The 903,774-nt window shown below is 70.5% G+C and carries 842 protein-coding genes, 14 tRNA genes, 1 other RNA gene and 7 pseudogenes (2 of these 864 only partly in view); 503 read left to right on the top strand and 361 right to left on the bottom strand.

The window, feature by feature from the left end:
* The 9 genes from QNO14_RS13815 to QNO14_RS13775 all read left to right on the top strand — a co-directional run.
* Nucleotides 1–330: the 3' portion of a carbohydrate ABC transporter permease gene (locus QNO14_RS13815; protein WP_257506534.1), read on the top strand. 555 nt of this gene lie to the left of the window's left edge; only the last 330 of its 885 coding nucleotides appear in the window; the start codon falls outside the window, past its left edge; the stop codon is at nucleotides 328–330.
* Complete coding sequence (locus tag QNO14_RS13810; RefSeq protein WP_257506535.1) at nucleotides 327–1,154, top strand: carbohydrate ABC transporter permease; 828 nt, start codon at nucleotides 327–329, stop codon at nucleotides 1,152–1,154. The genes QNO14_RS13815 and QNO14_RS13810 overlap by 4 nt, the downstream gene beginning before the upstream one ends.
* Before the next feature lies 1 nt (nucleotide 1,155).
* On the top strand, nucleotides 1,156–2,559 hold the full coding sequence (locus tag QNO14_RS13805) for a glycoside hydrolase family 3 N-terminal domain-containing protein (protein ID WP_257506536.1): 1,404 nt from the start codon (nucleotides 1,156–1,158) through the stop codon (nucleotides 2,557–2,559).
* On the top strand, nucleotides 2,556–3,743 hold the full coding sequence (locus QNO14_RS13800) for an anhydro-N-acetylmuramic acid kinase (RefSeq protein ID WP_257494349.1): 1,188 nt from the start codon (nucleotides 2,556–2,558) through the stop codon (nucleotides 3,741–3,743). The genes QNO14_RS13805 and QNO14_RS13800 overlap by 4 nt, the downstream gene beginning before the upstream one ends.
* On the top strand, nucleotides 3,740–4,621 hold the full coding sequence (locus QNO14_RS13795; RefSeq protein ID WP_257506537.1) for an N-acetylglucosamine kinase: 882 nt from the start codon (nucleotides 3,740–3,742) through the stop codon (nucleotides 4,619–4,621). Before QNO14_RS13800 ends, QNO14_RS13795 begins: the two co-directional genes overlap by 4 nt.
* The gene (gene murQ / locus QNO14_RS13790) at nucleotides 4,614–5,546 is read left to right on the top strand and encodes an N-acetylmuramic acid 6-phosphate etherase (protein WP_257494347.1); all 933 of its coding nucleotides are present in this window, start codon (nucleotides 4,614–4,616) and stop codon (nucleotides 5,544–5,546) included. The genes QNO14_RS13795 and murQ overlap by 8 nt, the downstream gene beginning before the upstream one ends.
* A complete protein-coding gene (locus QNO14_RS13785) occupies nucleotides 5,546–6,427 on the top strand; it encodes a MurR/RpiR family transcriptional regulator (RefSeq protein WP_257494346.1) in 882 nt (293 codons plus the stop codon). The genes murQ and QNO14_RS13785 overlap by 1 nt, the downstream gene beginning before the upstream one ends.
* 138 nt (nucleotides 6,428–6,565) lie before the next feature.
* Nucleotides 6,566–6,805, top strand: coding sequence for a hypothetical protein (locus QNO14_RS13780; protein WP_257506538.1), 240 nt, complete (start codon nucleotides 6,566–6,568; stop codon nucleotides 6,803–6,805).
* Nucleotides 6,806–6,843: 38 nt separating this feature from the next.
* Nucleotides 6,844–7,257, top strand: a complete 414-nt coding sequence (locus tag QNO14_RS13775; RefSeq protein WP_257506539.1) for a hypothetical protein — start codon at nucleotides 6,844–6,846, stop codon at nucleotides 7,255–7,257.
* Nucleotides 7,258–7,370: 113 nt separating this feature from the next.
* Here the strand turns inward: QNO14_RS13775 and QNO14_RS13770 are convergent, their stop codons facing one another.
* Nucleotides 7,371–8,516, bottom strand: a complete 1,146-nt coding sequence (locus tag QNO14_RS13770) for an acyl-CoA dehydrogenase family protein (protein WP_257494343.1) — start codon at nucleotides 8,514–8,516, stop codon at nucleotides 7,371–7,373.
* A 104-nt stretch (nucleotides 8,517–8,620) separates the two neighbouring features.
* Between QNO14_RS13770 and QNO14_RS13765 the strand changes: the two genes are divergently transcribed.
* Genes QNO14_RS13765 through QNO14_RS13750 form a run of 4 tightly spaced genes read left to right on the top strand, consistent with a single transcriptional unit; the run spans nucleotide 8,621 to nucleotide 12,480 of the window.
* Nucleotides 8,621–9,616, top strand: a complete 996-nt coding sequence (locus tag QNO14_RS13765) for an NAD(P)H-dependent flavin oxidoreductase (RefSeq protein ID WP_257506540.1) — start codon at nucleotides 8,621–8,623, stop codon at nucleotides 9,614–9,616.
* A 60-nt stretch (nucleotides 9,617–9,676) separates the two neighbouring features.
* A complete protein-coding gene (locus QNO14_RS13760) occupies nucleotides 9,677–10,432 on the top strand; it encodes an SDR family NAD(P)-dependent oxidoreductase (protein WP_257506541.1) in 756 nt (251 codons plus the stop codon).
* Between the two features lie 49 nt (nucleotides 10,433–10,481).
* Nucleotides 10,482–11,288 (top strand): enoyl-CoA hydratase/isomerase family protein, encoded by an 807-nt coding sequence (locus QNO14_RS13755; protein ID WP_257494340.1) that lies wholly within the window; start codon nucleotides 10,482–10,484, stop codon nucleotides 11,286–11,288.
* 1 nt (nucleotide 11,289) lies between these two features.
* Nucleotides 11,290–12,480, top strand: a complete 1,191-nt coding sequence (locus QNO14_RS13750) for a thiolase family protein (RefSeq protein WP_257506542.1) — start codon at nucleotides 11,290–11,292, stop codon at nucleotides 12,478–12,480.
* Between the two features lie 29 nt (nucleotides 12,481–12,509).
* Here QNO14_RS13750 and QNO14_RS13745 read toward each other — a convergent pair whose 3' ends face one another.
* Nucleotides 12,510–13,301, bottom strand: a complete 792-nt coding sequence (locus QNO14_RS13745) for an enoyl-CoA hydratase/isomerase family protein (RefSeq protein ID WP_257494338.1) — start codon at nucleotides 13,299–13,301, stop codon at nucleotides 12,510–12,512.
* Between the two features lie 81 nt (nucleotides 13,302–13,382).
* Between QNO14_RS13745 and QNO14_RS13740 the strand changes: the two genes are divergently transcribed.
* From QNO14_RS13740 to QNO14_RS13720, 5 genes and pseudogenes are all read left to right on the top strand, one after another.
* Nucleotides 13,383–13,751 carry a DUF4286 family protein gene (locus QNO14_RS13740; RefSeq protein ID WP_257506543.1) on the top strand — a complete coding sequence of 123 codons (369 nt, stop codon included), beginning with the start codon at nucleotides 13,383–13,385 and terminating at the stop codon, nucleotides 13,749–13,751.
* Nucleotides 13,712–14,517: pseudogene (locus tag QNO14_RS15335) on the top strand (enoyl-CoA hydratase-related protein). Before QNO14_RS13740 ends, QNO14_RS15335 begins: the two are co-directional and overlap by 40 nt.
* Before the next feature lie 68 nt (nucleotides 14,518–14,585).
* On the top strand, nucleotides 14,586–15,740 hold the full coding sequence (locus tag QNO14_RS13730) for an acyl-CoA dehydrogenase family protein (RefSeq protein WP_257494335.1): 1,155 nt from the start codon (nucleotides 14,586–14,588) through the stop codon (nucleotides 15,738–15,740).
* The gene (locus tag QNO14_RS13725) at nucleotides 15,737–16,687 is read left to right on the top strand and encodes an acyl-CoA dehydrogenase family protein (protein WP_257506545.1); all 951 of its coding nucleotides are present in this window, start codon (nucleotides 15,737–15,739) and stop codon (nucleotides 16,685–16,687) included. Before QNO14_RS13730 ends, QNO14_RS13725 begins: the two co-directional genes overlap by 4 nt.
* A 59-nt stretch (nucleotides 16,688–16,746) precedes the next feature.
* Nucleotides 16,747–17,556, top strand: a complete 810-nt coding sequence (locus tag QNO14_RS13720; RefSeq protein WP_257494333.1) for a FadR/GntR family transcriptional regulator — start codon at nucleotides 16,747–16,749, stop codon at nucleotides 17,554–17,556.
* An 18-nt stretch (nucleotides 17,557–17,574) separates the two neighbouring features.
* On the opposite strand, the gene QNO14_RS13715 is transcribed toward QNO14_RS13720, so the two are convergent.
* Together QNO14_RS13715 and QNO14_RS13710 are read right to left on the bottom strand one after the other, a co-directional pair.
* The gene (locus tag QNO14_RS13715) at nucleotides 17,575–18,747 is read right to left on the bottom strand and encodes a CaiB/BaiF CoA transferase family protein (RefSeq protein ID WP_257506546.1); all 1,173 of its coding nucleotides are present in this window, start codon (nucleotides 18,745–18,747) and stop codon (nucleotides 17,575–17,577) included.
* A 71-nt stretch (nucleotides 18,748–18,818) separates the two neighbouring features.
* Nucleotides 18,819–20,045, bottom strand: a complete 1,227-nt coding sequence (locus tag QNO14_RS13710) for an acetyl-CoA hydrolase/transferase family protein (protein WP_257506547.1) — start codon at nucleotides 20,043–20,045, stop codon at nucleotides 18,819–18,821.
* A 99-nt stretch (nucleotides 20,046–20,144) separates the two neighbouring features.
* Between QNO14_RS13710 and QNO14_RS13705 the strand changes: the two genes are divergently transcribed.
* Entirely contained in the window at nucleotides 20,145–21,311 is a 1,167-nt protein-coding gene (locus QNO14_RS13705) for an acyl-CoA dehydrogenase family protein (RefSeq protein ID WP_374113990.1), read from the top strand.
* Between the two features lie 26 nt (nucleotides 21,312–21,337).
* Nucleotides 21,338–22,267: a hydroxymethylglutaryl-CoA lyase gene (locus tag QNO14_RS13700; RefSeq protein ID WP_257494329.1), complete on the top strand. Its 930-nt coding sequence runs from the start codon at nucleotides 21,338–21,340 to the stop codon at nucleotides 22,265–22,267.
* 115 nt (nucleotides 22,268–22,382) lie between these two features.
* On the opposite strand, the gene QNO14_RS13695 is transcribed toward QNO14_RS13700, so the two are convergent.
* Both QNO14_RS13695 and QNO14_RS13690 read right to left on the bottom strand, forming a co-directional pair.
* Entirely contained in the window at nucleotides 22,383–23,423 is a 1,041-nt protein-coding gene (locus tag QNO14_RS13695; RefSeq protein ID WP_257494324.1) for an ABC transporter substrate-binding protein, read from the bottom strand.
* 216 nt (nucleotides 23,424–23,639) lie between these two features.
* On the bottom strand, nucleotides 23,640–25,400 hold the full coding sequence (locus tag QNO14_RS13690; RefSeq protein WP_257494328.1) for an ABC transporter permease: 1,761 nt from the start codon (nucleotides 25,398–25,400) through the stop codon (nucleotides 23,640–23,642).
* Nucleotides 25,401–25,605: 205 nt separating this feature from the next.
* Here QNO14_RS13690 and QNO14_RS13685 point away from each other — a divergent pair, with 205 nt between their 5' ends.
* Together QNO14_RS13685 and QNO14_RS13680 are read left to right on the top strand one after the other, a co-directional pair.
* The gene (locus QNO14_RS13685; RefSeq protein ID WP_257506553.1) at nucleotides 25,606–26,436 is read left to right on the top strand and encodes an alpha/beta fold hydrolase; all 831 of its coding nucleotides are present in this window, start codon (nucleotides 25,606–25,608) and stop codon (nucleotides 26,434–26,436) included.
* Nucleotides 26,430–27,521: an ABC transporter ATP-binding protein gene (locus tag QNO14_RS13680; RefSeq protein WP_257506554.1), complete on the top strand. Its 1,092-nt coding sequence runs from the start codon at nucleotides 26,430–26,432 to the stop codon at nucleotides 27,519–27,521. The genes QNO14_RS13685 and QNO14_RS13680 overlap by 7 nt, the downstream gene beginning before the upstream one ends.
* 22 nt (nucleotides 27,522–27,543) lie before the next feature.
* Here the strand turns inward: QNO14_RS13680 and QNO14_RS13675 are convergent, their stop codons facing one another.
* Genes QNO14_RS13675 through QNO14_RS13665 form a run of 3 tightly spaced genes read right to left on the bottom strand, consistent with a single transcriptional unit; the run spans nucleotide 27,544 to nucleotide 30,390 of the window.
* Nucleotides 27,544–28,032: a MaoC family dehydratase gene (locus tag QNO14_RS13675; RefSeq protein WP_257506555.1), complete on the bottom strand. Its 489-nt coding sequence runs from the start codon at nucleotides 28,030–28,032 to the stop codon at nucleotides 27,544–27,546.
* 32 nt (nucleotides 28,033–28,064) lie between these two features.
* The gene (locus tag QNO14_RS13670; RefSeq protein WP_257506556.1) at nucleotides 28,065–29,192 is read right to left on the bottom strand and encodes an acyl-CoA dehydrogenase family protein; all 1,128 of its coding nucleotides are present in this window, start codon (nucleotides 29,190–29,192) and stop codon (nucleotides 28,065–28,067) included.
* A 4-nt stretch (nucleotides 29,193–29,196) separates the two neighbouring features.
* Nucleotides 29,197–30,390: an acyl-CoA dehydrogenase family protein gene (locus tag QNO14_RS13665; RefSeq protein WP_257494318.1), complete on the bottom strand. Its 1,194-nt coding sequence runs from the start codon at nucleotides 30,388–30,390 to the stop codon at nucleotides 29,197–29,199.
* Nucleotides 30,391–30,568: 178 nt separating this feature from the next.
* Between QNO14_RS13665 and QNO14_RS13660 the strand changes: the two genes are divergently transcribed.
* The 5 genes from QNO14_RS13660 to QNO14_RS13640 are packed head-to-tail and all read left to right on the top strand — an operon-like array spanning nucleotide 30,569 to nucleotide 35,717.
* A complete protein-coding gene (locus QNO14_RS13660; protein WP_257494317.1) occupies nucleotides 30,569–31,654 on the top strand; it encodes an LLM class flavin-dependent oxidoreductase in 1,086 nt (361 codons plus the stop codon).
* Between the two features lie 43 nt (nucleotides 31,655–31,697).
* On the top strand, nucleotides 31,698–32,441 hold the full coding sequence (locus QNO14_RS13655; RefSeq protein WP_257494316.1) for an enoyl-CoA hydratase/isomerase family protein: 744 nt from the start codon (nucleotides 31,698–31,700) through the stop codon (nucleotides 32,439–32,441).
* 50 nt (nucleotides 32,442–32,491) lie between these two features.
* On the top strand, nucleotides 32,492–34,018 hold the full coding sequence (locus tag QNO14_RS13650; protein ID WP_257494327.1) for an AMP-binding protein: 1,527 nt from the start codon (nucleotides 32,492–32,494) through the stop codon (nucleotides 34,016–34,018).
* A gap of 1 nt (nucleotide 34,019) precedes the next feature.
* On the top strand, nucleotides 34,020–34,814 hold the full coding sequence (locus tag QNO14_RS13645; protein WP_257494315.1) for an SDR family NAD(P)-dependent oxidoreductase: 795 nt from the start codon (nucleotides 34,020–34,022) through the stop codon (nucleotides 34,812–34,814).
* Nucleotides 34,815–34,871: 57 nt separating this feature from the next.
* Nucleotides 34,872–35,717: an alpha/beta fold hydrolase gene (locus tag QNO14_RS13640; RefSeq protein WP_257494314.1), complete on the top strand. Its 846-nt coding sequence runs from the start codon at nucleotides 34,872–34,874 to the stop codon at nucleotides 35,715–35,717.
* On the opposite strand, the gene QNO14_RS13635 is transcribed toward QNO14_RS13640, so the two are convergent.
* Nucleotides 35,665–36,816, bottom strand: coding sequence for a flavin reductase (locus QNO14_RS13635; protein WP_257494313.1), 1,152 nt, complete (start codon nucleotides 36,814–36,816; stop codon nucleotides 35,665–35,667). The two genes, QNO14_RS13640 and QNO14_RS13635, sit on opposite strands and share 53 nt — an antisense overlap.
* Nucleotides 36,817–36,934: 118 nt before the next feature.
* Between QNO14_RS13635 and QNO14_RS13630 the strand changes: the two genes are divergently transcribed.
* Complete coding sequence (locus tag QNO14_RS13630) at nucleotides 36,935–37,438, top strand: MaoC family dehydratase (protein WP_350338821.1); 504 nt, start codon at nucleotides 36,935–36,937, stop codon at nucleotides 37,436–37,438.
* A gap of 39 nt (nucleotides 37,439–37,477) precedes the next feature.
* Here the strand turns inward: QNO14_RS13630 and QNO14_RS13625 are convergent, their stop codons facing one another.
* From QNO14_RS13625 to QNO14_RS13610, 4 genes are all read right to left on the bottom strand, one after another.
* Nucleotides 37,478–39,046, bottom strand: a complete 1,569-nt coding sequence (locus tag QNO14_RS13625; protein WP_257494312.1) for an AMP-binding protein — start codon at nucleotides 39,044–39,046, stop codon at nucleotides 37,478–37,480.
* Nucleotides 39,047–39,117: 71 nt separating this feature from the next.
* Entirely contained in the window at nucleotides 39,118–40,614 is a 1,497-nt protein-coding gene (locus QNO14_RS13620) for a TRAP transporter large permease (RefSeq protein WP_257494311.1), read from the bottom strand.
* A complete protein-coding gene (locus tag QNO14_RS13615) occupies nucleotides 40,611–41,186 on the bottom strand; it encodes a TRAP transporter small permease subunit (protein ID WP_257494310.1) in 576 nt (191 codons plus the stop codon). The genes QNO14_RS13620 and QNO14_RS13615 overlap by 4 nt, the downstream gene beginning before the upstream one ends.
* Before the next feature lie 64 nt (nucleotides 41,187–41,250).
* On the bottom strand, nucleotides 41,251–42,471 hold the full coding sequence (locus QNO14_RS13610; protein WP_257494309.1) for a C4-dicarboxylate TRAP transporter substrate-binding protein: 1,221 nt from the start codon (nucleotides 42,469–42,471) through the stop codon (nucleotides 41,251–41,253).
* A 241-nt stretch (nucleotides 42,472–42,712) separates the two neighbouring features.
* Here QNO14_RS13610 and QNO14_RS13605 point away from each other — a divergent pair, with 241 nt between their 5' ends.
* Nucleotides 42,713–44,380, top strand: coding sequence for a thiamine pyrophosphate-binding protein (locus tag QNO14_RS13605; protein ID WP_257494308.1), 1,668 nt, complete (start codon nucleotides 42,713–42,715; stop codon nucleotides 44,378–44,380).
* Nucleotides 44,381–44,422: 42 nt separating this feature from the next.
* On the opposite strand, the gene QNO14_RS13600 is transcribed toward QNO14_RS13605, so the two are convergent.
* Nucleotides 44,423–45,238 carry an SDR family NAD(P)-dependent oxidoreductase gene (locus QNO14_RS13600; RefSeq protein ID WP_257506557.1) on the bottom strand — a complete coding sequence of 272 codons (816 nt, stop codon included), beginning with the start codon at nucleotides 45,236–45,238 and terminating at the stop codon, nucleotides 44,423–44,425.
* 252 nt (nucleotides 45,239–45,490) lie between these two features.
* On the opposite strand from QNO14_RS13600, the gene pulA reads away from it, so the two are divergent.
* From pulA to QNO14_RS13560, 8 genes are all read left to right on the top strand, one after another.
* On the top strand, nucleotides 45,491–51,505 hold the full coding sequence (gene pulA, locus QNO14_RS13595) for a pullulanase-type alpha-1,6-glucosidase (RefSeq protein ID WP_257506565.1): 6,015 nt from the start codon (nucleotides 45,491–45,493) through the stop codon (nucleotides 51,503–51,505).
* A gap of 90 nt (nucleotides 51,506–51,595) precedes the next feature.
* Complete coding sequence (locus QNO14_RS13590) at nucleotides 51,596–52,372, top strand: electron transfer flavoprotein subunit beta/FixA family protein (RefSeq protein WP_257506558.1); 777 nt, start codon at nucleotides 51,596–51,598, stop codon at nucleotides 52,370–52,372.
* Between the two features lie 14 nt (nucleotides 52,373–52,386).
* Nucleotides 52,387–53,379: an electron transfer flavoprotein subunit alpha/FixB family protein gene (locus tag QNO14_RS13585; protein WP_257506559.1), complete on the top strand. Its 993-nt coding sequence runs from the start codon at nucleotides 52,387–52,389 to the stop codon at nucleotides 53,377–53,379.
* 101 nt (nucleotides 53,380–53,480) lie between these two features.
* Complete coding sequence (locus QNO14_RS13580; RefSeq protein WP_308211038.1) at nucleotides 53,481–55,205, top strand: cytochrome b/b6 domain-containing protein; 1,725 nt, start codon at nucleotides 53,481–53,483, stop codon at nucleotides 55,203–55,205.
* A 6-nt stretch (nucleotides 55,206–55,211) separates the two neighbouring features.
* Nucleotides 55,212–56,036 carry an MBL fold metallo-hydrolase gene (locus tag QNO14_RS13575; protein WP_257506561.1) on the top strand — a complete coding sequence of 275 codons (825 nt, stop codon included), beginning with the start codon at nucleotides 55,212–55,214 and terminating at the stop codon, nucleotides 56,034–56,036.
* Nucleotides 56,037–56,264: 228 nt separating this feature from the next.
* The gene (locus tag QNO14_RS13570; RefSeq protein ID WP_257506562.1) at nucleotides 56,265–57,437 is read left to right on the top strand and encodes an acyl-CoA dehydrogenase family protein; all 1,173 of its coding nucleotides are present in this window, start codon (nucleotides 56,265–56,267) and stop codon (nucleotides 57,435–57,437) included.
* A gap of 4 nt (nucleotides 57,438–57,441) precedes the next feature.
* Complete coding sequence (locus QNO14_RS13565; RefSeq protein WP_257494300.1) at nucleotides 57,442–58,218, top strand: enoyl-CoA hydratase-related protein; 777 nt, start codon at nucleotides 57,442–57,444, stop codon at nucleotides 58,216–58,218.
* Between the two features lie 27 nt (nucleotides 58,219–58,245).
* Nucleotides 58,246–59,157, top strand: coding sequence for an alpha/beta fold hydrolase (locus QNO14_RS13560; RefSeq protein WP_257506563.1), 912 nt, complete (start codon nucleotides 58,246–58,248; stop codon nucleotides 59,155–59,157).
* On the opposite strand, the gene QNO14_RS13555 is transcribed toward QNO14_RS13560, so the two are convergent.
* The 7 genes from QNO14_RS13555 to QNO14_RS13525 all read right to left on the bottom strand — a co-directional run bounded on the left by QNO14_RS13555 (nucleotide 59,123) and on the right by QNO14_RS13525 (nucleotide 64,026).
* Complete coding sequence (locus QNO14_RS13555) at nucleotides 59,123–59,932, bottom strand: glycosyltransferase family 2 protein (protein WP_257494298.1); 810 nt, start codon at nucleotides 59,930–59,932, stop codon at nucleotides 59,123–59,125. The genes QNO14_RS13560 and QNO14_RS13555 overlap by 35 nt on opposite strands.
* A gap of 259 nt (nucleotides 59,933–60,191) precedes the next feature.
* Nucleotides 60,192–60,953, bottom strand: a complete 762-nt coding sequence (locus tag QNO14_RS13550) for an ABC transporter permease (RefSeq protein WP_257494297.1) — start codon at nucleotides 60,951–60,953, stop codon at nucleotides 60,192–60,194.
* Nucleotides 60,950–61,753 (bottom strand): ABC transporter ATP-binding protein, encoded by an 804-nt coding sequence (locus QNO14_RS13545; RefSeq protein ID WP_257494296.1) that lies wholly within the window; start codon nucleotides 61,751–61,753, stop codon nucleotides 60,950–60,952. Before QNO14_RS13545 ends, QNO14_RS13550 begins: the two co-directional genes overlap by 4 nt.
* On the bottom strand, nucleotides 61,750–62,133 hold the full coding sequence (locus QNO14_RS13540) for a DUF1048 domain-containing protein (protein ID WP_257506566.1): 384 nt from the start codon (nucleotides 62,131–62,133) through the stop codon (nucleotides 61,750–61,752). Before QNO14_RS13540 ends, QNO14_RS13545 begins: the two co-directional genes overlap by 4 nt.
* Nucleotides 62,134–62,135: 2 nt before the next feature.
* The gene (locus QNO14_RS13535) at nucleotides 62,136–62,465 is read right to left on the bottom strand and encodes a PadR family transcriptional regulator (RefSeq protein ID WP_257506564.1); all 330 of its coding nucleotides are present in this window, start codon (nucleotides 62,463–62,465) and stop codon (nucleotides 62,136–62,138) included.
* A 276-nt stretch (nucleotides 62,466–62,741) separates the two neighbouring features.
* Nucleotides 62,742–63,515, bottom strand: a complete 774-nt coding sequence (locus tag QNO14_RS13530; RefSeq protein ID WP_257505719.1) for a coenzyme F420-0:L-glutamate ligase — start codon at nucleotides 63,513–63,515, stop codon at nucleotides 62,742–62,744.
* 4 nt (nucleotides 63,516–63,519) lie between these two features.
* Nucleotides 63,520–64,026 (bottom strand): GNAT family N-acetyltransferase, encoded by a 507-nt coding sequence (locus tag QNO14_RS13525; RefSeq protein ID WP_257494073.1) that lies wholly within the window; start codon nucleotides 64,024–64,026, stop codon nucleotides 63,520–63,522.
* 214 nt (nucleotides 64,027–64,240) lie between these two features.
* Between QNO14_RS13525 and QNO14_RS13520 the strand changes: the two genes are divergently transcribed.
* From QNO14_RS13520 to QNO14_RS13470, 11 genes are all read left to right on the top strand, one after another.
* Entirely contained in the window at nucleotides 64,241–65,689 is a 1,449-nt protein-coding gene (locus tag QNO14_RS13520) for an HNH endonuclease signature motif containing protein (protein ID WP_257505718.1), read from the top strand.
* Between the two features lie 66 nt (nucleotides 65,690–65,755).
* Nucleotides 65,756–66,316 carry a thioesterase family protein gene (locus tag QNO14_RS13515; protein WP_257505717.1) on the top strand — a complete coding sequence of 187 codons (561 nt, stop codon included), beginning with the start codon at nucleotides 65,756–65,758 and terminating at the stop codon, nucleotides 66,314–66,316.
* Between the two features lie 86 nt (nucleotides 66,317–66,402).
* Nucleotides 66,403–70,146, top strand: coding sequence for a bifunctional proline dehydrogenase/L-glutamate gamma-semialdehyde dehydrogenase (locus QNO14_RS13510; protein ID WP_257505716.1), 3,744 nt, complete (start codon nucleotides 66,403–66,405; stop codon nucleotides 70,144–70,146).
* Between the two features lie 58 nt (nucleotides 70,147–70,204).
* The gene (locus QNO14_RS13505; RefSeq protein ID WP_257505715.1) at nucleotides 70,205–70,675 is read left to right on the top strand and encodes a hypothetical protein; all 471 of its coding nucleotides are present in this window, start codon (nucleotides 70,205–70,207) and stop codon (nucleotides 70,673–70,675) included.
* Nucleotides 70,675–70,899: a helix-turn-helix transcriptional regulator gene (locus QNO14_RS13500; RefSeq protein WP_257494067.1), complete on the top strand. Its 225-nt coding sequence runs from the start codon at nucleotides 70,675–70,677 to the stop codon at nucleotides 70,897–70,899. The genes QNO14_RS13505 and QNO14_RS13500 overlap by 1 nt, the downstream gene beginning before the upstream one ends.
* Nucleotides 70,896–71,909 (top strand): NAD(P)-dependent alcohol dehydrogenase, encoded by a 1,014-nt coding sequence (locus QNO14_RS13495; RefSeq protein WP_257505714.1) that lies wholly within the window; start codon nucleotides 70,896–70,898, stop codon nucleotides 71,907–71,909. The genes QNO14_RS13500 and QNO14_RS13495 overlap by 4 nt, the downstream gene beginning before the upstream one ends.
* 152 nt (nucleotides 71,910–72,061) lie before the next feature.
* Nucleotides 72,062–72,949, top strand: a complete 888-nt coding sequence (gene ddaH, locus QNO14_RS13490; protein ID WP_350338820.1) for a dimethylargininase — start codon at nucleotides 72,062–72,064, stop codon at nucleotides 72,947–72,949.
* 1 nt (nucleotide 72,950) lies between these two features.
* On the top strand, nucleotides 72,951–74,174 hold the full coding sequence (rocD, locus tag QNO14_RS13485) for an ornithine--oxo-acid transaminase (protein ID WP_257494065.1): 1,224 nt from the start codon (nucleotides 72,951–72,953) through the stop codon (nucleotides 74,172–74,174).
* A 249-nt stretch (nucleotides 74,175–74,423) separates the two neighbouring features.
* A complete protein-coding gene (locus QNO14_RS13480; protein WP_257494064.1) occupies nucleotides 74,424–76,151 on the top strand; it encodes a circularly permuted type 2 ATP-grasp protein in 1,728 nt (575 codons plus the stop codon).
* Complete coding sequence (locus QNO14_RS13475; RefSeq protein WP_257494063.1) at nucleotides 76,132–77,067, top strand: alpha-E domain-containing protein; 936 nt, start codon at nucleotides 76,132–76,134, stop codon at nucleotides 77,065–77,067. The genes QNO14_RS13480 and QNO14_RS13475 overlap by 20 nt, the downstream gene beginning before the upstream one ends.
* Complete coding sequence (locus QNO14_RS13470) at nucleotides 77,064–77,909, top strand: transglutaminase family protein (RefSeq protein ID WP_257494062.1); 846 nt, start codon at nucleotides 77,064–77,066, stop codon at nucleotides 77,907–77,909. The genes QNO14_RS13475 and QNO14_RS13470 overlap by 4 nt, the downstream gene beginning before the upstream one ends.
* A 164-nt stretch (nucleotides 77,910–78,073) precedes the next feature.
* On the opposite strand, the gene QNO14_RS13465 is transcribed toward QNO14_RS13470, so the two are convergent.
* Nucleotides 78,074–79,084 (bottom strand): LacI family DNA-binding transcriptional regulator, encoded by a 1,011-nt coding sequence (locus QNO14_RS13465; protein WP_257494287.1) that lies wholly within the window; start codon nucleotides 79,082–79,084, stop codon nucleotides 78,074–78,076.
* A gap of 151 nt (nucleotides 79,085–79,235) precedes the next feature.
* Here QNO14_RS13465 and QNO14_RS13460 point away from each other — a divergent pair, with 151 nt between their 5' ends.
* The 4 genes from QNO14_RS13460 (at nucleotide 79,236) to rhaS (ending at nucleotide 84,077) form a co-directional block, all read left to right on the top strand.
* Entirely contained in the window at nucleotides 79,236–80,765 is a 1,530-nt protein-coding gene (locus QNO14_RS13460) for a sugar ABC transporter ATP-binding protein (RefSeq protein ID WP_257505711.1), read from the top strand.
* Nucleotides 80,762–81,799 (top strand): ABC transporter permease, encoded by a 1,038-nt coding sequence (locus QNO14_RS13455; RefSeq protein ID WP_257505694.1) that lies wholly within the window; start codon nucleotides 80,762–80,764, stop codon nucleotides 81,797–81,799. The genes QNO14_RS13460 and QNO14_RS13455 overlap by 4 nt, the downstream gene beginning before the upstream one ends.
* Nucleotides 81,796–82,884 (top strand): ABC transporter permease, encoded by a 1,089-nt coding sequence (locus tag QNO14_RS13450; protein ID WP_257505692.1) that lies wholly within the window; start codon nucleotides 81,796–81,798, stop codon nucleotides 82,882–82,884. Before QNO14_RS13455 ends, QNO14_RS13450 begins: the two co-directional genes overlap by 4 nt.
* A gap of 146 nt (nucleotides 82,885–83,030) precedes the next feature.
* Nucleotides 83,031–84,077: a rhamnose ABC transporter substrate-binding protein gene (rhaS, locus tag QNO14_RS13445; RefSeq protein WP_257494058.1), complete on the top strand. Its 1,047-nt coding sequence runs from the start codon at nucleotides 83,031–83,033 to the stop codon at nucleotides 84,075–84,077.
* A 63-nt stretch (nucleotides 84,078–84,140) separates the two neighbouring features.
* Here rhaS and QNO14_RS13440 read toward each other — a convergent pair whose 3' ends face one another.
* Nucleotides 84,141–84,290 carry a hypothetical protein gene (locus QNO14_RS13440; protein ID WP_257494057.1) on the bottom strand — a complete coding sequence of 50 codons (150 nt, stop codon included), beginning with the start codon at nucleotides 84,288–84,290 and terminating at the stop codon, nucleotides 84,141–84,143.
* A gap of 177 nt (nucleotides 84,291–84,467) precedes the next feature.
* On the bottom strand, nucleotides 84,468–85,472 hold the full coding sequence (locus QNO14_RS13435; RefSeq protein ID WP_257494056.1) for a LacI family DNA-binding transcriptional regulator: 1,005 nt from the start codon (nucleotides 85,470–85,472) through the stop codon (nucleotides 84,468–84,470).
* A 174-nt stretch (nucleotides 85,473–85,646) separates the two neighbouring features.
* On the opposite strand from QNO14_RS13435, the gene QNO14_RS13430 reads away from it, so the two are divergent.
* Nucleotides 85,647–87,044, top strand: a complete 1,398-nt coding sequence (locus QNO14_RS13430) for a glycoside hydrolase family 5 protein (protein ID WP_257505691.1) — start codon at nucleotides 85,647–85,649, stop codon at nucleotides 87,042–87,044.
* Between the two features lie 137 nt (nucleotides 87,045–87,181).
* Here the strand turns inward: QNO14_RS13430 and QNO14_RS13425 are convergent, their stop codons facing one another.
* Both QNO14_RS13425 and QNO14_RS13420 read right to left on the bottom strand, forming a co-directional pair.
* The gene (locus QNO14_RS13425; protein WP_257505689.1) at nucleotides 87,182–88,822 is read right to left on the bottom strand and encodes an MGH1-like glycoside hydrolase domain-containing protein; all 1,641 of its coding nucleotides are present in this window, start codon (nucleotides 88,820–88,822) and stop codon (nucleotides 87,182–87,184) included.
* A gap of 70 nt (nucleotides 88,823–88,892) precedes the next feature.
* Nucleotides 88,893–90,212: an ABC transporter substrate-binding protein gene (locus QNO14_RS13420; RefSeq protein WP_257494053.1), complete on the bottom strand. Its 1,320-nt coding sequence runs from the start codon at nucleotides 90,210–90,212 to the stop codon at nucleotides 88,893–88,895.
* Between the two features lie 303 nt (nucleotides 90,213–90,515).
* Here QNO14_RS13420 and QNO14_RS13415 point away from each other — a divergent pair, with 303 nt between their 5' ends.
* The 16 genes from QNO14_RS13415 (at nucleotide 90,516) to QNO14_RS13340 (ending at nucleotide 106,715) form a co-directional block, all read left to right on the top strand.
* Nucleotides 90,516–91,463: a carbohydrate ABC transporter permease gene (locus QNO14_RS13415; protein ID WP_257494052.1), complete on the top strand. Its 948-nt coding sequence runs from the start codon at nucleotides 90,516–90,518 to the stop codon at nucleotides 91,461–91,463.
* Nucleotides 91,464–91,509: 46 nt separating this feature from the next.
* A complete protein-coding gene (locus QNO14_RS13410; protein ID WP_257494051.1) occupies nucleotides 91,510–92,415 on the top strand; it encodes a carbohydrate ABC transporter permease in 906 nt (301 codons plus the stop codon).
* Nucleotides 92,416–92,426: 11 nt separating this feature from the next.
* A complete protein-coding gene (locus QNO14_RS13405) occupies nucleotides 92,427–93,773 on the top strand; it encodes a Gfo/Idh/MocA family protein (protein ID WP_257505688.1) in 1,347 nt (448 codons plus the stop codon).
* A gap of 192 nt (nucleotides 93,774–93,965) precedes the next feature.
* A complete protein-coding gene (locus QNO14_RS13400) occupies nucleotides 93,966–95,120 on the top strand; it encodes a PASTA domain-containing protein (RefSeq protein ID WP_257505687.1) in 1,155 nt (384 codons plus the stop codon).
* Nucleotides 95,121–95,422: 302 nt separating this feature from the next.
* On the top strand, nucleotides 95,423–96,085 hold the full coding sequence (locus QNO14_RS13395; RefSeq protein WP_257494048.1) for a hypothetical protein: 663 nt from the start codon (nucleotides 95,423–95,425) through the stop codon (nucleotides 96,083–96,085).
* A complete protein-coding gene (locus QNO14_RS13390; protein WP_257505686.1) occupies nucleotides 96,069–96,791 on the top strand; it encodes a hypothetical protein in 723 nt (240 codons plus the stop codon). The genes QNO14_RS13395 and QNO14_RS13390 overlap by 17 nt, the downstream gene beginning before the upstream one ends.
* 24 nt (nucleotides 96,792–96,815) lie before the next feature.
* Nucleotides 96,816–98,129: a phage tail sheath family protein gene (locus QNO14_RS13385; protein WP_257505685.1), complete on the top strand. Its 1,314-nt coding sequence runs from the start codon at nucleotides 96,816–96,818 to the stop codon at nucleotides 98,127–98,129.
* Nucleotides 98,126–98,623, top strand: coding sequence for a phage tail protein (locus QNO14_RS13380; protein WP_257505684.1), 498 nt, complete (start codon nucleotides 98,126–98,128; stop codon nucleotides 98,621–98,623). The genes QNO14_RS13385 and QNO14_RS13380 overlap by 4 nt, the downstream gene beginning before the upstream one ends.
* On the top strand, nucleotides 98,616–99,728 hold the full coding sequence (locus QNO14_RS13375) for a hypothetical protein (RefSeq protein WP_257505683.1): 1,113 nt from the start codon (nucleotides 98,616–98,618) through the stop codon (nucleotides 99,726–99,728). Before QNO14_RS13380 ends, QNO14_RS13375 begins: the two co-directional genes overlap by 8 nt.
* Entirely contained in the window at nucleotides 99,728–100,585 is an 858-nt protein-coding gene (locus QNO14_RS13370; RefSeq protein WP_257505682.1) for a hypothetical protein, read from the top strand. Before QNO14_RS13375 ends, QNO14_RS13370 begins: the two co-directional genes overlap by 1 nt.
* A complete protein-coding gene (locus QNO14_RS13365) occupies nucleotides 100,582–102,129 on the top strand; it encodes a phage baseplate assembly protein V (protein ID WP_285184268.1) in 1,548 nt (515 codons plus the stop codon). The genes QNO14_RS13370 and QNO14_RS13365 overlap by 4 nt, the downstream gene beginning before the upstream one ends.
* Nucleotide 102,130: 1 nt before the next feature.
* The gene (locus QNO14_RS13360) at nucleotides 102,131–102,475 is read left to right on the top strand and encodes a hypothetical protein (protein WP_257494039.1); all 345 of its coding nucleotides are present in this window, start codon (nucleotides 102,131–102,133) and stop codon (nucleotides 102,473–102,475) included.
* Nucleotides 102,472–102,918 (top strand): GPW/gp25 family protein, encoded by a 447-nt coding sequence (locus QNO14_RS13355; protein WP_257505678.1) that lies wholly within the window; start codon nucleotides 102,472–102,474, stop codon nucleotides 102,916–102,918. Before QNO14_RS13360 ends, QNO14_RS13355 begins: the two co-directional genes overlap by 4 nt.
* Nucleotides 102,919–102,920: 2 nt before the next feature.
* The gene (locus QNO14_RS13350; protein ID WP_257505677.1) at nucleotides 102,921–105,485 is read left to right on the top strand and encodes a putative baseplate assembly protein; all 2,565 of its coding nucleotides are present in this window, start codon (nucleotides 102,921–102,923) and stop codon (nucleotides 105,483–105,485) included.
* Complete coding sequence (locus QNO14_RS13345; RefSeq protein WP_257494036.1) at nucleotides 105,475–106,266, top strand: phage tail protein; 792 nt, start codon at nucleotides 105,475–105,477, stop codon at nucleotides 106,264–106,266. Before QNO14_RS13350 ends, QNO14_RS13345 begins: the two co-directional genes overlap by 11 nt.
* Nucleotides 106,263–106,715 (top strand): hypothetical protein, encoded by a 453-nt coding sequence (locus QNO14_RS13340; RefSeq protein WP_257505676.1) that lies wholly within the window; start codon nucleotides 106,263–106,265, stop codon nucleotides 106,713–106,715. The genes QNO14_RS13345 and QNO14_RS13340 overlap by 4 nt, the downstream gene beginning before the upstream one ends.
* Here QNO14_RS13340 and QNO14_RS13335 read toward each other — a convergent pair.
* The 7 genes from QNO14_RS13335 to QNO14_RS13305 all read right to left on the bottom strand — a co-directional run bounded on the left by QNO14_RS13335 (nucleotide 106,712) and on the right by QNO14_RS13305 (nucleotide 114,465).
* Nucleotides 106,712–107,572, bottom strand: coding sequence for a hypothetical protein (locus QNO14_RS13335; protein ID WP_257505675.1), 861 nt, complete (start codon nucleotides 107,570–107,572; stop codon nucleotides 106,712–106,714). The genes QNO14_RS13340 and QNO14_RS13335 overlap by 4 nt on opposite strands.
* A gap of 53 nt (nucleotides 107,573–107,625) precedes the next feature.
* Nucleotides 107,626–107,925, bottom strand: a complete 300-nt coding sequence (locus QNO14_RS13330; protein ID WP_257505674.1) for a hypothetical protein — start codon at nucleotides 107,923–107,925, stop codon at nucleotides 107,626–107,628.
* 58 nt (nucleotides 107,926–107,983) lie between these two features.
* Complete coding sequence (locus QNO14_RS13325) at nucleotides 107,984–108,961, bottom strand: serine hydrolase domain-containing protein (RefSeq protein ID WP_257505673.1); 978 nt, start codon at nucleotides 108,959–108,961, stop codon at nucleotides 107,984–107,986.
* Nucleotides 108,962–109,040: 79 nt separating this feature from the next.
* Complete coding sequence (locus QNO14_RS13320) at nucleotides 109,041–110,498, bottom strand: rhamnulokinase (RefSeq protein ID WP_257505672.1); 1,458 nt, start codon at nucleotides 110,496–110,498, stop codon at nucleotides 109,041–109,043.
* Nucleotides 110,495–112,531 carry a bifunctional aldolase/short-chain dehydrogenase gene (locus tag QNO14_RS13315; protein WP_257505671.1) on the bottom strand — a complete coding sequence of 679 codons (2,037 nt, stop codon included), beginning with the start codon at nucleotides 112,529–112,531 and terminating at the stop codon, nucleotides 110,495–110,497. The genes QNO14_RS13320 and QNO14_RS13315 overlap by 4 nt, the downstream gene beginning before the upstream one ends.
* 68 nt (nucleotides 112,532–112,599) lie before the next feature.
* Nucleotides 112,600–113,358: a DeoR/GlpR family DNA-binding transcription regulator gene (locus tag QNO14_RS13310; protein WP_257505669.1), complete on the bottom strand. Its 759-nt coding sequence runs from the start codon at nucleotides 113,356–113,358 to the stop codon at nucleotides 112,600–112,602.
* Nucleotides 113,359–113,421: 63 nt separating this feature from the next.
* Nucleotides 113,422–114,465 (bottom strand): LacI family DNA-binding transcriptional regulator, encoded by a 1,044-nt coding sequence (locus QNO14_RS13305; protein WP_257505667.1) that lies wholly within the window; start codon nucleotides 114,463–114,465, stop codon nucleotides 113,422–113,424.
* 202 nt (nucleotides 114,466–114,667) lie between these two features.
* Here QNO14_RS13305 and QNO14_RS13300 point away from each other — a divergent pair, with 202 nt between their 5' ends.
* The 8 genes from QNO14_RS13300 to QNO14_RS13265 all read left to right on the top strand — a co-directional run bounded on the left by QNO14_RS13300 (nucleotide 114,668) and on the right by QNO14_RS13265 (nucleotide 122,964).
* Entirely contained in the window at nucleotides 114,668–115,714 is a 1,047-nt protein-coding gene (locus tag QNO14_RS13300; protein WP_257505666.1) for an autoinducer 2 ABC transporter substrate-binding protein, read from the top strand.
* Nucleotides 115,715–115,795: 81 nt separating this feature from the next.
* The gene (locus QNO14_RS13295; RefSeq protein ID WP_257505665.1) at nucleotides 115,796–117,310 is read left to right on the top strand and encodes a sugar ABC transporter ATP-binding protein; all 1,515 of its coding nucleotides are present in this window, start codon (nucleotides 115,796–115,798) and stop codon (nucleotides 117,308–117,310) included.
* Between the two features lies 1 nt (nucleotide 117,311).
* Nucleotides 117,312–118,322 carry an ABC transporter permease gene (locus QNO14_RS13290; protein WP_257505664.1) on the top strand — a complete coding sequence of 337 codons (1,011 nt, stop codon included), beginning with the start codon at nucleotides 117,312–117,314 and terminating at the stop codon, nucleotides 118,320–118,322.
* A gap of 70 nt (nucleotides 118,323–118,392) precedes the next feature.
* Nucleotides 118,393–119,376, top strand: coding sequence for an ABC transporter permease (locus QNO14_RS13285; RefSeq protein ID WP_257505663.1), 984 nt, complete (start codon nucleotides 118,393–118,395; stop codon nucleotides 119,374–119,376).
* Nucleotides 119,373–119,936: an RpiB/LacA/LacB family sugar-phosphate isomerase gene (locus tag QNO14_RS13280; RefSeq protein ID WP_257505662.1), complete on the top strand. Its 564-nt coding sequence runs from the start codon at nucleotides 119,373–119,375 to the stop codon at nucleotides 119,934–119,936. The genes QNO14_RS13285 and QNO14_RS13280 overlap by 4 nt, the downstream gene beginning before the upstream one ends.
* 25 nt (nucleotides 119,937–119,961) lie before the next feature.
* Nucleotides 119,962–120,711, top strand: a complete 750-nt coding sequence (locus QNO14_RS13275; protein ID WP_257505661.1) for a glutamine amidotransferase — start codon at nucleotides 119,962–119,964, stop codon at nucleotides 120,709–120,711.
* Nucleotides 120,712–120,721: 10 nt separating this feature from the next.
* The gene (locus tag QNO14_RS13270) at nucleotides 120,722–122,140 is read left to right on the top strand and encodes a rhamnulokinase (RefSeq protein WP_257505660.1); all 1,419 of its coding nucleotides are present in this window, start codon (nucleotides 120,722–120,724) and stop codon (nucleotides 122,138–122,140) included.
* Nucleotides 122,141–122,187: 47 nt separating this feature from the next.
* Nucleotides 122,188–122,964, top strand: coding sequence for a class II aldolase/adducin family protein (locus tag QNO14_RS13265; RefSeq protein WP_257505659.1), 777 nt, complete (start codon nucleotides 122,188–122,190; stop codon nucleotides 122,962–122,964).
* Between the two features lie 28 nt (nucleotides 122,965–122,992).
* Here the strand turns inward: QNO14_RS13265 and QNO14_RS13260 are convergent, their stop codons facing one another.
* Genes QNO14_RS13260 through QNO14_RS13250 form a run of 3 tightly spaced genes read right to left on the bottom strand, consistent with a single transcriptional unit; the run spans nucleotide 122,993 to nucleotide 125,408 of the window.
* Nucleotides 122,993–123,859 (bottom strand): alpha/beta hydrolase fold domain-containing protein, encoded by an 867-nt coding sequence (locus QNO14_RS13260; RefSeq protein ID WP_257505658.1) that lies wholly within the window; start codon nucleotides 123,857–123,859, stop codon nucleotides 122,993–122,995.
* On the bottom strand, nucleotides 123,859–125,025 hold the full coding sequence (rhaI, locus tag QNO14_RS13255) for an L-rhamnose isomerase (RefSeq protein WP_257494028.1): 1,167 nt from the start codon (nucleotides 125,023–125,025) through the stop codon (nucleotides 123,859–123,861). Before rhaI ends, QNO14_RS13260 begins: the two co-directional genes overlap by 1 nt.
* Nucleotides 125,025–125,408 carry an L-rhamnose mutarotase gene (locus QNO14_RS13250; RefSeq protein ID WP_257494027.1) on the bottom strand — a complete coding sequence of 128 codons (384 nt, stop codon included), beginning with the start codon at nucleotides 125,406–125,408 and terminating at the stop codon, nucleotides 125,025–125,027. The genes rhaI and QNO14_RS13250 overlap by 1 nt, the downstream gene beginning before the upstream one ends.
* Nucleotides 125,409–125,517: 109 nt before the next feature.
* Between QNO14_RS13250 and QNO14_RS13245 the strand changes: the two genes are divergently transcribed.
* The 4 genes from QNO14_RS13245 (at nucleotide 125,518) to QNO14_RS13230 (ending at nucleotide 129,861) form a co-directional block, all read left to right on the top strand.
* Complete coding sequence (locus QNO14_RS13245; RefSeq protein ID WP_257494026.1) at nucleotides 125,518–126,540, top strand: LacI family DNA-binding transcriptional regulator; 1,023 nt, start codon at nucleotides 125,518–125,520, stop codon at nucleotides 126,538–126,540.
* A 41-nt stretch (nucleotides 126,541–126,581) separates the two neighbouring features.
* Nucleotides 126,582–127,541: an aldo/keto reductase gene (locus QNO14_RS13240; protein ID WP_257505657.1), complete on the top strand. Its 960-nt coding sequence runs from the start codon at nucleotides 126,582–126,584 to the stop codon at nucleotides 127,539–127,541.
* Entirely contained in the window at nucleotides 127,538–128,464 is a 927-nt protein-coding gene (locus tag QNO14_RS13235; RefSeq protein WP_257505656.1) for an LLM class flavin-dependent oxidoreductase, read from the top strand. The genes QNO14_RS13240 and QNO14_RS13235 overlap by 4 nt, the downstream gene beginning before the upstream one ends.
* Before the next feature lie 146 nt (nucleotides 128,465–128,610).
* Entirely contained in the window at nucleotides 128,611–129,861 is a 1,251-nt protein-coding gene (locus QNO14_RS13230) for an FAD-binding protein (protein ID WP_257505655.1), read from the top strand.
* A 39-nt stretch (nucleotides 129,862–129,900) separates the two neighbouring features.
* On the opposite strand, the gene QNO14_RS13225 is transcribed toward QNO14_RS13230, so the two are convergent.
* Nucleotides 129,901–131,271 (bottom strand): MFS transporter, encoded by a 1,371-nt coding sequence (locus tag QNO14_RS13225; protein ID WP_257505729.1) that lies wholly within the window; start codon nucleotides 131,269–131,271, stop codon nucleotides 129,901–129,903.
* Nucleotides 131,272–131,276: 5 nt separating this feature from the next.
* A complete protein-coding gene (locus QNO14_RS13220) occupies nucleotides 131,277–131,729 on the bottom strand; it encodes a MarR family winged helix-turn-helix transcriptional regulator (protein ID WP_257505654.1) in 453 nt (150 codons plus the stop codon).
* A 138-nt stretch (nucleotides 131,730–131,867) separates the two neighbouring features.
* On the opposite strand from QNO14_RS13220, the gene QNO14_RS13215 reads away from it, so the two are divergent.
* Nucleotides 131,868–134,792 carry a rhamnogalacturonan lyase family protein gene (locus QNO14_RS13215; protein WP_306814723.1) on the top strand — a complete coding sequence of 975 codons (2,925 nt, stop codon included), beginning with the start codon at nucleotides 131,868–131,870 and terminating at the stop codon, nucleotides 134,790–134,792.
* Between the two features lie 34 nt (nucleotides 134,793–134,826).
* Nucleotides 134,827–135,690 (top strand): lysophospholipase, encoded by an 864-nt coding sequence (locus tag QNO14_RS13205; RefSeq protein ID WP_257505653.1) that lies wholly within the window; start codon nucleotides 134,827–134,829, stop codon nucleotides 135,688–135,690.
* 159 nt (nucleotides 135,691–135,849) lie between these two features.
* Here the strand turns inward: QNO14_RS13205 and QNO14_RS13200 are convergent, their stop codons facing one another.
* Nucleotides 135,850–137,367, bottom strand: a complete 1,518-nt coding sequence (locus QNO14_RS13200) for a DEAD/DEAH box helicase (protein ID WP_257505652.1) — start codon at nucleotides 137,365–137,367, stop codon at nucleotides 135,850–135,852.
* Nucleotides 137,368–137,556: 189 nt separating this feature from the next.
* Here QNO14_RS13200 and lplAB point away from each other — a divergent pair, with 189 nt between their 5' ends.
* Genes lplAB through QNO14_RS13185 form a run of 3 tightly spaced genes read left to right on the top strand, consistent with a single transcriptional unit; the run spans nucleotide 137,557 to nucleotide 140,566 of the window.
* Nucleotides 137,557–138,606, top strand: coding sequence for a lipoate-protein ligase LplAB (gene lplAB / locus QNO14_RS13195; protein ID WP_257494018.1), 1,050 nt, complete (start codon nucleotides 137,557–137,559; stop codon nucleotides 138,604–138,606).
* Nucleotides 138,603–139,541, top strand: a complete 939-nt coding sequence (locus QNO14_RS13190; protein ID WP_374113937.1) for a DNA-methyltransferase — start codon at nucleotides 138,603–138,605, stop codon at nucleotides 139,539–139,541. The genes lplAB and QNO14_RS13190 overlap by 4 nt, the downstream gene beginning before the upstream one ends.
* Before the next feature lie 38 nt (nucleotides 139,542–139,579).
* Nucleotides 139,580–140,566 (top strand): LLM class F420-dependent oxidoreductase, encoded by a 987-nt coding sequence (locus QNO14_RS13185; RefSeq protein WP_257494017.1) that lies wholly within the window; start codon nucleotides 139,580–139,582, stop codon nucleotides 140,564–140,566.
* Here the strand turns inward: QNO14_RS13185 and QNO14_RS13180 are convergent.
* Nucleotides 140,559–142,052, bottom strand: coding sequence for a carboxylesterase/lipase family protein (locus QNO14_RS13180; RefSeq protein WP_257494016.1), 1,494 nt, complete (start codon nucleotides 142,050–142,052; stop codon nucleotides 140,559–140,561). The two genes, QNO14_RS13185 and QNO14_RS13180, sit on opposite strands and share 8 nt — an antisense overlap.
* A 57-nt stretch (nucleotides 142,053–142,109) precedes the next feature.
* On the opposite strand from QNO14_RS13180, the gene QNO14_RS13175 reads away from it, so the two are divergent.
* Nucleotides 142,110–144,389 (top strand): glycoside hydrolase family 3 C-terminal domain-containing protein, encoded by a 2,280-nt coding sequence (locus QNO14_RS13175; protein ID WP_257494015.1) that lies wholly within the window; start codon nucleotides 142,110–142,112, stop codon nucleotides 144,387–144,389.
* Nucleotides 144,390–144,444: 55 nt separating this feature from the next.
* On the opposite strand, the gene QNO14_RS13170 is transcribed toward QNO14_RS13175, so the two are convergent.
* Nucleotides 144,445–145,506 carry an SDR family NAD(P)-dependent oxidoreductase gene (locus QNO14_RS13170; protein WP_257505651.1) on the bottom strand — a complete coding sequence of 354 codons (1,062 nt, stop codon included), beginning with the start codon at nucleotides 145,504–145,506 and terminating at the stop codon, nucleotides 144,445–144,447.
* Between the two features lie 49 nt (nucleotides 145,507–145,555).
* Between QNO14_RS13170 and QNO14_RS13165 the strand changes: the two genes are divergently transcribed.
* Both QNO14_RS13165 and QNO14_RS13160 read left to right on the top strand, forming a co-directional pair.
* Nucleotides 145,556–146,122, top strand: coding sequence for a TetR family transcriptional regulator (locus QNO14_RS13165; RefSeq protein ID WP_257494013.1), 567 nt, complete (start codon nucleotides 145,556–145,558; stop codon nucleotides 146,120–146,122).
* A gap of 82 nt (nucleotides 146,123–146,204) precedes the next feature.
* Nucleotides 146,205–147,545 carry an APC family permease gene (locus QNO14_RS13160; RefSeq protein ID WP_257505650.1) on the top strand — a complete coding sequence of 447 codons (1,341 nt, stop codon included), beginning with the start codon at nucleotides 146,205–146,207 and terminating at the stop codon, nucleotides 147,543–147,545.
* Between the two features lie 11 nt (nucleotides 147,546–147,556).
* Here the strand turns inward: QNO14_RS13160 and QNO14_RS13155 are convergent, their stop codons facing one another.
* From QNO14_RS13155 to galT, 3 genes are all read right to left on the bottom strand, one after another.
* Nucleotides 147,557–148,393: an alpha/beta fold hydrolase gene (locus QNO14_RS13155; RefSeq protein WP_257505649.1), complete on the bottom strand. Its 837-nt coding sequence runs from the start codon at nucleotides 148,391–148,393 to the stop codon at nucleotides 147,557–147,559.
* 107 nt (nucleotides 148,394–148,500) lie between these two features.
* Complete coding sequence (gene galK / locus QNO14_RS13150; protein WP_257494010.1) at nucleotides 148,501–149,694, bottom strand: galactokinase; 1,194 nt, start codon at nucleotides 149,692–149,694, stop codon at nucleotides 148,501–148,503.
* A complete protein-coding gene (gene galT / locus QNO14_RS13145; RefSeq protein WP_257494284.1) occupies nucleotides 149,691–150,794 on the bottom strand; it encodes a galactose-1-phosphate uridylyltransferase in 1,104 nt (367 codons plus the stop codon). Before galT ends, galK begins: the two co-directional genes overlap by 4 nt.
* Nucleotides 150,795–151,028: 234 nt before the next feature.
* On the opposite strand from galT, the gene QNO14_RS13140 reads away from it, so the two are divergent.
* A complete protein-coding gene (locus QNO14_RS13140; RefSeq protein ID WP_257505725.1) occupies nucleotides 151,029–151,994 on the top strand; it encodes a LacI family DNA-binding transcriptional regulator in 966 nt (321 codons plus the stop codon).
* Here QNO14_RS13140 and galE read toward each other — a convergent pair.
* The 8 genes from galE to QNO14_RS13100 all read right to left on the bottom strand — a co-directional run bounded on the left by galE (nucleotide 151,991) and on the right by QNO14_RS13100 (nucleotide 161,731).
* Entirely contained in the window at nucleotides 151,991–152,971 is a 981-nt protein-coding gene (gene galE / locus QNO14_RS13135) for a UDP-glucose 4-epimerase GalE (RefSeq protein WP_257505648.1), read from the bottom strand. The genes QNO14_RS13140 and galE overlap by 4 nt on opposite strands.
* 40 nt (nucleotides 152,972–153,011) lie before the next feature.
* Complete coding sequence (locus tag QNO14_RS13130; protein ID WP_257505647.1) at nucleotides 153,012–154,769, bottom strand: glycoside hydrolase family 35 protein; 1,758 nt, start codon at nucleotides 154,767–154,769, stop codon at nucleotides 153,012–153,014.
* Between the two features lie 158 nt (nucleotides 154,770–154,927).
* On the bottom strand, nucleotides 154,928–156,370 hold the full coding sequence (locus QNO14_RS13125; RefSeq protein WP_257505646.1) for an aldehyde dehydrogenase (NADP(+)): 1,443 nt from the start codon (nucleotides 156,368–156,370) through the stop codon (nucleotides 154,928–154,930).
* Nucleotides 156,371–156,401: 31 nt separating this feature from the next.
* Nucleotides 156,402–157,490 (bottom strand): mandelate racemase/muconate lactonizing enzyme family protein, encoded by a 1,089-nt coding sequence (locus QNO14_RS13120; RefSeq protein WP_257505645.1) that lies wholly within the window; start codon nucleotides 157,488–157,490, stop codon nucleotides 156,402–156,404.
* Nucleotides 157,487–158,386 (bottom strand): 5-dehydro-4-deoxyglucarate dehydratase, encoded by a 900-nt coding sequence (locus tag QNO14_RS13115; RefSeq protein ID WP_257505643.1) that lies wholly within the window; start codon nucleotides 158,384–158,386, stop codon nucleotides 157,487–157,489. The genes QNO14_RS13120 and QNO14_RS13115 overlap by 4 nt, the downstream gene beginning before the upstream one ends.
* Nucleotides 158,383–159,309, bottom strand: a complete 927-nt coding sequence (locus QNO14_RS13110) for an NAD-dependent epimerase/dehydratase family protein (RefSeq protein WP_257505642.1) — start codon at nucleotides 159,307–159,309, stop codon at nucleotides 158,383–158,385. The genes QNO14_RS13115 and QNO14_RS13110 overlap by 4 nt, the downstream gene beginning before the upstream one ends.
* Nucleotides 159,306–160,643: a Gfo/Idh/MocA family protein gene (locus tag QNO14_RS13105; protein ID WP_257505641.1), complete on the bottom strand. Its 1,338-nt coding sequence runs from the start codon at nucleotides 160,641–160,643 to the stop codon at nucleotides 159,306–159,308. The genes QNO14_RS13110 and QNO14_RS13105 overlap by 4 nt, the downstream gene beginning before the upstream one ends.
* Before the next feature lie 86 nt (nucleotides 160,644–160,729).
* Nucleotides 160,730–161,731 (bottom strand): LacI family DNA-binding transcriptional regulator, encoded by a 1,002-nt coding sequence (locus QNO14_RS13100; RefSeq protein WP_257505640.1) that lies wholly within the window; start codon nucleotides 161,729–161,731, stop codon nucleotides 160,730–160,732.
* 73 nt (nucleotides 161,732–161,804) lie between these two features.
* Between QNO14_RS13100 and QNO14_RS13095 the strand changes: the two genes are divergently transcribed.
* A complete protein-coding gene (locus QNO14_RS13095) occupies nucleotides 161,805–162,848 on the top strand; it encodes a M24 family metallopeptidase (protein ID WP_257505639.1) in 1,044 nt (347 codons plus the stop codon).
* On the opposite strand, the gene QNO14_RS13090 is transcribed toward QNO14_RS13095, so the two are convergent.
* Complete coding sequence (locus tag QNO14_RS13090; protein ID WP_257505638.1) at nucleotides 162,841–163,512, bottom strand: rhamnogalacturonan acetylesterase; 672 nt, start codon at nucleotides 163,510–163,512, stop codon at nucleotides 162,841–162,843. The two genes, QNO14_RS13095 and QNO14_RS13090, sit on opposite strands and share 8 nt — an antisense overlap.
* Before the next feature lie 66 nt (nucleotides 163,513–163,578).
* Between QNO14_RS13090 and QNO14_RS13085 the strand changes: the two genes are divergently transcribed.
* From QNO14_RS13085 to QNO14_RS13070, 4 genes are read left to right on the top strand one after another with little or no spacing between them, the layout of a single operon-like run.
* Nucleotides 163,579–165,354 carry an ABC transporter ATP-binding protein gene (locus QNO14_RS13085; protein WP_257505637.1) on the top strand — a complete coding sequence of 592 codons (1,776 nt, stop codon included), beginning with the start codon at nucleotides 163,579–163,581 and terminating at the stop codon, nucleotides 165,352–165,354.
* Nucleotides 165,355–165,401: 47 nt separating this feature from the next.
* Entirely contained in the window at nucleotides 165,402–166,526 is a 1,125-nt protein-coding gene (locus QNO14_RS13080; RefSeq protein ID WP_257505636.1) for a Gfo/Idh/MocA family protein, read from the top strand.
* Nucleotides 166,523–167,437: a DUF6807 domain-containing protein gene (locus tag QNO14_RS13075; protein ID WP_257493997.1), complete on the top strand. Its 915-nt coding sequence runs from the start codon at nucleotides 166,523–166,525 to the stop codon at nucleotides 167,435–167,437. Before QNO14_RS13080 ends, QNO14_RS13075 begins: the two co-directional genes overlap by 4 nt.
* On the top strand, nucleotides 167,434–168,150 hold the full coding sequence (locus QNO14_RS13070) for a cupin domain-containing protein (RefSeq protein ID WP_257505635.1): 717 nt from the start codon (nucleotides 167,434–167,436) through the stop codon (nucleotides 168,148–168,150). Before QNO14_RS13075 ends, QNO14_RS13070 begins: the two co-directional genes overlap by 4 nt.
* 3 nt (nucleotides 168,151–168,153) lie before the next feature.
* On the opposite strand, the gene QNO14_RS13065 is transcribed toward QNO14_RS13070, so the two are convergent.
* The gene (locus tag QNO14_RS13065; RefSeq protein WP_257505634.1) at nucleotides 168,154–168,996 is read right to left on the bottom strand and encodes a DUF1295 domain-containing protein; all 843 of its coding nucleotides are present in this window, start codon (nucleotides 168,994–168,996) and stop codon (nucleotides 168,154–168,156) included.
* A 94-nt stretch (nucleotides 168,997–169,090) separates the two neighbouring features.
* Here QNO14_RS13065 and QNO14_RS13060 point away from each other — a divergent pair, with 94 nt between their 5' ends.
* On the top strand, nucleotides 169,091–170,185 hold the full coding sequence (locus QNO14_RS13060; protein ID WP_257505633.1) for a Gfo/Idh/MocA family protein: 1,095 nt from the start codon (nucleotides 169,091–169,093) through the stop codon (nucleotides 170,183–170,185).
* Nucleotides 170,182–171,144, top strand: a complete 963-nt coding sequence (locus tag QNO14_RS13055) for a family 43 glycosylhydrolase (RefSeq protein ID WP_257505632.1) — start codon at nucleotides 170,182–170,184, stop codon at nucleotides 171,142–171,144. Before QNO14_RS13060 ends, QNO14_RS13055 begins: the two co-directional genes overlap by 4 nt.
* Here QNO14_RS13055 and QNO14_RS13050 read toward each other — a convergent pair.
* Complete coding sequence (locus QNO14_RS13050) at nucleotides 171,117–171,857, bottom strand: alpha/beta fold hydrolase (RefSeq protein ID WP_257505631.1); 741 nt, start codon at nucleotides 171,855–171,857, stop codon at nucleotides 171,117–171,119. The two genes, QNO14_RS13055 and QNO14_RS13050, sit on opposite strands and share 28 nt — an antisense overlap.
* A gap of 73 nt (nucleotides 171,858–171,930) precedes the next feature.
* On the opposite strand from QNO14_RS13050, the gene QNO14_RS13045 reads away from it, so the two are divergent.
* On the top strand, nucleotides 171,931–172,629 hold the full coding sequence (locus QNO14_RS13045; RefSeq protein WP_257505630.1) for a helix-turn-helix transcriptional regulator: 699 nt from the start codon (nucleotides 171,931–171,933) through the stop codon (nucleotides 172,627–172,629).
* 6 nt (nucleotides 172,630–172,635) lie between these two features.
* Here QNO14_RS13045 and QNO14_RS13040 read toward each other — a convergent pair whose 3' ends face one another.
* From QNO14_RS13040 to QNO14_RS13010, 7 genes are all read right to left on the bottom strand, one after another.
* On the bottom strand, nucleotides 172,636–174,066 hold the full coding sequence (locus QNO14_RS13040; protein ID WP_257505629.1) for an HNH endonuclease signature motif containing protein: 1,431 nt from the start codon (nucleotides 174,064–174,066) through the stop codon (nucleotides 172,636–172,638).
* A 141-nt stretch (nucleotides 174,067–174,207) separates the two neighbouring features.
* Complete coding sequence (locus tag QNO14_RS13035; protein ID WP_257505628.1) at nucleotides 174,208–176,862, bottom strand: exo-rhamnogalacturonan lyase family protein; 2,655 nt, start codon at nucleotides 176,860–176,862, stop codon at nucleotides 174,208–174,210.
* Nucleotides 176,859–177,509: a DUF1961 family protein gene (locus QNO14_RS13030; protein ID WP_257505627.1), complete on the bottom strand. Its 651-nt coding sequence runs from the start codon at nucleotides 177,507–177,509 to the stop codon at nucleotides 176,859–176,861. Before QNO14_RS13030 ends, QNO14_RS13035 begins: the two co-directional genes overlap by 4 nt.
* Nucleotides 177,506–178,387 carry a carbohydrate ABC transporter permease gene (locus tag QNO14_RS13025; protein ID WP_257493986.1) on the bottom strand — a complete coding sequence of 294 codons (882 nt, stop codon included), beginning with the start codon at nucleotides 178,385–178,387 and terminating at the stop codon, nucleotides 177,506–177,508. Before QNO14_RS13025 ends, QNO14_RS13030 begins: the two co-directional genes overlap by 4 nt.
* Nucleotides 178,387–179,355, bottom strand: a complete 969-nt coding sequence (locus QNO14_RS13020; RefSeq protein WP_257505626.1) for an ABC transporter permease — start codon at nucleotides 179,353–179,355, stop codon at nucleotides 178,387–178,389. Before QNO14_RS13020 ends, QNO14_RS13025 begins: the two co-directional genes overlap by 1 nt.
* A 56-nt stretch (nucleotides 179,356–179,411) precedes the next feature.
* Nucleotides 179,412–180,944, bottom strand: coding sequence for an extracellular solute-binding protein (locus tag QNO14_RS13015; protein ID WP_257505625.1), 1,533 nt, complete (start codon nucleotides 180,942–180,944; stop codon nucleotides 179,412–179,414).
* Nucleotides 180,945–180,992: 48 nt separating this feature from the next.
* Nucleotides 180,993–181,664, bottom strand: a complete 672-nt coding sequence (locus tag QNO14_RS13010) for a YesL family protein (protein ID WP_257505624.1) — start codon at nucleotides 181,662–181,664, stop codon at nucleotides 180,993–180,995.
* A gap of 431 nt (nucleotides 181,665–182,095) precedes the next feature.
* On the opposite strand from QNO14_RS13010, the gene QNO14_RS13005 reads away from it, so the two are divergent.
* The 10 genes from QNO14_RS13005 to QNO14_RS12960 all read left to right on the top strand — a co-directional run bounded on the left by QNO14_RS13005 (nucleotide 182,096) and on the right by QNO14_RS12960 (nucleotide 193,185).
* Entirely contained in the window at nucleotides 182,096–183,391 is a 1,296-nt protein-coding gene (locus QNO14_RS13005; protein WP_257493982.1) for an ABC transporter substrate-binding protein, read from the top strand.
* Between the two features lie 79 nt (nucleotides 183,392–183,470).
* Entirely contained in the window at nucleotides 183,471–184,466 is a 996-nt protein-coding gene (locus tag QNO14_RS13000) for a carbohydrate ABC transporter permease (RefSeq protein ID WP_257493981.1), read from the top strand.
* The gene (locus QNO14_RS12995; RefSeq protein WP_257493980.1) at nucleotides 184,463–185,389 is read left to right on the top strand and encodes a carbohydrate ABC transporter permease; all 927 of its coding nucleotides are present in this window, start codon (nucleotides 184,463–184,465) and stop codon (nucleotides 185,387–185,389) included. The genes QNO14_RS13000 and QNO14_RS12995 overlap by 4 nt, the downstream gene beginning before the upstream one ends.
* A 14-nt stretch (nucleotides 185,390–185,403) precedes the next feature.
* Nucleotides 185,404–186,057, top strand: a complete 654-nt coding sequence (locus QNO14_RS12990; protein WP_257493979.1) for a hypothetical protein — start codon at nucleotides 185,404–185,406, stop codon at nucleotides 186,055–186,057.
* Between the two features lie 49 nt (nucleotides 186,058–186,106).
* Nucleotides 186,107–187,630, top strand: coding sequence for an arabinosylfuranosidase ArfA (arfA, locus tag QNO14_RS12985; RefSeq protein ID WP_257505623.1), 1,524 nt, complete (start codon nucleotides 186,107–186,109; stop codon nucleotides 187,628–187,630).
* Between the two features lie 210 nt (nucleotides 187,631–187,840).
* The gene (locus QNO14_RS12980) at nucleotides 187,841–188,968 is read left to right on the top strand and encodes a Gfo/Idh/MocA family protein (protein WP_257494282.1); all 1,128 of its coding nucleotides are present in this window, start codon (nucleotides 187,841–187,843) and stop codon (nucleotides 188,966–188,968) included.
* 2 nt (nucleotides 188,969–188,970) lie between these two features.
* A complete protein-coding gene (locus QNO14_RS12975) occupies nucleotides 188,971–190,170 on the top strand; it encodes a dihydrodipicolinate synthase family protein (RefSeq protein ID WP_257505621.1) in 1,200 nt (399 codons plus the stop codon).
* Entirely contained in the window at nucleotides 190,167–191,054 is an 888-nt protein-coding gene (locus QNO14_RS12970; RefSeq protein ID WP_257493975.1) for a sugar phosphate isomerase/epimerase family protein, read from the top strand. Before QNO14_RS12975 ends, QNO14_RS12970 begins: the two co-directional genes overlap by 4 nt.
* On the top strand, nucleotides 191,051–192,082 hold the full coding sequence (locus tag QNO14_RS12965; RefSeq protein WP_257493974.1) for a LacI family DNA-binding transcriptional regulator: 1,032 nt from the start codon (nucleotides 191,051–191,053) through the stop codon (nucleotides 192,080–192,082). The genes QNO14_RS12970 and QNO14_RS12965 overlap by 4 nt, the downstream gene beginning before the upstream one ends.
* Nucleotides 192,079–193,185, top strand: a complete 1,107-nt coding sequence (locus tag QNO14_RS12960; protein ID WP_257505620.1) for a glycerate kinase — start codon at nucleotides 192,079–192,081, stop codon at nucleotides 193,183–193,185. The genes QNO14_RS12965 and QNO14_RS12960 overlap by 4 nt, the downstream gene beginning before the upstream one ends.
* Nucleotides 193,186–193,200: 15 nt before the next feature.
* Here the strand turns inward: QNO14_RS12960 and QNO14_RS12955 are convergent, their stop codons facing one another.
* Together QNO14_RS12955 and pgm are read right to left on the bottom strand one after the other, a co-directional pair.
* Nucleotides 193,201–194,199, bottom strand: a complete 999-nt coding sequence (locus QNO14_RS12955) for a magnesium and cobalt transport protein CorA (RefSeq protein WP_257505619.1) — start codon at nucleotides 194,197–194,199, stop codon at nucleotides 193,201–193,203.
* Nucleotides 194,200–194,340: 141 nt separating this feature from the next.
* Nucleotides 194,341–195,981, bottom strand: a complete 1,641-nt coding sequence (gene pgm, locus QNO14_RS12950; RefSeq protein ID WP_257493971.1) for a phosphoglucomutase (alpha-D-glucose-1,6-bisphosphate-dependent) — start codon at nucleotides 195,979–195,981, stop codon at nucleotides 194,341–194,343.
* Nucleotides 195,982–196,101: 120 nt separating this feature from the next.
* Here pgm and pheA point away from each other — a divergent pair, with 120 nt between their 5' ends.
* Nucleotides 196,102–197,061, top strand: a complete 960-nt coding sequence (gene pheA / locus QNO14_RS12945; protein WP_257493970.1) for a prephenate dehydratase — start codon at nucleotides 196,102–196,104, stop codon at nucleotides 197,059–197,061.
* 6 nt (nucleotides 197,062–197,067) lie between these two features.
* Here pheA and QNO14_RS12940 read toward each other — a convergent pair whose 3' ends face one another.
* The 3 genes from QNO14_RS12940 to QNO14_RS12930 are packed head-to-tail and all read right to left on the bottom strand — an operon-like array spanning nucleotide 197,068 to nucleotide 200,600.
* On the bottom strand, nucleotides 197,068–198,120 hold the full coding sequence (locus QNO14_RS12940; RefSeq protein WP_257505618.1) for an LLM class flavin-dependent oxidoreductase: 1,053 nt from the start codon (nucleotides 198,118–198,120) through the stop codon (nucleotides 197,068–197,070).
* A gap of 49 nt (nucleotides 198,121–198,169) precedes the next feature.
* Nucleotides 198,170–199,513, bottom strand: coding sequence for a cryptochrome/photolyase family protein (locus QNO14_RS12935; RefSeq protein ID WP_257505617.1), 1,344 nt, complete (start codon nucleotides 199,511–199,513; stop codon nucleotides 198,170–198,172).
* Between the two features lie 55 nt (nucleotides 199,514–199,568).
* Nucleotides 199,569–200,600: a diacylglycerol/lipid kinase family protein gene (locus QNO14_RS12930; RefSeq protein WP_257505616.1), complete on the bottom strand. Its 1,032-nt coding sequence runs from the start codon at nucleotides 200,598–200,600 to the stop codon at nucleotides 199,569–199,571.
* Between the two features lie 50 nt (nucleotides 200,601–200,650).
* Here QNO14_RS12930 and serS point away from each other — a divergent pair, with 50 nt between their 5' ends.
* The 10 genes from serS to QNO14_RS12880 all read left to right on the top strand — a co-directional run bounded on the left by serS (nucleotide 200,651) and on the right by QNO14_RS12880 (nucleotide 209,926).
* Complete coding sequence (gene serS, locus QNO14_RS12925) at nucleotides 200,651–201,916, top strand: serine--tRNA ligase (protein WP_257493966.1); 1,266 nt, start codon at nucleotides 200,651–200,653, stop codon at nucleotides 201,914–201,916.
* Nucleotides 201,913–202,821 (top strand): HAD family hydrolase, encoded by a 909-nt coding sequence (locus QNO14_RS12920; RefSeq protein WP_257505615.1) that lies wholly within the window; start codon nucleotides 201,913–201,915, stop codon nucleotides 202,819–202,821. Before serS ends, QNO14_RS12920 begins: the two co-directional genes overlap by 4 nt.
* A gap of 130 nt (nucleotides 202,822–202,951) precedes the next feature.
* Nucleotides 202,952–203,039: transfer RNA gene (locus QNO14_RS12915), tRNA-Ser, on the top strand.
* Between the two features lie 49 nt (nucleotides 203,040–203,088).
* Nucleotides 203,089–204,387 carry an LCP family protein gene (locus tag QNO14_RS12910; RefSeq protein ID WP_308211005.1) on the top strand — a complete coding sequence of 433 codons (1,299 nt, stop codon included), beginning with the start codon at nucleotides 203,089–203,091 and terminating at the stop codon, nucleotides 204,385–204,387.
* Nucleotides 204,384–205,679 (top strand): LCP family protein, encoded by a 1,296-nt coding sequence (locus QNO14_RS12905; RefSeq protein ID WP_257505614.1) that lies wholly within the window; start codon nucleotides 204,384–204,386, stop codon nucleotides 205,677–205,679. Before QNO14_RS12910 ends, QNO14_RS12905 begins: the two co-directional genes overlap by 4 nt.
* Before the next feature lie 71 nt (nucleotides 205,680–205,750).
* Nucleotides 205,751–205,839, top strand: a tRNA-Ser gene (locus QNO14_RS12900).
* 154 nt (nucleotides 205,840–205,993) lie between these two features.
* Nucleotides 205,994–207,136 (top strand): sensor histidine kinase, encoded by a 1,143-nt coding sequence (locus QNO14_RS12895; RefSeq protein ID WP_257505613.1) that lies wholly within the window; start codon nucleotides 205,994–205,996, stop codon nucleotides 207,134–207,136.
* Entirely contained in the window at nucleotides 207,133–207,810 is a 678-nt protein-coding gene (locus QNO14_RS12890; protein WP_257505612.1) for a response regulator, read from the top strand. Before QNO14_RS12895 ends, QNO14_RS12890 begins: the two co-directional genes overlap by 4 nt.
* Before the next feature lie 91 nt (nucleotides 207,811–207,901).
* Nucleotides 207,902–208,786 (top strand): CPBP family intramembrane glutamic endopeptidase, encoded by an 885-nt coding sequence (locus QNO14_RS12885; RefSeq protein ID WP_257505611.1) that lies wholly within the window; start codon nucleotides 207,902–207,904, stop codon nucleotides 208,784–208,786.
* Nucleotides 208,787–209,164: 378 nt separating this feature from the next.
* Complete coding sequence (locus QNO14_RS12880) at nucleotides 209,165–209,926, top strand: SDR family NAD(P)-dependent oxidoreductase (protein ID WP_257493949.1); 762 nt, start codon at nucleotides 209,165–209,167, stop codon at nucleotides 209,924–209,926.
* A gap of 33 nt (nucleotides 209,927–209,959) precedes the next feature.
* Here QNO14_RS12880 and QNO14_RS12875 read toward each other — a convergent pair whose 3' ends face one another.
* The gene (locus tag QNO14_RS12875) at nucleotides 209,960–211,501 is read right to left on the bottom strand and encodes an alpha/beta fold hydrolase (protein WP_257505610.1); all 1,542 of its coding nucleotides are present in this window, start codon (nucleotides 211,499–211,501) and stop codon (nucleotides 209,960–209,962) included.
* 199 nt (nucleotides 211,502–211,700) lie between these two features.
* Here QNO14_RS12875 and QNO14_RS12870 point away from each other — a divergent pair, with 199 nt between their 5' ends.
* Entirely contained in the window at nucleotides 211,701–212,543 is an 843-nt protein-coding gene (locus QNO14_RS12870; protein WP_257493947.1) for an alpha/beta fold hydrolase, read from the top strand.
* A gap of 274 nt (nucleotides 212,544–212,817) precedes the next feature.
* Here the strand turns inward: QNO14_RS12870 and QNO14_RS12865 are convergent, their stop codons facing one another.
* Both QNO14_RS12865 and QNO14_RS12860 read right to left on the bottom strand, forming a co-directional pair.
* On the bottom strand, nucleotides 212,818–213,522 hold the full coding sequence (locus tag QNO14_RS12865; protein WP_257493946.1) for an alpha/beta fold hydrolase: 705 nt from the start codon (nucleotides 213,520–213,522) through the stop codon (nucleotides 212,818–212,820).
* Between the two features lie 46 nt (nucleotides 213,523–213,568).
* Nucleotides 213,569–214,294, bottom strand: coding sequence for an alpha/beta fold hydrolase (locus tag QNO14_RS12860; protein WP_257505609.1), 726 nt, complete (start codon nucleotides 214,292–214,294; stop codon nucleotides 213,569–213,571).
* Nucleotides 214,295–214,461: 167 nt separating this feature from the next.
* On the opposite strand from QNO14_RS12860, the gene QNO14_RS12855 reads away from it, so the two are divergent.
* Nucleotides 214,462–216,552 carry a helix-turn-helix transcriptional regulator gene (locus QNO14_RS12855; protein ID WP_257493944.1) on the top strand — a complete coding sequence of 697 codons (2,091 nt, stop codon included), beginning with the start codon at nucleotides 214,462–214,464 and terminating at the stop codon, nucleotides 216,550–216,552.
* 13 nt (nucleotides 216,553–216,565) lie between these two features.
* Here the strand turns inward: QNO14_RS12855 and QNO14_RS12850 are convergent, their stop codons facing one another.
* Together QNO14_RS12850 and QNO14_RS12845 are read right to left on the bottom strand one after the other, a co-directional pair.
* The gene (locus QNO14_RS12850) at nucleotides 216,566–217,318 is read right to left on the bottom strand and encodes a hypothetical protein (RefSeq protein WP_257505608.1); all 753 of its coding nucleotides are present in this window, start codon (nucleotides 217,316–217,318) and stop codon (nucleotides 216,566–216,568) included.
* A 109-nt stretch (nucleotides 217,319–217,427) separates the two neighbouring features.
* Nucleotides 217,428–218,186: an EI24 domain-containing protein gene (locus tag QNO14_RS12845; RefSeq protein ID WP_257493942.1), complete on the bottom strand. Its 759-nt coding sequence runs from the start codon at nucleotides 218,184–218,186 to the stop codon at nucleotides 217,428–217,430.
* Between the two features lie 387 nt (nucleotides 218,187–218,573).
* On the opposite strand from QNO14_RS12845, the gene QNO14_RS12840 reads away from it, so the two are divergent.
* Entirely contained in the window at nucleotides 218,574–219,590 is a 1,017-nt protein-coding gene (locus QNO14_RS12840; RefSeq protein ID WP_257505607.1) for a helix-turn-helix domain-containing protein, read from the top strand.
* On the opposite strand, the gene QNO14_RS12835 is transcribed toward QNO14_RS12840, so the two are convergent.
* On the bottom strand, nucleotides 219,574–220,779 hold the full coding sequence (locus QNO14_RS12835) for an NAD(P)/FAD-dependent oxidoreductase (protein WP_257493940.1): 1,206 nt from the start codon (nucleotides 220,777–220,779) through the stop codon (nucleotides 219,574–219,576). The genes QNO14_RS12840 and QNO14_RS12835 overlap by 17 nt on opposite strands.
* A gap of 196 nt (nucleotides 220,780–220,975) precedes the next feature.
* Here QNO14_RS12835 and QNO14_RS12830 point away from each other — a divergent pair, with 196 nt between their 5' ends.
* The gene (locus tag QNO14_RS12830; RefSeq protein ID WP_257493939.1) at nucleotides 220,976–222,031 is read left to right on the top strand and encodes a YihY/virulence factor BrkB family protein; all 1,056 of its coding nucleotides are present in this window, start codon (nucleotides 220,976–220,978) and stop codon (nucleotides 222,029–222,031) included.
* A gap of 250 nt (nucleotides 222,032–222,281) precedes the next feature.
* A complete protein-coding gene (locus tag QNO14_RS12825; RefSeq protein WP_257493938.1) occupies nucleotides 222,282–222,659 on the top strand; it encodes a DUF7882 family protein in 378 nt (125 codons plus the stop codon).
* Here QNO14_RS12825 and QNO14_RS12820 read toward each other — a convergent pair.
* Nucleotides 222,623–224,137, bottom strand: coding sequence for a beta-N-acetylhexosaminidase (locus QNO14_RS12820; protein WP_257505606.1), 1,515 nt, complete (start codon nucleotides 224,135–224,137; stop codon nucleotides 222,623–222,625). The two genes, QNO14_RS12825 and QNO14_RS12820, sit on opposite strands and share 37 nt — an antisense overlap.
* A 90-nt stretch (nucleotides 224,138–224,227) precedes the next feature.
* Here QNO14_RS12820 and QNO14_RS12815 point away from each other — a divergent pair, with 90 nt between their 5' ends.
* The 3 genes from QNO14_RS12815 (at nucleotide 224,228) to QNO14_RS12805 (ending at nucleotide 227,635) form a co-directional block, all read left to right on the top strand.
* Nucleotides 224,228–225,667: an ABC transporter substrate-binding protein gene (locus tag QNO14_RS12815; RefSeq protein WP_257505604.1), complete on the top strand. Its 1,440-nt coding sequence runs from the start codon at nucleotides 224,228–224,230 to the stop codon at nucleotides 225,665–225,667.
* 85 nt (nucleotides 225,668–225,752) lie between these two features.
* On the top strand, nucleotides 225,753–226,739 hold the full coding sequence (locus QNO14_RS12810; RefSeq protein ID WP_257493935.1) for a carbohydrate ABC transporter permease: 987 nt from the start codon (nucleotides 225,753–225,755) through the stop codon (nucleotides 226,737–226,739).
* Entirely contained in the window at nucleotides 226,736–227,635 is a 900-nt protein-coding gene (locus tag QNO14_RS12805) for a carbohydrate ABC transporter permease (protein WP_257493934.1), read from the top strand. Before QNO14_RS12810 ends, QNO14_RS12805 begins: the two co-directional genes overlap by 4 nt.
* 62 nt (nucleotides 227,636–227,697) lie before the next feature.
* Here QNO14_RS12805 and QNO14_RS12800 read toward each other — a convergent pair whose 3' ends face one another.
* Entirely contained in the window at nucleotides 227,698–229,461 is a 1,764-nt protein-coding gene (locus tag QNO14_RS12800; protein WP_257505603.1) for a glycoside hydrolase family 35 protein, read from the bottom strand.
* Nucleotides 229,462–229,603: 142 nt separating this feature from the next.
* On the opposite strand from QNO14_RS12800, the gene QNO14_RS12795 reads away from it, so the two are divergent.
* The 6 genes from QNO14_RS12795 to QNO14_RS12770 all read left to right on the top strand — a co-directional run bounded on the left by QNO14_RS12795 (nucleotide 229,604) and on the right by QNO14_RS12770 (nucleotide 235,184).
* The gene (locus QNO14_RS12795) at nucleotides 229,604–230,629 is read left to right on the top strand and encodes a LacI family DNA-binding transcriptional regulator (protein ID WP_257493932.1); all 1,026 of its coding nucleotides are present in this window, start codon (nucleotides 229,604–229,606) and stop codon (nucleotides 230,627–230,629) included.
* A 134-nt stretch (nucleotides 230,630–230,763) separates the two neighbouring features.
* Nucleotides 230,764–231,651: an SIS domain-containing protein gene (locus QNO14_RS12790; RefSeq protein WP_257493931.1), complete on the top strand. Its 888-nt coding sequence runs from the start codon at nucleotides 230,764–230,766 to the stop codon at nucleotides 231,649–231,651.
* Complete coding sequence (locus tag QNO14_RS12785; protein WP_257505602.1) at nucleotides 231,648–232,592, top strand: ROK family protein; 945 nt, start codon at nucleotides 231,648–231,650, stop codon at nucleotides 232,590–232,592. Before QNO14_RS12790 ends, QNO14_RS12785 begins: the two co-directional genes overlap by 4 nt.
* Nucleotides 232,589–233,551, top strand: a complete 963-nt coding sequence (locus QNO14_RS12780; RefSeq protein WP_257505600.1) for a 1-phosphofructokinase family hexose kinase — start codon at nucleotides 232,589–232,591, stop codon at nucleotides 233,549–233,551. The genes QNO14_RS12785 and QNO14_RS12780 overlap by 4 nt, the downstream gene beginning before the upstream one ends.
* The gene (locus QNO14_RS12775; RefSeq protein ID WP_257493927.1) at nucleotides 233,548–234,396 is read left to right on the top strand and encodes a class II fructose-bisphosphate aldolase; all 849 of its coding nucleotides are present in this window, start codon (nucleotides 233,548–233,550) and stop codon (nucleotides 234,394–234,396) included. The genes QNO14_RS12780 and QNO14_RS12775 overlap by 4 nt, the downstream gene beginning before the upstream one ends.
* Entirely contained in the window at nucleotides 234,393–235,184 is a 792-nt protein-coding gene (locus QNO14_RS12770; protein WP_257505599.1) for a DeoR/GlpR family DNA-binding transcription regulator, read from the top strand. Before QNO14_RS12775 ends, QNO14_RS12770 begins: the two co-directional genes overlap by 4 nt.
* A 139-nt stretch (nucleotides 235,185–235,323) precedes the next feature.
* Here QNO14_RS12770 and QNO14_RS12765 read toward each other — a convergent pair whose 3' ends face one another.
* Nucleotides 235,324–235,671 carry a DUF7882 family protein gene (locus QNO14_RS12765; RefSeq protein ID WP_257493925.1) on the bottom strand — a complete coding sequence of 116 codons (348 nt, stop codon included), beginning with the start codon at nucleotides 235,669–235,671 and terminating at the stop codon, nucleotides 235,324–235,326.
* A gap of 166 nt (nucleotides 235,672–235,837) precedes the next feature.
* Here QNO14_RS12765 and QNO14_RS12760 point away from each other — a divergent pair, with 166 nt between their 5' ends.
* The gene (locus QNO14_RS12760; protein WP_257493924.1) at nucleotides 235,838–236,059 is read left to right on the top strand and encodes a hypothetical protein; all 222 of its coding nucleotides are present in this window, start codon (nucleotides 235,838–235,840) and stop codon (nucleotides 236,057–236,059) included.
* A gap of 19 nt (nucleotides 236,060–236,078) precedes the next feature.
* Entirely contained in the window at nucleotides 236,079–236,612 is a 534-nt protein-coding gene (locus QNO14_RS12755) for a MarR family winged helix-turn-helix transcriptional regulator (RefSeq protein WP_257493923.1), read from the top strand.
* Between the two features lie 3 nt (nucleotides 236,613–236,615).
* On the opposite strand, the gene surE is transcribed toward QNO14_RS12755, so the two are convergent.
* The 9 genes from surE to QNO14_RS12710 all read right to left on the bottom strand — a co-directional run bounded on the left by surE (nucleotide 236,616) and on the right by QNO14_RS12710 (nucleotide 242,702).
* Nucleotides 236,616–237,356, bottom strand: a complete 741-nt coding sequence (gene surE / locus QNO14_RS12750; RefSeq protein ID WP_257493922.1) for a 5'/3'-nucleotidase SurE — start codon at nucleotides 237,354–237,356, stop codon at nucleotides 236,616–236,618.
* On the bottom strand, nucleotides 237,353–238,360 hold the full coding sequence (locus QNO14_RS12745; RefSeq protein WP_257493921.1) for a 1-phosphofructokinase family hexose kinase: 1,008 nt from the start codon (nucleotides 238,358–238,360) through the stop codon (nucleotides 237,353–237,355). Before QNO14_RS12745 ends, surE begins: the two co-directional genes overlap by 4 nt.
* 58 nt (nucleotides 238,361–238,418) lie before the next feature.
* Complete coding sequence (locus QNO14_RS12740) at nucleotides 238,419–239,516, bottom strand: fatty acid desaturase family protein (RefSeq protein ID WP_257505598.1); 1,098 nt, start codon at nucleotides 239,514–239,516, stop codon at nucleotides 238,419–238,421.
* 216 nt (nucleotides 239,517–239,732) lie between these two features.
* Nucleotides 239,733–239,936 (bottom strand): cold-shock protein, encoded by a 204-nt coding sequence (locus tag QNO14_RS12735; protein WP_191718937.1) that lies wholly within the window; start codon nucleotides 239,934–239,936, stop codon nucleotides 239,733–239,735.
* A gap of 448 nt (nucleotides 239,937–240,384) precedes the next feature.
* Nucleotides 240,385–240,837, bottom strand: coding sequence for a CinA family protein (locus QNO14_RS12730; protein WP_257505723.1), 453 nt, complete (start codon nucleotides 240,835–240,837; stop codon nucleotides 240,385–240,387).
* Nucleotides 240,838–240,839: 2 nt separating this feature from the next.
* On the bottom strand, nucleotides 240,840–241,043 hold the full coding sequence (locus QNO14_RS12725) for a hypothetical protein (protein WP_257493919.1): 204 nt from the start codon (nucleotides 241,041–241,043) through the stop codon (nucleotides 240,840–240,842).
* Between the two features lie 86 nt (nucleotides 241,044–241,129).
* Entirely contained in the window at nucleotides 241,130–241,450 is a 321-nt protein-coding gene (locus QNO14_RS12720) for a DUF7882 family protein (RefSeq protein ID WP_257493918.1), read from the bottom strand.
* Between the two features lie 60 nt (nucleotides 241,451–241,510).
* Complete coding sequence (locus tag QNO14_RS12715) at nucleotides 241,511–241,804, bottom strand: hypothetical protein (protein ID WP_257493917.1); 294 nt, start codon at nucleotides 241,802–241,804, stop codon at nucleotides 241,511–241,513.
* 178 nt (nucleotides 241,805–241,982) lie between these two features.
* Nucleotides 241,983–242,702 carry an L-ribulose-5-phosphate 4-epimerase gene (locus QNO14_RS12710; protein WP_257505597.1) on the bottom strand — a complete coding sequence of 240 codons (720 nt, stop codon included), beginning with the start codon at nucleotides 242,700–242,702 and terminating at the stop codon, nucleotides 241,983–241,985.
* Nucleotides 242,703–242,947: 245 nt separating this feature from the next.
* Here QNO14_RS12710 and QNO14_RS12705 point away from each other — a divergent pair, with 245 nt between their 5' ends.
* From QNO14_RS12705 to QNO14_RS12675, 7 genes are read left to right on the top strand one after another with little or no spacing between them, the layout of a single operon-like run.
* A complete protein-coding gene (locus QNO14_RS12705) occupies nucleotides 242,948–244,603 on the top strand; it encodes a TIGR04028 family ABC transporter substrate-binding protein (RefSeq protein ID WP_257505596.1) in 1,656 nt (551 codons plus the stop codon).
* Nucleotides 244,603–245,550 (top strand): ABC transporter permease, encoded by a 948-nt coding sequence (locus QNO14_RS12700; RefSeq protein WP_257505595.1) that lies wholly within the window; start codon nucleotides 244,603–244,605, stop codon nucleotides 245,548–245,550. The genes QNO14_RS12705 and QNO14_RS12700 overlap by 1 nt, the downstream gene beginning before the upstream one ends.
* Nucleotides 245,547–246,461 (top strand): ABC transporter permease, encoded by a 915-nt coding sequence (locus QNO14_RS12695; protein WP_257505594.1) that lies wholly within the window; start codon nucleotides 245,547–245,549, stop codon nucleotides 246,459–246,461. Before QNO14_RS12700 ends, QNO14_RS12695 begins: the two co-directional genes overlap by 4 nt.
* Entirely contained in the window at nucleotides 246,461–248,125 is a 1,665-nt protein-coding gene (locus tag QNO14_RS12690; RefSeq protein ID WP_257505593.1) for a dipeptide ABC transporter ATP-binding protein, read from the top strand. The genes QNO14_RS12695 and QNO14_RS12690 overlap by 1 nt, the downstream gene beginning before the upstream one ends.
* Nucleotides 248,122–249,150 carry a putative FMN-dependent luciferase-like monooxygenase gene (locus tag QNO14_RS12685; protein ID WP_257505592.1) on the top strand — a complete coding sequence of 343 codons (1,029 nt, stop codon included), beginning with the start codon at nucleotides 248,122–248,124 and terminating at the stop codon, nucleotides 249,148–249,150. Before QNO14_RS12690 ends, QNO14_RS12685 begins: the two co-directional genes overlap by 4 nt.
* Nucleotides 249,147–249,749 carry a CMD domain protein gene (locus tag QNO14_RS12680; protein ID WP_257505591.1) on the top strand — a complete coding sequence of 201 codons (603 nt, stop codon included), beginning with the start codon at nucleotides 249,147–249,149 and terminating at the stop codon, nucleotides 249,747–249,749. Before QNO14_RS12685 ends, QNO14_RS12680 begins: the two co-directional genes overlap by 4 nt.
* Nucleotides 249,746–250,339: an alkylhydroperoxidase domain protein gene (locus tag QNO14_RS12675; RefSeq protein WP_257505590.1), complete on the top strand. Its 594-nt coding sequence runs from the start codon at nucleotides 249,746–249,748 to the stop codon at nucleotides 250,337–250,339. Before QNO14_RS12680 ends, QNO14_RS12675 begins: the two co-directional genes overlap by 4 nt.
* Nucleotides 250,340–250,466: 127 nt before the next feature.
* Here the strand turns inward: QNO14_RS12675 and QNO14_RS12670 are convergent, their stop codons facing one another.
* On the bottom strand, nucleotides 250,467–252,716 hold the full coding sequence (locus QNO14_RS12670) for an LLM class flavin-dependent oxidoreductase (protein ID WP_257505589.1): 2,250 nt from the start codon (nucleotides 252,714–252,716) through the stop codon (nucleotides 250,467–250,469).
* A gap of 150 nt (nucleotides 252,717–252,866) precedes the next feature.
* Here QNO14_RS12670 and QNO14_RS12665 point away from each other — a divergent pair, with 150 nt between their 5' ends.
* Genes QNO14_RS12665 through msuE form a run of 3 tightly spaced genes read left to right on the top strand, consistent with a single transcriptional unit; the run spans nucleotide 252,867 to nucleotide 255,297 of the window.
* Nucleotides 252,867–253,715 carry a sulfurtransferase gene (locus QNO14_RS12665; RefSeq protein ID WP_257505587.1) on the top strand — a complete coding sequence of 283 codons (849 nt, stop codon included), beginning with the start codon at nucleotides 252,867–252,869 and terminating at the stop codon, nucleotides 253,713–253,715.
* On the top strand, nucleotides 253,712–254,710 hold the full coding sequence (locus QNO14_RS12660; RefSeq protein WP_257493903.1) for a ketopantoate reductase family protein: 999 nt from the start codon (nucleotides 253,712–253,714) through the stop codon (nucleotides 254,708–254,710). The genes QNO14_RS12665 and QNO14_RS12660 overlap by 4 nt, the downstream gene beginning before the upstream one ends.
* Nucleotides 254,707–255,297, top strand: a complete 591-nt coding sequence (gene msuE, locus QNO14_RS12655; RefSeq protein ID WP_257493902.1) for an FMN reductase — start codon at nucleotides 254,707–254,709, stop codon at nucleotides 255,295–255,297. Before QNO14_RS12660 ends, msuE begins: the two co-directional genes overlap by 4 nt.
* A 28-nt stretch (nucleotides 255,298–255,325) precedes the next feature.
* Here msuE and QNO14_RS12650 read toward each other — a convergent pair whose 3' ends face one another.
* Nucleotides 255,326–255,868: a ribonuclease H family protein gene (locus QNO14_RS12650; protein WP_257493901.1), complete on the bottom strand. Its 543-nt coding sequence runs from the start codon at nucleotides 255,866–255,868 to the stop codon at nucleotides 255,326–255,328.
* 131 nt (nucleotides 255,869–255,999) lie between these two features.
* Nucleotides 256,000–256,620, bottom strand: a complete 621-nt coding sequence (locus QNO14_RS12645) for a DnaJ family domain-containing protein (RefSeq protein ID WP_257505586.1) — start codon at nucleotides 256,618–256,620, stop codon at nucleotides 256,000–256,002.
* A 210-nt stretch (nucleotides 256,621–256,830) separates the two neighbouring features.
* Between QNO14_RS12645 and QNO14_RS12640 the strand changes: the two genes are divergently transcribed.
* The 9 genes from QNO14_RS12640 (at nucleotide 256,831) to QNO14_RS12600 (ending at nucleotide 267,608) form a co-directional block, all read left to right on the top strand.
* Complete coding sequence (locus QNO14_RS12640; protein WP_257505585.1) at nucleotides 256,831–257,445, top strand: PadR family transcriptional regulator; 615 nt, start codon at nucleotides 256,831–256,833, stop codon at nucleotides 257,443–257,445.
* Entirely contained in the window at nucleotides 257,442–258,173 is a 732-nt protein-coding gene (locus tag QNO14_RS12635) for an ABC transporter ATP-binding protein (RefSeq protein ID WP_257505584.1), read from the top strand. The genes QNO14_RS12640 and QNO14_RS12635 overlap by 4 nt, the downstream gene beginning before the upstream one ends.
* Entirely contained in the window at nucleotides 258,170–261,040 is a 2,871-nt protein-coding gene (locus QNO14_RS12630) for an FtsX-like permease family protein (RefSeq protein WP_257505583.1), read from the top strand. Before QNO14_RS12635 ends, QNO14_RS12630 begins: the two co-directional genes overlap by 4 nt.
* 50 nt (nucleotides 261,041–261,090) lie before the next feature.
* The gene (locus QNO14_RS12625) at nucleotides 261,091–261,612 is read left to right on the top strand and encodes a P-loop nucleotide/nucleoside kinase family protein (protein WP_257493896.1); all 522 of its coding nucleotides are present in this window, start codon (nucleotides 261,091–261,093) and stop codon (nucleotides 261,610–261,612) included.
* Nucleotides 261,613–261,772: 160 nt separating this feature from the next.
* Entirely contained in the window at nucleotides 261,773–262,768 is a 996-nt protein-coding gene (locus tag QNO14_RS12620; protein WP_257493895.1) for an ABC transporter substrate-binding protein, read from the top strand.
* 84 nt (nucleotides 262,769–262,852) lie between these two features.
* Nucleotides 262,853–264,433, top strand: a complete 1,581-nt coding sequence (locus QNO14_RS12615) for a sugar ABC transporter ATP-binding protein (RefSeq protein WP_257505582.1) — start codon at nucleotides 262,853–262,855, stop codon at nucleotides 264,431–264,433.
* Nucleotides 264,430–265,476, top strand: a complete 1,047-nt coding sequence (locus QNO14_RS12610; RefSeq protein WP_257493893.1) for an ABC transporter permease — start codon at nucleotides 264,430–264,432, stop codon at nucleotides 265,474–265,476. The genes QNO14_RS12615 and QNO14_RS12610 overlap by 4 nt, the downstream gene beginning before the upstream one ends.
* The gene (yjfF, locus tag QNO14_RS12605) at nucleotides 265,473–266,501 is read left to right on the top strand and encodes a galactofuranose ABC transporter, permease protein YjfF (RefSeq protein WP_257505581.1); all 1,029 of its coding nucleotides are present in this window, start codon (nucleotides 265,473–265,475) and stop codon (nucleotides 266,499–266,501) included. Before QNO14_RS12610 ends, yjfF begins: the two co-directional genes overlap by 4 nt.
* Before the next feature lie 87 nt (nucleotides 266,502–266,588).
* Entirely contained in the window at nucleotides 266,589–267,608 is a 1,020-nt protein-coding gene (locus QNO14_RS12600) for a LacI family DNA-binding transcriptional regulator (RefSeq protein ID WP_257493891.1), read from the top strand.
* Between the two features lie 52 nt (nucleotides 267,609–267,660).
* Here the strand turns inward: QNO14_RS12600 and QNO14_RS12595 are convergent, their stop codons facing one another.
* Both QNO14_RS12595 and QNO14_RS12590 read right to left on the bottom strand, forming a co-directional pair.
* Nucleotides 267,661–269,076, bottom strand: coding sequence for an HNH endonuclease signature motif containing protein (locus QNO14_RS12595; RefSeq protein WP_257505580.1), 1,416 nt, complete (start codon nucleotides 269,074–269,076; stop codon nucleotides 267,661–267,663).
* Nucleotides 269,077–269,410: 334 nt separating this feature from the next.
* Nucleotides 269,411–270,436, bottom strand: coding sequence for a LacI family DNA-binding transcriptional regulator (locus QNO14_RS12590; protein WP_257505579.1), 1,026 nt, complete (start codon nucleotides 270,434–270,436; stop codon nucleotides 269,411–269,413).
* Between the two features lie 168 nt (nucleotides 270,437–270,604).
* Here QNO14_RS12590 and QNO14_RS12585 point away from each other — a divergent pair, with 168 nt between their 5' ends.
* From QNO14_RS12585 to QNO14_RS12540, 10 genes are all read left to right on the top strand, one after another.
* Entirely contained in the window at nucleotides 270,605–272,704 is a 2,100-nt protein-coding gene (locus tag QNO14_RS12585) for a beta-galactosidase (RefSeq protein ID WP_257505577.1), read from the top strand.
* A 42-nt stretch (nucleotides 272,705–272,746) separates the two neighbouring features.
* Nucleotides 272,747–274,102, top strand: a complete 1,356-nt coding sequence (locus QNO14_RS12580; protein ID WP_257505575.1) for an ABC transporter substrate-binding protein — start codon at nucleotides 272,747–272,749, stop codon at nucleotides 274,100–274,102.
* A 65-nt stretch (nucleotides 274,103–274,167) separates the two neighbouring features.
* Nucleotides 274,168–275,157, top strand: a complete 990-nt coding sequence (locus tag QNO14_RS12575; RefSeq protein WP_257505574.1) for a carbohydrate ABC transporter permease — start codon at nucleotides 274,168–274,170, stop codon at nucleotides 275,155–275,157.
* Nucleotides 275,157–276,080 carry a carbohydrate ABC transporter permease gene (locus tag QNO14_RS12570; RefSeq protein ID WP_257493885.1) on the top strand — a complete coding sequence of 308 codons (924 nt, stop codon included), beginning with the start codon at nucleotides 275,157–275,159 and terminating at the stop codon, nucleotides 276,078–276,080. Before QNO14_RS12575 ends, QNO14_RS12570 begins: the two co-directional genes overlap by 1 nt.
* Nucleotides 276,077–277,066, top strand: a complete 990-nt coding sequence (locus QNO14_RS12565; protein ID WP_257505573.1) for a LacI family DNA-binding transcriptional regulator — start codon at nucleotides 276,077–276,079, stop codon at nucleotides 277,064–277,066. The genes QNO14_RS12570 and QNO14_RS12565 overlap by 4 nt, the downstream gene beginning before the upstream one ends.
* A gap of 117 nt (nucleotides 277,067–277,183) precedes the next feature.
* Nucleotides 277,184–278,752, top strand: coding sequence for a xylulokinase (locus QNO14_RS12560; protein WP_257505722.1), 1,569 nt, complete (start codon nucleotides 277,184–277,186; stop codon nucleotides 278,750–278,752).
* A gap of 21 nt (nucleotides 278,753–278,773) precedes the next feature.
* Nucleotides 278,774–280,276: an L-arabinose isomerase gene (gene araA, locus QNO14_RS12555; RefSeq protein ID WP_257505572.1), complete on the top strand. Its 1,503-nt coding sequence runs from the start codon at nucleotides 278,774–278,776 to the stop codon at nucleotides 280,274–280,276.
* A gap of 2 nt (nucleotides 280,277–280,278) precedes the next feature.
* A complete protein-coding gene (locus QNO14_RS12550) occupies nucleotides 280,279–281,217 on the top strand; it encodes an aldose 1-epimerase family protein (protein ID WP_257505570.1) in 939 nt (312 codons plus the stop codon).
* Between the two features lie 116 nt (nucleotides 281,218–281,333).
* Entirely contained in the window at nucleotides 281,334–281,948 is a 615-nt protein-coding gene (locus QNO14_RS12545) for an asparagine synthase (protein WP_257493881.1), read from the top strand.
* A gap of 79 nt (nucleotides 281,949–282,027) precedes the next feature.
* A tRNA-Arg gene (locus tag QNO14_RS12540) sits at nucleotides 282,028–282,100 on the top strand.
* 188 nt (nucleotides 282,101–282,288) lie between these two features.
* Here QNO14_RS12540 and QNO14_RS12535 read toward each other — a convergent pair.
* Nucleotides 282,289–283,308, bottom strand: a complete 1,020-nt coding sequence (locus QNO14_RS12535) for a putative endonuclease domain-containing protein (RefSeq protein ID WP_257505569.1) — start codon at nucleotides 283,306–283,308, stop codon at nucleotides 282,289–282,291.
* Nucleotides 283,309–283,629: 321 nt separating this feature from the next.
* Between QNO14_RS12535 and QNO14_RS12530 the strand changes: the two genes are divergently transcribed.
* The 7 genes from QNO14_RS12530 (at nucleotide 283,630) to QNO14_RS12500 (ending at nucleotide 291,382) form a co-directional block, all read left to right on the top strand.
* Nucleotides 283,630–284,088, top strand: coding sequence for an Hsp20/alpha crystallin family protein (locus QNO14_RS12530; RefSeq protein ID WP_257493879.1), 459 nt, complete (start codon nucleotides 283,630–283,632; stop codon nucleotides 284,086–284,088).
* A gap of 60 nt (nucleotides 284,089–284,148) precedes the next feature.
* Nucleotides 284,149–285,639, top strand: coding sequence for an L-serine ammonia-lyase, iron-sulfur-dependent, subunit alpha (locus tag QNO14_RS12525; protein ID WP_257505568.1), 1,491 nt, complete (start codon nucleotides 284,149–284,151; stop codon nucleotides 285,637–285,639).
* 87 nt (nucleotides 285,640–285,726) lie between these two features.
* Entirely contained in the window at nucleotides 285,727–287,043 is a 1,317-nt protein-coding gene (locus QNO14_RS12520; RefSeq protein ID WP_257493877.1) for an MFS transporter, read from the top strand.
* A complete protein-coding gene (locus tag QNO14_RS12515) occupies nucleotides 287,040–288,863 on the top strand; it encodes a glycoside hydrolase family 2 protein (RefSeq protein ID WP_257493876.1) in 1,824 nt (607 codons plus the stop codon). The genes QNO14_RS12520 and QNO14_RS12515 overlap by 4 nt, the downstream gene beginning before the upstream one ends.
* Nucleotides 288,860–289,861 carry a DUF2804 domain-containing protein gene (locus tag QNO14_RS12510; protein WP_257493875.1) on the top strand — a complete coding sequence of 334 codons (1,002 nt, stop codon included), beginning with the start codon at nucleotides 288,860–288,862 and terminating at the stop codon, nucleotides 289,859–289,861. Before QNO14_RS12515 ends, QNO14_RS12510 begins: the two co-directional genes overlap by 4 nt.
* 52 nt (nucleotides 289,862–289,913) lie before the next feature.
* Nucleotides 289,914–290,651 (top strand): ABC transporter ATP-binding protein, encoded by a 738-nt coding sequence (locus QNO14_RS12505; RefSeq protein WP_257493874.1) that lies wholly within the window; start codon nucleotides 289,914–289,916, stop codon nucleotides 290,649–290,651.
* Nucleotides 290,648–291,382: an ABC transporter permease gene (locus tag QNO14_RS12500; RefSeq protein ID WP_257493873.1), complete on the top strand. Its 735-nt coding sequence runs from the start codon at nucleotides 290,648–290,650 to the stop codon at nucleotides 291,380–291,382. Before QNO14_RS12505 ends, QNO14_RS12500 begins: the two co-directional genes overlap by 4 nt.
* Nucleotides 291,383–291,397: 15 nt before the next feature.
* Here QNO14_RS12500 and QNO14_RS12495 read toward each other — a convergent pair whose 3' ends face one another.
* Together QNO14_RS12495 and QNO14_RS12490 are read right to left on the bottom strand one after the other, a co-directional pair.
* A complete protein-coding gene (locus QNO14_RS12495; RefSeq protein ID WP_257493872.1) occupies nucleotides 291,398–291,823 on the bottom strand; it encodes a MarR family winged helix-turn-helix transcriptional regulator in 426 nt (141 codons plus the stop codon).
* A gap of 71 nt (nucleotides 291,824–291,894) precedes the next feature.
* Nucleotides 291,895–295,671, bottom strand: coding sequence for a rhamnogalacturonan lyase family protein (locus QNO14_RS12490; RefSeq protein ID WP_257505567.1), 3,777 nt, complete (start codon nucleotides 295,669–295,671; stop codon nucleotides 291,895–291,897).
* A gap of 159 nt (nucleotides 295,672–295,830) precedes the next feature.
* Between QNO14_RS12490 and QNO14_RS12485 the strand changes: the two genes are divergently transcribed.
* Nucleotides 295,831–297,660, top strand: a complete 1,830-nt coding sequence (locus QNO14_RS12485) for a DUF2207 domain-containing protein (protein ID WP_257505565.1) — start codon at nucleotides 295,831–295,833, stop codon at nucleotides 297,658–297,660.
* A 104-nt stretch (nucleotides 297,661–297,764) separates the two neighbouring features.
* Entirely contained in the window at nucleotides 297,765–297,986 is a 222-nt protein-coding gene (locus QNO14_RS12480) for a hypothetical protein (RefSeq protein ID WP_257505564.1), read from the top strand.
* On the opposite strand, the gene QNO14_RS12475 is transcribed toward QNO14_RS12480, so the two are convergent.
* Nucleotides 297,983–299,284 (bottom strand): HNH endonuclease signature motif containing protein, encoded by a 1,302-nt coding sequence (locus QNO14_RS12475; protein WP_257505563.1) that lies wholly within the window; start codon nucleotides 299,282–299,284, stop codon nucleotides 297,983–297,985. The two genes, QNO14_RS12480 and QNO14_RS12475, sit on opposite strands and share 4 nt — an antisense overlap.
* Before the next feature lie 413 nt (nucleotides 299,285–299,697).
* On the opposite strand from QNO14_RS12475, the gene QNO14_RS12470 reads away from it, so the two are divergent.
* Nucleotides 299,698–300,087 (top strand): nuclear transport factor 2 family protein, encoded by a 390-nt coding sequence (locus QNO14_RS12470; RefSeq protein WP_257505562.1) that lies wholly within the window; start codon nucleotides 299,698–299,700, stop codon nucleotides 300,085–300,087.
* A gap of 401 nt (nucleotides 300,088–300,488) precedes the next feature.
* Here the strand turns inward: QNO14_RS12470 and zapE are convergent, their stop codons facing one another.
* Both zapE and QNO14_RS12460 read right to left on the bottom strand, forming a co-directional pair.
* On the bottom strand, nucleotides 300,489–301,511 hold the full coding sequence (gene zapE / locus QNO14_RS12465) for a cell division protein ZapE (protein ID WP_257505560.1): 1,023 nt from the start codon (nucleotides 301,509–301,511) through the stop codon (nucleotides 300,489–300,491).
* A 69-nt stretch (nucleotides 301,512–301,580) separates the two neighbouring features.
* Complete coding sequence (locus QNO14_RS12460; RefSeq protein ID WP_257505559.1) at nucleotides 301,581–302,801, bottom strand: MFS transporter; 1,221 nt, start codon at nucleotides 302,799–302,801, stop codon at nucleotides 301,581–301,583.
* 124 nt (nucleotides 302,802–302,925) lie between these two features.
* Here QNO14_RS12460 and QNO14_RS12455 point away from each other — a divergent pair, with 124 nt between their 5' ends.
* The 3 genes from QNO14_RS12455 to QNO14_RS12445 are packed head-to-tail and all read left to right on the top strand — an operon-like array spanning nucleotide 302,926 to nucleotide 304,507.
* A complete protein-coding gene (locus QNO14_RS12455) occupies nucleotides 302,926–303,390 on the top strand; it encodes a MarR family winged helix-turn-helix transcriptional regulator (protein ID WP_374113933.1) in 465 nt (154 codons plus the stop codon).
* 51 nt (nucleotides 303,391–303,441) lie between these two features.
* Nucleotides 303,442–303,864, top strand: coding sequence for an organic hydroperoxide resistance protein (locus tag QNO14_RS12450; protein WP_257493864.1), 423 nt, complete (start codon nucleotides 303,442–303,444; stop codon nucleotides 303,862–303,864).
* A 58-nt stretch (nucleotides 303,865–303,922) separates the two neighbouring features.
* Complete coding sequence (locus QNO14_RS12445; protein WP_257505557.1) at nucleotides 303,923–304,507, top strand: P-loop NTPase family protein; 585 nt, start codon at nucleotides 303,923–303,925, stop codon at nucleotides 304,505–304,507.
* Nucleotides 304,508–304,526: 19 nt separating this feature from the next.
* Here QNO14_RS12445 and QNO14_RS12440 read toward each other — a convergent pair whose 3' ends face one another.
* The 4 genes from QNO14_RS12440 to QNO14_RS12425 all read right to left on the bottom strand — a co-directional run bounded on the left by QNO14_RS12440 (nucleotide 304,527) and on the right by QNO14_RS12425 (nucleotide 308,677).
* Entirely contained in the window at nucleotides 304,527–305,096 is a 570-nt protein-coding gene (locus QNO14_RS12440; RefSeq protein ID WP_257493862.1) for a dihydrofolate reductase family protein, read from the bottom strand.
* Between the two features lie 74 nt (nucleotides 305,097–305,170).
* Nucleotides 305,171–306,898: an acyl-CoA dehydrogenase family protein gene (locus QNO14_RS12435; RefSeq protein WP_257505556.1), complete on the bottom strand. Its 1,728-nt coding sequence runs from the start codon at nucleotides 306,896–306,898 to the stop codon at nucleotides 305,171–305,173.
* A 130-nt stretch (nucleotides 306,899–307,028) separates the two neighbouring features.
* The gene (locus QNO14_RS12430) at nucleotides 307,029–307,823 is read right to left on the bottom strand and encodes a hypothetical protein (RefSeq protein WP_257505555.1); all 795 of its coding nucleotides are present in this window, start codon (nucleotides 307,821–307,823) and stop codon (nucleotides 307,029–307,031) included.
* A gap of 182 nt (nucleotides 307,824–308,005) precedes the next feature.
* Nucleotides 308,006–308,677, bottom strand: coding sequence for a LuxR C-terminal-related transcriptional regulator (locus QNO14_RS12425; protein WP_257505553.1), 672 nt, complete (start codon nucleotides 308,675–308,677; stop codon nucleotides 308,006–308,008).
* 141 nt (nucleotides 308,678–308,818) lie between these two features.
* Between QNO14_RS12425 and QNO14_RS12420 the strand changes: the two genes are divergently transcribed.
* On the top strand, nucleotides 308,819–309,103 hold the full coding sequence (locus tag QNO14_RS12420) for a GlsB/YeaQ/YmgE family stress response membrane protein (RefSeq protein WP_257493858.1): 285 nt from the start codon (nucleotides 308,819–308,821) through the stop codon (nucleotides 309,101–309,103).
* A gap of 80 nt (nucleotides 309,104–309,183) precedes the next feature.
* Here the strand turns inward: QNO14_RS12420 and QNO14_RS12415 are convergent, their stop codons facing one another.
* A complete protein-coding gene (locus QNO14_RS12415) occupies nucleotides 309,184–309,912 on the bottom strand; it encodes a helix-turn-helix transcriptional regulator (RefSeq protein ID WP_257493857.1) in 729 nt (242 codons plus the stop codon).
* Nucleotides 309,913–310,090: 178 nt separating this feature from the next.
* Here QNO14_RS12415 and QNO14_RS12410 point away from each other — a divergent pair, with 178 nt between their 5' ends.
* Both QNO14_RS12410 and QNO14_RS12405 read left to right on the top strand, forming a co-directional pair.
* Nucleotides 310,091–310,765 (top strand): hypothetical protein, encoded by a 675-nt coding sequence (locus QNO14_RS12410; protein WP_257505551.1) that lies wholly within the window; start codon nucleotides 310,091–310,093, stop codon nucleotides 310,763–310,765.
* Between the two features lie 101 nt (nucleotides 310,766–310,866).
* Nucleotides 310,867–311,721 (top strand): DUF72 domain-containing protein, encoded by an 855-nt coding sequence (locus tag QNO14_RS12405; RefSeq protein ID WP_257505549.1) that lies wholly within the window; start codon nucleotides 310,867–310,869, stop codon nucleotides 311,719–311,721.
* 82 nt (nucleotides 311,722–311,803) lie between these two features.
* Here QNO14_RS12405 and QNO14_RS12400 read toward each other — a convergent pair whose 3' ends face one another.
* Entirely contained in the window at nucleotides 311,804–313,288 is a 1,485-nt protein-coding gene (locus tag QNO14_RS12400) for a lipase maturation factor family protein (protein ID WP_257505547.1), read from the bottom strand.
* A 180-nt stretch (nucleotides 313,289–313,468) separates the two neighbouring features.
* On the opposite strand from QNO14_RS12400, the gene QNO14_RS12395 reads away from it, so the two are divergent.
* Nucleotides 313,469–313,816, top strand: a complete 348-nt coding sequence (locus QNO14_RS12395; RefSeq protein WP_257493852.1) for a hypothetical protein — start codon at nucleotides 313,469–313,471, stop codon at nucleotides 313,814–313,816.
* Nucleotides 313,817–313,884: 68 nt separating this feature from the next.
* Here the strand turns inward: QNO14_RS12395 and QNO14_RS12390 are convergent, their stop codons facing one another.
* Genes QNO14_RS12390 through QNO14_RS12380 form a run of 3 tightly spaced genes read right to left on the bottom strand, consistent with a single transcriptional unit; the run spans nucleotide 313,885 to nucleotide 316,355 of the window.
* The gene (locus QNO14_RS12390) at nucleotides 313,885–314,196 is read right to left on the bottom strand and encodes a hypothetical protein (protein ID WP_257493851.1); all 312 of its coding nucleotides are present in this window, start codon (nucleotides 314,194–314,196) and stop codon (nucleotides 313,885–313,887) included.
* 30 nt (nucleotides 314,197–314,226) lie between these two features.
* Complete coding sequence (locus QNO14_RS12385; RefSeq protein WP_257505546.1) at nucleotides 314,227–315,615, bottom strand: FtsX-like permease family protein; 1,389 nt, start codon at nucleotides 315,613–315,615, stop codon at nucleotides 314,227–314,229.
* Nucleotides 315,612–316,355, bottom strand: coding sequence for an ABC transporter ATP-binding protein (locus tag QNO14_RS12380; protein ID WP_257505545.1), 744 nt, complete (start codon nucleotides 316,353–316,355; stop codon nucleotides 315,612–315,614). The genes QNO14_RS12385 and QNO14_RS12380 overlap by 4 nt, the downstream gene beginning before the upstream one ends.
* 191 nt (nucleotides 316,356–316,546) lie before the next feature.
* Here QNO14_RS12380 and QNO14_RS12375 point away from each other — a divergent pair, with 191 nt between their 5' ends.
* Nucleotides 316,547–318,565 (top strand): glucose PTS transporter subunit IIA, encoded by a 2,019-nt coding sequence (locus tag QNO14_RS12375; protein ID WP_257505544.1) that lies wholly within the window; start codon nucleotides 316,547–316,549, stop codon nucleotides 318,563–318,565.
* Here QNO14_RS12375 and QNO14_RS12370 read toward each other — a convergent pair.
* Complete coding sequence (locus QNO14_RS12370; protein WP_257505543.1) at nucleotides 318,562–319,881, bottom strand: MFS transporter; 1,320 nt, start codon at nucleotides 319,879–319,881, stop codon at nucleotides 318,562–318,564. The two genes, QNO14_RS12375 and QNO14_RS12370, sit on opposite strands and share 4 nt — an antisense overlap.
* 85 nt (nucleotides 319,882–319,966) lie before the next feature.
* On the opposite strand from QNO14_RS12370, the gene QNO14_RS12365 reads away from it, so the two are divergent.
* Complete coding sequence (locus QNO14_RS12365; protein WP_257505542.1) at nucleotides 319,967–320,548, top strand: winged helix-turn-helix domain-containing protein; 582 nt, start codon at nucleotides 319,967–319,969, stop codon at nucleotides 320,546–320,548.
* A gap of 28 nt (nucleotides 320,549–320,576) precedes the next feature.
* Here QNO14_RS12365 and QNO14_RS12360 read toward each other — a convergent pair whose 3' ends face one another.
* On the bottom strand, nucleotides 320,577–321,269 hold the full coding sequence (locus tag QNO14_RS12360) for a DsbA family protein (RefSeq protein WP_257505541.1): 693 nt from the start codon (nucleotides 321,267–321,269) through the stop codon (nucleotides 320,577–320,579).
* 185 nt (nucleotides 321,270–321,454) lie between these two features.
* Between QNO14_RS12360 and QNO14_RS12355 the strand changes: the two genes are divergently transcribed.
* A complete protein-coding gene (locus QNO14_RS12355; protein WP_257505540.1) occupies nucleotides 321,455–323,566 on the top strand; it encodes a S9 family peptidase in 2,112 nt (703 codons plus the stop codon).
* A 282-nt stretch (nucleotides 323,567–323,848) separates the two neighbouring features.
* Here the strand turns inward: QNO14_RS12355 and pgi are convergent, their stop codons facing one another.
* The 4 genes from pgi to QNO14_RS12335 form a co-directional block, all read right to left on the bottom strand.
* Nucleotides 323,849–325,531 (bottom strand): glucose-6-phosphate isomerase, encoded by a 1,683-nt coding sequence (pgi, locus tag QNO14_RS12350; protein WP_257505539.1) that lies wholly within the window; start codon nucleotides 325,529–325,531, stop codon nucleotides 323,849–323,851.
* 124 nt (nucleotides 325,532–325,655) lie between these two features.
* Nucleotides 325,656–326,519, bottom strand: a complete 864-nt coding sequence (locus QNO14_RS12345) for a hypothetical protein (protein ID WP_257505537.1) — start codon at nucleotides 326,517–326,519, stop codon at nucleotides 325,656–325,658.
* Entirely contained in the window at nucleotides 326,516–327,193 is a 678-nt protein-coding gene (locus tag QNO14_RS12340; protein WP_257493841.1) for a response regulator transcription factor, read from the bottom strand. The genes QNO14_RS12345 and QNO14_RS12340 overlap by 4 nt, the downstream gene beginning before the upstream one ends.
* Nucleotides 327,181–328,455, bottom strand: a complete 1,275-nt coding sequence (locus QNO14_RS12335) for a sensor histidine kinase (RefSeq protein ID WP_257505535.1) — start codon at nucleotides 328,453–328,455, stop codon at nucleotides 327,181–327,183. Before QNO14_RS12335 ends, QNO14_RS12340 begins: the two co-directional genes overlap by 13 nt.
* A 114-nt stretch (nucleotides 328,456–328,569) precedes the next feature.
* Here QNO14_RS12335 and QNO14_RS12330 point away from each other — a divergent pair, with 114 nt between their 5' ends.
* Nucleotides 328,570–329,397 (top strand): Cof-type HAD-IIB family hydrolase, encoded by an 828-nt coding sequence (locus QNO14_RS12330; protein ID WP_257505534.1) that lies wholly within the window; start codon nucleotides 328,570–328,572, stop codon nucleotides 329,395–329,397.
* Nucleotides 329,398–329,423: 26 nt separating this feature from the next.
* Nucleotides 329,424–330,254 (top strand): aldo/keto reductase, encoded by an 831-nt coding sequence (locus tag QNO14_RS12325; protein ID WP_257505533.1) that lies wholly within the window; start codon nucleotides 329,424–329,426, stop codon nucleotides 330,252–330,254.
* 30 nt (nucleotides 330,255–330,284) lie between these two features.
* Here QNO14_RS12325 and QNO14_RS12320 read toward each other — a convergent pair whose 3' ends face one another.
* Nucleotides 330,285–331,025, bottom strand: coding sequence for an SDR family oxidoreductase (locus QNO14_RS12320; protein WP_257505532.1), 741 nt, complete (start codon nucleotides 331,023–331,025; stop codon nucleotides 330,285–330,287).
* A gap of 311 nt (nucleotides 331,026–331,336) precedes the next feature.
* Here QNO14_RS12320 and QNO14_RS12315 point away from each other — a divergent pair, with 311 nt between their 5' ends.
* On the top strand, nucleotides 331,337–332,197 hold the full coding sequence (locus QNO14_RS12315; RefSeq protein ID WP_257505531.1) for an aggregation-promoting factor C-terminal-like domain-containing protein: 861 nt from the start codon (nucleotides 331,337–331,339) through the stop codon (nucleotides 332,195–332,197).
* A 6-nt stretch (nucleotides 332,198–332,203) separates the two neighbouring features.
* On the opposite strand, the gene QNO14_RS12310 is transcribed toward QNO14_RS12315, so the two are convergent.
* Complete coding sequence (locus QNO14_RS12310; RefSeq protein ID WP_257505530.1) at nucleotides 332,204–332,989, bottom strand: siderophore-interacting protein; 786 nt, start codon at nucleotides 332,987–332,989, stop codon at nucleotides 332,204–332,206.
* A gap of 142 nt (nucleotides 332,990–333,131) precedes the next feature.
* Here QNO14_RS12310 and QNO14_RS12305 point away from each other — a divergent pair, with 142 nt between their 5' ends.
* From QNO14_RS12305 to QNO14_RS12290, 4 genes are read left to right on the top strand one after another with little or no spacing between them, the layout of a single operon-like run.
* Complete coding sequence (locus QNO14_RS12305; protein ID WP_257505529.1) at nucleotides 333,132–334,151, top strand: siderophore ABC transporter substrate-binding protein; 1,020 nt, start codon at nucleotides 333,132–333,134, stop codon at nucleotides 334,149–334,151.
* Nucleotides 334,152–334,177: 26 nt separating this feature from the next.
* The gene (locus tag QNO14_RS12300) at nucleotides 334,178–335,197 is read left to right on the top strand and encodes an ABC transporter permease (RefSeq protein ID WP_257505528.1); all 1,020 of its coding nucleotides are present in this window, start codon (nucleotides 334,178–334,180) and stop codon (nucleotides 335,195–335,197) included.
* A complete protein-coding gene (locus QNO14_RS12295; RefSeq protein WP_257505527.1) occupies nucleotides 335,187–336,221 on the top strand; it encodes an iron chelate uptake ABC transporter family permease subunit in 1,035 nt (344 codons plus the stop codon). Before QNO14_RS12300 ends, QNO14_RS12295 begins: the two co-directional genes overlap by 11 nt.
* A complete protein-coding gene (locus tag QNO14_RS12290; protein WP_257493831.1) occupies nucleotides 336,218–336,976 on the top strand; it encodes an iron ABC transporter ATP-binding protein in 759 nt (252 codons plus the stop codon). The genes QNO14_RS12295 and QNO14_RS12290 overlap by 4 nt, the downstream gene beginning before the upstream one ends.
* A 34-nt stretch (nucleotides 336,977–337,010) precedes the next feature.
* Here the strand turns inward: QNO14_RS12290 and QNO14_RS12285 are convergent, their stop codons facing one another.
* From QNO14_RS12285 to QNO14_RS12270, 4 genes are all read right to left on the bottom strand, one after another.
* Nucleotides 337,011–337,241 carry a hypothetical protein gene (locus QNO14_RS12285; RefSeq protein ID WP_257493830.1) on the bottom strand — a complete coding sequence of 77 codons (231 nt, stop codon included), beginning with the start codon at nucleotides 337,239–337,241 and terminating at the stop codon, nucleotides 337,011–337,013.
* An 84-nt stretch (nucleotides 337,242–337,325) separates the two neighbouring features.
* Nucleotides 337,326–337,739, bottom strand: a complete 414-nt coding sequence (locus tag QNO14_RS12280; protein WP_257505526.1) for a VOC family protein — start codon at nucleotides 337,737–337,739, stop codon at nucleotides 337,326–337,328.
* 88 nt (nucleotides 337,740–337,827) lie between these two features.
* Nucleotides 337,828–338,817, bottom strand: a complete 990-nt coding sequence (locus QNO14_RS12275; RefSeq protein WP_257505525.1) for a DNA-3-methyladenine glycosylase family protein — start codon at nucleotides 338,815–338,817, stop codon at nucleotides 337,828–337,830.
* A 304-nt stretch (nucleotides 338,818–339,121) separates the two neighbouring features.
* On the bottom strand, nucleotides 339,122–339,877 hold the full coding sequence (locus tag QNO14_RS12270) for a winged helix-turn-helix domain-containing protein (protein WP_257505524.1): 756 nt from the start codon (nucleotides 339,875–339,877) through the stop codon (nucleotides 339,122–339,124).
* A 464-nt stretch (nucleotides 339,878–340,341) separates the two neighbouring features.
* Between QNO14_RS12270 and QNO14_RS12265 the strand changes: the two genes are divergently transcribed.
* The 3 genes from QNO14_RS12265 (at nucleotide 340,342) to QNO14_RS12255 (ending at nucleotide 341,467) form a co-directional block, all read left to right on the top strand.
* The gene (locus QNO14_RS12265) at nucleotides 340,342–340,641 is read left to right on the top strand and encodes a GNAT family N-acetyltransferase (protein WP_257505523.1); all 300 of its coding nucleotides are present in this window, start codon (nucleotides 340,342–340,344) and stop codon (nucleotides 340,639–340,641) included.
* 98 nt (nucleotides 340,642–340,739) lie between these two features.
* Nucleotides 340,740–340,955: a hypothetical protein gene (locus QNO14_RS12260; protein ID WP_257493825.1), complete on the top strand. Its 216-nt coding sequence runs from the start codon at nucleotides 340,740–340,742 to the stop codon at nucleotides 340,953–340,955.
* Nucleotides 340,952–341,467 carry a hypothetical protein gene (locus tag QNO14_RS12255; protein WP_257493824.1) on the top strand — a complete coding sequence of 172 codons (516 nt, stop codon included), beginning with the start codon at nucleotides 340,952–340,954 and terminating at the stop codon, nucleotides 341,465–341,467. The genes QNO14_RS12260 and QNO14_RS12255 overlap by 4 nt, the downstream gene beginning before the upstream one ends.
* Here the strand turns inward: QNO14_RS12255 and QNO14_RS12250 are convergent.
* Nucleotides 341,449–342,225, bottom strand: coding sequence for an alpha/beta fold hydrolase (locus tag QNO14_RS12250; protein WP_257505522.1), 777 nt, complete (start codon nucleotides 342,223–342,225; stop codon nucleotides 341,449–341,451). The genes QNO14_RS12255 and QNO14_RS12250 overlap by 19 nt on opposite strands.
* Before the next feature lie 52 nt (nucleotides 342,226–342,277).
* Here QNO14_RS12250 and QNO14_RS12245 point away from each other — a divergent pair, with 52 nt between their 5' ends.
* Nucleotides 342,278–342,562: a DUF2277 domain-containing protein gene (locus tag QNO14_RS12245; protein ID WP_257493822.1), complete on the top strand. Its 285-nt coding sequence runs from the start codon at nucleotides 342,278–342,280 to the stop codon at nucleotides 342,560–342,562.
* Here the strand turns inward: QNO14_RS12245 and QNO14_RS12240 are convergent.
* Entirely contained in the window at nucleotides 342,541–343,884 is a 1,344-nt protein-coding gene (locus tag QNO14_RS12240) for an MFS transporter (RefSeq protein ID WP_257505521.1), read from the bottom strand. The two genes, QNO14_RS12245 and QNO14_RS12240, sit on opposite strands and share 22 nt — an antisense overlap.
* Before the next feature lie 64 nt (nucleotides 343,885–343,948).
* Between QNO14_RS12240 and QNO14_RS12235 the strand changes: the two genes are divergently transcribed.
* The 5 genes from QNO14_RS12235 to QNO14_RS12215 all read left to right on the top strand — a co-directional run bounded on the left by QNO14_RS12235 (nucleotide 343,949) and on the right by QNO14_RS12215 (nucleotide 349,110).
* Nucleotides 343,949–345,100 carry an exonuclease SbcCD subunit D gene (locus QNO14_RS12235; protein WP_257505520.1) on the top strand — a complete coding sequence of 384 codons (1,152 nt, stop codon included), beginning with the start codon at nucleotides 343,949–343,951 and terminating at the stop codon, nucleotides 345,098–345,100.
* The gene (locus QNO14_RS12230) at nucleotides 345,097–348,090 is read left to right on the top strand and encodes an AAA family ATPase (RefSeq protein WP_257505519.1); all 2,994 of its coding nucleotides are present in this window, start codon (nucleotides 345,097–345,099) and stop codon (nucleotides 348,088–348,090) included. The genes QNO14_RS12235 and QNO14_RS12230 overlap by 4 nt, the downstream gene beginning before the upstream one ends.
* A 9-nt stretch (nucleotides 348,091–348,099) precedes the next feature.
* Nucleotides 348,100–348,285 carry a hypothetical protein gene (locus tag QNO14_RS12225; RefSeq protein ID WP_257493817.1) on the top strand — a complete coding sequence of 62 codons (186 nt, stop codon included), beginning with the start codon at nucleotides 348,100–348,102 and terminating at the stop codon, nucleotides 348,283–348,285.
* A 7-nt stretch (nucleotides 348,286–348,292) separates the two neighbouring features.
* Nucleotides 348,293–348,424, top strand: coding sequence for a hypothetical protein (locus QNO14_RS12220; protein WP_257493816.1), 132 nt, complete (start codon nucleotides 348,293–348,295; stop codon nucleotides 348,422–348,424).
* A gap of 107 nt (nucleotides 348,425–348,531) precedes the next feature.
* On the top strand, nucleotides 348,532–349,110 hold the full coding sequence (locus tag QNO14_RS12215) for a hypothetical protein (RefSeq protein WP_257493815.1): 579 nt from the start codon (nucleotides 348,532–348,534) through the stop codon (nucleotides 349,108–349,110).
* Between the two features lie 461 nt (nucleotides 349,111–349,571).
* Here the strand turns inward: QNO14_RS12215 and QNO14_RS12210 are convergent, their stop codons facing one another.
* Nucleotides 349,572–351,650, bottom strand: a complete 2,079-nt coding sequence (locus tag QNO14_RS12210) for an NAD(+) synthase (RefSeq protein ID WP_257505518.1) — start codon at nucleotides 351,648–351,650, stop codon at nucleotides 349,572–349,574.
* A 77-nt stretch (nucleotides 351,651–351,727) separates the two neighbouring features.
* Here QNO14_RS12210 and QNO14_RS12205 point away from each other — a divergent pair, with 77 nt between their 5' ends.
* The 3 genes from QNO14_RS12205 (at nucleotide 351,728) to QNO14_RS12195 (ending at nucleotide 356,489) form a co-directional block, all read left to right on the top strand.
* Nucleotides 351,728–352,570 (top strand): hypothetical protein, encoded by an 843-nt coding sequence (locus tag QNO14_RS12205; protein WP_257505517.1) that lies wholly within the window; start codon nucleotides 351,728–351,730, stop codon nucleotides 352,568–352,570.
* The gene (locus tag QNO14_RS12200) at nucleotides 352,570–352,872 is read left to right on the top strand and encodes a transcriptional regulator (RefSeq protein ID WP_257505516.1); all 303 of its coding nucleotides are present in this window, start codon (nucleotides 352,570–352,572) and stop codon (nucleotides 352,870–352,872) included. Before QNO14_RS12205 ends, QNO14_RS12200 begins: the two co-directional genes overlap by 1 nt.
* A gap of 68 nt (nucleotides 352,873–352,940) precedes the next feature.
* Entirely contained in the window at nucleotides 352,941–356,489 is a 3,549-nt protein-coding gene (locus QNO14_RS12195; RefSeq protein ID WP_257505515.1) for a TM0106 family RecB-like putative nuclease, read from the top strand.
* 161 nt (nucleotides 356,490–356,650) lie between these two features.
* On the opposite strand, the gene upp is transcribed toward QNO14_RS12195, so the two are convergent.
* Nucleotides 356,651–357,283 carry a uracil phosphoribosyltransferase gene (gene upp, locus QNO14_RS12190; protein WP_257493810.1) on the bottom strand — a complete coding sequence of 211 codons (633 nt, stop codon included), beginning with the start codon at nucleotides 357,281–357,283 and terminating at the stop codon, nucleotides 356,651–356,653.
* 137 nt (nucleotides 357,284–357,420) lie between these two features.
* On the opposite strand from upp, the gene QNO14_RS12185 reads away from it, so the two are divergent.
* Entirely contained in the window at nucleotides 357,421–357,858 is a 438-nt protein-coding gene (locus QNO14_RS12185; RefSeq protein WP_257505720.1) for a nucleoside deaminase, read from the top strand.
* Nucleotides 357,859–358,026: 168 nt separating this feature from the next.
* Here QNO14_RS12185 and QNO14_RS12180 read toward each other — a convergent pair whose 3' ends face one another.
* Nucleotides 358,027–359,142 (bottom strand): alpha/beta fold hydrolase, encoded by a 1,116-nt coding sequence (locus QNO14_RS12180; RefSeq protein WP_257505514.1) that lies wholly within the window; start codon nucleotides 359,140–359,142, stop codon nucleotides 358,027–358,029.
* 146 nt (nucleotides 359,143–359,288) lie between these two features.
* Here QNO14_RS12180 and proC point away from each other — a divergent pair, with 146 nt between their 5' ends.
* On the top strand, nucleotides 359,289–360,122 hold the full coding sequence (proC, locus tag QNO14_RS12175) for a pyrroline-5-carboxylate reductase (RefSeq protein WP_257505513.1): 834 nt from the start codon (nucleotides 359,289–359,291) through the stop codon (nucleotides 360,120–360,122).
* A gap of 18 nt (nucleotides 360,123–360,140) precedes the next feature.
* Here proC and QNO14_RS12170 read toward each other — a convergent pair whose 3' ends face one another.
* The gene (locus tag QNO14_RS12170) at nucleotides 360,141–360,812 is read right to left on the bottom strand and encodes a potassium channel family protein (protein ID WP_257493807.1); all 672 of its coding nucleotides are present in this window, start codon (nucleotides 360,810–360,812) and stop codon (nucleotides 360,141–360,143) included.
* Nucleotides 360,805–362,247 (bottom strand): TrkH family potassium uptake protein, encoded by a 1,443-nt coding sequence (locus tag QNO14_RS12165; protein WP_257493806.1) that lies wholly within the window; start codon nucleotides 362,245–362,247, stop codon nucleotides 360,805–360,807. The genes QNO14_RS12170 and QNO14_RS12165 overlap by 8 nt, the downstream gene beginning before the upstream one ends.
* 67 nt (nucleotides 362,248–362,314) lie before the next feature.
* On the opposite strand from QNO14_RS12165, the gene QNO14_RS12160 reads away from it, so the two are divergent.
* From QNO14_RS12160 to QNO14_RS12135, 6 genes are all read left to right on the top strand, one after another.
* A complete protein-coding gene (locus QNO14_RS12160) occupies nucleotides 362,315–362,716 on the top strand; it encodes an ArsR/SmtB family transcription factor (protein WP_257493805.1) in 402 nt (133 codons plus the stop codon).
* 89 nt (nucleotides 362,717–362,805) lie between these two features.
* The gene (locus tag QNO14_RS12155; protein ID WP_257493804.1) at nucleotides 362,806–362,997 is read left to right on the top strand and encodes a helix-turn-helix domain-containing protein; all 192 of its coding nucleotides are present in this window, start codon (nucleotides 362,806–362,808) and stop codon (nucleotides 362,995–362,997) included.
* Between the two features lie 83 nt (nucleotides 362,998–363,080).
* The gene (locus tag QNO14_RS12150; RefSeq protein ID WP_003792170.1) at nucleotides 363,081–363,179 is read left to right on the top strand and encodes a 30S ribosomal protein bS22; all 99 of its coding nucleotides are present in this window, start codon (nucleotides 363,081–363,083) and stop codon (nucleotides 363,177–363,179) included.
* A 71-nt stretch (nucleotides 363,180–363,250) separates the two neighbouring features.
* Nucleotides 363,251–363,544: a rhodanese-like domain-containing protein gene (locus tag QNO14_RS12145; protein ID WP_257493803.1), complete on the top strand. Its 294-nt coding sequence runs from the start codon at nucleotides 363,251–363,253 to the stop codon at nucleotides 363,542–363,544.
* A gap of 1 nt (nucleotide 363,545) precedes the next feature.
* A complete protein-coding gene (locus QNO14_RS12140) occupies nucleotides 363,546–363,803 on the top strand; it encodes a glutaredoxin family protein (protein ID WP_257493801.1) in 258 nt (85 codons plus the stop codon).
* Nucleotides 363,800–364,099, top strand: a complete 300-nt coding sequence (locus tag QNO14_RS12135) for a Dabb family protein (RefSeq protein WP_257493800.1) — start codon at nucleotides 363,800–363,802, stop codon at nucleotides 364,097–364,099. The genes QNO14_RS12140 and QNO14_RS12135 overlap by 4 nt, the downstream gene beginning before the upstream one ends.
* 6 nt (nucleotides 364,100–364,105) lie before the next feature.
* Here the strand turns inward: QNO14_RS12135 and QNO14_RS12130 are convergent, their stop codons facing one another.
* Together QNO14_RS12130 and QNO14_RS12125 are read right to left on the bottom strand one after the other, a co-directional pair.
* The gene (locus tag QNO14_RS12130) at nucleotides 364,106–364,906 is read right to left on the bottom strand and encodes a tyrosine-protein phosphatase (protein ID WP_257505512.1); all 801 of its coding nucleotides are present in this window, start codon (nucleotides 364,904–364,906) and stop codon (nucleotides 364,106–364,108) included.
* Between the two features lie 73 nt (nucleotides 364,907–364,979).
* Entirely contained in the window at nucleotides 364,980–366,416 is a 1,437-nt protein-coding gene (locus QNO14_RS12125; RefSeq protein ID WP_257505511.1) for an MFS transporter, read from the bottom strand.
* 183 nt (nucleotides 366,417–366,599) lie between these two features.
* On the opposite strand from QNO14_RS12125, the gene QNO14_RS12120 reads away from it, so the two are divergent.
* The 3 genes from QNO14_RS12120 (at nucleotide 366,600) to QNO14_RS12110 (ending at nucleotide 371,082) form a co-directional block, all read left to right on the top strand.
* Nucleotides 366,600–367,079 carry a fluoride efflux transporter FluC gene (locus QNO14_RS12120; protein ID WP_257505510.1) on the top strand — a complete coding sequence of 160 codons (480 nt, stop codon included), beginning with the start codon at nucleotides 366,600–366,602 and terminating at the stop codon, nucleotides 367,077–367,079.
* Nucleotides 367,076–367,453: a fluoride efflux transporter FluC gene (locus QNO14_RS12115; RefSeq protein ID WP_257493796.1), complete on the top strand. Its 378-nt coding sequence runs from the start codon at nucleotides 367,076–367,078 to the stop codon at nucleotides 367,451–367,453. The genes QNO14_RS12120 and QNO14_RS12115 overlap by 4 nt, the downstream gene beginning before the upstream one ends.
* 143 nt (nucleotides 367,454–367,596) lie before the next feature.
* A complete protein-coding gene (locus tag QNO14_RS12110; protein ID WP_257505509.1) occupies nucleotides 367,597–371,082 on the top strand; it encodes an FUSC family protein in 3,486 nt (1,161 codons plus the stop codon).
* Nucleotides 371,083–371,089: 7 nt separating this feature from the next.
* Here QNO14_RS12110 and QNO14_RS12105 read toward each other — a convergent pair whose 3' ends face one another.
* Nucleotides 371,090–372,490: an MFS transporter gene (locus tag QNO14_RS12105; protein ID WP_257493794.1), complete on the bottom strand. Its 1,401-nt coding sequence runs from the start codon at nucleotides 372,488–372,490 to the stop codon at nucleotides 371,090–371,092.
* A gap of 200 nt (nucleotides 372,491–372,690) precedes the next feature.
* Between QNO14_RS12105 and QNO14_RS12100 the strand changes: the two genes are divergently transcribed.
* The 9 genes from QNO14_RS12100 (at nucleotide 372,691) to QNO14_RS12060 (ending at nucleotide 380,041) form a co-directional block, all read left to right on the top strand.
* A complete protein-coding gene (locus tag QNO14_RS12100) occupies nucleotides 372,691–372,996 on the top strand; it encodes an urease subunit gamma (RefSeq protein ID WP_257493792.1) in 306 nt (101 codons plus the stop codon).
* Between the two features lie 4 nt (nucleotides 372,997–373,000).
* The gene (locus QNO14_RS12095) at nucleotides 373,001–373,885 is read left to right on the top strand and encodes a sirohydrochlorin chelatase family protein (RefSeq protein ID WP_257505508.1); all 885 of its coding nucleotides are present in this window, start codon (nucleotides 373,001–373,003) and stop codon (nucleotides 373,883–373,885) included.
* A 21-nt stretch (nucleotides 373,886–373,906) separates the two neighbouring features.
* Nucleotides 373,907–374,380: an urease subunit beta gene (locus QNO14_RS12090; protein ID WP_257505507.1), complete on the top strand. Its 474-nt coding sequence runs from the start codon at nucleotides 373,907–373,909 to the stop codon at nucleotides 374,378–374,380.
* 2 nt (nucleotides 374,381–374,382) lie between these two features.
* Nucleotides 374,383–376,107 carry an urease subunit alpha gene (gene ureC / locus QNO14_RS12085; protein WP_257493789.1) on the top strand — a complete coding sequence of 575 codons (1,725 nt, stop codon included), beginning with the start codon at nucleotides 374,383–374,385 and terminating at the stop codon, nucleotides 376,105–376,107.
* Between the two features lie 10 nt (nucleotides 376,108–376,117).
* On the top strand, nucleotides 376,118–376,843 hold the full coding sequence (locus tag QNO14_RS12080; protein WP_257505506.1) for an urease accessory protein UreF: 726 nt from the start codon (nucleotides 376,118–376,120) through the stop codon (nucleotides 376,841–376,843).
* A 31-nt stretch (nucleotides 376,844–376,874) separates the two neighbouring features.
* Nucleotides 376,875–377,510 carry an urease accessory protein UreG gene (gene ureG, locus QNO14_RS12075; protein WP_257493787.1) on the top strand — a complete coding sequence of 212 codons (636 nt, stop codon included), beginning with the start codon at nucleotides 376,875–376,877 and terminating at the stop codon, nucleotides 377,508–377,510.
* Complete coding sequence (locus tag QNO14_RS12070; RefSeq protein ID WP_257505505.1) at nucleotides 377,507–378,535, top strand: urease accessory protein UreD; 1,029 nt, start codon at nucleotides 377,507–377,509, stop codon at nucleotides 378,533–378,535. The genes ureG and QNO14_RS12070 overlap by 4 nt, the downstream gene beginning before the upstream one ends.
* A 22-nt stretch (nucleotides 378,536–378,557) precedes the next feature.
* Nucleotides 378,558–379,481: an urea transporter gene (locus QNO14_RS12065; RefSeq protein ID WP_257505504.1), complete on the top strand. Its 924-nt coding sequence runs from the start codon at nucleotides 378,558–378,560 to the stop codon at nucleotides 379,479–379,481.
* Nucleotides 379,482–379,549: 68 nt separating this feature from the next.
* On the top strand, nucleotides 379,550–380,041 hold the full coding sequence (locus QNO14_RS12060) for a Fur family transcriptional regulator (RefSeq protein ID WP_257505503.1): 492 nt from the start codon (nucleotides 379,550–379,552) through the stop codon (nucleotides 380,039–380,041).
* Nucleotides 380,042–380,134: 93 nt separating this feature from the next.
* Here the strand turns inward: QNO14_RS12060 and aspS are convergent, their stop codons facing one another.
* Nucleotides 380,135–381,487, bottom strand: a complete 1,353-nt coding sequence (gene aspS, locus QNO14_RS12055) for an aspartate--tRNA(Asn) ligase (RefSeq protein WP_257493783.1) — start codon at nucleotides 381,485–381,487, stop codon at nucleotides 380,135–380,137.
* A 97-nt stretch (nucleotides 381,488–381,584) separates the two neighbouring features.
* Between aspS and QNO14_RS12050 the strand changes: the two genes are divergently transcribed.
* The 5 genes from QNO14_RS12050 to resB are packed head-to-tail and all read left to right on the top strand — an operon-like array spanning nucleotide 381,585 to nucleotide 386,042.
* The gene (locus QNO14_RS12050; protein ID WP_257493782.1) at nucleotides 381,585–382,280 is read left to right on the top strand and encodes a DedA family protein; all 696 of its coding nucleotides are present in this window, start codon (nucleotides 381,585–381,587) and stop codon (nucleotides 382,278–382,280) included.
* Nucleotides 382,281–382,329: 49 nt separating this feature from the next.
* Nucleotides 382,330–382,962 (top strand): histidine phosphatase family protein, encoded by a 633-nt coding sequence (locus QNO14_RS12045; RefSeq protein ID WP_257493781.1) that lies wholly within the window; start codon nucleotides 382,330–382,332, stop codon nucleotides 382,960–382,962.
* The gene (locus QNO14_RS12040; RefSeq protein WP_257493780.1) at nucleotides 382,962–383,591 is read left to right on the top strand and encodes a TlpA family protein disulfide reductase; all 630 of its coding nucleotides are present in this window, start codon (nucleotides 382,962–382,964) and stop codon (nucleotides 383,589–383,591) included. Before QNO14_RS12045 ends, QNO14_RS12040 begins: the two co-directional genes overlap by 1 nt.
* Nucleotides 383,588–384,337 (top strand): cytochrome c biogenesis CcdA family protein, encoded by a 750-nt coding sequence (locus tag QNO14_RS12035; protein WP_257493778.1) that lies wholly within the window; start codon nucleotides 383,588–383,590, stop codon nucleotides 384,335–384,337. The genes QNO14_RS12040 and QNO14_RS12035 overlap by 4 nt, the downstream gene beginning before the upstream one ends.
* Nucleotides 384,318–386,042: a cytochrome c biogenesis protein ResB gene (resB, locus tag QNO14_RS12030; protein WP_257505502.1), complete on the top strand. Its 1,725-nt coding sequence runs from the start codon at nucleotides 384,318–384,320 to the stop codon at nucleotides 386,040–386,042. The genes QNO14_RS12035 and resB overlap by 20 nt, the downstream gene beginning before the upstream one ends.
* On the opposite strand, the gene QNO14_RS12025 is transcribed toward resB, so the two are convergent.
* The 4 genes from QNO14_RS12025 to QNO14_RS12010 all read right to left on the bottom strand — a co-directional run bounded on the left by QNO14_RS12025 (nucleotide 386,030) and on the right by QNO14_RS12010 (nucleotide 387,322).
* The gene (locus QNO14_RS12025) at nucleotides 386,030–386,368 is read right to left on the bottom strand and encodes a hypothetical protein (RefSeq protein ID WP_257505501.1); all 339 of its coding nucleotides are present in this window, start codon (nucleotides 386,366–386,368) and stop codon (nucleotides 386,030–386,032) included. The genes resB and QNO14_RS12025 overlap by 13 nt on opposite strands.
* A gap of 91 nt (nucleotides 386,369–386,459) precedes the next feature.
* The gene (locus QNO14_RS12020) at nucleotides 386,460–386,672 is read right to left on the bottom strand and encodes a hypothetical protein (RefSeq protein ID WP_257505500.1); all 213 of its coding nucleotides are present in this window, start codon (nucleotides 386,670–386,672) and stop codon (nucleotides 386,460–386,462) included.
* A complete protein-coding gene (locus QNO14_RS12015; RefSeq protein ID WP_257493774.1) occupies nucleotides 386,669–386,998 on the bottom strand; it encodes a DUF7882 family protein in 330 nt (109 codons plus the stop codon). Before QNO14_RS12015 ends, QNO14_RS12020 begins: the two co-directional genes overlap by 4 nt.
* 9 nt (nucleotides 386,999–387,007) lie before the next feature.
* Nucleotides 387,008–387,322 (bottom strand): DUF7882 family protein, encoded by a 315-nt coding sequence (locus QNO14_RS12010; RefSeq protein WP_257493773.1) that lies wholly within the window; start codon nucleotides 387,320–387,322, stop codon nucleotides 387,008–387,010.
* A gap of 203 nt (nucleotides 387,323–387,525) precedes the next feature.
* On the opposite strand from QNO14_RS12010, the gene ccsB reads away from it, so the two are divergent.
* A complete protein-coding gene (gene ccsB / locus QNO14_RS12005; protein WP_257505499.1) occupies nucleotides 387,526–388,575 on the top strand; it encodes a c-type cytochrome biogenesis protein CcsB in 1,050 nt (349 codons plus the stop codon).
* Between the two features lie 36 nt (nucleotides 388,576–388,611).
* Here the strand turns inward: ccsB and QNO14_RS12000 are convergent, their stop codons facing one another.
* Both QNO14_RS12000 and QNO14_RS11995 read right to left on the bottom strand, forming a co-directional pair.
* Nucleotides 388,612–390,663, bottom strand: coding sequence for a YhgE/Pip domain-containing protein (locus QNO14_RS12000; protein WP_257505498.1), 2,052 nt, complete (start codon nucleotides 390,661–390,663; stop codon nucleotides 388,612–388,614).
* Nucleotides 390,660–393,518 (bottom strand): MMPL family transporter, encoded by a 2,859-nt coding sequence (locus QNO14_RS11995; protein ID WP_257505497.1) that lies wholly within the window; start codon nucleotides 393,516–393,518, stop codon nucleotides 390,660–390,662. Before QNO14_RS11995 ends, QNO14_RS12000 begins: the two co-directional genes overlap by 4 nt.
* Before the next feature lie 114 nt (nucleotides 393,519–393,632).
* Between QNO14_RS11995 and QNO14_RS11990 the strand changes: the two genes are divergently transcribed.
* A complete protein-coding gene (locus QNO14_RS11990; RefSeq protein WP_257505496.1) occupies nucleotides 393,633–394,262 on the top strand; it encodes a TetR/AcrR family transcriptional regulator in 630 nt (209 codons plus the stop codon).
* Here the strand turns inward: QNO14_RS11990 and QNO14_RS11985 are convergent.
* Complete coding sequence (locus tag QNO14_RS11985; protein WP_257505495.1) at nucleotides 394,255–395,247, bottom strand: o-succinylbenzoate synthase; 993 nt, start codon at nucleotides 395,245–395,247, stop codon at nucleotides 394,255–394,257. The genes QNO14_RS11990 and QNO14_RS11985 overlap by 8 nt on opposite strands.
* Nucleotides 395,248–395,501: 254 nt before the next feature.
* On the opposite strand from QNO14_RS11985, the gene QNO14_RS11980 reads away from it, so the two are divergent.
* The 7 genes from QNO14_RS11980 to QNO14_RS11950 are packed head-to-tail and all read left to right on the top strand — an operon-like array spanning nucleotide 395,502 to nucleotide 401,762.
* Nucleotides 395,502–395,837 carry a PadR family transcriptional regulator gene (locus QNO14_RS11980; RefSeq protein ID WP_257494079.1) on the top strand — a complete coding sequence of 112 codons (336 nt, stop codon included), beginning with the start codon at nucleotides 395,502–395,504 and terminating at the stop codon, nucleotides 395,835–395,837.
* 1 nt (nucleotide 395,838) lies between these two features.
* Entirely contained in the window at nucleotides 395,839–396,807 is a 969-nt protein-coding gene (locus QNO14_RS11975) for a permease prefix domain 1-containing protein (protein WP_257505494.1), read from the top strand.
* A gap of 29 nt (nucleotides 396,808–396,836) precedes the next feature.
* Complete coding sequence (locus QNO14_RS11970) at nucleotides 396,837–397,823, top strand: hypothetical protein (RefSeq protein WP_257505493.1); 987 nt, start codon at nucleotides 396,837–396,839, stop codon at nucleotides 397,821–397,823.
* Between the two features lie 10 nt (nucleotides 397,824–397,833).
* Nucleotides 397,834–398,631: an LLM class F420-dependent oxidoreductase gene (locus tag QNO14_RS11965; protein WP_257505492.1), complete on the top strand. Its 798-nt coding sequence runs from the start codon at nucleotides 397,834–397,836 to the stop codon at nucleotides 398,629–398,631.
* 40 nt (nucleotides 398,632–398,671) lie between these two features.
* Nucleotides 398,672–399,571, top strand: a complete 900-nt coding sequence (locus tag QNO14_RS11960; protein ID WP_257505491.1) for a 1,4-dihydroxy-2-naphthoyl-CoA synthase — start codon at nucleotides 398,672–398,674, stop codon at nucleotides 399,569–399,571.
* A 7-nt stretch (nucleotides 399,572–399,578) separates the two neighbouring features.
* Nucleotides 399,579–400,739, top strand: coding sequence for an AMP-binding protein (locus tag QNO14_RS11955; RefSeq protein ID WP_257505490.1), 1,161 nt, complete (start codon nucleotides 399,579–399,581; stop codon nucleotides 400,737–400,739).
* Between the two features lie 45 nt (nucleotides 400,740–400,784).
* Nucleotides 400,785–401,762, top strand: coding sequence for a 1,4-dihydroxy-2-naphthoate polyprenyltransferase (locus QNO14_RS11950; RefSeq protein ID WP_257505489.1), 978 nt, complete (start codon nucleotides 400,785–400,787; stop codon nucleotides 401,760–401,762).
* A 16-nt stretch (nucleotides 401,763–401,778) separates the two neighbouring features.
* On the opposite strand, the gene QNO14_RS11945 is transcribed toward QNO14_RS11950, so the two are convergent.
* Nucleotides 401,779–402,066, bottom strand: coding sequence for a DUF4229 domain-containing protein (locus QNO14_RS11945; protein ID WP_257494086.1), 288 nt, complete (start codon nucleotides 402,064–402,066; stop codon nucleotides 401,779–401,781).
* Nucleotides 402,067–402,151: 85 nt separating this feature from the next.
* On the opposite strand from QNO14_RS11945, the gene QNO14_RS11940 reads away from it, so the two are divergent.
* From QNO14_RS11940 to QNO14_RS11930, 3 genes are read left to right on the top strand one after another with little or no spacing between them, the layout of a single operon-like run.
* Nucleotides 402,152–402,538, top strand: a complete 387-nt coding sequence (locus QNO14_RS11940) for a PLD nuclease N-terminal domain-containing protein (protein ID WP_257494087.1) — start codon at nucleotides 402,152–402,154, stop codon at nucleotides 402,536–402,538.
* Nucleotides 402,535–404,373: a thiamine pyrophosphate-binding protein gene (locus tag QNO14_RS11935; RefSeq protein WP_257505488.1), complete on the top strand. Its 1,839-nt coding sequence runs from the start codon at nucleotides 402,535–402,537 to the stop codon at nucleotides 404,371–404,373. The genes QNO14_RS11940 and QNO14_RS11935 overlap by 4 nt, the downstream gene beginning before the upstream one ends.
* 48 nt (nucleotides 404,374–404,421) lie before the next feature.
* A complete protein-coding gene (locus QNO14_RS11930; RefSeq protein WP_257494090.1) occupies nucleotides 404,422–405,285 on the top strand; it encodes a PPK2 family polyphosphate kinase in 864 nt (287 codons plus the stop codon).
* Nucleotides 405,286–405,426: 141 nt separating this feature from the next.
* Here QNO14_RS11930 and QNO14_RS11925 read toward each other — a convergent pair whose 3' ends face one another.
* Nucleotides 405,427–406,716 carry an isochorismate synthase gene (locus QNO14_RS11925; RefSeq protein WP_306814716.1) on the bottom strand — a complete coding sequence of 430 codons (1,290 nt, stop codon included), beginning with the start codon at nucleotides 406,714–406,716 and terminating at the stop codon, nucleotides 405,427–405,429.
* Between the two features lie 28 nt (nucleotides 406,717–406,744).
* Between QNO14_RS11925 and QNO14_RS11920 the strand changes: the two genes are divergently transcribed.
* The 4 genes from QNO14_RS11920 to QNO14_RS11905 are packed head-to-tail and all read left to right on the top strand — an operon-like array spanning nucleotide 406,745 to nucleotide 410,583.
* A complete protein-coding gene (locus tag QNO14_RS11920) occupies nucleotides 406,745–407,311 on the top strand; it encodes a DUF402 domain-containing protein (RefSeq protein WP_257505486.1) in 567 nt (188 codons plus the stop codon).
* 9 nt (nucleotides 407,312–407,320) lie between these two features.
* Nucleotides 407,321–408,046: a demethylmenaquinone methyltransferase gene (locus tag QNO14_RS11915; protein ID WP_257505485.1), complete on the top strand. Its 726-nt coding sequence runs from the start codon at nucleotides 407,321–407,323 to the stop codon at nucleotides 408,044–408,046.
* A 42-nt stretch (nucleotides 408,047–408,088) separates the two neighbouring features.
* On the top strand, nucleotides 408,089–409,150 hold the full coding sequence (locus tag QNO14_RS11910) for a polyprenyl synthetase family protein (RefSeq protein ID WP_257494094.1): 1,062 nt from the start codon (nucleotides 408,089–408,091) through the stop codon (nucleotides 409,148–409,150).
* Nucleotides 409,151–409,209: 59 nt separating this feature from the next.
* Nucleotides 409,210–410,583 (top strand): FAD-dependent oxidoreductase, encoded by a 1,374-nt coding sequence (locus QNO14_RS11905; protein ID WP_257494095.1) that lies wholly within the window; start codon nucleotides 409,210–409,212, stop codon nucleotides 410,581–410,583.
* Between the two features lie 295 nt (nucleotides 410,584–410,878).
* On the opposite strand, the gene QNO14_RS11900 is transcribed toward QNO14_RS11905, so the two are convergent.
* Nucleotides 410,879–411,847 carry a hypothetical protein gene (locus tag QNO14_RS11900; RefSeq protein ID WP_257505484.1) on the bottom strand — a complete coding sequence of 323 codons (969 nt, stop codon included), beginning with the start codon at nucleotides 411,845–411,847 and terminating at the stop codon, nucleotides 410,879–410,881.
* A 91-nt stretch (nucleotides 411,848–411,938) separates the two neighbouring features.
* Here QNO14_RS11900 and QNO14_RS11895 point away from each other — a divergent pair, with 91 nt between their 5' ends.
* The 6 genes from QNO14_RS11895 (at nucleotide 411,939) to arfB (ending at nucleotide 418,222) form a co-directional block, all read left to right on the top strand.
* Nucleotides 411,939–412,925, top strand: a complete 987-nt coding sequence (locus QNO14_RS11895; protein ID WP_257505483.1) for an alpha/beta hydrolase — start codon at nucleotides 411,939–411,941, stop codon at nucleotides 412,923–412,925.
* Between the two features lie 386 nt (nucleotides 412,926–413,311).
* On the top strand, nucleotides 413,312–414,454 hold the full coding sequence (locus tag QNO14_RS11890) for an ABC transporter permease (RefSeq protein ID WP_257505481.1): 1,143 nt from the start codon (nucleotides 413,312–413,314) through the stop codon (nucleotides 414,452–414,454).
* Nucleotides 414,451–415,137 carry an ABC transporter ATP-binding protein gene (locus QNO14_RS11885; RefSeq protein WP_257505480.1) on the top strand — a complete coding sequence of 229 codons (687 nt, stop codon included), beginning with the start codon at nucleotides 414,451–414,453 and terminating at the stop codon, nucleotides 415,135–415,137. Before QNO14_RS11890 ends, QNO14_RS11885 begins: the two co-directional genes overlap by 4 nt.
* A 123-nt stretch (nucleotides 415,138–415,260) precedes the next feature.
* Nucleotides 415,261–415,839: a TetR/AcrR family transcriptional regulator gene (locus QNO14_RS11880; RefSeq protein WP_257505479.1), complete on the top strand. Its 579-nt coding sequence runs from the start codon at nucleotides 415,261–415,263 to the stop codon at nucleotides 415,837–415,839.
* Nucleotides 415,840–416,272: 433 nt separating this feature from the next.
* Entirely contained in the window at nucleotides 416,273–417,736 is a 1,464-nt protein-coding gene (locus QNO14_RS11875) for a protein adenylyltransferase SelO (RefSeq protein WP_257505478.1), read from the top strand.
* Nucleotides 417,737–417,784: 48 nt separating this feature from the next.
* Entirely contained in the window at nucleotides 417,785–418,222 is a 438-nt protein-coding gene (arfB, locus tag QNO14_RS11870; RefSeq protein ID WP_257505477.1) for an alternative ribosome rescue aminoacyl-tRNA hydrolase ArfB, read from the top strand.
* Between the two features lie 40 nt (nucleotides 418,223–418,262).
* Here arfB and QNO14_RS11865 read toward each other — a convergent pair whose 3' ends face one another.
* On the bottom strand, nucleotides 418,263–418,751 hold the full coding sequence (locus tag QNO14_RS11865) for a YajQ family cyclic di-GMP-binding protein (RefSeq protein ID WP_257494105.1): 489 nt from the start codon (nucleotides 418,749–418,751) through the stop codon (nucleotides 418,263–418,265).
* Nucleotides 418,752–418,792: 41 nt separating this feature from the next.
* Between QNO14_RS11865 and QNO14_RS11860 the strand changes: the two genes are divergently transcribed.
* The 4 genes from QNO14_RS11860 (at nucleotide 418,793) to QNO14_RS11845 (ending at nucleotide 420,915) form a co-directional block, all read left to right on the top strand.
* Complete coding sequence (locus QNO14_RS11860) at nucleotides 418,793–419,695, top strand: bile acid:sodium symporter family protein (RefSeq protein WP_257494106.1); 903 nt, start codon at nucleotides 418,793–418,795, stop codon at nucleotides 419,693–419,695.
* Nucleotides 419,696–419,705: 10 nt separating this feature from the next.
* Nucleotides 419,706–420,197 carry an FBP domain-containing protein gene (locus QNO14_RS11855; RefSeq protein WP_257494108.1) on the top strand — a complete coding sequence of 164 codons (492 nt, stop codon included), beginning with the start codon at nucleotides 419,706–419,708 and terminating at the stop codon, nucleotides 420,195–420,197.
* 84 nt (nucleotides 420,198–420,281) lie between these two features.
* A tRNA-Tyr gene (locus tag QNO14_RS11850) sits at nucleotides 420,282–420,363 on the top strand.
* A 171-nt stretch (nucleotides 420,364–420,534) separates the two neighbouring features.
* A complete protein-coding gene (locus QNO14_RS11845; RefSeq protein WP_257505475.1) occupies nucleotides 420,535–420,915 on the top strand; it encodes a hypothetical protein in 381 nt (126 codons plus the stop codon).
* 20 nt (nucleotides 420,916–420,935) lie between these two features.
* On the opposite strand, the gene QNO14_RS11840 is transcribed toward QNO14_RS11845, so the two are convergent.
* Nucleotides 420,936–421,823 carry a ribokinase gene (locus QNO14_RS11840; RefSeq protein ID WP_257505473.1) on the bottom strand — a complete coding sequence of 296 codons (888 nt, stop codon included), beginning with the start codon at nucleotides 421,821–421,823 and terminating at the stop codon, nucleotides 420,936–420,938.
* A gap of 87 nt (nucleotides 421,824–421,910) precedes the next feature.
* The gene (locus QNO14_RS11835) at nucleotides 421,911–422,903 is read right to left on the bottom strand and encodes an NAD-dependent epimerase/dehydratase family protein (RefSeq protein WP_257505472.1); all 993 of its coding nucleotides are present in this window, start codon (nucleotides 422,901–422,903) and stop codon (nucleotides 421,911–421,913) included.
* A 223-nt stretch (nucleotides 422,904–423,126) separates the two neighbouring features.
* On the opposite strand from QNO14_RS11835, the gene QNO14_RS11830 reads away from it, so the two are divergent.
* The 5 genes from QNO14_RS11830 (at nucleotide 423,127) to QNO14_RS11810 (ending at nucleotide 426,951) form a co-directional block, all read left to right on the top strand.
* Complete coding sequence (locus QNO14_RS11830) at nucleotides 423,127–424,227, top strand: hypothetical protein (protein WP_257505471.1); 1,101 nt, start codon at nucleotides 423,127–423,129, stop codon at nucleotides 424,225–424,227.
* 83 nt (nucleotides 424,228–424,310) lie between these two features.
* The gene (locus QNO14_RS11825; RefSeq protein WP_257505470.1) at nucleotides 424,311–425,144 is read left to right on the top strand and encodes an inositol monophosphatase family protein; all 834 of its coding nucleotides are present in this window, start codon (nucleotides 424,311–424,313) and stop codon (nucleotides 425,142–425,144) included.
* 139 nt (nucleotides 425,145–425,283) lie between these two features.
* On the top strand, nucleotides 425,284–426,717 hold the full coding sequence (locus QNO14_RS11820) for a M23 family metallopeptidase (RefSeq protein WP_257505469.1): 1,434 nt from the start codon (nucleotides 425,284–425,286) through the stop codon (nucleotides 426,715–426,717).
* A 65-nt stretch (nucleotides 426,718–426,782) separates the two neighbouring features.
* Nucleotides 426,783–426,854, top strand: a tRNA-Thr gene (locus tag QNO14_RS11815).
* A 23-nt stretch (nucleotides 426,855–426,877) separates the two neighbouring features.
* Nucleotides 426,878–426,951: transfer RNA gene (locus tag QNO14_RS11810), tRNA-Met, on the top strand.
* Between the two features lie 93 nt (nucleotides 426,952–427,044).
* Here QNO14_RS11810 and QNO14_RS11805 read toward each other — a convergent pair.
* Together QNO14_RS11805 and QNO14_RS11800 are read right to left on the bottom strand one after the other, a co-directional pair.
* On the bottom strand, nucleotides 427,045–428,388 hold the full coding sequence (locus QNO14_RS11805; protein ID WP_257505468.1) for an HNH endonuclease: 1,344 nt from the start codon (nucleotides 428,386–428,388) through the stop codon (nucleotides 427,045–427,047).
* Between the two features lie 123 nt (nucleotides 428,389–428,511).
* A complete protein-coding gene (locus QNO14_RS11800) occupies nucleotides 428,512–429,567 on the bottom strand; it encodes a zinc-dependent alcohol dehydrogenase family protein (RefSeq protein WP_257505467.1) in 1,056 nt (351 codons plus the stop codon).
* Between the two features lie 193 nt (nucleotides 429,568–429,760).
* On the opposite strand from QNO14_RS11800, the gene QNO14_RS11795 reads away from it, so the two are divergent.
* From QNO14_RS11795 to QNO14_RS11770, 6 genes are all read left to right on the top strand, one after another.
* A complete protein-coding gene (locus tag QNO14_RS11795) occupies nucleotides 429,761–430,291 on the top strand; it encodes a DUF1269 domain-containing protein (RefSeq protein ID WP_257494120.1) in 531 nt (176 codons plus the stop codon).
* An 85-nt stretch (nucleotides 430,292–430,376) separates the two neighbouring features.
* The gene (locus QNO14_RS11790; RefSeq protein WP_257505458.1) at nucleotides 430,377–431,129 is read left to right on the top strand and encodes a histidine phosphatase family protein; all 753 of its coding nucleotides are present in this window, start codon (nucleotides 430,377–430,379) and stop codon (nucleotides 431,127–431,129) included.
* A complete protein-coding gene (locus QNO14_RS11785) occupies nucleotides 431,126–431,986 on the top strand; it encodes an NAD(P)H-hydrate dehydratase (protein WP_257505457.1) in 861 nt (286 codons plus the stop codon). Before QNO14_RS11790 ends, QNO14_RS11785 begins: the two co-directional genes overlap by 4 nt.
* A gap of 57 nt (nucleotides 431,987–432,043) precedes the next feature.
* Nucleotides 432,044–433,582, top strand: a complete 1,539-nt coding sequence (locus tag QNO14_RS11780) for a right-handed parallel beta-helix repeat-containing protein (RefSeq protein WP_257505456.1) — start codon at nucleotides 432,044–432,046, stop codon at nucleotides 433,580–433,582.
* Between the two features lie 123 nt (nucleotides 433,583–433,705).
* The gene (locus QNO14_RS11775; RefSeq protein WP_257505455.1) at nucleotides 433,706–434,938 is read left to right on the top strand and encodes a hypothetical protein; all 1,233 of its coding nucleotides are present in this window, start codon (nucleotides 433,706–433,708) and stop codon (nucleotides 434,936–434,938) included.
* A gap of 132 nt (nucleotides 434,939–435,070) precedes the next feature.
* Nucleotides 435,071–435,427 (top strand): MerR family transcriptional regulator, encoded by a 357-nt coding sequence (locus tag QNO14_RS11770; protein WP_257494289.1) that lies wholly within the window; start codon nucleotides 435,071–435,073, stop codon nucleotides 435,425–435,427.
* Nucleotides 435,428–435,484: 57 nt separating this feature from the next.
* Here the strand turns inward: QNO14_RS11770 and QNO14_RS11765 are convergent, their stop codons facing one another.
* Complete coding sequence (locus tag QNO14_RS11765; RefSeq protein ID WP_257494125.1) at nucleotides 435,485–435,649, bottom strand: hypothetical protein; 165 nt, start codon at nucleotides 435,647–435,649, stop codon at nucleotides 435,485–435,487.
* 244 nt (nucleotides 435,650–435,893) lie between these two features.
* Between QNO14_RS11765 and QNO14_RS11760 the strand changes: the two genes are divergently transcribed.
* The 3 genes from QNO14_RS11760 (at nucleotide 435,894) to QNO14_RS11750 (ending at nucleotide 439,002) form a co-directional block, all read left to right on the top strand.
* The gene (locus QNO14_RS11760; protein ID WP_257505454.1) at nucleotides 435,894–437,201 is read left to right on the top strand and encodes an extracellular solute-binding protein; all 1,308 of its coding nucleotides are present in this window, start codon (nucleotides 435,894–435,896) and stop codon (nucleotides 437,199–437,201) included.
* A gap of 104 nt (nucleotides 437,202–437,305) precedes the next feature.
* Nucleotides 437,306–438,178, top strand: coding sequence for a carbohydrate ABC transporter permease (locus tag QNO14_RS11755; RefSeq protein ID WP_257494127.1), 873 nt, complete (start codon nucleotides 437,306–437,308; stop codon nucleotides 438,176–438,178).
* The gene (locus tag QNO14_RS11750; protein WP_257494128.1) at nucleotides 438,175–439,002 is read left to right on the top strand and encodes a carbohydrate ABC transporter permease; all 828 of its coding nucleotides are present in this window, start codon (nucleotides 438,175–438,177) and stop codon (nucleotides 439,000–439,002) included. The genes QNO14_RS11755 and QNO14_RS11750 overlap by 4 nt, the downstream gene beginning before the upstream one ends.
* Nucleotides 439,003–439,054: 52 nt before the next feature.
* Here QNO14_RS11750 and QNO14_RS11745 read toward each other — a convergent pair whose 3' ends face one another.
* The 4 genes from QNO14_RS11745 to QNO14_RS11730 all read right to left on the bottom strand — a co-directional run bounded on the left by QNO14_RS11745 (nucleotide 439,055) and on the right by QNO14_RS11730 (nucleotide 442,836).
* Nucleotides 439,055–439,996, bottom strand: coding sequence for a carbohydrate ABC transporter permease (locus tag QNO14_RS11745; RefSeq protein ID WP_257505453.1), 942 nt, complete (start codon nucleotides 439,994–439,996; stop codon nucleotides 439,055–439,057).
* Nucleotides 439,993–440,952: a carbohydrate ABC transporter permease gene (locus QNO14_RS11740; protein WP_257505452.1), complete on the bottom strand. Its 960-nt coding sequence runs from the start codon at nucleotides 440,950–440,952 to the stop codon at nucleotides 439,993–439,995. Before QNO14_RS11740 ends, QNO14_RS11745 begins: the two co-directional genes overlap by 4 nt.
* On the bottom strand, nucleotides 440,952–442,337 hold the full coding sequence (locus tag QNO14_RS11735) for an ABC transporter substrate-binding protein (protein WP_257505450.1): 1,386 nt from the start codon (nucleotides 442,335–442,337) through the stop codon (nucleotides 440,952–440,954). Before QNO14_RS11735 ends, QNO14_RS11740 begins: the two co-directional genes overlap by 1 nt.
* Nucleotides 442,338–442,479: 142 nt before the next feature.
* Nucleotides 442,480–442,836 carry a DUF7882 family protein gene (locus QNO14_RS11730; protein WP_257494133.1) on the bottom strand — a complete coding sequence of 119 codons (357 nt, stop codon included), beginning with the start codon at nucleotides 442,834–442,836 and terminating at the stop codon, nucleotides 442,480–442,482.
* 137 nt (nucleotides 442,837–442,973) lie between these two features.
* On the opposite strand from QNO14_RS11730, the gene QNO14_RS11725 reads away from it, so the two are divergent.
* The 7 genes from QNO14_RS11725 to QNO14_RS11695 all read left to right on the top strand — a co-directional run bounded on the left by QNO14_RS11725 (nucleotide 442,974) and on the right by QNO14_RS11695 (nucleotide 447,774).
* On the top strand, nucleotides 442,974–443,135 hold the full coding sequence (locus tag QNO14_RS11725; RefSeq protein ID WP_257505449.1) for a hypothetical protein: 162 nt from the start codon (nucleotides 442,974–442,976) through the stop codon (nucleotides 443,133–443,135).
* Nucleotides 443,136–443,185: 50 nt separating this feature from the next.
* On the top strand, nucleotides 443,186–444,016 hold the full coding sequence (locus tag QNO14_RS11720) for an aldo/keto reductase (protein ID WP_257494135.1): 831 nt from the start codon (nucleotides 443,186–443,188) through the stop codon (nucleotides 444,014–444,016).
* Nucleotides 444,017–444,091: 75 nt separating this feature from the next.
* Nucleotides 444,092–444,946, top strand: coding sequence for a DUF2510 domain-containing protein (locus QNO14_RS11715; RefSeq protein WP_257505448.1), 855 nt, complete (start codon nucleotides 444,092–444,094; stop codon nucleotides 444,944–444,946).
* Nucleotides 444,947–444,948: 2 nt separating this feature from the next.
* Nucleotides 444,949–445,746 carry a sulfite exporter TauE/SafE family protein gene (locus QNO14_RS11710; RefSeq protein WP_257494137.1) on the top strand — a complete coding sequence of 266 codons (798 nt, stop codon included), beginning with the start codon at nucleotides 444,949–444,951 and terminating at the stop codon, nucleotides 445,744–445,746.
* A gap of 39 nt (nucleotides 445,747–445,785) precedes the next feature.
* Nucleotides 445,786–446,235, top strand: coding sequence for an FAS1-like dehydratase domain-containing protein (locus QNO14_RS11705; RefSeq protein ID WP_257505447.1), 450 nt, complete (start codon nucleotides 445,786–445,788; stop codon nucleotides 446,233–446,235).
* A complete protein-coding gene (locus QNO14_RS11700; RefSeq protein ID WP_257505445.1) occupies nucleotides 446,232–446,633 on the top strand; it encodes a MaoC/PaaZ C-terminal domain-containing protein in 402 nt (133 codons plus the stop codon). The genes QNO14_RS11705 and QNO14_RS11700 overlap by 4 nt, the downstream gene beginning before the upstream one ends.
* Before the next feature lies 1 nt (nucleotide 446,634).
* Nucleotides 446,635–447,774 carry a UDP-N-acetylmuramate dehydrogenase gene (locus tag QNO14_RS11695; RefSeq protein WP_257505443.1) on the top strand — a complete coding sequence of 380 codons (1,140 nt, stop codon included), beginning with the start codon at nucleotides 446,635–446,637 and terminating at the stop codon, nucleotides 447,772–447,774.
* Nucleotides 447,775–448,037: 263 nt separating this feature from the next.
* On the opposite strand, the gene QNO14_RS11690 is transcribed toward QNO14_RS11695, so the two are convergent.
* Complete coding sequence (locus tag QNO14_RS11690; protein ID WP_257505442.1) at nucleotides 448,038–449,237, bottom strand: pyridoxal phosphate-dependent aminotransferase; 1,200 nt, start codon at nucleotides 449,235–449,237, stop codon at nucleotides 448,038–448,040.
* Between the two features lie 322 nt (nucleotides 449,238–449,559).
* Between QNO14_RS11690 and QNO14_RS11685 the strand changes: the two genes are divergently transcribed.
* Nucleotides 449,560–450,486 (top strand): ABC transporter ATP-binding protein, encoded by a 927-nt coding sequence (locus tag QNO14_RS11685; protein WP_257505441.1) that lies wholly within the window; start codon nucleotides 449,560–449,562, stop codon nucleotides 450,484–450,486.
* Between the two features lie 2 nt (nucleotides 450,487–450,488).
* Nucleotides 450,489–451,292: an ABC transporter permease gene (locus QNO14_RS11680; protein ID WP_257505465.1), complete on the top strand. Its 804-nt coding sequence runs from the start codon at nucleotides 450,489–450,491 to the stop codon at nucleotides 451,290–451,292.
* 24 nt (nucleotides 451,293–451,316) lie between these two features.
* Here QNO14_RS11680 and QNO14_RS11675 read toward each other — a convergent pair whose 3' ends face one another.
* The 3 genes from QNO14_RS11675 to aceB form a co-directional block, all read right to left on the bottom strand.
* On the bottom strand, nucleotides 451,317–451,652 hold the full coding sequence (locus QNO14_RS11675; RefSeq protein ID WP_257505440.1) for a YciI family protein: 336 nt from the start codon (nucleotides 451,650–451,652) through the stop codon (nucleotides 451,317–451,319).
* Nucleotides 451,653–451,843: 191 nt separating this feature from the next.
* Nucleotides 451,844–453,439 carry an isocitrate lyase gene (locus QNO14_RS11670; RefSeq protein WP_257505439.1) on the bottom strand — a complete coding sequence of 532 codons (1,596 nt, stop codon included), beginning with the start codon at nucleotides 453,437–453,439 and terminating at the stop codon, nucleotides 451,844–451,846.
* A 32-nt stretch (nucleotides 453,440–453,471) separates the two neighbouring features.
* The gene (gene aceB, locus QNO14_RS11665; RefSeq protein ID WP_374113930.1) at nucleotides 453,472–455,136 is read right to left on the bottom strand and encodes a malate synthase A; all 1,665 of its coding nucleotides are present in this window, start codon (nucleotides 455,134–455,136) and stop codon (nucleotides 453,472–453,474) included.
* Nucleotides 455,137–455,341: 205 nt separating this feature from the next.
* On the opposite strand from aceB, the gene QNO14_RS11660 reads away from it, so the two are divergent.
* The 7 genes from QNO14_RS11660 to nusG all read left to right on the top strand — a co-directional run bounded on the left by QNO14_RS11660 (nucleotide 455,342) and on the right by nusG (nucleotide 461,941).
* Nucleotides 455,342–456,820 (top strand): helix-turn-helix domain-containing protein, encoded by a 1,479-nt coding sequence (locus QNO14_RS11660; RefSeq protein WP_374113929.1) that lies wholly within the window; start codon nucleotides 455,342–455,344, stop codon nucleotides 456,818–456,820.
* Between the two features lie 56 nt (nucleotides 456,821–456,876).
* A complete protein-coding gene (gene gabT, locus QNO14_RS11655) occupies nucleotides 456,877–458,235 on the top strand; it encodes a 4-aminobutyrate--2-oxoglutarate transaminase (RefSeq protein WP_257505438.1) in 1,359 nt (452 codons plus the stop codon).
* Between the two features lie 123 nt (nucleotides 458,236–458,358).
* Nucleotides 458,359–459,732 carry an NAD-dependent succinate-semialdehyde dehydrogenase gene (locus tag QNO14_RS11650; protein ID WP_257505437.1) on the top strand — a complete coding sequence of 458 codons (1,374 nt, stop codon included), beginning with the start codon at nucleotides 458,359–458,361 and terminating at the stop codon, nucleotides 459,730–459,732.
* A 40-nt stretch (nucleotides 459,733–459,772) separates the two neighbouring features.
* Nucleotides 459,773–460,210, top strand: coding sequence for a pyridoxamine 5'-phosphate oxidase family protein (locus tag QNO14_RS11645; protein WP_257494150.1), 438 nt, complete (start codon nucleotides 459,773–459,775; stop codon nucleotides 460,208–460,210).
* A 175-nt stretch (nucleotides 460,211–460,385) separates the two neighbouring features.
* Nucleotides 460,386–460,458, top strand: a tRNA-Trp gene (locus tag QNO14_RS11640).
* 46 nt (nucleotides 460,459–460,504) lie between these two features.
* Nucleotides 460,505–460,765: a preprotein translocase subunit SecE gene (gene secE / locus QNO14_RS11635; protein WP_257494151.1), complete on the top strand. Its 261-nt coding sequence runs from the start codon at nucleotides 460,505–460,507 to the stop codon at nucleotides 460,763–460,765.
* Nucleotides 460,766–460,834: 69 nt separating this feature from the next.
* Nucleotides 460,835–461,941: a transcription termination/antitermination protein NusG gene (gene nusG, locus QNO14_RS11630; RefSeq protein WP_257505436.1), complete on the top strand. Its 1,107-nt coding sequence runs from the start codon at nucleotides 460,835–460,837 to the stop codon at nucleotides 461,939–461,941.
* Between the two features lie 57 nt (nucleotides 461,942–461,998).
* Here nusG and QNO14_RS11625 read toward each other — a convergent pair whose 3' ends face one another.
* A complete protein-coding gene (locus tag QNO14_RS11625; RefSeq protein ID WP_257494153.1) occupies nucleotides 461,999–462,397 on the bottom strand; it encodes a VOC family protein in 399 nt (132 codons plus the stop codon).
* 235 nt (nucleotides 462,398–462,632) lie between these two features.
* Here QNO14_RS11625 and rplK point away from each other — a divergent pair, with 235 nt between their 5' ends.
* Both rplK and rplA read left to right on the top strand, forming a co-directional pair.
* Nucleotides 462,633–463,064, top strand: coding sequence for a 50S ribosomal protein L11 (gene rplK, locus QNO14_RS11620; protein ID WP_257494154.1), 432 nt, complete (start codon nucleotides 462,633–462,635; stop codon nucleotides 463,062–463,064).
* Between the two features lie 14 nt (nucleotides 463,065–463,078).
* Nucleotides 463,079–463,765: a 50S ribosomal protein L1 gene (gene rplA, locus QNO14_RS11615; protein ID WP_257494155.1), complete on the top strand. Its 687-nt coding sequence runs from the start codon at nucleotides 463,079–463,081 to the stop codon at nucleotides 463,763–463,765.
* Nucleotides 463,766–463,982: 217 nt separating this feature from the next.
* Here rplA and QNO14_RS11610 read toward each other — a convergent pair whose 3' ends face one another.
* Nucleotides 463,983–464,258 carry an acylphosphatase gene (locus QNO14_RS11610; protein WP_257505434.1) on the bottom strand — a complete coding sequence of 92 codons (276 nt, stop codon included), beginning with the start codon at nucleotides 464,256–464,258 and terminating at the stop codon, nucleotides 463,983–463,985.
* A gap of 41 nt (nucleotides 464,259–464,299) precedes the next feature.
* Nucleotides 464,300–464,977 (bottom strand): LysE/ArgO family amino acid transporter, encoded by a 678-nt coding sequence (locus tag QNO14_RS11605; RefSeq protein ID WP_257505433.1) that lies wholly within the window; start codon nucleotides 464,975–464,977, stop codon nucleotides 464,300–464,302.
* Nucleotides 464,978–465,045: 68 nt separating this feature from the next.
* Here QNO14_RS11605 and QNO14_RS11600 point away from each other — a divergent pair, with 68 nt between their 5' ends.
* Entirely contained in the window at nucleotides 465,046–465,933 is an 888-nt protein-coding gene (locus QNO14_RS11600) for a LysR family transcriptional regulator ArgP (RefSeq protein ID WP_257505432.1), read from the top strand.
* A gap of 2 nt (nucleotides 465,934–465,935) precedes the next feature.
* On the opposite strand, the gene QNO14_RS11595 is transcribed toward QNO14_RS11600, so the two are convergent.
* Both QNO14_RS11595 and QNO14_RS11590 read right to left on the bottom strand, forming a co-directional pair.
* A complete protein-coding gene (locus tag QNO14_RS11595) occupies nucleotides 465,936–466,967 on the bottom strand; it encodes an NADP-dependent oxidoreductase (RefSeq protein ID WP_257505431.1) in 1,032 nt (343 codons plus the stop codon).
* A gap of 175 nt (nucleotides 466,968–467,142) precedes the next feature.
* Nucleotides 467,143–468,333, bottom strand: coding sequence for an ROK family transcriptional regulator (locus QNO14_RS11590; protein ID WP_257505430.1), 1,191 nt, complete (start codon nucleotides 468,331–468,333; stop codon nucleotides 467,143–467,145).
* Between the two features lie 112 nt (nucleotides 468,334–468,445).
* On the opposite strand from QNO14_RS11590, the gene QNO14_RS11585 reads away from it, so the two are divergent.
* From QNO14_RS11585 to QNO14_RS11555, 7 genes are read left to right on the top strand one after another with little or no spacing between them, the layout of a single operon-like run.
* Nucleotides 468,446–469,552 carry a Gfo/Idh/MocA family protein gene (locus tag QNO14_RS11585; protein ID WP_257505429.1) on the top strand — a complete coding sequence of 369 codons (1,107 nt, stop codon included), beginning with the start codon at nucleotides 468,446–468,448 and terminating at the stop codon, nucleotides 469,550–469,552.
* Complete coding sequence (locus QNO14_RS11580; protein WP_257505428.1) at nucleotides 469,549–471,153, top strand: sugar ABC transporter ATP-binding protein; 1,605 nt, start codon at nucleotides 469,549–469,551, stop codon at nucleotides 471,151–471,153. The genes QNO14_RS11585 and QNO14_RS11580 overlap by 4 nt, the downstream gene beginning before the upstream one ends.
* Nucleotides 471,150–472,274 carry an ABC transporter permease gene (locus tag QNO14_RS11575; RefSeq protein ID WP_257505427.1) on the top strand — a complete coding sequence of 375 codons (1,125 nt, stop codon included), beginning with the start codon at nucleotides 471,150–471,152 and terminating at the stop codon, nucleotides 472,272–472,274. Before QNO14_RS11580 ends, QNO14_RS11575 begins: the two co-directional genes overlap by 4 nt.
* Nucleotides 472,271–473,347 carry an ABC transporter permease gene (locus tag QNO14_RS11570; protein ID WP_257505425.1) on the top strand — a complete coding sequence of 359 codons (1,077 nt, stop codon included), beginning with the start codon at nucleotides 472,271–472,273 and terminating at the stop codon, nucleotides 473,345–473,347. Before QNO14_RS11575 ends, QNO14_RS11570 begins: the two co-directional genes overlap by 4 nt.
* Before the next feature lie 3 nt (nucleotides 473,348–473,350).
* Nucleotides 473,351–474,565: a substrate-binding domain-containing protein gene (locus QNO14_RS11565; RefSeq protein ID WP_257494165.1), complete on the top strand. Its 1,215-nt coding sequence runs from the start codon at nucleotides 473,351–473,353 to the stop codon at nucleotides 474,563–474,565.
* A gap of 3 nt (nucleotides 474,566–474,568) precedes the next feature.
* Nucleotides 474,569–475,489, top strand: a complete 921-nt coding sequence (locus QNO14_RS11560; RefSeq protein ID WP_257505424.1) for a sugar phosphate isomerase/epimerase family protein — start codon at nucleotides 474,569–474,571, stop codon at nucleotides 475,487–475,489.
* Nucleotides 475,471–476,478: a sugar phosphate isomerase/epimerase family protein gene (locus QNO14_RS11555; RefSeq protein ID WP_257505423.1), complete on the top strand. Its 1,008-nt coding sequence runs from the start codon at nucleotides 475,471–475,473 to the stop codon at nucleotides 476,476–476,478. The genes QNO14_RS11560 and QNO14_RS11555 overlap by 19 nt, the downstream gene beginning before the upstream one ends.
* Nucleotides 476,479–476,514: 36 nt before the next feature.
* Here the strand turns inward: QNO14_RS11555 and QNO14_RS11550 are convergent, their stop codons facing one another.
* From QNO14_RS11550 to QNO14_RS11540, 3 genes are all read right to left on the bottom strand, one after another.
* Entirely contained in the window at nucleotides 476,515–476,976 is a 462-nt protein-coding gene (locus QNO14_RS11550) for a MarR family winged helix-turn-helix transcriptional regulator (protein ID WP_257505421.1), read from the bottom strand.
* Between the two features lie 86 nt (nucleotides 476,977–477,062).
* Complete coding sequence (locus tag QNO14_RS11545) at nucleotides 477,063–477,713, bottom strand: YqaJ viral recombinase family protein (RefSeq protein WP_257494170.1); 651 nt, start codon at nucleotides 477,711–477,713, stop codon at nucleotides 477,063–477,065.
* Between the two features lie 78 nt (nucleotides 477,714–477,791).
* Nucleotides 477,792–478,496: a hypothetical protein gene (locus QNO14_RS11540; protein WP_257505420.1), complete on the bottom strand. Its 705-nt coding sequence runs from the start codon at nucleotides 478,494–478,496 to the stop codon at nucleotides 477,792–477,794.
* A gap of 379 nt (nucleotides 478,497–478,875) precedes the next feature.
* Here QNO14_RS11540 and rplJ point away from each other — a divergent pair, with 379 nt between their 5' ends.
* Together rplJ and rplL are read left to right on the top strand one after the other, a co-directional pair.
* Entirely contained in the window at nucleotides 478,876–479,364 is a 489-nt protein-coding gene (rplJ, locus tag QNO14_RS11535; RefSeq protein WP_257494171.1) for a 50S ribosomal protein L10, read from the top strand.
* Nucleotides 479,365–479,414: 50 nt separating this feature from the next.
* On the top strand, nucleotides 479,415–479,795 hold the full coding sequence (gene rplL / locus QNO14_RS11530; RefSeq protein WP_257494172.1) for a 50S ribosomal protein L7/L12: 381 nt from the start codon (nucleotides 479,415–479,417) through the stop codon (nucleotides 479,793–479,795).
* A 51-nt stretch (nucleotides 479,796–479,846) separates the two neighbouring features.
* Here the strand turns inward: rplL and QNO14_RS11525 are convergent, their stop codons facing one another.
* The gene (locus QNO14_RS11525) at nucleotides 479,847–480,887 is read right to left on the bottom strand and encodes a LacI family DNA-binding transcriptional regulator (RefSeq protein WP_257505418.1); all 1,041 of its coding nucleotides are present in this window, start codon (nucleotides 480,885–480,887) and stop codon (nucleotides 479,847–479,849) included.
* 290 nt (nucleotides 480,888–481,177) lie between these two features.
* On the opposite strand from QNO14_RS11525, the gene QNO14_RS11520 reads away from it, so the two are divergent.
* The 3 genes from QNO14_RS11520 (at nucleotide 481,178) to QNO14_RS11510 (ending at nucleotide 484,696) form a co-directional block, all read left to right on the top strand.
* Nucleotides 481,178–482,509, top strand: a complete 1,332-nt coding sequence (locus QNO14_RS11520) for an ABC transporter substrate-binding protein (RefSeq protein WP_257494174.1) — start codon at nucleotides 481,178–481,180, stop codon at nucleotides 482,507–482,509.
* Nucleotides 482,510–482,594: 85 nt separating this feature from the next.
* Complete coding sequence (locus tag QNO14_RS11515; RefSeq protein ID WP_257505417.1) at nucleotides 482,595–483,728, top strand: carbohydrate ABC transporter permease; 1,134 nt, start codon at nucleotides 482,595–482,597, stop codon at nucleotides 483,726–483,728.
* On the top strand, nucleotides 483,725–484,696 hold the full coding sequence (locus QNO14_RS11510) for a carbohydrate ABC transporter permease (protein WP_257494176.1): 972 nt from the start codon (nucleotides 483,725–483,727) through the stop codon (nucleotides 484,694–484,696). The genes QNO14_RS11515 and QNO14_RS11510 overlap by 4 nt, the downstream gene beginning before the upstream one ends.
* A gap of 101 nt (nucleotides 484,697–484,797) precedes the next feature.
* On the opposite strand, the gene QNO14_RS11505 is transcribed toward QNO14_RS11510, so the two are convergent.
* Together QNO14_RS11505 and QNO14_RS11500 are read right to left on the bottom strand one after the other, a co-directional pair.
* Nucleotides 484,798–485,460: a DUF305 domain-containing protein gene (locus QNO14_RS11505; protein WP_257505416.1), complete on the bottom strand. Its 663-nt coding sequence runs from the start codon at nucleotides 485,458–485,460 to the stop codon at nucleotides 484,798–484,800.
* Nucleotides 485,457–486,176 (bottom strand): thioredoxin-like domain-containing protein, encoded by a 720-nt coding sequence (locus QNO14_RS11500; RefSeq protein WP_257505415.1) that lies wholly within the window; start codon nucleotides 486,174–486,176, stop codon nucleotides 485,457–485,459. Before QNO14_RS11500 ends, QNO14_RS11505 begins: the two co-directional genes overlap by 4 nt.
* Before the next feature lie 143 nt (nucleotides 486,177–486,319).
* Here QNO14_RS11500 and QNO14_RS11495 point away from each other — a divergent pair, with 143 nt between their 5' ends.
* Entirely contained in the window at nucleotides 486,320–487,699 is a 1,380-nt protein-coding gene (locus QNO14_RS11495) for a multidrug effflux MFS transporter (RefSeq protein WP_374113928.1), read from the top strand.
* A 141-nt stretch (nucleotides 487,700–487,840) separates the two neighbouring features.
* Complete coding sequence (locus QNO14_RS11490; RefSeq protein WP_257505414.1) at nucleotides 487,841–488,494, top strand: phosphatase PAP2 family protein; 654 nt, start codon at nucleotides 487,841–487,843, stop codon at nucleotides 488,492–488,494.
* 153 nt (nucleotides 488,495–488,647) lie between these two features.
* On the opposite strand, the gene QNO14_RS11485 is transcribed toward QNO14_RS11490, so the two are convergent.
* Nucleotides 488,648–490,132: an MFS transporter gene (locus tag QNO14_RS11485; RefSeq protein ID WP_257505413.1), complete on the bottom strand. Its 1,485-nt coding sequence runs from the start codon at nucleotides 490,130–490,132 to the stop codon at nucleotides 488,648–488,650.
* Nucleotides 490,133–490,424: 292 nt separating this feature from the next.
* On the opposite strand from QNO14_RS11485, the gene QNO14_RS11480 reads away from it, so the two are divergent.
* On the top strand, nucleotides 490,425–491,984 hold the full coding sequence (locus QNO14_RS11480) for an SDR family oxidoreductase (RefSeq protein WP_257505412.1): 1,560 nt from the start codon (nucleotides 490,425–490,427) through the stop codon (nucleotides 491,982–491,984).
* A 60-nt stretch (nucleotides 491,985–492,044) separates the two neighbouring features.
* Here QNO14_RS11480 and QNO14_RS11475 read toward each other — a convergent pair whose 3' ends face one another.
* A complete protein-coding gene (locus QNO14_RS11475) occupies nucleotides 492,045–492,320 on the bottom strand; it encodes a DUF6457 domain-containing protein (RefSeq protein WP_257494182.1) in 276 nt (91 codons plus the stop codon).
* 107 nt (nucleotides 492,321–492,427) lie between these two features.
* Between QNO14_RS11475 and QNO14_RS11470 the strand changes: the two genes are divergently transcribed.
* Both QNO14_RS11470 and QNO14_RS11465 read left to right on the top strand, forming a co-directional pair.
* The gene (locus QNO14_RS11470; RefSeq protein ID WP_257505411.1) at nucleotides 492,428–493,024 is read left to right on the top strand and encodes a GNAT family N-acetyltransferase; all 597 of its coding nucleotides are present in this window, start codon (nucleotides 492,428–492,430) and stop codon (nucleotides 493,022–493,024) included.
* Nucleotides 493,025–493,110: 86 nt separating this feature from the next.
* The gene (locus QNO14_RS11465) at nucleotides 493,111–493,896 is read left to right on the top strand and encodes a DUF4190 domain-containing protein (protein ID WP_257505410.1); all 786 of its coding nucleotides are present in this window, start codon (nucleotides 493,111–493,113) and stop codon (nucleotides 493,894–493,896) included.
* 7 nt (nucleotides 493,897–493,903) lie between these two features.
* On the opposite strand, the gene cydC is transcribed toward QNO14_RS11465, so the two are convergent.
* The 5 genes from cydC to QNO14_RS11440 form a co-directional block, all read right to left on the bottom strand.
* On the bottom strand, nucleotides 493,904–495,586 hold the full coding sequence (cydC, locus tag QNO14_RS11460) for a thiol reductant ABC exporter subunit CydC (protein ID WP_257505409.1): 1,683 nt from the start codon (nucleotides 495,584–495,586) through the stop codon (nucleotides 493,904–493,906).
* Nucleotides 495,583–497,286 carry a thiol reductant ABC exporter subunit CydD gene (gene cydD / locus QNO14_RS11455; RefSeq protein WP_257505408.1) on the bottom strand — a complete coding sequence of 568 codons (1,704 nt, stop codon included), beginning with the start codon at nucleotides 497,284–497,286 and terminating at the stop codon, nucleotides 495,583–495,585. The genes cydC and cydD overlap by 4 nt, the downstream gene beginning before the upstream one ends.
* Nucleotides 497,287–497,393: 107 nt before the next feature.
* On the bottom strand, nucleotides 497,394–498,425 hold the full coding sequence (cydB, locus tag QNO14_RS11450; protein ID WP_257494187.1) for a cytochrome d ubiquinol oxidase subunit II: 1,032 nt from the start codon (nucleotides 498,423–498,425) through the stop codon (nucleotides 497,394–497,396).
* A 9-nt stretch (nucleotides 498,426–498,434) separates the two neighbouring features.
* Nucleotides 498,435–499,862 (bottom strand): cytochrome ubiquinol oxidase subunit I, encoded by a 1,428-nt coding sequence (locus QNO14_RS11445; protein WP_257505406.1) that lies wholly within the window; start codon nucleotides 499,860–499,862, stop codon nucleotides 498,435–498,437.
* A 222-nt stretch (nucleotides 499,863–500,084) separates the two neighbouring features.
* Nucleotides 500,085–500,699, bottom strand: coding sequence for a helix-turn-helix transcriptional regulator (locus QNO14_RS11440; RefSeq protein ID WP_257494189.1), 615 nt, complete (start codon nucleotides 500,697–500,699; stop codon nucleotides 500,085–500,087).
* Nucleotides 500,700–500,831: 132 nt separating this feature from the next.
* Between QNO14_RS11440 and QNO14_RS11435 the strand changes: the two genes are divergently transcribed.
* Nucleotides 500,832–501,752 carry a diacylglycerol/lipid kinase family protein gene (locus QNO14_RS11435; RefSeq protein ID WP_257494190.1) on the top strand — a complete coding sequence of 307 codons (921 nt, stop codon included), beginning with the start codon at nucleotides 500,832–500,834 and terminating at the stop codon, nucleotides 501,750–501,752.
* 172 nt (nucleotides 501,753–501,924) lie between these two features.
* On the opposite strand, the gene QNO14_RS11430 is transcribed toward QNO14_RS11435, so the two are convergent.
* Nucleotides 501,925–503,583, bottom strand: a complete 1,659-nt coding sequence (locus QNO14_RS11430; RefSeq protein WP_257494191.1) for a catalase — start codon at nucleotides 503,581–503,583, stop codon at nucleotides 501,925–501,927.
* 129 nt (nucleotides 503,584–503,712) lie between these two features.
* On the opposite strand from QNO14_RS11430, the gene QNO14_RS11425 reads away from it, so the two are divergent.
* Nucleotides 503,713–504,174, top strand: coding sequence for an ASCH domain-containing protein (locus QNO14_RS11425; RefSeq protein ID WP_257494192.1), 462 nt, complete (start codon nucleotides 503,713–503,715; stop codon nucleotides 504,172–504,174).
* Nucleotides 504,175–504,193: 19 nt separating this feature from the next.
* Here the strand turns inward: QNO14_RS11425 and QNO14_RS11420 are convergent.
* From QNO14_RS11420 to QNO14_RS11395, 6 genes and pseudogenes are all read right to left on the bottom strand, one after another.
* Nucleotides 504,194–504,382, bottom strand: a pseudogene (locus QNO14_RS11420) (GNAT family N-acetyltransferase); the annotation flags it as partial.
* Between the two features lie 6 nt (nucleotides 504,383–504,388).
* On the bottom strand, nucleotides 504,389–505,216 hold the full coding sequence (locus tag QNO14_RS11415) for an alpha/beta fold hydrolase (RefSeq protein WP_257505404.1): 828 nt from the start codon (nucleotides 505,214–505,216) through the stop codon (nucleotides 504,389–504,391).
* 9 nt (nucleotides 505,217–505,225) lie between these two features.
* Nucleotides 505,226–505,537 (bottom strand): hypothetical protein, encoded by a 312-nt coding sequence (locus tag QNO14_RS11410; RefSeq protein ID WP_257505403.1) that lies wholly within the window; start codon nucleotides 505,535–505,537, stop codon nucleotides 505,226–505,228.
* Nucleotides 505,538–505,560: 23 nt separating this feature from the next.
* Nucleotides 505,561–506,613: an LLM class flavin-dependent oxidoreductase gene (locus QNO14_RS11405; RefSeq protein WP_257505402.1), complete on the bottom strand. Its 1,053-nt coding sequence runs from the start codon at nucleotides 506,611–506,613 to the stop codon at nucleotides 505,561–505,563.
* Nucleotides 506,614–506,744: 131 nt separating this feature from the next.
* Nucleotides 506,745–507,155 carry a DUF3054 domain-containing protein gene (locus QNO14_RS11400; protein WP_257505401.1) on the bottom strand — a complete coding sequence of 137 codons (411 nt, stop codon included), beginning with the start codon at nucleotides 507,153–507,155 and terminating at the stop codon, nucleotides 506,745–506,747.
* A 27-nt stretch (nucleotides 507,156–507,182) separates the two neighbouring features.
* Nucleotides 507,183–507,611, bottom strand: coding sequence for an HNH endonuclease (locus QNO14_RS11395; protein ID WP_257505400.1), 429 nt, complete (start codon nucleotides 507,609–507,611; stop codon nucleotides 507,183–507,185).
* A gap of 139 nt (nucleotides 507,612–507,750) precedes the next feature.
* Between QNO14_RS11395 and QNO14_RS11390 the strand changes: the two genes are divergently transcribed.
* The 4 genes from QNO14_RS11390 to QNO14_RS11375 all read left to right on the top strand — a co-directional run bounded on the left by QNO14_RS11390 (nucleotide 507,751) and on the right by QNO14_RS11375 (nucleotide 512,012).
* Complete coding sequence (locus QNO14_RS11390) at nucleotides 507,751–508,530, top strand: isocitrate lyase/PEP mutase family protein (RefSeq protein WP_257494199.1); 780 nt, start codon at nucleotides 507,751–507,753, stop codon at nucleotides 508,528–508,530.
* An 86-nt stretch (nucleotides 508,531–508,616) separates the two neighbouring features.
* A complete protein-coding gene (locus QNO14_RS11385) occupies nucleotides 508,617–509,171 on the top strand; it encodes an NYN domain-containing protein (RefSeq protein ID WP_257494200.1) in 555 nt (184 codons plus the stop codon).
* Between the two features lie 117 nt (nucleotides 509,172–509,288).
* Nucleotides 509,289–511,082, top strand: coding sequence for a glycoside hydrolase family 15 protein (locus QNO14_RS11380; protein WP_257505399.1), 1,794 nt, complete (start codon nucleotides 509,289–509,291; stop codon nucleotides 511,080–511,082).
* A gap of 33 nt (nucleotides 511,083–511,115) precedes the next feature.
* Complete coding sequence (locus tag QNO14_RS11375; RefSeq protein ID WP_257505392.1) at nucleotides 511,116–512,012, top strand: SDR family oxidoreductase; 897 nt, start codon at nucleotides 511,116–511,118, stop codon at nucleotides 512,010–512,012.
* Nucleotides 512,013–512,081: 69 nt separating this feature from the next.
* Here the strand turns inward: QNO14_RS11375 and QNO14_RS11370 are convergent, their stop codons facing one another.
* Nucleotides 512,082–512,654: a Dps family protein gene (locus tag QNO14_RS11370; protein ID WP_257505391.1), complete on the bottom strand. Its 573-nt coding sequence runs from the start codon at nucleotides 512,652–512,654 to the stop codon at nucleotides 512,082–512,084.
* A gap of 119 nt (nucleotides 512,655–512,773) precedes the next feature.
* On the opposite strand from QNO14_RS11370, the gene QNO14_RS11365 reads away from it, so the two are divergent.
* Nucleotides 512,774–513,667 carry a hypothetical protein gene (locus QNO14_RS11365; protein ID WP_257505390.1) on the top strand — a complete coding sequence of 298 codons (894 nt, stop codon included), beginning with the start codon at nucleotides 512,774–512,776 and terminating at the stop codon, nucleotides 513,665–513,667.
* On the opposite strand, the gene QNO14_RS11360 is transcribed toward QNO14_RS11365, so the two are convergent.
* Nucleotides 513,639–515,303 (bottom strand): SulP family inorganic anion transporter, encoded by a 1,665-nt coding sequence (locus tag QNO14_RS11360; protein WP_374113926.1) that lies wholly within the window; start codon nucleotides 515,301–515,303, stop codon nucleotides 513,639–513,641. The genes QNO14_RS11365 and QNO14_RS11360 overlap by 29 nt on opposite strands.
* The gene (locus QNO14_RS11355; RefSeq protein WP_257505387.1) at nucleotides 515,287–516,306 is read right to left on the bottom strand and encodes a serine hydrolase domain-containing protein; all 1,020 of its coding nucleotides are present in this window, start codon (nucleotides 516,304–516,306) and stop codon (nucleotides 515,287–515,289) included. Before QNO14_RS11355 ends, QNO14_RS11360 begins: the two co-directional genes overlap by 17 nt.
* Nucleotides 516,307–516,387: 81 nt before the next feature.
* Between QNO14_RS11355 and QNO14_RS11350 the strand changes: the two genes are divergently transcribed.
* The 5 genes from QNO14_RS11350 to QNO14_RS11330 all read left to right on the top strand — a co-directional run bounded on the left by QNO14_RS11350 (nucleotide 516,388) and on the right by QNO14_RS11330 (nucleotide 520,851).
* A complete protein-coding gene (locus tag QNO14_RS11350) occupies nucleotides 516,388–516,906 on the top strand; it encodes a GNAT family N-acetyltransferase (protein ID WP_257505385.1) in 519 nt (172 codons plus the stop codon).
* Nucleotides 516,907–516,995: 89 nt separating this feature from the next.
* Nucleotides 516,996–517,448, top strand: a complete 453-nt coding sequence (locus QNO14_RS11345; protein ID WP_257494209.1) for an SRPBCC family protein — start codon at nucleotides 516,996–516,998, stop codon at nucleotides 517,446–517,448.
* Between the two features lie 461 nt (nucleotides 517,449–517,909).
* Nucleotides 517,910–518,671, top strand: a complete 762-nt coding sequence (locus QNO14_RS11340; protein ID WP_257505384.1) for a sulfurtransferase — start codon at nucleotides 517,910–517,912, stop codon at nucleotides 518,669–518,671.
* Nucleotides 518,672–518,681: 10 nt separating this feature from the next.
* Nucleotides 518,682–519,386, top strand: a complete 705-nt coding sequence (locus tag QNO14_RS11335; protein ID WP_257505382.1) for an NAD-dependent deacylase — start codon at nucleotides 518,682–518,684, stop codon at nucleotides 519,384–519,386.
* A 151-nt stretch (nucleotides 519,387–519,537) separates the two neighbouring features.
* Nucleotides 519,538–520,851, top strand: a complete 1,314-nt coding sequence (locus QNO14_RS11330) for an MFS transporter (protein ID WP_257505381.1) — start codon at nucleotides 519,538–519,540, stop codon at nucleotides 520,849–520,851.
* Nucleotides 520,852–520,906: 55 nt separating this feature from the next.
* Here the strand turns inward: QNO14_RS11330 and QNO14_RS11325 are convergent, their stop codons facing one another.
* From QNO14_RS11325 to QNO14_RS11300, 6 genes are all read right to left on the bottom strand, one after another.
* Nucleotides 520,907–521,515 carry a flavodoxin family protein gene (locus QNO14_RS11325; RefSeq protein WP_257505380.1) on the bottom strand — a complete coding sequence of 203 codons (609 nt, stop codon included), beginning with the start codon at nucleotides 521,513–521,515 and terminating at the stop codon, nucleotides 520,907–520,909.
* A 163-nt stretch (nucleotides 521,516–521,678) separates the two neighbouring features.
* Complete coding sequence (locus tag QNO14_RS11320) at nucleotides 521,679–522,560, bottom strand: metallophosphoesterase (RefSeq protein ID WP_257505379.1); 882 nt, start codon at nucleotides 522,558–522,560, stop codon at nucleotides 521,679–521,681.
* A gap of 82 nt (nucleotides 522,561–522,642) precedes the next feature.
* Nucleotides 522,643–523,665: a LacI family DNA-binding transcriptional regulator gene (locus tag QNO14_RS11315; RefSeq protein ID WP_257505378.1), complete on the bottom strand. Its 1,023-nt coding sequence runs from the start codon at nucleotides 523,663–523,665 to the stop codon at nucleotides 522,643–522,645.
* Nucleotides 523,662–525,494: an ABC transporter permease gene (locus QNO14_RS11310; protein WP_306814693.1), complete on the bottom strand. Its 1,833-nt coding sequence runs from the start codon at nucleotides 525,492–525,494 to the stop codon at nucleotides 523,662–523,664. Before QNO14_RS11310 ends, QNO14_RS11315 begins: the two co-directional genes overlap by 4 nt.
* 1 nt (nucleotide 525,495) lies before the next feature.
* Nucleotides 525,496–526,557, bottom strand: a complete 1,062-nt coding sequence (locus QNO14_RS11305) for an ABC transporter ATP-binding protein (protein WP_257494216.1) — start codon at nucleotides 526,555–526,557, stop codon at nucleotides 525,496–525,498.
* Between the two features lie 20 nt (nucleotides 526,558–526,577).
* A complete protein-coding gene (locus tag QNO14_RS11300) occupies nucleotides 526,578–527,657 on the bottom strand; it encodes an extracellular solute-binding protein (RefSeq protein WP_257505377.1) in 1,080 nt (359 codons plus the stop codon).
* Between the two features lie 283 nt (nucleotides 527,658–527,940).
* Here QNO14_RS11300 and QNO14_RS11295 point away from each other — a divergent pair, with 283 nt between their 5' ends.
* The 3 genes from QNO14_RS11295 (at nucleotide 527,941) to QNO14_RS11285 (ending at nucleotide 530,277) form a co-directional block, all read left to right on the top strand.
* Nucleotides 527,941–528,435 (top strand): metallophosphoesterase family protein, encoded by a 495-nt coding sequence (locus tag QNO14_RS11295; RefSeq protein ID WP_257494218.1) that lies wholly within the window; start codon nucleotides 527,941–527,943, stop codon nucleotides 528,433–528,435.
* 94 nt (nucleotides 528,436–528,529) lie between these two features.
* Nucleotides 528,530–529,672 (top strand): zinc-dependent alcohol dehydrogenase, encoded by a 1,143-nt coding sequence (locus QNO14_RS11290; RefSeq protein ID WP_257505376.1) that lies wholly within the window; start codon nucleotides 528,530–528,532, stop codon nucleotides 529,670–529,672.
* Nucleotides 529,673–529,695: 23 nt separating this feature from the next.
* On the top strand, nucleotides 529,696–530,277 hold the full coding sequence (locus tag QNO14_RS11285) for a hypothetical protein (RefSeq protein WP_257494220.1): 582 nt from the start codon (nucleotides 529,696–529,698) through the stop codon (nucleotides 530,275–530,277).
* Here QNO14_RS11285 and QNO14_RS11280 read toward each other — a convergent pair.
* The 9 genes from QNO14_RS11280 to QNO14_RS11240 all read right to left on the bottom strand — a co-directional run bounded on the left by QNO14_RS11280 (nucleotide 530,228) and on the right by QNO14_RS11240 (nucleotide 536,658).
* On the bottom strand, nucleotides 530,228–531,034 hold the full coding sequence (locus QNO14_RS11280) for a cytochrome c oxidase assembly protein (protein WP_257505373.1): 807 nt from the start codon (nucleotides 531,032–531,034) through the stop codon (nucleotides 530,228–530,230). The genes QNO14_RS11285 and QNO14_RS11280 overlap by 50 nt on opposite strands.
* A gap of 12 nt (nucleotides 531,035–531,046) precedes the next feature.
* Nucleotides 531,047–531,529, bottom strand: coding sequence for a DUF2243 domain-containing protein (locus tag QNO14_RS11275; protein WP_257505371.1), 483 nt, complete (start codon nucleotides 531,527–531,529; stop codon nucleotides 531,047–531,049).
* Nucleotides 531,526–531,663, bottom strand: coding sequence for a hypothetical protein (locus QNO14_RS11270; protein ID WP_257494223.1), 138 nt, complete (start codon nucleotides 531,661–531,663; stop codon nucleotides 531,526–531,528). The genes QNO14_RS11275 and QNO14_RS11270 overlap by 4 nt, the downstream gene beginning before the upstream one ends.
* Nucleotides 531,664–531,776: 113 nt before the next feature.
* On the bottom strand, nucleotides 531,777–532,355 hold the full coding sequence (locus QNO14_RS11265; RefSeq protein WP_257505370.1) for a DUF2238 domain-containing protein: 579 nt from the start codon (nucleotides 532,353–532,355) through the stop codon (nucleotides 531,777–531,779).
* Entirely contained in the window at nucleotides 532,352–533,197 is an 846-nt protein-coding gene (locus tag QNO14_RS11260) for an endonuclease/exonuclease/phosphatase family protein (protein ID WP_257505369.1), read from the bottom strand. The genes QNO14_RS11265 and QNO14_RS11260 overlap by 4 nt, the downstream gene beginning before the upstream one ends.
* Entirely contained in the window at nucleotides 533,194–533,994 is an 801-nt protein-coding gene (locus QNO14_RS11255; RefSeq protein ID WP_257505368.1) for a glycosyltransferase family 2 protein, read from the bottom strand. The genes QNO14_RS11260 and QNO14_RS11255 overlap by 4 nt, the downstream gene beginning before the upstream one ends.
* 181 nt (nucleotides 533,995–534,175) lie before the next feature.
* On the bottom strand, nucleotides 534,176–534,865 hold the full coding sequence (locus tag QNO14_RS11250; RefSeq protein ID WP_257505367.1) for a hypothetical protein: 690 nt from the start codon (nucleotides 534,863–534,865) through the stop codon (nucleotides 534,176–534,178).
* A gap of 84 nt (nucleotides 534,866–534,949) precedes the next feature.
* Nucleotides 534,950–535,957 (bottom strand): sensor histidine kinase, encoded by a 1,008-nt coding sequence (locus QNO14_RS11245; RefSeq protein WP_257505366.1) that lies wholly within the window; start codon nucleotides 535,955–535,957, stop codon nucleotides 534,950–534,952.
* Entirely contained in the window at nucleotides 535,954–536,658 is a 705-nt protein-coding gene (locus tag QNO14_RS11240) for a response regulator transcription factor (RefSeq protein ID WP_257505365.1), read from the bottom strand. The genes QNO14_RS11245 and QNO14_RS11240 overlap by 4 nt, the downstream gene beginning before the upstream one ends.
* Before the next feature lie 105 nt (nucleotides 536,659–536,763).
* Here QNO14_RS11240 and QNO14_RS11235 point away from each other — a divergent pair, with 105 nt between their 5' ends.
* The 3 genes from QNO14_RS11235 (at nucleotide 536,764) to QNO14_RS11225 (ending at nucleotide 538,584) form a co-directional block, all read left to right on the top strand.
* Nucleotides 536,764–537,153 (top strand): nuclear transport factor 2 family protein, encoded by a 390-nt coding sequence (locus tag QNO14_RS11235; RefSeq protein WP_257505364.1) that lies wholly within the window; start codon nucleotides 536,764–536,766, stop codon nucleotides 537,151–537,153.
* Nucleotides 537,154–537,260: 107 nt separating this feature from the next.
* The gene (locus QNO14_RS11230) at nucleotides 537,261–537,740 is read left to right on the top strand and encodes a pyridoxamine 5'-phosphate oxidase family protein (protein ID WP_257494232.1); all 480 of its coding nucleotides are present in this window, start codon (nucleotides 537,261–537,263) and stop codon (nucleotides 537,738–537,740) included.
* Complete coding sequence (locus QNO14_RS11225; protein ID WP_257494294.1) at nucleotides 537,733–538,584, top strand: SDR family NAD(P)-dependent oxidoreductase; 852 nt, start codon at nucleotides 537,733–537,735, stop codon at nucleotides 538,582–538,584. Before QNO14_RS11230 ends, QNO14_RS11225 begins: the two co-directional genes overlap by 8 nt.
* A 46-nt stretch (nucleotides 538,585–538,630) precedes the next feature.
* On the opposite strand, the gene QNO14_RS11220 is transcribed toward QNO14_RS11225, so the two are convergent.
* The 3 genes from QNO14_RS11220 to QNO14_RS11210 all read right to left on the bottom strand — a co-directional run bounded on the left by QNO14_RS11220 (nucleotide 538,631) and on the right by QNO14_RS11210 (nucleotide 540,948).
* Nucleotides 538,631–538,963: a hypothetical protein gene (locus QNO14_RS11220; RefSeq protein ID WP_257494233.1), complete on the bottom strand. Its 333-nt coding sequence runs from the start codon at nucleotides 538,961–538,963 to the stop codon at nucleotides 538,631–538,633.
* 111 nt (nucleotides 538,964–539,074) lie between these two features.
* On the bottom strand, nucleotides 539,075–539,629 hold the full coding sequence (msrA, locus tag QNO14_RS11215; RefSeq protein WP_257505363.1) for a peptide-methionine (S)-S-oxide reductase MsrA: 555 nt from the start codon (nucleotides 539,627–539,629) through the stop codon (nucleotides 539,075–539,077).
* A 182-nt stretch (nucleotides 539,630–539,811) separates the two neighbouring features.
* Nucleotides 539,812–540,948 carry a helix-turn-helix transcriptional regulator gene (locus QNO14_RS11210; RefSeq protein WP_257505362.1) on the bottom strand — a complete coding sequence of 379 codons (1,137 nt, stop codon included), beginning with the start codon at nucleotides 540,946–540,948 and terminating at the stop codon, nucleotides 539,812–539,814.
* A gap of 147 nt (nucleotides 540,949–541,095) precedes the next feature.
* Here QNO14_RS11210 and QNO14_RS11205 point away from each other — a divergent pair, with 147 nt between their 5' ends.
* From QNO14_RS11205 to QNO14_RS11195, 3 genes are all read left to right on the top strand, one after another.
* Nucleotides 541,096–542,469 carry an FAD-binding oxidoreductase gene (locus QNO14_RS11205; protein WP_257505361.1) on the top strand — a complete coding sequence of 458 codons (1,374 nt, stop codon included), beginning with the start codon at nucleotides 541,096–541,098 and terminating at the stop codon, nucleotides 542,467–542,469.
* Nucleotides 542,470–542,656: 187 nt separating this feature from the next.
* Nucleotides 542,657–543,040: a PPOX class F420-dependent oxidoreductase gene (locus tag QNO14_RS11200; protein ID WP_257494238.1), complete on the top strand. Its 384-nt coding sequence runs from the start codon at nucleotides 542,657–542,659 to the stop codon at nucleotides 543,038–543,040.
* Nucleotides 543,041–543,193: 153 nt separating this feature from the next.
* The gene (locus QNO14_RS11195) at nucleotides 543,194–544,480 is read left to right on the top strand and encodes a M18 family aminopeptidase (protein ID WP_257505360.1); all 1,287 of its coding nucleotides are present in this window, start codon (nucleotides 543,194–543,196) and stop codon (nucleotides 544,478–544,480) included.
* A gap of 62 nt (nucleotides 544,481–544,542) precedes the next feature.
* Here QNO14_RS11195 and QNO14_RS11190 read toward each other — a convergent pair whose 3' ends face one another.
* Genes QNO14_RS11190 through QNO14_RS11180 form a run of 3 tightly spaced genes read right to left on the bottom strand, consistent with a single transcriptional unit; the run spans nucleotide 544,543 to nucleotide 546,244 of the window.
* Nucleotides 544,543–545,076, bottom strand: coding sequence for a GNAT family N-acetyltransferase (locus QNO14_RS11190; RefSeq protein WP_257494240.1), 534 nt, complete (start codon nucleotides 545,074–545,076; stop codon nucleotides 544,543–544,545).
* 30 nt (nucleotides 545,077–545,106) lie between these two features.
* Nucleotides 545,107–545,592, bottom strand: coding sequence for a tetratricopeptide repeat protein (locus QNO14_RS11185; RefSeq protein ID WP_257505359.1), 486 nt, complete (start codon nucleotides 545,590–545,592; stop codon nucleotides 545,107–545,109).
* A 43-nt stretch (nucleotides 545,593–545,635) separates the two neighbouring features.
* Nucleotides 545,636–546,244 carry a putative glycolipid-binding domain-containing protein gene (locus QNO14_RS11180; protein WP_257505358.1) on the bottom strand — a complete coding sequence of 203 codons (609 nt, stop codon included), beginning with the start codon at nucleotides 546,242–546,244 and terminating at the stop codon, nucleotides 545,636–545,638.
* Between the two features lie 168 nt (nucleotides 546,245–546,412).
* Here QNO14_RS11180 and QNO14_RS11175 point away from each other — a divergent pair, with 168 nt between their 5' ends.
* Nucleotides 546,413–547,045 carry a PadR family transcriptional regulator gene (locus QNO14_RS11175; RefSeq protein ID WP_257494243.1) on the top strand — a complete coding sequence of 211 codons (633 nt, stop codon included), beginning with the start codon at nucleotides 546,413–546,415 and terminating at the stop codon, nucleotides 547,043–547,045.
* Nucleotides 547,046–547,071: 26 nt separating this feature from the next.
* Nucleotides 547,072–548,793, top strand: a complete 1,722-nt coding sequence (locus tag QNO14_RS11170; protein WP_257505357.1) for an ABC1 kinase family protein — start codon at nucleotides 547,072–547,074, stop codon at nucleotides 548,791–548,793.
* A 44-nt stretch (nucleotides 548,794–548,837) separates the two neighbouring features.
* Here the strand turns inward: QNO14_RS11170 and QNO14_RS11165 are convergent, their stop codons facing one another.
* Entirely contained in the window at nucleotides 548,838–549,197 is a 360-nt protein-coding gene (locus QNO14_RS11165) for a nuclear transport factor 2 family protein (protein WP_257505356.1), read from the bottom strand.
* A 155-nt stretch (nucleotides 549,198–549,352) separates the two neighbouring features.
* Nucleotides 549,353–550,702: an HNH endonuclease gene (locus QNO14_RS11160; protein WP_257505355.1), complete on the bottom strand. Its 1,350-nt coding sequence runs from the start codon at nucleotides 550,700–550,702 to the stop codon at nucleotides 549,353–549,355.
* Between the two features lie 136 nt (nucleotides 550,703–550,838).
* Here QNO14_RS11160 and QNO14_RS11155 point away from each other — a divergent pair, with 136 nt between their 5' ends.
* On the top strand, nucleotides 550,839–551,654 hold the full coding sequence (locus QNO14_RS11155) for a MerR family transcriptional regulator (protein WP_257505354.1): 816 nt from the start codon (nucleotides 550,839–550,841) through the stop codon (nucleotides 551,652–551,654).
* Nucleotides 551,655–551,740: 86 nt separating this feature from the next.
* On the opposite strand, the gene QNO14_RS11150 is transcribed toward QNO14_RS11155, so the two are convergent.
* From QNO14_RS11150 to QNO14_RS11140, 3 genes are all read right to left on the bottom strand, one after another.
* Nucleotides 551,741–552,103, bottom strand: coding sequence for a nuclear transport factor 2 family protein (locus QNO14_RS11150; RefSeq protein ID WP_257505353.1), 363 nt, complete (start codon nucleotides 552,101–552,103; stop codon nucleotides 551,741–551,743).
* 92 nt (nucleotides 552,104–552,195) lie between these two features.
* Complete coding sequence (locus tag QNO14_RS11145; protein WP_257505352.1) at nucleotides 552,196–553,197, bottom strand: aggregation-promoting factor C-terminal-like domain-containing protein; 1,002 nt, start codon at nucleotides 553,195–553,197, stop codon at nucleotides 552,196–552,198.
* Nucleotides 553,198–553,408: 211 nt separating this feature from the next.
* Nucleotides 553,409–554,446, bottom strand: coding sequence for a lactonase family protein (locus QNO14_RS11140; protein ID WP_257505351.1), 1,038 nt, complete (start codon nucleotides 554,444–554,446; stop codon nucleotides 553,409–553,411).
* 257 nt (nucleotides 554,447–554,703) lie between these two features.
* Here QNO14_RS11140 and QNO14_RS11135 point away from each other — a divergent pair, with 257 nt between their 5' ends.
* The 3 genes from QNO14_RS11135 to QNO14_RS11125 all read left to right on the top strand — a co-directional run bounded on the left by QNO14_RS11135 (nucleotide 554,704) and on the right by QNO14_RS11125 (nucleotide 557,024).
* Nucleotides 554,704–555,447: an NUDIX hydrolase gene (locus QNO14_RS11135; protein ID WP_257505350.1), complete on the top strand. Its 744-nt coding sequence runs from the start codon at nucleotides 554,704–554,706 to the stop codon at nucleotides 555,445–555,447.
* Nucleotides 555,448–555,552: 105 nt separating this feature from the next.
* Nucleotides 555,553–555,714: a hypothetical protein gene (locus QNO14_RS11130; RefSeq protein WP_257505349.1), complete on the top strand. Its 162-nt coding sequence runs from the start codon at nucleotides 555,553–555,555 to the stop codon at nucleotides 555,712–555,714.
* Nucleotides 555,715–556,061: 347 nt separating this feature from the next.
* Entirely contained in the window at nucleotides 556,062–557,024 is a 963-nt protein-coding gene (locus QNO14_RS11125; RefSeq protein ID WP_257505348.1) for a sugar phosphate isomerase/epimerase family protein, read from the top strand.
* An 82-nt stretch (nucleotides 557,025–557,106) separates the two neighbouring features.
* On the opposite strand, the gene QNO14_RS11120 is transcribed toward QNO14_RS11125, so the two are convergent.
* The gene (locus QNO14_RS11120; RefSeq protein ID WP_257505347.1) at nucleotides 557,107–557,730 is read right to left on the bottom strand and encodes an LON peptidase substrate-binding domain-containing protein; all 624 of its coding nucleotides are present in this window, start codon (nucleotides 557,728–557,730) and stop codon (nucleotides 557,107–557,109) included.
* A 73-nt stretch (nucleotides 557,731–557,803) separates the two neighbouring features.
* Between QNO14_RS11120 and QNO14_RS11115 the strand changes: the two genes are divergently transcribed.
* Both QNO14_RS11115 and QNO14_RS11110 read left to right on the top strand, forming a co-directional pair.
* Nucleotides 557,804–558,301 carry a DUF427 domain-containing protein gene (locus tag QNO14_RS11115; protein WP_257505345.1) on the top strand — a complete coding sequence of 166 codons (498 nt, stop codon included), beginning with the start codon at nucleotides 557,804–557,806 and terminating at the stop codon, nucleotides 558,299–558,301.
* A 182-nt stretch (nucleotides 558,302–558,483) separates the two neighbouring features.
* Entirely contained in the window at nucleotides 558,484–558,882 is a 399-nt protein-coding gene (locus QNO14_RS11110) for a PIN domain-containing protein (RefSeq protein ID WP_257494258.1), read from the top strand.
* Between the two features lie 46 nt (nucleotides 558,883–558,928).
* Here the strand turns inward: QNO14_RS11110 and QNO14_RS11105 are convergent, their stop codons facing one another.
* Entirely contained in the window at nucleotides 558,929–559,483 is a 555-nt protein-coding gene (locus QNO14_RS11105; protein WP_257505344.1) for a DUF1697 domain-containing protein, read from the bottom strand.
* A 47-nt stretch (nucleotides 559,484–559,530) separates the two neighbouring features.
* Nucleotides 559,531–560,043, bottom strand: a complete 513-nt coding sequence (locus QNO14_RS11100; protein WP_257494260.1) for an O-acetyl-ADP-ribose deacetylase — start codon at nucleotides 560,041–560,043, stop codon at nucleotides 559,531–559,533.
* A 99-nt stretch (nucleotides 560,044–560,142) separates the two neighbouring features.
* Here QNO14_RS11100 and QNO14_RS11095 point away from each other — a divergent pair, with 99 nt between their 5' ends.
* Complete coding sequence (locus QNO14_RS11095; protein ID WP_257505343.1) at nucleotides 560,143–561,078, top strand: SDR family oxidoreductase; 936 nt, start codon at nucleotides 560,143–560,145, stop codon at nucleotides 561,076–561,078.
* Nucleotides 561,079–561,088: 10 nt separating this feature from the next.
* Nucleotides 561,089–562,171 carry a DNA glycosylase AlkZ-like family protein gene (locus QNO14_RS11090; RefSeq protein WP_257505342.1) on the top strand — a complete coding sequence of 361 codons (1,083 nt, stop codon included), beginning with the start codon at nucleotides 561,089–561,091 and terminating at the stop codon, nucleotides 562,169–562,171.
* A 46-nt stretch (nucleotides 562,172–562,217) separates the two neighbouring features.
* On the opposite strand, the gene ligD is transcribed toward QNO14_RS11090, so the two are convergent.
* Nucleotides 562,218–563,450, bottom strand: a complete 1,233-nt coding sequence (gene ligD / locus QNO14_RS11085) for a non-homologous end-joining DNA ligase (RefSeq protein ID WP_257505341.1) — start codon at nucleotides 563,448–563,450, stop codon at nucleotides 562,218–562,220.
* A gap of 153 nt (nucleotides 563,451–563,603) precedes the next feature.
* Here ligD and QNO14_RS11080 point away from each other — a divergent pair, with 153 nt between their 5' ends.
* Both QNO14_RS11080 and QNO14_RS11075 read left to right on the top strand, forming a co-directional pair.
* The gene (locus tag QNO14_RS11080; protein WP_257494264.1) at nucleotides 563,604–564,095 is read left to right on the top strand and encodes a bifunctional nuclease family protein; all 492 of its coding nucleotides are present in this window, start codon (nucleotides 563,604–563,606) and stop codon (nucleotides 564,093–564,095) included.
* A gap of 40 nt (nucleotides 564,096–564,135) precedes the next feature.
* Nucleotides 564,136–564,438, top strand: a complete 303-nt coding sequence (locus tag QNO14_RS11075) for a putative quinol monooxygenase (protein ID WP_257494265.1) — start codon at nucleotides 564,136–564,138, stop codon at nucleotides 564,436–564,438.
* A 17-nt stretch (nucleotides 564,439–564,455) separates the two neighbouring features.
* Here the strand turns inward: QNO14_RS11075 and QNO14_RS11070 are convergent.
* From QNO14_RS11070 to QNO14_RS11055, 4 genes are all read right to left on the bottom strand, one after another.
* Nucleotides 564,456–564,540: transfer RNA gene (locus tag QNO14_RS11070), tRNA-Ser, on the bottom strand.
* 85 nt (nucleotides 564,541–564,625) lie between these two features.
* The gene (locus QNO14_RS11065; protein WP_257505340.1) at nucleotides 564,626–566,971 is read right to left on the bottom strand and encodes a transglutaminase TgpA family protein; all 2,346 of its coding nucleotides are present in this window, start codon (nucleotides 566,969–566,971) and stop codon (nucleotides 564,626–564,628) included.
* Nucleotides 566,958–568,328 (bottom strand): DUF58 domain-containing protein, encoded by a 1,371-nt coding sequence (locus QNO14_RS11060; RefSeq protein ID WP_257505339.1) that lies wholly within the window; start codon nucleotides 568,326–568,328, stop codon nucleotides 566,958–566,960. Before QNO14_RS11060 ends, QNO14_RS11065 begins: the two co-directional genes overlap by 14 nt.
* A gap of 7 nt (nucleotides 568,329–568,335) precedes the next feature.
* Nucleotides 568,336–569,328: an AAA family ATPase gene (locus QNO14_RS11055; protein WP_257505337.1), complete on the bottom strand. Its 993-nt coding sequence runs from the start codon at nucleotides 569,326–569,328 to the stop codon at nucleotides 568,336–568,338.
* Nucleotides 569,329–569,429: 101 nt separating this feature from the next.
* On the opposite strand from QNO14_RS11055, the gene ffs reads away from it, so the two are divergent.
* From ffs to QNO14_RS11030, 5 genes are all read left to right on the top strand, one after another.
* Nucleotides 569,430–569,526: signal recognition particle sRNA small type (gene ffs, locus QNO14_RS11050), an RNA gene on the top strand.
* 96 nt (nucleotides 569,527–569,622) lie between these two features.
* A complete protein-coding gene (gene pta, locus QNO14_RS11045) occupies nucleotides 569,623–571,755 on the top strand; it encodes a phosphate acetyltransferase (RefSeq protein ID WP_257494269.1) in 2,133 nt (710 codons plus the stop codon).
* Nucleotides 571,752–572,984: an acetate/propionate family kinase gene (locus QNO14_RS11040; RefSeq protein WP_257505336.1), complete on the top strand. Its 1,233-nt coding sequence runs from the start codon at nucleotides 571,752–571,754 to the stop codon at nucleotides 572,982–572,984. The genes pta and QNO14_RS11040 overlap by 4 nt, the downstream gene beginning before the upstream one ends.
* 81 nt (nucleotides 572,985–573,065) lie before the next feature.
* Nucleotides 573,066–573,797 (top strand): HAD family hydrolase, encoded by a 732-nt coding sequence (locus QNO14_RS11035; protein ID WP_257494271.1) that lies wholly within the window; start codon nucleotides 573,066–573,068, stop codon nucleotides 573,795–573,797.
* Nucleotides 573,798–573,843: 46 nt separating this feature from the next.
* Nucleotides 573,844–576,402 (top strand): glycoside hydrolase family 65 protein, encoded by a 2,559-nt coding sequence (locus QNO14_RS11030; RefSeq protein ID WP_257505335.1) that lies wholly within the window; start codon nucleotides 573,844–573,846, stop codon nucleotides 576,400–576,402.
* Between the two features lie 9 nt (nucleotides 576,403–576,411).
* On the opposite strand, the gene QNO14_RS11025 is transcribed toward QNO14_RS11030, so the two are convergent.
* Entirely contained in the window at nucleotides 576,412–577,212 is an 801-nt protein-coding gene (locus QNO14_RS11025; RefSeq protein WP_257505334.1) for a hypothetical protein, read from the bottom strand.
* Between the two features lie 109 nt (nucleotides 577,213–577,321).
* Between QNO14_RS11025 and QNO14_RS11020 the strand changes: the two genes are divergently transcribed.
* A complete protein-coding gene (locus QNO14_RS11020) occupies nucleotides 577,322–579,631 on the top strand; it encodes a DNA polymerase III subunit gamma and tau (RefSeq protein WP_257505333.1) in 2,310 nt (769 codons plus the stop codon).
* Nucleotides 579,632–579,634: 3 nt separating this feature from the next.
* Nucleotides 579,635–580,228, top strand: coding sequence for a recombination mediator RecR (gene recR, locus QNO14_RS11015; RefSeq protein ID WP_257495438.1), 594 nt, complete (start codon nucleotides 579,635–579,637; stop codon nucleotides 580,226–580,228).
* 38 nt (nucleotides 580,229–580,266) lie between these two features.
* Here the strand turns inward: recR and QNO14_RS11010 are convergent, their stop codons facing one another.
* Nucleotides 580,267–581,664 carry a threonine/serine exporter family protein gene (locus QNO14_RS11010; protein WP_257505332.1) on the bottom strand — a complete coding sequence of 466 codons (1,398 nt, stop codon included), beginning with the start codon at nucleotides 581,662–581,664 and terminating at the stop codon, nucleotides 580,267–580,269.
* Nucleotides 581,665–581,806: 142 nt separating this feature from the next.
* Here QNO14_RS11010 and QNO14_RS11005 point away from each other — a divergent pair, with 142 nt between their 5' ends.
* The 4 genes from QNO14_RS11005 (at nucleotide 581,807) to QNO14_RS10990 (ending at nucleotide 586,449) form a co-directional block, all read left to right on the top strand.
* The gene (locus QNO14_RS11005; protein ID WP_257495440.1) at nucleotides 581,807–583,093 is read left to right on the top strand and encodes an aspartate kinase; all 1,287 of its coding nucleotides are present in this window, start codon (nucleotides 581,807–581,809) and stop codon (nucleotides 583,091–583,093) included.
* 256 nt (nucleotides 583,094–583,349) lie between these two features.
* Nucleotides 583,350–584,420: an aspartate-semialdehyde dehydrogenase gene (locus QNO14_RS11000; protein ID WP_257505331.1), complete on the top strand. Its 1,071-nt coding sequence runs from the start codon at nucleotides 583,350–583,352 to the stop codon at nucleotides 584,418–584,420.
* A 116-nt stretch (nucleotides 584,421–584,536) separates the two neighbouring features.
* On the top strand, nucleotides 584,537–586,009 hold the full coding sequence (locus QNO14_RS10995; RefSeq protein WP_257495442.1) for a malate:quinone oxidoreductase: 1,473 nt from the start codon (nucleotides 584,537–584,539) through the stop codon (nucleotides 586,007–586,009).
* A gap of 11 nt (nucleotides 586,010–586,020) precedes the next feature.
* Nucleotides 586,021–586,449, top strand: coding sequence for a pyrimidine dimer DNA glycosylase/endonuclease V (locus QNO14_RS10990; RefSeq protein ID WP_257505330.1), 429 nt, complete (start codon nucleotides 586,021–586,023; stop codon nucleotides 586,447–586,449).
* Between the two features lie 323 nt (nucleotides 586,450–586,772).
* Here QNO14_RS10990 and QNO14_RS10985 read toward each other — a convergent pair whose 3' ends face one another.
* On the bottom strand, nucleotides 586,773–588,008 hold the full coding sequence (locus QNO14_RS10985; RefSeq protein ID WP_257505329.1) for an RNA polymerase sigma factor: 1,236 nt from the start codon (nucleotides 588,006–588,008) through the stop codon (nucleotides 586,773–586,775).
* The gene (locus QNO14_RS10980) at nucleotides 588,005–588,433 is read right to left on the bottom strand and encodes a YciI family protein (RefSeq protein ID WP_257505461.1); all 429 of its coding nucleotides are present in this window, start codon (nucleotides 588,431–588,433) and stop codon (nucleotides 588,005–588,007) included. Before QNO14_RS10980 ends, QNO14_RS10985 begins: the two co-directional genes overlap by 4 nt.
* Before the next feature lie 102 nt (nucleotides 588,434–588,535).
* On the opposite strand from QNO14_RS10980, the gene QNO14_RS10975 reads away from it, so the two are divergent.
* From QNO14_RS10975 to QNO14_RS10965, 3 genes are all read left to right on the top strand, one after another.
* Nucleotides 588,536–589,177: a thymidine kinase gene (locus QNO14_RS10975; RefSeq protein ID WP_257495446.1), complete on the top strand. Its 642-nt coding sequence runs from the start codon at nucleotides 588,536–588,538 to the stop codon at nucleotides 589,175–589,177.
* A gap of 66 nt (nucleotides 589,178–589,243) precedes the next feature.
* Nucleotides 589,244–589,942: a FadR/GntR family transcriptional regulator gene (locus QNO14_RS10970; RefSeq protein ID WP_257505328.1), complete on the top strand. Its 699-nt coding sequence runs from the start codon at nucleotides 589,244–589,246 to the stop codon at nucleotides 589,940–589,942.
* Between the two features lie 16 nt (nucleotides 589,943–589,958).
* A complete protein-coding gene (locus QNO14_RS10965; RefSeq protein WP_257505327.1) occupies nucleotides 589,959–591,236 on the top strand; it encodes an alpha-hydroxy acid oxidase in 1,278 nt (425 codons plus the stop codon).
* Between the two features lie 125 nt (nucleotides 591,237–591,361).
* Here QNO14_RS10965 and QNO14_RS10960 read toward each other — a convergent pair whose 3' ends face one another.
* From QNO14_RS10960 to QNO14_RS10945, 4 genes are all read right to left on the bottom strand, one after another.
* On the bottom strand, nucleotides 591,362–592,129 hold the full coding sequence (locus QNO14_RS10960) for an HAD-IIB family hydrolase (protein ID WP_257495449.1): 768 nt from the start codon (nucleotides 592,127–592,129) through the stop codon (nucleotides 591,362–591,364).
* 69 nt (nucleotides 592,130–592,198) lie between these two features.
* A tRNA-Pro gene (locus tag QNO14_RS10955) sits at nucleotides 592,199–592,275 on the bottom strand.
* A gap of 48 nt (nucleotides 592,276–592,323) precedes the next feature.
* Nucleotides 592,324–593,256 (bottom strand): metallophosphoesterase, encoded by a 933-nt coding sequence (locus tag QNO14_RS10950; protein ID WP_257505326.1) that lies wholly within the window; start codon nucleotides 593,254–593,256, stop codon nucleotides 592,324–592,326.
* On the bottom strand, nucleotides 593,249–595,807 hold the full coding sequence (locus tag QNO14_RS10945; RefSeq protein WP_257495451.1) for a transglycosylase domain-containing protein: 2,559 nt from the start codon (nucleotides 595,805–595,807) through the stop codon (nucleotides 593,249–593,251). The genes QNO14_RS10950 and QNO14_RS10945 overlap by 8 nt, the downstream gene beginning before the upstream one ends.
* A 107-nt stretch (nucleotides 595,808–595,914) precedes the next feature.
* Here QNO14_RS10945 and sp36 point away from each other — a divergent pair, with 107 nt between their 5' ends.
* Together sp36 and QNO14_RS10935 are read left to right on the top strand one after the other, a co-directional pair.
* Entirely contained in the window at nucleotides 595,915–596,130 is a 216-nt protein-coding gene (gene sp36 / locus QNO14_RS10940; RefSeq protein ID WP_257495452.1) for a Sp36 family protein, read from the top strand.
* 2 nt (nucleotides 596,131–596,132) lie between these two features.
* On the top strand, nucleotides 596,133–596,600 hold the full coding sequence (locus tag QNO14_RS10935; RefSeq protein ID WP_257505324.1) for a RidA family protein: 468 nt from the start codon (nucleotides 596,133–596,135) through the stop codon (nucleotides 596,598–596,600).
* A 249-nt stretch (nucleotides 596,601–596,849) separates the two neighbouring features.
* On the opposite strand, the gene acs is transcribed toward QNO14_RS10935, so the two are convergent.
* On the bottom strand, nucleotides 596,850–598,820 hold the full coding sequence (gene acs, locus QNO14_RS10930) for an acetate--CoA ligase (RefSeq protein ID WP_257495454.1): 1,971 nt from the start codon (nucleotides 598,818–598,820) through the stop codon (nucleotides 596,850–596,852).
* A gap of 380 nt (nucleotides 598,821–599,200) precedes the next feature.
* Here acs and QNO14_RS10925 point away from each other — a divergent pair, with 380 nt between their 5' ends.
* From QNO14_RS10925 to tmk, 10 genes are all read left to right on the top strand, one after another.
* Nucleotides 599,201–600,460 carry a TadA family conjugal transfer-associated ATPase gene (locus QNO14_RS10925; RefSeq protein WP_306814691.1) on the top strand — a complete coding sequence of 420 codons (1,260 nt, stop codon included), beginning with the start codon at nucleotides 599,201–599,203 and terminating at the stop codon, nucleotides 600,458–600,460.
* Nucleotides 600,457–601,395 carry a type II secretion system F family protein gene (locus tag QNO14_RS10920; protein ID WP_308210999.1) on the top strand — a complete coding sequence of 313 codons (939 nt, stop codon included), beginning with the start codon at nucleotides 600,457–600,459 and terminating at the stop codon, nucleotides 601,393–601,395. The genes QNO14_RS10925 and QNO14_RS10920 overlap by 4 nt, the downstream gene beginning before the upstream one ends.
* Before the next feature lie 34 nt (nucleotides 601,396–601,429).
* Nucleotides 601,430–601,642: a DUF4244 domain-containing protein gene (locus QNO14_RS10915; RefSeq protein WP_257495455.1), complete on the top strand. Its 213-nt coding sequence runs from the start codon at nucleotides 601,430–601,432 to the stop codon at nucleotides 601,640–601,642.
* On the top strand, nucleotides 601,642–601,983 hold the full coding sequence (locus tag QNO14_RS10910; protein ID WP_257495456.1) for a TadE family type IV pilus minor pilin: 342 nt from the start codon (nucleotides 601,642–601,644) through the stop codon (nucleotides 601,981–601,983). Before QNO14_RS10915 ends, QNO14_RS10910 begins: the two co-directional genes overlap by 1 nt.
* Nucleotides 601,983–602,330, top strand: coding sequence for an Rv3654c family TadE-like protein (locus tag QNO14_RS10905; RefSeq protein ID WP_257505323.1), 348 nt, complete (start codon nucleotides 601,983–601,985; stop codon nucleotides 602,328–602,330). The genes QNO14_RS10910 and QNO14_RS10905 overlap by 1 nt, the downstream gene beginning before the upstream one ends.
* Before the next feature lie 417 nt (nucleotides 602,331–602,747).
* A complete protein-coding gene (locus tag QNO14_RS10900; protein ID WP_257505322.1) occupies nucleotides 602,748–604,982 on the top strand; it encodes a thioester domain-containing protein in 2,235 nt (744 codons plus the stop codon).
* Nucleotides 604,983–605,202: 220 nt separating this feature from the next.
* Nucleotides 605,203–607,068 (top strand): thioester domain-containing protein, encoded by a 1,866-nt coding sequence (locus QNO14_RS10895; RefSeq protein WP_257505304.1) that lies wholly within the window; start codon nucleotides 605,203–605,205, stop codon nucleotides 607,066–607,068.
* 143 nt (nucleotides 607,069–607,211) lie between these two features.
* Entirely contained in the window at nucleotides 607,212–609,050 is a 1,839-nt protein-coding gene (locus QNO14_RS10890; protein WP_257505303.1) for a thioester domain-containing protein, read from the top strand.
* A gap of 140 nt (nucleotides 609,051–609,190) precedes the next feature.
* Nucleotides 609,191–611,911, top strand: a complete 2,721-nt coding sequence (topA, locus tag QNO14_RS10885; RefSeq protein ID WP_257495463.1) for a type I DNA topoisomerase — start codon at nucleotides 609,191–609,193, stop codon at nucleotides 611,909–611,911.
* Nucleotides 611,908–612,585 carry a dTMP kinase gene (gene tmk / locus QNO14_RS10880; RefSeq protein WP_257505301.1) on the top strand — a complete coding sequence of 226 codons (678 nt, stop codon included), beginning with the start codon at nucleotides 611,908–611,910 and terminating at the stop codon, nucleotides 612,583–612,585. Before topA ends, tmk begins: the two co-directional genes overlap by 4 nt.
* A 45-nt stretch (nucleotides 612,586–612,630) precedes the next feature.
* Here the strand turns inward: tmk and QNO14_RS10875 are convergent, their stop codons facing one another.
* The 4 genes from QNO14_RS10875 to QNO14_RS10860 form a co-directional block, all read right to left on the bottom strand.
* Nucleotides 612,631–613,314, bottom strand: a complete 684-nt coding sequence (locus QNO14_RS10875) for a response regulator transcription factor (RefSeq protein ID WP_257505299.1) — start codon at nucleotides 613,312–613,314, stop codon at nucleotides 612,631–612,633.
* A 20-nt stretch (nucleotides 613,315–613,334) separates the two neighbouring features.
* A complete protein-coding gene (locus QNO14_RS10870; RefSeq protein ID WP_257505298.1) occupies nucleotides 613,335–614,486 on the bottom strand; it encodes a sensor histidine kinase in 1,152 nt (383 codons plus the stop codon).
* A gap of 100 nt (nucleotides 614,487–614,586) precedes the next feature.
* A complete protein-coding gene (locus QNO14_RS10865; protein WP_257505297.1) occupies nucleotides 614,587–615,432 on the bottom strand; it encodes a hypothetical protein in 846 nt (281 codons plus the stop codon).
* Nucleotides 615,429–616,358: an ABC transporter ATP-binding protein gene (locus QNO14_RS10860; protein WP_257505296.1), complete on the bottom strand. Its 930-nt coding sequence runs from the start codon at nucleotides 616,356–616,358 to the stop codon at nucleotides 615,429–615,431. Before QNO14_RS10860 ends, QNO14_RS10865 begins: the two co-directional genes overlap by 4 nt.
* Nucleotides 616,359–616,525: 167 nt before the next feature.
* Here QNO14_RS10860 and QNO14_RS10855 point away from each other — a divergent pair, with 167 nt between their 5' ends.
* From QNO14_RS10855 to QNO14_RS10825, 7 genes are all read left to right on the top strand, one after another.
* Nucleotides 616,526–617,689 (top strand): DNA polymerase III subunit delta', encoded by a 1,164-nt coding sequence (locus tag QNO14_RS10855; RefSeq protein WP_257495469.1) that lies wholly within the window; start codon nucleotides 616,526–616,528, stop codon nucleotides 617,687–617,689.
* Nucleotides 617,686–619,239 (top strand): alpha/beta hydrolase, encoded by a 1,554-nt coding sequence (locus QNO14_RS10850; RefSeq protein WP_257505295.1) that lies wholly within the window; start codon nucleotides 617,686–617,688, stop codon nucleotides 619,237–619,239. The genes QNO14_RS10855 and QNO14_RS10850 overlap by 4 nt, the downstream gene beginning before the upstream one ends.
* 73 nt (nucleotides 619,240–619,312) lie before the next feature.
* Nucleotides 619,313–619,385 (top strand) — tRNA-Thr (locus QNO14_RS10845).
* 62 nt (nucleotides 619,386–619,447) lie between these two features.
* Nucleotides 619,448–619,840, top strand: coding sequence for a hypothetical protein (locus QNO14_RS10840; protein WP_257505294.1), 393 nt, complete (start codon nucleotides 619,448–619,450; stop codon nucleotides 619,838–619,840).
* A 44-nt stretch (nucleotides 619,841–619,884) separates the two neighbouring features.
* The gene (locus tag QNO14_RS10835; protein ID WP_257505293.1) at nucleotides 619,885–622,251 is read left to right on the top strand and encodes an MMPL family transporter; all 2,367 of its coding nucleotides are present in this window, start codon (nucleotides 619,885–619,887) and stop codon (nucleotides 622,249–622,251) included.
* A gap of 264 nt (nucleotides 622,252–622,515) precedes the next feature.
* Nucleotides 622,516–623,097, top strand: a complete 582-nt coding sequence (locus tag QNO14_RS10830) for an isochorismatase family protein (protein WP_257505292.1) — start codon at nucleotides 622,516–622,518, stop codon at nucleotides 623,095–623,097.
* A gap of 132 nt (nucleotides 623,098–623,229) precedes the next feature.
* On the top strand, nucleotides 623,230–624,606 hold the full coding sequence (locus QNO14_RS10825; protein WP_257505291.1) for a D-alanyl-D-alanine carboxypeptidase family protein: 1,377 nt from the start codon (nucleotides 623,230–623,232) through the stop codon (nucleotides 624,604–624,606).
* On the opposite strand, the gene QNO14_RS10820 is transcribed toward QNO14_RS10825, so the two are convergent.
* Both QNO14_RS10820 and QNO14_RS10815 read right to left on the bottom strand, forming a co-directional pair.
* Nucleotides 624,603–625,436, bottom strand: a complete 834-nt coding sequence (locus tag QNO14_RS10820) for an LLM class flavin-dependent oxidoreductase (RefSeq protein WP_257505290.1) — start codon at nucleotides 625,434–625,436, stop codon at nucleotides 624,603–624,605. The genes QNO14_RS10825 and QNO14_RS10820 overlap by 4 nt on opposite strands.
* Nucleotides 625,437–625,481: 45 nt before the next feature.
* Nucleotides 625,482–626,336: a helix-turn-helix domain-containing protein gene (locus tag QNO14_RS10815; protein ID WP_257505287.1), complete on the bottom strand. Its 855-nt coding sequence runs from the start codon at nucleotides 626,334–626,336 to the stop codon at nucleotides 625,482–625,484.
* Nucleotides 626,337–626,483: 147 nt separating this feature from the next.
* On the opposite strand from QNO14_RS10815, the gene QNO14_RS10810 reads away from it, so the two are divergent.
* Nucleotides 626,484–627,170, top strand: a complete 687-nt coding sequence (locus QNO14_RS10810; protein WP_257505286.1) for an SDR family NAD(P)-dependent oxidoreductase — start codon at nucleotides 626,484–626,486, stop codon at nucleotides 627,168–627,170.
* 19 nt (nucleotides 627,171–627,189) lie between these two features.
* On the opposite strand, the gene QNO14_RS10805 is transcribed toward QNO14_RS10810, so the two are convergent.
* Nucleotides 627,190–627,759, bottom strand: coding sequence for a DUF2510 domain-containing protein (locus QNO14_RS10805; RefSeq protein ID WP_257505285.1), 570 nt, complete (start codon nucleotides 627,757–627,759; stop codon nucleotides 627,190–627,192).
* A gap of 389 nt (nucleotides 627,760–628,148) precedes the next feature.
* Complete coding sequence (locus QNO14_RS10800; protein WP_257495480.1) at nucleotides 628,149–628,349, bottom strand: hypothetical protein; 201 nt, start codon at nucleotides 628,347–628,349, stop codon at nucleotides 628,149–628,151.
* A 333-nt stretch (nucleotides 628,350–628,682) separates the two neighbouring features.
* On the opposite strand from QNO14_RS10800, the gene QNO14_RS10795 reads away from it, so the two are divergent.
* The 7 genes from QNO14_RS10795 (at nucleotide 628,683) to QNO14_RS10765 (ending at nucleotide 637,204) form a co-directional block, all read left to right on the top strand.
* On the top strand, nucleotides 628,683–628,772 hold the full coding sequence (locus QNO14_RS10795) for a potassium-transporting ATPase subunit F (protein WP_257495481.1): 90 nt from the start codon (nucleotides 628,683–628,685) through the stop codon (nucleotides 628,770–628,772).
* The gene (gene kdpA / locus QNO14_RS10790; protein ID WP_257505284.1) at nucleotides 628,772–630,445 is read left to right on the top strand and encodes a potassium-transporting ATPase subunit KdpA; all 1,674 of its coding nucleotides are present in this window, start codon (nucleotides 628,772–628,774) and stop codon (nucleotides 630,443–630,445) included. Before QNO14_RS10795 ends, kdpA begins: the two co-directional genes overlap by 1 nt.
* Entirely contained in the window at nucleotides 630,445–632,595 is a 2,151-nt protein-coding gene (gene kdpB / locus QNO14_RS10785; protein WP_257505283.1) for a potassium-transporting ATPase subunit KdpB, read from the top strand. Before kdpA ends, kdpB begins: the two co-directional genes overlap by 1 nt.
* A 19-nt stretch (nucleotides 632,596–632,614) precedes the next feature.
* Entirely contained in the window at nucleotides 632,615–633,229 is a 615-nt protein-coding gene (gene kdpC / locus QNO14_RS10780; RefSeq protein WP_257505282.1) for a K(+)-transporting ATPase subunit C, read from the top strand.
* Between the two features lie 2 nt (nucleotides 633,230–633,231).
* Complete coding sequence (locus tag QNO14_RS10775; protein ID WP_257505281.1) at nucleotides 633,232–635,769, top strand: DUF4118 domain-containing protein; 2,538 nt, start codon at nucleotides 633,232–633,234, stop codon at nucleotides 635,767–635,769.
* On the top strand, nucleotides 635,766–636,458 hold the full coding sequence (locus QNO14_RS10770) for a response regulator transcription factor (protein WP_257505280.1): 693 nt from the start codon (nucleotides 635,766–635,768) through the stop codon (nucleotides 636,456–636,458). The genes QNO14_RS10775 and QNO14_RS10770 overlap by 4 nt, the downstream gene beginning before the upstream one ends.
* 236 nt (nucleotides 636,459–636,694) lie before the next feature.
* Entirely contained in the window at nucleotides 636,695–637,204 is a 510-nt protein-coding gene (locus QNO14_RS10765) for a hypothetical protein (protein WP_285184259.1), read from the top strand.
* Nucleotides 637,205–637,255: 51 nt separating this feature from the next.
* Here QNO14_RS10765 and QNO14_RS10760 read toward each other — a convergent pair whose 3' ends face one another.
* Both QNO14_RS10760 and QNO14_RS10755 read right to left on the bottom strand, forming a co-directional pair.
* A complete protein-coding gene (locus QNO14_RS10760) occupies nucleotides 637,256–637,519 on the bottom strand; it encodes a hypothetical protein (RefSeq protein WP_257495488.1) in 264 nt (87 codons plus the stop codon).
* 59 nt (nucleotides 637,520–637,578) lie between these two features.
* The gene (locus tag QNO14_RS10755) at nucleotides 637,579–638,031 is read right to left on the bottom strand and encodes a MerR family transcriptional regulator (protein WP_257505278.1); all 453 of its coding nucleotides are present in this window, start codon (nucleotides 638,029–638,031) and stop codon (nucleotides 637,579–637,581) included.
* A 125-nt stretch (nucleotides 638,032–638,156) separates the two neighbouring features.
* Here QNO14_RS10755 and QNO14_RS10750 point away from each other — a divergent pair, with 125 nt between their 5' ends.
* Nucleotides 638,157–638,876, top strand: coding sequence for an SDR family oxidoreductase (locus QNO14_RS10750; protein WP_257505277.1), 720 nt, complete (start codon nucleotides 638,157–638,159; stop codon nucleotides 638,874–638,876).
* A 583-nt stretch (nucleotides 638,877–639,459) separates the two neighbouring features.
* Here the strand turns inward: QNO14_RS10750 and QNO14_RS10745 are convergent.
* Nucleotides 639,460–639,699, bottom strand: a pseudogene (locus tag QNO14_RS10745) (recombinase family protein); the annotation flags it as partial.
* Nucleotides 639,700–640,556: 857 nt separating this feature from the next.
* Nucleotides 640,557–640,784: a hypothetical protein gene (locus QNO14_RS10740; RefSeq protein ID WP_257505276.1), complete on the bottom strand. Its 228-nt coding sequence runs from the start codon at nucleotides 640,782–640,784 to the stop codon at nucleotides 640,557–640,559.
* Between the two features lie 111 nt (nucleotides 640,785–640,895).
* On the opposite strand from QNO14_RS10740, the gene QNO14_RS10735 reads away from it, so the two are divergent.
* Nucleotides 640,896–641,441, top strand: a complete 546-nt coding sequence (locus QNO14_RS10735; RefSeq protein ID WP_257505275.1) for a uracil-DNA glycosylase family protein — start codon at nucleotides 640,896–640,898, stop codon at nucleotides 641,439–641,441.
* Between the two features lie 199 nt (nucleotides 641,442–641,640).
* On the opposite strand, the gene QNO14_RS10730 is transcribed toward QNO14_RS10735, so the two are convergent.
* From QNO14_RS10730 to QNO14_RS10710, 5 genes are all read right to left on the bottom strand, one after another.
* Nucleotides 641,641–642,066 (bottom strand): hypothetical protein, encoded by a 426-nt coding sequence (locus QNO14_RS10730; RefSeq protein ID WP_257505274.1) that lies wholly within the window; start codon nucleotides 642,064–642,066, stop codon nucleotides 641,641–641,643.
* A gap of 1,198 nt (nucleotides 642,067–643,264) precedes the next feature.
* A complete protein-coding gene (locus QNO14_RS10725; RefSeq protein WP_257505273.1) occupies nucleotides 643,265–643,696 on the bottom strand; it encodes a hypothetical protein in 432 nt (143 codons plus the stop codon).
* Nucleotides 643,697–644,037: 341 nt separating this feature from the next.
* A tRNA-Lys gene (locus QNO14_RS10720) sits at nucleotides 644,038–644,110 on the bottom strand.
* A gap of 23 nt (nucleotides 644,111–644,133) precedes the next feature.
* Complete coding sequence (locus QNO14_RS10715; protein WP_257505272.1) at nucleotides 644,134–645,684, bottom strand: serine/threonine-protein kinase; 1,551 nt, start codon at nucleotides 645,682–645,684, stop codon at nucleotides 644,134–644,136.
* Nucleotides 645,685–645,873: 189 nt separating this feature from the next.
* Complete coding sequence (locus tag QNO14_RS10710; RefSeq protein ID WP_257505271.1) at nucleotides 645,874–646,527, bottom strand: fasciclin domain-containing protein; 654 nt, start codon at nucleotides 646,525–646,527, stop codon at nucleotides 645,874–645,876.
* A gap of 129 nt (nucleotides 646,528–646,656) precedes the next feature.
* Here QNO14_RS10710 and QNO14_RS10705 point away from each other — a divergent pair, with 129 nt between their 5' ends.
* From QNO14_RS10705 to QNO14_RS10685, 5 genes are all read left to right on the top strand, one after another.
* Complete coding sequence (locus QNO14_RS10705) at nucleotides 646,657–648,375, top strand: cytochrome c biogenesis protein CcdA (RefSeq protein ID WP_257505270.1); 1,719 nt, start codon at nucleotides 646,657–646,659, stop codon at nucleotides 648,373–648,375.
* Nucleotides 648,376–648,409: 34 nt separating this feature from the next.
* Nucleotides 648,410–649,009 carry an ECF RNA polymerase sigma factor SigK gene (gene sigK / locus QNO14_RS10700; RefSeq protein ID WP_257495503.1) on the top strand — a complete coding sequence of 200 codons (600 nt, stop codon included), beginning with the start codon at nucleotides 648,410–648,412 and terminating at the stop codon, nucleotides 649,007–649,009.
* A complete protein-coding gene (locus tag QNO14_RS10695) occupies nucleotides 649,006–650,301 on the top strand; it encodes an anti-sigma factor (RefSeq protein WP_257505269.1) in 1,296 nt (431 codons plus the stop codon). The genes sigK and QNO14_RS10695 overlap by 4 nt, the downstream gene beginning before the upstream one ends.
* A gap of 47 nt (nucleotides 650,302–650,348) precedes the next feature.
* On the top strand, nucleotides 650,349–650,990 hold the full coding sequence (locus QNO14_RS10690) for a DNA-directed RNA polymerase subunit beta (protein WP_257495504.1): 642 nt from the start codon (nucleotides 650,349–650,351) through the stop codon (nucleotides 650,988–650,990).
* A 242-nt stretch (nucleotides 650,991–651,232) separates the two neighbouring features.
* Complete coding sequence (locus QNO14_RS10685) at nucleotides 651,233–652,117, top strand: aminodeoxychorismate lyase (RefSeq protein ID WP_257505268.1); 885 nt, start codon at nucleotides 651,233–651,235, stop codon at nucleotides 652,115–652,117.
* A 22-nt stretch (nucleotides 652,118–652,139) separates the two neighbouring features.
* On the opposite strand, the gene pstB is transcribed toward QNO14_RS10685, so the two are convergent.
* The 7 genes from pstB to QNO14_RS10650 all read right to left on the bottom strand — a co-directional run bounded on the left by pstB (nucleotide 652,140) and on the right by QNO14_RS10650 (nucleotide 660,309).
* The gene (gene pstB, locus QNO14_RS10680) at nucleotides 652,140–652,919 is read right to left on the bottom strand and encodes a phosphate ABC transporter ATP-binding protein PstB (protein WP_257505267.1); all 780 of its coding nucleotides are present in this window, start codon (nucleotides 652,917–652,919) and stop codon (nucleotides 652,140–652,142) included.
* A gap of 39 nt (nucleotides 652,920–652,958) precedes the next feature.
* Complete coding sequence (gene pstA, locus QNO14_RS10675; RefSeq protein WP_257505266.1) at nucleotides 652,959–654,071, bottom strand: phosphate ABC transporter permease PstA; 1,113 nt, start codon at nucleotides 654,069–654,071, stop codon at nucleotides 652,959–652,961.
* Nucleotides 654,071–655,027, bottom strand: coding sequence for a phosphate ABC transporter permease subunit PstC (gene pstC, locus QNO14_RS10670; protein WP_257505265.1), 957 nt, complete (start codon nucleotides 655,025–655,027; stop codon nucleotides 654,071–654,073). Before pstC ends, pstA begins: the two co-directional genes overlap by 1 nt.
* A 73-nt stretch (nucleotides 655,028–655,100) precedes the next feature.
* Nucleotides 655,101–656,201 (bottom strand): phosphate ABC transporter substrate-binding protein PstS, encoded by a 1,101-nt coding sequence (gene pstS, locus QNO14_RS10665; protein WP_257505264.1) that lies wholly within the window; start codon nucleotides 656,199–656,201, stop codon nucleotides 655,101–655,103.
* Between the two features lie 243 nt (nucleotides 656,202–656,444).
* Complete coding sequence (locus QNO14_RS10660) at nucleotides 656,445–657,389, bottom strand: NUDIX hydrolase (RefSeq protein ID WP_257505263.1); 945 nt, start codon at nucleotides 657,387–657,389, stop codon at nucleotides 656,445–656,447.
* Nucleotides 657,386–659,554, bottom strand: a complete 2,169-nt coding sequence (locus tag QNO14_RS10655; RefSeq protein WP_257495511.1) for an RNA degradosome polyphosphate kinase — start codon at nucleotides 659,552–659,554, stop codon at nucleotides 657,386–657,388. Before QNO14_RS10655 ends, QNO14_RS10660 begins: the two co-directional genes overlap by 4 nt.
* A 53-nt stretch (nucleotides 659,555–659,607) precedes the next feature.
* On the bottom strand, nucleotides 659,608–660,309 hold the full coding sequence (locus QNO14_RS10650) for a response regulator transcription factor (RefSeq protein WP_257495512.1): 702 nt from the start codon (nucleotides 660,307–660,309) through the stop codon (nucleotides 659,608–659,610).
* Between the two features lie 115 nt (nucleotides 660,310–660,424).
* Here QNO14_RS10650 and QNO14_RS10645 point away from each other — a divergent pair, with 115 nt between their 5' ends.
* From QNO14_RS10645 to ygfZ, 3 genes are all read left to right on the top strand, one after another.
* Nucleotides 660,425–660,715 (top strand): hypothetical protein, encoded by a 291-nt coding sequence (locus tag QNO14_RS10645; RefSeq protein WP_257495513.1) that lies wholly within the window; start codon nucleotides 660,425–660,427, stop codon nucleotides 660,713–660,715.
* Nucleotides 660,716–660,849: 134 nt separating this feature from the next.
* On the top strand, nucleotides 660,850–661,449 hold the full coding sequence (locus tag QNO14_RS10640; protein ID WP_257505262.1) for a nitrobindin family protein: 600 nt from the start codon (nucleotides 660,850–660,852) through the stop codon (nucleotides 661,447–661,449).
* The gene (gene ygfZ, locus QNO14_RS10635; RefSeq protein ID WP_257505261.1) at nucleotides 661,449–662,534 is read left to right on the top strand and encodes a CAF17-like 4Fe-4S cluster assembly/insertion protein YgfZ; all 1,086 of its coding nucleotides are present in this window, start codon (nucleotides 661,449–661,451) and stop codon (nucleotides 662,532–662,534) included. The genes QNO14_RS10640 and ygfZ overlap by 1 nt, the downstream gene beginning before the upstream one ends.
* A 53-nt stretch (nucleotides 662,535–662,587) precedes the next feature.
* On the opposite strand, the gene QNO14_RS10630 is transcribed toward ygfZ, so the two are convergent.
* On the bottom strand, nucleotides 662,588–663,403 hold the full coding sequence (locus QNO14_RS10630; protein ID WP_257505260.1) for a class I SAM-dependent methyltransferase: 816 nt from the start codon (nucleotides 663,401–663,403) through the stop codon (nucleotides 662,588–662,590).
* Between the two features lie 51 nt (nucleotides 663,404–663,454).
* On the opposite strand from QNO14_RS10630, the gene QNO14_RS10625 reads away from it, so the two are divergent.
* Nucleotides 663,455–664,204 (top strand): phosphoglyceromutase, encoded by a 750-nt coding sequence (locus QNO14_RS10625; protein WP_257495517.1) that lies wholly within the window; start codon nucleotides 663,455–663,457, stop codon nucleotides 664,202–664,204.
* A 61-nt stretch (nucleotides 664,205–664,265) separates the two neighbouring features.
* Here the strand turns inward: QNO14_RS10625 and phoU are convergent, their stop codons facing one another.
* Nucleotides 664,266–664,946, bottom strand: a complete 681-nt coding sequence (gene phoU / locus QNO14_RS10620) for a phosphate signaling complex protein PhoU (protein ID WP_257505259.1) — start codon at nucleotides 664,944–664,946, stop codon at nucleotides 664,266–664,268.
* Nucleotides 664,947–665,133: 187 nt separating this feature from the next.
* On the opposite strand from phoU, the gene QNO14_RS10615 reads away from it, so the two are divergent.
* Together QNO14_RS10615 and QNO14_RS10610 are read left to right on the top strand one after the other, a co-directional pair.
* On the top strand, nucleotides 665,134–666,360 hold the full coding sequence (locus tag QNO14_RS10615) for a sensor histidine kinase (RefSeq protein ID WP_257505258.1): 1,227 nt from the start codon (nucleotides 665,134–665,136) through the stop codon (nucleotides 666,358–666,360).
* A complete protein-coding gene (locus tag QNO14_RS10610; protein WP_257495520.1) occupies nucleotides 666,357–667,040 on the top strand; it encodes a response regulator in 684 nt (227 codons plus the stop codon). The genes QNO14_RS10615 and QNO14_RS10610 overlap by 4 nt, the downstream gene beginning before the upstream one ends.
* A 408-nt stretch (nucleotides 667,041–667,448) precedes the next feature.
* Here the strand turns inward: QNO14_RS10610 and QNO14_RS15365 are convergent.
* Nucleotides 667,449–667,553, bottom strand: a pseudogene (locus tag QNO14_RS15365) (DNA modification methylase); the annotation flags it as partial.
* Between the two features lie 157 nt (nucleotides 667,554–667,710).
* Here QNO14_RS15365 and QNO14_RS10600 point away from each other — a divergent pair.
* Together QNO14_RS10600 and ispD are read left to right on the top strand one after the other, a co-directional pair.
* Nucleotides 667,711–668,193, top strand: a complete 483-nt coding sequence (locus QNO14_RS10600) for a CarD family transcriptional regulator (protein ID WP_257495522.1) — start codon at nucleotides 667,711–667,713, stop codon at nucleotides 668,191–668,193.
* Nucleotides 668,194–668,228: 35 nt separating this feature from the next.
* On the top strand, nucleotides 668,229–669,428 hold the full coding sequence (gene ispD / locus QNO14_RS10595; RefSeq protein ID WP_257505254.1) for a 2-C-methyl-D-erythritol 4-phosphate cytidylyltransferase: 1,200 nt from the start codon (nucleotides 668,229–668,231) through the stop codon (nucleotides 669,426–669,428).
* Nucleotides 669,429–669,485: 57 nt separating this feature from the next.
* Here the strand turns inward: ispD and QNO14_RS10590 are convergent, their stop codons facing one another.
* Nucleotides 669,486–669,953 (bottom strand): GNAT family N-acetyltransferase, encoded by a 468-nt coding sequence (locus tag QNO14_RS10590; RefSeq protein ID WP_257505253.1) that lies wholly within the window; start codon nucleotides 669,951–669,953, stop codon nucleotides 669,486–669,488.
* 8 nt (nucleotides 669,954–669,961) lie between these two features.
* Nucleotides 669,962–670,912, bottom strand: coding sequence for a DMT family transporter (locus QNO14_RS10585; RefSeq protein ID WP_257505251.1), 951 nt, complete (start codon nucleotides 670,910–670,912; stop codon nucleotides 669,962–669,964).
* A gap of 142 nt (nucleotides 670,913–671,054) precedes the next feature.
* Here QNO14_RS10585 and cysS point away from each other — a divergent pair, with 142 nt between their 5' ends.
* The 3 genes from cysS to QNO14_RS10570 are packed head-to-tail and all read left to right on the top strand — an operon-like array spanning nucleotide 671,055 to nucleotide 674,099.
* Nucleotides 671,055–672,473 carry a cysteine--tRNA ligase gene (cysS, locus tag QNO14_RS10580; protein ID WP_257505250.1) on the top strand — a complete coding sequence of 473 codons (1,419 nt, stop codon included), beginning with the start codon at nucleotides 671,055–671,057 and terminating at the stop codon, nucleotides 672,471–672,473.
* The gene (rlmB, locus tag QNO14_RS10575) at nucleotides 672,466–673,452 is read left to right on the top strand and encodes a 23S rRNA (guanosine(2251)-2'-O)-methyltransferase RlmB (RefSeq protein ID WP_257495527.1); all 987 of its coding nucleotides are present in this window, start codon (nucleotides 672,466–672,468) and stop codon (nucleotides 673,450–673,452) included. The genes cysS and rlmB overlap by 8 nt, the downstream gene beginning before the upstream one ends.
* A gap of 8 nt (nucleotides 673,453–673,460) precedes the next feature.
* On the top strand, nucleotides 673,461–674,099 hold the full coding sequence (locus QNO14_RS10570; protein ID WP_257505249.1) for an NAD(P)-dependent oxidoreductase: 639 nt from the start codon (nucleotides 673,461–673,463) through the stop codon (nucleotides 674,097–674,099).
* A 7-nt stretch (nucleotides 674,100–674,106) separates the two neighbouring features.
* Here the strand turns inward: QNO14_RS10570 and QNO14_RS10565 are convergent, their stop codons facing one another.
* Together QNO14_RS10565 and QNO14_RS10560 are read right to left on the bottom strand one after the other, a co-directional pair.
* The gene (locus tag QNO14_RS10565; RefSeq protein WP_257495529.1) at nucleotides 674,107–675,417 is read right to left on the bottom strand and encodes a DUF4032 domain-containing protein; all 1,311 of its coding nucleotides are present in this window, start codon (nucleotides 675,415–675,417) and stop codon (nucleotides 674,107–674,109) included.
* Between the two features lie 71 nt (nucleotides 675,418–675,488).
* The gene (locus QNO14_RS10560; RefSeq protein ID WP_257495530.1) at nucleotides 675,489–676,592 is read right to left on the bottom strand and encodes an ABC transporter ATP-binding protein; all 1,104 of its coding nucleotides are present in this window, start codon (nucleotides 676,590–676,592) and stop codon (nucleotides 675,489–675,491) included.
* A gap of 201 nt (nucleotides 676,593–676,793) precedes the next feature.
* Between QNO14_RS10560 and QNO14_RS10555 the strand changes: the two genes are divergently transcribed.
* Together QNO14_RS10555 and QNO14_RS10550 are read left to right on the top strand one after the other, a co-directional pair.
* The gene (locus QNO14_RS10555; protein WP_257495531.1) at nucleotides 676,794–677,753 is read left to right on the top strand and encodes a DsbA family protein; all 960 of its coding nucleotides are present in this window, start codon (nucleotides 676,794–676,796) and stop codon (nucleotides 677,751–677,753) included.
* A gap of 104 nt (nucleotides 677,754–677,857) precedes the next feature.
* Nucleotides 677,858–677,933: transfer RNA gene (locus tag QNO14_RS10550), tRNA-Thr, on the top strand.
* Nucleotides 677,934–677,964: 31 nt separating this feature from the next.
* Here QNO14_RS10550 and QNO14_RS10545 read toward each other — a convergent pair.
* Both QNO14_RS10545 and QNO14_RS10540 read right to left on the bottom strand, forming a co-directional pair.
* Nucleotides 677,965–678,276: a transcriptional regulator gene (locus tag QNO14_RS10545; RefSeq protein ID WP_257495532.1), complete on the bottom strand. Its 312-nt coding sequence runs from the start codon at nucleotides 678,274–678,276 to the stop codon at nucleotides 677,965–677,967.
* Nucleotides 678,273–678,758, bottom strand: a complete 486-nt coding sequence (locus QNO14_RS10540; RefSeq protein WP_257495533.1) for a hypothetical protein — start codon at nucleotides 678,756–678,758, stop codon at nucleotides 678,273–678,275. The genes QNO14_RS10545 and QNO14_RS10540 overlap by 4 nt, the downstream gene beginning before the upstream one ends.
* Between QNO14_RS10540 and QNO14_RS10535 the strand changes: the two genes are divergently transcribed.
* Nucleotides 678,757–679,107 (top strand): hypothetical protein, encoded by a 351-nt coding sequence (locus QNO14_RS10535; protein WP_257495534.1) that lies wholly within the window; start codon nucleotides 678,757–678,759, stop codon nucleotides 679,105–679,107. The genes QNO14_RS10540 and QNO14_RS10535 overlap by 2 nt on opposite strands.
* A 43-nt stretch (nucleotides 679,108–679,150) precedes the next feature.
* Here the strand turns inward: QNO14_RS10535 and QNO14_RS10530 are convergent, their stop codons facing one another.
* Entirely contained in the window at nucleotides 679,151–679,354 is a 204-nt protein-coding gene (locus QNO14_RS10530) for a hypothetical protein (RefSeq protein WP_257505248.1), read from the bottom strand.
* A gap of 154 nt (nucleotides 679,355–679,508) precedes the next feature.
* Between QNO14_RS10530 and QNO14_RS10525 the strand changes: the two genes are divergently transcribed.
* The 5 genes from QNO14_RS10525 to QNO14_RS10505 all read left to right on the top strand — a co-directional run bounded on the left by QNO14_RS10525 (nucleotide 679,509) and on the right by QNO14_RS10505 (nucleotide 682,899).
* Complete coding sequence (locus QNO14_RS10525; RefSeq protein WP_257505247.1) at nucleotides 679,509–679,937, top strand: hypothetical protein; 429 nt, start codon at nucleotides 679,509–679,511, stop codon at nucleotides 679,935–679,937.
* A gap of 87 nt (nucleotides 679,938–680,024) precedes the next feature.
* Entirely contained in the window at nucleotides 680,025–681,128 is a 1,104-nt protein-coding gene (arsB, locus tag QNO14_RS10520; protein WP_257505246.1) for an ACR3 family arsenite efflux transporter, read from the top strand.
* A 51-nt stretch (nucleotides 681,129–681,179) separates the two neighbouring features.
* Complete coding sequence (locus QNO14_RS10515; protein ID WP_257505245.1) at nucleotides 681,180–681,584, top strand: arsenate reductase ArsC; 405 nt, start codon at nucleotides 681,180–681,182, stop codon at nucleotides 681,582–681,584.
* A gap of 402 nt (nucleotides 681,585–681,986) precedes the next feature.
* Nucleotides 681,987–682,664, top strand: a complete 678-nt coding sequence (locus tag QNO14_RS10510; RefSeq protein WP_257505244.1) for a hypothetical protein — start codon at nucleotides 681,987–681,989, stop codon at nucleotides 682,662–682,664.
* Nucleotides 682,651–682,899 carry a helix-turn-helix domain-containing protein gene (locus tag QNO14_RS10505; RefSeq protein ID WP_257505243.1) on the top strand — a complete coding sequence of 83 codons (249 nt, stop codon included), beginning with the start codon at nucleotides 682,651–682,653 and terminating at the stop codon, nucleotides 682,897–682,899. The genes QNO14_RS10510 and QNO14_RS10505 overlap by 14 nt, the downstream gene beginning before the upstream one ends.
* 306 nt (nucleotides 682,900–683,205) lie before the next feature.
* Here the strand turns inward: QNO14_RS10505 and QNO14_RS10500 are convergent, their stop codons facing one another.
* The gene (locus QNO14_RS10500) at nucleotides 683,206–683,499 is read right to left on the bottom strand and encodes a hypothetical protein (protein ID WP_257495540.1); all 294 of its coding nucleotides are present in this window, start codon (nucleotides 683,497–683,499) and stop codon (nucleotides 683,206–683,208) included.
* Between the two features lie 97 nt (nucleotides 683,500–683,596).
* On the opposite strand from QNO14_RS10500, the gene QNO14_RS10495 reads away from it, so the two are divergent.
* Nucleotides 683,597–683,833, top strand: a complete 237-nt coding sequence (locus QNO14_RS10495; protein ID WP_257505242.1) for a hypothetical protein — start codon at nucleotides 683,597–683,599, stop codon at nucleotides 683,831–683,833.
* 24 nt (nucleotides 683,834–683,857) lie between these two features.
* Here the strand turns inward: QNO14_RS10495 and QNO14_RS10490 are convergent, their stop codons facing one another.
* Nucleotides 683,858–684,382, bottom strand: a complete 525-nt coding sequence (locus QNO14_RS10490; RefSeq protein WP_257505241.1) for a TetR/AcrR family transcriptional regulator — start codon at nucleotides 684,380–684,382, stop codon at nucleotides 683,858–683,860.
* A gap of 96 nt (nucleotides 684,383–684,478) precedes the next feature.
* Between QNO14_RS10490 and QNO14_RS10485 the strand changes: the two genes are divergently transcribed.
* Nucleotides 684,479–685,195 (top strand): MBL fold metallo-hydrolase, encoded by a 717-nt coding sequence (locus tag QNO14_RS10485; RefSeq protein WP_257505240.1) that lies wholly within the window; start codon nucleotides 684,479–684,481, stop codon nucleotides 685,193–685,195.
* A gap of 3 nt (nucleotides 685,196–685,198) precedes the next feature.
* Here QNO14_RS10485 and QNO14_RS10480 read toward each other — a convergent pair whose 3' ends face one another.
* A complete protein-coding gene (locus QNO14_RS10480; protein ID WP_257505238.1) occupies nucleotides 685,199–686,191 on the bottom strand; it encodes an SDR family oxidoreductase in 993 nt (330 codons plus the stop codon).
* A 31-nt stretch (nucleotides 686,192–686,222) separates the two neighbouring features.
* A complete protein-coding gene (locus QNO14_RS10475; protein ID WP_257495545.1) occupies nucleotides 686,223–686,576 on the bottom strand; it encodes a UBP-type zinc finger domain-containing protein in 354 nt (117 codons plus the stop codon).
* A 199-nt stretch (nucleotides 686,577–686,775) separates the two neighbouring features.
* Between QNO14_RS10475 and nhaA the strand changes: the two genes are divergently transcribed.
* Together nhaA and QNO14_RS10465 are read left to right on the top strand one after the other, a co-directional pair.
* Complete coding sequence (gene nhaA / locus QNO14_RS10470; RefSeq protein ID WP_257505236.1) at nucleotides 686,776–688,575, top strand: Na+/H+ antiporter NhaA; 1,800 nt, start codon at nucleotides 686,776–686,778, stop codon at nucleotides 688,573–688,575.
* 11 nt (nucleotides 688,576–688,586) lie between these two features.
* Nucleotides 688,587–690,218 carry an FAD-dependent oxidoreductase gene (locus QNO14_RS10465; RefSeq protein WP_257505235.1) on the top strand — a complete coding sequence of 544 codons (1,632 nt, stop codon included), beginning with the start codon at nucleotides 688,587–688,589 and terminating at the stop codon, nucleotides 690,216–690,218.
* A 16-nt stretch (nucleotides 690,219–690,234) separates the two neighbouring features.
* On the opposite strand, the gene QNO14_RS10460 is transcribed toward QNO14_RS10465, so the two are convergent.
* Genes QNO14_RS10460 through QNO14_RS10435 form a run of 6 tightly spaced genes read right to left on the bottom strand, consistent with a single transcriptional unit; the run spans nucleotide 690,235 to nucleotide 696,041 of the window.
* Nucleotides 690,235–690,864, bottom strand: coding sequence for an isochorismatase family protein (locus tag QNO14_RS10460; protein WP_257505234.1), 630 nt, complete (start codon nucleotides 690,862–690,864; stop codon nucleotides 690,235–690,237).
* Between the two features lie 22 nt (nucleotides 690,865–690,886).
* Nucleotides 690,887–692,053, bottom strand: a complete 1,167-nt coding sequence (locus tag QNO14_RS10455; protein ID WP_257505232.1) for an MFS transporter — start codon at nucleotides 692,051–692,053, stop codon at nucleotides 690,887–690,889.
* Nucleotides 692,053–693,066 carry an asparaginase gene (locus QNO14_RS10450; RefSeq protein WP_257505231.1) on the bottom strand — a complete coding sequence of 338 codons (1,014 nt, stop codon included), beginning with the start codon at nucleotides 693,064–693,066 and terminating at the stop codon, nucleotides 692,053–692,055. Before QNO14_RS10450 ends, QNO14_RS10455 begins: the two co-directional genes overlap by 1 nt.
* A gap of 35 nt (nucleotides 693,067–693,101) precedes the next feature.
* A complete protein-coding gene (locus QNO14_RS10445) occupies nucleotides 693,102–694,397 on the bottom strand; it encodes a TRAP transporter large permease (RefSeq protein WP_257505230.1) in 1,296 nt (431 codons plus the stop codon).
* Nucleotides 694,398–694,410: 13 nt separating this feature from the next.
* Nucleotides 694,411–694,911, bottom strand: coding sequence for a TRAP transporter small permease (locus tag QNO14_RS10440; protein ID WP_257505228.1), 501 nt, complete (start codon nucleotides 694,909–694,911; stop codon nucleotides 694,411–694,413).
* 29 nt (nucleotides 694,912–694,940) lie between these two features.
* Nucleotides 694,941–696,041: a type 2 periplasmic-binding domain-containing protein gene (locus QNO14_RS10435; protein WP_257495554.1), complete on the bottom strand. Its 1,101-nt coding sequence runs from the start codon at nucleotides 696,039–696,041 to the stop codon at nucleotides 694,941–694,943.
* Between the two features lie 206 nt (nucleotides 696,042–696,247).
* Between QNO14_RS10435 and QNO14_RS10430 the strand changes: the two genes are divergently transcribed.
* Entirely contained in the window at nucleotides 696,248–696,889 is a 642-nt protein-coding gene (locus QNO14_RS10430; RefSeq protein ID WP_257505226.1) for a GntR family transcriptional regulator, read from the top strand.
* Nucleotides 696,890–696,981: 92 nt separating this feature from the next.
* Nucleotides 696,982–697,932: a DMT family transporter gene (locus QNO14_RS10425; RefSeq protein WP_257505224.1), complete on the top strand. Its 951-nt coding sequence runs from the start codon at nucleotides 696,982–696,984 to the stop codon at nucleotides 697,930–697,932.
* 5 nt (nucleotides 697,933–697,937) lie between these two features.
* Here QNO14_RS10425 and QNO14_RS10420 read toward each other — a convergent pair whose 3' ends face one another.
* A complete protein-coding gene (locus tag QNO14_RS10420) occupies nucleotides 697,938–698,474 on the bottom strand; it encodes a nitroreductase family protein (protein ID WP_257495662.1) in 537 nt (178 codons plus the stop codon).
* 14 nt (nucleotides 698,475–698,488) lie between these two features.
* On the bottom strand, nucleotides 698,489–698,896 hold the full coding sequence (gene msrB, locus QNO14_RS10415) for a peptide-methionine (R)-S-oxide reductase MsrB (RefSeq protein ID WP_257495557.1): 408 nt from the start codon (nucleotides 698,894–698,896) through the stop codon (nucleotides 698,489–698,491).
* A 68-nt stretch (nucleotides 698,897–698,964) separates the two neighbouring features.
* Between msrB and QNO14_RS10410 the strand changes: the two genes are divergently transcribed.
* From QNO14_RS10410 to groL, 5 genes are all read left to right on the top strand, one after another.
* A complete protein-coding gene (locus QNO14_RS10410) occupies nucleotides 698,965–699,975 on the top strand; it encodes a DUF2332 domain-containing protein (RefSeq protein ID WP_257505223.1) in 1,011 nt (336 codons plus the stop codon).
* Nucleotides 699,976–699,984: 9 nt separating this feature from the next.
* Nucleotides 699,985–700,245 carry a DUF3263 domain-containing protein gene (locus QNO14_RS10405; RefSeq protein ID WP_257495559.1) on the top strand — a complete coding sequence of 87 codons (261 nt, stop codon included), beginning with the start codon at nucleotides 699,985–699,987 and terminating at the stop codon, nucleotides 700,243–700,245.
* A gap of 9 nt (nucleotides 700,246–700,254) precedes the next feature.
* Complete coding sequence (locus QNO14_RS10400; protein WP_257505221.1) at nucleotides 700,255–700,821, top strand: LytR C-terminal domain-containing protein; 567 nt, start codon at nucleotides 700,255–700,257, stop codon at nucleotides 700,819–700,821.
* 604 nt (nucleotides 700,822–701,425) lie between these two features.
* Nucleotides 701,426–701,626: a cold-shock protein gene (locus tag QNO14_RS10395; RefSeq protein ID WP_257505219.1), complete on the top strand. Its 201-nt coding sequence runs from the start codon at nucleotides 701,426–701,428 to the stop codon at nucleotides 701,624–701,626.
* A gap of 182 nt (nucleotides 701,627–701,808) precedes the next feature.
* Nucleotides 701,809–703,428 carry a chaperonin GroEL gene (gene groL, locus QNO14_RS10390; protein WP_257505217.1) on the top strand — a complete coding sequence of 540 codons (1,620 nt, stop codon included), beginning with the start codon at nucleotides 701,809–701,811 and terminating at the stop codon, nucleotides 703,426–703,428.
* 68 nt (nucleotides 703,429–703,496) lie between these two features.
* On the opposite strand, the gene QNO14_RS10385 is transcribed toward groL, so the two are convergent.
* From QNO14_RS10385 to QNO14_RS10370, 4 genes are all read right to left on the bottom strand, one after another.
* Complete coding sequence (locus QNO14_RS10385; protein WP_257495563.1) at nucleotides 703,497–703,784, bottom strand: WXG100 family type VII secretion target; 288 nt, start codon at nucleotides 703,782–703,784, stop codon at nucleotides 703,497–703,499.
* A gap of 122 nt (nucleotides 703,785–703,906) precedes the next feature.
* Nucleotides 703,907–705,676 (bottom strand): sensor histidine kinase, encoded by a 1,770-nt coding sequence (locus QNO14_RS10380; RefSeq protein ID WP_257505215.1) that lies wholly within the window; start codon nucleotides 705,674–705,676, stop codon nucleotides 703,907–703,909.
* Between the two features lie 4 nt (nucleotides 705,677–705,680).
* The gene (locus QNO14_RS10375; RefSeq protein ID WP_257495566.1) at nucleotides 705,681–706,373 is read right to left on the bottom strand and encodes a response regulator transcription factor; all 693 of its coding nucleotides are present in this window, start codon (nucleotides 706,371–706,373) and stop codon (nucleotides 705,681–705,683) included.
* Between the two features lie 80 nt (nucleotides 706,374–706,453).
* Nucleotides 706,454–706,990, bottom strand: a complete 537-nt coding sequence (locus QNO14_RS10370; protein WP_257505213.1) for a TetR/AcrR family transcriptional regulator — start codon at nucleotides 706,988–706,990, stop codon at nucleotides 706,454–706,456.
* A gap of 111 nt (nucleotides 706,991–707,101) precedes the next feature.
* Between QNO14_RS10370 and QNO14_RS10365 the strand changes: the two genes are divergently transcribed.
* Nucleotides 707,102–708,010, top strand: a complete 909-nt coding sequence (locus tag QNO14_RS10365) for an alpha/beta fold hydrolase (protein WP_257505211.1) — start codon at nucleotides 707,102–707,104, stop codon at nucleotides 708,008–708,010.
* 242 nt (nucleotides 708,011–708,252) lie between these two features.
* On the opposite strand, the gene QNO14_RS10360 is transcribed toward QNO14_RS10365, so the two are convergent.
* From QNO14_RS10360 to QNO14_RS10350, 3 genes are all read right to left on the bottom strand, one after another.
* Nucleotides 708,253–709,926, bottom strand: coding sequence for a DNA repair helicase XPB (locus QNO14_RS10360; protein ID WP_257495569.1), 1,674 nt, complete (start codon nucleotides 709,924–709,926; stop codon nucleotides 708,253–708,255).
* Nucleotides 709,927–710,016: 90 nt separating this feature from the next.
* Nucleotides 710,017–711,723 carry a helicase-associated domain-containing protein gene (locus QNO14_RS10355; RefSeq protein WP_257505209.1) on the bottom strand — a complete coding sequence of 569 codons (1,707 nt, stop codon included), beginning with the start codon at nucleotides 711,721–711,723 and terminating at the stop codon, nucleotides 710,017–710,019.
* Between the two features lies 1 nt (nucleotide 711,724).
* The gene (locus QNO14_RS10350; protein ID WP_257495571.1) at nucleotides 711,725–711,991 is read right to left on the bottom strand and encodes a multidrug ABC transporter ATPase; all 267 of its coding nucleotides are present in this window, start codon (nucleotides 711,989–711,991) and stop codon (nucleotides 711,725–711,727) included.
* A 101-nt stretch (nucleotides 711,992–712,092) separates the two neighbouring features.
* Between QNO14_RS10350 and QNO14_RS10345 the strand changes: the two genes are divergently transcribed.
* Nucleotides 712,093–712,476, top strand: coding sequence for a cold-shock protein (locus QNO14_RS10345; RefSeq protein WP_257495572.1), 384 nt, complete (start codon nucleotides 712,093–712,095; stop codon nucleotides 712,474–712,476).
* A complete protein-coding gene (locus QNO14_RS10340; RefSeq protein WP_257505207.1) occupies nucleotides 712,460–713,119 on the top strand; it encodes a DUF3027 domain-containing protein in 660 nt (219 codons plus the stop codon). Before QNO14_RS10345 ends, QNO14_RS10340 begins: the two co-directional genes overlap by 17 nt.
* Before the next feature lie 136 nt (nucleotides 713,120–713,255).
* On the opposite strand, the gene QNO14_RS10335 is transcribed toward QNO14_RS10340, so the two are convergent.
* The 6 genes from QNO14_RS10335 to QNO14_RS10310 form a co-directional block, all read right to left on the bottom strand.
* The gene (locus QNO14_RS10335; RefSeq protein WP_257505205.1) at nucleotides 713,256–715,553 is read right to left on the bottom strand and encodes an exo-beta-d-1,3/1,6-glucosidase; all 2,298 of its coding nucleotides are present in this window, start codon (nucleotides 715,551–715,553) and stop codon (nucleotides 713,256–713,258) included.
* Nucleotides 715,550–716,602 carry an ABC transporter permease gene (locus QNO14_RS10330; RefSeq protein ID WP_257505203.1) on the bottom strand — a complete coding sequence of 351 codons (1,053 nt, stop codon included), beginning with the start codon at nucleotides 716,600–716,602 and terminating at the stop codon, nucleotides 715,550–715,552. The genes QNO14_RS10335 and QNO14_RS10330 overlap by 4 nt, the downstream gene beginning before the upstream one ends.
* A 1-nt stretch (nucleotide 716,603) precedes the next feature.
* Nucleotides 716,604–717,587: an ABC transporter permease gene (locus QNO14_RS10325; RefSeq protein ID WP_257505201.1), complete on the bottom strand. Its 984-nt coding sequence runs from the start codon at nucleotides 717,585–717,587 to the stop codon at nucleotides 716,604–716,606.
* A complete protein-coding gene (locus tag QNO14_RS10320) occupies nucleotides 717,584–718,387 on the bottom strand; it encodes an ABC transporter ATP-binding protein (RefSeq protein ID WP_257505200.1) in 804 nt (267 codons plus the stop codon). The genes QNO14_RS10325 and QNO14_RS10320 overlap by 4 nt, the downstream gene beginning before the upstream one ends.
* Nucleotides 718,384–719,250 (bottom strand): ABC transporter ATP-binding protein, encoded by an 867-nt coding sequence (locus QNO14_RS10315; RefSeq protein ID WP_257505198.1) that lies wholly within the window; start codon nucleotides 719,248–719,250, stop codon nucleotides 718,384–718,386. Before QNO14_RS10315 ends, QNO14_RS10320 begins: the two co-directional genes overlap by 4 nt.
* Nucleotides 719,251–719,324: 74 nt before the next feature.
* A complete protein-coding gene (locus QNO14_RS10310) occupies nucleotides 719,325–720,980 on the bottom strand; it encodes an ABC transporter substrate-binding protein (protein WP_257505197.1) in 1,656 nt (551 codons plus the stop codon).
* 165 nt (nucleotides 720,981–721,145) lie between these two features.
* On the opposite strand from QNO14_RS10310, the gene QNO14_RS10305 reads away from it, so the two are divergent.
* On the top strand, nucleotides 721,146–721,778 hold the full coding sequence (locus QNO14_RS10305) for a TetR/AcrR family transcriptional regulator (protein WP_257505196.1): 633 nt from the start codon (nucleotides 721,146–721,148) through the stop codon (nucleotides 721,776–721,778).
* 12 nt (nucleotides 721,779–721,790) lie between these two features.
* On the opposite strand, the gene serC is transcribed toward QNO14_RS10305, so the two are convergent.
* Nucleotides 721,791–722,903 carry a phosphoserine transaminase gene (gene serC / locus QNO14_RS10300; protein WP_257505194.1) on the bottom strand — a complete coding sequence of 371 codons (1,113 nt, stop codon included), beginning with the start codon at nucleotides 722,901–722,903 and terminating at the stop codon, nucleotides 721,791–721,793.
* 108 nt (nucleotides 722,904–723,011) lie between these two features.
* Here serC and QNO14_RS10295 point away from each other — a divergent pair, with 108 nt between their 5' ends.
* The 6 genes from QNO14_RS10295 to QNO14_RS10270 all read left to right on the top strand — a co-directional run bounded on the left by QNO14_RS10295 (nucleotide 723,012) and on the right by QNO14_RS10270 (nucleotide 731,856).
* Nucleotides 723,012–723,713, top strand: coding sequence for an iron-dependent transcriptional repressor DtxR (locus QNO14_RS10295; RefSeq protein WP_257495575.1), 702 nt, complete (start codon nucleotides 723,012–723,014; stop codon nucleotides 723,711–723,713).
* 337 nt (nucleotides 723,714–724,050) lie between these two features.
* A complete protein-coding gene (locus tag QNO14_RS10290; RefSeq protein ID WP_257505192.1) occupies nucleotides 724,051–724,854 on the top strand; it encodes a M23 family metallopeptidase in 804 nt (267 codons plus the stop codon).
* A gap of 362 nt (nucleotides 724,855–725,216) precedes the next feature.
* A complete protein-coding gene (locus QNO14_RS10285; protein ID WP_257495577.1) occupies nucleotides 725,217–725,714 on the top strand; it encodes an HNH endonuclease in 498 nt (165 codons plus the stop codon).
* A gap of 380 nt (nucleotides 725,715–726,094) precedes the next feature.
* A complete protein-coding gene (imuA', locus tag QNO14_RS10280; RefSeq protein ID WP_257505191.1) occupies nucleotides 726,095–726,799 on the top strand; it encodes a DnaE2-dependent mutagenesis accessory factor ImuA' in 705 nt (234 codons plus the stop codon).
* Entirely contained in the window at nucleotides 726,796–728,331 is a 1,536-nt protein-coding gene (locus QNO14_RS10275) for a DNA polymerase Y family protein (protein ID WP_257505190.1), read from the top strand. Before imuA' ends, QNO14_RS10275 begins: the two co-directional genes overlap by 4 nt.
* Nucleotides 728,332–728,361: 30 nt before the next feature.
* Complete coding sequence (locus QNO14_RS10270; RefSeq protein WP_257505189.1) at nucleotides 728,362–731,856, top strand: error-prone DNA polymerase; 3,495 nt, start codon at nucleotides 728,362–728,364, stop codon at nucleotides 731,854–731,856.
* Between the two features lie 36 nt (nucleotides 731,857–731,892).
* On the opposite strand, the gene QNO14_RS10265 is transcribed toward QNO14_RS10270, so the two are convergent.
* A complete protein-coding gene (locus tag QNO14_RS10265) occupies nucleotides 731,893–732,663 on the bottom strand; it encodes an EcsC family protein (RefSeq protein WP_257505188.1) in 771 nt (256 codons plus the stop codon).
* A gap of 72 nt (nucleotides 732,664–732,735) precedes the next feature.
* On the opposite strand from QNO14_RS10265, the gene QNO14_RS10260 reads away from it, so the two are divergent.
* Both QNO14_RS10260 and QNO14_RS15360 read left to right on the top strand, forming a co-directional pair.
* On the top strand, nucleotides 732,736–733,314 hold the full coding sequence (locus QNO14_RS10260) for a hypothetical protein (RefSeq protein ID WP_257505187.1): 579 nt from the start codon (nucleotides 732,736–732,738) through the stop codon (nucleotides 733,312–733,314).
* Between the two features lie 99 nt (nucleotides 733,315–733,413).
* Nucleotides 733,414–733,598: pseudogene (locus QNO14_RS15360) on the top strand (hypothetical protein); the annotation flags it as partial.
* Between the two features lie 64 nt (nucleotides 733,599–733,662).
* On the opposite strand, the gene QNO14_RS10255 reads toward QNO14_RS15360, so the two are convergent.
* The gene (locus QNO14_RS10255) at nucleotides 733,663–733,944 is read right to left on the bottom strand and encodes a Fe-S cluster assembly protein HesB (RefSeq protein ID WP_257505185.1); all 282 of its coding nucleotides are present in this window, start codon (nucleotides 733,942–733,944) and stop codon (nucleotides 733,663–733,665) included.
* 167 nt (nucleotides 733,945–734,111) lie between these two features.
* Between QNO14_RS10255 and QNO14_RS10250 the strand changes: the two genes are divergently transcribed.
* Nucleotides 734,112–734,186 (top strand) — tRNA-Arg (locus tag QNO14_RS10250).
* A 536-nt stretch (nucleotides 734,187–734,722) separates the two neighbouring features.
* Here the strand turns inward: QNO14_RS10250 and QNO14_RS10245 are convergent.
* Nucleotides 734,723–735,976: a restriction endonuclease gene (locus tag QNO14_RS10245; protein ID WP_257505184.1), complete on the bottom strand. Its 1,254-nt coding sequence runs from the start codon at nucleotides 735,974–735,976 to the stop codon at nucleotides 734,723–734,725.
* Between the two features lie 395 nt (nucleotides 735,977–736,371).
* Here QNO14_RS10245 and QNO14_RS10240 point away from each other — a divergent pair, with 395 nt between their 5' ends.
* The 8 genes from QNO14_RS10240 (at nucleotide 736,372) to brxL (ending at nucleotide 751,478) form a co-directional block, all read left to right on the top strand.
* Nucleotides 736,372–737,499, top strand: coding sequence for an HIRAN domain-containing protein (locus QNO14_RS10240; protein WP_257505183.1), 1,128 nt, complete (start codon nucleotides 736,372–736,374; stop codon nucleotides 737,497–737,499).
* A gap of 27 nt (nucleotides 737,500–737,526) precedes the next feature.
* A complete protein-coding gene (locus QNO14_RS10235; RefSeq protein ID WP_257505182.1) occupies nucleotides 737,527–737,811 on the top strand; it encodes a helix-turn-helix domain-containing protein in 285 nt (94 codons plus the stop codon).
* Between the two features lie 828 nt (nucleotides 737,812–738,639).
* Nucleotides 738,640–739,251 (top strand): DUF1819 family protein, encoded by a 612-nt coding sequence (locus tag QNO14_RS10230; protein ID WP_257505181.1) that lies wholly within the window; start codon nucleotides 738,640–738,642, stop codon nucleotides 739,249–739,251.
* Nucleotides 739,248–739,850, top strand: a complete 603-nt coding sequence (locus tag QNO14_RS10225; RefSeq protein ID WP_257505180.1) for a DUF1788 domain-containing protein — start codon at nucleotides 739,248–739,250, stop codon at nucleotides 739,848–739,850. Before QNO14_RS10230 ends, QNO14_RS10225 begins: the two co-directional genes overlap by 4 nt.
* Nucleotides 739,851–739,855: 5 nt before the next feature.
* On the top strand, nucleotides 739,856–743,344 hold the full coding sequence (gene brxC, locus QNO14_RS10220) for a BREX system P-loop protein BrxC (RefSeq protein WP_257505179.1): 3,489 nt from the start codon (nucleotides 739,856–739,858) through the stop codon (nucleotides 743,342–743,344).
* Complete coding sequence (pglX, locus tag QNO14_RS10215; RefSeq protein ID WP_257505178.1) at nucleotides 743,344–746,832, top strand: BREX-1 system adenine-specific DNA-methyltransferase PglX; 3,489 nt, start codon at nucleotides 743,344–743,346, stop codon at nucleotides 746,830–746,832. The genes brxC and pglX overlap by 1 nt, the downstream gene beginning before the upstream one ends.
* The gene (pglZ, locus tag QNO14_RS10210; RefSeq protein WP_257505176.1) at nucleotides 746,825–749,320 is read left to right on the top strand and encodes a BREX-1 system phosphatase PglZ type A; all 2,496 of its coding nucleotides are present in this window, start codon (nucleotides 746,825–746,827) and stop codon (nucleotides 749,318–749,320) included. Before pglX ends, pglZ begins: the two co-directional genes overlap by 8 nt.
* Nucleotides 749,321–749,330: 10 nt before the next feature.
* Complete coding sequence (gene brxL / locus QNO14_RS10205; RefSeq protein ID WP_257505175.1) at nucleotides 749,331–751,478, top strand: BREX system Lon protease-like protein BrxL; 2,148 nt, start codon at nucleotides 749,331–749,333, stop codon at nucleotides 751,476–751,478.
* 376 nt (nucleotides 751,479–751,854) lie between these two features.
* Here brxL and QNO14_RS10200 read toward each other — a convergent pair whose 3' ends face one another.
* Together QNO14_RS10200 and QNO14_RS10195 are read right to left on the bottom strand one after the other, a co-directional pair.
* Complete coding sequence (locus QNO14_RS10200; RefSeq protein ID WP_257505174.1) at nucleotides 751,855–752,640, bottom strand: GNAT family N-acetyltransferase; 786 nt, start codon at nucleotides 752,638–752,640, stop codon at nucleotides 751,855–751,857.
* Nucleotides 752,641–752,832: 192 nt separating this feature from the next.
* Entirely contained in the window at nucleotides 752,833–753,063 is a 231-nt protein-coding gene (locus QNO14_RS10195; protein WP_257505173.1) for an integrase core domain-containing protein, read from the bottom strand.
* Between the two features lie 72 nt (nucleotides 753,064–753,135).
* Here QNO14_RS10195 and QNO14_RS10190 point away from each other — a divergent pair, with 72 nt between their 5' ends.
* The 4 genes from QNO14_RS10190 to QNO14_RS15355 all read left to right on the top strand — a co-directional run bounded on the left by QNO14_RS10190 (nucleotide 753,136) and on the right by QNO14_RS15355 (nucleotide 758,048).
* The gene (locus QNO14_RS10190) at nucleotides 753,136–753,363 is read left to right on the top strand and encodes a hypothetical protein (RefSeq protein WP_257505172.1); all 228 of its coding nucleotides are present in this window, start codon (nucleotides 753,136–753,138) and stop codon (nucleotides 753,361–753,363) included.
* 690 nt (nucleotides 753,364–754,053) lie between these two features.
* Nucleotides 754,054–756,243, top strand: a complete 2,190-nt coding sequence (locus tag QNO14_RS10185; RefSeq protein WP_285184258.1) for an AAA family ATPase — start codon at nucleotides 754,054–754,056, stop codon at nucleotides 756,241–756,243.
* 8 nt (nucleotides 756,244–756,251) lie between these two features.
* Nucleotides 756,252–757,454 (top strand): McrC family protein, encoded by a 1,203-nt coding sequence (locus tag QNO14_RS10180; protein WP_257505170.1) that lies wholly within the window; start codon nucleotides 756,252–756,254, stop codon nucleotides 757,452–757,454.
* 27 nt (nucleotides 757,455–757,481) lie between these two features.
* Nucleotides 757,482–758,048: a DUF6998 domain-containing protein gene (locus QNO14_RS15355; RefSeq protein ID WP_374113919.1), complete on the top strand. Its 567-nt coding sequence runs from the start codon at nucleotides 757,482–757,484 to the stop codon at nucleotides 758,046–758,048.
* Between the two features lie 9 nt (nucleotides 758,049–758,057).
* Here the strand turns inward: QNO14_RS15355 and QNO14_RS10170 are convergent, their stop codons facing one another.
* From QNO14_RS10170 to QNO14_RS10160, 3 genes are all read right to left on the bottom strand, one after another.
* Nucleotides 758,058–758,465, bottom strand: a complete 408-nt coding sequence (locus tag QNO14_RS10170) for a ScoMcrA-related endonuclease (protein ID WP_257505168.1) — start codon at nucleotides 758,463–758,465, stop codon at nucleotides 758,058–758,060.
* Nucleotides 758,466–758,677: 212 nt separating this feature from the next.
* Nucleotides 758,678–759,436: a DUF3626 domain-containing protein gene (locus tag QNO14_RS10165; RefSeq protein WP_257505167.1), complete on the bottom strand. Its 759-nt coding sequence runs from the start codon at nucleotides 759,434–759,436 to the stop codon at nucleotides 758,678–758,680.
* Between the two features lie 54 nt (nucleotides 759,437–759,490).
* Nucleotides 759,491–760,498, bottom strand: a complete 1,008-nt coding sequence (locus QNO14_RS10160) for a helix-turn-helix transcriptional regulator (protein WP_257505166.1) — start codon at nucleotides 760,496–760,498, stop codon at nucleotides 759,491–759,493.
* Between the two features lie 100 nt (nucleotides 760,499–760,598).
* On the opposite strand from QNO14_RS10160, the gene QNO14_RS10155 reads away from it, so the two are divergent.
* Entirely contained in the window at nucleotides 760,599–761,066 is a 468-nt protein-coding gene (locus QNO14_RS10155) for a VOC family protein (protein WP_257505165.1), read from the top strand.
* 139 nt (nucleotides 761,067–761,205) lie between these two features.
* A complete protein-coding gene (locus QNO14_RS10150; RefSeq protein WP_257505164.1) occupies nucleotides 761,206–761,877 on the top strand; it encodes a VOC family protein in 672 nt (223 codons plus the stop codon).
* 7 nt (nucleotides 761,878–761,884) lie between these two features.
* Here QNO14_RS10150 and QNO14_RS10145 read toward each other — a convergent pair whose 3' ends face one another.
* On the bottom strand, nucleotides 761,885–762,046 hold the full coding sequence (locus tag QNO14_RS10145) for a helix-hairpin-helix domain-containing protein (protein WP_257505163.1): 162 nt from the start codon (nucleotides 762,044–762,046) through the stop codon (nucleotides 761,885–761,887).
* Between the two features lie 296 nt (nucleotides 762,047–762,342).
* On the opposite strand from QNO14_RS10145, the gene QNO14_RS10140 reads away from it, so the two are divergent.
* Nucleotides 762,343–762,678 carry a hypothetical protein gene (locus QNO14_RS10140; RefSeq protein WP_257505162.1) on the top strand — a complete coding sequence of 112 codons (336 nt, stop codon included), beginning with the start codon at nucleotides 762,343–762,345 and terminating at the stop codon, nucleotides 762,676–762,678.
* A gap of 108 nt (nucleotides 762,679–762,786) precedes the next feature.
* Here QNO14_RS10140 and QNO14_RS10135 read toward each other — a convergent pair whose 3' ends face one another.
* The gene (locus tag QNO14_RS10135; protein WP_257505161.1) at nucleotides 762,787–763,803 is read right to left on the bottom strand and encodes a zinc-dependent alcohol dehydrogenase; all 1,017 of its coding nucleotides are present in this window, start codon (nucleotides 763,801–763,803) and stop codon (nucleotides 762,787–762,789) included.
* Between the two features lie 94 nt (nucleotides 763,804–763,897).
* Between QNO14_RS10135 and QNO14_RS10130 the strand changes: the two genes are divergently transcribed.
* The 5 genes from QNO14_RS10130 (at nucleotide 763,898) to QNO14_RS10110 (ending at nucleotide 768,094) form a co-directional block, all read left to right on the top strand.
* Complete coding sequence (locus QNO14_RS10130) at nucleotides 763,898–764,509, top strand: TetR/AcrR family transcriptional regulator (protein WP_257505160.1); 612 nt, start codon at nucleotides 763,898–763,900, stop codon at nucleotides 764,507–764,509.
* Between the two features lie 43 nt (nucleotides 764,510–764,552).
* Nucleotides 764,553–764,945, top strand: a complete 393-nt coding sequence (locus tag QNO14_RS10125) for an ester cyclase (RefSeq protein WP_257505159.1) — start codon at nucleotides 764,553–764,555, stop codon at nucleotides 764,943–764,945.
* Nucleotides 764,946–765,013: 68 nt separating this feature from the next.
* Nucleotides 765,014–765,973 (top strand): aldo/keto reductase, encoded by a 960-nt coding sequence (locus QNO14_RS10120; protein ID WP_257505321.1) that lies wholly within the window; start codon nucleotides 765,014–765,016, stop codon nucleotides 765,971–765,973.
* A gap of 47 nt (nucleotides 765,974–766,020) precedes the next feature.
* The gene (locus QNO14_RS10115) at nucleotides 766,021–767,025 is read left to right on the top strand and encodes a LacI family DNA-binding transcriptional regulator (protein WP_257505158.1); all 1,005 of its coding nucleotides are present in this window, start codon (nucleotides 766,021–766,023) and stop codon (nucleotides 767,023–767,025) included.
* Nucleotides 767,026–767,128: 103 nt separating this feature from the next.
* Nucleotides 767,129–768,094, top strand: coding sequence for an aldo/keto reductase (locus QNO14_RS10110; protein WP_257505157.1), 966 nt, complete (start codon nucleotides 767,129–767,131; stop codon nucleotides 768,092–768,094).
* A 38-nt stretch (nucleotides 768,095–768,132) separates the two neighbouring features.
* Here the strand turns inward: QNO14_RS10110 and QNO14_RS10105 are convergent, their stop codons facing one another.
* A complete protein-coding gene (locus QNO14_RS10105) occupies nucleotides 768,133–769,119 on the bottom strand; it encodes a hypothetical protein (RefSeq protein WP_257505156.1) in 987 nt (328 codons plus the stop codon).
* Nucleotides 769,120–769,281: 162 nt separating this feature from the next.
* The gene (locus tag QNO14_RS10100) at nucleotides 769,282–770,208 is read right to left on the bottom strand and encodes a CPBP family intramembrane glutamic endopeptidase (protein ID WP_257505155.1); all 927 of its coding nucleotides are present in this window, start codon (nucleotides 770,206–770,208) and stop codon (nucleotides 769,282–769,284) included.
* A gap of 332 nt (nucleotides 770,209–770,540) precedes the next feature.
* Between QNO14_RS10100 and QNO14_RS10095 the strand changes: the two genes are divergently transcribed.
* On the top strand, nucleotides 770,541–772,688 hold the full coding sequence (locus tag QNO14_RS10095; RefSeq protein WP_257505154.1) for a CE1 family esterase: 2,148 nt from the start codon (nucleotides 770,541–770,543) through the stop codon (nucleotides 772,686–772,688).
* 103 nt (nucleotides 772,689–772,791) lie between these two features.
* Here QNO14_RS10095 and QNO14_RS10090 read toward each other — a convergent pair whose 3' ends face one another.
* From QNO14_RS10090 to QNO14_RS10065, 6 genes are all read right to left on the bottom strand, one after another.
* Complete coding sequence (locus QNO14_RS10090) at nucleotides 772,792–773,181, bottom strand: GNAT family N-acetyltransferase (protein WP_257505152.1); 390 nt, start codon at nucleotides 773,179–773,181, stop codon at nucleotides 772,792–772,794.
* A 49-nt stretch (nucleotides 773,182–773,230) separates the two neighbouring features.
* Nucleotides 773,231–774,103 (bottom strand): ABC transporter permease subunit, encoded by an 873-nt coding sequence (locus tag QNO14_RS10085; protein ID WP_257505151.1) that lies wholly within the window; start codon nucleotides 774,101–774,103, stop codon nucleotides 773,231–773,233.
* On the bottom strand, nucleotides 774,100–775,014 hold the full coding sequence (locus tag QNO14_RS10080) for an ABC transporter ATP-binding protein (RefSeq protein WP_257495618.1): 915 nt from the start codon (nucleotides 775,012–775,014) through the stop codon (nucleotides 774,100–774,102). Before QNO14_RS10080 ends, QNO14_RS10085 begins: the two co-directional genes overlap by 4 nt.
* A 94-nt stretch (nucleotides 775,015–775,108) precedes the next feature.
* On the bottom strand, nucleotides 775,109–776,335 hold the full coding sequence (locus QNO14_RS10075) for a glutaminase (protein ID WP_257505150.1): 1,227 nt from the start codon (nucleotides 776,333–776,335) through the stop codon (nucleotides 775,109–775,111).
* Entirely contained in the window at nucleotides 776,335–777,006 is a 672-nt protein-coding gene (locus tag QNO14_RS10070; protein WP_257505149.1) for an NAD(P)H-binding protein, read from the bottom strand. The genes QNO14_RS10075 and QNO14_RS10070 overlap by 1 nt, the downstream gene beginning before the upstream one ends.
* Before the next feature lie 86 nt (nucleotides 777,007–777,092).
* Nucleotides 777,093–779,846, bottom strand: coding sequence for a helix-turn-helix transcriptional regulator (locus tag QNO14_RS10065; protein WP_257505148.1), 2,754 nt, complete (start codon nucleotides 779,844–779,846; stop codon nucleotides 777,093–777,095).
* Between the two features lie 160 nt (nucleotides 779,847–780,006).
* On the opposite strand from QNO14_RS10065, the gene QNO14_RS10060 reads away from it, so the two are divergent.
* The 6 genes from QNO14_RS10060 (at nucleotide 780,007) to QNO14_RS10035 (ending at nucleotide 782,994) form a co-directional block, all read left to right on the top strand.
* Entirely contained in the window at nucleotides 780,007–780,252 is a 246-nt protein-coding gene (locus QNO14_RS10060; RefSeq protein WP_257505147.1) for a hypothetical protein, read from the top strand.
* Between the two features lie 9 nt (nucleotides 780,253–780,261).
* Nucleotides 780,262–781,050, top strand: a complete 789-nt coding sequence (locus QNO14_RS10055; protein ID WP_257505146.1) for a MerR family transcriptional regulator — start codon at nucleotides 780,262–780,264, stop codon at nucleotides 781,048–781,050.
* Nucleotides 781,051–781,108: 58 nt separating this feature from the next.
* Nucleotides 781,109–781,693: a small multidrug efflux protein gene (locus QNO14_RS10050; protein ID WP_257505145.1), complete on the top strand. Its 585-nt coding sequence runs from the start codon at nucleotides 781,109–781,111 to the stop codon at nucleotides 781,691–781,693.
* 43 nt (nucleotides 781,694–781,736) lie between these two features.
* Nucleotides 781,737–782,396, top strand: coding sequence for a hypothetical protein (locus tag QNO14_RS10045; protein ID WP_257505143.1), 660 nt, complete (start codon nucleotides 781,737–781,739; stop codon nucleotides 782,394–782,396).
* Nucleotides 782,383–782,598, top strand: a complete 216-nt coding sequence (locus QNO14_RS10040; RefSeq protein ID WP_257505142.1) for a hypothetical protein — start codon at nucleotides 782,383–782,385, stop codon at nucleotides 782,596–782,598. The genes QNO14_RS10045 and QNO14_RS10040 overlap by 14 nt, the downstream gene beginning before the upstream one ends.
* A gap of 93 nt (nucleotides 782,599–782,691) precedes the next feature.
* The gene (locus QNO14_RS10035) at nucleotides 782,692–782,994 is read left to right on the top strand and encodes a putative quinol monooxygenase (protein WP_257505141.1); all 303 of its coding nucleotides are present in this window, start codon (nucleotides 782,692–782,694) and stop codon (nucleotides 782,992–782,994) included.
* Here QNO14_RS10035 and QNO14_RS10030 read toward each other — a convergent pair.
* Nucleotides 782,949–783,563, bottom strand: a complete 615-nt coding sequence (locus QNO14_RS10030; protein ID WP_257505140.1) for a hypothetical protein — start codon at nucleotides 783,561–783,563, stop codon at nucleotides 782,949–782,951. The two genes, QNO14_RS10035 and QNO14_RS10030, sit on opposite strands and share 46 nt — an antisense overlap.
* Before the next feature lie 147 nt (nucleotides 783,564–783,710).
* Between QNO14_RS10030 and QNO14_RS10025 the strand changes: the two genes are divergently transcribed.
* Nucleotides 783,711–784,370 carry a DUF6226 family protein gene (locus QNO14_RS10025; RefSeq protein ID WP_257505139.1) on the top strand — a complete coding sequence of 220 codons (660 nt, stop codon included), beginning with the start codon at nucleotides 783,711–783,713 and terminating at the stop codon, nucleotides 784,368–784,370.
* Nucleotides 784,371–784,475: 105 nt separating this feature from the next.
* Entirely contained in the window at nucleotides 784,476–784,769 is a 294-nt protein-coding gene (locus tag QNO14_RS10020) for a metal-sensitive transcriptional regulator (RefSeq protein ID WP_257505138.1), read from the top strand.
* Nucleotides 784,770–784,777: 8 nt separating this feature from the next.
* Here the strand turns inward: QNO14_RS10020 and QNO14_RS10015 are convergent, their stop codons facing one another.
* The 5 genes from QNO14_RS10015 to QNO14_RS09995 all read right to left on the bottom strand — a co-directional run bounded on the left by QNO14_RS10015 (nucleotide 784,778) and on the right by QNO14_RS09995 (nucleotide 793,020).
* Nucleotides 784,778–785,752 (bottom strand): NAD-dependent epimerase/dehydratase family protein, encoded by a 975-nt coding sequence (locus QNO14_RS10015; RefSeq protein WP_257495636.1) that lies wholly within the window; start codon nucleotides 785,750–785,752, stop codon nucleotides 784,778–784,780.
* Entirely contained in the window at nucleotides 785,749–788,391 is a 2,643-nt protein-coding gene (locus QNO14_RS10010; protein ID WP_257505137.1) for an alpha/beta fold hydrolase, read from the bottom strand. Before QNO14_RS10010 ends, QNO14_RS10015 begins: the two co-directional genes overlap by 4 nt.
* Nucleotides 788,388–789,410: a 3-oxoacyl-ACP synthase III gene (locus QNO14_RS10005; protein ID WP_374113917.1), complete on the bottom strand. Its 1,023-nt coding sequence runs from the start codon at nucleotides 789,408–789,410 to the stop codon at nucleotides 788,388–788,390. Before QNO14_RS10005 ends, QNO14_RS10010 begins: the two co-directional genes overlap by 4 nt.
* 232 nt (nucleotides 789,411–789,642) lie before the next feature.
* Nucleotides 789,643–790,395: a phosphotransferase gene (locus QNO14_RS10000; protein ID WP_257505320.1), complete on the bottom strand. Its 753-nt coding sequence runs from the start codon at nucleotides 790,393–790,395 to the stop codon at nucleotides 789,643–789,645.
* 246 nt (nucleotides 790,396–790,641) lie between these two features.
* On the bottom strand, nucleotides 790,642–793,020 hold the full coding sequence (locus QNO14_RS09995; protein ID WP_257505135.1) for an HAD-IC family P-type ATPase: 2,379 nt from the start codon (nucleotides 793,018–793,020) through the stop codon (nucleotides 790,642–790,644).
* Nucleotides 793,021–793,322: 302 nt separating this feature from the next.
* Here QNO14_RS09995 and QNO14_RS09990 point away from each other — a divergent pair, with 302 nt between their 5' ends.
* Genes QNO14_RS09990 through QNO14_RS09980 form a run of 3 tightly spaced genes read left to right on the top strand, consistent with a single transcriptional unit; the run spans nucleotide 793,323 to nucleotide 796,418 of the window.
* Nucleotides 793,323–794,534: an ABC transporter substrate-binding protein gene (locus QNO14_RS09990; protein ID WP_285184257.1), complete on the top strand. Its 1,212-nt coding sequence runs from the start codon at nucleotides 793,323–793,325 to the stop codon at nucleotides 794,532–794,534.
* Between the two features lie 22 nt (nucleotides 794,535–794,556).
* A complete protein-coding gene (locus QNO14_RS09985; RefSeq protein WP_257505133.1) occupies nucleotides 794,557–795,498 on the top strand; it encodes a carbohydrate ABC transporter permease in 942 nt (313 codons plus the stop codon).
* Nucleotides 795,498–796,418, top strand: a complete 921-nt coding sequence (locus QNO14_RS09980) for a carbohydrate ABC transporter permease (protein ID WP_257495644.1) — start codon at nucleotides 795,498–795,500, stop codon at nucleotides 796,416–796,418. Before QNO14_RS09985 ends, QNO14_RS09980 begins: the two co-directional genes overlap by 1 nt.
* Before the next feature lie 24 nt (nucleotides 796,419–796,442).
* On the opposite strand, the pseudogene QNO14_RS15350 reads toward QNO14_RS09980, so the two are convergent.
* From QNO14_RS15350 to QNO14_RS09960, 4 genes and pseudogenes are all read right to left on the bottom strand, one after another.
* A pseudogene (locus tag QNO14_RS15350) lies at nucleotides 796,443–796,535 on the bottom strand (alpha/beta hydrolase); the annotation flags it as partial.
* 569 nt (nucleotides 796,536–797,104) lie between these two features.
* Nucleotides 797,105–797,818, bottom strand: coding sequence for an alpha/beta fold hydrolase (locus QNO14_RS09970; protein ID WP_257505132.1), 714 nt, complete (start codon nucleotides 797,816–797,818; stop codon nucleotides 797,105–797,107).
* 71 nt (nucleotides 797,819–797,889) lie between these two features.
* Nucleotides 797,890–798,246 (bottom strand): histone-like nucleoid-structuring protein Lsr2, encoded by a 357-nt coding sequence (locus QNO14_RS09965; RefSeq protein ID WP_257495646.1) that lies wholly within the window; start codon nucleotides 798,244–798,246, stop codon nucleotides 797,890–797,892.
* Between the two features lie 67 nt (nucleotides 798,247–798,313).
* A complete protein-coding gene (locus QNO14_RS09960; RefSeq protein WP_257505130.1) occupies nucleotides 798,314–799,171 on the bottom strand; it encodes a helix-turn-helix transcriptional regulator in 858 nt (285 codons plus the stop codon).
* A 176-nt stretch (nucleotides 799,172–799,347) separates the two neighbouring features.
* On the opposite strand from QNO14_RS09960, the gene QNO14_RS09955 reads away from it, so the two are divergent.
* Both QNO14_RS09955 and QNO14_RS09950 read left to right on the top strand, forming a co-directional pair.
* Nucleotides 799,348–799,698, top strand: coding sequence for a DUF485 domain-containing protein (locus tag QNO14_RS09955; protein ID WP_257495648.1), 351 nt, complete (start codon nucleotides 799,348–799,350; stop codon nucleotides 799,696–799,698).
* A complete protein-coding gene (locus tag QNO14_RS09950; protein ID WP_257505129.1) occupies nucleotides 799,695–801,311 on the top strand; it encodes a monocarboxylic acid transporter in 1,617 nt (538 codons plus the stop codon). Before QNO14_RS09955 ends, QNO14_RS09950 begins: the two co-directional genes overlap by 4 nt.
* Before the next feature lie 61 nt (nucleotides 801,312–801,372).
* Here the strand turns inward: QNO14_RS09950 and QNO14_RS09945 are convergent, their stop codons facing one another.
* A complete protein-coding gene (locus tag QNO14_RS09945) occupies nucleotides 801,373–801,882 on the bottom strand; it encodes a methylated-DNA--[protein]-cysteine S-methyltransferase (RefSeq protein WP_257505128.1) in 510 nt (169 codons plus the stop codon).
* A 166-nt stretch (nucleotides 801,883–802,048) separates the two neighbouring features.
* Here QNO14_RS09945 and QNO14_RS09940 point away from each other — a divergent pair, with 166 nt between their 5' ends.
* Both QNO14_RS09940 and QNO14_RS09935 read left to right on the top strand, forming a co-directional pair.
* Entirely contained in the window at nucleotides 802,049–805,789 is a 3,741-nt protein-coding gene (locus tag QNO14_RS09940) for a DEAD/DEAH box helicase (protein WP_374113925.1), read from the top strand.
* Entirely contained in the window at nucleotides 805,776–805,973 is a 198-nt protein-coding gene (locus QNO14_RS09935; RefSeq protein WP_257495652.1) for a hypothetical protein, read from the top strand. Before QNO14_RS09940 ends, QNO14_RS09935 begins: the two co-directional genes overlap by 14 nt.
* A gap of 25 nt (nucleotides 805,974–805,998) precedes the next feature.
* Here the strand turns inward: QNO14_RS09935 and mscL are convergent, their stop codons facing one another.
* The 3 genes from mscL to QNO14_RS09920 are packed head-to-tail and all read right to left on the bottom strand — an operon-like array spanning nucleotide 805,999 to nucleotide 807,383.
* Nucleotides 805,999–806,418, bottom strand: coding sequence for a large conductance mechanosensitive channel protein MscL (mscL, locus tag QNO14_RS09930; protein ID WP_257505318.1), 420 nt, complete (start codon nucleotides 806,416–806,418; stop codon nucleotides 805,999–806,001).
* Between the two features lie 32 nt (nucleotides 806,419–806,450).
* A complete protein-coding gene (locus tag QNO14_RS09925) occupies nucleotides 806,451–806,765 on the bottom strand; it encodes an FmdB family zinc ribbon protein (protein WP_257505126.1) in 315 nt (104 codons plus the stop codon).
* A gap of 21 nt (nucleotides 806,766–806,786) precedes the next feature.
* Nucleotides 806,787–807,383 (bottom strand): 5-formyltetrahydrofolate cyclo-ligase, encoded by a 597-nt coding sequence (locus QNO14_RS09920; protein ID WP_257505125.1) that lies wholly within the window; start codon nucleotides 807,381–807,383, stop codon nucleotides 806,787–806,789.
* A gap of 66 nt (nucleotides 807,384–807,449) precedes the next feature.
* Between QNO14_RS09920 and galU the strand changes: the two genes are divergently transcribed.
* From galU to QNO14_RS09900, 4 genes are all read left to right on the top strand, one after another.
* Nucleotides 807,450–808,334: a UTP--glucose-1-phosphate uridylyltransferase GalU gene (gene galU / locus QNO14_RS09915; RefSeq protein ID WP_257495657.1), complete on the top strand. Its 885-nt coding sequence runs from the start codon at nucleotides 807,450–807,452 to the stop codon at nucleotides 808,332–808,334.
* 21 nt (nucleotides 808,335–808,355) lie between these two features.
* Nucleotides 808,356–808,982 carry a GNAT family N-acetyltransferase gene (locus QNO14_RS09910; protein WP_257505124.1) on the top strand — a complete coding sequence of 209 codons (627 nt, stop codon included), beginning with the start codon at nucleotides 808,356–808,358 and terminating at the stop codon, nucleotides 808,980–808,982.
* A gap of 85 nt (nucleotides 808,983–809,067) precedes the next feature.
* A complete protein-coding gene (locus tag QNO14_RS09905) occupies nucleotides 809,068–810,126 on the top strand; it encodes a SepX/GlpR family protein (RefSeq protein WP_257505123.1) in 1,059 nt (352 codons plus the stop codon).
* A 247-nt stretch (nucleotides 810,127–810,373) separates the two neighbouring features.
* A tRNA-Ala gene (locus QNO14_RS09900) sits at nucleotides 810,374–810,446 on the top strand.
* A gap of 53 nt (nucleotides 810,447–810,499) precedes the next feature.
* Here the strand turns inward: QNO14_RS09900 and QNO14_RS09895 are convergent.
* Together QNO14_RS09895 and QNO14_RS09890 are read right to left on the bottom strand one after the other, a co-directional pair.
* Nucleotides 810,500–811,810 (bottom strand): cellulase-like family protein, encoded by a 1,311-nt coding sequence (locus QNO14_RS09895; RefSeq protein WP_257505122.1) that lies wholly within the window; start codon nucleotides 811,808–811,810, stop codon nucleotides 810,500–810,502.
* Nucleotides 811,807–815,067: a DUF5107 domain-containing protein gene (locus QNO14_RS09890; RefSeq protein WP_257505121.1), complete on the bottom strand. Its 3,261-nt coding sequence runs from the start codon at nucleotides 815,065–815,067 to the stop codon at nucleotides 811,807–811,809. The genes QNO14_RS09895 and QNO14_RS09890 overlap by 4 nt, the downstream gene beginning before the upstream one ends.
* Before the next feature lie 94 nt (nucleotides 815,068–815,161).
* Between QNO14_RS09890 and QNO14_RS09885 the strand changes: the two genes are divergently transcribed.
* A complete protein-coding gene (locus QNO14_RS09885) occupies nucleotides 815,162–816,025 on the top strand; it encodes an AraC family transcriptional regulator (RefSeq protein ID WP_257505120.1) in 864 nt (287 codons plus the stop codon).
* 13 nt (nucleotides 816,026–816,038) lie between these two features.
* Here the strand turns inward: QNO14_RS09885 and QNO14_RS09880 are convergent, their stop codons facing one another.
* The 3 genes from QNO14_RS09880 to QNO14_RS09870 form a co-directional block, all read right to left on the bottom strand.
* The gene (locus QNO14_RS09880; RefSeq protein WP_257505119.1) at nucleotides 816,039–816,905 is read right to left on the bottom strand and encodes a carbohydrate ABC transporter permease; all 867 of its coding nucleotides are present in this window, start codon (nucleotides 816,903–816,905) and stop codon (nucleotides 816,039–816,041) included.
* Nucleotides 816,899–817,813 (bottom strand): carbohydrate ABC transporter permease, encoded by a 915-nt coding sequence (locus QNO14_RS09875; protein WP_257505118.1) that lies wholly within the window; start codon nucleotides 817,811–817,813, stop codon nucleotides 816,899–816,901. The genes QNO14_RS09880 and QNO14_RS09875 overlap by 7 nt, the downstream gene beginning before the upstream one ends.
* A gap of 64 nt (nucleotides 817,814–817,877) precedes the next feature.
* Nucleotides 817,878–819,194, bottom strand: coding sequence for an ABC transporter substrate-binding protein (locus QNO14_RS09870; protein ID WP_257496181.1), 1,317 nt, complete (start codon nucleotides 819,192–819,194; stop codon nucleotides 817,878–817,880).
* A gap of 186 nt (nucleotides 819,195–819,380) precedes the next feature.
* Between QNO14_RS09870 and QNO14_RS09865 the strand changes: the two genes are divergently transcribed.
* Nucleotides 819,381–821,501 (top strand): beta-galactosidase, encoded by a 2,121-nt coding sequence (locus QNO14_RS09865; protein WP_257496180.1) that lies wholly within the window; start codon nucleotides 819,381–819,383, stop codon nucleotides 821,499–821,501.
* Nucleotides 821,502–821,906: 405 nt separating this feature from the next.
* Here the strand turns inward: QNO14_RS09865 and QNO14_RS09860 are convergent, their stop codons facing one another.
* The 3 genes from QNO14_RS09860 to QNO14_RS09850 form a co-directional block, all read right to left on the bottom strand.
* Nucleotides 821,907–822,632: a VIT1/CCC1 transporter family protein gene (locus QNO14_RS09860; RefSeq protein ID WP_257505117.1), complete on the bottom strand. Its 726-nt coding sequence runs from the start codon at nucleotides 822,630–822,632 to the stop codon at nucleotides 821,907–821,909.
* A 48-nt stretch (nucleotides 822,633–822,680) separates the two neighbouring features.
* Nucleotides 822,681–823,754, bottom strand: a complete 1,074-nt coding sequence (locus tag QNO14_RS09855; protein WP_257505116.1) for a Glu/Leu/Phe/Val dehydrogenase family protein — start codon at nucleotides 823,752–823,754, stop codon at nucleotides 822,681–822,683.
* A gap of 107 nt (nucleotides 823,755–823,861) precedes the next feature.
* Complete coding sequence (locus tag QNO14_RS09850; protein ID WP_257505115.1) at nucleotides 823,862–824,305, bottom strand: pyridoxamine 5'-phosphate oxidase family protein; 444 nt, start codon at nucleotides 824,303–824,305, stop codon at nucleotides 823,862–823,864.
* 50 nt (nucleotides 824,306–824,355) lie between these two features.
* On the opposite strand from QNO14_RS09850, the gene QNO14_RS09845 reads away from it, so the two are divergent.
* The gene (locus QNO14_RS09845) at nucleotides 824,356–824,805 is read left to right on the top strand and encodes a YbaK/EbsC family protein (protein ID WP_306814665.1); all 450 of its coding nucleotides are present in this window, start codon (nucleotides 824,356–824,358) and stop codon (nucleotides 824,803–824,805) included.
* Between the two features lie 208 nt (nucleotides 824,806–825,013).
* On the opposite strand, the gene QNO14_RS09840 is transcribed toward QNO14_RS09845, so the two are convergent.
* The 5 genes from QNO14_RS09840 to QNO14_RS09820 are packed head-to-tail and all read right to left on the bottom strand — an operon-like array spanning nucleotide 825,014 to nucleotide 829,062.
* The gene (locus QNO14_RS09840; protein WP_306814627.1) at nucleotides 825,014–825,511 is read right to left on the bottom strand and encodes a SixA phosphatase family protein; all 498 of its coding nucleotides are present in this window, start codon (nucleotides 825,509–825,511) and stop codon (nucleotides 825,014–825,016) included.
* Entirely contained in the window at nucleotides 825,484–825,834 is a 351-nt protein-coding gene (locus QNO14_RS09835; RefSeq protein WP_257505113.1) for a gamma-glutamylcyclotransferase family protein, read from the bottom strand. The genes QNO14_RS09840 and QNO14_RS09835 overlap by 28 nt, the downstream gene beginning before the upstream one ends.
* A 13-nt stretch (nucleotides 825,835–825,847) precedes the next feature.
* Complete coding sequence (locus QNO14_RS09830; protein WP_257496172.1) at nucleotides 825,848–827,119, bottom strand: DUF445 domain-containing protein; 1,272 nt, start codon at nucleotides 827,117–827,119, stop codon at nucleotides 825,848–825,850.
* A gap of 21 nt (nucleotides 827,120–827,140) precedes the next feature.
* Nucleotides 827,141–828,310, bottom strand: coding sequence for an acyl-CoA dehydrogenase family protein (locus tag QNO14_RS09825; RefSeq protein ID WP_257505112.1), 1,170 nt, complete (start codon nucleotides 828,308–828,310; stop codon nucleotides 827,141–827,143).
* Nucleotides 828,307–829,062 (bottom strand): alpha/beta fold hydrolase, encoded by a 756-nt coding sequence (locus QNO14_RS09820; RefSeq protein ID WP_257505111.1) that lies wholly within the window; start codon nucleotides 829,060–829,062, stop codon nucleotides 828,307–828,309. The genes QNO14_RS09825 and QNO14_RS09820 overlap by 4 nt, the downstream gene beginning before the upstream one ends.
* An 85-nt stretch (nucleotides 829,063–829,147) precedes the next feature.
* Here QNO14_RS09820 and QNO14_RS09815 point away from each other — a divergent pair, with 85 nt between their 5' ends.
* Nucleotides 829,148–829,555, top strand: a complete 408-nt coding sequence (locus QNO14_RS09815) for a pilus assembly protein CpaE (RefSeq protein ID WP_257505110.1) — start codon at nucleotides 829,148–829,150, stop codon at nucleotides 829,553–829,555.
* A 19-nt stretch (nucleotides 829,556–829,574) separates the two neighbouring features.
* On the opposite strand, the gene QNO14_RS09810 is transcribed toward QNO14_RS09815, so the two are convergent.
* Nucleotides 829,575–830,780, bottom strand: a complete 1,206-nt coding sequence (locus QNO14_RS09810; protein WP_257496168.1) for an MFS transporter — start codon at nucleotides 830,778–830,780, stop codon at nucleotides 829,575–829,577.
* A gap of 343 nt (nucleotides 830,781–831,123) precedes the next feature.
* Here QNO14_RS09810 and nrdH point away from each other — a divergent pair, with 343 nt between their 5' ends.
* The 4 genes from nrdH to nrdF are packed head-to-tail and all read left to right on the top strand — an operon-like array spanning nucleotide 831,124 to nucleotide 834,993.
* Nucleotides 831,124–831,357 (top strand): glutaredoxin-like protein NrdH, encoded by a 234-nt coding sequence (gene nrdH / locus QNO14_RS09805; protein WP_257496167.1) that lies wholly within the window; start codon nucleotides 831,124–831,126, stop codon nucleotides 831,355–831,357.
* A 48-nt stretch (nucleotides 831,358–831,405) separates the two neighbouring features.
* Complete coding sequence (nrdI, locus tag QNO14_RS09800; protein WP_257505109.1) at nucleotides 831,406–831,837, top strand: class Ib ribonucleoside-diphosphate reductase assembly flavoprotein NrdI; 432 nt, start codon at nucleotides 831,406–831,408, stop codon at nucleotides 831,835–831,837.
* A gap of 5 nt (nucleotides 831,838–831,842) precedes the next feature.
* Nucleotides 831,843–833,975 carry a class 1b ribonucleoside-diphosphate reductase subunit alpha gene (nrdE, locus tag QNO14_RS09795; protein WP_374113924.1) on the top strand — a complete coding sequence of 711 codons (2,133 nt, stop codon included), beginning with the start codon at nucleotides 831,843–831,845 and terminating at the stop codon, nucleotides 833,973–833,975.
* Nucleotides 833,976–834,018: 43 nt separating this feature from the next.
* A complete protein-coding gene (gene nrdF / locus QNO14_RS09790) occupies nucleotides 834,019–834,993 on the top strand; it encodes a class 1b ribonucleoside-diphosphate reductase subunit beta (RefSeq protein ID WP_257496164.1) in 975 nt (324 codons plus the stop codon).
* 204 nt (nucleotides 834,994–835,197) lie between these two features.
* On the opposite strand, the gene QNO14_RS09785 is transcribed toward nrdF, so the two are convergent.
* Nucleotides 835,198–835,572, bottom strand: coding sequence for a hypothetical protein (locus tag QNO14_RS09785; RefSeq protein WP_257505107.1), 375 nt, complete (start codon nucleotides 835,570–835,572; stop codon nucleotides 835,198–835,200).
* On the bottom strand, nucleotides 835,569–835,877 hold the full coding sequence (locus QNO14_RS09780) for a transposase (protein ID WP_257496156.1): 309 nt from the start codon (nucleotides 835,875–835,877) through the stop codon (nucleotides 835,569–835,571). Before QNO14_RS09780 ends, QNO14_RS09785 begins: the two co-directional genes overlap by 4 nt.
* A gap of 110 nt (nucleotides 835,878–835,987) precedes the next feature.
* Here QNO14_RS09780 and QNO14_RS09775 point away from each other — a divergent pair, with 110 nt between their 5' ends.
* The 4 genes from QNO14_RS09775 to QNO14_RS09760 all read left to right on the top strand — a co-directional run bounded on the left by QNO14_RS09775 (nucleotide 835,988) and on the right by QNO14_RS09760 (nucleotide 839,764).
* Nucleotides 835,988–837,331 (top strand): 3-phosphoshikimate 1-carboxyvinyltransferase, encoded by a 1,344-nt coding sequence (locus QNO14_RS09775; RefSeq protein ID WP_257505106.1) that lies wholly within the window; start codon nucleotides 835,988–835,990, stop codon nucleotides 837,329–837,331.
* Between the two features lie 122 nt (nucleotides 837,332–837,453).
* Nucleotides 837,454–838,974 (top strand): ATP-dependent DNA ligase, encoded by a 1,521-nt coding sequence (locus QNO14_RS09770; protein ID WP_257505105.1) that lies wholly within the window; start codon nucleotides 837,454–837,456, stop codon nucleotides 838,972–838,974.
* Between the two features lie 105 nt (nucleotides 838,975–839,079).
* Nucleotides 839,080–839,463: a cupin domain-containing protein gene (locus tag QNO14_RS09765; RefSeq protein WP_257505104.1), complete on the top strand. Its 384-nt coding sequence runs from the start codon at nucleotides 839,080–839,082 to the stop codon at nucleotides 839,461–839,463.
* A gap of 10 nt (nucleotides 839,464–839,473) precedes the next feature.
* The gene (locus QNO14_RS09760; RefSeq protein ID WP_257505103.1) at nucleotides 839,474–839,764 is read left to right on the top strand and encodes a DUF4287 domain-containing protein; all 291 of its coding nucleotides are present in this window, start codon (nucleotides 839,474–839,476) and stop codon (nucleotides 839,762–839,764) included.
* 72 nt (nucleotides 839,765–839,836) lie between these two features.
* On the opposite strand, the gene QNO14_RS09755 is transcribed toward QNO14_RS09760, so the two are convergent.
* A complete protein-coding gene (locus QNO14_RS09755; protein ID WP_257505102.1) occupies nucleotides 839,837–840,847 on the bottom strand; it encodes a LacI family DNA-binding transcriptional regulator in 1,011 nt (336 codons plus the stop codon).
* Between the two features lie 232 nt (nucleotides 840,848–841,079).
* On the opposite strand from QNO14_RS09755, the gene QNO14_RS09750 reads away from it, so the two are divergent.
* From QNO14_RS09750 to QNO14_RS09735, 4 genes are read left to right on the top strand one after another with little or no spacing between them, the layout of a single operon-like run.
* Nucleotides 841,080–842,333: an extracellular solute-binding protein gene (locus QNO14_RS09750; RefSeq protein ID WP_257505101.1), complete on the top strand. Its 1,254-nt coding sequence runs from the start codon at nucleotides 841,080–841,082 to the stop codon at nucleotides 842,331–842,333.
* Between the two features lie 60 nt (nucleotides 842,334–842,393).
* Complete coding sequence (locus tag QNO14_RS09745; RefSeq protein WP_257505100.1) at nucleotides 842,394–843,377, top strand: carbohydrate ABC transporter permease; 984 nt, start codon at nucleotides 842,394–842,396, stop codon at nucleotides 843,375–843,377.
* Nucleotides 843,374–844,189 carry a carbohydrate ABC transporter permease gene (locus QNO14_RS09740; protein ID WP_257505099.1) on the top strand — a complete coding sequence of 272 codons (816 nt, stop codon included), beginning with the start codon at nucleotides 843,374–843,376 and terminating at the stop codon, nucleotides 844,187–844,189. Before QNO14_RS09745 ends, QNO14_RS09740 begins: the two co-directional genes overlap by 4 nt.
* Nucleotides 844,190–844,192: 3 nt before the next feature.
* A complete protein-coding gene (locus tag QNO14_RS09735; RefSeq protein WP_257505098.1) occupies nucleotides 844,193–846,616 on the top strand; it encodes a glycoside hydrolase family 31 protein in 2,424 nt (807 codons plus the stop codon).
* Between the two features lie 27 nt (nucleotides 846,617–846,643).
* Here the strand turns inward: QNO14_RS09735 and QNO14_RS09730 are convergent.
* Nucleotides 846,644–846,760, bottom strand: a pseudogene (locus QNO14_RS09730) (SDR family oxidoreductase); the annotation flags it as partial.
* 251 nt (nucleotides 846,761–847,011) lie between these two features.
* Here QNO14_RS09730 and QNO14_RS09725 point away from each other — a divergent pair.
* Both QNO14_RS09725 and QNO14_RS09720 read left to right on the top strand, forming a co-directional pair.
* A complete protein-coding gene (locus QNO14_RS09725) occupies nucleotides 847,012–847,281 on the top strand; it encodes a hypothetical protein (RefSeq protein WP_257496163.1) in 270 nt (89 codons plus the stop codon).
* Between the two features lie 95 nt (nucleotides 847,282–847,376).
* On the top strand, nucleotides 847,377–847,709 hold the full coding sequence (locus QNO14_RS09720) for a DUF7882 family protein (protein WP_257505097.1): 333 nt from the start codon (nucleotides 847,377–847,379) through the stop codon (nucleotides 847,707–847,709).
* Between the two features lie 108 nt (nucleotides 847,710–847,817).
* Here the strand turns inward: QNO14_RS09720 and QNO14_RS09715 are convergent, their stop codons facing one another.
* On the bottom strand, nucleotides 847,818–848,327 hold the full coding sequence (locus QNO14_RS09715) for a hypothetical protein (RefSeq protein WP_257496143.1): 510 nt from the start codon (nucleotides 848,325–848,327) through the stop codon (nucleotides 847,818–847,820).
* A 116-nt stretch (nucleotides 848,328–848,443) separates the two neighbouring features.
* On the opposite strand from QNO14_RS09715, the gene QNO14_RS09710 reads away from it, so the two are divergent.
* From QNO14_RS09710 to QNO14_RS09660, 11 genes are all read left to right on the top strand, one after another.
* Nucleotides 848,444–848,593 (top strand): hypothetical protein, encoded by a 150-nt coding sequence (locus QNO14_RS09710; protein WP_257496142.1) that lies wholly within the window; start codon nucleotides 848,444–848,446, stop codon nucleotides 848,591–848,593.
* 75 nt (nucleotides 848,594–848,668) lie between these two features.
* Nucleotides 848,669–849,109 carry a MarR family winged helix-turn-helix transcriptional regulator gene (locus tag QNO14_RS09705; RefSeq protein WP_257496141.1) on the top strand — a complete coding sequence of 147 codons (441 nt, stop codon included), beginning with the start codon at nucleotides 848,669–848,671 and terminating at the stop codon, nucleotides 849,107–849,109.
* Nucleotides 849,110–849,118: 9 nt separating this feature from the next.
* Nucleotides 849,119–849,577 (top strand): DUF3817 domain-containing protein, encoded by a 459-nt coding sequence (locus tag QNO14_RS09700; protein ID WP_257505095.1) that lies wholly within the window; start codon nucleotides 849,119–849,121, stop codon nucleotides 849,575–849,577.
* A 31-nt stretch (nucleotides 849,578–849,608) separates the two neighbouring features.
* A complete protein-coding gene (locus tag QNO14_RS09695) occupies nucleotides 849,609–850,016 on the top strand; it encodes a DoxX family protein (protein WP_257496139.1) in 408 nt (135 codons plus the stop codon).
* Nucleotide 850,017: 1 nt separating this feature from the next.
* Complete coding sequence (locus tag QNO14_RS09690; RefSeq protein ID WP_257505093.1) at nucleotides 850,018–850,785, top strand: LLM class flavin-dependent oxidoreductase; 768 nt, start codon at nucleotides 850,018–850,020, stop codon at nucleotides 850,783–850,785.
* 81 nt (nucleotides 850,786–850,866) lie between these two features.
* On the top strand, nucleotides 850,867–851,616 hold the full coding sequence (locus tag QNO14_RS09685) for a DUF1684 domain-containing protein (RefSeq protein WP_257505091.1): 750 nt from the start codon (nucleotides 850,867–850,869) through the stop codon (nucleotides 851,614–851,616).
* 60 nt (nucleotides 851,617–851,676) lie between these two features.
* Nucleotides 851,677–853,191, top strand: a complete 1,515-nt coding sequence (locus QNO14_RS09680) for an ABC transporter substrate-binding protein (protein WP_257505089.1) — start codon at nucleotides 851,677–851,679, stop codon at nucleotides 853,189–853,191.
* 59 nt (nucleotides 853,192–853,250) lie between these two features.
* A complete protein-coding gene (locus QNO14_RS09675; RefSeq protein WP_308210982.1) occupies nucleotides 853,251–854,171 on the top strand; it encodes an ABC transporter permease in 921 nt (306 codons plus the stop codon).
* Nucleotides 854,168–855,043, top strand: coding sequence for an ABC transporter permease (locus tag QNO14_RS09670; protein WP_257505088.1), 876 nt, complete (start codon nucleotides 854,168–854,170; stop codon nucleotides 855,041–855,043). Before QNO14_RS09675 ends, QNO14_RS09670 begins: the two co-directional genes overlap by 4 nt.
* A complete protein-coding gene (locus QNO14_RS09665) occupies nucleotides 855,040–855,867 on the top strand; it encodes an ATP-binding cassette domain-containing protein (RefSeq protein WP_257505087.1) in 828 nt (275 codons plus the stop codon). The genes QNO14_RS09670 and QNO14_RS09665 overlap by 4 nt, the downstream gene beginning before the upstream one ends.
* On the top strand, nucleotides 855,864–856,646 hold the full coding sequence (locus tag QNO14_RS09660) for an ABC transporter ATP-binding protein (RefSeq protein WP_257505086.1): 783 nt from the start codon (nucleotides 855,864–855,866) through the stop codon (nucleotides 856,644–856,646). Before QNO14_RS09665 ends, QNO14_RS09660 begins: the two co-directional genes overlap by 4 nt.
* Nucleotides 856,647–856,955: 309 nt before the next feature.
* Here QNO14_RS09660 and QNO14_RS09655 read toward each other — a convergent pair whose 3' ends face one another.
* A complete protein-coding gene (locus QNO14_RS09655) occupies nucleotides 856,956–858,077 on the bottom strand; it encodes a class I SAM-dependent methyltransferase (RefSeq protein ID WP_257505085.1) in 1,122 nt (373 codons plus the stop codon).
* Nucleotides 858,074–859,369 carry a DUF4921 family protein gene (locus QNO14_RS09650; RefSeq protein WP_257505083.1) on the bottom strand — a complete coding sequence of 432 codons (1,296 nt, stop codon included), beginning with the start codon at nucleotides 859,367–859,369 and terminating at the stop codon, nucleotides 858,074–858,076. The genes QNO14_RS09655 and QNO14_RS09650 overlap by 4 nt, the downstream gene beginning before the upstream one ends.
* A gap of 68 nt (nucleotides 859,370–859,437) precedes the next feature.
* Here QNO14_RS09650 and QNO14_RS09645 point away from each other — a divergent pair, with 68 nt between their 5' ends.
* Nucleotides 859,438–859,827: a DoxX family protein gene (locus QNO14_RS09645; protein WP_257505082.1), complete on the top strand. Its 390-nt coding sequence runs from the start codon at nucleotides 859,438–859,440 to the stop codon at nucleotides 859,825–859,827.
* A 63-nt stretch (nucleotides 859,828–859,890) separates the two neighbouring features.
* Here QNO14_RS09645 and QNO14_RS09640 read toward each other — a convergent pair whose 3' ends face one another.
* Genes QNO14_RS09640 through QNO14_RS09630 form a run of 3 tightly spaced genes read right to left on the bottom strand, consistent with a single transcriptional unit; the run spans nucleotide 859,891 to nucleotide 862,408 of the window.
* The gene (locus QNO14_RS09640) at nucleotides 859,891–860,760 is read right to left on the bottom strand and encodes an NYN domain-containing protein (protein WP_257496129.1); all 870 of its coding nucleotides are present in this window, start codon (nucleotides 860,758–860,760) and stop codon (nucleotides 859,891–859,893) included.
* Nucleotides 860,761–860,762: 2 nt separating this feature from the next.
* Nucleotides 860,763–861,746, bottom strand: coding sequence for a Gfo/Idh/MocA family protein (locus QNO14_RS09635; RefSeq protein WP_257505081.1), 984 nt, complete (start codon nucleotides 861,744–861,746; stop codon nucleotides 860,763–860,765).
* Nucleotides 861,743–862,408, bottom strand: a complete 666-nt coding sequence (locus QNO14_RS09630) for a hypothetical protein (RefSeq protein WP_257505080.1) — start codon at nucleotides 862,406–862,408, stop codon at nucleotides 861,743–861,745. The genes QNO14_RS09635 and QNO14_RS09630 overlap by 4 nt, the downstream gene beginning before the upstream one ends.
* 215 nt (nucleotides 862,409–862,623) lie before the next feature.
* Between QNO14_RS09630 and QNO14_RS09625 the strand changes: the two genes are divergently transcribed.
* The 5 genes from QNO14_RS09625 to mmsB all read left to right on the top strand — a co-directional run bounded on the left by QNO14_RS09625 (nucleotide 862,624) and on the right by mmsB (nucleotide 868,611).
* Nucleotides 862,624–863,640 carry a LacI family DNA-binding transcriptional regulator gene (locus QNO14_RS09625; RefSeq protein WP_257496125.1) on the top strand — a complete coding sequence of 339 codons (1,017 nt, stop codon included), beginning with the start codon at nucleotides 862,624–862,626 and terminating at the stop codon, nucleotides 863,638–863,640.
* Nucleotides 863,641–863,837: 197 nt separating this feature from the next.
* Complete coding sequence (locus QNO14_RS09620; RefSeq protein WP_257505316.1) at nucleotides 863,838–864,530, top strand: L-ribulose-5-phosphate 4-epimerase; 693 nt, start codon at nucleotides 863,838–863,840, stop codon at nucleotides 864,528–864,530.
* A 67-nt stretch (nucleotides 864,531–864,597) separates the two neighbouring features.
* The gene (gene chvE, locus QNO14_RS09615; RefSeq protein WP_285184256.1) at nucleotides 864,598–865,728 is read left to right on the top strand and encodes a multiple monosaccharide ABC transporter substrate-binding protein; all 1,131 of its coding nucleotides are present in this window, start codon (nucleotides 864,598–864,600) and stop codon (nucleotides 865,726–865,728) included.
* Nucleotides 865,729–865,814: 86 nt separating this feature from the next.
* Nucleotides 865,815–867,341, top strand: coding sequence for a multiple monosaccharide ABC transporter ATP-binding protein (mmsA, locus tag QNO14_RS09610; RefSeq protein ID WP_257496124.1), 1,527 nt, complete (start codon nucleotides 865,815–865,817; stop codon nucleotides 867,339–867,341).
* Between the two features lie 22 nt (nucleotides 867,342–867,363).
* Nucleotides 867,364–868,611 (top strand): multiple monosaccharide ABC transporter permease, encoded by a 1,248-nt coding sequence (mmsB, locus tag QNO14_RS09605; protein ID WP_257496123.1) that lies wholly within the window; start codon nucleotides 867,364–867,366, stop codon nucleotides 868,609–868,611.
* 49 nt (nucleotides 868,612–868,660) lie between these two features.
* Here the strand turns inward: mmsB and QNO14_RS09600 are convergent, their stop codons facing one another.
* From QNO14_RS09600 to QNO14_RS09500, 21 genes are all read right to left on the bottom strand, one after another.
* Nucleotides 868,661–869,971 (bottom strand): O-acetylhomoserine aminocarboxypropyltransferase/cysteine synthase family protein, encoded by a 1,311-nt coding sequence (locus QNO14_RS09600; RefSeq protein WP_257505079.1) that lies wholly within the window; start codon nucleotides 869,969–869,971, stop codon nucleotides 868,661–868,663.
* A gap of 130 nt (nucleotides 869,972–870,101) precedes the next feature.
* Complete coding sequence (locus QNO14_RS09595; RefSeq protein ID WP_257505078.1) at nucleotides 870,102–871,049, bottom strand: quinone oxidoreductase family protein; 948 nt, start codon at nucleotides 871,047–871,049, stop codon at nucleotides 870,102–870,104.
* Nucleotides 871,050–871,077: 28 nt separating this feature from the next.
* Complete coding sequence (gene hrpA, locus QNO14_RS09590; RefSeq protein WP_257505076.1) at nucleotides 871,078–875,112, bottom strand: ATP-dependent RNA helicase HrpA; 4,035 nt, start codon at nucleotides 875,110–875,112, stop codon at nucleotides 871,078–871,080.
* 206 nt (nucleotides 875,113–875,318) lie between these two features.
* Complete coding sequence (locus tag QNO14_RS09585) at nucleotides 875,319–875,945, bottom strand: hypothetical protein (RefSeq protein WP_257505075.1); 627 nt, start codon at nucleotides 875,943–875,945, stop codon at nucleotides 875,319–875,321.
* Nucleotides 875,942–876,427, bottom strand: coding sequence for a hypothetical protein (locus QNO14_RS09580; RefSeq protein WP_257505074.1), 486 nt, complete (start codon nucleotides 876,425–876,427; stop codon nucleotides 875,942–875,944). The genes QNO14_RS09585 and QNO14_RS09580 overlap by 4 nt, the downstream gene beginning before the upstream one ends.
* Nucleotides 876,424–878,052 (bottom strand): alpha/beta hydrolase family protein, encoded by a 1,629-nt coding sequence (locus QNO14_RS09575; protein WP_257505073.1) that lies wholly within the window; start codon nucleotides 878,050–878,052, stop codon nucleotides 876,424–876,426. The genes QNO14_RS09580 and QNO14_RS09575 overlap by 4 nt, the downstream gene beginning before the upstream one ends.
* A complete protein-coding gene (locus QNO14_RS09570; protein ID WP_257505072.1) occupies nucleotides 878,049–878,357 on the bottom strand; it encodes a hypothetical protein in 309 nt (102 codons plus the stop codon). The genes QNO14_RS09575 and QNO14_RS09570 overlap by 4 nt, the downstream gene beginning before the upstream one ends.
* A gap of 72 nt (nucleotides 878,358–878,429) precedes the next feature.
* Entirely contained in the window at nucleotides 878,430–878,723 is a 294-nt protein-coding gene (locus tag QNO14_RS09565) for a WXG100 family type VII secretion target (protein ID WP_257495991.1), read from the bottom strand.
* A gap of 52 nt (nucleotides 878,724–878,775) precedes the next feature.
* Nucleotides 878,776–883,293: a type VII secretion EssC family protein gene (locus QNO14_RS09560; RefSeq protein ID WP_257505071.1), complete on the bottom strand. Its 4,518-nt coding sequence runs from the start codon at nucleotides 883,291–883,293 to the stop codon at nucleotides 878,776–878,778.
* On the bottom strand, nucleotides 883,290–884,036 hold the full coding sequence (locus QNO14_RS09555) for an FHA domain-containing protein (protein WP_257495993.1): 747 nt from the start codon (nucleotides 884,034–884,036) through the stop codon (nucleotides 883,290–883,292). The genes QNO14_RS09560 and QNO14_RS09555 overlap by 4 nt, the downstream gene beginning before the upstream one ends.
* A 20-nt stretch (nucleotides 884,037–884,056) precedes the next feature.
* On the bottom strand, nucleotides 884,057–885,658 hold the full coding sequence (locus QNO14_RS09550; protein WP_257505070.1) for a serine/threonine-protein kinase: 1,602 nt from the start codon (nucleotides 885,656–885,658) through the stop codon (nucleotides 884,057–884,059).
* Nucleotides 885,655–886,797 carry an FHA domain-containing protein gene (locus QNO14_RS09545; protein WP_257505068.1) on the bottom strand — a complete coding sequence of 381 codons (1,143 nt, stop codon included), beginning with the start codon at nucleotides 886,795–886,797 and terminating at the stop codon, nucleotides 885,655–885,657. Before QNO14_RS09545 ends, QNO14_RS09550 begins: the two co-directional genes overlap by 4 nt.
* The gene (locus QNO14_RS09540; protein WP_257505067.1) at nucleotides 886,790–887,650 is read right to left on the bottom strand and encodes a PP2C family protein-serine/threonine phosphatase; all 861 of its coding nucleotides are present in this window, start codon (nucleotides 887,648–887,650) and stop codon (nucleotides 886,790–886,792) included. Before QNO14_RS09540 ends, QNO14_RS09545 begins: the two co-directional genes overlap by 8 nt.
* Entirely contained in the window at nucleotides 887,650–888,990 is a 1,341-nt protein-coding gene (locus tag QNO14_RS09535; RefSeq protein WP_257505066.1) for an FHA domain-containing protein, read from the bottom strand. The genes QNO14_RS09540 and QNO14_RS09535 overlap by 1 nt, the downstream gene beginning before the upstream one ends.
* Nucleotides 888,991–889,056: 66 nt before the next feature.
* Nucleotides 889,057–891,585, bottom strand: a complete 2,529-nt coding sequence (locus tag QNO14_RS09530; protein WP_257505065.1) for a DUF3488 domain-containing protein — start codon at nucleotides 891,583–891,585, stop codon at nucleotides 889,057–889,059.
* Entirely contained in the window at nucleotides 891,582–892,937 is a 1,356-nt protein-coding gene (locus QNO14_RS09525; protein WP_257505064.1) for a DUF58 domain-containing protein, read from the bottom strand. The genes QNO14_RS09530 and QNO14_RS09525 overlap by 4 nt, the downstream gene beginning before the upstream one ends.
* On the bottom strand, nucleotides 892,934–893,899 hold the full coding sequence (locus tag QNO14_RS09520; protein ID WP_257496000.1) for an AAA family ATPase: 966 nt from the start codon (nucleotides 893,897–893,899) through the stop codon (nucleotides 892,934–892,936). The genes QNO14_RS09525 and QNO14_RS09520 overlap by 4 nt, the downstream gene beginning before the upstream one ends.
* Nucleotides 893,900–893,933: 34 nt before the next feature.
* On the bottom strand, nucleotides 893,934–899,933 hold the full coding sequence (locus QNO14_RS09515; protein WP_285184255.1) for an Ig-like domain-containing protein: 6,000 nt from the start codon (nucleotides 899,931–899,933) through the stop codon (nucleotides 893,934–893,936).
* A gap of 1 nt (nucleotide 899,934) precedes the next feature.
* Nucleotides 899,935–901,050, bottom strand: a complete 1,116-nt coding sequence (locus QNO14_RS09510) for a serine/threonine-protein kinase (protein ID WP_257496001.1) — start codon at nucleotides 901,048–901,050, stop codon at nucleotides 899,935–899,937.
* Nucleotides 901,051–901,201: 151 nt separating this feature from the next.
* A complete protein-coding gene (locus tag QNO14_RS09505; protein WP_257496002.1) occupies nucleotides 901,202–902,182 on the bottom strand; it encodes an FHA domain-containing protein in 981 nt (326 codons plus the stop codon).
* Between the two features lie 59 nt (nucleotides 902,183–902,241).
* On the bottom strand, nucleotides 902,242–903,774 hold the 3' portion of the coding sequence (locus QNO14_RS09500) for a dolichyl-phosphate-mannose--protein mannosyltransferase (protein WP_257505063.1). 51 nt of this gene lie beyond the right edge of the window; 1,533 of the gene's 1,584 nt are visible here — the last part of the coding sequence; the start codon falls outside the window, past its right edge; the stop codon is at nucleotides 902,242–902,244.

The raw sequence follows: 903,774 nt of genomic DNA, 5'->3' as shown, positions 1-903,774 counted from the left end.
AAGGAGACGCTCGAGGCCGCCTCGCTCGACGGCGCGAACGCCTGGCGGCGGTTCTGGAACATCACCGTCCCGCAGCTCAGCCAGGTCTTCGCCGTCGTGATCATCCTGTCGACGATCTGGGACTTCAAGGTGTTCTCGCAGGTGTACCTGATGCCGGGAGGCGGCGGCACCAACCGTGAAGTGCTCAACCTCGGCGTGTGGTCGTACGTCGAGTCCTTCGGTCAGAACCGCTACGGGTTCGGTTCGGCCATCGCGGTGCTGCTCACCGTGCTGCTGCTCATCGTCAGCGTCGTCTATGTGCGACGCCTGCTCAAGGAAGACGAACTGTGAGGCGCCGCTCGCGCGCGCGGCAGCTGCTGAAGGGCGTCCTGGTGGCGCTGCTGCTGCTGTTCACGCTCTTCCCCACGTACTGGATGCTGGTGAGCGCCTTCGACGCGACGCCCTCCGGCGGGGTCGAAGCGTTCCCCCAGGACCTCACGGTCGACAACTTCACCTATGTGCTCACCGACGGCGGCTTCCTCGGGTTCCTCCGCAACTCCCTGGTCGTCGCGCTGGTGGTGGTGGTCGTCTCCGGACTGCTGTCGCTGCTGGCATCCGTGGCCGTCGCCCGCTTCCGGTTCCGGCTGCGCACGCAGCTGGTGATGATGATCCTCATCGTGCAGATGGTCCCGCTCGAGGCGCTGGTCATCCCGCTGTTTGTGCAGGTGCGCGATCTGCAGATGCTCGGCACGCTGCTCGGGCTCATGGTCGTGTACACCGCCCTCGCGCTGCCGTTCGGCATCTGGATGCTGCGGGGGTTCGTCGCGGCCGTGCCGGTGGAGCTGGAGGAGGCGGCCTACCTCGACGGCGCATCGTGGTGGCGGATGTTCCGCTCGGTGCTGCTGCCCCTCGTCGCCCCGGGGCTCGTGGCCACGAGCGTGTTCGCCTTCATCACGGCATGGAACGAGTTCATCTTCGCGATGACGCTGCTGGGCGGTTCGACCGAGAACTACACGGTCGCCATCGGTCTGCGCCAGTTCTTCGGCCAGCACTCCAACGACTGGGGAGCGGTGATGGCCGCCTCGACACTCATCACGGTGCCGGTGATGATCTTCTTCATCATCGTGCAGCGCCGCCTGTCCAGCGGGCTCGTCGCTGGAGCGGTGAAGGGCTGAGATGCGCGACATCGACCTGATCCCGGGTGTGCTGCTGCCGGGATTCGCCGGCCGCGCCGTGCCCGAGTGGCTGCGCGCCGAGCTTCACCACGGGCTCGCGGGGGTCTGCCTGTTCGCGGGTAACATCGACCCCGATGACCCCGCCGGCACCGCCCGGCTGGCCGAGCGGCTGCGCGGGGAGCGCGCCGGTGTGCTCATCGCGGCCGACGAGGAAGGCGGCGCCGTCACCCGGCTGGAGTCGGTGACGGGGTCGACCCTGCCGTCCCCGGCGCAGCTCGGCCTGGTCCCCGCCGACGTCGCCGAGCGCGCCGGGAGCGTGCTGGGCGCGCGGGTGCGCCGGGCGGGGATGAACGTCGTGCTGGCACCGGTGGCCGACGTCAACGACAACCCGGCGAACCCCGTGATCGGACCCCGCTCGTTCGGCGCGGACCCGCACCAGGTCGCCGCGCGCGTGGCCGCCCAGGTCGCCGGCATCCAGACGGCCGGCGTGGCGGCGTGCCCCAAGCACTGGCCGGGTCACGGCGACACCGACGTCGACTCCCACCGGGGTCTGCCGACGGTCTCCGAGGCCACGGCGTCTCGGCACGCCCCACCCTTCGTCGCCGCGATCGAGGCCGGAGCGCGCGTGATCATGACCGCTCACCTCGTGGTGCCGGAGTGGGGCGACCTGCCGGTGACGGTGAACCCCGCCGCGATCGCGCGGCTGCGCGCGCTCGGGTTCAATGGAGTGGTCGTGACCGATGCCGTCGAGATGGCCGCCATCGCCGCCGCGTACGGCGCGGGCGGCGGCGCCGTCCGCGCGCTCGCCGCCGGAGCGGACCTGATCTGCATCGGCAACCCCGAGCATGCGGGCGTCGACGATGAAGCGCAGTACCGGGAGGTGGCGGATGCCGTGGCCCGAGCGCTCGCCGACGGAAGCCTCGAGGCGGCGCGGCTGCGCGAGGCCCATGACAGGGTGTCGCGCTTCGCCGCGCACGTGGCCTCCGACCGACGGCCCGATGCCGCGGAGCCGGGTGGGCCGACCCTCGCGGCATCCGATGCCGGGCTCATCGACGCAGCCTGGCGCGCCCGTGCGGAATCCGGCGCGGTCGCCGCGCTGCGCGATCTGGGCGACGTCGTCGACGCGCGCGACCACGCCACTCAGGCTGTCGCATCGCGGGCTGTGCCGGTTGTCGATCTGCTGCGGGGCCTCTGCCGACCAGGCAGCGCGGTGACGGCCGTCGTGACCGATCGCGCTACCCCGGCTCAGCGCGCGGCCGTCGCCGCGGCGGCCGCGCGGGGCCAGACGATCGTCGTGCACGTCGGGGCGCTCCCGGCCGCGTGGGACGCTCCGACCGTCGCGGTCGGAGCGGACTCCGCGTTCTCCGCGGCGATGCTGCGCCGGTGGATCGAGGGGGGCGAGTGAGGATCCTCGCGCTGCAGTCGGGCACGAGCGCCGACGCGATCGATGCCGGCATCGTAGAGGTGCGCGCGCACGGCGACGAGCTGGACGTCGGGCTCATCGCCTACGCCGAGACCCCGTGGACGGCGGAGGAACGTGCGCTTCTGCTGCCCGCCCTGGGCGGCGACCCCCTCAGCCCGCAGCACTGGACGCGCCTGACCACCCTGGTCGGGCAGGCGTTCGCGCGTGCGGCGGGCAACCTGATCGACGCCCATGGCGACGTCGACGTCGTCTGCTCGCACGGGCAGACCGTCTTCCACGGGGTGGACGGCGGGCGGGTCTGGGGGACGCTGCAAATCGGCGAGCCGGCGTGGATCGCCGAGCGCACCCGGCGTCCCGTGGTGTTCAACCTCCGCGTGGCGGACGTCGCGGCGGGGGGCCAGGGCGCTCCGCTCATGGCCGTCTTCGACGGACTCTGGCTGCGCGCCGCCGCCGAACGCGCGAAAGCGCCCGTCGCCTCTTTGAACCTCGGCGGCATCGCGAACATCCAGGTCGTCACCGAGCAGGGCGGGGTCACCGCCTTCGACGTCGGCCCCGCGAACGCTCTGATCGACGCCGTCGTCGCGCGGGGGACCGATGGTGCGGAGGCGTACGATCGCGACGGCTCCCGCGCCGCCTGCGGGGCGGTGGACGCGGACCTGCTCGAACGCCTGCGCCGGCATCCCCATTTCACCGCCGACGTCCCGAAGACCACCGGCCGCGAGACCTTCACGCTGCACACGGTCGATGACGCGCTCGACGGGCGCACCGTGGCGCTCGACGACCTGTGCGCCACCCTGGCCGAGCTCACCGCGACGACCATCGCCGACGCCCTGCGCCGTCACGCCGGCGATGCCGCCGTTGTCGTCGCCTCGGGCGGCGGCGTGCGCAACCCGGTGCTGATGACCCGGCTGCGCGCACTGCTGCCGGCGCGGGTCGACACCAGCGACGAGTGGGGACTGCCCGCGGCGGCGCGGGAGACGGTCATGTTCGCCGTGCTCGCATGGCTGTCGGCGGCGCGCGTGCCGCTGTCGCTTCCCGGGACGCCGGCCGGCCGCGCCGCGGTGGCGGGACAGTGGGATCTCTCGGCGCAGGCGGTCCCCGAGATCGCGCGCGCAACAGCGCCGCGGGTGCTGCGCATGCACGTGGACCACGGAGGGAGGGCATGAGCGTCGCGGCGGTCGACCTGGGCAAGACCGGCTGCCGGGTGCGCGTCGGCACGGCCTCTGCGGCGGGCGTGGGCTTTCCCGGCCTGGCCGACGCCGACGGGGCCGGCCAGGCACTGGCGGCCGTCGCCGCCGCGTTCGACCGCCTGCCCGACGACGTTCGCGAGGGCGTCACCGCGATCGGAGTGGGAGCGGCAGGAGCCGAGGCCGCCCGCTCCGGAGCTGCGGCACTGGCGACGGCGCTGGCGGGGCGCCTGTGCGTGCCCGCGGCCGTCGCGAGCGACGCTGTCACGGCGCATGCGGGAGCCTTCGCCGGCTCGCCCGGCACGATCGTCATCGTCGGCACCGGCACCGTGCTGATCACCCTGCGCGATGGTGCGCTCGTGAGGGTCGACGGGTGGGGGCCGTGGCTCGGCGACGAGGGGAGCGGACGATGGATCGGGCAGGAGGGTCTGCGGGCGGTGCTCGCCGCGCATGACGGCCGCGGACCGCGCACGACGCTGAGCGAGCACGCGCGGGCGGTTGCCGGACCGCCATCGGCGCTCCCCGCCTGGGTCTCCGGCAGCGGCGCCCCTGCTCGGCAGCTCGCGCGATTCGCCCCCTCGGTGCTCAGCGAGGCCGGTGACGGCGACCCCATCGCTCAGGACATCGTCGCGCGCGCCGCCCGGGCGGTGGCCCATGCGTGCACGGCGACCACCGGACCGTACTGTCTGCTCGGCGGCATCGCGGGCGCCCCCGCGTTCCGTTCACCGGTGACGGCTCTCCTCACGGCCCAGGGCGCAGAACTCGTCGATCCCCGCGGAGATGCATGCGACGGTGCGGAATTCATCGCGCGCCGACGGGGATCGGCCTACGAAGGAAGCGTGGTACGCCATGACTGATGTGGATGCCCTGGGTCGGGAACTGTCGGGGCTGGTCACGGAGGGCGTCGACCCGCAGTTCGCGGCGCTCGATCTGATGTCGACGCCGGAGCTCGTCGCCGCCATGATCTCGCACACCCGCGACGTGACGGCGGCGCTCGACGTCGCCGCGGATGCCATCGGGCGGGCCGTCGACCTCGCCGCCGAGCGCATGGCTCGCGGCGGGCGCCTGCTTTACGTCGGTGCGGGCACCCCGGGCCGTCTCGGCATCCTCGACGCGAGCGAGATCCCTCCCACGTTCGGCGAGCCGGCGGACCGCGTCGTCGGCATCATCGCGGGCGGGCCCGCCGCAGTGACCACCGCCGTCGAGAACGCCGAGGACGACGCCCCGGCCGGTGCCGCCGACCTCGAAGCCGCCGCGGTCGGGCCGGACGACTGCGTGATCGGGGTAAGCGCCTCGGGGCGCACGCCTTACGTCGTGGGCGCGCTCGGCCGCGCGAGGGAGCGCGGCGCAGCGACCGTTGGGGTCAGCTGCAACGCCGGATCACCGGTCGGCGCGGCATCCGACATCGCCATCGACGTCGTCGTCGGACCCGAGCTCATCGCCGGCTCCACCCGCCTGAAGGCGGGGACCGCGCAGAAGATCGTGCTCAACACCGTCTCGACGCTCGTCATGGTGCGGCTGGGCAAGACCTACGGCAACCGCATGGTCGACGTGCGCGCGACCAACGCCAAGCTGCGCGCCCGCGCGCTGCGCACCGTGATGACGGTCGCCGACGTGCCCGCCGGTGACGCCCGCCGCGCGCTCGACGCGACGGCGTGGGCCGCGAAGCCCGCGATACTGATATGCATGACGGGGACCACGGCCGAGGCCGCGCAGGCGGCGCTCGCCGCCGCCGGCGGCAGCCTGCGCACGGCGCTGCGTGAGATGACCGAGGTGTCCTGATGGATGTGCTCCTGCGGGTGCGGCAGGCGCTCGATCGGCTGAGCGCATCGGAACGGCGGGTCGCCGAGACGGTGCTGGCCGACCCCGACGCACTGCGGACATCGACGATCATGGGGCTCGCGCAGGCCAGTGGGGCCTCTCAGTCCACGGTCGCGCGGTTCTGCCAGAGCCTCGGCTACCCCGGCTTCCGCGAATTCCGGCTCGAGGTGGCGACCGCACTCAGCCGCGATGAAGCGCAGCTCGTGCGCTTCGACATCGCCGGAGGAGAGATCACCCCCGGCGACACGGTCACCGACATCATCGCGAAGATCGCTTTCCAGGAGGTGCAGGCGATCGAGGATACCGCTCAGTTCCTCGACACCGAGGCCGTCACGCGTGCTGTGGAGGCCATTCGGCGCGCGACGCGCATCGAGCTGTACGGGGCCGGCTCCTCGTCGCTGACCGCGCAGGACCTGCACCAGAAGCTCAGCCGCATCGGGAAGCCCGCAGGTGTGGCTGTCGACGTCCACCTGGCGCTCGTGCAGGCTGCGCTGCTGGGCGAGGGGTCGGTGGCGATCGGCGTCTCCTTCCGCGGCGAGACGCGCGAGACCCTGGACTTCCTCGCCGCGGCGCGGGACGCCGGGGCCGTCACGGTGGGCATCACCAACGCCGCGGCGTCATCGCTGGACGACGTGTGCGACATCGTGCTGCGCACGAGCGTGCGGGAGAGCCGCTACCGTAGCGGCGCGATGGCGAGCCGCATCGCGCAGCTCGCGCTCGTCGACATGCTCTTCGTGCTGGTTCTGCAGCAGGACTTCCCGCAGATGACCGAGCGGCTGCGGCGCACCTACGACGCGGTCAGCTCCCGTCGTCCCGGTCGGTCGGCGGGCGAGCACGGCTGACGCGCTCAGCTCACCGGGGCACGGCGCGCTGCAGCGTGGCGACCGCCTCGCGCAGCGCCTTCACCATGACGGGCGCGGCTTCGAGCGTCACCCGCACTTCGGGGCCCGAGACCGGCGAACACCCTCAAGGTCGGCATCATGGACGAGGAGCGGCGCACCACCCTCAACCTGCGCGCGGCGATCGCCGAGGCGGCGGACCGCATCGTTTTCATCAACACCGGGTTCCTCGACCGCACCGGCGACGAGATCCACACCTCGCTGCACGCCGGCCCGGTGGCGCCCAAGGCCGCCATCAAGGCGCAGCCGTTCCTCGGCGCGTACGAGGACGCCAACGTGGCGTCGCGGAGCGGCCCCCGCGCGGCATCGACGACATCCTGATCCCGCCGCTGCAGACCGAGCCGCTCGGCCGTGACGCGGTGCCGGCCGAGGTCGACAACAACGTGCAGTCGATCCTCGGGTACGTGGTGCGGTGGATCGACCAGGGCGTCGGATGCTCGAAGGTCCCCGACATCAACGGCATCGCGCTGATGGAGGACCGGGCCACGCTCCGCATCTCGAGCCAGCTGCTCGCCAACTGGCTCGCGCACGACGTCATCGACACCGATGACGTCGACCGCAGCCTCGAGAAGCTCGCGTCGGTCGTCGACGCGCGGAACGCCGGCGACCCCGACTGCGAGCCCCTGCTCGACGGCGAGGCACGGGGTCGCGGCATCGCCTTCGAGTCCGCCCGCCGCCTGATCGTCGAGGGCGCCGCGCAGCCTAACGGCTACACCGAGCCGATCCTGCACGACATGCGCCGCCGCAAGAAGGCCGACCGCGCCCGCGAGTGAGTATTCGCGCCCCCGAGTGAGTATTCGACGTCGCGAGTGAGTATTGCGGTCGCGACCGGCGGTGACAGTGGTCCGAATCGCGTCGGCGCAGGTGAGATCCGTATTCCGCGCACTCACGCCCGGCGCAGATGACGCGCGATCACCAGGCGCTGGATCTGATTCGTGCCCTCGAAGATCTGCATGACCTTCGCCTCCCGCATGTAGCGCTCGGCGGGGAAGTCGCGGGTGTACCCAGCGCCGCCCAGCACCTGCACGGCGTCGACGGCGACCTTCATGGCGTTGTCGGTCGCGACCAGTTTCGCGATGGACGCGTCGTGGCTGAACGCCTGCCCCCGGTCCTTCAGCCGCGCGGCGGCCAGATACATCGCGCGAGCGGAGGAGACGGCGGCATCCATGTCGGCGAGCAAGAACCCGAGCCCGTCGTGGTCGATGATCGGCTTGCCGAAGGTCTCCCGCGTGCGGGCGTACTCGACCGAGAGGTCCAGCGCCGCCTGTCCTAGCCCAGTGGCCACGGCCGCGATGCCCAAGCGGCCGGAATCCAGTGCCGCGAACGCGATCGCCAGTCCTTGCCCCTCCTCGCCGATGCGGTTCTCGGCGGGTATGCGCACGTCATCGAAGTTCATGGTCGCCGTCGTCGATCCGGTGAGACCCATCTTCTGTTCGGGGGAGGCTGCCGACAGTCCCGGGGTGTCTGCGGGGACGAAGAAGCAGGAGATGCCCTTCCCGCCGTTCTCGGACGTACGTGCCATCACGGTGTAGAAGTCGGCGTGCCCACCGTGCGTGGTCCAGGCCTTCGCCCCGCGGATGACGTAGTGGTCGGCGTCGCGCACCGCCTTGGTGCGCATGGCAGACGGGTCGGAGCCGGCGTGGGGCTCGCTCAGGCAGTAGGCACCGAGTCGCTCGCCGGAGAGCATGTCGGGCAGCCAGCGCTGCTTCTGCGCCTCCGTGCCGTAGTTCACCATCGGGAAGCACGCGAGGGCATGCACGCTCACCCCGACGCCGATACTCGCCCACGCGGCGCCGATCTGCTCGAACACCTGCAGATACGTCTCGGCGGGCTGGGCGGCGCCCCCGTATTCCTCCGGGTAGGGCAGGCTCAGCAGCCCGGCGCGGCCCAGGGCGAGGAAGACATCCCTGGGGAACTTTCCGTCGCGCTCGGCCGCGGCCGCCCGCGGCACGAGTTCGCGGCGGGCGATGGAGTCGGTCAGTTCGAAGAGGGCATCCGCGGTGTCGTCGAGGCTGAGGCGGCGAGCCGACATGCTTCCCCTCTCGGTGCGCTAATGAGCCAATACTATGCAATCTTTACACAAATAAGTACAGTGATCACATCCACGGCCAACGCCCCTCAACGAAAGAGCCGCGCATGATCCGAACTCCGTTCACCGACACATTCGGCGTCGAGCACCCCATCCTCTGCGGTGGGATGACAGGCTTGGGTACGGCAGAACTCATCTCGGCGGTGGCGAACGCCGGGGCCCTCGGGTTCCTCACGGCGCTGACCCAGCCGACGCCTGAGGCGCTCGCCGCCGAGATCGCCCGCACCCGCGATCTCACAGACAAGCCATTCGGCGTCAACCTCACGATTCTGCCCACGATCAACCCGGTCCCGTACGACGAGTACCGCGCCGCCATCATCGAATCCGGCGTGCGTATCGTCGAGACAGCCGGATCCAGCCCCGCGCCCCACATGCCGGATTTCGACGCCGCTGGGGTGCAGGTCATCCACAAGGCCACCAGCGTGCGTCATGCCCTGTCCGCCGCCAAGAACGGAGTCGCGGCCGTCAGTATCGACGGTTTCGAGTGTGCGGGGCACCCCGGTGAAGACGACGTTCCCGGCCTCGTCCTCATTCCTGCAGCTGTTCGGGCGCTCGATATCCCCGTCATCGCCAGCGGCGGGATCGCGACCGGCAGCGGCCTCGCGGCCGCGCTCGCGCTTGGGGCGTGCGCCGTGAACATGGGAACGCGTTTCGTCGCCACGACGGAAGCTCCCGTCCACGACAACGTCAAGCGGCAGATCGTCGCCAACACCGAGCGCGATACCGTCCTCGTCTTCCGCGCGTTCCACAACTCCGCGCGCGTGGCGCGCAACTCGATCTCCGAGCAGATCGTGCAGCTCGAGAAGCGCCCCGGCTCAAGTTTCGCCGACGTGGCGGCCTTAGCCTCCGGGGCTCGGGGTCGCGAGCGGGTCCTCGGCAACGGGCAGATGGAGGATGGGCTGTGGTGGGCCGGACAGACCCAGGGGCTCATCCACGAGATCGACACCGTCGCCAACGTCGTGGGCGGCATCGTGCGCGAGGCGGAGGAGATCATCCGGCACCGTCTGGCCGGGCTCGTTGCGGCGGCCCCCTCCCTGGCGTGACCTGATCGCCGGGAAGAACGACGCATCACCGCCTGCCACTGGCCTTGGAAAGGAACACGCATGAAGGTCGACGCGATCACCGCCGTCGTCACCGGAGCCGCCTCCGGCCTTGGAGCCGCCACCGCCGACGCGCTCGTCACGCGAGGTGCGGAGGTCCTGGGGCTGGATCTCCCGTCGCAGATCGAGAAGGCGCGCCCGCGCGAGGGCGTCCGTCTCGTCGCCGCGGACGTCACAAGTGAGCAAGAGGTGGCTGACGCGCTTGCCTCCGTGCCCTCCGGACGCCCCCTGCGCGTCGTGGTGAACTGCGCCGGAATCGCTCCAGCGCGCCGCATTCTCTCGTCCAAGGGCGCGCATGAGCTGGACCTGTTCCGCCGCGCCCTGGAGATCAACACCCTCGGCACCTTCAACGTCATGCGTTTGGCGGCAGAGGTGATCGCCCGCACTGCGCCAGACGAGCACGGGCAACGCGGCGTAATCATCAACACGGCCTCGGTCGCCGCGTACGAGGGTCAGATCGGGCAGATCGCGTACTCGGCTTCGAAGGGTGCGGTGGTCGGCATGACGGTTCCCGCCGCGCGAGACCTTGCCCGTTCCGGTATCCGCGTCAACACGATCGCGCCGGGCATCGTCGACACGCCCATGCTCGCCTCCCTCGGCCCTGAGGTGGGCGCATCGCTCGCCGCCGGCATCCCATTCCCGCAGCGACTGGCTCGCCCCGACGAGTTCGCCCAGCTCGCGCTGATGCTCATCGATCACGACTATCTCAACGGCGAAGTCGTCCGCATGGACGGCGCTTTGCGGATGCAGCCCCAGTGACCGGCCGCGTTCGCTCAGAAGCGCGAGCCGTGCGGGTGGTGCGCTGACCGTGTCGGGGGCCGTGGGGCGCGTGCGCTCCTTCCACGACGGAGACATCTTCCGAGTCACGCTGAACCGTCCGGAGGCGGGCAACGCCGTTGACATCGATATGGCGCTCGCCCTGCAGGATGCGGTCGCGGCGGGCGAGGCATCCGGCGCCGCGGTGATGGTGTTGGATGCCGCGGGTGGGGTGTTCTGCGCCGGTGGCGACGTCGCCGCCATGGCGCGTGCGTCCGATCCTGGGCGCTTCCTCGAACGCCTGGCCGGCGCGATGCACGCCGCCCTCGAGTCCATGGCGCGATCGCCACTATTCGTGGTGGCGGCGGTCGACGGCGCGGCCGCCGGCGGAGGGTTCGGGCTCGCGCTCACGGCGGACTACCTCATCGCGACGCCGCGGGCGCGCTTCCTCACGGCGTATGCGGCCGTCGGCCTGACGCCGGACAGCGGGGTTTCGTCGCTGCTGGCACGCAGCGTGGGGATGCATCGCGCGCTGGCGCTCGCCGCCACGGGACGCGTGCTAGCGGCAGAAGAGGCACGAGACTGGGGGATCGTGTCCGAGATCGTCGCGTCCGAAGACCTCACGGAGGTGGCCGCGAGGCGCGCCGGTGGTCTCGCGCGCACCGCCGGGCCTGCGCTTGGGGAGACCAAGCGGCTCATCCGTGAGGCGGCCGAAACGATGTACTCGGTGCAGCTCGTCGAGGAGCAGCGCACGATCGGCCGTGCGGCCGACACGGTACACGCCCAGGAGCGCCTCCGTGGGTTCTTGAACCGCGATGCTCTTGCCCGGGCAGCACCGACGAGCGAACAGGGAGTCTGACATGGAGAACGCCGTCCTCGTAGACGCGATCCGCACACCCTCGGGAAGGGGTAAGCCGGGAGGAGCGCTGTCGGGTATCCACCCGGCCGACCTGCTCGCCGAGCTGCTCGTGACACTGCGGGAGCGCAACGGCCTCGACTCCGCCCAGGTCGACGACGTGCTCGTGGGCTGCGTGAGTCAGGTCGGCGACCAGAGCACGAACATCGCCCGGGGCGCCGTGCTGTCGGCCGGCTTCGATGTGACCGTCCCTGCCACGACGATCGACCGCCAGTGCGGCTCGAGTCAGCAGGCGGCGACCTTCGCAGCGCAGGGCATCATGGCCGGCGGATACGACATCGTCATCGCTGCCGGCGTCGAGTCGATGAGCCGCGTGCCCCTGGGAGCCGCGGCACGGGGCGGCTCGCCGGCCGGAAGCCGTCTCACGAGCCGATTCCCCGACGGGCTGGTCAACCAGGGCGTCTCAGCCGAGCTGATAGCGAAGAAGTGGGGCCTGAGCCGTGACGTGCTGGACCGGTTCGCCGCCGAGTCGCACCGCCGCGCCGCGGCGGCGACGGAGACGGGGGCCTTCGCTGCGGAGATTCTGCCGATCATGGTGGCTGGGCCCGACGGCGACCGCATCCTCGATCGCGACGAGACGGTGCGGGCATCCACGACGGCCGAGGGCCTGGCGGCGCTGCAACCGTCCTTCCGCACCGAGGAGATGGAGCGGCGTTTCCCCGACCTCGAATGGGCCATACATCCGGGCAACTCCTCGCCGCTCACGGACGGGGCTTCTGCAGTGCTCATCATGAGCGAGAGTGCCGCGCAGCGCCTGGGTGTGCGCCCGCGTGCCCGGTTCCACAGCTTCGCGGTGGTGGGAGACGACCCCTTGTACATGCTCACCGGCCCGATCCCTGCAACGCACCGCATCCTCGAGCGGTCGGGCCTGGCCATCGGCGACATCGACGCATTCGAGGTCAACGAGGCTTTCGCGTCGGTCCCGCTTGCCTGGGCGGCCGAGTTCGACGTCGACCCGTCGAGGCTCAACCCCCGCGGCGGCGCGATCGCCCTGGGGCATCCGCTGGGGGCGTCGGGTACGCGCCTGCTGACGACGATGCTCCACCATCTGGAGGCGACGGGCGGTCGCTTCGGGCTGCAGACCATGTGCGAGGGCGGCGGGATGGCCAACGCGACCATCATCGAACGCCTCTGACGGCGCGCAGTCCGGGCGGCCCTGCGGGCTCAGTCCACCCAGTGCGGTTCGCGCTTCTGCTGGAAGGCCGCCGGACCCTCCTTCGAGTCAGGGTGCGTCCAATGCCGCTGCACCAGCTCCCACCCCAGGTCGCGGTGACCGCGGACGGAGTCGGCGAGATAGGCGCGGATGACGCGCCGCGTGTGCCGGACGGCTGCCGGCGACCCGCTGCACACTTTTCTGGCGAGGTCGAGGGCGTGCGCGAGCAGATCGTCGGCCGCAAGCACCTCGGAGATCAACCCGCTGTCCCGGGCCGTCAGTGCGTCTACGACTTCGTGTCGCCCCAGCAGGGCCATGCGCACGGCCCGATCGCGCCGCATCAGCGTCATGAGTTCGACCGGTTCGATGCCGCTGACCTGGCCCACGCTCACATGCGGGTCGATGAACCGGGCCCCGTCTGAAGCGATCGCGATGTCCGCGTCCGCGACGAAGTGCAACCCGCCGCCTGCGCAGGTGCCGTTGACGGCGACGATGACCGGGACGTCGACCACGCCGCCGGGCAGGAAGGACAACTCCTCGTCGGCGTCCTTGCCGACGTCGGTGCGATCCGACGCGAGCAGGCTCACGTCCGCCCCTGCACAGAAGTGACGACCGGCGCCCGTGAGGACGACGCAGCGGATGCTGCGGTCAGCCGCGACCGTGCGCCACAGATCGCCGAGGTCTCGGATGAGGTGCTCGTCGAGGGCGTTGGCGCTGGCCGGCCGGTTCAGTGTGACGAGGGCGATGTGGTCGTCGACGCGCAGGTCCACGACCTCGCTGCGGAAGTCTGTCGTACGGGTCATCGCGTCTCCTGGGGGTCGATCTCGGACGGATACATCTATAACATTTAAACGATTATTCTACAGCCGGACGGAAGAGAAGACATGGCCACATCGATCTTGGTGGTGCACTCGCGGCCCGTCGAGGGCAGCGAAGACCAATTCAATGCGTGGTACTCCGACGTGCACCTCCCCGAGGTGCTCCAGGTCGAGGGCTTCGTCGCCGCCCGGCGTTTCCGGTTCGTGCCGGCAGCGGGCGAACAGCCGCCCGGGGGCTTGCCCTACCTTGCGATCTACGAGGTCGCCGAGGGGCGGCTCGAGCAAGCTCGCGCGGCCCTCGCGGCGGCCCTCGACCGCTCGCGTCGGGCCGTATCGGAAGGGCGCGCTCCCGAGCTCGCCGTGAGCAGGACGCTCGACCGTGGGTTCTGGACCGCGTGGTACGAACCCGCAGAGGCCGGCCGGGTGGGCGGGTGATCCCTCCCGGCGTCGACCTCCGCGCGGATCGGCATGACGCGACCGTGGTCGTCGCGTTCGATCGGCCCGCAGCGCGCAACGCGCTGAATGGCCGCACGCGCATCGCGCTTGTGGACCTGCTTGCTCGCCTCGATGCCGACCCGGACGTGCGTGTGGTGGTGCTCACCGGGACCGATCCGGCGTTCAGCAGCGGAGTCGACGTCAAGGAGCTGCTGGCCGAGGGCGCGTACGACCCACCCCCGACGGACCCGGCCAGGTGCCTGCGCGCGATGCGCACGCCCGTGATCGCCGCCGTGAACGGCGCATGCGTGTCAGGGGGCTGGAGATCGCGCTGGCGTGCGGGTTCATCGTCGCGTCGGATCGGGCGGCCTTCGCCGATACGCACGCCGTACTCGGGCTAACCCCGGGGTGGGGGTTGAGCGCGGAACTGCTTGCCGTCGTCGGTGTGGCACGCGCACGGCAGATGACACTCACGGGCGCGTCCGTCGACGCGCGCACGGCTCTGTCCTGGGGGTTGGTCAACGAGGTCGTCCGGCACCTTCGGCTCATGGACCGGGTCCTCGGCCTTGCCGCAGCCATTGCCGCGGCCCCTGCCGCCTCTGTCGCCAACGCGCTCGGGCTTTACCGTGCGGGGCAGGACGACCGCACGGCCCCTGCTGTCGCGCGGGAGCGCAGGGTTCTGCGTGACGGGCGACCCGCGAAGGGTGACGCACGTCATCGGTTCGATCAGCGCGGCGATGATGTCTTGCGCGACCGCGGCCTTTAATAAATAATGCTTAATAAGATTACTATGGACCGGGGGTCAAGCCGCCTGGGGGCCGCCGAGGAGGGGCAATGACGCTCGACTACGGTGAACCGAGCAACGTCACCGCGCTGCGCGCCGAGTTGCAGGACCTCGTCTCGCAGCACATACCGGCCGGGTTCCTGGGCGCGTTCACGCGCGACCCCGCAGATCTGGCCGTCACGGAGCGCTTCAGTCGTGAGCTCGGTGCACGCCGCCTGCTGACTCTGGCATGGCCGACCGAGCACGGGGGGCGCTCCGCCGACGTGCTGTCGCAGACGGCGATGCGTGAGGAGATGTGGGCGGCGCACGAGCCGCGGGGTGCGCAATACATGGGGCTGAACTGGGTGGGTCCGGTGATCATGCGGCACGGCACGGCGCAGCAGCGCGCTGAGCACCTGCCCCGCATCGCCTCCGGGGAGGTCATCTGGTGCCAGGGGTTCAGCGAGCCCGGTGCCGGTTCCGACCTTCCCGCGCTGCGGACCCGCGCCACCCGCGTCGAAGGTGGTTGGCGCATCTCGGGGCAGAAGGTCTGGACCTCTTACGCGAGCATGGCCCAGTGGTGTTTCCTCCTCGCGCGCACGGGGAACGCGGCCGATCGGAAACAGGGCATCACGGTGTTCCTGCTGGACATGGACCAGCCCGGCGTCGAGGTGCGCCCGATCAGCGCGATGCTGGGCCCCCACCACCTCAACGAGGTCTACTTCGACGAGGCCTGGGTGCCGGAGGACGCGGTGCTCGGAGACGTGGACGGCGGGTGGGGTGTCGTCATGGACGTGCTGAGTTTCGAGCGGATCGGCATCGCCCGGTACGCGCGCTGCGAGAGCCTGCTGCGCGCGGCTCCCGACGCGCTGGGCGCTGCGTGGGAGAAGCTCCCCGCGTCCCTGCGGGAGCGTTGGGCGGCCGTGATGGTGCGCACCCGTCAGGTGCGGCTGCTCGCCTACCGCCTGCTGCTCACTGCGCAGGCCGATGCGCCGCCGATCGGCGACACCGCGCTTTACCGCGTCGCCGTCACATCCCTGGACCAGGAGGTTGCCGAGGTGCTCATGGAGATCGTCGAGAACGCGGGGCTCGGCACGAGCGACCCCGACGCCGCATTCGCCCGGGAGGTGGAGGATCACTGGCGCTACGCCCAGGCATCGACCGTCGCGTCCGGCACCCTTGAGATCAACAAGAACGCTGCTGCGCGGCAGCTGGTGCGCCCGTGAACGTCACGCTCTCCGGGGAGGCGCAAGAAGTCGGGGCGATGGTGCGCGACCGCGTCGAGCGTGAGGGGGGCGTCGACCTGCTGCGCGGGGCTGTCGGCGACCCCGGGCGGCGCGACAGGATCGGCGAAATGCTCGGCGAACTCGGGATCTGGGACATCGACCCGGCCGAGGGTGCGACGGAGCTGGAGGTGGCGGCCGAGGTGTGCCGCGTGGCGGGCCGCTTCGCGTTGCCGTACCCGGTCGTGGAGCGGTTGGGGCGATCGGGTGCGGATGCCACGGCCCTCGTCTCTCGCCGCGGGAACCGCGTCGTGCCGCACCTCGACCTCGCGCTCTCGTGGAACGGCATTGATCTCGAAGGCGCCCGCCATCGCCTGCAGCCTCGTGGCTCGGGCTTGGTGCTGGGCACCCAGCTCGCGCCCTTCGGCGTGGAGGCCGATGCCGCCCCCGAGGAGGGGGACGGTCGTCGTGCCGCCGCCCTGCTCATCTCGCTGGAGTCGTGGTGGTTGCTCGGGCTGCTCGAGAGCGCTGTCGAGGACACCGCCCGCTACACCCGGGAGCGGGAGCAGTTCGGTCGTCCGCTGGCGCACTTTCAGTCGGTGGCATTCCAGCTGGCGGACATGTCCCTGGAGGCGGTCGCCTCCGCGGAGTTGGCCAAATACACTCTGTGGGTCCTCGCGTGCGGCGCGGATGCGGACGAGGCACTCATCGAGGCGCTGGGTCTGCGCGTCGCGCTCCAGCGAGCCGCCGGTTGCGTGCTGCGGGGGGCGCATCAGCTCCACGGAGCGATGGGGTTCACCGACGAGGTCGATGTGTCGTGGTTGTCCCGCGCAAGTCAGGCCGCGCGTCGGCTCCCCGAGGATGCGCATCGCACGACGGGCGTTCTCCTGGAGATGCTCGAGCGCGTAGGATACCCGCAGCTCGGCCGGACCGCGCGTCGGACACCGTAAGACTTTTAAGCTTATAGTTGATTCGTTCCCAGCCCGCAGACCATTCGAAGGATCGTGTCTTGGCCGACGAGAATCACAGAGCATCCGGCCTTCGGGCCGGGATGACGCCGCGCATCGCCGAGGCGATCGCCGCCGACCTGCGCCAGCGCATCCTGCAGAGTGATCAGACCGATGTTCCACTGCCCCGCCAGGACGACCTCGTGAAGCAGTACGGGGTCAGCGGGCCGTCGGTGCGCGAGGCGTTGCGAATCCTCGAGGCTGAGGGTCTCATCACCGTCCGCCGCGGAAAGTTCGGTGGCGCATTCGTCCACAAGCCGGACTGGTCCTCCGCAGCCTTTGCCGTCGCTCTGTCCATGCAGGGGCAAGGGGTGCGACTGTCCGACCTGGCCGAGTCCCTGGTGGCCCTGGAGCCCCTGTGCGTGGCAGAGTGCGCGGCGCGAGCGGATCGCCACGCCGAGATCATCCCGGCTCTCCGTCAGAATCTGGCTGAGAACGAATCGCTCATCGGCATCGGGGACCAGTTCTCCGCCAGGGCCCGCGTCTTTCACGAAATCATCGTCGGCGGACTGCAGAACCAGAGCCTGCGCCTTCTCGTGCGCACCCTGTCCGCGGTGTGGTCCATCCAGGAGCAGACGTGGGCGCAGACGGTGAAGGCCGCGGCGCAATATCCCGGTGAGGATCAGCAGCGCGAGTCGCTGCGCACGCACGAGGTCCTGACGAAGCTCATCGACGAGGGCGATGCCGAAGGCGCACGCCGGCTCGCGGAGAAGCACCTGCGCGCCACGCAGCAGATCGTGCTGGATCGTCACGGTGACGAGGTCGTGGACTCGTCGTCCCTTCTGGCCGTGCAGGCGTTCAAGAGTCTCTGAGCCCGCGCGGCGCGACGCTCATCCGTCGAACTCGGTGCGCAGGCTGTCGGCGTGCGCACCGAGGACGGGCGCGGGGAAGAGTTCCGGAGCGCCGCTGCGGCCGAAGCGGAAGGGCGCGCGTGCCTGTCGCAGCCGGCCGAGGACGGGGTGCTCGACAGTGTCGAAGAAGTCCGTGTCCCGCAGGTGCGGATCGTCGAACAGGCCCTCGATCGTGTTGACACGCATGGCCGGAACGCGTCGGCGGTGCAGCGCCTCCAGAAGTTCCTGGGTCGGGTGCTGGGCAACCTGCGCGGCCAGCCAGGCGTAAAGCTCGTCGATGTTCGCCGTGCGCTGGGTGATGTCGGCGAAGCGCTTGTCCTGCGCGAGCGCTTCGGAGCCGAGCACACGGAACAGTGAGGCCCAATGCGCATCCGTGCTGGCCAGGATGCCGATCAGGCCGTCCGCGGTGCGGTACGGGTGCCGGTGGGGCGAATTCGTGCGCGCATACCCGGCCGGCCCGCGCGGCGGATCGAAGATCTGAGCGCCCTGCTGCTCCACGAGGAGGAACCGCACCATGGTCTCGTACATCGGCACTTCGATGAGCTGCCCGGTCCCCGACTGCTCGCGCTCGTAGAGGGCGGCCGAGATCGCGCCCGCTGCCAGCATCCCCGTGATCTTGTCTGTGAGGGGTGTGCGGATGTACTGCGGCTCGCCGGTGCCGGTCTGATGGGCTGCGAGGCCCGACGCCGACTGGATGACGTCGTCGTACGCGGGGAGCGGACCGTACGGGCCGTCGGCGCCGAAGCCGAACATGCCGCACACGATGATGCGCGGGTTGACGGCGGCGAGGGTGTCGTAGTCGAGCCCGAGGCGCGCATCCGACCCAGGTGGCCGATTGTGCGTGACGACGTCGGCGGCCGCCACGAAGCGGTCGAAGAGGGCGCGGTCGTCGGCGTCGCGCAGATCCAGCGCGATCGATTCTTTTCCGCGATTGAGATTGAGGTACACCGGCCCGAGGAGGTTCTGCTCCCGATCGTCGATTCCACGCGCGATGTCGCCCTCGAGTGGCTCGATCTTGATGATGCGCGCGCCCATCTCACGCAGGATCGCGGTGCAGTACGGTCCCATCAGCATCGACGTGGTGTCGACGATCGTCACTCCGGCCAGCGGGCCGCTGGACGTTGTGTGCTGCTCGCCGTGACGTGATGCCATGCGCGGGGGTCCTTCCGTGTGCGTTCGAGGGGTGGAGCGAGCGACGCCGGCGTTAGGGCGCGACGCCGGCGTCAGGGCGAGGCGCGGAGCGCTTCGCGGTGCTCGGGGGTGGCGATGGCTATGAGGGCGTCCCGGCGTTCTCGCACGCTGGCGCCTCGCAGGTCGGCGAGGCCGTGCTCGGTGGCCACGACGTCGACGCTGTGGTGCGCGGCTGTGACGACGTCCTCGCGCCCGTGGTGGGCGACGATCGTCGATGCCCCCGTCCGGGTGGTGGAGCTCAGCGCGATGATGCGCATGCCGCCCGGGGACAGGTGGGCGCCTTCGGCGAAGTCGGCGCTGCCGCCCACGCCGGCGATGACCGCTCCCGCGACCGACTCGGCGACGACCTGTCCGCGCACGTCGACGGCGATGGCGGAGTTGATCGAGATCAGGTTCGGTACGCGCGCAAGGTGCAGCGGGTTGTGCAGCTCCTGCGAATCGGCCATCTGGAGGACCGGATTGTCGTGCGCCCAGCGCAGGAGCGCGTCGCTGCCGATGAGCTCGAGGGCGCGCACGCGGCCCCCGGCGCGGGCGATGCGGTCGATCAGCGGGCGCATCGCATCGGTCACGAGTCCGAGAAGGCCCGGTGGGTCGGTGGCGTCGTCCTCCGCCAGGGCAGCGGCGATCGCGTCGGGCACTTTTCCTATGCCCAGTTGCACCGTTGCCCCTGGCGGCAGCAGGGGCACCACGAGCGCCGCAAGGGCGCGGCCCGTGGCGTCTGGGCGGTCGGGGGCCTGGGTGGGTAGCGGGGTGGCAGAGCGCACGAACCGGTCGATGCGGGAGACGTGGACGAGGCTGTCGCCGTGAGTGCGCGGCATGTGCTCGGTGACCTCGGCGATCACGAGTGGCACCGACTCCGTCGCCTGCCGCGCGTAGCTGGTCGACGGGCCGAGCGAGCACCAGCCGTCGGCATCAGGCGGCCCCACCCGCACGAGCGCGACGTCGGACACCGCGAGCACGCGCTCGGGGATGTCGAGGAGACGCACCGGCGTGTATTCGACGAGACCTTCGCGGTAAAGGCGACGCATCGTTGCGGGAACGTGCCAGCTGCGGACGGTCAGGCAGCCCGCGCGCACGGCCGTCTCGAGGTTCACGTCGCCCAGCAGCAGTCCGCAGCGCAACGTCAGACCGCCCACGCGAAGGGCATGCGCGGCGAGAGCCGCAAGCAGGGTGTGCGGCGTACCGGACGCGTTGCCGGCGACGAAGCGGGTGCCGGACGGGAGGTCCGCGAACGCGGCCTCACATTCCATCCAGTCCATGAGTGCCTCTTCCGATCAGCCAACGCTGCAAATATAGTAAAGATTAATAGTTATTGTCCATGCTCGACGGTCCGTGCGAGCCGAATCCGGGAGCATCCTTTGGAATTCGAAGAACCCGACCACCTTCGCGCGATCCGCGAGGCGATTCGTGAGTTGTGCAGGGGATTCGGCGACGAATACTGGCGCCGGCACGACCGGGAGCACGAGTTTCCCTGGGGGTTCTACGATGCGATGGCCGAGGCCGGCTGGGTAGGTGTCGCCATCCCCGAGGAGTACGGCGGCGGCGGCGGCGGGATCACCGAGGCCTCGATCGTGCTCGAGGAGGTCGCGGCGTCCGGGGCTGCGATGAATGGGGCCAGCGCCGTGCACATCTCGATCTTCGGCATGAACCCCGTGGTCAAGCATGGGACCGAGGAGATGAAGCGCCGCTATCTGCCCGCAGTCGCCGACGGGAGCCTTCACGTGGCTTTCGGTGTCACCGAACCCGACGCCGGGTTGGACACGCCGTCCATCGCGACGCGCGCCGTGCGCGACGGGGATCACTACGTCGTGCATGGGCAGAAGGTGTGGACGACGAAGGCCCACATCGCCCAGAAGGTGCTGCTGCTCTGTCGCACAACGCCCTTGGCGGAGGTCTCCCGCCGCACCGACGGCATGACGCTTCTGCTCGGTGACCTCCAGGTTCCCGCTGTCGACATCCGCCTCATCGACAAGATCGGCCGCAACGCCGTCGGTTCCTGCGAGACCCGCTACGACGGACTCCGGGTCGACGTCGAGGACCGGGTGGGCGACGAGGGGGCGGGCTTCCGGTACATCCTCGACGGGCTCAACCCCGAGCGGATCCTGATCGCCGGCGAGGCCATCGGCATCGGGCGGGCGGCCCTGCGCAAGGCGACGCAGTACGCCCGGGAGCGCCGCGTGTTCGGTCGGTCCATCGGCAAGAACCAGGGCATCGCCTTTCCGCTGGCCGAGGCGCACATGCGTCTGCGGGCGGCCGAGCTCGCCGTTCGGGAGGCATCCTGGCGCTACGACAACGGGATGCCGTGCGCCGAGCAGGCCAACACCGCCAAGTACCTGGCCTCGGAAGCAGCATTCTTCGCCGCCGACCGCGCGATGCAGACACTGGGGGGTTACGCCTACGCCGACGAGTACGACGTGGGCCGCTACTGGGTCGAATCGCGGCTCATGAAGAGCGCACCCGTGCCGCAGGAGATGGTCCTGAACTTCATCGCCGAGCACGTTCTCGGCCTCGAGCGGTCGTACTGAGTACTGGGTGCCGAGAGGAGCACACGATGAGATATCCCCAGCGGGCGCCGCAAGCAGGGCTGCCCGAGTATGTCACGGTCTACGAGGTGGGTCCACGGGACGGGCTGCAGAACGAGTCCGCGCTCGTGCCCACCGCCGCCAAGGTCGAGTTCGTCCGCCGGCTCATCGCCGCCGGGCTCACGACGATCGAGGCGACCAGTTTCGTCCACCCCGGCTGGGTGCCTCAACTGGCCGATGCGGGCGAGCTGCTCGAGGCGCTCGACCTCACCGGTCCGGTGGCGTTGCCGGTGCTCGTCCCCAACGAGCGAGGGCTGGACCGGGCATTGGAGGCGGGCGTAGGCACGATAGCGATCTTCGGCAGTGCGACCGACACCTTCGCGCGCAAGAACCTGAACCGGTCGTTCGATGAACAGTTCGCGATGTTCGAGCCGACGGTCAAGCGGGCCCGCGCGCACGGCCTGGAGGTGCGCGCATACGTCTCGATGTGCTTCGGCGACCCGTGGGAGGGGGACGTGCCGGTGGCGCAGGTGGTCCAGGCGGGTCGGAGGCTGCTCGACCTCGGGGCGTCGCAGCTGTCCATCGGCGACTCGATAGGGGTGGGCACTCCCGGCCACGTCAAGGAACTGCTGGCGGCATTTGTCGACGCCGGGACCGCTCTCGATGCGCTCGCCGTGCACTTTCACGACACCTACGGTCAGGCCCTCGCGAATGCCTATGCCGCGCTGGAGGCCGGCGTGCGCACCTTCGACGCCTCTGCCGGCGGTCTGGGTGGGTGCCCTTACGCGCCCGGTGCGACGGGGAATCTCGCCACCGAGGACCTCGTGTGGATGCTGCACGGCCTGGGTATCGACACCGGAGTGGACCTGGACTCACTCATCGAGACGAGCGTCTGGATGGCGCAGGTGCTCGGGCGCCCGGCGCCGTCGGGGGTGGTGCGGGCGCTCGCGCCCCGCTGACTTGGGAGCGTCTGTCCGTCACGAGAGGGGGGGGGGGGGGGGCGGCCCCCCCCCCCCCCCCGCGGGGGGGGGGGGGGGGGGGGGGCACCCCCCTCTCGTCTTTGCCGTCGGCGGGTTATTCGTAGATGGCCTTCCAGTCCGCCAGGTATGCGGTGTACCAGTCCTGATCGAGTACGCGGTCCACGTCGGTGAGAACGACCTCGCTGTCGCCGGCGAGCGTCTCGACCGAGGAAAGCGGGCTGAAGGCATTCTTCGCCGCGATCGCCTGTCCCTCTTCCGACAGGAAGAAGTCCATGAACACCTGGGCGGCGTTTTGGTTCTTACCCGAGGCGGGGATGAAGAACATGTTCCCGATCGCCATCGCCGGGTCCGGCACGGCGAACTCCACGGGTGCACCCTTGCTCTTCAATCCGACCATGTCGGCCGCCGACACGAAAGCTCCCACGGCGACCTCGCCCGCGGCGAGGGCCTCCTGGAGTGCGAAAGCACTGGGATACAGCGCCGGCTCTTGTTCGGCCAGTTCCGCCACGTAGTCGGAATTGTGGGATGCCTCCACGAACGCCCAGTGGTCGGCGTGGATCGCCGGTTCCGGACGCGCGGTGCCGAGCGCCCCGTCGCCCAGGTCGGACACGAGCAGGTCATCGTACGATTCGACCGTCCCGCTGTACAGGGACGTGTTCCATCCGAGCACCATCAGACCCAGGCCGGCGTTGGCGACCTGACCGTTGATGATGTAGTCGCCCCACTCGTCGAGTTCGGCCGCCGGGCCTTCGAGGTCGCTGATCCAGTCCTGCTCGGACTTGTCGAGGATCCAGCCGTAGTCGACCGACGTGACGACGTCCGCGCCCTCGGCGCCCGTGTCATGCTCGGCCTCGAGGGCGGCGTTCATGTCCGCCGTGCCCATGGTGAGGATTTCGAGGGTGATCTCCGGGTACTTCGCCTCGAACGCGGCCTTCAGGCCCTCGCGCACCTCGGCCGGAGCGACGGAGTACCAGGTGACCTGGCCCTCCTCCTTCGCGGCGTCGACCACGCTCTGCCATTCGCTGTCCCCGCTCACTGCGGGTGCGGGCTGCTCTGCCTCGTCGTCGGCGCTCGCGCAGCCGGTCGCGACGAGTGAGAGCGCGAGCAGCGAGCTCGCGACGGCCCTCTTGCGCATGGATTGCCTCTTCACGGTGTTCCCTTCGGCTGGACACGGGACGAGCGGTCGCCGCGTGCGGTGTGCAAAGTGCTGCGATGCCGCTGCCGGCGATCCATTCGGCAGGTTGGATGGCGAGGACCACTTCGTCCCGCGCCGCGCTGCCTACCGCAAGCGAAGCCGCATCACATATTTGTAATCTTTATGATAGTTACTATCTGGTGGCTACGCTAGGGGTCAGAGGGAGTCGAGGGTGTTGCGCCCCCCCAAGCGCACCGCCACCACGAGTCCCACAGCCGTCACCACCGACATGATGATGCTGACCGCGGCGACCATCGGGTAGGACCCGTGCGTCCATTCCTGGTACAGCAGGGTGCCCAACACCTGAGTGCGGGCGGAGCGGACGAACATGGATGCCGCGAACTCGTGGGTCAGGATCACGAACGCCAGCACCGCCGCTCCGGCGAGTGCGCCGCGCATCATCGGGATGACGACCGTCAGGTGGGCGCGCAGCAGGCCGGCCCCGCTTGCCCGTGCGGCATCCTCGTGGGAATTGCCCACGCCCATGCGGGCGGCGAGCTGCATTCTGACGGTGAAGGGCAGGACGATGACCACGTAGGTGAGCACGATGAGTGCCGGCGTTCCGTAAAGGGTGAACGGGTTGCCGGTGTAGACGAACAGCAGGCCCACTCCGAACACGACAGCCGGCACTCCGAGGGGCAACTGCACGAGGACATCGATGATGCCGCGCGCGACGGCGTTGCCCCGTCGGCGGTACAGGATGTCGGTGAGCAGGTAGCTCAGGGGGAGCGCGATGAGGATGGCGCCGACGGAGGTTCCGACGCTGTTGACGAGCGCGTCGAGGATCGCAGGCGTGGTGAGCGCACGGGTGAAGTTGTCGATCGTGAACGTCGTGATCGTCGAGGTCCAGTAGGGCACGAGCGAAACGAGGATGATCGCGCCGAATGGCAGGACGATCGTGATGACGCCGTAGAGGGCGATGAACGGAGCGGACCAGCGGGATGGCCTGCCCGGGCGCGATGCGCCTTTCGCGCCGGAGCTCACGAATCGGAAGTCTCGGCGAAGCAGCAGCCGCTGCACGAGGATGAACAGGATGCCCGCGATCAGGAGCGGGGAGGCGACCGCCGCCGCGAGGGCGAAGTCGGTCGGCGCGGTGCCGCCGAAGCGGTACACCTCGGTGGCGAGCACGCGGATGCCGTCGCGTGCCCCGAGGAACTGCGGCGCGGTGAGCTGGCCAAGGCCCAGGAGCATCGCGAAGGCAGCCGAGTAGACCAGCGCGGGGCGCATGAGCGGAAGCACCACGGTGAAGAAGGCGCGCACCGAGCCGGCCCCGGAAACCGACGCTGCTTCAATCGTCTCGAAGTTGAGCTGCTTCAGGCTGCCTTGCAGGAAGAGGAACACCAGTGGGGTCAGCTGCAGGCCCGTGACGATGACGATGCCCGGGACGCTGTAGATGTTGAGCGGTCCGCTGGGCAGCCCGACGGCGGGTGCGACGACGTCCACGAAGGGGAGCGCGCGCAGTGCGACGTTGATGAAGCCGACCTGGGGGGAGAGTAGGAAGGCCCAGCCCACCACGACCGCGACGGCCGGGAGCACGATCGGGAGGATCGGGATGATCGACATCCAGGCGTGCCGGCGCGGGAGGCGGAGCGAGAACCACGCGAGAGCGGTGCCCAGGACGAGCGAGATGACGAGCGATCCCAGCCCCAGGGCCGCTGTCGTGAGCAGCGTGGTGGCAAGCTCCGGGAGGGCGAATGCTTCGCGGTACGCGCGCGCCCCGTCCTCGAGGGCAAGCACCTGCAACCGGAGCAGGGGGTACAGCACGAGGAAGAGAAGGATGAGGGTCAGACCCGTGGTGAGGCCGTGCCGGCGGGCCCAATCCGCCGCAACGTGGCGCCGAATGGGCGGAGCAGGGGCAGATCCGGGCAGGGCGGATGCCGGCGACGTGCGGTGTGCCGGCGGGGTGGCGGTGCGCATCTGCGGCACGTGCTCCTCCTGAATCGCGTCGTTGCGACGCGCGCCCCGACGGCGCGCTAACTATTAATCTTTACATCTTTAACGTACAGCGGATGATCCACATGCGACCACTATCTCAGCGATTAGATGTAATCATTATAAATATCCACGGTTCGTCGTACACTCGCTGTTGAGACGGTTCCGTCCCATCGATCGAAGGAGATCAGTGCACACGATTGAGAAGCACGCGCTGTCCGCGCTGTCGACCACCGTCAAGCGTATGGGTAGCGGCCCGGCTCTCCTGATGATTCAAGGCCTGGGCACCGACCACCGGGCGTGGGGCCCGGCCATGGAACGCCTAGCCCCGCATCTTGAGTGCATCTCGTTCGACAACCGTGGCGTGGGCGCGGCGTCCGATGTCGGACCCGAGACCACCATGGAGGACCTCGCCGACGACGCCGCAGAGCTGATCGATGCCCTCGGCATCGGGCCCGTCCACGTGTGCGGCGTCTCGATGGGTGGGGCCATCGCGATGCGAGTCGCGTCGCGGCATCCGCATCTGGTCCGCAGCCTTGCTCTGCACTCCACCGCGGCGCGGCCGGACCCCAGGCTCCGCGCCATCCTCGACTTCCGGCAGAAGATCGTCGACACCGGCCATGCCGGAGAACTGCTCCGCCCCTTCGTGGAGATCACTGCCTTCAGCCCGACGCACATCTCGCAGACACTCCCGGTCGGCGCCACCGAGATAGACAAGATCAACGCCGAGGAGTACGCGGCGCACTTGCGGGTCGCGACCGAACAGTGGATGACCGACGAAGAACTCGCCAAGATCACCGCGCCGACCCTCGTGACGGTGGGGACCGAGGACATCCTCACGACACCCGACAACGCCCGCGATCTGTACCGCGGCATCGCCGGTGCCGAACTGCTCGTCGTCGAGGGAGGCGGTCACGCTTATTACGCGGAGTCTGCGGACCTCTTCGCCTCGGTGCAACTCGGATGGACGCTGCGACACGCGGCGCTTGGACTGACGGAACGGAGCGCGGAGCGATGGTAGCGGGTATCACCGTCTCGAACCTCACGAAGGGGTTCGGCAGCACCACGGTCGTCGACGGGCTCGATCTGGAGGTCGAGCAGGGCGAGATCCTTGTGCTGCTGGGGCCCAGCGGCTGCGGCAAGACGACGACTCTGCGGTGCCTTGCGGGGCTGGAGACCCCCAGTGAGGGAAGCATCCGGTTCGATGGGACCCCCGTCTTCGACGATGGAACGCGGGTGAATGTGCCCATCAACAAGCGCAACATCGGCATGGTCTTCCAGTCGTACGCCTTGTGGCCGCATATGACCGTGCGGCAGAACATCGCCTACCCCCTCAAGGTGCGCCGTATGAAGAAGGCGATCGCCGAGGGCTGGGTCGAGCGTGCCGCTGACATGGTCCACTGCGGCAACCTGCTGGATCGCTACCCCGCGCAGTTGAGCGGCGGCCAGCAGCAGCGGATCGCCCTGGCGCGTGGGCTGGTCTCCCAGCCGTCGGTCGTCCTGCTGGATGAGCCGCTCAGCAACTTGGACGCGAAACTGCGCGACCAGGTGCGCACCGAGATCCGCGAGCTGCATCAGCAGCTGCGGTTCACGGCGGTGCTGGTGACGCATGACCAGGAGGAGGCGCTAGCTCTGGGCGACCGCGTCGCGATCATGAAGGACGGCCGGATCGAGCAGCTCGACACCCCGGAGGCGCTGTTCCTCGCACCGGCGACCGAGTACGTCGCCGGGTTCGTCGGTATGTCCAACCGTCTCGAGTGGACGCGCTCCGACGGCACGTGGGCCGGGCCCGCCGGGCTGCGGGTGCCGGCACCCGTCCTCGGCGTGGACGGCGACCGTGCGGTGTCGCTCATCCGGCCCGACGATCTCACCCTGCATCCGGCCAAACCGGGTGCTGCCGACGACGCGCTCCTCTTGGACGCAACGCTTGTGACCGCGGAGTACGGTGGGCGGCACGTGGACGTGACCCTGACGCTCGGCGACGCATCGCGACTGCACGCCCGCACCGGCACGGGTGCCTCGGAGGCATGGATCCGCACTCTGCAGCCGGGCGCGCCCGTTGCGGTGAGCGTCCCGCACCGGAGTCTGCACTCCTACCGCGGCTGACTCGTCCTCGCGGCGGGGCCAGTCAGTCGGCAGGGTGGGGTGCGCTGTGGCCTGCGGAGCCGTCGGGACGCGACAGGTCGAACAAGCAGGTCGCGACGATCGCCGGCCGCTCCTCGTTCTTCCGCTCGATGGTCATGTCGATCTGCAGGCGGCAGCCGCGGGCGGTCGTGAGTACATCGGCGATCTTGGCCTGCATCCGGATGCCGCTGCCGCTGAGTACGGGAGCAGTGAACCGCACCCGTTCGAAGCCGTAGTTGACCATGAGTGGCGCGTCGGTGACCCACAGAAGACCCGGCCACAGGGCGCTGATCATCGCCAGGGTCAGGTAGCCGTGCGCGATCGTCGTTCCGAACGGTCCGTCTGCCGATTTCTCGGTGTCCACATGCAGCCAGTAGTGATCGTCGGTGAGATCGGCGAACGCCTGGATGTCGTCCTGGGTGATCGTGCGATATTCCGACGGGCCCAGGACGGCCCCCTTCATCCCCTGCAGCTGGTCGTACGTGACATCCATGTCATTCCTCCGTTGGCAGGCCGATGGTGAGGTCAGCGGCGCCCAGCGCGCAGCGCGTCGGTGATGCGACGGCGGTGCCAGCGCCGATCGCCGAAGAGCTGCTCCGCGAGCTGGGCGCGCTTGAAGTAGATGTGCATCTCGTGCTCCCACGTGTAGCCGATGCCGCCGTGCAGCTGCATCCCGCGCCCCGCCACCCACGTCGCGGCGGAGCATGCGAGATCCTTCGCCATGGAAGTCAGCTGTGCGGCGTCCGGCCGGCTTTCGTCCACCGCCGTGGACGCCTCATCCACGAGGGCCCGCGCCATCTCTGTGCGCACGAGCATGTCGGCCGCCTGATGCTTGACGGCCTGGAATGAGCCGATCGCGCGATCGAACTGCTCGCGTTGGGTCGCATAGGCGGTCGTGAGTTCGAGCACGCGGGTCGCGATGCCCAGCGAATCCGCAGCCACGAGGAGCGACATCCGCTGTGCGACGGCCTCCGCGGCAGCATCTGCGGCGTCGCCGCGGGCGATCACCGCATCCGCCCCGATTCTCACCGCGGACAGCTCCAATCGGCCGATACTGCGCGTGAGATCGAGCACCTCTTGCCGCGCGACGGTGGACCCCGCCACATCCGTGGGGACGATGGCGAACAGGGACTGCCCGGCCGAGTCCGTCGCCCGTACCACGACCACGGCTGCGCCGGGAAGGTCGATGATGTGCGAGGCGCGACCGTCGAGCACGATGTCCCCTCCGTCCTCGCGCGCGTCGAAGCCGTCACTCCCGCCCCGCCCGAAGACGCCGGTGAGGGCGACGGTCGCAGCGACCGACCCGTCGGCGACGGACCCGATGAGTGCCCTGGCCGCGGGCGAATCGGAGGCAGCCAGAACGCCGGTCGTCGCCGCCGTGCCGAGGATCCGAGTGGTGCCCGCCGCCCAACCGCAGCCCTCCGCGACCTGTCGCAGGTGTGTGAAGGTGCCGCCGCCGCCGCCGAGGTCCTCCGGGACGTCGACGCCGAACATGCCGAGTTCGGCCAGCGCGGCGTCAAGGTCAGGGTCCTGCGCGGTCCCGCCGTCCACGATCCGGTGGACGTGGGCTGCGGGGGAGCGCTGTGCGAGGAGGTCCCACACCATCTCCCGCAGCGCCGAGAGCTCCGGGTCGATGCTCAAGATCGTGGTCATGCCGTCACCTCGGTTCCCGGGGCAGGCCGAGGCCGCGCTCCCCGATGATGGTCCGTTGAATCTCGCTCGTCCCGCCCGGAATCGTCCACTCCCAAGAGGAGATGTGATCGAGGAGCCAGACTCCCGATTCCCAGCCGCCGCTGGCCACCCGCGGCATGCGCAACTGACCGTCCAGGCCTGCGAGAGACGTACCGAAGCCGGTCATGTTCTGCAGTAGCTCGCTGTAGAGGAGCTTGGTGACCGAAGCCAGTACCCCGGCGTTGTGCGGAGCGATGTCGTCGGCGAGGCCACGGGCGACGAGCAGCCGTAGCGCCTCGAGTTCCGTCGCGTAGCCGGCGAGCTGATCGGCCACATACGCGTCGTCGCCGGACAGCAGATCCGCATCCCGCGTCGGATCGTGCAGCTCGTCCCACAACCAGGAGAACCCCACCTTGAGACGCTCGCTCAACTCCACCATGGTCGCGCCGCGTTCGGCGTTCAGCGTGGATTGCGCGACCCGCCAGCCGTCGTTCTCGGGGCCGATCACGTTCGCCGCGGGAATGCGCACGTCCGTGAGGAAGATCTCGCAGAAGTGCTCCTCGCCGGTCGCCTTCTTGATCGGGCGCACCTCGACGCCGGGTGAGCGCATGTCCATGAGCATGTAGGAGATGCCGCGACGTTTGGGTGCGTCGGGGTCGGTGCGTACGAGCAGCAGGCACCAGTCGGCGTACATCGCCAGGCTCGCCCAGATCTTCTGGCCGTTGACGATGAAGTCGTCGCCGTCCCGGACGGCCTTGGTGGCCAGGGCCGCCAGATCCGAACCCGCCCCGGGCTCGGAGAAACCCTGACACCACACCTCGCCCGCTCGGATCGCCGGGAGGTGACGCGCCCGCTGCTCCTCGGTTCCGGCGTGCAGCAGCGTCGACGCGGCGTGGTGCAGGGAGATGAAGTGCAGCACGAGGCGCGGTGCTTCGGCGCGAGCGAGTTCTTCGTAGATGACGCTCTGCTCGGCGAGGCTGTACCCGCCCCCCCATTCGGTCGGCCAGTGCGGCACGGCCCATCCGGCTTCGTCGAGGCGGCGCAGCCAGTCGTTCTGGAATGCGACGAAGTCATCGCGTGAGGCATCGGCCTCCGTGTGCCGCCAGCCTTCGGGGATCGACGTGCGGCACCATTCCCGCACGTCGGCTCGCAGCTCGTCGATGGTCCTGGAGGGTGGCACCGGGCACTCCTTCACGCTGCTCTGCGGCGGGAGCTGCCGATACACCTCCCGTAGAATCCAAATCATTACATATAAAAGCCAATCGAGTTGTTAATCATCGCAATATATGTAAGTATTCCTCTTGTGCCTGGCGTCGATGCCCGGCCACGGCAGTGTCGCCTCCAGAAGGGAACAGCACGTGAAGTTCGGCCTCTTCCAGACTCCGTTCACCCGCCCCGAGCGTTCGCCCCGCCAGGTGTTCGACTGGGCCGTCGACCAGGCGGTGGCCGCAGAACAGGCCGGCCTCGAGGAGTTCTGGGTCGGCCAGCATTTCACCCTCGGCTGGGAGGCGATCCCCAACCCCGAGCTCGTGCTCGCCGCTGCGGCGCGCGAGACCGAACGGATCATCCTGGCGCCTGGCGCCCATCTTCTGCCTTACCAGCACCCGGCTCATCTGGCGTCGCAGACGTCGTGGATGAGCCACATCACCGAGGGGCGCTACATCCTCGGCGTCGCGACGGGGGTCAACCCCATCGATGCGAAGTTCCACGGGTTCACGTCGCAGGCCGAGAACCTCGAGATGTCGATCGAGTCGCTCGCGCTGATGCGACAGATCTGGGCCGGCGGCCCGGTGCAGTTCGAAGGGAAGTACTGGACCTCGCAACTGCCCGCGGGCGATCACGGTGGGCACCGCCTGCGCGACATGCGCCCCTATGGGGGCACGATGACGATCGCGATGGCGGGGGCCAGCCCGAATTCCACCTCGATCGCCTACGCGGGCAACCAGGGCTTCATTCCGCTGTCCTTCGGCGGCAGCCCGGAACTCGTGCGCAACCACTGGGAGACGTACCTGCAGGGGGCGCGCGAGGGGGGGATCGACGAGTCGACGCTCAGTCGCGCGTCGCATCACGTCGGTCGGGAGATCTTCGTGGCCGACACCGATGCCGAAGCTGAGCGCCTCGTCGTGGAGGGTCCGATCGGTCACGCGTGGCGTGAGCACCTCATCCCGAACGAGCAGCGCCGCGCCGCGCGCATCGGGGTGCAGCCGCTGTGGGACGACAAGAGCGACATGATCGACCTCGTCCGCAACAGCATGATCGTGGGCAGTCCGGACACCGTCGTGGCGAAGCTCAACGAGCTCATGGATGCCAGTGGAGGCTGGGGAACGACCCTCATCTTCGGGCACGACTTCATCGACGATCCGGCGCCCTGGAACTACAGCCTGCAGCTGCTCCACAGCGAAGTGGCGCCGCGCGTCGCCAGCGTGGAGCTGACCGTCTCGTGAGTCAGCCCGCCGCCGTCACCGACCTGCGACAGAGGAGAATCCCGTGACCGACGACAAGGTCTCGAGCAGCACCGCCGACGGCGTGATGCGCATCGTCATCGACCGGCCGGAGGCGAAGAATGCGTTGACCAAGCGCATGTACGCCCAGATCCGCGATGCGTACCGTCGGGCCTATCGTGACCCGGAGGTGCGCGCGGTCGTGCTGGAGGGCAGCCAGGGCTCGTTCGCGGTGGGCGGCGACCTCAAGGAAATGCTCGCCGCGCTGGAGGATGAGGGCGGCATCGACGTGTTCGGATACGACGAGAGCGTGCCGTTCGAAGCGATCCGCAGCCTCCCCAAGCCGACGATCGCCGCGGTCGACGGGCTGTGCCTCGGTGGGGGCCTGACCCTCGCACTGGTCAGCGACATCGTCATCGCCACCGAGGGCTCGAAGTTCGCGATGCCGGAGTCTCGCGTCGGGGTGGTCGACGGGCACATGCCGCGCTTGCTGCGCGATCGTGTGCCGCCGGCGTGGCTGCGTTACTGGCTCTACTCGGGCACGACGTTCTCGGCCGAGGACGCCTTCCGTGCCGGCCTGGTCACCAAGCTGGTGCCCGCCGGGGGGCTCGAGGATGCCGTGGAAGAGGTACTCGCTGAGCTCGGCAAGGCATCGCCGGACGCGATCCGGCTGTACAAGAAGATCCTGAACGAGACACGACCGCTGTCCTCCATGGAAGACGCTTACGAGACGATGCTCGGCAGCGACGCTCGTGCGAGGCTCATGGCGTTCTCATCGCGCTCGAAGTAGCCGCACCCATCAACACCGACGCACGCCCGGAGGCGATACACGTGACGGCGATGGCGCAGTTCCTGAACGCGCAGGCACATCACTACTCGGACGAGGAGATGCTCCGCGTCGACGGGGTGGGCCGCACTTACGTCGATCTGCTCCACGACTCCCGCTCTCTGGCCGCTGGTCTGGCGTCCTTCGGCGTCGGTGCGGGCAGCAGAGTCGGACTTCTCATGGATACCTCCCATCAGGCCGTCGACGTGTGGTTCGCGTTGTCGATGCTCGGGGCGGTGGATGCTCCTTTCAACTGCAATTACCGGGGCTCGCTCCTGCTGCACCTCATCGAAGACAGTGAGGTGTCGTTCATCGTGTGCGATGCGCAGCACCTGGCCGAAGTGGAACGCATGGCCGCACAGGCGAGTCGTCCCCTGGCGATCGTGGTGAACGGCCAGGTGCCGCCCGGAGGAACGAGTCTCCAGGAGCTCTACCTGGACCCGGAGGATCGGGACGTGTTCGGCGGCGACGCCGGAGAGGTGATCCTGTACACCTCCGGGACGACCGGACCCTCCAAGGGTGTCGTGCACAGCCAGCGTGGGTGCATCCTCCTCGCGCAGTACGTCGCAGAGGTCTGCGGTTACCGCCCAGGAGACCGCCTGCTGAACTTCTTCCCGCTTTACCACCAGAACGCGCGCTACACCGGGGTGCTGGCGGCGATCGCCGCCGGGGCGGCGATCGACCTGGAAAGCCGCTTCACGAGCAGCGGATTCTGGCGCCTGTGCCGTGACCGCGGAATCACGGCCTTCAACTACCTCGGTTCGGTGCTGACGATGATCATCGCCGGCGCCGAGCAGGACCCTGACGGCGCACGCGGACACTCGGTGCGCGTCGGCTGGGGCGCAGGGGCCTCCGAGCGTGACCGTCTCGTTCTGCGTGAGCGCTTCGGCGTCGAACTCGTGGAAGTCTATGGACTCACGGAGGCACCGATGGCGACCGTGAACCTGCCCGGGAGCGGGTGCCCCTCCGGTTCGGCCGGTCGCGCCAGCGACTTCTTCGAGGTTCGGATCCTCGCCGACCACGGCGGTGCCGCGGAAGTCGGCGAGGCGGGCGGCATCCAATTGCGGCCGCGCATTCCCGACGTCTTCACCCGCGGCTACCACGGAAACGATAGCGCCACCGTCGCCGCCACGCGCGACCTCTGGTTCGACACGGGGGACCGCGGCTATCTCACGGCAGAAGGTGACCTGTTCTTCGCGGAGAGAGCCAAGGACTCCCTGCGCCGGCGCGGGGAGAACATCTCGGCGTGGGAGGTCGAAAGCGTGCTCGTCTCGGACGCGCGCGTCGTGGAGGCAGCCGTGTACGGCGTTCCCGTCGACGGCGACGAGGAGGTCATGGCCGCTCTGCTGCTCGACTCGGCCGAACACGACCCACGCCGCATCATCGCCGACATCGCAGGGAACCTGCCGCGTTATGCGGTCCCTCGCTTCGTGCGCGTCGTCGCCGATATGCCACGCACTCCCACCATGAAGGTGCAGAAGAACGAACTCAAGAAGGAGGGCGTCACCAGCGACACCCTCGACCTCGTATTGGAGAGATGACATGGACCTCGGACTTGACGAGCGGGTTGTGATCGTGACCGGCGCGAGCGCGGGCATCGGCCGCGCGAGCGCGGAGATCCTCGTGCAGGAGGGGGCGTGTGTCGTGGCGGTCGCGCGCTCCGTCGACAAGCTGGAGGCCCTCGCCGCGACGCTGCGCTCCGCGGGTGGCGAGGTCGCGACCGTCGCCGCCGACGTGGCGGACGAGAGCTCGAGCGAACGGATCCGCGATGCGGCGCTCGAGGCGTTCGGTCGCATCGACGGCGTGATCAATGCGGCGGGGGTCTCGAGCGGCGAGCATCTGCGGGCCTTCTCGGACGAATCGTGGGCGGAGGCGTACCGCGTGAACACCCTCAGCGCCGTACGGCTGTCTCTGGTCTGCATTCCCACGATGCAGGGCGCCGGGTGGGGCCGGATCATCACGATCGCCTCCACCGCCGGGCGGGACCCCGATCCGCGGTTCGCGTCCTACGGGGCCGCCAAGGCCGCACTCATGCACGCTACCCGTGCGATCTCCCGGTCCTATGCGAAGTACGGCATCACCGCCAACTGCGTCCTGCCAGGACTCACCCGCAGCGAGAGCGTGCTCTCGGGATACGCCTCCGCAGCCGAGCACATGGGGGTCTCGGTCGAAGACGTGGAGAAACGGATGCTGCAGTTGCAGCCCATCGCGATGGGTCGCACGGGCGCCCCCGAAGAGGTCGCGAAAACGGTGGTCTTCCTGTGCTCGGAGGCATCGAGCTGGACGACAGGCGTGGCGATCGCCGTCGACGGTGGCACGATCCGCGACCTCCCCTGAGCACGCACCGGCGCGGGCCGGCGTCGCGACGACACCCGGGCGAGAGGGGCTGGTGACGTGGACAATATCATCGAGACGATTCACACGCCGCGGTTCACGACGGAAATCGTGCGCCGGGGAGCGGGGTCGACGCTGCTGATGATCATGGGCGGCGGCACCGGCAAGGGAGCGTGGAATGCGCTCATCGACGAACTCGCGCCGCACGTGACCTGTGTGGCGTACGACAACCGCGGGACGGGGGCCGCCTCAGACGTTGATGACGAGTCCCTCACGGTCGAGGACCTGGCCCAGGATGCCGCCGCGCTCATCGAGGCACTCGGTGAAGGCCCTGTACACGTCTGCGGCGTCTCCATGGGAGGGTTCATCGCCATGCGGTTGGCGGCCATGCGGCCCGATCTGATTCGCACGCTCACGCTGCATGCGACTGCGGCGAAGCTGGATCAGCGCACGGTGGAGACGGGTCGGTTCCGGCTGCAGCTCCTCGAATCCGGTCTCGCAGACGCCCCCGAGTACATTCGGTCCTTCCTGCGGCTGTGGGCGGCGGGCTCGGCCGGTTTGCAGGCGCCGCTGCCCGGCGACGTGGTCAACCACGCGCGGGGGTTCTCGAAGCGGAACTATCTCGGCCACGTCCATGCCATCTGGGGGCACGACATGTCGCCGGACGACCTGGCCGCCATCACTGCCCCGACCCTGATCACAGCGGGCGCTGAGGACATCATGACGACCGCGGAGAACGCCCGGCATCTCCACCGCAGCATCGAAGGATCCCGGCTGGTGGTCATCGGAGGCGCCGGGCACGTGTACTACTTCGAAGACCCGGTGCTCACCGCATCCCTGCAGTACGGCTGGATCAGTTCATACGAGAAGCAACCGGCGGGCGCTGACCGCCCAGCGCGGTCGTGACGCGGGCGCATGCCGCCAGCAGTTCGTCGCGCAGGTTATGGATCCGCTCCAGCGTCGCGCCCGCGGGGATGCCCGTCAGTGACAGCTTGAGGACGACGTCACCGTTGGGCCCGAAGACCGGAGCCATTACCGCCTGAACGCTGCCGGCCGTGTCCTCCGTGACGTCGGCAGGCGTGCTGTGACGTTCGAGGTGTGAGATGACCTCCGCGACGTGGCGGACGAGGGAGGGCGTCTGGCCCACCTCCCCGATGCGGCCGATCGTGTGCCACAGATCGTCCATGCGCTCCGAAGAGAACGCGGGCGTCCACCCATGCTCGCGTACCGCGTCGAGTTCCTCGTCGAGCGCACGGCGCTCCTCGGCCGTGAGCGGCTCGTGGCTCCGCTGGTACCACTGCTCGATCCGCTCCCGTCCTGCCCAGGCGACGAACACGCGCCCCGCGGGCGGAGCCATGGGCATCGAAACCCCGATGCGGTGAGGCGACGGCGTGCCGTCGGGGGACGCGGATGCCACCAGAACGAACGCATCGTCGGCCGGGGCCAGGGCGAGCACCTCGACGCCGGTGCGGGCGGCCAGAGACTCCATCTCGTCGCGAGCACGGTCGGCACGCACGATGTGCTCGGTCAGGCCCGGGCGGGCGCCGATCACAAGCGAGCCGAGGGAGAACGCGCCGTATCCGCCCTGGAAGAACAGGAGTGGGAGCGTGGGGTTCTCCACGGCCAGATCGGTCACGCGGCCGACGCAGATGAAATGATCGCCGGCTTCGTGCAGGGTGTCGGGCCGGCAGTCGATCCACGCCACGACCCCGTCGAGGATCGGGGCGCCGGACGGGGCGGGACGCCATCCGACGGTCGCGAACTTGTCGGCCCCGCGCGAGGCGAAAGTCCGACACACCGGCTCCTGATCGGCGGAGAGTACGTTCACGCAGAACGACGCCGCCTCGCGGATGCGGGGAAATGTCGTCGAGGACCGGTCGGGGAGGAAGGCGACGAGCGGCGGATCGAGGGAGACGGAAGTGAAGGACCCGACGGCCATTCCCACGGGGGTCCCGTCCGCGTCCACTGCAGTGACGACGCACACGCCCGTCGGAAAATGTCCCATCACGGATCGGAATCGGCGGGCGTCCTCTGGGCTGACCACTGTGTCGCTCATAATGTAATAGATTATACAGATAACCATCCCCGCGCCAGGGGTTCACAGACGTTGAGGAGGACGGCGGGTGAGTGCCACCAGGATCGAGCAGCGCGGCCTGTACTTCGACGAGATGGAGGAAGGTGTCGTGTACGTGCACAGCCCTGCACGCACTGTGACCGAGACCGACAACGTGCTCTTCACGACTCTGACCATGAACACCCAGGCGCTGCATCTCGACGCTGACTGGTCTGCAGGGACGGAGTTCGGGGAGCGCCTCGTGAACAGCATGTTCACCCTTTCGACCATGGTCGGCCTCTCGGTGTCGCAGCTGACTGCCGGCACGATCGTCGCCAACCTGGGGTTCTCCGAGATCGCCTTTCCCGCGCCCGTGCGCCACGGCGACACCCTCGCCGCGGAGACCCTCGTGGAGTCCAAGCGGCGGTCGGCGTCGCGGCCGGGCCAGGGGGTCGTCCAGTTCCGTCACACGATGCGCAATCAGTTCGGCGTGGTCGTCGCGACCGCGTGCCGTCAGACGCTCGTGCACGTTTCGCCCGCCGCGTTGAAGGCCGAGGCGGCCGCGAGCCGGTGACCTGCGGACCATCACCGCGATCGCCGATGCGGTCGCGTGTCAGTCGTCGTCAGGGAAGAGTGCGAGAGCTGCCCGCTTGTCCACCTTGCCCGTACTGGTCGAGGGGATCTCCGCCACGATCACGAGGTGCTCGGGCTGCTTCTGTTTCGCCGCGCCCAGCGCCGTCACGAACGCGCCGAGCTCCGCGAGGGTGAGGTCCGGTCGTGGGGAGACGACGAGAGCGCCGATCCGCTCGCCCAGTCGCCCTCCCGGTACGGCGACGATTGCGACCGCCTCTACATCGGGATGCCGCGACACGAGATCCTCGATCTCCCTCGAGCTGAACTTCTCGCCGCCTCGATTGATGATGTCCTTCGTCCGCCCGCTGACGCGGACATATCCGTCCTGGCCGATCCATCCCACGTCGCCGGTGTCGAGCCATCCGCCGTCGCCGATGACCGCACGGGTCAGGTCCTCCCGTAGGTAGCCGACCATCATCTCCGGTGCGCGCAGGTGTAGGGCACCGACCTCACCGGTGGGCAGCTCCGCTCCCTCGTCGTCGAGCACACGCAGTTCGACGCCGGGTGCGAGCCGCCCATCCGTGTCCGCCCGTGCGTCGAGCGAATCCAGTTCACTGGACAGGGTGGCAGTGGGCAGCTCGGTCATTCCCCAAGCGCGGTACGCCGTCACGCCGAGGGCGTCGGCATCGCGGATCAGGTGCGGGGGGACCGCCGCGCCGCCGCAGCAATACTGGACGAGGGCCGAGGAATCCCGACCCGAGGCGGCATAAGCCTGAAGCAGCTCTCGCAGGAAAGGTGTGGCTCCTGCCATGTAGGTGGCGCGATGGCGTTCGATGAGCGTCACCGCCTCCGCGGCATCCCACCTGTCCATCAGGATCGCCGCGCCACCCACGCGCGCCGGGATGAGGAAGCCCTGGAGGAGCCCTGTGATGTGGGTCATGGGGGATGCCATGAACATGCGGTCACGAAACGTCACCCCCCACTCGCCGATGCATGCCCGCACCTCGTGCGTGAGGCCCGCGCCGGTGTGGACGACGCCCTTGGGGCTGGATTCGCTCCCCGAGGTGAACAGGATCAGTGACGGATCCCCGGGCGCGCCGGGCTCGACGCGTTCCGGGAGGCTGCCCGGGCCCTCTGCATCGGCGCTGCCCCACCCCGCCGCGCCCCCGCGCACCAGGAGCCGCGTCGCCGGGGAGTGCCCGATGGTGTCCAGTGCGCTATCGAGCTCGCCCGGGAGGTCCCGCCCGCGGATCTGGGCGTTCGTGATGATCGCCGCGGGGCGCAGCTGGTCGAGGACGACCGTCACTTCGAGAGGGCCCCAGATCGGCACGAGCGGCGCGCTGACGGCGCCGATCCGCCAGATGGCCGATGCTACGGCGATCGCCTCCGGCGTCGTCGGCAGCATCCAGGCCACCACGTCGCCGGCGCGCACGCCCCGCGCGACGAGGGTACGCGCGACAGCGGCCGCGAGACGTTGCAGCTCCGCGTAGGTCCAGTGCCCGCCCGCGGTGATGGCCGCGGTGCGGTGCGGCCAGGAGTCGGCGCGCCGTTCGAGCGTCCAACCGATGCGCTCTCCGGTCCAGTACCCGGCGCCGTGCCACCGTGCCACTGTCTGGGGTCCGAAGTGATCGAGGGGGTCGCAGGCGGGCAGCCGAGTGGACGCGCTGTGTCTATCGCGACTCATCGTGCCGAGCTCAGCTGCGGAAGCCACGTGACCAGGTCCGGTACGAAGATGATCAGCAGTACCAGCAGCAGCGCTGTGCCGGCGAACCAGATCACGCCCTTGAAGACGGCGGTGAGGGGGATGTCCCGTCCGAGGTTGACGGCCGGATCCGAGGCGATGCGATGGACGATGAAGGGCAGGATCCCGAGCGGCGGCATGAGCATTCCGATCTCGGCCATGAGGACGAGGAAGACTCCGAACCAGATGGGGTCGACGCCGGCCTGCTGAACCGGCCCGATAAGGATCGGGATCGTCAGGAGCATCATGGCCAGTTCATCCATGAACATGCCGAGGATGAGGTAGAAGACGATGAGGAGCAGGAGGAGCTCGACGCGCCCGAGCTCGAGGTCCACGATCAGCTGGGCGAGCGAGCTCGCGACCTGGCTGAGGGCGAGGGTGCGGGTCAGGACCTCGATCCCCAGGATCAACAGGAAGATCGACCCGGTGCTCGCCAGCGTCGGGATCACCGAGTCCTTCACCATGCGACCCACCGCGCGCCAGGACTTCTCGCGCATCAGCACGTTCACGGCTCCGAACGTGAGGGCGGCGAGGGCGCCGATCGCGGCGGATTCGGTCGCCGTGAATACACCGAACAGGAGGCCACCCACGACGATCGCCACGACGGCGGCGATGGGAACGATGCCGCCCAGGGACCGAACCCGGGTCGCCCACGTCACATCGCGGAGGTCTGCCCGCGGGGCCAAGGTGGGCGAGATCGCGGCCCGAGCGGCGATCATGATGGCGAACATCACGGCGAGGATGATGCCCGGCACGATACCCGCGAGAAGCTGCGGTCCGGCGGGTACCGACGCCGCTCCGGCGTAGATCACCAGGAGCAGGCTGGGGGGGATGATCTGGCCGAGTGCGCCGGCTGCGGCCACGGTGCCCACTGCGAGCGACGGGCGGTAACCAGCCCGCATCATCTCCGGGATGGCGACCCGCCCCAGCGCGAAGGTGATGCCGATTGTGCTTCCGCTTCCCGCAGCGAGTCCCGCTCCGGCGAAGTTCGTGGCGACTGCCAGGCCGCCCGGCACGTTGCCGAGCCACTGACGTGCCGCCTCGAAGGCGCTCGCGGTGAGGCCGGACTTCCACAGCAGCGTCCCCATCAGCACGAAGAGGGGGATGACGCTGTAGGACCAGGAGTCGGCGGAACCGAACGCCGCCTGCTGCATCGTCGAGGTGACGACGCGCGGGCCGCCGATCGCCCACAGGCCGATGAGAGCCGACCCGAGCATGGCCATCCCCACGGGTAGCCCGACCAGCGTGAGGGTGATGCCCAGCACGACGACCAGGACTCCGAGGGTGGTGTTGGGGAGGTCGGCGAAGAGGACCAGCGCCGTGCACAGGACGGTGACCGCGACGCTGATGCCGAAGCCGATCCCGCCGCCGCGGTGGTCGCGGAACGGGGACGGCGTGCGTGTGGCGCGCGTGCTGAGGGGGACGGGCGCGCTCACAGGACGTCCGCCTCGGTCAGGAGCGCGTCCCGCCGTGGGAGCCGGCCGCTGAAGAATCGGAACGAGGTGGCGGCGCTTTGCAGTGCGAGCAGCGCGATGCCTGCGACGGCGACGAACTTGAAGGGCCACACGGCGATCGGGGGGTTGGAGTTGGTGGTCTGCCCCAGGGCTGCGCTGGCAAGCGCATCCTGCAGGGTGAAGACGGCCAGGGCTGCCAGCAGTGCGGCAACGAGAGCGGCAATCGTCCCCTCGACGATGCGCCGGACCGGCAGGGGGAGGGCCTCCAAGACCATGGTGACCTTGATGTGCTCCTGCAATCGCTCAGCGTAGGGGAAGGACAACAGCACGAGTCCCGGCATCCACCAGTACGTGGTGAGCTCGAGCGTGCCGGCCAGCGGACGGCCGAAGAGGGTGCGCGCGACGACGTCGACGATCACGTTGAGGGTGAGCAGGGCGAGGGCGATCGCCGCACCGGTGCCGGCGATATCGCTCAGCCGGTCGACCACCCTGATCGCCAACGGCAGCCGCCGCGTCTCGACGTCGGCTGCGCTGCCCGCGTCTGTGTCGCTCATGCGCGCACTCCTTCGTGGAAGGGGAGCCCCGGCGGTCCCGCGGGACACACCGGGGCTCCTGAGGTCACTTCAGCTGGGACTGAACGAACTCGCTCTCGAACTTCTCGTAGTACCCGCTGAGGTCGACGTCGCGCAGGCCCGCGAAGGCTTCGAGGATGGCGTCGGGGTCACGGGCGGTCACCTCGTAGCCCTCCTCGGTGAGTGCGTCGGTCCAGTACTGGACCCGCTCGCGGTACTCGTCGATGACAGCCTGCGGATCAGAGACGGCCGCGGGGGCCGACTCGGCCATGCCCTCCAGTGCCTTCGCGCGCTGCGCGGCGGCCATGTCCTCGAGCTCGGACACGTCGTGGGTCCGCACTTCCTCGCCCGCGGCGATGACTTCGCCGGCCCCCGCCTCGATGTCGAGGTAGCCCTGCCAAATCTTGTACGCCGTCCTGGCGGACTCTTCCGTGATGAAGTCCTGCAGCTCCGGCGGGAAGCTCTCCCATACGTCGAGGTTGATCACCCACGTCGAGGCCTGCAGCTGCGCGAACGTGACGGGTACGTACTCGGGGGCGACGTCCTTGAGGATGAGACCGCTGACGTACTGGTTCGGGTTGATGATCATGCAGTCGATCACCCCCCGCTGGAGGCCCTCGTACGCCTCGTTGAACGGCAGGCTCACCGTTGTCATCCCGAGCGCCTCCGCCGTGTTCGTCCAGACTTCGCCGGACGAGCGGGTGAGGGCGCCCGCGGCGTCCGCGAGGCTGTCGATGGGCTTCGTGCACAGCAGGTTGTATGCGGGTGTCGACGTCGACTGCAGGATTTTGAGGTTGTTCGCTGCGTACTCATCGGTGAGAGCATCGAAGGTCCACGAATTCTCGAGCGATGCGGCACCGCCGGCCGCCACATCGTGCACGGTCGAACCGCTGAGTGCCCCGCCGAGCCCGCTGAGCCACGTCCCGACCGGAAGTTCCTGGGGGTAGGTGGTTGCGATGATCAGTCCGATGTCGGCAACGCCGTCACGTACGCCGGGGAGGGTGTCGGTGGCGTTCAGCAGCGAGCTGGACCAGTAGTTCTCGAACGTGATCTTTCCGTCCGTGAACTCTGTGATCGCCTCTTCCCACTCGACCATGGCCGCGCCGAAGTTGGCGGTCTGGTCACCGGAGAAGTCCGCGAGCTTGAGCACGCGCGGCTCGAGTTCGTCCAGCCAGGCCTCCGCCGAGCCGACTTCTTCTCCGCCCCCCGATGTCCCCGCACACGCCGTCAGTGCGCCGACGGCGACGATGGCCGTGACGCCGGTCAAAATGCGCCGGTGCCGGCGCGTGGAGCTAAACCGCATTGGTGTCCCTTTCCGCGATCGATGGTGGGTGCCGCGGCACCGTGACCGCCTCGGCGATCGGGCGACCTTGCCCCCTGGGTCTCGCAGGCTGTCGCGACGTCGCGCATGTGCCTGAGGGCTAATATATGCAAAGATTCCAAAGATAGCCATGCTGAGGTTTGCGGGACGGGGTGCCTACCGCCTGCGCGATCGTGGGGAGGGCGACGTGGAAGTCCACGATGCGGTGGCGGCGACGCTCCGCGAGCACGGCGTCTCGACCGTCTTCGGATTGGTGGGCGATGCCAACGTCTACATGATGGAGAGCTTCCGCCGCCGCGGGGGCGTCTTCGTTCCCGTCGCGCATGAGGGCTCGGCCCTGCTCGCGGCGCTGGGCCACGCCGCCGTCACCGGCGGTGTGGGCGTCGCATCGGTCACGCAAGGCCCGGGGCTCGCCAACACGATCCACTCGCTCTATGAAGCGGTCAAGCGCCGCGCGCCGACCGTGCTGATCGTGGGGGACACGCCTCGGGCCGACTCAGACAACTTCCAGGACATCGATCAGGCCGCCGTCGTGACCGCGACCGGCGCTCTCTTCCATCCGGTCCGAACGCCCGACTCCGCCGCGCGTGATCTTGCTGCTGCGATGCACCTTGCCGTCTCTCGACGTCTCCCCGTCGTCTTCGATGTACCTGCCGAGTTCCAGTGGGCCGCCACGGCGGGGCACGTCGCCGAGGCGCTCGCCGTGGAAACCGGGGTCGTCGTCCCCGCGGCGGCGGCGCTGGAACAGGCTGTCGGCGCGCTCGCGTCGGCACGGCGGCCAGTCGTCCTCGCCGGCCGTGGAGCGGTGCAGGCGCGGGACGAGGTGCTGGATCTGGCGAAGGCGATCGGTGCGCCCGTGGCTACGACGGTGCAGGCCCGGCAGCTTTTCAGGGGACACCCCCTTGATCTCGGGATCTTCGGCGGACTGTCGCGCGCCGCCACTGCCGAGATTCTGGCCGAAGCGGACGCCGTGGTCGCCGTCGGTGCGAGCCTGAACAGGTGGACCACCGCCCATGGCTCGCTCCTGCACGGACGCGTGCTCGTGCAGATCGACTCCGATCCGGTGGCCTTGGGCCGGCACCTGATCCCCACCGTCGCGGTCCACGGGGACAGTGCCGCAACCACTCGGGCGCTGACGGCATTGTGGCGGCAGGCCGATCTGCCCGCGTCGTCCCTCGCCGGTGCCCCGATGCGCGAGCGCCTCGCGAGCGCCCGAGTGGCACACGAGGAGACCCGTCGCCTGGCGAAGGAGCGTGAGCTGGCGCGCGAACGCAGCGGAGATCGGCCGCCGGGCACGCTCGACCTGGGCGTGGCGATGGACCTCGTCGAGCAGGGATTCCCTGCCGAACGCACGCTTGTGATCGACGCGGGGCGCCAATGCGTGACGGCGCTCGGCGTGCTGACGGTGCCCCATCCGCGTGACTACGTCCACACCATCCACTTCGGGTCGATCGGCGTGGGGGTGCCCTACGCGATCGGAGCGGCGGTGGCTTCGGCCGGCCGGCCGACGCTGCTGGCCTGCGGTGACGGGGGTTTCATGCTGGGCGGGGTGAATGAGTTCCGTATGGCGGTGGCGCAGCAGCTGGACCTTCTCGTGGTCGTCTTCAACGACGGCTCTTTCGGGGCGGAACACGTGCTCATGGTGCGCAAAGGGCTGGACCCGTCGCTGTCCCTGTTCGATTGGCCGGATCTCGGTGCGCTCGCCGAGGTCCTGGGTGGGCGGGGACGCACCGTGCGGACGGTCGCCGAGTTGGAAGCGGCGCTCGACGCGGCGCGCGGATGGCGCGGCCCTGGCCTGATCAACGTCCTCTTGGATGCCGCGGAGATCAGCGCCGACCCGCAGCGCAACCCCTGACGGCGTCGTCCCGTCACGCGATCGGCCCGCGTTTCATGCGGTTCAGAGCGTTTCGCCGCCGTCCACGCCGATCATCTGGCCCGTGATGAATGACGCCCGTTCGCCGGCCAGAAATGTCGCCAGAGCGCCCAGCTCGCGAATGTCCCCGGGGTGCCCCATGGGGATGCGCTCGCGCAGCCAGGCCTGGCCTTCGGGGCTGTCGTGCAGCGCCTTGGACATGTCTGTGCGGAAGTGCCCCGGGCTGATCGCATTGACGGTTACCCCATGGGGCGCCCATTCCTTCGCGAGGGCGGCGGTGTAGTGCATGAGCGCGCCCTTGGCGACCTTGTAGGGCCCGGACAGATTGGGCGCGCGTCCCACAGCGCTTGAGCCGATGTTGATCACGCGGCCCCACCCCCGAGCGAGCATCCCAGGGCCGAAGAGCCGGACGAGGTGCAGGGAAGCGCGCACGTGCGTGTCGAAGATGGCATCCCACTCCGCGTCGGTCATTCCGACCGACGCGGGCCCGGAGCCCGGCTGTCCCACCGTGGCGCCGGGGGGAACCGGAAGGGGAACGAACGGCCGCTTCGCGTTGATGCCCGCATTGTTCACGAGGATGTCCACGTCGCCCGCCTCCCCGTGTATTCGCGTCCAGGCGGCCTCGACTGCGGCAGGGTCGCGGAGATCCGCAACGCACGCGACCGCTTTGCCCCCGCGTGCACGGATGGTGTTGACAGCGTCATCGACCTGGTCGGCGTGGCGGGCCAGGATCACCGCGGTCGCGCCGGCATCGGCGAGGGCATCGGCGATAGCCCGGCCGATGCCTCGGCCTGAGCCCGAGACGACGGCGGTGCGTCCCGCCAGCGATGTGCCGTGCATGGCATGCTCCTTACCGGTGATCCGAGCTGGGCTCGTTGGCTGAACGATGGATCGCCTATCGGGCATCATCTTAATCTTTCAGAGCGTATGTGATGCGGCATCACATGAGCGGACTCTCATGTCCGCAGCCCGGAAACCGCCCGAAACGCGTCAGTACCCGCTGCTAGCGTCGGGGATCCCCCCCCGGTACATCGCCGTACCCGCTTCCCAGGAGTGACCGTGCCACAGACGTCCCCCTCCCGCGCCCGCCGCATGCTGGCATCCCTCGCCGCAGCGGCACTGGTCCTCACCGGATCCGCCGTCGCCACCGCGGCGCCGGCGCTCGCCGCCGACCGCACGTTCGCCCTCGTCGGCAGCCTGCAGAACGAGCTGGGCTGCTCCGACGACTGGCAGCCCGACTGCGGGGCGACCGAGCTCGCGGCCACCGACGAGGCGGGCGTCTTCGCGGCCGAGTTCGAGGTGCCCGCCGGCAGCTACGAGTACAAGGTCGCCGTCAACGACACCTGGGATGAGGCGTACGGACTCGACGGGGGCGCCGACAACATCCCGCTGACCATCGACGGCCCGGCGACTCTGCGCTTCGTCTTCGACGACACCACCCACCGTGTGGGCCTCGAGGCGCTCAGCGTCCGCGGCGACTACGACGGCGACGCCGATGCGGACCTCGTCGCTCCGCCGGTGCGTCAGCCCGGCGCCGCCGAGCAGTTCTACTTCGTCATGACCGACCGCTTCGCCAACGGCGACCCCGGCAACGACACCGGCGGCATCGAGGGCGACCGCTTCGCGCACGGCTTCGACCCGACCGACAAGGGCTTCTACAACGGCGGCGATATCGCCGGCCTGCGCTCCCAACTCGACTACATCGCCGGCCTCGGCACCACGGCCATCTGGCTCACCCCGAGCTTCGCCAACCGGCCGGTGCAGGGTGAAGGGACGGACGCCAGTGCCGGCTACCACGGCTACTGGATCACCGACTTCACGCAGATCGACCCGCACCTGGGCACCAACGCCGAACTCGAGGCCCTCATCGCCGAGGCGCACGCGCAGGACATCAAGGTCTACTTCGACATCATCACCAACCACACCGCCGACGTCATCGGCTACGAAGAGGGCGTCTACGACTATGTCGACTCGGCCACCGAGCCGTACCGCGACGCCGCAGGCAGCGCCTTCGACCCCGCCGATTACGCCGGTACCGGCGACTTCCCCGCGCTCGACGCCGCGACGAGCTTCCCGCACACCCCGGTCGTGGACCCCGCCCTGCAGGACGCGAAGACCCCCGCGTGGCTGAACGACCCGACGCTGTACCACAACCGCGGAAACACGGTCTGGGAGGGCGAGTCGGTGACGCTCGGCGACTTCGACGGGCTCGACGACCTCATGACCGAGCACCCCACGGTCGTCGAGGGCTTCGTCGACGTCTACCAGGACTGGATCGACCTCGGCATCGACGGCTTCCGCATCGACACCGTCAAGCACGTGAACCCGGAGTTCTGGGAGCAGTGGTCCACCGAGGTGCTGGACTACGCCCGCGATGTCGCAGGCAAGCCCGACTTCTTCATGTTCGGCGAGGTGTACGACGCCGACCCCGCCAAGCTCGCGCCCTACGTGCGCGACACCGACATGAACTCGGTGCTCGACTTCGCGTTCCAGTCCGCGGCGGTCGGCTACGCCGCTGGCAACAGTGCGCGCGGACTGCAGTCCCTGTACGCCGGCGACGACCGCTACACGACCCCGGATTCCTCTGCCACCGCCCTCCCCACCTTCCTCGGCAATCACGACATGGGCCGCGTCGGCTACCTGCTGCAGTCGGCCCCCGATGCGCTGCAGCGCGACCTGCTCGCCCACGAGCTGATGTTCTTCGGCCGCGGGCAGCCGGTCGTCTATTACGGCGACGAGCAGGGCTTCGCCGGTCCCGGCGGCGACAAGGACGCCCGCCAGACCCTCTTCGCCAGCGCCGTGCCCGAGTACCGCGACCAGAACCTGATCACCGGTGAGGCCGCCGGATCGGTCGACCGCTACGACACCGACGCGCCGGTCTACACGCACATCGCCGCCCTCGCGCAGCTGCGCGAGGACCACCCCGCCCTCGTCGCCGGCGCGCAGATCGAGCGCCACGCCGACAACGGCGCCGGGGTGTACGCGTTCTCCCGCGTCGACCGCGACGAGAAGGTCGAATACCTCGTCGCGCTGAACAACACCGGCGCACCCGCGACGGCCCAGATCCCGACACTCACCGCCGACGCCGGGTTCGCCCCGGTGTACGGCGCCGACACCGCCGTCGCGACGGGCGCCGATGCCGTGGCCGAGGTCACCGTGCCCGCGCTGTCCGCCGTCGTCTACCGCGCCGACGCCCCCGTCACCGACCCCTCCGGCGCTCCCGGCATCAGCGTCTCGGTTCCGACGCCCGGCGCCGCACTGAGCGGATCGGTCGCCGTCGCAGCCGACGTCGACGACACCACGTGGCAGGAGACGAGCTTCGCCTGGCGCGTGGTCGGCTCCGACGAGTGGCAGCCGCTCGGCACCGCCGAGAGCACGAGCCCGCGTGTCTTCCACGACATCCGCGACCTCGCCGCGGGCACCCTCGTGGAGTACCGCGCCGTGACGACGGATGCCGGCGGCGACCGCGCCGCGGCATCCACCTACGCGTCCGTCGGCAACGCCGTCTCGCTCGAGGTCCCCGAAGAGCCCGAGCAGCCGATCGACATGGTGACCATCGCCGGCAGCCTCAACTCCGAGCTCGGCTGCCCGGGCGACTGGACGCCCGGCTGCGAGGCGGCGAACCTCACGCTGGGTGCCGATGGCATCTGGGCCCGCACGTTCGACCTGCCCGCCGGCGACTACGAGTACAAGGCCGCACTCAACGGCTCGTGGGACATCAACTACGGCGCCGGCGGCGTGGCGAACGGCGCGAACATCGCGATCTCGCACCCCGGCGGCGCCATCTCGTTCTACTTCGACCCGCGCAGCAACATCGTGCAGTCCAGCGCCGAGGGCCCCATCGTCACCCTCCCCGGCTCGGTGCAGAGCGAGCTCGGCTGCGCCGGCGACTGGATGCCGGACTGCCTCGCGACCCTCATGGCCGACGCCGACCGCGACGGGGTGTACGAGTTCACCACCGACGCGATCCCCGCCGGCGCCTACGAGATCAAGGTCGCGCACGGCCTCAGCTGGGACGAGAACTACGGTGTCGGCGGCGCGCCGGGCGGCGCGAACTACGCGTTCACCGTCGCCGAAGGCACCATCGTCGTCTTCCGCTACACCCTGGCGACCCACGTGCTCGAGATCGACGTCGCCGACCCGCCGCTGGGCGGAGTCGGCCAGTCGCGCGCGCACTGGATCGACGCCGAGACCGTCGCGTGGCCGACCGACCTGGGCGCCGACCCGGCGGATGCCACCTGGCAGGTGCACGCCGCGGCCGACGCGTCGCTGGCCGTCACCGACGACGGCGTCACCGGGGGCGAGAGCTTCGACCTCGAGCGCGTCGACGGCGGCCTCACCGAGGCCCAGCGCGAGCGCTTCCCGGCGCTCGCCGGTTTCGTCGCGCTGCGGGTCCCCGATGCGGATGCCGCCGGCGAGCTGCTGCGCGGCCAGCTGATGGTGTCGCAGCGTGGCGGCGACGGCATGCTCGCCGCCGCGACCGGCGTGCAGATCCCGGGCGTGCTCGACGACCTCTACGCCGACGCGGCCGCCGACGCCGACCTCGGCGTGACGTTCCGCGGCAACAAGCCGACCTTCCGGCTGTGGGCCCCGACCGCCCAGTCGGTCACGCTGCTGACCTGGGACGGGCCCACCGGCCACACCGCGCGCGACGAGGGCACGCCGACACGCCACGAGGCGACGCGCGACGCGGCATCCGGCGTGTGGGAGGTCGCAGGCAAGCGCGACCTCACGGGCGACGAGTTCGTCTGGGAGGTCGTGGTCTACGCGCCAGAGACCGGAGCGATCGAGACGAACCTCGTCACGGATCCGTACTCGCACGCGTTGACGACGAACTCGGTGCGGTCCGTCGCGATCGACCTGGCCGACAAGCAGTGGCGCCCGCGGGTGTGGGAGCGCACGAAGGCGCCCGTGATCGATCGGCCCGTCGACCGGGCCATCTACGAGCTGCACGTGCGCGACTTCTCGATCACCGATGAGTCGGTGCCCGAGGCCGAGCGGGGAACCTACCGCGCCTTCACCCGCGACAGTGCGGGTACCCAGCAGCTGCGGCAGCTGGCGGATGCCGGCATCAACACCGTGCACCTGCTCCCCACCTTCGACATCGCCACGATCGAGGAGAACCGGGCACTGCAGGCACAGCCGGCGTGCGACCTGGCGTCGTTCGGTCCGGCATCCACCGAGCAGCAGGCGTGCGTCGAGGCGATCGCCGACACCGACGGCTTCAACTGGGGGTACGACCCGTACCACTTCACCGCCCCCGAGGGTTCGTACGCCGTCGATCCCGAGGGTGGCGCCCGCGTGCACGAGTTCCGCGAGATGGTGGGCGCCCTCCACGGTATGGGCCTGCAGGTCGTGCTCGACCAGGTCTTCAACCACACCGCGCAGTCGGGCCAGGGGGAGAAGTCGGTACTCGACCGGGTCGTCCCCGGCTATTACCACCGCCTGAACCTCACCGGCGGTGTCGAGACCTCCACCTGCTGCCAGAACGTCGCCACCGAGCACGAGCTGGCCGAGAAGCTGATGGTCGACTCCGTCGTCACCTGGGCGCGCGACTACAAGGTCGACGGGTTCCGGTTCGACCTCATGGGTCACCACTCGACCGCCAACATGCAGGCCGTCCGCGATGCGCTGGACGCGCTCACGATGAAGAAGGACGGCGTCGACGGGTCGAAGGTCTACCTCTACGGCGAGGGATGGAACTTCGGCGAGGTCGTCGACGACGCCCTGTTCGAGCAGGCGCGGCAGGGGAACCTCGGCGGCACGGGTATCGGCACCTTCAGCGACCGTCTGCGTGACGCCGTGCACGGCGGCAGCCCGGTGGCAGGCGAGACGGTGCAGCAGCAGGGTTTCGGCACCGGCCTCGGCACCGACCCGAACGGCAACCCGATCAACGGCACGCCAGAGCAGGCGCTGGCCGACCTCGCGCACCAGACCGACCTGGTGAAGCTGGGCCTCGCGGGCAACCTGCGGGACTTCACGCTCACGGACTCGACGGGAACGGTGCGCGCCGGTGACGAGCTGGACTACCGCGGCGCCCCGGCGGGGTACGCCGAGCAGCCGGACGAGATCATCACCTACGTCGACGCGCACGACAATGAGACGCTCTACGACCTGTCGGTGCTGAAGCTCCCTGCGGACACGCCCATGGCCGACCGGGTGCGCATGAACACGCTGTCGCTGGCCACCACCGCCTTCGCGCAGACGCCGTCGTTCTGGCACGCCGGCACCGAGCTGCTGCGCTCGAAGTCGCTCGATCGCAACAGCTACAACTCCGGCGACTGGTTCAACCGCATCGACTGGACCGGTCAGGAGTCGACGTTCGGGTCGGGCCTGCCCCGCGCCGCCGACAACGAGGACAAATGGCCGATCATGGCGCCGCTGCTGGCCGATCCGGCACTCAAGCCCGCGTCATCCGACATCGCTGCCGCGGAGGCCGCGGCGCTCGACCTGCTGCGGGTGCGCGACGAGGTCGGGCTGCTGCGCCTCGGGTCGGCGGAGCTGATCCAGCAGAAGGTGTCGTTCCCCGGCAGCGGACCGGATGCCGCCCCCGGCGCGCTGGTCATGCTGATCGACGACCGGGTGGGTCCCGATGCCGATCGCGGGCTCGAGGGCGCGCTCGTGGCCTTCAACGCCTCGCCGGAGCCGATCACGCAGACGCTCCCCGAACTGTCGGGTCGTGCGTTCGCGCTCACTCCCGCGCTGGCGAACGGTGCGGACCCCGTCGTGAAGACGACGACATGGGACGCGGCAGCCGGCACCCTCACCGTGCCGCCGCGCACGGCCGTCGTGCTGGTGGAGCGTGAGCCGGTCGCGACCTCCGTGGCCGCGGTGGCGGACCGGGTGCTCGTGAAGGCGGGCCAGAAGGTCACCGTGACCGCGTGGGTGTCCAGCGCCGACCGCAGTGCGCCGGTCGGCACCGTGACCGTCTCGGACGGTGGGCGGGTGCTGGCCACGGCGGACGTCCCCGCTTCCGCTTGGGGGAAGGTCTCCGTGGCGCTGCCGGCGCTCCCGCGCGGGCTGCACCTGCTGCGGGTGTCCTTCTCGGGGGGCGCCGAGCACGGCGACTCGCGCGCGGTACTGCCGGTGCCGGTCGTCGTGTTCTGAGCGCGCCGCCCGGCCCCGCCGCCCGATTCGGGGCCGGTCATCGGCGTGCGTAGGAATTGTATAGAATCGACCGAGGCGTGAGGAGAGTCAATGAAGATTGTCGTGCTGGTGAAAGAGGTTCCGGACACCTACGGTGACCGCAAGCTGAACCTCGAGACCGGGTTGGCGGACCGCGATGCCGGTGAGCGGGTGCTCGATGAGATCGGCGAGCGGTCCCTCGAAGTCGCGCTGAGCTACGCCGACAAGAACCCCGGCACCGAGGTGGTCGTGCTCTCGATGGCGCCGGAGGCGTCGACGGCGACCATCCGCAAGGGGCTCGCGATGGGTGCGGCATCCGCTGTGCAGGTCGTCGACGACGCCCTCGCCGGCGCCGACCTGGGTCTCACGGCCGAGGTGCTGGCCGCGGCCGTCAAGCGTGCGGGCTTCGACCTCGTCATCACCGGCAACCAGTCCACGGACGGCTCCGGCGGTGTCATCGGCGCGATGATCGCCGAGCACCTGAACGTGCCCCACGCCACGGCGCTGGCCGCGGTGGAGATCTCCGCCGACTCCGTCTCGGGCACACGCGTGACCGACGCCGGCAACGCCCGCGTCACCGCGCCGCTGCCGGCCGTCATCTCCGTCACCGAGGCGCTCCCCGACGCGCGGTTCCCGAACTTCAAGGGCATCATGGCGGCGAAGAAGAAGCCGTTCGAGACGGTTTCGCTGGCCGACCTCGGCGTGGATGCCGGTGTCGACACGGTGGCCCGCTCGATCATGACCGCCGTGAGCGAGAAGCCCCCGCGTTCGGCGGGCGTGAAGATCACAGACGAGGGCGATGCGGGCGAGAAGCTCGCGGCGTTCCTCATCGAGAACCGGCTGGCCTGAGGGGTAACGGCACCATGACCGACTTTGCTGCAGATTCGATCCTCGTCCACCTCGACGTGCTGCCCAGCGGTGAGCTGGCCAAGTCCGCCGCCGGACTGCTGGGAGCCGCCGCATCGGTGGGCACCCCCGTGGCCCTGATCGTCGCCGGTGCCGAGCGCCACGACGAACTGGCCGCGGCCGCCGGCGCCCTCGGCGCACAGACGGTGCTCGTGGCGGACCTCGGCGGCGCCGACACCGCGCTGACCGTGCCGCACGTGGACGCCCTCGCCGCGGCCGCTGACCTCGTGCAGCCCGACGCCGTGCTCATCTCCAACTCCATCGAGGGCCGCGACATCGCCGGGCGCTTCGCCGCCCGCACCCGCCGCGCGCTTTCGGCCGATGCCGTGGGGGTCGCCCGCGACGGCGAGGGCGTGCTGGCCCAGCACTCCGTCTACGGCGGCGCGTACAACGTCACCTCGGCGCCCACCTTCGGCGCCTACGTCATCACGGTGCGCCAGGGCGCCATCGACGCCCGCGCCGAGGCGGTCGCCTCGCCGGCCGTCACGGCCCTGCAGGTCACGCCCTCGGGAGCTCCTGCCGCTGTCATCGAGTCGTTCGAAGAGGCCGTCAACGCCTCGACGCGGCCCGAGTTGCGCGGCGCCGGCAAGGTCGTCTCCGGTGGCCGCGGGCTGGGGTCCGGCGAGCAGTTCGCGCTCGTGGAGCAGCTGGCCGACACGCTGGGGGCCGCCATCGGCGCCTCGCGCGCAGCAGTGGATGCCGGCTACGTGCCCTACTCCTACCAGGTCGGTCAGACCGGCGTCTCGGTGTCGCCGCAGCTGTATGTCGCTCTCGGCATCTCGGGAGCGATCCAGCACAAGGCCGGCATGCAGACCGCCAAGACCATCGTCGCCATCAACAAGGATGCCGATGCGCCGATCTTCGAGATCGCTGACTTCGGCGTCGTGGGCGACCTCTTCCAGGTCGTCCCGCAGCTGATCGCTGCGCTCGAGGCGAACAAGGCCAAGTAGCCGTGGCGACATACGGGCGAACGGTGCGCCGGGGCCTTCCGCGGGTGTCCGGAGGAGAGCCATGGCCGCCCGCGGGCGAGGCGCCGGCGACGCTCGCCGGCGTGGCATCCGCAATCCGCGAAGACGGCGCGGGCGCTGCGGCCCCGGCTGAGGTTCCCACGCCGGCTGCGGCCGCGGCCGCTGCTCCCGCGGCCGCTGAGCCCGCCGTCGCCGCGCCCGCACCCGTGCCCGACGCCGCTGCTCCGGTGTCGCAGACGCCGGCTGCGGTTGCCGCAGACCGTGCGGAAGTGACACGCGAACAGCCCGGCGCCACGCGTACGGTGCGCCGCGGACTCCCGCGCGTACCGGGCGGGGAGCCCTGGCCGCCGGCCGGTACCGCTGCGGTGTCGCACCCGTCGGGTGCGGATGCCGCGGACCGTGCGGAAGCGACACCCGTGCAGCCCCCGAGCGAGCCGCTCGCGGCCGACGGCGCACCCGCGGCCGCCGCGGCCAGCGTCGCCACCGTGCCGGCGGGTTCCGCTGCGACGTCCGGCGACGGAGTGCCGCTGCGTCGCGGACTTCCGCGCACCATCGATGGCGAGCCCTGGCCGCCGGCCGGCCTCGCGCACCCCGGCGCCGGAAGTCCGGCAGCTTCGACCGAACCGATGAGCGACGCCGCGTCGGCGCCTGCCGAGACCGCACCGGCATCCACCGCTGCGACCGCGGCATCCGCCACCGCCCCGGCAGCCGCCGCTGCCGCGACGGCACCTGCTGCCGTGCCCGCGGCATCGACGGCCCTACCGGCAGCCGCCGCGGCATCCACCACCGTCGCGACCGGACCGCGCCCGCCGCTCACCGTGCCGCGCACGGTATGGCCGGGTGCTGCGGCATCCCGGCGCCCGGCTCCGAAGCCCGAACCCCGCCGCATCGGACCGTTCACCCGCGGCCAGTGGGCCGGTGTGGTCCTCGTGGGCGGCGGCGCCCTGCTGGTCGCCGCGGCGATGGCGGTCTTCTTCGTGCGCTGGTTCCTCAGCCTGGAGTTCATGCAGGAGTTCCTCACCACTTACCCCGGCGAGTACCACCTGCCCGAGGGTGCCCCCATCGGGTTCCCGGCGTGGCTGGGGTGGCAGCACTTCTTCAACGCGTTCCTCATGGTGCTGATCATCCGCACCGGCTTGCAGGTGCGCACCGAGAAGCGGCCCACGGTGTTCTGGACGCCGCGCGGCGACAAGAAGGGCAAGACGAGCCTCAACATCTGGTTCCACCAGGCGCTGGACGTGCTGTGGCTGGCCAACGGCCTGATCTTCGTGGTGCTGCTGTTCGTCTCCGGACAGTGGATGCGCATCGTCCCGACCAGCTGGGAGGTCTTCCCCAACGCCCTGTCGGCGGTGCTGCAGTACATCTCGCTCGACTGGCCGACCGAGAACGGCTGGGTCAACTACAACTCGATCCAGCAGCTGGCGTACTTCACGACGGTGTTCATCGCCGCCCCGCTGGCGACGATCACCGGCTACCGCATGAGCGGACTGTGGCCGAAGAACGCCGCTGGGCTCAACAAGGCCTATCCCATCGACTGGGCGCGGAAGCTCCACTTCCCCGTGATGCTGTTCTTCGTGGCGTTCATCATCGTGCACGTCGGTCTGGTGTTCGCCACCGGTGCGCTGCGCAACCTCAACCACATGTACGCCGCTCAGGGGTCGGTCGACCCGGCCGCCTACGCGGACAACTGGACGGGGTTCTGGATCTTCATCGCCTCGATCGTCGCCATCGCGATCGCCTGGATCGCCGCCCGCCCGATGGTCGTCGCCCCGATTGCGCGCCTGTTCGGCACGGTGAGCGGGCGCTAGACCGACATGGATGCCGCGGCCGAGCGCTGGACCGGGTTGGTCACCCGCGTGCTGGCGCCGAACGCGGGCCCCATGACGCTCGACGGCACGAACTCCCTCGTGATCGGCGCACCCGGCGCGACGTCGGTCGTGGTGGTCGACCCCGGACCCGGTGACGAGGGTCACCTGCAGGCCCTGCAGGGGTTCGGGCCGGTGGAGCTGATCCTCCTCACCCACCACCACGCCGACCACGTCGAGGTGGCGCCGCGGTTCGCCGCGCTCACCGGCGCGCCGGTGCGGGCGCTCGATCCGGCGTTGTGCATCGACGGCCCTCCGCTCGTGGACGGCGAGCGCATCGATGCGGCGGGCGCGGTGATCGCGGTCGTCGCCACGCCCGGTCACACGGCGGACTCCGTTTCGCTGCACCTGCCGCACGATGCGCCGGCCGGTGACCCGGCGGCATCCGCCACGGGCAGCATGCTCACCGGCGACACGATCCTCGGGCGGGGAACGACGATCATCGCCGCGCCCGACGGGTCGTTGGGCAGCTACCTCGCGACCCTCGAGCGGCTCCGCGCGTATGGGCGCATCCCCACGCTGCCTGCCCACGGGCCGATGCTCCCCGACCTCGCTGCCGTGTGCGACGCCTACGCCGAGCACCGCCGCGGGCGACTGCAGGAGGTGCGCGATGCGCTCACCGCGCTCGGCCGGTCTGCGGCGACGGATGCCGATCTCGTCACCGCCGTGACCGACGCGGTGTACGGCGGGGTCGACCCGGCAGTGCGGTTCGCCGCGGAGGCCTCGGTGCGCGCGCAGCTGGCCTACCTGCGTGAGGGCTCCGCCGCGGGCTGATGGCTGCGCCCCGCCCGGCGGCGGCTCCCGGCTCCCGGATCCCCGATTCCGGCTCCCGGCACGCACGCTCGGCTGAGGAGATCCGCCGGAATGAGGGCGATCCGCCGCCACACGCCCTCATGCGGGCGGATCCCCTCATCCCGGCAGGGGACCCCGCGATTACACTGTTCGCACCGCTCACACCGCCTCGGCCACAAGCCTGAACAGGATGGAACGACGATGACGTCGATGATGACCGCCCCGCCCGCACTCAGTGACGACGAGAGGGCCGCGATCCTCGACGCCGTCCGTGAGTTCACCGCCGCCGAGCTGGCGCCGCACGCACTCGAGCGCGATGAACGGGAGATCTTCCCCCGCGACACCCTGCGCCGCGCCGGTGAGCTCGGCCTCGGCGGCATCTGCGTGCGCGAGGACGTCGGTGGCGCCGGCCTCGCGCGCATCGACGCGGCCGCGATCTACGAGGCGCTCGCCGAGGGCGATCCCTCGTTGGCGGCCTACATCTCGATCCACAACATGGTCGCCGGCATCATCGACGTCTACGGCACCGAGGAGCAGCGCACCCAGTGGCTCCCGCGTCTGGTGTCGCTGGAAGAGGTGAGCTCGTACTGCCTGACCGAACCGGGGGCGGGGTCGGATGCCGCATCCCTCTCGACCACCGCCGTGGCCGACGCCGACGGCTACGTGCTCACCGGGGTGAAGCAGTTCATCTCGGCCGCCGGCGAGTCCGCGGTCTACGTCGTCATGGCGCGCACCGGCGATGCCACGTCCGGTGCCCGCGGAATCTCGGCCTTTCTCGTGCCGGGCGACGCGCCGGGGCTGTCGTTCGGCCCGAACGAACACAAGATGGGGTGGCGTGCACAGCCCACCCGGCAGGTGATGCTCGACGGAGTGCGCGTGCCGGCATCCGCTCTCGTCGGTGAGGAGGGGCAGGGCTTCCGCATCGCGATGGCCGCCCTCGACGGCGGCCGGCTGGGGATCGCCGCGTGCTCGATCGGGGGCGCGCAGTGGGCGATGGACCGCACGGTGCGCTACGTACAGGAGCGCACCGCGTTCGGTGAGGCCCTCGCCGAGAAGCAGTCGGTGGTGTTCAGCCTCGCCGACATGGCGACCGATCTGCACGCCGCCCGAGCCCTGGTGCAGGGCGCGGCCCGGGCGCTGGACGCCCGTGCGGACGACGCCGCGGTGCAGTGCGCGATGGCCAAGCGTTTCGCCACCGACGCCGGGTTCCGGGTCGCCAACGACGCGCTGCAGCTGCACGGCGGCTACGGCTACCTGCGCGAGTTCGGCCTCGAGAAGGTCGTGCGCGACCTGCGGGTCCACCAGATCCTCGAGGGCACCAACGAGATCATGCGCGTCATCGTCGGCCGTGAGCTGCTGCGCCGCGGCCGCATGGCACGATGAACCCATGACCCCATACGAGACTCTCATCGTCGAGACCCGTGGCCGCGTCGGGTGGATCACGCTCAACCGCCCCGATGCGCTGAACGCCCTCAACTCCCAACTCGCGGGCGAGCTCGCCGCAGCGGCGGCGGCGTTCGACGCCGACGAGGAGATCGGCTGCATCGTGCTCACCGGATCCGAGCGTGCCTTCGCCGCCGGCGCCGACATCAAGCAGATGGCCGACAAGACCTCCCACGAGATGACGATGCGCAACCCCTTCGCCGGGCTCGAGGAGTTCTCGCGCGTGCGCACCCCCATCGTCGCGGCGGTCGCCGGTTTCGCGCTGGGCGGCGGCTGCGAGCTGGCCATGATGTGCGACGTGATCCTCGCCGCCGACACCGCACGGTTCGGTCAGCCCGAGATCAACCTCGGAGTGATCCCCGGCATCGGCGGCACTCAGCGCCTCACGCGCGCGATCGGGCCGTTCAAGGCGGCCGAGCTCGTGCTCACGGGGCGCATGATGGATGCCACGGAGGCGGAGCGCGCCGGCCTGGTGTCGCGCGTCGTGCCGGCATCCGACCTGCTGGAGGAGGCGGCGGCAACGGCCGAGACCATCGCCGCGAAGTCGCTGCCGGTCGTCTACGCCGCGAAGCAGGCGCTGCGCGCGGCGCAGGAGACGAGCCTGACCGAAGGGCTGCGGCTCGAGAAGAGCCTGTTCACCTCGCTGTTCGCGCTGGAAGACCAGAAAGAGGGGATGGCCGCCTTCAGCGAGAAGCGGCCTGCGCGATTCCAGCACCGCTGAGCGGCGGCGCCCCCCTAGGATGCCCTCGTGGGCCTCAGGCAGAGGAACGGTCAACCGCAGGGCGTGATGGGTCGCGCCGCCGCGCTGGATGCGGCGCTCGAGCCGATCGATTGGAGCCGCTTTCCGCCGGGCGCCGAGCGCGACACGGTCGCCGCGCCCAGCGGAGGCATAGCCCGCGTGTCGATGGGGCCGCCGGACGGGACGCGGGTCGTGCTCGTTCCGGGGGTGACGGGCTCGAAGGAGGACTTCGTCCGGATGATGCCGCTGCTGGCGGCGGCGGGGTACCGCGCGGAGTCCTACGACATGGCGGGCCAGTACGAGTCCCATGCGGCGGGGCCCGAGAACGTCGACCCGCCGCGTCCGCACTACACACTCGACCTCTTCATGGATGATCTGCTCGCGGTGCTCCACGCCGGATCGACGCCGGCGCACGTGCTCGGCTATTCCTTCGCCGGCACCGTTACGGCGGCCGCCGCGACCCGGTATCCGCAACTGTTCCTGAGCCTCACGCTGCTGTCGGCACCGCCGGTCGCGGGCCAGGCGCTGCGCTCGTTCAAGATCCTGGGTCCCGTGACGGGTCCCGTGCCCGCGTGGGTGGCCGCGCGGCTGATGATGTGGGCGGTGCGCAACAACGTCCACCGCGCGCCGCAGGATCGGGCGGACTTCGTCAAGGCCCGTTTCGCGCTCACCCGCCGTTCGAGCGTGGAGGACATCTTCGGGCTCATGAAGAACACGCCCGACGTCGCCGACGCGCTGCGGGCCACGGGCATTCCGGTGCTCGTGATCACCGGCACCGGGGACGTCTGGCCGGTCGAGGCGCATGACGCGTTCGCCGCGCGGGTGGGCGCGACGATACTGGTGATCCACACCGGCCACAGCCCGTGCGAATCGGCGCCTCACCAGGTCACCGAAGCGATGCTGGCGCTGATCTCTCCGTGACCTGACGCGATGTGCGGCGTGCCGCCCGCTGCAGTCGGTGGCGCCGTCGCCGCCCCGCGGCGCACTCCCATTGACGCTGCGCGATGCTCTCCTCGGCGAGGTTCACCGCGAGCCCGTGGAAGGCCCAGTTCACGCGACGGCGAAAGCCGGCCATCGAGTCGAAGGGGCGCGCGGAGACGCCCACCCGCAGGTCGCGGTCGAAGTCCACTCCCATGTCGGGCCGCAGCGCGAAGCTGATCTCGAGGTCGTCGTGCATACGCGGATCGTCCATGTGCAGGTGCGGGCGCATCTCCTGCCACGCCTCCCGGCGCAGGGCGAAGTTCGACCCGAAAACCGGCACGTGCCCCATCACCACGCGCATCGACCAGAAGTAACCGCCGAGGTAGGCGTATCGTCCGAGGAAGCGACGCGGCCACGTGCCGCCGTAGAACCGTCCCGTGCCCGTCACGCCGGTGAGCGTGGGGTCGGCGTCGAACCGCGCCTCCAGGTGCGCGACCCAATCCGGCGCCGGGATCGAATCGGCATCCAGCCGCCCGATGATGTCGCCCTCGGCGGCGTCGAATCCGGCCGCCGTAGCGCGCAGCACCCCGGGCTGCGGCTCGAAGACGACCCGCGCCCCGGCGGCACGCGCGACCTCGGCGGTGTCGTCACGGGATCCGTTGTCGACGACGATGACCTCGTCCGGGGGCCGGGTCTGCGCGGCGATCGCGGCGAGGCAGTGCCGCAGCATGCGCGCGTCGTCGCGCGATGGGATGACGATGCTGATGCTGCTCATGGCCCGTCAGCCTAGGGGGGTGCGGCCCTCTCGCGCGACGGTCCCGCCGAGCGGCGCGGGATCGGGGTCCCGGCATCGCCACATCTTCGGGGTTCGCCACGTCGTCGGACCGGAGGGGCGGACCGGGTCCGAGGAACCGGTTTTCTCCGAAGCTGAGCCGCAGCCGCAGCCGCAGCCGCAGCCGCAGCCGGCGGGCGCAGCCGCAGCCGCAGCGGGTGCCCGGGTCGGCGCCCCGTGGACCGTGCGGATGAGCCGGCGGTCAGGTGATCCTGCGGCGGTAGAGCGCCATGGCGGCCACGAACGCGACGATCAGGATGCCGAGGCACCACGCCAGGGCGACCCAGATCTCGGTGCCGACCGGCTGTCCCGAGAACAGGGCGCGCGTGCTGTCGACGATCGACGTGACCGGCTGGTTCTCGGCGAACCAGCGCACCGGGCCCGGCATGGTCTCGGTGGGAACGAACGCCGAGCTGATGAACGGCAGGAAGATCAGCGGGTACGAAAAGGCGCTCGCGCCGTCGACGGTCTTCGCCGACAGGCCGGCGATCACGGCGATCCAGGTCAGCGCCAGCGTGAACAGCAGCAGCATGCCGATGACGGCGAGCCACTCCAGCACGTTCGCGTCGGTGCGGAACCCCATGATCAGTGCGACGCCGACGACGATGGCCAGGGAGATCGCGTTGGCCACCATCGAGGTCAGCACGTGCGCCCAGAGCACGCCGGAGCGGGCGATGGGCATGGACTGGAACCGTTCGAAGATGCCGCCCTGCATGTCGAGGAACAGCCGGTACGCGGTGTACGCGATGCCCGAGGCGATCGTGATGAGCAGGATGCCGGGCAGCATGTAGTCCACATACGCCTCGGTGCCGACGTCGATGGCACCGCCGAAGACGTAGACGAACAGCAGCATCAGCGCGATCGGCGTGACTGCGGTGGTGACGATGGTGTCGGGGCTGCGCAGGATGTGCCGCAGCGACCGGCCGGTGAGGACGGTGGTGTCGGTGAGGGCGTGGCGGGTCACGGTCGTTCCTCTCCGGTGGTCGCCGACGCGCCTGTGCCCGGTGTGTCGCCGATGATGGCGAGGAAGACCTCCTCGAGGGTGGGCTGCTTCTCCACGTACTCGACGGTCGCCGGCGGCAGCAGCTTCTTCAGCTGCGCCAGGGTGCCGTCCGCGATGATGCGGCCCTGGTGGAGGATCGCGATCCGGTCGGCGAGGTGCTCGGCCTCGTCGAGGTACTGCGTGGTCAGCAGCACCGTGGTGCCGCCTGCTGCCAGCTGCTTCACCGCCTGCCACACCTCCCGGCGTCCTTCCGGGTCGAGCCCGGTCGTCGGTTCGTCGAGGAAGATCACCGGCGGGTCGCCGATGAGGCTCATCGAGATGTCGAGGCGTCGCCGCATGCCCCCGGAGTACGTGCCGGCTCGGCGGCCGCCCGCGTCGGTGAGGCCGAAGCGGGCGAGCAGCGCGTCGGCGATGCCGCCCGGGTCCTTCAGATGCCGCAGCTTCGCGACCAGGATCAGGTTCTCCCGGCCCGTGAGCACCTCGTCGACCGCGGCGAACTGACCGGTGAGGCTGATCGACTCCCGCACCTGCGGTGCCTGCGTGACCACATCGGCGCCGTTGACCGTCGCCGTGCCGGCATCCGCCCGCAGCAGCGTCGAGAGGATGCGCACCACCGTGGTCTTACCGGCGCCGTTGGAGCCGAGCAGCGCGAAGATGCCGCCGCGTGCGACGTCGAAGTCGACGCCCTGCAGGACGTGCAGGTCCTTGAACGACTTCTCCAGTCCCGCCACGTGGATGGCAGGGGCCGGTGTGGCGGTCATGATTCCGCCTCCTTCTCCAGGTCGTCGCCCGTCACGGCGTCGATGGCCTTGACCAGTCGGGCACGTTCCTTGTTGATCCACTGCCCGTCGGTGTAGTTGCGCATGAACTCCTCTGCGAACTCCACCGGGTCCTCGCCCACGATCGTGCGGATCGGCGTGCCGTCGGCGGCAGCCCGCTCGAACAGGTCGGCGAGGTCGCCGAGCATCGCGAGCAGGGTGTCGCCCTTGCTGATCGACCCGTAGTACATCAGGTACCGCTCCAGCGCGGCGGTGGCGGTGCGGTACGGGCCGGGAAGCTGCTCCACACGCGCCTTGTACTGCTTGTACTGCTTCTTCTCTTCGAACGATCCGGTGACCTTTTCGATCCAGCCTGCAGCCATGTTCACTTTCCCCCTTGGTGGAGCCCTTCCAGACGTTCTGCCAGGAAGCTCCATGTCGCCCAGAACTCTTCGAGCTGTGCGTGCCCCCGCGCGTTGAGCGAGTACACCTTGCGCGGCGGTCCCTTTTCGGACGGCACCTTCTCGACGTCGACGAGCCCGCGCTGCTCGATGCGCACCAGCAGGGCGTAGACGGTGCCCTCGGCGATGTCCGAGAACCCCTGCTCGCGCAGCCAGCCGGTGATCTCGTACCCGTATGCCGGGCGCAGCGCGAGGATCGCCAGAACCACGCCCTCCAGCGTGCCCTTGAGCATCTCGGTCATCTGCTTGCCCATCGCGCCCCTTGACTACTCAGTGTTGCTTACTACTGGTAGTCAGTATCACTGAATACCGGTGGGTGCGCAAGAAGCCGCGTCGGCGCGGCATCCGCTGGCCGGTTCTTCGGAGATCGCCACGGTTTCGGACCGATCGCGCCGGTCGGCTCCGAGGAACGGGCGTTCTCCGAAGACGTGGCCAGGGCGGGGCGGGGGAGTGGCGGCGGGGCGCGGGCGGGGCGCCCGGCGGCGCGGGGCGCGGCCCGGCGGCGCGGGGAGGGGGGCGGCGCCGCGGACTCAGCCGCGGGCGGCTGCCGCGGCGGCGGCGAGGCCGGCGGCGTAGCCCTGCGCGTGCGCCTCGTCGGCGCCCAGGCGGAAGAAATCGCGCTCCGCCGGCCGAACGATGGAACGCGCCCCGGGCAGGTCGAGCGCGCCAACGAGGTCGGCCCGGCCGCGCACGACGGCCACCGGGCGCCGCGACGCCTTGCCCTTCACGAGGTCGGCGGCCGCGGCCAGTTCGTCGGCCACGCAGGGCATCGTCACCACGAGCGGGCGGCCCTCGGCATCCGTCTGTCCGCGCAGGTCCTCCATCACCGTCACGCCCCCCGCGCCGATCGCGTGGTCGGTCTGGCCTTCGCGCCACGCGCGGCCCAGGGTGTCCGACACGATGACGCCGACCCGCACGCCGAGTCGGTCACGCAGACCGGCGGCGAGGGCGCGCGCCGAGGCATCCGGGTCGACGGGCAACAGCAGCACGGTGCCGTGCGGAGTGTTGGAGGCGTCGACGCCGGCGGCGGCGGAGACGATCCCGAGACGGTTCTCGACGATGCGCGTGACATGACCGGATGCCGAGGTGCGCGAGGCCACGAGGCGCACCGTCTCGGCGGTGATCGCCTCTTCCCGGTCGTCGGCGCGGATCATGCGCCCTTCCGCCTTCGAGACGATCTTGGAGGTCACCACGAGGATGTCGCCGTCGGCGAGGCCGTCGGAAGCGGCATCCGCTATCAGGGTCACGAGATCGTCGCCCGCGGAGATCTCAGGAATGCCTTCGAGGGCCCAGACCTGCAGCACGGCGTCAGCGGACGAAACGCACCTCGGTGAGCGTCTCACCGAGGAAGGGCTCGGTGTGGCGCGCGCCGTCGAGGGTGAACCCGTTGCGCTGGTAGAAGCGGTGCGCGCGCGGGTTATCCTCGGCGACCCAGAGGTACGCCTGCTCATCGGGGTGGATCGCCGCGTCGAAGAGGCGCTGGCCGGTGCCGGTGCCGTGCCATGCATCGAGCAGGTAGAGGAAGTACAGCTCGCGGTTGCGCGGCGCATCGCGGTCGCGCGCCGGTCCCGAGCCGACGAAGCCCACGATCTCGCCGTCGGCGAGGGCGGCGTGCATGCGGAAGTCCTCGCCCTGCTGTGCCCAGTGGGTCCACAGCTCCGCGAGGCGCCGGGGCGATACCTTCTCGAGCGCGGCCTTGCTGATGAGGTGGTCATACGTCTCGTGCCAGCACTGTGCGTGCACGCGACCCAGTGCCTCGGCGTCGACGTCGCGTACCGGCCGAACGACGATGTGGGTCTGGGTCTCAGCATCCATGCCGCGACTCTACGCGCGGGGTGCGCGGTGGCGAAATCCCCCGGGACCGGTGTGTTGAGTTCTCGCGTGCGGCGGTCGCGGGGATCGTGTGCCGGACGGCGGCGACGCCTGCACAGGGAGCGATCTCGTGGGTTCTCCACAGGCCCTGGATAAGCCGTGTGACCTGGCGGTTCCTGCCCGCTCGAATGTCGGTGGCCCCCGCAAGAATGAGCGCATGACCACCTTCCTCAGCCGCCTCGAGACGCTGCGTGAGCACGCCGCCGCGGTGGTCGCTGAGGGGATCCGCGACGGCGAGCTGGGGTCGGCGAGCCACGCCGAGATCGCGGAGCTTCTGGCCGCGGCCGGCGGCGTCGGGCGGTGGGTGGATGCCGCCTTGATCGAGATCGTGGGCGAGGCTCAGGCCCGCAGCGAGGGCCCCCGGGACGACCGCCTGACCACGCATCTCGGCTGTCACGACGTCTCCGAACTGGTGCAGCGTGCGGCGCTCGTCGGGCCGCAGACGGCGACCCGCCTGCGCAGAGCCGCGTCGGCGGTGCGGCCGCGGGAGTCGCGGCTCACCGGTGAGACGCTCGACCCCCTGCTGCCGGCGCTGCGCAGCGCGGTGCTCGGGGGCATGGTCGGACTGGACGGCGTGCTGGCGGTCGCCGAGCCGCTGCAGGCGATGGGCTCCCGCGTGGGGCGCGAGGCGGTGCTCACAGCCGACGCGCTGCTGGCCGCAGAGGCGCGGGGTGAAGGACCCGAGGGCGCGCCGCCGGCGTGCCCCGACCTGCTGCGCGTGCAGGCGCAGGTGTGGTCGGTCGCCCTGGACCAAGACGGCGCAGAGCTCCGCGAACGCGCCACGATGCATCGCCGGTCGCTGCGGCTGGGTTCACCCACCGCGTTCGGAGTGCCGGTCCGCGGCATGCTCATGCCGGAGGTCGCTGCGCAGCTGGAGCGCATCTTCGATTCCCTGCTCTCTCCACGGGGGCGTGTCGCCTTCGGCGGTGGCGCGCCGGACGGCGCTGGCTGCAACGGGGCCGCGGCCGAAGACGAGGGCGCGTGGAGCGACGACAGCGTCCCGCCGCTCGACGAGCGCACCCGGCCGCAGCGACAGCATGACGCGCTCGCGACCGTGCTGACCGTGGCCGCCTCGAGTGGTGCCCTGCCCATGGTGGGAGGGGCCGCGCCGACGCTGGTCGTGACGGTGCGTGCGGAGGACCTCGCCCGTGACCGCGGGTACGCGCACGTGGACGGGTGCGAGGAGCCGGTTTCGCTCGCGGCTGCGAGGCATGCGGGGTGCAGCGGGGTGATCCAGCGGGTGACGCTGAGCCGCGAGGGCAGGGTCGTCGCGATCGGCACCGAGGAACGTGTGTTCAATCGCCATCAGCGCCGTGCGCTCGCCGCTCGAGATGGTGGCTGCCTGATCCCCGGATGCGGCGTGCCGGCCGCCTGGTGCGAGATCCACCACGTCGAGGAGCATGCCCGGGGAGGGCGCACCCACACCGACAACGGCGTGCTGCTGTGCTGGTTCCACCATCGGTTCCTCGACCGGCACGGCTGGCTGATCCGCATGGTCGACGGCGTGCCGCAGGTGCGGGCGCCCGGCTGGAACGATGCCTCGGGCAGGTGGCGACGAGTCACCCGCTCCGCCACACGCCTGAAGGACGCGGTCTTGCGGAGGTGAGCGGGTTGTCGGCATCCCACAAGCGGTTGGTCCGATCGGGTCCGCACCGCGCTAGCATCGCCGCTCGTGAACGTATGGTGGCGGACTGTCCTGACGATCCTGCGGGCCAAGGCGATGCTGCGCCGCAACGGACCGATCGAGCCGACCTCGGTGGGCAGAGTGCGACTGCGCACCTTGCCCACCGACATCGATCTGCTCGGCCACATGAACAACGGCCGCTACGCGTCGCTGTTCGACCTCGGCCGGTTCGACCTGCTCATCCGCACCGGCGTCTGGGATCTGGTGAACAAGCAGGGCTGGTACGCCGTGGTCGCCAGCGAGACCATCTCCTTCCGCAAGTCGCTCGGGCTGTGGCAGCGCTTCACGATCGAGTCGCGCCTGCACGGCCACGACGACAAGGCGGTGTACATGGTGCACCGCGCGGTCGTCGACGGCGAGATCTACGCCGAGATGCTGGTGCGCGCCCGCTTCCTCAAGCGCGGCGGCGGACTCGTTCCGATGGAGGAGCTCTTCGAGGCGCTGCACCGGCCCGACGACCTGCCGCCGCTGGAGCCATGGGTGCAGGCGTGGGCAGCATCCTCTGCCCTGCCGTCGACGAAGAAACCCGCTCCCAGCATCTGGCGCTGACGCGACCGCCCGGCCTTCGCTCGCCCGTCCGCGGGGCGCCGCGCGGCAGCGGGCCCGATCCGCGCGCCCGGTCGTAGGCTGGCCACATGTCGCAGACGCACGACGAGGCCCGCCAGGCGCCGAGGACGACCGACCTGGCTCAGAACGCGGTGGAGCTCGCCCAGCGCTGGGTGCGCGAAGCCGCTGCCGCCGACGTCGACCCCGCCGCCGCTCGCCTGGCCGGCGTGCTGAAGGACCCGCAAGGGCTCCCGTTCACCATCGGCTTCGTCGACGGCGTGATGCGACCGGAGAGCCTGTCGGCCGCGGCATCCCAGCTGGGGCGCATCGCCCCCCTCGTGCCCGAGTTCCTGCCCTGGTATCTGCGGGGAGCGGTGCGCGTGGGTGGCGCGGTCGCGCCGGTGCTGCCGACACCCGTCGTGCCGATCGCGCGTCGGGTGCTGCGCGAGATGGTGGGGCACCTCGTCGCCGACGCCCGACCCGACAAGCTCGGCAAGGCGATCGCCCGCATCCGCGAGAGCGGAGCGCGGCTGAACCTCAACCTGCTCGGGGAAGCCGTGCTCGGCGAGGGTGAGGCGGGCCGGCGCCGCGACGGCATCCACGACCTCATCCGCCGCGACGACGTCGACTACGTCTCGGTGAAGGTGTCGGCGATCACCCCGCGCATCACGATGTGGGCCTTCGAGGAGACCGTCGAATCGGTGATCGAGCGGCTGCTGCCTCTTTATCTGTCGGCAGCCGAGGACGGCACCTTCATCAACCTCGACATGGAGGAGTACCGCGACCTCGACCTCACCATCGCGGTGTTCACCCGCCTGCTCGAGGACCCCCGTCTGCACGGGCTCGAAGCGGGCATCGTGCTGCAGGCCTACCTCCCCGACGCGCTGCCGGCGCTGCAGGAGCTCTCGGCCTGGGCGCGTGCGCGGGTGGCTGCGGGCGGCGCGCGCATCAAGGTGCGCTTGGTCAAGGGTGCGAACCTCGCGATGGAGCGGGTGGATGCCACCATGCACGGCTGGCCGCTGGCCACCTACGACAGCAAGCTCGACACCGACGCCAACTACCTGCGCTGCCTCGACTGGGCGCTGCACCCCGAGCGCACCGACGCCGTGCGGCTGGGCGTGGCCGGACACAACCTCTTCGACATCGCGTACGCCTGGCTCCTCGCCGGAGAGCGCGGCGTGCAGGCGGACATCGACGTGGAGATGCTGCTCGGCATGGCGCAAGGGCAGGTGCACGCCGTCGCCCGCGAGGTGGGCCCGGTGCTGCTGTACGTTCCCGTCGTCCGCCCCGACGAGTTCGACGTCGCCATCAGCTACCTGGTGCGGCGCCTCGAGGAGAACGCCTCGAGCGAGAACTTCCTCTCCGCGGCCTTCGACCTCGCCGCCGACCCGACGCTGTTCGACCGGGAGCGCGACCGCTTCCTCGACTCGCTCGAGCGCAGTGCCGATCCGTCCCTCCCGCTCGGCCCGAACCGTACGCAGGATCGCACCGTGGCGCCGGGCGCGCGCGCCCACAGCATCCTCCGCGACGCCCCGCTCCCCGACGACGGCGATGACGGCCTCACGCAGGCCGTGCTGGGCATCGCGCGGTCGGCGACCACCGACCCGAACGACACGGTGCCCGTGGAGCCCACCGCCGACGCCGTGCTGTTCGGCGGCCAGCAGTTCGTCGAAACGGCGGTCTTCGCGCCGCGCGAGACGCGCCGGGCCCTGGGTGCACCCGGTTTCCGCAACGCCCCCGACTCGGACGCGGCCGTCCCCGCCAACCGCGCGTGGGCCGGCGGAGTGCTCGAGCGCATCGAGGTGAGCGCCGCCGGCGACGCCACGATCGAGGCGGCCCGAGTCGCCGACGTCGGTGCACTCGAGCGCGTGATGGCGACGGTCGCGGAAGGCGCCGGCCCCTGGGGGTCGCTGCCGGCCGCCGAGCGCGCCACCGTGCTGATCGCCGCAGGCCGCGCCCTGGAAGCGCGCCGGACGGAGCTGATCGAGGTCGCCGCGTCCGAAACGGGCAAGGTGTTCGCCGAAACCGACGTCGAGGTGAGCGAGGCGGTGGACTTCGCGAACTACTACGCCGCCACGGCGCGCGAGCTCGACCGCGTCAGCGGCGCGGTCTTCGAGCCGGCCCGCATCACGGTCGTCGCTCCCCCCTGGAACTTCCCGCTCGCGATTCCGGCCGGGGGAGTGCTCGCCGCGCTCGCCGCAGGCTCGGGAGTGGTGTTCAAGCCGGCGCCCCAGGCGCGCCGGTGCGCGGCCGTGGTCGCCGAGGCGCTGTGGGAGGCCGGCGTCCCTCGCGACGTGCTCGTGCTCGCCGACGTCGAGGAGGAGGGGCTCGGGGAGCGGCTCATCTCGCACCCCGCGGTGGATCGCGTCATCCTGACCGGCTCGTGGGACACCGCGGCGCTCTTCCGCTCGTGGCGGCCGGCGCTGCCGATGCTGGCCGAGACGAGCGGCAAGAACGCCATGATCGTCATGCCGAGCGCCGACCTGGACCTCGCCGTGGCGGATCTGGTGCGCAGCGCCTTCGGTCACGCCGGCCAGAAGTGCTCGGCCGCGTCGCTCGCGATCCTCGTGGGTCCCGTGGGGCGGTCCAAGCGGTTCGCGCGACAGCTGATGGATGCCACGCGCTCGCTGCGGGTGGGTCCCCCCACCGACCCGCGCGCGGAGGTGGGCCCGCTCATCGAGGCGCCCCGGGGCAAGCTCGCCTGGGCCCTGAACACCCTCGACGAGGGGGAACGGTGGCTCGTGCAGCCGCACCCCGTCGACGACGTCGCCCCGGAGTATGCGGGTCGGCTCTGGACGCCCGGCATCCGCGTCGGGGTGCAGCCCGGGTCGCGGACCCACCTCGAGGAGTTCTTCGGCCCGATGCTCGGCATCATGCACGCCTCCTCGCTCGCCCAGGCGATCGAACTCCAGAACGCGGTGGACTACGGCCTCACGGCGGGGCTCTTCACCCAGTCGCCCGCGGACCTCGCCCTCTGGCTCGACCGCGTGCAGGCGGGGAACCTCTACGTCAACCGCGGCATCACCGGCGCGATCGTGCAGCGCCAGCCCTTCGGCGGCTGGAAGCGCTCGTCGGTGGGTGCCGGCGCAAAGGCCGGTGGGCCGAACTACCTCGTGGGACTGGGGTCGTGGCGGCCCTCGGCCAGCGGTGCGCAGTCCGCGACGCTGCACCTGCGGGGCCTGGACTCCCGCATCACCGGGATCATCGAGGCGGCCCAGCCCAGCCTCGACTACGAAGGCTTCGACTGGCTGCGTCGCGGGGCGCTGTCGGATGCCATCGCCTGGGACCGCGAATTCGGGCACGTCCGGGACGTCTCGCAGCTCGGGGTGGAGCGCAACCTCTTCCGCTACCGCCCGGTCGACGACGGGGTGGCTGTGCGTGCCACGGGCGATGCCACGTGGCAGTCCGTGCTGCGGGTGGTCGTCGCCGGCATCCGAGCCGGATCGCCGTTCACCCTCAGCACACCGGTCGGCCTGCCGGCCGATGTGCGGCGCGCGCTCGGCGACGTGCGCGTGCCGGTGTTCGTCGAGACCGACGAGCAGTGGATGCAGCGCATGGCCGGCGCGGGGGCGGCGGCCGCCGACGAGCAGCCCGCCACCGAGCCCGCCGCGCGCCCCGCGCGCGTGCGCCTGGTCGGGCCGCGCGCGTCGGTGGCGAGCCTTCACCGCGCGCTCGCCGAGGCTGTCGCCGGAGACCCCGACCTCGCCGTGTACGACAACGAGGTGACCACCGCGGGCCGGCTCGAACTGCTGCCGTTCCTGCGCGAGCAGTCGATCACGATCACCGCGCACCGCTTCGGCAACCCCGACCCCTGGAGCGAAGCGGTGATCTGAAACGCGGCATCCGTGTAAAAGATTCTTGACACGGATGGCGCGCGGGTCGATACTCGGGGTGTCAAACATTCTTGACACCCTCGAGGAGGACGCCGTGGTCTACGAAGAACGCAACACCTGGGCGGGACTCATCGTCCTGCCCGTCGTGATGACGGCCTACGTCATCGCGATCCTGCAGGCTGCCGACGGCGGCCCGCTCGCCGAGGTTCGCTGGTGGCCGATCATGCTGTGGGCGATCGGCGGCGGCATCGTCGGCACGATCGTGGTGAGCATCGTGTGGGGGATCATCGCCGGTATGCGCGACCCCGACGGGGTCGGCGCCTCGGATCTGCGAGACCGCGACATCGCGCGCCTGGGTGACAGGGTCGGCCAGGCCTTCATGGTCATCGCCGGTCTCGGCGTGATCGTGCTGTGCGCCGTCGAGGCATCCTGGTTCTGGATCGCGAACACCATGTACCTCGGGTTCGCGCTGTCGGCTTTCATCGGCGGCATCGCGCAGGTCATCGCCTACCGCCGGGGCCTGGCCTGATGGTCAAGCCCACCAAGGTCACGAACGACATCCGCACGCTGCGTGAGGCGACGGGCCTGACCCAGGCCGAGCTCGCCCGCCGCATCGGGGTGACGCGCCAGACGCTCATCGCCATCGAGCAGGGCAAGTACTCGCCCACGCTCGAACTCGCCTTTCAGATCGCGCGCGTCTTCGAGCGGAGCCTCGACGATGTGTTCCAGTACCCCGAAGAGGGAGCATCATGAACACCGCTGCCGCAGTCCCCACCACCATGACAGCCTGGACGCAGCACCGCTACGGCGGCCCCGATGCTGTCGCGCCCGAACAGGTGCCGGTGCCCTCTCCGAGGCCGGACGAAGTGCTGGTGCGCATACACGCGACGGCACTGAACTCCGCCGATGCCCGGGTGATGCGGGGCGACCCGCTGATCCTGCGCCTGGCCTTCGGGTTGCGCCGCCCCCGCACCGCGGTGCAGGGCCGCGACATCGCCGGCACCGTCATCGCCGCCGGTACCGCTGTGACGACCCTGCAGGTCGGCGACGCGGTGCTCGGCGAGACCACCGGCGGTGGGCTGGCGCCCTACGTGGTGGTGCCCGCTGCGCGGCTCGTCCGGCGCCCGGAGGGCCTCGACGACCTCGTCGCCGCCACGCTTCCGATGGCCGGCGGCACGGCGTGGCAGGCGCTCGGCCTCGCCGGCATCGAGGGCGACGCGGCCGGCGGAGCGCGCGTTCTGGTCGTGGGCGCCGGCGGCGGGGTCGGGCACTTCACCGTGCAGCTGGCGGCGCTGCGCGGAGCCGAGGTCACGGCGCTCGCAGGCCCCCGCGCCCTTCCCATGCTCACAGCACTCGGCGCGACCACCGGGCTCGAGCATCGCCGCACCGATCTGTCGCAGCTCGCTGCGGCATCCTTCGACGCCGTCGTGGTCATCGCCGGCGACCATCCGCTGCGGCAGCTGCGCCGCCTCGTGCGCCCCCGGGGCACCGTCGTGCTCATCAGCGGTGGCAGCCGTCCCGTGATCGGGCCCCTCGGCGTGATCCTCCGCGCCATGGTGCTCTCGGTGTTCGGATCGCGGCGCCTGCGGCCACTTGCGGCGACGGCGAAACCGGAGGTCACGGCCGAACTCGCGGGCCTCGCCGCGGCGGGGGCCCTGAAGCCGCACATCGAGCGCGTGTGGCCGCAGGCAGAGGCCGGTGCGGCGCTCGCGCACATCGACGCGGCCCACACCGTGGGCAAGGTGGTCGTGCTCGGCGGGTGAGGGTCGCGGCCGGGGGAGGGGCGCTCCGGCATCCGCCATGTCACAATGGTCGCGGCGTGTCCGGATCGACCTTTCCCCGCGGCTGACGAAGCGCGGGTCGAAGGGCCCCCGGGCCAGGAGGACAGCGTCCGCCGCGTTTGCGAAGGAGCCGAATGTCCACGCACCCCACCCTCCAGCAGTCCCAGGCGACGCCCCATCCCGAGGTGCCTGAGCGCATCGCGCAGCACCGCCGCTACCTGATGTGCCGGCCGGAGCACTTCACGGTGAGCTACCGCATCAACCCCTGGATGGAGCCGGCGCGCCCCACCGACACGGCGAAGGCGCTGCGCCAGTGGCAGCAGCTGCACGACACGTACGTGCAGCTGGGCCACGACGTCGAGCTGATCGACCCCGTGCCGGGTCTTCCCGACATGGTCTACACCGCCAACGGCGGATTCGTCATCGACGGGCGCGCGCTGGGTGTGCGCTTCCGTGTCGCCGAGCGCCGCGGCGAGGAGCGGCCGTTCATGGACTGGTTCGCCGCGCACGGGTTCGACGTCGTCGAGCCGGTCGAGGTGCAGGAGGGCGAGGGCGACTTCCTGCTCGTCGGCGACACGGTGCTCGCCGGCACCGGGTTCCGCTCCGACGGAGCGAGCCACCGCGAGGTGGCGGAGGTCTTCGGGCGCGAGGTCGTGAGTCTCACCCTGACCGACCCGCGGTTCTACCACCTCGACACCGCCATCGCCGTGCTCGACCCGGTGGAGGGGCCGGGCGGGGTGGACCGCGCCAACATCGCGTATCTCCCTGGCGCCTTCGACGAGCGCTCGCGGGCCGTGCTCGCCGAGCGCTACCCCGACGCGATCCTCGTCGACGAGGCCGACGGCGCCGTCTTCGGACTCAACACCGCCAGCGACGGACGCAACGTGATCGTCTCTCCGCGAGCCGTCGGCTTCATCGCCCAGCTGCGGGAGCGCGGTTACGTCCCCATCGCCGTCGACCTGTCCGAGCTCCTGCTCGGCGGCGGCGGCATCAAGTGCTGCACGTTGGAACTGAGAGGCTGACATGACCGCCGTTCCGCCGAACCTCGACGCCGAGGCCGCACGGCTGATCGCCGTCGAAGACGAGCACGTCGCCCACACCTATCACCCTCTCCCCGTCGTGATCGCCGGCGGCGAGGGCGCCTGGGTCACCGACGTCGAGGGCAAGCGGTACCTCGACCTGCTGTCGGCGTACTCGGCGATGAACTTCGGCCACCGGCATCCCGACCTCGTCGCCGCCGCGACCGCCCAGCTCGGCCGGCTCACCCTCACCAGCCGCGCGTTCCACAACGACCGGCTGGGCCCGTTCGCCGCGGCGCTGGCGGACCTCTGCGGCAAGGACCTCGTGCTGCCGATGAACACCGGGGCCGAGGCCGTGGAGTCCGGCATCAAGGTCGCGCGGGCGTGGGCGTACCGGGTGAAGGGCGTGGCGCAGGATGCCGCGACGATCATCGTCGCGGGCGGCAACTTCCACGGCCGCACCACGACCATCGTCGGCTTCAGCGACGATCCCGTCGCCCGCGACGACTTCGGGCCGTACGCGCCGGGATTCGTCTCGGTGCCGTTCGGCGACGCCGCGGCGATCGAGGCGGCCATCGACGAGAACACCGCCGCCGTGCTGCTGGAGCCCGTTCAGGGCGAGGCGGGCGTCATCGTGCCGCCCGAGGGCTACCTGCGTGCTGTGCGCGAGATCTGCACCCGCCACGGCGTGCTCTTCATCGCCGACGAGATCCAGTCCGGCCTCGGCCGGGTCGGCACGACCTTCGCCTGCGACCGCGAGGACGTCGTTCCCGACGTGTACCTGCTGGGCAAGGCCCTCGGGGGCGGCATCCTGCCGCTGTCGGCGGTCGTCGCCGACCGCGACGTGCTGGGGGTGCTCCGCCCGGGAGAGCACGGCTCGACGTTCGGCGGAAACCCGCTCGCCGCCGCCGTCGGGGAGCGGGTGGTGCAGCTGCTCGCGACCGGCACGCTGCAGACGCGCGCGGCGGCCCTCGGGAAGCACCTCGAGGACACGCTCGCCCCGCTCGTCGGCCACGGCGTGACGGAGGTGCGCGTCGCGGGCCTCTGGGCAGGCGTCGACATCGACCCCGCGCGGGGCACCGGCCGCGAGGTCGCCGAGCGGCTGCTCACCCGCGGCGTGCTGGCGAAGGACACCCACGGGCAGACCATCCGGCTCGCCCCTCCGCTGGTCGTCCGCGCCACCGAGCTCGACTGGGCGGTGGAGCAGCTGAAGGTCGCGCTCGGCTGACGCCGCGGCATCCGCCCCTTCCTCCCGGGAACAGGCGAACTCACCGGTACAGGAGAAACCCGCGCGGAACGTCCTGTGCCGGTGATTCCTCCTGTGTGGGGGAGCGCCGGATCGAGGGGATTGCCGCCGGCGAACCCGAGGGACAGCGGATGCCGTGAGCGCCGGTCTCCTCCGCCCGAGGCGGGGTCGCGCTGTCAAGTCCTGCGGCTCGAAACATCACCGCAATCCGCCGCGGATAGGGTGATTCCCATGGGTGACTTGTTCGACGGCTACGGTTCGACTCTGGCGCCGCGCAAGACGCCGTCGGGCGTCCCCGCGTTCGACGAGATGTTCGGCCACCCCGACGGCTCCGGCGCGCCGGTGCCGTCGCGTCGCGCCTACCGGGAGCTGTACCAGGCGCTGGCGCAGATGACCCAGGAAGAGCTGCGCGGGCGCACCGATTCGCTCGCGAGCTCGTACCTCGCCCAGGGCGTCACGTTCGACTTCGCCGGCGAGGAGCGACCGTTCCCCCTCGACGCCGTGCCGCGCATCATCGACTATGACGAATGGTCCCGCATCGAGGCCGGCGTCAAGCAGCGCGTTCTCGCGCTGGAGGCTTTCCTCGACGACGTGTACGGCCACCAGCACTGCGTGCGCGACGGCGTGCTGCCGGCGGGGCTCATCGCCTCGTCGCAGTACTTCTACCGGCAGGCCGCCGGCATCCACTCCGCCAACGGTGTGCGCATCCAGGTCTCGGGTATCGACCTCATCCGGGACGAGCACGGCGAGATGCGGGTGCTGGAGGACAACGTGCGGGTGCCGTCGGGCGTCAGCTACGTCATCTCCAACCGTCGCGTGATGGCCCAGACGCTTCCCGAGCTCTTCGTCTCGATGCGGGTGCGCCCGGTCGGGGAGTACCCCAACAAGCTGCTCGCGGCGCTGCGCGCCTCGGCCCCGCCCGGCGTCGAGGACCCCAACGTCGTCGTGCTGACCCCCGGGGTGTACAACTCCGCGTACTTCGAGCACACGCTGCTGGCGCGGCTCATGGGCGTGGAGCTCGTCGAAGGGCGGGACCTGCTCTGCACCGGCGGCAAGGTCTTCATGCGCACCACGCGCGGCCCGCAGCGGGTGGACGTCATCTACCGGCGCGTCGACGACGACTTCCTGGACCCGCTGCAGTTCCGTGCCGACTCGATGCTGGGTGCTCCGGGACTCATGCTCGCCGCGCGCCTGGGCAACGTCACCATCGCCAACGCCGTCGGTAACGGCGTCGCGGACGACAAGCTGCTCTACACGTACGTCCCGGACCTCATCCGCTACTACCTGGCCGAGGAGCCCATCCTCAAGAACGTCGACACCTGGCGCCTGGAAGACCCGGGCGCGCTCGAGGAGGTGCTCGACCGCCTGGACGAGCTGGTCGTGAAACCCGTCGACGGGTCGGGCGGCAAGGGGCTCGTGGTCGGGCCGGACGCCTCGCCCGCCGAACTCGACAAGCTGCGCACCCGGCTGCGTGCCGACCCGCGCGGCTGGATCGCGCAGCCGGTGGTCATGCTCTCGACGATCCCGACGCTGGTCGAGGACGGCATGCGCCCTCGCCACGCCGACCTTCGTCCCTTCGCCGTCAACGACGGCGACGAGGTGTGGGTGCTCCCCGGAGGGCTCACGCGCGTCGCCCTTCCCGAAGGCCAGCTGGTGGTCAACTCCAGCCAGGGCGGCGGTTCCAAGGACACCTGGATCGTCGGCGGGGCGGCACCGCGCCACGTCGAGTACGGCCAGCGTCACGGCCGCGACGTGGCGGATCTCGTCGCCGACCAGGCCACGACCGAGTCGATCCCCGTCATCTATGACGGCCAGCCCGCGCCGGTGCACGGCCCCCAGGACAGCCCGGCCGCGCGCTCGGAGCAGCAGGAGCAGCAACAGCAGCAGGGCGAGCGGCCGGCGGGCCGCGCTCCTCGCGCAACGACCGAGGAGGCGGCGGATGCTGTCGCGGATCGCTGAGTCTCTCTTCTGGATCGGCCGCTACATCGAGCGGTCCGACGGCACCGCCCGCATCCTCGACGTGCACCTGCAGCTGCTGCTGGAGGACCCGTGGATCGACGAGGACACCGCGTGCCGGTCGCTGCTCAGCGTCATGGGGTCGATTCCGCCGGACGATGACCTTGAGAAGGTCGAGCGCCAGGACGTGCTGGCGCGCCTGGCCGTCGACCGCACGAACTCGTCGAGCATCGCGTTCTCGCTGCAGGCGGCGCGTGAGAACGCCCGCCGCGCGCGCGAGATCGTCTCGACCGAGCTGTGGGAGACCCTCAACACGACCAACTCCCGCATGCCGCGGCGCCTGCAGTCCGAGAAGGTGCACGAGTTCTTCCAGTGGGTGCGTGAGCGCTCGGCGCTCGCCGTCGGCATCGTGGACTCGTCGACGAGCCGCGACGAGGCATGGCAGTTCTTCACCCTCGGCCGCAGCATCGAGCGCGCCGACATGACGGCCCGCATGCTCGCCACCCGGTCGCTGACCGAGGCATCGGGTCCCTCGTGGACGACCATTCTGCGTTCGTGCGGCGCGTACGAGGCCTATGTGCGCACGTACCGCGGCATGCCGAGCTCGCGCAACGCGGCGGAGTTCCTGCTGCTGGACCGGCTCTTCCCGCGGTCGATCATCTACTCGATCCAACGGGCCGAGGAGTGCATGAGCGCGATCGACCCCCGCGCCGACCGGGTGGGCCACTCGAATGCCGTGCTGCGTGCACTCGGGCGCATCCGCAACGACCTGGAGTACAGCCCGATCACCGACATCCTCGGTGAGCTGCCCGAGCACATGGAGCGGGTGCAGACCGTGACACGCGAGGCGTCAGAGGCGATCCGGCAGCGGTTCTTCCCGACGCAGGCCGAGCCGAGCTGGATCGGAGAGATCTCATGATGCGCCTGCGGATCGAGCACGCCACCGGCTTCGCGTACCCGGGAGAGGTGTCGGCGTCGTACAACGAGGCGCGCATGCTGCCGGTGTCGACCGAGAACCAGTTCGTGCTGAGCTCGTCGCTCGACATCGAGCCCTCGACGAGCGTCAACCAGTACGTCGACTACTTCGGCACGCGCGTCGCATCGTTCGACGTGCTGTCGGGGCACAGCGCCCTCAGCATCACCGCCCGCTCGCTCGTCGAGGTGCGTCCGCGGCCGATGGAGAACCCCGAGATGCTCTGGGAGGAGCTCGCTGCCGAGGCCCAGAAGTCGATCACCACCGTGGAGATGCTCGTGCAGACACCCCGCACGGCGCCACACCCCGAGGTGCTGCAGCTGGCCCGCACGATCGTGCAGGAGCACGACAACCCCGGTGAAGCCGCCCGCGCGATCGCCGTGGCCGTGGGCGAGGCCGTCGAATACGTCTACGGCAGCACGGGTGTGCACTCCACTGCAGCGGAGTCGTGGGACAAGCGGTCGGGTGTGTGCCAGGACATGGCCCACATCACCCTCGGCGCGCTCCGGTCGGTCGGGATTCCGGCCCGCTACGTCTCGGGATACCTGCACCCCGACCCCGATGCCGAGGTGGGGGTCGCCGTGGTGGGGGAGTCCCACGCGTGGGTGGAGTGGTTCGCCGGGGACTGGCACGGGTTCGACCCGACCAACAACGTCGAGATCGGCGAGCGGCACGTGCTCGTGGGCCGTGGCCGCGATTACAACGACGTCCCTCCGCTGCGCGGCGTCTACGCCGGCGCACTGACGAGCGACCTGCACGTGCAGGTGACGATCACCCGCGAGGCCTGACCCCGCTCGCGAGTGAGTATTCGCGCTGCCGAGTGAGTATTCGCGCTGCCGAGTGAGTATTCGCGCTGCCGAGTGAGTACTCGCCTCGCCGAGTGAGTACTCGCCTCGCCGAGTGAGTACTCGCCTCGCCGAGTGAGTATTCGCGCCGCCGGAGGGCCTGACCCTCAGCGCCCCGCCGTCGACGCCCGCACGACGAGTTCCGGCGGGAAGACGGTCTGCCGCGGCACGCTGTCGGGATCGGCCGCTTCCTCGAGCAGCACGCGCAGCGCCGTGCGCCCGATCATGCGGCTCGGCTGCCGGATCGACGACAGCGGCACCGCTGCCGCGGCGGCGAACGGGATGTCGTCGAACCCGATCAGCGCGATGTCACCGGGCACCACCGCACGTCCGTCGACCACGAGCGACTGCAGCAGCCCGAGCGCGAGCAGATCGTTGGCGGCGAAGAGCGCGTCGGGCCACTCACGGCGGGGGCGTGCCAGCACCCGCGCGCCGGCGGCGACCCCCTCCTCGACGGTCATGCCGGACGTCGCGATGACCTCCAGCCCCACCCGCTCGCTCGCATTGTCGGCGGCCGCGCGGGCGCCCGCGAGCCGGTCGTTGACCTGACGGATGTCGAACGGCCCCCCGACGAACGCGATGCGCCGTCGCCCGCCCGCGATGAGGTGCTCCACCGCGAGGCGGCCGCCCGCGACGCTGTCGACCGACACCGACGAGAACCGCCCGTCGGCGCTGAAGCGATCGACGAGCACGGCCGGGATGCCGCCGGAGCGCAGCCGCTGCAGGCGCGCGGTGATGTCGCCGTACGGGGCGATCAACAGCCCCCGCACCTGCTGCTCCTGGAAGAGGTCCAGGTACACCTTCTCGCGCCCCGGATCCTCGTCGGTGTTGCCGTAGAGGATCGCGATGCCGTGACGCGTGGCCTCGTCCTCGGCGCCGCGCACGACGTCGGTGTAGAACGGGTTCTGCCCGTCGAGCACCACGAATCCGACCGTCGTGCTGACCCCGGCCCGCAGCTTGCGCGCCGCGTCGTTGCGCACGTACCCCAGGTCTTCGATGGCCCGGGTCACCCGCTCCACCGACTCGGCGGACACCTCGCCCGGACGGTTGAGCACGTTCGAGACGGTGCCCACGGACACGCCCGCGCGCACTGCCACGTCGCGGATGCTCGCCGGCATCGCGTCCTCCCACTCCGTCGTCGGGGTCACGATTCGGTCACCGGTCCGACGCCTTCTTGACCCCGGTGCCCTGAGGTTCATACAGTAGCCTGAACTCCCCTGAATCGATTCAGGAATTTTGGAACCCGCAACCTCGATGGAGAGGATGGCCATGGCATCCGCAGCCGACCAGACGGGGCACCCTGCCCTGGTGCTCCGGCGCGTCGTCAAGTCGTTCGGCGCCGTGGTGGCGCTGCGCTCGGGCAGCCTCGCGCTGGACTTCGGCTCGATCCACGCACTCATCGGCGAGAACGGCGCCGGCAAGTCCACGCTCGTGAAGATCATCGCGGGGCTCTACCGCCGCGACTCGGGCGACGTCCTGCTGAACGGCGAGCCCGTCGACTTCGGCAGCACGGCTCAGTCCAAGGCGGCCGGCATCGCCGTGATCTACCAGGAGCCGACCCTCTTCCCCGACCTGTCGGTCACCGAGAACATCTTCATGGGGCGCCAGCCCGTCACCCGCCTCGGGCGCATCGACCGCAAGGCGATGCGCGACGAGACCGAGCGGCTCTTCGCACGCCTCGGCGTCTCGCTCGACCCCGACCGCATCACCGAGGGTCTGTCGATCGCCGATCAGCAGATCATCGAGATCGCCAAAGCCATCTCATTGGATGCCAGGGTGCTCATCATGGACGAGCCGACCGCCGCCCTGTCGGGTGTGGAGGTCGAGCGGCTCTTCGCGGTGGCGCGGAGCCTGCGCGACGAGGGCAGGGCGCTGCTGTTCATCTCACACCGGTTCGACGAGGTCTTCGCCCTGTGCGACACCGTGACGGTCATGCGCGACGGCTCCTACGTCGACACGACGGCGATCGCCGACACCACGGTCGACGAGCTCGTGCGCCAGATGGTCGGCCGCGACGTCACCGACCTCTTCCCCAAACTCCCCGCCGAGGTCGGCGAGGTCGTTCTCGACGTGCGCGGCCTCACCCGCGCCGGGGTGTTCCGCGACGTGTCCTTCCAGCTGCGCGCCGGTGAGATCGTGGGGCTGGCCGGCCTCGTCGGAGCCGGACGCAGCGAGGTCGCCCGTGCCGTCTTCGGCGTCGACGCGTATGAGAGCGGATCGGTCGTTCTGCACGGTTCGGCCCTCCCCAAGGGGAACCCGCGCGTGGCGATCGCCCGCGGCATCGCGCTGGTGCCGGAGGACCGCCGCCGGCAGGGGCTCGTGCTCGACGACGGGGTCTCCCGCAACATCACCCTCGCCATCCGCTCGCGACTGGCGCGCTGGGGCCTCATCTGGACGGGCGCGGAGAACCGCGCCGCCAAGCTCTGGGCGAGCCGACTCGAAGTGAAGGCCGCAGCCCTCGACACCGAGGCGGGCACCCTGTCGGGCGGCAATCAGCAGAAGGTGGTGCTGAGCAAATGGCTCGCCACCGAGCCGACGGTGCTGATCGTCGACGAGCCCACGCGCGGCATCGACGTCGGCACAAAGGCCGAGGTGCACCGGCTGCTCAGCGAACTCGCGCAGCAGGGGATCGCGATCCTCATGATCTCGTCCGAGCTGCCGGAGGTGCTGGGCATGGCCGACCGGGTGCTCGTCATGCGCGAGGGGCGCCTCACCGGAGAGTTCGCCCGCAGCGAGGCGACACCCGAGGCGATCATGTTCGCGGCGACGGCGGATGCCGGTGCGGAGGCGGCGGCATGAGCGCGACCCTGACCCGCCCGGCCCCCGCCGGCGGCGCCGCCGGCGCCGTGGTGCGCCGCGTCGCCCGCGCCCGCGAGACCGGCATCGCGCTGGCGCTCATCATCGTCATCGTGGCGGCGACCGCCGCCAACCCCGGGTTCGTCTTCTCGGGCGACGGGTTCCGCGACCTGCTCCTCACCCCGTCGCTGCTGCTGCTCGTGGCCGTCGGCCAGGCCTTCGTCATCATCACCCGCAGCGTCGACCTGTCGGTCGGCTCGATCGTCGGGCTCACCGCCTACCTCACCGGGCGGCTCTTCATCGACATTCCCGGCATCCCGATGATCGCGGTCTTCTTCGGCGGCATCCTGCTCGGCGGGCTGCTCGGTGCGATCAACGGCATGCTCGTGGCCTGGGCCAAGGTGCCGGCGCTCGTGATCACCCTCGGCACGATGTACGTCTACCGGGGCCTCAACGTCGCGTGGACGGGGTCGGACCGCATCAACGCGTCGGATCTGCCGCGGAACTTCCGCGGCCTCGGCACCGAGCAGCTGCTCGGCATCCCGGTGCTCACCGTGATCGCCGTCGTCGTGCTGATCGCCGCGGCCTGGTACCTGCGCAACACCCGGGGTGGGCGCGAGTTCTACGCCATCGGCTCGGACCCGTCGGCCGCGCACCTCTACGGCTTGAAGGTCAGCAGCCGGATCATCACGGCGTTCGTGGTGTCGGGCGCGCTGTCGGGGCTCGCGGGTGTGCTGTACGCCGCGCGGTACGGCACGGTGAGCTCGGCCGCGGGCACGGGGTGGGAGCTGCAGGCGATCGGCGCGGCCGTCATCGGCGGCGTCGCGATCTCGGGCGGCGTCGGCACGGTGTGGGGCGCGGCGATCGGGGCGTTCCTGCTGCTGACGATCAACCGGGCGCTGCCGATTCTCGGCATCGACGACTTCTGGCAGCGCGCCGTCGTCGGCGTGCTCATCATCGGGTCGATCGTGCTCGATCGCGTGCTCGCGGTGCGTCAGCACCGAAGACTCGTCGCCCAACGTGAGGAGGCCCGATGACCGTCGCGACCGAGACCGTCCCGGTGCGGCTGTACGCCCCGCACGCCCGCCCGGCGTGGCGCCGCGTGCTGCTCACGCGCGAGTCGGCGATCATCGGCATCCTGCTGCTCGTCGTCGTCGTCGCGCTCCTCACGGTGCGCAACTTCGACAGCCCGCTGACGGTGACCTACCTGCTGCGGGACGTCGCGCCGATCCTGCTCATCGCGCTGCCGATGACGCTCATCATCATCACCGAGGAGATCGACCTGTCGGTGGCATCCGTCGTCGGGCTCGCCAGCGTGACGACCGGCATCCTCACTCAGGGCGGCGTGCCGTTCGCGCTAGCGGCGGTGCTCGCGATCATCGTCGGGGCGATCGCCGGAGCGCTGAACGGGTTCCTCGTCACCGTCGTCGGACTGCCGTCGCTCGCCGTCACGATCGGCACGCTGGCGCTGTTCCGTGGCATCGCCGTGGGGCTCTTGGGCACGACGGCCGTCACGGACTTCCCCGAGGAATGGACCGACCTCGCCAAAGCCAACATCCCCGGCACACCGATCCCCGGGATCATGGTGCCCTTCATCGTGCTGGCCATCGCCTTCGCGGTGCTGCTGCACTTCACTCCGTTCGGCCGGTCGCTCTACGCCATCGGTCTCAACAAGGAGGCGGCCCACTTCTCGGGTATCGACGTCGGGCGGGCGAAGTTCCTGCTGTTCGTGATGTCGGGGACGGTGTCGGGCTTCGCAGGCGTCTACTTCACGCTGCTGTACTCCAACGCGCGCGGCGACAACGCGATGGGGATGGAGCTGCAGATCATCGCCGCGGTACTGCTGGGCGGGGTGTCGATCTTCGGCGGACGCGGGGCACTGCACGGCGTCATCGCCGGCGTGCTGCTGATCGGCACGCTCGGCAGCGCTCTGCGCCTGGCGGGGATCACCAGTGACATCATCAACGTCATCACCGGCGTGCTGCTGATCGTCTCGGTCGTCTCGGCCAGCGTGCTGGCCTGGGTGCACGCCCGCCGCACCGCCGCCGTCGGCCGGCGGCGGGGGCTGCGCGCCGCGGAGCGCGCCGGCGGACGGGGGCCGGGGCGCGCGCCGCAGGGGTGACGCGCCCGCATCGCGGCATCCGCCGGTTTGCGGCATCCGCCCGGTTTGCGGCATCCGCCGGTTTGCGGCATCCGCCCGAGTGCTCCATTCACGACCACCGACCTGAACACACCCGCGAGAACCTCGCACCACGGAAGGAAACACAGATGTTCGCAATGAAGCGCACGCGGCGCGCAGGGATCGCCGCCGCTCTCGCCCTGGGCGTCACGCTCGCCGCCGCAGGATGCTCCGGCGGAGGCGGCGGTGGCACGGGAGGCGGTGACGCCGGCGGCGAGGATGCCGAGGTGTCGATCACGATGCTGCCGAAGAACCTGGGCAACCCGTACTTCGACACCTCGACCGGCGGCGCCGAGGAGGCGTCGGAGGAGTTCGGCGGCACCTTCGAGGAGGTCGGGCCCAGTGAGGCGTCGCCGACGTCCCAGGTCAGCTACATCCAGACCGCGGCGCAGCAGGGGGTAGGCGGGCTCATCGTCTCGGCGAACGACCCCGAGGCCATCTGCGACGCGCTCGATGAGGCGCGGTCGGCCGGCGTCAAGGTCGTCACCTTCGACTCGGACACCAATCCGGAATGCCGCGACCTGTTCATCAACCAGGCGAGCCCCGAGGGCATCGCCCAGGTGCAGGTGGATCTGATCGCGGAGCAGATCGGTGGCGCGGGCCAGATCGCGATCCTCTCGGCTTCGGCTAACGCGACCAACCAGAACACGTGGATCGAGCTGATGGAGGAGGAGCTGGCGGCGAGCCACCCCGACATCGAGCTCGTGCAGGTCGTCTACGGCGACGACGACGACCAGACGTCGTTCGACCGCACGGCGGCGCTGCTGCAGACCTACCCCGAGCTGAAGGGCATCGTGTCGCCGACCACCGTCGGGATCGCCGCGGCCGCGCGGTACCTGTCGACGTCGGATTACAAGGGCACGGTCGCGCTGACCGGCCTCGGCACCCCGAACCAGATGCGCGAGTACGTGGATGACGGCACCGTGACCGCGTTCGCGCTCTGGAACCCGGCCGACCTCGGCTACCTGGCAGCGTTCGCCACGCAGGCGCTCGTGACCGGCGAGATCGCGGGCGAGGAGGGCGACACCTTCGAAGCGGGCAAGCTCGGCTCGTTCGAGGTCGGCCCTGACGGCGGCGTTCTGCTGGGCGACCCGTTCGTGTTCGATGCGGAGAACATCGGCGACTTCGACTTCTGAGTCGCTGCGGCGAGGGGCCGGTCCGGATGCGTCCGGGCGGGCCCCTCGTCATGTCATGTCACATCAGGACGCCGGGCTGTCGGGGTCGAGCGTCTTGAGCGTCTCCTCCTCGGCCGGGTTGTCGGCCTGCAGTCGGTTCTCGGTGCTCTCGTCGCCGCCGAGCGGCGCGTCTTCGTCGGTGGGTCCCTGGGCGTTGTCGCGATCCTGGTTCATGCCGCCACGCTAGGCCGCGAGCCCCCGCGGCGCACCGGGCTTGCATTCCCCGCCGAGTGAGTATTCGCGCCGTCGAGTGAGTATTGCGAGCGTCGAGTGAGTATTCGTCGCGAATACTCACTCGGGCACGCGAATACTCACTCGGGAACGCGAATACTCACTCGGGCACGCGAATACTCACTCGGCAGCGGGGGGAGGGGCCGTCGAGCGGCGCACCTCCAGGCGGGGCTGGAAGACGACGTTGTGCTCGGGCGGCATCCCCGCCATGAGCGCCTGCATCCGCGCCCAGGCGAGCGTGCCCAGCACGTCGTGCGGCACCGAGGCGGTCGTCAGCGACGGCGACAGGAACCGCGCGAACGGGATGTCGTCGAAACCCGTGACCGACACATCGTCGGGCACCCGGATGCCGCGCTCCACGAGCCCATGCACGAGTCCCACCGCGACGAGGTCGTTGAACGCGAGCGCCGCGGTCGCCCCGGAGGACATCACGGCCTCGACAGCCGCAAGCCCGTCTTCGCTGCCCGCGCCCCCGGCGACGTGGGTGATCGTGACGTCTTCCACCGTCTCGGCGAAGTCGCCGAGACCCTTGATGCGGTTGGCGTTCGCGACGCCCTCGGGACCTGCGACGTACACCAGCCGGCGGTGGCCCAGCCCGTACAGGTGCTGCGCGATCAGCTCGAACCCGGCCCGTGAATCCACCGACAGCGTGGGCGCAGTCACCCGCGGGCTCGAGCGGTTCATCAGCACCACGGGTCCGAGTGTCGCCGTCGCCCGCTCGAGATCGTCCTCGCTCATGCGCGGCGCGCACAGCACGATGGCGTCGCAGCGGCTGCGCACCTCGGCGGCCAGCACCGGCTCATCCGCGGCGGACTCGGCCGAGTCCGCCACCAGCACCCGGTAGCCGTCGGCGGCGGCAGCCTTGCTCAGCCCCGCGAGCACCGTCTGGAAGGCCGGGTTGGCGAGGTCGGGCACGAGGAAGGCGATCGCCTTGGTCTTTCCGAGCGCGAAGCTGCGCGCCAGGTGGTTGGGCGAGTAGTTCAAGTGCGCGGCCGACGCCCGCACCCGCTCGCCGACGTCGGGATCGCCCAGGAAGCGACCGTTCATGACGCGGGACACCGTCGCCGGCGACACCCCCGCGTGCGCAGCCACGTCGGCGATCGTCGTCGCACCTGTCTTGGCCATCGGCTCCCCTCCTGGCCGAGGCGCCGTCGCCCCGGTCTTGCACCCATCCTAGGACCGTGAAACCGGTTTCCCGACACCGCACGCTGGCCGCACATAACGCCCGCGCACCACGCGCAACCACGCGGGAAAGCGGTTTCTTGTAAGGTGGAAACGCCCACGACCCGAAGGAGCGCCGTGACCACTCTCGATTTCCTCTCCGTCTCCGGAACCGACCTCGTCGACACCGCGGGCACGCCCGTGCGGCTGGCCGGCGTGGGGCTCGGCGGCTGGATGAACATGGAGAACTTCATCACCGGCTACCCCGGCGACGAGGGCACCATGCGCCGGCTCCTGCGCGATCGCATGGGAAGCGAGGCGTACGAGGCGTTCTTCGAGGCGTTCTCGCGCGACTTCTTCGACGAGGCGGATGCCGCACACCTGGCATCCCTCGGGATCAACAGCGTTCGCATCCCCTTCAACTACCGCCACTTCGAAGACGACCAGGCGCCCTTCGAGCTGAAGGAGGAGGGCTTCGCGCGGCTCGACCGCGTCGTGCGCCTGCTCGGCGAGCACGGCATCTACTCGATCCTCGACCTGCACGCCCTGCCTGGCCGACAGAACCAGCACTGGCACAGCGACAATCCCACGCACATCGCCGAGTTCTGGAATCAGGGCCATTTCCAGGACCGGGTCGTGCACCTGTGGGAGGCCCTCGCCGACAGGTACAAGGACCGCCCCGAAGTCGCCGGGTTCAATCCCATCAACGAGCCGAGCGACCCGACCGGCGAGGCGCTGCCCGCCTTCTACGAGCGCCTCGAGGGCGCGATCCGCGCGATCGACGCCCGCCACATCCTCTTCCTCGACGGCAACAAGTACTCCACCGACTTCTCCTTCCTCGACGCCCGCACCGAGCCGATGGCCAACACCGTCTACACGGCCCACGACTACGCGCTGCCGGGCATCACGAGTGCGACGGCCTACCCCGGCGTCACGCGCGGCGAGTACTTCGACCGGTCCGTGGTGGAGCAGACGTTCCTGCGCCGCACCGAATACATGCGCCGCACCGGCACCCCCATCTGGATCGGGGAGTTCGGCCCGGTGTACTCCGACGACCGCTCGCAGGACGCGTGGCGCCTGCAGCTGCTGCGCGATCAGCTGGAGATCTACCGCGAGCACGGCGCGAGCTGGGCGCTGTGGACCTACAAGGACATCGGCCTGCAGGGTCTGGTCTCGGCGCGCGCGGACAGCGCGTACCTCGAGCTCGTCGGCGAGGTCGTGGAGAAGAAGCGCCGCCTGGGCGTGGACTCGTGGGGCGGATCGGATGCCGGCGTCCGCGACGTGCTCGACCCCATCGACGCGCTGTTCGACCGCGAGTTCCCCGATTACCGCCCGTATCCGTGGGGGCGTCAGCCGCACATTGCGGTGCTGGTGCGGCACATCCTGTTCGCAGAGCCGCTCGCCGGGGAGTTCGCCGACCGCTTCCGCGGCGTCGATCCGCAGCGGGCCCGCGACCTGGCGGCATCCTTCCGCTTCGACGCGTGCGAGGAGCGCGTGGGGCTCTCCGCCGTGCTGCGCGAGCACCTGCGCGGCTGAGTCCGCGGCTCTCCGGCCGCTGCTCGCCTGTCGCGATCTGTCGCTGTTCCTGCCGTGAACCGACAACATGCGACAGGCGAGCGGCGTATGGGCCGAGGCGAGCGGCTTATCCGAGGCGGCAACTGGCGCAGGCGCGCTCAGAAGCGGGGCGGAGTGAAGCCCGGTGCCGTGCGGGCGCCGAGGCGACCGCCGGCCAGCGCCACGCGTTCGTTCGGCGCGAGGGTGAGGGGGACCTCGTCATCGCCCACGTGCAGGATGCCGGCGACCGGCCCGGCCGCCAGGCCGACGACCGCCAGGCCGACGACCGCCGCCGGCTCGCCGTCCGCGCCGAGGACGACCCGCCAGCCGCGCGGGAATTGCAGCCACCGCACGCCGTCCCGGTGCACCTCGATCGCCTCGTCGTCGCCCACGAGCTCGTAGTGCACCCCCGCCACGGTGCGGGCGGCACCCGTGGCGGTCGCCGCCTGACCGTGGGCGAGCCGTGTCGGCGTCAGCCCGCTCAGCCACACCTCGCCGTCGGGGCGGGGGAGGATGCCGGCGTCGCGCTCGAGCGTGTCCAGCAGCCACAGGATCGAGGGGGAGTACACCTCGGTGTAGCCGGCATCGGCCGTGGTCGGGTCGTAGCACTGGGCGAACCGGTCGTGCCCGGCCATCGCCGCCAGCAGCGGGGCGTGCGTCAGCGCGAGCTCCGCGACGCGGCCGTGGTGCTCGAAGGCGTGCGCGGCGCGCAGCAGCGTCAGCGCGTTCACCGGTCCCGCCCACGAGTTGCGGGTGTGGTCGCCGTCGAATCGTGGATCGTCCATCGCGATGGAGGTGAACCCGGCGAGCGACAGGAAGCGGCGCGTGTTCATGAGATGGTCTTCGAGCGCTGCGGCGAAGACGTCGTCGTCGCCGATCTCGCAGGCGAGCACCCGGAGCAGCACGTCGGAGTCGACCCGCACGTGGCTGCCGCCGGCGGCGCGGTCGTAGAACATGCCGTCCACGTGGCACTGGGCGTGCAGCGCGGCGCGCGAGGCGGCCGCCTTCTCGCGCCACGGCGCGGCATCCTCACCGAGTTCCGCGGCGATGAGCGCGAGATATTCCCGCTGACACGCGACGTTGGCGGTGAGGTCGGGGGCCACCACCGGCAGCAGCGGCACGCCGGGGTCGAAGGCCGTGGCATCCCCTCGATGACAGCGCTCGGGCATGTGCCAGAAGCGCGGCGACAGGTCGTGGCCGGTGTCGTAGGTGCAGAAGGCTTCGACGCCGCCGGTGCCGCGGGTGTCCCGGTGCGCGGCCAGCCACGCGTCGTTGCGCACCATCGCGTCGTGCATGCGGGCGAGGTAGTCGCGGTCGCGCCCGGTGAGCAGGTAGTGGTTCCACACGCACCGTGCCAGCGGCGTGACGGTCTGGATCTGCGTGAACGCCGGGCCGTCGGCGGTGACCTTGTACGGCAGCAGACCGTCGGAGCGCTGGGCGTCGGCGAAGGCGAGGTGCGTGGCGCGGGTCACCGACGGTGCGAAACGGTCGAGCATCTCGGCGTTGATCGTGGCCGTGCTCTCGAGCCACGCGCCGTGGTAGACCCCGCCCTCGTGCAGCAGCGGCGCACTGCTGCCGATGGGGGCGATGCAGGCCCGCAGCTCCCGCCAGGCCTGCTGCCAGCGCTGCTCCAGGCCGCCCCCGAGGGCGACGAAGCGGATGCCGGTGGCGTGCACCTCACGGGCGACGGGGTCGTCGGCATCCGTCAAGGGCGCGTCGGCCTGGCGCAGCCGGGACAGCGCGGTCTGGATCGGTGTCATCGGTCCCTCAGCTCCTCGGAACGCGGAATGGGCGGGCTCCCCGTCGGAGAGCCCGCCCATGCCGGTGCGGTCAGTCGTTGGCGAGCGCCGCCGACAACTCTTCCACCCACTGGCGGGCGCCGTCCTCGGGGCTCGTGTTGCCGAAGAGGATGTCGGACTCGATGCGCTGCGACAGCTCGTTGAGCATCGCCCCGCCCGCCGGCTGCGGCGGTGCCTCGACGCCCACCTCGAGGATGGTGCCCACGTACTCGGCGGACAGCGCGTCGGCGGGCGCGAGCAGCGGCTCCACGACGGCGAGGGTGTCGGGGTTGAACGGCAGACCGCGGTTGGCGAGGATCAGCTCGGCCGGCTCCGGCTGGTTCAGCAGCCAGTCGACGAGGAGAGCAGCCGCTTCGGGGTGCTTCGACTCCGACGCGATGGCCCAGAACTGGGACGGCAGGACGGCGACGCCCGAGACGCCCGTCGACGACGGCGGGGTGAGAAGCTGCACCTCGGCACCGGTGCCGCCCTGGTAGGCGCCGATCTGGTTGCTGTAGGCGAACGTCATGCCGGCCTTGCCGGTGCCGAAGAGCGAGAGGTCGGGCGTGACGTTCCAGTGCTCGACGATGACCGACGGGTCGGGAAGGCCGCCGGCCTCGACGAGCTCCTGCTCCATCTCGTACCACTGCTGGATCACGTCGGCGTCGACCGAGAGCTCGCCGTCCCAGTCGTAGATGCCGGTCTCGGTGTACTGGGCGGCATAGGTGCCCAGCACGTCCTGCACGCGCAGATCGAGCCCGACGATGCCGTCGCCGGCGTTGGCCGAGATCTCGTTGGCGGTCTCGGTGAAGTCCTCCCAGGTCCAGGATGCGTCGGGGAGCTCCACTCCCGCCGCCTCGAAGATGGTCGGGTTGATCAGCACGCCGATCGCGTTGCCACCGGTGGGAAGGCCGTAGAGGGTGTCGTCGACCATCGCGCTGCTGAGCGTGAACTCCGGGTAGGCGTCGGTCGGCAGCTGCTCGCTGACCGTCGAGAGGTCCAGCAGCGCGCCGGCCGCGCCGTACTCCTGGGGCTTGGCGCCACCGAGGGCGAAGACGTCGGGCGCGGTACCCGAGGCGAAGTCGGTGGCGAGGCGGTTGAACAGGTCGTCGGGGGCGCCCACGGGCTGCTCGACGACCGTGATGTTCGGGTATTCCGCTTCGAACAGGTCGATCGCCTCGGCCATGATCGCCGACCGCTCGTCGTTGCCCCACCAGGCGATCTGGAGTTCGATCTCCTCTTCGGGGTCGAAGCCGCCGCCGCCCTCGGGGGCGGGATCGGCGCCGCCGGCGCAACCGGCGAGAGCGAGCGCCGTGACGAGAAGGGTCCCGGCTGCTGCGCGGGCCGCGATGGGTCGTGCTGAACGCGTCATTGCGCCTCTTTTCGTGTCGTGTCCCCGGGGGCCGGTTCCGGCGCCCCGCGCCCGGGGCGGGTGCCACCGAACGCACGCGGCATCCGAAGAAACCGCTTTCACCGGAAAGTAGCAGCGGGTACGAGCGGTGTCAATTGTCGTTGCAACGTCGTTATGCAACCGGATGCCACGAGTCGCTGCGTATGCCTGTGATTACAGACCGCACGAGGTGTTTGACGCCATCGGCTTTCGTGGTCCATACTTATCGGCGCACGTGAAAGCGGTTTCTCCACACGTGCCCTGAACGAGGACGAGGAGGTCTCCGTGAGCAGCATCGGCGAGTTGCGCAACATCGCACGCCAATCGCGCGGCACGGCCGGCGCACGGGGCGGTCGCAACCGCAACCCCGACAACAAGGCGGGGTACATCTTCCTCGCACCGTGGCTGATCGGCGTCGTGGTGTTCACCATCGGGCCGATGCTCGCGTCGCTGTACCTCGCGTTCACCGACTACAACCTGCTGCAGCCGCCGCGCTGGTCGGGCCTCGACAACATCGTCGAGATGATGGGCGACGCCCGCCTGTGGAATTCGCTCCGCGTCACGCTGGTCTACGTCATCGTCTCGGTGCCGCTGCAGCTCGCCCTGGCCCTGGCCGTCGCGATGCTGCTGGATCGCGGCATGAAGGGCCTGGCCTTCTACCGGTCGGTCTTCTACCTGCCGAGCCTGCTCGGTGGGTCGGTGGCCATCGCGATCCTCTGGCGTCAGGTCTTCGGCAAGGACGGGATCGTCAACTCGTTCCTGGCCGTGTTCGGCATCGAAGGCCCCGGATGGATATCTCATCCCGACTACGCACTCGCGACGATCATCATCCTTCACGTCTGGACGTTCGGGTCGCCGATGGTGATCTTCCTCGCAGGGCTCCGTCAGATCCCGGAGATGTACTACGAGGCCGCCCAGATGGACGGCGCCGGCAAGATCCGCCGGTTCTTCTCGATCACCTTCCCGCTGCTGACGCCGATCATCTTCTTCAACCTGGTGCTCCAGATCATCTTCGCGTTCCAGTCGTTCACGCAGGCCTACATCGTGTCGGGCGGCACGGGCGGTCCGTCGGATTCGACCATGTTCTTCACCCTCTACCTCTACAAGGAGGCCTTCACCGAACTGAACATGGGGTACGCCTCGGCCATGGCGTGGTTCCTGCTGCTGATCATCGGCGGCTTCACCGCCTTCAACTTCTGGCTGTCGAAATTCTGGGTGTTCTATGACGACTGAGCAGCCCGGCCCCGCCCCCATCTACGTCCGCGCGGAAGAGAGCACCATGACCACCACGACCGACGCCACCCTGGCCGTCGTCCTGCCGAACGCAGGCGACGACGAGCGCCGTCGCCTGCGCCGCCGCAGCAACGTGCGATCGGTGTTCAAGCACGCCGGACTCATCCTCCTGTCGATCGTGATGATCTACCCGCTCATCTGGCTGGTCGTGTCGTCGCTGAAGCCCAACGCCGACATCTTCACCGACCTCGGCATCTTCACCACCGACCTCACGCTCGACAACTATGTGCACGGGTGGACGGCGCAGCAGCTGCCGTTCAGCGTGTTCCTGACGAACTCCACGATCCTCGTCGTGGGCGCGATCATCGGAAACCTCGTGTCGTGCTCGCTTGCGGCATACGCGTTCGCCCGCCTGAAGTTCTGGGGGCGCAACGCCTACTTCGTCATCATGCTCGGCACGATCATGCTGCCCTTCCACGTCGTGCTGGTGCCGCAGTTCATCATCTTCCGCGAGCTCGGATGGCTCGAGACGTTCCTGCCGCTCATCGTGCCGAAGTTCCTCGCCACCGACGCGTTCTTCGTCTTCCTGATGGTGCAGTTCATCCGGGGCCTTCCGAAGGAGATCTTCGAAGCAGCGCGCATCGACGGCGCAGGCCATGCCCGCATCTTCGGGCAGGTCACGCTGCCGCTCATGGTGCCGGCGCTCGCGACGACGACGATCTTCACGTTCATCTGGACCTGGGGCGACTTCTTCGGGCCGCTGATCTACCTGCGCACGCGGGACAACTTCCCCGTCTCGGTGGCGCTGAAGGGCTTCATCGACGCGCAGTCCTCGTCGAACTACGGGGCGATGTTCGCGATGTCCGTCGTCTCCCTCATCCCGCTGTTCCTCGCGTTCCTGATCGGCCAGAAGTACCTGGTCAAGGGCATCGCCACGACCGGCATCAAGTGAGGGACGACACGATGCGCACTCGTTACGCCCTGGTGGGCACCGGCAGTCGTGCCCAGATGTACATTGACGCCATCACCGGCCCCCACGCCGACACCGCAGAGCTGGTCGCCTGGGGCGACACCAACCCGGGCCGGGTGGATTGGTACGAGCGACGGCTCGTGGATGCCGGGGTGCCCGTTCCCGCGCGGTTCGCACCGGCCGAGCTGGCCGAGGCGGTGCGTCGCCATCGCGTGGACCAGGTGATCGTCACATCGCCGGATTGGACCCACGACGACCACGTCGTCACCGCGCTCGAGGCCGGTGCGGGAGCCATCGTCGAGAAGCCGCTGACGACGACCGCGGAAGGGGTGCGCCGCATCGCCGAAGCCGCCGAGCGCACCGGGCTGCCGGTGGTGGTCACCTTCAACTACCGCTACTCGCCGCGAAACAGCGCGCTGAAGCAGGTCATCTCGTCGGGCGAGATCGGCGAGGTGACCTCGGTGCACTTCGAGTGGGTGCTCGACACCGCCCACGGCGCGGACTACTTCCGGCGCTGGCATCGCGACAAGGAGAGCTCCGGGGGTCTCCTCATCCACAAGGCCAGCCATCACTTCGACTTGGTGAACTGGTGGATCGGCGACGTCCCCACGCGGGTCTTCGCCAGCGGAGGCCTGCGGTTCTACGGGGCGGACAACGCCGCGCGGCGCGGCCTCGGCGCGCGGCCTGAACGGGGCACCGGCGACTCGCCGCTGCGCGATGCGTTCAGCCTCGACCTGCGCGATGACCCGACGCTGCGCGGGCTCTACCTGGAGCAGGAGGAGCACGACGGCTACCTGCGCGACCGGGACGTGTTCGATGCCGGCATCACGATCGAGGACAACCTCGCGCTCGTGGTGGATTACGCCGGGGGAGCGTCGATGTCGTATGCGCTCAACGCGCACTCGCCGTGGGAGGGCTATACGGTGGCGGTCAACGGCACCCGCGGCCGCGCCGAGCTGACGGTCGTCGAGCGCGGTGCCGTGCTGGTCGCGGACAACGGCCGCCCCGTGGTGGATCCGAGCGCGCGGCCCGACGCCGTGCGTGACGACGACGGCCGGCCGGTCAGCGAGCGACTGGTGGTGCAGCGGCACTTCGAGGTCGCACGCGAGGTGCCGATTCCCGCGGGCGAGGGCGGGCACGGCGGCGGTGACGCGCAGCTCTTGCGTGACCTGTTCGTGGGCGCCGAAGCGGACCCGCTCGCCCGCGCCGCGACGTGGGACGACGGGGTGCGCTCGGTGTCCGTCGGGCTCGCCGGCAACCGTTCCCTCGAGACGGGCCAGGCCGTGCGCACCGCCGAGCTGTCGCTGGGCCCCGCGCTCGCCGCCCTCGCTGCCGAGTGAGTATTCGCGCTGCCGAGTGAGTATTCGCGGGCTCGAGTGAGTATTCGAGCCCCTGAGCGCGCACTCACGAACACCAGTGTGTCGATGCCCGCGGCGGGTGGCTCGGCCGGTGAGTACTCACTCGGCGATGCGAATACTCACTCGGCGACGGGGTCTCTGTTGGACGGGCGCGGGCTGCGGTACGGTGACGCCATGTCGGGGGGCCAGGAGTTCGGGCCGACAGGTCCTGCAGCGCCGGGAGGGCCGCCGTTCGCGGTGGCAGGCCCGTCGGCGGTGTCATTGGATGCCGCGCGTTCGGGTCTCGCTTCCTTCACTGTGTCCAACGTCACCGGGCGACCTGTGCGGGCGCGCGTGATGGTCATCCCCGGCGCCGGTGCGGACCCGGCATGGTTCCGGATCTCCGGTGACGCGGAGCGGAGCCTTCCCGTCGCGGGCACGGCGACGGTGGAGGTCGCGGTGCACGTGGCAACAACGGCGCCCGCGGGGGAGTCATCGTTCACGGTGGGAGCCGCACTGGAGGAGGCCCCCGATCAGGTGGTCTCCGGCCCCACGGTCGCCTTTCGCGTGCCCGACCCAGTGAAGCGGCGCTTCCCCTGGTTGTGGGTGATCGTCGCCGTGGTCGCCGTGCTGGTCTTGGCCGGCGGCGGCATCCTGATCTGGATCCTCACTCGGACACCCGCCGCACCGACGGCCGTGGAGCCTCCAGCCATCTCGGGCGCGTTGGAGGTCGGCACCGACCTCGCGGTCGAGCAAGGCACGTGGGATCCCGATGACGTGGTGAAGATCGACGTCTGGCAGGCCTGCCCGGCGTCGGCCACCGATGAGGACGACGCAGACTGCGAGGACATCCTCGTCGGCGAGGGGGAGGATGCCACCCCCGCCCAGGGGCACACCTTCGTCGTCGGCGCGGAGGTCGTGGGCAGGCGTATCCGCGTCATCGAAACCGCTGTCCGCGTCGATCCGGAGACCTTCGGTGAGGACGGGACGGAGGACCTCTCCGACCTCCCGCATGCGTCGGCGCCCTCCGCCATGACCGACCCGGTGCCGCCGGCCGCGCCGACGACGGCGGTGGTGCCCGACGTGCTGGGCTTGTCGTACCGCAACGCGCAGGCGACGTTGGCGGACAGCGGTTTCCAGATCCGGGGCATCCCGTCCAACGAGGTCGGCGAGTGCAACCCCAAGGTCGAGGCCCAGGACCCGGCCAAGTCCACCGAGGCGCCGATCGGCAGTGACGTCGTGGTGTTCATCGATCAGTCACCCCCGATCCGGAAGTGCTTCGTCTTCGGCTCCAACCTGGACGACATCGTCATCGCGCCCGATCGGATCATCCCGGTACCTTCCCCCTGAGACCGTGGCGGTCCGTGATGACGTCGGATGCCGCGCGCTGCGGGTCGGCGTCGTCGCGGTGTCGGACCCTCACCGGGGGCGGGTTCCCGCTCGCGGTCACCGCCTGGGAGAGGGATCGATTGTGGCGCATCCGAGGCCCTGGTGCGCCCGCGCGGCGACTGCTACGTTGTGCCCCGTATCGAGCTGTACCGAGCATCTGAGGGCTTTCGCCTGCGGCACGCGTTGCCCCGTCGACCACACTTCTGCCGCATGTGCGGCGCGGCGCCTCGGCGCCGCGACATCGGCAAACCGAGCAGGTCGCCATGTCGAGTCCCTTCTTCCGGACGCTCCTCACCGCGATCATCGCGGCGGCGGTGGCGGTCGGGGTGCTGTTCGCCGCGTCGACGTGGTGGGCGCCGCTGCGCGCACCGTGGGTGCTCATCGTGGTCGGGGGGATCGCGCTCGTACTGGGCGTGATGGCCGGGATCCTCGGCAGTTACGACCTGGCGAGGCTGCGCGGATGGCTGCTCCTCGTGATCGACAACTCGTGGGCGCTGCCGAGCACGCTGCTGGGTGCGGTCGTGGGGAACCTGGTCTACCCGTTCTTCGGCACCCCATCGGGGGTGCAGAGCGCCGGCAAGGAGTGGGTCTCATACCGCGCGCGCGGCACGTCGGGGTTCGGTGCGGATGTGCTGCAGACCATCGGGACGGTCAACATCGGCGGCGCCGGGAACCACGAGCGCGTCCACCTGCTGCAAGCGCGCATCCTCGGTCCCCTCTATCTTCCCATCGTCGGTATCTCCTACGTCGTGATGACGCTCTTGCAATGCGTGTGGTCCCTCACGATCGGTCTCGTCCTGCGCCTCGCCGGGGTGCGCGACACGGCATGGTTCCGCGCGCCGGCGAGGTCCGCGGTGTCCGGCTTCTGGGGCTGGATCTACTTCGCCACACCGATGGAGCTGTGGGCATATGGCACCGAACCCTGAGCCTGTCGACGACTTCTTCCTCGCCCTGGACCCGGTGCGGGCCTGGGCGGGTGCGGTCTCCGGCCTGCCCGTCGTCCACGACTTCGACGACGCGCACGCCGGCGACGGCGCGGTGGTGCTCCGGCCGCTCGAGCTGGAGGTCGCCGCCGCCGCCGGCCCGGTGCTCCGACACATCAGCAGCGCCGAGCTGACCCTCGGCGCGCTGGTGACCACCGTCGGCCTTCCGCTGTTCCCGGCGGCGGGCACGACGAGCGCTCTGGCGCTGGCGGCCGCCGCCGAGGGCGAGTGGCGGATGGACGCGGCGCCGCCGAGCCTCGAGCTGTGGCGCGCTCTGCAGCGTGCGCCGGCACCGGCGTTCATCCTGAGGGTTCCGGTGCGCCGGCTGCTGGAACGCCCGACCGCCCCTCTCGTGCGGCAGCCGGTGCGGCTCGTCCCTGCTCACCTCCGCACGGTCGTCGGCCGCATCGTCGCCACCGACGGGCGCCCGCTCGGCGCCGCACAGGTCGGTCTCGCCGACACCGGTGGGGCCGTCGAGACCGATCACGGGGGGCGGTTCCGCCTCCCCGTCGCCACCGCCGAGGGGGCACCGCTGCGCCTCAGCGTGCGTGCCCGCGGCGCATCCATCACCCTCGCCGTCGACGCGCCGCCCGTGGACACCGGCGGCGACCTCGGGGACCTCACGGTCCACATCCCGGAATCCGTCTGACGACACGTTGCGAAAGGCCGGCTCATGCCCCAGTACCTCACCCCGGGCGTCTACGTCGAAGAGCTCCTCGGCGGCACCAGACCGATCGAAGGCGTCGGCACCAACGTCGCCGCCTTCCTCGGACAGGCCAACGACGCGGATGCCCGCGCGGGGATCCCGACCGCCGTCAACAACTGGACCCAGTACACGAACGTCTTCGGCAGCACCGGGCCCAGCACGCCGCTGACCCTTGCCGTGCACGGGTTCTTCCTCAACGGCGGCCAGCGTTGCTACGTGCTGAACCTCGGAGAGGGCGGCTCGATCACCGGCACGCCGTCAAGGCCCGGCATCTCAGCGCTCGAGCCGATCGACGAGATCGCGATCGTGGCGGCTCCCGGATACACGGATGCCGCGTCGTACGACGCCGTCCTCAGCCACTGCGAGCTGATGAAGGATCGCGTCGCGGTCATCGACATCCCCGAAACGGTCGACGACCTCAACGACCTGACCGTGCCGGCCACGGCGTCGGGCACGTCGACCGCCGAACCGCCGAGTTCCTCCGCGTCGTCGAGCGAATCCTCGGGCGCGTCCTCGAGCTCGTCGGACGTGGGCGGCGATGCGGATGCCGTGGGAGATGCCGACGAACCGCCACCTCCGCCGGCTCCCCGGCGCGCCGCCGCCTCCGCGCGCGACACCGGTCTGGCGCCACGACAGTCCGAATGGGGCGCCGCGTACGGACCGTGGCCCTGGGTCGTCGATCCGCTGACCGGAACGCTGGTGCTGGCTCCGCCCTCCGGACACGTCGCCGGTGTCTGGGCCCGCACCGACGCGAGCCGGGGGGTGCACAAGGCGCCCGCGAACGAGACGCTGCGCGGCGCGGTCGACCTGAAGTACGCCTGGACGCCCAGCGAGCAGGGGCTGCTGAACACCTCCGGGATCAATGCGATCCGCATCATCAACGGGAGCATACGGATCTGGGGTGCGCGCACCCTCGCCGGCAGCTCCAGCGAGTGGCGGTACCTGCCGGTGCGCCGGCTCTTCGCCTTCGCCGAGGAGTCGATCCAGCAGGGCACAGGGTGGGTCGTCTTCGAACCGAACGATGTGACCCTCTGGAACGCGGTCAGCCGCGACATCCGTGCGTTCCTGCGTCGGTTGTGGCGGGACGGTGCGCTCTTCGGGACATCCGAGCGTGAGGCGTTCTACGTCAAGTGCGATCGCGAGACCAACCCTGAGGAGGATGTCGACGCCGGGCTCCTGACGGCCCTGGTCGGGATGGCCCCGGTCAAGCCGGCGGAGTTCATCGTCTTCAAGGTGAGCCAGTACGCGGCCGGCAGCGCCGGCGGAGAGGAAGCATCGTGAGCGACGCAACGCCGACCCCCACCGCGCCGCCGGCCGGCGCATCCGCGAAGAGCACGTGGGTAGACCCGTACGGGGCCTTCAATTTCAAGCTCATGATCGGCAATCTGGCGGTCGGCCACTTCACCGAGGTCTCCGGACCCAAGGTCACCATCGACACCGTCGAATACCGGGAGGCCGGCCAGTCGCAGGTCGTTCACCACATCCCGACGATCGCGTCGTACGAGACGCTGTATCTGCGGCAGGGCCTCACGCGTACGACCGAGCTCTGGGACTGGTTCGTCGCCACACTCAACGGCGAGTACCGCCGTCTGGCCGTGTCGATCATCCTGCTGGATTCCCGCGGCACCACGCCCGTCGTGCAGTGGAACCTCTTCGACTCGCTCCCCGTCTCCTTCACCGGCGGCGACCTGCGGGCGATCGCGCGCGAGGTGTACATCCATGAGTTCGGGCTGAAGTACGAGGGGATCGAACGAGTGGGCGCGGGCAATGCGTGAGCGCCGCCGACCCGGTCTGCGCCGGGTGCTGGGAGCCGCCGCGCGCCGAGGGCTCGGCCGCATCGCGGACGGTGTCGATACCGTCGCGCACAGCGTCGCGGCGCTCGCCGGCGGACTGCGCTCGCTCGCGCGCACCGGCTCGCCTGGCCCGCCCATCGACCCGCGGCTGGCGGACGTGGAGCCGAACCTCGCCGCCTACGTCTCCGCGCACGACCCGGTGTGGTTCTCGTTCGACGCCCCCGGCGGCGAGGTCGGGATGCCGCGCGCCGAGCCGACGGCGCTGATCCCCGCCGCCGGACGTCGCGCCGCGGGGTCTCCCGACGCCGCGGCGGGTGCGCCGCGCGCGTCGGCGCCGCGGTCGCAGATCCCCTCCGCTGCCGAGCTGCCGGGCGGCCGCCCGCTTACGCCGCGCGTCCTCACGCGCCGTCGCCGAGGGGGTCCGGCCCCGGTCCCCGCTGCCACGTCGGGCGATCCCGGGGCGATCGGGCACACGACGTTCGACTCGACGGACGGCCCCGCCGCGGCGCCCGCCGTCCGCAGCATGGCCCGCCAGGATGCCCCGGCCGCCGCGACCGGTCTCCCGGGTGACGCCGCCCGCCGCCCGCCCTCCGCCTGGTCAGCGCCCACGTTCGCGCAGTCGGCCCCCGCAACCGGCTCGTCACCCCACGCATCGGCATCGACGCCGCCGGCGACGGCCGAGCACGCTTCGGGCGCGCGCCGGGTGTCGACCTCCGACTCCGACCGCGCGACGGCCGCGCCGCACCGCAGCGCCCGGAACGCCGCCCCCCGCCCGCACGTCGCGGCCGACGCCCGTCGGCATCCGGCCGCGGAGCCGACCTCCGCGCAGATCACCTGGCGGCCCGCGCCGTCGCCGTGGCCCGCACCCTCCTCCCCGGCAGCGTCCGCCGCAGGGGAGCGGCGATCGTCCGTACCGTCCCTGCCGCCGACGCACACCCCATGGCCGGCGCACGCCCGCTCGGTCCGTCCCTCGTGGCCCGATCTGCCGGCTGTACGTGCGGAGTCGCGGGCAGACATCGGAACAACCCGCGCCTGGGTCGCGGCATCCGCGCTCGACGTTCTCGTCGACGAGCAGCGGAGCACCTGATGGAACGGGTCGCGTTCCTCGTCGAGGGCACCGGCGAGCGGATCACCTGCATGCTCAACCCCGAGCACATCGTCCAGCGCCGTATCGCGGGACTCGCCCCGCGGCGGGGCGGCGCCGGGATCGTGGCGGGCTCCGCATGGTCCGACTCGCCCCTGCAGCACACCGGCGGGGGACGCACCGAGATCGAGCTGCAGCTGCTGTTCGACGTGAATCTGCTCCCGCCTCCGGTCGTGCCGGCGCCGCCCTCGCCTGTTCCGGCGCAGGAGGTCGTCGCCGGCGAGGCCACCGGTCCGGGCTCCGCCGCGTCCGCCGCCCCCGCCCCGCCCCCGCCTCGGCGCGACGTGCGGGACCACACCCGTCCGCTGTGGCAGCTCGCCGAGAACTCCGTCGACGGCGGCCGCGGCGTTCCGCAGGTGCGCATGGTGCTGGGCAAGGAGTGGAACGTGCTGGCCGTCGTCGAGGCGCTCGCGGAACGGTTCGAGCAGTTCGACACGAACGGAACCCCGCGGCGATCGTGGCTCAGCATGCGCCTGGTGCGCGTTCCCGACCCCAATCCGCCCGCCCCGGAGACGCCTGCGTCGGTCGGGATCCCGGATGCCGCCGCGGCGGAGGCGGCGGCCGCCGTGCCCGTCGCGATCCACACCGTGATCGGCGGCGGCCCCGCGACGGCCGGCGGTACGGCCGCCGGCGGCGAGACGCTGCCGGAGATCGCGGCGCGGTACTTCGGCGGCCGCTGCGCGCTGTGGCGGTGGATCGCCGACGTCAACCTGCTCGACGAGGTCATCTGGCCTGAGGCCGGCCGCGGTCTCATCATCCCGCCCGCGCCGGAGGACCTGCCGACGGGAGGTGCGCGATGACGGATGCCGCGTCCCGCGCCGCGACCGGGCCGTACCGGGCTCCCGGGGTGGCGCTGCGCATCGACGGCGCCGAGCTCGACGCCGTCGGGGTGGCCCTGCTCTCCCGCATCCGCGTGCGGCGCGAGGCGAGTGCTCCGGCTGCGTGCGCACTGACGTTCGAGGACCCGGCCGCGGTGGGGGCGCTGGCGGAGATCCTCACGCTCGGGGCGGCCGTGCAGGCACGCGTGGAGGGTTTTTCCGGCGAGCTGTTCACCGGCGAGATCGTGTCGGTGGACCATGCGTTCGCCGCCGACGGGGTCCCCGAGATCACGGCACGGTGCCAGGACGCCGCGCACCGGTTGCGGCGGGACTCGCAGCTGCGGGTGCTCGTCGACGTCTCCGTGGCGGAGGCGGCACGAGAACTCGCATCGCCCGCGGGACTGGACATCGACGCGGCAGAGGAGGGCCCGCGCCTTCCGCGGGTCGTGCAGGATGGGCGGTCCGCCTTGGACCTGCTCACCTCGGTCACCCGTCACGCAGGGCTGTGGTGGCGTGTCGACCCGTCCGGCCGCACGCTCGCGCTCTTCGACGACGATCACGGCGTCGGTGAAGAGGTGTCCGTCGTCTACGGCCAGACACTGCTGCAGGCCACCGTGACGGTCAGCGCGCTGGGCAACCGATCCGGCTGGCGGGTGGTCGGGTGGGACCCGGTCACCGGGGAGGTCGCCACCGGATCCGCGGACGCGGATCCGGTGGCGACGGGGGCGACCGCCGGGGTCTACGGAGGTGCCATGACCGCCGGTCCCGCACACCTCGATGCGCTGGCACGCGGACTGACCGGCGACGACCGGGCGGCGTCGCGGTCGCTGCGTGCCGTGGTTCACGGTGACCCCGTGATCGGCCCCGGCACCACGCTCGTGGTCGAAGGGCTTCCCGCAGCGACCTCGGGATCGTTCCGCGTCCTCGCAGCCGACCATGTCATCGACGCGTTCAGCGGCTACACGTGCACCGTGACGACGGCCCCTCCCGGGCATCTGCGTCTGCTGCGACGGCTGGACACGGCATCCGGTCCGGAGGCGGCCGCGCTCACCATCGCGGAAGTCCTGCGCATCGACGATCCCGACGGCCGCGGGCGCGTGCGCGTCGCGCTCTCCGCTTACGACGGACTGGAGTCCGAGTGGCTGCCGGTGCTCGCGCTCGGCGCGGGCGAAGCGAAGGGCCTCGCCCTGCAGCCCGACGTCGGCGACCACGTCCTCGTCGCGCACGACATACGTGACGCCGGGCGGGGCGTCGTGCTCGGCGGGCTGCGCACCACCGACAGCGGCGAGCCCGGCGTGGGCGTGGTGGACGGTGCCGTCGGCGTGTACGGTCTGCGGCTGCCGACGGGGCAGTCGCTGCGCATGAGCGCCGCGGGCGATCGCATCGTCATCGGCAACCGTGAGGGCAGCCGCGTGGAGCTCAGCGACGCCGGCGTCATCGTCCACGCCGAAGGGGATCTCGTGCTCGCAGCCCCCGGACACCTCCTGCGGCTGCGAGCCGGACGCATCGAGCTCGAGCAGGCCTGAGATGTGGTTCTGGGTGACCCTGGACGCCGACATCCGCTGCGAGCACAAGCTCGGGCGCCTCGCGTTGACCGCGCCAGAGGACTTCGTTTTCGTGTCGGGGCAGCCGGTGGTCACCGGCGCCGACCCGATCGGCCGCTCCATCGGCGGATGCCCCAACCTCAACGTCGGGATCAAACCCTGCACGGTGACCGTGAACGTGCAGCGGGGGCACTCCGGCTTCGTGACGATCGCGGGCAGAGCTGTCGTGCGCGCCGACCTCGCCGGGCACACCGACGGCACCCCCCAAGGCCAGGTGAAGTACCGGGTGCAGCACCCCGGTCAGACGCTCGTGACGGAGGCGCCATGACGATCGAGGTTCCAACCCGACGCACGCCTCCCGCGTGGACCGGATGGCGGTTCCACTATCCAGGGCTCGACGGTGAATCAGCCGGATTGTCGATCGGCCCTAACGGCCGCGTCGACCTGGTGCACGACGCGGAGGCGATTCGTCAGGCGCTCATGCTGCTGCTGTCGACCCGGCCGGGGGAGCGCATCATGCGCCCGGACTACGGGTGCGATCTGGGGCGACTGGTGTTCTCACCGAACGACGACACCGCTGCGGGACTCGCGAAGCACTACGTCACCCGAGCGGTGGAACGGTTCGAGCCTCGCGTCGTGATCCTCGCGGTCGACGCCGGTCCCGTGCCCGACGCGCCCGACCGGCTCCAGGTGATCCTCGACTACCGCCCGCGGCTCGGCGGACCCGCCGAGCGCCTCGTTGCCGGTGTCGCGCTGCAGGGAGGCGCGTGAGCATGGCCCTCCCCATCCCGAACCTCGACGACCGCGACTTCGACCGACTGCTGGCCGACGCCAAGGCGCTCATCGCCGCACGCAGCCCGGAGTGGACCGACCTGTCACCAAGCGACCCCGGCATGACGCTGCTGGAGGTGTTCGCCTACCTCACCGACACGTTGCTGTACCGGGTCAACCGCATCCCCGAGAAGGCGTTCGTGCAGTTCCTCGAACTGATCGGCGTCCGCGTGCTTCCCCCGGCCGCTGCATCCGTCGATCTGGTCTTCTCCCTTCCCGCCCCGGCGACCGCCGACGTGGTCGTGCCGCGCGGCAGCAGGGTGAGCACGGCACGGTCGGACGCGGACTCCCCGGTCTTCTCGACCGCCGCCGACGCCCGCATCGCCATCGGCGCGCAGAGCGCGATCGTGCGCGCCTTCGCCGGCGATGTCGTGGACGCCGAGGAACTGGGGACAGGAACCGGCAAACCGGGCCAGACCCTGCACGTCGCCCACCCCCCGATCACCCTGCCCACCGGCGACGTGTTCGACCTCGTCATCGGCGTGCAGGCGGCCCCGGGAGAATTGGCGAACCGAGAGCCCGCCCGCGAGTCGGATGGGCTGCCCTACCGCATCTGGACGGAGGTCGAGCACTTCGGTGCTCCGCCCCCGCAAGGAGCCGAGACCCACCTGTACACGGTCGACCGTGCGGAGGGCGTCATCACGTTCGCGCCCGCGGCTCAGATCGCGGACCCCACGACGGGCGAGCTGACCACGCAGCCCTTGGCGCTGGCCGAGGTCCCCGCGCCGGGTCGGCGCATCCTCGCCTGGTACCGCCATGGTGGCGGCGCGAACGGGAACGTGGCGGCGGGGACGCTCACCGTTCTGAAGGACGCCGTCCCCGGTGTCACCGTCACGAACCCCGCGGCAGCCACCGGCGGGCGCGACCGCGAGACCCTCGAGAACGCGATGATCCGCGGCCCGCAGTCCATCCACACCCTCGACCGGGTCGTCACCGCGCGCGACTACGAGCAATTCGCGGTGGCCGCCAGCGGCGGCGTCTCGCGCGCCCGCGCGGTGACACGCGCCGACGCCTGGGTCGGGGCCGCACCCGGCGAGGTGCAGGTGTATGTCGTGCCCACCGCCGACGTCACCGGTGGCGTCGGCGCTGACGCGCTGGATGCCGCGATGAGTCCACAGGTGCTGGAGCGACTGGCGGAGGCGCTGCACTCCCGGCAGCCGATCGGCACCCGCGTACGGGTGTCATGGGCCGGCTTCAAGCGCACGAAGGTGCGCGCATCCGTCGTCGTGCACCGCACCGAGGATCGCGCCGCGATCGAACGGCGGTTGCGGGAACGGCTGGACCGCGTGCTCTCGCCTGTGCCGGTGGGTTCCGAGCCGGGATGGCCGTTCGGCGAGTACCTGCGGGTCGCGAGGGTGTACGACGTGCTGCAGAGCGAGCGAGGGGTCCGCTACGTCTCCGGTGTCACCCTGCTCGTCGAAGACGTCCCCGGCATCGTCCCCTCGATCGTGCGCGACCCGAACCAGCGCCGCACCTGGTTCTGCGGCAGCGGCGAGAAGGTGTTCCGCTCCATCGACGATGCCGCAGGCTGGGTGGCGGTGTGCCGCTTCGAGGGGGAGTCGGTGGAGCGGCTCGCCGTGCTGCCGGCGGCGCCCGGCTGCGTCGTGGCGGTTGCGCGGGTGGGCGAGACGGAGTCCAGCGTCGTGCATGCGTCGACCGACTACGGAGAGACGTGGGTGCGGGTCCGTGAGTTCGACTCCCACGTCGAAGAGCTCGCACTCGCGCGCATCGACGGCCAGCCGCATGCGTTCCTCGCGACCGACGCCGGCCTGTTCCGGCTGCCGTTGCAGGAAGGGGCCGTGGGCGACCACATCCTCGTGGTCGCCGAGGAGCCGGGCGTCGGCTTCTACGCCGTTTCGACCTCGGTCGACCCGTCGGGGGCGCTGTGCGTGGCTGCCGCCGCCCAGGAGCTCAAGGGCGTGTTCGTGTCCTTCGCGGAGGGGCGCCCCGGCACCTTCGTGCAGGCCGGTCTCAGCGGTGTGGACATCCGCGTCCTGCGCACCCTCGAGATCGCGAACCGGCGCTACCTCTATGCCGGCGCGTACGCCACGGGCACCGAAGAGGGCGTCGGCGTCTCCCGCGTGGAGGTGCTGGGCGTGCAGCTGGATGCCAAGGGATGGGAACCGGCGGGCGCGAAGTGGGCGGGCGGGAGCTGCCGCGACATCGCGTTCATCGGCGAGACCGTGCTGGCGGCGACCGAACGCGCCGGTGTCGCAGTCGCCAACCCCCGGCAGGACGGCGGGGCCTGGCGCACCCCGACGCGCGACTGCGGGCTGCCTCTGCGCCAGGACGGCACGTTCCAGGCGCTGTTCACGGTCGCGGCCAACGAGTCCAGTCCGCCCCTGGCCCTGTGCGGGGGGCCGGACGGCATCTTCCACAGCTCTGATGGGCGAACGTGGGGCCTGGCCTCGCGGGCCACGTTCGACAGCGAGGTATCGCTGCCGCCGGACTGGCTCTTCGCGCCCGGCGCACACGAGATCACCGTCGGATACGACGATGCGCTCTGACCGCATCGCCCGGCTGCTGCCGGAGGTCTACCAGCGCACGATCGGGGTGGGCACCCCGATCGCGAGTCTGCTGGAGGTCATGTCCCAGCTGCACGAGCCGGTCGAGGAGACGCTCCGGCGGCTGCCGGAGTACTTCGACCCGCAGCGGACGCCTGACCGGTTCGTGCCGTTCCTGGCGCGCTGGGTCGACCTCGACCGCTGGCTGGACGACGCCCAGGGTCAGTTCGATGCCGGCAGCGGACGGCTGCGGCAGGTGGTCGCCGCGGCGGCGCGCCTCTCCCGGCTGCGCGGCACCGCGCAGGGGCTGCGGGAGGCGCTCGAGTGGGCGACGGGAGTGGCCGGCGTGCGGATCGACGAAGAGGTGACAGATGGCGCCGGGCGCCCGCGTCCGTTCCACGTCGTCGTGTCCCTGCCCGCGGCAGCCGCCGCGCATCAGGTGCTTGTGCGACGGATCGTGCAGCAGGAGAAGCCGGCGCATGTCACCGCCGAGATCGTGTTCGCGGGCGGCCCGGTCAGTGCCGACGCCGGCGCGCCGGAGGTCGCGGCACCGCCCACGCTGCCCGTCGGCGGACCGGCGCATGCGCCGGAGCCCTCCTTCCCGGGCAGCCAACCGGCCCCCGTGCTCACGGGCGCACCCGGCCCGACGCCCGAGTCCGCTGACCCGTCGGTCGGGCCGGCCGCGGAGCTGCCCCCGACGACCGTCGCGGAGCCGCCAGCGCCCGCCGATCACCCTGCGCCGCCAGCGCACCCCGCCCTCGCCGCCGAGGAACCCGGCGCGTGAAGGTCATGATCATCGCGCTGGTCGCGATCGCCGTCACCGCGGCGCTGGTGCTGTTCTACGGTGCGCTGCGCCCGGCCGGCGAGGCCGACGTGGTGCGGCGCGGCGTGGACGGCGGATTCGGCTGGCTCACGGTACGGCCGACGCTGGACTTCGACGACGTCGCCGACGCGCCGTGCGCCGACCCCGCGCTCCCCGGTTTCACCGTGGACGCCGCCGGCTGCCGCATCCCCCTGCCCGACCCGGCCCAGATCACCCTGTGCGCCCCGGAGCCTGCCGCGGTCGTCGTCACCACGCGGGGGACGGAGTATCCCGCTCAGCGCGTCACGGCATCCGCCCTGACGTGCGCCGAGCCGGCGCCGGTGCCGGTGTATGACAGCGACACCGTGCTCTCGATCACGTGCGTCCTGGTCGCGCCCTGCATCGTCCTCGTGGTGCCGGCGCGCGGCTAGCCTGCGCGCGCCGTGGCGCCGACCGAGCCGACGGTCGTGTCGGCGGCCTCTCGCTCCCGCAGCGGGCCGCCGCCCTGTCGCCCGAGACTCAGTTGCTTGACCAGTGAGATCACCCCGCCGACGAGCAGAAGCAGCCCCCACACGACGCCGACGACGGCGAGGATGATCGCCCCCACGGCATCCGTGATGCTCACGAGAATCACCGGCACGATCGAGTGCAGGAGCATCGTCAACAGCGTCAGGAGTAGTGACAGCAGCAGCCAGAAGACGAGCCGCTTGTTGCCGAGGATCCGCTGCTGGGCGACGAGCAGGAAGACGATGGCCGCGAGCTGCAGCACCAGGATGAGCCCGAGCAGGGCGGCCGATGTCCCCACGTCGAAGAAGCCGAAGATCGCGAGGTACGCCAGGGTTCCCCAGGGCGCCGCGAGGAACAGTGACACCATGGTCAACAGCGCGGCGATGGCAACGATGGTCATCACGATGCCGCCGATCACCGCGGCGAGCCCGCCTACGATGCTCACGATGCCGCCGACGAGCGGCACCCGGCGGTTGCCGATGATCAGCGGCAAGGCCATGAGTGCCACGATGATCAGCAGCAGGCCCAGTGGCAGGGCCAGATAGGGGATCGCCAGGCCGGGCGGATCGTCGGCGCTCTCGCCGAAGTCGTCGGCGCTGAGATCGGCGATATCGTCCTGGTCGAGCTCACCCGGCGCGGCGGAGGGGTCCTGCTGCAGCAGCAGGATGCGGTCTTCCAGCGACGGCGGTGAGATCAGGAAGCCGGCGCCGATGCAGGCGAACACCGCGAGCACGATCGCGGCGACAGCGACCCAAAGCGCCCAGCGGCGCAAGCCATCCATGCGCTCAGTCTCGCCACTTCGCGCGGGTCGCACCAGGTGCGCAAGGGCAGGGTTCACATGGCCAGAAGGATGCCTCCGATCACCATGCCGACCACGACGATCCCGGCCGCGACCCACCACGCCCAGTCCGGCGGGGTGAACTTGCCGCCGAACTTCGGGCCGGACAACGACCCCTGGGGCGTCGCCGTCGCACCGGCGATGAACGCGACGACGACCGCCAACAGGAAAGCGACGCCGATGACGATGTAGCCCGGTTCGGACTGCATCGCGCCGACGACGATGCCGGCGATCCCGGCGGCGGCGCCGAGGAGGTACCCGGCAACCGACAGCGCGAGTTTGAGCTGACTGTTCATACCGGATGGTAGCGCTCTGCCGGTCACTGTGATATGGGCCGAGCGCACCGCCGGCGGCTCAGCGCGCGGCGACGACCGCGTTGTCGAGCTCGTCCGCATCCACCCCTGGCCGCTGCACCAGGTTGGTGAGCAGCACATAGGCCACACCCGCGGTCGGATGGATCCAGAACTCGGTGCCCGCCCAGCCCCCGTGGCCGTACACGTCCTGATCGATGAGCCCGGGCGCTCGCGTGCGCAGGTTCCAGGTGAAGCCCCAGTCCTGCCCTCGCTCGGCGGGATACGGTTCGAGCCTCGGGATGCCGCCGGTGAGCGGTCGCCGCATCATCGCCAGCGTCGAGGGCCGCACGATCTCGCCGCCGTTGCGCAGCAGCGCCGCCCCGACGGCGAGCAGGTCGGCCGCGGTGCCGATCATGCCCGCACCCGGATTGCGCTGGCCGGCGAACGCCGCCGCGTCGAATCCGAGCTCGGGGCCGTCGACCACCGTGTGCGGGTCGGCCGCTTCGTCCAGCGTCAGCCCACCGGCACCGACCGCGCGGGTCCAGTCCGCCACATCGGCGTCCCAGGTGCGCCCCGTGGCGTGCGCCACGAGCGCCGCGATCCCCTCGAACGCGATGGTGGAGTACCGCGAGGCGGTGCCGGCGGCGAAATCGCGACCGGGTTCGAGCAGTGCCTGCCGCAGCGGCACCGCGCTGTCGAGGGCAGGCTCCGGGATGCCGGACGTGTGGCTCACCAGGTGACGCAGACGCACGACGTCGTCGCGATCGGCTCCGAAGTCGGGCACGGCCGCCGAGAGCGGTGTCTCCGCGGTGAGCAGGCCGCGTTCGATCGCCCGCGCGGCCGTGAGGCCGGTGAGGACCTTGGTGATCGAGAACAGTCGGTAGGGGTCGTCCACCCGCGCTGTGCGGCCGTGCGTGGCTCCGAACGCATCCAGCGCGACGACGCCGTCGGCCGTAGCGATGCCCAGAACGGCGGATGGCAGGCGTTCCGCCTCGACATGCCGCCGCACCCAGTCGAATGCGGCACCGTACCCGGTCATCCGTGATCTCCTCGAATACTCACTCGGCGCCTCGAATACTCACTCGGCGACGCCAATACTCACTCGACGCCGAGAATACTCACTCGGCGGCGCGGGGGGCGTACCGGGTCGGGGCGTGCGTACGCGCGACGAGATCCCGGAGCGACTCCAGGGAGCCGGAGACGAAGCCGGCGGCGCGACCCTGCACCAGCAGGTTGCCGAGCGCGGTCGCCTCGACCGGACCCGCGAGCACCGGCAGCCCCGCCCGATCGGCGGTGCGCTGGCACAGCAGGCGGTTCAGTGACCCGCCGCCGACGATGTGGATCGTCTCCACGTCCACCCCGCCGATGCGGCCCGCGAGCCGGGCGGTGTCGGCGAACGCCTGCGCGAGGGACTCCACGATCGACCGGGCGTACTCGGCACGCGTCCGCGGCGCGGCCAGGCCGTGCTCCGCGCACCACTGGTCGATGCGCGCGGGCATGTCGCCCGGCGGAAGGAACCGCGGGTCGTCGACGTCGAAGACCGGCACCGAGGCGGCATCCACTGCGGCCGCGGAATCCAAGAGCGTCGGCAGGTCGATCGCGTGCCCCTCGCGCTCCCAGCCGCGCACCGTCTCGCTCAGCACCCACAGGCCCATCACGTTGTGCAGCAGCCGCACCCGACCGTCCACGCCGCCCTCGTTGGTGAAGTTCGCAGCGAACGCCTCGTCCGTGAGCACCGGCCGCTCCACCTCGACGCCGACGAGCCCCCACGTGCCGCAGGAGATGTAGGCCGCGGACTCCGACCGCATCGGCACCGCGACGACCGCTGAGGCGGTGTCGTGCGACCCCACCGCAGTGACGGACACGCCCGATTCGGCGCCGAGCGACGCGGCGACCCCGGGCAGCAGCGCGCCCAGGCGCTCGCCGGGCGCGATGAGGGAGGGGAGGATGCCGCGGGGAAGGCCCAGGGCGCCGAGAAGCTCGTCGTCCCAGTCCGCTGTGCCGGCCCGCAGCAGGCCGGTCGTCGAGGCGTTCGTGACCTCGGTGCGCGCCTGGCCGGTGAGCCAGTAGCCGATGAGGTCGGGCACGAGCAGTGCCGTATCGGCGAAGCCGAGGAGCTCCGTCGGCTCCGCGGCCAGCTGGTACAGCGTGTTGAACGGCAGGAACTGCAGCCCGTTGCGGCGGTAGAGCTCCGCGTGCGGCATCCGCTCGTGCACCGCCGCGACGCCGCGCTCGGTGCGCGCATCGCGGTAGTGGAACGGCGCGCCCAGCAGCCGCCCGTCGCGCAGCAGCCCGTAGTCCACGGCCCACGAGTCCACGCCGATGCTGGCGACGTCGGGCGCCGCACGCAGCGCGTCACGCAGCCCGGCGAGGGCGGCGCTGTACAGTCCGAGCAGATTCCAGTGCAGCCCGTCGGGCGTGGCGATCGGGTCGTTGGCGAAGCGGCCCACGGTCGTCGCCTCGAGCGTGTCGGGACCGACGTGCCCGACGATCACCCGGCCGCTCGTCGCGCCCAGGTCGATCGCCGCGACGGACCCGCCCGAGACGACGGACCCGCCCGCTGCACCCGCGCTCATCGCAGGAACGCGGCGGCGACGCCGGAGTCCACGGGGATGTGCAGCCCGGTCGTGCGCGAGAGCTCCGGCCCGGTGAGCACGTACACCGCGTCGGCGACGTTCTCGGGCACGACCTCGCGCTTGAGGATGGTGCGGTTGGCGTAGAACTGGCCGAGGTCCTCCTCGTTCACGCCGTACGTCGCGGCGCGGTTCGCGCCCCAGCCCGACGCGAAGATGCCCGATCCGCGAACGACGCCGTCGGGGTTGATGCCGTTGACGCGCACCCCGTGCTCGCCGAGCTCGACCGCAAGCAGCCGCACCTGGTGCGCCTGGTCGGCCTTGGTCGCCGAGTACGCGATGTTGTTGGGGCCGGCGAAGACGGAGTTCTTCGACGAGATGTAGATGACGTCGCCGCCCATCTTCTGCTCGACGAGCGCCTTCGCGGCGGCCTTCGCGACGAGGAACGAGCCCTTGGCCATGACGTCGTGCTGCAGGTCCCAGTCCTTCTCGGTGGTCTCCAGCAGCGGCTTCGACAGCGACAGCCCGGCGTTGTTCACGACGAGGTCGACGCCGCCGAAGGCGAGCACGGTCGCGTCGATGGCGGCCTGCACGCCCGCGGCATCCGCCACGTTCGCCGCGACCCCGATCGCCACGTCGGCGTTGCCGAGCTCGGCGGCCGCGGCCTGCGCCTTCTCGAGGTCGAGGTCGGCCACGACGACGCACGCGCCCTCGGCCGCCAGGCGGGTCGCGATGGCCTTGCCGATGCCGGATGCCGCGCCCGTCACGAACGCGATGCGGCCCTGGTGGGTCTTGGGCTTCGGCATCCGCTGCAGCTTCGCCTCTTCCAGCGCCCAGTACTCGATGCGGAACTTCTCGGCATCCGAGATGGGGGAGTAGGTCGACAGCGCCTCGGCGCCGCGCATGACGTTGATCGCGTTGACGTAGAACTCGCCGGCGACGCGCGCGGTCTGCTTGTTCGCGCCGTAGCTGAACATGCCGACGCCCGGGACGAGCACGATGAGCGGGTCCGCGCCGCGGATTGCGGGGCTCGAGGCATCCGCGTGCGCGTCGTAGTACGCCTGGTAGTCGGCGCGGTACTCGGCGTGCAGCTCCTGCAGGCGCGCCAGCTGCTCCTCGACCGTCGCCGTGGCGGGCAGGTCGAGGATCAGCGGCTTGACCTTGGTGCGCAGGAAATGGTCGGGGCAGCTCGTGCCGAGACCTGCAAGGTAGGGCGCCTTCTCGGAGGCGAGGAAGTCCAGCACCACGTCGCTGTCGGTGTAGTGGCCGACCATGGGCTTGTCGGTGGATGCCATGCCGCGGATCGTCGGCGCGAGGGCGGCAGCGCGGGCGCGCCGCTCGGCCTCGGGCAGCGCCTCGAAGCCGGCGCGCACGCCGCCGAACGGGTCGGCCTTGCCGTTGCTGGCGATGTAGGCGGCGGCGGTGTCGATGACCCACAGGCTGTTGCGCTCGGATTCCTCCGACGTGTCGCCCCACGCGGTGATGCCGTGGCCGCCGAGGATGCAGCCGATCGCCTGCGGGTTCTGCGCCTTGATCTCGGCGATGTCCAGGCCCAGCTGGAAGCCGGGGCGCCGCCACGGCACCCAGACGACCTTGTCGCCGAAGATCTCGGAGGTGAGCTTCTCGCCGTCGGCGGCGGTCGCGATCGCGATGCCCGAGTCCGGGTGCAGGTGGTCGACGTGCGCGGCATCCACCAGGCCGTGCATGGCGGTGTCGATCGACGGGGCGGCGCCGCCCTTGCCGTGCAGGCAGTAGTCGAAGGCCGCGACCATCTCGTCTTCGCGGTCGACGCCAGGGTAGACGTTCACGAGTGCCCGCATGCGGTCCAGGCGCAGCACGGCCAGGCCCTTCTCGGTGAGGGTGCCGAGGTCGCCGCCGGAGCCCTTGACCCACAGCAGCTCGACCGGCTCGCCCGTCACCGGGTCGGTCTCGGTGCCCTTGGCGGAGGTGTTGCCCCCGGCGTAGTTGGTGTTCTTCGGGTCGGCGCCGAGGCGGTTGCTGCGGGCGATGAGGTCTGCGGCTGCGGGGTTCGTCATAGGGCTTCCTGGTTCATGTTCGTTTCTGTGATTTTGACAAGAAATAACTTCAAGCACAAGCGACGGCCTCAGCGGACGTCGGTCGCCTCGCGGTAGGCGTCTAAGCGCGGGTCCTCTGGGCTGAGCTCCGTGATGAGTGCTTCCACCTCGTGCAGTCGGAAGGCTGCGGACACTGCGACGCCGCCGAGCTTGGAGGAATCCACGCAGAGCACGACGTGCTGGCTGCGTTCGGCAAAGGCGCGCTTGACCTGGCTCTCTGCCAGCGACGCCTCGGAGCTGCCCTGGCGAGGATCCAAGGCGGCGGCGGAGGTGAAGAATCTCCGATAGAGCATCGACGACGCCGCGTCGCAGGCGACCTTGCCGACGAAGCTGCCCGTGGCGTCATCCAGCTCCCCGCCGATCAGCACCGCTCTGACATCGCTCGCATTGGCAGTCGTGAAATTCTCGTAAGAGTTGGTTGCAACGACGAGTCCGGCGTGTGCCGCGAGCATCGCGGCGAGCGTGCCGACGGTGCTGGAGGCGTCCAGGGCGATGGCGCCCGACGTGGGGAGAAAGGCCGCGGCCTTCGCTGCGATGACCTGCTTCGCGCGCGTGCGGACCGCCCGGCGCTCGCCGAACTGACGCGGGCCGTTCAGCGCGACGGCGCCACCGCGGACCCGCCGCAGCAGTCCGTCGGCCTCGAGATCGTCGAGGTCGCGTCGCACCGTCATCGACGACACTCGCAGCTCGTCCGCCAACTCGTCCAGACCGGCTGAGCCGTCCCGGTTCACCCGCTCGATGATGGCGTGACGGCGCTCCTCGCCCCGCAATGTGCTCGTTCTCGCCATCACGTCCTCGCTGGCTCGATGTTCGTTGATGTTAGATCCAGGCTAACGGCATGTGGCGCGGGATCAGTCCGTTGCTCGCCGATCGCTTGATCTGCGTACGACGAGCTCGGGCTGGAGGGTCAGCTGGCGGTGCTCGTGCGCCTCGTCTCGCGACGAATGCTCGATCAGCAGCTGTGCCGCCCGCCGACCGAGCTCGTCGATCGGCTGTCGCACAGAGGTGAGGGGGACGATCCAATCCTTCGCGAAATCAATGTCGTCGTAGCCAACCAGTGCGATGTCTTCTGGCACGCGGATGCCGGCCGCGGCGAGCCCGCGGTACACGCCGAACGCCAGCATGTCGTTGCCGCAGAAGATCGCGTCTGGCAGGTCGGACTGCAGAAGGAGCTCGACGGCGCGTTGCCCGTCGCGGATACCGAGCCCCGACGTGCTCACCTCGACGAGAGCCCTGCGTGGGTCCAGCCCTGCAGCGGCGAGTTCTTCCCGCGCACCGCTGGACCGTTGGGCGAACTGACGCAGCGAGGGGGATCCGCCGACGAACGCGATCCGCTCGTGGCCGAGATCGAGTAGATGGCGTACTCCCAGCCTTCCGCCGGCGACGTTGTCGACGGCCACGGAGCACTGCTTCGGCCCGCCGGGAAAGTCCAGCAGCACGACGGGGAGGTTCTGCGGAAGCCGCCGGTGCCAGGTCGCGCCGATCTCGGCCGCGGCCGGAGCCAGCAGCACGCCACGCACCCGCTGGGCGGCGAGCATCGTCAGCAGTTCCGATTCCCGGACCGGCTCTCCTTCGGAGTTGCACAGCATCACGACGTGACCGGACTCGCGCACGGCGCGTTCAATCGCATGCGCCGTCTCCATGTAGAAGGGGCTCTCCACGTCGAGCACCACGAGCCCGATGATGTTGCTGGCTGCACCGGTCAGCACCCGAGCCTGCTGGTTCGGCACGAATCCGAGCGCCTCGATCGCATCGAGCACGACCGCGCGCGTGCGGGGATGGACGCGCTCGGGGTGGTTGATGGTGTTGGATACCGTCCCTGTCGACACGGCTGCGCGTTCGGCCACGTCCCGGAGGCGCACGGGGTCATGGGGCGGCAGGTCTGCCTTGCTCACGTGGAGTTCCTCCCGGCCTCAGCCTCGACTCGCTCACTCTAGGTCGCGGGACCTTCTGTTGCGAGTTGCGGGCGCTCGGCGGTCTGTGTACTTTTGAAGCGCTTCAGAGAATGAAGCGCTTCAAACCTTACACACGCAATGGCGCACTCCGGCTCCGGCCCCGCGCGCTCACGCGACCCGCAGAGGCATCAAGGAGAACAACATGAAGCAACGACGCTTTGCCGGCCTGGCTCTCGGCTTGGCCGCAGTCCTGACACTCGGTCTGGCGGCGTGCACCCCGGGCGGCAGCGGCTCGCCCGACGCGGGTGCGGGAGACGCGGGAGACGGCGACTACACGATCGCGATCGTTCCCAAGGATGCGACCAACCCGTGGTTCGTCCGCATGGACGAGGGTGTCAAGCGATTCGCCGCGGACACGGGCCTCGACGTCTATCAGAAGGGCCCCGCAGAAACCGATGCCACGATGCAGGCGCAGGTGATCCAGGACCTCATCGCGCAGGGCGTGGATGCGATCGGCGTCGTCCCGGTCGACCCTGGGGCGCTCGAGACCGTCCTCAAGCAGGCCATCGACGCCGGCATCGTCGTCGTCACCCACGAGGGCGCCAGTCAGCAGAACACGATGTACGACATCGAGGCGTTCAACAACAGCGACTACGGCGGGTTCATCATGGACAACCTTGCCGAGGCCATGGGCGAAGAAGGCGTCTACACGACGATGGTGGGCCACGTCACCAACGCCTCCCACAACGAATGGGCGGACGGTGCAGTGGCCCGGCAGCTCGCGGAGTACCCCGGTATGACCCTTCTCGAAGCCGAGCCGCGGGTGGAGTCGCAGGACGACGGAGAAGTTGCCTACCAGGTGGCGAAGGAGATGCTCAAGAAGTACCCCGAGATCTCCGGCTTCGTCGGTACCTCCTCCTTCGATGCCCCCGGCGTCGCACGCGCGATCGAGGAGCTCGGCCTTACCGGCAAGGTGTTCGTCACCGGCACCGGCATGCCCGCCGCCAACAAGGCGATCCTCCAGAAAGGGCTGGTCAAGAGCCTCACGCTGTGGGACCCCGCCGATGCCGGCTACGCAATGGCGTCTCTCGCCAAGATGATCCTCGACGGCGAGGAGATCGCCGACGGGGTCGACCTCGGCGTTGCCGGTTACGAAGACATGCGCTTCGCCGAGGGCAGCGACAAGGTGCTCGAAGGCAACGGCTGGGTTGTCATCAATCAGGACAACGTGGACGACTACGGATTCTGAGCCGTCCCTCACCGGGGCAGGGCGTCCGACCCTGCCCCGGACCGGGCACCGGTTGCCCATGACAAACGAAAGGACGCGTCGATGGTGGACAACGTCATCGCGGTACGCGGCGTCAGCAAGGCCTTCGCCGGAGTGCAGGCCCTCACCGACATCTCGATCGAGATCGCGCCGGGGGAGATCCACTGCCTCGCCGGGGAGAACGGCAGCGGCAAGTCGACGCTCATCAAGGTCATCTCCGGCGTGCACTCACCCGATGCCGGCGTGATCGAGCTCAACGGCCGCGAGTTCACGCAGCTGAGCCCCATGGACGCGATCGCCAACGGCGTGCAGGTCATCTACCAGGACTTCTCGGTGTTCCCGAACCTGTCCGTGATGGAGAACCTCGCGCTGACGAGCGAGCTGGCCGAAAGGCGCACGTTCGTGAACTGGCGGCGCATGCGGCGGATCGCCGCGGACGCGCTGGCGAAGATCGACGTCCAGATCGATCTTGACGAGAAGGTGGAGCGGCTGCCGGTCGCCCAGAAGCAGCTCATCGCGATCGCCCGTGCCCTCATGAGCGACGCGCGACTGATCATCATGGACGAGCCGACGACAGCTCTGACGCGCCGCGAGGTCGCGGCGCTGTTCCGCATCATCCTCGACCTCAAATCGCGCGGCATCGCCACCCTCTTCGTCAGTCACAAGCTGGAAGAGGTTTTCGAGATCTGCGAGCGGTTCACCATCATCCGCAACGGAAAGCACGTCATCACCTGCCTGCCTGAGGAACTGGACCACCGGAGCTTCTCGGCGTACATGACCGGCCGCGAGTTCGAGGAGACCCGGTTCCTCGCCGAGACACGGACCGCAGAGCCCGTGCTGGAGACGATCGGCCTCACTCTCGAGGGCGGCTTCACCGGGGTCGACCTGACCTTGCGCCCGGGAGAGATCCTCGGGATCACGGGGCTGCTGGGCTCCGGGCGGACCGAACTCGCGCTGGCCCTCTTCGGTGCGCTGCAACCGGATGCCGGTGCGATCCACATCGACGGCGCGCCAGTGCACCTCCATGGGGTGCGCGACGCGATCGGGCACGGAATCGGGTACGTCCCGGAGGACCGCCTCACGGAGGGGCTGTTCCTCGAGCGCTCCATCGGCTCCAACATCGTCATCTCCGAGATCGACGCTTTCGTATCGAAGTGGGGGGTCTTCGACCAGCGCCGAGCGCGAGCCGAGGCGCAGCGGTGGATCGAGGACCTGCGGATCGCCACGCCCAACCCGGAGAACGCAGCGAGCACCCTCTCGGGCGGGAACCAGCAGCGCATCGTGCTGGCGAAGTGGCTGGCGACGAAGCCGCGCGTCCTCATCCTCAACGGGCCGACCGTCGGGGTGGACATCGGCTCCAAGCACGACATCCACCGAGTGCTGCGAGAGCTGGCCGCGGAAGGGCTGGCCGTCATCATCATCTCCGACGACATCCCGGAAGTCCTCCACAACTGCAGCCGTGTGCTCGTGATGAACGCCGGCCGCATCGTCGCCGAGATCGACCCCGCCGCGACCAATGACGCGGAGCTCACCGCGCTCATGACCCAGGACGCGACCCTTCAGCAAGAGGAGCACTGAGATGAAGGCAACGAGCCGGAAACTCCTGAAATCCAACGAGTTCTATCTGCTCCTGGTGATCGTCGTGCTCAGCGTCGTCATCCAGGCCAGGAGCGGTCAGTTCTTCACCGCGAACAACCTGGTCGACATCGCTAACGCCATGATCGTCCCCGGGATCTTCGCCGTCGGCGCATTCATGGTGCTCGTCTCCGGAGGCATCGACGTCTCCTTTCCCGCGCTGGCTTCGCTGTCGGTGTACGCGACCACCCGTCTCCTGGTGGATGCCGGCTACGGCGGGAGCATCTGGGTGCCGCTGGCTCTCGTGGTGGTGTTCGGGGCACTCCTCGGGGCGTTCAACGGCCTGTTCACCGCCCGATTCGCCGTCCCCGTCCTGATCATCACCCTCGGCACTGCGAACGTGTTCTCAGGATTCATGCAGGGGGCGCTGGGCTCCGTGCAGATCCCCACCATCCCCGCCGGTATGAGCGAGTTCGGTCGAGCGACGCTGTTCGTAGCCACCAACCCCGATTCGGGGCTCACCTCCAACATGCCCGTGGCATTCCTGATCCTGGTGGGGGTGCTCGTCGCGGCGTTCGTGCTGCTGCGCTACACGACATTCGGTCGGGGTGTGTATGCCCTCGGCGGCGACGAGAGTTCTGCTGCCCGGGCCGGCTTCAACGTGCGCGCCACCAAGTTCTGGCTGTACGTCATCGTCGGCGTCATCGCCAGCCTGGCGGGACTGGTCCGCACCAGCATGATGGACCAGATGCATCCGACCAATCTGCTCGGCATGGAGCTGATGGTCATCGCCGCGGTGGTCCTGGGCGGCGCGGCGATCACGGGAGGCACGGGGACGCTCACCGGCGCGATGCTGGGCACGCTGCTGATCGTGATCGTGCAGAACAGCATGATTCTGGTCGGCATCCCGACGTTCTGGCAGGGCTTCGCGCTCGGCGTTCTGATCATCGTGGGAACCGCGATCTCCGCAATTCAGCTCACCCGTGTGCGCAAGCGCACCGTCGCGTTCGCCTGAGAGGAAGACCGCAATGACCGCCACTATGACATCCCGGCCCCAGCGGCGGGTGACGGGCGATCCTCATGTGATGCGCCTGGCCGCCGTGCTGGTCGTCCTGCTCGCCTTCTTCGCCCTGGTCAAGACGGAGAATTTCTTCAGCCTGCCCACGTGGCAGTCCATGGCGATCCAGTTCCCGGAATTCGGTCTGATGGCCCTCGGAGTCATGCTCGCCATGGTCATCGGAGGCATCGACCTCTCGGTGGTGGGCGTGGCCAACATGACCGCCATCGGCAGCGCGACTCTCATGCTCTGGATCGCGCCGGTGGGTTCCGACGCCGGACAGGGCTACGTCGCGCTGGTCGCGGCGATCGGCCTCTCGCTGCTGGTGGGCGCGCTCGCCGGCGCGCTCAACGGCTTCCTGGTGGCCAAGGTCCGGATCCCTGCGATCCTGGTGACGCTCGGTACTTTCGAGCTCTTCACCGGGATCGCGGTCATCATCAGCGGGGGGAAGCCCACCAGCGGCCTGCCGCCGCAGTATGGGGAGGTGATGGCCAGCAGGCTCTTCGGCCTGATCCCCATGCCGCTCATCATCTTCGTCGTCGCGACAGTGCTGGTCGGGCTGCTGATGTACAAGACGGCGTTCGGAACCAAGCTGTACATGCTCGGGTCCAACGAGACTGCGGCATCCTTCAGCGGCCTGAAGACCACCAGCCTCACGATCCGGACCTACATGCTCTCGGGTGTGCTCGCTTCGGCCGCGGGACTCGTGATGCTCGCGAACTACAACTCCGCGAAGGCGGACTACGGCTCGACGTACACCCTGCTGGCCGTCCTGATCGTGGTGCTGGGCGGCATCAACCCCAATGGTGGGTCCGGCCGGCTGTCCGGAGTCGTCCTGGCCGTCGTCGTGTTGCAGGTGCTGTCCTCCCTGCTGAACACATTCCCGCAGGTCAGCAGCTTCTACCGGCCCCTCATCTGGGGAGCAGTGCTGCTGTTGGTGATCGTCGTCAACCAATGGGACCGCAAGGGCAACCTCAATCGATTCTTCCGATGGAAAGGCAAAGACGCATGAAACTGACCAAGGACCGCCACGTCGTGGTGGGAGCGGACTTCGCAGGCTTCCCGCTGAAGGAGGCCGTGAAGGCTCACCTCCAGGAGCGAGGCTGGACGGTCGAGGACCTCACGCCCTCCTTGGACGGTGTGCCGATGTATCACCGGGTCGGGTTCATGCTGGGCGCGCAGATCGCCGAGGGCCAGTACGAGAAGGCGCTGGCGTTCTGCGGCACGGGGATGGGTATCCACGTCGCAGCCAGCAAGGTCCCTCACGTCCATGCTGCCGTCGCTGAGAGCGCGCCCGCCGCTCAGCGAGCGGCGACGGCGAACAACTGCAACCTGCTCGCGATGGGCGCCTTCTATGTGGGGCCGCGGCTGGGCATGGCGATGGCCGACGCGTTCCTGGACCACTCCTTCGGTGACGGTTATGAGGAGTGGGACGGTTTCGCGGAGTACCACCGCATCGGCTACGAGGAGTGCGAGCGGTTCGACTACGAGGCCTACCGCGCCAACGGCTTCCAGGTGCCTGACGCACAGGAGGCGCCCCTGGGGGCGCAGCCGCGCGGCCTCGCATACTGACCGGCACGGCGAAAGGCATTACGACATGGCGCGCATACTGCTGGCCGGCGAGTCCTGGTCGACCACTTCCATCCACACCAAGGGATTCGACTCCTTCGTGACATCGGTGTACGAGGAGGGAGCGGACTCCTTCATCGCGGCCGTGCAGGCCGGAGGGCATGCCGTCTCGTTCCAGCCCAATCACGTTGCAGCCACGGACTTCCCCTTCGATGCGTCGGGACTGGCCGAGGTGGACGTCGTCGTGCTCAGCGACATCGGCGCCAACACCCTCCTGCTCCCGCCGAAGGTGTTCTCGCAGGGCCGCACAGCCCCCAACCGGCTCCAGATGCTGGCGGAGTGGACGCGGTCGGGCGGAGCGCTGCTGATGGTGGGGGGATACCTGAGCTTCCAGGGCATCGAAGCCAAGGCGAACTATCGGAACACTCCGCTCGCGGAGGTCCTCCCGGTTGTCATGGAGGCCGGTGACGACCGGGAGGAGACGCCGGAGGGAGCTGTGCCGACGGCCGTCGACGACCACCCGGTCACGCAAGGACTGGGAGGGAACTGGCCCCCCGTGCTCGGGTATCACCGGCTGCAAGCCCGGAAGGCGTCCCAGGTGCTCGCGCGGATCGGCGACCGCCCGCTGCTGGCGGTGGGAGAGGTCGGCGCCGGTCGCTCAGCGGCGTTCGCGAGCGACATGGGCCCGCACTGGCTGCCCGAATCCTTCCTGCAGTGGGAGGGCTACGGGCCGATGTGGCAGCAGCTCATCTCCTGGCTCGCCCGGGAGAGCCGGTGAGGGCGCCGCGGTGACCCCCACTGCGGTCGCCGCGCTGGACTTCGGTGCCAGCAGCGGGCGGGTCATCGTGGGCGAGGTCGCGCCGGAGAGCCTCGCGCTGCGCTCATTCGGGCGCTTCGCCAATCGGCCGGTGCAGGTCAGATCTCGGTTGCACTGGGACGTGCTGGCGCTGTTCGAGGGCGCCATCACGGGGTTGCGGGAGGCGGGCCGGGAGTACCCGCGGCTGGCTGCCGTCGCCGTGGACACGTGGGGCGTGGACTACGCGCTACTGCGCGGCGGGAGGCTGCTGTCGAACCCGGTGCACTACCGTGACGGCCGCACAGCCAGCGTCGTCGCCACCGTGCAGTCGCGCATGCCTGCCGCGCAGCAGTACCGCGTCGCCGGCATCCAGGACATGCCGATCAACACGATCTACCAGTTGGCCGCCGAGGCCGAGGACGGACTGCTGGAAGTCGCCGAGAGCGTGCTGCTCGTCCCCGACCTTTTCACGTACTGGCTGAGTGGGGCCCGCTTCGCGGAGCGGACGATGGCCTCGACAACCGGGATGCTGGACGCGCGGACCCGACAGTGGGACCGGGCGCTGGTGGCCGCGTCCGGGACGGCGCCGGGACTGCTGCCCGAGCTGGTCGACCCCGGCACGCCGCTGGGCGCGCTGCGCCCCGACGTCGTCCGTGTGACGGGGCTGCACAACGCTGTGCAGGTCGTGGCGGCGGGGTCGCACGACACCGCGTCGGCCGTCGTGGCGGTACCACTGGCGTCGGAACGCTCGGCCTTCGTCTCGTGCGGCACCTGGGGTCTGGTCGGTGTGGAGCGGCCCGCGCCGGAACTGGGCGACGCCGCTCGCGAAGCCGGCTTCACGAACGAGGCGGGCGTGGACGGCAAGACCCTCCTGATGCGCAATGTCATGGGGTTGTGGATCCTCAGTGAGGCGGTGCGGGAATGGGAGCGCCGGGGAGAGGTCATCCGCCTCTCCGAGCTGCTCGCGCAGGCGGCCGAGGTGACGGGCGCTGTGCCCCTCATCGACGTGGACGACCCCGAGTTCCTCCCGCCGGGTGACATGCCCGCCCGCATCGCCCGCTGGTGTCTGGACAGGGGGATCGAACCACCTCACGGCATCCCTGCTGTTGCGCGCTGCATCGTGGAATCCCTGGCGCACGCGTTCGCGCAGGCCGTGCGCCGTGCCGGGGAGATCTCCGGCTCTCCCGTCGACTGCGTGCACATCGTCGGCGGGGGTGCGCAGAACGCGCTGCTGTGCCAGCGGACGGCGGACTTCAGCGGGCTTCCGGTGCTCGCCGGCCCCGTCGAGGCCACCGCGCTGGGAAGCATCCTCGTCCAGGCGCGCACCGTTGGAGTCCTCCACGGCACGCTCGCCGATCTGCGGACCCTGGTCCGCCACACCCACGATCTCGTCCGGTACGAGCCGCGCTGACACGGCTCGCGTCCCCGCCCCCGTCCCCACTCCGAGAGGAAACCACCATGACCGCCCGTATCGACCCCGCCGCCGTCACGCCCGAGCTGCTGGGCCTCACCCGCCGTCTGGGGTTGCCCGAGCGAGACCTCGTCATCTTGGCGGAGGGGAACACCAGCGAGCTTGTGGACCCGACCACCATGGTGGTCAAGGCATCAGGGTCGTCCATGGCCGAGGCCGGCCCCGAGGATTTCGTCTCGGTCGATGTGCCGCGACTGCTGGAGCTGCTGCGCAGTCCCGAAGCCGACCAGCATGCCCTGACGACTGCGCTCACCGCGGGCAAGGCAGGCGGGCGCACTGTGCGCGCGTCGATCGAGTCGCTCGTCCACGCGGCGGTGAGGGCATTCGGGACGGCGCGCTTCGTCGCGCACACCCATCCCACGCAGGTCGTGGCACTCCTGGCCAGCGCCGAAGCGGAGCAGGCGTTCGCAGAACCCGTCTATTCGGAGGAGTTCATGATCCTGGGGCGCAGCATGTACGTGCCCTACGCGCAGCCCGGCATGGAACTGGGCCGGGTGTTCCTGGCCGAGCTCGACTCGTACGTGCAGCGCAACGGCGAGCTGCCATCGCTCGTGCTTCTGGGCAACCACGGGATCGTCGCGATCTCGGATACCGCGGCAGGCGCTGAGGCGATCTCGCTGATGGCGGTCAAGAGTGCCCGCGTGCGTCTCGGTGCGCGCGCGGCGGGCGGTGTCGCGCCATTGAGCCCTGAGACGATCGCCGGCTATTTCGATCGACCGGACTTCCGGGAGCGCCGTGCGACGCTCGCGGGCACGAGCGGCTGAGCCAGGGAAGGCCGGCGCCGCCGGCGCCTCACCGCATCGAGGTATCGCCAGGGGACAGTGTGTGAAGGCGGGCGGCGATGCGCTCGATGGAGAGGGATGCCGCGGGCTCGGCGGGGCGGTTGAGATGGCCGTGCTGGGTGCCGCGCTCGGTGACGGCATCCACCGCGACGCCGGCAGCGGCGAGTGAGCGCGCGAAGGCCTCGCCCGACATACGCAGCTCGTCGGCCTCGCCGTTGATCATGAGCACCGGGGGAAAGCCCATGAGCTGTGCGGTCGTGGCGATCCCGGGGATGGCGTAGGCGTCGGCGGCGTCGAGCGGGCCGCCGAGGTAGTTCTCGTACATGGTGCGCACGACGTCCGCCCCGAAGCGGTCGGCGTCGGGCTGGGCAGCCAGGAGCGCGCGCAGCTCGGCGTCGGCCGGCGGCTGCACGGCCTGCAGGGTGGGGTAGGCGAGCACCACCAGGGCGGGCACCGGCCCGCCGGTGTGCACGAGGCGCAGCGCCGCGCCGGTGGCGAGGTTCGCCCCGGCGCTCGCGCCGCCGAGGGCCCACGGGCCGTCGGCGAGGCCCGAGGAGAGGGCCCACGCGAACGCGAAGCCGACCTCCTCGGATGCCAGCGGGTAGTGCACGCGTTCGCGCGTGTGCCCGGCGGGAGGCATGGTCCAGCCTGCGGGCACGGGCGCCAGGGCGTAGTCGACCGACACCACCGCGATGCCGCGGTCGGCGAGCTGCCCGGCGACCCAGTGCGCTTCGGGCATGTCGAGGTCGCCGCCGGCGAATCCGCCGCCGTGCGCCCAGACGAGACCCACGCGTGCCCCGTCGGCGGGCGCGTAGGTCCGCACGCCCAGCGGACCATGCGGCCCGTCGAGCGTGCGGTCCCGGACGGCGTGGGCCATCAGGCGCCCCAGCCGGCCTGCGTGCCGCCGACGCGCTCGGCCTCGATCTTCTGCTGGTAGCCCGAGGCGGCGTAGGCGGCCATCGGGTCGGCCGGCAGGCCGCGCGACTCGCGCCATTCGGCCAGCGCCGGGCGCACGTCGGTGTAGAAGGCATCCATGAAGACGGCCTGGGCGCCGAGGACATCGTTCGCGCTCTGCGCCGCCGCCAGGGCGTCGCGGTCGACGAGCAGCGCGCGGGCCGTCATCTCCTGGACGTTCAGCACGGAGCGGATCTGGCCGGGGATCTTCGCCTCGATGTTGTGGCACTGGTCGAGCATGAACGCCACGTCGGGGTTGTTGAGCCCTCCGCCGCGGATGACCTCGAACAGGATGCGGAACAGCTGGAACGGGTCGGCGGCGCCGACGATCAGGTCGTCGTCGGCGTAGAAGCGCGAGTTGAAGTCGAACGAGCCGAGCTTCCCGAGGCGCAGCAGCTGCATGACGATGAACTCGATGTTCGTGCCCGGGGCGTGGTGGCCGGTGTCGAGGCACACCATGGCGCGCTCGCCGAGCGCGGCGACCTGGGCGTAGGACGTCCCCCAGTCGGGAACGTCGGTGTGGTAGAACGACGGCTCGAAGAACTTGTACTCCAGCACCAGGCGCTGTTCGCCGGACAGGCGGGCGTAGATCTGCTGCAGCGAGTCCTGCAGGCGATCCTGGCGGGCGCGCATGTCGGTCTGGCCGGGGTAGTTCGACCCTTCGGCGAGCCAGATCTTCAGGTCGCGCGAGCCCGTGGCATCCATCACGTCGATGCACTCGATGTGGTGGTCGATGGCCTTGCGGCGGATCGCCTCGTTCTCGTGCGTGAGGGCGCCGAACTTGTAGTCCTCGTCCTGGAACGTGTTGGAGTTGATCGTGCCGAGCTTCACGCCGAGGTCCTCGGCGTGGCGGCGCAGCACGCCGTAGTCGTCGACCTTGTCCCACGGGATGTGGAGGGCGACCGAGGGGGCGAGCCCGGTGAGGCGGTTGACCTCGGCGGCGTCGGCGATCTTCTCGAAGGGGTCGCGGGGCGTGCCTTCGGTCGTCCACACGCGGAAGCGGGTGCCGGAGTTGCCGAACGCCCAGCTGGGCAGCTCGATGCCCTGGCCCTCGAGCTCGGTGAGGATGGCGGGGGAGAGGATGCTCATCAGTGGGTGCTCTCTGTCGTGTCGGGCGTGGCGGATGCCGCCAGCTGGTCGTGCAGGTTGAAGACCTCGCGCAATGCCGGCGCGGCCTGATCCGGGCGGCCCTCGAGACCGACGAAGAAGGGGGCCATCTCGGCCTCCCAGCGGGAGGCGACCTCCGAGGCCGCGAGGTACGCCTTGGCGGCCTCGTCGTCGTCGGTCTCGTAGTAGCCGGTGAGGCGGCCGCCCTCGCCGAGGAAGAGGGAATAGTTGCGCCGACCGGATGCCGCGATCTCGGCGAGCATCTCGGGCCAGACCGGGGAGTGTCGCCGCAGGTACTCGTCGAGCATCTCGGGTTTGACCTGAAGCTGGAAGCAGACGCGCTGCGGCTGTGACGGGCTCGTCATCGAGGACTCCTGACGTGTGCGGCTGTGAATCGTTTCAAAATTAGTGGACAAACCGTCGCGCCGCAACCGGCCGGTCTAGGATCGGCCGGGAGTAGATGAGGGGGCGCCGATGGTCGTCAGCATCCGTGACGTCGCGGCAGCAGCCGCCGTCTCGGTCGGCACGGTGTCCAACGTGCTCAACCGTCCCGCGAAGGTCGCGCCCGCGACGGTCGAGCGCGTGCAGCGCGCCATCGAGGACCTCGGCTTCGTTCGCAACGATGCCGCGCGCCAGCTGCGCGTCGGTCGCAGCCGCAGCATCGGGCTGATCGTGCTGGATGCCGCCAACCCTTTCTTCACCGACGTCGCGCGGGGAGCGGAGGCTCGCGCCGACGAGGCCGGCATGACGGTGCTGCTGGGCAACGCCGACGAAGACCCGCCCCGTGAGGCGCGCTACCTGGACCTCTTCCTCGAGCAACGGGTCAACGGCGTGCTCATCACCCCGACGACCGAGGACGTGGCCCGGCTGACGCGCCTGCGCGACGCCGGGACGCCCGTGGTCCTGGTCGACCGCGAGATGCCGGGGGGCGGGTTCTCCTCCGTGTCCGTCGACGACGTCGAGGGCGGTCGCCTCGCGGCATCCCACCTGCTGTCGGGCGGACGCCGACGGCTGCTGTTCCTCGGCGGGCCGCAGTCGATCCGCCAGGTGGCGGACCGGCTGGAGGGTGCGCGGCGGGCGGTGGACGAGGTCGCGGGGGCGACCCTCGAGGTCGTCGAGGCGCCGGCACTCACCGTGCTGCAGGGGCGGGCGGCGGGGCTCGAGATCGTCGGGCGCGCGGCGGACCAGCGCCCGGACGCCATCTTCGCGGCGAACGACCTGCTCGCCGTCGGCGCGATCCAGGCGCTGTCGATCATGTCGGGCGTGCGCATCCCCGACGACATCGCGCTGATCGGCTACGACGACATCGACTTCGCGGCGTCGACGACCGTGCCACTGAGCTCCATCCGCCAGCCGGCGTCGCTCATCGGATACACCGCGGTGGACCTGCTGCTGCAGGAGCTGGACGACGCGGGCTCGCCGGCCGGCTCCGGCCACGAGCGCAACGTGCGGTTCCAGCCCGAGCTGGTGGTCCGCGAATCCACGACGCGGGTCTGAGCCGCGTTTCCGGCCCCTGCACCCAGAAAGGCGACGCATCCATGACGCACACGACTCTCGGAGCCACCGGCATCACCGTCGGGGACATCACGATCGGCACCTCCGCCCTGGGCGAGGGGACCGAGCCCGGGTCGCCCGAGGAGGCGCAGGCGGTCGCCGACGCCCGGACGCTCCTGGCGGGTCCCTTTCCCCTGATCGACACCTCGAACAACTACGGCAACGGGCGCTCCGAGGCGGTGCTCGGCCTCGCCCTCGCCGAGATGGGGTCGCAGGCGACCGCGCGCATCGCCACCAAGGTGGACCGTGACGGCGAGACGGGCGCCTTCGACCGCGACCGGGTGCTGCGCTCCTACGAGGAGAGCCTCGCGCGGCTCGGGCTCGACCGCGTCGGCATCCTCCACTTCCACGACCCCTACAGCGTGACCTTCGCCGAGGCCACCGGCCCGGGCGGGGCGCTGGAAGGGCTGCGCGAGCTGCGCGACTCCGGCGCGGTGGACGCGATCGGCATCGCCGCCGGACCCATCCCGCTCATGACGCGGTACGTCGAGACCGGGCTGTTCGACGTGGTGCTCTCGCACAACCGGTACACCCTCGTCGACCGCAGCGCCGAGGCGCTGTTCGCTGAGGCGCGTCGGCGCGGCATGGGCGTGTTCAACGCGGCGCCGTTCGGAGCCGGCATCCTCGCCAAGGGCTCGGCGTCGCGCGCCAGCTACGCGTACACCGACGCGTCGCCGGATCTCATGGCGTGGATCGGGCGCGCCGAGCAGGTGTGCGCCGACCACGGTGTGCCCCTCGCCGCCGCGGCCCTGCACTTCTCGCTGCGCTCGGAGCTCGTGGATTCCACGATCGTCGGCATCGCCTCGGCCCGGCGCCTGGATCAGCTGCTGCAGCTGCGCGACACGGTCATCCCTGACGGGCTGTGGGCCGAGATCGACGCACTCGGGGCGGCGCCGAGTCCGCTGCCGGCGCAGGATGCCGCCGACGCGCAGCCGCTGCTGTGACCACCTGCGCGATCGGGGTCATGCTGCCCCGCGACATCGAGGCGACGCGTGTGGCGGAGTTCGCCGTGCGCGCCGAGGAGCTCGGCTTCGACGAGCTGTGGGTCGTGGAGGACCTCGGCTTCCGCGGCGGCATCGCGCAGGCGACCGCGGTGCTGGCGCTGACCGAGCGGATCCGCGTCGGGATCGGTATCCTCCCCGCCGGCGCCCGCAACGCCGCCTTCGCGGCGATGGAGCTGGCGACGCTCGCGCAGCTGTTCCCGGGACGGGTGGACGCCGGGATCGGGCACGGGATGCCGGAGTGGATGCGGTCCGTGGGTGCGTGGCCGCAGCGTCCGCTGCGGGCGCTCGAGGAGCACGTGACGACGGTTCGCGCGCTGCTCGCGGGTGGGGAGGTGGGCGGCGTGCGGCTGGATGCCACGAGCGTCCCGGCCGACCCGCCGCCCCTGCTGCTGGGCGTGCGGGGACCGAAGTCGCTGGCGCTGTCAGGACGCGTCGCCGACGGCACCGTGCTCGCGGAGCCGGTGGCCCCGGAGTACGCGCGGGCGGCGCTCGGGCAGATCGCGGCATCCGACCACCGGGTCGTGGCCTACAACGTCGGCGTGGTGGCGGCGGACGGCGCCGCGGCGCGGGCGGCGGCGCGGCCGGCGCTCGCGGCGATCGGGGAGCCGGACTGGGCGCCGCACATCGCGCCGCTGCCGTTCGCCGCCGAGTTCGCGGCCCTGCGGGCGCGGTGCGCCGACGGTGCGGAGTTCGCCCGCGCGATGCCGGACGAGTGGGTCGCGCAGCTGGCGCTCGCGGGCACGGCCGCCGAGGTTCGCGCCCGCATCGACGAGCTGGCCGCCGCCGGCGTGCACAGCTCGGTGTTCATCCCGGTCGGCGACCCCGTCGCCGCCCTCTCGTCTCTCGCCGCCGTCCTCGAGTGAGTATTCACCCCGCCGAGTGAGTATTCGCAGCGCCGAGTGAGTATTCACCCCGAATACTCACTCGCGACCCCGAATACTCACTCGCGAGCCCAATACTCACTCGGGGGGTTATGTTGTGGGGGACGCGAAAAGGCGAGGGGGCGGCGATGGCGCAGAACTGGGCAGGGACGTACGAATACCGGGCGCCCCGGATCGAGGTCGCGGAGACCATCGACGACGTCCGCCGCCTCGTCGCCGCCGGCGGCCGGGTGCACGCGCTCGGAACGCGCCACTCCTTCACCGACCTCCCCGACACCGACGGCACCCTCATCGACGTCACCCGCATCGATCCCGCCTTCGCCCTCGACGCCGAAGCGGGGACCGTCACCGTCGGCGCCGGCACACGCTACGGCGAGCTCGCCCTGTGGCTCGAGGAACGCGGCTGGGCTCTGCGCAACATGGGGTCCCTCCCGCACATCAACGTCGGCGGCGCCATCGCGACCGGAACGCACGGCTCGGGCGACCGCAACGGCGTGCTGTCGGGCGCGGTGACGGCGCTGCGGTACGTCGGCGCCGACGGCGACCTGCACGAGGTGCGCCGCGGCGACCCCGACTTCGCCGCGTTCGTCGTGGGGCTCGGCGCCTACGGCATCACGGTCTCGGTCACCCTCGAGATCCAGCCCACCTTCCGCGTGCGCCAGGACATCTACACCGGCATCACCTGGGATGCCGCGCTCGCCGACTACGACGAGCTCACCTCCGCCGGCTACAGCGTGTCGGTGTTCTCGCTCTGGGAGCCCGACACCATCGGCCACGTCTGGGTCAAGACACGACTGGATGCCGATGACGACCCCGTCAGCGACACGCTTCTCGACGGCGTGCGCCAGCTGGGCGACGAATCGCCGCTCAGCGGAATGACGAACGTCACCGAGCTTGCGGGCGTCCCCGGTCCGTGGCTGCTGCGCCTGCCCCACTTCCGCCTCGACATGCAGCCGTCCTTCGGCGACGAGATCCAGAGCGAGTACTTCGTCGACCGACGGGATGCCGCCGCCGCCCTGTCCGCGGTGCGGGAGCTCGCCGATGGCATCCGCCCCCACCTCATCGTCACCGAGCTGCGCACGGCAGCCGCCGACGAGCTCTGGCTGAGCCCGGCGTATCAGCGGGACGTCGCGATCATCCACTTCACCTGGCACAACCACCCCGACGAGGTCGCGGCGCTGCTGCCCGGTATCGAGGAGGCCCTCGCGCCGTTCCGCGCCCGCCCGCACTGGGGCAAGGCGCACCGGTTCGACCGCGCGGCCATGGAGCGGGTCCACCCGCGCCTGGCCGACGCCCGTGCAGTCTTCGAAGGTCTCGACCCCGACGGCCGATTCGTCAACGACCACCTCGTGCGCGTCGGGGTGCGCGAACCCCGCTGAGCCCGCGACCCCGCTGAGCCCGCGACCCCGCAGCCCCGGCTAGCGGGTCAGCCGCTTGCGCGCGCGGGCACCGTCCCGGTCGCCCTCGCCGTCTGCGTCGCCGTCCGGCAGCCGGATGGGCGTCGTGCCGGCGATCTCGTCGGAGAAGGCCTCGGGCGGCACGATCGCCACCGGCCGGGTCTCGCCGAGCGTGACGCCGAAACGCCGCGACTCGGAGCGCTGCACGCGGCCGGAGACGAGCATCCAGGTCGCCCCGATCGCGAAGGCGACGAACGCCGCCGCGGCGCCGAGCAGGATCGCCGACCGCGGACCGAACTCATCGGCGACCCAGCCCACGATGGGCGCGCCGAGGGGCGTGCCTCCCATGAGGATCGCCATGTACAGGGCCAGCACCCGACCGCGCAGGGCCGGGTCGGTGGTGGTCTGCACGTACCCGTTGGCCGTGGTGAGGGTCGTCACGACCGCGAACCCGGTGAGCATGAGGGTGAGCGCGTACAGCCAGTAGTTCGGCATGAACGCCGAGACGGTGGCGGCGACGGCGAACATCAGGGTGCCGAGGATCACCAGGCGGATGCGGGCGCGGTCGCGGCGGGCGGCCATCAGCGCGCCGATGAGCGACCCGACGGCGAGGATCGAGCTCAGCAGGCCGTAGCCGTCGGCCTCCTGACCGAATTCCAGCGCCATCGTCGAGGCGAAGATCGGGAAGTTCATGCCGAAGGCGCCGAGAAGGAACACCATCGCGAACGCCACCATGAGGTCGGGGCGCTTGCCGACGTAGCGGAAGCCGTCGGCCAGTCGCGCGGCACCGGAGTGCTTGATCCGCGGGATCAGCTCATCGGTGCGGATGAGCATGAGGGCCACGATCATCGCGATGAAGGTGACGGCGTTGACGAAGAACACCCAGCCCGTGCCGACGGCGACGATCACGACGCCCGCCACGGCGGGGCCGATCATGCGGGCGCCGTTGAAGGATGCCGCGTTCAGCGCCACGGCGTTGGAGGCGTTCTCACGCGAGACGAGGTCCGAGACGAACGCCTGCCGCGACGGGTTGTCGAACGCGGCGATGAAGCCGAGCAGCAGCGCGAAGCCGTACATGAGCGGCAGCGTCATGACCCCGGCCAGCAGGAGCGAGCCGATGACCACGCCGACCACGAGCAGCAGGCTCTGCGTGATCATGAGCAGCTTGCGTCGGTCGAAGCGGTCGGCGACCCATCCGGTGACGCCGACGAGCAGCAGCGGCGGGGCGAACTGCAGCGCCATCGTCACGCCCATCGCGCCGGCGTCGTTGTCGGTGAGCTGCGTGAGGACGACCCAGCTGAGGGCGGTGGCCTGCATCCAGGCGCCGATGTTGGACACCAGCGCGCCGATGAACCACACGCGGTAGTTGAAGATCGAGAACGAGCGGAACATGGCGCTCATCGCGACGCCACCTCCCGCATGATCGCGGCGGCCTGGGCGAGCACGTCGCGCTCGTCGTCGGTCAGCGACGCGATCGCCCCCTCGAGCCACGAGTCGCGACGGCGGGTGGTCTCCTCGACCACGGCGCGGCCGGCGTCGGTGAGCGACACGTTCACCTTGCGCCGGTCCTGCTCGTCGGGGGTGCGTGTGATGTAGCCCGACTCCTCGAGGCAGTTCACGGTGCGGTTCATCGACGGGGCCGACACGCGCTCGCGGTCGGCGAGCTCGCCGAGGGTGTGCGGACCGTGCATGGTGAGCGCTGCGAGTACGGCGAACTGCCCGTCGCTCATCTCGTCGACCGCGCGCTGGGCGCGCAGGCGCCGGGCGAGGCGGAAGGTGGCCATGCGCAGCTCGGATGCCGCGGCGGAGAGGTCTGGGGGCGTTGAGGCGGGGAGGTCTGTCGTAGTCATGCGAATAGTTAGCATAGCTCATTAGTCGTGCTAAGTAAATGCAGGGCCGCGATCCATTGACCCGGCGCGCCGTCGGCCCTAGGCTCGGGGCGGCGACTGGGGAAAGCGCATTCCAATTCCGATTCGAAGGTGAACCGAATGACAAACCCTGCCCTGCGGCCCGTCCGCACCTCGCCACGGCGGCGCGCGGCCGCGATCGCGACGGCGACATTGACCGCCGCCGCCCTGGCCCTCCCCGTGTCGGCCGCCGCGGCGCTGGCACCGGATGCCGCGGCATCCGTCCCCACCTCCGGCCCCGGCACGGCAAGCCCTCAGCTGGAGTCGCTCGACCGCGGAGTCGTCGCGGTCGACACCGGCTCCGGTGTCTTCGTCAGCTGGCGGCTGCTGCAGGGGGAGGCGTACGGCGCGGATGCCACCGGCCTCACCGGCACCGACTTCGCCGTCTACCGCGACGGGGAGAAGATCGCCACGGTCACCGACAGCACCAACCTGCTCGACGCCGCCGGCTCAGCCGGCGCGACCTACCAGGTCGCCCCGGTGCTCGCCGGCCGCGAGGGGGAGCCCAGCGCCCCCGCATCCCCGCTCGCGCAGAACCACCTGGACATCCCGCTCACGCGCCCGGCCGACGGGGTGACCCCCGCCGGCGAGGCCTACACGTACACGGCCAACGACGTCTCGGTCGGTGACGTCGACGGCGATGGGGCATACGAGTACGTCGTGAAGTGGGACCCCTCCAACGCCAAGGACGTCTCGCAGGTCGGATACACCGGACCGGTGTTCCTCGACACCTACGAGCTCGATGGCACCCTGCTCAACCGCATCGAGCTGGGGGACAACATCCGCGCGGGCGCCCATTACACGCAGTTCCTCGTCTATGACTTCGACGGCGACGGCCGTGCCGAGACGATGCTCAAGACCGCCCCCGGCACGAAGTCGATCACCTACGCCGCCGACGGATCGGTGACAGGCGAGGCGTTCATCACCATGCCCGCAGAGGACGTCGCCGCGGGCTACTCCCACGACGACGACTACCGCATGAGCGCCGCCGACTACGAGGAGCACCTCGTCGAGATGTTCCTGGGCTGGTCGGAGCGCGAAGAGGTCGTCTCGGGGCAGTGGCCCGCGACCCTCGAGCAGGCCTTCGGCACCGAGGTGACGCACGAGTACCCGCTGTCGCGTGAGAGCGCCGAGGAGCTCGTGGACTACTTCATCGACGTCTACGCACCGGGCCGCTCTGCGCGCAACGTGCTGCGCGCGTTCGAGGGGTTCATCCTCGAGGGCCCGGAGTACCTCACCGTCTTCGACGGCGCCACCGGTCAGGAGCTGCAGACCGTGCACTACGAGCCCGGTCGCGGTGACGACGGGCTGCTGTGGGGCGACTACGCGATGAGCCGCATCGAGCCGGGCAACCGCGTGGACCGCTTCCTCTCCGGGGTCGCCTACCTCGACGGCGAGCGGCCGTCGGCGGTGTTCGCCCGCGGCTATTACACGCGCTCCACGGTGGCGACCTACGACTGGGATGGCGAGAACCTGTCGCAGCGCTGGTTCGTCGACAGCGGGCACGTTCCGCTGACCAACCCCTTCAACGACGGCCCGCACGGGCGCGACGGCACCGACCCCGAGTACGGCACCCTGACGACGCAGGGCTTCCACAGCCTGAGCGCCGCCGACGTCGACGCTGACGGTCGGCAGGAGATCGTCTACGGCTCGGCGACGCTCGACGACGGCGGGCTGCTGTACTCGTCGTTCGGCGTCATGCCCGAAGGCAGCGGCGCCCCCGGCGAGAACACCCGGCTCGGGCACGGCGACGCCATGCACGTCACCGACATCGACCCGGCCCGCCCGGGACTCGAGATCTTCACGGTGCACGAGGGCGGGGCGTGGGCTCCCTACGGCTCGGCGCTGCGCGACGCCGCCACCGGCGAGGTGCTGTTCGGCGCCTACTCCGGCCGCGACACCGGTCGAGGCATGATCGGCGACGTGCGCGCCGACGTCCCCGGCATCGAGGTCTGGTCGAGCATGCCGGCAGGCACCGAGGCCTCGGGGCTGCTCTCCGCCACCGGCGACGTGCTGTCATCCACCAACCCGGGCACCAACCAGTCCATCCGCTGGGCGGGCGACCTGACGACGCAGATCGTGAACGGCGCCGCAGACGTCACGCCGACGATCGACGACTGGACGCGGGGCACAGTGCTGACGGCACCCGACACCCGCACCAACAACGGCACGAAGGGCAACCCGTCGCTCGTCGCCGATGTGTTCGGCGACTGGCGCGAGGAGCTGCTCGTGCGCACCGCCGACTCCGCCGCGCTGCGGGTCTACACCTCCACCGAGGTGACCGGCCACAAGCTGTACACGCTCATGCACGACCCGCAGTACCGGGCCGAGATCGCGCGGCAGCAGACCGCGTACAACCAGCCCGCGTACACCGGCTTCCACCTCGCCGCAGGCATGGACTTCGCCGCCGTGCCGCTGCGCGCGGCCCCGCAGCCGGTCGCCGCTCCCGGCCTGGTCGTGGACGGCACCGACGTCTCGGTCTCGTGGGAGGCCCCGGCGGAGCCCGGCACCGGCGAGGTCACCGGGTACGTCGTGACGCTGACGCCGGAGCAGGGCGAGCCACTGGTGCAGGAGGTCGCGGGCGATGTCCGCACGGTCACCTTCGCCGCGGTCGCCCCCGGTCGCTGGTCGGCGACTGTGGTGGCCCGAAGCGCCGTCGGATCGTCGGATGCCTCCGAGCCCTCGGCCACCGCGACGGTGACCAAGGGACAGCCGACCCGACTGCTGGCCGACGCGTATGCGCACTGCGTCGGCCGGTCGGTCTACGTGGGCGTCCTCGTGCTCAACGCCGGGCCGCAGCGCGCCGACATCACGGTCGCCGTGCACGGCAGCGAGAAGCACAAGGCGGATGTCCGCCGCGGCGGCATCGTCACCGAGCTCGTGAACACGCGGGAGCGCTCGGTCGCCGCCGGCACCGCGACGGTCACGGCATCCGCCGTCGTCGACGGCGTCGAGTACCGGTCGACCTACGAGGTGGGCTACCCCGCCGCGGCCTGCCGCCGCTGAGCGGACGGGCATGCGCACGCCTAGACTCGTGCGCATGCCCGAGTTCATCGACGCACACGGCATCGCGATCGTGTACGACGTGCATCCCGCCCGCTCCGAACCGCGCGGAATCGTGCAGGTGCTCCACGGGGTGGGGGAGCACGCCGGCCGCTACGGCGCGCTCATCGAGGCGCTGACGGATGCCGGGTTCATCGTTTACGCGGACGACCACCGCGGGCACGGACGCACCGGCATCCGTCAGCACGGGGGTGATGCCGACAAGCTCGGGCGGTTGGGTCCCGGCGGGATGCGGGCGGCGAAGGATGCCGTGTGGCAGCTGACCCGCATCATCCACGACGAAGAGGACTCCGGCCTGCCGCTCATCCTCTTCGGCCACTCGTGGGGATCGTTGCTCGCGCAGATACTCGCGGACGAGCATCCCTTCGCCTACGACGGTCTCGTGCTGTCGGGCTCGGGACTGCGCCGGCCGGACTCGCTCAAGGTCGGCAATTACAACGCGCCGTGGGAGGCCGCCGGCGCGCTGGGGACGGAATGGCTGTCCTCGGATGCCGCGGTGGGTCGTGCCTTCCTCGACGACCCGCTCACGACGTCGGTGCCGCTGGCGAAGCTCTTCGGCGTGCGCGAGGGGCTGCGACTCTACGGGCTCCCGCGGCGGACGCCGGGTGTGGACCTGCCGGTGCTGCTGCAGGTGGGCCGCGACGACACCGTCGGCGGCCCGCGCAGCGTGCATCGCCTGGCCGACGCGTACCGCCGGCGCTCGGGCTTCACCGATGTGACCACGCTGGTCTACCCCGAGGCGAGGCACGAGATCTACAACGAGGTGGCCCAGGATCAGGTGCGCGGCGACCTGCTGGCCTGGCTCGGCGCGCGGTACCCGCTGCGCCCCGCCGCCGACTGACCCCCGCCGCCCCGCCCTGGCCGCGCCCCTGCCCCCGCCCTCAACGGTGAGACGAATGCCGACGGCCGAGACCGCGGGTGATACCCAGGGTCTCGGCCGTCAGTAGTCGTCTCAGCGCCGGGGCAGCGCCGGGGCGCCGCCGCAGCGCCGGGGCGCGGGTCAGCCGTGCGCGCGACGCGAGCCGCGGCCGCGGCCGGTACCCGAGCTGGCGCGGATGTCGGCGACCGTGGCGCCGGTGGTCGGACGCGAGGGGCGCTGGGCCGGACGAGCGGATGCCGGGGCCTGGCCGCTCGCCGAGCGGGCGCCGCCGCCCGAACGGCCGGAGCCGCCGCGTGCAGCCTGGGTCTCGCCGGTGCGGCCGGAGCCGTCGCGACCGGAGCCGCCGCCGCGACGCGAACCGCCACCGGCGCCGGAACGGCCGGAGCCGCCGGAGCGACCGCCGCCGCTGCCGCCGCCGGAGCGCTGCGGGGTGGCGACGATCGGCGCGGGGACGACGTGCGCGGCCGGCTCGCCGACGAGCACCGACACCTCGGAGCCGCCTGCGGCCACGGGCTCGAGGGCCGCGGAGACCTGGGCCTTGCGGAGCAGATCCTTGACCTCGCTGCGCTGCGCGTTGAGCGCCACGGTGACCACGACGCCCTCGGCGCCGGCACGGGCGGTGCGGCCCGAGCGGTGCAGGTACGCCTTGTGCTCCATGGGCGGGTCGACGTGCACGACCAGCTCGACGTCGTCGACGTGCACACCGCGCGCCGCGACGTCGGTGGCCACGAGCACGCGCACGCCGCCCTTGGAGGTCTCGGCGCCGAACGAGGCGAGGTTGCGGTCACGGGCACCCTGCGACAGGTTGCCGTGCAGGTCGACGGCGGGGATGCCGGAGGCCGTCAGCTGCTTGGCGAGCTTCTTGGCCTGGTGCTTGGTGCGGGTGAAGAGGATGCGGCGGCCCTGGCCCGAGGCGAGGTGGCGCACGAGCGCGGTCTTCTCGTCGGTGCCGGGCACCACGAACACGCGGTGGGTCATCTGCCCCTGCGGGACGCTGGACTCGTCGACCTCGTGGCGCACCTCGTCGCGCAGGAACTTGCGCACCAGCGAGTCGACGCCGCGGTCCAGCGTCGCGCTGAACAGCAGGCGCTGTCCACCGGCGGGCGTGGCGGCGAGGATGCGGGTGACGCCGGGGAGGAAGCCCAGGTCGGCCATGTGGTCGGCCTCGTCGAGCACGGCGATCTCCACCGCGCCGAGGTCGACGACCTTCTGCTTCATGAGGTCCTCGAGGCGGCCGGGGCAGGCCACGACGATGTCGACGCCGCGGGCGAGCGCCTGCTCCTGCGGGCGCTGGCTGACGCCGCCGAAGATGGTGGTGACGGTGAGGCCGACGGCATCCGCCAGCGGGGCGATGGTCGCGGCGATCTGCGTCGCGAGCTCACGGGTCGGGGCGAGCACGAGGCCGCGGGGACGACCCGCGCGACGTCCGGATGCCGCGGCGCCGGACAGGCGGGCCACCATCGGCAGCGCGAACGCGATGGTCTTGCCGCTGCCGGTGCGGCCACGGCCGAGCACGTCGCGGCCGGCGAGGGAGTCGGGGAGGGTGTCGCGCTGAATGGCGAACGCCTCGGTCTTGCCGTCTGCTGCGAGGACGGCGGCGAGCTTCTCGGGCACGCCGAGGGAAAGGAAAGTAGACATGTGTGCTTTCGGGCAGGCACACGCAGATCATGAAGTGGATCGCGGTGCGGGGGAGGCGACGGCGCGGATTCGCGCATCGGTTCGCCGTTCGAAAAGATGCCGCGATCGGGATCGGGGAGTCGTGACGACGACGTAGTGGCACTGAGGCCACCTGACCACCCTACCAGCGCCGCGCCGTAGGCTTGACCCATGCACGGTGAGTACAAGGTTCCTGGCGGCAAACTGGTCGTCGTCGACCTCGAGGTCGACGAGGGGCTGATCACCGATTTCCACCTGGCCGGAGACTTCTTCCTGGAGCCCGACGACGCCCTCGCCGACATCGACGCCGCCGTCACGGGGCTGCCGATCGAGTCCGACGTCGCCACCATCGCCGCCGCCGTGCGCGCAGCGCTGCCGGAGGGCGCGCAGCTGCTGGGCTTCACCCCCGAATCGGTCGGCACCGCGGTGCGCCGGGCGCTCGTGACCGCTCCCGGCTGGCGCGAGTTCGACTGGGAGATCGTGCACGACCGGCCGCTGTCGCCCAACATGAACCTGGCTCTGGATGAGGTGCTGACCGCGCGGGTCGGCGACGGCCGCCGCAACCCCACCATGCGCATCTGGACGTGGGACTCATCGGCCGTCGTGATCGGCTCGTTCCAGTCGTACCGCAACGAGGTCGACCCCGAGGGCGCGGCCCGCCACGGCTTCGAGGTGGTGCGGCGCATCTCCGGCGGCGGGGCCATGCTCATCTCGGCGGAGTGGATCATCACCTACTCGCTGTACGTGCCGGCATCCCTCGTCGCCGGGATGACGTTCGCCGATTCGTACGCGTTCCTCGACGACTGGGCGCTGCAGGCGCTGCGGTCCCTCGGCATCGACGCGACGTACAAGCCGCTCAACGACATCTCCTCCCCGGAGGGCAAGATCGGCGGTGCCGCGCAGAAGCGCCTCGCCAACGGCGGCGTGCTGCACCACGCGAGCCTCAGCTACGACATGGACGGCCAGGTGCTCACCGAGGTGCTGCGCATCGGTCGCGAGAAGCTCAGCGACAAGGGCACGACCTCCGCCGCCAAGCGCGTCGACCCGCTCCGCAGCCAGACGGGCCTGCCGCGCGAGGAGATCATCGAGCGGTTCAAGGACACCTTCGCCACCCTCTACGGCGCGACCGAGGGTGCCATCAGCGACGAGGAGTACGCCGAGGCCGAGGCCCTGGTGCAGTCGAAGTTCGCCACCGACGCGTGGCTGCACCGCGTTCCGTGATCGGCGAGCCTGGGATCGCCCCCGGCCGCGTCGACATCCATCACGGCGACAACCTCGCCGTCGCGCGCACCCTCCCCGACGCCTCGTTCACGCTCATCTACCTGGATCCGCCGTTCAACACCGGGCGTCGGCGCGAGCGGGCGGTCGAATCCGCGGTCGACGTGACCGCAACTCCTCAAGATCCGCTTGCCGAGGCGGGGGGACCGGCCGAATCCCGCGAAGACGGTCGGTTGTTGAGGACTTCGGCATCCGGCCCGGTCAAGGCCGGCTTCCGCGGCCGCGAATACGCCCGGCTGCGCGGCGACCTCAGCCGCTACGACGACCGGTTCGAGGACTACTGGGACTTCCTTGAGCCCCGCCTGGCCGAGGCGTGGCGGCTGCTGGCCGACGACGGCACGCTGTACCTGCACCTGGACTACCGCGAGGCGCACTACGCCAAGGTGCTGCTCGATGCCCTCGTCGGCCGGGAGCGGTTCCTCAACGAGCTGATCTGGGCGTACGACTACGGGGCGAAGAGCCGCCGCCGCTGGCCGACGAAGCACGACACGATCCTCGTCTACGTCAAGGATCCGGCCGGCTACCACTTCGACTCCACGGCGGTGGACCGGGAGCCCTACATGGCGCCGGGCCTGGTGACCCCCGAGAAGGCGGCGCGCGGCAAGCTCCCCACCGACGTCTGGTGGCACACCATCGTGCCGACCTCGGGACGTGAGAAGACCGGCTACCCCACCCAGAAGCCCGAGGGGATCCTCCGTCGCATCGTGCAGGCCTCCAGCCGCCCCGGCGACCGGGTGCTCGACCTCTTCGCCGGCAGCGGCACCACCGGCGCCGTCGCCTCGGCGCTCGGCCGCGACGCGGTGCTGGTGGACGCCAACCCCGAGGCGATCGCAATCATGCGGCAGCGGATGCCGCACGCCACGGTGCACGGCGATTGAGGCGTGACCAGGCGCTGCGGCATCCGTAGGGTGAACACATGCGCTTCGGAACCTTCATCCCCCAGGGATGGCGACACGACCTCGTCGACATCCCGCCCGCCGACCAGTGGACCCTCATGCGCGACCTCGCCCAGCGTGCCGATGCCGGCCCGTGGGAGTCGCTGTGGGTCTACGACCACTTCCACACCGTGCCGGTGCCGAGCAACGAGGCCACGCACGAGGCGTGGACCCTGATGTCGGCGTTCGCCGCGTCGACGAGCCGCATCCGGCTCGGCCAGATGTGCACCTGCATGGGCTACCGCAATCCCGCGTACCTGGCGAAGGTGGCCGCCACCGTCGACCACGTCTCGGCGGGCCGGGTGGAGATGGGCATCGGCGGCGGCTGGTACGAGCACGAGTGGCGCGCCTACGGCTACGGCTTCCCCCGCATCGGCGACCGGCTGGGCATGCTCGCCGAGGGTGTCGAGATCATGCGGCAGGCCTGGGAGACCGGCCAGGCGACCCTCGACGGCGCGCACTACCAGGTGGACGGGGCCATCGTGCAGCCGCAGCCGGTGCAGCAGGGCGGCATCCCGATGTGGATCGCCGGCGGCGGCGAGAAGAAGACGCTGCGCATCGCCGCGCAGTACGCCTCGTACACGAACTGGTCGAGCGACCCCGACGAGTTCAGCCACAAGAAGCAGGTCCTCGAAGGCCACTGCGCCGACCTCGGCCGCGACCCGGGCGAGATCGTTCTCTCGACCAACTTCAACACCGTGGTGGCGGCCACCGAGTCCGAGGTGGCCGATCGTCTCGAGGCGATCGAGGCGCGCGTGCGCCCGTACCTCGGCGAGCGCACGGACGGCTTCATGGCCGAGTACCGTGGCGGCCGCGGTCTCGTGGGCACCCCGGAGCAGGTGATCGAACGCCTGCAGGCCATGCGCGAGCGAGGCATGGGCTACGCGATCCACTACTTCCCGGAGCTGGCCTACGACCGTTCCGGCGTCGAGCTGTTCGAGGCCGAGGTCATCCCCGCCCTCAGCTGACGAGGGGACGGGCGCCGGCGTAGCCGTCGGTGATGATGTCGGGGGCGGATGCCGGTGCGCCGAAGACCCGCGTGACACCCGGCTGCGCCGACCACGGGGTCCACCCGGGGTCGCCCTCGCGCACGAACGCGACCGCCGTGCCGTGCAGGGCCGCCGTGAGCGCACGCGGCGGCCGGGGCCCGGCGACGTCGGCGACCCCCACGGCATCGAGGCAGTCGAACCAGAACGGCACGTCGAGGCAGTGCAGCGCCCACCGGCGGGTGGGAGATGGCCACGAGAAGCTGTACGCCCAGGTCGCGGCCGGGCCGCCGGCGGCGACGCGGGCGTCGGCGACGCGCAGCACCAGCGAGCGGAACAGCCGGTCGGTGACGTAACGGCCCACGGTCGCCGCGGTGCCGCGTCGGCGCAGCGACCGGTTCGCCGCGAGGTACGCGCGCCGCACCGACCGTCGGGGAAGGAACAGCGACAGCGGCAGGGAGGGGGGCAGCAGGCGCAGCACCTTCCGCAGCCCGTCGGTGACCATCGTGAACTCGTCGTCGGTCGTTCCGAGCAGCAGGGGCTTGTCGGCGCCGATGCCGGCGGCGAGCGCATCGACGGTGGGCCGGGGCACCAGCTCGCCGTCGACGAGGGGGCCCCAGGGGAGTCCCTCGTGCAGCAGTTCGCGCACGACGGTGAGGGCGCCGGCATCCTCGGGCCTGCCCGCCGCCTCCTGCAGCTTCCAGAGCTCTTCCTCGGGGACCGACGTGAACCCCTCCCGCGTGGGCGCCACGCCGGCCAGCGCCGCGAGGCGGCGAGAGGCGCGCGCCGCGCGATCGGGCGCCACGTCGGCGATGGCCCCTGAGAACGAGACCGCGGCGTGGAAGAGATGCTGCGCGGCGGGCATGCCGAGGAGGGTGAGCACCGCCCCGCCGCCGGCGGACTGGCCGGCCAGGGTGACGCGCGCCGGGTCGCCGCCGAACGCGGCGATGTTGCGCTGCACCCATTCCAGGGCCGCGAGCCAGTCGCGGACGCCGCGGTTCGACGGCGCCCCCTCGATCGCCCCGAAGCCGTCGAATCCCAGCCGGTAGGCGACGGTGACCGTCACCACGCCGTCGCGGTTGAAGGCGGCGCCGTCATACCAAGGGCTCGCCGGCGATCCCGAGGTGAAGCCCCCGCCGTGGATGTACACGAGCACCGGCAGCCCCGGCCCGCTGTGGGTGGGGTTCGGGGTGAAGACGTTGACGTTCAGCGTCTCGTCACCGGGGATCGACGGCTCCGGGATGAGGGTGAGCCCGTCGTCGAACCGGTGCGGCGTGGCGCCGTACGCGGTGGCATCCCGCACGCCCGTCCACGGCACGACGGGTGCGGGCGCGGCGTAGCGGAGGGCCCCCACGGGAGCTGCGGCATACGGGATGCCGAGGAAGGCCGCCGAGCGGAACCCCCCGCGGGTGCGCCAGAACCCCCGGACGCGTCCCGCATCGGTGGTGACCAGGGTCGGCGCGGCCATGCATCGAGCGTAGACCGCTCGCCCCGTCCGGGGTGGCCGATGGCTTATCGTGTGCGCATGACACAGCGGTCACGCCCGGCATCCGAACTCACCGTCCACGAGCAGGCGTCGCTCACCAGCGGCGCCGACTTCTGGAGCACCAAGGCCGTCGAACGTGTCGGGGTGCCCTCGATCATGATGACCGATGGGCCGCACGGCCTGCGCAAGCAGACCGGCGCCGGCGACCACCTGGGGCTCGCGTCGAGCGTGCCGGCGACGTGCTTCCCACCGGCGGCGGGCCTGGCCTCGTCGTTCGACGCCGACCTTGTGGAGCGCGTGGGCGCGGCCATCGGGCGGGAGGCGGCGATCGAGGACGTCGCGGTGGTGCTCGGTCCCGGGATCAACATCAAGCGCTCGCCGCTGTGCGGCCGCAACTTCGAGTACTACTCCGAGGACCCCATCGTCGCGGGAGTGCTCGGTGCGGCGGCCGTGCGCGGCATCCAGTCCCAGGGCGTGGGCGCGTCGCTCAAGCACTTCGCCGCCAACAACCAGGAGACCGACCGCCTGCGGGTGAGCGCCGACGTCGACCCGAGGCCGCTCCGCGAGATCTACCTGCGCGGCTTCGAACGGGTGGTGACCGAGGCCCGCCCCTGGACGGTGATGTGCGCCTACAACCGCATCAACGGCGTGTACGCCTCGGAGGATCCGTGGCTGCTGACGCAGGTGCTGCGGGACGAGTGGGGCTTCGACGGGCTCGTCGTGTCGGACTGGGGCGCCGTCGAGGACCGCGTCGCGGCACTGGCAGCAGGGCTCGACCTGGAGATGCCGGCCAGCGGCGGGCGCACCGATGCGCAGCTGGTCGACGCCGTCGAGGGGGGCAGGCTCGCCGAGGGGGCGCTCGAGACCGCGGCGCAGCGGGTCATCGACCTCGTGGCGCGGGCCGGCGAACGCCCCGACGCTCCCGCGTCGCTCGACGTCGACGCGCATCACGCCCTCGCGCGCGAGGCCGCAGGGCGCTCGATCGTGCTGCTGAAGAACGACGGCGCCCTGCTGCCGCTGCGGCGGGACGCGCGCGTGGCCGTCATCGGCGCCTTCGCCGCCGTGCCGCGCTATCAGGGAGCGGGCTCATCGCTCATCAACCCGACCCGGCTCGACACGGCGCTGGAGGAGATCCGCGCCCTGTCCGACGGCGGCGTCGTCTTCGCCGCCGGCTTCGCGCTCGACGCCGGCGGGGCGGATGCCGCCGACGCCGACCGTCCGGATGCCGGCGTGCTGGTGGCCGAGGCCGTCGCAGCCGCGCGCGACGCCGAGACCGCCGTGGTCTTTGTGGGCCTGCCCGCCGCGGAGGAGTCCGAGGGCTTCGACCGCGAGCACATCGACCTTCCCGCGGAGCAGCTCGCACTTCTGGACGCGGTGCTCGAGGTCAACCCGCGCACGGTCGTCGTGCTCTCGCACGGCGGCGTCGTCGCGCTGCCCTTCCGCGACCGGGTGCCGGCGATCGTCGACGCGTGGCTGTTGGGGCAGGCCGGCGGCGGCGCGACCGCCGACGTGCTCTTCGGCGAGGTGAACCCGTCGGGCAAGCTCGCCGAGACGATTCCGCTGCGCCTGGCCGACACCCCCGCCTACGGCAACTTCCCGGGCGAAGCCGGGCACGTGCGCTACGGCGAGGGCCTTTTCGTCGGGTACCGCTGGTACGACGCCCGGCAGATGGACATCGCGTATCCCTTCGGCCACGGGCTGTCGTACACCTCGTTCGCGTACGGGGCGCCTGCGGCATCCGTCACCGACGCCGGTGACCTGCGCGTCGCGCTGACCGTGACCAACACCGGTGACCGGGCGGGGCGAGAGGTCGTGCAGGTCTACACGTCGCTGCCGGGCTCGGCCGTGGCCCGACCGCCGCGGGAGCTGAAGGCGTTCGCGTCGGTGGCGCTCGATGCGGGCGAGACGCGCGAGGTGGAGCTGCTCGTCGCGCGCGCGGACCTCGCGTACTGGGACGTGCGGGCCGACCGGTGGGTGGTCGAGGGTGGGGACTACCTCGTCGCCGTGGCCGCGTCGAGCCGCGACATCCGCGGCACGGTGACCGTCCCCGTCGCGGCAGACGAGGTGCGACTGCCGCTGACCATGGGCTCGTCGGTGGGCGAACTGCTCGGCCACCCGGTCGTCGGCCCCCTCGTGCAGCAGGCGATGGGGGCGATGCTGGGAGGCTCCACCGGCGGCGGGATCATGCCCGACGAGGCGATGCAGAAGATGATCGCGTCGTTCCCGATCGGCCGGCTGGCGGGCTTTCCCGGAGTGCCGGTCTCGTACGAGCAGCTCGAGCAGCTGGTCGCCGTGGCGAACGGAGTCGCGGGGACATGACAGAGGCCCCGGGCGCGATGCGCTCTCGGGGCCCCTGGTCGGCAGCGGGTTCGGGTCAGGCTGCCGACCATCCTCCGTCGCTGGCGAGGGTGACGCCGTTGATGTTCACGCCGTCGTCGCTCAGCAGGAAGGTGATGGATGCCGCCAGGGCATCGGCCTCGGCGGGGTCGGGGAGGATCGCCATCGCCGCACGCACGCGCTCAGCACCCAGCGGCGAGGCGAATTTCGCCTCGATGTTGGTGATGGTCGCGCCCGGGGCCACGGCGTTGCAGCGGATGCCGCTCGGACCGTACATGAACGCGGTGGACTTGGTGAGTCCCACCACGGCGTGCTTCGACGCGGTGTAGGCCGCGCCCGCGGCCGAGCCGCGCAGCGCCGCCTCGGAGGCGGTGTTGACGATGGAGCCGCCGCCCTGCGCGAGCATGGTCGGGATGACCGCGCGGGTGAGCTTCATCGTGCCGGTGACGTTGATGGCCATGACGCGGTCCCAGACGGCGTCGGTGACGTCGCCGATGGGCGTCATGTCGTCCATGATGCCCGCGACGTTGGCGAGGCCGTCGATCGTGTCGCCGGCGGCCTCGACGATGCGGGCGATGCCGCCGTCGTCGGTGATGTCGGCGACGACGGTGACGATGTCGGCGCCGGGGTGCTCGGCCGTGAACTCCGCCAGGCGCTCCTCGCTGACGTCGACGGCGACCACACGGCCGCCCTCACGGGCGACGCGCGACGCCGTGGCGCGGCCGATGCCGGAGCCCGCGCCGGTGACGATCACGGTCTGGCCGGTGAAGCGGCCCTGGTCGAGGCGCTCGGTCCACTCGCGCAGCGGCACGGCCGGGGTCGTGTCGGCGTCTGCCTCATCCGCGACGGCGGGTGCGGGGACGACGCCCTCGGGCACCTCACCGGCGGCGACGCGACGGACGAGCTCGTCGAGCATCTCCTGGGTGAACGAGCCGCGGCTCAGCTTGACGAGACGCTTGATGGCCAGGCGCTTGACCGGCTTGAAGACCTCGGGCGTCTGGCCGCTCTGCGCGAGCATGTCGGTGAGAATGGCGTTGCCGGCCGGGTCGGCCAGCCAATCGGCGATCGCAGAGTCGCCGGTGAGCGGGGTGGTGCCCATGGTGTAGTCCTTTCTACCGGACAAGAGTGTCCGGTATTAGGTTATACCCGTGGACAACGACGAGGAGGTTTCTCGCAAGGTCAACCGCGGCCGCGCGGCGGGGCCCGAGAACCGTCGCGCGCTCCTCCGTGCCGCCCGGGAGGTGTTCGCCGAGTACGGCCTGTCGGCGCCGTTCTCGGCCGTCGCCAAGCGCGCCGGCGTCGGGCAGGGCAGCCTCTACCGCCATTTCCCCGACCGCACCGCGCTCGCCGCGGCGCTCTTCGAGGAGAACGTCGCGGCGATCGAGGCGCACACCGCGCCCGATGACCGCACGCTCGAGGACCTCTTCGACGTCATCGTGGATCAGGCGGTGGTCTCCACCGCGCTCATCGACCTCATGGTGCGCAACCGCCACGACGCGCACGTGGTGGCCCTCGGTGATCGCTTCCGCCAGGTCGTCGACCGCCTGCTGGCTCGTGAGCTGCAGGCCGGTCACGTCGGCGCCCACGTCGACACCGCCGACATCATGCTCGCCGTCGGCATGCTCGCCGGTGAGCTCGCCCGCACCGACGAGGCCGACCGCGCTGCCGTCGCGACGCGCGCGCGAAAGCAGTTCCGGCGGGCTTTCGCAAGCTGAGAAACCAGATCACGGCCGCGTCTTACACTGCCTGAGGCCCGGCCCGACCGGCCCGCCCGGCGCGACGAGTGGAGAACGAAAAGTGGCAGACATCCGTGAAGCACACCAGGCTCACGACAAGCTCAAGCGGGGCATAACCGGACCGCTGCTGTTCGTCTTCATCCTGGGGGATGTGCTGGGCGCGGGAATCTACGCGCTCATGGGTGTGCTGTCGGCTGAGGTCGGCGACGCGCTGTGGGCGCCGTTGCTGGTCGCGCTGGCCCTCGCCCTGCTGACGGCGGGCTCCTACGCGGAACTGGTCACCAAATACCCCCGTGCGGGCGGGGCGGCGGTGTTCGCGGAGCGCGCGTTCAAGGTGAAATGGCTGTCGTTCCTGGTCGGCTTCAGCATGCTCGCTGCGGGCGTCGTGAGTGCGGCGGGACTGGCGCTGGCCTTCGCGGGCGACTACCTCACGTCGTTCATCGACGTGCCCCCCACGCTCGCCGCCCTGGTCTTCCTCGCCCTCGTCGCGGCGCTGAACGCGCGCGGCATCCGCGAATCGATGCGCACGAACATGGTGATGACGTGCATCGAGCTCAGCGGCCTCGTGATCGTGATCGTCGCCGTGGCGATCATGATGGGCTCCGGCGGGGGAGACGTCTCGCGCATCGGTCAGTTCCCGACCGACACCTCGCCCGCGATCGCCGTGCTCGGCGGTGCGATCATCGCCTACTACTCCTTCGTCGGGTTCGAGACGTCGGCGAACATCATCGAAGAGGTCACCGCCCCCTCGCGCGTCTACCCGCGGGCGCTGTTCGGCTCGCTCATCGTCGCGGGCATCGTGTACGTGCTGGTGGGCCTCGCCAGTGCCATCGCCCTTCCCGCCGAGGACCTGCAGAATTCCAGCGGGCCGCTGCTGGACGTCGTCGCGGCCACCGGCGTTCCGATCCCCGAGATCCTCTTCAGCCTCATCGCGCTCATCGCCGTCGCCAACGGCGCGCTGCTGACGATGATCATGGCCAGCCGCCTCGCCTTCGGGATGGCCGAGCAGGGGCTGCTGCCCTCGGTGCTGGGCAAGGTGCTCCCGAAGCGTCGCACGCCATGGGTCGCCATCGTCGCCACGACCGCGGTCGCGATGGTCCTCGCGCTCATCGGCGACCTCGCGACTTTGGCCGAAACGGTCGTGCTGCTGCTGCTGTTCGTCTTCCTCAGCACCAACATCGCGGTGCTCGTGCTCCGGCGCGAGACGGTCGACCACGATCACTTCCGGGTGTGGTCGTTCGTACCGGTGCTGGGAGCGGCATCCTGCATCCTGCTGCTCAGTCAGCAGAGCGCACAGGTGTGGATGTTCGGCATCGTCCTGCTGGCGGTGGGCGCCGTGCTCTACCTCGCCGCGCGCGTCGTCCGGCGCCGCCGGGCGGACCGGGGCGCGGTCCAGGACTGACTGCGCCCGGCTCAGGTGTTGAGGAACGCCAGCAGCGTCTCGTTGACCTCGTCGCCGTGGGTCCACAGCAGTCCGTGCGGCGCGCCCTCGAGCTCGACGTAAGTGGCATCCGGCAGCAGTTCCCGCAGTCGCCGGCCGGTGGCGTCGATCGGCAGGATGCGGTCGGCGCTGCCCTGCAGCACGAGGGTCGGCACCGAGAGTTCCGCGATGTCGGCGCGGAAGTCGGTCGGCCACGTCAGCGGCGCGGCGATGATGGCGGTGTTGCCGGCGAGGTTCGCCACGGCCACACTCGCGTCGACGGCCTCCTGCGAGATGCGCTCGCCGAGCGTGTCATCGAGGTTGTAGAAGTCGTGGAAGAACCCGGTGAGGAAGGCGTACCGGTCGGTGCGCACGGCGCCCGAGGTCTCCCGGAAGTACTCCTCCGGCGCGGCGCCCTCGGGGTTGTCCTTCGTGATCGCGAGGTACGGCTGCAGCGGGCCCAGCAGCGCCGCCTGCGACACCCGGCCGGATCCGTAGCGGGAGAGGTAGCGCACCACTTCGCCGGTGCCCATCGAGAAGCCGACGAGCGCGGCATCCTGCAGGTCGAGCTCCTCCATCAGGGCGTGAAGGTCGGCGGCGAAGGTGTCGTAGTCGTAGCCGGACCCCGCCTTCGTCGACGCCCCGAACCCGCGGCGGTCGTAGGCGATGACGCGGAAACCGGCGTCGAGCAGGGCGGCCTGCTGCTTGCCCCACGACTCACCGTTGAGCGGGAAGCCGTGGATCAGCACGACCGGCCGCCCGGTGCCCTGGTCGGTGTAGTACAGCTCGATGTCGGCCGAGTTCTCGGTCGCGACGGTGATGTAGGCCATGGTCTCTCCTCGCGCCGAGGGGGTCGGATGCCTCGACTCCCCTCGAAGCTAGAGGGCCGCCGCTCGTGGGCGCCAGAGGTTGCGGTGCCCCGGCTCTGCTACCACCGTCAGGCGTCGCGACCGGCGCCCGCCGACGGGGTGACGGTGAACAGGTGCGGTGCGGCGAAGCCGGCATCGGCGAACGCGCGCGTGACGGCATCCGAGACGGCCGCGACCCGGTCGTGTGCCACGAGCGCGATGGCGGAGCCGCCGAAGCCGCCGCCGGTCATGCGGGCGCCGACCGCACCCGCGGCCACCGCCGCCTCGACGGCGGTGTCGAGCTCGGGCACCGAGATCTCGAAGTCGTCGCGCATCGACACGTGCGAGGCGTCGAGCAGTGCGCCGATCGCGCGGGGGCCTTCTGCGCGCAGGGCCTCGACGGTGTCGAGCACGCGCTGGTTCTCGGTCACGACGTGGCGGACGCGCCGGAAGGTGACGTCGTCCATGAGCTCCTGCGCCCGGTCGAGGTCGGCGACCGACACATCGCGCAGCGACGGCACGTCCATGATCTCGGCGCCCTTCTCGCACGACGCCCGGCGCTCGCCGTACCCGCCGGTGGCGTGCGCGTGCTTGACGTGCGTGTCGATGACGAGCAGCTCCAGGCCCGCGGCGGCGAAGCCGAGGTCCACCACCTGGGCCTCGAGCGTGCGGCAGTCCAGGAAGATCGCGGCATCCGTCTGCCCGAGCATCGACGCCATCTGGTCCATGATGCCGGTGGGCGCCCCCACCGCCTCGTTCTCGGCGCGGCGGCCCACCTGGGCGAGGGTGACGCGGTCGGCGCTCACGCCCCAGGTGTCGGCCAGCGCCGTCGCGGCAGCGCCCTCGATGGCCGCCGACGACGACAGGCCGGCTCCGACCGGCACGTCGGAGGCGAACGCGAGGTCGACGCCGGTCACGGCGTCGGCGGAGAGGCCGGCGGCGTGCAGCAGCGCCCAGGCGACGCCGAGCGGATACGCCGACCACTCGGGGACGCGCGGGGCGCCCTCGCTCGGGAACAGCGCGTCGAGGTCGGTCAGCGGAACCTCGACGGGCACGGGGTCGAAGGTCGACACGACGCGGATGCGGCCGTCGGTGCGGGTCCCGAGCGCGACGTGCGTGCGGTGGGGCGTGGCGAACGGGAAGACGAAGCCGTCGTTGTAATCGGTGTGCTCGCCGATGAGGTTCACCCGGCCCGGCGCCGACCAGGTGCCGATCGGCTCGTGGCCCGTGAGCGTGGCGAAGAGGTCGCGTGCGGCATCCCGGGTGCTGGCGGTCTCGGTCACAGGGACACTCCTTCGATGGCGGCGCGCAGGCGCTCCGCTGCGGTTTCGGGGGGAACATCGCCGATCCAGGCGCCCATGGCCGCCTCGCTGCCGGCGAGGAACTTGAGCTTGTCGGCGGCGCGGCGGGGGCTCGTGAGCTGCAGGTTCAGGCGCACGGTGTCGCGGCCGTGGTGCACCGGCGCCTGGTGCCAGGCGGCGATGTAGGGCGTGGGGGAGTCGTAGAGGGCGTCGACGCCGCGCAGCAGCCGCAGGTAGAGCGGCGCGAGCTCGTCGCGTTCGGCATCGGTCGTCTCGGCGAAGTCGGCGACGTGGCGGTGCGGCAGCAGGTGCACTTCCAGCGGCCAGCGCGCCGCGAACGGCACGAAGGCGGTCCAGTGCTCGCCGGCGAGGATGACACGGGGCCCGGTGCGCTCGAAGTCGAGGATGCGCTGGAAGAGGTCGGGCGCGGTGCGGTCGATCGAGTCCAGCAGCCGGGTCGTGCGGGGGGTGATGTACGGGTAGGCGTAGATCTGGCCGTGGGGGTGGGGGAGGGTCACGCCGATCGCCTCACCGCGATTCTCGAAGGGGAAGACCTGCTCGATGCCGGGAAGCTCCGACAGGGCGGCGGTGCGGTCGGCCCAGGCCTCGATCACCGTGCGGGCGCGGGTGACGGACTGCGTGCCGAACGAGCCGGAGTGCTCGGGGCTGAAGCAGACGACCTCGCACCGACCGACCGACGTGCGGGTGCGGCCGAGGCCGAGGTGCGCGAGGTCCTCGATGCCGCGCGGCGGGTCGCTCGCGGCGGGGGCGTCGCCGTGCGCTTCGGCGAGCGCGGGACCGAACGACGGCGACTTGTTCTCGAACACCGCGACGTCGTAGCGCGAGGGGATCTCCGACGGGTTGGTCGGCGACTGCGGCGAGAGCGGGTCGAGCTCGGCCGGCGGCAGGAACGCGCGGTTCTGCCGCGCGGCGGCGATGGAGATCCAGTCGCCGGTGAGGATGTCCTGGCGCATCGTCGCCGTGGCCGGCCGCGGGTCGAGCTCGCGGGTGTCCACGGCGCGCTCGGGGCCGAGCGTCGTGTCGGGGTCGTCGTAGTAGAAGAGGTCGCGGCCGTCGGCCATGCGGGTGGCCCGCTTGACCACCCCGGCTGCCAGCGTGACGGGTTCGGGGGTTTCGGGTGTGCCGAACTCAGCAATGTTCACGTCAACAGGCTATGTCGAGGCCTGTGTTATCGTCAACACGACCGTGGGGTGAGGAGAACGCGGATGGCTCGCGACCCGATGAACGACCTGGACCGGCTCGAGCGCGCCCCTGCGGCGCGGGCGGATGCCACGGGCGCGGCGAAGCGGGTGTCGATGCTGGACGTCGCCGCACGGGCGGGCGTCTCGGGGCAGACGGTCTCGCGGGTGGTCAACGGCAGCCCGCGAGTCGACCCGGCCACGCGGGCGCGCGTCGAAGAGGCGATGGAACGGCTCGGCTACCGTCCGCATCGCGCCGCCCGGGCGCTGCGCACCGGCCGCACCCACACCGTCGGACTCGTCGCGACGACCCTCGCCACCGTCGGGAACTCCCGCATGCTGCAAGCGGTGGTGGATGCCGCGACCGGCCGGGGCTACGCCGTCGTGGTCGTGACGCTGGATGCGGCATCCGGCATCGCCGACGCCTTCGCGCGGCTGCGCGACCAGGGGGTGGACGGGGCCATCGTGCTGAACGAGGCGACCGCCGTCGTGCGTGACGCCGTGGCGCCGGCGGGCCTCGCGCTCGTGGTCGTGGACTCGCCCGTCGATGACCGGTTCGCCGCCGTCCAGACCGACCACGCCGCCGGCGCGCGCGCGGCGACGGAGCACCTGCTCGGCCTCGGTCACGCGACCGTCTGGCACCTCGCCGGACCCGAGACGTCGTACGCTGCGGCCGAGCGCGAGCGGGGATGGCGTGCGGCGCTGGTCGACGCCGGCATCGAGGTACCGCCACCCGTGCGCGGCGACTGGACCGCGGCATCCGGCTTCGCCGCGGCCGCTGAGCTTCCCGTCGATGTCACGGCGGTGTTCGCCGCGAATGACCAGATGGCCCTCGGCGCGCTGCGCGCGCTCACCGAGGCCGGGCGGCGCGTGCCCGAGGACGTCAGCGTCGTGGGCTTCGACGACGTGACGGATGCCGCGGACTACCGGCCGCCGCTGACCACCGTGCGCCAGGACTTCGACGCCCTCGGGGCCGAGGCCCTTGCCGCGCTCGTCGCGGCGATCGAGGGCGGCGACCAGCCGGTGGTGCTGCTGCCCGCGACGCTGGTCGTGCGGGCCAGCACCGCCCCGCCGAGCGGCTAGGCGTCCGCCGCGCGGCGGGCCTCCCAGCCGGTGCGGACCATCTCGTCGACGGAGTACCGGTTCTCCCACTGCAGATCGCGGGCGGCGAGTTCGCCGGTGGCGACGATGCGGTCGGGGTCCCCCGCACGACGCGGCGCGATCTCGGGCGTGAAGTCGATGCCGGTGACGCGGGCCATGGCATCCATGATCTGGCGCACCGACAGGCCGTTGCGGGACCCCAGGTTGTATGCGGCCTCGATCGGCTCGCCGGCGGCCAGGCGCTGCGCGGCCACGACGTGGGCGGCGGCGATGTCGGCGACGTGCACGTAGTCGCGCACGTTGCTGCCGTCGGGGGTGTCGTAGTCGTCGCCGTTGATGCGCGGGGTGCGGCCCTCGATGAGCGCCTCGAACACCAGCGGGAACAGGTTGTGCGGGCTGGTGTCGTAGACGGCGAGGTCGCCGGACCCCACGACGTTGAAGTACCGCAGCGACGTGTGGCGCAGCGGCGCCGCGTCGTCGGCGGTCGCGACGGCCTGGTCGCGGATCAGCCACTCGCCGATCAGCTTCGACTCGCCGTAGGGCGACGCCGGGCGCTTGGGGAGGTCCTCGGTCACGAGCTCGACGTCGGGGGTGCCGTACACGGCGGCGGACGAGGAGAAGACGAGCTTGTCGACGCCGGCATCGGCCATCGCCTGCAGCACGACGCGGGTGCCCTCGACGTTCTGCTCGTACGTGTGCAGCGGGCGCTTCACCGAGACACCGGCGTACTTGAACCCGGCGACGTGGATGACGCCCTCGACGTCGTGCTCGCGCAGCGTCTGCTCCATGAGCGCGCGGTCGAGGATCGTGCCGCGGACGAAGGGCACCCCCTCGGGCACGAACGACGCGTGGCCGCTGGAGAGGTCGTCGATGACGACCGGAGCAAGCCCCGCCGAAGCGAGCGCGCGGACGACGTGGGCACCGATGTAGCCGGCACCGCCGGTGACAAGCCAGGACATGCTTCCATCCTGCCTGATCGTGCGGCGTGCGCCGACGGCGCTACTCGACCTCGTGGCCGAGATCCGGGCGTGCGACGAAGCGGGCGGTGGCATCCGTCATCGCCTCGAGCTCGACGACGACGATCTCGTTCGCGCCCTCCCGGGTGACCGGGCCCGGCACGTAGAGAGTGCGCTGCGGGCCGCGGCGCCAGTAGCGGCCGAGGAAGAACCCGTTGACCCAGGCATACCCCTTGCCCCAGCCGGCGGTGTCGAGGAAGAGGTCCGCGGATGCCGCGAGCTTGAAGGACGCGCGCAAGCCCACCGGACCGGCGGCGCGTCCGGCGCCCACGGCCTCGGCGGGTGCGGCGCCGGCGACCGCCGCGCCGAGGGCCGGCACGTCGAACGTGCGCACGTGCCAGGGGCCAGCGATCGGCTCGCCGTCGAGGCGCACGTCGCCGACGAGGCCCTTGGGCTCGCCGATCTTCGTGTCGTAGTTGACGCGGCCGGTCTCTTCGACGAGCAGCCGCAGCTCGCGGCCGGCGGGAAGCGGCATGGCCAGGTCGCCGACCGTGCGCTGCAGGATGCCGGCGGGGCGATCGTCCACCGACACCCAGGCGTAGTCGCGCACGTCGGCGTCGAGCACGCGGGTGCGGTCGGTGTCGACGGATGCCGCATACTCGGCGAGCACGAGGTCCGGGCCCAGCTCGTCGAGCGTCGGCGGAGTGTCGAACGTGCCGCGGTCGGTCGCGACGAGCGGCAGCGGGTCGCCGACCGGCTGCAGCGGCACCGACAGCACGGGCGCGTCGACGGGTTCGGGCAGGGGCTCGTCGGGCACCGGGGCGTGCTTGGCGATCACGTCGCGGAAGGCGCGGAACTTCTCCGTGATGTCGCCGGACTCGGTGATGGGGGAGTCGTAGTCGTACGACGTCACCATCGGCAGGTAGCGCCCGGAGTCGTTGGCGCCGTTGGTGAGGCCGAAGTTCGTGCCGCCGTGCACCATGTAGATGTTGACCGACGCCCCGGCCGCGAGCAGCTCATCGAGGTCGCGGGCCGCGTCGGCGAACGTCGTGGTGTGGTGCTTCTCGCCCCAGTGATCGAACCAGCCGCACCAGAACTCCATGCACATGAGCGGGCCGGTGGGCTGGTGCTCGCGCAGGGTGGCGAGGCGCTCCGCGATGCGGGAGCCGAACGACCCGGTCTTGTGCAGGCCCTCGTGCGCGCCGCCTTCGAGCATGTGCGGGATCGGCTGGTCGACCTGGGTCAGCGGCACCGTGATGCCCGCGGCGCGCGTCACGCGGATGAGTTCGGCCAGGTACGCCTTGTCGGCGCCGTACGCGCCGTACTCGTTCTCGATCTGCACCAGGATGACGCTGCCGTCCCGGTCGATCTGGCGCGGCGCGACGATCGCGTTGATGCGGTCGAGGAAGCTCGTGACGGCCGCGAGGTAGCGCGGGTCGGAGCTGCGCAGCTTCATGTCGGTGTCGGCGGTGAGCCAGGTGGGAAGCCCGCCGTTGTGCCACTCGGCGCAGATGTAGGGGCCCGGGCGCACGATGGCGTGCATGCCCTCCTCGGCGACGAGGTCGAGGAACCGGCCGAGGTCGAGGCCGCCCGCGGCATTCCACTGTCCCTCCACCGGCTCGTGGGCGTTCCACGCGACGTAGGTCTCGATCGCGTTCAGCCCCATGAGCCGGGCCTTGCGCAGCCGGTCGCGCCACAGATCGGGGTGCACGCGGAAGTAGTGCAGGGCACCCGAGATGATGCGGTGGGGCTCGCCGTCGAGCAGGAAGTCGGTCTCGCCGATCTCAAAGCGCGAAGTCATGCCCCCAGCCTACCCGGCAAGCGTTTTCCAGTCCCGGGGGTACCAGGGCGCACGCCGGGGACGTGCACAACGTCGCCAATCCGACTTCCTCCTCCGTCGGGCTGGGCGTCCCAGTCTCTTGCGCTGCGAATCGGCGACGTTGTGCGCGCGGCGCCGGGCTACGGCAGCGTCAGTACGCCGTTGCGACGGTGCGGCAGCGTCGCCAGCGCCTCGTCGCGCAGCACCGGGGGGAGCAGCCGCTCCGGGGCGTCCTGGAAGACGATCGGCCGCAGGAAGCGTCGGATCGCGGTCGCCCCGACCGACGTGTGCAGCGACGTCGTCGCCGGCCACGGCCCGCCGTGGTGCTGCGACCAGGTGACGGCGACGCCGGTGGGCCACCCGGCGAAGAGCACGCGGCCGGCGCGGTCCTGCAGCAGCGCCAGGGTCGCCGAGACGTCGTCGGTGTCCTCGGCGTGGAGCGTCGCCGTCAGGCACCCCTGCACCGCCCGGAGTGCCCGGTGAAGGTCCTCCTCGCCGTCGTAGCGGATGAGCAGCGTCACCGGGCCGAAGCACTCCTCGAGGAGGGTGTCTGCCCGGTCGGCGACAGCCGCGGCGTCGGTCGCGAGCACGACCGGTCGCGCGCCTTCGGCCGTCTCGGCCCCGTGGGCGACGACGGTGACCGACGGGTCGGCGGTGAGGGCGTCGACGCCGGCGGGGAACGCCTCGGTGATGCGGTCGGTCAACAGTGGCCCGCCGGCGATCCCCGTCACGGCGTCCGCGACCGCCTGTTCGAAGCCGGTGCCGCGCGGCACGAACACGACACCCGGCTTCGTGCAGAACTGTCCCACGCCGAGCGTGAACGACGCCGCGAGGCCCTCGGCCAGCTGCGCGCCCCGCGCGTCGATGGCCGCGGCCGTGATGACCACGGGATTGATGCTGCCGAGCTCCCCATAGAAGGGGATGGGGTCGGGGCGCGAAGCGGCGAGGTCGAACAGCGCCCGCCCTCCCGAGAGCGACCCGGTGAAGCCGGCGGCCTGAATGACCGGATGCCGCACCAGCGCGTTGCCGGCCTCGCGCCCCTCGACGAGGGCGAGAGACCCGGCAGGAGCCCCCGCGGCCTCGAGCGCCGCCGCGGCGATCTCGGCGGTGCGACGCGACAGCTCGGGGTGCCCGGAGTGGGCCTTCACGATGACCGGGTTGCCGGCGGCGAGGGCCGAGGCGGTGTCGCCGCCGAGCACCGAGAACGCGAAGGGGAAGTTCGAAGCCGAGAAGACCGCCACCGGGCCGACGCCGGTGAGCATGCGGCGCAGCTCCGGTCGCGGCGGGGTGGCCGCGGCATCCGCGTCGTCGACGGTCAGCTCGAGGTACGAGCCCTGCTCGACGACGCCGGCGAACAGGCGCAGCTGCCCGGTGGTGCGGGCGACTTCGCCGCGCAGGCGACCGGCGCCCAGGCGGGTCTCGCGGTCGGCGATCTCGACGACCTCGTCGGATGCCGCGTCCAGCGCATCGGCGAGGGCACGCAGCCACGCGGCGCGGTCGGAGGCGGGCGCGGTGCGCCACACGGGTGCGGCGGCGGCGGCCGCGGCCGCGAAGACGTCGAGCTGCTCGGTGGTGGTGGTCATGGCAGTTCCTTTCGTGGCGGGAACGAGGGTGTCACGCGAAGCGCAGGCCCAGGCCTGCGTGCGGGGTCTCGGTCAGCCGTCCGTCGGCGATCGCGACGGGCGAGGGATCGGCGAGGGCACCGAGCGTGCCGAAGCCGGCGTCTTCGACGTCTTCGACCAGTGGCGCCGGTAGGCCCTCGGCGGGCGGGAGGCAGAGGGCGAGCTGGCCGGAGAGCTCCGGCAGCAGGTGCGGATGCAGCGCCGCGCCGTGGTCGGCGGCGACGGCGGCGATGCGCAGGAATGGCGTGATGCCACCCACGCGCACGACGTTCGGCTGCACGATCTGCGCGGCACCTGCGCGCAGGAAATCCCCGAACCGGTGGGCGGTGTGCAGGTTCTCGCCGACCGCGATGGGAAGGCGGGACGAGGCATCCAGGCGCCGGGCGAGCTCGGCGTGACCGGCGAGGTCGTCGGCGCGCAGCGGCTCCTCGATCCACGCCGGGCGCACCTCGGCGAGCACCTCGAGCGTGAGGGTCGCCTGGTCGAGGTCCCAGCGCTGGTTGGCGTCGATCATGAGGGCGCGATCGGGGCCGATGACCTCGCGGACGGCGCGGAGACGCTCGAGGTCCTCGGCCGCATCGGCCTTTCCTACCTTGACCTTCACCGCGTCGAAGCCGGCGGCGACCCACCGCTCGGCCTGGGCGACCAGGTCGTCGAGGGGGTAGTGCAGGTTCACGCCGCTGCCGTAGACGCCCGCCGACGCGCGATGCCGCCCCAGCAGGTCGGAGACCGTGCCGTCGGCCACGCGCGCCGCGGCATCCCACACCGCCAGATCGAGCCCGGCCAGCGCGATGGTCGTCACGCCGCCGCCGCCCGCCTCGTGCAGGTGCTCCCACAGGCCCTGCCACGCCTCGCCCGGCTCTGCCGAGCCGCCCACGGCGGCGGGGGCGATGTCGTGCTGCAGCAGCGCGAGCACCGCCTCGGCGCCGATCTGCGGCGTCCACGCGAATCCCCAGCCCTCGGCGCCGTCCGCGCGCACCAGGTGGGTTGCGATCACGCCGACGCTCGTCACGTCCGCGCCCCACGGGCGCGTCAGCGGCACGCGCACGAGGCGCGCGTCGAGCGAGGCGATGGTCGTCACAGCAGCGCCCTCCCGGCGTCGAGGATCTCGGCGAGCCGCGCCTCCTGCTCGGGCGTCGGGTCCACCAGCGGCGGCCGGACGCCGCCGACGGGCAGGCCGCTCAGGCGCAGGCCCGCCTTGATGAGCGAGACGCCGAAGCCGGGGGTCTCGTCGCGGAGGGCCGCGAGGGGAGCATAGAAGCCGTCGACGAGCGCCAGGCGCCGAGCCTCGTCGCCGTCGACGTACGCGCGGTAGTGGGCGTTCGCCACCTCGGGGATCATCGCGAAGGCCGCGGACGAGTACAGCGGCATGCCGATGCCGCGGTAGGCGCCCTGAGTCAGCTCGGCGGTGAGCAGGCCGTTGAACAGCGCGAAATCGTCGCGGCCCGATTCGGCGACCGCCCGCACGATCAGCTGCGCGGTGCCGATGTCGCCGACGCCGTCCTTGAATCCGACGACCTTCGGGTTCTCGAGCAGGCGTCGCACCGACGCGGGGGTGAACTGGGCGTTGCCGCGGTGGTACACGACGACCGGCAGGTCGGATGCCGCGGCGACCGCCTCGACGTAGGCGACGAGACCGGCCTGCGGCCCGCCGACGAGGTAGGGCGGCAGCACCAGCAGCGCGTCGGCGCCGGCGTCGGCCGCACCGCGGGCGACCTCGAGCGCGTGCCCGAGCGGTCCGCCTGCTCCCGCGACGACCGGCACGGCGCCGGCCACGGTGTCCACGGCGGTGCGGACGACCGCAGCCGCTTCGGTGGCGCTCAGCGCGTGGAACTCGCCCGTGCCGCAGGCGGGGAAGATCCCGCCCGGGGAGTGGGAGAGGCCGGTGGCGACGTGTGTGGCCAGCAGCTCGGTGTCCACCCGCCCCGCGGTGTCGAAGGGGGTGACGGGGAAGAAGAGGATGCCGTCGAAGTTCACGCGGGCACGTCCTTTCGGTCAGCGGGGGTCTCGGCGAGTTCGTCGCGCCAGTGGTGCTGCGGCGTCCAGCCCAGCAGTCGGCGGGCCTTCGCGGTCGAGAAGGCGGGCGCGGTGCCGGTGAGCACCGCGGCGGCCGCCTCGGTGCCGGGGTGGAACTGCGGCATGAGCTCGGCGAGGGGCTCCCGGGCGAGGGCGTCGTCGGCGCCGACGAAGAAGGTCTCGCCGTTGGGGATGTCGGGGAGGGCGGCCAGCAGCGTGTCGGTGAAGCGGGCGACGTCGCGCGCGTCGACGTAGTTGAACAGCGCCGGCGCCGACAGGGCGGGGTCGTCCAGGCGCTCCCGCACGGTGTGCCCCTGCTGCGTCGGTGCGCCGGCCCACTCCTCGGGCGTCAGCACGTAGCAGGGCCGGAACGAGGCGAACCGCACCGCATCGCCCGTCTGACGCCGCAGCATGTCGATCGTCTGCTCGATGAGGAGCTTCGACAGCGCGTACGCGTTCCACGGGCGGGCCGGGGTCTCTTCGTCCAGCGGAAACCGGTCGGGCACCCACCCCGTCGGCGCGTTGTAGCCGAGCACGGTCGGGCTGGATGCCGCGACCACCTTGCCCACCCCTGCGGCCACCGCGCCGCCGAGCACCGAGACGGCGAGGGCGGCGTTGGTGCGCAGGATCACGTCCTCCGGCGCGCTGAAGGGCACCGCGATCGCCGCGAGATGCACCACGGCGTCGGCGCGGGCGCTTTCGAGGGCGTCGTGGGTGGCGCGCGCGTCGGTGAGGTCGATCGTGAGCTGCTCGACGCCGGCCCCGGTGAGGGCGGGTGAGGTGTCGCGGTCCAGCGACAGCACGTCGTGCCCGGCCGTGGCCAGGCCCGCGGCGAGGCTGCGGCCGAGGCGGCCCGCGCCGCCGGTGACGACGATGCGGCTCATCGCCCCGTCTCCGTGAGGAGGGCGATGCCGAGCTCGTCGATACGCACCGGCAGTCCGGTCTCGAGCGAGCGGTTGCCGGCGATCCCGACCGCGATCGAGCGCAGGCCGTCGGTCCAGTCCGCGGGGCGCGCCAGCGGGTCGTCGCCGGGGCCGACGAAGACGTCCGACAGCAGCAGCGCGTCGCCGCCGCCGTGCCCGCCGGCGGCGTTCACGATCGGCATCTCGACGGCCTCTTCCCAGTGGCGCTGCACCAGCAGGCGCTCGCCCTGAGGGCGGAGGGATGCCGAGCCTGCGGCATCCACGGCGCTCGGGTCGATGACCGGGTGCAGGCCCTCGTCGACGAGCACGGCGCCCCGCTCGACGACCTCGAGCTCGGCGCGGCCGAGGGTGCCGTTGACGGCCACCTGGTAGCCCTCCCACGGTGCGTGGGCGTTGAGGGAGTACGACAGCGTCGCGCCGCCGGAGTAGTCGACGACCAGGGCGAGGTTGTCCTCGATCGTGATGCCCGGGCCGAAGACGTCGCGGTCGCGCAGGTAGCCGTCGTGCTGCTCGGCGTCGAGGTACAGCGCCTGCAGCCGAGGGTCGTCCCGCAGGTCGAGTTCGAACGGGTCGTGGTCACCCTCGTGCGTGCCCCGCTCGGGCCGATCGCCGAGCCCGCGCCGGGCGGCGTTGTCGGCACCGTAGAACCGCAGCCCACCGGAGGCGTAGACACGACGCGGCTGCTGGCGGATCCACCAGTTCACGAGGTCGAAGTGGTGGCTGGATTTGTGCACCAGCAGCCCGCCGGAGTGCTCCTTCTCGCGGTGCCACCGGCGGAAGTAGTCCGCGCCGTGCTTGGTGTCGAGCATCCACGAGAAGTCGATCGAGGTCACCTCGCCGATGAGGCCGTCCTGGATGACCTGGCGCAGCGCGCTGTTGCGGGGCGAATACCGGTAGTTGAAGGTGAGCACCACGGCGCGGCCGGTGCGGGCGACGGCATCCTCGATGGCGGCGGCGCTGGCGGCGTCGATCGTGAGGGGCTTCTCGACGACGACGTCGGCGCCGGCATCGAGGGAGCGCACGATCAGTTCGGCGTGCAGGTCGTCGCGTGCGCAGATGATGACCCGGTCGATGCGCTCGGCGGCGATCATCTCCTCGAGCCGATCCGGCTGCCACACCGTGGGGGCGGCGGCACCCCGAGAGACGGCCCGATCGACGGCGTGGGCCGCGCGCGCCGGGTTCGGCTCGCACACGGCGACGAGGTCGGCGCGGTCGGCGTAGTCGCCCGTGATCGCGTCGACGTACATCTGGGAGCGGTGTCCGGCGCCCAGGAGCGCGTAGCGGGTCTTCGTCATCGGGAGCCCTCGTGTGGGATGGTCAGGAAACGTTTTCTGAGGGTAGCACGGTCATCGTGCGTGGCGCCGGCGGGCGGCCGTCGGCGTCACTCCGGAGCGCGCCCGGTGCTCCCGCGCACGATCAGGCGCGGGGTGAGCGAGACCGCCTCCTCGGCATGGTCGCCGGTGAGCAGGGCGTGCATCGCCTGCCAGGCGCGGCCGCCGAGGTCGGACGCCGGCACGGCGGCCGTCGTCAGGGGCGGCGTCGTGTACTGCGCGAAGGGGATGTCGTCGAAGCCCGCGACCGAGAGGTCCTCGGGCACCCGCACGCCCCGATCGGCGAGGGCCGACATCAGGCCCATCGCGACGAGGTCGTTGAAGGCGAGCACGCCCGTGGCCCCGCTGCGGCGGACGGCCCCCGCAGCGGCGGCGCCGCTGTCGAAGTCGACGCCGCAGGGGAGCTCGGCGATCTCGAGGTCCGCGTGGGCCGACCGGGCGTCGGCCAGCGCGGCCAGCCGCGCCGCGTTGGAGGCGCTGCGGGCGAGACCGGCGAGGTAGACCAGCCGGCGATGGCCGAGCCCGTACAGGTGGTCGATCAGGTCGGCGAAGGCGGAGCGATAGTCGGCGGCCACCACGGGCACGCCGCTCTGCGGCGGTCGGTTGATCACGACGGCGGGGGAGAGCGCGGGCAGGAGCGCGGCCAGCTCGTCGTCGGGCATGCGCGGGGCGCACAGCACCACGCCGTCGGTGCGCCGTCGCGTCTCGGCGGCGAGCACCCGCTCCTCGTCGACCTGCTCGGCCGAGTCGGCGATGAGCACGTGATAGCCGTCGCCCGCGGCCGCCCGGCTGAGCCCCCGCAGGATCTCCTGGAACGTCGGGTTGGCGAGGTCCGGCACGACGACGGCGATGGTCTGGGTGCGGCCGAGCACGAGGCTGCGGGCGAGCGGGCTGGCGATGTAGCCGAGGTCCACAGCGGCGGCTCTCACTCGCTCGGCCAGCTCGGCGTCCACCGTGGCATTGCCGTTCATGACGCGCGACACCGTCGACAGCGAGACGCCCGCTTGGCGGGCCACGTCGGTGATGGTGGCCTTGCTCGACGTCCTGCGCATGACGCGCTCCGTTCCGATCTGGTGTCCCCAGGCCATACTATGTCGAGAAATCGTTTCCCCGAACGGATGCCGCATGCCCTCCCCCGCAGATCGACGAGTCAAGCAGCAGCGCCTCGCCCGGGTGCGCTCCGACGCCGGCGCGGGTGCGCTGGTGCTCACCTCGCACGAGGCGGTGTCGTGGTACCTCGACGGCGTACGCACCCACGTGTCGCTCGCGGGTCCGCCGGTGCTCGCGGTGCGGGTCGACGACGACGGAGACCACCTGTTCGTCGCGGCGAACGAGGCCGACCGCCTCGCCGAGGAGGAGCTGCTCCCGGACGACGCGGCGCGCATCGTGCGCGTGCCGTGGCAGACCCCTCCCACCGACGCCGCGACCGCCGTCGGCCCGGCGATGACCGAAGCCGTCCTCGCCGGCCCGCTGCGCGCCGCGCGCGCGAGCCTGCTTCCGGGCGAGCGTGACCGGTACCGCGCGCTCGGCCGGCAGACGGCCGAGGCGATGACGGATGCCGCGCGCACACTCACACCGGGGAGCACCGAGCGCACCGCGGCGTCGGCGCTGGCCGCCGCGCTCGTCGCGCGCGGCATCGACCCGCTCGTGATCCTCGTGGCGGGCCGCTCGCGGCTGGGGCACCGTCACCCGCTGCCGACCGACGCGCCCCTGGGCGACCGGGCGATGCTCGTGGTGTGCGGTCGGCGGCACGGCCTCATCGCGAACGCCACCCGGTGGGTAGGTGCGGCTGGGCCCGACGACGAGCGCATCCTCGCGGTGGAGGCGGACTTCCTCGCGGCCACGCGGCCGGGCGCCGTCCTCTCCGATGCGTTCGCGCGGGGCTGTGCCGCTTACGCCGCTCACGGATTCGACGACGAGGAGTGGACCCGCCACCACCAGGGCGGTCCCACCGGGTACGCGGGCCGCGACCCGCGGGCCACAGCCCAGACCCTGGACCCGATCGTGGCCGACCAGGCGTTCGCGTGGAATCCCAGTGCCCCCGGCGCGAAGGTCGAGGACACGGTGCTGATCGGCGATGACGGTATCGAGGTGCTCACGGCCGACCCGCGATGGCCGACGGTGACGCATGCCGGACGGGCGCGGCCCACGGCGCTGCCCTTCAGCTGACCAACTGGGAGCCGCGAGCGGGCGCGTCGCCGTCCCGGCGCTCGATCGCGCGCAGCGAGCGGGCGACGAACGCGGCGATGCGCCGTGCCCCCTCGAGGCGGAAGTGCGTGTCGTCGGCGAGGCCCTCCGGCCAGGCGGCCGTCTCGCCCGGGGCATAGTGCGACAGCAGGCGGGTGGATGCCGCATCCCCGAGATCCTCGTAGAGCCACGTCGTGAAGACGGTCAGATCGATCAGCGGCGCCCCGAGGTCCGCGGCGAGGTCGCGCACCGCGTTGGGGTAGTCGCCGTGGGTCGGGGTGACCCGCTCCCCGTCGAACCAGCGGCGCTCGCACGGCGTGCACAGCACCGCGACGGCCTCGCGCGCCCGCACATCGTCGACGAATCCGCGCAGCCTGTCGGCGTAGCCGCCGCGGGCGGCCAGCTGCGGGTCCTTCTGGTCGTTGTGACCGAACTGGATCACGACCGTGTCGCCGGGGCCGACCTCGGAAAGGAGTGCCGCCCAAGACCCCGAGGCGACGAAGGATTCCGTGGTGGCGCCGCCGAACGCGTGATTGCGCACCGACTGCCCGATCGCCTCGCCGAGCGCTTCGCCCCAGCCCGCCATGGGCTCTTCTCCGGGCTTCATCGGGGCGACCGTCGAATCGCCGGCGAGGTGATAGTTCATGGTGTCTCCGAAGGAATCCGTCCGGGGGCGTGCCACGGGCGAGGTGCCGTCACTACGATGGACATCGTGCCACGGAAACCGCTTTCCAGCTCACTGGACCTGATCGACGGCGCTCATCCGGCCCGATCGGTGCTGCGGCTGCTCGCGCGCCGGCCCGGACGCATCGCGCTGGCGGTGAGCGCGTTCGCGGTCAAAGAGATCCCGATGTGGTTCCTCCCGGTCATCACCGCCGCCATCATCGACATCGTCGCGGGCGGGGGCGAGGTCACCGCGGTGCTCTGGTGGTTCGCGCTGGCGGTGGTGCTGCTGCTGCAGAACTACCCGAACCACATCCTCTACACGCGCAGTTTCATGACGGTCGTCCGCGACACCGGCGCGGACCTGCGCAACGCCCTCGCGGCGCGCCTGCAGAGCCTGTCGATCGGCTACCACACGCGCATGAGCGCCGCGATCGTGCAGACCAAGGTGGTGCGCGACGTCGAGAACGTCGAGCTGATGCTGCAGCAGGTGACCCATCCGCTGCTGTCGGCCACGATGGTCATGATCGGCGCACTGTCGATGACGGCGATCGCCGTGCCCCAGTTCCTTCCGGTCTATGCGCTCGCGGTGCCGATCGCCATCGGCATCCGCTGGGGCATGCGCAACCGCTCCCGCACTCGCAACGAGGTCTTCCGCCGCGAGGTCGAGACGCTGTCGGCACGGGTCGGCGAGATGGCCTCACTCATCCCCGTCACCCGCGCGCACGGCCTGGAGGAAACCGCCGTCACCCGCGTCAGCTCCGGCGCCGAGGGGGTGCGTCGCGCGGGCCTGCACCTCGACATGCTCAACGGCCACGTCGCCTCGATCTCGTGGGTGGCCATGCAGCTGCTCGGGGTCGGATGCCTCGTGCTCGCGGCGGTGTTCTCGCTCACCGGCATCCTTCCCATCTCGCCGGGCGAAGTCGTGCTGCTCTCGACGTACTTCACGCTGCTCACCCAAGGGCTCACCCAGCTGCTGATGCTGATCCCCGTGGGAGCCCGAGGCCTCGAGTCGGTGCGCTCCATCGCCGAGGTGCTGCAGGAGCCCGACCTCGAGCAGAACGAGGGCAAGCGGGCCGTGTCGGCCGTGACGGGCGACATCGTGCTCGAACGCGCCTCGCACCGCTACTCCGGCGCCGACGACGACGCCCTGCACGACATCGACCTGCACATCCCCGCCGGTCGCACGTTCGCCTTCGTCGGATCCTCCGGGTCGGGCAAGTCCACGCTGCTGAACATGGTGCTGGGCTTCCTGCGGCCGACGACGGGGCGCATCCTGCTCGACGGCGCCGACATGCAGCAGCTGGACCTGCGCACGGTGCGGCGGTCGGTGTCGGTCGTGCCGCAGGAGTCGGTGCTGTTCGAGGGCACCATCCGCGAGAACATCGCCTACGGCCTGCCCGATGTGAGCGACGAGCGCATCGAGCAGGCGCTGCGCGACGCCAACGCCTGGGAGTTCGTCAGCGCGCAGCCGCGTGGCTGGGACGCCGTCGTGGGCGAGCGCGGCGCGCGGCTGTCGGGCGGTCAGCGCCAGCGCCTGGCCATCGCCCGCGCGCTCGTGCGGGACCCGCGCATCCTGCTGCTCGACGAGGCCACCAGCGCGCTCGACCCGGAGTCCGAGGAGCTGGTCAAGGAGGCGCTCGGACGCCTCATGCGCGGCCGGACGACGCTCGTCGTCGCCCACCGGCTCTCGACCGTGCGCATGGCCGACCGCATCGTCGTGCTCGAGCAGGGCCGCATCGTCGAACAGGGGACGCACGACGACCTGCTCGCCGCCGACGGACGCTACGCCCGCCTGCACATGACCCAGACCGGGCTCGCCTGACACCGCGCCCCCGCGGCGACCGACGATCACCACGCGAAGGAGCGAACATGACGGATGCCACACCCCCACCCCTGCGGACGGCGATCATCGGAACGGGGGGCATCGCGCACGCGCACGCGCAGGCGGTGACCGACCTGGCGCCGCGCATCGTGCTCGCCGCCGTCGTCGACCTCGACGCCGACCGGGCGGGGGAGTTCGCCGAGCGCTTCGGAGCCGCCGCGGTCTACCCGGACGCCGACGCTCTGCTCGCATCCGAGCAGCTCGACCTCGTGCACATCTGCACCCCGCCGCAGACGCACGTGCCGCTGGCGATCGCGGCGCTACGCGCCGGCGTGCCGGCGCTCATCGAGAAACCGACGGCACTGAGCCTCGCCGAGATGGACGAGCTGGTCGCGGTCTCGCGCGAGACGAAGGTGCCGGCGCTCACGGTGTACCAGCACCGCTTCGGCGGGGGCGCGCAGCGCCTGATGCGCCTCGTCGCAGACGGCACGCTCGGCCGCCCGCTCGTCGCGACGTGCGAGACGCTGTGGCACCGGGGCCCCGGGTACTTCGATCTCCCCTGGCGCGGCCGCTGGGAGATCGAGGGCGGTGGGCCGACGATGGGTCACGGCATCCACCAGTTCGACCTGCTGCTGGCCGTACTCGGCCCCTGGTCGCGCCTCACCGCGTTCGCCGCCCGCCAGCAGCTGCCCACCGACACCGAGGACGTGTCGATGGCGCTCGTCGAGTTCGACAACGGCGCGCTCGCGACGGTGGTCAACTCCATCGTCTCGCCGCGGGAGACGTCGCGGCTGCGGTTCGACTTCGCACACGCCACCGTCGAGCTGGAGCACCTGTACGGCTACACCGACGCCGACTGGACCTTCACCCCCGCCCCCGGGCACGAGCACCTCGCCGAGCTGTGGGAGAGCGCGCCCGAGGGCAGCGCCAGCGGCCACCGGGCGCAGATCGCCGCGATCGTCGACGCGCTCGCCGCCGGGGCGACGCCCGGGGTGGACGCCGACGATGCCCGCCGCACCCTCGAGTTCGCCGCCGCCACGTACGCATCGGCCTTCCGCGGGGTGCCGGTGCGTGCCGGCGAGATCGCCGGCGACGACCCGTTCCTGCAGTCCATGGCCGGCGGCGCCGTGCCGTGGCCGCCCGTCAAGCCCGCGATGGAGACCACCCGATGAGCCTCGAGATCGACCACGACGACGCCACCGCCTTCACCGTCCGCGACGGCGATGTCGAGCTGCTGCGCTACACGTACGTGCCCGATTCGCCCCAGCTGGAGTCGCCCAAGCCCTACCTGCATCCGCTGCGCACCCGCTCGGGGCGGCTCATGAGCCTCTACCGCCCGTGGGACCACGTGTGGCACAAGGGCATCGCCTGGTCGCTCCCGGTCGTCGGCGACGAGAACTTCTGGGGCGGCCCCACCTACGTGCAGGGCCAGTCGTACGTGCAGCTGCCCAACGACGGCACGCAGGCGCATCGCCGCATCGAGCGGCTCGACGTCGACGCCGACGGCGTCGTGCGCTTCGCCCACGACCTGGACTGGGCGAGCGAGGGCGGCATCCACCTCTTCACCGAGCGGCGCGCGATCACCGCACGCACGCTCGAGGGCGGCGCCTGGGCGCTGACCGTCGACACCGCGATGACGAACGTGACCGACGCGCCCATCCCGATCGGCTCGCCCACCACCCGGGGGCGTGAGAACGCCGGGTACGGGGGTCTGTTCTGGCGCGGTCCGAGGTCGTTCACCGGCGGCACGCTCGTGACGGCTTCGGGCACCGGCTCCGGCAACGATGTGCGCGGCCAGCGGCACGAATGGATGGCGTTCGTCGGACGGCACGACGAGGTCGACGCGGAGTCGCTCATCGTGATGGTGGATGCCGCGGACAACCCGCAGCACCCGCCGCAGTGGTTCGCCCGTTCCGAGGAGTTCGCGTGCCTGAACCCCGCGCCCTTCTTCAGCGAGGAGCTGGTGGTGGAACCCGGTGAGACGGCGGCGTTCCGGTACGGCGTGGGCATCGCCGACGGCGGCGCGGACGATGCCGCCGGGCTCGCGGGAGCCGTTCGCGACGTGATCGCGAGCGGCGCATGACCACGCCGCTTTTTCCCGGAGGGGTGGCCGTCAGCGATCTGATGGTCTACGACGCCGAGGCCGTCGACGGCAGGTGTGGCGGGTCGCCGCACCTGCACACCGCCTCGAGCGAGGGCTACATCGTCGTCGGCGGCACCGGCTCGGTCGAGACCCTTTCGGCCGCCGGTGCCGAGGTGCATCCGCTCGCACCGGGCGATGTGCTCTGGTTCTCGCCCGGCACGGTGCACCGTCTCGTCAACGACGGCGGGCTGCGGCTGCTGGTCGTGATGTCCAACGCCGGCCTCCCCGAGGCGGGTGATGCGGTGATGACCTTCCCGCCCGACGTGCTCGCCGACCCGGCTGCCTACGCCGCGGCGGCGACGCTGCCCGACGGGGAGGGGCGCGCCGCTGCCGCCCGCGAGCGCCGAGATCTCGCCATCGCCGGCTACCTGGCGCTGCGCGAGGCGGTGCAGCGGGACGGGGCGGCGGCCCTCGCCGATCTGCACGCGGCGGCTGTCGGCCTCGTGCGGGGCCGGGTGGGTCAGTGGCAGGAGCGGTGGGATCGGACCGTCGCCGCCGAGACCGAGCGCACCCGCGCGCAGCTCGACGCGCTCGCCGCGGGGGAGCCGGGACTCATGGCCGCGGCAGCCGTCGTGCGCGGTGAACGCACGCCGGGCGAGCGCGGCTACGGCATGTGCGGGCGCCTGCAGACCTGGCAGTGGCCCTCCGCCTGATTCTCAGGCATGGGTCGTCGCTGCCGCCCGTCGCGGCGGCAGCGGCACGAGCATCGATGTGCGCCGCTGATAGTCGGCGTAGGCCGGGTACTTCGAGGCGGTGATCGACTCGGTGAAGATCGTCGAGCCGATGAACAGCACCGTCAGCAGCACGGGGCCGACGATCGTGGGGTTGAGCAGGCCTCCCCAGACGCCCAGGCCCGCCGAGACGGCGGCGACCGCGCCGATGAGGTAGAAGACCCACCACTGCGCCTGCTCGAAGAAGAAGTTCGGGTGCCGGCTGAGCCGGAAGAGCCCGGTGGTGGCGAACCCGGGCTCCAGCGTGCCGCCGGCGCGCTTCTTGGCCTGGTGGAAGTCCCACTGCTCCTGGTCGGCGACGGTCTCGCCGACGAGGAACGCCACGAACAGCGCGGCCAGGGCGATGTCCCAGCCGGTGAGCGGTGTCGGGTGCTGCCAGGCCACGAGCGCGGGCAGTGAGATGAGTACGAGGAGGGCGTTCTGGTAGAGCACGATGAACAAGAGGTTGAAGAGCTGGAACTGCATCGGCGTCATGCGCTTTCGCAGGATCGCCCAGCGGTAGTCCTCCATGCCCGAGTAGCCGCCCTTGCGGGCGAAGTTGAAGGTCAGCCGCGCGCCCCACGCGGTGACGAGCGCTGCCATCAGCACCGATCGGGTGGCGTCGGCGCCATCGGTGAACGCGGCGACCGCGAAGATCCAGGCGTAGGCGATCGGGACGATCGACCAGATCCGGTCGACCCACGAGGTGTCCTTCGTGATGAGGGACAGGATCCAGCACGCCGCCGAGGTGACGGCCGCCAGCAGCAGGACGAGCAGAAGGGGGTCCATAGGCCTCAGGCTAACCACGTGGCATCGGGTGTCCAGGGGGTCGGCGTCCAGATCTCGGATAGCGCTTTCCGCTCGCCGCTTCTAGTCTGGATGCGTGACTTCCTCCCTTCGCTGCGTGATCGTCGGCACCGGCGCCGTCGCGCACTTCCACGCCGAGGCCGTGCAGGCCTACCCCCACGCCGAGCTGGTCGCGGTGAGCGACATGAGCCGTGCCGCCGCAGACGCCTTCGCCGCCCGCTGGGACGCGGCGAGCGTGTACGACACCCTCGACGAGATGCTCGAGTCCGAGCGCCCCGACGTCGTGCTGATCTGCACGCCTCCCGGCGCCCACGCCGCTCAGACCCTCGCCGCCTTCGCCGCCGGCGCGCACGTCGTCGTCGAGAAGCCGCCGGCGCCGTCGCTGGCGGAGCTCGACGAGATGCGGCGGGCGGCAGACGCCGCGGGCCGACAGCTGGCGGTGGTGTTCCAGCAGCGCACCGGCACCGCCGCGGCTCACGTGCGGGAGCTTCTGGGCAGCGGCGCGCTGGGCCGGCCGCTGGTCGCGGTGTGCCAGACCCTGTGGTTCCGGGACCCCGCGTACTTCGCCGTTCCCTGGCGCGGGTCGTGGGAGACCGAGGGCGGTGGGACGACGCTCGGGCACGGCATCCACCAGATCGATCTGCTCGCGTTCCTCCTCGGCGACTGGACGAGCGTGCAGGGTCGGCTGTGGCGGCTGGACCGCGAGACGCAGACCGAGGATGCCTCGACGGCCACCGTGACCTTCGCCGGCGGCGCGGTGGCGCAGCTGGTCACCAGTGCGGTGTCGCCGCGTGAGGTCAGCTCCATCCGGATCGACACGCAGAAGGCCACCGTGACCGTCGACCACGTCTACGGCCATGGTCACGAGAACTGGCGCATCACCCCGGCGCCGGGGTTCGAGGACGAGGCGGCGGGCTGGGCGCTTCCCGAGGTGGAGGAGCGCAGCGCCCATGCTCCGCTGCTGCGCGATGTCTTCGACGCCTTCCGCGAGGGCACGCCGCTGCCGCCCACCGCGGACGCGCCCGCGCGGTCGCTGGAGCTTGTCGCCGCGATCTATGCCTCGGCCGCCGCAGACGGCGCGGTCATCACCCCTGCCGACCTCGCGGTGCACCCCACGCACCGCAACGGGTTCGCCAGCCCGGTCGCCGACATGCGCGGGGTGGGCGCGTGAGCGTGCCGACGGTGCACTCCGTGCCCGCCGAGCTGTATCGGGACCCGATCTACGACGGTGCGACCGACCCCACCGTGGTGATCGCGGACGGCACCTGGTGGATGTTCTACACGCAGCGCCGCGCCACCCACCCCGAGCCGGGCCCCGGCGTCGCGTGGGTGCACGGCAGCCGCATCGGCGTCGCGCGCTCGCGCGACGGTCTGGCCTGGACGTACGCCGGCACGCTCGAGCCCGATGCCGCCGGCCTCGCGCTGGAACCGGGGCCGCCCCCGGCGGACGTGGACGTGACCCACTGGGCGCCGGAGGTCGTGCACGACGGGGAGCGGTGGCGGATGTACCTCACCGAGATCGACGGCGTTCCCGACCGGTGGCCGGGGTTCGCGCGCTCGATCGTCGAGTACGTCTCCGACGACCTCGCGCGGTGGGAATGCCGCGGCCCGATCCCGCTCGCGAGCGACCGCGTGATCGACGCTGCCGTCGCCCGCACCCCCGACGGCCGGTGGCGCCTCTGGTACAAGGATGAAGCCGCCGACAGTGTCACGAAGGTCGCGGCATCCGGCGACCTGTCGACGTGGCGTGACGAGGGCACCGCCATCGGCGGCAGGCCGCACGAGGGTCCGTACGTGTTCGAGCTCGACGGCTCGTGGTGGATGATCGTCGACGAGTGGCGGGGGATGGGCGTGTACCGCTCCGCCGACGCCGTCGCGTGGGAGCGTCAAGGCGGGCCGGATGCCGTCATCCTCGGCGCCGGCACGGTCGCAGGGCCCGGGTTCGGTCATCACGGGGCCGCCGTGCGCGACGGTGACGACGTGTGGTTCTACTACTTCGGGCACCCGGCCCGCGCGGCCGAGCCCGATCCCGAGCGTGAGAGCGTCGACGACCGCCGGTGCGCGGTGTACCGCGTGCGGCTGCAGGTGCGGGACGGCGTGCTTCAGACGGTCCGAGACGCTGCCGACTGAATGACCTCGGCGAGCTCGCGGGGGCGGCTCCACATGGGCCAATGCCCCGTCGGGAGGTCGATGACGTCGAGGTGCTCGAGGTGCGCGACGTCGGCGAACATGGGATGGCCCGCTCGCGCCAGCTCGAGCACCTGCGCGCTGGGGATCGAGCAGCACACCAGGGTGGTGGGGACCCGGCGGCGGGCATCGTCGGTGACGTCGACGGGCTGACGGAGCACGGGTCCGGGCTCGGGCACGGCCCGAGCGCGGAAGCGCTCGAGCGCCGCTGCGCTCAGGCCCTCGAGGCTCGCCTGCTGCGCAAGCACGTCGAAGGGCGGCAACGGAAGCTCCGTCACCCCCTCCGGGAGATCCGGCGCGAAGACGCTCCCGGCAGCCGCCGGGCCGGAGTCGACCCACACCACACGGTGGACGAGCTCGGGATGCCGGTCGAGCACCAGGCTGACGGGGGCGTTCGCGCCACTGTGCGCGACGATCGTCGCGGGCTGATCCTTGGAGACGCCGAGCTGAGCGATGACGTCCAGGACCGCCGCCGCCTGGTCGTCGAGAGTCCTGGACGCACGCTCCGGATCGGCCGCGTCGAGACCGGGCAGGGTCATCGCGATGGCACGAGAGTGGTCGGTGTCGAGGTGGTCGAGGACCTCATCCCACGCCCACGCGCCCAACCAGTGGCCGGCGATGAGGATGATGGGCGGGCGGCTCGTCTGCGTCGTCATGTCACGACTTTCGCATGCGCTGAAGACAGCTGTGTGTCACTGTTTATGGCATGAATTCGGTACGGGGTGACCGGTGAAGCGGGCGGAACGGCTCCATGCTCTGTCCGAGATGCTGCGCCGCAGCGGATCGCGTGGCTGCTCCGCCGAGCGCCTGGCGAGGGAGTTCGGGGTCTCCGTGCGCACGGTCAAGAGAGACCTGGATGCGCTCGAGAACAGTGGCGCTCCCATCTGGTCGCGGCCGGGACCCGGTGGTGGCTACGGCTTGGCGGTGGGTGCCTCGCTGCCACCCGTCAGCCTCTCGCCGACGCAGGCCGTGGCGCTCATGGCGGCCGTGTCTGCCGCGCCTGATGCCCCCTACGCCGACCTGGCAAGGGCCGGGGTCCAGAAGATCCTGGACGTCCTCGATCCCCGAACGCGAGCACGAGCCGACGAGCTGGCCGGCCGCGTCTGGGTCAACGCGGTTCCCCCTTCTCCGCGCGCAGTCCGGTCGGCCCTGGAGGAGGCGATGGCCGAGCAACGAGTCGTTCGTCTTCGCTATACAGCCCGGGATGGGACGACGACCACCCGTGACGTCGAACCCGTGCTCTTCGCCTCCACGAACGGTCAGTGGTACCTCGTCGCGTGGTGTCGACTGCGTGACGCGATGCGCTGGTTCATGCTGTCGCGCATCGAGCGGGCCAGCGTGACCCAGACGGCCTGCAGCGGCCACACCGTCGAGGAGGTCGGAGAACCTCCCGCGAACGCCAGACCGGTGCACGGCCGGGCCGAGTGATCGCTTCTAGAACGGCGCGGGCTGGTCGGCCGCGGCGTTGGCCCTGAACTCCAGCACCCGCCGGGGGATGTCGACATAGACCCTCCCGGTGGGACTGGTCCATTCCAGGATGCCGTCGGGTTTCTGCACCACACTCCACGCGGTCTTGTGTTTCACGGGGTGATGTCGGCCGGGGCAGAGGTTGGCGAGGTTGGTGACGCGGGTGGGTCCGCCGTGGGCGGCGTCGATGGTGTGGTCGCCGTCGCAGTGTCGGGCGGGTCGTCGGCAGCCGGGGAACCGGCAGTGCTCGTCCCTCGCGTCGAGGAGCCGTCGCATCTGCATGCTCGGCCGGTAGGTGTCGACCTGCAGCACCGCCCCGGTGGTGGGGGAGGTGAACAGTCGCTCCCAGACTGGGGTGGTGGCGGCGAGGTGCCGGGCGGTGGCGGGGTCGATGGGTCCGTAGCCGACGAGTTCGGCGGGTTCGGTGCTTTCCCCGGTGAGGGTGGCCGCGGGGATGGTGATCTGCACGTGCGCGGTGATCGCGGCGGTCGCGGGGATGCTGCCCGATGACACCGGTGCGCTCGCGTGGCCGGTCAAGAGGAGATCGGTGAGCACATCGGCGCGGACCTGATCGGTCGTCCGCCGGTCGGTCGCGATGGCATCTGTCTCGGCGACGTCATCGCCCGCGACACGATCTGCTCCGACGCCGGCACCACCGGCGCCAACGCGGTTCTCGCTCGGGGCCGTGCCCGTCGAAGACCCAGAGCGTGCGGCCTTGGCCGCCGCGACGATCTCCCGCGCGTGCGCGGTGAGTCGCTCCTTGATCGCGTACGCCAGCGGCGCCGGCAGGATCGCTGCGAGTTCGGCCATGCCGTCGTCGAGGTCCCGCACCCACACCCGCCGACCGGCCGCGGCTTCGGTGTGCCGCTCTTCCAGCGGCACGGGGTCCAGGCGCTGCGCGAGCATCAGGATGATCGGCTTGGCCCGGCCCGGCGTCTCCCGCTCCGCGACCACCAGCGCGGCCTGTTCGAACCGTGCCCGCGCGTCGGGGTCGGTGATGCGGGCCCCGGCATCCTGGATCACCCGCACGTGCGCCACGTCGATCCGGCCGGACTCGAGGGCGGCCAGCGTCGCGGGGAACCCGTCCACCAGCACGGCGGCGTCGCGCATGCGTTCCTGCATGCCCCGATCCGACCGGCGCAGCACCGCGGCGAGTTCGGCGGCCATGCCGCGAGGCGGCATCTCCCGTTCCCGCCCCTCACTCGACGGGATACGTGCGGTCTCCTCGGCCGCGAGAGCTTCAGCCCGAGCGAACCACTGCAGCTCTTCCGCCTGCAACGCGGCGATCGCCTGGCGGGTGTGCTCGACCCCGCTGATCACCGCGCCGTGCGAGGCGGTGGCGATCGAGCCGGTGGCGATCGAGCCGGCGATCGAGCCGGCGGCAGAGGAGCTGTTCATACCCCCGATTCTGCCGGCCCCCTCCGACATTGAGAGCACCACAAATCCCAGGCCAGGCCCGCATTGTGGATAACTTTGCGCACCCCCCAGCTGTGGAGAAGGCGCCGCGTCCGGCTGTGGACGGGCGCTCGCCCACAGCCCCTACCCCCGCGGCAGCCGGTCGCCGATGAGCGCGAGGTTCTGGATCGCCGCCAGGCCGTACTGCGCGGCGTCGTTGGTCGAGACGGTCGGCACCTCATCCACCGGCTGCAGCACGTAGGGCGGGTCGATCCGCCGCAGCGCGAAGTCACGGCGGTGCACGAGCCACTCGCCCATGCCCTCGAAGGCGCGCCACGCCAGCTCGGCCAGCTCGTCGTCGTCCGCGTGCCGCGCCGCCCACGCCGCCAGCCGGCTGTGAGCCTGCTCGAGGTGCACGCCGGTGAAGGGCGCACCGACCGCGCGCTCCTGTTCCTCGGGTGAGGCGAGGTACAGCCGGCAGTACTCCTGCCAGGCGTCGGCGAAGCCGGGAACGTCGACGAGCGAGATCAGCTCGCTGCACACCTCGACCAGACCGAACACGGCGCTCAGGTGCGACACCGACACGCGGTCGCGCGTCGTGTCGAACCGCCCCGCGTCGAGGTCGTACAGCGCTTCGCCGGTGAGAAAGCCCCGCGGCATCGCGGCGATGTCGGCCATCGTCCCCAGCAGCCGGTCGCGCGAGCGCTCGTTGCCGGTGCGCTCCCAGTCCGCCAGCCACGTCGCCGCCAGCGCGCCCCAGTCCGTGCCGAGACCCACCGCGAGCGCCGCGCGGTCGGGCCGGTAGGTCGCGGCATCCGTCCGGACCTTGCGGGTCGGGTCGGTGTCGAGGAAGCGCTGGTCGCTGTCGCGCAGCTCGGTCAGCAGATCGCCCACACGCTCGTCGGCGGTGAGGTAGTGGTAGAACCGGCGGTACACCGGGCTGCTGATGCGCAGCTGCTTGGCGCTGCACCCCCAGTGCTGCACGTTGTGGCGGGAGCCCAGGCCTTTCCACCTGCCCAGGTGGTAGACGTCGACCTCACCGGTGTGCCGGGTCATCGCCTCGGCGAGGCGGAAGACGTCGGCCCGGCCGGTGCGCAGGTAGGAGTACCAGAGCCACAGGTCGGGCGAGAGCTCGCTGTTGTCCCACGCGTAGCCGCCGACGTCGTAGCGCCAGACGTGCCGGTCGTGGTCGTAGGCGTGCATCACGTCGCCGTAGTGCCAGAACCCGTACCAGCGACGCTGATCGATCTGCTCCAGATAGAACGACAGCAGGAAGTCGATGCTGTCCTCGATCTCGGCGCGCACCGGCGTGCTGCGGTCCACCGGCGCCCAGTCGCCGAAGACGACGGCCGCGTGCAGCGCCTCGGGCGTCGGCTGCAGGAGCGGCGGCTGCTGCACCTGCGCGACGTCGAGGGCCAGGTGCTCGATCGGCGGCGTCGCCGCGTAGGCGAAGAGGGTCAGCTCGTGGGTGCGGGCGATGCCGTGCGCATCGCCGAAGCCGGGCTCGTAGTCCTCGTAGGTGATCTCGAGCGCGTCGAGCTGGCTGGCGTAGTCGTCCTGTCCGAGCCCATCGTGGTAGAACCGCAGATCCATCGGCTGCGCCTCGGGGGCGTGCAGCCACGCGGTCACGGTCGCCCGGTTGCCGGCCATGCCGCGGACGTCGAGCTGCCCGGGGTGGGACTGCCAGAACGAGCGCACCCCCACGCCGAACCCGCCGTCCGGGTCGCTCACCGAGACGAAGCCCTCGGCGCGGGTTCCGGCGCCGGCGTCGATCCACCCGTGCCCCGGCGCGGTGCGCTTTCGGATGCCGAACCCGTCGGCGCTCAGCTGTGTGAGGGTGACATCCCCCCATGTCGGCACGAGATGCAGCCGCTCGGAGACCTGCGGGTTCCACTCCGACAGCGGCGGCGTACGCCTGCCCGCGATCTGCGCATCGCGCACCTCGGCGCCGGGGTCGCGCCGCAGACCGGTGATGCCGCGCACCGCTTCGGCGAAGAACCCGCCGTCGGCGCCGGCGATGCGCACGTGACGGTCGTGCAGGTCGGCGCGCAGCGGCACGTCCGCGCGCACGCCGAGCCCTGCGACGAAATCGGTGGCCGCATCGCCGTCCCAGATCACCGTGTGCACGACGCGGATGCGCTCGCTTCCCGCGAGAACGACCAGGCGCACGGTGAAGGGCAGCCATTCCCGCGATCCGTCGAGAGCGCGGTGCGTCCCTTCCACCCGCACGACGGCGCGCACCGGTCCGCGCTGCTCCACGACGACGGACGCGACGCGCGAGCGGAACGGATGCCGCGGACCGGCGCCCCCGTCTTCGGGGACGTCCTGCTGCAGCAGGCTCACGAGGTGCGCGTTCTCGGCCACGACGACATCGCCGCGCCGGAGCCGGCGGAAGAGCGTGTCGACAGGCGTGGCATCCGCGGCACGCGGCGCCTGGATCTCGAGGGTGATCACCCCGTTGCCGACGGTGACGGTGCCGTCGCCCTCGCGCACCTCCACCGGGTGTTCGGGTACGGGGCAGGCGGCGGAAGGATCGACCACGACCTCGTACTCACCCGGGTGGTCGGTGGCCCCGAGCGCGGCGCCCGCCCACTTCACGGAGCCGTCCGGCCACGTGGCCAGCGGCCAGAACTGCGCCGGCACCGTCTCGCCGTCCGCTCCGCGCAGACGCAGCGCGTCGGGCGAACCCGCGGTGCCGCGCGGCAACGGCGCCCCCCACACGGAGCCGCCGGGGAGCCGCTCGGGCGGCAGCTCATCGAGCCAGCGCAGCGGAACGATGGCGGCGGGGGAACCGGTCATAGCGAGTGGACCTCCAGGTTGCGGTAGCAGGCGACGAGCGGTGACATCTGACGGAACCCGAGGCGCCCCCCGCCGACCCGTGGGCCGGTGGACTCGTCATCGGTCCAGGTGAACAGCGACAGGCCGTCGATCGAGAAGGTCACCTGTCCGGCATCCTTGACGACCTCGATGCGGTAGAACGCGTCGCGGGCGTCGGCCACGGGCGGGAGGGGGTCGGCGCCCTGGGCCACGAGGTGGAAACCGGGCGACTTCCGCAGATTGCAGGTGTGGAAGGCGCGTTCGTCCTCCCAGCGCCGCCGGAAGTACGACACGTGCAGGGTGCGGATGTCTCCCGAGTGATACTGCGGGTACGCCCCCGATCGCGGCGCGAGGCCGTCGTCGAAGATCCCGCCGCCGCCGGCTGCCGCCGCCCCGAAGAAGAGCATCGCGAGCCCGGGCTCCGCCCGCGGCGAGAAGTCCCACGAGATGCGCACCCGGTCCGCGAACTCCTCGGGGCACCACAGGGTCCAGTGGTCGTCGGGCCCGCCGGACGACGCCAGCAGCAGCCCATCGGCATCCGCCGTCGCCGACACCGGCCCCTCGGCGATCCAGTCCGCGATGTCCGCGGGACCCGACAGCGCGTTGCGGTAGAGGAGACCCGTACTCACCCCTTGACCGAGCCGATCAGCATGCCCTTGGCGAAGTGCTTCTGCAGGAACGGGTAGAAGAGCAGAATCGGCAGGGTCGCGACGACGATCACCGCGAACTTGATTCCCTGCGCTGGGGGGAGCTGGCTGGGGTCGGCCTCGATGATCGACAGGTCGGTCGCGACCGTCACCTGTCGCAGGAACATCTGCAGCGTCCACATCGAGTTGTCGTTGAGGTACAGCAGCGGCGACATGAAGTCGTTCCAGATGCCGACGGCGTAGAACAGCGCGAACGTCGCCAGCACGGGCTTGGACAGCGGCAGGATGACGTTCCAGAGCGTCTGCAGCTCGTTCGCGCCGTCGATCTTGGCCGACTCCTCCAGCTCGTTGGGCAGCTGCTGGAAGAAGTTCTTGATGATGATCAGGCTGAACGGGTTGATCGCCAGCGGCAGGATCAGTGCCCAGTAGGTGTCCAGCAGCCCCAGCTCCTTCACCATGAGGAACGTGGGGATCATGCCGCCGGAGAACACCATCGTGAACACGATGAGGGAGAGCATGATCCGGCGGCCGGGAAGGTTGTCCTTCGACAGCGGGTACGCCATCGACGCGGTCAGCAGCAGCTGCACGACGGTGCCCACCGCGGTGACCGCGATGGTCGTGATCATCGCCCGGACGAAGGCCGGGCTGGAGAGGATCGCCTCGTACGCCCGCAGGCTGAACGTCTCGGGCCACAGGAAGAACGGCCGGGTCGCCAGCTCGGACTCCGTCGCGAACGATCCCGCCGTGACGTAGACGAACGGCAGCAGAGCGATGAGGCCCAGCCCCACCAGCATCGCGACGTTGACGACGTCGAAGACCCGGCCGGCGGGGGTGTTGAAGCGGTACTTCTCGCGTGCCATCAGAAGATCCCCGTCTGGTTGAAGCGGCGGGCGAGCCAGTTCGCGCCGAAGATCAGCACGACGCCGACGACGGCCTTGAACAGGCCCACGGCGGTGCTGTAGCTGTAGCTGCCCTGGGTGATGCCCATGAAGTAGACATACGTGTCGAAGACGTCGGCGACCTCGCGGTTGAGCGAGTTGGTCATGAGGTAGATCTGCTCGAAGCCGGTGTTGAGCACCTGGCCCATCTGCAGCACCAGCATGACCACGACGGTCGGCATGATCGACGGCAGCGTGATGTGCCACACCCGCTGGAAGCGCCCGGCGCCGTCGATGATCGCGGCCTCGTACTGCTCCTGGTCGACGCTCGCGAGCGCGGCGAGGAAGATGATCGTTCCCCAGCCGGTGTTCTTCCAGATGTCCTGCAGCACGATGATCGGTCGGAACCACGCCGGGTCCGTGAGGAAGTTGATGTCGGTGCCCAGCACTCCGTTGATGAGCTGGAACAGCGGCCCGATGTCGAGGGCGAACAGCAGGTAGGTCAGCGACGCCACGACCGTCCACGACAGGAAGTGGGGGATGTAGATGAGCGTCTGCACCGAGCGCTTGACGATGTTCAGACGCAGCTCGTTGAGCAGCAGCGCCATGACGATCGTCAGGGGGAACGCGATCACGAGGCTCAGCAGCGCCAGGATCAGCGTGTTGGCCAGCAGCCGTGGGAAGTCAGGGCTGGCGAAGAAGTCCTCGAAGTGCTCGAAGCCCACCCACGGGCTGTCTGTGATGCCGAGGAAGGGGACGTAGTCCTTGAAGGCGATGATCGCCCCGCCCATGGGGCCGTAGCGGAACAGCGCGAAGTACACGATGCCGGGCAGCAGCAGCAGATAGAGCCACTTGAACTGGCTGAAGTGCACGCGCGCACCCTTGCGGCGCTTGCGCGGGGGCACGGTGAGCGCCTCGGTGGCGGCCACCGTGCGGTCGAGAGTAACCATGGCAGGTCCTGTCTGGGAAGCAGGGGCGGATGCCGTGGCATCCGCCCCTGTCGGACTCAGTCGTTCTGAGCGGCCAACTCGTTGATCTCGGCGATGATGTCGTCGCCGCCGCTCGAGCGCCACAGGGCGACCGCGTCGGTCAGGCCCTTCCGGTCGATCTGTCCCGCGATGTACTGGATGCGCGCGTCGGAGACGATGGTGTCCAGCTGCGCGCCCTTGGAGATGTACGTCTCAGACACGTAGGCGGCCGCAGGGTCGTACACGGCGGACTCGAGGTCGGATGCCTCGATCGCCTTGCGCTTGTCGTACATCTCCTGCTCGTACTCGGTCGCCTGCTTGGGCAGGTATCCCTGGAAGCCGGTGACGTTCATCCCCAGCTGGGAGTAGCTGAGCACGGCATCCTTCAGCGCCTGCGACGCGTCGTCGACGGGCACGGCCAGGTCGCCGTCGAGGGTGTACGTGACGCCCTCGATGCCGTTGTTGAGGATCGGACCAGCCTCGGGGGAGTTGAGCTTGTCGAGCACCTCGAGCACGGCGTGCAGCTGCTCCTCGGTGCGCACCTTGTCCTTCGGGATCGCCAGGAACCCGCTGTAGCCGGTGGTGGGGTGGGCGTACAGCTCGCCGTCGGGGCCGACGAGGTTGCCGGCGACGTCGACGTAGTTCTGGAAGTTCTCCGGGTCGGATTCCTTGAACAGGTTCATGAGCACGCCGGCGCGGGAGTGCACGTCGATGATCATGCCGCCCTTGCCGTTGAGGAACGGCTCGTTCCAGTTCGCCGAGTCGAAGGTGGCGTAGTCGGGGTTCACCAGGCCCTCGTCGATCAGGCGCTTCTCGTAGTCGACGGCCTCGAGCCACTCGTCCGTGGTGAAGTTCGGCGCCAGTTCGCCGTCGCGCTCGGTCCAGCGGTTGCCCGCCCCGTGCCACGTCTCGATGACGTCGTAGGGGCTGCTGGTGCCGATGGCGCCGGGCCACTTGGGGATGATGATGCCGTACGTGTCGTCGACGCCGTTGCCGTCGGGGTCCTGCTCGGAGAACGCCTTGGCCACCTCGTAGAGGTCATCGGTGGTCTCGGGCAGCTCGAGGCCCAGGTTCGTGAGCCAGTCCTTGCGCACGATGACCGCCGCGCGCATCACGTCGCGCGAGCGGAAGATGCCGTACACCTTGCCGTTGACGCTCGACGCCTGCTGCACTTCGGGGAACGTGGTGGCGAGGTTCGGGTAGTCGCCGAGGTGCTCGGTGAGATCCCAGAACGCGCCGGCCTCGGCGTTGCGGACGAACCCGGGATCCTTGCCCTGGATGACCATGACATGCGGGATGTCGTCGCCGGCGAGGGTGATGTTGGTCTTGTCGCCGTAAGACGAGTTCGGCACCCAGGTGATGTCGAGGTCGACACCCGCGATCTCTTCGAGGGCGTCGTGGACCTCGTTGTCGTCGCTCGGTGCGTTGGTGACCAGGTACGGGACCATGAGCGACAGGGTGTCGAGCTCGGCCGACTCGTCGTCGCCGCCGCCGCCGCCGGAGCAGGCGGTGAGGGCGACGGCTCCGGCGGTGAGCAGGGCGAACGCGGCGAGGCGTCTGCGGTGTTGCATGGTGAACTCCTTCGTTCTGCGGGGTGCAGGGCTGGTGGATGCCGACCGTCAGGCCGGCTGGGGGGAAGGTCTGGAGTGGGCGGGGGCCGATTGTTCGGCCACGAGACGGTCGTTGGCGGCGAAGAACCCGAGGCACAGCGCGGTGCTGATCGCCAGCCAGGCGCCGACCGAGACGAAGGGGATGAGACCGGGGACCATGAGGCTCGCCGTCGTCACGGCCACGGCGGCCACGGCGAGCAGGGCCGAGGGAGCGAGGTTGCGCAGCATCCAGCGCGACGCGGTCGGCAGATAGCGGCGCAGGGGCAGGTCGTAGTGGACGTAGAGCGGGGCGAGGAGGGCGGTGAGGACGACAGCGAGCACGGCGGCCACGGCGGTGATCATCGTGATCGGCTCGCCGAGGGTACCCGCGGGCACGGCCGGCACGACCTGGATCAAAAGCAGTGCCGTGACCGTGAGCGCGGGGGTCAGCACGAGGTGGGAGCGGAAGAACTCCGAGCGCCACGCCCGGGCGAAGGTGCGCAGGGCGGGGAAGGCCTCGCCCCGCAGCCGTCGCCGGGTGACGTGGGCGGCGGCGACCGTCGCCGGGGCGGCGCCGAGAACGACGCCTCCCGCGAGCGTGAAGACGATCCACAGGGCGTTGAGCGCCATCGCCCACATGACCCAGTCGCAGGCCGCGTGGACGCGCAGGGCCCAACCGGGGCCGGCCGCCGTTGTCGTCATGGTGGAATCTCCGTCGATCGCCGCCCAAGATTGGGAATGCGTTTTCCGGGGAGACTAACCGCACAGCGGCAAAGCTGTCAATCTTGGGATGAATCGTTTTACTGCGCGGTGCGCCCGCGCCGGGCGTGGGCATGCGGTCTCGCGACGGAAATCTCCGCGACGACCGCCCGCTTTTCCTTGACCACCGCCTGCCGGGCTCGCCGCGCCCGTACGATGGGCGGGCTGGGACCGGTAACAGGTCACAATCCGGAAACGGATCGGAAAGCGTCTTCCCGCTCCCTTGCCAATCGATTCCCCACGTAGTACCGTGGCCGGCAAGCGCTTTCCCACTGTCGTACCCGGGGGCGGGCCTGCGCCCACACCGCACAACCACATGGACAACGAACGTCCCGCGGAGCACCACGGACACGGACGTTCCAGGAAGGACAAGGATGTTCAGCACCAAGCGGGCCCTCAGCGCCGTCGCCATCGCGACCGGCGCGGCCCTCGCACTCGCCGGCTGTGCCGGCGGCGGCGAAAACGAGCCGGCGGCCGAATTCGACCCCAACGAAGAGGTCACGATCGACCTCGCGTTCTGGGGCAACGACGTGCGCGCCGAGCTCTACAACGAGGCGATCGACGCGTTCAACGAGGAATACCCCAACATCACGGTCAACGCGACGTTCCTGGGCTTCCCCGAGTTCTGGGAGAAGCGCCAGACCGAGGCCGCCGGCGGCGGCCTGCCCGACGTCATGCAGTTCGACTACTCGTACCTGCGCCAGTACTCGGAGAACAACCTGCTGCTCGACCTCGACCCGTACCTCGGGGAGATCATCGAGACGGAGCCGCTTCCCCAGAACATCCTGGACATCGGCGTCGTGAACGACACCACCTACGCCATCCCGACCTCCACCAACGCGTGGGGCCTGTTCACGAACCCTGTCGTGCTCGAGCGCGTCGGCGTCGAGAACTTCGCCGGCGGGTCGTGGGAGGACTACGCCGAGTGGATGGGCCAGGTCACCGAAGCCGGTGGCGGCGAGATCTACGGCGGCGGCGACTACACCGGTCGCATCCAGAACTTCGAGCTGCAGCTGCGCTCGGAGGGTTCGCACCTCTTCAGCGAGGACGGCGAGCCCGGCTTCGATGAGGAGCGCCTCACCGAGTTCTGGGAAGAGGGCACCGCGATGCGCGACGGCATCGCGTTCCCGCAGCAGCTCGTCGAGGAGCTCACCCCGCTCGGCCCGTTCGACACCGCGCGCGCTGCCAGCGAGCTCACCTGGGACAACTTCGGCCCCGGCTACCTCGGCAACCTGGGCGAGGGCTACACCGAGCTGAACCTCATCGAGCCCCCCGTCACCGAGGAAGGCACGCAGGACCTGTACCTGAAGCCGTCGATGCTGCACGCCATCTCGGCCAAGACCGAGCACCCCGAGGCATCCGCGACCCTCGTGAACTTCCTCATCAACTCCCCGCAGTCCGGTGAGATCTTCGGCGCCAACCGCGGCATCCCCGCCTCGGAGACCGCGCTCGAGGCCGCCGAGCTCGACCCGCTGAGCCAGCAGGTCGTCGACTACGAGGCGTCGATCTCCGATCGACTGGGCGACGCCCCGCCGGTTCCGATCGTGGGCTACGGCACGCTGGAGGAGAAGTTCCGCCAGCTCGGCACCGAGCTGAACTTCGGCACGATGACCGTCGACGATGCCGTCACGCAGTTCTTCAGCGAGATGGACATCGTCCTCAACCAGTAAGCAGCGGCTGCCGGGGGCCTGGACGGTCACGTCCGGGCCCCCGTTGCATCCACACTCCCTCACCACCTCAGGAGCACCCGTGAGCACGACTGCGACCAGGGTCATCGTCACCGACGATTCGTCGTCCAAGCGGCGCCTGCTGCGCAAGCAGCGCCCAGAACTCGTCTCCCGGCCGGGTCAGCGTCAGCGGGCACGCCGCGAGACCGCCGCCGGATACGCGTTCCTCGTCCCGTGGCTCGTCGGATTCTTCGGGCTCACCCTCGTGCCGATGGCGTACTCGCTGTACCTGTCGTTCACGAGCTACAACATCTTCTCCCCGCCCAAGTGGATCGGCCTGGACAACTACGTCCGGCTCTTCACCGCGGACCCCAACTTCATGCAGTCGGCGCAGATCACGCTCATCTACGTGCTCGTGGGCACGCCGATCTCGCTGCTGGCGGCGCTCGCCGTCGCGATGCTGCTGAACTACCGCGACAAGGGTGCCGCCTTCTTCCGCTCGGCCTTCTACGCGCCGTCGCTCATCGGCGGCTCGGTGTCGGTGGCCATCGTGTGGCGCGCCATGTTCAACACCGACGGCCCCGTCGACAACGGCCTGAACGTGCTGGGAATCGACCTGGGCGGCTGGATCGGGCAGCCCGGCCTCATCCTCCCCATGATGATCCTGCTGTCGGTCTGGCAGTTCGGCTCGACGATGGTCATCTTCCTCGCCGGCCTCAAGCAGGTTCCGAAGGAGCTGTACGAGGCGGCCGAGATGGACGGCGCGAACGCCTGGCGCCGCTTCCGCGCGGTGACGGTTCCCCTGCTGTCCCCGGTCATCTTCTTCAACCTGCTGCTGGGACTCATCGGCGCGTTCCAGGTCTTCGCCTCCGCCTACATCATCTCCAACGGCACGGGCGGCCCCGCCGGCATGACGAACTTCATCACCGTCTACCTCTACAAGACGGGCTTCGCCGACGGTCGCATGGGCTACGCCGCCGCGATCGCGTGGGTGCTGCTGGTCGTCGTCGCGATCATCGCCTTCATCCTCTTCCGCACTCAGAAGTCGTGGGTGCACTACTCGGGAGACAACCGATGACCATTTCCTCCTCCTCCCCGAACGCGCTGGTGCAGCTCGAGAACCAGGTCGACCCCGACCCGAAGACGTCGCCCCGCCGCCGCGTCAAGCGCAAGACCTGGCAGACGGTGGTCTGGTTCATCGCGCTGATCACGATCACCGCCGTCGTGCTGTACCCGCTCGTCTGGCTCTTCGTCTCGACGTTCAAGCCGAACTCGGAGTTCGGTCAGAACCAGGGGCTCATCCCGAACAGCCCGACCCTGGACAACTACGCCAAGGTGATGGAGGGCATCGCGGGCGTGCCGATGGGCCAGTTCTTCTGGAACTCCTTCGTGCTGGCGGCGCTGTCGGTCGTCGGCACCGTGATCTCGTCTGCCCTGGCCGCCTATGCGTTCGCCCGACTGCAGTTCAAGGGACTCGGGGTGCTCTTCGCAGCGATGATCGGCACGCTGCTGCTGCCGTTCCACGTCGTGATCATCCCGCAGTACATCCTGTTCAACAATCTCGGCCTGGTGGACACCTTCGTGCCCCTGCTGCTGCCGAAGTTCCTCGCCACCGAGGCGTTCTTCGTCTTCCTGCTGGTGCAGTTCATCCGGCAGATGCCGCGCGACATGGACGAGGCCGCCAAGATCGACGGCGCCGGCCACTTCCGGGTGTTCTGGTCGATCATCCTGCCGCTCATCCGCCCCGCGCTCATCACCTGCGCGATCTTCTCGTTCATCTGGGCGTGGAACGACTTCCTCGGGCCCCTGCTCTACCTCACCAGCCCCGAGAACTATCCGCTCCCCATCGCGCTGCGCCTCTACAACGACCAGACGTCGTCGAGCGACTACGGCGCGACGGTCACCGCGTCGTTCGTCGCACTGCTGCCGATCCTGCTGTTCTTCATCGTCTTCCAGCGCTTCCTCGTCGACGGCGTCGCCACGCAGGGCCTCAAGGGCTGAGTAGGATGCCGACGATGACCAGCCGCCGCGAGCACAAGGCCGCCCTGCGCGCCGAGCGCTCCGGCGCCGGCCCGGTGCGCACCGAGGGGCCGCCGCCGCGGTTCCCCGGTGCGTCGGGCCGGTTCGCACTCTTCGGCGAGGTGCTGCAGACGGGCCTGCTCATGACCCTCGTCGCGCTGCCGGTCATCACCCTGCCCGCGGCCCTGGCCGCCGGCATCCGGCACCTGCGTCGCCATGTGGCGGCCGAGGACTCGCGGCTGCAGTTCTTCTGGGCAGACGTCCGCCGCGCCGTGCTCCCGGGCGCCGTCGTCGGCGCGGTGGCGCTCGTGGCCACCCTGGTGCTGCTGCTGGACATCGACCTGGCCCGCTCGGGGTTCCTCCCCGGCGGCGCCGTCATCGAGATCGTCGGCTGGGTGGGGCTGGCCGTCGTGTCGGTGGCGCTGCTCGCGTGCGCCGGCGCCTGGACCCCCGCTCTCGGCTGGCGGGGCGCGCTGCGCTGCGTGCCCGCCGCGATCGCCGCAGACCCGGCCGGCGCGCTGTACCTCGCGGCGACAGCAGTGTTCGTCGTCGTCTCCACCTGGGCGCTCGTGCCCCTGTTCATCCCCGCCATCGGCTGCGCCGCCCTGGCGGTCGTCGCCATCCCCACGCGCCGGCGCGGACGCGCCTGACGCCACCCCCGACCCGCCACCGTCGGCGGGCCAGACCGGAAGGAAGACCGTGACCTCTGCCCACGGATCCGTCGACCCCCGCCTTGCGATCTCCGACGTCGACCGCCGCCTGTTCGGCGGTTTCGTCGAGCACCTCGGCCGCCATATCTACGACGGCATCCACGAGCCCGCCCATCCCTCCGCCGACGCCGACGGCTTCCGCACCGACGTGATCGAGCTCGTCAAGGAGCTGGGCGTCTCGACGATCCGCTACCCCGGTGGCAACTTCGTCTCGGGCTACCGGTGGGAAGACGGCATCGGCCCCGTAGACCAGCGCCCCCGGCGCCTCGACCTCGCGTGGCACTCCACCGAGACGAACGAGGTGGGACTTCACGAGTTCTCGGACTGGCTCGAGAAGGTCGGCAGCGACCTCATGCTCGCCGTCAACCTCGGCACGCGCGGGACGCAGGAGGCCATCGACCTGCTCGAGTACGCCAACGTCGACGCCGAGACCGACTGGACCCGTCAGCGCCGCGCGAACGGTCGCGACGAGCCGCTCGCCGTGAAGATGTGGTGCCTGGGCAACGAGATGGACGGCCCGTGGCAGCTGGGGCACCGCAACGCCGACGACTACGGCAAGCTCGCCTCGCGCACGGCCAAGGGCATGCGCATGGTCGACCCGGGCATCGAGCTGGTCGTCTGCGGCTCGTCCGGCAGCGGCATGCCGACCTTCGGCTCGTGGGAGCGCACCGTGCTCGAGCACACCTTCGACGACGTCGACTTCATCTCGTGCCACTCCTACTACCAGGAGATGGGCGGCAACGCGCAGGAGTTCCTCGCCTCGGGCGTCGACATGGCGCGGTTCATCGAGTCGGTCGTCTCGATCGCCGACGCGGTCGCGGCGACGAAGAAGAGCGACAAGCGCATCATGATCTCGTTCGACGAGTGGAACGTCTGGTACCTCCACGCCGAGGGCGGCGGGCAGAACGACAAGCCGAAGGAGACCGGCTGGCCGGTCGCCCCGCGGCTGCTCGAGGACCAGTACCACGCACTGGATGCCGTCGTCTTCGGCGACCTCATGATCACGCTGCTGCAGCACGCCGACCGGGTGCGCTCGGCATCCCTCGCGCAGCTCGTGAACGTGATCGCCCCGATCATGACAGAGCCCGGGGGCATCGCCTGGCGGCAGACGACGTTCTTCCCGTTCTCGATCACGTCGCGCTTGACGGGCGACCGTGTGGTGCGTGTGCCGGTGACGGCGGGCACGTTCACGAGCGAGCGCTTCGGCGAGGTCGCGGCGGTCAACGCGGTGGCCACCGTCGACGACGACGGCGTGAGCCTGTTCGTCGTCAACCGGTCGACCACCGATGCGGCGGACCTGCGGCTGGATCTCGCAGCCGTCGCCGCGCAGTTCGGCCGTCACCTGCACGTGACCGAGTCGCACCTGCTTCACGAGGACGACATGTACGCCGCCAACACCCTCGAAGACCCGGAGCGCGTTGGCGTGCGGCCCCTGGACGGCCTTGCGCTCGACGGGGACGCCCTCACCGCGACCCTCCCGCCGGTGTCGTGGGCCGCCGTGCGCCTGGCGTGAGGCGAGCGGAGGGCGTGACGCGGCCGTAGCCGCAGACGCTTGCGGAAAGCGTCTTCCGCTGTCAGGATGAAAGAACGGAAAGCGCTTACCGAGACGGGAGCGCCGAGAAGCGCGAGAAGCGCCGAGCAGAAGGAACCCACAGTGTCAGAGACGACCACCCTGGACGCCCCCGCCGCGACGACCCCTCAGGTGCGTGAGATCGGCATCATCATGAACGGCGTCTCGGGCCGCATGGGATACCGCCAGCACCTCGTGCGGTCGATCCTCGCGATCCGCGAGCAGGGCGGCATCGAGCTGCCCGACGGCTCGAAGGTCACCGTCAAGCCGCTGCTGGTCGGCCGCAGCGAGGCCAAGCTCGCCGAGCTCGCCGCCCGCCACGGCATCGAGGACTACACGACCGATCTGGATGCCGCTCTCGCCGATTCCCGCTGGGAGATCTACGCCGACTTCCTCGTCACGAAGGCGCGCGCATCGGCCCTGCGCAGGGCGATCGCCGCGGGCAAGACGATCTACACCGAAAAGCCCACGGCCGAGTCGGTCGACGAGGCGCTGGAGCTGGCGAAGCTCGCCGCAGAGGCCGGGGTCAAGACCGGCGTCGTGCACGACAAGCTCTACCTGCCCGGGCTGCAGAAGCTCAAGCGCCTCATCGACTCCGGGTTCTTCGGCCGCATCCTGTCGGTGCGCGGCGAGTTCGGCTACTGGGTGTTCGAGGGCGACTGGCAGCCCGCGCAGCGCCCCAGCTGGAACTACCGCACCGAAGACGGCGGCGGCATCATCGTCGACATGTTCCCGCACTGGAACTACGTGCTGGAGAACCTCTTCGGCGAGGTCAAGAGCGTCTATGCCCAGGCCGCGGTGCACATCGCCGACCGCTGGGACGAGAACGGCGAGCACTACACCGCCACGGCGGAGGACGCCGCGTACGGCGTCTTCGAGCTCGACGGCGGAGTCGTCGCCCAGATCAACTCGAGCTGGACCACTCGCGTCAACCGCGACGAGCTGGTCGAGTTCCACGTCGACGGCACGCACGGTTCTGCGGTCGTAGGCCTGTTCGGTGCCAAGATCCAGCACCGCAACGGCACGCCCAAGCCGGTGTGGAATCCCGACCTGGCGGACGACCACGACTACGACGCCGACTGGGCCGCCGTCCCCACCAACGACGTCTTCCAGAACGGCTTCAAGCAGCAGTGGGAGGAGTTCCTCGTCTCCTACGCGACCGGCACCGAGTACCCCTTCGATCTGCTCTCCGGCGCCCGTGGCGTGCTGCTGGCCGAGGCGGGCCTGCGCTCGAGCCGCGAAGGCTGCAAGGTCGAGCTGCCCGCCCTGACGCTGGACTGACGATGGGGCTCACTCTCTTCGGCGCCGACGGCGTCACGACCACCGCGGACCTCAACGCCGCTCCCGGCCACGCCAAGCCCACGGGGCCGCTGCAGAGCCGCGTCGCGTACGCCGCCGCACACGTCGTGCCCGTCACCTGGGGCGACAACACCCCCGGGCAGCCGGCGCAGATCGACTGGGATGCCACGCTGGACTTCCGTCGCAGCGTGTACTCCTGGGGCCTCGGCGTCGCCGATGCCATGGACACCGCCCAGCGCAACATGGGACTGGATGCCGCGGCCACCCGGGAGCTCATCACCCGCTCCGCCGAGGTCGCCCGTGAAGAGGGCGGGTCGGTCGTCGTCGGCGTCAACACCGACAACACCGACGCCGGCGGCCTCTCGCTGGACGAGGTCACCGCCGCCTACCTCGAGCAGTTGCACTTCACCGAGGAGCAGGGCGCAGGACCCGTGCTCATGGCCAGCCGCCACCTCGCGCGGGCGGCCGAGTCGGCCGAGGACTATCGCCGCGTGTACGGCGCGGTGCTGCAGGCGGCGACGACTCCGGTGGTGCTGCACTGGCTGGGCACGGCGTTCGACCCGCAGCTGGCCGGCTACTTCGGCTCGACCGACTGGCGCGCGGCATCCGAGGTGCTGCTGCAGATCATCGGAGAGAACGCCGACAAGGTCGCGGGCGTGAAGATGAGCCTGCTGGATGCCGCCTCCGAGGTGTCGGTGCGCGAGCGCCTGCCCGAGGGCGTGCGCATGTTCACCGGCGACGACTTCAACTACGTCGGCCTCATCGGCGGCGCGGACGTGCCCGAGGCACCGCAGCCGCAGCGCGACCCGGCGAGCCCGCGGCAGCACTCCGACGCGCTGCTGGGCGCCTTCGCCGCGCTCACGCCGGTGGCATCCGCCGCCATCCAGGCGCTCGACGCCGACGATCCGGCCCGCTACCTCGAGATCCTGGCACCCACCGAGGCCCTGAGCCGGCAGGTGTTCGCCGCGCCGACCTTCTACTACAAGACCGGCGTCGCCTTCCTGTCGTGGCTCAACGGCCACCAGAGCGCGTTCCAGATGGTCGGGGGCCTGCACTCCGCCCGGAGCCTCCCGCACCTGTCGCGCATCGTCGAGCTCGCCAACGCCGCGCACGCGCTGGAGCAGCCGGAGCTGGCGCAGGAGCGCTGGCACGGGATGCTGCGCATGAACGGGGTGTCGGCATGACCGCGCCCGACGCCCGCCTGTCGATCAACCAGGCGACGATCAAGCACGCCGACCTCGCAACGGCACTGCGGGTCACGGCCGAAGCGGGCGTGCAGGCGATCGGCCTGTGGCGCGAGCCGGTGAACGAGGTGGGGCTCGCGACCGCCGCGCAGATGCTCGCCGACTCGGGGCTGCGCTTCACGACCCACTGCCGCGGCGGGTTCTTCACCATGCCCGAGGGGCCCGCCCGCCGCGCCTCGATCGACGACAACCGGGTCGCGATCGACGAGACCGCCGCCCTCGCCGCGGCCGGCGCCGAGGGCTCCACCGCCATCCTCGTGCTTGTGGCCGGAGGGCTCCCCGAGGGCTCGCGCGACATCGCCGGGGCCCGGGAGCGCGTGCGGGACGCGATCGGGGAGCTGGTGCCGCACGCGGCGGCCGCCGGCGTGACCCTCGCGATCGAGCCGCTGCATCCGATGTTCGCCAGCGACAGGTGCGTCGTGTCGACGCTCGGCCAGGCGCTCGACATCGCGCGGGACTTCGACCCGGCCGTCGTCGGGGCTACCGTCGACACGTTCCACATCTTCTGGGACCCCGATGTCGAGGCATCCATCGCCCGCGCCGGAGCCGAGGGGCGCATCGCGACCTACCAGGTGTGCGACTGGAAGACGCCGCTGCCGGCGGACGTGCTGCTGGGTCGTCATTACCCGGGCGACGGGGTCATCGACTTCGCCGCGCTCACCCGGGCGGTCGAGGCCACCGGGTACGACCGCGACATCGAGGTGGAGATCTTCAACGCCGATGTGTGGGCCACCGATCCGCTGCTGGCGGTGCAGCGCACCGCCGCGGCATTCGGTGACGTGGTCTCGCCGCATCTGGGCGTCACCATAGAATCTCGATCGTGACCGAAGCCACCGAACGTCTGCGGTCCGGCTCCGCCACGCTCCACGACGTGGCGCGTGAGGCGGGGGTGTCGTTGGCGACCGCTTCCCGCGTGCTCAACGGGTCGACCCGCAAGGTGGCCGATTCGTACCGGGAGCGTGTGGAGACGGCCGCCGCGCGCCTCGGCTACAGCGCGAACCTGTCGGCGCAGGCGACGGCCCGCGGCACCTCGGCGATCATCGCCCTGCTCGTCGCCGACATCGCCGACCCCTATTTCGGCGAGATCGCCTCGGGGGTCGCCCAGGGCGCCGACGAGGCGGGCCTGGTCGTCACGGTCGCCATCACCGAGCGCGACGCCGAGCGCGAGGTGCGTCTCGTGCGGGCCCTGCGCGGGCAGCGGCCGCGCGGGCTGATCCTCGCCGCCTCCCGCACGTCGCCCGAGATCGCCCCGGAGCTGCTGGCCGAGCTCGACCACGTGGTGGCCGCGGGCGGCCGGGTCGTCGCCCTCGGTGCGGGCACCGACAGCGTGCGCGCGGTCACCATCGACAACCGCGAGGGCGCCCGCGCGCTCGGCGCGGCACTGGCCGAACGCGGCTACCGATCGGCCGTGGTCCTCGGGGCCGCGGAGGGCGTGCTCACGAGCGACAGCCGTGTCGCCGGTTTCAGCGAGGGCTTCACGGCCGGCGGCGGCAACGCGCCGCGCGTGTACCGGGGGGCCTTCAGCCGGGCATCGGGGGCGGATCTCATGACCCAGGTCCTCGCCGACGGCGTGGAGCCGGGCACCGTCGTCTTCGGCGTCAGCGACGTCGTCGCGATCGGAGCCATGTCGGCGGTGCGGGAGGCGGGCCGGGAGCCGGGCACCGACATCGCGTTCGCCGGCTTCGATGACATCCCCACGTCCCGCGATGTGACCCCGCCGCTGTCGACCGTGGCGGTGCCGCTCGCCGAGGTCGGGCTCGAGACCTTCCGCGCCGCGACCGACCCCGATTGGACGCCCCAGCCGCTGCGCCTCGAGGTGACGCTGCGCGACAGCACGCCACCGCGGCCGTGACGGTCGTCGTCGCGATCGACAGCTTCAAGGGCTCGATCGCCGCCGCAGACGCGGCCCGGGCCCTCGCCGACGGCTGGCTCGACATCCGCGCCGACGCCCTGGTGCTGCTGCGGCCCATGGCCGACGGCGGTGAGGGCACGCTCGACGCGTTCGCCGCCGCGGTCGCGGGAGCCGAGAGGATGCCGGTGCGGGTGACCGGGCCCGACGGTGCCACCGTCGATGCGTCGTGGCTGCTCCTGCCGCCGACCCCCGACGCCCCGACCGGGACCGGGGTGGTGGAGCTGGCATCCACCTCGGGGATCGAGCTGCTCGGCGACCGGCGCCTGCCGTGGGACGCCGACACGACCGGGTTCGGTCAGGCCATCGCGGCGGCGCTCGACCACGGCGTCTCGCGGCTCGTGCTGGGCATCGGGTCCAGCGCCTCCACGGACGGCGGGGTCGGGATGCTTCGGGCGCTCGGGGCGCGGTTCACCGATGCGACGGACGTCGACGTGGCCCCCGGCGTTCGGGGCCTCGAGGCGCTCGACCGGGTCGACCTGTCGGCCCTGCGACCGCTGCCCCCCGCGGGCGCGGTCGTGCTCACCGATGTGACCAACCCGCTGCTCGGCGCGACCGGCGCCGCCGCCGTCTTCGGGCCGCAGAAGGGGGTGGATGCCGCGGGGGTCGCCCGCGCCGACGCGGCGCTGGCGCGCCTCGCCGCGCTCATCGGCGCAGATCCGCAGGAGCCCGGCACCGGGGCTGCCGGTGGCACCGGGTTCGCCCTGCTCGCCTGGGGCGCCGCGCTCGTGCCCGGCGCGCCCGAGGTCGCCGACCTCATCGGATTGCGCGAGGCGGTGGCGTCGGCTTCCGTCGTCGTCACCGGCGAGGGGGCGTACGACGGCCAATCCGCGGCAGGGAAGGTCCCGTCCTTCGTCGCGCGGCTGGCCGCCGACGCCGGGGTGCCCGTCGCGCTCGTCGCGGGCCGCATCGCGGCGGATGCCGACACGGCCGCCTTCGTGGCATCCGTCTCGCTCACCGACCTCGCCGGAAGCCCCGCCGCATCGCTCGCCGAGCCGGCGCGGTGGCTGCGGGCCGCCGGAGCCGCGCTCGCCGCCCGCGCCTGACGGCCCGCGCTCCGCTCACATCCAGCGGCGGGCCTTGAAGACCAGGTACAGCACCACCGAGGTCGCCAGCATCCCGAGGAGCGCCAGCGGGTAGCCCCACGGCGATTGCAGCTCGGGCATGTAGGTGAAGTTCATGCCGTAGACGGTGCCGACCAGCGTCGGACCGAAGAGGATCGCCGCCCACCCCGAGATCTTCTTGACCTGCTCGCTCTGCTCCAGCGCGGTGTCGGTCTGGCGGTGGGTGACGAGCGTGGCGTTGACGGTGAGCGCGTTCTCGAGGATCGCTCGCAGCGCCGCGATCTTCTCGGTGATGCGGATGACGTGGTCCTCCACGTTGCGCAGCTCACGCTGCAGCTCGATGTCGACCCGATACTTCTCGGCGCCCCGCAGCACCGCCTCGAGCATCTCGCTGAGCGGCTCCGTGGCGCGCTGGAAGAGGATGACCTCCCGAGACAGCTCGTAGATGCGACGGGACAGCTCGGAGCCGGTGTCGCTGAACAGCGAGTCCTCGATCTCGTCGACGTCGTTCTGCAGCCCTGCGGTCACCGGCGCGTATTCGTCGACGACTTCGTCGAGGATCGCGGCGAGCACGACCTGCGGGCCCTTCGCTAGCAGCGCCGGCTGCTGCTCGAGGCGGCGCCGGACGACGGCGAGGTCGGGGACGTCGGCGTGGCGGATCGTGACGACGAAGTCCGGGCCGACGAACACGTGCAGCTCACCGAAATCGACCGTCTCGGCCGCGTCGTTGTAGCTGGCCGGGCGCAGCACGGTGAAGAGGATGTCGCCGTAACGCTCGATCTTCGGGCGCTGGTGGCCGGCGAGCGCGTCTTCCACGGCGAGCGGATGCAGCGAGAACTCGGCCGCCACCTGCTGAAGCTCCTCCGGCGTCGGCCGCAGCAGGCCGATCCACGCCATCCCGTGGTTGGCCTTCATGTGCTCGAAGGTCTGCTCGAGGGTCGCGGGGTTGCGGATCCGCTCCCCGTCCACATACACGGCGTTGTCGATGATAGGCATCCCGCCAGTCTGCCCCCTCCGGAGCCCCGCGCCGCGCCGCCCTCGATCGCTGAAACAGCATCTGGCGGCCGAGACATTGGTCGTTTCCCACTGTCTCGGCCGCCAGATGCGGTCTCACGGTTCTGGTGAACCCCCCGCGGGTCAGCCGCCGAGCGCGGCGGCGACCACGGCGCGGGCCTCGGCCTGCACCTCGCGCAGGTGCTCCGGGCCGCGCAGCGACTCGGCGTACAGCTTGTAGACGTCCTCGGTGCCGGACGGGCGGGCGGCGAACCACGCGTGCTCGGTCTGCACCTTCAGTCCGCCGATCGGCGCGCCGTTGCCGGGCGCGTGCGACAGCTTCGCGGTGATGGGCTCGCCGGCCAGCTCCGTGGCGGTGACGGCCTCGGGCGAGAGCTTGGCCAGCGTCGCCTTCTGCTCGGGCGTCGCCGGGGCGTCGACGCGCTCGTACGCCGAGGCGCCGAACTCCGCCTCGAGCTCGGCATAGCGCTGCGACGGCGTCTTGCCCGTGACCGCGAGGATCTCCGCCGCCAGCAGGCACAGCAGGATGCCGTCCTTGTCGGTGGTCCAGACGCTTCCGTCTTTGCGCAGGAACGACGCCCCCGCCGACTCCTCGCCGCCGAAGGCGACGGAGCCGTCGAGCAGGCCGGGCACGAACCACTTGAACCCGACCGGCACCTCCAGCAGGGGGCGGCCGAGCGAGGCGGCGACGCGGTCGATGATCATCGACGACACCAGGGTCTTGCCGATCGCGGCATCCGCCGGCCACCCCTCGCGGTGCCGGAACAGGTAGTCGATCGCGACGGCGAGGTAGTGGTTGGGGTTCATCAGCCCCGCGTCGGGCGTGACGATGCCGTGCCGGTCGGCGTCGGCATCGTTGCCGGTGAGGATGTCGTACTCGTCGCGGCGGGCCAGCAGCGACGCCATCGCCGACGGCGACGACGGATCCATGCGGATCTTCTCGTCCCAGTCCAGCGTCATGAACCGCCACGTCGGGTCGACGTCGGGGTTCACCACCGTGAGGTCCAGGCCGTACTTCTCCGCGATGAGGGCCCAGTACTCCACCGAGGCGCCCCCGAGGGGGTCGGCGCCGATGCGCACGCCCGCGGAGCGGATCGCGTCGATGTCGATGATCGAGGCCAGCTCGCGCACGTACTCCTCGCGGAAGTCGTACGTTTCGAGCTGGGCGGTGTCGATATCGGCGAACCGCGTGCGGGTGACGCCCTCGAGTCCCGCGGCGATGAGCGCGTTGGCCCGGTCGGCGACCCAGCCGGTCGCGTCGGTGTCGGCGGGGCCGCCGTGCGGCGGGTTGTACTTGAAGCCGCCGTCGCGGGGCGGGTTGTGCGACGGGGTGACGACGATGCCGTCCGCCCGCGCCGGGTCGGTGGCCTCGAGCGCCCGGTTGTGCGCGAGGATCGCGAGGCTCAGCGCCGGCGTCGGCACCCACGCGTCGCGGGAGTCCACGCGCACGTCGATGCCGTTGCCCACGAGCACCTCGATGGCGCTGCGCTCGGCCGGCCGCGAGAGCCCGTGGGTGTCACGCCCCAGGAACAGCGGACCCGTGATGCCCTGCGCGCGGCGGTAGTCGACGATCGCCTGCGTCGTCGCGAGGATGTGGTCCTCGTTGAAGCTGGTCGACAGCGACGATCCGCGGTGGCCGCTGGTGCCGAACGCGACGCGCTGGGCGGCGACGGACGGGTCGGGCTTGCGGTCGTAATAGGCGGCGACGAGTTCGTCGATGTCGACGAGATCGGATGCTTCGGCGGGCTGTCCTGCTCGGCTCATCCTCCCAGTCTGCCCCCTGTCGCCGGTGGGCGCACGCAGGCTTGACACAGCAGGGCCGGGAGCGGAGGAGGACGCCGCGCCCCGCGAGAGGCGAAACCCACCGGACTAGGCTTGCTCCCCGTGACCCCCGAGCCCACCGTTCCCGCCCGTCGCACCTACAGCTACCTGGGTCCGGCCGGCACCTTCACCGAGGCCGCCCTCGCTCAGGTGCCCGAAGCCCGCGACCAGAACTGGCGTCCGGTGCGCAACGTCGGCGAGGCGCTCGCGGACGTGGTGTCGGGGCGGTCGGATGCCGCGATGATCGCGATCGAGAACTCGATCGACGGCGGCGTCTCCACCGCTCAGGACGCCCTGGCGACCATGCCGGGCCTGCGGATCGTCGGGGAGTACCTCGTCCCGGTGAACTTCGTCCTGGTCGCGCGCCCCGGAACGACGCTCGAGGACGTCTCGCTCATCGCGGCGCACCCTGTCGCCTACGCCCAGTGCCTCGGCTGGCTGTCCGAGACGCTCCCCGCCCACGCGCACCTGCCGGCACCCAGCAACGTCGCCGCGGCCCTCGACATGCTCGACGGGTCGAGCCAGGCCGACGCCGCCATCGCGCCCCCCGGCATCCTGGAGCACCACGACCTGCAGCTGCTCGCCCGGTCCATCGGCGACAACCCGAACGCCGTCACCCGGTTCGTGCTCGTGAGCCGACCCGGCACGCCGCCGGCTCCGACGGGCGCCGACAAGACCTCGCTCATCGCGGAGCTCCCCGAAGACCACCCCGGCGCGCTGCTGGAGCTGCTGGAGCAGTTCTCCACGCGCGGGATCAACCTGTCGCTCATCGAGTCCCGCCCCATCGGCGACGCCCTCGGCCGCTACCGCTTCGTCATCGACGCCGACGGCCACATCGAGAATGAGCGCATGGCCGACGCGTTGATGGGGCTGCGTCGCTTCAGCCCCCGGGTGACGTTCCTCGGGTCCTACCCCCGGGCCGACCGCGCCATCGTCCGGTACCCCGATCGGTACTCCGACGAGGTGTTCGTCGAGGCGCGGGATTGGCTGCGGGGGCTCCTGTCGGGCGAACCCGAGGACTGACGCGCCTCAGGCGGCAGCCGCGGCGAGCAGCTCGAGGGTGCGGGTGCGTCCGTCGGCGCCGTCGAGCGGCTCCGACTCGCGGGCTGCGGCGACCGGCGAGACCATGATCTCCTCGACACCGTGCTTGTCGGCCAGTGCACGCAGCGCGGATGCCGCCTGCTCGCCGGTGCCGATGATCCAGCGTTCCCGCATCGCCGCGATGAGCGGCGTCATCGCCTCGTCGACGTCGGCCGCCTGGGCGGCCTCGACCGTCTCCATCGCCGCCATCGGGCGGTTCAGGCGCAGGCGGGCCATCGCCCGCAGCTGCGGCAGCGCGCGGGCCTCGGCCTCGTCGGCGGTGTCGGCGGCGACCACGTTCGCGGTGAGGAAGGTCACCGGCTCCGGGTGCGCCTCGCTCGGGCGGTACTGGCCGCGGTAGAGCCCCAGCGCCCGCTCCAGACCCTCGCCCGCGAAGTGGTTGGCGAAGACGTAGGGAAGGCCCATCGACGCCGCCAGCTGTGCGGAGTAGTCGCTGGAACCGAGCAGCCATACCTCGGGGGTGGTCACGGCGGCCGGGGTCGCGCGCACGTCGTAGGTGCCGCCGGAGGTGAACTGCAGCGTCGCGCCCTCCGGGGAGACCAGCGTGAGGATGTCCTGCACGTGCTGCGGGAAGCGCTCGACGTCGCTCGAGGTGCCCGACATCCGCAGCAGCTGGGTGATCACCGGGTCGCTGCCCGGTGCGCGCCCGATGCCGAGGTCGATGCGCCCGGGCGCGAGGGCCTCGAGTGCGGCGAACTGCTCCGCCACGATGAGGGGCGCGTGGTTGGGGAGCATCACCCCGCCGGAGCCGACGCGGATGCGCGAGGTGCGCGCGGCCGCCGCGGCGATGAGCACCGGGGGAGTGGTCGATCCCACCGACGCCATGTTGTGGTGCTCGGCGAACCAGTAGCGGCGGTATCCCAGCTCGTCGGCGCGCTCGGCCAGTGCGAGCGAGGCGGCGACCGCCTGCGGGCTGGTCTGGCCGTTGCGCACGGGCACGAGATCGAGGACGGACAGGGCGGGGGAGGTCGAGGCAGTCATCCCACACGACAACCGCGAGCCGCTCCGCGGCATTCCGCGCCACGTCGACTCATCCGCGTGGCCCCTGCTTCACCCCCTCGTAGGCGGCGAGCGCGGCCCGGCGCGTCTCGCCGAGATCCACGATCGGGTCGACCTCGCCCGCACCGGCCCAGCGCCCGACGTACTCACCCCGTGGATCGAACTTCTGTGCCTGCAGCTCGGGGTTGAAGATGCGGAAGTACGGCGCGGCGTCGGCTCCGGATCCGGCCACCCACTGCCAGTTGAAGGAATTGTTCGCCTCGTCCGCGTCGACCAGAGTGTCCCAGAACCATTCCTCGCCGCGCCGCCAGTCGATGAGCAGGTTCTTGACGAGAAATGACGCCGTCACCATGCGCACCCGGTTGTGCATGTACCCGGTTCGCCACAGCTCCGCCATCCCCGCGTCGACGAGAGGGATGCCGGTGCGCCCGCGCTGCCAGGCGTCGAGGTGCGACGCATCCAGCGGCGGCCACGGGAACGCGTCGAACTGCGGGCGCAGGTTCTTCGTCGCGAGGTCGGGGAAGTGGAAGAGCGTGTGCCAGGCGAACTCCCGCCACCCGAGCTCCGAGAGGAAACGGCCGGACCCGTCGCTGCCAGCGGCTTCGTGCCACACGGTGAAGGGGCTGATCTCGCCCCAGCGCAGCCGCGGCGACAGGCGGGAGGTGGCCCCGGCGGCGGGCTCGTCCCGCGCCCGGTCGTATCCGGCCAGGTCCTCGGTGAGGAACGCGCGCAGGCGCTCCCGTGCCGCGGGCTCGCCCGGCGTCCACGTCTCGCGCAGTCCCTCGGTCCAGTCCGGGCGCGTCGGCAGCAGCGACCAGTCGTCGAGGTCGTCGGATGCCGGCACCCTCGATGGTGCGCTGACGGCGCGAGGCTCGGGCAGGGGAGCGCGCGGTGCCGGCCGCGACAGGCAGGCCCGCCAGAACGGGGAGAACACCGAGAAGGGCGTGCCGCCACCGGTCGTGACGGTCCAGGGCTCGTGCAGGAGCGACGCCGCGAACGATGCCACCTCGGCGCCGTCGGCGCGCAGCGTCGCTTTGAGGTCGGCGTCGACCTGCCAGGCCGCACCCCCGTACCGGCGGTTCCAGAAGACCGCGCCGGCGCCGACATCGGCCACTGTCTCGCGCACGATCCCGGCCGCGGCGCCCCGACGGAGCACGAGCGCGCCGCCCCGCTCGCGGAGCCGCTCGCCCAGCGAGGCGAGCGAATGGTGCAGCCACCACCTCGCCGCACCGCCGAGCGGGCGGATGCCGGGGGACTGCTCGTCGAGCACGTAAAGGCCGACGACGGGCTCCGCCCGGTCGATCGCCGCACACAGCGCCGGGTTGTCGGCCAATCTCAGATCATCGCGGAACCACACGATCGAGGGGGCGCCCATGCCGTCATGGTGGTCGACGGATGCCGCGCCGTCGCGGGGTTGACAGTGGCGCGTCTCAGCGGCGGCCCGCTGCCCCAGCCCACAGCGTCGGCCTGCCGGCGGGTGTCAGCGTGTGCCCCACCGGCACCGCGACCAGGAGCGCACCGGGCTCTACGCGGGTGTGCACGTGCACCGCCTCGCCGAACTCGTCGCCGTCCAGCTGCACCGGCTGGGGCCCGGCCGGGGCGAGATCCAGCGCGGGACCCCGCGCGTAGCGCACCGCCGTGTCCTCCGTGCGCAGCGCCAGCACGCTGCGGCCCGCCCGGAACCGGCGCAGCACGCTGTTGTCCCACGCCACCCGGCGCCAGACGAACAGCCAGCCGAACGGTCCCTTCGGCTGGAAGACCGCGACGTCCAGCAGTCCGTCGGCCACCGAGGCCTCGGGGATGAGTTCCAGGCCCGCCGGGAGCGAGCCGCAGTTGGCGAACAGCACGCTGTGCACGCGCGCGGAGTGCATGCGGTGTCCCTGCACCTGGTAGACGACCTGGAACGGGTGGGCCCCGACGAGCGAGCGCGCTGCGCCCCCGACGTAGGCGACCCATCCCACACTCCGCTTCAGCTGGGGGCTCGTGTTCGCGATCATCGCGGCATCCAGCCCTATGCCGCCCATCACCACGAACGCGTGCTCGTCGACGTCGCCGCCGGGGCGCCGCAAAGCGGCGAACCCGATGTCGATCGCGTGGCGCTCGCCCGAGAAGGTGGCGGCGATCATCGTCTCGGGGTCGCCCAGCGGCAGCCGCAGGTTTCGGGCGAGCAGGTTGCCCGTGCCGCTCGGCACGATCGTGAGCGCGACGCCCGAGCCGCTCATGGCACCGGCGACCGCGCGAACGGTGCCGTCGCCGCCCGCGACGAGCACGGCATCCACGCCACGCTCCAGCGCCTCGCGCGTCGCGGCGTCGCCGAGATCGTCGACGGTCGTGGCGAACAACAGTGGCGCATGCCAGCCCGCCTCGGCGGACAGCCGCTGCACGCTCGCGGTGAGGGCGGCGGCGTCGACCTTGATGGGGTTGTAAACCAGGGCCGCGCGCGGGGTGGCGGGCATGGTCATGCCCTCACGATAGCGGGGCCCGCAGGTGGCGCCTGTGCGAGGATTGACGGATGATCGATCCCGCTCTTCTCCGCGACCGGCCTGACCTCGTCACGCGCTCGCAGCTGGCCCGCGGTGAGTCGTCCCAGACCGTCGACGACGCCGTCGCGGCCGACCGTGACCGTCGTGCCGCCATCACCGCGTTCGAAGAGCTGCGTGCGGCGCAGAACGCCCACGGCAAGCGCGTCGCGCAGGCCCCCAAAGAGGACAAGGCCGCGCTCGTGGCCGAGGCCAAGGAGCTGAGCGAGAAGGTCAAGGCCGCGCAGCGGCAGGTCGCCGAGGCCGAGGCCGCCGCCGAGGCCGCCTTCGCCAAGCTGGAGAACATCGTCCTCGACGGCGTCCCCGCAGGCGGCGAGGAGAACTTCGTCACGCTGCGCACGCACGGCGAGCCCCCGTCGTTCGACTTCGAGCCCCTCGACCACCTCGCGCTCGGCGAGAAGCTCGGCGCGATCGACATGGAGCGCGGCACCAAGGTGTCGGGCGCGCGTTTCTACTTCCTCACCGGCATCGGCGCCCGCCTCGAGCTGGCCCTCATGAACCTGGGCCTCGACCGTGCGCTGCAGGCCGGCTTCACGCCCATGATCCCGCCCACGCTCGTGCGTCCGGAGGTCATGCGCGGCACCGGCTTCCTCGGCCAGCACGCCGACGAGGTGTACCACCTGGCCGATGAGGACCTGTACCTCGTCGGCACCAGCGAGGTGCCTCTCGCCGGCTACCACATGGACGAGATCATCGACCTGGCCCGCGGGCCCAAGCGCTATGCCGGCTGGTCCACCTGCTACCGCAGCGAAGCGGGGTCGTACGGCAAGGACACCCGCGGCATCATCCGCGTCCACCAGTTCAACAAGCTCGAGATGTTCGTCTACACGACGCCCGATGACGCGCAGGCGGAGCACGAGCGCCTCGTCGCGCTGCAGGAGCAGATGCTGCGCGACCTCGGCCTCAGCTATCGCGTGATCGACGTGGCTGCCGGCGATCTCGGCTCGTCGGCGGCGCGCAAGTACGACATCGAGGCCTGGGTGCCCACGCAGGGCGCCTACCGCGAGCTCACCAGCACGAGCAACTGCACCACCTACCAGGCGCGGCGGCTGGACATCCGCTACCGGCCGGACGGCGGCAAGACCGCGCACGTCGCGACCCTCAACGGCACGCTCGCCACCACCCGCTGGATCGTTGCGCTCCTCGAGACGCACCAGCGCGCCGACGGCTCGGTGTGGGTGCCCGAGGTGCTGCGCCCGTTCCTGGGAGGCCTCGAGGTCCTGGAGCCGATCGGATGAATCACGCGCATCTTCCCCGCACCGGCAGCGTCGAGATCACGGACCAGGCCGACGCCGCCGAGCTCGTCGAGGACATCGCCGAGGATGCCGAGAACCCTCGCGTCCCCACCGAGCGGCTGCTCATCGTGCTCGACATCGACGGCACCATCCTCCTCCAGGACGAGACGCTCAGCCCCGGCATCGTCGAGGCCGTCGCCCACGCGCACCGTGCCGGGCACGAGGTGATGCTGGCGACGGGGCGCAGTTGGGAGAGCACCCGCGGCATCCTGCGCGTGCTCGAGATCGCCCCGGAGTACGTCGTCTGCTCCAACGGCGCCGTGATCATGAAGCGCGTCGCTGGCGAAGAGGTGCGGTACGAGCGGTTCCACACCGAGACCTTCGACCCGACCGAGGTGCTGACGCTTCTGCGCGAGCACCTGCCGGACGCGCGGTACATGGTGGAGTTGCCCGACGGCAGCCGCCTCTACACCGAGCATCTCGACGACTGGAATCTGCAGGGGGCCAAGCAGGTTCCGTTCGACGAGCTGTCCGCCCGGCCCGCGAGCCGCGTCGTGGTGGTGTCGCCGGATGAGACCGAGCAGGACTTCGTCGACCTCGTCGCCCGCATCGGGCTGAACGAGGTGTCGTACGCGGTGGGGTGGACGGCGTGGCTCGACATCGCGCCGCGCGGCGTCGACAAGTCCAGCGCCCTCGCCCTCGTCTGCGACTGGCTCGGGGTCGACCCGGCGCACGTGATCGTGATCGGCGACGGCCGCAACGACGTCGGCATGTTCCGGTGGGCGCGGCGCAACGGCGGTCGCGCCGTGGCGATGGCGCAGGGCGCCGACGAGGTGCGCTCCGTCGCGGGCGAGACCACCGGCTCGGTCGAGGCCGGCGGCGTCGCCGACATCCTCCGCGCGCTCTGACCTGGGCAGCGGCCCCGCCCGCGGTCTTCGGGCGTCGTTCAGCGCCCGCCCAGGCGCCCCGGCGACAATGGAGCGCAGTGCCGTCGACTAGACTCGGGGCCTGTCGACGGATGCCCTAGGGCGTTCGCCGGGAGGGTTGTCCGAGCGGCCGATGGACCTGGTCTTGAAAACCAGTGGGCAGAAATGTCCCGTGGGTTCGAATCCCACACCCTCCGCCACGGCGTTCGGGTGTGGCGAGCACGGCCCGCCCCACCCGAGGAGACGTCCGTGATCGCCACATCCGACCCGAGCGGCGCGAGCGCGCCCTCGTCCGGTCGGCGGCCGCTGGCCCGCCACGGCGTGCAGCGCACGCCCGGTCCCTTCGCGCAGCTGATGAAGGTGCTCGCGGTGGCGCTGGCGGTCGTGCTGGTGTCGGGTGTCAGCGTGGCGGCGTACACCGCCTACGACCTCGCCTCGAACTTCGCCGATGGGTCGGTCGACCTGGAAGGCCAGAGCCCCGTGCCCCCGGACATCGGGGCCATCGAGGGCGGCGTCAATCTGCTGCTGGCGGGCACCGACGCGTGCGAGCCCGAGTACGCCGCATACTTCGGCGACCGGTGCACGGGGGCGGATGCCGCCGGCGAGCTGAACGACGTCAACATGCTCGTGCACATCTCCGACGCTCCTCGCCGCGTCACCGTGGTCTCGTTCCCCCGCGACCTCATGATGCCGATCCCGTCGTGCACGCACTCCGACGGCACGGTGACCCCGGCCACGAGCAGGCAGCCGCTCAACTCGGCGTACACCAACGGCGGAGAGAACGGGCTCGCGTGCGTCGCCGCGGCGATCTCGGAGCTGACCGGTCAGGACATCCCGTTCGCCGCCAAGGTGACCTGGGGCGGCGTGATCGAGATCACCAACGCGATCGGCGGGGTGGAGGTCTGCATCGCCAACGGCATCCGCGATCACCACACCGGCATCGACTGGGAGGCGGGAAACCGCACCATCTCGGGAGTGGAGGCGCTGCAGTTCCTGCGCACGCGGCACGGGGTGGGCAACGGCGGCGACCTCGGCCGCATCTCGAACCAGCAGCAGTACATGTCGCGCCTGGTGCGCAAGCTCGTCAGCGACGAGGTGCTCTCGAACCCGGCGACGCTGTATTCGCTGGCATCCACCGCGGTCGACAACGTCACCCCCAGCAAGAGCCTCACCAACCCGGTGACGCTCGTGCAGATCGCCCTCGCGGTGAAGAACGTGCCCTTCGAGGAGATCGTCTTCGTGCAGTACCCGGTCGTGGAAGACCCGTACGATCCCAACCGCGTCGCGCCCGACGAGGATGCCGCCGCGGCGCTGTGGGCGGCGCTCGAGGCGAACCAGCCGATCACGCTGAGCGGCGAAGCCAGCCAGGGCGACGGTGTCGTCGTCGTGGATCCGGAGAACCCGGATGTGGCGCCGGTCGACCCCGCGGCGCCCGGTGACGCCGCCACCCCCGGGGAGACCCCCGCGCCCGGTGTGACGCTGCCGTCGTCGATCCCCGGGCAGACCGCCGCGCAGGAGACCTGCTCAAACGGTAATCTGGGGGGATGACTGGGCGCGGCGACCCGACCCGCGGTCGGCGGCTTCCCGTCGCCCGCCACGGCGTGCTGAGGCAACCGCACCCGCTGATGCAGGTGCTGACCGTGCTCGGCGTGATCGCGGGGGTTGTCGTCGTCTCCGCCGCGAGCGTGGTCGGCTACGCGGCCGTGGGGCTCGTGACGGACTTCGCGGCCAACTCCGTCGCGCTCGAGGACGAGCCGGCCGAGCCGCCGAGCCTCGGCCCGCTGCCGGGGCCCATCACGATGGTCGTGACGGGCACCGACGAGTGCGAAGAGGAGATCGCCGATTCGTTCGGCGGCCGCTGCAAGGGGGCCGATGCGGCGGGCAAGCTCAACGACGTCAACCTGCTGGTGCACATCTCGGACGCTCCGCGGCGGGTGACCGTGGTGTCGTTTCCGCGCGACCTCATGGTGCCGATCCCGTCGTGCACGAGCGAGGACGGCACGATCGCGCCCGCCCTGCGCAAGCAGCAGCTCAACGCCGCCTACGGCCACGGCGGCCTCGGGTGCGTCGTCGACACGCTGTCCGAGCTGAGCGGGCTGAGCGTGCCGTATGCCGCGAAGGTTACCTTCGGCAACGTCATCAACATCACCGACGCCATCGGCGGCGTCGACGTCTGCATCGCGGGCGGTGGCATCCGCGACCGCCACACCGGCATCGACTGGCCCGCCGGCATGCGCACCGTGTCGGGCTTCGAGGCGCTGCAGTTCCTGCGCACGCGGCACGGCGTGGGCGACGGCTCCGACCTCGGTCGCATCTCGAACCAGCAGCAGTACATGTCGCGCCTCGTGCGCAAGCTCGTGAGCGACGAGGTGCTCACCGACGTCGGCACGCTCGGCAAGCTGGCCGGCACCGCGGTGAACAACGTCACCCCGAGTGACTCGCTCGCCAATCCCGTGCGCCTGGTGCAGATCGCGCTCGCCGCGAAGGACGTCCCGTTCGACGACATCACCTTTCTGCAGTACCCCACCCTCGAGGACCCGTACGACATGGCCCGGGTCGTTCCCGATTACGACGCCGCCGAACAGCTGTGGGATGCGCTGGTGGCCAACCAGCCGCTGCAGCTGACCGGCGAGGCCGGCAAGAACGACGCCGTCGTGGTGGTCGAGCCTCCGACCGCCGGGGCGCCGACCGACCCGCCCGCGGACGGCGCCGACCCCGGCGCGGGGGAGACGCCGGTCGACCCCGCGCCGCCCGCGGAGGGCACCGTCGTGCTGCCCGAGTCGATCACGGGCTCCACCGCCGCGCAGGAGACCTGCTCGGTGGGCAACGTCGGCGAGTGAGCGTGTTCATCGCGGGGTGCGCGAGCGGGTTATGATGGCTGAGCGCATCCGTCGCTTGTCGCCGGATGCCTGGAGACGTCGCATAGTCAGGCCTAGTGCACCACCCTGCTAAGGTGGAGTCCCCTTATGGGGACCGAGGGTTCAAATCCCTCCGTCTCCGCGTAAATCCCCCGGTAAGCCGGGGGATTTTTGGGTTTGGCGATGCTACCGCTCGATCCCGTCGGACAGGTTCTGCGACGGATTGCGGAACCGTTCCTCCTGCGTGCCGCCTGGCGCTTGGCCCGTCCGTCGCAGCAGCGGGCCAGGATGTCCCTATGCACCCGTCAGCCTTTCGCAGTGCCATCGCACGCCCGGAGGTTCAGGACGGCGCACTGGGGATCGGTCTTCTCCTCGTCGCCGTCCTGCCGCTCGGTATTCCCGGTACTGTCCTGGGAGCACTGGATGGGCCCAGCACCGGGCCCATCGCGATCTTGTTGCAGGCTGCGCAAGCTCTCCCCCTCGTACTGCGGCGCCGCGCGCCGCGTGTCGCGATGTTTGTCGTCGGGGCGGCCTTCTGCATCGCCGAGATAACCGGAACCACCACGGGCGCGGCCGGCGTCGCCCTCCCGATCGCTCTGTACAGCGTCGGCGCCCATGGCCGCCGCCCGTGGATCACCGCGGGGGTCATCGGGGCGATGTATCTCGCGCTCGCGCTCACGCTCCTCGCTCTCGGCTCCCCCGAGCCCCCACTGGGCTTCGCGACCTTCGCGGCGGTGCTGGCGCTGCCCTGGACGATCGGTCGCTTCGTCGCCCTGCGGCAGGCGAGCCAGGCGGGGCGTGTTCATCAGGCCGAGGCGGGCGCGGTGCGGAAAGAGCGCGTGCTGCTCGCCCGGGACCTGCACGACGTGGTCACCCACCACGTGACGGCCATGGTCGTGCAGGCGGAATCCGCGGCCTTCCTTCCCTCGGACGAGCGTGCAGCGCGCGATGAGACCCTTGCCGGCATCGGGCGGACGGGACGGGAGGCGCTGGGCGAGTTGCGCGAGCTCCTCGGCGCCCTCCATGCGGAGGGCGCCGGCGCTCCGATGCAGCCGACCGTGTCGGCCGCCATCGACCAGTTCGTGACGCGGCTGCGCGAGGCCGGCCATCAGGTCGAGGTGCACGAGGACGTTCCCGAGCCCGTCCTGTCTGCGGATGCTGCAGCCGCGCTGCGACGCGTTGCGCAGGAGGCCGCCACCAACGCTCTCAAACACGCCCCCCGGACACCGGTGCAAGTGGAGTACTTCCGCGAGGGCGATAGTGCCGTGCTGCGCGTGACGAACGCACTCGGACGGGCCAGGAAGCCCCTGTCCTCGGATGGGCGTGGGCTCGCAGGCAGCGCGGCGCGTATCGAGCAGGTGGGTGGGTCGTTCCGAGCCGGCCCGACCTCCGACGGGCGGTTCGTCGTCGAGGCTCGACTGCCGGAGGCCGTGCGGTGACCGACGCATCCAGCCTCATTCGGGTCGCCGTCGTCGACGACCAGCCACTCATTCGCGAGGGCTTCGCCCGCGCGATCCGCGCCCAACCTGACATGGAGCTGGTGGCCACAGGCAGTGACGGGGAGGAGGCGATCGCGCTTGCCGCGCGGAGCCACCCCGACGTCATCCTCATGGATGTGCGGATGCCTCGGTTGGGTGGGATCGCTGCGACGCGCGCGATCGCGGGGCCGCTGGCCGGCGATGGCGCGCCACGGGTGCTCGTGGTCACGACCTTCTCCCTCGACGAGTACGTCTTCGAGGCGCTGCGGGCCGGTGCGAGCGGCTTCTTGCTGAAGGACACTCCACCACAGGACCTCCTCGCCGGCATCCGCACCGTCGCGCGCGGCGAGGCGCTGCTCGCACCGGCCGTCACGCGCCGGCTCATCGGTGCGTTCGCGGGCCGGGTGCGCCCGGATGCGGAGGCCACGGACTTCATCGCGACGCTGACGCCGCGCGAGCTGGACGTGTTGAAGGCGCTCGCTCACGGGATGTCGAATGCCGAGATCGCTGGGGCGCTCGTCGTCACGCGCGAAACGGTGAAGACGTATGTGACGCGTGTGCTCGCGAAACTCCAGGTGCGCGACCGCGTCCAGGCGGTGGTGCTCGCCTACCGCTCCGGATTGGTCGACGACTGATCCCGATTGTCGACCTTTGGGGGATGGGTGCAGGTGGTCGCTCGGCATATTTTTCGTGGAGCGTCATAACCACGCGGAACGGACAACAAAAATGAACACCTCCACGACCCCACGCCGCCCCCGGCTGCGATGGGTTCGCCACCCCCTTGTATGGACTGCCGTCGGCGTCGTCGTCATCTACGGCCTCACGGGCGCGCTTCTCGCGCTCGGCGGCATCTTCGGGCCGATCGGCTCATCCGCCGCAGCCGTCGTGAGCGCCGTCGCGGCCGTCCTCCTCTACATCCTCATCAAACGCCGCCTCGGCGGGCGGAGCACCCCGGAGCTCGCTGCGCGCGGCGCCGCCCGGGAACTGTTCGGTGGGATCGGCGTCGGCGTCGCCTTCATCGTTACGTCTGTCGGCATCGTCGCTCTGCTCGGAGGGTTGACCTTCGAGTGGGGTGACGAGAACCCCGCCTCGGTTCTCCTCGCCGTCCTCTCGGTGAGCGTCGGAGCGGCGGTCGTCGAGGAGATCGTCTTCCGCGGGCTTCTGCTGCAGTCGATCTCGCTTGCCACCGGGCGGTGGATCGCGCTCGGCATCACCGCCGCCTTGTTTGGAGCCGCGCACCTTCTGAACCCCGGCGCCACATGGTGGAGCGCGTTCGCGATCGCGCTGGAAGCCGGCATCCTCCTCGGAGCCGCGTTCTTCTGGCGGCGTTCCCTGTGGTTCCCGATCGGGCTCCACTTCGGATGGAACGCCGTGCAGGGGCTGCTCGGGATCCCTGTCTCGGGCTTGGCTGAGCCCGGCCTGCTCGCCGGCACCGCGCATGGGTCCGTATGGCTGTCCGGAGGACAGTTCGGGGTCGAGGCATCGGTCGTCCCCGTCGCCATCAGTGCCGTGCTCTCCGCCCTCATGATCGCCGCGATCGTCGCGGCCGACCGGCGGGCGCGTGCGACAGGAAAGCTCACGGCACCCGCGGTCGGCGCACGTACATCGTGAGGTGAACGAGGAGCGGAGGGTCCGCGCGCGCGAACCCTCCGCTCCTCGTGTGTCTGTCGTCCGGCGCCGACGATCACCCGAGCCCCTGTTCGGACGGCAATCTGGGTTCCGAACACGCCCACGCCGCCGCGGCCGAGGATCTGAACTGATTCCGGCCTCAGCCGGAACGCCCCGCGTCGCCGGGCTGCGGTGATCTGCCGGAATGCGGATGCCTGCGGGAAATGCGCCCGCATTCCGGCAGATCTCCTCGTTTCGGCGCGCAGGCGCCCGCCCGAGTCCGGTCGAGTAGCCTCGGATCGTGCGTTCGGCATGAGGGTGAGCTTGCCGGATGCGGATCATCGGTTTTCGGTCGTCGACACGAGTCGGAGGTGACGCGTCATGAGGACGGTCCTCATCACCGGAGCCTCCGGCGGCATCGGCGCCGCCGTGGCACGACGGTTCGCCGGCGCCGGCGATCGCGTGGCAGTGCACTATGCCACGAACCACGCCGGGGCCGAGGAGACTCTTCGTTCCCTCGAGGGCACCGGCCATGCGGTCATCACCGGCGACGTCGGCGTGCCTGACGGTGGGCTGAACATCGTCGCCGCCGCGATCGAGGCGGTCGGCCCGCTCGACGTCCTCGTCTGCAATGCCGCCGTGGCGCCGGGCCCCTCCAACCGTCACGTGATCGGCGAAACGCCGTACGAGCAGTGGAACGCCGCATTCCGGCAGATGGTGAACGTCAACCTTCTGGGGGCCGCGAACCTGGCGTGGGCGTTCGCGAATCACCTCATCGGTCGCTCCTCGCCGGGCGCCATCGTCAACGTCGGGTCGCGCGGCGCGTTCCGCGGCGAACCTGAGTTCCCGGCGTATGCGGCAAGCAAGGCCGGTCTTCATGCCCTCGGGCAGTCGCTCGCGGTCGCCCTCGCTCCGCAGGGGATCTCCGTGACATCGGTCGCCCCCGGTTTCGTGGCCACGCCGCGCCAGCTGGCGAAGCTCGACGGAACCGAGGGCGACGCGCTCAGAGCGCAGAGCCCCTTCGGGCGGGTCGGCACCCCGGAGGAGATCGCCGAGGCGGTCTTCTGGCTTGCTTCGCCCGAGGCAGCGTGGTCATCGGGGGCGATCCTCGACGCCAACGGTGCGTCGTATCTTCGTCCGTAGGAGCGCTGGTCCCAGCCAACGGCAACGTGGCGATCACAGGGTGCACCGCGCGTCCGCCGGCGGCAGTGCGAGGTCGATCAGGTAGTCCGCGACAGCCTGGTCGACGCAGGGACTGATGCCCTGCAGTGCGATCGTGTGCCGTTCGCCTTCGACGGTCAGCAGAGCCGCCCCCAGAGACTCGGCGAGGCTGATGCCACCTTCGTGCGGAGTGCTGGGGTCCCCGGTGATGGAGATGACAAGCGTGTCGGGCAGCCCCGAGATGTCCTGGGCGTAGGGGAATCCGAGGGTGGGATCGGCGGGCCAGGCCTCGCATGCGTGGCGTGTGCTGCCGACGAAATCCTCGCCGGAGTCCAGCCACGGACTGGTCCGAGCGACCTGAGCACGCAGCACCTCCTCCGCCTCCGGGGTGCGACGCTCCTCGTCCATGCAGTTGATCGCGAAGTTCGCGTCGAGCAAGGTCGACCAGACCCCGTCGGTCCCGCGACCGGTGTACAGATCGTTGAGGGCGAGCAGCTGATCCGCGCGGCCTTCGTTCTTCAACTGCGCGATGCCCGCGATGGCTGCGTCCCAGCCCTCTTGGGTGTAGAGGCTGGCGCCGACTCCGCCGATGACCTGATCGAAGTCGGCCGTTCGGCCGTCGCCCGCCGGCACGGGCTCATCCGCAAGGGGCTGGACCAGCTGCTGGAACACGCCCGTGGCCTGGCCCGGGTCCGTGCCGAGCGGACAATCGGGAGTGTCCGCGCAGTAGGCGGCAAGCTGCTCGAAGGATCGCTGCAACCCGGACAGGGTCGCCATCCGCTGGCCAGCGCCGTCCGCACGCGGATCGACACCGCCGTCGAGCACCATGGCGCGGACCTTGTCCGGAAACTGCTCGGCATAGATGGCACCCAGGCGGGTTCCATAGCTCATGCCGAAGAAGGTGAGCTTTTCGTCGCCGAGCACGGCGCGCACCACATCGAGATCGCGGGCGGCATCCCGCGTGCCTACGGCGGCCAGGACCTTCTCTCCTCCGGACGCTTGCGCGCACCTGTCGACGAGAGCGGCGGTGTCTTCCGCCGTCCACGCGCCGGACGCTCCGACCAGGGTCGTCTTGGCCGCGCCGGCGTCGCGTTCGGCATCGGTGAAGCACCGGATCGACGGCGTGGAGGCGCCCACGCCTCGGGGGTCGACGCCGACCAGATCGAACCGCTGCAGCACCGGAGATCCCGCGAGCCTGAGGCTGAGGGCGGCCGCAATGAGCATCCCCGATTCCCCGGGCCCGCCCGGGTTGATGATGAGCGACCCGATCCGTTCCTCGGGGCTTCCCTGTGCGGGAACCCGCAGCACGCCGATCTGCATGCGTTCCTCAGACGGGGAGGAATAGTCCATCGGCACGGCGAGGTGAGTGCACTCGAGGGTCTCCTGCGCGAAGAACTGCGAAGCGGCCTCTGTCTGTGCGAAATCCTCGCAGCCGCCGAACTCGACGTCCTGCCCGTAGAACTGATCCAGGGCACCCGGTGCGGTTGCGTCCGGCTCGGCAGTCGCGTCGGCCGTGCATGCGCTGATCAGCATCGTCATGATCCCGACGGCGGCCAAGGCCGTGAGGCGCCGGACCCGTCCTCGTTCCGATTGGTCTGTGTATGTCATATGCCCAGCGAAGGGTCTGTCCCGGGAACAGGGTCAAGCGAGTCCGCACGCACTCGCCCGGGGCAGTTGACCCGGTTCTCGCAACACGGTGTTCGCTTGCGGCGGGTGCCGGCGCTCCGCCGCTGCCGCAATCGAAAGGATCAGCATCATGGGCTACATCACCGTCGGAAACGAGAACAGCGCACCGATCGAGCTGTACTACGAAGACCAGGGGGCCGGCCAGCCCGTCGTCCTCATCCACGGGTACCCGCTCGACGGGCACAGCTGGGAGCGTCAGACCCGGGAACTGCTCGCCCAGGGATACCGGGTCATCACGTACGATCGCCGGGGTTTCGGCCAGTCATCAAAGGTGAACGCGGGCTACGACTACGACACCTTCGCGGCCGACCTCAACACGGTGCTCGAGACTCTCGAGCTGCAGGATGTCGTTCTGGTCGGATTCTCGATGGGCACCGGCGAGCTCGCCCGCTACGTGGGCCGCTACGGACACGATCGCGTCGCCAAGCTCGCTTTCCTCGCTTCGCTCCAGCCCTTCCTCGTGCAGCGCGACGACAACCCCGAAGGCGTTCCTCAGGGGGTGTTCGACGGTATCGAGGCCGCTGCCAAGGGCGACCGCTTCGCCTGGTTCACCGACTTCTACAAGAACTTCTACAACCTCGACGAGAACCTCGGATCCCGCATCAGCGAGCAGGCCGTGGCCGGCAGCTGGAACGTCGCGGCGGGCAGCGCACCCGTCGCCGCCTACGCGGTCGTCTCGTCCTGGATCGAGGACTTCCGCGGGGACGTGGAGGCGGTACGAGCGGTGGGGAAGCCCACGCTCATCCTGCACGGCACCAAGGACAACATCCTCCCGATCGATGCGACCGCCCGCCGCTTCCACCAAGCAGTGCCGGCCGCCGACTACGTCGAGGTGGAAGGCGCCCCGCATGGACTGCTCTGGACGCACGCCGACGAGGTCAACCGCGCGCTGACCGTCTTCCTCGCGAAGTGACGTCGGTGGCCTCGGACCTCAAGGAGACGCAACAGTGAACGATTTCAAGGTCGGTGACACCGTCCAGGCCACAGGATCCAGGATGACGGGCAATGTCGGAACCGTCGTATGGAACGACGAGAAGCGCGAGAGGTATCTGGTGCTGATCACTCCTCAGACGCAGAACTACTTCACAGCGGATGAGCTGAGACGGTACGCGTGACGGCGGACCCAGGGCCTTCCGTTCGCGCCGCGAGCCGGCCCGCGCCCCCGGCACGGACCGGCTCGCCCCCGCTCAGCTCGCAACGAGCGCGTTCTGCGCGGCCGTCGCGATGACCTCCGATACCGCCCCGGGCTGCGTCAGGAACAGCGCGTGGCTGGCCGAGACGTAGGTGATCTCGGCGCCGGCGCGGGTGGCCATGTGCGTCAGCATCGCCTGGTCGAACGATTGGTCGTCCCTCGCGATGACAGCCCAGCTCGGCTTGTCGCGCCACGCCGCGTGCGGCACGGCGACGCCGAACGCCGACATGTTGATCGGCACCTGCGAATCCCGCAGGAACGCGGCGTCGGCGTCGGTCGCGTCGGCGGCGAAACCGACCTTGAAGCGCTCCCAGTTGAGGAATCCGAACCCGTCGTCTCCCACGTCGATGACGAAGTTGGGTGTCGGGGCGAAGCCCTCGTACTGCTGCGCGGTCGTCTCTCCTGAATCCGGCGCGAGTGCGGAGACGTAGACGAGGGCAGCGACCTTCGGGTGCGTCCCCGCCTCGGTGATGACCGTCCCACCCCAGGAGTGTCCGACGAGGACCGTCGGGCCGTCCTGCAGGTCGAGCACCCGTGTGGTGGCGGCCACATCGTCGGCGAGCGAGGTGAGCGGAATCTGCGCGATGGTGACGCGCATGCCGCGTGCCGTCAGGTTCTCGTAGACGCCACGCCACCCCGACCCGTCGGCGAACGCCCCGTGCACCAGCACGGCGTTGGTGATCTGCTGATCGTCGGTCATTTTCTTTCCTTCCTTTCGGTACCGTCGGCGGTCGCCGACGGAGTCGTCACCCGGCGATGGCGGCCAGGATGCTGCGCGTCACGACGTCGGGCTCGGAGAGCGCGATCGCGTGTGAGGCGTGTTCGACGCGCGTCGTCCCCTGAGACCCGGCGCGTCGGGCGAAGTGGGCGTGCGCGGCCGCCGGGATGAGTCGGTCGGCCGCCCCGTAGACGAACCACGACGGCAGCGTGCGCCACGCCGGGACCGCCGTGGTGAGCGGCTCGTCCAGCGCCCGCCCGAGCACCGCCCGCTGGGTCGCAGCGAGGCGCGACGAGGTGGCCGCGTCGAGGTCGCCGCAGAACTGCTGCGGGAACGCGTCGGCCTGGATGGTGAGCTCGCTCTCACCCGACGACAGTGGCGTGGCGACGACGTTCCCGCGCAGCGTGCTGCCGGGGTACAGGGTGGCCAGGTCGGCCGCGGTCTCTTCGGTCTCGGGTGCGAAGGCCCCGACGTACACGAGCGCCTCGACGTTGAAGGCCGCGACGGCGGCCTGCGTGATGACCATGCCGCCGTACCCGTGCCCGACCAGCACGACCGGTCCGGGCACGGCGTGCAGCCGGTCGGCGACGTATCGGCTGTCGACGGCGACACCGCGCAGGGGGTTGGATGCCGCGAACGCCCGCACGCCGTTCTGCGCGAGCCGGCTGATGACGCCGGTCCACCCGGCGTTCTCGGCGAACGCGCCGTGCACCAGGACGACCGTGACGGTGCTCGAGCCGGTGCTGCCGGACATGCGGTGCGCCCTCCTGCGGATGCCGCGAGGCGCCGATTCGCACCCCGTGCACCGATCGTCCGGCAGCGGGTCGACGCGGCCGAAGAGTCGATCGACTCGTCCGAGTCATCGGCAGGTCGATGACGAGGGGCTCTCCCGCGCAGCGGCAGGCGTCCGTATGATCAAGCATGGTCACCCGACCTGGCCACGCGGATGATGCGCCGCCGCCGTCGGCGCTCGGTCTTCGACACCTCGAAGACCTCCACGGCGTCGGCGCCGTGCCTCCGGACGCGTCGGAACGGGTGGGTCAGGCCTCGGACTGGCTGGGGGCGCTGCCTCGGCTCGCGGATCTCGGCGCACAGGGTGCGGCCCTCGCGGCGGAGTATCGCGCGCTGCCGCCCGGCCTCAGGGCGCGTCTGCTCGCGCTCGCGCTGCAGGGCGAGACCGATGCCACGGCGTGGGATCGGGAGTGCGCCGCGGCATCCGACTTCGTCGAGATCGAAGACTGGGGGAGCCTTCGCTGGCGAGCGCCGCCGCACCGCGCGGCGGTGCTTGCCGCTTCCGTCCCCGACGATCACCGGGCCGCCGCCCGGGTGCGCTTCGCCGATCCTGCCGCCACGCGCGGTCGCGCCCTGCACCTGCTCTTCGGCGGGGAGAGCCCTGCGGTGTCCGAGCTGGTGGATGCCGCGACCTTCTTCGCGCGCGCCGACCGGCCGTCGTGGGCGGTGCACTGCCTCGTCCGTGCCGCAGAAGCCTCCGTCGACCCGGATGCCACCGCAGCGCTCGCCGCCGCCGCGGCCAACATCGCCGCCTTCGATGGGGACTTCGCCGTTGTCGAGCACGTGCTGTATCGCTTCACGGACACCGACACCCGCGTGCTCCTGCGCGAGAGCGCGCCCGCGCGAGCTCTGCGCCAGGCGCTGCCCGAGAGCGATCCGGCCGCCGCGCGCACGACGATCCTCGCGCGCCTGCGGGGCGACGCTCTCACTCCCGACACCATCGGCGAGGCGCTCGCCGCCTACGCGCTCATCAACCTGCTCGCGGCCGACGTCGACGCGTGGGGCGAGTTCGTGCGGCTGACCGCAGCGACCCCGGCGTCGCTGCATCCGGAGATCGTCGGGATCGCCTCCCTCATGACGGCGCCGTACGACGCCGAGGTGCAGGTGGTGTGCCCACCCGGCGCGGACGGGCGCGGATGGGTGCAGCTGGCCGCCAGCGTGGCGCGGATCCTCCGCACGCACCGCGCTCTGCGGGTGGGCGCGTTCCTGCCCTCTGCCGCGGGCAGTGGGCAGGTGGCCAACCGGCTCGTGCGTATCCTCGACGCCACATACCTGGGAAGCCTGCTCGCGCACACGCATCAGTGGGACGAGCTGCAGGCTGCGGCTGCCGTGGTCCTGGAGGCAGCAGCCCACACGGTATCGGCGCCGCTGCTGCGAGTGGGCGCGGAGGTCATGCTGGCCTTCGGCGAGGCGTTCCGCGGCGAACAGCACCACGCGCGCACCCGGGCGGACCGGCTGCTCACCGAGCCGGTGCTGCGCCGCGCCTTCTGGCTGCGCGCACTGCTCGACTCCGTCATCGTCATGATCGACGCATCGGAGGGGAACTACGAGCGGGCCATGGCGCTCCTGGCCACGCGCAGGCCCGACGCCCTGGCCTTGACGGTGGGCGCCTATGGCCCGATGGAGCTGTTCGACCTCGTCGACTACGCCCTGCTGCTGCATCAGGAGGACGAGGCGATGGCCCGCGTCGAGTACATCCGCGCGGTCCTGCCGCAGCAGCCGTCGGAGCGCGCGGCGTTCGTGCTCGCCGCGTGCGATGCCGTGATCGCGGCGCGACGCACGCTGACGCCGGCCGAAGAGCTGCTGGAGAGATCCGAATCGCTGCCGTTCGTCTATGAATCCGCGCGGCTGCGTCTGGTCTATGCCGAGAGGCTGCGAGCTGCCCGCCGCACGGCCGAAGCGCGACGCCATCTGCTGAGGGTGGAGTTGGACCTCATGAGCGTGCAGGCCGGCGCCTGGCTGCCGCGCGTGCGGCGCGAGTTGCGCGCGTGCAGCCGCGAGGTCGCGGTCGGGGTGGCCGACCTCACCGAGCAGGAGGCGCGGATTGCAGAGCTCGCCGCCGGGGGGCTGTCGAACAAGGAGATCGGCGGGCGGCTCTACCTCTCACCACGCACCGTCGGAGGTCACCTCTACCGCATCTTCCCCAAGCTCGGGGTGACCACCCGCGCCCAGCTGCGCGATGCCCTCTCCACAGAAGCGGATGTCGCTGAGCGCGGGTGACCGTGTCATCGGGTCACTGCGGCGTCAGGGTCCATTCGGCCCTCGAGGACACCTGCACCAGGGCCGGGCCCGTCATCTCAGCGGTGTCGTCTGCAGGTCCGATGCCGTTGAAGATGAGGGGGTTGGTCATGCCGTTGCGGTAGGCCCAGACGGCGTGGTTGCCTCGCTGGTCGCCGTTGACGAAGGCCACCGACTCGAACTCGCCGGTCATCCAGAACGCCTGGTCGCCCGTGCCGGTCACGGCGCCGTCGAAGCTCGGTGCGTTCTCGACATCGTCCACGACGAGCTCCCAGGTGCCGTCGGCCTCGACGGTGATCTCCGTCACTGCGGATCCCTCCGCCATGTTCACCAGGCGCGAGCCGGTGTACGCGCCGATGCTGTTCGCGATCAGCCCCTCCTCGGCGTCGGAGGTCACGAGGACGTTGCTGGTGCAGTCCTCGCAGGTGAAGGACACCAGGGCGGCCTTGTCGATGGCGACCGGGACGACCATGTCGCCGGTGCCGGTGAACTCCTCGCGCTCCACGGGGGCGTCGGCATCCTCCTCCGGCTCATCCTCTTCCACAGCGGCCGGGGCCGGGCCGACGCCGGCGTCGTCGGCGTCATCGTCGGCGCCCTGGGTTGCGAACCAGACGACGCCGATCACCAGTGCCAGGGCCACGACGCCGGTGAGTGCCCACACCCACCACGGCACCTTCTTCTTCGGCGCGCTCGGCAGGCCGGTCGAGCCGGCAGCAGGCTGAGCGGGCGTGGTCGTCTCCGTGCTCATGTCGTCTTCCCCCCGGGTTCCGCCGCGGCGTCCGTGCCGCGGATCAGCGCCACCGTAGCGTGCGCAAGCCTCGGACCCCGATGGGGAGAGCTGCCCTTGCGCGCGCCGCTCAGTGTGCGGTAACGGACGACGGACGGGTCGCCCCGCCGCTGAGCAGGGACTGCGCGAGCGTCGTCGATCCGGCCACGGCTGCCGGCATGACGGCGACGGCGCCCAGCGGCACCAGGAAGCACAGCTGGGTGGCGATCCCGAATCCGAGGGTGCGCCCCCGCTGTGCGCGCAGCAGACGTCGCCGCGAGCGTCGGTCGATCCCGCGGGCCGCGAGCGCCCGTGCCGTCAGCTCGTCGGCGAGCAGCCATCCGGTGAGCACGATGCCCGTCGCCGCGCCCAGCGGCGCTCCGACGACGGGCACCAGTCCGCCGAGCGCCGCGAGGACGGCGACGCCCAGCCCGCGGACGACAAGGGCGAGCGAATCGGCGGCGGACCGCCAGAATCCATACGGCGCGTCCAGCCCTTCGCTGCCGGCCTCGGCTTCGACCGCTCGCCAGATGCGGTCGTAGAACGGCTCGCCGACGATCAGGGTGAGGGCCGTGAACGTCACCGCGACGACCACCAGTGCGGCTGCGAACACCGCGGTGCCCGCCGCGAAACGCACCACTGTGAGCCACACGGCCGGCCATCCGTCGGCGAACGGGGTGAGGGCCTCGGCGATCGTCGGCAGGAAGAGCGCCAGCGTCACCAGGCCCGCGAGCAACAGCGCGCCCACGATGGCGGCGGGCACGAGGCCGAGCGCCATCAGCCCGGGCCGTCGACGCCAGAGCCCGAAGCCGCCGGCCAGATCGCCCAATCCCCGGGTCAGTTCGCGCATAGCCCTCCAGCGTAGAGGTCGTGGACTCCACGCCGACGCCGAAGTGGGGTGGCCGGAGTGCCTGACCCTCGACTGAAGCCGGAACAGCGCCCCCCAGCGCCACAGCTTCGTCGGGGTACACCCCGGCCACCTGCTCCTCCCGCGAGACTGCCAGTCCCCCTGGGTGTCTCTTCTCCCTGTCGGTGCGCCGACGCTGTCGGGCCCCGTCGGGTGGCGGGTGAGTGAATGCCAAGTTACCGCCGCGTGGTCAACCGGACGGCGCCGGCAGCGGTTCCCGGACGTTCCCGGACGGTCCCGGAACCACGATCTGCGCAGCCGAGCGTCCCGCGTCCGCGCGCTATGCTCCTCAGCAGCCGGCCGTCGCCCGCGAGCTCTGGGGAGGGGCGAGTGCACACGAACGACCAGCTCCCATCGGGGAGCCTCATGGACCGGTTCGTCGCGGACTTCCAGCTGCTCAGGCTCACGGCCGGCGACGTCAGCTACGCGCAGATCGCGGAGCGGGTGCGCCGGCTGCGGGAGGCCCGCGGAATGAGCGAGGCCGCCGCCTACGTCGGACGCTCCACCGTCTACGATGCCTTCCGTGCCGGCCGGCGCCGCATCAACGCACGGCTGGTGGCGGACATCGCGACCGTTCTGGGCGAGGATGCCGAGCGGGCGGCGTACTGGCGGGATTACTGCGTGCGTGCCCGGGCCGAAGAGGTCGGCCCAGCCACCCCAGCCACCCCGGCCAGTCCTCCCGAAGCCGAACCCGCCCCCGCCCCTGCGCAACCCGTCCCGGCCCCGAGAGACGAAGCCGCGATCCCGCCCGTCGCGTCCCGTCCCGTCGTCCGTTCGTTCCTGCTGGCCAGCACGCTCATCGTCGCGCTGGGGGTCGCCGCCAACATGGCGGGATCGATCTTCGTCCGCACACTCGGGCTGCCGCTGTATCTCGACATGGTGGGCACCGCGATCGTCTCGGTCGCGCTGGGTCCCTGGTACGGCGTCGCCGTCGCGATCCTCACGCACGGATTGTTCGCGCTCTTCGAATGGACCCTCGTGGGAATCCCGTTCACCGTCGTCAACATCGCCGGTGCCCTGGTCTGGGGATACGGCGTGCGGCAGTGGCGAATGGGGCGCTCTCCCTCGCGCGTCCTCGTGCTCAGCCTGCTCGTCGGCGTGTGCTGCACGCTCGTGGCGACGCTGCTGATCATGCTCGTTTACGGCGGGTTCTCGATCAACGCGGGCGCCCGAACGCTGTCGGGCAACCTCGTGGCCATCGGGCACCAGTTCTGGGCGGCGGTGTTCTCGTCGAACATCATCACGTCGCTGATGGACAAGCTGATCTCGGGGTTCATCGCGCTCGCCCTTCTGCCGCTTCTCGTGCGCCATCTGGCCGCTGACCTCCGCCTTACGCGCGACCCTTGACGATGAGGTTCCAGTAGACCCAGGGCAGCACGTAGCGGTCGAGGATCCACGTCAGGCGGCTTTCCCGCATCGACCCCTTCCACCAGGGCAGGGTCGGCTCCGGGTCACCGTCGCGGTCGAACTCCGCGAACACCACGGTGTCGCGCGAGACGGTGAAGGGGCACACCGAGTAGCCGTCGTACCGGGCAGGCAGCGGCCGTCCCTCGAGCGCGGCGAGCAGGTTGTCGACCAGCACGGTGCTCTGGGTGCGGATCGCTCCGCCCGAACGGGGCGTCTGCGTCTCGGCGGCATCGCCCAGTGACCACACGGTCGGCACTCGGCGTGAGCGCAGCGTCTCGGGATCGATGTCCACGTATCCGCGGGCGTCGGTGAGTCCCGAGGTCTCCAGCCAGGCCGGCGGCCCCTGCGGCGGCTCCGCGTGCAGCAGGTCGTAGCCCAGTACCTCTTCCCGGCCGCCGTGCGCGAGGGTCACGGTGCGCGCGCCGGCATCCACGCTCGCAAGATCGGTCCCCCGGCGCACCTCGATCCCGTACTCGGCGACCTTTCGCCGCAGCTCGGCGTCGACCTCGGCGACGTGGAAGAGCTCGGGCTCGGGGGTGACGAAGACGACGCGGATGTCGGCGAGCACACCGCGGTCACGCCACCAGTCGCAGGCGAGGTACATCGGCTTCTGCGCGGCGGCGGCGCAGGATGCCGGGCTCGGCGACTGCACGAACACCACCGTGCCGCCGGTCACGTCCCGCAGCGCCGGCGATGCCTTGCGCGCGAGATCCAGGTCGTAGTTCGAGATGCCGGCCTCGGTCTGCATGGCTTCGGCGAGCCCGGGGACGGCGTCCCAGAGCATGCGGATGCCGGGGCAGATCACGAGATCGTCGTAGGGCAGCTCCGCGCCGCCGGCGACCTGCACCACGTGGCGTTCCGTGTCGATCGCGGTGGCGGAATCCTGCACCCACCGGACGCCGCGCGGCGTGACCTTCGCCTGCGGGCGCACCGCGTCGGCCACCCGCGCGCGGCCTCCCGCGATGTGCGACTGCAGCGGCGCGAAGATGTGCGTCCCGCGCGGTTCGACGACGGTGACCTGCCGCACCCCGGCCCGTCGCAGCCGCCCCGCCGCGCTCAGGCCGGCGTTGCCCCCGCCGATCACAACCACTCGGTGGGCCGCCCGGGCCGTACGCGCTGCTTTCGTCATGCTTCCAGTAGCCGGCGTGCGGCGATGCGTGCCAACGGGCTTGCCGGGCGGAGGGGGATCGCCTAGGCGTTCGCGGCCCTGGGGGAGAGCACACGGCATCGGGCTTGGCAACCACCTGCACGGCGGGGCCGCTCGTGCGGATACTGCTGGACGGGCCTCGCCCCAGGGCGCCCTGCACCACGGAAGGACGGCAACAGTGAGCCAGCAGCAGAACACCCGCACCGACGCGCCACACCCCGACAAGGCGGACAAGCCGGACAAGCCCACCGAGATCAGCAAACGCTCCTGGAAATACGTTCTCGGCAAGACCATCAGGGAGTTCACCGCCGACGGGTGCGTGGATGCCGCGGCGGGACTCACCTACTACGCGGTGCTGGCGATCTTCCCGGCGCTCATCGCGATCTTCTCGCTCCTGGGCGTCGTCGGCCAGAGCGGCGCCGCCGCCGACGCGGTGCTCGGCATCGTCGAGGACGTGGCCCCCGGCGGCACCGCCGACGCGCTCCGCGGCCCCGTCGAGCAGCTGTCCGCGGCCCCCGGCGCCGGGCTCGCCCTGATCATCGGCATCCTGGTGGCGCTGTGGTCGGCCTCGGGGTATGTCGGAGCCTTCAGCCGGGCCATGAACCGCATCTACGAGATCGAGGAGGGGCGGCCCTTCTGGAAGCTGCGTCCGATGCAGCTCGTGGTCACGATCATCGCCGTCGTCTCGTTGACCCTCGTCGCGATCGGTCTCGTCCTCTCCGGTGACGTCGCCGACGCGGTCGGCGGCGCGCTCGGCCTCGGTGAAGGCGTGCGTCTGGCCTGGGACATCGCGAAGTGGCCGGTGCTGCTGCTGATCGTGGTCTTCCTCGTCGCGGTGCTGTACTACGCCACCCCCAACGCCAAGCAGCCCAAGTTCCGCTGGGTCAGCATGGGGGCGCTGCTGGCGATCGTCGTGCTGGCGCTGGGGACGCTCGGGTTCGGACTCTACGTCGCGAACTTCTCCAACTACGACCGCACGTACGGGTCCCTCGCCGGGGTGATCATCTTCCTGCTGTGGCTCTGGATCGCGAACCTGGCTCTCCTGTTCGGAGCCGAATTCGACGCCGAGCTCGAGCGTGGCCGGCAGCTGCAGGGCGGCATCGCGGCGGAGGAGAACATCCAGCTGCCGGCGCGAGACACCCGCAAGAGCGACAAGCGTGCCGAGAAGGAGCGCGAGGACGTCGCGGAAGGGCGTCGCATCCGCCTGGAGCACGAGGGGGACGGGCGGGGCTGAGGCCCCGGCACGACGAACCTCTCCCGGGTGCGCTCACAGTGCTGCCGGCGCACCGCGGCATCCGGATGAGAGACTCCTCACGTGGATCCGGCTCGTGTCCGCCCTGCCTGGTTCCGCAGCGCCTAGTGTGAGGACAACAGGTCCCGCAGACGCCGCTCAATCGCCGTCACACCAGCACCCCGAATCGCTCGTCCAATCGCCTTCTTTGCACACTCTCCGCGACCTGATCCGCGATGGTTTGGAGAGCGCCATGGGCATGCTGTATTACGGGACCGCCGATTCACCCGTGCACATCGACGACGTGTTGCTTGCGCACCTCAAGGTCGTGATGTTGACCAAGCTGCGGCGGGGCGAGAGCTTCACCGTCGCCTGGCCGCACGATGAGCACAGCCCCTCCGGGCGCACGACCCTGTGGATCGCGCCGAGCATCGCCCTGCGGTTCCTGTTCGACTCGCCGGAGCCCGCTGCGCTGGACCCGCGGCGGATCCGGGACCTCGCCGATCAGGTCTCCCGCACGGGATCGCTGAGTCTGCCGGCGCTGTTCACCCCGGCAGTCGGAGCCGGCTATGCGCAGCGCAGCGTGCCCGCCCGTCACCCGCGCCAGGGCACCTCGCTCAGCCGGGCGTAGCGGATGCCGGTGGCGTCCCAGCCGGGTCCGAGCGACGCGACGCGCTCAGCGAACTCCGCCGGGTCACGGTCGCCGGCGGCCGACCAGCCGACCTCGGCGAGCGCAGCAGCGCGGGGGAACGCCAGGTGCTCGACGTCGGCGATCGTGAGCGCCGTCTCGGTCCACAGTGGAGACTCGACGCCGAGGATGTCGGATTCCGCGAGACCCTCGACGATCGCCGTGGGCTCCCATCCGTACGCGGCGGCGAAAGACGTCGGTCCGTCGGCCCAGTCCAGCCCGAGCGCGTAGCCGCCGGGCGTGGGGAGATCCTCGGGGTACCGGATGTCGAGGTACGCGACGTCGGCCGGCGACATGATCACCTGACCGCCGTGGGCGACCACCGCGCGCACCTGGTCTGCGGCCGGCGCCACCGGCTGCAGATAGCTCCAGTACTGCGCGACGGTCCCGGCGGGGAGGTCATCGCACGAACCGATCTCGTGCCAGCCGATGACGCGCTTTCCGGTGGCGGCGGCGGCTGCCGTGATGCGCCGGACGAGATCGCGATAGTCCTCCGCCGATGTCGACCAGGATTCGTCGCCTCCGACGTGCAGCCACGGACCGGGCGTGAGCGCGGCGACCTCGCCGAGCACGTCGCGAAGGAATCGATCGGTCACCTCCGCGCGCTCAGGTGAAGCGCTCAGTGACGAGAATCCCACCTCGATGCCGTGGTAGGCCTCCCGGGCGACGCCGTCGGCGTTGAGTTCGGGGTAGGCGTGCAGCGCCGCGTTGGTGTGTCCGGGCAGGTCGATCTCGGGAACCGAGGTGATGAAGCGCTCGGCGGCGTAGGCGATGATGCGGCCGAGGTCATCCTTCGTGTAGAAGCCGCCCGGGGCGTCGCCTACCGCGCCGGCTGCGCCGACCGCGGTCAGGTCGGGCCAGCTGTCGATCTGGATGCGCCACCCCTGGTCGTCGGTGAGATGCAGGTGCAGCACGTTGATCTTCAGCAGCGCCAGGGCGTCGATGAGCTTCAGCACGTCGGCGACGGGGAAGAAATGGCGCACCACGTCGAGCATGACCCCGCGGTACCCGAAACGAGGGGCATCGTCGACGTGCAGCACGGGCAGCTGAGCGGAGGCGGCCAGATCGACCGGCAGCAGCTGCAGCAGCGTCTGCGTGCCGCGGAAGAGCCCTGCCCGCTCGGGCGCCGAGACGGTGATCGCAGCGGAGGTGATGTCGAGGGTGTACGACTCATCCGCGATGTGGTCGTCCGAGGCGCCGCGGGAGCCATCGGGCCCGGTCAGTTCGAGCACGATGACCGCCGCATCGTCCGCGTCCACGACGGAGGGCGCCGCTCCCCGGCCGCGGAGGGACGCTGCCAGCAGCTCGGCCACCGGTCGAGCCGCTCCGGCCGCCGCGATGCCCGGCGTCGTGCCGAGGGTGAGCGCCTCCTCGTCCGGCGACATGCGCAGCGTGCGGGGGCGGGGGACGATGGTGAGCATCTTCACTCCTGTAGCGGCCAGTGTTCGCGGTGAGCAACGGCTGTCGATGGAATCGATCCGTGACTTGATCATAGGCGGAGTGGGGGTAGTGTGAACGCAAACATCCATCTCATCGACGGAGATGGCGAACGCATGATCTCGCAGCTGCCGCCGATGGAAGCAACGCCGCTCGACATCGGTGCGGCATCCTCGAAGGGGAGCGATCACATGACATCGAAGTTCCGCGCCGGACGTCCCGTCGCCGTCACAGCACTGGCGGCTCTGTCCGCCGTCGCACTCGCCGCCTGCAGCAGCGGCGGCACCGGCACCGGCACGACGGCGGGCTCGTCCGACGACGTGGTGGAGCTCAGCTACATCCATCGCCTCCCCGACGGTGAGGGCATGACCGCCGTCGCCGACATCGTCGAGCGCTGGAACGCCGAGAACCCCGGCATCCAGGTCAGCGCCACCAAGTTCGACGGTGCCGCCAGCGACCTGATCCTCAAGCTCGAGACCGATGTCAAGGCGGGCAACGGCCCCTGCCTGGCACAGGTCGGGTACTCCGAGGTGCCGCAGCTGTTCGTCAAGGGGCTGCTCGAAGACGTCGCAGAGCACGCGGGGGACTACAAGGACGACTTCGGCGCCGGTGCGTACGCAATGATGACCGTCGGCGACGCGGTCGTGGGTCTGCCGCAGGACACCGGCCCCCTCGTCTACTACTACAACCAGGCAGAGCTCGAGAACCTCGGGCTCACGGTCCCGACCACGATCGAGGAGCTCTCGGCCAGCGCTGCCGTCGCCGCCGACGCGGGCAAGTACCTCGCCGCCTTCACGCCCGACGAAGGCCTCAACTGGCTGTCGGCCCAGTCCGCCGCCGCCGGTGATGCCTGGTTCGACACCTCGGGTGACGCCTGGAGCGTCGACGTCGAGGGCGCCGGAAGCCAGCGGGTCGCCGGCTTCTGGCAGGGACTCATCGACGGGCAGGACGCCCTCGTCACCGAGCGCTGGGGCGAAGGGTTCACGCAGGCCGTCAACAACAGCACCCTCATCGGCCACATCGGCGCGGCGTGGGAGGCCGGCTTCATGCTCGACTCGCTCGACGGCACGCCGGCCGAGGGCCAGTGGCGCGTCGCCCAGCTGCCCGACTTCGGAGCAGGCGAGCTCTCGGGCCCCGACGGTGGCTCCGGCGTCGCCGTGCTCTCGGGCTGCGAGCACCCGGCCGAGGCCATGGCCTTCAACGGCTGGTTCAACACCCAGATCGACGACCTCGCGTCGCAGGGCCTCGTCGTCGCCGCCAACGGCACGCCGGAGACCAGCGAGAAGATGCTGCGTCAGTTCGGCGGCCAGGACGTGCTGGCCGAGCTCGCCACGGCATCCGCTCGTATGAACCCCGAGTTCGTCTACGCCCCCGGATTCGCCTCGCTGACCACCATGAACGAGACCGCTTCGGCCGTCGCGTCGGGCGGAGCCACCGTCGCGGACATCTTCACGACCGGCCAGAACGACGCGGTCGCGGCGCTGAACGACCTGGGTCTGCCTGTCGCGGACTGACGCACCTCGCTGACAACCGCTGAGCCGGCGGAGCGCATGGACGCCCCGTGCACTCCGCCGGCTCCTGCACTGGAAAGACGATGAGATGACACTGACCACCCCGCCCACCGTGGCCGCAGCGGCAGCGAAGGTCCGCGCGACCCCGCCGACGCGAAAGGAGCGGGGCCGACGCGGCGGCAGCCGTCGCGAGGCCGTGACCGGGTGGCTGTTCCTCGCCCCCTTCGCGATCCTGTTCGTCGTCGTCTTCGTCGTGCCGATCGTCGTGTCGATCCGCGCGTCGATGTTCTCCGAAGTCCCGTCGGGCGAGGGCCTGTACGGCGGCGGGGAGCTCGTAGAGACCTTCGTGGGCTTCGACAACTTCGCCATAGCCATCGCCAACCAGACGTTCTGGGCCGGTATGGGCAGGGTCGTGCTCTACGGCCTCGTGCAGATCCCGGTGATGACGATCGCCGCACTGGGGCTCGCACTGCTCCTGGACTCGTTCATCGTCCGCCGCCCCGGCTTCTTCCGCCTTGCTTTCTTCCTCCCCTACGCCATCCCGGGTGTGATCGCCGCGATGATGTGGCTGTATCTCTACACGCCCGAGGTGTCGCCGTTCATGCCGTACCTCCCCGAGGGGACGGACTTCATGGCGCCGGGGACGATCCTGTTCTCGATGGGGAACATGACGACCTGGACCTACACCGGCTACAACATGCTCATCTTCCTCGCGGCGCTGCAGGCCGCGCCGCGGGAGCTCTACGAGGCCGCGCGCATCGACGGCGCGAGCGGCTGGCAGATCGCGGTCAAGATCAAGGTGCCCCTGGTGCGCGGAGCCGCGCTGCTGGCGGTGCTGCTGTCGATCATCGGCACCATCCAGCTCTTCAACGAGCCCACCGTGATGGAGAGCCAGAACCCGTGGATGGGCAAGGGTTACACGCCGATGATGCTCACCTACAACTCGCTGCTCGGGGCGGCCTCGCCCTCGGGCACGGGGATCGCATCGGCCTACTCGCTGCTCATGGCCGTCATCGCCGGCGTGCTGGCCATCGTCTACGCGCTGCTGCAGCGCCGTAAGGGAGGAAACTCATGACCACCGCGATCCGCACCGGCAGACGGCGCGCCCGCGAGGTCGAGGTCGACCTTCCCCCCAAGAACGCGCTGCCCACGCTGCGCGGCAAGATCGCCGGCATCACCGCCCTGGTCGTCGCCGCGATCTACTTCCTCGGCCCGGTGTACTGGCTGCTCATCGCCGCCACGAAGAACAACCGCGACCTGACGTCGACCTTCGGGTTCTGGTTCGCCGAATGGAACCTCGGCGCCAACTACGACAGCCTCATGTCCTGGACCCAGGGCATGTTCTGGCGGTGGGTCGGCAACTCGATCTTCTACTCGGTGACGGCAGGCGTCATCGGAACGCTCTTCGCGGTGATGGCGGGATATGCCATCGCCAAGTTCTCCTTCCCGGGCAAGAAGATCGCGGTGGGTGCCATCATGGCGGGCCTGCTCATGCCGGTCGCGCTGCTGACGGTGCCGCTGTATCTGGAGTTCCACGCGCTGGGTCTGGTCGACACGGTGTGGGCGATCATCATCCCGTCCGCGGTGTCGCCCTTCGGCGTGTTCCTCGGCATGGTGTACGCCCAGTCGGTGCCGACGGAGCTGCTGGAGGCGGCGCGCATCGACGGAGCGGGGGAGATCCGCATCTTCTTCACCATCGTGATGCGCCTGCTCGCGCCGGCCATGGTGACCATCTTCCTGTTCGTGTTCGTCGCCACGTGGAACAACTTCCTGCTGCCCCTCCTGATGGTCTCGTCGCAGGAGCTCAAGCCGGTGACACTGGGGCTGTTCGGCATGATGAGCTACTTCTCCCCGGACAAGGGCGCAGTCATGCTCGGCGCCCTGCTGGGTGTGGTGCCGCTGATCGTGCTGTTCTTCACGCTGCAGCGCTACCTGCGCTCGGGATTGGCCGCCGGCGCCGTCAAGGGCTGATCCCACATACGAAGAGACCCCCGGCGCTGCGGCGCCGGGGGTCTCTTCGTTGCGTTGCGGGGTCAGGAGCCGATGAACTCCTCGGCCTCGCCCAGCGAAGGCGCGTCGCGCACCTCGAGGGTCGTGGGCAGCTGCTCCAGGTCCATGACCCGCACCTCGTTGCGTCCGGACCGCCAGAGCGGCGCGGGGGCGTAGAAGGTCTCCTGCGGGCCGACGCTCCAGTAGCGGCCGATGAGGAAGCCGTTGACCCAGATGAGTCCCTTGCTGCCGCCGGGCACCGCGAGCCAGGCATCCGCCGGCGTCTGCACGTCCACGGTGGCCACGGCGAAGCCGTCGGCGGGTGCGTCGCCGCCCCGACCCGTGAGCGAGCCGTCCAGCGGCACGATGCGGTGCGTCCAGCCGTGCACGTAACGGCGGCCGAGCAGCACGCCGCCGATGATGCCCTTGTGCTCGCCGATGTGCGGCCCGTAGTTGATGCGCCCGAGGCTCTCCACCACGAGGGTCAGCTCGTGGTCGCCGGCGCGGCCTTCGATCACGACGCTCGTGGTGCCGTCTCGCTCGAGCGTGGCGATGCGCTCGCCGTCCAGCAGCACGGCTGCGCGGTCGTGCAGGCCACTGATCGACAGCGTCGTCTCGGCTCCGATGTGCACCCGGGTCTGGTAGGCGACGATGCCGTCCGCCACGCCCAGCTCCTCGAAGGTGGCAGGGTTGGACCGCGCCTCGCCGGCAGGGAGGGCGCCCAGCGCGCGGGCGAGGCCGCCTTCGCCGGTGAAGGCCACCGTCTGGCGCGGCAGGAACACCGGCTCGGCGGGGATGTCGGGAAGCGGGCCGTCGTGGAAGGGGCTGAAAGAGGCCCGGACGGCGGCGAACTTGTCACCCAGCCGGCCGTCCTCGGCGATGGGGGCGTCGGAGTCGTAGCTGGTCACCGTCGGCTGCAGTACGCCGTCCCAGTTCGCCCCGGCCCACAGTCCGAAGTTGGTGCCGCCGTGCGCCATGTAGAGGCTCACCGAGCCGCCGGCATCCAGCAGCGCATGGACGGTGCCGATCATGCTCGCCGCACTGCGCACGTGGTGGCGCTCGCCCCAGTGGTCGAACCAGCCGCCCCACAGCTCGCTGCACAGCAGCGGTGTGGCGGCGGGGAGGAGGGCCTGGGCGGTGTCGACGCCGGTTCCGAAGGTGAAGCTCGGCATGGCGCCGTCCACGGAGCCGTGACGCTGCATGTCGGGCGTGATCCCGTCGGCGGTGGTGAGCAGCTCGACGATCCCGTGTGCGCGCAGCAGGTCGCGCTGGTGCTCGAGATAGGCGCGGTCCGAGCCGAACGAGCCGTACTCGTTCTCGACCTGCACCGCGACGATGGGTCCGCCGTACGCCGCCTGCAGCGGGGCGAGGCGCGGGAGGAGGTGGCCGTACCACTCCTCGACGGCGCGCAGGTAGCCGGGGTCGCTGCTGCGGACGTGGCGGATGCGCCCGGTCAGCCATGCCGGCAGTCCGCCGTTGGACCACTCGGCGCAGATGTACGGGCTCGGCCGCAGGTAGACGTCCAGGCCCACGTCCGCCGCGATGCGCAGATACCGCTCGATGTCGCGCCACCCGTCGAAGCGGGGCGAGCCCTCGATCTCCTCGTGGAAGTTCCACGGGATGTATGTGTCGACGGTGTTCGCGCCCATCGCCGCGAGCCGTCGCAGGCGGTCCTCCCACTGCTCGGGGTGCACGCGGAAGTAGTGCACGGCCCCGGCGAGCATGCGGTGCGGCCGGCCGTTGCGCAGCAGGGTGCTGTCCGAATATGTGAGCGCGGCTACCGGGCTCTGCGCCCTCGTCGTCGTCATCGGGTCCATCCGCAGGATTCCTCTCGGATTTCGGGGCCCGTCTATCCGAGCTGCCGTGATGTTTGCGTTCACATCACCTAACATTCTGCCCTACTTCGCGTCGCGTTGGCTCGTTATCCTCGCTGCTCACTACGATGAGTGGATGCCGCGCCGATCCTCCGGGGACAGAGCCCCCAGTCAGATCGACGTGGCGCGCGTCGCCGGGGTGTCCACGCAGACGGTGTCGCGCGTGATCGGCGGCCAGTCCAACGTCCGCCCCGAGACGGCGCAGCGCGTCATGGCCGCGGTCGACGCGACCGGATACCGGCTGCACGCCGCCGCGGCATCCCTCGCCTCCGGTCGTACGCGCATGCTCGGCGTCATCACCGTCTCCACAGCGCGCTACTCCACGAGCGCCATCCTGCTCGGCGTCGAGGCGGTCGCCGCCGAAGAGGGCTACGCCGTGACCACCGCGAGCGTGCCGCATCATTCCCGCCCCGGCGCCTTCGTCGATGCCTTCGACCGGCTGGAGCGTCAGGGTGCAGAGGGCATCGTGCTGCTGGCTCCGGTCGGCTTCCTCGCCGACGCCCTCGGCAACCGCACCACGCGCACCCCCACCGTCGGGCATCGCCAGGACGCGGGCCTGGGCGACGACGCGCTCATCGACCAGCGGGCGATCGCGCGCGCGGCCACGGAGCACCTGCTGGACCTCGGCCACGCCACGGTGTGGCACGTCTCCGGTGACGAGTTCTGGCAGGAGTCGGTGGCTCGCCGCGAGGAATGGGAGCAGGTGCTGCGCGAACGCGGAATCGCTGCGCCCCCGGTGATCCCCGGGGACTGGTCGCCCGAATCGGGCTACCGCGCCGGTCGTACGATCGCCGCGATCCCCGACGTCACCGCGGTGTTCGTCTCCAGCGACGAGATGGCCTTCGGCCTCATGCGCGCCCTGCACGAGGCCGGCCGCGCGGTTCCCGGTGACGTCTCGGTGACCAGCGTGGACGACATCGCCCTGGCGGCGTACGCGACCCCCGCCCTCACGACCGTCCGGCAGCCGTTCGAACAGGTCGGGCGCACTGCCGCCGCCCGCGTGATCGCGCTCATCGAAGGCGGCGAACCGCCGACCGTCGCCCGGCTCGAGCCCGAGCTCATCGTGCGTTCCTCGACCGCCGCGCCCGTCGCCGCCGGCTGACGTCACCGTTCGGGTCGCCGGAGAGCGCACGTTCCGTGCGGGCGCTTGCGCGCACTAGACTGACGCAAAGCCCGCGCGAACAATCAAAATCGATCAAAAACAGATCAGTGTTGGTGCGGAGGAAGAGGCGCAGCATGATCACCACGTCCACCCACATGGAGAACGAGCTGCGCTCGCAGCCCGAGACCTGGGCGCGCGCTGCCGAACTGGCGCGCACCACCGACGTGCTTCCGCAGCGAGGAGCACGTGTGGCAGTCGTCGGCTGCGGCACGTCCTGGTTCATCGCCCAGGCCTATGCCACGTTGCGCGAGCGCAGCGGCGCGGGTGTCACCGACGCATTCGCGGCATCCGAGATGCCCGACCGCGACTACGACGCCATCGTCGCACTGACGCGCTCGGGGACCACGACCGAGGTGCTGCAGCTGGCCGAGCGGGTGAAGGGGCGCACGCCCGTCATCGGCGTGGTCGGCGATGAGACGTCTCCCCTGATCGGCCTGCTGGATGCCGCCGTCACGCTGCCCTTCGCCGACGAGGTCTCGGTCGTGCAGACGCGTTTCGCGACGACGGCCCTCGCCTTGTTCCGTGCCTCGCTCGGCGAGGACCTGGCGCCGGCGATCGCCGATGCCGAGCGGGCCATCGCGGAGGATCTCGACCCCGACCTCGTCGCCGCCGAGCAGTACACCTTCGTGGCCGGCGGATGGGCCATCGGACTCGCGCACGAGGCGGCGCTGAAGATGCGCGAGGCGTCGCAGTCGTGGACCGAGTCCTACCCGGCCATGGAATACCGCCACGGTCCGATCTCCATCGCGGCGCCGGGACGGGTCACGTGGGCTTTCGGCGACATGCCCGCCGGCCTCGCCGATGACGTCGCCCGCACCGGCGCGCGCTTCGAGCAGAGCGGGGTGGACCCCATGGCCGACCTCGTCCGTGCCCAGCGCGTCGCGCTCGCCCGTGCCCTGTCCCGCGGACTGAACCCCGACGAGCCGCGGAACCTGACGCGGTCGGTCATCCTCGACGCATGAATGAGGGCGTGCTCGGCGACGGCGCCGTCGTCCTGGCTTTCGATGTGGGGGGCACGACGACCAAGTCGGCCCTGGTGGACGCGGCGGGCCGCGTGCGCGATCTCCGCCGCACCCCGACGCCGTGCTCGGGCGCAGACCCGGCCGGCGCCATCGCCGCCCACCTCGCGACGCTGGCCGAGGCGCACCGGGCCGTCCATCCCGAGCTGGTCCCGCAGGCCGCGGGACTGAGCGTCCCCGGCCTCGTGGACGAGCAGACGGGAGTCGGCATCTTCTCGGGCAACCTCGGCTGGCGGGACGCACCGTTGCGGGCGCTTGCAGAGCAGGCGCTGTCGCTCCCCGTGGCCTTCGGGCACGATGTGCGCGCCGCCGGCGTCGCCGAGCAGATGTGGGGCGCCGCCCGCGGTCACCGCGACGCCGCCGTCATCGTCATCGGCACGGGCATCGCTTCGGCTCTCATCGTCGACGGCGTCCCCATCGTCGGCGGCGGCTACGCCGGCGAGATCGGCCACGTCGTGACCGACCCCGCGGGGGAGCGCTGCCCGTGCGGCGCGGTCGGCTGCCTCGAGACGGTGGCGTCGGCCGGCGCCATCGCCCGTCGATTCGGGCGGCTCGCCGGACGGCCCGTGCAGGGCGCCCGGGACGTGCTCGGGGCGCTGCACGCCGGCGATGAGAACGCCCGTGCTGTCTGGACCGACGCGGTCGACGCGCTCGCGCGGGAGATCGCACGGCTGGTGACGCTGCTCGCCCCGGGCGTCGTCGTGGTGGGCGGCGGTCTGGCCGAGGCCGGCGACGACCTGTTCGCCCCGCTGCAGGCGCGGCTGGACGAGCTGCTGACCTTCCAGCGTCGTCCGCTGCTCGTGCGCGCGACGCTCGGCGAGGATGCCGGCCTGATCGGCACCGCGCACCGTGCGCGGCAGCACCTGTCGGCGCCCGCGCCATGATCCTCACGGTCACCCCCAACCCGGCGCTGGACTGCACATGGCGGGTCGAGCGGCTCGTTCCCGGCGACTCCCATCGCGTACCGACCGGAGCGCAGCGCGCCGGCGGCAAGGGCATCAACGTCGCCCGTGTCCTCACCGGCGCCGGTCTCGACGCGTTCGCGCTGACCACGGCGGGCGGCCACAGCGGGGAGATCCTCGCCGCGGACCTGCGCGCCGCCGGCATCCCGCATCGGCTGATCCCCGTCGCCGCCGCCACGCGCCGCAGCATCGCGGCGGTGGACGACGCGACCGGGGAGACGACCCTCCTCAACGAGGTGGGAGCGGCGCTGGCCGCCGACGAGTCTGCCGCGCTGTTCGCCGGCGCCCGCACCCTCGCGACGGGCGCCGATGTCACGGTGATCTCCGGCAGCCTGCCGCCCGGGATCGACGCGGGCAACGTCCGCGCGCTCGTGGCGGACATCGCGGCATCCGGCGTGACGACCATCGCCGACGTCACGGGCCCGGCGCTGCTGGCGGCGGCGGAAGCTGGGGCGCACGTGGTCAAGCCGAACGCGGTGGAGCTGCGCGAGACGACCGGATCGACAGGAGTGGTGGCCGGCGCCCGGATGCTGCGGGACCGTGGCGCCGGGCTCGTCGTCGTGTCGCTCGGCGCCGACGGCATGCTGTTCGTCGGCGGCGCCGACCCACACGCGGTCCTGCGCGCCCGGCTGCCGCGCCGACTGCGCGGCAACGCCACGGGCGCCGGCGATGCCGCCGTCGCCGCGATCGCCGCCGTGCTCGCCGGGCGCGGCACCGGCGCATCCGACCTCTCCCACGCCGAGCTCGTCGAACTCGCGCGTGCGGCCGTCGCCTGGTCTGCTTCGGCGGTGCTCATGCCGCTGGCCGGCGAGCTCTCGCCCGAGCGCGAGCAGCTGGCGACCGACGTGATCTTCGACACCGACATCAGGGACCTGACATGACGCTGACCTCCACCCGCACGATCCTCGACGAGGCGCGCGCCGCCGGCACCGGCAGCGGTGCCTTCAACGTCATCCACCTCGAGACGGCGGAGGCGCTGGTGCGCGCCGCGGAGGAGTCCGGTCTGCCGGTCATCCTGCAGCTGTCCGAGAACTGCCTGCGCTATCACGGCGCACTCGAACCCCTCGCGGTGGCCACGCTCGCCCTCGCCGCGGCATCGAGCGCGCGCGTCGCGGTGCACCTGGACCATGCCGAGGATGCCGAGCTGGCGCTGCGCGCCATCGATCTCGGCTTCACCTCGGTGATGTACGACGGCGCGAAGCTCGAGTTCTCCGCCAACGTGGCGACCACGCGCCGGGTCGTCGCTGCCGGTGACGCTGCCGGGGTGCTGGTCGAGGCCGAGCTCGGCGAGATCGGCGGAAAGGACGGTGCGCACGCTCCGGGTGTGCGCACGGATCCCGCCGAGGCGGCGGCCTTCGTCGCCGAGACGGGCGTGGGGGCGCTGGCGGTGGCGGTGGGCTCCTCGCACGCGATGGCCGAGCGCACCGCCGTGCTGGACATCGACCTCATCGCGCGGCTGCGCGACGCCGTGCCGGTGCCGCTCGTGCTGCACGGATCGTCGGGCGTGCCCGACGACACGATCCTGGCGGGCATCGAAGCCGGTCTCACGAAGATCAACGTGTCCACGCACCTCAACGCGTTCTTCACCCGCGCCGTGCGCGCGCACCTCGACGAGTACCCGAGCGTCGTAGACTCGCGCCGATACATCGATGCCGGGAGGTCCGCCGTGGTGGTCGAGGCGACACGCCTGCTGGAGCTGTTCGCCGCCCCACGGAGGGTCGGGTGAACCGAGCCGAGCGGTTGAGTGCGATCCTCGATCTGCTCGCCGAATCCGGGCGGCTGCAGGTCGAGGACATCGTCGAGCGGCTGGGCGTCTCGCCGGCCACCGCCCGCCGGGATCTCGACGCACTGGCCGAGCAGCAGTTGCTCGGCCGTACGCGCGGCGGCGCCGTGTCGCACTCGGTCGCCTACGACCTGCCGGTGCGCTACAAGAACCAGCAGCGCCGCGACGCCAAGCGTGCCATCGCGCGCGCGGCCAGTGCGCTCGTGCCCCGAGGCGCGATCGTGGGGCTGTCCGGCGGCACGACCGCCACGGCGATCGCGGACGAGCTGATGTCCCGCGGCGATGTCATGGTGCATGCCGACGACCCCGGCCTCACCGTCGTCACCAACGCCGTGAACATCGCCATGCAGCTCGCGCTGCGCCCGCAGATCAAGACGGTGGTGGTCGGCGGCGTGCTGCACCCCCGGTCGTATGAGCTGGTCGGGCCCCACGCCGAAGAGGCTCTCGCGCGGATCAACCTCGACCTCGCGTTCATCGGTGCGAACGCGCTGCATCCCGATCATGGAGCAACCACCCATGATGAGCGCGAGGCCGCCGTCAACGCGGCGATGGCCCGTCGCGCCGAACGGGCCGTGCTGGTGGTGGACTCCGCCAAGCTCGACAAACGCGTCTTCGCGGTGGTGGGGCCGGAGCGGCTCTTCGACACGGTCATCACCGACGGCGAGGCGACCGCGGAGCAGCGAGCCCGGCTCACTGACCGGGGCTACGACGTCATCGTCGCTGCCGACTGAGCCCGTCCGCCCTCGCGTGAGTATTCACGCGCTCGAGTGAGTATTCGGCACGCCGAGTGAGTACTCGACGCGAATACTCACTCGGCGACGCGAATACTCACTCGGCGTTGCGAATACTCACTCGGCGTGAGGCGGGGGATCAGGCGGCGACGGGCTGGCGGAGCTCCACGACGGCGGCTGCGGGGGCGGTCTCGGCTTGCCACGAGAGCGAGACGCCCGCCGACGAGTTCGCCATCGTCGCGAGCTCGCGCAGCAGCTCGGGGTCGAGCGTCTCGGGCTCGGGATTCTCGAACACGAAACGCAGCGGGATCGACGGCTGCAGCCACAGGGTTGTCCGCCCGGCGGCGGTATTGTCCGGATGCCGCCAGGAGAGCGTGAAGCTCTCGTTGCGGCGAAGCTTCGTCGCGATGACCACCTTGATGTGGGCCAGCAGACGGTCAGGGATCTCGGTGGCGGTCGTGTCCGCACCGTAGTAAAGAAGTCCCACTTTCTGCTCCTCGCTTGTCGGCCGTGCGGGGTGTGCACGACGCAATTTGTGTCCTACTTCTATAGCGAAGTGTGACACCCGATGTCAATTACACCACGTATGTAATACAGATGGTGTGTAATCGACTGTGCCTCACATCGAGAGCACTACACTGAGGAGAGTCGACATGTCCGTGATCATCGATGCAGCACCCTCGACGCAGGCGCGTGCCGCCTGGTTCCAGGTCGAGCCGGGGTTCTGGGTCGCGAACACGGACGGTCGCTACCTCGGCGCAGTCGAGCGGCTGCGTTCGGGCGGATTCAGTGCCCGCGATGAGACGGGGGTAGAGGTGGGATGGTTCGCCGCCCTCGCCGAAGCCCGCGACGCGGTCACCTCCGAAGCCAGGTAGTCCGAACCCCGGAGAAGACATGCCCCAGAGCGTCGTGCGCCATGAGAACGAGCACCTCTACGCCGACCCGCCCGCGACGGCTGCGGGGAGCACCCTGAGCGACGCCATCCTGCGGATGCGCCGCGGCGAACGCGCGCAGGCGCAGCGTGCGCATCAGCGCGCGGGTCTGCGGGGCGTCGACCTCACGGCGTTGAGATACCTGGTGCAGGGCTACCGCGACGAGCGGGACATCAGCCCGAAGGATCTGCTCGTCATGCTGCGGACCTCCAGCGCGACGATCACCAACGTCGTCGAGCGCCTCGTCGGCCGCGGCCTGGTGGAGCGCGTGCAGCACCCGCGCGATCGCCGCGCCCACTACCTGGTGCCCACGGCCGAGGCGATCCGCGTCGTCGACGCGGCATACTCCGCCCACCACAGCGCGATCGTCGAGGTCATCGACTCTCTCACCGAAGAACAGGCCGAGATCGGCGCCCTTGTCATCGGCCGGCTGGCCGAGCGGCTCGACGAACTCGACCGCGTCGAGCTCCTCGCGTCCGTCGACGCGCTGCGCTGAGCGTCAGCGCAGTCCGAGCGGCACGCCCGTCACCGACTCCAGTCCGGTGACCGTCACCCAGCCGTCGGCGAGGTGCGCGGCATCCGTCCCGGGCTCCGGCGCATGGGGGAGATCCTCGACCGCCAGGCGGATGTGATGCTCCTCGCGCTCGCTCAACGTCGTCTGCACGATGCCGAAGGGGGCGAGCGTGGATTCCCGGATGCCGCGATGCGAGGCGCTGTTCGGCGCGTTCACGTTCAGCACGGTTCCCGGTGGCCGCTCGAGCAGTTGGGGAAGCAGGTTCAGGGCGGCCTCGGCGGCGACCTCCCAATGGAACTCCACCGGGCGCATACCGACGTCCAATGAGACGGCGATCGCCCGGGCGCGGTTCAGCCCGCCGGTCAGCGCTGCTCCCACCGTGCCCGAGTGGATGATCGCCCGGCCGACGTTCGCGCCGTGGTTGACCCCGGAGAGCACGACCTCCGGGGGCTCGCCGAACGCACCGTGTGCGGCGATCAGCGCAATGAGTCCGGGGCCGCCGTGCACGGCGAAGGCGGGAAGGTCCTCCAGGCCGACCAGGGTGCGCCGTTCGACGGCGATGCGCCCGTCGCGGTCTTCGGCCATGATCGACGCACTCGCGCCGCTGGACTGCTGGGCGGGGGCGGCTACGGTGACGTCCAGGCCGGCTGCGCGCGCGCGGCGTGCCAGCGCGTGCAGGCCGGGAGCGTCGATGCCGTCGTCGTTGGTGATGAGCGCCCGCGTCACCTCTCCTCCTCCGGCTCCGCCAGGGCCGCGAGGCCGTGCGGGCTCACCCGGCCCATGACGGGCTGCTCGGGGAGCGCTTCTTCGCTCCCGTTGGCATCGCGCACGACCACCGTCTCGAGCAGAGCCGCGATCGCGGCCGGGTCGCCGGTGCCGAGCCCGTGGCGCGTCACGTTGAGGGCTCCGGCCGCCGCGCCCAGTCGCACCGCGTCGCGCGGGGTGTCGCCGGCAGCCATCCCCGCCGCCAGCCCTGCCGTCAGCGAGTCGCCGGCGCCGTGGTCATCGGCCACCTGCAGCTGCGGCGTGCTCACTTCGAGAAAGCCCCGTGCGTCCAGCAGCAGCAGCGGCTCTTCGGCGCGGGAGACGACGACGGTCCGCGCTCCGCGCTCGCGCAGGGCGCGCATGGCCCTTCTGACCGCGCCCACCGACCTGTCCGAGATCAACCGGTCGGCCAGCAGCTCCTCGTCGCTCACCTTCAGCACGTCGACTCCGCCGGCGAGGGCGGCCGCGAGGCGTGACCCGGCCAGGTCGACCACGACCGCGGCCCCGCCTTCGCGCAGGTCCGCAGCGAGCCGGCGGTAGGTGTCGGCGGGGAGGATGTCGTCGCGACCCGGTCCGCTGAGGATCACCAGGCGCGACTCGAGACCCTCCGCCAGCGTGGCGCCGTACAGCTCGTCGAGCTCGTGGCGGCCGAGGGGGTCGCCGCCTTCGTCGGCGATCACGACGCGCTGTCCGCCGCGGCGGTCGTGCACATAGGCCGAACCGCGCCCGTCGCGGCGCACCGGGACGACGACGATTCCCTCGTCCTCGAGCAGCCGCCGCAGTACGCGGCCGGTCTCACCCGTGAGGGTGCAGCACATGGAGACGGTGCGGCCGAGCCGCAGCAGCATGCGCGCCTGCCAGACGCCCTGGCCGCCGGCGTGGACGTGGATCTCGTCCCCCGACGGGTGGTCCTCGACCGTGACGGTGAGGATGGGGGAGGGGGCGAAGATCGTGACGTCGCTCATGTCGGCGACGTTACGACCCTGTGCGCTCGGGCGCACCCCCTCCGGCGGCGGCGTCGCCTCAGGCGGCCGGTCCGAGTCCCCGACGGGCGGTCGTCGCCATGGGGCAGTCGAACGGGTCGCGCGCTGCGAGGCCCACTCGGTTGAGGTAGTCGATGACGATGGCGTACGACTGGATCAGGCTGGTCTCGGTGTAGGGCACGTTGAGCTCTTCACAGGCCTTCATCACGATCGGGCGGGCCTTGGCGAGGTGCGGCCGCGGCATGTTCGGGAACAGGTGGTGCTCGATCTGGTAGTTGAGGCCACCCATGAGCCACGTCGCCCACCAGCCGCCGCGGATGTTGCGCGAGGTGCGCACCTGCTTGCTGAAGAAGTCCAGCTTCGCGTCCTTGGCGATGACGGGCATGCCCTTGTGGTTCGGCGCGAACGAGGCGCCCATGTAGACGCCGAAGACAGCGACCTGCACGAAGAAGAAGGCGATCGCCATGCCGAGCGGCAGGAAGACGAAGATCGGCGTCCAGACCACAGCGTGCCGCACCAGCAGCAGCGCGATCTCGCGGAACCGGCCCTTGATCGGCTCCCGGTTGAACAGCAGGTGGCGGAACGCCAGCGCGTAGAGGTTCAGGCCTTCGAGGGTCAGCAGCGGGAAGAACAACCAGCCCTGACGCTTGGTGATCATGCGTCGCACGCCCCGTGCCGACGCGGCATCCTCGTCGAGGAACGAGATCGTGTCGATCTCGATGTCGGGGTCCTTGCCCACGCGGTTGGGGTTGGCGTGGTGGCGGGTGTGCTTCGTCGACCACCACGACACGCTCATTCCGACGATGGCCGGGCCGATGAAGCGGGCCAGGCGGTCGTTGGCGGGTCCCGACGCGAAGATCTGGCGGTGCGCCGCCTCGTGGGCGAGGAACGCGACCTGAGTGAACAGGATGCCGGATGCCGCGGCGACGGCCAGCTGCCACCAGCTGTCCCCCAGCGAGAAGAAGGCGACGATGCAGCCGGCGAAGCCGGCGAGGATCGCGAGGCCGACGAGCGCATAGAACCCGCGCGCACGCTGCAACAGACCCTTTTCCTTCACGGCCTGCGACACATCGGTGTACGCCCGCGTGATGGGCGGGAACTCCTTGGTCCCTGCGTAGGTCTGTCGGATGGGCCCCATGGTTGAGGCGGTGGAGGTCTTTGTGGCGGTGGCCGTTGCGGAGATGAGAGCACCTGCTTCCTCGGAGGCCTCGGGGGACCTGGCGTGGGCTGACGGCGTGTGCCACCTGCTGGGCTTCACACTACGCGCTGGTCCATGCGGCTTGCGGAATGTGATAAGGGCGGTGGAACGCACGAAGGCCGGCACGCCATGAGCGTGCCGGCCTTCGAGAGAAACTCAGAGTGCGCGGATGTTCGCAGCCTGCATGCCCTTGGGGCCCTGCTCGGCGTCGTATTCGACCTTCTGCGTCTCGCGGAGCTCCTTGAAGCCGTTGCCGGCGATCGCGCTGTAGTGCGCGAACAGGTCGGCAGAGCCGTCATCGGGTGCGATGAAGCCGTAGCCCTTCTCGGAGTTGAACCATTTCACGGTGCCAGTGGCCATCGTGTCTTTCCTTCTACTTTTCGGGCCGCAAGTGCGACCGATGGTGCCGTGCCGACGTATGCGACGCGGACGGGTGAGCCGCGGGTGTGCCGCGGAGATCGTGGGAGACGGGCTCTCTCGCCACTCTACGACGGCGCGCTGTGCGCTGTCGATGGTTGCGTGAGAACCGAGGTCCTGGCCCAGGGGGCCGTGGGCGGTGAAACCGGATGCCGCACGCGCGGCGAATCCGGCGTACTCGCCGCCGAGAGTGGCGACGAACACATCGCGATCGGCTTGGCGCCAATCGAGCGGGTGCTGCGCGACGGTGTCGCAGCGGGTGACAGAAGACAAAAAATAGAAACTTTCATGTGTGGTGCCTGGCGTCTTCGTGACGCGGACTGGCACGCGGTTCCCGAACGGGGTTGAATAACCTTAGCACGGGTTCGAGGGTGGCTCGCACCGCGGGGGGTCAGTCGGCGTCGATCTGCGCCAGAAGCTGCGAGAGCGCGGCATCCACCGTCGCTTCGAGAACCGCCTCCGGTCCGCCCTCGAGCTGCAGTGCGCGGTGACCTGCGCTCTCCCGCGTCGCCCAGCCGATGAAGACCGTTCCGGGTTCGTGGCCGTCCTCGGGGTCCGGTCCGCCCACTCCCGTCGTCGACACGGCGAGGTCGGCATCCATGAGGTCTCGCACCCCGGTCGCCAGCTGCTCCGCGCACGCCGCGGAGCAGGGGTCGGTGCCGGGCGTCAAGCCGAGGAGGTTCTCCTTCACCTCGGTGCGGTACGCCACCACTCCGCCGGCGAACCACTCGCTGGCGCCGGAACCGGCACCCACTCGGCTGGCCAGCAGCCCGCTCGTGAGGGACTCGGCCGTCGCCACCCACAGTCCCCGGTCGGCCGCCGCCTGCGCGAGGTCGTCGATCATGCTCACGACGGGTCGACCTCGTCCGCCTCCTGGTCGAGGTCCGGCCCGCCGGGGCGCACGGCGGCGTCGTCGCGGATGTCGATGCGGGTGACTCCGTCACGATGGGTCACGTCGATGCGCGGGTCGGCATCGGACTCGACGGCGTCGGGCGCGGCGAGCAGCTGATCGCGGCGCTTCTGTTCATCTGTCATGTCGTCGGCGGTCATATCCCACACCGTAGGCATGCTGGACAGGCGTCGCCGAGGGCTTTACATCGGGCAGCGGCTGCACTATCCACCGCGCTGCAGGTGGATCAGCCGGCCGACTCTGTCGGGATGAGCGACCCGGGCGCCGGCTCCGGGACGATTCTCAGGCCGTTGGCGCTGCTGGCCTCCTGCATGAGCGCTTCCACCCATTCGCGGTTGATGGCGGGCTGCCTGCTCCCGTGGAAGTGGAAGACCATCGGGACGGCGGGGTGCATCCAGACGCTGCAGGACACGTGCGGCTCGGTGTGGTGGAACATGAACGGCTCCCCGCGGCGGAGCTTGTTCATGATCACGACCCGCAGGTGTGCCAGCGTCCGGTCTTCGATGTCAAAGGACCGGTTGCCGCTGCCGTAGACGAGTTTTCCCACATGACAACCGTAGATGGCTCGATCACGGCGCACCAATCGCGCGCCACCGGCGCCACGCGCTCAGCGTGCGGCGAACGGCGACCGATGCGCGATGGGGATCGGCTTGGTGCGCCGTGACTCCGCAGCGGGACGCAGGGACGCCATCGCGGTGCCGATCACCGCGTCGAGGGTCGGATGCCTGCTGGCTGCGGTGCCCGCGGCGACCCAGATCGCCTCGTAGTCGCCTTCGTAGGTGTATTCGACGTAGGCGAGCAGGGCCAGCCCGGCATCCTCTTGGGCGCGGTCGCACAGTCTCCAGGCGCCACGTCCCAGCGGCTCCACCCGGATGCGCCCGGTAGCCGGCGTGTATTCCATGGCGTCACTCGAATCGGGGGGCGGGACGCCCGTGGTTCCGCGGGGACGGATGAGGGGGACGGTGAGACGGCGTAGGGGAATCCATGGTCAATGCCTCCACTCGAAGCGTCCCCATGCGCTCTCGGAGGGGGGAGGGGATTGACAACAGGGCCGTCGTCGGTTAGCCCCGGAGGGGGGGCTACCGGCGGTCGTCGGTGGTCTGCCCGTAGACGTTCTGGTACCGGTCGTAGAGGCGGTCGATCGCGTCCTGCGGGATCGGGATCACCGCGCCGCCCTGCCGGGCCAGGTGCACCGTGCGGGCCACGTCCTCCACCATCACCGCGGCCTTCACAGCATCCTTCGCACTGGCACCGATCGTGAACGGGCCGTGGTTCTGCATCAGCACCGCCCGCGACCGATGCCCGGTCAACGTCTCCACGATCCCCCGGCCGATCGAGTCGTCCCCGATGATCGCGAACGGACCCACCGGCACCTCCCCGCCGAACTCGTCCGCCATCGCCGTGATCACGCACGGGATCGCCTCACCGCGCGCCGCCCACGCCGTCGCGTACGGCGAGTGCGTGTGCACCACCCCGCCCACCTCCGGCATGTTCCGGTACACATACGCGTGCGCCGCGGTGTCGCTCGACGGGGCCCGGTCGCTGCCCGGCGTCCCCGGGACGACGTTGCCGTCCAGGTCGCAGAGGATCATGTTCTCCGGCGCGAGGGCGTCATACGACACCCCCGACGGCTTGATCACGAACAACTCCGCCCCCGGCACCCGACCCGACACGTTCCCGCCCGTCCACACCACCAGCCCGTACCGCACCAGCTCCGCGTGCAACGCCGCGACCTCCGCACGCACCCGGGCGATCGCGACCTCGGTGTCGTCGGAAAGGGGAGGAGTGAGGCTGGCCATGGGGGGATGTTACCGGTGACATCGGCGATCGCCCCACTCCGGGAGCACGCCCGCGCCCTGTCACATTTCGCCATACGGCGGCGCCTCGGCACGCGCCCAGGCGGCCCTTCGGCCCCTCGCCGACACAGGCCGACACATTCGCGCGGGGCCCGAGCCATGCTTCGGCCCTCCTGCCTACGCTGACCTCCACCCCGCCGCACCGGCTGTGACATCGCCGCCGGCGCACCGAGAGAAAGCGACGCACCATGTCCGCCACCTTCCCGACCCGCTCCGCGGTCGCCGCCACCGCGGCGCTGGCACTGCTCGCCCTCACCGCCTGCGCGCCGGCGACCTCCGGCCCTGCCGCCGCCGGCTCCGGGGAGCCGGTCGACGGCGGCACGCTGGTGTACCTCGAGCACCAGGCGCACACGACGCTCTATCCGCCGTCGGCGGGCTTCTACCCCAACGGCGGCATCGTCAACAACGTCTTCGATCGCCTCGTGTGGCAGGACCCCGAGTCGCTCGAGCTGAAGCCCTGGATCGCCACCGATTGGGAGGTGAACGAAGACGCCACCGAGTACACGTTCGACCTGCGCGACGGCGTGACGTTCTCCGACGGCACGCCGCTTGACGCCGAGGTCGTCGCGAAGAACTTCGACCTCTACGGCCTCGGCGACCCGGAGCGGGGACTCACCGTCTCGGAGGCCATCAACAACTACGAGCGCAGCGAGGTGGTGGATGCCGACACGGTCACCTTCCACTTCTCCGCGCCGGCTCCCGGGTTCCTGCAGGCCACGTCGACGAACAACTCCGCCCTGCTGTCGGCGGACACCCTGGACTTCACCCTCGAGCAGTTCGCGCCCGGCAATTCCGCCGAGGTGATCGGCTCGGGTCCGTTCACGATCACCGATGAGGAGATCGGCTCGGCCCTCACCCTGACCGCCCGCGACGACTACGACTGGGCGCCGCCGGACCGCGCCCACCAGGGACGGGCGCACCTGGATGCGGTGCAGATCCAGGTCACCCCCGAGGACAGCGTGCGCGTGGGTGCGCTCCTCTCGGGGCAGGCCGACTACATCCGCTACGTCGAGGCGCAGGACGAGGCCCAGGTGGATGCCGCAGGCTTCGCGGTCTACGCGCCGCAGACCGGCGGCGTCAACAACCACCTGAGTCTGCGCCCGCGGGGCCAGATCCTCTCCGACATCCGCGTGCGCCAGGCCCTCGTCGCCGGCATCGACCGGCAAGAGGTGGTCGACACCATCTACAGCGAGCGCTATCCGCTGGCCACCTCGATCCTCAGCAGCAGCGCGCAGGGCTACCTCGACACCTCGGACGCGTTCGGGTACGACCCGGAGGGGGCGGCTGCGCTCCTGGAAGAGGCGGGCTGGATCGAGGGCGCCCACGGCATCCGCGAGAAGGACGGCACGCAGCTCACCCTCGTCGTGAACGAGTCGGCGCCCCAGCCGCGCTCGTTCGAGGCGCTGACCCTCATCAGCCAGCAGCTGAAGAAGATCGGCGTGGATCTGAAGATCCTGAAGGCGGATGCCGGCTCCGCCGCTGAGGCCGTGCGCGACGTCGAGCAGGTGCAGGTGTACCACTCGATGGTGGCCCGCGCCGACCTCGACGTCATCAAGAGCCAGTTCTTCTCTCAGAACCGCAACGCCCTGCTGAACCTCGACTACGACGACGGCACCATCGGCGACCCGCGGCTCGAGGAGCTGCTGCAGGCCGTGGCATCCGAGGCCGACCCCGACCAGCGCATCGTCGAGAGCCAGCAGGCCCAGCGCTACCTGGCAGACCAGGCCTACGTCGTGCCCCTGTTCGAGGAGCCCCAGGTGTACGGCGCGGCCGAGCGCGTGCACGGCGTCACCTTCGAGTCCGTCGCACGGCCGAGCTTCTACGAGATCTGGCTCGCGGACTGATGCGCTACCTCGCCCGCCGTACGGGTCAGGCGGCCATCGTGCTGCTGGCCGCGTTCACCGGGGCGTTCCTGCTGCTGCAGGCGCTTCCCGGCGACGCGATCATGATCAAGTACGAGAACCCCGAGCTCGGGCTGTCGCCGCAGCAGATCGCCGACGTGCGCGAGCGCTTCGGCGTGGACACCCCGCTGCCGGTGCAGTACGTGCACACCCTGCTCGGGTTCGCCGGCGGCGACTTCGGCTACTCGCTGCAGACCGGCACCCCGGTGCGCCAGCTGCTGGCCGAAGCCGTGCCGCACACCCTCGCCCTCGGCGGCATCGCGCTGGTCGTGGCGGTGCTGCTGGCCGGCCTCATCGCCTTCGGCTCCAGCCTGCCGCGGCTGCGGTGGCTGCGCGATCTGCTGCGGTCGGTGCCGCCGCTGGTCGTCTCGATCCCCACGTTCTGGCTCGGCATCATGCTCGTGCAGGTGGTGAGCTTCCAGCTCGGCTGGGTGTCGGTCATCGCGCCCGGCCCGATCGAGGGGCTCATCCTCCCCGTGATCACGCTCGCGGTGCCGCTGTCGGCCCCGCTCGCGCAGATCCTGGTGCGCAGCATCGACGACGTGGCGGCGCAGCCGTTCGTCGCCGTGGTCCGCGCCCGGGGAGCGACGCCGGCGTGGATCCTCGGGCGCAACGTCGCCAAGAACGCGATCCTCCCCACCCTCACGATGGCGGGGCTGCTCCTGGGCGACCTCATCGGCGGCGCGGTGCTGACCGAGACGGTCTTCGGTCGCCCCGGCATCGGCCGCATCACCGAGCAGGCGGTGGGCCAGCAGGACATCCCGGTGCTCCTGGCTGTCGTGGTGCTGGCGGCGGCGTCCTTCGTCGTGGTGAACCTCGCCGTCGACCTGCTGTATCCGGTGCTCGACCCACGGCTGGCCGCGCGCGCCCGAGAAGGAGTCCCCGCATGAGCACGCAGACCCTCGCCGGGATCGGCGATCTCGTCGACGACGCGGCATCCGTCCACTCCCGTCCCGACACCCCGGCCTCGACGTCGCGCGGCATCCGCCGGCGCGAGCGGCTGCGGCGCATCCGCCCGGGCGTCGTGCTGGCCTGGGGTGTGCTGGCGGTCGTCGTGGCCTGGGCCATCGCCCCGGGCCTGTTCACGCCCCTCGATCCGATCGCGGGGGATGCCGCGGCCGCGCTGCAGGCACCCAGCGCGCTGCATCCCTTCGGGACGGATGCCACCGGGCGCGACATGTTCGCCCGCGTCGTGCACGGCGCCGTGCAGTCGCTCTCCGGAGCGCTGGTGGCCGTCGCCGTCGGGTTGACCGGGGGGACGCTGCTCGGGGTCGTGGCCGGGTCGCTGGGCGGGTTCGTCGACGACGTGCTCATGCGGGTCGTCGACGTGCTGCTGGCGATCCCGGGGCTGCTGCTCGCGCTCAGCTTCATCATCATCCTCGGCTTCGGCACGGTGCAGGCCGCGATCGCAGTGGGCATCGGCTCGATCGCGAGCTTCGCGCGGCTGAGCCGCTCGGAGGTGCTGCGGGTGCGCGGCACCGATTACGTCGAGGCCGCCTACGCCAGCGGCGGCGGTTTCTGGACGGTGCTGCGCCGGCACATCCTCCCCAACTCCCTCACCCCCGTGCTGGCCCTCGCGGCGCTGAACTTCGGCGCGGCGATCCTGGCGATCTCGGCGCTGGGGTTTCTCGGCTACGGGGCGCCGCCGCCCACGCCGGAGTGGGGGCTCATGATCGCGGAAGGTCGAAACTACATCGCCACCGCCTGGTGGCTGACGACCCTCCCCGGCCTCGTCGTCGTGGTGGTGGTGCTCAGCGCCAACCGGCTGAGCGCCGCGGCGGCCGAGCGGGGGAGGCGCTGATGGCCCGTGAGGTGCTGCAGGTGTCGGGACTCGACGTCGCGTACGAGGTGGCCGGCGCCCCGGTGACGGCGCTGCAGGGCGTGGACCTCGCGCTCGGCCAGGGCGAGGTGCTCGCCGTCGTCGGCGAATCCGGCTCGGGCAAGACGACGCTGGCGCAGGCGGCGACGGGCCTGCTCGCCGCCAACGGACGCATCACCGCGGGGCGGGTGGCCCTCGGCGACCTCGATGTCACGGGGTGGACCGACCGGCAGTTCCGGGCCGTCCGCGGCACGCGCATCGGCTGGATCCCGCAGGACCCGCACAGCTCTCTCAACCCCGTCGCCCGCATCGGCGACAGCGTGGCGGAGGTGCTGCGCGTGCACCGGTGGAAGGACGAGACCGCCCGCCGCCGCCGGGTGGTGGAGCTGCTCGATCGCGTCGGCATCCCCGAGCCCGACCTGCGGGCGCGGCAGTATCCGCACGAGCTGTCGGGCGGGATGAAGCAGCGCGCCCTCATCGCTGCGGCCATCGCGCTGCAGCCGGCGCTGCTGATCGCCGACGAGGCCACCAGCGCCCTGGACGTGACGGTGCAGAAGACCATCCTCGACCTCATCGACGACCTCCGCCGCGAGCACGGCACCGCGGTGCTCATGGTCACCCACGACCTCGCCGTCGCCGCCGACCGCTCGCACCGCATCGCGGTGCTGCAGGGCGGGCGCCTGCAGGAAGCCGGCGAGACCGCCCGCGTGCTGCAGGACCCGCAGAGCGCGTACACCCGGCGTCTGCTCGCCGACGCGCCCTCGTTCGACACCGCGGTGCGGCCGCCGCGCGAGCACGTGACCGTCGCATCGGGCGCCGCCGGAGAACCACCCGCGATCACCGTGACGGGGCTGTCGCAGCACTTCCCGCGCGGGCGGCGGCGTGACCCGCTGCGGGCCGTCGACGACGTGTCGTTCACCGTGGCGCCGGGCACCACCCACGCGATCGTGGGGGAGTCCGGGTCGGGAAAGACCACCCTCGCCCGCATCATCATGGGCTTCCAGCGGCCCACCGCCGGCAGCGCCGTCGTCGCCGGACATGAGGTGGCACGGCTGCGCCGAGCGGATGCCGCGGCATTCCGCCGTGACGTGCAGATGGTCTACCAGAACCCCTTCGCCTCACTCGACCCGCGCCAGAGCGTCGGCGCGATCGTCGCCGAGCCGCTGGTGAATTACCGCCTTGGGGATCGCGGTGCACGGCAGCGGCGCGTGGCCGAGATGCTCGAGCGGGTGGCGCTGCCGGCAGACGTGGCGGCCCGCCGTCCCCGCGAGCTGTCCGGCGGACAGCGGCAGCGGGTCGCCATCGCCCGCGCCCTCGTGCTGGAACCCCGCGTCGTCGTGCTCGACGAGGCGGTCTCGGCGCTGGATGTCACCGTACAGGCGCAGATCCTGCGGCTGCTCGAGGAGCTGCAGCAGGGCCTCGGCGTCACCTATCTGTTCATCTCCCACGACCTCGCCGTCGTCCGCCGCATCAGCGACACCGTCTCGGTGCTGCGCGCCGGCCGGATCGTGGAGAGCGGCACCACCGAGCGGATCTTCACCGATCCGCAGACCGAAGACACCGCACGGCTGCTGGCCGCCATTCCCGGCGGCACTCGGCAGTCCCCGCCACCGGCGGCCGTCCCCACTGAAGGAGTACCGGCATGACGCAGCGTCTCGCCCTGTTCACCCGCCTGCTCGACGAGGCCGGCCCCGCCGAGCGCTTCCGCCTCGCCCTGGAGCAGATCCAGCATGCGGAGCGCTTCGGCATCGGCCGCGCCTGGGTGGCGCAGCATCACTTCCGCGCCGAGGAGGGCGGGCTGCCGTCGCCCTTCGTCTTCCTCGCCGCCGCGGCCGCGCGCACCTCCGGCATCCGTCTCGGAACCGGCGTGGTCACCCTCACCCTGGAGGACCCGGTGCGCGTGGCCGAGGATGCCGTCGTCGCCGACCTGCTCTCGGGCGGCCGCGTGGACCTCGGCCTCGGCAGTGGCGGCGCGCCGTCGTCGTTCGTGCCGTTCGGCATCGAGCCGGCCGAGAAGACCCCGCAGTACGAGCGCAAGCTCGCGGTTCTCCACGCGGCGCTCGCCGGGGGCGACCTGGGCGGCGGCGCGCGGCTGTACCCGTCTGCCGGAACGCTGCGCGACCGGCTCTGGCAGGCGACGTTCTCGCCCCCTGGCGGCACGCGGGCGGGAGCCGCCGGCGACGGTCTGCTGCTCTCGCGCACGCAGCCGCGGCCCGAGGGCCGCCCGGATGCGTCGCTGGCCGATCTGCAGCAACCGATCGTCGATGCGTACCTCGCGGCTCTCCCCGCCGGAGCGACCCCGCGCATCACGGCGTCGCGCACCGTCTTCGTCGCCGACGACCGCGACGAGGCGCTGCGCCTGGCCGAGACCGGGCTCACCCGCGCCGCGGTGGGCCTGCGCCGGGCCGGCCACACGCTCCCCGACGACCTGCCCGGACTCATCCGCGCAACGGACACCCATGTCGGCACCCCCGACGACGTCGCTGCATCGCTCGCCGCCGACCCGGTGCTCGCCCGCGCCGACGAGGTCGCCTTCCAGGTGCACTCCGTCGACGCGCCCCACGATCTGGTGCTGCGCTCGATCGAACTGTTCGCCACCGAGGTCGCGCCCGCACTCGGGTGGGCGACCCCGGCATCCGTCCCCGCCCGCCACGAATGGAGCACCGTATGACCGCCTTCCCGCCCGATGTCATCGATGAGCTCGCCGGCGTCGCGCCCGGCTCCGCGCTCGACGCCCTGCGCCGGCAGCGTCCCGTCACCCGGGAGCAGGCGCAGGAGAGCTTCGCCGCGCTGTTCGCGCCCCGAGACGACACCCAGGTGCCGCTCGCGGAGCGCCTGCTGATCGCTGCATTCGCCACCCGCCTCACCGGCGACGACGCCACCGCCCGGTTCTACGCGGACCACGCATACCGTGTGGATCCCGACCGCGCGCTGGTGGTGGCTGATGCCGCCGCCGAAGCCACCGCCCCCGGCCCCTTCGGCCGCTACCGGGAGCCCGGCCTGCAGGCCGAGAGCACCGAGGGCCTGCGCTGGCAGGCGCCCGCCGAGCTGCGCGCGGCGGTGGGCGACCAGCTGGCCGCCGCCCTCGGGCACGCGCACCTGCTGGTGGTGCGCCCGCGCGAGGCGGACGCCGCGGCGCTCGCCGCACTGACGGATGCCGGCTGGTCGGTCGACGCCGTCATCACGCTGTCGCAGCTGGTGGCGTTCCTGTCGTTCCAGCAGCGGGTCGTCACGGGCCTGCGCACCATCGCCGAGGAGGCCGCAGCATGACCATCGAGACCCCGATCGCCACCGTCCCCGACCGGTTCACGCGTGACCAGGTCGGCTGGACCCCGCACCTCGAGCCGAAGGCGGTCGCGGACCTCGACGAGCGGGATCACGCCGGCCTCGTCGACCGCGGCCGCGCATCGAGCGACTACTTCCGGCTGCTCGTGCGCGATCCCGAGATCCTGGGGGCACGCACCCGCGTCGACAAGGACATCTTCTACAACACCGACGGCGGGTTGCCGCGTGCCGAGCGCGAGCTCGCCGCGACCGCCGCGTCCCGCGTCAACGGGTGCGTCTTCTGCGCGTCGGTGCACTCCCGGTTCGCCGCGCACCACTCCAGCCGCCCCGATGAGGTGCAGCGCCTGCTGGACGAGGGCGTCGAGGCCGACCTCGGCGAACGCTGGAACGCGATCGTCGCGGCATCGGTCGCGCTCACCCGCACGCCGTCGGCGCTGACCGTCGACCACGTGCGGCGGCTGCGGGAGGTGGGCCTGGACGAGCTCGCGATCGCCGACGTCGTGCACGGCGCTGCGTTCTTCAACTGGGCGAACCGGCTGATGCTCTCGCTCGGGGACCCCGTCGCCCTCGCCTAGCCCGCGTCGCTGGGCTGCTCGAGTGTCGCGTCCGCACGGTCGCGCGCCGCGGCATCCGCCATTCGTGACACTCGAGCGGCGCGGGTGACGAGAGCTCGGCGGGTGACGGGAGCTGGGCGGGGAGGAGTCAGGCGACGGGGAAGTTGTCGCGGAAGAGCGCTTCGGGGTCGTAGCGGCGCTTCACCTCGCGCAGCCGCGCCAGCGTGTCGGGCGGGAAGGCCTGCGCGACGATGGCCGGGTCGGTGCGCGACTCGAAGCTGAGGTACAGCCCGTCGAAGTGCGTCGCGAGGGCGTCCCACAGCTCGTCGAAGACCGGGCCGCGGCCGATCGCGGTCACCGAGAAGGCCGCGTCGCGGTGGGCGTACGCGGTCGCTTCGGGGGCCACATCGGCGACCGCGCCGCCGACCGAGCGGATCTGGAACCACGGGCTCGCGCCCGAGGCGACCAGCGCCGCGATGGCGTCGGCGGACTCATCGAGGTCGCGCAACAGGCCGGAGCGGAACCGGGGCTCGCCCTGGCCGTCGTGCACGGCGTCGGCGGCATTGGCCATGACCGTGGCGTACGTCGACAGCTGGACGGACTGGCCGACCAGCGGCGCCAGCTGCGCGAACGGCTGCAGCCGGTCGATGATCGTGTCGGGGTCGGGGTTGTCGACGACGCCGTACACCTGCGCGAGGGGAGGCTGTCCACCACGGGCGGCGCTGAGGATCGCGAACAGCGTGACGTCGCGCGGGGCAGCCTGCATCGTCGCGCCGAAGCCGCGCACGAACCCGGCCATATCGGTGGCGTCGAAGGTCAGCTGCACCCAGCCGAGGTCGCCCACCGGCATCGCCTCGAACTCGAACGACGTGACGACTCCGACGTTCGCGCCGGCGCCGCGCACAGCCCAGAACAGGTCCGGGTTCTCCTGGGCGCTCGCGCGCACGACGGATCCGTCGGCGAGCAGCACGTCGGCCGCCACCATCCGGTCGATCGTCAGCCCGTGCTCGCGCGCGAGGAACCCGATGCCGCCGGCGGTGGCGAGTCCGCCGACGCCGACGCCGCCGTAGTCGCCGCTGGAGATGGCCCACCCGTGCGGTTCGAGCGCGCGGGCGACCTGCATCCACCGCGCACCCGGGCCGATGCGCACCCGGCGGGTCTCGGGGTCGAGTACCTCGATCTGCGAGAGCGCCCCGAGGTCCACGACGATGCCGCCGTCGTTGGTGCTGCGGCCGCTGACGCCGTGCCCGCCGCTGCGGATGCCGACGGGGAGGTGCCGATGCCGGTGGGCGAACGCGACGGCATCCGCCACCTCTCCGACATCGCGGGGCCGCAGCACGATGCCGGGCGAGCCGCCGCGCATATAGGTGGAGCGGACCGTGCGGTACGCGAAATCGCCGGGTTCGATCGCCGTCTCGCGCAGCGATGCCGGCAGGTCGTCGTAGGCGATGCCCTCCCGGCGCTGCGCGATCGCGCGGGCGCTGCGGCCCGGCGCGGCGCTGCCCGTGCGGGCACGTTCGGCGGCGACCGCCTCGCGCACGACGGGGATCGTCTCCGACGCGAACCGTTCCAGGAATGCGGGGTTGTCGCTGCTGACGATGAACGCCGACATCCCGTCCTGCAGGGCGAACTCCACGAGCTGGTCGGCGCTCTCGCCGCCCGAGATGTTCAGCAGGCGCCGCACCTCGCCCGGGTGACGCCCGGCGGCGGCAGCAGCGTCGTCGATGCGCGCGTTGGCGGCGGCGAGGTCGGCCGGCTGCATGTACGACAGCGACGGCAGCCAGCCGTCGGCCTTGCGGCCCGTGAGGCGCAGCATCCGCGGCTTGTACGCGCCGAGCCAGATGGGCACCTCGTGGGCGGGGGCGGGTCCCCGCTTGGCGCCGTGGACGGGGTAGTGGTCGCCGCCGTGGACGGCACCGCGCTCGCCGACCGCCCAGAGCTCCCGGATGAGATCGATCGCTTCGCTCAGGGCTTCGACGGACTCGCCGGGCGTGAGCCGTGGCACCCCCATCGCCTCAATCGCGTCCCAGAACGCCCCCGATCCCAGGCCCAGATTGAACCGGCCGCCGGAGAGCAGGTCGAGCGATGCCGCGGCGCGCGCCAGCACCGGCGCCGGCCGCAGCGGCAGGTTCGCCACGTTGGGGGAGATCTGGATGGTCGAGGTCGCGGCGGCGGCGTACGACATCAGGGTCCAGGTGTCGAGGAACCGCGGCTGGTACGGGTGGTCCTGGAAGGTGGCCAGGTCGTAGCCGAGCTGCTCGCTCAGCTGGGTCAGCTGCACCACGTGCTGCGGGTTCGCCGCGGCAGGGGTGAGGAAAGTGCCGAAGAGCAGGTCATGTCCGTAGTCCACACCCCCGGCAACACTCAGGGGGCGGGAATGCTTCCCCGAGGCATCCACGCGGCATTCCCCCGACACGGGGCGTCACACGGCGAAAGCCATCGACACACTTGTCTGCGGCGCGTGACGCGCATGCCGGGGTTTGCCTAGCCTGGCCACACCGCCACGTACGCCGCGCCCGTCGCGAGCGACCCAGACTCCGGGAGAACCATGTCCCCGCTCATCACTGCCGACGCCCTCGCCGACCTGATTGCGGCCGGCCAGCCGGTGCGGATCCTCGACGTCCGGTGGCGCCTGGATCGCCCCGACGGGCGGGCGGAGTACCGCGCCGGGCACATCCCCACCGCGGTCTACGTCGACCTCGACCGCGAGCTCGCCGGACGAGGGGAGCCGACCGACGGTCGCCACCCGTTGCCATCGATCGCCGAACTGGGCGAGGCGGCGCGGCGGTGGGGCATCGACGACGGCGACACCGTGGTCGTCTACGACGACCTGTCGTCCTTCGCCGCCGCACGCGCCTGGTGGCTTCTGACCGACGCCGGCATCGCCGACGTGCGCATCCTCGACGGTGCGCTCTCGGGCTGGACGGCTGCCGGGCATCCGCTCGAAGAGGGCAGTGTCGTGCCGGTCCCCGGCACTGTCACACTGCGCCGTGGCATCCTGCCCCGACTGACCATGGCCGCAGCCGCCGCCCTCCCCGAGCGCGGGGTGCTGCTGGACGTCCGCTCCGAGGAGCGGTACCGCGGCGACTCGGAGCCGATCGACCCGCGGGCGGGCCACATTCCAGGAGCCCTCAACGCCCCCACGGGCGGCAACGTCGACGCCGAGGGCCGCTTCCTCGACCCTGCGGCGCTGCGGGAACGCTTCGCGGCCCTCGGCGTGACGGACGGCGCACCGGTGGGGGTGTACTGCGGGTCGGGTGTCACCGCCGCGCACACGGCCTTCGCGCTCACCCTCGCGGGGTACCAGCCGCACCTCTACCCGGGCTCCTGGAGCCAGTGGTCCAACCATCCCGACCGCCCCGTGGCGCTCGGGTCGCAGCCGGGCGGGCGTTCATGAGCCGCTACATCGTCGTCGGCGCGGGTGCAGTCGGGGGGCTGTTGGCCGCGCAATGGACGCTCGCCCAGGTTCCCGTCGTGCTGGTGGCGCGCGAGGAACCCGCCCGCGCCGCGATCGCCCGCGAGGGTGTCTGCGTCCGCAGGCCCCACGGTGACCAGGCGGTGCCGGTCGAGGTTGTCGGCTCCCTCGCCGTCGCCCGACCGACGGCCGCCGACACCCTCGTCCTCGCCGTGCGGGCGCAGCACGTCGACGAGACCCTCGCCGCGATCGCCTGGATCCCGCTCGTCGATGGCCGCGGGGTCGTGGCGGACCTGCCGATCCTCACCCTGCAGAACGGCCTGGCCGCGGAGCGCACCGCCCTTCGCCGGTTCGACACGGTGGTCGGGGTCTCGATCGGCGCACCGGTCGCCCTCGTCGAGCCCGGCGTGGTGGTCGCGGCCGCCCATCCGATCGTCGGCGCGGCGTGGCTCGGCGGCTACCCGCGGCCGCTGCCCTCGCAGGAGGAACGGCACCGGCTGGCGCTCGCGGCGGCGGGTTTCGCGGCATCCGTCGAGCCCGACATCGCCGCCGCCAAGCGCCGCAAGCTGGTCGCGAGTCTCGGCAACGTGGTGGACGTCTTCGACGCGACGATCGAGCAGGCGGAGCATGCCGCCGCCGCCCTCGCCGCCGAAGCCCGTGCGGTCTTCGCCGCTGCCGGACTGGCCGTCGCTCCCGCCCGGGACGGCGTGCGGCTGCAGGTCGGCGAGGTCGCCGGGCATGACCCGCGGCACGGCGCGGTCTGGCAGAGCTTCGCGCATGGCACCTCGAGCGAGGTCGACCACCTGAGCGGCGAGGTCGCGCTGCTGGCGCGGCTCGTCGGCGTCGCCGCGCCGCTGAACGCGGCCGTCGCCCGCGCGCTCGGAGGCCTGGCGCACCGTGGCGGCGCTCCGGGCGAGCTGCCGCTGCCGGCGGAGTTCGGCTTCGACCTCGTCGGCGCACAGCGGTCGCGCCGGTGAGCGCGCCGGACCCCGCGTCGCCGCTGCGCGTGGTGGGCGTGTCGGGTGCCCTGCAGGCGCCGAGCAAGACCACGGTGCTGCTCTCGGCGATCGTGGATGCCGTCGCGACGCGGGTGCCGGCGAGCTCCCGCATCATCGAGGTCGCCGAGCTCGGCGGATCGTTCGCCGGTGCGCTCACCCGGGAGCAGCTGGGCGCGCCGGCGCAGCAGGCCCTCCATGACATCGAGACGGCCGACCTGCTCGTGGTCGCGTCGCCCGTCTACCGGGCGTCGTTCACCGGGCTCTTCAAGCACCTGTTCGACTTCGTCGACCAGTACGCGCTGGTCGGGACCCCCGTGCTGCTCGCGGCCACCGGCGGCGGCGACCGGCATGCGCTGATTCTGGAGCATCAGCTGCGACCGCTGTTCGGGTTCTTCCAGGCGCTGACGCTGCCGGTGGGCGTCTATGCCAGCGCCGCGGACTTCGACGGGTACGCGCTGCGCTCGCCGGAGGTGCACGCCCGCATCGTGCAGGCGGTCGATCGCGGGCTGCCGCTCGCACGGAAGGCCGTCGACCAGGAGGTGTCGCCGTACGTGTCGACGTGGTGACGCGGATGCCGCGGCATCCGCTCGGCTGTCAGCGCTTCTTCGCCGGGGCGGCGGCGACGTCGAGCTTGTCCTTGCCGCCGAGCGAGGACCAGGCGCTCGCGACGCCTTTGGCTGCGTGCTCGGCCGCGCGCACCGCGCGCTCGTCGGCCCACTCGTTGAGGACGTGCCCACGGTGGCCGCGTACGTGCTCGAGCACGACGTCGGGAAGGCCCGCCGCGCGGCGGGCGTCGCGGGCGACGATGAGCTGCTCGAGCAGGTCGCGGTTCTTGGTGGGGGAGCCCGTGGAGGTCTTCCAGCCGCGACGGCGGTGGCCGTCCATCCAGGACTGGTAGGTGTCGATGGCGTACTTGGAGTCGGCCTGGATGTGCAGGTTCGCCACGTCCGGGTGGTCGGTGATCGCCTTCAGCAGGCCCATCAGCTCGCCGACGTTGTTCGTGCCCTGCGGGATCGCGCCTGCGGCCCAGTGCCCGTCGGCGGCGACCCACGCCCATCCGGTCGGTCCGGGGTTGCCCTTGCAGGCGCCGTCGGTGGCCACGATGTAGGGGGAGTCGGGAGAAGCGGGGGAAGTCATCGCCCGCAAGATTACCTTCCCGGGCTGCGGTCGCCGTGCCGGCGCCGGGGCGGTGCCGTGGCTTCGGTCGTCGCATACGTGCCCATTGCGGGGTGGAAGGGGCCACTCGCATCGACCGAGTGCGGCGCGGGTCAGGGACGTGAGCGTCGCAACCAGCGCCGGCGCCGGCGCTGGCGCGGGGTCTCGGGCTCGGCGGTGGCGGATGCCGCCGCGTGCCGCGCCGCGCGGCGCTCGTGCCAGGCGGCCACCTCCTCCTCGACGTCGTGCAGGGGCGTCACGACCGGCGGGCCACCCTGCAGCTGGCGTCGCGCTTCGATCACGCGGCGGTTGAAGTCCGCGACGTAGTCGCGCACCTCCTGCTCCCGGAAGAACGCGTCGGCGCGCTCGCTGAACTCGGCGTGCTCGGTGCGCAGCATGAGGGACGGCGGTCCGAGACCGGTGAGCTTCTCGGTCTGGATCTTGCGGCGGATCCACCAGTCCGGGTCGTGCTGCGCACCCAGGCCTTCGAGAGGCTTGCCCGCCCCGGGGAGGTCGTCGAAGTCGCCGCGGCGGATGGCCTGCTGGATCGAGGTCTCGACGAAGGCGGCGCGGTCGGTCGCCATCGAGCCGCCCGGGCTCGAGCGCACCTGGTCGGCCTCCGGCGGTGCGGCTTCCGGCTCCGCGGGGGCATCGCCCTCCGCCTCGGCATCCATCTCACGCTGCAGCTTCTCGACGCGGTACCGCGCGGCGTCCAGTCGAGGATCCTCGCTCATCTCCACCTCCCGCCCTTCCACGCTAACGCGGCGTGATTCTGCCGGGGCCGCTCGCCTGTCGCATTCTGCGGCTTGCGCGATCGGGTAACCGCAATCCGCGACAGGCGAGGGGCGGGAGGCGAGGGGCGGGGGCGAGGGGCGCACGAGAGCGATACCGAGTATGTATATACTCAGAAATCACATACGCGGTATGCAGTGACGGGAGACACGATGTCGGTACGACAGAGCCTGCTGGCGATCCTCGACCAGGGGCCGTGCTACGGCTACCAGCTGCGGGCGGAGTTCGACCGTCGCACCGGATCGACCTGGCCGCTGAACGTCGGCCAGATCTACAACACCCTCGATCGCCTGGAGCGCGACGGGCTCGTGGAGAAGGGCGATATCGACGAGCAGGGGCACGTGTACTGGCAGATCACGGATGCCGGTCGGGCCGAGGTGCGCGCCTGGCTCGCCGCCCCGGTCGAGCGCGGCCAGGGCACCCGTGACGAGCTCGCGATCAAGCTCGCCGTCGCGGCCACCCTCCCGGGTGTGGACGTCACCGAAGTGATCCAGACCCAGCGGCGCGCGTCGCTCGCGCAGCTGCAGGAGCTGCAGCGCGCGAAGTACGCCGGTGCCGACCCGGATGGTCCCGAAGAGCTCGCCTGGTCGCTCGTCGTGGATGCCATGATCTTCACCGCCGAGGCCGAGGTGCGCTGGCTCGACCACACCGAGCAGCGCCTCGCGATGCACCCGCGCCACGCGATGGCGCTGGAGCTGTCGACCGACAAGCCCAAGCGGGGGCGGCCTGCGAAGGCCGCCGCGACCACGGCGGCGGCGGCGCGATGACCCGTGCGCGCACCGAGTCGGTGCTGCGCCTGGTCGGAGTCACGCAGCAGTACGGCGTGGGAGAGACCGCCGTCAGCGCACTGGCCGGCGTCGACCTGGACGTGGCCCGCGGCGAACTCGTCGCCGTGATGGGGGCATCGGGCTCGGGCAAGTCGACGCTGCTGTCGATCGCCGGAGGCCTGCAGCAGCCCACCACCGGGGAGGTCATCGTCGAGGGCACCTACCTCTCCACGGCATCCCCACGCGACCTCGCCCGACTGCGGCGCCAGTCGCTGGGCTTCGTCTTCCAGGACTTCAACCTCATCCCCACCCTCACGGCGATGGAGAACGTCACGCTGCCGCTGGAGCTCGACGGCTTCCGGGCCCGGGTGGCGCGCCGGGCCGGCAAGGACGCGCTCGCCGCAGTCGGTCTCGAGGACAAGCTCGACGCCTACCCCGACGACCTCTCCGGCGGACAGCAGCAGCGCGTCGCGATCGCCCGTGCCGTCGTCGGCGGCCGCCGGCTGATCCTCGCGGACGAACCCACCGGTGCCCTCGACTCGGTGACGGGAGAGGCCGTGATGAAGATGCTGCGCTCGCGAGTGGATGCCGGTGCCGCCGGCATCCTCGTGACTCACGAGCCGCGCCACGCGGCGTGGGCCGATCGCATCGTGTTCCTGCGCGACGGCCGGGTCGTCGACGAATCCCGCCGCGCCGGCGCCGAGTCGCTCCTGAGCGACGCCCGATGACCGTCACCGCCCCGGCCCCCGACCTCGCGGAGCCGCCCTCCGCCGAACCCGCCGAGCGACCGCCCACCGAGCGTCGCTCACCGTGGCCGCGCCTGCGCGCCGACCTGCGCCTCGCCTCGCGGCAGGTGCGCCGGGCGTGGGCATCGAGCCTGCTCGTGGTGGCGCTCATCGCGCTGCCGATGGCGCTCGTCTCCGGCGGCATAGTCTTCGCCGTGAGCCACGTGCCCACGACCGAGGAGACGCTCACCGCGGAGCTCGGCCAGGCCGATAGCTGGGTCGCGATCGTGAACGGCCCCGATCCGTCACTGCGCCAGTACCTCGACGAGCCCACATGGTGGGAACTCGACCGCGACGACATGACCGGCATCCCGGCGAACGCGGAGCAGCCGATGCCGGAGAGCGCCGCGCCGCTGCTGCCGGCCGGACTCGACCCGATCGAGATCGGCTTCGGCGCCGTCACCGCAGAGACCGCGGGCGGCACCGGCTCGCTCGCCGCCGTCATCGGCGACGCGTGGGACCCCGTCCTCGACGGACGCTTCGAACTCCACGACGGCCGCGCGCCGCGGGGCTCTGGCGAGGCGATGGTCTCGCCCGGCGCCCTTCAACGCCTCGGCGCTCGGGTCGGCGACGACCTGGTGCTCACCGAGCCTGCGGCATCCTTCACAATCACGGGAGTCATGACGCAGGCCGAGGACCCGGATGCCGCCGAGCTCGTCTTCCTGCCGGCGACCGCGTCACTCCGGGCCCTGCAGGTGGACGTGACGTCCACGCGCTGGTTCCTCCCGGAGTGGAGTCCCACCGCCGACGACGTGGCAGAGCTCAACAGCGAAGGCCTCGTCGTGCTCGACCGGCACCTGTACGCCAACCCGGGGGCCGGTGCGGCGCCGGGCTCGTCCGCCGCCTCGGTCTGGTCGATCGTGGCGATCGTGGCTGCTGCCGCAGCGTTCAGCGGCTACCTCGTGGTGCTGCTGGCGGGTGCCGCGTTCTCCGTCAGCGCCCGGCGACAGCAGCGCGCGCTCGCTGTCGCCGCGAGCGTCGGCGCCGGTCGCGGAGACGTGTTCCGTATCGTGCTGCTGCAGGGCACCGTGCTGGGTCTGGTCGGCGGCGTCATCGGCTCCGGACTCGGCATCGGGCTCGGCATCCTGTTCCTGCACCTGCTCGACGACGGTTCGGCTGCCGCGTTCTGGGGGCTGCACGTCCCGTGGCCGGCGCTCGTCGGTGTCGTCGCGTTCGCCGCGATCGTCGGCACGCTCGCCGCGCTGATGCCGGCGCGCGCCGCCACCCGCGGCGAGGTCATCGCTGCGCTGCGCGGCGCGCGGCGCCCGGTGCGCGTGCGCACCGACCGGCCGCTGTGGGGCTCGCTGCTGCTGGCGGCGGGCGTCGGTCTCACTGCGGTGTCGGGGACGGTGCTCGCCACGGTCGATCCCGTCGTCGCCGACGGCACGCCGCATCCGCTGTGGGTCGCGGGCACCATCGGAATCATCGCCGGCCCGCTGCTGCTGCAGGTCGGCGTCATCCTCGCCGGCCACTGGCTGCTGACGCTGCTCACCCGCGTCCTGTCGCCCCTCGGCATCGCGTCCCGCATCGCCAGCCGCGATGCGGCGGCGAACCCGGGGAGGATCGTCCCCGCGTTCGCCGCGATCGCCGCCGTCGCCTTCCTCTCCTCCGCGGCCCTCGGCGGCGTGGGTGTGAGCCTCGGTTCCACCGAACGCGGCTGGGTGCATCAGGGGCCGCTCGGCAGCGTGGCGATGACCGCGTACCCGAGTGAGTCCGGCGGTGATCCGGGCCCCCTACTGGAGGAGGCACACGAACGCGGTCGGGCGCTGCTCGAGCGCAGCGGTCCGTCGGCCGTCGGGAGTGTCTGGTCGCAGGGCTGGCCCGGCGAGTATGACGAGCGGGGACGGCTGAAGCCGACGGATGGCACGCTGGTTTCGCCGCTGCTGCAGGATTACGTCGCCTGCAGCGACGCAGACCCCGACCCGAACTGCGTCTTCCCGTCCCGGGCAGCTGTCGGCTACCACCACGCGCTCGGCGTCGTCGCGGCATCCGATCTCGAGGCGGTGCTGGGGGTGCCCGTGCCGGACTCCGTCCGGTCGGCCTTCGGGAGCGGCGCGGCGATCGTCAGCGACCCCCGGTTCGTGAGCCCTGACGGTCGCGTGGTGCTGAACACCGTGACGCTCGAGCAGGTCGAGAGCGACTCGTCCGACCGCTGGAACCCTGACGCCGGCGACGGCCACGAAGTCGACGTCGCCGCCATCGACCTCCCGCAGGCACTGCCGTGGGGAGTGGTCATCTCGCCGCAGACGGCCGACGACATCGGCGTCCTCCGGGGCGGCCTCACGCTGGTCGCCGCATACCCCCAGCCGCCGTCGGTGACGCAGCTGGATCGCCTGCGGGCGGACGCCGAGAGTTCCTCCCGCGCGCACCCTGACGTCTACATGTACCCGCACCTGGAGAGCGGTCCGCCCGCCCCTGCCGGCTGGCTGTGGCTGATCCTCGGCGCGACCGCCGTGCTCGTCGTCGCCGCGAGCGCCGTGGCTCTCGGGCTCGCACGGGTGGAACGCCGCCCCGACGACGCGACGCTCGCGGCCGTCGGGGGCAGCCGGCGCCTGCGACGCGGCATCGCGTTCTGGCAGGCACTCGTGATCGCCGGGATGGGAGCGATGACCGGAGCCGTCGCCGGCATCCTGCCGGTGTGGGGCCTCGTGCTCGCCAGCGGGAACAACTACAACCCGCCGCAGCTGACCGACCTGCCGTGGGTCTGGCTCACGCTGCTCGCCGTCGGCCTGCCGCTGGCGATCGCGCTCGCGTCCTGGCTCGTGCCGCCCCGGCATCCGGACCTCACCCGCCGCACCGCGATCGCCTGAGTCTGGCCCGCTACCCTGCAGTGGTCGGGCAGGGGAGCGGAGGCGGGGCGATGGGCGACGGCGTGATCCTGGTCAACGGAGTGCCCGGCGCGGGCAAGTCGACCCTCGCGCGCAGGCTCGGCGCCGAGCTGGGCCTGCCGGTCGTGTCGAAGGACGACCTCAAGGAGGCGCTGGCGGATGCCGTGCCCGCCACGTTCCCGCTGGCTCGCCTCGGTCCGCTCGCGGCGGACCTCCTGTGGGAGGTGGCGGCAGGGCTCTCCGGCCCGGTGATCCTGGAGTCGTTCTGGCTCGCCGACCGAGATCGCGCCTTCGCCGCCGCGGGCCTCGCGCGATGTGGCCGGTCGCAGCACGCGGAGGTCTGGTGCGATGTCCCCGTCGAGCTGGCGCGCGCCCGGTACGAGGCGCGGATCGGTCACGTCGTCCACGCTGACAGGGGGAGCGCGGCCGACTGGGGCGCCTGGCGGCATGCCGAGCCGCTCACGTCCGATGCCATCCGCGTCGACACGAGCCGCGCCGTCGACGTCGCGGCGCTCGCCCAGGTGCTCGGCGCCCGGTTGGCAAGCGCCCCCTGACTCGCACGCCACGACGGTTACCGGTTCGTTGCCGAATCGGCCGGAAATCCCTCTTGTGAGCGCTAACAGTGAGCGCTAACATCTCGGCACGACCCGAATCGGGCGCTCATCACAGCGCGGCGCACGGGTGCGCCGAGGCAGGAACAAGGAGGTTCGTGCAATGAAGAAGAAGCTCATCGCGGTCACGGCAGCAGTAGGCATGCTGCTCGGGCTCGCAGGCTGCGCCAGCGGTGGTGACGGTGGCACGGCCGCCGGGTCGGGGGAACCGAAGCCCGTCGAGGAACTCGTGGTCGGTTTCGCCCAGGTCGGCGCCGAATCCGGCTGGCGCACCGCCAACACCAAGGACATCCAGGCGGCCTTCGAAGACGCCGGCATCGAGCTCAAGTTCTCCGACGCCCAGCAGAAGCAGGAGAACCAGATCAAGGCGATCCGCTCCTACATCCAGCAGGGCGTCGACTACATCGCCTTCTCTCCGGTCGTCGAGACCGGCTGGGACGCGGTGCTCAACGAGGCCAAAGCCGCCGGCATCCCCGTCGTCCTCACCGACCGCGCCGTGGATTCGCAGGACGAGTCGCTGTACGTCTCGTTCCTCGGTTCGGACTTCATCGCCGAGGGCGAGAAGGCCGGCCAGTGGGTGGTGGACGAGTATGCCGACGCCACCGAGCCGGTGAACATCGTGCAGCTGGAGGGCACCACGGGCGCCGCTCCCGCGCTCGACCGGGCCGAGGGCTTCGCCGACGTGATCGCCGACAACCCCAACCTCACCGTCATCGCGAGCCAGACCGGCGACTTCACGCGGGCCGGCGGCAAGCAGGTCATGGAGGCGATGCTCAAGTCCAACCCCGACATCGACCTCGTGTACGCGCACAACGACGACATGGGTCTCGGCGCGATCGAGGCGATCGAGGCGGCGGGAATGGTGCCTGGGGAGGACATCAAGATCGTCACCGTCGACGCCGTGAAGGACGGCATGCAGGCGCTGGCCGACGGCAAGATCAACTTCATCGTGGAGTGCTCGCCGCTTCTCGGAAAGCAGCTCGTCGACATCATCACCACCCTCAACGAGGGTGGCGAGGTCGAGAAGCGCATCATCACGGAGGAGACGACCTTCACCCAGGAGCAGGCCGTCGAGGCGCTGCCCGACCGTCAGTACTGACGTGGGACACGCGAGGGGCGGATGCCGCCGGGCAGCCGCCCCTCGCTGGTCGCACGTCACCCGGCCCGTTCGACGGAGAACAGCATGACCGATCCGACCCGCCCCGCAGCGCCCGCCGGCGGCCCGCCCGTGGTCGAGATGACCGACATCTCGATCTCGTTCCCCGGCGTGCGGGCACTGGATGCCGTCTCGTTCCGCATGTTCCCCGGTGAGGTGCACTCGCTCATGGGAGAGAACGGCGCCGGCAAGTCCACCCTCATCAAGGCGCTGACCGGGGTCTATCAGGTCGACTCCGGTGTCATCCGCCTCGGAGGCGAGGAAGTGCTCTTCCACACCACGGCCCAGGCGCAGGCGGCCGGCATCTCGACCGTCTACCAGGAGGTGAATCTGCTGCCGAACCTGACCGTCGCCGAGAACATCATGCTGGGGCGGGAGCCTCGGCGGCTGGGTGCGATCGACACCCGCCGGATGAAGGCGCGGGCGGCCGAGGTGCTCGACGGGCTGGGGCTCGCCGTCGACCCCGGGTCGCTCCTGGGGTCGCACTCGCTGGCGATCCAGCAGCTCGTGGCCGTCGCCCGGGCGATCAACATCGACGCCCGCGTGCTGATCCTCGACGAGCCGACCTCGAGCCTCGACGCCGACGAGGTGGCGGAGCTCTTCCGCATCATCCGCTCGCTGAAGGACGGCGGCGTGGCGATCCTCTTCGTCTCGCACTTCCTCGACCAGGTGTACGAGATCGCCGACCGCCTGACGGTGCTGCGCAACGGGCGCCTGGTGGGGGAGTACCTCACGCCGGATCTTCTGCGCATCGACCTGGTGCACAAGATGATCGGCAAGGAGATCGCGACCCTCGAAGACCTGGAGCAGCAGGTGAAGGAGGATGCCGATGCCGGCAACGCGACGGTCTTCCTCCGGGCCCGCGGGCTCGGGCGCAAGGGCGCCGTCGCGCCGATGGACCTCACGATCCACGAGGGGGAGGTCGTCGGGTTCGCCGGACTCCTCGGCTCCGGGCGCACCGAGATCGCGCGGCTGCTGGGGGGCGTTGACCGGGCCGACACCGGCGAGCTGGCGGTGCGCGGCGAGACCGGGCGCCTGCGCACCCCGCGCCAGGCGCTGTCGGAGCGCATCGCCTACTCCAGCGAGAACCGCCGCAGCGAGGGGATCGTCGACGAGCTGACCGTGCGCGACAACATCGTGCTCGCCCTCCAGGCCGACCGCGGCTGGTTCCGGCCCATCCCGCACCGTCGGCAGCAGGAGCTCGCGGAGAGCTACATCCAGGCGCTCAACATCCGCCCCGCCGACCCCGATGCCCTTGTGCGCAATCTCTCGGGCGGCAATCAGCAGAAGGTGCTGCTGGCGCGCTGGCTGGCGGTGGCGCCGCGGCTGCTGATCCTGGACGAACCCACCCGCGGCATCGACATCGGCGCCAAGGCGGAGATCCAGAAGCTCGTCGTCGGCCTGGCCGAGAACGGCATGAGCGTCGTGTACATCAGCGCCGAGCTCGAGGAGGTGCTGCGCCTGAGCCACCGCATCGTCGTGATGCGCGACAGGCAGAAGGTCGCGGACCTCGCCAACGACGACCTCACCGTCGAGGGCCTGCTGGCCCTCATCGCCGAGGGCGACCGGTCCGAACTGCAGAACACCGACCGTGGAGACAATGCATGAACGCCGCCCTCGCCCGCTTCGTCTCCAGTCGCCTGTTCTGGCCGCTGGTGATGCTCTTCGTCCTCTTCCTCATCAACGTCGTGGCGTTCCCCGGGTTCTTCACCATCACGGTGCGAGACGGCAACCTCTACGGCTCGCTCATCGACATCCTCCGCAACGGTGCCCCGACGCTCATCATCGCCGTGGGCATGACGCTCGTGATCGCGACCCGGGGGATCGACCTGTCGGTGGGGGCCGTGTGCGCCATCGCGGGCGCCGTCGCCTGCAGCATCCTCCTCGGCTCCTCCGATCCCACGGCCCCGGGCACGGTCGTCGTCGCGGTGCTCACCGCGCTGGCGGTGGGGCTCGTCTGCGGGCTGTGGAACGGCTTCCTGGTCTCGGCCCTGGGCATCCAGCCGATCATCGCCACCCTCGTGCTCATGACGGCCGGGCGCGGCATCGCCATGCTCATCACCGAGGGGCAGATCCTCACCGTCAACAGCCCGCCGTTCAAGGCGCTGGGGGCGGGGTTCTGGCTCGGCATCCCCATCGCCGTCTTCGTCGCGGCGTTCGTGTTCCTGCTGGCGGCGGTCCTCACCCGGCGGACGGCCCTGGGCATGCTCATCGAAGCGGTCGGCATCAACCCCGAGGCGAGCCGCCAGGCCGGTGTGCGGGCGCGGGCGCTGCTCTTCGCCGTCTACACCTTCTGCGCCCTCTGCGCCGCGGTCGCAGGGCTCATCCTCACCGCCAACACGATGGCCGCCGACGCCAACAACGCGGGCCTGTTCATCGAACTCGACGCCATCCTCGCCGTCGTCATCGGAGGCACGTCGCTTGCGGGTGGACGCTATTCGCTCACCGGAACCCTCATCGGCGCCCTCGTCATCCAGACGCTGGTCACCACCGTCTACACCGTCGGCATCCCGCCGATCGCGACGATGGTGTTCAAGGCCGCCGTGGTGACGGTGGTGTGCCTGCTGCAGTCGCCCACCACCAGTGACGCGTTCCGCACTTTCCGGCGACGACTCGCACTGCGATCGGGCAGGGGGGTGGCAGCGGCATGACCATCTCCCTCGCCCCCACGCCCGCCCCGGCGCAGAGCCCCCTGCGGCGCGCGACGGGCGGCATCCGGGGCACCTTCACCAGCCCGCGGTACGGTCCCGTGCTCGTCACCCTCATCCTGTTCGCGGCGGTGTTCATCGGCGGGGGGCTTCGCTATCAAGGGTTCTTCTCGGGACAGGTGCTGCTGAACCTGCTCGTCGACAACGCGTATCTGATCGTGCTGGCGGTGGGCATGACGTTCGTCATCCTCACCGGGGGCATCGACCTGTCGGTGGGGGCGGTCGTGGCGCTGTCCACGATGATCGCCGCCAGCCTGCTGCAGTCGGGGTGGCCGGCTGCCGCCGTCGTGCCGTTGATCCTCCTCGCCACGAGCACCCTGGGGCTGCTGGTGGGGATCATGGTGCACTACTTCAAGGTGCAGCCCTTCATCGCGACCCTGGCTGCCATGTTCCTCGCCCGCGGGCTCTGCTACATCATCAGCCAGAGCTCGATCTCGATCACCGACCCCGCGTTCATCGCGTTCGGCGTCGGGCGCATCCCCCTCGGCGGCGGTCTGTCGATCACCCCGAGCGTGATCATCGCGCTCGCCCTTGTCGTCGTCGCGGTGTGGGTGCTGCATCGCACCCGGTTCGGGCGTACGGTCTATGCGCTGGGCGGCAGCGAGCAGAGCGGGCTGCTGATGGGGCTGCCGGTGGCGCGGACGAAGGTGCTCGTCTACCTGATCAGCGGCCTCTGCTCCGGCATCGCGGGGGTGCTGTTCACCTTCTACACGCTGTCGGGGTATCCCCTCACGGCCGTCGGCACCGAGCTCGACGCGATCGCGGCGGTCGTCATCGGCGGCACCCTGCTCGCCGGAGGCTACGGATACGTCCTGGGGTCGGTGCTGGGGGTGCTGGTGCTCGGCATCATCCAGACGATCATCTCGTTCGAGGGGACGCTGTCGTCGTGGTGGACGAGGATCTTCATCGGTGCGCTGCTGCTGGTGTTCATCGTGCTGCAGCGCGTGCTGACGGCCCGGCGACGATGACCTCGAGTGCGGAGCCGCCGCGCGCTCCCGGGATAATGGGGGCGAGGCGCGGACGATGACGGCGCACGAGGGGAGCCAGCGGAGCAGGTGAGCGGCAACGGCGGTGACCGGGGACGCGTCGCGACGATCTTCGATGTCGCGCGCGTGGCCGGCGTCTCGCATCAGACCGTCTCCCGCGTGCTCAACGATCTGCCGAACGTACGCCCCGCGACCCGGGAGCGCGTCGAGGAGGCCATCGCCGAGCTGCGCTATGTGCCGTCGCAGGCGGCTCGCGCCCTCGTCACCCGGCGATCGCGCACCATCGGGCTCGTCGCCACGGGGTTGCCCGACTTCGGCCCGGCCAGCACGGTGCGCGCCGTCAACGAATCGGCGCGGGATGCCGGCTACGCCGTGATCACCATGAGCCTGGCCGACGCCGAGGTGCCCTCGCTGCGGTCGGCGGCCGAGATGCTCATCCGCCAGGCGGTCGAGGCGATGGTGCTGGTCGTCGACGAGGGCGCCGCGCTGGCCGCCTTCGACGGCTGGGAGCTGGGGGTACCGCTCGTGGCAGTGGCATCGGACAGTCGCGGGCGGGCCCAGCGGGTGACGATCGACCAGTACCGGGGTGCGCGCGCGGCGGTGTCGCACCTGCTGGATCTGGGGCACCGCGACATCCGGCACATCGCCGGTCCGGAAGGCTCCATGGATGCCGAAGAGCGCCTGCGCGGCTGGCGGGACGAGCTCGTCGAGGCCGGCGCCGCGGCCGGGGATCTCGTGCGCGGCGACTGGTCCCCCGGTTCCGGATTCCGCGCCGGGCAGCGTCTGCTCGTCGACGGTGTGCCGGGTGCGGTGTTCGTCGCGAGCGACCAGATGGCGGTGGGTCTGCTGCACGCGTTGTCGGTGGCGGGGCTGCGGGTGCCCGAAGACGTCAGCGTGGTCGGGTTCGACGACATCCCCGAAGCGGCCCATCTCTCCCCGCCGCTGACGACGATGCGGCAGGACTTCGTGGGGTTGGGGCAGGATGCCATGGCGGCCGTGCTGGCGATCCTGCAGGACGACCAGTCGCCGCAGTATCCCGCTCCGCGGCTGCCGCAGCTGATCCTTCGGGCGAGCACCCGCCCGGTCTGACCAGGCATCGATGCGGCCGGGTCGACCGCCCACCGGCGGGCGCCGGTGGCGTTCAGAACGGTGCGGGTTCTTCCGCCGCGGCAAGGGCCCTGAATTCGAGTACCCGTCTCGGTATGTCGGTGTAGACGCGCCCGGTGGGGCTGGTCCATTCGAGGATGCCGTCGGGTTTTTGCACCACGCTCCATGCGGTTTTGTGTTTCACCGGGTGATGTCGGCCGGGGCAGAGGTTGGCGAGGTTGGTGACGCGGGTGGGTCCGCCGTGGGCGGCGTCGATGGTGTGGTCGCCGTCGCAGTGTCGGGCGGGTCTGCGGCATCCGGGGAACCGGCAGTGCTCGTCGCGGGCGTCGAGGAGCCGTCGCATCTGCACGCTCGGCCGGTAGGTGTCGACTTGCAGCACCGCCCCGGTGGTGGGGGAGGTGAACAGCCGCTCCCAGACGGGGGTGGTCGCCGCGAGGTGCCGGGCGGTGTCGGGGTCGATGGGCCCGTATCCGACGAGTTCGGCGGGTTCGGTGCCGTCCCCGGTGAGGGTCGCTGCGGGGATGGTGATCTGCACGTGCGCGGTGATCGCCGCGGTCTCGGGCATGCTGCCGGCAGACACCGGGGCGCTCGCGTGGCCGGTCAAGAGGAGATCGGTGAGCACGTCCGCGCGGACCTGATCGGTCGTCCGCCGGTCGGTCGCGATGACATCTGTCTCGGCGACGTCATCGCCCGCGACACGATCTGCTCCGACGCCGGCACCACCGGCGCCAACGCCGTTCTCGCTCGGGTCGGTGCCCGTCGAAGACCCAGAGCGTGCCCCCCGTGCCGCCGCGATGATCTCCCGCGCGTGCGCGGTGAGTCGCTCCTTGATCGCGTACGCCAGCGGCGCCGGCAGGATCGCGGCGAGTTCGGCCATGCCGTCGTCGAGGTCCCGCACCCACACCCGCCGTCCGGCAACTGCTTCGGTGTGCCGTTCTTCCAGCGGCACGGGGTCGAGGCGCTGCGCGAGCATCAGGATGATCGGCTTCGCCCGCCCTGGCGTCTCCCGCTCCGCGACCACCAGCGCGGCCTGTTCGAACCGGGCCCGCGCGTCGGGGTCGGTGATGCGCGCCCCGGCATCCTGGATCACCCGCACGTGCGCCACGTCGATCCGCCCGGCCTGCAGCGCGGCCAGCGTCGCGGGGAACCCGTCCAGCAGCACGGCGGCGTCGCGCATGCGTTCCTGCATGCCCCGATCCGACCGGCGCAGCACCGCCGCGAGCTCGGCGGCCATCCCGCGCCGGGGCATCTCCCGCTCCCGCCCCTCACTCGACGGAATGCGGGCGGTCTCCTCGGCCGCGATCGCTTCGGCCCGCGCGAACCACTGCAGCTCTTCCGCCTGCAGCGCGGCGATCGCCCGGCGAGTCTCCTCCGCCCCGGAGATCACCGCGCCGCGCGAGGCGGTGGCGATAGAGGTGGCGATCGAGCCGGTGACCGGGGAGCTGTTCATACCCCTGATTCTGCCGACCCCCTCCGACATTGAGCGCCCACAAATCCCAGGCCAAACGGGCATTGTGGATAACTCGCGGCCGTTCCAGGTTGTGGAGGAGACGGCCGGGATCACACAGGAGCAGTCGCCACCCGCGTGGTGGATCCCGGGTCGCTCGGTCGTCGCAAACGGCCTGATGCGCGCCCCCAGAGGGGCCAACCGCGGCGACCGAAGCAGGCGGCCCGACCCGCGGCGCCCGAAGGCGGCGCCCGAACCGCGCCGCCCGAACCGCGCCGCCCCAACCGCGGCGACCGAAGCGCGCGGAGACGAGCGACGCGAGGGAGCCGGGCCTGCTTCAGTGGCCTACAGGCGCCAATCCCGACGACCGACGCGCCACCAACAGGGGCTCGCGCGGCAACGAGGCCGCCGCCGCCGTGCCCTCGATCCGCGCGATCAATCGCTGCACGGCGGTGCGGCCGGTGGCGTCGAAGTCGTTCTGCACCGTCGTCAGCGGCGGGTCGAAGTACGCCGCCTCGGGGATGTCATCCACGCCCACCACGCTGATGTCGACGGGAATGCGCAGGCCCCGCTCTTTGAGGGCCAGCATGGCGCCGAGCGCCATCTGGTCGTTGGCCGCCACCACCGCTGTCGCGGGCGGGATCTCGTCGAGCTCCGCGAGCGCGCGGTGCCCCGAACCGGCCGACCAGTCGCCGTGCAGCACGCCCACCGACGTCAGACCGCCGCGTTCCACCGCCGATTCGTAGGCGTGCTGCCGCCCGCGCGCCGCCGACCAGTTCGGTGGCCCCGCGATGTGCAGCAGCCGGCGATGCCCGAGCGCGGCGAGGTGATCGACGAGCGCGGCGATCGCCGTCTCGGAGAAGCTCGTCGGGTCGTCGGTCTCGGCCTCGAGGTAGACCGGCACCCGGAAGTCCACCTCGCCGAAGGCATGCACCATCTCGTCGTTCGACGCGAACGCCAGCACCCCGGCGAGGGAGTGCTGCGTGAGCAGCTCGAGCGACTCCTCGATCGCATGCGGATTGCGCATGTCGAGGGAGACGAGATCGAGGATGTAGCCCGCCTCGCGGGCGGCGGCGCTCGCCCCCTCGGCGATGCGACTCGGCCCGACCTGCGACGTCTCGTGGGTGAGGGCGCCGATGCGGTGCGACCGGCCGGACTTGAGGCTGCGCGCGGAGAGGTTCGGCCGGTAGTCCAGCGCGGCCAGAGCCTGCTCGACCCTCGCGCGCGTCTCGGGACGGATGCCTTCATAGCCCTTCAGCAGCCGGCTGACGGTCTGGTGCGACACCCCGGCCGCGGTGGCGACGTCGTAGATCGTGGCGGGCCGGGAAGGGGGCGCCCCGGACGGCGCTCTGTGGGGTGTCATGCGCCGGTGTTCCTCTCGGGATGTTGCTCGTCGTCCTTGACAACCCGATGTTATCGGCAACATAGTGGACGCCACGACCGATGTTATCGGAAACATCAGCCGCCGACGACGCCGCGGACGACGCCGCCGACGACGCAGTCCGACGATGCAGACAATGGAGCCCGCTCGATGACGACCCCCCTGCCGCACGCGCCGCGCGGCATCCTGTTCGGTGCCGCGTACTACGCCGAGTACCACCGCGACGACCGCACGACGACGGACCTCGACCTCATGAAGGATGCCGGTTTCACCGTCATCCGGGTGGGGGAGTCGGTGTGGTCGACGTGGGAGCCGCGCGACGGCGAGTTCGATCTGGAGTGGCTGCTCCCCGTGCTCGACGGCGCCCACGAGCGCGGCATCTCGGTGATCCTCGGCACCCCCACCTACGCGGTGCCGCCGTGGCTGCAGCAGGCGCACCCCGAGATCGCCGCAGAGACCCGCACGGGCCATCCCGTGCCGTGGGGTTCGCGCCAGGAGGTCGACTACTCGCACCCGGCGTTCCGCTTCCACGCGGAACGGGTCATCCGCGCCGTCATCGCCCGCTACGCCGACCACCCCGCCGTCATCGGATACCAGGTCGACAACGAGCCCGGGCTGCTGCTCTTCCACAACCACGGCGTGTTCCAGGGGTTCATCCGGCATCTGAAGGCGACCTACGGCGACGTGGAGACCCTCAACCGGGAATGGGGGCTGACGTACTGGTCGCACCGGCTGGCGGACTGGTCGGAGCTGTGGGCCCCGGACGGCAACTCGCTGCCGCAGTACGACCTGGCGTGGCGCCGCTACCAGTCGCAGCTGACGACCGATTTCATCGCGTGGCAGGCGGACATCGTGCGCGAGTACGCCCGCGAGGGTCAGTTCGTCACGACCTGCCTCGCCTACGCGCGCCCCGCGGTGGACGACGAGGCCGTGGTGCGGGCGCTGGACGTCACCGCGGGCAACCCGTACTACGCGATGCAGGACCACCTCGACGCGACCCTCGACTGCGAGCCGGTGACGCCCTGGACGACGACCGGTGTCGCGGCGCTCTTCCGCCAGGCGGACCGCATCTACTCCTCGAAGCAGGCGCGGTTCCTCGTGACCGAGACCGACGCGCAATCGATCGGCGGGTCGGAACTCAACCTGCCGCCGTACCCGGGGCAGCTCGCGCAGGCCGCCCTCGCGCTCATCTCGCGCGGCGCCGCGATGATCGAGTACTGGCACTGGCACACGCTGCCGTACGGCACCGAGACCTACTGGGGCGGCGTGCTGCCGCACAGCCTGCGGCCCGGCCGGGTCTACCGCGAGATCGCCGGGCTCGGCGCGACCCTCGCCGCCATCGGAAACGCCCTCGACGGGTTCGAGCCCGACGCCGACGTCGCGATGATCTGGTCCAACGACAGTCGCTACGCCCTGGAGTTCTTCCCCCCGCTGGCGGATGCCGACGGCGGACCCGACCGTCAGTCCTACCAGCGCATCTTCGACGCCTTCCACCGCGGCGTGATCGACGGCGGTGCGCAGGCGCGCGTGCTGCACGCCGACCAGGCACTGAGCCTGGGGGCGCAGGCGCTGGCGGCCCGTTTCCCGGTGCTGATCGCGCCGGGCTTCTACGCGGCATCCGACGCCGACCTCGACCTGCTGCGCGACTACGCCCACTCAGGCGGACACCTCGTCATCGGCATCCGCACCGGCTATGGCGACGAGGAGGCCCGCGCCCGCACGGAGGTCGCCCCCGCGCGGCTGGCCGAGGCGGCCGGGGTGAGCTACGAGGAGTTCTCCAACCTGTCCGCTGAGGTGCCCGTGCGCGGCACCGGGGTGTTCCCGGGCGCCGACGCGACGGCGCGGCTCTGGGTCGATGGGCTGATCCCCAGCGGCGCCGAGCCGCTGGCGGAGTACGACCACCGCCGGTTCGGCGATTTCGCCGCCGTCACAACGCACCCGCACGGCGGCGGCCGCATCACGGTGGTGGGCACGGTGCCCTCGCCCGCGCTGGCAGCGGACCTCGTGCGCTGGGCGGTCCCCGCGCCGATCGCCGACGAGCTGGCGCCCGATCGCGCGCTGCCGGTCACGGTCTCGTCGGGCGCGCTGCCGGACGGCGGCCGCGCCTGGTTCGTCTTCAACTGGGGGTGGGAGCCGCAGACGGTGACGCTGGCGGCATCCGTCTCCGACGCCGTCAGCGGCGAGATCCTCGCCGACGGCACCGATGTCTCACTGCCCGCCTGGTCGACGAGGGCATTCCTGATGCGGTGAGCGCCAAGGGATCGAGCGATCCGATCAACCACAGGAGGAACCATGAGGAAGTCGCGCAGTACAGCAGCGTCGCTGGTCGGCGGGACCGTCGTGCTGGGGCTGGTGCTCACCGGCTGCACCGGCGGGTCCGACGGCGGCGGTGGCGGCACGCAGGACGAGATCACGCAGGAGCAGATCGACGAGGCGATGCAGACGCCGACCCAGCTGACCTTCTGGACCTGGGTGCCCGACATCGAGCTCGAGGTGGCCATGTTCGAGGAGGCGTACCCCGAGATCGACGTCACGGTCGAGAACGTCGGGCAGGGCTTGGCTCACTACCAGAAGCTGCGCAGCGCCCTCGAGGCGGGGGAGGGGGCGCCCGACGTCGCGCAGGTGGAGTACCAGTACATCCCCTCGTTCGTGCTCAGCGAGTCGCTGCTGGACCTCGCGCCGTACGGCGCGGACGACATCTCCGGAGACTACGTCGAGTGGGCGTGGAACCAGGTGTCGCCCGGTGACGAGGTGTGGGGGATCCCGCAGGATGTCGGGCCGATGGGGAACCTCTACCGCGAGGACATCCTCGCCGCGGCGGGCATCACCGAGCCCCCGGCCACGTGGGAGGAGTACGCCACGGCCGCGCAGGCGGTGAAGGATGCCACCGGCTCGTACATCTCCAACGTCGGGGCGACGCAGGCGGGCCAGATGATCGGCTTCTTCTGGCAGGCAGGCGTCAAGCCGTTCGGATACGACGGCGCCGAGACCGTCACCATCGACGTCAACAGCGATGAGGCGAAGCAGGTCGCGGACTACTGGACCGAGCTGATCCAGGCCGACCTCATCTCGACCGACGTCGACTTCAACGACGAGTGGTACCAGGCGCTTGCCAACGGCAAGTACGCCGGATGGCTGACGGCCGCCTGGGGGCCGGTGTTCCTGCAGGGCACCGCCGAAGGCACCTCAGGGCTCTGGCGGGCGGCGCCGCTTCCGCAGTGGAGCGAGGGCGAGAACGTCTCGGGCAACTGGGGCGGCTCCTCCGATGCGGTCCTCGCCACGAGCGAGAACCCCATCGCGGCGTACATGCTCGCGCAGTTCATCAACCACGACGAGGCGTCCGCGATGAGCCTGGCGACGGAGCAGTTCCTGTTCCCGCCGCAGGTGTCCGTGCTGGAGGACCCCGCCTTCGTCGACCAGAAGTCGGAGTTCTACGGGGGCCAGGAGGTCAACGCCCTGTTCGCCGAGATCTCCGAGACCGTGGACACCGACTTCGAGTGGCTGCCGTTCATGGACTACGTCTACTCCAGTTACGAGGAGACCATGGGCACGGTGATCGCCGACAAGGGCGACATCTCCGACGCGCTGGATGCCTGGCAGGACCAGCTCGTCTCCTACGCCGAGAGCCAGGGCTTCACCGTCGAGTGACGTCCGGACGGGTGCCCGGTCCTCGTCGGCCGGGCACCCGCCGGTACGCAGAGCAAGGAGCAGCAATGTCGCACTCCCCGTCCACCAGCACCACGACTGACGCCGTCGCCGCGGACCGCGTCGCCCGTCCCTCCCGCGTCGCCCCTCAGCGCCGGCGACACAGTCTCACGACGCGCCGCCAGCATCGCGCCGCGTACCTGTTCATCCTTCCGTTCTTCGTCATCTTCCTCACGATGCTCGTCGTCCCGCTGGTCTACGCCGGGTATCTCAGCCTCTTCGAGAGCAGGCTGATCGGCGGCGAGCAGTTCGCGGGGCTCGCCAACTACGCGCGGGCGTTCGCCGACCCCAGCTTCTGGGGCGGTCTCGGCCGCGTCGCGCTGTTCCTGGTGATCCAGGTGCCGATCATGCTCGGCCTCGCGCTGTTCTTCGCCCTGGCTCTCGACACCGGGCGGGCGCGGGGATCCCGCAGCATCCGCCTGCTGATCTTCATGCCCTACGCCGTCCCCGCCGTGATCGCCACCCTGATGTGGGGGTACCTGTACGGGCCCGACTTCGGCCCCCTCGCCCAGGTGGCGCGGGGGGTCGGCTGGGGGACCCCGGACTTCCTCTCGCCGGGGAACATCCTCGGCTCGATGATGAACATCGTCACGTGGGAGTTCATCGGCTACAACATGATCATCATGTACGCCGCCCTCCGGGCCATTCCCGCGGAGCTGTACGAAGCCGCCGAGATCGAGGGCGCCGGGCAGTTCCGCATCGCCTGGAGCATCAAGATCCCCTCGATCCGCCCCGCGATCCTGCTGACGGTGATCTTCTCCGTGATCGGCTCGTTCCAGCTGTTCAACGAGCCGAGCCTGCTCAACGCGATCGCGCCGGATGCCATCACGAACTCGTTCACGCCGAACTACTACGCCTACAACCTCGCGTTCATCAACCGGGAGCTCAACTACGCCGCTGCCATCGCGTTCCTGCTGGGGCTCGTGATCGCCGTGGTGTCGTACGTCGTGCAACTGGGTGAGCAGCGCCGCGAGCAGCGTGAGCGGAAGGGACTGTGATGACCTCCCTCGAAACCCGCGCCGTCGTCACCGGCCGGCCCGCGCGCACCCCGCGGCGCCTGCGCCGCTACGTGCCCGCGAAGCGGCGCAGCTGGCTGCTGACCGTGCTGCTGTGGCTGTGCGTGCTGTACTTCGTGCTGCCGCTGTGGTGGCTGCTCGTGGCATCCACCAAGGACACCTCGGCGCTCTTCTCCACCTTCGGGCTGTGGTTCGCGCCGGAGTTCTCGCTCGGCGACAACCTCGTGGAGCTGTTCACGGTGCGCGGCGGCCTCTTCGCGCGGTGGCTGCTGAACACGGTGGTCTACGCGGTGGTCTCGGCGGTGGGTGCCACCGTGCTCTCGGCGATGGCCGGGTACGCGTTCGCCAAGTACGAGTTCCCGGGTCAGAAGGCGCTGTTCAGCATCACGCTCGGGGCCGTCATGATCCCGCTCACCGCCCTCGCGCTGCCGACCTACCTGCTGTTCGCGCGGGCCGGGCTCACGGACACCCCGTGGTCGATCATCATCCCGTCGCTGGTGAGTCCGTTCGGCGTCTACCTCATGCGCGTGTACGCGGCCGATGCGATCCCCGACAGCCTCGTCGAGGCGGCGCGGGTCGACGGGGCGGGGGAGTTCCGCATCTTCTGGCAGGTGGGGCTGCGGCTGCTGGGGCCGGGCCTGGTCACGGTGTTCCTGTTCTCGCTCGTGGGCACCTGGAACAACTACTTCCTGCCGCTGATCATGCTCAACACCTCGGAGCTGTACCCGATCACGGTGGGCCTCGCCCAGCTGCAGTCGGCGGCATCGGCAGGCGGTGGATCGCAGGCGGTGTTCTCCACCGTCATCACCGGCTCGTTCGTGTCGATCCTCCCCCTCGTCATCGCGTTCCTGTTCCTGCAGCGTTACTGGCAGTCTGGGCTGGGAACGGGAGGGGTCAAGGGATGACGACACGCGGTGCCACCCGGGTGGGCGTGCGCGACGTGGCCGCGCGCGCGGGGGTGTCGTCGCAGACCGTCTCCCGTGTCCTCAACGACCACCCGCACATCCGCGACGAGACCCGCGGGCGGGTGCTCGAGGCGATGGCCGCCCTCGGCTACCGGGTGAACAACGCGGCACGCTCGCTCGGGACCGCCACCACCCGCACCCTCGGGGTGATCGCGTCGGATGCCACGCTGTACGGTCCCGCCGTCGGCATCGCGGCGCTCGAGACCGCGGCGCGCACGGCGGGCCGCTGGATCGCCACGGCCTATGCCGATGCGGCGGACGCGGCATCGGTCACCGCGGCCGCCGACCACCTGCTCGCGCAGGGCGTCGATGGGATCGTCGTCGTCGCCCCCCACGCCCGCACCCTCGACGCGCTCGCCACCGTTGGTCTTCCGGTCGCGGAGCTGCACGGCGGGCCGGGCGCCGCGCGCCAGCGCGAGGGTGCCGCCGCCGCGGTGCGCCACCTCGTCGATCTGGGCCACACGCGCATCGCGCACCTCGCCGGCCCGGCGGACTGGCGCGAGGCGGCCGCGCGCGGCGAGGGCGTGGAGCGCGCGCTGGCCGAAGCCGGGCTGACTCCCGGCCCGCGCTGGGAGGGCGACTGGTCGGCGGCCGACGGCGCCCGGCGCGCGGCGGAGGTCGTCGCGGCGGTGCAGGCACCCGCCGGCCCGACGGCAGTAGTCGTCGCCAACGACCAGATGGCGCTCGGCCTCATGGCCGCCCTGGCCGACCTCGGGGTCGACGTGCCGGGCGACGTGAGTGTCACGGGCTTCGACGACAATCCGGATGCCGCGTTCTACCGCCCCGCCCTCACCACCGTGCGGCTGGACATCGTCGGCGAGGCGCGTCGCTGCATCGGCGAGGTGCTGGGCGTCGAAGCCCCGGACCTCCCCGACCTCCCGGCGCCGCCGACCCTGGTCGCGCGCGCCTCGACGTCGACCCCATGACAGGGCGGGCTGTTACCGGTAACATCTAGCCAGACCAATGGAGGACCCGTGACCCGCACGCCCGATGATGCCGGTGAGGCCACCGCCGCGACCGGCTCGGCCGCCACGCTCACCACGATCGCCGAGGCCATCCGCAGCGGCCGCACGTCGCTCGGCATCGAGCTGGGCTCGACCCGCATCAAGGCGTGCCTCGTCGGCGAGAACCCCACCGATGTGCTCGCCGTCGGCAGCCATGCGTGGGAGAACCGCTTCGAGGAGCGCCTGTGGACCTACTCGCTCGAGGATGTCTGGTCGGGGCTGCAGAGCGCGTACGCCGACCTCGTCGCCGATGTGCAGGCCCGCTACGGTGTCGTGCCCGACACGTTCGGTGCGATCGGCGTCTCGGCGATGATGCACGGCTACCTGGCCTTCGACGCCGCGGGGGAGCTTCTGGTGCCCTTCCGCACCTGGCGCAATACGAACACCGGCCCGGCCGTGGCCGCGCTCACCGAGCTGTTCGAGGTCAACATCCCGCACCGCTGGTCGATCGCCCACCTCTACCAGGCCGTGCTCGACGACGAGCCCCACGTGCCGCAGCTGGACTTCTTCACGACCCTCGCCGGCTACGTGCACTGGCGCCTGACCGGCCGCAGGGTGCTCGGCGTCGGCGATGCGTCGGGCATGTTCCCCATCGACCCGGCGACGCGGGGATACGACCCCGAGCTGCTGGCGCGCTTCGCCGGTCTCGGCACCGGTCTCGACCTCGCGGCCCTCCTCCCCGAGGTGCTCGTCGCGGGCGCGCCCGCCGGCGATCTCACCCCCGAGGGCGCGGCCCTCCTCGACCCCGCAGGCACCCTCCGCCCCGGCATCCCGCTCTGCCCGCCCGAGGGCGATGCCGGCACCGGCATGGTCGCCACGAACGCGGTCGCCCCGCGCACCGGCAACGTCAGCGCCGGCACCAGCATCTTCGCGATGGTCGTCCTCGAGCGGCCTCTGGCGCAGGCCCACCACGAGCTCGACCTCGTGACGACCCCCGCCGGCGACCCCGTCGCGATGGTGCACTGCAACAACGGCGCCAGCGAGCTGGCGGCCTGGGCGGCCATGTTCGCCCGGTTCGCCGAGGCTGCGGGCACGCCCCTCGAGGTGGATGCCGTGTACGACACCCTCTTCCGCGAGGCGCTGGCCGGAGACGCCGACGCGGGCGGCCTCCTCGCCTACAACCACCTCGCCGGCGAGCCCATCGCCGGGCTCGACGAGGGGAGGCCGCTGTTCGTCCGCACTCCCGACAGCACGTTCACGCTCGCCAACGCCATGCGTGCCCAGCTCTACGGCGTCTTCGGCACCCTCGCCCTCGGCATGCGGGTGCTCGACGACGAGGGTGTGGCGCTCGATCGCATGTTCGCCCACGGGGGCATGTTCCGCACCGCGGGCGTCGCCCAGCGCTTCCTCGCCGGCGCACTCGGCGCCCCCGTCGCCGTGGGCGACACCGCGGCCGAGGGCGGCGCCTGGGGCATCGCCGTGCTGGCCGCCTACCTGGGCCACGCGCCCGCCACCGACCTCGCGACCTACCTCGACCGCCACGTCTTCGCCGGAGCCGACGTCACCGTCGCCGAGCCCGACCCCGAAGACGTCGCCGGATTCGCCGCCTACCTCGACCGCTACCGCGCCGGCCTCGCCATCGAAGCCGCCGCGGTCGCCGCCCTCTGAACCCGCTACCGAAGGAACACCATGGCCCTCTCCACCTCCCTCGACGCCTACGAGGTCTGGTTCGTCACCGGCAGTCAGAACCTGTACGGCGAGGAGACCCTCCGCCAGGTCGCCGCCCAGTCGCAGGCCGTCGTCGCGGGGCTCTCCGACCTGCCCGTGCGCGTGGTCTGGAAGCCCGTGCTGAAGGACTCCGACAGCATCCGCCGCCTCGCCCTCGAGGTGAACGGCCGCGACGACGTCATCGGCATCATCGCGTGGATGCACACCTTCAGCCCCGCCAAGATGTGGATCGCCGGCCTCGACGCGCTGCAGAAGCCGCTGCTGCACCTGCACACGCAGGCCAACGTCGAGCTGCCCTGGGCCGACATCGACTTCGACTTCATGAACCTCAACCAGGCCGCCCACGGCGACCGCGAGTTCGGGTACATCCAGACCCGGCTGAACGTCGCGCGCAAGACCGTCGTCGGGCACGTGTCGAACCCGGCCGTGCGCGAGCAGATCGAGCAGTGGCAGCGCGCCGCCGCCGGATGGCAGGCCGCCCGCACCCTCAAGCTCGCCCGCTTCGGCGACAACATGCGCTACGTCGCGGTCACCGAAGGCGACAAGACCGAGGCCGAGCTGCGCTTCGGTGTGCAGGTGAACACGTGGGGTGTGAACGAGCTGGCGGATGCCGTCGCTGCGGCATCCGACGCCCAGATCGACGCCCTCGTGGCCGAGTATCTCGAGCTCTACGACGTCGCCGACGAGCTGCGTCCGGGGGCCGAGCGTCACCAGTCGCTGCGCGACGGCGCCGCGATCGAGGTCGGGCTGCGGAGCTTCCTCGAAGCCGGTGGCTTCGGCGCCTTCACGACGTCGTTCGAGGACCTCGGCGCACTGAAGCAGCTCCCCGGCCTCGCGGTGCAGCGCCTCATGGCCGAGGGCTACGGCTTCGGCGCCGAGGGCGACTGGAAGACCGCGATCCTGGTGCGGGTCGCCAACGTCATGGGCGCGGGCCTGCCCGGTGGCGCGAGCCTCATGGAGGACTACACCTACGACCTCGTGGCCGGTGACGAGAAGATCCTCGGCGCCCACATGCTCGAGGTGTCGCCGTCGCTGACGACCGCGAAGCCGCGGCTCGAGGTGCATCCGCTCGGCATCGGAGGCAAGGAGGACCCGGTGCGCCTGGTCTTCACCGCCGACCCCGGTCCCGCCGTCGTCGTGGCGATGTCCGACATGCGCGACCGCTTCCGTCTCGTCGCCAACGTCGTCGAGAACGTCGAGGCGCCGGATCTGCCGAGCCTGCCGGTGGGACGCGCGGTGTGGAAGCCCGCCCCCGACTTCGCCACGAGCGCCGGATGCTGGCTGGCCGCCGGCGCCGCCCACCACACCGTGATGACCACGGCGGTCGGCATCGAGGTGTTCCGCGACTTCGCCGAGATCGCGAAGACCGAGCTGCTCGTCATCGACGAGGACACCACGGTGCGCGGCTTCCAGAAGGAGCTGCGCTGGAACGCGGCGTACTACCGCTTGGCGCAGGGGATCTGATCATGGCGCACATTCCGGCATCCGGCATCCAGCACACCCTCCGCCACGGCCGCTGCGAGGCGGTGGTCGCTAGCGTCGGGGCGTCGCTGCGATCGTTCACGCACAGCGGCAGGAACCTCGTGGTGCCCTTCGACGCCGACGAGGTGCGCCCGGCGTACCGCGGCACGACCCTCGCGCCCTGGCCGAACCGTGTCGTCGACGGCCGCTACGCGTTCGGGGGCGAGGAGCGCCAGCTGCCGTTGACCGAACCCGACCGCGGACACGCCCTGCACGGGCTGGCCGCGTGGCTCGACTTCGAAGCCGTCGACAAGGGCTCCGACCACGTCACGCTCGAGGCGACCATCGAGCCGCAGACCGGCTACCCCTGGCGGGTGCGGGTGACCACCACCTTCGCGCTCGGCGACGAGGGGCTCACCCAGACGGTGCGCGCGCAGAACCTCTCGGCCGATGCCGCGCCCTTCGGCACCGGACCCCACCCCTATCTCGTGGCGGGGGAAGGCACGGTCGACGAGTGGACGCTCGAGCTGCCGGCATCCGAGGTGCTCTCGGTCACGGCTGACCGTCTGATCCCGACGACCCTCGGGCCGGTGGATGCCGCGTTCGACTTCCGCACGCCGCGGCAGATCGGCGCGACCGAGATCGACCACGCGTTCACGGCTTTCACGGCGGATGCCGACGGGATCACCGCCGTGCGGGTCACCGACGCCGCCGGTCACGGTGTCGGCATCGCGTGGGACGCCGCGTGCCCATGGGTGCAGGTGCACACTGCCGACCTCCCCGGGGGCCCGGCTCAGCCGGGGCACCGCGGCGGCCTCGCGGTCGAGCCCATGACGTGCGCCCCCGATGCCTTCAACGCCCCCCGCTACGACTTCGACCCGGGGCTGCTCGTCATCGAGCCGGGCGCTGTGGCCGAAGCGGGCTGGCGGATCTTCGCGATCTGAGGCGACAGGCGCCCTCGCTCCTTTCGTGAAGGTCTGCCGCGCGTTCCCCCGCCGGTCGTCGTCCGCGAATGGATGCCGTCGCACCCGCCGCCCTAGGATCGATGAAAGGGGGTGCCGTGGCGCTGCGAAAGAAGCCGAAGCATGACGACATCGTCGCCGAGGGGCTCTACATCGCCTCTGCGGCGACGCGGCTGGCCTTGAAGAACCGCATCCTCGTCGACATCCTCACCGGGGCCGAGGGATTTGACGTCGACCGTTTCGTGCCCGACGCGCGCGAGACCCTGCTGAGCCTCGCCGCCGAGGCGGAAGCCGACGCTGACCGTGCCGAGAAGGAGCGCAAGGCGGCCAAGGGGCGCCACACCGACTCGGACGGGACGCACGACTACCGCAGCCGCGACGTGCGCAACCTGCGCAAGCGGCGCAACCAGTCGCTGCACGTCGCTCAGGCGCTGCGAGAGCGCGCCGAGGATCCGGAAGAGCTCGTCAAGCTCGTCGACGACGCGAGGGATGCCGCCTGGTCGGAAGTCGCCAAGAACATCGACCGCACGCTGCGGATCGAAGCGGCCAGGCCGGACCTGGAGCCCGACTACGACAGGATGCGCCTCGCGCGCATGCAGGCGCTGCGCATGGTGGACCTCCCCAAGCTTCGGGCGCACCGCCGCGCGGGGACTCAGGCCGCCGCCGAGCGTAGCGCCGGCGACCCCGACGGAGGGGCCGCAGCGGGCGGCTGACGCGCCGAAGCGGCCCCGATTCGCGCGACCGCCTCGGGTCGGGTAAGCTTTACGAGGCCCGCACGAGAGTTCAGGCCATGCGCCCGTAGCTCAATGGATAGAGCATCTGACTACGGATCAGAAGGTTGGGAGTTCGAGTCTCTTCGGGCGCACACTGTGTTGAGACAGTAACGAAAGGCCCCGGTTCGCCGGGGCCTTTCGTGTTTCCCGCTCCCCGGCCCGCTCGCCTGTCGCGGATGACGGTTTCCCGCCGCGGGAAGCGACCGAATGCGACAGGTGAGCGCGCGGCCAGCCCGCGGCGGCCCCCATCCGCCGGCCCCGTCCGCGTCCGCGGTGCGCGTCAGGGACGCCAGCCCGCGCGCATCAGGGCGTGGCGCACTCGCTCCACGGCGTGGCGCGGTCGGGGGTACACGTCCCCTGCGGTGACCCGTACGACATCCCATCCGAGGTCGCGGCATCGTGCGTGCTTCGCCACGTCGCGGTGCCACTGCGCGCGGTCGGTGCGGTGGTGGTCGCCCTCGTACTCCACGAGAACCCGCCACCGTGGATACGCGATCTCGGTCCAGCCGAAGCGCCTTCCGGTGGCATCCACCAGGTCGACGTCGAGCTCCGGCTCCGGTAGGCCCGCTTGTATGAGCGCCTCTCGCAGGTCGGTCTCGCCCGGAGACATGCTGCCCACGCGGATCCGCGGCAGGGCCTCGCGCAGCCGTCCCACGCCGACGCGGCGTCCGGCCGCCACCGCCGACGCCAGGTCGTCGAGCGTTGCGAGCGCCGCCGCTGGGCCGCCTCTGTCGCCACCGCGCTGCCGTGGCTGGTGCACGATCGCGTCGCCCACGGCTACGAGGTGCGCGACGCTCAGGAACCGACCGAGGGACGCCCACGTGGACGCCGGGGTCGCTACCGGGAGCCCGCGATGCTGCTGGATGCTCGTGAGCATCGGTGTGGTCTCGTGCCCCCGCACGCCCGCTGCCCGCAACAGCCGCCGGGGCGCGAAGACGGCGACGTGCAGCGGCTCGGGATCCGGCCGGCCTGGGGGTCGGGGCGGCAGCGGCAGGCCCCAGATGACCGCGGCGGTCATCGCAGTGAAGAACGCGTGGTCGGGCATCACGGTCGCGAACGCCCGGGCCCGCACGAGGAGCCGCTCGCGGCGCTGTCGGTCGCGGTGGGCGGGGTCGTGCGGGGGAGTCGCGCCCGCGGCGTCCGGCTCGTGGCCGGCGCAGGCCAGGATGACACGCGCGCCGTGGAAAGGCGCCTCGAGATCGGAGGCCCGCAACCTTCCGGGCGTCGCGCCGAGCGTACAGGCCTGGGTGGTGCTGAACCAGGGATCAAGGTTCGGCGGGAGGGGGCCGGGGTGTGGCATCCGCCGACGATTGCACCTTCGGCGGCGGGGAATCGGGCGGTGTGGCGCAATTCAGGATGCCACGGTGACATCCTCGCCTGTGGAGAGCGCCCCGCCCCGCTGGCCCGTCGCATTGCGTCCCCTGCGGGGGCCGGAAAGCGTCATCCGCGACAGGCGAGGCCGCGGGGGGCGCCGACCGGCGGCTCCGCCCCCGCCGCGCGGGGCCTCCTCTTGCACTCTCGCGGCCGAGTGCTAATCTATTCGCACACTTGAGTCGATGTGACTCAAGTTTTTGAGACCTGAAGAATGCCGGCATCCGGCACTGCTCGAAAGGAGACGAGAATGGCGACATACGACCCGCTCCGTGACCTGGAGCGTTTCGCGACCACCCTCATGGACCCCATCCGCCGCGGGCCGCGGCAGATGCCGATGGACCTGTACCGCGAGGGTGACCACTACGTACTGGAGGCCGACCTGCCCGGCATCGACCCGGGCTCGGTCGACATCGACGTCGACGGCCAGCTGCTGACGATCCGCGCCGAGCGCACGATCAACGTCGGCGAGGGCGTGAAGTGGATCACCCGCGAGCGCGAGGCCGGCAGCTTCCTGCGCCAGCTGAGCCTCGGGCAGGGGCTCGACACCGAGCGCATCGCCGCGACCTACCGCAACGGTGTGCTGAGCGTGAGGATCCCGGTCAGCGAGAAGGCCAAGCCCCGCAAGGTCGAGGTGACCACCGACGACTCCGGCCCCACCCTTCAGGTGGGCGAGTCCGGCTCGCAGGAGCAGGCCTCGCAGTCCTGACGCACACCGCCAGAAGCCCCGGACGAGCCCGTCCGGGGCTTCTGCGCGTAGGCTCGAAGGGTGAGCGCGTACGTCTCGGCGTTCGAGCTGTTCTCCATCGGAGTAGGACCCTCGAGCTCCCACACCGTCGGCCCCATGCGGGCGGGCCGTGACTTCGCCGCCCGCCTGCGTGAGGCGGGCGCTCTGTCGCGCGTCGCACGCGTGACCTGCACCCTCTTCGGGTCCCTCGGCGCCACCGGCATCGGCCACGGCACCCCCGACGCGGTCGTCGCCGGGCTGCAGGGGCACGCCCCCGAGGGCGTCGATCCCGACACCGTACGCCGCGCCTGGACCGCCTGGCCCGAGGGCGCGCAGCTGCAGCTGGCCGGTATCCATCCGGTTCCGTTCGCGAAGACCGACATCGCCTTCCTTCCGCGCACGCGGCTTCCGGGGCACCCGAACGCCCTGACACTGACGGCGATGGATGCCACCGGCGCCACTGTGGCGGAGGAGACGTACTACTCGGTCGGCGGCGGCTTCATCCGCCGCGAGGGCGAGGAGCAGCGCGTGACCACGCGGCCGTTCCCCCTCGCCTACGACAGCGCCGAGCAGCTCATCGCCCTGTGCGACGAGCGCGGCATCACGATCGCCGAGGCGGCGCGGCTCAACGAGCAGGCCCTGCGCGACGAGGCGGAGGTGGCCGCCGGCCTCGACGCGATCTGGGACGCGATGGCGGCGTGCGTCGACGCGGGGCTGCAGGCCGACGGGGTGCTCCCGGGCATGCTCAAGGTCAAGCGCCGTGCCGGCATGATCCGCGCGCAGCTCGACGAGGCCGAGTCCGAGGGACGCCGCGAGCTCCCGGGCGAGTGGCTCGGCGCGTTCGCGCTCGCCGTCAACGAAGAGAACGCCTCGGGCGGCCGGGTCGTGACCGCCCCGACCAACGGCGCGGCCGGCATCCTCCCCGCCGTCGGCATGTACTGGTGGCGGTTCCTCGCCGACTCGGGCCTCGGCTCGGGCAACGCCGTCACCCCCTATGGCGAACTGGTCGGCAGCGCGCTGCTCGGCTACCACGCGCCGGCCGGAGGGCTCGCCCCCGAAGACGACGATCCGGCGCTCGCCGACGCCAACCGCCGCCGCGGCATCCGCCGGTTTCTGCTCACCGCGACGGCGCTGGGGTCGTTGTTCAAGGCGAACGCGTCGATCTCGGGCGCTGAAGGCGGATGCCAGGCCGAAGTGGGATCCGCGTGCGCGATGGCCGCCGCGGGGCTCACCGCCGTCATGGGAGGCACCAACCGGCAGATCGAGAACGCCGCCGAGATCGCGATGGAGCACCACCTGGGGCTCACCTGCGACCCCGTCGGCGGGCTCGTGCAGATCCCCTGCATCGAGCGCAACGCCATCGCCGCGTCGACCGCCGTCACCGCCTCGCGCCTCGCGCTGCGCGGTGACGGCACGCACTACGTCTCGCTCGACGCCGTCGTCGAGACGATGCGGCAGACGGGCATCGACATGTCGACGAAGTACAAGGAGACCAGCGAAGGCGGGCTCGCCGTCAACGTCATCGAGTGCTGACCCGCGCCGCCGCGCTGCGCGCCGCCGCGCTGCGCGCCGCACGTAGGATCGGAGCACCCGAATTCCGGTCCGTCAGCAAGGATGCCGATGTCCGTCAGCCCCGCCACCGCTCCCACCCGCGCCCGTCTCCCGCGCGTGGCCGGCCGTACCTGGTGGGTCGTCGTGCTCGTCGGGTTCGTCGGCCAGCTCGCCTGGACCGTCGAGAACATGTACCTCAACGTGTTCGTCTACGACACGATCACGACCGACCCCACCGTCATCGCGGTGCTCGTCGCGGCCTCGGCGGTCGCCGCGACACTGTCGACCATGCTCGTCGGCGCCTGGTCCGACCGGGTGCGCCGCCGCCGCCCCTTCATCGCGATCGGCTACATCCTGTGGGGCCTGACGACCGCGACCTTCGGCTTCGTGCAGCCCTCGGCCGGCGCCCAGGCGGCTCTTGTGGTCGGCACCGCCGTGGTCGCGATCATCCTGCTCGACTGCGTGATGTCGGTGTTCGGCTCCGGTGCGAACGACGCGGCGTTCAACGCCTGGGTGACAGATGCCACGACCCCCGCCGACCGGGGCCGCGTCGATGCGGTGTTGTCGGTGCTCCCGCTCATGGCGATGCTGTTGGTCTTCGGGCTGCTCGACGGCCTCACCCAGGCGGGGGAGTGGAAGCTCTTCTTCGCGATCATCGGCATCGCCACGGCCGTCGTGGGCGCCGTCGCGTGGTTCCTGGTGCGCGACGCACCCGGCATCCAGTCGTCCTCCGATGGATATCTGCGTGCCCTCGTGCACGGGCTCCGGCCCTCGACCGTGCGGCTTCACCCCCGGCTGTACACGCTGCTGGTGGCGTGGGCGATCATCGGCACCAGCACGCAGGTGTACTTCCCGTACCTGATCATCTACATCCAGCGGTACCTGCGCATCGACGGCTACCCGATCGTGCTCGCCAGCGTGCTGACCCTCGCCGCCATCATCAGCATCGTCGGCGGACGGGTGGTGGACCGGGTCGGCAAGACCCGGGCCATCCTTCCCGCGGTGACCTTCATGATCGTGGGGCTTGTCGGCATGTTCGTCGTCCGCGACATGCTGAGCGTCATCGTCTTCGGCACGATCATGATGGGCGGGTTCATGCTCTCCACCGCGGCGCTCTCGGCCAGCGTGCGCGATGCGACGCCCGGCGACCGGGTCGGCATGGTGCAGGGGCTGCGCATGATCTTCGTGGTGCTGATCCCGATGGTGATCGGACCGTTCATCGGCTCGGCGGTCATCATCGGGGCGAACGAGACGTACGTCGACCTCGGCATCGTCAAGCAGGTGCCGACCCCGTGGATCTTCCCGGCGGCCGCCGTCGTCGCCCTGCTCGTGGTCGTGCCGATGCTGGCGCTGCGGCGCCTGCCGCAAAGGGTGGATGCCGCATGAGCGAGCCGATGCTGACCCCGTGGGGTGAACGCCTCGACCGCGATGCTCCCCTGCCGGAGTACCCGCGCCCCCAGCTGGTGCGCGAAGACTGGATGAACCTCAACGGGATCTGGTCGTACGCGATGACGCCGTTCGGGGCATCCGACCCCCTCGCCGTCGCCGATCCGGCCGCACCGCCATCGGCCTGGGAGGGCGACATCGTCGTGCCGTTCTCGCCCGAGACGCCGCTGTCGGGCGTCGGGCGGTCGCTCGGCGCCGACGAGACGCTCTGGTACCGCCGCACGTTCGCCGTGCCGCGGCCCGTCGGCGACGACGAGCGCGTGCTGCTGCACTTCGGCGCGGTCGACCAGTCCTGCCGCGTCGCCGTCGACGGGGTCGAGGTGGGCGGGCACACCGGCGGCTACCTGCCCTTCACGCTCGACGTGACCGCCGCTCTGGCCGAGGGCGACGCGCACGAGATCACCGTCGCCGTGCGTGACGTGACGGATGCCGCGTGGCTCGCCCGCGGCAAGCAGTCCAGCCGGCGCGGCGGCATCTGGTACACGCCGCAGTCGGGAATCTGGCAGACGGTGTGGCTCGAGATCGTGCCGCGCGTCGCCGTCGACCGTCTCGTGCTCACGCCCGACCTTGCCGGCGCGGCGGTGGAGGTGACCGTCGAGAGCGAGCACGGCGCCGGCGTCGAGGCGGCGGTCACGGTCTCGGCCGAGGGTGTGGTGGTCGCGACGGCGACGGTGCCGGTCGGGCAGACCACGCGTGTCACGATGCCCGCGCCGGTGCGGGCGTGGTCGCCGGATGATCCCTTCCTCTATGACGTCGAGGTCGCGCTCGGCGACGACCACGTGCGCAGCTACGTCGGCATGCGTTCATTCGGCGTCGGTCTCGACGACCGTGGACACGCGCGGCTGCTGCTGAACGGTCAGCCGCATCTGCCGGTGGGGCTCCTGGATCAGGGCTACTGGCCCGACGGCGGGTACACCGCCCCGAGCGACGCCGCGCTGGAGTACGACATCCGCCTCGCCCAGCGCCTCGGCTATACGATGCTGCGCAAGCACATCAAGGTCGAACCTCTCCGCTGGTACCACCACTGCGACCGGCTCGGAATGCTGGTGTGGCAGGACGCGGTCAACGGGGGCGGGCGCTATCGGCCGGCCGTCATCACCGCACCGGTGTTCGGCGCGCCGGCACTCGACGACACCCGCTACGCGCGGTTCGCCCGCGCCGACCCGGCTGGTCGGGAGCGGTTCGAAGTCGAGCTCGTCGAGATGATCGCGCACCTGCGCAGCGTCGTGTCGCTGTCGCTGTGGGTGCCGTTCAACGAGGGGTGGGGGCAGTTCGACGCCGCCCGCATCGCCGCGCGGGTGCGGGACCTCGACCCCACGCGGCCGATCGACCATGCGAGCGGCTGGCACGACCAGGGCGCGGGCGACCTGCACAGCCGGCACGTGTACTTCCGTCCGGTGCGCATGCCGCGCCGGCGCGACGGCCGAGTGGAGGCCGTCACCGAGTACGGCGGCTACAGCCTGGCGGTGCCGCAGCACACGTGGACGGCGGAGGCCTTCGGCTACCGGCGCTACCGCTCCCGGGCGCGGCTGCAGGCGGCCCTCGAACGGCTGCACGACGCCGAGATCGTCCCCGCGATCGGCCGCGGGCTGGCGGCGACCGTGTACACGCAGCTGTCGGACGTCGAGGACGAGGTCAACGGCATGGTCACTTACGACCGCCGGTATGTGAAGGTCGATGAGGCGGCCGTGCGCGCGATGAACGAGCGGCTGCAGGCCGCGGCATCCACACGCACCGCCGCAGAAGAGGAGCCCGCGTGACCCTGCGCGAACTGACCGCACCCGTCTCACTCACCGCCGGCGACGGCCGGGTGCTCAACCCCGATGCCGTCGGCTGGGCGCGGCAGCCGCTCGTCGACGCCTCGCGCGTGCACACCCGCTCATGGGGCCGCAACAAGCGGTGGGAGTACTGGAACGTCACGACCCCCACGCACATCCTCGCCCTCACCGTGTCGTCGATCGACTACGCCGCAGTCCTCGGCGTCTGGATCTTCGACCGGGCGACCGAACGCACCTGGCAGGCGGATGCGACCGTGATCCCGCCGCGCGGGGTGACCCTCGCACCCCGGCTGGAGCAGGGGTCGTCCCGCGCGCGGGCGAAGGGCCTCGAGATCGATATCGACGAGGTCCCGGGCGGCACGCGCCTGCGGGCGCGCATCGAGGGCGCCTCGTTCGACGTCGTCGCCCAGCTGCCGGAAGGACACGAGCGTCTGGCGGTGGTGGTGCCGTGGAGCTCTCGGCGGTTCCAGTACACGGTGAAGGACGTCGCGCGGCCCGCCGTCGGCACGGTCGTGGTCGACGGTGTGACCTCGGAGGTGCCGGCAGGCCAGTCGTGGGCGGTGCTCGACCACGGCCGCGGCCGATGGCCGTACGACGTGCAGTGGAACTGGGGCGCCGGGTCGGGCGTGTCCGGCGGCCGGGTCATCGGCATCCAGGTCGGTGCCAAATGGACCGACGGCACCGGCTCGACCGAGAACGCGATGCTCGTCGACGGACGCCTGCACAAGATCCACGAAGAGCTCACCTGGGATTACGACATCGCCACGTGGCGTCGCCCCTGGCGCATCACCGGCGGTGGGCTGGATGCCACGTTAACCCCGTTCTACGACAAGGTCAGCCGCACCGACCTCGTCGTGCTCTCCTCGCGCACCGACCAGTGCTTCGGCCACTGGTCGGGCACGTTCACCACCGAGGACGGCGACACGATCGCGTTCGACGAGATCCTGGGCTTCGCCGAAGAGGTGCACAACCGCTGGTGACTCGCCCCTCGCACCTCTCGCGCCTGGGCGGGGGACGGGCCACGATAGGGGAATGGGGACGGACCCGGATGCCGCAGTGGAGGTGCAGGGCCTGGTCGTGAAGCGCGGCCGCACCACGGTGTTCGACGGTCTCGACATGCGCATCCCGCGCGGGCGCATCACGGGCATTCTCGGGCCGAGCGGTGGCGGCAAGACGACGCTCATGCGGGCGATCGTGGGGGTTCAGATCGTGGCCGCAGGCAGCGTCACCGTTCTGGGCGAGCCGGCAGGCTCCGTCGCCCTGCGGCGCCGGGTGTCGTACGCGACGCAGGGCGCCTCGGTGTACGACGACCTCACCGTGGAGCAGAACCTGCGCTACGGCGCGCGGCTGCTCGGCGCGACGGCATCCGATGTCTCACGCGTGATGGCCGATGTCGATCTGACCGCCCAGCGCACGCAGCCGGCAGGTCGCTTGTCGGGCGGGCAGCGCAGCCGGGTCTCGCTCGCCGTTGCCATGCTCGGCTCGCCCGACGTGCTGGTGCTGGACGAGCCCACCGTGGGACTCGATCCGGTGCTGCGGCAGAGCCTGTGGGCGATCTTCCGGCGCCTGGCCGATGCCGGTGCGACGCTCATCGTGTCGAGTCACGTGATGGATGAGGCGATGCGGTGCGACGACGTCGCGCTGATCCACGACGGAAGCGTGCTCACGCAGACGACGCCGCAGGGGCTCCTCCAGACCACTGGCGCGACCGACCCCGATGCTGCCTTCCTGACGCTCATCGAGCGCGGCCGCCACGGGGGCCCGGCGTGAACCCGGGGCGCACGCTGGCCACCGCGGCGCGGGTGCTGCGTCAGCTCAGTCACGACCCCCGTTCGATCGCGCTGATGCTGGTGGCGCCGAGTCTGCTGGTCGGGCTGTTCTCCTGGCTCTTCGCCGACAGGGAAGGGGTGTTCGACACCTTCGGCGGCCCGATCCTGGCGCTCTTCCCGTTCGTGGTGATGTTCCTGGTCACATCGGTGACGACGTTGCGGGAGCGTCGGTCGGGAACGCTGGAGCGGCTCATGGCGACCCCGCTGGGCAAGGGGGACTTCATCCTGGGCTACGCCCTGGCATTCGGCGCGATGGCGGCGCTGCAGGCCGTGGTCACGGTGTGGTTCGCCGTCGGGGTGTGCGGACTGAGCGTGGAAGGTCCGCTCTGGCAGCTGGGCCTTGTCGCCGTGGTCGACGCCGTCCTCGGCACCGCGCTGGGGCTGCTCGCCAGCGCGTTCGCCCGAACCGAGTTCCAAGCCGTGCAGTTCATGCCGCTGCTCGTCTTTCCGCAGATCATCCTGGGTGGGCTGCTGATGCCCCGCGATGAGATGCCCGACGTGCTGTACGCGATCAGCGACTGGCTTCCCCTCAGTTACGCGGTGGATGCGATCAACGCGGTGACCGCAGGCGAAGAGGGCAGCGACCTGTGGGGTCCGCTGCTGGTCGTCGTGGCCTTTGCTGTCGGCTTCCTCGTGCTCGCGCCGCTGACACTGCGGCGCCGGACGCCCTGAGCGCGGCGCCTGCGGTCAGACTCCGCGGAGCTTGGTCGCGAGGTCGCGCAGCTGGCGCAGCTCGTCGTCCTCGAGCACCGACATGCGCGCGGCGATCGACTGCCCGTGGCGCGTGGCCAGGCGGCGGAACATCGCCGCGCCCTCCGGTGTCGCCTGCAGCACGGCGCCGCGCCCGTCGCTGGGGTCGGCGCACTTGGTCACGAGCCCCCGTGACACCATGCGGTCGACCAGGCGCGAGACGCTCGGCTGGCTGATGAGCATGTTGGCGGTGACTTCGCGCAGTCGCGCGCCCGATTCGCGCCGGGTCACCGTCAGCAGCACGTCGTACTCCGCCTGGGTGAGCTCTGACCCGTCGAAGTCGTCGTTGATCTCCTGGAACACCTCGTACTGAGCCCGGAACAGCGCCTCCCATGCATCCACGGCGAGGCGACGGTCGGTCATGGGGACCACTGTAGCGCCGCCGGTGTCGCCGGCCCGGGTGCGGGGGTCGCCGGAGGGCGACCCCCGCAGGGTCACCGGACGGTGACGCTGACCGGCTGGGACGCCGTCTCGCCGTTCGCGTTGACGAACACCGCGACGAGCGTGTGGGTCCCCGGCGCGATGCCCGAGAGCTTCACCGACGCGGTCTGGGCGGAGGGGGATGCCGCAGCCAGCTCGCCGGACCCGACGGCGACGCCGTCGAGCTCGAACCGGTACGACGTGGCGTTCGTTCCCCACCACAGGTTCGCCGTCGCGGTGAACGAGCCGTCGCGATCCCAGTTGTCGTGCGAGACGACCGGTGCCGCCGGCGCTGCGTGCACGACGCGCACCGTGGTGGAGGTGGTCGCCGTCGCCCCCCGCGCGTTGATGAGCTCGGCGGTGTAGACGTAGGTGCCGTTCGGCTTGCCCTCGAACGAGACGCCGGTGGTCTGCGCCATGCCCGCGGTGTCGCCGAGCACGCGCGTCGCGATGAGCTCGCCGTTCTCGTACAGACGAAGCACGCTCCCGGGCGTGCCCCACCACAGGTTCATCACGACGTCGAAGTCGCCGTCATGCAGCCCGTGCGCCCACCCGCTCGTGTTCGACAGCGTGCCGCGGCCCGGCGCGCTCGCCGCGCCATCGGCGGGGAGTACGAGGAGGGTCGACGTCGCCTCGGACACGAGCCCGGCGTGGTTCGTCGCGGTGACCGTCACCACGACGTCGCCGTATCGGCCGAGCGCGGCGAGGTCCACGGTGGCATCCGGCGCGAACTGCTCGTCGCCGACGGTCACGGTCACGGAGCGGATGCCGCTCTCGGGGTCGTCGGCGATGACGGCCAGTCGCAGCGGCTGCTCGTCGGTCACCGTTCCCGTGGGCAGGCCCGAGATGACGGGCGCCGTGGCGTCCTCAGCGGGGGCGCCGACGTACGAGATCGACGCCTGCGGCGGCTCGGCCATGTCGGCACCGACGAAGAACGACGGCGTGGGCGGCTGGTTGTAGGCCGAGTTCTGGTTCGCCACCGCCATGCGGTACTGCGAGTCGTGCATGAGCGTGGGAATGCGCTCCTCGGTGACGTCGGTGGTCGTGTAGATCCGGATGCCGCTGCCGTCCGCGAGCCGCACGGCGATCTCTTCGCGCCAATCGCCGAAGAGGTCCGCCTGCACCACAGGGTTGCCCTTCGTGGTGTTGCCCGTGAGGGTGCCGTCCATGCGCAGGATCTCCACCTCGCGCTGTGCGGCGGGATCCCACTTCGAGATGGTCGGCACGCCCGCGGAGACTGCCTCGTCGTAGTCGTGGTCGCTGATCTCGCGGGTGAGATCGCCGTCCCACCAGGTCACGAAGTTCGCCGCCGGGATGTCGGTGGAGAGCACCTCGCCCGCCGCGGACTTGAGCGTGCCGACCCGGGAGTTCCAGGCGTAGTCGCCGCCGATGCTCCAGGCCTCCGCGCCGGGGTGCGCCGGGTCGATGTCGGCCGCCACGCCGCGACCGGTGTCGCGGGAGCCCTCGGTGCGCCAGAGGATCTCGCCGGTCTCGGCATCCCGCATCGCCGCGACGGTGTTGCCGTTGCCGCTGGGGCTCTCGAACACGCTGAACACCTCGAGGCCGGGGCGGTCCAGCACCAGATCGCCCACGTGCTGCGCGTCACCGTGGTGAAGGCGCGTGTTGTACAGCGCCGTGCCGTCGTCGTCGATCGTCATCGCTCCGAACACGATCTCGTCGAGGCCGTCGCGGTCGACGTCGGCGGTGGTGAACTGGTGGTTCCCCTGGCCTTCGTACTCCGCGCCGACGTCGTTCGAGTCGAACGTCCAGCGCTCCACGAGGCGGCCGTCGACAAGGTCCCACGCGACGATCACCGTGCGCGTGTAATAGCCGCGGCTCGTGATGAGCGACGGGTGCTCGCCGTCGAGGTAGGCGACCCCCGCGAGGAAGCGGTCGACGCGGTTGCCGTAGTTGTCGCCCCACGAGGCGACGTTCCCGCGGCCGGGGATGTAGTCGACGGTGTCGACGGCGGCGCCGGTGGTGCCGTCGAAGACGGTGAGGTACTCGGGGCCGCTGAGGATGTACCCGCCGGAGTTGCGGTGGTCCGCGGCGGGGTCGCCGATGACCGTGCCGACGCCGTCAACCGTGCCGTCGGCCGTCTTGAAGGCGATCTCGGCTGCGCCGTCGCCGTCGAGATCGAACACCTGCGGCTGCGTGTAGTGCGCACCGGCGCGGATGTTGACGCCGAGGTCGATGCGCCACAGGCTCGTGCCGTCGAGCTCGACGGCTTCGGCGTAGACCTTGCCGGTGTAGCCGGACTGCGAGTTGTCCTTCGCGATAGAGGGGTTCCAGAGGAACACGAGCTCGTACTCGCCGTCCCCGTCGACATCACCCACCGTGCCGTCGCCGGGCGCGTACGAGACGGTGTTGCCGTCGGGCAGGACGTCGTCGGCGGGCTTGTCGAGCGGAACGTCGAGGTACTGCTCGTCCCACACGCCGAACTCGTCGGTGACGGTGATCTCGCGGTCGCCCTGCAACGCGGTGACGAAGTAGGCCGACTCTGCGGTGCCGTCGGCGTCGGTGAAGTTGGTCGTGTCGCTGATCGGCGTCTCGGTGATGCGGATGCCGTCACGGTAGACGTGGAAGCCGAGGTCGCGGGCGTCGAGGCCCAGTAGACGCCAGCCGAGGTACACGCCCTCGTCGCCCGCGGCGACGGCGACCGGTGCGCGGTCGAGATACTCGGCCTGGCGCACCAGAGTCGTGGCGATGTCGGTGGCGTGCACAACGGATGCCACGGAGGCGCCGCCGGCGTTCTGGGCGATGACGCGGTACAGGTAGGGGCGGGTCGTCAGCACGTCGGTGTCGGTGTACGACGGCTCCGTGACCACCGCGACCTGCTCGAACGCGATGTCCTCGCGCGTGGAGCGCAGCACCTGCCATTGCACGGCGTCATCGGCGGCATCCCACGACAGGGTCACGCTGTCACGGGCGATTGCCGCCGTGGTGAGGCCGGTGGGGGTGGCGGGGGCGGCGACGTCGGAGTCGACGACCGACACGGTGAGGCGCTCGCCGGGGCGTGAGGTGCGGTCGCCCTTGACGGTGGCGACGGCGTACTCGTACGTCGCTCCGAGGGAGACTCCGGTGTCGACGAACGACGGGGTCTCCCCAGCCGCGGCGGTGCCGATCTCGGTGAGCTCGCCGCCCGGCGCGGTGCGCAGCACCGTGTAGCCCGTGGCATCCGCCACCGGCTGCCACGACAGCGTCACCGTCTCGCCGTCGACGGCGGATGCGGCCAGGTCGCCGGGCGCGGCGAGCGGGCTCTGCACGCGGATGCCGTTGATGCGTCCGTCGCCGCCGGTGACCCGGATGTTGAGCTGGCCGTCGGCGACGGCGATCTCGGGGAAGTACGCCTCGTGGATGGTCCCCGTCTGCGTGCGGGGGCCTGCGTACGCCGTGCCCTCGATGTCGAAGCTCGTGCCGTTGCCGGCGGTCAGGTCGCCCGCGAAGGTGGTGATCTCGTACGAGCCGTTCGGCACGTCGACGGCGAAGGCCTGGGTGTTGCCGATGGTGAAGTCGCGGGCGACGAGGTCGTCACCGCCGCGGTCACGGAAGCCGTTCGACGCGGGGGCCGTCGTGAAGCCGAACCCGAGATCGGCGCGGTACGCGGTACCCGGGTGCACGCCGACCCAGCCGTCGGCGACGGGGGAGGACGGGCCGCCGAAGTCGAACGACAGGTCGATGTCGCCGGGGGCGGCGGCGGCGGGCGACGCGGTCATGCCGCCCAGTGCGAGGGCGAGGGCGGTGCTCCCCGCCAGGAGGGGAAGGCGGCGTCGGGGGACGTCGTGGCGCAAGATGATCTCCTTCGATCAGGGGCCCGCAGCGGTGCGGGAAAGCGTTTCCCGAGCAATCGCCTCAATCCTCGCGTGCCGCCACGCGTCACGTCAAGAGGTGAGGGGATCGCGGCGATCGCTCCGGGGGTGGCCGCGCTGCCGCCGCAATAGGCTGAGCCCATGGTGCACCTACGGACTCGGATCGGCATCGTGGTGGCTCTCGTCGCGGCAGCCCTGGCGGCGACAGCGGGATCGGCGGCTCCCGGCTCGGCGCCGGAACAGGTCGTCACCTGGGCCGCGTCTTCTGCGGACGTCGACGACTTCACCTTCGACAGTCTCGACGCCGACTACACCCTCACCCGCGCAGAGGACGGCACCAGCCGGCTGCGCGTCGTCGAGACGTTCGTCGCCGAGTTCCCCGATGTCGATCAGAACCGCGGGGTGAGGCGTGCAATCCCGACGTCGTACAACGGGCAGCCGCTCAACCCGACGCTGATCTCGATCACCGACGAGACCGGCGCCGCGCGGCCGGCCGAGAGCGACAGCGAAGACGACGTCTTCGAGATGGTCTCCCGTGCCGACGACTACCTGCGTGGCGAGCAGACCTTCGTGTTCACCTACGACCTTGAGAACGTCACCTGGACCTTCGAGGACGGTGGCCAGGAGTTCTACTGGGACGTCAACGGGTTCGACTGGGAGCAGCCGTTCGGCGAGGTGACGGCGACCCTCCACATGGATGCCGATCTCGCCGGAGCGCTCACGGGCCGCCAATCCTGCTATGTCGGCGAACAGGGCGCCACGCAGCAGTGCGAGATCCAGGCGGTGACTGCTGAGGACGGCTCTGTGATCGTGACGGCGGATGCCGTAGGCCTTGCTCCCTACGAGACGATGACCATCGCGGTCGGATTCGACCCCGACACCTTCGTGCTGTTCGACTCGTCGTACTTCGCGTCGGGGTGGGGTTGGGTGCAGGCAGCGTCTGCGCTCGGGCTGGCCGGGGCGTTCGGTTTCGCGGTCTGGACCCGGCGGCGCTGGTTGCGCGACGCTCCCGGACGCCCGACGGTCATCGCCGAGTTCACGCCCCCGCCGGGGGTGGATGCGCTTGAGAGCGCCGTCATGCTCGGCAAGACGTCGAAGGCCATACCGGCGGAGGTGCTCGAGCAGGCCATCGTGGGGTCCCTCCGCATCGTGGAGGGATCGAAACGCGCATTCGGCGGGTCGAAGCTGCAGGTGGAGCTGGTCGATCGCTCTCGGGCGGACCGCGACGGCCGCATGTTGCTCGACGGGCTGTTCGGCAAGGGCGCGCGGCCCGGTGCGACCTTCGAGTTCGGCAAGCAGGACACGCGGCTGTCGGGCGTGGCCTCGAAGATCCTCAAGGCGGCGGGAGTCGAGCTCAAGAAGCGAGGGGTGTATCGGTCGGTTCCCGGGCGCGTGCGCACGTGGCCCGCGGCGGCGCTGTTCGCCGGGACGGTGCTCGTGATCCTCTCCGGGATGCTGGCAATCGCGGCATCCGTCAACGTGTTGGTGCCGCTGGTGCTCATGGTGGTGGCGGGGATCGTGCTGGCCTTCGGAATGGGTTTGGTCTTCCACCGGCCGTTGACGGATGCCGGTGCGGAGCTGCGTGACCACCTGGCGGGCCTGAAGGTCTTCATCGACTGGGCGGAGGCGGACCGCATCCGCATGCTGCAATCGCCGATGGGTGCCGAGCGGCGCCCCGTCGACGTCGGCGACCCACGGCAGATGATCCACCTGTACGAGACGCTGCTGCCCTATGCCGTCGTCTTCGGGCAGGAGAAGAAGTGGGCTGATGAGCTGATGGTCCACTACGGAGACGCCGGGGTGACCCCCTCGTGGTACTACGGCTCCGCGGCGTTCAACGCCGCCGCGTTCTCGTCGAGCATCGCCTCGCTGTCGAGCGCCGCGATGTCGTCGTCGTCGACGTCGGGCGGCTCGTCCGGCGGTGGCTCCGCAGGCGGAGGCGGCGGAGGCGGCGGAGGCGGCGGCGTCTGACCGGGCGGCGGGGATGCCGTCGGGTAACGGCTGTCGGTATCGTCTGAGCGGCAGTCGTCCTCGCACAGTGAAGGTGTCACCCATGGCTGAGAACGCTCGTTCCGATGGGGCCGTGGCGTCGCGCAGTGCTGCGCCGGATCAGCATCGCAGCCGGCCTCGTGCTTGCGTTGCTCGTCGCGATCTTCGTCGCCGGCTTGCTCGACGGGAAGTCGGCGCTGCTGGTCGGCGCCGGCAGCGGATTCGCCGCTGTCATGGTGGTGTGGTCGTCGGGGTACGCCGCGATCGCCTTACGGCTGCGCGAGGCTGAGCGCAAAGCAGTTCCCTAGAACGGTGGCGGTGCGCCGCTGCGGGTCGCGGCGCTGAACTCGAGAACGCGCTGCGGGATGTCGGAATACACACGACCGGTGGGGCTGGTCCACACCAGCATCCCATCGGGCCGCTGTTCGACCGACCACGCGGTGTGGTGTTTGAGCGTGTGATGCCGTTTGCACAGATGGGCGAGGTTGCACGGCCGGGTGGGGCCGCCGCGGGCGAAGTCGATCGTGTGGTCGATGTCGCACACCCACACCGCCGCCCGGCAGCCGGGAAACCGGCAGTGCTCGTCGCGGCCGCGCAGCAGTCGGCGCTGGGCGCGGGAGGGACGATACCGGTCGGTGTCCTGGATGCTCCCGGTTGCGGTGTCGAGGAACAGTCGGTCCCACGCCGTGGCCACGGACGCGTAATGCCGGGCCGAGCCCGCGTCGATCGGGCCGTGGCCCTGGAGGCTCGCCGGCACCTCTCGTCCGGCGAGAGCCGCAGCCGGAACGGTCACCTGGATGCGTGCCACGATCGCGTCGGTCTCACAGAGCGTGCCGTCGGACTCCGCGGCGCTGGCATGGCCGGTGAGCAGCAGGTCGGTGAAGACGTCTGCGCGGCGTTGGTCCATCGTGCGGGTGTCCGCAGGAGCGGAGTCATGGTCGTCGCCGCTGTTCGCCTGCTCGAGGAGCGTGCGCGCGTACTGGGTGACGCGGTCCCGGATGCCGTGCGCGAGGGGCGCCGGCAACAGCGCGACCACTTCTGCCATGCCGTCGTCGAGATCCCGCACCCAGACCCGGCGGCCGGCCGCCGCCGTCGCGTGCCGGTCTGCCGACGGAACGGGGTCGATGCGATGGGCGAGCATCGTGATGATCGGCTTCGCGCGCCCCGCGGTCTCGCGCTCCGCGACCACCAGCGCTGCCTGCTCGAAGATCGCCCGTGTCTGCGGATCGGTGAGCCGGGATCCCGCCTCGCCGATCACCCGCAGGTGGGCGATGTCGATCCGGCCCTCCCGCAACGACTGCACCGTGCTCGGGAACTGCGCGAGCACGGTGGTCGCCTCGTGGATGCGGTTCTGCATGCCCCGGTCGGAACGCCGCAGCGCCGCACCGATCTCGGCGGCGATGGATCGCAACGGCATTTCCCGCTCACGCTGCGCGCTGATCGGGATGCGTGCGGTCTGTTCTGCCGCGATCGCGCCCGCTCGCCCCAGAAGCGCCAGCTGCCGGGCCTGCAACGCCGCGATCTGCCGGTCGGTGTCGATCATCTCCGCCACGACGTCGGACGTCGCGAGCGCGGCATCCGAGGTGGTGGCTGGGGAGCTGTTCATGCCCCTATTCTCGTGCGAACCTCCGACATTGGCCGGGCTTAAACCCCAGGTCTGCGAGGCATTGTGGATAACTCCTGGAGAGGGTCGCCCGTGGAGAAGTCGGAGACGCTGAGCGACCTGCGGGTCGAGATCGAGCGGGCAAGAGTAAGGGCCGGTCGGAGAGGCTTCCGACCGGCCCTTGTCCCTGCACCAAGAGTGTCCTGCAATCACATGCCGGTAGCTGCCACAGCAAAACAACTACCGTGCGAGCACTCTATAACGGAAAGATAACGGGGCACAAGGGTGCGTCGTTACCTTTCTGTGATCACTTCGGCGGCCGTGTCCTGTTCAGCGACACCGAAGTTGTCAGCTGCCCTGTAGTTTTCCGCAGCCGATCTGCAGCACATAAGTGCGGACAGGGTTAGCGTGAGTGGGTGACGAGCCTGGACGAGGGCGCAGCCGACATCGGAGTGATCGCCGCGCTGTTTGCCGAGGCGATCGTGTCGAACGACGCCGACCGCATCGCCTCCTGCCTGCACCCCGAATGGAGGCTGATCGACGGTGACGGCGTCACCACGAGGCAGGTGTTCCTCGACCTGGTGCGCTCAGGTGCGCTCACCCATTCCGTCATGCGCGCGATAGGTCCCGTGGACGTCCGGTTGCACGACGACGTCGCGATCGTCGTTGCCCGGGTAGTCAACACCGCGCACTTCGGCGGGGCTTCCTTCCACGCGGACGAATGGACCACGGACGTATTCGTGCGCGACGACACTCGCTGGCTGTGCGCGCACAGCCACGTCACGCCCGCCGCCGGGACCGGGTAGGCCGCGGAGACGCTGGCGAGACACCCTTTATCGTGCCGCATTTCCGGAGGGGACCGCCCCTGCAACAGACGCCGGACTCCGCCAGTGCCCGAAGTGCTTCGTCGGTATCCGCTCGCTCCGTCTGGCAGTTCACGAGTTTCACAACTCATGAGCTCGCTTGACTCGGCGATTCGGAACCGAGATTAGAGACCGGACGCCGAATCTCTGCGGCTTCGACTACTGACAAGTTGCGTGGCACGAGTCATTCGCTGCCGCCACTGAGCGGAGGTGAGTTTCCGCGGGACTGCGGAGCTCCGCGCTGACAAAGTGCGTGGCGTCGAACACCGCGGCCATGCGCTTTGTCAGCGCTGCCATGCAGGTTGTCAGTGGCGCCATCGAGCCGCCCCGGGTGCCATGAGATGTCAGCAACTCGATCGGGTAGTGGTCTCGAGGAGTTGGAGGCGGCTCGCCATGCGGAAGGCATCGGGCCGTGTGGATACGTCCGCGAGGAAGCCGGACAGATCGACCGTCGAGGAGAATCGCACTGGTATGTCGGCGTCTACCAGCACGTCGATGACGTTGATGAAGCGCTGTTGAGCCTCGGCGTCGACTGTCCCAAATGAGGGTATGTCGGTGATGGCCCACCGGGAGAAGGACTGTGCCCAGTTCAGGTACTCAACAGTCGAGGTCGCTGCCGAGCACAGCTGGTCGAACGTGGCGACCAACTCGCCGTCGTCGGCTGACGTCACCGTGAATGCTCGTCCCTTCACGACAGTGAGGGTCTGCTGTTCAGGCGCGGCGGAACGGGCGGGTGCCATCGTCCAGCTGCCGGCGGCGAAGCCGTGGTCGTGCTCTTCATTGATGCTGCGATAGTCGACGGGGCCGGCGAGGTTCCACACGTCCATGTGTGTCTTGATGAGCGCGATACCGGGCTCGAACATGTGGTGCCAGATCGGATTCGGGAGTAGGTCGTCCGGGGCGTAGTTGGAGGTCGCGAGTACGGTCAGGCCGCGCTGAAAGACATGATCGAGAAGGCGGGTGAGGAGTCGGGCGTCGCCGGCGTCATGGACGTGGAGCTCGTCAAAGAAGAGCAGGCGGCTGTTCTGTGTGATGTCGTCGATCGCGCGTTCGACGGCGTCTCGTTCGATTCGGTGATCGTGGATGCTGCGGTGCAGTTCGTCGAAGAAGCCATGGAAATGCACGCGGGTCTTCTGGGCCAACGGGAGCTCCGCATAGAAGGCGTCAGCGAGCCAGGACTTGCCTCGCCCGGCATCGCCATGAATGTAGAGGCTGCGCGTCGACGAGCGCCGCAGGGAGCTGCGATCGAGATCCGCGCCGAGAGTCGCCATCCGCTCGAGTAACGCTTGCTGACCGGCGTCGAGAGCGAAGCCATTGCGGGCTGCCGCTTTCTCGACACCGACAACGAGCCTGTCCTTCGATCGCACTCCTTGAGAGTGCCACACGCCCACATGGCGTCGAGGACTGACAGGTTCTGGTCGTCCGAGCAACGGCCCTCAGGCGCGGGCGGAGCGCAACGGTGAGAGGACTGCAATGAGGGCGGCGACGGCGAACACGGCGGCGACGATCCAGATCGACTCGGCCACCCCGAGGGCGGATGCGAGCAGCCCGCCCGCGACCGCTCCAACGGCTCCTGCGGTGCGGTTGACCGATCGCCCCGTGGCATTGACGCGGCCAAGCAGCCCGTCAGGCACGGCTCGCTGCCGGTAGCTCATTTCGTTGGCGTTCTCGACACCGCCCGCAAGGCCGCCGGCTGCCAGAGCGGCGAACAGGAGAACGATCCCGGCCAGTCCAGACATCAACGGAACGACGCCGACAGTGATCCAGGCCAGGGGATAGATCAGTCGTGCGATCGTGATCGCCGCGCCCTCTCCGAGGCGGATGCCGAGCCGTTCGGCGAATGACGCCCCGATGAGCGTCGCGGCGCCGACGGTCGAGAGGAGGAGGCCGAACAGCGCTGCGCCGAGCTCGAGGGTGCGGAGGACGAACAGCGACAGAATCGTCAGTGACGCTGCGTTCGCGATGAACCAGACGTGGGTCGAGAGCGAGAGCGGCAGCAAGACGGGATGCCGATATGTGGCATCCAGCCCCTCGCGCATGTCCCGGAACACGAGTCCCCTTGTGCGGGAGGGCTTCTCCTCGATCCGGATGCTTGCGACGAGGATGGCGTCAACGACGTAGGTCACGGCGTCGATCAGCAGAGCCATCGGCGCTCCGAGCCACCGCACGAGCAGGCCGGCGAGCGTCGGACCGAGCGTCTGCGCGGCAGCTTCGCCCTGATCGAGTTGCGCGTTGGCGCGCAGCAGGCGGTCCCGGGCGACCAGGCGAGGCGGTAGCGATTGCGACGCCGCGAAGCCGAACACGGAGAAGGCGCCGAAGAGGAGCAGCAGCGCCACGAGGGTCGAGATCGACAGCCAGCCGAGCGCCCACAGGAGGGGGATCATGCCCAGGGCGAGTGCGCGCCCCATGCTGGCCACCACCAAGGTGCGACGTCGACGCCACCTGTCGACGTAGACGCCGGCGATCAGTCCGAAGAGCGCATAGGGAACGAACTGCGCGGCATTGACGATGCCGACCTCGATGGGGTCGGCGTGGAGTCCTTGGACGACGAGCACGGGCAAGGCCACGGCCGTGGCAGTGGACCCGAACGCGCTGAGCGTGTTGGCGGCCCAGAATCGCCGGAACCCCGCGCTTCGTCGCCCTCGCTCGTCTGACATCGCCCCCCAGTATCGCGCCTGCCGCGCCGTGCAACGCGACGGCTTGAGTGCGCACGACAGTTCGCTGACCCGGCCGTTGCAACAATGCATTGTGCACAACTCAATTGCGTGCCATGCTTTACCTGTGACCGACACGCAGCACACCGGCGAGCGGGCTATCGATGGGATGCTGTGCTTCTCCCTCTATGCCGCCAGCCGCGCGACGACCCAGGTGTACCGCCGTCTGCTGAAGCCCTGGGGTCTCACGTACCCGCAGTACCTCGTGCTGCTCGAGCTCTGGGAGCGCGGCCCGCTCACCGTGAGCGACCTGGGCAGCGACCTGGCGTTGGATTCGGGAACGCTGTCGCCCCTGCTCACTCGTCTCGAGAAGCTGGGGCACGTCGCCCGCACGCGATCGAGCGAGGATGCCCGAGTCGTCACGATCGGCCTCACCGAATCCGGCCGCGCACTGCGCACCGAACTCGCGCACGTGCCGGGCGAGGTCTTCCGCTGCATGTCGGTGTCGCCCGCCACCGCGCAGGCCCTGGTCGCGAACCTCCGCGCGTACACCGACGCGGTGGAGGCGTCGAACATCGCGGCATCCCGCTGACCTCCGTCGCGCATTCTCCCGACGCCCATCCCCCATCGAAGGAAGACTCCCATGGAAACGATCTACACCGCTGAGGCCCTCGCCACAGGAGACGGACGCAACGGCCACGTCGCCACTGCCGACGGCATGCTCAACGTCGACGTTCGCGTGCCGAAGGAGATGGGCGGTGCGGGAGGCGCGCTCAACCCGGAGTTGCTCTTCGCGGCAGGCTACGCGGCGTGCTTCCACAGCGCCCTGTTGAGTGTCGCTCGCCATGAGAAGGTCGCGGTGCACGACACGAGTGTGGGTGCGCGCGTGCGCATCGGCTCCAACGGAGAGGGGGGCTTCGGTCTGGCCGTCGAGCTCGAGGTCGTCATTCCCGACGTGCCCGCGGAGCAGGCTCAGGCGCTGGCGGATGCCGCACATCTGGTCTGCCCGTACTCCAACGCGACGCGGGGCAATATCGAGGTCATCGTGCGGGTCGTCGAGGACTGAGCCGACCCTCGCATCACGATCGTGGGCACACCAGCACGAGGCGCCATAGCATCGTCGCGTGCTGACCTCCGTGGATCCGCTCCCGCGCTGCCCTCGCCGCATCCTGATCGCGGGGGTCGCCGGTGTCGGCAAGACGACCCTCGCGCACCGGGTCGCCGATATCGCCCATGTGCCTCATACCGAGATCGACGCGCTCTTCCACGGGCCGGATTGGACGCCGCGACCCGAGTTCCTCGCCGATGTGCGCGGCCTCGTGGCGCAGGACTCGTGGGTGACGGAGTGGCAGTATCGCAACGTCCGCGCGTTGCTGGCAGCCCGCGCTGATCTACTGGTGTGGCTCGATCTGCCCTTCTGGACAGTGACTTACCCGCGATTGGTTCGCCGCACCGTCCGCCGCAGACGGAGCCGCGAGGAGCTGTGGAACGGCAACATCGAGCCGCCGTTCCGGCAGGTCTTGACCGACCCCGAGCACATCGCGCGGTGGGCGATCTCGACGCGACACAAGTACCGCGACATCGTTCCGCAGCTGGGAGCCGACTTTCCCGGCCTTGCGGTCGTGCGGTTGGGCTCGCAACGCGAGGTCGAGCGCTGGGTGAGGGGTCCGCTCACTCATGCTGTCGGTCGATCGGCGCGCCCGACGTGACGTAGGGCAGTGGGCTGCTTCACGCCCGAGAGCGCGTGGGCCGGTACCGCAGGGCGACAGCCCCCGACCGGAAATCATGACGGCCGATGAGCTCGAGCTGGATGCGCTCGCGCAGACCGGCGAGCAACGTCGGCCCGTGTCCGGCAACCACCGGCTGCACGAGGAACTCGTATTCGTCGATCAGCCCAAGATCCGCCAGCGCCCGCGGGAGTGTCACGCCGCCCACCCAGAGGCCCTTGCCCGGCTCGTGCTTGAGCTGCTGGACCGCTCGCGCCAGGTCGGAGCGCACCAGCTCGGCGTTCCAGTCGACCTCGCTCAGCGTGCTGGACACCACGTACTTCTTCGCCCGGTCGATGCTCTCGGCGAAGGGGAGGTCCCGCTCGGTCATCCAGTCGGGCCACGCGCCCGCGGCCGGCTTGCGCCAGGCCGACTCCATCATTTCGTAGGTCACCCGGCCGAAGAGCAGGGCGTCGGCGCGCTGCATCTCAGCGGTCCAGTAGCGCATCGACTCCTCGTCCGGCGCGAGCCCCGCCTCGTGATGGCAGCAACCGTCGAGCGTGATGTTGATCGAGTATCGAAGGGGTCTCATCTCGTCGCTCTCCCTTGATGAGCGCCGCGGGTTCGCCGGACGGAAGTCAGGCTAATCCCGAAGACCCGCCGCCGTCACCCGATCTCGCCGCCCGCGACCGTCTCGGCCAGCGCGTGCACGCGGGGGAGGTGGTGTGAACCGTAGAAGTCCGCGGACGTCAGGCGTGCGGCATCCGTCTCCGACACCGTGCCGCGCGCGAGAACGGCGGCGGCGGCGAGCGCGTGCATCCAGCCGCCCGCGAGGGTGCCGAGCAGCATGAGGTACGGCACGCTGACGGCGTAGGCGTCGCGCGGCGACGAGGCGAAGCCGAGCAGGTCGGCGGTCGCACGCCGGGATGCCGCGAGGGCCCGTTCCAGCCGGTCGGCGGTGCGCGCCGCGACGGGGTGCTCGAATGTGCGCAGGCCCGCCACGGTCTCATCGATCCGGTCGAACAGCCCCGACGCGGTGGCGCCGCCGTCGCGCAGCACCTTGCGGCCGACGAGGTCGTTCGACTGGATCGCGGTCGTGCCCTCGTAGATCGGGGTGATGCGCACATCGCGGTAGTGCTGCGCGGCGCCGGTCTCTTCGATGAAGCCCATACCGCCCTGCACCTGGATGGCATCGCTCGTGACGGTGATGGCATCCTCCGTCGTCCAGCCCTTGAGGATGGGCACGAAGAACTCGGCCAGCTTCACCACGGAGTCGTCGGTGTCGGCTCGATCGAGCAGGTCGCCGACGTACACGCCGAGGGCGCGCATCGCGAAGATCTTGCTCGACATCGACAGCAGCAGGCGCCGGACGTCGGGGTGCTCGGCGATCGGCGTGCCGGCGGGGCGCTGGAGCACGCCGCCCTGCAGGCGGTCGGCCGCATAGGCCGCGGCGCGCTGGTAGGCGCGATCAGCGATGCCCGTCGCCTGGAACCCCATGCCCGCGCGCGCGGAATTCATCATGACGAACATGCCCGCAAGCCCGCCGCCCACCTCGCCGACGAGGTAGCCGGTGGCGTCTTCGTAGGCGAGCACGCAGGTGGGGCTGCCGTGGATGCCGAGCTTGTGCTCGATCGCGACGGTGGTGATGGCGTTGCGCTCGCCGAGCGACCCGTCGTCGTTCACGAGGACCTTCGGCGCGACGAACAGCGAGAGCCCCTTCGCGCCGTCGGGCGCACCGGGGGTGCGGGCGAGCACCAGGTGCACGATGTTCTCGGCGATGTCGTGGTCGCCCCACGTGATGAAGATCTTCTGGCCGCGGATCGCCCAGCTGCCGTCGTCCCGCGGCGTCGCCGTCGTGCGGATCGCGCCGAGGTCGGTGCCGGCATCCGGCTCGGTGAGGTTCATCGTGCCGGTCCACTCGCCCGAGACGAGCTTCGACAGGTACGTCTCGCGGATGCGGTCGGATGCCGCGGCATCCAGCGCGTGGATCTGACCGGAAGTGAGCAGCCAGCAGAGCGCGAACGCCGCGTTCGAGGCGTTCCAGATCTCACCGAGTCCCGCACGCACGGCGCCGGGAAGCCCGTCGCCCCCGGCGGAGACGGGAGCCTCGGCGGTGACCCAGCCCGCCTCGACGAACGCCCGGTATGCCGCGGCGAACCCCTCGGGCAGGCGCACTTGACCGTCTTCCAGTCGCGCGCCGATCCGGTCGCCGGCGACGTCGAGCGGCGCGATGACCGAGGCGGCGAACTCGCCCGCTCCCGCGATGATGTCCGTCGCGTCCTCGGCGGTGAGCTCTCCGCCGGTGGCGCGCGCGACGAGGTCCTGACCGAAGGCGTCGGCGAAGAGGAACGCGTAGTCCTCGACGGGCGGCGTGTATGCGGACGCGTCAGCCATGACGGACTCCAGTGCTCGAGAGATGAAACTGGGGTTCAGTCTACGCGGCACTGGGTTTCAGTATCGCGGGGCGGGATGCGCTCGGGAAGCGTCACCGCGGTCCTCGGTTCCCCCGCGGCTCCGCTGTGGTCTACGCGTACGACTCGGCGAAACCGAGCGGGACCCCGGCGCGCCAGTACTGCGCCGCGCACCACACGCCGAGCGCGAGCAGCAGGATGCCGCCGGCCAGGAGGGCGACGAAGGTGGTCACCTCGCCGAAGGGCAGGATGACGGCGGACAGCCCCGCCAACGCCCCACCGGCTGCGGCGAGCCACAGGTCGAACCGCCACCGGAAGGTCATCCAGCGCCAGAAACCGCTGGGCGGCTGCAGCAGCCGCTCATCCTCCGCGGCATGCATCGCGGCGTATCGACGCTTCTTGAGAAACGAGGTGAGCAGCACGCCGGCAATTGCCGCTGCCAACCCGCCATAGAGCCCGAGCAGCGCCCACACGTATCCCTGCGGCATGTCGTCGACGGTGATCGGCCATCCGCCGAGGAGGGCGCTGACGGCGGGGACGAGGATCAAGAGGATCCAGAACGCCAGGGCGACGCCGAGCCAGAGAAGATGCAGTCGCGGCTCCATCACTGTGTTGTACGACACGACACTGCCGCTGGCCGACCCCGTCGTATCGCGCACGCCCACAGCACCGCGCATGACTCGTCCGGTGCCGATGAAGCACAAGGCCAGGAGGAAGAGGCCACCGGGGAGGGCGATGAGGAGCACTGCCGCTTCGATCTCGGAGGGGGAGAGTCCGAGGAATCCGCCCGGAACGACGACGTCCGTCTGCCAGGTCTCGATCGTTGTGACGCGTGAGAAGAAGAGCAGAAGCGCGCCTACGCCGAGCGCTCCGATCGCGGCGAGGACGACGCCGATGGTGGTCACCACGCTCGTCCATCGTGGCGGGCTCGATGAGCGTCGCGCCGACGGGCGGTGCGGCTGTTTCGGGCGGGGGTCTGTCTGTGTCTTCGACACGTTCTCTCCATACATTTCTGGCGAAGGAGCCGCGACCCAGAGAGGAGCGGCAGGAAACGGGGGTGCTTACGCGCGCATCGGCTGCGCCGCCGCCGTCACGGCCCGCCCATCCAGTGCTCGATGCGGTGGGTGTCGGGCGTGAATCCGTGGCGGACGCCGTAGAGCACGGCTTGGGTGCGGCTCGTCGCGCCGATCTTGCGGTAGACGGACCGGATGTAGGACTTGACGGTGTTCGGGCTGAGGTAGGTGAGGCGGGCGACGTCGGCGTTGCTCTTGCCCTGGGTGATGAGCGCGAGGATCTCGGACTCGCGATCGGTGATGCCCTCGAGGCGTCCCGGCCACTCGAGACCCGGGGCGCTTGGCGCCCGGCGGCTCTGGTCGCTGATGACGACCTCACCGGAGTGTACCGCCTCGATCGCGGCGACCAGCTGGGCCGCGGTCAAGGTCTTCGAGAGGTACCCGTGCACCCCTTGCCGACGAGCCGACTCGATGAGTTCGGCGTGGAAATTCCAGGTGTACACCACGACGCGTCGGGCGCGCGGGTTCTTGATGAGCTCGGAGATCTCCTGGTGGTCGGACTCCGGCTGTGCGAAGGAGTCGTACAGGACGACATCGACCGGATCACTCACCCCCTGGTTCGCGTCGATCTCCGCGATCACAACGCGGTCGCGGTAGTCGTCGAACAGATGCGCCAGCCCTTTCAGCACCACGTCATAGTCGTCGACGAGGGCGACGGTGATGGGCCGCGAGTCCCGGGACAATACCATGCCTCAGCTTTTCACCCCCAGGGGTGTGACGCCACACCCCGAGGGGTGGTCAAATGAGGTGTTGTCGCGGACTGCGGCATCCCGAGCACCGAACGGTGCCCGACCCTATACGTCCCTGGGCGTTCAAGAAGAGGAGCAATCATGCTCGGTCTCATCATCAGCATCATCGTCATCGGCCTGATCGCCGGATTCATCGCCCGCGCCGTCGTCCCGGGCAAGCAGGACATGAGCCTGCTCATGACCATCGTCCTCGGGATCGTCGGCTCGTTCGTCGGCGGGTTCCTCGGCTTCCTGCTCTTCGGACAGGACGCAACCGACGGCTTCTTCCAGCCCGCCGGCATCATCGGCTCGATCATCGGTGCGATCATCGCGCTGCTCGTCTACGGGATGGTCAAGGGCCGCAGCCGCTCTTCGCGCCGCTCCTGATCTGACGGTCAGCGCGAAAAGCCGCGCTGCAATCGTGAAGAAGCGCCCCGCGTCCGTGCAGGACGCGGGGCGCTTGGCGTCTAGGGCCGCAGGGCTTCGGTCTCGAGCGCAGCCTCGACTCGGTTGCTCACGCCGAGCCGCCGGTAGGCGTTCTCGAGATGTTTGTCGACCGTGCGCGGCGCGATGTTGAGCATTCCCGCGACCTCCCTGTTGGTGAGCCCACGCGCCGCCAAGACGATCACCTCCCGCTCGCGCCGCGTCAGCGACCCCGCCGACGGGATGGCTGGGTGCACCCACTGGATCCGAGGCTGCGGGGTGATGACGACCGCTTCGTAGCCCACGCCGGAACCCCGTGCCCGACGGATGGCTGACGACACGTGTGGAGCCAGGAGACGCACCAGTTGCGACTCCCGCGGACCGAAGTCCGCTGACGATCTGCTGAGGGTGAGACCGTGGGTCGCGTCGTCCTTGCTGTACAGCACCTGCGCGACCTGGTCCTCGATTCCCAGGTGACGAAGGCATGTGTCATAAGCCGGACTCGCATGCCACTCGCGTCGGGAGACGAGCTGCCGAAGCACCACAGTGTGAGAATCCGGTCGCTTGGCGACGTGGGCGATGACCGGCGAATCGGCTGCCACGGCGCCGAAGTCCACCATTGCGGTGGATACGGCGCGCGGGTCGGGCCACACGACGTCCACCTGCGTGTACTCGCCGTTCAAAGCCGTGAGCCGTGCCTCGTGGTAGATCGCGAGCTGAGCACCGATGAGGCGGACGAGGGCCGGCAACAGCTGCTCTTGCACCTCGGTCATGCGCGTGCATTCGGCCGCTGTCTGCGCCACGTTCAACGCCCCGCGCAGATCACCCACCGCGGTCGTTTCCATACGGACTCCCGGTACGCCCATCGGCACTACGCAGAATTGCGCATGGTGCCGCCCCCGCTGCCGCAGAACACTACTCGTACGGGTACAGGGGTGAAAGGTGAAGCGCATGCGTGCAGGGCGACAGGCGACGGTTGCCGCCGCAATGGGATTGCTGCTGCTGACGACCGGATGCAATGGCGACCCGGTGACGCCACCCGCCCCACCAGACCCCACCGAGTCCACCGAGTCCACCGAGTCGCCCGAGCCGCTGCCCGACCCGCCCACGCCGGACGACGCTCTCGTGATCAGTCAAGACGGTCTGGCGCAGTTCGCTTTCCATCGGGACGTGCTCGACCTCTCCGTCACCGAGGTGGAGGAGGTCCTCGGGACGTCGTTCCTCGCGCCTCAGACGGAGCATTGCTCTCTCGCCATCTGGGAGAGCGAGGGTATCGCTGCGGCCGTGGACGCGGGGAGCAGCGGCATCATGGCCTTCGTGACGGACCGCAGCGACGTCGTCTCATCCGCCGGCATCCGCATCGGCGATCCGCTCGACGCCGTGATCGAGGCCCACGGCGAAGAAGCACTCGAGGCTTACGAGCAGCCCCTCACGCCGTCCGGTGGAATGGTCGTCGCGGTGGTCGATGACAGCGGAGCAACAGAAGGCAGTATGCACCTGGCTTACGAGCTCGGCCCTGACTCCCGTGTGGCGAGGATCCGCGGCGGATTCGCTCCCTTCTCGCTCTACGCGGACTACTGCTCCGACGCGGCCGTCCGACCCGACGCGACCGGATGGCCGCTCTAGCTGCCCTTCCCCCTCTCTGAGGGACGCTGTCCGACCAGCATCCCGGGAGGAAGACCGCCGTCGTTCCTAGGATGATCGTGCGGCGACGGAGGGAGGGCGGCATGGCGGGACGCGTCCGCGTGGGAATCTCGGGGTGGCGCTACCCGAGCTGGCGGGGGGATTTCTACCCGAAGGGGCTGGCCCAGGCCCGTGAGCTGCAGTACGTCGGCGAGCAGATGTCGACGCTCGAGCTCAATGGGTCCTTCTACTCGCTGCAGCGCCCGACGAGCTATCAGCGGTGGCGTCAGGCCGTGCCCGACGACTTCGTCTTCGCGGTGAAGGGTTCCCGCTACATCACCCACATGCTGCGGCTGCGGGGCATCGACGTGGCGCTGGCGAACTTCTTCGCCTCGGGCGTGCTGGCGCTGGGGGAGCAGCTCGGTCCCATCCTCTGGCAGCTGCCGGAGCGGGAGCAGTTCGATCCCGAGACGCTCGAGCAGTTCCTCACTGCGCTGCCGCGCACGACGGGCGCGGCACTGGAGCTCGCGCGGCGGCACGACGAGCGGCTCGACGGACGCGACTGGCTCCAGATCGAGAACGACACCCCGATCCGGTACGCGTTCGAGCCCCGGTCACCCAGCTTCGAGGATGCCGCGGTCGCCCCCATCCTGCGTGACCACGACGTCGCGCTGGTCGTGGCCGACACCGCAGGCAGGTTCCCGGACTTCGGCGAGGTCACGGGATCGTTCGTGTACGTGCGCCTGCACGGCGCGGAGGATCTGTATACGAGCGGCTACACCGACCCGCAGCTCGACGGCTGGGCCGCTCGCATCGCCGGTTGGACGAGCGGCGAGGCCACCCCCGACGGTGAACCCCGGGACGTGCACGTCTACTTCGACAACGACGCCCGCGGCCACGCCCCGCACGACGCGGTCGGCCTGGCGCGCCGGGTCGGCGACGCGCCGGCGGGCCGGTAGCACCCCCGGCATCCGCCCTCCTGTCGCCGCAACGTAGGGCCCCGCAACGAACGACCCCGGAAGATCCCGGCAGCCGCCCGCCTCAGCGGGACAGCGCCGACAGCGACACCGGCCGCACGAGCACCCGGCGCTGGTCCCGCACCCAGCGCACCCGATCGCGTCGGTATTCGGCGTGCGTGGCGAACCGGTAGCGGTACGACACGACGCGCACCCACGTCGGGCGGTCGCCGCCGAACGGCGCGCGGCGCAGCAGCTTGAGGGTCGCCGCATCCGCTTCGAGCAGCCGCACGAGCAGCACCGTGAACCAGTCCTCGAGCGACCGCCCGAGAGGGAGGAACCACATGAGCCAGTCCAGCCGCAGGTGATAGGGCGCGTACTGCCGGGGGATCCGCCGCACGTCGCCCGGCTTGCCCTTGAACGCGTACTCGCTCCAGGTGGCCTCGCCCGGGTCGGCATCCATCGTCGCCTCGATCACGTACTCGACACGCGTCTTCGTCACGGTGCCGAATGCCCCGTACGCATTGGCGAGCTGCCAGCGGTTGAAGCTCGCGTTCATCAGCTGCCGGTGGGCGAAGAGGTTGCGCAGCGCCGGCCAGCTGATCACGACGTAGAGCAGGCCCACCGCGCAGGTGACCACCAGCCAGTACAGGGGCAGCCCGTCGATGATCCAGGGCGGGTCGGATGCCGCACTCGCACCCCACCCCGGCCAGGACACCGCCGAGAACCCCAGCACGATCGTCGCCCAGTTGAGCCACGCGAAGTTTCCGGTGAGGACGAGCCACAGCTGCGTCGCGATGACGACGGCGCCGGCGACCGTGCCGACGACGGCCGGCACCGGACCCGGAATCCACAGTCCTAGAAGCGGAGCGAAGAGGAACCAGGGCACCACCAGCTGCGAGAAGTGGTTGCCCAGCACCTCCAGCTTGTGGAACCACCGGGGGAGCAGGTGCGCCTGCCGGCTGAGCGGCCCCGGCATCGGCTGGGTCTCGTGGTGGTAGGTGAGGGCCGTGAGGTCCCGCCACTCCCGCCCGCCCCGGATCTTGATCATGCCGGCGCCGAACTCCAGCCGGAACAGCAGCCACCAGAAGAGCACGATCACGACGGTCGACGGGGGCTGGTCGTTCGAACCGAGGAACGCCGCGAGGAACCCGGCCTCGAGCAGCAGCATCTCCCACCCGAACCCGTAGAAGGTCTGGCCGATGCTCACCACCGACATGTAACCCAGCCACAGCAGCAGGAAGCACAGCATCGGCACCCACGGCGGGGCGAGCTGGGGGATGCCGGCCACCAGGGCCGCGCTCACGATCAGGCCCGCGACGCACAGACCGGCCAGGCGGCGGTCGGTGTAGCGCACGCGGCGGAAGAGCGTCGGTCCCACCATGCGGGCGCGCCGGGGAGAGGCTGCCACCCAGCGCAGCAGGTCCGGCGCCGGCAGCAGCCCCCGCTCGCCGAGCAGCGCGCGGAACTGATTGAGCGACGACAGGAAGGCCACGAAGTACAGGGCGGCGATGCCCCGCTGCAGCACCTGCCGGGCGAACTCGAAGTCGACCGCCGCGAAACCCTGCATGACCCGACGCTACGGCCGGGCGGTTCGCGCTCGAAAGGGCTTGCGGGGGCGGGTGGGACCGCGTGAGGATAGCGCGCCGTCGCCGAAGAGGGAACCGCAGGAAACCGGCGCGGCGCATACGGCACCATCGCAGGGCGGGACGCAGCGGCATCCCGCACCCGCACGACGAGAGGAGCCACCATGGACAACCGTGACGAGGAGAAGGTGCAGGGCGGCAGCACGAGCACCGAAGAGACCGACACGCTCTCCGGCGGCGAGTACTCGCAGCAACTCGACGGCGCGACGCAGTCCGCCGACGAGGTGGTCTCGGAGCCCGACGACCGCTTCGACGGCGGCGTGGGCGACGGCGAGGGCACGGCGGCCGAGGCTGACGAGCGCTTCGGCGACCCGGGCCCGGGGGCGGCAGCCGCGGGCGGTGGTCAGATGGGCTCGGCCAGCGGCCTGCAGCCCGAGACGCAGGGTGAGGACCCCGTCATCGCCGAGCTCGGCGAGGACGGCGAAGGCGACCTCGCACCCGGGGACGTCTAGAGCCCCCACGCGACGAAAACGGCGCCGGTTCCCAGAAGGGACCGGCGCCGTCGTCGTGCGCTCTTCGGTCAGGCTTCGCCGAGGATGCTCTGCATCACCTCGAGCGAGACCTCGCTGCGCTCGCCGTCGGCCAGCTCGTGCACGCGGAAGGGGATGCCGTGCTCGAGGAGGAACGCGGCCGTCTTCTCCAGTCGCGGTGCGACGTGGATGTGATCCGTGCCGAACAGGCTGCAGGTGTACAGGGGTTCTCCGGATGCCGCCGCCCGCCGCATCTCCACGGTGGAACGGCCGTTGATGCGGTACAGGGCCTGCAGCGTCTGCGGGGACAGCTCGGTGACGCCGTCGAGCGTGAGCGAGATCGACACGGGGGAATCGGTCATGCTCTCATCGAACCACGTCGGCCGCACGCCTCACGCCGCGCTGCGGCGCACCGCGCGCGAGAGTGGCTCGGTGGCGGCCATCGCGAGGCTCACCGCGGCGAAGCCCGCGACGAAGGTGAGCACCACCACCAGGATCGGAACCGGAGCGATGATGCCGGTCATTCCCACGATCGGCAGGCAGAGCGCCGTCCCCACGGCCGCGCCGCCCAGCGCCGCCCAGCGCAACGGCACGGTGACGGTGAGGGTGCGCGAGCGCCGCAGCTGCTTTTCGGGCATGCCCAGCCGGTCGAGTCCCACGATGAGCTCGCGGTCCTCGAGCACGGATGCCGCCTGGGTGACCCCCACCGAGCAGGCCAGCAGCACGAATGCGGCGCCCAGCGTCACCAGCACGCCGACGCGGATATCGGACAGCAGCGTGCCCTGCTCGTTCTCGCCGACCGTCTCGAGCAGCCCCATCCCGCCGCCGGCGACGACGGCGATGAACGCGATCATCGCGATGCCCGAAACCCGGCGCCACGCCTGTGGTGCGTGGGCGGCGAGCTCGCGACCGGCGATGAGGCTTGCGGCTGAGGTGGCGCGTCGTGCCATGATGCGTCCGCTCAGCGCGACCAGCGGCGCCCCGATGAGGTTCACCAGGCCCATGGCGCCGGCGAACATTCCGATGAGGACCATGATCCCGAGCGTGTCGGCGAGCGAGCCCATGCTCCCCGCGACCGCGATGAGCGCCACGAGCATCACCAGTCCCGCCACGAGCAGCAGGGTGCGGCGAGGCGCGGCGTTCGTGCGACGGCGCACGCCGAGCGGGCCGAGGCGCACGGCGCGCAGGCTCAGCGCCGCGCTCGTCGTCGCCAGCGCGGTCACGCCGACGACGGCCCACAGGATCGCGGGCAGACCCGCCCATACCGCAGCGATGCCGACAGGACCGCCGAAGAACGGCAGGAGCCCCACGAGCGGCAGCAGAACGAGGTACAGCGCCACGCCGCCGAGCGCACCGGCGAGTGCGGTCAGGGCCGCTTCGGCGACCGTCATCGCCGAGACCTCGCCGCTGGTCGCCCCCAGCAGGCGCAGGGTGGCCAGGCGGTCGTTGCGTCGCCTGCTCGACAGGCGCGCCGCGGCGGCGCCGAGGGTGAACACCGGCACAGCCAGCAGGACCAGGGCCAGCATGCTCAGCATGGGGTAGACCGGGTCGCCGGCCACCCGGGGGTCGGTGTGGAACATGACGGTGCCGCCCACGACGACCAAGAGCAGCGCCGTCGTCACGGCGAAAGCGACGACGGGAAGAAGTAGGGCCGCCCGTCCTTGACGAGAAGGTCGCGCCATCAGGACGGTGATCGTCGCGATGCGGCGGACCGACCCCAGCGAGGCGGAGCCCCGCGGCAGCCGCGGCGGGGTGGCCGGGGCCGCGATCACGCCGGTCATCGACCGGCTCCCGCGACCGTCGTGGCATCCGGCCGGGCGTTCGTCGTCTCGCCGACGATCCGGCCGTCGCGCATGTGCAGCACGCGGTCGCAGCGCGCCGCGACGTCGGCATCGTGGGTGACCACCACGAGGCTGCGGCCCTGCCCGGTGGTGGCATGCAGGAGCGCGCTCATCACCTCGGTGGAGGTCGACGAGTCCAGTGCGCCGGTGGGCTCATCGGCGAAGACGATGGGAGCGCCGGTCACCTGGGCGCGCGCGATCGCGACGCGCTGGGCCTGGCCGCCGGAAAGCTGGCCGATGCGGCGGTCCTCCATGCCGGCGAGCCCGAGCGACGCCAGCCACCCGGCGGCGTGGGCCTCGGCCGCCCGGCGCCCGACGCCCGTGACCAGCAGCGGCAGGGCCGCGTTCTCGAGCGCGGTGAGCTCCGGGAGCAGCAGGTGTTCCTGGAACACGAAGCCCACCCGGGTACGCCGCACCTGCGAGCGCTGGTCCTCGGTCATCCCGAACAGTTCCAGCGGCGTCCCGTCGGCGGTGCTGATCCGCACCGATCCGGCGTCGGGGGAGAGGATCGCGGCCAGGCAGTGCAGCAGGGTGGTCTTGCCGGAACCGGAGGCCCCCATCACGGCGATGGACTCGCCGAGTCCGATGGCGACGTCGACGCCGGCGAGCGCGGTGAGGTCGCCGTAGCGCTTGATGAGACCCGTGGCGGTCAGGGCAAAGTCGTGGGAAGTGTTGTTCACGATGCCAGTCTTCGCGGCGGCAGGCGCCCCGTCGTCGGCCCTGCGAGGTATGCGTCGTCGCCCGCAGGGATGATCCGCAGACCCCCTCGACCGCTCCGAAGGGCAGGCGTAGAGTCGCCCGCGACGGCCCCGGGTGCCGCGCAAACCGTGCCGGATCAGCGCGGACATCCGGCGAGAAGGGAGCGGTTCCCATGTCCGACAGCCCCGCAGCCGAGATCGTCGAGTTGGTCGGCGGCCCCGGAAACATCGAGAGCCTCACGCACTGTGCGACGCGCCTCCGGTTCCAATTGCGCGACGGTGACCTCGTCGACAAGTCGGCGGTCGAGGCGGTACCCGGCGTCATGGGTGCCGTGCCGCAGGCGGGCGACCGGTTCCAGGTCGTCATCGGCGGCGGCGTGCAGACGGTCTACAACGACATCATGGCGCTGCCCACCATGAAGGGCGACGCCGAAGGCGACGTCGACGACACCGCCGCCATCAAGGCGCGGGAGCGCGCGAAGGGTCCGCGCGGCAAGGTCGCCTGGCTCGACTCGCTGTTCGAATTCCTGTCGGACTCGTTCCGACCGATCCTCGGCGCCCTGCTCGGCGCCTCGCTGTTCATCACCTTCATGGCGCTGATGGCCACCCTCGGAGTGATCCCGTCGTGGAACGCGCCGGGCGTCGTGCTGGAGCCCTCGTGGGCGTTCATCAACCTGATGTGGCAGTGCGTGTTCGTCTTCCTGCCGCTGATGGTCGCCTACAACGCCTCGCAGAAGATCGGCGCCGACCCCTGGGTCGGCTTCGCCATCATGGCGGTGGTGATGCTGCCGGGATTCCTGGCGCTCGGTCAGGATGCCACCGCGCAGCAGATCGTCTTCCTCGGCTCGGAGATCACGACGGTGCCCGTCTTCGGCATTCCGCTGACCATCTTCGACTACAACTCGCAGGTGTTCCCGCCGTTGCTCATGGCTGCCGTCCTCGGGCCGCTGTGGAAGGGCCTGAAGAAGATCATCCCCGACAACCTGCACCTGATCTTCGTGCCGTTCCTGGCGATGCTGGTGATGATCCCGCTGACGGCCTTCCTCATCGGACCCATCGGCGTCTACGCCGGCGCGGGGCTGGCGAACCTGCTCAGCTCGATCAACACGTTCTCCCCGTTGATCTTCGCCATCGTCATCCCGCTGGCCTACCCGTTCATGGTGCCGCTGGGACTTCACTGGCCGGTCAACGCGATCATGCTGCTGAACATCCAGACGCTCGGGTACGACTTCATCCAGGGCCCGATGGGCGCCTGGAACTTTGCCTGCTTCGGGGCGACGGCGGCCGTGCTGGTGCTGGCCTGGCGGGAGCGCGACCAGGTGATGAAGCAGACCGCGACCGGCGCGCTGGCGGCGGGCCTGCTCGGCGGCATCTCGGAACCCTCGCTCTACGGCATCCATCTGCGTTTCAAGCGGATCTATCCGCGCATGCTGGTGGGCTGCTTCGTGGGTGGGCTCATCATCGGCATCGGCGGCGGAGTGCGCACCGAGGCGTTCGTCTTCACATCGCTGCTCACCATCCCCGCCTTCCAGCCGCTGGCGCTGTACGGCATCGCGGTGGCGGCGGCGTTCATCACGTCGATGACCCTCGTGATGATCTCCGGCTACAAGCCGAAGGAGCCGCCCGAGGCGCAGGCGGCGCAGGCGGCGGCCGCTCCCGCCGGCGCTGCGCCGGTCGGTCCGGTGCTGATCGACCCCGGGAACGCGCCCGAGGTGGCGAAGGCGCTGGAGGTCATGTCGCCGATGGATGGGACGGTGGTGGCGCTGTCGCAGGTGCCCGATCCGGTCTTCGCAGGCGGGACCATGGGCCCCGGTGTCGCGATCGAACCCACCGGCGACACCGTGTACGCGCCCGCCGAGGGCGTGGTCGCCGTGGCGCAGACCACCGGGCATGCCTTCGGGCTGGTGCTCGACGGCGGCATCGAATTGCTCATCCACGTCGGCATCGACACCGTGAACCTCAAGGGCGAGGGGTTCGACGTGAAGGTGTCGAACGGGCAGCGCATCGAGATCGGCACACCGCTGGTGACGTTCGACCGCTCCGTGATCGAGAAGGCCGGCTACCCGCTCATCACCCCGGTGATCGTTCTCAACGCAGATCAGTTCGAAACCGTCGATCCCCTGGCGCTCGGTCCGACGACGGCGGGCGCGCCGCTGCTCGTCGTCGAGATAAAGGCGAACGCCACGACCTAGGCGCCTGTTTCGAACAGGGCGGCGTGCGCAGCCCAGCCCGACTCGGTGGGGATCGAGCGCAGGCCGCGGCTGGCGACCGCCATGGCCGTCGCTACCGCGCACAGCGCGGCGCAGCAGAGCAACGTGCCCTCGCGGCCGGCCCAGGTGAGACCGAATCCCGCGATCAGGGGTGCCAGCGGCATCGCGCCGATCGCCAGCACCGTGCTCGCGCTGTTCACCCGGCCCAGCAGCTCGCTCGGAACCGCGACCATGGAGTAGCCCATCAGCGCCGCGTTGAGCGCCGGCAGCAACAGCACCGACGCGGCGAGGACGCCGACGATCGACCACACCGATTCCAGCTGAGACAGCACCGCCACGCCGGCGGTCGCGACGGCGAGCCCGGCGATCGCGAGCACGCCGGCTCGCACGCGCGGGACGAGGGTGGGCGCGGCCACCGCCCCCACCAGCATCGCCACGCCGGCCCCGGCGGACAGCCAGCCGATGACGGCAGGGGAGTGTCCAGCCTGCTGCATCGCATACAGCACGGTCGTGAGGCCCGCGTTGAATCCGAGGTTGATGATCGTGGAGATGAAGAGGACCGCGCGCAGATCCTCGCGGGCGAAGAGCCACGCGAAGGCGGTGCGTATCTCGGCGACAGCGCTCGTCTTCTTCTGCGCCGTGGTGGCGGGCACGGCCTCCACAACGGCGTCGGTGGCCGCCGCGGGGGAGGGGTGCGCGACGGGCCGCGTGTGGCGCAGCATCCATGCCGTGATCGCGGCGATCAGGTGGGCGAGCATCATGACGGCGCCGATCAGCCAGCCGCCGACGGCCAGCAGCGCCCCGCCGAGCGGCCCGCCGGCCAGTTGCAGTGCGGCATCCCGCGCCTGATTCGCCGCCTGTGCGCGCCCCATGGCGGCGTCGGGGACGATCTGCTTGATCGCGCTCTCGCCGGCCATGTCGAAGAGGCCCCCGCGGGCGCCGAGCAGAAGCGTGAGCACCAGCAGGGTGGCGAACGTGAGCGACCCGCCGGACGCGAGCACGGTGAACGCCAGCGACAGCACCACGCCGATGGTGGAACCGAGGATCATCAGTCCGATGCGCGGATGCCGGTCGGCGAGCACCCCGCCGTACAGCGTCGTGACCGCGAGCACCGCGCCGCCGACCGCGCCGACGATCCCGGCCTGGGCGGGATCGTCGGTGACGATCAGGGTGAGCAGCGGCAGCGCGAAGGCGAACAGCGCGTCGGCCAACCCCTTGCTCGTGTCGCTGGCGAGCCAGGTGAGGTAGCGGCGGTTGCGCCAGAGGCTCTCGGAGGATGCGGTCGTGGTCGTCGTCATGCCGCCAGATTAGTTACACAAGAAGTCTTGCGCAACGAATCGTGCGCAATATTGCTTGCGTAACTGGCGCGGATACACTCGGACCATGGTCGACGACGGCGGGGCGGGGCGCGGTGCGGTGATGACCTCCGCCATGCTCAAGGCGATGTCACACCCCCTGCGGCGTCGCATCATGAAGGTGCTGGCGGCGCGCGACTACGCACGGGCGGCCGACATCGCCGCCGACCTCGACGTGCCCGCGAACAGCGTCAGCTTCCACCTGCGGTCGCTGGCCGACGCGGGGCTCGTCGTCGAGGCGCCCGAGCAGGCGCGTGATCGCCGCGACCGGGTGTGGACAGCGGTGAAGGGCGGTTTCGACCTCGGCAGCCCGGAGCATCCGGTCGAGGATGAGGCGCTCGGCGGAACGCTCCTGGCCGCGCTCGCGCAGGAGCACGCCGCCATGCTGCGGCGCGTGGTCGCCTGGGCACCGGAGTACACCGCGGGGCGCAGTTCCGGCGTGCACGGGACCTTCGCTCGCTACATGGTGCATCTGACCGAGGCGGAGTTCCTCGCCCTGTCCGAGCGGATCAACCGCGTGATCGACGAGGCCCGCGAGGCGCACGACGTCGCGAGCGCCGATTCCCGCGTGTGGGAACTCGACGTCCTCGCCGCCGACGACATCATCTGAGGCGGCAGGTGTCGGCGGCCGGCGTCGGTCAGCCGCGGGCTGCCTCGACGGCGTCGCGCAGGCGCGCGGCATCCGTGCCGTCGCCGCGCATCTCGAAGGTCTGGCCATCGATCACGAGCAGGGGAACGTGGTCGACGGGGGTGTCGGAGCCGACGACCTCGCCGACCCAGTGATCGTTGCTCTCCTCCACCCAGTCGGCCAGGGCGAGCTGCTCCACGCCGGCGGTGAGGTCCGCCGCGACACCCGCCTCGGCGGCGTAGGCCAGCAGGTCGGCGTCGGTCGGCGCACCGTCGGCATCCACCTGGTGCTCCTGCAGCAGGGCGTACAGGGGAAGCACCGCCTCGAGCTCGCCGGCCTGTGCGGTGAGAGCGAGCAGGTTGGCGCCACGGGTGGAGTAGTCGGTGGTGTCGCCGCGCTTCGCGCTGACGTAGTTCATCGGATGCAGCGTGAAGGTGATCGTGCCGTCGTCCACCCACGCCGCGATGTCGTCGCCGGTCTGCTCGTCGAGGGCGGCGCAGTACGGGCACGACACGTCCGTCCACAGCTCCACGGACACCGGGCCGTCGCCGACGACGATTCCGTCGGCGGGTGCCGTCGCGGCTGCGGGCGTGGTGCTGTCGGCGGGCTCGGCGGGTGCGCTGTCGGCGCTCGCGCACGCGGAGAGGGTGAGTGCGGATGCCGCGACGATCGCGAGGACGGTGAGGGAGCGATACCGGTTCACCTTTCGTTCCTATCTCGCGCGGAGGGGTCGCGCACGTTCGTGGTGGCTCGGCTACGAGCGGCATCCCTTCTATGGTCTGACCACATGGAGGACTCCTACAGGGACGTTCGCGACGACGGAGGCTCGGCACCTGCCCGGGAGCGCGGGTGGAAGCCCCCGCGGCGGGGCAGGCTAGCGTGGAGCGCATGCCGACGACGCCGTTCCACGCCCTTGACGACTACATCGCCCTCCCGCGGATCGAAGCGCTGGCGCTGTCTCCGGACGGCACCCGGGCGGTCCTGACCGTCGCGACCCTGACGAAGGATGCCACGGGCTACGAGCGCTCCCTCTGGCAGGTCCCCGCGAACGGCGACGGCGCACCGCGCCGCCTCACCCGGTCGGCGAAGGGCGAGTCCGGGGCCGTCTTCCTCCCCGGCGGCGACCTGCTCTTCGTCTCGGCGCGACCCGACACCGAGGCCGCGGACGCAGAGGACGCCGGCCAGCTGTGGCTCCTCCCGGCCGCCGGCGGCGAGGCGCGCCCCGTCACCCGGCTCACGGGCGGCGTCTCGGACATCGCCGCCGTCGCCGACGCGGCCGAACGCCTCGTTCTCGCCGCTGCACTGCTGCCGTCGGCCGAGACCCTCGAGGACGATGCGCGCCTGCGGGCCGAGCGCACCAAGCGCAAGGTGTCGGCGATCCTCCACGACACCTACCCGGTGCGGCACTGGGATCACGATCTCGGCCCCGCCGAGCCCCACCTGCTCGCGCTCGATCTCGCCGATCTCGCCGACACCCTGGCCGCCGTGGCCGACGAAGCCGATGCGGTCGGCGCTGACGCGGCGGACCCCGGCACGACGGATGCCGCGGCGACGCAGCCCTACCCCGCCTCGCTGCCCCGCCCCGTCGACCTCACGCCGCGTCCCGGTCGCACCGCCGACACCGCCGGCACCGCCCTCACCCCCGACGGTGCCACCCTGGTCGCCGCGATGCATGTCGCCGAGGGCCTCACCGGCCGCTACCGGCTGGTCTCTATCGACGTCGCCACCGGCGCGCACACGGTGCTGCGCGACGAGGAGGGCGTGGATCTCGAAGCGCCCGCGATCAGCCACGACGGCGCCACGCTGGCGTACGTGCGCACCGTGAAGACCACGCCGGCGGGTCCCACTGAACAGGAGCTGTGGGTGAGCGGCCTCGACGGCTCCTCGCCGCGCCGCATCGCGGCGGAGTGGGACCGGTGGCCCAGTGGCATCCAGTTCGATCACGACGACCAGGCGCTCATCGTGACCGCCGACTCCGACGGGCGTGGTCCGGTGTTCCGGGTTCCGCTGGACGGCGGCGGAGTGGAGCAGATCACCCGCGACGACTTCACCTACACGCACGTGCGCGTCGATCTGCGCACCGGCGACCTCGTCGCGCTGCGGTCGTCGTGGGTGGCGCCGTCGCATCCGGTGCGGATCGCGCGCGACGGGGCGGTCACGCCCCTCGCCTCGCCCGCGCCGCTGCCGACGGTGCCGGCGACGATGACCGAGGTCGACACCACCGCCGCGGACGGTGCGCGCGTGCGCGGCTGGCTGCTGCTGCCCGAGGGTGCCTCGGCCGCGAAGCCGGCGCCCCTGCTGCTGTGGATCCACGGCGGACCGCTGAACAGCTGGAACGCGTGGAGCTGGCGCTGGAACCCCAACCTCGCCGTCGCTCGCGGCTACGCCGTGCTGCTGCCCGACCCGGCCCTGTCGACCGGCTACGGGCTGGACTTCATCGCGCGCGGCTGGAACAGCTGGGGCGCGGCGCCCTACACCGACCTCATGGCGATCACGGATGCCGTCGAGGCGCGACCCGACATCGACGAGACCCGCACGGCGGCCATGGGCGGATCGTTCGGCGGGTACATGGCCAACTGGGTCGCCGGACACACCGACCGGTTCCGGGCGATCGTGACGCACGCGAGCCTGTGGGCCCTGGACCAGTTCGCCGGCACCACCGACCACGCCGGCTACTGGAAGAGCATCTTCACGACCGAGGCGATGGCCGAGAACTCACCGCATCGCGCCGTCGCCGACATCCGCACGCCGCTGCTGGTCATCCACGGCGACCGCGATTACCGCGTGCCGATCGGCGAGAGCCTGCGGCTGTGGGCCGAGCTCATGGAGCACCACGGCGGCTCGGACGGCAGCACCGTGCACCGGTTCCTTTACTTCCCCGACGAGAACCACTGGGTGCTCAAGCCCCAGCACGCGGTGGTCTGGTACGACACCGTCTTCGCGTTCCTCGGCGAGCACCTGCTCGGGGAGGAGCCGACCCGGCCCGCCGGTCTCGGCTGACCGGCCCTGGCCCGCGCGGGCGAGCCGATGCTCGCCTGTCGCATTCTGTCCCCTGCGGCGCCGCCGAGCCGCGTTTCGCGACAGGCGAGCGGATGCCGGTGGTCGGCGGCGCCGCGCTGCCCGCCCGCGCGCGGGCTCGCCTGTCGCATTCTGTCCCCTGCGGCGCCGCCGAGCCGCGTTTCGCGACAGGCGAGCGGATGCTGGGCACGGCAGGACCCCGCCCGCGGCGATGGCCACGCCGACCGGTCCCGGTCGGGCGACCGACCTCCCCCGTCGCCCGCGTCAGTACTCGCGGTGGGCCCGGTAGTACTCCAGCAGCGCGCGGGTCGAGGCATCCTGCGCCGCGAGCGCGTCGGCGTCGCCCTCGATCGCCGGTGCGATCTGGGTGGCCAGCTGCTTGCCGAGCTCCACACCCCACTGGTCGAAGGAGTTGATGCCCCAGATCACGCCCTGCGTGAAGGTGATGTGCTCGTACAGGGCGATCAGCTGACCCAGCACCCGCGGGGTGAGCGCCGGCGCGAAGATCGACGTGGTCGGCCGGTTGCCGGGGAAGGTGCGCGCTGCGACGAGCGGCCCCGTGGTCCCCTCGGCCTCGACCTCGGCGGCCGTCTTGCCGAACGCCAGAGCCTTGGTCTGCGCGAGGAAGTTCGCCAGGAACAGCCCGTGCACATCGCGACCGTCGTCGGTGAGCGGGTAGGCGGGGTTCGCGAAGGCGATGAAGTCCGCCGGGATCAGCCGGGTCCCCTGGTGGATCAGCTGGTAGAAAGCGTGCTGTCCGTTGGTGCCGGGCTCGCCCCAGAACACCTCGCCGGTGTCGGTGGTGACGGGCGTGCCGTCCCAGCGCACCGACTTGCCGTTGGATTCCATCGTCAGCTGCTGCAGGTACGCCGCGAACCGGTGCAGCTGCTGCGCGTAGGGCAGCACCGCGTGGGACTGCGAGCCGAGGAAGTTCGAGTACCAGACGTTCAGCAGCCCCATCAGCACGGGGACGTTCCGCTCGAGCGGCGTGGAGCGCACGTGCTCGTCGACATCGTGGAAGCCCGCGAGCATCTGCCGGAAGACGTCGGCCCCGAGCTCGATCGCCAGCGACAGTCCGATCGCGGAGTCGACGGAGTACCGGCCGCCCACCCAGTCCCAGAACCCGAAGGCGTTGGCGGGGTCGATGCCGAAGGCGGCCACCTTGTCGAGCGCCGTCGAGACGGCCACGAAGTGGTGGGCGACGGCGTCGGTGCGGGCGGCATCCGAGTCGTCGATCGCGCCCGTCTGCGCGAGGCCCCGCCACAGCCAGTCGCGCGCGAGGCGGGCGTTCGTCAGCGTCTCGAGCGTCGTGAACGTCTTGGATGCCACGATGAACAGCGTCGTCTCGGGGTCGAGGTCGGCGGTCTTCTGCGCGATGTCGGTGGGGTCGATGTTCGACACGAACCGGGCGTGGATGCCGGCATCCGCGTACGGCTGCAGCGCCTCGGACACCATCACCGGGCCGAGGTCCGACCCGCCGATGCCGATGTTGACGATGGTCTGCACCTTCTTGCCGGTGACGCCCACCCATTCGCCCGAACGCACCCGCTCGGCGAACGCGCTCACGGCGTCGAGCACCTCGTGCACGTCGTGGTCGACGTCCTGGCCGTCGACGACGAGCGCGGGCGAGGCGCCGGCGGGGCGGCGGAGAGCGGTGTGCAGCACCGCGCGGTCCTCGGTGGTGTTGATGTGCTCGCCGGCCAGCATCGCCGCGTAGCGCTCGGCGACGCCGGTCTGCTCGGCCAGTCGCACGAGGGCGGCGAGGATCTCGTCGGTGACGAGGTTCTTCGACAGGTCGACGTGCAGGTCGCCCACCGGCAGGCTGAGCCGCTCGGCGCGGCGGGGGTCGTCGGCGAACCAGCCCCGCAGGTCGGGGGAGAAGCCGTCGCGGAGGGCGACGAGTTCGTTCCAGGCAGAGGTGGAGGTGGCATCGATCGGCGCAGTCACACGTCAACGCTAGACCCGCGCGCGGGCGCCCGTCCACGCGGAGGCCGGCGGGCAGCGCGAAGGGCCGGTCGGAGGGTGTCCGACCGGCCCTTCGGGGGGCGAGGGCGCTGAGGCGGTCGTGGGGTCAGCGCCCCGACCGCAGGGTGACGTCGCCGGCCGACAGGCTGACCGTGATGAGCCGTGAGGCCTGCGTGGACGTCTCGAGACGGTTGTCGAGGCCCCCCGCCGACACATCGGAGGCGACGCGGTACGCGCCGCTCGGCACCGCGAGGTCGAGCGACCCGGCGCTGACGTCGATCGCGACGTCGTCGGGCGCATCGCCGGTGAACACCGCCTTCAGCCCACCGGCACTGACGTCGAGGTCGGCGGTGGCCACATCGGCGATCTCCAGGTCGGCGCGGCCGGCGTTGACACTCGCGGCGACCTCGGCCGCAGCGCCCGCCAGGGTCAGCTCGCCGGCGTTCACCTCGAGGTCGAGCGTGCCGAAATCGCCGTCGACGTCGAGGGAGCCGGCCGACAGGGTGAGCTTCGCGTCGAGCGCGGCGTCCTGCAGGCTCTCGGGCAGCTCGAGCACGACCCGCGTGGGGCCGTCGTAGAACCACCAGCCGCCGAACCAGCGCTGCGGGGAGCGCACGACGAGCTCATCGCCCTCGCGGGCGAGGGTCCACCGTCCCGCCCCGGCATCGGCGGTCACATCCAGCACCGCCTCGTCGGTGTCGGTGAACACCACCCGCACGTCACCGGCGGAGACCTCGACGTCGAGGGCGTCGACACCCGTCGCGTCGACGACGATGCGCTCGTCCGACGACCCCGACGCGCGCACGATGGAGCCGATGACGCCGGTGGCGACGGCGCCGATGAGGACCACCGCGCCCACGACGATGGCGATGATCGCCACCACGCGGCCCGCCCCGTTGCGCGATGGCGCGGGCGGCGGGGTGACGGGGGAGGGCTGGGGCCCCGGCGGGGGCGTGAGTGTCGTGCTCATCGTGATGCTCCTGTCTGCGGCAGGTCGCCGCCGTGCTCGAGATGTGCGAGCGCTGCCAGCACGCGCCGGTTGCCCGACTCGTCCTGCTCGAGGTTGAGTTTCTGGAAGAGGGAGGTGATGTACTTCTCCACGCTCGCCTCGCTGACGTGCAGTGCGCGGGCGATCGCCTGGTTCGACTTGCCTTCGGCGATCAGGGCGAGCACGGTGCGCTCGCGGTCGGTCAGCCGGGCCATGCGGTCGTCGCGGGTGCGCCGGGCGAGCAGCTGTGAGACGACTTCGGGGTCGAACACCGTGCCGCCCGCGCCGATCTGGGCGACGGTCTCGACGAAGTCGGCGACATCCGCGACGCGGTCCTTGAGGAGGTACCCCAGGGCGCCGCCGCGGCCGGCGATCAGTTCCGACGCGTACCGCTCCTCGACGTACTGGCTGAGCACCAGCACGGGCAGGTGCGGGTGCTCCGCCCGCAGCGCGAGCGCCGCCCGGATGCCTTCGTCGGTGTAGGTGGGCGGCAGTCGCACGTCCAGGATGCAGAGGTCGGGGGCGGTCTCGGCGACCACCGCCTGCAGGTCCTGCGCGTCCGGCAGGGCGGCGACCACGCTGTGACCGGCGTCTTCGAGCAGGCGCACGAGCCCTTCGCGCAGCAGCGCGGAGTCTTCGCAGATCAGGATGCGCACGGCACGCTCACTTCCAGAGAGGTCGGTCCCCCGACGGGGCTGTCGAGACGCACGGTGCCGCGGGCGGCGATGATGCGGTTGTGGATGCCGTCGAGACCTCCGCCGGGGATCACGCGGGCGCCGCCGGTGCCGTTGTCCTCGACGCGCGCCCAGAGGGTGCCGTCGTCGCGGCGTCGCACGATCACGCGGCATTCGGCCGCCCGGGAGTGCTTGGCGGCGTTGGTGAGCGACTCCGCGATGGCGAAGTACACGGCGGCTTCCGCCTCGCGGGTGCAGCGACCCTCGACCCGCACGTCCAGGTGCACGGGAACGTGCGATCGGGCGGCGAGGGCCGAAAGTGCGGCGTCGAGCCCGCGGTCGTCGAGCACCGAGGCGTGGATGCCGCGCGCCAGCTGGCGCAACTCTGTGATCGCGGCCTTCGTGGAGGTGTGCGCCTCGGCGATGAGGTCGCGCGCGGCATCCGGATCGCTGTCGATCTTCTGCTGCGCGAGTCCCAGTGTCATGCCGACCGAGACGAGCCGCGGCTGCACGCCGTCGTGGAGGTCGCGTTCGATGCGGGTGCGCTCCACCTCGCTGGCACGCACGGCGCCGGCGCGCTGCACGTCGGACGTGGCGGCTTGCTGGGCGAGCACCGCTTCGCGCGACGGCACGAGGATGGCGCGGGTGAGCACGCCGTCGAGCACCGCGATGCCGAACAGCAGTGCAGCGCTGACCAGCACGGCGATGCCGCCGACGAGCGCCGCCCAGCCCGGCTCGAGCATGAGGCCGAACCAGGGGGAGGGGATCACCTCGGCGCCGAAGAGGGGGGAGACCAGCAGCCCCACACCGGTGGCGATGGTCGAGGCCAGCACGATGACCATCGACCCGAGCAGGGTCGCGAGGGCCGCACCGGCGACGCCACGCCACATCGGGCCATCGGTGAACTGCTGCCACACCATGCGCAGCCAGCCGCCGAAGCCGGGGCGCGTCATCCGACGCGTCCGCAGCGCCGGCAGTCCGTAGCCGTAGAGCCCCTCGGCGCGGGCGTACTCCAGCCACGCGGTGGCATAGAGCACGTAGACGAAGGCGATGAGGAAGAGGATGCCGATGCCGATGACGAGCAGCAGGCTCAGCCCGATGCTCAGCAGCACGCTGAGCATCGTGAACAGGACGGTCCCGGCGACGGCCATGGCCGCCAGCTGCGCCAGGGCGCCGAGGAGGCGCCGCGCGGACGGGCGCGGCGCGGTCGGGGCCGTGGCGGCGGGTGCGGGGGTTGAGGTCATGGCTCCACGGTAGGGGTGGGGCACGGCCCGCCGCCGCCCCGGCATCCGGAGTCTTTCCTTCGGGATAACCGGAAGGCCGGGGGCGGCGCTGGCGGCGCCTGAGAGCATGGAGGGGTGACGACTCCCGACATCCGCCTCATCGCCGTCGACATGGACGGCACGCTGCTCGATCCCGCCGGACGCATCCCCGACGGGCTCTGGCCGCTGCTGGACAGGCTGCGCGAGCGCGGCATCGCGTTCGCGCCGGCCAGCGGTCGGCAGCTGGCGACCCTGCAGCGCTCCTTCGGCGAAGCGGGCCGTGACCTCGACTACATCGCCGAGAACGGCGCCTACGTCGTGCGGGAGGGCGTCGAGGTGAGCTCCGACGCCCTCGACCCCGCGTTCGTGCGGGACCTGATCCTGCGGATGCGTCGTCTCGTCGCCGATGGTGCGCTGCACGCCGGCGTCGTGGTGTGCGGCAAGGAGTCGGCGTACATCGAAGACACCGATCCACGGTTCCTCGCCGAGGTGGAGAAGTACTACGCGCGGCTGAGCGTCGTCGACGACGTGCTCGCCCAGCAGGACCAGGTGCTGAAGCTCGCGATCTACGACCACGACGGCGGCGAGACGCACACCGCGCCCGCGCTCGACGACCTGCGCCGGACCCACCAGGTGGTCGTCTCAGGCGCGCACTGGATCGACATCATGAACGCCGGAGTGAACAAGGGCGTCGCGCTGCGGAATCTGCAACGCGCTCTCGGGATCACTCCCGCCCAGACCGTCGCGTTCGGCGACTACCTCAACGACCTCGAGCTGCTGCAGGCGGCGGACTGGTCGTATGCGATGGCGGACGCGCACCCCGACGTGGCGGCGATCGCCCGCCATCGCGCGCCGTCCAACGCCGAGTTCGGCGTGATCACGACGATCGAGACACTGCTGGAGTTCCCTGGCCGACCCGCGTGACGGATGCCGGGGCGTAGCGTGGGCGCATGCTCACGATTCCCACGGTCACCCTCAACGACGACACGGCCTTCCCCGAGCTCGGACTCGGCACCTACAACCTGCGCGGCGACGACGGCGTCGAGGCCATGGTCGCGGCGATCGACAGCGGCTACCGGCTGCTGGACTCGGCGGTGAACTACCAGAACGAGACCGAGGTGGGCGAGGCGGTGCGCCGCAGCGGCATCCGCGACGAGCTCATCGTCACCACGAAGCTCCCCGGACGGGACCACGGCTACGACAAGACCCTCGCCAGCGCCGCCGGCTCGCTCGAGCGTCTGGGGCTGGACCGCATCGACCTCTACCTCATCCACTGGCCGAACCCCTCGGTGGATCAGTACGTCGACAGCTGGCGGGCGATGATCGAGCTGCGCGAGCGCGGCACGGTGCAGAGCATCGGCGTCTCGAACTTCACGCAGCAGATGCTCGAACGACTGGTCGACGAGACCGGCGTCGTGCCGGCGGTGAACCAGGTGGAGCTTCACCCCTACTTCCCCCAGGCCGAGCTGCGGGCGTTCCACGAAGCGCAGGGCATCCGCACCGAGAGCTGGAGCCCGCTCGCCCGGCGCAGCGAGCTGCTGGCGGAGCCGGTGCTCGCCGACATCGCCGCCGCGCACGGGGTCACCCCGACGCAGGCGGTGCTGCGGTGGCACACGCAGATCGGGTCCACCCCCATCCCGAAGTCCGCGAGCGCCGAGCGCCAGCGCGAGAACGCCGATGTCTTCGGCTTCGCGCTGACCGACGACGAGATCGCGGCCCTGAGCGCGTTGGAGCGGGGACGTCTCTGGGACGGTGACCCCGAGACCCACGAGGAGATGTGACGCGCGGATGCCGATGCCTCCGGCATCCGGTCACTGCGTCGCGAGCCACTGCGCGAAGGTGACGGTGCCGCGGTCGGCGTCGGGCCCCGGCAGCAGCGTGCCGTCGCGCTGCGCGCGGCCGAGCGGCCCCGGGAGCGGAAAGGCAGGGAGCGGGCCGTGGTGGCCCGTCGCCCGCGCGTAGCCGCGGACCATCGCCACCAGTGACTCCTCCTGCGGTCCGGCGAGGTCCCGCGCCCACCCTGCGGGCGGTGCCTCGGCGAGGTCGACCAGCCGCGCGGCGACGTCGTCGAGCGAGACCGGCTGGGTGCGCATCCGGGGTGCCAGGTGCAGGGGACCGATGCGCGCCGACGCGAACATCTGCGCGGCGAAGTCGTGGAACTGCGTCGTCCGCAGGATCGTCCACGGCACCGCGCCGGCGGTGATGAGCGCCTCCTGCGCGACCTTGCCGGCGTAGTAGCCGTGCGGCGCCCGATCGCAGTTGACGATGGACAGCGCCACGTGGTGGCCGACCCCGACCGCGCCCTCCGCGGCGAGCAGGCGGCCGGTGCTGGCGCGGAAGAACTCCTCGCTCGTCCGCGCATCGAGGGTGGTGACGTTGAGGGTGTCGATGACGACGTCGACGCCCTGGAGCGCCTCGCGCAGCCCATCGCCGGTCGTCGCGTCGGCTCCGGCGCCGCGCGTCGCGATCGCGACGTCGTGGCCACGGGAGCGGGCCACCTCCACCACGCGGCGGCCGGCGGTGCCCGTGCCGCCCGCGACGGCGATCCTCACGACGCGGCTTCCGCGATGCTCGCCACCAGGACGTCGAGGGACGGGTTCAGGGTCAGCATGACGATCACTCCCGCGCCGGCTCGGGGTGCCGGCGGTCTCCGGCGATCCTCAGTATTCAGCAGCGGGAAGCGGCGAGGCAAGCGTCGCGTGGATGCGAAGCCCTGATCACACCGTCATCCCGCTCCCACGGATCGCTCAGCGCGGACAGGGGGCCCGTCCAGAAACACCCTGCACAGTGGTACACCGCGCCCGGCCCGAGGGCGCGGCGCCGCCCTGCCGGCGCACGTCCCGAACGAAACGTACGCTTCGCCATGCCTTCAGCCCCCACATCAGCCCTGTCGCGCCGCGCCCTGCGCGTCGCGCGCCGCCGTCGCGTCCGCGCCCGCATCACCGCGACCCTGGCGGTGGCCTCCGGCATCGCCCTCGGGGGTGTGCTGACCTCCGGCGCGGCCGCCGTCGCCGCAGAGCTGCCGATCGTCGACGCCGCGGTCGCCCCCACCCTGCAGGAGGTGGCCGACGACGCGCAGGCGACGGTGGATGCCGCGCACGCGGCGCTGGCCGCCGCCGACGCGCTCACCGCAGAGGTGGCGCAGTCGGGGCTGGAGGTCGAGGGTGTCGTCGAGGTCGACACGGACGAACTGCACACGGCGCTCGAGGAACTCGACGACGCTGAGGGCGTGCAGCTGCTGCGGGAGATGGAGGCGGTGGAGGTCATCGACGACCACGTCGATGACGTGACCACCGAGACCGCCGACCTGCGTGCCCGGTTCGACCTCGCCCGGCAGCAGAAGGCCGAGGCCGAGGCGGCAGCAGCGGCGGCACAGGCCGAGGCGGAGGCTGCGGCCGCGCTCGCCGCGGCCAACACGCCCGACGGCGCCCGGGCGACCGCCGCGCACCTCGCAGCGACGCAGTATGGCTGGGGAAGCGACCAGTTCCAGTGCCTGAACTCGCTCTGGCAGAAGGAGTCGGACTGGAACTACCAGGCCGTCAATCCCTCCAGTGGCGCCACCGGCATTCCGCAGTCCCTGCCCGGGGACAAGATGGCCGCGGCCGGCCCGGATTGGCAGACGAACGCCACCACGCAGATCCGGTGGGGGCTGGACTACATCGCCCGTGCGTACGGCACGCCCTGCACGGCGTGGGCGCACTCGCAGGCGACCGACTGGTACTGAGCGCGCTCAGTGCGGCGCGTGGTACTCGCTCTCGCCGCGCTTCCAGTACCCCTTCGCCACGAAGGTGTCGGAGGGCAGCGCCCACCGCTCCTGCAGCAGGGCGCGGGCAGGTCTGACGATCGCCTGTTCCGCCGCGACGAACGCGAAGACGTCGCCGAGCGGGCGGTCGTCGGTGCCGAGGGCCTCCAGGCGTTCGGTCAGCGCGCTGCCGGCGGGGGTCGTTCCCCGGTGCAGCTGCTCCACCACCACTCCCGGGGGAGCGTCGATCGGCAGCTCGTGCTCGGCGTCGACGACCTCCACCATGATGCGGCCGGCGGCGGCGGCGTCCATGGTGCGCGCGAACCGGCGCATCGCCGGCACCGCCGTCTCGTCTCCGGCGAGGAACCAGGCATCGGGCCTGCCCTCGATCATCATCGAGCCGCGCGGGCCGCCCACGCCGGCGACGGCGCCGATGGGAGCGTGTGCCGCCCACTGCGCCGCGACACCGCCGTCGTGAACGGCGAACTCCAGCTCCAGCCAGCCGCCGTCGGGCTCCCACGCCAGCGGCGTCAACTCGCGATTCGGGGCCGCGCGCAGCTCCTCCGCCGAGGTGGGAGCGACGTCGGGGAAGAACACCCGGATGTGGTCGTCCGAACCCGGCGAGTCGAATCCGATCAGATCGGCGCCCTCCAGCCGAATCCGCACGTAGGTGGGCGTGATCCACGTCCGCGCGGCCAGTCGCGCCGTGCGGAACCGCAGGTCGAGGCGCTGGCGTCCTAGGCGGAAAGAGCTCACCGGAGTCGACGTCGTCATGAAGGTTAGGCTAGCCTATCCAAGGTCCGTGGCGAGAGAACGCTGCCGGACACGATCCGAACCACATCGACGTGGGCGTGGGGAGTGCCGCCGTCTGCTGCGTCGCGCCCGGTGCCCGTCGCCTCCAGGAGATGACACACGCATGAGCACGACCCGCCCGCTGATCGCGGCATCCCTCGCCCTCGTCACCGCCGCGGCCCTCACCGGCTGCGCCACCGGAACGGAAGAGGTCGCGGCCGATGCGCCTGCCGCCTCCGACGCCGGCACGGTGACCTTCTCGTGGGACCGCAACACCGCCGGTGAGGACGAGGAGCCCGCGTACGAGGAGACGACCGTCGAGGTTCCCAAGAACCCCGAGACCATCGTCGTGTTCGACATGGCGAGCCTCGACACCATCGGTGCGCTCGGCGCTGAGGTCGCGGGCGCACCGCTGGACTCCGTGCCCGACTACCTGCAGGAGCACCTCGCCGACGACGCGTTCAACGCCGGCACGCTCTTCGAGGCAGACCTCGTCGCGATCGAGGCGCAGCAGCCCGACCTGATCGTCATCGGCGGCCGCTCGGCGGGCCTCTTCGAGGACCTCAACGAGATCGCTCCGACGGTCGACCTCAGCATCGCGGGGTCCTTCGAGGAGACTCTCGAGCGCAACACGACCTTCCTCGGCGAGGTGCTGGGCGCCGAGGACGAGGCCGCCGAGGCCCTCGCCCAGCTCGAAGACGGCATCGCCGAGGCCCGGGCCGTCACGGTCGACGCCGGCACTGGCCTGGGACTGATGGTCTCCGGCGGCCGGCTCAACGCGATGGCGCCGTCCGAGGGCGACGCCACCGGACGCAACGCCCGCGGCGGACTCATCTACGACGTCTTCGGCGTCGAGCCGGTCGTCGAGGACGTCAAGGGCGCCACGCACGGCGAGCCGGTGTCGTTCGAGTTCCTGCTCGAGCACAACCCCGACTACCTCTGGGTCGTCGACCGCGACGCCGCGACCGCCGCCGAGGGCGCTCAGGCCGCCGCGACCGTGCTCGACAATGACATCGTCAACCAGACCACGGCCTTCCAGAACGACCAGATCGTCTACCTCGACCCCACCGCCTGGTACATCGTCTTCGGTGGCATCCAGACGACTCAGATCATGATCGACGACGTGCTGCAGATCGCCGAGTGAGGATCTGACCCGAAGGATCCCCCGCGGTGACCGCAACATTGTCTGCGCCGACGAGCGCTCCCACCCGCACCCGCCCCCGGCGGACGTGGGTGGGGGCGCTCATCGGCGTCGCCCTCGTCGTGCTCGCCGCCGCGAGCCTGTTCATCGGCGTCTCGGACGTGTCTCCGACGGCGCTTGTGGAGGGCGGCGCCGACAGCGACGCCGCGTTCCTGCTGGTGGCCAGCCGCATCCCCCGCACGGTCGCGGTGCTCCTCGTCGGCGCATCGCTCGGCATCGCCGGACTCATCCTGCAGATGCTGGTGCGCAACAAGTTCGTCGAGCCGGGGACGACCGGCGTGACCGAGTTCGCGACGCTCGGGATGCTCGTGGCGATCCTCTTGTGGCCGGGCATGGCGATGATGGGCAAGATGGGCATCGCCGCCCTCTTCGGGCTCATCGGCACGTGGGTGTTCATGCGGGTCATCCGCGCCGTCCCGGTTCGTCAGCTGGTGCTGGTGCCGCTGGTGGGCATCATGCTCGGCGGCATCGTCGGCGCCGTGACGACCTTCTTCGCCTACCGGCTGGACCTCCTGCAGTCGCTGTCGCAGTGGGCGCAGGGGAGCTTCGCCACCATCATGGCGGGCCGCTACGAGTACGTCTGGGTCGCCGGTGTCATGGTCGTCGTGGCATGGATCGCCGCCGACCGGTTCAGCGTCATCGGCCTGGGCGAGGACTTCGCCACGAACCTGGGGCTCGACTACCGCCGCGTCGTCGGGATCGGCATGGTCGTCGTCGCCGTCATCACGGCGGCGGTGCTCGTGACGGCGGGCATGATCCCGTTCCTCGGGCTCGTGGTCCCCAACATCGTGAGCCTCATCATCGGCGACAACGTCCGCCGCTCGATCCCGTGGGTAGCCGGCCTCGGCGCGCTGTTCGTGATCGCGTGCGACATCCTCGCCCGGGTCATCCGCTTCCCCTATGAGATCCCGCTGTCGGTCATCGTGGGGGTCATCGGGGCGGGCCTGTTCCTCTGGCTCCTCCTGCGGAAGGGCAGCCGTGCGCACTGATCTCGCTCCGCGGCACAGCGATGCCACCCCGGCCGAGGGCGGTCGCGGCATCCGCGCGCGCGCAGCCTCGGCGTGGGCCCGCCCCGGCCTGCGGCTGGCCGCGCTCGCCGTGGTCGTCGTCGTGCTCATCGCCCTGTACCTCTTCACCGCGGTCCCGGGGTCCCTCGCCTTCGCCCTGAAGATCCGCAGCGCCAGCGTCGTGGCGATGGTCGTCGTCGCGGTGGCCGTGGGTGTGTCGACGGTCGTCTTCCACACCATCACGCAGAACCGCATCCTGACGCCCTCGATCATGGGCTTCGACGCGTTCTACCTGCTGATCTCCACGGTCATCGTCTTCACCCTCGGATCCACAGCGTTCCTGCGCACCGATCCCGTCGTGCTGTGGCTGGTGCAGGTGGCCGTCATGGTCGCCTTCAGCGTCTTCCTCTTCACCTGGCTTTTCGGGGGCAAGCGACGCTCGATCCACCTCATGCTGCTCGTGGGGATCGTGCTGGGCACCTTCTTCCGCAGCTTCACGGAGTGGATGCAGCGGATGCTGGACCCGCTGGACTTCCAGGTGCTCACCGACACCGCCTTCGCCTCGCTCACCCGGCCGGACGAGACGCTGCTGCTGCTCACCGGAATCCTGGTCCTCCTCGGCTGCCTGGCCGTCGTGCCGCTGCTGAACACCCTCGACGTCCTCACCCTGGGGGAGCCCGCCGCGGTGGGACTGGGCGTCAACCACAAGCGGGTCATCATGGCCCTCTTCGCGATCGTGTCGGTGATGGTCGCGGCATCCACCGCACTCGTCGGACCGATCCTCTTCTTCGGACTCATCGTCGCCAACCTCGCGTACTCGTACGCCGGAACGTTCCGTCACCGATGGGCCCTCCCGACCGCCGCCCTTCTCGGCGTGCTGTGCCTGGTCGGCGGGCAGCTGCTGCTCGAGCGCGTCTTCGCGTTCGGTGCGAGCCTGTCGATCGTGATCGAGTTCGCCGGGGGCCTGTTCTTCCTCTACCTCGTGCTGCGAAAGGGGGCACGATGATCGTGCTCGACGGCGTCACCAAGCGCTACAACCGGCAGACCGTGCTCGACGACGTGTCGATCACCCTCGGTGCGGAGGGCGTGACGGCGCTCATCGGACCCAACGGCGCCGGCAAGTCGACGCTGTTCGCGCTGGTCGGCCGGCTCATCGCGGCGGATGCCGGCACCGTCACCGTCGACGGCATGGATGTGCGCACCGCCTCGTCGGCGGAGCTCGCCAAGACCCTCGCGGTGCTGCGGCAGGACAACCACATCGCCGCGCGCCTGACGGTGCAGGACCTCGTGGAGTTCGGGCGCTTCCCCCACTCGAAGGGGCGCCTGACGGTGGAGGACCGCGAGCAGATCGACCGAGCCATCGCCTACCTCGATCTCGAGGCCTTCCGCAGCCGGTTCCTCGACGAGCTCTCCGGCGGTCAGCGTCAGCGCGCGTTCATCGCGATGGTGCTCGCCCAGGACACCAAGTACGTGCTGCTGGACGAACCCCTCAACAACCTCGACGTACGGCACATGACCGAGATCATGAAGCTCGTGCGGCGCATGGCCGACGAGCTCGGCAAGGTCGTGGTGGTCGTGCTGCACGACATCAACTTCGCGGCGACCTACTCCGACCGCATCGTGGCGATGCGCGACGGCCGTGTCGTCGCCGACGCCCCGGTCGCCGAGATCATGCGGCCCGAGGTGCTCGGCGAGGTGTACGAGACGCCGGTGGACGTGCGGGAGATCGACGGCCGCCCGGTCGCGCTGTACTACTCCTAGACGCGCGGGCGCCGAGACGTGCGGTCGCCGCAGATCACAGCTGCGCGCCGTCGTCATCGCGGTCGTAGATGCCCGTGCTGCGCCCGCGCCACGACTCGTAGGCGATGAGCCAGCCGATCGAGACCACGCCGGCCAGCAGCACGCCGAGCCAGACGTTGCCCATCAGCATGCCGAACAGCACCCCGAGCACGAGCAGCAGCGCGCTGCCTGCGATCCATCCGGTGCGGCCGCGTGGCCAGCCGGAGCCGCTGCGGGGGTCGGTCATGCCGCCAGCCTACGCGTGGTGCCGGCTGCGGTCGCGCCGGTGCGGCATCCTCCACCGCTTGCGCGGCGCTGTGCGGAGCCCGCATCACGACGGTGCGTTCACCGCCACCATCCAGGGGACGCCGAATCGATCGCTCAGCATGCCGAAGCGGCCACCCCAGGGCGGCGGTTCGAAAGGCAGGGTCACGGTGCCGCCGTCGGCCAGGGCGTCCCAGAAGCCCTGCAGCCGCCCCTCGTCGTCGCCGCTGACCGATACGGCCATGCCCGCCGGTGCGGCGTAGGGGAGCATGCGGGGCGTGTCCGAGCCCATGAGCACGAAGCCGTCGGGCGTGGTGAGCTGGGCGTGCATGACGAGGTCCCGCTCGGCGGGGTCCTGCGCCATGCCCTCGAACTCGCCGAACGTCGAGATCTGCAGGTCGCCGCCGAAGACGCCCTGGTAGAACGTCATGGCGGTACGGGCCTGGTCGCGGAACGACAGGTAGGGGTTGAGGGCGGCCATGTCGCTCCCTCTCCTGGAGGTGGATGCCGCGCCGGGCGCGCGATGGGTCCAGTGTGAGCCGCGCCAGGGCGCCTCGCAAGGGCGACCGTCAGCGGTCGCGGTGGTCCTCGGGGTGCAGACGCGGGCCGCGGCGCTGCTCGCGCACGCCGCTGGCGTAGATGAGCCGGATCACGCGCTGGCGGTGGCCGGCCCAGGGTTCGAGAAGCTCCAGCATCCCGTCGTCGTCGACGCGATGGCCGGTCAGGGCGTTGCCCACCTCGTGGGCGAGGTGATAGTCGGCGACGCTGACGGCGTCGGGGTCGCCGAGGGCGCGGATACGGGTCTCCGCGGAGGTCCAGACGCCGATGCCCCGCAGGCTCATGAGGATGCGGTCGACGGCCTCGCCACCGCCGGCCGCCATGACCGCCGCGATCAGGGAATCGCCGCGCCGGGCGGCCTCAACCACCGTGCGGGCCTGCGGCGGCTCGACGCCGGCGCGGTGCCAAGCCCAGCTCGGGATGCGCCGCCAGCCCTCGATCGTCGGCGGCGCGAACATGGGTTTCGGGGTGGGGCCGGGCGCCCGCTCCCCGAACCAGGTGACCAGCGAGCGCCACGCGCCGAACGCCTGCATGACCGTGACCTTCTGCTCGACGATCGCGCTCGCGAGCGCGTCGAAGACCAGGTCGGTTCGGCCGATGCGCAGGTCGGGGTGGCGCCGGTGCACCTCGGCGATGAGGGGATGCCGCCCGGCGTCGAAGCCGGTGGGGTCGTCGAGCCCGCCGCACAGCGCCGGCAGCTGGTGCAGCGCCCACTCGGCTCCAGGCCCCCACGCCGCTGCCCGGATGCGGTCGCGGCCGGTGCGGATCGCGAGGGTGGCGACGCCCTCCGGCGTGCGGCTGGCCCGCCACAGTACCGACCCGTCAACGGCGAAGGTCGGATCACCGGCGCCGTGGCGCTGGTAGCGGATCGCCCGCGCCGCATCGATGGGCACGCGCGGCCGGTACTCGGTCTCGATGGGTCGCGCGTCGGGGAGAGCAGCCGGGGCCGGAGCCGGGGTCGCTGCCGCTCGCGGCATCCCTCGCGCCTGCACCGTGGTCATGCCGTCACCCTACGCGCACCCCGCCGACATCCCGCTGAGTGGGCGGGCGCGCGGGCGGCACTCCCCGCCGGTTCGTCGCCGGTGGTCGCGGCCGGCGTGCTCGCCTGTCGCGAATCGCGGTCTGGCGGGCCGGTAGGCGACCGTTTGCGACGGGCGAGCGAGGGCGGCACTCGCCGAGGGCTCGCCGGTGGTCGCGGCCGGCGTGCTCGCCTGTCGCGAATCGCGGTCTGGCCGGCCCGCGAGCGACCGTTTGCGACGGGCGAGCGGGGGCCAGAGGCCCCGGGGACGGGTGAGGCGGCCGGCGTCAGAAGCGGTCGGGGGAGGGGCTGCCGTGGCCGTAGCGGATCACGACGTCGGCGTGCCGGTCGAACCGGTAGCCGACACCCCGCACCGTGCGGACGATGTCCTCGTAGCGGCCGAGCTTCGCGCGCAGGCGCCGCACGTGCACGTCGATCGTGCGCTCGCCGGGGGTCTCGTCGTCGCCCGTGCCCTGCCAGAGCGACGAGACGAGCTCGGCGCGCTCGATCGTGCGGCCCTCTCGCAGCACCAGGTACTGCAGCAGCTCGAACTCCTTGAAGGTGAACGCGGCGGACGCGCCGTCGATGAGTACCCGCTTGCGGGAGATGTCGACGGTCACACCGCCCGGCGCGGCATCCTCGTCGGGCTCGTCCTGCTGGGTGCGCGCGACGGCGCTCGGCTCGTGCAGCGCCAGCCGCACGACGTCGACGTCGCGGCCACCCGCCCCGGCGGGGGCGAGGGCGACGGTGGCGTAGGTCTCGGCGTGGGGCGCCAGCTCGCCGAGCGTGCGGCGCAGGGCGGCAACGAGCGCGGACAACGACACGCCGTCCTGCGCGGCCTTGAGCTCGTTGATGCCGACGTACAGGGCGAAGCCGCGCGGCGCGGTGCCGGCGGGGACGGGCCGGGCCGCCGGCGGTGCGGCAGGCTCCGCGGACGGGCGAGCGGTCGCGGCGGACGGGCGAGCGGCAGCCGGGGCGACGTCTTCGACGGCGCGAAGGTGACGGGCGGTGGTCGGGCGGTCCAGAAGGGCGATGTTCGACATGGGAGTTCGGTCCTAGCGAGTGGAACCCGGGCGGTGCGCCTGGAACGGGTTCGGGTGTGCGTTGCGGAGCCCGGTGGGGCCGTGTGTCGAAGCAGCGAGTGGCGCGGGGGTGGGCGCTCAGCGCGGTGCTCGGGGGCTCGGTCGCGTCGCTCAGATCAGAGGTGCGACAGGAACCCGGCGGGGGTCATCGTGTCAGCGACACATTCGGCAACACATGACAGCGCGGCCGGGCATCATCATGCCGGCAGTCCCGTTCGCCTCCCAGGCGGACAGAGAGCGTGCGTTGTCAGTCATGTGGCCGATTATGACCCACTGGGTCGGAATGCGTCAAACCGCTCAGCGATCCCGGCTGCCGGATGACGAAATATGACAGAGTGCTCAGTCGTCGGGGGAGTGCTTTGCGGCCGCTCACAGCCGTGCGCGTCCGCGGCCCCACGCCCGCGGGCAAGGCGTAGCCTGGCCGCATGAAGGACCTGCGCTTCGAGAATCAGGCCGATGCGTCCCGATGGGCCCTGCTGCGCGGCGACGAGCTGCTGAGCGTGCTGGACTACCGCGACGACGGCCGCACCATCGCCATGACCCGCGCCTACACGGTGCCCACGCACCGCGGCCACGGCTATGCCGGCGACGTGGTGTCACGCGCCGTCGCCGAGATCGAGGCCCGCGGCGACCGCACCGTGATCCCCACCTGCTGGTACGTCGCCGACTGGTTCGAGGGGCACCCCGAGCACCGCGGCATCCTGCGCACCGCCCGCACCGCCTGAGCCCGCCGGTCGCCCTACGCGCGGCGTGGGCGTTCGTCAACCCCGTGCGGGCGGATCGGGGGAGGGTCAGAGTGGAAGAGCGACGAGAGGAGCGCACCATGACTGACCACGCGGACCACGAGCTGCCCGAGGGAGTGATCAACGCGGACCCGCCGGGAGGCTGGGAAGGCATCGACGACATCGAGGCGCGAGAGCGGAACGCCGACTCCGTCGGGTCGCCGAATCTGACCGATGCGCCCGTGGACGTCGGCGACGTGGAGTCGCCCGCACCGTCCCGAGGCGCCGATCCCGATCTGGGAGTGGAGGAATCATGACAGAGCGCGAGAACGAGTTCGACAACACCGGCGGCAATCAGCCCGACAAGGGCGGCGTCGACGAGGCAGCCCTCCGCGAGACGGCGGCGGACAGCCCCGACGCGGTCGATCCGGCCGAGCAGAGCAGCGACGGGCCGGACGGCGTGCCCGCTCCGGTGGACGGCTCCGCGGCGCCGGCGCCCGCACCGAGCCACGAGGCCGTCGGCATCGGCGTGACCGACGACGGCGGCGAGCACTACGGCCAGGACGAGAACCGTGGCACGCTCACCGTCAGCGAGACGCAGCGGGCCGATCTCTCCGGCGAGCAGGAGCAGCGCCTTCCGGCGATGGCGCAGAACAACGCGTCCGAGGTGGACAAGGTCGCGGGAATCGTCGCTCAGACGCGCTCGGACGTCGCCACAGAGCCGCACGAGCGCATCGTCGAGGTGCTGCACCAGCGTCTCGAGCAGTCCGGCATCCGCCTGCCCGACGACGAGATCGCCGAACTGGCGCGTCAGGTCTCTACGGGCTGAACGCCGAGCTCGGCGAGAATCGCGCGGGCGGCGGGGGCCGCGTCGCGGATCATCGTCTCGTGGCCGTGGCCGGGAATCTCGACGACCCTGGTGCGCAGCGCCGTTGCCACCCTGGCGCACCACGCCCGGGGGCACACGACGTCGTTCTCGCCGCGGATGACCAGCGCGGGGGCCGCGACCTTCGGGTAGGAGCGCTCCGGGCGGTGCGCGAGCATCGCCCGGGTCTTGCGCCGCAGGTGCGGTCCCGCGCGCAGGTACTCGCGGGCTCCGAGGATCAGCACCTTCGGACTCTCCACGAGCAGGTCCAGCGCCAGGCGGCCCAGCTGCGGCAGGGCGCCTCGGGCTGCGGCATCCACCGTCGGAGCGACAAGCACGACGCGATCGACGAGTGAGGGATGCCGCGCCGCCAGCTCCGTGACGACCTGCGTGCCCATCGAGTGGCCGATGGCGACGAGCTCGCGGTCGGCCGGCTCGTGCTGACGCAGGTAGGCGCCGACCAGATCGGCGAGCCTTTCGATCGACGGCACGCGCGGCGGCTCCTCGGCCGCGCCGAACCCCGGCAGGTCCACCGCCAGCACCCGTCCGTGCGGCTCGAGGTGCTCGATGAGGTCGCCGAAGACGCCGCGGCCCATGCCGATGCCGTGCACGAGCAGGAATGTGCGCGCCCCCGTGCCGCTCGCCTCGACGACCAGCTGCGCTGCGTCGTGGGTGAACACGGTCACCTTGCCGTCGGGGTCGTTCGGTGCCGGTTCTGCCACGCTCCGACAGTAGGGGCTGGAAGCGCCCCCATCCTGAGCGTACGGTGACCGCATGTGCCGCAACATCCACACTCTGCACAACTTCGAACCCGCCGCCACCGATGACGAGGTGCACGCCGCCGCGCTGCAGTATGTGCGCAAGATCGCCGGCACGGCGAAGCCCTCCAAGGCCAATCAACAGGCCTTCGACCGCGCCGTCGCCGACGTGGAGCATGCGACGCGGCATCTGCTGGCCGATCTCGTCGCCGTGGCGCCGCCGAAGAATCGCGAGGACGAAGCGGCCAAGGCGCGCGCCCGGGCGGAGAAGGCAGGACGCTACGCGCCGCGCGTGGCCTGACGCCGCCGCCGGCGCGGCTGGTCCAGTCCGATGTGGATGCGGGTGCGCTTGCGCTCCACGACGATGAAGACCGACCCGACGACCCACAGCGGCACCTGGGTGAGGAAGGCGAGGCGGAAGGCGTCCAGCGTGTAGGTCTCCGGGGTGCCCGCCCCCTGCAGGTCCAGGGCCACCCCGATCAGGAACACCGCGATGAGGCCGGCGAGAAACCCGCCGGAGTTGGTGATGCCCGTCGCCGTGCTGAGCCGGTGCGAAGGGTTGTGCGTGCGGGCGTGGTCGAAGGCCACCATCGATGCCGGGCCGCCCATCGCCAGCGCGACGGCGAGGCCGAGCAGCATCCACAGCGGAGCGGGTCCGGGCTGGGCGATCACGATCAGCCAGGCCACGGCCTGCACCGCGATGGCGGGCAGTACCAGCGCCCGGGAGCGGAGCGTCGGCACCCGGGTCGACAGCGACCCCACGATCGGCCCGATCAGGATGCCGGCCAGGACGTACACGGTCGTCACGAGCGCCGCCTGCCCCTGTGACAGGCCTTCCCCCGCGGTGAGGAAGGGGAAGCCCCACAGCATGACGAACGCCGACCCGGCGAAGGGCGTCGTGAAGTGCGACCAGAAGGCGAGGCGCGTGCCCGGGTGCGACCAGGCGGCGCGGATGCCGACGCGGTTGTCGACGGCCGACGTGACGACCCGGATCGCGCCGGTGTCGGTGTCGACGGTGACATCGCGGTCGCGGTCGGGCGGGTGGTTGCGGATGACGGCGAACACGAGCACCGCGAACAGCACGCCGAGCCCCGCAACGCTGCCGAAGGCGATGGACCAGGTCGTCGCGTGCAGCAGCGCCGCGAGCGGCACGACGGCCACGATCTGCCCGAGCTGGCCGACGATGCCCGTCACCTGCACCATGACGGGACCGCGCTGGGACGGGAACCACGTCGCGATGAGGCGCAGCACGCTGGGGAAGACGGCCGCGTCGCCGGCGCCGAGCAGCATGCGGGCGGCGATCGCGATGCCGACATTCGGCGACAGTGCCATCACGAGCTGGCCGACGGCCATGAGCAGCATGCCCGCCGTGATGAGAGGGCGCGCGCCGTACCGGTCGAGCATGAGCCCCACCGGGATCTGCATGGCCCCGTACACGCCGAGCTGGATGACGGCGAACATCGACAGCGTCGAAGCATCGATGTCGAAGCGATGCGCGGTGTCCACCCCCACCGCCGACAGCGAGGTGCGGTTGACCACCGAGAGGATGTAGGCGGCGACGCCGACCCCCCAGATCGTCCAGCCGCGCCAGGTGGGCGAGGCGGAGGGGAAGACGGTGGTCACGGCGGAACAGCCTACGCGGGCGATCCTCCAGGGCGATGTCGGAGGGTCCGGTTAGCGTGAAGACATGCGAATCCTGCACACCTCCGACTGGCACATCGGGCGGACCTTCCACGGTCACTCCACGCTCGATGCGCTCCGTGGCGTGCTCGACGCGCTGGTGTCGCAGGTGCGCGAGAACGACGTCGACGTCGTGATCGTGGCGGGCGACGTGTTCGACTCGGCAACGCCCGCGGCCGGCTGCTATGCCCTGCTCAGCGACACCCTCGCCGCGCTCGCCGACACCGGAGCGCAGGTGGTCGTCACGAGCGGCAACCACGATTCCGCCGCCCGCCTCGGCTTCCAGTCCGCCCTGCTGCGGCCCGGCGTGCACGTCGTCACCGACCCGCAGACGGTGGGAACGCCGATCACGGCGACCGACGAGGACGGGCCGGTGCACATCTACGGCATCCCGTTCCTCGAGCCCGCGCTGCTGCGTCACACCTGGCCGGGCGTGCGGTGCCAGGCCGACGTGGTCGCCCACGCGATGGACCTCGTCCGCGCCGACCTGGCCCACCGTGAAGGCGAGCGGTCGGTCGCCGTGGCCCACTGCTTCGCCGCGGGCGTGGAGCCGACGCCGCACCTCGAGCGGGACATCCAGCAGGGCGGACTCGACGTCGTGCCGCTGTCGACCTTCGACGGCGTCGACTACATGGCGCTGGGGCACATCCACGGCCGGCAGCGGCTCTCCGAGCGCGTGCGGTACGCGGGCGCCCCGCTGCACTACAGCTTCGGCGAGGGCAACAAGCCACGCGGGTCGTGGCTGGTCGACCTGGATGCCGGCGGCCTCGCCGCCGTGACATGGCTCGAGCTTCCCGTGCCCCGACGCCTGACCACGCTGGTAGGGCCGCTCGACGAGCTGCTGAGCGACGAGCGCTTCGCCGAGTACGAGGGCGACTGGGTGTCCGTGGAGTACACCGACACCTTGCCGCAGCGCGATCCGATGCGCCGGCTGCAGGAGCGGTTCTCGCACTGCGCCTGCGTCGCGCACCGGCCCGCGAACGCTGCGGCTGACGATGGCCGCAGCTACGCCCAGCGGGTGCGGTCGGCCCGCAGCGACCGTGAGCTGCTCGACGCCTTCCTCCGCCACGTGCGCGAGGGCGACGGTGCCAGCGACCGCGAGACGGCGCTCATCGACGAGATGCTCGACGACCGCACGCTCGCCGAGGCCGCGACGTGAAGCTGCACCGCCTCGACCTCACCGGGTTCGGCCCTTTCCTCACGACGCAGACGGTGGATTTCGATGCCTTCGAGCGCGACGGGATCTTCCTGATCTCGGGCCGCACCGGGGCGGGCAAGTCGAGCATCCTCGACGGGGTCAGCTTCGCGCTGTACGGCAGCGTGCCGCGTTACGAATCCGGCGACAAGCGGCTGCGCAGCGACCACTGCGCACCAGAGGACCCCACCCGGGTTCGCCTGGAGTTCACCGTCGGCGACCGCCGGTGGCGGGTGACGCGCGCGCCGGAGTACCAGCGGCCGGCACGACGCGGCGGGGGCCTGACGACTGAGCCCACCAGCGCCGAGCTCGAAGAGCAGGTCGATGGGGTCTGGATCGGCCGGGCTGCCAAGCCGCGAGATGTGGGGCTGGCCCTCGACGAGATCCTCGGTCTCAACGCCCAGCAGTTCCAGCAGGTCATCCTGCTGGCGCAGAACAAGTTCTCCCGCTTCCTCCTCGCTTCCGGCAGCGAGCGCCAGCCGCTGCTGCGCACCCTGTTCGGTACGCGCCGCTACGAGGACTACGTCCGCGCGCTCGGTGAGCGCAGCAAGACGGCACAGGCCGCGCTCGATACCCTCGGCGAGCACGCCCGCACCTTGCTCGATCTGGCCGAACGCCTCATCGACGAGCAGGGGCTGGGGGGAGAGGGCGACACCCCGGCCGACCTGGCGGGGCGTCGCGATGCGGCGGTGCTCGCCGTGCAGCGCGCCGAGTACCGACTCGACACCCTCACCCGCGCGCGCGCCGATGCCGACCGGGCATTCGCCGATGCCACGACCGCCCACGCCGCCGCCGTCGCGCTCGCGCGCGCCCACGCCGACCTCGCCCAGGCGAGGCAGCGGCTGACGGCTCTCGAGGCCGAGACGGCCGACGTCGCGGCCGACCGGGCCACGCTCGACCGCGCGCGTGCCGCAGAGGCGGTGCGCTCGACGCTCGAGGCCGCCGATCGGGCGGAGAAGGCCGCGACCGATGCTGCCGCTGCCGTGGCTGTGGCGGAGAGCGCCTGGCGGGACGCGGCGCCCGACGCCGAGGCCGACACCGACCTCGCGGCGCTCGACGAGCGACTCACCGGCGACCTCGCCGTGTGGGCCGTCGCCGCCCAGCAGGAAGCGCAGCTGCCGCTGCGCGAGGCCGAACTCGCCGCTGCAGGGGAGCGGGTGACGGAGCTGGTTCAGGAGCTCGCCACGCTCGACGCGCAGCGGGCACAGATCCCCGAGGAGCGCACGAGGCTCGAGGGACTCCTCGCCGACGCCCGCGCCGCTGCGGCCGTCGCCGACGGGGCACGCCGCCAGCGCCACGACCTCGCCGCCCGCGCCGCCGCCGCCGGCGAGGCTGAGACGCTCGCCGACGCTCTGCGCGAGCGGGAGACCGCTCATGCCGAGGCCGCCAAAGCGTCCGCACAGGCCGGCGCGACGGTGGCAGAGCTGCTGCAGCGCCGGCTCGACGGATACGCCGGCGAGCTGGCGGCTGCCCTGGTCGATGGGGAGGCCTGCGCGGTCTGCGGCTCGACGTCGCATCCCCACCGCGCCGAGCGCGGCGCGCAGCCGGTCACCGACGAGCTGGTCGCGGCTGCCGAGAGCGATCGCGACGCCGCCCTCGCCGCCGAGCGCGCGGCCGCAGAAGCCGCCGCCACCGCACGTGCCGCCCACGCCGATGCCGCTGCCCGCGCCGGGGGCGAACGGAGAGAAGAGCTGCAGGCCCGGCTGAGTGCCGCAGAAGAAGCGCTCCACGCAGCGACCGCCGCAGAGCAGCGCGCGCAGCAGCTCGAGGCCCAGCGTCGGGAGCTCGTGGAACTCGAGGTCGCGTCGCAGGCGGCACGCGACCTGCTCGCCGCCGACCTGAACGCCGCGCGCGAGACGGTCGCCGCCCTCGAATCGAGCCTGGCCGACCTCCGCGCGGCGGTGGCCGATGCGCGCGGCACCTCTGCCACCGTGGCCGAGCGGGCGGCCGCCGCCCGGCTGCAGCGCGACGCCGCGCGCGCCTGTCACTCCGCGCGAGCCGCGTCGGAGCGCGCCGAGCAGGACCGCGTCGCGGCAGTCCGGGAGCGAGACGCGCGGCTTGCGGCATCCGCCTTCGCCGACGCGGCCGAGGCCGCGGCAGCCCTCCGCGACCAGCGCACGGTCAGCGCCCTCGCCGACCGGGTGGCCGCTCACGACGCCGACCTCGCCGCCACGCGCCAGCGCACCCTCGAGCTCGAGCTCGAACTCGCCGGAACGTCCGACGACGCCGTCGACCTCGATGCGTCGGCGTCCGCCGTCGCCGCAGCAGACACCGCCCGCGCGGCGGCGATCGCCGCGGAACGCGACGCGCAGAACGTCGCCGATCGCCTGCGCGAGCTGGTCGTGCAGACGGACGAGGCCTACGCGGCGGTCGCGGCCCACGCTCAGGAGGCCGAAGCCGTGCGCAGACTCGCGGACACCGTCGCGGGCCGGGCGCCGAACACGATGAAGATGGACCTCGAGACGTTCGTCCTCGCGGCGGAGCTCGAAGAGATCGTCGCGGCGGCGAACGTGCGCCTGGCCGAGATGTCGGCCGGCCGGTACACGTTGCACCACTCCGACGCGCGCGCGGCCCGCGGTGCCGCCTCGGGCCTGGGCATCGACGTGCTCGACGCCCACACCGGGCAGTCGCGGCCGCCGCAGTCCCTGTCGGGGGGCGAGACCTTCCTCGCCTCCCTCGCGCTCGCGCTGGGCCTGGCCGAGGTCGTCACCTCGCGCGCGGGCGGCATGCGCCTGGACACCCTGTTCATCGACGAGGGGTTCGGTTCCCTCGACGCAGACACACTCGACCTGGCGATGCGCACCCTCGACGAACTGCGCGCCGGCGGCCGCACCGTGGGCGTCATCAGCCACGTCGAGGCGATGAAGGAGCAGCTGCCTGCGCAGCTGCTCGTCGAGGCGACGCCCCGGGGGCCCAGCATCATCCGGCAGGAAATGGTCCCCCAGGCCTCGTAAGCTGGCCTCATGGACAAGAGCAGCACGATCTGGACCGTCATCGGCATCATCGTCGCGGTGGTGATCGCCTGGGTGCTGGTGAGCGTGCTGGGCAGCGTGCTGATGTTCGCCGTCAAGCTGGCGATCGTCGCCGTGGTCGCGATCATCGTCTTCTTCGCCATGCGGGCGATGTTCGCCCGCTCGCGCCGAGACTGAGGCCCCGATGACAGGCCCCGTGGACCCCGGCAAGAACCGGCCGTCGCCGGCGCGCGTCGGCATCTGGCTCGTCGTCAGCGCCGTCGGCCTGTACATGCTGGCATCCGGAATCATCGGCATCGTCTCGGCGGGCGGCTGAGCCGACCCGGCCGCGCAGACGCGGGGTATTCACGGCTGAGGCCGTGGCCGCGATGCAGCGCGTGGGCGAAGATGGGAAGACCGGCTTCTGCCGGGGAGAGGTGTGACATGGAATCCGTCCCACTCGACACGCCTGAGGGCATCACCGCTCGACTCGGGTGGGACCCGAGCGTGAGCGTCCACGACCGCCGACGCATCCTCACCCGCGAGATCGTCGCCGGCCTCGAGCGATGCGAGCCGTATGAGATCCGCGTCGAGCGCGAGCCGCCGCGTGGCTACGGGTATCACACGCGGCTCATCGCCTCACGTGACGGAGAGAACCTGCCGTATGCCGTGAAGACGGCGAGTTACCGCTCGGCGACGGTCGTCGCGGTGACGGACCCCGCCATGCCGCTGGGGCTCGACGTGCGCGACATGCACCCGGATGCCACCGACATCCACATGATGCAGAAGCACTCGCACCTGCTCGACGAGAGCAACATCCCCGACCTCCTCGACCACTGGACCCGCGTGCAGGCCGTGCTCGAAGCCGACGGGCGCGGGGTGCGCGTGGCGGCCGAGCGCGTGCGGCTCGACGCGACCCGCAAGAAGGGTTGGCTGCCCGATCGCAGGACGGGCTATCACCTGGTCGACCTCTCACGCGACGGCTGGATCATCACCATCGCCTACGGGTCGCCGCGCGTCTGAGCGTCGTCGACGTCCGTGGCGGGCGGGGTCGGCGGTGCTCGCTCGGCGGGTGAGCTCGCGTGCCTGAACGCTCGCCCGTCGCGGATGACGGTTTCCCGCCCCGTGAAGCGACGATTCGCGACAGGTGAGCGGAGGCCGGGCGGTCGGGGCCGTGTGGCGCGCACGCCCTGTGGACCTGCCCTTTGGGCACGCCCGGGGGCCTGCCCTGGGGTCCCGCCCTGTGGTCCCGCCCTGTGGACGCGCGTCCGCCCCGCCCCGCCATCCCGACCCGAGTGCTCGCCTGTCGCGGATGACGGTTTCCCGCCCCGTGAAGCGACGATTCGCGACAGGTGAGTGCGCGGCGGCGATCAGGACGGAGTGCGGTGCCGGTTTCCCGCCCCGTGAAGCGGCAAGCCGCGACAGGGGAGCGGATGCCGCGCGGCAGCGACGCGCCAGCGGATCAGCCGGCGCACCGCTGGGACCTATGCGTCCGAGAGCGCCGCGTCCAGCTCGGCGAGCCACGCGCGCGCGTTGCCGTCGCTGGGTGCTCGCCAGTCGCCGCGCGGTGACAGCGACCCGGCCGCGGCGACCTTGGGGCCGTTCGGGATCGCCGATCGCTTGAACTGCGCGAACCCGAAGTACCGCTGCAGGAACACCCGCAGCCACCGGACGATCGTCTCCCGGTCGTAGCCGTACCGTTCGGCGTCGGGGAACCCGGCCGGCCATGTGCCGGCATCCGGATCCGCCCACGCGTGTTCGGCGAGGAACGCGATCTTCGACGGCCGGAACCCGTAGCGCAGCACGTACGCCAGCGTGAAGTCGTGCAGGGCGTAGGGCCCGATGGTGTCCTGCGTGGACTGCACCTTGCCGTCTTCGTCCGCGGGCACGAGCTCCGGGCTGATCTCGGTGTCGAGCACCGAGCGCAGCACCGACACCGCTTCGTCGGACAGGCGGGTCGCGGCATCGTCGGCGGCCCCGCCACTGCCGGGCCGGTGGGCGATCACCCAGCGGATGATGTGCTGGATCAGGGTCTTCGGCACTCCGACGTTCACCGCGTAGTGGCTCATGTGGTCGCCGACTCCGTAGGTCGCCCAGCCCAAGGCCAGCTCCGACAGGTCGGACGTCCCGATCACGATGCCGTTCTCGCGGTTCGCGATACGGAAGAGGAAGTCGGTGCGCACTCCTGCCTGCACGTTCTCGAAGGTCACGTCGTAGACCGGCTCGCCCGAGGCGTAGGGGTGCCCGATGCCCTTCAGCAGCTCGTTGGCCGCCGGGCGGATGTCGATCGTCTGGATGCTGGCGCCGATCGCCTCGGCCAGCGCGATCGCGTTGGACTTCGTGTGCTCGCTCGTGGCGAAGCCGGGCATCGTGTACGCGAGGATGTCGCTGCGCGGGCGACCCATGCGGTCCATGGCCCGCGCGACGACGAGCAGCGCGTGGGTCGAGTCGAGACCGCCGCTCACGCCGATCACCGGCCGCGGGCCCCCGATCGCGCGCATACGCTGCTCAAGGCCGGAGACCTGGATGTTGAAGGCCTCGTAGCAGTCCTGGTCGAGGCGGGCCGGGTCATCCGGCACGAAGGGGAAGCGGTCGAGCGCCCTGCGCAGCCCGACGTCGGTCGCCGGCGGGTCGAGGAAGAGCTCGACGGTGAGGAACTCGCCACCATCGGCGACGCGATTGTCATCGAAGGTGCCCTGCCGCAGACGCTCCTGCCGCAGACGGTCGAGGTCGACGTCGACGACGGTGCGGCGCGGCCCCTCGGGGAAGCGCTCGGTCTCGTCCAGCAGGGCGCCGGCCTCGTAGATCATGGTCTGCCCATCCCACGAGACGTCGTTGGTGGACTCGCCCATGCCCGCGGCGGCATAGGCGTAGGCCGCCAGGCAGCGCAGCGACTGCGACTGGCAGAGGATCTTGCGGTCATCCGCACGCCCGATCGTGATCGGGCTTCCCGAGAGGTTCGCCAGCACCGTGGCGCCGGCCAGGGCCGCCCGCGACGACGGCGGGATGGGGACCCAGACGTCCTCGCAGACCTCGGCGTGCAGCACGAGGCCCGGCACGTCGCGCACGTCGAACAGCAGGTTGTTGCCGAACACGGTCTCGAGCCCGCCGACCCGGATGGAATCTCCCGCCCACGGCTCACCCGGCGCGTACCAACGCCGCTCGTAGAACTCCCGATAGGTCGGCAGGTAGGACTTGGGCGCGACGCCCACCAGTTCGCCGCGGTGAATCACGACCGCGCAGTTGTAGAGGCGGTTGCGGTGGCGCAGCGGCGCCCCCACGACGAGCACGGGGAAGAGGTCGACGGATGCCACGACCAGGCGCTCGATCGCCTGCTCGACGGCATCCAGCACGGCGTCCTGCATCACCAGGTCCTCGATCGAGTACCCGGTGAGGCACAGCTCGGGGAAGATCGCGACGGCCACCGCCTCGTCGTGACACTCGCGCCATGACTGGAGCACCGCCTCGGCGTTGGTGGCCGGGTCTGCGACCGCCAGCGGGACCGTGCACGCGGCGATGCGCGCGAAGCCGTGGCGGTAGATGCTCTCGAAGGGGAGGCTCATGGCTCCCAGTCTGGCAGGGGACCGGGGCGGCGGAGGGAGGGGTTGCATCCGCTTTCCGAGGCGCACATACTTTCCAGATGGAAACCGAAGGAGCCCTCCACCCGCCGACTCCTGACCAGGCGGCGGACCAGCTCGCGCGCGTCGCCGATACCCGGCGGCGGATGCAGGCCGACCCGAGCCGCCGTGCGCTGGCGCTGTACGCGGCCTGGAGCTCCGTGGCCTTCGCGGCCTTCCTGCTGGTTTTCCTTCTGGCGTGGCCGCCGTCCGACGGGTTCTTCTCTCCCGGGCTCGCTCTCATGCCCCTGTTGCTGTTCACCGCCCTCGCGCAGGGCGCCGTTGCGGGGCGCGGAGCCCGGTTCCGCCCCGGCCGCACCGAATGGCTGATCATGGCCGCTGCCATCACGATCGTCTTCCCCTCGATGGCGCTGGGTCTGCTCATCGATCTTCCGCTCTACGCGCGGATCGGTCTTCCGCTGCTGGTCCTGGTCGTGCAGGGGGCGCCGGCCCTCGCTGTACTGCGGCGCACCGCGTCCGCGACCGCCGCGGAGCCCCGCGCGCCGCTGACCGCGGGAGCGCGCGTGACGACCACGGCGATTGCGCTGCTCGCAGCAGCGACGATCATCGCGTCGCCGTGGCCCGTCGTCTCTGGGATCGCGGCGCTGGTCGCGTTTCTGCTGCTGCTGGTCGCCTCGTGGGCTGAAGGCCTGCCCTGGGGCCTTGCGCCCACCGGCGCCCAGTGGGGTGCGTGGCAGTGGGGCGCCTTCGCCGTCGTCGCCGCCCTTCAGTCGGTGACGTTGCTGCTGACAGTCCACACGGTGTGGTTCGGCGTCGCCGCGTCTCTGCCGATGGGAGTCGCGGCGGCCATCGTCATGACGGTCGCCGCTTGGCGCCCCGGCGCCGCGGGACGGTCCGTCCGCTGATGCCGCACCCCCGTCACGGACTGGATGCCGCCTTCCAGACACCGCTCCGACTGTCGCTCATGGCGGCCCTCGGTCGCGAGGAGCTCGACTTCGGTGCGCTGCGGGACGCGCTGGAGACCTCGGACTCGCAGCTGAGCAAGGCGATCGGCGCGCTGGAGCATTCCGGGTACGTCACGGTGCGCAAGGGACACCTCGGCAGCCGTCCTCGCACCTGGATCACCGCGACGCTGCGCGGGCGGAAGGCGCTGGAGCGGCACCTGGCGGCGCTGGCGGAGATCGGGCGGGGCTACTCCGGTTCCTGACGGGTGTTCCCGACCCCTCGGCGGCCGCTGTCAGACCCCGCGGCTAGGGTCGAAGGCGGAAGGGAAACATGCGATACATCGAGGACGAAGCCCGAATCGTCTGGAGCGCGAGCGACCTGAAAGCGGCCGCGGAGTGTGAGTTCGCCTGGCTGCGCGCCATCGACGCCAAGCTGGGCCGCGTGCCGGCGGTGGAAGACCCCGACGACCCCACGCTCGAACGTGCGGGGCGCCTGGGCATGGCCCACGAGCATCGCGTCCTCGACGAGTACCGCGCGGCCCACCCCGGCCGTGTCGTGGAGATCCCCGAGGCGCGGTCGACGGATGCCGCAGCCCTCGCCGAAGCCGTCGCACAGACGCAGGCGGCGCTGCGCTCGGACGCCGCCGTCATCTACCAGGCCGCCTTCGCCACGTCCGACTTCGTCGGCTTCGCCGACTTCCTGGTGCGCGACCACGCCACCGGCAGCTGGGTCGTGCAGGACACCAAGCTCGCCCGGCACGCCAGGGTCACCGCGCTTATGCAGCTGGCCGCATACGTCGTGCAGCTCGACGCGCTCGGCGTCGCGCGCGCCGATCACGTCGAGCTGCTCCTCGGCGACGGGACCACTTCGACGCACGCGGTGCGGGACCTCCTGCCGACCTTCCGCCTGCGCCGAGCGCGGCTGCTGGCGCTGATCGCCGATCGTGACGTCGCATCCGGAGCAGCCGGCGCACCGATCGGGTGGGGAGACCCGCGGGGCGAGCTCGGCGTCATCGCCTGCGGCCGGTGCGCCACCTGCGACCTCGAGGTCGTCGCCCAGCGGGACCTGCTGCTCGTCGCGGGCATGCGCCCGGTGCAGCGGGACCGGCTGCGCACCGCCGGCATCCTGACGATCGACGACCTCGCGGCCGCCCACGAGGCTCCGCCGCGCATGTCGTGGGACACCTTCGCAGGGCTCCGCACGCAGGCGCGACTCCAGCTCGACAGCCCGGCCGGCGTTCCCGCGCCCGACGCCGTCGTCGAGGCGGCGGAATCCGCCGCCGTGGCGGAGGGGATGCGCGACGAAGCGGCCGACACGGCCGATACGGCCGAGGTGACCGTGCCGGTGCCCACATACGAGGTGGTGTTCCCGCAGGCTCTCGGCGCCCTGCCGCTGCCCGACGCCGGCGACCTGTTCTTCGATTTCGAAGGCGACCCGCTGTACACCGAGGGCCCGGCGACGACCTGGGGCATCGATTACCTGTTCGGCTGGGTCGACGTGCGCGAGCAGTACAGCGCGCTGTGGGCGCACAGCTTCGCCGAGGAACGCGTCGCGTTCGAGCGGTTCCTCGATTTCATCGCGCTCCGCCGGCGGGAGCGTCCCGGCATGCACATCTACCACTACGCCCCCTATGAGCCGACGCACCTGCTGCAGATGGCGGCGCGCTACGGCGTGCGGGAGGGTGATGTCGACCGGCTGCTGCGCGACGGCGTCTTCGTCGACCTCTACCCGATCGTTCGGCGCGCGCTGCGCGTGGGCTCGCGCTCCTACTCCATCAAGAAGCTGGAGCCGCTGTACATGGGCGGCGAGGTGCGCACCAGCGACGTGCAGCGCGGTGACGACTCCATCGTGAAGTACGTGCAGGCCCGTGCCCACGCCGCCGACGGCGACGGGGCGGCATCCGAGGTCATCTTCGCCGACCTCGCCGACTACAACCGCTACGACTGCGTCTCCACCCGGCGCCTGCGCGACTGGCTGGTCGAGCGGGCGAAGGATGCCGGCATGCGCCCGTCCGTCGACCCGGACCCGGTCGACGGCGGCTACGAGCCCTCCCCGCGCGCCGAAGCCCTCGGCCGGCTCGCCGAGGGGGAGTCCGAGGTCGACGCGCAGGCGCTGCGGCTGGCCGCCGCGGCCATCGACTACTACCCGCGCGAGCGCAAGACGTTCTGGGCCACGCACTTCCTGCGGCTGCGCGAGCCGGTTTCGGTGTGGGCCGACAGCCGCGACGTCGTGGTCTTCGACGCCGAGCGCTCCCGGGTCGTGCAGGACTGGCATCGGCCAGAGGGCGGCCGGGTCGACCGGCGTCTCGTCGAGCTGCGCGGAGAGCTCGCCCCCGGCACCCGCCTCAAGGAGCGTGGGCGGCCCTTCGTCGTGTACGAGCGGCCGGCCCCCTTCCCCGTCGATGCGGGCCCGCGCGCCCTGCACGCGGCGCGCTCGGCAGAAATCGTCGAGGTCCTCGACGACGGGGTCATCCTGAGCGAGACGCCGGTCGACGGCTTCACCTGGTCCGAACTGCCCGTCGCCCTCACCCCCGAGGGGCCGCCCGCTGCCGGCAGCCAGCAGGGCGCCATCGACGAGTGGGCGGATGCCGTCCTCGCCGCCGCCCCCGCACTGCCGCCGGACGCCGCCACGGATCTGCTTCGCCGGCTCCCGCCGCGCACCCGCTCGGGTGCTCTCGCGCGGGGGACGGGCGACATCGTCTCTGACATCACCGCGACGATCGCCGATCTCGACCACAGCTACCTCGCCGTGCAGGGCCCTCCCGGAACGGGGAAGACCTACGTCGGCTCCCACGTCATCGCCCGTCTGGTCGCCGAGCGCGGCTTCCGGGTCGGCGTCGTCGCCCAATCCCACGCGGTCGTCGAGAACATGCTCGACAGGGTGGTGGCGGCAGGCGTGCCGCGGGCGCAGGTCGCGAAGGCGCTGAAGGACGCGCCCACCGGTGAGGAATCCTTCACGGTCATCGCGAAGAACGGCGTCGCCGCTTTCACCGGCGACCAGCCGGCGGGCTATGTCATCGGCGGGACGGCATGGGACTTCTGCCACCCGACCCGCGTCCCGCGGCACAGCCTCGACCTGCTGGTCATCGACGAGGCGGGGCAGTTCTCGCTGGCATCCACGATCGCCGTCTCCGTCTGCGCCACACGCATGCTGCTGCTGGGTGACCCGCAGCAGCTGCCCCAGGTGAGCCAGGGGACCCATCCGGAGCCGGTGGACACCTCCGCGCTCGGCTGGGTGATGGACGGCGCCGAGGTGATCGACGAGACGCACGGGTACTTCCTCGCGCAGACGTGGCGCATGCACCCCGCAGTGGCGGAGCCGGTGTCGCAGCTGGCGTATGCCGGCGAGCTCGCGTCGCATCCGTCCGCGGCGCAGCGTCTGGTCACGGGGATCGCTCCCGGGGTGCATCCCGTGCCGATACGCCACCACGGCAACGCCACGCAGTCACCCGAGGAGGCGGCCGAGGTCGTGAGGATCGTCCGCGACGTGGTCGGGCGGGCGTGGACCGACGGCGCCGGCGCGCCGCCGCGCGCGCTCACCGCCCGCGACATCATCGTGGTGACGCCGTACAACGCCCAGCAGGTGCTGGTGGAGGAGGCGCTCGCCGCGGCCGGCTTCGCCGACGTGCCCGTGGGCACCGTGGACCGGTTCCAGGGACAGGAGGCGGCGATCGCGATCGTCTCGCTTGCGGCATCCAGTGGGCGGGACGCGCCCCGCGGGCTCGAGTTCCTGCTGTTGCAGAACCGGCTGAACGTCGCGATCTCGCGCGCGAAGTACGCAGCCTACGTCGTCTATGCGCCGGGTGTGCTCGATGACCTGCCCCGCACCCCCGAGGGCGTGGCGCGGTTGAGCGCGTTCGCTCGGCTCGTCGGCGCCTGACCCGCCCGCCGCGGCCGCGCAGTGCGCGCTGCCGCGGCCGCGCGCACTATCGCGCCCGGCTCGCGGCGTCGCTGTCCGGCCGATTCCCCGCGCCGCGCCCCGGGCCGCGCCGCGCGTGGCCGCGCTGGCGTAGGCCGCGCCCGGAGCCCGCGCGCGGCGGGTCAGACGGTGCCGTAGAGGCGGTCGCCGGCGTCCCCGAGTCCCGGCACGATGTACCCCTTCTCGTCGAGCCGCTCATCGAGAGCACCCAGCACCAGCGTCACGTCGCGCTCGCCGACCTGCCGCTCGATGGCGGCGACACCCTCGGGGGCGCCGAGGATGCAGATGGCGGTCACATCCTGCGCGCCGCGGGCGAAGAGGAAGTCGATCGCCGCGCCCAGCGAGCCGCCGGTGGCGAGCATCGGGTCCAGCACGAAGCACTGCCGGTCGCTGAGGTCGTCGGGGAGACGCTCCGCGTACGTCGCCGGCTGCAGGGTCACCTCGTCGCGCAGCATGCCGAGGAAGCCCACCTCGGCGGTCGGCATGAGCTTGACCATGCCCTCGAGCATTCCCAGCCCGGCGCGCAGGATCGGCACGACGAGCGGGCGCGGCTCGCTGAGCTTGACGCCCGTCGTCTCGGTGACGGGGGTGCGGATCGAGACGGGATCCACGCGCACCTGGCGCGTCGCCTCATAGGCCAGCAGGGTGACGAGTTCCTCCACCAGCTGCCGGAACATCGGCGACGGTGTGCGCTCATCGCGCAGCACCGTGAGCTTGTGAGTGATGAGGGGGTGGTTGGCCACGTGCACACGCATGGGTCCAGCCTACTTCCTGGGTTGCGCCGCATGGATGCCACATCCTGCGCCGCCAATGCTCGAAGCCCAGTCGGGTGCGGCCGGGCAATAGCCTGGGGCATGTGAACCTGCCTGCCCGCGCGACCGACCTGGCGGCCATGGATCGCGCCCTCGCTCTTGCCGCCGAGGCCGCAGAGCACGGTGACATCCCGGTCGGAGCTGTGGTGACGGATGCCGCCGGCAACACCATCGGCGAGGGACGCAACCTGCGCGAGGCCACACACGACCCGCTCGCACATGCCGAGGTCGTCGCCCTGCGGGCCGCCGCGGCGTCGCTCGGCTCCTGGAACCTGTCGCGCTGCACGCTCGTGGTGACGCTGGAGCCGTGCCTGATGTGCGCGGGCGCGATCATCCAGTCGCATCTGGATCGGCTGGTGTTCGGTGCGTGGGACGAGAAGGCCGGAGCGGCCGGGTCGATGTACGACGTCGTCCGCGACCGGCGACTTCCCCACCGGGCCGAGGTGGTCGCCGGCGTGCGCGAGCACGAGGCATCCGCGCTGCTGCGCGCCTTCTTCGGCGCCCGCCGCGAGCCCTGATCCCGGTGTCCAGGTCGGGCTGAACACTCACTCGGCGACGCGAATACTCACTCGGCGCCGCGAATACTCACTCGACGACGCGAATACTCACTCGGCGCCGCGATGCCCATGTCGGCAGGGAACGCGGCGATGATCGCTTCGCCGGATGCGCTCATCTGCCTGGGGGAGTCAGTCCGACGAGGCGATGACGATCGCCTCCGTGGGCGGGGCCGGGTCGGCGCGCCGGCCGATGTATCCGATCGCGGCGAGCAGCGCCTGACGGAACTCCGCCGGGCGCTCCAGGTGAGGGCTGTGCCCCACGCCCTCGAGGGCGACCTCGACGACGTCGCCTCCCGCGGCGGCGTAGGCGCCCAGCACGTCACGGGTCTGGGACACCATCGACTGCGCCGGGGCGACATCCGCTCCCGGCCAGCCCGGAACGATGCCCAGCTGCCCGAGGTTGTTGTAGTCCGCGAACGAGGCATCCGACACGATCGCATCGGCGGTGCCGTGCACCCACAGGATCGGCGGCTTGCGGTCGAGGTCGACGATGCCGGAGACGTCGAAGTATCGCGGGGCGAGGGCGTTGAGCACGCCCGTCGTGCCGGGGGCGAACCCCGGCCAGTTGTCGGTGTGCACGCTGTCGCCCGGGTAGTTCCCCGACGCGGTGGACGTCGTCAGCATGGACGCGACCCACAGGTCCTCGTGGTCGGTCCGGTAGTCGGGAGCGACGTAGGACGCGCGGAAAACGCTGCGGGGCGAGGTGGATGCCTCATCGCTGCTGTCGCGGTCGTTCAGGCGCTGCACGAAGTCGGGGTTGGCGGCGCCGGCGCCGCACCCCGCGTCGTCATCGGTCAGGCGGGTTCCGTCGCGGCGCGTCCCGCCGAAGCCGTAGGGCGAGATCGGCGCCTGCAGCGTGAGTGAGAGGGCGGAGTGGTCGAGGGCGTACTGCATGACCACTCCCGCGCCGAGCGACCAGCCGACCAGGTGGGTCGGTCCCAGCCCCAGGGCCTCGAGCGTCGCGTGAAGGTCGTCGCTGAAGTCCCTCACGCCGCGCGTCGCGTCCACCGGGGCGTGGTCGGTGCCGCCGAAGCCGCGCAGGTCGACGGCGATGGCCCGCAGCTCGCGCGGGAGGTCCTGCATGATCTCCTGCCAGAACAGGCTGGATGCCACGTTGCCGTGCACGAACACGACGGTGCGGTCGGCCGGTGTGTCGGGGCTGTCGCCGGTGCGTTCCAGGATGTTGACGGAAAGCCGCGCGGTCTCGATGAGCCGCGCCGAGATGCCGTCGAGGAGGGTCTGCATGGTGCGTCCTGCGTCCTTCGTCTGCTCGGTGGCAAGCGGCCGGCGGGGCCGCGCCCGTCTTCGTCACTATAGCCGCGCCGCAGTCGTCAGCCGATGGCCACCGCGCCGTCCGGCGCGGCCGGCACGGGGTCTGGGAGGATGACGTCATGACCACTGCGCTGCCCCCGATCGCGATCCTCGGTGCCGGTTCGATGGGAGGTGCCGTGCTGCACGGCCTCGTGCGTTCGGGCCTTGCCCCCCACGTCACGGCGACCAACCGCACGGCGGCCAAGGCGACGGCCCTCGAGGGCCTTCCCGGTGTCACGAGCGTCGCGCTCGAGCACGCCCCGCATGGCAACGTGGACGCTGCGGCATCCGCCGACATCGTGCTCGTCGGTGTGAAGCCCGCCATGGTCCCCGACCTGCTGCGCGAGATCGCCCCCCACCTGCGTCCTGGCACCCTCGTGGTGAGCCTCGCCGCCGGGGTGACCCTCGCGACCTTCGCGTCGATCCTGGGGGAGGGGATGCCGGTGCTGCGCTCCATGCCCAACACGCCTGCTCTCGTCGGCAAGGCCGTCACCGGGCTGGCTGCGGGCACGAGCGCCGGCCCCGCCGAGGTCGCGGTGGTGCGCCGGCTCTTCGAAACCGTCGGCGTCGTCATCGAGGTGCCCGAGGATCAGATCGACGCGCTCTCGACGATCTCGGGCTCGGGGCCCGCGTACGTCTTCCTGCTCATCGAAGAGCTCACCCGCGCGGCGCGGGGCAAGGGGTTCGACGAGGCCTCCGCGCGCCTTATGGTCGAGCAGACGTTCGTCGGCGCCACCGCGCTGCTCGAGGCGTCGGGCGAGGACCCGGCGGAGTTGCGGCGCCAGGTCACCAGCCCGAAGGGCACGACCGAGCGCGCCGTCACCGTGCTGCAGGGCGCCGGGCTTGCGGAGCTCTTCGCGGAGGCGACCGATGCCGCGCTCGTCCGGGCCCGAGAGCTCGCCGCCGGGTCGTGATCGCCGACGACGGCCCGCTCAGCGGGCGAGGGCGGCGAAGCGCTCGATGTCGGAGTTCGTCCCCGACACGATGATGAGGTCGTGGTTGGTGACGACCGTGTTGGCCTCGGCGTAGCGGAACGGCTTTCCGGGGCTCTTCACGCCGACCACGGTCACGCGGTACTTCGTGCGCACGCCCGATTCGTTCAGACCCACGCCGCGGATGAACTTCGGCGGGTACATCTTGGCCAGCGCGAAGTCGTCGTCGAAGCGGATGAAGTCGAGCATGCGGCCGCTGACGAGGTGCGCGGTGCGCTCGCCGGCCTCGCGCTCGGGGTAGACCACGTGGTTCGCGCCGACGCGGGCGAGGATCTTGCCGTGGGACTGCGACACCGCCTTCGCCCAGATCTGCGGGACCTTGAGATCGACGAGGTTCGCGGTGATCAGCACGGATGCCTCGATGGAGGAGCCCGTCGCCACGATGGCGACCTGGAAGTCCTGCGCGCCGACCTGCTTGAGCGCGTCGATGTTGCGGGCATCGGCCTGCACGGTGTGGGTGACCCGCTCGGACCACTTCTGCACGAGCTCGAGGTTCGCGTCGATCGCGAGGACCTCGCGGTCGAGGCGATCGAGCTCTCCGGCGCATGCGGCACCGAACCGGCCGAGGCCGATGACGAGGACGGGGGCGTCGCCCCGGATCTGCTCAACCAACGATCGGCCTTTCCACCGGCATCGAGTACAGCTGCGAACGCGCCGTCGCGGCGACCGCCGCGGCGAGAGTCACTGTACCAATGCGGCCCATGAACATCGTGGCCGCCAGAACGTAGGACGCGGAGTCGGGAAGCTCCGCGGTGAGCCCGGTCGACAGACCCACGGTGGCGAACCCCGAGATGACGTCGAAGAGCACCATCTCGACGGGTGCCTTCGTGATCTGCGCGATGGTGATGGTCGACAGCGCCACGATCGTCGCGCCCCACGCCACGACCGACAGCGCCACCCGCTGCACGTCGCTGGGGATGCGGCGTCCGAACGCCTCGACCTGCTGTCGCCCCTTCGCCTCGGACCAGACGGCCAGGGCGAGCACCGCCAGCGTGGTGACCTTGATCCCTCCCGCGGTCGAGGCCGACCCGCCGCCGACGAACATCAGCATCGATCCGGCGACGAGCGACGAGCCGTTCAGCTCCCCGATGTCGATCAGCGAGAATCCGCCGGAGCGGGTCATGGCCGAGAGGAAGAGCGACTGGAAGGCGGTGTCCCAGGCATCCATCGCCCCGAACGTCTTCGGGTTGAGGTACTCCAGCGTCACGAACACGACCGCACCGGCGAAGAAGAGCGCGACGGTGGTGATGAGCGTGAGCTTGCTGTGCAGCGACCACCGGCGCACGTGCCAGGTGTGCCGCCACAGGGTGAAGATCACCGGGAAGCCGATGGACCCGAGGAAGACGCCGGCCATGAGCACGGTGAGCAGGAAGTAGTCGTCGGCGAACGGTGTCAGGCCCTCGGGGTTGGGGACGAAACCGGTGTTGGTGAAGGACATCGCCGCGTAATAGGGCGCCTCCCACAGGGCGGTGAGCGGGTCGATGCCCGCCGTGATCAGTGCCGGGTAGAGGAGGATGCTGAGGACGACTTCGATGATCAGGGTGGACAGGGCCACGGTGCGCAGCAGCTGACCCACCTCGCCCAGCCGCACCGTCTGACCTTCGTTGACCGGACCGCCGTGCGCGCGCAGCGGGTTCGTGTCGCCGGCGGCGATGAGCTTGGCGCGAAGCCCTAGCCGCTTCGAGATCACGAGCCCCAGGATGGATGCCAGCGTCAGCACGCCGAGGGCGCCGACGTTCACCCCGATGTAGGTGATCACGTGGCCGAGGGGGGACCAGTGCGTCGCCATGTCCACCGTCGACAGGCCGGTCACGCAGATCGTGGACACCGCGGTGAACACCGCATCGGCGAGGGCGGTGCGCTTGCCGTCGGCCGCCGCAGCGGGCAGCGAGAACAGCGCAGTGAAGACGAGGATGAGCACCGCGAAGATCAGCACCGCGAAGCGTGCCGGCGAGGCGGTGGTGAGGTCGCGAAGCTCATCGCGCAGCCACCGGAGGCCCGCGAGGATGTCGAGCCGCGAACGGCCGCCGACCTCGTGCCGCGTCATGCGGCGCCCTCCTCGCTCTCGGATCCGTGTCATGGTACTCCCCGGGGGGCCCGGCTAACCTATCTGCATGGCGGATATCTTCGACGTGATCGCCGACGGTACCCGTCGCGACATCCTGCAGCTGCTGCTCTCGCGGTCGACGAACGGCGAGCGGGGCGGCACGAGCGTCTCGCGCATCGTGCAGGACCTCGGAGTCAGCCAGCCGACGGTGTCGAAGCACCTCAAGGTTCTGCGCGAGGCGGGGCTCGTCTCGGTGCGCGAAGAGGGGCAGCACCGCTACTACAGCCTGTCAACCGCTCCGCTGGACGCGGTCGACGACTGGCTCATGCCCTTCCTGCTGGAAGAGGAGTCGGAGGAGGCGCACACCCTCACCGAGTCCGCCGCGCAGGCTGCCGACGCTGTCGGACGGGCCGCGGCCTCTGCCAAGCACGCCTTCGCCAGCGTGTTCAGCAAGATCCCCGGCCGCTGACACGCACCGCGGTGACAACAGCAGCCGCATCCGTTTACACGCGTCCCATGCGCCCCCTAGAGTGTGTGGTCCAGCGTGAGGGGAAAACGATGGTCGAACTGCCCGACGTGCGATTCCTGACGGTCGCCGAGGTGGCCGAGCTGATGCGCGTGTCGAAGATGACGGTCTACCGCCTCGTTCACGCCGGTGAACTGCCCGCGGTGCGGTTCGGGCGCAGCTACCGCGTGCCGGAAAGTGCCGTGATCGACGCACTGCAACGGCCCATCGCCGACGTCGGCTAGACTGGTCCGAGGCATTTTCACGATTTGCCCGATCCCGGGTTCGGTACCACCGCACCCAGACCCCTGACATAGCGAGGTTTTCCGTGGGTTCAGTCATCAAGAAGCGCCGCAAGCGCATGGCGAAGAAGAAGCACCGCAAGTTGCTTCGCAAGACTCGCCACCAGCGCCGCAACAAGAAGTAAAGCGGCATCCCACACAAGCGCCCCCGACCGCATCGCGTCGCAGGGGGCGCTTCGTGTTCGAAAGGACCGTCATGAAGTCGATCACCGTCCAGCAGCTGCGCGACCGTCAGGAGACGCCGCTGATCGATGTGCGCGAAGAGGACGAGTTCGCCGCGGGCCATGTGCCCGGCGCGGTGAACCTGCCGATGTCTCAGATCGGCGGCCTGCTCGACCGTCTGCCGGATGAACCCTTCGACGTCATCTGCCAGTCAGGGGGCCGCTCGGCCCAGGTGGTGTCGGCGCTCACCCAGCGCGGATACGACGCCACCAACGTCGAGGGCGGCACCGGCGAGTGGATCGCGGCGGGCCTTCCCGTCGAGCGCTGACGTGACCACCCTCACGCTGCTCTCGAAGCCGGGATGCCACCTCTGTGACGTCGCGCGGGAGATCATCGAGACCGTCGTGGCGGAGTTTCCCGATGGTCTCATCGATGTGCAGGAGCGCTCGATCCTCGACGACCCCGCCCTGCATGAGCTGTGGTGGGAGAAGATCCCGGTCGTGCTGGTTGACGACCGGCTGCATGCCCACTGGCGCGTCTCGCCCGACCGGTTGCGCGCCACGCTGACAGAGGAGGTCTCCCCATGATCCGTCACGTCGCGGCATTCGCGCTCGCTGACAGCGATCCCGCCGTGCGAACCGAGCAGGCAGCCGAGGCAGCACGGCGTCTGGAGGCGCTCGTGGGTGTCGTGCCGTCGCTGCGGTCGATGAGCGCGGGGGCCAACGCGCTGGATCTTCCCGGCAACTGGGACCTCGTGCTGGTGGCGGATTTCGACGACGCCGCCGGGCTCGACGCCTATCAGGTGCACCCCGCGCACGAGGAGGTCGCGGCTTTCATCGGCGGCATCCGCTCCGACCGGGTCGCGGTGGACTTCGAAGTCTGAGCGCGATCAGCCGCGCAGCCGCGCGGTGAGACCGGCGAGCTCGTCGTCGGCGAACCCGCCCGAGCGCAGGTATGCGGCGGACCCGCCGCGCTCGTCGACCCACGCCAGCGCTGTCTCGATGGCGGATGCCGGCGACCCGGCGATCAGCGACGTCAAGGCGGGCGTCAACGGGACGCCCATGCCCGTCACCGTCGCGAACATCCGGTCCGCCCACACGCCGGCGAGGTTGCGCTCCGAGAGGGTGTAGTCGGCGACGATCGCGTCTCGCTGCACCCCGACGGCGTCGAGGATGAGCGCGATGGCGACGCCCGTACGGTCCTTGCCCGCCGTGCAGTGGATCAGCACCCCCTGCGCGCGGTCCGTCGGCGCAGCCACCGCGCGCGCGGCCTCCGCGAAGGCCGTGGCACCGTGATCGAGCATGCCGACGTACACCTCCTCCAGGGTGGGAAGCTGTTCCAGTGCGTCGGCGATCGCCCGCGCCGCGGCATCCGGGTCTCCGGACTGCCGCCCCATCTGCATCGCCTGCTGCGCGAGCCCGGTGATGGCGCCCTCCAGCAGCGGCAGCTGCACGGTGCGGAACGAACGGCTGGCGGGCAGCCGGTTCGGAGCCATCTGCTGCTCGAACTGCGTGCGGAAGTCGACGATCACCTCGATGTCGCTCTCGGCCAGCTGCTCGAGCCCGTCGGCGGTGAGCGCGCTGAGCGCGTCCGAGCGGAACAGCACGTCCGCAGCGGTGGTGCCGCCGGTGGTCAGGGGCATGCCGCCGACGTCGCGGAAGTTCATTGTGCCCTCGAGGGTCTGGATCATGCGGCGATCCTACTGGCGACGTCGGGCGCGGCGTCGGGGCCGTCCCCGCGAGGGACCGGCCCCGGACGTGGCGTCAGTGGCGCGCGGCGGCAGCCGGGCCGTCGACCGCCACCGACTCCGGGCGGCGGTTGCGCACGAAGACGATCGCGATGACGGCGGCGACGGCCATCCCGACGGCGGCGGCGACGAACGTCGCGCTGTAGCCGTCGACGAGGGCGCTGGTGGCTGGGATGCCGGAGCCGTGCGGGCCCACCACGGCGGCGTACACCGCGGTGAAGACCGACAGTCCGATCGAGCCGCCGATCTGCATCGCCGAGTTCGCGGTCGCCGAGGCGATGCCGGCGTCGTGGGCCGGGACTCCGGCGAGGGCGAGGTTCTGCAGCGGCACGAAGATGAACGCCATGCCGAAGCCCATCACGATCAGCGCGGGCAGCACCTCCGCGGCATAGGCGCCGCCGGTGATGCGCGAGAGCAGCAGCAGGCTCGCCGCCACCACGAGGGGGCCCGTGATCATGAGCGGGCGCGGTCCGATGCGGCCCAGCAACGTGGTGACGATCGGCGCCGTCAGCATCGTTGCCAGCGGCAGCGGGAGGCTCGCCAGCCCCGCCGCCAGAGCCGACATGCCCAGCACGATCTGCAGGTGGAAGGTCAGGTACAGCGTCGCACCGATCATGACGCTGCCGGCGACCGCCTGGATGAGGAACGCTCCGGCGCGCACGCGGTCGGTGACGACGTGCAGGGGCAGCAGCGGGTTGCGCACGCGCGTCTCGATCCACACGAACAGCGCCAGAAGCACCACACCGGCGGCGAGGAACGCGATGGTCGACACATTGCCCCACCCGAACTCCGCGAGGCTGAAGCCGTAGACGAGCGCCCCGAGGCCCAGGGTCACCGTGACCGCGCCCCACACGTCGTAGCGGTTGTCGCCTTCGGCCTTGGACTCGCGCAGGAACAGCAGCGCGCCGACGATGCCGATCACGACGAACACCAGGTTCACCAGCAGGCACCACCGCCAGCTGAAGAACTCCGTCAGCACACCGCCCAGAGCCAGCCCCACCGCGGCGCCCGCACCGGCCACGGTGCCGAACACGGCGAAGGCGGTGTTGCGTTCGCGGCCCGACGGGAACGTGACAGTCAGCAGCGCCAGGGCGGCGGGGGCGAGGAGGGCGGCGAAGACGCCCTGCAGCCCGCGCGCAAGGATCAGCTCGGTGCCCGTCTGAGCGAGCCCGCCCCAGAGCGACGCGATGCCGAAGCCGACCATGCCCACCATGTAGGTGCGCTTACGGCCCCAGTAGTCGGCGACGCGGCCACCGAGCAGCAGCAGCGCCCCGAAGGCGAGGGCGTAGGCGGTGACGACCCACTGGCGGGCGCTGTCGGTGAGGTCCAGTGCCGCCTGCGCCTGGGGGAGCGCGATGTTCACGATGGTGCCGTCGAGAACGACCACGAGCTGGGTCATCGACAGCACCGCAAGGGCCCACCAGCGGGTGTGCCCGGACATCGATGTAGACATGGAAAAACCTCCGGAGGTCTGGGTGAGAGATGCCGGAGGTTTCGAGCCTCGGACCGGTCCCGCAGAGGGGCCGACCACCTCGCGCAGCGGGCGCGAGCGAACGTCCATCTTACCCCGCGCGGGCGCCCTGGGACCGCCGTCGTCCCCCTAGTGGGGCCGCCGGGCCCGCCCTATGCTCACCGCATGACGGCCATCGAGCATGCAAAAGACAGCAGACCGCACCACCCCGCACCGGCCTTCGCGCAGCCCAAGCTGATCCTCTTCGTCTTCCTCGGAGGCATGATCGGTGTGGCCGCGCGACTCGGCCTCACCGTGGCGATCCCCGAGCAGCGGGGGGACGAATGGGCCGTGCTCACGGCCAACCTGCTCGGCCCGTTCCTCTTGGGATTCCTTCTCACCGCGCTCGCCTCACGCACTCCGGAGACGCCCGGCCGCCGCGACTTCCGGCTCTTCGCGGGCACCGGCATCATGGGCGGGTTCACGACCTACAGCTCGCTCGCCACCAACAGCGCGCTGCTGGTGGAGACCGACGGTTTCATCGGGGTCGCATACGCCCTCGGCACGCTCATCGGCGGCATCCTCACCGCCTTCATCGGCGTCTGGCTGGCAGGCGTGCTCTTTCCGGCACGACCCGCCCCGGCGAAGAAGGGCGGTGCGTCATGACCTTCGGCGTCTTCCTCCTGGCTGTCGTCGGCGGCGGCCTGGGAGCTGCGATCCGCTTCGTCACCGACGGCCTCATCATGCGCCGTGTGACCTCGGGCTACCCGTGGGGCACGTTCGTCATCAACTCCGTCGGCTCCCTCCTGCTGGGATTTCTCACCGGACTGTCGGATTCCTCGGTGCTGGATGCCGCGTGGCTCACGATCCTCGGCGGCGGCGTGATGGGCGGGTTCACCACGTTCAGCACCGCGATGGTCGACACCGTGCACATGCTGCAGAAGCGCACCTACGGCCGTTTCTTCGCCAACTCGCTCGGCATGCTGGTCCTCACGGTGCTGCTGGCCGTCGTCGGACTGGCGATCGGCCGAGCCCTGTGACACGCCGGGGGCGGTGACGCGCCGGTGGGCGCCGCGCCGGCATCGCCCACCCCGCCGATGACGGGAGGGGCGGGCGCGGAGCGCGAGCGGTTCGTGGCGGCCGCCGCTGCGGTCGGTCATCGACTCGCGGGAGGAGCCTCGTGATGGAGGTCTTCTGGATCGTCCTGGGCATCGGGGTGCTGGCGGCGACGCTGCTGGACGTCTTCCTCACCGTCTTGAACTACGACGAGGCGGGGCTGTTCGTCCACCGCATCGTGCGGTGGGAGTGGCTTCTCATCCGCGCGGTGACGCGGCGGATCCGCCGGCGGTGGCGTCCGATGGCGCTGCGCCAGGTCACCGGCCTGCTCATCGTCGCGTCGATCCTGTGGTGGGTCAGCGGCATCATCCTCGGGTTCTCCTTCATCTACTACGGGGCGATGCTGACCGGAGCCCTGCAGATCTCCGCCGGCGTTCCGCAGGACTATTGGGGAGCGCTGTACCTGAGCGTCGGCCAGTTCTCGACCGTCGGCGTCGACAACATCTCGCCGGGCGGACCCGTGCTCGACCTGCTGACGGTGAGCGAGGCGATGATCAACGTGCTGCTGCTGTCGTTCATCATCGCCTTCCTCAGCAATGTCTACGGCGTCGTCCAATCGCTTCGGGCGCTGTCGTCGAACTTCTTCCACGCCGGTCATGGCGTCGTCGCCCCCGTCGACACCCTCGCGCCCTTCTTCCCGGATGGCCAGGCGCGCGGGCTGGACGGCCAGCTGGGCGCCATCGCCGACTCCCTCGGGGCGTACTCGGACGGGCTGTCGCAGAACCCGGTGGCGTACTACTTCCAGAGCGGCCGCGACCAGTTCTCGCTGCCGTTCTCGCTGTACATGACCTCCGGGGTCATCGGGGCGCTGAGGTGGGGCCTCCCAACGGGGAGCGACCCGGCCAAGGAGCCGGCGCTCGCGCGGTTGAGCGAGCAGTTCCTCGACCTGCGGATGGCGCTCCTGCGCATGCTCCACCGCACCGCACCGCAGAACCCGCCGCCGGTGACGCCTGAGCAGTTCGCCGCAGCGATCGCCACGCTCGAGGGGCGGGGACCCAGCGCGGGACTGGACCGGTGGGTGGTGAGATTCTGGACGGTGCAGCAGCGCATCACCGCTCTCACGGGTGGCGCAGCGGCCGACACGGCGGACGCTTATGCGCGCTACGTCCAGTGGCTGCCGTTCGAAGTGCAGGCGCAGTGGCTGCTGGCGCTGGTGTCGCGCGATCTCGACTACCAGCCCGTCTACCGTGGAACGGCGGCGACGCCCGACGGCATTCCCCTGGACGCGGCCGTGCCGGAGGAGCTGCTCGCCGGCCCCGACATCGGAGCACGGGTGCCGATTCTGGCTTCGCCCCTGGAAGGCGACCCGGGTCGCAGGCCGTCACGGCTGTCGCGCTGGCTGCGCCGCCGCCACCTGTTCGTCGACCCCGGCTGGGCGCGTCTGGTCGATGCCCTGCGCACGCTGGCGGCCGTGGCGCTGGCGCTGGCGGTGGTCATCCCCGTCTCGCAGGTGTTCGGGCCCGGCGACCGCAGCGGTGCGGTCTTCGCCGCGATGGTGGCGCTGTTCACCACCCCGGCGGCGGCCGCACAGGCGGCACCGGCCGCGCGCACGGTCCGCGCCCTGGTGTCGGTCATCCCGGTCTCGCTCGCCGTCGTGCTCGGCGCCACGCTGTCCCGGGATCAGCCCGTCATCGTCGTGTCGATGGCGCTGGCTGCGGGACTGGCCGTCTGGATGCGCCGCTTCGGACCGCGCGTGGGAGCGATGGGGCGGCTGTTCTTCCAGATCTTCTACTTCAGCCTGCTCGTGCACCTGTCGTCGCAGGACGTCGTGTTCTCCCTCGTATCGGCGATCATCGGACTCGCGGCGAGCTGGCTGGTGCAGGCGATTCCGGGTGCATCCCCGGTGAGGCAGGTGCACGGTGGGATCGCCGCGGTCTACGAGCGGATCCAGGATCTGCTCGACACCTTGGTCGACCTGGTGTCCACGGGGCGGCAGGACCGGCGCCTGGTCGCCGACCTGCGCTCGGGGCGCACGGCTCTCGAGCACACCGTCGACGACATCAACGGGCCCCTCGACCGTCTCCGCGACGGCGACATGAACCCCGCCCGCGTGATGGCTCTGCGCATGCGCATCTTCGATGTGCAGCTCGCCGCCGAGAACCTGCTCACGCTGCTGCCGGTCGTCCCCAGCATCGCGATCACGCTCGACGAGCGCGCACGTCTGGCCGGTGATCTCGTCGCCACCAGTGCGGAGATCTCCGCTTTCCGCGGCTCGGCGGCTCCGCCCCCGCGCTCGCACGAAGACGTGGCGTTGCCCCCAGGACTCACCGGCGATGTGCGGCGGGTGCTGTTCGCGATCACGCAGCTGCGCTACGCGGCCGAGTTTCTGCGACGCGTGCAGGTGGCCGACGACAAGGCCCTCGAGTCCCAGACCGACACAGCGGAACCGCGCGCTCCCGAGGCATCCTCGACGTCCGTCGAGCCCGAGCAGGGCCGTGCGCTGTCGCGCGGATCCACCCCCGACCCCGCGGCCCCCGCGCGCGAGGGCGCGCTGCTGCCGACCGATCGCCAGGCCGCGCAGGCGGCTGTCGCGACGGGGGTCGCGCTGTTCCTCGGCTCTCTGGTGTCCTCGACGCACCAGTACTGGGCGGCGATGCCGGCTTTCCAGACGATCAGCGGCTCGGACGGTGAGACCCGGGTGAAGAGCATCCAGCGCATCGTCGCGACCGTCGCCGCGTCGGGCATCGCCTTCGGGCTGGCGATCGTGGCAGGCCATGACCCCGTCTGGGCGTATCCGCTGCTGGCGGTGAGCGTGTTCTTCGTCGCCTTCACCCGGGCCATTTCGTCCGCCGCCATGGTCTTCTGGATCACCCTGGCGCTGGCGACGATGTACGACGTCATGGGCACGCTCAGCGTCGAGACGGTGCAGGCGAGGATGTTGGAGACCTTCGTGGGCGGCGCGGTAGCCATCGTGGTCTCCGCGCTCCTGCTGCCCACCCGCACCCGGTCTCAGGTGGCGGCGGGAATGGTCGCGATGGTCGACAAGGCGCGCGTGCTGCTGGCCGATCTGTTCGCCCACCGACCGGGCGAAGCGAGCCCGCCTCGACGGGAGACCGCGGAGCGGGAACGGGAGCTGGCCGGTTTGCTGCGCGCACTGGAGACCCGTGCGGCGCCGTTGCGGGGCGATCCCGGCTCGTTGCGCTCCGACGGCATCGAAGCACAGCTGACCGCACTGTGGTCCGTGCTCGACTACGAACGTCGGCTCGGCCGCACCCTGCGACGCCTTCATCAGGACGTCGGCTCCGGCCACTGGGCCGACTGGTCTCGGGCGGCGCAGCTCACCGATGAGAACTTCGTGGCCGTCGAAGACGTGCTGCGCGGCCGGCTTCCCGGCCGGTCGCACCTGATCAGCGAGTTCGAGCTCGACCCGGGAACAGGAGAGGGGCCGGCGGCCGACGCGATCATCCAGCTGACCCGCCTCAACCAGTCGCTGCTCGCCCTGATCGAGGCGATCCGCCCCGGCACGGTGGATCCGCCCGACGGCGCCGACGCGTCGGCTGCGGCGCCGGTGCGTCCGGCCAGGCGCCGCCGGCGGGCGCGGACCACCCGTTGACCGCAGGTCAGCGGACGGCAGCGCGTTTGCGGGGCACCGCGATGTGCTCGCGGGGCGTGCTGAGAGCGAGCCCGGCGATGAGCACGCCGGCCGCGAGCAGCACCGCCCACACCCACCCGCCCATGTCGTCGAAGGCGACCGAGTCGGAGGAGACGCCCGCCACGGCGAGGATCGAGCCGGCGCCGGCGATGCCGAGCAGCTGACCGGTCTGCTTCGAGGTCGAGATGAGGCTGGATGCCAGCCCGGATTCGGCCGTCGGCAGCTCCGAGAGCGCCGTGACGCTGACCGGATCGGCGATGAGCCCGAACCCGAACCCGAACACGAAGTACGGGACGATCACGGTCCACAGCGCAGCGTGCTCGGTCATCCACAGACCCCCGGCGCCCAGGGCGAGGAGCACTCCGCTGGCGACCAGCGCAGCGCGGGAGTGACCGCGGGTCACCAGGCGCGCCGCCAGGAGGGCCGACGCGGTGGCGCCAGCGGCCAGCGGGATCGTCATGAGGCCCGCCTGTGTGGCGTTCAAACCGCGCTCCGACTGCAGGTAGAACGTGTTGACGAACAGCAAGCCCGCCAGTGCCAGGTACCCCGACACTGCCATGGACAGCGCGGTGACGAACGGTCGGTCGCTCAGCAGGTGCAGCGGCAGCAGAGGATCTGCGCGCCGCTGTTCATAGGGCACGAGTGCGATCAGCGAGGCCACCGCGACGGCGATGGCCATGAGAACGGGCACGGACGTCCAGCCGAGGTGCACCCCTTCGATGAGGGTGAAGGCGACGGCGGCGAGGAGGAGCGTCAGCAGAACCTGGCCGACACCGTCGAAGGGGGTCGGGCGGTCGGAGCGGGACTCGTGCAGGAGCGCGAGCGCGAGGATCGATGCGACCACCCCCAGCGGCACCCCCGCCCAGAAGACAGACGTCCAGCCGAGATCCTTCACGAGCAGGCCGCCGAGGATCGGGCCCGCCGCCAGCGACGCCGTGCCGATGGTGGTCCACCACATCACCGCGACGGCGCGCTGCGCGCGCTGCGGAAACGCCGCTGCCAGAAGCGACAGGCCGGCGGGTGCGATCAGGGCGCTGCCGACACCCTGCACAACCCGCCCGACGATGAGCGGTGGCACCGAGGTGCTGACGGCGCAGATGATCGAGCCGACGATCATCACCACGTTGCCCAGCACGAGCACGCGCCGCCGGCCGATGCGATCGGCGAGGTTTCCCGCGAAGATCAACAGGCTCGCGAGCGTCAGCACGTAGGCGCTCACCACCCACTGCAGCGAGTCGATTCCGGCGCCCAGATCCCGCGAGATATCGGGCAGCGCGATATTGGCGACGCTGCCGTAGACGGTGTGCAGGAACTGCGAAAGGCAGCAGACGATGATCAGCCAGCCACCCGCGACACGCCCTGATCTCACCACGCCGTCCCCCGTTCAAGGCCTCGACTATAGCCCTGCCGGCGGGCCCTGCCCAGGCGTCCTGCGACAAGGTCGCAGGTGCCGCGGACGGTGCGCGGAGGGGGCTGTTCAGGTCGGCCCGCGAGTGTAAGGCTGACGCCGAAACGACGCCCCACGCAGACACGTCGGAGCGCCTCTCCCATCGGATGTCAGGAGCTGCAATGGACCTCTCCCCACGCGAGATCGACAAGCTGTACGTCTACCAGGTCGCGGAACTCGCGCGACGCCGCCGCGACCGCGGCACCAAGCTCAACGTCAGCGAGGCCATCGCCCTCGTCACCGAGGGCGTGCTCGAAGCCGCCCGCGACGGCAAGACGGTCTCGGACTGCATGGAGCTCGGAAAGAAGATCGTCACCGTCGACCAGTGCATGCCCGGCGTGCGCGAGCGCGTCACGCTGTTGCAGGTCGAAGCGACCTTCCCGGACGGCACCAAACTGGTCTCCTGCCACGACCCCATCGGCGGCTGACACGATGACGGGCGCCCCAGGGGTGCAGATCGTCCTCGTCGGCGGACACGAGAGCAACGACGCGCGCGACCTCGAGCGGTTCCAGCCGCTCGTCGATGGCGCGCAGGTGTCGGCCGCGGGGAGGGCGCTGCACAACATCGTCAGCACCGCACTCCACCGCGGGGACCGCGTCGTGGTGCTCCCGATGACCTTCGGGCGGGACCCCGGCATGGTCGCCGATGCGGCGAAGACGCTCCACTGGCTGAATCGCACGCACGCTGGGCGGCTCGCGCTGGCGGCGCCCTTCGGGCAGATCGACCATCTCACCGCCTGGCTGCGTACGGCTGCCAACCGGGCGAGCCTCGTCGATCCGGCATCCGCTCTGCTCATCGTCGCGCCGCACTCCAACCCGTTCGACGAAGCGGAGCTGCACCGGGTGGGCTATCTCGTCGCCACGCACGGCGCGCTCGACGAGGTGGCGGTGGCGATCGCCGACGACGGCGCACAGCTCTCGGCGGCAGCGGCGCGGCTGCGCCGGGTCGGCGCGACGCGCATCGTGGCGGTTCCCGCGGGATTCGCCGCTTCGCTGCCCGCCGCAGACGTCGAGTTCGGTGGGCCGTTGATGAGCGACGCCTCGATCGTGCGGGTGATCGGCACCCGGGTGCGCGATGCGCTCGCCGCCCTCGATGCCGGCGACGACGGCATCGACACGGGGCTCCTCGCCGACCACGGCCACGGGTACGCCCACTCGCACGCGTTCGAGGGGGAGGCCCACGCCCACCCCCATCCCCACGACCACGCCGACGGAACGCGGCACTCCCACACGCACGGGGGCCTGCACGCCCACGTGCACCATCACGACAGCGACGCGTTGGCGCTCTCCGACGCGCACAACGACCACAACCACTGAGTCCTATCCGGAGGGAACATCATGCTCAGCAGACGCCCCGGCTACCACCACGGCACCGACACCATCGAGATCAACGCAGGCCGGCCCTCGGTGACGATGAACGTCACCAACACGGGGGACCGGCCGGTGCAGATCGGCTCGCACTTCCACTTCTTCGAGGTCAACTCCGCCATGCGCTTCCCGCGCGAGCAGGCGTGGGGCATGCACCTCGACATCCCCGCCGGCAGCGGAGTGCGCTTCGAGCCGGGGGAGACCAAGCAGGTCACCCTCGTCGCCTTCGCCGGCGCTCGCCGCATCGTCGGCTTCAACGGTTTCGTCAACGGCGGCCTCGATGCGCCGCAGACGAAGGTCGAGGCGCTGAAGCTCCTCGCCGAGCGCGGGTACCAGGACGGCGAAGCCGACAGCACCTCGGACGCTGCGGCCAAGACGACGAAGACATCCGAAAACGGAACAGCGAACGAGAACGCATCCGGAAGCGAGAAGGGGAGCAAGTAGCCATGGCCATCATCTCCAAGAAGCAGTACACCGACCTCTTCGGCCCGACCGTCGGCGACCGCGTGCATCTGGCGGACACGAATCTCGTCATCGAGATCGAGAAGGACTACGCCGCAGACAGCTACGGCGACGAGGTCGTGTACGGCGGCGGCAAGTCCGCCCGCGACGGCATGGGATCAGACCCTCAGGCCAGCTCCTCGCAGGGATCGCTCGATCTCGTGATCACGAACGTGATCGTCATGGATGCCATCCTCGGCATCGTCAAAGCAGACATCGGCGTGCGGGACGGCAAGATCGCCGGCATCGGGAAGTCCGGCAACCCGCAGACGCAGAAGGGCGTCGATCCGCACCTCGTCGTCGGCCCCGGCACCGAGGTGATCGCCGGTGAGCACCTCATCGCCACCGCCGGCGCGATGGACCCGCACGTGCACTTCATCTCCCCGCAGCAGGTGTACAACGCGCTGTCCAACGGCATCACCACGCTCTTCGGCGGTGGGACCGGCCCGACGGACGGCACCAACGGCACGACCTGCACCCCGGGCACGTGGAACATCCACCGCATGCTGCAGGCGTGGGACGACCTCCCCATCAACGTGGGCATCCACGGCAAGGGCAACAGCTCGCTGCCGCAGGCGCTCATCGACCAGGTGGAGGCCGGCGCGGGTGGGCTGAAGGTGCACGAGGACTGGGGAACGACTCCGGCCGCCATCGACATGGCGTTGCAGATCGCCGACGAGTACGACATCCAGGTCGCCATCCACACCGACAGCCTGAACGAGTCGGGATTCGTGGAGAACACCATCTCGGCGATCAACGGCCGGACGATCCACACGTACCACACCGAGGGTGCCGGCGGTGGACACGCCCCGGACATCATGAAGATCGCGGGCCAGTCCAACGTGCTGCCGTCCTCGACGAATCCCACCCTGCCTTACACGGTCAACTCCGTCGACGAGCTGCTGGACATGGTGATGGTGTGCCACCACCTCTCGTACGACGCGCCGGAGGACGTCGCGTTCGCCGACTCGCGGGTGCGCGCCGAGACGATCTCGGCAGAGACCGTCCTGCAGGACATGGGGGTCATCTCGATGTTCTCGTCGGATTCGCAGGCCATGGGCCGTATCGGCGAGTCGGTGACGAGGGCGTTCCAGACGGCGCACCACTGCAAGGACAAGCGCGGCAAGCTGCCGGAGGATGCCGAGGACAACGACAACTTCCGGGTGCTCCGGTATCTCGCGAAGGTGACCATCAACCCCGCCATCACGCACGGAATCTCGGACTACGTCGGGTCTCTCGAGACCGGCAAGATGGCCGACATCGTGCTGTGGCCGGTGGACACGTTCGCGGCGAAGCCGAAGGTGGTCATCAAGGGCGGGCTGATCAACTGGGGCCTGATGGGTGACCCCAACGCGTCGCTCCCGACGCCTCAGCCGGTGTACTTCCGGCCGGCGTTCGGCGCTCTGCCGCAACCGCTGCACGAGACGCGTGCGACGTTCGTGTCGAAGGTGTCGATCGAGAAGGGGGTGCCCGAGAAGCTCGGGCTGAAGAGCCAGATCCTGCCCGTCCGCAACACGCGGTCGATCGGCAAGAGCAGCATGGTGCGCAACAGCGAGACCCCTGAGGTCACGGTCGATCCGGAGACCTACCGGGTGTCGCTGGACGGGGTCCCGGCAGAGATCGAACCGGCCCAGACGCTGCCGCTGACACAGCTGTTCTTCCTCACGTGATCGCCACGATATGACGACCACGACCGCGAGCGCGGGGTCGGCGGTGGCACCGCTGCTGGTCGGCCTGCAACTGACCGACTCCGCGTTCCCCAGTGGCTTCTACACGATGTCGCACGGCCTGGAGGGGTTCCACCAGGCCGGGCTCGTGGATGCCGGCACGGTGGGCGACCTGCTCGAGGACCTGTTGATCTCTTCTGTGGGGCCGGGCGACGCCACGGCGCTCGCCCGGGCGCACGGATGCGCGTCCCGCGGCGAGTGGGATGCCGTGGCCGAGGTCGACCGGGTGCTGTTCGCGTCGAAGCTGAACGCGGAGCTGCGCACGTCCAGCGTGCGCAGCGGAAGGCAGCTGGCCGACATCACCGCGGAGATCTTCGCGGGGACGCCAGGTGCCGACGACATCGCCGCCTGGGCCGCCCGGGTGAAGCAGCGCCGCACGCCGGGCTGCCAGCCCGTCGTGACGGCGGTCTGCTACGCGGCGGAACAGGTGCCCATCGCCGCGGCGGTGGCGGCGGACCTCTTCGCCTTCGCGGCGAGCTACGCGTTCGCCGCTCTGCGCCTTCGCCTGGCCGACCACCGGTCGGCGCAGGTGATGATCCGGCGGGTGCACCCGGTCATCGAGGCGGTGACCGAAGACGCGCTGGTGCGCCCGGTCGCCGACATCGGCGGCTTCGTGCCGATGGGCGACATCATGTCGGCCGGCCACGAGCGTGCCGAAGCGCGACTGTTCACCAACTGAGAGCACACGAAGGCAAGGAAAGAGGAACCCCATGAGCGACAACGTTCTGCGCGTCGGAATCGGCGGCCCCGTCGGGTCGGGAAAGACGGCGCTCACCGAGGCGCTGGTGCCCATCTTCATCGCCGCCGGCCGCACCCCGGGCGTCATCACCAACGACATCTACACCCAGGAGGACGCCCACCACGTGCGGCGGGAACTCGCCGGCATCCTGGACCCTGAGCGCGTCGTGGGCGTCGAGACGGGCGCGTGCCCCCACACCGCGGTGCGCGATGACCCCACGATGAACCTCGCCGCGGGTGAGGAGATGCTCGAGCGCTTCCCCGACATCGACACCCTGATCTACGAGTCCGGGGGCGACAACCTGACGCTGACCTTCTCGCCGTCGCTGGCGGACGTGTTCGTGTTCGTCCTGGACACTTCGGAGGGGGAGAAGATGCCGCGCAAGCGCGGACCCGGCATCACTGAGAGCGACATCCTGGTGATCAACAAGATCGACATCGCGCAGTATGTGCGCACCGATCTGTCGGTCATGGAGCGCGACGCCCACGCGGTGCGAAACGGCAAGCCGGTGGTGCTCACCAACTCGCTCGACGGCACCGGGGTGCAGGAGCTCTTCGACACCATCATGTCGGTGTGGCACGCGAAGACGGGCGAACTGGTCTCGTGACCGATCTCGAGGTGGGCGAGGTGGATGCCGCGATGTCGGCGCCGGAGCCGCTCTACGGCGGGCCGCGGCTGCAGCCCGCCCACTTCGAGCCGGAGCACGTTCCGATCGAGGTGGCCCGCTACGGCACCGAGAGCTACACGCTGCCCGTGGGGAGCCCGGGCAAAGTCGGCATCCTCGAACTCGGATTCGAGCTGCGCGGGCAGGGCGACTCCCAGCGCACGGAGCTGGTGCATCACTACCAGAAGGCTCCGCTGCAGATCATGAAGCCGCTGTACTACAACACCCTGCGGCCCGACATGCCGTACACGTACCTCATCACGACCGGCGGCGGCATTCTGCACAACGACCGGCAGCGCATGGACCTCACTTTCGGCCAGGGGACCTCGGCCTTCATCACGACGCAGGCGCACACGAAGGTGTACCGGATGGTCTCGGGCTACGCGACGTCGATCGTGAACATCGACGTCGCCGAGGGTGCATACGTGGAGTACCTCCCCGACCCGCTCATCCCGTATGTCGACTCGCGCTTCTATCAGCAGTTGACGGCACGCGTGCATCCGGATGCCACCCTGCTGGTGGGCGAGACGGTGTACGCCGGCCGCCTCACGCGCGGTGAGCGCTACGCCTTCGGCGCCTATGCGAGCGACCTCGAGGTCCGCCGTCCCGACGACCACGGCGGCGAGCCCGTCGCCATCGACCGCGTGCGGCTCGTGCCGCGCGACGGTCGCGTCGGAGGCGACGCGGTACTGGGCGGCCGCGACATCGTGTCGTCGCTGTACGTCGTGACCCCGCTGCAGCCCGCCGCGCGGGTGGCGGCGGCACTGCACGATGCCGTGGCGAAGGTGGTCGCGGCATCCGCCGACGACAGCGTCCGCTTCGGGGTCAGCGTCTTGCCGGCGGATGCCGGGGCGTGGCTGCGCTACGCGGGAAATGACACCGTCACGTCGCTCGCCGTGCATACGGCGGCGGCGGCGGCCGTTCACGAACTGCTCACCGGGCGGCCGGCGCCGCTCGTCAGGAAATGACCGCTCGGCAGGGAGGATCGTCATGACCGATACGCAGACCGAGAAGCGCGGTTCCGCGAGCCAGTGGGGGCTCGGGTTTCTCCACGGCCCGTCACAGATCTACTTCCAGCAGAACGTCATCACCGGCATCCTCGTGCTCGCCGCCTTCGTCATCGCGGACTGGCGCATGGGGGTGCTGGCGGCGATAGGCGCCGTCGGCGGGATGCTCGGCGGTCGCGCGGTGGGGTTTCCCCCCAGCAGCGTCGCCTCGGGCATGCAGTCCTTCTGCGGCACGCTCGTGGGCGCGGCCGTCTTCGCCGCGCTCGGCGGCGATGCATGGTGGTCGTATGTGCTCGCCTTCGTCGGCGGTCTCGCGACCGGCCCGGTGACGTGGCTGGTCAACGCCCTGTTCACCAAGACGCCGCTGAAGGTCTACAACCTGCCGTACACGACGGCGCCGTTCGTCATCGTCGCGACGATCATCGCGCTGTCGACGCTGAGCCTCGCGGTCGATTCGCCGGCATCCGACCTGCCCGACGAGCCGGTGGCGGCGTTCTTCCTCTCGCTGCTGACGAACGTGTCGCAGGTGGTGCTGGTGGACAATCCCATCAGCGGAGCGGTCATCCTCGTGGGCCTGTTCATCGCGAGCTGGAAGGTGGGACTGGCGGCCGTCATGGGCTCCGTCGTCGGCACGCTCACAGCGATCGCCATGGGGGAGTCGTGGAGCGAGATCGCCAACGGCTTGGCCAACTACTCCGGCGTGCTCACCGCGATCGCGCTCGCGGTGACGTTCCTGAAGAGCTCCACCGGCTCGTGGCTGTACTCGCTGCCCTGGATCGTGGTGACGGCGGTGGTGACCCTCGTCATGCACCGCGCGGGGTTGGAGACCTACACCTGGCCGTACATTCTGACCACCTGGGTGGCACTCATCGTCGCGCATTACATCTCGGGGCTCAAGCGCGCGTGACCGGTGTCACCGCCCTGCGCGTTGTCTTGGGGGTAGAGGATGCCGCGGGGCGGTGACACCATGTGGGCATGGGCGAGCCGGGGGTGGGTCTCGAGCACGACGCGTTGCACGCCGCAGCCCGCGGCGACGACCTTCGGGCGGCCATCGGTGCGTTGCGGATGCGCGGCGATCGAGTCACCGCACCGCGGCGCGCGGTGCTGACGGTGCTGGCCGCGCGCGCCGACCACCTGACCGCCGACGAGGTCGCGAGCCTGCTCGGCGAGGGGGACGTGCACCGTGCGACGGTGTATCGGACCCTCGACCTGCTCGCGGCATCCGGTGTCGTCTCACGCCAGCACGCACCGGGCGGTGCCGCGCGGTATCACCTCGCCACGACGGCCGCCGGGCGCCGGCACCTTCATGGCCAGTGCGTCGATTGCGGCGCCGTGGTCGTGCTGCCGCCCGAGGCCCTGCGCACCGCCAGCCGCATGCTGCGCGCCATGGTCGGCTTCACGCTGGCGCTGGATCAGAGCACGCTCGTCGGCCGGTGCGCCGCGTGCGCGGCGACCCCCCACCACTGAAACCGCATCTGGCGGCCGAAACCGTGGGAAACGACCACTGTCTCGGCCGCCAGATGCGGTCTCACGGTCAGCGCGGCGCCGCGCGGCGACGGCTCAGGGAGCCAGGCGCGTGGGGCCGCGGAAGAGGTAGGTGACCTCGCGGATCGAGTCCTGACCCAGCAGCAGCATCATGACGCGGGCGAGACCCATGCCGAAGCCGCCGTGGGGCGGGGCGCCGTAGCGGAAGAAGTCGAAGTAGAACTCGAGGTGCTCCGGCTCCAGGCCCTTCTCGCGGGCCTGCTCGATCAGCACGTCGACGCGGTGCTCGCGCTGCGCGCCGGTGGTGATCTCCACGCCCTTGAACAGCAGGTCGTAGGACTTCGTCAGCCCGGTCTCCTCGTCGCGCATGTGGTAGAACGCGCGGATCTCGGGGTGGTAGTCGGTGATGAAGACGAACTGGTGACCGTAGGTCTCCTCGACGTACGCGGAGATCTGACGCTCGCCCTCGGGGTCGAGGTCGCCGTCGGTGCGAGGGACCTCGTACCCGCGGCTCTTCACGATCTCGAGAGCCTCGGCCAGCGGGATGCGGGGGAACGGGATCTGCGGCACCTGCACCTCGATGCCGAACAGCTCCTCGATCTCGGCGCCGTGCTTGTCCTTGACCGCCTGGATCGCCGTCTGCAGCAGCTCCTCCTGCATCGCCGCGACGTCCTCGTGCGAGTCGATCCAGCTGATCTCGGCGTCGATCGAGGTGAACTCGGTCGCGTGACGGCTGGTGAACGAGGGGTCGGCGCGGAAGGCGGGCGCGATCTCGAAGATCTTGCCGAAGCCGGCGACCTGGGCCATCTGCTTGAAGAACTGCGGCGACTGCGCGAGGTACGCGGTCTTGTCCTCGAAGTAGGGCACCTCGAACAGCTCGGCGTTGGACTCCGATGCGGAGGCCATGAGCTTGGGGGAGTGCACCTCGATGTAGTCGCGCTCGATCCAGTAGGAGCGCATCGCGTGCTCGAGGGTCGTCTGCACGCGGAAGATCAGGTTGTTACGGCGCTGGCGCAGGTCCAGGAACCGCCAGTCCATGCGCTTGTCCATGCCGCTGTCAGCGGCGATGGGGGTCTCGGGGAGAGCGGCGGATGCCACCTCGAGCGAGCCGATCTTGATCTCGACACCGCCCAGCTTGACGCGCTCATCGTGCTTGAGTTCGCCGGTGACGGTGAGGAACGTGCCGGTGGTCAGCTCCGAGATGAGCGAGGTGAGCGCCAGTGCATCGGCATCCTGCTCGGGGGCGTCGACCGCGTCGGCGGCCGGCGGACGCGTCGCGGGATTGACCAGCTGCACAGCGCCCGTCTCATCGCGCAGGATGACGAACTGCACCTTCTTCTGATCACGGACGGTCTCCACCCATCCGGACACCGTGACGGGCCCATCGGGGAGACCCTGAAGCTGCTGGACGAGAACGCGTTCACTCACAAAGAGTCAGTCTACGTGGCCGGGCCTGAACGCAATCCCGACCGCATTCGGGGCCTTCCTCCAGGCTTTCCGTCCCGGTATTCCCTACCGTGGGGGTATGACGACTGCCGCCGTGACGACCGCCGCCGCCTCCGCCGACCCCTCGAGCGGCTCCTGGCTGACCGCGCTGGCCGACTGGACGGTGTCGCTCATGGACACCATCGGGCCGATCGGCGCCGGTGCGGCGATCGCTCTCGAGAACCTCTTTCCGCCGCTTCCCAGCGAAGTCATCCTGCCGATGGCGGGACTCGCGGCAAGTCGCGGCGGCTTCACGCTCTTCGAGGCCCTGTTCTGGACCACTGCCGGCTCCGTGGTCGGGGCGTTCGTCCTCTATGGCATCGGGGCGTGGCTCGGCGCCCGACGGCTGAAGTACATCGCCGACAAGATGCCGCTGCTGCACCCCGAAGACATCGACCGCACGATCGCGTGGTTCCACAAGCACGGCGGCAAGGCCGTGTTCTTCGGCCGCATGCTGCCGATCTTCCGCAGCCTCATCTCCATCCCCGCCGGCATCGCCCGCATGCCGCTGTGGCGCTTCGGGCTGCTGACCCTCGCCGGAAGCCTCATCTGGAACAGCATCTTCGTGCTGGCGGGATACTTCCTGGGCGAGTCGTGGCACGTCGTGGAGACGTATGCCGACGTGCTGCAGTACATCGTGATCGTCGCCGCCGTCGTCGGTGTGGCGTGGTTCATCTATGTGCGCGTGCGTGCGCTGCTGGCCGCCCGCGACGCTTCGGGCACCGACGTCGCGTAGCGGCCGGCGCCCAGCGCGTGCACAGTGCGCGCCGACGTAGACTTGGGGCGTGCCTGCCGACCGCCTTCATCTCGTGCGCCACGGAGAGGTCCACAACCCGGGGCGTGTGCTCTACGGCAGGCTTCCGGGGTTCGGACTGAGCTCCGACGGCCGGCGCATGGCTCGTCAGGCCGCGGAGTACGTGCAGGGACTCGAGCGCCCCATCGGGCAGCTCGTGTGCTCTCCGTTGCAGCGCGCGCGGGAATCGGCGGAGCCGTTCGCGGAGCTCTTCGAGATCGACCCGAGCGTCGACGAGCGCGTGATCGAGCCGACCAATGTCTTCGAGGGCCGGCGGATGAACCGCGCCATGGCCAACCCGGTCAACTGGCTGCACCTGCGCAAGCCCGACCTGCCGAGCTGGGGTGAGCCGTACGCGCAGGTGGTGGAGCGCATGGATGCCGCGATGCGCGACGCCTGGAAGTCGACCGAGTCCGGCGACGCCGTGATCGTGTCGCACCAGCTGCCGATCTGGATCACCCACCTCGCGATCACCGGCGGACGACTCCGCCACAACCCGACGCAGCGCCGATGTGCGCTGTCGAGCATCACGAGCGTCGAGCTCGGCGAGGACGGCACGTGGACCGAGGTCGCCTACGTGGAGCCGGCGAGCCTGTCCGGGGCCGTCGATGTGGGAGCGGTGTGATGGGCCTTCGCGAATCCTCCCGTCCGCGGCGCGCGCCCCGCCTGCTGGCGGCAGTGGCCGCTGTCGCCCTCACCGCGGGCATCGCCGGATGCACGAGCGGCAACGACGACCTCGTCGACGCGTATCGCGAGGGGGACACCGCGGGGTTCGTCTCGCGTGATTTCGCCGCGACCGAGATCGCGCCCGCCGACCGCGAGGACCCCATCGTCTTCTCGGGCACCGGTGTGGACGGCGGGACGATCACCAGCGACGACCTCCTCGGTGACGTCGTCGTCGTGAACTTCTGGTACGCCGGGTGCGGACCCTGCCGCGCCGAGGCGCCGTACCTGCAGCAGGCGAACGAGGAGTTCGCCGACGCCGACGTGTCGTTCCTGGGCGTCAACATCTACGACGAAGCCGCCACGGCGGCATCGTTCGACCGCACCTACGGCATCACCTACCCCTCGGTGCTGGCCCACCGCGACCCCGACCTCAAGCTCGCCTTCGCCGAGGTCACCTCGCTGCAGGCGGTGCCGACGACGCTGGTGCTCGACGCCGAAGGGCGCCTCGCCGCCCGCGTGATCGGCCAGCTTCCGGATGCATCGATCCTCACGACCCTCGTGCGCGACACGCTCGCGGAGACCCCGTGAATCCTTTCGGGATCGTCTTCGACGGCGCTCTCTGGCTGGCGATCCCGATCGCGATGCTCGCCGGGCTGGTGTCGTTCCTCTCGCCGTGCGTGCTGCCGCTGGTGCCGGGGTACCTCGGCTTCCTGGGCGGCGCGGCCCCCGCCCGCACCGGGGGCGCCCGCACGAAGACCCGGTCGCGGCTGCTGGCCGGTGTGCTGCTGTTCATCGCCGGGTTCACGGCGGTGTTCGTCGCGATCTTCGTGCTGGGGGGATCGCTGGGGCAGCTCTTCATCCGCTACCAGGACCCGATCACCCGGGTGCTGGGGGTCGTCGTGATTCTGCTGGGCCTCGTCTTCATCGGGGTCTTCGGCGTCGCGCAGCGCACCTTCCGGCCCCGCATGCGCGAGAACCTCGGCCTCGTCGGCGCGCCGCTCCTGGGCGTCGCGATGGGCATCGGCTGGGCGCCGTGCATCGGCCCGACCATGACCGCGATCCTCGCGATCTCGATCAACCAGGGCGACCCGGTGCGCGCCGGCATCCTGGGCGTGGCCTATTCGCTCGGCCTCGGCGTGCCGTTCATCCTGCTGGCGATCGGATTCGGGTGGGCAACCCGGTCGGTCGCGTTCGTCAAGCGCTACATCCGCGCGATCAACATCACGGGAGGAGTGCTGCTCATCGCACTCGGACTGCTCATGGTCACCGGCGTCTGGACGGACCTCATGTCACGGCTCGGGGCGGTGATCGGCAGTGTCCAGCTCCCGCTCTGACGACGGCACCCTCGTCGACGAGGTCGACGGACCGCTGCGCCCCGGAGACCACGCCGACGGCGACGCTCCCGGTGGCATCCAGCAGCCCGCTCTCGGCTTCGTCGGCTGGCTGCGCTGGGGCTGGCGGCAGCTGACCAGCATGCGCACAGCCGTCGTGCTGCTGCTGCTGCTGGCGATCGCGGCGATCCCCGGGTCGATCGTTCCGCAGCGCAGCGCCGACCCGAACGGCGTGGTGCAGTTCGAGGCGGACAACCCCGACCTGTACCCCATCCTCGACGGGCTGAGCCTGTTCGACGTGTACTCGTCGCCGTGGTTCTCGGCGATCTACATCCTGCTCTTCATCTCGCTGATCGGGTGCGTCATCCCGCGCACCAAGCACCACTGGAAGGCGCTGCGCTCCCGCCCGCCGCGCACCCCCGCGCGACTGTCCCGCCTCGACGATCACACCGACGCCGTCGTGGAGCTGCCGGAGGGGGCGGATGCCGCAGCCACCGCCGCCGAGGCGATCGACCTGGCCGGCGAGCAGCTGCGCAAAGCCGGCTACCGTGTCGAGCGATACGACGGCCGAGGCTCTTTCTCGGTCTCGGCAGAGCGCGGCTACCTGCGGGAGACCGGCAACCTCGTCTTCCACGCGTCGCTGGTGGGCGTGCTCATCTCGGTGGGCGTCGGCGGCGGGTTCACGTACACCGGTCAGGACGTGCTGGTCGAGGGCGGCCAGAGCTTCGTCAACACCCTCGCCGACTATTCCTCGTTCAACCCGGGACGCTTTGTCGACACCGAGGCGCTGCCGCCGTACTCGATGACGCTGGAGGAGTTCCAGGTCAGCTACATTCCTGCCGGCGAGCAGGGAGCAGGCCAAGCCGGCGACTTCGCGGCCGTGCTGACGACGAAGGTCCCCGGGCAGGAGGAGAAGCCCGCCGAGGTGCGGGTGAACCATCCGGTCGACATCGAGGGCGACCGCATCTACCTCATGGGCAACGGCTACGCCCCCGTGCTGACGGTGCGCGATGCCGACGGCGCCGTGGTCTACAGCGAATCCGTGCCGTTCCTGCCGCAGGATGCCGCGATGACCTCGCTCGGCGTCGTGAAGGTGCCCGACGGCATGCCCGAGCAGCTGGGCATGGTCGGCTTCTTCTATCCGACGGCGGCGGCCCTCGGCACCGGAGCGCTGACGTCGGTGTACCCCGACCTCATCAACCCGGTGCTCACCCTCGACGTCTACGCCGGCGACCTCGGCATCGACGACGGCACCCCCCGCTCGGTGTACACCCTCGACCCGGAGGGCATGGAGCAGCTGACCGGCCGCGCTGTCGACACCGATTCGATCGAGCTGGCCCCCGGCGAGACCGCGGATCTGCCGAACGGCTGGGGCACCATCACGTTCGAGAACGCCTCGCCCGAGGGCGTCACCGGCTACGCCGAGTCGGTGCCGCGGTTCGCGTCGCTGTCCATCCACCGCGACGTGGGTGCACCCTGGGTGCTGTTCTTCGCCGTGCTCGCGACACTGGGACTCATGGTCGCGCTGTTCGTGCCGCGGCGCCGCATGTGGGTCAAGGCCACGCCCGACTCGGGAACGGTGCGTCTGGAGTACGCCGGACTCGCCCGCGGGGAGGACCCGACGCTGAGGACGGCGGTCGATGACGTCGCCCGCCGCCACGCAGACGCCCTCGACGCGCGCCTGCGCCGGGACCGTCAGCCGGTATAGGCGTCGTCCTCGTCGCCCGCCGGCGGGCCGTCGACCATCCGTGCGGTCGGGGGATCCAGCCGTAGCTGGATCTCTCCGAGGAGCATGTCCAGGGTGAGGTTGTTGTCCGGCTCGGGGAGGTCGGCGCTCGAGGTCTCCACCATGACGGGCGCGCCGGTGCCCAGGAGGAGGGTGGCTGTGACCTTCTCGCCGGAGCTGCGGTACGCGTTCAACTCGACCGGCCTCGCCTCGCCGGCATTGGCGAGCAGGGCCGCGTACACGAGGATGGCATCCGCCATGGCATCGCAGGTCAGCAGGCTCTTGCCGGCAAAGGTGAGGCGCTTCATGGCGTGAGGCTACGACCCGCCTCCCGCACCTCGTACGGGGGTTGCGCAGACACTCCCGATCAGTCCGCTCCGCCGCTTCTGGCGGATCCGGCTACTTCTCGCCTTCCAGCGGGATCAGCGCGATCGGTGTGCCGGGCGTGATGAGTAGGTACGCATCCCGTCGGATGCCTTCGCCCTCGTTGACCCGGATCCACACGCTCCCGCCGGGGACCAGCCCTGTCTCGATCTCGTTCTGCAGGTCGGCGAGCTCCCTGCCGCCGACGCTGTACGAGTGCCCGCCGTATCGGATGTCGATGCGCTTCATACGCCGACCTCCTCGCTGACACGGCTGGCTTCCGTCGGCTCGGACATGATGTAGAGCCCCCGGGTGGAGTTGGCCGACAGCATCATCTGCTCCACCCACGCCCTGTTGATGGCCGGCTTGCGACCGCCGTAGAACTTGTACGCGAGGGTGCACCGCGGGTGGATCCACACCGAGGTGGTGCCGTCGCCGAGGCTGACGTCGTCTTTCCAGGTGAACGAGAAGGACTCTCCCCGCCGCTGTTTCGCGCCGATCACCACTTGCAGGTGCGCCAGCACCCGATCCTCGAAGTCGGCCTTGACGAGGTTCTCGTACATGAATTTGCCCATGGCTCCTCCTCAGCGCCGCTCCGGCGCCGACGCGACGGGCTCGGGCACCAGATGCAGACCTTCCATGCTGTTGGCTGCGACCGACAGTGCTCTCAGCCATGCCGGATTCAGGTCGCCGACCGGGTGACCCAGCTTGCAGACCATAGAGGTGTCGGGGTGGATCCACACGGTCATGCGCCCGTCGCCGATCGAGATGTCGTCTTTCCAGGACAGGTGGAACCCCTCGCCCTTGTGGAGCTTTCCGAGCATGGCCCGGTACAGGTGCGCGAGGGCGCGGTCCTCGAAGTCCACCCGGATCCCCTCACCGAACGTCAGTCGTCCCACCAGGACCTCCGATCGGCGAGCACTACGTCGGGGCGACACCCGCAGGGCCAGTCTGTGACCTGCGGCCCTGTGATGGCAAGGACCAGGCGAAAGCGGGGTGTCCACCGCCTGCCCGGCGGGCGGTCCGTGCGCACCGCCCGGCCGGGCTGCAGCATCCCGCGGGCCAGCCGGGGGGCGGGATGTGCGGACGTAGACTGGATGCCATGCCTGCGACCGAAGCGCTCTCGCTCGACGACGTGTCCGTGCTGCTGGTGTGGACCGCGATCGCGATCTACGCCCTGGCCTTCATCGCCTACGCCGTGGACCTCGCGCGTCGTTCCGAGCAGGCCGCGAAGGCGCAGGACACCCGACAGCGCGCGCTGGTGGGCGCGGCGGCCGGTGGCACCGGCGAAGCCGCACCGGGTGGTGCGCAGCTCGCGGCATCCGATCCCGGCGTCGACGCTCGCCCGGGCGAGCGTCCTCGCTTCCTGTGGGCGCGCATCGGCACGGCCTTGATGTGGCTCGGCTTCGGCTTCCACGTCGTCGCCGACGTGCTGCGGGGCATCGCCGCCGAGCGCGTGCCGTGGGCCAACATGTACGAGTTCGCCCTCACCGGCACCATGCTGATCGTCGCGGTGTACCTCGGCGTGCTGTTCCGCCACGACCTGCGCTTCCTCGGCGCCTTCGTCAGCGGGCTCGTCGTGGTGCTGCTCGGTGGTGCGACCCTGGCGTACTACGTCGAGGTACAGCCGCTCATGGATCCCCTGAAGAGCGTGTGGCTTGTCATCCACGTCTTCGTGGCGTCGCTGTCGACGGCGTTCTTCGCGCTCGCCTTCGCCCTGTCGGTGGTGCAGCTGTTCCAGGTGCACCGTGAGGCGAAGCAGCAGCGTCTTGCCGAGCGCGAGGCGCAGGCGGTCGCCGCGCCCGGAGGCTGGTCGCGTCTGCTGCGCACCCTTCCCAACGCCGACACCCTGGAATCCCTCGCTTACCGCTTCGCGATCATCGGGTTCATCTTCTGGACCTTCACCCTCATCGCCGGGTCCATCTGGGCCAACGATGCGTGGGGCCGCTACTGGGGCTTCGACACGAAGGAAGTGTGGACCTTCGTGATCTGGGTGCTCTACGCCGGCTACATCCACGCCCGCGCGACGCGCGGCTGGCGCGGGGTGCGATCGGCGTGGCTCTCGATCATCGGGTTCCTCACCGTGATCTTCAACTTCACGATCGTCAACCAGTTCTTCAAGGGTCTGCACGCCTACAGCGGCCTCAACTGACCCGCACCGTGGCGCCGCTGCCGCGGCGCCACGGCGTTACACGGCAGCGGCCCCCAGCACGGCCTTGGCGGACGTCGACCGGCGGCGGGCGACCGCCAGCGTCGATGCCACGAAGGCCAGCAACCCCCAGATCACGAGTGCCGCAGCGCCCGCTGCGACGCCGCCGGCGTCGGTGAGCACGCCGAGCATGGCCTGGTAGGCGGGGGTCGTGGGCATGAGACCCGCGACCGAGGCGAGCGCGCCGGGCACGGTCGACACGACGCCGGTGGCGACCGCCAGCACGCCGACGAGCGCGGCCACCCAGCGGCCGGCGCCGCCGAGCACCGCGACCAGCGCCTGGTTCACCGCGGCGAACGCGACACCGGCGAGCATGCACAGCAGGGCGAACAGCGACCACGTGCCGCCGTCGTAGGCTGCGGCCAGCTGCACCACCCCGGCCACCAGCAGACCCTGGAGGGCGCCGATCGCCGCCGCCGGCGCAAGCGAGCGCAGCGCGAGCAGCGCCGACGGCCGACGCGAGGTGAGGGCACGGCCCGAGACCGCCCGCAGTGCCACGAACGATCCGAGCCCGCCGAACCACAGCGCGATCGTCACGAGGAGGGGAACGGCGGAGGCCCCGAACAGATTCGTGCCCAGCCCTTCGGCGGCCACCGGGTCGGCCACGACCGATGCGAGGTCGGCGGCCTCCTGGTCGGTGTACGACGGGAGCGCCTCGGTTGCGGTGGTGAGGCCGTTCGACAGGGTGTCCGCTCCACCGGCCAGCTCGCCGACCCCGTCGGCGAGGGCATCCGCCCCGGTGGCGGCATCCGTCGCCCCGGACGTCAGCTGATCGGCACCGGTCGCGAGCTGCGAGGCGCCCGACGCGAGGGCTCCGGCACCGCCGGCGAGCTCACGGACGCCGCCTGCCGCCTCCTGTGCGCCCCCGGCGAGCCCGTCCACCCCGTCGGCGATCTGGTTGGACTGGGCGGCGATCTCGGTCAGGCCCGCGCCGAGGGCGGGCAGCTGCCCCATGCCCTCCAGCGCCGAGCCGATCGCGCCGGCCTGACCCACGAGGGTCGCGGCGGTGGGCAGCACCTGCTGGGCGCGCTCGGCAGCGGCGTCGAGCTGCGTGCACAGCTCCGCGGTGGAGGCCGGGTCGCACGCGGCGGCCAGGTCCGCCAGCTGCTGGGCCGACGTCGTCAGCTGCTGGTTGATCGCCGTGCTGTTGGCAGCGACCCCCGCGATGGCGTCGGTGAGTTCCTGCGGCATCTGGGGCATGTCCGAGGGGATCTGCGCCGCGATCGCCCCGATCGCGCCGGCCAGCTGCCGCTGCCCGTCGGCGAGGGTCGTCGCGCCACCGGCGAGCGAGTCCAGCCCGTTGGCGGCCTGCGTCGCGCCGTCGGCGAGGGCGCCCGCGCCCGAAGAGAGCTCCCGGGCGCCGTCGGCGATGGCTCCGGCGCCGGTGCCGAGGGCCCGCACGCCGTCGGCGAGGCTGGTCACCCCGTCGCCGATGGTGCGTGCCCCGTCGCCGAGCTCGGCGGCACCGTCTGCCGCCGTGCCCAGCTGGTCGCCGAGCGTGGTGAATCCGAGGAAGACGTTCTCGAGGTAGACCTGCGAGAGCTCGCTGCCGAGCAGGGCCGCGGCTGCCTGCGTGACCTGCGCGGTGATGGCCTCATCCACGACGAGGCTGTCGGGCGCGGTCTCCACGACGATGGTGGCCTGCTCCGGGGTGCTGCCGGGAGCGGTCGATGTCGCGGCGGCGGAGAAGCCCTCCGGGATCGTCACGATGGCGTCGTAGCCACCGTCGGCCAGCCCGTCACGGGCATCGTCGTCGTTGGAGATCGTCCAGGTGAGGTTGCTCGGCAGATCGTCGGAGCCTTCGACGAGGCCCGCCGTCAACTGCCGGCCCAGCGGCACCATCTGGCCGTCGATCGTGACGGGCTCGTCGTCGTTGACGACGGCGACGTTCATGGCGTCGAGCCGTTCGGACGGGTTGTACAGCGCGGCGACGAGCACGCCGCCGATGAGCACCGGGAGCAGCAGCACGCCGATCAGGGTGAGCCACGTGACGGGGCGGCGCGAGCGCGCGCGCTCGAGGAGGAGGGTCATGCGAGGGCCTTGCTTTCCGCGATTCGGTCAGACGCGGCATCCGCGTCGGGTGTGGGGGATGCCGGTCGGTCGCTCAGCATCAGGAGGGTGGGCTCGGGCCGCCCGGCCGCGGCGAGCACCGCGCGCGCGCCGCCGTCGGCGTGCCCGGAGGCGACGACCGTGAGCGCGGCACGAGGATCGCCGGAGCGTTCGCGCAGGCTCTCGGCGGCCGCGCGCAGCAGCCGCGCGGCTTCGTCGCGGTGTTCGGAGGGGAGGGCGTCGAGGCCGTCGAGGACGATGAGGCGCGGGGAGCCCGAGAGGGCCTCCTGGAGGGCCCTCACCGGGTCGTCGCCGGCGTCGAGGAGTGCGACGGAGACGTGCGACCGCACCCAGGCTGCGCGTCCCGGCAGCAGGTGACCGGCCACGCGCAGCAGCCCGTCGTCGGGGGTGATGCGGCCGGCGACCATGAGCGCGAAGGCGCGCGCGGCGCGCCGCTCACCGTCGACGAGCAGGGTGCCGCCGTCGTCGACCCGGAAGGTGCAGTCCCGGAACAGGGTGATCTCGCCGCGGCGACCCGCGTCGGCCGTCAGTGTCACGCCCTCGCCGGCGACGGCCGCGGGCCGTTCCGGCCAGTGCGCGGTGCTGAGCTCGCGCTCGACCGCCTCGCCCTCGATGTCGAAGTGCGGCAGGCGGCGCTCGAGCCACCGCGGCATCCACCAGGCCTTCTCTCCCAGCAGGGCCATGACGGCCGGCACGAGCGTCATGCGCACGAGGAACGCGTCGACCGCGATGCCGGCGGCAAGGCCCAGTGCGATGGGCTTGATGGAGGAGTCGCCCTCGGGCACGAACGCGGCGAAGACGGCGAACATGATGACCGCGGCCGCGGTCACGACGCGGGCCGAGGCGGTGAAGCCGGAGCGCACCGCGCCGACGGCGGTGTGGCGCTCGGCGCGTCCGGCGCGGTCGCGGCGGGTGTGCACGTAGTCCTCGCGCATGCGCGAGACGAGGAAGACCTGGTAGTCCATGGCGAGCCCGAAGAGCACCCCCATGAGGATGATCGGCATGAAGCTGATGACGGGGCCGGTGCGTGCGACGTGCAGCAGATCCGCGAACCAGCCCCACTCGAACACCGCCGCGACCACACCGAACGAGGCGGCCACCGACAGCAGGTATCCGGCGGCGGCGGTCACCGGCACCCAGATCGAGCGGAAGACGATCGTGAGCAGGATGAGCGACAGCCCGACGACGAAGAGCCCGAAGGGCACCAGCGCCGCGCCGAGGCGATCGGAGATGTCGATGCCCACCGCGGTGAAGCCGGTGACCTTGAGATCCACGCCGTACTCGTCGAGCAGCCGGTCGTGCTGGGCGCGGAGCTCCCGCACCAGGTCGGCGGTGGCGGGGTCGTCGGGTGCGGTTTCGGGGACGATCTGCACCAGCCCGGTGTCCGCGGTCTCGTTCGGTGTGGCCAGGGCCACCTCGGCGACGCCGGGCATCTCGGCGATCTCGTCGCCGATGTCGGTCATCAGCGTGAGCGGATCGGTCGAGGTGACGATCGTGCCGGTCATGATGAGGGGCCCGTTGCTGCCGGGACCGAAGTGCTCGGCGCTCAGGTCGTACGCCTGTCGTGCCTCGCTCGAGGGCGGCTGCACCCCGGCGTTCGGAAGCGCGAGGCTGAGGGATGCCGCGGGAACCGCGACGACCCCGAGGCCCACCACGACCGCGACGGTCGTCACGACCGGGTGGCGCGTGACGAGGGTCACCCACCGCTGCGCGAAGCCACGGCGAGCCGGGCGGGGTGCCGAGTCCGTGGCATCCGGCCCTTCGGGCTTGGCGGTGCGGCGTGCCCGGCGGGGCCACCCGACGACGCGTCCCTGGGAGAACCCGAGGAGCGCGGGGGTGAGTGTCACGGCGACCGCCACCGCGATGGCGACCGCAGCGGCGGCGGCGATGCCCATGACGGTCAGGAACGGGATGCCCGCGAACGCCAGCCCGATGAGCGCGATCAGCACCGTCATTCCGGCGAAGACCACGGCCGAGCCGGCGGTGCCGGTGGCGCGGGCGGCGGACTCCTCGGGCTCGACCCCGGCACGCACCTGGTCCTGATGTCGCGCGACGATGAAGAGGGCGTAGTCGATGCCGACCGCGAGCCCGAGCATGATCGCGAGCATGGGGGCGGTCGACGAGATCAGGGTGAACGCCGTCGCCGCGTAGATGAGCGCGATCGCGAGACCCACCCCGATGAGCGCGCTCACCAGCGGGAACCACGCCACCGCGATCGAGCGGAACGTCACGATGAGGACGAACAGCGCGATGAGCACGCCGACGGCCTCGATGATCGACAGTGTCGGGATGGACGTGCCGAACAGGTCGCCGCCCAGCGCCACCTGGGCGCCGGCGGGAAGCTCGTCACGGACGTCGGCCGAGATGTCGCGAAGCGCCTGGGTCGTCTCCTCGCTGACGTCGATGGCCTGCCCGTCGAACTGCAGGCGGACGATCGCGGCCCGCTCGTCGTCGGAGACGAGCCCCGAGACCATATCGTCGAACGGGTCGGTGACCGCCAGCACTCCGTCGAGGTCACCGAATGCCGTGACGGTGTCGGCGATGGCCCCGGTGTAGGGCTCCTCCGTCACGACGTCGCCGTCATCGGCGACGATGACGATCTGAGCGCTGGTTCCGCTCGCCTGCGGGAAGGTGCGCTCCAGCAGCTGGATGCCTTCCTGCGCTTCCGTGCCCGGGATCGAGAAGGCGTTGTCCGTGCCCTTCATGAAGGCCAGGGCGCCTCCTCCCGCGAGGCTGAGCAGCAGCACCCAGGAGACGAGCACGCGCCAGGGGTGGCGGTACGACCAGCGGCCCAGGGAGAACAGGAGAGTGGACACGGCGTCCTTCGTTCGGCAGTCGTCGGTTTGGATACAGTACTGTATCGGATACGTAGGTGTATCGTATTTCGCGCCGGCACCGCCGGCCTGGGTGAATCATGTGAAGGTGGCACCATGGCAGACCCGCGCACTCTCACGCGCAGTCGCGAGAACACCCGCGGCCGCCTGCTCGACGCCGCGCTGGAAGTGTTCGCGGAGGTGGGGCTGGATGCCGCATCCGTCGAGACGGTGTGCGAGCGCGCCGGCTTCACCCGCGGCGCGTTCTACTCCAACTTCGCCTCGAAGGGCGAGCTGTTCCTCGCCCTGATCGCGCGGATCGCGGAGGCGAAGATCGAGGAAGCCGAGGCGCGCGTGCGGGGGATCGACGCCGACAGCGTCTCGACCGACCCGGCCGATCTACTGCGCCGCCTGGTCGGGCTGTCGGTGGCTCCCGGCATCGACCCCGCGCTCGGCAGTGAGATCCGTGCGCAGGCGCTGCGAGATCCGCAGATGGCGGAGGCGTATCTCGCCTGGCAGGACGGCATGATCGCGCGGATCTCGCAGATCGTCTCTCGTCTCGTCGACGCCTACGGCTTTCGTCTGCGCCTGCCCGCGGACGAGGTGGCGCGGCTGTTCGTCGGGATCGCCGACGACACCACGGTCCGCGCCGCGCTGCAGGGCCTGAGCGAGGAGCAGGCTGGGGTGCTGCTCAACGCGCGCGCCGAGCGGCTGGCCGCGGCGCTGGTGGATCCGCCCGTCAGCTGACGGAATCCAGCACGCCGTAGCAGCGGGCGACCCGTTCGAGCCACCATGCCCGGCGGTCTGCCGGCGCCTCGTGGGCGGCCAGCGCCGCGGCATCCGGATGCACGCGCCCCACAGGGAGCGACCCGGCTTGGGGTGCGAGCGGGGGAGTGGTGATGTCGCCCATGAAGAGCGCCGACGTGCCCAGTCCGCAGTCGAAGTCCAGGGTCGGCAGGGCGGCGGCCAGGGCCACCCCCATCGACAGGCCGATCGAGGTGTCCAGGGCACTCGAGACGACGGCGGGAAGCCCCGCCTCGGCGACCAGCTGCAGCGCGCGGTGGACGCCTCCCAGGGGCTGAGCCTTCACCACGAGGATGTCCGCGGCGCCCGCGCGGGCTACGGCCAGCGGGTCGGCGGCCTTGCGGACGCTTTCGTCCGCGGCGACCGGGATGTCCATGTATCGGATGCGCGAGCGCAGCTCCGCGAGCTCCGCGATGCTCGCACAGGGCTGCTCGACGTACTCGAGGTCGAACTCGGCGAGGGCGTGCAGGGCGTGCTCGGCCTCGTCGACGTTCCAGGCGCCGTTGGCGTCGATGCGGACGCGCCCCTCCGGGCCCATCGCCCTGCGCACCGCGCGGACCCGTGCGACGTCGTCGGCGAGGACCTGGCCTCGCTCGGCCACCTTCACCTTGGCCGTGCGGCATCCGTCGAAGCGCGCCAGCACCTCGGCGACGCGGTCAGCGCCGACGGCGGGGACGGTGGCGTTGACCGGCACGCGGTCGCGCACCGGCTGCGGGGCCTCGTTCCAGCCGAAGTCGATCGCGCCGGCCAGCCAGGCGGAGGCCTCGGCGTCGTCGTACTCGGGGAAGGGGGAGAACTCCGTCCAGCCCGCGGGGCCGCGCAGCAGCATCGCCTCGCGCGTGTCCACGCCGCGGAACCGGGTGGAGAGGGGGAGGGCGACGACGACGGCGTCGCGGATCACTTCGTCGAGCGGAGGGAGCGAGGGCACAGCTCCATCCTGGCCCGCCCGAGCGCGGGCCGCCCGGGTCCCGCGCCGTGCATACCCGGCGCCGGCGTGTCGGGTGGCCGGCCCGAACTCCTCAAAAAGCGGGTGTCGGGTGCCCGCAGGGGCCGAATGGGCGCCCCCGTGCGCGTTTCTCGAGGAGTTGGCGCGCGTGCGCCCCGCTGCACCGCCGCGCGCCACGATGCTGACCATCAATGTGCCATTGACGATAGTGTGCGTCGCACAGTACAGTGTGATCCATGAGCGAGACCGAAGCCCTCGACACGCACCTGCAGGAACTGCGGCGCGGCACGACGGTGCTGGCGTGCCTGCGGCTGCTTCAGGAGCCGGGTTACGGCTACGGGCTGCTCGAGGAGCTCAGCCGGCGCGGCTTCGACACCGACGCCAACACCCTGTACCCCCTGCTGCGCCGCCTGGAGAAGCAGGGACACCTCACGAGCGAGTGGAACACCGACGAGGCCCGGCCCCGCAAGTTCTACCGCACGAGCGAAGCCGGGCAGCGCCTGGCCCGTGCCCTCACCGATGACTTCACCGCGATCGCCGAGGCGATCGCGGGCCTCCCCGAGGAGAAATGACATGACCGTGCAGTCCACCTTCACCGATCGTTACGTCGACGCAGCGACGCGCTCCGTCCCGGAGAAGCAGCGCCCCGATCTGGCCGCCGAACTGCGCGCCTCGATCGAGGACCAGGTCGATGCCCGTGCGGCATCGGGTCAGGCTCCCGCCGATGCTGAGCGAGCCGTGCTGAGCGAGCTCGGCGACCCCGAGAAGCTCGCCGCCGGGTACACCGACCGCCCGCTGTACCTGATCGGACCGCGCCTGTACCTGGACTGGCTCCGGGTACTGAAGCTGCTGCTGTGGATCGTGTTGCCGTTGGCCGCGGTCGGCTTCGCCATCGGCGCGGTGGTGGCCGGCGGCGACCCCGCCAAGATGATCGGGGCGGTCATCGGCAGCGTCATCGGCGGCACTCTGTCCGTCGGCATTCACGTGGCGTTCTGGGTGACCCTCGCCTTCGCCATCGCCGACCGCGCGCTCGGCGGCAAGAGCACGCCGTTCACTGCCTGGACCGTCGACCAGCTGCGCGAGGTCCGCCCCGCCGGACAGGGTCTGGGCGACCTCGTCGCCTCGCTCGTCTTCGTCGCCATCGCCGCGGGCGCGGTGATCTGGGACCAGGTCAGGGGAGTGGTGTACCTGCAGGATCAGTGGATGCCGATGCTCGACCCTCGGCTGTGGCCCTGGGGGATCGCGGCGCTGCTCGTGCTGCTCGCCGCGGAGGCGGCCTTGGCCATCGCCGTGTACGTACGCGGGCGGTGGACGTGGCCGTTCGTCGTCGCGAACGCGGTGGTCGCGCTGGCGGTCGCGGTTCCCGCGCTCGTCCTGCTTATCAACGGAATGCTGGTCAATCCGGCGTTCTTCCCCGGCGGCTTCCCTGCCCTGTCGGAGCAGGCCGCGTCGATCTCGGCGGCCGCGCTGGGAATCGTCATCGTCGGTGTGGCCGCGTGGGACATCATCGACGCCGCACTGAAGGCGCGACGCGCGCGCTGAGGCGCGCGACTGGCCAGAAAGGCACGGACATGCGATCGATCAGAGGCGACGACTACACCGGCCGCTACGTTGCGGCCGCGACCGCGGCGGTACGGCCCGCCGAGCGCGTCGACTACGCCGCCGAGCTGCGCGCGTCGATACGCGACCAGATCGACGGCCGCGTGGCACAGGGGGAGGAGCCGGCGGCGGCCGAGGTCGCCGTGCTGAACGGCCTGGGGGACCCCGCCGTGCTCGCCGCCGGATACGCCGACCGGCCGCTGTATCTCATCGGCCCGCGCTGGTACCCGACGTGGCGCCGCATCCTGCGGATCGTGCTGTGGAGCGCGCTGCCCCCGGTGGCGTTCGGTGTCGTCGTGGCCCTGGTCCTGGCGGACAGGTCGCCGTGGGGGATCATCGGGCCGACCATCGGCATCACGCTCAGCGTCGGGGCAGTGATCTTCACCGGCATGACGATCGTCTACACCGCGCTGGAGCGGACGGGTGAGCCCGTCGGAGCGTGGACCGTCGACCAGCTGCCGGGCGGAGAGATGGATGCCGGCACCCGGCTGAGCCCGGTCGAGATGGCCCTTCACCTCGTCGCCGTCGTCTTCGCGATCGTGGGGCTCGTGGCGGTCACCGTCCCGTGGTCCATCGACGATGCCGGACACCTGTCGGTGCTCGATGCCGCGCTGTGGCCGGGGAGCCTGATCGTCGGCATCCTGCTGGTCCTCGTCGGGGCCGTCGTCACCCTGCGGGCGCGGGCGACGGGCCTGTGGGGAGTAGGAAGCGCGACGGCGGTCGCGGTACTCGCGCTGGCCTGGGCTGCTCCCGTCGTGGGGCTCGCGGTGACCGGTCGACTGTTCGATCCGGCCTTCGTGGCCTACCTCGACATCGACGGTGATGCCCAGCGGGTGATCACCCTGCTGGTCGTGGTCGGCACGCTCGCAATCACGGGGTGGAGCGCTTTCGCCGCCTTCCGGCGCGCGCTGAGGACGACCGGGGTGGATGCCGACCCCCGCGGCATCCACCCGTCCTAAGCTGAGCCGCATGCCTCTTCTCGACACTCCCGTGCGGCTCGGCATTCAGGTGCAGCCCCAGCACGCCCCGTACCCCGCCTTCCGCGACGTCGTCATGCGGCTGGAGGAGATGGGTGTGGACGTGCTGTTCAACTGGGACCACTTCTTCCCGCTCTCGGGCGACCCCGATGGCCTGCACTTCGAGTCGTGGACCATGCTCGCCGCGTGGGCGGAGCAGACCGAGCGCGTCGAGTTCGGGGCGCTGGTGAACTGCAACAGCTACCGCAACCCGGACCTGCAAGCCGACATGGCCCGCACGATCGACCACATCTCGGCCAAGGGCGGCACCGGCCGCTTCATCTTCGGCACCGGCGCCGGCTGGTTCGAGCGGGACTACGACGAGTACGGCTATGAGTTCGGCACGCCCGGCTCGCGTCTGCGCGATCTCGAGCAGGGGCTCGCGCGCATCGAGAAGCGGTGGGCGAAGCTGAACCCGGCGCCCACTCGGCGCATCCCCGTGATGATCGGCGGCAAGGGCGAGCAGAAGACGCTGCGCCTGGTCGCCCGCCACGCCGACATCTGGCACAGCTTCGTGGCACCCGACGAACTGCCGCACAAGCTCTCGGTGATCGAGAAGTGGGCCGACGTCGAAGAGCGCCCGACCAGTGGCCTCATCATCTCCAACGAGCTGAAGGGTCGCGACGAGGACTCCGCCGACGCCCTCTACGACAGCGGCGTGCGCCTGTACACGCTCGGCTTCCAGGGGCCGGACTGGGACTACGCGCTCATCGAGCGGTGGCTGCGCTGGCGCGACGGCAAGAACGCCTGACCGCCCGGACGCCCCCGGCGCCCGGGAATAGGCTGGAGCCATGGTTTCCGACCTCTTCGACCCTGCCGAGTGGGTGGCCGCCCCCGGCGCCGATGCCTACACCGACATCACCGCGCACGTCTCCACCGACGGGCGCATCGCGCGCATCGCGTTCGACCGGCCCGAGGTGCGCAACGCCTTCCGGCCGCACACCGTCGACGAGCTGTACCGGGCATTGGACATCGCGCGGCAGGATTCCCGCATCGGCGTGGTGCTGCTCACCGGCAACGGGCCGAGCGGCAAGGACGGCGGGTGGGCGTTCTGCTCCGGCGGCGACCAGCGCATCCGCGGCCGCGACGGCTACAAGTACGAGGGCGACGAGGCTCAGGTCCCCGACCCGGCGCGCTCGGGCCGCCTGCACATCCTCGAGGTGCAGCGGCTCATCCGGTTCATGCCGAAGGTCGTCATCGCCGTGATCCCCGGGTGGGCTGCCGGCGGCGGGCACTCGCTGCATGTGGTCTGCGACCTGTCGATCGCCTCCCGCGAGCACGGCCGGTTCAAGCAGACGGATGCCGACGTGGGCTCGTTCGACGCGGGGTACGGCTCGGCGTACATGGCGCGCCAGGTGGGACAGAAGATCGCGCGCGAGGTCTTCTTCCTCGCCGAGGAGTACTCCGCCGACCGTGCGTACGAGATGGGGGCGGTGAACCGGGTCGTCCCGCACGCCGACCTCGAGCGCGAGGCGATCGCGATGGCGCGAACGATCCTCACGAAGTCGCCCACCGCCATCCGCATGCTGAAGTTCGCGTTCAACGCGGTGGACGACGGGCTGGTGGGCCAGCAGGTGTTCGCCGGCGAGGCGACCCGTCTCGCCTACGGCACCGACGAGGCGGTCGAGGGGCGCGACTCCTTCCTCGAGAAGCGCGACCCCGACTGGTCGCCGTACCCCTGGCACTACTGAGGCGACGGTGGAACTGCAGGCGGTGGACGGCGCCGACCCGCGCGACGTGATGCGGGCGCTGCGGGCCGCCATCCACGGCGCAGGTCCCGCGCTGGGTCTCGGCATGGTCGAGCCCGCCCCGCGCGCCGTCCCCGCCGGCACCGCGGTCGTCGTCACCACGTCCGGCTCCACCGGCGTGCCGAAGTCCGTCGTCCTCAGCCGCGGTGCGCTGACCGCGAGTGCGATGGCCACCGCCGCCCGGGTGGGCGAGGGCTCGTGGCTGCTGGCCCTGCCGGCGTCGTACGTCGCGGGGCTGCAGGTGCTCGTGCGGGCCATCGTCTCGGACCGTGAACCGGCCGTGCTGTCGGGGGCGTTCACGCCGCAGGCCTTCGCCGCGGCCTCGCTCATGATGACCTCCACCCGCAACGGCGAGCGGGTGCCGACCTTCACGTCGCTGGTTCCGGCGCAGCTGCAGAAGCTGCTGGATGGCGCGGAGCACGACACCGTGGTGGCGTCGGCACTGCGCTCGTACGAGGCCATCCTCGTGGGCGGTCAGGCGCTGCCCGCCGCGGTGCTCGAGCGCGCGCAGTCGGCCGGGGCACGGATCGTGCGCACCTACGGCTCCACCGAGACCAGCGGCGGGTGCGTCTACGACGGGCGGCCGCTCGACGGGGTTTCGCTTCGCATCGTCGACGGCGAGGTGCAGATCACCGGACCGACGCTCGCGGACGGCTACCTCGACGACCCCGAGCGCACCGCTGCGACCTTCCCGGTGGATGCCGACGGCACCCGCTGGTACCGCACCGGCGACGCCGGGGTGCTCACGGACGGCGTGCTGGCGGTGCGCGGGCGCCTGGACAACGTGATCGTCTCCGGCGGCATCAACATCTCGCTGGACCGGGTCGAGCAGATCGTGCGCGGCGTCCCCGGTCTCGCCGGCGCGGTGGTCGTCGCCGTTCCGGACGAGCGGTGGGGGGAGGCATCGGTCATCGTCTGCGCCCGCGGCGACGTGCTGCGCCGCACCGACGCCGATCACCTCGCGTCCGCCCGCGATGCGGTGGCCGCGGAGGTCGGTCCGCACGCGCGCCCCGCCCGGCTGGTGCTGGTGGACGAGCTGACGACGCTTCCGAGCGGCAAGCCCGACCGCGAGGCGATCCGCCGCGCGGTCGTGCAGGGCGGGACGCACTGACTCCGGTGCACGGGCGGCCAGGGGCGCGGCCTAAACTGACTGCTCGTGGCAGCACCCTCCCGTAAGAAGCGCTCATCGTCGGCATCCGCTCGAAAGCCCCGCGGTAACCCGCAGAAGCCGAAGGTCACCGGCTCACCGGTCGTCGCCTCCGGGGCGACGGCACGGGACTGGATCGGCGCCGCGCGGCTGCGCACCCTGCCGCTGGCGGTCTCCCCGGTGCTGATCGGCACCGGCGCCGCCCTCGTGGTCGACCGCGAGCTGCACTGGGTCATCGCGCTGGCGTGCCTCGTGGTGGCGGTGTCGCTGCAGATCGGCGTCAATTACGCGAACGACTACAGCGACGGCATCCGCGGCACCGACGACCACCGGGTCGGCCCCGCCCGGCTCACCGCCTCGCGCAAGGCCCGGCCGCGCACCGTGCTCGCGGTCGCGCTGGCGTTCTTCGCCATCGCCGCGCTCGCAGGCCTGGCCATCGTCATCCGCACCCAGGAGTGGTGGATGCTGGCCGCCGGCGCCGCATGCATCGTCGCTGCCTGGTTCTACACCGGGGGCAAGCGCCCCTACGGGTATGCGGGACTGGGCGAGCTCTTCGTCTTCGTCTTCTTCGGTCTGGTGGCGACCGCCGGCACGGCCTACGCGCAGGTGGGCGTGGTGCCGCAGGAAGCGTGGTTCGGCGCGGTGGCGGCAGGGCTGCTCGCCTGCGCCGTGCTGCTGGCGAACAATCTGCGGGACATCGACCAGGACCGCGCCGCCGGCAAGCGCACCCTGACGGTGCGCATCGGCAAGCGGGCCACCCAGGCGCTGTTCACGCTGTTCCTGCTGGTGCCGTTCGCCATCTCGGCGTATCTCGCGCTGTTCTTCCCAATCGCCTGGCTGACGATGCTGGCGCTCATCCCGGCGGCGGCGGCGATCCTCATCGTCTGGACGTACCGCGCGCCGCGCGAGCTCGTGGTGGCGCTGGGGGTGACGTCCCTGACGTCGCTGGTCTACGGGGCGCTGCTGCTCTGGGCGTTCGCCGCCTGAGTCAGCGCGGCCTGAGTCAGCGCAGCGGTGCGTCGTCGCCGAGGGTGCCGGCTGCGGCATCCTCCGCGTCGGCATCCTGCTGCTCGGTCGTGCGCCGCTGCCGCCGCGCGGCGAGGTCGGATGTGACCTCGTCCAGCGGGGCCCGCAGGAACAGCAGCGACAGGCTGAGCCCGATGAGGGCCGCGAAGATCGCCGACAGCCAGTAGTACTCCCGCATGATCGGGAAGAGCATCATGATGCCCAGCGGCACCAGGAACGCCAGCAGACGCAGCACCGAGTAGACGATCGCGGAGCGTGCTTTCACGGTTCCATCCTACGGTCCGCTGAGTGTCGGCTCCGGTTCGGTCACGGTCGGCGCATGCCCAGGTGAGCACGCCTAGGATGGAGACGTGGCGCGTATCCTGCTCATCGTTGCGCTGCTGTTGGCCGTCTTCTGGGTCTACAGCATCGTCGACTGTGCCGTGCAGGACCCCCGCCGCCACCGCGGCGTGAGCAAGCCCATGTGGCTGCTGATCGTCGTCGCGCTGCCGGTGCTCGGCGGCATCCTCTGGTTCGCCGTCGGCCGCACCAAGCGCGCCGACATCCCGCGCCCGAAGGCGCCGGACGACGACCCCGAGTTCCTGGGACGCATCGGAGACATCCGCGACCAGGACGAGCGCATCCGCCGCATCGAAGAGGAACTCAAGGCGCTCGACGCCGATGACGACGATCCGCGGTGGAACAACCCGCCGCAGCCGCCTCAGCCGCCCCAGCCCCCGCGCCCGTCGGACGCATGACCGCGGCGGAGCAGGCTCCGGCGACGGATGCCGCGGCGGCGCTGCTGGGCCGGCTGGTCGAGCGCGGTGTGCGCGACCTCGTGCTGAGCCCGGGATCGCGGTCCCAGGCCCTTGCCCTGGTGGCCGCGGAGCTCGAGGCTCGCGGCCTCGTGCGCCTGCACGTGCGCATCGACGAGCGGGTCGCCGGCTTCACGGCGCTCGGGCTCGCGCGTGAGTCGGGGGTTCCCGCCGCCGTCATCTGCACGTCGGGGACCGCCGCCGCCAACCTGCTCCCCGCGGCGCTGGAATCCCACCACGCGGGCGTCCCCTTGCTGCTGCTGACCGCGGACCGCCCGCCGGAGCTGCGCGGCGTCGGCGCCAATCAGACCACCCGCCAGCCCGGCATGTTCGCCGTGAGCGCGCGGCGCGAGTACGACCTGCCCGTCCCCGACGAGATCGACCGCGACGGTGACGGCGATCAGACCGCCATGCTGCGCGAGGTCGCCGACGACGCGTACGGCGCGAGTCTCGGTTGGGGGAGCCTCCCGAGCGGTCCGGTGCACCTGAACGTGCCCTGCCGCGAGCCGCTGGGTGGGACGCTGCCCGACTGGCTGCTGCGCTCGGCCGCGACCGCCGACGCCGGCGCGGCCGACGACGCCGGCTCCGGCGACGCGGGCCCCGGCGCGGACGTGGTCGCGGACGAGGAGCGTTCCGCCGAGGATGAAGGCGAGGTGTCGGGCGCGCTCTACCAGGGCGGCGGCGGCATCGGTCTGTCCGACCTCCCCGCGGGCGGAGACGAAGAGCCGGTGACGCTGCACCAGGGACCCCGCACGGTCGTCGTGGCCGGAGCGGATGCCGGTGCAGGCGCCGAAGACCTCGCGCACCGCGCGTCGTGGCCGCTGGTCGCCGAGATCGTCAGCGGTGCCCGGTTCGGTCGCAACCTCGTCCACGGCTACCGTGCGCTGCTGCGCGACCCCGAGCTCGGCGGACGCGTGCAGCGCGCCGTGGTCTTCGGGCATCCCACTCTCAGCCGTGAGGTCGTGGCCCTGCTGTCGCGCCCCGACGTCGAGGTGATCGCCGTCCGCGGGCCGGGGGAGCCGCTGAACCTCAACGGCGTGACCACGGCCGTCGGCGACGTCGACATCGCGCCGGGCAAGGCGGATCGGGAATGGCTGGGCGAGTGGATGCTGGCCTCCCGGGCGGCATCGGTCGACCTCGCCCCCGCCGCACCCGACGCGGACGGGCTGGCGTCGGCGCAACCGGCGCAGCGCCTGGGCGCCATCGCCGCGGAGCTGCAGGCGATCCGTGCGCCGCTGGATCGTGAGGCGCTCGTCGACGCCGTCTGGCGGGCGACGTGGCCGCATGACCGGCTGATGTTCGGGTCGTCTCGCCTCGTGCGCGTGGCCGACGCCGTGCTGGCGGGCAAGAAGGTTCCCGTTCACGCCAACCGCGGCCTTGCCGGCATCGACGGCACGATCGCCACGGCGATGGGCATCGCCCTGGCATCGCAGGCCGGCGGCGCCCCCGGCGTCACCCGGCTGCTGCTGGGGGATCTCGCGTTCCTCCATGACGTGGGCGCGCTGCTGCTCCCCCCGCAGGAGCACGAGCCGCGCATCCAGGTGATCGTCGGCAACGACGGCGGCGGCACGATCTTCGACGGACTCGAGGTCGCGGCCGTGGCTCCGCCCGCCGCGATGGAGCGCGTGCTCTACACGCCGCAGACCGCCCGGCTGGAGCAGCTGGCCACCGCCTACGGCTGGGAGTACCAGCGGGTGACCACGCGCGCCGCGCTCGATCAGGTTCTCACCGCGCCGGTCGGCGGACGCCAGCTCATCGAGGTACCGCTGCCGCGCTGAGCGACAGAAGCAGGTGCCGAGGAGCTCGGCATCCGCCATGATGACTGCATGACCGCGATACGTCAGTCCAACGTCAACGTCGACCTGGTCGAGGCGCTGCGGGTGCGGGAGGGGTTCCGCCTCGCTGACGTCGACACCCGTGCGACGCCGGGGTACGGGAAGGACAAGGCCAAGGCCGCCGAGGATCTCGTCGTCGGGGCGCACGAGTTCGACGAACTGCAGGAGCGGCTCTACGCCCAGAGCCGGGAGGACCACTCCAAGCCGTCGGTGCTGCTGGTCCTGCAGGCGATGGACACCGCCGGAAAGGGCGGCATCGTGCGTCACGTGATCGGTGCGACCGACCCTCAGGGCATCCATCTGAAGGCGTTCAAGAAGCCCACCAAGGATGAACTCGCGCACGACTTCCTCTGGCGCATCGAGAAGAACGTCCCCCACCCCGGTTACATCGGCGTCTTCGACCGCTCGCATTACGAGGACGTGCTGATCGGACGGGTGCGCGAGCTCGCACCGCCGGAGGAGATCGAGCGCCGGTACGGGGCCATCAACGACTTCGAGAGGCGCATCACGGACGAGGGCACCTCCATCGTGAAGGTGATGCTGCACATCTCGCCGGCCGAGCAGAAGGAGCGGCTGATGCAGCGCCTGGAGCGGCCCGAGAAGTACTGGAAGTACAACCCCGGCGACATCGACGAACGGCTCCTCTGGCCGCAGTACATGGATGCCTACCAGACCGTGTTCGACCGGACCTCCACCGACGTCGCCCCCTGGTACGTCGTCCCCGCCGGTCGCAAGTGGTACGCACGCCTCGCGGTGCAGCACCTGCTGCTGGCGACCCTGGAGCGCCTCGACCCGCAGTGGCCGCCGGCCACCTTCGACGTCGAGGCGGAGAAGAAGCGCCTCGCGGCGACCTGAGCCGGGGGCTCGCGCGTCGCGTGTCGCGGTCCCGCCGCCCGCGTTCGCCTGTCGCGTTCTGTTGCTTGTGCGGGCGGGAAACCGTCATCCGCGACGGGAGAGCACGGGGAGGGTGCGCGCGGGTGCGCGCGGGTGCGCGCGTCAGGCCAGCGCGTCGACGATCGGGCGGAACTTCACGCGCGTCTCGATGAGCTCCGTCTCGGGGTCGCTGCCTGAGACGATGCCGGCCCCGGCGTAGGCGGTCGCGGCGATCGGCTCGCCCGGCCTTTCCGCGGCGTCGAACTGGGCGCAGCGCAGCGCGATGGCCCATTCCCCGTCGCCGTGGGCGTCGATCCACCCGACCGGGCCGGCGTAGCGACCCCGGTCGAACGGCTCGATGCGGTGGATGAGCTCGACGGCGGCATCCGTCGGGGTGCCTGCGACCGCTGCGGTGGGGTGCAACGCGCTCACGAGATCGAGGGCGGATGCCGCCCCGTGCAGTTCCCCCTCCACGTCGGTGGCCAGGTGCCAGACGTTGGGGAGCTTCAGCGTGAACGGCGCATCGCTCGCCACGAGGGCGCGGGTGTGGGGGCGGAGCGAGGCGAGCACGCTCTGCACGGCGAACTCGTGCTCGTCGGTGTCCTTGGAGCTCGTGGCGAGGGCCGACGACGCGGCGGTGTCGGCATCGGCGTCCGCGCCGCGCGGCGTGGTGCCGGCGAGCACGCGTGCCGTCACGGTGCCGCCGTGCACGGTGACGAGCGTCTCGGGGCTCGCGCCGATGAGGCCGTCGACGGCGAACACCCACGTGTCGGGGTAGTCGGATGCCAGCGCGCGCGCGAGCCGGCGCAGGTCTGATCCCACGGGCACGCTGCCGCGGAGGTCCCGGGCCAGCACGACCTTGCCGACCTCGCCCGCGGCGATGGCGTCGAGACCGGCCTGCACGGCGGCCATGTATCCGGCCGGGGACTGCTCGCCGGGGCCGAGCGTGCCCGACCAGTGCGGCCCGTAGGGCGTCTCGACGGGCTCCATGCCCGCCTCGGCCCGGGCCTCGGCCCGGGCGTCGGCCCCGTCGCTCTCACCGACGTGGGAGCGCGTGATGGTGGTGACCCACGACCGGCCGCCGCGACGACCCACGACGACGCGGGGAACGTTCAGCACGCTGTCACGCTGCGAGCGGGCATCGAACGCGAGCGCACCGAAGGCGACGAGGCCGGTGCCCGGCAGGCCCAGCGGGTCGTCGACCTCTGCGGCGGCGGACAGCTGCTTCCATCCCTCGGCGAGCGAGGCATACGCCTCGGTTCCGGTGCGAGTGAAGGCGAACGCCGTGCCGTAACCCACCATGCCGTCGCCGCGGCGGATCCACGCGGTCGGGTGCGAAGGGGAAGTGAACGGAAGCAGGTCCTCGACGTGGTCTATCTCCCGCGTCTGGACGACGAGGCGCGGAGGAGTCAAAGTCACCCCTCAAGCCTAGACTCGCCAGATGAACGCGACCTCCGCGGCATCCGTCCGCCCTGCCCCCGGTACGCCGCTGCTGTTCCGCTGGCGCAAGTGGGACGGCGGCACGCACTGGGTGCACGAGTGCGTCTACCTCGGCAGCGACGAGTGGGGGGACTGGGTGGGGCAGCGCGTGGGCGACCGCAGCGTGCGGCCGGGCCGGGACATCGTCACCGAGTACCCCGACGTCACGCTGATCCCGCCGGACGGCGACTGGGTGCTCACGCGCAACTCCCCGCCGCATCGCACCCGCATCTACATCGACATCGCGTGGGACGTCACCTGGGAGGACGGGGCGCCGGTCGGGATCGACATGGACCTGGATGTCGTCGAGCGCGTCGGCGCCGAGGTCTACATCGAGGACCGCGACGAGTGGGACGAGCACCGGGTGCGCTACGGCTATCCCCTCGAGCTCGTCGACCGGCTGGAACAGGTCGCCGTGGACCTCGAGGCCCGTGTGCGCGCCGGCCAGGCGCCCTTCGACGACGCGACGGCCGACCGCTGGCTTGCGCGGCTGGCGGAGTTCAGCGAGCTCGACGGCGCCGCGCCGTAGGATCGAGGGGTGACCTCGGAACCCCTTCGCGCCGACCTCGGCAAAGACCCCTCGCGTGTGAGCGGGATGTTCGACGAGGTGGCTCCCGCCTACGACCGCACCAACACCGTGCTGAGCCTCGGCAACGACCGTCTCTGGCGCGTCGCCACCACCCGCGCGATCGCGCCGCGTCCGGGCCAGCGCATCCTCGACCTCGCCGCCGGCACCGGAGCGAGCTCGGTGGCGCTCGCCGCGAGCGGCGCCGAGGTGGTCGCCGCCGACTTCTCGCCCGGCATGATCGCCGAGGGGCGCCGCCGGCACGGCGGCGTGCCCAACCTGTCGTTCGTCGAGGCGGATGCCACGGCTCTGCCCTTCGAAGACGACGCGTTCGACGCGGTCACCATCTCGTTCGGCCTGCGCAACGTCAACGACCCCAAGAAGGCGCTGGCCGAGATGCTGCGGGTCACGGCGCCCGGTGGGCGGCTCGTCATCTGCGAGTTCTCGCACCCCCGCTCGCCGGCGTTCGCGGGCCTGTACCGCTTCTACAACGACCGGGTGCTGCCGGTGATCGCGCGCGCGGTCAGCTCCAACGCGGCGGCGTACGACTACCTCAACGAATCGATCCGCGACTGGCCCGACCAGCCGACGCTCAGTGCCTGGATGCGCGAGGCAGGGTGGGCCGACGTCGCCTATCGGGACCTGACCTTCGGCATCGTCGCCTTGCACCGCGCTCGCAAGCCGCTGACCGGTAGCTGAGCAGTCAGCTTGCGCCAGCGCGACCCCGGTAGGCTGGAGAGCGTGACTGCGAGCCCTCCCACGCCGGGTACCCGCCTGGCGAGCCGCCTCGGCCTGACCGAGCGGGTGTTCGCCGGTGCCCGCGCGCGCAAGCTCATCGCGCGGATCGAAGACGGTCTCGACCGCGTCGAGGCCAACATGGCCGCCGAGCTGAAGACCACAGACGCCCTGGCCGACGCCACCGCCCGCTACCTCTACGAGGCAGGCGGCAAGCGGGTACGCCCGATGCTGGCGCTGCTGACCGCGCAGCTGGGCGACGGCGCCACCGACGAGGTCATCGCGGCGGCCACCGCCCTCGAGCTCACCCACCTCGGCTCGCTCTACCACGACGACGTCATGGACGGCGCGGATGTGCGCCGCGGCGTGCCGAGCGCCCACGCGGTGTGGGGCAACAACGTCGCCATCCTCACCGGCGACCTGCTCTTCTCGCGGGCCAGCCAGATCATGGCGCGGCTCGGCGAGCAGGCGATCCATCTGCAGGCCGACACCTTCGAGCGCCTCGTTCTCGGCCAGATGCACGAGACGGTCGGTCCCCAGCGCTCCGACGATCCCGTCGCCTTCTACCTGCAGGTGCTCGCCGACAAGACCGGCTCGCTCATCGCGGCATCCGCGCAAGCCGGCGTCATCTTCGGCAACGGACCGCGTGAGTTCGAGCAGCCCATGGTCGCTTTCGGCGAGAAGGCGGGCGTCGCGTTCCAGCTGCTGGACGACGTCATCGACCTGTCCGCCGACCCCGGGGAGACCGGCAAGGTCCCCGGCACCGACCTGCGCGCCGGTGTGCCCACCATGCCGTATCTGCTGCTGGGACAGCGGACGGATGCCGCATCCGTCGCCCTTCGCGCGGAGATCGACGAAGGGGTCGCGCTCATCGCCGACGGCGCCGACCCGGCGATCCTCGACGAACCGCTCGCGCGACTGCGCGATCACGAGGCGACCGCCGCCACCCAGGCTCTCGCCGGGGAATGGTCGGACGCGGCGATCGCGGCCCTCGAGCCTCTTCCCGACGGCGCCGTCCGCGAAGCGCTCACCCGCTTCGCGCGCGCCGTCGCCGACCGATCCAGCTGACCGGCGCCGAACCGGCTCGCAAGAGCGCGGCGGCGCCGACCACGAAAGGACCACCACCCATGACCAAGCTGCGACTCGCGATCGTCGGCGCCGGGCCGGCAGGTATCTACGCCGCCGACCTCCTCCTCAAAGCCGAGCGTCGTTTCGACGTGTCGATCGACCTGTTCGAGCAGCTTCCCGCGCCCTACGGCCTGGTCCGCTACGGCGTCGCGCCCGATCACCCGCGCATCAAGGGCATCATCAACGCGCTGCGCGAAGTGCTCGACCGCGGCGACATCCGCCTGTTCGGCAACGTGCGCTTCGGCGAGGACATCACGCTCGACGACCTCAAGCGGCACTACAACGCGGTCATCTTCGCCACCGGCGCCATCCGCGACACGTCTCTCGACATCCCCGGCATCGACGCCGAGGGCTCGTACGGTGCGGCGGACTTCGTCAGCTGGTTCGACGGGCACCCCGACGTGCCGCGCACCTGGCCGCTCGAGGCGGAGTCGATCGCCGTCATCGGCAACGGCAACGTCGCGCTCGACATCAGCCGCATGCTCGTGAAGCACGCCGACGACCTGCTGCCGACCGAGATCCCGCAGAACGTCTACGAGGGGCTGAAGGCGTCGCCCGTCACCGACGTGCACGTGTTCGGTCGGCGCGGCCCCGCGCAGGTGAAGTTCACCCCCCTCGAGCTGCGCGAGCTCGGTGAGCTGCGCGACGTCGACATGGTCGTCTACGACGAGGACTTCGACTACGACGAGGCATCCAAGACCGCCGTCGCCAGCAACAAGCAGGTCATGGTGATCGACCGGGTGCTGCAGTCGTGGCGCAAGCGCCCGTCGGTGAACAACGCCGGCGGCGAGGCATCGCGCCGCCTGCACTTCCACTTCTGGGCCAAGCCGGTCGAGGTGAAGAAGGACGTGTTCGGCCGCGTGAGCTCCTTCGTCTACGAGCGCACGCAGCCCGACGGCCAGGGCGGCGTCGAGGGCACCGGTGAACTGCGCGAAGTGCCCGTACAGGCGCTGTACCGCGCGGTCGGGTACTTCGGCTCGCCCCTGCCGGGCGTGCCGTTCGACAAGCGGCACGGTGTGATCCCGAACCAGGAGGGCCAGGTGATCCACAAGGACTCCAACGAGCGGGTCCCCGGCGTGTACGCGACGGGCTGGATCAAGCGCGGACCGGTGGGCCTCATCGGGCACACCAAGTCGGATGCCATGGAGACGGTCGGCCACATCATCAACGACCAGGGCTCGTGGTGGACGCCCGAGGACCCGTCCGAAGAGGCGATCACCGAGCTGCTCGCCTCGCGCGGAGTGCGCTGGACCGACCTCGAGGGCTGGCACCGCCTCGACGAGTACGAGGTGGCGCTCGGCGCCGCGCAGGGGCGCCCCCGCATCAAGGTCGTCCCCCGCGAGGAGATGATCACGGTCTCACGCGGCGAGTAGCCGCCGGCCCTCCCCGCCCGCCGCGCCCGCCCGCCGCGCGCGCCGCCCGCGCGCGCCCTTCCCGCCATCCCGCGTTCCCCTCCCGCCATCCCGCGTTCCCCTGTCGCGAATGGTCGCTTCCGGCGGCCGGAGGCGACGATTTGCGACAGGCGAGTGGATGCCGTGCGCCGCGTGGCGGCCGTAGGCGACCATTTGCGACAGGCGAGTGGATGCCGTGCGCCGTCCGGCGGCCGGCGGCGACGATTCGCGACAGGCGAGTGGATGCCGTGCGGCGCCCGGCCGCGGGAGCGCCGGCTCAGCCGACGGGCGCGGGGCGCGGGGCGGTCGCACGCGAGGGTGCGAGCCCGATGATGAGCGCGGCCACCAGGAAGACCTGGCCGACCAGCCTCAGCGCGGGTCCGACGGGCGCAGCATCCGCTCCCGACGTCAGGAACGTGTCGGCCAGCGCCATGCCGATGTTGAAGCCCGCGATCCAGCCGGTGGTGCCGATGAGGCCGAGCAGCGCGCAGCCGGCCACGACGAGTCGACGCGCGGTGAGCCTGTCGCCGATGGCGGGAACCAGGCTTGCCACGACCACTCCGAGGGCGACGAACACCCACAGGGCGGCCCAGGCGACGAGGATGGGGTCGATGCGCAGCGACAACTGATTCGCCGCGATCATCTCGGCGTAGATCCGTTCGACGCCCATCCCCGGCACCCGGGCGAGCGGGTTCCACACCGTGACGTGGGCGACGGTCAGCGCGACCAAGGCGAGCGCGGCGACGGCGAACGTCGACCCCCACAGCGCCCGGGTGCGAAGCGACGCCGGGGGATCCGCGCTGCCGGGCGGCGCGACCAGAGCGAAGACGACGGCCAGCGGCACCGCCAGCGTCAGGAGGATGGGGCTCGCCAACAGCAGCGCGATCAGTGCCGCCGCCCCGACGAGCGCCCACCGGGTCGCGGTCGCCCATCGGATGCGGATGCCGCCGGTCGACAGCGCCCCCAGCGCGAAGAGCACAGCCAGGGCTCCGAGAGCGACCCCGATGATCCCGAGAGCACCCCACGCCAGAGCGATCGCGGCGCCTCCGGCCATGTGCTCGCGCTCGGGCGAGGACGGCGCCCCGAAGAAGAACCCGCCCATGCCGAGCGCCAGAGCGGCCGAACCGAAGGCGGCCGCCCAGCGGCCGCGGCGTCGCGCGAGGTCGGTGCGCGCCATGGCGTCGGTCAGGGGATCGTCCCGGTGGGGTGTCGGCGGCGCCGTGCCGTGCGGGGGAGTGGCCGACATGGCCGCAGTCTAGGGAGGCGATGTCGGCCCGGGCAACCGCGCGTCGACGACTGCCCGGCGGGGGGATCATCGGCCAAAGTAGGCTGACCCCATGGCGGAACAGTGGACCACCGACATCCTGGGGGCGCCGTTCGAGAGCTTGACCCTGCCCCTGGGGGACGACGACGAAGGTCCGGTGGTCGCGACGCTCGTCCGGAGCCTCCCGTCGTTCACGGCGCGCATGACGCAGCCCTTGCGCGACGTCGATGTGCTCTATGTGCACGGCTGGTCGGACTACTTCTTCCAGAGCGAACTCGCCCGCTTCTGGAATCACCTCGGGGCCCGGTTCCACGCGCTGGACCTGCGCAAGTACGGTCGCAGCCTGCGCGAGGGGCAGACGCCCGGCTACATCAACAGCCTCGACGAGTATGGCGCCGACATCGGCGCGGCGCTCGTGGCGATCGGTCACGCGCCGGGCGCCGGGTCGGGTCGGCGGCTGGTGCTGATGGGGCACTCCACCGGCGGGCTGACACTGACGCTCTGGGCCGCCCGGCACCCGGGTCGCGCATCCGCGCTCGTGCTCAACAGCCCGTGGCTGGAGCTGCAGCTGGGGGCGATCGGACGCCAAGCCATCGCGCCCCTCGTGCAGGTGCGGGCACGGGTGGATCCGCTGGGCACCCACCCGGTGGTCGATCTCGGGTTCTACACGCGCGCGCAGACCGAGCTGGGGTCGCTGCCGGCCGACCCGCCGCGGGCGCAGTGGCGACCGGATCGGGGCTTCGCGACCCACCCGGGATGGCTCGCGGCGATCCTCGAAGGGCACCGCCGGGTGGCAGCAGGGCTGGACGTGGGGTGTCCCGCCCTGGTCATGCTGGCGGCGCGGTCGGCGAACCCCATGGTGTGGTCCCAGGACATGACCTCGACCGACTCGGTGCTGGTCGTCGACGACATCGCCAAGGCGTCCACCCGCATCGGGAAGCGCGTCAGTGTGGAGCGCATCAACGGCGGCATCCATGACCTCTTCCTCTCCAGCGCCGACCCTCGGGCTGAGGCGTATGCCGCCCTGCAGCGGTGGCTCACCCGCGGCGCGCTGCGATGAGCAGTTTCGTACGCTGGAGGCATGAGAGCATCTGAGGGGATGCCGCGGCGGTCGGGAGCCCGACGATGAGCGGGGACCTGCCGCTCAACATGCCGTCCTCATCGCGATCATCGTCATCGCCCTGATCAACCGCAAGAAGGAACAGGTCGCTTCGTGGGTGCTGCCCTCGATCGGCGTGCTCACCGTGATCAACATCCTCCTGGCGACGGTCTGGAAGTAGTCCGCGGCCGGGTCGATCCGGCTGTCCAAGTGATGCCCGCCCCGGTCTCCGGCCGCGGGCGTCGTCGTGCCCGGCTCCTTCCTGAGCGCCCCTTCCATTTTTTGGTGACATACTGTCGGCATCATGTCGACGGGTTGTCGACAAACTTGCGATCAGAAAGACCTTCATGTTCCTTGCCTTGCGCGAACTCAGATTCGCCCGCGGCCGCTTCGCTCTGATGGGCGTCGTGATCGCCCTCATCTCGCTGCTCGTCGTGCTGCTGTCCGGCCTGTCCTCCGGACTCGTCAACGACGGCGTCTCCGGCCTCAAATCCATGCCCGCCTCAGCATTCGCGTTCGACGGTGGCACGAAAGCGGACAACGCGTTCAGTCGTTCCGTCGTCGACGAAGATCAGCTCGTGGCCTGGGACGGTGCCGACGGCATCGCCGAAGCGGAGCCGATGGGCGTCAACATCGTCAACGGCGTCACCGACGACGGCACCCAGATCGACCTCACGCTGTTCGGCGTGCAGACGGATGGTTTCCTCGCACCTCCGGTGTCCTCGGGTGAGGGTATCGGCGTGGCCAACGGCATCGTGGTCTCCGAGCCGATGAAGGACAGCGGCGTCGAGATCGGCACGGTCGTCACCCTCGAGCGCGTCGACGTCGAGCTGACCGTCGTCGGATTCACCGAGGGCCAGGCGACCTTCGGTCACGTCGACGTGGCCTACCTGCCGCTCGACACCTGGAAGCTCATGGCAGCAGGCGCGGCGGTGCCGGGCGCGCCCACGGACGCGCAGCTCGCCGCGGTGGACTTCCCGTACGCCAGCGTCGTCGCGCTGCAGGCCGAGGACGGCGTCACCCCCGACTACGAGGCCATCGACGCCACGGCTGACACCACGACCATGACCCTCACCGAGGCCTTCAACGCCTCCCCGGGTTACGAGGCCGAGACGCTGACGCTCAGCATGATCCAGTTCTTCCTCTACGCCATCTCCGCTCTCGTCGTCGGCGCGTTCTTTACGGTCTGGACCATCCAGCGCAGCCACGATCTCGCGGTGCTGCGTGCCGTCGGCGCGTCCAGCCGCTACCTGCTGCGCGACAGCCTCATGCAGGCCGCCATTCTCCTGGTCGGCTTCACCGCCCTCGGCGTGGCCGCCGGCGTTGGGCTCGGCGCGCTCATGCCGGATGCCATGCCCTTCGCGCTCGAGGCGGCTCCGATCGCCGTGGCATCCGGGCTGACGATCGCGCTCGGTCTCATCGGCGCCGCCGTCGCGGTGCTGCGCATCGTCCGAATCGACCCGCTCCGAGCCCTGGGAGGCCAGCGATGAGCATCGACACCACCCCCGCCCTGCAGATCAGCAACGCCGTGCTCGAGCTCGGCGACGGAGACTCCCGTGTCCGCGCACTCGACGACGTATCGCTGACCGTCATGCCCGGCGAGTTCGTCGCCATCGTGGGCCCGTCCGGCTCGGGCAAGTCGTCGCTGCTGGCGATCGCCGGCGCCCTCGCCAACCCCGACAGCGGGGTGGTGCGCGTGCACGGCACCGACCTGTCGACCCTGTCCAAGCGCAATCGGGCGCGGTTCCGCCTGCGCAACATCGGGTTCGTGTTCCAGTCGGGCAACCTGCTCCCCGCGCTCACCGCAGCCGACCAGCTGCGCCTCGCCGGGCGCCTGGCAAGAAACCGCGACGTCGACCCCGCCCCCGTGCTGGAGTCTGTGGGTATGAGCCACCGTGCCGGTCACCGACCTGGAGAGCTCTCCGGCGGTGAGCGTCAGCGCGTGGGCATCGCCCGCGCTCTGGTGAACCAGCCGAGCCTGCTGCTGGTGGACGAGCCGACGGCGGCGCTGGACCGTCGCCGCAGCCACGAGGTCGTCCAGCTTCTCGCCGACCGGGCGCATGACGCGGGGGTCGCCGTGGTCATGGTCACCCACGACCGCGACGTGCTGGAGCACTGCGACCGCGTGCTCGAGATGGTCGACGGCCGGTTGGGTGCGCCTGTCGCGGCCTGACACCCTCGCGTCCTTCGTCGCCCGCGGCAGCTCCGGCTGTCGCGGGCGACGTGCTCCCTTCAGGACGTTTCACCCGCCGCGCCGCTGCATACGGCCGGCGCCGACGAGGACGATAATTACCGGATGCCCAAGATCACCGCACCGACGGTCGCCGAGCACCGCGCGTCGCAACGCGCCGCACTCGTGCGTGCGGGCGAGGAGCTTCTGCAGGAGGTGGGGCTGACCGGGGTGACCCCGGGAAGCGTGTCCGAGCGCGCCGGCATGAAGCGATCGAGCTTCTACGACTACTTCCCGTCGAAAGACGATCTGCTCGTCGCGATCGCGATCGACGCGATCGAGCGATGGGATGCCGACATCGAGCAGACCCTGGAGGGCGCCGAGCGTGGCCTTCCCGAACTGCGCGCGTTCGTGGATGCGACGATGCGGATGACCGCCGACGGGCGGCACACCATCGCCGGGTCGCTGCGCGACGCGAACCTGAGCCCGAGCCGCATGGAAGACCTCATGACGCTGCACGACGCGCTCATGCGGCCCCTCACCCGCGTGCTGGAGGATCTCGGGCTGCCGGCATCCCCGTCGACCGTGGCGCTCGTGCAAGGGGTGCTCGGCGCCGGTGTGCAGCTGGTGACGCACGGTGTCGAGCCGCAGGCCGCGGCCGACGAGGTCTACGGGCTGCTCACCCGCGGCATCATCCGCTCCTGACCCGCCGCTGCGCGCGGCACCGCGTGCACAACGTCGCCGATCCGCCCGGTGTGGTGCGGTACAGGGCAGTGATCTGCCGCGAGTGCAGAGGGTTGCCGACGTTGTGCACGCCGCGGCTCTGCCGCACTCGATCGCCGGGCGCCGGGCGCCGGGCGCCGGGTGCCGGGCGCCGGGCGCGCCGGTCGCCGAGAGCCGACCCGCCGACCCCGCGTGCACAACGTCGCCGATCCGCTCGCACCGGTGCTGCGCGGGCCCGGGAGGTGCCCGGTGCACGTGGGATTGCCGACGTTGTGCACGCCGGTGCCCGGTGTCGCCCCGCGCCCCGCGCCACCGCCGACCCCGCCGACCCGCCGACCATCCCACGCCCGGCGCCCGGCGGCCCTGCGCCGCACCAACCGGCCCTCACCCGCCGCGCCGCGCGTAGCCTGGAAACATGAGCCTTGCGCCGCAGACCGCCGTCGACCTCGGCTCGCGGTTCGCCCGCGAGCTGCCGGAGCTGGCCGTGCCGTGGGCCGCCGCCGAGTTTCCCGATGCGCGACTTCTGGTGCTGAACGAGCCGCTCGCCGCCGAGCTCGGGCTCGACCCCGAAGCGCTCCACACCCCCGACGGCATCGCGCTGCTCACCGGCAATCGCGTCCCCGAGACCGCGGCCCCCGTCGCGCAGGCCTACGCCGGGCATCAGTTCGGGGGATACTCCCCGCGCCTCGGCGACGGGCGCGCGCTGCTGCTCGGCGAGGTCGTCGACACCCACGGCCGCCTGCGCGACCTGCACCTCAAGGGGTCAGGTCCCACGCCCTTCGCGCGCGGCGGCGATGGGTTCGCGGCTGTCGGCCCGATGCTGCGCGAGTACGTGATCAGTGAAGCCATGCATGCCCTCGGCGTGCCGACCACGCGCGCGCTCGCCGTGACCGCAACGGGGCTGGACGTGCAGCGCGAGACGGTGCTCCCTGGCGCGGTGCTCGCCCGGGTCGCGCTGAGCCACCTGCGCGTGGGGACGTTCCAGTACGCAGCCTCGACCGGTGACGGTGAACTGGTGCGGCGCCTGGTCGCCCACTCGATCGACCGGCACTACCCGCACCTGGCCGATGCCGAGAACCCGTCGCTCGCGCTCCTCGGCGCCGTGATCGACGCGCAGGCGTCGCTCATCGCCCGCTGGATGCTGCTCGGTTTCGTCCACGGCGTGATGAACACAGACAACGTCACGATCTCCGGCGAGACGATCGACTACGGCCCCTGCGCCTTCATGGATGCCTTCGACGCGGCATCCGTCTACAGCTCGATCGACCGGCAGGGGCGCTACGCGTTCGGGCGGCAGCCGCTGATCGGAGAGTGGAACCTCGCCCGCTTCGCCGAAGCCCTGCTGACGACAATCGACGCCGACACCGACCGTTCGATCGAGCTGGCCCAGGATGAGCTCGGGCGGTTCCGCGACGCGTACAACGCGGCCTGGTTCAGCGGGATGCTCGACAAGCTCGGCATCCCGGCGGACGCCGACCAGGAGATGACCACGCCGCTTCTGACCGACTTGCTCGATCTGCTGCAGATCAGCCGCGTCGACTACACGGGGTTCTTCCGCCGGTTGAGCGCCGTCGCGCGCGGAGACGCCGCGGGCACCCGCGCGCTCTTCGCCGACCCCGGTCCGTTCGACCTGTGGGCGGAGCGCTGGCTGGGTCTTGGTCCCGACTCCGACGCGATGGATGCCGCGAACCCCGTCTACATCCCGCGCAACCACCTCGTTGAAGAGGCGCTGGATGCCGCGACCGGCGGCGACCTCGCACTGTTCGAGCAGCTGGTCGCGGCGGTGACCTCGCCGTTCACCGAGCGAGCCGGTCTCGAGCGCTACGCCGAGCCGGCCCCCGACGCCTTCGGCCCGTATCGCACCTTCTGCGGGACCTGAGACCCGCTCTCTCGCGCGCACAAGCGCGCGCGGGAGGATGATGGAACGATGCCTGCTCCCCACCGCCCGGGCCTGCGGGTCTCGGCGCGCCTCACGATCCCCGAGTCCGAGCTGTCGTGGCGGTTCTCGCGGTCGTCCGGGCCGGGCGGGCAAGGCGTGAACACGGCGGACTCGCGCGCGGAACTGGTCTGGGATGCCGCCGGCTCGAGTGCCCTCTCGTCAGCTCAGCGGGATCTCCTGCTCGAGCGATTGGGGGGTCGGCTCGTGGGCGGCGTCCTTACGATCGCGGCATCCGAGCATCGCGCCCAGCTGCGCAACAGGGATGCCGCGCGCGAGCGCCTCGCCGCCGTCGTCGCCGAGGCGCTGCGACCGCCGCCGCCGAAGCGCCGGCCGACGACGCCCAGTCGTGGCGCGAAGCAGCGCCGCCTCGACGCGAAGCAGCGGCGCACCGGCATCAAGCAGCTGCGTCGGCCGCCCGTCGACTGATCCGCCGCGCCCGCCGCCCGGCGGAAGCCCGCGGCCGGCCTCAGCGGTAGTTGATGAACTGCAGGTCGACGTCGAGGTCGGCCGCCTTCAGCAGTCGCTGAACTTCCTGCAGGTCGTCGCGGCTCTTGGACTGCACCCGCAGCTCGTCGCCCTGGATCTGCGACTTCACCGACTTCGGGCCCTCGTCGCGGATGAGCTTGCCGATCTTCTTGGCGTTCTCCTGCGAGATGCCTTCCTTCAGCGTGGAGACGATGCGGTACTCACGACCGCTGGGGGTGGGGTCGCCCGTCTCGAGGCTCTTCAGCGAGATGCCGCGCTTGATCAGCTTCGACTGGAACACGTCGAGCACGGCCTTCGCGCGGTCCTCGCTGTTGGCCTTGATGAGGATCGACTCGCCGCTCCACTCGATCGAGGCGTCAGTGCCCTTGAAGTCGTAGCGCTGCTCGACCTCTTTGCGTGCCTGGTTCAGGGCGTTGTCCGCCTCCTGGCGGTCGATCTTCGAAACGATGTCAAAGGAGGAATCAGCCATGTCGTGAGTCTACCGAGCGGGGCGTCGGGCACTATGTGTCCATGGGATCAGCGTTGACCACCATCGGATTGCCCGTCGCCCTCGGCATCATCATGTTCGGCTTGGGCCTGAGCCTCACCCTGCGCGACTTCGCGCGGGTCGCGAAGCAGCCGAAGGCGGTGATCGTCGCGCTGGCGTGCCAGCTGGTGCTGCTGCCGGCGATCTGCTTCGGCCTGGTGCTTCTGTTCCGGCTGCCGCCCGTGCTGGCCGTCGGCATGATGATGCTGGCCGCATCGCCCGGCGGCACCACCGCCAACCTCTACAGCCATCTCTTCCGCGGCGACATCGCCCTCAACATCTCGCTGACGGCGATCAACTCCGTCATCGCGGTGGTGACCCTGCCGGTCATCACGAACCTCGCCATCGCCTACTTCGATCCGTTCGACGGAGAGCTGGGCATGCAATGGGGCAAGACGGCGGAGGTGTTCGCGATCGTGCTGCTGCCGGTGGCCGCCGGCATGCTCGTGCGGCGCGTGTGGCCGCGTTTCGCCGACGGCATGGACAAGCCGGTGCGCATCGTCTCGGTGGTGGTTCTGATCGTGGTGATCGCCGGAGCCGTGGCATCCAACTGGGACCTTCTCATCGAGAACGTCGCGAGTCTCGCGCTCATCACCGTGCTGTTCTGCCTCGTGAGCCTCGCGGTGGGATACGTCGTGCCGCGGCTGCTCAAAGTGGGCAAGCGCCAGGCGGTCGCGTCGTCGTTCGAGATCGGCATCCACAACGCCACCCTCGCGATCGTCATCGCCCAGACCGTGCTCGGTTCGATGGAGCTGAGCCTGCCTGCCGCGGTGTACGGCGTGCTGATGTTCTTCATCGCCTTCGGATTCGGCTTCCTCATCCGAGACCGGCGATCGGCGGCATCCGCTGTGCCCAGGGAGGGTGTCGCGACCGACGTGCGTTCGTAGACTGGCATCCATGCGTGCCCTCACCGAGGACGAACTGCGCGCCGCGTTCGTCAACGCCGGCCCCGACGACCTGCGGCTGGTGGCCGTGCCAGCCGACTTCCTGTTCGCCGACTGGGACCACCTCGACTTCTATGCGTGGCGCGACCCGCGCACACGCAGTCGCGGGTACGTGGTGGCCGAAGTCGAGGGTCAGCTGGCCGGCGTGGTGCTGCGCGCGGCGGACGGCTCGAGCCGGGCGCGGTCGGCCATGTGCAACCTGTGCCACACGATGCAGCCCGCCAACCAGGTGACGCTGTTCACCGCTCGGAAGGCGGGGGATGCCGGCGCCCACGGCGACAGCATCGGCACCTATATCTGCGCCGATCTGTCGTGCCACGAGAACGTACGGTTGGCTGCCCCGCTTGCTCCGAGCGAGATCCGCGCGAGCGTCGACCGCCGCATCGACGGCACCCGCCAGCGCACCGAGGCGTTCGTCGCGCGGGTGCTCGAGACCGCCGCCTGACTCGATTTCGGCGACCCGCCTCGACCGGGTACGATAGACAATCGCGCCTCCGATCGACTGGAAAAGCCGGTCGGGTGCGCACCTGGCGAGTTACCCAAGCGGCCAAAGGGATCTGACTGTAAATCAGCCGGCGTAGCCTTCGGGGGTTCGAATCCCTCACTCGCCACGGATGTGATGTCCCGCGACATGTGTCTCATATGTCGCGGGACATCTGTCATTTCCGGGGCCATCTTCCGGGCGGGGTGAGCTGGTTCCCTTCGAGACGCCGGCAGGTCCGTGAGATCCCCCGGACAGCCGATGCAGTACGGTCGACCTACCGGGCAGAGGGGGCTGAGCGATGGACCGAAGACGAACCGTCCGAGCGGTGGTGTTCCCCATCCTCATCCTCTGGTGGGTGTTCACCGGACTCTTCATCGCGAGCTTCTATGGGGGGCCGGCCGCCGTCGGCGAGGAGCGCGCGTGCATCGAACGGCACGTGGAGCTCGGCCTCGATCGCACGCTCACCGTCGAGGGAAGCTGGCAGCTTTTCCCACTCGGGCTCACGTGCTCGTTCACGAGGCCCTCAGGCGAGCAGGTCGTCTACGGTCCCGACATGGTGCCGACGGCGCTTCTGGTGACGGGGATCGTCCTGACCGTCGTGGGCGCCGTCGCCCTGATCGTCTCGCACCGTGACCCCGAACGTCAGCAGCAGCGTCGAGTGGGCCGTCGCCCCCGATAGGTGACCCCTCCGGCGCAGGATCAGAGCAGCGCTTCGACCTGTGTCCAGGTCGGCATCGATGTGGAGGCGCCCGGCCTCGTGACGGCGATCGACGCGGCGACCGTCGCCGCATGCAGTGCGCGCTCCAGCGACTCACCGAGACTCAGCCGGGCGACGAGCACACCGGCGAACGTGTCGCCGGCGCCCGTCGTGTCGACCGCTTCGACGACGCGCGGCGCGACGTCGAAGAGGATGCCACCGCCCTGTGCGACCGTCGCGCCCCGCGGGCCGCGTGTCATGACGACGAGCCCCGCCATGCTGCTCAGCGCGGCGGCGGCATCGCGGTCGTCGTCCAGCCCCGCGAGCGCGCACGCCTCGCCGGAGTTGGGAATGAGGATGTCGGTGTTCTCCAGCAGCAGCGGCTCGAGTGGCTGAGCGGGTGCGGGCGTCAGCACGGTGCGCACGCCGGCCGCCCGCGCCAGGGCGAACGCCTCGGAGACAAGGTCGAGCGGGCGCTCCAGCTGCGCGACGAGGTAGCGCGCACGTGTGATGGTGACGCGGGAGGCCTTGTCGAGCTGCCGCACGGCGGCGTTGGCGCCGGGCACGATCACGATGGAGTTCTCACCGTCACCCAGGACGGCGATGTGCGCGGTGCCGGTCGGCACGTCGACGCCGATGAGCCCTTCGGTCGCGACCCCGTCGGCCTGCAGCGCCTCGCGCAGCTGAGTGCCGAACGCGTCGCGGCCGACGGCTCCCAGAAACACGACCTCGGCGCCGGTCCGCGCTGCCGCTATCGCCTGATTGAGTCCCTTGCCACCGGGGACGGTCGTGAAAGACGAGCCGAACATCGTCTCCCCGGGCTGCGGGAGACGCGGCTGACGCACCACGAGATCGAGATTGGCGCTGCCCAGCACGACGACGGAACTCATGCTCGCGACAGTAGATCCCTCAGCGTGGTCGACGCGAACGCGACTCCGGCCCGCGCGGATGCCGTGGGCCGGAGTCGGTCGCGCGGCTCAGGCGACCGGAGTGCGCGAAGCCACGCACACCCGCAGGCTCTCGCGGATCGCGGCCTCGACATCCTCCGGCCCGTAGCCGAGCGCCGCCTGCACGGGTTCCGGGTCGATGTAGGCGAAGCGCTCCTGCACGCGGGTGGCATCCGCCTGGTGCATGCCGTGCTCGATGCCGCGGGCGGCTTCGGCCTCGTCGTACGCCGTCATGCCGGGGAGGAACGCCTCGGCAGGCAGGGGCGTCACGCGGGCCGGGTCCATGCCCGCTTCCTCGGCGATCATGCGGTGGAAGTCCGCATAGGTCATGTTGATGCCGCCGAGCGCGTAGGTCTTGCCGTGCTCGCCCCGTTCGATCGCTCCGCGTGCGGCCTTGGCCACCTGGCCGGTGGTGATCATGACGGTTCCGCCGGCCGGCACGGCGATGGGGGAGTCCTCGGGGACGGCGGCATCCATCGCCAGGAACATGCTCCACAGCGGCACGGCGTCGGGCATGGTGCCGAAGATCCAGGGGAGGCGCAGCGACGTCACCGTCATTGCGCCGTCGCCCTCGAGGAAGGCGACCTGCTCCTGCAGCAGGCGGGTGCGGACGTAGCCCGCGTTCTCGCGCAGGCCGAGCTCGGGCCAGCGCTCGGCGAACTCGGCGAAGTAGGAGCCGTAGACGACGAACGAGCGCACGCCGGACTGCCGGGCCAGGCGCGCCATGCGCTGGGTGGGCAGCACGTTCGCGCGGTAGAAGAAGCCGGCCGCGGGCGCCTGCGGGGCGACGCGCTCGTCCACACCGGCGGCGTAGGCGACGGCGTCGACGCCGTCGAGCAGCGCGAGCAGCTCGTCGTCGGATGCCGCGGCGACGTCGCAGTACACGTAGCGCACGCCCTCGAGCGGGTGAGCGGTCTCGGGTGGCAGTGAGATCGAGAGCACGTCATAGCCGTGCGCGAGCAGCTCCTGCGCCGTGGCCCGCCCGAGAAGGCCGGTGCCGCCGATGATCGCAACTGTGGACATGATGTATCCCTTCGTGATGGGTCAGTTCGCAGTTGTCGTCTACGCAGCTGGCCTGTGGTCTGACCACACTCTATCCCTTTCCTATGCGCTGCGCGACGGCGTGGCGGCCGGAGAGAATGCGCCCACGCGCCGGGCGCGGCATTATACGTCTCGTGGCCTGCGCGCTCGTCGCATGTCAGGATGGGGGGATGCCGCGGTGTCGCGCCGCGGGAGAGGACCGACGATGACCCAGCCCATCACCAGCCCCGCTTCCGCCAAGCTGCTGCGCGCCGCAATCTGGGTCGCGATCGGCGCCCTGATCGCCGCGGCGCTCGTCTGCGTCGTCTGGGTGCTGTTCGGTCCGGAGGAGCGGCTCGTCGCTCGTGCGTTCCTCACCATCCTGCTGCTGGCGGGCTTCGCCGGCGTCGCGATCCTCGAGGCCCGACTGGCGCCCAGCCGTCCGGCCTGGTTCGCGCTGGCGAGCATGGCCACCTGGGTCGTCACGCTGCTGATCGGCGCGTTCATGATCTGGATGCCGGAGCCGGACCGCTACTTCGGAGTCGGGGTCGACCGGTTCTTCCGATTCCTGCTGATCGTGTTGATCCTGCAGTTGGCACTGCTGCACGTGCGACTGTTCACCAAGGCGCACGCCCGCTACACGACGAGCTTCACCACGATCGTGACGTATGTCACCATCGCTCTCGTCGTCATCCTGGCCGTCATGCTGGTGGTGCCGCTCATGCTGTCGGACTACCTCGATTTCGAGGCGATCTACTGGCGCATCGTCGTCGCCCTGGCCATTCTGGCGGCCGTCGGCACCGCGCTCGTCCCGCTCGTGAATGTGCTCTTCGCGCCGAAGCGAGAGCGTCCCAAGGCGGCGGTCCACGCTGCAGCGCAGGCGCAGCCGCAGGTCCCGCAGTGGCCCACGTACGCCGACGGCTTCACGCCGCTGCCGGTCATGCCCGACGGCTCGCCCGACTGGAACGCGTACTACACCGGTCACCCCACCTATGCGCAGCAGCACTACGCCGCAGCCCCCGGCCCGCAGGCGATCACACCGCCGCCGGCGTACGAGGGGTACACCGCTCAGCCCGCCCCCGAGGAGAGCGCCGGCTGGCCGACGCCGCAGCAGGCGCAGCCGCAGCCCGAGGATCACGCGCCCGCGGGCGCGGTGCTGCGCGAGCAGCCGGGGGTCGAGGACGACCGGCCGTCCGAAGAGACGCGCCCGTCGACCCGAGCGGCCGAACAGCCCACGATCGAGGGGCAGGATGCCGCTGCTCCCGCGCCCGACGCCGACGGCTTCCCGCCGGTGCCGCCGCGCCCGCCCCTGCCCCCGCGCCCTTGAGGCCGACACGCGGACGGTCGACGACACGTGCGCGGACCTGACGTGAGAGAGGCGACGCTCGGCGTGCGCGTAGCGTGGAGCGCATGAGCCTGCAGCAGGAACTGGGAGCACTCGCCGTCGACATCGCCCAGGAGGCGGGTGCGCTCGCGCGCCGACGCCGAGAACAGGGGGTGTCGATCGCGGCGAGCAAGTCCGCGCTCGCCGACATCGTCACCGAGGCCGACCGTGAGGTGGAGAACCTGATCCGGGACCGGATCGCCGCCGCCCGGCCGGGGGACGGGTTCCTCGGCGAGGAGAGCGCGGCGGACGAGGGCAGCACCGGCATCACGTGGGTCGTGGATCCCATCGACGGCACCGTGAACTACGCCTACGGCATCCCCTCTTACGCCGTCAGCATCGCCGCGGTCTCCGGCCGACCCGAGCCCCGTACGTGGCAGGCACTCGCGGGGGTGGTCCACGCCCCGGCGCTGGGCGAGCTGTTCCACGTCGTGCGCGGCGAGGGCGCCTGGGTGGGAGGGCAGCGGCTGCAGGTGAACGGGGTACTGAATCCGGCGGGATCTCTGCTGGGCACCGGATTCGGCTATGACCCGGCCACCCACGCCGCTCAGCTCGAGCTGCTCGGGCGGGTCATGCCGCTCGCGCGCGACATCCGCCGCATCGGCGCGGCGTCGCTCGATCTGGCTTACGTCGCCGCGGGGCGCCTGGACGGATACTTCGAGCGCGGACTGCACCCGTGGGACCACGCCGCCGGGGTCCTGCTGGTCGAAGAGGCCGGCGGGGTCGCCGCGGGGGCGCCGGGCGGCGCACCCACCCGAGAGATGACGATCGCGGGCAACGCCGAACTCGTTGCCAGGCTTTCGGCGATCATTTTCGCCGATACCCACGAGGACAATGCGACGACTCCCGCAGCGGGCTGAACGCGACCTGGCATTCCACGTCTGGGCGGGGTAGTGTTTACCCGATCGTTACTTTTCTCACCCGAATGACAAAGGTGACGTCACCCCCCACCCGAAGACGTCCCTCGTCCCCCGAGCGGCCGACCCGAGAGCCCCCGATTTGACCCTCGACGCCCCAACGGCCGTTGCCGCGCCTCTGCGCCGCTCCAGCCGTACCGTCATCACGCCTGCGCCGCAGCCGGAGCCCGCGCTGACCCGCGCTGAGCTGCGCCGCCGCGCCGCCCAGCGTGCCGACGCGCAGAAGGCGCCCGTCGATGAGGCCCCTGCAGCGAACCCCGCAGGGGATGCCGCCCCGAGCGGGCGCTCGCCCGAGGTCGCGACGGCGGATGCCGCGCAGACGCAGGCCGCGGAGCTGGCCGTCTTCATGGTCGCCGCCGCAGCCGCGCAGCTGCCGGTCGCGCTGGCGAACACCGCCGCCGTGATCGGCGACGTCCACGACGGCGCCGAGTCGTCCGCCGCGGCATCCACCCCGACGACATGCACGGTGGCGACGGTCACCGCCCCGACCTCGCGGCGGGCCCGTCGCGCAGCCTCGCGGCCGTCCGCGCCCTCAGCGCACACCTCGGCGCCGAATATGGCCCCCGAAGCGCCCGCCGTGCACGTCGGCGACGCGGACAGGGCGTCCGACGCGGGTGGTGCATCCGGGTCGCGCGAGCTCGCGGCCGACGCGTTCGAACGGGCGGTGCAGCTGTTCTGCTCCGAGGGTGTGGCGCATGCCGCGCCGACCGCAGTGGCGCCACAGCGTCCCCGCCCCGCGACCGTTGTCGACACGGTCGACGCCGCACGCGCGCCGCGCTGGGCGTCGGCCCGCAGGCGGCTCGCGACGGCATCCGTGTCCCTCGGAGCGATGAGCGTGGTCGGCCTGCTCGCGGTCGGCCTGACCACCCCGGCCGGAGCGCTGACGACGGTTGCCGACCGCACGTCCGGTGCCGCCGCAACGACGTCGCTGGCGGCTGCTGCTTCCCCCGCAGGGGAAGACGAGGAGATCCAGGCGTTCGTCTCATCGGCCTCCACGGAGAGCGTGGACCTCGCACGCTCCGAGACGTACTCGACCGCGACGATGGCCGACCTGGCGGCGGGCTCGGGCGTTCGCAATTTCGACAACTCGTTCCTGAACAACCCGAACTCGCCCGTGCAGTGGCCGTTCCCCGTCGGCGTGCCCTACACCTGGGGGTTCCAGATGCGCGACGGCTCCATGCACCACGGCGTCGACTTCGTGCCGGGCGCCGGAGCGGAGATCCACTCGATCGCCGACGGCACCGTGCGCATCGCGACTGAGGCCGGCGGTTTGTTCGGCGTGCACGTCGTCGTGGACCACGTCATCGACGGCGAGCTCGTTTCCAGCCACTACGCGCACATGGAATACGGCTCGCTCCGGGTGAAGGTGGGCGACACCGTCAAGGTGGGCGACGTGCTGGGCACGGTCGGCGACACGGGATACTCGTTCGGCGCGCACCTGCACTTCGAGGTGTGGCAGAACGGGACGACGAAGGTGGACCCCCTGGAATGGATGCACGAGCACACGGCGGGATGAGCTCGCGTTTCAGAGCACGCCGCGGCTCTGATATCCTCTTCTAGTTGCCTGCTTGCAGGCAGCACGCCCCGATAGCTCAGTGGCAGAGCACTTCCATGGTAAGGAAGGGGTCGTCAGTTCAATCCTGACTCGGGGCTCGCAGCATCCACCGGATGCACGCGGCAGGGTAGCTCAGTTGGTGAGAGCGCACGACTCATAATCGTGAGGTCGCGGGTTCGAACCCCGCTCCTGCTACAGAAGAGAAAGCCCCGGATCCCCGGGGCTTTCTTCGTAGGTGCGCGGATCACGGCGGCACGGTTGCTCGGCTGAGGCGGGCGGCCGGCGACGTCAGAAGGGCGCGTCCTCGGGCTCGGTGGCGAAGGCGATCTGGCTGACGGGGCGGTCGATGTAGACGCGCCCCGTCGGAGAGGTCCACTCCAGGACGCCCCCGGGGAGTTGTCGCACTTTCCACGTGGAGTGGTGCTTGCCGGTGTGGTGTCGTTCGCAGAAGTGGGCGAGATTGCAGACGTGCGTGGGTCCACCGTGCGCGTGGGCGATGTTGTGGTCGATGTCACAGAGTCGGGCGGGGATGCGGCAGGCGGGAAACCGGCAGTGTTCGTCGCGGACCCGCAGGTAGCGGCGCATCTCCTCTGAAGGGCGATAGCGGTCGACGCCGAGGACGCTGCCGGTGATGGGGTGGGTGAGGATGCGGTCCCAGCCGGGGGCGCCCGCCGCCAGGGCCACCGCGGTGGCGCTGTCGATGGGGCCGTGCCCGGCGAGGGTGGTCGCGTCGAACGGATCGGTGACGTTGCCGCCGATGAGGGTGAGGACGGGGACGGTGACCTGCACGGTGCCGCGGATCGCGTGAAGCCCGCCGTCAGGGGCGTCCACCGACGATGGCGCCCCCGTCAGGAGCAGGTCGGAGAGGATGTCGGCGCGCAGCTCGTTGAGGTCACGGGTGTCGGGCACCGCATCGGGGTGAAGGTCTTCGTGGGAGAGCAGAGTGTTGTCGTCGCCGGTGGTGCGGGCGTTCTGGGCGAGGCGGGCGATCTGTGAGAGGCGGTCGAAGGCACCGTGGGCGAGCGGGGCGGGGAGCACCGCGATGAGCTCGGCCATGCCGTCGTCGAGGTCTGTCACCGACACAGCGCGTCGCAGCCGGGCCTGCTGGTGCCGCTCGTCGACCGTGGTGTCGGAGTACCACTGCGCCCGGAGTCGGGCGATCGGGCCGAGCCGGCTGGCAGCCTCGCTCTCGGCGTAGGGCAGAATCGCCGCTTCGTACTCGGAGCGCAGTTCGGCGCGCGAGATGATCGTTCCGTTGCCGATGATGACGCGGACGTGGGCGGCGGAGATGCGGCCTGCCTCGAGCGAGGCGAACGTGGCGGGGTAGTCGTTGACGAGGGTGGTGGCGTCACCGATCTGGCGTTGCACGGTTCGGTCGCTGACGCGCCAGGCCGCGGCGATTTCGGACGCCGCGATGCGGTGGGGCATCTCCGCTTCGGAGCGCCGCTGCAGGCCGGCATCGGCGACCCAGTCCTCGACGATGCCGCCGGTCGCGGCGAGGAGTCGGGCCTCATGGGCCTGCAGGCGCGCCATCTGCTCGCGTACCCCGATCAGGTCGGGCAGGATCTCACCCAGCCGACCGATGGCACGCGCGGCCGCTTCGTCCGGGGGAAGATAAGTCGTATCCTGCATGCCCCTATTGTGCCGAGACCCTCCGACATTCATTCGACGATGTGCACGGGCGGCATGGGGTGCTCATGTGCCCCCGACGAGCGCGCCCCGGCCCACCCGGCGCTCCCGTCACGCGCCGCCGCTTCACGCGGTGATCATGACCTTCAGCGCCTTCGTCTCCGCTGCGCGGCCGAACACGTCGTATGCTTCCTCGATCTCATCGAGCGTGAACTCGTGGGTGACGAAGAGGGATGCCTCAAGCTTGTGCTGTTCGACGAGTTTCAGCAGCGTGTCGGTGGTGTTGGTGTTCACCAGCCCCATCGTGATCGCGATGTTGGCGATCCACAGGCGGTCGATCGGAAGCTCCACGGGCTTGCCGTGCACGCCGACGTTGGCCACGACGCCGCCGGGACGCACGATGTCCAGCGCCGCGGCGAAGGTCGCGGGTATGCCGACGGCCTCGATGGCGACGTCGACGCCGAGCCCGTCGGTCAGGGCCATGACCTGGTCGCGCCAGGCGGCATCCGACGACAGCACTCCGTCGGTGGCGCCGAACTGCCTGGCCTGCTCGATGCGGTTGGCGTCGAGGTCCATCGCGATGACGCGCGACGGCCCGTAGAGGCCTGCCGTCGCGATGGTCGCCAGCCCCACGGGTCCCGCACCGATGACGGCCACGACGTCGCCGGCCTTGACCTTGCCGGCCTGTACTCCGATCTCATGCCCGGTCGGCAGGATGTCCGACAGGAGGATCGCCTCGGCGTCGGTCACGGTGGCAGGCACCTTGTAGAGCGAGTTCTCGGCATAGGGGATGCGCACATACTCGGCCTGCGTGCCGTCGATCAGGTGCCCGAGGATCCAACCGATGCCGGATTGGCCTTCCGGTGCCAGGCAGTGCGAGTACACCTGCTTGCGGCAGTAGGCGCAGTGCCCGCACGCGCTGATGCACGAGATGATCACGCGGTCGCCGACGGCGAGACCCTCCACCGCCGCACCGATCTCGGTGACCGTCCCCACGCCCTCATGGCCGAGGATGCGGCCCTCGGTGACGGCCGGGACGTCGCCCTTGAGGATGTGCAGGTCGGTGCCGCAGATCGTCGTCGCGTCGATCCTGACGATGGCATCCGTCGCGTTCGTGATGACCGGATCCGGCACCTCCTGCCACGCCTTCTCGCCTGCACCGCGGTACACGAGAGCCTTCATGATCGTCCTCCTGTCATCGTCGTGCGGCCATGCTCCTCCCCGCACGGCTCGCGCAACAGGTCCCCTTGTCGCACCCGCATCCCCGCAGTAGCGTCGCCCGCACAGCGTGCATCAGCGATGTGGTGGTGCATCCCGAACGCCGCCCGTCACGGCGCACGTCGCGGGTGGCCTGATCGCAAAGTAGGCAAATCCCATGGCTGATCTGATCGTTATCGCCTTCGACTCCGAGCCCGACGCCGAAGGGGCGTACAACACGGTGCAGCAGTTGCAGGGCGACATGGTGGTGCAACTCGCGGGCCTCGCGCTGGTCAAGGTCAACAGCGAGGGCAAGACGAGCGTCGAGTACCCGGGCGGGATCGCGAACATCGGTTTCGGGGCTCTCGGCGGGGCCCTGTTCGGCACCCTCATCGGCATTCTCTTCTTCGTGCCCGTCGGTGGACTCGTCGTCGGTGGACTCGTGGGAGCCTTGTTCGCGGGCCTCGACAAGGCCGGTATGGACTCGGAGTTCCGCAGTCGGGTGCAATCGGCCGTCTCGGCCGGCAAGTCGGCCGTCGTGATCTACGCCACCAAGCTCACTGCCGACAAGTTCGCATCGGCGCTGGCACCCTTCCACGGCACGGTCATTCAGACCTCGCTGTCCCATGAGGACGAGCAGGAACTCATTCGCGACCTCGGCGCAGCAGAGGCCGCAGCCGGCACGCCGGCTCCCGCCACGACCGAGTAAACGCCGTGGTGCGCCCGCGTGCAGTGCTCGCGGGCGCACCGCAACCCCCGCGCGTCGGCGGCCCCGGAGGTTCTAATGTGGGCGGATGCCGGTGAAGACTCTGTGGCTCGTACGACACGGTGAGAGCGTGGGAAACGTCGCGGCGACGCGCGCCGAACGCGAGGGACTCGAGCGCATACCGCTGGACATCCGCGACTCCGACGTGCCGCTGTCGCCGACGGGCGAGCAGCAGGCCGCGGCGCTGGGCGAATGGCTCGCCGAGCACCGCGTCGAGGTCGAGTCCTTCTGGGTCTCGCCCTACCTGCGCGCCCGCCAGACCCTCGCGATCGCGCTCGGCGACGATCCCGTACCCGTCGCCGTCGACGAGAGGCTGCGGGACCGGGAGCTCGGCATCCTGGACCTCCTCACCACCAGCGGAGTGGCGCGGCTGCATCCCGAGGAGGCAGCGCGGCGACGGCATCTCGGCAAGTTCTACCACCGCCCCCCGGGCGGCGAATCGTGGGCCGACGTCGCCCTTCGCCTGCGCTCCTTCCTCGCCGACCTGCTCGTCACGCCGCAGGAGTCGGCGCTCGTCGTCGCTCACGATGCGATCGTCACGCTCATCGCGTCGCTGCTGCGCCGTCTGCAGGAGCAGGAGATCCTCGAGTTCGCATCGGGCAACCCGGTGCTGAACGCCTCGGTGACCCGTCTCGACTTCGCAGACGACGACTGGCGGATGCCGCTCTTCTCCGACGTCGGCCACCTGCGCGAAGAGGGTGCAACGGTCACCGTCCATCCGGGAACCCCCGACGTCGGCGATCCGGAATCCGCGGACTCCCGAGGGAACGGGCGGCCATGACCGAGGCCCGCGGCAGCGCCCCGCAGCCCGTGACCCGCGAACTTCTGTCGGCATGGGGGCTGCCCGAGCCCGGCGCCGACAAGAAGGCCCGCGGCGACGTCATCGTGGTCGGCGGCTCACGCCGCACGCCCGGGGGCGTCATGCTTGCGGGGGAAGCCGCGCTGCGGGTCGGGGCGGGCAGGCTGAGCGTCTTCGTGCCGAGGTCCATCGACGCCCAGGTGGGCACGGTGCTGCCCGAAGCCGGCATCTACGCCCTGCCCGACGAGGCGTCCGAGCCCTTCGACTCTCCGGCGCGGGAGAAGATCGCGGCGTCGGATGCCGTGCTCGTCGGGCCCGGCTTCGACGACGCCGAAGAGACCCGCGACACGCTCGTGGCTGTCGGCGATGCCGGCCCGGCGCGCCTCGTACTCGACGCCTACGCGCTGGGGGTCCTGCCGGACGTCGACCGCGCCCGGCTGCCGGAGGAGCTGCTGCTGACTCCCAACCGCGAGGAGCTGTCGATCCTGCTCGGCGAGGACGCCGACGACTTCGGCGACGATCTGGTCGCTGCGGTCGGCCACGTCGCCCGCCGCTACCTCGCCGTGGTGACGTGCTACGACGTCGTCGCCGCGCCCGACGGCGCATGCTGGCGGATCGACGGCGGCGGACCGGGCCTGGCGACGTCGGGCAGCGGCGACGTGCTGGCCGGGGCGGTCACCGGCTTCGTCGCGCGCGGGACGGGGTTGGCCAGGGCCGCGGTGTGGGGCTCCGCCACCCATGCGCGTGCCGGTGATCGGCTGACTGACCGCCTGGGACTCGGGTTCCTCGCCCGCGAACTGGCAGCCGAGCTGCCGCTGGGCCTCATCGACCTGAGCTAGAGTCCCGCACCGTTCCCTCCCCGCGGGGGGCTTGCGCCCGCCCCCTAGCATGGCGGTGTGGACTCGATTGGGGAATCAGAAGAGGCCCGCACTCCCGCCTCCGCGCGGCCCGACCCGCCACGGGGGGCGCCGGGTCGGGCGCGGATCGTCGGCGGTGTGCTCGCCGCGCTCGCCGCGGTGGCCGCGCTGATCTGGGTGATCGCGCCGATTGCGGTCACGACGCAGAGCGGGCCGGCCCCGACGCAGACCTCGCTCGTTCCGCTGATCACCTCGACGGTGCCGGCGGGCACCTCTGCTGTGATGGCGGGACCCGGCATCGATCCCACCGGTCAGACCGTGTCGACGGACGGGGTACGCGCCTTCATCGCCAGCATGCCGGCCGAGGGGGTGCGCGTGCTCGAAGTGCCCGCCGGCAGCGTGATCCAATTGGACGGCACGATCGAGATCCCGGAGCGCACGATCGTCCGTGGCGGGGGAGAGCTGCGGTGGACCGGCGGCATCGCCGAATCGGCCGCAATGAGCGTCGTGGGCGACAACGTCGAGATCAGCGGGGTGACGCTCACGAACCCGAACGAGCTGGGATCGGCCGACGGGGACCGCAACTACGGCATCGAGATCAAGGCATCCGACGTGCGCATCATCGGCAACCATCTGGAGTCGTTCCAGAACGGCATCGCCGTGCGCTACGGCGGCGAGTACCACGACATCATCATCGCCGGCAACCGTGTCAAGGACATCGTGGGTGTCGGTGGCGGCCCCGACTCGCAGGAGAACCTGGGAGAGGACCGCGGGGACGGCATCGTCGTGTGGGGTGCGCAGGCGACGGTCACCGGCAACGTGGTCAATGCGAAGCCGGGCACAGACGCCCGTGTCGGCATCCACACCGAGAGCATCACGCTCGACAACGCCGCCGACGCCCCGCACTCCGCCTCGATGGTCACCATCTCGGACAACGTCGTCTACGGCACCTTCCGCCGGTCGATCGTCAGCGAGAACGTGGCGCACACCACGATCACCGGCAACACCGTGGCGGATGCCACGTGGTGGGGGATCGCGATCATCCTGCAGTCCCATGACAGCGTGGTCAGCGGCAATACCGTGATCTACACCCGCACGGCGGAGGACGAGCAGGGAAAGAACTACAACCCCCAGCGCGGTCCGATCATGATCTACGGCGGGGTGGAGCGCGCCCTGGTGACGGGCAACTCCCTCCTCGTCGCCGAAGGGGCGACGGCGCGGGCCTACGTCATCGTGCAGGCCACCGGCAATCAGGTGCCCACCGACATCACGGTGGACGGCAACACCGGCGCGACCGAGAACGGCGCGGTCGAGGACGGCATCGCGACGGCGGGACCGGTGCGAGGGCTGCGGGTGACCGACAACCGTCTCTCGGGGTTCAGCGCGAACGGTGTGGCCGTCGAGGGCGACTCGGACTTCGTCATCGACCGCAACGAGCTGCGCGGCGGTTCCGGCGCGCGGGCGGGAGTGCGGGTGGAGGGCAGCCCCGGCCAGGTCACCGACAACGTCATCAGCGACGTCGGCACGGCCGTCGACGCGCCCGGCGGCGTCGTGGTTGAGGGCAACGTCGAACGCTGACGGCGGCAGCCAACCCTTCCCTTACTGGATATTTTGCGACGACCTGGCACACTGGTGCGACCGAGGCACTGGCGCGGTCGGCTTCGTGGGGGAACGCGGCGCCGGCGTCGAGGGGGGACACGCGTGCGACGACTGCTGTACCTGTCGGCTTTTCTGCTGGTGCCGGCACTCAGCGCGGTGACGCCGCTGGTCGCCGTGCCCGCCATCACGGCGTCCGCCGGCGCGCAGGGCTGGGAGGCCTATGCGCTGGGCATCTCGATCGGCTCACTCGTGTGCGTCGTCGTCGAGCTCGGGTGGCCCCTCACGGGACCCCAGCGGGTGGCGGCGGAGCCTCCCGGCCGGCGCTGGCAGACGCTCCTGCAGTCGCTGCGCACCCGCGGGCTCGCCCTGTTCGTCCTCGCGCCGGTGGCGGTCGTGCTGGCGATCCTGCTGACCCATGTCACGGGCTCGGAGCACGAGACCACGACGGTCCTGATGGCGCTGGCGAGCGCCGTGACCGGGCTGTCGTGCAACTGGTACTTCACGGGGGTGGGAAAGCCCCTCCGCATCCTGACCTCCGAGGCGCTTCCCCGGGCGCTCATGGTGACGGCGGCGGCGTTCGCCGTCGCTGCGGGCGCGCCCATCTGGGTGGTGCCGACCGCCTACCTCCTCGCGGTGCTCTACAGCCCGCTGGCCGCGTTGGCGCTGGCGAGGGACGAGCGCACCGGCCGCGCCGGGTTCACCGTTCGCGGCGATCTGCTCTCGATGAGGTCGCAGTGGGCGGCGATGAGCGGACGCTCGATCGCTGCACTGTACATGGCGCTTCCGGTGACGCTCGTGGCCGGCTTCGCGCCGTCGGCGCTCGCGGCCTTCGCAGCCGCGGACCGCCTGATGCGCATGGCGCTCTCGATTCTCATCGCGCTGCCCAACGCGATGCAGAACTGGGTCGGTTCCGCCTCGACGGCACGCGAGCGTCGCCACCGCACCCGCGACGCGATCCTCGTCAACGCGGCGACCGGGGTCGTCGCGGGCGCGGGCTTCGCACTGCTGGCTCCCTGGATCAGCCGCTTCCTGTTCAGCGGTGCGGTGGACATCGACCCGGTTCTCGCGCTGGCGTCGGGTGTCGTGCTGGCGCTCGTGTGCGTCTCGCGCGCCACCGGACCCCTGGGACTGGTGCGGTACGGGCGCATCCACGCCCTCACCCTGTCGGCGACCGCGGCAGCGTGCGTCGGTGTGCCGGCCATCTGCGTCCTCGCCGTCGTCGGCGGAGCCGTCGGGGCGGTGATCGGCGAGATGGCGGCGGAAGTGACCGCGATCGGCATCCAATCGGCCGCGCTGACCTCCGCCGTGCGCCGCGACACCCCCGAGGATCCCTGAGCCGACCAGGCGTTCGCAAGCCTGTGGGACAGTGGACGGACGGCGGGAGGAGCAGGCATGGAGACGTCGCAGCAGCCGTCCGCCGCGGAGAGCGGCTCGGCGCCCGAATCTGGCGCGGCGGACGCATCGCGCATGATGCAGATCGGCGAACTCGCGGAGCGCACCGCGCTGTCGCACCGCACGATCCGTCACTACGACGAGATCGGCCTGCTGGTGCCGACGGGCCGCACCGAGGGCGGCTTCCGGCTCTACACCCGCACCGACGAGGAGCGCCTGCTGCTCATCCGGCGCATGAAGCCGCTGGGCTACACGCTGGAGGAGATGGCCGACCTGCTGAGGGTCGTCGACGCGTTGAGCGCGCATCCCGAGGACCCGGCCATGCGCGCCCGGCTCCACGAGATCCGTGCCGAGGCGGTGGAGCGCCGCGAGAGGCTGGCGCAGCAACTCGCAGCGGCCTATGAGTTCGTCGCTCGCTTGGGTGTGCTCTGAGCGTCTCTTCCCTGCCGTAACGGAAGGGTGTCGCCGCCCGTGCGCCGGAGGTGGCGGTCAGGGGTGGGTCTGGGCGGGGATGTCGGGGAAGTCCTTCCCCGTGGGCGACTGCAGCCCGGAGGAATCCTCGCGAACCTCATCCGTCACCGCGTCTGTGGGTGCCCCCGAGTCTGAGATCGCGTCGTCGGAGTGCTTCTCGTGCGGGCGTTGTGCATCGCTCATGGCGGTACTCCCTTCCTTCAGTCCACCGTCCCGGACACCCGCTGTGCGGCGGTACCGGGTTGACACGCAGCGGCGAGCCCGTCCCGTTATCAGAACCGACCGTCCGGGGCAATGGTGGCCGCACGGAAGCGCGACATTGCACTATCAGCTGTGGGGGCGGCGGAACTCGCCGACGGCGAGGCGCGGCCTGCGCGGATCCTCCCTCACAATCAATGCATCGCCTGATCGAGAAAGGACTCGCATCATGAGCATCCCGACACGGAGACGGATCCGTCCGATCGGCGCGGCCGTCGCGGTCACGACCGCCGCGCTGATCCTCGCCGGATGTGGACGACCGGATGACGGCGGTTCGGCAGACGGCGATGCCGGTTCCGTGACTGACGGGCCGGCGACGGGAACGATCGAGCTGTGGGCGGCGGGGGCCGAGGCCGAGGAGCTGCCGACGCTGTTCGACGACTTCATCGCCGAGAACCCCGACGTGGAGATCGACATGACGCCGATCCCCGAAGAGGAATTCGTCACCAAGATGACCGCGGCGATCGCCGCGGGCACGGTCCCGGACCTCGTCTACGTCTTCGCGGAGCATCAGCCGGCCCTGTTCGCGACCGAGGCCTTCGCGCCGGTTCCGGATGGGCTGGTCGACGAAGCGGACTTCTTCGAATCGGTGTGGAAGACGGGTGAGGTCGACGGGGTGTCCTACGGCGTCCCCTGGTTCACGTACGCGCGCGTCTTCCAGTACCGCGCCGATCTGGCCGAGGCCGCCGGCGTGGGCGCCCCGCAGGACTGGGACGACCTGCGCGAGTTCGCCCAGACGCTCAAGGACGGCGGCGTCGCCTATCCGCTGGCCTTCTACGTGGTCCCGTTCGACGAGTACACCGCCGCGCAGTTCGACACGTTCGCGCACCAGAACGGCGGTGGCATCATCAACGACGACAACACCGAGTGGACCATCAACTCCCCGGAGAACGTCGAGGCGCTGGAGTTCTACGGGTCGCTCTTCGCCGACGGGTTCGTCTCACCCGACGGCCCGACGTCCGTCGACTCGGTGGCCTACCTCACGCAGGACCGCATCGCGGGAGTCCTGAACGGCCCGTGGCTGCGCGGCTGGATCAAGGATGCCAACGGCGAGGCGTGGCTCGATGAGCACATGGCCGCCCTCGTGCCGCCGGCCGGCCCCGACGGAGAGCGCGCCGCATCGATCGGCGGCGGCAACTGGGCCGTGCTCGAAGACGCCGACAACGCCGATGCCGCCTGGAAGTTCGTCCAGTACGCGTCGACGCCCGAGACCCAGCTGGCCTGGTTCGAGGCGATGGGCAACCTGCCGACCGTGCAGGTGGCATGGGACGAGCCCGCCATCGCCGACGATGAGGCCCTCGACCAGGTGCGCGAGGCCATGGAACACGGCGTGTCCATCCCGGCGGTGCCCACCTGGAACCAGGTCGGCAAGGTGCTGGGGGAGCAGATCGAGCGCGTCGCCCGCGGAACCGCGACGGCGCAGGAAGCGCTGGATGCCGCGCAGGCAGAGGTCGAATCCATCGGCGTCGGCCAGTAGCCATGTCGGCAGCCGTCACGCCGAGCCGGGAGGACAGGGCCGCGGCCCCGCCCTCCCGGCCTCGGCCGTCGGGCCGGCAGACCCCTCCCGCGCGCCGGCACTCCTTGCAGCGGGCGCAGGCGCGCGCGGCCTGGTTGTTCCTGCTGCCGTTCCTGGTGATCACGGCGGCGTTCACCGCGATCCCGGTGCTCGCTGCCATGGGCATGAGCCTCACCGACATCACGTCCCGTGACATCCGCACCCCCTTCGCCGTCGACTTCGTGGGGCTGGAGAACTTCATCCGGGTGCTCGGCGACGCCGGCTTCCAGCGGTCGATGCTCAACACGGCGCTGTTCGTCGCGGTCTGCGTCCCGCTCACGGTCGCACTGGGGCTGGTGCTGGCGCTGCTGCTGGACAGGGGCATCCGCCGGCTGCGTACGCTCTTCCGTGCCGCCGCCTACCTGCCGGTGATCACCAACATCGTCGCGGCCGCCGTCATCTGGCAGTACGCCTTCGCTCCGCTCGGTCCCGTGAACGCCGCACTCGAGGGCATCGGGGTCGTCGGTCCCAACTGGCTCGGCGACCCCGTCGCGGCGGTGACCACCGTTGTGATGCTCGGCGTCTGGCGCAACGTCGGCACCTGCATGGTGCTCTTCCTGGCGGGGCTGCAGGCCATCCCGCAGCAGGTCTACGAGGCGGCATCCGTCGACGGGGCGTCGCCTGTCCGACGGTTCTGGTCGATCACGCTTCCGCTGCTGCGCCCGGCGACCCTGCTGGTGACGGTCCTCATGACGGTGTCGTTCCTCAGCATCTTCGAGGAGCCCTACCTGCTGACCGCCGGCGGCCCCCTCGGCGCGACCCGTTCGATCGCCCTCTGGATCTACGAGCAGTTCGGGTTCGGCAACACTGCGATCTCGATGGCGGGGTCGTTCCTGCTGATCGTCTTCGTCTCGATCGTGGCCGTCGTGCAATTCCGTCTGCTGAGGCCGAAGCATTGAACAAGACATCGCGCCCCGCCTCGATCGCTCTCTACGCCGCGGTCATCGCCATCGTCGCCCTGCTGCTGCTGCCCTTCGTCTGGGTGTTCTTCGGATCGTTCAAAACGCAGGCCGAGTTCATGTCCGACCCCGGCGCCTGGTTCCCCCACACCTTCCAGATTCAGAACTACATCGACCTGTTCGCCGAGAACGGGTTCGGCCGGTACTTCGTCAACAGCGCGATCGTCTCCATCGTGGCGGTCTCGGCCAACGTGCTGTTCAGCTCGATGGCCGGCTACGCGCTGGCGAAGCTGGAGTTCCGGGGAAAGAACCTGGTCTTCTCGGCCGTCATCTTCGCGTGGATCGTGCCGTACGTGGCGATCTTCGTGCCGCAGTTCCTCGTCGTCGTGCAGCTGGGCCTCGTCAACACGCTCGCGGGCATCTTCGCCCCGTTGCTGGTGACGCCCCTGTCGGTGTTCATCATGCGCCAGTTCGCGTACTCGCTGCCGACGGAGCTGCTCGAAGCGGCCCGCGTCGACGGCGCGGGCGAGGCGCGCCTGTTCTTCGGCATCTTCCTGCCGCTGTCGGGACCGCCTGTGGCCACCATCGCGATCCTGTCGTTCCTCGGCTCGTGGAACTCCTTCCTGTGGCCGCTCATCGTGGCGCAGAGCGAGGACACCTTCACCCTGCCCGTCGCGCTGGCGGTGGCATCGCAGGCATCCAACACGACGGAGTTCGGCATTCTGCTGGCGGGGGCCGTGGTCGTGCTGCTGCCGGTGCTCATCCTGTTCCTGTTCCTCCAGAAGTACTTCATCCAGGGGGTCGCGACCGCCGGCATCAAGTGACACCGGAGCTCCGCCCCGCGGGGGACGGGGGTGCCGGCGCCTCTCTCTGCGTTCAGCCCTTGAGCGCCCCGGCCCCCACCCCTCGGATGATCTGCCGCTGCCCGAGGAAGAAGATGAGGATCATCGGCACCGTGGCGATGACGCTGGCGGTGATGATGATCTCCCAGTGCCACTCGCCGCCGAACCCGAACGAGTCCACGAGCGACTTGAGTCCGCGCGGAATGGTGAACGTCGAGGCATCGCGCAGGTAGATCAGCGCCCGCATGAGATCGGTCCACACCGCCTGCACCTCGAACACCAGCGTCACCGCGATCGCCGGCTTGCTCAGAGGCAGGACGATACGCCAGAAGAGGCCCCACTGCGACGCCCCGTCGACGCGCGCGGCGTCGAACAGCTCACGCGGAAGGCCGAGCATGAACTGGCGGATGAGGAAGACGTAGAAGGCGCTCGCGAAGAGATTCTGCGCCCACATCGGGGTGAGCGTGCCGATCTGCCCCAGGGCGTTCCAGATGAGGAACGTCGGGATCATGGTCACCGCCCCCGGGAGCATCATGCTGGCCAGCACCAGCCCGAACAGCACGCCGCGTCCGCGGAAGCGGAAGTATGCGAACCCCCATGCGACCATGGCGCTCGAGATGGTGACGGTGACGGCAGCCAGCACCGTCACGATGAGCGTGTTCAGCAGCCACAGCGCGAGGGGAGCCTCCTGCCACACGCGCACGTAGTTTTCGACGGTGAACGTATCGGGGATGAGCTTGTTGTCGAACACCTCGCCTCGCGGCTTGAACGACGCGCTCACCAGCCACACGAAGGGGTAGGCGAAGATCACGGCGAAGACGACGAGAGCGGCGAGCACGAACCCCTGCTCGACGCGACGCCGTCGCGACGGGCGGTTCTGCCGCGGGCGGACCTCGTCGGCCGCGGGGGAGAGCGCCGCACCGGCGGCCGGCGCCAGGGCGACGGGCACGGTGCGATCGGGAAGGCTCTGGGTCATCGCGGATCCTCCGCCTCGTAGTAGACGAGCTTTCGCGAGACGGCGAGCTGTACCGCGGTGATCGCCATGATGACCGCGAAGAGCACCCACGCCATGGCGGAGGCGTACCCCATGTTCAGGAACTCGAACGCCTGCTGGAACAGGTAGATGACATAGAAGAGCGCGGCGTCGTTGCTGTAGGTGGTGTTGCCCGACCCGAAGAAGGCCGTATAGGCCTCGTCGAATGTCTGCAGCCCCCCGATGGTGTTGACCACGACGATGAAGAACAGCGCGGGACTGATCATCGGCAGCGTCACGCTGAGGGACTGGCGCCAGAATCCGGCGCCGTCGATGCGAGCCGACTCGTACAACTCGATCGGCACGCTCTGCAGCGCCGCCAGCAGGATGATGATCGACGCGCCCACCGTCCACAGGCTCATGAGCACGAGGCCCGGTTTGACCCAGGCCGGGTCCGTCGTCCACGCCGGCCCGTCGATCCCGAACCACCCCAGCACCGTGTTGATCAGGCCGCTCTGGCCGTTGAACAGCAGCAGGAAGAGCACCCCCACGGCCACCGGCGGCGTCATCTTGGGGAGGAAGAACACCGTCCGGAAAAAGCCCGCCGAACGCCCCGCCCGGTCAAGCAGCAGGGCGAGCGCCAGCGAGACGAGGACGTACAACGGCACTTGCAGCAGGGTGAAGATCACGGTGTTGCCCAGGGCCAGAGCGATCTTGGGGTCTTCGAACAGGCGCGTGTAGTTCGCCGTCCCGACGAACTCGGGGTCGTTGATCACGTCGTAGTCGGTGAAGGACAGGTACGCGCTGTAGATCAGCGGCCAGGCGGTGAAGACGAGGAAACCGACGATCCACGGGCTGAGGAACAGCAACGCCGAGCGCACGTAGCGTCGCCGCGCGCGACGGCGGGAACGTTCCCGCGACGCGTCGGGTGCGACGGCAGAGGCTGCCGCGGCCACCATCACTCGCCTGACTCGATGTCGGCCCATCCGGCGTCCAGCGCCTCCTGTGCAGCCTGCTGCGCCTGCGCCAACGCGGTCTCCGGGTCGGATTGGCCGTTGAGCACCGCGTTCACCGCGTCGAACATCGCCGCCTTGAATTCGGCGTCCGCCGGGTTCGCAGGGAGCGAGAACGTGTTGTCGTTGGCCTCGTACATGGCGGCGACCGCGGTGTCCCATGGCTCACCGCCCGACGTGGTCATGCCCTGGATCATCGCGTCGGCTTCGGTGTTGCCGGTGAGGATGCCGGTGAACGGCTTGCCGTCCGCCTCGCGTGCCGCAAGCCGCGCCTCCGCCGCCGCCTGCCACGCGTCGAGCGACGTCATGACACGCGCGAAACGGCACGCGGCCTCGGCGTTGTCGCTGCCCGACGGGATCGCCCACGCCGATCCCGAGGCGTATGCGACCGGCGCGCCGCTCCGGTCCCGCACCGTGTCGAAGGCCAACGGTGCGTCAGGAGAGACGTCGTTCAGGACATTCACGTACCACTGCTCCATCGGCATGGCTCCCAGCAGGCCGGCGGCGAACTGGTTTCCCTCGCCGAAGAAGTCGGCGGAGTCCCGGTAGGCCTTCACGGCACTGAAGCCGCCCTGGTCGTCGTAGATCGACACGGCCCACTCGAGCGCCTCGACGACGCCGGGGTCATCGAGATTCGCGGTGCGCCCGTCCTCCGAGATGAGCTCGACGCCGTTCGCCTTCGCCCACAGCGGCAGGAACTCGGGAAGTTTGCTGTCGACCCCGATCACCGAGAGCGACCCGCCGTCGCCCACGGTCATCGCCTCGCTGGCGGCGGACATCGCCTCCCAGTCCGAGCCGTTGACGTCATCGATCGTCAGCCCGGCCGCCCCGAGCAGGTCGGCGTTCGCCATCGTCAGCTGCACGGCGTTGAACTCCGGGATGCCGTAGACCTCGCCGCCCAGAGTGACCTGCGCCAGCGCGGGCTCCACGAAGTCCTCGGTGGGAATGCCCTCGCCCTCGATGCACCCGGCGAGGGGGATCACCGCGCCGCGTGCGGCGAGCGAGCCGATCTGGTCGCGGTTGGCGTACACCAGATCCGGCGGTTCGCCGGTGGCGACGGCCGACAGCAGCTGCTGCAGGTCCAGGTCTCCCTCGGCGAGGGTCACCGACACCTCGGGCATGGCCTCTTCGGCCAGCTCCATGCGGGCGGTCGCCACCTCGTCCACGCCGGAGAACCCCATGACCGACAGCTCACCGCTGAGATCCGCCGTCGGGTCGTACTGGGCATCGCTGTCGTCGGTTCCTCCGGTGCCGACGGCGCACCCCGCCGTCGTCAGTGCAAGGGCCGAGAGCGTCAGAGCCACGACCCGTCGTTCCACACGTCCGTGCATGTCCGCCTCCCCTGCCGCCCGAGAAGCGAGCGGGTGGGAACACCTAAGGACTGCCCGGCTCCCCGCCATAAGGGGATTGACCGGTCGTGGGAGGCTGGCTAGCCTCTTGGCGGCGCGCCCGGAGGCTGGGGCCGCCCGACTGTCACGTCAGCGAAGCGGACGACTGCTGGCCGTCGGCGACCACGTCGATCGTCTCAGTGTCGAAGTGCTCGGAGATCAGCATGATCCCACCGGACGAGTTGGCGCTGCTGGCCAACTCCTCGACCCAGTTGCGGCTCAGCTGCGCGGGCTCCGGGTCATCGAAGACGAACCGAAGCGGAATCGAGGGGTGGATCCAGACGGTGCTGCGCCCGCGGGGCTGGTCGTCGGGGTGCCGCCACGAGACGGTGAAGCTCTCGCCGCGGCGGAGCTTGGTCGCGATGACGACCTTCAGGTGGGCGAGCGCCCGATCCTCGATGTGCACGGGCGTTGATTCGCCACCGTAATAAAGCGTACCCAAGACGCCACTTCCTCAGTTCCGGCCAATACTGGCATTCGACCCGACCAGCGGGGAGCTGTTCGAGCTTACCCTTACGTCCCGCCGGACGCCTGCGCAACCTCTCGCTCGCATCGGCGTGTCCGGCTTACGGTGCCTGCATGGTGTTCCTCCTGGTGGGCGGTCCGCGAGACGGACAGCTCGTCGACGACCTCCCCCGCGGGTATGCCGCTACGCCCCTCGGGCGACGGAGCCCCGTCATGACACTCTTCGACGATCTCGTCGTGCACGAGGCGGTGTGGCAGGCGCCCCGGGCCCTGTGACCCTGACCCTTTTCGCCCGTGCCGTCGCCGACCGTGCCAGGGTGGAATGCATGACTGTTCCCACTCTCGCTCTCAACGACGGCCACAGCATCCCGCAGCTGGGCTTCGGCGTCTTCAAGGTCGACCCCGCCGAGACCGAGCGCATCGTCAGTGACGCGCTCGAGATCGGGTACCGCCACATCGACACCGCCGCCGTCTACGGAAACGAAGAGGGCGTCGGTCGGGCGATCGCGGCATCCGGCATCCCGCGCGACGAGCTGTTCGTCACGACGAAGCTGTGGAACGCCGACCAGGGGACCCAGTCGGCCTACGACGCGATGGACCTCAGCCTGCAGAAGCTCGGGCTGGACTTCGTCGACCTGTACCTCATCCACTGGCCGCGCCCTGATCTCGACCGCTACGTGGAGTCCTGGCGTGCGCTCGAACAGCTGCGCGAGCGGGGACTGACCCGGTCCATCGGCGTCTCCAACTTCCACCGGTCGCACATCGAGCGCGTCATCGCGGAATCCGACACCGTTCCGGCTGTCGACCAGATCGAGCTGCACCCCGCCTTCGCGCAGCGTGAGCTGCGTGCCTTCATCGAGCCGCTCGGCATCCGCACCGAGGCATGGGGTCCGCTCGGGCAGGGCAAGTACGACCTCTTCGGCGAGCAGGCGATCGTGGATGCCGCGACCGCTCACGGCGTGACCCCCGCCCAGGTGGTTCTCCGCTGGCACCTGCAGCAGGGGATCATCGTGTTCCCGAAGTCCAACTCGCGCGAGCGCATGGCCGAGAACTTCGACGTGTTCGGCTTCGAGCTCTCGGCGTCCGAGATGGCGGCGATCGACGGCCTCGACCGCGGACAGCGGGTCGGCGCCGACCCCGATCTGGCGCGGCACTGAGCGGCGGAGCATCGCTGCGGCGCCGGATAGGCTGACGGGCGCGGCGGCGGGCGCCGTAGAAGCGAGGGGAACGCCATGACCACGACGCCTCCCGGCTGGTACGACGACGGCAGCGGCACACAGCGGTGGTGGGACGGGTCCGCCTGGACGGAGCACGTGCAGCCCGCGCCGCAGGGGACGCCTGTGGCGACCGAGGCGGCTCCTGAGGCACCGGCCACGCCCTCTGCCGCTCAGGCGCTGGCCGACCTCGACCCCGCCGCTGCGGCGGCCGCAGGCATCGCGCCCGCCGGCACGACGCCCTCGACCCCCGGGTACCCTGCCACCGGCGCCACGGACGCGCCGGTGGGCGGCTACCCGGGCGGCTTCCCGGTGCCGCCGGCTGCCGGCGCGACCGGTGCCCCCGCCGAGTACCCGGGGTACGCGCCGCCGGCCGACCCGCCTGCCAGGTCGCGGCTGTGGATCGTCTTCGTCGTGGTGGGCGTGGTCGTCATCGGCCTCATCGTGCTCGCCGCGGTCTTCATCCCGCGGGTGATCGGTGCGCTCACCGCCGGCGGCGCGAGCAGCGGCGGCGACGCGGAGCGCGTGGCGGTCGAGGTCGTGGAGGCGTACGACGAAGCGTGGAGCGAGGCGGACTGCGAGCTGTACTTCCGCACCACGACCGAATCCTTCCGCGAGGCGCTCGACCTCACCGACTGCGCCGCCTTCGAGGCCGAGGCCGAGCGATTCGGCGCGGCCACCGACGAATACGAGATCCAGGTCGACTCCGTCGAACAGGCGGACGGGGTCATCACCGTGCATACGACGGAGAGCTTCCTCACCCTGACCGATGAGACCGGCGAGCCCCTGGCCGATCCGGAGCCTGTGGCATCCCCCTACGAGTACACCCTCGTGCGGGCGGACGGCGGCTGGGCGATCGACGACGTGTATTGACGATGACCGATTCCGCAGCGCCCGCTCGGCGCACCCCCCGCTTCATCCTCACCTGCCTCGGCGTCGGCCTCGCGGCCGGGCTGCTCTCGGGCCTCTTCGGCGTGGGCGGCGGCACGGTCATCGTGCCGCTGCTGGTGCTGCTGCTGCACTTCGACCAGCGGCTTGCGGCCGGCACGTCCCTGGCCGCGATCGTTCCGACGGCGACGGTGGGCGTCATCTCCTACGCGGTGAACGGCTCGGTCGCGTGGGTTCCCGCACTGATCCTCGCGGCGGCCGCGGTCGTGGGAGCCCAGCTGGGCTCCTGGCTGCTGGCGCGCGTGAACCAGAACGCCCTGCGCTGGGGTTTCGTCGCGTTCCTCGTCGCCGTCATCGTGTCGCTGTTCATCGTGGTGCCCTCGCGCGACGCCGAGCTGGTGCTGAATTGGGGCACCGGCCTGGGGCTCGTGGCGCTCGGCTTCATCACCGGCATCCTGGCCGGCCTTCTGGGCGTCGGCGGGGGAGTCGTGGTCGTGCCGGCGCTCATGGTGCTCTTCGGCACCAGCGACCTCGTCGCCAAGGGCACGTCGCTGCTGATGATGATCCCCACCGCGCTGTCGGGGACGATCGGCAACATCCGCCGTGGCAACGTCGACCTCGTCGCCGCAGCGCTCGTGGGCGTGGCCGCCTGCACGACGACGGCGCTCGGCGCCTGGATCGCGACCCTGCTGGACCCCTTCACCGCGAACATCCTGTTCACCGTCTTCCTCGCCTTCATCGCGGTTCAGATGGCGCTGCGGGCCCTTCGTTCGCGGCGGTCGTAGACAGCTGACGGTCGGCGGGGCTGTGGGAGGATGGAACGCGTGTCCGTGAATCCCGAGCTCGTCGGCCGAGTCCTCCCGCCGACCCCGCCGTACCTCGTGGGGCGCGAGAAGGTGCGCGAATTCGCCCGCGCCGTCTTCGCCACCGACCCGCAGCACACCGACCCGACCGCAGCTCAGGCGCTGGGATATGCCGACGTCGTGGCTCCGCCTACGTTCGCCATGGTGGTGCAGGACATCGCGCTGCAGCAGCTGCTCTCCCAGCCGGATTCGGGCATCGCGCTGGAGCGCACGATCCACGCCGAGCAGCGCTTCCGCTACTCGCGGCCGATCGTGGCCGGGGATCAGATCACGGCGACGCTGGCGGTGACGACGGTGCGCCCGTTCGGCAAGGGTGCGATGGTCACGAGCGAGACCGAGATGACGGATGCCGCCGGCGACCACGTCGTGACGGCCGTCTCGGTGCTGCTGGTGGGAGGGGAGGACGCATGAGCGAGCTCACCGTCGGAGACGTCGTCGCGCAGCGCACGGTGCACCTCACCCGTGAGTCGCTGGTGCGGTACGCCGGTGCATCCGGGGACTTCAATCCGATCCACTACCGCGACGACGTGGCCGCCCGTGTCGGACTGCCCGGTGTGCTGGCCCACGGCATGCTGACGATGGGCCTGGCCGTTGAGACCATCGTCCCGTGGCTCGGCGACTCCGGTCGCATCCTCGAGTACGGCGTGCGCTTCACGCGCCCCGTCGTCGTCGACGCCGAAGCGGGCGCCGACGTCGAGGTCGTCGCCACCGTGGGCGCGCTCGACGAGGAGACGCTTCGCATCGACCTCACCGTCTCCAGTGCGGCGACGACCGTGCTCGGCAAGGCCCAGGTGCGGGTGCGCCGCTGACATGCCGGAGATCACTCCCGCTCCTTCGCTGGCGCAGCTGACGACGCTGCGCGTCGGCGGCACCCCGCAGCGTCTCGTCGAGGCGCAGACGCGCGACGAGCTCGTCGACACGATGCGACGGATCTGGGCTGACGGCGAGCCGTGGCTCATCGTCGGCGGCGGCTCCAACCTGCTGGTGTCCGACCAGCCGTTCGACGGCACCGTCGTGCTGGTCCGAAGCCGCGGCATCGAGCGTCTGGGGTCACCCCGCGACGGGTTCGTGCGTCTGCGGGTGCAGGCCGGTCACGACTGGGACGAGCTGGTGGCGTACACCGTCACCGAGGGACTGGCCGGGATCGAGGCGATGTCCGGCATTCCCGGCACCGCGGGAGCGGCGCCCATCCAGAACGTCGGTGCCTACGGCCAGGAGATCGTGCAGACCCTCGTCGAGATCGAGCTGCTGGACGAGTCGACCGGCGAGGTCGAGACCGTTCCCGCCTCCCAGCTCGGCCTGGGCTTTCGTACGTCGGTGCTCAAGGACCACTACGGCACGGGACCCCAGCGGCGCGGGGTCATCGTCTCCCTGACGCTGGAGCTCGCCGACGTCGGGCACGGTGAGTTCCCGGTGCGCGGTGCTCAGCTGCGTCAGGCGCTGCGACTCGAGCCGGATACCACGGTGACGCTGGACTGGGTGCGTCAGACGGTGCTCGCCACGCGCCGGGCGAAGGGGATGGTGCTCGACGACGCCGACCCCGACACCTACAGCGCCGGCTCGTTCTTCCAGAACGCGGTCGTCTCGGCGAGCTTCGCCCGAACGCTCCCGCCGGAGTGCCCGCGATGGCCGATGACCCCCGACGCGTCGGCCATCACCGTCATCCCGCTCTCGCAATTCGACGGCAACGTGCCGGCGCCGGTGGCGCAGGAGTCGGAGGTCAAGGTGAGCGCGGCGTGGCTCATCGAGCATGCGGGGCTGCGCAAGGGCTTCCGGTTGCCGCGATCGCGCGCCGGGCTGTCGACGAAGCACGCCCTGGCGCTCACCAACCGCGGCTCGGCCACGGCCGCCGAGATCGCCGAGCTCGCCCGCTTCATCCAGCAGCGGGTGCAGTCCGATTTCGGTCTCATCCTGCAGCCCGAGCCGGTACTGGTGGGCGTCGAGCTCTAGCGGGCCTCGCCGGCGCTTCGCTGCGCGGGGCCTGCGCGGTGTCGCCGGTCGCGCGGCATCCGCTCGCGCGGCATCCGCTCGCCTGGCATCCGCTCGCGTGGCATCCGCTCGCGTGGCATCCGCTCGCGTGCCGTGCGCTCGCCTGTCGCGGATGGTCGTCCGGCGTGTCGGCAGCCGACGTTTTGCGACGGGTGAGCGGGTGGGTGCGGGCGGGGCGCGGGGCGCGGGCGCGCGGGCGGAGACGGTGCCGGATCCGACCCGGGTCAGGCGAAGAGGTCCTGCAGGCGCCGCACGCCCTCGAGCAGCTGGTCGTCGCCGAGTGCGTACGACAGGCGAAGGTATCCGGAGGGGCCGAAGGCCTCGCCCGGCACCACGGCCACCTCGGCCTGGTCGAGGATGAGGTCGGCGAGCTCCAGCGACGTGGTGGGCGTGACGCCGCCCCACGTGCGGCCGAGAAGACCGGTGACGTCCGGGTACACGTAGAACGCGCCCAGCGGGTTCGGCACAGTGACACCCTCGATCTTCGACAGCTCTTCGACGATGAGGCGGCGGCGGCGGTCGAACGCCTGGCGCATCTCCTCGACCTCCTCCTGCGGACCGGTCAGGGCCGCGAGAGCTGCGCGCTGGGCGATGTTGTTGACGTTCGAGGTGAGGTGCGACTGCAGGTTTCCGGCGAGCTTGATGGCGTCGGCGGGGCCGACCATCCAGCCCACGCGCCAGCCGGTCATCGCATAGGTCTTCGCGACGCCGTTGACCAGGAGGGTCTGACCCGCGAGCTCCGGCACGGCCTCGACGATCGACACGGCGCGCGCGCCCTCGTAGACGAGGTTCTGGTAGATCTCGTCGGTGATCACCCAGATGCCGTGCTCGAGCGCCCATTCGCCGATCGCCTGCGTCTCCTCGGCGGTGTAGACCGAGCCGGTCGGGTTGGACGGGGAGACGAAGACGAGCACCGTCGTCTTGTCGGTGCGGGCCGCCTCGAGCTGCTCGACGGTGACCTTGTACTCCTGGTCGGCTCCGGCGAACACCTCGACGGGGATGCCGTCTGCCAGGGCGATCGCCTCGGGGTACGTGGTCCAGTACGGCGCCGGCAGCAGCACCTCGTCGCCCGGGTTCACGACCGTCTGGAACGCCTGGTAGACGGCGTGCTTGCCGCCGTTGGTCACGATCACCTGAGAGGGCGAGACCTCGAGCCCCGAGTCGCGCAGCGTCTTGGCGACGATCGCGTCGCGCAGCACGGGGAGCCCCACGGCGGGGGTGTAGCGGTAGTTCGCCGGGTCGCGCAGCGCCTCGGCGGCGGCGTCGACGATGAACTGCGGGGTGGCGAAGTCGGGCTCGCCTGCCGCATACGAGATGACGGGGCGACCGGCCGCCTGCAGCGACTTCGCCTTGGCATCCACCTTCAGGGTCGCGGACTCGGCGATGGCGGAGAGCTTGCGGGAGAGGGGAGCGCGTTCAGTCACGCTACGAGCGTAGCCGCAGGCGCTTGCGGGCGATGCCCCCGTGCCTTGTCGACGGCGGATGCCGCGCGTGCGGGGGCGCGGGGTGGCATCCTCGCCGCAGGTTCGGGGATCGGCGGTTCTTCGGAACGGATGCCGCATCTGGCTCCGATTCGGCGTCGATCTCCGAGGAAACGGCGGGGCGGATGCCGCCGCTGCCGGACGCGAACGCGAGCGCGACCCCGACACGCATCCCGGTCACCGCACAGGCAATCGACAGCCAGTCGACAGGTGCTCGATCGGGCGGACACTGGGTAATGCGGCCCGCAGGCCCCAAGCTGGTCACATGGACAGTGATGCCGTACGGGTGCGGAACCTGCGCAAGACGTACGGCGGCGCCGCCGTGGTAGACGACGTGAGTTTCGAGATCGCCCGGGGCGAAACATTCGCGCTGCTCGGTCCGAACGGCGCCGGCAAATCCACCACGGTCGAGATCCTCGAGGGGTATCGGCGTCGGACCGGCGGTGACGTCTCGGTGCTGGGCGCCGATCCCGGCACGGCCAGCCTGGAGTGGAAGGCGCGGATCGGCATCGTGCTGCAGTCCGCCGGCCAGGCCGGTGTCTACACGGTGCGCGAGCAGCTGCGTCAGTTCGCCCTGTACTACCCGCGGCCGCGCGACGTCGACGAGGTGATCGCCGCGGTCGGCCTCGAGCAGCAGGCGGGCACGCGCATCGCGAAGCTGTCGGGCGGCCAGCAGCGCCGCGTCGACGTCGCGCTGGGGATCATCGGCCGCCCGGAGCTGCTGTTCCTCGACGAACCGACGACAGGCTTCGACCCGCAGGCGCGGCGGGAGTTCTGGGAGCTCATCCGGCGGCTGCAGTCCGAGGGGACCACGATCCTGCTCACCACCCATTACCTCGACGAGGCCGCCCAGCTCGCTGACCGGGTCGCGGTCATCACGCGCGGTCGGCTGCAGGCGATCGGCCCCGTGGCCACGTTCGGGGGCGAGGAGGCCCGCACTCCCCGGGTCGTATGGCGCGAGGCGGGCGTGGTCCGCGAGGAGCGCACCGCCACGCCCTGGGAGTTCACAGCGGCGCTCGCCGCACGGCTGGGGGGTGAGCCGGAAGGGCTGGAGATCCGCCGGCCCGCACTCGAGGAGATCTACCTCGGCATGGTCGACGAGTCGGAGCCCGAGCCGGAGCCCGATCCCGAGGCCGCGCCGGACCGAGGAATCGTGGGCGCGGCCGTGATCGACGAGGAGGTCGGCCGGTGAGCATGATCACGCTCGGCGCGCACCGTGCTGCCTACGAGGTGCGCGGCTACTTCCGCTCCGGCGACACCCTGTTCTTCACGTTCCTCTTTCCGGTGTTCATGCTGGCCCTGTTCAGCACGATCTTCGACGACCAGGGCGGCATCAGCGGGGGACCGGGGATGCCCCCGCTGTCGGCCGCAGAGCTGTACCTGCCCGCCATGCTCGCGGCGGGGCTGCTGCTGTCGGGATTTCAGAACCTCGCCGTGGACATCGCGATGGAACGCTCCGACGGCACCCTCAAGCGCCTCGGCGGCACCCCGCTGTCGCCGGTGAGCTATTTCGCGGGCAAGATCGGGCAGGTGCTCACGACCGGCGTGCTGCAGGCGACGATCCTGATCGCCGTCGCGGCGGTCGTGTTCGGGGTGCCGCTGCCGGACACCCTCGAAGCCTGGGGGACCTTCGCGTGGGTGTTCCTCTTGGGTCTCGTGGCATCCGCGCTGCTCGGAATCGCCGTGTCGGCGCTGCCGCGGTCGGGGCGCAGCGCCACGGCCGTCGTGGTGCCCATCGCCCTCGTGCTGCAGTTCGTTTCGGGCGTCTACATCTTCTTCTGGCAGCTGCCGGACTGGCTGCAGTACGCCGCGAGCGCCTTCCCGCTCGTGTGGATGGCGCGCGGCATGCGCGCGGCCTTCCTCCCCGACGAGTACGCCGCGCTCGAGCCCGGCGACGGGTGGGAGCTCGGCTGGGTGGCCATAGCGCTGGGGATCTGGCTGCTGGTGGGGCTCATCCTCAGCCGGGCGACCTTCCGGTGGATCCGCCGCGACGCGTGAGCGCGGCGGAGCCACCGGTCGCGATCAGAGATCCAGCGGCCAGGCGGGGTGCAGCTGGATGACCCCGGCGGTGGCCATCGGATGCCGCGACGCGAGCTCGACCGCTTCGTCGAGCGTCTCGCACTCCAGCACGTCGAAGCCGCCGATGAGCTCGTAGGCCTCGGCGAACGGACCGTCGCTGACGATCACCTCGCGCCGCCGCCGCCGGATGGTCTTGGCCTCAGACGCCGGACGCAGCCGGTCGCCTTCGACGGCGCGGTCGCTGCCGTAGGCCTCGTCGACCCAGTCCTCGATCGAGACGGGCGGGTCCTCGGGTGAATCGAGATCGGGGTCGGTGAGCACCAGCATGAGGTATCGCATCGGATTGCCTTTCGTTGGGGTGACGTTACGACAGCACGTCGCACCGGCGGCAGCCCGGATCGACATTCGGGTACAGGAGAAATCCCCGGAACAGGGCATTCCTGGTGGAAACGTCCTGTTCCGGGGATTCTCCCTGTGCCGGGGAGGTGCCCGAGTGGGGTGGATGCCGCGGCATCCGCCCGTTCGGGCGCTCAGCTGAACTGGTTCATCGTGTTGTGCTGGCCGCCGGCCTTGAGCGCCGCGGCACCGGCGAAGTACTCCTTGTGGTTGTCGCCGATGTCGCTTCCCGCCATGTTCTGGTGCTTCACCGTCGCGATGCCCTCGCGGATCTCGCGGCGCTGCACGCCCCTCACATAGGCGAGCATGCCCTCGTCGCCGAAGTACCCCTTCGCCAGGTCATCGGTGGACAGGGCGGCCGTGTGGTAGGTCGGCAGCGTGATGAGGTGGTGGAAGATGCCGGCCCGCGCGGAGCCGTCGCGCTGGAACGTGCGGATCTTCTCATCGGCCAGCCGGCCGAGCTCCGTGTCGTCGTACGCGACGTTCATCAGGTCGCCGCGGTCGTAGGCCGAGACGTCCCCGCCCTGCTCGGCGAGCAGGTCGTAGGCCTGCTGGCGGAAGCTGAGCGTCCAGTTGAACGACGGGCTGTTGTTGTAGACGAGTTTCGCGTCGGGGATCTCTTCGCGGATGGCGTCGACCATGGCGGCGATCTGCTCCACATGCGGCTTCTCGGTCTCGATCCAGAGCAGGTCGGCACCGTTGCGCAGCGACGTGATGCAGTCGAGCACGACCCGCTCCTCACCGGTCCCGGGGCGGAACTGGTAGAGGTTGCTCGCGAGCCGCTTGGGCCGCAGCAGGTTGCCGTCGCGCTTGATGACGACGTCGCCGTTGCCGAGGTCGCTCTCGGAGATCTCCTCGGCATCGAGGAACGAGTTGTACTGGTCGCCCAGGTCGCCCGGCTCCTGCGTGACCGCGAGCTTCTGCGTGAGCCCTGCGCCGAGCGAGTCGGTGCGCGCGACGATGATGCCGTTGTCGATGCCCAGCTCGAGGAACGCGTAGCGCACCGCGTTGAGCTTGGCGACGAAGTCCTCGTGGGGAACGGTGACCTTGCCGTCCTGGTGGCCGCACTGCTTCTCGTCCGACACCTGGTTCTCGATCTGGATGGCGCAGGCGCCCGCCTCGATCATCTTCTTGGACAGCAGGTACGTCGCCTCGGGGTTGCCGAAGCCGGCGTCGATGTCGGCGATGATCGGCACGACGTGGGTCTCGTAGCCGTCGATCTGCGCCTGGATGAACTCGGCCGCCGTCTCGTCGCCGGCCAGGCGGGCCCGATCGAGCTGGGTGAAGAGCAGATCGAGCTCGCGGGCGTCGGCCTGGCGGAGGAACGTGTAGAGCTCCTCGATGAGGGCCGGCACAGAGGTCTTCTCGTGCATCGACTGATCGGGGAGCGGCCCGAACTCCGAGCGGAGAGCTGCGACCATCCACCCCGAGAGGTAGAGGTAGCGCTTGTTCGTGGTCTTGAGGTGCTTCTTGATCGAGATGAGCTTCTGCTGCCCGATGAATCCGTGCCAGACGCCGAGCGACTGGGTGTAGACCGAAGAGTCGGCGTCGTATTCGGCCATGTCGCGGCGCATGATGTCGGCGGTGTACTGGGCGATCTCGAGTCCGGTCTTGAAGCGGTTCTGCGCACGCATGCGGGCGACGGACTCGGGGTTGATGGCATCCCAGGCGGAGCCGTGCTCCGCCTTGAGTGCCCGGATGGCTTCGATGTCGTCCTGGTAGGTGGTCATTTCTGTTCCCTTCATTGGGCTGACGGTGGGGACTACTCGGATTCGATGAGGAAGCGCGAGTACGCCGAGAGGGTGAGGAAGGCCGGGAAATGGACGCCCAGTGCGACGTCGCGGAAGACCTCCGCGGCGTCGTCGAACCGGTCACCGGGGCGCCGCTGCACCTCGCCGAGCATCTCGGCGATGAGCGCCTCGATGTAGTCGCGGGTGATGCGGTCTCCCTCGGCCGTGGAGAGGTCCTGGTGGATCCATTGCCACACCTGTGAGCGGGAGATCTCCGCCGTGGCGGCATCCTCCATCAGGTTGTCGATCGCGACCGCGCCCAGGCCCCGCAGCCACGCCTCGATGTAGCGGATCGCGACCGACACGTTGTCGCGCACGCCCTGGGCGGTGATGGGACGCCCGATGCGCACGTCGATCAGGTCGGCCGGCGTGACGCTCACCTCGGGACGCTGCCGGTCCACCTGATTCGGCCGCTCGCCCAGCACCGCATCGAACTCGGCGCGGGCGACGGGGATGAGGTCGGGGTGCGCGACCCACGTGCCGTCGAAGCCGTCGCCGGCCTCGCGCTTCTTGTCGGCGGCGACCTTCTCGAAGGCGCGCTGCGTCACCTCGGGGTCCCGCCGGTTCGGGATGAAGGCGCTCATGCCGCCGATCGCGAAGGCGCCGCGCTTGTGGCAGGTCTTCACGAGCAGTTCGGTGTAGGCCCGCATGAACGGCACCGTCATCGTCACCTCGCTGCGGTCGGGCAGCACGAACCGGGAGCCGCGGCCGCGGTAGTTCTTGATGATCGAGAAGATGTAGTCCCAGCGGCCGGCGTTTAGGCCCGCGCAGTGGTGGCGCAGCTCATAGAGGATCTCCTCCATCTCGAACGCCGCCGGCAGGGTCTCGATGAGCACCGTCGCGCGGATGGTGCCGTGCGGGATGCCGATGTACTGCTCGCTGAAGGTGAAGACGTCGTCCCACAGCTTCGCCTCCTCGCTCGATTCGAGCTTGGCGATGTAGAAGTACGGGCCGCGTCCGTTCGCGATGAGCTGCGCGGCGTTGTGGAAGAAGTACAGGCCGAAGTCGACCAGGGAGCCGGATGCCGCCATCTCGCGGCCGAAGCGGTCGGTGAAGCGGATGTGGTGCTCGGTGAGGTGCCAGCCGCGCGGGCGCATCACGATCGTGGGCGTCTCTGCGGCGGTGACCTCGTAGCGCTTGCCCTCGGGACTCGTGTGCGACAGCTCGCCGCGGATCGCGTCGCGCAGGCTCAGCTGCCCTTCGATGACGTTCTTCCAGGTGGGGCTCGTTGCGTCCTCCTGGTCGGCGAGCCATACCTTGGCGCCGGAGTTCAGCGCGTTGATCGTCATCTTGGGGTCGGTGGGGCCGGTGATCTCCACGCGGCGGTCCTCGAGGCCCGGGCCGGCGCCGGCGACCTGCCAGGACTCGTCCTCGCGGATGTGCCGGGTGTCGTCGCGGAACTGCGGGTCGTGGCCGTTGCCGATCTCGAAGCGCCGCCGCAGGCGGTCGGCGAGCCGGTCGTGCCGACGCGCGCCGAAGCGGTGGTGCAGTTCGGTGAGGAACGCGAGGGCGTCGGGCGTGAGGATCTCGTCGTAGCGGGGCCCGAGGCGGCCGGCGACGTCGATCGTCGGCTCGGAGGTCTGGATGGCGATGGGGCCGGTGCGCGTGCGCATCGGGGTGGCGGTTGCAGGTGTCATGTCCCTGTTCTCCTGTGAGCGAGTGCGGGTGAGCGTTCCGGGGTGCGTCACCCGGCGTGTGGGCCGGTGCGGCAACCCGTGATCCGCGGTTCGGATCCCTGGGCGGTGCGTGGTGTGTCCACTATCCGGTGAAGTTGCGGGTCGCCGACGACCGGAATCGGTGTGAACTTTCCCGATAGTTCTGCGTTCGTGACAGAATCGCGGCATGACCACACGGTTCGCGGGAGCAACGTCGACGGTGACGGCGGACGATCAAGAGGTGGACCCACTCACGATGGGCCGGCGCATCCGGCAGCTGCGCACGGCACGGGGGATGACCCTCGACGAACTCGCCGGCGCGGTCGACCGCGCGCCGAGCCAGCTGTCGATGATCGAGAACGGCAGGCGCGAGCCGAAGCTGACCCTGCTGCGGGCGATCGCGCGGGCGCTGGGGACGACGCTGGACGCGCTGCTCGAGAGCGAGCCGCTGGATGAGCGCTCGACCCTGGAGATCCAGATGGAGCGGGCGATGCGGGGGCAGACGTTCCAGGCGCTCGGGATCGAGCCCTTCCGCGTCGGCAAGACGATGCCCACCGAGGCGCTCAAGGCCATGCTCGCGCTGCAGGGGGAGATCGAGCGGCTGCGCGACGAGCGCTCGGCGACGCCGGAAGAGGCTCGCCGCGCGAACGTGGCGCTGCGGCGCCTGATGCGCACGCAGAACAACTACTTTCCCGACCTGGAGCAGCACGCGCGGGATCTGCTGGACGCCGTGGGGCATCCGGGCGGCCCGCTGACGCAGCGCACGGCATCCGACATCGCCGCGCACCTCGGCTTCACGCTGCACTACGTGCCCGACCTGCCGCAGACCACGCGCAGCGTCGCGGACATCAAGAACGGCCGTCTGTACCTGTCGAGTCGGGGGAGGGCGCAGACCGATCCTCGCACCGCGGTGCTGCAGGCGCTGTCGAGCCGCATCCTCGGGCATTCCGAGCCGCACAGCTACGCGGAGTTCCTGCGCCAGCGGGTGGAGACGAACTACCTCACCGGAGCGCTGCTCATTCCCGAGGGGCACGTGGTGCCGGCGCTGACCGACGCCAAGGCGCGCCGTGCGCTGTCGATCGAGGACCTGCGTGACACGTACTCGGTGTCGTACGAGACCGCCGCCCACCGTTTCACCAACCTGGCGACGGTGCATCTCGGCATCCGCGTGCACTTCTTGAAGGTGCACGAGTCCGGGACGATCACGAAGGCGTATGAGAACGACGACGTGAACTTCCCCACCGACCGGCTGGGGTCCATCGAAGGCCAGATGTGCTGCCGCAAGTGGACGAGCCGGGTCGTGTTCGACGTCGACGACCACTTCAACCCCTACTACCAGTACACCGACACCGGCAACGGCACCTACTGGTGCACGGCCCGCGTGGAGGGATCGAGCGAGGGCGCGCACTCCGTGAGCGTGGGGGTGCGCTTCGACGACACGAAGTGGTTCCTCGGGAGGGACACCCCGAACCGGGGTGTGTCGAAGCACTCCGTGGAGGTGTGCTGCCGGCGCGCGCCGGTCGAGCTCGAATCGGCGTGGCGCGAGCACTCCTGGCCGAACGTGCGGACCCCCCGGACGCTCCTGGCGACGCTGCCGACGGGCTCGTTCCCGGGTGTGGACTCGACCGAGGTGTACGAGTTCCTCGAGGCCCACGCTCCGCGCTGAGCCCGCCGCAGCCCGCGGGGACGACGGCGTCCGCGTCCGGCGCTACGCTCGCGCACATGACACTCACCGACCCGGGCCCGACGACGCCGACGGGCGGACCCGGCCTGCCCCAGCGGCGGCACCTGGTCACCGCCCTTCCCGGACCCCGTTCCCAGCAGATCCTCGCGCGTAAGGTCGCCGCCGTGCCCCAGGGCGTGGGCCACACCGTGCCCGTGGCCGCGGTGGCGGCCGGCGGTGGGGTGGTCGTCGATGCCGACGGCAACTCCCTCATCGACCTCGGCTCGGGCATTGCCGTCACCACGGTCGGTGCGTCGCACCCGAAGGTGGTCGAAGCGATACAGGCCCAGGCCGCGCAGTTCACGCACACCTGCTTCATGATCTCGCCGTACGAGTCCTACATCGCCGTCGCCGAGGCGCTGAACCGCCTGACCCCGGGCGACCACGACAAGAAGAGCGCGCTGTTCAACTCCGGCGCCGAGGCCGTCGAGAACGCCGTGAAGATCGCCCGCAAGTACACCGGCAAACAGGCCGTCGTGGCATTCGACCACGGCTATCACGGGCGCACCAACCTCACGATGGCACTGACGGCGAAGTCGATGCCCTACAAGAGCGGCTTCGGGCCGTTCGCCCCCGAGGTCTACCGCGTCCCCGGGTCGTATCCGTTGCGCGACGCACTCTCCGGCCCGGATGCCGCCGCTCGCGCGATCACCCTCATCGACAAGCAGGTGGGCGCCGACAACCTGGCGGCCGTCATCATCGAGCCCATCCAGGGGGAGGGCGGGTTCATCGTCCCGGCCGACGGTTTCCTTCCCGCCATCGCGGACTGGTGCCGCGCCAACGGCGTCGTCTTCATCGCCGACGAGGTGCAGTCCGGCTTCGCCCGCACCGGCGCCATGTTCGCCAGCGAACTGTTCGGGATCGTGCCCGACCTCGTCACGACGGCGAAGGGCATTGCAGCCGGGATGCCGCTGGCCGCCGTGACCGGCCGGGCGGAGATCATGGATGCCGCCCACCTCGGCGGCCTCGGCGGCACGTACGGCGGCAACCCCGTCGCGTGCGCCGCAGCGCTCGCCGCGATCGACGCCTTCGAGAACGATGGCCTGATCGAGCGGGCCCAGCACCTCGAGCGGCTGCTGCGCGGCCGGCTGGAGCCGCTCGCCGCCGCCGACCCGCGCATCGGTGAGGTGCGTGGCCGCGGGGCGATGATGGCGATGGAGTTCGTCGATCCCGACACCGGTGCGCCCGACGCGGCGCTGACGGCCGCCGTGGCCAAGGCGGCGCTCGCCGAAGGGGTCATCCTGCTCACCTGCGGCACCCACGGCAACGTCATCCGCTTCCTGCCGCCCCTGTCGATCCCCGACGACCTGCTGCACGAGGGCCTGGACGTCGTGGCATCCGCCCTGGCTTCGCGCTGAGACATCCCGGCACCCGGCATGCCGACGGGACACCGCGCGTGCGTGCGTGGCGACCCTCGAGGACGGCATGATGGGCCTCACCCACACGCTGATCCCCGCTGCGGGCGGGGGAACGGAGCATCCATGAGCACGTATGCGGTCGTGAACCCCGCCACCGGGGAAACCCTCGCCACCTATCCCACCGCCACCGACATCGAGGTCGAGGAGGCCCTCGTCGCCGCAGACGAGGCCGCGCGCGGCTGGCTGCGCGAGTCATCGGTCGAGGAGCGGGCACGGCTGCTGCGCCGGGTTGCCGAACTGCACCGTGAGCGGCGCGACGCACTGGCGGAAATCATCGTGCGGGAGATGGGCAAGCCCCTCACCGCTGCCCTCGGCGAGGTCGACTTCGCGGCCGACATCACCGAGTACTACGCCGACAACATCGGCAGGATCACCGCCGACACCCCGCTGGAGATCCTGGGCGAGGGCACCGCCGTCATCCGCCGGTCACCCCTGGGCGTGCTGCTGGGGATCATGCCGTGGAACTTCCCGTACTACCAGGTGGCTCGCTTCGCCGCTCCGAACATCGCCATCGGCAACGCCATCCTGCTCAAGCACGCCCCGCAGTGCCCGCAGTCGGCCGAGGCCATCGCCGGCATCTACTCCGACGCGGGGTTCCCGCCCGGCGTCTACACGGACCTGCGCCTCACCAACGAGCAGGCTGCGCAGGTGATCGCCGACCCCCGTGTGCAGGGGGTGTCCGTCACCGGTTCCGAGCGCGCCGGGGCAGCGGTCGCGGAGGTCGCGGGCCGCCATCTCAAGAAGGCCGTGCTGGAGCTCGGCGGCTCCGACCCGTTCCTGCTGCTGTCCAGCGACGACCTGGACCAGGCGGTGCAGGCGGCCGTCGAGGCGAGACTCGACAACGTGGGGCAGTCCTGCAACGGGGCGAAGCGCTTTCTGGTCGTCGATGACCTCTACGACGCATTCCTGGAGAAGTTCGCCGCAGCGATGTCGGCGGCGACCGTGGGCGACCCCTTCGCCGAAGAGACCGTGCTCGGGCCGCTGTCGTCGGTGAGTGCGGCAGAGCGTCTGGCGGAGCAGGTCGACCGTGCCGTGGCCCAGGGTGCGACGCTCGTCACGGGCGGCACCCGCGACGGCGCGTTCTACCCCGGTACCGTGCTGACCGGGGTGACGCGCGACATGGACGCCTACCGTGAGGAGTTCTTCGGGCCTGTGGGGGTCGTCTACCGGGTGGCCGACGAGGACGAGGCGGTCAAGGTCGCCAACGACACCGGTTTCGGCCTGGGCTCCTACGTCTTCACCACCGACCCTGAGCAGGCGGAGCGCGTGGCGGATCGCATCGACGCCGGGATGGTCTACGTCAACGTCGTGCTGGCGGATTCGCCGGAGCTCCCGTTCGGGGGAGTCAAGCGCAGCGGCACGGGACGGGAGCTCGGGCTGCTCGCGGCCGATGAATTCGTCAACAAGAAGCTGATCCGGGTCGCGCCGACCGCTTGAGCCTCTGGCATCCGCCCGTCGTCGGGGGTTGGATGGAGGTATGGATCAGTTGCAGGAGTTCGTCGACGCCCTGTCGGACGGGGAGTGCTGGGAGAGGCTCGCCGGGCAGAAGCTCGGACGCCTCGTCACGCATGTGAAGGATGTGCTGGACATCTTTCCGGTCAACTTCGTCGTCGACGACGGCACCATCGTCTTCCGCACCGCGCCGGGCAGCAAGCTCTTCGAGCTGACCGTCAACGACGAAGTGCTCTTCGAAGCGGACGACCACGACGACGATGACGCGTGGAGCGTCGTGGTGCGCGGGCACGCCCGCGTGCTCGATACGAGCGAAGAGGTGCACGCGGCCGACGCGCTGCCGCTTCATCCGTGGATTCCGACGCTCAAGTACCACTACGTGCGGATCGAGCCCGTCGCGGTCTCGGGGCGGGCCTTCGCCCGCAAACCCGAGCCGGACCGTTACGGAATCGCCGAGTACTGACCGGCGCGGGCCCGGGTCGCGCGGCCTGCCGGTCGGCGGGATTCGCCGGGCGCAGAGGGCATGCCGTACACTGGGGTGTGCAGTCGAAATCTGCATTCTTTCGCCGTGCCCGGGAGCGGAATTCCGTCCTTGTCACAGCCGGAGTGCGATTTCATCCTGAGGCCCCCGGGCCTTTAGGGCGGTAGCTCAATTGGCAGAGCAGCGGTCTCCAAAACCGCAGGTTGCAGGTTCGATTCCTGTCCGCCCTGCGCGTCAGCACACGCTGGCACACCAGGTCACACACAGGTGGGGTTGATGGTCCAGGACGAGTCGAAGGGCGAGGTCGTCGCCAACGACGCGCCGCGTGAGAAGAAGCCGAACTTCTTCCAGCGCATCGCCATCTTCATCCGTCAGGTCTTTGCGGAACTCCGCAAGGTCGTGACCCCCACCCGCCAGGAACTCCTGAAGTTCACGGGAGTCGTGCTCGGCTTCGTCGTCGTGATGATGGCGATCGTCTACGGTCTCGACTGGGTGTTCACCTGGTTGGCGCAGATCGTCTTCGGCGTCCCGCTCTGAGCGCACACGCCGGATCCACTCCGGTGACCCGGGACATGGCGCCGGATCCAAGAACGGAAGAGGACCCAAGTGTCTGAAAAGTATGTCGACGACGCCGATTGGGCGACCGCTGCCGAGCAGTCCAGTGAGGACGACGAAGCCCAGGAGGGCAACGTGCTCGCTGAAGAGGAGCGCGCGTCCGAGCCGGCCGAGCGTGCCGCCGTGCACATCGTCGAGGACGGTGACGGGCAGCAGGATGAGACTTCCGACCTGGACGGTGTCGAGGTCGACGACCCCGAGGCCGACGCCATCGTGAACGACGCTCTGGAGATCGACGAGGCCGCCGAGGCCGAGGCCGCCGCAGAGGTGCTCAACGACTCGCTCGCCGAAGAGCAGGCCGAGCGCGTCGCCGAGCAGGCCGATGAGGTCACCCCGTACGACGGTCCCGATGTCAACGGCGAGCCCGACGCTCCCGCCGAGGACGTGGACTTCCTCGCGGACTTCGCCGCGGCCGGTCGCGTCGTCGACGACGCGGAGGCGGCGGAAGAGTCCGGCGAAGAGGACGAGGACGCCGAAGAGGACCCCTACGAGGCGTTCCGCGCCGAGCTGCGCAGCCTTCCGGGCAAGTGGTACGTCATCCACTCCTACGCCGGCTTTGAGCGCAAGGTGAAGGCCAACATCGAGCAGCGCAAGTCGACGCTCGAGGTCGAAGAGGACATCTACCAGGTCGAGGTCCCCATGGAGGACGTCGTCGAGATCAAGAACGGTCAGCGCAAGATGGTCACGCGCGTCCGGATCCCCGGCTACGTGCTCGTGCGCATGGAGCTGAACGAGGACACCTGGTCGGTCGTGCGTCACACGCCCGGCGTCACCGGCTTCGTCGGCAACGCCCACAACCCGACGCCGCTGCGCTTCGAAGAGGCCTTCAACATGCTGAAGTCCCTCGTCGAGGTCAAGGAGGTCGCCTCTGCCAAGGGCGGCGCTGCCAAGGGCTCGGCCACGCAGGCGCGCAGCATCCCCGCCGAGGTCGACTTCGAGGTGGGCGAGACGATCACGATCAAGGAAGGCTCGTTCGCCGGTCTTCCCGGTTCGATCAGCGAGATCAAGCCCGAGAGCGGCAAGCTCACGGTGCTCGTCTCCCTGTTCGAGCGCGAGACCCCCGTCGAGCTGTCCTTCGACCAGGTCACCAAGCTCTGACCGCTCCCGGTCACGACGAACGCCCCGCAGCCCATCGGCCGCGGGGCGTTCTCGCGTTCACGGGGCGTGCTTGCCCGCCCAGTGCGGGCTGTGGATGAGGCCGATGAGGTTGCCGAAGGGGTCGGCGATGGTCGCTGACCACCAGCCCTCGCCACGCTGTGTCACCGGCTCGAAGGTGGTTGCGCCGAGCTCGAGCAGGCGATCGACACTGTCGTGGATGTCGTCGACGTGCATGCTGACGACGGCGCCGCCGGGCGCAGGCTGCACCGGCCGGAAGGCGGCATCCATCAGGGCGAGCTCGTCTTCGTCGTCACCGAATCGCCACTCCGCGTACTGAGGCGGCCCCTGTTCGGGGCGGGTGAAGTACGGCGGGGAGCCGAGAACGGTGGAGTACCAGTCGATGGCGGCATCCATGTCGTCGGAGACGAGATTGAGATTGGCCAGTCCGCGGAACATGAGTCCTCCTCGGGGATGATGTGGACCCATGGTCCCGCCGACCGGGGACACTGTCGACGGCGGCGCCGGGGTCGATGCGCGGGGAGGGCGCGGGGATCGGGTAAGATTGTGGAGTTTGCACGTGCGTTCAGCGCGCGGGCAGACCAACCGCCGTCCGGAACCGCCGGACACGCGGGAGATGGACGCGGTCCCGAGCCTGGCGACGGACCGGTCCTTCGAAGAGAGGAAGCTACACATGGCACCCAAGAAGAAGGTGACCGGCCTGATCAAGCTCCAGATCAAGGCCGGCGCCGCGAACCCCGCGCCGCCGATCGGTCCGGCGCTCGGTCAGCACGGCGTCAACATCATGGAGTTCTGCAAGGCGTACAACGCCGCGACCGAGTCGCAGCGCGGCAACGTCATCCCCGTGGAGATCACGGTCTACGAAGACCGCAGCTTCACGTTCGTCCTGAAGACGCCCCCGGCCGCGGAGCTCATCAAGAAGGCCGCCGGTGTGGCCAAGGGATCGCAGACCCCGCACACCACCAAGGTGGGCAAGCTCACCAAGGAGCAGGTGCGTCAGATCGCCGAGACCAAGCAGCCCGACCTGAACGCGAACGACATCGAGGCCGCCTCGAAGATCATCGCCGGCACCGCCCGTTCCATGGGCATCACGGTTGAGGACTGAGGGGGATAACGAACATGGCTAAGTCCAAGGTTTACAACGCAGCGGCCGAGAAGATCGAGCCCGGCAAGTTCTATTCGTCCACCGAGGCCGTTCAGCTGGCCAAGGAGACCGGGTCGAAGAAGTTCGACTCGACCGTCGAGGTCGCGCTCAAGCTCGCCGTCGACCCGCGCAAGGCGGACCAGATGGTCCGTGGCACGGTCATCCTGCCCCACGGCACGGGCAAGACCGCCCGCGTCATCGTGTTCGCAACGGGCCCGGCGGCCGAGGCCGCCATCGCCGCAGGTGCGGACGAGGTCGGCGGTGCCGAGCTCATCGAGAAAGTCGCCGGTGGCTGGACCAACTTCGACGCAGCGGTCTCCACGCCCGAGCTCATGGGCCAGGTCGGTCGCCTCGGTAAGGTGCTGGGTCCCCGCGGCCTCATGCCGAACCCGAAGACCGGCACCGTGACCCCCAACCCGGCCAAGGCCGTGGAGGAGATCAAGGGCGGAAAGATCGAGTTCCGTGTCGACAAGCACGCCAACGTGCACTTCGTCGTCGGCAAGGCGTCGTTCTCGGCCGAGCAGCTGGACGAGAACTTCAAGGCCGCGCTCGAAGAGATCGTGCGTCTGAAGCCGTCGAGCTCGAAGGGCCGTTACATCCAGAAGGGTGCGGTGTCGACCACGTTCGGCCCCGGCATCCCGCTGGACGTCAACGTCTTCTGAGCCCACCCGCTCACACGCAGGGACCTCGCCTTCGGGCGGGGTCCCTGCGTCGTTTCCGGGCCGTCTGCCGGGCGAGGTGCTCACGAGAGGGTGCTCGCCTGTCGCGAATGGTCGCTGCAGGCGCCGGGAAAGCGTGGTCCGCGCCAGGTGAGGGGTGTGTGGGAGTGGCGGCAGGAGCGGGAATGGGAGTGGCGGGGACAGTGGAGCGGGACGCTGGTCAAGCGGTCGGCAGGACGTCGAACCCCGCGGAGCGCCGGGGGTCGCGTTCGGTCACTGCTGCGGCATCTACCCGAGAGCCCGGAGGGCCCTCGGCCATCCACGCGAGCACGGCGTCCACCTGCTCCGCGGTGCCCTCGATCTCGGCCTCGACCGTGCCGTCGCGGCGGTTGCGCACCCATCCGGACGTCCCGGCATCCGTGGCCACCATGCGCAGCGTGTACCGGTAGCCGACGCCCTGCACTTCGCCGCGGACGATCACGTGCACCCGTCTCATCGCTCCATCGTGCCCCGCGCGGCGTCGGGGCGCGACCTCCATCAGTGCGGCAGGACGAGGCTGACCGCGAGCGCAGCCATCACCACGGCGATGAGCCCGTCGAGCACCCGCCAGGCGCGTGGCGTCGAGAGCCATCGCCCGAGGTACCTCGCCCCGTAGGCAAGGGAGAAGAACCACGTCACGCTCGCGGTCATGGCGCCGAACGCGAACACCCAGCGCAGGTCGCCGTGGGTGCTGGCGATGCTGCCGAGCAGGAAGACCGTGTCGAGGTAGACGTGCGGGTTCAGCCAGGTGAGCGCCAGGCAGGTGAGCAGCACCGGCGCGAGCCGGGGCCGCGTCACGGTCGCGTGGGACGGAGCGGATGCCGCCTCGTCGCGGGTCGACGCCGGGTCCGTCGCGCCGGCGGCGTCGGCCGCGCCGGCGAAAGTCGCACCGGTGGGTCGCCACGCGCGACGGGCGGCGAGCAGGGCGTAGGCGAGCAGGAACGCCGCGCCCGCCCAGCGGACGACATCGACGAGCCACGGCACCGCCTGCAGCGCAGCGCCCAGGCCCGCCACCCCCACGGCGATGAGCGCGGCATCCGATGCGGCGCACACGATCGCGACCGCCGCGACGTGCTCGCGCCGTACCCCTTGACGCAGCACGAAGAGGTTCTGCGCGCCGATCGCGACGATTAGGGACAGACCGAGAGCGAAGCCGGCGGCGAGAGAGGAGAGCACCCTTCGACGCTACGTCCACCGGCTGGATCAGTACAGCTCAAGATCTTTCACGCCCATTAGCATGCCTTATGCCTCGAATTCCCGTGGACCTGGCCGAGACCCTGGCCGCCGTCATCGACGAGGGCACGCTGGATGCTGCGGCGCGGCGCCTGCATGTGACGCCGTCGGCAGTCAGCCAGCGCATCAAGGCGCTGGAACAGCACGTGGGTCGGGTGCTGCTGGTGCGGTCGAAGCCCGTGCGTCCCACCGATGCCGGCCGGGCGGTGGTGCGCCTGGCGCGGCAGTTCGCGCTGCTCGAGCACGATGCGGTGCGGGAACTCGGTGGCGAGCAGGCGGCGGTCACCTCGGTGCCGCTGGCCGTCAACGCGGATTCGCTGGCGACGTGGTTCCTGCCGCCCCTGGCGCGGCTGTCGCGCAGGCATCCGGTCGTGTTCGATCTGCACCGCGACGACCAGGACTTCACCGCGGGGCTGCTGGAGAGCGGCACGGTGATGGCGGCGGTGACCTCGCAGGGCGCGCCGGTCGCCGGGTGTGCCGTGACCGCGCTCGGCACGCTGCGCTACGAGCCGGTGGCCACGCCCGGCTTCGTGGCGCGGTGGTTCCCCGGCGGAGCCGACGTCGGGGCCCTCGCTGCGGCGCCGCTCGTCGACTTCGACCGTCGCGATGATATCCAGCGCGCGTGGCTCGGCCGTCGCGGCGTCGACCCGGGGGAGCCCCCGCGCCACTACGTACCGGCATCGCACGACTTCGCCTCCGCCGTCACGCTCGGGTTGGGCTGGGCGATGCTGCCCCGGTTGCAGTCGCAGCGTGCGCTGGATGCCGGAGAGCTCGTGCTGCTGGGTGACGACGCGGTCGACGTGCCGCTGTACTGGCAGCAGTGGAATCTTCGGTCCCCGCTGCTGGATGCGATCGCCGACGAGCTCGTCGGCGAAGCGCGGCGGGTGCTCGTGTCCTGAGCTCAGTCGTCGCTGATGCGCAGCACCGACTTGCCGCGGGTGTGTCCGCGTTCCAGCTCGCGGTGGGCCTCGGCCGCCTCCTCGAGGTCGAAGACGCGGTCGAGGTACACCCGGATGGATCCCGACTCCAGCAGCCGCGCAAGGGTGGCGAGCACGCCGCCGTCGGGGATCACCTTGTAGGACGTCGCCCGCATGCCGGCCGCGGCGGCGGCGTCGGCGTAGCCGGGCCACCCGCCCGTGGGGACCAGCACATACAGTCCGCCCGGGCGCATCACCGTCAGCGACCGCGTGCCGGTGTCGTCGTGCACGTTGCCGACGAGGTCGATGACCACGTCCACGTCTGCGACGACGTCTTCGAACCGCGTGGTCGCGTAGTCGATGGCCACCGACGCGCCGAGGTCCCGCAGCCACGGCAGGTTCGCCGCGGACCCGGTGGCAGTCACGTGCGCGCCGAAGTACGACGCCAGCTGCACCGCGAAGTGCCCGACGCCGCCGCTGCCGGCGTGGATCAGGATCCGCTGGCCCTCGTGCGCGTGCGCCGTTTCGACGACGAGACCCCAGGCTGTGAGGGCCGCGAGGGGCACCCCGGCCGCTTCGGCGTGCGACAGTGACGCGGGCTTGCGTGCCACCGACAGTGTGGGAACGACCGCGTACTCGGCATACGCGCCGCCCGAGCGCGGAAACGGCACCATGCCGTATACCTCGGTCCCGGGGGGCAGCGGGTGCGCCTCGTAGGGCGCCTTGACGACGACGCCGCTGAAGTCGAAGCCGAGGGTGCTCGGGTACGACCCGATGCCGGCCGTCGCCCCCGCGCCGCCTCGGGTCTTGGCGTCGATCGGGTTGACGCCGGCTGCCACGACGCGCACGAGCACCTCGCTCAGCACGGGCGTCGGCACCGGCACCTCAGCGAGGCGCAGCACGTCGGCCGCGCCGGGTGCGTCGTACACGACGGCTCTCATCGTGGCGGGCGGGTCGGAGACGACGACGGTCCCCGCTTCGGGGACGGTGGTCGATCTCAGCGGCCGGAATCTCATCGGTCGCTCCTTCCGCGCGCCGCGTGGTGGGCGGCAGCGCTGCTCGATTCAGCCCGGGATGGGGCGGGAACTACAGTCAACCTCGCGTATGTCTCGACCGTGTTACGTGTCGGAGAAGTCTCGTGATCGGGGGCGTCCGGGGGCGCCCCGACCTCGTGGCGGGGGAGAGAGGGGCTCAGAGTCGAGCGGCCAGGGCGTCGACATACGCGGGGTCGAGGACGTGCTGGGTGACCATGATGGCAGCTCCACGCACGCCGGCCGTCTCGCCGGCCTGGGACTGCACGATTCCCAGGTGCTGGGTGGCGAGGGGAATCGAGCGTCGGTAGACCACCTCCCGGATGCCGGCGAGCAGATGCTCTCCGGCGCGGGCGATGCTTCCGCCGATCACGATGAGGGAGGGGTTGAGCATGTTCACCACGGTGGCGAGCACCTCACCGACCTCCCGGCCGGCCTGCCGCGTGGCGGAGATGGCGGCAGGGTCGCCCGCCCGCACGAGTGACACCACGTCGGAGCTCGCGCGGGCCTCGATGCCCTGGGCGCGCAGCTCGGCCGCGATCGCGGTGCCGCTGGCGATCGCCTCGAGATCGCGCTCGTCCCCCGGGGGGCGCGGCGAGTCGCGACTGTACGGCACCTGCACGTGGCCCATGTCGCCGGCGGAGCCCTGCGCCCCCCGCTGCAGTCGCCCGCCGGAGATGATCCCCGCGCCGATGCCGGTGGAGACCTTCACGAAGACGAGGTCGTCGACTCCCGGCCAGCTGACGGCCTGTTCACCCAGGGCCAGGATGTTCACGTCGTTGTCGACGAGCACCGGCACCGCGAACGTGCGCTGCACGTACGCGGGCACGTCGAAGCGGTCCCATCCGGGCATGATCGGGGGGTTGGTGGGGCGGCCGGTGGAGTGCTCGACGGGTCCCGGGACTCCGATGCCGACACCGACGATCCTGCCGGGCACGGCGTCGATCTCCTGCAGCAGCACGTGGGCGTCCGCGAGGGCGCTGTCGAGCACCGACTCGGGCCCCGCGGCGATGTCCTGGGGGCGGGTGCGGGAGGTCAGAATCCGCCCGGCGAGGTCGGCGATGGCGACCGTCGCCCGCGTGGCCCCGAGGTCGACGGCCACCGTCAGGCCCGCCAGCGGATTGAAGGCGATGCGCACGGGAGGGCGGCCACCGGTCGAGACGGCCTCGCCTGCCGGCCGCACCAGTCCGCTGGCCAAGAGCGCATCGACGCGCGACGAGACGGTGGAACGGGCCAAGCCGGTGACGGTCGTCAGCTCCGCCTTCGTGCGCGCGCGTCCGTCGCGAAGGATCTGAAAGATCTGTCCCGCCTCGGGGCGCGCGGCTGCGGTGCCCCGAGCGACGTCGACCATGCGGACAGTAAAGCACAGGACTTGTGTCGACTGCGGCGCGCCAACGGAGTCGTTGGCGGGCACTTTTGCCGGCGCTCTATCAAAAGGCTGGCATGCGTGGCACAATCCCCCCATGACGATGGACGTCCTCGACACTGGTGTCGGAACGATCCGCACCGGCGTGCTCGGCGGGGGGTTCATGGCCCGCGTGCATGCCGCGGCTGCCCGTACCGCCGGCTCGCCGCTGGTGGCGGTGGCATCCTCAACCCCGGCTCGGGCAGCCGACGCTGCTCGTCGGCTCGGTGCGGCGCGCAGCGAAGGGGATGCCGCGGCCCTGATCGCGGCATCCGACATCGACATCGTGCACGTGTGCACGCCCAACGCCACGCACGCCGACTACGCCCTCGCAGCACTCGCGGCCGGTCGCCACGTCGTGTGCGAGAAGCCTCTCGCCACCACCGCCGCCGACGCTCGAAGGCTGGTCGAGGCGGCGGCGGATGCCGGCGTGGTCGCGGCCGTCCCCTTCGCGTACCGCTACCACCCGATGGTGCGAGAAGCGCGCGCCCGCGTCGCGCGCGGCGAGATGGGCGCCCTCCTCTCGGTGCAGGGCGCCTACCTGCAGGACTGGCTGCTCGCGGCATCCGACGACGACTGGCGCGCCGACAGTGCGGAGGGCGGGCCGTCCCGCGCGTTCGCCGACATCGGATCCCACCTCTGCGATCTGCTCGAGTTCGTCGCGGGGGAGCCGATCGTGCGCCTGTCAGCGGTCACCCGTCGCGTCTTCGACCGCCGTGGCGGTCGGGAAGTCGGCAACGAGGACATCGCCGCGCTGGTGGTCGAGCTCCGCTCGGGTGCCGTCGGCAGCCTGCTGGTGTCGCAGATGGCACCGGGGCGCAAGAACGCGCTCGTCCTGGAGCTGCACGGCAGCCAGGAGAGCCTCAGATTCGCGCAGGAGCAGCCGGAGGAGCTGTGGGTCGGGGGGCGCCGCGGCTCCCAGCTGCTCCTGCGTGATCCTGCCACCGCGGACGCGTCGTCGGCGCGTCTGCAGCGGATGCCCGCCGGGCACCCGATGGGATATCAGGATGCCTTCGATGGCTTCGTCGCGGACGTGCACGCCGCCATCCGGGGCGAGGCCCCCGACGGCCTGCCGACGTTCGCCGACGGGCTGCGGGCCGCCCTGCTGGCGGAGGCCGTGCTGGCCTCGGCCGCGCGGCACGAGTGGGTCGAGGTGGAGTCGTGACCGACACGGCGCTGGCCGACGCCCCGGTGCCCGCCGGCCCCGGTGAGGTGGTGCTGCGCGCCGCCGGCATCGGCAAGAGCTTCTTCGGAGTCCCCGTGCTGCAGGACGTGTCGCTGGAGCTGCGCCGCGGGGAGGTGCACGGCCTCGTCGGCGAGAACGGCGCGGGCAAGTCCACGCTCATGAAGATCCTCGCGGGTGTGCACCAGCCCGATTCCGGGGCGGTGGAGTTCGAGGGACGGCGCGTGACGTTCGCCCACCCGCGGCAGGCGATGGATGCCGGCCTCGTGACGGTGTTCCAGGAGTTCACGCTGCTTCCCGAGAGATCCGTCGCGCAGAACGTCTTTCTCGGGCGCGAGCCGCGGCGCGCCGGCTTCATCGACACGCGCGCGATGGTGGCGCGCACCCGCGCGCTGCTGGACGACCTCGGCGTCTCGTTCATCGACCCGACCGGGCGCGTGGGATCGCTCACGGTGGCGGAGCAGCAGATCGTCGAGATCGTCAAGGCGCTGTCGTTCGACGCGCGCGTGATCTCGATGGACGAGCCCACCGCCGCGCTGAGCGACCACGAGGTGGAGCTGCTGTACGCGATCGTGCGCAAGCTCACCGCGCGCGGCGTCGCCGTGCTCTACGTCTCGCACCGCCTGAAGGAGATCTTCGACCTCTGTGACCGCATCACCGTGCTGAAGGACGGGATGCTGGTCTCCACCGACCCGGCCGCGAGCCTGACCACCGACGAGCTGGTGCGGCGCATGGTCGGTCGCCCGATCCAGTCGTACTTCCCCGGCCCCGTCCCCGGGACGGTGCGCGGCGGGGCACGCGTCGAGCTCGAGGCCTGTGGCAACGGGTTCGTCGACGGTGTCACCCTCTCCGCGCATGCCGGCGAGATCGTGGGGATCGCGGGCCTGCAGGGGTCCGGTCGCACCGAGCTTGTCGAGGCGATCTTCGGCGTGCAGCCGTTCACCCGCGGCACGATGCGCCTGGACGGCCGAGTGGTCACGCTGCGCTCGGCTCGCGCCGCCGTGCGGGCGGGGCTGGCGCTGGTCACCGAGGACCGCAAGGCGCAGGGTCTGGCCCTCAGCCAGTCGGTGCTCGACAACACGCTGCTGGTCATCCGCGGCGTCTTCGCGACCCGCACCCGTGCCGCCCGCCGAGAGGCGCCCGGCATCCTGGGGTCCCTCGAAGTCACCGCCGGTCGCCTGGAGCAGGAGGTGCGCTACCTGTCCGGCGGCAACCAGCAGAAGGTGGTGCTCGCGAAGTGGCTCGTCACCGGGCCGCAGGTCGTGCTCTTCGACGAGCCCACCCGCGGTATCGATGTGGGCGCGAAGATCGCGGTGTATCAGCTCATGCGGCAGCTGGCGGCTGACGGCAAGGCGGTGCTCATGGTCTCGAGCGAGCTGCCCGAGGTCATCGGCATGAGCGACCGCATCGTCGTCATGCGCGACGGCGAACTGGTGGCCGAGCTGCCTGCCGGCGCCGCCGAGCACGAGGTGCTCGCTGCGGCGACGGGTTCCGGTGGCTCCCGTCCGTCCGACGCCCACCCGCAGGCCGGCGCCGCGTCGGGCCGCGCTGCCGACGGCGGGCCGGGGGAGGGCGCGCCATGAGGCGGCTGCGGCCCGATGCCAGCCTGATCGTGCTGGCGATCCTCATCCTCGTCATCGCGGTGGGCGCCGTGCTCGTCGCGACCGTCGGGCGCAGTTTCTTCAGCCCCGGCAACATCCGCGACATCCTCACCGGGATGAGCGTGCTGGGCCTCGTCGCCCTCGGGCAGACGCTCGTGATCCTGGGCGCCTCGCTCGACCTCTCGGTGACGTATGTCATGAGTCTGGCGAGCCTCATCGCCGCGACGACGATGGCGGGGAACTCCGCCAACGTGCCGTGGGCGGTGACGCTCACGCTGCTCGTGTGCGCCGGCATCGGACTTGCGAACGGTCTCATCGTCACCGTCCTCAAAGTCAACGGGTTCATCGCCACGCTCGGGGTGGGGCTCATCCTCCAGGGCGTGCTGAACACGCGGTTCCAGGGGAGCGCCGGATCGGTCCCGTGGTCCTTCCAGCTGGTCGGCGCGACCGGCATCGGTCCGATCCCCGTCTCGACGGTCATCATGCTGGCCCTGGCCGTGCTGGTGTGGTTCCTGCTCGGCCGCACCCGCACCGGCGCCCACCTGTTCGCCGTCGGCGGCGACCCCGAGGTCTCCCGGCTGTCTGGCCTGCGCACCCAGCCGCCCCTCATCGTCGCGCACGTCCTGTGCTCGGTGTTCGCGGGTCTGGCCGGGCTGCTGCTGGCGAGCAGGCTGGGGGTGGGCAGCCCCACCGTCGGCCAGCAGGGCGGATACGCACTGCTGTCGATCGCCGCCGTCGTGCTGGGCGGCACGCTTCTGATGGGCGGCCGAGGGTCGGTCTGGGGCACCATCGGAGGCGTGGCGATCTTCGCGGTCGTCGACAACGTCATGAGCGTGATGCAGGTGAACCCGTTCCTCAAAGACGTCGTGCGCGGGGTCGTGATCGTCGCGGCGGTGGCCATCTACAGCCGCCGGGCCATCGTGCGCCGTCGGGCACGGTTCGGTCCGGGCGGCACGCGCACCGGCGGGGATGCCAGGGCGGCCGCGGCCGCGCCGGCGATGGTCGCAGCCTCGGCCGATCTCCTGGCCGAGGCCGGCCACGTCGGGTCCGGCCAGGTCGGCGCCCGACGGGGTGCCGCACCGGCGGGAGGCGAGGGCGGATGAGCGTCGTGCGCACCCTGCTGAGCCCGCGAGGGGCGGTCTTCCTGCTGCTGGCCGTTCTGCTCGTCGCGGTCGCCGTGCTGAGCCCCGGCTTCGCCGAGCCAGGGCAGATCATGCGGTTCATCCAGCGGGTGGCGCCGGTCGCCATCGTCGCGATCGGGCAGTACTTCGTCATCGTCGCCGGCGAGTTCGACCTCTCGCAAGGTTCGCTGATCACCGCGCAGGTCATCATCGCCGGCAACCTCGTCGGCCAGGACGATTCGCGCACCCTGCCGGTCCTGGCGCTGATGGTGGTCTTCGGTGTCGTCGTCGGCGTGGTCAATGGCTTCCTCACCACCCTGCTGAAGGTCCCCTCGTTCATCGTGACGCTCGGCATGATGCTGGCGCTGCTGGGCGGGGTCATGTGGTGGACAGGGGGAGCGGCGACGGGCAACCCGGCCGACAGCTTCCGCCAGATCGGCCGGGGCGGCCTGCGGGACCTTCCCCTCATCGAGTTTCTGCCGTGGGCGGCGCCGATCCTCGCCGCCTGGCTCGCCCTGGCGGTCTGGCTCACCCGCCGGCCGTTCGGCAAGATGCTCATCGCGATCGGCGACAACGCCGGCGCCGTCCGCTACGCGGGCGCGCGGGGGTGGTGGATCGTGACACGCGCTTTCATCTTCTCGTCGCTGTCGGCAACCCTCACCGCCGTGCTGCTGGTCGGCTTCGCCGGAGTGCACCCCTCGGTCGGGCGAGGGTACGAGTTCGTGGCGATCACCGCCGTGGTTCTCGGCGGAGTGGTGCTCGGCGGTGGGCGTGGCTGGGTCGTGGCGGCCGTCGCGGGCGCTTTCGTGCTGGAAGCGCTCTTCCTGCTGATGAACATCGCCGAGGTGCCGGCCACGCTGCGCGACGCCGTGCAGGGCGTCATCATCATCGCCGCCGTGGCGTACTCGGGCTTCGCCTTCCAGGCACGACGCCGCCCCGCGCCGCCGACCTCGCCCGTCCCCCGACCTGACGACGCAGTGCCGCCGGGCGCTGCAGAGGACGCAACCGCATCACCTGTCCTGGCCGCCGACGGCGGCACAACCAGAGGAGAATAACCAATGCGACGATCAATGAAGATCGCCACCACATCGGTGGCCCTGGTCGGCCTCTTCGCCCTCGCGGCGTGCACGACCGACCCTGCGGTGGCTCCGCCGGACGCCCCGGAGACCGGTGATGCCGCCGCTCCCGAAGGCGACGAGTGGTTCGACCAGGAGCTGTTCGACGCGCAGTTCGCCCAACGGGAGGTCGAGCCAGCCGGCCCTGAGGCGGAGCCGTACCTGCAGCACATCGACGCCGAGATGGTCGACACCTCGCAGTACGCCGGCGAGGGTGCGAAGAAGGCGTGCTTCGCCAACGCGTCGATCTCCAACCCGTGGCGCCAGACCGGCTGGATCACGATGAACCAGCAGCTGAAGGCGCTGCAGGACGCAGGCGTCATCAGCGCAATGGAGACCCGCGATGCGCAGGACTCCGACGACACGCAGATCGCCGACATCGACTACTTCATCGCCGAGGGCGAGTGCGACGTCTTCGTCATCTCGCCGAACTCGACGGCGGCCCTGACGCCGGCCGTGGAGCGGGCATGCGAGACCGGCAAGCCCGTCATCGTGTTCGACCGGGGCGTCAACACCGACTGCCCGGTGACCTTCATCCACCCCATCGGCGGGTTCGCCTGGGGCATCGACACCGCCCAGTTCCTCATCGACAACCTGGAGGAGGGAGACAAGGTCGTGGCCCTGCGGATCCTCCCCGGGGTCGACGTGCTCGAGCATCGGTGGGCGGCGGCCGAGCACCTGTTCGACGAAGCGGGCATCGAGGCGGTCGACTACTTCTCGGGTGGCGACCCGGCGGAGATCAAGAACATCATCAGCGACGAGCTCGCGAAGGGCGATGTCGCGGGGGTGTGGATGGATGCCGGTGACGGCGCGGTGGCCGCCATCGAGGCGTTCGAGGATGCCGGCGCCGACTATCCGGTCATGACCGGCGAGGACGAGATGAGCTTCCTGCGCAAGTGGCAGGAGACGGGGCTCACGGGCCTCGCGCCGGTGTACTCCAACTTCCAGTGGCGCACGCCCCTGCTGGCGATCCAGAGCATCTTCGCGGGTGAGGAGATTCCGAAGGAATGGGTGCTGCCGCAGAGCCCCATCACCGAGGACGAGCTCGACCGCTACCTGACGGAGAACGAGGGGATGCCCGACGGGCACTATGCCAAGTTCGGCGGCGAGAACCTGCCGGGCTATCCGCAGGTCTGGCAGCAGCGGCAGATGCCCTGACGCATGCACCGCCCTATCGGCGTCAACACCTGGGTGTGGACTTCGCCGCTGACGGACGAGTCGCTCGGCCGCCTCGCTCCCCGCATCGCTCGGATGGGGTTCGAGGCGGTCGAGTTGCCGCTCGAGGCCGTCGGCGACTGGTCCCCGCACCGCGCCCGGGACCTGCTCGATTCGCTGGGGCTGCGCGCGGTGGTGGTGGGAGCCATGGGCTCCGGCCGATCGCTGCTGGAGCGCGCCGGCAACGTCCCGGCCACCCAGCAGTATCTCCGCGTCTGCATCGAGACGGCCCGCGTCCTGGGGAGTCCAGTCGTGGCGGGGCCCTTCTACGCGCCCACCGGCGTCACCTGGCGCATGTCCGCCGACGAGCGGGAGGACGCCGCCGCGCAGCTGCGCCGCAACCTCGCGCCGCTGGCGGAGGTCGCCTCGGACAGCGGGGTGACCATCGCGATCGAGCCTCTCAACCGCTACGAGACGAGCGTCGTGAACACCGTCGAGCAGGCGATCGATGTCTTCGCCCCGCTTTTCGGCGCGGGTGTGGGCCTGGCGCTGGACACCTACCACCTGAACATCGAGGAGAAGCGGCCCACCGACGCCATCCGCGCCGCCGGAAGGGCCATCGCGCACGTGCAGGTGTGCGGCAGCGATCGCGGCCCGGTGGGCGACGATCACACCGACTGGCCGGCGGTGCTCGACGCGCTCGACGACGCCGGATACGACGGCATCCTCGGCGTCGAGAGCTTCACGGGGGACAATGCCACCATCGCCGTCGCGGCGTCGGTGTGGCGTCCGCTCGCGGCATCCCAGGACGCCCTCGCCGAGAGATCGCTCGCCTACCTGACCGCGCTGGCCGACAGCCGACATCGTGCCGAGAGCGGCACCGGAGACATGAGAGAGAAGGAGCAGCCATGGCGAACCACCCCGTGACCCTCTTCACCGGACAGTGGGCCGACCTGCCCTTCGAGGAGGTCGCGAGGCTCGCGGCCGGATGGGGCTACGACGGCTTGGAGGTCGCGGCTTCCGGAGACCACCTCGACCTGCGCCGGGCCGACGAGGACGACGCCTACGTGAGGTCGCGGCTCGAGATCCTCGACCGCCACGGGCTGTCGGTCTTCGCGATCTCGCACCACCTGGGCGGACAGGCGGTGTGCGACGCGCCCATCGACTTCCGCCACAAGGCGATCCTGCGGGACTACGTGTGGGGCGACGGCGACGCGGAGGGGGTGCGCCGGCGCGCCGCCGAAGACATGCAGCGCGCGGCACGCGTGGCGCGCAAGCTCGGGGTCGACACGGTCGTGGGGTTCACGGGCTCGTCGATCTGGCCGTACGTGGCGATGTTCCCACCCGTGCCGGCATCCGTCATCGACGCCGGCTTCGACGACTTCGCCGCGCGGTGGAATCCGATCCTCGACGTCTTCGACGGGGAGGGGGTGCGATTCGCGCACGAGGTGCACCCGAGCGAGATCGCGTACGACTACTGGAGCTCGGTGCGGGCGCTGGAGGCCATCGACCATCGTGCCGCGTTCGGGTTCAACTGGGACCCCAGCCACATGATGTGGCAGAACATCGACCCCGTCGGGTTCATCCTGGACTTCGCCGACCGCATCTACCACGTGGATTGCAAGGACACCCGGCTGCGCCCGCGCAACGGCCGGGCCGGGGTGCTGGGTTCGCACCTGCCGTGGGGCGACCCGCGCCGCGGGTGGGACTTCGTCTCGACCGGACGCGGCGACGTGCCGTGGGAGGACGCGTTCCGCGCCCTCGATTCCATCGGCTACACCGGGCCGATCTCGGTGGAGTGGGAGGATGCCGGCATGGACCGACTGCACGGGGCCGCAGAAGCGGTGGAGTTCGTGCGCTCGCTGCTGTGGGATGCTCCGACGGCGTCGTTCGACGCCGCCTTCCAGAACCAGTAGGCGCGATTCCTCGTCGCGGTGGGGCGGACGGGTGCGTCAGCCCGGCGGCGTGCCGTTCGTCAGGGCGCGCAGCAGCCTCGTGAGGTTGCGGATGTCGTCGAGATCCCAGTCCTCGAGCACAGCGTGCAGGGTGCCCTGCTGCGGCGCACGGGCTGCGGCCAGACGTGCCAGACCCTCCGGTGTCGCGGACAACCGGCTCGATCGACGGTCCGCCGGATCCGGCGTGCGGGTGACCAGCCCCAGCTCCTCGAGCTCGCGCACGGTGCGGCTGAGCTGTCCCTTGTCTAGCGCCAGCTGCTCCGCCAGCGCGGCCTGTGTCACCGGCTCGCAGCGCACGATGCTCGTGAACACCTTGTAGGCGCCTGGCAGCATGCCCGGGCTCACCCGGTGGGCGTTCTCGGTGATGATCTTCCGGATGCGGCTGATCAGCTCGCTGAACTCCGCCTCGAGGCTTCGCACCGCCTCGGCGCGCTCCCCGGGGGTCTGCTCGCTCGTCATCATCATCACCCTATCGGCGTGTGTCGCGGGGCCGGATGCCTCGTGCTCACCTGGCGTCGCGAATACTCACTCGGCGTCGCGAATACTCACTCGGCAAGGGCGAGGGCGCGGAAGGGTTCGCGCGGGGCGGCCGGTGGGGCCGCGAGGGTGCGGCGCTGCATCGTGCGGTGGTAGAGCTCGTCGATGAGGGCGGTCGCCAGCTTCACCAGCTTGCCGATCTCGTACTCGTCGCGGTCGACCCACGCGCACCGCGGCTCGTCGCCGACGGGCACGAAGTCCACGTGCTGCTCCCAGGTCACGAGCGTGCGCTCGGCGCCGAGCACATGCTGCTGCCACCACACCTGACGCAGGTACGAGCGGGGGATCGACCGCCAGTGCTTGTTGGTCGTCTTGATCTCGGCCAGGATGACCCGGCCGTTCTTGTCCAGGCCGACGCCGTCAGGCGTGGCCAGATGCCGCTTCTCGACCACGGCGTGGAACAGCGCCGACGACGGCTGGATGCCATGGGTCGCAGCGACCCAGCGGGCGATCTCCGGCTCGCGGCGACGACCGTGATCGGTGTAGGCGTTACCCGAGAACCCCGAGCCCAGCAGCTTGGCGTCGGCGGCCCGGGCGATCGCCCTCTCGGACGTCAGCGCTGCCACATCCGTTGCCGTGATCCCCCGCGAGCGCGCGCGCACCCAGGCCACGCGGTCGCGGGAGTCCGCGACGATACGAGCGGAGAGTTCGGGGGTCACGTCATCGACCCTAACCCCGACCCGGGACGGCATCCGTCGTCCACGCCGTTCGGCCCCCGGCCCGACGATCAGGCGGCGTCAGCGTGTGCGCGCGGGGCTGTCGAATTTCGCTCGCACCGTCGCCCAGAGCAGGTGGAGCTCCGCGTAGGCGTTCGTGATGCGGAAGGATGCGCTCATCAGGCATCCGGCGACGCAGGTCATCACGAGGGCCCACACCACCATGACGAGGGCGATGCCCACGGGGAGGTCGCCCGCGAAGAGGAAGAGCCAGAACAGCAGAGCCAGTCCCGTCGCGAACCCGCAACAGACGAGTCGCAGCAGCACTCCGGTCTTACCCATGACCACGCGGCCATTGAGCCAGCCGCGCGACAGCGGCCCCCGTTCGCCCAGGTGGAAGGGCACCGCGGCCCAGAAGCCCAGAGCGAGCAGCAAGCGTCGACTGGAGAGGTGCAGGCGCACGAGGATGCGCGCCCCGTAAACCGCGAGGGCCACCGACCCGATGAACAGGGCTCCGGCGAGGGCGATCTGCAGGCCGTCCATCTCCTCGGTGCGCACCACCTCGACGCAGGCCCCGGCGAACAGTCCACCCACGCAGCACATCAGTGTCGCAAGCAGGCCTACGCCGAGCCGGGAGAGCCGGTCGTAGTCCTGGAGCAGGCCTTCCTTCGCACGCTCTGCGTCGTCGACGTTTCCCGGTATCGGCGCCCCGGGGGACCGCCTCGCCGCTTCCGCGGCCTCGACCCACGCCCGTGAGGTCGGAAGCATCATCGTGACCCGGCCCATCAGAACGTCCCTCCAGGTGTGCGGTGATCAGGCATTCGTTTCGCCGTGGCTGACACTCTAGGGCTCGCCGACGTGCGGGTGAGACGCCGAGGACTCCCATGCGGAGCCGGTGTGGGGCCGCGCCGCTCCCGGAGGCGATTTGGCCTGGCGGCGGCGCGGACGTATGCTGGATGCAAGCCAAAGACCGCCGGTCATCGGTGTGCGCGAAAGCGCATCACGATCGAAGCTCTGCATCGCAGGGGCCCGCGCAGGTGTACAGATCGATTCCCAGGAATTCAGCTCCGTGCGCTTGCGCCGGAGCTTTTTTGTTGTGCAGGGGCCGGGACCGAGGCCGACGCCCCGCCATCGCGGTGCGTCTCGTCCACATCAAGGAGTGACCATGGCGCAGAAGGATGCATCGGTCGCCGAGCTCACGAAGAACTTCGAGGACTCGAACGCCGTCCTGCTGACCGAGTACCGCGGTCTGACGGTTGCCCAGCTCAAGCAGCTGCGCAACAACATCCGTCAGGACGCGCAGTACGCCGTGGTGAAGAACACGCTGACCAAGATCGCCGCGAACAACGCGGGGATCACCGCGCTGGACGAGGACCTCAACGGTCCGTCGGCCGTCGCGTTCGTGCACGGCGACTTCGTCGCCACTGCGAAGGCTCTGCGTGACTTCGCCAAGGCCAACCCGCTTCTCGTGATCAAGGGCGGCATTTTCGAGGGCAACGTCCTCACTGCCGACGAGGTCAACAAGTACGCCTCCCTGGAGAGCCGTGAGGTTCTGCTGGCCAAGGCCGCGGGCATGATGAAGGCGACGATGGGCAAGGCTGCGGCCACCATCGACGCGCTTCGCGAAAAGCTGGAGACCGCTGAGGCCGCGTAAGCGCCCGGCGGCAGATTTCCCTTACACCCCATCTATCTAGGAGATACATCATGGCGAAGCTCACCACTGAGGAGCTGCTCGAGCAGTTTGCCGGCCTGACCCTCGTCGAGCTCAGCGAGTTCGTGAAGGCGTTCGAGGAGAAGTTCGACGTCACCGCTGCTGCTCCCGTCGCCGTTGCCGGCGCCGGTGGCGGCGCCGCTGCTGAAGAGGTTGAGGAGAAGGACTCCTTCGACGTCATCCTCGAGGCTGCCGGCGACAAGAAGATCCAGGTCATCAAGACGGTCCGCGAGCTCACCTCGCTGGGCCTTGGCGAGGCCAAGGCCGTCGTCGACGGTGCCCCCAAGGCGGTCCTCGAGGGCGCCAACAAGGAGGCTGCCGAGAAGGCCAAGGCCGCTCTCGAAGAGGCCGGCGCGACGGTCACCCTCAAGTAATCACGCTTCACGCGTTGAAGGCCCCGGATGCCACGGCATCCGGGGCCTTTCTCATGCGTGATCCAGCAATCCGCCGTCGGTCACCACGACTCCCGGGGTGCCGCTGGGCGCGGCGGTGGAGTTGCGCACGATGAGGCGCGCCTGAAGACGGTGGGTGGCGGGCGTCGCCGCCGGTGACTGCATCTCGCCCATGAGCATGCGCGCCGCGGCCACACCCTGCTGGCGCGGGTTCTGCGCGAGGGTCGTCAGGGAGAACATCTCGGCGTATTCGTGGTCGTCGATCCCGACGACGCTGAGTCCGCCGGGAACGGGGACCGCCAGGCGCCGCGCCGCGATGATGGCGCCCACGGCGACCTCGTCGCAGACGGCGACCAGACCCGTCGGGCGCGCGCGGGCGTCGCTCAGGGCGTCGACCGCCGCCGCATACCCGCCGGGCAGCGTCGCCGGGGAGGGGATGTGGCGGGAGGGGAGATCCGCCGCCGCCATCGCGCGCCGGTACCCCTCGTAACGCCGCCGGTCCACACTCGCCCAGGGCTGGGTCTCGTCGCCGCCGAGGAAGGCGATGTCGGTGTGGCCCAGCGCGAGCAGGTGCTCGGCGGCGCGCTCCGCGGCGTGCACATCGTCGAGGGTCACGACCCCGGCGCCGGCGTCGCCGACGACGCTCACCACCGGTCGGCCCAGCCGCAGCAGCCGGTCGAGCTCCTGATCATCGGGGTCGAGCGCGACGGCGATGAGTCCGTCGAACCGTTTGCGGGCCAGGAAGTCGTCGAAGATTCGGCGACGCCCCGCCGTTCCGGGGCGGGCGTCGTACAGCGTCAGGTCCAGGCCGTGAGAGAGCAGCTCGGACTGGATGCCCTCGAGCACCTCGGCGAAGAACCAGCGGTTCAGGCGCGGCATGATCACGCCGACGTTGCGGGTGCGTCCGGTCGCGAGGCTGACGGCGCTCGTCGACGGGACGTATCCGAGCGCAGCTGCAGCCTCCTGCACGCGCAGGCGGGTCTGGTCCGACACCTGGCTGCTGCCCGTCAAGGCGCGGCTGGCCGTCGCCTTCGACACGCCGGCGCGCCGCGCGACGTCGGCAATTCCGCTCATGAAATTCTCCTTCGATGCACCGCGTCCGCATCGTCGTGGCGCCATCAGTCGGAACCGGTTCCAGCGGCATCCTGCCATGAACGCGCAGCCGCTCGCCACTTCGACGTTCGCCGCACGGCTGTGGGAGCGCGTGTCCAGGGCCGCCCTTTATCGACTTGTTATCAACCGTGGTTGAGTCCACTCCCGGCGTCCCCTAGCGTGGACCCGGAAGCGGTTCCATACCCGACCGGTTCCCGCACCATTCGTGGACGCGACGACGCACACATGCGTCGGCTCGATGAGGAGGACACATGAAGACCATCCCGCGCAGGACACTCGCTGCCGGTTCGTTCCTGGCCGTCGGAGCGCTGGCGCTCGCCGGCTGCAGCGGCGGCCCGGGATCAGGCGGTGGGGGCGGCGAGAGCGGCGCCGACGAAGGCAACGTCGTCACCATCTACGGAACGATCTCGGACACCGAGGCCGACCTGCTCGAGGAGTCGTGGGCAGAGTGGGAAGAAGAGAACGACATCGACATCGAGTACGAGGCGTCGAAGGAGTTCGAAGCGCAGATCGCGGTGCGTGCGCAGGGCGGCAACGCCCCCGACCTCGCGATCTTCCCGCAGCCCGGTCTGATGAAGGACATGGCGGAGCTCGGGTTCCTCAAGCCCGCTCCGGAATCGGTGGTCGAGAACGTCGAGGAGTACTGGTCCGAGGACTGGGCCGAGTACGCCACGTATGACGGCACCCTCTACGGCGCACCGCTCATGGCGAGCGTCAAGGGCTGGGTCTGGTACTCGCCGACGTTCTTCGAGGAGAACGGGTACGAAGTGCCCACCGACTGGCAGGGTCTGCTCGACCTGACCGCTCAGATCCAGGCCGACACCGGCGGCGCCCCCTGGTGTGCGGGCTTCGGCTCGGATGCCGCGACCGGCTGGCCGGGAACGGACTGGGTCGAGGACATCGTGCTGCGTCAAGCCGGCCCCGAGGTCTACGACCAGTGGGTCGCCAACGAGGTGCCCTTCACCGACCCGCAGATCGCTTCGGCGTTCGAAGAGGTCGGCAAGATCCTCAAGAACCCGGACTACGTCAACGCCGGCTTCGGTGGCACGGACACGATCGTGACGACCCCGTTCGGCGACACGGCATCCGCGCTCGTCTCGGGTGAGTGTGCCCTGCACCACCAGGCATCCTTCTTCGACGGCTTCATCGTCGACGCGGGCGGCACGGTGGCCGAGGACGGCGACCTGTGGGCCTTCCAGACCCCGAGCTTCGGCGGCGCGGCCGCTGAGGGCGCGGTCGTCACCGGCGGTGGCGAGATCGTCGGCGCGTTCAGCGACGACGAGGCCACCCAGAAGGTGCAGACCTACCTCTCCAGCCCCGAGTGGGCGAACTCGCGTGTCTCGCTGGGCGGCGTGATCAGCGCCAACACGGGCCTCGACCCCGAGAACGCCTCGAGCGAGATCCTGAAGGAGGCCATCTCGATCCTCCAGGACCCGACCACCACGTTCCGGTTCGACGCGTCGGACCTGATGCCTTCGGGTGTCGGCACCAACACGTTCTTCAAGGGCATGAACGACTGGGTCAACGGTTCGGACACCGCCACGGTGCTCGAGCAGATCGAGTCGGGGTGGCCGTCCAGCTGACGGTTCCACGCATGGCGGGGCCGACCGCGACAAGCGGCCGGCCCCGCTTTTTCCCAGAGTGCGCTGACGAACTCGAAAGGAACCCATGTCCGCCTTCTTCCAGTGGCTGAGCAACCTCACGCCGCTGCTGCAGATCCCGATCATCATCGGCGTGTTCGTCGTCGTGGTCGGGCTCATCCTGTTCCTCGTGGAGATCGCGCCCCGTCGCGGGCGCGTCTACACGTTCATCCGCCTGGCGGTGTGCGTCGCCGCACCCGCGCTGCTGCTGCTGGTCCTGGAGTCCTGGATCGAGGCGGTCATCGCCGCGGCGGTGCTGGGCCTGCTGTTCTTCTTCCTCGACATGCGCTCGAAGGAGGGAGCCGGGTCGCTGTTCGTGCTCGTGGCGTTCCTGGCGCCGGCGCTGCTGCTGGTCGTCGTCGGCCTGATCATTCCGGCGATCCAGACCACCGGTCAGGCGTTCATGAACCGCAACACCACCGAGTTCGTCGGCCTCGAGAACTTCGCCTGGATCTTCACCCAGCCGCAGGGCATCCGCGTCGTGGCGAACACGATCGTGTGGGTCGTCATCGCGCCGGTCGTCTCGACCGTCGCCGGCCTGGCGTACGCGTACTTCATCGACAAGACGCGCGGCGAGAAGTACTACAAGATCCTCGTCTTCCTGCCGATGGCGATCTCGTTCGTGGGCGCCTCGATCATCTGGCGCTTCGTCTACACCGCCCGCCCGGCCGGCCAGGAGCAGATCGGTCTGGCCAATCAGGTCATCGTGTGGCTCGGCGGCGAGCCGCTGAACTTCCTCGCGGTGCAGCCGTGGAACACGCTGTTCCTCATCGTCGTGCTCATCTGGGTGCAGACCGGTTTCGCGATGGTCATCCTCTCGGCCGCCATCAAGGGCGTGCCCACCGAGCAGATCGAGGCGGCCCAGCTCGACGGCACGAACGGCTGGCAGCGGTTCATCAACGTGATCGTCCCCGGCATCCGCGGATCTCTCATCGTGGTGCTGACGACCATCTCGATCGCCTCGTTGAAGGTCTTCGACATCGTCCGCACGATGACGGCCGGCGCGAACAACACCTCCGTCATCGCCAACGAGATGTACACGCAGTTGCGCAGCTTCGAAGGCGGACGCTCGGCTGCGTTCGCCGTCGTGCTGTTCGTGCTCGTGCTGCCGCTCGTGATCTACAACGCCAGGCAGCTGAAGAAGCAGAGGGAGATCCGATGAGCAACGTGGCGCCGATCGACCTCCCGGTCGACGAAGAGACCCGGCAGGACCTCCGACGCGGTGAGCGCAAGATCGAGCGCTCGGTCGCCGGACGCACGAAGAACCGCCTCACCTCGCGCGGGGCCACCCTGGCGGCGCTCGTGATCGCCGTGCTGTGGACCCTGCCCACGTTCGGCCTGTTCATCTCGTCCTTCCGCCCCCAGGAGCTCATCCAGACCACGGGATGGTGGACCGCCTTCTCCAACTGGGGATGGACGTTCGACAACTACGCCGAGGCTCTGCAGGCCGGCAACAGCCAGCTGAACATGGCGGGCGCGTTCGTCAACTCCATCGCCATCACCCTTCCGGCGACGATCATCCCGATCTGCATCGCCCTGCTCGCGGCCTACGCCTTCGCGTGGATGAACTTCCGCGGCAAGAACATGCTGTTCATCATGGTGTTCGCCCTCCAGATCGTGCCGATCCAGATGGCGCTCATTCCGCTGCTGCAGCTCTTCTCGAATGGCACCCTGTTCGGGTTCCCGGTGATCGAGGGGATCGGCCAGGCCGGATATGCGCAGGTGTGGATCGCGCACACGATCTTCGCGATGCCGCTGACGATCTTCCTGCTGCACAACTTCGTCTCCGAGATCCCGGGCGAAGTGATCGAGGCGGCGCGGGTCGATGGCGCCGGGCACGGGCAGATCTTCTTCCGCATCATCCTGCCGCTGACGATGCCCGCCATCGCCTCGGTCGCCATCTTCCAGTTCCTGTGGGTGTGGAACGACCTGCTCGTGGCGCTGATCTTCGCCGACGGCAACGTCGGGCCGATCACGAAGCTGCTGGCGGAGATGACCGGAAGCCGTGGCCAGGACTGGCACCTGCTGACGGCGGGCGCGTTCATCGCGATCATCGTCCCGTTGATCGTGTTCCTGGCCCTGCAGCGGTACTTCGTCCGCGGCCTGCTGGCGGGTTCGACGAAGGGCTGACCGCCCGCGCCGCAACCGATATCGAACGCTGAAACCGCATCTGGCGGCCGAAACAGTGGAAAACAACCACTGTCTCGGCCGCCAGTTACGGTTTCACGGTCCTAGGGGACGGGGCAGGCGAGGCGCTGCTGGGCGGCGGTCATCGCGTCGATCTCGAACTGCTGGGCGTCCTTCATGCTGGCGGCGACGGCGAGGGTGCGCGGCTCCGAGCCGAGCTCGAGCACCGCTTCGGCCATCGGGATGGCGCCCTGGTGGTGGCGGATCATGAGCTCGAGGAACAGACAGTCACCGGCGGTGCCCTCCGTCTCGGCGAGGGCGGTGAGCTCGGCGGGCGAGGCCATGCCCATGGCCTCGCGCTCTTCCTCGGGGGAGAGGGGCGCCGTGCCCGTGCCATCGTGATCGTGACCGGCATCCGATGCCGCCATCCACGCCATGGGAGGGCCGCCGGCCTGCGGGAGCCCCCACTTGACCAGCCAGTCGAACATCTCGCCCCGCTGGCCCGCCTGCGCCGTGGCGATGTCGTACGCCAGCATGCGCACCTGCTCGTCGTCGGTCTTGCGGTAGGCGGTCATCGCCATCTCGATCGCCTGCGTGTGGTGCGCCTGCATGTCGCGGGCGAATCCCGCCTCTGCGGAGTCATCGGCGGGAAGGTCGGGTCCTGACGCCCCGAACGTCGAGAACCGCCCGGCGGCGAAGGCCACCGCGGCGACGGCGACAGCGACCAGCACGATCGCGATCCACCGTCGCCGCGGGGCCGGTGTCATGACTGCTTGCCCGGTCCGTCGACGGCGCCGGCGCAGGCGCCGTTGGGCTCGGGCACGGTCTGGCTGCGCCAGTAGGCGGTGAGGAACTCCTCCATGCGCTCGTCATCGGCGCCGTCGAGCTTCAGCTGTGCGTTCCACGCGCTCATCACCACGGGGGCATCGAGGCCTTCGAAGGGGGAGAGGATCACGTAGCTCGACGGCAGCTTGGCGCGGATCGCGTCGAGGTCGGCGTCGCTGACGGCATCCGCGTCGTAGGTGATCCACACGGCGCCGTGCTCGAGCGAGTGCACGGCGTTCTCGTTCGGGACCGGCTCGGAGTACACGGCGCAGTTCAGCCACGCGGCGTTGTGGTCCCCGCCGGTGGGCGGGGTCTGCGGGTAGGCGACGGTGCCCTCGACGTGATTGGCGGTGTTCTCGAAGGTCTCGACGCCGGCGATGCCGGCGCCGTCGCCGTCGCCCCGGTCGTAGGTGACGGGCTTCGGCGTGAAGGCGATGGATGCCACGACGAGCGCGATGACGGCGAGCGCGCCGGCGATGCCCACGACCCACCAGACGACCTTGCTGCGGCGGCGCTTGGCGAGCTCCCGCTGGTACTGCGCGAGCTTCTCCTGCTTCTGCTGCTCGCGCTGCTGCTTGGCGGTGAGGGTGATCTTGGACTGGGTGGCGGGGTTTCCGCTCACGCGCGGGTTGGGGTGGCTGGGGGGCGTCGGGGTCATGTGAGATCTCGGCTCTGGAGGGCGCGCGCGGCGCGGCGGTCGCCTCAGCCTATTCGCATGCATAGGCACAGGGCTGGGAAGGAGCTAGACTCATCCGGTTCTCGAATCGTTTCGACGGTTCTCGCCGCGACTCACTGGATACCGTGCTCGATACTTCGCCCGTTCCCACCGTCCCCGCCGCCGACATCACCCACACCAGGCGCCCCGCCACCACCGGTGCCATCCGCAGCGAGCGCCGCGCTCCCACCGGCGCCATCCGCACCCACGGTGCCCACCCCGCCACGGGCCCGATCGTGAGGCACCCCGGAGACTCGCTGTCCACCCGGCGCCGTGTGCTCTATGTGATCCTCCTGGGCGCGCTCACCGCGCTCGGCCCCTTCACGGTGGACCTCTACCTTCCGGCGTTCCCGGTGCTGGAAGCGGACTTCCGCACCTCCGCGGCGGCGATCCAGCTCACCCTCACGGGAACGATGATCGGTTTCGCCCTCGGCCAGCTCGTCGTGGGTCCGCTCAGTGACAAGATGGGCCGCCGGGTGCCGCTCATCATTGTGACCGCCCTGCACGTGCTGGCCAGCATGGCGGCCGCTCTCGCCCCGAGTCTCGAGCTGCTCATGCTCGCGCGCGTCCTCATGGGAGCCGGCGCGGCAGCGGGAGGCGTCGTGGCGGCGGCCATCGTGCGCGACCTCTTCGGCGGCCGCCGGCTCGTGATCATGCTGAGCCGGCTGGCCCTGGTCTCCGGCGTCGCGCCCGTCGTCGCCCCGCTCATCGGATCGGCCCTGCTCACCGTCGTGCCCTGGCGCGGCATCTTCGTGGCCCTCGCGATCTACGGCGTCGTCATGCTCACCTGCGCGGTGGCGTTCATTCCCGAGACGCTGCCTCCGTCCCGCCGCCACGAGCAGGGATCGACGACCGTGCTGCAGCGGTATCGCTCCGTGCTGGGAGACCGGGTGTTCATCGGGGTGCTCATCATCGGCGGCATGACCTTCAGCGGTCTGTTCTCGTACCTCTCGGCATCCTCGTTCCTCTTCCAGCAGACCTACGGCTTCAACCCGCAGCAGTACGGACTGCTGTTCGCGATCAACTCGGTCGGGGTCGTTCTGGGTGTGCAGACCGCATCGCGGCTGGCCGCACGCTTCGGTCCGCAGTGGGTGATGGCCTTCTCCACCGCGGCTCTCGTGGTCGCGGCATCCGCCATCGTCGTCTGCGACGCCCTCGGCGCGGGCATCTGGGGCGTGATGGTGCCCCTGTTCGTCTTCATGACCGCATGCGGGTTCACCTTCCCGTGCGCGCAGGTGCTGGCGCTGGACCGCCATGGCAAGGCCGCCGGCACGGCACAGTCGCTCCTCGGCGCGGTCAACTTCGGCGTGGCCGGCCTCGTCTCGCCCCTCGTGGGGTGGATTGCGGGGGATGCCGGGATCACGCCGACGACGATGGCCTCGGTCATGGTCGGGTGCGCCGTGATCGGCGTGCTGGCGCTGTGGCTGGTCGTGCGGCCGAAGACGGTCGAGCAGCTCGCGCCGTAGCGCACGGCCTTCGGCATCCTCGCAGGGGCGCGCGGGCGGGAGGTCCTCGCGAGGGCGCGGTCGGGCGGGTCCGCGTAGCCCGCGCGGCGAGTCCTCCGCAAGCCCCCTCCGCCGGGGCGGCGCTCATCCCAGAATGATGCGATGGAATCCCTGAACCGTCCGGTAGCCCGTCTGCTCCTGCCCGGTCTCGTGCTCATCGCCCTCGCCTGCGGGCTGGGAGCGTGGATCCTGCAGCGCGGCCCCGAGCCGTTCGTGCTCGACGACTGGTGGAACCAGGCACTCGTCGGGTGGCGGGTCGAGCCGCTCGTGCTGTTCTCGCAGGCCATGAACTGGCTCGGCGGCGGAGTGGTCGGCGTGTTCGTGGTGCCGATCGGGGGAGCGCTGCTGCTGGTGCTGACGCGTCGCTACCTCGGGGCGCTGTACTTCGTGGCGGCATCGATCTTCAGCGCCGCCGGCGTGCAACTGCTCAAGGGGTTCTTCGGCCGGGTGCGGCCGGAGGAGATCCTGGTGATCAGCGATTACGGCTCCTTTCCCTCGGGGCACGCGGCGAACGCCGCGACGATCGCCGTCGTGGCTGCGGTGCTGTTCCCGCGGCTGTGGGTGGTGATCGCCGGCACTGTGTGGTTCGTGCTGATGGCGTTCAGCCGCACGTACCTCCATGCGCACTGGCTGAGCGACACCGTGGGCGGCGGGCTGGTCGGCGCCGGGATGGCGCTGGTCGTGGCATCCGCCTTCGCCGTGCCGCTGCGCGCCGAGCTCCGCCGCCGCGCCGAGCCGGTGGCCGTCCCCGCCTGATCCCGCTCCCGAGTGAGTATTCGGCGCCTCGAGTGAGTATTCGGTGCCTCGAGTGAGTATTCGGTGCCTCGAGTGAGTATTCGCGTCGAATACTCACTCGGCGACGCGAATACTCACTCGGCGACGCGAATACTCACTCGGCGACGCGAATACTCACTCGGCGGGGCGGTGGATGGGCAACGGCATGGTCGACGTGTCGATCAGGGGGTCTTCGTCCTGGCGATCGACCACGGCCTCGGCCTCGGCGGCGGTCTCGACCGTGGGCACCGATCCCAGCAGCGGCCGTTGCGCCGTCTCCTTCATCGTCAGCATCGCGATGCCGCCGATGAAGGCGAAGAACATGATGTAGAACGCGGGCATGAACGTGTTGCCGGTCAGCTCGATCAGTCCCTGGCTGAACAGCGGCGTCGTACCACCGAAGAGCGAGACCGAGACGTTGTAGGCGATCGCCATCGCGCCGAAGCGGGATGCCGTCGGGAACAGCGCCGGCAACGCCGACGCGGCCACGGCGACGTAAAAGGCGACCGGCACGGCGACCATCGTGAGCGCGAGGAAGACGGCCCACATCTCACCGATCTGCATGACCGCGAAGGCGGGCACCATGAGTACCAGCGTCGAGCCGGCCGCGATGAGGTACACGGGCCGACGGCCGATGCGATCGCTGAGCAGCCCGATGAGCGGCAGGCACGCCGACATGATCAGCAGCACCGGCACTGTCGCCACCGCTGCGGTCAGGTTGGAGACGCCGACCTCTCGTTCAAGGTACGTCGGCATGTAACTGGTCAGGGCATAGCCGGCGGTGTTCGTCGCCGCGACGATCGCGACACCGATGAGCACGGGGCGCCAGTGGTGGCGAAGGATGCCGAGAACGCCATGACGCGCGAGCGGGTCGTCGTCGCCGACGGCGGTCTCGTGCTCGACGGCCGTCTCGTATGCGGGCGTCTCGGGAATGCGCAGGCGGAACCAGATCGCCACAGCGCCGAGGGGGATGGCCAGGAGGAAGGGGATGCGCCAGCCGAAGTCCACCATCGCGGTCGGGCCCCACACGTTCTCGGTGATCAGCGTCGTGAGCGCCACCACCGAGGCCCCGGCGGCGAAACCGACGTACGAGCCGACGTCGAGCCACGACGACCAGAAGCCGCGGCGGCGGTCGGGGGAGAACTCGGCGACGTACGTGGTGGCGCCGGCGTACTCGCCGCCGGTGGAGAACCCCTGCGCCATCTTCAGGAGATAGAGGGGGATGATGGCCCAGAGGCCGATCTGCGCCGAGGTGGGCAGTACGCCGATGAGTGCCGTCGCGACCGCCATCAGTGCCATCGTGAAGAACAGCACCCGCTGGCGACCGATCTTGTCGCCGAGCGGCCCGAGCACCAGCCCGCCGATCGGCCGCACGAGGAACGACACGGCGAAGCCGAACAGCGTCACCATCAGGCCCCAGGGTTCCGGCAGGTCCTCGGTGAAGACCACGGCAAGAGTGACGGCCAGGTAGCCGTAGATGCCGAAGTCGAACCACTCCATGAAGTTGCCGACCACTGTGCCGCCGATCGCTGTGCGCACCCGCTTCTTGTTCACGACGATCACGTCGTCAACCTGGAGCCTGGGGGTTTCGGATGCGGTCGTCTCTGCCTGTCTGGTCATGGGTCCTCCGGCGTTCTCGCGCCGCGTGGGCGCCACGGACGTGTCCGTTCGGGTACGTTCCGGGTACGTTACGGCGGCATCCGCCCGGTCTGCGCGGGGTTGGCACGGCGTGCGCGAGTGCGATATCGCGCGCGCAGCGGCGTGCGAGAGCGACGCGAATACTCACTCGGCGACGCGAATACTCACTCGGCGACGCGAATACTCACTCGGCGACGCGAATACTCACTCGGCAGCGCGGGGGAGGGGACGGGGGCATGTGGCGCGGGCGGATGCCGCGACGTAGCGTCGCCGCATGAGCGAACTGACTGCCCCCACGGGGGACGAACCGGACCTGCGCGCGGTGCCGCGCCCCGACGGCTCGGCGCCCCGGGCGCTGGTGCTCGGCGCCACCGGCTACATCGGCGGGCGCCTGGTGCCGCGCCTGCGGCAGGCCGGCTACCGCGTGCGCGTGCTCGCCCGCGACGCCAACCGGGTGGTGGCCTTCCCCTGGGGCGAGGCCGTCGACGTGGTCACCGGCTCCGCCGACGACCCCGAGGCGGTGCGCGAAGCGGTGCGCGACGTCGACGTGCTGTACTACCTGGTCCACTCGATGGCGGCCGGTCCCGGCTTCGACCGCACGGACCTGCGCGCGGCCGAGACGGTCGCTGCGGCAGCCGCCGCGGCATCCGTCGGCCGCATCGTGTACCTGGGCGGCCTGCATCCGGATGGCGGCGACCTGTCGCCGCACCTGCGCTCGCGTGTCGCCGTGGGGGAGGTGTTCCTCGCCTCCGGTGTGCCAACCCTGGTGCTCCAGGCGGGCGTGGTCATCGGCTCGGGCTCGGCCTCGTTCGAGATGGTCCGCCATCTCACCGAAGTGCTGCCGTACATGCCCGCACCGCGCTGGGTGCGCAACCGCATCCAGCCGATCGCCGTGCGCGATGTGCTGCACTACCTGCTCGGGGCGGCGCGGGTGGATGCCGACGTCAACCGCGCCGTCGACATCGGCGGGCCCGACGTGCTGCGGTACGGGCAGATGATGAACGGGTACGCCGCCGAGGCCGGACTGCCGCAGCGGGCGATCGCGTCGCTGCCGGTGTTCACGCCGGGACTCGCCTCGCACTGGGTCAACCTCGTGACGCCCATCCCGCGGGCGATCGCCCGGCCGCTCGTCGCCTCGCTGCAGAACGAGTGCGTCATGGACGACCGAGCGGTCGACGACCTCATCCCGCCGCCCTCGGGCGGCCTCACCCCCTACCGGCGCGCGGTGCGCCTCGCGCTCGGCCGCGTCGAGTCCGACGACGTCGAGACGAGCTGGCAGGATGCCGAGGTGCTCGGCGCTCCCTCGGACCCGCTGCCCTCGGATCCGGACTGGGCCGGGCGCACCGCGTACACCGACGAGCGTTCCGCCCTCACCTCTGCTGATCCGCAGCGGCTGTGGGGCGTGATCAGCGGCATCGGGGGCGACAACGGCTGGTACTCGACGCCGCTGCTGTGGGCGGTGCGCGGGTGGATGGACAAGGCCGCCGGCGGCGTGGGCCTGGCGCGCGGACGACGCAGCCGTTCGCGGGTCGCGCCGGGCGACGCCATCGACTTCTGGCGGGTCGAGACGGTCGACGAGGGCACCATGCTGCGCCTGCGCGCGGAGATGAAGGTGCCGGGGCAGGCCTGGCTCGAGCTGCGATCGACGCCCGACGACGGCGGGTCGCGCTACGACCAGCGCGCCGTGTTCTTCCCTCGAGGTCTGGCGGGCCGGCTCTACTGGCTCGCGGTACTGCCCTTCCACGGCTTCGTCTTCCGGGGCATGGCGAACCGCATCACAGCTACGGCCGAGGCCGAATCCGCCGGGCGTGGACGCGCGGTGCGCGGCGCCTGACGACCGCCGCAGCGCCGCGGCAGGGCCGCGGCAGCGCCACCGCGGCGCTGGCGAGTCCGGTCAGCGCTCCGCGCGACCCGCGCACGCCTCGGCGAGGGTGGTGATCGCGCCAGCCGCCTCGTGCGTGTCCGCAGAGGTGCCGCCCGACCGCCCGGCCACCAGTCCCGCCACGAAGGCGCTGACCGGGGCGGCCGCCGATGAGACGGCGGCGGCGGTGTCGTCGGCGAGAGCGAGGAGCAGCGCGACGGGTATGTCGTCGGGAACGAGATCGAAACGCTCGCACAGGGTCATCGCCCACTCGCGCACGGCGTCGGTCGGAAGGGTGCGATCGCTCACGGCGTGACCTCCTCGGCGGCTCGACGACGAGCCTCGGGGTGATCCTCGCACGCGTCGGCGCGCGCGTCTCGCCCCTGACCGAATCCGCCTCGTGCCAGGATGTTCCGGTGACCCGGATCCGTCCCTACCGCCCCGGCGACGAGGCTGCGCTCGCCGAGATCTGCCTGCGCACCGCGGACGCCGGCGCGGATGCCACCGGCGTCTTCGCCGACGACGACCTGTGGGCCGAGGTGTTCGTGCTGCCGTACGTGGCGCGGCATCCCGAGTTCTCGTTCGTGGTCGAGGCCGACGACGGACGCGTCGGCGGATACGTCGTGGCGACTCCCGACACCCGTGACTTCGAGGACTGGTTCGCCGACGAGTGGTGGCCGCAGTTCGCCGACCGCTGGCCGCGGCCGCAGACCGAGCTGACCCGGCAGGACGGCACCCTCATCTACGCCTACGGCCGGCGGGCGGGGGCGGAGCCCTACGGCGACACCCACCCGGCCCACCTTCACATCGACCTGCTGCCTGATTTCCAGGGGCAGGGCTGGGGGCGCCGCCTCATCGACACCATCGTGGAGGCGCTGCGCGCTGACGGCGTGCGCGGGCTGCACCTGGTCGCCTCCGCCGACAACGCGGGCGCGCTGGCCTTCTACGACCGCCTCGGGTTCACCCGCGTGCCGTCGCACGAGGGAGTGCAGGCCTTCAGCCTCGACCTGTGAGGAACGGCGTCGCGCCGACGATGGGGAGAAGTCCCCATCGCGCTCTCGAGGGGGGCGATGGTGCACTGGATGCCAGGAGGAACGCGATGACCGCCGCCACTGTGCGCCCCACCGATGGGTGGAAATCCGCGGATGCCTGGGCGGCACTGCACCGCGCCGAGACCTCGCCCCACGAGCTCGCCTCGATCGCGCGCGACTTTCCGCACTACGCCGAGCAGATCGCAGCACACCCCCGGGCATACCCGGCCCTCATCGAATGGGCAGGCGTCGTGGCCGGGGGGCGTCGCGCGACGCCGGCCGTGGCCGCACCGGCGGTTGCCGGCGTCACCGACCTCCCGGCGGGCCGGCGACGCGACTCAGGAGCACATCCGCTCGCCTTCTCGGCCGATGCCGACGCGTGGCGCGCGGCGGTGGCCGCCGGTGCAGCGCTCACGCAGGGCGCCGAACCCTCCGCGGGCACGCGGGCCTGGTGGGCCGACGTCACGCCCCGTGCGGCCCCCGCGCTCCCGGCGTCTTCCGCTCCCACGGCATCCCCCGCGCTCCCGGCATCTTCCGCGCGCACGGCATCCCCCGCGCTCCCGGCATCCCCCGAGCCCACGGCATCCCATCCCGCGCACGCGGCGGCTTCCACTCCCACGGGCGGCGAACACCCCACGGGGGCGGTCAACAGCAAAGCGCTGCTCGGGTTCGTGTTCGCCTTCGTGCTGGCACCGCTCGGGATCGTCTTCGCCCACCTGGCGCTGCGTGACATCGCGCGCACCGGCGAGGCCGGGCGCGGCTATGCGCGCGCGGGCCTCATCATCGGCTACACCGTCGTCGGACTGGGCGCGATGGCCGCCGGGATCGCGCTGTGGGTCGTGCTGTCCGGCTGAGGCCTGGTCACCGCACCCGGCCGGCATCGAGCCGCACCACGCGATCGACGAGCCCGTCGGGCACGGCGACGTGGGAGATCAGCACGACGGCCTGGTCGGGCGAGACCGCCTGCAGCAGGTCGGTGAGGAGGGCGTCGGATGCCGCGGGGTCGACGCCCGCGGTGGGTTCGTCGAGCACCAGCAGCGGAAAGCCGTGCAGCAGGGCCCGCGCCAGCGCGATGCGCTGCGCCTGTCCGCCGGAGAGGAGAGCGCCGCGCTCGCCGACGCGGGCGTCGAGGCCGCCTCGGTCCGCCAGCCACGGGCCGAGGCCGACGCGCTCGAGCACCGCCGTCAGCTCGTCGTCGGTGGCCGTGTCGCGGGCGAACAGCAGGTTCTGCCGGATGTCCTCGTCGAAGAGCATCGGCTGCTGCTCGCACAGCCCCACCGTCAGGCGCACGTCGTCGGGCGACATCTCGCGCACCGAGCGGCCGCCGATCTCGTAGGTGCCGGTGCAGTCCAAGAAGCGCACCAGCACGTGGGCGAGGGTCGTCTTGCCGGCGCCGCTGGATCCCACGACGAGTACCCGCTCGCCGGCGCGCACGTCGAGGTCGATCCCGCTGATCGACGGCGTGGTGGCACCCGGCCATGTCGCCGCCACGGCGCGCAGGCGCAGTCCGTCGCCGAGCGCCGGCGCCTCACCCGTGGCGGGCGCCGCATCGCGGACGAGCCCGGCGGGGATGTCGGCGGGCACGGACTCAGCGATGCGCTCCGCCGAGGCGTGCACCTGCCGCCAGGCCGCGGCGGCCAGCGGCACGGCGCCGAACACCTCGAACACGGCCATCGGCACGAGCACCGCCACGGCCAGTGCGGGGCCGCCGAGCGCTGCGGCATCCGGGGCCGTCACGGCGACCGCCAGCAGCGACGCCGCCCCCGCGAGCAGCGAGACGATCGCGGTCGTGGCCGCCTGGGCGCCGGCGCGGCGGACCACCGCGCGGCGGACGGCCGCGTCGGCCTCGGCGATGCGCGCGCGGCTCTCGGACTCTGCGCCGTAGGCCACGAGCACGTCGAGGCTTCCCAGGTGGTCGGTCACGGCGTCGGCCAGTCGGGCGCGCAGAGGAGCGATGGCCCGTTCGGCACGGCCGCCCGCGGCCCATCCCCAGAGCGTCGCGACGAGTCCGGCCACGATGAGGCAGGCCAGCAGGGTGAGGGCGGCAGGCCACGACACGAACGCGACGAACACCACGGCCGAGAGGGCCACGACGGCCGACGCGACGAGGGGCTCCACGACGCGCAGCGGCAGGTTCTGCAGCTCGTCGACGTCATCGACGAGCGCGCCCAGCACCGAACCGCGCCGTGTGCGGGTGAGTCCGTCGGGCGCGAGGGGGATGAGGCGCCGCACGAGGGCCGTGCGGGTGGTGGCGAGCTGACGCAGGGCAGCGTCGTGCGCGGTGACGCGTTCCAGGTAGCGGAAGGCGGCCCGCGACAGCGCGAAGGCGCGCACGCCGACGACGGCCGCCGTCAGGTACATGACGGCGGGCTGCTCGCTGGCGCGGACGATGAGCCACGCGCTGACGGCGAGGAGGGCCACCGCCGACGCCTCGGTCGCGAACCCCGACGCGGCCGCGCGCCAGAAGCGGCGGGCCGGCGGCATGGCGCCGCGCAGGACGTCCGCAGCGGTGACGGGAGCAGCGGTCGTGGTCGTGGTGGTCATGCCGGCACCACCGCCGTCTGCAGGCGCACGACCCGGTCGGCGTAGGCGCGGGCGGTGGTGCGATGGGAGATGAGCAGCACCGTGGCGCCGGCGTCGGCGAGCCCGCGCAGGCTCCGCCACAGCAGGTCCTCGGTCTGCGCGTCGAGGGCCGCGCTCGGTTCGTCGAGGGCGAGAACGGATGCCGCACCCGAGAGGTGCCGGTGGATCGCGCGCGCCACGGCGACGCGCTGCGCCTGCCCGCCCGACAGCCCCGCCCCCTGCACGCCCAGCTCGCGCGCCGGGTCGATGTCGACGGCTCCGGCCAGGGTCAGCGCGCGCGCGACCGTCGCGGGGTCCGGGGCGGGTTCGCCCAGTGCGACATTCTCAGCGACGGTTCCTGAGATGAGGCCGGGCTGCTGCCCCGCCCACGCCAGCCACCGGTCGGGGCGCAGGCGGGTGACGGGCACACCGCCGAGCGTCGCTTCGCCGTCGAAACCGGCAGCGCCGCGGAGGGCAGCGAAGACACTGGACTTTCCCGCGCCGCTCGGTCCTTCCAGCAGCACGAGCTCGCCGGCATCCGCCCGCAGATCCACCGGAGCCAGCGTGCGCTCGCCGTACCGCACGCGCAGGTTGCGCAGCACGAGCGGGCCGGATGCCGCACCACCGGCCTCTGCGGCAGCATCTTCTCCCGAGGATCGGGTGTCGCGCCGCCCACTTTGGCGTCGGGCGGCGGCCTCGTCGAGCACGGCGAACACGTCGTCGGTGGCTGAGACGCCCTCGGCGGCGGCGTGGAACTGCACGCCGACCTGGCGCAGCGGCAGGTACGCCTCCGGGGCCAGCAGCAGCACGAACAGCCCGATGAGCAGCGCCAGCTCGCCCTCGAGCAGACGGAAGCCGATGGACACGGCGATGATCGCCACCGACAGGCTTGCGAGCAGCTCGAGCGCGAAGCCCGAGAGGAAGGACACGCGCAGCACCCGCATCGTCTCGTCGCGGTAGCGCTCGGTGATCCGCTGGATCGAGGTCACGGCGCGGTGCTGTCGGCCGAACACGGTGAGGGTCGACAGCCCCCGCACGGTGTCGGCGAAGCGGGCCGCGAGCTGCCGCAGGGTCTGCCACTGCTTGTCCTGCACGGCACGGGTGGCCATGCCGATCAGGATCATGAAGACGGGGATGAGCGGAATCGTCAGGACCACGGTGAGTCCTGAGATCCAGTCCATCCACCACATGACGGCGATGATGATCGGTGTCGCGATGGCGGTCTGCGCCAGCTGCGGAAGATAGCGCGCGAAGTACGCGTCGAGGGCGTCGAGACCCCTCCCGGCGGTGACGGCGAGGTGCGCCGAATTGTGGCGCGCGAGCCACCCGGGGCCGAGCTCGTCCACCGCCCCGATGAGGTTTGCGCGCAGCTGCGCCTGTACACGGGCCGAGGCGCGGGCAGCGACGGTCTCCCGCACCCACAGCAGCGCGGCGCGGAGGACGATGACCCCCGCGAGCGAGGCGAGGATGCCGGAGAGCTCTGCCCACGGCATCCCGTCGATCGCGCCGACGATCGCGCGAGTGAGCAGCCACGCGAACGTGACGATCACGACGGTCTGCGCGAATCCGATCGTCGCGATCGCCACGAAGAACGATCGCGATGCGCGGGCGTACTTCAGCAGTCGGGGGTCGAGGGGTCGGCCGCCCACACGCGGCGGTGCGTCCGCGTCCTGCGAAGCCATGTATCGATCCTCCCACGCGAGTGCGCCGTCGGGCGGCGCGCTCATGACAGCGGCCCGCCCCGGCCCGGCGCGCGGATCGCGCGGCCCGACGACCGGGGCGGCCGGGTTCAGTGGGCTGCTGCCGCAGCCTTCTCGATCTCGGCGCGGGTGACGCGCTTCCGGAACACCCAGTAGGTCCAGCCCTGGTACAGCAGCACCATCGGCAGGAAGACCACCGCGGCCCACGTCATGATCGTGAGCGTGTAGTCCGTGCTCGAGGCGTTCTCGATCGTCAGACTGTTCGCCGCGTCGATGGTCGATGGCATGACGTTGGGGAACAGCGCCAGCCACAGCGTCAGTACGGCGAACATCACCGTGCCGGCGCCGAAACCGAAGGCCCAACCCTCGCGGTCACGCCGGTTGGCCGCGACCGCGGCGATCAGCAGCAGGGCCGCGATCACGGCGCACGCCATCGCCAGCATGAGCAGCGGAGCGTCGGCGGTGATGGCCTGGGCGATGGTCCACACCAGGAAGGCCGCCGCGACGACGATCGTCAGCACGCCGGACTTCGCGGCGAGGGCGCGGGCGTCCGAGCGCACCTGGCCGTCGGTCTTCAGCGCCACGAAGTAGACGCCGTGGGTGAAGAACAGCAGCAGCGTGGTGAGACCGCCGAGCAGGCCGTAGGGGTTCAGCAGGGTCAGCAGCGAGCCGATGAATTCGTGGTCGGCGTCGAGCGGAACGCCCTGCACGATGTTGGCCACCGCGACACCCCAGAGGAACGCCGGCACGGCCGAGCCGATGACGATCATGCGGTCGAAGTTGCGCTTCCACCGCAGGCTGTCGCGCTGGTGGCGGTACTCGAACGACACGCCGCGGGCGATGAGCGCCAGCAGGATCAGGAGCAGCGCCAGGTAGAAGCCGCTGAACAGGGTGGCGTACCACTCCGGGAAGGCGGCGAACAGACACGCGCCGGCGACGATGACCCAGGTCTCGTTGAGGTCCCAGACGGGTCCGATCGTGTTGATGACCTGACGGCGTGAGACCTCGTTCTTGCCGAGGAAGGGGAGGGACATGCCGACGCCGAAGTCGAACCCGTCCAGCACGAAGTAGCCGACGAACAGCACTCCGACGATGAAGAACCAGATGTACGCGAGATCCATGACGTGCTCCTAGTAGACCGTCGTCGGGGTGTCTTCGATCGAGGTCGGCTGGTCATCCTCCGCGCCGGGCTCCGGCAGCGGGTCCGGGCCCTTCTGCGCAGCCTTGAGGATGAGACCGAATTCGACGACCGCGAGCGCGGCGTAGATCAGGGTGAACGCGATGAGCGAGATCAGCACGGTCCAGCCGGGGACGTTCGGCGAGACGCCGTCCTCGGTGAGCATGAGACCGAACACGATCCAGGGCTGGCGGCCCATCTCGGTGAACACCCAGCCAACCAGGCTTCCCAGCAGCGGGAGCGGCGCCGACCAGATCGCGACCTTCCACATCCAGCCCGCCACGGGGCGGGTGGCCTTCTTGCGGGTGAGCCAGAGACCGGCGACCGAGATGAGGGTGGCGATGCCGCCCAGGCCCATCATCCAGCGGAACGACCAGTAGGTGACCCAGACGACGGGCATGTAGTCGATGCCCGCACCGAACTGCTCGGTGTACAGCGCCTGCAGGTCGTTGAGCCCCTCGACGCAGCCGTCGAACGTGTGCGTCGACAGGAACGACAGCAGATAGGGCACGCGCAGCGACCAGATCTCCTCGGAGCCGTCGGGGGTGCCGATGGAGAACAGTGAGAACGAGGCATCCGCCCCGCAGGCGTTCTCCCACAGCGCTTCGGCGGCCGCCATCTTCATCGGCTGCGTGTCCACCATCACCAGGCCCAGCTGGTCGCCGGAGATGGCGACACCGACGAACGAGATGATCATGAACCACATGCCGAAGCGCAGCGAGCGGCGCATCGTCTCCAGGTGCTGCCCGCGTGCCAGGTGCCAGGCGCTCACGGCGATGACGACGGCGGCGGCGAACATCCACGCCGAGAAGATCGTGTGCGGGAAGGCGGCGAGCACGACGGGGTTGGTCAGCACTGCCCAGAAGTCGACCATCTCGGCCCGGCTGCCGTCGGCGGCCATCTCGTAGCCGACCGGGTTCTGCATGAAGGCGTTGGCGGCGAGGATGAAGTAACCCGAGAGGGTCGACCCGAACACGACCATCCAGATGGAGAACAGGTGCAGGGCGCGCGGAAGCTTGTTCCATCCGAAGATCCACAACCCGATGAAGGTGGCTTCGAAGAAGAAGGCCATGAGGCCCTCGAAAGCCAGCGGCGCTCCGAAGACGTCGCCGACGAACCGCGAGTAGGCCGACCAGTTCATGCCGAACTGGAACTCCTGCACGATTCCCGTGACGACGCCCATCGCGAAGTTGATCAGGAAGATCTTGCCGAACAGCCGCGTCAGGTGCAGCCACGCGACGTTGGCCGTGCGGTGCCACACCGTCTGGAAGATGGCGACGACCAGGGCCAGCCCCAGCGTGAGGGGCACGAACAGGTAGTGGTAGAGCGTCGTCAGTCCGAACTGCCAGCGGGCGAGCAGCAGCGGGTCGAGCAGATCCATCGGGATCCTTCCTCGGAAGGGGTTTCTTATCGCTGAAGGTAATGAGCCCGATGCTCACCCTTCCCGGCGTGGCGCCGTGAATAAACCCGGCTGTGGTCAGACCACGCGGGCTTGCTACGAGAATACCTCAGATTTGCGGGGGGAAGACCGCCTCCGAGGTGGCGTGCGGGCACGCTGAATGCCACCCTCCGCATCGTGCAGGAGAGGGTGCCGCGGCGGAGCTCAGCCTCGCGTGGAGAGCTGCACGATGCACTCGCGCGGGTCGCACGAGGAGCGCATGCCGTCGACGGTGAGCGGGCCGCCCGCCTGGGCGATCACGCCCTGCATGAGCCCCAGGTGCACCGAGCACAGCACCTGACGGTGCTCGGCCTGCACCTCGGCGTGCGCACACGGGGTGAGGTCGATGGTCAGCTCGGATTCGTTGACCAGGGGGTCGAAGCCGGCGTCGGCGAGGTTCTCCACGAGGGCATCCACCTGGTGCAGCGCCTCGGTGGTCAGCTCCGGCGGCAGCTCGCTCGGGAGCACCCTTCGCATGAGATCGCCCCGCTGCGCGGCCTCGCGCACCTTTCGCTGCTGCACCGGGCTGAATGACCGGCCGCCGTCCGCGGCGCTGTACAGCACCCGGGGTCGCCCCCGCGTGGTGCGGTGCTCGGTCTCGGACACGACGTACCCGTCGTCGATGAGCCGCTGCAGGTGCTCGCGCACCGTGTTGGCGTGCAGCTTGGTCGCGCTCACGAGCTCCGCCACGGTGCGCTGCGGCCGCTCCTGGATGAGGTGCAGGATCTCGACGCGAGAGTAGCTCGAGATGGCGCTGTAGCCGGCGGGTCGGGTGCTCACCTGTCCATTATGCCCTGTGGTCAGGCCACAATGCCAGGGCGGCCCGTCCCCGGGGGTGCGGCAGGCCGTCGCCGCGTGTCAAGCCCCCGCGTCATGCTGGCGGCCGCACCCGCCGTGAGCCAGAGTGGGGGGATGATCGGCATCGTCTTCAATCCCACGCGCGTGGAGCGTTCCGCACTCGAAGACGCGCTCGCTGCGCGGGAGGAGCCGGTCGAGGTGCAGTGGTACGAGACCACGGTCGACGATGCCGGAGAGGGCGTCACCCGGCAGGCGCTGTCCGACGGCTGTGAGTTGGTCGTCGCCGTCGGCGGCGACGGCACGCTGCGCGATGTGGCCGCGGCGCTCGCCGGCACCGATGTGCCGCTCGGCATCGTGCCCCAGGGCACGGGGAACCTGCTGGCCCGCAACCTGGGCATCACGCTCGGGGACATCCCCCGGGCGCTGGAGCGCGCGATCGACGGTGACGAGTCGCCGCTGGACATCGGCCACATCAACCTGCACGACCGGGGCGAGGAGTTCATCTTCCTCGTGATGGCCGGCTTCGGCATCGATGCGCAGATGCTCGCGGAGACCGATGAAGAGGCGAAGGAGAAGGCCGGCTGGCTCGCCTACGTCGGGGCGCTGGGTCGGGCGATGGCGGCGACCGATGTCGTCGAGACGACCGTGGTGTTCGACGCCGACCCGCCGGCGACCGAGCCCGCGCACACCGTGCTGATCGGCAACTGCGGCACCGTGCAGGGCGGCCTGCGCATCCTCCCCGACGCCGAGCCGGACGATGGCCTGCTGGACGTCGTGCTCGTCGGCGGCGAAGGCCCCGAGGGCCTGCAGTGGCTGGACGCGCTGAAATCCGTGGTCTGGGACAACGGCATCCGTCGTGCGGTCACCCGCGATGACAGTGCCGTGGACACCGCCACCACCCGCCACCGGCAGGCCGTCTCGGTGCGGGTCACGCTGCCGCGCCCGCTGCCGTTCGAGATCGACGGCGAAGAGGTCGGCGAGACCACGGACATCCTGGCGACCATCCAGCCGGGCGCCCTGATCGTGCGCCGCTGACGGGCGGGATGCCGCGGCGCGGCATCCCGCACGCTCGGGCGCCGGCATCCGCCTTCCGCGCGGCATCCCGTTGCCGGCATCCGCTCCCGGAACCAGGAGAACTCACCGAGACAGGGCGTCCCCGCGGGGATCGTCCTGTTCCGGTGAGTTCTCCTGTTGTGGTGTCGCTGGGTCAGGCGACCTTGACCGCCCGCGCGTTGGGCACGCAGTGCGTCATGGTCAGCCCGGCAACGTCGCGCGGCCCGTTGTGGCCGAGGTTCGCCAGGCGTGCCAGCTCAGCCTCGTTGAGGGTCTGCGACTGCAGCGGCGGCAGGTCCTTGATCTCGTCGAGCGAGATGCCGAGGCCCTCGCCCACGCGCCGGCCGAGGTCGTCCTCAACCATGTAGAAGTGCCAGAGCATGCGCTCCTGCACCTCGCGAGCGGCCTGCGAGATGAGCTCCACGAAGTTGTGCACGAGGTCGTCACGCTCCCAGTCCTCCATGAGGAGGTAGCGCTGGCCGGCCTGCGTGTAGTCGTCGGTGCGGGGGATCCGCTTGCGCGTCAGGCGCCCGACGATCTCGGGACCCTGCTCGTCCACCGTCGGGTACTGCGCCTCGCGCAGGCCGCCCGTGATCGAGGGCTCGTAGTTGACGTGCGGGTTCTCGCCGCCGTCGTCCTGGTGGTACGCCATCTGCCCATCGCGCTGGTTCGTGGCCACGCGGGCGTTCTTCGGCGAGTTCACCGGCAGCTGCAGGTAGTTGGGGCCCACCCGGTAGCGCTGCGTGTCGGAGTACGAGAACGTGCGGCCGACGAGCATCTTGTCGTCGGAGAAGTCCAGGCCGTCCACCAGCACGCCGGTGCCGAAGGCGATCTGCTCGTTCTCGGCGAAGTGGTTCGACACGTTGCGGTTGAGCACCATCTTGCCGACGGTCTTCGGCGGGAAGTCGTTCTCCGGCCACAGCTTGGTGTCATCGAGCGGGTCGAACTCCAGCTCCGGGTGGTCGTGGTCGTCCATCATCTGGACTCGCAGCTCCCACTCGGGGTACTCACCGCGCTCGATGGCCTCGTAGAGGTCCTTCGACGCGTGGCCGAGGTCGCCCGCCTGCACCGCCGCGGCATCCGCTTCGGTCATGGAGCGCACGCCGGCGCTGGGGATCCAGTGGTACTTGACGAGCTTCGTGTCGCCCTCGGCGTTGACCCACTTGTAGGTGTTCACGCCGAAGCCCTGCTGCGTGCGGTAGTTCTCCGGGATGCCGCGGGGGCTGAAAAGGTTCACGAGCATGTGCATCGACTCGGGGGTCTGCGACATGAAGTCGAAGATGCGCGCCGGCTCCTGGCGGAAGGTCACCGGGTCGGGCTTGAGGGAGTGGATGACGTCGGGGAACTTCACCGCATCGCGGATGAAGAAGACGCCGAGGTTGTTGCCGACGAGGTCCCAGTTGCCGTCCTCGGTGTAGAACTTCACGGCGAAGCCGCGCGGGTCCCGGGCGGCTTCGGATGAGTCGCGGCCGCCGATGACGCTCGAGAAGCGCACGGCGAGGTCGGTGCGCTTGCCGGGCTCCTGGAAGAGCTTGGCGCGGGTGTATCGCGAGATGGGCTCGTCGCCCCACATGCCGGTGGCCTCGAAGTAGCCGAACGCGACGAAGCCGCGCGCGTGGACGACGCGCTCGGGGATGCGCTCGCGGTCGAAGTGGCTGATCTTCTCGAGGAAGTGGTAGTTCTCCAGCGTCGCGGGGCCGCGGGCTCCGACGGTGCGCTGGTTCTGGTTGTCGTAGACCGGGTGGCCCTGTCGGGTGGTGAGCACCCGGCGGTCGTCGCCCTCAGCGGGGCCCTGGCTCGATACGTCGGTCATCGTGTTTCCTTTCCTGGCGCCCCGGTCTTCAGAGACGCCTTGTGGTTCCCGGAACGCTACCGGCGCCCTGCGCATGGGCCGAGGTGCTTGCCAAATGCCGAAGCGGTGCCTACGCGGTACGTTTGGCGGATGCCCCAGCCGCCGTCTCTCGCTGATTTCTGGACCGGATGCCGCGCCCGACTGCCCGAGCTGCCCGAGGCGCTCCCGGAGGCGTGGGCCTTCGGCGCGACGCCCGGCCACGCCGACGAGCTGCTGGACCTGGTGCTGGCGGGGATCAAGACGGGAACGGCATCGTCGCTGTGGGACTACGACGCCAGCGGGGAGGCGCTGCCGCAAGAGGGCGAGTTCAGCATCATCCTCGACGGCGCCGGCGCGCCGCGCGCGGTGATCCAGACGACCCGGATCGACATCGTCCCCTTCGACCAGGTGGATGCCGAACACGCGCATGCCGAGGGCGAGGGGGACCGGACGCTCGCGCAGTGGCGCGAGGTGCACGAACGGTACTGGCGCGCGTACTCCGAGAATCCGCGCGGGTACGAGCCGGACATGCCGGTCGTGTGCGAGCGGTTCCGGCTGCTGTATCCCGCGTGACGGCGGCCGCGCCGTCGGACTAGCCCTGCGGGTCCCAGACCACCGGGGTGGTGGTGCCGGTCTCCCAGTCGCGGCGCAGCACGCTGTAGGCCACCGAGGCCAGCGGGGCACCGTCGCGCACCGGCCATGCCTCGCGGTAGTAGGCCTCCTGCACCCGGCCGCAGCGGCGGAACGTGCGGCGCATCGCCGCGTTGTCCTCGCGGGTCTGTGAGACTCACCGAACCAGCGTGATTTCTGCGGATCCGTCCTCGAGGAGGAAGGCCCGCAGGACCTCGATCCAGCTCTCGAATGCATCCAGGTGGGCGTCATGGCTCGCGCCCGGGATGTCAGCGCGCCGCGTCTGAGGGCGACGCGCGATCAATTCCGCCTTCTGTTCCGCGCTGAACAGGCCGTTCTCCGCGAAGACCGCCAGCGTTGGAACGGTCAGCTCTTGCCACTCCATCCAGCGCGGCTTGTGGACCGCCGCGATGGTGCGCTCCATCACGTCCGCATCGAAGCGCCGTCGCAATCCATCCGGTGTCGGCTCAAGATCATCGATCCACGCTTCGGACAGGGCGGATTCGCCGAGGAAGGCACGAGCGTCGTCGGCGCTGGTGAAGACGGCCGGCCAAGAGTCGAAGAACGCGCGGAGGCGTGCCGCCTCATCAGGCTCGTCCGTGCCGAAGGCATGCCCCTCCAGCATGACGAGGCGCTCTACGAGACCTGGCCTGGCCGCAGCCGTGAGGAGGGCGGTGTGCGCGCCCATCGATTGACCGACCAGGGTCGCGGGTCGATCGGGCGACAGTTGCGTGATGACTTCCGCGATGTCGTCGACGAAGGCCTCGCGAGAGAGGTCCTCCGGTCTTCTGGAGCTCTGTCCGTGCCCGCGCTGATCGACGAGGACGACGTGGAACGCATCGGTCAATGCGTCGGCCGTGGGTAGCAGTTCGCGCGCGCTTCCCGCCAAGCCATGGAGGAGGACGAGCAGGGTGCCATCGCCACCACGGTCGACGACGGAGATGTCGACACCGTCGCGGTGGATCAGCACTCGGTTCTCGCTCATACCGTCGTCTCAGGGGTACGAGAGGTATCCGGTTGCCGGGTCGATCCCGGCGAGGAAGTCGCGGATGTCCGCGATCTGCCGTTCGCGGCTGATGTGTCCGGAGATGCCGACCGTGCTGAACCCGTAGCCGTCGTTGGGGCCAGAGATCCAGTCGTAGTGAATCGAATCCAAGTGAGTCGAACCGCCATCGCGCCGGCGCACGGCGAACGTCTCACCATCCACGGTGACGCTCCCGAGGTCTGTATAGCTGTGCACGTCCGGGAAAGCGGACGTCGGGGCGTACACCCATCTTTCGTCGGTGGGCTCGGGGTCGCTCGGCATGCGTTCGACCCTACCGAGGGGCGTCAGAGAGCGTGCGCGTCGACGCGAGCTTCCGTGGTTGGCTGCCACCCCAGCGCCGGCGCGACATGCTTCGCGAACGACTCGACGATGCGCAGGTTGAACGCGACTCCGAGCTGGCTCGGGATCGTGAGCATGAGGGTGTCGGCGCTGGCGATCGCGGCATCCTGCTTCAGCTGCTGCACGAGCACATCGGGGGATGCCGCATACGTCTTGCCGAACGTCGAGCGGATGCCGTCGATGTAGCCGACGCCCTCGCCCTCGGAGGAGTGCCCGAAGTACAGCTCGTCCTCGGCCGTGGTGATCGGGAAGATCGAGCGGCTCACCGAGACACGGGGCTCACCCGGGTGGCCGGCCTCGCGCCACGCCTGGCGGAAGGCGTCGATCTGCTCGGCCTGCAGCACGTCGAAGGGGACCCCGCGGTCCTCGGTGAGCAGCGTCGACGACATGAGGTTCACGCCCATCGTGCCCGCCCAGGCGGCGCTGTCGCGGTTTCCGGCGCCCCACCAGACGCGGGAGCGCAGGCCGGGGGAGTACGGCTCGACCCGCTGCATCCCGGTGCCCCCGCCGAAGGGGCTCGACGGGTCGCGCTCGGCCAGGCCCTCGCCGTCGATCGCGCGCAGGAACAGGTCGAAGTGGCTGCGGGCGATGTCGGCGCCGCGCGGGTCGGTGGAACCGGTGTAGCCGAATGCCTCGTAGCCGCGCACGACGGTCTCGGGTGAGCCGCGGCTGACGCCGAGGGCGAGCCGGCCGTCGCTGATCAGGTCGACCGCTGCGGCCTCCTCGGCCAGATGCAGCGGGTTCTCGTACCGCATGTCGATGACGCCGGTGCCGACCTCGATGTTCTTGGTCGTCGCGGCGATCGCCGCGAGCAACGGCATCGGCGAGGCCTGCTGCCGGGCGAAGTGGTGCACGCGGAAGTACGTCCCGTTGACCCCGAGGTCGTCCATGCCCTGCGCGAGGTCGATGGCCTGGCGCATCGAGTCGCCGGCGGTCAGCTCCCGCCCGCCGCCGAGGGGTCCGTAGTGGCCGAACGAGAGCGTTCCGAAGCGTTGCATGTCAGATGCAACCGATGCCCCCTGGCATCCATTCCTACCCTGCTCGGTCGTCGCGAACGGCCGTTCCGCAGGTGGGAAGGGGCCCTTTGCGTCGACTCAAGGGTGTGGGGCGGGCGGGCGGCCCTCGGTGGTCAGGAACGTCCCGTTCCCGGCGCGGAGGGGGACGCATGCGACGACCGAGCGCTCCGGGCGCGTCGCACCCCCGCCGCCACCACGCGCCAGCCGACGAGCAGGAGCAGCAGGGTCAGCGTCGCCACGATGACGAAGGGCAGCGCCGTGCCCTGGCCGGTCACGGCGCGCAGCACCATGCCACCGGCGACCGTGATCGCCCAGACGCCGAGGCCGGTGCGCACCGGGGCCGCGGGCCGACGCCAGGCGAGCGTGACCAGCCAGCCGACCACGAGCGCCGCCAGGAACGGCCACGCGGTGGCCGCCAGGCCGAGGCCGAGCGGCGCGGAGTCGTGGCTCGCACGGCCGATGGCGGCGAAGAGCGCGACGAGCACGACGTCGAGGGCGAAGGCGGTGACGGCGGAGCGGGTCATGCCTCCATTGTCCCGGCCCGCGCTTGCTCACCTGTCGCGGATAGCGCCTTCCACCGGCGGGAAACCGTCATCCGCGACGGGTGAGGAGGCGGTGGGCGGGGGAGCGGGCGCGGTCTCGGCGGCCAAGGCCAGCACGATCTGGCGCCACCGCAGCAGGAACGCCGGCTCGTCCAGGCGCCGGCGGCGCATCCAGGTCGTGACCTCCTCGTTGCACTTGCTGGCGTTGCACGACCGGCACGCCGGCACCACGTTGTCGAGCGTGTAGCGGCCGCCGCGCGAGATCGGCAGCACGCAGTCCCGCTGCAGCGCCGCGCCGTCCGCACCGCAGTACGCGCACGCCGCCCACGCGTCGAGGATGGCGAACCACTCGAGCTCGGTCAGGTCGCTGCCGGATGCCGCGACGCGCTTCACGCGGCGGCGCTGCGCCCGTGCGCGGCGGGTCTGACGGACGGCCATGGCGCCCAGGCTATCGGCGCCGCGATGACGGATGCCGACGGCGCGCGGCCCCGGCCCGAGCGCCGGCCGCCCCGGGCTCGGCCCCGCGTCGGCGCGCGGTCCCGGCCCCGTACGCCCCCGTGGCCGCTACCGTGGAGCGATGACGACCCAGGCGCAGCGCGCACAGACCCTGTCCGACCTGCACGCCGCACCGGAGATCCTCCGCGTGGTGAACGTGTGGGATGTCGTCTCGGCGAAGGCGATCATCGCCCTGCCCGAGACCCGCGCCCTGGCGACCGCCGGGCACTCGATCGCCGCGACCTTCGGGTACGCCGACGGGGAGAACATCCCGCTCGAGCTCATGCTCGACATGGTGGGCCGCATCGTCGCGGTCGCCGGCGACCTGCCGGTGTCGGCAGACCTGGATGCCGGTTTCGGCGACCCCGGCGAGACCACCCGCCGCGCGATCGGCGTGGGTGTCGTCGGGGCCAACGTCGAGGACCGGCTGAAGCCGCTCGCGGAATCGGTCGCCGCCGTCGAGGCGATCGTCGCCGCCGGCCAGGCCGAGGGGGTGCCCTTCGCGCTCAACGCCCGCACCGACGCGTTCGTGCGCGCCGGCGGCCGGCCCATCGACGAGTCCATCGCCGACGCGATCGAGCGCGGCCGGGCCTACCTCGACGCCGGCGCCGACATCGTCTTCGTGCCCGGTCCGCTCGACGCCGACATCACCCGGCAGCTCGTCGACGGCATCGGTGAGCGCAAGATCAGCGTGATCGGGGCACCGGGCGCGCTGACGGCGGCGGAATACGAGGCGCTCGGCGTCGCCCGCATCTCGTACGGTCCGCAGACGCAGCGGGTGGCTCTCACGGCGCTGCAGGACCTCGCGAAGAGCCTGTACGCCGACGGCGTCATCCCGGCATCCACCCGCGTTCTGAACTGATCGGACGTACGCGCCGAACGGGAGCCGTGCCGCCGCCCGCCTAGGATCGAAGGCGACGTCCTGTGCGGCGTCGCAGGGAGGTCGCAGTGGGCGACGCGCAGGGCGCATGGGTGCTGGTCGACGGCGAGAACATCGACGCGACCCTCGGTGGATCGATCCTGGGGCGCCGCCCGCAGCCCGATGAGCGGCCGCGCTGGGACCGCATCCTCTCGTTCGTGGAGCGCACCTGGCGCCAGCCCACGCGGGGACTGTTCTTCCTCAATGCCACCACCAACCTGCCGATGACCTTCGTGCAGGCGCTGAAGGCCCTGGGCTACGAGCCGGTGCCGCTGTCTGGCCCGTCCGACGCGAAGATCGTCGACATCGCCATCCAGCGCACGCTCCAGGCGCTGCGGGACCGCGACGACGACGTCATGCTCGTCAGCCACGACGGCGACTTCGTCGACGACCTCGGCGCGCTCGCCGACGGCCGGCGGCTCGGCGTGCTGGGGTTCACCGAGTTCCGCAACACCGGCTTCGCGGCGATCCCGGGCCTGGAGTTCTTCGACCTCGAGTTCGACGCGCAGGCCTTCGACGCCCCGCTGCCGCGCATCCGGGTGATCCCGATCGAGGAGTTCGACCCCGCGCAGTTCCTGCGCTGACCCCGGCGCCTCGGGGCCGCGCGCGCCCGTGATTCCACGGTGCGGGGGCGTTGTCAACCCTTCCGCGCCTTCGCGCGCCCTCACGAAGACTGGACCCACCCACCGGGAGGAGCCAGCGTGACGGGTCAGCCGATCGAGTCTTACGCGCCGATCGGCGATGGCCGCACGGTGGCGCTCGTCGGCGCTGACGGCAGCATCGACTGGATGCCGCTTCCCGAGCTCACCTCCGACGCGGTGTTCGCGAAGATCCTCGATGACGCCACCGGCGGCTCCTTCCAGCTCGCCCCCGTCGCCGAGTTCACGATGCGTCGCCGGTACGTTCCACGCACGAACGTGCTCGAGACGACGTTCACGACGGATGACGGCGTCGTGAAGATGACCGACGCGCTCGTGTCTGGCATCGCGGGGCGCCTGCCGTGGGCCGAGCTCGCGCGCCGGGTCGAGGGCGTCTCGGGTCGGGTCGAGATGGCGTGGGCGGTGCACCCCGGCACGTCGCTGCAGACCGCCTCGCCCTGGATCGAGCCGTCCCCGCACGGCGCGGTCGTCCGCTGCGGCAAGACCGCCATCGGCGTCGTCGGCTTCGACCACGGCCCCGACGAACCCGAGTCCGACGGTCCGTCCGGTCCGGTGCTGTCCGGGCGCTTCACGACGTCGCCGGAATCGCGCCACCTCGTCGTCATGGCCGCCACCCACGACGAGCCCCTGCACTTCCCCGACCCGCACAACGTCGACGTCGGTATCGACCGCACCATCGGCAACTGGCGCTCCTGGTCGCGCGAGTTCTCGTACGAGGGCCCGTGGGCGGCGCACGTGCAGCGCAGCGCCCTCGCCCTGAAGCTGCTCATCTACAGCCCCACCGGCGCGATCGCCGCCGCGGCGACCACGTCGCTCCCCGAGAGTCCCCGCGGTGGCAAGAACTGGGACTACCGGTTCGCCTGGGTGCGCGACCTCGCCTACACCGCGCATGCGCTGGTGCGCTTCGGGCTGCGCGAGGAGACCCACGCCGCCCTGTCGTGGCTGCTCCGCACGATCCGCGACCACGGCCCCGACCTGCACGTCATGTACACGCTCGACGGCCGCCTGGCTCCCGGTCCCACCGCCGCCGACGTGCCCGGGTGGCAGGGCATCGGTCCGGTGGTCACCGGCAACCCCGCCCGGGCGCAGCTGCAGCTGGGCGTGTACGGCGACCTGATCGCGATCTGCCGCACCTACGTCGAGGCGGGCAACGTGCTCGACGTCGACACCGCGCGCCTGCTCGCCGGGGTGGCGGACCGCACGTGCGACCTGTGGCGCAACCCCGACTCCGGTATGTGGGAGCTTCCCGAGCTGCGCCATTACACGTCGTCGAAGATGGGGTGCTGGAAGGCCCTCGAGGATGCCGTCTGGCTCGCGGAGGCGGGAGCCCTGCCGGGCAGCGCCGAGCGCTGGCGCACGGAGCGTGAGCGCATCCGCGAGTGGATCGATGCCCACTGCTGGTCCGAGGAGCGCGGCGCCTACGTCTGGTACGCCGGGTCCGAGGATCTCGACGCCTCGGTGCTGCTGCACGCCCCGACCGGTTTCGACCGCGCCGAGCGGATGTCGCGCACCATCGACGCGCTCACCGAGCAGCTCGGCGCCGGCGCCCTGCTCTACCGCTACAGCGGCGTGGACCAGGAGGAGAAGACCTTCGTCGCGTGCGGGTTCTGGCGCGCCCACGCCCTGGCGTGCGTCGGCCGGCACGACGAGGCGCTGGAGGCGATGGACGCCCTCGTCGCGGCCGCGAACGACGTCGGGATCTACGCCGAGATGATCGACGAGGACGACGGGTCGGCGTGGGGCAACACCCCGCAGGCCCTCAGCCACCTGGCATTCATCAGCGCGGCCCTCACGATCCGAGAACTCGTCCCGGAGCACAAGCTCCGTGGCCGTTGACCACCACGAGACCACCACGAGAGAGGAGACACCATGTCACGCGACCAGTACACCTTCACCGACCCGGCGAAGCTCTACGCCGACATCGAGCCGAAGAACCAGGAGATGGCGGAGCCGGGACTGGATGCCGAGCTCGCCGACAAAGCCGACCTCGGTGAGGACAGCTACCGGGGAACCGGCCGTCTCACCGGGCGCAAGGCCCTCATCACCGGCGGCGACTCCGGCATCGGCGCCGCCACCGCGATCGCGTTCGCGCGCGAGGGGGCCGACGTCGCCCTGTCGTACCTGCCGGAGGAGCAGCAGGATGCCGACCGCATCGCCGGCATCCTGCGCGAAGCGGGCGCGACCGTGCTGACCCTTCCGGGCGACCTCAAGGACCCGGCGTACTGCCGCGACCTCGTCGCCCAGACGGTCGAGGGCCTGGGCGGCCTTGACATCCTCGTCAACAACGCCGGCAAGCAGATCTACAACGAAGATCTGACCACGCTGACCGACGAGCAGTTCGACGACACCTTCAAGACGAACGTGTACGCGATGTTCTGGATCACCAAGGCGGCGCTGCCGCACTTGGCCCCCGGCTCGGCGATCATCAACACCACGTCGATCCAGGCGTATTCCCCCTCCGGCATCCTGGTCGACTATGCCTCGACGAAGGCCACCATCAACGCCTTCACGAAGGGCCTCGCCGAGCAGCTGGCGCCCAAGGGCATCCGCGTGAACGCCGTCGCGCCGGGGCCCATCTGGACGCCGCTGCAGCCGACCGACGGGCAGCCGCCGGAGAAGCTCGAGGAGTTCGGCGAGCAGACGCCCCTCGGGCGCATGGGTCAGCCCGCCGAGCTCGCGCCGGCGTACGTGTTCCTGGCGTCGGCGGAGTCCAGCTACGTCATCGGGGAGACGCTGAACGTCAACGGTGGGATGCCGACTCCCTGAGCGCGCCCGCAACGACGAAAGCCCGTCCGGTCACCCGGGCGGGCTTTCGCTTTCTCCTGCGCGAGAGGATCAGCGCTTCGGTGTGCGATTCTCCGCGCTCACCATCCACGAGAGCTGCTCGAGCCGCTCCAGGATCGCGTGCAGCAGGTCGGCGCTCGTGGGGTCTTCGTCATCGACGTCGTCGTGCACCTCGCGGCACGTGCCGCAGACGTCGTCGAGACGCTCGGTCATGAGGTCGATCACCTCGGTGGTGGCGATCTCGCCCTGCGGGAACTCCGCGAGGGTCGTCGTCTCGGCCACGACGTCGCTGCGGCCGTCGGGGAGGGCGTGCAGCGCACGCATGCGCTCGGCGATGGTGTCGGCGAACGTGCGGGCGGACTCGATGATCTCGTCCAGCTGCAGGTGCGTGTCGCGGAAGTTCGTGCCCACCACGTTCCAGTGGGCCTGCTTGCCCTGCAGCGACAGCTCGATGAGGTCCACGAGGACCTTCTGCAGGTTGTCGCTGAGGTCCTGCGAGGCGGTGAAGCCCTTCTCGGCGTTCTCTTCGCTCGTGAGCTTCGCGCCCTTGCCGCCGGAGGCGCTCTTGCGCCGGTTGATCTTCTCGCTCGTCGAGGTGCTCTTGCTCGTCGTGGTCTTCGCCATGGGTAGCGCTCCTGTTCGATCGGGGTGCCTCCGAAGGTAGGGCGAGGGCGGAGGGCGGGGCATTGCCTTGCCCTGCTGCCGCCGGAGTGCTAGTCCGCGGCGGGCGCTACGCTCGCGGCATGGTCGACGACGGTGCGGGTGGTGGACGGGCGGCCGACACTGCGCTGCGGCGCACGTACCGGTACCTGCGCCTGGGCGTCGCGGCTACGGTGGTGGCCATCGCGGTGGCGGTCACGCTCGAGAGCCGGCGCGGCGGGCTGCTCGAGTCCATCAGCGCCTACTACTACACCCCGGCCCGCGACGTGCTCGTCGGGGCGCTCATCGCCGGATCCCTCGGCCTGCTGGCCCTGTCGGGACGGGGTGTGCAGCGGGCGCTGCTCGATGCTGCGGCCCTGCTCGCCCCGCTCGTGGCGGTCGTGCCCACCCCCACGCTGGGCTCGGGGTGCGGGGCGACGGCGTGCGTCCCGGCATCCGCGCACCTGTCCGTCGACAACGGTGTGGCGACCTACCTGGTGGTGGGAGCGCTCGCGGTGGTCGTCGCGGTCGTCGTCGGCACACGCGCCGACGCGGGGCAGGCGGCGCTCGCGCGCACCTGGCCCTCGATCGCCCTCGCGGTCGCCGTGCTCACCGCGACCTGGGCCTGGTGGGGGCTCGCGCGGACGTCCTTCCTCGGTTTCGGCCACCTGGTCGCCGCGACCGGGTTCTTCGCGCTGCTCGCAGCCGTCGCCCTCATCGACGCGGGGCGCAGTGACTGGGCGCCGGAGCAGCCGCCGGCGCGCGGCGTGCGCGTGGCCTATGCGGTCGTCGGCGTGCTGCTGGCGGTCGACCTCACCGTGGTCATCTCCGTCGTGGCGATCATGGGCGACGCCGCGATGCGCACTCCTCTCGTGTTCGTCGGCGAGGTCGTCGCGCTGGTGCTGTTCGGCCTGTACTGGGTGCTGCAGACCGTCGGCACGTGGAGCAGCGCCGACCCGCGGCTGGCGGTCAGCGGCCCGGGTCGACCTCGCCGCTGAGCCGGTCGTGCAGGGCGGTGGTCGCCGCGTTCATGCCGACCAGCTCCACATCCGTGCCGCGCTGGGCGTACTTGGTGACGATGGCGTCGATGGCGGCGACCGTGGACGCATCCCAGACGTGCGAGCGCGTCATGTCGATGACGACCCGCTTCGGGTCGTGGGCGTACTCGAACTGGGTCGTGAGGTCGTTGCTGGAGGCGAAGAAGAGCTCGCCGTCGACGGTGTAGCGGGCCACGTCGCCGTCGGGGCTCACCGTGCGCGTCACCGTCGTGAAGTGCGCGACACGGCGGGCGAAGGCGACCATCGCCGTCAGCACGCCGGCGACGACGCCGAGGGCGAGGTTTTCGGTCCAGACGGTGACCGCCACGGTGACGATCATGACGACGGTCTCGCTGCGCGGCATCCGCTTCAGCGTCGCCGGGCGGATGCTGTGCCAGTCGAACGTGGCGACCGAGACCAGGATCATCACCGCGACCAGGGCGGCCATCGGGATGATCGCCACGACGTCGCCGAGGACGACGACGAGGACCAGCAGGAAGGCGCCCGCAAGGAAGGTCGAGATGCGGGTGCGGGCGCCCGACGCCTTCACGTTGATCATGGTCTGGCCGATCATCGCGCACCCGCCCATGCCGCCGAAGAGGCCGGATGCCACGTTGGCGACACCCTGGCCCCAGGCCTCGCGCGTCTTGCCGGAGCGCGTGTCGGTGATGTCGTCGACGAGCTTGGCCGTCATAAGGGATTCCAGCAGGCCCACCGCCGCGACGGCGAGAGCGTACGGGGCGATGATCTGCAGGGTCTCCCACTCGAGTGGGACGTTCGGGAGGAACAGCTGCGGAAGGCTGCGGGGGAGCTCGCCCTGGTCGCCCACGGTGGGCACCGAGACGCCGAGCAGCACGACCGCGCCGGTGAGCACGACGATCGCGATGAGGGGCGCGGGCACGGCCTTGGTCACACGCGGCCAGAGGTACAGGATCGCCAGTCCCGCCGCGACGAGCGGGTACACCGCCCACGGGACGCCGATCAGGTGCGGCACCTGCGAGATGAAGACGAGGATCGCGAGGGCGTTGACGAAGCCCACCATGACGCTGCGCGGGATGAACCGCATGAGCTTGGCGACACCGAGCACCGCCAGCACGATCTGCAGCACCCCCGCCAGAAGCACGGTCGCGACGAGGTAGTCGATGCCGTGCTCGCGCGCCACGGGGGCGATCACGAGGGCCACGGCTCCGGTGGCGGCGGTGATCATCGCCGGACGTCCGCCGGTGAACGCGATGACGACCGCCATCACGAACGACGAGAAGAGGCCCACCCGGGGGTCGACTCCGGCGATCAGCGAGAACGCGATGGCCTCGGGGATGAGCGCGATGGCGACGACGAGACCTGCCAGGGCCTCGCGGGTCAGCAGCCGCGGGTTGCGCAGCGCCTGCAGCACGGTCGGTTCGATGCGGTGGCGGGTCCGGTCTTCGGGGACGGCGACGGACACAGGACTCCTGAGCGAGGACGGGAAGGATGCCGCGGACGGCCGGGCGCGCGGGGGCGTGGGCGGCGGCCCATCGATCCTACGACCCGCGCCCGTGGTGCGGCCCGGCCCGGCCCGGCGTCGGTGCGTCCGCCGACGGTCAGGCGAACGCGGCATCCACCGCCTGCGCCAGCACCGAAGCGACCGGCCACGCACCGTCCGCGGTGTTGCCGATGACGGTGACCGTGGTGTCCTGGGCCGGCAGGTGCGCCGACCAGAAGGACGCGCCGGTGTCGTACCCTTCGGCGATCAGGGCGTCGTGGCTGGCGTGGAGCCAGGTGCCGAGACCGGCGCGCTTGTCCTCGTCGTCGACGTGATGGCGTGGCCGGGTCATCTCGGCGTACGTCTCCGGTGAGACGATGCGCCCACCGCGGAGGGCCCGCCAGAAGGTGTGCACCTCTGCCGCGGTCGTGAAGGCCCCGCCGTCGCCGTTGCCGAGCACCGGCAGGTGCAGGGTGTTCGCGCGGTCGTCCTGGGCGTAGACGTAGCCGACCGCGGTGTCGGCGGGCAGCTCGTCCAGGCGCAGGAAATCGGTGCGCGTGAGCCCTGCCGGTTCGAACACGAGGCGCCTCACGGCGTCGTGATAGCTCTCGCGGGTGACGCGCTCGATGACGATTGCGAGCACGACGTACCCGCCGTTGCAGTACGCGAAGCGCTCGCCGGGGGTGAAGGTCTGCGGCAGGCCGGAGAGGATCGGGAGGAACGCCTCGGCGGTGGTGAGCGTGTGGACCGGGATGCTGAGGACGTAGTCGTCGACCTCACCCTCGGCATCCTCGTCGAGATAGTCGCCGATGCCCGACGTGTGACCCAGCAGGTGCTCGATGGTCACGGCGTCGTCGATGAGCGGCAGATCGTCGCCCAGGATGCTGCGCACCGGCTGGTCCAGGGCGAGGTCGCCGGATTCGATGAGGCGCCAGATCGCGAGCGCGGTGAAGATCTTGCTGCCGCTGGCGATGGCGAACCGGGTCTCGGGGGTGGTCGGAACGGCGAACGCCCGGTGGGCGAGACCGTACGCGCGCTCGAACGTGCGGGCGTCGGCGACGTCGACGGTGACGACGCCGGAGAACGACTCGGCGTCGGCAGCGGCGTCGAGCGCGTCGGGGTCGATGGCGAGTGGCATGGTGTCTCCTTTCGGGTCCATCCACGCTAGGCGATGGCGTCCGGACCCCGCCAGCGCAGCGGGTCGTCCTAGGCTCGAGGCGTGATCTCCCGCACTTTCGAAGACGGCGCGGTGCTGCGCGCCGCCTGGCCGGGCGACGAGCCCGGCATCCTCGCCCGCATCCGCGACCTCGCCGTGTACGAACGCGAACCGGATGCCGTTTTGAACACCGACTCTGCGCTGCGGGAGTCGCTCTTCGGCGCCGAGCCCCGGGTCTTCGCGCATGTCGTCGAGCGCGGCGGGGAGATCGCGGGCATCGCGATCTGGTTCCTCACGTACTCCACGTGGACGGGCCGGCACGGCATCTGGCTCGAGGACCTGTATGTGCAGGAGGCGCACCGGGGTCGCGGCTACGGCAAGGCGCTGATCGCGTCGCTCGCCGCGGTGTGCGTGGAGCGCGGGTACTCACGGCTGGAGTGGACGGTGCTCGACTGGAACGAGCCGTCGATCGCGTTCTACCGCGCGCTGGGCGCGCAGCCGCAGGACGAGTGGACGACGCAGCGGTTGACCGGTGAGGCGCTGCGGGCGCTGGGCGGGCGGAGTCTGCCCGCGCCGGGATAACAGACGATCGGCGCGAGGGCAAGCCCTTCAACACATGGTGGGTGCAGGGGATGCTGGCAGAGCACTGTCCGTTGAGGAAAGGAATGCCCATGGCTCGCATTACCGAGAGCATCGACGTCAATGTCCCGGTGTCGACCGCCTACAACCAGTGGACGCAGTTCGAATCGTTCCCGCAGTTCCTCAGCTTCGTGGAGTCGGTCACCCAGGGCGATGACGAGACGACGCTCTGGAAGGTCAGCGTGGCCGGGGTCGAGCATGAGTTCTCCGCCAAGATCACCGAACAGCACCCGGATGAGCGCGTTGCGTGGAACAGCATCACGGGCGATGTGAACCACGCCGGAGTCGTCACGTTCCACCGACTGGACGACAACACCACTCGAGTGACGGTGCAGCTGGACTGGGAGCCGGAGGGCTTCCGCGAGAAGGTCGGCGCGGCCATCGGCTGGGACGACCACGCGGTCAAGAAGGACCTGAAGAAGTTCAAGGAGTTCATCGAGTCGCGCGGCGCCGAGACCGGCGCGTGGCGCGGCGACATCAGCTGACCCCTGTCGTTCCGGAACCCCGTCGTGCCTCTGGGGCGGCGGGGTTTCGTCTGTCTCGGCTGCGACTGCCGCCGCGCCGCGCCGCGCCGCGCCGCGCCCGGCTGACGTCGCCGCCCGCCCGGTCGCCGGGCTGACCGCTCATGTTCTCTCGTTTGCGCATGTGAGTTCCGGTTCACACAGCCCTGGTGGCGCGGTGGACATCGAGGCATGGTCGGGCAGCCACCGGAACCTGTGTGAGCGGGAACTCACACGCGTGGGGAGGTGGTCTCGCGACCGCAGCCTGTGCGCGGCGTCTCGCCTGACATCCGGTGAGAGGGGGTGGTCCGCAGTGACGTGTGTGAGCACGAACTCACATGCGCGAATGGGGGACCGACGAAAATTCGCGGTTGTCGGCGGCGCCCGGCGATCGCGGCGCCCGACGCCGGCGCGCTCGCGTCGACCGGCTCCGTAAGCTGGAGTCCGTGCCCGCCGTGCTCAACGTCTCCGCCTATCTCTTCACGCGGCTCGACGATGCGCCCGAGCTCCGTCCGCTCCTGCGCGGGCGTGCGCTTGCGGCGGGACTGAAAGGCACCATCCTGCTCGCCGAGGAGGGGATCAACCTCTTTCTCGCCGGCGACGCCGATGCAGTGCGAGGGTTCATCGACGACCTGCGTGCCGACCGGCGCTTCGCGGCGCTGACCACCAAGGAGAGCTGGTCCGGCGAGCAGCCCTTCGGAAAGATGCTCGTGAAGGTCAAGCGGGAGATCATCCGCATGGACCGTCCCACGATCCGCCCCGAGTCCGGCCGCGCTCCCGCCGTGGCGCCGGCGACGCTGCGCCGCTGGCTCGACCAGGGCCACGACGACGACGGCCGCGAGATCGTGCTGCTGGACACCCGCAACGCGTTCGAGGTCGACTACGGCACGTTCCGCGGCGCCGTGGACTGGCGCATCGAGCGCTTCACGCAGTTTCCGGATGCCGCGGCCTCGCATCGCGACGACCTGGCAGGCAAGACGGTCGTCAGCTTCTGTACCGGCGGCATCCGCTGCGAGAAAGCCGCGATCCACCTGCGCGAGGAGGGCGTCCACGCGCTCCAGCTCGACGGCGGCATCCTGGGTTACTTCGAGCAGGTCGGCGGCGACCACTGGGCGGGGGAGTGCTTCGTGTTCGACGATCGAGAAGCCCTATCGCCGGATCTCGCGCCGCTGCAGCCGGCGCTGTCGGGGTCCGCCGCCCGCGAGTAGCGTCGAAACCATGAGCGCGCGCATCGTGGTCCTCACCGGTGCCGGAGTCTCGGCGGAGTCCGGAATCCCGACCTTCCGCGCCGTCGATGGGCTGTGGGAGCAGCACCGCATCGAGGACGTGGCGACTCCAGAGGGGTTCGCGCGCAACCCCGCCCTCGTGCAGGAGTTCTACGACCAGCGGCGCCGCGCCGCGCGGGCGGCTGAGCCCAACCCCGCGCACCGCGCCTTGGCCGAACTCGAGGAGGCCACGGCCGGCGACGTGCTCATCGTCACGCAGAACGTCGACGACCTTCACGAGCGGGCGGGATCCCGGCGGGTGATCCACATGCACGGCGAGCTGGCCAGTGCGCTCTGCACCCGGTGCGGGGCCCACGTGCCGTGGACCGAGGACCTGGCCCACGAACCGCCGTGTCCGCGCTGCGGGGCCCACGCGCTGCGCCCGGACATCGTCTGGTTCGGCGAGATGGTCTACAGGCTCGACGAGATCTACGACGCGGTGGGGGCCTGCGAGCAGTTGTGGGTCATCGGCACGTCCGGCAACGTCTCGCCGGCATCCGGCCTGCACGCGCTGGCGCGAGCGGTCGGCGCCAAGACGGCGCTGCTGAATCTCGAGGCCCACGACGACACGTCGCTGTTCGACGAGGTGGTGCTGGGGTCGGCATCCGTCGTCGTGCCGGCATACGTGCGCCGCGAGCTGGAGCGCGCCTCCGGTTGAGCGGCGGGGCGAGCAGTCGCCCTCGCGCCGCGCCGGCTTGGTATCCTTGAAATGGTGCGTCCGGGCTCTCCGACGCACGACACGGTGCATCTACCTGCTGGAAAGGCAAGGCGGCACGTCTGAACCTGCCCGCCGAACCGAGGACTTCACCATGTCTGCTCCCGCCGCCGTTGATGATCGCCCGCTGATCGTCCACACCGGTCCCTGGTACTTCCCGATCGCGTTCCTCGCGCGACTGCCGTTCGCCATGATGGTCGTCGGCGTGCTGACCCTCGTGGTTTCATCCACCGGCTCGGTGGCCCTCGGAGGCCTGACCTCTGCCGCCGTCGGCATCGGCACGGTCCTCGCCGGTCCGGTGGTCGGCGACGCGGTCGACCGTCTCGGCCAGCGGCGGGTGCTCGTGCCGCTGGGGCTGGTCAACAGCGCGCTGCTGGCGGCGTTCCCGTTCGTGGTGGCTGCGGCGACGGCGGATTGGATGCTGCTTCTCACGGCCCTGTTCATCGGCCTGACCGCTCCGCAGGCGGCGGCGATGTCGCGCAGCCGGCTGATGGCGATCATCCGCGAACGCCTGTCGGTGTCGCGCCGCGAACGCACGTTCTCGCGCACGATGGCGTACGAATCAGCAGCCGACGAGACGGCATTCGTCATCGGACCCGTGGTCGTCGGCATCCTCGCCTCGTTCATCGCTCCCTGGGCGCCCGTCGCCGGCGCCGCCGTGCTGAGCTTCGTCTTCGTCACCGCGTTCGCGCTGCATCCGACTGCGCGCGCGGCCTCCCCCGCCGCAGGAGACGAGCCGGCTGTGATCGCGCCCGCGCGCGAGCTGCTGCGCGCGCCGGTGCTGGTCATCGTGGCGGCCACCTTCGCGGTCGGCGCGTTCTTCGGTGCGACGCTGACGTCGCTCACCGCCTTCATGGATGTGCAGGGCGACGTGGATTCGGCGGCGCTGCTCTACGGCGTGATGGGGATCGGGTCGGCCGTGCTGGCGCTCGCGGTCGCGGTGCTGCCGACGCGGTTCGCGCTGCGGTGGCGTTGGATGCTGTTCGCGGCCGTGCTCGTGGCGGCCACCGCCGCCTTCACATTGAGCGGAACGGTCACCGCCGTCACCGTCGCGCTGGCGATCATGGGGCTGGGCGTCGGTCCGACCCTGGTGACGCTGTTCAGCCTCGCCGGAGCCCGCGCCCCGATCGGACGCACCGCGACCGTGATGACGGTGCTCGGCTCGTCCGTCGCGCTCGCGCAATCGCTGGCGTCGGCCGTGACCGGCGCGGTCGCCGAGGACTTCGGTGCCGAGACGGCGATGGTGTTCCCCCTCGTCGCGGCGGGGGTCGTGCTGCTGCTCGCCGTGGTGAACGTGGCGGTGGAGCGGCGCGCGCGGCGCGTGTCGGTGGTTTCGGTGGACGCGGTGGCTTCGGTGGACGCAGGGGGCCCTGTTGAGGCGGTTGCGGAGGGCGTTCGCGACGACTGAACCGGTGACGGGGGCGCGCGGCATCCGACGGAAGCCGCGCGCGCCCGTGCGCGGGTCAGGACGTGGGAGCGGGGAAGGGGCGCTCCTTCAGGAGCGTCGCCAGGTGCGCGGCGTGGCGCGCCACGGTCTCGGTGGTGGTCGCCACGGCTTCGGGGGTCTCTTCGAGGTCCTTGTAGTCGGTGGTCTGCATGGCCTCGCCGTTCCAGTAGACGCTGCCCTGCGACGGGATCGTGAACCCGACGTCGTTGAGGCCCTGGAAGGCATCCGCGATGACGGCGTGCGCCCCGTCCTCGTTGCCGACCACGGCCACGACCGCCACCTTGCCGGCGAGGATCGGGCGGCCCTCGTCGTCGGTCTCGGAGATTTCGGCATCCAACCGCTCCATCACGCGCTGCGCGACGCTGGACATGTGACCCACCCAGGTGGGTGTCGCGAAGACGAGGATGTCGGATGCCAGCACACGCCCCCGGATCAGGGGCCACGCGTCGCCGTCGCCCATGTCGGCTTCGACGCCGGGCTTGACGTCGTGATCGACCACGCGGATGGTCTCGCCCGTCACGTCGTACGGGGCGAGCGCGTCGAGCACCTGCTGGGCCAGCAGATCGGTGCTGGACTCGGAGGGCGAGGGCTTGAGGGTGCAGTTGAGGACGAGGGCGCGAAGCATGGGGATTCCTTTCGGTTTCACCTCAGGCTATGAACCGCGGCGAACCCGTCCCAGTGCTTGACAGCCCGCCCCGCGCCGCCGAGTGAGTATTGGGCCCGCCGAGTGAGTACTCCCCGCGAATACTCACTCGGCCCCGCGAATACTCACTCGGCGCCGCGAATACTCACTCGCGCCAGGCGATGCCGGCGGCGGCGATGCGCCGGGCGGCCTCGTCGGCGGGCACGTGCTCGCCGACGGTGGACCCGCGGCCCAGCGCGACCGCGGAGTGCACGATCGTGTCGGCGTACACCTGCACCAGGTTGTAGCCCTGCGCGGCATCCTGGCCCCGCGTCGACCCCACGGTGGTCGCGAGATCCTGCCCGTACGCGCTCGACGACGCAACGGCGACGGGAATGCCGGCGAACGTGCCGAACGACGGGTGGTGCACATGCCCCGACAGGATCGCCCGCACGTCCGACCCCCGCAGCACGTCGGCGAGCTCCTGCTGGCCGCGCAGCTCCACCGTCACCGCGAGATCGAGCACCGTCGGAAGCGGCGGGTGGTGCACCACGAGCAGGCTCCCCTCGGGCGCGCGCTGCGAGAGCTCGTCGCGCAGCCATGCCTCCTGCTCGGGCCCGACCTCGCCCCAGTGCGCGCCCGGCACGGTCGAATCGAGCACCAGCACCCGCAGCCCGCCGAACCAGCGGGTGAAGCACACGGGGGATGCCGGGTCGGCCGCTTCCGGCAGCGGCAGCTCCGCGCGCATGGCGGCGCGGTCGTCGTGGTTGCCCGCCGCCCACACCACCTCGGCGCCGATCCGCTCGGCGACGGGCTCGACGAGCGCGCGCAGCCGGCGGTACGCCGACCGATCGCCCCGATCGACGAGGTCGCCGGCCAGCAGCAGCGCGTCCGGGCGCAGGCCACTCGTCTCGATCCGGTCGAGCAGCACCGCCAGGTGCCCGTCGGCGTCGGCAGCGCCGTACAGGGGCGAGTGCTCCCCGGGCAGGTGGGTGTCGGCCAGGTGCACGAAGGTCTTCGCGGGCCGGGGGTGTTCGCTGACGATCATCGGGTCGTTCCTTCGGGGGTCTCGGGAAGGGCGCGGATGCGGCACGGGAATCGGGCGGCGACACCCGGCGCGCGCCGCAGGTTCAGGACGGCGTGGCCGCCGTCGATCCGGGGACGAGGGGTCCGGCATGCGAGCGACGGATCACTCCGTCGTCACCGGAACCGAGAAGGTGCTGCATCGCCTCGACGGTCTCGCGCGCCACCTGCTCGACGGGGATGCGCACCGTGGTGAGACCCAGCAGGTCGGCGCCGGGGAGGATGCCGTCGCACCCGGTGACGCTGAGGTCACGGGGGACGTCGAGGTGCGCCGCCCGCGCGGCGCGGAGCACCGCCAGCTGGCGGTAGTCCGAGGGGCACAGCACGGCGGTGATCCGTCCGGAAGAGGCGAGGGCGAGCGCCGCGTCCACGCCGTCATCCGGCGCGGCCGACACCGGCACCGTCTCGACCTCGACGCCGGCGGCCTCGAGCCGGTCCCGCATCGCGGTGGCGCGCACGTGCTCGGGGAAGGATGCCGCCGGGTCCGTCGCCAGCACCGCGACCCTGCGGTGCCCGAGGGAGTGGATGTGATCGGCCAGCAGTGTGCCGTGCGTGTGCTCGTCATAGGCGACCGAGTGCACGCGGTCGCCGGTGGCGTCCCGGCCGGCGCGGATGATCGGCACCTGGTCGGCGAAGGGGTCCAGCTGTGCGCTCGTCACACCGCCGGTGGCGACGATGAGGCCCGCCACCCGCATGCCCAGCAGCCGCTGCAGGGCGGTGACCTGCTTCGTGCCGCCGGTGTCGGCGCCGATCGTCACGGTCACCAGATCCAGTCCGCACCGGTTCGCTTCGTCCTGCAGGCACGAGAACAGCAGGCCGTAGGCCGGGTTGCTGGCGTCGCGCAGCAACAGCCCGACGGTGCCGGTGCGCCCGGCGGCGAGCTCGGCCGCCATCGTGTTCGGCACGTAGCCCAGGCGCTCGCTGATGTCGAGGATGCGCGCGCGGGTCTCTTCCGCGAAGCGCCCTTCGCCCTTCAGCGCCCGGGTCGCCGTGGCCCGCGAGACGCCTGCGGCCGCGGCGACGTCGCTGATCGTCACCCGCAGGGGCGGGCGGTCGGGCACGTCGCTCATGCGTGGTCGCTCCGACCGCGCCGGCGAGGACTTCCGGCTCGCGCTCCGCGGCCGTACACGAAATACATCACCAGACCCATGATGATCATGAGCAGCACGGTGTAGACGAACGTGATCGGCATGGCGTCGAGGTTGTTCTCGCCGCGGGTGCTCTCCTGGATCGCGACGCCGAGCGGCTTGTACAGCGGGTGGTAGAGGAAGATCGCCGCGTCGTAGTCGTCGAGCAGGCTGTTGAAGTTCAGCGCGGTGATCGCCGCCGCGGTGGGCAGCACCAGGGGGATGATGACCCGCCGGAACGCCGTCAGCGACTTCGCGCCGAGGATGCGCGAGGCATCCTCCAGCGAATCCGGCACCGAGGCGAAGGCCGCCTTCAGCAGGCGAAGCGTGAACGGGATCTTGATGACGATGTAGGCCACCAGCAGCAGCACCGGGGTGCCGGTGAGCACGGCGCCGGCGACCCAGCCGTTGGGGCGGTCGAAGGTCATGACGAGCCCCAGGGCGATGAGCACCGTGGGCAGGATCCACGGGATGTGCAGCACGTACTCGATGAGCGACGTCACCGGGTTGCGGTAGCGCTGCAGCAGGCGGGCGACGAAGAGCAGCCCGACCACGACGATCACCGACGCCAGGGCGCTGTAGACGACGCTGACGATGAACGGGCGGATCGCTCCGGGGGTGGTGAACACCGTGATGTAGTTCTGCAGCGTGAAGCTGTCGAGGGTGATGCTGCCGGCGAGGATGCTGCGGGCGTCGACGAACGAGAACAGCACGATCAGCACGACCGGGATGAGGTAGATCAGCCACACGAGGTAGGCCAGCACGTGCACGACGGCGTTGGCGACCGGGTTGGGGATCGGCTGCTTCTGGATGGGGGTGGCGACCTTGGCCACCGAGAAGTAGACGCCCGACTTCTCGGCGCGGTTCATGATCGCCAGCAGCACGATCGTCGCGAGTCCCAGCACGATCGCCAGGAGCGCCGCGATGTCGCGGGTCACGGGGCTGCGGGAGAGGTCGACGATGAGGGGGGCCACGGTCTGGAAGTCCGGACCGCCGAGCACGAGCGGGGCGGTGAGGGCCCCCAGGCCGATGAGGAAGGTCAACACGGTGACGGCGAAGAGCATCGGCCGCATCACCGGCAGCACGATGCGGCGCAGGATCGTCCACGTGGAGGCGCCCATGAGCTTCGCCGCCTCGATGGAGGCGAAGTCGATCTTCGCCAGCGACGACGACAGGAAGAGCATGTGGTTGGTCGTGGTCGCGAAGGTCATCACGAACACGACGGCGAAGTAGCCCGAGAACCAGTCGCGGTCGAGGTCCGGCCAGATGTTCAGCGCCAGGTTCGTCACGAACCCGAACCGGCCGTAGATGAAGTTGTAGCCGGCGGCCAGCACGATGCCGCCGTAGATGAGCGTCGTGGCGTAGCCGAGCCACAGCACGCGCGACCCGCGGACGCGGAAGTACTGCGTGACCAGCACGATGAAGACACCCACGATGTTGACGGTGATCGACAGCGTCACCGCCAGCAGGAAGCTGTTGCCCAGCGTGCGCATCGCCCGTTCGCTGCCGAGGAGCTTCTCCACGGCCCGCACGCTGAACTGTCCGTCGGGGAAGAAGGTCGTCCCCAGCAGCGAGAGGTTGGGGAGCACGAGGAACGCCGCGGCGAACCACAGCACGGCGACGCCGGTGACCCACACGAGGGGCGAGCGCACCATGGCGCGCGCCTGGCCGGAGCCGCGCCGACCCCGCCTGCCGGCGCGGGCCGGCGGCACGGGGGCGGCCGCGGCCGGAAGCTCGTCCGCCTCCGGCGGCGGGGGAGCGCTGAACGCCATCTCAGGCTCCCGGGTACTGCAGGACCCAGCGCGGATCGATGCCGAGGGTGACCTGCGTCCCCGGCTCCCACCGCTTCGCAGCGGCGGAGCCGGGCACGCTCACGCGCAGCTTCGCGTCGTCGACGGCGACCGTGTAGACGCTGTGGCTGCCGTGGTACGTGCGCCCTTCGACGGTGCCTTCGACGGACGGAATGCCCGCGACGGCCCCCGACGCCGGTGCTCCCACCGTGACGGCGACCTTCTCGGGGCGCACGTAGCTCTCCGCGTTCTCATCGAGAAGGGGGAGGTCGGATGCCGCGCCGCTCGCGGCCGCGCTCTCGCGCAGCCGCCGCAGCACGGCCGGGGTGAGGCGGTTGCTCTCCCCGATGAACCGGCAGACGAACGAGGTGGCGCTGCGGTCGTAGATCTCCTCAGGGGTGCCGACCTGCTGCAGCTCACCGGCATCCAGTACCGCGATGCGGTCGCTGAGGGTCAGCGCCTCCTCCTGGTCGTGCGTGACGTAGACGGTCGTGACGCCGACCTCGCTCTGCAGCTGCTTCAGCTGCTCGCGCAGCTGCACCCGCAGCTTCGCGTCGAGGTTCGACAGCGGCTCGTCGAGCAGCAGGATCTTGGGGGTCAGCACCAGCGCACGGGCGATCGCCACCCGCTGCTGCTGACCCCCCGACAGCTCCGCGACGTTCTTCTCGAGCTGCGCCGACGCGAGGCCGGTGCGGTCGGCGATCTCGTCGACCAGCCGGCGCTGCTCGGCCTTGGAGCTCTTGCGCACAGCCAGCCCGAAGGCGATGTTCTCGCGCACGTTCATGCTCGGGAACAGGGCGTAGTTCTGGAAGACCATCCCCACGCCGCGCTTCTCGCTGGGCACATTAGTGACGTCGCGATCGCCGATGACGATGCGTCCCGCCGTCGGCTGGATGAAGCCGGCGAGCGAACGCAGCGCGGTGGTCTTGCCGCAGCCCGAGGGCCCCAGCAGCGTGAAGAACTCGCCCTCGCGGATCTCGAGGCTGAGCCCCCGCACCGCGCGGTGCTCACCGAAGGTGACGTCGACGTCGTCGAAGCGGATCACTGTCTGTGCCTGTCGCCTTCTCAGCCGATGTACTCGAGCGTGACCTTCTCGACCCAGTCGCCGAGGTGCTCGCTCACGAGGCCGAAGTCGATGTCCTGGCGCGGGATCTCGGCCAGCTGTGCCACCACGTCGGGGTTGGCCTGCTCGACGGCGGCCTCGTTGACCGGCATGGCGTTGAACTCAGCGGCGAAGGCGCCCTGCACGTCGGCGCTGCCGAACCAGTCGATGAACTCCTGCGCGCGCGTCTCGTTGGCGGCGCCGTTGATGAGGGAGATCTGCTCGGTCACGTAGGGAACGCCGTACTCGGGCACGACGAGGCCCGTGCTGGTGCCGTACTCCTCGTCACGGGCGGCGATGCCGCTGGAGGGCAGCACGCCGAAGTCGACCTCGTCACGGGTGATGCGGGCATACAGGTCGGTGCCCTCCACGAGGGGGGAGCCGTTGGCGTAGTACGACTCCACGATCTCCCAGCCCTCGTCGCTGACGCCCAGGTCGCCGTCCTCGTCGAGGTGGCGGCTGAGGATGCCGGCGAGCACGAGCTGCGGCGTCGCCTGACCGAGTGCGGGGTTGACCTCATAGCGGCCCTGGTAAGCCTCGTCCGTCGCGAGCTGCTCGATGTCGTCGGGGGCGTCCGAGACGGTGTTCTCGTCGTAGACGGTGACGATCGCCTGCTGCACGAGCGGCCAGTAGGCGCCGTCGGCGGGGTCGCCGGCGTCGGCAGGAACCTCACCGCTCCAGCTCGGCTCGTAGGCGACGATGGCGTCTTCGGCCTTCAGCTGCTCGAAGAACATGTTGTTGAGACCGAACACCACGTCGCCGACGGGGTTGTTCTTCTCGGCGATGATGCGGTTGGTGAGGTCGGCGCCGCCGAGACCCACGATCTCGATGTCGAAGCCGGCCTCTTCGGCCTGCGCCTGGATCCACTCGCCGCGGCCGTCCGAGTTGGAGTTCGTGTAGACGATGAGCGTTCCGTCCGACGAGCCGGTGTCGCCGGCGTCGGCCTCGGTCTCGGCGTCTCCGCCGGCGCACCCGCTGAGGGCGAGCACGGCGACAGTCGCCGCTCCCATGACCGCCAGGTGCCTCTTGCGTGATCCAAACATGCTGTGCCTCTCGCTCTTCATTGAGGTGGGTCCCACCAGGGGGACACTACCTCAAACGTTTGTCATCATCCAACAACGAAGCGCCGCTTTCGTAAGTGCGGTCGCGCGTTCGCAATCAACGTATGGGCCGAAGGTGAACGGGGCGCATGCGGCGCATGAACACTGCCCCCTCCCGTACTGGCCCGCCGGACCGCTGGTGTCAAGCCCTCATTCCCCGTTCCGGCCATCGGTGAGGGTGGAGGGCGACGAAGGAGCGCGACATGACCGACGAACGACACCGGCCGTGAGCACTCGGCTGCTGATGGTGTCCGACACCCACATCCCGGGGCGCGCGCGCCGGCTCCCCGACGCGCTGCTGCACGCAGCGGATGCCGCGGACCTCGTGATCCACGCCGGCGACTGGGTCGCGGCATCCGTCCTCGACGAGCTGGAGCGGCACGCCCCGGTGCTCGGCGTCTACGGCAACAACGACGGCGCCGACCTGCGCGACAGGCTGCCCGAGATCGCGCGGCGTGAGATCGACGGCGTACGGGTCGCGGTGATCCACGAGACCGGTGACGCGCGCCGGCGGGAGACGCGGATGGATGCCGCCTTCGCCGACGCCGACCTGCTGGTCTTCGGCCACAGCCACATCCCGTGGGACACCACGACCCCCGGCGGACTGCGGCTTCTCAACCCCGGATCGCCGACCGACCGCCGCCGGCAGCCCCACCACACGATGATGACCGCCGAGCTCGACGCCGGAGAGCTGCGCGACGTGCGACTGGTCACCCTCTGACGGCGGCCTCTGTGCCATGCCAGCGCTGGCTTGGCAACCCCCGCGTACCGCGCCGGTGGCCGCGCCACACTGAAGAACCGACAAGGAGGCGCGAATGAAAGCCATGACCTACCGCGGGCCTTACAAGCTCCGCGTGGAAGAGAAGCCCGATCCGAAGATCGAGCACCCCAACGACGCGATCGTTCGGGTGGAGCTCGCCGCGATCTGCGGTTCCGATCTGCACCTGTACCACGGCATGATGCCCGACACCCGGGTGGGCCACACGTTCGGCCACGAGTTCATCGGCAGGGTGGAGCAGGTCGGCTCGTCGGTGCAGAACCTGTCGGTCGGCGACCGCGTCATGGTGCCCTTCAACATATTCTGCGGCAGCTGCTTCTTCTGCTCCCGCGGGCTCTTCTCCAACTGCCACAACGTCAACGCCAACGCCACGGCGGTCGGCGGCATCTACGGCTACTCGCACACCGCCGGCGGATACGACGGCGGGCAGGCCGAGCTCGTGCGCGTGCCGTTCGCCGACGTGGGACCGGCTGTGATCCCCGACGGCGTCAACCCCGAAGACGCCCTGCTGCTGACGGACGCCTTCTCGACGGGCTACTTCGGCGCGCAATTGGCCGACATCGTCGAGGGCGACACCGCGGTGGTGTTCGGCGCCGGTCCCATCGGGCTGGCCGCCGCCCGCTCGTGCTGGCTGATGGGTGCCGGTCGCGTGATCGTCGTGGACTACCTGGACTATCGCCTTCGCAAGGCCGAGGAGTTCGCCCACGCCGAGACGATCAACTTCGGCCAGGTGAACGACATCGTCCTCGAGCTGAAGAAGCAGACCGGCGGACTCGGCGCCGACGTCGTGGTCGAGGCGGTCGGCGCCGAAGCCGACGGGCACATCATGCAGCACGTCACGGCGGCCAAGCTCAAGCTGCAGGGCGGTTCGCCGGTGGCCCTCAACTGGGCGATCGACTCGGTGCGCAAGGGCGGCACGATCTCGGTGATGGGCGCCTACGGGCCGCTGTTCAGCGCCGTGAAGTTCGGCGACGCCATGAACAAGGGCGTCACGATGCGCATGAACCAGGCCCCGGTCAAGCGGCAGTGGCCGCGGCTGCTCGAGCACATCGCTGCGGGGCACATCAAGCCCAGTGAGATGATCACCCACCGCATTCCGCTCGAGCACATCGCCGAGGGGTACCACATCTTCTCGTCGAAGCTCGACGACATCATCAAGCCCGTCATCACGGTGGCCTGAGCGCCGTTTCGAAGGAGACCGACATGCCTTACACCGCAGACAAGCCCGGTTCCACCCCCGACCCCGAGGCGCTGCGCGCCCGCATCCCCGGCTGGGGCGCCGACCTCGACCCGGCAGACCGGCCCGCGTTCCCGCGAGAGCAGCCGGGCATCGAGACCGGTGCTCACTGGGAGCTGCCCCCGCAGCAGGCCGGCGCGAGCGGCCGCGAGCGCTCGATCGAGCACGAGCGCGTCACGCCCGTCTTCGGCACCGCCCAGCCGCTGCACGGCATCTCCGGACGCATCCGCCGGTTCGCATACGACCGCTTCAGCGAAGGGCAGACCGCACACTGGCTGCTGCTCGTGGCGGGAGACCGGGTGGATGCCGTCACCGCCCACGTCACCTCGCTCTTCAGCAAGCGTCCCGACGACCCGATCACCGAGTCGGGCGTGGCGGGAGAGATCGCCCACCACCCGATCGCCTCGCGCGTCGGACGAGGGCGCATCGACCTGAAGCACGCCTGGCTCGACCCCATCCTCGTGATCGGACCGTGGGTCGTGGCGTCGGTTCTGGCGATCAAGCTCGTTCGAGCCGTGTTCCTGCCGGCCTCGAAGCGCGGGAAGTGACACCGGTCGCCCGGTACCACTGCGCGCAGAAGATCACGATCGTGACCGCTTCGACCCACGCGCCCGTGTAGTACATCAGCTGCGCCCCCGCCCGCACGTCGAGGACATCGAGACCTGCGGGCGGGTTGGCGTAGAGGTACTTCGCCAGGATGCCGTGCGAGGCCATCGTCGCCACGAGCACGATCGACGTCAGCACGCGCCCCGGCGGGTGGGGGCGGGGATCGAGCCCGATCACGGCGGCGAGGAAGAGGTACCCGGCCGCGACCAGGTGCGCGTGCACCAGCACGTGCACGAGCGGCTGCGTGCGCATCGCGTCGAAGAGCGGCGTGAGGTAGATCAGCCAGAGGCCACCGGCATTGATCACGGCGGCCGGGATCGGGTGGGACAGGAACCGTGCGGGGGCGCTGCGCAGCAGCCGGCTCAGGCGCCGGGCGGGGGTGACGTCGAGGGTGCGCAGGGCGAGGGTGACGGGGGCGGCCAGCACCATCAGCAGCGGGGCCGCCATGCCGCCCAGCAGATGCGCCCACATGTGGGCCGTGAAGCTCTCATGGGCGGCCGCAGCCAGCGGACCCGCCGCAGCGGCGGCGCCGGCCGCGATCCCGGCGCACCACAGCACCGTGCGCGACACGGGCCAGTCGCGGCCGCGTCGGCGTGAGCCGGCGACGCCGCCGAGGTAGCAGGCCACCGCCACGACGGCGACGAACACGACGAGCGCGTCGAGCGATCCGCCGCCGCCATGCGCGTGTGTGGCATCCATGCGTACGCGCTGCTAGCGGACGGAGGACGCGACGCGCACCGGTGCGGTGCTGCGCGTGAGGTGGACGAGCACGGCTCCGGCGACGATCATCGCGGCGGCAGCGAGGTTCCAGACCAGGTCGTAGACGAAGACGTCCTCGACGTAGCGGATCTCGTGGATGCCGAACACCTTGTGGTGCACCGTGCCGTCGTACAGCTGGAAGACGCCCGCGCCGAGCAGCACGCCGCCGGTCCATCGCCGCCAGTGCAGGGCGTCGTGGCGGCGCAGGTCCGCCAGCAGGAACAGGCCCGCGATGGTCGCGAACCAGCTCACCGCGTGGAAGATGCCGTCGGAGACGAGGCCCATCGCGGGCGTCGACAGGTCGTAGAAGTGATGCCAGTGCAGCAGCTGGTGGAAGACGGCCTCGTCGATGAACGCGATGAGGCCGACGCCGAACAGCACGCCGGACCAGAGGTTCTGCGCCGATCGGGTGCTCCGCGTCGTCGGCGCGCTCATCCTCCGGACGGGTTGTCGACCGGACGGTCGTCGTCGTCGGTGGTGTCGGGCTGCTCGGGCGCGCCACCCGAAGCGGTGTCCGCCTCGAGGTCGCCGTCGGGTGTGCCCTGCGTGTTCTGCGTGTCGTCGGACATGATGCCTCCGTCTGCGAGCAATGGGTCCCCCCAGTAGAGCACCGGTGCCGTCGGGGTACCCGGGCCTTGCGCGCCGCGGGGGGATGTGTCAGGCCGGTGGCGGCGCGAACCGGTCAGGCGTCGGGGCGGTCGAGGCGCACGAACGCCAGCACGATGCCCGAGACGAGGGAGCCGAGCCCGCCGACGGCCATGTCGCCGATCGTGTCCGGATAGGTCACGAAGATCTCGTCGGTGATGAATGCGTAGCCGACCCACTCGATCATCTCCCAGACGGCGCTCGCCGCGAGTCCCAGCACGGTGACCAGCACGATGGCCGTGCGTCGCGCAAAGCCCTCGGTACGCGGGTCGGGGGTGATCGAGAACCGGACGAGCGCGAGGTAGGAGATCGCCGCGAGCACCGCTGTGCAGGAGAAGTGCAGGATGAGGTCCCAGTTGTCGATGGTGCGGTAGAGGTCCAGCACGTTGCTCCACGCCGCCGTCAGCACGACGACCTGGTAGACGATGTCGAACGACGAGCGGACGCCGATGAAGCGAGGCACCAGCAGCGCCGGCAGGGCGAGGGACAGGATGCCGGCGTCGGTCGCGGTGCTCCAGATCGACGCCGCGATGACGCTGAGGAGCCCGACGAGCCGCAGCGCGTCGGCGATGACCTCGCTCACCGTCTGCGGCGGCCGCAGGAAGTTCTCGATCACGGGCTGCTCTCCGATCGCGGCATCCGCACGACGGCCTGCACGGGAAAGTGGTCCGACGCCCAGCCGCCGTCCACCGGGTGCGCGTTGACGGCCGCGGTGACGACGGTGGCAGCGGGCGAGACGGCGATCCAGTCGATGCGGTCACGGCCCGGGCGGGGCGGGCGGTACCCGCCGTAGGTTCCCCATTCCGGGGTGAGACGGTCGGTCGCCGCCGTCCAGGCGTCGACCAGCGTGCCGTCGGAGAGGAGGTCGTGCAGCGCGGGGGAGGAAGGACCCGCGTTGAGGTCGCCCATCACCAGGGCCGGCCGTGGCTGCGCGGCGATGAGGCGACGGATGTGCTGGGCGCTGCGCAGCCGGGCGCGCGCGGAGAACACGTCGAGGTGGGTGTTCATCACCAGGAACGCAGCCGAGGTGGCCCGGTCGCGGAAGGAGGCCTGCACGAGGATGCGAGGGATGACGTTGCCCCAGGTGGCGGATCCGGGCTGGTCGGGGCGGTCCGACAGGGCGGACTGCTGCCAGTCGATCAGCTCGAGCCGCTCGGCGTCGTAGAACAGCGGACAGGCCTCGCCCGAGCCGCCGGCGTCGCGCCCGTGGCCGACGGAACGGTGGCTCGGACCGAGGGCCGCGGCGATCGCGGCGGCCTGGTCGGGCAGCGCCTCCTGCGCACCGAGAAGCGTCGGCCGCTCCGCGCGCAGCACGGCGCGAAGGCGAGGGCGACGCCGCGCCCAGCGGTCGGCGGGCCGGGTGAGCAGCGCCGGCATCCGCCGCCTGACGTTGAACGTCATGACATGCAGGTCGGGTGCGGCCACCGGGCCGATGAGGGGGCGGGGGGAGTCGCTCATCGGCCGGAGCGGCTTCGGGTGGGAGACGGGCCGCGCCTGTGCAGGGCGCGCTGCAACGCCAGCTTCTGCCAGCGCACCGGCGGGAAGTCCTCGGGCCAGTGGATGACGACGGTGTGGTGGCCGCGCCAGACCCGTCGCCGGAACCCCACGCGGTCGCCGAACGGGCGCATCGAGATGCCCATCGCCGCGTGCGGCAGGTACCGGATGCGGTGGCGCAGCCCCAGGTGGAACGCCAGGTCGAGGTCGTCGTGCACCTCGGGGTCGTGGCGGTGCACCTCGTGGCGCACGTCCCGCCAGGCCGAGGCGCGGAAGGCGAGGTTGGATCCGAACAGCGGCAGGTGGCCGAGGGCCGAGAAGGTCACGGCCGCGTAGGCGCCGAGGTAGAGGGCGGCCAACGGGCGCCGGAGGCGCCGCGGACCGTCGATGAACCGCGCGCCGCCGGTGAAGGCCGACACGTCGGCTTGCCGCTCCAGCGCCTCGGACATCGTCTGCACCCAGGTGTGGGAGGGCAGGCTGTCGGCGTCCAGACGAAGAATGATGTCGCCGCGTGCGGCGTCGTACCCGCAGGAGCTGGCGGCCGGGATGCCGCGCTCGTCGCAGCGCACCACGCGCGCCCCCGCGGCGCGGGCGACCTCGGCCGAGGAATCGGTGGAGCCGTTGTCGACGACGACGATCTCGTCGGGCAGGCGCGTCTGCAGCGCCAGGGCGCGCAGGCAGCGGCGCAGCTCGGTGTCGTCGTCCTTCACCGGGATCACCACCGAGACGGTCGTCCTCGTCCCGGTCTCTGCGGCGGTCACGTCATCCCCTCGATGGCACGTTCTGCCACGGTACCCACCGGCTGGTCACCGGCTGGGCGGTTGACGCGGCGCGTCCCGCTCCGGTAGTCCCGCGCGCAGGCGGACGACGACTTCGCCCGACCGCTGCGACGCGAAGCGGCCACGCCCGGGGTGAGGGCGTGGCCGTCGCGGGGGGTTCGGGTCAGAAGCGGAAGGCGCTGGTCTGCGTCGCGTCGTCGTTCGACTGCTCGTCGGAGTGGCGGTCGCCGGGGCCGCGGCGCTCGGGGCGGCCGTCGTCGTCGCGGGTGTCGTCCTCAGACTCGGCGTCCGGCGCCTCGGATCCGCCGTCCTCGGGTGCGACGTCGGACTCGCTGTCCTCGGGTGCACCGGGGCGGTGCATATCGCCGTGCATGTCGCCGCGCATGTCGCCGCGGGGTCCGCCGTGGCCGAAACGACCGGAGTCGCCGGACTCGTCGCCCCGGGGCATCTCGCCGGACTCGTCGCCCCGCGGCAGCTCGCCGCGCTCGCCGAGCTGCCAGGACTCGCTGTCGCCCGGGTTTCCGGCGAGCGTCGGCTCCACGGCGTTCGAGACGCCCCAGCCGGCGCCGAACCCGATGCCCAGCAGCACGACACCGGCGGCGACCCCACCGGTCACCTTCACCCAGGTGCGCTGGGCGAACGGCTTCTCGTCGCGGGCGGCCTTCGCGTCGGCCTTCGCTGCCGTCGCTGCGGCGTCGGCCTGCGCGGCGGAGGCCTGCGCGTCGGCCCGCGCGGCCGCCTGCTGCTCGGGCATGGGCGGGCGCGGCGGCAGCGGCGTCGTCGCAGCGGTCGGCGTGCTGTCGGGGGCGGGAGTGGTTTCCTTGTTCTCGTTGGGGGTGGTGTTCTCAGGCATGCCCACACTTTCGCGCGCGCGTTCAAAGACAGCGCCAAGAGTCCGCCGGTCAGGGGGAGTCCATAGGTCCGTCCATGCGAACCCTCAGCCCTGCGGCCCTCCGCCGCGGGCGGGAAGCGTGAGCAGAAAGGTCGTGCCCGCCGGGGAGGTGGTCTCGACCTGCACCGAGCCGCCGAAGCGGGTCGCGATGTCGCGGACGAGCGCGAGCCCGAGCCCGAATCCCCGCCCTTCGCCGGGTGCCGCCGACCGCGCGAAGCGCTCGAACAGCCGGTCGGTGTCGATGCCCGTGATGCCCGCGCCCTGATCGACCACGCGGATCTCGACCCGCCGACCCGCCGCGCGTGCCGTCACCTGCACGGCACCGCCCCGCGGGGAGTGGCGCACCGCGTTGTCGAGCAGCGCGATGAGCGCGCGCGTCAGCGCGGCGCCCTCCGCGCCGACATCGAGCCCCGGGGCCACGTCGACGTAGATGGTCACCCCTGCCTCCGCCGCCTGAGGAGCGAGGACGGATGCCGCGTCGTGCGCGGCCGACGCGACCGACGCGACCGCGCGCCGGTCGTCGTCGCGCGCGCCGGCGGCCTCGGCGGTTTCGAGCAGGTCGGTGAGTGCGGCATCCATCACCGCGGCATCCCGCCGCAGGTCGGCGAGCACCGAGGACACGTCACCGCCGCGTTCGGCGCGGTGCTGCGCGAGCTGGATGCGGCTGGTCAGCGTGGTCAGCGGGGTGCGCAGCTCATGGCTCGCGTCGGCGACGAACGCCCGCTGCACGCGGAGGGCTTCAGCCAGGGGCAGGGCCGCGCGCTGGGCGGCGTACCAGGCGATGACGGCGAGGGCCACGACGCCGAGCACGCCGAGCGCGAGGGCGACCGGTGCCACCTCGTCGAGGTCGATGACGCGTGCCCCCGGCCCGCCGCCCTCGCGGGGCGGCCGCCGGTCCGGGCGCGAGGCGGCGATCATCACGGCGACGGTCGCCACCGTGATGATCGCGACGACGGCCGCGGAGGCCAGCCCCACCCACAGGCCCGCCCGCAGCGCCGCCTGATCCACCCGCCGGCGGTCGGCGGCGGTCGCGGCATCCGCCCGCCTGCTCATCGCGGGGCTCCCGCCCGGTAGCCGCGGGCGCGGACGGTCTCGATGATCTCGGGGGTGGATTTGCGCCGGATGTAGTGCACGTAGGTGTCGACGGTGGCGGCGGAGCCGCCGGGGAACACCGCGTCGACGATCTCCTCGCGGGTGAAGACGTGCTCGGGGCTGGAGGTGAGCAGCTCCAGCAGCGCCGTCTCGGCCTGGGTGAGGGCGAGACGCCCCGTGGCGGGGGAGTACAGCGCCTGGGTCCCCGGCGTGAAGACCCAGTCGCCCAGCTCCCGTCGGTCGGCAGCCGGACCCCGGCCGCGGCGCAGGGCACGCAGGCGTGCGCGCAGCTCGGCGAAGTCGAACGGCTTCACGAGGTAGTCGTCCGCACCGGCATCCAGCCCGCTCACACGGTCGTCGACGGCGCCGAGCGCGGTGAGCATGATGACCGGCGTGGCGATGCGGGCGGTGCGCACCGCGTGCAGCAGGTCGACTCCCGACATGCCGGGGAGGCGCCGGTCGACGACCATCACGTCGTAGCGTCGCCCGAGTGCCAGGCGTCGTCCTTCCTCGCCGGTGGCGGCGTGGTCGATGTCGTACTCGTCGGAGAGGACCTCGACGACCATCGCCGCGGTCTCGGGTTCGTCCTCGACGTAGAGCAGGCGGGGCTTCGCGGAGCGCGGGCCGGATGCCGGTGCGTCGGCCGTTGCGCCCGCCCTCATTCCCGCCGCCCGCTCCGGTCCATCCGCCCAGGCTAGGAGAGCGGAGAGGCGCCGGAAAGGGAGTCGGCCGTTGAGTCCCGGCCGCGGGATGCGCAGACTGGCGCCATGGATGTCAACGTCTCGGAACTGCTCCGTCTGGAAAACGCCGGCTGGCAGTCGCTGTGCGACGGCAGCGGCGGCGACTTCTACGGGACGGTGATGACCGACGACGGCCTGATGGTGCTCGCCGACGGCTCGGTGCTCGACCGCGCGCAGGTGATCGCCTCGCTCGCAGACGCGCCGGCATGGTCCGCGTACGAGATCACCGACGAGCGGCTGGTCGAGATCGGTCGGGATGCGGCCGCCTTCGTGTACCGGGGGCGCGCCTTCCGCGCCTCGGGCGGTCCGCCGTTCCAGGCCCAGATGTCGAGCGTCTACGTGCGCCGGGACGGGGAGTGGCGGCTGGCGCTGTACCAGCAGACGCCGGTGCCGAGCGAGGACAGCGTCGAGCTGTGATTCGGCCATGAAGCACGCGGAATCCGTTGTCAACCCGTTCCACGGGGCCGTCGGGCGCGATGGGATGGCGTTACTGCTTCTCACCGCTTCGAGGAAAGGACCGCCCCATGGCTGACACGGACGAGCTGCAGAAGCTGAACGAGCTGCTCAAGAAGTTCCGCTTCGCGATGGTGACCACCCGCGCCGAGGACGGCACGCTCACCGCGCACCCGCTGACGGTGCAGGAGACCGAGTCCGACGGCGACCTGTGGTTCGTCATCGGCCGTCACGCGTCCGCCGCGCAGCACGTGCTGCGCGACCCGCACGTCGGGGTCTCGTTCAGCTCGAGCGACGCGTGGATGTCGCTGGCGGGCCACGCGGAGATCGTGGACGACACCGCCAAGCTCAAGGAGCAGTGGAATCCCGCGCTGGCGGCGTGGTTCCCGGAGGGGCCCGAAGACCCCGAGATCGTGCTGCTGAAGGTCAACGCCGAGAGCGGCGAGTACTGGGACAGCCCCGGCGGCCGCATCGCGAGCGTTCTGGCCTTCGTCAAGCACAAGGTCACCGGCGAGCGCCTCGAGGGCGAGAACGAGAAGTTCGATCTCTGAGTCGGCACGCGCGGCGGCGGGCGGGCCGCGCACGATCGTCATCACCGGAGCCAGCGACGGCATCGGCGCCGCGGCCGCCCGGCAGCTGCACACAGCGGGGGAGCGGGTCGTCGTGGTCGGGCGCAACCCCGACAAGACGCGCCAGGTCGCCGAGGAGATCGGGGCGCCGTGGCATCTGGCGGATTTCGCGCACCTCGACCAGGTGCGCGATCTCGCCGCGGTGCTGCGGGAGTCCTATGAGCGCATCGATGTGCTCGCCAACAACGCCGGCGGCATCTTCGGGCCGCGGCAGCTGACCGACGACGGCTTCGAGGTCACGTTCCAGGTGAACCACCTCGCGGGGTTCCTGCTGACGAACCTGCTGCGGGACCGGCTCATCGACTCGGGTGCTGCGGTCATCCAGACGTCGAGTGTGGCCGCGCAGAGGTTCGCGCGGTTCGACATCGACGACCTGCAGGGGGTGCGGAGCTATTCCGCGGGAGCGGCCTACGGCAACGCCAAGCTGGCGAACGTGCTGTTCACGAAGGAGCTGCACCGCCGGTTCTCGCGGGAAGGCCTGCACGCCGTGGCCTTCCACCCTGGAGCTGTGGCGACGAGCTTCGCGGGGGCGTCCGACGGGCCGTGGCGGTTCATGTACACCAACCCGCTCACGACGCGGCTGCTCACCACGCCCGAGCAGGGCGGGTCGCGGCTGACCTTCCTCGCTGCGGGCGTGCCCGGCATCGACTGGCGGCCGGGCGGCTACTACGCGCGCAACAAGCCGGCGCGCACCAACCCGCTCGCCGCAGACCCGGCCCTGGCGCGGATGCTGTGGGAGCGCAGCGCCGAGATGGTGGGGCTCTGACGGTCGGTTGCTGATGCGCGCGCGGTCGGCCTCGCGGTGGTCGCGCTCAGCGCTCGATGCCGCGGGCCGGCCGCACCGTCCAGCCCACCCGGGTGAGGGCGGCGGCCAGCCGGTCGGCGTGCTGCTGGGCGTGCACCGGAGAGATGTCGGAGCAGACGTCGATCGCGAGCGGCGGCGGGTCGGCGAATTTCGGGATCTGCACCTCGGCCCAGGCGTCGGGGGCCAGGCCGACGCGGGGGAACGCGGTGCCGGCGTTGTCGATGACCGCATCGGCGACGAAGGCGATCACGTCGAGCGCGTCGAGCTTGGTGACCGGCATGTCGACCACCAGGGTCACGGCGTGCGGGCCGCCGGGGGTGTCGCGCGGCGGGACGGTCATCGTGACATCCTCGTCAGCTCGCGCCGGGGACGCCAGCCCCGATGTCGGCGTCAGCGGCGACGGTCCCGCCGCGCGCCGGCAGGCGATGCGCGGCGGGCTGTGGTCAGCCGCTCAGCTCACGGCATCCTCGCGCTTGGGCAGCACCCAGCCGGGACGCACGAAGTGGCATGTGTAGCCGTGGGGGATGCGCACCAGGTAGTCCTGGTGCTCGGGCTCGGCCTCCCAGAAGGGACCGGCGGGCTCGATGGTCGTGACCACCTTGGCGGGCCAGATGCCCGAGGCATCCACGTCGGCGATCGTCTCGCGCGCGATGTGCTCCTGCTCGGGGGTCAGCGGGAAGATCGCCGAGCGATAGCTCGTGCCGACGTCGTTGCCCTGCCGGTTGAGGGTCGATGGGTCGTGGATCTGGAAGAAGAACGCCAGGATGTCGCGGTACGTCGTCTGGGTGGGGTCGAAGACGATCTCGACCGCCTCGGCGTGGCCGGGGTGGTTGCGGTACGTGGCGTGGTCGTTCTGTCCGCCGGTGTAGCCGACGCGGGTGCTGATGACGCCCGGCTGGCGGCGGATGAGGTCTTCGACGCCCCAGAAGCATCCGCCGGCCAGGACGGCCGTCTCGGTGCCGGGGGTGCGGGTGATGGCTCCGGTGTCGGTGGGTCCGCTCGTCATGGTGCGTGCTCCTCGTTCGTGTCGATCTGCAGTATCTCAGCCCGGCGTGTGGTCGCGGGTGACGCCCGCGGTCGCGGCGTCATAGAGGGCAACGGATGCCGGTGCCGTTTTGGTCCCGTGAAGCTGGGAGCGGGCCGTGAGTTCGGGTGGGACGGGCGGACGGGCTCGCCGCCGGGCACCGGTCATGTCGCGTGGGCCTGCCAGCCACCGACCCCGAGCGTGGCGCCCGTCCGCGTGACGAACTGGTCGAAGTACACCCGTGACACCAGTTCGCGCCGGCTCGTGACGCCCGCCTTGTCGAACACCGACTTGAGGTGGTCCTGCACGGTGTACGGCGACACGTGCATCGCCCCGGCGATCTCGCGGGTGTCCGCACCGCGCAGCACCATGCCCACGACTTCACGCTCGCGCACCGTCAGACCGAACGCCGCGGCGACGAGGTCGATCACCTCCTGCGGGCGGGCCTCTTCGATCGTCACGACCACGTCGCCGACGCGCTCGCCGCTGCCGCCGAGGGGTGCCGCGTGCAGCACGAGCCACACTCCGTCGTGTCGGCGGGCACGCACACGCGGCATCCGGTCGCCGTCGCCGCGCGCCATGCGGCGGGCTGCGCTCACGAGTGCCTGCACCGACACCAGCGGGTCGCCCATGCCGGGGTCGGTCGACATCTGCTGCAGGTGGTCGGCGGCGGCGGGGCTCGACTGCACGACGCGGTCGTGCGCATCGACCACGATCACCGCAGGTCCCCCGGCGCCGATCACGTCGTCGTGCCGGCTCTGCTGTGCAAGCAGACCGGTGCGGATGCCGCGGGTGAAGGCAGGGGCCACCACGGCGATGAACGCGAGCTCGTCGGGGGAGAAGGGGGCGTCGTCGCTGCCTCGGAAGAGTGCCAGGGCGCCCCACGCCCCGTTGCGGTCGGTGAACACGGCGCGCGCCTCATCGTGGAAGTCGAAGTGGGGCTGCAGCAGCCGCGACATGCGCAGCGACCGTTCGGGGTCGCCGGCGGTCGCCTCGTGCACGCCGATGGCGACGTCGCCGTCGGCCAGCATCGCGCTGTAGGCGGTGGGCTCGTCGCCGCCGTACTCGATCTGCGCCCACAGGATGTCGCCCTCATTGCGTCCGGTGAGGGCGCCGAGCTTCGACGTGCTCGAGACCATCGCCGTGGCCGGGTCGAGCGTCGACAGGCACGCGGCGACGAACGGCACGGCGGTCTGCAGGGCGGATGCCGCTTCATCGGCGAAGTGCAGTAGCGGCAACCCGGCGCGCGACATCACATCGATGTCGCTGCGCGCGCGACCCAGGGCGATCGCCGAGGCCATGCAGCCAGTGTGCGCCGGGGAGCGGGGTTTCACCATCCCCCAGGTATCTGGGACTGACGAACTCCCTCCCGCACTGGGATGGTGGCAGTCGTCGCCACCTGGGCAGACTCGTCGACGGCCCATTCGCCGACAGGATCGGAAACCGTCATGACCGTGCAAGACCTACCCGTCGACACGCGCGCCGCACAGCTGCGAGAGGCGCTCGGCGACCGCATCGTGCTCACCGGAGACGCCGAATACGACACCGCCCGCCTGGCCTGGAATCTGGCGGTCGATCAGCGGCCGTTCGCCGTCGCCCGGCCGGAGAGCGCCGAAGACGTCGTCGCCGTCGTGCGTGCCGCGACGGCGGCGGGGCTGCGCCTCGCGCCGCAGTCGACTGGGCATGCCGCGGTGGCGTTGTCGGCATCGGACCTGTCCGATGTCGTGATCGTGAACCTGACGCGTCTGCGCGGGGTGACGGTGGACCCGACCGCCCAGACCGCGCGGGTGCTGGGCGGATCGCAGTGGATCGATGTGGTTGCGGCATCGGCCCCGCACGGGCTCACGGCGCTGCACGGCAGCGCGGGCGACGTCTCGGTCGTCGGCTACTCCCTCAGCGGCGGGCTGTCGTTCTACGCCCGCGCGCACGGGCTGGCCGTCGGGAGCGTCCGCGAAGTGCAGCTGGTGACCGCCGATGGCGCGCTCGTGCGTGCGAGCGCCGACGAGCACAGCGACCTGTTCTGGGCGGTGCGCGGCGGAGCCGGCGCGTTCGGCATCGTCGTGTCGGTCGAGATCGACCTGCTGCCGTACGCCGACGTCGTCGCCGGAATGCTGCTGTGGGACGTGTCGCACGCCGCGGTGGTCACCCACGCCTGGGCGCAGTGGACGGCGACGGCGCCCGAGAGCGTCACGACGTCGTTGCGCATCCTGCACCTGCCGCCGCTGCCCGAGCTGCCGCCGTTCCTCAGCGGCAGGTCGCTCGTCGTGATCGACGGGGCGATCCTCGAGACGGATGCCGCGGCATCCGCCCTGCTCGAACCGCTGCGTGCGCTGGCGCCGGAAGTGGACACCTTCGCTCGGGTGCCCGCGGCGGCGCTCATCGAGGTGCACATGGACCCGCCCGCGCCGACGCCCGCCGCGTCGAGCCATGCGGTGCTGTCCGGGCTTCCGGCCGACGCCGTGGATGCCTTCGTCGCCGGCGCCGCGACGCCCGGGCTGTTCGTCGCCGAGTTGCGTCACATCGGCGGCGCGGCGGCCCGGCCGGCTGCCGATGGCGGCGCCGTGTCGGCCATCGCGGGGGAGTACGTCGTGCAGGGGGTGGCGATCGTGCCGGCGCCGGAAACCGCCTCGGCGGCGGATGCCGCGGTGCACGCCGCTGTGGCGGCGCTGGAGCCGTGGCACGCCGACGCCGTGGCGCTGACGTTCATCGACAGCACCGACACAGACGCTGCGCCCGCCTATGGCGCGGGGCTGGAACGGCTGCGGCAGCTGAAGGCCGAACACGACCCGGTGGGGGTGTTCGTGTCTGCGCGTCCGGTCTAGGGCGCACCCGCGCCGCCCGCGCGGGCCGGCCGCCTCGGGTGTTCGGTGGTCGCGAACGTGCCTGCGTGGGCGTGGCTCTGGGCCATGTGCGACGACGGAGCGCCGCGGCATCCGACCCCTCGCCGCGGCGTCCATGCGCAGGCCGGCGCCGTCACGCGTCCAACCCGCGTCGGGGGAGAATGGTCGGGTGCCTGCTGCGCTGAGTGACCTCGTCGATTCCGAGTACGTGCTGCTCACCACGTTCCGCAAGACCGGCGTCGGCGTCGGTACCCCGGTGTGGGCCGCGCCCGATGGCGACGAACTGCTCGTCACCACCGGCGGCGAGTCGGGCAAGGTCAAGCGACTGCGTCACTCGGCGCGCGTCACGCTCACGCCCTGCGACGTCCACGGCAACGTGGCCGAGGGTGCCCCAACCGTCGAGGCGACGGCTGTCGTGCGCACCGACGACGAGACCATGGCGCGCCTCGACCGGGCGCTGAAGGCCAAGTACGGCATGAAGTACACGATGATCCGTGCGGCGCAGAAGGTGCGCCGCACGACCGGATCGTCGGTCGCCGTCGTGATCAGCTGACCGGCGCTTCACGCAGCGCCGGGGGTCAGGCGCCCCATGCGCACCAGGATCTCGAACCGGTCGCGCACCCCCCAGTGCTCCACGCCACCGCGCCCGCGGCATCCCGCGAACTACGATCGAAGCACCGCTGCCCGCCACCTGAGGAGTCCCGCCGTGCCCGCTGCCGCTGACGCACTCGCCCACGCCGACGATCTCGCCGCGTTCGTCGCGGCGTCGCCGTCGAGCTTCCACGCCGCCGCCGCGGTGGCAGAGCGGCTGGTGGAGGCCGGTTTCACGCCGCTGAGCGAGAGCGAGCCGTGGCCGGATGCCGCCGGCGGCCGCTTCCTGGTGGTGCGCGACGGCGCCGTGATCGCGTGGGTCGTCCCCACGAGCGCGACGGCGCAGACGCCGGTGCGGGTCTTCGGGGCGCACAGCGATTCGCCCGCGTTCAAGCTCAAGCCCCAGCCGACGACCGGGTCGCTCGGATGGCTCCAGGCGGGCGTCGAGGTTTACGGCGGTCCGCTTCTGAACTCGTGGCTCGACCGCGAGCTGCGCCTGGCGGGCCGGCTCGTGCTCGACGACGGCACGTCGGTGCTGACGGCGACGGGCGCGCTCCTGCGGCTGCCGCAGCTGGCGATCCACCTCGACCGCGAGGCCAACGACCACCTCGCGCTCGACAAGCAGACGCAGACCCAGCCGGTGTGGGGCCTCGGCGAGGCGGACTCGGCCGACCTGCTGGGCGAGCTCGCGCGCGAGGCGGGGGTGGATGCCGCCCGCATCCGCGGCTACGACATCGTCACCGCCGACGCCGCCCGCGGTGTCGTCTTCGGTCGCGACGACGTGTTCTTCGCCTCCGGTCGACTGGACGATCTGGCATCCGTCCATGCTGGCGTCGTCGCGCTGGCGCGCGCCGCCGACGGCTTCGACGCCGAGCACATCGCGATGCTCGCCGTGTTCGACCACGAGGAGGTCGGGTCGGGCACGCGTTCGGGCGCCGCGGGGCCGTTCCTCTCCGACGTGCTGGAGCGGGTGTGGCTGGGGCTCGGTGCCGACCGCGAGGCCCAGCTGCGCGCGATGGCCGCGAGCTGGTGCGTCTCGAGCGACGTGGGGCACGCGGTGCACCCGAACTACCCGCAGAAGCACGACCCGGTGGTGCGTCCGCGACTCGGCGGCGGACCGATCCTCAAGATCAACGCGAACCAGCGGTACGCGACGGATGCCGTGGGTGCGGCCGCCTGGAACGGCTGGTGCGCCGACGCCGGGGTGACGTCGCAGGAGTTCGTCTCCCACAACGCGGTGCCGTGCGGGTCGACGATCGGCCCCATCACGGCGACGCGGCTCGGGATGCGCACGGTGGACGTCGGCATTCCGATCCTCTCGATGCACTCCGCGCGGGAGCTCGCGGGCGTGAGCGACCTGTGGGATCTGCAGCGCGTGGCCGAGGTCTTCTTCCGCGGCTGACCCCGCTGACCGGCTGAACCGCGGCGCCGCGGGCGCCGCCTGTGCCCGGTCGCCGGCGCGCCTCAGGCGCGGGGGAGCGGGGCGACGTCGGGCGCCGGATCCGTCGCGAGCCGGGCGTGCAGCTCGACGTCGAAGCGCTCCTCGCCGTAGCGGAGCTTGGCTCGCTCGAGGCCTTCGCGTGCGAATCCCGCACGCGTGGCGACCCCGCACGAGGCGGGGTTGTTGACGCGGTGGCCGAGCTCGAGCCGGAAGAGGCCGGCGTGGGCGAACCCCCAGTCCGACGCCGCCGCGAGCGCGCGGGTGGCCAGGCCGCGGCCGCGGGCGGCGGAAGCCAGCCAGTACGACACCCACGCGGTGTCATGGCGCCGGTCGATGTGGGTCAGCGCGATGCTGCCGATCGGGACACCGTCGTCGACGACCGCCCAGACACGCCGCGCCGGACCCGCACGCAGGGATCCGCCGATGAACGCACGCGCGTCGTCGGCCGATGCCAGCCGCGACACCGGCAGCTGAGTGGCCAGGTCGGGTGTCGAAGCCACCGCGTCGACCAGTGCGGGCGCGTCCGCGGCGGCCCAGGCGCGCAGCAGGGTGGTCATGCGATCAGCGTAGGGTGCGCAGCGCCCGGATCAGGACTCGGTGAGGGCGGCGGCGTAGGCGCGGATCGACCGGTTGTAGCGGGGGAGAGTCGGCTCCACGGCCTCGATCGCGACGCGCAGGGCTTCGTCGTGGCGGCCCGCGCTGTGCAGGGCGAGGGCGAGGAACACCGCCGGCGCCGACCCCACCGCGGGGTGCGACCCGGCGGCGCGCAGCATCGCGATGGCCTCGTCGGTGCGGCCCAGGTTGCGCAGCGTCGAGGCGTGCTGCACCGCCAGCTGTGCGGCGCGGGCGGGATCGATCTCGGCCAGACCCGCCGCCGTTGCGGCCGCGTATTGCGCGTCGGCATCCGCCTCATCGCCGGCGGAATCCAGCGCGCCCCCGAGTTCGAACGCACCGAGCGCCGGGTGGGGTGCGTCGGATGCCAGCGCGCGCATGCGGTCGACGCGCGCGCGGTCGTCGATCGTCGTGTCCGCCCAGAGAGCGGCGACCTGCTGTTCCCATTCGGCGGCGGTCATCCCGCCAGCGTATTGCGGAGTGGAGCGACGCTCGAAGCGCGCGTCACGCGTCGGTGTAGAAGCGCCAGGCCAGCCCGGGGTAGTCGACGACCATGCCGTTGTGATCCACCGAGAGGTCGGAGGTGAAGCTGCCATCGCGGTTGGCATACGTGACCGTGCGGCGACCGTCGGTCTCACGGGAGCTGTACGTCTGCTCGCTGCGGCTGACCTTCAGCGAGGGGACGTCGACCATCGCCATCGTCAGCGACGTCTCGACGCGGTCCCTGCGGTGCAGGTCGAGGCGCCGGATCGGCATGGCGTTGGTCACGGGGCAGAGGCCCAGGTCGCAATCGACGGCGCCGCTCAGGTCGAGGTCGTCGTCCATCCCCGGGTCGGGCAGGTCGACGCTGCCGGTGTGGGTCCCCGTTGCGCGCCAGTCGCCGTCGCGGCTGCGGCGTAGGTCCAAGGAGCGCGACCAGCCTTTGCCGAGCGAGCGCACCCGCAGGTGGTCGGTGAGCCAGCCGTCGCCGACGTCGAGCGTCCAGGACATCGTGTATCCGCGGGTGACCGAAGACCCGTGGGCCTGCATCCCCTGGTCCCGGAACCGCACGTAAGCGGTGTCGACCCGCGACGGGTCGTCTTCGCCCCGCCACTGGTATCGCTCGCTCTTCATTCTTCGTGTCTACCCCCGCCCCTCGGCGGAGGCAATGGGCTTGACCGAGCGCGCCCCGCGCCTGGCATCCTGCCCCTGCACCCGAGTCGACGACCCCCTGTCGCAATCGCTCTGAGCGATATATCGTCAAGTATCGGTGAGACTCACCGACTCTTGAGGGGGAACACCATGAGCGGTTCATTCGGCACAGACGGATTCGGCGGCGGCCCGGGCGGCGGCGGTCGCGGCGGCGGCTTCGGCGCAGGGCAGGGCGGCTTCGGCGGCGGCTCGCACGGCTTCGGCATCGGCGACCTCGGTCAGGGCATGTGGGATGCCGTCGACCAGCTGCGCCGCGCCTTCGAGCCCCGGCCCAGCGGCGGCAGCCGGATGGGACGCGGCGACGTGCGCGTGGCGGTGCTGACGCTCCTCGCGGAGCGGCCGATGCACGGCTACCAGATCATCCAGGAGATCGAGGACCGCAGCGGCGGCTCGTGGAAGCCGAGCGCCGGCAGCGTCTACCCGACGCTGCAGCTGCTCGCTGACGAGGGTCTGATCACCGCTGAGGAGGCCAACGGTCGCAAGACCTACGCCCTCACCGAGGCGGGGCGCATCGAGGCGGATACCGTGGCCGGCAAGTCCGCGCCCTGGGAGGGGCAGTCCAAGGAGAACGCGCGCATGACGGCGCTGCCGAAGGCGGGCATGGAGCTGGCGCAGGCGGCGACGCAGGTGGGTCGCTCGGGCACGCCCGAGCAGGTGCAGGAGGCCGTCGAGATCCTCAACGACGCACGGCGTCGCCTGTACGCCCTTCTCGCGCAGAGCTGACCCGCGTGACGGGGGAGCGTCGGGGGTTGCGTGAGAGCATCCCCGGCGTCGGCGACACCCGCGCCCGATACCGGCGCATTCTGCGCTTCGCCGCGCGCTACCTCGTGCAGTCGTGGTGGTTCGAGCTGTTCCTGCCGCGCTTCGGCCTCGGGCGTTTCGTCGCCCGGGGCCGTGCGGCGCGAATGACGCGCATCGCGCAACGCTTCCACGTGCTGGCGGTCGACCTCGGCGGGCTCATGATCAAGGTGGGGCAGTTCATGTCGTCGCGCCTGGACGTGCTGCCGCCGGAGATCACCAAGGAGCTCGAGGGCCTGCAGGACGAGGTGCCGCCGGTGCCGTTTCCCGCCATCCGGGGGGCCGCGGAGGGCGAGCTCGGGATGCCGCTGGATCTGGCCTACGCCTGGTTCGACGAGGTGCCCGTTGCCGCGGCATCCCTCGGTCAGGCACATCGCGCGCGGCTTGCCGCTCTCGATGAGGAGATCAGCGGGTTCGACGAGGTAGTGGTGAAGGTGCAGCGGCCCGGCATCCAGGAGATCGTCGACGTCGATCTCGCGGCGCTCCGCCGGGTGGGGCGGTGGCTCAGCCGAGTGCAGGTCGTCGCGCGTCGCGTGGACATGCCCGCGCTCGTGGAGGAGTTCGCCGCGACGAGCATGGCTGAGATCGACTACCTGCTCGAGGCGGGGAACGCGGAGCGCTTCGCCGAGAACGCCGCCCGTGACGCTCGCGTGTCGGTGCCCGAGGTGGTGTGGGAGCGGACGACGCGGCGCGTGCTCACCCTGTCTGATGTCACCGCGATCAAGATCAACGACGTCGACGCGCTGCGGGCGGCGGGCATCGACCCGTCGGAGGTGGCGCACACCTTCGCGTCCGTGATGTTCGAGCAGCTGTTCGGCGACGGGTTCTTCCACGCCGATCCGCACCCGGGCAACATCTTCGTCACGCCCCTGGGTGCCGCCGGGGTTGGGCCGGGTGCCGCTGCCGCGCCGCCCTGGCAGCTGACGTTCATCGACTTCGGGATGATGGGCGAGGTCACCCCGAAGCTGCGGCGGGGGCTGCGCAGGCTCGTGATCGCGGTCGCTTCGCAGGACGGCAAAGGGCTCGTGGACAGCATCGGCGACGTGGGTGTGCTGCTGCCGTCGGCCGACACGCGGGAGCTGGAGCGGGCGATGACGCAGCTGTTCGCCCGGTTCGGGGGGATGGGGTTCGCCGAGCTGCAGCAGGTGGACCCGAAGGAGTTCCGCGACTTCGCGGTGGAGTTCGGCGACGTCGTGCGCGACATGCCGTTCCAGCTGCCGGAGAACTTCCTGCTCATCATCCGCGCGATGTCGCTCGTGTCGGGGGTGTGCAGCGCGCTGGAACCGGGGTTCAACATGTGGGAGGCGATCGAGCCGTACGCCGATCAGCTGATGCGTGACGAGCGCGGCAATGTCGTGCAGGACGTGGCCCGTCAGGCGCTGGCGACGGCGGCGATCTCGGCGGCGCTGCCGCAGCGGATCAACGGCGTGATCGAGCGGATCGATGAGGGCCGCATCGCCGTGGAGACGCCGCGGATCGACCGTCGCCTGGCCCGGCTCGAGCGGGCGGCGCGCCGGATCGTGTCGGCGATCCTCTTCGGCGGGCTGCTGGTGGGCGGGGTGCTGTTGCGCCCCGAGGACGAGGTGTTCGGCACGGTGCTCATGGTGGGATCGGTGCTGCCGTTGCTGCACGCGGTGTTCGCCGGGATGGTCGGTCCGCGCGGACCGGCGTGAGTCCGGTGCTGTCGGGCCGGGTCCGGCCGGGCGACGGTTGACGCTCAGGCCGAGTCGGGCTCGGAACGCGCCCTGCACCACTCGACGAACTTCTTCGCTCGTCCGTCGGGGGCGAAGTGCACCTCCCAGAGGTTCACGTAGTCGGTGGCGCCCGGGTAGTCGATCGTGCCGGTGACGATGCCGACCTCGTCGTTCTCGACCAGAACGTCGAGTTGGTGCTGTGGGTCAGCGCCTTCGGACTCCGGCCAGGCGGCGAGGATCGCGTCGATCCCGCGCGCCGGGTCGGGGTCGTCGGGGCGGAACCAGTACTCGGCGTCATCGGTGAAGATGGCGCGGACATCGTCGGGGTTCTCGGTCTGCCAGGCGGTGATGTATCCGTCCAGCCATGCGCGTGTTCTGCTCATGCGGATGGTCTACTCCGGCGTGCGGACACCGTGCGGCGGGGTTGACAGAGCGGTCCGGGCGGTGCGCCTCAGCACGGGCCGGGCGGTGCGCCTCAGCGCGGGGTGATCTACACCGGAGCTCAGCGGCAGGGGATGCCAGCAGCGTCGCTGCGACCTCAGAAGGGTGCGGGATCGAACTCGTCGGGTTCGGTGGCGAAGGCGACCTCGCTCACCGGCCGATCGATGTAGACCCGGCCGGTGGGCGAGGTCCATTTCAGGACGCCGCCACCGAGCTGTTCCACACGCCACGTCGAATGGTGCTTTCCGGTGTGATGTCGCTCGCAGAAGTGGGCGAGATTGCAGACGGCAGTCGGCCCGCCCCGCGCGTGGTCGATCGTGTGATCGATGTCGCACAGCCGAGCCGGCACCCGGCAGGCGATGAATCGGCAGTGCTGATCGCGGGTGCGCAGGTAGCGGCGCATCTCTTCGGAGGGGCGGTAGCGGTCGACGGCGAGGACCGCGCCCGAGATCGGGTGGGTGAGGATGCGGTCCCACCCGGGTGCGCCGGCCGCGAGAGCGCGTGCCGTCGCGGCGTCGATGGGGCCGTGCCCGACGAGCGTGGTGGATTCGAAAGGATCGGCCACGTGGTCGCCGATGAGCGTGAGGACCGGCACCGTGACCTGCACGTTCGCGCGGATCGAATCCAGCCCGCCGGGGATGGCGACGGACGAGGGCTCGCCGGTGAGCAGCAGGTCACTCAGCGCGTCGGCGCGCAGTTCGTTCAGGGTGCGGGTGTCGGGGGCGGCATCCGCCTGCACGGTGTCGGCCGGGATGAGGGCCTCGTCGTCGCCGGCGCCGCGAGACGTCTGGGCGATTCGGGCGATCTGCGAGATGCGGTCGTACCCGCCGTGGGCGAGCGGGGCAGGCAGGACCGCGACGAGTTCGGCCATTCCATCGTCGAGGTCGGTGAGGGAGACGCCGCGCCGCAACCGCGCCTGCTGATGGCGCTCGTCAACGGTGGTGTCGGAGAACCACTGGGCGCGGAGCCGCGCGATCGGTGCCACCCGCGTCGCCGCTTCGGATTCGGCGTAGGGCAGGATGGCGGCTTCGTACTCGGCGCGCAGTTCAGAACGCGTGATGATCGCGCCGTTGCTGACGATGACCCGCACGTGGGCGCTGGAGATGCGGCCGGCTTCGAGTGAGGCGAGGGTAGCCGGGTAGTCGTTGACGAGGGTGGCGGCGTCGCCCATCTGCCGCTGCACGGTGCGGTCGCTGACCCGCCAGGCGGCGGCGATCTCGGACGCCGCGATGCGGTGCGGCATCTCGGCTTCGGATCGGTGCTGCAGTCCGGCATCCGTCACCCAGTCGTCGACGATGGCGTCGGTCGCCGCGAGCAGTCGAGCCTCGTGTGCCTGCAGGCGCGCCATCTGCTCCCGCACCCCGATGAGATCGGGGAGCACCTCGGCGAGCCGGTCGACAGCGCGCGCAGCGGCTTCGTCGGCGGGGAGGTAGCTGGTCTTCGGCATGCATCCATTATCGCGCGAACCTCGGACATATGTTCGAGTATGCGAGGATCTGTGGACAACTTCTTTCACGGGTAACAGGGGTGCCGGGTGCTCGTCGATTTGATCCTCCCGCAGGGGGAGGCGGGATGCTTGACCCATGCTGACGATCGGTGAATTCGCGGGTGTGACGGGGCTGAGCGTGAAAGCGCTGCGGCACTACGACGACAAGGGAGCACTGAGCCCAGCGGACGTCTCGCACCCGGGCGGCCACCGCCGGTACGACGAAGCCCAGGTCCGTGCGGGCGTGCTCGTGAAGACACTGCGCGATGCCGGCGTGTCCCTTCCCACCGTTGCCGCTGCCGTGGCGAACGGCACCGCGATGGAGGAGCTGCAGGCCCACCGCCGGGACGTTCTGCGGGCGCGGGAGGCTGAGGATGCCGCGTTCGACCGTGCGTGCGCCGTGCTGCGCGCGCTGAGCGTGCCTGTCGAGGTGGTGGAGCGCGAGATGCCCGCGCAGGCCTATGTGGGGCGGGTACTGACCCTCGATCCCGATGGCGCCGATCCGGTGGACGACGACGAGGCGAACGCCGCGTTCGGCGAACTCTTCGAGCGCGTGCAGGGTGCCGGGCTGGGTCCGGCCGGCATGTTCTGGACCGCGATGCGCGAAGGCGAGCGCGGGGCGGTGGACCTGGTCTGCTGTTGGCCGACGCTCGTCCGGGCTGGAGCGGACTGGCACGAGGGTGACACCATCGTCGGCGAGTTGCCGGCGCGTCGCGAGCTCACCGCTATCTGGCGCGCGTCCAGCGCGGACCTGCCCGACGGTGCGGTGCACCCGGCGTCGGTGGCGCTCTTCGACCGGATCGGCGACCGCCGGATGGATACGGGCGGATTCGAGGTGCGCCAGAACGTGGTGTCCGCCGCTGGGCGCGACGCTGCCGTCGAGGTCTCGGTGACGCTCGCGCCGCACGAGTGACGCGAGTGGTCGGCGCCACCGCAGCACGCCGGTGCGGCGCCCGCCTCGCGGAGCGGCGCCCGCCTTACGGCGGGGCCGGTCCTGCGTCAATCGACGTCGGACTCGCTGGGAGTCTTCTTCGCCCACTCGACGAACTTCTTCGCCCGACCGTCGGGCGCGAAATGCACCTCCCAGAGGTTCACCCACGACGAATCACCGGGATACTCCACATGGCCGGTGATGATGCCGAGCCGGTCGTCCTCGATCAGCACATCGAGGTCGTATCGCGGGTTCGCGCCTTCGGGCTCGGGCCATGACTCGAGGATCGCGTCGATGCCTCGCGCAGGTTCCAGGTCATCGGGACGGAAGAAGTACTCCGCGTCGTCGGTGAAGACGGCGCGGACGTCGTCGGGTTTCTCGGACTCCCAGGCCTTGATGTAGCCGTCGAGCCATTCGCGTGTTCTGCTCATGCGGAGTGTCTACTCCGGGCTCCAGACACCGGCAACCGCAGGCGCGCCCGGTCTGACGATGTGGGAGCGGGCTGGGGTGCGGCGGGTGACGCTCAGTACCAGCCGACCGACTGCGAGTGACCCCACGCGCCGCACGGCGTGCCGTAGCGACCGGAGATGTAGCCGAAGCCCCAGGCGATCTGCGTGGCGGGGTTGGTCTGCCAGTCGGCGCCGGCGCTGGCCATCTTGCTGCCGGGGAGGGCCTGGGGAATGCCGAAGGCGCCGCTCGAGCGGTTGTACGCCTGGTAATTCCAGCCCGACTCCTTGTTCCACAGCGAAACGAGGCACCCGAACTGGTCCTCGCCCCAGCCATAGCCGGCGAGCATTCCGCGGGCCGTTGCCTGCGCGTCAGCCGGGCTCGTGCCGCCCACGGCCCCGCCGGTGGCGTAGCTCGGGCTGGGCGCTGCTGCGGCGGTCGAGCCGGACGAGCTCTGCGTGGCCGATGCCGCTTCTGCGGCAGCAGCAGCGGCCGCAGCCGCGGCGGCGGCCTCGGCCTCGAGGCGCGCCTTCTCGGCGGCGACGCGCTCGGCCTCGGCGGCGATGGCCGCGTCGAGCCGGCCGCGCAGGCCGGCGGCGGCCTCGGTCACCTCGGCGGCCTCTGCGTGCACGTCGTCGATGGCATCCTCGAGGTCGGCGAACTCGAGCGCCTGTGCGCGCTGCAGTTCCTCGACCTCGGAGTGCAGCGGTGCCGTGTCGACCGTGGTGATCGGAGAGCCGATGTCGAGGCCCGATGCCGCGATGTCTGCGGTCACGGTCTGCGAGTGCGTGACGGCAGCCTGGGCGACCGCGATGGCCTCGTCAGCGGCCGAGACGACCTCGTTCGGGGTCGACGCCTCGGCGGCCTGCGGATGCAGCGGAGTGATCGACGACGCGAGGGCGAACGTCGGCGTGGCGCCCAGAGCCTGGGCCGTCGACGCCGGCGTTCCGGTGGCACACGCGGCCGCGGCGAGACCGACGACCAGCGTCGCCGCCACCAGAACGGGGCGACGTCGCGAGCGGCGTTCGGTCTGGCGGTTGGTGCGGCGGGTGTGCTGGGCAGTCGGGTCTGAAAGCAAGAGAAAACCGGTTCCGTATATCGAGGGAGCGCCGGTGATGGCGCACTGCAATCCGTTCGGGCGAATACAGCCGATCCGTTCGGGCGGATACAAGTGCCCGAGTTTGGTTGCCCTTTCTGGGCGGTTCCGGTGCGTTACCTGAACGTTACCTGAAAACCGCGCTCCGAAAATGCGTGGTCAGACCCCGGTTCGGCGAGTCGCTCACAGGGATCTAGACGAACCGCACCCAGTTCGCTCCGGCGCCGGTTTCTGCGCGCTGTCGCAGGTTGAGATCGTCGCCGTCGATCGTGTACAGCGACACGGTCGTCGACCGCTCGCCCGCGGCGACGAGGTATGCGCCATCGGGACTCACGTCGAATCCGCGCGGCTGCGGCTCGGTGACCGTGAAACGATCCGGCGCCGTCACCGACCCGTCGTCGGCGACCGCCACCGCGGCCAGCGTGCTCTCGGTGCGCTCCGAGCACCACAGCCGCCGGCCCCCGTCGGAGAAGTGCAGATCCGCGCCCCAGATGTAGTGGTTCGCCATCGGATCGGCACCGAATTCGCTGTGTCCGAGACCCTTCGTCGTGTCGTACGCGGTCGTGGCATCCTGCAGCGTCAGCGCGCCGGTCTCGGTGTCGCGTGCGTAGTGCAGCACCTCGCCGGAGAACTCGGTGAGGACGTACACGGCATCCTGCGCCTCGTTGAGCACCAGGTGACGCGGCCCGCTGCCGGCGGGAGCGGACACCGTCTCGGGCTCGAGCGGCACGAGCGCGAGGTCGTCGGCGAGGGCGTACTGGGCGACGAGGTCGGCGCCCAGCGACACGAAGTACGCGAACCGGCCGTCGGCGCTGGGGAGCACCGAGTGCAGGTTCGGGAACTCGATGCGCGACACCGGGTCACCCACCACACCGTCGGCGATCGCGCAGGTGATGCCGAGCCCGCCGTTGTATGAGGCGGCGAGCAGGCCCGTGCCGCCGCGGGTGAGCGCGATGTAGTTCATGCTTCCCGGCACGTCGCGCCGCGAGCGCGCCGTCAGCTGCCCGGTCTCGCGGTCGAGCGAGAGAGTCAGGATGCCGGCGGAATCGCCCTCGGCGTCGCCCTTGACCGCCGCGTAGACGAGGTCGCGCTCGGAGTCGACGGCGAAGGTGGAGCATCCCTTCAGGCCGTCGGTGACGGCGAGGCGCTCGAGTTCGCCGTCGGCGAGCCGGAAGGTGCTGAGGGAGCCGTCGCCGGCATTGGCGACGAGGACGAGGCGCGAGTCGGTCATGTGTCGATCGTAGGAGGCGCGGAGAGTCGACGCGGAGGGGTTGCGCTCCCGCCGTCGTCCTCTCCGTGCGTCATCACCTCGGGGGCGGCGGGGGCAGCTGCCGGACCTCGTCCACAGGACACGCAGATCATCGACCGGCAGCAGATGGTCGGCGACCTCGGCGACGGGGGAGTCGGGATCGTTCGTCGCTTCGCTGGCTCGGCGACCGGGGGTGGGCCCGGAGAGCCCGGCATCCGTCGGCGGCGTAGCCTGAACGAATGCCTGTTCCGGACGCCCCGCAGACCGCCCGTGCACAGCTGGCGGCGCTCGCCGCCGCGGTGGAGCGCCGCCGGCTCAGCGACCCGACCGTCGTGCCCTCGTTCGGCCCCCTCATCGACCTGCCCGTCGCACCCGGCTCACGGCCCGCGGCGGTGCTCATCCTCTTCGGCGTCCTGGATGAGACTCGCAGCGAACGCCCCGCCGCCGACACCGCAGTCTCGCGAGACCTCGACGTGCTGCTGCTCTCCCGGGCGGCAACGCTGCGCTCGCACCCCGGTCAGGTCGCGTTCCCCGGTGGCCGGGTCGACCCCGACGACGACGGCCCGGTCGCCGCAGCACTGCGCGAAGCGCAGGAGGAGACGGGCCTTGACCCGAGCGGGGTCGAGGTGCTCGGCGCGCTCGAGACCATCCCGCTGGCGTTCTCGCGGCATCTCGTCACGCCTGTGCTCGGCTGGTGGCGGCATCCGTCCCCCGTGCACGTGGTGGACGAGGGCGAATCCGCCGCTGTCTTCCGCGCGCCCGTCGCGGACCTTCTGAGCCCTGCCAACCGCGGCGTCACGGTGCTGCGGGATGGCGCGCGTGAGATGCGCGGGCCCGCCTTCCACGTCGGCGACGGTCCCGAGGCGCACCTGGTGTGGGGATTCACGGCGATGGTGCTCGATGTGCTGTTCGATCGGCTCGGCTGGACCGAGCCGTGGGATGCCACGCGCGAGCTGCCGCTGGAGCCGCCGCGGCCGGTGTGAGCCCGAGGGACTTCGCTCTCTCCCCACGGCGCGGCGTGCCCGGGCTGGGCACCGTTCGCCGCCGACGCTCGAACAAATGTCCGAGGCTCGCGCCATGAGGGGAGCATGACCTTCCTCACCGAGTTCGCGACGAGAGCGCAGGCCGCCAGCGGCCACCGCGACCTCGACGTCGTCCCCGGCGAGCTGCTGGCGGCGGTGCGCGCGCTTTCCGATGACGATGTGCTGGGCGTGTTCGAAGAGGCCGCCGCCGCCATGGGGTGTCTGTGAAGCGCACCACAGCGACCACTGGTGCGCGGAGCAGGGACGTACCGATGTCGACCGCGGCATCCTGCTGTGCCGGTTCCATCATCTGCTCCTGCACAACCAGGGGTGGAAGATCACCCGCGACGGGCGTGGGCCATTCCTTCTGCATCCGCCCGACGGAGGCGAACCGATCGCGCTGCGAGGCAAGTCCCCGGTGCGCTGGGCGTGGGATCCGCCACCCGACCGGGCGGGATGGCGCGCCACGGAGGAAAGAATCGGGTCGGACACGCCTCGCACCCGTTGACAGAGATCCAGGTCCTATAGGATCTATTAACCCCGTCCACGGGGATACGGATAGCTGGGAGCCAAAGATGTCCACCCTTCCTCTGACCGCAGAGAACTGGCCGATCGGCGCGAACATGCTGTCGTTCGGCAACACCGCGCCCGATGGGCGCCCGATGCAAGAGGCATCCTCCACCGTGTGGGCCTCGCAGCTGCGTCAGGTCAAGCAGCTCGGCGTCGACCAGGTCGACCCGACCGACGCCTGGCTGCCGCTGGCGAAGCTCTCCGACGACCGCATCGAGGAGTTCCGCAGCGTCCTCGACGGCGAAGGCCTGACGCTGTCGTCGATCTCGATGACGCGCAGCTCGGTCGTCGACCGCGTGAACGGAGACGAGAACCTCCGTGACGCACACCGCTTCATCGACGTCGCTCCGAGCTTCGGCGTCAGCGTCGTCAACGTCGGATTCATGCAGCAGCTGACCCCAGCGCAGCAGGATGCCCTCTGGTTCTGGCTCGCCGACGGCCACCATGACGACCCGGCACTGCGCGACGACGCCATCGCCCGCGTGCGCGAGCTCGGCGACCACGCGCAGCAGGCGGGCATCGAGGTGAGCCTAGAGATGTACGAGGACACGTACGTCGGCACGGCAGACGACGCCGTGTCGTTCCTCGCCGACGTCGCCCACGATGCGGTGGGGCTAAACCCCGACCTCGGCAACATCGTGCGGCTGCACCGCGACATCGAGCCGTGGGAGGACATGTTCGAGAAGGTGCTCCCGCACTCCAACTTCTGGCACATCAAGAACTACAGCCGCGACTTCGACCCCGCCACCGGCGCCTACGCGACCGCCCCCACACCGCTGAAGTACGGCTACATCAACTACCGCAAGGTCATCCGGCGCGCGCTGGAGCTCGGCTACACCGGGCCGTTCTGCTGCGAACACTACGGCTCCGACTCGCTGGGCGTCATCGCCGAGAACGTGCACTACATCCGCCAGGTGCTCGCGTCGGCGCTCGCCGACGAGACCCTGGTTCGCCCGGCATCCGCCTGACCTGCCGCATCGTCCACCTTCACCCCCCGCGGCACGCGCGAGCGAGCCGCCGTGCGTGCGCGTGTAGCCGCGCGCCCCGACGTCAGCCCAGGTCGTCGGCCGGCGGGCGCGTCAGCAGCGGCTCGATGTCGAGGGTCAGGTCGATGATCTGCCGCAGCAGCCCTCCGAGCGTCGTCGAACGCAGCAGCGTGAAGCGGTCCAGCTCACCCAATGGCGCGATCGCCGCCAGCTGCCACGAGGATTCGACGGGGTCGGGGGAGAGCTCGGTCTCGGCATCCCACCGCACGTTCTCGTCATCGGCGGCCCGCGCCAGCACCCGCCGCACGATGCTCTCGGCCTCGTCGCGCAGCGGCGTAAGCGCGTCGGACCACTCCAGCGGCGCCACGGCGGAGACTTCCGCCACGGGGTAGGGGTCGTCGGGCAGCCACCGGTCGACGGTGATCCGCTCGGCGCCGACGGCCACCACCTGCAGGTCGGTCGCCGTCGGGGCCACCCGCACGAGGCGCGCGAGGGTGCCGACGCTGCTGCGCTGCTCGCCGCCGCCGGCCTCCGGACCCCGCTCGATGAGCACGACGCCGAACTGCGGCTCTTCCTCGTCGAGCAGGCGGCCGATCATCGTGAGGTAGCGGGGCTCGAAGATGCGCAGCGGCAGCGGAGTGTAGGGAAGCAGCACGCTGCCCAGCGGGAACATCGGCACGCCGGTCATGGCGACAGTCAACCACCGGTGCGCCACGCGGGAGCCCTAGCGGGGCATCTCACCGCATTCATACAGTGAGGCCATGACCCGCCCCCGCCCCGACCCCGTCGATACCGGCCAGGAATCCGTCTGGGACTATCCGCGCCCGCCGCGAATCGAGCGCGTCGACACCCCCGTGACGATCGACTTCGGCGGCGTCCGCATCGTCGACACCACCGACGTCGTACGGGTGCTGGAGACCAGCCACCCGCCGGTGTACTACCTGCCGATCGCAGCGTTCGCGCCGGGGTCGCTCGTCCCCACCGACGGCAGCTCGTACTGCGAGTTCAAGGGCGCGGCGGGCTACTTCGACGTGCGCGGAGGAGACCGCGTCGCCCCGCGCGCGGCGTGGACTTACCCCGACCCGTCACGAGGCTACGAGCTGCTCACCGACCGGGTGGCGGTCTACGCGGGCCCGATGGACCGCTGCACCGTCGCCGGCGAGACGGTGACGCCGCAGCCGGGCCTCTTCTACGGCGGGTGGGTGACGTCATGGGTGCGCGGGCCGTTCAAGGGCGGCCCGGGGTCGATGGGATGGTGACACAGGGTGCGGGTCCCGGGCGGAGCGGGTCGATCGGATGGTGAGCAGGGGGTGTGGGTGCCGGCTCCCCCTGCCGGCACCCGTGCCGATCCCCCCGAACCGGCACCGCACACGCTACGGCGACCCTCCGACATCGCTCTGCCCGGTCGCCGCCACGGGCCACCGGTGGCATCATCGGGGTCATGACCCGCTACGCGATCGACGCGCCGACGGCGCTGCGCTTGATCGAAGAGGATGCCGTGCTCGGCGACGGCCACTCGCTGGTCGCCCCGAGTGTGCTGCGCACTCACGCCCTCTCGCTGCTGTACCGGGACGTCCGCGCCGGCGCGCTGGACGAGCGGGTCGCCCTCGCGCGGCTGGAGCGCCTGGCCGAACTGAAGATCCGGCTGCTCGGCGACCGCGTCTCCCGCGCCACGGCGTGGAAGCTCGCCACGCGCCTCGGCTGGCCCGACACGCCCCCGGCGGAGTACCTCGCCGTCGCCATGCTGCAAGCGGACCTTCTGGTCACGGACGACCCGCACCTGCGCAGCGGCGCCGAGGACCACGTGGCCCTGGCCCCCTACGAGGCGCTGCTGCGCTGACCCCGCCGGGGCCGACCCCGGCGGGGGCTGACCGCGGCACGCCCGGTCAGTCAGGCTCGCCGAAGCGGGCGACCAGGCGCACGAGGGTCGGGAGGCCGCGGGAGGTCGCGGGCTCACCGGTCACCTCCTCGATCGTGGGGGTGGCATTGCCATCGCCCTCCCGCTCGTTGACGGAGACGACCCAGCCCTCACCGGCATCCACCACCCTGCACCGGCGGCGCGCGGCGACGCGCGCCAGCTCCGCGTCGTCGGGGTCGATGCGACCGCCGGCGTGGAACGACACCTCGCGCCGGGTGGCGTCGGGCTGAGCGGCGTGCACGTCGACGATGCGCGCGATCTCCGACAGCGGGATCGCGCAGCCGCCGCGTCGCAGGCCGGTGCGCGCCTCGAGCGCACGCACCGCGTCTGCCACGACTCCGGCGGGGTCCTCAGCCCGGAAGACCACGGTGCCGTTGCTCTGGAACGTCACCGCGTCGGGCGCACCCGCATCGGCGAACGCGGCGAGGATGTCGGCCGTGGACGGATGCCCGCGCTGTCCCTGATTCACGTTGCGCAGCAAGCCGACCCAGTCGTCCACGATCAGGATGCTACGGCCGCCCATCGCAGGAGGCCACAAGGGAGAACGGCCGGAAGCGGCGTGAGAGGCGGTCAGCGCGCGTCGGCAGCCGCCACCACCTCGGCCACCTGGTCGTACGTCGCGGCATCCAGCGCCACGATCCGCACCTCCTCGACCGCGGTGTGTGCGGCCGCGATCGTCTCAACGGCAGCGGCGATGGCATCCGCCTTCGGCCACCCGTAGATCCCGGCGCTCACGAGCGGAAACGCCACGGACCGCGCTCCCAACTCGTCGGCCACCTGCAGCGACCGGCGATAACACGACACCAGCAGCGCGCGGTCGCGCTCGCCCGCGGCGTAGTTCGGCCCGACGGTGTGGATCACCCACCGGGCCGGCAGATCGCCTGCGGTCGTCCAGCCCGCGTCTCCCGTCGCGAGCCCGTCGGGGAACCGCGCGATGCAGTCGCGCAGGATCTCGGGACCGCCGGCACGGTGGATCGCGCCATCGACGCCACCACCCCCGCGCATGGCGTTGTTCGCGGCGTTCACGATCGCGTCCACCTGCTGCTCGGTGATGTCGCCGCGCACCGCGATGATCCTCGTCATGAGGCCAGTGTCACCCACACACCTCCGCTCGGCGAGCCCCAGAGCGGCCTGCGCGGCGCGAGCCCGCCGTGGTATCCGTTGAGGGACGGAAGGGACACCATGCCCGCAACGCCCAGCGCCGACCTCCCCGACCTCGCCGGCCGCACCGCCCTCGTCACCGGCGCGAGCGACGGAGTCGGTCTCGAGGTCGCCCGCGCGCTCGCCGCCGCCGGTGCCCACGTCATCATGCCGGTGCGCAACCGCGACAAGGGAAGCCATGCGATCGCCCGCATCCGGGGCAGCGTCCCCGACGCGAGCCTCGAGCTGCGCGACCTCGACCTCGCCCGCCTCGACTCCGTCTCGGCGCTCGTCGCCACGCTGTCCGCCGAGCGCACCCCGATCCACCTCTTGCTGGCGAACGCCGGCGTCGTGCTCTTGGGCGACCGCCGGCGCCACCTCACCGCCGATGGCTTCGAACTGCACTTCCAGACCAACTTCCTCGGACACTTCGCACTCATCGTGGGGCTGCTCCCCGTTCTGCAGCCGGCGCGAGCGCGCATCGTCCTGCAGACCAGCCTCGCAGCGGCGTTCAGCCGCATCGACTGGTCCGACCTGCAGCTGGAGCGCCGTTACGGCGCATTCCGTGCCTACGGCAGGTCCAAGCTCGCGCTCGCCCTCTTCGGCACCGAGCTCGCACGTCGCAGCGCGGCGGGAGGGGGAGCCGTCACCGTCGCCCAGTCCCACCCTGGGGTCGTCCCCGCGACCGCGATCGCTCCGGACCTCCGCCGCCGCGTCCCGCCCCAGCTCGTGCGGCTCGCGACCACCCGCCTCGGCAACCCGCTCCCGCTCGCGCCGCTCCCGGCCCTGCAAGCTCTGACGGCGGATGTCGCACAGGGCGACTTCTTCGCACCCTCAGGGCTGCTGCAGATGGAAGGGGCGCCGCGAGCGCGGCATCCCTTCCGTCACGCCCGAGACCGAGAGGATGCCGCGCGCCTCTGGCGGGTCGCCGAAGAGCTGCTGCAGAAATCCGCCCGCGACGGGGCGCCCCTGCACTAGCGTCGAGCCCGTGACCACCCGGCTCACGCTCGGCCAGGCCCGCCGCATAGCTGTGCGCGCGCAGCTTCTCGACGCGCAGCGACCGGGTGACGTGGTCGAGGTCGCCGAGCAGATCGGCGAGATCAAGATCGACCCGACCGCCACGATCGCCCCCTGCGAGCACACCGTGCTGTGGTCGCGCATCGGCTGGTCGTATGAGGCGGGACAGCTGCGCAAGGCCGTCGAGGGCGACCGCCTGCTGTTCGAGCTCGGGGGAGCGTTCCGACCCATGAGCATGCTGCCGCTGCTGCTTCCCGAGATGAGCCGGTGGCCGCAGCGCGAGAGCTCCCGCCAATGGCTGGCCGCGAACGACCGGTTCCGATCCGATGTCATCGCGCGCCTGCGCGCCGAGGGCCCGCTGCTCACCGCACGGATTCCCGACACCGCGCAGGTGGTACGGGCGCCGGACGGTTGGTCCGGAGCCAACCCGGTGCCGCACATGCTCGAATTCCTCACGTGGCAGGGCATCGTCGCCGTCGCGGGCCGCGAGGGGCGCCAGCGCGTGTGGGACCTCGCCGAGCGCGTCTACCCGAGCGACCTTCCGGTATACGACGAAGACGAGGCCACGCACCTGCGCCACGAGCGGAAGCTGCAGGCGGCCGGCATCGCGAAGCAGAGCTCCCCGTGGACGCCCGTTGGCGACGCGGGGGAGCCGGTGATGATCGAGGGCGGTACGCGCAAGTATCGGGTGGACCCGGCCGCGCTCGCCGCCGTGGACGAAGACGACGGCGGACGCGTCGCCTTTCTCAATCCCTACGACGTGATGCTGTTCGACCGGCCGCGGCTGAGCGAGATCTTCGGCTTCGACTACGTGCTGGAGCAGTTCAAGCCCAAACCACAGCGTCGGTACGGGTACTTCGCGCACCCCATCCTGATGGGCGAGCGCTTCGTCGGCATGCTCGACGCTGCTCTCGACAAGTCGCGCGACGTGCTGCGCGTGAACGCCGTGCACGAGCTGGTGCCGTTCGAGCCCGAGGAGAACGAGATGGTGCGCGCCGAGCTCGCCGAGCTGGGCGAGTGGCTGGGTGTCGCCGTCGAGTACGACCAGGAGTGAGGTGCGGCGTTTCGCCTCGCTGCGCGCGCTCAACGACCGGTGAGGCTCAGCGACCGGGGCGCCACGGGTCGTAGTCGACTTCGAGCGGCTCCTGCGCGGGGCGCTCGCCCTCCGGCACGTGCTGCAGGTTCACCCGGATGCGGTACCAGAGCGAGCTCGACCCCCGCATGCCGTCGACGAGCACGTCGGCGGGGGAGAGGTTCTCGACCACCGACGGATGCCGCGCCTTCCAGGCATCCAGCCCCGCCAGCGCCTCGTCCTTCGTCGCCGCGCGCGCGATCTCGATGAGCGGCATCGTCGAGACGCGGCGGCCTGCCCCGTCGGCGCCTCCGGACCCCCGCGGCGCGCGCTCAGCGGGGCCGAGCCGCTCGGCCAGCGCCAGCAGCCCTTCGAGCGACCCGGCGGCCTCGTCGATTCCCGCGTGCGGGTCGCCGATTTCGGCGAACCGGGCCCGCACGGTCGGGACCGTGAACTCCTCCGGTCGCCGCACCCGCAGCTCGTCCCACCCGAGCGGCGTCGAGACGCGGGCATCGGGGAGCGCCCGCACCGAGTACGCCGAGGCGACGGTGCGGTCCTTGGCGTTCTGGTTGAAGTCGACGAAGACGCTCTCGCCGCGCTCCTCCTTCCACCACTGCGCGCTGGCGAGCCCCGGCGCGCGGTCGGCGACCTCGCGCGCCAGCGCCTGCGCCGCCAGTCGCACGGCGGCGAAGTCCCACGCCGGCTCGAGCCGCACCAGGATGTGGATGCCGCGCGACCCCGAGGTCTTCGGCCACCCGACGAGCCCATGGTCATCGAGCACGTCCCGCACGACGAACGCGACGTCGACGATCTGCTGCCAGTCGACGCCCGGCATCGGGTCGAGGTCGATCCGCAGCTCGTCGGGGTGATCGAGGTCACCGGCGCGCACCGCGTGCGGATTGAGGTCGAGGCAGCCGAGGTTAACGATCCATGCCAGCCCAGCGGCATCGCGGATCACGGCCTCTTCCGCGCTCGTCCCCGATGCGTACCGCAGGGTCGCGGTGCCGATCCACTCCGGATGGCTGTCGGGGACCCGCTTCTGGAAGAACGGCTCCTTGTCGATGCCCTTCGCGAACCGCTTGAGCACCATCGGACGGTCCCCGGCGCCGCGCAGAGCCCCCTCCGCCACCGCGAGGTAGTACTCGACGAGATCGAGTTTCGTGAGCTGCGCCTCGGGGAACACCACCTTGTCGGGGTGGCTCACGCGCACCTCGTGCCCGTCGATCTCGAGCGTGACGGCATCGTCTTTCGCTGATGGCATGCGGTCACGATACGCCCGGCCCGCCTTCGGCGGCCAGGCGGCGGCCAGCCGGAACGGGGTCGTTGCGCCACCCCCGGTGCTCTGGGGGCCACAGGTGCCTACGATGGGCCATCTAGGGGTTCCGATGCCGGGGCCGAGGCGAAGGGGGTGCGCATGGTCCAGGTCCGTGTGGCCGGTGTCGCCCTCGACCCCGACGGGCAGCGGGTCGTTCTGCTGAAGCCGATCGATTCCCTTCCCGGCGAAGGCTCGATCCTGCCCATCTGGATCGGCGCGCAGGAGGCGACATCGATCCTCATCGCCGTCGAGGGAGCCGTCACCCCCCGCCCGCTCGCGCACGACCTGATGCGCTCGATGGTGGCCGCTCTGGGCGCCGAGGTCGACCGCGTCGAAGTCGCCCGCATCGACGACGGCACCTTCTACGCCGAGGTGACGCTCAGCTCGCCCCGCGGCACGCAGGCCATCGACGCCCGCCCGTCGGATGCCATCGCACTCGCCTCGCGCACCGCCGCGCCGATCTTCGTCGCCGACGACGTGCTCATCGAAGCCGGCATCCCCGATGTCCTGGCCGTCGACGACGCCGAGGAGAACATCGAGGAGTTCAAGCACTTCATCGACGACATCGAGCCCGAGGACTTCCGGGAATGATGTCGGTGCACGCGGCGGGCACGGCCCCTACACTCGGCGCATGACGTTCGCGAACGTGGGCACGATCGGCGTTGTCGCCGGCAAGCGGGGGCAGCTCGTGGACCTGCTCACCCGGCGGAGCGAGGAGCTGCGCCACGTGGGGTGCCTCGCCTACGAGGTCGGCATCAACGACGAAGAGCCCGACACCGTCTTCGTCGTCGAACTGTGGACGAGCGCGGACGCGCACCGGGCGTCGCTGGCGCTTCCCGAGGTGCAGGCCTCCATCGCCACCGCCCGGCCACTGATGACAGGCGAGTTCGGCGGCTTCCAGTTCGACGTCGTCGGGTCGCCCCTGCGGGACTGACGGCGGGCGGAGATCGGCGGAGGATAGGGGATTCGAACCCCTGAGAGCTTTCACTCAACACGCTTTCCAAGCGTGCGCCATAGGCCACTAGGCGAATCCTCCGTGGCCCCGGAGGGCCGCGGGACAGTCTACCGGGTGCGGAGTGGTCCTTTTGCCGCGCTCGGCCACGGCGTGCCGTCCGGGCGTGTCAGACCGGCGCGCGCTCGGCCGCGTAGGCGCTGCCGGGGCGCACGATGAGCGACCGCGGCGCGAGCAGGGCGCGCACCCTCCTGTCGCGTGGCGTCGACGCAGCGAGCGCGGAGTGAACGGATGCCGCGGCATCCGCCAGACCCTCCCTCCGGGCACCAGCGGGCGCGCTCGCAGGGGCCGGCGCGTACGACGCGCGCTCGATCGCCTCCACCAGCTGCGACACCGCGCCCGCGGGTGCGCCGTGGTCGGCGACCAGCCGTTCCCCGAATGCCCGGGGCGACTCGGCAGCGGGCACCGCGATGCCGAAGTCCACCGCGGCCTCGCGCACGCTCAGCCATGCCGCGGCGGCGTCGCCCGCTGCTGCGGCGGCGAGGCGGCGCCGTCGCACCACTTCCCGCACCAGCGCCGGAATCGCGAGGGCGACGAGCACGCCGAGCGCGATGAGAGCGCTCGACAGTGTCAGGAGGGGAGGTGCCGCGGCGTCGGGCACGGCCTGGTCGTCGAGCTGCGGCGCAATGCTCGGCTCGGGCGCCTCGAGCGCGGGTCCGGCACCGGTCGACGGCGCCGGCCCCGCGTTCAGGTCTTCGCCCGCGTCGTCGGCGGTCGGCACGCGCTCGGGGAGGAAGGAGGTGGGCGTGCCGAGACTCTTCGTCGGTTCGAACGGCACCCACCCGACGCCGGCGAAGTGCACCTCCGGCCAGGCGTGCAGCTGATCGCTCGTCACCTGGTACTCGGTCTCGCCATCGACGACCTCGCCGTTGCCGGTGCCGGGGAGGTAGCCCACGACGATGCGGGAGGGCATGTCGAGCGTGCGCGCCATCACAGCGAAGGCCGACGCGAAGTGCACGCAGTACCCCTGTCTGGAGAGGAGGAACTGCTCGATCGCGTCGATGCCCGATCCGTCGAACCCCTGCTGCACGGGCGCGCGCAGGGAGTAGGTGAAGTCGCTGCCGCGGAACCAGCTCTGCAGCGCCACGAGCTTGTCGTAGTCGGTCTCCGCACCGGCTGTGACCTCGAGCGTGGTCTGGGTGATGATGTCCATCGGCACGTCGGGAAGATCGTAGGTCGCGTCCCGCAGCACGGTGCCGCCCGCGGTCGTGGCCCGGATCTGCTCACGGGTGGGGCGGGGCAGGTGCGTGAGCACCTCGTACACCTGACCCTGCGTGGTGGCGGAGTCGCTCACGACCGTGCGGTTGTACGGCATCGCCTCCCAGGCGTCGTCGAGCCCGGTGACCCCGACCGCGGGGTAGGCCACCGGCAGCCAGGATGAGGAGAGGTTCGTGACCTCGACCGTGGTGCGGTACGCCGTCACCCGCAGCGACTCGTCGACCTCCACCTCACCGAAGCCGCCGCCGCCTTGGCCCTCCCCTTCACCGCCGTCGTCGCCCTCGCCGACGGCCTCGAGGGGGAGCGTGCGCACGCGGTCCGGTCGCCACTGCGCGCCGTCGAAGCTCGACAGCGTCGCCACCCGCAGATAGGGCGGCACGGGGGTGTTGGAGCGCACGTTCAGCACCGGCACGCTGACGGGTTGGCGCAGATCGTGGCCGAGGTTCAGCGACGGGTCGATCGTCATCGTCGCCCCGAGCCCTCCCGCCGCGGGACGTGCCGTCGGCGTCGGGAGCAGCGGGGTCACCGTGATCGCCACCACGACGGCGATGGCGCCGATGCCGACGGCGGCCGCACCCACTCCGGCTCGCCGTGCCGGTGGCCCGGGCCGCGGAGCGGCAGGCGGGGGACCCGCCGTCTCGCGCGCCCGCGTCTCGGTGCGCAGCAAGAACAGCACGGCCACGGCGAGCACGGCGAACGAGAAGACGTCCATGTCCGACGGCACGGCGATCGCCGGGACCAGCCAGACGGTGACGACGCCGACGACGGCCAGCAGCGGCATCCGGGCGGTCACCACGACGTGGTCCAGGGCGATGGTGAACAGCCCCACCGCCGCGACCAGCAGGAAGCTCAGCGGCGCTCCGGCGTCGAGGGGCGCCGATCCGACGAGGATCTCGGTCATGCCCTCGGTGAACAGGGGCGGCACCGCGCGTACGGTCTCGGGGGTGGGGATGATCCACAGCAGGGCCGTGTCCGACAGGAAGAGGGCGGTGAGGAACAGCGCCCACAGGGCCAACTGGATGCCGCTGGCTGCGAGGGCGGGCAAGCGCGCGGCGTGGGCCAGGTGGCCGGCCGTGAGGAGCGCCGCCGTCAGCACCGCCGCCGCCGCCAGCCATCCGCCGGGGGCGATCACGTCCGCCAGCGGCAGTGCGGATGCCACGATGACCGCCGCCACCGCGAGGGTGAGGCGCAGGTGCGCGCGGCTGCGGCGGGGCCAAGCACCGTCAAGCGACGACATGGCCCACCTCCCGCTCGACGGCCTGCTGCCATGCCGGCACGAGGTCCGCACCCGGCGGGATCGACGCCACCCGCCACCCGTGGGCCGCCGCGCGCGGCAGCGCGTCGTCGACCGGCGACACCGCGAACAGCAGCGGCAGCGACGAGTGGTGGGCGACCGGGGCGAGGGTCGCGGCATCCTCCGCGTCGAACCTGCCGACGATGACGACCAGGGGGCCGCTCATCGCGCCCGTGAACAGCGGCGGCAGCTCGGCCAGATGGTCGTCGCGGCGGGTGACGAGCGTGGCGAACGAGGTGCCGAGCATCTCCACCGCGGCCAGGTCACCGCCTTCGATCGGGTCGGCGAGCGCCCGGCCGTCGGAGTCGGTCACGGCGACGGTGTACCCCTCCCGCACCAGCCGCGCGACGATCGAGACGCAGGCGCTCAGCGCGGACTCGAACCCGTCGTCCAGACCCGCCCCGCGCATCGCATGAGGGCTGAACCTGCCGGTCGCGAGGTCCAGCACGACGGTGGCCGCCGGGGTCGACTCCTGCTCCTCCTGGCGCACCATCAGCTCGTCGCGGTGGGCGCTCGCGCGCCAGTGGATGCGGCGCATCGAGTCTCCGGGCGCGTAGGCGCGCGGGATGAGGTTGTCGGTGCCCTGCCCGAGCTCGTTGGACGACGTGTGCCGGCTGCCGCCCGCTTCGCCCGGAAGGTCGGTGAGCGGCGGCAGGTCGATGACCTCGGGCGCGACGGCCACCCGCGTGCGCTCGCTCAGCACGTGGGTGCGGCACACGAGCCCGAACGGGTCGGTCGACGACACGGCCAGCGGCCCGAGCGTGTGCAGCCCTCGTCGGGTGCCGACGATGCGATAGTCGACGTCGACGGTGTGGGCTTCGCCCCGCAGCCCCGAAGCCAGCGCCGGGAAGACCCCGCGCGCCGCGGAGGGCCCGGCGGTGCCCCAGCGGGCGGTCAGCCCGGTCGCCGCGCCCCGTCCGAAGCCCGCGGGGCGCCCTGCCGTCGCTTCGGCGTGCACGCTCTCGCCCGGCCCGTCGCCGGGTGGGCACCAGGTCAACCCCGGCGACAGGGAGTCGCGCCACGTGCCCTGACCCGAGGCCACCGCAGCGCGCAGCGACACCCGCACCGTGACCCGCCCCTCCTGCCCGACCGTCAGCACGTCGGGTTCGACGGTGCGGGCGAGGCCGTCCGCCCGGCGCACGGCGTAGAGGCTCGCCGCGGCCGCCCCGACGACGGCGAAGAGCAGCATCGCCACGTACAGCAGCTCGACCACGCCGCGGTCAGCGGCGACGATCAGGCACACCAGCCCCAGGAGCAGGGCACCCGTGCCCCGGATCGTGAGCGGCCACAGGCGTGCCATGGTCACCTCACGCGCGGGCGGTGAGCGGAACGCGGACGGATGCCGCGATCTGCGTCAGCACCGACGCGACGGCATCGGTGGTCGAGCGCGCCCGGGCGGTGCCGGCGCTGCGCGTGGGGATGAGACGGTGCGCGAACACCGGCACGAGGAGGGCCGCGATGTCGTCGGGGATGACGAACGGGCGGCCGTCGAGCGCCGCGCGCACCTTCGCGGCGCGCACGAGCTGCAGGGTGGCACGCGGACTCGCGCCCAGCCGCAGGTCGGCGTGGGTGCGGGTCGCCTGCGCGAGGGAGACGGCGTACTCCTCGACCGCGGGCGAGAGGTGCACGCTGCGCGCCCACTGGATCAGCTCGCGCACGACGCGCGAATCGACCACCGGGGTGATCGCGTCGAGGGGGTTCACCGCATCGCGCTGGCGCAGCATGAGGCCTTCGCTGGCGGCATCCGGATAGCCCATCGAGATGCGCATCATGAAGCGGTCGCGCTGTGCCTCGGGGAGAGCGTACGTGCCCTCCATCTCGAGGGGGTTCTGCGTGGCGACCACCAGGAAGGGCTCCGGCAGCGCGTGCGACTCGCCGTCGACGGTGACCTGGTGCTCCTCCATCGCCTCGAGGAGCGCGGACTGGGTCTTGGGGGAGGAGCGGTTGATCTCGTCGGCGATGACGATGTGGGCGAAGATCGCCCCCCGCTTGAACTCGAACTCCCGGTCGACGGGGTTGAACACCGACACGCCCGTGACATCGCCGGGAAGCAGGTCGGGGGTGAACTGGATACGACGCACGGTGGCGTCGACGGATGCCGCGAGCGCTCGGGCCAGCATGGTCTTGCCGACCCCCGGCACGTCCTCGATGAGCAGGTGACCCTCGGCGAGCAGGCAGATGAGCGCCGAGCGCACGGCATCGGGCTTGCCGTCGATCACCCGGGAGACCGAACCCGCGATGGCATCCGTCAGGCCCGCGAAGGACTCCGCGGTGATCTGATCCCCAGCCTGCTCACTCATGCGTTCCCCTCGACGGGTGGGCGGTGCGTCGCTCCGGCGCGTCGCTGCCCCGATCGTAACCCCGCGCGTGCAGGCGGTGGGCCGAGTCGGGATACACTGGTGTCAGCTCTCCGCGAGGCGGCATCCAGGCCAACTCCCCCAGGACGGAAACGTAGCAAGGGTAACCAGGCTCTGCCGGGTTCGCGGAGAGTCTTACTTTTCCCGCACGGCATCGTCGCCCCTCGCGGATCACCACCGGCATTATTCACGGACCACCGCCTGACGGGCGGGGACCGTCACGCCTAGGCTGTGCAGGTGGCTCAGAGCATCTACATCACCTCGGCCGAAGGCCATTCCGGCAAGTCGACGATCGCGCTGGGTGTGCTCGACGCCCTCAGTCGCGCAACGCCGCGGGTGGGGGTGTTCCGCCCCATCGCCCGCTCCACGGCCGAGCGCGACTACGTGCTCGAGATGCTGCTGGACCACGACGGTGTGGACCTCGACTACGACGAGTGCGTGGGGGTCACCTACGACGACGTGCGCGCCGACCCCGAGGGGTCGCTGGCGCGCATCGTCGAGCGCTTCAAGGCCGTCGAGCGTCAGTGCGACGCCGTCGTGGTGGTCGGCAGCGACTACACCGACGTCGGCAGCCCCGCCGAGCTCGCCTACAACGCCCGCATCGCCGCCAACCTCGGCACTCCCGTGCTGCTGGTGATCGGCGGCCGGGCGCTGCAGGGCCAGAGCGAGCAGCTGGGCACGACGACCGCGCGCACCCCGTCGGAGATGGGTCAGATCGCCGCGCTCGCCGTGGCGGAGCTCGAGCACGGTCGCGCCGACCTGTTCGCCGTCGTGGCGAACCGTGCCGACCCCGACAAGCTCGACGAGATCATCGCCGCCGTGACCGAGGCCACGGCGGCCGCCCAGCCCGGCCGTGAGATCCCGGTGCGCGCGATCCCCGAGGATCGGTTCCTCGTGGCGCCGTCGGTGCGCGGCATCCTGCGGGCCGTCGAGGGGACCCTCGTCAAGGGCGACCCCGACCTCATGACACGCGAGGTGCTGAGCATCGTCGTGGCCGGCATGTCGATGGTGAACGTGCTGCCGCGGCTCACCGAGTCGGCCGTGGTGGTCATTCCCGCCGACCGCACCGAGGTGCTGCTGGCGACGCTGCTGGCGCACTCATCCGGCACGTTCCCGTCCGTTGCCGCGGTCGTGCTCAACGGACCGTTCCCGCTCCCCGACTCGATCGACAAGCTCATCGACGGGCTCGGCTCGACGGTGCCCATCATCGCGACCGACCTCGGCACCTACGACACCGCCGTGCGGGTCATGAACGCCCGCGGCCGGCTGGCCGCCGACTCTCAGCGGCGCTACGACACGGCGCTGGCCCTGTTCGAGAAGCACGTCGACACCGAGGCGCTGACGAAGGCGCTGGGGGTGGCGGGGACCACCGTGGTCACGCCGCTGATGTTCCAGTACGCCCTCATGGAGCGCGCGCGCAGCGATCGCCGCCGCATCGTGCTGCCCGAGGGGGACGACGACCGCGTGCTGCGTGCGGCGGCCACCGTGCTCTCGCGCGGCATCGCCGACCTCACGATCCTCGGTGAAGAGGCCGAGGTGCGAAGTCGTGCCCTGGAGCTCGGCATCGACCTGTCGGGCGCCGAGATCACGAGCCCCTTCGACGGCGTGCTGGTGGATCGGTTCGCCCAGGAGTACACCCGGCTGCGCGCCCACAAGGGCATGACGTACGAGCGGGCGTCGGACACCGTCACCGACGTGTCGTACTTCGGCACGCTCATGGTGCACATGGGCCTCGCGGACGGCATGGTGTCGGGGGCCGCCCACACCACCGCCCACACCATCCGCCCCGCCTTCGAGATCATCAAGACGAAGCCCGGTGTCTCGGTCGTCTCGAGCGTCTTCCTGATGGCGCTCGCCGACCGCGTGCTCGTCTACGGCGACTGCGCCGTCATCCCCGATCCCACGAGCGAGCAGCTGGCCGACATCGCGATCTCATCGGCGGCGACGGCCGCCCAGTTCGGCATCGACCCGCGCGTGGCGATGCTGTCGTACTCGACGGGAGAGTCCGGCAGCGGCGCCGACGTCGAGAAGGTGCGCACCGCCACCGGGCTCGTGCGCGAGCGAGCGCCGCAGCTGCTGGTGGAGGGGCCGATCCAGTACGACGCGGCGGCCGATGCGGCCGTGGCATCCAAGAAGATGCCCGGATCCGACGTCGCCGGCCGCGCCACGGTGTTCGTCTTCCCCGATCTCAACACCGGCAACAACACCTACAAGGCCGTGCAGCGCTCGGCCGGCGCCATCGCCATCGGGCCGGTGCTGCAGGGGCTCAACAAGCCCATCAACGACCTGTCGCGCGGCGCCCTCGTCGACGACATCGTCAACACGATCGCGATCACCGCGATCCAGGCGCAGGGAGAGGTGAGCGCATGAGCGTGGTCCTGGTGGTCAACAGCGGGTCGTCGTCGTTCAAGTACCAGCTGGTCGAGCCGGAGAACGGCCGGGTGCTCGCCTCGGGCATCGTCGAGCGCATCGGCGAGTCGCTCGGTGCGGCCAAGCACAAGGTCGTCTTCACCGCGCAGGACGGCGTCGAATCCGTGACGGCGACGGATGCCACGTACACCCGTGAGCTGCCGATCCCCGACCACACCAGCGGGTTCCGGGTCATGCTCGACGCGTTCGCCGAGTGGGGGCCGTCGCTGGCGGAGAACCCGCCCATCGCCGTCGGACACCGCGTCGTGCACGGTGGGGCGCGATTCTTCGAGCCCACCCTGATCACGAACCTCGTGGAGATCAACATCGACGAGCTGTCGGTGCTCGCGCCGCTGCACAACCCCGGCGCTCTGCAAGGCGTCCGTGCAGCCAAGGCCGCCTTCCCCGATCTCGCGCACGTGGCGGTCTTCGATACGGCGTTCCACCAGACGCTTCCCGCCGCCGCGTACACCTACGCGATCGACAAGGATCTGGCCGATGCCCACCGCATCCGCCGCTACGGCTTCCACGGCACCTCCCACAAATACGTCAGCCGTGCCGCCGCGGACTTCCTGGGCAGGCCGCTCGAAGAGCTCAAGCAGGTCGTGTTCCACCTCGGCAACGGCGCCTCGGTGACCGCCGTCGACGGCGGCCGCTCCGTGGAGACGTCGATGGGTCTCACACCGCTCGAGGGCCTCGTCATGGGCACGCGCTCCGGTGACATCGACCCTGCCGTGCTGTTCCACCTCGCGCGCCGCGCGCGGATGTCGATCGACGACCTCGACGACCTCCTCAACAAGCGCAGCGGCGTGCTGGGCCTTGCCGGGGTCAACGACATGCGAGACCTCGAGGAGCGCGTGGCACAAGGCCACGAAGACGCCCGGCTCGCCATGGAGGTGTACATCCACCGGCTGCGCGCCTACGCCGGTTCGTACATCGCGCAGCTCGGCGGCGTCGACGTGATCGTCTTCACCGCCGGGGTCGGCGAGAATTCACCCATCGTGCGCGCGGGGGCGCTCGAGACGCTCGGCTTCGCCGGCGTGCGGCTCGACCCGGAGCGCAACGAGGCACGCGGCCGGGGGATCCGTGTGATCTCGGCCGACGGGTCGCCGGTGACCGTGCTGGTCGTGCCCACGAACGAGGAGCTGGAGATCGCACGTCAGGCCCTCGAGGTGGCCGTGGCGCTCTGATGGACGGCCGATCGGGCCGGGACGTCCCACCCTCCGGGTGCCGTGGTGACCGGGCACAGTCTGCGCGACTACGCTGGCGACGTGGACACCCGAACTCTGCCTGACCTGACGGCCTACGACGGCGTGCTCTTCGACCTCGACGGCGTGCTCACCCCGACCGCCGAAGTGCACATGCACGCCTGGCAGGCGATGTTCACCGAGCTGTTCACGGCGTGGGGAATCACTCCGCCGTACACCGAGCAGGACTACTTCCTCTACCTCGACGGCAAGAAGCGCTACGACGGCGTGGCGAGCCTGCTGCGCAGCCGCGACGTCGAGGTGCCCTGGGGCGACCCCAGCGACGACCCCGCCCTCGACACGGTCTGCGGGATCGGCAACCGCAAGAACCTGGTGTTCGAGCGGGTGCTGCGCGCCGAAGGCATCGCGCCGTACCCGGGCTCGCTGCGCCTGCTCGAGAGGCTGCAGGCGGCGGGCACCCCCGTCGGCGTGGTGTCGAGCTCGAAGAACGCCCGCGAGGTGCTCACTGTCGCCGGCCTCATCGACCGGTTCCCCGTGATCATGGACGGCGTCGTCGCCGAGCGGGAGAACCTTCCAAGCAAGCCCGCCCCCGACGTCTTCCTCGCCGGCGCGCGCATGCTGGGGGTCGAACCCGCCCGCTCCGTCGCGGTCGAAGACGCGCACAGCGGTGTGCAGTCCGCGGCCGCCGCCGGATTCGGCCTGGTCGTCGGCGTCGACCGGGGCGTCGGCGCCCAGGTGCTGCGCGACGCCGGCGCCGACCTCGTCGTGGACGATCTCGAAGAATTCCTCGACTGACCGGCCACCCGACCGGCACCCCCCACCACCCTTGGAAGGCCCCCGCATGATCGACCGTGATCGCTTCCCCGTCGACCCTTGGCGGCTCGTGGAGAAGAACTTCTCGCTCGAGGACGTCGGCGTGACCGAGACGCTCTTCGCGCTCGGCAACGGCTATCTCGGCATGCGGGGAAATCAGCCCGAGGGGCTGCACGGGCACGAGCACGGCACGTTCATCAACGGCTTCCACGAGACGTTCCCGATCCGTCACGCCGAGCAGGCCTACGGCTTCGCCGAGGTCGGGCAGACGATCATCAACGCCCCCGACGCCAAGGTCATGCGCGTCTACGTCGAGGACGAGCCGCTTTCGCTGGACATCGCGGAAGTGCGGGACTACGAGCGCGTGCTCGACATGCGCGACGGGGTGCTGCGCCGCCACCTGGTGTGGGTGACCCCCAGCGGCAGGGAGGTGCAGATCGACTTCGAACGCATGGTGTCGTTCGAAGAGAAGCACCTCTCGGTCATGCGCATCACCGTCACGGTGCTGAACTCCGACGCGCCCGTGACGATCAACTGTCAGCTGGTGAACCGGCAGGACGGCGAGGACGTCTACGGCGGCACCGCGGTGGCCTCGCGCCGCTCGCGCGCGACCTTCGACCCCCGCAAGGCGGAGCGCATGCACGAGCGCGTGCTGCAACCGCAGGACTACTGGCAGGACGGCTCGCGCACGGCGCTGTCGTACCGCGTGACCGAGTCGGGCATGACGCTCGCCGTCGCGGCCGACCACTTCATCGAGACCGACAACGAGTACGACATGCGCGGGCTCATCGAGCCCGACATCGCCAAGAACCTCTACCGCGTGCAGGCCAAGGCCGGCGTGCCGATCACGGTCACCAAGGTGGCCGTGTACCACACGTCGCGCGGCGTGCCCGCGCGGGAGCTCGTCGACCGCTGTCGTCGGACGCTCGACCGCGTGCAGAGCGGGGGCGTCGACGTGCTGTTCGAGCGCCAGCGTGCCTGGCTCGACAGCTTCTGGGATCGCTCCGACGTGCAGATCGGCGGCCACGACGACTTGCAGCAGGCCACCCGCTGGTGCCTGTTCCAGCTGGCCCAGGCCGCGGCCCGCGCGGACGGGCGCGGCGTTCCCGCCAAGGGCGTGACCGGCTCCGGTTACAGCGGCCATTACTTCTGGGACACCGAGATCTATGTGCTGCCGTTCCTGGCGTACACGACGCCGCTGTGGGCCCGCAACGCCCTGCGTATGCGGTACCTCATGCTGCCCGCGGCCCGTAAGCGCGCCGCTCAGCTCAACGAGGCCGGCGCGCTCTTCCCCTGGCGCACGATCAACGGCGAAGAGGCGTCGGCCTACTACGCCGCCGGCACCGCGCAGTACCACATCAACGCCGACGTCTGCTTCGCCCTGGCGAAGTATGTGCGTGCCACCGGCGATGTGGACTTCCTCTACAGCGAGGGCATCGACATCGCCGTGGAGACCGCGCGCCTGTGGGCGACGCTCGGATTCTGGCGCACGAGCGACGGCATCCACGACGACGACGATGACGGCGACGGCGACTCGTTCCACATCCACGGCGTCACCGGTCCCGACGAGTACACGACCGTCGTCAACGACAACCTGTTCACCAACGTCATGGCGCGGTTCAACCTGCGCTTCGCCGCGCGCACCGTGCGGGAGATGGAACAGGACGCGCCGGAGGAGTACCGCCGCGCGATGGACCGGCTCGGCATCGAGCCCGGCGAAGCCGAATCATGGGACCGTGCTGCCGACGCCATGCACATCCCGTTCAGCGAGGCCCTCGGCATCCACCCGCAGGACCACGTCTTCCTCGAGAAGGAGGTGTGGGACCTCGAGAACACCCCGCCGGAGCGGCGGCCGCTGCTGCTGCACTTCCACCCGCTGGTGATCTACCGCTACCAGGTGCTCAAGCAGGCGGACGTGGTGCTGGCGCTGTTCCTGCAGGGCAACCACTTCACCGACGACGAGAAACTCGCCGACTTCAACTACTACGATCCGCTCACCACCGGCGACTCCACGCTGTCGGCGGTCGTGCAGGCCATCCTCGCGGCGGAGGTGGGGTACCAGGACCTCGCGCTGGAGTACTTCCACGAGTCGATCTACGTCGACCTGGGCGACCTGCACCACAACGCCGCGGACGGCGTGCACGTCGCGTCGGCCGGCGGCGTGTGGACGGCCCTCGTCTCGGGCTTCGGCGGCATGCGCGACCACTTCGGCGACCTGTCGTTCGACCCGCGCCTGCCCGCCGACTGGCCGTCGCTGTCGTACTCCCTGCTGTGGCACGGGACGCGGCTGGATGTCACCGTCACGGCGGATTCGATCACGTTCAGGTCGGGCCCGGGCGGTCCGATCGTGCTGTCGGTGCGCGGGACGGGTTACGTCATCGCCGGCGAGGAGACCCTCGTCGTGCCGCTGCGGGGCCAGGGGCCGCGGCGACCGGGCCGGCCGTCGCTCAGCGAGATCGAGGATGCGCGGCGCGACGACGGCACGTACCTGTCGGCATCGATCCCGACCCTCACGAGCTCGATTCCCGTCATCTCGGACGAGGACCTGCTGCAGGGCGACGACGCGCAGGTGGGCATCGACTCCTGAGCGGGGACGTCAGCCGAGGCCGACGAAGGTAACGACGCCGACGGCGACGACCACCTGGCCGGGCTCGGCACCGATGCGCCGCACGGTCGGGTCCGCCCCCCAGGTCAGCACCACGGCCTGATCGAGCAGGGCGGGGCCCTCCCCGCGCAGCAGGTGCGTGAGGGGGTCCGTTCCGCCTCGGCGATCGAAGACGCTGTAGCCGGCCGCTGTCAGTGCGGCCAGAGCCGACTCGGCGTGCCGTGCCGCCGTCTGAGCATCGGCGAACACCCACACGCGGACGTCGGACGTCGCCTCGACCTCTTCGATGTCGGTGAAGGAGCGGGTCTTGCCGGCGAAGACGCAGCCGGGCTCGCTGAGTCCGCCGAAGTCGACGGAGGGATCGCTGGGGGCGGGCGCCGTGATGTGGTCGTCGGCGACGAACGTCGACTCCTCGACGATCCACGCGGTGAGGTCCCCGGTGCAGGCCTGGCTCGGGGCCGCCTCGGAACGGGGGGAGCGCGGGCCGGGGGCGCCGGCCTCTCCGCTCGGGCCGCCCTCGGCGGCGTCGGCGTCTTCGGGGGTCTCCGGGATGGTCGCGTCGGGCTCCGGTGCCGGGCCGGTGGGCGTCGGCGTGGGGGAGGGTGTCGGGGAGTCGGACGGGGTCGCAGTCGGGGCCGGACCCGGGGTGGACGTCGAGGCCGGGGACGGCAGGAGAGGGTCGCCCATGCGGGGGCCGCATCCGGCGAGCAGGGATGCCGCCACCGCCGCGGCAACGACGAGGGTCGCGATGCGCCGCGCGCTGCGAGGAGTGGACGCCGGGCTGGTGGCCATACCCGCAGTCTCCCGCACCGCGCCGACGCGCGACAGGCCCAGTCCCCGGCGGAGCCGTGCCTGCGAACCCGCCGGACGGGATGTCGCAGGCACGCCGTAGGCTAGTGGTGTGACCACCGCCCTCTACCGCCGCTACCGTCCCGAGGCGTTCGGCGAGATGATCGGCCAGTCCCAAGTCACCGATCCGCTCATGACCGCGCTGCGCGGTGACCGTGTCGGGCACGCCTATCTGTTCTCCGGTCCGCGCGGGTGCGGCAAGACGACCTCCGCCCGCATTCTGGCCCGCTGCCTGAACTGCGCCGAGGGCCCCACCGACACTCCGTGCGGCACCTGCCCGAGCTGCGTCGAGCTCGGGCGCGGCGGCGGCGGATCGCTCGATGTGGTCGAGATCGACGCGGCATCCCACAACGGCGTCGACGACGCCCGCGACCTGCGCGAGCGGGCGATCTTCGCCCCCGCCCGCGACCGGTTCAAGATCTTCATCCTCGACGAGGCGCACATGGTCACCCCGCAGGGCTTCAACGCCCTGCTGAAGCTCGTCGAAGAGCCGCCAGACCACGTCAAGTTCATCTTCGCGACGACCGAGCCCGACAAGGTGATCGGCACCATCCGCTCGCGCACGCACCACTATCCGTTCCGGCTCGTGCCCCCGGCGGCCATGCTCGAATACGTGCAGGAACTCTGCACGCAGGAGGGCGTCGAGGTCGAGACCGGTGTGCTGCCCCTCGTCGTCCGCGCCGGCGGCGGCTCGCCGCGCGACACGCTGTCGCTGCTCGACCAGCTCATCGCCGGCTCCGACGTCGCCGAGGGCGGGGCGGTGCGTGTGAAGTACGAGCGCGCCGTGGCGCTCCTCGGCTACACCCACGCCGAGCTGCTCGATGAGGTCGTCGAGGCTTTCGGCTCGGGGGATGCCGCGGGCGCCTTCGCCGCGGTCGACCGGGTCGTGCAGACCGGGCAGGACCCGCGCCGCTTCGTCGATGACCTGCTCGAGCGGCTGCGTGACCTCATCATCGTCGCCGCCACCGGCGACGGCGCCGCAGCCGTGCTGCGGGGCGTGCCCGAGGACGAGCTCGAGCGCATGGGCCGCCAGGCCGTCGTGTTCGGTACCGACCGCCTCTCGCGCACGGCCGACCTCGTCGTGACGGCCCTGGACGACATGACCGGCGCGACTTCTCCGCGCCTGCAGCTGGAGCTCATGGTGGCGCGCGTGCTCGCGCAGACCTCGCCCGCGCTGCAGCCCGCTGTTCAGGCCGGTGTTCAGACCGGTGCTCAGAGCGGTGCCGCGGCTGCTGCACCGGCGGGCATGCCGTCCGCCGCGACCCCGATCGTTGCGCCCCCGAGGGATGCCGCACCGGCACCCGCCGGGCCCGCGGCCGTTGCGCCCGCCGCGGCGCCGCCCGCGGCCGTCCCCGTCGCTGCGCCGCCGGCTTCCGCGGCGCCGACCGACGCACGCCCGGCCGCTGCCACCGGGGCGACCGCTTCCGCCTCGGACGCCACGGATGCGGCGGGTCCGCAGTCGGCGGCATCCGCGCCCTCTGCCGCAGCGCCGGCGGCACCGTCCGCGCCGGAGCCCGCGCCGGAGCCCGCTCCGGATCCCATCGTGCCCGCCGGCCCCATCACCTTCGCCCACGTGCGCGACGCCTGGCCCGAGATCCTCAAGCGGCTCGAGGGCGTCAGCCGCACCTCGTGGCTCGTGGCGACCGTCGCCCGCGTGGCCGCGTTCGATGACGACGTGCTGACGCTGGCGTTCCAGAGCCAGGCGGATGTCACCGCGTTCAAGAAGCTGCAGGCCGGGCAGGGGCCGAGTGAAGACCTGCGCGGCGTGATCCAGCAGGTGCTCGGCATCCGCGTGAAGTACATCGCCCGCCACGACACCGACCCCACGCCGCCGCCTGCCGGCGCGGCACCGGCCGGACCCGCACCCGTGAGTACGCCGCCGGCGGGTCCCACGCCGGGCGGCGCGCCCGCAGGCGGCGGTCAGCCGTCGGGCCCGGGCGCGCGCACCCCCGCGCCGGCGGGGTCGTCGCCTGCCGCGGCAGCGCCGGTCACCCAGTGGGCGGTCGCACCGATCCCGGCCGACGACCCCACCATGGCGGGCCCGCCGGCGCAGCTGGCCGTCGACGACGAGCCTGAAGACGCCGCCGGCGCGCGCATGCGCGTGGCGACGCTGGCTCCGACGCGCGAGGGCGATGTGCTACCGGCCGACGCCGTCGCGCCCTCAGCGGCGACCGACGAGACCGAGGCCGACGAGGTGCCCGACGTTCCCGTCGACGTGCCCGTGCCCCCGGTCGTGGTGACGAGTCGTCCCATCGCGACGCGCGGGGGAGTGGAGCGCTACGGCGAGCCCGTCGTCCGCCAGATGCTCGGCGCCACCTTCGTGCGCGAAGAGCCCTACACCCCGCCGACGAGGTTCAACTAAGCCATGTACGACGGCATCGTCCAGGATCTGATCGACGAGTTCGGGCGCCTTCCCGGCATCGGCCCCAAGTCGGCCCAGCGCATCACGTTCCACATCCTGCAGACTCCCAACTTCGACGTGCAGCGCCTCGCAGTGCTGCTCAACGACATCCGCCACAAGGTGCGCTTCTGCGAGGTGTGCGGCAACGTCTCGGAGCAGGACCGCTGCGGCATCTGTCGCGACCCGCGGCGCGATCCGGCCTTCATCTGCGTGGTGGAGGATGCCAAGGACGTCTCGGCCATCGAGCGCACGCGGGAGTTCCGCGGGCTCTACCACGTGCTCGGCGGGGCGATCAGCCCGATCGCCGGCGTCGGCCCCGACGACCTGCGCATCACGCAGCTCATGCAGCGCCTGGCCGACGGCACGGTGCAGGAGGTCATCCTCGCCACGAACCCGAACCTCGAGGGCGAGGCGACGGCCACCTACCTCAGCCGCCTGCTGCATTCGCTGGAGATCCGCGTGACCCGCCTGGCGTCGGGCCTTCCCGTGGGCGGCGACCTGGAGTACGCCGACGAGGTCACCCTCGGCCGCGCCTTCGAGGGGCGCCGCTCGGTCTGAGCGCACCCGCGCCGCGTCCCGCGCGTACGGTTCCGGCGTCAGCGGCGCAGCCGCGCCCGCGTCCGCGCGACGCCGGTCAGCGACGCGCGCAACGGCTGCCCGAGGTAGATGCCCAGCGACGCGCCCACGGCGAGGCTGATGCCGACCGTCGCGGCCGCGGCGAGCGTGCCGAACCCGGCCAGGAGCACGGCGGGGTCCGACCCCGACTCCACGACCGACAGCAGGCCGCGGAAGACCGCCGCCCCCGGCACGAGGGGGAGGATCGCGGCGGTCGTGATCGCCACGGAGGGCACGTGCAGCCGGTAGGCGATGACGACGCCCAAGAGGCTGCCGCCGAACGCGCCCACGCCGCTGGCCGCCGCCGCGTCGAAGCCGACCGCAGAGGCGGCGAGAAAGCCGAGCCACGCCACCGTGCTCAGGAGCGCGCTGATCACGATGATGCGGGTACCGGCGCCGTTGAAGACTGCGACGGCGACCGCGATGAGCGCAGCGCCGAGGAATTGCAGCGGCACGGGACCGAAGGGCACGGCCTCGCTCGGCGGTTCCATGCCCAATCCGACCACGCGCGCGGTCTCGAGCCCGGCGAGGATGCCGAGGACCACGCCCAGGGTCTGCGTCGTCAGTTCGAGGATGCGCCCCGTCGCCGTCAGCGCGAAGCCGTCGATGGCATCCTGCGCCGCCCCCACCACGGTCAGCCCGGCGAGCATCAGCACGATGCCCGAGGCGACGATCACCGAGGGGCGAATGGATGCCGCCTCCTCCCATCCCGTCGCCGCCAGCAGCGGGCTGAGTGCGGCGACCATCGTCAACACGAACGCGCCGGCGATCTGGCTGAAGAAGTACGGCACCTGCGCTTTGGCGAGGCCGAATTGGGTGAACGCGGCCAGGGCGGCGGCGATGGAAGCGAGCGCGATGACCAGCCAGTTGCCCCCGAACATCACGGCCACGCCGAGGGCGAGGAGGGCCTGGGCGGCGATCACGACGGCGGGCCGGTACCGGAACGGGGAGCGCCGGATGGCGCGGAAGGTCGTGGCTGCGGCATCCAGCGGCAGTCCCGCGCAGATGTCGGTGACGAGCCGCTGCAGGCGCTGCAGCCTGTCGTGATCGGGTGCGGGGCCCCGCACGACCCGCAGCAGCGTGATGGGGCGCGCGGCGTCGCTGCGGTGATGCGCGACGGTGATCGAGTTGTACGTGATGTCCACGTGCACGGGCTTCAGTCCATAGGCGCCGGAGACCCGCACGATCGTCAGTGCCACCTCGCTCGCGCCGGCGCCGGCGACGAGCATGGTCTCGCCGATGCGCACCGCGAGGTCGAGCATGCGCGCGGCCAAGGCATCGTCGACGATGGGAAGCGACTCGGTGAGTGCGGGGGACGACTCGGTGCCCCGCATGAGGGTGCCCAGTGACCGGGCCAGGCGCTGACGCCGTTGCTGCATCGTCCGCCTGCCTTCGTGCCTGTGCTGCCTCTCGATCGTACCCACCGCGGGCGGGGTCGCCGTCACATGGCAGAGGCGGAATGGCGCGCTTTGTAGAATGGGCGGTCGGGCGTGGCATCCGCCCACGATCCTGGGAGTACCTATGGCGTTGATCGTGCAGAAGTACGGCGGCTCGTCGGTCGCCGACGCGGAGAGCATCAAGCGCGTCGCCAAGCGCATCGTCGACGCCCGCCGTGCCGGACACGAAGTCGTCGTGGCCGTCAGCGCGATGGGCGACACCACCGATGAACTGCTCGACCTCGCCCACGAGGTCGCTCCCATCCCCGCGCCGCGCGAACTCGACATGCTGCTCTCCAGCGGTGAGCGCATCTCGATGGCGCTGCTGGCGATGGCGATCCACTCCATGGGATTCGAGGCGCGCTCCTTCACGGGCAGCCAGGCCGGCATGATCACCGACGCCACCCACGGCGCGGCGCGCATCGTCGATGTCACCCCGGTGCGTCTGCGCGAGGCGCTCGACGAGGGCGCCATCGTCATCGTCGCCGGGTTCCAGGGCTTCAACCGCGACACCCGCGACATCACCACCCTCGGTCGCGGCGGCTCGGACACCACCGCCGTCGCGCTGGCCGCGGCGCTCGACGCCGACGTGTGCGAGATCTACAGCGACGTCGACGGCGTCTTCACCGCCGACCCCCGCGTCGTGCCCAAGGCCCGCAAGCTCTCGGTGGTCAGCAGCGAAGAGATGCTGGAGATGGCCGCCAACGGCGCCAAGGTCCTCTACATCCGCGCGGTGGAGTACGCCCGCCGCCACGGGGTCATGATCCACGCCCGGTCGACGTTCTCGTCGGGAGTCGGCACGTACGTGCTCGCGCCCGGCATGAGCGCGCCCGACAGCGAAGAAGGAGCAGAGATGGAAGAGCCGATCGTCGCGGGAGTCGCGACCGACCTGGGCCAGGCCAAGGTCACCGTCACCGGCGTGCCCGACGTGCCAGGCAAGGCGGCGGAGATCTTCACCGTCGTCGCGCAGTCCGGCGCCAACGTCGACATGATCGTGCAGAATGTCTCGGCGGCCACGACCGGCCGCACCGACATCTCCTTCACCCTGCCCAAGAGCGACGCCGGCACGGCGCTGCGGGCGCTCTCGGCTCGGCAGGGCGAGATCGGGTTCGAGGGCCTCGTGCACGACGACCAGATCGGAAAGCTCTCGGTGGTCGGCGCCGGCATGCGCACCCACTCGGGTGTCTCGGCGACCCTCTTCGAGGCGCTCAGCACCGCCGGGATCAACATCGAGATGATCTCCACCTCGGAGATCCGCATCTCGGTCGTGGTGCGCGGCGACGACCTCGCCGCCGCCGCCCGCGTCGTGCACACCGCCTACGGGCTCGACGGCGACGCCGAGGCCGTCGTGCACGCCGGCACCGGACGCTGACAGGCCGGTCGGGCGCCGCACCGGCATCCGCCGCGCGGGCCACCGCCGGCCCCGCGACAGGAGAACTCGCCGGGACAGGACGTTTCGGCGTGGTTCGGCCTGTTTCCGGGAGTTCGCCTGTTGTCGTGACGCCCGAACCGGTGGCCCGGACGCGGCATCGCCGGTCGTCATACGGCCCCGGCCCGGGGGAGGGCGCCGGTAGAATCGCGGCATCCGCCCGCTCGGGCAGCCTCCCCTCCGCCGCAAGGATCCCGCTATGACTCGCATCTCCGATTCCGGACTCTCCGTCGCCGTCGTCGGCGCCACCGGCCAGGTCGGCACCGTCATGCGCGAGATCCTCGCCGAGCGGTCGTTCCCGATCCGCGAGCTGCGGCTGCTGGCCACCGCCCGCTCGGCAGGCACGGCCGTCGACTTCGGCGGCCACACCGTGATCATCGAAGACGTCGCCACCGCCGACCCGGCCGGCATCGACATCGCCCTCTTCTCCGCCGGCGCCACCGGCAGCCGCGCGCACGCCCCCCGGTTCGCCGAGGCCGGCGCCGTCGTCATCGACAACTCCAGCGCGTGGCGCATGGACCCCGAGGTGCCGCTCGTGGTCAGCGAAGTGAACCCGCACGCGATCGCCGACGCGGTCAAGGGCATCATCGCCAACCCCAACTGCACGACGATGGCCGCCATGCCGGTGCTGAAGGTGCTGCATGAGGATGCCGGGCTCGAGCGTCTCATCGTCAGCACCTACCAGGCGGTCTCGGGCTCCGGCATCGCCGGCGCCGAAGAGCTGCTCGGCCAGGTCGAGGGCGTGCTGGCGCAGGGCGACACGCTGCGCCTCGTGCACGACGGCTCGGCCGTGGACTTCCCCCAGCCGGAGAAGTACATCGCACCCATCGCGTTCGACGTGATCCCGCTGGCGGGGTCGATCGTCGCCGACGGCGAGGGCGAGACCGACGAGGAGAAGAAGCTCCGCAACGAGAGCCGCAAGATCCTCGAGCTGCCCGACCTGCGCGTTGCGGGCACCTGCGTGCGCGTGCCGGTGTTCACCGGGCACTCGCTGTCGATCCACGCCGAGTTCGCCCGCGACATCACGCCCGACCGGGCGCGCGAGCTGCTGGCATCCGCCCCGGGCGTCGAACTCGACGAGGTTCCGACCCCGCTGCAGGCGGCGGGCAAGGACCCGGCGTTCGTCGGACGCATCCGTGCCGACCAGTCCGCCCCCGAGGGCAAGGGCCTCGTGCTGTTCATCAGCAACGACAACCTGCGCAAGGGCGCGGCGCTCAACGCCGTGCAGATCGCCGAGCTCGTCGCCGGTCGCCTGGGCGCCATCGTCTGACGTCGCCCGCTCGCCCGGGCGCCCGCCGTCGCGCGAACGGCTGGCCGAACCCCCGCCGCGAGTCGGATGCCGCACGCGGTCGGGCGGCATCGACGCGCTGACTAGACTGGACCATCGTGACTGAGACGTACGATGCCGTGCTCATCGGTGGCGGAATCATGAGCGCCACCCTGGGTACCCTCCTGAAAGAACTCCAGCCGGACTGGAAGATCGTCGTCTGCGAGCGCCTGGGGGATGTCGCCCTCGAGAGCTCCAACGCCTGGAACAACGCCGGGACCGGCCACGCGGCCCTCTGCGAGCTGAACTACATGCCCGAGGGCAAGGACGGCTCGGTCGACCCCACCAAGGCGGTCGGCATCAACGAGCAGTTCCAGCAGAGCCGGCAGCTGTGGGCGACGCTCGTCGAGCGCGGGGTACTGGATGAGCCGTCGACCTTCATCAACCCGACCCCGCACATGACCTTCGTGCGCGGCGAGAAGGACGTCGCCTACCTCAAGAAGCGCTACGAGGCGCTGAAGACCCAGCCGCTGTTCGAGGGCATCGAGTACAGCGAGGACTCCCGCGTCATCAACCAGTGGGCGCCCCTGCTCATGCAGCGCCGCCGCAAGGGCGAGCCGTTCGCGGCCACCCGGGTGCCTGCAGGCACCGACATCGACTTCGGCGCCCTCACGCGCCAGCTGTTCGCGCACCTCCAGACGCAGGGCGTCGACGTCGTCACCAACTGCGAGGTGCGAAAGCTCAAGAAGCAGAAGGACGGCACCTGGAAGGTGTCGTACCGCAACACCGTCGGCTCCACGCCCGGGAGCGTCAACGCCCGCTTCGTCTTCGTCGGCGCCGGCGGCTGGGCGCTGAAGCTGCTGCAGCGCTCCGGCATCCCCGAGATCAAGGGGTACGGCGTCTTCCCGATCGGCGGGCAGTTCCTCAAGACCACCAACCCCGAGGTCGTCGCGCAGCACAAGGCGAAGGTGTACTCGCAGGCATCCGTCGGCGCTCCGCCCATGTCGGTGCCGCACCTGGACACCCGCGTCGTCGACGGCGAGGCGTCGCTGCTGTTCGGTCCGTTCGCGACCTTCAGCCCCAAGTTCCTCAAGAACGGCTCGCTGCTCGATATCGTCACCCAGGTGCGGCCGGGGAACCTGCTGCCCATGCTCAAGGTGGCCATCGACAACCCCTCGCTGATCACGTACCTCGTGGGCGAGCTCGCGAAGAACCACGCGAAGAAGGTCGACAGCCTGCGGGAGTTCGTCCCGACGGCCAAGGACGAGGACTGGGAGCTCATCCAGGCCGGCCAGCGCGCCCAGGTCATGAAGAAGGACCCGGAGAAGGGCGGCGTGCTGCAGTTCGGCACCGAGGTCATCGCGGCCCAGGACGGCACGATCGCGGGACTCCTCGGCGCCTCTCCGGGCGCGTCGACCGCCGCGTCGATCATGCTGGGTCTGCTCAAGTCGTGCTTCCCGGACCGCCTCGCCGAGTGGGAGCCGCGTCTGCGCGAGCTCATCCCCAGCTACGGCGAGACCCTCAACCCCCGGCCGGATGCCGCGCGCGCCTCGATCGAGGCGACGGCCGAGGTTCTCGGCATCCACGCGTAAGGCGGGGCGGCGTGCGCCTGTGGTCGTTGCACCCCGCGGTGCTCGACCGTGCGGCGCTCGTGTCGTGCTGGCGCGAGGCTCTGCTGGCGCAGGCGGTGCTCGGCGGCGGCACCCGGGGCTACACCCGGCATCCGCAGCTCGAGCGCTTCCGTGCGTGTGCTGACCCTGTGGGCGCCATCGGGCACTTCCTGGGGAGCGTGCAGTCCGAGGCGACCGCGCGCGGCTACCGCTTCGACGCGTCGCGCATCACCCGACCGGATGCCGCGCACCCCGAGATCCCGGTGACCGACGGGCAGCTGGCGTTCGAGCTGACGCACCTGCGGCGCAAGGTCGCCGAGCGGGCGCCGGCGTGGCTCGACGGGCTGCCCGTCGACACGGCCCCGGCCGCGCCCTCGTTCGTCGTGGTGCCGGGTCCCATCGCCGGCTGGGAACGCCCGTAACCCGGGCCGCGCGGGTTTCGGGGACGTTTTCGCGCCCCGAACGGTCGTGGCGCCGGTTTCGGGGACGTTTTCGCGCCCCGATCGGGGGTGGCGCGGGGTTTGGGGACGTTTTCGCGCCCCGAACGGGGGTGGCGCGGGGTTCGGGGACGTTTTCGCGCCCCGATCGGGGTGGCGCGGGGTTTGGGGACGTTTTCGCGCCCCGAACGGTGGTGGTGCGGGTTCGGGGACGTTTTCGCGCCCCGAACGGGGGTGGCGGGGTCTGGGGACGTTTTCGCGCCCCGATCGGGGGTGGCGCGGGTCGGGAACCGGCGCGGACGCCCGGATCAGAGCGCGGCGGCCTTCGCCCGCAACACCGCCGCCTCGCGCTCGTTCGTGGCGAGGGCGGCAGCGGTGCGCAACTCCGCCCGCGCCTCGTCCCGGCGGCCCAGCCGGCCGAGCAACTCGCCCCGCACGCTCGGCAGCAGGTGCGAGCCCGGCAGCGCGCCCTCCGACTGCAGCCGGTCGACGATCCGCAGCGCCGTCGCCGGGCCGGTGGCCATCGAGACCGCGACGGCGCGGTTGAGTTCGACCACGGGGCTGGGGGAGAGACGCCCGAGCGCTTCGTACAGCACGACGATGCGGTCCCAGTCGGTGGCGGCGACGCTCGGGGCCGTGGCATGGCAGAGCGCAATCGCCGCCTGCAGCGCGTAGGGGCCGCGGCCGTGGCCGGCGGCATCCGCCCGCGCCAGCGCCGCCGCGCCGCGGGCGATCTGCGCCCGGTCCCACCGGGTGCGATCCTGGTCGGCCAGCAGCACCGGTGCCCCGTCGGGCCCCGTACGCGCGGCGAACCGCGACGACTGCAGCTCCATGAGCGCCACCAGCGCGTGCGCTTCGGGCTCGCGGGGCACCAGGCCCGCCAGCACGCGGGCAAGCCGCAGCGCCTCGCCGGCCAGCTCCTCCCGGATCCAGCGGTCGCCGCTCGTGGCGGCATACCCCTCGGTGAAGACGAGGTACAGCGTGCCGAGCACACCGCCCAGCCGCTGCCGCCACTCGGTGGGCTCCGGGGTCTCGAAGGGCACGCGGGCAGCGGCCAGCGTCTTCTTGGCGCGCGTGATGCGTGCCTGCACCGTCGGCACCGGCACCAGCAGCATGCGCGCGATCTCCTGCGTCGACAGCCCGCCCACCACCCGCAGGGTCAGCGCCACCTGCGATTCCCGGGACAGCACGGGGTGGCACGCGATGAAGACCAGGCGCAGCATGTCGTCGTCGATCGGCTCCGCGGCGCCGGGCTCCGCTTCGGCGAGACCGTGTGCGAGGGCGCGGTACCGCTCGTCCAGCGCCCCGCGGCGGCGCCACGCATCGATCGCGCGCCGCTTGGCGACAGCGGTGAGCCACGCCCCGGGGTTGCGGGGGACACCGGAATCGGGCCATCGCTGCAGCGCCTCGAGCAGAGCCTCCTGGGTGACGTCCTCCGCCAGTCCCACGTCGCCGGTGGCCTTCGCGAGCGTCGCCACGATGCGCGCGCTCTCGATGCGCCAGACGGCATCGATGGTGCGGCGGATGTGGTCGACACCGCTCATGACGCGTCGGCGCCGCTCCTGGCATCCAGCTCGTCGCGCCAGCCCTTCTCCTTCTTCACGTACTCGTTGTCCTGGTAGTCCGCGAAGTCGGAGTCATCGGTGATGCGACGTACCTCGATCTTGTTGCCGGGGCCCAGCGGCGCGCGCTTGGCCCACTCCACCGCTTCCTCCTGCGTGGCGGCCTGGATCGTCCAGAACCCGTTGAACAGCTCGTGCGTCTCCCCATAGGGGCCGTCGGAGACGATCGGCGCGTCGGCGGTGAACTCCACGACGGCGCCCTGCGCGGCATCCGTCAGGCCGTCACCGCCGAGCAGCACCCCCGCCTTCATCATCGACTCGTTGTAGGCGCCCATCGCGTTGATGACCTGCTCGAAGTCCATGTCCTGGAAGTCCTCGACAGATCCGCTGTTGCGCATGATCAGCATGTATTTGGCCACGTCATTCCCCTTCGTCGGTGGGCGCCCCGCGCCCTCTACTATCGCGTCGAGCGGGCCGGGGCGGAATCGACATCCCCGTAGAATCCAGGGGTGGCCAAACTGTACTTCCGCTACGGAGCGATGAACTCCGGCAAGTCCACGGCACTGCTGCAGGCGGCCTACAACTATGAGGAGCGCGGACAGCGGGTGCTGCTGGCCAAGCCCGAGATCGACACCAAGGGCGCCGGCGAGATCGCCAGCCGCCTGGGGATGACCCGTCCCGTCGACTTCCTGATCGCCCCGGATGCCGACCTGCTGACGCTGTTCCGCGCCCATCGCGCACGCGTGCACGAGGAATCCGCGCACGGCGTCCCGTCCGGGCTCCCCGGCGACGTGGCGTGCTTGCTCATCGACGAGGCGCAGTTCCTCACCCGCGAGCAGGTCGACGACCTGCTGCGCATCGTGGTGCTCGAGGGGGTACCGGTGCTCGCCTACGGCATCCGCACCGACTTCCGCACCCACGCCTTCCCGGGCTCCGCGCGGCTCATGGAACTCGCGCACTCGCTCGAGGAGCTCAAGACCATCTGTCGCTGCGGCCGAAAGGCGCTGTTCAATGCGCGTCTTGTCGGCGGACGCTTCGTGTTCGACGGCGACCAGGTGGCCATCGACGAGCTCACGGCGGAGCGGGTCACCTACGAGTCGATGTGCGCCGAGTGCTATCTGCGCGAATCGGGCGGTCGCCTCGACGGCTGACCCCGGGTTGCCTGGTCAGACCACGGAGCGTATTGTGGTCAGGCCACGACGAAGGGGACCGCGCCGATGACGGACAGCACCACTCCACCCGCACGCGCCTGGAAGGTGGTGCTGGACAAGATCGAGACGGACCTGCTCGAAGGACGCCTCGGCCCCGGGGACCGCCTGCCCTCGGAGCGCGACCTCGTCACGCAGCTGGGAGTCGGCCGCTCCAGCGTCCGCGAGGCGCTGCGCGTGCTCGAGGTGATGGGGCTCATCCGCACCGGAACAGGCTCCGGGCCGTCTGCGGGCGCCATCGTCATCTCCGCGCCCACCGGAGGCATGTCCGCGTTCCTGCGTCTGCAGGTCGCCGCGCAGGGCTTCCCGATCGACGACGTCGTCGCGACGCGTCTGTTCGTGGAGGAGTGGGTGGTGGGGACCCTCGCCGGCGCCTCCGAGCCCGACCTCTCCGCCGCGCGCAAGACGGTCGAGGCGATGGATGCCGCGCCGCTGCCGCCGGAGGAGTTCCTGGCCCTCGACGCGCAGTTCCACTACGCGCTGGCCGCGGCATCGGGCAACACCGTCGTCGCGGCGACCATGGCGGGCCTGCGCTCGGCGATCGAGGGGTACACCGCCGAGGTCGCCGGCCGTGTCGCCGACTGGGATGCCGCCTCCGAGCGCCTGCGCCACCAGCACCACGAGATCCTCGCCGCGATCGACGCCGGCGACGCCGAGCGCGCTCGCGCCCTCATTCCCCAGCACATCTCCGGCTACTACGCCCCCTGACCCCGAGAGGTATCGCATGGTCAAGCGCCAGCTCCCCAAGCCCGCCGAACTGCTCGAGCTGATGCAGTTCAAAAAACCCGAACTCAACGGCACCAAGCGTCGCCTCGACGGCGCACTGACGATCGGCGATCTGCAGAAGATCGCCAAGCGTCGTACGCCGAAGGCGGCGTTCGACTACACCGACGGCGCTGCCGAGGGCGAGCTGTCGCTCGCCCGCGCTCGCCAGGCGTTCGAGGACATCGAGTTCCACCCCGACGTGCTCCGCCCCGCCGAGCACGTCGACACGTCGGTGGAGATCCTCGGAGGGCGCTCGGCGCTGCCCTTCGGCATCGCGCCCACCGGCTTCACCCGCCTCATGCAGACCGAGGGCGAGTCCGCCGGTGCCGGCGCGGCCGCCGCCGCCGGCATCCCGTTCACCCTGTCGACCCTCGGGACCACCTCGATCGAGGACGTCAAGGCGGCGAACCCCCACGGGCGCAACTGGTTCCAGCTGTACGTCATGCGCGACCGCGACATCTCGTACGGGCTGGTGGCCCGCGCCGCCGCGGCCGGGTTCGACACCCTCATGTTCACCGTGGACACCCCCATCGCCGGCGCCCGCCTGCGCGACAAGCGCAACGGGTTCTCCATCCCGCCGCAGCTGACCGTCGGCACGATCCTCAACGCGATCCCGCGGCCGTGGTGGTGGATCGACTTCCTCACCACCCCGAAGCTCGAGTTCGCCTCGCTGTCGACCACCGGTGGAACCGTGGGCGAGCTGCTGAACGCGGCGATGGACCCGACGATCAGCTACGACGACCTCGAGTACATCCGCAGCATCTGGCCCGGCAAGATCGTCATCAAGGGCGTGCAGAACGTCGCCGACAGCAAGCGGCTGATCGACCTGGGCGTCGACGGCATCATCCTGTCCAACCACGGCGGCCGTCAGCTCGACCGTGCCCCGATCCCGTTCCACCTGCTTCCGCAGGTCGTGCGGGAGGTCGGCAAGGATGCCACGGTCATGATCGACACCGGCATCATGAACGGCGCCGACATCGTGGCCTCGATGGCGCTGGGCGCCAAGTTCACCCTCATCGGACGCGCGTACCTCTACGGCCTCATGGCCGGCGGGCGGGCGGGCGTCGACCGCACGATCGAGATCCTCCGCACCGAGATCGAGCGCACGATGGCCCTGCTCGGGGTGTCGAGCATCGAGGAGCTCGAGCCGCGGCACGTCACCCAGCTGCAGCGCCTCACGCCGGTCGGGCAGGCGTCCGGGTCGGTTCGGCCGCAGCAGGTCCCCGCGGGGGGCTGAGCTCCGTCCCCGCCCTGACGTAACTCCTCAAGAACGGCCCCCGCGGGGGCCGTTCTTGCGGTTTCGGCCCCGCCCGGCGCGATTGTCGAGGAGTTCGGGCCGCCGCGCGCCTCGAGCGCGCGCGCCTACACCCGGACGGGGAGCGTCGGGATGAGGGACTCCAGGAACGTCGCGGTGTCCTCCCAGCCCTCGACGGCGTGGCAGGTGACGCCCATCGCGAGCACGGGGTAGTCGTTGCCGTCGGGGTCGAGGCGGTCGCCCACGAAGAGCATGTCGTCCAGGGCGATGCCGGTCTGGTCCGACAGCTGACGCATGCCGTACGCCTTGTCGATCCCGCGGTGGGTGATGTCGACCGAGGTCGATCCGCCCGAGCGCACCTCGAGGTCGGGGATGCGCGCAGCGACCGCCTCACGCAGGGCGTTCTTCTTCGCACCGGTGGGGTCCCACGCGACCTTGGCGTGCAGGGGAGCGGTCTGTCCGAGCGCCGAGAAGGTGATCTGCGAGCCGCGGTCCTCGAGGATGTCGCCCCAGGTCTCGCTCTCCCACAGTCCGAGGCGGCGGGCCTCTTCCTCGACGGCGGCCAGCGCGCGGGCCTTCTCGTCGTCGGTGAGCCGGTGGGCGTAGACGGTCTCGATCCCGGCGTCCGACAGGCGGTAGTACTGGGTGCCGCAGGTCGGCATGAGGTGCAGGGCCGCGAGGACCGCGGGGGATGCCGCGGGAAGGTTCTGCACGACCTGCACCTGGAACTGCTGCAGCTGCCCGCCGGAGATGATCGCCACCTCGACCCGCTCGGCCAGGGTGACCAGCAGCTCGCCCATGCGCGGCGCGATCGCGCTCTTCGAAGGCGCCAGGGTGTCGTCGAGGTCGAAGGCGATCAGGCGGGGGATGGGCATGGGGCGGGCTCCTGGCTCTCTCGCGGTCGACCTACACGAAGGGCTCCACCTCGTGGTGGAGCCCTTCTGTGGTCGGGGTGACAGGATTTGAACCTGCGGCCTCGTCGTCCCGAACGACGCGCGCTACCAAGCTGCGCCACACCCCGGAGCAACCCCCCTAGCTTACCCGATGTGCGGGCATGCTCCGAACCGAGTCACTCGCGCGGCACCAGAGTCAGGAGCGTCGCTTCCGGACGGCATCCGAAACGCACCGGAGCGTAGATGGAGTGGCCGATGCCGGCGCTCACGTTCAGCGGCACGCGCCGCGCGCCGCTGGTCCAGGAGCTCAGGCCCCGCGCCTGGGAGAGGGGGATGTCGCAGTTGGCCACGAGGGCCGCCCGCGATCCCGGGATGCGCACCTGACCGCCGTGCGTGTGGCCGGCCAGCAGCAGGTCGGCTCCGCGGGCGGCGAAGTCGTCGAGGATGCGGCGATACGGCGCGTGGGTGACGCCGAGGTCGAGGTCGGCCCTGGGCATGCCGACGAGCGCGGCATCCACCGCGTCGAGGTCGTCCCAGTCGCGATGCGCGTCGCTCACGCCGTAGGCCCGAACGCGCAGCGCGCCGACCTGCAGCTCAGCGGCGGCGTTGTTCAGGTCGGCCCAGCCGAGCTCCTCGCCGAGGAAGCGGTCCAGAGCGTCGGTGTCCAGGCGCGTCGCCTTCGGCTTTCGCGCGGATGGCCCACTGAAGTAACGCACCGGGTTGCGGGGGGAGGGCTCGAAGCGGTCGTTGGAACCGTGCACGAAGACGCCAGGGACGCCCGCGAAAGGCGCGAGGGCTTCGCGGATGCCGCGCAGCCCCTCGGCGTGCCCGAGGTTGTCGCCGGTGTTGACGACGAGGTCGGGCTCGAGGGCCGCGAGCGACCCGATCCAGCGCTGCTTGCGACGCTGCCACGGGGCCATGTGCGCGTCGGAGATGTGCAGGACCCGAATCGGCCGCGCCCCGGGGGGCAGCACTGCCACATCGTGACGGCGGACGGTGTAGAGGTGCCGCTCGATGCCGACTCCCCAGATGGCCGAGGCCGCACCCAGCGCCCCCACCGCCGCGAGGGCGGTGAGGGCGGGGCGGGGCGATCGGTGCCGGTCAGCCACAGCTGAGCGTGATCGGCGTGCTGCGCCCGGCGACGGTGCCTGCGGCGGGATCGGTGCCCGTCACCGTGGGCGGGTCGTCCTCGTCGTCTTCACCGGCCGGACACAGGGTGATCTCGGTGAATCCGGCGCTGCGCAGCGCGTCTCGGGCCTTGTCCACGGTCATGCCGGTGACGGTGGGCACCTTCACGCCCTCGCCGTTGCTCGGCGTCAGGGCCACGGTGGTCCCGGCCGGAACGCGGCCGGCGCCCGGGTCCTGACTGACGATCGTGCCGGCGGCTTCGGCGGCGTCCACGGGGTCGTTGACACGCACGGCGAAGCCGGCGTCCTCGATCGCAGCCGTGGCCTGCTCGACCGTCATGCCGACCACGTTGGGGAGGTTGGCGTACACGCGACGGGTGAGGTTCGAGTCGGGGCCGGGGAACTGGTCGCCACCGTACTTGGCGTTGGCGCCGCGCTGCAGGTCAGGCCAGATCGCGTGTCGCATGCGCCAGAGCGGGTAGCCGTTGGCCCAGAGCCGGTTCAGCTCCGACTCGCCGATGACGTTGCCCACCCAGGTGGCGCTGGCGACCTTGGTCGAGCTGCCGATCATCCACGTCTGGTACTGCTGGTGGATGCCGGTCTTGCCGATGAGCGGCACGCCGTCGAAGGTGCGCGACGGCGTCGCGGAGCCCGACGCCAGCACGTTCTGCAGGACGTGGGCGGCGGTGTTCGCCACCGATTCGTCGAGCACGCGCGTGCAGGTGGTCTCGGGCAGGGGCAGCTGGTTTCCGGCCGAATCGGTGATCTCGTCGATGGCCCGCGGCTCGCAGTAGGTGCCGCCCGAGGCGATCGTGGCGTAGACGTTCGCCATGTCGATCGGGGCGATGTTCATCGAGCCGAGGATGGAGTACGGCTCGTTGAGGTACGGATACGCGGCATCCGGCTCGTACGTCGAGTGCCCGTCGGCGAGGGTCACGCCGAGGCGGTCCGCGACCTTGTTGACGTCGCACACGTTGAGCTTCTCGGCCATGGCGAAGAACCCGGTGTTCAGGGAGTCCGCGGTGAACTGGTAGGGCGTGCTGGTGTAGCCCCGGGAGCCCTCGAAGTTGCCGATCTCAGATCCGGAGAACGTCTTCACGCCCCCCTCGCAGCCGCGGTCGATCTTGAAGGTGCGCTCCGTGCCGTTGAGCACCTCGTTGATCGAGTGGCCCTTCTCGAGCCAGTCGAGGAGCGTGAACACCTTGTACGTAGACCCGACGTTGAAGCCGTTCGACCCGCCGTTGTCCCTGCGGGTGTTGAAGTTGATCGACGAGAACGAGGGGTCCGATTCGAGTTCCGCGGCGGACTGCGAGTACCGGGTGTTCTGCGCCATCGAGAGCACGCGGCCGGTGCCGACCTGGATCTGCACGGCGGTCGAGCCGAGCTCGATGCCTTCCATGTGTGCGGGGACGATCGACAGCGCCTGCTCCGCGGAGTACTGCAGGTCGAGGTCCAGCGTCGTGTAGATGCGGTACCCGCCGCGGCGCAGGGCCGCCTTGCGCTCGTCGTCGCTCTCGCCGAAGATCGGGTCGTTCTCGACGATCGTGCGCACGTAGTCGCAGAAGTACGCCGCGCCGCCGGCCATCTGGCAGCCCTGGTCGGTCGGGGTGATCTGCGGGGTGATCGGCTCGGCCTTGGCGGCTTCGAACTCCGCCTCGGTGATCTTGCCGTCGGCCTTCATGCGCGTGAGCACGTAGTCCCGGCGATCGCGGGTCGCGGCGTAGCCGTTGGCGGCGCCGTTGGACTCGCTGTCGGGGCGGTCGATGCGGTAGCCGTTGGGCTCCTGCACCATGCCGGCGAGGGTCGCGGCCTGGCTCAGCGAGAGGTTCGCGGCATCCACCCCGAAGTAGTACTTCGCAGCGGCCCCGATGCCGTAATTCTGACCGCCGAAGTTGACGATGTTGAGGTAGCCGAGAAGGATCTCGTCCTTCGTGTACGTCTTCTCGAGCTGAATCGCGAAGCGCATCTCCTGCAGCTTGCGCTGCAGGCCGCCCTCGCTGATGTCGGAGTTGGTGGCCTCCCAGTAGCAGGCCTGCTTCTCTTCTTCGGTCGTGGCATCCTCTTCGCAGCGCTGCACGAGGATGTTCTTGACGTACTGCTGGCTGATCGAGGAACCGCCGCGGCTGGAGGTGCCGCGCACGTTCGCCAGCACGGCGCTCATCGTGCCGGCGAGGTCGACGCCGCCGTGCTTGTAGAAGTTCTTGTCCTCGCTGGAGAGCACGGCGTCGTAGACGAGCGGGCTGATCTGGTCGAACTCCAGCGGCACACGGTTCTGGTCGTAGAACCGGGCGAGAAGCTGAGGCGTGCCGTCGCTCGTCCTGGCGTAGATCTCGGTGGACTCCATGAGGTCGTCGATCTCGAGGTAGCTCGGCATGTTGTCGAACATCGAGATCGCGTTGCTCGCGGCATATCCCGAAACGGCGATCGCGGGAGTGACCGTCGCAGTGACGAGGATGCCGGCGACGGTGCTGAGCCCGACCAGGCCCAGGAGTCCTCCGAGCACGCCACTGGTCGTCCGTTTCTTGTGGGGCATAGGGTGATCGTAAGCCAAAACCCTGGGGGAAGGCTTGACAGGACGTCGTGCGCCGCGCAACGGGCGAGGGGCGCAAGCCCCCCCGGGATCCGAGACTGGGAGCCGTCATGACCACGTGGGAATACCTCACCACCCCCTTGCTGATCCACAACACCGCGGCCATCCTCAACAACTGGGGCAAGCAGGGGTGGGAGCTGGTGCAGGTGGTGACCGGCCCCGAAGGCGGTCTCGTCGCGTACTTCAAGCGGCCGTCCGGCGGTGGATCCGACAACGCAGGACTGGGTGCCGCCGCGCAGGCCGCCCGGCAGTTCGAACAGGAGTGACCATGACCGTCTCCGACCGCCTGACCGAGCTGGGAATCGACCTTCCCGCCGTCGTCCCCCCTGTCGCCGCGTACATCCCGGCGAAGGTGCACGGCGATCTCGTCTACACCTCCGGGCAGCTGCCGATGGTCGCCGGCTCCCTGCCCGCCACCGGCAAGGTCGGTGACGGACACGGGCTGGTCCCCGCCGCCGACGCCGCCTCGTACGCACGGCAGTGCGCGCTCAACGCCCTCGCCGCCGCGGCTGCGGCCGCGGGCGGCGTCGACCGCATCGCCGGAGTGCTCAAGGTCACCGGCTTCGTGGCATCCGTCCCGGAGTTCACGGGACAGCCCGGCGTCATCAACGGCGCCAGCGAGGTGCTCGGCGAGATCTTCGGTGAGGCCGGGCGTCACGCCCGCTCGGCCGTCGGCGTGCCGGTGCTGCCGCTGGACAGCCCCGTCGAGGTCGAGGTCGTCTTCACCCTGGCCTGAGCGAGGGCATCGCGGTGTCGGGGCGCGGCATCCCTGCCGGGCGGAGGCACGTTGCCGGGCTGAGGCGCGCTGCCGGGCTGAGGCACGCTGCCGGGCTGGCGGGATGCCTCGCGCGGCCCTGCCGTCCCCCGAAACAGGAAGAATCCCCGGGACAGGACGATCTGCCGTGAATCGTCCTGTGCCGGGGAGTTCTCCTGCACCGGGTGTGGCGCGATCAGCGCTCCGGTCGACTGATCGCCGCCACCCGGCTCACTTCACCTGGGCGGAGATGACGCTCATGACCATGGTGTCGGCAAGGGTCGTGGTGTCGCCGACCTCGCGCCCTTCGGCGACGTCACGCAGCAGGCGACGCATGATCTTGCCCGAGCGGGTCTTCGGCAGCTCGCCCACGATGTAGACGTCGCGAGGGCGGGCGATGGGGCCGATCTGCTCGCCGACCCAGGCTCGCAGGCTGTCGGCGAGTCCCTCGGGGGCGTGGGCCGACAGGTAGCTCTGCTTGATGATGACGAAGGCCACCACCGCCTGGCCGGTCGTCTCGTCGGATGCCCCCACGACCGCCGACTCGGCCACCGCTTCGTTGGCCACCAGCGCCGACTCGATCTCGGTCGTCGACAGGCGGTGGCCCGAGACGTTCATGACGTCGTCGACGCGTCCCATGAGCCACACGTCGCCGTCGTCGTCCAGTCGCGCCCCGTCGCCGGCGAAGTAGTAGCCCTGTTTCTTGAACTTGTCCCAGTAGGTCTCCACGAAGCGGTCGGGGTCGCCCCAGATGCCGCGCAGCATGCTCGGCCAGGGCTCGGTCACCACGAGCAGGCCGCCGTTGCCGTTGCCGACGTGGCTGCCGTCCTCGTCGACGACGTCGATCGAGATGCCGGGGAGCGCCACCTGCGCCGAGCCGGGCTTGGTCTCGGTCACGCCGGGGAGGGCGGAGATCATGATCGCGCCGGTCTCGGTCTGCCACCAGGTGTCGACGATCGGAGCGGTCTTGCCGCCGATGATCTTGCGGTACCACATCCATGCCTCGGGGTTGATGGGTTCGCCCACCGATCCCAGCAGCCGCAGCGACGACAGGTCGAAGCGCTGCGGCACTTCGCGGCCGATCTTCATGAACGAGCGGATCGCCGTGGGCGCGGTGTAGAGGGTCGTCACCTTGTACTTCTCCACGAGTTCCCACCAGCGGCCGGGGTGCGGGGTGTCGGGCGTTCCCTCGTAGAGCACCTGGGTGGCGCCGTTGGAGAGCGGACCGTAGGTGACGTAGCTGTGGCCGGTGACCCAGCCGATGTCGGCGGTGCACCAGAAGACGTCGGTCTCGGGGTGGATGTCGTGCACGACCCGGTTGGTGAAGGTCGTCTGGGTCAGATACCCGCCGGACGTGTGCAGAATGCCCTTGGGCTTTCCGGTGGTGCCGGAGGTGTAGAGGATGAACAGCGGGTTCTCTGCGGGAAACGGCTGCGCCTCGTGCTCGGCGGAGGCGTCTGCCACCACGTCGTGCCACCACAGGTCGCGGCCCTCGGTCCACTCCACGTCGTTGCCGCCGCGGCGCACGACCAGCACGTGCTCCACCGTCTCCTGCCGTCCCGAGCCGTTGCGGTCGGCCAGCGCCATGTCGACGGCGGGCTTGAGGGGAGAGACCTTTCCCTTGCGGTAGCCGCCGTCGGCCGTGATCACGAGCTTCGCGCCGGCATCGTCGATGCGCGCGCGCAGGCTGTCGGCCGAGAAGCCGCCGAAGACGACCGAGTGCACCGCGCCGACGCGGGCGACGGCCAGCATGGCGGCGATCGCCTCGGGGATCATCGGCATGTAGATCGCGACCCGGTCGCCGGCGACGATGCCGAGGTCGCCCAGCACGTTCGCGAGCCGCTTGACCTCGTCGGTCAGCTCGGCGTAGGTGACGCGGCGCTCGTCGCCGGGCTCGCCCTCCCACAGCAGCGCGACGCGGTCACCGTTGCCCGCCTCGACGTGACGGTCGAGGCAGTTGTATGCGACGTTCAACTCGCCGTCGGCGAACCAGGTGGCGAACGGGGGGTTGGACCAGTCCAGCACCTGGGTGAAGGGCGTGTGCCAGTGCAGCAGCTCTCGGGCCTGTTCGGCCCAGAAGCCCTCGCGGTCGGCGGCGGCGCGTTCGTACAGCTCGCCGGTGGCCACGGCGGCGGCCGCGAAATCGGCGCTCGGCGGGAACCGGCGGGTCTCGTTCAGCAGGTGGTCGATCTGGCTGCTCATCGGCACGCTCCTTTGCGGGTCGGCGTGACGGACTGACCGTCATCGCGGGCCACTCTATTGAGCCGCGCGAGGCGGTCACTACCGCCGATAGTGGGTGGGATGCGGGCTCTCACGGGTCGAATCCGACGGCGCGCGGGCGTGGTTTTGCCCCCTCGACCGCCGGTGCGTAAGCTCGACTTCAGCCGAATTCAATTCTGGCGAATGCAACGCCCGTCCTCCCCCCAGGACGTGTTCGTTGTCCGGCGGCATCCCATCCCCCCCATGGGATGCCGCCATCTCTCACTCCGCCCGCTCTCCCCAGATCGCCGCGATGGGCGTGTCGTCCACGGATCAGGGTCGAGGCCCCGCGCGGCGGCGCCCTGCCGTTCTACCGTCGGCGCATGACCAGCGCCTTCGTCGTCGTGCCCCGCCGTGCCGGTGGGGCTCCCGACCTGCCGCGCGTCGTGGCCGGCGAGACGCCGCGGCGCGCCTTGCCGCTGTCGGTGCCGCCGGTGGTGGTGCCGATGGTTGCGGTGCCGGGGGTTGCGGTGGCGGATCAATCGCCGGGGGCGCCGCCGGTGGCGCGGTGGTCGGCGGGAAGGGTCCCGGTGGCGAGGCAGGTGAACGCGGAGTCCGGGGCGCCGGTTCGGCCACCGGCGCCGGCGGCAGGCGCGTCGGCGCCCCCGAGCTTGGCGACGCCCTTGCGGCGCCCTGCGGCACCCCGCGCGGTGCCGGCCGATGCCGCGCTGGCGCCGCTCGCGGGGCTGCTCGCGGAACCCGACGTCACGGATCTCTTCGTCAACGGAGCGGGCGGACTCTTCGTCGACCGCGGCCGCGGCGCGGAGCGCGTGAGCGGCTGGCTGATGCCCGAAGAAGAGGTGCGCGCCCTGGCCGTCGACCTGATCGCGCTCGGCGGGCGGCACCTCGATGACGCCACCCCCTGCGTGGACGTGCGCCTCGACGGCGGATTCCGCGTGCACGCGGTGCTGCCGCCGGTGTCGCGCAGCGGCACCATCATCTCGGTGCGTGCGCCGGCGCCCATCGTGCCCGACCTCGACGCGCTTGAGGACCTCGGCATGTTCGGCCCGCGCACACGCGAGCTTCTCGATGCTGTGGTCGACGAGCGCGTGAACGTGCTGGTCACCGGCGCCACCGGGTCGGGAAAGACGACGCTCCTGGCGGCGCTGCTCGACCGGGTGCCGCACTCGCAGCGGGTGGTGACGATCGAAGACGTCGCCGAACTGCGGCTGCGGCATCCGCATCATGTGCGTCTCGAGGCGCGTCAGCCGAACCTCGAGGGCGCCGGCGCGGTGTCGCTGGCCCGGCTTGTGCGAGAGGCGCTGCGCATGCGGCCGGATCGGCTGGTGGTGGGGGAGTGCCGCGGGGAAGAGGTGCGCGAGTTGCTCACGGCCCTGAACACCGGGCATCACGGCGGCGCGGGCACACTGCACGCCGGCGGCATGGGCGACGTGCCGGCACGGCTGGAGGCCCTCGGTGCGCTGGCCGGTATGGATGAGCGCGCCGTCGCGCGCCAGGTGGTCAGCGCGATCGGCTGCATCGTGCACGTGGCGCGCGGGTCGGGCGGTACGCGCAAGGTCGCGGGCATGGCGCGGCCGGTGCTGTCCGGCGGGGCGCTGTCGCTCGAGGCGGTGCCGCGGTGATCGGCCGGCGTCGACGCCCGCAGACCCCCGAGGCGGATGCCGTCGCGACCATCGGTCGGCGTCGACGCCCGCCGGCGTCCGAGGCGGATGCCGCCGCGACCACCGTGCTGCAGCTCGCGGTGCTGCTGCAGGCCGGGATCACGCCGCGCCGGGCCTGGGAGCATCTCGCGTCCTCGGGCAACGCCACCGCGGCAGGCGTCTGCGCGCGGGTCGCCGAGGGTGTGGCGCTGCCCGCGGCGATCGCCGCGACGGGTGGCACCTGGCGCCACGTCGCCGACGCATGGTCCGTGGCGACGACCGTCGGGGCGCCGCTGGCCGCGAGCCTGCGTGCGGTCGCCGAGGCGCTGCGCGATGCGCAGGCGGCCGCCGACGATGTGCGGGTCGCGCTCGCCGAGCCGGTGGCGACCGCGCGCCTCATCGCCTGGCTGCCGCTGGTCGCGGTCGTCCTCGGCGCAGTGCTCGGGTTCGATTCCGTCGGGGTCGTCTTCACGCAGCCGCTCGGCGCGGCCGCCGTCGTGGCAGGCGCCCTGCTCATGCTCGCCGCGCACGGCTGGACCGCCCGGCTCATCGCCCGCGCTCAGCCGCCGCCCGGCGTTCCCGGTCTGGAGGCCGAGCTGCTCGCCGTCGCCCTCGCCGGCGGCGTCTCGATTCCCCGCGCCCGGGATCTCGTCGCCGCGACCGGCCTCGAGCCCCACCCCCACACCGCCGCCGTGCTCGACCTCTCCCGCACGGCAGGCGCCCCGGCGATCGAGCTGCTGCGCGCCGACGCGGCCCACGCCCGCCACCGTTCGCGCGTCGAGGGGCGGCTGCGCGCGGCGCATCTGTCGTCCCGGCTGCTGCTGCCACTCGGCGTCTGCACGCTCCCCGCCTTCCTGCTGCTCGGGGTGGCGCCCATGCTCCTCGGCGTGCTCGCGACGACGCCGCTCACGCTCTGACCCGTGCCCGAACCACCTCACGACAAGGAGAATCATGACCCGAACTACCCCCGACACCCTCCCCGCCCTCACCCGCCGTCGCGCGGCGCGTCTGCTCGCCGACGACAGCGGTGCGGCGACCGCGGAGTACGCGGTGGCGACGATGGCCGCAGTCGCCTTCGCCGGCCTCTTGGTGGTGATCATGCGCTCCGACGAGGTGCGCGGCATCCTCACCGACCTGATCCGTCGCGCGCTCACGGTCGCCTGATGACCCGCCGCCGGTGGGGCGATCGGGGGTCGGCGACCGCCGAGCTGGCCGTCGCCCTGCCGGCGGTGATCATCGTGTTCCTGCTGTTCGCCGGGGCACTGACCGCATCGGGCCGCCAGGTCAGACTCGAGCACGGCGCGGCGCAGGGCGCGCGACTGGCGGCGCGGGGCGAGGCCGACGGGCGCGTGCAGGATGCCGTGTCGCGCGCGGTCACCGGTGCCGCCGCCGCCATCGGATCGGACGGCGACCTCGTGTGCGTCACCGCGACCGCGCCGACGGGCCTGCCGTTGCCGCTCGGCGACCTGCGCGCGACGGCGTGCGCGGTCGGCGAGGGGCGCTGATGCCCGGCACGGTCGCCACTGTCGGCGTGCTCGCATCGTGCCTGCTCCTTGGGGCGGGGCTGCTGAGCGTCGGAACCGCGGCGGCGTGGAGCCAGCGGCTCGCCGGCGCCGCCGACGCCGCCGCGCTCGCCGCGGCCGACGCGGCATCCGGTGCCGTCGCAGGCGTGCCATGCGAACGTGCCGCGCAGGTCGGCGCCACCGTGGGGGCGGAGGTGATCGCGTGCGAGCTCGACGGCCTCGTGGCCACCATCACCCTCGGTGCGACGTACGGCGTGCTGCCCGTCTCGGTGGCGGCTCGCGCGGGTCCACCTGCGGGTCCGCCGCCGGGGCCGCCTCCCGCTCCGTGACGCCGCCGGGGCCGCTTCCCGCTCAGCCGTGACGCGTCGCCCGCGGAGCGCCGATCGGGCGACATCGGCGCCCAGTGGCGGGTTTGCGCCGACGGGTCAGCGGCGTGAGAGGAGCCTCTCGGTGTTCTCCCAGTGCGCGATAAGTGGTCGTGCTTATCCTTTCGCTCCGACGAGCGACGGTGCCGGCCGTTCGCTGCGTTCGGTCGGCCCTCCATCGGGCGGTGCGGCGTGGGAAGTCCGCCGCACTGCCACGCAAGCTGGAAGGCAGTGATGAATCCGAACCTCTCTTTCCCTCGCAGCTTCCGCCATCGCAGACCTGGCCTTCGTGCGGTGCTCGGCGCATTCGCCGCAGTCGCAGTGGCCATAGCGCCCTTGGCTCCCGCACCCGCACACGCCAGCCTGGAAGACGCCGCGCCGGTGGCCGAACCCCTGACGGGCCCGAGCACCGAGGTCTGGTACACCGGCCACGGGGCGGGTATGGACGTCGATGGCTTCCTGCCGCCGACGGCAGATGTGCCGGACCCGCTGGCCGCGTATCCCGCCGGCCGGCCGGCAGGGTATGTCGACGAGTCGGCATTCGCCGGTGTCCGCAACGTCGCGTCCGTCTCGGACCCGTCCAAGACCGGCCAGACGTACTGCATCAACCTGCGCGTGCTGACCGCGGTGGGAACCGGCTACGCGTCGGGGACCTGGACGGAATCGAACGTCCCGAATCTCGGCCATGTGACCTACGTCCTCCACAACTACTACCCGGCGGCCAATGCGCCGGCCGGGCTGACCCCCGACGAGCAGGCTGCCGCCGTGCAGTCGGCGGTCTGGTATTTCACCGACGGCTTCGTGTTGGGCACGACCCCGGCCAAGGTACGCGAGGCCACCGCGGAGATCGTCGCGGACGCTCAGGCCAACGGCCCGGTCACCGAGCCACCGGCGCCTGACGTGGAGATCGCCCCGGCATCGGTCTCGTCACCCGAGGGGAGCGCCGCGGGTCCCTACGTCGTCACCGCTGAGGGCGGCGCGGCGGTCACGGTCAGCGTGCCGGCCGGCTACACGATGTACGAGAACGCAGCTGCCACCGCGCCGCTGGCGAACCCGAGCACCGTCGCCTCCGGCACATCCGTATGGGTCACCGGCCCCGGCGTCACGGGCATCGAAACCGTTCTGACCGCCCGAGCCACCGTCACGGTGCAGGAGGGGACGGTCTATCTCTACGACGGCAACAGCCCGGGTCGAGACGACGCGCAGCGGCTGATCCTCGGCAAGACGACCCAGCTCGAAGCCCTCGCGACCGCGACGGCGGAGTTCTTCACCGCCGGTGAGCTCACCGTCAACAAGGCGTATGCCGGGGGCGCGGTGGGTCAGCAGGGCGCAGCCCAGCTCGTGATCGACTGCGGCGAGGGCTACACGTTCACACAGGACATCCCCGCCGGGACCAGCACGACTCAGACCTACACGTTCCGCGGCATCCCGGTCGGCAACACGTGCACGGTCACTGAGCCGACCACCGGGGCGACCACCGATGTGGGCGTAACCACCGACGCCCCGCAGACGGGCACGATGACCGACGAGGGCCTCGCGCTGACGGTGACCAACACCGTCGAACTCAACCCCGGCTCGCTCAACCTCGTCAAGGTCATCGCGGGCGGTGCGGCCGGTTCGCAGGACGAGATCTCGGTCCGCGTCATGTGCGTGAGCGGTCTCGACGAGACCTTCGTGATCCCGGCAGGGGCGGCCGCAGGGGAGTACACGCAGGCGTACACCGGACTTCCCGCCGGCGACGAATGCACCGTGACGGAGCTGGCGACCGGGTCCAACGCGGTGGTGGAGGTGACGACCGACGCCCCGGTGACGGTGGAAATCGCACCCGGTGCTGCCGTCGAGGCGCGGCTGACCAACACGGTCGAGCTCCGACCCGGATCGCTCGCCCTGACCAAGACCGTGACGGGTGACGCGGCCGGCTCGCAGTCGGACATCCAGGTCGGCGTCATGTGCGACAGCGGGCTGGATGAGACCTTCACCATCCCCGCCGGCGCCGCGGCCGGTGACTACACCCAGATGTACGAGCAGATCCCGGCTGGGTCGGAGTGCGTCGTCACAGAGCTGGCGTCCGGGGCCAACACCGAAGTCGAGGTCGTGCCGGGTGACCCGGTCACCGTGACGATCGAGCCGGGGGCGACTGCTGAGGTCGGTCTCACCAACACGGTGAACTTCCGGCCGGGCTCGCTCCACGTGGTCAAGGTCATCAACGGCACGGGAGCCGGGCAGCAGTCCGCGATCTCCCTGTCGGTGATGTGCACCAACGGGCTGGCTGAGACCGTCGACATCCCCGCAGGGGCGGCCGCGGGGGAGTACACGCAGACGTTCGGGGGCCTGCCCGCCGGCACCGAGTGCACCGTCACCGAGCCGCGGACCGGCGCAAACAGCTCGGTGCGTGTCGTCGCCGATGACCCGGTCACGGTGACGATCGCGGCGGGGACCACGACCGACGCCACGCTCACCAACGCCGTGTTGCGGTCGCAGAGCGTGGCCGCCGGCGGGCTGGCGATGTCGGGTGCCGACGCGCCGATGCCGCTGCTAGCGGTCGCTGCCGGCGTGATCGGTCTCGGTGCGCTGCTGATGGTCGCCGTCCGAGCGAACCGTCGCAACGCGGAGTGAGTTGAGGGGTGGGGCGGATGCCGCGGCATCCGCCCCACCCCCCGCAGGGAGGTCGCCGGTTTTTTCCGGCCGTCCTCAGATGATCGGTGATCAGCCGCGTGGTTATCCTGTCGCCGCGTCTCCCGCGGTGGTGCCCACCGTCAGCGACATTCGGCCCGATCACCGCTGGGGTGCGGTGTGAACACATCCGCCGCATTGCCACGCACGTCGGAAGGCAATCATGAACTCACCATTCTCTTCCTCTGGGCGCGCACGCCATCGGAAACCCGGTCTGCTCGCCCTTCTCGGCACGCTCGCAGCAGCAGCCCTGGTGGTGACGCCGCTGATGCCCGCACATGCGCGCATCGATGAGGCGGCCCCGGTGGCCGACGCGAGAATCGGACCGAACACCGAGATCGTCACCAAAGCCCCCGCCGAGGGACTGCGGACCACGGTCTATCTGCCACCCACGGACACCGTGCCCAACCCCGCAACCCCGTATCCGGACGATGCAGCGGCGGACTTCACCTCGCAGTACGGGTTCATCGGCATCATCACCACCACGTCGGTCGATGACCCGTCCCTGATCGGCGAGATGTACTGCATCTCCGTGCGCATTCCCGCCGCCGCCGGCATCAGCTACCAGTCGGGGACGTGGTCCGAGGCCAATGTGCCGAACATCGGTTACGTCACCTACATCCTCAACAACTACTTCCCGGCGGTCGCAGCGCCGGCGGGCCTGACGCCCGACCAGCAGGCGGCCGCCGTCCAGGCGGCAATCTGGTACTTCACGGACGGGGTGGTGCTGGGCGACGATTCGCCTGTTCGCGCTGCCACCGAGGCGATCATCGCGGACGCCCAGGCCAACGGGCCGGTCACCGAGCCGGCGGCGCCCGAGGTGGCGATCAACCCGGCATCCGTCTCCGCACCCGTGGGGAGCGCGGCGGGCCCCTACGTCGTCACGGCCGGGGGCGCCGCGGCGGTGACCGTCAGCGTGCCGGCCGGCTACACGATGTACAGCGACGCCGCCGCCACGACGCCCATCGCGAACGCGAGCAGCGTCCCATCGGGCACATCCATCTGGATCACCGGGCCCGGGGTGACGGGTGTGGAAACCGTCCTCAACGCCCGAGCCACAGTGACGGTGCAGCGAGGAAACATCTACCTCTACGACGGCGACACCCCGTTGTACACCGAGGCGCAGCCGCTGGTCCTCGCCGACACGACGCAGCTGGATGCCGTCGCGACGGCGACGACGGAGTTCTTCTCCGCCGGCGAGCTCACCGTCACCAAGGCGTATGCCGGCGGCGCGGTGGGTCAGCAGGGCGCAGCCCAGCTCGTGATCGACTGCGGCGAGGGCTACACGTTCACGCAGGACATCCCCGCCGGGACCAGTGCGACCCAGACCTACAGGTTCCCCGGCATCCGCGTGGGCAACACCTGTACGGTCACCGAGCCGGCCACCGGAGCCACCACCGAGGTCGGCGTCACCACCGACGCCCCGCAGACGGGCACGATGGCCGAGGCGGGCCTCGCGCTGACCGTGACGAACACCGTCGAGCTCAATCCCGGCTCTCTCAACGTGGTCAAGGTCATCGACGGCGCGGGGGCCGGGCAGCAGTCCGCGATCTCCCTCTCGGTGATCTGCGAGAACGGGCTGGCCGAGACGTTCGACATCCCCGCCGGCGCGGTCGCCGGGGAGTACGCGCGGACGTTCGGCAACCTGCCGGCCGGTACGGAGTGCACCGTCGCGGAGCAGGAGGCCGGCGGCAACAGCTCGGTGCGCGTCCTCGCTGACGACCCGGTGACGGTGACCATCGCGCCGGGGGCGATCACGGAGGCCAGGCTGACCAACACCGTGGAGCCGGTCCAGACCGCCCCGAGCGGTGGCGGGCAGAGCACCCCGAGCGGCAGCGCGCAGAGCACCCCGAGCGGCGGCGCGCAGGGCACGCCGAGCGGCGGCGCGCAGGGCACCCCGACCGGGGGCGCGCTGGCGATGTCGGGAGGCGACGCGCCGACGCCGCTGCTGGGTCTGGCGGCGGGCGTGATCGGTCTCGGTGTGCTGCTGATGCTGGCCGTCCGGGCGAACCGTCGCACGGCGGAGTGAGTTGAGGGTGGGGCGGATGCCGCGGCATCCGCCCCACCCTCAGCCTGTCGCCGCGCCTCTAGCGGTGGTCCTGACCGTCAACTCACCGGTGGGGTGTGCAGCGTGGTCAGTCCGCCGCACAGCCAAGCATTCGGAAGGCAATCATGAACTCACCATTCTCTTCCCCCGCCCGTTCCCGCCATCGCAAGCCTGCTCTGCTCGCGCTTCTCGGCGCGCTCGCGGCAGCAGCCCTGGTGGTGACACCGCTGATGCCCGCACATGCGAGCATCGACGACGCGACACCGGTGGCCGACGCGGGTACGGGATCGAACACCGAGATCGTCATCACCGGCGTCTCCGAGGGCCTGAGGCTTACGGGCTATCTGCCGCCCACGGCCATCGTGCCCGATCCCGCAATCCCGTATCCCGACAGCCCGCCGGCCGATTACACCTCACGATCGGGGTTCATCGGCATCATCACCACCGCGTCGGTCGATGACCCGTCCAGCACCGGCGAGATGTACTGCATCGCCGCGCGCACCCCCACGGCCGTCGGCATCGGCTACCAGTCGGGGGCGTGGTCGGAGGCCAATGTGCCGAACATCGGTTACGTCACCTACATCCTCAACAACTACTACCCGGCGGTCGAAGCGGCGGTGGGGCTGACGCCCGACCAGCAGGCGGCGGCCACCCAGTCGGCGATCTGGTACTTCACGGACGGGCTCGTGCTGGGGGCTGAGGACGATGTCGTGCGCGCAGCCACCGAGACCATCATCGCGGCGGCCCAGGCCAACGGCCCGGTGACCGAACCGGAGGCACCCGTGGCGATCAGCCCGGCATCCGTCTCCGCACCGGCGGGGAGCGCGGCGGGCCCCTACGTCGTCACGGCCGAGGGTGCCGCGGCGGTGACCGTGAGCGTGCCGACGGGCTACACGATGTACAGCGACGCCGCCGCCACGACGCAGATCCCGAACGCGAGCAGCGTCCCGTCGGGAACGTCGATCTGGATCACCGGGCCAGGGGCGACGGGCGTGGAAACCGTCCTGAAGGCCCGAGCCACCGTGACGGTGCAGCGCGGCAACATCTACCTCTACGACGGCAACACCCCGTCCTACAGCACCGCGCAGCCGATGGTCCTCGCCGACACGGCGCAGTTCGATGCCACCGCCACAGCGACCACGGAGTTCTTCTCCGCCGGTGAGCTCACCGTCAACAAGGCGTATGCCGGGGGCGCGGTGGGTCAGCAGGGCGCAGCCCAGCTCGTGATCGACTGCGGTGAGGGGTACGCGTTCACGCAGGACATCCCCGCGGGGACCAGCACGACCCAGACCTACACGTTCCGCGGCATCCCCGTCGGCAACACGTGCACCGTCACGGAACCGCTCACTGGCGCGACCTCCGAGGTCGGTGTCACCACCGACGCCCCGCAGACGGGCACGATGGCCGAGGCGGGCCTCGCGCTGACCGTGACGAACACCGTCGAGCTCAATCCCGGCTCGCTGAACCTGGTGAAGGTCATCGACGGCACGGCAGCCGGCCAGCAGTCCGCCATCTCCCTGTCGGCCACCTGCGACAACGGGCTGGCCGAGACCTTCGACATCCCCGCCGGCGCGGTCGCCGGGGAGTACGCGCGGACGTTCGGCGACCTGCCGGCCGGCACGGAGTGCACCGTGGCGGAGCAGGAATCAGGCGCGAACAGTTCGGTACGCGTCCTCGCTGACGACCCGGTGACGGTGACCATCGCGCCGGGGGCAGTGACGGAGGCCAGGCTGACCAACACCGTGGAGCCGGAGCAGGCCGCGGCCGGTGGCACGGGGTCGATGTCGGGCGGCGGCGTGGCGCCGATGCCGGGAGGCGACGCCGTGCCGATGCCGGCAGGCGATGCGCTGGCGAACACGGGAGGCGATGCGCCGATGCCGCTGCTGGGTCTGGCTGCAGGCGTGATCGGTCTCGGTGCGCTGCTGATGCTGGCCGTGCGGGCGAACCGTCGCACGGCGGAGTGAGTTGAGGGTGGGGTGGATGCCGCGGCATCCACCCCACCTGCACCCACCACCCGGAAATGAGGGTCCTGCGCCCTGAGCGTACTCAGCATTTCCGCTGCCTGCCGGTGTGTATGGTGTGCACGGAAAGAAAGGCGGCCACCGTGGCACAGGGCAAGAAGCTCGTCATCGTCGAGTCCCCGACGAAGATGAAGTCGATCCAGGGATACCTGGGCGAGGGCTACGAGGTGCTGAGCTCGGTGGGCCACATCCGCGACCTCGCGGACAAGAAGGACATCCCGGCGGACAAGAAAGCCGCCTACGGGAAGTACTCGATCGACGTCGACAACGACTTCGACCCGCTGTACGTGGTCAACGACCGCAAGACCAAGACGGTCGCCGAACTCAAGCGCGCGCTCAAGGGCGCCGACGAGGTCCTGCTCGCCACCGATGAGGACCGCGAAGGCGAAGCCATCGCGTGGCACCTGCTCGAGGTGCTCAAGCCCAAGGTCCCCGTCAAGCGCATGGTGTTCCACGAGATCACGAAGGACGCGATCCAGGCCGCCGCCCAGAACACCCGCGAGCTCGACCACGCCCTCGTCGACGCGCAGGAGACCCGCCGCGTGCTCGACCGCCTCTACGGGTGGGACGTCTCGCCGGTGCTCTGGCGCAAGATCGGCAGCGGCCGCGAGGGCCAGGCGCTCAGCGCCGGCCGCGTGCAGTCCGCCGCCACCCGCATGGTCGTCGAGCGCGAGCGCGAGCGCATGGCGTTCGTGTCGGCGTCGTATTGGGACGTCGAGGCGACGGCGGCGAAGGATGCCGCGAGCTTCGGCACCCGCCTGGCGCGCGTCGACGGACTGCCGCTGGCCCGCGGCACCGACTTCGACGACAAGGGCCAGCTGAAGAAGGCCGTCATCGTCTTCGACGAGCAGCAGGCCCGGGAACTCGCCGACGCCATCGCAGCGAAGGCCACGGCATCCGTCACGGCCGTCGAGGCCAAGCCCGGCACGCGCAGCCCGAAGGCGCCCTTCACGACATCGACGATGCAGCAGGAAGCCGGCCGCAAGCTCTCGATGAGCGCCAAGCACGCGATGAGCGTCGCCCAGCGTCTCTACGAGAAGGGCTACATCACCTATATGCGCACCGACTCGACGGCCCTGAGCACTCAGGCCATCGAAGCCGCCCGCGCACAGGCCGTGGCCCTCTACGGCGCGACCGCCGTGCCCGACCAGCCCCGCGTGTACCGCAGCAAGAGCCGCAACGCCCAGGAGGCCCACGAGGCGATCCGCCCGTCGGGGGAGCAGTTCCGCACCCCCTCGTCGGTGGCATCCGACCTCGACCGCGACGAGGCGCGCCTGTACGACCTCATCTGGAAGCGCACTGTCGCCAGCCAGATGTCCGACGCCAAGTACGAGACCACGACGGTGACGCTGACGGCCACCGCGGCCGGCCGTAGCGCCGAGTTCACCGCCTCGGGCACCGTGTACACCTTCAAGGGCTTCCTCGAGGCGTACGAGGAGGGTCGCGACGAGAAGCGCGGCGATGCCGACAAGGATGCCGATCAGTCGCTGCCCGCGCTCGCCGTCGGCGACAGCCTGAGCCTGCGCGACGTCGAGCCCAAGGGGCACGCCACGAGCCCCAAGCCCCGCTACACCGAGGCGAGCCTGGTCAAGGCGCTGGAGGAGAGGGGCATCGGTCGCCCGTCGACCTTCGCCAGCATCATCGACGTCATCCTCGACCGCGGCTACGTCACAAAGCGCGGTCAGGCGCTCGTCCCCAGCTGGCTGTCGTTCAGCGTCGTGCGCCTGCTCGAAGAGCACTTCGCCGACCTGGTGGACTACGACTTCACCGCCGCGCTCGAGGACGACCTCGATGCCATCGCCCGTGGCGAGCAGCAGCGGGTGGCGTGGCTGAAGGACTTCTACTACGGCTCGAAGGACCACGTCGGCCTGCGTCACATCGTCGACAACCTCGGCGACATCGACGCGCGTGAGCTCAACTCCACGCGCATCGGCGACGTCGCGACGCTGCGGTTCGGCAAGTACGGCCCCTACCTCGAGGTGCCCGACGCGAGCGGCGACCCCGAGGCCAAGCCCCGCATCGTCAACGTGCCCGACGACCTCGCGCCCGACGAGCTGACCCCCGCCAAGGCCCAGGAGCTCATCGACGCTCCCGTCGCCGGCGACCGGGTGCTGGGGGAGAACCCCGACAACGGCAAGCTCATCGTCGTGAAGGACGGCCGGTTCGGTCCGTACGTGCAGGAAGTCGAGCCGGTCGACCCCGACGCGGCCGACCCGCAGACCGGTGAGGTCGAGGCCGAAGCGCCCAAGAAGAAGACGACGCGCAAGAAGGCGGAAGCCGCGCCCAAGCCCCGCACGGCGTCGCTGTTCAAGAGCATGTCGGTGGAGACCATCGACCTCGACACCGCGCTGAAGCTGCTGTCGCTGCCGCGCGTCGTGGGCGTCGACCCCGAGTCGGGTGCGGAGATCACCGCGCAGAACGGCCGGTACGGTCCGTACCTCAAGAAGGGCACGGACTCCCGCACGCTGCAGAGCGAGGACCAGCTGTTCGACATCACCCTCGACGAGGCGCTCGCCGTCTACGCGCAGCCGAAGTACGGCGCCCGCGCGGCATCCAGTGCTCTCAAGGAGTTCGAGGCCGACCCCGTCAGCGGCAAGCCGATCAAGCTCAAGGACGGCCGCTTCGGTCCGTATGTCACCGACGGCGAGACCAACGCGACGATCCCTCGCGGCGAGAACGCCGAAGAGGTCACGTTCGAGCGCGCCGTGCAGCTGCTGGCCGACAAGCGCGCCAAAGGCCCCGCGCCCAAGCGCACGACCCGCAAGGCGACGACCACGCGCAAGCCCGCGGCCAAGAAGAAGTGACCACGCACAGCCACCGGGTCCCTGTCCCTGTCGAAGGGCCACGCGGCCTCTGGGTCACCTTCGAGGGCGGCGACGGCGCGGGGAAGACGACGCAGGCCGCGCTGCTGGAGCAGTGGCTGCAGCAGCAGGGCCGCACGGTCGTGCGCACCCGCGAGCCTGGCGGCACCGAGGTGGGCGTGCTCATCCGCGACATCGTGCTGCACCACCGCGGCGACATCGCGCCCCGCGCCGAGGCGCTCCTGTACGCCGCCGACCGGGCCCACCACGTCGCGACGCTCGTGCGCCCGGCGCTCGCGCGCGGCGAGGTCGTCATCCAGGACCGGTACCTCGACTCCTCGGTGGCCTACCAGGGTGCGGGCCGGGTGCTGGATGCCGACGAGGTGCGACGCCTGTCGCTGTGGGCGACCGAGGGCGCACTGCCCGACGTCACGGTGCTGCTGGACCTCGATCCGTCGGCGGCGCGTGTGCGACTGGATGCCGACGACAAGCCGTTCGACCGGCTCGAGGCCGAGCAGGCGGACTTCCACGAGCGGGTGCGCGCGGCATTCCTGGCGCTGGCCGCGGCCGAGCCCGACCGGTTCCTCGTCATCGACGCTCGGCTGCCGGTGGACGAGATCGCCGTGCAGGTGCAGCGCCGGGTGGCCGCGGTGCTGGCTGCCGACCTGCCGGCGTAGCGCAGCGGCGGCACCCTGACGGCCCCGATCACGGCCCGACGATGCTCAGGGGTCGCTGTCGCGTGCCCCGACCGTGACGACCCCGACCTCGTAGGCCTTGATCACCGCCTGCACTCGGTTGGGCAGGTGCAGTTTGGCGAGAATGCGTCCCACGTGCGCTTTGACCGTGGATTCGCTGAGGTGCAGGGTCTGGGCGATTTCAGCGTTGGTCAGCCCGCGTCCGATGAGGACGAACACTTCCTGCTCTCGTTCGGAGAGGGCCGACAGGTCAGCGTCCGGGCGGCCGCCCGGTCGCTCGAGGTGGGGGACGGCCACCTCGATGAGCTTGGCCGTGATCCGGGGTGAGACGACGGAATCGCCGGTCCTCACCGCGCGCACGGCGGCGACGAGCTCGTCGGGACGGGTGTTCTTCAGCAGGAAGCCCGCCGCCCCCGCCGTGAGCGCTCCGAAGGCGAACTCATCGCGGTCGTACGTGGTCAGCACGAGCACACGGGTATCCGGGTGGGTGAGGCAGATCTCCTTCGTCGCCTCGATGCCGTTCAGGTCAGGCATCCGCACGTCCATGAGCACCACGTCGGGCTGCAGGCGACGGACCGACTGCAGCGCTTCGGCTCCGTTCGAGGCCTCACCGACCACGGTGATGTCCGGCTGGGCTTCGAGGACGAGGCGCAGTCCGTAGCGGACGAGCTCCTGGTCGTCGACCAGCAGAACCCGGATGTCCTCGGTCATGTCCGCCTTTTCCGTCATCGTCATCCGTCCAGCGGGAGCCGCACGAACACACGCCACCCGCCGTCGTCGCGGGGGCCCGCCTCGACCTCGCCATCGTAGAACGCGCCCCTCTCGCGGATGCCGACCAGGCCTCGGCCGGGGGAGTCGGTGGGCAGGGCCGGCGCGGATGAATCCTGCACCAGGATGGTGACCTCGTCGTCGGCGAGCGCGACCCGCACGAACACGTCCCGCACCTCGCGGGCGTGGCGCAGCACGTTCGTCAGCGACTCCTGCACGATCCGGTAGACGGTCGGGCCGACGGCGGACTCGGTGGAGACGACGCCGGTCAGCTCCAGCCGCACGGGCAGGCCTGCGGCGACGAACTCTTCGGCCAGCGCAGGCAGTTGTGCGGGCCCCGGCGCGGACGACAGCGCCGCCGCGTCATCGTCGACCCGCGCCAGCAGCCTGCGCACCTCGCCGAGCGTGCGCCGGCCGGTGTCGGCCACCCGGGCCATCACCCGCTGCGACTCCTCGGGGCGCGTCGGCGCCACGGCGCTCGCCCCGTCGGCGAGAGCGGTCATCACGGCGAGGGAATGAGCGATCACGTCGTGCATCTCGCGGGCGATGCGTTCGCGCTCGAGCGCCCGCGAGATGCTCGCCTGCTGATCGCGCTCCCGCTTAATCTGCTCCGCGCGCTCCACCAGGGCGGCGACGTGCCGCCGCCGATGACCCCGGTTGACCCCGAGGAGCGTCGCGATCAGCGCGGCGCCGGCGAACGCGGTGGCCATGGTGACCCAGTCCGTCGGCCAGGCCTCGAGCGCAGAACGGAGAGCGATGCCATGGATCGGCGGGCCGACGCGCACCCGGATCGCCAGGATCAGTGCGGCGACACTGCCTGCCGCCAGTGCGACGCCGAACGCCGCCCAGGCGCGACCCGCCCGGCTGGTGACCCCGATGATGTACAGCGCGAGCACCACCAGCGCGGTCTCGGCGCCGGTGCCCCACGCCGCCGACGCCATCATCAGCACGAGCAGGGCGAGGAAAGACGCGCGCGGCCACCGGTGTCGGCAGAGCACGGCGGCCACGCCGCCCGCTGTCACGAGGAGGATCGGCGGGAGCGGCGTCGTGATGGTCGACTCGACCGAAAGGTAGCCGAGCGCGGCGGCGAGCAGCAGGTAGGCGGCCAGGATCACGGCGTCGACCCGCCGCCGGCCCGCCGCCCGCGGCGCCGGAGCGGACACGCCACCGCGGGCACCGCGTCGGCGGCACCCGGCGGTGAGACGGACGATGCTGTCATGCGTCGCGCTTCTTCAATGCGACTGCGCCCGCGATCAGCGCCGCTGCGGCCCATGCGGTGACGAAGAGCCAGCCTGCCTGGGGGCTGATGTACCCACCCCAGACGTCGAGGAAGGGGGCCCCTTCGATGCCGACCCGCGTCATGGCGTCTCCGGCGTTGCCGAGCAGTGCGACGCGCAGGACACGCGAGAAGAGGCTGTACGGCAGCACCGAGATCAGTACGGGTCCGAGCAGCGTGGCGACGAAGACGAAGATCGCGCCGGCGGTCGTCGAGCGGAGGAGAGCGCCGAGGCCGACGCCGAACACCGCGCACAGTCCGAGGTATGCGGCGGCGCCGACCAGCGCCGGCAGCGCACCGGGCGCACTCAGCGGCACGTCCAGTCCGAACTGCGCGTACAGGGGAGTGGTTGCGGCCCATGATCCGAAGACGGTGACAAGCGACACGACCGTCACCGCGGCGAACGACACGATGGCTTTCGCCCAGAGTGCCCGCAGCCGCGTCGGCGACGCCAGAAGCGTGGACTGGATGGCGCCCGAGGAGTATTCCGCGCCGACCGACATGACGCCGACGATACCGGCGATGATCTGTCCCACGACGACCATTGCGACCGTCACGTCGCCGAGGGTCCGCTCGACGGACGGCACGGACGGCACGCCTGAGGACTCGAGGGTGAGGGCGAGGAAGAGGGCGCCGCCGAGTCCGATGGCGAGGATGCCGCCGAGAGCGAGCGCCGAGGACGGCAGGCTCGTGAGCTTGATCCACTCCGAGCGGAGGGTGGCTGAGAACGGTGGACGCCGAGTGCGGGCATCGGAGCGATGGGCCTTGGTGGAGAGCGACATCATCGGCCGACTCCTTCCCCGGCGACAGGCGTCGATCGGTATTCGACGGAATCCGCGGTGAGCGCGAGGTAGGCGTCCTCGAGCGACCCTTCGACGGTGGTGATCTCGTAGAGCACCACCCCGCACGCAGCGGCGGCATCCGCCACCTGCTCCGCGGTGAGCGAGGTGATCTCCACCGCCCCGTCGGGATGGGTCGACACCGTGACCTCCGGTGCCGCGATGGCCGCGATCAGCCGGTCGACGTTGCGCGCACGCACGCGCACCGCCGAGCGGGTGGCCGCGGCGACCACCTCGCGCATCGGGCCGTCGGCGATGATCCGCCCCTGCCCGATGACGATCAGGTGGTCCGCGGTCTGGGTCATCTCGCTCATCAGGTGCGAGGAGAGCAGAACCGTACGGCCCTCGGCCGCGAGGCTGCGCAGCAGGCCCCGGATCCACAGGATGCCCTCCGGATCCAGCCCGTTGACCGGCTCGTCGAGGATGATCGTCTGCGGATCTCCGAGAAGTGCGGCGGCGATCCCCAGGCGCTGGTTCATGCCCAGCGAGAACCCGCCGACACGCTTGCCGGCCACGGCCTCGAGCCCGGCGAGGTCCATCACCTCGCGCACCCGTGCGGCCCCGATGCGGTGCGTCGCGGCGATCGCCAGCAGGTGCTTGTACGCGGTGCGGCGCGGGTGGGCGGCGCGCGCGTCGAGGAGCACGCCGACCTCCCGCAGCGGCGCGGGAAGCTCCCGATACGGACGACCGTTGACCTCCGCCGTGCCGGCCGTCGGGCGGTCCAGTCCCACGATCATGCGCATGGTGGTGGACTTGCCGGCTCCGTTCGGACCGAGAAAGCCGGTCACTCTGCCCGGCTCGACCGTGAAGTCGATGCCGTGCACGGCCACCTTCCGGCCGTAGTTCTTCGTCAGGGATTCGACCCGGATCATCTGTGCACCTTTCGTCGCCTTCGACGCTACGGAGGCGCCTCATCGCCCACATCGGCCTGCGGTCGCGACTTCGGCGTGCGACCAGTACCCAGGTACACAACGGCGAGGAGCCGGTGATCGTCTCTCTCGGAGGAGCTTCGTCGGCGCCCCCGGTTAGGCTGGAGCCCATGGAGTCCGCCCCGATCGTGCACGAGCTGCCGTGGGGTGACGTGTGGGGGCAGGACGAGGCGGTCGCGCAGCTGCAGGCCGCGGCATCCGACCCCGCCTCGATGACGCACGCGTGGCTCATCACGGGCCCGCCCGGATCCGGCCGCTCCACCCTCGCCTACGCCTTCGCCGCCCGCCTCATCGCCGGTGATGGTGACGGCGTCGACCACGTCATGCGCCAGGTGCTCGCCGGCACCCACCCCGACCTCACGGCGCTGCGCACCGAGGGCGTCATCATCTCGATCAAAGACGCCCGCGCGCTGGTGGAGCGCTCGTACTTCTCCCCGTCGCTGGGGCGGTACCGGGTCATCGTCGTAGAAGACGCCGACCGCATGACCGAGCGCACGTCCAATGTGCTGCTGAAGGCGCTCGAAGAGCCGCCGGAGCGGACGGTCTGGATCCTCTGCGCGCCGAGCGACGCCGACCTGCTTCCCACCATCCGCTCCCGGGTGCGCACGCTGCGGCTGCGCGACCCCGAGGTCGCCGACGTCGCGCGTCTCATCGTGCAGCGCACCGGCGTCGATCCCGCCGTGGCCGAACAGTCCGCACGCCTGGCGCAGCGCCACATCGGCATGGCCCAGCGCCTCGCGACCGACGCCGCTTCCCGCACCCGCCGCGAGCAGATCCTGCGCGCGGTGCTCGGTGTGCGCGGCGTGGGCGACGCGGTGGAGATCGCCGGGCGCATCGTGCAGGCGGCCACCGAAGACGCCAAGGCCCTCACCGCCGAGCGCGACGAGGCGGAGCGCGCGTCGCTGCTGCGCACCCTGGGCGTGCCGGAGGGGGCCGCGGTGCCTCCCGCCGTGCGCGGCCAGGTCAACGCACTCGAAGACGAGCAGAAGCGGCGCGCGACCCGCAGCCTGCGCGACGGCATCGACCGGGTGCTCACCGACCTGCAGTCGCTGTACCGGGACACCCTCATGCTGCAGTTCGGCCGTGACACCGACCTGATCAACCGCGAACTCGAGCAGGATCTGCGCGCGCTCGCCGCCGCCTGGACGATGCAGCGCACCCTGACCGTGCTCGACCAGATCACCCTCACCCGCAGCAACCTCGAGTTCAACGCCGCTCCGGTGCTGGCGCTCGAGAGCATGCTCATCACCGTCGCCAGCGGAAGGACCCCGTGAGCATTCGCCGCCGTCTCCTCGTGGTCACCTCCGGCATCGTCGCGCTCACCCTCAGCCTCACCGGGTGCCTCAGCGCGATGATCCCCGAAGCGGCCACTCCCTCGCCCGGCCCCAGCAAGCCGCCGGTCACCGACGGCGTCTCCGCGGAGCTGCTGCCCTTCTACGAGCAGACGGTGGAGTGGGAGCCGTGCGAGGGCGCCGACCCCGGTTACTACGACTGCGCCACGGTGACCGCCCCGCTCGACTGGGAGAATCCGGATGCCGGAGAGATCGACCTGGCGGTCATCCGTCGTCACGCCGACTCCGGCGCGCCGATCGCTTCGCTGCTGACCAACCCGGGCGGGCCCGGTGCGAGCGGACTGGAGCTCATCCGCGACTCCGCCGCGTTCGCTACGGGCGAGGCGCTGCGCGAGGCGTACGACGTCATCGGGTTCGACCCTCGCGGGGTGGGGGAGTCCACCGCGGTGCGCTGCCTCGACGCGGAGGAGATGGACGCCTACCTCTACGACGTTCCCGAGAACCCGCGCGGTACGACCGAGTGGGAGGACGAGCTCACCGAGCGCAACGCCGCCTTCGCCGAAGCCTGCGAAGCCAACAGCGACGGCATCCTGCCCTACATCACGACGCTTCAGGCGGCCCGCGACCTCGACCTGCTGCGCGGCGTGCTCGGCGACGAGCAGCTGCACTACCTGGGCTACTCATACGGCACGTTCCTCGGCGCGACCTACGCCAAGCTCTTCCCCGAGCGCGTCGGCCGCCTGGTGTTCGACGGCGCCATCGACCCGGCGGTATCCGGCCTCGAGGTGGGCGTCACGCAGGGCGTGGGGTTCGAGTCCGCCCTGCGCGCCTACATGGCCGAGTGCCTCGCCGGCCAGGACTGCCCGTTCCGAGGCACCGTCGACGATGCCATGGCTGACCTCGGCACGCTGCTGGCCAGCGTCGACGCGCGTCCTCTCCTCGCCCCGGACGGACGGCAGCTCGGAGCCGACACGCTGCTGACGGCCATCATCGCGGCGCTGTACTCCCAGGACAGCTGGCCCTTCCTGACGGCCGGGCTCACCGACGCGCTGGAGGGGGACCCCCAGATCGCCCTGCAGCTGGCGGACTTCTACAACGCCCGGGAGGGTGGCGTCTACCTCGACAACTCGGCCGAAGCCTTCCGTGCCTACAACTGCATGGACTATCCCGTGAGCGATGAGGCAGAGGACGCGGCCGCCGAGGCGCTGCTCGCGGCCGAAGCACCCACGGTCGCGCCCTATTGGATGGGGCCGGACTCGTGCGCGGTGTGGCCGTACGAGCCCACCGGTGTGCGCGAGCCGATCACGGCCGAGGGTGCGGCCCCCATCGTGGTGGTCGGCACCACCAACGACCCGGCCACGCCGTACGAATGGTCGGTGTCGCTGGCAGATCAGCTCGCCTCGGGCGTGCTCGTCACCCGCGTCGGCGAGGGCCACACCGGCTACAACAAGGGCAACGCGTGCGTGGATGCCACGGTGGAGTCGTACCTCGTGGACGGCACGGTGCCCGAAGACGGTCTGACCTGCGAGTGACGGGTCGGAGCGGTTCGCGAGCGCTCTTGTCACCATGTAAGATCGATGATCGTGCATAGCGAAAGCGAAGCGCGCCACCTTAGCTCAGACGGCAGAGCGATTCACTCGTAATGAATAGGTCAAGGGTTCGATTCCCTTAGGTGGCTCAGACCGACTGTGGGGCTCTTCGGGGCCCCACAGTCATATCCAGATGAGCGCTGGGAGACCCATGGACGTCGCGCTCGACGCGATCCTCGAGATCTTCTCCTGGGTGGGGCTCGGTGCGGGGCTTCTGGTCGCCCTGATCGCCGTCGTCCTGTGGGCCATCGACGGCTCGTGGCTTCCCGCGAAGGGCGTGGTCGAGCACGAAGAGGACGGCGTGGTGGTGCGCTGGTTCGACCACGACGGGGGAGTGGGCGCCGCTGCCGCGGGCCACACCGACGCCGAACGCCTGGCAGGGCATCCGACGGCGGACATCTGGTACCGGGTCGGCGGACGCGATCGCTTCCGGCTGACGAAGCACTCCCCGGCCGTGCGCGCGACTGCCTGGCTGGCGGCGGGCCTCGCCGGGCTGGGCGTGGTGGCCTTCGTGGCATCCTGGATCCTGCTGTTCGCGCGCTGATCGGCGGAGTGGCGCATCCGCAGATTGCTAGATAAGCTAGCAATATGGCAAATGAGCGAAATGTGCCGAAGTGGCTGCGCATCGGCATCCCCGTCGTGCTGGTCTTGGTCTGGCTGGTCGGCGGCGCGATCGGCGGCCCGTACTTCGGCAAGGTGGACGAGGTCGCTGTCAACGACCGCTCCGCTTATCTGCCGTCCAGCGCCGACGCCACGCAGGTCAACGAGCGACTGGGTGAGTTCCTCGGCGACGACAGCGTGCCCGCCCTGGTGGTGGTGGCCGGTGAAGACGAGCTGACCGAGGGGCAGCTCGCCGACATCGGCGAGCTCGGCGCCGGCATCGTCGACCTCGAGGGCGTGGTGGGCGACGTGTCGCCGCCGGTGCCCTCCGAGGATGGCCAGGCCGTGCAGATCTTCGTGCCGCTCGATGCCGAGGGCGAGATCGCCGACATCGTCACCGAGCTGCGTGAGTACATGGCCGACGGAGTCCCCGAGGGCGTCGAGGCCTGGGTGACCGGCCCCGCAGGATTCTCCGCCGATCTCGTCGAGGGTTTCCTCGGCATCGACGGGCTGCTGCTGGGGGTGGCGCTCATCGCCGTCTTCATCATCCTCGTCATCGTGTATCGCTCGCCGCTGCTGCCGGTGCTGGTGCTGCTGACCTCGGTGTTCGCGCTGTGCGTGGCGCTGCTGACGGTGTGGTGGCTGGCCAAGGCGGGCGTGGTGGTGCTCAACGGTCAGGTGCAGGGAATCCTCTTCATCCTGGTCATCGGCGCGGCGACCGACTATGCGCTGCTGTACGTCGCTCGTTTCCGTGAGGCGATCGCGTCGGGCAAGAAGCGGTGGGATGCCACGATCGCAGCCTGGCGCGGCGCTTTCGAGCCGATCCTCGCCTCGGGCGGCACGGTCATCGCGGGACTCCTGTGCCTGCTGCTGAGCGACCTCGCGACCAACCGCGCTCTGGGCCCGATCGCCTCGATCGGCATCGCCTTCGCCATGCTGTCGGCCCTCACGTTCCTTCCCGCGCTCCTCGCCCTCACCGGGCGGGCCGCTTTCTGGCCCTTCGCGCCCAAGCCCGACGCGCTCGGCCTGCCCGAGGACTTCTCGCGGCCGGTGAAGGGCCTCTGGCCCCGCCAGGCGCGCTTCGTCGCCCGGCACCCGCGTGCGGTGTGGATCGTCTCGACCGTGGTGCTGCTCGCCGCGTGCGTCGGGGCCACGCAGCTCAAGGCCGACGGCGTGCCCTCGAGCGAGCTGGTGCTCGGCACGTCGCAGGCCCGCGACGGTCAGGCCGAACTGGCCGAGCACTTCCCGGCAGGTTCCGGCAGCCCGGTGTACGTGATCGTGCCGGAGGATGAGCTCTCGGCGAGCGTCGAGGTGCTCACCGACGTGGAGGGCATCGACTCGATCGCCGCGGCCAGCGAGGACTCGCCGAACGGCCAGGCGGGCGTCGAGCTCGAAGGTGGCGAGGCTGTGTTCACCGCCTTCGGTCCCCCCGGAACCCCGGCTCCCGAACCGACCGTGGCAGACGGCGACGTGCTGCTGATCGCGACGCTGAGCGACGCCGCCGACTCGATCGCCGCGGAGGATGTCGTGCGCGACCTTCGCGTGCAGCTGTCCGATGATGTGGGCACCGACGTGCTCGTCGGCGGGGAGACGGCGACCGACGTCGACACCAACGACACCTCGATCCGGGACCGCACGCTGATCATCCCGATCATCCTCGTGGTGATCCTGCTGATCCTCATCGTGCTGCTGCGGTCGCTGCTGGCGCCGGTGCTGCTGATCGGCACCGTGATCCTGTCGTTCGGGTCGGCCCTCGGCGTGAGCGCCCTGGTGTTCAACGGCATCTTCGACTTCCCCGGTGCCGATCCGGCCGTGCCGCTGTACGGATTCGTGTTCCTCGTCGCCCTGGGCATCGACTACAACATCTTCCTGATGACGCGCGTGCGGGAGGAGTCCCTCACGCACGGAACGAGGCTCGGCATCCTTCGGGGACTGGTCGCGACGGGCGGGGTGATCACCTCCGCCGGCCTCGTGCTCGCGGCGACGTTCGCGGCGCTCGGTGTGATCCCGATCCTGTTCCTGGCGCAGCTGGCGTTCATCGTCGCGTTCGGCGTGCTGCTCGACACCTTCATCGTGCGCTCGCTGCTGGTGCCCGCGCTGTCGTTCGACATCGGCCGCGCCATCTGGTGGCCGTCGAAGCTGTGGCGCAACGACATCGGCGGTGCGCGCCGGCTGGCGATGAGCCCCAGCGAGGGTGGTCCGGTCGCGGCTCCCGTGCCGGGTGACATGCGCCGTGGGGACGGCGGGGCGGCGGCGGTCGCCGTCGACACCGAGGCCGGCGTGCGCGCCGTCGAGCAGAAGGTCGCCAAAACGGGCGCGCGACCGGTGACGCGGCGGTCGCTGCGCCGACGCTGACCCGGAACGGCGACGTTGTGCACAAGGGCCACGGCTGATGCCGTGGCCCTTGTGCGTGCGGGCGGCGTGCCGGCGACGTGTGGGCAGCGTGCCGGCGGGGTGCCTGCGGCGCCAGCACGCCCGGCTCGGCGGTCCGGTCGCGGGCACCAGCCGTGCACAACGTCGCCGATCCGCGGGCGAAACCGCTCCGGCGGCGGCCGAAAGCCCTGCGAGTGGCCGGAATGGCGGCGTTGTGCACGCACCGGGGCGGCGTAGGCTCGGCGCATGAGCAAGGCGCTGTTCATCGTCGACGTGCAGAACGACTTCACCGAGGGTGGGGCGCTGGGAGTGGCCGGGGGAGACGCGGTGGCCGCCGCGATCACCCGGCACCTGGCCGCGTCCGCAGACCAGTACGCCCTGATCGTCGCCTCGCGCGACTGGCACGATGCCGGGGGCGACAACGGCGGGCACTTCGCCGCCGGCGAGCCCGACTTCGTCGACACCTGGCCGGTGCACTGCGTCGCCGGCACCGAAGGCGCCGAGTACGACCCCGGGCTGGTCACCGATGCCGTCACCCACCACGTGAAGAAGGGCCAGGGCGCCCCGGCATACTCGCTGTTCGAAGGGACCACCGACGACGGCGACACCGTGGGCGAGCTGCTGACCCGGCACGGCATCCTCGAGGCCGACATCGCCGGCATCGCGACGGACTACTGCGTGCGGGCGTCGGCCCTGGATGCCATCGACCACGGTCTGCGCGTGCGCGTGCTGGCCGACCTCGTCGCCGGAGTCGCCCCCGCCACCAGCGAGGCGGCGCTGGCCGAGCTTGCGCACGCCGGCGCGGAGCTTGCCGAGTCCGGAGTCTGACGGCCGGTCGCGGCCGATCGCGCCGATCCCCTGCGGCCGTGAATCCTCGTGGCTCTGGTGCCACTGCCCCCGTGACGGGCCCGTCCCCGCCATGGTGCATGCTGGGGGGAGCATGTCGGATGGGGGTCCGTGGTGACGACAGGGCACAGCGCGCCGGACGCGCTCGAGGACTTCGCGGGGTTGCTGCGTGAGGCGCCCACGGTAGAGCCCGGCTCGGCCCGGCGACAGAGCCGGCCGACCGCGCCGATCGACCCGGAGGAGCGGCGCACGCGTCGTCGCCGACGGCTGCTCGCGACCGCCATCGTGTTCGTCCTGGCGCTCGGGGGCGGCGGGGGCTACACCGGCTGGGCTCTGACCGCTCCCGTCGCCGAGCCGGTCGCGGCTTCGCAGGTCCCCGAAGTCACCACCCCGCCGGCAGCGGACATCGCGCTCCCGGCCGAGGGCGCGTCGGCCATCGCCATCTCGGGCGCCGCCGACTACCTGGGCACCGAGGACGGCAGCATCTGGGCGACCACCGGCACCGAAGAACCGCGCCCCATCGCCAGCATCACGAAGCTCATCACCGCGCTCGTCGTCCTCGATGCGCATCCCCTGGCGGATGCCACGGACCCCGGGCCCACCCTGACTTTCGGCCGCGCCGACCACGCCCTCTACGACAAGTACTACGTGATGGGCGCCACCATCGCCCCCATGCCCATCGGCAGCTCGCTGTCGCTCCACGATGCGATCGCCACGATGCTGATCCCGTCGGCGTGCAACTACGCCGAGGCCGTCGCCGGTTGGGCGTTCGGGTCGCAGGGTGCGTTCCTGCGGGCGACGCGGGACTGGCTCGCGGCGAACGGATTGACGCAGACCACGATCGTCGAGCCGACCGGCATCAACCCGCGCAACACGAGCACCCCGGGCGACCTGATCACCCTCGGTCGCATCGCCGCCGCCCACCCGACCGTCGCCACGATCGCCGCGAACCCCGGCCTGTCCCTCCCCGGACCCGGATGGATGAACAACACCAACTCCCTGCTCGGCCAGAGCGGAATCACCGGCCTCAAGACCGGCACCCTCGACCCCGGCGGCAGCAACCTGCTCTACACCGCGAGCCTCGACGTCGGCATCGGGGCGCCCCTCGACATCGTGGGCGTCCTCCTCGGCGCGAGCTCGCGCGCCTCCGTCAACCACAGCGTGTCCACCCTGCTCGAGAGCATCACGGGCGGGTTCACCGAGATGACCGTCGCGCGCCATGGGCAGGAGGTGGGCTCCTTCTCGACCCCGTGGGGCAGCACCGCGCGCATGGTGCTGGGGGCGGAGGCCGCTCTGCTGGTCTGGTCGGACACGCCCATCGTCGCGACGATGGAAACGACGACGCCGACGACCTGGGAAGACGGCGAGGTGATCGGCTCCGCCACCTGGACCGCCGGTCCGCGCACCGTGACGGTCCCGGTCGAGCTCGACGGCACCATCGCGCCTCCGACGTCGTGGTGGCGCCTCACGAACCCGGGCGAACTCGGCTAGCGGCGGATGCCGTCGCCCACGAGCCCGCGGATGTCGTCGGCCACCACGCGCAGGTCATCGCCCAGCTGGTGGCCGCCCGTGACGGTGCGGGTGACCGCCCGCGGAATCGCCGCCGCGTACAGGTCGCGGTGCGCGAAAGGCACCACCTCGTCGTCCGGGCTGGCATATGACGTAGCCGACCACGTGCAGGGGAGTCGCCGCGAGCGGTGACGCGGCGCGGGCTCGCGCACGATCTGTACGGCGGATGCCACGGCCCCAGCCGTCGGGGCCTCGCCGAGCACGACGCCGTCGGCGATCTCGCCGGCCAGCGCCAGTGCTTTCGGGCCGTTGGCGCCGAGCAGGATCGGCGGCACGGCATCGGCGGCGGGCGGCATGCTGAGCCGCACGCCGTCGAGCTGCACGTACTGGCCGGCGGCGGTGACCTCCTCGCCGTGCAGGAGAGCGCGCACCGCGGTCGCGTACTCGCGCAAGAGAGTGAGGGGCCGATCGACGGCGGCACCGGCCTGCTGCATCCAGGCGCGCACCCCGTGGCCGAAGGCGGGCACGAATCGCGCCGGATGCAGCCGGCTGAGCGCCGCGACCTCCATCGCCGCGAGAGCGGGATTGCGCAACGGCACAGGCATGAGCCCGAGCCCGAGCCGCAGCGTCGTGGTCGCGTCGAGCGCGGCCGCCGAGGTCACGAGCCCGCCGCTCCAGAAGCTGTCCTCCCACAGCCACAGGTCGTCGACACCCGCAGCCTCGGCCGCCCGCGCCGCGGCGGGCAGGTGCTCGGGCGGCAGTTGGGGGCGCGCGATGACGCCGATGCGCACACCCACCCCGTCATGGCTCATTCCCGGATCGTAGGCGCGCGGCATCCGCAGCCTCAAGGGGAGGCGTCAGGAAACGTCCGCGCTGCCTCGCCCCGCGGCCACCGGCAGCGAGGCGGATGCCAGGAGCGCGAGGCTGTCGGCATCCACCGATCCCGGGGTGGGGTGGTAGACCACGAGCATCAGGTCGTCGGCGCCGTCGATGCGCAGCCGCTCGCGGTTGAGGGTCATCTCACCGACCTGCGGATGCACGACGCGCACCCGGGTGCCGCGCTGCCCGCGCACCTCGTGCCGGGACCAGAGCCGACGGAAGAGGTCGCTGCCCGCACCGAGCTCGGCGGTGAGCTCGACGAAGCGCGGGTGGGTCACGTCGGTGCCCGCCGCCTGCCGCAGATTGGCGACGAGGCACTCGGCGAGGTCCTCCCATTCCGGATGCAGCGCCTGCTCGGCCGGGCTGAGAAAGAAGTCGCGCAGCTGGTTGCCGCCGGGGACGAGCCCCGGCGACAGCGCCCGGGCCAACGCATTAGAAGCCAGTACGTCGAAGAACCGCCCCTCGATGAAGGCGGGCTGCGCGAGCGAGTGCATGAGCGCCACGGCTCCCGGCGGCGGCGTTTCGGTGGGGGAGCGTCGCGCGGACCGGCGCGTCACCTCCGCCCCGAGGGCCAGCAGGTGCGCGAGGTGGTCGTCGTCGAGCTGCAGCACCCGGGCGATCGACCGCAGCACCTGCGCCGACGGGTGGCGGTCCCGGCCGCGCTCGAGACGCAGGTAGTAGTCGGCGCTGATGCCGGCCAGGGTCGCGACCTCTTCGCGGCGCAGACCCGGCACCCGCCGCACGCCGACGACGGGGATCCCGACCTGCTGCGGCGTCACCTGCTCGCGTCGGGCACGAAGGTACGTGCCGAGCATGTTGGTGGTCTCACTCACGTCACCAGCGTAGGAGTGCGAGAGGGGGTGTGGACGCGAGAGAGGGGGCCCCGTCGCACCCCCTCTCGCCAGGGCTCTGGATGCCGGGTGGGCGCGGTCCGTAGCGTCCTTGCGAGCCCGATTCGGGCCGCACTTCGAGGGAGACACATGACCGTTTCACTGATCACCGGCGCCAACAAGGGAATCGGCTTCGAGACCGCCCGGCAGCTCGCCGCGCTCGACCACACCGTGTACCTCGGCGCCCGCGAAGAGGCCCGGGGCCGGGCCGCGGCAGACGCCCTCGGCATCCGGTTCGTGCAGCTCGACGTGACCGACGATGCCTCGGTGGCTGCGGCGCTCGCCGTCATCGAGGCAGAGCAGGGCGTGCTCGACGTGCTGGTGCACAACGCCGGCATCCAGGAGTTCGGCCCCGTCGACGGCCCGACGGCGCTGCGGGCCCTCGATACCAACGCCGCCGGCATCGTGCGCGTGACCGAAGCTGCGCTGCCGCTGCTGCGGCGCTCGGCGAACGCCGCCGTGGTGACCGTGTCCAGCAGCGCAGGGTCGTTCTGGGCGGTGACCGACCCCGCGCGACCGGAGTACCACCTGACCAACGCGCTGTATGCGGCGTCGAAGGCGGCAGCCACGATGCTGACGCTGCAGTACGCCAAGGCGCACCCCGCCATCGCGTTCACCGCGGTCGAGCCCGGCTACACGGCCACCGACATGACGGCCGACTTCCCCGGTGGCCGGTCGCCATCCGACAGCGCCGCGGTCGTGGTGCGGATAGCGAGCCTCGGCAGCGGCGGCCCGACAGGAACGCTGCAGGACGAAGACGGCGTGCTCGCCTGGTGAGCGCCTGGCGGCGGCAGGCCTACTTTCGCGAATAGTGACGCGAGACGCTGTTCACCCAGGCGGCGAACTGGCGAGCCTGAAGCCCGAACGCGGGGCTGACCGGTGCCACCCAGAACTGCTCGGGGCCGTCGATCGACAGGTAGAACTCCCGGCGATCGACCTTCTTGCGGAGCATGGCGCCCGTGATCATGCCCACAGGGCCGAACAGCAGTCCGCCTGCCGCCGCGCGGGTCAGCGTGGATCGCTCGCCGATCTCGCCGGCCGTTTCGAACGATGCCACCACGCCGGCGATGGGCTGGCTGAGGTCGCCGTAGAAGATCCACTCGCCTGAGACGGTGATTCCCGAGAACGTGTGGGGCTCCGCCAGGTACTGCGCACGCTCCGTCCACGCGTTCCCGTCCCACCAGCGCAGGCGACCACGTCCATCGTCGTACCAGCCCATCGGCTGCCTCTGGGCGGCGGGGTTCGAGGTGTGCAGCTCGACGGTGGCCCCGCGCATGTCGGCATAGTCGTCGGTCCACGCGTTGCCGTCCCACCAGCGCTGGTAGCCCGCCCCGTCGTCGTACCACCCGGCTTCTGCGTTGCCCATGCGCAGATCGTAGCCACTGGCGTCGTCTCAGCCACCCCCGGATTCCGCGCAGCAGGCTTGGCCGGAATGAGGGGATCTGCCGAAACGAGGGCGGATGCCGCGCTTTGGGTCCTCATCCGGGAGGATCCCCTCATCTCGGACACCGGACACCCCGCAGACGCACGAACGCCGCGGCGGCCGGAAGCCAGCCACCGCGGCGCTGCGCGGTCGCGCCCGCGAGCGGCAAACTTTGCCGGAATGAGGGGATCTGCCGGAACGAGGGCGGATGCCGCGCTTTCGGTCCTCATCCGGGCGGATCCCCGCATTTCGGACACCGGACACCCCGCAGACGCACGAACGCCGCGGCGGCCGGAACCCAGCCACCGCGGCGCTGTGCGGGTACGCGGGCGTCAGCGCCCGGTCGGCGGCAGCTTGTCGACGCCGTGCCGGTTGGGCTTGCCCGGCTCCGCCGCCGTCGCCGGTGTGACGTCTGCGGTGTCCGCGTGGCCGGTGTCGGGATACTCGGGCTCTTCGACCTCGATCGCCTTGTCCCGCTCGTCGGCCGGCGGAAGATGGTCAAGGGGCTGCTTGATGTCATCTCGATCGCTCATGGCCCCATGATGCGACGACGGATGCCGCGCCCCCAAGGGGTTGCCAGGCCCACCCGATCCGTGGCACAGGGGCACCGCAACACGACCCGCGCCACCGCGGCGTGAGGGAACCGTAAGGATCCGCGGCACCCCCGTATGGGTTGCGTGAGGACGGGCATCGGGGGGCGCCGGCAGGAGTTGGATCGCACTGCGCCCGCGAATGAGGGCGTGCGACAGCGCGTGCGCTGACGCCGTCCTTCAGATGGAGCCTGCTGTGCTTGACCTCGTCTACGTGCTGGGCACGATCGCCCTGTTCGTCGTCGTCGGACTGCTGGGGAAGGCGGTGGAGAAGCTGTGATCGTGTTCCAGCTGCTCGCCGGCATCCTCGGTGTCGCGGCGATCGTGTACCTCGTGTTCGCCCTCGTGAAACCGGAGCGGTTCTGATGGCGTGGGTGTCGGCGCTGCTGTCGCTCGCCACCGTCGCCGTCATCCTCGGCCTGCTCTACCGCCCCTTCGGCGACTACATGGCCTGGGTCTACACCTCGCCGAAGGACACCCGGGTCGAGTCCGGCGTCTACCGGCTGATCGGCGTGGATGCCAAGGCCGAGCAGACCTGGCCGGCGTACCTGCGCGCCGTGCTCGCGTTCTCCGCGATCGGTCTGCTCATCGTCTACGGCCTGCAGCGGCTGCAGCAGTGGCTGCCGTACTCGCTGGGGCTGCCGGCGCCCAGCGAACACCTGTCGTTCAACACGGCGGCGTCGTTCGTCGGCAACACGAACTGGCAGTCGTACTCGCCGGAGCTCACCCTCGGCTACACCGTGCAGGCGCTGGGCCTGGTGGTGCAGAACTTCGTCTCCGCGGGCGTGGGCATGGCGGTTGCCATCGCCCTGGTGCGCGGCTTCGCGGCACGCCGGTCGGGCACGCTCGGCAACTTCTGGGTGGACCTCACCCGGGGCACCCTGCGCATCCTGCTGCCGATCGCCGCGCTCGCCGCGGTCGTGCTGCTGATCGGCGGGGTGGTGCAGAACGTCAACGGTTTCACCGACGTCACCACCCTCACCGGCGCGACGCAGTCGATCCCCGGCGGCCCCGTGGCCTCGCAGGAGGCCATCAAGCTGCTCGGCACCAACGGCGGCGGATTCTTCAACGCCAACTCGGCGCATCCGTTCGAGAACCCGAACGCGTGGACCAACGCCTTCGAGGTGCTCCTCATGCTCGTCATCCCGTTCGCGCTGCCGCGCACGTTCGGCCGCATCGTGGGCGACAACCGCCAGGGGTACGCGATCCTCGGCGTCATGGCGACGCTGTATCTGGCATCGTTCGCGCTGCTGACCGCGTTCGAGACCGCCGGCAACGGCACCGCGCCGCAGCTGGCGGGAGCGGCGATGGAGGGCAAGGAGCAGCGCTTCGGCATCATCGGCTCGACGCTCTTCGCCACCACGAGCACCGGCACCTCCACCGGCGCGGTCAACTCCATGCACGACTCGTACACGGCGCTCGGCGGCATGATGCCGATGCTCAACATGATGCTCGGCGAGGTCTCGCCCGGCGGTGTCGGGTCGGGGCTCTACGCGATCCTCGTGCTCGCGATCATCGGCGTGTTCATCGCCGGTCTGCTGATCGGCCGCACCCCCGAGTACCTCGGCAAGAAGATCGGGCCGCGCGAGATCAAGCTCGCCGCCCTCACGATCCTGGTCATGCCGACCCTCGTGCTCACCGGCACCGCGCTGAGCTTCGCCCTTCCCGGCATCCGCGAAGAGGTGGCATCCACGTCGATCTGGAACCCCGGCATCCACGGAATGAGCGAAGTGCTCTACGCGTTCACGTCCGCCGCCAACAACAACGGGTCGGCCTTCGCCGGACTCACCGCCAACACGCCGTGGCTGAACACGGCCCTGGGGGTTGTGATCCTGCTCGGCCGCTTCGTGCCGATCGTCTTCGTGCTCGCTCTCGCCGGCGCACTCGCCGCGCAGGACGCCGTGCCGACGACCGCCGGCACGCTCCCCACCCACCGCCCGCTGTTCGTCGGGCTGCTCAGCACCGTCACCGTGCTCGTGACGGCGCTCACCTTCTTTCCCATTCTCGCGCTGGGTCCCCTGGCGGAAGGGCTGATCTGATGACCTCGACACTGACCACCACACCTCCCGAGGCCGCGCCGACGCCCGCGCCGCCGCGCGGATTCTCGCCGGCGCAGGTGCGGGCCGCCGTGCCGGGCGCGTTCCGCAAGCTCGACCCGCGCCTGCAGTGGCACAACCCGGTCATGTTCCTGGTGTGGGTCGGCGCCGCCCTCACCACCCTGCTGGCCATCGCGGAGCCGTTCATCGGGGGACCGGCGCCCTCGGGCGGCACCCCGGTGCCGTGGTCGTTCACGTGGGCGATCGCCGTCTGGCTGTGGCTGACGGTGCTGTTCGCGAACCTCGCCGAGTCGGTCGCCGAGGGGCGCGGCAAGGCGCAGGCCGAGAGCCTGCGCAAGACCCGCACCAGCACGACGGCGCGGCGGGTGGATGCCTACGATCCGCTCACCGATCCCGCGGCCGAGCGGTCCGGCACGACCGATGTCGCTTCGGCCGACCTTCGCCTCGGTGACGTCGTGGTCGTCTCGCCGCCGCAGCTCATCCCCGGCGACGGCGACATCGTGTGGGGCATCGCCTCGGTCGACGAATCCGCGATCACGGGGGAGTCCGCCCCGGTCGTGCGGGAGTCCGGCGGCGACCGCTCAGCCGTCACCGGCGGCACCCGCGTGCTGTCGGACCGCATCGTCGTGAAGATCACGTCGAAGCCCGGTGAGACCTTCGTCGACCGCATGATCGCCCTGGTCGAGGGCGCCGCCCGCCAGAAGACGCCGAACGAGATCGCGCTCAGCATTCTGCTCGCGAGCCTGTCGATCATCTTCGTGGTCGTCGCGCTGACCCTGAACCCGATCGCCTCGTACGCGGCAGCACCTGTCAGCGTGCCGGTGCTGATCGCGCTGCTGGTCTGCCTCATCCCCACCACGATCGGGGCGCTTCTGAGCGCCATCGGCATCGCCGGCATGGACCGGCTGGTGCAGCGCAACGTGCTCGCGATGTCGGGCCGCGCGGTCGAAGCGGCCGGCGACGTGACCACTCTGCTGCTCGACAAGACCGGCACCATCACGTACGGAAACCGGCGGGCGAGCGCGTTCCTTCCGGTCGGCGACGTGCCGGCGCCCGAGCTCATCCGCACCGCCGCGCTGTCGTCCCTGGCGGACCCCACGCCCGAGGGGGCATCGATTGTCGAGCTGGCACGGGCGAAGGGCATCGACGTCGGTGCGGCGGCGGCAGGCGACATCGTGCCGTTCACCGCGCAGACGCGCATGTCGGGGCTCGACACCCCCGACGGCATCCGCATCCGCAAGGGCGCCGCCTCCGCGATCGTCGCCTGGCTCGAGGCTGAGGGGCAGGCACCCAGCGCGGCCGACCTCACCGAGATGACCGCCGCCGTCGAGCGGATCTCGCACACGGGCGGCACCCCGCTGGTGGTCGCGACGAGCTCTGCGGATGCCGGCTCGCGCCTGCTCGGCGTCGTGCACCTGAAGGACGTGGTCAAGGAAGGGCTGCCGGCGAAGTTCGCCGAGCTGCGCTCCATGGGCATCCGCACGGTCATGATCACCGGCGACAACCCGCTGACGGCGGCGGCGATCGCGGCCGAGGCGGGGGTCGACGACTTCCTGGCCGAGGCAACCCCCGAAGACAAGCTCGCCTACATCCGCGCCGAGCAGCAGGGCGGGCGGCTCGTCGCGATGACAGGGGACGGCACCAACGACGCCCCCGCGCTCGCGCAGGCCGACGTCGGTGTCGCGATGAACTCGGGCACGTCGGCTGCGAAAGAGGCCGGCAACATGGTCGACCTCGACTCCGATCCGTCGAAGCTCATCGACATCGTGCGCATCGGCAAGCAGCTGCTCATCACGCGCGGCGCGCTGACGACGTTCTCCATCGCCAACGACATCGCCAAGTACTTCGCGATCATCCCCGCGATGTTCCTCGGGGTGTTCCCGCAGCTCGCGGCGCTCAACATCATGGGGCTGCACTCACCGGCATCCGCCGTGCTCTCGGCGATCATCTTCAATGCGATCGTGATCGTCTTCCTCATTCCGCTTGCCCTGCGCGGTGTGGCCTATCGGCCGGGCGGTGCCTCGCGCACGCTCAGTCGCAACCTCGCCGTCTACGGGCTCGGCGGCATCATCGCCCCCTTCATCGGCATCTGGCTCATCGACCTCGTCGTGCGCCTGATCCCCGGCTTCTGAACCAAGAGGAAGAACCCACATGAACACCTCCACCCGCAGCACCGCCCGCACCGTCGGCGTCGCCGTCCGCGCCATGGCGCTCTTCACGGTGCTGTTCGGCGTCGGCTACACCGCCGCGCTCACCGTCGTCGGTCAGCTCGCGCTGCCCGCCCAGGCGAACGGCTCGCTGATCACCGACGCCGACGGCGCACCGATCGGGTCGTCGCTCATCGGGCAGTCCTTCACGGATGCCGAGGGAGCGCCGCTGCCGCAGTACTTCCAGTCCCGGCCCTCCGCTGCCGGCGACGGCTATGACGCGGGGGCCTCGTCGGGCTCGAACCTCGGGCCCGAGAACGACGACCTCATCGCCGCGATCACCGAGCGACGCGACCAGGTCGCCGCGTTCAACGGCGTGGAACCTGCCGACGTGCCGGCCGACGCCGTCACCGCGTCGTCGTCGGGCCTCGACCCGCACATCAGCCCCGCGTACGCCGAGATCCAGATCGAGCGCGTCGCCGCCGAACGCGGCATCCCCGCCGCCGACGTGCGCGCACTGGTGCAGGCTCACACACAGGGACCGCGACTCGGGTACCTGGGTGACGCCACGGTGAACGTGCTGGAGCTTAACGTTGCCTTGGACGAGCGAGAAGAGTGACCATGACCAGACGCGGGCGGCTGCGGGTGCTGCTGGGGGCCGCCCCGGGTGTGGGCAAGACGTTCTCGATGCTCGAGGAGGGCCGGCGGCTGGGGGCCGAGGGGCGGGACGTCGTCATCGGCGTCGTCGAGACCCACGGGCGCGCCGCGACCGCCGCGATGGCCGAGGGCATCCCCGTCGTGCCGCGCGCCCGCGTCTCGCACCGTGGCGTCGCGCTCGAGGAGATGGACCTCGATGCCGTGCGGCAGCGGATGCCGCAGGTCGCCCTGGTCGACGAACTCGCGCACACCAACGCCCCCGGGTCGCGCAACCACAAGCGCTGGCAGGACGTCGACGAGCTGCTGGCCGCGGGGATCGACGTCATCTCGACGCTGAACATCCAGCACATCGAGTCGCTGAACGACGTGGTCGAGCAGATCACCGGGGTGCCCCAGCGCGAGACCGTGCCCGACAGCTTTCTGCGCAGCGCCGACCAGATCGAGGTCGTCGACCTGGCGCCGCAGGCCCTGCGGGACCGGCTCGCGGTCGGTGCGGTGTACCCCGCCGAGCGCATCGACGCGGCGCTGTCGAACTACTTCCGCCTGGGCAACCTCACGGCGCTGCGGGAGCTGGCGCTCATCTGGCTGGCCGACGAGGTCGACCAGGCGCTGCAGGGGTACCGGCAGGCGCACGGCATCGACAGCCGGTGGGAGGCGCGTGAGCGTGTGGTGGTCGCGCTCACCGGCGGGCCCGAGGGCGAGACCCTGCTGCGTCGCGGCGCCCGCATCGCCGCCCGGTCGGCCGGCGGCGAGCTGATCGCCGTGCACGTCACGAGCCAGGACGGGCTGCACTCGGGCAGCCCCGCCGCGCTCGCCGAGCAGCGCGCCCTCGTCGAGAAGCTCAACGGCACCTACCACCAGGTGGTGGGGGAGGACATCCCCACCGCCCTCGTCGAGTTCGCCCGCTCGGTCAACGCCACGCAGCTCGTGCTCGGGGCGAGCCGGCGGGGGCGGCTGGCGGCGCTGCTCACCGGACCCGGCATCGGGGCGACGGTGGTGCGCGAGTCCGGCGACATCGACGTGCACATGGTCAATCACGCCGCCGCCGGCCGCCGCCCCGCGCTGCCGCCCCTGACCGGCGCGCTCACGCGCAAGCGCCGCATCCTCGGGTTCGTCGTCGCGCTCGCGGGCGGGCCGCTGCTCACCGCCCTGCTGTCCCTTTTCCGCAGCGCGGAGTCGATCACGACCGACGTGCTCAGCTTCCAGCTGCTCGTGGTGGTCGTGGCGCTGGTGGGCGGGCTGTGGCCGGCCCTCTTCGCCGCAGTGCTCTCCGGTATCACCCTCGACTTCCTCTTCATCGAGCCGCTGTACACGGTGCACATCCACGAGGGTCACCACCTGCTGGCGCTGGTGCTCTACGTCGTCATCGCGAGCCTCGTGAGCTTCATCGTGGATCGCGCCGCCCGCTACACCCGGGCCGCGCGGCGCTCGGCCGCGGAATCGGAGCTCATCGAGACCATCGCCGGCAGCGTGCTGCGCGGCGAGAACGCGATCCAGGCCCTCGTCGACCGGGTGCGCGAAGCGTTCCAACTGCCCGGCGTGCGTCTCGTCGTGGGCGACGAGGTGGTGGCGCGGGCGGGGGAGCCGCTGCCGGACGGGCGGTTCACCGGCATCCCACTCACCGACGAGGCGGTGCTCGAGCTGCACGGCGCCGACCTCGCGGCATCCGAGCGTCGTCTGCTGGGTGTCGTCACGGCGCAGCTGCGGGCGGCGCTCGACACCGAGCGGCTGGAGAAGACCGCGCAGCAGATCGAGCCGATCGCGGCATCCGACCGGGTGCGCGGGGCGCTGCTGTCGGCACTCAGCCACGATCTGCGCCGCCCGCTCGCCGCCGCGTCGGCCGCCGTCGGGGGCCTGCGCGCGGCGGGTCCCGAACTCGCCGCCGCCGACCGGCAGGAGCTGCTCGAGACCGCGGACGAGAGCCTCACCGCGCTCGGCGCGCTGCTGACCGACCTGCTCGACGTCAGCCGCCTGCAGACCGGCGTGCTCACCATCGCCGACATCGCCACCGACCCTGCCGAGGCCATCGCGCCCGCGCTCGACGAGCTGCAGCTCGGCCCCGCCGACGTCACGCTCGCGCTGCAGCACGGCGATGCCGTCGCGCACGCCGACCCGGTGCTGCTGCAGCGCGTGCTGGTGAACCTGCTCGCCAACGCGCACCGCTACGCGCCGGCGGGCGTGCCTGTGCACGTCAGCACGAGTACGTTCGGTGGCAGGCTCGAGATCCGCATCGTCGATCGCGGGCCGGGTGTGCCGGCCGAGAAGAAGGATGACATCTTCGTGCCGTTCCAGCGTCTGGGTGACACCGACAACTCCAGCGGGCTGGGGCTCGGCCTCGCGCTCTCGCGCGGGTTCATCGAGGCGATGCACGGCACGCTGACCTCGGAGGACACCCCCGGCGGCGGGCTGACGATGGTGATCTCGCTGCGCGCGGCGAGCGAGACGGATGCCACGGCGGGCGTCGCCGCCGATGTCTCGGTCGGCGAGGGGGAGCGGGCATGAGGATCCTCATCGCCGACGACGACCCCCAGATCCTGCGGGCGCTGCGCATCACCCTGACCGCGAAGGGGTACGACGTCACGACCGCCCTCGACGGGACGCAGGCCATCGCCGCCGCCGTCGACCACCGGCCCGACATCCTGATCCTCGACCTCGGCATGCCGCGCCTCGACGGCATCGAGGTGATCCACGCCGTGCGCGGCTGGTCGACCGCGCCCATCCTCGTCGTCTCGGGCCGGGCAGGTGCGGCCGACAAGGTCGAGGCGCTGGATGCCGGTGCCGACGACTACATCACCAAGCCCTTCGCCGTGGAGGAGCTGCTCGCCCGCATCCGCGCGCTCACGCGGCGCGTGCCGCAAGACGACGCGTCGCCCGTGGTGCGCCTCGGGGACGTGACGATCGACCTCGCCGCGCACAGTGTGGTGCGGACGACCCCTGACGGCGACCGGCAGATCCGGCTGACGCCCACGGAGTGGCAGTTCATCGAGATCCTCATCCGCAACGCCGGCAAGCTCGTGACCCGCCAGACGGTGCTGCGCACGATCTGGGGAACCGACCACGCCGAAGACACCGGCTACCTGCGGCTGTACGTGTCGCAGCTGCGCAAGAAGCTGGAGCCCGACCCGAGCGCGCCGCGGTACCTGCTCACCGAACCGGGGATGGGGTACCGGCTCGACGGGGTCGCGACGTGAGGCCGGTCGCATCGGTGCCACGGTAACTATGAGTCTTCTGTGATACTTCACCCATGAGGCGAAGATTCGGCGTCGTAGTTCTCGCGGCGATGATCGTGGTCGGTGGGGCGGGGTGCACCGGGGGAGGCTCCCGCGACGCAGATCCCACGCCCAGCCGCCCTGCCGTCGCTCCATCGTCGTCGCCGACGCCCCCGACTCCCAGCCCCACACCACCGCCGGACCTCTCCGCGATCGTTGTGAGCGCGACGGACATCACTCTGCTCGATGACGGCGGTGCGGTGGAGGCGCAGCTCGTCTTCGCTGGCGTCGATCCCGCCCCCTACGTCTCCGCGCTCAGCGCCACTCTTGGAGTGGAGCCCACCGAAACGACCTCTCCCGGCGGCGCGCAGGGGGCGCGGTTCACGACGGACTACGCGTGGCCGGGACTGCTCATCACCACGGGATTCAGCGAGGAGTGTCTCCCCGAGTGCCGCCACGTCACAATCGTCGTCGAGGTCCCGGATCTCGCCGGCGTCCCCATCCGCACCGTGTCCGGCATCGGTGTCGGAGACACCGTAGATACGGCGCGCGCGCTCGGTGCGCGGCCGACACCTGAGATCCCCCTTGCAGCGGAGCCTGCGGACCCCGCGCTGTTCGACTCGACCGCTGAGCCGACACGCATCGTCATTCTGGATCTCGATGAGGATGCGACGACGGTCGCCGGTCTCCGCGCGAACGCGTGGTACTACACCTTCGGCAATCTGTGACCCTGCCCGGCGATCGCACATCCGCCGCAGCGCACGATGCCGGATCGGGCCTCAGGCCACCGGGTCCTGCCGACCTGCGTCCTCGCCGTGCTCGGCTTCGAACGCCGCGAGCTCTCGTCGATAGGTGACGAGGTTGAAGACCCCGAGGGGGATGAGGATGAGGGGCGTCACGGCGGAGAGCCAGCCGCCGATGTTCTGCGGGTCGCCGAGCAGCACCCACAGGCTCACCGCGGCCATGATCGCGCCCAGGACGCAGAACAGCACACCGGTGCTGCGCTTGGCTTCGATCTGAAGTCGCTGCTGCTTGAGGCTCACGGTTCGAGTCTCGCATGGGTGCGACACGGGCCTCAGGCTGAGCCGGCGGGTGGTGGCCGTCAGGCTGCCGTGCTCGCGCCCACGGGGACTGCGCCCGCCGCGGATTCGTCGGGGGCGCGGTACGGCGCCCACGCCGGATCACGCAGGGCGGGGCAATGCTCCGGGGTTGGATGATTCGCGATCTGGATGAGGCGATCGAGAGCGTTGCGGGCGGCGGCGAGTTCCGCCATGGCGGTGGTGATGCGCTCGCGTTCCTGGGCCATCAGCTCGAACACGTCGGGCGACGCCTGTCCTGCCTCGATGCAGGGCATGAGGCGCAGGATGGTGCGGCTCGGCAGCCCCGCGGTGAACAGCTGCTGGATCAGCCGCACGCGCTCGACGGCCGACGGCGGGTAGATCCGCTGGCCGCTGTCCGTGCGCTCGGAGGAGAGCAGTCCTTGCTCCTCGTAGTACCGCAGCGCCCGCGCGCTGACCCCGGCCTGACGCGCGACTTCTCCAATGCGCACCGGCATCCTCCGCTCCTGTTGCACCCGCGTGAACGCGGACTTGACGTTGACGTTGATGTCAGGTCTTAGCGTAGCCGTCGGCGGGCCGAATCCGGCCGGCCACCGAAGAGTCAGATGGAAGAGAACAAGCAATGAACGTCACACAGCAGGTCGCCCTCGTCACCGGAGCGAACCGTGGAATCGGACGGCAGTTCGTCCTCGAACTGCTCGAGCGAGGGGCCAGCAAGGTCTATGCGACGGCCCGTCGCCCCGAAAGCCTCGACTTCGACGACGCGCGAGTCGTGCCGCTGCACCTCGATCTTTTGGACGACGCGTCGGTCGTCGCCGCGGCGGAAGCAGCGACGGACGTGACGCTGCTCATCAACAGCGCCGGCATCTCCAGCGGTGCCCAGCTCGTCACGAGTGATCTCGCCGAGATCCGCCGCGAGATGGACACCCACTTCTGGGGCACGCTCGACGTGATCCGCGCGTTCAGTCCCGTGCTCGCGGCCAACGGCGGGGGAGCGATCGTGAACGTGCTCTCGGCGCTGTCGTGGTTCGTGAGCCCGGGGGCCGGGGCGTACGGGGCCGCGAAGGCCGCGGAATGGAATATGACCAACGGTGTGCGGCTCGAGCTCGCCTCGCAGGGCACCCTCGTTCAGGGCGTGCTGCTCGGCGCCGCCGACACCGACATGATGGACGGCTACGACGGGCCCAAGATCGACCCCCGTGACGTGCCGCGCGCCGCGTTCGACGGCCTGGCCCGCGGCGACATCGAGGTGATCGTCGATGACTGGACCGCGATGGTGAAGGAATCGGTGGCGGGCGACCGCGCCGAGTTCTACGCGAAGATCACTGCGCTGCTCGGCTGAGAGGGCTGCTGCTGCGGCCGGGACCGGTGGCTCCGTGCGAGCGGAGTCGTCCGGTCCCTGCCGCCGCCACCATTCCGGCTGCGACGAGGGATGCCGCGCCGAGGCCGGGCTGCAGGATCGTGCCGACGACGATCAGCCCGACCCGGCCTACAGCCCAACGGGCGACCAGCCGCTCCGCGTTGTAGTGCCGACAGCGCCGCGCACCAGCCCGCGTGCGCACAGGAGGATCCGCATGTGGGCTTTCTGGCTCAAAGGCCGCAGGTACGCCTTACCGACGCGGCGCGAGCGGAACGGATCGCCGCCACCACTACGTTGAAGGCATGCCTCTCGACCCTACTCAGTCGTACTACTGGATCCTGGTGATATCGGCTGGTCTCTTGGGGCTGATCATCAACCTGCTGCTCATCTACATGGTGATTCGGCTCGCGATCACGCACGGGATGTTGTCATATTCCCGTCAGCTCGCAGACGAGCGACGTCTCCCAGTCCACCGGGACTAACTAGTCCGTTGAAGAAGGTGGACTGACCCGTCGCGTGACGGGCGCGTCCGCGCACCACCATGGCGAGCACGTTGAACAGCAGTCGACCGGGCGAGCCGGTCGAGTTTCGTCACGACGAGGGTGTCTCCGCTTCGCACCGCGGCAAGCGCCTCCCGCAATCCCGGTCGAGCGCGATTCGCGCCGGTCATGCCGTGGTCGACGTAGATGTGCGCATCCTGAACGCCCAAACGCAGGAGCGCGTCGCGTTGAGCGGTGAGGTCCTGATCCGTGGTCGAGACCCTTCTATCCGTAGGCCCAGAGTCGTGCCGCGCTACTGACGCCACACGATGAGGATGGGCAACCGCCGCTCATGAGCAGAGCGCGAAGGAAGAACACGATGTCCAGTTGGCCTGGGCTCAGAGCGCCCGCTTCACTTCAGCGCTGCGCTGGGCAAGCGCACTGACGCCGGGCAACTGACTATGCCTTCCCACCGGCGTCGCTAGCGGCCTCAGGGTCTCGGTCCTCATCCCATTGAGGACTGCCAGGAGGTCTCACATCTTCATACATCACACGTTCGAGCTTTTTCAGTTCGAGACTCAGTACTGCTCGCGCTCTCTTCCGAGATTTGCCCCTTGCTTCAAAGAGCGCGCCTGATGCGCGACGAACGCGACGAACCTGGTTTCGGACGCGGGCTGGCGCCACGAGCCCTAGCCTGCTGATCGCCGCTTGCAACGACTCCATCACTCTCGCGTCGGGCTGCGCGAACAGCGTCCGAGCTCGGGCCAGAAAAACGTAGTAGGCGCTCAGAAAATTGGCGTAGGCATCGCGCCTCGCGTCGCGATACGCAGCGAGGTCCCGCTTGGTTCGTTCGCGCTCGGCTATCACCAATGCGATCATCACTGCGGCCAGACCGACGACCACGGAGCCAACAGTGGCGACGAGGTTTACCCAGTCCAGGTCATCGCCACATTGACACCTCATTGGTCGCCTAGAGCGGCCACTCGATGTGCGGCCACCGAAATGTGCAACCCGCGAGGGCGATAGCCGACGCCGCCAGTACCATGATCATTCCGAGCGTACGAAATGTGGAGCGCACCATTGATCCCCAGTTTCGGCGCGCCGATCCCCGATTACGCGCGCGACTGGCACGAACCATACTCGTGACGGCACGACCTGTAAAGGGTCCTCCGCCGCGCACGAATCAGTCGGGTTCGTCGTTCGCGGCGGCCTCGATCCAGTCGACTGCTTCGTCCGAGAGAAAGAAGCCATCGGGTCCTGACTCGCCGACCCACCACGCGCTCGAGGTCACGGAGCCGCCGGCCGTCGCGATCTTGCTCATCACCTCCGGCGACACCGCTTCGCCGTTGTGGGCGATGAGCCACGCCTTGGCGTCGGAGTCCAGCTTCGGCCACCACTCGATGATCTCCATGCGGCCACCATCGCACCGGATGGAGTCGACCGAAAGCTAGTCGGTCACGTGCAGGTTCCGGTCGTTAGCCGGTCGCCGAACGCGCCGTATCGGTCAACTAGGGTGGCCAGCATGACGGACCTAATCGGATACCAGGCGCGCGAGGATTGGATGGGCGCTGACGTGCTCACTTTGGCTGACGTCTGGCCGGCCGAGATGCAAGCCATGATTGTCGGCCTGAATCCCGCACCGGCGAGCGTTGCTGCAGGCCACTACTATCAGGGTCAGGTCGGGCAAACCCAGTTGCGGCGGCTCGCCTCGGCAGGGCTCTTTCGGCATACTTCCGGTCGGTGGTTCGAGGAGGCAGCGGCCGAGTCCGGCGTAGGGTTCACGGACATTGTAAAGCGCGCAAGTCGTGGGGAAAAGGACGTGCATCCGGACGAGATTCGGCATGGGAGCGCACTCCTTGCCGAGAAGTTGGGGAGCCGCAACGTGGAACTCGTCGTCTGCGTGTTTAGGCATCCCGTCAAAGTGCTTCTTGGCCGGGAAGGGAAGCCAGGACTTCAGGCGAAGCGGACTGCTTGGGGGGCGAAGGTGTTCCGGATGCCAGGGCCATTCGACAAGCTAGAGAACGTCGAGCGGGTTATGGACGAGCTGCGCTTGGCGACAGGTAGGTAAGCGTCTCGTCGCGTTCTGCGTCCCCCGGCGGCCACGCCGGTCAACGGTCCTCGTCCGGCCAATACACGAAGGTGCGCGGCGGGATCCCTCTGCGGTCGCTGAATACTAACGACGGGGCGGGGAGCGACCCTTCCTCGCTACTCCAACTGCCGTGAAGGCCCCTGCGCCGCGATGTAGCTGACGCGCAGAGCTGGGCGCCCTAGTGTTCGTCAGGCACTGCACGAACTAGCACAATGCACACGGCGAGCAGAACCAGCGTCTCTAGCACGATGACGACCAGGCCCACCTCGAACGGGAGCGCACCTGTTGCTCCTAGGCTGGCAATCACGCCGGCCGTCACCGCAAGAAGTTTTCCGTTGAGGTCATACCGCCTCATCTTGTTTCCGTCGTGACCGTGCGCGGCAGCGCGCATCATGGCGCCGACTAGCGCGACAAAGCCTCCGACTGTCACGACCAGCGCGAGAACCAACGGCTGAACATCCGACGACAGGTACGGATCAGGGCGAAGGTAGGTCAGGACGGCGTGGAACAGGTATCTTCCGCCGAACGCTACCGCTCCCCCGACAATCGCGCCGATGACTACCGCACTGATTAGGCGGTGAACTGAACCGCGCGCACTATCCACATCTGCACCGTTGTCCTCCCGAACGTGAGCGAAGTCTATGCGCGCGACGCGCTGATTCGCCGACAGCGATAGTCAGTCTCGACCGCGTTTGTTCTGCATCCCTATGCGCGCACGGGGGCTACTCCTCGGAGGACCTCCGTACGCGCCGGAACCGCCCTGGCTAATTGAGTCCGTGGGCATCTTTCGGATGCTGCCAGTTGAGCTGCCAGAGTCTTGGGAGGCCCTCGGGCGAGTGGTTGCGCGGGCGGGCTCGTACTGCCCAACCACCTCCTCCACGGTCAGAGGCGACGAACGTCGAAACTTCGACGAGCTACAACCTGGTCGGGATCCGGAGAACGGCGTCCGATCTCAAGCAGTCATAGGATGCGGGGGAACGCAGATCGAGGAGGACCAATGGACGACTTCTTGCTGACGATTGCGAACAGCCCGACGAGCGCGTAGCGGACTGGACAATCTGTCAACATCACTCCGCTTGTTGCGCCAGAGACGTTGGATGCGGCACGCGACATCTTTTTGCGTGTGGATACCGCCCGCGAGGCGGCATCATGACGGACGGCGGAATCGACTGGGGGAAGATCAACGAAAGGGTTATTTGGGGGATGGGCCGGCAAGATCGCGACGAGGTGCTCATACCGCCTCTGCCCCGCACCGGTTCCGTCGCCGACTCCGCATGACATCTTCCTGAACCGGCCGACACCGCCCACTTGGGAACCGGCACCGCAGGCGCCACAAATCAGCGGCGGGGGCGGGGCTGAGGCCTCAGATCGTGACGAGGTGGGGTTCGGTTCGGGGGGTGTAGATCCGCTTTCTGACATATGGGTCACAGCATTCTCGCCAGGTCAGGCCAAAAGCTTCGTGAATGGGTGCATGCAGAAGAAGCAAGCGGAAACGGGGATCATAATCGAGTGACCAATCTTGGTCCCTGTGTAGGGCTACCTGATCCTCAACACAACTCATCGCAGCCCGATCACGTACGGCGCTGTGCAAGTGCCCGCGCGGATTCCTGCCCGGACACGCGTCGATTGCGAAGAGATCCGTCTCGCGGAGGGCCGGTCTCTGCGCCTCGATTGCTGCGCAGATCCGGGGCGCTCGTCCTGCGGGCGCTGGAGCTGAGAGATGCGGGGGAAGATTCGCGGGGCAATATGATATGCCGCGGCCAACGAAGGAACCGTCTTCGTGCTGGCATCCGTTCAGTTCGCTAGCTGGTCGATCCGAATGACACGCCCCCCACGACGAGAACTGGGATCACGAGCAGCGTCACCCCTGCCACCAACTGCGGGTGCTTCAAGAACAGCTTTTCATAGGCCTTTATTGCCTCAGTCACTTGTTCTTGCGACTGTCCAAGATCCGGTGCGTTTGCATTAGTGCTCGCCATGGTCTGAGACGCGATAGATGCGTCTGCAAGACGCTTGGCAGCTCCCGCGAGCTCGGCCTGAGCGGCGAGCGATTTCCATCGGATCACGGTGTCACCAATGATCAGCAGAAGACCGCCGAACGCTGCCGCAGCCGCCAACCAGAAGCCGGGCGAACCGTAGACGGCCGCACCTGCGCCGACCGGGGCGGTTGGGGTGGCTGAAGCACGAATGATAAGCGCGACGAGGTGCATGGTAAACAAATACGCCGGAAACATGCCCCGCGTCTACGCCTAGTCGAGAATCGCTCCGCCGATGTTGCCGCCGTCACGATGGGGGAGGTGACATAATCCCCGAGGGCGAGCGCCCGCGCCCTCCGCTTCCAGGCGCTCGCTCGAATGGATCCTTGCGCGCGTGGACGTGAGTGACAGGTCGGCGGACGTCGACTATGGCCATCGCGGCAGTCGCGTCGCAGGAGACCCGCCCGCACGAATTGTCAACGAGCGGACCCCGAAGGCAACCGGCAGACGGTATCCGATCAGGTGTTCAAGCCCGCAGGCAGGCGACCCTGCGCGGCATCCGCACCAAGGCGAAATGGTCGACGAGGAGGAGAATGAAGTGGGCCCCGTGGGGCTCGAACCCACGACCCGCGGATTAAAAGTCCGATGCTCTACCGACTGAGCTAGAGGCCCTCGTGTTCCAGCCTAGTAGGCCGTCAGCGGTTCCCCTTCCCGTTCCCGTTGTTGTTGCCGGGTCCGCGGTTCGGGTTGTCGGCGCCGGGTCCGTTGCCCGGCCCCTTGTTCGGGTTGGTGTGGGCGGGGCCGCCGCCGTTGCCGCTGTTGTTGCCCGGGCCCTTGTTCAGGTTCGCGGGGCCGGGCTTGTCCGCCGGTGCGTCGACGGGCGTGACCACGATCGGCTGAGGCGCGGGCGCCTCGACCTCTTCGGCCACGATGGCCGGGGCCTCTTCCGCCGGAGCCACCGGAGCCGCGGGCTCCACCGGCACCACGGGCGCCGGCTCGACGGGAGCTGGTTCCTCCTGCACGACCGGCGCAGGATCCTGAGAGACGCTCGCGCCGATCACGGCCGAGAAGGCCGACACCGACAGCACCGCCAGCACTCCGACCCCGGCCGCGGCGGCGTACACGCGCCGCGGGTAGCGGGCGGCCGGGCGCGCAACCGGCGTCAAGCCGGGAACCTCGGGCACCGTGGTGTCGGTGCGGCGGGCCGACACGGCCGACGACGCCGACCGCGGAGCCGTGACGGTCGGCAGCTGCAGGGGAGCGGTGGCGGCGGTCGCCGCAGCAGCGCGTGCGCGTGCGCGGCGCGTCATCGGCTCAGTCTGGGGAGGCACGGGAGCCACGGCAGTCACCGAAGCCACCGGCGCCACGGGCGTTGCGGTGTCGGAGGCGATGGCATCCGGCACGGTCAGCCGCGCGGCCGCGACAGCCACCTCGAGGGCACTGGGGCGGTCCTCGGGACGCATCGCGGTCATCGCCTGCAGCAGCTCGCGCCACGGCGCGGGCAGCGACGCGGGGACCGCGGGCGGGTCGATGAGGCGCGCAGTGATCGCCCCGATGCCCGAGGCGTCGGAGTAGGGCCGGTGCCCGGTGATGGCCTCGATGAGCAGGATGCCGAGGGCGTAGATGTCGGCGGCGGGGGTGGCCGCCGTGCCGCGCGCCTGCTCCGGCGCGAGGTAGGCGGCGGTGCCGATCACGAGCCCCGGGGCGGTGGCGCGGGTGGTGTTCTGCAGGTAGGCGATGCCGAAGTCGGCGACCTTCGCGCGCCAGCGTCCGTTCGCGAGCGGAGAGCGCCACAGCAGCACGTTCGACGGCTTGATGTCGCGGTGCACGATGCCCGACGCGTGGGCGACGTGCAGCCCCTCGGCGATGTCGAGCGCGATGCCCGCGAGCTCCCTGGCATCCATCTCGCCCTGTCTCAGGCGCTCGCTCAGCGTGAGCCCGGGAACGTACTCCATGACCAGGTAGTTCACGTCGTCGTCGGCGTGACTGATGCGCGCATCGAAGAGCGTGACGAGACAGGGGTGGTTGAGAGAGGCGAGCACCAGCATCTCGGCCCGCGCACGGTCCACCGAACCGAGGTCGTCGGCGTGAGGGTGCATGACCTTCACGGCGATCGGACGCTGCAGGTGCAGGTCGTCGCCGCGGAAGACCTTGCCGGCGCCCCCGGATCCGATCAGCTTTCGCAGCTGGTATCGGCGCTCCAGCACCGTGCCCTCGGCAATCTCGGTGACACGCGCGTCGATCATGGCCCTCCCAGCCGATCGGCGGCGGCCCAGCCCGCGCTCCGATCACTGACGACGCTAACGAACCCGGTATTTGCGCGAGGGCTCTTGACGTTTGGGCGGAAACATGACAAGGCCGCCGGCGACATCGCTGCGCCGGCGGCCTTCACCGCCTCCCACGGACCGCGGATTCCCCGCCGCGGCCCGTGCGACTCACTGAGCCGGAGGCATCAGGACCGTGTCGATGAGGTAGACGGTGGCATTGGCGGTCTGCACGCCGCCGCAGATGACGGACGCGTCGTTGACCATCCACTCGTCGCCCGAGCCGGTCACCTCCACATCTTCGCCCTGCAGGGTGGTGTGCATTCCCGCGATGTCCTCGGGGTCGACCTGACCCTCGACGACGTGGTACGTGAGGATCGACGTGAGCGTGTCACTGTCGGTCTTGAGCGAGTCGAGCGTCGCCTGGTCGATCTTCGCGAACGCCTCGTCCACCGGGGCGAACACGGTGTACTCGCCGTCGTTGAGCGTCTCGACGAGGTTGACGTCGGGGTTGAGCTCGCCGCTGATCGCCGCGGTGAGCGTCGTCAGAAGCGGGTTGTTGGATGCCGCGATCGCGACGGGCTCCTGCGACATGCCCTGGATCGAGCCGGCCCCGTCGGGAACCTCCTCGGCGTAGGCCTCGCAGCCGGCGCCCACGAGCATGGCAGCGGGATCCATCGTCTCCTCGACCATCTCCTCTTCGACGACCTCTTCGGTCGGCTCGTCGGTGGCCGTGTCGCTGCCCATCGAGCATGCCGAGAGTGCAAACGCACTCGCCAGCGTGAGAGTCAGAGCTGCGGTGATCTTCTTCTTGCTGCTGAGCATGATGTCCTCCGGTTTTCGAAGCCGCCAGGACTGCGGCCATGACAACTCTTCGGAGCGGTCCCGGGATCGGATGGGAAACAATCCGATCCATCTGCCGGCACGAAGAACCCCCGACAGAAACGGGGACCCATGGAGCTCATCGTCATCGGCCTGCTCGGGGGTCTCATCACCGGCATCTCGCCGTGCATCCTCCCGGTGCTGCCGGTCATCTTCCTCACCGGAGGCGCTCAGTCCGCGCGCTTCGAGGGGGATGCCACGACCATCCCCGCCCGCCGCAGCCGCCCTTACCTCGTCATCGCGGGGCTGGTCACGAGTTTCACCCTCGTCACCCTCGCCGGCTCGCTGCTGCTCGGGGCGCTGAACCTGCCGCAGGACGTCATCCGCTGGGTGGGGATCGCAGTGCTCGTGCTGATCGGTGTCGGATTGCTGGTTCCTCGGGTCGAGCAGCTGCTCGAGAAGCCTTTTCAATGGCTGCCCCGCCGCGAAGTCGCCAACAGGGGGAGCGGCTTCGCGGTGGGGCTCGCGCTCGGCGCCGTGTTCGTGCCGTGCGCGGGACCGGTGCTGGCGGCGATCATCGTCGCCGGCGCGACCGGACAGGTCGGCGTGGACACCGTCGCTCTCACGGCATCCTTCGCCATCGGCGTCGCCCTGCCGCTGCTGGCCTTCGCGCTCGCCGGGCGCGGTCTCATCGAGCGGATCCGCGCGTTCCGCACCCGCGAGCGGGGCCTGCGCATCGCCGCCGGCGTCGCCATGCTCGCCCTCGCGGTGGGGCTCGTCTTCAACGTGCCGCAGCTGCTGCAGCGCCTCGTGCCCGACTACACCGCCGACCTGCAGCGGGACCTCACCGAGAACGAGGATGCCGCGCGCGCCCTCAACCTCGGCGGCATCGTCACCGACGAGAACCGCGAGCTCGACAACTGCACCAACGGCGCGACCGAGCTGGAGTCGTGCGGCACCGCCCCCGGCATCCGGGGGATCGAGGCGTGGCTGAACACGCCAGACGGCGCCGGCGTCGACCTGGCGGACCTGCGCGGCCAGGTGGTGCTCATCGACTTCTGGGCGTACTCGTGCATCAACTGCCAGCGCTCCATCCCGCACGTCGTCGCCTGGGACGACGCCTACCGCGACGCGGGGCTGCAGGTCATCGGCATCCATTCGCCGGAGTACGCCTTCGAGAAGGATGCCGCCAACGTCGCCGCCGGCACGGCGGACTTCGGCATCGAGTACCCGGTCGCCCTCGACAACTCGCTGTCGACGTGGACCAACTACCGCAACCGCTTCTGGCCCGCGCACTACCTGATCGACGCCGAGGGCACCGTGCGCCACATCTCCTTCGGCGAGGGCAACTACGCCGCCACCGAGGCGATGATCCGCGAGCTGCTGCACGACGCCGATGCGGATGCCACGCTGCCGCAGGCCACCGACGTCGCTGATCTGACGCCCGAGGAAGGGGCGACGACGCCCGAGACGTTCCTGGGCTCGGCGAAGGACGTCAACTACGGCGGCGAGGAGCGTTACCGCGCCGGGGTCCACGCGTTCGCGTACCCGGGGGATCAGCCCGACGACTCGTTCGCGCTCGAGGGCTCGTGGGATGTGCAGACCCAGTTCGTGACGCCGGTCGACGACGAGGGCGGCATCCGCCTGCGCTTCACGGGCGGCGAGGTGCGGATGGTGCTGGCCGGGGAGGGGCAGGTGCAGGTGCGCGTCGACGGCGAGCCGGCGTCGACCCTCGATGTCGGCGGCACCCCGAGGTCGTACCCGCTCGTCGAATCCGGCGACATCCGGCAGGGGGTCATCGAGGTCACGGTGCCGGCCGGCATCCAGGCGTATTCGTTCACCTTCGGGTGACGGCGAAACGCGGCGCGGACGAGGGGATTAGTGCATGCTGGAGTGGATGGTCATCGACGGCGTGGATGTACCGGAGGACGGACCGGCGCGCGACCACGCCGCCGACCTCCTCGTTCGTGTTGCCGCCGGGGACCAGGCCGCCTTCGCGCGGCTGTACGACATGCTGTCGCCCCGGGTGTTCGGCCTGATCGTGCGGGTGCTCGTCGACCGGTCGCAGAGTGAAGAGGTGCTGCAGGAGGTGTTCCTGGAGGTGTGGCAATCCGCCGGACGCTTCGCTCCGAACAAGGGGCAGGGAAGATCGTGGGTGCTGACGATGGCCCACCGACGCGCGGTGGACCGCGTGCGGGCGTCGCAGTCGAGTGCCGACCGCGACCGCCGAGCGGGCCTGCGTGACCTCGACGTCGCACACGACGATGTCGCCGATCAAGTGGAACTGAAGGTGGAGGGGCAGAAGGTGGCCAGTGCGCTGTCGACCCTCCCCATCGCGCAGCGCGAGGCGATCGTGCTCGCGTACTACGGCGGCTACAGCCAGAGTGAGATCGCCGTGATGGTGGGCGCGCCGCTCGGAACGGTCAAGACCCGCATGCGCGACGGGCTGTCGCGCCTGCGCGCCGCGATGGGGGTGACCCCATGAACGAGCAGGAGTTCGCCGAGCTCGCCGCCGGTCACGCGCTCAACGCGCTGTCGCACGAAGACGAGGCCCGGTACTGGGAGGCGCTCGCCGCCCACCCGGAATGGGAGCCCATCGTGCGAGCGGATGCCGCCACCGCCGCGGCCCTCGCCGACGGAGTGGAGCGCGTTGCGCCGCCGCTGACGGCGCGGTCGATGCTGCTGGTGCGTGTCGCGGCCCTCGCGCGGGAGCAGGGGGCGGTGGGTGGTGACGGCGGCGCGGTTGCGTGGGCCGGGGACGCGATGGCTGAGGCCGATGCCACGGACCTCGGCGACGCGGATGCCACGGACCTCGGCGACGCGGATGCCACGGACCTCGGCGACGCGGATGTGCCGGGGACGGATGCCACGGGCTTGGGTGACGCCGAGACAGCCGATGCTGATACGACGGATGCGGACGATGGGGACACGCCGACGCACGTCGCGGACGTTGTGCCCACCGATGTCGATGCGGCCGATTCCCCGGCGACGGGTACCGACGCGCCTGAGGCCGACGAGGCTGGGCCTGCCGGCGATGCGCCTGACAGCGGCGCGACGCAGGTGTTGGGCATGCCGCCGCCGCCGATTCCCGCCGCACCCCCTGTGCCTGCAACGGTTATTCCACCGGCTCCTCCCGCGCCGCCGGCCGCGGGGGAGGCCCCGGACGGTCCCCGTACCGACACGACTCCCACCACCATGACCGGACTCTTCCGGTGGGCCACGGTCGACACGTCGCCGGCGCCCGTGCAGCCGGCATCCAGTTCGGACGGCGTCGACGAGCCGCCGACCACGACCACGGTGCAGGCCGTGATGCGTCGGCGGTGGACGCGCGGACTGTTGGCGCTCGCCGCCTGCCTGACGCTGCTCGCAGGCGTCGGGTTCGGTGCCGGTGTGCTGCACACGTGGCTGAACCGGCCCGCCTCCGTCGTCGCGCTCGACGAGATCAACGACGCCCCCGACGCGCGGTCCGCCACGGTCGTGATGGAGGGCGGCCTGACGGCGACGGCGTACTGGTCCGCGGAGCGCGGCGAGGCGGTGCTGGTCTCTGAGGGGCTGCCGACCATCCCGGACGACGAGACGTTCGAGCTGTGGGTCATCCGTGATGACGAGCCCCTGTCCGCGGGCACCTTCGAGCCCGAGGCGGGCAGCAGGGCCACGACTGTCGTCGAGGGCGAGGTGCAGCCGGGGGACGTCATCGCGGTCACGGTGGAGCCGGCCGGGGGCGCGCCTGGCGGCATGCCCACGAGTGACCCCATCGTCGCGGTGCCGACGGCCTGAGCGGGGAGTGCCGGCCCGGTCCACGGGCCCGGCGGTACCCTGGATTGATGACCGATGACGCCGGGAACCCGTTCCACAAGCCCGTCCGGCGGCCCTCCGAGACCTTCGATCGGCGGTTCGCCGCCGACGATCCTGCCGAAGTGTCGCGGGTCGCGCATGCGACCGCGCACGCGCTGCTGACCCGGGTGCGCGAACAGCAGGACGCCGAGGTGGTGGAGCGGCTCATCGGGTTCACCGATCGTCACGGCATCCACGACATCGCCGAACTGTGGTCGCAGTCGCCTGCACGGTCGCTGCCGGGCGCGCTGTGGCGGCTGTACCTGCTGCAGCTGATGATCCACGACGATCCGCACACCGCGGCGCTGCTCTACGACCGCGGCCGACTGGCGAGCGTCACCGTCGATCCCGTTGTGGCGGGAGCGCCCACCCCGGCCGGGCCGGAGGAGCTGGTGACCCTCGTGGACACGATCCTGCGGGGGCTGTTCACCGGCGACTTCGCGGTCGCGCTGGAGCGGGCCGCGGCGTTCTGCCGCGTGCAGTCCAGCGGTGCGACGCACCTGGCCGATGACTACGAGGGCACCGAGTCGGACCGGGCGAGCGCCCTGACCACGCGCGCCCTGCGGCTGTCGACCTACGCCGGGGACCTGACGTCGTGCGCCGCCCTCTGGCGCCGCGACTCGCTGACCTGACTCCGCGGCACGCGCGCAACGGCCTGGAAAAGAAAAGTGCCGGGCCGCAGAACGCCTCTCGGCGCGAGGCCGCTCATGGCGGCGAAAGATGGAGCCCGGGGTTACTGCGGCCCGGCTGATCAAGTGTAACCGAGACCCGCAAGGGGGCATTCCCCTTCGCACGTCCTCTGTGGGCAACCCGACTTCCGCGCGCGCCGCCGGCACGCCTCCTCGGCAGGAATTCCGACGCGTAGGCTCGCCCCATGGCCTGGACCACCGCGCTCATGATCGACCCCTCCGCCGCTGACGATCCCCGCGACGACTTCGCGGCGACGTTCACCGTCATCGACCCGGCCGCGCCGGCCCTCAGCGTCGGCGAGCTCAGCACGCAGCGCGGCGACGGCATCTTCGAGTCCATCGGGGTGGTCGACGGGCATCCGCAAGAGGCCACCGCCCACCTCGAGCGGCTCGCCCACTCCGCCCGCATCTGCGATCTGCCTGCCCCCAACCTTTCGCAGTGGCGGCAGGCCATCGCCGAGGCCGCAGCCGCGTGCGGCCCGGGGGAGTCGGTGATCAAGCTCATCCTCAGCCGCGGCGTCGAGCACGGACCCGCGCCGACGGCGTGGGTCACGGCGGCACCGGCATCCGACTTCACCGCGGCGCGACGAGACGGCGTGCGCGTTGTCACCCTCGACCGCGGCTACGCCCTCGACCTGCCCTCACGCGCGCCGTGGCTGCTCCTCGGCGCGAAGACGCTTTCGTACGCGGTGAACATGGCTGCGATCCGCGAGGCCAAGCGCCGCGGGGCCGACGATGCCGTCTTCGTCACCTCCGACGGATTCGTGCTCGAGGCGCCCACCGCCTCGCTCATCCTCCGCCGCGGCGACACGTTCGTGACCCCCGCGGCGAACGGCGGCATCCTGCAGGGGACGACCCAGCTCAGCCTCTTCACGCACCTCGAGCAGCAGGGGTTCGCCACCGCGTACGAGACGATTCCCGTCGATCAGCTCGCAACGGCGGATGCCGCGTGGCTCGTCTCGAGCGTGCGACTGGCCGCGCCCATCACCGCGGTCGACGGCACGCCGCTGGCGGTGGACGCCGAGCTGACGGCATCCGCCAATCGGTATCTGCTGAGTCCGCGCGACTGAGGGCAGCCGCACCCCCCCGGGCTTACCCGAAGCGGCCGGAGACGTAGTCCTCGGTGGCCCTCTGCGACGGCGTGGTGAAGATGGTCGTGGTGTCGTCGTACTCGATGAGCTTGCCCGGCTTGCCGGTCCCCGCGATGTTGAAGAACGCGGTCTTGTCGGACACACGCGATGCCTGCTGCATGTTGTGCGTCACGATGACGATCGTGTACTCGGCCTTCAGTTCGTCGATGAGCTCCTCGATCGCGTACGTCGAGATGGGGTCCAGGGCCGAGCAGGGCTCGTCCATCAGCAGCACCTGCGGCGACACCGCGATCGCCCGCGCGATGCACAGACGCTGCTGCTGACCACCGGACAGGCCGGAACCGGGACGGTCCAGGCGGTCCTTGACCTCGTTCCAGAGGTTCGCGCCGCGCAGCGACTTCTCGACGAGGTCGTCGGCATCGGACTTCGAGATGCGCTTGTTGTTGAGCTTCACCCCGGCCAGCACGTTCTCCTTGATCGACATCGTGGGGAACGGGTTGGGCCGCTGGAAGACCATGCCCACCTGCCGGCGCACCAGCACCGGGTCGACGGTCGGGCCGTAGAGGTCGTCGCCGTCGAGCAGCACCTGGCCCTCGACGCGCGCGCCGGGGATCACCTCGTGCATGCGGTTGAGGGTGCGCAGGAACGTCGACTTGCCGCAGCCGGAGGGGCCGATGAATGCCGTGACGCTGCGGGGCTCGATTTCGAGGGAGACGCCCTCGACGGCGAGGAAATCGCCGTAGTACACGTTCAGGTCGTTGACTTCGATGCTCTTGGACAACTGTCTGGTTCCTTCAGGTCGGAAGAATGGGATGCCGCGTCAGCGGCTCATCTTGGGGGCGAACACCCGCGCGATGAGCCGCGCGATGAGGTTCAGCGCCATCACGGCGACGATCAGCACGAGGGCGCCGGCCCAGGCGCGGTCGACGTACGCGGAGCCCGGGATGCCCTGGTTCATGTACTGCGTGTAGACGAACACCGGCAGCGACGCCATGCGGCCGTCGAAGAGGTTGTAGTTCATCGACGTCGCCATGCCGGCGGTGATCAGCAGCGGTGCGGTCTCGCCGATCACGCGCGAGATCGACAGCATGATGCCGGTCGTGATGCCGGCGATGGAGGTGGGGAGCACCACCTTGACGATGGTCAGCCACTTCGGCACGCCCAGCGCGTAGGCCGCCTCGCGCAGCTCGTTGGGGACGAGGCGCAGCATCTCCTCGGTGGAGCGGACGACGACCGGGATCATCAGCACCGACAGCGCCACCGCTCCCATGATCCCCATCCGCACGCCCGGGCCGAAGAACAGCGCGAACAGGGCGAATGCGAACAGGCCGGCGACGATCGAGGGGATGCCGGTCATCACGTCGACGAGGAACGTGATGCCCCGGGCGAGACGCTTTCCGGCGCCGTACTCGATGAGGTAGATCGCCGTGAACAGGCCGATCGGGATCGAGATGGCCGCCGCGGCGAGGGTGATCAGCAGCGTGCCCACGATGGCGTGCAGCGCGCCGCCGCCCTCGCCGACGACGTTGCGCATCGAGTGCGTGAAGAACTCCGCCGACAGTCCCGCGACGCCGTTGGAGATCACGGTGATGGCCACCGACACCAGCGGCACCATCGCGACGAGGAACGCCGCCGTCACCACACCGGTGACCAGGCGGTCCATGCCCTTTCGGGGACCCTCGATGACCGTCGAGATCGTGGTGCTGAGTGCGAGGTAGACCAGGGCCGTGACGACGGCCCAGCCGGCGATGTTGAAGTCGGAGTCGCCCGCGATTGCGATGACGGCGAACAGCAGGGCGACGCCGGCGGCGGATGCGGCGAGCATCGCCCACGGCGCCCAGCGCGGCAGGCGCCCGCTGGTCAGCCGCAGCGCGGCGGGTGCCGACGCCGGGGAGGGCGTCGCGGAGGGAGCGGGAGAGGTGGTGACGGTCATCAGTTGGCCCCCGAGAATTCCTTGCGACGGTTGACGACCCACCGCGCCAGCGCGTTGACGGCGAACGTGACCACGAAGAGGATCAGGCCGGTCGCGATGAGCACGTTGACGTTGGTGCCGTACGACTCGGGGAAGGTGAGGGCGATGTTGGCGGGGATGGTGCTGGGGTTCGACGGGGTGAACAGGCGGAAGGTCACCACGCCGGTGGCCGAGAGGACCATGGCGACGGCCATGGTCTCGCCGAGCGCACGGCCGAGCCCGAGCATGGATGCCGAGACGATGCCGGAGCGGCCGAAGGGGAAGACGGCCATGCGGATCATCTCCCAGCGGGTGGCGCCCAGCGCGAGGGCGGCCTCTTCATGCAGACGCGGGGTCTGCAGGAAGATCTCGCGGCAGATCGCGGTGATGATCGGAACGATCATGACGGCGAGCACGATCGCGGCGGTGAAGATGGTGCGTCCGGTCTGCGAGACGGGGCCGGCGAAGAGGGGGAACCAGCCCGCGTTGGTGACGAGCCAGTCGTATACCGGCTGCACCGTGGGGGCGAGCACGAGGATGCCCCAAAGGCCATAGACGACCGACGGCACGGCGGCGAGCAGGTCGACGATGTAGCCGAGGGCCGCGGCGAGGCGGCGGGGGGCGTAGTGCGAGATGAAGAGGGCCACCGACACAGACAGCGGCACCGCGATGACCAGCGCCAGGAACGACGCCCAGATGGTGCCGAACGCGAGCGGCCACACATAGTCCCAGAAGTTGGTCTGCAGCAGCGAGGCATTCTCGCTGGTGGCCGTCATGCCGGGGATCGACTGCACGATGAGGAAGATCGCGACGGCGGCCAGCGTCGCGAGGATCATCGATCCGGCGAAGAGCGCGGTGCCCGAGAACCAGCGGTCGCCCGCGCGCTGCGGAGGCTTGCGGGTCGTGGCCGGGTCGGCCGGGGCGGTGGTGGTGGTCATGGGGTCCTGTTCTCGGGTGCGGAGAGCGGGGTGCGGCCCGGCCCCGAACGCGCCGGGGCTGGGCGGAGGACAGTCACTCGGTGACGATGAGGTCGATGGCGGCGTTGATCTGGTCGCGCAGCGCGTCCGAGATGGGCGCGTTGCCGGCGCTGGCGGCAGCGGCATCCTGCCCCTCGGGGCTCGCGATGTACTCCAGGAAGCCCTTGACGATCGGGGCGGCCGGGACGTTCACGTAGTCGGCGCACGCGATCATGTAGCTGATCAGCACGATGGGGTAGACCCCGGCGGCATCCGTCGTCCGGTCGAGGGCGATGGCGAGGTCGCCGTCGGGGCGGCCCTCCTCGAACGGGGAGACGTCGACAGCGGCGGCGGCCGCGTCGGGGGAGTACTCGACGAACTCGTCGCCGACCTTGATCGCGGCGGTCGACAGGCCTTCCTCGCTGGCGCGGGAGGCGTCGGCGTATCCGATGGTGCCGTTGCCGGCGGTGACCGAGGAGATGATGCCCGAGGTTCCCTGACCCGCTTCGTTCGCGCCGTCGGTGTCGGGCCAGACGCCGTCGGGCTCCCAGGTCCAGACGGCCGGGGCGGCCTGGTGGAGGTAGTCGGTGAAGTTCTCGGTCGTGCCGGAGTCGTCGGCGCGGTGCACGACGGTCACGGGAACGTCGGGAAGCGTGACGTCGGGGTTGAGCGCGGCGATGGCCGGGTCGCTCCAGTTCGTGATCTTGCCGGAGAACAGGCCCGCGAGGGTCGTGGCATCCAGGTCGAGGGCGTCGACGCCTTCGACGTTGAAGACGATGGCGATGGGGGAGATGTAGGTCGGCAGCTGCAGGATGTCGGAACCGTCGGTGCAGCCGGCGAAGGTGCCCTCGAGCTCTTCGGTGGTGAAGGGGCGGTCGGATCCGGCGAACGCGACGGCGCCTGCCTGGAACGATTCGCGGCCGGCGCCGGAGCCCGCGGAGTCGTAGGTGACCTCGACGTCGGGGTTGGCGGTCTGGAACCCCGCGGTCCAGGCCTGGACGGCGACCTCCTGCGACGATGCGCCGGCGCCGGCGATCGTGCCGGACAGATCGCTGTCGCTGGGTGGGAGGTTGCGTTCGTTGACCGCGCAGCCGGTGAGGGTGAGTGCGGCCACGGCGGTCAGCGCGCCGATCCGGGCGAAACGGGGGAGCTTCACTGTGATCCTTCGGTGTCGCGGGAGCCCTGGGGGCAGGCCCGCTGACGATAGAGAGCAACTCTTACGAGAGTGCGCTCTTCAAGTGAACGAAAGGTGAACAGCCCCTCGCTCGCGAGTGAGTATTCGACGCGCCGAGTGAGTATTCGCGCTGCCGAGTGAGTACTCACCGCGAATACTCACTCGAGACCGCGAATACTCACTCGCGACCACGAATACTCACTCGCGAGCGGCGGCGGCGGCGGGCTACCGGGAGGGGTTCGGGACGTGCGTCTCGATCGCCACGATGCCGGAACCCGGGTTCGTCGCGGACAGGTGCACGACCGAGAAGGCCGCGACCTCCAGCGCCGACGCGCTTCCCAGGTACGAGCCCCGCATCGTCCCCGTCGCCAGCGCGATCTCGGTGAGGATCTCCGGCAGCACCGGACCGTGACTGCACAGCACCGCGGCCTTGCGCGCCCGCACCCGCTCGCCCACCACGGTGCGCGCGTCGGAGCGGCCCTCTTCCCAGGCATCCTGACTGATCAGCGGGGTCAGCTCCACGCGCCGCTCGAGCGCGGCCGCCAGTGGCGCCACCGTGGCCGTGCACCGCTCCGCGGGGCTGGTGACGATGCGCCGCACCCCGAACGACGACAGCGGGCCCACCAGGGCCGCCGCCTGCCGCGTGCCCTTGGTCGACAGCGGCCGCTTGGCGTCGGCCTTCTTCCACTCGTCCCGCGACACCGCCTTGGCGTGACGCAGCACGATGAGGGGGAACGTCTCCAGCACCCCGTCGTCGACGAACCGCGCGAAGCCGTCGAGGATCTCGATGTCGACGGGGTAGCTCAGCCGCGCGCGCGCCTTCTTGAGGCTCACCCACTCGAGCGCCGCGATCTCCTTGTTCGGCACGAACGTCGACGCGCGGATCGCGGCCTCGGTCGCCTGCGCCGACCAGTAGTGCACGATCTTCTGCTTCTTGCTGGGCAGCCGGTACCGAGACACGCCCAGGGCGACGCCCAGGGAGACTCGGATGCCGGTCTCCTCATGGATCTCGCGCACCGCTGTCTCGGCCAGCGTCTCGCCGGGGTCGACCTTGCCCTTCGGGAGGGTGACGTCGCGGTATCGCGTGCGGTGGATCAGCAGCACGCGCAGCTTGCCGTCGACGACGCGCCAGACGACGCCGCCCGCCGCGTAGACGGCGAGGTCGGTCATCGCACCGCCCGCACGCGCCGACGCCGCTGCACTGCCGCCATGGTCTTGTCCTGCAGGTCCGCCAGCGGCTTGCCCTTCGCGTCGAGGTGGTGCCGGGTCCATTCGCCCTCGGGCCCGAGGTGCCACGAGCTGGTGCGCTCGCTCATCGCGAGGTCGAACAGGTCGATGAGCTCCTTGATGTGGGCGGGCTGGGTCACCCGCACCAGGGCCTCGACGCGCCGGTCGAGGTTGCGGTGCATCATGTCGGCGCTGCCGATGAACACCTGCGGGTCACCGCCGCCCTCGAAGGCGAAGATGCGGGAGTGCTCGAGGTACCGACCGAGGATGCTGCGCACGGTGATGTTCTCGCTGACACCGTCGAGTCCCACCTTGAGCGAGCAGATGCCGCGCACCCACACGTCGACCTTCACGCCTGCCTGGCTGGCGCGGTACAGCGCGTCGATGATCTGCTCGTCGACCATCGAGTTGACCTTGATGCGCACCGACGCGGGCTTGCCCTCCAGGGCGTTGCGCCGCTCGGCGTCGATGAGTCGCAGCAGACCCTTGCGCAGGTGCAGCGGCGCAACGAGAAGGCGCTTGAACTTCTTCTCGATCGCGTAGCCGCTCAGCTCGTTGAACAGGCGGGTGAGGTCTCGGCCCACCTGCTCGTCGATCGTGAACAGCCCGAAGTCCTCGTAGAGGCGGCTGGTCTTGGGGTTGTAGTTGCCGGTGCCGATGTGGCTGTAGCTGCGCAGCGCCCCGTCTTCCTGACGGATCACGTGCAGCAGCTTGCAGTGCGTCTTCAGCCCCACGAGGCCATAGACGACGTGCACGCCGGCTTTCTCGAGCTTGCGCGCCCAGACGATGTTGGCGGCCTCGTCGAAGCGGGCCTTCACCTCGACGAGCACCAGCACCTGCTTGCCCGCCTCGGCTGCGTCGATGAGTGCCTTCACGATGGGGCTGTCGCCCGACGTGCGGTAGAGGGTCTGCTTGATGGCGAGCACGTACGGGTCCTTGGCCGCCTGCTCGAGGAACGCCTGCACGCTGGTGGTGAACGACTCGTACGGGTGGTGCACCAGCACGTCGCCCTTGCGGATCGCGGCGAACAGGTCGGTGCGGCCGTTCTGCTCGATCGGCTGGAAGGCCGGTGCCGTGGTGGGCACGTGGGGCGGGTAGTGCAGCTCCGGCCGGTCGATGCGGGCGAGGTCGAACAGGCCCCGCAGGTCGAGCGGGCCGGGGAGGCGGTAGACCTCCTGCTGGGTGATGCCGAGCTCGTTGATGAGCAGGTCCAGCGTCAGGTCGTCCATGTCGTCGCCGACTTCGAGGCGGATCGGCGGCCCGAACCGCCGGCGCAGCAGCTCGGCCTCGAGCGCCTGGATGAGGTTCTCGGTCTCGTCCTCCTCGATGACCACGTCCTCATTGCGGGTGAGGCGGAAGGCGTGATGGTCGAGGATCTCCATGCCCGGGAAGAGATCCTTGAGGTTGTGGGCGATGAGGTCTTCGAGCGGGATGTAGCGCACCGTCTCGCCGTCGCTGCGCACCGGCACGAAGCGGGGGAGCATGGGCGGCACCTTCAGGCGCGCGAACTCCTGGCGACCCGTGCGGGCGTTGCGGATGCGGATGGCGAGGTTCAGCGACAGCCCCGAGATGTACGGGAAGGGGTGGGCCGGGTCCACGGCCAGCGGCATGAGCACGGGGAAGACCTGCCCCTGGAAGTACTCGTACAGGAGCGTCCGCTCCTCGTCGCTGAGGTCGTGCCACGTCACGATGTCGATGCCGACTTCGGACAGCGCCGGACGCACGAGCGTCGTCCACGCGTCGGCGTGACGCAGCTGCAGCGCGTGCGCCTCGGCCGAGATGTCGCCGAGCACGTCCTGCGGGGAGCGGCCCACGTTGGTGGGCACGGCCAGCCCGGTGACGATGCGGCGCTTGAGGCCGGCGACGCGCACCATGAAGAACTCGTCGAGGTTGCTGGCGAAGATCGCCAGGAAGTTCGCGCGCTCGAGAACCGGCAGCGCGGGGTCCTCCGCGAGCTCCAGCACGCGGCGGTTGAACGCCAGCCAGCTGAGCTCGCGGTCGAGGTACCGGTTCTCCGGCAGTCGTGAATCGTACGTCTCGACGGCCTGGTCGAAGTCGTCGTCGTCGGCGTCGCCCAGACCGGCGTCGAGTGCTTCGGTGTGGATCATCAGCCCATCATGTCAGGGCCTCGCGGCGGGGGAGTGAACGGATGCCGATCCGTTCAGGCCTGCGATCGTTCGCGGGGCGTCGGGACCTGCTCGTCGTCCTCGTACACGTTGAAGCGGTACCCCACGTTGCGCACCGTGCCGATGAGCTGCTCGAGGTCGCCGAGCTTGGCGCGCAGGCGCCGCACGTGCACATCGACGGTGCGGGTGCCGCCGAAGTAGTCGTAGCCCCAGACCTCGCTGAGCAGCTGCTCGCGCGTGAACACCCGCGAGGGGTGCGTGGCGAAGAAGTGCAGCAGCTGGAACTCCTTGTACGTGAGGTCCAGCGGCTTGCCGTGGACCTTCGCGGAGTACGAGGACTCGTCGATCGTGATGCCCGAGGTCTGGATGCGCGTGGAGACCTGCTCCGCCGACTGGCGGCCGACGGCGAGGCGCACCCGGGCGTCGACTTCGGCGGGACCGGCGGAGACGAGGATGACGTCGTCGATGCCCCAGTCGGTCGACACCGCAGTGAGCCCGCCCTCGGTCACGACGAGCACGAGCGGCGCGTCGAGCCCCGTGGTCGTGAGGATCTTGCACAGCGACTTCGCGCCCACGAGGTCGAAGCGGGCGTCGATGAAGATGACGTCGGCGCTGGGGGCATTCACCAGCTGTGCGGGCTCGGCGGGAATCTGGCGCACGCGGTGGCTCAGAAGTTCGAGCGCGGGCAACGGCGGAGTGCCGCCGGGCGCGGAGCTTAGAACGAGAAGCTGGGCCAAAAGGGGATCCTCCCAGGCGCGGCGGGCCGCGTCGTGCCCACCATCCTAGGGCGCGGTGCCGTCCCTGCTGGCACCGCTCCCGCACGAGCGGCGGCGGGTGCGTAACAATGGGTCCATGACCATTCCCGAGCTGGCACCGCGGCGCACCTTCGGCGGCATCGTCGCCGTGTGGGTCGTCGCCGCCGTCGCGGCCGTTCTCATCGGCGTGTTCGCTCCGGCTGAGTGGCGAGCCCCGTGGGTGACCGTGGCGCTGGGTGGATGCCTCGTGCTCTCGTTCGCGGTGCAGCTGGCCTACGGCCGGTCGCAGAACTTCACGCAGCGCATGGCCGCCAGCATTCTCGGCGCGCTCGTCGTGATGGGGGTCATCGGGTTCGGATTCGGTCTGGCCACCCTCGTTCCGGCGTAGAGTGGGCACCATGGATCTCTTCGCCCTCGAGATGTTCTTCGTCGGGTTGCTCGGCCTCGCCGGGCTCGCGATCGCTTTCGTGTCGGCCGTGGTCGTCAAGAACCTCTACCGCGGCCAGCGCTGACGGCGGCTCCGTGATCGAGCTGCCGACCGACCTCCCCGCGGACCTCGTCCCGCTGTCATGGCTGCTCGGGGTCTGGGAAGGCACCGGGGTCATCGACTACGAGACCGCCGACGGGCAGCGCTTCGAGGGTGAGTTCTCGCACCGCGTGAGCTTCAGTCACGACGGCGGCGACTACCTCAACTACTCCGGCCAGGCGCGCCTGCTCACCGAGCCGCAGACGCCGCTGGTCGCCGAGACCGGCTTCTGGCGCCTGGGCCGGCCGGCCACCGCCGCCGACGCCGGGCCCGGGCTGCTGCCGGCGACAGCCGAGGCGCAGACCCGCACCGTCGACGACGTCGAGGCGCTGCGCACCCCCGAGGGCGGTTTCGGCATCGAGGTCGCCCTCGTGCATGCCGACGGCGTGAGTGAGCTCTACATCGGGCAGGTGCGCGGCCCCCGCATCGACATCGCGACGGATGCCGTGATGCGCTCGGCATCCACCAAGCCCTACGCCGCCGCGACGCGCATGTACGGGCTCGTCGACAACCACCTGCTGTGGGCGTGGGACATCGCCGCCCTCGGCTCCCCGTTGGCTTCGCACGCTTCGGCCCGCCTGGCGCGGGTGCAGTGATGACCGACCCGTTCCTCTCGGTGCCCGCCGCCGTCGTCGACGACGGCCGGCTGCTGCACGTCGGCACCCCCGCCACCGAGCAGCGCGCTCTCGCCGCCGGCAACGCCCTCGCGCCGCTCGGTGACCGTGCCGTGCTGGCCGTGACCGGCGAAGACCGCCTGTCGTGGCTCGACTCGCTCTCGTCTCAGGCGCTCACGGGCCTTGCCGCCGGAGCGAGCACCGAGCTGCTCATCCTCGATCCCCACGGTCACGTGGAGCACGCGGCATCCGTCGTCGACGACGGCGAGACCACCTGGCTCATCGTCGACCGCGCCGACGCGGCGGGCTTGCTCGCCTGGCTCACCCGCATGCGGTTCCGCCTGCGGGTCGCCCCGCGCGACGCGTCGGACGAGGTCGCCGTCGTGGGCGGCACCGCCGACGCGGTGGCGCGCGAGCTCCCCGACGCCGTGACGGTGTGGGCGGACCCCTGGCCCGGTGTCGCCGCAGGCGGCTGGGGTTACGCGCCGGCCGATCCGCACCCGGGCGCCGAACGGGACTGGAGCGAGGCCATCGTGCCCCGCCCGGTGCTCGAGCGTCTGGCGCAGGCGGCGAAGGACGGTCAGCTGGCCCTCGCCGGCACCCTGGCCGCCGACGCCCTGCGCATCGCCGCATGGCGGCCGCGCGCCGCGAACGAGGCGGGGGAGCGCACGCTTCCCCACGAGGCGGACTGGATGCGCACCGCCGTGCACCTCGACAAGGGCTGCTACCGCGGCCAGGAGACCGTCGCCAAGGTGCACAACCTCGGTCACCCGCCCCGCCGCCTGGTCGCCCTGCAGCTCGACGGCAGCGACGCCCTCATGCCCGAGGTCGGCGCGGCCGTGCGCCGCGACGGCGACGCCGTCGGCGAGGTCACCTCGGTGGCGCGCCACTTCGAAGAGGGCCCGATCGCGCTGGCGTTCGTGAAGCGCTCGGTGCCGGTGGATGCCACGCTGACGGTCGACACCGACGGGGGCGCCGTGGCCGCCGCCCAGGAGACCATCGTGCCGCCCGACGCCGGCGCCACCGCGTCGATCCCGCGTCTGCCCCGGCTTTCGCGTCGGCGCTGAGTCCGGGCCCGACGGTCCGCCGCACGGTCACCCAGCCCCGACGGCCCCCGCCGTCAGCCCGGTGCCACCGCGCTCCAGGGCACCGTGACCTCGCCCAGCCGCCACCGTGCGGGCGTGCGCAGCGGCCAGCCGGCATCGACCATGCCCTCCAGAGCGGTGCGCCACCGGTGCACCGGCCCGAAGGGTGAGACGACCGCGGCCTGACCCCACTGCGTGTCGAGGGCGCGCAGAAAATCGTGCACGCGCTCGCCGGGGATGTTGCGGTGGATGAGTGCCTTCGGCAGGCGCTCGGCCGCGATGGAGGGTGTCTGCAACGCGCTCAGCCGCAGCGACAGGGTGAGCGAGCGCGGCGCGGCATCCGCTCCGACCTCCACCCAGGTGCAGACGCGCCCGATCTCGTCGCAGGTGCCCTCGACGAGCATGCCGCCGGGCGCCAGCCGCGCCGTCATGCGCTGCCAGGCAGCGGCAACGTCTTCTTCGCCGTACTGGCGCAGCACGTTGAACGCCCGCACGACGGTGGGGGCACGCGGCGCCGGCACTTCGAACCCGCCGCGCGCGAAGGACACCCGCGCGTCGGGGGAGAAGCCGGTGCCGCCCCGTCGCAGTTCGGCCAGCTGCGCGTTCGCCCGCGCGACGCGCGCCGGATCGATCTCGAGCCCGAGCACCTCGACGTCGGCCCGCGCGGAGCGCAGCCGCGCCTCGAGCTCGAACGCGGTCACGCCGCTCGCGCCGTATCCGAGGTCGACCACGAGGGGATCGGCGGATGCCGCGCGGAGCGCAGGATGACGGGCGATCCAGCGATCGACCCGGCGCAGCCGATTGGTGTTGGTCGTGCCACGCGTGATCTGCCCTATCGGGGAGGGCGTCATACCTCAATGATGCCAGGGGTGCGCTGGGGGCCCGCCGAGTAGGATCGAAGCATGAGTGAGTCGCACACCCTGATCCTCCTCCGCCACGGCCAGAGCGAGTGGAACGAGCTGAACCTCTTCACCGGGTGGGTCGATGTCCGCCTGACCGAGCAGGGCAAGGCCGAGGCCGAACGCGGCGGCCGGCTGATGGCCGAGGCCGACGTGCTGCCCGACATCCTGCACACCTCGGTGCTCAGCCGCGCGATCCAGACCGCGAACATCGCCCTCGATTCCGCCGACCGGCTGTGGATTCCGGTGAAGCGGTCGTGGCGTCTGAACGAACGCCACTACGGCGCGCTGCAGGGCAAGGACAAGGCGCAGACGCTCGCCGAGTACGGCCAGGAGCAGTTCATGCTCTGGCGCCGTTCGTTCGACGTGCCGCCGCCGCCGCTGGCCGCCGACGACGAGTACAGCCAGGTCGGTGACCCGCGCTACGTCGGCATCGACGGCGAGGTGCCCGCCACCGAGTCGCTGAAGCTCGTGATCGACCGCATGCTGCCGTACTGGCAGAACGACATCGTGCCCGACCTGCAGGCCGGCAAGACGGTGCTCGTCACCGCCCACGGCAACTCGCTGCGAGGGCTCGTGAAGCACCTCGAGGGCATCAGCGACGAGGACATCGCGCAGCTGAACATCCCCACCGGCATTCCGCTGGTCTACCGCCTCGGCGCCGACATGATGCCGCTGGAGCCCGGACGCTACCTCGACCCCGAGGCCGCCGCCGCGGGAGCCGCCGCCGTGGCCGCGCAGGGCAAGAAGTAACGCGTCACGCACGAAGAGAGGGGCGGATGCCACTGGCATCCGCCCCTCTTCGCGTATGAGGTCAGGCGTCCAGCTGGGCGCGCAGCACCATCTCGGGGTCGGCCGACCAGTCGCCGGTGGCGAGGTACAGCACCTTCTTGGCCACCGACTCGGCGTGGTCGGCGAAACGCTCGTGGTAGCGGCTCGCAAGGGTGGCATCCACTGTCGCGGCCGCCTCGCCCTGCCAGTTGTCGCCGAGCACCTTCTCGAAGACCGAGATGTGCAGGTCGTCGAGCTTGTCCTCCGCGACGCGGATCTGCTCGACCAGCGACAGATCCTCGGTGCGCAGCAGTTCGGTGAGCAGCCGCGCTACGCGCACGTCGAGCTCGCCCATCTTCGTGAACGTGTTCTTGAGACCGCGCGGGATCGCCCGCTCGGGAAAGCGCATGCGGGTGAGCTGGGCGATGTGCTCGGCGATGTCGCCCATGCGCTCGAGAGAGGCGGAGACGCGCAGCGCCGCTACGACGATGCGCAGGTCGCGTGCGACCGGCTGCTGACGGGCGAGGATCTGGATCGCGAGCTCGTCGAGCTCGATGGCCTTGTCGTCGATGATCTGGTCGGCCTCGATGACCTCTTCGGCCAGTCCCACGTCGCTCGTTCCGAACGCGCGGGTGGCCTTCTCGATGGCCACCGCGACGAGCTCGGCGATCTCGACCAGTCGGCCCTGCACGTCCTCGAGGGACTGGTGGAACACTTCGCGCATGGGGCACCTTCCTTTTCGCGGGGCACAGCACCGCTTCGTCCTCGCGGCTCGGCATGATTCGCAAGCCCGGCGATTCTGTTCGGCGAAGGTTAACGAACGGTGCCGCCCGAGTGAATAGTATCCCGCGCCGCCCCGGCTCGGCCGCAACTGGACGCTTATGCCGGCACCGCCCGTTTACGCTGGAGCCATGGATTCGACGCAGCTGGCGCTGCTCGCCCTGCTTGCCGGCATGCTCGTGGGCGTCTCGTTCGCTCTGCTGATCGCGCTGGCGCTGCGCGCACGGGACCGAGCGCTGGCGCACGACTCGTCGCATCTGCCCGACGGCCTGCGTGCCGTGCTGGAGGGCATGGAGGATCCCGCGGCGGTCGTCGACGCCTCGGCGACCGTGGTCGCGGCATCGGGTGCCGCGGAGCTGTTCGGCATGCAGGAAGGCGCGGTGCTGCCCAGTCAGGCGCTGCGGGCCCTCGTCCGCACCGCCCGCGCGAGCGAGCGCCCCGCCACCGAGACCCTGCGGCTGGAGCGCGACGCCAGCATCGCGCGGACGCGCCTGGTGACCGCACGCGCGTACCCCGTCACGCCCCGGCTCGTGCTGCTGGTGGTGCGCGACATCACCGAGCGCGAGCGCGTGGAGGAGATGCGGCGGGATTTCGTGACCAACACCAGTCACGAGCTGAAGACGCCCGTCGGCGCGATCATGCTGCTGTCGGAGGCGATCGAGTCGGCCGCCGACGACCCGGAGCAGGTGCGTACCTTCGCCGGTCGTCTGCACGCGGAGGCGCAGCGACTCAGTCGGCTGACCGGGCGGATCATGCACCTCTCGCGCCTGCAGGCGGCCGATGACCTGGCAGAGGTGCGCGACGTCTCGATCGATCAGATCGTCGCGTCGGCGGTCGAGGCCCATGAGACGCAGGCGGATGCCGCGGGCGTGGAACTCGTGCGTGGCGGCGACCGCGGCCTGTACGTGCGCGGCGACGCGCAGATCCTCGGCGAAGCCGTCGGAAACCTCATCGCCAACGCCATCGCCTACTCCCCGGCGGGGTCCCGCGTGGGCGTCGGCGTCAGGGGCACGGACGGCGTGGTCGAGATCGCCGTCACCGACCGCGGGATCGGCATCGCCGAGAGCGAGCAGCAGCGGGTGTTCGAGCGGTTCTACCGCGCCGACCAGGCCCGCTCACGCCAGACCGGCGGCACCGGGCTGGGGCTCGCCATCGTCAAGCACGCCGCCCACCGCCACGGCGGGGACGTGCGCCTGTGGTCGCAGCCCGGACAGGGATCGACCTTCACGATCCGCCTTCCGCGCGCCAGTGGACCGGACACCGACGCCCTGCGCGGCGACGAACGGCCAGGCAAGAAGAAGTCCCGCATCAAGCCCAGCCGCGCCACCGCGGCGGTTCCGAACGGAGAGCCCCGATGACCCGCGTGCTGATCGTCGAGGACGAGCCGGATCTCGCCGACCCCCTGGCCTACCTGCTGCGGCGCGAGGGGTTCGACGTCGAGATCGCGGCGGACGGACCGACGGCGCTGCGGATGTTCGGCGCGAACGGTGCGGACATCATCCTGCTCGACCTCATGCTTCCGGGCATGCCGGGCACGGAGGTGTGCCGCCAGATCCGGTCGACCTCGACCGTGCCGATCATCATGCTGACGGCCAAGGACTCCGAAGTCGACATCGTCGTGGGGCTCGAGCTCGGCGCGGACGACTACGTCACGAAGCCGTACTCATCGCGCCAGCTGCTCGCCCGCATGCGTGCCGTGCTGCGGCGCAGCGCACCGGTCGACGATCACCAGGACGAGCGGGTGCTCACCGGCGGGCGGGTGTCGCTCGACATCGACCGTCACGCTGTGAGCGTCGACGGCACCGAGATCAGCATGCCGCTGAAGGAGTTCGAGCTGCTCGAACTGCTCATGCGCAACGCCGGCCGGGTGCTGACGCGCGGCCAGCTGATCGACCGGGTGTGGGGAAGCGACTACTACGGCGACACCAAGACGCTCGACGTGCACATCAAGCGCATCAGGTCGCGCATCGAGGAGAACCCGAGCGAACCGGTCATGCTCGTGACCGTTCGCGGACTGGGTTACCGCTTCGAAGCATGACGCGCCCCGCGCGGCGGGGCCGCAGGGGGAGGGGCGTGCTCAGTCCTCGATGAGTTCTTCTTCGACCGGCTCGAACTCGGTGTAGTACGGCAGCGCGCCGTCGAGCACGGGGATCTCGGCGACGGTGCCGGACTCCATGCCCGTCTGGAAGGCCATCGGCACGGTGGCGCCGGCGGGAACGCCGAGGTCGGTGAACAGGATCGGCTCGACATCGACGCCCAGGCTGACGCTCTCACCGGCGGCGAGCTCGATGATCTCCGCCTCGCCGTTCTGCACCGCGACGGTGATCTCCTGCGGCTCGAGGGAGGTGTTGACGAACGCGGCGATGAAGTTGCCGGCGGAGCCGTCTTCGTTCGCGATGACCATCGCGTTGAGCACGTCGACCGGTCCCGGAGCGGGAACGTTGACCCCGTCAGACGGGGAGTAGGCGATCGTGGTCGCCTGAGGGGCGAGCATGTTGCAACCGGTCGCTCCCACGACGACGGCGGCACCCAGAGCGAGCGACGCGAGCAGGCGCGATTTCACGGTTCCTCCCGGAGAAGCAGACGACATCCTGAGCAGTCTACGCGGTGCGCCGCCGCGATCCGGGACGGTGCAGTCGCCGCAGGCCGGCGAACCTTAGCGTATGTCGCCTGTGGTATTCTGGAGGTTGCCGAAAGGACACAACTGCATGCTTTTTGAGGTTGGCGAGACGGTTGTCTACCCGCACCACGGGGCCGCAACGATCATCGAAGTCAAAGAACGGGTGATCAAGGGCGAGACGAAGAAGTATCTCAAGCTGAACGTCACGCAAGGCGATCTGATCATCGAGGTGCCGGCGGAGAACGTCGATCTGGTGGGCGTCCGTGACGTCATCGGCCAAGAGGGACTGGACCGCGTCTTCGAGGTGCTGCGTGCACCCTTCACCGAGGAGCCGACCAACTGGTCGCGCCGCTACAAGGCGAACCTCGAGAAGCTCGCGTCGGGCGACGTCATCAAGGTGAGCGAGGTCGTGCGCGACCTGTGGCGCCGTGACCAGGACCGCGGACTCTCTGCGGGTGAGAAGCGCATGCTCGCCAAGGCGCGCCAGATCCTCATCTCGGAGCTCGCGCTGGCGGAGAAGACCGACGAGGAGCGCGCGAGCGTCGTCCTCGACGAGGTGCTCGCCAGCTGAGCCCGGCCCAACGCATCGCCGGGTAGGTTCGAGGCGTGGACATCACGCCCGTTCCCCGTGTCGCCGTCATCGTCGTCGCCGCCGGATCCGGCACCCGTCTGGGTGCCGCGGATCCGAAGGCGTTCGTCGGGATCGATGAGCACACCATCCTGCGTCACTGCCTCGAAGGCGTCTTCGCCGCGACCAGCGCGCAGGTGATCGTCGTCGCCCCTCCCGGACGGGAGGGCGACGCGCAGACCGATGCCCTGGAAGCATCCGGCGATCGTCGGGACCTGGTGCATGTGGTCACGGGCGGCGCCACGCGCCAAGCATCGGTGGCGGCAGGTCTGCACGCGGTGTGGCCCGATGTCGAGGTCGTGCTCGTGCACGACGCCGCCCGCGCGCTCACCCCGCCGGCGGTGTTCGAACGCGTCATCGTGGCGGTCGACGCGGGCGCCGCGGGAGTCATTCCGGTGCTGCCCGTCATCGACACCCTGAAGCGGGTCGACGGCGCGCGCATCGTCGCGGGCGTCGACCGTGCCGAGCTGGCTGCCGCACAGACCCCACAGGGGTTCCGTCGTGACGTGCTGGATGCCGCATACGCGGCTGCCGAGGAGGAGTTCACCGATGACGCGGCGGTCGTGGCATCCGCCGGTCACGACGTGACCGTCGTCGACGGGTCGCAGCTCAGCTTCAAGATCACCACTCCCGCTGACCTCGAGCGCGCCCGCGCGCTGGTGTCGCCCGTCGCACCGGCGGCGAGCCGTCTGGACCCGCCGCAGCCCGCTGCGCGCGTGGGGGTCGGCACCGACGTGCACGCGGTCGGCGGCGACGGCACGCTGTGGCTCGCCGGTCTGGAGTGGCCGGGGGAGCAGCCGCTGTCGGGTCACTCCGACGGGGATGCCGTCGCCCACGCGATCGTCGATGCACTGCTGGCCGCGGCCGGGCTCGGCGACATCGGCACGCACTTCGGCACCGACCGGCCCGAGTACGCCGGCGCGCACGCCGACGCGTTCCTCGCGCGCACCCGCGCGCTGCTCGGCGAGGCCGGCTGGGCCGTCGGCAACGTCTCGGTGCAGGTGCAGGCGCGCCGCCCCCGCTTCGCGGATCGGCGTGCCGAGGCGGAGCAGGTTCTCTCGGCCGCCCTCGGCGGGGCGCCGGTCTCGGTGTCGGCGACGACCACCGACGGACTGGGCTTCACCGGCACCGGCGAAGGCGTGGCCGCGTTCGCGGTCGCGATGATCGTCCCGGCCTGAGCGGCGCGCGCGGTTACGGTCGCGGTCGCGCGGTTCCGGTGAGGTCGTGCGCGCGCGCTACCGCGGCAGCTCCCGCACGAAGTAGGTCGAGAGCGGGTCGTCGGTGTAGTCGCCGAATGGGCCGCAGGGGGTGAACCCCTCGCCGAGGTACAGTGCCCGTGCTGCGGCGAAGTCGGGCCCCGAGCCCGTCTCGAGCTGCAGGCGCAGGAGCCCCATGACGCGTGCCTCGGCCACGATATGGCGCAGCAGCGCCCGGGCCACGCCGCGTCGCAGGTGGGTCGAGGCGACCCGCATGGACTTGATCTCGCCATGGGTGGCATCCCGCCGCTGCAGTGCGCCCACGCCCGCGAGGTCGTCACCCTCCCAGGCGGACCACACGGTGATGTGCCGCTGCCGCAGCTGCTCGACGCCCAGTGCGTGCACGCTCTCGGTGGGGGTCTGCGCATGCATCGCGTCGAGGTGGGCCGCGATGAGGGCGCAGGTAGCCTCACCAGTGAGGTCGTCGGTGCGTATCTGCAGGGTCACGTGTCTCCTCAGCCTTCGACGGCGTATGGCGCGGGGTCTCGCGGGGCGCGGGAGCTCCAGGCCAGCAGCACCAGGCCCGCAACCAGCACGGCCAGCCCGAGCAGCGCCGGTGGGCTCAGGCGTTCGCCGAGCACGCCGATGCCCAGCAGCGACGCGGTCAGCGGCTCGGCCAGGGTGAGCGTGGCGGCGGTGGCGGCGGTGAGCCGCAGCAGCCCCCAGGTGAACAGCGTGTACGCGATGCCGACCGTCGCGAGCCCGAGCCACAGCGCCATCGCGAGCCCGTCGGGCGAGGCCAGCCACGTCAGGTCGGCGAACAGCAGCATGGCGAGGCCCCACGCGGCGCCGCCGAGCCCCATCGCCCCGCCGACGGCGAACGGGTCCCAGCCGGCATCCATCAGCCGCCGCTGCACGTTGGCCTGTACGGCGAAGGCGGCGCCCGCCGCGAGGGAGGCGACAAGCCCCGCGGGGTCGCTGCCGCCGGCGGCCGCGCCGCCCGCACCCAGCAGCACCACTCCCGTCGTCGCGAGCGCCGTCGCACCCAGCCATGCCCCCGAGGGGACACGGCGGGTCAATGCCCACTCGACGAGCCCCGCGATTACCGGGGCTGATCCCAGCGCGATCACGGTGCTGACGGCGACGCCGTTGCGCTCGGCGCCGAGGAAGAACAGCGGCTGATACAGCGCCAGGCAGGTGCCGGTGGCCGCCATCAGCAGCAGGGCGCGACGGTCGAGCACCGGCCGTGGGGCGGGGCGCGCGGAGGTGGCCGCGGCGCCGGCCGCGGTGCGGCGTCGCTGTCGCGCACCCAGCGAGAACGCGAGGGCCGCGAGCGCAGTGCCGCCGATCGTCAAGCGCACTGCCCCGACTGCCCAGGGGGTGCTGTCGTCGGGACCCAGCGCCTGCGCGGTGCCGGTCGTGCCGAAGAGCACGGCGGCGGCGAGGACGGCGAGAACGGGGAGCATCACGTCAGTTCTAGCGGACCCGCGTGTCGGGCTCGTGACGCGCGGGGCTGGCGCTGCCCCGAAACGGAACCCGCCGCGGCCGCGGCACCCAGCGCCGACGCGGATCTCAGGAACCGAGCGCCCTCGCCGGTAGGCTGGTGCAGTGAGCAATGGCGGTACGGGCGTGAAGCTCTATGACACGAAGGCGCAGGCACTGCGCGACTTCGTCCCCGCCGACCCCTCGAACGTCACCGTCTACGTCTGCGGACCCACCGTGCAATCCGGCCCGCACATCGGTCACCTGCGCGGCGCGCTGAGCTTCGACATCCTCCGCCGCTGGCTCGCCCACCGCTTCGGGCGGGTCACGTTGGTGCGCAACGTCACCGACATCGATGACAAGGTGCTCGCGAACGCGACCGAGAACGAGCCGTGGTGGGCGCTGGCGTACCGCATGGAGCTCGAGTTCTCCCGCGCGTACGCGACCATCGGCATCCTGCCCCCGACGTACGAGCCCCGGGCGACGGCATCCATCCCGCAGATGCTCGAGCTCATCGCCCGCCTCATCGACGCGGGCCACGCGTACCCCGCCGCCGGCGGCGACGTCTACTTCGACGTGCGCTCGTGGCCGTCGTACGGCGAGCTGACCCGCCAGTCGCTGGATGCCATGGAGCCGGCGGCCGACGCCGACCCCCGTGGCAAGCGCGACCCCCGCGACTTCGCGCTGTGGAAGGGCGCCAAGCCCGAGGAACCGGCGGATGCCGTATGGGAGTCGCCGTGGGGCCGTGGCCGCCCCGGTTGGCACATCGAGTGCTCCGCGATGTCGCGGCGCTACCTCGGTCCGTCGTTCGACATCCACGGCGGCGGCCTCGACCTGCGCTTCCCGCACCACGAGAACGAGTTGGCGCAGTCCACCGCCGCCGGCAACGCATTCGCGGGGTACTGGGTGCACAACGGCCTCGTGACCGTCGGCGACCAGAAGATGTCGAAGTCGCTCGGCAACTTCCTGCTGGCCGACGACGTGCTGCGCCAGTACGAGCCGCTCGTGGTGCGCTACGCGCTCGCCGCGGCGCACTACCGCTCGAACCTCGACATCACGTCGGCGTCGTTCGACGAGGCCGCCGCCGCGCTCGATCGCATCCGCACGTTCCAGACGCGCGCGGCCCGGGTGCTGGGTGCCGGCAGCTGGCTCACCGTGGCCGACCTGCCCGACGCCTTCGCCGCCGCGATGGACGACGACCTCGGGGTGCCGCAGGCACTGGCCGTCGTGCACGAGCACGTGCGGGCCGGAAACGCCGCCCTCGACGCCGACGACAGGGATGCCGCGGCGCGCGCCGCCGTGCAGGTGGGCCGGATGACCGGTCTGCTGGGGCTCAACCCCGAGGACCCGCAGTGGCGCACCGGCGACGGGGGAGTGGCGGCATCCGCGCTCGACGCGCTGGTGCAGACGATGATCACCCAGCGCGCTCAGGCGCGCATCGACAAGGACTGGCCTGCGGCCGACCGCATCAGAGATGCGATCGCGGCCGCAGGCATCACTCTGGAGGACACTCCGGACGGAACACATTGGAGTCTCAATGGCTAAGCCAGGGCGCCCCGGCGCAAGCAAGAGCGGCAAGAAGGGCCCTACCAAGGGCACCGGCGGAAAGAACAAGCGGTCCCTCGAGGGCCGCGGCCCGACCCCCAAGGCAGAAGAGCGCGCCTGGCACCCTGCGGGCAAGCGCAAGGCAGCAGCCGAGCGCTACGCCGCCGCAGGGGGCAAGGGCGCGCCCGGCCAGAAGCCCGCGCCGCAGCGCCGTGCGAAGAAGGAAGACGACACCGAGATCGTCACCGGTCGCAACTCGGTGCTCGAGGCGCTGCGCGCCAAGATCCCCGCGACGGCGTTCTACATCGCCCAGCGCGTGGAGATGGACGACCGCGTCAAGGAGATGCTGTCGATCGCGACCCACCGCGGCATCCCCGTGATGGAGGTCACTCGCCCGGAGCTGGACCGCATGGCCGGTTTCGACGGTGTGCACCAGGGCGTCGCGATCAAGGTGCCGCCGTACGAGTACGGGCACCCGCAGGACCTGCTGGAGCAGATCATCGACCGCGACCAGGTGCCGCTGCTCGTCGCCCTCGACGGCGTGACCGACCCCCGCAACCTCGGTGCGATCATCCGCTCCACCGCCGCGTTCGGCGGGCACGGTGTGATCCTTCCGCAGCGTCGCAGCGCGAGCGTCAACTCCGCCGCCTGGAAGACCAGCGCGGGAGCCGCCGCCCGCATCCCCGTCGTCATCGCGCCGAACCTCACCAGCACGCTCAAGGAGTTCAAGAAGCAGGGCGTGTTCGTGCTGGGCTTGGACGGCGGCGGCGAGGTGTCGCTTCCCGAACTGAAGCTCGCCGACCGGCCCGTGGTCATCGTGGTCGGGTCCGAGGGTAAGGGGCTGTCGCGCCTGGTCACCGAGACCTGCGACCAGATCGTCTCCATCCCGATCTCGGCGGCGACCGAGTCGCTGAACGCCGGCATTGCGGCATCCGTCGCGCTGTACCAGGTCTCGACGATGCGCTCGACGCAGGACTGAGGAAAGCCATGACCCGCATTGCTGTCATCGGCGGCACCGGCTTCGCCGGCCGCAACATCGTCGCCGAGGCGCTCGAGCGCGGTCACACCGTGATCTCGGTCGCCCGCACGCTGCCCGGTGACCGCATCGAGGGGGCCACGTACCTCGTCGGGACGATCCTCGACGTCCCCACCCTCGTCGGCCAGCTCGAAGGCGTCGAGGTCGTCGTGGTGGCGACCTCGCCCCGCGGCGACATGGAGGGCAAGATGCGCGACGCGGTCGCCGAGCTGGTCGCCGCCCTCCCCGAGGATGTGCGCGTCGGGGTCATCGGCGGCGCCGGGGGCAGCCTCGTCGCACCGGACGGTCCGCGGCTCATCGACACCGACTTCCCCGAGGAGTTCAAGGCCGAGGCGTTCGAGGCCATCGGCATCCTCGAAGACCTTCAGGCGACGGATGCCGCGCGCGACTGGTTCTTCGTGCATCCGGCCGGCGGCTTCGGAGCCTTCAACCCGGGCGAGCGCACCGGCAGCTACCGCGTCGGCGGCGACGTGCTCGTCACCGACGACGCGGGCGAGTCGTACATCTCGGGTCCCGACCTCGCGGTCGCGGTGCTCGATGAGATCGAATCCCCGAAGCACCACCGACAGCGCTTCACCGTCGGGTACTGACCCGGAGTCACACCAGGTCGCGCCAGTCGACCGCGTCTTCTTCTTCGGTGGTGACGGGGATCGTCTCGGTCTGCATCAGCGCGAGCGAGAGGGTCTCGGTCTGCGGACCGACGACCGTCGCCTCGTCGCGGCGGTGGCGCAGCACGTTCTCGATGTAGCTCGTGAGGGTCTCCGCCAGCGGCACCGAGCGACCGCGCGCCTGCGACATGTACCAGCGGTGCTCGAGCACCTGGTGGAACACCTCGGCGGGCTCCAGCTTCGCGCGCAGGTCCCAGGGGATGGCCTTCACCACCGGCTCGAAGACGCGCGTGAGCCATTCGTGGGCCACCATGTCCTCGTCCGACCCCAGGCGTGAGACGCGCGCAGCGAACTCGTCGAGGTCGTTGAGCAGCCGGCGCGCCTGGTTCTCCTCCACGTCGAGCCCCGTCAGCCGCAGCAGGCGCCGCTGATGGTGCCCGGCATCCACGACCTTCGGTTGAATCGACACGCGGGTGCCGTCGGAGGTGGACTCGATCGACATCTCGCCGATGTCGAAGCCGAGGTCGTTGAGGCGCTTGACCCGCTCCGTGATGCGCCACGACTCGTTGGCGGCGAAGGTCTCGCGGTCCGTCAGCGCGCCCCACAGCGAGTGGTAGGACGAAACGATGCCGTCGGCGATCGCGACGGCATCCACGCCGCCCTCGAGCCGGCCGCCGGCCTCGAGGTCCATGATCTCGCCGGCGATGTTGGTGCGCGCCACGTCGAGGTCGTGCTCGCGCTGGCCGCGGGTCAGGCCCGACTCGTGCAGCTCGCCGGTCTCGGCGTCGACGAGGTAGGCGGCGAAGGCGCCCGCGTCGCGACGGAAGAGCGTGTTCGAGAGCGACACGTCGCCCCAGAAGAACCCGACGTTGTGCAGACGCACGAGCAGCACCGCGAGAGCGTCGACGAGGCGGGATGCCGTGTCAGGGCGCAGCACCTGGGTGAACAGGGCCCGGTAGGGCAGGGAGAACTTGAGGTGCGCCGTGACGAGAGCCGCAGGCAGCGGGGTTCCGTCGTCGTCGGTGCGGCCGGCGATCACCGCGACGCGGCTGACGCACGGCACGTCGAGACGGGCCAGGTTGCCGAGCATCTCGTACTCGCGCCGGGCCATCTGCTCGGTGGTCTCCTTGATGGCGACCACGCGGTTGGAGAGGTTGGCGAAGCGCACCAGGTGCCGCGAGATGCCCTTGGGGAGGAACACGATGTGCTGCGAGGGCCACTCCGCGAGAGGCGTGGACCAGGGGAGTGTCAGAAGGCCGGGGTCGACCGAACTCGCGGTGATGCTGAGGGCTGAAGACACGGGAACTCCTGGCGGAAACGACACGGCGCGGGTAGCCCCAAGGCTACCCGCGCCGCGCGGTTGCTGTCGGATCAGGCCGAGACGACCGGCTTGTCGTTCAGACGCTCGCCGGACTCGATGTCGAACGCGTGCACGTGGCCGGCGCTGGCGGCCAGGGTGACCGTCTCGCCCGCGTTCGGGTGGTTGCGACCGTCGACGCGCGCGACCAGGTCGGCGCGCTTGCCGTTGATCTCGGTGTGGCCGTAGAGGTAACCGTCGGCGCCGAGCTCCTCGACGAGGTCCACCATGACCGAGAGGCCACGGCCGTCGGCGGGGCCGACGACGATGTCCTCGGGGCGGACACCCACGGTGACCTGGCTGCCGTTGGCGCGCCCGACCGTGTCGCGGTCCAGCGGCACGACCTCGTCACCGAAGCGCACGCCACCCTCGGCGAGGTCGGCGGCGAAGAGGTTCATGGCGGGGGAGCCGATGAAGCCGGCGACGAACACGTTGTTCGGCTTCTCGTACAGGTCGCGCGGGGTGCCGACCTGCTGCAGCAGACCGTCCTTGAGCACCGCGATGCGGTCACCCATGGTGAGGGCCTCGGTCTGGTCGTGGGTCACGTAGACGGTGGTGACGCCCAGGCGACGCTGCAGCGACGCGATCTGCGTACGCGTCTGCACGCGCAGCTTGGCGTCGAGGTTCGACAGCGGCTCGTCCATGAGGAACACCTGCGGCTGACGAACGATGGCGCGGCCCATCGCGACACGCTGACGCTGACCACCCGAGAGGGCCTTCGGCTTGCGGGTCAGGTACTCCTCGAGGTCGAGCAGCTTGGCGGCCTCGAGCACGCGGGCGGCGCGCTCTTCCTTGCCGACGCCGGCGATCTTCAGGGCGAAGCCCATGTTCTCGGCGACCGTCATGTGCGGGTACAGCGCGTAGTTCTGGAACACCATCGCGATGTCGCGGTCCTTCGGCGGCACGTCGGTGACGTCGCGGTCGCCGATGAGGATGCGGCCCGAGTTGACCTCTTCGAGGCCGGCCAGCATACGCAGCGACGTGGACTTGCCACAGCCCGACGGGCCGACGAGAACGAGGAACTCGCCGTCGGCGACCTCGAGGTTGAGCTTGTCCACAGCGGGGCGCGTGCCCCCCGGGTAGACACGCGTTGCGTTGTCGAATGTGACGGACGCCATGGTCTCTTCTCCTTCACCGGCAGGTACGTGCCGGACGATCCGTAGTGAATGAGCGGGGGGATGCCCGCGCGCCCGTCATCGGGCGTGCGTTCAGTATGGCACGTCTGGGCTTTTCCCAGACACTCTGGCTAGCATCGGAACGGCCGCGCACCCCGAGCGGCATCCGCCGGACATCCGGCCGCATTCTTTTAGAAGGTCTCCATGTCCAGCGACGATTCCTCGAACGCTCCCGCCCGGCGCGACGCCCGCGAAGCGGTGCGCGAGAAGGCGCAGCAGGTGCAGGCGCGGCAGGCGCGGATGCGGATCGTGCAGCGCTCCCTGATGGCTGCGCTGGGTCTCGCGCTGGTGGCCGTCATCGCCGGGTCGCTTGTGTGGGCCTTCTCGGACAACGCAGCGAAGCCGCAGGCGGCTCCTGAGAACGTCACCGACAACGGTTTCGCGATCTCGTCGGTGGCGGGAGCCATCGGCACTGCGCAGGTGCCCGACACCGATGCAGCGACCGCAGAGGCCACGTCCGAGCCGGCCGACCCCGCCGCCGCAGAAGCGACGCCCGAGGGGACCGCTGCGGCCGCGAGCGACGCCGCCGTCGACATCCGCGTCTACGTCGACTACCTCTCCGAGGGCTCGCGCACCTTCCAGATGGCGAACATGGCGCAGCTGGCCGCGTGGGTCGAAGACGGCTCCGCCAGCCTGACCTACCACCCGGTCGCGATGCTCAGCGCCAAGTCGAACGGCACCAAGTACTCCCTGCGCGCTGCCAGCGCGGCGGCGTGCGTGGCGACCCACTCCGAGGGAGCGTTCTTCTCCTACACCAACGAGCTGCTTTCGAAGCAGCCGGGCGTGGACGAGGCGGGCATGTCCGACAAGGAGCTCGCCGACCTGGCGCAGGCATCGGGAGTGGACGCACCGAAGGACGTGCGCGCGTGCATCGAAGAGGGCCGCTTCGCCTCGTGGGTGCGCGAAGCCACCGACGGCGCTCTCAAGACCATTCCGGGCACCGACAACCTCGCCCTCACGGGCACGCCCACCGTGCTCGTCAACGGCGAGCCGTACGTCGGCGCACTGGACGACCCGGCGGAGTTCGCCCAGTTCGTCATGACGCTCGCGAGTGACGCGTACTACCAGGAGTCGCCGACTCCTGCTCCGTCGCCCGCCCCGTAGCCCTGCCTGTCGGCTTCGCGGCGCGACGTCGTCGTCGCAAGGATGCCGCGTCGTGACGCTCTAGACTTGTGTGGCCCATCGCTCCCTCGGGGAGCCGGGCACCAGCCGGCTTGGCGCAATTGGTAGCGCACCGTACTTGTAATACGGGGGTTGCAGGTTCAAGTCCTGTAGCCGGCACCACACCACTCGGTCGTGACGTCGAGGCGGCTGTTCACATCACAGGCGGCGCGGTGAGACCGGCAATGCGTCGCAGTTCCGCAAGGTGACCGTTGTAGGCGGCGCGGCCGGCTTTGCTCAGCGACAGCCAGGTGCGGCTGCGTGAACCGTGTCGACTCTTGGTCACTGTGACGTATCCCGCCTCTGAGAGGTACTTGACGTGTTTGCTCAGCGAGGACTCGCTGATGTCCAGCGTCTCGCGCACGGTAGCGAAGTCGATGGCTTCGGCATCCGCGAGGATCGCGCAGATCTGCAGACGATTGCGCGGGTGAATCGTCTCGTCGAATCGTGGCTCGGTAATGGTCATGCCGTCCGCTGCGCATCGTTGAGACGGCGGTTCAGCAGCCGGTCGATATGGCTCTCCATGGGCACGACCACCATGAACGCGACCACACCGCCGACAGCGAGCGCAGAAGGCACTCCGACGAGAGTCTGGAGTGCGAAAGACAGGGCGAGCAGCACGAACAGCAGCACCCACCACCACCCGAGGCCCTCGGCATACCGATCCATCGACACCCCGGTGACGTTGTTCAACGCCCCCAGCAACACCATCGGGGCGACAATGGCACCCAGAACGATGAATGCGGTGCCGATCGTTTCGTCGCCATAGCTTCCGGGGCCACCAACGATGAAGCCCAGACCGAGGAACATCACCAGGGTCGCGGCGGCGATACCCCAGCGATACCACCACGGAGCACCCGCTCGACGGGCGAGCTCCGCGCGGGCACGCGCAACATCGTCGAGTGCCTCGTTCGCGCGGTCACGGTCTGACGCTTCTCTGCTTTCCATGAAGGAAAGTCTGGCAGGGGCTTTCCTGTGTGGCAAGTACAACTTTGTGGGGTCGACGGGATTGTCCGCGCGTATTGCCCTCTACGTTCGAGGGACAGCGAGAGCAGCAACGGTTGGAAGGCAGAGGGTGGGAACGTTTCGGAGGTTGGGCGCCGGGGCAGCACGCGAGATCAAGGACTTGTGGGCATGGCTGCCCTATCCGGTCAAGGTCAATTCCGTGCTTTTCGGTATATGCGTGATGTTCCTCGTGGTGATCAACATCGAGCTGATCTGGCCACTGCTCGTGCCTCCCGCGATCGTCGGCGTATTCATCGCTGTGCGCAGAAAGCGTCATAAGCGGAGAGGCTGATTCTCCCTGGCCGCGACAGGGATGGGCACACAGGCACGTCGCGCTACTTCGTGGCCACCCTGTGCTCGAGCGTTCCACAGAAGATGGCGACGATGCCCGCGACCAAAACGACCATCCCTGCGATCGTCATGGCCGTGTCTTGGGGGAGCGCGGCGCAGGCGATGGCGACGTCCTCGTTATCGCATGTGCGCCATGGCTGGAACACGAAAACCAGCGCGACGACGAATCCCAGCGAGGCCGCGATCACGCCCGCCGTGATCAGCCGTGCCGCCCCCGCGCTCTGTCATGGTCACGAACGTAACGCAGCGCGGTCGCCACGGGATTGGCGAAGATGTCGTCGTCGTCGCATCCTCCCGAGTGCAGGCCTGGCGAGCGGTAGTGTTCCCACCACGGAGGCGCTCATGATCGTCAACGGCTACTGGCTCGTGAGGCCGGACCGTGAAGCGGAGGTGCGCCGTGCACTGAACGTACGCCGCCGCGCCAATCTTGTCTCCGTTCTGGCGGGCTTGGGCGTCTGGGCGGTCAGTGCGTCGACGACCTACGCCGTGCTTGCCGCGTCGTTCTCGGGGGCCGGTTGGCTTCACCACGCCTGGCCGGTGGGTGCCGCCTTCCTCCCGGCGGTGGCAGCGTTCCTCGCCGTGCAGTCGTGGGCCGCTCGGAGGTGGGACCGAGTGGTGAGCACGCCGGGCACGCTCCGCAACGCCTACGCCTTCATCGACAGCGCGGGCGGCGTTCCGGACGGGGCGACTGCTGAGCAGTTGTGGGCGGCGCTCGACGCGCATGAAGCCGGCGCTCGACTGTGGGATGCCGTGCCACCACGCGAGGACTGAGGCAGGCGTCGACGCCGCCTGGTTTCAGCACTGTCAGTATGGACGCATGGCGAATCAGGATGCCGCGACGCGCGAGGTGCCACCCGCATGACCACCGCGACGAGCATCTCCGCGGCGACCCCGTCGCCCACGCGTCGCCTGTCGACGCTCGACCGGTGGCTGCCGCTGTGGATCGGTCTGGCCATGGTCGCCGGCCTGGTGCTCGGTCAGTTCGTGCCCGCCGTCTCGGATCTGCTGGTCACGCTCGAAGTGGGCGGGCTCTCCATCCCGATCGCGGTCGGGCTGCTGGTGATGATGTACCCGGTGCTGGCGAAGGTCCGCTACGACAAGATCGCCGCCGTCACCGGCGACAAGAAGCTGCTTGTCTCGTCGCTGGTGCTCAACTGGATCGCCGGTCCCGCCCTGATGTTCGCCCTCGCCTGGGTGTTCCTCCCCGACCTGCCCGAGTATCGGACGGGGCTCATCATCGTCGGCCTCGCGCGATGCATCGCCATGGTCGTCATCTGGAACGACTTGGCCTGCGGTGACCGCGAGGCGGCCGCCGTGCTCGTGGCCATCAACTCGGTGTTCCAGGTCGTCGCGTTCTCGCTGCTCGGCTGGTTCTACCTGACGGTTCTGCCCGGTTGGCTGGGGCTGGATACGCAGGGGCTCGAGATCTCCGTCGGGCAGATCGCCCTGAACGTGCTGATCTTTCTCGGCATCCCCCTCGTCGCAGGATTCGCATCGCGCCTCATCGGCGAGCGCCGCAAGGGGCGGGAGTGGTACGAAGAGACCTTCCTGCCGCGCCTGGGACCCTGGGCCCTGTACGGCCTGCTGTTCACCATCGTGCTGCTGTTCGCCCTGCAGGGGGAGCAGGTGATCGCCCACCCCGGCGATGTCGCCCGCATTGCGCTGCCGTTGCTGCTGTACTTCGCGGTCATGTGGTTCGCCGGCCTCTTCACCGGAAAGGCGCTGGGGCTCACCTACGCCCGGTCGTCCACGCTGGCGTTCACCGCGGCCGGCAACAACTTCGAGCTCGCCATCGCGGTCGCCATCGGCACGTTCGGCGCCGCCTCCGGCCAGGCGCTCGCCGGTGTGGTCGGCCCCCTGATCGAGGTGCCCGTGCTCGTCGGGCTGGTGTACGTCTCGCTGTGGGCGGCGCGCGCCTGGTTCCGCACCGACCCGGTCACCGGCGAGCGGGTGACACCGTGATCGTTGTGGCCGACCTGATCTCCTGACCGCCCTCTCTCACCGGGAATCACCATGACCACCCACACCACGCCCTCCGTCCTGTTCGTCTGCGTCCACAACGCCGGCCGCTCCCAGATGGCAGCCGGGTTCCTCCGCGACATCGCCGGCGACCGCATCGAGGTGCGTTCCGCCGGGTCCATGCCCGCCGAGCAGATCAACCCGGTCGCCGTCGAGGCGATGGCGGAGGTGGGCATCGACATCACCGCCGAACAGCCCAAGGTGCTCACCACCGAGGCGGTGCAGGCATCCGACGTCGTCATCACGATGGGATGCGGGGATGCCTGCCCGATCTTTCCCGGCAAGCGCTACGAGGACTGGAAGCTCGAGGACCCCGCCGGCCAGGGCCTCGCGTCGGTGCGTCCGATCCGCGACGAGATCCGCGCGCGCATCGAGCAGCTGGTCGACGAACTCATCTAGCCACCCCCGTTCGTTGAGCGAGCGGAGCGAGACGAAACGCCCCCTTTCGGCGCCCCGCGAGCCAGTGTTGGTTGTGGTTGGCCTGGCTGCATGGAGTCGGACTGAGCTACCTCGCTGATCCCTATGAGCTCCGAGTCGACAACGGCTCATGGTTGCGGGTGCGCGTTGTGGAAGCGTCGACCGAAGGTTTTCGGGTGAAGAAAGACCACCGGGGAGACATGACGGTGCCTCAGGTCTACTTCACGGTGCCGTGTCCGACATCGCCTGACGTGTCGCGCCCTCTTCCCAGCGCGCCGAGCTGGCGCCGTCTAGAGCCGCGGCAGGTGAAGCGGCCTTTCTCCGTCGGCGCGACGTCGTGTATGTTGATTTTCGATAACATCGAAAATCGATAAAGGACACGTCATGATCAATGCGGATCACGTCACTCCCGTCAGGCTCCGCTCGTCGCCGCGGGTGAGCTATCGCCTCGTCTCGACCGTCATCGTGGTCATCGCGACCCTCACTGTGCTGGCGAGTCTGGTTCGCGCGATCACGATCATCACCGGGCGCACGCTCTTCGCCTTCGGGGGCGCAGACGGCCGCCTGCCCCTGGTGTATCTGCCGCAACTGCTGCAGGCCGACCTGCGGGAGGGCGCGACCGGGACGCTGACGGATGCCGCGCTCTCGCTGCGCCTGCTCGGCGCGGTGCCGTCGCTCGTCGAAGTGGCCGTGATCGCGGTGGCGGCCGTCGCGCTCCTGCGCGTGGTGAAGGGGGTTTCTCGGGCCGAGCCGTTCGGCGCCACTGTGCTCGCCAACTGGCGGCTGCTGACCCTCGCCCTCCTCGGCGGCGGCATCCTGCAAGGCCTGGCCGACATGGTGGCGAACGTCTATCTGTCGAGCAGCATCGGTCTTCTGCTCGGTGCGGGGCGGGTCACCCCTGAGCAGCGCCTCGAGTTCCTGGGTGGTGACTATTCCGGCATCGGTGTCAACCTGCCGCAGTGGCCGCTCGCGATCATCGTCGCGGGCCTCGTGGCGCTCGCGCTCGATGCCGCCTTCCGCGCCGGCGCCCGCCTCGAAAGAGATGTCGATGGTGTCGTCTGAGAGTGCCGAGGTCGACGGATCCGGTCATCGGATCGTGTGCCACCTCGACCGCATCCTCGAGGACCGGGGAATGACGCTCACCCAATTGTCGAATCTCACCGGCATCACGATGGCGAACCTCTCGATCCTCAAGAACAATCGCGCCAAGGCGATCCGCTTCACGACGCTGACGCTGATCTGCGATGCGCTGGACTGCACGCCCCCGGAGCTGTTCGGCATCGCGCCGAGGCGGTGACCTCGCCGCCAGCCCTGGCCGCCGACGCCAGCGGCCCCCGTCGGTGCCGTTTTGAGCCGCGCCAGGGCGTATTCGAACGCGCCGTCCACGTCGCCGCCCAGGCGGAACGTGCCGGCGAGTTCTATGCTCAGAAAGCCCGTGCCCAGGCAGTGAGCAACCGCGCGGCATCCAGTGCGTGTTCGGCGCCGACGGCATGCCGTGCCGCGCGCAGCAGCCGAGCAGCTGGTCGACGAACTGGTCTGAGACCGCGGCCCGTGCGAGCGCTGCCGGGACGAGCGACTGTCGGCCGGTGGTCGAGCGCGGGCCTCACCCCTCCGTAAGAACAACCTCGACGGTGGTGAACGTCTCTTCCGGTGGAGAGCCGAACACGCGGACGTGATCGCCGTTGGCAGTGACCACATGCATCTCGAAGCGGTCCCCGTCGCGCGACCGCGCTCGCGCCCAGTCCAGTGCCTCGGCGACGTCGCCAGCCCCGGTCAGAAGCCAGTCCTCGGTGCTCCACGCCCACCCGGCGCGGCTGGGTCGCCGCCAGAAGCGCGCCCAGAACGTGGGCTCGTCGGATGCAAAATCAACGGGCTCGATGAGGGGTTCGGCTTCCACGGCTCCATTCTGGGCCTGGGATGCTGCGCCCGCCCCCACGCATCTGGCTAAAGTCGGGTCACGAACGGACTAGGGCCTCATCGAGGAGGGGATGCCGGTGACCAAGAAGCATCGTGACCGCCTGATGTTCGTCGCGGTCCTCGTCATCACAGGGCTCGGATTCTCCGCCGGCTCCGTTGCCGCGACTCAAGGCGCGGGGGCCGCCCTCGCCGTGTTCGGGTTCGGCGCCATCCCCCCTGCCGCACTGATGGGGGTTGTCGCGTACGTGTGGTCGAGTAACGACCGGGAGGACCGGGCCCGCGGGATCTGGCGAGACGACCCTCCCGACGAGTGAGATCGCGAGTGGTCCGGTCGGGGACTACGCGGTCAGCGCCACCTGCAGCCGTGAGAGGCCGTACTCGAATGCGGCGTCGATGTCGCCGCCGAGGCGGAAGGCGCCCGCCAGTTCCATGCTCGCGAAGCCCGTGGCCCAGGCGGTCACGAGGCGCGCGGCATCCAGCGCGCGCTCGGGGCCCACCGCTGCGGTCGCCGCCTGCAGCACCGGCCGGCTCGCCTGCTCGAGCGCCGACTGATCGGGGGAGGAGGCGTAGATGAGGCGGAACCCCTCGGGGTGCGCGTGCGCGAACGCGCGGTAGGCGCGCGCAAGGCCGGCGAGTGTGCCGTCGGATGCCGCGAGGTGCGCGCCCAGGTCGGTCACTGTCGCCTCCACCACGAGCTGCAGCAGCGCATCGCGGTCCCGAACCCGCTTGTAGAGCGACGGCGCCCGCACCCCGACCCGTTCGGCGACGGCCTGCATGCTGACTCCGGCCGCGCCGCCCTCTTCGAGCAGCTCGCGGGCGGCGTCTATGATCGCGGGCAAAGACGTGCGTTCCGGGGTGGGCATGCGGCCGCCTCCTGTGATGGCTATGGTGCTAAGCTATGATGGCTACGGAGATTAGCTTACATCTCGAGCGAGCATCTCAAGAAAGAAGGAGTCCTCATGCGACTCGCACCGAACCTCCACCGCCTGGGTAACGACATCGTCGCGGCCTACCTGATCGTCACTCCCGAGGGGATCACGGTGATCGACGCCGGCCTTCCGGGGCACTGGAACGACCTGCTCGCCGAGCTCGCCGAGCTCGGCCGGCCCCTCGCCGATGTGAAAGGCGTCGTGCTCACGCACGGCGACAGTGACCACATCGGCTTCGCCGAGCGCCTGCGCCGCGAGCTCGGCATCCCCGTCTACGTGCACACCGACGACGCCGATCGCGCCCGCGGGGGCGACAAGCCCAAGACACCGATGGGGCCGCTGCGGCTCGGCCCGATGCTCGGGTTCTTCCTGTACAGCCTGCGCAAGAACGGGCTGCGCCCGCAGTACCTCGGCGAGGTCGTCAGCGTGACCGACGGCGAGACGCTTCCGCTCCCCGGTGCCCCGCGCGTGATATCGCTGCCAGGCCACTCGCCGGGGAGCATCGCGGTGCACGTCCCCGCGGTCGCCGCGGTGTTCGTCGGCGACGCGCTCACGACCCGGCACGTGCTCACCGGGCGCTCCGGTGCCCAGCCGGCACCCTTCACCGACGAGCCCGAGCGCGCGCTGGCGTCGCTCGACCGCCTCGCCGACCTGGATGCCGAATGGGTGCTGCCCGGGCACGGAGCGCCGTGGCGCGGGTCTCCGGCCGATGCGGTTGCCGAGGTGCGGCGCGCCGCAGCGGTCTGACGGTCAGTCCGTCGCGCCGGCGCGGTCGGCGAGGGCGTCGAAGGCGGCATCCAGCTTCTCGTCGACCTGCTGACGGTCGGGGTGCGCGTCGTAGAACGCCAGGATGCGGCGCGCGCCCTCGTCGAAGGTCACCGTCGTACGGAACTCGGGCGCCAGGCGCGTGACCTTCGCGTTGTCGAAGACCATCGAGTGCGCCTTGTCGCCCACGAGCGAGGGGCCGACGTCGGGCAGCGCCGCGGCGATCGTGTCGCTCGCCACGTGTACAAAGCGCGGGTCGGAGACCCCCGCCGCATCCGCCAGCCAGCCGTAGATCTGGTTCCAGGTCGGCGCGTGGGTGCCGGTGATGGTGAAGGCGTCGCCGATCGCGGCCGGGTTGCCGAGCAGGCCCGTGAAGGCGACGGCGAAATCGTCGGAGTGGGTGATCGTCCACAGGCTCGTGCCGTCGCCGTGGATCACGACCGGCTTGCCGGCGCGCATGCGGGCGATGTCGGTCCATCCGCCCGTCGTCGGGATCATGGTCTCGTCGTAGGTGTGCGACGGCCGCACGATAGTCACCGGAAGCGCCCGGTCGCGGTGGGCGCCGACCAGCAGGTCCTCGCAGGCGATCTTGTCGCGGGAGTACTGCCAGAACGGGTTGCGCAGGGGAGTCGACTCGGTGACCGGCAGGTAGCGCGGGGGCTTCTCGTAAGCGGATGCCGAGCTGATGTAGATGTACTGCCCGACGCGACCTTCGATCGCCGAGAGCACGGTCTCGACGTGCTCGGGGACGAATGAGAGGAAGTCCGCCACGACGTCGACGCCCTCGCCGACCGCGGCGCGCACCGCACCGGCGTCACGCACGTCGCCGGTGATACGGCGAACCCCACCGGGAAGGTCGCGGTCGCGGTTGCCGCGGTTGAGGACGGAGACGTCATGGCCGGCGGCGACGGCAGCCCGCACGCACGCGGTGCTGATCGTGCCGGTGCCGCCGAGGAAGAGTACGCGCAGTGAGCTCATGCCCCGACGATAGCCAACGGGGCGTGATCGGTCATCCGGGCGCGGCGATGAGCGCTCGCCAGTTCGCGGGCACGCGGCCCTTCGGACCGGGTGCAGGCTGATCGGCGGGGTGGCTGCGCGGCTCGGCGAGGAGCGGTCCCTCGACCATCTCGCTTGCCTCGTAGTCCCAGAACCAGGACTCCCCGGGCTCGAAGCTCTGCACGTAGCGGTGACCGCTGTCGTGGAAATGCGCGGTCGCGTGCTTGCCCAGCGACGAGTCGCAGCATCCAACGTGGCCGCAAGCCGCGCACCTCCGCAGATGCACCCACCAGCCGTCGAGCGCGTCGCACTCGGCGCATCCGTCCCCGGAGGGCGGTACAGCAGGGTCGATGGCGGGGGAGGTCACGGTTCACCGTGGAAACGGGCGGCCATGCGCGGCACGATACCCGCGGATTGCTGCTTGATCCAGCGCGTCATCGGTGGTTGTCTGCTGGCATCGCCGGAGTGGGGATCACGTGACCGGGCATTCCACCGTAGAAGCCAGCGCGGGTGAAGACCGCGCCCGTCGCACGCGCCCGGATTCGATCGCCGCGAAGGTGCGCGCCATGGGACAGCAGCGCACCGGCGCCCTGCTGCTGCTGATCGCCACGGCGGTGGCGATCGTGTGGGCCAACGTCGCCCACGGCTCGTACGAGACGTTCTGGGAGATGGGCCTCTCGGTCGGGATCGGCGACCTGCAGCTGGACTTCACACTGCACGCGCTGGTCAACGACGCGCTGATGGCGCTGTTCTTCTTCACCGTCGGGCTCGAGGTGCGCCGGGAGTTCTCCATCGGCGAGCTGACCAGCTGGTCGCGCGCGCTGGTGCCCGTCACCGCCGCGATCGCCGGGCTGGCGGTGCCGGCCGCACTGTTCCTGCTGATCGCCGGGCCCGCCGGCGACGCGCGCGCCTGGGGCGTGGTGATCTCCACCGACACCGCCTTCCTCGTCGGTGCGCTGGCGCTGGTCGGTCCCCGGTTCCCCGGAAGGCTGCGGGTGTTCCTCCTGGCGCTGGCCGTCGTCGACGACGTGGGGGCGCTCAGCATCATCGCGCTGGTCTACACCGAGAACTTCTCGCCGGCGCCGCTGCTGATCGCCGCAGTCGGTCTTGTCGGCGTCTACCTCACCCGCTACCTGCGCGGCGGTCGCGGCCCGGTGTACGCCACGCTCTCGATCATCGTGTGGCTGGCGTTCCTCGCCTCGGGCGTGCACCCGACGCTCGCCGGAGTCGCCATTGCGCTGCTCGTGCCGGTGTACCGGCCCAACCGCCGCGACGTCGAGCACGCGCTGGAACTGGCGCGGACTTTCCGCCAGTCGCCCAACACCGAGTACGCCCGGGCGGCCGCCAACAGCCTGCGGGAGTCGATCTCGATCAACGAGCGACTGCAGTCGGCGTACTCGCCGTACATCGCCTACGTCGTGCTGCCGCTTTTCGCCCTCGCCAACGCGGGGGTGCTGGTCACCCCCGACATCCTGGCGGCCGCGCTGGCGTCGCCGCTGACGTGGGGCATCGTCGTCGGGCTGGTCGTCGGCAAGTTCCTGGGCGTCTTCGGCTCCGTCGCGGTGCTGCGGATGCTGCGCGTGGGGGAGTTCGGCCCGGGGCTCACCCTCGACCGCATCGCCGGCGGCGCCGCACTCTGCGGCATCGGCTTCACCATTTCGCTCTTCATCATCGACCTCGCCGTCGATGACCCGGCGGCGCAGAACGAAGCGCGGGTCGGCGTGCTCGCGGCATCCGTCATCGCCTTCGTCCTGGCGACCATCATCTTCCGGGTCTCCGACACCCTGCGGCCGGGCACCGAGACCGGCCAGACCCTCGCCCGGCCGGTGGATCCGCGCCGCGACCACGTGGTCGGTCCCGACGACGCGCCGTACACGATCGTGGAGTACGGCGACTTCCAGTGCCCCTTCTGCCTGAAGGCGTCGGGGGCGATCCAAGAGGTGCACGAACAGCTGGGCGACCGGCTGCGGTACGTCTGGCGGCACGCGCCGCTCACCCGGCAGCATCCCAACGCGCTCGCCGGTGCCGAGGCGTCCGAGGCCGCCGCGCTGCAGGGCCGGTTCTTCGAGTTCGAGCGCGGACTGTTCGCCGATCAGGAGAACCAGCGCCCGGGGGACATCGTGCGGCTGGCCGACCGCCTGGGACTGGACGTGCCCCGATTCGAGCGCGACCTCGAGTCCGCGGCGGTCGCCTCGCGCGTGCGCGACGACATGCTCGACGCCGAGGCCATGAACATCACCGCGGTGCCGACCCTGTTCGTCAACGGACGACGGCACACCGGACCCTACGACGCGCAGGCGCTCATCCGGGCGCTGGAGCAGGCGGATGCCGGGGCGGCGGCCCCGGCGATGCCAGTGGACGACTGAGGAGCAGACAGATGGACACGACGACCTCGCCGGTCGGTGTGGCGCCCGCGCTCACCGATGACCAGTGGACGCGACTGGCGGCGCGGGCCGAGCCGTTCGAGGTGGCCGAGGGCGACTACGTCTTCCGCGCCGGCGACCGCGACTACTCCATGATCCTCGTGGAGTCGGGCGAGCTCGAGATCGTCCGCGACGCGATGAGCTGGGTCGACGAAGTGGTGATCACCGTCGCCGGGCCGCGGTCCTTCGCCGGTGAACTGGGCCTGCTCAACGGGCAGCGGGCCTTCCTGTCGGCGCGGGCTAGCCGTGCCGGTCGCATGCGCCGGCTGTCGCGGGTGGACCTCCGGCGTCTGCTGTCGGACGACGACGAGCTGGGGGATCTGATCCTCCACGCCCTCTGGGAGCGGCGCGAGTCGCTGCGGCGCGGACCGGCGGCGATGACGCTGAAGTTCGTCGGCAGTGAGACGTCGGCGGACTTCCTCGCCCTCCGCCGCTTCGCGGAGCGGCTGGACCTCGTCCACGCAGCGGTCGCCCTGCCGCCCGGTGAGGCGCTGGACCTGCGGGCGCACAACTTCTCGCTGGACGAGCTGCCCGTCGCCTTCATCCAGGGCGAGCCGCTGGTGCGGGCGACGCCGGGCCTGGTGGCCGAGCGACTCGGCCTCAGCTACGAGCCGACGCAGAGCGAGGCTGCCGACGTGGTCGTGGTCGGCGGCGGTCCGGCCGGGCTCGCCGCTGCCATCTATGCCGCGTCGGAGGGTCTGAGCACGGTGCTGCTGGAGTCCGTCGCCCCGGGCGGGCAGGCCGCCGCGACGTCGCGCATCGAGAACTTCCTCGGCTTCCCGTTCGGGGTCAGCGGCGGCGACCTGATCGGTCAGGCCTCGCTGCAGGCCATCAAGTTCGGGGTGCGGGTGTGCGCGCCCTGCGAGGCCGTCGGCCTGACGCCCACGGCGGCCGGCGTGCGCGTCGCCCTCGCCGACGGGCGCGCGATCGACGCCCGCGCCGCGATCGTCACCTCCGGCGCGGCGTACCGCCGGCTGCACCTGGACCGGTGGGAGGACTTCGAGCGCACCGCCATCCACTACGCCGCCACCCCTCTGGAGCTGCGGCAGGTGGCCGGATCACCGGTCGTCGTGGTGGGCGGCGCGAACTCCGCGGGGCAGGCGGCGCTGTACCTGGCATCCAGTGGCTGCCCCGTGCACCTCGTGGTGCGCGGTGACGACCTCGGCGCGCGCATGTCGTCGTACCTCGTCGATCGCATCGCGGAGGATCCGCGGATCCAGGTGCACACGCGCTCCCACCTCGTCGGGCTCGAGGGCGGGGACGCGCTCGAAGCAGTGCGGATCGACACCGTGGGGGAGGTGCCGGCCCGCGGGGTGTTCTGCTTCATCGGCGCCGATCCCGCGACGTCGTGGCTCACGCGCATCGACCGCGACGAGGCCGGCTTCATCCGCACCGGGACCGACGTGACCGCGCCGTCACGCGGGGTGTGGTCCGCCGTGGCGCGCGAGCCGTTGCCGTTCGAGACCTCCATCCCACGGGTCTTCGCCGCCGGCGACGTGCGGCGCGGGTCGATGAAGCGCGTGGCCGCGGCCGTGGGGGAAGGTTCGAGCGCCGTCGCGTCGGTGCACCAGGCGCTCGCCGGGTGAGGCGCGCGCAGGCGGGTCAGCCCGCCGGCGCGGCAGCCGCGGTCAGGTGCGCGATGATCTCCTCGCCCGAGAGCACGTCGGCGTAGCGGCGCCCGACATCGCGCATGTTGTCGGCGTGCGCCTGCGCGTCCTGGTCGCCGCAGCAGTCCTCCGCGACGATCGTGCGGAAGCCGTACGAGAACGAGTCGATGATCGACGCCCGGACACAGCCCGACGAGGTGCACCCCATGACGACGACGGTGTCGACGTCCCAGTAGCGCAGGATCGAGGCGACGTCGGTGCCGAAGAACGCAGAGGGGAAGCGCTTCTCGACCACGGCGTCGGTGGGAGCGAGCACGCGGGGGTCGACCTGGGCGAGGTCGCTGTCGGGAGTGAAGGCCGAGAGCGAACCCGCCGCCTTCCAGTAGCCCAGCTCCCAATCGCCGCGGTAGGCGACGAAGGTGTGCAGCACCGGCACATCGAGTGCGCGCAGGTCGGCGAGCACCTCGCTCGCCCGCGCGACAGCGGCCCCGACGTGCGGACTCTGCGCCATGGGATTGGTGCCCCCGGTGAACCCGAGCTGGAAGTCGACGACGACGACGGCCGTCTTGCGGCCGAAGCCGACGGGGCGGGCGCCGTAGCCGGCGGCGGTGAATGCATCGGACATGGGAGGGCTCCTTCGGTGGGGGTCAGGGGAGGAGGGAAGAGCGACGGGAGGGGAGTGACGAGGCGACCGCGATCATGGCGACGCACAGCACGCCGCCGAGACCGGCCACCGCCGGCCACCGCGCGATGTCCCAGGCGAGGCCCATCGCGAGGGCACCGACGGACGAGCCGCCGTAGTAGAAGAGCGTGTACCAGGCGGAACCCGTGGTCGGGGTGGCGATCATGCGGGGAACCAGCCCGCTCGCCGTGGCGTGGACGATGAAGAACCCGGCCGCCAGCACGAGCAGGCCGACGATGACGGCCCACAGGGTCGACGCGAGCGTGATCAGCACCCCGACGAGCGCCAGCACGGTGCCGAGCGCTGCCGCGCCGCGGGCACCCCAACGCTCGATGATCGCCCCGGTGCGCATGGACGAGAACGTGCCGGCGAGGTAGGTCAGGAACAGCAGCGACACGGCGGTCAGGCTCAGGGAGAAGGGCGGCTCGGTCATGCGGAACGTCAGCGCGTTGAACACGCCGACGAACACCGCGGTGCCGAGGCCGCCCAGGGCGTACAGCCGCCAGCGCAGGGTGCGCGAGCCGAACGCCACCGGGGTGGACGCGGGGGAGGGGTGCGGCTCAGGGCGTCGGGCCGCGCGGACGATCAGGGCGAGCCCGATGACGGCCGCGATCAAGAGAGCAGCGTCGACGGCGAGCAGCCCCCACCGCCAGCCGAACGCGTCGGCGACGACGCCCGACAGCACGCGCCCGAGGATGCCGCCGGCCGTCGTGCCCGCGACGTACATGGCGGCCACGCGCGCGGCCGCGGCGCGGTCGACGACCGCGGTCGTCCAGGCGATCGCGGCGACGAGCACCGCGCTGCTGGCGATGCCGGCGAGGAATCGGACAGCCACGAGCATCTCCCACCCCGACACCGTCGCCGTCAGCCCTGTGAGCAGGGTCGCGAGCGCGAGGCCGAGGGCGACGGAGCGGCCCCGCCCGAACCGCGCGGCCATCGCCGCCATCGGGAAGACGCCCAGGGCGATGCCGAGCGTGGTGGTGGATACCACCAGGTTCGCCTCGAAGGCGCTCCTGCCGAACTCGCGCGCGATCTCCGCCAGCAGCGGCTGCGGCGCATAGATCCCCGACATCACCGCGGTGCCGACGGCCAGGGCGCCGACGGCGACCCGCTGGGATGGTGCGGTGGGCATCAGTGCGAAGCGAACGCGTCGCGCGTCTGGTCGATCGTGTACCCCGCCGTCAGGCAGAGGCTGAGCAGCACGCGTGCCGCCTGCGGCGACAGCGAGTCGCTGGAGACGAGGCCACGCCGGTCGAAGTCGCGCCGGTGGTGCACGCGGCCCCCGGCCGCCCGGCTGGACTGCACGACCACGACGCCGGCGGCCACCGCCGCGTCGACGGCATCCTCGACGGCCTGGGGGCTCATGCTCGGCGGCAGGGCCGCCAGCACCACACCGGCGGCGCCGTCGCTGAGAGCGCGTTCGAGCAGGCGCGGGGTGGCGCCGGCCCACATCGGCACGATCTCGGTGGGGGCGAGCTGCACCTCGGGGTCGTCGAGGAGGTGAGCGAAGGCACTGGTCGTCGTGTGGGCCCGCAGGTCTTTGCGGTACATCCAGACGTTCCCGTAGGCGTCGATCTCGCCGAGCGGTCCGTACACGCGGGCTTCGAACGCGTCGAGTGCGTGGTTCGACGCCTTGGTCACGTCGCGGGCGCACAGGATGCGATCGTCCATGGCGACGAGCACCCCGTGTCCGCGGGCGGCGGGCGATGCGGCGAGGCAGATCGCGGCCTGCAGGTTGGTCTGTGCGTCGGACCCGAGGGCCGTCGGCGGGCGCTGCGCTCCGACGAGCACGACGGGAAGCGTCGTGGGAACCGTCAGCTGCAGGAAGTACGCCGTCTCCTCCAGGGTGGCGGTGCCGTGGGCGATGACGATGCCGGCCGTGTCGGGCTCCTCGCGCTCGATGCGCAGGATCTCGTCGCGCAGCCGGCGCCAGACGGCCAGATCCACGTCGTTGCTGCGCATGCGGGTGAACCGCTGCGGGACGACCTCGATGTGCTCGGGGAAGCGGTACAGGGGCAGGGCCTCGTCGTCGCTGAGGACGCGCGCGAGGTCGACGTAGTCGAGGCGGTCGTTCTCGTCGTGGCCTCCGCTGCCGATCGTGCCGCCGGTCAGCAGCAGCGCGACCCGTGGGCGGGTGTCGGTCATGGGAACTCCTCGGGGGATCGGGGACGGCGGGGGCGTCACTTGAGCATGTTGTCGGGCAGACAGGTCACGAGGTCCGGCCAGACGGTGACGGTGACGATGGCCGTGACGATGCCGATCAGCATGAGCAGGGCGCCGCGGTAGGCGTCGGCGAGCTTGGTCTTGGTGACACCGGCGACGATGAACGTCACGATGCCGATGGGCGGCGCGATCAGGCCGATGTTCAGCAGCATCACCGAGAAGACGCCGTACCAGACCGGGTCGAATCCGGCCGTGACGGTCATGAGCGGGAACGTCACCGGCAGGGTCAGCAGCATGAACGGCATCTCGTCGACGAACATGCAGCCGATGATGTAGATCAGCGCGACGAGCAGCAGGATGCCGATGGGGTCGAGGCCGAGGCCCTCCACCCACATCACGACCGTCTGCGGGATGCGGGCAAGCGTCAGGAACTGCCCGAAGAATCCGGCTCCGATGAAGAGGCCGAAGATCATGACGGTGACCTTGAGGGTCTGGGTGACGGCATCCACGAATCCGCGCCAGGAGAGGCGGCGCATCACGAGCGCCAGCACGATCGATCCGAAGGCGCCCACGGCGGCGATCTCGGTGGGCGACGCCACGCCGGTGTACAGGCACACCATGAGCAGCACGATCAGCGAGACGACCGGGATCACGCCGAGCACGGTGCGCCGCTTCTCCTCCCAGGTCGTGCGGGGGCCGCGCGGAGCGGCGGTGGGGCGCAGCACCGCGATGACGATGATGAGCGCGGCCAGGAGCACCGCGAGGAGCACCCCGGGGAGCACGCCGGCCATCATCAGCTGGCCGATCGAGGTCTCGGTGGAGATGCCGTAGACGATGAGCACGACGCTCGGCGGGATGAGGGTCGACAGGGTCGATCCTGCGGCGACGGCGCCGGTGGACAGTGCCCGGCTGTAGCCGCGGGCGTCCATCGCGGGCACCGCCATGCGCGACATGACGGTCGCCGAGGCCACCGACGTGCCGGACATGGCGCCGAACACGCCGCCGGCGAAGATGCTCGACACCGCCAGTCCGCCGGGGAGGCGGCCGAGCCAGGCGGCGACCGCGTCGAAGAGGTCGTTCGAGAGGCGGGCGTTCTGCACGACATAGGCCAGCAGCACGAACAGCGGGATGGTGATGAGGCTGTAGTTGGTGCCTTCGCTGTACGCCACGGTCTCGAGCTGACCGCGCACGATGTCGAGGCTGCCGGTCAGGGCGAACACCCCGACGAGACCGGCGATCGCCATGGTCCAGGCGACCGGGATGCCGGCCAGCAGCATGACCACGAAGAGGATGAGGGGCAGGGCGATGTCCATGGTGTTCTCCCTCTCAGACGCCGTCGAGCGCGGGATCGGTGTCGGCGGGCGGTTGGCCGATGTTGAGCAGGGACACCACCGCCATGAGGGCGGAGCCGGCCGCGACGATCGCGTAACCGGTGAAGACCGGCAACCCGAACGACACCGTCGACACCTCGCCGGCCTGGAAGGACTCGATGGCCCGGGTGCCGACGGCGGCGGCGATCGCCGCCCACAGCACGGCGCCGACGAGGAGGGCGAGCCCACGCAGGGCGCGCTGTGCGAGCGGAGCCAGGCGGTCGGCGATGACGCCGAGCCGCACCTGCCCGTCCACCCGCACCGACAGGGCCATGCCCATGAAGACCACGAGGGGGAGGAAGAGCGTCGTCGTCATCTCCATGACGCCGTCGATCGGCCGGTGCAGGGCGTACCGGGCGACGACGTCGGCGCAGAACAGCAGCATCAGCGCGACGAGCCCTGCACCGCCGATGGCGATGACGGTGCGTTCGACCGCACGGGTGAGGCGATACACCACGACGCTCCTCCTTTCCTCGCTCCCCGGCGTCAGTACGCCGAGGGGGTCCACTCGTCGACGGGCTGGGGCTCGAGGTCGCGGAGCGAGTCGAGAACGTCGACCGCCGCCTGCGCCTCGGCGCCCAGTCCGCGCTCGGCGTCCATCCGCGTGACCCATCGGTCGAGCACGGTGGAGACGACGTCGCGGACGGCGGCGCGCTCCTTCTCGGAGACCTCGTAGGACGTGATGCTGTCGGCGGTGTCCTTCTTCGCCTCGGCATCCTCGGCGTCGACTCCCTCGGCCACGGCGAGGGAGTATTCGCGTCCGAGCTCGCGCAGCGTCTCGCGTACGTCGTCGTCGAGCGCGTCCCACTTCTTCTGCGACATCGCGAACATCACCAGGCCCGCGTTCCAGTTCGCCAGGCCCACGGTCGCATCGGTCGTGACCTCACCGAGCGACAGCGCCGGCATGGTGTACCAGCCGGCGGTGGTCCCGTCGATGGCACCCTGCTCCATGCGCAGGTAGATCTCGGTGCTGGAATCGGTCGTGGCGGTCGCGCCGAGCGCCGAGACGATCTCGCCCTGCAGCCCGGTCGCGCGGATGCGCTTGCCCTCGAAGGCGGCGGGGACGCCCTCGACCGCGTTGCCGCGCAGGAACAGCTCGTAGGGGGAGACCGAGGTGCAGACGATGGGCACGACGCCTGCGGCCTTGATCTCCGAGACGAACGGCTCCTGCTGGCACATCTCCCACATCGCCTGCGCCGACAGCGCGGCGTCCTCCCACGCGGCTCCCGCGGTGACCTGCAGCAGCGGGAACTCGGCGGGGTGGTAGGCCACCGTGGTCGAGGCCATGTCGGCGATGCCGCTCTGCAGCAGCGTCAGGGTGTCGCCGACGGCGCCGAGCCCTTCGGACGGGTAGTGCTCGATGCTCACTGCCCCGTCGGTCGCCTCGAGCAGCGCCTCCCCGAGCGGCTCCCAGCCGGCCGTGGTGAACGGATGCGCCGGCGGGTTCCAGTCGTTCGTGCGCAGCGTCATGTCGGCGGGCGCGGCCGCATCGGCCGAGCCGTCGGACGTGCTGCTGCACGCGACGAGCGAGGTGCCGAGCAGGCCGGTGACGGCAAGGACTCCGAGAAGATGACGGCTGTTGCGCATGGGGACCTCCCTGTGGGACCGCCGAAGCGGTGTCGATCAACTTCTATAGAAGTTATGGAGGTCGCGTTTCGCGAAAGTTTCGTGATCGTTCCGGATACGCGCGAGATTTCGCGAGTTTGGGGCGATCTCGTAACAAGGTCGCGATAAGCCTCGTGAGCCGATCAACGGCTATCTATAGAATTGTGGGAGAGAACGGGGGGACGACGATGCAGAACCCGAAGACGAACCGAGAGAACGTGCTGACGCGGCTGCGCTCGGAGATCTACGGCGGCGCACGGGCCCCGGGCTCACGACTCGTGCAGACCGACCTCGCGCGCGAGTACGGGGTGAGCGCGACGCCGGTGCGCGAGGCGATGCGCGATCTCGTGAACGAGGGGCTCATCACGGCGACCGCCCACCGGGCGGCCCGCGTACGCGAACTCGACCCGGCGGAGGCGGTCGACATCAACGAGCTGCGTCTCATACTCGAGCCGTACGCGGCCCGACAAGCCACGGAGCGGATCAGTCCCACCGAGATCGCGGAGCTCGAGGAGCTTCACGGGCGGATGCCGGGCGCTGAGGGCAGCGTCTGGGTGGAGCTGAACCATCGCTTCCACATGATCATCATCGAGGCGACGCGCAACCCCACCCTCGTCGGCATCCTCACCAATCTGCGCAACGTGAGCCGCTTCTACTTCGAAGCGGCACTTCGCGCCGACGGCGGGGACTACGCCAAGCGGGACCGAGAGCACGCGGCGATCATCGCGGCGCTGCGTCGCCGTGACGCGGACGAGGTCGAGGCGGTCATGGCGGCGCACTTCTCTCCCTCGGCCGAGCTGCGCCGCCGACTCACCCTGCTGGAGGGATGACCCCCGACGTGTGCTCGAGGCTGCGCGGCATCGGATCTGTGCCGCCTGACGGCGTGACGAGGCGCGCTCCGGGCCGCGGCTAGACTTCCGCGGTGCCCACCGAGTCTCCGCGCCTCCCCGTCTGGGTCGCGTTGGGCGGCGCCGCCCTCATCGGTGTGATGACCGCAGTGCAGGCCCGGGTCAACGGCCAGCTCGGCGTGCGGCTGGAAGACGGCCTCGTCGCGGCACTGATCTCGTTCGGGTCGGGCCTGCTCATCCTGACGGTCGCCTCGATCGCGCTTCCGGCAGGTCGACGGGGATTCGTGCGCCTGGCATCCGGGGTGCGCGAGCGCCGCATCCCCTTCTGGATGCTGTGCGGCGGCGCCGCCGGTGCACTCACCGTCGCCACGCAGGGGCTCGCCGTCGGACTCATCGGTGTCGCGCTGTTCACCGTCGGCATCGTCGCCGGCCAGACCGTGTGCGGGCTCGTGCTCGACCGGCTCGGCGCCGGGCCGTCGGGCGTCGTGGCCATCACCACCGGGCGGGTGCTCGGCGGCGTGCTCGCCCTCGCCGCCGTCGCCATCGCCCTCGCGGGAGGCGCCGTCGACGCGCCGCTGTGGATGCTGCTGCTGCCCTTCGCCGCGGGTGTCGGCATCGCGTGGCAGCAGGCGACCAACGGGCGGCTGCGCCAGCGCGTCGGAACGCCGCTGACCGCGACCCTCGTCAACTTCATCGGCGGGTCGCTGTGCCTGCTCGTCGCCGCCGGGGTCGGCGTCGCCGTCACCGGCCCGCCTGCCGCGCTGCCGACCGAGCCCTGGCTGTACGTGGGCGGCGCACTCGGGGTCTGCTACATCTTCCTGTCGGCCGCCCTCGTCGTGCACACCGGCGTGCTGCTGCTGGGCCTCGCCTCGGTCGCCGGTCAGCTCGCGGCATCCGTCGCGCTCGACCTCGTCTGGCCGGCCCCTGCGGGGCCCAGCGTCGGCACGGCGCTGACGATGGCCGCCGTCGCCCTCGCGTCGGTCGTGGTCGCGGCGGTGCCGTGGCGCCGGCGCCGCGCGCGCTGACGCCGCTACGTGATCGGCTTCTTGGGTGGCGGCATCCGGCTGACGAACTTCTCGGCGTCGATCACCTTGTCGCGCCCCTCACGGGAGCGCTCCGGCCTGCCGCCGACGTACAGCCAGCCGAGCAGCCGCTCGTTCTTCTTAAGCCCGTGCGCCTTCGCCACCGCCTTGGCCCGCGTGTAGTGGCCGCTGCGCCAGATGACACCCCATCCGGCTTCGTCCAGCAGCAGGCTGAGGGCGTGGGCGACGCCGGATGCCACGGCCTGCTGCTCCCAGTGCGGCACCTTCTCGCTCTTGCGATAGCTGGCGACGACCGCGATCAGCAGGGGCGCGCGCAACGGCTTGGACGATGCGCCCTTCTCGCCGAGAGCCTTGTTGATCGCGCGTCCCAGCGTCAGCCGGTCGTCGCCGCGCAGCTCGATCAGCCGCCAGGGCTTCAGCTCGGAGTGGTCGGCGACGCGACCGGCCGCGCCGACGAGCTCGAGCAGCTCGTCGTGCGTGGGGGCGTCGTCGGTCACCTTCGACAGGGACCGGCGACGCCGCATCGCGTCGCGTGCGGTCACGCCTGCTGTTCCGGCGTGAACTGCAGCGCGACCGAGTTCATGCAGTAACGGTCGCCCGTGGGCGTGCCGAAACCGTCGGGGAACACGTGCCCCAGGTGCGAGCCGCAGTTGGCGCAGCGCACCTCGGTGCGCACCATGCCGTGGCTGCTGTCGTCGATCAGCTCGACCGCCTCGGGGCGCACCGACTCGTAGAAGCTCGGCCACCCGCAGTGCGAGTCGAACTTGGTGCCGCTCTGGAACAGCTCCGCGCCGCACGCCGCACAGGCATACAGTCCCGCGCGGCTCTCGTCGAGCAGTTCACCGGTCCAGGGGCGCTCGGTCGCTGCCTGGCGCAGCACCGCATACTGCTCGGCACCCAGCTCCTGGCGCCATTCGTCTTCGCTCTTGTTCACCGCGTACGTCATATCTCTCCTTCGTCACTCCATTCAACCCGACGCAGGGCCGCCCTGTTCCGCTCGCGCAGAATGAAGGGATGACGACGACGGCGGATGCCACATCCACGGTGCGCGAACGCTACGCGCGGTTCGCGCGGGACGAGGCGCCCGGCCGGTCCGAGGTGTACCGGGAGTGGGCCGCCGGCGTCGCTGGCGACCCCGGCATGCAGCGACTGCTCGCGCGCATCGCGCCCGCCCGGCGCCAGCCGCCGCTCGTCTTCGCCGTCACGCGCCTGCTCGGAGCGCCCGAAGCGGGGTACGCGTCGTGGTCGGCGTGGACCCGCGCCCACGCCGACGCGGTGGTCGCCGAGTGCGACCGCCGGAGCGTGCAGACCAACGAACCGCTGCGGTGCGCGGCGCTGCTGCCGGCGCTCGCCCTGGTGCCCGGACCGATCGCACTGCTCGAGGTGGGCGCCAGTGCCGGACTGTGTCTGTACCCCGACCGGTACGGCTATCGCTATCGGCGCGCCGACGGCGACGAGGTGGTGCTCGAGCCCGCCGACGGGCCATCACCGGTGACGCTCACCAGCGAGCTGCGCGGCGACCGGATGCCACCGCTCGCGCTGCCCGAGATCGTGTGGCGTGCCGGCATCGACCTGGAGCCCCTCGACCCGCGGGACCCCGACACCGAGCGCTGGCTGACCGGACTGGTGTGGCCGGGCGAGACCGGCCGCGCCGAGCGCGTGCGTCGGGCGCTGCGCATCGCGGCATCCGACCCGCCGCTGCTGGTCGCCGGAGACGGGGCGGAGAAGATCGCGGAGGTCGCAGCCCTCGCGCCGCCGGATGCCACGCTCGTCGTCACCACTCCCGGCGTGCTCGCGCTCATGCCGTGGCCCGCCCGCCACGCGACCATCGCCGCCGCCCGCGCCGCGGGGCGATGGGTGACGATCGACGCCCCCGCGCTGCACGAGGGATGGACATCCCCGGTCGACGTCGCCGAATGGCCCGGTGGCTTCGCCGTGGCCCTCGACGGCGACGTGGTCGCTGCCGCCGACCCGCTCGGCGGTTGGCTGGAGTGGCGCGCCGAGGATGCCGCGACGCCGCGTTAGCGTGGAGGGGTGCCCTTGACTCCTCGCGACCGCGCGATTCTCGACTTCGAGGCGAACTGGTCACGTCACGGGCCCCGCAAAGAAGAGGCGATCCACACCCATCTGGGCCTGTCGCCGGCGCGCTACTACCAGCTGCTCGGGCGGCTGCTGGACACCCCCGAGGCGCTGGAATACGACCCCATGCTGGTGTCGCGGCTGCGCCGCATCCGCGATGCCCGCGAGCAGGCGCGGCGTGCCCGCGTCGCGATGAGCCCGCGCGTAGCCAGGTAGCATTCCAGGGTGGCCAGAACGACCTACCCGAAGGATCGCTTCGACCAGCTTCCGGCCGGCAGCGGCCGCGTCGGCGCGCACCGGGCCGAGAATCCGCACATGCGCGGCTGGGTCGTGCTGCTGTGGGCTGCCCTCGCCACGGTGGTGCTCGTCGCGGCGGGGATCTTCGGCACGCTCGTGCTCACCGGCCGGGTGACGCTCTCTCCCGAACCGGAGCCGACGGTGGCGGAGCCCGCGGTGGCCACCCCCGCACTCGACACGACGTATGACGTGCTGGTGCTCAACGCGACACCCGAGGCGGGTCTTGCCAGCCGCGCGCGCGACGACATCATCGCTGCGGGGTGGGAGGCCGACCTGGTGCTCGCCGGCGATGCCGGATCCGACGACTTCGCCACGACGACGGTGTACTACCCGCTTCCCGCAGACGAGGCGGCCGCCCTCGCCCTCGCCGACGTGATCGGTGGCGCCCAGGTGGTGCAGAGCGACGTGTACCAGCCCGTCGACGACCCGGACTCGCGGCAGCTGGCCGTCGTGCTGGGACTCGACCGCGTCTCGGGCGGACAGCCCACGCCCTGAGGCCGCGGTCGGCGGCATCCATCGCCCCGCGCCGGTTCGCCCCGCGCCGGTTCTCCCCGCGCCGTTTCTTCGGAGATGGTCGCTGTTTCGGAGGGGAATCTCGGTTCCGGGTCCGAGGTTGTGGCGATCTCCGAGGTTGCGGCGAGGTGGGGCGGCGGGGGACAGCCACGGCCCCGCGCCGGTTCTTCGGAGAAGGTCACTGGTTCGGAGGGATTCGGGCGATGGGGTCCGAGGCTGTGGCGTTTCCCGAAGCTGCGGCGGCGCGGGCTGGGATTGGGCACAGTGGCGGGCTGGTGCAGCGGGGGTGGTGCAGCGGGCTTGCCGCCGCCTACCCGCCGGCATCCCTCCGTCGGATCTTCGGAGAAGGTCACTGCTTCGGAGGGATTCGGGCGCTGGGGTCCGAGGCTGTGGCGTTTTCCGAAGTTGCGGCGGCGCGCGGGCTGGGAGCAAGCACGCGGCAGCGGCGGCGGGCCCGCGCCGCGGACCCCGTGTTTCGCGCGTGTGAACACTTCGATGCGCCTGCGTCAAAAGTCCGCTGATCAGGGTGAACGGGTGAATCCTGCTGGATACGCTTTCGTCGTTCCATCAGCAACAGGAGATCCGCATGGCACAGGGCACCGTCAAATGGTTCAACGCTGAGAAGGGCTTCGGGTTCATCACCCAGGCCGACGGCCAGGACGTCTTCGTCCATTACTCGAGCATCGAGATGAGCGGGTTCCGCGTGCTGGAAGAAGGCCAGCAGGTGGAGTTCACCCTCGGCACCGGTCAGAAGGGCCCGCAGGCGGAGGCCGTGCGCCCGCTCTGAGCGAACAGTGGATGCCGGCGGCTCCTGCCGCTGCGGCATCCACCGGTCCGAGACGTGTGTCGATGTGTGTCGGCGCGCCCGGCGTGGCTTGCACTCCCCAGGGGCGAGTGCCAGAATGGCTTAGCACTCACTCCTGTTGAGTGCTAAAGACATTCCGACGTCCGGGAGGGACGAACACACACATGGCAAAGATCATCGCTTTCGACGAAGAGGCCCGTCGCGGTCTCGAGCGCGGCCTGAACATCCTCGCCGACGCCGTCAAGGTGACGCTCGGCCCGCGCGGTCGCAACGTCGTGCTCGAAAAGAAGTGGGGCGCCCCCACGATCACGAACGACGGCGTCTCGATCGCCAAGGAGATCGAGCTCGACGACCCGTTCGAGAAGATCGGCGCTGAGCTGGTGAAGGAGGTCGCCAAGAAGACCGACGACGTCGCCGGTGACGGCACCACCACCGCCACTGTCCTGGCCCAGGCACTCGTTCGCGAGGGGCTGCGCAACGTCGCAGCCGGCGCCGACCCGATCTCGCTCAAGCGCGGCATCGAGAAGGCCGTCGAGGCCATCACCGCCGAGCTGCTGTCGTCGGCCAAGGAGGTCGAGTCCAAGGAGCAGATCGCTGCCACCGCGTCGATCTCGGCCGCTGACGCCTCCATCGGCGAGCTCATCGCCGAGGCGATCGACAAGGTCGGCAAGGAGGGTGTGGTCACCGTCGAGGAGTCCAACACCTTCGGCACCGAGCTCGAGCTCACCGAGGGCATGCGCTTCGACAAGGGTTACATCAACCCCTACTTCGTCACGGACCCGGAGCGCCAGGAGGCTGTCTTCGAGGACCCGTACATCCTCATCGCGAACCAGAAGATCTCGAACATCAAGGACCTTCTGCCCATCGTCGACAAGGTGATCCAGGAGGGCAAGGAGCTCCTCATCATCGCCGAGGACGTCGAGGGCGAAGCTCTCGCGACGCTGGTTCTGAACAAGATCCGCGGCATCTTCAAGTCGGTTGCCGTCAAGGCTCCCGGCTTCGGTGACCGTCGCAAGGCGCAGCTGCAGGACATCGCGATCCTCACCGGCGGCCAGGTCATCACCGAAGAGGTGGGCCTCAAGCTCGAGAACGCCACGACCGACCTGCTCGGCCGTGCGCGCAAGGTCATCATCACCAAGGACGAGACGACCATCGTCGAGGGTGCGGGCGACTCGGCTCAGATCGAGGGTCGCGTGACCCAGATCCGTCGCGAGATCGAGAACACCGACAGCGACTACGACCGCGAGAAGCTCCAGGAGCGTCTCGCCAAGCTCGCCGGCGGCGTTGCCGTCATCAAGGCGGGTGCGGCCACCGAGGTCGAGCTGAAGGAGCGCAAGCACCGCATCGAGGACGCCGTTCGCAACGCGAAGGCCGCCGTCGAAGAGGGTGTCGTCGCCGGTGGTGGCGTCGCGCTCATCCAGGCCGGCAAGAAGGCGCTCGACGCCCTCGAGCTGACCGGTGACGAGGCGACCGGTGCGAACATCGTTCGCGTCGCGATCCAGGCGCCGCTCAAGCAGATCGCCCTCAACGCGGGCATGGAGCCCGGCGTCGTCGCCAACAAGGTCGCCGAGCTGCCGCTCGGCCACGGCCTGAACGCCGCGACCGGCGAGTACGGTGACCTGTTCGCACAGGGCATCATCGACCCGGCCAAGGTGACCCGCTCGGCTCTGCAGAACGCGGCATCCATCGCCGGTCTGTTCCTCACGACCGAGGCCGTCGTCGCCGACAAGCCCGAGAAGGCCGCGGCTCCGGCCGGCGACCCCACGGGTGGCATGGACTTCTGATCTGATCAGAACCCGATGAACGAAGGGCCCCTCCTCACGGAGGGGCCCTTCGCCGTTTCCGGCGGGGGTTACCGGAACAGTCCCGCCGTGGCGGCCTCGGTCTGCGCGTACTGCTGTCCGGCGGTGGCGAGGGCGGCGCTGATGTCGGCGAGCGAGGTCTCGACCTCGCGCTGGGTCGCGCGCCAGCGGTCGATGACCGACTGGAAACCGAGGGCGGCGCTGCCGGTCCAGGAGGACTGCAGCGCGGTGAGCTGCGCCAGCATGGCGGAGGTCTCGCCGGCCAGGCGGTCGGCGGTGCCGCGTACGGCGGCGGTGGCGGTGAGGACGGCGTCGCTGTCGACGGAGAAGACGGCCATGGGTGCTCCCTTCACGAGCGTTGCGCGCCACGTTAGGGCGGGTGCGCGTCGGGCGAGCCGCGCCGGCACGCTTTTCGGGATGGATCCCGCACGCGGGCGGCTGGGGAGGAGGCGGCGAGGCGTCAGCCCTCGGCGGGCGTCGATCTCGGCATCTTGGGCATCGGCTGCGTCTCGACCGTGAGCTGCTCGGCGGGCGTGGGGGCGGGTGTGGCCGCCAGGGGGAATGCCACGCGGAACGTCGCTCCGCCGCCGGGGGTGTCGTCGACCTCGATCGTGCCGTGCAGCGACTCGACGATCGCCGCCACGATGGACAGCCCCAGGCCCGACCCGCCGGTCTCGCGCGTGCGTGACGTGTCGGCCCGCCAGAAGCGCTGGAAGATCTTGTCGCGGATCTGCGGCGGCACGCCCTCGCCGTGGTCGCTCACGGCGATCCAGCCGGTGCGCGTCTCGCGATCCACGCCGACCGTCAGCTCGATCGGCGAGTCCTCGGGACTGTAGCGGCGCGCGTTGCCCAGCAGGTTCGTCACCACCTGCCGGATGCCGTTCTCGTCACCGAGCACGATGGGGGCGAGCGGTGTCGTCGTCGCCGGCTCGGACACCGGGGGGCTCGGCTGCTCGCCCGGAGCCGGAGCGGGCTGCTTCGGTCGGCGGCGCAGCAGCGACAGGGTCGCTCCCGCGAGTCCCGTCGCCGGCGTGTGCGGCGCGCGCTTTCGCCCGGGGTGGGTGCCCTCCCGCTCAGCGGCGGATGCCGGCGCGGGATCCGGACCCTGGCCCACCGCGGCCGTGGTGTCCAACGCCATCACGGCGCGCTGGGGCGCCGCGGCACGCGCGTCGAGGGCCGCGTCGCGTGCGATCGGGCGCAGGTCCACGGGGGCCAGGGTCACGCCGCGGCGCTCGTCCAGGCGGGCGAGCGCGAGAAGGTCCTCGACGAGCACCCCCATGCGGATCGCCTCCTTCTCGATGCGGTCCATCGACTGGGCGATCTGCTCCTCGCCGGAAATGGCACCCATCCGGTACAGCTCGGCGTACCCGCGCACCGTGACCAGTGGTGTGCGCAGCTCGTGGCTGGCGTCGCCGATGAAGCGGCGCATCTGGCGCACCGTGGCATCCCGTTCGGACAGGGCGCCGTCGATGCGTCCGAGCATCGCGTTGATCGCCGTCTTCAGGCGCCCCACCTCGGTCGTCGGCGGTTCGATGTCGGTCATGCGCAGACTGAAGTCCCCGGCGGCGATGGCGTCGGCCGTCGCCTCGACCTGACCGAGACTGCGGAAGGTGAGGGTGACGATCCACCGCACGAGAAAGGCGCTGGCGATCACGGTGATGAGCGCCAAGAAGCTGTAGATGCCGAGGAACGCGGTCAGGAAGCGCTCGTTGGGAGCGGTCGGCAGGGCGACCAGCTGCGTGTAGAAGACGCCCACCGGGGTGTCTTCAACCCCCACAGCGGCGCGGTAGTTCGGTCCGCCCTCGCTGTTGTGCAGATCGAACACCGTGCTGGTGCCGTAGATCGTGGCCTGCGCGAGGGTGAAGGTCTTCGGGAAGATCGGCGGGGGCTCGTCGTTGCCGCCGCCGCTGGTGATGAAGCTGCCGTCGGGACCGTACACCGCGACGAAGTACGCCGTGGCATCCGACTTCACCCGGAAATCGTCACCGTCCTCGGTGACCGTGCCGGTGAAGACGCTGCTGACGGCATCCGTCTCGGCCAGCTGCTGCACCTGGGAGTCGAGGTTCGTGGCCAGGGTGTTGCGCAGGAACCCGAGCGTTCCCACGCCCGCGGCGACGAGCCCGATCGCGAGCACCGCGACGGTGACCCCTGTGACCTTCGCGCGCAGGCTGACGCTGCGCCACCAGTCGGTCAGCGCATCGGTCTTGCCTGCGTGTGCGGCTATAGCCACCGGGTCACGCGGACTTGCCCGCCTTCAGCATGTAGCCGAAGCCCCGCTTGGTCTGGATGAGGGGCTCGGACGAGTGCGGATCGATCTTGCGCCGCAGGTAGGAGATGTAGCTCTCCACGATGCCGGCGTCGCCGTTGAAGTCGTACTCCCACACGTGATCGAGGATCTGCGCCTTGCTGAGCACTCGGTTGGGGTTGAGCATGAGGTAGCGCAGCAGCTTGAACTCGGTGGGGGAGAGGTCGATCGACACGTCGCCGACGAGCACATCGTGGGTGTCCTGGTCCATCGTCAGTTCGCCGGCACGGATGATGGACTCCTCGTCGGCCTGCATCGTCCGGCGCAGGATCGCCTGGATGCGCGCGACGATCTCGTCGAGGCTGAAGGGCTTGGTGACGTAGTCGTCGCCGCCGGCGTTGAGTCCGGTGATCTTGTCCTCGGTCTCGTCCTTCGCGGTGAGGAAGAGGATGGGGGCGGTGTAGCCGGCGCCGCGCAGACGCTTGGTGACGCTGAACCCGTTCATGTCCGGGAGCATGACGTCGAGCACGATCAGGTCCGGTTCCTCTTCGAGGACGGCAGAGATCGTCTGGGCGCCGTTGGAGACGGCGCGCACCTGGAATCCTGCGAAGCGCAGGCTCGTGATGAGCAGGTCGCGGATGTTCGGCTCATCGTCGACGACAAGGATGCGAGGCGCGGTCATGGCCCCATTATGGTCACGGAATCGATGTGCTGTCTGGACATCGGTCGGAGCGGCCGTGATGCGGTATAGGGACCGGGTGTCTACGGAGCAAGCGCAGCGTCGACCGCGCGCGCGATGACCGCGTCGATCGAGGCCTGGGGGTCGACGGTAAGGCGGTGCAGCAGCAGACCCTCCGCTGCGGCCATGAGGAACCGCGTCTGCCGCTCGGCCGGGGGGCCGCCGATCTCCCGCAGGATGCCGCCGATCCAGGTCTCGAACGCGGCACGCTGCTCGACGAGCGGACGCGACGTCTCGGCATCCGACTCGAGGAACAGGGCGTAGCGGGCGCGGGTGCGCAGGGCCTGCGGGCCGGACTGCACCTCGATCATGCGGGACAGGCCGCTGACCAGGTCGTCGCGCGTGCGGATGGCCGGCAGGCCGGCGTCGCCGCGCTCTTCGGCGGCGATCCACTCGATGACCCCGGCGACGAGCGCGGTCCGCGTGCGGAAGTGGTTCGACGTCGAGCCCGCGGGCAGCGCCGCTGCGGCATCCACCCGTCCGTGGGTGAGGGCGCGGATGCCCTCACCGCCGACCAGTTGCACGGCGGCCTGCAGTGCTCGATGACGCGTGCTGCTCATCGTTCGAGCGTACAACTATGTTTGTAGTGACATGGCACTACGAACGTAGTAATGTGCGGCGCAGCCGAGTTCCGCCGATCCCGGGGGGACCGTCGCGAGAGGAGCCGTGTCATGGATACGTCGCACGTCGGCGAACCGATCGCCGAAACCGCCCACTGGACTCCACCGCTGCCGGAGGCGCCGGGGTTCGAGCACGCGGTCATCGAGACGCCGGGGCTGCGCAGCCACGTCGCGAGCGTCGGGGAGGGGCCTCCCGTCGTGCTGCTGCACGGATTCCCGCAGCACTGGTGGCAGTGGCGGCAGGTCGCACCGGCGATCGCGCGGCGCGGCTATCGGGTCATCTGCCCAGACCTGCGCGGAGCCGGGTGGACGACGGCCGATGACTCCCGCATCGGGCACGAGACGCGGCTGCATGACCTCGTCGCCCTGCTGGATGTCCTCGGAGTCGACCAGGCGCACGTGATGACCCACGACCTCGGCGCGATCACCGGGATGCACCTCGCGTACACGTACCCGGATCGGGTCCGGAGCCTCGTGCAGCTGTCGGTTCCGCCGGGGTTCCTCAGGTTCACGCCGAAGATGATGCCCGCGTTCAAGCACTATCCGCCGCTGATCCTGCGCAGTCCCCGGCGGTCGCTGCGGTGGCTGTTCGCGCCGCCGTATCTCACCCATCCGATGAGCGAGGCGACTCTCGACGGGTACCTGCGCGTCGAGGAGCGGCCGGAGATCGGCCGCGCCACGCGGGCGGTGCTGTTCGGCATCATCACCCCGGAGATCCCCCGGCTGGTCGGTCCGTACTACAAGAAGCGCAGGCTGCAGCCGCCGACGCTCGTCGCGTTCGGGCGCCACGACCGCCCGTTCACCGAGCCGATGGTGCGCCGCATGTGCCGCGACCACGAGCGGCATGCGGACCGGTTCGAACTGGCGTTCGTGGAGGATGCCTCGCACTTCGTCACCGACGACGCACCGGATGCCGTGACCGCGCTGGCCCTGGACTGGTTCGAGCGGAGGGAGTCGTAGCTCACCGCCACGTGCCGACGGTGGCCACGGGTCAGCGGTCACGTGGGCGGGTGTCGCAGTCGACCGGATGAGGGGATCTGCCGGAATGCGGATGCCTGCGGCCCCAGGGCCCGCATCTCGGCGGATCTCCTTGTTCCGGCAACCGGGTGCGGCCGAGACTGCGCCGCGGACAGGACTGCGCCCGCCGGCAGAACTGCGCCCGCGGGCAGGACTGCGCCCGCGGGCAGGACGGCGGGATGCCGTCAGGCGCCCAGCGCCGCCCGCCCGGCGACCTGCTCGGCGTCGAGGATCGTGTACGAGTACCCCTGCTCGGCGAGGAACCGCTGCCGGTTCTGCGCGAAGTCCTGGTCGACGGTGTCGCGGGCGATGAGGGTGTAGAAGCTCGCGGTGTGCCCGTTGGTCTTGGGGCGCAGCAGGCGTCCGAGGCGCTGGGCCTCCTCCTGGCGGGAGCCGAAGGACCCCGAGACCTGGATAGCGACGGATGCCTCGGGCAGGTCGATCGAGAAGTTCGCGACCTTCGAGACCACCAGCACCGGCACCTCGCCGACCCGGAACTGCTGGTACAGCTGCTCGCGCTCGTCGACGGGAACGGCGCCGGTGATCTTCGGCGCGCCGAGCGCCTCGGCCAGCTCGTCGATCTGGTCGAGGTACTGCCCGATCACGAGGATCTGCTCGCCCTCATGCCGGGCGACGAGGTCGCGCACCACGTCGATCTTCACCGGCGCGGTGGCGGCGAGCCGGTAGCGATCCTCGTCGGCGGATGCCGCGTACTCCAGCCGCTCGTCGACGGGCAGGTCCACGCGCACTTCGTAGCAGATGGCGGGGGAGATGAAGCCCTGGGCCTCGATCTCCTTCCAGGGTGCGTCGAACCGCTTCGGGCCGATGAGGCTGAAGACGTCGCCCTCGCGGCCGTCCTCGCGCACGAGGGTGGCCGTGAGGCCGAGGCGCCGCCGGGCCTGCAGGTCGGCGGTGAGCTTGAACACCGGCGCCGGCAGCAGGTGCACCTCGTCGTAGACGATGAGGCCCCAGTCGAGGGCGTCCAGCAGCGAGAGGTGGGCGTACTGGCCCCCGCGCTTGGCGGTGAGGATCTGGTACGTGGCGATCGTGACCGGCTTGATCTCCTTGACCTGGCCGGAGTACTCGCCGATCTCCTCGGGCGTCAGCGACGTGCGCTTGAGCAGCTCGTCGCGCCACTGCCGCGCGCTGACGGTGTTGGTCACGAGGATCAGCGTCGTCGTCTTGGTCTGGGCCATCGCGCCCGCGCCGACGAGCGTCTTGCCCGCACCACAGGGGAGCACCACGACGCCGGACCCGCCCTCGTGGAAGGTGTCCACAGCGGTGCGCTGGTAGGGCCGCAGCGACCAGCCGTCTTCGGCGAGCTCGATGGGGTGCGGGGTGCCGGGGGTGTAACCGGCGTGGTCCTCGGCCGGCCAGCCGATCTTCAGCAGCTCCTGCTTGATCTGCCCGCGCGCCCAGGCATCCACGACGAAGGTGTCGGGGGTGGGGCGGCCGATCAGCAGCGGGCTGATGCGCTTGTTGCGCGAGACCTCCGACAGCACCGCGTTGTCGGTGGAGCGCAGCACGAGCACGCCCTCACCGAAACCCTCGACGTCGGCCCGCTCGATGACCAGGCGCCCGTAGCGGTTGACCGTCTCGCGCAGGTCCATCGACACGGACGCCGGCACCGGGAACCGCGACCAGCGGTCGAGGGTCGCGAGCATGTCGTCGGCGTCGTGGCCGGCGGCCCGCGCGTTCCAGAGGCCCAGCCGGGTGATGCGGTACGTGTGGATGTGCTCGGGGGCGCGCTCGAGCTCGGCGAAGATCGCCAGTTCGTGGCGCGCGGTTTCGGCGTCCGGATGGGCTACTTCAAGCAGCACCGTCCGGTCGCTCTGCACGATGAGAGGGCCGTCAGCCATAAGGGAAAAGTCTAGTCCGCGCGGCGGCGGCGAGGGGCGGTCCGGTGCAAGATCCGACGCTGCGCGAGCACGAGCATCGCCTGGCCTGGGTCAGGCGGGGCTGACCGACTGGATGCTGGAGACCGGCAGGGTCCGCTCGACGTCGGCGGCCTTGTCGCGGCCGCGCAGACGCCCACCGCCCAGCCCGCTGGCTTCGAGCGTGAACTGCCGGTCGGATCCGTCGGGCAGCCGCACCGTGACGGTGATGAGCGCCTTCGCGCGCACGGCCTGTTCGAGCTCGCGGCCGAGCCACGCGGCATCCGAGTCGGACTCCCGCGCGCCGCGCAGCCGCCCGATCAGCGGCTCGTACGGGCTCGCCGTCGGCGCCGCCGGGGGAGCGGCCAGCTTGTGGCGCAGCACGGTGCGGGTGTGGCCGGAGGTGTCCTCCATGCTCACGGGGTAGCGCGCGTCGGCGAGCGCCCAGAACACCGCGTCGGGGTTCGAGCGCGACGTCAGTCCTTCTGCGTGCCGCATGAGGGCGAGGGGCCGCAGCGCCTGGTCCACGGCGAGCGTGTCGAGCACGGCGCGGTCGTCGCTGCGCACGAGGGTGATGCCGGATGCCGGATCCTCGACGACCCGGATGAGCCCGTGCCGTGCCGCGGTGCGCTCGATCTCGTACGCGAGCGGCTGGGGCAGGCCGGTCAGCGAGAGCGCGGTGAGAAATTCGCGCAGCGACTCGGCCGTCTCGCCGCCGGTGATCGCCGCCCCGATGGTGTCGGGCGTGAACCGGTAGCTCGAGGCCTGGGCGCGGGATTCCCGCAGCGCCATGGTGCGCAGGCGCATGTCGAGGTGCGGCGCGAGAGGCCCCGGCGCGATCGCGGTCAGGTCGTTCTGCAGGAAGACGCGGTCGACCTCCGGCGGCAGCAGCTCGCGCAGCGCGTCAAGATCGGCGTCGCCGCCGGCGGCGAGTCCGGCCGCCCACGGGGCGCTGGCGCCGTCCGCACCGATCAGCGCCCAGCGGTGCAGCAGCGCGCGCCACTGCTCCGCACGCGCGGGCCAGGCCGGGTCGAAGGGATAGGCCCGCCGCCACTCGGTCGGCGACGACCAGCCGCCCCCGTCGGTGCGCAGAGCGGTCGGCAGGGCGTCGCGCAGGCGGCGTGCCACCTGGTCCCAGCGGTCGACCGTGCCGGCCTGCAGCCACTGCAGGCCGTCGGTGGTGACGCGCCATTCCCTGTCGAAGGGGGCGGTGAGGCCCGCCACCGATGACAGGGTCACCAGTTCGTCGGCGGTGACGGCGTCGTCGACGATGCCGGCATCCATCAGTCGTCGACGTTCCGTCGCGCCCAGCGCGCCGGAGCCGATGCGGGCGAGCGGGGTGGTCAGTGCCAGCTGCAGGATGTCGGCGAGCGTCGCGGCGGCGGTGAACGCGCGTTCCGCGGCGGCGTCGGCCGGCTCGGGGTCGGACTGGGCCGGCTGCGGGGGCGCCTCGGTGAGGGGAGCGGCCGCGACCGCCTCGGCGACGGCGCGGTAGACCGTGCCGTCGGGGGTCACCAGAGCGCGGGCGATCAGTGCCGGCCGTGCCGGTTCGGCCACGGTGCCACCCTGCGCATCGACGAGCGCCTCGGCGAGGGGCCGGGGGAGCGCCGCGAGGGCACGCGTGAGAGGAGCGGCATCCTGCACGCCCTCTGCGGCGTCGAAGAAGTCCTCCCACGTGGCCGACGGCGAGATGCCCCGTTCGCTCAGCAGCGCGCTGAGGGCGGCGTCGTCCTGGCCGGCGAGCCAGGTCGCGAGCACACGGGAGTCCGCCGAATGGGTCACGTCACTCCGCCCTGTTGGCCCGCGCCCTTCGCGCGAAGTTCAGGATCACCAGCGTGATCACCAGGACGAAGGCCACGGGCGGGGTGAACCAGACCAGCGCTCCCACAGTGGGCCACACGCCCTCGCGCATGTCGGCGCCGTTGGCGGAGCCGATCATGATCGCCAGGAAGCACACGATCGACAGCAGCAGCAGGCCGAAGGACATGTACGCCAGGATGCGGTCGATCCTGTGGACCGGCACCTCTCCGCGTGAAGTGGGTGTGCTCATCGGCACCAGACTACTGCGTGGTCGGTACAGGTAGGCTTTGTTCGGGGCCGATCGGCCCCATTTCGTCCTGCCCGTCACGGGCACGATTCAGCGAGGTTCGCATGCCCACCGGCAAGGTCAGGTTCTACGACGACGAGAAGGGGTTCGGCTTCATCTCCGCCGATGACGGCCAGGACGTCTTCCTGCACGCCTCCGCCCTCCCCGCCGGCACGACCGGCCTCAAGCCGGGCACACGGCTCGAGTTCGGTGTCGCCGACGGCAAGCGCGGACTGCAGGCGCTCTCGGTGCGGGTGCTCGAGGCGCCCGTCAGTCTCGCCAAGCGCTCCCGCAAGCCCGCCGACGACATGGCGATCATCGTCGAAGACCTCGTGAAGCTGCTCGACGGCATCGGTGGCGACCTGCGCCGCGGCCGCTACCCCAGCGGGTCGCACGCGAAGAAGATCGCGGCCGTGCTGCGCAAGGTAGCCGATGACTTCGAAGCCTGAGCCCGCCGACGAGCGGCTGCTCCACGCGCACGACATCGCCCGCGCGGCCCTTCGCGAGGTGACCCCTGACGTGACCGTCGGCGATGCCGCGGGCTACACCCTCGAAGACGACGGCGTCGTCTCGCTGCGCTTCAACAACCGGATGCCGGGATACCCCGGCTGGTTCTGGACGGTCAGCGTCGCCGTGGTCGAAGGCTCCGATCCGACCGTCCTCGAGGTCGAGCTGCTCCCCGGCGACGGTGCGCTGCTGGCCCCCGAGTGGGTGCCGTGGGCGGTGCGTCTCGCCGATTACCAGGCCGCGCAGGAGGCTCAGGCCGAGGCGGCCCGCGCAGCCGGCGAGCTGACGGACGCGGATGCCGACGAGCGCGACGCGGACGAGGACGACGATGTGGACATCGACGACCTCGACGACCTGGATGCCGCGGACTTCGACGACGACGGCTCGGCCATCTTGCACGGCGGTGACCTCGACGGCGTCGACATCGACGAACTCGACGAGAGCGGGGACGTCGACGCGAGCTTCGACGACGCGGTCGACGATGACGACGCGGACGAGGACGACGACGACGACGCGGACGACGACGACGAGTCTGACGACGACGACGAGTCTGACGACGACGACGAGTCCTACTCCGCCAGCTGACTTCCCCCACCCGTGGCGCGGCAGTTCGGTCGTCGCAAACGACCCCGTTGGCGGGACCGCGGGGGACGTTTGCGACGACCGACGTCACGCGAAGGCCCGTAGGGCCAAGCGCCGAAGAGCCGAAGGCCGCGGCGGGTCAGCCCTGCACGGTGAAGGGTGCGGACAGCAGCGCCGAATCCCGCGACGAGCGGCCCACGAGCAGCTCGAACGCGCCCGGCTCGACGATGCGGCGGCCCTCGGCATCGACGATGGTGCAGTCCGCCACCGGCAACTCGAGGCGCACGGTGGTTTCGCTGCGCGGTGCCACCTCGACGCGGCGGTAGGCCTTCAGCTCTTTGTCGGTCCAGCTGACCGACGTCACGACGTCGCGCACGTACACCTGCACGACCTCGTGGGCGGGGCGGTCGCCGAGGTTGCGCACCGTCACGCTCGCGTGCACGACGTCGTCGGTGCCGAGCTCGGCGACGTCGATCGTGAGCGCGTCGTACTCGACCTCGGTGTAGCCGAGGCCCTCGCCGAACGCCCACGCCGGGCTCTGGGTGAGGTCGGCGTACCGGTCGCCGTGCTGCCCGCGGATCTGGTTGTAGTACGTCGGCTGCTGGCCGGAGTGGCGCGCGAACGAGATCGGCAGACGCCCGCTCGGCTCAACGAGCCCGAGAAGCAGTTCGGCAAGAGCATGCCCGCCGGCCATACCGGGGTTCGCCGCCCACACCACGGCCGCGGCATCCTGCACCGACGCCGGCAGCACCAGCGGCTTGGATGCCAGCAGCACGACGACCAGCGGCTTGCCGGTGGCGGCCAGCGCCTCAAGCAGCGCGATCTGGCCGCCGATGAGCTCCAGTGTCGCCGTCGAGCGGCCCTCACCCACGAGCTCGATGCGGTCGCCCACGACGGCGACCACGACGTCCGAGCGCTCGGCGGCGGCGACGGCCTCGGCGATCAGCGCGTCGTCGGGGGCGCACGGCACCACGACCTGCGGCCGCGGCTGCCCGTCGGGGAAGAACGCGCCCTCGGGGTCTTCGGCGAGCGTCAGGATGTCGGCGCCCCGCGCGTACTCGACGCTCCAGGATGCCGGAGTGTGCGCTTCCAGGCCTTCGCGGACGGTCGTGATCATGTGGCGCGGCTGTCCGTCGGGCAGCCAGTCGGCCTGTCCCGAGCTGCCCGCCCAGTCGCCCAGCTGCGTCTGCGCGTCGTCGGCGAGGGGGCCGACGACGGCGATGCGCCGAGCCGGGCCCGCTGCGGCGGCGCGCCCGTCGGCATCCGTCGTCGTCGCGTCGGTGAGCGGCAGCACGCCGTCGTTGCGCAGCAGCACGAGGGAGCGGCGGGCAGCCTCGCGGTTGAGCTCGGCGTGCGCGTCGCTGCCGACGACCTCGGCGATGCGGGCGGTGTCGGGCAGGCGCGGGTTCTCGAACAGTCCGAATTCGAACTTGAGCTTCAGGATGCGCGAGACGGCGCGGTCGATGTCGGACTCGGCCAGCGTGCCCTGCGCGATCGCGTCGAGCGCCCCCTGGAAGAACCCGGGGGTGGTCATGATCATGTCGTTGCCGGCCTTGACGGCGGCCGCGGCGGCGTGGGCGTGGTCGGGCTGCACCTTCTGCTCCCACACCATGCGCCCGACATTGTCCCAGTCGGTGATGAGGGTGCCGGTGTAGCCCCACTCGCCGCGCAGCACGTCGTTCAGCAGCCAGTCGTTGACGGTGATGGGCACGCCGTCGATCGACTGGTAGCCGAGCATGAAGGTGCGGCATCCTTCCTTCGCCACCCGCTCGAACGGCGGCAGGAACCACGAGCGCAGCTTGCGGCGCGACAGGTCGGCCTCGCTGGCATCCCGCCCGCCCTGCGTCTCGGAGTAGCCGGCGAAGTGCTTCGCCGTCGCCAGGATCGCGGTGTCGTCCGACAGGCCGCCTCCCTGGTAGCCGCGCACCATCGCCGAGGCCAGCTCGCCGATGAGGAACGGGTCCTCGCCGAACGTCTCGTCGACGCGTCCCCAGCGCAGGTCCCGGGCGATGCACAGCACGGGCGAGAAGGTCCAGTGCACGCCGGTGGCGGCCACCTCGACCGCCGTCGCGCGGGCGACCCGCTCGAGCAGGTCGGCGTCCCACGAGGCGGCCATGCCCAGTTGCGTCGGGTAGATCGTCGAGCCGACGAAGAACGAGTGGCCGTGGATGGCATCCTCACCGACGAGCAGCGGGATGCGCAGCCGCGTCTGGGCGACGAGGTCGTGGGCGAGGCGCAGGCGCTCGGGCGAGGCATGCAGGATCGAGCCGACGTGGCGGCGCAGCACCTGGTCCTCGACGTCGTCGCGCGCGTCGAGCTGCATCATCTGCCCGACCTTCTCTTCGACGGTCATGCGCGAGAGCAGGTCGGCGATGCGCTCGGACACCGGCAGCGCGGCGTCAAGGTATGGGGCGTCGGGGGTCACGTGCGAGGTCATGCGGAGGGTGCTTCCGTGTCGGTGCGCGCGGGCGCGGGGGAGGGGGAGGGCGTGTGACGCACGGCGGTCACGCCGCTGGTGGGCTTCAGGCCCTTCTTGCGCTGAGCGCGGGCACGGTCGCCGGCGGAGCGCAGGCGCGGGTTGACGTACTCGTCGATGCCGAAGTTGATCAGCGAGAGCGCCATGCCCAGGAGCGCAATGCACAGGCCCGCGGGCACGTACCACCACCAGTAATCGGGGAAGGCGCCGTTCTGCTGCGCCCAGAAGAGGATCGTGCCCCAGTTGAGGTTGGTGATGGGGATGATGCCGATGAAGGCGAGGGTCGTGAGACCCAGCACCGCGGCGGTGACGGTGCCCACGAAGCTCGACGCGATGATCGCCATCAGGTTCGGGAGCATCTCGACCGTGATGATGCGCCACAGCGGCTCGCCGTTGGCGCGGGCGGCGCGCACGAAGTCGCGGTCGCGCAGCGACATCGTCTGGGCGCGCAGCACGCGCGCACCCCATGCCCATCCCGTCAGGGCGAGCACCGCCGCGATGAGGAACAGGCTCGGGTTGTCGTACTGGGACGCGATGATGATCATCAGCGGCAGGCCCGGCAGCACCAGGAACACGTTGGTCAGGGCCGACAGTCCCTCGCTGCGCCAGCCGGCGACCATGCCTGCCGTCACGCCGACGGCGACGGCCGCGATGGTGGCGAGGATGCCGGCGAGGAACCCGACCAGCAGCACCCCGCGGGTGCCGTAGACGATCTGGCTGAAGACGTCCTCGCCCATGTGGGTGGTGCCGAGCAGATGCGTCCACGAGGGCGCCTGCTTGAGCGCGGTGTAGTCCTTCTCGAGCGGTCCGTACGGGGCGATGAGGTCGCCGAACACGGCCAGCAGCACGAAGAAGCCGAGGATGGCGAGCCCGGTGAGCGACTTGGCGTTGCGGAACATCGCGAACGACGCCGCCCACTTCTGGCGCGGTGTGGGGGCCGCGGTGGGGGCCGCAGCCGGGGTGGCATCCGCGGTGCCGGCCTGTGCTTCCGTGGTGGTGGGGATGGTCATGTCAGGCCTCCATCTGGCGGGCGCGCGGGTCGAGGAACGCATAGGCGATGTCGGCGAGGATGTTCGCGATGAGCACCGCCAGCGTGATCACGAGGAACAGCCCCTGCATCAGCGGGTAGTCCTTCGCGTTCGTGGCATCCAGCAGCAGCTTGCCGACGCCCGGGTAGCTGAAGACGAGCTCCATCACGAGCGTGCCGCCGACGATGAAGCCGAGCGACAGGGCGAAGCTCGACAGCTGCGGCAGCATCGCGTTGCGCGCCGCGTACCGGGTGACGACCCGCGACGGGCGCAGGCCCTTGGCCTGGGCGACGGTGACGTAGTCCTCGTCGAGCACGGTGATCATCATGTTGCGCATGCCCAGCATCCAGCCGCCGAGCGACGCGAGCACGATCGTCAGCGCGGGGAGGGTGCCGTGGTAGATCACGTTGCCGATGAACTCGAGCGTCAGCCCGGGCTGCACGCCCTTGGCATACGCGTGCGAGGCGGGGAACCAGCCGAGGCCGGTGGAGAACACGGCGATGGCGATGAGGCCCATCCAGAAGTACGGCACCGTGGAGAAGAACGTGGCGATGGGGATGGCGATGTCCGAGCCGCGGCCGCGACGCCAGCCGATGATCGCGCCGGCGGCGGTTCCGAGGAAGAACGAGATGATCGTCGCGAGCCCGACGAGTCCGACCGTCCACGGCAGCGCGGTGCCGATGACGTCGGTGACGGGGGCGAGGCCGTGGGAGAACGAGCGGCCCAGGTCGCCGCGCAGCAGCAGGCCCCAGTAGTCGATGTACTGCTCGAGGATGTTCTTGTCGGTGTCGAGCCCGAAGAGGGTGCGCAGCGCGTCGGCGGCCTCGGGGCTGATGGTGCCCTGGTTCTTCTGCAGGTACGCCGAGATCGGGTCGCCCTTCATCATGCGCGGCAGGAAGAAGTTGATGGTGATGGCCGCCCAGGCGGTGAACAGGTAGAAGACGGTGCGGCGTGCGGCGAACCTCACGACAGGGGTCCTTCCGTGGAGGTGGCGAAGTGCCGGTCGGGGTCGGGCGAGGCGTCACGCAGCGCGCGGGTGTACTCGTGCTGCGGGCGCAGGATGACGTCGTCCGCGGGGCCCTCTTCGACGACCCGGCCGTGGTGGAGCACCATGATGCGGTCGCTGAAGTGGCGGGCGGTGGCGAGGTCGTGCGTGATGTACAGCACGCCGAGGTTCGACTCGCGCTGCAGCTCGGCGAGCAGGTTCAGCACGCCGAGCCGGATCGACACGTCGAGCATCGAGACCGGCTCGTCGGCGACGAGGAGTGCCGGGCGGGATGCCAGTGCGCGCGCGATCGCGACGCGCTGACGCTGCCCGCCGGAGAGCTCATGCGGGTGACGGTCGATCGTGCTGTCGGGCTCGAGGCGCACCCGCTCGAGCAGTCGGCGCACCTCGCCCTCGACCTCGTCGCCGGGCACGACGTGGTCGAGCCGCAGCGGACGCTCGAGGTGGTGGCGCACCGTGTGGTACGGGTTCAGCGACGCGAACGGGTCCTGGAACACCATGCGCACCTGCTGGCGGTAGCGGCGCAGGGCACGGCCGCCGCGGGGGAGCGGGGCGCCGTCGAGCAGCACGTCGCCGCTCGTGGCGCGCTCGAGCTGAGTGATGATCTTCGCGATGGTGGACTTGCCGCTGCCGCTCTGGCCGACGAGCGCCACGGTCTCGCCGGATTCGAGGCGGAGGCTCACGTCGTCGAGGGCCAGCATGTGGCCGCTGCCGCGCACGCGGTAGCGCTTGGTGACCCCGCGGAACTCGAGGGTGGTCATCGGGGGTCCTCCGTCGTGACGAGGCGGTCGCCGGCGCCGCGCACGAAGTCGCCGCGGTCTCCGGTGAGGCTGGGGAACGACCCCAGCAGCGTGCGGGTGTACTCGTGCTGGGCGTTGCGGTAGAGGTTCTCGGCGGTGTCGAGCTCGACCACGCGGCCCTCCCGCATCACGGCGATGCGGTCGGAGATCTCCAGCAGCAGCGGCAGGTCGTGGGTGATGAAGACCACGGAGAAGCCGAATTCGTGACGCAGCTCGGAGATCTGGCGCAGGATGTCGCGCTGCACCAGCACATCGAGCGCGGTCGTCGGCTCGTCCATGATCATCAGCTGCGGGCGCAGCGCCAGGGCCATGGCGATCATGACGCGCTGGCGCATGCCGCCCGAGAGCTCGTGGGGGTAGGAACGCAGCCGGTCGCGTCCGACGCCGACCATGTCGAGCAGGTCGCCGCACTCGCGGGTGCGCTCGGCGCGGCCCATCTTGGGGCGGTGGGTGATGAAGACGTCGGCGAGCTGCTTGCCGACGGTCATCACGGGGTTCAGGGCGTTCATCGCGCCCTGGAAGACCATGGATGCCTTCGACCAGCGGAACGTGCGCATCTCGCCGTCCGTGAGCTCGCCGATGGCGACGCTCGTGCCGTCGGCGTCGTGGAAGACGACGGATCCGCCGGTGATGACGGCCGGTGGCTTCAGCAGCCGCTGCACGCCGTAGGCGAGGGTGGTCTTGCCGCAGCCGGACTCGCCGGCCAGGCCCAGGATCTCGCCGCGGCGGATCTGGAGGGAGACGTCGCGGACGGCCGCGACAGGCGGGTCCACGTCGTAGGTGACGCTGAAGTCGGAGATCTCCAGCAGAACGTCATCGGTCATGCGAACGGCTTCCAGAGAGTGAGGCGGCATCCGGGTCGTTGGGGGGAACGACCCGGATGCCGCGGTCTAGTGGGTCAGCTGGCGGGCTTCAGCTGAGTGAGGATCAGCACCGACGTGGGCTGAGTCGGGTCGGCGTTGACGTACGGGTCGTCGTCGCTCGGCCAGCCCTCGTAGTTGCGGGTGTTGAACTCGCTGATGAAGGGACGGGTGCCGATCGGCATGGCCGGGACCTCCTCGACGAAGATGCGCTGCATCGTCTCGAGGGCGGCGGCGCGCTCGGCGTCGTCGGTGGTGGTGGCGTACGTGTTGAGCGCGGCCGTGGCCTCGGGGCTGTCGAAGCGACCGAAGTTGAAGTCCGCCGGCTCGCCGAGGGGCTTGAGGAAGCGGCCGTCCATCATGTCGCTGTACAGGTCGTACGGGGTGGGGCCGGAGTCGGTCCAGTGCAGGATCGCCTGGAAGTCGCCCTCGCCCTTGGCGGCCCACCACGAGTCGGAGTCGGGGGTGTCGACCGCGGCGGTCACACCCAGCTGCGCGACCGCGTCGGAGATGAGGCTCACGCCGGTGACGTAATCGTTCCAGCCCTGCGGCACCGACAGCGTGAAGGTGACCTCTTCGCCGTCGGGGTCGACGAGCGTCTCGCCCTCCCAGGTGTAGCCGGCGCCTTCGAGCACGTCCTTGGCGCCCTCGACGTCGACCGTGAGCTCCGCGCCCTCGTACTGCTCGGTGATGTAGGCGTCACCGGCGGGGGTGGGAAGACCCGTCACCGACGACAGCACCGGAACGCCGTTCTCGCGGGCGATCTCGGCGTGCTGCTCGCGGTCGATCACCATGTTCACCGCGGTGCGGAACGCGACGTCGTCGAACGGCTTCTCCTGCGTGTTGACGAACATCGTGTCGATGCCGAGACCCGCCGGCGCCCAGTAGACGTTGTCCTCGTCCTTGTCGAGGAACGCCGACTGCACGTTGGGGATGAACGCTTGCGCCCAGTCCACGTCGCCGTTGGCGAGCGCCGTGGTCAGCGCCGTGTTGTCGGCGTAGGAGACGTAGTAGAGCGTCGGAACGGCGAGCTCCCCGCCCCAGTAGTCGTCGCGCGAGGTCAGCTCGACGCTCTGCGTGCTGAAGTTCGAGAGCACGTAGGGCCCGGTGCCGACAGGCTCCTCGTTGGTGAAGGTGGTGGGGTCCTCGACGTCCGCCCAGATGTGCTCGGGGACGATGAGCTTGTGCAGCACCTTGTCCTGCTTGACGAACATCGAGGTGCCGAAGGTGACGGTCACGGTGTCGCCGTCGACGGCGACGTCGGTGATGCCGAGGGCGCCGGTGTCGAGCCCCGGGGTGTCCTTGATGAGGGAGAACGTGAAGGCGATGTCGTCGACGGTGAAGGGCTCGCCGTCGTTCCAGGTGACGCCTTCACGTGCGGTGAGCGAGACCGAGGTGTAGTCATCGGCCCAGGTGATCTCCGATGCCAGCCAGGGCTTGACCTCGGCGCTCGGGTCGACGAGGTTCACGATGCCCAGCGGCTCGAAGATCGCGTTGGCGTACCCCAGGCGCAGGGCGGAGGAGTCCCCGACCCACGGGTTGTTGCCTTCGGTCGTGATCGGCCCGTCGGGCTTCGCGATCGTCAGGGCAGCTCCGGCCTCGGGACCTGCGTCGTTCGAGCCTCCGGCCGAGCAGCCGGTGAGCACCAGCGCGGCGGCGACGCCGGCGGCGACCAAAGAGGGCTTGAGCCTCATTGCTTCTCCTTCATGGTGGGGCACAGCGCAGCCATGCCCTCGGGTGGGGGCGCCCTCGGCGTCGTGACCGCGCGAGGAGGATTCTCCGGTTGTGCGGTGCCTCGGCAGCGAGTGCCCCTGAAACTTACCTTCTTGTCAGTAAGTAACGCAACATAGACTCCAGCTATGAACACAGAACGACGCGCTGTGCGGTCGCGACCGGAGACGCTCGCCCGCCGCAACGAGATCCTCGACGCAGCGGTCGAGGTCTTCGGCAGCAAGGGTTTCAGCGGCGGCACCCTGGGCGACATCGCCGACCAGGTCGGCATGACGCACGCCGGCATCCTGCACCACTTCGGCTCCAAGGATCAGCTGCTCATCGAGATGCTCGCCCACCGGGACAAGACCGACGTCGCCGGGCTCGAAGGCGCCCACATCCCCGACGGCGTCGACCTCTTCCGCCACCTCGTGCGCACGGCGCTGCGCAACGCCCAGCGCGCGGGGGTCGTGCAGGCCTATGTCGTGCTCTCGGCCGAGTCGGTGACCGACGACCACCCGGGCCGCGACTACTTCCTCGAGCGCTACCGCACGCTGCGGGCCGAGGTCGCCGACGCCTTCCACGCCCTGTGCGAGGAGCGCGGCGTGGAGGGACCCGACACGATCGCGCAGGCGTCCGCGGCGATCCTCGCCGTCATGGACGGGCTGCAGGTGCAGTGGCTGCTCGACCCCGACGAGGTCGACCTCGGCCGCGCCACGGAGTTCGGGATCGAGGCCATCGTCGCCGCCGTGCTGCAGGCGCCGCCGTCGCCGCTGGGGTGACCTCCGCCCCGGTCAGAGGGCGTCGACGACCTGCTCGATGCAGCGCGTGAGCTGGCGCACGTCGTCGGGCTCGATGGAGACGAAGGTCGCCACGCGCAGCTGGTTGCGCCCGAGCTTGCGGTACGGCTCGGTGTCGACGATGCCGTTGGCGCGCAGCACCTTGGCGACCTCGGCGGCATTCACCGCGTCGTCGAAGTCGATCGTGACCACGACCTGCGAGCGGTCGGCGGGGTCGGCGACGAAGGGCGTCGTGTACGACGTCGCCTCGGCCCAGTCGTAGAGCACCGTCGACGACTCGCGCGTGCGCCCGTCGGCCCACTGCAGCCCGCCGTTGCCGATGATCCAGTCCAGCTGGTTGTCGAGCAGGTACAGCGTCGTCAGCGCGGGGGTGTTGAGCGTCTGGTTCAGGCGCGAGTTGTCCAGCGCATTCTTCAGGCTCAGGAACTCGGGGACGTACCGACCGGATGCCGCGATGCGCTCGATCCGCTCGATGGCGGCGGGGGAGACGAGGGCGAACCACAGTCCGCCGTCGGAGCCGAGGTTCTTCTGCGGGGCGAAGTAGTAGACGTCGGCCTGCCCGACCGAGAAGTCGATGCCGCCGGCGGCGCTCGTCGCGTCGATGACGGTGAGGGCGCCGGCGTCGCCGTGCACGCGCTCGACGGGCGCCATGACGCCGGTGGAGGTCTCGTTGTGCGGCCAGGCGTAGACGTCGACGCCCTCGACGGGCTCGGCGACCGTGCGGGTGCCGGGCTCGGCCTTGCGCACATCCGGGGCCTGCAGCCACGGGGCGGCGGCCGCGGCAGCGAACTTGCCGCCGAACTCGCCGAAGACGAGGTTCTGGCTGCGGTTCTCGATGAGGCCGAAGGCGGCGGCATCCCAGAAGGCGGTCGAGCCGCCGTTGCCCATGATCACCTCGTATCCGTCGGGCAGGCGGAACACCTCACCGAGGTTCGCGCGGACGCTGCCGACGAGGCTCTTCACCGGCGCCTGGCGGTGGGAGGTGCCGAGGATCGCCAGCCCGGGCCCGACGAGCGAGGCGATCTGCTCGGCGCGCACCTTCGAGGGGCCGCAGCCGAAGCGACCGTCGACGGGCAGGATCTCTCGGGGCAGCGTCACGTGGGCCATGTGCCGATTGTAGGGCCGTGCCCGGCGGCATCCCGGCCGCTCCGGAGTCGTATGACGGCCACGCGATAGGCTGGAAGGGCTGGCACCGCTCCTGACATCGAGGCTTTGATGACCGATCTGATCGACACCACCGAGATGTACCTCCGCACCATCCTGGAGCTGGAGGAGGAGGACATCATCCCCCTGCGCGCCCGTATCTCGGAGCGTCTCGGACACTCCGGCCCCACGGTGTCGCAGACCGTCGGACGCATGGAGCGCGACGGCCTGGTCGTCGTGTCGGAGGACCGGCGGCTGGAGCTGACGGATGCCGGCCGGCAGAAGGCCGTCGATGTCATGCGCAAGCACCGGCTCGCGGAGCGCCTGCTCAGCGACGTCATCGGCCTCGACTGGTCGTATGTGCACGAAGAGGCCTGCCGCTGGGAGCACGTGATGAGCGAGCAGGTGGAGCGGCGCCTCATCGAGCTGCTGGGTCACCCCACCGAGTCGCCGTACGGCAACCCGATCCCGGGGCTCGACCAGCTGGGCGACGTGCCGGCCACGACCTTCGACATGGGTGTGGTGGGACTGGTGCGGCGCCTCAACGCCGCCGACGCACCGATCCGCGGGACCGTCCGACGCCTGGCCGAACCGGCCCAGGTCGACCCCGAGCTGCTGAAGCAGCTGCGGGCCGCCGGGGTGGTTCCCGGGGGCGTGGGGGACTTCCGTTACAACGAGGGATACGTGCTCGTGCAGATGGACGACAACGACGAGGCGCTGGAGCTTCCGGTCGAGGTCGCGTCGCACATCTTCCTCGTCGACGACCGCGTCTGACCGCGGCGGGCGACGCCTCCCCAGCGGGCGCGTTGGAGCATCTGTCCACCAGAACGTGACTTGTTCGTTATCTTGCGGTACCGTCGGAGAGTCCAACGGCGAGAAGCCCGCCAACGGATACCATCGGGATCGCCTCAGCGGCTCGTCGTCCCTGTGGGAAACCCGCATATCTGTGCCCCGACACCGATAGCTGACGAGCCAGCGTCCACCCGGCGCCGAGGCGCCGGAGGGTGACTTGACCGAAAACCACGATCTGTCTCGCGAGGACGCTGAGATCGCTCCCACGGGAGCAACGCGCAGGACCCGTCTCAGCCCCGCACTGACAGCTTCCCGGCTGATGAGCCGCCGTTCCGCGGCCACGGTGCCCGCTTCGCCGCTCGCCCGTCGCGAGAAGGCGAAGCCCGCCCGCAGCTTCGCGATCGTCGCCATGGTCGTCGGACTCATCGCCACCGTCGCGCTGCCCGCCTACGCCGCGACGACCCGTCCGGTCAGCGAGGCCGAAGCGGTCACGCTGCACCAGGCCGCCGCCGACAACGCGCAGTCGCTCGTCGTGGCATCCGAGGCGACGCCCGAGGCGCTCGAGCGCTACAGCTACTCGGCCACCACGCCCGAAGAGATCGAGAAGAAGAAGGCCGAAGAGGCCGCTGCAGCCCGCGCCGCCGCGAGCGCCGCTGCCGCAGCCACCGCCCGTCGCACCGGATCGGTCGCCTCCGTCGACCTGTCGATGACGGCCGCGGGGTCGGGCGAAGTGCGCTGGCCCGTCGCCGACTTCAGCTACCAGAGCTACAACCTGTTCGGTGGATACGCCGGACACAAGGGCTTCGACATGATGACCGGTACGGGAACGCCGATCTTCGCTGCGGCATCCGGTGTCGTGCGCACCTCGACCGACGGCGGCGGCAGCTACGGCGCCGTCGTGATGATCGACTCGGTCGTCGGCGGCCAGAAGGTCAGCACCACCTACGCCCACATGTCCTACGGCACCCGCGTCGTCTCGGCCGGCCAGACCGTGCAGGCCGGGCAGCTGATCGGCCAGGTCGGTCAGACCGGGTACGCGACGGCCCCGCACCTGCACTTCGAGGTGCAGGTCAACGGCTCGTACATCGACCCGCTGGCCTGGCTCCAGTCCAACGCAGGCTGACGCCGCGTCGTCGCGAGGTTCGTGCCGACGCTGGATCGCTGTGCGCGTGCGACACGCGCACCCGCCGTTCATCCGCGCTCCGGAGCCGGTGCGGTGTGGGTGGGTTACCCTGATCCCGACGCTGAGAGAAGGCGGAGGGAAGCCGATGGGCGGCACGCGACGCATCCGAACCACGGATGTGCTCGGGCTGTTCGCCCTTCGGCATCATGAGAACGGATGCTGCGGCTCTGCCGCCGCGCGCCAGGCGCTGTCTGTGAAGACGGCGCCTTTTTTCATGCCCTTTTTCGTGCCCGCCGCCGATCGATCGTCACGTGAGTCGAATATCCGAGAATCCGTCCCGGCCATTCGAGAGGACATCGATTGTGCGCACACTGGTGCTGAACGCCGGCTACGAGCCGCTCGCCGTGGTCTCCTTCAAGCGGGCCCTGGTGCTCGTGATGAACGACAAGGCCACCATCGTCGAATGTGTCGAGGGTGACCCGGTCTGGGCCGCGAGCGGGGCGTACGACCGCCCCGCCGTCATCCTGCTGACCCGCTATGTGCGGGTGCCGGGGGCGCGTCGCGTGCCGGTGACCCGCCGCGGGGTGCTGCGCCGCGATGCGCACCACTGCGGATACTGCGGCAAGACCGCGACGACGATCGACCACGTGATGCCGCGGTCCCGAGGGGGCGAGGACTCGTGGGAGAACCTCGTCGCGGCATGTGTGCGCTGCAACAACGCCAAGGGCGACCGCACCCCGCAGGAGATGGGGTGGGAGCTGCGCCTCGTGCCGCACGCCCCGCGCGGCGGGCAGTGGACCGTGCGCGGCACCGAGCGTGCCGACCCGCGGTGGGAGCCGTACCTGGCGCTTGCCGCGTAGCGGACTCCGGTGCGTTGCGGCGGCCGCGCTCGTTGCGGCATCCGTCCCGCCGCCGCATCCGCGCCGCCGCGGCATCCACCCCGCCGCGGCATCCACCCCGCCGAGAAACCACTTTCGGGGTGAGACACCACGCAATGCGGTGTTTCTCATCCGAAAGGTGGTTTCTCGCGGTGAAGAGGCGGCCGGCGAAGCGCGGGCGGATGCCGGTGATCGGCGGGCCCGGCATCGATTCTTGAGGAGTTGGCCTCGGGAGGCAGGGGACGAGGCGGGCCACAGGGGCCGGGATCCCGCCACTCACACGCCCGGAGGCGATGTCGGAACCCGAGCGTATCTTCGACCACGACGTTGATGATCTAGAACATCCGTTCTAGTCTGTGTTGGTGAGGTCGATCGTGCGCAATCCAGCTGCTGCAGAAGACGTGCAGCGTCTGCGCGCGCAGCTCGAGCGCGTGCAGGGGCGGCGGATGGATGCCCCCGTGTTGCCGGCCGACCCGGCGCTCGCGGGCCTGCTCCCGGGGCGAGGGCTGCGGCCGGGGTCGGCGTACGCACTCGGCTCGTCGCTCACCCTGCTCTCCGCCCTGCTGGCCCCGCCGTCGCAGGCGGGATCCTGGTGCGGGGTCGTGGGCATGCCCGAGTTCGGCGCCGAGGCGGCCGAGCGGGTGGGGGTCGCTCTCGACAAGCTGGTACTGATCCCCGAGCCCGGCACCCGGTGGCTGGCGGTCACGGCCGCCGTCGCCGAGGTGCTGCCCGTGGTGGCGGTGCGCCCGCCCTCGCGGGCGAGGGATGCCGACATCTCGCGGCTCGCCGCCCGCCTGCGCGAGCGCGGCGCGGTGCTGCTGGTGCAGGGCACGTGGCCGCAGACCGAGGCGATGATCGACGTCAGCGACCCGGTGTGGTCGGGGGTCGGCGACGGCCACGGCTACCTCGCCGCGCGCGAGCTCACCGTCACCGTAAGCAGCCGCCGATCGCCCGTGCCGCGCCGCGCGCGCGTGCAGCTGCCGGCATCGTCGGGGCAGGTGGCCGCGGCATCCACTCCGGTGCCGCGCTCGGCACCGATGCCGCTTCCGATCCGGGCGGCGGGATGAGTACCGCACCCGATGCCCCCGTGCCCCGCACCCTCGTGCTGTGGCTGCCGGACTGGCCCGTCGTCGCCCTCGCCCGTGAGGCGGGGGTGGATGCCGCCGCGCCCGTCGCCGTGCTCGACAAGGGGGCGGTGGTCGCCTGTTCCGCCGCCGCCCGCGCCGAGGGGGTGCGCCGGGGCCAGCGCCGCCGCGACGCGCAGGCGCGGTGCCCGCAGCTGACGGTCGCCGACGCCGACCCCACCCGCGACCAGCGGGTGTTCGCCCCGCTCATCGCCCGGATCGAGGAGCTCGCCCCCGGGGTGCAGCTCATGCGGGCGGGCCTGTGTGCGCTGCGCGCTCGGGGGCCGGCCCGCTACTACGGCGGCGAGGAGCGCGCCGCCCACACCCTGCGCGACGCGATGGGCGACACCGATGCCCGCATCGCCATCGCCGACGGCCCCTTCACCGCGGAGCAGGCCGCCCGCCGCACCCTCGCCGAGGCGCCGGTGCGCATCGTGCCGGCGGGGGAGTCCGCCGCCTTCCTCGCGCCGCTGCCGATCACCGTGCTCGACGAGCCCGACGTCGTCGACCTGCTGGGGCGGCTCGGTGTGCAGAGCCTCGGGCAGTTCGCGGCCCTGCCCGCCGAGCGCGTCGGCGAGCGGTTGGGGGAGCGCGGCATCCGCCTGCACTCCCTCGCCGCGGGGCGCGACTCGCGTCCCGTGCAGCCGCGTACGCCGCCGCCGGATCTCGACCGCGAGGTGTCGTTCGAGCCGCCGCTCGAGATCGCCGACCAGGTGGCCTTCGCCATGCGCGTCGCCGCCGAGGAGTTCATCGGCGCGCTCGGCGCCCTCGACCTCGTGTGCACCGAGCTGCGGGTGCAGATCACCGGCGACCGCGCCGAGACGAGCGAGCGGGTGTGGCTGCATCCCGGCGCGTTCACCGCCGGCGAGGTGGTCGACCGGGTGCGCTGGCAGCTGGGCGAGGCGGGGCTGCGCAGCGCCGTCACGCGGGTGCGCATCGCTCCCGAGACGGTGGATGCCGCCGCCCACCACGTGCGCTCGCTCTTCGGTGGCGGACCCGACGAGCGCGTGCACCATGCCCTGTCGCGGGTGCAGGCGATGCTCGGGCATCGCGGGGTGGTGACCCCCGTCGTCGGCGGGGGGCGGTGGCTCAGCGAGAGACAGGTGCTGGTGCCGTGGGGCGACCGCCCGGTGCTCGCCAAGCCCCGCGAGAGGCCATGGCCGGGGAGCCTTCCCGACCCGCTGCCGTCGACGGTGTTCGATCCGCCGCGCCCGGTGACGGTGGTCGACGCCGACGGCGACACGGTGGCCGTCGGCGACCGCGACGCGCTGACGGCGCCGCCGGCGGTGCTGGTCGAGAATGGACGGCGCCGGCGCATCGCCGCGTGGGCGGGTCCGTGGCCGGTGCGCGAGCGGGGGTGGGATGCCGCCCGCGCGCGGCGCGCCCACCGGTTCCAGGTGGTGGATGCCGAGCAGTCCGCGTGGCTGCTTGTCTGCGAGGCGGGCGACTGGTCGGCGGAGGGCCGCTATGACTGACCCTCGCCCGAAGACGACGGACCCCCGCTGATGGGCTTCAACAACCCCTCGGTGTCGTGGTCCGAGATGGAGCGCCTGCTCAGCGGCCGCAAGCCCGCCGGCGCCGACGGCGGCGACAGCCCCGCCTGGTCCCGAAAGCGCGGCGCCTACACACCCCCGCCCATCGCCCGCCCCGACGACGTCGTGCCGTACGCCGAGCTGCACGTGCACACGTCGTTCTCGTTCCTCGACGGCGCCTCCTCCCCAGAAGAGCTCGTCGAAGAGGCCGAGCGCCTCGGCCTGCACGCCCTCGCCGTCACCGACCACGACGGCTTCTACGGCATCGTGCGGTTCGCCGAGGCCGCCGAGGCCCGCAGCGTCAAGACGGTGTTCGGCGCCGAGCTCTCGCTGGGGCTGCCCGGCCCGCAGAACGGCGAGCCCGACCCGCACGGTCGCCACCTGCTCGTGCTCGCCCGCGGCGAGGAGGGCTACCACCGCCTCGCGGCCGCCCTCACCCACGCGCAGCTGTCGGGCGGCGAGAAGGGCCGCCCCGTCTACGACCTGCACGACCTCGCCGCACGCGCCGACGGCCACTGGGCGGTGCTGACCGGATGCCGCAAGGGCGCCGTCCGCGCCGCGCTCGCCGCCGAGGGGCCCGCCGGCGCCGCCCGCGAACTCGACCTGCTCGTCGACCTATTCGGCCCCGATGCCGTCAACGTCGAACTCATCGACCATGGCGCCCCGACCGGCTCACGGGACAACGACGTACTGGCATCCCTCGCCGCCGAACGCGGCCTGCCGGTGCTCGCCAGCAACAACGTGCACTACGCCGCCCCCGAGCGGGCCGACCTCGCCGCCGCCGTCGCGGCCGTCCGCGCCAACCGCAGCCTCGACGAGCTCGACGGATGGCTCCCCGCAGGCGCCGGCGCGCACCTGCGCTCGGGCCGCGAGATGGCGCAACGCTTCGCCCGCTACCCCGGCGCCATCGCCCGCACCGTCGCCCTCGCCGACGAGCTGGCCTTCCCGCTGCGGCGCGCCAAGCCCGCACTGCCGAAGCTCCCCGTCCCCGAGGGCCACACCACCATGACGTGGCTGCGGCACCTCGTGTGGCAAGCCGTTCCCCGCAAGTACCCCGACGCGACCGACGCCGACCGGGCGCGCATCGAGAAGGAACTCGGGGTCATCGAGCAGAAGGACTTCCCCGGGTACTTCCTCATCGTCCACGGCATCGTGCAAGAGGCGCGCCGCCGCGGCATCCTGTGCCAGGGGAGAGGCTCTGCCGCCAACAGCGCCGTCTGCTATCTGCTGGACATCACCGCCGTCGACTCCATCGCCTACGACCTGCCGTTCGAGCGCTTCCTCTCGGCGCTGCGCGATGAGGAGCCCGACATCGACGTCGACTTCGACAGTGATCGGCGCGAGGAGATCATCCAGTGGGTCTACGCGACCTACGGGCGCGAGCGGGCGGCGCAGGTGGCCAACGTCATCCAGTACCGGCCGAAGAACGCCGTGCGCGACATGGCGAAGGCGCTCGGGCATTCGCCGGGGCAGCAGGATGCCTGGTCGAAGCAGGTGGAGCACTGGGGGCCGCTCCCCGAAGCCGACGCCGCTGCCGAGGTGCACGACATCCCCGACCGGGTGCTGCAGTATGCGACCGAGCTGCTGAAGGCGCCGCGGCATCTCGGCATCCACTCCGGCGGCATGGTGCTGACCGACCGGCCCGTGGGCGAAGTGGTGCCGATCGAGCACGCGCGCATGGAGAACCGCACGGTCATCCAGTGGGACAAGGACGACGCGGCGTGGATGGGGCTGGTGAAGTTCGACCTGCTGGGGCTCGGCATCCTCGCCGCTCTGCAGTACAGCTTCGATCTCATCGCGGATGCCACGGGGGAGCGGTGGGAGCTGTCGACCCTGCCCAAGGAGGAGCAGGCCGTCTACGACATGCTGTGCCGGGCCGATTCGATCGGGGTGTTCCAGGTGGAATCGCGCGCGCAGATGGGCCTGCTGCCCCGCCTGCAGCCGCGGCGGTTCTACGACCTCGTCATCGAGATCGCGCTGATCCGGCCCGGGCCCATCCAGGGCGGGGCGGTGCACCCGTATGTGCGGCGCAAGCTCGGGCACGAGCCCGTGACCTACCCGCACCCCAAGCTCAAGCCGGTGCTGGAGCGGACCCTCGGCATTCCGGTGTTCCAGGAGCAGCTCATGCAGATGGGCATGGCCGTGGGCGGGCTGAGCGGGGCGGATGCCGATGTGCTGCGCCGCGCGATGGGCTCCAAGCGCGGCATCGAGCGGATCGATTCGCTGAAGAAGAAGCTCTACGCCGGCATGGCCGAGAACGGCATCACCGGGGACCTCGCCGACGACATCTACGCCAAGATCCAGGCGTTCGCGAACTTCGGGTTCGCCGAGAGCCACTCGCTGTCGTTCGCGCTGCTGGTGTACGCCAGCTCGTGGCTGAAGCTGCACTACCCGGCGGCGTTCCTCGCCGGGTTGCTGCGCGCGCAGCCGATGGGGTTCTACTCGCCGGCGACCCTCACCGCCGATGCCCGCCGCCACGGCGTCGAGGTGCTGCGCCCCGACCTGCACCGCTCCGGGGTGGAGGCCGTGCTCGAGCCGGTGGGGGAGGCGGGCGCAGCGGCGGGGTCGCCGTCGTCACCGACACAGGAGGAATCACCGGAACAGGACGCTTCCGGGCGCAATCGTCCTGTCTTCGGTAGCCCGCCTGTCTCCGGGAGGAGGCCGACGGGGCGGGATGCCTGCACCGACCGCAAGCAACCCCCGGTGCCCGTCTTCGATCCTGCGGCCCCCGACGAGTCGGCGGCGCACCGCCGCGACGGCGCCTTCGCCGTGCGCCTGGGGCTCGCGGCGGTCAAAGGCATCGGCCAGCCGCTCGCCCAGCGCATCGTGGCCGAGCGCGAGGCGTCGGGGGAGTACCGCGACCTGCGCGACCTGGTGCGGCGCACCGGGGCGACCGCTGCACAGCTCGAGGCACTGGCGGCGGCGGGGGTGTTCGGATGCTTCGGGCTCAGTCGCCGCGAGGCGATCTGGCTCGCCGGCTCCGCCGCGCAGGATCGCGCCGAGTTCCTCCCCGGCACACTGGTGGCGGTGCAGCCGCCGCTGTTCTCCGACCCCACCAGCTACGAGGTGCTCGCCGCGGATCTGTGGGCCACCGGCATCTCGACCGACGACCATCCGCTGGCCCACTACCGGCCGAAGCTCGATGCCCGCGGGGTGCTGACCTCGGGCGAGCTGCGCACGCACGAGACCGGCCGCCGGGTGGAGGTGGCGGGCCTGGTGACGCACCGGCAGCGGCCGGCGACGGCATCCGGGGTGACGTTCCTGAACCTCGAGGACGAACACGGCCTCGTGAACATCGTCTGCTCGGTGGGGGTGTGGAACCGCTATCGCCGGGTGCTGCGCGATGCGCCCGCCCTCATCGCGCGCGGGCTGCTGGAGCGCTCACCCGAGGGCGTGACGAACCTGGTGGCGGATGCCTTCGAGGACCTGCGGGTGGGAGTGATGCACCGGTCGCGGGACTTCCGGTGAGTAACGCGCCACGTAAGCCCCGCAGAGAAAGCCGTTTTACTCGACGGGCGTTGATCGATGTCCAGGTTTGGTGAGTTCCAAGCTCACGAGGTGGCGTTGGAGGCGCTTGGTCATGGGGAGGAACGTGCTGAGGGTGAGGCCGCCTGAAAGGACTGCCCCCAACAGGGGGATCGACTTCGCTACACCACTCGCGAAGAGCTTCTTCGTCATCGTCACACCAAGATGCTTCGAGACCTGCTTGACGATCGGGTAGAGGACGCCCTTTGTGAGTGCCTGCTGGGGAAGCCTCTTCGCGACACTGGCGGCGACCATACCCGCGACTTTGGAAACACCGCCCTGTGCGATTTGGACACCGAACATCACGCCCACGAACAGGATGAGCAGGTTTTCGGTCGCTTCATCGAGCTCCTCGCCGGAATCGGCGAACAAGTCCGGCCAGCCGTATACGTAGGCAAGTTTTTGGGAAATGCGGAGCATGTGTCCCATGTACTGAGCGAGATCGGCCGGCACTGTCCCGATCATCGCCAGGCCGCCGGGAATGCCCGCAAAGGTCGACAGGCCGGTCACTTTGCTGGTCTCAAAGGTGATTGACGTGTTCGCGACGTCCGTGATGACTTTGAGCGGGATGCCAGCTGCCGCAGGGCTCTCGGCGATCGCGCGCTCGATCTGTTCTTCGGTGCAGTACCGTCTAAGCGCAGACCGAAGATACGCGGCCCGGTTGATTCTCACACCGGGCAGTTTCGCTGCTGCGTCAAGCACCTGCGCGAACCCCGTGTTGGGGTTCGCGATCTCCTTGGATTCGGTCATGCGGTCACGCTATCGCGAGAGTGCGACACAACAACGCGTGTGGTAGGAGAGCGGCGAAGATAGTCTCTCGTCATGGTCGATACCAAGCAGACGAAGACCGTCGGTGAGCACTATGCCGCGGCGGAACTCGCGCGCCGAGGGTGGGCGCCAGCTTTAACACGCGATGGGCTGGAACGCACCGATATCCTCGCGGTCAAGACCGACGGAGAGCGTCGTCTCATCGAGGTGCAGGTCAAGGCTGCGATGAACACCGCCTGGCGCCACGTGAACTGGCCGCTCGGCGACAAGTCGCAACAGCCAAGTGCGTCGGAGCACGAGTATTTCGTGATGGTCGGGGCGCTGACCGAAACGACAGTTCCACCCCGCTTTTTCGTGCTGCCACGCGCCCATGTCGCCGCTGCTGCCTGGATTACGCACCAGAATTGGCTGACTGAGCCGGGTATCCCCATTGGCAAGCGCAACGTTCCCGCCTCACGTTCGCGAGTGCACATTCGTACGTTTGAACAGTACGAGGACCGGTGGGACCTGCTCGACATCGACGAGAGCAAGTGTCCGGTGCTGCTGCCGACGGAGTATCGCACGCTCGCTCTCGACCCACGCGTCGGACTACCAGAGGGTCATGCTTGGCACTCGGCGCTGCCGTCATGCTAAATGCTGTGCTCACGATCGGCAGGCCCGATATGGGCAGGCGGGGTGCCATCCGTGCGGGCTGCGCGTCACGTCCATTTTGCAGGAGATCGGCCGTCGGATAAAGAACAGCACGGCCTGGTCAACGTCGTCTGCTGGGTGGGGCGTGGAACCGGTATCGCCGCATCCTGCGCGATTCGCCCGCGCTCATCGCAAGAGGGCTGCTGGAGCGCTCGCCGGAAGGGGTGACGAACCTGGTGGCGGATGCCTTTGGGGATCTGCGTGTGCGGGTGACGCACCGCTCGCGACTTCCGCTGACATACGGCAAAGGCCCCAGGTCGCAACCCGGGGCCTGTCGTCTCGTGGTGCGCGTCAGGGGCGCACGCCGAGCGCGAAGCTCAGCGATCCGTCCTCGCCGACCTGCGCGTCGAGCACGCGGTCGTCAAGCGGAACCATGGCCGCCTGCTCGACGAACACCCGCGCGCCGTCGGTCTCGATGACCGCGTCGCTGGGCTCGGGGGAGGAGGCCAAGGCCAACTCGAAGCCGGCCTCTGCCTGGTCGGCTTCACGGATGCGCAGGCCGCCGACTTTGGTCGGGATCTGCGACGTGAGGGTCTTGACTGCGCTTGCGGCGTTCTCGGTGAGTGTGAGCATGGTGCTCTCCTTCCGTGGATGGCTGCGAACCGGTTGGCTTGCGAGCCGGCCACGATTCCGAGAATGCGAGGCGGATGCAACCCGAGACGCCACGTCTGGGCGGACTCCCACCGGATACGGAGGTTGGGTCGGTCGCCCGCGACCCGGCCGGTAGAATCGACCGGTCAGCCTCTGTAGCTCAATGGAAGAGCAGTTGCGTCCTAAGCAAACGGTTGGGGGTTCGAGTCCCTCCAGGGGCACCATTTTTTCATGTCTGACCCAGGCTTTTCTGTGGCTAGACCATGAGGATCCGGTTTTGCCTGCTTTTTGCCCGCCCTCGGGGGGCTCTGAGGCCAGCGACGACCGACTTCAAAGCCCTTTCGACGCCGCAGAGTCTCGATCGATCAATAGACCCGTACGCGCGCCGGAACGCTTATCGGGTCGTCTCAGAGTCTCGAGCGCGGATGCGCTCGAGCATTGATTCGGCCTCCAGCGCCGCCTTCAACTGGCCGGTGTGCGCATTGAAAGGAATGACAAGAGAGCTCATGGCTCGGGTGAAGAGCGCGACGTCGTGCGGGTCAGGTACTGGCTCGCCGCAGCAGTTCTGCAGGAGGGACGCTTGAGGGGACCCGAGTAGTCCTTCACCTGCGCGGCAATGCGATGAGCCTGAGAAAATGGCACCGAGCCCCGCGCATCTCCATAACCGAGCGCACGCATGTGACGAACTGCCAACGTCTCGGCGGCCTGCCGCGTGGTGTCCACGAACAGAGTATCGGCGCCCTCGACACGGGCTCGCCTTTCACAAGGGTGCCGGTATGAAGCCTGCCGCCCGAAGTGCCCGGACTTCTTCGCGCGGGGCGTTGTCAAGCATCCATTCCTCGCTCTGGGCGTTCACGAGCGAGACGATGTCGAGACGGTCCTTCGGCTTCGGCATGTTCTGCCAAACGCCCGTTAGTGAGGTCTCGAGTTCAATGGTGCGATTCGCTGCTGCAGTGGTGTCGGCGTAGCGGACGTTGAAGTGGTCAGGGCCGACCCAGAAGGACTGCCGCTCGAGCAGCGGCGCAATCTCGCTCAGTTCCTGATTGAAACGCGGACTCCGCACGGTCCAATGGGGCTTGAATCGGCCCTTCTTGTCGAGCTCGGCCATCGCGTACCGTAGTGCACCCAGTCGAACCATCACTGTTGCTCGTCTACGCCACAAGTGGTCCCAATCGTCCTGGGTTGCCAGCGGGGCCACGGGCCGGTTCGGCGATCCCGACGCAATCTCGGACCTCGAGGCCCCGTCGAACTCCGCCAGGTCGAGAAGTCCACGCACATCGACTTCTGACCGCAGGGCGAAAGTCAAGCGACTCTCAATCTGGAAGACGAGCGCCCGGTACGCTTCCAGCCGCGCGAGCTCGATATCCCAGTGCCGCGGGATGACTCGCTCCGCTGCCTCCTGCTCGTCGAACAGCCTAAAGGCGCCGGCCAGCAGCTGCTCGAACTCGTCAAGCTGTGCGCCATCGCCGAGGGCTCGCAGGCGCGCTTCGAACTCCGGCCACATCTCAATGACGGAGAGATGTCGACGGACGGCGACGGGATATTCAGTGTGCCGTTCGTGGTCCCAGATGGAGGGGGACTCGTTCTCCCGCAAGTGTTGCGCGCGTTGGAGTTCGGTATGCTTCGCCATCACACGTTCGGCTCGTGAATTGGACTTGTGCTTCTCGTTCAGCTCTGAGGCTCTGCGGCTTTCCGGCGAGACCGCGCCTGTTTCGTCAAAGGAAAAGAGCGCGATGCCACGTTCGTCGGCGTAATCACGCGCCGCCTGCGAGTAGCCGCTGAGCGCGTAAAAGAGGTGCTCTGCGTAGCCATGAGCGGCGCCGGCGAGCCGTTGGATGTCAGGCCGGCCGACCGCCGTGACGTAGTTTTTCACCTGCGCCGCAACTCGGTAGGTCTCCGAAATGGCGTCGATCCCGCCATCGGCACCGCCAACTGTGGTCTTCGCGTCGGAGAAGCCCAGCGCGTGCATATGCTCAACCGCGAGGGATTCCGCTTGCTGCCAGGTGTAAGTCACACCGACAGGGTATCTATGGCGTTGGCGCCGGGTCGGGGTGAATGCCCGAGCCGGTGTGATGTCAGGGCCAAAGGCCAGCAACGCACCAAGTTGGCTCCGTGGCGAATGCGTTCGCTCGCTGGGCAACAGCTCTCTACCCCATCGACAGCAACGACATCCCCCGACGTGGTCGAAGAGCCTCGGTACAAGGACGGCATCGTTCAGTCATCCTCGACACCGAAGTCGGCGGACTGCTACGACGCGAGTTTTGAAACTCTGAACCTCACCGATCATTCTCGGCGCACCGGACGTACGCAGCGTGCCATGCGACAGCGCTCACTCAAGTTGGCCACCTCCGCCGAGCAATTCTGAGGAACTTCGCTGAGCGCATTATCGTCCGACGCTAGGGTGACCTGATGAACGCGTTCGACCCCAATCGGTTCTGGCCCAACGGAGATGCGGACTCGCGCGAGTGGTGGTACATGGAAGGGGCCGACCGGCAGGAGTGGCGTGAAGCCTGTCGTGAGGCGTACAAGCGCAACCCCCGCGAGTATGCCGACCCCGAGAGCATCCTCGTCCTGGTCTCCCACGAGGAAGCGAGCGGCGCGCCGATCTATGGGCCGGGAGCGGGATACGGCCTCGCACCGACGTGGAGCCCCGTGCGTGGTACTGACTACGTGGCGGCATCGACGTGGGATATTCCTGCCGGCGAGGCGCGAGCGATCATCGTCGATCTCGTCCCCACGCCCGATAACCCGCATGACCCCACGGCGGTTGCTGTCGAGTACGAAGGCGTCAAGCTTGGCAACCTCTCGCGCGGCTATGCCGCTTACGCGCACTGGAAGTTCCGGCAGCTGAACTATCAGGGGCTCCGTGTCAGGACGGCGGCGGCGTACCGCGCGTTCTATCGTCCGGGGATCCGGCTGGCCACCCCGGAGGCCTTCGTCGCGCTCCCGACCCTGCCTGGGCTGGATCGGTACATGCCGTCCATGGAGGAGCAGAGCCTGGGGTTCCGCCGTCTCTGGGAGGCACTCGACGTGAGTCTTCAGGACGAGATTCGCGACGACTGGTACCACCTGTCCGAGGAGGCCGCCCAGAAGCTGATTCGATACTCGCCGGCATTCCCGGAGCTCACCTTGCCCACGCAGGCGAGCTCCGATCTGCCGAAGGCATTCGACGTCGCTATGCAGACGGTGCGTCTCGAGGAAGCGGCGGCCCGAGCAGCCGAAAAGGAAGCTGCGAAGGCTGCGGAGCGCGAATCGATCAAAGTGCTCGCTACCGAGCGGCTTACCCGCGCAGAGATCGCGGAAGAGCTGCAGATTCCTCGTGGACGCGTCGACCGCATCGTCAAGGAACTCGGGATTGCTGCGGACGTCGAAGTCCGCCAAGCATCTCGGATCAGCGACGAGCGCAAGCAGGAGGTTCTACAGCGCGCAATGCGCGGCGAGTCGAACGCTCAGATCGAGCGCGAGGTGAAACTGGGCAAGGGGCGTGCCGCCAAGATTCTCAGTGAGAGCGGTATCTCTCGAGGTCCCATCGCCTGAGGTCTCAGCGACCGACACCGCGCATCGATGGAGCGCAGACTCGACGCTGCGAATGAGGCATTGACCCTGCAGGATGCCGGGCTGACTCGCGCGGAGATCTCGATCCGACTCGGTGTGAGTTCGTCTACAACCAAGACATACCTCGCAGATGCTCGGTTCTTCGCGGCGCCTGAAGCAAACCTGACGCGCCTCGACCATGCCGCGTCGGCACGGCGCCGGCGCCTCACGAGCGGGCAGGCCCGCAATGAGGCTGAGAGGCGCGGGATTGCTGACGGCAACATGCTCGACCTGGTCAACCCAGACTGGATCTGAGCAGGAAGCGCCTGCAGCGCGTTGACGTGCGGCTCGATCGCTGTCGTTCGGCAGACGAAGACGACGACCCAGCTCGCGACGGCTCTCCGCTCAGGGACCAGCGCGTCCTCGACGCCCGGGCCGCCCATGGCGTTGACGCCCACGCCCGCACTCACGAGTTTGAAGGGTAGGGCGGTCGACTGAGCCCTCGTCCCGCTGCGTGAGGATCCCCACCACCCGGCTTGTAGAAAGGCGCACGCGGGTCGGGCCAGCGACGTGCAGGACGCGGCAGAGCGTGGACGTCGACGGTGGTTCCAGTCCTTCAGCACGCTGGTGCCAGGCGGTGGCGACCCTGCCCCGCATCGAGGCCCTCAGCCGTCAATGCCGTGCGCAGCGTGGTGCGGCGTCTCCGCACGGTCTCGGCGACGGCGGGGTGAGCTCAGCCGGGGCCACGCGATCGGGTGTCCAGCCCCGCCAGCCAGCTCGTAGCTCGTGGTCTCGGTAGCGGGCGAGGAGTTTGTGCAGATATGGGGCGGCTGATCCCACACTTGGCGGTGGAGCGCCATACGGCCTCCGCCGGTCGTCTCGGTCCCGCGAGAGTTAATACTTCGGACGTCCGTGTTGCGCGGACGGACGGCGGACCCTGTCTCCTGGAGCCCGGCGATCGGGCGAGGCTGAGTGTCTTCCGACTAGTCGATAGGCTGGAGGCCTGGTGGAGTGCTGGGGTCTTCGCGCGGAAGCGAGGAGCGAGGCATCTGGCATGCGAGGGCGTGCCCTCAATCTCCTGATGTCGTCTGTGGGCAATACGGTCGTACGGAGGCCGGGTTCTCAAAAAGGGGGTGCTTGCCGATGGCGGATCGTAGTGTCGAGCGATATGCGCTGTCGTTCACATCTGGCGGGCTCCTCGTAACCGAAGCGTGGCACACGGCCGAGGTCTGGAGTCGTGTGCGGGACTGGGCCCTCGTTCGTGCGGAGCTGATGGAGTCAAATACGCTGCAGAGCAGGACGGTCCAATCGCGCCGCACTGTGAGTCGAGAGGTAGTGGGGCGCCTTTCGGAGCTGAGCGCGGACGAGATGTCACTGCTGAGAGAATCATCACCCCAGGAGCGTGCACACCTCATGTGGGTAGCTGCCTGTCGACGCTACACACTTGTGGGGGAGTTCGCCGAGGAGGTCGTCCGCGAACGGTTCCTCCTCCTCACGCCGTCCCTCAAGCGAGGAGACTTCGACATCTTCGTTCGAGGCAAGGCGCTCTGGCATCCCGAGCTAGACGCACTTCAGGACAGCACCCGACGCAAGTTGCGTCAGAACCTATTTCGGATGCTTCGCGAGGCGGGCCTCGTGAGCGACAGTGGTGAAATCCTGAGCGTCATCCTGTCGCCGGGAATCGAGTCTCTGCTCGATCTCCGGCGTCCGAGCGACGTCCGCTTCTTCCCAACTTCGACAGAGGTGAGCGTGTGATCGGTACGGAACTCTTCCGCCAGGAGGAGCACTTATTCGCGGTGCTCAGCGGCAGGCGATTCCTCAATATGGAGGGGCTGAGTAACGAGGTGCCCTTCTTCATATACCCCTACCCGCCGGAGTACGCGCTCGACGTCGCGAAGGCGAAAAAGCGGATCAAGACCCGGCTCGCGACCGAGAAGGGCATCCAGGTCCGCGAGGTCAACCTCTACGACCTGTCGGTGGAGATCCTCAAACAACGTGGCGACTGGGAGGAGATCCTCGAGATCGAGCCGACGATCGACAAAGCGGAGTTCACCGAGGTGCTGCGCTCGATGCTCAACCCGCAGCAACACCTCGCCCCGGCGATTGCCGCGAAGACTGCCGATGGCGGGTTCGACGTTTTCTTCCTCACCGGAATCGGTGAGGTCTTCCCGTACATCCGGTCGCACAACGTGCTGAACAACCTACAGAGCGTGGTGACCGGCAAGCCGATGCTCATGTTCTTTCCCGGCCAATACAAGCAATCCGAGACCCTGGGATCGTCGCTGGAGTTGTTCGGGACCCAGCACGACGACCAGTACTACCGCGCCAAAAATATCCTGGAACAGGAACCCTAACCGCCATGCAGCTGCAAGAGATCTTCGCCAAAGACGTCCAGCGTCCGATTGAGGGCGTCGTCAAGGCCGACGATGCCCGGAACCTAGGCACCGAGGTGGAGGAGTATGTCCTCACGAACGAGGCTGCCAAGGGCCTAGAGCAACTACTTGAGGCGTACACCAATTACACGAACGCCAACGGTGTATGGATCTCAGGGTTCTTTGGCTCCGGCAAGTCCCACTTGCTCAAGATGCTTGCCCATCTTCTCGGCGATGTGGAAGGCCAGAACTACCCGCGCGATGAGGTCTCCGAGACATTCCGCGCGAAGGCTGAGGGTGCCTTCCTGCCCGCGCTGATCACCAAGGCCGAGCGAATTCCAGCGAAGAGCCTGTTGTTCAACATCGATCAGAAGGCTCCGCTGATCAGCAAGGACCAGGCGGACGCGCTGCTGCGCGTGTTCGTCCAGGTGTTTGACGAGTCGCGCGGCTATTACGGGGATCAGGGGTTCATCGCCCGGTTTGAGCATCAGCTCGACGAGGAGGGGCAGCTCGACGCGTTCAAGAGTGCTTTTCGGGGTATCGCTGGCCGGGAGTGGGAGGAACGCCGTCCGAGCTTCGGTCTACCCACCGTCCGCAAACAGGTCAATGAGGCGTACGCCCAAGTGGCCGGCATCGATGCCGCGACAGCGCCGGATATTCTGAAGACCTACCAGGACACCTACTCGGTCTCTATCGAGGACTTCGCCGACGAGGTGAAGGCGTGGCTGGACAAGCAGGAGAAGGACTTCCGGCTGAATTTCTTCGTCGATGAGGTCGGGCAGTTCATCGGGAACAACACCCACCTGATGCTGAATCTCCAGACAATCGCGGAGTCGCTGAACACCAAGTGTCAGGGTCGGGCGTGGGTCATGGTGACCTCGCAAGAGGACATGGATCGTGTGATCGGCGACCGCACTAAGCAGCAGGGCAACGATTTCTCGAAGATTCAGGCGCGCTTCAAGACCCGCGTAAAGCTCACGAGCGCTGATGTCGAGGAGGTCATCAGCAAGCGTCTGTTGACTAAGAACGACGCGGGTGCTGCGGCCCTGAGCGAGATCTACGCCGAGGAGTCGGCGAACTTCAAAACCCTCTTCGACTTCGTCGACGGGGCGAAGACGTACCGGAACTACACGACCGAGGAGCAGTTCGTCGGCACCTACCCGTTCGTCAACTACCAGTTCCCGTTGTTCCAGGCTGCGATCGAGGGCATCTCGGACCACAACGTCTTCGAAGGCCGTAACAGCTCGGTCGGCGAGCGTTCGATGCTCGGCGTCGTGCAGCAGGTTGCTAAGGACATCGGCGATGTGAAGGTGGGCCAGCTCGCCACGTTCGACAGCATGTTCGCGGGCATCCGCTCGTCGCTGAAGTCGGCGGCGCAGCGCTCGATCGACGTTGCCGAGCGCAACCTGGAGAACCCACTCGCCGTGCGGCTGCTCAAGGCGTTGTTCTTGATCAAGTACGTCGACGGGTTCCGTGCGACAGCACGCAACCTGACGGTGTTGGTTTACGACAGGTTCGGCCTCGACCTTCCCGTGCTGGCAAAGCAGGTGCAGGAGGCGCTGACGCTGCTGGAGACGCAGACGTACATCCAGCGCAGCGGCACCACGTATGAGTACTTGACTGATCTTGAGCAGGACATGGAGAAAGAGATCAAGGCCGTCGATATCGACGCCTCGGAGCTCTCCGCCCGGCTCAACAAGATGCTCTCCGGTGACGTGATGAAGACCTCCAAGCTGAAGTACGCCAAGAACGGCCAGGACTTCGGCTTCGGCTACAAGCTCGACAACCAGGTCTTCGGGCAGCAACGTGAGTTGTCTTTGCACTTCATCACCTCGGAGTATCCGTACTCGCCTGAGGAGACCCGCATGCACAGCGCGGGCAAGGATGAGCTCCTCGTGATCATGCAGCGCGACGACCGCGTGCTCGCCGATCTGCGGCTACTCATCAAGACCGAGAAATACACCAAGCGGAAGCAGACGAGCTCGATGTCGCCCGACGAGGACCGCATCTTGCGTTCCAAGGCGGCACAAAACGTGGAACGCGAGAAGGAACTGGTCGAACGCATCAAACGCGCGGTCGGCTCTGCACAGCTCGTGATAAACGCGGCCGACGTGTCCTCGTCCTCGCAGGACCCGCTCGCTCGGGTAACGGACGGCTTCCAGCACCTCATCGCCCGCACTTACACCCAGCTCAGCCTGCTCGGCGGGGTGACCTACTCCGAACAGCAGATCGCAGGTGCAGCCAACCCCGACCAGGGTGGCATGTTCGACGCGACGAGCCTGTCGAAGCTTGCCGCGCCCGGTGACGAGATGCTCTCGCATGTGCTGCGCCGCGATCGCCTCGGCGAGCAGGTCACCGTCAAGGCACTCATCGACACCTTCGGCGCGAAGCCGTACGGCTGGGACCTCGCCTCCATCGAGGTCGTGGCTGCGCACCTCGTCGGCGCCGCGAAGGTAATGCTGTCCGTGGACGGCAATACGCTCAAGCGAAGCGAGGTACCTGCGTACCTGCGCAACACACAGAAGCATCCGCACATCGTGGTTGCGCCGCAGAAGAGCTTCGACGACCGAAAGGTTGCCGCGTTCCGCTCCTTCTGTATCGACTTTTTCAGTGACCCGGCCGTGACGAAGGATCCGCTGGAGCTGGCGCACTACGGCGGCGGGAAACTGCGGGCAAAGCTCGACGAGCTCAAGGCCCGAGTCAGCGGCTCGAAATACCCCTTCGTCGCCCAGCTCGACACGCCGATCGCGCTGCTAGAAACGGTCGTCGGCAAGCCTGACGAGTGGTACCTGACCGATTTCACCCTCGGCGACGACCTGTTGGAGGCGAAGGACGACGTCATCGATCCGATCGAGACGTTCCTCAAGGGCAACCAGCGCACCATCTATGACGACGCTGCCAAGCTTCTACGTGATAACGCTAGTAACCTCACCTACCTTCCCCACGGTAGCGACGCGGAGGTCACCCGGCTGCTCGACGACCCGCAGGCATTCCGCAGCAACAAGATGACCCAGCTCAAGCATGCCGCTGACGCTCTGAGCCGTCAGATTGCCGATGCCGTGAATGCGAACCGCGCCGACGCGGTGGCCGAGATCGACGCGCGTCGCGATGCCCTACGGATCAGCTCCATCTTTGTGGCAGCCAGCGATGAAGCGCAGACGGGCGCCGTGTCGCGGATCGACATGCTCATCTCTCGCGTCGGCTCTGAACGGCAGATCGCTGTTATCCGCGAGCTCGCGAACGGCTTTGAGGAGACCGGGTATCCCGCCGTCCTTGATCAGCTCGCAGATGCACCTCGGGAGTCGGATCCCGATGTTCCCCCCGCTCCGGTGAAGCAGACCGTCTCCATCAAGACAATCACCGCGCTCGGCGTGACCGGCCCGCTTGAGACACCCGACGACGTCGATGCCTACCTCGCCGCGTTGCGGAGCTCCCTCATCCATGCCCTCGACGACGGAAAGCGGATCGCACTCTGATGAATACGGCGTCGTTGAAGTTGTTTGCTACATGGGCGCGGGTTGAGTTGGTTAGGGAGGTGGGTGCGCGGGTTGCTGCGGTGCTTGCTCCGGGGTCGGCTGAGCGTGTGGAGGAGGCGGCCGCCGTGGGGGCGTTGGAGCGCGCGATCGCTGCGGCGGGTGGTGGTGTGACGGGTCGGGCGAAGGTGGCTGAGAGGGTTGCTTACACCTGGTTTAACCGGATCGTCGCGTTGCGGTTTATGGATGCTAATGGGTACACCGGCATCGGCGTGGTATCGCCCTATGGCGGGGCGTCTGCCGGGCAGCCCGAGGTGCTCGCCGACGCTAAGCGTGGCGTGATCGACACGGATGTTGTCGGTACGCGCACCGCCGAGGGGATTACCGCGTTGCTGGACGGCGCGCGACCCAGCTCTGATCCGCAGGGTGAAGCGTACAGTCTGCTGCTGGCGGAGTACTGCCGCTACTGGCACCGCTCGATGCCGTTCATGTTCGAGCGGGAGGGCGACTACACCGAGCTGCTCATGCCCGCGAACTTGCTCGCCGACGGCTCCGTGCTCGCCCGGGCGGTCACCGTGCTGAACGCGGAGGTGTGCCAGGACGTTGAGGTCATCGGCTGGCTATACCAGTTCTACATCTCGGAGCTGAAGAGCGAGGTGTTCGCCGGGTTTAAGAAGAACAAGAAGGCCGGTCCTGACGAGATCCCCGCGGCCACGCAGCTGTTCACCCCGCACTGGATTGTCCGATACCTGGTGGAAAACTCCGTCGGCCGGCTGTGGATGCTTAACCATCCGGAGTCGCGGCTGGTGGACCAGATGGACTACTACGTCCCCCCGGTGGACGAAGAGACCGACTTCCTCAAGATCAGCACACCCGAAGAGTTGACTGTGATCGACCCGGCGTGCGGGTCGGGGCACATGCTCACTTACGCTTTCGACCTGCTCTACGCGATCTACGAGGAGCAGGGGTACGCACCGTCTGAGATCGCTGGGCTGATCCTCACCCATAACCTCTTCGGCACAGAGATCGACCCCCGCGCCGGTGCTCTTGCCGCGTTCGCCCTCATGATGAAGGCCCGCGCCCGCCAGCGCACGTTCTTCAACAAGCAGGTCAAGCCGAACATCTGCGTCATCGCCCCGATCTCTTTCACCCCCGACGAACTCGACTACCTCGTCACCCCGGACGGCGACCGCCACGCTGAGGAAGCGTTCTGGAACCAGTTCGCCGAAGCCGACACCTTCGGATCCCTCATCCAACCCGACGCCAGCCTCACCACCCGGCTCGCACGTCACTTGAGCGCGCTCGATGACGGCGGAGACATGATTCGGGCCGCCGCGCTGGACTGGGCGCAACGCGCACTGAGCCAGGCAGAGTATCTGAGCCGACGATACGCAGTGGTGGTTACCAACCCGCCGTACATGGGCAACGGAAATATGTCAGAGCGTCTGGCCAAGTACCTGGGTGACCGGTTCCCGTTAGGCAGGTCGGACCTGATGACGGCATTCATGCTCCGGTCATCTGATCTGACCGCCCAGGCTGGCTTCTGGGCGATCATTGACCTGCCTGCGTGGATGGTGCTCAAGTCGTATGAGAAGCTCCGTGAGCAGCTGTTCCGCACGCACTTTCTCGTCTGCCTGGCCCAATTTGGTCGCGGAGTCTGGGGATCCGACTTTGGCTCGGTTGGCTTCGTCTTCCAGAAGGCGTCGCCTAATGGTCGCCGCGGGTCATATCGAAAGCTCTTCGAGAGGCACGTAGATGTGCGAACCAACGCGGAGATCGAAGCGCTCTTCCTGGACCCCGACTACAACGCCTTCGTAGTCGACCAAGCCGACTTCGTTGTGATCCCCGGGTCGCCGCTCGTGTACTGGCTCTCGGGCGCTATGCGGCGAGCCTTCTCAGAGGGTGTGCCCCTCAGCTCAGTGGCGGAACCACGCCAAGGGCTGCTCACCGGCGATAGCGGAGCATTCGTTCGTGAATGGTGGGAGGTGTCCGCTAACCGGATCTCGTTTTCGAGTGGATCGCGAGAGCTCGCCAAGGCGTCTGGCGCCCGCTGGTTCCCCTACAACAAGGGCGGGGAGTTCCGGAAGTGGTACGGAAACCACGAGCACGTTGTTAACTGGGAGGACGACGGACACATAATTCGCGCCTTCGGTTCAGAGGATGGAGGGAAAGTTCGCTCGCGACCCCAGAACGTTGACTACTACTTCAGGTCGTCGGTTTCCTGGTCGAACGTAAGCTCGGGATCGCCGGCATTTCGTTCGTACCCGCCGGGGTTTATCGCCGCTGGAAGTACGGGGGATGGTGTTTATCCGCAGTCGGAAGACCTCTCGATGAGCATCTTGGGCATTCTGAACTCCTCTGTCACGCATGAACTTCTGGCCGCCCTTGCCCCGACTATCACTTTTAATGTCGGCACGATCGCCAATCTGCCGATTATCCTGCCAGGGCCGGAAAGCGAAATCGGCGAGGTCGTCCGGAATCTAGTCGGAATCGCTCGCGCCGACTGGGACCAGGCTGAGACGTCATGGGGCTTTGAAGTCAACCCGCTGGTCGCACGCAAATCCCCTTCTCTCGAAGAACGAGTACGCAAACACCAGTCGTCAAGCGAGGAAACGGCTGAGCGCGTTCGGTACCTAGAGACGCGGAACAACGAGGCAGTCGCCGAGCTGTATGGGCTGGCCGGCGATGTTCGAACGTCCGTGGAGCTCTCTCGGGTCTCGTTGAGCTGCAATACTCGATTCCGTTTTGGCGAGGATCTCCCAAGTTCCGAGTACGAAGCCCGGCTCAGGACTCTCGCCGTCCAAGACCTGGTCTCCTATGCCGTGGGTTGCATGTTCGGTCGCTTTAGCCTGGATGAACCGGGGCTGATCCTTGCGGATCAGGGGGCGACGTTGCAGGACTACCTCGCGAGGGTTCCGTCTCCTACGTTCATGCCGGATAAGGACGATGTCATCCCGATTGTCGATGGTGATTGGTTCGAGGATGACATCGTTGAGCGGTTCCGCCAGTTCCTGCGTGTGGCGTTCGGTGAGCAGCATTTTGAGGAGAACTTGCGGTTCGTCACTGAGTCTCTTGGGGTGAAGGATATCCGCACCTATTTCGTGAAGTCGTTCTATAAGGATCATGTGCAGAGGTACAAGAAGCGGCCGATTTACTGGCTGTTCTCGAGTCCGAAGGGCTCGTTCAACGCGCTCATCTACATGCACCGGTACACGCCCTCGACGGTGTCGACGGTGCTCAACGAGTATCTGCGTGAGTTCCAGGCGAAGCTTCAGGCGAGCCTCGTCCAGGCGGAGCGCTCGAACAACGTGCGCGAGGCCGAGCGTCTCCGGAAGGTTCTGGTGGAGTTGAATGAGTACGAGCACGACGTGCTCTACCCGCTCGCGACGCAGCAGATCGCCATCGATCTCGACGACGGTGTGAAGAGGAACTACCCGAAATTCGGCGCCGCGCTGAAGAAAATCCCCGGTCTGGAAGCCAGCGATGAGTGAGATCGCGGGAGTCCGCGATAACCTCGCGCGTCGATTCACTCGGCAGCGGGTGGTTTTTTGGCACGACCCCGAGGGTGACTATGCCGCAGAGCTTCAACACCTAAACCTGCCGGGGGTCACAGCCATTCAGGTGGCGAACGACGAGTACGCGATCAAGCATCGTCTGCTCCACGAAGAGCCGACGGGGAAGTTCCTGGTTTACCGAGGGGGCGCCGTTCCGACCGGTGTCGGCAACTGGCTGCTCGACCTCGAGCTCGCATACGGTGTCTTCACCGCCGACCGTGTCTCGCTGATTCGGACCGAGCTCGGCCTCACGGCCGAGGGGATCGACGAGGCCCTCCGGGCTCACGAGAAGTTCTTCCGTGCTGCCAAGAGGGTGCAGTCACTCAAGGCGCTTCTTGAGCCGGGCGATAGCCCGGACCAGCTTCGCGCGAAGATGACCGCTGTGCTCCTTGGCCAACAGGAGCACAGCCTGCTCGAACTCACTCGTGCGCTCCTCATCGAGAAGGCGGCCGGCGGTAACGCTAAGTTCGAGTCGCTCGTGGACTACCAGCTTGACGAGTTCTACTGGGGCGGGATCGCGAAGATTTATGGCTACACGTGGTCGAGCCCGACCATCGACGACTTCGTGCTGTGGATGTTCCAGCAGGCGATCCGCGGGTTCCGCAGCGACCAACCAGGCGGCTTGCGGAACATCCAGCTCGACTTCAACAGCCTGCGCTTCGACCTGCGCAGCCAAAGTGCCCTTGCAACGCTCGCCAGGCGCACAGCAAAGAGCATCGGCTACGCGAGCACGATCGAGAGCGCCAACTTCCGCGATCTCGTCAGCAACGACCTCTTCGAGGAGGTCGAACAGAAGATCATCAGCGACCTCGCGCGCGAGGTCGCGGCTCGCACTGCGACCGCCCGCGAAGTGGCCGAGGTGGTTCGCAAACGGAAGAGCAGCATTTGGGCGGGGGGATACCGGAAGCTCTACGCCGCGATCGAAAGCGGCTCCGAACTACTGAGCGAACTCTCGACACTCACGTTGACGATCACGTCATTCGATGACGGGCTCGACCGGTACCAGCAGCAATGGTTCCGCATCGACCAGCTCTACCGGCAGTTCGTCTACGCCGCGCGCACTGCCCCGCACTCAAAGCCTCTGGAAGATCTGCGAAGCGAGGTCGAGAAGTTCTACGCCAATAAGTTCCTCTTCGAGCTGGGCAATGCCTGGCAGCCACACGTCGACGCGGCCGGAAAGTGGCGTTCATCGTTGCTGCGCCCGCAGACCGCCTTCTACCCGGAACACGTCGCCCCGATCACCAAGGGCGGCCGCAACAAGGCGGTCGTGATCGTGTCAGACGCCCTGCGCTACGAGGTCGCCGACGAGCTGCGCACACGCATCCGCCAGGAAGACCGGTTCGACGCCGAACTTGACGCGGTACTCGGCGTGCTCCCTAGCTACACCCAGCTCGGCATGGCCGCGCTCTTGCCGCATAGCAAGATCGGCCACTCACACGACGGTGATCCCGTGCTGGTCGACGGGCAGCGCACCGATGGCTCAGCGAACCGGACCAAGGTGCTCAAGGCGGTCGACGGTAAGGCCATCCAGGCCGAGGATGTGCTTTCCCTGTCCCGAGACGAGCTGCGCGACCTGTACAGCCAAAACCAGGTGCTGTACGTCTACCACAACCGCATCGACGCTACCGGCGACAAGGCCGGTACGGAGCGGCAGGTTTTTGAGGCGGCAGAAGAGACGTTGCGAGAACTCGTCGACCTAGTGAAACGACTGACGAACGCAAACGCGACGAATATCCTCATCACCGCCGACCACGGCTTCCTCTTCCAGGACAGCGCGCTTGCAGATGCCTTCTACCTCTCCACGCTTCCGCAGGGCGACGAGATCGTCACAACGAACCGCCGGTACGTGCTTGGCCGGGGCATGAAGCAGGACAGCGCCTTCCGCACGTTCGAGCCCGAGCAGCTGGGGTTGGACAGCGACCTCCAGGTGCAGCTCCCAAAGTCGATTCACCGTCTGCGACTACCCGGTGCCGGCTCCAGGTTCGTCCACGGCGGCGCGTCCCTGCAAGAGATCGTGGTGCCGGTGCTGACGATCAACAAGAAGCGACGAAGCGACACTCGTCTCGTCCACGTCGAGGTGCTGCCGGAGTCGGACAAGATAACCACGGGGCAACTCGTCGTGAAGCTGTTCCAGTCGGAGCCGGTGAGCGAGAAAGTGCAACCACGCGCCGTCCGCGCTGGCCTCTACGTCGGCGAGACGCTCATCTCGAACCAGCCGGAGCTGACCTTCGATCAGGAGTCGAGCGACAAGCGCGACCGCTACCAGAATGCCAACATGCTGTTAAGTCAGGACGCCAACGACTACAACAACCGCTCTGTGGAGTTCCGCCTCGAAGAGCGCATCCCCAATACCAATCAGTGGCGCACCTACCAGAAGGCGCTCTACACGCTCCGGCGGTCGTTCGCCTCGGACTTCGATTTCTAGGGAAGCATCTATGAGTCTCGACAGCACTACCATCACCGAAGGAGCGGCCGAGGCCGACGCACCTCCCGCGCAGTCCGACCTCGACCGCAAGATCAACCAGCTCTTCCCCGGCGTCGTGGTCCGTAAGGATCTCGTCAAGGCGGTCAAGGGGAACGCGATCGTGCCCTCATACGTGTTGGAGTACCTGCTCGGCCAATACGCCGCGTCCGACGACGAGGCGACCATCCAGGCCGGGATCGCCGCAGTCCGCAAGATCCTCGCGGACCACTACGTGCAGCGGAACCAGTCCGAACTGGTGAAATCCACAATCCGAGAGCGCGGGCGACACCGCATCATCGACAGGGTCGCGGTGACGCTCAACGAAAAGGACGACGTCTACCAGGCGGAGTTCGCCAACCTCGGCATCAAGGGCGTGCTCGTCGAACCCGCCACGATCAAGGCGCACCCGAAACTCCTCACTGGCGGCGTGTGGTGCATCTGCGACATTGAGTATTTTCACAGCGAGGACCAGCGCGTCGTCCCTTGGATTCTCGGCTCGATCAAGCCCATCCAGCTCTCGAACTTCGACTTCGAGGGCTACCTCGCCGCGCGGCGCGAGTTCACCACCGACGAGTGGATCAACCTGCTCATCCAGTCGATCGGCTTCAACCCCGAGATGTTCGGCCGGCGCGCGAAGCTGATCCAGCTCGTACGTCTGATCCCGTTCGTCGAGCGCAACTACAACCTCGTCGAACTCGGGCCGAAGGGCACCGGAAAATCGCACATCTTCTCGGAGTTCTCGCCACACGGCATGCTCATCTCCGGCGGAGAGGTCACCGTTCCGAAGCTGTTCGTCAACAACTCGAACGGCCGCATCGGTCTGGTCGGCTACTGGGATGTCGTCGCCTTCGACGAGTTCGCGGGCAAGAAGAAGCGCACTGACAAGGCGCTGGTCGACATCATGAAGAACTACATGGCGAACAAATCGTTCTCCCGCGGCGTCGAGACCCTCGGCGCCGAAGCTTCCATGGTCTTCGTCGGCAATACCTCGCACACCGTGCCGTACATGCTTAAGCACTCTGACCTGTTCGACGAGCTACCCGAGAGCTACCATGACTCCGCCTACCTCGACCGGCTGCACCACTACATCCCTGGTTGGGAGGTCGACACGATCCGCGGGGAGATGTTCTCCGAGGGGTACGGCTTCGTCGTCGACTACATCGCCGAAGTGCTCAAGTCGATGCGCTCGGCCGACTACTCCGACCGGTACCAGCGGTACTTCACGCTGTCGTCCGACATCTCGACGCGCGACCGCGACGGCATCCACAAGACCTTCTCGGGCCTGATGAAGCTGCTGTACCCGCATGAGGAGGCAACCCGCGAGGAGGTCGAGGAGATCCTCCGCTTCGCTATTGAGGGGCGTAAGCGCGTCAAGGATCAGATACTTCGGATCGACGCGACGATGGCCGATGTGAAGTTCGGGTTCACTGACAAGGCCGGTGCGTGGTCGCCGGTGACGACGCTCGAGGAGGACGAATACCCGACCCACTACAACGGCGGGCAGTCGGGCGCGTCGGTGGAGGATTCGCGGCCCAGCACCGAACGGTCAGTACATGCAGTTCCGGCGACCCCTCCCATCTCCAGCCCCGTCCCGGCCGAACTATTCGAGGGGCACCGGGACTTCTTGGAGAACCAGCGGGGACTCTCGTTCGAGACCCTGCTCATGCCCTATCTGCGCGGCGCGACAGGGATCGATTTGCACGACCCGTACATACGTCAGGCGCACCAGGGTCGCAACCTGGTCGAGCTGCTGGCGCTTATCGCCTCTGAGAAGGACCCGGCGGATGAAGTTACTGTCAACCTGTTCACAGCGCTCGACGACGATCCCGAGCATCAACCGAAGCAACTCCGGATGCTCAGCGACATAGTTGAAGCTGCGGCCCAGCAGGGCGTGAGACTCAATATCGAGAAGGACCCGGGCGGCCACGATCGATGGATCCGAACCAGCAACGGCTGGCGTATAAACCTGGGCCGCGGCCTCGACATCTTTCAGAAATCCGACGGCGGGTGGTTCGACCTCGGAGCGAGTCGTCAAGAGTTCCGCCAGGTCCGCGCCTTCGGGATTACGTACATCCGCGAGAGCACGAGTCCGGCTATGGAGAGGGCTGAATCGGCCTGACTTTCGTTTCGTTCTTCAAGCGAGGATGGAACGCGATGAACAGGAGGTACGAGCCGGAGATGCGTGAACAGTGTGGCGAGGGGGTCTCCGATCGCGGCGTTCGCGAAGCTGTCCATGGTCCGTTGTCACGACGACGTAGACATACCGATGGCGTCAACCCGTCCGAAGCGTCTTGGGCTCGCTCTCGGCGATGCTACGGCCCGATTGAACCACGAGCGCGAGGCATAGGTTCCGCTGCGTTGGTCATCGTCGTTGGTTCGGCACGGCCACGCCACGCGCCCGCGTGAACACCCGGCCCGTGAAGCATCGAAAGCGAATTCGTCCGCGGTAGCCCTAAGATCTCCCCTACGCACGGTAAGCGCGTGGGGAGATCCATTTAGAAGCGACGGACGGGTGTGGCGCCGGGGCCGAAGCTGGTTCCGATCTGCGCAGAGATCGCTATCTGGCGGCGGGCGATATCGCTCACCATTCGCTCGTCGATCTCTCCCGCACGGACCTGACGACGGAGCTCTTGGGTGGCCTGATGGACGGGGGCGCTGCCATCGTTGGCGAAGTCGAACGCGTAGGAGATTTGGCCGAGCTGCTTGTATGCAAGGTGCGGGAAAGGCAAGGCGGCCTTCGGGTAGTCGCCATAGAGGATCCCACCCGGAAGCTGCCAGGCGAGGCCCCGGTCCGCTGCGAGCACGGTCCACCCGGCCCGCTCGTACAGGGTGATCGCCTCGGTGGGCACGTGGGCAGTGATCAACTTGGCGCCCGTAGCCTTCGCTCGTACGGCGCACTCGCGGAGCAACCCATTGCCGATACCAAGACCGGACCGGCCTACGTTGGCCGCAAGGAACACCAAGTTGGCCACTTCCGGCTCATACCCCTGGCCGCCGGGTCGCGGGAAGGGCTGTTTGTAGGCGTATCCAACGACCCGGCCGTCGATTCGCGCGACAGAGAACTCGAGCAGCAGTTCGCGCGCAACCCGCGGTTCGAAAGGGGATGGCCTGCCCTCGGCGTACCTCTCGATCAAGGGCAAGGCTACCGGCAACCTGGTGCGCGAGAGATCAAGAATCGCTTCGGCATCGGCCGGTGCTGATGGGCCGAAGACTACCGTCGGCCGTTGAGGGGAAGCGGCGGCCTCACGGGCTGCGCGCTTCCTCGCGCTCTGCTTGCCCAACACGGACTCCTCCCCAGGCGCGTCGCACCCTGATGACGAACGTACCGCTCATCTGGTCGATTACTGACTCGCCGGGTTTACCGCAAGTCGATTGGCCCTCCAACGATCCCAGTAAGCGCTGGGACGCACTTCAGCTCTCGCTCGAAGTGCGGGGAGCATGACCCGGTTTCCCGGACGGTTCTTGGGTGTTGATCATGCCGCGATCTCGGCGGCGGTGTGAAGGGCTTCGTAGTCGGCGGGGCTGAGGTAATCGAGGGCGGAGTGCCGGCGGCGAGGGTTGTAGAACCCCTCGATCCACTCGAACATGGCCGACGCGAGTTGCGTCCTTGAGTCCCAGGACGTGCGATCCAGTAGCTCGCGCTGCATCGTCGACCAAAAGCTCTCGGTGAGGGCATTATCGACGCTTGAGGCGACTCTGCCCATCGATCCGAGCAGCCCGGCTTGGCGGAGTCGGTGGCCGAAGAGCCAGCTGGTGTATTACGCTCCTCGGTCCGCATGAACCACGGTTCCGGGCTCGGGGCGGCGTCGCCAGCGGGCCATCTCGAGCGCGTCGACGACTCTGCGCGGCTCATCTTCGTAGGTCCGCCGACCATCATCCGCACATCGGTCGGCGGTCGCCAGCTTCAGGCGCCGCTCGTCCCTGTGACGGATCGACGCCGCGCGACGGAGAAGAACACTAGCCCGGTCGCGAGCACCAGCAAGTTCCAGAAGATCAAGAAGTAGATCAACCCTACGTGCGGGATAGTGAGGGGAGTCCCCGCCATGCCAACGAGAGCCAAGATTCCGCTCGCTGCCGCGGCAAATAGCGAGCCCAACGTGATCAGTACTATTCCGAAAACCTTCACAGTTCGCTCCTTTGTGTCGGCGCAACGCGGTGCGGCATTCCACGCTCAGCGATGCGAATGCAGCCTGCCCCAACATAGCGTTCCAACGCTGCGCCGCTGACGCCGCATCTGCCCGAGCGGGCCCATCCGCGGCCGCCCGGTCGGCTGGTCGGGGGAGTGATGACGATAACCGCGTCAGAGCCCCGCGCCCGGCCCGCAACTGGGATGCCGCCCGTGAGCGGCTGGCCGCGCTGGTCGCCAAGGCAGTGCGCGCGCCCGCCGCGCCTCGGCGACCCACGAAGTCGACCCGGGGTGCGAAGGAACGGCGACTGACCGCGAAGAAGCAGCGCACCGACACCAAACGGCTGCGCCGCCGGCCCGAGGACTGACGGCATCGCGAGGATGCCGAGACCTGGGCGCTTTCGCGATGTCGCGGCGCGCCGTGCGGGGGGAATCGACGCGACGCCGGAACTCCGTGCGAGGGGCCTGCGTGGGATATCGGTACCCCACTCCGATGTGGTGCGCGCCATCAGCGGCAGTGTCGGGGCGCTCCCTAGACTCAAACGGGACAGTGGAGTCAGGAGAACCGATGGCAGAGACGAACGTGCGTCGTGCGGCGCGAGTGCGAGCAGGGCTTGAATACTTGGCCATGACGGCACCCCAGGGCGAGTACGTGCCGATCAGCGACGTCTGGTCGGACGCAGAGCGTGCAGTCCCGCTCACAGACCACGAGACGGAGCTGAACTCCCGTGGACTCCGTCGGGGCGAGACCGACTGGCGCTGGGCGAGCGCCTACCTGGTGGCAGCTGGCTGGTTGCGAAAGCACCCGGACGGCTCGGGAAAGTGGGCCATCACCGAAGCAGGGATTCGGGCGCTCGAGGAGTTCGCGGGCGACGGTCTGCTCGCCGAGGCCCAACGGCTGTATGCGGTTGGACGCCTCGAACTGCAGGCGAGCATCGAGGAAGCGCTTCCGAGTGTTTGGGTATCTGCGGACGCAGCTCAACGGAAGCTCTTGCTGGCGGCTCGCTCGTGGGTGGAGGAAGGGCTGCAGAACGGGGGGTCGGTCTTCAGCCCTGCGCAATCGATTTGGAATGTCGAAACGGTGTCCGCGCTTCACGCGAAGTGGACTACATCGTCGAAGGTCGAGGGCAAAAACTTCGTCGAGAACCTCGCGATTCAGCTCAGGGATCAAACGGATGCGGTCAAGCTCCTGATGGCCGAGATTGTCGCCCTCCAGGTCCTGCCGATCGCTTCAGTGATGGGGCATGCCAAGAAGACCGAGAAGGTGCAGGCCGTCCTCGAACTCATGGAGCACCCCGTGTCGATCCCCACCGTGTTCGACGAGGCGTTCGGCGGCGGAGCGTTCAACCCTGGCACGGGAATGATGTCACGCATCAATCATGCGGTGACGATCATCATTAATCTCGCGAAAGCTTGGGTCGACCTCGATACGGACGCTCAGGAGCGAGTGCTCGGCGATGCGCGCGCGTGGCGAGCGTTCGTGCTGTCGGTGGATGGTGACGCGTTCCCGACCCAGCGATATGCGCTGATGTATCTCGTGCACCCGGGTTTCTTCGGGCCGATCGTGTCAGAAGATCACCGTCAACGTATCCGTGAGGCGTTCATCGGCGAGATCGGTGGGCAGTTCGGTGACGACGCCGATGATGATCTTCGACGGATCGTGATCGCGCTGCAGCTGAAGAGCGGCAAGCCGGTCAATTTCTACGCGAGCCCGCTGCGAGATCGATGGCACCCCGACACGCAACCGCAGCCACTTCCTGACCCGGCCACCCTCACGAAGGACGGTGAGGATGACGAGGGTGATGACGTACTAACCGACCCGCGCGGCTTCATTCCAAGCCAAATCGATGTCGCGAGTCTGAGCGATACGCTCAACCTGGATGCTGACTGGATCGCGCGGGTCGTGAACGCGCTCCACCGGCGCGGCCAAGTGATCCTCTACGGACCGCCGGGCACCGGCAAAACATTCGTCGCCAAGGCTCTGACCGATGCGATCACTGGCCGACCAGACGCTGCCCGTCGCATCCAGTTCCATCCCTCTTACACGTACGAGGACTTCTTCGCCGGCTACCGACCGCGCGAGAAGAACGGACAGCTCGTCTTCGAACTCGCGAAGGGGCCGCTGAGCCGCATCGCCGAGGACGCGCGCAGAGACCCCGATGTCGCCCACGTTCTCCTGATCGATGAGATAAATAGGGCGAACCTGTCCAAGGTGTTCGGTGAGCTGTACTACCTGCTCGAGTATCGCGATGAGGCAATCGATCTTCTCTACGCCGGTTCGGGCACTGATGGTGGCGATACCTTCTCGCTTCCGCAAAACGTCCTCATCATCGGCACGATGAACACGGCTGACCGCTCCATCGCGCTCCTCGACTCGGCAATGCGCAGGCGCTTCTCCTTTTTCGAACTCCATCCGGATGTCGCTCCGGTCGCAGGGATCCTTGATCGATGGGTTGAAGACCATCCGCAGAGGTTCGCGTTGCCGGCCCTGTTCGCAGAGCTGAACGCCCGGATTCGGGAGCGTGAGGATCGGATCGGCCCGAGCTACCTGCTTCGCTCGGAGAAACTCACAGCGCACGACCTGGCAGCGATCTGGACCGAGAACCTGCTCCCGCTTCTGGAGGAACGTCATCTGGGCACAGGTGTCGACGTCGCGTCTCGGTTTTCGCTCGATTCGCTGCTCGCCGCCCTCCAGCCCGGACCCGGCGCCGCTGAGATCGCCGCGACGGACGACTCGGCAACGGCAGAGTCGATCTGATTGCGGCAATGGCCGAACGCATTTTCATCCGAGAGAAGGGCGAGAGCTTCGTCGACCTGACCCTCGAACAGGCGATGCAATTGCAGGACTTGCGATTCTGTCGGGTCACGCCGACTCCCGTCGTGGGGAGGTGGCGGATAACTGACGTGGGGAAGGTCGGAGTCGCGGTGGTTGCGGGCTGCGAACTCCGTGTCGTGCCCAAGACGCCGCTCGAGAACATTGTGTTCATGGCGTCCCTTGGGGGGCTTCAACTCCGCCTCGGCCCCAGCGAGACCGCCTACGGCGCCGATGCGTCGATCCCGGTGGCAATCGCCCGGGCGTTCATCGTCGCGCTTGATGAGGCGACGCGGCGGGGGCTGCTGAAAGGCTACCGAAGCGTTCAGGATTCAGCCTCGGTCGTGCGAGGTCGGTGGGATATCCCGCGTCAGCTCGGCAAGCGGCCAGGCATCCCGCTGCCCATTGAGATCGACTTCGATGACTTCACAGAGGACATCGACGAGAACCGCATCTTGCGGACCGCCCTTCGCGTACTTGGTCGGCTCGCTGGCGTAACGGATGCGCTCGGCCACAGCTTCAAGGCGATGCAGGTGCTCTTTGCGGACGTCGAGTCGTTGCCACGAGGCCTCCCGCTTCCCGAGGTTCGCCTGCACCGTCTCAACCAGCACTACGCCGCTCCGCTGCGGCTCGCACGGGTGATCCTCGAAGCCGTCTCGTGGACGCATCGCGCGGGAGCCGCTATCGGCGGAACGTTCCTTGTCGACATGGCGGCTGTCTTCGAGGGGTACATCGCGAATCGACTTCGGTCGAACCTTGCGAATGTTGGGCTCGACGTTAGCGCGCAGGATCGACGCTGGTGGCTGGACACAGATCGAGCGGTCGCGCTCCGACCAGACATCGTAATATCGCGTGGCGGAACTCCTCTTACGGTCGCAGACACCAAGTACAAGGTGCTCGGTGATGGGCAGGGGTCGGTGCCGAATGGCGACGTCTATCAGGCGGTCGCGTACGCGCTCGCTCTGCACGTTCCGACCGCACACCTCATCTATGTCTCAGGCGATGTCGTCGCGCGAGTTCTCGACGTTCCAGCGGTAGGCGTCCACGTCCATGTCCATGCGCTCCCGCTCAACGGGACGATTGAACAGGTGGAATCTGGCGTTGCCGACCTCACCGCAGTGCTTACGGCTGACGTGGGGCCGTCGAAAGGCAATTAGCCAGGTGCACCAGGGGTCTATTTGCCGATGAACCCCTTGGCGGATTCAACCGGTCATCGCAATGGGTGGTGTGAGGGTAGGTTGCCGTTCATGAGCACCGTTGACCTGAGCGACTTCACGACCGCTGAATTGTTCGAGCTTCACGCGCGGATAGGGCAAGAATTCGCGCGCCGCGGTGTATCTCGAACGTCTGGAAGCATCCAGGGCGAGGTAGGCGAGGCGCTCGCGCTTGCGGTCTACGGCGGCACGTTGCCCGCGCCCGGTACGAAGGGATACGACCTCCTCGATGCGCAGAGCCGGCGGGTGCAAGTCAAGACGCGCACCCTTCCACGCGGGGTTGAGCGGATCTTTCAGTTCCGAACCCTCGACATCGATCTGGCCGTGTGTGTTCGGTTTGACCGAGCGACGAACGATCTCGACTGGGCCAGGGAATACGAGGCGCAGGAGCTCCGGTCTCTTGTATCTGCGCATGCGAGCGGGCCTAGGCTCGCGACGGCACGCGCTCGGGAGAATGGCCGGGACGTGACTGCGGCATTTCGCTCCGCGTACGAGGCCCTGCGCTCGGAGTCTCCGCGATCGTCGACCGGGGCTTAAAGGACGCTACTAGTCGACGCAATGTGAGCAAGCGCCGCTCACCGCAAGTACCGTGAAGCATCTGGGGCAGACGGCGCTCTGTGACGCCGCCACTTCTGCGCCTCGGGCTCGGTGCGTTCGTTGGTTTCGTGGGCTGGGATGGCTGGGTTCAGTGATGACAAATCCCAACTCTTTCAGGCGTCTCGCGGCCGCAGCCTTGCCGCCTTGGACGCCGGTTGCCGCGTGCCCGTGCTGCCGCTTGTACGCGGCGGCAAATACTGGTTTGGTGTCGTAGTGCCGTCCTTCGTGAACGAGGTAATAGTCGAGTGACTCGCGGTAGCGATACTCGGCGAGAAACGCCTCCCGTCCGATGCGATCGAACTTCTCAAGTGCCCAAAGAACCGCCGAACGGTCTGTGAGTGCCGTATACGAAACCATGCTCGGACTCTATCCAGCAGCGACGACATCCGATGGCCCGGTTTGGTGCTTCGCGATCCCGCGCGCGAGCGCGGCGGTCCGCGACAACAGCTGCTCGGGTCTTCGCTGAAATTGCGGCATGATCAAGGCACGCGAACTGTCCAGGAAACCGGGTCACGCTCCAACTGCGTCAGGTGTAGCGCTGGGCGCCCTACCTGATCGTCTTCGGGCGGCTAGCTGTCTCGGTCGTCTGCGCGCCGCCCATACCGTGCGAGCAAGTGCCACACCTTCTTGAGCGATTGCGCGGGGTGGAGTCCTGAACGGGCGGCGACCCCGATGACGTCGGGAGTCAACTCATCCGCGAGGGATGCCGCGAGGGCTGCGTACCGCGGCCCTCGGTACCCGGGGTCAAGCGCATCCGTGTTGACTCTGAAGCCGGGATGGAAGTCGACCTCGGAAAGGCGCGCCGCGGCCGCATGAACGGCCGTTCCTCTGTAACAGGGGTCGAGAACGATCGCTTCGACATCCCTTGCGAAGGTGACGCCCCCGTGGACGTGCGCCTCGACATAGCGATCCAATGGCTCGAGGTCGTCGGACAGCATCCGCTCGACGAGCGCTGGCAGGTCATCCACGCCCCCGATCCGGTCCGGGTCGAACACCGAATCGGGGTAACAGAATGTCGCTCGTGAAGACGCCTCGGGCGCGAGGCGGAGGAACGCTGAGCCGAATCGCGGGGCGGCTCCGTGCATGTCTCCGAGGTCGACCGCCCCGTACACCGGGCGAGCGTCAGCGGGTGTCGTGTCGTAACGGCCGTTGAAGAGGCGGCTTTCCCATCGCCAGCGATCGCCGCCGGGATGAGCCGTGAGACCTCCGTTGGACGTGCCGGTCTCGAACTGAGAGAGGTACCGACCGCTCGAGGCCATGGCGTCGAGAACTGTTGTGCTGCGATAAGGCCAGTCCGGATGGAAATGGAGGAGGACTCTCGTGGCCACGGGGCGAGATTAGCAAGAGCCCGCGTGCGCGCCGCGGGCGGGTCAGGGCAGTCGTCAGGCGGCCGGCGGCGTTCCGCCGGCCGCCGCGGCGTACCGCTCCGCCAGCCGCGCGAACGCCGCCGCCAACTCGGGCGGCTCGACCGCCTCCACATCCGCGTCGAACCGTCCGAGCGACGCCGCGAGCGCGACCCAGGACCACGACCCCGCCGTGTAGCGGCTGCGGTCCGGTCCCAGCGCCTCGACCACACCGTCGCCGGCGAACGGCAGCACGGCGTCGACGGGCAGGTGCAGGATGACTGTTCCTGTGCACGGCCACGCGTCACCCTGGGTCGAGCCCTTGAACCGCCCGGCCACGAACGACGCCGCATCGCCGCCCGGCACCTCGCGCGGCGCGAACGCCAGCCGCGTCGGCGCGCGCGGCGTGATGCGATCGGCGCGGAAGATGCGCCAGTCGTCCACGTCGAGGTCCCACGCCACGAGGTACCAGCGACCGTGCGACGCGACGAGGTGGTGCGGCTCCACCCGGCGCGGCCGCGGCGGCTCGGCATCCGCAGCCCTATCACCGGAACCGCCCGGGCTCGCGTAGTCGAACCGCAGCACCTCGTGCGCGCGGACGGCGCTCGACAGCGCGATGAGCACCTGCGGCGACACGGATGCCGCGGGGCCGTCGCCCGGGCGGGGCGCGGTGGTGAAGGCGATGGCATTCAGGCGCTGGCGCACCCGCGACGGCATCACCTGCCGCACCGTGGTGAGCGCCCTCAGCGCGGCCTCTTCGATGCCGGCGCCGGCTACGGTCGCCGCCTGCAGCGCGACGGCCAGCGCCACGACCTGGTCGTCGTCGAACAGCAGCGGGGGCAGCTCACTGCCGGCATCCAGTCGGTATCCACCGTCGGGGCCCATGGTCGCCTCGATGCGATAGCCCATCTCGCGCAGCCGCTCGATGTCGCGCCGCACCGTGCGGTGAGTGATTTGCAGCCGGTCGGCGAGCACGGCGCCGGGCCAGTCGCGTCTGCTCTGCAGCAGCGACAGCAGTTTCAGCAGCCGGGAGGTTGTCGTCGTCACGCCTTGACTCTAGGGGGAGTGGAGGACCGAATCAGTCCTCTACTGCTGCGAGAGTGGGCGCAGCCGGGACGGACCCGGCGACATCCCTACAGGAGCAGACATGAGCATCACCACGACCACCCACCTGAACTTCCGCGGCGACGCCCGCGCGGCCCTGGAGTTCTACCGCTCCGTGTTCGGCGGCGACCTCTCCATCGCCACCTACGGCGATTTCGGGATGCCGCGCGAAGCCCCCGGCGCCCAGAACGTCGTGTTCGGGCAGCTCGAGAGCGAGAACGGATTCCGGCTCATGGCGTACGACATCCCGGGGGAGGGCGGCGGTTCGGCGGCGAACGCCGGCACGACCCGCCGCGAGAACGGCGTGACCCTCACCGACCAGCCGTTCTTCCTGTCGGTGCGCGGCGACGCGCTCGACGAGGTGCAGGGCTACTGGGACGCGCTCTCGGCCGGCGCGTCGATCGTCGAGCCGCTCGCCGCCTCGGCCTGGAGCCCCGGCTTCGGCATGCTCACGGACCGCTTCGGCGTGACCTGGATCCTCGACGTCGCCGCCTCAGGCAACGGTCGCTGACGCTGCGGGAGGCGCGCGCGTGCGGCGTGCGTGCCTCCCCGCCGTTCAGCGCGCCACGAAGGCGTCCGCGAGAGTACCGTGATGCCCGCTAGGCTCCGTCGACGATGACGGCGCCGAATGCCGAAGAAGGGTTCTTCCGATGACTGAGTCGACGAACGCATCGGCGGGTATCTCCGCCGCGGAGTTCCACCGCGCCCCCGACGTCTCGGACTGGCGTGTCACCGAGACCGGCCCGCACGCCGTCTTCACCGCGACGTCGCTGGCGCAGGCTGCCGAGCTCATCGCCCCGATCGTCGCCGCATCCGAACGCTTCGGCATCCTGCCCGACGTCGACCTGCGGCCCGAAGGGGTCGTCGTGCGCGTACCCGACCGCACGCAACAGGGCATCCCAACGGCCTCCCCGCAGTTCGCGGCCGCGGTGTCGCGCGCCGCTGCCGAACGGGGACTGACCGCCGACCCGTCGCTTGCCCAGTCGGTCGGCATCTACGTGGCACAGCACTCGCAGATCGACGTGCGACCGTTCTTCCTGGCTGCGCTCGGCTACGAGCCGCTCGGCGAGACGGATGCCGTCGACCCGCTGCGCTGCGGCCCGCAGCTGGCCTTCAACCCGATCACCGGCGATGCCCCGGCACGCGGGCGCACGCACTTCGATGTCTTCGTGCCGGCCGATCAGGCGCAGGCGCGGGTGGATGCCGCGCTCGCCGCGGGTGGCCGGCTGGTCGATGACACCCAGGCGCCGGCGTGGTGGTCGCTGGCATCACCCGACAACCACGGCGTCGACATCGCGTCGTGGACCGACACCTCCGCGTGAGCGTCGGTCACTCTGCCAGTGCCTCCCGCAGCAGCTCGATGGCCTTCGGGCCCACTCCGTGAAGCGTCGCGATGTGATCCAGACCCACGCGTCTGACATCGTCCATCGTGCGGATCTGAGCTTGAGCCAGGGCACGGCCTGCGGGCGCGCCGATCTTCGGGAGGTCCATGCGGTGGACCCTATCTCTGACGGCGCCCGTTTCCGACCTGACATTCTCGGCCGTGGCTGAGACGTCGTTGTGGTTCCGACTCACCCCTGTGCGCAGTAGGCTCCGACCCCGAGGGTCGCGCCAGGCGGTCATGTGAGCCGGCCGTCGGCTGGTGACAACGGGAAAGCGCGAACGATGTGGTGTGCAGACGCAGTGACCGTGCGGAAGACCGCGCCGTCATGGGGGTCCGCCGCATGAGCAGGACGGGCGCGCACGACGGACCGGGCGGTCCGAGGCGGAGCGCACCGTGGGTGCCCGTGTCCGCTGCCCTCGGCTGGGTCGGACTGTTTGTGCACAATATGGCCGATTTACCCGGTCAGACGATCGTCAGCCCGGAATCGGTCCTCCCTCTGGCACTGACGGTCGTGCTCGTCGCTGCGTGGTTCACGCGGCTGCGATCCGTCGCGGCGTGGGCCCTGTTGGGGTGGGGTGTGTTGAACCTCCTGGGCGCAATCTTCACCGTGCTGCCCCTGCCGATCCTTCCCTTCGATCCGGCTCAGACACCCGCCCACTACTCGTTCCACGTGCTCTACGGGATCACCCAAGTGCCGCTCGTCGTCACGACCGCGCTCTGGCTCCGGCGTCGGGCATAGCGGTCGTTTCCTCACGCTTGCCTGCGGCCTCGGATCGCCGCAGCCCTCCGTTCAGAGCCGAGTGCACCCCCGCATCCGCTGCGCGAACCGGGGGTGCACTCCCTGATGTCAGTCGAAGACGACGGTCACCTTGTCCGCCGCACCCGGCGTCGCGGCGAGTTCCAGCGCCTCGAGCGTCTGGTCGAAGGGGAAGCGGTGGCTGATGATCTTGGCGTACTTCTCCCAGTTCTCGACGATGTCGTCGGTCACCTCGAAGATCTCGGTCGGGTAGCCCATCGCCCACACGATGTTCAGCTCGGTCTGCAGGATGCCGCCGAAGTCCAGCTCCACCGGCTTCTTGTGCACCGCGACGACGCCGAGCGTCGCGCCGTGCTTGGCGATGCTCGTGACGGTCTGGGGCACGACGGCGACGCCCGCGGCATCCAGGTAGATGTCGGTGGCCGGGCGCACACCGCGCACCCACGGCGTCGCGCCGTCGCCCTGCAGTTCGACCAGACGCGTGCCGACGTCTTCCTTCGACGAGTCGATGACGGCATCCGCACCGATCTCCAGCGCCTTCGCGAGGCGCGAGGGGATCACGTCGACGACCACGATGTGGCTGGCGCCCTTGCGTCGGTAGCCGAGCAGCGCGCCAAGGCCGATGGGTCCGGCGCCGAAGATGACGACCTTGTCGCCCTCCTTCACACCGGTGCGGTTCACGGCGTGCAGGGCCACGGCCATCGGCTCGTTGAGCGCGGCGACCTCCCACGGGACGTGGTTGGGAATGACCTTGAGCTGCACGCCCGCAGCGGCATCGCGCACGACGACGTAGGGGGTGAACCCGCCCTGAGCGCCTCCGGAGCCGAGCAGCCCGTCCGTGAAGCGCATCGTGTCGATGACGACATGGTCGCCGACGGCGAAGCCCTCGACCTCGGCGCCGACCTCGACGACCTCGGCGGCAGGCTCGTGCCCGAGGGGAGTGGCGCCCTGGCGGGGCGGGATACCGCCATAGCTCGCGTACATCGCATCGGAGCCGCAGATGCCGCACGCTCGCATGCGCAGCAGCACATCGCGCGGGCCGACCTCCGGCTTGTCGATCTCGACCCATTCGATCTGGTTCACACCGGTGATCTGGACGGACTTCATGACAGGCCTCCTGCGGCTTCGGGTGGGGGCCGGCAGCTTCTGCGCGGCCACCACCAGGATATCCGAACAGTGTTCGGAAATGTAGAGTGACCGCATGGACGAAGGCAGCCGAAAGAGCGCGCGGAGCCCGGGCCGGCCGCGGCATGCGAGCCGGGAAGAGGTCCGCGCCGTCGCCCTCGCGCTGTTCGAAGAGAAGGGGTACGCCGCGACGTCCCTGGCGGAGATCGCTCGGCGGGTCGGCGTCAGCCGCACCACGCTGTTCTCGTACTTCCCCGCCAAGCGTGACCTCATGTGGGACGAGTTCGACACCCGTGCTGAGCGGATGCGGCAGAGCCTCGCGGCATCCGCCGATCTGCCGCCCATGGAGGTGGTCGTCGCCGCGATCCTCGCGCTCGTGCACTACAGCACCGCCGACCGCGCGTCGTTCACCGTCCGCTGGCGGATCGTGGATGCCGATGACGAACTGCGCGCGGCGGTGGCCCTGCGCACGGCGGAGCTGAGTCGGGAGATCCTCGACGAGGTGCACCGGCGCGCTCCGAACCTCGACCGGGAGCGCACGGGGGATGTGGTCCACGCGCTCATGGCGATCGGTGAGCGCGCCACCTCCGACTGGGCCGCCGCGACCGACGCGGACGAGGGGCTCGATGCGTTCACGGCGAGGCGGCTGCATCCGTTCGTGGAGGCGTTGCGTCCGCTGCTCGGGTGACGCGCCGCCCGCTGCGCGGCAGCAGCGGCTCGATAATGGGCCTATGGAGCCGTGGGAGTTGCGCGAGTGGTACGCGGACTACCTCGATGCCTGCAACCGTCACGACCTGGACGCGATCCGGTCGTTCCTCGACCCGGCGGTGCGGCGGGCGCACCTTCCCGGGGGAGCGGATGCGTGGATCGATGATTTCGCGGACCTCTTCCACGCGTTCCCGGATTGGCGCTGGCGCCGCATCCAGCTCGTGGTCGAAGACGACCGGATTGCAGCCCACGTGCGTGGCAGCGGCACTCATCAGGGCGTCTTTCGAGACATCGCGCCGACGCGTCGTCACGTCAACGTGGCGGAGTTCGCCATCTACCGCGTGGCGAACGGCCGCATCGTCGAGTCCACCGGCAGCGGCGACGCCGAGATACTCGGCCAGCTGCGCGGAGAGTGACCGGCGTGCTTTAATACCTGAAACGTTTTATCTAAAACGTTTCAGGTCTCAAGAAGTGAGTCGTGCGAATGAGTCCCGAGGACCAGCTCCTCCCGCGCGTGAGCCTCGGACGCACCGGCATCCAGGTGTCGCCGCTGTGCATCGGCACGGCAGCGTGGGGAGTGTCCTCTCCGGTGCACGGACTGACGGTGCCGGAGGAAGACGCCATCGCCACCGTGCATGCCGCGCTGCAGTCACCGATCAACTTTCTCGACACCTCCAACAACTACGGTGACGGCGAGAGCGAGCGGCGCATCGGCGCGGCCCTTGCGCAGGCGAACGTGCCGGCCCATTTCGTCGTGCAGACGAAGCTCGACCGTGACCCCGACACCGGCGCGTTCACCGCGGATCGGATGCGGCGGTCGCTCGACGAAAGCCTGGAGCGGCTCGGGCTCGACTCCGTTCCGCTGCTCTACCTGCACGATCCGGAGCACATCACGTTCGCCGAGGCGATGGCGCTGGGAGGGCCCGTGGACACTCTCGCCGCGCTGCGGGACGAGGGCTATGCCGCCCACATCGGCATCGCCGGTGGCCCGGCGCAGCTGCTGCGGCGATTCGTCGAGACGGACGTCTTCGACGCGCTGATCACGCACAATCGATTCACTCTCGTGGACCGCACGGCGGACGAGCTGCTCAGCATCGCATCCGAGGCGGGGCTCGGGGTGATCAACGGCGCTGTCTACGGAGGCGGCATCCTCAGCTCCTGGCCGCGTGTGTCCGACTGGTATCACTACCGCAGCGCGCCCGACGAGGTGCTTCAGGCGATCGACACCATCGGCGCCGCGTGTGCCCGTCACGACGTGCCGCTTATCGCCGCCGCGCTGCAGTTCTCGGCACGCGACCCGCGGATCCACTCCACGATCTGCGGCATGGTCTCCCCAGCGCAGGTGGAGCAGACCGTCGCCCTGCTCGACGTTCCCATCCCCGACGATCTGTGGGATGAGATCGACCGGCTCACTCCCAGCCGAAGCACCTGGATCAATGATTGACGCGCGCATACGGCTCATGGAGAGCCTCGAGCGGGTGGGTGGCCGCAATGCCTGACGTCGGCATCCGCGATGTGGCTGCGCGGGCCGGGCTTTCGGTCGCCACCGTGTCCAACGCGTTGAACAGGCCGGAGCTGGTCTCGCAGCGCGCCGCGCGGCGCGTGCAGCAGGCGATCGACGAACTCGGCTACGTGCCGAACGTCGCCGCGCGGCAGCTGCGCGCCGGTCGCAGCGACGTCATCGGCATGGCCGTCATCAACATCACCAACCCGTTCTTCTCCGAGTCCGTGCTCGGAGCGGAAGAGGTGACCGAGCAGGCCGGCTACTCCATCATCGTCGGCAACAGCTTCGACTCGCGGGATCGTGAGTCCCGGTACCTGGAACTGTTCGACAGGCAGCGTCTCGATGGGGTGCTGCTGGCCCCCGTCAGCGATGACCTGTCCGAGCTGGAGCGCTTCGACAAGCGGGGCGTTCCGATCGTGCTGGTCGACCGCGTCGATCCCACCGGCGTGCGCCTGTCCGTGTCGCTCGACGACGTCATGGGCGGCGCGATGGCCGCCGATCACCTTCTGGCCGGCGGCGCGCGCCACGTGATGTTCGTGGGCGGCCCCTTCCATGTGGCGCAGATGCGCGATCGCCACGACGGCGTGAGTCGTGCCGTCACCCGCGCCGGCGCGCGCTTCAGCCTGATCGAGACCAGCACGCTCAGTGTGCGGCTCGGTCGCGAGATCGGCGACCGGATCGCCGCCATGCCCGCGGGCGAGCGTCCGGACGGCGTCTTCGGCGGCAACGATGAGGTGGCCCTCGGCATCATGCAGAGCCTCATCCATCACGGCATCTCGGTGCCGGATGACGTCGCGATCGTCGGCTATGACGACATCGACTTCTCGGCTGCCGCCATCGTGCCGCTCACCTCGATCAGCCAGCCCAGCCTCGAGATGGGCCGCAGTGCCGCGCGGCTCCTGCTGTCGGCGCTGGCAGACCCGGCTCAGGAGCTCGCATCCGTCAGGTACGAACCCACTTTGATTCAGCGGCGCTCCACCCGCGTGCCCTGAGCATCGCGTCACTGCGGTCGGAGTGCCCCCGGTCACACGCCCGAAGCAAGGAAAGACCCGCGCCGTCGGCGTGGGACATCGTCCATACAGAGGAGAGAAACGCATGAAGTACACCCGACTCGGACGCGCCGGCGCGCAGGTCAGCCGCATCGCGCTGGGCACGATGAACATGGGCCCCGTGATCGGTGAAGAGGAGTCGTTCGCCATCCTCGACGCCGCACGCGAGAGCGGCGTGAACTTCATCGACACCGCGGATGTGTACGGTGGACCGCCCTGGGGGTCGGAGCCGGGCCAGACGGAGGCGCTCGTCGGGCGCTGGATCTCGGCGCGCGGAGTGCGCGACGAGATAGTCCTGGCGACGAAGGTCTACGAAGCGATGGGGGCCGGCCCTAACGATCGCGGGCTCTCATCGCTGCACATCCGCAGAGCGGTGGAGGCATCCCTGCAGCGCCTGCAGACCGACCGGATCGACCTCTACCAGATGCACCACATCGACCGGCGCGTGCCGGTGGACGAAGTGCTCGACGCGTTCACCCGTCTTCGGGACCAGGGGAAGATCCTGTACCTCGGCTCCTCCAACTTCGCCGGCTGGAACATCGCGCAGTACCAGGAGGTCGCGGCCGCCACCCGCCGGGCACCGCTGGTGACGGAGCAGTCGGTGTACAGCCTCGCCAACCGCATGGTCGAACTGGAAGTCGCGCCCGCGGCTGCGGCGTACGGCATGGGCCTGCTGCCGTGGTCGCCGCTGGCCGGAGGTCAGCTGGCCGGCGTCCTTCGCAAAGCGGACACCTCGCGCAGCGACGCTTCACGGCTGGGCGGCCGCCGCGAGCGCGTCGAGCGCTATGAGCGCTTCGCCGACGAGCGGGGAGTCGATCCCGCCGTGCTCGGGATCGCGTGGCTCCTGCACCAGCCCGTCGTCACCGCCCCCATCGTCGGGCCGCGGCGCATGCAGCACCTCACGAGCGCGCTGGCTGCACTCGACGTGCAGCTGGATGCCGCCGACTTGGCTGCCTTGGACGAGATCTGGCCCGGCCCCGGCGGGCAGGCGCCGGAGGCGTATGCCTGGTAGCGCATCAGGATCGCGGCGGGCGTCGGTCAGCGAAGGAGTCAGATGAACGGCCGCACGTCGACGATCGAGGTGAGGCTGACCCCGCCGGTGCCGATGGCATCGGGGATCTGCTGCGCCAGCTCCGCGATAAGGCCGACCCTGGCCTGAACCACGTGCAGGTCGCCTTCCACGGCGTCCGGGTGTGAGAAGGCGACGGCGGCGCGCGCGGCGAGCCGTTCCATCTCGCTCCGGACCTCGGCGGTGCGGTGGCCCGCTCGGGCGGCCCGGCCCACTGAATATGCCCAGTCCAGTTGACGGAAGCCCCACGCGGACGGTTCGGCATCCGCCTCGGGGAGCACCGTCGTGCCCTGCCGCAGCAGGGCGAGTCCGGTGTCGACGACGCCCGCCTCGTGCGGCCATGCCCGACCGAGGTGCTCGTACAGGAAGTGCAGGTGGAAGCTGCACCCGAGGTTCCCGAAGAGCCCCGGGTCCTCGTCCAGCCGGCCCATGCGTCCACCGAGCCAGAGTCCCGTGTTCGGGTCGGCGTGGTCGTCCAGCCAGCCCAGGTAGCGCTCCCGCCAGGCGCGCCGCGTGGCGTCCTCGCCGTCGTCGGTGACGATCCCGATCGCGAGCAGCCCGGCGGCTTCGTGGGAGGTGGGCCACGGCTGGTCCCAGTCCAGCCCGGTCAGGAACGGTGCCGCCGCATCAGCGCGCAGGAGGGGGCGCAGCGCCGCCGGCGCCTCCGGCCTGCGGCCCAGAGCCGCCAGTGTCGTCAGGGCCGTCGCCGCCCGGTGCATCCGACCGTGCGTCGGGTCGGCGTACCAGCCGTCGGCCGTCCGGAAGGACTGCACGGCGCTTGCTGCGCTCTCGGCCTCGGCCCCCGTGGGGCGGTCGCCGAGCGCGATGAGGATGCCGATGGCTGCTGCCGTGCCGTACAGGTCGGCAACCTCTCCGTCGCGACTGCGCGAATAGCCCGCCCCTCTCCGGCTGGCGGCGACCCGATCACGTGCACGCGTGAGGAATGCTTCGAAATCGGGTCGTGCCACGGTGCGGTCGCTTTCTCAGACTGTTCTTGTACCGCATCAGCATGGCACGGGAAGGGGAGGAAGCCCTGTCGCGCGCGCCCGGCGCGGGTGTTCGCTCCCGTCCCCGACGGTTGGGGCGTTGACACCGGGTGCCGGGACGGCACCCGGTGGTCAGCCCGGTTGCTAGCCCGCCCGCACCGCCTCGACGCGAGCCTCGGCATCCGCCGGCGTCCGCGCCGCCCCCGCACCCCGCGTCCGCACCCACACCACAATGACAGCGATGACGATGACCACGGCGGGCAGCATCGTGATCGGGGAGCCCACCCCCGCAGAGCGCTCGTACGCATCGGCGAAATCGACGCGGAACGCAGCGTCGAACAGCAAGTTCAGGGTGTTGAATCCGGCGTGCAGCACGACGGCGATCTCAATGCCGCCGGTGCGCCAGGTGATGAGCGCAACCCCCACGGCGAAGACGAGGTACCAGGCGTTGAGCCACATGTCGGTCGAGAGGTGAGCGATGGCGAACAGCACACTGGAGACGACGATGGCGACGACGAGCCCTGCCCGCGCCCCGCGCGCCCATCCGCCGGCGACGCGGAAGATCAGACCGCGGAACCCGTACTCCTCACCCGCGGCCTGCAGCGGGGTGAGCAGCAGCGTGGCCAGCAGGAACCAGAGTATGTCCGTGTGGCTCCAGGTGGTCTCGGGTAGCGGCGCCCAGTACAGCGCGACGGTGATGACGGTCCAGGCGGGCACGATGACGACCAGCGCCCGCCCGAAGATGTCGAAGCGGAAGCGCGAGAACACAGAGTGCAGCGAGGCACCCTTCACGCCGTAGAACCACCGCTGAATGAGCATGCTCCATGGGGTCAGCAGCGCGACGGCGAACATACCCGCGGCGTGCAGCAGGGGCGTGTACACCACACCGTCGTCCGGGCTGACCGGGCCCTGCACCATGGCGGCGATGACGGGGAAGAGGATGCTGAAGAGGAACATCCCGCCCATCAGCAGCACGATCGCGAGGATGCCGCGACCGATGCGCCGCTGGTCGCCGGCGAGTACGCGGTGGTATTCGACCCCGGGGGCGAGGGTGGTCGTGCGCTGGCTCATGAGTGGCTCTTTCGTCGGGATGGGCGTGTGGGATATACCCGACACCCTGTTCTCACCACCGAGTCAAGCGACGGAGATCCCATGGGTGGGCCGAGCTGCCACTGCCCCCCCCGACCTGCCCTACCGGCGTCATAGTGGCACCAGCATTCACGGCATCCACCCGTGCTGGCTCGCTGGGTGGGACGATGCATTGCGCCCATCCGGCGACACGATCCAAGGTCGAGCTGTCCGTGCTCAATGACGAGAACAGGCATACGTCGTGATCGGTTGCCCCAGCGCTCACCGACACCGTGATCGCGTGCTCTCGCAGGATCAGCGAAGGGTGACCGCACATGAGAAGACAATCGTTCCGAAAGCAAGCCGTGGGGCTCGCGGCCGGGGTCGTGGCAGTGGCGATGGCATTCGCCGGGCCGGTGCCTGCGATCGCCGACGACGCCGGGTCTGCGGATGCGCTCGATCCGCAGCAGTACACCGGTCCACGGCCGCCGGTGATCGACACGATGCGCGGCAACGTGCTCCCGGTCACCGGTTACTACGTCGAGGACGTCACTGTCGGCGATAAGACGCGCACGAGCAAGGTGTACATCCCCGAAGACATGTATCTGCGCGGCTACTTCACAGTCGTGAGCGTTCCGGATGGTTGGGATACCGAGGAGTTCCTCACAGACAGCGGCTGGATCGACATCGCCGACGAACGGAACGAGGGGCTTTTCATCCTCGAGGCTGACCAGGAGTCCGGAGACTGGGGCACGGTGGTCGAGGAGTCGGCGTACATCACCGCGGCGCTGCGTGTGATGGAGGCACGCAGCTTCTATTCGACGCACGGCGTGCACTACATCGCCGGTTACGGTTCGGGCGGCGCGGCGCTGCAGGACTACGTCGCCAACAACCCGCTGTTCGTGGCGAGCGCAGCCTTCATCGGCACCGAAGACCTGGACGACATCGAAGCGATCGGCCAGAAGGTCTACGCGCCGCAGCCGAAATTCTCTGAAGCCCACGCGGATCCGCGATTCGTGTCGGTACCGTACAACGAGGTGCCGGTTCCGGTCTGGTTCGTGAACGAGGATGCCGACGATGTCGCCGAGTCGGTGGCGTATTGGAAGTACGCGAACGACGTCATCGACGAAGCCGTCGACGGCGCGTACGGCCAGACATTCCACCAGAAAGCCGACTCCGACCGCCTCCCGACGGCGTACAGCGAGCGCGTGTCGCAGGTCGCGGTGCGCGAAGATGACCTCGCGGTCGACGATCGAGAGCTCACGCAGCAGATCTCGGAGTTTCTGACCTTCTACACGCGCTACGACAACACGTCGGTCTTCGGCAACGTGCTCGGCGTTCGCCCCGATTACGAAGAGATCGGCGTCGACGTCAAGAACCTGATCGTCACCGAAGACGATGGGCAGGTGTGGAAGCGCCAGTACCTCGTCTACGAGAACGATCAGGCGGCTGAGGCCGGCGGCGGCGCGCCGGTCGTCTACGTGTTCGCGGGCTCGACCCAGCCGTGCACGCTGTTCTTCGATGTCACGCGATGGTGGGAGATCGCCGATGCGTACGGCTTCACGGTCGTCGTGCCCTGCTCCCAATACCAGTCATCGCTCACGGTCGGCTGGAACCAGAACAACACCGCTCTGGAACGCCAGGCAGACGACTACGAGTACATCAAGGAACTGACGGCTGTCATCGATGAGGACTACAACACCGACCCGGGCCGCCGCTTTGCGATCGGCCACTCGAACGGCTCGATGTTCGACCACGGCATGGCGTACCGGATGCCGGAGTACTTCACAGCCATCGCAGGTAACGGTGGCACCTCGAACCCGACTCCGGATGCCGGGAACTCGATCGTGCCGATGTTCCTGAACATGGGCGAGAACGATCTGTGGAACCCCTACCTGTCGGCCCCCGGGAGTGTGCGCGACGTCGTGTCGTACTGGGTCGACCGCAACCACGTCGGGCACGTGGATGCGCCGGACTCGACGCAGACCGGCGTCGGGCAGCTCGAGCGCACGACGCTGCAGCGGTGGGAGAACGCCCAGGGCATCCCGCTCTACATGTATGGCTTCACGGCAGGGCGTGATCACAACGTGTCGGTGGACACGATGTGGGACGTATGGGAGCAGTGGTTCTCGAAGTGGAGCAAGGACGACACCGGCAGGCTCTACTACGACGGCGAGCAGGTGCAGGGCACGGGCCCCGACGCCCCGCGGGTGACGGTCACGCCGCGCACGCTCGGATCGAAGGCGTATCTGTCGGTTTCCGTGCACAACCCGGCGGACGTGCCGGTGACGGTGACGGTCGAGGCTGTGTTCGGCTCCAAGACCTTCACACAGGTCGCGCCGGGTGCGACGGTGTCGGTGTCGCTCAACACCAGGGCGACGTTGCTGCCTGCCGGCCAGCTCACTGTCGTTTCGACGGGCGAGCGCGACGGTGAAACCTTCACCGAACCGCTGACCGTCGAGTACGGTCCGTACGCAGGCTGAACCGGGATCGATCAGCGGATATGACGGCGCGCCCATCGTGGCTTCGGTGGGCGCGCCGTCATGGCGCTGCTTGCGCGCGCCCCCGATAACGTCGGCGAGGGTTTCAGTCGCCCTTGAGCGCGCGCCCCACCAGACCGATGTCCGCCCGCCGCGGCGTGCGGTAGGCCCCGCCCTCGGCGACGTACTCCCCGCCGTGCTTCGTGAGGTGGCGGGCGAACAGCGGGCACACCGGCACCACGGTGACGCCCTGGCGGATGCTGTCGGCGAGCGCCTCGCGCAGCAGCAGCACGCCGAAGCCACGGCCGCCGTACTCCGGATCGACCTCGGTGTGGAAGAAGATGCGCTCCGCGCGCCCCTCCTGCGCCTCGATGAAGTCCGCCCGTCCGGCGACCCGCCCATCGGGGAACCGCGCCGTGAAGCTGCTGATGCGATCGCCGCTGTCGAGCTGCACCGTCGCGCTTTCGCCCGTGCCGGTCGTCGTCTCCTGAGTCATGTCCTTCTCCTTGTCTGTAGCCATGGTCCGAAAGCCGGGGCCGTGAGGCTCAGGCATCCCGACGCTTGAGCAGCACGGCCGCGGCGGTGAACAGGACCACGGCCCAGCCGACGAGAACGAGCCCGCCCTGCCACGGTTCGGTGAGCCAACCCTCGGATGACGGTGGGAGAAGGTCCACCCAGCTCTGCTCGGTGGGGTAGCTGAAGAGGAGGCTGCCGGCGGTCGACGGCAGCAGCGTCGCGACGTTCTCCACCCAGCCCGACGACGCGAAGCCGAGCACGAGGCTCAGCGCGAGCGGCGCCGCCAGCACCAGGCCGACCGCAACCGCGATGCCCCCGGCGGTGTTGCGCAGGAGGGCCCCGATGCCGAACGCGATGAGACCCACCAGCACGAGGTAGCCCGCACCTCCGAGCAGCGCGAGCCAGTACTGCGGGTCGTTGAGGGCCACATCGAAACCGTTGCCCGCGAACAGCCCCACCGAGATGGGAACCGTGATCGCGAACGCGACCGCGCTCACGACGAAGGTCACGACGGCGAGGACGAGCGCTTTGGCGAGCAGCGCCGGCAGGCGCTTCGGCACGGCGGTGAGGGTGGACCGCATCATGCCGGTGCCGTACTCGCCGGCGATCAGGAGCACGCCCAGCACGCTCACGACGAGCGTGCTGACATCGGTGCTGACCATCACGGCGTACACCGCCATGTCCTGGATGGCGTCTTGGGTGGGAACGACCTCGACGCCCTGGAAGCTGAGCGACGCGGACATCTGCGCTCCGAACCCGACCGTGAGCACCACCAGGATCGCGTAGGCCCACCAGGTGGAGCGGATGCTGCGGAACTTGATCCACTCCGCGCGCACCACACCGGTGAAACGCAGATCATGGCCGACGGGGGAGAGGGCGGGGTGCGTGGCGGTGGTGCTCATCGGGTCGCCTCCATGCTGCGGTATTCGACGTCGTCTCGGGTCAGTTCCATGTAGGCCTCTTCGAGAGACCGCGCCACCGGGGTGAGTCCGTAGACCACGATGCCGGCGGCCGCGGCGATCTCGGCGATGCGCGGGGCGGTGAGCCGGGTCACCGACATCAGGTCGTGCTCCAGGGTCATCACGGTCGCACCCTCCGCTTCGAGCAGGCGCGAGAGCCCGACGACCCGCGGCGTGCGCACCTGCACCGAATCGCCCTCGGTGCCCGCGAGGATCTTGCCCACGGGAGCGTCGGCGACGATGCGGCCCCGGCCGAGGATGATGAGGTGGTCGGCCGTCTGCGCCATCTCGCTCATCAGGTGCGAGGAGAGGAAGACGGTGCGGCCCTCCGCCGCGAGGCTTCGCGCGAGCCGGCGCACCCACACCACGCCCTCGGGGTCGAGCCCGTTCACCGGCTCGTCGAGGATCAGCGTCGCCGGGTCTCCCAGCAGCGCTACGGCGAGCCCGAGCCGCTGGCCCATGCCCAGCGAGAACCCGCCCACGCGCTTGCGCGCGACGGAGTCGAGTCCCGTGAGTGCGATCACCTCGTCCACGCGCTTCGACCCGATGCGATGCGTGGCGGCCACCGCGAGCAGATGGTTGCGGGCGCTGCGCCCGGGGTGGACAGCCTTGGCTTCCAGGAGCGCGCCGACTTGCCGAAGCGGGGCACGGTGCCGGGCGTAGGGCATGCCGTTGACCGTCACCGAACCGGATGACGGGCGGTCCAGGCCCATGATCATGCGCATCGTGGTGGACTTGCCTGCCCCGTTCGGCCCGAGGAACCCGGTCACCACCCCGGAACGCACGGTGAAGTCGATGCTGTCGACGGCGGTCTTCGCGCCGTAACGCTTGGTCAGGGAGTGAGCTTCGATCATTGAGATGCTCCAGGTCTTTGTGTGTCGGACGACGCCGTGAAGGGCAAGGGCCCCGCCGGGTTCACCCAGTGGACACCGTGTCGTCGGAACAGGGTCAAGGGCGGACGCGAGCGCCCATGACCGAGTCCGGATCGGCGATCTCGACGTGGTGCCCGTCCAACCTGAGCCGGTACACGACCTCGCGCAGCATGCGCCGCGCCACGTCGTCGATCGAGGAGACCAGGGTGAGGTCGAACACCACGCGGGTTTCTGAGGGCGCGGAATCCACCACCTCGCGGACGATCCGTTCGGCCCCGGCGAATCGGATGCCGCCCTGCAACTCGAACACGCGCGCCGCGCCGGCCCCGCTGCCACGGGTGCGGTTGGCCCGCACGACCGTGCGTGTGGTGGCGGGAACCTCCATCACGTGCAGCCCCATGTCCGACGAGAACTGTTCGAACAGGGAGATCCCGCGCACGCTGTTGCCATGTGCGTCCAGTCGGGGTGAGAAGGTGGCGATGCCCACCTGGCCTGGCAGCGCGCCGATGAGTCCACCGGCGACGCCGCTCTTGGCGGGGATGCCGACCTGCGTCGCCCAGTCGCCGGCGGTGTCGTACATGCCGCACGTCGCCATGACGCTGAGCACCTGCCGAACCACCCGCTCGCCGACCACCTGATCGCCGGTGACGGGATTCACGCCGTGGTTGGCCAGCGTCGCCGCCATCATCGCCAGATCTCGCGTGGTCACGCGTACCGAGCACTGCCGGATGTATCCGTCCACGACGACGGTCGGATCCTCGGTCAAGACGCCGTGGCTTCGCAGCATGTGCGCGATCGCCAGGTTGCGATGCGCGTTCTCCATCTCCGACGCGCACATCGCCTCGTCGACTCCGAGCGGGCGCCCGGCGAAGGCGGAGAGGCCGTCGATGACGCGTGCGACGCGATCGGCCGCCGTCAGCTGCATCGAGCCGACGAGCGAGTGCACCGTGATCGCGCCGGCGTTGATCATCGGGTTGAGGGGGCGCCCCGTGTCGCGCTCCAGGGAGATCTGATTGAACGCCTCGCCCGACGGCTCGACGCCGACTTTCGCGAGCACGGCCTCGAACCCGGCGTCGTCGAGCGCCATCGCGTAGGCGAACGGCTTGGAGATCGACTGGATCGTGAACTCGGTATCGACATCGCCCGCGCCGTAGAGACGACCGTCGGTCGTGGCGAAGACGGCGGCCAGACGGGTGGGATCCGCCGCGGCGAGCTCGGGGATGTAGTCCGCGAGCTGCCCCGACGCATCGGATGCCACGCGGGCGAGTGCCTCGTCGAGGTAGTCGGGGATGATCGATTTCATCAGAACCCGCCCCCGAAGGCACGCGGCGCGGCCGCCCGAACCGCCTGCGCGATCGGCGTCGCGCCCTGATTGAGCTCGAGGATCTGCCGGGAGATCCGGGTCTCGTGCAGCAGCTCAGCGAGGGTGGCGGCGACGTCTTCGCGGGGGATCTCGTCGTGCGGCTGAGCGGGGCCGAGCGCGACTGTGCCGTTCGCGGGGTCATCGACGAGCATCGACGGCCGCAGGATCAGCCAGTCGAGGTCGCTCATGCTGACGGTGACGTCCACGAGCTTCTTCACCGCGAAGTAGAACTCCTCGTCGGCGCTGAGGTTCTCCCCGCGGCCTGCCTCGGGCAGCACCGATACCAGCGCGAAGCGCGGCACCCCGGCGAGTGACGCGGCGTCCAGTGCCGTGACCACGCCTTCGCCGTCGATCGCGACCGTGACGTCGCGGGCGCCGCCGTTCGAGCCGGCGGTGTAGACGACGGCATCCATTCCCTTGAACAGGGATGCCATCGCCTCGGCTTTCATGGAGGCAAGGTCGCCGACGCGCGCGTCGACGCCGCGCGCGGCGAGATCGGCCCGTTGCTCCTCCCGGCGCACGAGGCCCGAGACCTCGTCGCCGCGGTCACGCAGCTCTCGCGCCAGCAGTCCGCCGACGGCTCCGCTGACTCCGATGATGAAAACCTTCATGCACGTGCTCCCTTGTGTCGCGGACGACGTGGGACCCACTCCACACCCTGTACCCGGCACCGGGTCAACAGGGGCGCGGAACGGGGTCAGGAGAGCGGCATCTCGCGCAGCTGCCGGCGGGAGGTGATGCCGAGCTTGCGGAAGATGTTGCGCAGGTGCGCCTCGATCGTGCGCGGGCTGAGGAACAGCTGCGTACCCACCTCCCGTGACGTCGCGCCCGCCGCCACCAGCCGGGCGATGTGCAGCTCCTGCGCGGTGAGGGCATCGGTCGGCTTGGCGGTGCGCTTCTGCGGGTGCTCGCCCGTGGCACGCAGCTCGCGGGCGGCGCGCTCGGCGAACGCCTCGGCGCCCATGGTCGTCAGCATGTCGTGGGCGGTGCGCAGCTGTTCGCGGGCGTCCTGGCGCCGGCCCTCACGGCGCAGCCACTCGCCGTAGACGAGGTGCGTGCGGGCCAGGTGGGCCGCCATGCGGCTGCGCGCGAGGTGGTCGATCGCCTCGCGGTAGTGGTCCTCGGCGTCCGGCCCGGTGGTGGTCATCGCGCGCGAACGGGCGGCCAGTCCGAGGGCCCAGGGGGTGCCGGCGGCGTTCGCTCGTGCGGTGAGCTCTGCGAGTGCTTCGGTCGCGCTCTCGGGCTGGCCGGAACGGCTGGCCGCCTCGATGAGTTCGGAGTAGATGAGGTTGTTGTACTTCAGGCCTTCGGATTCGATGCCCCGTGCCGCGGCGCTCTGTGCCGCCGCGTAGTTGCCCGAACCGTTGTGCAACACCGCCAAGGCGTACCCGGCAATGGTCATCTCGGCGCTGCGCCCGCGGGCGGGGCCCGCCTGGCCGATCATTGAGGTGATCTCCGCGGCCTCTTCGGCATGGCCGCGCCACGCAGCCAGGATGAGGCGCGTGTGAAGGTGGAGTCCGGCCTTGGTGGCCGCTGCGGCCTCGGTCTGCTCGGCCGCCCGGGTGAACTCACCGGAGAGCACGAGCATGACGGACTGGACGAGGAGAGCCGCGGGGAGCGTGGCCAGCGCGCCGGCTTCACGGGCCGACCGCATATGGTGCGCGCCGAGCGTGAAGAAGAGGTCCTCGTCGAAGACCGTCATCGCCGTCCGCGCCGCGAGCCATCCCCAGCGGCGGATGTCTGCGTCGGTCGCCGGGTCACCGCTTACGCCGTCGCAGAATGCGGCCAGCGCCTGCCGCAACTCCGGCACGCCCGCCGCGTACCCCCGGGTGAACGTGGTCACCAGCCCGTCGAGCAGCAGATCCACCGGTCGTGGTGGCCCAGGGGGGACGGGTGCCCTGCGGGCGGCCTCAGCCACGTCCCGCACCGCGGAGCCCATCCCGGGGTCGCCGGTGCTGATCGCGGCGTCGAGTGCGTCGAGGTAGGTTTCGCGTGAGAGCGCCGGATGCAGGCGGGCAAGGCTCTCGGCCGCCTTCAACAGCATCACCGGCCCCTCACCGTCGCGTGTGACGTGGTACGCGATCCGCGCGCGCAGCAGCTCGACGCGGGCCCGCCGCAACGCGTCGAGCGGCCCCGCGGCGGCCATCGCCAGCAGTTCGGATGCCGCTTCGGACGCGCCGGCCTCGTGCTTGGCGTACGCGGCTTCGAGCGCCCGGCCGGCTCGGGTGGCGGGGTCGGGAGTCAGCGCCGCCGCCTGCTGCATGAACGCCGCCGATGCGGCCAGCCCGCCGCGGGCGCGCGCTCGGCCGGCCGACCGCTCCAGCTCCGCGGCGACATGCTCGTCGGTGCCCAGCACCGCCTGCGCGCGGTGCCACGCGCGCCGATCGGGGTCGACGTCGGCGTCGGTGGCCGCCGCCAGCGCCTCATGCGCGCGGCGCACATCGGGGGGCGCCGCGTCGCGGTAGATCGCCGAACGCACGAGTGGATGCCGGAACCTTACCCGGCCGTTGACCTTCAGCAGCCCGGCGGCTTCAGCGGGTCCGAGCGCGTCATCGGCAACCCCCAGCAGCGCCGCCGCGCGGCGCAGCAGCGCCGCATCGCCGGTGGGCTCTGCCGCCGCGGTGAGCAGCAGCAGCCGCGTGTCGACGGGCAGGCTATGGGAGCGACGGCGGAAGCTCTCTTCGAGGCGGCGCGGCACATCCAGGGCGCTCGGCAGCTCGTATCCGCCTGCCAGCTGGGCGGCCGGCGCGCTCAGGGGCAGCTCCAGCAGCGCCAGCGGATTGCCGTATGACTCCGCGATGATCCGCTCGAAGACCCTCTCGTCGAGGGGAGCGGGCAGCGCCGACGTCAGCAGTTCCCGCGCATGCGCCTCGCCGAGACCGTCGAGGCGTACCTCCGGCAAGCCGGCCAGCGCGGCGGGCTCGGCTGCGGCATCCCCTCGCGCCGGGTCACGTACGGCGAACACGAGCGCGATCCGCTCGGCAGACACCCGTCGCGCCACGAACGCGAGCACCTGCGCGGATGCGTCGTCGAGCCACTGCGCGTCGTCGACGAGGCACAGCAGCGGCGCCGCTTCCGCCACCTCGGCCAGCAGGCTGAGCGTCGCGAGCCCCACCAGAAAGCGGTCGGGAGGGTCGCCCGCCTGCTGACCGAACGCCACGGCCAGCGCGCGCTGCTGCGGTTCGGGCAGGGCACTCGCGTGATGCAGCAGCGACGCGCACAACTGGTGCAGACCGGCGAACGCGAACTGCGACTCCGACTCCACGCCGACCGAGACCTCCACACGGAACCCCGTTGATCGCGCGGCGGCGCGGGCGTGCTCGAGCAGCGCCGTCTTTCCGATGCCGGCTTCGCCGCGCACCACGAGCGACCCGCTGCGCCCGGCGCGCGCGCGGGAGAGGAGTGCGTCGACCGCTTCGCGCTCGGCGCGGCGGCCCAAGAGGTGCGCCACTGTCGCTCCGTTCGGGAGTGTCGCCACCGTACTAGGTGATGGTCACCGACGCGAACAACGCCGATCCGGCGTAACCGGCTGCGTATGTAGGGGTGCTCACCGACGCGATGGTGTGGGGGGCGGTGAGAGCCTGACGGGACAGTCCAGAAAGGATCCCCTGATGAGTACACAATCGCCCACATCGATTCCCGGCGCAACCGCCCGAAAGCGCCTCGCGCCGCCGGTGGGCCCGGTCACCCGGGCCCCGGCTGCTCAGCCCGATCCCGACACCCGGTACGCCGGTGCGATCAGCCTGGCGGCCGCGCTCGGCGGCATCCTGCTGGGCATGTCGGCCTCGAGTGCCAACGCCTCGGCGCGAACCGCCGTCCGGCAGAGCGCCACGCGCGCCGCCGGCTTCCAGCGCTAGGAGCATCTCATGGCGTGGAGCACCCGCGAGCTCGCGGACCTGGCGGGCACGACCGTGAACACGATCCGGCACTATCACCGCCTGGGCCTGCTTGACGAGCCCGAACGCCGCTACAACGGCTACAAGCAGTACGGGGTGCACCATCTCGTGCGCCTGCTGCGCATCCGCCGGCTGGCGCAGCTGGGCATCCCGCTCTCGCAGGTGGGCTCGATGGGCGTGGGTGAGAGCGGACCGGACGCGCTGCGGGCGGTGGATGCCGAACTGGCCGCCAACATCGAGCGCCTGCAGCAGGCACGCGCCGATATCGCGGCGATTCTGCGCGACGACGCGCCGGCGGACGCGCCCGCCGGATTCGCGTCGGTCGCGGCGCACCTGTCCGAGGCGGACAGCTCGATCCTCCACATCTACACGCGTTTCTACGACGACGGTGCGCTGGCCGACCTGCGACGGATGGTCGAGGTGGATGCCGCGGCCGCCGCGGTCGGCGCCGAGATCACCGCCCTGACGCCCGATGCCGACGAGGCGACCCGACAGCGGCTCGCCGAACGCCTTGCGCCCACCCTGGCGCAGAACCTCATCGACTACCCGTGGCTCTCCGATCCCGCAGCGCACGTGTCGCGCAGCGCCCGCGCCACGCGCCAGACGTTCATCGAGGCGGTGGGGGAGCTGTACAACTCCGCCCAGATCGATGTGCTCGGCCGCGCCGGCATGCTCGCGCAAGAGCGCCTGCAGGCGGCCGCGGCGACGGGCGACGACGCCGAGGCGCCTGGCCACCCCGACGACTTGACCTTGTCGTGACAACACGGTCTCTACTGGCTCAGCCCCACACCCACCCACAACAGAAAAGGAACGCGTCATGAACCCCGTGCAAGAACTCATCCTCAACCTGCAGGAGCTGGCCACTCAGGTGCCCGACCTGGTCAAGCCCCTGATCGTCGCACTCGCCGCCGCGATCCCCATGGTCGAGGGGGAGGTGGGGGCGGTGATCGGCATGATCGGTGGGATGCACCCGGTCGCCGCGGCAGCGGCCGCGGTTGCGGGCAACTTCCTGACCGTGCTGATCATCGTGCTGCTCACTTCGCAGGCACGCACCGCCGTCGTCAACCGCAGCAGAGCGCGGGTCGGCGCGACCGTGGGCGCTTCGTCGCTGGCCGGTCTCGAGGACGCGGGGGACGCCGCGGTCATCGAGCCGCCGGCATCCGCCAAGCCCGAATCCAAGGGGCGCCAGCGCTTCAAGACGTGGCTCGTGCGCTTCGGCGTGCCGGGGGCGAGCATCCTCGGTCCCCTCGCGATCCCGACCCAGTTCACCTCCGCCATGCTCGTCGCCGCGGGGACCTCGAAGGCGTGGGTGCTGCTCTGGCAGGCGGTCGCTATCGTCCTCTGGACGACGGTGACCACGGTCGGGTTTTGGCTCGCCCTCACCTACGTCGTGGGGGTGTGACGCGGCGATGACTTCGCAATCCGACGGGCCGCTGGATGGCGGAATGGCTTGGAGCGGTAAGCGCCGCCCCTCGGGCCATTCCGCCGCCGGCGACGGACACCCGCTGCCGCCTTATCGCTGGTGGCAGTCCTTCGCGCGCTCCCTCTTTCATCTCCGCCTCATCGATCCCGGCGGCCGGCCCGAGACGTGGTCGGTCGACGTGCGGCACGGGGGAGACGACGACGGCGTGGTGTGGGCCGACCTCTACCGCGACGGGCGCCATGCTGGCCGGTCGCGGCTTCCGGGGGCATTCCCGGTGCCGGGCGGGCGCATCGAGGTCGTGACCAGCGGCTTCGGCCTGCGCCGCGCGCACTACGTCGCGTTCGACGGGTCCGAACGGCAGCTGACCCCCGACCCGGCGTCCGCTGAGGGTCGGCGCGCACGGCTGGATCGGACCGCCCCGGCGCTCAGCCACGCGATCAGCGCCGCCTCGATGATCGTGCTCGTCGTGGCTCTGGCCCTCGCGGTGCCGCAGCTCATCGAGACCGTCACGCAGTTCCCGTTGATCGCGGAGCGGATCGGCACGTTCGCGAGCCCAATCCGCCTGCCGGCATGGCTGAACATCTCGCTCGTCGTGGCAGGCCTGGCGGCCAGCACGGAGCGCGCGCTGCGGCTGCGCTACAACCGCATCCTGGATGGGGGGATGTTCGATGGCGATGAGTAGCCCCAACCCGGCCGGCTCGCGGGCGCCGGCATCGCACACCGTGGCGCCGGGTCACCGCGCGCGGATCGCCACGGGGAACGACATGAACACCCCGCACCCGGGCGACATCACCGCGCGACCGACCTTCTCGGTCGATCTGACGCATCTGGTCACCACCGCGCTCGGTGGCGAGGCGCCGGTCGTCGGCGCCGGCGAGGGCTGATCCGGGCGCTCGACCCTCCCCGACAGCGTCACCGGGCGGTACCTGCGGGAGGTGCTCGCGGGGTCCCGCCGGGGTGGCCCGTAACCTGAACGCATGCCCGACGTGCAGCTCACCGGCCAGCTCATCTGCCGTACCGCCGAAGAGGACGCGCTGGTGCGGGAGCATCTCGCTCGCCACGTCGCCCTCACCCGCGCCGAGCCCGGATGCCTCGCCTTCGACGTCGTCGCGTCAGCTGTCCCGTGGGTGTGGGACGTGGCCGAACGGTTCGCGGACGGGGCGTCGTTCCGCGAACACCAGGCGCGTGTCCATGCCAGTGAGTGGGGTGCTGCCACCGCCGGCATCGAGCGTCGCTACACCGTGCGGGGGCTCGATGCCGGGTCGGCGGCCGGGTCCTGAGTCGGTCGCGACGGCACCGCCCGGGGAGCGGCGGCCTCGAGCGCGGCGACACCGTCCGCGATCACCGCGCGCAAGTCGACGTCGCTCGGTCGCCCTCGCGTGCGTCCTTGCAGCCGGTCGAGCCGCCGTCGGTGCTCGAACCACGCGCGGTGCACCCGGTGCACGGCGTCGTCGTTTCCGGCGCCGACCCAGTCGAGGGCGGGGATGCCGACCGTGACCAGATCCACCTCGATGCCGTCGGGGTCGTCGAGCTGCAACGGGATGCCGTTCGCGCGCGCCCATGCGAACACCGCGAGCGCGATCGGGCGCAGGCCGCTTTCGTCCGCGGCATCCGCACGGCCGATCAGCACCCCGTCGGAGAAGCCGCGTTCCACACCGAACCGCACGATCATGTCGCCGCGCTGCACGCTGAGCCCGCGGACGTCCATCTGCACCGGTCCCCAGAGCGAGCGGACGACGGCGCCCGCGTCGAGCAGGTGTCGCGCGAACGCCGCCGCGGCGGCATCCCTCGGGTCGAGATGCTCGAGGAATCCGGCCAGCGCGTCGAGGTCGGGGTTCGCGTCGTTCATCGTCCGCCCACGCTAGCCACCTTGCGCCGTCGCTGCGAAACGGGCCGCGAGTCGCCGCGAATGCTTCGGCGAGGCGTCGAGCAGGTGAACGCCCACGGCGCCGAGTGACCGGGTGACGCCGCGGCACGCGCGCGGTACGGTTCCGGCATGACCGACTACGTGCGGCCCGACGTTGCGCCGCAGACCTTCACCGACGACGCCGGCACCACCGTCGTCTACGGCAACCGGTGGGAGCAGTCGCCCCCGTCGGACTCCTACTCCGTCGTGAGCAACCGCGAGCGGTTCGCCCCGCTGCACGCCGTCGCGGACGCCCTCATCGCCTGGCTCGCCGAGACCTTCGACGTCGCCGTCGTCGACGACCCTGCGGCATCCGACGACCTGCTGCGCCTGCCCGCATCGGTGACGCGGGCAGTGCGGGTGTCGCCGCGCGACCCGGATGCCGCCGTGCTCACGTTCGTGTTCACCGCCTTTCCCGGTGTGATCCTGCACGCGGGGCTGCTGCACGACTTTCCGTTCCCGGTGTGCGGCTGCGATGCGTGCGATGAGACGTGGGAGCGGGGTGCAGACGAACTGGAGTGGACGGTGCGCACCGTGGTCGAGGGCGGCTTCTCCGAGGGGATCGATCGGCGGCGCGAGCTGTCGGTGTTCTTCTCCCTCGACGAGCCGGGCGTCGCATCGTCTTCGGGATCGGGGCGTGCCGAGGACTATCCCGCCGACCGCCTGCTCGTCGCGGCGCCGCTCTTGCCGCGCGACGAGCTATGGGCGCCGTGGCCGTTTCTCGACGACGAGGGCGCGTTCCCCGCCTGACGCGGTCCTTCGCTCGACGGGGGTGCGGTATACCCCCGGGGTATCATGCCGATACCCCATGGGGTATCGTGAATGTCACATCGGCTGCACCGAGGAAGGCTCCCAATGACCGACTCCATCGCCGCCGCGGCCGTCGCCATTCACGACCCCGAGGCCCAGCGCAAGATCGCCAACCGGCTGCGCCGTGCGCATGGTCAGCTGGCCGCAGTGATCGCCGCCGTCGAGTCCGACGCCTCGTGCCGCGATATCGTGCAGCAGCTCTCGGCCGTGTCGAAGGCGCTCGACCGCGCCGGGTTCCTCGTGATCTCCACCGCGCTCAAGGAGTGCCTGAACGACCCCGACGCCGAGGGCAGCTCGAACCCCGAGGAGCTGGAGAAGCTCTTCCTCTCGCTGGCCTGACCCCGGCGTCAGGCGGTCGCGGCCGCGTGCGCCGCGAGCCGCCGCAGCCCTTCATCGATGCTCACCGACGGCGCCCACGCGAGCGCCCGGCGGGTCTCGCGCTGGTCGAACCAGTGCGCGGTCGACAACTGCTCGGCCAGGAACCGCGTCATGGGCGGCTCGTCCGCTCCGGGCCGCAGCGCCCAGGCGCGCTCGATGAGCGAGCCGGCGGCGCGCGCGAGGCCCGAGGGCACGCTCCACCGCGGCGGGGTGACGCCCGCCGCGAGGCAGATGCCCGCCAGTAGCTCCCCGACCGGCCGCGGCTCGCCGTTCGTGATCACGAACGCGCGGCCGTGCGCCTCGTCGGCACGGTGAAGCGCCGCGACGATGCCGGTGGCGGCGTTGTCGATGTAGGTGGAGTCGATGAGCGCGCGCCCGCCGTCGAGGAGCGGCAGGCGTCCCCGCCGTGCGCGGTCCACGATGCGGCCGACCAGCTGGGTGTCGCCCGGACCCCAGACGAGGTGGGGTCGAACGGCCACGACGCGCATCGCGGGGGAGTCGCGGTCGAGGGCGATCAGCTCGCCCTCGGCCTTGGTCCGCGCGTACTCGCCACGGGCGTGGGCGGGGGATGCCGGTTCGGCGCCGACCCCGGCCAGTGCCATGCCGGCGTGCGCGACTGAGGGGGATGACACCTGCACGAAGCGGGACACCCCGGCGCGCTCTGCGGCATCCAGCAGGGCACGCGTGCCCTCGACGTTGACCTCGTGGAACTCAGCCGGGTCTCCCGCCAGCGACACCTTCGCGGCCAAGTGGACAACGCCCTCGGCGCCGTCGACGAGACGACCGACGGCCTCGGGGTCGGTGATGGAGCCGAGGATGTCGGTGACCCCATCGACGTGACTCGGCCGTCGCTGCAGTGATCGCACCTCGTGCCCGGCGGCGACGAGCTCGGCGGCGACCGCGCGCCCGAGGTATCCGGACGCGCCGGTGATGGCGACGATCACGGCCGGCCCATCCGTCCGCCGGCGAGCGTGCGCTCGGCCCACTGCGACAGTCGCGTGCGGTCGATCTTGGAGTTGTGACGGATGTCGGTGGGCAGTTGCGGCACAGCCAGCACGGCGACGAGCGGCAGGTCTGTCCGCTGCCGGAGGTCCGCCGTCAGCTCAGGCGACGCAAGACCGGGGCGTGCAACGGCGGGAACCGTCTCGACGACGGCGACGGCTTGCCGCAGCCGGTGCGGTCCGATGCCGACGATCGCGGCCCGTCGCACCTCGTCGGAGCACTCGAGCTGCTGTTCGGGCCCGACGGGCGCGACCGGACCGTCGGCGGTGGCCAGGACGTGGGGGAGACGACCCTCGATCCAGAGCCGCCCGTCGGCGTCGAGGTGTCCGACATCGCCGGTGCGGTGCCAGCGCCCGACGGCGGGAGTTTCTAAGACGGCCTGGCGATCGGTCAGCCAGAGCCGGTCGTACGACGTCTTCAGGTGCGGTGCGGACACCACGACCTCGCCGAGCACACCGGGCTCGGCGCTCAGGGCGCCGGTCGCCCGACCATCGGCATCCAGAGCGCTGATCAGCACCTGGTTCACCCCGATCGGCGAGCCGACGCAGACGCCGCGGTCGGCGGCATCCGATACTGCACGGATGCCGTCCAGGGTCACGTCCGTGACGAGCAGGCATTCGGTCATGCCGTAGGGCGTGTGCGGCTCGGCGTTCGGCATGAGCTTGGCAGCGGCCGCCAGCAGCGACTCGCCCACCGGGGCCCCGGTCGAGAGGAACGTGCGCACCTCGGCGAGGGCGCGCCGGTCGTCGTCGGACAGGGCATCGGCCGTCGCGACGACGTTGAGGATGGCCGCCGGCGACAGGAAGACGATCCGTGCGTCGGAGGCGCGCACCGCAGCGGCGACGGCCTTCGCCGTGAGCGTGCGGGGCGCGGACACGTCCATGTCGGGCGTGGCCGACCGGGTGCCGAGAGCCGGGCCGAGGAGGGCGAACGGGGCGAAGCCGGTCACGAGGCCCGTCTCACCGGTCACGCCGAAGTGGGCGGCGAGCACGTCGCGCAGCGCCGAGAGCTGGCGATGCGTGTAGGCGACGCCCTTCGCGGGACCGGTCGACCCGGAGGTGAAGAGGATCGCCGCGCGGTCGTCGGGTGCCGGTTCCGCCGGGAGCGGTGCCCCCGCGCCGAGGGCGGCGATCGACGCGAGATCGTACGAGACGCCGAGCGCCTTCGCCGACGCCTTCGGCAAGCGTGCGACAGAGATGTGGATGCCGGGCCACCCCAGCGCGCGAGCGGCGGCCAGTCCGGGCAGCTCGCCGATGACGACGTCGGGCCAGGCGCCGCGCACGGCGCGGGAGAGTCCGCGCACCCCGAGTCCGGCGTCCGCGACGACCACGACGGCGCCGATCCGCAGACACGCGTAGACCACCGCGGTGAGCGTGGGCCCCGGGGGGACGAGCACCGAGACGCGCTGGCCCTTCTGCACCCCGATGCGCGTGAAGCCGGCGGCCAGGCACCGCACGCGGTCGTCGAGCTGTCGCCAGCTGACCCGGCGTTCGCCGCCGCGGGTGGCCATGTCGATGATGGCGACGTCGTCATCGTCGCGGCGGCCGTCGAGGGCGGCCCACAACGGTGTGAACCCCGCGGGCCTGTCGTCGTCGGCGGGCTCCGGCGCTTCGCCGTCGTCACCGGTCAGGCACGCGGCGTTGTCGCCCAGCCACGTGAGGATGGCGTCGGCATACGGCCGGTCCTCGGCGATCAGGTGGCCGGCGCCTTCGAAGCGGTGGACGTCGGCGTGCGGCATCCGGTCGACGAGGTCGTCGAGGTAGCGGTCGCTGAAGATCGGATCGGCCGGCCCCCACAGCAGCAGCGCCGGCACGTCGAGGTCGGCGACGCCCGCGGCGATGCGCTGCAGCTCGTCGAAGCTCTCGTGGGTGGCATCCACCGGGATGTCCGCGACGAACGCGCCGATGCCCTGCCGGCGGGCGGCGGTGCGGTAGGGCGCGCGGTATGCGTCCTTCACATCCGGTTCGAGCGCGGGGTGGGCGAGCGCCAGGGTCGTGTCGAGGAACGCGGGCGTGGCGACGGTGGATGCCGCGAGCACACCGCGCGTGCCGGCGACCCGCAGCGGGGCGGGGATCGGCTGGCCGGCGGGGTGGTGCACGGCGGTGTTGAGCGCGATGACTCCGGCGAGGCGCTGGGGGTGGTCGACGGCCCAGCCGAGCGAGACCACGCCGCCCCAGTCGTGACCGAGCGTGACGACCGGCCCTTCGAGGTCGAGGGAGTCTGTGAAATCGCCGAGGTCGCGCACGCGCTGCGCGAGAGGACGGGGCGCGTCGGTGCGTGCCGAGAAGCCCATGTCGAGTTGATCCACGGCGATTACGCGCCAGGCCGGCTGCCCCTCTTCTGCGGCACGCAGCGATGCCGACACGAGGCCGCGCCAGAGGTAAGACCAGGTCGGGTTGCCGTGCACGGCGAGGATCGTGCCGGCGACCTCGACGCCGAGGCGCGCGAGCTCGTCGCCGGTGTCGAGGTAGTGCCACTCGTGCGCGGCATCCGCTCGCCGGTCGACGACGAGCCGGGTACGGCTGCAGCGGATGTCGAGACCCGGAAGTCCCTCGAGCGTCTGTGCGATCCCCTCGCTCACCAGGCGAGTTCCATCATGGCGGTGTTGAGCCCCGAGCCGACGCCCATCAGCAGCACCCGGTCGCCCTTTCGCAGGCTCTCCTGCTCTTGCACGAGGGTGATGGGGACGGATGCCGGGCCGATGTTGCCCAGGTGGGGGAACGTCGTCGGCACGAGAGAGCGATCCAGGTTCACCGCCTTCACGATGGCGTCGGTGTGCACCGACGACACCTGGTGTGTGATGTAGAGGTTCATCGACTTCCAGTCCCACTCCGCCGCCGCCTCTTTCCACGCCGACACGACGAGCGCGAGACCGCCCTTGAGGAGTGCCTTCGCGTCGGTGAACATGCCGTCGACGCTGCCGACACACAGGCGGTGGAATTCGGTGGCGGCACGCGTGACGCCGCCGAGGATGCGGTGGCCCGCGGGGTGCTCGTCGGCGCGCCCCAGCACCGCCGCGGCGGACCCCGAACCGAGGGTGAGGGAGGCGAACTCGCTCAGGAAGCCGGCGCGGCCGCTCTCGGACTGCAGGAGTCGCTCGATCGTGTTGACCTGGATCCCATCGGCGTCCTCACCGGCGACCACGATGGCGTAACGGATCTGGCCGGAATCGATCATCGTCGCCGCGAGCGACATGCCGTTGATGAACCCGAGGCAGGCGTTGGCGATGTCGAAGTTGATGGCCGAGCTCGGCAGGTCCAGGCCGTGGTGCAGGGCCACGGCCACGGAAGGCTCGAGGTTCGTGCGCGTGACCGAGGTGTTGATCAGCAGGCCGACCTCGGATGGGCTGACCCCGGCATCCGCGAGCGCTTGCTTACCCGCGGCGATCGTGGCGGCGTCGACGGTTTCGCCCGCCGCCCAGTTGCGCCGCTCGAGCACTCCGGCGACGCGCTTCAGCATTCCGCTGTGGAGCCGGAGGCGCTTGAGCGAGGGCGCGAGACGCTCCTCGATGTCGTCCGAGGTGGTCACCCGGCCGGGGAGAACGCTCGCGACCGAGAGCAACGCGACGTTATCGAAGCGGGCGGTGGCGTTGCCGGGCACTGATCCTCCTTCGGGAGGTCGGTACATACCTCCTCGTAGGTTTTACCTCATTCCGTCTGTGTGTTGCCGGGGGTTGCGCTTCGCTCACCCGCCTGCTTTCGCTTGCCCGCCCCGAGGGCGTAAGCGATGGCAGCGCACGCAGCCACCCCGCGATCGACGAGTGGGCCATGCGCTCATCTTGGCGGACCGGGCGTGCGCGGGGAACCCGCAGCAGAACGGTCGCGCTGGCGGCTCAGCCGACGGCGAGGGCCGCGGACCAGATGTCTTCGTGCGCCTGTACGTAGCGGATCACCGCCTGCCAGTGCTCGCCGTGTCCTTCGGTGAACATCGTCGCCCAGGGCTCGGTGCCGGCGTCGTGCGAGGAGCGCAGCAGGTCGTACATCGCCTCGGTGCGCCGGCTCATCGCCGCGGGGAGGTCGCTCCTCATGCGCGGGTCGGCACCGTATCCGTCGACGAACGCCGCGAGGTCCTGCGCCGACTCCTCCGGGGGGCGACCGGCGTCGTTCAGGGTGAATGCCTGGGCTGCGTAGGCGAGATCCCACAGGCGGGTGCTGGGGGCTGCGGCATCCCAGTCGATGAAGACCCATCGCTCACCGATGATCAGGTTCCACGGCGCGAGATCGTTGTGGCAGACGAGCTCGTCGCCGGGCGAGGGAATCGCCGTCTGCCACACCGCATGCGGCTCCGGGGTGTAAACGGCGCTGGCGTCATGGATGGCGCGCACGAGCGCCCCGACCCGGTGCAGCTCAGCGGGCGAGAGCCGGCCGGCGTCGATCGCGAGCGTGCCCGGGATGAATTCCTGAACCTGTCGCCCCTGGTCGTCGCGGCCCAGGGGAGCGGGGGCATCGACGCCTGCGGCGCGGAGGGTATCGACGTAGCGGACGACGCTCGGCGTGGAGGCCGTCCATGGCTTGCGGACGGTGTCGCCGACCCGCACGACGGCGTCGCTGCTCGCGTTTCCGCCGGCGAGGGCCTGCTCTTCGATCACCTGGCGAGGCTACCGGCTCGGGGACGCTCGCCCGGCGGCATCCGATTGCTGGTCGCTGGCAGTTCGTGCGGGTCGGGGGCGCCGCAGGCCGCAGGAACTGCCACCTGAAGCGGACGGCGCGTCGTTCGGGTGGCAGTTCGTGCGGGTTGGGTCCGCCGCAAGCAGCAGGAACTGCCACCTGAAGCGGGCGGCGCGTCGTTCGGGTGGCAGTTCCGTGCGGGTTGGGTCCGTGCCCAGGCGCCGTCAGCCCCGGCGCCCCACCCCCGCATCGCGTGCGATCACGCGGCCCTGCACCAGTCGCACCACCGCGATGAGCGCGGCGCCGGCGCCGGCCGTGACGGCGACCGCGGTCATCGTCGTCGGGCTGAGCGCGACGAGCTCGAAGAAGTCGCGCGAGATCGGCACGAGGTACATCAGCGCCAGGCCGCCGATCATGGCGGCGACGATCCCCACGGTGACGAGGGTGAGCGGCCGCGCGAGCACAGCGAGGATCCACAGCCCCAGCATGCCGAGCACGAGCGTCGCGCCGGCGCGCACCTCGATCTCGGGGATGCCGCGCGCGGCGAGCACGCGGGTGTAGACGGCGATGCCCGCCGCGACGACGATGCCCGCCGGCACCGCGAACGACAGCGACCGCCGCAGGAACCCTGGGATGTAGCGGCGCGCGTTCGGGATGAGCGCGAGGAAGAACGCCGGGATGCCGATGGTGAGCCCATCGGTGAGCGACAGCTGCCGGGGGAGGAACGGGAAGGGGAGGAAGAGCACCCCGAAGGTGATCGCCAGCACCGTGGCGTATGCCGTCTTCGTGAGGAACAGCATCGACACCCGCTCGATGTTGGCGATCACCTGCCGGCCCTCTGCCACCACCGCTGGCAGGTGCGAGAACTTGCCGTCCAGCAGCACGAGCCGCGCGACGGCCTTGGTGGCGGCGGAGCCGGAGTTCATCGCCACGCCGATGTCGGCCTCTTTGATGGCGAGGGCGTCGTTGACACCGTCGCCGGTCATCGCGACGGTGTGGCCCGCCGCCTTCAGTGCGACCACCATGCGCCGCTTCTGGTCGGGCGTGACCCGGCCGAACACGACGTTCTGCTCGAGCACGCGGGCGAGCTCGTCATCGTCATCGGGCAGTTGACGGGCGTCGAAGCCGTGCGGGGCGTCGAGCCCCACGTCGCGGGCGATGGCGGCGACCGTCTGCGGATTGTCGCCCGAGAGGATGCGCACCGCGACGTCCTGCGCGGCGAAGTAGGACAGGGTCTGTGCGGCATCCGGGCGGATCCGCTCGCGAAAGGTCAGCAGCGCGACGGGCACGGCGTCAGCGGGCACCGTCTCGTCGCCGGTGCGGGTGCCGCGCGCGAGCACGAGGGTGCGGCGTCCGCGCGCCGCCAGCTCCGCGGCCTGCGCCGCCATGCGGCCGACGTCCGAATCGGGCGGAGCCGCGCCGGCGAAGACCATCTCGGGGGCGCCCATCACCCACATGCCGTCGGCGAAGGTGACCGCGCTCCACTTGCGGGCGGAGGAGAACGGCACCTGATCCGACGCCGCCTCCTCCCGCGGCTCGGTGAACGAACCGGCGAGGCTGCGCGCCGTCGCGTTGGCCTCGGGCTGCGCTGCGTACCAGCCGAGCACCGCCTTCCACCCGGGCACCTCGGCCAGAGGATGGGAAGCGTCGAACACCACGTCGCCCTGCGTGAGGGTGCCGGTCTTGTCCAGGCAGATGACGTCGACGCGGGCGAGGCCCTCGACGGCCGCCAGTTCCTGCACCAGCACCTGCTGGCCGGCCAGCCGCACGGCGCCCACCGCGAACGCGATGCTCGTCATCAGCACCAGTCCCAGGGGGATCATGGCGATGATCGCGGCGATCGCGGAGGTCGCCGCCTCACGCCACGCGCCGCTCTGCCACGCCTGCGCCCACCCGCCCCGCGCGACCATCTGCGAGTTCAACACCAGCAGGGCCACGGGGAAGATGATCCACGTCACCCAGGTGAGCACGCGGTCGATCGAGGAACGCAGCTCGGATGCCACGAGCGAGAACCGCTTCGCCTCGTCGGTGAGGGAGTTGGCGAACGAATCCGCGCCGACGCGGTCGACGCGGGCGAGCCCCGCCCCCTCCACGATGACGGATCCCGACAGCGCGCGGTCGCCGGCCGCTTTGTCGACGGGTTCGGATTCTCCGGTGAGGAGCGATTCGTCCACCTGCAGGTCGTGGGCCTCGCTCACCTCGGCATCCGCCGGTATCTGGTCTCCCGCCCGCAGCACGAGCAGGTCGCCCAGCACCACATCGTCGACGGCCACCGTGGTCTCGGCGTCGTCTCGCCGCACCCGGGCGGTCGGCGCGCTGAGCAGGGCCAGCCGGTCCAGCGCCGCCTTGGCGCGGAACTCCTGCACGCTGCCGATCACCGTGTTCGCCAGGGCGCTCAGGCCGAAGAGGGCATCCTGCCAGCGGCCGATCACGAGCAGCAGGGTGAAGCAGCTCAGCACCAGCGCGTTGAACAGGGTCAGCACGTTGGCGCGGATGATGCTCCACGCGCTGCGGCTGGTGTGTTCCCGGTACGCGTTGGTCTGGCCGGCCGCGACGCGCTGCTGCACGTCCTGGGCGGTGAGGCCCCGGTCGCCAGCATCCATAGGGCCTCCGCACGCGAGTCGGTACGCGTTCAGAGTAGGGGCGGGGGCGGTGCGGCGGGAGGGTGGCGCGTGCGACTGGGTGCGCGGATCGTAGACCCGAAGCGGTCGAGACTCAATCGCTGACTGCACCGGTGGGCATGTGCTTGCATGGCCGCAGGCGTCGCCCGTCGGCGGCGCCCCGCAATGAGGCGGCGGAAGGACGAGGAATGTCTGGGTGGATCGGTTCACGAGCGTCGGCGCGGCGCGAGTACTCACTCGGCGCCGCGAATACTCACTCGCGAGCGATTGCGGCGACCCTGACGGTGGTACTGGCCGGGACGCTCGCCGCCTGCGCCGGCGACAGCGGCCCCACCGAGATCCGCTTCCACCTCAGCAAGCCCGAGGCGATCCCGTACTTCCGGGAGCTCATCTCGGAGTACAACTCCTCGCAGGAAGACGTGCGCGTCGTCTTCGACACGTCGTCGAACCTGCAGGCCGGGTTCCTGCGCGGCAACCCGCCCGACCTCGGGCTGCTCAACTACAACATGGAGATGGCGCGCTTCATGGAGCGGGGCGCCCTCAGCGACCTGAGCGACATGCCCGAGGCCGACCGCATCCTCCCCGAGGTGCAGGACCTCGTCGACCAGTACGCGACGTACCCCGGCCGCACCAGCGTGCTGCCGTACTCGGTGATGGCGGCATCCGTCATCTACAACCAGGAGATCTTCGAGCAGCAGGGCCTCGAAGTGCCGCAGACGTGGGACGAGCTGAAGGCGGTCTGCGACCAGCTGCTGGATGCCGGCATCACCCCGTTCTACGCGACCTTCAAAGACCCGTGGACCGTGGGGCAGGGCTGGTTCGACTACACCGTCGGCGGCTCCGTCGACGTGGCGTCCTTCTTCGAGGACATGAACGAGCTCGGAACCGAGGTGGGGCCCGACTCCGAGGTGTCGTTCGAGACGACCCTCGCCGAGCCCGTCGAGCGCATGACGGAGCTGACCTCCGCCTACGTCAACTCGGATGCCGCCAGTCGCGCATACGGCGACGGCAACCTCGCCTTCGCCAACGGTGAGGCGGCGATGTACCTGCAGGGGCCGTGGGCATTCGGCGAGATCGACAAGACCAACGACCAACTGCAGCTGGGCACCTTCCCGCTTCCGATGACCGACGACCCCGACGACCTGCGCGTGCGCGTCAACATCGACCTGGCGGCGTGGATCCCCGAGGCATCCGCCCACAAGGAGGAGGCGCGGGACTTCCTCAGCTACCTGTTCCAGAAGGACGTGATGGACGAGTACAACGCCGCGTTCCTCGGATACGGCACGACCACCGACGCCGCACCAGTGACCGACGAGCGCATCGTCGGCATGAGGGAGTACTACGACTCCGCGCGGTTCTACCAGGGGCCGTCCAAGGCGATCCCGCTCACGATCCCGACCGACAACTACATGCAGGGCATCGTCACCGGAGCGGACCCGCAGCGCATGCTGCGGACGCTGGATGCCGATTGGGCTCGACTGGCGCTGCGCCAGTAGCCCGGGCCGAAAGGGGAGACACATGGCATCCACGACGGTGACGGCGGGAGCACCTCCCGCGGTCAGGGCGCGCGGCCGCAGCGCCGCGAAGGGAAAGGCCCGCCCCCGGCGCAAGGTCGAGGGGGTCTACTACCTCTTCCTGCTGCCGAGCCTGATCCTGTTCACGCTCGCGATCACGCTGCCCGCGGTGATCGGCATCTTCTTCAGCTTCACCAACTCCATCGGCTTCGGGGACTGGGAGTTCATCGGGCTGATCAACTACCTCGCGGTGTTCAGCGACCCGGCGATCCTGCAGAGCTACCTGTTCACGTTCTTCTTCGCCATCACCACTGTGATCGTCGTGAACGTCGTCGCGTTCCTCCTCGCGGTGGGACTCACCTCCCACATCCGGCTGAAGACCGGGCTGCGTGCGGTGTTCGTCATCCCCATGGTGATCTCGGGCATCATCATCGCCTACGTCTTCAACTTCCTCTTCTCCAACTCCCTGCCCGCCCTGGGGGAAGCGTGGGGGATCGGGTGGTTGAGCCAGAGCATCCTCGCCAACCCCGACCTGGCGTGGCTGGCGATCGTGATCGTCGCGGCCTGGCAGGCGATTCCGGGGACCCTGCTCATCTACATCGCGGGCCTGCTCTCCATTCCCGGCGAGGTGTACGAGGCGGCATCCATCGACGGAGCCGGCAAGGGTCAGCAGATGCTGCGCATCACCCTGCCGCTGGTGGCAGGGTACGTCGTCATCAACGTGATCCTGGGGTTCAAGAACTTCCTCAACGCCTACGACATCATCGTGGGTCTCACCAACGGCGGGCCGGGCACCGCCACCCGCAGCATCGCGATGACGATCTTCACCGGATTCTCGGGCGGCGACTACGCCTACCAGATGGCCAACGCGACGCTGTTCTTCCTCATCGCCGTCGTGCTCTCGCTGCTGCAGCTGCGGCTCACCCGCGGAAGGAACGTGTTCTGATGTCCTCCACGCAGATCTCCCTGGCCGTCGAAGACGTCAACGCCGAGCGGGTGCTCGACGGGGACACGCCTCGCAAGAAGCCCGCCGCCCGCCAGCGCGGAGAGCGGTGGAACTGGTCGGGCACCGTCATCCTCATCCTCTGCGCGCTCACGGTGCTCGTGCCGCTGTATGTCACGGTATCGATGGCGTTCAAGACGCAGTCGCAGGCCGTCGACGGCAACGCGTTCTCGCTGCCCGCCCCGTTCAGCATCGACGGCTTCGTCGAGGCGTGGGAGCTGACCGACTTTCCGCGGGCGTTCCTCATCTCGGCGCTCGTGACCGCCTTCACCGTCGCCGGCACGGTGCTGCTGGCGGCGCTGGCGTCGTTCGCGATCTCGCGCAACTGGGACCGGAAGCTGTTCCGGTACTCCTTCTACTACCTGCTCGCGGCCATGTTCCTGCCGTTCCCCGTCGTCGCGCTGCCGCAGATCCAGCTGACGGGGCTCACCGGGCTCGACAACCCGGTGGGGGTGACGATCCTGCACATCATGTTCCAGCTGAGCTTCAGCATTCTGCTCTTCACCGCGTTCCTACGCTCCATTCCCGCGGAGCTCGAGGAGAGTGCCCGAATCGACGGCGCGAGCACGTGGCAGACGTTCTGGCAGCTGATCTTTCCGCTGCTGGCGCCCATGAGCGCCACGGTCGGCATCTTCGCGTTCCTGGCGTCGTGGAACGACTTCATGATGCCGTCGCTCATCATCTCCGACCCCGGGTCGCAGACGCTGCCGGTGGTGCAGAACATCTTCCAGACGCAGTTCAGCAACAACTACAACGTCGCCTTCGCCTCGTACCTCATGGCGATGGCACCGGCGATCATCGTCTACCTGTTCACGCAGCGGTGGGTGATGGAAGGCGTGACGCAGGGAGCGGTCAAGGGCTGAGGATGCCGCGGGCGCGCGTCAGCGCGCCCGCGCGAGCAGCGAGAACTCCGCGATCACGCGCGGGTGGGCCAGGATGCGGAAGTGCCCGCCCGTCTCCAGCTTCACGTTCTTGGCGCCGGGCAGCTCGCTCCCCTCGGGGATATGCGGGTCGAACCGTCCGTAGACCGACACGATGCGGGAGTTGACGGTGGCCTCACGGGCGAGGGCCACGATCGTGGCATCCGCCGGGGAGAAGATGCGCAGCGTCGGCGCGAGCATGAGTCGGGCGTAGCGCGATCCGCCGAACGGCGTCGCGACGGCGAGCATGCTGCGCACTCGGTCGGCGGCGGGGCCGATCATCACCTGCTTGCCGATCAAGCCGCCCTTGCTGTGGCCGACGACGATCACGTCGCGAAGATCCCGATCGTCGAGGTACGCCGTCACCTGCTCGGCCTCCTCCACGACGGGGCGTTCGTTGCGGTGGAGGGTGCCCATCACATGCACCGGATGCCCGCGGTCGTGGATCGCCGCGACGAGCGGCTGCAAGAACTTCCAGGTCTCGTAGATGCCGGGGAGGACGATGACGGGCGTGCGGTCGCCGCTGAGGAACGAGTCGGGATCGGTGCGGTTGAACAGCGCGCGCGTCTGCCAGACACCGGCGTAGGCGTAGTCCCGCATCCACCAGGCGGCGGCCTTCGCAGCGCCGATCACGTTGCCGCCGGCACGCCGAGGTGCGCTTGGATGGCGGACGCGACCGCCTTGGGGGCGGTGTGCTGCGCCACGTGATGGGCGCCGGGGATCATCACCACCGCGGCGTCGCGGGCGGAAGCGGCGAGGCGGCGGCACCAGGACAGCCCCGCGATCGGATCGTGCTCGCCGCGGATGATCAGAAGCGGCACCGCGAGGTCGGCTGCGCGCCGCTCGATGGGGTAGCTCACCATGTGGCGCACTTGCGCGAGGTAGTACGGAATGCCGCAGCGGACGTAGTCGGTGAAGACGAGCGCGTTGGCGATCGGGGACTCGCCGAGGGTGTCCAGCGCCAGCGCGCCGGCCTGGGCGGGGACGGTGCGGTGGCGGTCATCCGAGACGGGGCCGATGACCACGACGTGGGCGACGGATTCGGGGCGCTGGCAGGCCGCTTCGACGACCCACTGGGCGCCCATCGAGTGGCCCACGAGCACCGCCGGGGCGATGCCGAGGGAATCCACGACCGAGGCGAGGCCGGCGGCCATTTCTGCGACGTCGACATCGTGGTCGGGCTTGGGCATGCCGCCGTAGCCCGGCAGGTCGATGGAGAAGACGGCGCCGTCGGCGGCCAGCACGTCGTGCAGCCGCCTCAGATAGCGGTGCGACATTCCGATGCCGTGCACGAGCACAATCGGGGGACGGCGCACCGACGAGGCAGCGCCGCTCGAGAACACCCGGAAATGCAAAGAACCGCGCACAATTCGCTGCTCTGTGCGCGCCGGAAGACCGCCCTGCGTCACGCCGTTCAGTGGGCGGCTTCGTACGCCTCGATCACGGCGGCCGGCACGCGGCCCCGCTCCGAAACGGTGTAACCGTTCGCCTTGGCCCATTCGCGCATCGGACCATAATCGTTCTGGCCGGTGCGGCGGCGCTTGCGCCCGGCGTTGGCGCCGGCCGACGATGCGGCTCGGCTGCCGGAGACACGACGTGCGGCCGACACATAAGGCTCGAGGGCATTGCGCAGCGCCTGGGCATTATCGTCGGTAAGGTCGATCTCATAGGCGATGCCGTCTAGCGAGAAAAGCACGGTCTCGCCCGATCCGACTTCGAGTTCGGTTCCGTCGAGATCGTCGACGAGCTGGTGCACAATTCTGCGGGCCATGCGCAAACCATACTGTCGAGAAGGCCGTTTGCGACAGAGGCCCGCGCGCGCATTCGCGTATTGGTTTTCAGGGGAGGATGCCGACGCGTCGAGCCCGCGTCACAGCAGCGTGACGGGTGGACGCGTCGAGCTTCGACATCGCCGAGGCGAGGTACGACTTCACCGTCCCCTCTTTCAGCCCGAGGGTCGTCGCGATTTCGGCGTTGGTCGAGCCGAGGGCGCAGCAGGCCAGCACGTCGACTTCGCGTGGTGAGAGGGTCGAGTCCACCCGTTCGGCGGGACGCGCGGCGTCGGACGAGAGGGCGGCGAGCCGCTTCTCGAGTTGCGTGAGCCGGTCGCGTAGGGCGGCATCCTGCACCGAGGCGGCGATGCTGCGCAGCTCTGCGTAGCTTTCCCGCAGCTCTTCGCGGGCGGCGGTGGGCAGCTGCGCCGTGGTTTCAGGGGCAGGGGCGAGCGCCAGCCGGCGGCGCACCTCGTCGCGTACCCGCAGCTCGGTCGACAGCGACTCGGCCGCCGCGAACACCGGCCGCGACACGACGTCGCCGACGGGGGAGCGCTGCCAGGAGCCGCAGTAGATGATGCCGCGGGCACGCCCCGAAACCATCACCGGCACCGCCAGGAGCGTGGAGATGCCCTCGCCCAGGATGGCGCGATCGTAATCGTGGGTGATGCTGCGGCTGGTGCGGTAGTCCAGTGCCAGTCGGGGGCGACCCTCCACGAACGAGGCTCCGCCCAGCCCTTTGCTGGCCTGCACGACGAGTCCCTCGATGCTGCGCGTGCGCGTGCCCGCGATGGCGGTCACATGAATGGCGCCGGAGCGTTCCAGACCGCCGAAGACGACGGGAAACCGGGTGCGGCGGGAGAGATCTCCCACGGCGCGTGCGACCAGCTGATCGTCTGTATCGAATCCGGCTTGTGCCGTCACGCACTACCTACTTCCGGGGGTGACGGCGCCCTCGCCGCCTTCGTAGCGTCGACGATATCACGCGGCCGAAGGCAGATCCCGGGCCTTTCGGCTGTCGTGACACCCCTCGCGAAGGGTGGCCCGCACAGGCGCGGTGCTCCCGAGCGGACAGGACGAGTGGCAAGGAGGCCGCACAGATGACCGCACGACCCCACGAGACCGCCCCGCCGGGCGCGATCGATTACGTCGCGGTGGAGGACTCACCGCAATTCCGCAATCTCAAGCGCAGTCAGCGCAGTTTCGTCTTTCCCTTGGCCGTGGCGTTCCTGGTCTGGTACTTCGTGTACGTGCTGTTGTCGTCGTTCGCGACCGACTTCATGAGCCAGCGCGTCTCGGGTGACATCACGGTGGGCCTGCTCTTCGGCCTGGGGCAGTTCGTGACCACCTTCGCGATCACCATGACGTACGTCTGGTACGCCAACCGCAAGCTGGACCCGCAGTCGCGGGCGATCCGTGAGCAGCTGGAGAAGCAGGAGGCGGGGGCATGAACGAGATCTTCGGCGCGATCGACGCCGCGGTGCAAACCGCGGAGAACAACCCCATCCTCAACATCTCGATCTTCGGCGCCTTCGTCGCCGTGACGCTGTTCATCGTCATCCGGGCGAGCCGCAACAACAAGACGGCGGCGGATTACTACGCGGCGGGGCGCTCGTTCACAGGGCCGCAGAACGGGTTCGCCATCTCGGGCGACTACCTGTCGGCGGCATCGTTCCTCGGCATCTGCGGTGCCATCGCCATCAACGGGTACGACGGCTTCCTCTACTCCATCGGCTTCCTGGTGGCCTGGCTCGTCGCCCTGCTGCTGGTGGCGGAACTCATGCGCAACACCGGCAAGTTCACGATGGCCGACGTGCTGTCGTTCCGGCTGAAGCAGGCTCCGGTGCGCATGGCTGCCGCCATCACCACGCTCGCCGTCTGCTTCTTCTACCTCCTGGCCCAGATGGCCGGCGCCGGCGGCCTCGTGTCGCTGTTGCTGGGCATCAACGAGGCGATCGGGCAGTCGGTGGTGGTCGCGGTCGTCGGTGTTCTGATGATCGTCTACGTGCTCATCGGCGGCATGAAGGGCACCACCTGGGTGCAGATCGTCAAGGCGTTCCTGCTCATCGGCGGCGCGCTGGGCATGACCATCTGGGTGCTCGCCGTGCACGGCTTCAGCCTCAACACGCTTCTGGAGGCGGCTGTCGCGGCATCCCCCGCAGGCGAGGACATCCTGGGCCCGGGCCTGCAGTACGGCGCCAACCCGTGGGACTTCATCTCGCTGGCGCTGGCACTGGTGCTCGGCACCGCTGGTCTGCCGCACGTGCTGATGCGCTTCTACACGGTGCCGACAGCCAAGGAGGCTCGTCGCTCGGTGGTGTGGGCGATCTGGCTGATCGGCCTGTTCTACCTGCTGACCCTCGTGCTCGGATACGGCGCGGGCGCGCTGGTCGGTCCGGAGCGCATCGCGGCGGCTCCCGGCGGCGTGAACTCCGCGGCTCCGCTGCTCGCGCTCGAGCTGGGCGGCCCGATCCTGCTCGGTTTCATCTCGGCGGTCGCGTTCGCGACGATCCTCGCGGTCGTCGCCGGGCTCACGATCACCGCGGCGGCCTCGTTCGCGCACGACATCTACGCCAACGTGGTGAAGAAGGGCAAGGTCGCGCCGGACAGCGAAGTGAAGGTCGCCCGTCGCACCGTCGTCGTGATCGGCGTGCTGTCGATCCTCGGTGGCATCGGCGTGCAGGGTCAGAACGTGGCGTTCCTGGTGGCGCTGGCCTTCGCGGTCGCCGCCTCGGCGAACCTGCCGACCATCCTGTACTCGCTGTTCTGGCGCAAGTTCACCACGCGCGGCGCGGTGTGGAGCATGTACGGAGGCCTCGCCGCCGCCGTCATCCTCATCTTCCTGTCCCCGGTGTTCTGGGGCACGGAGACGAGCGTGTTCAAGGGCACCGGCCCCGCGATCTGGCCGCTGAACAACCCCGGCATCGTCTCGATCCCGCTCGGGTTCTTCCTCGGGTGGCTCGGCACGGTGACCTCCAGCAAGAAGGAGGACCCGCGCCTGGCAGCGGAGATGGATGTGCGCTCTCTCACCGGCTTCGGTGCGGAGAAGGCGACCAGCCACTGACGCGAAAGCGTCGGATGAGCGGCCCCGGGCGATGCCCGGGGCCGCTCTGCATGCGGGCGGCCTACTCGCCCGCTGCAGCCTCGAGGTCGAGCAGGTAGCGCTTGACGCCGGGGTGCCCGCCGTACTCGCCGATCGTGCCGTCGGAGCGCACCACCCGGTGCACGGGCACGATCAGCGAGATGGGGGTGCGGGCGCACGCGGATCCGACGGCGCGGTGCGCGTTCGGGTGGCCGGCGCCGAGGGCGACCTCGCCGTACGAGGCCGTCTCGCCGTAGGGGATGCGGCACACCACCTGCAGCGCCTCGCGCACGAATCCCCGGGTGAGACGCCAGTCGATCGCCACGTCGAACGCGCGGCGGCGGCCGGCGAAGTACTCGTCGAGCTCGGCGGCGACCGGGCCGATCGCGGTGGCATCGCGGTCGGGAACGGCGCCGAGCGCGACGGAGAGTTCGGCCAGCCGATCGCCGGGAGCCCCGTCGATCAGCTGGAGGGCGACGAGGCCCTCATCGCTCATCACGATGAGGGCGTCGCCGACCGGTGTCGGGTGCACCGAGTACACGCTGGGGGTCATACGGACATCCTGGCGGCCCGCCCGCGCCTCCGGAGCGGACGTGACCGCATCGGTGGATGGAGCGGCGACTTTCGTCGCGGGGGAGGAAGCGCCGATGGCCCGGCGTGTCCGGCAATACCGCGAAACTCGGGCCCGCGTCCGGGCGCAGCGGCCCGGTCGGCTTAGTCTGGCTCGTGTGTGGCGAGGAGACGGCAGTGCGACGGTGGATGCCGCGGAAGCGGATCGTGCCGCGTCCGTGGCGCCCGGCGATCTCGGCGTGGCCGACCCCGGTGTGGTCGTGACGCACGTCGCCGAGGGTGAGCGTGCGCGGCTGAGGAGTGAAGCGGCGCGTCTGGGCGGGCGATCCAGCCTGCTGCACTACGTCGACGCCGGCGACGCGGGCATCGAGATCACCAAGGCCCACCCGGGAAGCCTGCCGCAGTTCATCACCGGACGCTCCACGCTGCTGTCGAACCTGTTCCGTGACGAGGTGGCCCTCCGCGGTGCCCGCCTCGCCGCCGAGCGCATCACGGCTCGCGACGTCGAACTGCGCACGGCGCGCGGCCTCGACACCGTCAACCTCGCCGTGGGCCTGGCGACCTGGCGTCTGGGCGGGCTCGCCTGCAGCGCCCCGGTGCTGCTGCGGCCGTTGGCGATCCGCCGGCATCACGCCGACTTCGAGCTGAAGCTGCACGGCTCGTTCACGATCAACCCCGAACTGGTGCGGGCCGCCCGCGCGCACTTCGGCATCGAGCTCGATGGTCGTGCCCTGGCCGCCCTCGCGTACGACGGCGGGGTGTTCAAGCCGCAGCCGGTCATCGACCACCTGCGCGCCCTCACCGCGCGCATCCCGACTTTCACCGTGCAGCCGCGTCTCATCGTGTCGACCTTCGCCGACGTGGGCTCGGCGATGGAAACCGACGTCGCCCACCTCGACCACCCGGTGCTGAACGCCCTCGCCGGCCACGCCGGCGACCGTGAGCGCCTCACTGCCGTTCGCGCCGTGCCGCCGATGCTCGGTGCCGACGAGCGCTCGCCGGCCGCCGACACTCTGCTGCTCGACGCTGACGCCGAACAAGAAGGCGTGCTCGCCCGCATCGCGGCAGGGCAGTCCCTCGCCGTGCACACCCTGCCCGGCACCGGCGGCACGCAGACCGTGATCAACGCCGTCGGCGCCCTCGTACAGGAAGGCAAGCGGGTGCTGGTCGTCAGCGCCCGCCGCTCGACCCTCGAGGGCGTGCGGCATCGCCTCGCCGGGATCGGTCTGCCGGGTCTGGCCGTCTCGCCGCGCCAGCTGCACCGCGACCTCGTGCGTGCGATCGCCCGCAACGAGAAGGCCGAGCAGCCGAAGGTCGCCGACATCGACGACGCGCTCGTGCGGCTGCGCAGCGTGCTGCGTGACTACCGCGGAGCGCTGACCACGCGGCATCCCACCCTCGGGGTCTCGCCGCTCGAGGCGTTGCGCACCCTCACGACGCTGGCCGCGCGCGATCCGCAGCCCTCGACCAGCGCACGACTCGACCTCACGACTCTGGTGCGGCTCTCCACCCGACGCGCCGAGGCGGGCACCAAGCTCGCGGCCGCTGCGCGGCTGGGGGAGTTCCGTTTCGGCCCCGACGATTCCCCCTGGTACGGCGTCAGCTTCGCCACCACCGAAGACGCCCGCAGTGCCCACGCCCTCGCCTCGCGGCTGCAGCGCTCCGATGTGCCGGCGCTGCTGGAGCGCGGGTACGAGCTGATCGGGCAGACCCGCATGCGCCCGTTCCAGACGGTCGCCGAGCTCGGCGGCTACCTGCGGCTGCTGCAGGGCATGCGCGACTCGCTCGACCGGTTCAGTCTCACCGTCTTCGAGCGCCCCCTCGCCGAGCTGATCCAGGCGCACGGACCCCGTCGCGAGGCGCCGGAGATGACCGGGGCGAACCGCCGTCGGCTGAAGAACCTGGCGCGCGAGTATGTGCGCCCAGGAATGCATGTGACCGACATGCACGCCGGGTTGCTGCGCGTGCAGCAGCAGCGCGCCGAATGGCAGCGCTACGTCGAGCCGGGCGTGCTGCCGGAGGTTCCGCTGGGGCTCGCCGAGGTGCACGCCGCATGGCAGCGCGTCGACGCCGACCTCGCGGCGCTCGACGCGGTGCTCGGCCGCAGCGCCGCCCACTCGCTCAGCCACATGCCCATCCCGCAGCTGCTGCGGACGCTGGCGAGCCTCGCGGCCAAGTCGGACGTCTTCGACAACCTCGTCGAGCGCGCGACGCTGCGCACCGAACTCGCCGAGCTCGGACTCGAGCCGCTGCTGACCGAGCTGTCGGTGCGGCATGTGCCCGAGGACCAGGTGGGCGCGGAGCTGGAGTTCGCGTGGTGGCAGTCGGCGCTGGAGTACCTGCTGCGCAGCGACCGCGCGCTGCTGGGCGCCAACACGTCGGTCGTGGACCGTCTGGAACGGGACTTCCGGCTGGTCGACGAAGCCCACGCTGCGGCATCCGGCCCGCTTCTCGCGGCGCAGCTGGCGACTCGGTGGAAGATCGCGATCGTCGATGAGTCGGTCGAGGCGGCATCCCTCAAGCAGGCGCTGCGCGAAGGCTCCGCCACCGCAGAAGAGCTCGCCGGCTATGCGCCGACCCTCATGCGAGCCCTCGCCCCGGTGTGGCTGGCATCGCCGTACGAGGTTCCCCAGATCCCGGATTCACCGCAGTTCGACGTGGTGATCGTGGCGGATGCCGCCGCTCTCAGTCTCGCCGAGGCGGCGCCGGCCCTTCGCCGCGCGCGGCAGGTCGTGCTGCTCGGTGACCCCGTGACGCAGAAGCCGACGCCCTTCCGGGTCTCGGCGGCGCTCGCGGGCGCGGTGGAGGACGACGAGCCGCAGATCGACCCAGACGAGCCGAGCGTCTTCGAGCGTCTGGCAGAGCTGCTGCCCGTCGAGACCCTGACGCGCAGCTACCGCGCCGGCGGGGAGGACCTGGCGGAGCTCGTCAACGACGCCTTCTACGGCGGCGAGATCACGTCACTGCCGTGGGCAGGCTCGTACCTCGGGCGCGGCAGCCTGAGCGTGGACTACGTCGAGGGCGGTGTCGGCGCGCCCGACCCGCTCACGGGAGCTGTGGAGAGTCCCGACGCCGAGGTCGCCCGCGTGGTCACGCTCGTCGTCGAGCACGCCGTCAACCGCGGCTCCGAGTCGCTGATGGTCGTCACCGCCAGCGCCCGGCACGCCGAGCGGGTGCGCGCCGCGGTCGAGGCGGCGTTCGCGGGGCGCTCCGACGTCGCCGACTTCCTCTCGCGCGACACCGCCGAGCCCCTCGCGGTGCTCACCCTCGAGGAATCGGTCGCCGAGAGCCGCGACCGCGTCATCTTCTCCCTCGGCTTCGGGCTGACCCGGCACGGCCGCGTGCTGAGCGACTTCGGCGACCTGTCGACACCCGACGGGGAGCGCCTGCTGACGGTCGGCATGACCCGCGCGCGACGGTCGATGGTCATCGTGTCGTCGATCCGTCCGTCGGCCTTCGACGACGGACGCCTCGAATACGGCGCCTCCACACTCATGTCGATCCTCGGCGGCATCGCCGCTCGGTCGCGCGAAGCCCGGCTCGAAGACCTCGCCGACCCGCTCACCCTCGCCCTCGCACGCGAGCTGCGCCGTCTCGGTGTCGCCGTGGACGTCGACTACCGAGGGCTCCTGCCCCTCGTCGCCCAGCACCGGGGCAAGGCCGTCGTCGCCGAAAGCGACCCGGAGACCACGGGGGAGTCGCTGCGGGAGTCGCTGCGCCTGCGCCCACTGATCCTTCGGCGCCTGGGCTGGCACTACGTGCGCGTGCACGCGTTCGACCTGTACAGCGACCCGGCCGGTGTGGCGGCACGCATCGCCGCCATCCTCGGCGTGCAGCCCGAGACCCCGACCGCCGACACCACGACCCAGCCCATCGATGTCATCGAATGAGCGTCAGCACATCCAGCGGGTGCCCGGCGCGCGCCGCGCGAAGCTGACGCCGGCACCCGGCACGAGCGCTGAGCCGGTCCCCGCAGACGGCGACGGCCCGGACCCCGCACCTCCCGCGACGGGGGCTGCGGCATCCGGGCCGAACGACGAGCAGCTGCGCAGGGACGTCCCGCCGCACTACTGAGCCGTGCGGGGACGGCGGCGCGCCCCTAGGGCCGAGTCGACGCGTTCTGCTCGAGCAGGTCGCGGATCTGCATCAGCAGCTCCTGCTCGGTGGGCAGCTTCGCCTCGGGGCCCTGGTCGACGCCGGCCTTGCGGGCCTGACGCTCCTTCCAGCGGTTCATCGGAACGACGAAGACGAAGTACACCACCAGCGCGACCGCGAAGAAGCTGATGACCGCGCTGATGAGATCACCGATCGGGAAGGTGACGTCCTGGCCGTAGATCCCGGTGACGGTCGGGCCCGCGATGCCGTCCGCGTTCTCCTGATAGAACAGGGCGACGATCGGCGTGATGATGCTGCTGACGACTGCGTTCACCAGGGCGGTGAACGCGCCGCCGATGACGACCGCGACGGCCAGATCGATGACGTTGCCGCGCATGATGAAATCTTTGAAGCCCTTGATCAAGAGGACTCCCTTCGTCTCGCCGGCCACGCCGGTCAGGAACCCGCCGAGGCGGGGGAGGCGGATGCCCCTGAAGACGATGATGACGAAGAAGAGGTCGTCGCGGTAGACGATGAGCTGGAGGCGGCATCCTTCTTCGTGTCGCTCTTGCCGCTGCCGGCGCCGCCGGCGGCGGCCCGGGAGTCGGTGCGGTAGAAGCCGGAACCGTTGAAGGTGACGCCGATCTGGCCGTACTCCTTGCGCAGGGTGCCGCCGCACTCGGGGCACTCGGTCAGCGAAGGCTCGGTGAAGGACTGGACGGCGTCGAAGCGGTGGCCGCACTGCTTGCAGGCGTACGCGTACGTGGGCATGGTGTTGCTTTCTTGGGGGGATCACTGCCGGTCGTGCGCGAGCACGAGGGTCTGGGTGGGGGTGATGACGCCGGTCACCGGCTGGTCGTGGACGTCGCGCGGGACCTCGTCGAGCACCTCCGCGTCGAACACCACGGCGTACACCGGCGGGCAGCGCTCCATCGACCCGATCGTCTTGTCGAAGTATCCGCGCCCCCAGCCCAGGCGCATGCCGGAGCGGTCTACCGCGGCGGCCGGGATGATGAGCAGGTCCACGTCGTTGACGGCGATGGGGCCGAGCAGCTCGCCGACGGGCTCGGGCAGGCCGAAAAGACCGTCGGTGACGTCGCCGCCGGGCGTGGCCACCGCCCAGTCGAGCAGTCCGTCGGTGCGGGTGACGGGGAGGAGCACCCGGATGCCGCGCTGCACCGCTTCGTTCACGAACGAGCGGGTGCCCGGTTCGGTCGGGGTGGAGAGGAAGCACGACAGCGAGCGGGCGCCGGTGCGGGCCACCAGGGCGTCGAGCTGGGCGCGCACCCCTTCTTCAGCCGTCTCACGAGCCTGGTCGCTGGCTTGCTGCCGGCGTTCGCGCAGCTCCGCGCGCAGGGCGCGTTTCGCGTCATCTATGCCGTCGGACATGGACTCGATTCTAGGCGGCACCAGGGCATGTCCCGGCGCATTGGGCGTCACCGATACACTGGCGACATGCCTCAGCCCTTCAAAGCCGTCATTCCCGCGGCCGGACTCGGTACCCGGTTCCTGCCCGCCACCAAGGCGATGCCCAAAGAGATGCTGCCCGTGGTGGACAAGCCCGCGATCCAGTACGTGGTGGAAGAAGCGACCCAGGCCGGCATCCAGGATGTGCTGATCATCATCGGGCGCAACAAGAACAACATCGCCAACCACTTCGACCAGATGCCGGAGCTCGAAGAGCGCCTGCGCGCGAAGGGCGACACCGAGAAGCTGAAGAAGGTGGAGGAGTCCACCGACCTCGCCGACATCCACATGGTGCGCCAGGGCGACCCCAAGGGACTGGGCCACGCCGTGCTGCGCGCGCGTCGCCACGTGGGGGAGCACCCCTTCGCGGTGCTGCTCGGTGACGACCTCATCGACGAGCGCGATCCTCTTCTCACCCGCATGATGGAGGAGCACGAGCGCACCGGCGCCGCCATCGTGGCGCTCATGGAGGTGGAGCCGTCGCACGTGCACATGTACGGTGTCGCGGCGATCGAGCCGACGGACGACGACGACATCGTGCGGGTCACCGGCCTCGTCGAGAAGCCGAAGGCGGAGGATGCCCCCTCGAACTACGCCGTCATCGGCCGCTATGTGCTCGCCCCGAGCGTCTTCGACATCCTCGAGCACACCCAGCCGGGCAAGGGCGGCGAGATCCAGCTGACCGACGCGCTGCAGGAGCTCGCAACGGACCCGGAGGGCCCCGGCGTGCGGGGTGTCGTCTTCCGTGGGCGCCGGTACGACACCGGCGATAGGGTGGACTACATCAAGGCCATCGTGCAGCTGGCGAGCGACCGGGACGACCTCGGTCCGGAGCTGCGTCCCTGGCTCAAGGACTTCGCGGCCAAGCTCTGACGCCGCGCCGAGGGGGGATGCGTGGAACTGTCGCCTCGCGAACACGGTCCCATTTCGATCAGGATCGTTCGGCCGCGCGATGCGCGGACCCTGCAGAACGAGCTCATGCAGAACCGCGCCTGGCTGCGGCCCTGGGAGGCGACGAGTCCTGACGGGCCGACGTCCTTCGACATGCGACTGGGCGTCAAGCGTCTTCTGCAGCAGTATCGCGACGGGCTCGGCGTGCCCTTCGTCATGGAGCACGCGGGCGAGGTCGCCGGGCAGCTGAACGTGTGGGGGATCGCCCGCGGCTCGCTCGCGTCGGCCACCATCGGGTACTGGGTGAGCAAGCGGTTCGCGGGACGCAACATCACGCCCACCGCCGTGGCGATGGCGACCGACGTGTGCTTCTTCGAGCTCGGGCTTCACCGCATGGAGATCTGCATCCGGCCCGAGAACGCGGCGAGCCTGCGCGTGGTCGAGAAGCTGGGGTTCCGGTACGAGGGGCTACGGCGGCGGTTCATCCACATCGACGGCGACTGGCGTGATCACTACGCGTTCGCGCTGGTGCGCGAAGAGGTGCCCGAGGGTGTGCTCCGGCGCTGGGTCAACGGTGCTGCGCCGCAGGATGCGGCGGTCATCCCGCCCGCGGACCGCATTTCCGGCTGAACTTCACCTTCTTGTTGAAGGACAGAGTCCGACACGCGCGCGGATGCGCGGGTTCGCGGGGCCCGGGTCGCATACCGTGGTCGGCATGGGTGGGCAGGTACTGGGCGGCGGCGTGATCGTCGCCGTCGCGGTGGGGCTGTGGTTGGTGTATCTGCTGCCGTCGTGGCACAGCCGCCATCAGTACGAGGCCGCGGAACGCAACGCGCTGCGCCTCGGCCGGGCGATGCGCGTGCTGGCCGAGACGAGCGAGGCGCCCGAAGAGGTGCGGCTCGAGCTGAACGCCCGCACCGCCCTCGCCCAGCAGCGACTCGCCAAGCGCGTCGAGGCGGAGCGCGCCAGCGCCTCACTGGAGATGGCGCGCGCCGAGCTCGCCCTCGCCCGTGAGAAAGCGCGCGTCGACGCCGCCACCGCCAAGGAACTCTCCCGCCTCGAAGCCGACGTCGCGCGCGAGCAGGCGCAGGCGGCCGCCGAGCAGGCACGCGCCGAGGCCGAGGCTGCCCGCGAGCGTGCCCGCGCCGAGGCCGAGACCGCTCGCGCCGATGCGGCCGCGGCCCGCGAGCGCGCCCGCGCCCAGGCCGCCGCAGCCCGCGCACTGCCGGCCGCCCGGCGCGCGCGTGCGCGTCGCCGCGCGCGGCTCGTGACCACGATCATCGGCTTCGCCGGGCTGCTGGTCGCCGGATGGGGCGCCGTCGAACTGGTCCTGTGGGGCGCTCAGACGCTGCTGTGGGTCGGGGGAGCGGTGGTCGCCGCCTCGGGACTGCTGCTGCACCGCATGGCGCGCGTGCGTTCGCGTGGAGTGGCGGCCGCCGCGGTGGCGCCGGAAGTGCGTCAGGTCGCCACGGCGCACATGCAGGACGTCTCGCTCGTCGACGAACGCGCCTGGACGCCGCGTGAGCTGCCCCGGCCGCTCACGGCATCCACCGGCTCGCGTGCCGCGGTCGCCCTGGATGCCGCTGCCGCGCACGAGGCGCTGCGTCAGGCGGCTCTGGAGGAGTCGATGCGGGAGCGCGCCGAGCGCGCCGCCCCGCCGTCGATCGTCGCCGCCCGCGCCGCGCGCACCTTCACCGGCACCGCGGCGTCCGCCGACGCCGACATCGAGGCGCACGTGCGGGATCTGCTGCTCCGCCGCGCGTCGGGGCAGTAGGCCGCGCGGCTCACTCGCCCCGGGCGAGCACAACTCCGCAAGAACCGGGCGAGACAGCCGCCGACGGGCCGTTCAGGCTTCGTGGCGGCGATTCTTGCGGAGTTGTGCACGGGGGTGGGGTGCAACCGGGCCGAGGCCGCTGGGGCCGGGGCCCAGGGCGCCGAATCTCGAGGAGTCACGGCACCGGTCCGCGGGTCGCCGGCGTGCGGACCGGCCCGGCGGCCGTGATAGTCTTTCTGAGGTTCACGGGCCTGTGGCGCAGTTGGTAGCGCGCTTCGTTCGCAATGAAGAGGTCAGGGGTTCGAATCCCCTCAGGTCCACCGAAAAAAGCCCCCGTCACCGGGGGCTTTTTCACGTCCTGGATGCCGCGGCGTCAGGGCCGCGCGGCGAGGATCTCGGCGTTCAGCGCCTGCTGCCACTCCCGCAGCTGCCACATCGGGTGGTGCGGTGCCGCGTTCGAGCACAGCACCACGCCCCACACGCCGTGGTCGAGGGCCGTGCGCACGCCGTGCTCGGCGAGGGCGCGGCCGACATCGCCCTCCTCGAAGCCGCCGCGCAGCGGGGTGTAGCCGACCCACCCCTCGCCGACGATCGCAGGCACCGACCGCCACCGAGCCCACGCGGCGATCGCAATCACCCGGGAAGCGATCTCGCGGCTCATCACCTCGGCATACGGCGGGTAGTGCTCCTCGAGCCAGTCGTCCCACGCTGCGGCATCGACCCAGTCGTAGCCGTAGACCATCTGGTCGGTGATGACCGTGGCCTGCAGCTTCCAGTCCGCCGGCCGGCCGTAGTCGCTCGGCGAGGGCGCGTCGGCGCGCAGGAGCGAACGCAGCACGGCGTTGGGGAATCCTGCCGTGCCTTCCGAGCGGATGTCGATCCGCTGCTGCAGCGCGTCGAGCACCCCGTAGGAGTAGACGTGGCACTGGGCCGCTCCGAGCGCCTCGGGCACGCGGTGCATCGCCAGGTGCGGCGGCTTGCCGTAGCTGGCGGTGACGAAGAGGTCGGGATTCTCCGCCCGCAGGCGGGCCACGGCCGCGGCGCCGTCGGCGGCGATGTCGGGGAGGACCGAGAAATCGACCTCGTTGTGCAGCTCGACGAGGGCGATGCGCTCGCGGTGGCCGTGCGCGGTCAGCCATGAGAGCATGCGTCCCCAGGCGGATGCCAGCACGTCGTATCGCTCCGCCAGCGGCACGGCGTCGATCGCCTCGAACCAGCGCGGGGATGCCGCGAACGCCGGCGACTGCTGGTACTCCCAGCTGGCGAGGATCACGACCATGTCGTGGCGCGCGGCGGCTTCGAAGAGGGCCAGCAGGTGCGCCCGCAGGTCGAGCCGGTAGCCGCCGGGAGTGTCGTACCAGCGGGTGCGCTGGCCGTAGTAGCCCCCGGTGGCAGCAGCCCCGAGACCCTCGATCTCGAGGTCCTCGGCGAGCTCCTCCAGCCCCAGCCCACCGAAGAGCAGCAGGGGCGCCGCGCAGATGCGGATGGCGTTGTACCCGAGGGATGCCGCATCGGCCACGGCGCCCTCGAGGTCGGCGTACGGCTGCCCGGGACCGGCCTGGGTGTACCAGGAGAAGTCCCACAGGGTGATGGTCAGCCGCTGCGGCAGATGGGCGGGGATCTCGGCGGTGAGGGAGCTCTCGTCCACGGCAGTGGCGGCGGAGCCGAGGTAGCGCTCGGTCATGCTTCGATCCTTCCTGATGCGGCGGCCCGGCCGTGCCGGGCGAGGTCGCGCAGCCGGCCCGCGGTGGCGCGGCGGGCGGCGGCGGTGTCGACGTCGAAGACGAGGAGCTCCGGCAGCGACGTCGCGAAGTAGTCCACGGCATCCTTGGCCGCTTCGAGCTCTGCCGCCCGCTGCTCCAGGCGCACCCACACCTTTTCGGCCGCGTCGTGCTCGCCCAGGCGCAGGTGCGCCGTGCCGATCCAGTGATCCGCCTCGTCGGCAGGTCGTGGCGCGACCGCCAGCGGGGTGCCGCTGCGCGCATCGGCCCAGGCCCGCCGCGCGCCCGCCGCGTCGCCGAGGGCCGCGAGGGCGTCACCCAGCAGCACGAGCCGTTCAGCCTGCGGCACGGCGGGGTGGCGGCCCTCGCCGAGGGATGCCGGAGGCACGAGCCCGTCCGACAGCAGCGCCGCCGCGGCCTGCGCGTCTCCCGCGGCGAGCAGGCGCCGGGCGCGCACGCACGAGGCGCGGTCGAAGGCGGCGATCACGCGGCCCTCACCGCCCTCGAAGGGCCGGAAGACCCGCCCGGTGAGCAGGTTCCAGGCCTCGTCGACGCGCTCGGTGTCGAGCAGCAGCGTCGCGTGCACGAGAGCGAGGTCGTCACGCTCGTGCAGCTGGTCGGGGTGCTCCTCGAGCAGCGCGAGGCGCTCGGCGGGGGTGAGACCGCGCACCTGGGCCAGCAGGTCGCGCTCGAAGACGAGGCGCGCGTCGACGGCGAGGTCGAGGGCATGGGCGTACGCGGCATCCGCCTCCGTGGGGGAGCCGCCGGTCTGCATGATCGCCAGTGCAAGGTTGCGCCACGCGACGGTGTCGGCCGTGCCGGCGGCGGTGGCGGCGCGCAGGTCTCCGAGCGCGTCGTCGGCGCGGCCGGCGTCGAGCAGCCACATGCCGCGCAGGGCGCGGGCGACGGCGTGCTCGGGCTCGGCGGCGATCGCGGCGGAGAGGGCGTCGAACTGGTCGAGGCCTGCGGGGAACGCCCGGGTGGGGGCGCTTGCCGCGGCCGCCGCCCGCTCGTCCGCCGCGGCGGCCTCGTCGCCTGCGGCGGCGGACCACACCGCCCGCAGCAGGTGGCGCATCGGCTCGGCGTTGCCGAACGCCGCCGGTGCCGGGGCGGCAGGCTGTGCCGTGGCCGCGAGGGCCTCGGTGTAGGCGCCGGCGCGCGCGAACTCGGCGGCGACGTCGAGCGCGGTGCGGGGGTCCACGGCGATGCGGTCGCCGGCGAGGGCCCGGGTCGCGGCGTCGAGCGGATCGGCGTCGGAGAGGTGCGAGAGCGCGGCGGCCGCTTCGTCGTGGCGGCCCAGCCCGCGCAGGGCGAGCACCCGCAGGCGGGCGGCCTCGGGCACATGCGGGATGCTGCGTGCGAGCTCCAGGGCGTCGTCCGCCCGTCCGGCGCGCAGGGCCAGCCGCGCCCGCGCGAGGGTCGCCGGCACGCGCCACCCATCCAGCCACCCGGCGGTCGCGAAGGCATCGTCGGCGGCCTGCCGTTCGCCGCGGCGCTCGAGCACCAGGCCGAGCAGGTAGTGCGCCTCACCGTCGCGCGGGTTGAGGTTGCGGCGGGTCAGGCGCGCCACGGCGGTGTTGAGCAGGGCGTGCGCGGCCTCATAGCGGCCTCGCGCGAGGTACCAGGCCGCGAGCGCGGTCGCGGCGCGGGTGTCGCCCGAGTCCCTGCGCAGCGCCTCCTCGAGATACGGCACGGCTGACCGGGAGGGATGCCGGTACTGCAGCAGGTGCTGCGCGGTGAGGTTCAGCTCGTCGGTGGATGCCAGGGCCTCGGCGGCATCCGGCGCTTCGGCGACCCAGGGCTCGGGTGCGGTCTGGTCGCGGCGGGTCCAGGTGACCAGCTCCCGGCCGTCGGCGTCGCGCACGCGGATGGCGCGTACCTCGTGCTCGGGAACGGAGACCTCCCGCACGGTCGGGGCGCCGGGTCCGAGGGTGCAGGTCCACCGCGCCATGCCGCCTGTCGCTGTCTCCACCGTGACGACGGCGTCGGGAACGACCCGGGTGGCGATGACCCCGACGCGAGCGCCGTCGGGGTGCGGGGCGAGCGAGACCGCGGCATCCGTCGTCGCCTGCCGTGCCGGACCGATGGCGTGGATCGGGAACCAGAACTGCGAGAAGGTCTTCGTCTCACCGGGGGCGAGCCACGAGAAGTCGGGCTGGTTGTCGGTGTAGACCCCGGCCATGAGCTCGACATAGGGGCCGTCGTCATCGGTGAGCTGAGCGTCCCACGCGCGGCCGATGGGCCCGTCGCCCCACGTCCACTGCTTCTTGCCGGGCGAGATCGCGCGGTCGGCCCAGTGCACGAATCCGGCGTCGGCGGCGTGGTCGTAGCCGCCGAAGAACGAATCCGCGGTGTCGGTGATCATGTACGACGTCGGCACCGGGATGTTGCTGTAGATGTCGATGCGGTCGGCGTCGGGGCGCTCGGCGGCCAGGGCGGGGTAGTCCACGCCGTAGTACGGGCGGTCCGCGCGGGGGAAGGCGGTGATGGCGCGGCGGGCATGGTCGGCGACGTAGGCGACGTCGTCGGGGAAGAACGACTGGTACTGCTCGTGCGAGCGCGCGGCGACGTTGGCCCACCACAGGAACGTCTGCGGCACGTCGGTGCGGTTGTGGAGCCTTGCCTCGAGCTCGATGAGCGAGGACTCCGGCCGCAGGCGGATGCCGTGGACGCCGCGCATCCGCTGCAGCGGATCGAGGTCGCTGTGCCAGACGACGACGGCGCCGTCATCCTCGCGCTCGATGCGGCTGTCGACGGGCAGGTAGGTCGCCGGCCGGTGGTGCTGGGGCCAGTTGAACTCGACCCCACCCGAGATCCAGGGGCCGGCGAGGGCCACGAGGGCGGGCTTGATCACGTTGTTGCGGTAGAAGAAGTCGTACCCGGCGACCTTGTCGTAGCCGATGTGGATGCGTCCGCCGAGCTCGGGAAGCAGCATGAGCCGCACCGACGCGTTCTCGAGGTGGATCGCCTGCCACTGGCGCGGGTGCTTCTCGTGCGCGATGTGGTCGGTCATGGGCAGCGGGTAGACGCGTCCGCTGGAACCCTGGTAGACGCGGCGGTCGAGGAACAGCGGGTAGCGGTCGGGCTCGCCGGCCTCATAGGTGTCGATCTGCACCGGCTCGCTCCAGCACGCCACGCCTCCGCCGTCGAGGATGAGCTGCTGGTCGGCGGGGGCTGCGGGGAGCTGGATACGGCTCGGGGCGTCTTCGTCTCGGGTCACCCTGCCGAATCTAGGGTCCCGTCGGGCGCCCCGCCATGGCGGATTGATCGGTGCGGATGGACGATCCGACGATTGCGCATGCCAGGATGAAGGAATGGAGCGCCGCGACGGATTCGATCACCAGCGCATGAGCGTCGTGCCGTATCCCCTGGTGGATGCCGCGCTCAGCCGACCCGCCACCCGGCGCATCGTCGTCACCGACGCCGGTCACTTTCCGCAGGCGAACGGCCATGCCCGGCATCGGCCCGCGGGCGCTCCGGAGACCATCGTCATCGTGTGCGTCGCCGGCAAGGGCTGGATCGACATCGGCGGCGTCCACACGCGCATCGGCAGCTCCACGGCGCTCGTGATCCCGAACGGGGTGCCGCACTCGTATGGCGCCGACGCAGAGGACCCCTGGACGATCTGGTGGTGTCACCTGCGCGGGACAGACGTTCCCGAGCTGCTCGAGGCCGCCGGGGTCAGCGCCGCGAAGGTGACGATGTCGCTGCGGGCCGTCGACCGTGCCACGGCGCTGCTGGACGAGATCGCCACGTCGCTCGAGCGCGACACCACTCCCGCCCGGCTGCTCGCGGCATCCGGCATGGCCTGGCGCCTTCTCACGCAGCTGGCCGTCGACCGTGCGCTGCCCGAGGACGGCACCCCGCTCGAGCGCGCCATCCGCTACCTCGAGGAGCGGGTCGACGGCCGCGTGCAGGTGCCTGATCTGGCGGCGATGGTGGGGGTGTCGACGTCGCACTTGGCGGCGCTGTTCCGGGAGGCCACCGGCGGGGGAGTGCTGGCCTACCACCTGGCGCAGAAGATGGCGCGCGCGCGGCGGCTGCTCGACACCACGCACCTGCCGGTGGCCGAGGTCGGCCGCGCCGTCGGGATGGATGACCCGTTCTACTTCTCCCGGCAGTTCCGCCGCACGCACGGAATGAGCCCTTCCACGTACCGAAGCACGCGGAAGGGCTGATCCGGCCCGGGCCTCAGCCCTTGGTGGCGCCGGCGGTGAGGTCGGCGCGCCAGAACCGCTGCAGGGCGACCATCAGCGCGACCAGCAGGATCGCCGACACGGCGGAGCCGGTGACCACGAGCTGGTAGAACATGGGGTCGCGCTGGGTCTGCGAGTTCCACAGCGTCAGGCCCAGGGTCACCGGGAACGTGCGCGTGTCGTTGAGCATGACCAGCGGCAGCAGGTAGTTGTTCCAGATGGTGACGAACTGGAAGAGGAAGATCGTCACGAGCGCGGGCATCATCATGCGCGAGGCGATGGACCCGAAGATGCGCAGGTCTCCGGCGCCGTCGAGGCGCGCCGCCTCGATGATCTCGTCGGGGACGCTGGCGTTGGCGTGGATGCGGGCGAGGTACACCCCGAACGGGCTCACCATGCTCGGCAGCAGCACGGCCCAGTACGACCCGGTGAGGCCCACGGTGTTGAGCAGGAAGTACAGCGGCAGGGCGATGACCGTCGCCGGCACCAGCACGCCGCCGAGGATCACCGAGAACAGCGCCTCGCGGCCGCGGAAGCGGTACTTGGCGATGGCGTAGCCGCACGCGCTCGCGATGACCATGGCGACGGCGGCACCCACGCCGGAGTACACGACGCTGTTGAGCACCCAGCGGGTGAAGGCCCCGCCGTCCTGCGTGAACAGCCGCGTGAGGTTCTCCCACGCCTGCGGGGTGTCCGAGAACCACAGCCCGAAGGTGGCGAACAGGTCGCCGGGCGACTTCGTCGCGGCGATCACGACCCACACCAGCGGTAGAACGAAGTAGATCGCGGCGACGAAGAGGACGACGTTGACGGCGACGCTGCTGGGGGCGACGCGCGATGCGGGACGAGCTGGGCTCACCATGCGCGGTTCCCCTTTCGGTTGACGAGGCGGAGGAAGCCGAACGAGAACGCGAAGCCGAGCACGGCGACGATGACGGCCATGGCGGCGGCGAGGTTCGGGTTGCCCTGGGCGAACGCCTGGTTGTAGGCGGCCAGGTTGGGGGTGAAGGTCGAGCTGATGGCCGTCGTCAGCGGCCGCAGCACGAGCGGCTCGACGAACAGCTGCAGGGTGCCGATGACGGTGAAGACCGTCACGAGGATCAGCGAGGGCCGCACCAGCGGCAGCTTGATGTTCCGGATGATCGACCACGCCGAGGCGCCGTCGACGCGGGCGGCTTCGTACAGCTCGGAGGGGATCGCGTGCAGGGCGGAGATCAGGATGATCATGTTGTAGCCCGCGAAGCCCCACAGGGCGATGTTGGCGATGGCGAACAGCACGTTGTCGCCGGAGAGCGGGTTGATGCTCACGCCGATGCCCTCGAGCATCTGGAGGATGGGGCTCGTGGCGGGCACGTACAGGAAGCCCCACAGCAGGGTCGCCACGACACCGGGCACACCGTAGGGGGCGAAGTAGAGCACGCGGAAGAACTTGCCGCCCCAGGCGCGGCCGGAGTCCAGCAGCAGCGCCAGTCCCAGCGCCGTGATCACCATCAGGGGAACGAGGATCGCCGAGAACAGCAGCAGCCGGCCCAGGCTCTCGACGAAGGTGGCATCGCTCAGGGCGCGGGCGTAGTTGTCGAAGAAGACGAAGACCGTCTCGGGGCGGCCGAGGCCGAGTCCCGAGCTCTTGGTGGCGAACATGCTCTGCACCAGGGCGTAGATGATCGGCGCGATGAAGAACAGCGCGAACATCACGACGAAGGGCAGCAGCAGCGCCCACAGCGCCGGGCGAGGGCGGCGCCGGGTGCGGCGGGGGACGAGGGTGCTCATGGGGTGCTTTCGGCGAGGAATGAGAAGCGGGGGGAGGGACGTCGGTCCCTCCCCCCGCCGGGGGTCACTTGACGGTGATGCCGCGCTCTTCGAGCGCGTTCACGACGTCGGACTGGGTCTTGCGGTAGGCATCCGCGATCGGGGTGCCCGCATCGACGGCCGCCTTGACGTTGTCGGTCAGCGACGCGAAGAGGGTGGATGCCAGCGGCGGCCACTTCCAGGAGGTGTCGACCGCGGCATCCGACTCGGCGAAGACGTCCCAGATGTCCTGACCGCCGTAGAAGGCGAAGACCTCGGGGTCCTCCTGCAGCGACGCGACCTCGCTGGTGTCGGCGATGGCCGGCCAGCCGGCGCCCACCGAGGTGAGGATGTCGACGCTGGCGGGGTCGGAGTTCATCCACAGGACGAACTCCGCCGCGGCCTCGGGGTTCTTCGACCCCTTCAGCACGACGCTTGCCGAGCCGCCTGCCCAGGTGGCCGAGACGTTGTCGCCGGCGTTCCACTGCGGCACGGGGCCGACCGCCCACGAGCCGGCCGTGTCGGGAGCCGTGCCGCGCAGGATGGCGTCTGCCCAGGAGCCCGAGATCCACGTGACGACGTTGCCGTTCTGGATGTCGGCGTTCCACTCGCTGGAGAAGTCGGCCTCGATCTTGACGAGGTCCTCGTCGATGAGCTTCTGCCAGTACTCGGCGACGCTGATGGTGGCATCCCCGTCGATGTCGACGACCCACGCGTCGTCCTCGGTGTCGAACCAGTTCGCGCCGCCCTGCTGCGCGAGGCCGATCATCCACGGTGCCTGGTTGAAGGCGAACGCCGCGATGTAGCGGTTGGGGTCGGAGGCACGGATGACCTTCGCGGCCTCGTAGTACTCGTCCCACGTGGTGGGGTAGGCAAGGCCCAGCGAGTCGAAGATGTCCTTGCGGTAGAACTGGCCGAGCGGGCCCGAGGCCTGCGGCACCGCGTAGACGCGGTCGTCGAAGACGCCGGTCTCCCACTGCCACGGCACGAAGTCGTCGGCGGAGTCGCCGACGTAGTCGGTGATGTCCTCGAGGGCGTCGTTGATGAGGAAGTCGGGGATGGAGTCGTAGCCGACCTGCGCGACGTCGGCGGGGTTGCCGGCCTGCACCGCGGAGAGCATCTTGGCGTAGCCACCGTCGGGCCCGGCGGTGATCGTCTCGAGGGTGACGTGGATGTCGTCGTGCTCTTCGTTGAAAGCGTCCACGACCTGGTCGATGTTCGGCACCCAGGACTGGAAGGTGATCTCGACGGGGCCGTCGGACGAGCCTTCGGCGTCGCCGGCACAGCCCGAGAGCGCGAGCGCCCCTGCCGCGCCGATGGCCACGGCGGAAAGAACCCGCCTGCGGCGTTGTGGCTGATTCATGGACATAATGCTCCCTCGCATGTGCTCGTGGATCCTCTCGGATATGGCGCAACCCGAGATTTCCCACCGACTCTACGTGCGCAGGCATGTCGAATGTCGTGTCAGACCTGGACGATTCAATGGTCCCTTTTCGGCGCTTCACGCGCGGTTTCCGTAGACTGGGAGCGCCCCCACGAAAGGTCCGCCGTGCCCCCCACGAACTCCCTCCACGTCCGCGCGCCCGAGGTGTCCCACCGCACCGACCTGGGCTCCGGGGCGGTCACCGTGACCAATCGCGCCGTGCTCGTCGACGGTGCGCCGGTCTTCCCGCTGACCGGCGAGGTGCACTTCTCGCGGCTGCCGCGGGCGCAGTGGGACGACACCCTGCGCCGCGTCCGCGCCGCCGGCATCACGCACGTCGCCTCATACGTGCTGTGGAACCACCACGAGCCCGTGCGCGGCGAGGTCTCGTTCGAGGGCGGCCTGGACGTCGCCGCGTTCCTGCGCGCCGCTCGCGGCCAGGGCCTCGAAATCGTGCTGCGCATCGGTCCCTACGCGCACGCCGAGAGCCGCCACGGCGGCCTACCGGACTGGATCGCGGAGTCGGGCATGGCCGTCCGCACCGACGACCCCGCCTACCTCACCGAGGTGGAGCGCTGGTACACCCTGCTCGAGGAGCAGGTGCGCGGCATCCCGCTGTTCGCCATTCAGGTCGACAACGAGCTCTACGACCAGCCGCAGCACCTGAGCACGCTGCGCGCCCTCGCGGAGCGCGTGGGCTTCTCGGCGCCGCTGTGGGTGGCCACCGGCTGGGGCGCGGCCGATCTGCCTGACGACGTGCTGCCGGTGTTCGGCGGGTACTCCGACTCGTTCTGGATCGAGGCCTCTGATACCCGGGACCTCCGCAGCGAAAGCAACTTCTACCCGTCGGCGCGTCGCGACGACGACGGCATCGGCGCCGACCACCGCACCGGCGAGCCGGGCGAAGCACGCGAGTACGACCTGCCGTTCGCGACCTGCGAGATCGGCGCCGGCATGGTCGCCGCCTACCACCGCCGTCCGATCGTGACCGCCGACGACGTCGACGCGCTGACGCTCGCCAAGCTCGCGTCGGGGAGCGTCTGGCAGGGCTATTACATGTTCTCCGACGGCCGCAATCCGCGCACCGGACTGCAGGAGGCCCACGCGAACGGCGAGCCCAACGACTTCACCGACATCTCATACGACTTCGGTGCGCCGCTGACGGTCGACGGGATGCCGCGGGCCAGCTGGTACCGCCTGCGCCGCCAGCACCACCTGCTGCAGCAGTGGGGCGCGCTGCTGGCGGACATGCCGGCATCGTTCCCCGACGACGCTCCGGTCGCCCCCGATGCCGAGGGGCTGCGCTGGTCGGTGCGCTCGGACGGCTCAGCGGGCTTCGTGTTCGTCGTCAACCACCAGCCGGGGATCACCCTGCCGGCCCACGACGGCGTCGCGTTCGGCGTGACGACGGATGCCGGCGAGGTCGAGTTCCCCGCCGTGGACATCCCCTCCGGCGCCGCGTTCGTCTGGCCGTTCGGGCTGCGCGTCGGGTCAGTCACGGTGCGCTGGGCCACGGCGCAGCCGTTGACGCAGGTGACCTGGCGCGGGGCGCCGCTGCTGGTGCTGACGGCGACCGATGGCATCCCCGCCCGTTTCGACGTCGACGCCGAGGTGCGCCCGGCTGAGCTGGATGGCCCCGGAGTGCTTTCCGAGCTGGTCATCGGTGGCGAGGTCGTCGCGCGGGTGCTGGTGCTGAGCGAGGCCGACGGTCTGCGCCTGGGCGTGCGCGGCGACGAACTCGTGCTCGCCGACGGCGTCGTGGCCCCGGACCGCGTGGAGCTGTTCGCCGGCGGCGAGGTGCAGCGGCTGACCTCCGACGGCTGGATCGCCGTGGGTTCGGCGGCGCCGCGGCGTGCCGACGTCGCTGTCACGACCGTGCGCGCCGCCGGCACGCCGCCCGAGCGGCACGCCGCCCCCAACGGGCGCGCGTCGATTCCCACCGACTGGAGCGGGGCGGCCAAGATCGCCCTCGACCTCCCCGACGACGCCGAGGGCACCCTCGTCATCGACTGGGAGGGCGACGTCGCACGCGCCTGGGTCGGCGACCGGCTGCTGTCGGATGCGATCTACCGCGGAGAGCCGTGGCGCATCGCGCCGCACGACCGGCGCGGAGCGCAGCGCATCGCGATCGAGATCCTGCCGCCGCACCCCGACGCGCAGGTGCTCGTCGGTGCGGGGCGTGTGCCCATGCGCACCGAGGTGACCTCCGCGCGGCTCGAGACGCCGGCCACGGTGGCGCTGGACTGACGCGGGGCGCGGGGCGGCGGGGCGGCTGCCGCGCCCGCGCCGCTGCCGGTGGCGCGGGCCGCTGCCGCGCCGGTGGCGCGGGCGTTCGGCGAGCACAACGTCGGCAGGTGGTAATGGCCGGGACCTTTCGGCCCCCGGGACCGGTTCTTCCCGCCGAAACTGGCGACGTTGTGCACGCGGGATCGGGCCGGGCCGCGCCGGCCCACTCGCACCGGGACCCACCGCACGCGGTGGGTGTGGGCCCACCGCCGCGCCCGGCGCGCCGCGGCGGCGACAGCGGGGCGTGCACAACGTCGGCAGGGCGTACCGGCCGGGCCGCGTCAGGCCGCGGAACCGGGGGTCCGCGCCCGAATCGGCGACGTTGTGCACGCGGGCGGGCGAGAGGCGGCCCTGCGCGGGGTCGCGCTAGACCACGCCGGTGGAATCCAGCAGCAGGCCGACCGCCCATGTCGCGCCGAGGGCCAGTGCGCCGCCCACGACCGTGCGGGTCATCGCACGCAGCGCCGGTGCACCGCTCATGCGGGCGGCGACGGCGCCGGTGATCGCGAGCGCGATCAGCACGGTGATGAATGTCACCGGCACCCGCCAGGCGGCGGGCGGCAGCAGGATCGCCGCCATGGGCAGGATCGCGCCCAGCACGAACGCGATGCCGGAGGTGAACGCCGCAGCCCAGGGGCTCACGACCCCCTCACGGCTGATCGCGTATTCGGCCTCGAGGTGCGAGCCGAGTGCGTCTTGCTCGGTCAGCTCCTGCGCCACCTGCCGCGCCGTGGCATCTGAAAGTCCGCGGTTTCGGTAGACCGTCGTGAGCTGCTCGAGCTCATCATCGGGGATGTCGCGCAGCTCGCGCTTCTCCTGTTCGATCAGCGCGCGCTCGGTGTCGCGCTGGCTGCTGACCGAGACGTACTCGCCGACGGCCATCGAGATGGCACCGCCGATGAGCGCCGCAGCTCCCGCCGTGATGACGTGCGACGACTGCGCGTTGGCGCCGGCGACGCCGACCACGACCGCCGCGACCGACACGATGCCGTCGTTCGCCCCGAGCACTCCCGCGCGCAGGCGATTCAGCCGTGACGCGAGGGCGCTGCCGCCGCTCTTCGCGGCGCCGCCGTTCGTACCCGATGCGCTCATGCGGCACACCCTGTCACGACCGGCGGCGCCGAGGAAGACCCCGATGGGTCAGGTCAGAGCGGTCTCGCGGGACCCTGCCGCCAGGCGCTGCGCGGCCAGCTCTTCGGCCGCGGCCAGCGGGGTGATGCCGCTCGCCGTGGCCTCGTCGAAGATGCGGCGCAGCGTGTCGCCGATGCCCGCAACCCGCTCGAAGATCTGCGGGCGCGTGCCGAGATGCTTCGCCGCGGAGTCCAGATAGATGACGCCCCCGGCGTTGACGACGAAGTCGGGCGCGTAGAGGATGCCACGGGCCGCCAGCCGGTCCGCCCCGGCGTGGGACGCCAGCGGGTTGTTGGCGGGTCCGCAGACGGCAGTGGCATCCAGGGCGTCGATGACCTCGTCGGTGAGCAGGCCCCCGATGCCTGCCGGGACGAACACGTCGGCGGGTACGAGGTGCTCGGTGCCGGGATCGACCCAGGCGGCGCCCAGGTCGGCGGCGAGGTGCCGCTTGGCGAGGTTGACGTCGGTGACGGTGAGGGCGGCGCCCTCTGCAGACAGACGCAGGGCGAGGCGGCTTCCCACCTGACCGAGTCCCGAGATGGTGATGCGGCGGCCGGCGACATCGGGGGACCCGGTGACGCGTTCGAGGGTGGCGCGCAGCGACTCGTAGACGCCCAGGCTCGTGGGGCCGGCCGGCTCGCCGGATCCGCCGACGGCGTCGGGCAGGCCCACCACATGGGCGGTGCGCTCCGATACCACCAGCATGTCGTCGGTGGTGGAGCCGACGTCCTCCGCGGTGCGGTAGAGCCCGCCGAGTGACTCCACGGCGTCGCCGAGGTCGAGGAAGGCGTCCCGGCGGCGCGTCCCGTCGAGCACCGTGTCGGGTTCGAGTCCGATGACCGCCTTGCCGCCGCCGGCGTCGAGCCCGGCCGCGGCGTTCTTCAGGGTCATCGCGGCCGACAGCCGCAGGGCGTCGCCGAGGGCGTCGCTCCAGTGCGGGTAGGTCCACAGGCGGGCGCCGCCGAGGGCGGAACCGAGAACCGAGGAGTGCAGGGCGACGACGAGGAACAGACCGCTCCGTCGCCCCGTGATCACCTCCACCCGCTCGTGGGTGACATCGGGCAAGGGCAGGGCGGTGGTCATCGCGTTCCTCTTTCGGCGGGCCTTGTGGGCTGCACTCCCGGAGCCGCGGCGTTGCGGCATCCTGCCCCCATTGTGCATCACTCAGTGCCGCCGGTTCGAGGCCCGGCTCAGCCTCCCCAGGCCACCAGCCGCGTCGGGGTGAACACGATGCGCGTCGAGAACGTGCGACCGAACTGCTCCAGCGGCATGCCGTAGGCCGCGATCGCGCGGTGGTACTTGGCCTCGTACGGCTCGCGGAACTGCTCCAGCCAGGTTTCCGCGCCCTTCGGCTCGAGGCGCACGTCGCCCTGCAGCACGACGATGTCGTCACCGAACGCCCCGCCCGAGTCGAGGTGCACGACGGCCTGCGATCCCCGCTGCAGGTGCTTCACCTTCAGGGTGTCCGGTTCGCTGAGGATCGTGAGCACACCGTCGTGCCAGAAGAACCAGACCGGGGCCGGGTGCGGGCGCCCTTCGGTGGTGGTGGTCACGAGCCAGGCGATGAGGTCCGTACTCAGACGCGTGCGGGCCATGGCGTGGGCGGGCTTGTCGACGTCGAACAGGTCGTCCATGGGCTGACTCTAGAGTGGGGGGCGTGACAGCGCACCTGCCCCCTCGCAGCATGCTCGTGCACGCGGCGCTTCGGGCTGCCGGCATCCCGGGCGAGATCGTCGTGCTGCCGGATGCCGCGGCCACTGCGGCGCAGGCCGCCGCAGCCGTCGGGGTCGAGGTCGGCGCGATCGCGAACAGCCTGGTCTTCTGGTCAGACGGCGAGCCGCTGCTGGTGATGACCAGCGGCGCGCACCGCGTCGACACCGCAGCGCTCGCCGCCCGGCTCGGCCGGCAGCGTATCGAGCGCGCCACGGCTCAGCAGGTGCGGGATGCCACGGGTCAGGCGATCGGCGGCGTGGCTCCCACCGGCCACCCCGCCCCGCTGTCGACGGTCGTCGACGAGATGCTCGCGGGGTATCCCGAGATCTGGGCGGCCGCCGGCACGCCGCACACCGTGTTCCCACTGACCTTCGATCAGCTGGTCGCCCTCACCGGCGGCCGCGTCGCACCGGTGGACTGACGGAGCTCAGGCGCGCACGAGGATCTTCGCGCCTGCTCCCGACCGCAGGCGGTGGGGACCCGCCTGCTCAGGGGGCCGTCGCGATCTGCAGGCAGACGATCGCAGCGGCGGCCGACCACGCCTGCGGCCGACATACACCCCGCGCTGGTGAGCGTGTCGACGCCGCGGCCGTCGCGGTCCAGCGCGATGGCGGCCCGGCGCGCGGTCCTCACCGCGGCGAGTCGAACGTCCACTCGTCGGGATCGAGTGCGTCCGCGACCTCCCAGTCGTCCTGATCGCGCCAGGTGAAGGTGGCGACCGCGCAGGTCGGCATGTGGCCGATCGAATCGTTCGACAGCCGTGCGGCGAGCACGCTCATGCCGGGGTCGTGGGCGACGACCAGCACCGACGGCGCGCCTTGCTGCACGGCGGCCTCGAGCAGCTCTTCGGCGGGCGCCCCGTAGAGCCCCGGCCGCAGCACGGGCTCCACACCGAAGCGCTCGCCGAACGCCGCGGCCGTGGTGCGGGCCCGCCGGGCGGTGGACGTCACGATCGCATCGGGCACGAAGCCGCTGTCGGCCAGGCGTGCGGCCATGACCGGCGCGTCGTGCAGCCCGCGCTCGTTCAGCGCGCGGTCGTGGTCGGCGACCCCCGGCGAGCCCCACTCGCTCTTGGCATGACGCACGAGCGCGAGGCGGATCACGGCGCCGCCACCACGTACACCCATGCGCCGCGACCACTCTCGAGCGTCACGGGCAGGCGATAGAAGGGTGGGCCCACCAGATCGTCGGCGGCATCCAGCTCAGCCTCGCTGAGGCGCAGCACTGTGCCGATGACCTTGTCGCGCGGGTCTCCGGTGCGGCGCAGCTCGCGCTGCGTGATGGGCCCGATGCGCTCGGCGATGCGGGGGTCCGGCCGCCGGGTCAACGAGGTCGTGTAGCCCGGCAGCACGTCGGTCTCGGTGTGCACGACGCGCCCGAACGTGTCGAGCTGCAGCTCGCCGCCCTCCAGTGAGCCGTAGCTGAACAGCAGCTCGACCGTGTCGCCCATGCGCCCAGGCTAGTCAGCCCACCAGTGCATGCGCGATGGTGAAGATGACGAGGCCTGCCAGAGCACCCACCACGGTGCCGTTCAGCCGGATGTACTGCAGGTCGCGTCCGACCATCAGCTCGATCTTCTCCGTGGTCTCGACGGGGTCCCAGCGCTCGACCGTCTCGGTGATGATCGAGGCGATGTCGTGCCGGTACCGGTCGACCAGGAAGACGGCGGCATCCGTCGCCCAGCCGTCGACGCGCTGCTGCAGCGCGGTGTCCGTCGACAGCCGTGTGCCGGCGTCGATGAGGGCCTGGGTCATGCGCGCGCGCAGGCCGCTGTCGGGGTCAGAGAGGGAGCGCAGCAGTCCCGACTTCGTGGTGTCCCAGGCCTCGGCGGCCAGCTCCCGCACCCGCGGGGAGTCGAAGACCCCCGATTTGGCGTCCTCGAAGCGGCCGATCGTCGCGGGGTCGTTCTGCAGGCTGTCGGCGAGCCGGGTGAGGTACTGGTCGACCGCGCGCCGCGCGGCGTGGTCGGGGTCGCCGCGCACGTCCCGGACGAACGAGAGGGCCTCTTTGTACAGCGTGTCGTCGATGATCCGGAGCACCATCGAGGGAACCCAGGACGGCAGGCGGCTGGAGACGAGGCCGTCGAAGGACGACCGGTTGCCCTCCAGCCAGACCCCGAGCGAGTCCGCCAGCATGTCCACCGCGCCGTGATGCGCTCCCGAGTCGACCAGACGCGACAGCCACCCGCCGACGGACGGCCCCCAGTCCGGCTCGACGAGGTGCTCGCGGGCGACGTCGGCGATGAGGTCCTGCACGTCGCTGTCGCTGAGGGCGCGCAGCACGCCGGCGGCCATCGCCGATCCCTCGTCCGCGACGCGCGCGGCGTGCTCGGGCCGCGCCAGCCACTCGCCGAGGCGGCGGGACACGCTCATCGACTCCAGCTTGGTGCGCACGACCTCGGTGGAGAGGAAGTTGGTCTCGACGAACTCCCCGAGGGTGCGTCCGATCTCGTCCTTGCGGCTCGGGATGATCGCGGTGTGCGGGATGGGGATGCCGAGCGGATGCCGGAACAGGGCCGTCACCGCGAACCAGTCCGCCAGCGCGCCGACCATGCCGCCTTCGGCCGCCGCCCGCACGTAGGCGAGCCAGGGCACGTCGGCCTGCAGCGGGAACGACACGGCGAAGACGACCGCCATGAACAGCAGCGCTCCCAGGGCGACGGCCTTCATCCGCCGCAGGGCGCGCCGGCGCTCCTGGTCGGCGGGGCTCAGCGCGGCGAGGGGGGTGCGGGGCATGCCGTCATCCTCGCATGAGGGTCACCCGAGCGGGCCCAGCCAGGCGGTGGCCACCGTCGCGTGCGCAGACTCCGGATCGGAGGGGTGGAAAAGCCCGGCGAGCACGTCGCGGTACAGCCGGCCGAGCTCCGCGCCGGCGAAGTACGAAGAGCCACCGGCCACCAGCATCGCGTCGTCGACGACTGCTTTGGCCGTGGTGACCGCACGGTGCTTGACGCCGGCGAGCAGGGAGAACCAGCGCGTTCCGTGGTCGGCCTGCTCGTCGACGTCGCGGCAGAGCGCGTCGAGCTGCGGGGGGAGCGCGTCGTACGCGAGCGCCATGTCGGCGACGCGCCAGCGGATGTCGGGATCCTGGCTGTAGGTGAGCCCGGTCTTCTTCGAGCGCCGCCGGCCCGCCGTGTCGACGGCCACTTCGAGCGCTCGCCGGGCGATGCCGGTGTACACCGACGCCAGCAGCAGCTCGAAGACGCTGAAGATGGCGAACACCAGGGGGTCGGGGCTGGGCCCGGGCGGGATGCGCCGCGCGATGCGGTCGGCGGGAGCGACCGCCCCGTGCAGCACCGTGGTGCGGGACTGCGTGCCCCGCATGCCTACGGTGTCCCAGTCGTCGCGCGTCACGACGCGACCTTCCTGCTCCTCGCTGCGCGGCACGAAGCCGTAGACCAGGCGGGGCGCGTCCGGCGAGGTCGTGTCGAGGCCGTGCAGCCCCAGCTGCGTCCACACCGGCGCGAGCGAGGTGAAGATCTTGATGCCGGTGAAGGCGTACCCGCCGTCGGGGCGCGGCGCGGCATCCGTGTCGCTGCCGAAAAGCACGAGGTCGTTGCCGGCCTCGCTGATGCCGAAGGCGTAGATCTCCCCGGCCACCGCGCCTTCGAGCACATGATCGAGATCGTGGATGCCGCGGTCGCGCAGCACCTTGGCGACGCCGGTCCACACCAGGTGCATGTTCACCGCCAGCGCTGTCGCGGGCGCGGCGCCCGCGAGGCGCTGCTGCAGCTGCGAGACCTCGCGCAGCCCGAGGCCGCTGCCGCCCAGCTCGGTCGGGGCGAGCACGGCGAGATAGCCCGCCGCCGCCAGGTCGGCGAGGTCGTCGTGGGGGAAGGTGTTGTCACTGTCGTGCCCGGCTGCTCGCGCGCGGATGCGCTCGACCAGCTCGTCCGGCAACAGGATCGCGGGGTCGAAAGCGGTCATGTGAGGGCCTCCCTGAGGTGACGGAGTGTGTCTGCGGGCTTGTCGCGGTGCGGCGAGTGGCCGGCACCGGTCACGACCGACATGGTGACCTGCGGGTTGGCGAGCACGTCGTCGACGACGGCGCCGGTGAAGATCGAGTACACGTCGGGGTCGCTCGCGATGACGTGGGTGGGAACGCCCAGCCGCGCCGCATCCCGGCGCACGTCCCACACGCCGTTCTGCTCGCTGGTCTGCTCGACCGCCCAGCGGCTGGCCTGGCGGGCCGCGAGCGCTTTGAGCTCGACGTCGTTCGGATGCCACGTCGGGTGCTCCGCCCGCACGGCGGCCTCCGTCGGGTCGGCGAAGGCTCGGATCTGGCTGTTGCGCACGACGGCCCGGTCGTGGCCGGCGAGCAGGATGCCGGGATCGATGAGGATCAGCCGGCGGGTCCAGTCCGGGTGGTCCGCTGCCGCGACGGTGGCGGCGGCCCCGCCGAGGGAATGGCCGATGACGAGGTCCCACGCGGCGGCGCCGTCGGGTGCGATGGCGGCGATGTCGGCGGCGTACGCCGCGATCGTGTAGTCCAGGGCGCGCGGTGCCACGCCGTGGCCACGGAGGTCCACGGCGGTCGCGTGCCAGCCGGCATCCGCCAGCGCCGTGCCGTACAGCCACATGAGCGGGCCGTTGGAACCCAGGCCGTGCACCAGCAGGACGCGGCGGGACGACGTCGGCTCGCCCCACGAGTACCGGGGCAGGGTGACGGGGGAGGGCATGCCCCCAGCCTAGGTCTGGCGGCGGGCTCGAGGTCCGACCGATTCCCGCCGCCCCGACGGCGCTGCGGCGGGGGATCATGGTGAGGTGATCTCCACCGACATGGCGCGGGAACTGCGCGCCGCGGGACTCAGCTGGCGGCCGCGTTCGGGTGACCGCTTCCAGCTGGACGAGCCCGAGTTCGAGGCCGATGTCTTCACGGTCAGCGACATGACGATCGAGGCGCGCAGCTATCCGACCGGCACGCTGCTGGCCTTCAACGGCACCACGGAGTGGGCGCTGGACTCCGTCGCTTTGGGCGATGCGCTGTGGCTGCCGTCCGAGGCGCAGCTGCGCGAGATGCTGCGGGGCGCCTTCCGCGCGCTCGTGCGGCTTCCGGACATCTACGAGGTGGAGATCGAGGTCGACGCGGCCCGCCACCGGTTCCGGCATCCCGAGCCCGCCGACGCGTATGCGCAGGCCGTGCTGTTCCTCTTGGCGCGCATCGCGGCGTGAGGCGGTGCCGCCTCGCGCGTCAGGTGATGACGGGTACCGGCTCGGTGTCGGGGATGGGGCTCGCGTCGCGCCCGCGCAGGTCGGGGAAGCCTCGAACGAACACGATGGAGACGAGTACGCCGGCCACGGCGAACAGGGCGCCGGCGACGAACGCGCCCTGCGGCCCCACGCCGTCGATGAGGAACCCGGCCGTCGCCGACCCCGCGGCGGAGCCGATCAGCTGACCCGTGCCGACCCAGCCGAACGCCTCGGCCGTGTCGCTGAACTTCACGCTCGCCGTCGTCATGGCGAACATCACGGCCAGGGCGGGGGCGACACCCGCGCCGGCGATGAGCAGTGAGCCGCCCATCCACCAGACGTCGAGGGAGACCATCGCCAGGCACAGGCCGGCCGCGACGATCGCGAAGCGGCGCGCCATCGCCCAGCGGCCGATCGGGATGTGACCGAAACCGAGACCGCCGGCGAGGCTTCCGACCGAGAACACCGCGAGCACCAGGCCGGCCTCGAGGCCGCCATGGTCGAAGGTGGCGACGACGCCCGCCTCCACAGCGGCCGCGGCACCGATCAGGAGGAACCCGGTCGCCGTGGCCAGGACGACTGCGGGACGGGTGAGCACCTTGCCGAGCTTGCGGCGGCTGCGGGGGATGCGCACGCGCCCGACCTCGGGGGAGAGGATGAACCACGCGCAGCCGGCGAGCAGGATCACCACGATGCACACCAGCGCCGGCACGGTGCCGGCCTGCGTGGCGATGAAGGTGATGAGCACGGGGGCGATGATCCAGATGATCTCCTGCAGCGACGCGTCGAGCGAGAAGAGCGGTGTCAGCTGCCGCGAGGTGACCATCTTGGGGTAGATCGTGCGCACCGCCGGCTGCACCGGCGGCGTGGACAGGCCGGCCACCAGCGCCAGCAGCATGTAGACCGGAACGACCGTCTGCACGAAGGCGAGGGTGGTCAGCATGACGGCGCAGACGGCCGTGGTGAGGGTCAGCACCTTGCGCATGCCCCAGCGGCCCATCCACCGGCTCGTGATCGGGCCGGCAACCGCCTGCCCCACGGACGTGGCGGCCAGCACCAGTCCCGCGGCGCCGTAGGAGCCGGTGACGTGCTCGATGTGCAGCAGGACCGCCAGGCTCGTCATGCCGTTGGGGAAGCGCGCCGTCAGCTGCGCCGCCATGATGCGCGCCACGCCCGGACTGCGCAGAAGGTCCCGATATCCCGCCACGTGTATCCACGCTACCGCGACACGCGGCGACACGCCGGGCGGGCGAGTCCACAGCATGTGCGATGTCGGAGGGGGTCCGTAGCGTGCTGCCTGTGGATGGATGTCGTGCGGCGTCGGGCGACCCGCGTGATTCAGCGGCTCAACGGGCCTCGACCAATCTGGCGTCCTGTGGATGAAACGGTGGACAACATGTGTTGTACATGGGGAGAGCGGTGGAAAACTACACGGATGTAACTACTATCCCTAGTGGTGCTTCGGAACGTCGGCACCCATATGTAGTATTGGACTCCCGGCACGGTGAGGTCGGGCACAGCGAAGACTTTTGAAGGGGAACACAGTCGACATGGCCATCACGGTTTACACGAAGCCCTCCTGCGTGCAGTGCAACGCGACCTACCGCGCGCTGGACTCGAAGGGCATCGAATACGAGGTTCTGGACGTCTCTGAGGATGCCGCAGCGCTCGAGCACGTGAAGTCGCTCGGCTACCTGCAGGCTCCGGTCGTCGTCACCGACGAGGACCACTGGTCGGGCTTCCGTCCCGACAAGATCAACGAGCTCGCGTCGCGCCTGGCCTGATCCCGACCCGTCGCGCCGGCGGGGCACTCGATACGGGAAGGAGTTGATGTGCTGACGGCAACGCAGGCACCTCTGCTCGTCTACTTCTCGAGTGTCTCCGGCAACACGGCGCGGTTCGTCGAGAAGCTCGGGATGCGCGCCGTGCGCATCCCCCTTCTTCCGACCGAGGCACCGCCGCAGGTCGACGAGCCCTTCGTCCTGGTCACCCCCACCTATGGGGGCGGGCAGGGGCGGGGCGAGGAGAAGGGTGCCGTTCCCAAGCAGGTGATCCGGTTCCTCAACGACGAGAAGAACCGGCGCCTCATCCGCGGAGTGATCTCCGCGGGCAACACCAACTTCGGCGAGGCCTTCTGTCTCGCCGGTGACATCATCAGCCGCAAGTGCAACGTGCCGCACCTGTACCGGCTGGAACTTTTCGGCACGCCAGAAGACGTCGATCGCGTGAGCGTAGGACTGGAGCAATGGTGGAATCAGCACTGACCGACATGGGTTTCAAGAGCGAAGCGCGATTCGAGGGCATGGACTACCACGCGCTCAACGCGATGCTCAACCTCTACGGCCCGGACGGCAAGATCCAGTTCGACGCCGACAAGCGTGCGGCACGGGAGTTCTTCCTGCAGCACGTCAACCAGAACACGGTGTTCTTCCACTCCCTCAAGGAGAAGCTCGACTACCTCGTCGAGAAGGAGTACTACGAGCCGGCCGTGCTCGAGAAGTACTCGATGGAGTTCATCCAGCAGCTGAACGACTTCGCCTACAGCAAGAAGTTCCGCTTCGCCACGTTCCTCGGCGCGTTCAAGTACTACACGAGCTACACGTTGAAGACCTTCGACGGCAAGCGCTACCTCGAGCGGTTCGAGGACCGCGTCGTGATGACGGCGCTGGGTCTGGCCGACGGTGATGAGGCGCTCGCGACCGAGCTGGTCGACGAGATCATCTCGGGGCGCTTCCAGCCTGCGACCCCCACCTTCCTCAACACCGGCAAGGCGCAGCGCGGCGAACTCGTCTCCTGCTTCCTGCTGCGCATCGAGGACAACATGGAGTCGATCGCCCGCGGCATCAACTCCGCCCTGCAGCTGTCCAAGCGCGGCGGCGGCGTGGCGCTGCTGCTGTCGAACATCCGCGAGGCGGGCGCCCCGATCAAGCAGATCGAGAACCAGTCCAGCGGCATCATCCCCGTGATGAAGCTGCTCGAAGACAGCTTCAGCTACGCCAACCAGCTCGGTGCCCGTCAGGGCGCCGGCGCGGTGTACCTGTCGGCGCACCACCCCGACATCCTGCGCTTCCTCGACACCAAGCGTGAGAACGCCGACGAGAAGATCCGCATCAAGACGCTGTCGCTCGGCGTCGTGATCCCCGACATCACGTTCGAGCTCGCCAAGAACGACGAGGACATGTACCTGTTCTCGCCGTACGACGTCGAGAAGGTCTACGGCGTGCCGTTCGGCGACATCTCGGTCACCGAGAAGTACCGCGAGATGGTCGACGACGAGCGCATCAAGAAGACCAAGATCAACGCCCGTGAGTTCTTCCAGACCCTCGCGGAGATCCAGTTCGAGTCGGGCTACCCGTACATCATGTTCGAGGACACGGTGAACAAGGCGAACCCGATCAAGGGTCGCATCAACATGTCGAACCTGTGCTCGGAGATCCTGCAGGTCAACACGCCCACGACCTACAACGAGGACCTCTCCTACAAGGAGATCGGCAAGGACATCTCCTGCAACCTCGGTTCGATGAACATCGCCCTGGCGATGGACGGCGGCGACCTGGGCAAGACCGTCGAGGCCAGCATCCGTGCCCTCACCGCGGTGAGCGACCAGAGCCACATCCGCTCCGTGCGCTCCATCGAGGACGGCAACGACCGCTCGCACGCGATCGGACTCGGGCAGATGAACCTGCACGGCTACCTCGCCCGCGAGCACGTGCACTACGGCTCCGAAGAGGGCCTGGACTTCACGAACATCTACTTCTACACGGTGCTGTTCCACGCGCTGCGCGCCTCGAACCTCATCGCGATCGAGCGCGGCACCGCCTTCGAGGGCTTCGCCGACTCGACCTACGCGTCGGGGGAGTTCTTCGACAAGTACATCGAGCAGGAGTGGGTGCCGCGGACCGAGAAGGTCGCGCAGCTCTTCACCGGCATCCCCATCCCGACGCAGGACGACTGGCGCCGGCTGAAGGAGTCCATCCAGAAGCACGGCATCTACAACCAGAACCTGCAGGCGGTGCCGCCGACCGGCTCGATCTCGTACATCAACAACTCGACGTCGTCGATCCACCCGATCGCGTCGAAGATCGAGATCCGCAAGGAAGGCAAGCTCGGTCGCGTCTACTACCCGGCCCCGTTCATGACGAACGACAACCTGGAGTACTACCAGGACGCCTACGAGATCGGCTACGAGAAGGTCATCGACACGTACGCCGCGGCCACGCAGCACGTCGACCAGGGCCTGTCGCTGACGCTGTTCTTCAAGGACACCGCCACCACCCGCGACATCAACCGCGCGCAGATCTACGCATGGCGCAAGGGCATCAAGACCATCTACTACATCCGCCTGCGTCAGCTCGCGCTCGAGGGCACCGACATGACCGAGTGCGTCTCCTGCATGCTGTGACGTCGTCGGACGATCACTGCGAACCCCTGAGGAAGAAGCCCGAATGACCGAGAAGCTGCCGCTGCTGGACCACGTCCAGGCGATCAACTGGAACCGCATCCAGGACGACAAGGACCTCGAGGTCTGGAACCGCCTGGTGAACAACTTCTGGCTGCCCGAGAAGGTGCCGCTGTCCAACGACATCCAGTCGTGGAACACGCTGACGCCCGACGAGCAGACCCTCACGATGCGGGTGTTCACCGGCCTGACGCTGCTGGACACGATCCAGGGCACGGTGGGCGCTGTCTCGCTGATCCCCGATGCCCTCACTCCGCACGAGGAGGCGGTGTACACCAACATCGCGTTCATGGAGTCGGTGCACGCGAAGAGCTACTCGTCGATCTTCTCGACGCTGTGCTCGACGAAGGAGATCGACGAGGCGTTCCGCTGGTCGGTCGAGAACCCGAACCTTCAGAAGAAGGCCCACATTGTCATGGACTACTACCGTGGCGACGAGCCGCTCAAGCGCAAGGTGGCATCCACCCTGCTCGAGAGCTTCCTGTTCTACTCGGGCTTCTACCTGCCGATGCACTGGTCGAGCCGCGCGAAGCTCACCAACACCGCCGACCTCATCCGCCTCATCATCCGCGACGAGGCCGTGCACGGGTACTACATCGGGTACAAGTTCCAGAAGGGGCTCGAGAACGTCACGCAGGCAGAGCGCGACGAGATCAAGGACTACACCTTCTCGCTGCTGTACGAGCTCTACGAAAACGAGGTGCAGTACACGCAGGACCTCTACGACGGCGTCGGTCTCACCGAGGACGTCAAGAAGTTCCTGCACTACAACGCCAACAAGGCGCTGATGAACCTCGGTTACGAGGCGATGTTCCCGGCGACGACCACGAACGTGAACCCGGCGATCCTGTCGGCCCTGTCGCCCAACGCCGACGAGAACCACGACTTCTTCAGCGGGTCGGGCTCGTCGTACGTCATCGGCAAGGCCGTCGCGACCGAAGACGACGACTGGGACTTCTAGAAGTTCCGGATCATGCCCCGCCCATAAAGGGCGGCTGAGAGGCCCGGACCCGCAGGATTCTGCGGATCCGGGCCTCTTTCGTGCCTTCTCTCGACAGACAGAGGCGAAGAACGATTCCATGGCGGCGTTATCGCCCGCGGCACCGATGGGTCCCATGGATCCGACCATCCGGTGGCGGCTGATTTCACGCAGGAACTCCCGGCGTTACGGAGCGCGTTGACCGCGAGATGTGACTTCATTCTCGAGTCGATCGTCGCGCATGGGTGGCCCGGCCTTGCGTCCCTTGCCTCGACCCTTCGGTTTTCCGAACGCGCTCCACCAACCGTGGGCTGACGCGATCCGCCACGCGGTGCGGTCCGCCATCGGCTGGCCGGCAACGCGGGCCTCGTCGGCGAGCAGCCGGTACCCGAACTCCGGGTCGTCACGGTGCGCATCAAACAGCGCGTTGGCGCGATATGCCTCCACCACCTCGGAATCGGTGACAGGGCTCGCGAGCCATCGGTAATACGGCTGGCGGGAGAGCTTGAGAACCCGGCACGTCACCGCGATCGGGATCCCGTCGGCGGCGAGCTCTGTCACGAGCGGGTAGAGCCTTTTCCCGGCAGGTTCGCCTGGGAGAGATACGCCGCCGCCCGCCGCAGCACCTCGTTCTCCTGCTCCAGCAGCCGGATCCGCTTGCGAGCCTCGCCGAGCTCGGCGGACTCGGTCCGCGACCGACCGGGCTTGGCGCCCTCGTCGATATCGGCGTGACGCATCCATTTCTGCAGCGTCATCGGGTGGACGCCGAAGTCTTTCGCGATCTGCTCGATCGTCACTCCGGGCTCACGATTACGGGCGACACGGACCACGTCGTCACGGAACTCGCTCGGGTACGGCTTGGGCACAGCAACATCCTTCCACACCTACGCCCCGGGCAAGCCAGAGCAGATGTCATCTATACGTGCATCAGTCCCGTTGTCTTTTCCAACCAGGCGGCGTCTCCTATGGTGCACGCATGGGCAACGCACAGCTATCTCCAAGGTCGATCACCTCGCCTGCTGAGTGGAGGGCCCCCCATGCCGCGGGGCCCGTCGATGACGTGGTCACTGTGCCGGGCTCGCAGGCGCTGACCTATTTCGAAATCGTTCTTGCTGCCAGTGCAGAGGGCCCGAGCCAGCTGATGCGGCCGTTGCATTCTGACTTTTTGGCGGGCGTGATCGAGACCTCGCGCGCGCTGGGCGTGGATATCCGGGAGGTCGCCGGTACTGGGCCTTTCGGCCCGGATCTGGTCGTCGATCCCCCCGCTGCGCTGGTCAGCGATGCGGTGGTGAGCATCACCGAGCCCGACGGCGTTGCCCCCGTCGCTTTCGCCGTCGCCGGCCGTGCCTCGGGCAGTGTGACCGTGAAAATTCACGAAAGCCCGTCGCGTCGTCCGATGGGCGAGGTGATCCAGGTTCTCCGCAGCATCGGTTGCGACATCAACGACGCGGGCAAGTGGACTGTGCCGGTGACCGTGCGCGGGCGCGGACACATACGGGGTGGCCACGTGGAAATCGACGTCAACCGTTCATCCCAGCTTGCCTCGACGCTGCTGCTGGCCGCTCCGCGGTTCGACGTCGGTCTGACGCTCCGCCACGTCGGCCAACCGCTGGGAAGCCTGCCCGACATCGACATGACGGTCGAAGCACTCCGCCGCCGCGGCGTGTACGTCGACCAGCCGACACCGACCGAGTGGATCGTTCCTGGGGGGCCGGTACGGGCCAGAGACGTGACCATTGAGCCCGATCTGTCACTTGCGGCACCGTTCGTCGCCGCCGCGATGATAGCCGGCGGTCGCGTATCCGTCCCAGGGTGGCCCGCTCATTCCGCGCAGCCAGCCGCCCGGCTCGCCGAGATTCTGGTGCTGATGGGAGCACGCGCACGCCGACGCGGCGGAGCTTTGACTGTCACCGCTGGCGCCGAGCGCATCATCCGGCGCGCGTGCGTCGATGTGTCGGAGATCAGTGAACTCACCCCCATCCTGGCCGCCCTCGCCGCCTTCGCGGATGGGCCGTCGACTTTCACCGGACTGAAGCCCCGCACCGGGAACCAGAGCACACACATCGACGCACTAGTGGACAATCTTCGTGCCATCGGCGGTGAGGTGGAGGAACTACCTGACGGTATCCGCGTGGTTCCCCGCCCACTGAGCGGCGGGGTGTGGCGAGCCGACCATGATTACCACGTCGCCACCGCCGGAGCCCTGATCGGACTTGCTGTACCCGGCGTCACCGTCGAGGACATCGGTTCGGCGACTGCAGACCTGCCGGAGTACACGAAGATGTGGGAGCACTTGGTGCGCGGTTCCCGTGCCCGATAACGGTCCATGGGCGGAGAAGAACGGCCGACCTCCCCGCGAGGCGTCGGCCGGGGCTTCTGCGTTGTGGCGTGGCGGTCCGCAACCCCTCGGGGCGCGTCGGATGCCGGTGGCAGACTGACCGCATGCTGCTCGCCGAGCTCGTCGACACCGCCGATGCCCTGACGGCCACGCGCTCGCGCCGGGCGAAGGTCGATGCGCTCGCGAGACTGTTGCGCCGACTCGAGATGGACGAACTCGCCCCGGCGCTCGGTCTGCTGCTGGGCAAGCCGCGACAGGGACGCCTCGGCGTCGGGTGGCGCGGTCTCGCCTCGACAGCTGTCGAGCCGGCGGGGGAACCCACCCTGACGATCGCCGACGTCGACAGCGCGCTGGACCTGCTGGCGGCGGCATCCGGTCCTGGGTCAGCGGCGCGACGCTCCGCCACGCTCACGGGGATGCTCGGCCGCGCCACCGCGCGGGAGCAGGACTTCCTCCGCCGCGCGCTGCTGGGGGAGATGCGCACCGGCGCGCTCGAAGGAGTGGTCACCGACGCGATCGCCGCCGCCGCGGAGCGGCCACTCGCAGCAGTGCGGCGCGCGGCGATGCTGTCGGGCGACCTCGGCGAGACCGCACGCATCGCGCTGCACGGCACCGAGGCCGATCTGGCGGAAACGGGCCTGGTCGTCGGACGTGCCGTGCTGCCGATGCTCGCCAGCACTGCTGCCACGGCCGCGGAGGCGCTGGCGACCGTGGGCGAGGCATCGGTGGAGTACAAGCTTGACGGTGCGCGCATCCAGGTGCACCGCAGCGGCGATGACGTGCGCATCTTCACCCGCAATCTGGCCGACATCACTCATCGTCTCCCCGAGATCGTCGACATCGTGCGGGCGATGCCGGTGCGCGACGTCGTGCTCGACGGCGAGACCCTCGCTCTCGACGAGAACGAGTCGCCGCGCCCATTCCAGGAGACGATGGCACGGTTCGGCGCCGAGGCGGCGCGCGAACTCGTGCTGCATCCGTGGTTCTTCGATGTGCTGCACTTGGACGGTCGGGACCTGATCGATGAGCCGCTGCGCACCCGCATGGCCGCGCTTGCCCGGATCGCGCCGGCTCATCGCGTGCGCGGCGAGGTCACGTCCGACCCCGAGGTCGCCGAACGGGTGAGCCGCGATGCCCTCGCCGCCGGCCACGAGGGCGTCGTCGTCAAGGCGATCGACTCGACCTATGCAGCCGGCCGCCGCGGGGCGAGCTGGATCAAGGTCAAACCCGTCCACACTTTCGACCTCGTCGTGCTCGCGGTGGAGGAGGGGTCGGGGCGCCGCGCGGGCATGCTCTCGAACCTGCATCTCGGCGCCCTCGACCCCGAGGGCGAGTTCGGTGAGCCCGGCGGGTTCGTCATGGTCGGCAAGACCTTCAAAGGGCTGACGGATGCCACGCTGCGCTGGCAGACCGAGCACTTCCCGACGATCGCGACACACCGCACCCCCGGCACGGTGTGGGTCGAGCCGGTGACGGTGGTCGAGATCGCGATCGACGGCGTGCAACGCTCACCGCGTTATCCCGGAGGGATCGCGCTGCGGTTCGCCCGAGTCAAGGCGTACCGCGATGACAAGCGCTCCGAGGATGCCGACACGATCCAGACGCTGCGCCGCCTGTTGCGGTAGCCGTAGCGGGGGAGCGGCGGGGCCGGTTCTTCAGTGGTCAGGGCCTTGGGGGCTGCCCGCGGCTGTGCCACCCTCGAAGCAGCGACGACGCCACAGGGAGGGACGATGGACGAGGTTGTGGAACTGATCCCCGCTGAGACGCTGCGGATCGGCAGCGGCCGCACCCGGCGGTTCGTCGGGCGCGAGCACGGCGCGGGCCTGTCGTACTTCTTCGTCGACAACGACCCCGGACAGGGCCCGGAGCTGCACCGGCATCCGTACACCGAGACCTGGATCGTGCTCGAGGGCGAGGCGGACGTGACGATCGGCGATCGCGTCTTGCAGGCGACGGCCGGGGACACCGTCACCGCGCCGCTGTGGACCTGGCATCGCTTCGTCAACTGCGGCACGTCGCGGCTGCGGATCGTCTGCATGCATGCGTCGCCGGTGATCATCCAGGAGTGGTGGGATTCCCGCGGCACGCTCGACATCCCCTCGCTGACCGACTGAAGGAGTGCACATGTCTTTCCAGGCGTACCTCGACGCCGTCGAGAAGAAGACCGGGCTCACCCCGCGCCAGCTGGTGGAGATCGCGGGGGAGAAGGGTTTCGATGCGTCGACCCCTGCCGCTCCCATCGTGCAGTGGCTCGCCGAGGACTACGGCGTCGGCCGTGGACACGCCATGGCGATGGTCCACGTCATCACGAAGGGGCCGCAGATCAGCGCGAAGCACGTCGGCAGCGGCGGCACGCACGCCGACCCCACCGACACGCTGTGGCTCGACGGAGCGGCGACCAACCCGCATCCGTGACGCCGTGGCTTCGGAACGGCGCCGAGAAACCGCCGTCGGTGTCGGTCACCGGTGTCGTCGCGGCGCGAGGGCTCAGCGAGCCCGAGGGGGCGCGACCGATTCTCGCTCGACCAGGCGGGGCTTCAGAGTGATGCGACGGGGGTCGCGGCGTCCGCCGAGCTGATCTGTCAGTAGCTCCACTGCCGCTCGGGCCTTCTCCGCGATGTCCTGACGGACGGTCGACAGCGTGGGAGTGACCATTGCGGCGATCGGAAGGTCATCGAATCCGACGAGGGAGAAGTCCGTGGGCACCTGGATGCCGCGGCGAGAGAGCGCCTTGATCAGACCGATCGCGAGGATGTCGGCGGTCACTACGGCCGCCGTGAGTTTCACGGGATGAGCGAGCAGCTTGTCCGCAGCGGCCTCCGCATCGGCGAAACTGACATTGGCGACCACCTGCGTTTGGTCCGCATCCAGTCCGGCCTCGCTGAGGGCCCGTCTGTATCCCGTGTATCGGGCGTTGATGACGCCGTCGCTGGTGGCTCGGGGGCCGACGAAGGCGATGGAGCGATGCCCTGCAGCGAGGAGCAGCCGCGTCGCCTCGTAGCTGCCCTGCTCGTCGTCGAGCCCGACAGTGGAGATCTCTGCGTCCGTATACGCATCGATGAACACCATCGGCACGTCCTGATGTCGGCGCAGCTGTTCGACGTCGTCGGCCAGCACCCCCAGGAACACCGCGCCGTCGACATTCCACGAACGCAGTCGGCGTGCGGTGTCTGCGGCATCCGTGGCCGCGTGGATCATCAGGTGCTTGCCCGCGGCGCTGACGTGCCTCTCGATCTCGCCGAGGAGCATGGCGTCGTGAGGGTTGGATAGCCCCAGATCCCCTTCGGCTGCGTCGTAGTAGACGAGCGAGATGATCTCGCTACGGGCCGCGGACAGTGAGCGAGCGGCCGCGCTGGGCTGATAGTTCAGGTCGTCTGCGGTCTTGCGCACGCGCTCGCGCGTGGCCGCGGAGACGCGCTCGTCACGACCGTTGAGCACGTTGGAGACCGTCATCTTCGACACTCCGCATACGCGAGCGATGTCTGCGATCGTCACCATCCGTTGCCCCCCGATTTCGGTACATCCATCTTGACAGCTACCACCTCCGTGATGCATCGTAGTTTACCGGTAAAGGTATACCGGTAAACCAGACAAAGGAGTCCTCATGTCCCGAGCGAGTAGGCGAGTCCGCATTACGGTGGCGATCGGTGCCGCGGCCGCACTCTCGGTGTCGTTGACGTCGTGCGCGAGCAGCAGCGGGGGTGTTGAAGACACCGAGCCGGACAAGGGGTTGCCTATCGCCGGCGTCAACGTGACCTACGACCCCAACACGCTCGTGAATGACGGAAAGCCCATCGAGCTGGACTGGTGGGCGTGGACCAATGTCGAGCAGTTCCAGGCCATCGCCGACGCGTACAGCGAGATCCACCCCAATGTGGTGATCAATGTCGTGAACCAGCCGTGGGAGGACTATTGGACCAAGCTTCCGCTGGAGCTGCAGTCCGGCGGTGGCCCCGCGCTCTTCAACGTGCACAACTCGCAGCACGAGAACCTCATCGCGAACATGGAGCCGTACGACATCGACCCCGCGGACCTCGAGGCCGACTACGCCGGCGCTGCAAGTCACCTGATCGACGGGGAAACGCACTACATCGATCTCGGCCTCATGAGCGGCGCGATCTACTACAACACCGACATGTGGGAGGCCGCAGGCCTGACCGATGCCGACATCCCGACGACGTGGGACGAATTCCGTGAGGTCGCCAAGGCGCTCACCATCCGCGACGGAGATCAGCTGCGCCAGGCAGGGTTCAACTTCAACAGCGGCGGACACACGATGCAGGCGGGTCTGGCCTATCAGCTCGGCCAGAACCTGTTCGAGGCAGACGGCAGCACGCCCGCCATCGACAACGAGGCGAACCTGGAGGTCATCCAGCGCTTCGTCGACATCTACGCAGACGGCTCAGGTGATCCCGACTTCGGCGCAGCCGGCACGGACAGCTTCGGCCAGGGCCTGTCGGCCATGACGTACGCATGGGGCTGGTTCTCCGGAACCTTGAAGAACGACTACCCGGACCTCAACTGGAGCGCGTTCCAGACTCCGGTGCCGGAGGCGGGTGAGACGCCGTACGCGCTCGACCGCTACAACGGAGAGTCGACGTTCGGCATCAACGCGAACGCCAGCGACGCGGAGAAGGAGGTGGCACAGGACTTCCTGCGCTACTTCCTCACCGACGCCGAATCGATGAAGGAGCTCTCGCTCATCTTCAGTGTCTTCCCGGCCTACAAGCCGATCGCCGATGACCCGGTGTTCGCCGAGAACCCGGCGCTCGCAGCCTTCGGTGAGATCGACCGCTACATCTGGCCCGGCCCGATCCCGGCGACGTTCGAGACCACGACCGCGACGATGTGGGAGGAGATCCTCTTCAACGGCGTCGCACCCGAGGAAGCCCTGGCGGCGGCTCAGGCGACGATCGAGAAGGATCTGAGCGGCAAGGACTTCGTCTCCTCAGAGGGCCTTTACGCGTTCTACTCCGGCAACTGAGCTTCCGACGCAGAAAGGAGCGCTCCCGGCCGTCCGAGCGGCGGCCGGGAGCGACACCCGATGACCATTCAGACCTCCACCCGCTCTGCCCACCGGGGCGAGACGGCCCCGGTGACGCAGGCGACCCGCCGCATCAAGAAACCGGCAAGCGAACTGTGGCTTCGCAACATCACGGTCGGCGTCATCATGGCGTCGCTCGTGCTGCTTCTGCTCATTCCGATCGGAATCGCGTTCGTGGGCAGCTTCCATGACTGGAACCCGCTGAACGGCAGGTTCGATTTCACCGGGATCGACAACTACGCCGCCCTGTTCGCCGACCCGACGTTCTGGCGCGCGTCGTCCAACACCCTGGTGTTCGGCATCCTCGCGATCGCCGGTCGCGTGTTGCTCGGACTCGCCATCGCCTACGCCCTCTTCTCGAAGCTCAGTCGGTGGCGCACGTTCTTCCGCACGATCTTCTACCTGCCGACGGTCATGCCGCTCGTCGCAGTCGCGTTCCTGTGGACGCTCATGTACAACCCTCAGTTCGGGGCGATCAACACGCTCTTCGGACTGGACGTCAACTGGCTCTTCGACCAGCGCTTCTCTCTGCTGGCGATCGTGGTCATGACGATCTGGAAGGACTTCGGATTCGCTGTGATCCTGTTCCTCGCCGGCCTCTACGCCATTCCGGAGGATGTGCTGGAGGCAGCGTCGGTGGACGGCGCGAGCGCGTGGCGAACGTTCTGGCACATCATCCTGCCGCTGCTGCGTCCCATGCTCTTCTTCATCATCATCACGTCGATGATCGGCTATCTGCAGGCCTTCGTGCAGGTGCTCGTGATGACCAACGGCGGACCCGGGACATCCACGCAGCTGATCTCCTTCATGATCTATGACCAGGCATTCGTGAAGTACAACTTCGGCTACGCGTCGGCGATCGCCTTCATCCTCCTGATCATCACAGCCCTGCTCACCGCCGCTTCCTGGCGTATGAACCAATCGGCGCTCGACACCCCGCGTCGTCGACGCTTCACCCACCGCTCGAAGGAGAAGACGTCATGAAGGTGCGCGTCTTCGCGCTGAACGCCGGGCTGCTGCTCGTCGGTGGCATCGTCGTCCTGCCGTTCTTCTGGATGATCCTGTCGGCATTCAAATCCAACTCCGAGATCCTCAGCTTCGATCAGAGCTTCCTGCCGCGGGAGTGGACACTGGAGAACTTCGTCTCCATCCAGACGAAGCTGGACTTCTTCCGGCTCTTCTTCAACAGCGTGTTGCTGTCAGTGACGATCACTGCGCTGTCGGTCTACACGAGCCTCGTGGGCGGGTTCGTGTTCGCGAAGTACACCTTCCGCGGTCGCGGGGCGCTGTTCGCCGTGATCCTGTCGACCATGATGATCACCTGGGCGGTCGTCATCATCCCGCGGTACACGATCTTCCGCTCGATCGGCCTCACCGACAGCTATGCCTCGATCATCATCCCCGCCGTGATCAGCGCGTTCGGCATCTTCATGATGCGGCAGAGCATGGATTCCATCCCCGATGAGATCCTCGAAGCCGCACGCATCGACGGGGCGTCCGAGTGGTTCATCTTCCATCGCATCGTCGCGCCGCTGAGCGTGAACGCGATCTCGGCGCTGTCGATCTTCCAGTTCCTCTGGGTCTGGGAGGACTACCTGTGGCCCTATCTGATGATCTCTTCGGAGGAGAAGCAGGTGCTCGCGGTGGGACTCACGACGTTCCGGGGGCAGTACGGCACCGACTACGGCGGGCTGTTCGCTGCAACGACGCTGGCCATCGTCCCCGTGCTCGTGGTCTACATCTTGTTCCAACGCCGGTTCATCGCCGGCGCCGCGAGCGCAGCGCTGAAGGGCTGAGAAATGGCAGAGGAATCGATGATCTCGTTGTCGGATGGAAAGCCGGCACCCGCTGCAGACGGCGCGACGCTCACGGGACCCGGTTACCGCATCTCGGTCTTGACGGACCGCCTGATCCGTATCGAATGGGATCCGCAGGAGCGCTTCGTAGACGACAAGACGCAGCAGGTGCAGAACCGCAGCTTCCCGGTTCCGCGATTCGGCGTGGTTCGCACCGACCGGGGGATCGAACTCACGACAGATAGCCTGCGGCTGCGGTACGACGAGCGGATGCCGAGCACCTCCGGCCTTGCGATCACGCTGCTGACCGGCGCGACGGACGTCCACTACACGACATGGCGGCCCGGACAGGAGTATCCGCAGACCTTGCCGGCGCGCGGCAACCTCGGCAGCACCGCGCGGACGCTGGACGAGATCGACGGGCGGATCGACGTCCTGCCGGGGATCCTCTCGACCTTCGGCTTCGGCGTGCTCGACGACTCGGAGTCGCTGATTCTGAGCGACGACGGGTGGATTCGCCCCCGCGACCGGGCGGATGAGTCCGTCGACATCTACTTCTTCGGGTACGGCCGCGATTTCGCCGCGGCGCTCGGTGACTTCCACGCCCTCACCGGTCCCATCCCGCTGGTTCCCCGCTTCGCGCTGGGCAACTGGTGGAGCCGGTACTGGGCGTATCACGAGCAGGAGTACCTGTCTCTGATGGAGCGATTCCGCGAGAATGACGTGCCACTCTCCGTTGCGGTGATCGACATGGACTGGCACGTCGTGGACGTCGACCCGGCGATCGGGACCGGGTGGACGGGATACACCTGGAACACGGACCTCTTTCCCGATCCGCCACGGTTCCTGTCGGCCCTGCATGATCAAGGGCTCGCCGTCACGCTCAATCTGCATCCCGCTGACGGCATCCGCCGACACGAGGCGGCCTACCCGGACGTCGCCGAAGCGCTGGGCGTCGACCCCGCCCGCGGGCTCGGCATCGACTTCGAGGTGTCGTCACGGGAGTTCATGACGGCGTATCAGGATCACGTGCTCGGCCCGCTGGAGGAACAGGGTGTCGACTTCTGGTGGATCGACTGGCAGTCGGGTGCGTACTCGGGAATGCCGGGCCTTGACCCACTGTGGATGCTGAACCACACGCACTTCCACTCCTCGGCGCGCGCCGGACGTCGGCCGTTGACCTTCTCGCGCTACACCGAGCGCGGCGGGCACCGTTACCCTGTCGGCTTCTCGGGTGACACGATTGTGAGCTGGGCGTCTCTCGCATTCCAGCCCGAGTTCACCGCCACGGCGGCGAACGCCGGCTTTACGTGGTGGAGCCATGACATCGGTGGGCACATGAACGGCTCACACGACGTCGAGCTGGCAGTGCGCTGGCTGCAGTTCGGGGTGGTGTCGCCGATCAATCGCTTGCACTCCTCGACCAACCCGTTCAGCTCCAAGGAGCCGTGGGCGTATGGCGAGCCGGCCGCGACGATCATGCGTCGGTATCTGCGGCTGCGTCACCGGCTGATCCCGATGCTCTACACCGGAGCCTGGGCCGCGCACCGCGACAATGTGAGCATCGTCCGCCCGCTCTACCACGACTCGCCCCGGGAGGGCGGCGCCTATCGCCATCCCGATCAGTACCTGCTCGGCGAGCACCTCCTCGTCGTGCCCATCACGGCGCCGCGGGAGCGCCTGTCGCAGCTCGCGACGGCATCCGCCTGGCTGCCCGAGGGGCAGTGGGTGGACCTCATCACCGGGCTGCGGTACCGCGGCTCCCGCGAAGTTCTGCTCACGCGCGCACTCGACGAGTATCCGGTGCTCGCGAGGGCCGGTGCCGTCGTGCCACTCGATTCCGATCCGATGTCGGATGCCGCCGTCGCTCCGGCGCGCATGGAGTTGCTGGTCGTCGTCGGCGACGCGACGTCGACCTTGGTCGAGGATGATGGCGCCGCGCAGCCCGAGCCGGGCATCGTGCGCTTCACGCAGACCCTGGAACGCCGCAGCGATGGCCGGGCGGACATCACTGTGACGGCGTCACACACCGGTGCCCCGATCCCGGCGCGGCAGGTGCGGATTCGGATCCCCGGCGTCTGCGCGGCTGAATCCGTGTCGCTCGAGGGCGGACCGACGCTGCGTTCGGAGCTGCTGCCCCCCGACCCGGAAACCCTCGCTCCCGCGGGACTCGGGGCCGATCTGGGTGAGGTGTCATTGGCGGACGGCTTCACCCTGCGCGTGCGCGGGGCGGAGCGTTCGGCCCCGTTCGATCCGGAGCGGTTGTTCGCGCAGCTACAGCGGGCAGAGATCGCCTACGACACCAAGCGACTCGTCTGGGAGGCCGTCAGCGATCATGAGTCGGCGGACGCGATCGCAGCGATGAATCTGCCTCAAGAGCTTCGCGACGCGATCGCGGAGCAGCTCCTGGCCATCACCGCCTGGTGAGAGGCCGCGGCGGTCTCGGCTCGGGCATCAGTACCGGGCCGAGAACCCGCCGTCGGTCTGCAGCAGCTGCCCCGTCACCCAGCGGCCCTCCGGCGACAGCAGGAACGCGACCACCCCGCCGATGTCGCGGGGCGCTCCCAGCCGAGGTCGCTCGTGACCACGTGCCAGCCGTCGGCGACGAGGCGCGGCGCGACACCGGCGGCGATGCTGTTCGCGCGCGCGGCGCCGGTGAGGAGGGCGAGGGGCATGGTCCGATGCTAGGGCTGCCGGGCCGGAGGCCTTCGCGCGCGTCGTTCACCGGATGAGTGTGCGGCCCTCGTAGTCGCTCGACGTGCCGGAGCGCAAGATCTTCATGGCACTCCGATCGGTCACGTAGTCTGGTGCGCGTGACGGAGATGCAGACGATGGTGCGAACCGAAGTGCGGATCAATGGAGAGGGCTATCTCCTGGCGCAGGGTGTCGATCTCGATGCGCTCCGACGTCAGATGGAGGAGGCCTCTCGCGAGGGCGGCCGTTTCGTGGACTTCACCGTGGTGGGCAACCGTGCGGTTGCGGTGCTGGTCTCACCGCGCACCGAGGTCGTCATCGCCGAGGACACGGTGCAGTTCGACCCCCGTGATACGGGAGACGACGAAGACCCCTTCGGCGGCTTCTTCGACCTGTGAGCGAAGGGTGAGCGCCTTACGCGTTCGCCACGACTCACCAGCAACACTGGCAGATCTCGTGCGCCGCAACCGCGCGCGCAAGACCGGAGGCCCCGATGGGGAAGTTCACCTACAACTCACATACCAGCGCGAACTTCGATGATCGGCTGCTGGCCCACCTGCAGGTCGTGATGGGTGCAAAACTCCGTCGCTCCGAGGGGTTCTTCTTCACCTGGAAGGACGACACGAGCCTGGGGAGCGGCCGAACCTCGCTGTGGATCCACCCGGGGGCCTCGTTGACGTTCAAGTTCACCGGCAGCCGCCAGCCCCGCATCAACCGTGCCTGGATTGACGCACTCGCCGCGACGGCGAACTCGCCGCGCGGCCTGTACGCGGTTCCCGAGCCGCAGGGGTCGGAGAACGACGCGGAGCGGGTCCTGCTGGGTTGACCCCGGCAGCCGGGGGCTGATGGATCCGTCCCCGGGGACGAAGGCCGGGCTCTGCGGCACCGGAATTCCTGCTCTCCGCGCGTGAGGAGCCCGTCCGCGGGCGCCGGGTCAGGCGACGGTGGCGGGCGAGGGGCGGGAGGCGGCGCGCGATGCGCGTCGGCGTCGCACGAGCGCGATGATCCACTCGACGACGAGACACGCCCACGTGACGAGCCAGACGAAGACGGCGAGCGAGAAGATCGCCGAGGAGAGGTCGGCTGCCCCCGAGTCGCCGGCCAGGCCCGTCCACAGCATGAACGTCGAACCCAGATGGCCGGTGTCGCCGCCGTCGACGAGGAAGAAGCCTGCGAACACGACCGCGACGCTCGTGGCCCACGAGTACACCAGTCCGCGGGTGGCGACCGGTCCCTCGCGCAGCGCGCCGCGCGATATGAAGTATCCGCTGACCGCGACCGCCATCTGAACGGCGTACCCGAGAATCCACAGTGGCGCGGTGACCAAGAGTCCGAAGACCATCCATCCCGGCGAGGCGAGCTTCAGCAGCAGCGCGAGGGCGGGCAGCGTTATGAGGGCCAGGCCGGTCAGAGTGGCCGTCGTGTCGCTCAGTCGTCGGGTCATAGTCTCATCATGGCGTCACCGAGGCGCGCACTTGAACCGCACGCATCGGGTGTGCCGCGACGCCCACCGCGTCAAGCCGTTGCGCTCGGCCGGGGGCGTGCGCTCTGATGGACCGCATGGATGACGACCGCAGCCTGCCGCCGATCACCCCCGGCCCGGAGCCAGATACGACCGACGCCGCCGAGCCCGACGACGTCGACGCAACGCTGGATGCCGAAGATGCACCGCCCATGGTGGACAGCGACGGTCAGATCGTCGGCGACTGACGCGCGGCGGTGCGCGGCAACCGATGTGCGGCGTCGATAGCATCAAGTGTCGGTGCGAATGAGGGAGAAGACGTGATGGGCGCTGAGCGGCCCCCCTTCAGTCCGGTCATCGCGCTGCTGACGGTGTCGGCGATCTGGGACGCGCAACTGGGTGCGGCCCTGAAGTCCGTCGGCCTGACGACACGCAAGTACGCCCTGCTCGCCCATATCGGTGCGGAGCCGGGCATCTCCTTCAGCGAGTTGGCGCGACGCAGTCAGATCACCGTGCAGACCGCGCACACGGCGGTGCGGGCGCTCGCGGGCGACGGCATGGTGGCCGACGCGACCGCGCACGCCGGTGCGGCCTCGGACCTGCGCGTCACGCCCAAGGGGCAGCGCGCACTCGACGCGGCCGAGGCGCTGCTCGCCGGGCTGGATGCCACCTTCACCACCACGCTGCCGTCGCTGTCCGCCGCCCTCCAGGGGCTGCACGAGAGCCCGTTCCCGCAGGACGTCGCCCCGGCATCCTTCAGCTAAGCTGAAGGAATGTTCCGCACGCCCCTCACCCTCTTCCGCACGCTCGCGTTCGCGGAGGCGGTGTCATGGACGCTGCTGATCACCGGTCTCATCCTGCGCGCGACCGCGGGCCTGGACGTCGCGGTCTCGATCGGCGGCGGCATCCACGGGTTCGTCTTCCTGTCGTACGCGGCGACGGCCGTGGTCGTCGCCAAGAACAACCGCTGGCGCCCGTGGCCGACCGCCGTGGCTGTGGTCAGCGCCGTGATCCCGTACGCAACGATCCCCGCCGAGATCTGGCTGAACCGCACGGGGCGGCTGGCCGGTCAGTGGCGTGTAGCCGAGACGGGCGACCCGCGCGAGCAGGCCTGGCATGATCGGTTCTTCCGCACGCTGCTGCGCCACCCGCTGCTGTTCGGTCTCGCGCTGGCGGTCGGCGTCGTGGTGGTCTTCGCGGTGCTACTGATCATCGGACCCCCTGGCCGCTGAGTTCAGCGCCGGCGGATGCCAGGATGGGGGCGTGTCGACGTCGATCCTCCGCACCGCCGCCCGCTGGGCCCTGGCGGCGCTGCTCGCGGCCGCGGGCCTGGCCCACCTGTTCTGGCTGCGCCGCGGCTTTCGCATCGCCGTGCCGCCGTGGGCGACCCGGCTGCTGCACACGGACAAGGACATGATCGTCGTGGCATCCGGCGCCGCCGAACTGCTGCTCGGCACGGCCCTGGTCGCCCTGCCGCGCGAGCGGCGGAGGATCGGCATGGCCACCGCGGCGTTCTTCGTCGCGGTGTTCCCGGGCAACGTGCACCAGTGGCGTGAGGGAACCCCCGCGCCGGGGCTGCGCACCGACCGTGCTCGCCTGGTGCGGCTGTTCCTGCAGCCGGCGCTGGTCGGGTGGGCGCTGTGGGCCACCGCGCCACAAGAGGGGAGCTGACATGCTGTCGATCGGCATCGCCGCCGCCGCGGGACCCGAGGTCGCTGCCCGCCTCGCGCCCGTGCTGGAGCGGCACGGGTTCCACGCCCTCTGGGTCAACGACACCCCGGGCGCCGACGCTCTCGAGGTGCTCGCTGCCGCCGCGGCGGTGACCGACCGCCTGGTGCTCGCCACCGGCGTGCTTCCGGTGGACCGCCGCAGCGCCGACGACGTCATCGCGACGGTCGACCGGCTGGCGCTGCCGCAGCAACGCCTGCTGCTCGGAATCGGCTCCGGTCAGCTGCGGGCCGGAGCGCTGGATGCCGTCGGCCACGCAGTCCGGCGCCTGCGAGAGGGTAGCGCCGCCCGCGTCGTCGTCGGTGCGCTGGGCCCGCGCATGCGACGGCTGGGGGCCGCTCAGTCCGATGGCCTGCTGCTGAGCTGGCTCGATCCGCAGACGGCGGCGCGACAGGCGGTCGCGGCGCATGCCGCGGCGTCCGATGCGCACGTCGCGCTCTACGTGCGCACCGCCGTCGACCCCGCCGCCGACGCGCGACTGCGAGAGGAGACGGAGAGGTACGCGGGGTTCGGCGCGTATGCGGCCAACTTCGCCCGGCTCGGGGTCGCGCCGCAGGCGACGGTGATCGACAGCACGGCCGATCTGGGCGGGGCCGTCGCCGCCTACCGGGCCGCGGTGGACGAAGTGGTGCTACGTGCGATCACGCCCACCGACGACGCCGCGGCGTACGTGTCGTTCGCCGAACACATCGCCCGCCGCGCGGCGGTGTGACCCCGCGCCGAGCAATCTGCGCGACGGAAACACGCGGAAACGGAATTTCTGAACCGTGACGGCGTTTGGTTACCTGTCATGGTGAGCACTGAAACGATTCCGACCGCGTCCGACGCCTACGCCGACTGGGCGCGCGCCCGTCGCGAGGCCGTGACCGCCCCGCAGGGCGCCCTCTCGCTCGTGCTCACGCACTGGTCGCCGGCCGGCGCACCGCCGGTCGACGAGGCCGTCGCCCGGGAGGGTCACCCGGAATCCGCCCTGTTCACGCGGCTGCAGCGCACCGACATCGAGTCCGGCCTGCCGCAGGAGGGCTACCGCATCTGGCGGCAGGACTCTCCGGCGCAGCTGGCGTTCGAGGACATCGAGCGCTACCCCTACGACCCGGCATGGGTGCTCGACGGGCGCTTCGAACTCGTCGACGAGCAGCGCGTGGTGCCGTTCGAGCACATCAAGGATGCCGGCGCGACGCGCGGACTCCCCGTTTCGGGCGACCTCGTCTTCACCGTCGACGGCACCGAGTACCGCCTCAACGCGTTCGACACCGTCTACGGCGGCACCGCCAAGCTGCAGCTCGTCTTCGGCGACCGCACCAACGGCGCCGAGACCTACGGGGCAGGCCGATTCCTGTTCCTCGACCGCCCCGCCGAGTCGGGCGAGCTGCGCCCGGGCGACAGCATCGCGTTGACGGTCGACTTCAACCTCGCCACCGTCCCGCCGTGCGGGTTCTCGAACCAGATGAACTGCCCCCTCCCGCCGCTGCAGAACCGTCTGCCCTTCCTGGTGCGCGCCGGCGAGAAGCGCGTGCGCTTCGCCGACGGCTTCGCCCTCTGACCCAGGCTCCCCGCACTCCGGCGCTTCGCGTCGTCACCCCCCCACAGCAAAGGACCCGACGTGACCTCACGCCGCCTCACCCGATATCTCGCCGCGCCCGCGATGGCATCCGCCGCTCTGCTCGTTCTTGCCGGCTGCGCCTCCGGCGACTCCTCGCCCTCGGGATCGGGCGAGCCCGACGCTGCGGCCGAGATCGTCATCGGGTCGCAGAACGAGCCCACCAACCTCGACCAGATCTTCGGCGGCTCCTCGGGGGTCACCGAGGTGTTCACCGGCAACGTGTACGAGGGCCTCTTCCGCATCACCGACGACGCCGAGGTCGAGCCGCTGCTGGCGGATGAGACCGAGGTGTCCGACGACGGCCTGGTGTACACCTTCACCCTGGCCGACGCCGCGTTCCACTCCGGTGACCCGCTCACCGCCGACGACGTCAAGTACAGCCTCGAGCGCTTCGTCGGCGAGGAGTCCATCGCCGCCCGCAAGAACCAGCTGAAGGTCATCGACAGTGTCGAGGTCGTCGACGACAGCACCGTCGCGGTCACGCTGACCCAGCCGTCGATCAGCTTCACGTACAACCTCGGCTACGTCTGGATCGTCAACGACGAGGCGGGCGAGCTCACCACCACCGCCGACGGCACCGGCCCCTACGCTCTTGCCGACTACCGCAAGGGCGACTCGATCACCCTCGAGGTCAACGACGACTACTGGGGCGAGGCGCCCGCCAACGGCGGCGTCGTCTACCAGTACTACGCCGACCCGACAGCGCTGAACAACGCGCTGCTGACCGGCGCCGTCGACCTCGTCACGAGCCAGTCCAACCCCGACAGCCTCGCCGAGTTCGAATCCGCCGGCTTCCAGATCATCGAGGGCACCTCGACGACGAAGGAGCTGCTGGGTCTGAACACCCGGATCGCGCCGTTCGACGACGTCGCCGTGCGTAAGGCTCTGTACTCGGCGATCGACCGCGAGAAGCTGCTCGACGCCATCTGGGACGGCCGCGGCGAGCTCATCGGCTCGATGGTGCCGCCGTCGGAGCCGTGGTACCTCGACCTCGCCGACAACAACCCGTACGACCCCCAGCTGGCCGAGCAGCTGCTTGCCGACGCCGGCTACGCCGACGGGTTCACCTTCACCGTCGACACCCCCGACTCGGGCGTGCACTCCACGGTGGCCGAGTTCCTCAAGTCGGAGCTCGCGAAGGTCGGTGTCACGGTGGAGATCAACATCATCACCGACGACGAGTGGTACCAGAAGGTCTACACGGACAAGAACTTCGAAGCCACGCTGCAGGGTCACGTCAACGACCGCGACATCAACTTCTACGGCAACCCCGACTTCTACTGGGGCTACGACAACGCCGACGTCCAGACGTGGCTGGCCGAGTCCGAGGCGGCATCCACCGTCGAGGAGCAGACGGAGCTCATCGCGAAGGCGAACCAGCAGATCTCCGATGACGCCGCGAGCGTCTGGCTCTACCTGAACCCCCAGCTGCGCATCGCGGCGGAGGGAGTGACCGGCGTGCCCGAGAATGGATTGAACTCTCTGTTCTACGTGTACGACATCACGAAGGCGTAGCGATCACCCGGTATCTGCTTCGACGGACAGGATTGCTGCTGCTGGCGTTCGCGCTGGCGGTGACAATCCTGTTCGTCGTGCTCCGGGTACTGGGAAACCCCGTCTTCGCACTGATCTCGGTCGGGGCGACGGATGCCGAGATCGCCGCGGCCGCCGCCCGGCTGGGGGTGGACCGGCCGATCTGGGAGCAGTTCCTGTCGTACGTCGGGCAGCTGCTGTCGTTCGATCTCGGCCAGTCGTTCACCAACCATCTGAACGTCGGCGACGAGATCGTCCGTCGCCTGAACGTCACCCTGCCGCTGACGATGCTGTCGTTCGCGCTGTCGGTGCTGATCGCGGTGCCGGTGGGCTTCTTCGCCGCCTGGAAGTCGCGCACCTGGTACGGCACGGCCTTCTCGGCGGTGTCGCAGCTGGGTGGGGCGATCCCGGTGTTCTGGGTGGGCATCCTGCTGGTGGCGGTGCTGTCGCTCGGGTGGCGGGTGTTCCCCGCCGGCGGATTCCCCCGCACCGACTGGGACGATCCCGGTGCGGCGCTCTACGCGCTCACCCTGCCGGTCATCACGATCGCGATCGTCGCCGGCAGCGACCTCGCGCGGTACGTGCGCAGCGCGACGCTCGACATCCTGGGGCAGCAGTACCTGCGGGCCGCGCGTGCCACCGGCCAGAGCTTCGCGACGGCGCTGTGGCGCCACGGGGTGCGCAACGGCGTCGTGCCCCTCATCTCGATCCTCGCGATCCAGCTGTCGACGACGTTCGTGGGGGCGGTCATCATCGAGCGTGTCTTCGCTCTTCCGGGCCTCGGTGACATGCTGCTGGTCGGCATCAAGGAGCAGGACTTCCCGAGCGTGCAGGGCGTGCTCCTCTTCTCCACCGCCCTGGTGCTCGTGCTGGGCTTCATCGCCGACGTACTGCAGCGCCTCATCGACCCGCGGCTGCGCGACTCGCTGTCGGGCAACCGCCGCGTGAAGGCCGCCGCATGACCGCCACGATCCTCCCGACCACCGCACCGGCATCCGTCGTGCCGCCCGGCCGCCGCGGCGCGCGCCGGTCGATCAACCTGGCCGTCGGCGGGGCGCTGTTCGGCCTCATCGCCGCCATCGGCCTCGTCTCGGTCTTCTGGACTCCGTTCGAGTACGCAGACACCGGCGGCGGCCGACTGCAGCCGCCCTCGGCCGAGCACTGGGCCGGCACCGACCGCCTCGGCCGGGACCTCTTCACCCAGCTGATGATCGGCGCCCGACTGGCGCTGGCCGTCGGCTTCGGGTCGGTCGTGATCGCCGCGCTCCTCGGCATCGCGCTGGGTCTTCTCGCCGCCGTCGCCCGCCGCTGGGTGGACGATGCGATCTCGAGCCTGCTCGACATCGCCATCGCCTTCCCGACCCTGCTGCTGGCGATGCTCATCGTCGCGTGGCGCGGGGCGTCGCTGGAGTCGGCGATCCTCGCGATCGGACTCGCGGGCGCCGCCGTCATCGCCCGCCTCACCCGCATCACCGCGACGCGGGTGATGGCGATGGACTTCGTCACCGCGGCGCGCACCTCCGGCACCGGCACGCTCGGCATCCTGCGCCTGCACGTGCTGCGCAACGTCTGGCCGACCCTCATCGTGCCGCTCGCCCTGCAGTTCGGCGGGGCCGTGGGAGCGGAGGCGTCGCTGTCGTACCTGGGACTCGGGTCGCCGCCGCCCAACGCGTCGTGGGGACGGATGCTGCAGGAGGCGCAGAGCACCGTGCTCGTCGCCCCGACGGCCGCGATCCTTCCCGGCATCCTGCTGGTGGCCCTCATCATCGGTGTGAACCTGCTGGCCGACGGTCTGCGGGACATCGCCGACCCGACCTCCCGGAGCATCGGATGACCCCGCTGCTGGCGATCGAGAACCTCGGGGTGCGCCTCGACGGCCCCGAGCCGGTCGACCTGGTGCACGCGGTCGACGTCGCGCTGGCCCCCGGCGAGCGGCTCGGGATCATCGGCGAGTCGGGGTCGGGCAAGTCCCTCACGGCGCTGGCCGTGCTCGGGTTGCTGGGGCACCCGCTCGCCGCGCGCGGATCGGTGCGCGTGGACACCGGCGGCGACGTCGTCGAGGTGGTCGGCACGCCGTCGCGGCGGCTCGACCGGGTGCGCGGCACGACGATGGGGGCGGTGTTCCAGGAGCCCCTCGCGTCGCTGGACCCCCTCATGCGCGTCGGCAAGCAGCTGTCCTGGCCGCTCGCGCACCACCGTGGACTGCGCGGCGACGCGCTGCGGCGCGCGGTGCTCGACGCCCTCGCCGACGTGCAGCTGAGCGAGCCGGAGCGCATCGCGCGGTCGTACATCCACGAGATCTCGGGCGGGCAGCGTCAGCGCGTGGCCATCGCCCTCGCCCTCGCTGCGGGTCCCCGGCTGCTCATCGCGGACGAACCCACCACGGCGCTGGACGTCACGGTGCAGGCGGGCATTCTCGAGCTGTTGCAGCGGGAGGTCACCGACCGCGGGATGACGCTCCTGTTCATCAGTCACGACCTGCCGGTGGTGTCGACCATCGCCGACCGGGTGCTCGTGATGCGTGAGGGGCGGCAGGTGGAGCTCGGCACGACGACGCAGATCCTGGGCGCCCCCGGCGACCCGTACACGGCGCAGCTCGTCGCGGCATCCCGCCGGCTCGACGACTTCCTGCCCCGGGGCGCGGGGGGATCGGCATGACGGGCGTGACGCCGCTGCTGGCGGCCGAGGGAGTCGACTTCGCGTACCGGGACGGGCAGCCCGTGCTGCGCGGGGTGTCGCTGTCGCTGGCGCCCGGCGAGAGCCTGGGGCTCGTAGGGGAGTCGGGGGCGGGCAAGACCTCGCTGCTGCGGCTGCTGCTCGGACTGTCGGCGCCGACCGGCGGGCGGGTGCTCTTCGACGGCGCCCCGTTGGACCGCCGTTCGGCTGCGACGATGCGCCGGTTCCGGCAGGCGGTGCAGCCGGTGTACCAGGACCCGTTCTCATCGCTGGACCCCCGCATGACGGTGGGGGAGTCGATCGCCGAGCCGTTGCGGTCGCTGCGGGTCACCGCCGATCGCGCGGGGCGTGCAGCGCGGGTGGCCGAGCTGCTGGCGGCGGTCGACCTGCCGGCGGATGCCGCGGGTCGCTATCCCGAGGCCTTCTCGGGCGGGCAGCGCCAGCGCATCGCCATCGCGCGCGCGCTGGCGCCGCGGCCGCGGCTGATCCTCGCGGACGAGCCGGTCAGCGCGTTGGACACATCCGTGCGCATGCACGTGATCGAGCTGTTCCAGCGCCTCGCGCGCGAGCAGGGGATCGGCATGCTGCTGGTCTCGCACGACCTGACCATCGTCTCGGCCCTCTGCGGGCGGATGGCGGTGCTCGAGTCCGGCAGCCTCGTGGAGGAGGGGCCGACCGGGCGCCTGCTCACCGCGCCGCAGCACCCGTACACGCGGCGGCTGCTCGCGTCCGTGCCCCGGTTGCCTGTCGTCTCGGGCTGAGGCGGTCGCGGGGGTCGGCTGGGGCGCGCGCGGGCGCAGCTCTGCCGACGCGCGCCGGTTCTTCGGGGATCCGCGCTTACTCGGAGGAGATCGGCCCGAGGGGTCCGCAGTTGTGGCGTTCTCCGAGGTTGTGGCGGGCGACTGGGGCGGATGCTGCGGCATCCGCCCGCCGCGGTTAGATCCCGCGGCTCGCCCGTCGCACTGTGTCGCTTCGCGGCACGGCAGGGGACCATTCGCGACAGGCACAGCGCCGGACGGGCGGCACGGCGGGGGACCATTCGCGACAGGCGAGGCGCCCGGCCACGGGCGTCAGTCCGCGCGGCGGGTGGAGACCGTGACGGTGAACTTGCTGTTGCGGGCGACCTGCCGCGTGGGACCCACGAGGCGCTCGAGGACAGGGCGGTAGTGCAGCGGGGAATTCCACACGCACCACAGCTCGCCGCCGGGGCGGAGCACCCGTGCCGCGTCCGCGAACAGGTGCGGAGCGAGAGCGTCGGTGACAGCGGCGCCGCTGTGGAACGGCGGGTTCAGCGCGATCAAGCCCGCCACGCCGTCGGGCAGCGCCGACAGTGCGTCGTCGCGCTCCACCGTGACCCGCGCCGACACCGCGTTGGCCTCGGCTGTCGCCCGCGCCGACGCCACCGCGGCGGCTGAGGCATCGCAGGCGTGCACGCGCAGATGCGGATGCCGCATGGCCAGCGTCGCGGCGATGACGCCGGTGCCGCACGCGAGGTCGATGACGAGGTCACCGGGCGCCCCCGAGGGCACCTCGGCGGGGAGGTTCGCGACGAGCAGCCGGGTGCCGATGTCGATGCGGGGACCGGCGAACGCGCCGCCGTAAGCGCAGACGGTCACGCCGTCGTGCTGCTCGCGCGCCGGCTGTGGATCCGCGCCGTCGCGGGGACCGCGGGCGATGAGGACCCGCGACTTCTGGCGCGCATGCGTGACGTCCAGGCGCGCGAAGCGCTGACGCAGCACATCGTTCATCGCGGTGGTCATGTGCTTGAGGCGTCCCCCGGCGAACACCACGACATCGGGGTGCGCGTGGGCGGCGATGAGCCCCGCGATGTCGCGGAGGGCCGCGAGCGAGCGGGGGAGGCGCAGCAGCACGAGGCGGGCATCGGCGACGAGCTCGGCATCCAACGGCATCGAGCGCACGCGCCCGCCGAGGCCGAAGGTGCGCGCGTTGGCGGCCAGCGCCCGCTCACCGGTGATCAGGTCCTGATGCACGCGGATGCCGCTTGCCCCGGCATCCGCCGCTCCCAGCGCGAGCGCGCCGTACGCGTCGTTGATCACGACGACGTCGCCCTCGCCGAGCCCGGCACGTGCCGAGGCCGACTCATCGAGCAGCAGCCGGTCGGCCGCGTCGGAGGCGGTCAGGCCGGGCGCTTCGACATCGGGCCAGCGGCGCAGCGCAGCAAGGTCGATCATGCGGACTCGGCGTAGTGCAGGCGCACGTCGGCGGGCGTGCACTCGTCACCGATGCGGATGCCGGGGGCGAGCCTCCCCGCCTCCCGCAGTCGGGTGAGCTCGGCGACGGCGCGCGCACGCAGCTGCCAGGGGTCGATCGTGTTCACGTAGATCTTGGTGCCGCCTTCGAATCCGGCCGGGTTGGAGATGCGCCACTTCAGCACGACGCGCCACGGCATGGGCCAGGGGGCGCCGGGCGGACGGTAGTGCCACTCCTCGTTGGTGGGGACGTGGTCGCCTGTCGCCGCGTGCAGCGCATGAACGAGGTCGGAGACCGCGCGCACCTCGCTCGCGGAGTGCTCGTGGGGCAGGTTCGCCGCGGCCGTGGAGTAGACCTCGAACGCCGGGTACCGGTGCCCCACGCCGGCGAACGCGACAGCACCGTCTGTCGCGGCCACCAGCAGGCCGTGCTGCACCGACATGTCGACGATGGCGTGCTGGTACAGGCCACGGTCCGAGGCGAGCATGCGCAGCTCGCGGTCCAGCTGCGGACCGGGTTCGTCGATCGCGACGAGCTGCTTGTGCAGGTGCTCGAACGACGCCCCGGCGGGGCGCAACCAATTCTGGAAGACCGCCACGTATGCCGCGTTCGGCTGCGCCCGGGCGATCTCGCTGAGGCTCCGCACGGTGAACGCGGTGTACGCGGCGTGCTCCTCGGCTGTCAGCCGCCCGGCCGAGGCGAGCTGGTCGTCGGTGCGGGCGCCGTCGACGACGTGGCGCCGTGCCACGACGACGTCGTGCGATCCGCCGACGAGGTCGAGCGCCGCCTCCTCCAGGCTCTGGGGCATGCCCGAGGCCTGCTCCCGGATCTCCGCCAGCCGGCGGATGTGCTCGTGACCCACGGGGTCGGCGAGGTACTCCTGTGCCCACTGCACGACCTCGGAAGGCTGCCGGAACCCGTGATTCTCCCGCCAGTACTCCGCCGAGACGATCTCGAAGAGGTTGCCGAAGCGGCGGAACTCCGCGACGGTGTCCGACAGCTCGCTGGCGGGGACCCGTGTCAGCTCCGCGAAATCGGGACCGACCAGGCGCGCCTTCTCGGGTGTGGTGTCCAGGTAGCGGTCCTGGCAGAAGGCGCAGAGGCGGCGATCCTGCCCGGGAGCGAGACGCGCGACGTCCGCGCGCGGGGCGAAGAGGGGTCGGCTGGCGCGACCGGGCACGGTCCACACGCGCGTGCCGGTGAGGGGACCCACCTGCTTCACGGTGCCGTCCGGCATCCGCAGCAGCGGCGGGCTCTGCAGGGCATCGCTCACCCCCTCAGCCTACCCAGCACCCCTGTCAACCGGTCGCCGACCCGGCCGGGCTGGGCTTGACTGCGGTCATGAGAAGCGTCGCGCGGTGGGTGCTTGCCGGGTTCATGGTGTTCGCCGGGTTGAGCCACCTGTTCTGGGGGCGTCGCGAATTCCAGGCGCAGGTGCCGGACTGGACCACGCGGGTCGTGCCGATCGACAAGGACGGCGTGGTCGTGGCATCCGGGGTCGTCGAAGCGGCCTTCGGGGTGGCGCTCATTGCGCTGCCGAAGGAGCGCCGGCGCATCGGCGTCGCGCTGGCGGCCTTCTTCACGGCGGTGTTCCCCGGAAACATCGCCCAGTACACCGGGCATCGCGATGGCTTCGGCCTCGACAGCGACGGCAAACGCCTGGCGCGACTGTTCTTCCAGCCGCTGCTCGTGGCATGGGCGCTCTGGTCGACGTCACCCGCGGAGCGGTGAGGCCCGCGGGGGAGCGGGCTCAGCGCGCGGACGCCCCCCTGGATCAGCGCGCCGGCGCCCGGCTCAGCGCGCGTCGGCGTGGAAGCGCACCTGCCGGGTGTTGCCCTCTTCGCGCAGGTCGACGACCTTGGGGTGGTCGCGCAGGAAGTCGGTGAACGTCTTGTGGCCGAGTTCCTTCTCGTTGAAGGACGGGTCCATGCGGCGCATGAGGTCCTTGACCGCCGAGGCGTTGACCCACTCGTCGTCGGTGCGCACGCCCTCCAGGCGCAGCGCCCGCTCGAGCAGCTCGGTCGACGGGTCGGCGACACGCTTGCGGGCGCGGGCGCGGGCCGGCGCGGCATCCTTCTTGTCCTCCGTCGTCTCGGGACGCGTGACGCCGGGGAGGGAATCGTACGAGTCGAACTGGTCGCACGCTGCCGCGAGGGACTTCGCCGTCGATCCCGCCACTCCGACGCCCACGACGATGCGGCCGAGTCGCTTGCACCGCTGGGCGAGCGGCACGTAGTCGCTGTCACCGCCCACGATGACCACGTGGGTCAGGTCGGGAAGGCGGAACATGTCCTCGACGGCATCGACGGCCAGGCGGATGTCGGCGCCGTTCTTGGCGTATGCCGCCGCGGGAAACAACTGCACGAGGTCCACGGCGCGCGCGACGAGCTGCGCCCGGTACTCCGCGTTGACGGGCATGGACCAGTCGGCGTAGGCGCGGGTGAGCACGAGCGTGCCGAAGGATGCCGCGTAATCGATGATCGCGCCCACGTTGATGGTCGCGGCGGCGAGGCGCTCGGCGACCTCGGGGTCGTTGATGTCAGCCGCGATCTTCTGGCGGTCGCGGGAGTAGGCGTTGCGCCCGTGGACGCGGTCATACCAGCTCATGACGATGTTGTCGAAGTCGAGGTAGACCGCGACGCGTGCCGGCTGAGGGTCAGCCATATTCATGCCTCCTGGGGGTAGCGCACACCGATCTGCGCGCGGATGTCGTCGAGGGTGCCCATGATCGCGACGCTCTCGTCGAGGGGAAGCTCGTCGCTGTCGGTGCGTCCCTCGGCGATGATGCGCTCGGCGGCCAGAGCCTGGTACTGCATCCCGCGCCCGTCCACATCGGAGACGAACTCCTCCCGGACGGTGCCGTCGGGGGCGGTCAGGCGGAAGGTCGTCGGGGCGTACCAGGTGCGGTCGATGTCGATGCGCCCCTCGGTGCCGACGACGTGCGCGGTGTTGGGGCCGGCGGCGCGCGAGGACGACACCGTGCTGGAGACGGCACCGCTGCCGTGCGTCATGACGGTGGCCACCTCGGCGTCGGCCCCGGTCTCAGCCAGGCGCGCAACGGCGTGCACGGACGTGGGCGCGCCCAGCACGTCCCACACGAACGAGACGGGATAGATGCCGAGGTCCAGCAACGCGCCCCCGCCGAGCTCGAGCGCGTTCAGGCGGTGCGACGGGTCGGCGGTGATCTTCTGGGTGTGGTCGGCGAAGACCGTGCGCACCTCGCCGAGAGCGCCGTCGGCGATCAGCGTGCGGATGCGCACCATGTGGGGGAGGTAGCGCGTCCACATCGCCTCCATGGCCAGGAGCCCTTGTCGCCGGGCGACGTCGCGCACGGCAGCGGCTTCGGCGGCGGTGAGCGTGAAGGGCTTCTCCACCAGCACGTGCTTGCCGGCTTCGAGCATCGCGATGGCGTTCTCCGCGTGAGCGGGGTGGGGCGTGGCGATGTAGACGATGTCGACGTCCGGGTCGGCGGCGAGGGCCTCGTACGACCCGTGCGCCCGCTCGATGCCGAACTCGTCGGCGAAGCGCTGGGCGGATGCCGCGCTACGCGAGCCGACGGCGGCGACGTCGAGGCCCGCAGTGCGCAGGTCGCTCGTGAAGGCGTGGGCGATTCCACCCGTGGCAAGGATTCCCCAGCGAAGACCGGTCATTCTTCGAGCGTACCCGGAGCGGCACCCGCCGATCGGCGTGGGGGCTCGTCGGCGACTCCCAGCAGGAACGAGACGATCTGCACGCCGCTGCCGGTGAGCAGCGGTCCGCGGCCGAACTGCCAGCCGTCGTCCGTCGCGCGGACGGTGTGACCGGCGATCGCGGCGCGCCGCGCGAACGGCGCGGTCGTGGATGCCGACAGGGCGACCGCCCCGGTGACCGCGGGATCGAGCTGCGGTGCGACATCCGCGTCCCGCGCGAGCACCAGGTAGGCCCGCGTCGCGCGGACGAGGTGGCGCCCGCCGCGGCGTCGCCCGCCGCGCACGCGCTCGGCGACGGTCGCGAGGAGGGTGGAGTCCGGGGCCGGCGCGGGGCGGGGTGCGACACCGGGGACGGCGGGTGCGGGTGGGGGTGCGGGTGCGGGTGCGGGTGTGCCGGGGCCGAGGGTGTTGCGGGCGGGTGGGCGCGTGGCATCCCTCTCGAGGCGGGCCGAAGCCAGGAAGCCGGCGATCAGGGTCGGCGCCTTCTCGGGGGCGCTCTGCGCGATCACGCGGGCCGCAGCGGTCACGATGTCGGCGATCTGCCCCCGGCGGTCCCCGGAGACGGCGGACTCGTCGCCGCGCGGAGCGTTGCTCAGCGGCAGGAAGCGCCCGAGATCCGACATGCGGGCAGTCTAGGGCGGCGCGCGGCGCGGGCCACGGGCTTCGGTGGGCGCATCGGGCCCCGTGGCGGAGGCGGGTTGGGGCCATGTGCGACGACGGAGAGAACCCGTGGGCACGGCGACAGCTCGCGGCCACGCTGGGCGCGTCGCCCGGGCCAGGCATAATGGGCGAGACCGATGTGACCGTGCACACGGACGTGCGACGAGGGCGGGCGGGGATGATCGACGACGGGAGCGGGCGACGACCCAGCATCCGTGATGTCGCGCGGCTGTCGGGTGTGTCGCATCAGACGGTGTCGCGCGTGCTCAATCACCATCCGAGCATCCGGCCCGAGACCCGCGAGCGGGTGCTCGCTGTCATGGCCGACCTGCAGTACAGCCCCAACCGCGCGGCACGCGCGCTGGTGACCAGCCGGTCGCAGACGATCGGCATCCTCGCCGCCTCCAGCAGTCAGTACGGTCCCGCGTCGAGCATCGCGGCGATCGAGTCCGCGGCCCGCGGCCGCGGCTACTGGGTCTCGACCGTCAACATCGAGCCGCGGGATCCGCAGTCGATCCTCGCGGGGCTGTCGCACCTCGTCGCGCAGTCCATCGAAGGCCTCGTCGTCATCGCGCCGCAGGTGCGCGTGTTCCGCGCCCTCGCCGCGCAGCGGCTGGACATCCCGTACGTCACCCTGCAGTCCAGCGAGCTCGACCCCGGCCACACGCTGTCGGTGGACCAGATCGCCGGAGCGAGGCTGGCCACCCGGCACCTCATCGAGCAGGGTCACCGCGACATCTACCACATCGCCGGCCCGCAGGACTGGATCGAGGCCGAGGCCCGCATGCGCGGATTCCTCGAGGAGATGGGCGCCGCCGACATCCCGACGACCGCGCCGATCCTGGGGGACTGGACGGCGGAATTCGGCTACTACGCCGGGCGCGAGCTGCTGCGCGTCCCGGACTTCACCGCGATCTTCTCCGCGAACGACCAGATGGCGCTGGGCCTCATGCACGCCATCCGCGACGAGGGGCTCGACGTGCCGCGCGACATCAGCATCGTCGGGTTCGATGACATTCCGGATGCCGCACACTTCTGGCCTCCGCTGACCACCGTGCGGCAGGACTTCGGGGAGCTCGGCCGACGCTGCGTCGAGCTGCTGCTCGGCGATGCCGACGCCCGCTCGGCCGCAGGCGGCCCCATCGTTCCCGAACTCGTGGTCCGCGCCTCCACGTCCCGGGTGCGCAGCAGGTAAGCGCCCCGCGGCCCGCCGTTACCAACCCGAAACGCGGGATCGCTTGACAGGCACCGGCCTGCAGTGGCTATAGTTTCGGCGATGTGAACGGTCACATTGACCGGCGGCATCCGAGCGCCACATCATCCGAGCAGGCAAGGGAGCCACACGTGTCCGCTGGCACAGACGCCGAGCAGCAGCTCCGCTACGTCACCGGGGTGAAGGTCGAGGTGGCGATCGCCCGGGTGCGTGCGGAGGTCGCGGCGTTGCACGCGGAGCTGGTGCGGTACGGGCTGGTGGTGTGGACGGGCGGGAACGTGTCGGGCCGGGTGCCGGGGGCGGAGTTGTTCGTGATCAAGCCGTCGGGGGTGTCGTATGACGCCCTCGCGCCGGAGAACATGATCCTCTGCGACCTGGACGGCAACGTCGTCCCGGGGACGCCGGGCAGCGACCGGGCCCCGTCGAGTGACACCGCGGCGCACGCGTATGTGTACCGGAACATGCCGGAGGTGGGCGGGGTGGTGCACACGCACTCGCCGTACGCGACGGCGTGGGCGGCGCGCGGGGAGGCGATCCCGTGCGTGATCACGGCGATGGCGGACGAGTTCGGCGGGGAGGTGCCGGTGGGTCCGTTCGCGATCATCGGGGACGACTCGATCGGCCGGGGGATCGTGGAGACGTTGACCGGGCATCGGTCGCGGGCGGTGCTGATGCAGAACCACGGCCCGTTCACGATCGGTGCGAGTGCGAAGGATGCCGTGAAGGCTGCGGTGATGGTGGAGGACGTGGCCCGCACGGTGCACCTGGCCCGGCAGGGCGGCGCGGTGATCCCGATCCCGCAGGAGGCGATCGACCGCCTCTACGACCGGTACCAGAACGTCTACGGGCAGACCACCGACGACCGCCGGTAGCCCCTCCCGGGCAGCGGTCACGACAACGAAACACCAAGACGATGCAGTCAGAAGGAAAGGAAACACAGTGAAGACGAAGAAGTTCTTCCTCGCCGCGGCCACACTGGCCACCGGCGCGCTGGTGCTCTCAGGATGCTCGGGGAACGGCGGTGGCGGCGGAGACGCCGGCGGCGAGGGTGACGGCGGCCTCATCGGCGTCGCCATGCCCACTCAGAGCTCCGAGCGCTGGATCCAGGACGGCAACGCCGTCAAGGAGGCGCTCGAGGCCGAGGGCTACACCGTCGACCTGCAGTACGCCGAGGACGACATTCCGACGCAGGTCTCGCAGATCGAGAACATGATCACCAAGGGCGCCGAGGCACTCATCGTCGCCTCGATCGACGGCACGACGCTGTCGGAGGTGCTGCAGGATGCCGCCGACGCCGACATCCCGGTGATCGCCTACGACCGCCTCATCCGCGACACCGAGAACGTGGACTACTACGCCACGTTCGACAACTTCCTCGTGGGCCAGCAGCAGGCCCGTTCCGTGCTGAACGGCCTCGGTCTGACCGACCTCGAGGGCGAGCCGCTCGCGGACGCCCCCGCGGGTCCGTTCAACATCGAGCTGTTCGCCGGCTCGCTCGACGACAACAACGCATTCTTCTTCTGGGAGGGTGCGATGGAGGAGTTCCAGCCGCTGATCGACGACGGCACCCTGGTCGTGCAGTCCGGCCAGACCGACATCGAGCAGGCCGCGACGCTGCGCTGGGACGGCGAGACCGCCCAGAGCCGCATGGAGAACATCCTCACGGCCGACTACTCCGACGGCACGCAGGTCGACGCCGTGCTCTCGCCCTACGACGGCATCTCGCGCGGCATCATCTCGGCCCTCACCGACGCCGGCTACAGCACCGGCGAGGAATGGCCCGTGATCTCGGGTCAGGACGCCGAGGTCGACTCGGTGAAGGCGATCCTGTCGGGCGAGCAGTACGCGACCATCTTCAAGGACACTCGTGAGCTGGCCGCGGTCGCCGCCGATATGGCGGTGGCGCTCCTGAACGGCGAGGAGCCGGAGGTCAACGACACCGAAACGTACGAGAACGGCGTCAAGGTCGTGCCCTCGTACCTGCTCGACCCGGTGCCGGTCGTCGCCGACAACGTGGAGTCGTCGCTGGTCGACTCCGGCTACTGGACCGCCGAGGAGCTCGGCCTGTAACACCCCGCGCCGGTGGCGGCGGCGGCATCCGTGCCCGCCGTCGCCACCGGCCGGAATCCCTGTCCACCCCCGAGGAAGCGGGAAACGTGACCGACAACATCCTGGAGATGCGCGACATCACCAAGACCTTTCCCGGCGTGAAGGCGCTCTCGCACGTCACGCTGGCCGTCAAGCGCGGCGAGGTCCACGCGATCTGCGGCGAGAACGGCGCCGGCAAGTCGACCCTGATGAAGGTGCTCTCCGGTGTGTACCCCCACGGCACCTACGAGGGGGCGATCGTGTTCGAGGGCGAGGAGGTGTCGTTCAAGAGCCTCCGCGACAGCGAAGCCAAAGGCATCGTCATCATCCATCAGGAGCTCGCCCTCAGCCCGCACCTGTCGATCGCGGAGAACATCTTCCTCGGCAACGAGCGCACCTCCCGTGGCCTCATCGACTGGAACAAGACCAACTTCGACGCCGCGGCGCTTCTGCGGCGTGTGGGCCTGCGCGACAACCCGACGACGAAGATCCGTCAGCTCGGCGTCGGCAAGCAGCAGCTGGTGGAGATCGCCAAGGCACTGTCGAAGAAGGTGAAGCTCCTCATCCTCGATGAGCCGACCGCGGCGCTCAACGACGCCGACTCCGACCACCTGCTCGACCTGATCCTCAGCCTCAAGGACGAGGGGATCACGTCGATCATCATCAGCCACAAGCTCAACGAGATCAAAAAGGTCGCCGACGCCGTCACCGTCATCCGTGACGGCAAGACGATCGAGACGATCGCGAAGGCCGAGGTCACCGAGGACCGCATCATCAAGGACATGGTGGGCCGCGACCTCGAGCACCGCTATCCCGACCACGAGCCGCAGATCGGCGAGGAGCTGCTGCGCGTCGAGGACTGGACGGCGCACCACCCGCAGGACCCCAGCCGGGTCATGGTCGACAAGGTCTCGATCACCGTGCGGGCCGGCGAGATCGTCGGCATCGCCGGGCTGATGGGCGCCGGTCGCACCGAGTTCGCGATGAGCCTGTTCGGTCAGAGCTACGGCTCGCGCATCTCGGGGCGGGTGTTCATGCGCGGCAAGCCGGTGAAGACCCGCAGCGTCGCCGAGGCGATCGACGCCGGCATCGCCTACGCCACGGAGGACCGCAAGACCTACGGGCTGAACCTCATCGAAGACATCAAACGCAACATCTCGATGGCGTCGCTGAAGAAGCTGGAGAAAGCAGGCCTCGTCAACGACAACGAGGAGTTCCGCGTCGCGAACGAATACCGCCGCAGCATGAACATCAAAGCGCCCAGCGTGCTGGCGAAGACCGGAAAGCTCTCCGGCGGCAACCAGCAGAAGGTCGTGCTGTCGAAGTGGATCTACTCCGACCCCGACGTGCTCATCCTCGACGAGCCCACGCGCGGCATCGACGTGGGCGCGAAGTACGAGATCTACACGATCATCAACAAGCTCGCCGCGGCCGGAAAGGGGATCATCGTCATCTCCTCCGAGCTGCCCGAGCTGCTCGGCATCTCGGACCGCGTGTACGCGCTGTCGGAGGGTCGCATCACCGGTGAGCTGCCGGTCGACCAGGCCACCCCCGAATCCGTCCTCAAGCTCATGACCATGGAAAAGCCCCGCTGACGGGCGCGCAGGAGACACGATCATGTCCAACCAAACGCAGACGCCATCGACGCCCGCCGAGTCGCAGGCCGCCGGCGCACTCATCCAGCCAGCCGACAACAAGTTCACCCGGTGGCTGTCGACGGTGCTCACCGACCTCGGCAAGAACGGCATCTTCCTCGCGCTCATCGCGGTGGTCGTGCTGTTCACGATCCTGACCGACGGCATCCTGCTGCGCCCGCAGAACCTCTCCAACCTCGTCGTGCAGAACGGCTACATCCTGGTGCTGGCGATCGGCATGGTGATGGTCATCATCGCCGGCCACATCGACCTGTCGGTCGGGTCGGTCGCCGCCTTCATCGGCGCCGTCTCGGGCGTGCTGGCGGTGAAGATGGAGTACCCGTGGTGGCTCGCCATCGTGCTGTCGCTGCTCATCGGAGCGCTCGTGGGGGCCTGGCAGGGGTTCTGGATCGCGTTCGTCGGCATCCCGGCGTTCATCGTCACCCTGGCCGGCATGCTCATCTTCCGCGGGCTTGCGCTCGTGGTGCTCGGGAACGCGAACATCGGCTCGTTCCCCACCGAGTACCGGGCGATGGGCAACGGCTTCCTCTCCGGCATCTTCGGCGAGAGCGATCCCGACGTGTTCACGCTGCTCGTCGGCGCCGTCGCGATCGGCGCGCTGGTGGTGCAGCAGCTGCGCACCCGCGCCGGACGGGCGAAGTACGGCCAGGAGGTCGAGCCGATCGTCTGGGTGGCGGTGAAGCTCCTCGCCTTCGCGCTCGTGATCGGGTTCTTCACGTGGGCGCTGGCGACGTACAAGGGGGTGCCGGTCACCCTCATCGTGCTGGCGGCGCTCGTGATGATCTACGGCATCGTGATGAACCGCACCGTCTTCGGGCGCCACATCTACGCCATCGGCGGCAACCGCCACGCCGCCGAGCTGTCGGGCATCAAGACCCGCCGGGTGGACTTCTGGCTCTTCGTCAACATGGGCTTCCTCGCCGCTCTCGCCGGCCTCATCTTCACCGCGCGGCTGAACCTGGCTGGCCCCAAGGCCGGTGACGGGTTCGAGCTCGAGGCGATCTCGGCGGCCTTCATCGGCGGCGCGGCCGTGCAGGGCGGCGTCGGCACCATCGGCGGCGCCATCATCGGCGGCCTCATCATCGGTGTGCTCAACAACGGCATGTCGATCATGGGCATCGGCACCGACTGGCAGCAGGTCGTGAAGGGTCTCGTGCTGCTGCTGGCCGTCGCCTTCGACGTCTACAACAAGCGGCGCTCGGGCAACTGATCCGCCGCGGTGACGAGGCGCGGTTTCCCTGCGGGGGAGCCGCGCCTCATCAGCGCAAGGCGTCGAGGGCGCCGGTGAGGTCGGCGACGATGTCGGCGGGATCCTCCAGCCCGACCGACAACCGGATCGTCGCGGAGGTGATGCCGCCGGCGGCGAGCTGCTCGGGGCTCAGGTGACTGTGCGTCATCGATGCCGGGTGCGCGATGAGCGTGCGCGCGTCGCCGATGTTGGCCACGAGCTGCGCCACCTGCAGCCGGTCGATGAGCGCGGCGGCGCGGGCGAAGTCGTCCTCGGCGTCCGCACCCGGGTGCAGCTCGAAGGAGAAGACGGATGCCGCGCCCCGCGGCAGGTACCGCGTCGCGGCACCATGCCAGGGACTCGCAGGCAGGCCCGGGTGATGCACGCGGGCGACGGCGGGGTGGACGTCGAGCGCTTCGGCGACGGTCTGGGCCGATGAGCTGTGTCGAGCCATGCGCAGGTCGAGGCTCTCGAGGCCCTGCAGCAGCTGGAACGCGTTGAACGCCGACAGCGACGGGCCGAGGTCCTGCGAGTATTTCGTCCGCAGCAGCGTGAGGTAGGCCTTGGCGCCGAACTGCTCGGTGAGCGCCGCGCCGGGGACGCGGGCCAGCGGCTCATTAAGCTGCGGCCAGCGCGCGGCATCCGCCGTGAAGTCGAAGGTCCCGAGGTCGACCACGAGGCCGCCCAGGGCGGCGCCGTGCCCGCCGATGAACTTCGTCGCGGAGTGCACGACGATGTCGGCACCGTGCTGCTTCGGTCGCTGCAGGTAGGGGGTGGCGACGGTGTTGTCGATGACCAGGGGCACGCCGGCGGCGTGCGCGATGTCGGCGACGGTGCGCACATCCAGCACCTGCGCGAGGGGGTTGGCGACGGTCTCGGCGAAGAACGCGCGGGTCGTCGGGCGCACCGCGTCGCGCCAGGCGGCAGCATCGTCTTGGTCGACGAAGGTGACCTCGATGCCCCAATCGGCGAAGGTGTCGGCCAGCAGATAGATGGTGCCGCCGTAGAGCTGATGGGCCGCGACGATGTGCTCGCCCTGCCGTGCGAGGGTCAGCAACGCCAGCGCGACGGCCGCCTGGCCGGATGCCACAGACACCGCGCCGACGCCCCCTTCGAGGGCGGCCACGCGCTGCTCGAGGACCGTGGCCGTGGGGTTTCCGGTGCGGCTGTAGACGTTGCCCTCCCGGCGAAGGGCGAACAGATCGCGGGCTTCGGCGAGCGAACCGAACCGGTAGGCGTTGGACTGGTAGATCGGCGGCACCGATGCGTACTGCACCGCCGCAGGGTCGTATCCGGCCTGCACCTGGGCGGTCGCGAACGAGGGACACGGGGCGTCGGGCATGGCCCCATCATCGCGCCGGGCCTGTGCGCGGACGGGGTCGTGTGACGCATTGTTGCGGCATCCGGCGTCGTGTGACGTGTGGAGCTGCGTTTCGTCTCGGCGCGGCGCTCGCTCGCTCAAGGACCGGGGGTCAGGGGACCAGGGTGATCTTGCCGTCCACGCCGTCGGCCACCAGGCGATGGGCCTCGGCGGCCTCGGTCAGCGGCAGGGTCGGGCCGAGCTCCACCTGGAAGGCGCCGGCGGCCATCAGCGCGAGGGCGACGGGCACCGCCTCGGCGCGCCACGCCTGCTGCTGAGCGGTGAGCGGCCAGGGGGCTCCGCCGGAGAAGGCGCGGATGCCGAGGCGCTCGGCATCCGGTCCCCGAACGATGGTCGCGATGCGGGTGCGGTCGTCGAGCAGGTCGAACGAGGCTTCGAGGGCCTCGTCGGTGCCGGCGCAGTCGAGGATGGCGGTCACCCCGTCGCCGGCGACGGCACGCACACGGTCGGCGACCCCCTCGCCGTAGATCACCGGGGTGGCGCCGAGCGCCGCGACGCGGTCGGCGCGGCGCTCGGACGAGGTCGCGATGACCTCGGCTCCGGCCAGCCGGGCGAACTGGATGACGGCCTGGCCGACGCTGCCGGACCCGCCGTGCACCAGCAGCGTCTCGCCCGCGCCGATCGCGAGCGACCGCACGCACTGGTAGGCGGTGCCGACCGGAATGCCGAGCGCCGCACCCATCGCGGCGGTCACGGCGGCGGGGCGGGCGAACACCTTGTCGGCGGCGGCGATGACCTCCTCGGCGTAGCAGCCGTTGACGCCGGAGATCACGACCGGGTCGCCGGGGCGGAACCCGTCGACGTCGTCCCCGACGGCGGTGACGATGCCCGCGGCATCCATTCCCAGGCGCCGGGGCTTCTCGACGCTCGGGGGCGCCGAGGCCCGCAGCCCGGAGCGCAGCTTCGCATCGATCGGGTTGACCCCTGCGGTCTGGATGCGCACGGCCACCTGGCCCGCACCGGGCTCGCGGGCCGGCACGTCGATCTCGTGCAGCACTTCGGGGTCACCGAACTCGGTGTAGACGATCGCGCGGGTCATCGGAACCTCTTCCGTAGGGGAACGAGGTCTATCCTCGCAGAGCCTTCTGGATCCGCTGCGGCGAAACCGGTTCTGCGGTGCCAAGGCGCTGCGCGAACAGGCTCACGCGGTATTCCTCGAGCAGCCAGCGGACATGCGCCAGGTTCGGCGGCGCATCGTCGGCGAGCGGGATCGTGCCGCCCGCTTCGGCGTACAGCGCGGCCATGCGCTCGTACTCGGTGAGGCGCTGACGATCGCGGCCGGGATTGTCGCCCAGCTGCGCGACGCGCTCCGCGGCCCCCGCCAGATAGCGGGGGAGGTGCGCCAGGCGCGCGACGCCGATGCGCGAGACGAACCCGGGGAACACCAGGCCCGCGAGCTGGCCCTTGATGTCGCCGAGGGCGGCGAGCAGCGTCATGGAGTTCTGCCCGCGCACCGCCTTCTCGACATCGCGCGCTGCCGTGAGGATGCGCGCGGTCAGCGACACCGTCTGGAAGAGCTCGTCCACGACGACGCGGGAGAACTCCGCGCGGACACGGGCGAAGTCGGCGGGAGTCCGCACGACCGAGCCCGGCACCGTGCGGGCGAGCACGGCGTCGGCGACCGCCACGCGGGCGTCTTCGATAAGGGCCTTCGCCGAGGGATAGGGGGATGCCGCGAGCGCGAGCTTCTCGTGCGCAGTCAGGTGCTCCAGCACGTACGGCGCCGGCGACGGCACCGTCAGCAGCAGCAGGCGGCGCACGCCGGCGTGGGTCAGCCGCTCGGCCGCCTCGGGGGTCGCCTGGATCCGCAGCGCGACCGACGTTCCCTCGTCGACCAGCGACGGGTACCCGCGCACCACGCCGCCGGCGACGCGGGTGTCGATGAGCGCCGGCAGGTCGCCGATCGTCCAGTCCACGAGGCCGGTCTGCTCGGCGATGCCGGCACTGCCGGCGCTGCCGGCGCCCGCACCGGTGCTGCCCGCACCGGCGGCGGCGACCGCGGGGCCGGTGCCGGGCACGGCGCCACGCCCGGCCCCGCCGGCGCCGGGCCGCGGCGGCCCCTCGCCCCGCGGTGCGGCGAGGGACTTGGTCACGGCTCCCCGGGCGCGGTCGGCGAGGCGGTCCTGCAGCGCGCGCAGATCTCGGTCGGATGCCACGGCGCGCCCGCGCTCGTCCACGGCCCGGAACGACATCCAGAGGTGCCCGGGCACCCGCTCGAGGTCGAAGTCGGCCGCGGTCACCGGTTGGTTCGACACCCGCTGCACGCGGGCGGCGAGCGCCTCGCGGAGCGGCCGCGGGGGGAGCCCATCGTGGGACTCGGGGCCGTCGCCGGCGAGTTCTTCGGCGAAGCGGGCCGCCCAGTCGGCCGCAGGGACGACGTTGCGACGAATCGCCTTCGGCAGCGCCCGCAGCAGTCCCGCGATGAGCTCACCGCGCAGGCCCGGCACCTGCCAGTCGAAGCCGTCCGGCTTCAGCTGGGCCAGCAGCGCCAGCGGCACCACGACGCTCACCCCGTCGTCGGGCGCGCCGGGCTCGAAGCGGTAGGCGAGCGACAGCACCTGGTCGCCCTGCTGCCAGCGCATGGGGAAGTCGCGCTCGTCCGCGCGTGAGGCGTCGTCGACGAGGTCGGCCTCGGAGAGGTCGAGCAGCCGCGGCGTGCTGGTCGAGGCATCCCGCCACCAGGCCTCGAACGAACGCACGTCGAAGACGTCCTGCGGAATGCGGGAGGCGTAGAAGGCGTAGACGGCCTCGTCGCCGGCGAGGATGTCGCGGCGGCGCTCCCGCTCCTCGATCTTCTCCAGCCGCCGGCGCAGCTCGAGGTTGCGGCGCTCGAAGGCGGTCAGGCGCTTGTCGAGGTGGGTGACGTTCCACTCGCCTTCGACCAAGGCATGGCGGAGGAAGAGCTCCCGCGCGAGCGGGCGGTCGATGCGGGCCAGCTGCACGCGGCGACGGGGCACGATCTCGAGGCCGAACAGCGTCACTTTCTCTGCGGCGACGGCGGCGCCGGCATCCTTCGACCAGTGCGGGTCGCTCAGGGTGCGGTGCGCCAGGTCGCCCGCGAGCTCTTCGGCCCACTCGGGGTCGATCGCGGCGACCGTGCGGGCGTACAGGCGCGACGTCTCGACGAGCTCGGCCGCCATCACCGCGTCGGGTGAGGCCTTGCGCAGCCCCGACCCGGGGAAGATGGCGAAGCGGGCGCCGCGCGCACCGCGGTACTCCGCGCGCGGGCGACCCTTCGGGCCCTTCGCCGCGCGGCCGCCGGTCGCCGTCGCGGACGAGGTCGAGCGGGTGTCGAGGATGCCGAGGTGCGACAGCAGCCCGGAGAGGATCGCCCGGTGCACGCGCGCGGGGTCGGCGGCGCCGTCCTGCGGCCGCGGGGCGCCCGTCAGCTGGCGCAGCTGCCGGTGCACGTCGAACCACTCCCGGACCCGCACGTAGTTGAGGTGCTCGGCGCGGCACATCCGGCGGAACGCGCTCGAGCCCAGCTCGGACTGCTGCTCGCGGAGGTGATTCCACAGATTCAGCAGGGTGAGGAAGTCGCTCGTAGGGTCGGTGAACCGCGCGTGCAGGCGGTCGGCCTCTTCGCGGCGCTCCTCGGGGCGCTCGCGCACGTCTTGGATCGACAGCCCTGCGACGATCGCCAGCACGTCACCGGCGACGTCGAGGCGACGGGCCTCGATGAGCATGCGTGCGAACCGGGGATCGATCGGCAGCCGGGCGATCTCACGCCCGATGTCGGTGAGGCGCCAGGCGCCGCGGGTCCCGCCGGTCGCTGAGTCCGCCCTTCCGGCCCCGGAGCCGCCCCTTCCGGTCCCTGAGCCTGTCGAAGGGCGCACGGCCCCGAGTTCGACGAGCAGGTCGAATGCGGCCTTCACGCCGCGGGAATCCGGGGGAGTGAGGAAGGGGAACTCGGTGATGTCGCCGAAGCCGAGGGCGAGCATCTGCAGGATGACGGACGCGAGGCTCGTGCGCAGGATCTCGGGCTCGGTGTACTCCGGCCGGGACGCGAAATCCTCTTCGGTGTACAACCGGATCGCGATGCCGTCCGAGGTGCGGCCCGCGCGCCCGGAGCGCTGCTGCGCCGATGCCTGCGAGACCGCCTCGATCGGCAGGCGCTGGATCTTGGACCGCGCGCTGTAGCGCGAGATGCGCGCGGTGCCGGCATCGATGACGTATTTGATGCCCGGCACGGTGAGGCTCGTCTCGGCGACGTTCGTCGCCAGGATCACCCGGCGGCGCAGCCCCGCCACCGTGGAGCGTTCGAACACCCGGTGCTGCTCGGCCGACGACAGTCGGCCGTAGAGCGGCAGCACCTCGGTGGGCGCGGTGTCCCTCGCGTACATGCCGCGGACGGCATCCATGGCGTCGCGGATCTCGGCCTCGCCGGGGAGGAACACCAGCACGTCGCCGGCGGGCTCGCGGTCGAGTTCGCGCAGGGCGCCGAGCAGGGCGTCGACGTCGTCGGGGGCGTCGTCATCGGCACCGGCTTCGGTGACGCGGCCGCGGTAGCGGATCTCGACGGGGTACGTGCGTCCGGACACCTCGATGATGGGGGCGGGGTTGCCGGCGGCATCCGCGAAGTGCTTCGCGAAGCTCTCGGGGTCGATCGTCGCCGAGGTGACGATGACCTTGAGGTCGGGGCGGCGCGGCAGGATACGGCGGAGGTACCCGATGAGGAAGTCGACGTTCAGCGAGCGCTCGTGCGCCTCGTCGATGATGATCGTGTCGTAGCGGCGCAGCAGCTTGTCGCGATGGATCTCGTTGAGGAGGATCCCGTCGGTGACCAGCGCCACCCGGGTATCGGCCGACACGTTGTCGGTGAAGCGCACCTTGTAGCCGACCGTGGTGCCCAGCGGCACCTGCATCTCCTGCGCGACCCGCTCGGCGATCGTACGGGCGGCGATGCGGCGCGGCTGCGTGTGCGCGATGCGGGTGCGGCCGAGCTCGAGGCAGATCTTCGGCAGCTGCGTCGTCTTGCCCGAACCGGTCGCGCCGGCGACGATGACGACCTGGTTCTCGGCGATGGCGCGCGCGATCTCGTCCCGCGCGGCGCTGACGGGCAGCTCGGGCGGGTAGACGATGACGGGCTCTGGTGCGGACACAGCCCTCCATCGTATGCCCGCGGGACGGGCGGGTGCCGCGCCGGCGCGGGTGCCGGCGCACCGGGACAGGAGGACGCACCGGGACAGGACGTTTCGGCGTGGAATCACCTGTGTCGGTGATTCCTCCTGTTGTGGGGAGCTGGCGAACCGGGAAGCGGAGAGGCGGGAATGCGGGGATGCCGCGGCGGGCGGATGCCGCGACGCGCTCAGGCCTCCTGGAACGCGGAGGCGGCGACGATCGCGTCGAAGTACGACAACAGGGTGTGGGGGATGTCGCCGAGCGGGGTGGTCAAGACGACGGTGAGAAGGCGCTTGGTCCCGGGGAGCGGGTACCAGTACTGCGCCACGAGGCGGCGCTGGGTGTAGCGCTCGCCGTCCTCGACCTCGACGGTCTCTTCGATGGCATGGACGCGCGCGACCTCGCCGTCCATGCTGCGTCGCCGGACCAGGGTGTCGGCGCGCGCCGGATCCACCAGCGGGACCGACTTCTCGAACACCGCGAGGACGGATGCCGCGTCGGTGCCGATCGCGGGACTCATCCGCATCCGCTCGTCCTCGAAGACCGTGAGGGTCGCCGACATGGGCTGGCCGGGGCCGATGTCGGTCTGGATCATCAGCAGCTGCGCGTCGGCGTCGGCCGCCGCCGCGGCGGCCCTGCCCAGCTCGTCGCGCAGGCGCGCGCGTGCTGTGGCGCGGTCGTCGGCCCGGCCGAGAACCCCTGCGGCGATCTCCTTCGTGGATTCGGAGATCGCCTCGGGGGAGGACAGGTCGATGCGCCACCATGTCCCCACCATGCGGAAGACGAGTCGGCGGGCGGTGTCGGTGGCGCTCATCCGGCGCTCAGCTGCGACAGGTCGGCGCCGATGAGCTGCAGGCTGGAGCTGAGCCACACCCACTCCACCTCCGGGGGGAGGCCCTCACCGGCGGAGGACAGATCGAGGATGACCTCGGGGTCCGCCGCCGAGCGCGCCAGGATCTTCAGGTCGTCGACGTCCGACTTGGCGTGCTGCAGCGCGGCGACCGCGATGCTGCGGACGGTCTCGGCGCTCACCGGCTCGTCCCCGGTGATCGACACCGCGATGCTCATCACGCGGGCCAGCCCCGACTCGGTGACCTTGACGGTGAGCACGTCGGCGACGCGCGGGTCGGACGCTGCCACGGCGTCGGTGACGGTGAGGGGGGTCATGGTGGTCTCCTCCTGGTCGGGCGGCGTCGCCGTCGGGCCGGTCGATGCGGGGGCGCAACCCGTGAACACTCCCGCCAGCACCACGACCGTGGCGAGGCGGACCGTGCGCGCCGAACGCGCCGTCGTCATTCGGACCACCCGTAGTACCGCTGCTCGTAACCGTAGGCGTTGTCATCGCCGACGAAGTACGCGTCGAGGTCCTGCGTGGTGTCGGCCGGAACCGTGTCGATGCGGTGCTGCAGCGTCTGGTCGTAGGCGTCGGCGCTGTGGATGCCGTGCAGGCCCTCGTCCGCGCGCGGGGAAGCGGTCTGGATCGTGGTCCAGTGCGGCTGCTGCCGGGCCTGGCCGTCGAGTCCCAGGGTGACCACGGAGTCCAGCCGCGGAACGGGATCGCCGTCGTGCTGCACGGAGACGACCTGCGTGCGCGGCGGGATGGGCATGTGGTCGATCGGGGCGCCGGCGGCGACGACCGCCGACCAGTTGTAGTCGGTGTTGTAGGCGGCCAGGGTGCCGGCCATGATCCCGCCCTGGCTGAATCCGACGAGCATGACCGGGTCGTTCGGGCCCACACCGGCCTGCTGCATCGCCGCAATGACGGCGCGCTCGTACTGCGAGCGCAGCGCGGGGGTCAGCACGAGGGCGAGGTTGCTGTCGAGGTCGTGCACGCCGCCCTGATCGCCGCCCAGGCGGGAGAGCCATTCCTGCGTGCTCGGCAGCGCGACCCGCCACCGCACGACGCCGTCGGCGTCGACGACGCGCGTCACGCCGATGACCGTCGCCTCCACTGCGGTGACCTCGCCGTCCGCGTCATAGGTGCGCCCCAGGGTGTCGACGAAGCCGGCGTCGGCGAGCACTCCGGCCAGATCGGACGGCTGGCCGGGCTTGTCGGCGGACTCCCGGTCGGTGAGGTCGCGCCGGTGGACCACCGGGGTGGGCGCCCGCACATCCGACAGCACGCTGGCGAGGAGGAATGCTGCCAGCGCCGCCGTCACGAGGGCGGCGATGGCCGGACCGATGAAGGGGACCGCCGCCAGCAGCGCGTAGACCAGCACCAGGATGACCGCGACGCCCAGCAGCGCCACGACGGTGGACATGATGCGCTGCAGCTCGGCGTAGACATCGGCGAGGAAGTCGCCCACCCACCGGCCGATGTCGCCCAAGACGTCGCCGACGTCGTCGATGACGTTGCGGACCCGATCCCAGAACCCGTCGTTCGTGCCGTCGATAGCGGAGTCGATGCGGTCGATCGCGATCTGCGCCGCGCGCTCCATGTCCTGACGCGCCGCCTCGATCTCGGCGCGGGCCGCCTGCGCTGCGGCATCCATGCGGGCGGTGCGGGCGCGAGCCGCGTCGACCTCTTCCTGGGCGGAGCGGATGTTGCCGGCGGGCGCGTCGGCCTCGCCGAGCAGGTGCAGCCGGCGCTCCGAGGCGCGCAGTTCGTACTCGGCGGTGGCGGCGCCGGCCTGGGCGCGGGCCTCGGCGATCTCGGCGTCGTCCGCCCGATCGTGGGCGGCCTTCAGCGCGACGGCATACTCCTGCAGCGCACGGGCGGTGCCGGAGTAGCGTTCGTGCGCCCGATCGAGGTCGCTCGCGACCTCGGCGCTGAGGTCGCGGATGCCGTCCATCGAGCGGGCGGTGCTCTCGTACGCGATGGCGCGCAGATCGTCGGCGGCCTGCTGGATGAGCGAAGCGGAGGAGACGTAGGAGGCGGAGCGGTCGGCGAGAGAGGTGGGGTTGCCCGGCAGCACGCTCATCGGGGCGCTCCCTGCGCGTCCTGCGCGGGTCCCACGGCGGCGGCGAGGCCGCTGTCGAGGTCGCTGAAGGTGTCGACGACCGCGCGAAGGTGGTCCGCGATGACGTGCAGGTTCTGCTCGAGCGTTCCCCGGGCGATGTCCCAGCTCTCGCCGAACTCGCGCACCTTGCCGGCGAGGCGGTCGTGACCGGTGTCGGCGGCGGCAGCTGCGGCGATGCTCTCGGCCCGGGCGAAGCTGCTCGCCACCGTCTCGGCGGCGCGGGCGCTGCCGCGCAGCTCGGCGAAGTCCAGTTTCAGGTCGACCATGGCCGCTCCCTCCCGCTCAGACGACGAAGCGGGGCCGGCCGTGAAGGACCGGCCCCGCTTCAGGGACTGTGATCAGCCGATCGAAGAGGCCAGCTGCTCGTCCGTGGACTGCAGCGCGGAAGCGGCCTTCTCGAGGAACTGCGCCATGCCGTCGATGCCCTGCACGGTGCGCTGGGCGCCGGAGGTGAACTGCTCGTAGGAGGAGTCGAAGGCACCCGAGGCGCGGGTCGTGGTGAAGCCGTCCTGCACGAGCTGGCTGACCAGGGCGCGCAGCTCCTGCAGCTTGCCCTCGAGGTCGGACTGGCCCGAACGCAGACGATTCGCGGCGCTCTGCATCTGGTCGTACGTGACGTTGAGGTTCGCCATGATCTACTCCTTGTGTCCGGGAAGCGGCAGTTCCTCTGCCGACATGTTCAACCTATGGGACCGTTATGGCGCCGACCAATGGGGAGTACTCCCCATCCGCCGACGAGGCTTCGCCGACGAGCGGGAACTGCACCCGCACCGTCTTGCCGCCGACGGCGAGCATGGCGCGGCCGACGGGGAACTCGCGCTTGAGCAGGCGCGGGAACGCGGTCTTGAGCACCACTTCGCCGTCGTGGGTGTCCGGCTGCAGCACCACACCGCGGCGGGCCGACTTGATGTCGCCCAGCAGGCCGAACCCTGTGGTCCAGTCGCTCGTCTCGCCCTCGGCGACGAGCAGGCCGTCACCGCGTTTGACCCGCTTGGCGAAGTCCGACAGGGGCATCTCGGCGATGGAGGTCGAGTACTCCGCAGCGCCCTCCAGGAAGACCGCAACGCCCTCGAGACCCCGCTCGTCCTGCAGGATGCCGTCGATGAGCCGGCTCGCCGAGCTGCCGTCCACGGCACTGTCGTCCCAGGCCACGGCGTCGCGCAGCGGGGAGCGCGCGCTGCCGATGTAGTACCGCCGCACCGCAGGATTCGCCCGCCGCACCGCCTCGGCCATGGCGTGCAATGCGTTCGAGCGCCCGCTCTGCGGGGCGCCGGCCACCACGAAGAGCCCGTTCGGCTCGAACGCAATGGGGCCCAGGGTGTCGCCGGACAAGCCCAGCACCGGACGACCGTCGAGCTGCGCCGGCAGATCGTCCATCCCGTACGTCTCGGGGAGCGCCCGCACCGCCGGCGCCTCGGTGCGGCCCCGCCTGCGCATGGCATCCGCGAACTCACCGATCGCCTGAGCCTGGGCGCGCGGGTCGGTGGTGCCGCCGATGACGGCGATCTGCGTCTCGAGCCCGTCGACGATGGCGCGTCCGGGCGCCGATTCGGCGGACAGCACGTCGCGGGGAGCCCCGACCATCGGGTAGGCGTCGGAGTCAGACAGGCGCAGCACCACCCGCTTCTGGATGGTGGACTGCAGCGCGGTCGGCACGGCCTGGCCGCGGTCGGCGGTGAGGGCGACGTGGATGCCGACGGAGCGACCGTCGGTCATGATCTGCTGGAAAACCTGGTAGGCGTCGGCCCGTCCCGTGACCGCCTCGTACTCGGAGCGGAAGGTCGGGAACCCGTCGATGAGCACGAGGATGCGCGCCTCGTCGGGGCGTCCCGCCAGGCTGCGGTACTGCGAGATCGTGCCGGCGTTGACGGCGGCGTACGCCTCGCCGCGACGGTCCAGCTCTGCCTTCAGCATGCGGAACAGGCGCGTCACCCGTTCGCCGGCGTCGGCGGGGATGACGGCGCCGACGTGCGGCATCGCCTCGAGCATCCGCAGGCCTCCGGAGCCGAAGTCCAGCCCGTACACGTGCACGGGGCCTCCGCGCGGGGTGATGCCGGCGGCGACGGCGAGGGTCCGCAGCGTCGCGCTCTTGCCCGCACCGCCGGTGCCGAAGATCGCCAGGTGGCCCTCGTCGTCGGGCTCGAAGTACACGGTGTCCTGGGCCTGGCGCTGCGGCACGTCCTGCACGCCCAGCAGCAGCTTCTGGTCGGTGCGCTGGCGCAGCAGGGTGAGGTCGTAGACGGTGGCGAGCTCGTCGAGCCAGGGGCGGCGCGGCGGCTCGATCGCCGCCGCCTGCGAGGCCTGCACCATCGTCGCCACGAGGCGCTGCTGGTCGGTCGGGCCGAGATCGCGCTCGGCAGAAGCCGATTCGGTCTTGGGCGCCTCCCACCGGCGGGGCGGACCGAACGCGAACGACTCCAGCGCGACCTCGGGGGCCTCCTCCTCGACGAAGCTCCAGCCGCCGGTGTAGGCGGACTGGAAGACGGTCAGGCGGCCGGGTCCCGTCTTGGCGGCACCGCGGCCGGGGATGGCGGGGTCGAAGCCGGCGGCATCCTTCGTGCCGATGACGTCGTCGGAGTCGACCTCGTCCGCCATGCGCAGGGCCACGCGCATGTTGGTGTTGGCGCGCAGGTTGTCCTTGATGACGCCGGCGGGGCGCTGCGTGGCCATGATGAGGTGGATGCCGAGCGAACGGCCGCGCTGGGCGACGTCGACGACCCCATCGACGAAGTCGGGCACCTCGTTGACGAGCGCCGCGAACTCGTCGATCACGATGACGAGCGCCGGCGGGGTGTCGGGGTCGCCGCGCTTCTCGAGCTCGAGGATGTCCTTGGCCTTCTTACGGGTGAAGAGCGTCTCACGGTGGTGCAGCTCGGCCCGCAGGCTCACGAGCGCCCGCCGCACGAGGTGGGGGCTCAAGTCCGTGACCAGTCCCACGCAGTGGGGGAGCGCCGTGCACTCCGCGAAGGCGGCGCCGCCCTTGTAGTCGACGAAGAGGAACGTGACGCGCTGCGGACTGTACTCGGCAGCCATTCCGAGCACCCAGGCCTGCAGGAACTCGCTCTTGCCCGAGCCGGTGGTGCCGCCGACGAGGGCGTGCGGGCCCTGTGCGCGCAGGTCGAGGTGCATCGCACCGGAACCCGCCTGGCCCACGATCGCGCGCAGCTTCGGGGTCGCCGGCGCGCGGGTGGCGGCGGAGAGGATGGAGCCGTTCTGCTCCCAGCGGTCGACGACGGCGCCCGGGGCGGTGGCCATCTCCTTGCCGATGAGTTGCAGCATGGGCACCGAGCGGGGGACGTCGCTGGTGTCGGCGCCGATCTCGCCGGCGTCGACATACGACGCCAGCCGGCGGCAGAACTGCGCGAACTGCGGTGCGGTGAGACCCTCCACCTCGACGGGGGTCAGCGTGCGGCCGAGGCGCACGTAGCCGACGGCTGCCGAGCCGTCGGGGCCGAGCTCGACGAACGTGCGGCACGCGGCGGGCAGCGCCGCGGTGTCGGTGGCCATCCAGATCGGGTACACGCCGCGACCGGCGGCGCGTTCCAGCACCTGGATGAGCCGCGCGCGGTCGACGGGAGCGTCGTCGGAGATGAGCACGACGATCGCCGGCAGTGGGCCGTCGAACCCGTTCTCGGAGCGGGAGTCGGCGCCCACGGTGGCACCGGCGGTGAGCGCGGCCCGCTTGTCGTCGATCGCGCCCAGCTGCAGCGGACCGTCCTCGCCGCGCGGCGAGCGCGCGCTCAGGGTCTCTTCGAGCCGTGACAGCAGGTTCGCCGCCGCCGAGGCGGTGTCGGCGAACGGTGCGCCGCCGAAGACGGCGTCGGACTGCATGGCGTGCGGGAGCCACTTCGCGTCGGCGAACTGCGCTGCCCAGGCGGGGCCCAGAAGCCCGCCGATGACGACGTCGCTCGGGGCGTGCAGTCCCGCCACCTGCGCGGCGAGCGCGCGACCGTAGGCTGCGACGGCGGCGGGGTCGCCGGCGATGCCGAGCGCACCGGCATCCGACAGCTTCTCCACGACCGGCGTGCGGGGCACGAGCTCGTAGGTGGCGATGAGCTTTTCGAGCTGCTCCACCTGCTCGGGGAGGGCGCGGTCGGTGTTCCCGGTCTCCTTCACGGTGTTGCGGGTGGGCACGTCGCCGACCCCGAGGCGCACCTGCAGGAACGACCAGTGCTCGGGGCGGCGCGTCCACACCAGCGGCGCGCACTCCTGCACGGCGTCGTAGATCTCGTGCAGCGGCACGGCCTCGCGCGCGCGGATGCGGGATTCCTCTTCCCGCTCGCGCGCAAGCCGGGCCGACAGGCGTTCCATCTGGGCGACGAACCGCTCGTGCTCCATGCGCTTCTTGCGCCGCTGCTGCGACTTGGCGGTCGCCCACGTGCTGATCATCATCAGCGGCGAGATCGCGACGAAGATGAGCACGGTCGGCGACCGCAGGATCGCGAACATCGCGAGGCCGGCGATGGCGGGGAGGATCGCGGCAGCCCACGGGAACGGCTGCGGGTCAGCCGGAGTGGGCGGCTCGGCGCCTTCCAGCTCCCGGCCGATGTAGCGCGGCTCGACACTCGGCGACCGCGTCAGACGCACCTCGCCGATGGGGGAGGCCTGCGTCGTCTCGGAGGGCAGGAACCCGGCGCGGATGACGGTGCTTCCCAGCACGACGTCCTGCCCGTGCTGCATCTCGAGGCGGCCGACGGGCGCCCCCTGCACGATGATGCCGTTGGCGGAGTTGAGGTCGATCAGCTCGATGCGGTCGCGCCCGACGTGCAGGCGCGCGTGGCGTTTGGAGACCATCGCGTCATCCAGCACCACACCGCAGTCGTCGCCGCGCCCGATGACCGTCGATCCCCGCGGAACGGTGTAGCGGCGTCCGGCGAAGCGGCCGCCGACGATCTCGATGTACGCGACATCGGCGCGGGGGGCGTCGTCGAGTCCCACGACGCCGACCTCCACCCCCGATGCCAGCGCGAGGTCGGCGAGGGTGTCGTCGGGGTCGAGCGCCTCGGACGCGCCGCCGACGGCGGAGGCGCGTGCTTCGAGCGTCACCGTGCCGGGAGCGTACCCGGGACCGCGGTAGGCGCCCTGCGGGTCGCGGGCGACGATAGAGTCGGCCACCTCGCCCACGCGCACACCCGGCTCGGCGGCCAGGGCGATGTCCTCGGTCGAGCCGTCGGGACGGCGCAGGGTGACGCGGATCTTCATCGGGGGCTCTTCTCACTTGCGGCCGCGGCCACCTCGAGCAGATCGAGGTCCTGCGGCGTGACCAGGCGGGACAGGATCGCGTGCTCGACCAGACGCGCGCGTCGGTTGGTGGCGAGCTTGCCGACACCGCCCCGCAGCCCCTGCACGCCCTCGCGGTCGAGCTTGTCGCAGACGTTGTCGAGCTTGCGGTTGAAGGTGGTCAGCGGCCACCCCAGCCGGGCCGCTGCCGCGGCCGAGGAGGGCAGCTGACTGGACCCGACCATCCCGCCGCGCAGGATGGGTTCGCACAGTGCGATCAGCAGAAGCCGCTGGCTCGGCGTGAGGGTGACCGCGCCGATCGTGGTGGTGCCGTCGCCGACGTCGCTCGCATCCTGCGGCGCACGTCCGGTGAAGCTCGCTGCATCGTTGCGCACCGTCAGCTCGTAGGTGTACGCCCCGGCGGAGAACATCACCGTCACCTCGGGGAAGACCAGCGGCACGCGGGCGCCCGGACCCAGCACCGCCTGGTAGGCGCCGTCGGGCGTGGCGATGCTCACCGAGATCGACTGGCCGGTGTTCGACATCCACCAGAGGTCCCCGTCGGCGTCGAAGGCGAGCAGGCGCCGGTGCAGGTACTGATTGGTGTCCACGGTGAGGTCGGCGTCCCTGCCCACCGAGAAGGTGGTGCCGGGCGTCGGGTGATGCCATTCCCCGCAGAACTCGATCCCGAGCGTGCCGTCAGCGGCCGCGCGCGCGTGCGTCATCGTCATCCCATCCGTCGTCGTCATAGCCCCACCAGCGCACCGATGCCCGCGATCGCGGCGGCGATGACCGCCACCGTCGCCCCCACCGCGATCGCCGCGACGGCGACCCGGCGTCCGCGCCCCGCCCGGCGCGGACCGGTCGCCGAAGCGGTCCCGGCGGCGGCGGGCGGCGGTGCCGGCGCGGGCGCGGACCGCACCACCGGTGCCACGGCGGGCGAGCGACGGATGCCGTACGCCTCGCGCGTCGCGTCGACGCCGGGGTCCCGGGCGGTGCGCCCCGCGGCCGGCGCCGCCGCGGCGAGCGGATCGGTGGTGGGTGCGTCGTCCCCTTCGGGCGGGCCGGGCCGGCGGGCGAGCAGCTGCGTGTGCTCGTCATCGGTCTGCGGGGCCGGGTCGTCGCGGACGCCGGGACGTCGCGCGGCGAGCAGCGTGCCGTCGTCGGTGGCGGCGTCAGCGGGTGGGGCGTCGGGGGCTCCCGGGCCGGAGCGTCGGGACGCGAGCCGCGTGTGCTCGTCGTCGGTCTGCGGGGCGGGAGCGGTGCGAGCGCCGGGACGGCGGGAGAGCACCGTGTGGTCGTCGGGAATGGCCACCTCGGGGGCGGCATCCGCGCCGGGTGACGGCGGTGCCGCAGCGGACGTGCGGGCCGACAGCAGCGTGTGATCGTCTGGGGCGGGCTCGGCGCGTCGGCGGGTGACGAGGCGGGTGCGTTCGGGAAGCTCGGCGTCGTCGGGCGCCGGAGGCCCCGGCGGAGCGGCCATCGTCGCCAGCGCGGGGATGTCGAGGTTGGTCACGGGCAGGTGCAGGTCCTGCTCGATGCGTTGCAGGGTGCGGGCGAACTCCGATGCGCTCTGCGGCCGCCGGTCGGGGTCTTTGGCCAGCGCGGCGAGGATGAGACGTTCGAGCGTGACCGGCACGTCGTCGCGGCCGATGGGCGGGGCTGCCTCGGTCAGCACCCGCGTCACGTGGGCGGACAGATCCGCACGCGCCCGAGGGTCCTCGAAGGGCGCCCGCCCGGCGAGCACCGTGTAGGCCGTCGCCGCGAGGGCGTACACGTCCGACCGAGCGTCGAAGCCGTGTCCGCTGACCACTTCCGGCGCGGCCCACGGGACCGACACTCCGCCGGCGTCGGCTGCGGCGCCCGCGATGGACGACAGCCCGAAGTCGGCCAGCGCCGGCCACCCGTAGTCGGTGGTCAGCACGTTCGCCGGCTTGATGTCGCGGTGCAGGATGCCGGCGCGGTGCGCGGTCTCGACCGCTCCGCACAGCCGCACGAGCGTCTGCAGCAGTTCGGGCACGCTGACCGTGCGAAGCGGGTAGGTCTCGGCCAGAGTCGGGCGAGAGCAGTACTCCATCACCAGGTACGGCCTGCCGTTGTCGGCGACGGCGGCGTGATGGATGGTCACGATCGACGGATGCGTCGACAGCGCCGCCATCAAGTTCGCCTCGCTCTCGAAGCGTGCGCGGGCGGCGGGATCGTCGACCGGCGCGTGCATGATCTTCACGGCCACCAGGCGGCGCGGCAGATGCTGCTCGTAGAGGAAGACGTCGGCGTAGCCGCCCAGCCCCAGCGGTCGCTGATGCGTGAACCCGGGGATGTCGACCGGGCCGTAGCGGGCGCTCACGGGACACCCGTGAACGTGATGCGGCTGCGGGGACCGAGGTCTGCGACGGCCCCGTCGGTGACGAGCACCGCTTCGCCCGGGCGGATGCGTCGCGGGCCGGTGCCCCGTGCGGTGAAGACGGTGCCGTTGGTGGAACCCAGATCCTCGAGGAGCACCTGCCACCCCTCGATGACGATGCGCACATGCGTGCGGGAGACGTCGGGATCGTCGATCACGACGAGCGTGGGCATCGCGTCGCCGTCCGTGCGGTCGACCCTCGGGCTGCGGCCGATGAGCATGGCGCCGGCGAGCGGCACCGGGCGACCGTCGGGCAGCACGACCGCGCCCAGGTTCGGACGAGGCACGCGTGAGAGCTCCGCCCCCGTCAGCGACGCTCCGCAGCGGGTGCAGGTTTCTCGAGCGAGCGGGTTGGGGTGGCCGGCGACGCAGACGATGCCGCTGACGGCGGCTGCCGGCTCCTCCAGCGACTGCTCGTCCCCGTCTTCGGGCGGTCGCACGGCCGCCGCCTCGACGCCGAAGTGGATGGTGGCGCCGAAGAGCTCGTCGTAGCGGCCACTCCCGGGTACGTCGACCGATGCGACCGCGGGGTCGGGTGCATGGCTCGCCGCTGCGGCGTCGGCCGCCTGCTGGTCCGGGGCCGGTTCGAGGAAGTCGGAGAACTCGAGCGTGCGGGCGAGGTCCACCGGCGCGGGGGCGGCGGAGGCGGCGGCCATGACACAGCCGATCCGCGACACCGCGAGCGGGCCGGGGCGTGCCGGGGCGAGGGGGAGACCGGTGTCGGCGCCGGCGTGGGCCGTGAACGACGCCACCTTCTCGAGTCGGAACTCACGCCAGGTGCGCAGCTCGGCTCCGGAGAGCTCCGTCGTGCTGCCATCGAAGTGGGCGGCCGTCAGCCGCGCGGTGCCGCGCACGACCCCCGCGAGGGCCCCGTCGTCCAGCTGACCGGCGAAGAAGTCGGGAAGGCTGCTCAAGCCGTCGCGCAGCATGAGGTCGAGCACGCTCTCCCAGCCGTCACCGGGGGCGGCGTGGGACAGCACCGCCCGCGCCGCGCGCGTGGCGTGGGGTCCCGCGAACAGCAGCGCAAGGTCTCCGGTGACGATGGCGGGCAGGTGACCCGGAGCCGAAGACCACTCAGCCACGGCTCCTCCTGGTGCGCATCGAGCGCAGGGTGGACACTTCGACCGTCACCGACGCCTCATCGGCGGAGGGCAGCCCGCCGGTGGTGTCCTCCTGGCGGGGGCTGATTCCTCCGGCGACCACATCGATGACGATCGCGGAGATGTTGTCCCGTCCGCCGTGCCCGATCGCCTGGGCGACGAGCGAACCGGCCGTCTGACCCGGCGCCCCGCCGAGGGCGAGGCCGGCGCGGATGGCTTCATCGGTGAGTTCGCCGGTCAGCCCGTCTGAGCAGACGAGCAGCCGCTCGCCCGTGACGATGGGCAGCAGCCAGTAGTCCGCACGGCTGCGCTCCTGGCCGATCGCGCGCGTGATCACGTTGCGACCCCGGAACGACGACATCTCGTGGCGGGCCAGCCGGCCCTCGTCGACGAGCTCCTGCGCCACGGAGTGGTCGACGGTGAGCTGTTCGAGGCGATCGGTCAACAGCCGGTACACACGGGAGTCGCCGACGTTGACCACGAGCCAACGCCGCACGCCGTCCTGCCGCACCGCGACGACGCCGGTGAGGGTGGAGCCCGCCCCGCGCGGCCGGTTCACGGCGATGTCCGCCACCGCCGTGTGTGCGCGCTCGACGGCCGCGGCGACGTCGTCGGGGGTGAGGTCGTCGCGACCGGCCAGCGGCCGGAACACCTCGATGATCGCCGCGCTGGCGAGGTCGCCGGCGTCGTGGCCGCCCATGCCGTCGGCCACGATGTACACCGGGTGCTCGGCGAACAGCGCGTCCTCGTTGACCGGTCGGCGCAGCCCCGGGTCGGTGTGCGCGCCGCACGTGACCTGCAGACTGCCCGCGGTGGGCATGGGTGTGGCAGGCATCAGGCGTCGGCGAGCAGTTCCAGGCGCGCGTCGCCCAGGAAGAAGACGCCCGAGACGGCGGCGGTGCCGGCGACTTCGCTCTCGTCGGCGAGGAAGACCCCGTTGGTGGATGCCAGGTCGGTGACCTTCCAGCCCGCCTCGTCGCGGTGCAGCAGCGCGTGGGTCTTCGACACCGTGCGGGTGACGTCGTCGACCGCGACGACCTGCGCCCGGGGGCTCTCGGCCGGAGCGACCGGGTTGCGCCCGAGCACCGCGGCATCCGCGAGCAGGGACACCCGCGCGCCGTCGGGAAGCACCAGCGTCCAACCGCTCGGTCGCCGTGCGGCCAGCACCGTGTGCTCGTCGAGGTCCTCCTCCGGGCTCGTCGCGGCCGGGCCGGCGGCGGCCGCGGCGGACACCGGTGCGGCGGCAACGACGGGGGCGGACACCGGTGCGACCGCGGCCGCCGCCGCGGACACCGGTGCGGCGGCAACGACGGGGGCGGGGGCCGGTGTGATCGGCGTCGCGGGGGTGGCCGCGGGCGCCGCGCCGCCGGGCGCAGCGGGAGGCGCGGGCGGGGCCCAGGGGTTGCCGCCCATCGCGGGCGGCGGGGGGACCGCCGGCATTCCGGCAGGTCCGGCGGGTGCCGTCGGGGGAGCGGCGAGCGGGCCGGGAGCGGCGGCAGGCATCGCGCTGGCCGGCGCGGGACCGGCCTGCCCGCCCAGCGTGAACGGGCTCGCGGGCGGCGGCGGGGGCGGCGCGGTGAGCGAGGGCTGCGCCATCGCCGGCGGCCGGCCGATCCACCGGGCCGATCCCCAGCCGACCACGCTCGCCCACACCGGGAGCAGCAGCGCGCCGAGCACCGTGTATCCCGCACCCAGCCCGAATCCTCGGTTCACGCCGTGCACCATGCAGACCTGCAGGATGAGGGCGAAGACGCCGTACGCGCCCCAGATGAGAAGGGGAACGAGCAGGGCCCCGAGCACCGAGGCACCGGCTGCGCCGGCTTCGCCCGCCGTCGCCGCGCCGATCGCCCCGGCGGCGAAAGCCCCGGCGGCCAGCAGACTGCCCACTCCGGCGACGATCGCGACCACCGCGAGCACGATCGCCCACCAGCCGCGCATTCCGGCGACCGTGAACAGTGTCCACGCGTTCACGACCGGCACCCAGGCCTTCCACGTCTGCTGCCCCGTCTTGCGGAAGATCGCCGCCAGCGCCAGCGCCACCCAGACGTAGACCCCCGCGACGAACAGCAGCTGCACGGCCAGCAGGATCACCGGCGTCGGACCGGTCGCCCCGTCGTCGTAGTACGCCAGTGCCCCCGCCACGGCCGCTGCCGTCGTCCCCACCAGGCCCGTCATCTCTGCTCCTCGTTCTCGTGTCGAATCCGGCATCCGGTCATGTCGGCGCCGATCGCCTTGCACACCCTAGCCGCGTTCACGGCGGCCCCCCGGCGGTCTGCGGCGGGACGCGCGGGCCCTCGCCGAGCGCAGGAACGATCGCAGCGACAGGCGGGCCCGCAGGCGCGCCCACCAGCCGGCCTCGGCGGCGAATCTCGCCCGCTCCTCCTCGACGATGCGCCAGAAGCGCTCGCTCTCGTCGGCGTGGGGCGGCTCGGCGTCGAACACCGAGCGATCGGCCCAGCGGGCGAGCTCCGCCCCGCGCTCGGAGGCCTCCGCACCGGCGTACTGCGCCGCGAGCTCGGTGCGGGTGTGCGTGCTCGGGGCCGGGTAGCCGTGGTCCACCGCAGTGTCGACGTACTCGTCCCATCCGCCGGTGAACCGCTCGACGACGTCGGGCGCGTCGCGCCTGCCCCGCCGGCGCAGCACCTTCAGCACCACGACGAGCAGGAAGGGTCCCACCAGCACCAGCAGGCCCAGAAGCGCGATCCCGCCGACCCGCAGCGTCGCCCACAGGGCCGACAGGTCGGTCTCGGTCGTCGTGTCGTCGTCTTCGCGTTCGCCGCTGTCGGCGGGGTCCGCCTCGGCGGGCGGCACGGGCTCGGCGATCTCCTGCCGCACCTCGGTGGGGTTCTGTGGGTCCCGGCGCTGTTCGAGGTCCGGCGTCATGCCGACCTCGTGCTGCGGTGTCACGTCGATCGGCACCCACATGCCCGAGGCGTCCTGCACCTCGATCCAGGCCGTCATGTCTCCGCCGCGGCACGCCCCGTCGACGCAGGTCGGCAGCCCCGCGGCATCCGTCCCCGCCGTGAGGCGGGCCCCCAGCACGATGCGGGCGTCGAAGCCGAGCTGGTCGGCGATCATGCTGGCGGCGACGGCGAACTGCTCGTCGTCGCCGGGCGCTGCCACCAGGGCCGCGTCGTCGGTGCCGCCGACGTCGTTCTGGCGCTCGAGGAGGGCCGTGAACAGGCGGTCGATCCGGTCGGTCGAGTGACCGGCCCTGCTCGGCTCGAACGAGTATTCGCCCAGCCCCGCCGTCCACAGCGGCGGCGCCTCGGCGTCGACGGTGAGGGCATGACTGAGCAGGCCCCGGGCGCGCAGGCGGTCGATGAGCATGTGCAGGCCCTCGCCGCCGGCGGGGGCCTCCTGCGCCCTGATCCAGTCGGTGAGGCTGTCGGGCACGAGCGCGTCATCGAGCCGCGGGGTGTCCCTCGTGGGGGTCAGGTCACCGACGGCGGGCGGCTCGGCGTCGACGGCGCCGTGCTGTCGGTAGGTGGCCCCCGGCTGCAGCCCCGGGTCGGGGAGGGCGACGCCCATGCGGGTGTCGACGTTGTAGAAGAATCCGTCGTCGCGGTCGCCGCCCGTGCCGCCGTCGAAGTCGATCGCGGTGACGGAGCCGACGGTGGGCACCCAGATGCCCTCATAGGCGGCGATCTGCACGTCGGCGACGGTCGGCACGGTGCGGTCGGGCGCCGGCAGCGCCGACGGCACGCGCACGAACGCGGTGGTGGGGTCTGCCGAGCCTGCCTCGGGGTCGATGACGCGGGCGACCTGACCGTCGAAGAACGACAGCGTCGCCAGGCGCACCCGGTCGGCGCCCTCGGCGCCGTCGACGGTGAACAGCACCGTGTCGAACTGGTCGTCCGCGAAGAAGCCCCGGTACTGCGAGAGAGGGCTCAGCTGCGCCGCGAGTTCGAGGCGGGGGTCGATCCCCGACCGCAGCACTTCACGCGGCTGCCCCGCGACGGCCCACGGCCCGAGGGCGACGCCGCCGGCCACAGCGACGACGAGCATGCCGGCAGCGATGGCCGTGCGCCCCGCCAGAGCTGACCTGGCCCGGGTCGTCGCGCGCACGCCGCTGGCAGCTTCCGCGGCCCGCAGCGCCCGACGTCGCTCGTGCCGGGTGCGCCACACCGTGAAGACGAGTGCCGTGAGCACCGCGGCGGTTCCGGCGAAGACCTCGACGGCGCCGGGCACGGGGGCGCCGGCGATGACCGGGGCGCTGAGCGTGCGGGCACCGAACAGCACGCCGAAGACGGTGAGCCCGAGGCCCAGGGGAGCGGCCAGCACCCAGAGACGGCGGGCGCGCCAGGCCAGCGACAGGGCGGCGGTGGGGATGCCGAGGAACAGCAGGAGCGCCGGCGCGAGGGTGCTCTGGTAGGTGCCCAGTGGCAGCTCGAGGGTGAGCAGATCCTTCCACCCCGTGACGGGTGCCGTCAGCACGCTCAGGAGCGACGGCACCAGCGAGTCCGGCCGCGCCAGCGCCGTGGGCGCCGCCAGTGGGACCCCCGCTACGACGTAGGCGCCGATGGTCGCGAGGGCCACCCACCATCCCGACCACCCCCACCGGATGCCGGCGAGGGCGATGAGGTGGGCGAGGGCCAGCGCGACGGCGACGAGCACGAGGAAGGCGGGGTCGCGGTAGATCGGCCACACCGCGACGGCGCCGACGAGGAACAGCGCGTCGAGCAGCAGCGCGTTGACGATGAGGAACCGTGCGGTCGACACGGGAGCCCGGCGGCGCGAGCGCCGCTGCGGCCCGGCGTCGGCGCTCATGTCTGTGCTCCGCGTGCGAGAAGGTGACGCAGGTCGTCGAGCAGACCGATCGTGAGCACCGTCACCGTTCCCAGGCGCCGGAACCCGGGCTCGGCCTCGGGGTTGCAGACGACCGCGACGACGGCGACATCGGGGGGGAAGGCGAGGGCTGCGCTCTGCAGAAGGCGCGGGGTCTGGGTGGAGCCGCAGACGAGGAACGCGATCGACGCGTCGCTGTGCGTCTCGCGGGCGAGGGACGTGACGTCGGCGAGCGGTCCGACCAGCGTCGTGCGCTCGACACCGGAGAGCTCGTCCAGCAGGGTGCGGGTGGTCACCGTCGCGAGCTCCCGAATGGTCCGCACGGTGCGGCGGGCGAACTCGGGCACCTCGCCGCCCACGACGACGTCGACGTCGCGCCCGTCGCGGATGCCGCGGATGCCGATGGACCCGGCGGCGCTCACGGCCAGCTCGAACTCGTCGTCGGTGCCGTACTCGCCCTCGCCGAGCGCCAGCGCGATGATCATGCGCGAGCGGCGGCTCTCTTCGTACTGGCGCACCATGAGCGTGCCGGTCTTGGCGGTCGACTTCCAATGGATCTGTCGCTGCGAATCGCCCGGCACATACTCACGCAGCGCGTGGAAGGAGATGTCCGCGTCGACGATGGTGCGTGAGGACTGACCCTCGAGGTCGCGGATGAACCCGGTGCTCGTGCTGTGCAGGGCCGTGGTCACCGGGTGCACGTAGAGCGTGTGCGTGTCGTCCCACGTCGCTTCGCGCTTCAGGATGCCGAGCGGGTCGCCGCGTACCGTGCGCGCGGGCCCCACCGTGATGACGCCGCGCCGCTCGGCGGGGACGACGACCTGCTGCACGTGCTCGTGTCCGTGCCGCAGCAGCGGCACGTAGACGTCGACGAGACCCTCACCCACCGGCACGTCGATGCGCCCGGGCAAGGCGATGCCGCGGCCGATGTTGGTGACGCGGAGCGTGCCCTCCACGTGCGTGCCGGCCACCACCCGGTCATGACCCAGGCTGAGGTCGACGTCGTAGGCCCGGGCGCTGAAGAGGAACGGCACCGACAGCACCAGCAGCGCCGCGGCGATCGATCCCGCCACCGCGAACTCGACCCATCCGAAGGCCACGCCCAGCCCGATCCCCGCTGCCGCGGCCGTCAGCAGCAGCCAGCCGGCGGCCGTGACCGTGTCCGACACCCCGCGCCAGGCGGCGACGACCGCCGTGCGCGCACGACGCCACGCGCGGTCGCCGCGCACCGCCAGCTCGGTCGTCGACCGTGCGGTGGCGTAGCGGGTGCGCGCATGCGCGGTGCCGGTTGACCCGACGGTGCGCGTGAGGCGGGATTCGGAGGGGAGGCTCACACGGCATCCCGCTGACTGGGCGGTGCGATGTCGAGCAGCACCTGGCCGATCACGGCGCCGGCGGTCACCCCGTCGAACTCCGCTTCGGGGTCGAGGATGAGCCGGTGGGCGAGCACCGGCTCGGCGAGCGCCTTGACGTCGTCGGGCGTCACGTAGCCGCGGCCGTGCGCGACGGCCCAGGTCTTCGCGGCCTTGGTCAGGGCGATCGCGCCGCGCACGCTGGCGCCCAGGCGCACCTCGGTCGCGAGCCGCGTCGCCTCGACGATGCGGGCGATGTAGTCCAGCACCAGGGGATTCAGGTACACATCGCGGGCGACGTCGGCGAGGGTCACCACCCCCTGCGGGGTGATGACGGACTCCACCTCGCGGCGGGCGTTGCCGCTGCCTTCGAGGATGCGCACCGTGGCGGCGTGGTCGGGGTAGCCGAGCGACGTCTTCAGCAGGAACCGGTCGAGCTGTGCTTCGGGAAGGCGGTAGGTGCCCGCCTGCTCGACGGGGTTCTGGGTCGCCACGACGAGGAACGGCACACCCACCTGACGCGTCACGCCGTCGACGGTGACGTGTCCTTCCTCCATCACCTCGAGGAGGGCCGACTGGGTCTTCGGCGAGGCGCGGTTGATCTCGTCGGCCAGCAGGATGTTCGCGAACACCGGGCCCTGGTGGAAGTCGAACTCGCCGCGCTTCTGGTCGTACACCGTGATGCCGGTCACATCGCCGGGCAGCAGGTCGGGTGTGAACTGGATGCGCGTGCTCGTGCCCTGCACGGTCTGCCCCATCGCCCGGGCCAGGGAGGTCTTGCCGGTGCCGGGGAAGTCCTCCAGCAGCAGGTGCCCCTCGGAGACCATCGCGGTGAAGGCGAGTTCGATCACGTGCCGCTTTCCCAGCACGACCTGCTCGACGTTGTCGACGAGCTTCGCGAACGTCTCCTGGAACCAGGCGGTCTGCTCGGCGGTGATGGTCATGGGGTCCTCTCGGGGCGGGAAGGGGGTGCGCCGGTCACGGGCTGGTGTCTCCGGGCGGCGGGTCGGTGGGCTGGGGCTCCGCCGGCGGTGGCTCGGTCGGGGGCGGGGTCGGGGTGAGGGTGGGGGTCGGTCGCGGCGGGGGCTCGCACTCGAGCACGTATGCACCCCGGCCTGCCACATCGGCCAGCCCGGCGAGGGCACCCTTCCACGTGACCGTGTAGGTCAGGGTCGCCACTTTGTCGAAACCCTCGGTGCGCGTGACCGCCCAGGAGTAGTCGGCGGTGTTCGCCGCCACCATGTCCGGCGAGATGCCGGGGGCATCCTGCTCGCTGAAGCAGCGCGACGGGAACGTGACCCGGGTGGTGTACGCCGGCCCGCGCGGGGCGACGGTGACGCCGGGGGAGCTGCACCCGAACACGTCGTTGCAGGCGAAGGCCTGGATGAGGCCGGGGTTGACCCCGAGCGCGAACAGGCTGCCGAAGTCGGTGGTCTCGGTGGCGCCGGCACGGAAGCGCAGCTCGAAGGGCCAGTCGACGTCGAGGTCGGGTGCGCCCGAGACGCGGCCCCACGTGTAGACGTTCCCCTTGCTGGTGAACGCCGGGTCGACGGTGTACGAGGCGTCGCCCGTGGGCACATCGATCCCCGCGGTCGGTGTCGCGGTGCCGGTGGCCTCGGTGCTGCCGAACCGCGCATCGTCCTGTTCGGTGACGGCGCACGCGGTGACGGTGACCGGCTGCCAGAGCGACTTGTCGTCGAACGTCGCCGTAGCCGCGCCCCCGCGGGCGGCGACCGATTCGGTGGGCCGGCAGGTGCCGCCCTGGCTGAAGCCGACGAGGATGCGGTCGCCGACGCCGTTGGGAGCGACGGTGGCGGTCGCCGTCACCGACCCCGGGCGCCCGGACGTCGACGCGGTGACGGTGAGCTCGAGCCCGGGCGCACCGATGCCGTTCGCGGGGAAAGACAGCGCGCCACCGGTCTCGCTGCCGCCGGGGATGGGCGGCAGCTCGTAGCGGGTCAGCGGGGTCGCCGTCAGGGTGACCGGGGCGTTCGATCCGACCGCGTAATCACGGAAGGTGACGCGGTCGCCCTGCACCGGCAGGGTGACCTCGCCGCCGGCGCCGCCGGCGAGCCGCAGGAATCCGGAAGACGGGTCGACGCCGGTCACGGTGATGGTCGCCACGCCGCCCTCCGTGCCGTTGGGCGTGGGAACGACCTGCACGCCGGTGGGAGCGTTCGGGGCGCGGTACGCCCAGGCGGTGGCCGACACGGTGCCGCGGGACTCGCCGACGGAGTTGAAGGCGCGCGCCTCGTAGGCGACCCTTTCGCCGAGCGGGGCCTCGATCGGCGGGCACTCGCCCGACGCCGAACAGGTGGCGACGACGCGACCTCCGCTCAGGATGCGGTAGCCCTCGACGCCCGGGTATGAGGGGGCGTCGGAGACGACGCGCACCGTCACGGAGGTCGGGCCGTACCGGGTCCAGTCCAGGCGGGTGGGGTTGGCCGGCAGCCCCTGCAGGTCGAGGATCACCCGGCCGTCGCGGTCACCGGCGGACTGTCGTCCCTGCGCGTCCTGCACGACGAACGAGCCGGTGCAGTCTGCCGCGCCCGCGGCATCCGCCGCCCAGGACGCGCGAACGGCGTTGTCGCCGGCGAGGCTGAAGCTGACGCCGGCGCAGTTGGCCGGGCCGCCTGCGGCGACCACGCGCAGCGGGGTTCCCGGCAGCGGGTTGATCTCACCGGAGGCGCCGACCACAGGGATGGTGCACGAGGTCGCGCCGCCGGACTGCGAGCAGCGCTGCACGACCGTGCCGCCCTTGGGGAGGGTCGAGGGCGCAGGACCGACGGTGAGTACGAGGCTCGCGGCGGCGGCGTCGGGGTGGCTCGGGAGGGTCAGGGACACGGGCTCCTCGCGCCCCGGTCGCGCGGCGTCGCGCGCGGTCACCGACACGATGGAGCCGGCCTGGGTGACCTCGAACTGGTCGCCCCGGTACGTCGCGGCGTACTGCAGCGCGTCCCAGTCCTCCTTGCCGGCCCAGCCGACCATCCCGCGCAGGTCGTACTCCGCGGTCGAGCCGGGGCTCACGCCGAGCGAGGCGCTTCGCAGCACCGGCTGCGGGATCTCGGCCTCGACGACGACGCGCACGGTGAGGAAGGTGTACTGATCCTGGATGCCGAGCTTGACCGGCACCACGCAGGTGTCGGCCCAGGGGGCACCCGCGCCGGCGGAGTAGCGCACGGTGGTACCGGAGACGAGCGTGCACGTGCCCTCGGCGCGCGCTCCGCCGGCGCGCACGCCGCCGCCGTCGACCTCGAGGGTCTGCCCGGCGGGCACCGCGACCGCGACGGCGAGATCGAGGTCGACGGACTCCTTCTCGCGCACGTCGAGGGTCGACATGCCGCCGCGCAGGCTCAGACGCACGTCGCGGTCGCCGGGCACCCGCAGGAACCCGTAGGAGCTCACCTCGGTGCCGTCGAACGCCGTCCCGGTGACTTCGAACGGGATGAGGAGGGTCTCGTCGGGGATCGCACCCGAGATGCGCCACCCGTCGACCTCGATGCCGGGGTGGGTGCCCCACAGCGACAGCGTGAGGTCCGAGACGTCGCCGTTGCGCCACGACACCTTTCCGCTGAGCACGTCGACGCCGCGGGGGAAGGCCTCGCGGGTCTCGATGGTCAGCGCGGTGTCGCGCACGACGGGGTGGTCCGGCACCGGACCGCGCACGACCTTCAGCACGATCAGCCCGATGGCGGTGTCGCCGTCGTCGTTGCGCACGGTGTACGAGTACGAGAAGGTGCCAAGCTCCTCGCCCGCCCTCATGGTGACCTGGCCGTCGTCGACGGCGCCGAGACGCGCCTGGAGTGCGGCGTACTCGTCGCTGCCGGCCGGCGCCACGGGCGAGACCGACACGAGCTCGAGCGATCCGCCGGCGGGGTCGATGTCGTTGTCGGCGGGCCGCACGATCGCCTCGGTGGTCTCGCCGGCCTGCACCTGGATGTAATCGCTGTAGGTCACGGGGCTCGGGTCGGCCTGGGTGTCGAGCACTCCGACGCGTACGTCCGCGGTGCCGGTGGCGCCCTGCGCGTCTCGCACCTGGTAGCCGAAGCGCACCTGGCCGCTGAAGGCCTCGGGGCTCGTGTAGACGATGGCGTCGCCTTCGGCGGTGATCGTCGCCGAGCCCTGCTCCGGCTGAGCGGTGATGCGGTCCAGGGTGACCGCGTCGCCGTCGGGGTCGACGTCGAACGACGTGAACGGGATGCGCACGGTCGCGCCGCTGAGCACCCGGCCCTCGAGCGTGCGGGGGACGGGGGCCTGGTTCGCCTCGTCGCCGACGACGGTGATCACCACGCGGGCGGTGTCGACGACCTCGGGGAAGCCGAGGCGGAAGATCGTGTACCCGACGGCGTAGACGCCCGGTTCGCGGGGGGCGAGGTAGCGCAGCAGCCGGTCGGTGGCGAACGCGAGTCCCGCGTCGCTCTCGTTGACGACGCGCGAGGGGTCGATGCCGATCAACGCGCCCGACGGGGCGCTGTCGTTGTCGAGCACGGGGATGTCGATGAGGCTGCCGGCGCGCACGGTGACGGCATCGTCCACGGCGATGGGCGGGTCGGCGCTCGGGGAGGGCAGGAGGACCACCGTCAGCTCGCCCTGCGCCGTGGCGGCGGGGGAGCCGGTGCCGTCCGACACGGTGTAGCGGATCACGCCGAGGCGTCCGGGCTGCTCGTCGTCGGTGGAGCCGCTCACGCGCAGCATGCTCTGCCCGACGAGATCGACGCCCAGCGACGCCCGCGGGTCGCTCTCGGGCCGGATGTCGCTGAGCAGCAGCACCAGCCCGGCCGGGTTCGCGACCGCGGGGAAGACGTCGACGGTGGCATCCTCGTTGGGTCGCACGAAGGCGGTCAGCGGAGGGGTCGAGATGGATGCCGCGTCGGCTGGCTTCACGGTCACGCGCACGGTGGCCGTGACCTCGCTGCGGTCGTCCCGCACGGTGTACTGCACGATGTAGGAGCCGGGCTCGCTCGCGGTGACGACCATGCTCAGCCCGGACGCGTTGGCCGTGACGCTCGCGCGGGCCTCATCGAGGGCGACGGCCTTGGACAGCGAGACGGCGCCGGAGGCGCCTGAGACGTAGGGGGTGATATCGACCGCGACCGGCTCGCCCACGACGCCGACGACCGCGAAGGACTCGGCGGCGAGCTCGGGGGTCGGGGTCACCGCGATGCTGAGCGGCCGCTCCGCGGTGGCGCCGAAGGCGTCCGCCACCGTCACGCCGAGCGTCACGGTCACCGATTCCTCGGCGTTCGGGTCCGGATGCTGGTAGGTCACGGTGCCGGCAGGGGAAGTGGTGACCGTGCCGCCGACGGCGTCGCCGGTGGCTCCGGCGAGGTAGACCGGGTCGCCGTCGGGGTCCACCCAGCCCTCGAGGACGTCCACGCTGACGGTGCCGCCGGGAGCCACGCTCGGCGACGGCCAGGGCGCGAGGCACCCCTCGACGCCGCACCAGACGGGAGCGCTGTTCTGCGACGGCGGCGCGACGGTGACGGTGACGGTCGCGGCGTTCGACAGCAGCCCGCCGGTCGCGGTGCCGTCGGTCGCGCGGTAGCGCAGGGTCGCCGATCCGCTCGCGTCCGCGGCGACGTTCAGCACGAGCTTCTGGTCGGCACCGGCGGACGACAGGGTGCCGAACGACGGGTCCAGGCCCTCCACCGAGGCGGTGTCGATGCTGAGGACGTCCTCGTTCGGGTCGTGGTCGTTCAGCAGCACCGGCAGCACGGCGACCGATCCCGCGCGCACCCCGAACGCGTCGTCGACGGCGACCGGGGGCTTGGGATCGAGCACGCGCTCGGTTTCCAGCTCGTTCTGCTGCTCGACCTCGGCGGGCTCTTCCAGGTCCCACTCCTGCGACGACGGCACCAGGCGACCGTCCGGCACCGACCAGACCCAGCCCGAGCGCCGTTCGTTCAGCGCCAGGCGTGAGCCGTTGCCGATGAAGACCGGGTCCAGGCCTTCGCCGATGTCGATGCCGCCGTAATCCAGCGGTGTCGCCTCGCCGCTCGCGCTGGACCACAGCGTGCCCTCGCCGTCGCCCTCCGGAAGCCACGCCGCGTGCACGGTTCCCGATACGGTCGCCGGGGCCACCGGGGTGCCGAGGGCGCTGCCGGAGTGCGCGCGGGCGGCGCTGAAGGAATCGAGCGGCACCCGCACGAGGCCTGACGTGTCGGCGATGTAGACGGCGGTGCCGGTCGCTGCGGCCCGCTGCACCACGGCACCCCCGTCGACACCGGTCTCGACGGGCTCGTCCCGGCCCTCGACGAACAGCTCTCCGCTGGTCTCGTCCAGCAGCGCCCACCGCCCGTCGACGGCAGTCAGCTGCGCGTCGGCGGGCGACTGGGGCGTGTCGTCGTCGCCGAGGATGCGTCCGGTCGCCGCCTCGGCGCGCAGCACCCGTCCCTCGTCGGCGGAGTAGGCGTAGATCACACCGGTGTCGTCGACGGTGGCGGCGGTCGCGACGAACCGCGGGCGCTCCTGCCCCTCTTCGACCTCGACCTCGGCGTACGGGTCGACCGGAACCGTCTGGCCGCCGCTGGAGAGGGTGGCGCCGTGCACGGCGCCGGCGTCGGTGCGGTAGACCAGGAAGTCGCCCGCGACGGCGATGTCCGCGGTGCCGGCGGGAGTGGGCGCGAAGGCGTCTTCGGCGTCGGCGGTGAGATCGGCCGGGGTGGCCATGTCGACATCGGCGAACTGCGTGCCCCCATCGCTGAAGACGAAGAGGCGCTCGCCGGTCTGCGCCAGCGACGTGCCGTTCTCCACCTGTTTGACGGTGTCGAGCTCCGCCAGCTCGAGATTGACCCGGGCGTATCCGCTGCCGGCGCCGTTCTGCAGTGCCCACACCGTCGCGTCGTCCAGCGGGGTCTGCTGCGCGTCGTAGCCCGGCCACACGGCGGCGAGGGTGGCCACGAGGGCGGCGACCACTCCGACGGCGGCCGCGCCGATGACGTTGCCGGAACGCCTCCGGCGGGTGACGGGGGATGCCATGTCAGCCGTTCCCTGTCAGCAGCAGCACCACGCCGGCGGTCCCGCCGGCCACCAGCAGCGCGACACCGGAGGCGATGAGCGCGATGCGCGCACCCGCGCCCGGTCGGCGTGGGGGACGGGCGCCCGCGAGCACCGTGCCCTCGTCGACGCCGCGACGGGCGGCCGCGCGAGCGCGCGGCGGGCGCCGCGTCGCCCGCTCGACGCGGGGCCGCACGGGGCCGCGCGCGCGGTCGTCCTGGAAGTCGACGGCGACACCGGCCATCGCCCACTCGTCGACGGCGACGTCGAGTGGCGTGTGCGGCATCCCCAGGTCGTGCTGCACCAGCTGCAGCTCGTGGGCGAACTCGGCAGCCGAGGCATGGCGCGCAGCCGGGTCCTTGCTCATCGATCGCGCGAGCACTGCCTCGAGGCGTTCCGGCACGTCCGGGCGACCGATGGGGGTGTACGACGCCCGTCGGATTCGCGACTTCAGCTGATCGCGGGAGTTCTGACCGCTCCCGGCCCGCTCGAACGGGCTGCGCCCTGCCAGCAGCGAATAGACCGTCGCCCCCAGGCCCCAGATCTCCGCCGCGATCGATCCCGATACCCGCTCATCGACGATCTCGGGGGCACTCCACGGCACCGACATCGCGAACACCTCGTCGGCGCCGGTGCGCCCGTTGACGGCGGCGGCGATGCCGAAGTCGCTGAGCACGGGGGAGCCGAAGGCGGTGACGAGGATGTTCGACGGCTTGATGTCACGGTGCAGCAGACCGGAGCGGTGGGCCGTCTCGAGCGCCGAGGAGATCTTGACCGACAGCTGAAGCACCTCGGCCACGGGCATGACCTCCCGCCGGTAGCGGTTGGTGAGCGACGTGGGGCAGTACTCCATGACCAGGTACGGCCGGCCGTCGGCGGAGATGCTCGCCTCGTAGATCGTCAGGATCGAGGGGTGCGAGCTCAGCCGTGCCATCACGTCGGCCTCGGCGTTGAACATGCGCAGCAGGCCCTCGTCGACGATGTCCTCCAGCAGTACCTTCACCGCGACCGGGCGTCGGGGGAGGTTCTGCTCGAACAGGAAGACATCGGCGAAGCCGCCGGTTCCGAGGGGACGCACGTACGTGAATCCGGGGAGCACGGGGGGTGCGGAAGGAAGCCTGTTCGCCACCGTTCACCTCACGTACCTGGGAGTTGACGGGGGCCGCCGAGCGGGAAGCCGAGCCCCCGCTGTACGGCTTCCTTAGAAGTTTCTAACACAGGCCACACCCGCCTGGAAATCGCCCCACCGCTTAGGGCGCGGCGTGGAACCGGGCGACGTTCCCGTCGCCGATGTCCAGCACCGCCCCCTCCGACAGACGCGCCGTCGCACCGCCGCGCAGAAGCATGGCCGAGCCGTCGGCGTGTCGCACCACGGTGCCGTTCGTGGAGTCCAGATCGCGCACCAGCAGATGGTCGCCGTCGAGCTTCACCTCGACGTGCGTGCCCGACACTTCGCGGCGCGGGGACGGCAGCGGGGCCAGCCGTGCGCCGGGGTGAGCGGCAGGGTGCGGAGCGCGACCGAACACCACCGGCAGGTCCAGCTCCAGCACCCGTCCGCCGTCCATGGCGAGCACGAACCGCCGAGGTGCGGCGTCGGGACGGGCGGCGGGTGCCGGACGGTCGGGCGTCGCACCGACGGCGGCGGAGACGAGCGCGGCGAGCTCTTCGCGGTCGAAGACGGTCGTCGACAGCGCCGCGTCGTCCTCGATGCCCGCGGCCCACTCCGGCGCGGCCGCGCGGTCGACGTGCGCGGGGCGGTCGACAGGGGCGGGGCGGCCCGTCGGCACCGTGCCCCACTCCAGGCGGTCGGAGCGCACGACGCCTCGCCCGAGCGGCAGCAGCGCATCCGGCGGCGTCGCCCCGAGACTCAGCGCGATGCCCGCCACGTGCTGCGCGGAACCCTCGACCCACGTGCCGATGCCCGGCCCCGCCAGCGTCGTCCGCTCGGGTCCGTACAGCTGGGCGGTCGCGGTGCCGCGCACCGCGACGCTGACCGAGCTCGTCCGCGCGTCGACCAGTTCGACGAGGGCGAAATCCGGGAGCTGCTCGATGCCGCGGCCCGCGAGCGCGGACAGCACGTCTTCGAGTGCGGTGTCACCGGCGGACAGCAGCGTCCACAGATCCCGCGCGAACGACTCGCCGATCTCCCGCGACGCCACGAGCAGAAAACGATCGCCGATCATCGCGAACCCGGCCTCGGCCGTCATCGGCGGCACGCTGTAGCTGAACACGCCTCCACCCTATGGGGCGGCGCGACGGGGATCCTGGCGGGCGCGGGTGCGGGGCGCGGTCAGATCCAGCCGGGGAGCCAGTTGTGCGCGCGCCAGAAGTCGTACGGCACGGTCACGGCCGACACCAGCGGGTACCAGAACGCCGAGACGAGCAGCGCGACGGCGAGGAAGACGATCACCACGCGCTGTCCTGCCCGGCGCCGCACCGGGTCGCCGCCCGGCGGCGCCGCGATGGCCTGCAGGGCGAGGGTGAGCGCGAGCAGCGAGAACGGCAGGATGACGACCGTGTAGAACTGGAAGACCGTGCGCTCGGGGTAGAACAACCACGGCACCCACGTTGCGGCGATCGCCGTCAGCACGAACGCGTCACGCCACGCCCGTCGCACGACGAACCGGTAGACGAGGTAGACGGTCGCGGCCGCCGCAGCCCACCACACGAGCGGGTTCGGCATGCTGTAGATGATGTCCATGCAGCCGTTGGCCGCGGCGCAGCCCGCTTCGCCGTCGGCGGTGCGGGCGGCGTACATCGAGGTGGGGCGCAGCAGCAGCGGCCACTGCCAGGCGGGGCTGGCGTAGCCGTGCGGCGACGCCATTCCCGCCGCCGACGCGTACATGGACTGGTGATAGGTCCACAGACTCTGCAGGGCGGCGGGCACCCACGCCCACACCCCGCCCGCCGGTGACGCGTCAGCCGTGTGGCGACCGTACCCGCCCTCGGTGACCAGCCACCCCGTCCACGAGGCCAGATACACCGCGGCCGCGACCGGCACCAGCAGCACGAACGACGCGGCGCCCTGACGGACGGCATCCGTCGGCCACTGCCAGACCCCCACGCGCCGCCGGGCGAGCGCGTCGGTCACGACGGCGTAGAGCCCGATGGCCGCGAGCACCCACACCCCCGACCACTTCACCGCCGCTGCCGCGCCGGCGGCCGTGCCGGCGGCGATCAGCCACGGCCGGTTCCACAGCACCGGGCCCCAGAAAAGCGGCTCTCCGGCATGGTGGCGGCGCGCCGCCACCGCGGCGGCCAGGCGGTCGAGGTGACCGGCACGGTCGAGCAGCGCGAACCAGAACGCCAGCAGCACGAACAGCATGAGCGGGGTGTCCAGCAGCGCGACGCGGCTCATCGAGATGGCGAGCCCGTCCACGGCCATGAGGCCCGAGGCGACGGCGGCGAAGGCGAGCGATCCGCTGAGGGCGCGGGCCACGAAGTAGAGCACCAGCACCGCGGCGGTGCCGGCGAGTGCGACGCCCACGCGCCAGCCGAACGACGAGTCCGGTCCGAACAGCGCCATGCCGGCCCCGATGATCCACTTGCCCAGCGGCGGGTGCACCACGAAGCTGCCGATGTCGGTGTAGGCGTCGGTGTCGCCGGCGGCGAAGGCGGCGTCCGCCTCCTCGGGCCAGGTGGCGGCGTAGCCGAGGTTCCACTGACTCCAGGCATCCTTCACGTAGTACGTCTCGTCGAAGACGATCGCGTGAGGGTGCCCCAGGTTCCACAGCCGAAGGATGCCGGCGACCGCCGTGATCACCAGCGGCACGATCCAGCCCAGCCGCCGGGCGAGGCGGGGATCGGAACGCACACGCGACGC

This window comes from Microbacterium sp. zg-Y625, assembly GCF_030246925.1.
GTDB classification, from domain to species: Bacteria; Actinomycetota; Actinomycetes; order Actinomycetales; family Microbacteriaceae; genus Microbacterium; species Microbacterium jiangjiandongii.
Note: the sequence above shows the minus strand (reverse complement) of the source record. Positions and strands in the feature narration are given on the sequence as shown.

Coding starts and splice junctions, on each gene's coding strand:
- QNO14_RS13805 (WP_257506536.1), top strand. CDS start 1,156: ATGCGCGACATCGACCTGATCCCGGGTGTGCTGCTGCCGGGATTCGCC.
- QNO14_RS13795 (WP_257506537.1), top strand. CDS start 3,740: ATGAGCGTCGCGGCGGTCGACCTGGGCAAGACCGGCTGCCGGGTGCGC.
- murQ (WP_257494347.1), top strand. CDS start 4,614: ATGACTGATGTGGATGCCCTGGGTCGGGAACTGTCGGGGCTGGTCACG.
- QNO14_RS13785 (WP_257494346.1), top strand. CDS start 5,546: ATGGATGTGCTCCTGCGGGTGCGGCAGGCGCTCGATCGGCTGAGCGCA.
- QNO14_RS13780 (WP_257506538.1), top strand. CDS start 6,566: ATGGACGAGGAGCGGCGCACCACCCTCAACCTGCGCGCGGCGATCGCC.
- QNO14_RS13770 (WP_257494343.1), bottom strand. CDS start 8,516: ATGTCGGCTCGCCGCCTCAGCCTCGACGACACCGCGGATGCCCTCTTC.
- QNO14_RS13765 (WP_257506540.1), top strand. CDS start 8,621: ATGATCCGAACTCCGTTCACCGACACATTCGGCGTCGAGCACCCCATC.
- QNO14_RS13760 (WP_257506541.1), top strand. CDS start 9,677: ATGAAGGTCGACGCGATCACCGCCGTCGTCACCGGAGCCGCCTCCGGC.
- QNO14_RS13750 (WP_257506542.1), top strand. CDS start 11,290: ATGGAGAACGCCGTCCTCGTAGACGCGATCCGCACACCCTCGGGAAGG.
- QNO14_RS13745 (WP_257494338.1), bottom strand. CDS start 13,301: ATGACCCGTACGACAGACTTCCGCAGCGAGGTCGTGGACCTGCGCGTC.
- QNO14_RS13740 (WP_257506543.1), top strand. CDS start 13,383: ATGGCCACATCGATCTTGGTGGTGCACTCGCGGCCCGTCGAGGGCAGC.
- QNO14_RS13730 (WP_257494335.1), top strand. CDS start 14,586: ATGACGCTCGACTACGGTGAACCGAGCAACGTCACCGCGCTGCGCGCC.
- QNO14_RS13715 (WP_257506546.1), bottom strand. CDS start 18,747: ATGGCATCACGTCACGGCGAGCAGCACACAACGTCCAGCGGCCCGCTG.
- QNO14_RS13710 (WP_257506547.1), bottom strand. CDS start 20,045: ATGGACTGGATGGAATGTGAGGCCGCGTTCGCGGACCTCCCGTCCGGC.
- QNO14_RS13700 (WP_257494329.1), top strand. CDS start 21,338: ATGAGATATCCCCAGCGGGCGCCGCAAGCAGGGCTGCCCGAGTATGTC.
- QNO14_RS13695 (WP_257494324.1), bottom strand. CDS start 23,423: ATGCGCAAGAGGGCCGTCGCGAGCTCGCTGCTCGCGCTCTCACTCGTC.
- QNO14_RS13690 (WP_257494328.1), bottom strand. CDS start 25,400: ATGCGCACCGCCACCCCGCCGGCACACCGCACGTCGCCGGCATCCGCC.
- QNO14_RS13680 (WP_257506554.1), top strand. CDS start 26,430: ATGGTAGCGGGTATCACCGTCTCGAACCTCACGAAGGGGTTCGGCAGC.
- QNO14_RS13675 (WP_257506555.1), bottom strand. CDS start 28,032: ATGGATGTCACGTACGACCAGCTGCAGGGGATGAAGGGGGCCGTCCTG.
- QNO14_RS13670 (WP_257506556.1), bottom strand. CDS start 29,192: ATGACCACGATCTTGAGCATCGACCCGGAGCTCTCGGCGCTGCGGGAG.
- QNO14_RS13650 (WP_257494327.1), top strand. CDS start 32,492: ATGGCGCAGTTCCTGAACGCGCAGGCACATCACTACTCGGACGAGGAG.
- QNO14_RS13645 (WP_257494315.1), top strand. CDS start 34,020: ATGGACCTCGGACTTGACGAGCGGGTTGTGATCGTGACCGGCGCGAGC.
- QNO14_RS13635 (WP_257494313.1), bottom strand. CDS start 36,816: ATGGGACATTTTCCGACGGGCGTGTGCGTCGTCACTGCAGTGGACGCG.
- QNO14_RS13615 (WP_257494310.1), bottom strand. CDS start 41,186: ATGAGCGACACAGACGCGGGCAGCGCAGCCGACGTCGAGACGCGGCGG.
- QNO14_RS13600 (WP_257506557.1), bottom strand. CDS start 45,238: ATGCACGGCACATCGCTGGCGGGACGCACCGCCGTCGTCTCGGGCTCA.
- pulA (WP_257506565.1), top strand. CDS start 45,491: ATGCTGGCATCCCTCGCCGCAGCGGCACTGGTCCTCACCGGATCCGCC.
- QNO14_RS13590 (WP_257506558.1), top strand. CDS start 51,596: ATGAAGATTGTCGTGCTGGTGAAAGAGGTTCCGGACACCTACGGTGAC.
- QNO14_RS13585 (WP_257506559.1), top strand. CDS start 52,387: ATGACCGACTTTGCTGCAGATTCGATCCTCGTCCACCTCGACGTGCTG.
- QNO14_RS13575 (WP_257506561.1), top strand. CDS start 55,212: ATGGATGCCGCGGCCGAGCGCTGGACCGGGTTGGTCACCCGCGTGCTG.
- QNO14_RS13570 (WP_257506562.1), top strand. CDS start 56,265: ATGATGACCGCCCCGCCCGCACTCAGTGACGACGAGAGGGCCGCGATC.
- QNO14_RS13565 (WP_257494300.1), top strand. CDS start 57,442: ATGACCCCATACGAGACTCTCATCGTCGAGACCCGTGGCCGCGTCGGG.
- QNO14_RS13555 (WP_257494298.1), bottom strand. CDS start 59,932: ATGAGCAGCATCAGCATCGTCATCCCATCGCGCGACGACGCGCGCATG.
- QNO14_RS13545 (WP_257494296.1), bottom strand. CDS start 61,753: ATGACCGCCACACCGGCCCCTGCCATCCACGTGGCGGGACTGGAGAAG.
- QNO14_RS13540 (WP_257506566.1), bottom strand. CDS start 62,133: ATGGCTGCAGGCTGGATCGAAAAGGTCACCGGATCGTTCGAAGAGAAG.
- QNO14_RS13535 (WP_257506564.1), bottom strand. CDS start 62,465: ATGGGCAAGCAGATGACCGAGATGCTCAAGGGCACGCTGGAGGGCGTG.
- QNO14_RS13525 (WP_257494073.1), bottom strand. CDS start 64,026: ATGGATGCTGAGACCCAGACCCACATCGTCGTTCGGCCGGTACGCGAC.
- QNO14_RS13520 (WP_257505718.1), top strand. CDS start 64,241: ATGACCACCTTCCTCAGCCGCCTCGAGACGCTGCGTGAGCACGCCGCC.
- QNO14_RS13510 (WP_257505716.1), top strand. CDS start 66,403: ATGTCGCAGACGCACGACGAGGCCCGCCAGGCGCCGAGGACGACCGAC.
- QNO14_RS13500 (WP_257494067.1), top strand. CDS start 70,675: ATGGTCAAGCCCACCAAGGTCACGAACGACATCCGCACGCTGCGTGAG.
- QNO14_RS13495 (WP_257505714.1), top strand. CDS start 70,896: ATGAACACCGCTGCCGCAGTCCCCACCACCATGACAGCCTGGACGCAG.
- ddaH (WP_350338820.1), top strand. CDS start 72,062: ATGTCCACGCACCCCACCCTCCAGCAGTCCCAGGCGACGCCCCATCCC.
- rocD (WP_257494065.1), top strand. CDS start 72,951: ATGACCGCCGTTCCGCCGAACCTCGACGCCGAGGCCGCACGGCTGATC.
- QNO14_RS13480 (WP_257494064.1), top strand. CDS start 74,424: ATGGGTGACTTGTTCGACGGCTACGGTTCGACTCTGGCGCCGCGCAAG.
- QNO14_RS13475 (WP_257494063.1), top strand. CDS start 76,132: ATGCTGTCGCGGATCGCTGAGTCTCTCTTCTGGATCGGCCGCTACATC.
- QNO14_RS13470 (WP_257494062.1), top strand. CDS start 77,064: ATGATGCGCCTGCGGATCGAGCACGCCACCGGCTTCGCGTACCCGGGA.
- QNO14_RS13465 (WP_257494287.1), bottom strand. CDS start 79,084: ATGCCGGCGAGCATCCGCGACGTGGCAGTGCGCGCGGGCGTGTCCGTG.
- QNO14_RS13460 (WP_257505711.1), top strand. CDS start 79,236: ATGGCATCCGCAGCCGACCAGACGGGGCACCCTGCCCTGGTGCTCCGG.
- QNO14_RS13455 (WP_257505694.1), top strand. CDS start 80,762: ATGAGCGCGACCCTGACCCGCCCGGCCCCCGCCGGCGGCGCCGCCGGC.
- QNO14_RS13450 (WP_257505692.1), top strand. CDS start 81,796: ATGACCGTCGCGACCGAGACCGTCCCGGTGCGGCTGTACGCCCCGCAC.
- rhaS (WP_257494058.1), top strand. CDS start 83,031: ATGTTCGCAATGAAGCGCACGCGGCGCGCAGGGATCGCCGCCGCTCTC.
- QNO14_RS13440 (WP_257494057.1), bottom strand. CDS start 84,290: ATGAACCAGGATCGCGACAACGCCCAGGGACCCACCGACGAAGACGCG.
- QNO14_RS13435 (WP_257494056.1), bottom strand. CDS start 85,472: ATGGCCAAGACAGGTGCGACGACGATCGCCGACGTGGCTGCGCACGCG.
- QNO14_RS13425 (WP_257505689.1), bottom strand. CDS start 88,822: ATGACACCGATCCAGACCGCGCTGTCCCGGCTGCGCCAGGCCGACGCG.
- QNO14_RS13420 (WP_257494053.1), bottom strand. CDS start 90,212: ATGACGCGTTCAGCACGACCCATCGCGGCCCGCGCAGCAGCCGGGACC.
- QNO14_RS13410 (WP_257494051.1), top strand. CDS start 91,510: ATGACCACCACGACCGACGCCACCCTGGCCGTCGTCCTGCCGAACGCA.
- QNO14_RS13405 (WP_257505688.1), top strand. CDS start 92,427: ATGCGCACTCGTTACGCCCTGGTGGGCACCGGCAGTCGTGCCCAGATG.
- QNO14_RS13400 (WP_257505687.1), top strand. CDS start 93,966: ATGTCGGGGGGCCAGGAGTTCGGGCCGACAGGTCCTGCAGCGCCGGGA.
- QNO14_RS13395 (WP_257494048.1), top strand. CDS start 95,423: ATGTCGAGTCCCTTCTTCCGGACGCTCCTCACCGCGATCATCGCGGCG.
- QNO14_RS13390 (WP_257505686.1), top strand. CDS start 96,069: ATGGCACCGAACCCTGAGCCTGTCGACGACTTCTTCCTCGCCCTGGAC.
- QNO14_RS13385 (WP_257505685.1), top strand. CDS start 96,816: ATGCCCCAGTACCTCACCCCGGGCGTCTACGTCGAAGAGCTCCTCGGC.
- QNO14_RS13375 (WP_257505683.1), top strand. CDS start 98,616: ATGCGTGAGCGCCGCCGACCCGGTCTGCGCCGGGTGCTGGGAGCCGCC.
- QNO14_RS13370 (WP_257505682.1), top strand. CDS start 99,728: ATGGAACGGGTCGCGTTCCTCGTCGAGGGCACCGGCGAGCGGATCACC.
- QNO14_RS13365 (WP_285184268.1), top strand. CDS start 100,582: ATGACGGATGCCGCGTCCCGCGCCGCGACCGGGCCGTACCGGGCTCCC.
- QNO14_RS13360 (WP_257494039.1), top strand. CDS start 102,131: ATGTGGTTCTGGGTGACCCTGGACGCCGACATCCGCTGCGAGCACAAG.
- QNO14_RS13355 (WP_257505678.1), top strand. CDS start 102,472: ATGACGATCGAGGTTCCAACCCGACGCACGCCTCCCGCGTGGACCGGA.
- QNO14_RS13350 (WP_257505677.1), top strand. CDS start 102,921: ATGGCCCTCCCCATCCCGAACCTCGACGACCGCGACTTCGACCGACTG.
- QNO14_RS13345 (WP_257494036.1), top strand. CDS start 105,475: ATGCGCTCTGACCGCATCGCCCGGCTGCTGCCGGAGGTCTACCAGCGC.
- QNO14_RS13335 (WP_257505675.1), bottom strand. CDS start 107,572: ATGGATGGCTTGCGCCGCTGGGCGCTTTGGGTCGCTGTCGCCGCGATC.
- QNO14_RS13330 (WP_257505674.1), bottom strand. CDS start 107,925: ATGAACAGTCAGCTCAAACTCGCGCTGTCGGTTGCCGGGTACCTCCTC.
- QNO14_RS13325 (WP_257505673.1), bottom strand. CDS start 108,961: ATGACCGGGTACGGTGCCGCATTCGACTGGGTGCGGCGGCATGTCGAG.
- QNO14_RS13320 (WP_257505672.1), bottom strand. CDS start 110,498: ATGAGCGCGGGTGCAGCGGGCGGGTCCGTCGTCTCGGGCGGGTCCGTC.
- QNO14_RS13315 (WP_257505671.1), bottom strand. CDS start 112,531: ATGACGAACCCCGCAGCCGCAGACCTCATCGCCCGCAGCAACCGCCTC.
- QNO14_RS13310 (WP_257505669.1), bottom strand. CDS start 113,358: ATGGCGAGAACGAGCACATTGCGGGGCGAGGAGCGCCGTCACGCCATC.
- QNO14_RS13300 (WP_257505666.1), top strand. CDS start 114,668: ATGAAGCAACGACGCTTTGCCGGCCTGGCTCTCGGCTTGGCCGCAGTC.
- QNO14_RS13295 (WP_257505665.1), top strand. CDS start 115,796: ATGGTGGACAACGTCATCGCGGTACGCGGCGTCAGCAAGGCCTTCGCC.
- QNO14_RS13290 (WP_257505664.1), top strand. CDS start 117,312: ATGAAGGCAACGAGCCGGAAACTCCTGAAATCCAACGAGTTCTATCTG.
- QNO14_RS13285 (WP_257505663.1), top strand. CDS start 118,393: ATGCGCCTGGCCGCCGTGCTGGTCGTCCTGCTCGCCTTCTTCGCCCTG.
- QNO14_RS13280 (WP_257505662.1), top strand. CDS start 119,373: ATGAAACTGACCAAGGACCGCCACGTCGTGGTGGGAGCGGACTTCGCA.
- QNO14_RS13275 (WP_257505661.1), top strand. CDS start 119,962: ATGGCGCGCATACTGCTGGCCGGCGAGTCCTGGTCGACCACTTCCATC.
- QNO14_RS13265 (WP_257505659.1), top strand. CDS start 122,188: ATGACCGCCCGTATCGACCCCGCCGCCGTCACGCCCGAGCTGCTGGGC.
- QNO14_RS13260 (WP_257505658.1), bottom strand. CDS start 123,859: ATGGCCCACGCCGTCCGGGACCGCACGCTCGACGGGCCGCATGGTCCG.
- rhaI (WP_257494028.1), bottom strand. CDS start 125,025: ATGAGCATCCTCTCCCCCGCCATCCTCACCGAGCTCGAGGGCCAGGGC.
- QNO14_RS13250 (WP_257494027.1), bottom strand. CDS start 125,408: ATGACGAGCCCGTCACAGCCGCAGCGCGTCTGCTTCCAGCTTCAGGTC.
- QNO14_RS13245 (WP_257494026.1), top strand. CDS start 125,518: ATGGTCGTCAGCATCCGTGACGTCGCGGCAGCAGCCGCCGTCTCGGTC.
- QNO14_RS13240 (WP_257505657.1), top strand. CDS start 126,582: ATGACGCACACGACTCTCGGAGCCACCGGCATCACCGTCGGGGACATC.
- QNO14_RS13230 (WP_257505655.1), top strand. CDS start 128,611: ATGGCGCAGAACTGGGCAGGGACGTACGAATACCGGGCGCCCCGGATC.
- QNO14_RS13225 (WP_257505729.1), bottom strand. CDS start 131,271: ATGTTCCGCTCGTTCTCGATCTTCAACTACCGCGTGTGGTTCATCGGC.
- QNO14_RS13220 (WP_257505654.1), bottom strand. CDS start 131,729: ATGACTACGACAGACCTCCCCGCCTCAACGCCCCCAGACCTCTCCGCC.
- QNO14_RS13215 (WP_306814723.1), top strand. CDS start 131,868: ATGACAAACCCTGCCCTGCGGCCCGTCCGCACCTCGCCACGGCGGCGC.
- QNO14_RS13205 (WP_257505653.1), top strand. CDS start 134,827: ATGCCCGAGTTCATCGACGCACACGGCATCGCGATCGTGTACGACGTG.
- QNO14_RS13200 (WP_257505652.1), bottom strand. CDS start 137,367: ATGTCTACTTTCCTTTCCCTCGGCGTGCCCGAGAAGCTCGCCGCCGTC.
- lplAB (WP_257494018.1), top strand. CDS start 137,557: ATGCACGGTGAGTACAAGGTTCCTGGCGGCAAACTGGTCGTCGTCGAC.
- QNO14_RS13185 (WP_257494017.1), top strand. CDS start 139,580: ATGCGCTTCGGAACCTTCATCCCCCAGGGATGGCGACACGACCTCGTC.
- QNO14_RS13180 (WP_257494016.1), bottom strand. CDS start 142,052: ATGGCCGCGCCGACCCTGGTCACCACCGATGCGGGACGCGTCCGGGGG.
- QNO14_RS13175 (WP_257494015.1), top strand. CDS start 142,110: ATGACACAGCGGTCACGCCCGGCATCCGAACTCACCGTCCACGAGCAG.
- QNO14_RS13170 (WP_257505651.1), bottom strand. CDS start 145,506: ATGGGCACCACCCCGCTCACCGGCGACTCTGCGATCGCCGATTGGCTG.
- QNO14_RS13155 (WP_257505649.1), bottom strand. CDS start 148,393: ATGGCCTACATCACCGTCGCGACCGAGAACTCGGCCGACATCGAGCTG.
- galT (WP_257494284.1), bottom strand. CDS start 150,794: ATGGCCGACGGCCGCGACCTCTTCTACTACGACGACCCCGACACGACG.
- QNO14_RS13140 (WP_257505725.1), top strand. CDS start 151,029: ATGCTGGACGTCGCCGCACGGGCGGGCGTCTCGGGGCAGACGGTCTCG.
- galE (WP_257505648.1), bottom strand. CDS start 152,971: ATGTCCTGGCTTGTCACCGGCGGTGCCGGCTACATCGGTGCCCACGTC.
- QNO14_RS13130 (WP_257505647.1), bottom strand. CDS start 154,769: ATGACTTCGCGCTTTGAGATCGGCGAGACCGACTTCCTGCTCGACGGC.
- QNO14_RS13125 (WP_257505646.1), bottom strand. CDS start 156,370: ATGACCACCACCACCGAGCAGCTCGACGTCTTCGCGGCCGCGGCCGCC.
- QNO14_RS13110 (WP_257505642.1), bottom strand. CDS start 159,309: ATGAGCCGCATCGTCGTCACCGGCGGCGCGGGCCGCCTCGGCCGCAGC.
- QNO14_RS13105 (WP_257505641.1), bottom strand. CDS start 160,643: ATGACGAAGACCCGCTACGCGCTCCTGGGCGCCGGACACCGCTCCCAG.
- QNO14_RS13100 (WP_257505640.1), bottom strand. CDS start 161,731: ATGCGCAGGACGTCGAGCAAGGCCACCATCACCGACGTGGCCCGCCAA.
- QNO14_RS13095 (WP_257505639.1), top strand. CDS start 161,805: ATGCCCTCCCCCGCAGATCGACGAGTCAAGCAGCAGCGCCTCGCCCGG.
- QNO14_RS13090 (WP_257505638.1), bottom strand. CDS start 163,512: ATGAACTATCACCTCGCCGGCGATTCGACGGTCGCCCCGATGAAGCCC.
- QNO14_RS13080 (WP_257505636.1), top strand. CDS start 165,402: ATGACGGATGCCACACCCCCACCCCTGCGGACGGCGATCATCGGAACG.
- QNO14_RS13075 (WP_257493997.1), top strand. CDS start 166,523: ATGAGCCTCGAGATCGACCACGACGACGCCACCGCCTTCACCGTCCGC.
- QNO14_RS13070 (WP_257505635.1), top strand. CDS start 167,434: ATGACCACGCCGCTTTTTCCCGGAGGGGTGGCCGTCAGCGATCTGATG.
- QNO14_RS13065 (WP_257505634.1), bottom strand. CDS start 168,996: ATGGACCCCCTTCTGCTCGTCCTGCTGCTGGCGGCCGTCACCTCGGCG.
- QNO14_RS13050 (WP_257505631.1), bottom strand. CDS start 171,857: ATGACGACGCAGACGAGCCGCCCGCCCATCATCCTCATCGCCGGCCAC.
- QNO14_RS13040 (WP_257505629.1), bottom strand. CDS start 174,066: ATGAACAGCTCCTCTGCCGCCGGCTCGATCGCCGGCTCGATCGCCACC.
- QNO14_RS13035 (WP_257505628.1), bottom strand. CDS start 176,862: ATGACCGGTTCCCCCGCCGCCATCGTTCCGCTGCGCTGGCTCGATGAG.
- QNO14_RS13025 (WP_257493986.1), bottom strand. CDS start 178,387: ATGGCACGCGAGAAGTACCGCTTCAACACCCCCGCCGGCCGGGTCTTC.
- QNO14_RS13020 (WP_257505626.1), bottom strand. CDS start 179,355: ATGGTTACTCTCGACCGCACGGTGGCCGCCACCGAGGCGCTCACCGTG.
- QNO14_RS13015 (WP_257505625.1), bottom strand. CDS start 180,944: ATGCAACACCGCAGACGCCTCGCCGCGTTCGCCCTGCTCACCGCCGGA.
- QNO14_RS13010 (WP_257505624.1), bottom strand. CDS start 181,664: ATGACGACAACGGCGGCCGGCCCCGGTTGGGCCCTGCGCGTCCACGCG.
- QNO14_RS13005 (WP_257493982.1), top strand. CDS start 182,096: ATGTTCAGCACCAAGCGGGCCCTCAGCGCCGTCGCCATCGCGACCGGC.
- QNO14_RS12995 (WP_257493980.1), top strand. CDS start 184,463: ATGACCATTTCCTCCTCCTCCCCGAACGCGCTGGTGCAGCTCGAGAAC.
- QNO14_RS12990 (WP_257493979.1), top strand. CDS start 185,404: ATGACCAGCCGCCGCGAGCACAAGGCCGCCCTGCGCGCCGAGCGCTCC.
- QNO14_RS12980 (WP_257494282.1), top strand. CDS start 187,841: ATGAACGGCGTCTCGGGCCGCATGGGATACCGCCAGCACCTCGTGCGG.
- QNO14_RS12975 (WP_257505621.1), top strand. CDS start 188,971: ATGGGGCTCACTCTCTTCGGCGCCGACGGCGTCACGACCACCGCGGAC.
- QNO14_RS12970 (WP_257493975.1), top strand. CDS start 190,167: ATGACCGCGCCCGACGCCCGCCTGTCGATCAACCAGGCGACGATCAAG.
- QNO14_RS12955 (WP_257505619.1), bottom strand. CDS start 194,199: ATGCCTATCATCGACAACGCCGTGTATGTGGACGGGGAGCGGATCCGC.
- pgm (WP_257493971.1), bottom strand. CDS start 195,981: ATGAGCCGAGCAGGACAGCCCGCCGAAGCATCCGATCTCGTCGACATC.
- QNO14_RS12940 (WP_257505618.1), bottom strand. CDS start 198,120: ATGACTGCCTCGACCTCCCCCGCCCTGTCCGTCCTCGATCTCGTGCCC.
- QNO14_RS12935 (WP_257505617.1), bottom strand. CDS start 199,513: ATGGGCGCCCCCTCGATCGTGTGGTTCCGCGATGATCTGAGATTGGCC.
- QNO14_RS12930 (WP_257505616.1), bottom strand. CDS start 200,600: ATGACCATGCCCGCCACCCCGCGCGCGGCCCTGGTTTACAACCCCATC.
- serS (WP_257493966.1), top strand. CDS start 200,651: ATGATCGATCCCGCTCTTCTCCGCGACCGGCCTGACCTCGTCACGCGC.
- QNO14_RS12920 (WP_257505615.1), top strand. CDS start 201,913: ATGAATCACGCGCATCTTCCCCGCACCGGCAGCGTCGAGATCACGGAC.
- QNO14_RS12905 (WP_257505614.1), top strand. CDS start 204,384: ATGACTGGGCGCGGCGACCCGACCCGCGGTCGGCGGCTTCCCGTCGCC.
- QNO14_RS12895 (WP_257505613.1), top strand. CDS start 205,994: ATGCACCCGTCAGCCTTTCGCAGTGCCATCGCACGCCCGGAGGTTCAG.
- QNO14_RS12885 (WP_257505611.1), top strand. CDS start 207,902: ATGAACACCTCCACGACCCCACGCCGCCCCCGGCTGCGATGGGTTCGC.
- QNO14_RS12880 (WP_257493949.1), top strand. CDS start 209,165: ATGAGGACGGTCCTCATCACCGGAGCCTCCGGCGGCATCGGCGCCGCC.
- QNO14_RS12870 (WP_257493947.1), top strand. CDS start 211,701: ATGGGCTACATCACCGTCGGAAACGAGAACAGCGCACCGATCGAGCTG.
- QNO14_RS12865 (WP_257493946.1), bottom strand. CDS start 213,522: ATGACCGACGATCAGCAGATCACCAACGCCGTGCTGGTGCACGGGGCG.
- QNO14_RS12860 (WP_257505609.1), bottom strand. CDS start 214,294: ATGTCCGGCAGCACCGGCTCGAGCACCGTCACGGTCGTCCTGGTGCAC.
- QNO14_RS12855 (WP_257493944.1), top strand. CDS start 214,462: ATGGTCACCCGACCTGGCCACGCGGATGATGCGCCGCCGCCGTCGGCG.
- QNO14_RS12850 (WP_257505608.1), bottom strand. CDS start 217,318: ATGAGCACGGAGACGACCACGCCCGCTCAGCCTGCTGCCGGCTCGACC.
- QNO14_RS12845 (WP_257493942.1), bottom strand. CDS start 218,186: ATGCGCGAACTGACCCGGGGATTGGGCGATCTGGCCGGCGGCTTCGGG.
- QNO14_RS12835 (WP_257493940.1), bottom strand. CDS start 220,779: ATGACGAAAGCAGCGCGTACGGCCCGGGCGGCCCACCGAGTGGTTGTG.
- QNO14_RS12825 (WP_257493938.1), top strand. CDS start 222,282: ATGGGCATGCTGTATTACGGGACCGCCGATTCACCCGTGCACATCGAC.
- QNO14_RS12820 (WP_257505606.1), bottom strand. CDS start 224,137: ATGCTCACCATCGTCCCCCGCCCCCGCACGCTGCGCATGTCGCCGGAC.
- QNO14_RS12810 (WP_257493935.1), top strand. CDS start 225,753: ATGACACTGACCACCCCGCCCACCGTGGCCGCAGCGGCAGCGAAGGTC.
- QNO14_RS12805 (WP_257493934.1), top strand. CDS start 226,736: ATGACCACCGCGATCCGCACCGGCAGACGGCGCGCCCGCGAGGTCGAG.
- QNO14_RS12800 (WP_257505603.1), bottom strand. CDS start 229,461: ATGACGACGACGAGGGCGCAGAGCCCGGTAGCCGCGCTCACATATTCG.
- QNO14_RS12795 (WP_257493932.1), top strand. CDS start 229,604: ATGCCGCGCCGATCCTCCGGGGACAGAGCCCCCAGTCAGATCGACGTG.
- QNO14_RS12790 (WP_257493931.1), top strand. CDS start 230,764: ATGATCACCACGTCCACCCACATGGAGAACGAGCTGCGCTCGCAGCCC.
- QNO14_RS12785 (WP_257505602.1), top strand. CDS start 231,648: ATGAATGAGGGCGTGCTCGGCGACGGCGCCGTCGTCCTGGCTTTCGAT.
- QNO14_RS12780 (WP_257505600.1), top strand. CDS start 232,589: ATGATCCTCACGGTCACCCCCAACCCGGCGCTGGACTGCACATGGCGG.
- QNO14_RS12775 (WP_257493927.1), top strand. CDS start 233,548: ATGACGCTGACCTCCACCCGCACGATCCTCGACGAGGCGCGCGCCGCC.
- QNO14_RS12760 (WP_257493924.1), top strand. CDS start 235,838: ATGTCCGTGATCATCGATGCAGCACCCTCGACGCAGGCGCGTGCCGCC.
- QNO14_RS12755 (WP_257493923.1), top strand. CDS start 236,079: ATGCCCCAGAGCGTCGTGCGCCATGAGAACGAGCACCTCTACGCCGAC.
- QNO14_RS12745 (WP_257493921.1), bottom strand. CDS start 238,360: ATGAGCGACGTCACGATCTTCGCCCCCTCCCCCATCCTCACCGTCACG.
- QNO14_RS12740 (WP_257505598.1), bottom strand. CDS start 239,516: ATGGGGCCCATCCGACAGACCTACGCAGGGACCAAGGAGTTCCCGCCC.
- QNO14_RS12735 (WP_191718937.1), bottom strand. CDS start 239,936: ATGGCCACTGGCACCGTGAAATGGTTCAACTCCGAGAAGGGCTACGGC.
- QNO14_RS12730 (WP_257505723.1), bottom strand. CDS start 240,837: ATGATCGACGACCTCGCGCAGGCGGCGGCCGACCGGGGACTGTGGGTG.
- QNO14_RS12725 (WP_257493919.1), bottom strand. CDS start 241,043: ATGACCGCCGACGACATGACAGATGAACAGAAGCGCCGCGATCAGCTG.
- QNO14_RS12715 (WP_257493917.1), bottom strand. CDS start 241,804: ATGGAATACACGCCGGCTACCGGGCGCATCCGGGTGGAGCCGCTGGGA.
- QNO14_RS12710 (WP_257505597.1), bottom strand. CDS start 242,702: ATGGCCAGCCTCACTCCTCCCCTTTCCGACGACACCGAGGTCGCGATC.
- QNO14_RS12705 (WP_257505596.1), top strand. CDS start 242,948: ATGTCCGCCACCTTCCCGACCCGCTCCGCGGTCGCCGCCACCGCGGCG.
- QNO14_RS12700 (WP_257505595.1), top strand. CDS start 244,603: ATGCGCTACCTCGCCCGCCGTACGGGTCAGGCGGCCATCGTGCTGCTG.
- QNO14_RS12695 (WP_257505594.1), top strand. CDS start 245,547: ATGAGCACGCAGACCCTCGCCGGGATCGGCGATCTCGTCGACGACGCG.
- QNO14_RS12690 (WP_257505593.1), top strand. CDS start 246,461: ATGGCCCGTGAGGTGCTGCAGGTGTCGGGACTCGACGTCGCGTACGAG.
- QNO14_RS12685 (WP_257505592.1), top strand. CDS start 248,122: ATGACGCAGCGTCTCGCCCTGTTCACCCGCCTGCTCGACGAGGCCGGC.
- QNO14_RS12680 (WP_257505591.1), top strand. CDS start 249,147: ATGACCGCCTTCCCGCCCGATGTCATCGATGAGCTCGCCGGCGTCGCG.
- QNO14_RS12675 (WP_257505590.1), top strand. CDS start 249,746: ATGACCATCGAGACCCCGATCGCCACCGTCCCCGACCGGTTCACGCGT.
- QNO14_RS12665 (WP_257505587.1), top strand. CDS start 252,867: ATGTCCCCGCTCATCACTGCCGACGCCCTCGCCGACCTGATTGCGGCC.
- QNO14_RS12660 (WP_257493903.1), top strand. CDS start 253,712: ATGAGCCGCTACATCGTCGTCGGCGCGGGTGCAGTCGGGGGGCTGTTG.
- QNO14_RS12650 (WP_257493901.1), bottom strand. CDS start 255,868: ATGACTTCCCCCGCTTCTCCCGACTCCCCCTACATCGTGGCCACCGAC.
- QNO14_RS12645 (WP_257505586.1), bottom strand. CDS start 256,620: ATGAGCGAGGATCCTCGACTGGACGCCGCGCGGTACCGCGTCGAGAAG.
- QNO14_RS12640 (WP_257505585.1), top strand. CDS start 256,831: ATGTCGGTACGACAGAGCCTGCTGGCGATCCTCGACCAGGGGCCGTGC.
- QNO14_RS12635 (WP_257505584.1), top strand. CDS start 257,442: ATGACCCGTGCGCGCACCGAGTCGGTGCTGCGCCTGGTCGGAGTCACG.
- QNO14_RS12630 (WP_257505583.1), top strand. CDS start 258,170: ATGACCGTCACCGCCCCGGCCCCCGACCTCGCGGAGCCGCCCTCCGCC.
- QNO14_RS12625 (WP_257493896.1), top strand. CDS start 261,091: ATGGGCGACGGCGTGATCCTGGTCAACGGAGTGCCCGGCGCGGGCAAG.
- QNO14_RS12620 (WP_257493895.1), top strand. CDS start 261,773: ATGAAGAAGAAGCTCATCGCGGTCACGGCAGCAGTAGGCATGCTGCTC.
- QNO14_RS12615 (WP_257505582.1), top strand. CDS start 262,853: ATGACCGATCCGACCCGCCCCGCAGCGCCCGCCGGCGGCCCGCCCGTG.
- QNO14_RS12610 (WP_257493893.1), top strand. CDS start 264,430: ATGAACGCCGCCCTCGCCCGCTTCGTCTCCAGTCGCCTGTTCTGGCCG.
- yjfF (WP_257505581.1), top strand. CDS start 265,473: ATGACCATCTCCCTCGCCCCCACGCCCGCCCCGGCGCAGAGCCCCCTG.
- QNO14_RS12595 (WP_257505580.1), bottom strand. CDS start 269,076: ATGAACAGCTCCCCGGTCACCGGCTCGATCGCCACCTCTATCGCCACC.
- QNO14_RS12590 (WP_257505579.1), bottom strand. CDS start 270,436: ATGACACCCCACAGAGCGCCGTCCGGGGCGCCCCCTTCCCGGCCCGCC.
- QNO14_RS12585 (WP_257505577.1), top strand. CDS start 270,605: ATGACGACCCCCCTGCCGCACGCGCCGCGCGGCATCCTGTTCGGTGCC.
- QNO14_RS12580 (WP_257505575.1), top strand. CDS start 272,747: ATGAGGAAGTCGCGCAGTACAGCAGCGTCGCTGGTCGGCGGGACCGTC.
- QNO14_RS12575 (WP_257505574.1), top strand. CDS start 274,168: ATGTCGCACTCCCCGTCCACCAGCACCACGACTGACGCCGTCGCCGCG.
- QNO14_RS12570 (WP_257493885.1), top strand. CDS start 275,157: ATGACCTCCCTCGAAACCCGCGCCGTCGTCACCGGCCGGCCCGCGCGC.
- QNO14_RS12565 (WP_257505573.1), top strand. CDS start 276,077: ATGACGACACGCGGTGCCACCCGGGTGGGCGTGCGCGACGTGGCCGCG.
- araA (WP_257505572.1), top strand. CDS start 278,774: ATGGCCCTCTCCACCTCCCTCGACGCCTACGAGGTCTGGTTCGTCACC.
- QNO14_RS12550 (WP_257505570.1), top strand. CDS start 280,279: ATGGCGCACATTCCGGCATCCGGCATCCAGCACACCCTCCGCCACGGC.
- QNO14_RS12535 (WP_257505569.1), bottom strand. CDS start 283,308: ATGCCACACCCCGGCCCCCTCCCGCCGAACCTTGATCCCTGGTTCAGC.
- QNO14_RS12530 (WP_257493879.1), top strand. CDS start 283,630: ATGGCGACATACGACCCGCTCCGTGACCTGGAGCGTTTCGCGACCACC.
- QNO14_RS12520 (WP_257493877.1), top strand. CDS start 285,727: ATGTCCGTCAGCCCCGCCACCGCTCCCACCCGCGCCCGTCTCCCGCGC.
- QNO14_RS12515 (WP_257493876.1), top strand. CDS start 287,040: ATGAGCGAGCCGATGCTGACCCCGTGGGGTGAACGCCTCGACCGCGAT.
- QNO14_RS12505 (WP_257493874.1), top strand. CDS start 289,914: ATGGGGACGGACCCGGATGCCGCAGTGGAGGTGCAGGGCCTGGTCGTG.
- QNO14_RS12495 (WP_257493872.1), bottom strand. CDS start 291,823: ATGACCGACCGTCGCCTCGCCGTGGATGCATGGGAGGCGCTGTTCCGG.
- QNO14_RS12485 (WP_257505565.1), top strand. CDS start 295,831: ATGGTGCACCTACGGACTCGGATCGGCATCGTGGTGGCTCTCGTCGCG.
- QNO14_RS12480 (WP_257505564.1), top strand. CDS start 297,765: ATGGGGCCGTGGCGTCGCGCAGTGCTGCGCCGGATCAGCATCGCAGCC.
- QNO14_RS12475 (WP_257505563.1), bottom strand. CDS start 299,284: ATGAACAGCTCCCCAGCCACCACCTCGGATGCCGCGCTCGCGACGTCC.
- QNO14_RS12460 (WP_257505559.1), bottom strand. CDS start 302,801: ATGTCAGACGAGCGAGGGCGACGAAGCGCGGGGTTCCGGCGATTCTGG.
- QNO14_RS12450 (WP_257493864.1), top strand. CDS start 303,442: ATGGAAACGATCTACACCGCTGAGGCCCTCGCCACAGGAGACGGACGC.
- QNO14_RS12440 (WP_257493862.1), bottom strand. CDS start 305,096: ATGAGACCCCTTCGATACTCGATCAACATCACGCTCGACGGTTGCTGC.
- QNO14_RS12435 (WP_257505556.1), bottom strand. CDS start 306,898: ATGGCTGACGCGTCCGCATACACGCCGCCCGTCGAGGACTACGCGTTC.
- QNO14_RS12425 (WP_257505553.1), bottom strand. CDS start 308,677: ATGGTATTGTCCCGGGACTCGCGGCCCATCACCGTCGCCCTCGTCGAC.
- QNO14_RS12420 (WP_257493858.1), top strand. CDS start 308,819: ATGCTCGGTCTCATCATCAGCATCATCGTCATCGGCCTGATCGCCGGA.
- QNO14_RS12415 (WP_257493857.1), bottom strand. CDS start 309,912: ATGACCGAGGTGCAAGAGCAGCTGTTGCCGGCCCTCGTCCGCCTCATC.
- QNO14_RS12410 (WP_257505551.1), top strand. CDS start 310,091: ATGCGTGCAGGGCGACAGGCGACGGTTGCCGCCGCAATGGGATTGCTG.
- QNO14_RS12405 (WP_257505549.1), top strand. CDS start 310,867: ATGGCGGGACGCGTCCGCGTGGGAATCTCGGGGTGGCGCTACCCGAGC.
- QNO14_RS12400 (WP_257505547.1), bottom strand. CDS start 313,288: ATGCAGGGTTTCGCGGCGGTCGACTTCGAGTTCGCCCGGCAGGTGCTG.
- QNO14_RS12395 (WP_257493852.1), top strand. CDS start 313,469: ATGGACAACCGTGACGAGGAGAAGGTGCAGGGCGGCAGCACGAGCACC.
- QNO14_RS12390 (WP_257493851.1), bottom strand. CDS start 314,196: ATGACCGATTCCCCCGTGTCGATCTCGCTCACGCTCGACGGCGTCACC.
- QNO14_RS12385 (WP_257505546.1), bottom strand. CDS start 315,615: ATGACCGGCGTGATCGCGGCCCCGGCCACCCCGCCGCGGCTGCCGCGG.
- QNO14_RS12375 (WP_257505544.1), top strand. CDS start 316,547: ATGTCCGACAGCCCCGCAGCCGAGATCGTCGAGTTGGTCGGCGGCCCC.
- QNO14_RS12370 (WP_257505543.1), bottom strand. CDS start 319,881: ATGACGACGACCACGACCGCATCCTCCGAGAGCCTCTGGCGCAACCGC.
- QNO14_RS12365 (WP_257505542.1), top strand. CDS start 319,967: ATGGTCGACGACGGCGGGGCGGGGCGCGGTGCGGTGATGACCTCCGCC.
- QNO14_RS12355 (WP_257505540.1), top strand. CDS start 321,455: ATGCCGACGACGCCGTTCCACGCCCTTGACGACTACATCGCCCTCCCG.
- QNO14_RS12345 (WP_257505537.1), bottom strand. CDS start 326,519: ATGAGCACGACACTCACGCCCCCGCCGGGGCCCCAGCCCTCCCCCGTC.
- QNO14_RS12335 (WP_257505535.1), bottom strand. CDS start 328,455: ATGACCTCAACCCCCGCACCCGCCGCCACGGCCCCGACCGCGCCGCGC.
- QNO14_RS12325 (WP_257505533.1), top strand. CDS start 329,424: ATGCTCACGATTCCCACGGTCACCCTCAACGACGACACGGCCTTCCCC.
- QNO14_RS12315 (WP_257505531.1), top strand. CDS start 331,337: ATGCCTTCAGCCCCCACATCAGCCCTGTCGCGCCGCGCCCTGCGCGTC.
- QNO14_RS12310 (WP_257505530.1), bottom strand. CDS start 332,989: ATGACGACGTCGACTCCGGTGAGCTCTTTCCGCCTAGGACGCCAGCGC.
- QNO14_RS12305 (WP_257505529.1), top strand. CDS start 333,132: ATGAGCACGACCCGCCCGCTGATCGCGGCATCCCTCGCCCTCGTCACC.
- QNO14_RS12290 (WP_257493831.1), top strand. CDS start 336,218: ATGATCGTGCTCGACGGCGTCACCAAGCGCTACAACCGGCAGACCGTG.
- QNO14_RS12285 (WP_257493830.1), bottom strand. CDS start 337,241: ATGACCGACCCCCGCAGCGGCTCCGGCTGGCCACGCGGCCGCACCGGA.
- QNO14_RS12280 (WP_257505526.1), bottom strand. CDS start 337,739: ATGGCCGCCCTCAACCCCTACCTGTCGTTCCGCGACCAGGCCCGTACC.
- QNO14_RS12275 (WP_257505525.1), bottom strand. CDS start 338,817: ATGACCACGGTGCAGGCGCGAGGGATGCCGCGAGCGGCAGCGACCCCG.
- QNO14_RS12270 (WP_257505524.1), bottom strand. CDS start 339,877: ATGTCGAACATCGCCCTTCTGGACCGCCCGACCACCGCCCGTCACCTT.
- QNO14_RS12265 (WP_257505523.1), top strand. CDS start 340,342: ATGAAGGACCTGCGCTTCGAGAATCAGGCCGATGCGTCCCGATGGGCC.
- QNO14_RS12260 (WP_257493825.1), top strand. CDS start 340,740: ATGACTGACCACGCGGACCACGAGCTGCCCGAGGGAGTGATCAACGCG.
- QNO14_RS12255 (WP_257493824.1), top strand. CDS start 340,952: ATGACAGAGCGCGAGAACGAGTTCGACAACACCGGCGGCAATCAGCCC.
- QNO14_RS12245 (WP_257493822.1), top strand. CDS start 342,278: ATGTGCCGCAACATCCACACTCTGCACAACTTCGAACCCGCCGCCACC.
- QNO14_RS12235 (WP_257505520.1), top strand. CDS start 343,949: ATGCGAATCCTGCACACCTCCGACTGGCACATCGGGCGGACCTTCCAC.
- QNO14_RS12225 (WP_257493817.1), top strand. CDS start 348,100: ATGGACAAGAGCAGCACGATCTGGACCGTCATCGGCATCATCGTCGCG.
- QNO14_RS12220 (WP_257493816.1), top strand. CDS start 348,293: ATGACAGGCCCCGTGGACCCCGGCAAGAACCGGCCGTCGCCGGCGCGC.
- QNO14_RS12215 (WP_257493815.1), top strand. CDS start 348,532: ATGGAATCCGTCCCACTCGACACGCCTGAGGGCATCACCGCTCGACTC.
- QNO14_RS12210 (WP_257505518.1), bottom strand. CDS start 351,650: ATGAGCCTCCCCTTCGAGAGCATCTACCGCCACGGCTTCGCGCGCATC.
- QNO14_RS12205 (WP_257505517.1), top strand. CDS start 351,728: ATGGAAACCGAAGGAGCCCTCCACCCGCCGACTCCTGACCAGGCGGCG.
- QNO14_RS12200 (WP_257505516.1), top strand. CDS start 352,570: ATGCCGCACCCCCGTCACGGACTGGATGCCGCCTTCCAGACACCGCTC.
- QNO14_RS12195 (WP_257505515.1), top strand. CDS start 352,941: ATGCGATACATCGAGGACGAAGCCCGAATCGTCTGGAGCGCGAGCGAC.
- upp (WP_257493810.1), bottom strand. CDS start 357,283: ATGCGTGTGCACGTGGCCAACCACCCCCTCATCACTCACAAGCTCACG.
- QNO14_RS12185 (WP_257505720.1), top strand. CDS start 357,421: ATGGATCGCGCCCTCGCTCTTGCCGCCGAGGCCGCAGAGCACGGTGAC.
- QNO14_RS12180 (WP_257505514.1), bottom strand. CDS start 359,142: ATGCAGACCCTCCTCGACGGCATCTCGGCGCGGCTCATCGAGACCGCG.
- proC (WP_257505513.1), top strand. CDS start 359,289: ATGACCACTGCGCTGCCCCCGATCGCGATCCTCGGTGCCGGTTCGATG.
- QNO14_RS12165 (WP_257493806.1), bottom strand. CDS start 362,247: ATGACGCGGCACGAGGTCGGCGGCCGTTCGCGGCTCGACATCCTCGCG.
- QNO14_RS12160 (WP_257493805.1), top strand. CDS start 362,315: ATGGCGGATATCTTCGACGTGATCGCCGACGGTACCCGTCGCGACATC.
- QNO14_RS12155 (WP_257493804.1), top strand. CDS start 362,806: ATGGTCGAACTGCCCGACGTGCGATTCCTGACGGTCGCCGAGGTGGCC.
- QNO14_RS12145 (WP_257493803.1), top strand. CDS start 363,251: ATGAAGTCGATCACCGTCCAGCAGCTGCGCGACCGTCAGGAGACGCCG.
- QNO14_RS12135 (WP_257493800.1), top strand. CDS start 363,800: ATGATCCGTCACGTCGCGGCATTCGCGCTCGCTGACAGCGATCCCGCC.
- QNO14_RS12130 (WP_257505512.1), bottom strand. CDS start 364,906: ATGATCCAGACCCTCGAGGGCACAATGAACTTCCGCGACGTCGGCGGC.
- QNO14_RS12125 (WP_257505511.1), bottom strand. CDS start 366,416: ATGTCTACATCGATGTCCGGGCACACCCGCTGGTGGGCCCTTGCGGTG.
- QNO14_RS12120 (WP_257505510.1), top strand. CDS start 366,600: ATGACGGCCATCGAGCATGCAAAAGACAGCAGACCGCACCACCCCGCA.
- QNO14_RS12115 (WP_257493796.1), top strand. CDS start 367,076: ATGACCTTCGGCGTCTTCCTCCTGGCTGTCGTCGGCGGCGGCCTGGGA.
- QNO14_RS12110 (WP_257505509.1), top strand. CDS start 367,597: ATGGAGGTCTTCTGGATCGTCCTGGGCATCGGGGTGCTGGCGGCGACG.
- QNO14_RS12100 (WP_257493792.1), top strand. CDS start 372,691: ATGGACCTCTCCCCACGCGAGATCGACAAGCTGTACGTCTACCAGGTC.
- QNO14_RS12095 (WP_257505508.1), top strand. CDS start 373,001: ATGACGGGCGCCCCAGGGGTGCAGATCGTCCTCGTCGGCGGACACGAG.
- QNO14_RS12090 (WP_257505507.1), top strand. CDS start 373,907: ATGCTCAGCAGACGCCCCGGCTACCACCACGGCACCGACACCATCGAG.
- ureC (WP_257493789.1), top strand. CDS start 374,383: ATGGCCATCATCTCCAAGAAGCAGTACACCGACCTCTTCGGCCCGACC.
- QNO14_RS12080 (WP_257505506.1), top strand. CDS start 376,118: ATGACGACCACGACCGCGAGCGCGGGGTCGGCGGTGGCACCGCTGCTG.
- ureG (WP_257493787.1), top strand. CDS start 376,875: ATGAGCGACAACGTTCTGCGCGTCGGAATCGGCGGCCCCGTCGGGTCG.
- QNO14_RS12065 (WP_257505504.1), top strand. CDS start 378,558: ATGACCGATACGCAGACCGAGAAGCGCGGTTCCGCGAGCCAGTGGGGG.
- QNO14_RS12060 (WP_257505503.1), top strand. CDS start 379,550: ATGGGCGAGCCGGGGGTGGGTCTCGAGCACGACGCGTTGCACGCCGCA.
- QNO14_RS12050 (WP_257493782.1), top strand. CDS start 381,585: ATGACGACTGCCGCCGTGACGACCGCCGCCGCCTCCGCCGACCCCTCG.
- QNO14_RS12040 (WP_257493780.1), top strand. CDS start 382,962: ATGGGCCTTCGCGAATCCTCCCGTCCGCGGCGCGCGCCCCGCCTGCTG.
- QNO14_RS12025 (WP_257505501.1), bottom strand. CDS start 386,368: ATGAAGCGCCTCACCTTTGCCGGCAAGAGCCTGCTGACCTGCGATGCC.
- QNO14_RS12020 (WP_257505500.1), bottom strand. CDS start 386,672: ATGAAGCGCATCGACATCCGATACGGCGGGCACTCGTACAGCGTCGGC.
- QNO14_RS12015 (WP_257493774.1), bottom strand. CDS start 386,998: ATGGGCAAATTCATGTACGAGAACCTCGTCAAGGCCGACTTCGAGGAT.
- ccsB (WP_257505499.1), top strand. CDS start 387,526: ATGCCTGCGACCGAAGCGCTCTCGCTCGACGACGTGTCCGTGCTGCTG.
- QNO14_RS12000 (WP_257505498.1), bottom strand. CDS start 390,663: ATGACCCTCCTCCTCGAGCGCGCGCGCTCGCGCCGCCCCGTCACGTGG.
- QNO14_RS11990 (WP_257505496.1), top strand. CDS start 393,633: ATGGCAGACCCGCGCACTCTCACGCGCAGTCGCGAGAACACCCGCGGC.
- QNO14_RS11980 (WP_257494079.1), top strand. CDS start 395,502: ATGAGCGAGACCGAAGCCCTCGACACGCACCTGCAGGAACTGCGGCGC.
- QNO14_RS11975 (WP_257505494.1), top strand. CDS start 395,839: ATGACCGTGCAGTCCACCTTCACCGATCGTTACGTCGACGCAGCGACG.
- QNO14_RS11970 (WP_257505493.1), top strand. CDS start 396,837: ATGCGATCGATCAGAGGCGACGACTACACCGGCCGCTACGTTGCGGCC.
- QNO14_RS11965 (WP_257505492.1), top strand. CDS start 397,834: ATGCCTCTTCTCGACACTCCCGTGCGGCTCGGCATTCAGGTGCAGCCC.
- QNO14_RS11960 (WP_257505491.1), top strand. CDS start 398,672: ATGGTTTCCGACCTCTTCGACCCTGCCGAGTGGGTGGCCGCCCCCGGC.
- QNO14_RS11935 (WP_257505488.1), top strand. CDS start 402,535: ATGACCGCGGCGGAGCAGGCTCCGGCGACGGATGCCGCGGCGGCGCTG.
- QNO14_RS11930 (WP_257494090.1), top strand. CDS start 404,422: ATGACCGCGATACGTCAGTCCAACGTCAACGTCGACCTGGTCGAGGCG.
- QNO14_RS11920 (WP_257505486.1), top strand. CDS start 406,745: ATGAACGCGACCTCCGCGGCATCCGTCCGCCCTGCCCCCGGTACGCCG.
- QNO14_RS11905 (WP_257494095.1), top strand. CDS start 409,210: ATGACCAAGCTGCGACTCGCGATCGTCGGCGCCGGGCCGGCAGGTATC.
- QNO14_RS11900 (WP_257505484.1), bottom strand. CDS start 411,847: ATGTCGGCCACTCCCCCGCACGGCACGGCGCCGCCGACACCCCACCGG.
- QNO14_RS11895 (WP_257505483.1), top strand. CDS start 411,939: ATGGCGGAACAGTGGACCACCGACATCCTGGGGGCGCCGTTCGAGAGC.
- QNO14_RS11890 (WP_257505481.1), top strand. CDS start 413,312: ATGTTCCTTGCCTTGCGCGAACTCAGATTCGCCCGCGGCCGCTTCGCT.
- QNO14_RS11885 (WP_257505480.1), top strand. CDS start 414,451: ATGAGCATCGACACCACCCCCGCCCTGCAGATCAGCAACGCCGTGCTC.
- QNO14_RS11880 (WP_257505479.1), top strand. CDS start 415,261: ATGCCCAAGATCACCGCACCGACGGTCGCCGAGCACCGCGCGTCGCAA.
- QNO14_RS11875 (WP_257505478.1), top strand. CDS start 416,273: ATGAGCCTTGCGCCGCAGACCGCCGTCGACCTCGGCTCGCGGTTCGCC.
- arfB (WP_257505477.1), top strand. CDS start 417,785: ATGCCTGCTCCCCACCGCCCGGGCCTGCGGGTCTCGGCGCGCCTCACG.
- QNO14_RS11865 (WP_257494105.1), bottom strand. CDS start 418,751: ATGGCTGATTCCTCCTTTGACATCGTTTCGAAGATCGACCGCCAGGAG.
- QNO14_RS11860 (WP_257494106.1), top strand. CDS start 418,793: ATGGGATCAGCGTTGACCACCATCGGATTGCCCGTCGCCCTCGGCATC.
- QNO14_RS11855 (WP_257494108.1), top strand. CDS start 419,706: ATGCGTGCCCTCACCGAGGACGAACTGCGCGCCGCGTTCGTCAACGCC.
- QNO14_RS11845 (WP_257505475.1), top strand. CDS start 420,535: ATGGACCGAAGACGAACCGTCCGAGCGGTGGTGTTCCCCATCCTCATC.
- QNO14_RS11840 (WP_257505473.1), bottom strand. CDS start 421,823: ATGAGTTCCGTCGTCGTGCTGGGCAGCGCCAATCTCGATCTCGTGGTG.
- QNO14_RS11835 (WP_257505472.1), bottom strand. CDS start 422,903: ATGTCCACAGTTGCGATCATCGGCGGCACCGGCCTTCTCGGGCGGGCC.
- QNO14_RS11830 (WP_257505471.1), top strand. CDS start 423,127: ATGACCCAGCCCATCACCAGCCCCGCTTCCGCCAAGCTGCTGCGCGCC.
- QNO14_RS11825 (WP_257505470.1), top strand. CDS start 424,311: ATGAGCCTGCAGCAGGAACTGGGAGCACTCGCCGTCGACATCGCCCAG.
- QNO14_RS11805 (WP_257505468.1), bottom strand. CDS start 428,388: ATGCAGGATACGACTTATCTTCCCCCGGACGAAGCGGCCGCGCGTGCC.
- QNO14_RS11800 (WP_257505467.1), bottom strand. CDS start 429,567: ATGAAGGCTCTCGTGTACCGCGGTGCAGGCGAGAAGGCGTGGCAGGAG.
- QNO14_RS11795 (WP_257494120.1), top strand. CDS start 429,761: ATGGCTGATCTGATCGTTATCGCCTTCGACTCCGAGCCCGACGCCGAA.
- QNO14_RS11790 (WP_257505458.1), top strand. CDS start 430,377: ATGCCGGTGAAGACTCTGTGGCTCGTACGACACGGTGAGAGCGTGGGA.
- QNO14_RS11785 (WP_257505457.1), top strand. CDS start 431,126: ATGACCGAGGCCCGCGGCAGCGCCCCGCAGCCCGTGACCCGCGAACTT.
- QNO14_RS11770 (WP_257494289.1), top strand. CDS start 435,071: ATGATGCAGATCGGCGAACTCGCGGAGCGCACCGCGCTGTCGCACCGC.
- QNO14_RS11765 (WP_257494125.1), bottom strand. CDS start 435,649: ATGAGCGATGCACAACGCCCGCACGAGAAGCACTCCGACGACGCGATC.
- QNO14_RS11760 (WP_257505454.1), top strand. CDS start 435,894: ATGAGCATCCCGACACGGAGACGGATCCGTCCGATCGGCGCGGCCGTC.
- QNO14_RS11745 (WP_257505453.1), bottom strand. CDS start 439,996: ATGACCCAGAGCCTTCCCGATCGCACCGTGCCCGTCGCCCTGGCGCCG.
- QNO14_RS11740 (WP_257505452.1), bottom strand. CDS start 440,952: ATGGTGGCCGCGGCAGCCTCTGCCGTCGCACCCGACGCGTCGCGGGAA.
- QNO14_RS11735 (WP_257505450.1), bottom strand. CDS start 442,337: ATGCACGGACGTGTGGAACGACGGGTCGTGGCTCTGACGCTCTCGGCC.
- QNO14_RS11725 (WP_257505449.1), top strand. CDS start 442,974: ATGGTGTTCCTCCTGGTGGGCGGTCCGCGAGACGGACAGCTCGTCGAC.
- QNO14_RS11720 (WP_257494135.1), top strand. CDS start 443,186: ATGACTGTTCCCACTCTCGCTCTCAACGACGGCCACAGCATCCCGCAG.
- QNO14_RS11715 (WP_257505448.1), top strand. CDS start 444,092: ATGACCACGACGCCTCCCGGCTGGTACGACGACGGCAGCGGCACACAG.
- QNO14_RS11710 (WP_257494137.1), top strand. CDS start 444,949: ATGACCGATTCCGCAGCGCCCGCTCGGCGCACCCCCCGCTTCATCCTC.
- QNO14_RS11700 (WP_257505445.1), top strand. CDS start 446,232: ATGAGCGAGCTCACCGTCGGAGACGTCGTCGCGCAGCGCACGGTGCAC.
- QNO14_RS11695 (WP_257505443.1), top strand. CDS start 446,635: ATGCCGGAGATCACTCCCGCTCCTTCGCTGGCGCAGCTGACGACGCTG.
- QNO14_RS11685 (WP_257505441.1), top strand. CDS start 449,560: ATGGACAGTGATGCCGTACGGGTGCGGAACCTGCGCAAGACGTACGGC.
- QNO14_RS11680 (WP_257505465.1), top strand. CDS start 450,489: ATGATCACGCTCGGCGCGCACCGTGCTGCCTACGAGGTGCGCGGCTAC.
- QNO14_RS11675 (WP_257505440.1), bottom strand. CDS start 451,652: ATGCGATACCTCATGCTGGTGCTCACCGACCCCGATCTCGATTCACCC.
- QNO14_RS11670 (WP_257505439.1), bottom strand. CDS start 453,439: ATGACCACCTACCAGGACGACATCGAAGCCATCCGGGCACTCAAGGCG.
- aceB (WP_374113930.1), bottom strand. CDS start 455,136: ATGACACCTGCAACCGCCACCCCGATGCGCACGCGCACCGGCCCCATC.
- QNO14_RS11660 (WP_374113929.1), top strand. CDS start 455,342: ATGACCACACGGTTCGCGGGAGCAACGTCGACGGTGACGGCGGACGAT.
- gabT (WP_257505438.1), top strand. CDS start 456,877: ATGACACTCACCGACCCGGGCCCGACGACGCCGACGGGCGGACCCGGC.
- QNO14_RS11650 (WP_257505437.1), top strand. CDS start 458,359: ATGAGCACGTATGCGGTCGTGAACCCCGCCACCGGGGAAACCCTCGCC.
- QNO14_RS11645 (WP_257494150.1), top strand. CDS start 459,773: ATGGATCAGTTGCAGGAGTTCGTCGACGCCCTGTCGGACGGGGAGTGC.
- secE (WP_257494151.1), top strand. CDS start 460,505: ATGGTCCAGGACGAGTCGAAGGGCGAGGTCGTCGCCAACGACGCGCCG.
- QNO14_RS11625 (WP_257494153.1), bottom strand. CDS start 462,397: ATGTTCCGCGGACTGGCCAATCTCAATCTCGTCTCCGACGACATGGAT.
- rplK (WP_257494154.1), top strand. CDS start 462,633: ATGGCACCCAAGAAGAAGGTGACCGGCCTGATCAAGCTCCAGATCAAG.
- rplA (WP_257494155.1), top strand. CDS start 463,079: ATGGCTAAGTCCAAGGTTTACAACGCAGCGGCCGAGAAGATCGAGCCC.
- QNO14_RS11610 (WP_257505434.1), bottom strand. CDS start 464,258: ATGAGACGGGTGCACGTGATCGTCCGCGGCGAAGTGCAGGGCGTCGGC.
- QNO14_RS11600 (WP_257505432.1), top strand. CDS start 465,046: ATGCCTCGAATTCCCGTGGACCTGGCCGAGACCCTGGCCGCCGTCATC.
- QNO14_RS11595 (WP_257505431.1), bottom strand. CDS start 466,967: ATGAGATTCCGGCCGCTGAGATCGACCACCGTCCCCGAAGCGGGGACC.
- QNO14_RS11590 (WP_257505430.1), bottom strand. CDS start 468,333: ATGGTCGACGTCGCTCGGGGCACCGCAGCCGCGCGCCCCGAGGCGGGA.
- QNO14_RS11585 (WP_257505429.1), top strand. CDS start 468,446: ATGACGATGGACGTCCTCGACACTGGTGTCGGAACGATCCGCACCGGC.
- QNO14_RS11575 (WP_257505427.1), top strand. CDS start 471,150: ATGAGGCGGCTGCGGCCCGATGCCAGCCTGATCGTGCTGGCGATCCTC.
- QNO14_RS11570 (WP_257505425.1), top strand. CDS start 472,271: ATGAGCGTCGTGCGCACCCTGCTGAGCCCGCGAGGGGCGGTCTTCCTG.
- QNO14_RS11565 (WP_257494165.1), top strand. CDS start 473,351: ATGCGACGATCAATGAAGATCGCCACCACATCGGTGGCCCTGGTCGGC.
- QNO14_RS11560 (WP_257505424.1), top strand. CDS start 474,569: ATGCACCGCCCTATCGGCGTCAACACCTGGGTGTGGACTTCGCCGCTG.
- QNO14_RS11555 (WP_257505423.1), top strand. CDS start 475,471: ATGGCGAACCACCCCGTGACCCTCTTCACCGGACAGTGGGCCGACCTG.
- QNO14_RS11550 (WP_257505421.1), bottom strand. CDS start 476,976: ATGACGAGCGAGCAGACCCCCGGGGAGCGCGCCGAGGCGGTGCGAAGC.
- QNO14_RS11540 (WP_257505420.1), bottom strand. CDS start 478,496: ATGGGCCGGGTCACGATGATGCTTCCGACCTCACGGGCGTGGGTCGAG.
- rplJ (WP_257494171.1), top strand. CDS start 478,876: ATGGCGCAGAAGGATGCATCGGTCGCCGAGCTCACGAAGAACTTCGAG.
- rplL (WP_257494172.1), top strand. CDS start 479,415: ATGGCGAAGCTCACCACTGAGGAGCTGCTCGAGCAGTTTGCCGGCCTG.
- QNO14_RS11525 (WP_257505418.1), bottom strand. CDS start 480,887: ATGAGCGGAATTGCCGACGTCGCGCGGCGCGCCGGCGTGTCGAAGGCG.
- QNO14_RS11520 (WP_257494174.1), top strand. CDS start 481,178: ATGAAGACCATCCCGCGCAGGACACTCGCTGCCGGTTCGTTCCTGGCC.
- QNO14_RS11515 (WP_257505417.1), top strand. CDS start 482,595: ATGTCCGCCTTCTTCCAGTGGCTGAGCAACCTCACGCCGCTGCTGCAG.
- QNO14_RS11510 (WP_257494176.1), top strand. CDS start 483,725: ATGAGCAACGTGGCGCCGATCGACCTCCCGGTCGACGAAGAGACCCGG.
- QNO14_RS11505 (WP_257505416.1), bottom strand. CDS start 485,460: ATGACACCGGCCCCGCGGCGACGGTGGATCGCGATCGTGCTGGTCGCT.
- QNO14_RS11500 (WP_257505415.1), bottom strand. CDS start 486,176: ATGACCCCGACGCCCCCCAGCCACCCCAACCCGCGCGTGAGCGGAAAC.
- QNO14_RS11490 (WP_257505414.1), top strand. CDS start 487,841: ATGGAATCCCTGAACCGTCCGGTAGCCCGTCTGCTCCTGCCCGGTCTC.
- QNO14_RS11485 (WP_257505413.1), bottom strand. CDS start 490,132: ATGACCAGACAGGCAGAGACGACCGCATCCGAAACCCCCAGGCTCCAG.
- QNO14_RS11480 (WP_257505412.1), top strand. CDS start 490,425: ATGAGCGAACTGACTGCCCCCACGGGGGACGAACCGGACCTGCGCGCG.
- QNO14_RS11465 (WP_257505410.1), top strand. CDS start 493,111: ATGACCGCCGCCACTGTGCGCCCCACCGATGGGTGGAAATCCGCGGAT.
- cydC (WP_257505409.1), bottom strand. CDS start 495,586: ATGACCACCACGACCACGACCGCTGCTCCCGTCACCGCTGCGGACGTC.
- cydD (WP_257505408.1), bottom strand. CDS start 497,286: ATGGCTTCGCAGGACGCGGACGCACCGCCGCGTGTGGGCGGCCGACCC.
- cydB (WP_257494187.1), bottom strand. CDS start 498,425: ATGGATCTCGCGTACATCTGGTTCTTCATCGTCGGAGTGCTGTTCGTC.
- QNO14_RS11445 (WP_257505406.1), bottom strand. CDS start 499,862: ATGGATCTGCTCGACCCGCTGCTGCTCGCCCGCTGGCAGTTCGGACTG.
- QNO14_RS11435 (WP_257494190.1), top strand. CDS start 500,832: ATGATCGGCATCGTCTTCAATCCCACGCGCGTGGAGCGTTCCGCACTC.
- QNO14_RS11430 (WP_257494191.1), bottom strand. CDS start 503,583: ATGACCGACGTATCGAGCCAGGGCCCCGCTGAGGGCGACGACCGCCGG.
- QNO14_RS11425 (WP_257494192.1), top strand. CDS start 503,713: ATGCCCCAGCCGCCGTCTCTCGCTGATTTCTGGACCGGATGCCGCGCC.
- QNO14_RS11415 (WP_257505404.1), bottom strand. CDS start 505,216: ATGAGCGAGAACCGAGTGCTGATCCACCGCGACGGTGTCGACATCTCC.
- QNO14_RS11410 (WP_257505403.1), bottom strand. CDS start 505,537: ATGCCGAGCGACCCCGAGCCCACCGACGAAAGATGGGTGTACGCCCCG.
- QNO14_RS11405 (WP_257505402.1), bottom strand. CDS start 506,613: ATGCAACGCTTCGGAACGCTCTCGTTCGGCCACTACGGACCCCTCGGC.
- QNO14_RS11400 (WP_257505401.1), bottom strand. CDS start 507,155: ATGACCCGCTCCGCCGTCACCGCCTTCGCCCTCGACGTCGTGCTCGTC.
- QNO14_RS11395 (WP_257505400.1), bottom strand. CDS start 507,611: ATGGCCGTCCGTCAGACCCGCCGCGCACGGGCGCAGCGCCGCCGCGTG.
- QNO14_RS11390 (WP_257494199.1), top strand. CDS start 507,751: ATGACGACCCAGGCGCAGCGCGCACAGACCCTGTCCGACCTGCACGCC.
- QNO14_RS11375 (WP_257505392.1), top strand. CDS start 511,116: ATGTCACGCGACCAGTACACCTTCACCGACCCGGCGAAGCTCTACGCC.
- QNO14_RS11370 (WP_257505391.1), bottom strand. CDS start 512,654: ATGGCGAAGACCACGACGAGCAAGAGCACCTCGACGAGCGAGAAGATC.
- QNO14_RS11365 (WP_257505390.1), top strand. CDS start 512,774: ATGGTCGACGACGGTGCGGGTGGTGGACGGGCGGCCGACACTGCGCTG.
- QNO14_RS11360 (WP_374113926.1), bottom strand. CDS start 515,303: ATGCCGCGTTCGCCTGACCGTCGGCGGACGCACCGACGCCGGGCCGGG.
- QNO14_RS11355 (WP_257505387.1), bottom strand. CDS start 516,306: ATGCCACTCGCCATCGACCCCGACGCGCTCGACGCCGCTGCCGACGCC.
- QNO14_RS11345 (WP_257494209.1), top strand. CDS start 516,996: ATGGCTCGCATTACCGAGAGCATCGACGTCAATGTCCCGGTGTCGACC.
- QNO14_RS11335 (WP_257505382.1), top strand. CDS start 518,682: ATGAGCGCGCGCATCGTGGTCCTCACCGGTGCCGGAGTCTCGGCGGAG.
- QNO14_RS11330 (WP_257505381.1), top strand. CDS start 519,538: ATGTCTGCTCCCGCCGCCGTTGATGATCGCCCGCTGATCGTCCACACC.
- QNO14_RS11325 (WP_257505380.1), bottom strand. CDS start 521,515: ATGCTTCGCGCCCTCGTCCTCAACTGCACCCTCAAGCCCTCGCCCTCC.
- QNO14_RS11320 (WP_257505379.1), bottom strand. CDS start 522,560: ATGATCGTCAGCGAACACCCCCGGCCCGCGAAGACCTTCGTGCACCTG.
- QNO14_RS11315 (WP_257505378.1), bottom strand. CDS start 523,665: ATGAGCGACGTGCCCGACCGCCCGCCCCTGCGGGTGACGATCAGCGAC.
- QNO14_RS11310 (WP_306814693.1), bottom strand. CDS start 525,494: ATGGCGTTCAGCGCTCCCCCGCCGCCGGAGGCGGACGAGCTTCCGGCC.
- QNO14_RS11300 (WP_257505377.1), bottom strand. CDS start 527,657: ATGTTTGGATCACGCAAGAGGCACCTGGCGGTCATGGGAGCGGCGACT.
- QNO14_RS11290 (WP_257505376.1), top strand. CDS start 528,530: ATGAAAGCCATGACCTACCGCGGGCCTTACAAGCTCCGCGTGGAAGAG.
- QNO14_RS11285 (WP_257494220.1), top strand. CDS start 529,696: ATGCCTTACACCGCAGACAAGCCCGGTTCCACCCCCGACCCCGAGGCG.
- QNO14_RS11280 (WP_257505373.1), bottom strand. CDS start 531,034: ATGGATGCCACACACGCGCATGGCGGCGGCGGATCGCTCGACGCGCTC.
- QNO14_RS11275 (WP_257505371.1), bottom strand. CDS start 531,529: ATGAGCGCGCCGACGACGCGGAGCACCCGATCGGCGCAGAACCTCTGG.
- QNO14_RS11270 (WP_257494223.1), bottom strand. CDS start 531,663: ATGTCCGACGACACGCAGAACACGCAGGGCACACCCGACGGCGACCTC.
- QNO14_RS11260 (WP_257505369.1), bottom strand. CDS start 533,197: ATGAGCGACTCCCCCCGCCCCCTCATCGGCCCGGTGGCCGCACCCGAC.
- QNO14_RS11250 (WP_257505367.1), bottom strand. CDS start 534,865: ATGCCTGAGAACACCACCCCCAACGAGAACAAGGAAACCACTCCCGCC.
- QNO14_RS11245 (WP_257505366.1), bottom strand. CDS start 535,957: ATGAGCAGGCGGGCGGATGCCGCGACCGCCGCCGACCGCCGGCGGGTG.
- QNO14_RS11240 (WP_257505365.1), bottom strand. CDS start 536,658: ATGAGGGCGGGCGCAACGGCCGACGCACCGGCATCCGGCCCGCGCTCC.
- QNO14_RS11235 (WP_257505364.1), top strand. CDS start 536,764: ATGGATGTCAACGTCTCGGAACTGCTCCGTCTGGAAAACGCCGGCTGG.
- QNO14_RS11230 (WP_257494232.1), top strand. CDS start 537,261: ATGGCTGACACGGACGAGCTGCAGAAGCTGAACGAGCTGCTCAAGAAG.
- QNO14_RS11220 (WP_257494233.1), bottom strand. CDS start 538,963: ATGACCGTCCCGCCGCGCGACACCCCCGGCGGCCCGCACGCCGTGACC.
- msrA (WP_257505363.1), bottom strand. CDS start 539,629: ATGACGAGCGGACCCACCGACACCGGAGCCATCACCCGCACCCCCGGC.
- QNO14_RS11210 (WP_257505362.1), bottom strand. CDS start 540,948: ATGGCCTCGGCGATCGCCCTGGGTCGCGCGCGCAGCGACATCGATGTG.
- QNO14_RS11205 (WP_257505361.1), top strand. CDS start 541,096: ATGACCGTGCAAGACCTACCCGTCGACACGCGCGCCGCACAGCTGCGA.
- QNO14_RS11190 (WP_257494240.1), bottom strand. CDS start 545,076: ATGACCACCCTGCTGCGCGCCTGGGCCGCCGCGGACGCGCCCGCACTG.
- QNO14_RS11185 (WP_257505359.1), bottom strand. CDS start 545,592: ATGACCGCCGCCGAATGGGAACAGCAGGTCGCCGCTCTCTGGGCGGAC.
- QNO14_RS11180 (WP_257505358.1), bottom strand. CDS start 546,244: ATGAAGAGCGAGCGATACCAGTGGCGGGGCGAAGACGACCCGTCGCGG.
- QNO14_RS11175 (WP_257494243.1), top strand. CDS start 546,413: ATGAGCGGTTCATTCGGCACAGACGGATTCGGCGGCGGCCCGGGCGGC.
- QNO14_RS11165 (WP_257505356.1), bottom strand. CDS start 549,197: ATGAGCAGAACACGCGCATGGCTGGACGGATACATCACCGCCTGGCAG.
- QNO14_RS11160 (WP_257505355.1), bottom strand. CDS start 550,702: ATGCCGAAGACCAGCTACCTCCCCGCCGACGAAGCCGCTGCGCGCGCT.
- QNO14_RS11155 (WP_257505354.1), top strand. CDS start 550,839: ATGCTGACGATCGGTGAATTCGCGGGTGTGACGGGGCTGAGCGTGAAA.
- QNO14_RS11150 (WP_257505353.1), bottom strand. CDS start 552,103: ATGAGCAGAACACGCGAATGGCTCGACGGCTACATCAAGGCCTGGGAG.
- QNO14_RS11140 (WP_257505351.1), bottom strand. CDS start 554,446: ATGACCGACTCGCGCCTCGTCCTCGTCGCCAATGCCGGCGACGGCTCC.
- QNO14_RS11135 (WP_257505350.1), top strand. CDS start 554,704: ATGCCTGTTCCGGACGCCCCGCAGACCGCCCGTGCACAGCTGGCGGCG.
- QNO14_RS11130 (WP_257505349.1), top strand. CDS start 555,553: ATGACCTTCCTCACCGAGTTCGCGACGAGAGCGCAGGCCGCCAGCGGC.
- QNO14_RS11125 (WP_257505348.1), top strand. CDS start 556,062: ATGTCCACCCTTCCTCTGACCGCAGAGAACTGGCCGATCGGCGCGAAC.
- QNO14_RS11120 (WP_257505347.1), bottom strand. CDS start 557,730: ATGACCGGCGTGCCGATGTTCCCGCTGGGCAGCGTGCTGCTTCCCTAC.
- QNO14_RS11115 (WP_257505345.1), top strand. CDS start 557,804: ATGACCCGCCCCCGCCCCGACCCCGTCGATACCGGCCAGGAATCCGTC.
- QNO14_RS11110 (WP_257494258.1), top strand. CDS start 558,484: ATGACCCGCTACGCGATCGACGCGCCGACGGCGCTGCGCTTGATCGAA.
- QNO14_RS11105 (WP_257505344.1), bottom strand. CDS start 559,483: ATGGGCGGCCGTAGCATCCTGATCGTGGACGACTGGGTCGGCTTGCTG.
- QNO14_RS11100 (WP_257494260.1), bottom strand. CDS start 560,043: ATGACGAGGATCATCGCGGTGCGCGGCGACATCACCGAGCAGCAGGTG.
- QNO14_RS11095 (WP_257505343.1), top strand. CDS start 560,143: ATGCCCGCAACGCCCAGCGCCGACCTCCCCGACCTCGCCGGCCGCACC.
- ligD (WP_257505341.1), bottom strand. CDS start 563,450: ATGCCATCAGCGAAAGACGATGCCGTCACGCTCGAGATCGACGGGCAC.
- QNO14_RS11080 (WP_257494264.1), top strand. CDS start 563,604: ATGGTCCAGGTCCGTGTGGCCGGTGTCGCCCTCGACCCCGACGGGCAG.
- QNO14_RS11075 (WP_257494265.1), top strand. CDS start 564,136: ATGACGTTCGCGAACGTGGGCACGATCGGCGTTGTCGCCGGCAAGCGG.
- QNO14_RS11065 (WP_257505340.1), bottom strand. CDS start 566,971: ATGTCGTCGCTTGACGGTGCTTGGCCCCGCCGCAGCCGCGCGCACCTG.
- QNO14_RS11060 (WP_257505339.1), bottom strand. CDS start 568,328: ATGGCACGCCTGTGGCCGCTCACGATCCGGGGCACGGGTGCCCTGCTC.
- QNO14_RS11055 (WP_257505337.1), bottom strand. CDS start 569,328: ATGAGTGAGCAGGCTGGGGATCAGATCACCGCGGAGTCCTTCGCGGGC.
- QNO14_RS11040 (WP_257505336.1), top strand. CDS start 571,752: ATGAGCGTGGTCCTGGTGGTCAACAGCGGGTCGTCGTCGTTCAAGTAC.
- QNO14_RS11030 (WP_257505335.1), top strand. CDS start 573,844: ATGATCGACCGTGATCGCTTCCCCGTCGACCCTTGGCGGCTCGTGGAG.
- QNO14_RS11025 (WP_257505334.1), bottom strand. CDS start 577,212: ATGGCCACCAGCCCGGCGTCCACTCCTCGCAGCGCGCGGCGCATCGCG.
- recR (WP_257495438.1), top strand. CDS start 579,635: ATGTACGACGGCATCGTCCAGGATCTGATCGACGAGTTCGGGCGCCTT.
- QNO14_RS11010 (WP_257505332.1), bottom strand. CDS start 581,664: ATGCAGCAACGGCGTCAGCGCCTGGCCCGGTCACTGGGCACCCTCATG.
- QNO14_RS11005 (WP_257495440.1), top strand. CDS start 581,807: ATGGCGTTGATCGTGCAGAAGTACGGCGGCTCGTCGGTCGCCGACGCG.
- QNO14_RS11000 (WP_257505331.1), top strand. CDS start 583,350: ATGACTCGCATCTCCGATTCCGGACTCTCCGTCGCCGTCGTCGGCGCC.
- QNO14_RS10985 (WP_257505329.1), bottom strand. CDS start 588,008: ATGAGCGGTGTCGACCACATCCGCCGCACCATCGATGCCGTCTGGCGC.
- QNO14_RS10980 (WP_257505461.1), bottom strand. CDS start 588,433: ATGCTGATCATGCGCAACAGCGGATCTGTCGAGGACTTCCAGGACATG.
- QNO14_RS10970 (WP_257505328.1), top strand. CDS start 589,244: ATGACGGACAGCACCACTCCACCCGCACGCGCCTGGAAGGTGGTGCTG.
- QNO14_RS10965 (WP_257505327.1), top strand. CDS start 589,959: ATGGTCAAGCGCCAGCTCCCCAAGCCCGCCGAACTGCTCGAGCTGATG.
- QNO14_RS10960 (WP_257495449.1), bottom strand. CDS start 592,129: ATGCCCATCCCCCGCCTGATCGCCTTCGACCTCGACGACACCCTGGCG.
- QNO14_RS10945 (WP_257495451.1), bottom strand. CDS start 595,807: ATGCCCCACAAGAAACGGACGACCAGTGGCGTGCTCGGAGGACTCCTG.
- sp36 (WP_257495452.1), top strand. CDS start 595,915: ATGACCACGTGGGAATACCTCACCACCCCCTTGCTGATCCACAACACC.
- QNO14_RS10935 (WP_257505324.1), top strand. CDS start 596,133: ATGACCGTCTCCGACCGCCTGACCGAGCTGGGAATCGACCTTCCCGCC.
- acs (WP_257495454.1), bottom strand. CDS start 598,820: ATGAGCAGCCAGATCGACCACCTGCTGAACGAGACCCGCCGGTTCCCG.
- QNO14_RS10925 (WP_306814691.1), top strand. CDS start 599,201: ATGACCAGCGCCTTCGTCGTCGTGCCCCGCCGTGCCGGTGGGGCTCCC.
- QNO14_RS10915 (WP_257495455.1), top strand. CDS start 601,430: ATGACCCGAACTACCCCCGACACCCTCCCCGCCCTCACCCGCCGTCGC.
- QNO14_RS10910 (WP_257495456.1), top strand. CDS start 601,642: ATGACCCGCCGCCGGTGGGGCGATCGGGGGTCGGCGACCGCCGAGCTG.
- QNO14_RS10905 (WP_257505323.1), top strand. CDS start 601,983: ATGCCCGGCACGGTCGCCACTGTCGGCGTGCTCGCATCGTGCCTGCTC.
- QNO14_RS10895 (WP_257505304.1), top strand. CDS start 605,203: ATGAACTCACCATTCTCTTCCTCTGGGCGCGCACGCCATCGGAAACCC.
- QNO14_RS10890 (WP_257505303.1), top strand. CDS start 607,212: ATGAACTCACCATTCTCTTCCCCCGCCCGTTCCCGCCATCGCAAGCCT.
- QNO14_RS10875 (WP_257505299.1), bottom strand. CDS start 613,314: ATGACCGAGGACATCCGGGTTCTGCTGGTCGACGACCAGGAGCTCGTC.
- QNO14_RS10865 (WP_257505297.1), bottom strand. CDS start 615,432: ATGATGTCGCTCTCCACCAAGGCCCATCGCTCCGATGCCCGCACTCGG.
- QNO14_RS10860 (WP_257505296.1), bottom strand. CDS start 616,358: ATGATCCGGGTCGAATCCCTGACGAAGAACTACGGCCGGAAGGTGGCC.
- QNO14_RS10855 (WP_257495469.1), top strand. CDS start 616,526: ATGGAGTCCGCCCCGATCGTGCACGAGCTGCCGTGGGGTGACGTGTGG.
- QNO14_RS10840 (WP_257505294.1), top strand. CDS start 619,448: ATGGACGTCGCGCTCGACGCGATCCTCGAGATCTTCTCCTGGGTGGGG.
- QNO14_RS10835 (WP_257505293.1), top strand. CDS start 619,885: ATGGCAAATGAGCGAAATGTGCCGAAGTGGCTGCGCATCGGCATCCCC.
- QNO14_RS10830 (WP_257505292.1), top strand. CDS start 622,516: ATGAGCAAGGCGCTGTTCATCGTCGACGTGCAGAACGACTTCACCGAG.
- QNO14_RS10820 (WP_257505290.1), bottom strand. CDS start 625,436: ATGAGCCATGACGGGGTGGGTGTGCGCATCGGCGTCATCGCGCGCCCC.
- QNO14_RS10810 (WP_257505286.1), top strand. CDS start 626,484: ATGACCGTTTCACTGATCACCGGCGCCAACAAGGGAATCGGCTTCGAG.
- QNO14_RS10805 (WP_257505285.1), bottom strand. CDS start 627,759: ATGGGCAACGCAGAAGCCGGGTGGTACGACGACGGGGCGGGCTACCAG.
- QNO14_RS10800 (WP_257495480.1), bottom strand. CDS start 628,349: ATGAGCGATCGAGATGACATCAAGCAGCCCCTTGACCATCTTCCGCCG.
- kdpA (WP_257505284.1), top strand. CDS start 628,772: ATGGCGTGGGTGTCGGCGCTGCTGTCGCTCGCCACCGTCGCCGTCATC.
- kdpB (WP_257505283.1), top strand. CDS start 630,445: ATGACCTCGACACTGACCACCACACCTCCCGAGGCCGCGCCGACGCCC.
- kdpC (WP_257505282.1), top strand. CDS start 632,615: ATGAACACCTCCACCCGCAGCACCGCCCGCACCGTCGGCGTCGCCGTC.
- QNO14_RS10775 (WP_257505281.1), top strand. CDS start 633,232: ATGACCAGACGCGGGCGGCTGCGGGTGCTGCTGGGGGCCGCCCCGGGT.
- QNO14_RS10770 (WP_257505280.1), top strand. CDS start 635,766: ATGAGGATCCTCATCGCCGACGACGACCCCCAGATCCTGCGGGCGCTG.
- QNO14_RS10755 (WP_257505278.1), bottom strand. CDS start 638,031: ATGCCGGTGCGCATTGGAGAAGTCGCGCGTCAGGCCGGGGTCAGCGCG.
- QNO14_RS10750 (WP_257505277.1), top strand. CDS start 638,157: ATGAACGTCACACAGCAGGTCGCCCTCGTCACCGGAGCGAACCGTGGA.
- QNO14_RS10740 (WP_257505276.1), bottom strand. CDS start 640,784: ATGGAGATCATCGAGTGGTGGCCGAAGCTGGACTCCGACGCCAAGGCG.
- QNO14_RS10735 (WP_257505275.1), top strand. CDS start 640,896: ATGACGGACCTAATCGGATACCAGGCGCGCGAGGATTGGATGGGCGCT.
- QNO14_RS10725 (WP_257505273.1), bottom strand. CDS start 643,696: ATGTTTCCGGCGTATTTGTTTACCATGCACCTCGTCGCGCTTATCATT.
- QNO14_RS10715 (WP_257505272.1), bottom strand. CDS start 645,684: ATGATCGACGCGCGTGTCACCGAGATTGCCGAGGGCACGGTGCTGGAG.
- QNO14_RS10710 (WP_257505271.1), bottom strand. CDS start 646,527: ATGCTCAGCAGCAAGAAGAAGATCACCGCAGCTCTGACTCTCACGCTG.
- QNO14_RS10705 (WP_257505270.1), top strand. CDS start 646,657: ATGGAGCTCATCGTCATCGGCCTGCTCGGGGGTCTCATCACCGGCATC.
- sigK (WP_257495503.1), top strand. CDS start 648,410: ATGCTGGAGTGGATGGTCATCGACGGCGTGGATGTACCGGAGGACGGA.
- QNO14_RS10695 (WP_257505269.1), top strand. CDS start 649,006: ATGAACGAGCAGGAGTTCGCCGAGCTCGCCGCCGGTCACGCGCTCAAC.
- QNO14_RS10690 (WP_257495504.1), top strand. CDS start 650,349: ATGACCGATGACGCCGGGAACCCGTTCCACAAGCCCGTCCGGCGGCCC.
- QNO14_RS10685 (WP_257505268.1), top strand. CDS start 651,233: ATGGCCTGGACCACCGCGCTCATGATCGACCCCTCCGCCGCTGACGAT.
- pstA (WP_257505266.1), bottom strand. CDS start 654,071: ATGACCGTCACCACCTCTCCCGCTCCCTCCGCGACGCCCTCCCCGGCG.
- pstC (WP_257505265.1), bottom strand. CDS start 655,027: ATGACCACCACCACCGCCCCGGCCGACCCGGCCACGACCCGCAAGCCT.
- QNO14_RS10660 (WP_257505263.1), bottom strand. CDS start 657,389: ATGACCGACCTCGCCGTCTACGCGGCGGGCGGCGTCGTCTGGCGCGTC.
- QNO14_RS10655 (WP_257495511.1), bottom strand. CDS start 659,554: ATGATCCACACCGAAGCACTCGACGCCGGTCTGGGCGACGCCGACGAC.
- QNO14_RS10645 (WP_257495513.1), top strand. CDS start 660,425: ATGACCATTCCCGAGCTGGCACCGCGGCGCACCTTCGGCGGCATCGTC.
- ygfZ (WP_257505261.1), top strand. CDS start 661,449: ATGACCGACCCGTTCCTCTCGGTGCCCGCCGCCGTCGTCGACGACGGC.
- QNO14_RS10630 (WP_257505260.1), bottom strand. CDS start 663,403: ATGACGCCCTCCCCGATAGGGCAGATCACGCGTGGCACGACCAACACC.
- QNO14_RS10625 (WP_257495517.1), top strand. CDS start 663,455: ATGAGTGAGTCGCACACCCTGATCCTCCTCCGCCACGGCCAGAGCGAG.
- phoU (WP_257505259.1), bottom strand. CDS start 664,946: ATGCGCGAAGTGTTCCACCAGTCCCTCGAGGACGTGCAGGGCCGACTG.
- QNO14_RS10615 (WP_257505258.1), top strand. CDS start 665,134: ATGGATTCGACGCAGCTGGCGCTGCTCGCCCTGCTTGCCGGCATGCTC.
- QNO14_RS10610 (WP_257495520.1), top strand. CDS start 666,357: ATGACCCGCGTGCTGATCGTCGAGGACGAGCCGGATCTCGCCGACCCC.
- QNO14_RS10600 (WP_257495522.1), top strand. CDS start 667,711: ATGCTTTTTGAGGTTGGCGAGACGGTTGTCTACCCGCACCACGGGGCC.
- QNO14_RS10585 (WP_257505251.1), bottom strand. CDS start 670,912: ATGCTCCCCGTTCTCGCCGTCCTCGCCGCCGCCGTGCTCTTCGGCACG.
- rlmB (WP_257495527.1), top strand. CDS start 672,466: ATGGCTAAGCCAGGGCGCCCCGGCGCAAGCAAGAGCGGCAAGAAGGGC.
- QNO14_RS10570 (WP_257505249.1), top strand. CDS start 673,461: ATGACCCGCATTGCTGTCATCGGCGGCACCGGCTTCGCCGGCCGCAAC.
- QNO14_RS10560 (WP_257495530.1), bottom strand. CDS start 676,592: ATGGCGTCCGTCACATTCGACAACGCAACGCGTGTCTACCCGGGGGGC.
- QNO14_RS10555 (WP_257495531.1), top strand. CDS start 676,794: ATGTCCAGCGACGATTCCTCGAACGCTCCCGCCCGGCGCGACGCCCGC.
- QNO14_RS10545 (WP_257495532.1), bottom strand. CDS start 678,276: ATGACCATTACCGAGCCACGATTCGACGAGACGATTCACCCGCGCAAT.
- QNO14_RS10535 (WP_257495534.1), top strand. CDS start 678,757: ATGAAGGAAAGTCTGGCAGGGGCTTTCCTGTGTGGCAAGTACAACTTT.
- QNO14_RS10540 (WP_257495533.1), bottom strand. CDS start 678,758: ATGGAAAGCAGAGAAGCGTCAGACCGTGACCGCGCGAACGAGGCACTC.
- QNO14_RS10525 (WP_257505247.1), top strand. CDS start 679,509: ATGATCGTCAACGGCTACTGGCTCGTGAGGCCGGACCGTGAAGCGGAG.
- arsB (WP_257505246.1), top strand. CDS start 680,025: ATGACCACCGCGACGAGCATCTCCGCGGCGACCCCGTCGCCCACGCGT.
- QNO14_RS10515 (WP_257505245.1), top strand. CDS start 681,180: ATGACCACCCACACCACGCCCTCCGTCCTGTTCGTCTGCGTCCACAAC.
- QNO14_RS10510 (WP_257505244.1), top strand. CDS start 681,987: ATGATCAATGCGGATCACGTCACTCCCGTCAGGCTCCGCTCGTCGCCG.
- QNO14_RS10505 (WP_257505243.1), top strand. CDS start 682,651: ATGGTGTCGTCTGAGAGTGCCGAGGTCGACGGATCCGGTCATCGGATC.
- QNO14_RS10490 (WP_257505241.1), bottom strand. CDS start 684,382: ATGCCCACCCCGGAACGCACGTCTTTGCCCGCGATCATAGACGCCGCC.
- QNO14_RS10485 (WP_257505240.1), top strand. CDS start 684,479: ATGCGACTCGCACCGAACCTCCACCGCCTGGGTAACGACATCGTCGCG.
- QNO14_RS10480 (WP_257505238.1), bottom strand. CDS start 686,191: ATGAGCTCACTGCGCGTACTCTTCCTCGGCGGCACCGGCACGATCAGC.
- nhaA (WP_257505236.1), top strand. CDS start 686,776: ATGGGACAGCAGCGCACCGGCGCCCTGCTGCTGCTGATCGCCACGGCG.
- QNO14_RS10465 (WP_257505235.1), top strand. CDS start 688,587: ATGGACACGACGACCTCGCCGGTCGGTGTGGCGCCCGCGCTCACCGAT.
- QNO14_RS10460 (WP_257505234.1), bottom strand. CDS start 690,864: ATGTCCGATGCATTCACCGCCGCCGGCTACGGCGCCCGCCCCGTCGGC.
- QNO14_RS10455 (WP_257505232.1), bottom strand. CDS start 692,053: ATGCCCACCGCACCATCCCAGCGGGTCGCCGTCGGCGCCCTGGCCGTC.
- QNO14_RS10450 (WP_257505231.1), bottom strand. CDS start 693,066: ATGACCGACACCCGCCCACGGGTCGCGCTGCTGCTGACCGGCGGCACG.
- QNO14_RS10445 (WP_257505230.1), bottom strand. CDS start 694,397: ATGGACATCGCCCTGCCCCTCATCCTCTTCGTGGTCATGCTGCTGGCC.
- QNO14_RS10435 (WP_257495554.1), bottom strand. CDS start 696,041: ATGCGCAACAGCCGTCATCTTCTCGGAGTCCTTGCCGTCACCGGCCTG.
- QNO14_RS10430 (WP_257505226.1), top strand. CDS start 696,248: ATGCAGAACCCGAAGACGAACCGAGAGAACGTGCTGACGCGGCTGCGC.
- QNO14_RS10420 (WP_257495662.1), bottom strand. CDS start 698,474: ATGCGGCGTCGCCGGTCCCTGTCGAAGGTGACCGACGACGCCCCCACG.
- msrB (WP_257495557.1), bottom strand. CDS start 698,896: ATGACGTACGCGGTGAACAAGAGCGAAGACGAATGGCGCCAGGAGCTG.
- QNO14_RS10410 (WP_257505223.1), top strand. CDS start 698,965: ATGACGACGACGGCGGATGCCACATCCACGGTGCGCGAACGCTACGCG.
- QNO14_RS10395 (WP_257505219.1), top strand. CDS start 701,426: ATGGCACAGGGCACCGTCAAATGGTTCAACGCTGAGAAGGGCTTCGGG.
- groL (WP_257505217.1), top strand. CDS start 701,809: ATGGCAAAGATCATCGCTTTCGACGAAGAGGCCCGTCGCGGTCTCGAG.
- QNO14_RS10385 (WP_257495563.1), bottom strand. CDS start 703,784: ATGGCCGTCTTCTCCGTCGACAGCGACGCCGTCCTCACCGCCACCGCC.
- QNO14_RS10375 (WP_257495566.1), bottom strand. CDS start 706,373: ATGACCGCGCCTCGCATCCTTGTCGTCGACGATGAGCCGAACATCCGC.
- QNO14_RS10370 (WP_257505213.1), bottom strand. CDS start 706,990: ATGAGCAGCACGCGTCATCGAGCACTGCAGGCCGCCGTGCAACTGGTC.
- QNO14_RS10365 (WP_257505211.1), top strand. CDS start 707,102: ATGGATACGTCGCACGTCGGCGAACCGATCGCCGAAACCGCCCACTGG.
- QNO14_RS10360 (WP_257495569.1), bottom strand. CDS start 709,926: ATGGCTGACGGCCCTCTCATCGTGCAGAGCGACCGGACGGTGCTGCTT.
- QNO14_RS10350 (WP_257495571.1), bottom strand. CDS start 711,991: ATGAGCACACCCACTTCACGCGGAGAGGTGCCGGTCCACAGGATCGAC.
- QNO14_RS10345 (WP_257495572.1), top strand. CDS start 712,093: ATGCCCACCGGCAAGGTCAGGTTCTACGACGACGAGAAGGGGTTCGGC.
- QNO14_RS10340 (WP_257505207.1), top strand. CDS start 712,460: ATGACTTCGAAGCCTGAGCCCGCCGACGAGCGGCTGCTCCACGCGCAC.
- QNO14_RS10335 (WP_257505205.1), bottom strand. CDS start 715,553: ATGACCTCGCACGTGACCCCCGACGCCCCATACCTTGACGCCGCGCTG.
- QNO14_RS10330 (WP_257505203.1), bottom strand. CDS start 716,602: ATGACCATCCCCACCACCACGGAAGCACAGGCCGGCACCGCGGATGCC.
- QNO14_RS10320 (WP_257505200.1), bottom strand. CDS start 718,387: ATGACCACCCTCGAGTTCCGCGGGGTCACCAAGCGCTACCGCGTGCGC.
- QNO14_RS10315 (WP_257505198.1), bottom strand. CDS start 719,250: ATGACCGATGACGTTCTGCTGGAGATCTCCGACTTCAGCGTCACCTAC.
- QNO14_RS10310 (WP_257505197.1), bottom strand. CDS start 720,980: ATGAGGCTCAAGCCCTCTTTGGTCGCCGCCGGCGTCGCCGCCGCGCTG.
- QNO14_RS10305 (WP_257505196.1), top strand. CDS start 721,146: ATGAACACAGAACGACGCGCTGTGCGGTCGCGACCGGAGACGCTCGCC.
- serC (WP_257505194.1), bottom strand. CDS start 722,903: ATGGCCCACGTGACGCTGCCCCGAGAGATCCTGCCCGTCGACGGTCGC.
- QNO14_RS10295 (WP_257495575.1), top strand. CDS start 723,012: ATGACCGATCTGATCGACACCACCGAGATGTACCTCCGCACCATCCTG.
- QNO14_RS10290 (WP_257505192.1), top strand. CDS start 724,051: ATGAGCCGCCGTTCCGCGGCCACGGTGCCCGCTTCGCCGCTCGCCCGT.
- QNO14_RS10275 (WP_257505190.1), top strand. CDS start 726,796: ATGAGTACCGCACCCGATGCCCCCGTGCCCCGCACCCTCGTGCTGTGG.
- QNO14_RS10270 (WP_257505189.1), top strand. CDS start 728,362: ATGGGCTTCAACAACCCCTCGGTGTCGTGGTCCGAGATGGAGCGCCTG.
- QNO14_RS10265 (WP_257505188.1), bottom strand. CDS start 732,663: ATGACCGAATCCAAGGAGATCGCGAACCCCAACACGGGGTTCGCGCAG.
- QNO14_RS10260 (WP_257505187.1), top strand. CDS start 732,736: ATGGTCGATACCAAGCAGACGAAGACCGTCGGTGAGCACTATGCCGCG.
- QNO14_RS10255 (WP_257505185.1), bottom strand. CDS start 733,944: ATGCTCACACTCACCGAGAACGCCGCAAGCGCAGTCAAGACCCTCACG.
- QNO14_RS10240 (WP_257505183.1), top strand. CDS start 736,372: ATGAACGCGTTCGACCCCAATCGGTTCTGGCCCAACGGAGATGCGGAC.
- QNO14_RS10235 (WP_257505182.1), top strand. CDS start 737,527: ATGGAGCGCAGACTCGACGCTGCGAATGAGGCATTGACCCTGCAGGAT.
- QNO14_RS10230 (WP_257505181.1), top strand. CDS start 738,640: ATGGCGGATCGTAGTGTCGAGCGATATGCGCTGTCGTTCACATCTGGC.
- brxC (WP_257505179.1), top strand. CDS start 739,856: ATGCAGCTGCAAGAGATCTTCGCCAAAGACGTCCAGCGTCCGATTGAG.
- pglX (WP_257505178.1), top strand. CDS start 743,344: ATGAATACGGCGTCGTTGAAGTTGTTTGCTACATGGGCGCGGGTTGAG.
- pglZ (WP_257505176.1), top strand. CDS start 746,825: ATGAGTGAGATCGCGGGAGTCCGCGATAACCTCGCGCGTCGATTCACT.
- brxL (WP_257505175.1), top strand. CDS start 749,331: ATGAGTCTCGACAGCACTACCATCACCGAAGGAGCGGCCGAGGCCGAC.
- QNO14_RS10195 (WP_257505173.1), bottom strand. CDS start 753,063: ATGGGCAGAGTCGCCTCAAGCGTCGATAATGCCCTCACCGAGAGCTTT.
- QNO14_RS10190 (WP_257505172.1), top strand. CDS start 753,136: ATGAACCACGGTTCCGGGCTCGGGGCGGCGTCGCCAGCGGGCCATCTC.
- QNO14_RS10185 (WP_285184258.1), top strand. CDS start 754,054: ATGGCAGAGACGAACGTGCGTCGTGCGGCGCGAGTGCGAGCAGGGCTT.
- QNO14_RS10180 (WP_257505170.1), top strand. CDS start 756,252: ATGGCCGAACGCATTTTCATCCGAGAGAAGGGCGAGAGCTTCGTCGAC.
- QNO14_RS15355 (WP_374113919.1), top strand. CDS start 757,482: ATGAACCCCTTGGCGGATTCAACCGGTCATCGCAATGGGTGGTGTGAG.
- QNO14_RS10170 (WP_257505168.1), bottom strand. CDS start 758,465: ATGGTTTCGTATACGGCACTCACAGACCGTTCGGCGGTTCTTTGGGCA.
- QNO14_RS10155 (WP_257505165.1), top strand. CDS start 760,599: ATGAGCATCACCACGACCACCCACCTGAACTTCCGCGGCGACGCCCGC.
- QNO14_RS10150 (WP_257505164.1), top strand. CDS start 761,206: ATGACTGAGTCGACGAACGCATCGGCGGGTATCTCCGCCGCGGAGTTC.
- QNO14_RS10145 (WP_257505163.1), bottom strand. CDS start 762,046: ATGGACCTCCCGAAGATCGGCGCGCCCGCAGGCCGTGCCCTGGCTCAA.
- QNO14_RS10135 (WP_257505161.1), bottom strand. CDS start 763,803: ATGAAGTCCGTCCAGATCACCGGTGTGAACCAGATCGAATGGGTCGAG.
- QNO14_RS10130 (WP_257505160.1), top strand. CDS start 763,898: ATGGACGAAGGCAGCCGAAAGAGCGCGCGGAGCCCGGGCCGGCCGCGG.
- QNO14_RS10125 (WP_257505159.1), top strand. CDS start 764,553: ATGGAGCCGTGGGAGTTGCGCGAGTGGTACGCGGACTACCTCGATGCC.
- QNO14_RS10120 (WP_257505321.1), top strand. CDS start 765,014: ATGAGTCCCGAGGACCAGCTCCTCCCGCGCGTGAGCCTCGGACGCACC.
- QNO14_RS10115 (WP_257505158.1), top strand. CDS start 766,021: ATGCCTGACGTCGGCATCCGCGATGTGGCTGCGCGGGCCGGGCTTTCG.
- QNO14_RS10110 (WP_257505157.1), top strand. CDS start 767,129: ATGAAGTACACCCGACTCGGACGCGCCGGCGCGCAGGTCAGCCGCATC.
- QNO14_RS10100 (WP_257505155.1), bottom strand. CDS start 770,208: ATGAGCCAGCGCACGACCACCCTCGCCCCCGGGGTCGAATACCACCGC.
- QNO14_RS10095 (WP_257505154.1), top strand. CDS start 770,541: ATGAGAAGACAATCGTTCCGAAAGCAAGCCGTGGGGCTCGCGGCCGGG.
- QNO14_RS10090 (WP_257505152.1), bottom strand. CDS start 773,181: ATGACTCAGGAGACGACGACCGGCACGGGCGAAAGCGCGACGGTGCAG.
- QNO14_RS10085 (WP_257505151.1), bottom strand. CDS start 774,103: ATGAGCACCACCGCCACGCACCCCGCCCTCTCCCCCGTCGGCCATGAT.
- QNO14_RS10080 (WP_257495618.1), bottom strand. CDS start 775,014: ATGATCGAAGCTCACTCCCTGACCAAGCGTTACGGCGCGAAGACCGCC.
- QNO14_RS10075 (WP_257505150.1), bottom strand. CDS start 776,335: ATGAAATCGATCATCCCCGACTACCTCGACGAGGCACTCGCCCGCGTG.
- QNO14_RS10070 (WP_257505149.1), bottom strand. CDS start 777,006: ATGAAGGTTTTCATCATCGGAGTCAGCGGAGCCGTCGGCGGACTGCTG.
- QNO14_RS10060 (WP_257505147.1), top strand. CDS start 780,007: ATGAGTACACAATCGCCCACATCGATTCCCGGCGCAACCGCCCGAAAG.
- QNO14_RS10055 (WP_257505146.1), top strand. CDS start 780,262: ATGGCGTGGAGCACCCGCGAGCTCGCGGACCTGGCGGGCACGACCGTG.
- QNO14_RS10050 (WP_257505145.1), top strand. CDS start 781,109: ATGAACCCCGTGCAAGAACTCATCCTCAACCTGCAGGAGCTGGCCACT.
- QNO14_RS10045 (WP_257505143.1), top strand. CDS start 781,737: ATGGCTTGGAGCGGTAAGCGCCGCCCCTCGGGCCATTCCGCCGCCGGC.
- QNO14_RS10040 (WP_257505142.1), top strand. CDS start 782,383: ATGGCGATGAGTAGCCCCAACCCGGCCGGCTCGCGGGCGCCGGCATCG.
- QNO14_RS10035 (WP_257505141.1), top strand. CDS start 782,692: ATGCCCGACGTGCAGCTCACCGGCCAGCTCATCTGCCGTACCGCCGAA.
- QNO14_RS10030 (WP_257505140.1), bottom strand. CDS start 783,563: ATGAACGACGCGAACCCCGACCTCGACGCGCTGGCCGGATTCCTCGAG.
- QNO14_RS10025 (WP_257505139.1), top strand. CDS start 783,711: ATGACCGACTACGTGCGGCCCGACGTTGCGCCGCAGACCTTCACCGAC.
- QNO14_RS10020 (WP_257505138.1), top strand. CDS start 784,476: ATGACCGACTCCATCGCCGCCGCGGCCGTCGCCATTCACGACCCCGAG.
- QNO14_RS09995 (WP_257505135.1), bottom strand. CDS start 793,020: ATGGATGCTGGCGACCGGGGCCTCACCGCCCAGGACGTGCAGCAGCGC.
- QNO14_RS09985 (WP_257505133.1), top strand. CDS start 794,557: ATGGCATCCACGACGGTGACGGCGGGAGCACCTCCCGCGGTCAGGGCG.
- QNO14_RS09980 (WP_257495644.1), top strand. CDS start 795,498: ATGTCCTCCACGCAGATCTCCCTGGCCGTCGAAGACGTCAACGCCGAG.
- QNO14_RS09965 (WP_257495646.1), bottom strand. CDS start 798,246: ATGGCCCGCAGAATTGTGCACCAGCTCGTCGACGATCTCGACGGAACC.
- QNO14_RS09955 (WP_257495648.1), top strand. CDS start 799,348: ATGACCGCACGACCCCACGAGACCGCCCCGCCGGGCGCGATCGATTAC.
- QNO14_RS09950 (WP_257505129.1), top strand. CDS start 799,695: ATGAACGAGATCTTCGGCGCGATCGACGCCGCGGTGCAAACCGCGGAG.
- QNO14_RS09945 (WP_257505128.1), bottom strand. CDS start 801,882: ATGACCCCCAGCGTGTACTCGGTGCACCCGACACCGGTCGGCGACGCC.
- QNO14_RS09935 (WP_257495652.1), top strand. CDS start 805,776: ATGTCATCGAATGAGCGTCAGCACATCCAGCGGGTGCCCGGCGCGCGC.
- QNO14_RS09925 (WP_257505126.1), bottom strand. CDS start 806,765: ATGCCCACGTACGCGTACGCCTGCAAGCAGTGCGGCCACCGCTTCGAC.
- QNO14_RS09920 (WP_257505125.1), bottom strand. CDS start 807,383: ATGTCCGACGGCATAGATGACGCGAAACGCGCCCTGCGCGCGGAGCTG.
- galU (WP_257495657.1), top strand. CDS start 807,450: ATGCCTCAGCCCTTCAAAGCCGTCATTCCCGCGGCCGGACTCGGTACC.
- QNO14_RS09905 (WP_257505123.1), top strand. CDS start 809,068: ATGGGTGGGCAGGTACTGGGCGGCGGCGTGATCGTCGCCGTCGCGGTG.
- QNO14_RS09895 (WP_257505122.1), bottom strand. CDS start 811,810: ATGACCGAGCGCTACCTCGGCTCCGCCGCCACTGCCGTGGACGAGAGC.
- QNO14_RS09885 (WP_257505120.1), top strand. CDS start 815,162: ATGGAGCGCCGCGACGGATTCGATCACCAGCGCATGAGCGTCGTGCCG.
- QNO14_RS09880 (WP_257505119.1), bottom strand. CDS start 816,905: ATGGTGAGCCCAGCTCGTCCCGCATCGCGCGTCGCCCCCAGCAGCGTC.
- QNO14_RS09875 (WP_257505118.1), bottom strand. CDS start 817,813: ATGAGCACCCTCGTCCCCCGCCGCACCCGGCGCCGCCCTCGCCCGGCG.
- QNO14_RS09870 (WP_257496181.1), bottom strand. CDS start 819,194: ATGAATCAGCCACAACGCCGCAGGCGGGTTCTTTCCGCCGTGGCCATC.
- QNO14_RS09860 (WP_257505117.1), bottom strand. CDS start 822,632: ATGAGCGCATCGGGTACGAACGGCGGCGCCGCGAAGAGCGGCGGCAGC.
- QNO14_RS09855 (WP_257505116.1), bottom strand. CDS start 823,754: ATGACCACCGCCCTGCCCTTGCCCGATGTCACCCACGAGCGGGTGGAG.
- QNO14_RS09850 (WP_257505115.1), bottom strand. CDS start 824,305: ATGGACGACCTGTTCGACGTCGACAAGCCCGCCCACGCCATGGCCCGC.
- QNO14_RS09845 (WP_306814665.1), top strand. CDS start 824,356: ATGCTCGTGCACGCGGCGCTTCGGGCTGCCGGCATCCCGGGCGAGATC.
- QNO14_RS09840 (WP_306814627.1), bottom strand. CDS start 825,511: ATGGGTGTACGTGGTGGCGGCGCCGTGATCCGCCTCGCGCTCGTGCGT.
- QNO14_RS09835 (WP_257505113.1), bottom strand. CDS start 825,834: ATGGGCGACACGGTCGAGCTGCTGTTCAGCTACGGCTCACTGGAGGGC.
- QNO14_RS09830 (WP_257496172.1), bottom strand. CDS start 827,119: ATGCCCCGCACCCCCCTCGCCGCGCTGAGCCCCGCCGACCAGGAGCGC.
- QNO14_RS09825 (WP_257505112.1), bottom strand. CDS start 828,310: ATGACCGCTTTCGACCCCGCGATCCTGTTGCCGGACGAGCTGGTCGAG.
- QNO14_RS09820 (WP_257505111.1), bottom strand. CDS start 829,062: ATGCCCTCCCCCGTCACCCTGCCCCGGTACTCGTGGGGCGAGCCGACG.
- nrdH (WP_257496167.1), top strand. CDS start 831,124: ATGGCCATCACGGTTTACACGAAGCCCTCCTGCGTGCAGTGCAACGCG.
- nrdE (WP_374113924.1), top strand. CDS start 831,843: ATGGGTTTCAAGAGCGAAGCGCGATTCGAGGGCATGGACTACCACGCG.
- nrdF (WP_257496164.1), top strand. CDS start 834,019: ATGACCGAGAAGCTGCCGCTGCTGGACCACGTCCAGGCGATCAACTGG.
- QNO14_RS09775 (WP_257505106.1), top strand. CDS start 835,988: ATGGGCAACGCACAGCTATCTCCAAGGTCGATCACCTCGCCTGCTGAG.
- QNO14_RS09770 (WP_257505105.1), top strand. CDS start 837,454: ATGCTGCTCGCCGAGCTCGTCGACACCGCCGATGCCCTGACGGCCACG.
- QNO14_RS09765 (WP_257505104.1), top strand. CDS start 839,080: ATGGACGAGGTTGTGGAACTGATCCCCGCTGAGACGCTGCGGATCGGC.
- QNO14_RS09760 (WP_257505103.1), top strand. CDS start 839,474: ATGTCTTTCCAGGCGTACCTCGACGCCGTCGAGAAGAAGACCGGGCTC.
- QNO14_RS09755 (WP_257505102.1), bottom strand. CDS start 840,847: ATGGTGACGATCGCAGACATCGCTCGCGTATGCGGAGTGTCGAAGATG.
- QNO14_RS09745 (WP_257505100.1), top strand. CDS start 842,394: ATGACCATTCAGACCTCCACCCGCTCTGCCCACCGGGGCGAGACGGCC.
- QNO14_RS09740 (WP_257505099.1), top strand. CDS start 843,374: ATGAAGGTGCGCGTCTTCGCGCTGAACGCCGGGCTGCTGCTCGTCGGT.
- QNO14_RS09735 (WP_257505098.1), top strand. CDS start 844,193: ATGGCAGAGGAATCGATGATCTCGTTGTCGGATGGAAAGCCGGCACCC.
- QNO14_RS09725 (WP_257496163.1), top strand. CDS start 847,012: ATGCAGACGATGGTGCGAACCGAAGTGCGGATCAATGGAGAGGGCTAT.
- QNO14_RS09720 (WP_257505097.1), top strand. CDS start 847,377: ATGGGGAAGTTCACCTACAACTCACATACCAGCGCGAACTTCGATGAT.
- QNO14_RS09715 (WP_257496143.1), bottom strand. CDS start 848,327: ATGACCCGACGACTGAGCGACACGACGGCCACTCTGACCGGCCTGGCC.
- QNO14_RS09710 (WP_257496142.1), top strand. CDS start 848,444: ATGGATGACGACCGCAGCCTGCCGCCGATCACCCCCGGCCCGGAGCCA.
- QNO14_RS09705 (WP_257496141.1), top strand. CDS start 848,669: ATGGGCGCTGAGCGGCCCCCCTTCAGTCCGGTCATCGCGCTGCTGACG.
- QNO14_RS09700 (WP_257505095.1), top strand. CDS start 849,119: ATGTTCCGCACGCCCCTCACCCTCTTCCGCACGCTCGCGTTCGCGGAG.
- QNO14_RS09690 (WP_257505093.1), top strand. CDS start 850,018: ATGCTGTCGATCGGCATCGCCGCCGCCGCGGGACCCGAGGTCGCTGCC.
- QNO14_RS09670 (WP_257505088.1), top strand. CDS start 854,168: ATGACCGCCACGATCCTCCCGACCACCGCACCGGCATCCGTCGTGCCG.
- QNO14_RS09665 (WP_257505087.1), top strand. CDS start 855,040: ATGACCCCGCTGCTGGCGATCGAGAACCTCGGGGTGCGCCTCGACGGC.
- QNO14_RS09660 (WP_257505086.1), top strand. CDS start 855,864: ATGACGGGCGTGACGCCGCTGCTGGCGGCCGAGGGAGTCGACTTCGCG.
- QNO14_RS09655 (WP_257505085.1), bottom strand. CDS start 858,077: ATGATCGACCTTGCTGCGCTGCGCCGCTGGCCCGATGTCGAAGCGCCC.
- QNO14_RS09645 (WP_257505082.1), top strand. CDS start 859,438: ATGAGAAGCGTCGCGCGGTGGGTGCTTGCCGGGTTCATGGTGTTCGCC.
- QNO14_RS09640 (WP_257496129.1), bottom strand. CDS start 860,760: ATGGCTGACCCTCAGCCGGCACGCGTCGCGGTCTACCTCGACTTCGAC.
- QNO14_RS09635 (WP_257505081.1), bottom strand. CDS start 861,746: ATGACCGGTCTTCGCTGGGGAATCCTTGCCACGGGTGGAATCGCCCAC.
- QNO14_RS09630 (WP_257505080.1), bottom strand. CDS start 862,408: ATGTCGGATCTCGGGCGCTTCCTGCCGCTGAGCAACGCTCCGCGCGGC.
- QNO14_RS09625 (WP_257496125.1), top strand. CDS start 862,624: ATGATCGACGACGGGAGCGGGCGACGACCCAGCATCCGTGATGTCGCG.
- mmsB (WP_257496123.1), top strand. CDS start 867,364: ATGTCCAACCAAACGCAGACGCCATCGACGCCCGCCGAGTCGCAGGCC.
- QNO14_RS09600 (WP_257505079.1), bottom strand. CDS start 869,971: ATGCCCGACGCCCCGTGTCCCTCGTTCGCGACCGCCCAGGTGCAGGCC.
- QNO14_RS09595 (WP_257505078.1), bottom strand. CDS start 871,049: ATGACCCGCGCGATCGTCTACACCGAGTTCGGTGACCCCGAAGTGCTG.
- QNO14_RS09585 (WP_257505075.1), bottom strand. CDS start 875,945: ATGAGCGCCACCGACACCGCCCGCCGACTCGTCTTCCGCATGGTGGGG.
- QNO14_RS09580 (WP_257505074.1), bottom strand. CDS start 876,427: ATGACGACGGCGCGTTCGGCGCGCACGGTCCGCCTCGCCACGGTCGTG.
- QNO14_RS09575 (WP_257505073.1), bottom strand. CDS start 878,052: ATGAGCGTGCTGCCGGGCAACCCCACCTCTCTCGCCGACCGCTCCGCC.
- QNO14_RS09570 (WP_257505072.1), bottom strand. CDS start 878,357: ATGGTCGACCTGAAACTGGACTTCGCCGAGCTGCGCGGCAGCGCCCGC.
- QNO14_RS09565 (WP_257495991.1), bottom strand. CDS start 878,723: ATGGCGAACCTCAACGTCACGTACGACCAGATGCAGAGCGCCGCGAAT.
- QNO14_RS09560 (WP_257505071.1), bottom strand. CDS start 883,293: ATGAAGATCCGCGTCACCCTGCGCCGTCCCGACGGCTCGACCGAGGAC.
- QNO14_RS09555 (WP_257495993.1), bottom strand. CDS start 884,036: ATGACGCACGCGCGCGCGGCCGCTGACGGCACGCTCGGGATCGAGTTC.
- QNO14_RS09540 (WP_257505067.1), bottom strand. CDS start 887,650: ATGCCTGCCACACCCATGCCCACCGCGGGCAGTCTGCAGGTCACGTGC.
- QNO14_RS09535 (WP_257505066.1), bottom strand. CDS start 888,990: ATGACGGGCCTGGTGGGGACGACGGCAGCGGCCGTGGCGGGGGCACTG.
- QNO14_RS09530 (WP_257505065.1), bottom strand. CDS start 891,585: ATGAGCGCCGACGCCGGGCCGCAGCGGCGCTCGCGCCGCCGGGCTCCC.
- QNO14_RS09520 (WP_257496000.1), bottom strand. CDS start 893,899: ATGACCATCACCGCCGAGCAGACCGCCTGGTTCCAGGAGACGTTCGCG.
- QNO14_RS09515 (WP_285184255.1), bottom strand. CDS start 899,933: ATGGCATCCCCCGTCACCCGCCGGAGGCGTTCCGGCAACGTCATCGGC.